At 56.0% G+C, this 922746-nt stretch carries 881 protein-coding genes, 7 tRNA genes, 30 pseudogenes and 3 riboswitches (2 of these 921 cut by a window edge); of the genes and pseudogenes, 450 read left to right on the top strand and 468 right to left on the bottom strand.

Going from position 1 to position 922746, the window contains the following annotated elements:
• From dnaN to HB779_RS07510, 4 genes are all read left to right on the top strand, one after another.
• A protein-coding gene (dnaN, locus tag HB779_RS07525) for a DNA polymerase III subunit beta (protein ID WP_188345122.1) crosses the window boundary here: on the top strand, positions 1–424 show its end. 695 nt of this gene lie to the left of the window's left edge; the window shows 424 of its 1119 coding nt (coding positions 696–1119); the start codon falls outside the window, past its left edge; the stop codon is at positions 422–424.
• 60 nt (positions 425–484) lie between these two features.
• Positions 485–1633: a DNA replication/repair protein RecF gene (gene recF, locus HB779_RS07520; protein WP_188345121.1), complete on the top strand. Its 1149-nt coding sequence runs from the start codon at positions 485–487 to the stop codon at positions 1631–1633.
• Positions 1634–1767: 134 nt separating this feature from the next.
• Positions 1768–2472, top strand: a complete 705-nt coding sequence (locus HB779_RS07515) for a glutathione S-transferase N-terminal domain-containing protein (protein WP_188345120.1) — start codon at positions 1768–1770, stop codon at positions 2470–2472.
• A gap of 183 nt (positions 2473–2655) precedes the next feature.
• A complete protein-coding gene (locus HB779_RS07510; RefSeq protein WP_188345821.1) occupies positions 2656–4317 on the top strand; it encodes an L-lactate permease in 1662 nt (553 codons plus the stop codon).
• 87 nt (positions 4318–4404) lie between these two features.
• Here HB779_RS07510 and HB779_RS07505 read toward each other — a convergent pair whose 3' ends face one another.
• Complete coding sequence (locus tag HB779_RS07505; RefSeq protein ID WP_188345119.1) at positions 4405–4845, bottom strand: hypothetical protein; 441 nt, start codon at positions 4843–4845, stop codon at positions 4405–4407.
• A gap of 211 nt (positions 4846–5056) precedes the next feature.
• Here HB779_RS07505 and HB779_RS07500 point away from each other — a divergent pair, with 211 nt between their 5' ends.
• The 5 genes from HB779_RS07500 (at position 5057) to HB779_RS07480 (ending at position 8348) form a co-directional block, all read left to right on the top strand.
• Positions 5057–5353, top strand: coding sequence for a hypothetical protein (locus HB779_RS07500; protein WP_188345118.1), 297 nt, complete (start codon positions 5057–5059; stop codon positions 5351–5353).
• A gap of 185 nt (positions 5354–5538) precedes the next feature.
• Positions 5539–5853: a quaternary ammonium compound efflux SMR transporter SugE gene (gene sugE / locus HB779_RS07495; RefSeq protein WP_112523992.1), complete on the top strand. Its 315-nt coding sequence runs from the start codon at positions 5539–5541 to the stop codon at positions 5851–5853.
• Between the two features lie 49 nt (positions 5854–5902).
• A complete protein-coding gene (locus HB779_RS07490) occupies positions 5903–6682 on the top strand; it encodes a molybdopterin-synthase adenylyltransferase MoeB (RefSeq protein WP_188345117.1) in 780 nt (259 codons plus the stop codon).
• Positions 6679–7938 (top strand): aconitase X catalytic domain-containing protein, encoded by a 1260-nt coding sequence (locus tag HB779_RS07485; RefSeq protein WP_188345116.1) that lies wholly within the window; start codon positions 6679–6681, stop codon positions 7936–7938. Before HB779_RS07490 ends, HB779_RS07485 begins: the two co-directional genes overlap by 4 nt.
• The gene (locus tag HB779_RS07480) at positions 7938–8348 is read left to right on the top strand and encodes an aconitase X swivel domain-containing protein (RefSeq protein ID WP_371823916.1); all 411 of its coding nucleotides are present in this window, start codon (positions 7938–7940) and stop codon (positions 8346–8348) included. The genes HB779_RS07485 and HB779_RS07480 overlap by 1 nt, the downstream gene beginning before the upstream one ends.
• A 162-nt stretch (positions 8349–8510) precedes the next feature.
• Here the strand turns inward: HB779_RS07480 and HB779_RS07475 are convergent, their stop codons facing one another.
• The gene (locus HB779_RS07475) at positions 8511–9512 is read right to left on the bottom strand and encodes a D-glycerate dehydrogenase (RefSeq protein WP_188345820.1); all 1002 of its coding nucleotides are present in this window, start codon (positions 9510–9512) and stop codon (positions 8511–8513) included.
• Between the two features lie 242 nt (positions 9513–9754).
• Here HB779_RS07475 and HB779_RS07470 point away from each other — a divergent pair, with 242 nt between their 5' ends.
• Both HB779_RS07470 and HB779_RS07465 read left to right on the top strand, forming a co-directional pair.
• Complete coding sequence (locus HB779_RS07470) at positions 9755–10258, top strand: SH3 domain-containing protein (RefSeq protein ID WP_244642581.1); 504 nt, start codon at positions 9755–9757, stop codon at positions 10256–10258.
• An 84-nt stretch (positions 10259–10342) separates the two neighbouring features.
• Complete coding sequence (locus HB779_RS07465; RefSeq protein WP_188345114.1) at positions 10343–10588, top strand: type II toxin-antitoxin system Phd/YefM family antitoxin; 246 nt, start codon at positions 10343–10345, stop codon at positions 10586–10588.
• A 47-nt stretch (positions 10589–10635) separates the two neighbouring features.
• Here HB779_RS07465 and irrA read toward each other — a convergent pair whose 3' ends face one another.
• Entirely contained in the window at positions 10636–11067 is a 432-nt protein-coding gene (irrA, locus tag HB779_RS07460; RefSeq protein WP_188345113.1) for an iron response transcriptional regulator IrrA, read from the bottom strand.
• Positions 11068–11290: 223 nt separating this feature from the next.
• On the opposite strand from irrA, the gene fabA reads away from it, so the two are divergent.
• From fabA to HB779_RS07440, 4 genes are all read left to right on the top strand, one after another.
• Complete coding sequence (gene fabA, locus HB779_RS07455; protein ID WP_106711631.1) at positions 11291–11806, top strand: 3-hydroxyacyl-[acyl-carrier-protein] dehydratase FabA; 516 nt, start codon at positions 11291–11293, stop codon at positions 11804–11806.
• Between the two features lie 32 nt (positions 11807–11838).
• Positions 11839–13068: a beta-ketoacyl-ACP synthase I gene (gene fabB / locus HB779_RS07450; RefSeq protein WP_188345112.1), complete on the top strand. Its 1230-nt coding sequence runs from the start codon at positions 11839–11841 to the stop codon at positions 13066–13068.
• A gap of 11 nt (positions 13069–13079) precedes the next feature.
• Positions 13080–13895: an enoyl-ACP reductase FabI gene (gene fabI / locus HB779_RS07445; RefSeq protein ID WP_188345111.1), complete on the top strand. Its 816-nt coding sequence runs from the start codon at positions 13080–13082 to the stop codon at positions 13893–13895.
• Between the two features lie 107 nt (positions 13896–14002).
• Positions 14003–14356 carry an NIPSNAP family protein gene (locus HB779_RS07440; RefSeq protein ID WP_188345110.1) on the top strand — a complete coding sequence of 118 codons (354 nt, stop codon included), beginning with the start codon at positions 14003–14005 and terminating at the stop codon, positions 14354–14356.
• Here HB779_RS07440 and HB779_RS07435 read toward each other — a convergent pair whose 3' ends face one another.
• The 3 genes and pseudogenes from HB779_RS07435 to rpsO all read right to left on the bottom strand — a co-directional run bounded on the left by HB779_RS07435 (position 14357) and on the right by rpsO (position 18466).
• Complete coding sequence (locus tag HB779_RS07435) at positions 14357–15376, bottom strand: class I SAM-dependent methyltransferase (protein ID WP_188345109.1); 1020 nt, start codon at positions 15374–15376, stop codon at positions 14357–14359.
• Between the two features lie 354 nt (positions 15377–15730).
• Positions 15731–17875 carry a polyribonucleotide nucleotidyltransferase gene (gene pnp / locus HB779_RS07430; RefSeq protein ID WP_188345108.1) on the bottom strand — a complete coding sequence of 715 codons (2145 nt, stop codon included), beginning with the start codon at positions 17873–17875 and terminating at the stop codon, positions 15731–15733.
• 217 nt (positions 17876–18092) lie between these two features.
• Positions 18093–18466, bottom strand: a pseudogene (rpsO, locus tag HB779_RS25650) (30S ribosomal protein S15).
• A gap of 195 nt (positions 18467–18661) precedes the next feature.
• Between rpsO and HB779_RS07420 the strand changes: the two are divergent.
• Both HB779_RS07420 and HB779_RS07415 read left to right on the top strand, forming a co-directional pair.
• A complete protein-coding gene (locus HB779_RS07420; protein ID WP_188345107.1) occupies positions 18662–19429 on the top strand; it encodes a class I SAM-dependent methyltransferase in 768 nt (255 codons plus the stop codon).
• A gap of 48 nt (positions 19430–19477) precedes the next feature.
• Positions 19478–19825, top strand: coding sequence for a gamma-glutamylcyclotransferase family protein (locus HB779_RS07415; RefSeq protein ID WP_188345106.1), 348 nt, complete (start codon positions 19478–19480; stop codon positions 19823–19825).
• A gap of 179 nt (positions 19826–20004) precedes the next feature.
• On the opposite strand, the gene truB is transcribed toward HB779_RS07415, so the two are convergent.
• The 7 genes from truB to HB779_RS07380 form a co-directional block, all read right to left on the bottom strand.
• A complete protein-coding gene (gene truB / locus HB779_RS07410; RefSeq protein ID WP_188345105.1) occupies positions 20005–20979 on the bottom strand; it encodes a tRNA pseudouridine(55) synthase TruB in 975 nt (324 codons plus the stop codon).
• Positions 20980–21459, bottom strand: coding sequence for a 30S ribosome-binding factor RbfA (gene rbfA, locus HB779_RS07405; protein ID WP_188345104.1), 480 nt, complete (start codon positions 21457–21459; stop codon positions 20980–20982).
• A gap of 94 nt (positions 21460–21553) precedes the next feature.
• On the bottom strand, positions 21554–24358 hold the full coding sequence (gene infB, locus HB779_RS07400; RefSeq protein WP_188345103.1) for a translation initiation factor IF-2: 2805 nt from the start codon (positions 24356–24358) through the stop codon (positions 21554–21556).
• Positions 24355–24996 carry an RNA-binding protein gene (locus HB779_RS07395; protein ID WP_188345102.1) on the bottom strand — a complete coding sequence of 214 codons (642 nt, stop codon included), beginning with the start codon at positions 24994–24996 and terminating at the stop codon, positions 24355–24357. The genes infB and HB779_RS07395 overlap by 4 nt, the downstream gene beginning before the upstream one ends.
• A gap of 31 nt (positions 24997–25027) precedes the next feature.
• Complete coding sequence (nusA, locus tag HB779_RS07390) at positions 25028–26629, bottom strand: transcription termination factor NusA (RefSeq protein ID WP_188345101.1); 1602 nt, start codon at positions 26627–26629, stop codon at positions 25028–25030.
• A gap of 64 nt (positions 26630–26693) precedes the next feature.
• The gene (gene rimP, locus HB779_RS07385; RefSeq protein WP_188345100.1) at positions 26694–27356 is read right to left on the bottom strand and encodes a ribosome maturation factor RimP; all 663 of its coding nucleotides are present in this window, start codon (positions 27354–27356) and stop codon (positions 26694–26696) included.
• A gap of 173 nt (positions 27357–27529) precedes the next feature.
• A complete protein-coding gene (locus tag HB779_RS07380; protein WP_188345099.1) occupies positions 27530–28654 on the bottom strand; it encodes a hypothetical protein in 1125 nt (374 codons plus the stop codon).
• Positions 28655–29144: 490 nt separating this feature from the next.
• Between HB779_RS07380 and HB779_RS07375 the strand changes: the two genes are divergently transcribed.
• Positions 29145–29309, top strand: a complete 165-nt coding sequence (locus HB779_RS07375; protein WP_188345098.1) for a hypothetical protein — start codon at positions 29145–29147, stop codon at positions 29307–29309.
• A 32-nt stretch (positions 29310–29341) separates the two neighbouring features.
• Here the strand turns inward: HB779_RS07375 and HB779_RS07370 are convergent, their stop codons facing one another.
• The 21 genes from HB779_RS07370 to HB779_RS07270 form a co-directional block, all read right to left on the bottom strand.
• Positions 29342–30859 carry a tripartite tricarboxylate transporter permease gene (locus HB779_RS07370; RefSeq protein WP_188345097.1) on the bottom strand — a complete coding sequence of 506 codons (1518 nt, stop codon included), beginning with the start codon at positions 30857–30859 and terminating at the stop codon, positions 29342–29344.
• A 14-nt stretch (positions 30860–30873) separates the two neighbouring features.
• Complete coding sequence (locus tag HB779_RS07365) at positions 30874–31356, bottom strand: tripartite tricarboxylate transporter TctB family protein (RefSeq protein WP_188345096.1); 483 nt, start codon at positions 31354–31356, stop codon at positions 30874–30876.
• Positions 31353–32303 (bottom strand): tripartite tricarboxylate transporter substrate binding protein, encoded by a 951-nt coding sequence (locus HB779_RS07360; RefSeq protein WP_188345095.1) that lies wholly within the window; start codon positions 32301–32303, stop codon positions 31353–31355. Before HB779_RS07360 ends, HB779_RS07365 begins: the two co-directional genes overlap by 4 nt.
• Before the next feature lie 244 nt (positions 32304–32547).
• Positions 32548–33255: a tRNA (guanosine(46)-N(7))-methyltransferase TrmB gene (locus HB779_RS07355; RefSeq protein ID WP_188345094.1), complete on the bottom strand. Its 708-nt coding sequence runs from the start codon at positions 33253–33255 to the stop codon at positions 32548–32550.
• Positions 33256–33276: 21 nt separating this feature from the next.
• Positions 33277–34542, bottom strand: coding sequence for a methionine adenosyltransferase (gene metK / locus HB779_RS07350; protein WP_188345093.1), 1266 nt, complete (start codon positions 34540–34542; stop codon positions 33277–33279).
• A 220-nt stretch (positions 34543–34762) separates the two neighbouring features.
• Entirely contained in the window at positions 34763–35173 is a 411-nt protein-coding gene (locus tag HB779_RS07345) for a helix-turn-helix domain-containing protein (protein ID WP_188345092.1), read from the bottom strand.
• Between the two features lie 101 nt (positions 35174–35274).
• Positions 35275–36864, bottom strand: a complete 1590-nt coding sequence (gene lnt / locus HB779_RS07340) for an apolipoprotein N-acyltransferase (protein ID WP_188345091.1) — start codon at positions 36862–36864, stop codon at positions 35275–35277.
• A gap of 57 nt (positions 36865–36921) precedes the next feature.
• Complete coding sequence (locus tag HB779_RS07335; RefSeq protein ID WP_188345090.1) at positions 36922–38010, bottom strand: hemolysin family protein; 1089 nt, start codon at positions 38008–38010, stop codon at positions 36922–36924.
• A gap of 5 nt (positions 38011–38015) precedes the next feature.
• On the bottom strand, positions 38016–38513 hold the full coding sequence (ybeY, locus tag HB779_RS07330) for an rRNA maturation RNase YbeY (RefSeq protein ID WP_188345089.1): 498 nt from the start codon (positions 38511–38513) through the stop codon (positions 38016–38018).
• Complete coding sequence (locus HB779_RS07325; protein WP_188345088.1) at positions 38510–38902, bottom strand: ADP-ribosylation/crystallin J1; 393 nt, start codon at positions 38900–38902, stop codon at positions 38510–38512. Before HB779_RS07325 ends, ybeY begins: the two co-directional genes overlap by 4 nt.
• On the bottom strand, positions 38902–39921 hold the full coding sequence (locus tag HB779_RS07320) for a PhoH family protein (protein WP_371823892.1): 1020 nt from the start codon (positions 39919–39921) through the stop codon (positions 38902–38904). Before HB779_RS07320 ends, HB779_RS07325 begins: the two co-directional genes overlap by 1 nt.
• 31 nt (positions 39922–39952) lie before the next feature.
• A complete protein-coding gene (miaB, locus tag HB779_RS07315) occupies positions 39953–41392 on the bottom strand; it encodes a tRNA (N6-isopentenyl adenosine(37)-C2)-methylthiotransferase MiaB (RefSeq protein ID WP_256440633.1) in 1440 nt (479 codons plus the stop codon).
• A 9-nt stretch (positions 41393–41401) separates the two neighbouring features.
• The gene (locus HB779_RS07310; RefSeq protein WP_188345087.1) at positions 41402–42271 is read right to left on the bottom strand and encodes a 1-acyl-sn-glycerol-3-phosphate acyltransferase; all 870 of its coding nucleotides are present in this window, start codon (positions 42269–42271) and stop codon (positions 41402–41404) included.
• 1 nt (position 42272) lies between these two features.
• Complete coding sequence (locus HB779_RS07305) at positions 42273–42776, bottom strand: GNAT family N-acetyltransferase (protein WP_188345086.1); 504 nt, start codon at positions 42774–42776, stop codon at positions 42273–42275.
• A complete protein-coding gene (tsaB, locus tag HB779_RS07300) occupies positions 42773–43462 on the bottom strand; it encodes a tRNA (adenosine(37)-N6)-threonylcarbamoyltransferase complex dimerization subunit type 1 TsaB (protein WP_188345085.1) in 690 nt (229 codons plus the stop codon). Before tsaB ends, HB779_RS07305 begins: the two co-directional genes overlap by 4 nt.
• 125 nt (positions 43463–43587) lie before the next feature.
• Positions 43588–43773: a type II toxin-antitoxin system VapB family antitoxin gene (locus HB779_RS07295; RefSeq protein WP_188345084.1), complete on the bottom strand. Its 186-nt coding sequence runs from the start codon at positions 43771–43773 to the stop codon at positions 43588–43590.
• Entirely contained in the window at positions 43748–44665 is a 918-nt protein-coding gene (locus tag HB779_RS07290; RefSeq protein WP_188345083.1) for a DUF2066 domain-containing protein, read from the bottom strand. Before HB779_RS07290 ends, HB779_RS07295 begins: the two co-directional genes overlap by 26 nt.
• A 46-nt stretch (positions 44666–44711) precedes the next feature.
• The gene (locus tag HB779_RS07285; RefSeq protein WP_188345082.1) at positions 44712–46754 is read right to left on the bottom strand and encodes a GAF domain-containing protein; all 2043 of its coding nucleotides are present in this window, start codon (positions 46752–46754) and stop codon (positions 44712–44714) included.
• 289 nt (positions 46755–47043) lie between these two features.
• A complete protein-coding gene (locus tag HB779_RS07280; RefSeq protein WP_188345081.1) occupies positions 47044–47559 on the bottom strand; it encodes a DUF3859 domain-containing protein in 516 nt (171 codons plus the stop codon).
• Positions 47560–47563: 4 nt separating this feature from the next.
• Complete coding sequence (locus HB779_RS07275) at positions 47564–49744, bottom strand: malate synthase G (protein ID WP_188345080.1); 2181 nt, start codon at positions 49742–49744, stop codon at positions 47564–47566.
• Between the two features lie 103 nt (positions 49745–49847).
• Positions 49848–51863, bottom strand: a complete 2016-nt coding sequence (locus HB779_RS07270; protein ID WP_188345079.1) for a hydantoinase/oxoprolinase N-terminal domain-containing protein — start codon at positions 51861–51863, stop codon at positions 49848–49850.
• A gap of 145 nt (positions 51864–52008) precedes the next feature.
• Between HB779_RS07270 and HB779_RS07265 the strand changes: the two genes are divergently transcribed.
• Entirely contained in the window at positions 52009–52968 is a 960-nt protein-coding gene (locus HB779_RS07265; RefSeq protein ID WP_188345078.1) for a cation diffusion facilitator family transporter, read from the top strand.
• On the opposite strand, the gene HB779_RS07260 is transcribed toward HB779_RS07265, so the two are convergent.
• On the bottom strand, positions 52965–54200 hold the full coding sequence (locus HB779_RS07260) for a DNA recombination protein RmuC (protein ID WP_188345815.1): 1236 nt from the start codon (positions 54198–54200) through the stop codon (positions 52965–52967). The genes HB779_RS07265 and HB779_RS07260 overlap by 4 nt on opposite strands.
• 113 nt (positions 54201–54313) lie before the next feature.
• On the opposite strand from HB779_RS07260, the gene def reads away from it, so the two are divergent.
• The 4 genes from def to truA are packed head-to-tail and all read left to right on the top strand — an operon-like array spanning position 54314 to position 57062.
• On the top strand, positions 54314–54844 hold the full coding sequence (gene def / locus HB779_RS07255) for a peptide deformylase (protein ID WP_188345077.1): 531 nt from the start codon (positions 54314–54316) through the stop codon (positions 54842–54844).
• 9 nt (positions 54845–54853) lie between these two features.
• A complete protein-coding gene (gene fmt, locus HB779_RS07250) occupies positions 54854–55783 on the top strand; it encodes a methionyl-tRNA formyltransferase (RefSeq protein WP_188345814.1) in 930 nt (309 codons plus the stop codon).
• Complete coding sequence (locus tag HB779_RS07245; protein WP_188345076.1) at positions 55780–56277, top strand: GNAT family N-acetyltransferase; 498 nt, start codon at positions 55780–55782, stop codon at positions 56275–56277. Before fmt ends, HB779_RS07245 begins: the two co-directional genes overlap by 4 nt.
• Positions 56277–57062 (top strand): tRNA pseudouridine(38-40) synthase TruA, encoded by a 786-nt coding sequence (truA, locus tag HB779_RS07240; protein ID WP_188345075.1) that lies wholly within the window; start codon positions 56277–56279, stop codon positions 57060–57062. The genes HB779_RS07245 and truA overlap by 1 nt, the downstream gene beginning before the upstream one ends.
• Here the strand turns inward: truA and HB779_RS07235 are convergent.
• Both HB779_RS07235 and dapE read right to left on the bottom strand, forming a co-directional pair.
• Positions 57014–57625 (bottom strand): hypothetical protein, encoded by a 612-nt coding sequence (locus HB779_RS07235; RefSeq protein WP_188345074.1) that lies wholly within the window; start codon positions 57623–57625, stop codon positions 57014–57016. The genes truA and HB779_RS07235 overlap by 49 nt on opposite strands.
• Before the next feature lie 6 nt (positions 57626–57631).
• Positions 57632–58819 carry a succinyl-diaminopimelate desuccinylase gene (dapE, locus tag HB779_RS07230; RefSeq protein WP_188345073.1) on the bottom strand — a complete coding sequence of 396 codons (1188 nt, stop codon included), beginning with the start codon at positions 58817–58819 and terminating at the stop codon, positions 57632–57634.
• A 101-nt stretch (positions 58820–58920) separates the two neighbouring features.
• On the opposite strand from dapE, the gene HB779_RS07225 reads away from it, so the two are divergent.
• Positions 58921–59949 (top strand): 2-dehydropantoate 2-reductase, encoded by a 1029-nt coding sequence (locus HB779_RS07225; RefSeq protein WP_188345072.1) that lies wholly within the window; start codon positions 58921–58923, stop codon positions 59947–59949.
• A 7-nt stretch (positions 59950–59956) separates the two neighbouring features.
• Here the strand turns inward: HB779_RS07225 and HB779_RS07220 are convergent, their stop codons facing one another.
• Positions 59957–61255, bottom strand: coding sequence for an MFS transporter (locus tag HB779_RS07220; RefSeq protein WP_188345071.1), 1299 nt, complete (start codon positions 61253–61255; stop codon positions 59957–59959).
• 83 nt (positions 61256–61338) lie between these two features.
• Positions 61339–62193, bottom strand: coding sequence for a 2,3,4,5-tetrahydropyridine-2,6-dicarboxylate N-succinyltransferase (gene dapD / locus HB779_RS07215; RefSeq protein WP_188345070.1), 855 nt, complete (start codon positions 62191–62193; stop codon positions 61339–61341).
• A gap of 154 nt (positions 62194–62347) precedes the next feature.
• On the opposite strand from dapD, the gene HB779_RS07210 reads away from it, so the two are divergent.
• Positions 62348–63190, top strand: a complete 843-nt coding sequence (locus tag HB779_RS07210) for an LOG family protein (RefSeq protein WP_188345069.1) — start codon at positions 62348–62350, stop codon at positions 63188–63190.
• On the opposite strand, the gene HB779_RS07205 is transcribed toward HB779_RS07210, so the two are convergent.
• Entirely contained in the window at positions 63175–64047 is an 873-nt protein-coding gene (locus HB779_RS07205; protein ID WP_188345068.1) for a DUF817 domain-containing protein, read from the bottom strand. The two genes, HB779_RS07210 and HB779_RS07205, sit on opposite strands and share 16 nt — an antisense overlap.
• Positions 64044–64769, bottom strand: coding sequence for a pyrimidine 5'-nucleotidase (locus tag HB779_RS07200; RefSeq protein ID WP_188345067.1), 726 nt, complete (start codon positions 64767–64769; stop codon positions 64044–64046). Before HB779_RS07200 ends, HB779_RS07205 begins: the two co-directional genes overlap by 4 nt.
• 240 nt (positions 64770–65009) lie before the next feature.
• On the opposite strand from HB779_RS07200, the gene HB779_RS07195 reads away from it, so the two are divergent.
• On the top strand, positions 65010–65687 hold the full coding sequence (locus tag HB779_RS07195; protein WP_188345066.1) for a GGDEF domain-containing protein: 678 nt from the start codon (positions 65010–65012) through the stop codon (positions 65685–65687).
• Here HB779_RS07195 and phhA read toward each other — a convergent pair whose 3' ends face one another.
• The gene (gene phhA / locus HB779_RS07190; RefSeq protein ID WP_188345065.1) at positions 65688–66521 is read right to left on the bottom strand and encodes a phenylalanine 4-monooxygenase; all 834 of its coding nucleotides are present in this window, start codon (positions 66519–66521) and stop codon (positions 65688–65690) included.
• Positions 66522–66643: 122 nt separating this feature from the next.
• Here phhA and HB779_RS07185 point away from each other — a divergent pair, with 122 nt between their 5' ends.
• Positions 66644–67126, top strand: coding sequence for an Lrp/AsnC family transcriptional regulator (locus HB779_RS07185; RefSeq protein ID WP_188345064.1), 483 nt, complete (start codon positions 66644–66646; stop codon positions 67124–67126).
• Here HB779_RS07185 and argB read toward each other — a convergent pair whose 3' ends face one another.
• Positions 67127–68020 carry an acetylglutamate kinase gene (gene argB / locus HB779_RS07180; protein WP_188345063.1) on the bottom strand — a complete coding sequence of 298 codons (894 nt, stop codon included), beginning with the start codon at positions 68018–68020 and terminating at the stop codon, positions 67127–67129. It abuts the gene before it with no gap.
• Between the two features lie 169 nt (positions 68021–68189).
• Between argB and HB779_RS07175 the strand changes: the two genes are divergently transcribed.
• Complete coding sequence (locus tag HB779_RS07175; protein WP_188345062.1) at positions 68190–68729, top strand: sigma-70 family RNA polymerase sigma factor; 540 nt, start codon at positions 68190–68192, stop codon at positions 68727–68729.
• A complete protein-coding gene (locus tag HB779_RS07170; protein WP_188345061.1) occupies positions 68726–69445 on the top strand; it encodes an anti-sigma factor domain-containing protein in 720 nt (239 codons plus the stop codon). The genes HB779_RS07175 and HB779_RS07170 overlap by 4 nt, the downstream gene beginning before the upstream one ends.
• A 10-nt stretch (positions 69446–69455) precedes the next feature.
• On the opposite strand, the gene yihA is transcribed toward HB779_RS07170, so the two are convergent.
• The 4 genes from yihA to rpmH form a co-directional block, all read right to left on the bottom strand.
• Entirely contained in the window at positions 69456–70079 is a 624-nt protein-coding gene (gene yihA, locus HB779_RS07165; RefSeq protein ID WP_244642570.1) for a ribosome biogenesis GTP-binding protein YihA/YsxC, read from the bottom strand.
• 197 nt (positions 70080–70276) lie between these two features.
• The gene (gene yidC, locus HB779_RS07160) at positions 70277–72118 is read right to left on the bottom strand and encodes a membrane protein insertase YidC (protein WP_188345059.1); all 1842 of its coding nucleotides are present in this window, start codon (positions 72116–72118) and stop codon (positions 70277–70279) included.
• A gap of 21 nt (positions 72119–72139) precedes the next feature.
• Positions 72140–72502, bottom strand: a complete 363-nt coding sequence (rnpA, locus tag HB779_RS07155; protein WP_188345058.1) for a ribonuclease P protein component — start codon at positions 72500–72502, stop codon at positions 72140–72142.
• A 47-nt stretch (positions 72503–72549) separates the two neighbouring features.
• Positions 72550–72684 (bottom strand): 50S ribosomal protein L34, encoded by a 135-nt coding sequence (gene rpmH / locus HB779_RS07150; RefSeq protein ID WP_040853797.1) that lies wholly within the window; start codon positions 72682–72684, stop codon positions 72550–72552.
• A 242-nt stretch (positions 72685–72926) separates the two neighbouring features.
• On the opposite strand from rpmH, the gene HB779_RS07145 reads away from it, so the two are divergent.
• On the top strand, positions 72927–74426 hold the full coding sequence (locus HB779_RS07145) for a sensor histidine kinase (protein ID WP_188345057.1): 1500 nt from the start codon (positions 72927–72929) through the stop codon (positions 74424–74426).
• A gap of 14 nt (positions 74427–74440) precedes the next feature.
• Positions 74441–75901, top strand: coding sequence for a phosphatidylserine/phosphatidylglycerophosphate/cardiolipin synthase family protein (locus tag HB779_RS07140; RefSeq protein ID WP_188345056.1), 1461 nt, complete (start codon positions 74441–74443; stop codon positions 75899–75901).
• On the opposite strand, the gene HB779_RS07135 is transcribed toward HB779_RS07140, so the two are convergent.
• Positions 75873–76718: an endonuclease/exonuclease/phosphatase family protein gene (locus tag HB779_RS07135; RefSeq protein WP_188345055.1), complete on the bottom strand. Its 846-nt coding sequence runs from the start codon at positions 76716–76718 to the stop codon at positions 75873–75875. The two genes, HB779_RS07140 and HB779_RS07135, sit on opposite strands and share 29 nt — an antisense overlap.
• Before the next feature lie 420 nt (positions 76719–77138).
• Here HB779_RS07135 and HB779_RS07130 point away from each other — a divergent pair, with 420 nt between their 5' ends.
• Complete coding sequence (locus HB779_RS07130) at positions 77139–77363, top strand: type II toxin-antitoxin system HicB family antitoxin (protein WP_188345054.1); 225 nt, start codon at positions 77139–77141, stop codon at positions 77361–77363.
• 26 nt (positions 77364–77389) lie between these two features.
• On the opposite strand, the gene HB779_RS07125 is transcribed toward HB779_RS07130, so the two are convergent.
• Together HB779_RS07125 and HB779_RS07120 are read right to left on the bottom strand one after the other, a co-directional pair.
• Positions 77390–78673 carry an FAD-binding oxidoreductase gene (locus tag HB779_RS07125; protein WP_188345053.1) on the bottom strand — a complete coding sequence of 428 codons (1284 nt, stop codon included), beginning with the start codon at positions 78671–78673 and terminating at the stop codon, positions 77390–77392.
• A 113-nt stretch (positions 78674–78786) separates the two neighbouring features.
• Positions 78787–79692 carry a LysR family transcriptional regulator gene (locus HB779_RS07120; RefSeq protein WP_188345052.1) on the bottom strand — a complete coding sequence of 302 codons (906 nt, stop codon included), beginning with the start codon at positions 79690–79692 and terminating at the stop codon, positions 78787–78789.
• A gap of 124 nt (positions 79693–79816) precedes the next feature.
• On the opposite strand from HB779_RS07120, the gene HB779_RS07115 reads away from it, so the two are divergent.
• The 4 genes from HB779_RS07115 to HB779_RS07100 all read left to right on the top strand — a co-directional run bounded on the left by HB779_RS07115 (position 79817) and on the right by HB779_RS07100 (position 86005).
• The gene (locus HB779_RS07115) at positions 79817–81223 is read left to right on the top strand and encodes a VOC family protein (RefSeq protein WP_188345051.1); all 1407 of its coding nucleotides are present in this window, start codon (positions 79817–79819) and stop codon (positions 81221–81223) included.
• A gap of 87 nt (positions 81224–81310) precedes the next feature.
• Positions 81311–82822 (top strand): aldehyde dehydrogenase family protein, encoded by a 1512-nt coding sequence (locus HB779_RS07110; protein WP_188345050.1) that lies wholly within the window; start codon positions 81311–81313, stop codon positions 82820–82822.
• A gap of 306 nt (positions 82823–83128) precedes the next feature.
• On the top strand, positions 83129–85516 hold the full coding sequence (locus HB779_RS07105; RefSeq protein ID WP_188345049.1) for an EAL domain-containing protein: 2388 nt from the start codon (positions 83129–83131) through the stop codon (positions 85514–85516).
• A 243-nt stretch (positions 85517–85759) separates the two neighbouring features.
• Positions 85760–86005 carry a hypothetical protein gene (locus tag HB779_RS07100; RefSeq protein ID WP_188346038.1) on the top strand — a complete coding sequence of 82 codons (246 nt, stop codon included), beginning with the start codon at positions 85760–85762 and terminating at the stop codon, positions 86003–86005.
• Positions 86006–86339: 334 nt separating this feature from the next.
• Here HB779_RS07100 and HB779_RS07095 read toward each other — a convergent pair whose 3' ends face one another.
• A complete protein-coding gene (locus HB779_RS07095) occupies positions 86340–86564 on the bottom strand; it encodes a DUF768 domain-containing protein (protein ID WP_188345048.1) in 225 nt (74 codons plus the stop codon).
• Between the two features lie 243 nt (positions 86565–86807).
• Between HB779_RS07095 and HB779_RS07090 the strand changes: the two genes are divergently transcribed.
• Positions 86808–87026 carry a hypothetical protein gene (locus HB779_RS07090; RefSeq protein ID WP_188345047.1) on the top strand — a complete coding sequence of 73 codons (219 nt, stop codon included), beginning with the start codon at positions 86808–86810 and terminating at the stop codon, positions 87024–87026.
• Positions 87027–87143: 117 nt separating this feature from the next.
• Here HB779_RS07090 and HB779_RS07085 read toward each other — a convergent pair whose 3' ends face one another.
• On the bottom strand, positions 87144–88220 hold the full coding sequence (locus HB779_RS07085; protein WP_188345046.1) for an XRE family transcriptional regulator: 1077 nt from the start codon (positions 88218–88220) through the stop codon (positions 87144–87146).
• Positions 88221–88225: 5 nt separating this feature from the next.
• Positions 88226–88819, bottom strand: a complete 594-nt coding sequence (locus HB779_RS07080) for a hypothetical protein (RefSeq protein ID WP_188345045.1) — start codon at positions 88817–88819, stop codon at positions 88226–88228.
• 500 nt (positions 88820–89319) lie between these two features.
• On the opposite strand from HB779_RS07080, the gene HB779_RS07075 reads away from it, so the two are divergent.
• The 9 genes from HB779_RS07075 to HB779_RS07035 all read left to right on the top strand — a co-directional run bounded on the left by HB779_RS07075 (position 89320) and on the right by HB779_RS07035 (position 96539).
• Positions 89320–89610, top strand: coding sequence for a DUF1236 domain-containing protein (locus HB779_RS07075; RefSeq protein ID WP_188345044.1), 291 nt, complete (start codon positions 89320–89322; stop codon positions 89608–89610).
• Positions 89611–89752: 142 nt separating this feature from the next.
• Positions 89753–90619 (top strand): alpha/beta fold hydrolase, encoded by an 867-nt coding sequence (locus HB779_RS07070; RefSeq protein WP_188345043.1) that lies wholly within the window; start codon positions 89753–89755, stop codon positions 90617–90619.
• A gap of 516 nt (positions 90620–91135) precedes the next feature.
• Positions 91136–91405, top strand: coding sequence for a hypothetical protein (locus HB779_RS07065; protein ID WP_188345042.1), 270 nt, complete (start codon positions 91136–91138; stop codon positions 91403–91405).
• A 6-nt stretch (positions 91406–91411) separates the two neighbouring features.
• Positions 91412–92467: an HWE histidine kinase domain-containing protein gene (locus HB779_RS07060; protein WP_188345041.1), complete on the top strand. Its 1056-nt coding sequence runs from the start codon at positions 91412–91414 to the stop codon at positions 92465–92467.
• Positions 92460–92825, top strand: coding sequence for a response regulator (locus HB779_RS07055; protein WP_188345040.1), 366 nt, complete (start codon positions 92460–92462; stop codon positions 92823–92825). Before HB779_RS07060 ends, HB779_RS07055 begins: the two co-directional genes overlap by 8 nt.
• A 123-nt stretch (positions 92826–92948) precedes the next feature.
• Positions 92949–94064, top strand: coding sequence for an epoxide hydrolase family protein (locus tag HB779_RS07050; RefSeq protein WP_371823891.1), 1116 nt, complete (start codon positions 92949–92951; stop codon positions 94062–94064).
• Positions 94065–94236: 172 nt separating this feature from the next.
• Positions 94237–94596, top strand: a complete 360-nt coding sequence (locus HB779_RS07045; RefSeq protein ID WP_188345039.1) for a nuclear transport factor 2 family protein — start codon at positions 94237–94239, stop codon at positions 94594–94596.
• A 465-nt stretch (positions 94597–95061) separates the two neighbouring features.
• Positions 95062–95253, top strand: a complete 192-nt coding sequence (locus HB779_RS07040; RefSeq protein WP_188345038.1) for a hypothetical protein — start codon at positions 95062–95064, stop codon at positions 95251–95253.
• Positions 95254–95552: 299 nt separating this feature from the next.
• Positions 95553–96539 carry a site-specific integrase gene (locus tag HB779_RS07035; RefSeq protein WP_188345037.1) on the top strand — a complete coding sequence of 329 codons (987 nt, stop codon included), beginning with the start codon at positions 95553–95555 and terminating at the stop codon, positions 96537–96539.
• Positions 96540–96744: 205 nt separating this feature from the next.
• Here the strand turns inward: HB779_RS07035 and HB779_RS07030 are convergent.
• Positions 96745–97905 (bottom strand): annotated as a pseudogene (locus HB779_RS07030) (IS3 family transposase).
• Positions 97906–99278: 1373 nt separating this feature from the next.
• Between HB779_RS07030 and HB779_RS07025 the strand changes: the two are divergent.
• A complete protein-coding gene (locus tag HB779_RS07025) occupies positions 99279–100307 on the top strand; it encodes a hypothetical protein (protein ID WP_188345036.1) in 1029 nt (342 codons plus the stop codon).
• A gap of 432 nt (positions 100308–100739) precedes the next feature.
• Here HB779_RS07025 and HB779_RS07020 read toward each other — a convergent pair whose 3' ends face one another.
• Positions 100740–102188, bottom strand: coding sequence for a DUF6880 family protein (locus HB779_RS07020; RefSeq protein WP_188345035.1), 1449 nt, complete (start codon positions 102186–102188; stop codon positions 100740–100742).
• Between the two features lie 299 nt (positions 102189–102487).
• Here HB779_RS07020 and HB779_RS07015 point away from each other — a divergent pair.
• The 6 genes and pseudogenes from HB779_RS07015 to HB779_RS06990 all read left to right on the top strand — a co-directional run.
• A pseudogene (locus HB779_RS07015) lies at positions 102488–102703 on the top strand (integrase core domain-containing protein); the annotation flags it as partial.
• A 491-nt stretch (positions 102704–103194) separates the two neighbouring features.
• A complete protein-coding gene (locus HB779_RS07010; RefSeq protein WP_188345034.1) occupies positions 103195–104271 on the top strand; it encodes a DUF262 domain-containing protein in 1077 nt (358 codons plus the stop codon).
• Positions 104258–104869 carry an MAE_28990/MAE_18760 family HEPN-like nuclease gene (locus tag HB779_RS07005; RefSeq protein ID WP_188345033.1) on the top strand — a complete coding sequence of 204 codons (612 nt, stop codon included), beginning with the start codon at positions 104258–104260 and terminating at the stop codon, positions 104867–104869. The genes HB779_RS07010 and HB779_RS07005 overlap by 14 nt, the downstream gene beginning before the upstream one ends.
• Before the next feature lie 129 nt (positions 104870–104998).
• Entirely contained in the window at positions 104999–105961 is a 963-nt protein-coding gene (locus HB779_RS07000; protein WP_188345032.1) for a gamma-glutamylcyclotransferase, read from the top strand.
• Between the two features lie 123 nt (positions 105962–106084).
• On the top strand, positions 106085–106909 hold the full coding sequence (locus tag HB779_RS06995; RefSeq protein ID WP_188345031.1) for a hypothetical protein: 825 nt from the start codon (positions 106085–106087) through the stop codon (positions 106907–106909).
• 616 nt (positions 106910–107525) lie between these two features.
• Positions 107526–107602: transfer RNA gene (locus tag HB779_RS06990), tRNA-Arg, on the top strand.
• A gap of 4 nt (positions 107603–107606) precedes the next feature.
• Here the strand turns inward: HB779_RS06990 and HB779_RS06985 are convergent.
• Positions 107607–108344 (bottom strand): BPL-N domain-containing protein, encoded by a 738-nt coding sequence (locus tag HB779_RS06985; protein ID WP_188345030.1) that lies wholly within the window; start codon positions 108342–108344, stop codon positions 107607–107609.
• Positions 108345–108589: 245 nt separating this feature from the next.
• Between HB779_RS06985 and HB779_RS06980 the strand changes: the two genes are divergently transcribed.
• Together HB779_RS06980 and HB779_RS06975 are read left to right on the top strand one after the other, a co-directional pair.
• On the top strand, positions 108590–109648 hold the full coding sequence (locus HB779_RS06980; protein ID WP_188345029.1) for a fatty acid desaturase: 1059 nt from the start codon (positions 108590–108592) through the stop codon (positions 109646–109648).
• A 119-nt stretch (positions 109649–109767) separates the two neighbouring features.
• Positions 109768–110034 (top strand): hypothetical protein, encoded by a 267-nt coding sequence (locus tag HB779_RS06975; protein ID WP_188345028.1) that lies wholly within the window; start codon positions 109768–109770, stop codon positions 110032–110034.
• On the opposite strand, the gene HB779_RS06970 is transcribed toward HB779_RS06975, so the two are convergent.
• Complete coding sequence (locus HB779_RS06970; RefSeq protein ID WP_188345027.1) at positions 110035–110304, bottom strand: DUF1488 domain-containing protein; 270 nt, start codon at positions 110302–110304, stop codon at positions 110035–110037.
• 331 nt (positions 110305–110635) lie between these two features.
• Here HB779_RS06970 and HB779_RS06965 point away from each other — a divergent pair, with 331 nt between their 5' ends.
• The 5 genes from HB779_RS06965 (at position 110636) to HB779_RS06945 (ending at position 114951) form a co-directional block, all read left to right on the top strand.
• Complete coding sequence (locus HB779_RS06965; RefSeq protein WP_188345026.1) at positions 110636–110902, top strand: hypothetical protein; 267 nt, start codon at positions 110636–110638, stop codon at positions 110900–110902.
• Positions 110903–111481: 579 nt separating this feature from the next.
• The gene (locus HB779_RS06960) at positions 111482–112396 is read left to right on the top strand and encodes a hypothetical protein (RefSeq protein ID WP_188345025.1); all 915 of its coding nucleotides are present in this window, start codon (positions 111482–111484) and stop codon (positions 112394–112396) included.
• A gap of 162 nt (positions 112397–112558) precedes the next feature.
• Positions 112559–113062 carry an ankyrin repeat domain-containing protein gene (locus tag HB779_RS06955; protein WP_244642475.1) on the top strand — a complete coding sequence of 168 codons (504 nt, stop codon included), beginning with the start codon at positions 112559–112561 and terminating at the stop codon, positions 113060–113062.
• Positions 113063–113480: 418 nt separating this feature from the next.
• Complete coding sequence (locus HB779_RS06950) at positions 113481–114410, top strand: DUF930 domain-containing protein (protein WP_188345023.1); 930 nt, start codon at positions 113481–113483, stop codon at positions 114408–114410.
• A gap of 103 nt (positions 114411–114513) precedes the next feature.
• Positions 114514–114951 carry a hypothetical protein gene (locus HB779_RS06945; protein ID WP_188345022.1) on the top strand — a complete coding sequence of 146 codons (438 nt, stop codon included), beginning with the start codon at positions 114514–114516 and terminating at the stop codon, positions 114949–114951.
• 161 nt (positions 114952–115112) lie between these two features.
• Here HB779_RS06945 and HB779_RS06940 read toward each other — a convergent pair whose 3' ends face one another.
• From HB779_RS06940 to HB779_RS06930, 3 genes are all read right to left on the bottom strand, one after another.
• Positions 115113–115577 carry a VOC family protein gene (locus HB779_RS06940; protein WP_188345021.1) on the bottom strand — a complete coding sequence of 155 codons (465 nt, stop codon included), beginning with the start codon at positions 115575–115577 and terminating at the stop codon, positions 115113–115115.
• The gene (locus HB779_RS06935; protein WP_188345020.1) at positions 115540–116196 is read right to left on the bottom strand and encodes a TetR/AcrR family transcriptional regulator; all 657 of its coding nucleotides are present in this window, start codon (positions 116194–116196) and stop codon (positions 115540–115542) included. Before HB779_RS06935 ends, HB779_RS06940 begins: the two co-directional genes overlap by 38 nt.
• Positions 116197–116668: 472 nt before the next feature.
• Entirely contained in the window at positions 116669–116926 is a 258-nt protein-coding gene (locus tag HB779_RS06930) for a GlsB/YeaQ/YmgE family stress response membrane protein (RefSeq protein ID WP_188345019.1), read from the bottom strand.
• A gap of 164 nt (positions 116927–117090) precedes the next feature.
• Here HB779_RS06930 and HB779_RS06925 point away from each other — a divergent pair, with 164 nt between their 5' ends.
• Entirely contained in the window at positions 117091–117552 is a 462-nt protein-coding gene (locus tag HB779_RS06925) for a YidB family protein (protein ID WP_188345018.1), read from the top strand.
• Between the two features lie 69 nt (positions 117553–117621).
• Here the strand turns inward: HB779_RS06925 and HB779_RS06920 are convergent, their stop codons facing one another.
• Positions 117622–118797 carry an MFS transporter gene (locus HB779_RS06920; protein WP_188345017.1) on the bottom strand — a complete coding sequence of 392 codons (1176 nt, stop codon included), beginning with the start codon at positions 118795–118797 and terminating at the stop codon, positions 117622–117624.
• Between the two features lie 122 nt (positions 118798–118919).
• Between HB779_RS06920 and HB779_RS06915 the strand changes: the two genes are divergently transcribed.
• Together HB779_RS06915 and HB779_RS06910 are read left to right on the top strand one after the other, a co-directional pair.
• Complete coding sequence (locus HB779_RS06915) at positions 118920–119300, top strand: helix-turn-helix transcriptional regulator (protein ID WP_188345016.1); 381 nt, start codon at positions 118920–118922, stop codon at positions 119298–119300.
• The gene (locus HB779_RS06910; protein ID WP_188345015.1) at positions 119291–119692 is read left to right on the top strand and encodes a cupin domain-containing protein; all 402 of its coding nucleotides are present in this window, start codon (positions 119291–119293) and stop codon (positions 119690–119692) included. The genes HB779_RS06915 and HB779_RS06910 overlap by 10 nt, the downstream gene beginning before the upstream one ends.
• Positions 119693–119705: 13 nt before the next feature.
• On the opposite strand, the gene HB779_RS06905 is transcribed toward HB779_RS06910, so the two are convergent.
• Positions 119706–120281 carry a class I SAM-dependent methyltransferase gene (locus HB779_RS06905; protein WP_188345014.1) on the bottom strand — a complete coding sequence of 192 codons (576 nt, stop codon included), beginning with the start codon at positions 120279–120281 and terminating at the stop codon, positions 119706–119708.
• 153 nt (positions 120282–120434) lie between these two features.
• On the opposite strand from HB779_RS06905, the gene HB779_RS06900 reads away from it, so the two are divergent.
• On the top strand, positions 120435–120623 hold the full coding sequence (locus HB779_RS06900) for a hypothetical protein (RefSeq protein ID WP_105737893.1): 189 nt from the start codon (positions 120435–120437) through the stop codon (positions 120621–120623).
• A gap of 48 nt (positions 120624–120671) precedes the next feature.
• Here HB779_RS06900 and HB779_RS06895 read toward each other — a convergent pair whose 3' ends face one another.
• The gene (locus HB779_RS06895) at positions 120672–121673 is read right to left on the bottom strand and encodes a hypothetical protein (RefSeq protein ID WP_188345013.1); all 1002 of its coding nucleotides are present in this window, start codon (positions 121671–121673) and stop codon (positions 120672–120674) included.
• Positions 121674–121868: 195 nt separating this feature from the next.
• Complete coding sequence (locus HB779_RS06890; RefSeq protein ID WP_188345012.1) at positions 121869–122105, bottom strand: hypothetical protein; 237 nt, start codon at positions 122103–122105, stop codon at positions 121869–121871.
• Positions 122106–122229: 124 nt separating this feature from the next.
• Here HB779_RS06890 and HB779_RS06885 point away from each other — a divergent pair, with 124 nt between their 5' ends.
• Positions 122230–123117 carry a LysR substrate-binding domain-containing protein gene (locus tag HB779_RS06885; RefSeq protein WP_188345011.1) on the top strand — a complete coding sequence of 296 codons (888 nt, stop codon included), beginning with the start codon at positions 122230–122232 and terminating at the stop codon, positions 123115–123117.
• Between the two features lie 73 nt (positions 123118–123190).
• On the opposite strand, the gene HB779_RS06880 is transcribed toward HB779_RS06885, so the two are convergent.
• Positions 123191–123352, bottom strand: a complete 162-nt coding sequence (locus HB779_RS06880; protein ID WP_188345010.1) for a Thivi_2564 family membrane protein — start codon at positions 123350–123352, stop codon at positions 123191–123193.
• Between the two features lie 197 nt (positions 123353–123549).
• On the opposite strand from HB779_RS06880, the gene HB779_RS06875 reads away from it, so the two are divergent.
• Positions 123550–123963 (top strand): VOC family protein, encoded by a 414-nt coding sequence (locus HB779_RS06875; protein WP_188345009.1) that lies wholly within the window; start codon positions 123550–123552, stop codon positions 123961–123963.
• 8 nt (positions 123964–123971) lie between these two features.
• Positions 123972–124850, top strand: a complete 879-nt coding sequence (locus tag HB779_RS06870) for a DMT family transporter (RefSeq protein WP_188345008.1) — start codon at positions 123972–123974, stop codon at positions 124848–124850.
• A 60-nt stretch (positions 124851–124910) separates the two neighbouring features.
• On the opposite strand, the gene HB779_RS06865 is transcribed toward HB779_RS06870, so the two are convergent.
• Positions 124911–125330, bottom strand: a complete 420-nt coding sequence (locus HB779_RS06865) for a glyoxalase/bleomycin resistance/extradiol dioxygenase family protein (protein ID WP_188345007.1) — start codon at positions 125328–125330, stop codon at positions 124911–124913.
• A 115-nt stretch (positions 125331–125445) separates the two neighbouring features.
• Positions 125446–126078, bottom strand: coding sequence for a glutathione S-transferase (locus HB779_RS06860; protein ID WP_188345006.1), 633 nt, complete (start codon positions 126076–126078; stop codon positions 125446–125448).
• 225 nt (positions 126079–126303) lie between these two features.
• Here HB779_RS06860 and HB779_RS06855 point away from each other — a divergent pair.
• Positions 126304–127489, top strand: a pseudogene (locus HB779_RS06855) (MFS transporter).
• A 62-nt stretch (positions 127490–127551) separates the two neighbouring features.
• Here the strand turns inward: HB779_RS06855 and HB779_RS06850 are convergent.
• Entirely contained in the window at positions 127552–128244 is a 693-nt protein-coding gene (locus HB779_RS06850; RefSeq protein ID WP_188345005.1) for an alpha/beta hydrolase, read from the bottom strand.
• 517 nt (positions 128245–128761) lie between these two features.
• Between HB779_RS06850 and HB779_RS06845 the strand changes: the two genes are divergently transcribed.
• Entirely contained in the window at positions 128762–130069 is a 1308-nt protein-coding gene (locus HB779_RS06845; RefSeq protein WP_188345004.1) for a hypothetical protein, read from the top strand.
• 268 nt (positions 130070–130337) lie between these two features.
• Here HB779_RS06845 and HB779_RS06840 read toward each other — a convergent pair whose 3' ends face one another.
• The 9 genes from HB779_RS06840 to HB779_RS06800 form a co-directional block, all read right to left on the bottom strand.
• Positions 130338–130913 carry a hypothetical protein gene (locus tag HB779_RS06840; RefSeq protein WP_188345003.1) on the bottom strand — a complete coding sequence of 192 codons (576 nt, stop codon included), beginning with the start codon at positions 130911–130913 and terminating at the stop codon, positions 130338–130340.
• 5 nt (positions 130914–130918) lie between these two features.
• Entirely contained in the window at positions 130919–131509 is a 591-nt protein-coding gene (locus HB779_RS06835) for a hypothetical protein (RefSeq protein ID WP_188345002.1), read from the bottom strand.
• Positions 131506–132090 carry a hypothetical protein gene (locus HB779_RS06830; RefSeq protein WP_188345001.1) on the bottom strand — a complete coding sequence of 195 codons (585 nt, stop codon included), beginning with the start codon at positions 132088–132090 and terminating at the stop codon, positions 131506–131508. Before HB779_RS06830 ends, HB779_RS06835 begins: the two co-directional genes overlap by 4 nt.
• A gap of 116 nt (positions 132091–132206) precedes the next feature.
• Entirely contained in the window at positions 132207–133040 is an 834-nt protein-coding gene (locus tag HB779_RS06825) for a D-alanyl-D-alanine carboxypeptidase family protein (RefSeq protein ID WP_244642474.1), read from the bottom strand.
• 544 nt (positions 133041–133584) lie between these two features.
• Positions 133585–134631 carry an L-idonate 5-dehydrogenase gene (locus tag HB779_RS06820; RefSeq protein WP_188345000.1) on the bottom strand — a complete coding sequence of 349 codons (1047 nt, stop codon included), beginning with the start codon at positions 134629–134631 and terminating at the stop codon, positions 133585–133587.
• Positions 134628–136034 carry a TRAP transporter large permease gene (locus HB779_RS06815; protein ID WP_188344999.1) on the bottom strand — a complete coding sequence of 469 codons (1407 nt, stop codon included), beginning with the start codon at positions 136032–136034 and terminating at the stop codon, positions 134628–134630. The genes HB779_RS06820 and HB779_RS06815 overlap by 4 nt, the downstream gene beginning before the upstream one ends.
• Positions 136035–136037: 3 nt before the next feature.
• Positions 136038–136610: a TRAP transporter small permease gene (locus tag HB779_RS06810; RefSeq protein ID WP_188344998.1), complete on the bottom strand. Its 573-nt coding sequence runs from the start codon at positions 136608–136610 to the stop codon at positions 136038–136040.
• Positions 136611–136677: 67 nt separating this feature from the next.
• Entirely contained in the window at positions 136678–137652 is a 975-nt protein-coding gene (locus HB779_RS06805) for a sialic acid TRAP transporter substrate-binding protein SiaP (RefSeq protein ID WP_188344997.1), read from the bottom strand.
• 23 nt (positions 137653–137675) lie between these two features.
• Positions 137676–138425 (bottom strand): FadR/GntR family transcriptional regulator, encoded by a 750-nt coding sequence (locus HB779_RS06800; protein WP_188344996.1) that lies wholly within the window; start codon positions 138423–138425, stop codon positions 137676–137678.
• 254 nt (positions 138426–138679) lie between these two features.
• Here HB779_RS06800 and HB779_RS06795 point away from each other — a divergent pair, with 254 nt between their 5' ends.
• Complete coding sequence (locus HB779_RS06795) at positions 138680–139492, top strand: lytic transglycosylase domain-containing protein (RefSeq protein WP_188344995.1); 813 nt, start codon at positions 138680–138682, stop codon at positions 139490–139492.
• A gap of 60 nt (positions 139493–139552) precedes the next feature.
• The gene (locus HB779_RS06790) at positions 139553–142342 is read left to right on the top strand and encodes a DUF2339 domain-containing protein (RefSeq protein WP_188344994.1); all 2790 of its coding nucleotides are present in this window, start codon (positions 139553–139555) and stop codon (positions 142340–142342) included.
• 12 nt (positions 142343–142354) lie between these two features.
• Here the strand turns inward: HB779_RS06790 and HB779_RS06785 are convergent, their stop codons facing one another.
• Positions 142355–145192: a beta-galactosidase gene (locus tag HB779_RS06785; RefSeq protein ID WP_188344993.1), complete on the bottom strand. Its 2838-nt coding sequence runs from the start codon at positions 145190–145192 to the stop codon at positions 142355–142357.
• Between the two features lie 60 nt (positions 145193–145252).
• On the opposite strand from HB779_RS06785, the gene HB779_RS06780 reads away from it, so the two are divergent.
• Positions 145253–145507 carry a hypothetical protein gene (locus tag HB779_RS06780; RefSeq protein ID WP_188344992.1) on the top strand — a complete coding sequence of 85 codons (255 nt, stop codon included), beginning with the start codon at positions 145253–145255 and terminating at the stop codon, positions 145505–145507.
• Positions 145508–145873: 366 nt separating this feature from the next.
• On the opposite strand, the gene thiD is transcribed toward HB779_RS06780, so the two are convergent.
• The 11 genes from thiD to HB779_RS06725 form a co-directional block, all read right to left on the bottom strand.
• Positions 145874–146674: a bifunctional hydroxymethylpyrimidine kinase/phosphomethylpyrimidine kinase gene (gene thiD / locus HB779_RS06775; protein WP_188344991.1), complete on the bottom strand. Its 801-nt coding sequence runs from the start codon at positions 146672–146674 to the stop codon at positions 145874–145876.
• Entirely contained in the window at positions 146671–147333 is a 663-nt protein-coding gene (gene thiE, locus HB779_RS06770; protein WP_188344990.1) for a thiamine phosphate synthase, read from the bottom strand. The genes thiD and thiE overlap by 4 nt, the downstream gene beginning before the upstream one ends.
• Positions 147334–147359: 26 nt before the next feature.
• Positions 147360–148313 carry an ABC transporter substrate-binding protein gene (locus tag HB779_RS06765; protein ID WP_188344989.1) on the bottom strand — a complete coding sequence of 318 codons (954 nt, stop codon included), beginning with the start codon at positions 148311–148313 and terminating at the stop codon, positions 147360–147362.
• 32 nt (positions 148314–148345) lie between these two features.
• The gene (locus HB779_RS06760; RefSeq protein ID WP_371823890.1) at positions 148346–149089 is read right to left on the bottom strand and encodes an ABC transporter permease; all 744 of its coding nucleotides are present in this window, start codon (positions 149087–149089) and stop codon (positions 148346–148348) included.
• A gap of 118 nt (positions 149090–149207) precedes the next feature.
• Positions 149208–149310: riboswitch (TPP riboswitch) on the bottom strand.
• A gap of 53 nt (positions 149311–149363) precedes the next feature.
• Positions 149364–150401 carry a TadE/TadG family type IV pilus assembly protein gene (locus HB779_RS06755; protein ID WP_188344988.1) on the bottom strand — a complete coding sequence of 346 codons (1038 nt, stop codon included), beginning with the start codon at positions 150399–150401 and terminating at the stop codon, positions 149364–149366.
• Positions 150402–150526: 125 nt separating this feature from the next.
• On the bottom strand, positions 150527–151300 hold the full coding sequence (locus HB779_RS06750; RefSeq protein ID WP_188344987.1) for an ABC transporter ATP-binding protein: 774 nt from the start codon (positions 151298–151300) through the stop codon (positions 150527–150529).
• Complete coding sequence (locus tag HB779_RS06745; protein WP_188344986.1) at positions 151297–152130, bottom strand: ABC transporter ATP-binding protein; 834 nt, start codon at positions 152128–152130, stop codon at positions 151297–151299. The genes HB779_RS06750 and HB779_RS06745 overlap by 4 nt, the downstream gene beginning before the upstream one ends.
• Entirely contained in the window at positions 152127–153062 is a 936-nt protein-coding gene (nikC, locus tag HB779_RS06740; RefSeq protein WP_244642473.1) for a nickel transporter permease, read from the bottom strand. Before nikC ends, HB779_RS06745 begins: the two co-directional genes overlap by 4 nt.
• The gene (locus HB779_RS06735) at positions 153059–154126 is read right to left on the bottom strand and encodes an ABC transporter permease (RefSeq protein WP_188344985.1); all 1068 of its coding nucleotides are present in this window, start codon (positions 154124–154126) and stop codon (positions 153059–153061) included. The genes nikC and HB779_RS06735 overlap by 4 nt, the downstream gene beginning before the upstream one ends.
• Before the next feature lie 27 nt (positions 154127–154153).
• On the bottom strand, positions 154154–155764 hold the full coding sequence (locus HB779_RS06730; protein ID WP_371823889.1) for an ABC transporter substrate-binding protein: 1611 nt from the start codon (positions 155762–155764) through the stop codon (positions 154154–154156).
• Positions 155765–155791: 27 nt separating this feature from the next.
• Positions 155792–156847: a dipeptidase gene (locus HB779_RS06725; protein WP_188344984.1), complete on the bottom strand. Its 1056-nt coding sequence runs from the start codon at positions 156845–156847 to the stop codon at positions 155792–155794.
• 269 nt (positions 156848–157116) lie between these two features.
• On the opposite strand from HB779_RS06725, the gene HB779_RS06720 reads away from it, so the two are divergent.
• Both HB779_RS06720 and HB779_RS06715 read left to right on the top strand, forming a co-directional pair.
• Positions 157117–157437: a DUF6516 family protein gene (locus HB779_RS06720; RefSeq protein ID WP_244642472.1), complete on the top strand. Its 321-nt coding sequence runs from the start codon at positions 157117–157119 to the stop codon at positions 157435–157437.
• Positions 157434–157799 (top strand): transcriptional regulator, encoded by a 366-nt coding sequence (locus tag HB779_RS06715; RefSeq protein WP_188344983.1) that lies wholly within the window; start codon positions 157434–157436, stop codon positions 157797–157799. The genes HB779_RS06720 and HB779_RS06715 overlap by 4 nt, the downstream gene beginning before the upstream one ends.
• A gap of 32 nt (positions 157800–157831) precedes the next feature.
• Here HB779_RS06715 and gyrB read toward each other — a convergent pair whose 3' ends face one another.
• From gyrB to HB779_RS06700, 3 genes are all read right to left on the bottom strand, one after another.
• Positions 157832–160273, bottom strand: coding sequence for a DNA topoisomerase (ATP-hydrolyzing) subunit B (gene gyrB / locus HB779_RS06710; RefSeq protein ID WP_188344982.1), 2442 nt, complete (start codon positions 160271–160273; stop codon positions 157832–157834).
• A gap of 274 nt (positions 160274–160547) precedes the next feature.
• Positions 160548–160973 (bottom strand): hypothetical protein, encoded by a 426-nt coding sequence (locus HB779_RS06705; RefSeq protein ID WP_188344981.1) that lies wholly within the window; start codon positions 160971–160973, stop codon positions 160548–160550.
• Positions 160970–162526 (bottom strand): hypothetical protein, encoded by a 1557-nt coding sequence (locus tag HB779_RS06700; RefSeq protein ID WP_188344980.1) that lies wholly within the window; start codon positions 162524–162526, stop codon positions 160970–160972. Before HB779_RS06700 ends, HB779_RS06705 begins: the two co-directional genes overlap by 4 nt.
• 499 nt (positions 162527–163025) lie before the next feature.
• Between HB779_RS06700 and HB779_RS06695 the strand changes: the two genes are divergently transcribed.
• The 3 genes from HB779_RS06695 (at position 163026) to HB779_RS06685 (ending at position 165718) form a co-directional block, all read left to right on the top strand.
• Positions 163026–164405, top strand: coding sequence for a cytochrome P450 (locus HB779_RS06695; protein WP_188344979.1), 1380 nt, complete (start codon positions 163026–163028; stop codon positions 164403–164405).
• Between the two features lie 211 nt (positions 164406–164616).
• Entirely contained in the window at positions 164617–165000 is a 384-nt protein-coding gene (locus HB779_RS06690) for an MbcA/ParS/Xre antitoxin family protein (protein WP_188344978.1), read from the top strand.
• Positions 164960–165718, top strand: a complete 759-nt coding sequence (locus HB779_RS06685) for an RES family NAD+ phosphorylase (RefSeq protein WP_188344977.1) — start codon at positions 164960–164962, stop codon at positions 165716–165718. The genes HB779_RS06690 and HB779_RS06685 overlap by 41 nt, the downstream gene beginning before the upstream one ends.
• A 72-nt stretch (positions 165719–165790) precedes the next feature.
• Here the strand turns inward: HB779_RS06685 and HB779_RS06680 are convergent.
• The 13 genes and pseudogenes from HB779_RS06680 to HB779_RS06620 form a co-directional block, all read right to left on the bottom strand.
• Positions 165791–166949 (bottom strand): annotated as a pseudogene (locus HB779_RS06680) (IS3 family transposase).
• A gap of 147 nt (positions 166950–167096) precedes the next feature.
• Positions 167097–167555, bottom strand: coding sequence for a hypothetical protein (locus HB779_RS06675; protein ID WP_188344976.1), 459 nt, complete (start codon positions 167553–167555; stop codon positions 167097–167099).
• Positions 167556–167565: 10 nt separating this feature from the next.
• Positions 167566–169380, bottom strand: a complete 1815-nt coding sequence (locus HB779_RS06670) for a hypothetical protein (RefSeq protein WP_244642567.1) — start codon at positions 169378–169380, stop codon at positions 167566–167568.
• A gap of 141 nt (positions 169381–169521) precedes the next feature.
• Entirely contained in the window at positions 169522–169752 is a 231-nt protein-coding gene (locus tag HB779_RS06665; protein WP_188346037.1) for a hypothetical protein, read from the bottom strand.
• A 6-nt stretch (positions 169753–169758) separates the two neighbouring features.
• On the bottom strand, positions 169759–170256 hold the full coding sequence (locus tag HB779_RS06660) for an EF-hand domain-containing protein (RefSeq protein ID WP_188344975.1): 498 nt from the start codon (positions 170254–170256) through the stop codon (positions 169759–169761).
• A gap of 12 nt (positions 170257–170268) precedes the next feature.
• Positions 170269–172023 carry a peptidase gene (locus HB779_RS06655; RefSeq protein WP_188344974.1) on the bottom strand — a complete coding sequence of 585 codons (1755 nt, stop codon included), beginning with the start codon at positions 172021–172023 and terminating at the stop codon, positions 170269–170271.
• A 145-nt stretch (positions 172024–172168) separates the two neighbouring features.
• Positions 172169–173002, bottom strand: coding sequence for an S-formylglutathione hydrolase (gene fghA / locus HB779_RS06650; RefSeq protein WP_188344973.1), 834 nt, complete (start codon positions 173000–173002; stop codon positions 172169–172171).
• 24 nt (positions 173003–173026) lie between these two features.
• Complete coding sequence (locus tag HB779_RS06645) at positions 173027–173683, bottom strand: DUF1345 domain-containing protein (RefSeq protein ID WP_188344972.1); 657 nt, start codon at positions 173681–173683, stop codon at positions 173027–173029.
• Position 173684: 1 nt separating this feature from the next.
• Positions 173685–174152: a GNAT family N-acetyltransferase gene (locus HB779_RS06640; RefSeq protein WP_188344971.1), complete on the bottom strand. Its 468-nt coding sequence runs from the start codon at positions 174150–174152 to the stop codon at positions 173685–173687.
• A complete protein-coding gene (locus HB779_RS06635) occupies positions 174152–175264 on the bottom strand; it encodes an S-(hydroxymethyl)glutathione dehydrogenase/class III alcohol dehydrogenase (RefSeq protein ID WP_188344970.1) in 1113 nt (370 codons plus the stop codon). The genes HB779_RS06640 and HB779_RS06635 overlap by 1 nt, the downstream gene beginning before the upstream one ends.
• A gap of 159 nt (positions 175265–175423) precedes the next feature.
• Positions 175424–175861: a hypothetical protein gene (locus tag HB779_RS06630; protein ID WP_188344969.1), complete on the bottom strand. Its 438-nt coding sequence runs from the start codon at positions 175859–175861 to the stop codon at positions 175424–175426.
• Positions 175862–175907: 46 nt separating this feature from the next.
• Complete coding sequence (locus HB779_RS06625; RefSeq protein WP_188344968.1) at positions 175908–176519, bottom strand: hypothetical protein; 612 nt, start codon at positions 176517–176519, stop codon at positions 175908–175910.
• Complete coding sequence (locus HB779_RS06620; RefSeq protein WP_210302611.1) at positions 176516–177898, bottom strand: hypothetical protein; 1383 nt, start codon at positions 177896–177898, stop codon at positions 176516–176518. The genes HB779_RS06625 and HB779_RS06620 overlap by 4 nt, the downstream gene beginning before the upstream one ends.
• A 269-nt stretch (positions 177899–178167) precedes the next feature.
• Here HB779_RS06620 and hrpB point away from each other — a divergent pair, with 269 nt between their 5' ends.
• From hrpB to HB779_RS06605, 3 genes are all read left to right on the top strand, one after another.
• Positions 178168–180615, top strand: coding sequence for an ATP-dependent helicase HrpB (gene hrpB / locus HB779_RS06615; RefSeq protein WP_188344967.1), 2448 nt, complete (start codon positions 178168–178170; stop codon positions 180613–180615).
• Positions 180616–180890: 275 nt separating this feature from the next.
• Entirely contained in the window at positions 180891–182195 is a 1305-nt protein-coding gene (locus HB779_RS06610) for an ActS/PrrB/RegB family redox-sensitive histidine kinase (protein WP_188344966.1), read from the top strand.
• Between the two features lie 68 nt (positions 182196–182263).
• Positions 182264–182827 (top strand): ActR/PrrA/RegA family redox response regulator transcription factor, encoded by a 564-nt coding sequence (locus tag HB779_RS06605; protein ID WP_188344965.1) that lies wholly within the window; start codon positions 182264–182266, stop codon positions 182825–182827.
• A 38-nt stretch (positions 182828–182865) separates the two neighbouring features.
• On the opposite strand, the gene HB779_RS06600 is transcribed toward HB779_RS06605, so the two are convergent.
• On the bottom strand, positions 182866–183360 hold the full coding sequence (locus HB779_RS06600; protein ID WP_188344964.1) for an MmcB family DNA repair protein: 495 nt from the start codon (positions 183358–183360) through the stop codon (positions 182866–182868).
• A 179-nt stretch (positions 183361–183539) separates the two neighbouring features.
• Here HB779_RS06600 and HB779_RS06595 point away from each other — a divergent pair, with 179 nt between their 5' ends.
• Positions 183540–184157 (top strand): L,D-transpeptidase, encoded by a 618-nt coding sequence (locus tag HB779_RS06595; RefSeq protein ID WP_188344963.1) that lies wholly within the window; start codon positions 183540–183542, stop codon positions 184155–184157.
• Between the two features lie 47 nt (positions 184158–184204).
• Here HB779_RS06595 and HB779_RS06590 read toward each other — a convergent pair whose 3' ends face one another.
• Entirely contained in the window at positions 184205–184618 is a 414-nt protein-coding gene (locus HB779_RS06590; protein WP_188344962.1) for a type II toxin-antitoxin system VapC family toxin, read from the bottom strand.
• Complete coding sequence (locus HB779_RS06585; RefSeq protein WP_188344961.1) at positions 184618–184872, bottom strand: type II toxin-antitoxin system Phd/YefM family antitoxin; 255 nt, start codon at positions 184870–184872, stop codon at positions 184618–184620. Before HB779_RS06585 ends, HB779_RS06590 begins: the two co-directional genes overlap by 1 nt.
• Positions 184873–185074: 202 nt before the next feature.
• Here HB779_RS06585 and HB779_RS06580 point away from each other — a divergent pair, with 202 nt between their 5' ends.
• The 3 genes from HB779_RS06580 (at position 185075) to HB779_RS06570 (ending at position 189184) form a co-directional block, all read left to right on the top strand.
• Positions 185075–186703, top strand: a complete 1629-nt coding sequence (locus HB779_RS06580; RefSeq protein WP_188344960.1) for an alpha-D-glucose phosphate-specific phosphoglucomutase — start codon at positions 185075–185077, stop codon at positions 186701–186703.
• Positions 186704–186854: 151 nt separating this feature from the next.
• On the top strand, positions 186855–188774 hold the full coding sequence (locus HB779_RS06575) for a hypothetical protein (RefSeq protein ID WP_210302610.1): 1920 nt from the start codon (positions 186855–186857) through the stop codon (positions 188772–188774).
• A gap of 11 nt (positions 188775–188785) precedes the next feature.
• Entirely contained in the window at positions 188786–189184 is a 399-nt protein-coding gene (locus HB779_RS06570; protein ID WP_188344959.1) for a hypothetical protein, read from the top strand.
• 86 nt (positions 189185–189270) lie between these two features.
• Here the strand turns inward: HB779_RS06570 and HB779_RS06565 are convergent, their stop codons facing one another.
• From HB779_RS06565 to HB779_RS06545, 5 genes and pseudogenes are all read right to left on the bottom strand, one after another.
• Positions 189271–189840 carry a glycoside hydrolase domain-containing protein gene (locus HB779_RS06565; protein WP_188344958.1) on the bottom strand — a complete coding sequence of 190 codons (570 nt, stop codon included), beginning with the start codon at positions 189838–189840 and terminating at the stop codon, positions 189271–189273.
• Complete coding sequence (locus HB779_RS06560; protein ID WP_188344957.1) at positions 189782–191797, bottom strand: GH92 family glycosyl hydrolase; 2016 nt, start codon at positions 191795–191797, stop codon at positions 189782–189784. The genes HB779_RS06565 and HB779_RS06560 overlap by 59 nt, the downstream gene beginning before the upstream one ends.
• A 113-nt stretch (positions 191798–191910) precedes the next feature.
• Positions 191911–194574 (bottom strand): GH92 family glycosyl hydrolase, encoded by a 2664-nt coding sequence (locus HB779_RS06555; protein ID WP_210302609.1) that lies wholly within the window; start codon positions 194572–194574, stop codon positions 191911–191913.
• 422 nt (positions 194575–194996) lie between these two features.
• Positions 194997–196218, bottom strand: a pseudogene (locus HB779_RS25645) (Mrp/NBP35 family ATP-binding protein).
• Positions 196219–196353: 135 nt separating this feature from the next.
• Positions 196354–196812, bottom strand: coding sequence for a carboxymuconolactone decarboxylase family protein (locus tag HB779_RS06545; protein ID WP_188344956.1), 459 nt, complete (start codon positions 196810–196812; stop codon positions 196354–196356).
• A 148-nt stretch (positions 196813–196960) separates the two neighbouring features.
• Between HB779_RS06545 and HB779_RS06540 the strand changes: the two genes are divergently transcribed.
• Positions 196961–197854: a sigma-70 family RNA polymerase sigma factor gene (locus HB779_RS06540; protein WP_188344955.1), complete on the top strand. Its 894-nt coding sequence runs from the start codon at positions 196961–196963 to the stop codon at positions 197852–197854.
• A gap of 39 nt (positions 197855–197893) precedes the next feature.
• Here HB779_RS06540 and HB779_RS06535 read toward each other — a convergent pair whose 3' ends face one another.
• The 9 genes from HB779_RS06535 to hutI all read right to left on the bottom strand — a co-directional run bounded on the left by HB779_RS06535 (position 197894) and on the right by hutI (position 206750).
• Positions 197894–198484 carry an SCO family protein gene (locus HB779_RS06535; protein ID WP_188344954.1) on the bottom strand — a complete coding sequence of 197 codons (591 nt, stop codon included), beginning with the start codon at positions 198482–198484 and terminating at the stop codon, positions 197894–197896.
• On the bottom strand, positions 198484–199017 hold the full coding sequence (locus HB779_RS06530; protein ID WP_188344953.1) for a copper chaperone PCu(A)C: 534 nt from the start codon (positions 199015–199017) through the stop codon (positions 198484–198486). Before HB779_RS06530 ends, HB779_RS06535 begins: the two co-directional genes overlap by 1 nt.
• Positions 199018–199035: 18 nt before the next feature.
• Complete coding sequence (locus HB779_RS06525; protein WP_188344952.1) at positions 199036–200403, bottom strand: PepSY domain-containing protein; 1368 nt, start codon at positions 200401–200403, stop codon at positions 199036–199038.
• 115 nt (positions 200404–200518) lie between these two features.
• Positions 200519–200902 (bottom strand): hypothetical protein, encoded by a 384-nt coding sequence (locus tag HB779_RS06520; RefSeq protein WP_188344951.1) that lies wholly within the window; start codon positions 200900–200902, stop codon positions 200519–200521.
• 89 nt (positions 200903–200991) lie between these two features.
• A complete protein-coding gene (locus tag HB779_RS06515; RefSeq protein WP_188344950.1) occupies positions 200992–201543 on the bottom strand; it encodes a HutD family protein in 552 nt (183 codons plus the stop codon).
• Positions 201543–203213, bottom strand: coding sequence for a urocanate hydratase (gene hutU, locus HB779_RS06510; protein ID WP_188344949.1), 1671 nt, complete (start codon positions 203211–203213; stop codon positions 201543–201545). Before hutU ends, HB779_RS06515 begins: the two co-directional genes overlap by 1 nt.
• Positions 203213–204016, bottom strand: a complete 804-nt coding sequence (gene hutG, locus HB779_RS06505) for an N-formylglutamate deformylase (RefSeq protein WP_188344948.1) — start codon at positions 204014–204016, stop codon at positions 203213–203215. Before hutG ends, hutU begins: the two co-directional genes overlap by 1 nt.
• A complete protein-coding gene (hutH, locus tag HB779_RS06500) occupies positions 204013–205554 on the bottom strand; it encodes a histidine ammonia-lyase (RefSeq protein ID WP_188344947.1) in 1542 nt (513 codons plus the stop codon). The genes hutG and hutH overlap by 4 nt, the downstream gene beginning before the upstream one ends.
• Positions 205555–205556: 2 nt before the next feature.
• Positions 205557–206750 carry an imidazolonepropionase gene (gene hutI, locus HB779_RS06495; RefSeq protein WP_244642471.1) on the bottom strand — a complete coding sequence of 398 codons (1194 nt, stop codon included), beginning with the start codon at positions 206748–206750 and terminating at the stop codon, positions 205557–205559.
• A gap of 277 nt (positions 206751–207027) precedes the next feature.
• Between hutI and HB779_RS06490 the strand changes: the two genes are divergently transcribed.
• The 10 genes from HB779_RS06490 to HB779_RS06445 all read left to right on the top strand — a co-directional run bounded on the left by HB779_RS06490 (position 207028) and on the right by HB779_RS06445 (position 223347).
• Positions 207028–208410: a formimidoylglutamate deiminase gene (locus tag HB779_RS06490; protein ID WP_188344945.1), complete on the top strand. Its 1383-nt coding sequence runs from the start codon at positions 207028–207030 to the stop codon at positions 208408–208410.
• On the top strand, positions 208407–209108 hold the full coding sequence (locus HB779_RS06485; protein WP_244642470.1) for a GntR family transcriptional regulator: 702 nt from the start codon (positions 208407–208409) through the stop codon (positions 209106–209108). The genes HB779_RS06490 and HB779_RS06485 overlap by 4 nt, the downstream gene beginning before the upstream one ends.
• A 258-nt stretch (positions 209109–209366) precedes the next feature.
• Positions 209367–209549 carry a hypothetical protein gene (locus tag HB779_RS06480; protein ID WP_188344944.1) on the top strand — a complete coding sequence of 61 codons (183 nt, stop codon included), beginning with the start codon at positions 209367–209369 and terminating at the stop codon, positions 209547–209549.
• Positions 209530–210036 carry a hypothetical protein gene (locus HB779_RS06475; protein ID WP_188344943.1) on the top strand — a complete coding sequence of 169 codons (507 nt, stop codon included), beginning with the start codon at positions 209530–209532 and terminating at the stop codon, positions 210034–210036. The genes HB779_RS06480 and HB779_RS06475 overlap by 20 nt, the downstream gene beginning before the upstream one ends.
• 17 nt (positions 210037–210053) lie before the next feature.
• On the top strand, positions 210054–210230 hold the full coding sequence (locus tag HB779_RS06470) for a hypothetical protein (protein ID WP_188344942.1): 177 nt from the start codon (positions 210054–210056) through the stop codon (positions 210228–210230).
• A 329-nt stretch (positions 210231–210559) separates the two neighbouring features.
• Positions 210560–211591, top strand: a complete 1032-nt coding sequence (locus tag HB779_RS06465) for a sulfate ABC transporter substrate-binding protein (RefSeq protein ID WP_188344941.1) — start codon at positions 210560–210562, stop codon at positions 211589–211591.
• Between the two features lie 4 nt (positions 211592–211595).
• Entirely contained in the window at positions 211596–212453 is an 858-nt protein-coding gene (cysT, locus tag HB779_RS06460; RefSeq protein ID WP_188344940.1) for a sulfate ABC transporter permease subunit CysT, read from the top strand.
• Positions 212443–213327, top strand: coding sequence for a sulfate ABC transporter permease subunit CysW (cysW, locus tag HB779_RS06455; protein ID WP_188344939.1), 885 nt, complete (start codon positions 212443–212445; stop codon positions 213325–213327). The genes cysT and cysW overlap by 11 nt, the downstream gene beginning before the upstream one ends.
• Positions 213328–213338: 11 nt before the next feature.
• The gene (locus HB779_RS06450; protein ID WP_188344938.1) at positions 213339–214376 is read left to right on the top strand and encodes a sulfate/molybdate ABC transporter ATP-binding protein; all 1038 of its coding nucleotides are present in this window, start codon (positions 213339–213341) and stop codon (positions 214374–214376) included.
• A 364-nt stretch (positions 214377–214740) separates the two neighbouring features.
• Positions 214741–223347 (top strand): GH36-type glycosyl hydrolase domain-containing protein, encoded by an 8607-nt coding sequence (locus tag HB779_RS06445; protein WP_188344937.1) that lies wholly within the window; start codon positions 214741–214743, stop codon positions 223345–223347.
• Positions 223348–223383: 36 nt separating this feature from the next.
• On the opposite strand, the gene HB779_RS06440 is transcribed toward HB779_RS06445, so the two are convergent.
• The 4 genes from HB779_RS06440 to HB779_RS06425 are packed head-to-tail and all read right to left on the bottom strand — an operon-like array spanning position 223384 to position 226872.
• Positions 223384–224235 (bottom strand): metal ABC transporter permease, encoded by an 852-nt coding sequence (locus HB779_RS06440; protein WP_188344936.1) that lies wholly within the window; start codon positions 224233–224235, stop codon positions 223384–223386.
• Positions 224232–225092 (bottom strand): metal ABC transporter permease, encoded by an 861-nt coding sequence (locus HB779_RS06435; RefSeq protein WP_305848988.1) that lies wholly within the window; start codon positions 225090–225092, stop codon positions 224232–224234. The genes HB779_RS06440 and HB779_RS06435 overlap by 4 nt, the downstream gene beginning before the upstream one ends.
• The gene (locus HB779_RS06430) at positions 225089–225982 is read right to left on the bottom strand and encodes a manganese/iron ABC transporter ATP-binding protein (RefSeq protein ID WP_305848987.1); all 894 of its coding nucleotides are present in this window, start codon (positions 225980–225982) and stop codon (positions 225089–225091) included. Before HB779_RS06430 ends, HB779_RS06435 begins: the two co-directional genes overlap by 4 nt.
• The gene (locus HB779_RS06425; RefSeq protein ID WP_188344935.1) at positions 225979–226872 is read right to left on the bottom strand and encodes a metal ABC transporter substrate-binding protein; all 894 of its coding nucleotides are present in this window, start codon (positions 226870–226872) and stop codon (positions 225979–225981) included. The genes HB779_RS06430 and HB779_RS06425 overlap by 4 nt, the downstream gene beginning before the upstream one ends.
• Positions 226873–227156: 284 nt before the next feature.
• Between HB779_RS06425 and HB779_RS06420 the strand changes: the two genes are divergently transcribed.
• A complete protein-coding gene (locus HB779_RS06420) occupies positions 227157–227579 on the top strand; it encodes a Fur family transcriptional regulator (protein ID WP_188344934.1) in 423 nt (140 codons plus the stop codon).
• 123 nt (positions 227580–227702) lie between these two features.
• On the top strand, positions 227703–228071 hold the full coding sequence (locus HB779_RS06415; RefSeq protein WP_188345801.1) for a cupin domain-containing protein: 369 nt from the start codon (positions 227703–227705) through the stop codon (positions 228069–228071).
• A gap of 6 nt (positions 228072–228077) precedes the next feature.
• Here the strand turns inward: HB779_RS06415 and HB779_RS06410 are convergent, their stop codons facing one another.
• Positions 228078–228935 carry a LysR substrate-binding domain-containing protein gene (locus HB779_RS06410; protein ID WP_188344933.1) on the bottom strand — a complete coding sequence of 286 codons (858 nt, stop codon included), beginning with the start codon at positions 228933–228935 and terminating at the stop codon, positions 228078–228080.
• A 103-nt stretch (positions 228936–229038) separates the two neighbouring features.
• Here HB779_RS06410 and HB779_RS06405 point away from each other — a divergent pair, with 103 nt between their 5' ends.
• Positions 229039–229935 carry a DMT family transporter gene (locus tag HB779_RS06405; protein WP_188344932.1) on the top strand — a complete coding sequence of 299 codons (897 nt, stop codon included), beginning with the start codon at positions 229039–229041 and terminating at the stop codon, positions 229933–229935.
• Positions 229936–230450: 515 nt separating this feature from the next.
• Here HB779_RS06405 and ptsN read toward each other — a convergent pair.
• The 6 genes and pseudogenes from ptsN to lptC all read right to left on the bottom strand — a co-directional run bounded on the left by ptsN (position 230451) and on the right by lptC (position 235867).
• The gene (ptsN, locus tag HB779_RS06400; protein WP_188344931.1) at positions 230451–230915 is read right to left on the bottom strand and encodes a PTS IIA-like nitrogen regulatory protein PtsN; all 465 of its coding nucleotides are present in this window, start codon (positions 230913–230915) and stop codon (positions 230451–230453) included.
• Positions 230916–230977: 62 nt separating this feature from the next.
• A complete protein-coding gene (gene hpf, locus HB779_RS06395; RefSeq protein ID WP_188344930.1) occupies positions 230978–231571 on the bottom strand; it encodes a ribosome hibernation-promoting factor, HPF/YfiA family in 594 nt (197 codons plus the stop codon).
• A gap of 208 nt (positions 231572–231779) precedes the next feature.
• Positions 231780–233444: an RNA polymerase factor sigma-54 gene (rpoN, locus tag HB779_RS06390; protein WP_188344929.1), complete on the bottom strand. Its 1665-nt coding sequence runs from the start codon at positions 233442–233444 to the stop codon at positions 231780–231782.
• Positions 233445–233611: 167 nt separating this feature from the next.
• Positions 233612–234340 (bottom strand): annotated as a pseudogene (lptB, locus tag HB779_RS06385) (LPS export ABC transporter ATP-binding protein); the annotation flags it as partial.
• A gap of 112 nt (positions 234341–234452) precedes the next feature.
• Complete coding sequence (locus tag HB779_RS06380; protein WP_188344928.1) at positions 234453–235085, bottom strand: LptA/OstA family protein; 633 nt, start codon at positions 235083–235085, stop codon at positions 234453–234455.
• A gap of 44 nt (positions 235086–235129) precedes the next feature.
• The gene (gene lptC, locus HB779_RS06375) at positions 235130–235867 is read right to left on the bottom strand and encodes an LPS export ABC transporter periplasmic protein LptC (RefSeq protein ID WP_188344927.1); all 738 of its coding nucleotides are present in this window, start codon (positions 235865–235867) and stop codon (positions 235130–235132) included.
• A gap of 291 nt (positions 235868–236158) precedes the next feature.
• Between lptC and sppA the strand changes: the two genes are divergently transcribed.
• The 16 genes and pseudogenes from sppA to HB779_RS06300 all read left to right on the top strand — a co-directional run bounded on the left by sppA (position 236159) and on the right by HB779_RS06300 (position 252500).
• Complete coding sequence (gene sppA / locus HB779_RS06370) at positions 236159–237145, top strand: signal peptide peptidase SppA (RefSeq protein WP_188344926.1); 987 nt, start codon at positions 236159–236161, stop codon at positions 237143–237145.
• 78 nt (positions 237146–237223) lie between these two features.
• On the top strand, positions 237224–237505 hold the full coding sequence (locus tag HB779_RS06365; RefSeq protein WP_188344925.1) for an integration host factor subunit beta: 282 nt from the start codon (positions 237224–237226) through the stop codon (positions 237503–237505).
• Between the two features lie 71 nt (positions 237506–237576).
• Positions 237577–237906, top strand: a complete 330-nt coding sequence (locus HB779_RS06360) for a LapA family protein (protein WP_188344924.1) — start codon at positions 237577–237579, stop codon at positions 237904–237906.
• Positions 237907–237930: 24 nt separating this feature from the next.
• Positions 237931–238905 carry an ornithine cyclodeaminase family protein gene (locus tag HB779_RS06355; protein ID WP_188344923.1) on the top strand — a complete coding sequence of 325 codons (975 nt, stop codon included), beginning with the start codon at positions 237931–237933 and terminating at the stop codon, positions 238903–238905.
• An 84-nt stretch (positions 238906–238989) separates the two neighbouring features.
• Positions 238990–240096 carry a class I SAM-dependent methyltransferase gene (locus HB779_RS06350; RefSeq protein WP_371823888.1) on the top strand — a complete coding sequence of 369 codons (1107 nt, stop codon included), beginning with the start codon at positions 238990–238992 and terminating at the stop codon, positions 240094–240096.
• A complete protein-coding gene (locus tag HB779_RS06345) occupies positions 240093–240974 on the top strand; it encodes an RNA methyltransferase (protein WP_188344922.1) in 882 nt (293 codons plus the stop codon). The genes HB779_RS06350 and HB779_RS06345 overlap by 4 nt, the downstream gene beginning before the upstream one ends.
• Positions 240971–241474: a signal peptidase II gene (gene lspA / locus HB779_RS06340; protein ID WP_188344921.1), complete on the top strand. Its 504-nt coding sequence runs from the start codon at positions 240971–240973 to the stop codon at positions 241472–241474. The genes HB779_RS06345 and lspA overlap by 4 nt, the downstream gene beginning before the upstream one ends.
• Positions 241475–241631: 157 nt before the next feature.
• Positions 241632–242471, top strand: coding sequence for a GNAT family N-acetyltransferase (locus HB779_RS06335; protein ID WP_188344920.1), 840 nt, complete (start codon positions 241632–241634; stop codon positions 242469–242471).
• Between the two features lie 147 nt (positions 242472–242618).
• Positions 242619–245339, top strand: coding sequence for a DNA mismatch repair protein MutS (gene mutS, locus HB779_RS06330; RefSeq protein WP_188345798.1), 2721 nt, complete (start codon positions 242619–242621; stop codon positions 245337–245339).
• 111 nt (positions 245340–245450) lie between these two features.
• A complete protein-coding gene (locus HB779_RS06325; protein WP_188344919.1) occupies positions 245451–248261 on the top strand; it encodes a [protein-PII] uridylyltransferase in 2811 nt (936 codons plus the stop codon).
• A gap of 25 nt (positions 248262–248286) precedes the next feature.
• Positions 248287–249897: pseudogene (murJ, locus tag HB779_RS06320) on the top strand (murein biosynthesis integral membrane protein MurJ); the annotation flags it as partial.
• Positions 249894–249956 (top strand): annotated as a pseudogene (locus HB779_RS25715) (VOC family protein); the annotation flags it as partial. The pseudogenes murJ and HB779_RS25715, both read left to right, overlap by 4 nt.
• A gap of 26 nt (positions 249957–249982) precedes the next feature.
• A pseudogene (locus HB779_RS25710) lies at positions 249983–250117 on the top strand (VOC family protein); the annotation flags it as partial.
• A gap of 110 nt (positions 250118–250227) precedes the next feature.
• Complete coding sequence (gene trpS, locus HB779_RS06310; protein WP_188344917.1) at positions 250228–251307, top strand: tryptophan--tRNA ligase; 1080 nt, start codon at positions 250228–250230, stop codon at positions 251305–251307.
• A gap of 27 nt (positions 251308–251334) precedes the next feature.
• Positions 251335–251823 (top strand): universal stress protein, encoded by a 489-nt coding sequence (locus HB779_RS06305; RefSeq protein WP_188344916.1) that lies wholly within the window; start codon positions 251335–251337, stop codon positions 251821–251823.
• Between the two features lie 98 nt (positions 251824–251921).
• Complete coding sequence (locus HB779_RS06300) at positions 251922–252500, top strand: NifU family protein (RefSeq protein ID WP_188344915.1); 579 nt, start codon at positions 251922–251924, stop codon at positions 252498–252500.
• 79 nt (positions 252501–252579) lie between these two features.
• On the opposite strand, the gene HB779_RS06295 is transcribed toward HB779_RS06300, so the two are convergent.
• The 5 genes from HB779_RS06295 to xylF all read right to left on the bottom strand — a co-directional run bounded on the left by HB779_RS06295 (position 252580) and on the right by xylF (position 256599).
• Entirely contained in the window at positions 252580–252996 is a 417-nt protein-coding gene (locus HB779_RS06295) for a type II toxin-antitoxin system VapC family toxin (RefSeq protein WP_188344914.1), read from the bottom strand.
• Complete coding sequence (locus tag HB779_RS06290) at positions 252950–253240, bottom strand: plasmid stabilization protein (RefSeq protein WP_244642469.1); 291 nt, start codon at positions 253238–253240, stop codon at positions 252950–252952. Before HB779_RS06290 ends, HB779_RS06295 begins: the two co-directional genes overlap by 47 nt.
• A gap of 131 nt (positions 253241–253371) precedes the next feature.
• A complete protein-coding gene (locus HB779_RS06285) occupies positions 253372–254151 on the bottom strand; it encodes an ATP-binding cassette domain-containing protein (protein ID WP_188344913.1) in 780 nt (259 codons plus the stop codon).
• Positions 254152–254164: 13 nt separating this feature from the next.
• Entirely contained in the window at positions 254165–255472 is a 1308-nt protein-coding gene (locus HB779_RS06280) for a sugar ABC transporter permease (RefSeq protein WP_188344912.1), read from the bottom strand.
• Positions 255473–255558: 86 nt separating this feature from the next.
• Positions 255559–256599 carry a D-xylose ABC transporter substrate-binding protein gene (gene xylF, locus HB779_RS06275; RefSeq protein ID WP_188344911.1) on the bottom strand — a complete coding sequence of 347 codons (1041 nt, stop codon included), beginning with the start codon at positions 256597–256599 and terminating at the stop codon, positions 255559–255561.
• A gap of 213 nt (positions 256600–256812) precedes the next feature.
• Here xylF and HB779_RS06270 point away from each other — a divergent pair, with 213 nt between their 5' ends.
• The 3 genes from HB779_RS06270 to xylA are packed head-to-tail and all read left to right on the top strand — an operon-like array spanning position 256813 to position 260843.
• Positions 256813–258057 carry an ROK family transcriptional regulator gene (locus HB779_RS06270; protein ID WP_188344910.1) on the top strand — a complete coding sequence of 415 codons (1245 nt, stop codon included), beginning with the start codon at positions 256813–256815 and terminating at the stop codon, positions 258055–258057.
• A gap of 24 nt (positions 258058–258081) precedes the next feature.
• On the top strand, positions 258082–259536 hold the full coding sequence (xylB, locus tag HB779_RS06265) for a xylulokinase (RefSeq protein WP_188344909.1): 1455 nt from the start codon (positions 258082–258084) through the stop codon (positions 259534–259536).
• On the top strand, positions 259533–260843 hold the full coding sequence (gene xylA, locus HB779_RS06260; RefSeq protein WP_188344908.1) for a xylose isomerase: 1311 nt from the start codon (positions 259533–259535) through the stop codon (positions 260841–260843). The genes xylB and xylA overlap by 4 nt, the downstream gene beginning before the upstream one ends.
• A 196-nt stretch (positions 260844–261039) precedes the next feature.
• On the opposite strand, the gene HB779_RS06255 is transcribed toward xylA, so the two are convergent.
• On the bottom strand, positions 261040–261789 hold the full coding sequence (locus tag HB779_RS06255) for an SDR family NAD(P)-dependent oxidoreductase (protein WP_182548190.1): 750 nt from the start codon (positions 261787–261789) through the stop codon (positions 261040–261042).
• Between the two features lie 116 nt (positions 261790–261905).
• Between HB779_RS06255 and glpK the strand changes: the two genes are divergently transcribed.
• On the top strand, positions 261906–263396 hold the full coding sequence (gene glpK / locus HB779_RS06250; RefSeq protein WP_188344907.1) for a glycerol kinase GlpK: 1491 nt from the start codon (positions 261906–261908) through the stop codon (positions 263394–263396).
• Between the two features lie 27 nt (positions 263397–263423).
• Here the strand turns inward: glpK and HB779_RS06245 are convergent, their stop codons facing one another.
• The 9 genes from HB779_RS06245 to HB779_RS06205 all read right to left on the bottom strand — a co-directional run bounded on the left by HB779_RS06245 (position 263424) and on the right by HB779_RS06205 (position 271321).
• Positions 263424–264194, bottom strand: coding sequence for an amino acid ABC transporter ATP-binding protein (locus tag HB779_RS06245; RefSeq protein WP_188344906.1), 771 nt, complete (start codon positions 264192–264194; stop codon positions 263424–263426).
• Positions 264195–264206: 12 nt separating this feature from the next.
• Entirely contained in the window at positions 264207–264869 is a 663-nt protein-coding gene (locus HB779_RS06240) for an amino acid ABC transporter permease (protein WP_188344905.1), read from the bottom strand.
• Positions 264870–264873: 4 nt separating this feature from the next.
• Positions 264874–265536 carry an amino acid ABC transporter permease gene (locus tag HB779_RS06235; protein ID WP_188344904.1) on the bottom strand — a complete coding sequence of 221 codons (663 nt, stop codon included), beginning with the start codon at positions 265534–265536 and terminating at the stop codon, positions 264874–264876.
• Positions 265537–265599: 63 nt separating this feature from the next.
• A complete protein-coding gene (locus HB779_RS06230) occupies positions 265600–266445 on the bottom strand; it encodes a transporter substrate-binding domain-containing protein (protein WP_188344903.1) in 846 nt (281 codons plus the stop codon).
• Between the two features lie 296 nt (positions 266446–266741).
• Entirely contained in the window at positions 266742–268949 is a 2208-nt protein-coding gene (locus tag HB779_RS06225) for a transglycosylase domain-containing protein (protein ID WP_188344902.1), read from the bottom strand.
• A 163-nt stretch (positions 268950–269112) separates the two neighbouring features.
• Positions 269113–270315, bottom strand: coding sequence for an integrase (locus HB779_RS06220; protein WP_188344901.1), 1203 nt, complete (start codon positions 270313–270315; stop codon positions 269113–269115).
• Positions 270294–270578, bottom strand: a complete 285-nt coding sequence (locus HB779_RS06215) for a hypothetical protein (RefSeq protein ID WP_188344900.1) — start codon at positions 270576–270578, stop codon at positions 270294–270296. Before HB779_RS06215 ends, HB779_RS06220 begins: the two co-directional genes overlap by 22 nt.
• Before the next feature lie 70 nt (positions 270579–270648).
• Positions 270649–270725 (bottom strand) — tRNA-Arg (locus HB779_RS06210).
• A 149-nt stretch (positions 270726–270874) separates the two neighbouring features.
• Positions 270875–271321, bottom strand: coding sequence for a helix-turn-helix domain-containing protein (locus HB779_RS06205; RefSeq protein WP_188344899.1), 447 nt, complete (start codon positions 271319–271321; stop codon positions 270875–270877).
• Positions 271322–271407: 86 nt separating this feature from the next.
• On the opposite strand from HB779_RS06205, the gene HB779_RS06200 reads away from it, so the two are divergent.
• From HB779_RS06200 to HB779_RS06185, 4 genes and pseudogenes are all read left to right on the top strand, one after another.
• Complete coding sequence (locus HB779_RS06200) at positions 271408–271665, top strand: multiprotein-bridging factor 1 family protein (RefSeq protein ID WP_371823915.1); 258 nt, start codon at positions 271408–271410, stop codon at positions 271663–271665.
• Positions 271666–272173: 508 nt separating this feature from the next.
• Positions 272174–273424, top strand: a pseudogene (locus HB779_RS06195) (hypothetical protein); the annotation flags it as partial.
• Positions 273425–273506: 82 nt separating this feature from the next.
• A protein-coding gene (locus HB779_RS06190; RefSeq protein WP_371823908.1) for an IS5 family transposase occupies positions 273507–274273 on the top strand; the annotation gives its coding sequence in 2 pieces (ribosomal slippage) (positions 273507–273828 and positions 273828–274273; 768 coding nt in all).
• Positions 274270–274914, top strand: a pseudogene (locus HB779_RS06185) (hypothetical protein); the annotation flags it as partial. The gene HB779_RS06190 and the pseudogene HB779_RS06185, both read left to right, overlap by 4 nt.
• 1039 nt (positions 274915–275953) lie before the next feature.
• Here HB779_RS06185 and HB779_RS06180 read toward each other — a convergent pair.
• The 6 genes from HB779_RS06180 to HB779_RS06155 form a co-directional block, all read right to left on the bottom strand.
• Positions 275954–276151: a hypothetical protein gene (locus HB779_RS06180; RefSeq protein WP_188344896.1), complete on the bottom strand. Its 198-nt coding sequence runs from the start codon at positions 276149–276151 to the stop codon at positions 275954–275956.
• Positions 276152–276455: 304 nt separating this feature from the next.
• Complete coding sequence (locus HB779_RS06175; RefSeq protein WP_188344895.1) at positions 276456–277493, bottom strand: hypothetical protein; 1038 nt, start codon at positions 277491–277493, stop codon at positions 276456–276458.
• The gene (locus tag HB779_RS06170) at positions 277483–277641 is read right to left on the bottom strand and encodes a hypothetical protein (RefSeq protein WP_188344894.1); all 159 of its coding nucleotides are present in this window, start codon (positions 277639–277641) and stop codon (positions 277483–277485) included. Before HB779_RS06170 ends, HB779_RS06175 begins: the two co-directional genes overlap by 11 nt.
• A 21-nt stretch (positions 277642–277662) precedes the next feature.
• Positions 277663–279954: a tape measure protein gene (locus HB779_RS06165; protein ID WP_188344893.1), complete on the bottom strand. Its 2292-nt coding sequence runs from the start codon at positions 279952–279954 to the stop codon at positions 277663–277665.
• The gene (locus HB779_RS06160) at positions 279941–280363 is read right to left on the bottom strand and encodes an HK97-gp10 family putative phage morphogenesis protein (RefSeq protein ID WP_188344892.1); all 423 of its coding nucleotides are present in this window, start codon (positions 280361–280363) and stop codon (positions 279941–279943) included. Before HB779_RS06160 ends, HB779_RS06165 begins: the two co-directional genes overlap by 14 nt.
• Positions 280356–280706 (bottom strand): gene transfer agent family protein, encoded by a 351-nt coding sequence (locus HB779_RS06155; protein WP_188344891.1) that lies wholly within the window; start codon positions 280704–280706, stop codon positions 280356–280358. Before HB779_RS06155 ends, HB779_RS06160 begins: the two co-directional genes overlap by 8 nt.
• 102 nt (positions 280707–280808) lie before the next feature.
• Here HB779_RS06155 and HB779_RS06150 point away from each other — a divergent pair, with 102 nt between their 5' ends.
• Positions 280809–281417, top strand: coding sequence for a BRCT domain-containing protein (locus HB779_RS06150; RefSeq protein WP_188344890.1), 609 nt, complete (start codon positions 280809–280811; stop codon positions 281415–281417).
• Here HB779_RS06150 and HB779_RS06145 read toward each other — a convergent pair.
• The 8 genes from HB779_RS06145 to HB779_RS06110 all read right to left on the bottom strand — a co-directional run bounded on the left by HB779_RS06145 (position 281414) and on the right by HB779_RS06110 (position 287911).
• Positions 281414–281791, bottom strand: coding sequence for a hypothetical protein (locus tag HB779_RS06145; RefSeq protein ID WP_188344889.1), 378 nt, complete (start codon positions 281789–281791; stop codon positions 281414–281416). The genes HB779_RS06150 and HB779_RS06145 overlap by 4 nt on opposite strands.
• Positions 281792–282130: 339 nt before the next feature.
• Entirely contained in the window at positions 282131–283225 is a 1095-nt protein-coding gene (locus HB779_RS06140; RefSeq protein ID WP_188344888.1) for a phage major capsid protein, read from the bottom strand.
• A 57-nt stretch (positions 283226–283282) separates the two neighbouring features.
• Positions 283283–283600 carry a hypothetical protein gene (locus HB779_RS06135; RefSeq protein WP_188344887.1) on the bottom strand — a complete coding sequence of 106 codons (318 nt, stop codon included), beginning with the start codon at positions 283598–283600 and terminating at the stop codon, positions 283283–283285.
• A gap of 8 nt (positions 283601–283608) precedes the next feature.
• Entirely contained in the window at positions 283609–284130 is a 522-nt protein-coding gene (locus tag HB779_RS06130) for a hypothetical protein (protein WP_188344886.1), read from the bottom strand.
• A gap of 215 nt (positions 284131–284345) precedes the next feature.
• The gene (locus HB779_RS06125; protein WP_188344885.1) at positions 284346–285392 is read right to left on the bottom strand and encodes a hypothetical protein; all 1047 of its coding nucleotides are present in this window, start codon (positions 285390–285392) and stop codon (positions 284346–284348) included.
• Between the two features lie 1023 nt (positions 285393–286415).
• Positions 286416–287129: a hypothetical protein gene (locus HB779_RS06120; RefSeq protein ID WP_188344884.1), complete on the bottom strand. Its 714-nt coding sequence runs from the start codon at positions 287127–287129 to the stop codon at positions 286416–286418.
• 49 nt (positions 287130–287178) lie between these two features.
• The gene (locus HB779_RS06115; RefSeq protein ID WP_188344883.1) at positions 287179–287679 is read right to left on the bottom strand and encodes a hypothetical protein; all 501 of its coding nucleotides are present in this window, start codon (positions 287677–287679) and stop codon (positions 287179–287181) included.
• Positions 287663–287911, bottom strand: a complete 249-nt coding sequence (locus HB779_RS06110) for a hypothetical protein (protein WP_188344882.1) — start codon at positions 287909–287911, stop codon at positions 287663–287665. The genes HB779_RS06115 and HB779_RS06110 overlap by 17 nt, the downstream gene beginning before the upstream one ends.
• Before the next feature lie 245 nt (positions 287912–288156).
• On the opposite strand from HB779_RS06110, the gene HB779_RS06105 reads away from it, so the two are divergent.
• On the top strand, positions 288157–288345 hold the full coding sequence (locus HB779_RS06105; protein WP_188344881.1) for a hypothetical protein: 189 nt from the start codon (positions 288157–288159) through the stop codon (positions 288343–288345).
• 53 nt (positions 288346–288398) lie between these two features.
• On the opposite strand, the gene HB779_RS06100 is transcribed toward HB779_RS06105, so the two are convergent.
• Positions 288399–289331 (bottom strand): FkbM family methyltransferase, encoded by a 933-nt coding sequence (locus HB779_RS06100; RefSeq protein WP_188344880.1) that lies wholly within the window; start codon positions 289329–289331, stop codon positions 288399–288401.
• Positions 289332–289654: 323 nt separating this feature from the next.
• On the opposite strand from HB779_RS06100, the gene HB779_RS06095 reads away from it, so the two are divergent.
• The 3 genes from HB779_RS06095 (at position 289655) to HB779_RS06085 (ending at position 292539) form a co-directional block, all read left to right on the top strand.
• Positions 289655–290752 carry an OmpA family protein gene (locus tag HB779_RS06095; RefSeq protein ID WP_188344879.1) on the top strand — a complete coding sequence of 366 codons (1098 nt, stop codon included), beginning with the start codon at positions 289655–289657 and terminating at the stop codon, positions 290750–290752.
• Positions 290753–290853: 101 nt separating this feature from the next.
• Positions 290854–291051 carry a hypothetical protein gene (locus HB779_RS06090; protein WP_188344878.1) on the top strand — a complete coding sequence of 66 codons (198 nt, stop codon included), beginning with the start codon at positions 290854–290856 and terminating at the stop codon, positions 291049–291051.
• 357 nt (positions 291052–291408) lie between these two features.
• Entirely contained in the window at positions 291409–292539 is a 1131-nt protein-coding gene (locus HB779_RS06085; protein ID WP_188344877.1) for an acyltransferase family protein, read from the top strand.
• Here the strand turns inward: HB779_RS06085 and HB779_RS06080 are convergent, their stop codons facing one another.
• Together HB779_RS06080 and HB779_RS06075 are read right to left on the bottom strand one after the other, a co-directional pair.
• Positions 292540–293157, bottom strand: coding sequence for a ribonuclease D (locus HB779_RS06080; RefSeq protein WP_188344876.1), 618 nt, complete (start codon positions 293155–293157; stop codon positions 292540–292542).
• A gap of 15 nt (positions 293158–293172) precedes the next feature.
• Complete coding sequence (locus tag HB779_RS06075) at positions 293173–294561, bottom strand: M20/M25/M40 family metallo-hydrolase (protein ID WP_188344875.1); 1389 nt, start codon at positions 294559–294561, stop codon at positions 293173–293175.
• A gap of 441 nt (positions 294562–295002) precedes the next feature.
• On the opposite strand from HB779_RS06075, the gene HB779_RS25705 reads away from it, so the two are divergent.
• Complete coding sequence (locus tag HB779_RS25705; RefSeq protein WP_371823887.1) at positions 295003–295332, top strand: hypothetical protein; 330 nt, start codon at positions 295003–295005, stop codon at positions 295330–295332.
• On the top strand, positions 295214–297991 hold the full coding sequence (gene polA, locus HB779_RS06070) for a DNA polymerase I (RefSeq protein ID WP_371823886.1): 2778 nt from the start codon (positions 295214–295216) through the stop codon (positions 297989–297991). Before HB779_RS25705 ends, polA begins: the two co-directional genes overlap by 119 nt.
• Before the next feature lie 228 nt (positions 297992–298219).
• On the opposite strand, the gene HB779_RS06065 is transcribed toward polA, so the two are convergent.
• From HB779_RS06065 to HB779_RS25360, 10 genes and pseudogenes are all read right to left on the bottom strand, one after another.
• The gene (locus HB779_RS06065) at positions 298220–299800 is read right to left on the bottom strand and encodes an FGGY-family carbohydrate kinase (protein ID WP_188344874.1); all 1581 of its coding nucleotides are present in this window, start codon (positions 299798–299800) and stop codon (positions 298220–298222) included.
• Between the two features lie 34 nt (positions 299801–299834).
• Positions 299835–300518, bottom strand: coding sequence for an HAD family phosphatase (locus HB779_RS06060; protein WP_188344873.1), 684 nt, complete (start codon positions 300516–300518; stop codon positions 299835–299837).
• Between the two features lie 224 nt (positions 300519–300742).
• Positions 300743–302221 (bottom strand): mannitol dehydrogenase family protein, encoded by a 1479-nt coding sequence (locus HB779_RS06055; protein ID WP_188344872.1) that lies wholly within the window; start codon positions 302219–302221, stop codon positions 300743–300745.
• Positions 302222–302297: 76 nt separating this feature from the next.
• A complete protein-coding gene (locus HB779_RS06050) occupies positions 302298–303074 on the bottom strand; it encodes an L-iditol 2-dehydrogenase (protein ID WP_188344871.1) in 777 nt (258 codons plus the stop codon).
• A 1-nt stretch (position 303075) separates the two neighbouring features.
• Complete coding sequence (locus tag HB779_RS06045; RefSeq protein ID WP_188344870.1) at positions 303076–304074, bottom strand: ABC transporter ATP-binding protein; 999 nt, start codon at positions 304072–304074, stop codon at positions 303076–303078.
• Between the two features lie 44 nt (positions 304075–304118).
• A complete protein-coding gene (locus tag HB779_RS06040; RefSeq protein ID WP_188344869.1) occupies positions 304119–304949 on the bottom strand; it encodes a carbohydrate ABC transporter permease in 831 nt (276 codons plus the stop codon).
• A 5-nt stretch (positions 304950–304954) separates the two neighbouring features.
• Positions 304955–305827, bottom strand: a complete 873-nt coding sequence (locus tag HB779_RS06035) for a carbohydrate ABC transporter permease (protein WP_188344868.1) — start codon at positions 305825–305827, stop codon at positions 304955–304957.
• Between the two features lie 101 nt (positions 305828–305928).
• Entirely contained in the window at positions 305929–307239 is a 1311-nt protein-coding gene (locus tag HB779_RS06030) for a sugar ABC transporter substrate-binding protein (RefSeq protein WP_188344867.1), read from the bottom strand.
• A gap of 141 nt (positions 307240–307380) precedes the next feature.
• Positions 307381–308331: a sugar-binding transcriptional regulator gene (locus HB779_RS06025; protein WP_188344866.1), complete on the bottom strand. Its 951-nt coding sequence runs from the start codon at positions 308329–308331 to the stop codon at positions 307381–307383.
• Positions 308332–308478: 147 nt separating this feature from the next.
• A pseudogene (locus HB779_RS25360) lies at positions 308479–308757 on the bottom strand (SelT/SelW/SelH family protein); the annotation flags it as partial.
• A 150-nt stretch (positions 308758–308907) separates the two neighbouring features.
• On the opposite strand from HB779_RS25360, the gene HB779_RS06015 reads away from it, so the two are divergent.
• On the top strand, positions 308908–309303 hold the full coding sequence (locus HB779_RS06015; protein WP_188344864.1) for a DUF1801 domain-containing protein: 396 nt from the start codon (positions 308908–308910) through the stop codon (positions 309301–309303).
• A 117-nt stretch (positions 309304–309420) separates the two neighbouring features.
• The gene (locus tag HB779_RS06010; RefSeq protein ID WP_188344863.1) at positions 309421–309891 is read left to right on the top strand and encodes a hypothetical protein; all 471 of its coding nucleotides are present in this window, start codon (positions 309421–309423) and stop codon (positions 309889–309891) included.
• Here the strand turns inward: HB779_RS06010 and HB779_RS06005 are convergent.
• From HB779_RS06005 to HB779_RS05990, 4 genes are all read right to left on the bottom strand, one after another.
• Positions 309878–310162, bottom strand: coding sequence for a GIY-YIG nuclease family protein (locus HB779_RS06005; RefSeq protein ID WP_188344862.1), 285 nt, complete (start codon positions 310160–310162; stop codon positions 309878–309880). The genes HB779_RS06010 and HB779_RS06005 overlap by 14 nt on opposite strands.
• 516 nt (positions 310163–310678) lie before the next feature.
• Positions 310679–310843, bottom strand: a complete 165-nt coding sequence (locus HB779_RS06000; protein WP_188344861.1) for a hypothetical protein — start codon at positions 310841–310843, stop codon at positions 310679–310681.
• 144 nt (positions 310844–310987) lie between these two features.
• A complete protein-coding gene (locus tag HB779_RS05995; RefSeq protein ID WP_188344860.1) occupies positions 310988–311161 on the bottom strand; it encodes a hypothetical protein in 174 nt (57 codons plus the stop codon).
• A gap of 57 nt (positions 311162–311218) precedes the next feature.
• A complete protein-coding gene (locus HB779_RS05990) occupies positions 311219–311416 on the bottom strand; it encodes a hypothetical protein (RefSeq protein ID WP_188344859.1) in 198 nt (65 codons plus the stop codon).
• Positions 311417–311827: 411 nt separating this feature from the next.
• On the opposite strand from HB779_RS05990, the gene HB779_RS05985 reads away from it, so the two are divergent.
• The gene (locus HB779_RS05985; protein ID WP_188344858.1) at positions 311828–312646 is read left to right on the top strand and encodes a hypothetical protein; all 819 of its coding nucleotides are present in this window, start codon (positions 311828–311830) and stop codon (positions 312644–312646) included.
• Positions 312647–312652: 6 nt separating this feature from the next.
• Here the strand turns inward: HB779_RS05985 and HB779_RS05980 are convergent, their stop codons facing one another.
• Together HB779_RS05980 and lepA are read right to left on the bottom strand one after the other, a co-directional pair.
• Complete coding sequence (locus HB779_RS05980; protein ID WP_188344857.1) at positions 312653–312901, bottom strand: hypothetical protein; 249 nt, start codon at positions 312899–312901, stop codon at positions 312653–312655.
• A gap of 209 nt (positions 312902–313110) precedes the next feature.
• Complete coding sequence (gene lepA / locus HB779_RS05975) at positions 313111–314919, bottom strand: translation elongation factor 4 (RefSeq protein ID WP_188344856.1); 1809 nt, start codon at positions 314917–314919, stop codon at positions 313111–313113.
• A 124-nt stretch (positions 314920–315043) separates the two neighbouring features.
• Between lepA and HB779_RS05970 the strand changes: the two genes are divergently transcribed.
• From HB779_RS05970 to HB779_RS05960, 3 genes are all read left to right on the top strand, one after another.
• Positions 315044–316807, top strand: coding sequence for a phospholipase D-like domain-containing protein (locus HB779_RS05970; protein ID WP_210302608.1), 1764 nt, complete (start codon positions 315044–315046; stop codon positions 316805–316807).
• A gap of 100 nt (positions 316808–316907) precedes the next feature.
• Entirely contained in the window at positions 316908–317489 is a 582-nt protein-coding gene (locus tag HB779_RS05965) for a DUF2239 family protein (protein ID WP_188344854.1), read from the top strand.
• Positions 317490–317705: 216 nt separating this feature from the next.
• Entirely contained in the window at positions 317706–320000 is a 2295-nt protein-coding gene (locus HB779_RS05960; RefSeq protein WP_188344853.1) for a hypothetical protein, read from the top strand.
• 166 nt (positions 320001–320166) lie between these two features.
• On the opposite strand, the gene HB779_RS05955 is transcribed toward HB779_RS05960, so the two are convergent.
• A complete protein-coding gene (locus HB779_RS05955; protein ID WP_188344852.1) occupies positions 320167–320949 on the bottom strand; it encodes an ATP/GTP-binding protein in 783 nt (260 codons plus the stop codon).
• Positions 320950–321161: 212 nt separating this feature from the next.
• Between HB779_RS05955 and HB779_RS05950 the strand changes: the two genes are divergently transcribed.
• Positions 321162–321920, top strand: a complete 759-nt coding sequence (locus HB779_RS05950; RefSeq protein ID WP_188344851.1) for a helix-turn-helix transcriptional regulator — start codon at positions 321162–321164, stop codon at positions 321918–321920.
• Positions 321921–321924: 4 nt separating this feature from the next.
• Here the strand turns inward: HB779_RS05950 and HB779_RS05945 are convergent, their stop codons facing one another.
• From HB779_RS05945 to HB779_RS05930, 4 genes are all read right to left on the bottom strand, one after another.
• The gene (locus HB779_RS05945) at positions 321925–322341 is read right to left on the bottom strand and encodes a type II toxin-antitoxin system VapC family toxin (protein WP_188344850.1); all 417 of its coding nucleotides are present in this window, start codon (positions 322339–322341) and stop codon (positions 321925–321927) included.
• 1 nt (position 322342) lies between these two features.
• Positions 322343–322573 (bottom strand): AbrB/MazE/SpoVT family DNA-binding domain-containing protein, encoded by a 231-nt coding sequence (locus HB779_RS05940; RefSeq protein WP_188345797.1) that lies wholly within the window; start codon positions 322571–322573, stop codon positions 322343–322345.
• A gap of 145 nt (positions 322574–322718) precedes the next feature.
• The gene (locus HB779_RS05935) at positions 322719–324707 is read right to left on the bottom strand and encodes a PhoX family phosphatase (protein ID WP_188344849.1); all 1989 of its coding nucleotides are present in this window, start codon (positions 324705–324707) and stop codon (positions 322719–322721) included.
• 532 nt (positions 324708–325239) lie between these two features.
• Entirely contained in the window at positions 325240–326223 is a 984-nt protein-coding gene (locus tag HB779_RS05930) for a threonine/serine dehydratase (RefSeq protein WP_188345796.1), read from the bottom strand.
• A 154-nt stretch (positions 326224–326377) separates the two neighbouring features.
• On the opposite strand from HB779_RS05930, the gene mbfA reads away from it, so the two are divergent.
• Complete coding sequence (mbfA, locus tag HB779_RS05925; RefSeq protein ID WP_188344848.1) at positions 326378–327361, top strand: iron exporter MbfA; 984 nt, start codon at positions 326378–326380, stop codon at positions 327359–327361.
• An 8-nt stretch (positions 327362–327369) separates the two neighbouring features.
• Here the strand turns inward: mbfA and HB779_RS05920 are convergent, their stop codons facing one another.
• Positions 327370–327831, bottom strand: coding sequence for an Lrp/AsnC family transcriptional regulator (locus tag HB779_RS05920; RefSeq protein ID WP_188344847.1), 462 nt, complete (start codon positions 327829–327831; stop codon positions 327370–327372).
• 111 nt (positions 327832–327942) lie between these two features.
• Here HB779_RS05920 and HB779_RS05915 point away from each other — a divergent pair, with 111 nt between their 5' ends.
• Entirely contained in the window at positions 327943–328554 is a 612-nt protein-coding gene (locus tag HB779_RS05915; protein ID WP_188344846.1) for a LysE family translocator, read from the top strand.
• A gap of 416 nt (positions 328555–328970) precedes the next feature.
• Positions 328971–329105 (top strand): hypothetical protein, encoded by a 135-nt coding sequence (locus HB779_RS25570; protein WP_256440632.1) that lies wholly within the window; start codon positions 328971–328973, stop codon positions 329103–329105.
• Here the strand turns inward: HB779_RS25570 and HB779_RS05910 are convergent.
• The 9 genes from HB779_RS05910 to dut all read right to left on the bottom strand — a co-directional run bounded on the left by HB779_RS05910 (position 329096) and on the right by dut (position 335145).
• Positions 329096–329443, bottom strand: coding sequence for an antibiotic biosynthesis monooxygenase (locus HB779_RS05910; protein WP_188344845.1), 348 nt, complete (start codon positions 329441–329443; stop codon positions 329096–329098). The two genes, HB779_RS25570 and HB779_RS05910, sit on opposite strands and share 10 nt — an antisense overlap.
• Positions 329440–329772 carry an NIPSNAP family protein gene (locus tag HB779_RS05905; RefSeq protein WP_188344844.1) on the bottom strand — a complete coding sequence of 111 codons (333 nt, stop codon included), beginning with the start codon at positions 329770–329772 and terminating at the stop codon, positions 329440–329442. The genes HB779_RS05910 and HB779_RS05905 overlap by 4 nt, the downstream gene beginning before the upstream one ends.
• 160 nt (positions 329773–329932) lie before the next feature.
• Positions 329933–330907 (bottom strand): cysteine synthase A, encoded by a 975-nt coding sequence (gene cysK / locus HB779_RS05900; protein WP_188344843.1) that lies wholly within the window; start codon positions 330905–330907, stop codon positions 329933–329935.
• Between the two features lie 137 nt (positions 330908–331044).
• A complete protein-coding gene (locus tag HB779_RS05895; RefSeq protein ID WP_188344842.1) occupies positions 331045–331665 on the bottom strand; it encodes a LysE family translocator in 621 nt (206 codons plus the stop codon).
• 94 nt (positions 331666–331759) lie between these two features.
• A complete protein-coding gene (locus HB779_RS05890) occupies positions 331760–332149 on the bottom strand; it encodes a hypothetical protein (protein ID WP_188344841.1) in 390 nt (129 codons plus the stop codon).
• Between the two features lie 13 nt (positions 332150–332162).
• The gene (locus HB779_RS05885; RefSeq protein ID WP_188344840.1) at positions 332163–333167 is read right to left on the bottom strand and encodes a proline racemase family protein; all 1005 of its coding nucleotides are present in this window, start codon (positions 333165–333167) and stop codon (positions 332163–332165) included.
• Positions 333167–333823: an HAD family phosphatase gene (locus HB779_RS05880; RefSeq protein WP_188344839.1), complete on the bottom strand. Its 657-nt coding sequence runs from the start codon at positions 333821–333823 to the stop codon at positions 333167–333169. Before HB779_RS05880 ends, HB779_RS05885 begins: the two co-directional genes overlap by 1 nt.
• 2 nt (positions 333824–333825) lie before the next feature.
• The gene (locus HB779_RS05875) at positions 333826–334644 is read right to left on the bottom strand and encodes an isocitrate lyase/phosphoenolpyruvate mutase family protein (protein WP_188344838.1); all 819 of its coding nucleotides are present in this window, start codon (positions 334642–334644) and stop codon (positions 333826–333828) included.
• A 15-nt stretch (positions 334645–334659) separates the two neighbouring features.
• Positions 334660–335145: a dUTP diphosphatase gene (gene dut, locus HB779_RS05870; RefSeq protein ID WP_188344837.1), complete on the bottom strand. Its 486-nt coding sequence runs from the start codon at positions 335143–335145 to the stop codon at positions 334660–334662.
• A 163-nt stretch (positions 335146–335308) separates the two neighbouring features.
• Here dut and HB779_RS05865 point away from each other — a divergent pair, with 163 nt between their 5' ends.
• From HB779_RS05865 to HB779_RS05835, 7 genes are all read left to right on the top strand, one after another.
• Positions 335309–336118 (top strand): class II glutamine amidotransferase, encoded by an 810-nt coding sequence (locus tag HB779_RS05865; protein ID WP_188344836.1) that lies wholly within the window; start codon positions 335309–335311, stop codon positions 336116–336118.
• A gap of 146 nt (positions 336119–336264) precedes the next feature.
• Complete coding sequence (locus tag HB779_RS05860; protein ID WP_210302607.1) at positions 336265–337458, top strand: FkbM family methyltransferase; 1194 nt, start codon at positions 336265–336267, stop codon at positions 337456–337458.
• Position 337459: 1 nt separating this feature from the next.
• Positions 337460–339862 carry a glycosyltransferase gene (locus HB779_RS05855; protein WP_188344834.1) on the top strand — a complete coding sequence of 801 codons (2403 nt, stop codon included), beginning with the start codon at positions 337460–337462 and terminating at the stop codon, positions 339860–339862.
• 148 nt (positions 339863–340010) lie between these two features.
• Positions 340011–341600 (top strand): peptide chain release factor 3, encoded by a 1590-nt coding sequence (locus tag HB779_RS05850; RefSeq protein ID WP_188344833.1) that lies wholly within the window; start codon positions 340011–340013, stop codon positions 341598–341600.
• Between the two features lie 145 nt (positions 341601–341745).
• The gene (locus HB779_RS05845) at positions 341746–342144 is read left to right on the top strand and encodes a helix-turn-helix transcriptional regulator (RefSeq protein ID WP_188345795.1); all 399 of its coding nucleotides are present in this window, start codon (positions 341746–341748) and stop codon (positions 342142–342144) included.
• A 4-nt stretch (positions 342145–342148) separates the two neighbouring features.
• Positions 342149–342691: an SRPBCC family protein gene (locus HB779_RS05840; protein ID WP_188344832.1), complete on the top strand. Its 543-nt coding sequence runs from the start codon at positions 342149–342151 to the stop codon at positions 342689–342691.
• A gap of 17 nt (positions 342692–342708) precedes the next feature.
• A complete protein-coding gene (locus tag HB779_RS05835; RefSeq protein ID WP_188344831.1) occupies positions 342709–343074 on the top strand; it encodes a VOC family protein in 366 nt (121 codons plus the stop codon).
• 63 nt (positions 343075–343137) lie between these two features.
• Here HB779_RS05835 and HB779_RS05830 read toward each other — a convergent pair whose 3' ends face one another.
• The 5 genes from HB779_RS05830 to ubiE form a co-directional block, all read right to left on the bottom strand.
• Positions 343138–343671 (bottom strand): GNAT family N-acetyltransferase, encoded by a 534-nt coding sequence (locus HB779_RS05830; protein WP_188344830.1) that lies wholly within the window; start codon positions 343669–343671, stop codon positions 343138–343140.
• Between the two features lie 84 nt (positions 343672–343755).
• Positions 343756–344268 carry a GNAT family N-acetyltransferase gene (locus HB779_RS05825; RefSeq protein ID WP_188344829.1) on the bottom strand — a complete coding sequence of 171 codons (513 nt, stop codon included), beginning with the start codon at positions 344266–344268 and terminating at the stop codon, positions 343756–343758.
• Complete coding sequence (coaBC, locus tag HB779_RS05820) at positions 344265–345743, bottom strand: bifunctional phosphopantothenoylcysteine decarboxylase/phosphopantothenate--cysteine ligase CoaBC (protein ID WP_244642468.1); 1479 nt, start codon at positions 345741–345743, stop codon at positions 344265–344267. Before coaBC ends, HB779_RS05825 begins: the two co-directional genes overlap by 4 nt.
• Before the next feature lie 65 nt (positions 345744–345808).
• Positions 345809–347389, bottom strand: coding sequence for a 2-polyprenylphenol 6-hydroxylase (gene ubiB, locus HB779_RS05815; protein ID WP_188344828.1), 1581 nt, complete (start codon positions 347387–347389; stop codon positions 345809–345811).
• Positions 347390–347397: 8 nt separating this feature from the next.
• A complete protein-coding gene (ubiE, locus tag HB779_RS05810) occupies positions 347398–348174 on the bottom strand; it encodes a bifunctional demethylmenaquinone methyltransferase/2-methoxy-6-polyprenyl-1,4-benzoquinol methylase UbiE (RefSeq protein ID WP_188344827.1) in 777 nt (258 codons plus the stop codon).
• 113 nt (positions 348175–348287) lie between these two features.
• On the opposite strand from ubiE, the gene HB779_RS05805 reads away from it, so the two are divergent.
• Both HB779_RS05805 and upp read left to right on the top strand, forming a co-directional pair.
• A complete protein-coding gene (locus HB779_RS05805) occupies positions 348288–349307 on the top strand; it encodes an adenosine deaminase (RefSeq protein WP_188344826.1) in 1020 nt (339 codons plus the stop codon).
• 32 nt (positions 349308–349339) lie between these two features.
• Entirely contained in the window at positions 349340–349966 is a 627-nt protein-coding gene (gene upp / locus HB779_RS05800) for a uracil phosphoribosyltransferase (protein ID WP_188344825.1), read from the top strand.
• 289 nt (positions 349967–350255) lie between these two features.
• On the opposite strand, the gene deoA is transcribed toward upp, so the two are convergent.
• Genes deoA through HB779_RS05765 form a run of 7 tightly spaced genes read right to left on the bottom strand, consistent with a single transcriptional unit; the run spans position 350256 to position 356976 of the window.
• Positions 350256–351569: a thymidine phosphorylase gene (gene deoA, locus HB779_RS05795; protein WP_188345793.1), complete on the bottom strand. Its 1314-nt coding sequence runs from the start codon at positions 351567–351569 to the stop codon at positions 350256–350258.
• Between the two features lie 6 nt (positions 351570–351575).
• Positions 351576–352376, bottom strand: coding sequence for a purine-nucleoside phosphorylase (locus tag HB779_RS05790; protein ID WP_188344824.1), 801 nt, complete (start codon positions 352374–352376; stop codon positions 351576–351578).
• On the bottom strand, positions 352373–352777 hold the full coding sequence (locus HB779_RS05785; RefSeq protein WP_188344823.1) for a cytidine deaminase: 405 nt from the start codon (positions 352775–352777) through the stop codon (positions 352373–352375). Before HB779_RS05785 ends, HB779_RS05790 begins: the two co-directional genes overlap by 4 nt.
• Before the next feature lie 5 nt (positions 352778–352782).
• A complete protein-coding gene (locus HB779_RS05780; RefSeq protein WP_188344822.1) occupies positions 352783–353754 on the bottom strand; it encodes an ABC transporter permease in 972 nt (323 codons plus the stop codon).
• Complete coding sequence (locus HB779_RS05775; RefSeq protein WP_188344821.1) at positions 353754–354899, bottom strand: ABC transporter permease; 1146 nt, start codon at positions 354897–354899, stop codon at positions 353754–353756. The genes HB779_RS05780 and HB779_RS05775 overlap by 1 nt, the downstream gene beginning before the upstream one ends.
• Positions 354896–355447, bottom strand: a complete 552-nt coding sequence (locus tag HB779_RS05770; protein WP_188344820.1) for a cysteine hydrolase family protein — start codon at positions 355445–355447, stop codon at positions 354896–354898. Before HB779_RS05770 ends, HB779_RS05775 begins: the two co-directional genes overlap by 4 nt.
• On the bottom strand, positions 355444–356976 hold the full coding sequence (locus tag HB779_RS05765; RefSeq protein ID WP_188344819.1) for an ABC transporter ATP-binding protein: 1533 nt from the start codon (positions 356974–356976) through the stop codon (positions 355444–355446). The genes HB779_RS05770 and HB779_RS05765 overlap by 4 nt, the downstream gene beginning before the upstream one ends.
• Positions 356977–357187: 211 nt before the next feature.
• Between HB779_RS05765 and HB779_RS05760 the strand changes: the two genes are divergently transcribed.
• The 3 genes from HB779_RS05760 to HB779_RS05750 are packed head-to-tail and all read left to right on the top strand — an operon-like array spanning position 357188 to position 359050.
• Positions 357188–358360, top strand: a complete 1173-nt coding sequence (locus tag HB779_RS05760; protein WP_188345792.1) for an iron-containing alcohol dehydrogenase — start codon at positions 357188–357190, stop codon at positions 358358–358360.
• Between the two features lie 12 nt (positions 358361–358372).
• Positions 358373–358582 (top strand): SlyX family protein, encoded by a 210-nt coding sequence (locus HB779_RS05755; protein ID WP_188344818.1) that lies wholly within the window; start codon positions 358373–358375, stop codon positions 358580–358582.
• Positions 358583–358594: 12 nt separating this feature from the next.
• Positions 358595–359050, top strand: coding sequence for a GNAT family N-acetyltransferase (locus HB779_RS05750; RefSeq protein ID WP_188344817.1), 456 nt, complete (start codon positions 358595–358597; stop codon positions 359048–359050).
• Here HB779_RS05750 and HB779_RS05745 read toward each other — a convergent pair whose 3' ends face one another.
• The 4 genes from HB779_RS05745 to HB779_RS05730 form a co-directional block, all read right to left on the bottom strand.
• The gene (locus HB779_RS05745) at positions 359051–359686 is read right to left on the bottom strand and encodes a LysE family translocator (RefSeq protein WP_188344816.1); all 636 of its coding nucleotides are present in this window, start codon (positions 359684–359686) and stop codon (positions 359051–359053) included.
• 134 nt (positions 359687–359820) lie between these two features.
• Positions 359821–360819, bottom strand: a complete 999-nt coding sequence (locus tag HB779_RS05740) for a BMP family protein (protein ID WP_188344815.1) — start codon at positions 360817–360819, stop codon at positions 359821–359823.
• Between the two features lie 179 nt (positions 360820–360998).
• Positions 360999–361661, bottom strand: coding sequence for a peptide-methionine (S)-S-oxide reductase MsrA (gene msrA, locus HB779_RS05735; protein WP_188344814.1), 663 nt, complete (start codon positions 361659–361661; stop codon positions 360999–361001).
• Positions 361662–361696: 35 nt separating this feature from the next.
• Positions 361697–362020 (bottom strand): hypothetical protein, encoded by a 324-nt coding sequence (locus tag HB779_RS05730; protein ID WP_188344813.1) that lies wholly within the window; start codon positions 362018–362020, stop codon positions 361697–361699.
• Positions 362021–362392: 372 nt separating this feature from the next.
• Here HB779_RS05730 and HB779_RS05725 point away from each other — a divergent pair.
• Both HB779_RS05725 and HB779_RS25700 read left to right on the top strand, forming a co-directional pair.
• A tRNA-Ser gene (locus HB779_RS05725) sits at positions 362393–362483 on the top strand.
• 249 nt (positions 362484–362732) lie between these two features.
• Positions 362733–363585, top strand: a pseudogene (locus HB779_RS25700) (IS630 family transposase); the annotation flags it as partial.
• Positions 363586–363646: 61 nt separating this feature from the next.
• Here HB779_RS25700 and HB779_RS05710 read toward each other — a convergent pair.
• Positions 363647–364807: pseudogene (locus HB779_RS05710) on the bottom strand (IS3 family transposase).
• 96 nt (positions 364808–364903) lie between these two features.
• On the opposite strand from HB779_RS05710, the gene HB779_RS05705 reads away from it, so the two are divergent.
• A complete protein-coding gene (locus tag HB779_RS05705; RefSeq protein WP_188344811.1) occupies positions 364904–365911 on the top strand; it encodes a radical SAM protein in 1008 nt (335 codons plus the stop codon).
• Positions 365886–367145 carry a TCR/Tet family MFS transporter gene (locus HB779_RS05700; protein WP_371823914.1) on the top strand — a complete coding sequence of 420 codons (1260 nt, stop codon included), beginning with the start codon at positions 365886–365888 and terminating at the stop codon, positions 367143–367145. Before HB779_RS05705 ends, HB779_RS05700 begins: the two co-directional genes overlap by 26 nt.
• A 115-nt stretch (positions 367146–367260) precedes the next feature.
• On the opposite strand, the pseudogene HB779_RS05695 reads toward HB779_RS05700, so the two are convergent.
• Positions 367261–367394 (bottom strand): annotated as a pseudogene (locus HB779_RS05695) (transposase domain-containing protein); the annotation flags it as partial.
• Positions 367395–367580: 186 nt separating this feature from the next.
• Between HB779_RS05695 and HB779_RS05690 the strand changes: the two are divergent.
• The 3 genes from HB779_RS05690 to HB779_RS05680 are packed head-to-tail and all read left to right on the top strand — an operon-like array spanning position 367581 to position 370401.
• On the top strand, positions 367581–368606 hold the full coding sequence (locus tag HB779_RS05690; RefSeq protein WP_188344809.1) for an ABC transporter substrate-binding protein: 1026 nt from the start codon (positions 367581–367583) through the stop codon (positions 368604–368606).
• Positions 368603–369643 carry an iron ABC transporter permease gene (locus HB779_RS05685; RefSeq protein ID WP_188344808.1) on the top strand — a complete coding sequence of 347 codons (1041 nt, stop codon included), beginning with the start codon at positions 368603–368605 and terminating at the stop codon, positions 369641–369643. Before HB779_RS05690 ends, HB779_RS05685 begins: the two co-directional genes overlap by 4 nt.
• Positions 369640–370401 carry an ABC transporter ATP-binding protein gene (locus HB779_RS05680; RefSeq protein ID WP_188344807.1) on the top strand — a complete coding sequence of 254 codons (762 nt, stop codon included), beginning with the start codon at positions 369640–369642 and terminating at the stop codon, positions 370399–370401. Before HB779_RS05685 ends, HB779_RS05680 begins: the two co-directional genes overlap by 4 nt.
• Before the next feature lie 121 nt (positions 370402–370522).
• Here the strand turns inward: HB779_RS05680 and HB779_RS05675 are convergent, their stop codons facing one another.
• A complete protein-coding gene (locus HB779_RS05675; protein WP_188344806.1) occupies positions 370523–371095 on the bottom strand; it encodes a TIGR02281 family clan AA aspartic protease in 573 nt (190 codons plus the stop codon).
• 285 nt (positions 371096–371380) lie between these two features.
• Between HB779_RS05675 and HB779_RS05670 the strand changes: the two genes are divergently transcribed.
• A complete protein-coding gene (locus HB779_RS05670) occupies positions 371381–371590 on the top strand; it encodes a hypothetical protein (protein ID WP_188344805.1) in 210 nt (69 codons plus the stop codon).
• Here the strand turns inward: HB779_RS05670 and HB779_RS05665 are convergent, their stop codons facing one another.
• From HB779_RS05665 to HB779_RS05650, 5 genes and pseudogenes are all read right to left on the bottom strand, one after another.
• Positions 371591–372358: a sulfotransferase gene (locus tag HB779_RS05665; RefSeq protein ID WP_188344804.1), complete on the bottom strand. Its 768-nt coding sequence runs from the start codon at positions 372356–372358 to the stop codon at positions 371591–371593. It lies immediately after the preceding gene.
• A gap of 231 nt (positions 372359–372589) precedes the next feature.
• Positions 372590–373090, bottom strand: a complete 501-nt coding sequence (locus HB779_RS05660) for a hypothetical protein (protein WP_188344803.1) — start codon at positions 373088–373090, stop codon at positions 372590–372592.
• Between the two features lie 67 nt (positions 373091–373157).
• Positions 373158–373724, bottom strand: coding sequence for a YadA family autotransporter adhesin (locus HB779_RS05655; protein ID WP_188344802.1), 567 nt, complete (start codon positions 373722–373724; stop codon positions 373158–373160).
• A 186-nt stretch (positions 373725–373910) separates the two neighbouring features.
• A pseudogene (locus HB779_RS25695) lies at positions 373911–373979 on the bottom strand (hypothetical protein); the annotation flags it as partial.
• A gap of 650 nt (positions 373980–374629) precedes the next feature.
• Positions 374630–376375 (bottom strand): annotated as a pseudogene (locus tag HB779_RS05650) (hypothetical protein); the annotation flags it as partial.
• 602 nt (positions 376376–376977) lie between these two features.
• Here HB779_RS05650 and HB779_RS05645 point away from each other — a divergent pair.
• The 4 genes from HB779_RS05645 to HB779_RS05630 all read left to right on the top strand — a co-directional run bounded on the left by HB779_RS05645 (position 376978) and on the right by HB779_RS05630 (position 379542).
• Positions 376978–377433: a hypothetical protein gene (locus HB779_RS05645; protein ID WP_188344800.1), complete on the top strand. Its 456-nt coding sequence runs from the start codon at positions 376978–376980 to the stop codon at positions 377431–377433.
• A complete protein-coding gene (locus HB779_RS05640) occupies positions 377411–378349 on the top strand; it encodes a sterol desaturase family protein (RefSeq protein WP_188344799.1) in 939 nt (312 codons plus the stop codon). The genes HB779_RS05645 and HB779_RS05640 overlap by 23 nt, the downstream gene beginning before the upstream one ends.
• 11 nt (positions 378350–378360) lie before the next feature.
• Positions 378361–379035 (top strand): lysoplasmalogenase, encoded by a 675-nt coding sequence (locus tag HB779_RS05635; protein WP_188344798.1) that lies wholly within the window; start codon positions 378361–378363, stop codon positions 379033–379035.
• A 99-nt stretch (positions 379036–379134) separates the two neighbouring features.
• The gene (locus tag HB779_RS05630) at positions 379135–379542 is read left to right on the top strand and encodes an AprI/Inh family metalloprotease inhibitor (RefSeq protein WP_188344797.1); all 408 of its coding nucleotides are present in this window, start codon (positions 379135–379137) and stop codon (positions 379540–379542) included.
• 4 nt (positions 379543–379546) lie between these two features.
• Here HB779_RS05630 and HB779_RS05625 read toward each other — a convergent pair whose 3' ends face one another.
• Positions 379547–379975, bottom strand: a complete 429-nt coding sequence (locus tag HB779_RS05625) for a DUF4864 domain-containing protein (protein ID WP_188344796.1) — start codon at positions 379973–379975, stop codon at positions 379547–379549.
• A 269-nt stretch (positions 379976–380244) separates the two neighbouring features.
• Here HB779_RS05625 and HB779_RS05620 point away from each other — a divergent pair.
• A pseudogene (locus HB779_RS05620) lies at positions 380245–381509 on the top strand (multidrug efflux MFS transporter).
• 1 nt (position 381510) lies between these two features.
• Here HB779_RS05620 and HB779_RS05615 read toward each other — a convergent pair.
• Genes HB779_RS05615 through argH form a run of 5 tightly spaced genes read right to left on the bottom strand, consistent with a single transcriptional unit; the run spans position 381511 to position 386058 of the window.
• A complete protein-coding gene (locus HB779_RS05615) occupies positions 381511–382011 on the bottom strand; it encodes a GNAT family N-acetyltransferase (protein WP_244642467.1) in 501 nt (166 codons plus the stop codon).
• A 56-nt stretch (positions 382012–382067) separates the two neighbouring features.
• Positions 382068–382898, bottom strand: a complete 831-nt coding sequence (locus HB779_RS05610; RefSeq protein ID WP_188344795.1) for an ABC transporter substrate-binding protein — start codon at positions 382896–382898, stop codon at positions 382068–382070.
• A gap of 48 nt (positions 382899–382946) precedes the next feature.
• Positions 382947–383717: an amino acid ABC transporter ATP-binding protein gene (locus HB779_RS05605; protein ID WP_305848986.1), complete on the bottom strand. Its 771-nt coding sequence runs from the start codon at positions 383715–383717 to the stop codon at positions 382947–382949.
• Positions 383714–384613, bottom strand: coding sequence for an amino acid ABC transporter permease (locus HB779_RS05600; protein WP_188344794.1), 900 nt, complete (start codon positions 384611–384613; stop codon positions 383714–383716). The genes HB779_RS05605 and HB779_RS05600 overlap by 4 nt, the downstream gene beginning before the upstream one ends.
• Before the next feature lie 5 nt (positions 384614–384618).
• Positions 384619–386058: an argininosuccinate lyase gene (gene argH, locus HB779_RS05595; RefSeq protein WP_188344793.1), complete on the bottom strand. Its 1440-nt coding sequence runs from the start codon at positions 386056–386058 to the stop codon at positions 384619–384621.
• Between the two features lie 130 nt (positions 386059–386188).
• On the opposite strand from argH, the gene HB779_RS05590 reads away from it, so the two are divergent.
• Together HB779_RS05590 and HB779_RS05585 are read left to right on the top strand one after the other, a co-directional pair.
• Positions 386189–387097, top strand: a complete 909-nt coding sequence (locus HB779_RS05590) for a LysR substrate-binding domain-containing protein (RefSeq protein ID WP_188344792.1) — start codon at positions 386189–386191, stop codon at positions 387095–387097.
• 162 nt (positions 387098–387259) lie between these two features.
• Positions 387260–387517: a DUF982 domain-containing protein gene (locus HB779_RS05585; protein WP_188344791.1), complete on the top strand. Its 258-nt coding sequence runs from the start codon at positions 387260–387262 to the stop codon at positions 387515–387517.
• A 39-nt stretch (positions 387518–387556) separates the two neighbouring features.
• On the opposite strand, the gene HB779_RS05580 is transcribed toward HB779_RS05585, so the two are convergent.
• The 12 genes from HB779_RS05580 to HB779_RS05525 form a co-directional block, all read right to left on the bottom strand.
• Entirely contained in the window at positions 387557–389236 is a 1680-nt protein-coding gene (locus tag HB779_RS05580) for a GMC family oxidoreductase (protein ID WP_188344790.1), read from the bottom strand.
• Between the two features lie 73 nt (positions 389237–389309).
• Positions 389310–390086, bottom strand: coding sequence for a 3-ketoacyl-ACP reductase (locus HB779_RS05575; protein WP_188345788.1), 777 nt, complete (start codon positions 390084–390086; stop codon positions 389310–389312).
• Positions 390086–391612 (bottom strand): GMC oxidoreductase, encoded by a 1527-nt coding sequence (locus HB779_RS05570; RefSeq protein ID WP_188344789.1) that lies wholly within the window; start codon positions 391610–391612, stop codon positions 390086–390088. Before HB779_RS05570 ends, HB779_RS05575 begins: the two co-directional genes overlap by 1 nt.
• Before the next feature lie 14 nt (positions 391613–391626).
• Positions 391627–392745, bottom strand: a complete 1119-nt coding sequence (locus tag HB779_RS05565; RefSeq protein WP_188344788.1) for an ABC transporter ATP-binding protein — start codon at positions 392743–392745, stop codon at positions 391627–391629.
• A 4-nt stretch (positions 392746–392749) separates the two neighbouring features.
• Positions 392750–393631 carry a carbohydrate ABC transporter permease gene (locus tag HB779_RS05560; protein ID WP_188344787.1) on the bottom strand — a complete coding sequence of 294 codons (882 nt, stop codon included), beginning with the start codon at positions 393629–393631 and terminating at the stop codon, positions 392750–392752.
• A complete protein-coding gene (locus tag HB779_RS05555; RefSeq protein ID WP_188344786.1) occupies positions 393628–394506 on the bottom strand; it encodes a carbohydrate ABC transporter permease in 879 nt (292 codons plus the stop codon). The genes HB779_RS05560 and HB779_RS05555 overlap by 4 nt, the downstream gene beginning before the upstream one ends.
• A 97-nt stretch (positions 394507–394603) precedes the next feature.
• Entirely contained in the window at positions 394604–395851 is a 1248-nt protein-coding gene (locus tag HB779_RS05550; RefSeq protein ID WP_188344785.1) for an ABC transporter substrate-binding protein, read from the bottom strand.
• A 113-nt stretch (positions 395852–395964) separates the two neighbouring features.
• A complete protein-coding gene (locus tag HB779_RS05545; RefSeq protein ID WP_188344784.1) occupies positions 395965–397467 on the bottom strand; it encodes an aldehyde dehydrogenase family protein in 1503 nt (500 codons plus the stop codon).
• Entirely contained in the window at positions 397467–398246 is a 780-nt protein-coding gene (locus HB779_RS05540) for an enoyl-CoA hydratase/isomerase family protein (RefSeq protein ID WP_188344783.1), read from the bottom strand. Before HB779_RS05540 ends, HB779_RS05545 begins: the two co-directional genes overlap by 1 nt.
• On the bottom strand, positions 398239–399840 hold the full coding sequence (locus HB779_RS05535; RefSeq protein WP_188344782.1) for an acyl CoA:acetate/3-ketoacid CoA transferase: 1602 nt from the start codon (positions 399838–399840) through the stop codon (positions 398239–398241). The genes HB779_RS05540 and HB779_RS05535 overlap by 8 nt, the downstream gene beginning before the upstream one ends.
• Positions 399841–399862: 22 nt before the next feature.
• Positions 399863–400864, bottom strand: a complete 1002-nt coding sequence (locus HB779_RS05530) for a Gfo/Idh/MocA family protein (protein ID WP_188344781.1) — start codon at positions 400862–400864, stop codon at positions 399863–399865.
• Positions 400861–401904: a LacI family DNA-binding transcriptional regulator gene (locus HB779_RS05525; RefSeq protein WP_188344780.1), complete on the bottom strand. Its 1044-nt coding sequence runs from the start codon at positions 401902–401904 to the stop codon at positions 400861–400863. Before HB779_RS05525 ends, HB779_RS05530 begins: the two co-directional genes overlap by 4 nt.
• A gap of 291 nt (positions 401905–402195) precedes the next feature.
• Between HB779_RS05525 and HB779_RS05520 the strand changes: the two genes are divergently transcribed.
• The 8 genes from HB779_RS05520 (at position 402196) to HB779_RS05485 (ending at position 407954) form a co-directional block, all read left to right on the top strand.
• Positions 402196–403359: a dihydrodipicolinate synthase family protein gene (locus HB779_RS05520; RefSeq protein WP_188344779.1), complete on the top strand. Its 1164-nt coding sequence runs from the start codon at positions 402196–402198 to the stop codon at positions 403357–403359.
• A 74-nt stretch (positions 403360–403433) separates the two neighbouring features.
• Positions 403434–403688, top strand: a complete 255-nt coding sequence (locus HB779_RS05515; protein ID WP_188344778.1) for a CopG family ribbon-helix-helix protein — start codon at positions 403434–403436, stop codon at positions 403686–403688.
• On the top strand, positions 403685–403996 hold the full coding sequence (locus HB779_RS05510; protein ID WP_188344777.1) for a type II toxin-antitoxin system RelE/ParE family toxin: 312 nt from the start codon (positions 403685–403687) through the stop codon (positions 403994–403996). The genes HB779_RS05515 and HB779_RS05510 overlap by 4 nt, the downstream gene beginning before the upstream one ends.
• Before the next feature lie 105 nt (positions 403997–404101).
• A complete protein-coding gene (locus HB779_RS05505) occupies positions 404102–404719 on the top strand; it encodes a glutathione S-transferase family protein (protein ID WP_188344776.1) in 618 nt (205 codons plus the stop codon).
• Positions 404720–404850: 131 nt separating this feature from the next.
• The gene (locus tag HB779_RS05500) at positions 404851–405639 is read left to right on the top strand and encodes a hypothetical protein (RefSeq protein ID WP_188344775.1); all 789 of its coding nucleotides are present in this window, start codon (positions 404851–404853) and stop codon (positions 405637–405639) included.
• The gene (locus tag HB779_RS05495; RefSeq protein ID WP_188344774.1) at positions 405636–406127 is read left to right on the top strand and encodes a hypothetical protein; all 492 of its coding nucleotides are present in this window, start codon (positions 405636–405638) and stop codon (positions 406125–406127) included. Before HB779_RS05500 ends, HB779_RS05495 begins: the two co-directional genes overlap by 4 nt.
• A gap of 95 nt (positions 406128–406222) precedes the next feature.
• Positions 406223–406300, top strand: a riboswitch (SAM riboswitch).
• A 32-nt stretch (positions 406301–406332) separates the two neighbouring features.
• Positions 406333–407304, top strand: coding sequence for a homoserine O-succinyltransferase (gene metA / locus HB779_RS05490; RefSeq protein WP_188344773.1), 972 nt, complete (start codon positions 406333–406335; stop codon positions 407302–407304).
• Between the two features lie 119 nt (positions 407305–407423).
• Complete coding sequence (locus HB779_RS05485) at positions 407424–407954, top strand: tetratricopeptide repeat protein (RefSeq protein WP_188344772.1); 531 nt, start codon at positions 407424–407426, stop codon at positions 407952–407954.
• Between the two features lie 70 nt (positions 407955–408024).
• Here the strand turns inward: HB779_RS05485 and HB779_RS05480 are convergent, their stop codons facing one another.
• The 12 genes and pseudogenes from HB779_RS05480 to HB779_RS05430 form a co-directional block, all read right to left on the bottom strand.
• Positions 408025–408387, bottom strand: coding sequence for a VOC family protein (locus HB779_RS05480; RefSeq protein ID WP_188344771.1), 363 nt, complete (start codon positions 408385–408387; stop codon positions 408025–408027).
• Positions 408388–408497: 110 nt separating this feature from the next.
• Positions 408498–409541, bottom strand: coding sequence for an alpha/beta fold hydrolase (locus tag HB779_RS05475; RefSeq protein WP_210302606.1), 1044 nt, complete (start codon positions 409539–409541; stop codon positions 408498–408500).
• Positions 409542–409708: 167 nt separating this feature from the next.
• The gene (locus tag HB779_RS05470; RefSeq protein WP_188344769.1) at positions 409709–411433 is read right to left on the bottom strand and encodes an ABC transporter substrate-binding protein; all 1725 of its coding nucleotides are present in this window, start codon (positions 411431–411433) and stop codon (positions 409709–409711) included.
• Positions 411434–411542: 109 nt separating this feature from the next.
• Positions 411543–411824 carry a DUF2160 domain-containing protein gene (locus HB779_RS05465; protein WP_188344768.1) on the bottom strand — a complete coding sequence of 94 codons (282 nt, stop codon included), beginning with the start codon at positions 411822–411824 and terminating at the stop codon, positions 411543–411545.
• Positions 411821–412153, bottom strand: a complete 333-nt coding sequence (locus HB779_RS05460) for a hypothetical protein (RefSeq protein WP_188344767.1) — start codon at positions 412151–412153, stop codon at positions 411821–411823. The genes HB779_RS05465 and HB779_RS05460 overlap by 4 nt, the downstream gene beginning before the upstream one ends.
• Positions 412153–412275, bottom strand: a complete 123-nt coding sequence (locus HB779_RS25560; protein WP_256440629.1) for a hypothetical protein — start codon at positions 412273–412275, stop codon at positions 412153–412155. The genes HB779_RS05460 and HB779_RS25560 overlap by 1 nt, the downstream gene beginning before the upstream one ends.
• Positions 412275–413093, bottom strand: a complete 819-nt coding sequence (locus tag HB779_RS05455; protein WP_188345787.1) for a carbohydrate ABC transporter permease — start codon at positions 413091–413093, stop codon at positions 412275–412277. Before HB779_RS05455 ends, HB779_RS25560 begins: the two co-directional genes overlap by 1 nt.
• Positions 413094–413181: 88 nt before the next feature.
• Complete coding sequence (locus HB779_RS05450; protein WP_188344766.1) at positions 413182–414048, bottom strand: carbohydrate ABC transporter permease; 867 nt, start codon at positions 414046–414048, stop codon at positions 413182–413184.
• Positions 414049–414065: 17 nt separating this feature from the next.
• Positions 414066–415118: pseudogene (locus tag HB779_RS05445) on the bottom strand (ABC transporter ATP-binding protein); the annotation flags it as partial.
• A 9-nt stretch (positions 415119–415127) separates the two neighbouring features.
• Positions 415128–416207, bottom strand: coding sequence for an ABC transporter ATP-binding protein (locus HB779_RS05440; RefSeq protein WP_188344765.1), 1080 nt, complete (start codon positions 416205–416207; stop codon positions 415128–415130).
• 115 nt (positions 416208–416322) lie between these two features.
• Positions 416323–417852 carry a glycerol-3-phosphate dehydrogenase gene (glpD, locus tag HB779_RS05435; protein WP_188344764.1) on the bottom strand — a complete coding sequence of 510 codons (1530 nt, stop codon included), beginning with the start codon at positions 417850–417852 and terminating at the stop codon, positions 416323–416325.
• Positions 417853–418803: 951 nt separating this feature from the next.
• Complete coding sequence (locus tag HB779_RS05430; protein ID WP_188344763.1) at positions 418804–419574, bottom strand: DeoR/GlpR family DNA-binding transcription regulator; 771 nt, start codon at positions 419572–419574, stop codon at positions 418804–418806.
• 220 nt (positions 419575–419794) lie between these two features.
• Between HB779_RS05430 and HB779_RS05425 the strand changes: the two genes are divergently transcribed.
• On the top strand, positions 419795–420208 hold the full coding sequence (locus tag HB779_RS05425; protein ID WP_188344762.1) for a DoxX family protein: 414 nt from the start codon (positions 419795–419797) through the stop codon (positions 420206–420208).
• Positions 420209–420262: 54 nt separating this feature from the next.
• On the opposite strand, the gene HB779_RS05420 is transcribed toward HB779_RS05425, so the two are convergent.
• Entirely contained in the window at positions 420263–420775 is a 513-nt protein-coding gene (locus tag HB779_RS05420) for a DUF992 domain-containing protein (RefSeq protein WP_188344761.1), read from the bottom strand.
• 203 nt (positions 420776–420978) lie between these two features.
• Positions 420979–421248, bottom strand: a complete 270-nt coding sequence (locus HB779_RS05415) for a hypothetical protein (RefSeq protein WP_188344760.1) — start codon at positions 421246–421248, stop codon at positions 420979–420981.
• A gap of 125 nt (positions 421249–421373) precedes the next feature.
• On the opposite strand from HB779_RS05415, the gene HB779_RS05410 reads away from it, so the two are divergent.
• Positions 421374–421721, top strand: a complete 348-nt coding sequence (locus HB779_RS05410; protein WP_188345786.1) for a GNAT family N-acetyltransferase — start codon at positions 421374–421376, stop codon at positions 421719–421721.
• On the opposite strand, the gene HB779_RS05405 is transcribed toward HB779_RS05410, so the two are convergent.
• Positions 421705–422619 carry a LysR family transcriptional regulator gene (locus HB779_RS05405; protein ID WP_188344759.1) on the bottom strand — a complete coding sequence of 305 codons (915 nt, stop codon included), beginning with the start codon at positions 422617–422619 and terminating at the stop codon, positions 421705–421707. The two genes, HB779_RS05410 and HB779_RS05405, sit on opposite strands and share 17 nt — an antisense overlap.
• A gap of 110 nt (positions 422620–422729) precedes the next feature.
• Here HB779_RS05405 and HB779_RS05400 point away from each other — a divergent pair, with 110 nt between their 5' ends.
• Both HB779_RS05400 and HB779_RS05395 read left to right on the top strand, forming a co-directional pair.
• Positions 422730–423467, top strand: a complete 738-nt coding sequence (locus tag HB779_RS05400; RefSeq protein WP_188344758.1) for an SDR family oxidoreductase — start codon at positions 422730–422732, stop codon at positions 423465–423467.
• 92 nt (positions 423468–423559) lie between these two features.
• The gene (locus tag HB779_RS05395; RefSeq protein ID WP_188344757.1) at positions 423560–424060 is read left to right on the top strand and encodes a DUF523 domain-containing protein; all 501 of its coding nucleotides are present in this window, start codon (positions 423560–423562) and stop codon (positions 424058–424060) included.
• On the opposite strand, the gene HB779_RS05390 is transcribed toward HB779_RS05395, so the two are convergent.
• Positions 424057–424707, bottom strand: coding sequence for a flavin reductase family protein (locus HB779_RS05390; protein ID WP_188344756.1), 651 nt, complete (start codon positions 424705–424707; stop codon positions 424057–424059). The two genes, HB779_RS05395 and HB779_RS05390, sit on opposite strands and share 4 nt — an antisense overlap.
• Before the next feature lie 168 nt (positions 424708–424875).
• Here HB779_RS05390 and HB779_RS05385 point away from each other — a divergent pair, with 168 nt between their 5' ends.
• A complete protein-coding gene (locus tag HB779_RS05385) occupies positions 424876–425325 on the top strand; it encodes a DUF5680 domain-containing protein (RefSeq protein ID WP_188345785.1) in 450 nt (149 codons plus the stop codon).
• A gap of 42 nt (positions 425326–425367) precedes the next feature.
• Here the strand turns inward: HB779_RS05385 and HB779_RS05380 are convergent, their stop codons facing one another.
• Positions 425368–426438 (bottom strand): FAD-binding oxidoreductase, encoded by a 1071-nt coding sequence (locus tag HB779_RS05380; RefSeq protein WP_188344755.1) that lies wholly within the window; start codon positions 426436–426438, stop codon positions 425368–425370.
• 127 nt (positions 426439–426565) lie between these two features.
• Between HB779_RS05380 and HB779_RS05375 the strand changes: the two genes are divergently transcribed.
• From HB779_RS05375 to HB779_RS05365, 3 genes are all read left to right on the top strand, one after another.
• Complete coding sequence (locus HB779_RS05375) at positions 426566–427378, top strand: AraC family transcriptional regulator (protein WP_188344754.1); 813 nt, start codon at positions 426566–426568, stop codon at positions 427376–427378.
• A 76-nt stretch (positions 427379–427454) separates the two neighbouring features.
• Positions 427455–428381: a DMT family transporter gene (locus HB779_RS05370; protein ID WP_188344753.1), complete on the top strand. Its 927-nt coding sequence runs from the start codon at positions 427455–427457 to the stop codon at positions 428379–428381.
• A 4-nt stretch (positions 428382–428385) separates the two neighbouring features.
• A complete protein-coding gene (locus HB779_RS05365; protein WP_188344752.1) occupies positions 428386–429078 on the top strand; it encodes a B3/4 domain-containing protein in 693 nt (230 codons plus the stop codon).
• 6 nt (positions 429079–429084) lie between these two features.
• On the opposite strand, the gene otnC is transcribed toward HB779_RS05365, so the two are convergent.
• Both otnC and HB779_RS05355 read right to left on the bottom strand, forming a co-directional pair.
• On the bottom strand, positions 429085–429726 hold the full coding sequence (gene otnC / locus HB779_RS05360) for a 3-oxo-tetronate 4-phosphate decarboxylase (protein ID WP_188344751.1): 642 nt from the start codon (positions 429724–429726) through the stop codon (positions 429085–429087).
• Complete coding sequence (locus tag HB779_RS05355; protein ID WP_188344750.1) at positions 429723–430748, bottom strand: LacI family DNA-binding transcriptional regulator; 1026 nt, start codon at positions 430746–430748, stop codon at positions 429723–429725. Before HB779_RS05355 ends, otnC begins: the two co-directional genes overlap by 4 nt.
• Before the next feature lie 150 nt (positions 430749–430898).
• Here HB779_RS05355 and HB779_RS05350 point away from each other — a divergent pair, with 150 nt between their 5' ends.
• The 11 genes from HB779_RS05350 (at position 430899) to HB779_RS05300 (ending at position 442730) form a co-directional block, all read left to right on the top strand.
• On the top strand, positions 430899–431105 hold the full coding sequence (locus HB779_RS05350) for a hypothetical protein (protein WP_188344749.1): 207 nt from the start codon (positions 430899–430901) through the stop codon (positions 431103–431105).
• A gap of 40 nt (positions 431106–431145) precedes the next feature.
• On the top strand, positions 431146–432129 hold the full coding sequence (gene denD, locus HB779_RS05345) for a D-erythronate dehydrogenase (RefSeq protein WP_188344748.1): 984 nt from the start codon (positions 431146–431148) through the stop codon (positions 432127–432129).
• A gap of 2 nt (positions 432130–432131) precedes the next feature.
• On the top strand, positions 432132–432908 hold the full coding sequence (locus HB779_RS05340; RefSeq protein WP_188344747.1) for an SDR family oxidoreductase: 777 nt from the start codon (positions 432132–432134) through the stop codon (positions 432906–432908).
• A gap of 58 nt (positions 432909–432966) precedes the next feature.
• Positions 432967–434031, top strand: a complete 1065-nt coding sequence (locus HB779_RS05335; protein ID WP_188344746.1) for an ABC transporter ATP-binding protein — start codon at positions 432967–432969, stop codon at positions 434029–434031.
• A 123-nt stretch (positions 434032–434154) separates the two neighbouring features.
• Positions 434155–435468 (top strand): ABC transporter substrate-binding protein, encoded by a 1314-nt coding sequence (locus HB779_RS05330; RefSeq protein WP_188344745.1) that lies wholly within the window; start codon positions 434155–434157, stop codon positions 435466–435468.
• Between the two features lie 251 nt (positions 435469–435719).
• On the top strand, positions 435720–436646 hold the full coding sequence (locus tag HB779_RS05325; RefSeq protein ID WP_188344744.1) for a carbohydrate ABC transporter permease: 927 nt from the start codon (positions 435720–435722) through the stop codon (positions 436644–436646).
• Between the two features lie 15 nt (positions 436647–436661).
• Positions 436662–437561 (top strand): carbohydrate ABC transporter permease, encoded by a 900-nt coding sequence (locus HB779_RS05320; RefSeq protein ID WP_188344743.1) that lies wholly within the window; start codon positions 436662–436664, stop codon positions 437559–437561.
• 34 nt (positions 437562–437595) lie between these two features.
• Entirely contained in the window at positions 437596–439398 is a 1803-nt protein-coding gene (locus HB779_RS05315) for an IlvD/Edd family dehydratase (protein ID WP_188344742.1), read from the top strand.
• A 44-nt stretch (positions 439399–439442) separates the two neighbouring features.
• Positions 439443–440195 (top strand): SDR family NAD(P)-dependent oxidoreductase, encoded by a 753-nt coding sequence (locus tag HB779_RS05310; RefSeq protein WP_188344741.1) that lies wholly within the window; start codon positions 439443–439445, stop codon positions 440193–440195.
• Between the two features lie 17 nt (positions 440196–440212).
• Entirely contained in the window at positions 440213–441052 is an 840-nt protein-coding gene (locus HB779_RS05305; RefSeq protein WP_188344740.1) for a fumarylacetoacetate hydrolase family protein, read from the top strand.
• A 340-nt stretch (positions 441053–441392) separates the two neighbouring features.
• On the top strand, positions 441393–442730 hold the full coding sequence (locus tag HB779_RS05300; protein ID WP_188344739.1) for an MFS transporter: 1338 nt from the start codon (positions 441393–441395) through the stop codon (positions 442728–442730).
• A gap of 208 nt (positions 442731–442938) precedes the next feature.
• On the opposite strand, the gene HB779_RS05295 is transcribed toward HB779_RS05300, so the two are convergent.
• Together HB779_RS05295 and HB779_RS05290 are read right to left on the bottom strand one after the other, a co-directional pair.
• The gene (locus HB779_RS05295; RefSeq protein WP_188344738.1) at positions 442939–447543 is read right to left on the bottom strand and encodes a translocation/assembly module TamB domain-containing protein; all 4605 of its coding nucleotides are present in this window, start codon (positions 447541–447543) and stop codon (positions 442939–442941) included.
• A complete protein-coding gene (locus tag HB779_RS05290; protein WP_188344737.1) occupies positions 447540–449468 on the bottom strand; it encodes an autotransporter assembly complex family protein in 1929 nt (642 codons plus the stop codon). Before HB779_RS05290 ends, HB779_RS05295 begins: the two co-directional genes overlap by 4 nt.
• A 382-nt stretch (positions 449469–449850) precedes the next feature.
• On the opposite strand from HB779_RS05290, the gene HB779_RS05285 reads away from it, so the two are divergent.
• Positions 449851–450075 (top strand): DUF4160 domain-containing protein, encoded by a 225-nt coding sequence (locus tag HB779_RS05285; RefSeq protein ID WP_210302605.1) that lies wholly within the window; start codon positions 449851–449853, stop codon positions 450073–450075.
• Complete coding sequence (locus HB779_RS05280) at positions 450053–450526, top strand: DUF2442 domain-containing protein (protein ID WP_188344735.1); 474 nt, start codon at positions 450053–450055, stop codon at positions 450524–450526. Before HB779_RS05285 ends, HB779_RS05280 begins: the two co-directional genes overlap by 23 nt.
• A 34-nt stretch (positions 450527–450560) precedes the next feature.
• Here HB779_RS05280 and HB779_RS05275 read toward each other — a convergent pair whose 3' ends face one another.
• Positions 450561–451835, bottom strand: a complete 1275-nt coding sequence (locus HB779_RS05275) for a D-amino acid dehydrogenase (RefSeq protein WP_188344734.1) — start codon at positions 451833–451835, stop codon at positions 450561–450563.
• Between the two features lie 216 nt (positions 451836–452051).
• Positions 452052–452138, bottom strand: a riboswitch (glycine riboswitch).
• A gap of 104 nt (positions 452139–452242) precedes the next feature.
• On the opposite strand from HB779_RS05275, the gene HB779_RS05270 reads away from it, so the two are divergent.
• Complete coding sequence (locus HB779_RS05270; RefSeq protein WP_188344733.1) at positions 452243–452479, top strand: Lrp/AsnC ligand binding domain-containing protein; 237 nt, start codon at positions 452243–452245, stop codon at positions 452477–452479.
• Positions 452480–452652: 173 nt separating this feature from the next.
• Entirely contained in the window at positions 452653–454506 is a 1854-nt protein-coding gene (gene ilvD / locus HB779_RS05265) for a dihydroxy-acid dehydratase (RefSeq protein ID WP_188344732.1), read from the top strand.
• Between the two features lie 23 nt (positions 454507–454529).
• Here the strand turns inward: ilvD and HB779_RS05260 are convergent, their stop codons facing one another.
• Together HB779_RS05260 and HB779_RS05255 are read right to left on the bottom strand one after the other, a co-directional pair.
• A complete protein-coding gene (locus HB779_RS05260) occupies positions 454530–456161 on the bottom strand; it encodes a Na+/H+ antiporter (RefSeq protein ID WP_188344731.1) in 1632 nt (543 codons plus the stop codon).
• Complete coding sequence (locus tag HB779_RS05255) at positions 456134–456760, bottom strand: hypothetical protein (protein WP_188344730.1); 627 nt, start codon at positions 456758–456760, stop codon at positions 456134–456136. Before HB779_RS05255 ends, HB779_RS05260 begins: the two co-directional genes overlap by 28 nt.
• 383 nt (positions 456761–457143) lie before the next feature.
• On the opposite strand from HB779_RS05255, the gene HB779_RS05250 reads away from it, so the two are divergent.
• Positions 457144–458916 (top strand): long-chain fatty acid--CoA ligase, encoded by a 1773-nt coding sequence (locus HB779_RS05250; RefSeq protein WP_371823913.1) that lies wholly within the window; start codon positions 457144–457146, stop codon positions 458914–458916.
• Positions 458917–458993: 77 nt separating this feature from the next.
• Here HB779_RS05250 and HB779_RS05245 read toward each other — a convergent pair.
• From HB779_RS05245 to HB779_RS05225, 5 genes and pseudogenes are all read right to left on the bottom strand, one after another.
• A pseudogene (locus HB779_RS05245) lies at positions 458994–459194 on the bottom strand (VOC family protein); the annotation flags it as partial.
• A gap of 179 nt (positions 459195–459373) precedes the next feature.
• Positions 459374–460111, bottom strand: a complete 738-nt coding sequence (locus HB779_RS05240) for an HAD family hydrolase (RefSeq protein WP_188344729.1) — start codon at positions 460109–460111, stop codon at positions 459374–459376.
• The gene (locus HB779_RS05235; RefSeq protein ID WP_188344728.1) at positions 460111–461169 is read right to left on the bottom strand and encodes a succinylglutamate desuccinylase/aspartoacylase family protein; all 1059 of its coding nucleotides are present in this window, start codon (positions 461167–461169) and stop codon (positions 460111–460113) included. The genes HB779_RS05240 and HB779_RS05235 overlap by 1 nt, the downstream gene beginning before the upstream one ends.
• A 74-nt stretch (positions 461170–461243) precedes the next feature.
• Positions 461244–462896 (bottom strand): glucose-6-phosphate isomerase, encoded by a 1653-nt coding sequence (gene pgi / locus HB779_RS05230; RefSeq protein ID WP_188344727.1) that lies wholly within the window; start codon positions 462894–462896, stop codon positions 461244–461246.
• A gap of 196 nt (positions 462897–463092) precedes the next feature.
• Positions 463093–463359, bottom strand: a complete 267-nt coding sequence (locus HB779_RS05225) for a hypothetical protein (protein ID WP_188344726.1) — start codon at positions 463357–463359, stop codon at positions 463093–463095.
• 254 nt (positions 463360–463613) lie between these two features.
• On the opposite strand from HB779_RS05225, the gene HB779_RS05220 reads away from it, so the two are divergent.
• The 4 genes from HB779_RS05220 (at position 463614) to preA (ending at position 468810) form a co-directional block, all read left to right on the top strand.
• Positions 463614–464081: a carbon monoxide dehydrogenase subunit G gene (locus HB779_RS05220; RefSeq protein WP_188344725.1), complete on the top strand. Its 468-nt coding sequence runs from the start codon at positions 463614–463616 to the stop codon at positions 464079–464081.
• 106 nt (positions 464082–464187) lie between these two features.
• Positions 464188–465801, top strand: a complete 1614-nt coding sequence (locus tag HB779_RS05215; protein WP_188344724.1) for a GMC family oxidoreductase — start codon at positions 464188–464190, stop codon at positions 465799–465801.
• 229 nt (positions 465802–466030) lie between these two features.
• Positions 466031–467488, top strand: a complete 1458-nt coding sequence (locus HB779_RS05210) for an NAD(P)-dependent oxidoreductase (protein WP_188344723.1) — start codon at positions 466031–466033, stop codon at positions 467486–467488.
• An 11-nt stretch (positions 467489–467499) separates the two neighbouring features.
• Positions 467500–468810, top strand: coding sequence for an NAD-dependent dihydropyrimidine dehydrogenase subunit PreA (gene preA, locus HB779_RS05205; RefSeq protein ID WP_188344722.1), 1311 nt, complete (start codon positions 467500–467502; stop codon positions 468808–468810).
• A 209-nt stretch (positions 468811–469019) separates the two neighbouring features.
• Here preA and HB779_RS05200 read toward each other — a convergent pair whose 3' ends face one another.
• Complete coding sequence (locus HB779_RS05200; RefSeq protein ID WP_188344721.1) at positions 469020–469757, bottom strand: acetoacetate decarboxylase; 738 nt, start codon at positions 469755–469757, stop codon at positions 469020–469022.
• Positions 469758–470041: 284 nt separating this feature from the next.
• Positions 470042–470695, bottom strand: coding sequence for an HTH-type transcriptional regulator RutR (gene rutR / locus HB779_RS05195; protein WP_188344720.1), 654 nt, complete (start codon positions 470693–470695; stop codon positions 470042–470044).
• 208 nt (positions 470696–470903) lie between these two features.
• On the opposite strand from rutR, the gene HB779_RS05190 reads away from it, so the two are divergent.
• From HB779_RS05190 to HB779_RS05155, 8 genes are all read left to right on the top strand, one after another.
• Positions 470904–472229: an aspartate aminotransferase family protein gene (locus HB779_RS05190; RefSeq protein WP_188344719.1), complete on the top strand. Its 1326-nt coding sequence runs from the start codon at positions 470904–470906 to the stop codon at positions 472227–472229.
• A 12-nt stretch (positions 472230–472241) separates the two neighbouring features.
• Positions 472242–473489 (top strand): Zn-dependent hydrolase, encoded by a 1248-nt coding sequence (locus tag HB779_RS05185; RefSeq protein WP_188344718.1) that lies wholly within the window; start codon positions 472242–472244, stop codon positions 473487–473489.
• Between the two features lie 63 nt (positions 473490–473552).
• Positions 473553–475007, top strand: coding sequence for a dihydropyrimidinase (gene hydA, locus HB779_RS05180; RefSeq protein WP_188344717.1), 1455 nt, complete (start codon positions 473553–473555; stop codon positions 475005–475007).
• Between the two features lie 25 nt (positions 475008–475032).
• Positions 475033–475830, top strand: a complete 798-nt coding sequence (locus tag HB779_RS05175; protein WP_188344716.1) for an ABC transporter ATP-binding protein — start codon at positions 475033–475035, stop codon at positions 475828–475830.
• 213 nt (positions 475831–476043) lie between these two features.
• On the top strand, positions 476044–476502 hold the full coding sequence (locus HB779_RS05170) for a GNAT family N-acetyltransferase (protein WP_244642466.1): 459 nt from the start codon (positions 476044–476046) through the stop codon (positions 476500–476502).
• Complete coding sequence (locus HB779_RS05165) at positions 476499–477374, top strand: ABC transporter permease (protein WP_188344714.1); 876 nt, start codon at positions 476499–476501, stop codon at positions 477372–477374. Before HB779_RS05170 ends, HB779_RS05165 begins: the two co-directional genes overlap by 4 nt.
• A gap of 251 nt (positions 477375–477625) precedes the next feature.
• A complete protein-coding gene (locus HB779_RS05160; protein ID WP_188344713.1) occupies positions 477626–478732 on the top strand; it encodes an ABC transporter permease in 1107 nt (368 codons plus the stop codon).
• A 41-nt stretch (positions 478733–478773) separates the two neighbouring features.
• The gene (locus tag HB779_RS05155) at positions 478774–479760 is read left to right on the top strand and encodes an ABC transporter substrate-binding protein (RefSeq protein ID WP_188344712.1); all 987 of its coding nucleotides are present in this window, start codon (positions 478774–478776) and stop codon (positions 479758–479760) included.
• A gap of 63 nt (positions 479761–479823) precedes the next feature.
• Here HB779_RS05155 and HB779_RS05150 read toward each other — a convergent pair whose 3' ends face one another.
• A complete protein-coding gene (locus HB779_RS05150; RefSeq protein WP_188344711.1) occupies positions 479824–482961 on the bottom strand; it encodes an efflux RND transporter permease subunit in 3138 nt (1045 codons plus the stop codon).
• Between the two features lie 8 nt (positions 482962–482969).
• Positions 482970–484139, bottom strand: coding sequence for an efflux RND transporter periplasmic adaptor subunit (locus tag HB779_RS05145; RefSeq protein WP_188344710.1), 1170 nt, complete (start codon positions 484137–484139; stop codon positions 482970–482972).
• Between the two features lie 277 nt (positions 484140–484416).
• Between HB779_RS05145 and pncB the strand changes: the two genes are divergently transcribed.
• Entirely contained in the window at positions 484417–485724 is a 1308-nt protein-coding gene (pncB, locus tag HB779_RS05140; protein ID WP_188344709.1) for a nicotinate phosphoribosyltransferase, read from the top strand.
• 222 nt (positions 485725–485946) lie between these two features.
• Here the strand turns inward: pncB and HB779_RS05135 are convergent, their stop codons facing one another.
• Together HB779_RS05135 and HB779_RS05130 are read right to left on the bottom strand one after the other, a co-directional pair.
• Positions 485947–486216, bottom strand: a complete 270-nt coding sequence (locus tag HB779_RS05135; RefSeq protein WP_371823885.1) for a DUF1150 family protein — start codon at positions 486214–486216, stop codon at positions 485947–485949.
• Positions 486217–486357: 141 nt separating this feature from the next.
• Positions 486358–486780: an Hsp20 family protein gene (locus HB779_RS05130; protein WP_188344707.1), complete on the bottom strand. Its 423-nt coding sequence runs from the start codon at positions 486778–486780 to the stop codon at positions 486358–486360.
• A gap of 112 nt (positions 486781–486892) precedes the next feature.
• Here HB779_RS05130 and HB779_RS05125 point away from each other — a divergent pair, with 112 nt between their 5' ends.
• Together HB779_RS05125 and HB779_RS05120 are read left to right on the top strand one after the other, a co-directional pair.
• Entirely contained in the window at positions 486893–487831 is a 939-nt protein-coding gene (locus HB779_RS05125) for a nucleoside hydrolase (RefSeq protein ID WP_188344706.1), read from the top strand.
• A 155-nt stretch (positions 487832–487986) separates the two neighbouring features.
• Entirely contained in the window at positions 487987–488550 is a 564-nt protein-coding gene (locus tag HB779_RS05120; RefSeq protein ID WP_188344705.1) for a L,D-transpeptidase, read from the top strand.
• A 12-nt stretch (positions 488551–488562) separates the two neighbouring features.
• Here HB779_RS05120 and HB779_RS05115 read toward each other — a convergent pair whose 3' ends face one another.
• From HB779_RS05115 to HB779_RS05080, 8 genes and pseudogenes are all read right to left on the bottom strand, one after another.
• On the bottom strand, positions 488563–488910 hold the full coding sequence (locus HB779_RS05115) for a 2Fe-2S iron-sulfur cluster-binding protein (RefSeq protein WP_188344704.1): 348 nt from the start codon (positions 488908–488910) through the stop codon (positions 488563–488565).
• A gap of 9 nt (positions 488911–488919) precedes the next feature.
• Positions 488920–489945 carry an NAD(P)/FAD-dependent oxidoreductase gene (locus tag HB779_RS05110; RefSeq protein WP_188344703.1) on the bottom strand — a complete coding sequence of 342 codons (1026 nt, stop codon included), beginning with the start codon at positions 489943–489945 and terminating at the stop codon, positions 488920–488922.
• 40 nt (positions 489946–489985) lie between these two features.
• On the bottom strand, positions 489986–490516 hold the full coding sequence (locus HB779_RS05105) for a DUF934 domain-containing protein (RefSeq protein WP_188345783.1): 531 nt from the start codon (positions 490514–490516) through the stop codon (positions 489986–489988).
• Between the two features lie 5 nt (positions 490517–490521).
• Positions 490522–491277, bottom strand: a complete 756-nt coding sequence (locus tag HB779_RS05100; RefSeq protein WP_188344702.1) for a phosphoadenylyl-sulfate reductase — start codon at positions 491275–491277, stop codon at positions 490522–490524.
• A pseudogene (locus HB779_RS05095) lies at positions 491267–492938 on the bottom strand (nitrite/sulfite reductase). Before HB779_RS05095 ends, HB779_RS05100 begins: the two are co-directional and overlap by 11 nt.
• A 22-nt stretch (positions 492939–492960) precedes the next feature.
• Entirely contained in the window at positions 492961–493275 is a 315-nt protein-coding gene (locus tag HB779_RS05090) for a DUF2849 domain-containing protein (protein ID WP_188344701.1), read from the bottom strand.
• Between the two features lie 18 nt (positions 493276–493293).
• Entirely contained in the window at positions 493294–494748 is a 1455-nt protein-coding gene (gene cysG / locus HB779_RS05085; protein WP_188344700.1) for a siroheme synthase CysG, read from the bottom strand.
• 333 nt (positions 494749–495081) lie between these two features.
• Positions 495082–495480, bottom strand: a complete 399-nt coding sequence (locus tag HB779_RS05080; RefSeq protein WP_188344699.1) for a chlorophyllide reductase — start codon at positions 495478–495480, stop codon at positions 495082–495084.
• 105 nt (positions 495481–495585) lie between these two features.
• Between HB779_RS05080 and HB779_RS05075 the strand changes: the two genes are divergently transcribed.
• Together HB779_RS05075 and HB779_RS05070 are read left to right on the top strand one after the other, a co-directional pair.
• Positions 495586–496167, top strand: a complete 582-nt coding sequence (locus HB779_RS05075; RefSeq protein WP_188344698.1) for a DUF2975 domain-containing protein — start codon at positions 495586–495588, stop codon at positions 496165–496167.
• A gap of 10 nt (positions 496168–496177) precedes the next feature.
• Positions 496178–496390: a helix-turn-helix transcriptional regulator gene (locus HB779_RS05070; RefSeq protein WP_188344697.1), complete on the top strand. Its 213-nt coding sequence runs from the start codon at positions 496178–496180 to the stop codon at positions 496388–496390.
• Here HB779_RS05070 and HB779_RS05065 read toward each other — a convergent pair.
• Genes HB779_RS05065 through rph form a run of 6 tightly spaced genes read right to left on the bottom strand, consistent with a single transcriptional unit; the run spans position 496369 to position 500604 of the window.
• A complete protein-coding gene (locus tag HB779_RS05065) occupies positions 496369–496752 on the bottom strand; it encodes a YraN family protein (protein ID WP_188344696.1) in 384 nt (127 codons plus the stop codon). The two genes, HB779_RS05070 and HB779_RS05065, sit on opposite strands and share 22 nt — an antisense overlap.
• Positions 496749–497648: a 16S rRNA (cytidine(1402)-2'-O)-methyltransferase gene (gene rsmI / locus HB779_RS05060; RefSeq protein WP_188344695.1), complete on the bottom strand. Its 900-nt coding sequence runs from the start codon at positions 497646–497648 to the stop codon at positions 496749–496751. The genes HB779_RS05065 and rsmI overlap by 4 nt, the downstream gene beginning before the upstream one ends.
• 9 nt (positions 497649–497657) lie before the next feature.
• On the bottom strand, positions 497658–498827 hold the full coding sequence (gene hemW / locus HB779_RS05055; RefSeq protein ID WP_188344694.1) for a radical SAM family heme chaperone HemW: 1170 nt from the start codon (positions 498825–498827) through the stop codon (positions 497658–497660).
• On the bottom strand, positions 498827–499471 hold the full coding sequence (rdgB, locus tag HB779_RS05050; RefSeq protein WP_188344693.1) for an RdgB/HAM1 family non-canonical purine NTP pyrophosphatase: 645 nt from the start codon (positions 499469–499471) through the stop codon (positions 498827–498829). The genes hemW and rdgB overlap by 1 nt, the downstream gene beginning before the upstream one ends.
• Positions 499468–499875 carry a VOC family protein gene (locus HB779_RS05045; RefSeq protein ID WP_188344692.1) on the bottom strand — a complete coding sequence of 136 codons (408 nt, stop codon included), beginning with the start codon at positions 499873–499875 and terminating at the stop codon, positions 499468–499470. Before HB779_RS05045 ends, rdgB begins: the two co-directional genes overlap by 4 nt.
• Before the next feature lie 12 nt (positions 499876–499887).
• Positions 499888–500604, bottom strand: coding sequence for a ribonuclease PH (gene rph / locus HB779_RS05040; RefSeq protein ID WP_188344691.1), 717 nt, complete (start codon positions 500602–500604; stop codon positions 499888–499890).
• Positions 500605–500740: 136 nt separating this feature from the next.
• Between rph and hrcA the strand changes: the two genes are divergently transcribed.
• The 3 genes from hrcA (at position 500741) to HB779_RS05025 (ending at position 503382) form a co-directional block, all read left to right on the top strand.
• Positions 500741–501811 (top strand): heat-inducible transcriptional repressor HrcA, encoded by a 1071-nt coding sequence (gene hrcA / locus HB779_RS05035; protein ID WP_188344690.1) that lies wholly within the window; start codon positions 500741–500743, stop codon positions 501809–501811.
• Between the two features lie 97 nt (positions 501812–501908).
• Complete coding sequence (grpE, locus tag HB779_RS05030; protein ID WP_188344689.1) at positions 501909–502622, top strand: nucleotide exchange factor GrpE; 714 nt, start codon at positions 501909–501911, stop codon at positions 502620–502622.
• A gap of 106 nt (positions 502623–502728) precedes the next feature.
• Positions 502729–503382 (top strand): trimeric intracellular cation channel family protein, encoded by a 654-nt coding sequence (locus HB779_RS05025; protein ID WP_188344688.1) that lies wholly within the window; start codon positions 502729–502731, stop codon positions 503380–503382.
• Here HB779_RS05025 and HB779_RS05020 read toward each other — a convergent pair.
• Positions 503374–504366 carry an adenosine kinase gene (locus HB779_RS05020; protein ID WP_188344687.1) on the bottom strand — a complete coding sequence of 331 codons (993 nt, stop codon included), beginning with the start codon at positions 504364–504366 and terminating at the stop codon, positions 503374–503376. The two genes, HB779_RS05025 and HB779_RS05020, sit on opposite strands and share 9 nt — an antisense overlap.
• A 166-nt stretch (positions 504367–504532) precedes the next feature.
• Here HB779_RS05020 and HB779_RS05015 point away from each other — a divergent pair, with 166 nt between their 5' ends.
• A complete protein-coding gene (locus tag HB779_RS05015; RefSeq protein WP_188344686.1) occupies positions 504533–505249 on the top strand; it encodes a sulfate transporter family protein in 717 nt (238 codons plus the stop codon).
• On the opposite strand, the gene nth is transcribed toward HB779_RS05015, so the two are convergent.
• Positions 505246–506031 carry an endonuclease III gene (nth, locus tag HB779_RS05010; protein WP_188344685.1) on the bottom strand — a complete coding sequence of 262 codons (786 nt, stop codon included), beginning with the start codon at positions 506029–506031 and terminating at the stop codon, positions 505246–505248. The two genes, HB779_RS05015 and nth, sit on opposite strands and share 4 nt — an antisense overlap.
• 22 nt (positions 506032–506053) lie before the next feature.
• On the opposite strand from nth, the gene HB779_RS05005 reads away from it, so the two are divergent.
• Together HB779_RS05005 and HB779_RS05000 are read left to right on the top strand one after the other, a co-directional pair.
• Positions 506054–506560: a DUF2244 domain-containing protein gene (locus HB779_RS05005; protein ID WP_188345782.1), complete on the top strand. Its 507-nt coding sequence runs from the start codon at positions 506054–506056 to the stop codon at positions 506558–506560.
• 174 nt (positions 506561–506734) lie between these two features.
• Positions 506735–507643: a bifunctional helix-turn-helix domain-containing protein/methylated-DNA--[protein]-cysteine S-methyltransferase gene (locus HB779_RS05000; protein WP_188344684.1), complete on the top strand. Its 909-nt coding sequence runs from the start codon at positions 506735–506737 to the stop codon at positions 507641–507643.
• 49 nt (positions 507644–507692) lie between these two features.
• Here the strand turns inward: HB779_RS05000 and hisC are convergent, their stop codons facing one another.
• Entirely contained in the window at positions 507693–508763 is a 1071-nt protein-coding gene (gene hisC, locus HB779_RS04995) for a histidinol-phosphate transaminase (RefSeq protein ID WP_188344683.1), read from the bottom strand.
• Between the two features lie 205 nt (positions 508764–508968).
• Between hisC and HB779_RS04990 the strand changes: the two genes are divergently transcribed.
• The gene (locus tag HB779_RS04990; RefSeq protein ID WP_188344682.1) at positions 508969–511479 is read left to right on the top strand and encodes a heavy metal translocating P-type ATPase; all 2511 of its coding nucleotides are present in this window, start codon (positions 508969–508971) and stop codon (positions 511477–511479) included.
• Positions 511480–511486: 7 nt separating this feature from the next.
• Positions 511487–511882, top strand: coding sequence for a Cu(I)-responsive transcriptional regulator (gene cueR, locus HB779_RS04985; RefSeq protein ID WP_188344681.1), 396 nt, complete (start codon positions 511487–511489; stop codon positions 511880–511882).
• On the opposite strand, the gene HB779_RS04980 is transcribed toward cueR, so the two are convergent.
• Positions 511879–512169, bottom strand: a complete 291-nt coding sequence (locus HB779_RS04980; protein ID WP_188344680.1) for a Dabb family protein — start codon at positions 512167–512169, stop codon at positions 511879–511881. The genes cueR and HB779_RS04980 overlap by 4 nt on opposite strands.
• A gap of 356 nt (positions 512170–512525) precedes the next feature.
• Here HB779_RS04980 and HB779_RS25690 point away from each other — a divergent pair, with 356 nt between their 5' ends.
• The 10 genes from HB779_RS25690 to HB779_RS04930 all read left to right on the top strand — a co-directional run bounded on the left by HB779_RS25690 (position 512526) and on the right by HB779_RS04930 (position 522038).
• Positions 512526–512612, top strand: coding sequence for a potassium-transporting ATPase subunit F (locus tag HB779_RS25690; RefSeq protein WP_188345781.1), 87 nt, complete (start codon positions 512526–512528; stop codon positions 512610–512612).
• A 33-nt stretch (positions 512613–512645) separates the two neighbouring features.
• On the top strand, positions 512646–514355 hold the full coding sequence (kdpA, locus tag HB779_RS04970; RefSeq protein WP_188344679.1) for a potassium-transporting ATPase subunit KdpA: 1710 nt from the start codon (positions 512646–512648) through the stop codon (positions 514353–514355).
• Between the two features lie 12 nt (positions 514356–514367).
• Positions 514368–516416, top strand: coding sequence for a potassium-transporting ATPase subunit KdpB (gene kdpB, locus HB779_RS04965; RefSeq protein WP_188344678.1), 2049 nt, complete (start codon positions 514368–514370; stop codon positions 516414–516416).
• A 12-nt stretch (positions 516417–516428) separates the two neighbouring features.
• The gene (gene kdpC, locus HB779_RS04960) at positions 516429–516998 is read left to right on the top strand and encodes a potassium-transporting ATPase subunit KdpC (RefSeq protein ID WP_188344677.1); all 570 of its coding nucleotides are present in this window, start codon (positions 516429–516431) and stop codon (positions 516996–516998) included.
• Positions 516999–517010: 12 nt separating this feature from the next.
• Positions 517011–519707 carry a sensor histidine kinase KdpD gene (locus tag HB779_RS04955; protein WP_188344676.1) on the top strand — a complete coding sequence of 899 codons (2697 nt, stop codon included), beginning with the start codon at positions 517011–517013 and terminating at the stop codon, positions 519705–519707.
• Positions 519704–520390: a response regulator gene (locus HB779_RS04950; protein ID WP_188344675.1), complete on the top strand. Its 687-nt coding sequence runs from the start codon at positions 519704–519706 to the stop codon at positions 520388–520390. The genes HB779_RS04955 and HB779_RS04950 overlap by 4 nt, the downstream gene beginning before the upstream one ends.
• 100 nt (positions 520391–520490) lie before the next feature.
• Entirely contained in the window at positions 520491–520952 is a 462-nt protein-coding gene (locus HB779_RS04945; RefSeq protein WP_188344674.1) for an OsmC family protein, read from the top strand.
• An 11-nt stretch (positions 520953–520963) separates the two neighbouring features.
• Entirely contained in the window at positions 520964–521158 is a 195-nt protein-coding gene (locus HB779_RS04940; protein WP_188344673.1) for a glutathione S-transferase, read from the top strand.
• A gap of 60 nt (positions 521159–521218) precedes the next feature.
• Entirely contained in the window at positions 521219–521551 is a 333-nt protein-coding gene (locus HB779_RS04935) for a helix-turn-helix transcriptional regulator (protein WP_188344672.1), read from the top strand.
• Between the two features lie 13 nt (positions 521552–521564).
• The gene (locus HB779_RS04930; protein WP_188344671.1) at positions 521565–522038 is read left to right on the top strand and encodes an SRPBCC family protein; all 474 of its coding nucleotides are present in this window, start codon (positions 521565–521567) and stop codon (positions 522036–522038) included.
• Positions 522039–522049: 11 nt separating this feature from the next.
• Here HB779_RS04930 and HB779_RS04925 read toward each other — a convergent pair whose 3' ends face one another.
• Entirely contained in the window at positions 522050–523003 is a 954-nt protein-coding gene (locus HB779_RS04925; protein WP_188344670.1) for a DMT family transporter, read from the bottom strand.
• A gap of 195 nt (positions 523004–523198) precedes the next feature.
• On the opposite strand from HB779_RS04925, the gene HB779_RS04920 reads away from it, so the two are divergent.
• Positions 523199–523570 (top strand): hypothetical protein, encoded by a 372-nt coding sequence (locus HB779_RS04920; protein ID WP_188344669.1) that lies wholly within the window; start codon positions 523199–523201, stop codon positions 523568–523570.
• Positions 523571–523579: 9 nt separating this feature from the next.
• Here HB779_RS04920 and HB779_RS04915 read toward each other — a convergent pair whose 3' ends face one another.
• Positions 523580–524134: a TetR/AcrR family transcriptional regulator gene (locus tag HB779_RS04915; protein ID WP_188344668.1), complete on the bottom strand. Its 555-nt coding sequence runs from the start codon at positions 524132–524134 to the stop codon at positions 523580–523582.
• A gap of 174 nt (positions 524135–524308) precedes the next feature.
• On the opposite strand from HB779_RS04915, the gene HB779_RS04910 reads away from it, so the two are divergent.
• Positions 524309–525070: an NIPSNAP family protein gene (locus HB779_RS04910; protein WP_188344667.1), complete on the top strand. Its 762-nt coding sequence runs from the start codon at positions 524309–524311 to the stop codon at positions 525068–525070.
• An 80-nt stretch (positions 525071–525150) separates the two neighbouring features.
• Here the strand turns inward: HB779_RS04910 and HB779_RS04905 are convergent, their stop codons facing one another.
• Complete coding sequence (locus HB779_RS04905) at positions 525151–526299, bottom strand: ROK family transcriptional regulator (RefSeq protein ID WP_188344666.1); 1149 nt, start codon at positions 526297–526299, stop codon at positions 525151–525153.
• A 152-nt stretch (positions 526300–526451) separates the two neighbouring features.
• Here HB779_RS04905 and HB779_RS04900 point away from each other — a divergent pair, with 152 nt between their 5' ends.
• Positions 526452–527240, top strand: coding sequence for a DUF1868 domain-containing protein (locus tag HB779_RS04900; RefSeq protein WP_188344665.1), 789 nt, complete (start codon positions 526452–526454; stop codon positions 527238–527240).
• Positions 527241–527314: 74 nt separating this feature from the next.
• Here the strand turns inward: HB779_RS04900 and HB779_RS04895 are convergent.
• Positions 527315–527390: transfer RNA gene (locus HB779_RS04895), tRNA-Ala, on the bottom strand.
• A gap of 165 nt (positions 527391–527555) precedes the next feature.
• Positions 527556–527945, bottom strand: coding sequence for a TIGR02300 family protein (locus HB779_RS04890; protein ID WP_188344664.1), 390 nt, complete (start codon positions 527943–527945; stop codon positions 527556–527558).
• A 252-nt stretch (positions 527946–528197) separates the two neighbouring features.
• Between HB779_RS04890 and aroA the strand changes: the two genes are divergently transcribed.
• From aroA to rpsA, 4 genes are all read left to right on the top strand, one after another.
• Positions 528198–529553, top strand: coding sequence for a 3-phosphoshikimate 1-carboxyvinyltransferase (gene aroA, locus HB779_RS04885; protein ID WP_188344663.1), 1356 nt, complete (start codon positions 528198–528200; stop codon positions 529551–529553).
• Between the two features lie 8 nt (positions 529554–529561).
• Positions 529562–529918: a hypothetical protein gene (locus HB779_RS04880; protein WP_188344662.1), complete on the top strand. Its 357-nt coding sequence runs from the start codon at positions 529562–529564 to the stop codon at positions 529916–529918.
• Between the two features lie 391 nt (positions 529919–530309).
• Positions 530310–530957: a (d)CMP kinase gene (gene cmk / locus HB779_RS04875; protein ID WP_244642560.1), complete on the top strand. Its 648-nt coding sequence runs from the start codon at positions 530310–530312 to the stop codon at positions 530955–530957.
• A gap of 127 nt (positions 530958–531084) precedes the next feature.
• Entirely contained in the window at positions 531085–532785 is a 1701-nt protein-coding gene (rpsA, locus tag HB779_RS04870; RefSeq protein ID WP_091879198.1) for a 30S ribosomal protein S1, read from the top strand.
• A gap of 99 nt (positions 532786–532884) precedes the next feature.
• On the opposite strand, the gene HB779_RS04865 is transcribed toward rpsA, so the two are convergent.
• On the bottom strand, positions 532885–533883 hold the full coding sequence (locus tag HB779_RS04865; RefSeq protein ID WP_188344660.1) for a zinc-dependent alcohol dehydrogenase family protein: 999 nt from the start codon (positions 533881–533883) through the stop codon (positions 532885–532887).
• A 65-nt stretch (positions 533884–533948) separates the two neighbouring features.
• Complete coding sequence (locus HB779_RS04860; RefSeq protein ID WP_188344659.1) at positions 533949–535232, bottom strand: sugar ABC transporter substrate-binding protein; 1284 nt, start codon at positions 535230–535232, stop codon at positions 533949–533951.
• A gap of 484 nt (positions 535233–535716) precedes the next feature.
• Between HB779_RS04860 and HB779_RS04855 the strand changes: the two genes are divergently transcribed.
• The 5 genes from HB779_RS04855 (at position 535717) to HB779_RS04835 (ending at position 542334) form a co-directional block, all read left to right on the top strand.
• Positions 535717–536733 (top strand): LacI family DNA-binding transcriptional regulator, encoded by a 1017-nt coding sequence (locus tag HB779_RS04855; RefSeq protein WP_188345780.1) that lies wholly within the window; start codon positions 535717–535719, stop codon positions 536731–536733.
• 139 nt (positions 536734–536872) lie between these two features.
• Positions 536873–537880: a sugar kinase gene (locus tag HB779_RS04850; RefSeq protein ID WP_244642464.1), complete on the top strand. Its 1008-nt coding sequence runs from the start codon at positions 536873–536875 to the stop codon at positions 537878–537880.
• Between the two features lie 2 nt (positions 537881–537882).
• Positions 537883–539151, top strand: coding sequence for a D-tagatose-bisphosphate aldolase, class II, non-catalytic subunit (locus HB779_RS04845; protein WP_188344658.1), 1269 nt, complete (start codon positions 537883–537885; stop codon positions 539149–539151).
• 148 nt (positions 539152–539299) lie between these two features.
• The gene (locus HB779_RS04840; protein ID WP_188344657.1) at positions 539300–540268 is read left to right on the top strand and encodes a complex I NDUFA9 subunit family protein; all 969 of its coding nucleotides are present in this window, start codon (positions 539300–539302) and stop codon (positions 540266–540268) included.
• Positions 540269–540585: 317 nt separating this feature from the next.
• On the top strand, positions 540586–542334 hold the full coding sequence (locus HB779_RS04835) for an acetolactate synthase 3 large subunit (RefSeq protein WP_188345778.1): 1749 nt from the start codon (positions 540586–540588) through the stop codon (positions 542332–542334).
• A 73-nt stretch (positions 542335–542407) separates the two neighbouring features.
• Here the strand turns inward: HB779_RS04835 and HB779_RS04830 are convergent, their stop codons facing one another.
• The gene (locus HB779_RS04830) at positions 542408–543214 is read right to left on the bottom strand and encodes an undecaprenyl-diphosphate phosphatase (protein ID WP_188344656.1); all 807 of its coding nucleotides are present in this window, start codon (positions 543212–543214) and stop codon (positions 542408–542410) included.
• A gap of 161 nt (positions 543215–543375) precedes the next feature.
• Here HB779_RS04830 and HB779_RS04825 point away from each other — a divergent pair, with 161 nt between their 5' ends.
• The 3 genes from HB779_RS04825 to HB779_RS04815 are packed head-to-tail and all read left to right on the top strand — an operon-like array spanning position 543376 to position 546115.
• Positions 543376–544068, top strand: coding sequence for a glutathione S-transferase family protein (locus tag HB779_RS04825; protein WP_188344655.1), 693 nt, complete (start codon positions 543376–543378; stop codon positions 544066–544068).
• Positions 544068–545246 carry a tRNA epoxyqueuosine(34) reductase QueG gene (gene queG / locus HB779_RS04820; protein ID WP_188344654.1) on the top strand — a complete coding sequence of 393 codons (1179 nt, stop codon included), beginning with the start codon at positions 544068–544070 and terminating at the stop codon, positions 545244–545246. Before HB779_RS04825 ends, queG begins: the two co-directional genes overlap by 1 nt.
• Entirely contained in the window at positions 545246–546115 is an 870-nt protein-coding gene (locus tag HB779_RS04815) for an SDR family oxidoreductase (RefSeq protein ID WP_188345777.1), read from the top strand. The genes queG and HB779_RS04815 overlap by 1 nt, the downstream gene beginning before the upstream one ends.
• Here the strand turns inward: HB779_RS04815 and HB779_RS04810 are convergent, their stop codons facing one another.
• On the bottom strand, positions 546116–547156 hold the full coding sequence (locus HB779_RS04810) for a zinc-dependent alcohol dehydrogenase family protein (protein ID WP_188344653.1): 1041 nt from the start codon (positions 547154–547156) through the stop codon (positions 546116–546118).
• Positions 547157–547289: 133 nt separating this feature from the next.
• On the opposite strand from HB779_RS04810, the gene mepA reads away from it, so the two are divergent.
• From mepA to HB779_RS04765, 9 genes are all read left to right on the top strand, one after another.
• Positions 547290–548294, top strand: coding sequence for a penicillin-insensitive murein endopeptidase (gene mepA / locus HB779_RS04805; RefSeq protein WP_188344652.1), 1005 nt, complete (start codon positions 547290–547292; stop codon positions 548292–548294).
• Between the two features lie 155 nt (positions 548295–548449).
• The gene (locus tag HB779_RS04800; RefSeq protein WP_188344651.1) at positions 548450–548842 is read left to right on the top strand and encodes a methylglyoxal synthase; all 393 of its coding nucleotides are present in this window, start codon (positions 548450–548452) and stop codon (positions 548840–548842) included.
• A 44-nt stretch (positions 548843–548886) separates the two neighbouring features.
• Positions 548887–549915: a glucokinase gene (locus HB779_RS04795; protein WP_188344650.1), complete on the top strand. Its 1029-nt coding sequence runs from the start codon at positions 548887–548889 to the stop codon at positions 549913–549915.
• Between the two features lie 163 nt (positions 549916–550078).
• Positions 550079–551911, top strand: a complete 1833-nt coding sequence (locus tag HB779_RS04790; protein WP_188344649.1) for an ABC transporter ATP-binding protein — start codon at positions 550079–550081, stop codon at positions 551909–551911.
• 23 nt (positions 551912–551934) lie between these two features.
• Positions 551935–552741: a 4-hydroxy-tetrahydrodipicolinate reductase gene (dapB, locus tag HB779_RS04785; protein WP_371823912.1), complete on the top strand. Its 807-nt coding sequence runs from the start codon at positions 551935–551937 to the stop codon at positions 552739–552741.
• 25 nt (positions 552742–552766) lie between these two features.
• On the top strand, positions 552767–553387 hold the full coding sequence (locus HB779_RS04780; protein ID WP_188344647.1) for a 2,3-bisphosphoglycerate-dependent phosphoglycerate mutase: 621 nt from the start codon (positions 552767–552769) through the stop codon (positions 553385–553387).
• Between the two features lie 193 nt (positions 553388–553580).
• Positions 553581–553665 (top strand) — tRNA-Leu (locus HB779_RS04775).
• A 139-nt stretch (positions 553666–553804) separates the two neighbouring features.
• Positions 553805–553987: a hypothetical protein gene (locus HB779_RS04770; RefSeq protein WP_188344646.1), complete on the top strand. Its 183-nt coding sequence runs from the start codon at positions 553805–553807 to the stop codon at positions 553985–553987.
• An 82-nt stretch (positions 553988–554069) separates the two neighbouring features.
• The gene (locus HB779_RS04765; RefSeq protein ID WP_188344645.1) at positions 554070–555596 is read left to right on the top strand and encodes a UxaA family hydrolase; all 1527 of its coding nucleotides are present in this window, start codon (positions 554070–554072) and stop codon (positions 555594–555596) included.
• 61 nt (positions 555597–555657) lie between these two features.
• On the opposite strand, the gene HB779_RS04760 is transcribed toward HB779_RS04765, so the two are convergent.
• The 6 genes from HB779_RS04760 to uxaC form a co-directional block, all read right to left on the bottom strand.
• Positions 555658–556503 carry an ABC transporter permease gene (locus tag HB779_RS04760; RefSeq protein WP_188344644.1) on the bottom strand — a complete coding sequence of 282 codons (846 nt, stop codon included), beginning with the start codon at positions 556501–556503 and terminating at the stop codon, positions 555658–555660.
• Positions 556504–556505: 2 nt separating this feature from the next.
• On the bottom strand, positions 556506–557408 hold the full coding sequence (locus HB779_RS04755) for an ABC transporter permease (protein ID WP_188344643.1): 903 nt from the start codon (positions 557406–557408) through the stop codon (positions 556506–556508).
• 7 nt (positions 557409–557415) lie between these two features.
• Positions 557416–558483, bottom strand: a complete 1068-nt coding sequence (locus tag HB779_RS04750) for an ABC transporter ATP-binding protein (protein ID WP_188344642.1) — start codon at positions 558481–558483, stop codon at positions 557416–557418.
• 61 nt (positions 558484–558544) lie between these two features.
• Positions 558545–559723 (bottom strand): ABC transporter substrate-binding protein, encoded by a 1179-nt coding sequence (locus HB779_RS04745; RefSeq protein ID WP_188345776.1) that lies wholly within the window; start codon positions 559721–559723, stop codon positions 558545–558547.
• A 120-nt stretch (positions 559724–559843) separates the two neighbouring features.
• The gene (locus HB779_RS04740) at positions 559844–561325 is read right to left on the bottom strand and encodes a mannitol dehydrogenase family protein (RefSeq protein ID WP_188344641.1); all 1482 of its coding nucleotides are present in this window, start codon (positions 561323–561325) and stop codon (positions 559844–559846) included.
• Between the two features lie 30 nt (positions 561326–561355).
• The gene (gene uxaC, locus HB779_RS04735; RefSeq protein WP_188344640.1) at positions 561356–562756 is read right to left on the bottom strand and encodes a glucuronate isomerase; all 1401 of its coding nucleotides are present in this window, start codon (positions 562754–562756) and stop codon (positions 561356–561358) included.
• A 286-nt stretch (positions 562757–563042) separates the two neighbouring features.
• On the opposite strand from uxaC, the gene HB779_RS04730 reads away from it, so the two are divergent.
• The 4 genes from HB779_RS04730 to gshB all read left to right on the top strand — a co-directional run bounded on the left by HB779_RS04730 (position 563043) and on the right by gshB (position 566914).
• On the top strand, positions 563043–563819 hold the full coding sequence (locus HB779_RS04730; protein WP_188344639.1) for a GntR family transcriptional regulator: 777 nt from the start codon (positions 563043–563045) through the stop codon (positions 563817–563819).
• A gap of 25 nt (positions 563820–563844) precedes the next feature.
• Complete coding sequence (gene uxuA / locus HB779_RS04725; protein ID WP_188344638.1) at positions 563845–565035, top strand: mannonate dehydratase; 1191 nt, start codon at positions 563845–563847, stop codon at positions 565033–565035.
• A 474-nt stretch (positions 565036–565509) separates the two neighbouring features.
• Positions 565510–565827 carry a septal ring lytic transglycosylase RlpA family protein gene (locus HB779_RS04720; RefSeq protein ID WP_244642558.1) on the top strand — a complete coding sequence of 106 codons (318 nt, stop codon included), beginning with the start codon at positions 565510–565512 and terminating at the stop codon, positions 565825–565827.
• A 145-nt stretch (positions 565828–565972) separates the two neighbouring features.
• A complete protein-coding gene (gshB, locus tag HB779_RS04715) occupies positions 565973–566914 on the top strand; it encodes a glutathione synthase (RefSeq protein ID WP_188344636.1) in 942 nt (313 codons plus the stop codon).
• Here gshB and HB779_RS04710 read toward each other — a convergent pair.
• Entirely contained in the window at positions 566911–567813 is a 903-nt protein-coding gene (locus tag HB779_RS04710) for a LysR family transcriptional regulator (protein WP_188344635.1), read from the bottom strand. The genes gshB and HB779_RS04710 overlap by 4 nt on opposite strands.
• A 150-nt stretch (positions 567814–567963) precedes the next feature.
• Between HB779_RS04710 and HB779_RS04705 the strand changes: the two genes are divergently transcribed.
• The 5 genes and pseudogenes from HB779_RS04705 to HB779_RS04685 form a co-directional block, all read left to right on the top strand.
• Positions 567964–568842: an MBL fold metallo-hydrolase gene (locus HB779_RS04705; protein WP_188344634.1), complete on the top strand. Its 879-nt coding sequence runs from the start codon at positions 567964–567966 to the stop codon at positions 568840–568842.
• Positions 568843–569008: 166 nt separating this feature from the next.
• Positions 569009–569239, top strand: a pseudogene (locus HB779_RS04700) (magnesium chelatase domain-containing protein); the annotation flags it as partial.
• Positions 569240–570332: 1093 nt separating this feature from the next.
• Positions 570333–570674 carry an AAA family ATPase gene (locus tag HB779_RS04695; RefSeq protein WP_188344633.1) on the top strand — a complete coding sequence of 114 codons (342 nt, stop codon included), beginning with the start codon at positions 570333–570335 and terminating at the stop codon, positions 570672–570674.
• On the top strand, positions 570671–571402 hold the full coding sequence (locus HB779_RS04690; RefSeq protein WP_188344632.1) for a hypothetical protein: 732 nt from the start codon (positions 570671–570673) through the stop codon (positions 571400–571402). The genes HB779_RS04695 and HB779_RS04690 overlap by 4 nt, the downstream gene beginning before the upstream one ends.
• 425 nt (positions 571403–571827) lie before the next feature.
• A pseudogene (locus tag HB779_RS04685) lies at positions 571828–573135 on the top strand (YifB family Mg chelatase-like AAA ATPase); the annotation flags it as partial.
• Between the two features lie 104 nt (positions 573136–573239).
• On the opposite strand, the gene HB779_RS04680 reads toward HB779_RS04685, so the two are convergent.
• The 7 genes from HB779_RS04680 to dnaJ form a co-directional block, all read right to left on the bottom strand.
• Positions 573240–573863 (bottom strand): transglutaminase-like cysteine peptidase, encoded by a 624-nt coding sequence (locus HB779_RS04680; RefSeq protein WP_188344630.1) that lies wholly within the window; start codon positions 573861–573863, stop codon positions 573240–573242.
• A gap of 333 nt (positions 573864–574196) precedes the next feature.
• Positions 574197–575474, bottom strand: a complete 1278-nt coding sequence (locus tag HB779_RS04675) for a polyhydroxyalkanoate depolymerase (RefSeq protein ID WP_188344629.1) — start codon at positions 575472–575474, stop codon at positions 574197–574199.
• Between the two features lie 194 nt (positions 575475–575668).
• Entirely contained in the window at positions 575669–575956 is a 288-nt protein-coding gene (locus HB779_RS04670; RefSeq protein ID WP_188344628.1) for a DUF1330 domain-containing protein, read from the bottom strand.
• 47 nt (positions 575957–576003) lie between these two features.
• A complete protein-coding gene (gene pyrF / locus HB779_RS04665; protein ID WP_188345775.1) occupies positions 576004–576699 on the bottom strand; it encodes an orotidine-5'-phosphate decarboxylase in 696 nt (231 codons plus the stop codon).
• 94 nt (positions 576700–576793) lie between these two features.
• Positions 576794–577378, bottom strand: a complete 585-nt coding sequence (locus tag HB779_RS04660; RefSeq protein WP_188344627.1) for an NADPH-dependent FMN reductase — start codon at positions 577376–577378, stop codon at positions 576794–576796.
• 39 nt (positions 577379–577417) lie between these two features.
• Positions 577418–578011: a phospholipid N-methyltransferase PmtA gene (gene pmtA / locus HB779_RS04655; protein WP_188344626.1), complete on the bottom strand. Its 594-nt coding sequence runs from the start codon at positions 578009–578011 to the stop codon at positions 577418–577420.
• 84 nt (positions 578012–578095) lie between these two features.
• Positions 578096–579223, bottom strand: coding sequence for a molecular chaperone DnaJ (dnaJ, locus tag HB779_RS04650; RefSeq protein ID WP_188345774.1), 1128 nt, complete (start codon positions 579221–579223; stop codon positions 578096–578098).
• Between the two features lie 15 nt (positions 579224–579238).
• On the opposite strand from dnaJ, the gene HB779_RS04645 reads away from it, so the two are divergent.
• The gene (locus tag HB779_RS04645; protein WP_188344625.1) at positions 579239–579649 is read left to right on the top strand and encodes a hypothetical protein; all 411 of its coding nucleotides are present in this window, start codon (positions 579239–579241) and stop codon (positions 579647–579649) included.
• Positions 579650–580304: 655 nt separating this feature from the next.
• On the opposite strand, the gene HB779_RS04640 is transcribed toward HB779_RS04645, so the two are convergent.
• The 3 genes from HB779_RS04640 to dnaK all read right to left on the bottom strand — a co-directional run bounded on the left by HB779_RS04640 (position 580305) and on the right by dnaK (position 588889).
• Positions 580305–583259: a GH92 family glycosyl hydrolase gene (locus tag HB779_RS04640; RefSeq protein WP_188344624.1), complete on the bottom strand. Its 2955-nt coding sequence runs from the start codon at positions 583257–583259 to the stop codon at positions 580305–580307.
• Between the two features lie 68 nt (positions 583260–583327).
• Complete coding sequence (locus tag HB779_RS04635; protein WP_188344623.1) at positions 583328–586714, bottom strand: GH92 family glycosyl hydrolase; 3387 nt, start codon at positions 586712–586714, stop codon at positions 583328–583330.
• Positions 586715–586966: 252 nt separating this feature from the next.
• Positions 586967–588889 (bottom strand): molecular chaperone DnaK, encoded by a 1923-nt coding sequence (gene dnaK / locus HB779_RS04630; RefSeq protein ID WP_188344622.1) that lies wholly within the window; start codon positions 588887–588889, stop codon positions 586967–586969.
• A gap of 224 nt (positions 588890–589113) precedes the next feature.
• On the opposite strand from dnaK, the gene HB779_RS04625 reads away from it, so the two are divergent.
• A complete protein-coding gene (locus HB779_RS04625; protein WP_188344621.1) occupies positions 589114–590274 on the top strand; it encodes a zinc metalloprotease HtpX in 1161 nt (386 codons plus the stop codon).
• A 4-nt stretch (positions 590275–590278) separates the two neighbouring features.
• On the opposite strand, the gene HB779_RS04620 is transcribed toward HB779_RS04625, so the two are convergent.
• Complete coding sequence (locus HB779_RS04620; RefSeq protein WP_188344620.1) at positions 590279–591265, bottom strand: Gfo/Idh/MocA family protein; 987 nt, start codon at positions 591263–591265, stop codon at positions 590279–590281.
• A gap of 71 nt (positions 591266–591336) precedes the next feature.
• A complete protein-coding gene (locus HB779_RS04615; RefSeq protein WP_188344619.1) occupies positions 591337–592224 on the bottom strand; it encodes a LysR family transcriptional regulator in 888 nt (295 codons plus the stop codon).
• Positions 592225–592320: 96 nt separating this feature from the next.
• On the opposite strand from HB779_RS04615, the gene HB779_RS04610 reads away from it, so the two are divergent.
• On the top strand, positions 592321–593316 hold the full coding sequence (locus tag HB779_RS04610) for an aldo/keto reductase (RefSeq protein WP_188344618.1): 996 nt from the start codon (positions 592321–592323) through the stop codon (positions 593314–593316).
• Between the two features lie 24 nt (positions 593317–593340).
• On the opposite strand, the gene HB779_RS04605 is transcribed toward HB779_RS04610, so the two are convergent.
• Positions 593341–594126, bottom strand: a complete 786-nt coding sequence (locus HB779_RS04605; protein WP_188344617.1) for a helix-turn-helix domain-containing protein — start codon at positions 594124–594126, stop codon at positions 593341–593343.
• A gap of 123 nt (positions 594127–594249) precedes the next feature.
• Here HB779_RS04605 and HB779_RS04600 point away from each other — a divergent pair, with 123 nt between their 5' ends.
• Positions 594250–594648, top strand: a complete 399-nt coding sequence (locus HB779_RS04600; RefSeq protein ID WP_188344616.1) for a hypothetical protein — start codon at positions 594250–594252, stop codon at positions 594646–594648.
• 205 nt (positions 594649–594853) lie between these two features.
• The gene (locus tag HB779_RS04595; RefSeq protein ID WP_188344615.1) at positions 594854–595666 is read left to right on the top strand and encodes an aspartyl/asparaginyl beta-hydroxylase domain-containing protein; all 813 of its coding nucleotides are present in this window, start codon (positions 594854–594856) and stop codon (positions 595664–595666) included.
• Positions 595667–595871: 205 nt separating this feature from the next.
• Here HB779_RS04595 and pheT read toward each other — a convergent pair whose 3' ends face one another.
• The 6 genes from pheT to infC form a co-directional block, all read right to left on the bottom strand.
• The gene (gene pheT, locus HB779_RS04590) at positions 595872–598286 is read right to left on the bottom strand and encodes a phenylalanine--tRNA ligase subunit beta (RefSeq protein ID WP_188344614.1); all 2415 of its coding nucleotides are present in this window, start codon (positions 598284–598286) and stop codon (positions 595872–595874) included.
• A 196-nt stretch (positions 598287–598482) separates the two neighbouring features.
• On the bottom strand, positions 598483–599565 hold the full coding sequence (pheS, locus tag HB779_RS04585) for a phenylalanine--tRNA ligase subunit alpha (protein WP_188344613.1): 1083 nt from the start codon (positions 599563–599565) through the stop codon (positions 598483–598485).
• Positions 599566–599813: 248 nt separating this feature from the next.
• The gene (gene rplT / locus HB779_RS04580) at positions 599814–600218 is read right to left on the bottom strand and encodes a 50S ribosomal protein L20 (RefSeq protein WP_188344612.1); all 405 of its coding nucleotides are present in this window, start codon (positions 600216–600218) and stop codon (positions 599814–599816) included.
• A gap of 73 nt (positions 600219–600291) precedes the next feature.
• Positions 600292–600492: a 50S ribosomal protein L35 gene (gene rpmI, locus HB779_RS04575; RefSeq protein ID WP_008127399.1), complete on the bottom strand. Its 201-nt coding sequence runs from the start codon at positions 600490–600492 to the stop codon at positions 600292–600294.
• Positions 600493–600684: 192 nt separating this feature from the next.
• Positions 600685–601302, bottom strand: coding sequence for an isoprenylcysteine carboxylmethyltransferase family protein (locus tag HB779_RS04570; RefSeq protein ID WP_188345773.1), 618 nt, complete (start codon positions 601300–601302; stop codon positions 600685–600687).
• An 81-nt stretch (positions 601303–601383) separates the two neighbouring features.
• Complete coding sequence (gene infC, locus HB779_RS04565) at positions 601384–601920, bottom strand: translation initiation factor IF-3 (RefSeq protein WP_091879298.1); 537 nt, start codon at positions 601918–601920, stop codon at positions 601384–601386.
• 160 nt (positions 601921–602080) lie between these two features.
• Between infC and HB779_RS04560 the strand changes: the two genes are divergently transcribed.
• From HB779_RS04560 to HB779_RS04515, 10 genes are all read left to right on the top strand, one after another.
• Entirely contained in the window at positions 602081–602872 is a 792-nt protein-coding gene (locus HB779_RS04560) for a carboxylesterase (RefSeq protein WP_188344611.1), read from the top strand.
• 22 nt (positions 602873–602894) lie between these two features.
• Complete coding sequence (locus HB779_RS04555; protein WP_188344610.1) at positions 602895–604040, top strand: benzoate/H(+) symporter BenE family transporter; 1146 nt, start codon at positions 602895–602897, stop codon at positions 604038–604040.
• Positions 604041–604258: 218 nt separating this feature from the next.
• Complete coding sequence (locus HB779_RS04550; protein ID WP_188344609.1) at positions 604259–604714, top strand: DUF2852 domain-containing protein; 456 nt, start codon at positions 604259–604261, stop codon at positions 604712–604714.
• Between the two features lie 127 nt (positions 604715–604841).
• A complete protein-coding gene (locus tag HB779_RS04545) occupies positions 604842–605600 on the top strand; it encodes a M48 family metallopeptidase (protein WP_188344608.1) in 759 nt (252 codons plus the stop codon).
• On the top strand, positions 605600–606241 hold the full coding sequence (locus HB779_RS04540) for a YdcF family protein (protein ID WP_188344607.1): 642 nt from the start codon (positions 605600–605602) through the stop codon (positions 606239–606241). Before HB779_RS04545 ends, HB779_RS04540 begins: the two co-directional genes overlap by 1 nt.
• A gap of 204 nt (positions 606242–606445) precedes the next feature.
• Positions 606446–607105 carry a phosphoribosylanthranilate isomerase gene (locus tag HB779_RS04535; RefSeq protein WP_188344606.1) on the top strand — a complete coding sequence of 220 codons (660 nt, stop codon included), beginning with the start codon at positions 606446–606448 and terminating at the stop codon, positions 607103–607105.
• 22 nt (positions 607106–607127) lie between these two features.
• A complete protein-coding gene (trpB, locus tag HB779_RS04530; protein WP_188344605.1) occupies positions 607128–608378 on the top strand; it encodes a tryptophan synthase subunit beta in 1251 nt (416 codons plus the stop codon).
• Between the two features lies 1 nt (position 608379).
• Positions 608380–609219: a tryptophan synthase subunit alpha gene (gene trpA, locus HB779_RS04525; protein ID WP_188344604.1), complete on the top strand. Its 840-nt coding sequence runs from the start codon at positions 608380–608382 to the stop codon at positions 609217–609219.
• Between the two features lie 41 nt (positions 609220–609260).
• Positions 609261–610178 (top strand): acetyl-CoA carboxylase, carboxyltransferase subunit beta, encoded by a 918-nt coding sequence (gene accD, locus HB779_RS04520; RefSeq protein ID WP_188344603.1) that lies wholly within the window; start codon positions 609261–609263, stop codon positions 610176–610178.
• 42 nt (positions 610179–610220) lie between these two features.
• On the top strand, positions 610221–611549 hold the full coding sequence (locus HB779_RS04515) for a folylpolyglutamate synthase/dihydrofolate synthase family protein (RefSeq protein ID WP_188345772.1): 1329 nt from the start codon (positions 610221–610223) through the stop codon (positions 611547–611549).
• Positions 611550–611611: 62 nt separating this feature from the next.
• Here HB779_RS04515 and trxA (HB779_RS04510) read toward each other — a convergent pair whose 3' ends face one another.
• The 14 genes from trxA (HB779_RS04510) to HB779_RS04445 all read right to left on the bottom strand — a co-directional run bounded on the left by trxA (HB779_RS04510) (position 611612) and on the right by HB779_RS04445 (position 631268).
• Positions 611612–611935, bottom strand: a complete 324-nt coding sequence (trxA, locus tag HB779_RS04510; protein ID WP_091879310.1) for a thioredoxin — start codon at positions 611933–611935, stop codon at positions 611612–611614.
• 75 nt (positions 611936–612010) lie between these two features.
• A complete protein-coding gene (gene addA / locus HB779_RS04505; RefSeq protein ID WP_188344602.1) occupies positions 612011–615514 on the bottom strand; it encodes a double-strand break repair helicase AddA in 3504 nt (1167 codons plus the stop codon).
• Positions 615511–618654, bottom strand: coding sequence for a double-strand break repair protein AddB (gene addB / locus HB779_RS04500; RefSeq protein ID WP_188344601.1), 3144 nt, complete (start codon positions 618652–618654; stop codon positions 615511–615513). The genes addA and addB overlap by 4 nt, the downstream gene beginning before the upstream one ends.
• The gene (locus HB779_RS04495) at positions 618647–619378 is read right to left on the bottom strand and encodes a nucleotidyltransferase family protein (RefSeq protein WP_188344600.1); all 732 of its coding nucleotides are present in this window, start codon (positions 619376–619378) and stop codon (positions 618647–618649) included. The genes addB and HB779_RS04495 overlap by 8 nt, the downstream gene beginning before the upstream one ends.
• Positions 619379–620890 (bottom strand): tRNA (adenosine(37)-N6)-threonylcarbamoyltransferase complex ATPase subunit type 1 TsaE, encoded by a 1512-nt coding sequence (gene tsaE, locus HB779_RS04490; protein WP_188344599.1) that lies wholly within the window; start codon positions 620888–620890, stop codon positions 619379–619381.
• Positions 620891–620896: 6 nt separating this feature from the next.
• Complete coding sequence (locus tag HB779_RS04485) at positions 620897–623410, bottom strand: PAS domain-containing sensor histidine kinase (protein ID WP_188345771.1); 2514 nt, start codon at positions 623408–623410, stop codon at positions 620897–620899.
• 225 nt (positions 623411–623635) lie between these two features.
• Positions 623636–625036: an adenosylhomocysteinase gene (gene ahcY, locus HB779_RS04480; protein WP_188344598.1), complete on the bottom strand. Its 1401-nt coding sequence runs from the start codon at positions 625034–625036 to the stop codon at positions 623636–623638.
• 138 nt (positions 625037–625174) lie between these two features.
• Entirely contained in the window at positions 625175–625987 is an 813-nt protein-coding gene (locus HB779_RS04475) for a glutamate racemase (protein ID WP_244642463.1), read from the bottom strand.
• A 62-nt stretch (positions 625988–626049) separates the two neighbouring features.
• On the bottom strand, positions 626050–627195 hold the full coding sequence (locus HB779_RS04470; RefSeq protein ID WP_188344597.1) for an alpha-hydroxy acid oxidase: 1146 nt from the start codon (positions 627193–627195) through the stop codon (positions 626050–626052).
• 53 nt (positions 627196–627248) lie between these two features.
• Positions 627249–627563, bottom strand: coding sequence for an HPr family phosphocarrier protein (locus HB779_RS04465; protein ID WP_188344596.1), 315 nt, complete (start codon positions 627561–627563; stop codon positions 627249–627251).
• A gap of 13 nt (positions 627564–627576) precedes the next feature.
• On the bottom strand, positions 627577–627978 hold the full coding sequence (locus tag HB779_RS04460) for a PTS sugar transporter subunit IIA (RefSeq protein ID WP_091879322.1): 402 nt from the start codon (positions 627976–627978) through the stop codon (positions 627577–627579).
• Between the two features lie 178 nt (positions 627979–628156).
• Complete coding sequence (locus HB779_RS04455) at positions 628157–628594, bottom strand: HPr kinase/phosphorylase (RefSeq protein WP_188344595.1); 438 nt, start codon at positions 628592–628594, stop codon at positions 628157–628159.
• 24 nt (positions 628595–628618) lie between these two features.
• Complete coding sequence (locus tag HB779_RS04450; RefSeq protein ID WP_188344594.1) at positions 628619–630406, bottom strand: sensor histidine kinase; 1788 nt, start codon at positions 630404–630406, stop codon at positions 628619–628621.
• A 142-nt stretch (positions 630407–630548) separates the two neighbouring features.
• Positions 630549–631268: a response regulator transcription factor gene (locus HB779_RS04445; protein ID WP_162700334.1), complete on the bottom strand. Its 720-nt coding sequence runs from the start codon at positions 631266–631268 to the stop codon at positions 630549–630551.
• Positions 631269–631936: 668 nt separating this feature from the next.
• Here HB779_RS04445 and HB779_RS04440 point away from each other — a divergent pair.
• The 4 genes from HB779_RS04440 to HB779_RS04425 all read left to right on the top strand — a co-directional run bounded on the left by HB779_RS04440 (position 631937) and on the right by HB779_RS04425 (position 635353).
• Positions 631937–633550: a phosphoenolpyruvate carboxykinase gene (locus HB779_RS04440; RefSeq protein ID WP_188344593.1), complete on the top strand. Its 1614-nt coding sequence runs from the start codon at positions 631937–631939 to the stop codon at positions 633548–633550.
• A gap of 110 nt (positions 633551–633660) precedes the next feature.
• On the top strand, positions 633661–634098 hold the full coding sequence (gene arfB / locus HB779_RS04435) for an alternative ribosome rescue aminoacyl-tRNA hydrolase ArfB (protein ID WP_188344592.1): 438 nt from the start codon (positions 633661–633663) through the stop codon (positions 634096–634098).
• Between the two features lie 109 nt (positions 634099–634207).
• Complete coding sequence (gene lysM / locus HB779_RS04430) at positions 634208–634663, top strand: peptidoglycan-binding protein LysM (RefSeq protein WP_188344591.1); 456 nt, start codon at positions 634208–634210, stop codon at positions 634661–634663.
• A 75-nt stretch (positions 634664–634738) separates the two neighbouring features.
• Positions 634739–635353, top strand: a complete 615-nt coding sequence (locus HB779_RS04425; protein ID WP_188344590.1) for an alpha-ketoglutarate-dependent dioxygenase AlkB — start codon at positions 634739–634741, stop codon at positions 635351–635353.
• Here HB779_RS04425 and coaA read toward each other — a convergent pair.
• From coaA to hisB, 7 genes are read right to left on the bottom strand one after another with little or no spacing between them, the layout of a single operon-like run.
• Positions 635340–636296, bottom strand: coding sequence for a type I pantothenate kinase (gene coaA, locus HB779_RS04420; RefSeq protein ID WP_188344589.1), 957 nt, complete (start codon positions 636294–636296; stop codon positions 635340–635342). The genes HB779_RS04425 and coaA overlap by 14 nt on opposite strands.
• Positions 636297–636349: 53 nt before the next feature.
• Positions 636350–636667 carry a phosphoribosyl-ATP diphosphatase gene (locus HB779_RS04415; protein ID WP_188344588.1) on the bottom strand — a complete coding sequence of 106 codons (318 nt, stop codon included), beginning with the start codon at positions 636665–636667 and terminating at the stop codon, positions 636350–636352.
• Positions 636664–637470: an imidazole glycerol phosphate synthase subunit HisF gene (hisF, locus tag HB779_RS04410; protein ID WP_188344587.1), complete on the bottom strand. Its 807-nt coding sequence runs from the start codon at positions 637468–637470 to the stop codon at positions 636664–636666. The genes HB779_RS04415 and hisF overlap by 4 nt, the downstream gene beginning before the upstream one ends.
• Complete coding sequence (hisA, locus tag HB779_RS04405) at positions 637467–638210, bottom strand: 1-(5-phosphoribosyl)-5-[(5-phosphoribosylamino)methylideneamino]imidazole-4-carboxamide isomerase (protein ID WP_188344586.1); 744 nt, start codon at positions 638208–638210, stop codon at positions 637467–637469. Before hisA ends, hisF begins: the two co-directional genes overlap by 4 nt.
• A complete protein-coding gene (gene hisH, locus HB779_RS04400) occupies positions 638207–638857 on the bottom strand; it encodes an imidazole glycerol phosphate synthase subunit HisH (protein ID WP_188344585.1) in 651 nt (216 codons plus the stop codon). Before hisH ends, hisA begins: the two co-directional genes overlap by 4 nt.
• Positions 638752–639345, bottom strand: a complete 594-nt coding sequence (locus HB779_RS04395) for a DUF2628 domain-containing protein (protein ID WP_188344584.1) — start codon at positions 639343–639345, stop codon at positions 638752–638754. The genes hisH and HB779_RS04395 overlap by 106 nt, the downstream gene beginning before the upstream one ends.
• 16 nt (positions 639346–639361) lie before the next feature.
• Entirely contained in the window at positions 639362–639970 is a 609-nt protein-coding gene (gene hisB, locus HB779_RS04390; RefSeq protein WP_188344583.1) for an imidazoleglycerol-phosphate dehydratase HisB, read from the bottom strand.
• A gap of 203 nt (positions 639971–640173) precedes the next feature.
• Here hisB and hslV point away from each other — a divergent pair, with 203 nt between their 5' ends.
• The 4 genes from hslV to HB779_RS04370 all read left to right on the top strand — a co-directional run bounded on the left by hslV (position 640174) and on the right by HB779_RS04370 (position 643688).
• On the top strand, positions 640174–640728 hold the full coding sequence (hslV, locus tag HB779_RS04385) for an ATP-dependent protease subunit HslV (protein ID WP_188344582.1): 555 nt from the start codon (positions 640174–640176) through the stop codon (positions 640726–640728).
• Positions 640718–641239, top strand: coding sequence for a GNAT family N-acetyltransferase (locus HB779_RS04380; protein ID WP_188344581.1), 522 nt, complete (start codon positions 640718–640720; stop codon positions 641237–641239). Before hslV ends, HB779_RS04380 begins: the two co-directional genes overlap by 11 nt.
• Positions 641239–642546: an ATP-dependent protease ATPase subunit HslU gene (gene hslU / locus HB779_RS04375; RefSeq protein ID WP_188344580.1), complete on the top strand. Its 1308-nt coding sequence runs from the start codon at positions 641239–641241 to the stop codon at positions 642544–642546. Before HB779_RS04380 ends, hslU begins: the two co-directional genes overlap by 1 nt.
• 173 nt (positions 642547–642719) lie before the next feature.
• Positions 642720–643688, top strand: a complete 969-nt coding sequence (locus tag HB779_RS04370) for a DUF1402 family protein (RefSeq protein ID WP_188344579.1) — start codon at positions 642720–642722, stop codon at positions 643686–643688.
• Here HB779_RS04370 and HB779_RS04365 read toward each other — a convergent pair.
• Genes HB779_RS04365 through HB779_RS04350 form a run of 4 tightly spaced genes read right to left on the bottom strand, consistent with a single transcriptional unit; the run spans position 643685 to position 646438 of the window.
• A complete protein-coding gene (locus HB779_RS04365) occupies positions 643685–644059 on the bottom strand; it encodes a helix-turn-helix domain-containing protein (RefSeq protein WP_188344578.1) in 375 nt (124 codons plus the stop codon). The two genes, HB779_RS04370 and HB779_RS04365, sit on opposite strands and share 4 nt — an antisense overlap.
• The gene (locus HB779_RS04360; protein ID WP_188344577.1) at positions 644056–644616 is read right to left on the bottom strand and encodes a Smr/MutS family protein; all 561 of its coding nucleotides are present in this window, start codon (positions 644614–644616) and stop codon (positions 644056–644058) included. The genes HB779_RS04365 and HB779_RS04360 overlap by 4 nt, the downstream gene beginning before the upstream one ends.
• Positions 644613–645731 carry a murein transglycosylase A gene (locus HB779_RS04355; protein ID WP_188345769.1) on the bottom strand — a complete coding sequence of 373 codons (1119 nt, stop codon included), beginning with the start codon at positions 645729–645731 and terminating at the stop codon, positions 644613–644615. Before HB779_RS04355 ends, HB779_RS04360 begins: the two co-directional genes overlap by 4 nt.
• 5 nt (positions 645732–645736) lie before the next feature.
• Positions 645737–646438 (bottom strand): Tim44/TimA family putative adaptor protein, encoded by a 702-nt coding sequence (locus HB779_RS04350; RefSeq protein ID WP_188344576.1) that lies wholly within the window; start codon positions 646436–646438, stop codon positions 645737–645739.
• Between the two features lie 191 nt (positions 646439–646629).
• Between HB779_RS04350 and HB779_RS04345 the strand changes: the two genes are divergently transcribed.
• A complete protein-coding gene (locus HB779_RS04345; RefSeq protein WP_188344575.1) occupies positions 646630–647115 on the top strand; it encodes an FxsA family protein in 486 nt (161 codons plus the stop codon).
• Positions 647116–647231: 116 nt separating this feature from the next.
• Positions 647232–647738 carry a protein-export chaperone SecB gene (gene secB / locus HB779_RS04340; RefSeq protein ID WP_188344574.1) on the top strand — a complete coding sequence of 169 codons (507 nt, stop codon included), beginning with the start codon at positions 647232–647234 and terminating at the stop codon, positions 647736–647738.
• Between the two features lie 65 nt (positions 647739–647803).
• Here the strand turns inward: secB and dnaQ are convergent, their stop codons facing one another.
• The 5 genes from dnaQ to HB779_RS04315 form a co-directional block, all read right to left on the bottom strand.
• Positions 647804–648511 (bottom strand): DNA polymerase III subunit epsilon, encoded by a 708-nt coding sequence (dnaQ, locus tag HB779_RS04335; RefSeq protein WP_188344573.1) that lies wholly within the window; start codon positions 648509–648511, stop codon positions 647804–647806.
• Between the two features lie 78 nt (positions 648512–648589).
• Positions 648590–649174, bottom strand: coding sequence for a dephospho-CoA kinase (coaE, locus tag HB779_RS04330; RefSeq protein WP_188344572.1), 585 nt, complete (start codon positions 649172–649174; stop codon positions 648590–648592).
• A complete protein-coding gene (locus tag HB779_RS04325) occupies positions 649171–650028 on the bottom strand; it encodes a shikimate dehydrogenase (RefSeq protein WP_188344571.1) in 858 nt (285 codons plus the stop codon). The genes coaE and HB779_RS04325 overlap by 4 nt, the downstream gene beginning before the upstream one ends.
• A complete protein-coding gene (locus HB779_RS04320; protein ID WP_188344570.1) occupies positions 650021–650614 on the bottom strand; it encodes a Maf-like protein in 594 nt (197 codons plus the stop codon). The genes HB779_RS04325 and HB779_RS04320 overlap by 8 nt, the downstream gene beginning before the upstream one ends.
• A 29-nt stretch (positions 650615–650643) precedes the next feature.
• A complete protein-coding gene (locus tag HB779_RS04315; RefSeq protein WP_188344569.1) occupies positions 650644–651465 on the bottom strand; it encodes a pyruvate, water dikinase regulatory protein in 822 nt (273 codons plus the stop codon).
• Positions 651466–651878: 413 nt separating this feature from the next.
• Between HB779_RS04315 and hemE the strand changes: the two genes are divergently transcribed.
• The 3 genes from hemE to rho all read left to right on the top strand — a co-directional run bounded on the left by hemE (position 651879) and on the right by rho (position 654937).
• On the top strand, positions 651879–652910 hold the full coding sequence (gene hemE / locus HB779_RS04310; protein ID WP_188344568.1) for a uroporphyrinogen decarboxylase: 1032 nt from the start codon (positions 651879–651881) through the stop codon (positions 652908–652910).
• A 37-nt stretch (positions 652911–652947) separates the two neighbouring features.
• Positions 652948–653475: a protoporphyrinogen oxidase HemJ gene (hemJ, locus tag HB779_RS04305; RefSeq protein ID WP_188344567.1), complete on the top strand. Its 528-nt coding sequence runs from the start codon at positions 652948–652950 to the stop codon at positions 653473–653475.
• A 196-nt stretch (positions 653476–653671) separates the two neighbouring features.
• Complete coding sequence (gene rho, locus HB779_RS04300) at positions 653672–654937, top strand: transcription termination factor Rho (RefSeq protein WP_091879370.1); 1266 nt, start codon at positions 653672–653674, stop codon at positions 654935–654937.
• Here rho and HB779_RS04295 read toward each other — a convergent pair.
• A complete protein-coding gene (locus HB779_RS04295) occupies positions 654934–656955 on the bottom strand; it encodes a thioredoxin domain-containing protein (RefSeq protein WP_188344566.1) in 2022 nt (673 codons plus the stop codon). The genes rho and HB779_RS04295 overlap by 4 nt on opposite strands.
• A 73-nt stretch (positions 656956–657028) precedes the next feature.
• Here HB779_RS04295 and mnmE point away from each other — a divergent pair, with 73 nt between their 5' ends.
• The 5 genes from mnmE (at position 657029) to HB779_RS04270 (ending at position 662796) form a co-directional block, all read left to right on the top strand.
• On the top strand, positions 657029–658363 hold the full coding sequence (gene mnmE / locus HB779_RS04290) for a tRNA uridine-5-carboxymethylaminomethyl(34) synthesis GTPase MnmE (RefSeq protein ID WP_188344565.1): 1335 nt from the start codon (positions 657029–657031) through the stop codon (positions 658361–658363).
• Between the two features lie 120 nt (positions 658364–658483).
• Complete coding sequence (gene mnmG, locus HB779_RS04285; protein ID WP_371823911.1) at positions 658484–660376, top strand: tRNA uridine-5-carboxymethylaminomethyl(34) synthesis enzyme MnmG; 1893 nt, start codon at positions 658484–658486, stop codon at positions 660374–660376.
• The gene (gene rsmG / locus HB779_RS04280; protein ID WP_188344563.1) at positions 660373–661017 is read left to right on the top strand and encodes a 16S rRNA (guanine(527)-N(7))-methyltransferase RsmG; all 645 of its coding nucleotides are present in this window, start codon (positions 660373–660375) and stop codon (positions 661015–661017) included. Before mnmG ends, rsmG begins: the two co-directional genes overlap by 4 nt.
• A gap of 56 nt (positions 661018–661073) precedes the next feature.
• A complete protein-coding gene (locus HB779_RS04275; protein ID WP_188344562.1) occupies positions 661074–661868 on the top strand; it encodes a ParA family protein in 795 nt (264 codons plus the stop codon).
• Positions 661869–661911: 43 nt separating this feature from the next.
• A complete protein-coding gene (locus tag HB779_RS04270; protein ID WP_188345768.1) occupies positions 661912–662796 on the top strand; it encodes a ParB/RepB/Spo0J family partition protein in 885 nt (294 codons plus the stop codon).
• Between the two features lie 92 nt (positions 662797–662888).
• Here the strand turns inward: HB779_RS04270 and holA are convergent, their stop codons facing one another.
• Together holA and HB779_RS04260 are read right to left on the bottom strand one after the other, a co-directional pair.
• On the bottom strand, positions 662889–663938 hold the full coding sequence (gene holA, locus HB779_RS04265) for a DNA polymerase III subunit delta (RefSeq protein ID WP_188344561.1): 1050 nt from the start codon (positions 663936–663938) through the stop codon (positions 662889–662891).
• Positions 663939–664081: 143 nt separating this feature from the next.
• Positions 664082–664156 (bottom strand) — tRNA-Gly (locus HB779_RS04260).
• Positions 664157–664390: 234 nt separating this feature from the next.
• Here HB779_RS04260 and HB779_RS04255 point away from each other — a divergent pair.
• The 7 genes from HB779_RS04255 (at position 664391) to HB779_RS04225 (ending at position 668481) form a co-directional block, all read left to right on the top strand.
• Positions 664391–664900 (top strand): prolyl-tRNA synthetase associated domain-containing protein, encoded by a 510-nt coding sequence (locus HB779_RS04255; RefSeq protein ID WP_188345767.1) that lies wholly within the window; start codon positions 664391–664393, stop codon positions 664898–664900.
• Positions 664901–664951: 51 nt separating this feature from the next.
• Positions 664952–665947 carry a thioredoxin gene (trxA, locus tag HB779_RS04250; RefSeq protein WP_371823910.1) on the top strand — a complete coding sequence of 332 codons (996 nt, stop codon included), beginning with the start codon at positions 664952–664954 and terminating at the stop codon, positions 665945–665947.
• A 63-nt stretch (positions 665948–666010) separates the two neighbouring features.
• Positions 666011–666673 carry an LON peptidase substrate-binding domain-containing protein gene (locus tag HB779_RS04245; protein ID WP_188344559.1) on the top strand — a complete coding sequence of 221 codons (663 nt, stop codon included), beginning with the start codon at positions 666011–666013 and terminating at the stop codon, positions 666671–666673.
• Between the two features lie 22 nt (positions 666674–666695).
• Positions 666696–666890, top strand: a complete 195-nt coding sequence (locus tag HB779_RS04240; RefSeq protein ID WP_188344558.1) for a Trm112 family protein — start codon at positions 666696–666698, stop codon at positions 666888–666890.
• Positions 666891–666954: 64 nt separating this feature from the next.
• Positions 666955–667530 carry a TetR/AcrR family transcriptional regulator gene (locus tag HB779_RS04235; protein ID WP_188344557.1) on the top strand — a complete coding sequence of 192 codons (576 nt, stop codon included), beginning with the start codon at positions 666955–666957 and terminating at the stop codon, positions 667528–667530.
• Positions 667531–667610: 80 nt separating this feature from the next.
• Positions 667611–668033, top strand: a complete 423-nt coding sequence (locus HB779_RS04230) for a metallopeptidase family protein (protein WP_188344556.1) — start codon at positions 667611–667613, stop codon at positions 668031–668033.
• 94 nt (positions 668034–668127) lie between these two features.
• Positions 668128–668481, top strand: a complete 354-nt coding sequence (locus HB779_RS04225; protein ID WP_244642462.1) for a hypothetical protein — start codon at positions 668128–668130, stop codon at positions 668479–668481.
• Here the strand turns inward: HB779_RS04225 and HB779_RS04220 are convergent.
• Positions 668478–668684: a DUF1737 domain-containing protein gene (locus tag HB779_RS04220; RefSeq protein ID WP_188344554.1), complete on the bottom strand. Its 207-nt coding sequence runs from the start codon at positions 668682–668684 to the stop codon at positions 668478–668480. The two genes, HB779_RS04225 and HB779_RS04220, sit on opposite strands and share 4 nt — an antisense overlap.
• Before the next feature lie 65 nt (positions 668685–668749).
• Complete coding sequence (locus tag HB779_RS04215) at positions 668750–669628, bottom strand: CoA ester lyase (RefSeq protein ID WP_188344553.1); 879 nt, start codon at positions 669626–669628, stop codon at positions 668750–668752.
• Positions 669629–669773: 145 nt separating this feature from the next.
• Between HB779_RS04215 and leuD the strand changes: the two genes are divergently transcribed.
• Positions 669774–670379, top strand: a complete 606-nt coding sequence (gene leuD / locus HB779_RS04210) for a 3-isopropylmalate dehydratase small subunit (RefSeq protein ID WP_188345766.1) — start codon at positions 669774–669776, stop codon at positions 670377–670379.
• 170 nt (positions 670380–670549) lie between these two features.
• Here leuD and HB779_RS04205 read toward each other — a convergent pair whose 3' ends face one another.
• Positions 670550–671584, bottom strand: coding sequence for an aspartate-semialdehyde dehydrogenase (locus tag HB779_RS04205; protein ID WP_188344552.1), 1035 nt, complete (start codon positions 671582–671584; stop codon positions 670550–670552).
• Between the two features lie 559 nt (positions 671585–672143).
• On the opposite strand from HB779_RS04205, the gene HB779_RS04200 reads away from it, so the two are divergent.
• Positions 672144–674027, top strand: a complete 1884-nt coding sequence (locus tag HB779_RS04200; RefSeq protein WP_188344551.1) for an MFS transporter — start codon at positions 672144–672146, stop codon at positions 674025–674027.
• A gap of 65 nt (positions 674028–674092) precedes the next feature.
• Here HB779_RS04200 and leuB read toward each other — a convergent pair whose 3' ends face one another.
• Positions 674093–675205 (bottom strand): 3-isopropylmalate dehydrogenase, encoded by a 1113-nt coding sequence (gene leuB, locus HB779_RS04195; RefSeq protein ID WP_188344550.1) that lies wholly within the window; start codon positions 675203–675205, stop codon positions 674093–674095.
• A gap of 226 nt (positions 675206–675431) precedes the next feature.
• Between leuB and HB779_RS04190 the strand changes: the two genes are divergently transcribed.
• The 3 genes from HB779_RS04190 (at position 675432) to HB779_RS04180 (ending at position 678049) form a co-directional block, all read left to right on the top strand.
• Positions 675432–675824 (top strand): hypothetical protein, encoded by a 393-nt coding sequence (locus tag HB779_RS04190; RefSeq protein ID WP_188344549.1) that lies wholly within the window; start codon positions 675432–675434, stop codon positions 675822–675824.
• A 117-nt stretch (positions 675825–675941) separates the two neighbouring features.
• Positions 675942–676616, top strand: coding sequence for a response regulator transcription factor (locus HB779_RS04185; RefSeq protein ID WP_188344548.1), 675 nt, complete (start codon positions 675942–675944; stop codon positions 676614–676616).
• Positions 676613–678049, top strand: a complete 1437-nt coding sequence (locus tag HB779_RS04180; protein ID WP_188344547.1) for a HAMP domain-containing sensor histidine kinase — start codon at positions 676613–676615, stop codon at positions 678047–678049. The genes HB779_RS04185 and HB779_RS04180 overlap by 4 nt, the downstream gene beginning before the upstream one ends.
• Positions 678050–678085: 36 nt before the next feature.
• On the opposite strand, the gene HB779_RS04175 is transcribed toward HB779_RS04180, so the two are convergent.
• The gene (locus HB779_RS04175) at positions 678086–678544 is read right to left on the bottom strand and encodes a GNAT family N-acetyltransferase (protein WP_188344546.1); all 459 of its coding nucleotides are present in this window, start codon (positions 678542–678544) and stop codon (positions 678086–678088) included.
• Positions 678545–678618: 74 nt separating this feature from the next.
• Positions 678619–679089 carry a MarR family winged helix-turn-helix transcriptional regulator gene (locus tag HB779_RS04170; RefSeq protein ID WP_188344545.1) on the bottom strand — a complete coding sequence of 157 codons (471 nt, stop codon included), beginning with the start codon at positions 679087–679089 and terminating at the stop codon, positions 678619–678621.
• Between the two features lie 161 nt (positions 679090–679250).
• Here HB779_RS04170 and HB779_RS04165 point away from each other — a divergent pair, with 161 nt between their 5' ends.
• Together HB779_RS04165 and HB779_RS04160 are read left to right on the top strand one after the other, a co-directional pair.
• The gene (locus tag HB779_RS04165) at positions 679251–679673 is read left to right on the top strand and encodes an organic hydroperoxide resistance protein (protein WP_188344544.1); all 423 of its coding nucleotides are present in this window, start codon (positions 679251–679253) and stop codon (positions 679671–679673) included.
• 183 nt (positions 679674–679856) lie between these two features.
• On the top strand, positions 679857–680678 hold the full coding sequence (locus tag HB779_RS04160; protein WP_210302619.1) for an alpha/beta fold hydrolase: 822 nt from the start codon (positions 679857–679859) through the stop codon (positions 680676–680678).
• 53 nt (positions 680679–680731) lie between these two features.
• On the opposite strand, the gene HB779_RS04155 is transcribed toward HB779_RS04160, so the two are convergent.
• The 5 genes from HB779_RS04155 to tam all read right to left on the bottom strand — a co-directional run bounded on the left by HB779_RS04155 (position 680732) and on the right by tam (position 687253).
• Positions 680732–682783, bottom strand: coding sequence for a M3 family metallopeptidase (locus HB779_RS04155; RefSeq protein WP_188344542.1), 2052 nt, complete (start codon positions 682781–682783; stop codon positions 680732–680734).
• A gap of 160 nt (positions 682784–682943) precedes the next feature.
• Positions 682944–684167, bottom strand: a complete 1224-nt coding sequence (locus tag HB779_RS04150; RefSeq protein WP_188344541.1) for an argininosuccinate synthase — start codon at positions 684165–684167, stop codon at positions 682944–682946.
• A gap of 155 nt (positions 684168–684322) precedes the next feature.
• Complete coding sequence (locus HB779_RS04145; RefSeq protein WP_188344540.1) at positions 684323–685345, bottom strand: LLM class flavin-dependent oxidoreductase; 1023 nt, start codon at positions 685343–685345, stop codon at positions 684323–684325.
• 152 nt (positions 685346–685497) lie between these two features.
• Positions 685498–686289: a phosphatase PAP2 family protein gene (locus HB779_RS04140; protein WP_188344539.1), complete on the bottom strand. Its 792-nt coding sequence runs from the start codon at positions 686287–686289 to the stop codon at positions 685498–685500.
• A gap of 190 nt (positions 686290–686479) precedes the next feature.
• Positions 686480–687253 (bottom strand): trans-aconitate 2-methyltransferase, encoded by a 774-nt coding sequence (tam, locus tag HB779_RS04135; RefSeq protein ID WP_210302618.1) that lies wholly within the window; start codon positions 687251–687253, stop codon positions 686480–686482.
• A gap of 164 nt (positions 687254–687417) precedes the next feature.
• On the opposite strand from tam, the gene HB779_RS04130 reads away from it, so the two are divergent.
• Positions 687418–688353, top strand: a complete 936-nt coding sequence (locus HB779_RS04130; RefSeq protein WP_188344537.1) for a LysR family transcriptional regulator — start codon at positions 687418–687420, stop codon at positions 688351–688353.
• Between the two features lie 91 nt (positions 688354–688444).
• Entirely contained in the window at positions 688445–689086 is a 642-nt protein-coding gene (locus HB779_RS04125) for a LysE family translocator (RefSeq protein WP_188344536.1), read from the top strand.
• 8 nt (positions 689087–689094) lie between these two features.
• Here the strand turns inward: HB779_RS04125 and HB779_RS04120 are convergent, their stop codons facing one another.
• From HB779_RS04120 to HB779_RS04100, 5 genes and pseudogenes are all read right to left on the bottom strand, one after another.
• Positions 689095–689532 carry a hypothetical protein gene (locus HB779_RS04120; RefSeq protein WP_188344535.1) on the bottom strand — a complete coding sequence of 146 codons (438 nt, stop codon included), beginning with the start codon at positions 689530–689532 and terminating at the stop codon, positions 689095–689097.
• Positions 689529–690689: pseudogene (rlmN, locus tag HB779_RS04115) on the bottom strand (23S rRNA (adenine(2503)-C(2))-methyltransferase RlmN); the annotation flags it as partial. The gene HB779_RS04120 and the pseudogene rlmN, both read right to left, overlap by 4 nt.
• A 198-nt stretch (positions 690690–690887) precedes the next feature.
• Positions 690888–691391 carry an invasion associated locus B family protein gene (locus HB779_RS04110; protein WP_188344533.1) on the bottom strand — a complete coding sequence of 168 codons (504 nt, stop codon included), beginning with the start codon at positions 691389–691391 and terminating at the stop codon, positions 690888–690890.
• A gap of 287 nt (positions 691392–691678) precedes the next feature.
• Complete coding sequence (locus HB779_RS04105; RefSeq protein WP_188344532.1) at positions 691679–692059, bottom strand: YkvA family protein; 381 nt, start codon at positions 692057–692059, stop codon at positions 691679–691681.
• A gap of 77 nt (positions 692060–692136) precedes the next feature.
• The gene (locus HB779_RS04100; RefSeq protein ID WP_256440626.1) at positions 692137–692448 is read right to left on the bottom strand and encodes a 4a-hydroxytetrahydrobiopterin dehydratase; all 312 of its coding nucleotides are present in this window, start codon (positions 692446–692448) and stop codon (positions 692137–692139) included.
• A gap of 39 nt (positions 692449–692487) precedes the next feature.
• Between HB779_RS04100 and HB779_RS04095 the strand changes: the two genes are divergently transcribed.
• The gene (locus HB779_RS04095; protein ID WP_188344530.1) at positions 692488–692958 is read left to right on the top strand and encodes a low molecular weight protein-tyrosine-phosphatase; all 471 of its coding nucleotides are present in this window, start codon (positions 692488–692490) and stop codon (positions 692956–692958) included.
• Here the strand turns inward: HB779_RS04095 and thpR are convergent.
• On the bottom strand, positions 692910–693503 hold the full coding sequence (gene thpR, locus HB779_RS04090; RefSeq protein ID WP_188344529.1) for an RNA 2',3'-cyclic phosphodiesterase: 594 nt from the start codon (positions 693501–693503) through the stop codon (positions 692910–692912). The two genes, HB779_RS04095 and thpR, sit on opposite strands and share 49 nt — an antisense overlap.
• A 213-nt stretch (positions 693504–693716) precedes the next feature.
• Positions 693717–694412, bottom strand: a complete 696-nt coding sequence (locus HB779_RS04085) for an arylesterase (protein WP_188344528.1) — start codon at positions 694410–694412, stop codon at positions 693717–693719.
• A gap of 69 nt (positions 694413–694481) precedes the next feature.
• Here HB779_RS04085 and HB779_RS04080 point away from each other — a divergent pair, with 69 nt between their 5' ends.
• From HB779_RS04080 to HB779_RS04065, 4 genes are all read left to right on the top strand, one after another.
• Positions 694482–695186, top strand: a complete 705-nt coding sequence (locus HB779_RS04080) for an ABC transporter ATP-binding protein (RefSeq protein ID WP_188344527.1) — start codon at positions 694482–694484, stop codon at positions 695184–695186.
• Positions 695183–697747: an ABC transporter permease gene (locus HB779_RS04075; protein ID WP_188344526.1), complete on the top strand. Its 2565-nt coding sequence runs from the start codon at positions 695183–695185 to the stop codon at positions 697745–697747. The genes HB779_RS04080 and HB779_RS04075 overlap by 4 nt, the downstream gene beginning before the upstream one ends.
• Before the next feature lie 191 nt (positions 697748–697938).
• Entirely contained in the window at positions 697939–698715 is a 777-nt protein-coding gene (locus tag HB779_RS04070) for a Bax inhibitor-1/YccA family protein (RefSeq protein WP_188344525.1), read from the top strand.
• A 122-nt stretch (positions 698716–698837) separates the two neighbouring features.
• Positions 698838–699386, top strand: coding sequence for a GNAT family N-acetyltransferase (locus HB779_RS04065; protein ID WP_188344524.1), 549 nt, complete (start codon positions 698838–698840; stop codon positions 699384–699386).
• Here HB779_RS04065 and HB779_RS04060 read toward each other — a convergent pair.
• From HB779_RS04060 to acnA, 4 genes and pseudogenes are all read right to left on the bottom strand, one after another.
• Positions 699383–699754, bottom strand: coding sequence for a DUF2794 domain-containing protein (locus tag HB779_RS04060; protein ID WP_188344523.1), 372 nt, complete (start codon positions 699752–699754; stop codon positions 699383–699385). The genes HB779_RS04065 and HB779_RS04060 overlap by 4 nt on opposite strands.
• A 394-nt stretch (positions 699755–700148) precedes the next feature.
• Positions 700149–700406 carry a DUF1223 domain-containing protein gene (locus HB779_RS25555; protein WP_256440625.1) on the bottom strand — a complete coding sequence of 86 codons (258 nt, stop codon included), beginning with the start codon at positions 700404–700406 and terminating at the stop codon, positions 700149–700151.
• Between the two features lie 122 nt (positions 700407–700528).
• Positions 700529–700753: pseudogene (locus tag HB779_RS25550) on the bottom strand (DUF1223 domain-containing protein); the annotation flags it as partial.
• Between the two features lie 374 nt (positions 700754–701127).
• Positions 701128–703815: an aconitate hydratase AcnA gene (gene acnA, locus HB779_RS04050; protein WP_188344522.1), complete on the bottom strand. Its 2688-nt coding sequence runs from the start codon at positions 703813–703815 to the stop codon at positions 701128–701130.
• 301 nt (positions 703816–704116) lie between these two features.
• Here acnA and ccmA point away from each other — a divergent pair, with 301 nt between their 5' ends.
• The 5 genes from ccmA (at position 704117) to HB779_RS04025 (ending at position 707273) form a co-directional block, all read left to right on the top strand.
• Complete coding sequence (gene ccmA, locus HB779_RS04045; protein WP_188344521.1) at positions 704117–704722, top strand: heme ABC exporter ATP-binding protein CcmA; 606 nt, start codon at positions 704117–704119, stop codon at positions 704720–704722.
• Between the two features lie 234 nt (positions 704723–704956).
• Complete coding sequence (gene ccmB, locus HB779_RS04040) at positions 704957–705622, top strand: heme exporter protein CcmB (protein WP_188345765.1); 666 nt, start codon at positions 704957–704959, stop codon at positions 705620–705622.
• Positions 705623–705745: 123 nt separating this feature from the next.
• Positions 705746–706513, top strand: coding sequence for a heme ABC transporter permease (locus HB779_RS04035; protein ID WP_188344520.1), 768 nt, complete (start codon positions 705746–705748; stop codon positions 706511–706513).
• A complete protein-coding gene (gene ccmD, locus HB779_RS04030; RefSeq protein ID WP_188344519.1) occupies positions 706510–706683 on the top strand; it encodes a heme exporter protein CcmD in 174 nt (57 codons plus the stop codon). Before HB779_RS04035 ends, ccmD begins: the two co-directional genes overlap by 4 nt.
• Positions 706680–707273 carry a DsbE family thiol:disulfide interchange protein gene (locus tag HB779_RS04025; protein ID WP_188344518.1) on the top strand — a complete coding sequence of 198 codons (594 nt, stop codon included), beginning with the start codon at positions 706680–706682 and terminating at the stop codon, positions 707271–707273. Before ccmD ends, HB779_RS04025 begins: the two co-directional genes overlap by 4 nt.
• A 6-nt stretch (positions 707274–707279) precedes the next feature.
• Here the strand turns inward: HB779_RS04025 and HB779_RS04020 are convergent, their stop codons facing one another.
• The 8 genes from HB779_RS04020 to HB779_RS03985 all read right to left on the bottom strand — a co-directional run bounded on the left by HB779_RS04020 (position 707280) and on the right by HB779_RS03985 (position 714735).
• A complete protein-coding gene (locus tag HB779_RS04020) occupies positions 707280–707711 on the bottom strand; it encodes a hypothetical protein (protein WP_188344517.1) in 432 nt (143 codons plus the stop codon).
• Positions 707712–707837: 126 nt separating this feature from the next.
• Positions 707838–708497 (bottom strand): septation protein A, encoded by a 660-nt coding sequence (locus HB779_RS04015; protein ID WP_188344516.1) that lies wholly within the window; start codon positions 708495–708497, stop codon positions 707838–707840.
• Positions 708497–709924: a signal recognition particle-docking protein FtsY gene (ftsY, locus tag HB779_RS04010; protein WP_188345764.1), complete on the bottom strand. Its 1428-nt coding sequence runs from the start codon at positions 709922–709924 to the stop codon at positions 708497–708499. Before ftsY ends, HB779_RS04015 begins: the two co-directional genes overlap by 1 nt.
• 342 nt (positions 709925–710266) lie before the next feature.
• Positions 710267–710509, bottom strand: coding sequence for a hypothetical protein (locus tag HB779_RS04005; RefSeq protein ID WP_188346036.1), 243 nt, complete (start codon positions 710507–710509; stop codon positions 710267–710269).
• Between the two features lie 23 nt (positions 710510–710532).
• A complete protein-coding gene (mtaB, locus tag HB779_RS04000; RefSeq protein ID WP_188344515.1) occupies positions 710533–711816 on the bottom strand; it encodes a tRNA (N(6)-L-threonylcarbamoyladenosine(37)-C(2))-methylthiotransferase MtaB in 1284 nt (427 codons plus the stop codon).
• On the bottom strand, positions 711816–712709 hold the full coding sequence (gene dapF / locus HB779_RS03995; RefSeq protein ID WP_188344514.1) for a diaminopimelate epimerase: 894 nt from the start codon (positions 712707–712709) through the stop codon (positions 711816–711818). The genes mtaB and dapF overlap by 1 nt, the downstream gene beginning before the upstream one ends.
• A 131-nt stretch (positions 712710–712840) precedes the next feature.
• Positions 712841–713851 (bottom strand): NADP-dependent oxidoreductase, encoded by a 1011-nt coding sequence (locus tag HB779_RS03990; protein WP_188344513.1) that lies wholly within the window; start codon positions 713849–713851, stop codon positions 712841–712843.
• Between the two features lie 125 nt (positions 713852–713976).
• Positions 713977–714735 (bottom strand): siderophore-interacting protein, encoded by a 759-nt coding sequence (locus HB779_RS03985; protein WP_244642460.1) that lies wholly within the window; start codon positions 714733–714735, stop codon positions 713977–713979.
• A gap of 373 nt (positions 714736–715108) precedes the next feature.
• Between HB779_RS03985 and HB779_RS03980 the strand changes: the two genes are divergently transcribed.
• From HB779_RS03980 to lpdA, 13 genes and pseudogenes are all read left to right on the top strand, one after another.
• The gene (locus HB779_RS03980; protein WP_188344511.1) at positions 715109–715657 is read left to right on the top strand and encodes a protease inhibitor Inh/omp19 family protein; all 549 of its coding nucleotides are present in this window, start codon (positions 715109–715111) and stop codon (positions 715655–715657) included.
• 65 nt (positions 715658–715722) lie between these two features.
• A complete protein-coding gene (zapE, locus tag HB779_RS03975) occupies positions 715723–716895 on the top strand; it encodes a cell division protein ZapE (protein WP_188344510.1) in 1173 nt (390 codons plus the stop codon).
• A 55-nt stretch (positions 716896–716950) separates the two neighbouring features.
• Entirely contained in the window at positions 716951–717325 is a 375-nt protein-coding gene (locus HB779_RS03970) for a VOC family protein (RefSeq protein WP_188344509.1), read from the top strand.
• A gap of 378 nt (positions 717326–717703) precedes the next feature.
• The gene (gene mdh, locus HB779_RS03965) at positions 717704–718666 is read left to right on the top strand and encodes a malate dehydrogenase (protein WP_188344508.1); all 963 of its coding nucleotides are present in this window, start codon (positions 717704–717706) and stop codon (positions 718664–718666) included.
• Positions 718667–718733: 67 nt separating this feature from the next.
• Complete coding sequence (gene sucC, locus HB779_RS03960; RefSeq protein WP_188344507.1) at positions 718734–719927, top strand: ADP-forming succinate--CoA ligase subunit beta; 1194 nt, start codon at positions 718734–718736, stop codon at positions 719925–719927.
• A gap of 10 nt (positions 719928–719937) precedes the next feature.
• Entirely contained in the window at positions 719938–720423 is a 486-nt protein-coding gene (locus HB779_RS03955) for a DUF1579 family protein (protein WP_188344506.1), read from the top strand.
• 12 nt (positions 720424–720435) lie between these two features.
• Positions 720436–721350, top strand: coding sequence for a succinate--CoA ligase subunit alpha (gene sucD / locus HB779_RS03950; RefSeq protein WP_188344505.1), 915 nt, complete (start codon positions 720436–720438; stop codon positions 721348–721350).
• A 185-nt stretch (positions 721351–721535) separates the two neighbouring features.
• Positions 721536–724550, top strand: a complete 3015-nt coding sequence (locus tag HB779_RS03945) for a 2-oxoglutarate dehydrogenase E1 component (RefSeq protein WP_188345763.1) — start codon at positions 721536–721538, stop codon at positions 724548–724550.
• Between the two features lie 47 nt (positions 724551–724597).
• Positions 724598–725893 (top strand): 2-oxoglutarate dehydrogenase complex dihydrolipoyllysine-residue succinyltransferase, encoded by a 1296-nt coding sequence (odhB, locus tag HB779_RS03940; RefSeq protein ID WP_188344504.1) that lies wholly within the window; start codon positions 724598–724600, stop codon positions 725891–725893.
• 119 nt (positions 725894–726012) lie between these two features.
• Positions 726013–726462, top strand: coding sequence for a VOC family protein (locus tag HB779_RS03935; RefSeq protein ID WP_188344503.1), 450 nt, complete (start codon positions 726013–726015; stop codon positions 726460–726462).
• Between the two features lie 2 nt (positions 726463–726464).
• A complete protein-coding gene (locus tag HB779_RS03930) occupies positions 726465–727103 on the top strand; it encodes a LysE family translocator (RefSeq protein ID WP_188344502.1) in 639 nt (212 codons plus the stop codon).
• 9 nt (positions 727104–727112) lie between these two features.
• Complete coding sequence (locus HB779_RS03925; RefSeq protein WP_188344501.1) at positions 727113–727643, top strand: hypothetical protein; 531 nt, start codon at positions 727113–727115, stop codon at positions 727641–727643.
• A 21-nt stretch (positions 727644–727664) separates the two neighbouring features.
• Positions 727665–729083, top strand: a pseudogene (gene lpdA / locus HB779_RS03920) (dihydrolipoyl dehydrogenase); the annotation flags it as partial.
• Between the two features lie 83 nt (positions 729084–729166).
• Here the strand turns inward: lpdA and HB779_RS03915 are convergent.
• The 3 genes from HB779_RS03915 to HB779_RS03905 all read right to left on the bottom strand — a co-directional run bounded on the left by HB779_RS03915 (position 729167) and on the right by HB779_RS03905 (position 731714).
• Positions 729167–729478 carry a hypothetical protein gene (locus HB779_RS03915; RefSeq protein ID WP_188344499.1) on the bottom strand — a complete coding sequence of 104 codons (312 nt, stop codon included), beginning with the start codon at positions 729476–729478 and terminating at the stop codon, positions 729167–729169.
• 131 nt (positions 729479–729609) lie between these two features.
• A complete protein-coding gene (locus tag HB779_RS03910) occupies positions 729610–730677 on the bottom strand; it encodes a TraB/GumN family protein (RefSeq protein WP_188344498.1) in 1068 nt (355 codons plus the stop codon).
• A gap of 80 nt (positions 730678–730757) precedes the next feature.
• Positions 730758–731714, bottom strand: a complete 957-nt coding sequence (locus HB779_RS03905) for a tyrosine recombinase XerC (protein ID WP_188344497.1) — start codon at positions 731712–731714, stop codon at positions 730758–730760.
• Positions 731715–731874: 160 nt separating this feature from the next.
• Here HB779_RS03905 and rimM point away from each other — a divergent pair, with 160 nt between their 5' ends.
• The 6 genes from rimM to HB779_RS03875 all read left to right on the top strand — a co-directional run bounded on the left by rimM (position 731875) and on the right by HB779_RS03875 (position 736197).
• Positions 731875–732453: a ribosome maturation factor RimM gene (gene rimM, locus HB779_RS03900; protein ID WP_188344496.1), complete on the top strand. Its 579-nt coding sequence runs from the start codon at positions 731875–731877 to the stop codon at positions 732451–732453.
• Positions 732450–733166 (top strand): tRNA (guanosine(37)-N1)-methyltransferase TrmD, encoded by a 717-nt coding sequence (trmD, locus tag HB779_RS03895; RefSeq protein ID WP_188344495.1) that lies wholly within the window; start codon positions 732450–732452, stop codon positions 733164–733166. Before rimM ends, trmD begins: the two co-directional genes overlap by 4 nt.
• 11 nt (positions 733167–733177) lie before the next feature.
• On the top strand, positions 733178–733705 hold the full coding sequence (locus HB779_RS03890; RefSeq protein WP_188344494.1) for a GNAT family N-acetyltransferase: 528 nt from the start codon (positions 733178–733180) through the stop codon (positions 733703–733705).
• Positions 733706–733898: 193 nt separating this feature from the next.
• Positions 733899–734351, top strand: a complete 453-nt coding sequence (gene rplS / locus HB779_RS03885; RefSeq protein ID WP_188344493.1) for a 50S ribosomal protein L19 — start codon at positions 733899–733901, stop codon at positions 734349–734351.
• A gap of 224 nt (positions 734352–734575) precedes the next feature.
• Positions 734576–735370: a basic amino acid ABC transporter substrate-binding protein gene (locus HB779_RS03880; RefSeq protein ID WP_188344492.1), complete on the top strand. Its 795-nt coding sequence runs from the start codon at positions 734576–734578 to the stop codon at positions 735368–735370.
• Between the two features lie 8 nt (positions 735371–735378).
• Entirely contained in the window at positions 735379–736197 is an 819-nt protein-coding gene (locus HB779_RS03875; protein WP_188344491.1) for an amino acid ABC transporter permease, read from the top strand.
• Here HB779_RS03875 and HB779_RS03870 read toward each other — a convergent pair.
• On the bottom strand, positions 736194–736850 hold the full coding sequence (locus HB779_RS03870) for a DUF1287 domain-containing protein (protein WP_188344490.1): 657 nt from the start codon (positions 736848–736850) through the stop codon (positions 736194–736196). The genes HB779_RS03875 and HB779_RS03870 overlap by 4 nt on opposite strands.
• Before the next feature lie 182 nt (positions 736851–737032).
• Here HB779_RS03870 and leuC point away from each other — a divergent pair, with 182 nt between their 5' ends.
• Positions 737033–738442 (top strand): 3-isopropylmalate dehydratase large subunit, encoded by a 1410-nt coding sequence (leuC, locus tag HB779_RS03865; RefSeq protein ID WP_188344489.1) that lies wholly within the window; start codon positions 737033–737035, stop codon positions 738440–738442.
• Positions 738443–738583: 141 nt separating this feature from the next.
• Complete coding sequence (locus HB779_RS03860; RefSeq protein ID WP_188344488.1) at positions 738584–739789, top strand: diguanylate cyclase; 1206 nt, start codon at positions 738584–738586, stop codon at positions 739787–739789.
• Here the strand turns inward: HB779_RS03860 and HB779_RS03855 are convergent, their stop codons facing one another.
• The 6 genes from HB779_RS03855 to HB779_RS03830 all read right to left on the bottom strand — a co-directional run bounded on the left by HB779_RS03855 (position 739790) and on the right by HB779_RS03830 (position 742974).
• Complete coding sequence (locus tag HB779_RS03855; RefSeq protein WP_188344487.1) at positions 739790–740215, bottom strand: OsmC family protein; 426 nt, start codon at positions 740213–740215, stop codon at positions 739790–739792.
• A 16-nt stretch (positions 740216–740231) separates the two neighbouring features.
• Positions 740232–740693, bottom strand: coding sequence for a preQ(1) synthase (gene queF, locus HB779_RS03850; RefSeq protein WP_188344486.1), 462 nt, complete (start codon positions 740691–740693; stop codon positions 740232–740234).
• Entirely contained in the window at positions 740690–741076 is a 387-nt protein-coding gene (locus HB779_RS03845; protein WP_188344485.1) for a 6-carboxytetrahydropterin synthase, read from the bottom strand. The genes queF and HB779_RS03845 overlap by 4 nt, the downstream gene beginning before the upstream one ends.
• Positions 741077–741125: 49 nt before the next feature.
• Positions 741126–741785 carry a 7-carboxy-7-deazaguanine synthase gene (gene queE, locus HB779_RS03840; RefSeq protein WP_188344484.1) on the bottom strand — a complete coding sequence of 220 codons (660 nt, stop codon included), beginning with the start codon at positions 741783–741785 and terminating at the stop codon, positions 741126–741128.
• Positions 741782–742492: a 7-cyano-7-deazaguanine synthase QueC gene (queC, locus tag HB779_RS03835; RefSeq protein ID WP_188344483.1), complete on the bottom strand. Its 711-nt coding sequence runs from the start codon at positions 742490–742492 to the stop codon at positions 741782–741784. Before queC ends, queE begins: the two co-directional genes overlap by 4 nt.
• 77 nt (positions 742493–742569) lie before the next feature.
• Positions 742570–742974, bottom strand: coding sequence for a hypothetical protein (locus HB779_RS03830; RefSeq protein ID WP_188344482.1), 405 nt, complete (start codon positions 742972–742974; stop codon positions 742570–742572).
• Between the two features lie 193 nt (positions 742975–743167).
• Between HB779_RS03830 and HB779_RS03825 the strand changes: the two genes are divergently transcribed.
• The 6 genes from HB779_RS03825 to HB779_RS03800 all read left to right on the top strand — a co-directional run bounded on the left by HB779_RS03825 (position 743168) and on the right by HB779_RS03800 (position 748295).
• Positions 743168–743641 carry a GNAT family N-acetyltransferase gene (locus HB779_RS03825; RefSeq protein ID WP_188344481.1) on the top strand — a complete coding sequence of 158 codons (474 nt, stop codon included), beginning with the start codon at positions 743168–743170 and terminating at the stop codon, positions 743639–743641.
• 380 nt (positions 743642–744021) lie between these two features.
• A complete protein-coding gene (sdhC, locus tag HB779_RS03820; protein WP_188344480.1) occupies positions 744022–744420 on the top strand; it encodes a succinate dehydrogenase, cytochrome b556 subunit in 399 nt (132 codons plus the stop codon).
• 13 nt (positions 744421–744433) lie between these two features.
• Positions 744434–744817, top strand: coding sequence for a succinate dehydrogenase, hydrophobic membrane anchor protein (sdhD, locus tag HB779_RS03815; RefSeq protein WP_188344479.1), 384 nt, complete (start codon positions 744434–744436; stop codon positions 744815–744817).
• 2 nt (positions 744818–744819) lie between these two features.
• Complete coding sequence (gene sdhA, locus HB779_RS03810; protein WP_188344478.1) at positions 744820–746667, top strand: succinate dehydrogenase flavoprotein subunit; 1848 nt, start codon at positions 744820–744822, stop codon at positions 746665–746667.
• A 14-nt stretch (positions 746668–746681) separates the two neighbouring features.
• Positions 746682–747461, top strand: a complete 780-nt coding sequence (locus HB779_RS03805) for a succinate dehydrogenase iron-sulfur subunit (RefSeq protein WP_188344477.1) — start codon at positions 746682–746684, stop codon at positions 747459–747461.
• Between the two features lie 9 nt (positions 747462–747470).
• On the top strand, positions 747471–748295 hold the full coding sequence (locus HB779_RS03800) for a DNA polymerase beta superfamily protein (protein ID WP_188344476.1): 825 nt from the start codon (positions 747471–747473) through the stop codon (positions 748293–748295).
• A gap of 48 nt (positions 748296–748343) precedes the next feature.
• On the opposite strand, the gene HB779_RS03795 is transcribed toward HB779_RS03800, so the two are convergent.
• Positions 748344–748781, bottom strand: coding sequence for an OsmC family protein (locus HB779_RS03795; protein WP_188344475.1), 438 nt, complete (start codon positions 748779–748781; stop codon positions 748344–748346).
• A gap of 33 nt (positions 748782–748814) precedes the next feature.
• On the opposite strand from HB779_RS03795, the gene HB779_RS03790 reads away from it, so the two are divergent.
• A complete protein-coding gene (locus HB779_RS03790; RefSeq protein WP_244642459.1) occupies positions 748815–749507 on the top strand; it encodes a hypothetical protein in 693 nt (230 codons plus the stop codon).
• A gap of 21 nt (positions 749508–749528) precedes the next feature.
• The gene (locus HB779_RS03785; RefSeq protein ID WP_188344474.1) at positions 749529–750566 is read left to right on the top strand and encodes an aldo/keto reductase; all 1038 of its coding nucleotides are present in this window, start codon (positions 749529–749531) and stop codon (positions 750564–750566) included.
• A 15-nt stretch (positions 750567–750581) separates the two neighbouring features.
• Here the strand turns inward: HB779_RS03785 and HB779_RS03780 are convergent, their stop codons facing one another.
• Positions 750582–751835 (bottom strand): ubiquinone biosynthesis hydroxylase, encoded by a 1254-nt coding sequence (locus HB779_RS03780; protein WP_188344473.1) that lies wholly within the window; start codon positions 751833–751835, stop codon positions 750582–750584.
• Between the two features lie 122 nt (positions 751836–751957).
• Between HB779_RS03780 and tesB the strand changes: the two genes are divergently transcribed.
• The 6 genes and pseudogenes from tesB to xth all read left to right on the top strand — a co-directional run bounded on the left by tesB (position 751958) and on the right by xth (position 759526).
• Complete coding sequence (tesB, locus tag HB779_RS03775; protein WP_188344472.1) at positions 751958–752827, top strand: acyl-CoA thioesterase II; 870 nt, start codon at positions 751958–751960, stop codon at positions 752825–752827.
• Positions 752828–753081: 254 nt separating this feature from the next.
• Positions 753082–753420 carry a P-II family nitrogen regulator gene (locus HB779_RS03770; protein ID WP_091879505.1) on the top strand — a complete coding sequence of 113 codons (339 nt, stop codon included), beginning with the start codon at positions 753082–753084 and terminating at the stop codon, positions 753418–753420.
• A 26-nt stretch (positions 753421–753446) separates the two neighbouring features.
• Positions 753447–754823: an ammonium transporter gene (locus tag HB779_RS03765; protein ID WP_188344471.1), complete on the top strand. Its 1377-nt coding sequence runs from the start codon at positions 753447–753449 to the stop codon at positions 754821–754823.
• Positions 754824–755193: 370 nt separating this feature from the next.
• Positions 755194–757718: pseudogene (locus tag HB779_RS03760) on the top strand (DNA translocase FtsK 4TM domain-containing protein); the annotation flags it as partial.
• 209 nt (positions 757719–757927) lie between these two features.
• Positions 757928–758596 (top strand): outer membrane lipoprotein carrier protein LolA, encoded by a 669-nt coding sequence (locus HB779_RS03755; protein WP_188344470.1) that lies wholly within the window; start codon positions 757928–757930, stop codon positions 758594–758596.
• Positions 758597–758719: 123 nt separating this feature from the next.
• Positions 758720–759526: an exodeoxyribonuclease III gene (xth, locus tag HB779_RS03750; protein ID WP_188344469.1), complete on the top strand. Its 807-nt coding sequence runs from the start codon at positions 758720–758722 to the stop codon at positions 759524–759526.
• A 3-nt stretch (positions 759527–759529) separates the two neighbouring features.
• On the opposite strand, the gene HB779_RS03745 is transcribed toward xth, so the two are convergent.
• Both HB779_RS03745 and HB779_RS03740 read right to left on the bottom strand, forming a co-directional pair.
• A complete protein-coding gene (locus HB779_RS03745; RefSeq protein ID WP_188344468.1) occupies positions 759530–759988 on the bottom strand; it encodes a cyclic nucleotide-binding domain-containing protein in 459 nt (152 codons plus the stop codon).
• A 139-nt stretch (positions 759989–760127) separates the two neighbouring features.
• The gene (locus HB779_RS03740; protein ID WP_188344467.1) at positions 760128–760811 is read right to left on the bottom strand and encodes a response regulator transcription factor; all 684 of its coding nucleotides are present in this window, start codon (positions 760809–760811) and stop codon (positions 760128–760130) included.
• A 129-nt stretch (positions 760812–760940) separates the two neighbouring features.
• Here HB779_RS03740 and HB779_RS03735 point away from each other — a divergent pair, with 129 nt between their 5' ends.
• On the top strand, positions 760941–761474 hold the full coding sequence (locus HB779_RS03735) for a L,D-transpeptidase (protein WP_188344466.1): 534 nt from the start codon (positions 760941–760943) through the stop codon (positions 761472–761474).
• Position 761475: 1 nt separating this feature from the next.
• On the opposite strand, the gene HB779_RS03730 is transcribed toward HB779_RS03735, so the two are convergent.
• Genes HB779_RS03730 through tsaD form a run of 5 tightly spaced genes read right to left on the bottom strand, consistent with a single transcriptional unit; the run spans position 761476 to position 764969 of the window.
• The gene (locus HB779_RS03730; RefSeq protein WP_188344465.1) at positions 761476–762147 is read right to left on the bottom strand and encodes a methyltransferase; all 672 of its coding nucleotides are present in this window, start codon (positions 762145–762147) and stop codon (positions 761476–761478) included.
• 9 nt (positions 762148–762156) lie between these two features.
• Complete coding sequence (locus HB779_RS03725; RefSeq protein WP_188344464.1) at positions 762157–762585, bottom strand: EVE domain-containing protein; 429 nt, start codon at positions 762583–762585, stop codon at positions 762157–762159.
• A gap of 8 nt (positions 762586–762593) precedes the next feature.
• Positions 762594–762884, bottom strand: coding sequence for a YciI-like protein (locus tag HB779_RS03720; RefSeq protein ID WP_188344463.1), 291 nt, complete (start codon positions 762882–762884; stop codon positions 762594–762596).
• A gap of 22 nt (positions 762885–762906) precedes the next feature.
• Positions 762907–763893 (bottom strand): NAD(P)H-dependent glycerol-3-phosphate dehydrogenase, encoded by a 987-nt coding sequence (locus tag HB779_RS03715; RefSeq protein ID WP_188344462.1) that lies wholly within the window; start codon positions 763891–763893, stop codon positions 762907–762909.
• Positions 763890–764969, bottom strand: a complete 1080-nt coding sequence (gene tsaD, locus HB779_RS03710) for a tRNA (adenosine(37)-N6)-threonylcarbamoyltransferase complex transferase subunit TsaD (RefSeq protein ID WP_188344461.1) — start codon at positions 764967–764969, stop codon at positions 763890–763892. Before tsaD ends, HB779_RS03715 begins: the two co-directional genes overlap by 4 nt.
• 97 nt (positions 764970–765066) lie before the next feature.
• On the opposite strand from tsaD, the gene hemC reads away from it, so the two are divergent.
• The 6 genes from hemC to HB779_RS03680 all read left to right on the top strand — a co-directional run bounded on the left by hemC (position 765067) and on the right by HB779_RS03680 (position 771206).
• Complete coding sequence (gene hemC, locus HB779_RS03705; protein WP_188344460.1) at positions 765067–765996, top strand: hydroxymethylbilane synthase; 930 nt, start codon at positions 765067–765069, stop codon at positions 765994–765996.
• Positions 765996–766721 carry a uroporphyrinogen-III synthase gene (locus HB779_RS03700; RefSeq protein WP_188344459.1) on the top strand — a complete coding sequence of 242 codons (726 nt, stop codon included), beginning with the start codon at positions 765996–765998 and terminating at the stop codon, positions 766719–766721. Before hemC ends, HB779_RS03700 begins: the two co-directional genes overlap by 1 nt.
• A 92-nt stretch (positions 766722–766813) precedes the next feature.
• Positions 766814–768145, top strand: a complete 1332-nt coding sequence (locus HB779_RS03695; RefSeq protein ID WP_188344458.1) for a COG4223 family protein — start codon at positions 766814–766816, stop codon at positions 768143–768145.
• Positions 768146–768151: 6 nt separating this feature from the next.
• Positions 768152–769867, top strand: a complete 1716-nt coding sequence (locus tag HB779_RS03690; RefSeq protein WP_188344457.1) for a heme biosynthesis protein HemY — start codon at positions 768152–768154, stop codon at positions 769865–769867.
• Positions 769868–769982: 115 nt separating this feature from the next.
• Complete coding sequence (locus tag HB779_RS03685) at positions 769983–770459, top strand: TerB family tellurite resistance protein (protein ID WP_188344456.1); 477 nt, start codon at positions 769983–769985, stop codon at positions 770457–770459.
• A 45-nt stretch (positions 770460–770504) separates the two neighbouring features.
• On the top strand, positions 770505–771206 hold the full coding sequence (locus HB779_RS03680) for a glutamine amidotransferase (protein WP_244642458.1): 702 nt from the start codon (positions 770505–770507) through the stop codon (positions 771204–771206).
• 5 nt (positions 771207–771211) lie between these two features.
• Here the strand turns inward: HB779_RS03680 and HB779_RS03675 are convergent, their stop codons facing one another.
• Complete coding sequence (locus HB779_RS03675) at positions 771212–772453, bottom strand: MFS transporter (RefSeq protein ID WP_188344454.1); 1242 nt, start codon at positions 772451–772453, stop codon at positions 771212–771214.
• A 135-nt stretch (positions 772454–772588) separates the two neighbouring features.
• The gene (gene aqpZ, locus HB779_RS03670) at positions 772589–773278 is read right to left on the bottom strand and encodes an aquaporin Z (protein WP_188344453.1); all 690 of its coding nucleotides are present in this window, start codon (positions 773276–773278) and stop codon (positions 772589–772591) included.
• A gap of 258 nt (positions 773279–773536) precedes the next feature.
• Here aqpZ and HB779_RS03665 point away from each other — a divergent pair, with 258 nt between their 5' ends.
• Positions 773537–773836 carry a YggT family protein gene (locus HB779_RS03665; RefSeq protein WP_188344452.1) on the top strand — a complete coding sequence of 100 codons (300 nt, stop codon included), beginning with the start codon at positions 773537–773539 and terminating at the stop codon, positions 773834–773836.
• Positions 773837–773848: 12 nt separating this feature from the next.
• Positions 773849–774199, top strand: coding sequence for a DUF167 family protein (locus HB779_RS03660; RefSeq protein WP_244642457.1), 351 nt, complete (start codon positions 773849–773851; stop codon positions 774197–774199).
• Here HB779_RS03660 and ppa read toward each other — a convergent pair.
• The 6 genes from ppa to HB779_RS03630 form a co-directional block, all read right to left on the bottom strand.
• A complete protein-coding gene (gene ppa / locus HB779_RS03655; RefSeq protein ID WP_188344451.1) occupies positions 774178–774714 on the bottom strand; it encodes an inorganic diphosphatase in 537 nt (178 codons plus the stop codon). The two genes, HB779_RS03660 and ppa, sit on opposite strands and share 22 nt — an antisense overlap.
• A gap of 219 nt (positions 774715–774933) precedes the next feature.
• Complete coding sequence (locus HB779_RS03650; RefSeq protein WP_188344450.1) at positions 774934–775440, bottom strand: GNAT family N-acetyltransferase; 507 nt, start codon at positions 775438–775440, stop codon at positions 774934–774936.
• A 148-nt stretch (positions 775441–775588) separates the two neighbouring features.
• On the bottom strand, positions 775589–777418 hold the full coding sequence (gene typA / locus HB779_RS03645) for a translational GTPase TypA (RefSeq protein ID WP_188344449.1): 1830 nt from the start codon (positions 777416–777418) through the stop codon (positions 775589–775591).
• Positions 777419–777615: 197 nt separating this feature from the next.
• A complete protein-coding gene (gene mgtE / locus HB779_RS03640; RefSeq protein ID WP_188344448.1) occupies positions 777616–779001 on the bottom strand; it encodes a magnesium transporter in 1386 nt (461 codons plus the stop codon).
• Positions 779002–779284: 283 nt separating this feature from the next.
• Positions 779285–781726 carry an FAD-dependent oxidoreductase gene (locus HB779_RS03635; protein ID WP_188344447.1) on the bottom strand — a complete coding sequence of 814 codons (2442 nt, stop codon included), beginning with the start codon at positions 781724–781726 and terminating at the stop codon, positions 779285–779287.
• A complete protein-coding gene (locus tag HB779_RS03630; protein WP_188344446.1) occupies positions 781723–782619 on the bottom strand; it encodes a choline/ethanolamine kinase family protein in 897 nt (298 codons plus the stop codon). Before HB779_RS03630 ends, HB779_RS03635 begins: the two co-directional genes overlap by 4 nt.
• Positions 782620–782803: 184 nt before the next feature.
• Here HB779_RS03630 and HB779_RS03625 point away from each other — a divergent pair, with 184 nt between their 5' ends.
• Complete coding sequence (locus HB779_RS03625; protein WP_188344445.1) at positions 782804–783571, top strand: DeoR/GlpR family DNA-binding transcription regulator; 768 nt, start codon at positions 782804–782806, stop codon at positions 783569–783571.
• A gap of 64 nt (positions 783572–783635) precedes the next feature.
• A complete protein-coding gene (locus HB779_RS03620) occupies positions 783636–784205 on the top strand; it encodes a methylated-DNA--[protein]-cysteine S-methyltransferase (RefSeq protein ID WP_210302603.1) in 570 nt (189 codons plus the stop codon).
• Here HB779_RS03620 and HB779_RS03615 read toward each other — a convergent pair.
• Complete coding sequence (locus tag HB779_RS03615) at positions 784202–785587, bottom strand: PLP-dependent aminotransferase family protein (protein WP_188344443.1); 1386 nt, start codon at positions 785585–785587, stop codon at positions 784202–784204. The genes HB779_RS03620 and HB779_RS03615 overlap by 4 nt on opposite strands.
• Positions 785588–785783: 196 nt before the next feature.
• Between HB779_RS03615 and HB779_RS03610 the strand changes: the two genes are divergently transcribed.
• Positions 785784–786173 carry a DUF983 domain-containing protein gene (locus HB779_RS03610; protein ID WP_188344442.1) on the top strand — a complete coding sequence of 130 codons (390 nt, stop codon included), beginning with the start codon at positions 785784–785786 and terminating at the stop codon, positions 786171–786173.
• A 38-nt stretch (positions 786174–786211) separates the two neighbouring features.
• Here the strand turns inward: HB779_RS03610 and HB779_RS03605 are convergent, their stop codons facing one another.
• Entirely contained in the window at positions 786212–786952 is a 741-nt protein-coding gene (locus tag HB779_RS03605) for an SDR family oxidoreductase (protein WP_188344441.1), read from the bottom strand.
• A 99-nt stretch (positions 786953–787051) separates the two neighbouring features.
• On the opposite strand from HB779_RS03605, the gene HB779_RS03600 reads away from it, so the two are divergent.
• Positions 787052–787663, top strand: coding sequence for a TetR/AcrR family transcriptional regulator (locus HB779_RS03600; protein WP_188344440.1), 612 nt, complete (start codon positions 787052–787054; stop codon positions 787661–787663).
• Positions 787664–787718: 55 nt separating this feature from the next.
• Here HB779_RS03600 and rpsP read toward each other — a convergent pair whose 3' ends face one another.
• Genes rpsP through ffh form a run of 3 tightly spaced genes read right to left on the bottom strand, consistent with a single transcriptional unit; the run spans position 787719 to position 790092 of the window.
• On the bottom strand, positions 787719–788180 hold the full coding sequence (rpsP, locus tag HB779_RS03595) for a 30S ribosomal protein S16 (RefSeq protein ID WP_188344439.1): 462 nt from the start codon (positions 788178–788180) through the stop codon (positions 787719–787721).
• 17 nt (positions 788181–788197) lie between these two features.
• On the bottom strand, positions 788198–788506 hold the full coding sequence (locus HB779_RS03590; RefSeq protein ID WP_091879554.1) for a chorismate mutase: 309 nt from the start codon (positions 788504–788506) through the stop codon (positions 788198–788200).
• A 2-nt stretch (positions 788507–788508) separates the two neighbouring features.
• Entirely contained in the window at positions 788509–790092 is a 1584-nt protein-coding gene (gene ffh / locus HB779_RS03585; protein ID WP_188344438.1) for a signal recognition particle protein, read from the bottom strand.
• Positions 790093–790722: 630 nt separating this feature from the next.
• Here ffh and HB779_RS03580 point away from each other — a divergent pair.
• Positions 790723–791544 carry a lytic transglycosylase domain-containing protein gene (locus HB779_RS03580; protein ID WP_188344437.1) on the top strand — a complete coding sequence of 274 codons (822 nt, stop codon included), beginning with the start codon at positions 790723–790725 and terminating at the stop codon, positions 791542–791544.
• A gap of 89 nt (positions 791545–791633) precedes the next feature.
• On the opposite strand, the gene HB779_RS03575 is transcribed toward HB779_RS03580, so the two are convergent.
• The 5 genes from HB779_RS03575 to HB779_RS03555 form a co-directional block, all read right to left on the bottom strand.
• On the bottom strand, positions 791634–792044 hold the full coding sequence (locus tag HB779_RS03575) for a nuclear transport factor 2 family protein (RefSeq protein WP_188344436.1): 411 nt from the start codon (positions 792042–792044) through the stop codon (positions 791634–791636).
• A gap of 3 nt (positions 792045–792047) precedes the next feature.
• Positions 792048–792716: a carbonic anhydrase gene (locus tag HB779_RS03570; protein WP_188344435.1), complete on the bottom strand. Its 669-nt coding sequence runs from the start codon at positions 792714–792716 to the stop codon at positions 792048–792050.
• A 69-nt stretch (positions 792717–792785) separates the two neighbouring features.
• Positions 792786–793322, bottom strand: a complete 537-nt coding sequence (locus HB779_RS03565; RefSeq protein ID WP_188344434.1) for a GNAT family N-acetyltransferase — start codon at positions 793320–793322, stop codon at positions 792786–792788.
• Positions 793323–793330: 8 nt separating this feature from the next.
• Entirely contained in the window at positions 793331–794215 is an 885-nt protein-coding gene (gene pdxY, locus HB779_RS03560) for a pyridoxal kinase PdxY (protein ID WP_188344433.1), read from the bottom strand.
• 45 nt (positions 794216–794260) lie between these two features.
• Positions 794261–794521, bottom strand: coding sequence for a hypothetical protein (locus HB779_RS03555; RefSeq protein WP_188344432.1), 261 nt, complete (start codon positions 794519–794521; stop codon positions 794261–794263).
• Between the two features lie 139 nt (positions 794522–794660).
• Between HB779_RS03555 and HB779_RS03550 the strand changes: the two genes are divergently transcribed.
• The 5 genes from HB779_RS03550 to HB779_RS03530 all read left to right on the top strand — a co-directional run bounded on the left by HB779_RS03550 (position 794661) and on the right by HB779_RS03530 (position 803099).
• Positions 794661–795281 (top strand): LemA family protein, encoded by a 621-nt coding sequence (locus tag HB779_RS03550; RefSeq protein ID WP_188344431.1) that lies wholly within the window; start codon positions 794661–794663, stop codon positions 795279–795281.
• An 18-nt stretch (positions 795282–795299) separates the two neighbouring features.
• Complete coding sequence (locus HB779_RS03545; RefSeq protein ID WP_244642545.1) at positions 795300–796154, top strand: YgcG family protein; 855 nt, start codon at positions 795300–795302, stop codon at positions 796152–796154.
• Positions 796155–796162: 8 nt separating this feature from the next.
• Entirely contained in the window at positions 796163–796795 is a 633-nt protein-coding gene (locus HB779_RS03540; protein WP_188344429.1) for a TPM domain-containing protein, read from the top strand.
• Positions 796796–796900: 105 nt separating this feature from the next.
• Complete coding sequence (locus tag HB779_RS03535; RefSeq protein ID WP_188344428.1) at positions 796901–801694, top strand: NAD-glutamate dehydrogenase; 4794 nt, start codon at positions 796901–796903, stop codon at positions 801692–801694.
• A gap of 37 nt (positions 801695–801731) precedes the next feature.
• Positions 801732–803099, top strand: a complete 1368-nt coding sequence (locus HB779_RS03530; protein WP_188344427.1) for an MFS transporter — start codon at positions 801732–801734, stop codon at positions 803097–803099.
• Here the strand turns inward: HB779_RS03530 and purH are convergent.
• The 4 genes from purH to htpX form a co-directional block, all read right to left on the bottom strand.
• Positions 803089–804705 carry a bifunctional phosphoribosylaminoimidazolecarboxamide formyltransferase/IMP cyclohydrolase gene (gene purH / locus HB779_RS03525; RefSeq protein WP_188344426.1) on the bottom strand — a complete coding sequence of 539 codons (1617 nt, stop codon included), beginning with the start codon at positions 804703–804705 and terminating at the stop codon, positions 803089–803091. The genes HB779_RS03530 and purH overlap by 11 nt on opposite strands.
• Positions 804706–804831: 126 nt before the next feature.
• Positions 804832–806541: a heparinase II/III family protein gene (locus tag HB779_RS03520; RefSeq protein WP_188344425.1), complete on the bottom strand. Its 1710-nt coding sequence runs from the start codon at positions 806539–806541 to the stop codon at positions 804832–804834.
• A gap of 185 nt (positions 806542–806726) precedes the next feature.
• The gene (locus HB779_RS03515) at positions 806727–808100 is read right to left on the bottom strand and encodes an RsmB/NOP family class I SAM-dependent RNA methyltransferase (protein WP_188344424.1); all 1374 of its coding nucleotides are present in this window, start codon (positions 808098–808100) and stop codon (positions 806727–806729) included.
• Positions 808097–809065: a zinc metalloprotease HtpX gene (gene htpX, locus HB779_RS03510; RefSeq protein ID WP_188344423.1), complete on the bottom strand. Its 969-nt coding sequence runs from the start codon at positions 809063–809065 to the stop codon at positions 808097–808099. Before htpX ends, HB779_RS03515 begins: the two co-directional genes overlap by 4 nt.
• 108 nt (positions 809066–809173) lie before the next feature.
• On the opposite strand from htpX, the gene HB779_RS03505 reads away from it, so the two are divergent.
• Entirely contained in the window at positions 809174–809416 is a 243-nt protein-coding gene (locus tag HB779_RS03505) for a DUF1674 domain-containing protein (RefSeq protein ID WP_371823909.1), read from the top strand.
• A 216-nt stretch (positions 809417–809632) separates the two neighbouring features.
• Here the strand turns inward: HB779_RS03505 and HB779_RS03500 are convergent, their stop codons facing one another.
• Positions 809633–811033: an MATE family efflux transporter gene (locus HB779_RS03500; RefSeq protein WP_188344421.1), complete on the bottom strand. Its 1401-nt coding sequence runs from the start codon at positions 811031–811033 to the stop codon at positions 809633–809635.
• A gap of 181 nt (positions 811034–811214) precedes the next feature.
• Here HB779_RS03500 and HB779_RS03495 point away from each other — a divergent pair, with 181 nt between their 5' ends.
• Together HB779_RS03495 and HB779_RS03490 are read left to right on the top strand one after the other, a co-directional pair.
• Complete coding sequence (locus tag HB779_RS03495; RefSeq protein WP_188344420.1) at positions 811215–811502, top strand: addiction module antidote protein; 288 nt, start codon at positions 811215–811217, stop codon at positions 811500–811502.
• 351 nt (positions 811503–811853) lie between these two features.
• Entirely contained in the window at positions 811854–813131 is a 1278-nt protein-coding gene (locus HB779_RS03490; RefSeq protein ID WP_188344419.1) for a cyclopropane-fatty-acyl-phospholipid synthase family protein, read from the top strand.
• 266 nt (positions 813132–813397) lie between these two features.
• Here HB779_RS03490 and acs read toward each other — a convergent pair.
• A pseudogene (acs, locus tag HB779_RS03485) lies at positions 813398–815349 on the bottom strand (acetate--CoA ligase).
• Between the two features lie 296 nt (positions 815350–815645).
• On the opposite strand from acs, the gene HB779_RS03480 reads away from it, so the two are divergent.
• The gene (locus tag HB779_RS03480) at positions 815646–816188 is read left to right on the top strand and encodes a D-Ala-D-Ala carboxypeptidase family metallohydrolase (RefSeq protein WP_188344418.1); all 543 of its coding nucleotides are present in this window, start codon (positions 815646–815648) and stop codon (positions 816186–816188) included.
• 15 nt (positions 816189–816203) lie between these two features.
• Here the strand turns inward: HB779_RS03480 and HB779_RS03475 are convergent, their stop codons facing one another.
• On the bottom strand, positions 816204–816869 hold the full coding sequence (locus tag HB779_RS03475) for a YggS family pyridoxal phosphate-dependent enzyme (protein WP_188344417.1): 666 nt from the start codon (positions 816867–816869) through the stop codon (positions 816204–816206).
• A gap of 120 nt (positions 816870–816989) precedes the next feature.
• Between HB779_RS03475 and leuS the strand changes: the two genes are divergently transcribed.
• The 11 genes from leuS (at position 816990) to HB779_RS03420 (ending at position 829431) form a co-directional block, all read left to right on the top strand.
• Positions 816990–819620 (top strand): leucine--tRNA ligase, encoded by a 2631-nt coding sequence (gene leuS / locus HB779_RS03470; protein ID WP_188344416.1) that lies wholly within the window; start codon positions 816990–816992, stop codon positions 819618–819620.
• Complete coding sequence (locus HB779_RS03465) at positions 819607–820200, top strand: LPS assembly lipoprotein LptE (protein ID WP_188344415.1); 594 nt, start codon at positions 819607–819609, stop codon at positions 820198–820200. Before leuS ends, HB779_RS03465 begins: the two co-directional genes overlap by 14 nt.
• 22 nt (positions 820201–820222) lie before the next feature.
• A complete protein-coding gene (locus HB779_RS03460) occupies positions 820223–821368 on the top strand; it encodes an AAA family ATPase (RefSeq protein WP_188345760.1) in 1146 nt (381 codons plus the stop codon).
• 147 nt (positions 821369–821515) lie between these two features.
• Positions 821516–822523, top strand: a complete 1008-nt coding sequence (tauA, locus tag HB779_RS03455; RefSeq protein ID WP_188344414.1) for a taurine ABC transporter substrate-binding protein — start codon at positions 821516–821518, stop codon at positions 822521–822523.
• A gap of 265 nt (positions 822524–822788) precedes the next feature.
• Positions 822789–823562 (top strand): taurine ABC transporter ATP-binding protein, encoded by a 774-nt coding sequence (locus HB779_RS03450; RefSeq protein WP_188344413.1) that lies wholly within the window; start codon positions 822789–822791, stop codon positions 823560–823562.
• Positions 823559–824419, top strand: a complete 861-nt coding sequence (gene tauC / locus HB779_RS03445; protein WP_188344412.1) for a taurine ABC transporter permease TauC — start codon at positions 823559–823561, stop codon at positions 824417–824419. Before HB779_RS03450 ends, tauC begins: the two co-directional genes overlap by 4 nt.
• Before the next feature lie 206 nt (positions 824420–824625).
• Entirely contained in the window at positions 824626–825582 is a 957-nt protein-coding gene (locus tag HB779_RS03440) for an aliphatic sulfonate ABC transporter substrate-binding protein (RefSeq protein ID WP_188344411.1), read from the top strand.
• Between the two features lie 30 nt (positions 825583–825612).
• Positions 825613–826782 carry an FMNH2-dependent alkanesulfonate monooxygenase gene (gene ssuD / locus HB779_RS03435; RefSeq protein ID WP_188344410.1) on the top strand — a complete coding sequence of 390 codons (1170 nt, stop codon included), beginning with the start codon at positions 825613–825615 and terminating at the stop codon, positions 826780–826782.
• Positions 826779–827558, top strand: coding sequence for an ABC transporter permease subunit (locus HB779_RS03430; RefSeq protein ID WP_188344409.1), 780 nt, complete (start codon positions 826779–826781; stop codon positions 827556–827558). The genes ssuD and HB779_RS03430 overlap by 4 nt, the downstream gene beginning before the upstream one ends.
• 9 nt (positions 827559–827567) lie before the next feature.
• Complete coding sequence (locus HB779_RS03425; RefSeq protein WP_188344408.1) at positions 827568–828374, top strand: ATP-binding cassette domain-containing protein; 807 nt, start codon at positions 827568–827570, stop codon at positions 828372–828374.
• A gap of 49 nt (positions 828375–828423) precedes the next feature.
• On the top strand, positions 828424–829431 hold the full coding sequence (locus tag HB779_RS03420; RefSeq protein ID WP_188344407.1) for an isopenicillin N synthase family oxygenase: 1008 nt from the start codon (positions 828424–828426) through the stop codon (positions 829429–829431).
• 69 nt (positions 829432–829500) lie between these two features.
• Here the strand turns inward: HB779_RS03420 and fsa are convergent, their stop codons facing one another.
• Positions 829501–830154, bottom strand: a complete 654-nt coding sequence (fsa, locus tag HB779_RS03415) for a fructose-6-phosphate aldolase (RefSeq protein WP_188344406.1) — start codon at positions 830152–830154, stop codon at positions 829501–829503.
• A gap of 90 nt (positions 830155–830244) precedes the next feature.
• On the opposite strand from fsa, the gene HB779_RS03410 reads away from it, so the two are divergent.
• The 8 genes from HB779_RS03410 (at position 830245) to lepB (ending at position 839203) form a co-directional block, all read left to right on the top strand.
• Entirely contained in the window at positions 830245–832428 is a 2184-nt protein-coding gene (locus tag HB779_RS03410) for a primosomal protein N' (RefSeq protein ID WP_188344405.1), read from the top strand.
• Positions 832429–832470: 42 nt separating this feature from the next.
• On the top strand, positions 832471–832860 hold the full coding sequence (locus HB779_RS03405) for a DUF4345 family protein (protein ID WP_188345759.1): 390 nt from the start codon (positions 832471–832473) through the stop codon (positions 832858–832860).
• 243 nt (positions 832861–833103) lie between these two features.
• Positions 833104–833664: a F0F1 ATP synthase subunit delta gene (locus HB779_RS03400; protein WP_188344404.1), complete on the top strand. Its 561-nt coding sequence runs from the start codon at positions 833104–833106 to the stop codon at positions 833662–833664.
• Positions 833664–835193, top strand: a complete 1530-nt coding sequence (gene atpA, locus HB779_RS03395) for a F0F1 ATP synthase subunit alpha (protein ID WP_188344403.1) — start codon at positions 833664–833666, stop codon at positions 835191–835193. The genes HB779_RS03400 and atpA overlap by 1 nt, the downstream gene beginning before the upstream one ends.
• A gap of 19 nt (positions 835194–835212) precedes the next feature.
• Positions 835213–836091, top strand: a complete 879-nt coding sequence (locus tag HB779_RS03390; RefSeq protein WP_188344402.1) for a F0F1 ATP synthase subunit gamma — start codon at positions 835213–835215, stop codon at positions 836089–836091.
• An 18-nt stretch (positions 836092–836109) separates the two neighbouring features.
• Positions 836110–837696: a F0F1 ATP synthase subunit beta gene (gene atpD, locus HB779_RS03385; protein WP_188344401.1), complete on the top strand. Its 1587-nt coding sequence runs from the start codon at positions 836110–836112 to the stop codon at positions 837694–837696.
• A gap of 91 nt (positions 837697–837787) precedes the next feature.
• On the top strand, positions 837788–838195 hold the full coding sequence (locus HB779_RS03380; protein WP_188344400.1) for a F0F1 ATP synthase subunit epsilon: 408 nt from the start codon (positions 837788–837790) through the stop codon (positions 838193–838195).
• A gap of 66 nt (positions 838196–838261) precedes the next feature.
• Complete coding sequence (gene lepB / locus HB779_RS03375; protein ID WP_188344399.1) at positions 838262–839203, top strand: signal peptidase I; 942 nt, start codon at positions 838262–838264, stop codon at positions 839201–839203.
• A 31-nt stretch (positions 839204–839234) separates the two neighbouring features.
• Here the strand turns inward: lepB and HB779_RS03370 are convergent, their stop codons facing one another.
• The 4 genes from HB779_RS03370 to HB779_RS03355 form a co-directional block, all read right to left on the bottom strand.
• Positions 839235–839753, bottom strand: coding sequence for an RNA pyrophosphohydrolase (locus HB779_RS03370; protein ID WP_188344398.1), 519 nt, complete (start codon positions 839751–839753; stop codon positions 839235–839237).
• A 37-nt stretch (positions 839754–839790) separates the two neighbouring features.
• Entirely contained in the window at positions 839791–840939 is a 1149-nt protein-coding gene (locus HB779_RS03365) for a divergent polysaccharide deacetylase family protein (RefSeq protein ID WP_244642455.1), read from the bottom strand.
• A gap of 95 nt (positions 840940–841034) precedes the next feature.
• Positions 841035–842360: a S41 family peptidase gene (locus HB779_RS03360; protein WP_188344397.1), complete on the bottom strand. Its 1326-nt coding sequence runs from the start codon at positions 842358–842360 to the stop codon at positions 841035–841037.
• Complete coding sequence (locus HB779_RS03355; RefSeq protein ID WP_188344396.1) at positions 842350–843684, bottom strand: murein hydrolase activator EnvC; 1335 nt, start codon at positions 843682–843684, stop codon at positions 842350–842352. The genes HB779_RS03360 and HB779_RS03355 overlap by 11 nt, the downstream gene beginning before the upstream one ends.
• 372 nt (positions 843685–844056) lie before the next feature.
• Between HB779_RS03355 and HB779_RS03350 the strand changes: the two genes are divergently transcribed.
• Positions 844057–844776: a glycosyltransferase family 2 protein gene (locus tag HB779_RS03350; protein WP_188344395.1), complete on the top strand. Its 720-nt coding sequence runs from the start codon at positions 844057–844059 to the stop codon at positions 844774–844776.
• Here the strand turns inward: HB779_RS03350 and HB779_RS03345 are convergent.
• The 3 genes from HB779_RS03345 to HB779_RS03335 form a co-directional block, all read right to left on the bottom strand.
• Positions 844718–846163 (bottom strand): glycosyltransferase family 39 protein, encoded by a 1446-nt coding sequence (locus HB779_RS03345; protein ID WP_188344394.1) that lies wholly within the window; start codon positions 846161–846163, stop codon positions 844718–844720. The two genes, HB779_RS03350 and HB779_RS03345, sit on opposite strands and share 59 nt — an antisense overlap.
• Before the next feature lie 199 nt (positions 846164–846362).
• On the bottom strand, positions 846363–846527 hold the full coding sequence (locus tag HB779_RS03340) for a DUF1328 domain-containing protein (RefSeq protein ID WP_188344393.1): 165 nt from the start codon (positions 846525–846527) through the stop codon (positions 846363–846365).
• Positions 846528–846616: 89 nt separating this feature from the next.
• The gene (locus tag HB779_RS03335) at positions 846617–847411 is read right to left on the bottom strand and encodes a response regulator (RefSeq protein ID WP_188344392.1); all 795 of its coding nucleotides are present in this window, start codon (positions 847409–847411) and stop codon (positions 846617–846619) included.
• Between the two features lie 166 nt (positions 847412–847577).
• Between HB779_RS03335 and HB779_RS03330 the strand changes: the two genes are divergently transcribed.
• Together HB779_RS03330 and HB779_RS03325 are read left to right on the top strand one after the other, a co-directional pair.
• Complete coding sequence (locus HB779_RS03330) at positions 847578–847781, top strand: NepR family anti-sigma factor (RefSeq protein WP_188344391.1); 204 nt, start codon at positions 847578–847580, stop codon at positions 847779–847781.
• Positions 847782–847792: 11 nt separating this feature from the next.
• Positions 847793–848344, top strand: a complete 552-nt coding sequence (locus tag HB779_RS03325; RefSeq protein WP_188344390.1) for an RNA polymerase sigma factor — start codon at positions 847793–847795, stop codon at positions 848342–848344.
• Here HB779_RS03325 and HB779_RS03320 read toward each other — a convergent pair.
• The gene (locus tag HB779_RS03320; RefSeq protein ID WP_188344389.1) at positions 848327–848746 is read right to left on the bottom strand and encodes a hypothetical protein; all 420 of its coding nucleotides are present in this window, start codon (positions 848744–848746) and stop codon (positions 848327–848329) included. The genes HB779_RS03325 and HB779_RS03320 overlap by 18 nt on opposite strands.
• 141 nt (positions 848747–848887) lie before the next feature.
• Between HB779_RS03320 and HB779_RS03315 the strand changes: the two genes are divergently transcribed.
• Positions 848888–849643, top strand: coding sequence for a Crp/Fnr family transcriptional regulator (locus tag HB779_RS03315; RefSeq protein ID WP_188345757.1), 756 nt, complete (start codon positions 848888–848890; stop codon positions 849641–849643).
• A 29-nt stretch (positions 849644–849672) separates the two neighbouring features.
• Complete coding sequence (locus HB779_RS03310) at positions 849673–851085, top strand: sensor histidine kinase (RefSeq protein WP_188344388.1); 1413 nt, start codon at positions 849673–849675, stop codon at positions 851083–851085.
• A 7-nt stretch (positions 851086–851092) separates the two neighbouring features.
• Here HB779_RS03310 and HB779_RS03305 read toward each other — a convergent pair whose 3' ends face one another.
• Entirely contained in the window at positions 851093–851314 is a 222-nt protein-coding gene (locus HB779_RS03305) for a hypothetical protein (RefSeq protein ID WP_188344387.1), read from the bottom strand.
• 150 nt (positions 851315–851464) lie between these two features.
• On the opposite strand from HB779_RS03305, the gene HB779_RS03300 reads away from it, so the two are divergent.
• Positions 851465–852991, top strand: coding sequence for a sensor histidine kinase (locus tag HB779_RS03300; RefSeq protein WP_244642543.1), 1527 nt, complete (start codon positions 851465–851467; stop codon positions 852989–852991).
• Here HB779_RS03300 and HB779_RS03295 read toward each other — a convergent pair.
• The 4 genes from HB779_RS03295 to HB779_RS03280 all read right to left on the bottom strand — a co-directional run bounded on the left by HB779_RS03295 (position 852971) and on the right by HB779_RS03280 (position 855148).
• Positions 852971–853420, bottom strand: coding sequence for a hypothetical protein (locus tag HB779_RS03295; protein WP_188344385.1), 450 nt, complete (start codon positions 853418–853420; stop codon positions 852971–852973). The genes HB779_RS03300 and HB779_RS03295 overlap by 21 nt on opposite strands.
• A 1-nt stretch (position 853421) precedes the next feature.
• Positions 853422–853760 (bottom strand): YqjD family protein, encoded by a 339-nt coding sequence (locus HB779_RS03290; protein ID WP_188344384.1) that lies wholly within the window; start codon positions 853758–853760, stop codon positions 853422–853424.
• A 131-nt stretch (positions 853761–853891) separates the two neighbouring features.
• Positions 853892–854761, bottom strand: a complete 870-nt coding sequence (locus HB779_RS03285) for a PRC-barrel domain-containing protein (protein ID WP_244642453.1) — start codon at positions 854759–854761, stop codon at positions 853892–853894.
• 228 nt (positions 854762–854989) lie between these two features.
• Positions 854990–855148 carry a DUF3309 family protein gene (locus HB779_RS03280; RefSeq protein WP_188344383.1) on the bottom strand — a complete coding sequence of 53 codons (159 nt, stop codon included), beginning with the start codon at positions 855146–855148 and terminating at the stop codon, positions 854990–854992.
• A gap of 329 nt (positions 855149–855477) precedes the next feature.
• Between HB779_RS03280 and HB779_RS03275 the strand changes: the two genes are divergently transcribed.
• The 4 genes from HB779_RS03275 (at position 855478) to HB779_RS03260 (ending at position 859033) form a co-directional block, all read left to right on the top strand.
• On the top strand, positions 855478–857331 hold the full coding sequence (locus tag HB779_RS03275) for an AI-2E family transporter (RefSeq protein ID WP_244642452.1): 1854 nt from the start codon (positions 855478–855480) through the stop codon (positions 857329–857331).
• A gap of 262 nt (positions 857332–857593) precedes the next feature.
• On the top strand, positions 857594–857785 hold the full coding sequence (locus HB779_RS03270) for a CsbD family protein (protein WP_188344381.1): 192 nt from the start codon (positions 857594–857596) through the stop codon (positions 857783–857785).
• A 122-nt stretch (positions 857786–857907) separates the two neighbouring features.
• Positions 857908–858714, top strand: a complete 807-nt coding sequence (locus tag HB779_RS03265; RefSeq protein WP_188344380.1) for a transglutaminase family protein — start codon at positions 857908–857910, stop codon at positions 858712–858714.
• A 76-nt stretch (positions 858715–858790) separates the two neighbouring features.
• The gene (locus HB779_RS03260; RefSeq protein ID WP_188344379.1) at positions 858791–859033 is read left to right on the top strand and encodes a DUF768 domain-containing protein; all 243 of its coding nucleotides are present in this window, start codon (positions 858791–858793) and stop codon (positions 859031–859033) included.
• Here HB779_RS03260 and HB779_RS03255 read toward each other — a convergent pair.
• The 5 genes and pseudogenes from HB779_RS03255 to HB779_RS03235 form a co-directional block, all read right to left on the bottom strand.
• Positions 859030–862280 (bottom strand): annotated as a pseudogene (locus tag HB779_RS03255) (error-prone DNA polymerase). The gene HB779_RS03260 and the pseudogene HB779_RS03255 overlap by 4 nt on opposite strands.
• Positions 862280–863725 (bottom strand): DNA polymerase Y family protein, encoded by a 1446-nt coding sequence (locus HB779_RS03250; protein WP_188345755.1) that lies wholly within the window; start codon positions 863723–863725, stop codon positions 862280–862282. The pseudogene HB779_RS03255 and the gene HB779_RS03250 overlap by 1 nt, the downstream one beginning before the upstream one ends.
• Before the next feature lie 19 nt (positions 863726–863744).
• Positions 863745–864530 carry an ImuA family protein gene (locus tag HB779_RS03245; protein WP_188344378.1) on the bottom strand — a complete coding sequence of 262 codons (786 nt, stop codon included), beginning with the start codon at positions 864528–864530 and terminating at the stop codon, positions 863745–863747.
• A gap of 105 nt (positions 864531–864635) precedes the next feature.
• The gene (locus HB779_RS03240; protein ID WP_188344377.1) at positions 864636–865142 is read right to left on the bottom strand and encodes a GNAT family N-acetyltransferase; all 507 of its coding nucleotides are present in this window, start codon (positions 865140–865142) and stop codon (positions 864636–864638) included.
• Between the two features lie 155 nt (positions 865143–865297).
• Entirely contained in the window at positions 865298–865726 is a 429-nt protein-coding gene (locus tag HB779_RS03235; RefSeq protein WP_188344376.1) for an Lrp/AsnC family transcriptional regulator, read from the bottom strand.
• A gap of 119 nt (positions 865727–865845) precedes the next feature.
• Between HB779_RS03235 and HB779_RS03230 the strand changes: the two genes are divergently transcribed.
• The 4 genes from HB779_RS03230 to HB779_RS03215 all read left to right on the top strand — a co-directional run bounded on the left by HB779_RS03230 (position 865846) and on the right by HB779_RS03215 (position 869817).
• Positions 865846–866949, top strand: coding sequence for a saccharopine dehydrogenase family protein (locus HB779_RS03230; protein ID WP_188344375.1), 1104 nt, complete (start codon positions 865846–865848; stop codon positions 866947–866949).
• 220 nt (positions 866950–867169) lie between these two features.
• Entirely contained in the window at positions 867170–868189 is a 1020-nt protein-coding gene (locus HB779_RS03225; RefSeq protein ID WP_188344374.1) for an ABC transporter substrate-binding protein, read from the top strand.
• A 6-nt stretch (positions 868190–868195) separates the two neighbouring features.
• Positions 868196–869029: an ABC transporter ATP-binding protein gene (locus HB779_RS03220; protein ID WP_188344373.1), complete on the top strand. Its 834-nt coding sequence runs from the start codon at positions 868196–868198 to the stop codon at positions 869027–869029.
• Complete coding sequence (locus HB779_RS03215; protein ID WP_188344372.1) at positions 869026–869817, top strand: ABC transporter permease; 792 nt, start codon at positions 869026–869028, stop codon at positions 869815–869817. Before HB779_RS03220 ends, HB779_RS03215 begins: the two co-directional genes overlap by 4 nt.
• Before the next feature lie 35 nt (positions 869818–869852).
• On the opposite strand, the gene HB779_RS03210 is transcribed toward HB779_RS03215, so the two are convergent.
• From HB779_RS03210 to HB779_RS03200, 3 genes are all read right to left on the bottom strand, one after another.
• On the bottom strand, positions 869853–871142 hold the full coding sequence (locus HB779_RS03210; protein WP_188344371.1) for an MFS transporter: 1290 nt from the start codon (positions 871140–871142) through the stop codon (positions 869853–869855).
• Between the two features lie 167 nt (positions 871143–871309).
• Complete coding sequence (locus HB779_RS03205) at positions 871310–872560, bottom strand: aminopeptidase (protein WP_188344370.1); 1251 nt, start codon at positions 872558–872560, stop codon at positions 871310–871312.
• 81 nt (positions 872561–872641) lie between these two features.
• A complete protein-coding gene (locus HB779_RS03200) occupies positions 872642–873955 on the bottom strand; it encodes an MFS transporter (RefSeq protein WP_188344369.1) in 1314 nt (437 codons plus the stop codon).
• A 344-nt stretch (positions 873956–874299) separates the two neighbouring features.
• Between HB779_RS03200 and HB779_RS03195 the strand changes: the two genes are divergently transcribed.
• Positions 874300–874980: a superoxide dismutase gene (locus tag HB779_RS03195; protein ID WP_188344368.1), complete on the top strand. Its 681-nt coding sequence runs from the start codon at positions 874300–874302 to the stop codon at positions 874978–874980.
• Positions 874981–874994: 14 nt separating this feature from the next.
• On the opposite strand, the gene HB779_RS03190 is transcribed toward HB779_RS03195, so the two are convergent.
• Together HB779_RS03190 and HB779_RS03185 are read right to left on the bottom strand one after the other, a co-directional pair.
• Positions 874995–875840 (bottom strand): SDR family oxidoreductase, encoded by an 846-nt coding sequence (locus tag HB779_RS03190; RefSeq protein WP_188344367.1) that lies wholly within the window; start codon positions 875838–875840, stop codon positions 874995–874997.
• 50 nt (positions 875841–875890) lie between these two features.
• Positions 875891–876358, bottom strand: coding sequence for a hypothetical protein (locus HB779_RS03185; RefSeq protein ID WP_188344366.1), 468 nt, complete (start codon positions 876356–876358; stop codon positions 875891–875893).
• Positions 876359–876677: 319 nt separating this feature from the next.
• On the opposite strand from HB779_RS03185, the gene HB779_RS03180 reads away from it, so the two are divergent.
• The 5 genes from HB779_RS03180 (at position 876678) to HB779_RS03160 (ending at position 886298) form a co-directional block, all read left to right on the top strand.
• Positions 876678–877664, top strand: coding sequence for an MlaD family protein (locus HB779_RS03180; protein ID WP_188344365.1), 987 nt, complete (start codon positions 876678–876680; stop codon positions 877662–877664).
• A gap of 83 nt (positions 877665–877747) precedes the next feature.
• Positions 877748–878113 carry a hypothetical protein gene (locus HB779_RS03175; RefSeq protein WP_188344364.1) on the top strand — a complete coding sequence of 122 codons (366 nt, stop codon included), beginning with the start codon at positions 877748–877750 and terminating at the stop codon, positions 878111–878113.
• A gap of 3 nt (positions 878114–878116) precedes the next feature.
• The gene (locus HB779_RS03170; protein WP_188344363.1) at positions 878117–878263 is read left to right on the top strand and encodes a hypothetical protein; all 147 of its coding nucleotides are present in this window, start codon (positions 878117–878119) and stop codon (positions 878261–878263) included.
• 947 nt (positions 878264–879210) lie between these two features.
• Positions 879211–885630, top strand: a complete 6420-nt coding sequence (locus HB779_RS03165; RefSeq protein WP_188344362.1) for a putative Ig domain-containing protein — start codon at positions 879211–879213, stop codon at positions 885628–885630.
• A gap of 374 nt (positions 885631–886004) precedes the next feature.
• Positions 886005–886298, top strand: a complete 294-nt coding sequence (locus tag HB779_RS03160; RefSeq protein WP_188344361.1) for a hypothetical protein — start codon at positions 886005–886007, stop codon at positions 886296–886298.
• Here the strand turns inward: HB779_RS03160 and HB779_RS03155 are convergent.
• The 7 genes from HB779_RS03155 to HB779_RS03125 form a co-directional block, all read right to left on the bottom strand.
• Positions 886291–886875 (bottom strand): GNAT family N-acetyltransferase, encoded by a 585-nt coding sequence (locus HB779_RS03155; RefSeq protein ID WP_188344360.1) that lies wholly within the window; start codon positions 886873–886875, stop codon positions 886291–886293. The two genes, HB779_RS03160 and HB779_RS03155, sit on opposite strands and share 8 nt — an antisense overlap.
• On the bottom strand, positions 886875–887408 hold the full coding sequence (locus HB779_RS03150; RefSeq protein ID WP_188344359.1) for a phage tail protein: 534 nt from the start codon (positions 887406–887408) through the stop codon (positions 886875–886877). Before HB779_RS03150 ends, HB779_RS03155 begins: the two co-directional genes overlap by 1 nt.
• A gap of 63 nt (positions 887409–887471) precedes the next feature.
• Positions 887472–888002: a phage tail protein gene (locus tag HB779_RS03145; RefSeq protein ID WP_188344358.1), complete on the bottom strand. Its 531-nt coding sequence runs from the start codon at positions 888000–888002 to the stop codon at positions 887472–887474.
• Positions 888003–888038: 36 nt separating this feature from the next.
• Positions 888039–888569 carry a phage tail protein gene (locus tag HB779_RS03140; RefSeq protein ID WP_188344357.1) on the bottom strand — a complete coding sequence of 177 codons (531 nt, stop codon included), beginning with the start codon at positions 888567–888569 and terminating at the stop codon, positions 888039–888041.
• A gap of 431 nt (positions 888570–889000) precedes the next feature.
• Positions 889001–889642 carry a hypothetical protein gene (locus HB779_RS03135; protein ID WP_188344356.1) on the bottom strand — a complete coding sequence of 214 codons (642 nt, stop codon included), beginning with the start codon at positions 889640–889642 and terminating at the stop codon, positions 889001–889003.
• Between the two features lie 180 nt (positions 889643–889822).
• The gene (locus HB779_RS03130; protein WP_188344355.1) at positions 889823–890524 is read right to left on the bottom strand and encodes a Stf0 family sulfotransferase; all 702 of its coding nucleotides are present in this window, start codon (positions 890522–890524) and stop codon (positions 889823–889825) included.
• Positions 890524–891876 (bottom strand): glycosyltransferase, encoded by a 1353-nt coding sequence (locus tag HB779_RS03125; protein ID WP_256440640.1) that lies wholly within the window; start codon positions 891874–891876, stop codon positions 890524–890526. Before HB779_RS03125 ends, HB779_RS03130 begins: the two co-directional genes overlap by 1 nt.
• Positions 891877–892053: 177 nt before the next feature.
• Here HB779_RS03125 and HB779_RS03120 point away from each other — a divergent pair, with 177 nt between their 5' ends.
• The 4 genes from HB779_RS03120 (at position 892054) to HB779_RS03105 (ending at position 895013) form a co-directional block, all read left to right on the top strand.
• Positions 892054–892689 carry a hypothetical protein gene (locus tag HB779_RS03120; RefSeq protein ID WP_188344353.1) on the top strand — a complete coding sequence of 212 codons (636 nt, stop codon included), beginning with the start codon at positions 892054–892056 and terminating at the stop codon, positions 892687–892689.
• Positions 892690–893028: 339 nt separating this feature from the next.
• The gene (locus HB779_RS03115; protein ID WP_371823884.1) at positions 893029–893370 is read left to right on the top strand and encodes an acyltransferase family protein; all 342 of its coding nucleotides are present in this window, start codon (positions 893029–893031) and stop codon (positions 893368–893370) included.
• Between the two features lie 74 nt (positions 893371–893444).
• A protein-coding gene (locus HB779_RS03110; RefSeq protein WP_371823908.1) for an IS5 family transposase occupies positions 893445–894211 on the top strand; the annotation gives its coding sequence in 2 pieces (ribosomal slippage) (positions 893445–893766 and positions 893766–894211; 768 coding nt in all).
• The gene (locus HB779_RS03105; protein WP_188344351.1) at positions 894195–895013 is read left to right on the top strand and encodes an acyltransferase; all 819 of its coding nucleotides are present in this window, start codon (positions 894195–894197) and stop codon (positions 895011–895013) included. The genes HB779_RS03110 and HB779_RS03105 overlap by 17 nt, the downstream gene beginning before the upstream one ends.
• A 194-nt stretch (positions 895014–895207) precedes the next feature.
• On the opposite strand, the gene HB779_RS03100 is transcribed toward HB779_RS03105, so the two are convergent.
• Positions 895208–895297 (bottom strand) — tRNA-Ser (locus HB779_RS03100).
• 351 nt (positions 895298–895648) lie between these two features.
• On the opposite strand from HB779_RS03100, the gene rplU reads away from it, so the two are divergent.
• The 9 genes from rplU (at position 895649) to rlmH (ending at position 902595) form a co-directional block, all read left to right on the top strand.
• Positions 895649–896128: a 50S ribosomal protein L21 gene (gene rplU, locus HB779_RS03095; RefSeq protein WP_188344350.1), complete on the top strand. Its 480-nt coding sequence runs from the start codon at positions 895649–895651 to the stop codon at positions 896126–896128.
• A gap of 24 nt (positions 896129–896152) precedes the next feature.
• A complete protein-coding gene (gene rpmA, locus HB779_RS03090) occupies positions 896153–896425 on the top strand; it encodes a 50S ribosomal protein L27 (protein ID WP_182548684.1) in 273 nt (90 codons plus the stop codon).
• A 118-nt stretch (positions 896426–896543) separates the two neighbouring features.
• Entirely contained in the window at positions 896544–897167 is a 624-nt protein-coding gene (locus tag HB779_RS03085; protein ID WP_244642450.1) for a GNAT family N-acetyltransferase, read from the top strand.
• A 94-nt stretch (positions 897168–897261) separates the two neighbouring features.
• A complete protein-coding gene (gene obgE, locus HB779_RS03080) occupies positions 897262–898296 on the top strand; it encodes a GTPase ObgE (RefSeq protein WP_188344348.1) in 1035 nt (344 codons plus the stop codon).
• A gap of 7 nt (positions 898297–898303) precedes the next feature.
• The gene (gene proB / locus HB779_RS03075) at positions 898304–899476 is read left to right on the top strand and encodes a glutamate 5-kinase (RefSeq protein WP_188344347.1); all 1173 of its coding nucleotides are present in this window, start codon (positions 898304–898306) and stop codon (positions 899474–899476) included.
• A 3-nt stretch (positions 899477–899479) separates the two neighbouring features.
• A complete protein-coding gene (locus tag HB779_RS03070; RefSeq protein ID WP_188344346.1) occupies positions 899480–900763 on the top strand; it encodes a glutamate-5-semialdehyde dehydrogenase in 1284 nt (427 codons plus the stop codon).
• Positions 900764–900819: 56 nt separating this feature from the next.
• On the top strand, positions 900820–901416 hold the full coding sequence (locus HB779_RS03065; protein ID WP_188345754.1) for a nicotinate-nucleotide adenylyltransferase: 597 nt from the start codon (positions 900820–900822) through the stop codon (positions 901414–901416).
• 149 nt (positions 901417–901565) lie between these two features.
• On the top strand, positions 901566–901949 hold the full coding sequence (rsfS, locus tag HB779_RS03060; protein ID WP_244642449.1) for a ribosome silencing factor: 384 nt from the start codon (positions 901566–901568) through the stop codon (positions 901947–901949).
• Between the two features lie 163 nt (positions 901950–902112).
• Positions 902113–902595, top strand: a complete 483-nt coding sequence (gene rlmH / locus HB779_RS03055) for a 23S rRNA (pseudouridine(1915)-N(3))-methyltransferase RlmH (protein WP_188344345.1) — start codon at positions 902113–902115, stop codon at positions 902593–902595.
• A gap of 72 nt (positions 902596–902667) precedes the next feature.
• Here rlmH and HB779_RS03050 read toward each other — a convergent pair whose 3' ends face one another.
• Both HB779_RS03050 and HB779_RS03045 read right to left on the bottom strand, forming a co-directional pair.
• Positions 902668–903063: a DUF3011 domain-containing protein gene (locus HB779_RS03050; RefSeq protein WP_188344344.1), complete on the bottom strand. Its 396-nt coding sequence runs from the start codon at positions 903061–903063 to the stop codon at positions 902668–902670.
• Positions 903064–903188: 125 nt separating this feature from the next.
• A complete protein-coding gene (locus HB779_RS03045) occupies positions 903189–904070 on the bottom strand; it encodes a LysR family transcriptional regulator (protein WP_188344343.1) in 882 nt (293 codons plus the stop codon).
• A gap of 132 nt (positions 904071–904202) precedes the next feature.
• On the opposite strand from HB779_RS03045, the gene HB779_RS03040 reads away from it, so the two are divergent.
• Entirely contained in the window at positions 904203–905699 is a 1497-nt protein-coding gene (locus tag HB779_RS03040) for a CoA-acylating methylmalonate-semialdehyde dehydrogenase (protein ID WP_188344342.1), read from the top strand.
• Between the two features lie 72 nt (positions 905700–905771).
• Here the strand turns inward: HB779_RS03040 and HB779_RS03035 are convergent, their stop codons facing one another.
• On the bottom strand, positions 905772–906425 hold the full coding sequence (locus HB779_RS03035) for a GntR family transcriptional regulator (RefSeq protein ID WP_188344341.1): 654 nt from the start codon (positions 906423–906425) through the stop codon (positions 905772–905774).
• A gap of 81 nt (positions 906426–906506) precedes the next feature.
• Here HB779_RS03035 and HB779_RS03030 point away from each other — a divergent pair, with 81 nt between their 5' ends.
• The 14 genes from HB779_RS03030 to HB779_RS02965 all read left to right on the top strand — a co-directional run.
• Positions 906507–907400: a dihydrodipicolinate synthase family protein gene (locus tag HB779_RS03030; protein WP_188344340.1), complete on the top strand. Its 894-nt coding sequence runs from the start codon at positions 906507–906509 to the stop codon at positions 907398–907400.
• Positions 907401–907409: 9 nt separating this feature from the next.
• Positions 907410–908663: an FAD-binding oxidoreductase gene (locus HB779_RS03025; protein WP_188344339.1), complete on the top strand. Its 1254-nt coding sequence runs from the start codon at positions 907410–907412 to the stop codon at positions 908661–908663.
• 15 nt (positions 908664–908678) lie between these two features.
• Positions 908679–909680, top strand: a complete 1002-nt coding sequence (locus tag HB779_RS03020) for a 4-hydroxyproline epimerase (RefSeq protein ID WP_188344338.1) — start codon at positions 908679–908681, stop codon at positions 909678–909680.
• On the top strand, positions 909640–909900 hold the full coding sequence (locus HB779_RS03015) for a hypothetical protein (protein ID WP_188344337.1): 261 nt from the start codon (positions 909640–909642) through the stop codon (positions 909898–909900). Before HB779_RS03020 ends, HB779_RS03015 begins: the two co-directional genes overlap by 41 nt.
• A gap of 48 nt (positions 909901–909948) precedes the next feature.
• Entirely contained in the window at positions 909949–910857 is a 909-nt protein-coding gene (locus HB779_RS03010) for a branched-chain amino acid ABC transporter permease (RefSeq protein WP_188345752.1), read from the top strand.
• Between the two features lie 4 nt (positions 910858–910861).
• Positions 910862–912286 (top strand): high-affinity branched-chain amino acid ABC transporter permease LivM, encoded by a 1425-nt coding sequence (livM, locus tag HB779_RS03005; RefSeq protein WP_188344336.1) that lies wholly within the window; start codon positions 910862–910864, stop codon positions 912284–912286.
• The gene (locus tag HB779_RS03000) at positions 912286–913692 is read left to right on the top strand and encodes an ATP-binding cassette domain-containing protein (protein WP_188344335.1); all 1407 of its coding nucleotides are present in this window, start codon (positions 912286–912288) and stop codon (positions 913690–913692) included. The genes livM and HB779_RS03000 overlap by 1 nt, the downstream gene beginning before the upstream one ends.
• The gene (locus HB779_RS02995; RefSeq protein ID WP_188344334.1) at positions 913692–914441 is read left to right on the top strand and encodes an ABC transporter ATP-binding protein; all 750 of its coding nucleotides are present in this window, start codon (positions 913692–913694) and stop codon (positions 914439–914441) included. The genes HB779_RS03000 and HB779_RS02995 overlap by 1 nt, the downstream gene beginning before the upstream one ends.
• Before the next feature lie 61 nt (positions 914442–914502).
• A complete protein-coding gene (locus HB779_RS02990; RefSeq protein WP_188344333.1) occupies positions 914503–914856 on the top strand; it encodes a DUF6867 family protein in 354 nt (117 codons plus the stop codon).
• A gap of 127 nt (positions 914857–914983) precedes the next feature.
• Complete coding sequence (locus tag HB779_RS02985) at positions 914984–916099, top strand: branched-chain amino acid ABC transporter substrate-binding protein (RefSeq protein WP_188344332.1); 1116 nt, start codon at positions 914984–914986, stop codon at positions 916097–916099.
• A gap of 153 nt (positions 916100–916252) precedes the next feature.
• Positions 916253–917368 carry a branched-chain amino acid ABC transporter substrate-binding protein gene (locus tag HB779_RS02980; RefSeq protein WP_188344331.1) on the top strand — a complete coding sequence of 372 codons (1116 nt, stop codon included), beginning with the start codon at positions 916253–916255 and terminating at the stop codon, positions 917366–917368.
• Between the two features lie 183 nt (positions 917369–917551).
• Positions 917552–921007 (top strand): pyruvate carboxylase, encoded by a 3456-nt coding sequence (pyc, locus tag HB779_RS02975; RefSeq protein WP_188344330.1) that lies wholly within the window; start codon positions 917552–917554, stop codon positions 921005–921007.
• Positions 921008–921389: 382 nt separating this feature from the next.
• A complete protein-coding gene (locus HB779_RS02970) occupies positions 921390–922136 on the top strand; it encodes a DeoR/GlpR family DNA-binding transcription regulator (RefSeq protein WP_244642448.1) in 747 nt (248 codons plus the stop codon).
• 40 nt (positions 922137–922176) lie between these two features.
• Positions 922177–922746: the start of an MFS transporter gene (locus tag HB779_RS02965; protein ID WP_188345751.1), read on the top strand. It continues 603 nt past the right edge of the window; the window shows 570 of its 1173 coding nt (coding positions 1–570); its start codon is at positions 922177–922179; the stop codon falls past the right edge of the window.

Here is a 922746-nt window from a genome sequence, read left to right as displayed (position 1 = left end):
CATCGGTTCGGTGGTTCTCACTTCCAAGCTGATCGACGGCACGTTCCCGGATTATCAACGCGTTATTCCATCCGGTAATGACAAGAAGCTGACCATTGACCGCCAGAGCTTTGCCTCGGCCGTTGACCGAGTGTCGACCATTTCCAGCGAGCGCGGCCGTGCCGTTAAGCTGACAATCGCCGATGGCCAGTTGACGCTGACCGTCAACAATCCGGATTCTGGCAGTGCGACCGATGAGCTTGCAGCCGATTATGATTCCGATCCGATCGAAATCGGTTTCAACGCCAAATATCTTCTTGATATTACGGCTCAGTTGTCCGGTTCCGAAGCCATCTTTATGCTGGCCGATGCGGGCTCGCCAACATTGGTGCGGGATACAGGCGACGCAAATGCGCTCTATGTCCTCATGCCGATGCGGGTATAGTTTCGCTGTTTTAGTGATGGGTGATGTTTACATCACCCCCTCTGTCCTGTCGGACTTCCAATGAATAGCGATTCTAAGCCAGCCCGCGTTTCGATCAGCCGGTTGAAGCTTGCCAATTTTCGCAATTATGAAAGTCTGTCGCTGCGGCTTGGCCCTTCGCATGTGGTGCTGACCGGCGAAAACGGTTCGGGCAAGACGAACCTCCTTGAAGCGGTATCATTTCTGTCGCCCGGACGCGGCTTGCGACGCGCTACCTATACGGATGTAACCCGCAACGATGCACCCGACGGCTTTGCCATTCACGCCGCTATCGAAACCGAAGAAGGTTCTGTCGATGTCGGCACGGGCCTTGCCGGCAATGCACCCGGCGATACTGCCCGGCGCGTGCGCATTAATGGTGTGACGGCCTCCAGTGCCGATGATCTCCTGGAATATTCGCGCATTCTTTGGCTGGTCCCGTCCATGGACGGATTGTTCACTGGCCCGGCTGGCGACCGCAGGCGTTTTCTTGACCGCATGGTGTTGGCCATCGATCCGGCCCATGGCAAACGCGTTCTCAACTATGAGAAGGCAATGCGTAGCCGTAACCGTTTGCTTACGGAAGAGCGCAGCAACAGCGCTTGGCTCGATGCCATTGAAACGCCCATGGCGGAGCTCGGCATTGCCATCGCCGCGGCGCGTGCCGAACTCATGCGTCTGATCAACGGCATGATCGAGCGGCTGCCGGATGATACACCCTTCCCCAAGGCCGACTGTATCCTTGATGGCGAGCTTGAAGCGCGCGTCGGTATCGAAGCGGCAACCGACGTCGAGGAAACCTTCCGCCGCGCCCTGCATGACGGACGAAACCGCGACCGCGCTGCCGGGCGCACGCTCGACGGTCCGCATCGCTCCGACCTGCTTGTGCGCCATCGTCCGAAAGCCATGCCCGCCGCGCTCTGCTCCACTGGCGAGCAAAAGGCGCTGTTGATCGGGCTTATCCTGTCACATGCCCGCCTTACGGGCGAACTTGCCGGGATGGCGCCGATCTTGCTGCTGGACGAAATCGCTGCGCATCTGGATGAGGGCCGGCGTGCGGCGCTGTTCGACATTATCGAAGAACTCGGCGGGCAGGCTTTCATGACCGGTACGGATCGTGCGCTGTTTTCCAGCCTGGATGGACGTGCGCAATTTTTTGATGTTGCACACGGTGAAGTGCGCCCGCGCTGACATTCGGTGATGGAAAACGCGCCCGTGGCTATGCTAGCTTCGTGAGGACTGCCCGCCCAACATCCGCATGATGATGCGAACCCAAAAGGTTGCGGACCATCATTGCCGAAAATTGATCCAACGAAGGAATTCTCATGTCTGACCTTTCAGCCTTCCCGATCACTGCCCGCTGGCCAGCCCAGCATCCAGACCGTCTGCAGCTTTATTCCCTGCCGACACCCAATGGCGTCAAGGTTTCGATCATGCTCGAAGAACTGGGTCTGCCGTATGAGGTCCATCTTGTCGATATTGGCAAGAACGAGAGCTGGACACCCGAGTTCCTGTCGCTCAACCCCAATGGCAAGATCCCGGCGATCATCGATCCAGACGGTCCCGGCGGCAAACCGCTGCCGCTGTTCGAATCGGGCGCCATTCTGCTCTATCTCGCCGAAAAGACCGGCAAGTTCCTGCCCGCCGATCCGGCACTGCGCTATCAGACGATCCAGTGGGTGTTCTTCCAGATGGCTGCAATCGGCCCGATGTTCGGCCAGGTCGGTTTCTTCCATAAGTTTGCCGGTCGCGAATATGAAGACAAGCGCCCGCTTCAGCGCTATGCGAATGAGTCAAAGCGCCTGCTCGGAGTGCTGGAAACACAGCTTGAAGGCCGCCAATGGATCATGGGCGATGAATATACCATTGCTGATATCGCTACGCTTGGCTGGGTCCGCAATCTGGTCGGTTTCTACGGTGCTGGCGATCTCGTCGACTATGCCAGCCTGAAGAACGTTCCTGTCTGGCTCGAACGCTGTCTTGCCCGTCCGGCCGTGCAGCGCGGTTTGGATATTCCAAAACGGCCATAGGGCTGCATTGCCTGTTGAAAAACCCGCAAACGCCGCCATTTCGGCGGCGTTCTGATTTTACGCAGTTGCATTCTCTTTTGAACCTGCAACAAATACCTCCATCTGACACATATACTAGAGTACCGAACGATTGTTCGAGGTATTCGGATAGTCAACGGTGCTCCATGATGAGGGGCATTCATGATGTGGAATCAGGTCTACAATCCTTTCGGCAATTCCGTTCTTTCGACGCTAGCGGCAGCAATACCCGTTGTGGTGCTGCTGGCCATGATCGCATCCAATAAGGTCAAGGTGCATATAGCCGCGATCATCGCGCTGGTGGTGGCAAACCTGATGGCAATATTCGTTTTCACCATGCCAGCGGACCTGTCCATCCGCGCGTCCATTCTAGGCATCGTCACGGGCTTCTTCCCTATTGGCTGGATCGTTCTCAATGTCATCTTCCTCTACCGGTTGACGGTGGAGAAAGGCGTGTTCGAAACGCTGCAGAACACTATTGGCGGCGTGACACGCGACCGGCGTTTGCAAATATTGCTCATCGCCTTTTCATTCGGTGCTTTCTTTGAAGGTGCCTCCGGTTTCGGAACGCCCGTTGCGGTGACAGCCGCCATCCTGATCGGCCTTGGCTTTTCACCCCTGGCGGCTTCCGGTCTTTCGCTGATCGCCAACACCGCCCCTGTCGCCTATGGCGCGCTGGGAACGCCGATCGCCGGGCTGTCCAGCGTCACCGGCATTGATCCCTTTTTGCTTGGCGCGATGGTCGGACGGCAATTGCCGTTCTTCTCACTCATCATACCATTCTGGGTTGTTTGGGCTTTTGCCGGATACAAGGGCATGAAGGAAGTCTGGCCAGCGATTCTGGTCACAGGCGTGTCCTTTGCAGTGCCGCAATATCTGATTTCCAATTTCATCAATCCCTGGATCGTTGATATCGGAGCATCGCTGATTTCCATGGCTTGCCTGATCGGTTTCCTGCGCATCTGGCAGCCAAAAGTCATATGGACCTCCGCAGCACTGCGCACGCGCGATGATTCCGCATCACAGGTTCCGCCGGTACAGGTATCCAAGGCCAAGCCGACGCGGGCAGAAGTCTGGGCGTCGATGACGCCTTGGATCATTGTCTGTGCCGTTCTCCTGCTCTGGGGTACAGACTGGTTCAAAAACGCCGTCAATCCATGGGCGACACTGAGCTATGCTGTTCCCGGCCTCAACAATCTGATTATGAAAGTTGCGCCCATCGCAGCCCAGCCGACACCGGAAAAGGCGGTGTTTGCCTTTACATGGCTGTCTTATACCGGTTCCGGCATGCTGATTGCCGCCGTCATTTCCGGCCTTGTCATGGGCTACAAGCCCGGCGAAATGCTCAAAGTCTATGGCAAGACGATCAAGCTCTGTTCCTACTCGCTGATCACCATTTCTGCCATGCTGGCCATCGGCACGCTGACGCGGCTTTCTGGCATCGACGCCACGCTCGGCCTCGCCTTTGCGGCAACGGGCGTGCTCTATCCGTTCTTCGGTACGCTGCTCGGCTGGCTCGGTGTGGCGCTGACCGGCTCCGATACGGCTTCCAATGTGCTCTTCGGCAACCTGCAGAAGATCACCTCGGAACAGCTCGGCCTCTCGCCGATCCTGATGGGCGCAGCCAACTCGTCCGGCGGCGTCATGGGCAAGATGATTGACGCCCAGTCCATCGTCGTCGCCTCCACCGCGACCAACTGGTACGGGCACGAAGGCACGATCCTGCGCTTTGTCTTCAAGCACTCGATCGTACTTGCCTGCCTTGTCGGCATTCTGGTGATGCTGCAGGCCTATGTCTTCACATGGATGATTGTCACGCCGCCTTGAAAAAGCTGGCCATTGTAAGATTGTTCATTACCTACAAAACAAAGGGTCGGGATAATCCCGACCAACAACCCTTCGAAATAACCTGAGCTATTTGCTTACTTTTATACGCACTGTCGTGTACGTGAACATTTGATCGCTGCGCCAGTCTGCATATAGGCTCACTTTATCTGTACCGCTAAATCCCGGTTCTGAGGTATAATACGCAACTGCCGCTTTGTATTTTCTGGAATTGCATTTGTATCGAACGTTGTCGGCCGGAATTTCTGGGGATACTGTTTCCTCAACAATTTCAATCTTTCCGTGGACGGGTGCTGACGTGACCTTCAGCGTAGGGATAATACCAGAGGAACAATCTTCCTTAACTTGGTAATTGCTCCAAATTCTGCTCCTCTTGCCAGTCGTCGCTGACTTTTCCGAAGAGACGTTGGCAGAATTTGTTGCTTCATTCCCCCGATGATTAACGCATCCCGATACCAGTGCTGCTGAACCGATCAACGCAAAAACAGTAATTCCCTGTACTGAATTCATAATATTCCCCATTTCAATGAATCACATGACCAGCCAATCTAAGCATGCGATTTAGAGGAATTAAAGTGAAACGAACTATGACGTACTGTTGGAACGAACAACTCCATGGCCAAGTCTTGTTTAATTTTCGAATTGATTGTCGAAATAGTACTCCCTCATTCGTCTTGTTAGCAAAGGTCAGCTTTAACAGGCAATGGAAGGAGTAAGCAAAATGGCACAGTCTCTCAAAGTTAGAGTCGAGAACGTCAATCATCCGGGGAGCAAGCAGCGGCTTGATCAGGTCAAATACGACGCCATGAAGGAAGCCTATCTCAAAGTCTTGCCAGTAACCGCACCCGGTCTGACCGTGGTGGAAATCCGCGAACAGCTGACGGATGTCTTGTCACAGGAGGTTTTTCCGGGCGGTGCCAAAGCCGGTTGGTGGGCAAAAGCTGTCCAGCTCGATCTGGAAGCCAAAGGCGTGGTGAAACGGGAGAAGACCAGCCCGATACGATTGTACAAGGCATGAAACAGGGAATAGCGGCCGTTCACAATCCTTGATGTTAAACACCAAAATTACTCAGCGCTTAAATGCTTGCCCATGCATTTCTGCCAGCCTAAATAGAGCCTTGGAGGACGGCCTCCACGCAGCATAACCCATGCGGCGTATGACACACAGCCGGGACGGCCCGCATAATCAAAAGGATGGTCGTCATGGCCTGGATTTATCTTGTTATTGCAGGGCTCTTTGAAATCGGCTGGGCTATCGGGCTCAAATATACCGATGGGTTTACCCGTCTGACACCGTCGGTGCTGACCGGGGCCAGCATGGTGATCAGTGTTGTGGTTCTGGGGCTTGCCCTGCGCGAACTGCCCGTCGGCAGTGCCTATGCCGTATGGACCGGTATCGGTACCGTTGGCACAGCACTGCTCGGCATGTATCTCTTTGGCGAACCCGCCACGGTGATCCGTCTTGTCTGTATTGGCCTGATCGTCTCCGGCATTGCCGGTTTGAAATTTCTCGCCTGAGACAAATGGGATGCTGCATTCCGGCTCGATCTTGCTCTAATATGACGCCATGACCGATCCGGAAAGCCCGCCCTTTACCTCCACCGAACTTGAGCGCTATGCCCGCCATATCATCCTTGCGGAGATTGGCGGGCCTGGCCAGCAGAAGCTGAAACGTGCTCGGGTGCTCGTGGTCGGCGCGGGCGGGCTTGGAGCGCCGGTGCTGCAATATCTGGCTGCAGCGGGCGTCGGCACGCTTGGCATTATCGACGACGATCGCGTTTCGCTTTCCAACCTGCAGCGGCAGGTGATCCACGACACCGATCTTGTCGGCTCGCCCAAGGTGGAAAGTGCCGCGCGCGCCATCGCAGCGATCAATCCACATGTGACGGTCGAGGCGCATGAAACCCGTATCGCTCCTGACAATGTCGCCGATCTCATCAGCCGCTATCACATCGTCGTGGACGGCTCGGATAATTTCGATACGCGCTATTTGCTGGCGGATGCCTGCGCGGCGGGAAAACGCCCGCTGGTCTCGGCCGCCCTTGGCCGCTTCGATGGCTCGCTGACCACGCTCCTGCCTTATGCCCGCAATGCCAAGGGTGAACAGAACCCGTCCTATCGCGATCTCTTCCCGTCTGCGCCGCCACCCGGCCTTGTTCCAGCCTGTGCGGAAGCCGGGGTGCTTGGTGTTTTGCCCGGCGTCATTGGCAGCTTGCAGGCGACAGAAGTCATTAAGCTCATCACCGGCATTGGTGAGCCGCTCATCGGCAGGCTGCTGCTCTACGATGCATTGAGCTCGCGGTTCGAAACAATCAAATACAAAGCGAGTGAGAGAGGCGCGGCATGAGCGCTGCGCTTGATCTGACGCCGGAGCAACGGGCCATTGCCAATGGTGCGCGCGGCGAAGGCGCAGGAATGGCCATGCGCATTGTTGCCGCCACGGCCCGCCTGATGGGAGCTCCATCATTAATTCCCATTGTATCAGCCCATATTGATGGTGCGCTGTATCATGGCGATTCAGGCACGCTGTTTGCCGAAAAGCTGGTCGAAGGCAGCGCAAAAGTCGCGGTGCGTGCCACACTTAATGTCGGCTCGCTGGATTTGACCGGCTGCTCGAAAAACCGGCTCGAACCGCATGAACGCGGCATGGCCCGGCGCATGATGGATGCCTATCGCACACTTGGCTGTGAGCCGACATGGACCTGTGCGCCCTATCAGGCGGGTCACCGCCCGGCCCTTGGCAGTGATGTCGCCTGGGGCGAATCGAATGCGGTTGTCTTCTGCAATTCCGTGCTTGGTGCCCGGACCAACCGCTATGGTGACTTTCTCGATATTGCCTGCGCCATTGCCGGTTATGCGCCCTATTACGGCTTCCACCGGCCGGAGAACCGGCGCGCGCGGGTTGTCTTCGATGTGTCGGGCCTCGATTCCGCATTTCTTGCCTCCGAGGTGGCATGGCCAATTCTTGGCAGCCTGTTCGGCCGGGAACTTGGCGATGCGGTCGGTGTGGTCGCGGGCATTGCTGAACATCCGGGTGAAGATGCACTGAAGGCTTTCGGTGCAGCGGCGGCTTCTGCCGGAGCTGTCGGACTGTTCCACGTGGCTGGTGTAACGCCGGAAGCGCCGGATCTCGCCACGGCGTTGCACAACCAGAAGCCGGAATCGATCATCACCGTCACTTCAGACATGATCAAGGATTCACGCCGCAGGCTATCGACAGCGGCTGGTACCGAAAAGATCGATGCGGTGGCCATCGGCAGTCCGCATCTTTCCGGTGCAGAGTTCGACCGGCTGGAAGCGTTGATTGCTGGCCGCCATCTCAACGTGCCGCTCTACGCCTGCACCGGCCGTCATGCTCTGACGGCGCTTGAAAGCAGTGGCAGGCGACAGTCACTGGAAAAGACTGGCGTTGTCATCGTTGCCGACACATGTGTTGTCGTCACACCTATCCTGCCTGACGTCAGCAATGCGGTTCTGATGACCAATTCGGGGAAATTCGCCCATTATGCCCCGGGGAATACCGGCTACGGCGTCATCTACGGCTCGATGGCCGAATGCGTGGAAAGCGCTGTGCTTGGCCGTCCGGTCTTCGAGGCCGCATGATGCGCTTGCAGGCGGAAATTCTCGTTGAAGGTCAACAGGCGGAGGCCGAGGCGTTGGTGCTTACCGCGCCGATCAGTTTCTGGGGTGGGGTAAATCCCAAGACCGGCCTGATTGCCGATGTGCGCCATCCCCAACATGGCGTCGCCATTACCGGCAAAGTGCTTTGTCTACCCGGCACGATTGGCTCGTCATCCGCCGCAGCCGTGCTTTTGGAACTGGTATCAGCAGGTCTGGCCCCCGCAGCCATCATCCTGCATGAACCCGACGCGATTCTTCTGCTCGGATTGATCGTGGCCCAGGAAATGGGTCATCAGACACCGATGGCCCTGAAATTGGATCGCAGTGCGTTTGCCAACCTGATTGATCACACGCTTGCAATTGATGATGCCGGGATCGTTAGCGTTCGGTAATTCATGCCGTTGCATTTCCACCGTGCGTGGTTCGACAAGCTCACCATGAGGGACGGCGTGCATTGCAAGGAACGATAATCTGCGATTTCGCCAATTAGTCCCGCAGGCAACAATCTCCCTCATGGTGAGCTTGTCGAACCACGCACGGTGGAAACGCAACCTCTAAACCCGGTTTGGCAAAACCCGGTCCGGCGGACGATGTCCATCGATAAACGTGCGAATGTTGATGATCACCTTCTCGCCCATGTCGATACGGCCTTCGAGCGTTGCCGAACCCATATGCGGCAGGATCACAACTTTGCCCGCCTTGGCGAGTTTGCGCAGTTTGGAATTCACCGCTGGCTCATGTTCGAACACATCAAGTGCTGCCCCGGAGAGTTTTCCGGTTTCCAGCTGGGCAATTAGCGCCTGTTCATCGATGATCTGGCCACGGGCAGTGTTGACGATAAAGGCGGTCGGTTGCATCAATGCCAGCCGCCGAGCCGACAGCAGATGAAAAGTCGCAGGAGTCGAGGGGCAATTGACCGAGATGATATCCATGCGGGCCAGCATCTGATCGAGACTGTCCCAATAGGTTGCTTCAAGTTCCGTTTCCGTCTTTGGGTTGACCGGTTTGCGATTGTGGTAATGGATCGACAAGCCAAAAGCCTTGGCGCGGCGGGCAACGGCGGTGCCGATACGGCCCATGCCGACAATGCCGAGGCGTTTGCCCCAGATGCGGCGGCCGAGCATCCATGTCGGACCCCAGCCCTCCCACTTGCCATCGTCAAGAAGAATGGATGCACCTTCGACCAGACGGCGCGGCACAGCCAGCATCAGCGCCATGGTCATATCAGCGGTGTCTTCCGTCAGCACATTCGGGGTATTGGTGACTGTGATACCGCGTGCTGCAGCTGCGACAACATCGATATTGTCTGTGCCATTGCCAAAATTGGCGATCAGTTTGAGATTGGGGCCAGCCGCTTTGATGATTTCCTCATCGATACGGTCGGTAACACTGGGTACGAGAACATTGGCTTGCTGGACGGCTTCAATGAGCTCCGCCTTGGATAGCCGCCGGTCATCGACATTCAACCGCGCTTCGAAGAGTTCGCGCATGCGCGTTTCTACGGAATCCGGCAGCTTGCGGGTAATAACGACCAGAGGCTTTTTGCTAACCAATATTCCCCTCCCTTTCTGCGCTGTTATTGAGACCTCTTTAACCAAGTCATTGCAAACTGCAATTGCTCTTGAGCTCGTGTACTTGTCTATCAAGGCGGCGCATCAAAGACAAAGAAAAATAGGGATCGTTCCTCGTTCAACCGCACAATCGCCGGAAAAGAGCCAGGAATGATGAAGGACTGATTTTGTTGGGTATTGGTTTTATTCGTTCTTTCGCGCTGAGCGCCGGCATTGCATCGGCCCTTTTGCTTGGCATCCCAAGCGTTGTGCCGGGTTTTGGCGTGGCACAGGCTGCGCAACAGGTGGGGCCAAGCGGTCTTCCCTTGCCACGCTTTGTCAGCCTGAAGTCGAGCCGCGTCAATTTGCGCGTCGGTCCCGGAAGCAATTATGCGGTGACCTGGTTGTTCCTGAAATCTGGCCTGCCGGTCGAAATCGTGCAGGAATTTGATAATTGGCGGCGCATTCGCGATTCTGAGGGAACCGAAGGCTGGGTCAATCAATCCCTGCTGTCCGGCAAGCGCACGGCAATGACAGCCCCGTGGCAGCGCGACAAGGACAATGCGATGATCAACGTCTATCGCAGTGCTGATGACAAGGCGAATATCGTGGCGCAGGTACAACCGGGTGTTCTGGCAACCGTGAAAACCTGCAATGGCGATTGGTGTCGGCTGGTGTTCAGCGGTGCCAGCGGCTGGATACGCCAGTCGGAAATCTGGGGTGCCTATCCCGGCGAGAAGTTTGATAATTAGCAACGCCCTACCTCTAGGCACATTGATGTTGCAATTTGATGAGCGTTAAACCAAGTAGACTAAACCAAGTTTACCGAGGTCATCATGCAAACGATCAACATTCGCGAAGCGAAAGCCCAACTTTCTCGTCTCGTAAAGCAAGCCGCCAATGGTGACTCATTTATGATTGCCAAGGCTGGAAAACCCATGGTCAAGGTAACAGCGCTTGATGCTCCAACTGAAACCGAAGCGCGTCGTCTCGGCTTCATGACCGGGCAAATGATCGTTCCGGATGATTTTGACCAGATAGGCAGCGAAGAAATCGAACAATTGTTCGGTTGCGATCAATAAAGCTGCTGCTTGATACCCCGGCCCTGTACGGATCGTCTAATTCAAAATCACCCGCGCTTTTTGCGCAGACGGATGATGATATCAACATTGACGATTTCCATGCCTTCCGGCACGGGCGGCAGGCTGCCGACCATGGTCGAGCCATCCGGAATATCGATCACTTCGTTTTCGCCTTCGACGAAAAAGTGATGATGATCGGAAACATTCGTATCGAAATAGGTCTTCGCCCCTTCGACAGCGAGAATGCGCAACATTCCAGCCTGAGTGAACTGGTGCAACGTATTGTAGACCGTGGCGAGCGAGACCGGAACGTTGGCGCCCAGCGCCTCTTCGTGCAGCTCTTCGGCCGAAAGGTGGCGATCACCCTTGGAAAAGATCAGGCTGGCAAGCGCAATGCGCTGACGGGTCGGACGCAATCCCGCGAAGCGAAGGCGCTCCTGCAAGGGTACATCGGCATCAATCTCATAAGAAATATGCATGGCCCGTATGCCACTCCATTAAATGATATCAAAAGTCTCACCATAGACTGTTGTCTATCGTGTTACATCATTGATATATGCCGTCTTGCGAAATCGATCAATAGGCCGCAATTCAGCCATTCCGTTAGGGATAAGCCAACAGACCGTTTTCAGCGAGAAACACTCTGTGATAGGGTCCGCCCGCGCAAAAGCGCCAGCACTGAAGCAATTGATGGGAGACAGAATGCCAGAACAGAAATCAAGCTACGGGTACGAAGAGCTCCTTACGTGTGCCCGCGGAGAGATGTTCGGTCAGGGCAATGCCCAGTTGCCAGCTCCACCCATGCTGATGTTTGATCGCATTACCGAGATTTCCGAGACCGGCGGCGAAAACGGCAAGGGCTATATTCGCGCCGAGTTCGATATTAAACCGGATCTGTGGTTCTTCCCCTGCCATTTCATCGGCGATCCTGTTATGCCGGGCTGCCTCGGCCTTGATGCCATGTGGCAGCTGACCGGTTTCTATCTCGGCTGGCTGGGTGAACCCGGCAAGGGCCGTGCCCTGTCCACGGGCGAGGTGAAATTCACCGGCATGGTCACGCCCAAGACCAAGCTTGTCGAATATGGTATCGACTTCAAGCGTGTCATGCGCGGCCGTCTGGTGCTAGGCATTGCGGACGGCTGGTTAAAGGCCGATGGCGAAACTATCTATAAGGCAACCGACCTGCGGGTCGGCCTGTTCAAGGAAAGCGCTGCCTGATAGGGCAACGCAATACCTTCAAGGAGATCGCAATGCGGCGAGTGGTTGTGACGGGCATGGGTATCGTGTCCTCTATCGGAAATAATGTGCAGGAGGTGCTTGAATCCCTGCGTGCAGCGAAATCGGGTATTGTCTTCGCCGAAGATTATGCAAAACACGGTTTCCGCAGTCAGGTGCACGGCGCCCCCACGCTTGATCCGACAACGCTGGTCGACCGCCGCGCCATGCGGTTTCACGGCGGCGGCACGGCCTGGAACCATGTTGCCATGGATCAGGCCATTGCCGATGCCGGGCTCGACGAGAGCCAGATTTCCAATGAACGCACCGGCATCATCATGGGGTCGGGCGGCTCATCCACCCGTACTATCGTTGAAGCCGCCGACAAAACCCGCGAATCGGGCTCGTCGAAAAAAGTCGGCCCCTTCGCTGTGCCGAAAGCCATGTCTTCAACCGCATCGGCTACACTGGCCACATGGTTCAAGATCAAGGGCGTCAATTATTCCATTTCATCTGCCTGCGCGACGTCCAATCACTGCGTCGGCAATGCCTTCGAGATGATCCAGTATGGCAAGCAGGACATGATGTTTGCTGGCGGCTGCGAGGATCTCGACTGGACGCTTTCCGTGCTGTTTGACGGCATGGGCGCAATGTCCTCCAAATTCAACGACACGCCTTCTGTCGCCTCGCGCGCCTATGACAAGAACCGCGACGGTTTTGTCATCTCCGGCGGCGCTGGCGTTCTGGTTCTGGAAGAACTTGAACATGCCAAGGCACGCGGCGCCAAGATTTATGGCGAAGTCGTCGGTTATGGCGTTACATCAGACGGTGCCGATATGGTTGCACCAAGCGGCGAAGGCGCCGCCCGCTGCATGCGCATGGCTATCGAGAACGTGAAGGGCAAGGTGGATTACATCAATCCGCACGCCACATCGACGCCGGTAGGCGATCTGAAAGAGATCGAAGCCATCCGCGAAGTATTTGGCACGGCGGAAGCCGGCTGCCCGCCAATATCGGCAACAAAATCGCTGACCGGGCATTCGCAAGGTGCCACCGGCGTACACGAATCGATCTACTCGCTGTTGATGATGAACCACAATTTCATTGCCGAAAGCGCGAATATTGAAGAACTCGATCCGGCATTTGAGGACATGCCTATTGTGCGCAAGCGGATCGACAATGCCAAACTGGATACGGTGCTGACCAATTCTTTCGGATTTGGCGGAACCAATGCATCGCTGGTTTTTCAGCGCTTCCAGGGTTGAGAGGGAAGAATATGGGTGAACTGATGAAAGGCAAACGCGGTCTCATTATGGGGGTCGCGAACAGCCATTCCATTGCCTGGGGAATTGCAAAGGAACTCTCCGAAAACGGTGCCGAGCTCGCTTTCACCTATCAGGGTGACGCATTCGGCAAGCGCGTTGCGCCTCTGGCCGAACAGCTTGGCTCGAAGCTGCTGCTGCCGTGCGATGTCGAAGACATTGCCACCGTCGATGCAGTGTTCGAAACGCTGGAAAAGGAATGGGGCACGATTGATTTTGTCGTGCATGCCATCGGCTTTTCCGACAAATCGCAGCTCAAAGGCCGCTATGCCGATGTGACCACGCGTGACAATTTCAGCCGTACGATGGTGATTTCAGCCTATTCTTTCACGGAAGTGGCGCAGCGCGCCTCCAAGCTGATGAAAAATGGCGGCTCTATCCTGACGCTGACCTATGGCGGCTCAACCCGCGTTATGCCGAACTATAACGTCATGGGCGTGGCAAAGGCGGCACTGGAAGCCATGGTGCGTTATCTCGCGGCTGATTACGGTCCGGAGAGCATCCGCGTCAATGCGATCTCGGCTGGCCCGGTGCGCACGCTGGCTGGTGCCGGTATCGGCGATGCCCGCGCCATGTTCTCCTACCAGAAGCGCAACGCGCCTCTGCGCCGCACGGTCGATATTGAAGATGTTGGCCGTTCCGCCCTCTATCTGCTTTCCGACTTGTCGAGCGGCGTGACCGGTGAAATCCATTATGTGGATTCCGGTTACAACATCGTATCGATGCCGACCTTGGAAGAGTTGAAGAAATCTGACGACGACAAGGAATAATCATTCCTGCCAGAATTGACAGCAATCCCGTGAAGCCAGACTTGGTTTTGCGGGATTTTTGTTGAAGGTGAGCCTCCCTTTTCGTCAGTATTGTCAGGAGACCCACAATGCGCCTCGTTGAAACGCTTATCTACAGCCTGCGTCCGGGTACAGGTGCCGAGTTCCACAAACTGGTTTGCGAGGAAAGCCTGCCGATCCATGAAGCCGTTGACATGGATGTGGTTGATTTCGGTCAGTCAGCACATCATCCCGACGCTTATTTTCTCGTGCGTGCCTATGACGACCTTGATCATCTGAACAGCTCGCAGCAGGCACTCTATTCAAGCGATATCTGGCGCAAGGGACCGCGCCCCGCCATTCTCGAACGCATAGTCGTCAGCCTGAAGTCCATGGCGTGGATGAGCGAAGCCGCCATTGAAGAAACACGCTTCTGCGGTAACCGGCGGCGCGCGGTAAGCTGATTACTTCTTCGCTTCAATGACCTTGTAACCCGCCACGTCCTCAATCGGCAGAACCGAGCGGAACAGCGATTTCAGGCCCGCTTCGTAGGGCATCTGACGATTGGCAACCAGCAGCAACCTGCCGCCCGGCTTCATGCGCTTGGCGGCGGCGGCGATAAAGCCTTGCCCCATGGTTGGATCGGCGCTGCGCCCGGCATGAAATGGCGGGTTCATGACGATGGTGTCATAGATCTCGGTGATGGCTTCGCCATTCACATCATGCCAGTGGAATGACAGCGGCAATTCCGTTGCTCCGCCCAGATTCTGCTTTGCTGCTTCCAGTGCTTCGAAATCAGCTTCATAAAGCGCCAACGATTTAAGCTTCTCAGGATGCTTCAAGACTTCGCTGGCGAGGTAACCCCAGCCTGCGCCAAAATCGGCCACATGACCGCTTATACGACCGGCAAAGTGCTTCACCAGCAGGGTCGAGCCTTTGTCGATGGCTGAATGCGAGAACATGCCCGGCGCGGTGGTAAAACGATCTTCCACGAGCGTGGGTTCGGCAACAAGAGCCTGCACCTGCGTGTCGTTAATCGTCTCGGGGCGATTGAACCAGAAAGCCACCGCATGGTTCTTGGACAGACGGTCGGCAACCGGCGCAAATTTTTCCACCGTCTTGCGGAAACTATCGACACCGAGTTTCTTGTCGCCGCCCACGACGATCTGGCCACCTGCATTCACATGGCGCAAAGCCTGCGCCAGCCATGCTTCATTGCGCCCGCGATGCTTGCCAAGCAGGATCAGCGCGCCGTCAAAGCGTTCATGACCCTCCAGCCGCGCAACAGCCTTAAAACCGGCCTTCTGCAGGGCGAGGTAATCCGGCTTGAATGGCTGCAGGCCGGTCAGAATATCTTTCCAAGCGGTATCGATGTCACGTTCGACCTCGGCGCCCAGAAACAGCCATTGGCTGTCCTCGGCCGGTACGGGCAAAATCTCATCTTCAAAGGGCAGAAAGAGTGTCTTGAGTGCGCCGTTGGCCATGGTGATTATCCATCCATCAATATGTCTGTCTAGAGCGGAATCCACTTTCTGGGAAACGCTGTCATAACGTGCCGCCAGCAGATGCCGATTATCTCTCCCCTTGTGGGAGAGAAAGGATTTTCTTGGATTTAGCCTTTTCGCTAAATCCTTAGAAAATCCCAGTGAGGGGATTTGCCTTAAACCAATTATCCCCTCTCTTGCGATTTCTAGCACTTAGCAAGAGCTAAGATGCTGAAATCGCTTTCTCCCCCACAAAGGGGGAGATAGAGACGAAGCTATTCGGTCACGAACAACCCCTCACCAAGAAAAAAGCGCGCCACAGGGGCGCGCTTTCATCACGTCAAAGCAAGAGGCTTATTCAGCGTCTTCTTCAGCCTGTTTCTTTTCCTGAACGATTTCCTTGCCGGTTTCCTGATCGACAACCTTCATCGACAGGCGAACCTTGCCACGTTCGTCAAAGCCCATGAGCTTGACCCAGACCTTCTGGCCTTCCTTGACCACATCGGAGGTCTTGGCAACGCGCTCGGAAGCGAGCTGGGAAATATGGACCAGACCATCGCGCGGACCAAAGAAGTTGACGAATGCGCCGAAGTCAGCGGTCTTGACGACTGTGCCTTCGTAGATTTCGCCGACTTCAGGTTCAGCAACGATCGAATGGATCCACTTGCGGGCTGCTTCGATTTCCTTGGCAGAGGAGGACGCGATCTTGACCGTGCCATCGTCTTCAATGTTGATCTTCGCGCCGGTCTTTTCAACGATTTCGCGAATGACCTTACCGCCAGAACCGATAACGTCACGGATCTTGTCGGTTGGAATGTTCATGACTTCGATGCGTGGAGCAAATTCGCCAAGTTCCGAACGGCCTTCAGTGATGGCTTTCGCCATTTCGCCGAGGATGTGCAGACGTCCGTCCTTGGCCTGAGCCAAAGCAACCTTCATGATCTCTTCGGTGATGCCGTCGATCTTGATATCCATCTGCAGGGCAGTGATACCATTTTCCGAACCGGCTACCTTGAAGTCCATGTCGCCGAGATGATCTTCATCGCCCAGAATGTCGGAGAGAACAGCGAACTTTTCGCCTTCGAGGATAAGGCCCATGGCAATACCGGCAACTGGACGAAGCAGCGGAACACCCGCATCCATCAGAGCAAGCGATGTGCCGCAAACGGTAGCCATCGAGGACGAACCGTTGGATTCGGTGATCTCGGAGACTGTGCGCAACGTGTAAGGGAACTGTTCCTTGGCAGGCAGAACCGGATGGATAGCGCGCCATGCGAGCTTGCCATGGCCGATTTCACGACGGCCGGGCGAACCCATGCGACCTGTTTCACCGACCGAATAGGGCGGGAAATTGTAGTGAAGCAGGAAAGTTTCTTTGTACATGCCGGTCAGTGAGTCGACATACTGTTCGTCTTCGCCGGTGCCGAGCGTTGCAACAACGATCGCCTGTGTTTCACCGCGGGTGAACAGAGCCGAACCGTGGGTGCGTGGCAGAAGGCCAACTTCCGATACAATCGGACGAACGGTCGAAAGATCACGGCCGTCAATACGGTTGCCGGTATCAAGAATGTTCCAGCGAACGATCTTCGCCTGAACCGACTTGAACACAGTTGCGATTTCTTCAGCGGAGAATTCTGGCTCTTCAACGCCTTCCGGGAAGAAATGCGCCTTTACCTTGGCCTTGGCAGCATCGATCGCGTTGTAGCGGTCCTGCTTGTCGGTGATCTTGTAGGCAGCGCGGAGATCCGCTTCAGCAACCTTGAGAACTGCAGTTTCCGCAGCGGACAGATCGTCAGCCTGGAAATCGCGTGGCTCTTTGGCAGCAACTTCGGCAAGCTTGATGATTGCATCGATAACCGGCTGGAAGCTGCGGTGACCGAACATGACCGCGCCGAGCATGACGTCTTCGGCCAATTCCTTGGCTTCCGATTCAACCATCAGAACGGCCTCGCCTGTACCGGCAACAACCAGATCGAGGCTCGATTCGGGCATTTCGTCGACAGTTGGGTTCAGACGATATTCACCGTTGATGTAGCCAACGCGTGCGCCGCCAATCGGGCCCATGAAAGGAACGCCGGAAAGCGTCAGAGCAGCCGAAGCGCCGATCAGCGAAACGATATCTGGATTGTTTTCGAGGTCGTGCTGGATAACGGTCAGAACAACCTGAGTGTCGTTCTTGTAGCCATCAGCGAAAAGCGGGCGGATCGGACGGTCGATGAGGCGCGAAACCAGTGTTTCGTTCTCGCTCGGACGGCCTTCGCGCTTGAAATAGCCACCGGGAATCTTGCCGGCTGCATAAGTCTTTTCCTGGTAGTTGACGGTCAGCGGGAAAAAGTCCTGACCAGCCTTTGGTGCCTTGGCGGAAACAACCGTGGCAAGAACGACTGTCTCACCATACGTTGCGAGAACCGCGCCATCAGCCTGACGGGCAATCTTGCCCGTTTCCAGAATGAGCGGACGACCGCCCCATTCGATTTCAACTTTGTGTTGATTAAACATATTGTGTCCTTGAATGGAGAAAAACGCGCATCCCTTTGGATAGCAGCATCCTTCTTCCGTTTCGTTTAGACCAATCACGGGCAAGACAATTTGCAACTCATTATCCGAGTTGCCAGCAATCCTGCCCCATGACCTGTCTCATGAGTAGAGTTCATCCCTAGCCGGGATGAACGAAACCGGCGGGGCATGAAATACCACCGCCGGTTCAATCCATTTATTAACGGCGCAGGCCGAGCTTTTCGATCAGCGTCTGGTAACGGCCCTGATCAATCTTCTTGAGGTAGTCAAGAAGGCTGCGGCGCGTCGATACGAGCTTGAGCAGACCACGGCGGGAATGGTTATCCTTCTTGTGGTCTTTGAAATGTTCGGTCAGGTTAACAATGCGCTCTGTGAGGACAGCAACCTGGACTTCCGGAGAACCGGTGTCGCCTGTCTTTGTACCATATTCAGAGATCAGTGCCTGCTTACGTTCAGCGGTAATCGACATCGTATATCCTTTCTTTTGAAGGGAAAACGGGATGCCCACGGCCGGGATGTCGTCCAGCGGGGGCCGGTTAAAGCGATAGCAAAGGCCACCGCTGCGGGCCGTATAGTCGAAAATGTGACAAATTACCAGCCGCAAATGATTCGAGCGCTTTTCAGCGGCGAACAGCGTGAAAGAACGGTTTGTTTCCATCTCAATCTTCTTAACCTACAAACAAATTCCGGCGGGAGCATGGCAGCGCCTGGATTATGACAAACCGCCTTTCCATAGTGGCTGCGCTTATCATCAAGCGGGAGTTTATCATGAACACCATCCATCAGGCGGCAGCGGTGGGGTTTGCTGCAAAAGCTGACAGCTATGTGCGTGGCCGTCCCGATTATCCGCCAGAGCTTGATGTCTGGTTGCGCGAGGAACTCCATTTGGCCCCGGGCAAGACCGTCGTCGATCTCGGTGCGGGCACCGGCAAATTCACGCTGCGCCTCATGACGACGTGTGCCAAGGTCATCGCCGTCGAACCGGTTGCGCAAATGCTGCAAAAGCTTGCGGAAAAACATCCTGATGTCACCACGAAGGACGGAACTGCAGAATCGATTCCACTGGCTGATAATTCGGTTGATGCGGTGGTCTGTGCGCAGGCCTTTCACTGGTTTGCCACCAAGGCAGCGCTGACGGAAATTCACCGTGTCCTCAAGCCGGGTGGCCATCTCGGGCTGATCTGGAACACACGCGATGAGAGCATTCCTTGGGTGGCAAAACTCGGGCGTATTTTCGCACCCTACGAAGGCGGAACACCGCGCCACTCCTCGGGTGAATGGAAAAAGCCATTTCCCTTCAATGGCTTCAGCGCGCTCAAGCAGCAGCGCTTTGCCAATAGCCATGTCGGCGCACCGGAAAATGTCATTGTCAATCGCGTGCTTTCTACCAGTTTTATCGCCGCCCTGCCCGCAGACGAGCAAGAGAAAGTTGCCGCCAGAGTGCGCACGCTCATTGCCAGCGAGCCCTCAACTGCCGGAAAAAGTGAAGTCACGTTACCCTATGAAACGGCCGCTTACAGTTGCATCAAGACCTGATATTGGCGAAGAAGGATCATCCCGCTGCATAGAGGAACTGAGCCCATCATGAATGACACGCCCGATATCCACCTTTTCTCCTATGGCACCTTGCAGCAAGAAGATGTGCAATTGTCGTCCTTCGGCCGCCGCCTTAGCGGTTCAAAGGATGCGATGCCGGGCTTCAAAAAATCAATGATCGAGATCACCGATCCTGATGTCATCAAGGCCAGCGGCAGCAATTTCCACCCCATTGTCGTGCCGAGCGAACATCAGGCCGATGAAGTGGATGGGACAGTGTTTGAAATTACAGCAAAGGAACTTGCCGCCGCCGATGCTTATGAGGTGTCAGACTACAAGCGCATTGAAGTGCAGTTGAAATCAGGGATTACGGCCTGGGTTTATGTGAAGGCCTGATGTCTATGAGATAGGTTGCAATACTATTGTGCGTGGTTCGACAAGCTCACCATGAGGGAGAGGAGTTGGCTGCAAAGCTAATCGGAATCATTGCAGAACCTGGCTCCCTGCAATCCTCACTCCCCCTCATCGTGAGCTTGTCGAACCACGTACACCGGGAATGCAACTGGCATAAAATCTTAGATCGTAAACACGCGCTTTGGATTGAACTGGCCGTGTTCGATAAAGCCGATAGCCAGAAGCTTGCCCTTGCTGGTTACGCAGGCTTTATCCGCTTCCACAGGCGCGTCGCGGCCACGCAGAATGACCGGATTGCCCATGCGGATGCGGTGGGCCTGATCATCGGACAGTGCCACCTGCGGCAAACTCTCGAGTGCCGCACCTGTATCAATCAGAAATGCATCCATCACGGAAAAGCGTGCGACGATAGCGTCATAGGAATGATCGCCGCCTTCCTCGTCCTCGGCAGGCGCGGGCGGATGTGCGGCTTCCAGCTCTTCGAGCGTGACAAAATCCTGCTCGTTGAACGGAGCGACCTCGATACGGCGCAGATCGGAAATATGGCCATAGCAGCCAAGCTCGCGGCCCATATCACGGGCGAGCGAACGCACATACGTGCCCTTCCCGCACTCGACTTCAAATATTGCCGTCGACGCGTCCGGTTGTTCGATCAAATCCAAGCGATCGATTTCGACTTCACGCGCAGGAATTTCGACCTCTTCGCCGCCACGCGCCAGATCATAAGCACGCTCGCCGGCGATCTTGATGGCGGAAAACTTTGGCGGGATCTGCTGGATCACACCCGTATAGGCAGGTAAAATAGCCTGGATTGCCGCCGCATCCGGACGATTGTCCGAGGTTACGGTGATCTCGCCTTCCATGTCATCGGTAGTGCGCTCGGCACCCCACGTGACAGTAAAACGGTAGATTTTAGTGCCATCCATGACGTAGGGAACCGTTTTGGTCGCTTCGCCCAACGCAATCGGCAACATGCCCGACGCGAGGGGATCCAGCGTTCCCGCATGCCCGGCCTTTTCGGCTTTGAACAGCCATTTGATCTTCGAAACAGCTTCGGTTGATCCCATGCCTTTCGGCTTGTCAAAGATCAGCCAGCCGGATACGGGCCGGCCTTTTTTCTTGCGCTGTCTCGACATTTAGTTGTTTCCGTTGCCGTCTGGGCCATGGCCCGGCACATCACCGGGATTGGGATCAATTTCGCCGTCATCATCGTGATGATCATGATGATCATCGAGGTCACGGGTCACCTCGGGCTTGCGCAGCAGCGCATCAATCTTGGCATAGTTGTCAAAGCTGGTGTCGATGCGGAAGCGAAATTCCGGCATGTATTTCATCTGGCGCAGATAGGAAGCAGCCTTGCCGCGAATGAATTTTGCGTGCTGGTTCAATGCTGCAATAACCGCATCACTGTCCTTCGCGCCAATAGGCGAGACGAAACAGGTGGCAATCTTCAGATCCGGCGACATGCGTACTTCGGAAATGGCAACAACGGCATTTTCCAACGTATCATCACGCACATCACCGCGCTGGAGCACCTGAGAAACCGCGTGGCGCACCTGCTCACTGACGCGCAACTGGCGTTGAGACGGTCCGGATGATGAAGCAAAACGAGACATATTCAATCGTATCCCAAGATACAGGAGATCGCCGGTTTTGGTCCGGCGATCCTGTTATCGATGATCTAAACGCTGCCCTTGCAAGGGCTTGGCATTAAAGCGAGCGGGTAATGTGTTCGACGCGGAACGCTTCGATCGTGTCGCCAGCGCGCATATCGTCGTAATTCTCGAACGCCATACCGCATTCCTGACCCGCAGGCACTTCGGAAACTTCGTCCTTGAAGCGCTTGAGCGTCTTGAGCTTGCCTTCGTGAATGACAACGTTGTCGCGGATAAGGCGCACGCCTGCACCACGTTCGACTTTGCCTTCCGTAACACGGCAACCGGCCACCTTGCCAACCTTGGTAATGTTGAAGACCTCGAGGATCTCCGCATTGCCGATGAAGGTTTCGCGGCGTTCCGGCGAAAGAAGACCGGACATGGCTGCTTTCACATCGTCCACGAGATCGTAGATGATGTTGTAGTAACGGATCTCGATGCCTTCACGCTCGGCCAGATCACGGGCCTGCTTGTTGGCACGGACGTTGAAGCCGATGATGGCGGCATTGGAGGCTTCCGCCAGCGCAATATCGCTTTCGGTGATACCGCCAGCACCCGAATGGATGATACGGGCCCGAACTTCCTCGGTTCCGAGCTTGTCCAGCGCACCGGCAATGGCTTCGATGGAACCCTGCACGTCGCCCTTGATGAGCAGCGGGAATTCCTTGAGGCCTGTCACCTGCAACTGGCTCATCATCTGTTCGAGCGAACCGCGCGATCCAGCCTGACGTGCGACAACCTTTTCACGGGCAAGACGTGTGCGATATTCGGAAATCTCGCGTGCCTTGGCTTCGCTCTCAACGACAGCGAAACGGTCACCGGCCTGCGGCGGGCCACCAAGACCGAGAACCTCAACCGGCATTGCCGGTCCGGCATCCTTCAGATTTTCGCCGCGATCATTGACGAGTGCGCGGACACGGCCCCATTCGCTGCCGGCAACAATGATGTCGCCTGGCTTGAGCGTGCCCTTCTGGACCAGAACGGTTGCAACCGAACCACGGCCGCGATCGAGCTTGGCTTCGATGACGACGCCTTCCGCTGTACGGGTCGGGTCAGCCTTGAGATCGAGAACTTCGGCCTGAAGCAGGATAGCTTCCAGCAGCTTGTCGAGACCAAGGCCTGTTTTGGCAGACACTTCCACGTCGAGCGTTTCACCGCCCATGGTTTCAACGAAGACTTCGTGCTGAAGCAAGCTGGTGCGAACCTTCTGCGGATCAGCCGACGGCTTGTCGATCTTGTTGATCGCCACGATGATCGGAACACCCGCTGCCTTGGCATGGTTGATCGATTCAATCGTCTGCGGCATCACGCTGTCATCGGCTGCAACAACAAGGATAGCAATATCCGTTGCCTGTGCACCACGGGCGCGCATCGCCGTAAAGGCCGCGTGACCAGGCGTATCGATGAACGTGATCTTGTGACCGTTCTGCTCGACCTGATAGGCGCCGATGTGCTGGGTGATGCCACCCGCTTCACCGGAAACCACATTGGCCTTGCGGATCGCATCGAGCAGCGATGTCTTGCCGTGATCGACGTGCCCCATGATGGTGACCACGGGCGGACGCGATATGAAGGAAGCCTGATCATCCTGCACATTGAAGATACCCTCTTCAACGTCGGATTCAGCAACACGGCGAACCGTATGGCCGAATTCTTCGGCAATCAGCTGCGCCATATCCGCATCGATCAGGTCGCCAGCTTTCATCATCTGGCCTTCCTTCATCAAGTACTTGATGACATCGACCGAACGCTCAGCCATACGCTGGGCGAGTTCCTGAATGGTGATGGTTTCTGGCAGAATAACTTCACGTGCGATTTTCTCACGCGTTTCCTGCTGCATGCCGCGCTTGAACTTTTCCTGGCGGCGACGCATGGCGGACAGCGAACGGCTGCGGCCTTCATCATTCAGCGCCGAGCCCAGTGTCAGCTTGCCACGACGGCGCTCGTCTTCACCCTTGACGACCTTGGGTGTGCGCACTTCCGGCTTGGCTGGAGCTGCACTGCTGTTGCCACGACGGGCGCCTGCAGGGCTTCCGCCGCGACGTTCTTCTTCTTCCTCAGCAACAGGCTTGCGCGGCACTGCTCCCTTGGGAGCAGCTTCTTCAGCGGCTTTGGCTGTTTCCGGCTGGCGCTTGCGGGCTTCTTCTTCCGAGCGATGCTTGGCTTCGGCTTCCTTGCGCAGACGCTCTTCTTCTTCGGCCTGACGGCGAGCAGAGGCTTCACGCTCCTGAGCGCGCAATGCATCTTCTTCTGCACGGCGGGCAGCTTCAACGGCAGCACGGGCGCGGTCTTCCGCATCGCGAACCTTTGAACCTTCCAATGCCTTGCGGCGGGCTTCAAGCTCGGCAGTCGACAGTGTGTTCAGAACCATGCCGGAACGGTCGTTCGGACGCGGACTGGCTGAACGGTATGGCTGCTGCTGTCCTGAACGCTGCGACTGGGCTGGAGCAGCGGGACGCGCGCTCACAGGTGCAGACGCTGCCGGTGCACTTGGTGCAGGGGCTGCCGGACGCGGCGCAGGGGCCGGTGCAGTGGTTGCCTGAACAGGCGCAGGCTGGGGAGCCGCTGGCCGTGCTGCTGCTGGCGGCGTCGAAGGCGCTGGCGCTGCTACAGGTGCCGGGGCTGGCGCCGCCGATACTGCGGGCGCTGGAGCTGGTGCCGGGGCAGCAGGGGGCGTTGCCTCCGGCTTCTGATCCGGCAGGCTAAACTTGCGCTTCTTTGTTTCAACGACAACAGACTTCGTGCGACCATGACTGAAATTCTGGCGCACTGTACTCTGTTCAACGCCAGGCCGCTTTATGGTCAGGGTCTTTTTATTGACGCCAAGCGTCTTGTCGTCTGTCGATTTTGTATCGCTCATTCCGTTTCCGTTTCCTTCGCGGCAGTTGCCGCTTTAGCGTCGGCCAGATCGGTGAGGCCATCGCGAAAATGCTGTAGCAGCCAAGCTCGTTTAACGAACCCGGCAGCTGCCTTCCCCTTGAGTACGGCAGCATGTATCACATTTACCCCGCCTAATGCCAAATCCATTTCACTGCTTTCGAACAATGAAAGGGCGGGAATATCTGGTCCGCCGGCATAAACTACCGAACGGCGGGCCTGGTCAAGCTTGCGAACGCCATCTTCCGCCGCTTCAAAGGCATGAAGAACCACCATCGCAGTACCGTTGCGGATGGCAGAATCCACTTTTGCGGCTCCTGTTACCACAACACCGGCCTTGCGCGCCAATCCAAAACTGCCCAGCGCAAACTTTACCAGCATCTGATCAACAACCAGCCCGAAATCCTCCGGGACAGTCACATTGGCCTTCAAAGCACGCGGAAAGAGTTTCCGCTTGACCGCTTCGTCTATATAGCGCCGCTCGGCTTTCACCCAGCAGCCCCGACCCGGAAGGGTGCGCTTCAAATCAGCGACAACCGTTCCATCCGGGCTGGCAACGAACCGGATCATGTCATCGACAGAACCGCCCTCACGCGTGACAATGCATGTCCTGTCGTTCATTTCCGGTTCCACGTACAAAGGTCTCTCGCTATCAGCCAGCGACCTCTTCATCCGGCACTTCGTCGGTTTCAACAGCAACCAGATCGTCTTCCGTGATCCAGCCTGCCTTGAGGCGCGCCGTCAGAATCATCTGCTCAGCTTCGGTACGGCTCACTTCAAAGGCCGACAGAATGCCCGAATGGCTGATCGTCTCGCCATCCTTGCGCTCGCGCCAGCCGGTCAATTCGTCCACCGCATAGCCGGCAAAATCGTCAACCGTCTTCACACCGTCTTCGCCGACAGCAACCAGAATGGCATTGGTCATGCCAGGCAGGTCACGCAGTTCGTCCGTAACACCGAGTTCCTTGCGACGCGCATCACGTTCCGCTTCGATGCGGCCGAGATATTCCTGTGCACGCTGCTGGATTTCGCTGGCGGTTTCCTCATCGAAACCATCGATGGAGGAAATTTCGTCGCCATCTACATAGGCGATTTCTTCGACGCTGGCAAAACCTTCCGAAGCAAGAACCTGACCAACCATCTCGTCGACATCAAGTGCTTCCATGAACAGGTTGGACCGTTCAACGAATTCCTTCTGGCGGCGTTCGGATTCTTCCTGCTCGGTGAGGATATCAATATCCCAGCCGGTAAGCTGGGAAGCAAGACGGACATTCTGGCCGCGACGGCCAATTGCCAGGGATAGTTGGTCATCCGGAACGACAACTTCAATACGTTCCGCATCTTCATCCAGAACAACCTTGGAAACTTCTGCCGGCTGCAAGGCATTGACGATGAACGAAGCCGGCTCAGGCGACCATGGAATGATGTCGATCTTCTCGCCCTGCAATTCGCCGACAACCGCCTGAACGCGCGAACCGCGCATACCGACGCAGGCACCGACAGGATCAATCGAGGAATCGCGGGAAATCACGGCGATCTTCGCACGGGAACCCGGGTCACGGGCAACCGACTTGATCTCGATGATGCCGTCATAAATTTCCGGCACTTCCATGGTGAAAAGTTTTGCCATGAACTGCGGATGGGTGCGGCTCAGGAAAATCTGCGGTCCGCGCTGTTCGCGGCGCACATCATAGACATAGGCACGAACGCGGTCGCCATAGCGGAATGTTTCGCGGGGGATCAGTTCGTCGCGGCGCACAATGGCTTCACCGCGGCCCAGATCAACGATCACATTGCCATATTCAACGCGCTTGACGCTGCCGTTGATGATTTCACCGACGCGATCCTTGTATTCGTCATACTGGCGGTCACGCTCGGCTTCGCGCACTTTCTGCACGATAACCTGCTTGGCGGACTGGGCAGCGATACGGCCGAAATCCATTGGCGGCAGCTGGTCAGCGAGGAAATCGCCAGGCTGGGCATCAGGGTTGCGGTCGCGCGCAGCATCCATGCCGATCTGCGTAACTGGGTCTTCGACATTATCGACGACTTCAAGGAGACGCTGCAGCTTAATCTCGCCTGTTTTGGCGTTGATATCGGCGCGGATATTGGTTTCCTGACCGTAACGCGAGCGGGCGGCTTTCTGAATGGCGTCGGCCATTGCCGCAATAACGATCTCGCGGTCAATTGACTTCTCGCGGGCCACCGCATCGGCGATCTGCAGAAGTTCCAGCCTGTTTGCACTCACTGCCATGTTCTTCTCCTTGAAGTTCCCCTTGGGGTTCACCGCACCGCTTCTCCCGCGGGCGTATGAAAGATCAATCCTGTTTGGTCTGTTCCGCGTCAGCGGATTCGGTCTCGTCTGTTCCGTCAGCGCCGTCCGCCGGAATACGGCCTTCGCGCAAATCCTTATCGCGGCGCAGAGCATCACGGATAAGATCGTCGGTCAGCATCAGGCGTGCGTCCGAGATCAGCTCGAACGGCACTTCAACCACCGGCTCATCACCATAACTCGCCTGATCGCTCTCTATCGTGACAGCATCTGCTGTAACCGCTGCAATACGGCCGCGGAATTTCTTGCGTCCGCCGAGCACAGTCGACGTATCAACTTTTGCGATGTGACCGGTCCATGTAACGAAGTCCGACTTGCGTACCAGCGGGCGATCAATGCCGGGCGATGAAACTTCCAGATGGTAATGACGGTCGATCGGATCTTCCACATCGAGCACAGGCGACATTGTCCGGCTGACCAGTTCGCAATCTTCAACGGTCATTGTGCCGTCGAAGCGCTCGGTCATGATCTGCAATGTCAGGCCATTCAGCCCGGAAAGCTTGACCCGGACGAGGCGGAAACCGATGGATTCGAGCACGGGCTCGATAATACCGGCAACACGGGCGTCAACGCCTGTCTCGGTTATAATACGTTCTTCATGCACAGCTGTTTCAGCCGTTTCATGATCTGTTTTGGTGCCGTCTGTCACGCAAGAATTTTCCCTGTTTCGGCCCCAAGAAACAAAAAAGAGCGGGACCTGTGTGGACCCACCCCTGTTCTATCGACCAAGAATATAAGTTCTATATACCGAATTGGCATGAGAGTTTCAAGGTCGAAGACGAACTTTGTCCCAAGGTGCTGAGCGCATGCAGTTGGGGTCGATCAAAGCTCCACCGCCGGCTGCTTGTCCTCAGCCCATCGAACTGGCGGAAGCTTTGCCCGCATCGCGTCCGGCAACGGAGCCAGAACTGCCCGGCGAAAGAACGGCCAGCCAACACCAATCACGAGAACGACCAGCCCGACTATGAAGAGAATCACGAAGACATATCCACCAGGATTTGCTCCCGACTCCTTGAAAAGCCGGGCCAGAGCGACACCAAGCGAAACGAGGCCCGCTGTGACAAACGCCCTGCGATCGATCACCAATCCAACAAGCATCAGCACCAAGACGACAGCGATGACAATAAACGCATCGGATGTGTGTGTGCTGGCCAGGGTGAATGTAGCTGACCCGCTCTGCATCGTGAAAATAACGGATACGATGGCGTAGAGCAAAGCCGGTGCAGTGCTGAGATGCAGCCAGAATGCCACGTCGGAATTGCGCGTTTCGCGCAGCGGATCTTTGAGATCAAATCGCATGGCCACGGCAAACAGACTTAAGGCCGCAATCAAGAACAGCAGCGAAGATATCAGGCTGTGCTCAAGGATGAAATTCGACGATCCCGTGAGCTTCGAAAGAAGAGACAGGATGAGAACAGTACAAACAGCAAGCGCCGAGCCAAGAGTTGCGGCCAGAGACAGGGGAATGCGATAACGCCAATAGAAAACCGCCAACAAAACCGGAAACGGCACCATAACGACCAAAATCTGCATCATATCACTCAGATTTTTAAGTCCGTCGGGATAATACGATACCTCTGCCGCCGCTATTGCCACTGTCCACGCAGCCGTCAAAGCAACCGCTGGCAGCGCCAACCGTTCGCGGCGCACAAGAATTTCGGCAAGAATGATAATCGCGACGAAAACGGGGATGATCGACGCAATACCCCATATGCCAACGAGTGCAACAATGACACCGATTGTTATGAGGATATCATGGAAGCCCCGCACGAACCGCGGTGTTTCAGTGTCAACCACCTCACCCAATACGTCCTCATGGTGGGCGGAACGCACATCATCGGCTCGAACACCTCTTTCCGTGAGATACGGAGCAAGCTTTTCTGCCTGATCTATTGAAATAATTCCGTCGCCAGCAGCTTCACTAAGAACAGATTTCAGATCGTGCATGGTGTCTATCGCCCCGAGGCTCATTGAATGGCAGGTAAGCGCACCACTGCTAGCACTAACGCAACTGCGGCTCAATATCGCCATTTGACGGACAAAAGCCCCGAAAATCAGTAGAGCAAGTTTTGTTTATTTGGAGCCGTTCTGCCGGAGGGAATTTGTGGGCAAGGTCAAGGGGTTTGACAAGACCGATGTTTACCCATCGGGCGAAGTCAAAGCCCGCAGAAATTGACCCAAATTCACCCGGCCCTTCGGGGTTTCCGGCTGGCGGACACCCACTTTGTCAGGCAGCTTCGTCCGATGGGTAACATCGGCCTTGCTACCTTCCGCGTTGATTGCCTCGCCATCCGAGAAACAGAACTGGCTTCGAATAAACAAAATTTGCTCTAACCCTCCGATTTTGCATGGCTGCCCTGCACAATCAGGCCTAACGAATTTGGTCAGTCTCACCTATTTATGTTGCATCGCAATATAGATGCGAAAGGAATGAGCCATGACCAAGAGACATATGCCCAACAAGATCACCCGCTTCCTCAATGTATTCGGCAGTGCCGTTGCTGTTGCTTCTGCAACGCGTATCGGTCACCAGCCGGTTGCCTCGGATTTGCGTAATCTTGGCATTGACCCTGTTCAGTTCAGCGCTATCCACCGGAACTAATATAAGTACCGGTGGACTGGGCTGATCGCTGATCAGTCTTCGTTTGCCGCAAGCTGCGAAAGCACCTTGCCCTTGCCGCGCGCGCGCATAATCAGCGGCACGGCCACAGCACAAACAGCCAGCACAAGCAGAATGATCGCAATGGGCGAACCCACCAGAACGGTGACGTCGCCCTGACTGATCGCAAGTGCGCGGCGCAATTGCTGTTCGGCCATCGGTCCCAAAATCAGACCGACAACCACTGGCGCAATCGGATAACCGAAGCGGCGCAGGATATATCCCAGAATACCGAAGACAAGCAGCATGCCGAGTTCAAACGTCGACGGGTTGGCGCCAATGGTGCCCAGCGTCGCAAACACGAGAATGCCCGCATAGAGCCAATGCCGGGGGATCGACAGCAGTCGCACCCAGAGGCCAATCAGCGGCAGGTTCAATACCAGCAGCATGAAATTTGCAACCAGCAGGCTGGCAATCAATCCCCAGACGATCTGCGGATTCGTGGCAAACAACAGTGGTCCCGGCTGCAAGCCGAACTGCTGGAAGCCTGCAAGCATGATGGCCGCCGTCGCCGTTGTCGGCAAACCCAGCGTCAGCAACGGAACCAGTGTACCAGCTGCCGAAGCATTGTTGGCCGCTTCCGGACCAGCAACGCCTTCAATCGCACCATGGCCGAACTCTTCCGGCTTCTTTGCCAATTGCTTTTCCACCGAATAGGACAGAAACGTGCCAATCTCGGCACCACCTGCGGGCATCGCACCAATCGGAAAGCCGATAAGCGTGCCACGCAACCATGGCTTCCACGAACGTGACCAGTCTTCCCTGTTCATCCAGACAGAACCTTTGACCGGCTCGATCTTTTCATCACCGCCATAACGCGCTGCGGCAACGCTGAGTGTTTCACCGATAGCGAACAGCGCAACGGCAAGAGTTGTCACCTCCACACCATCCAGCAAATCCGGAATTCCAAAAGCCAGACGCGCCTGCCCGGTCTGCAGATCAATACCGATCAGGCCAAGTGCAAGGCCAAGAAACAAGGCGGTCAGACCGCGCAGGGTTGAATCGCCAAATGCCGCTGAAACGGTCATGAAGGCGAGAATCATCAGAGCGAAATATTCCGCTGGCCCAAAGGACAGCGCGAACTTGACAATAGTCGGTGCAATCAGCGCCAGGCCGAGCGTCGCAATCAAGCCGGCAACAAACGAGCCGATGGCTGCGGTGGCCAATGCTGGCCCGCCTCGCCCGGCGCGGGCCATCTTGTTGCCCTCCAGCGCGGTAACGATGGAAGCGCTTTCACCCGGTGTGTTCAACAGGATCGAGGTAGTCGATCCGCCATACATGCCGCCGTAGTAAATGCCCGCGAACATAATGAGTGATCCGGCAGGGTCGAGCTTGTAAGTAACCGGAAGCAACAGAGCGACGGTCAGTGCCGGTCCAATGCCGGGCAGAACCCCAACAGCCGTGCCGAGCGTGACGCCGACCAGAGCGTAGAAGAGGTTCATCGGCTCCAGTGCAACAAGGAAGCCGTGGGCCAAAAGAGTAAATGTATCCATGGCAGTTGTGCCTTTTAAATGAGGTGCTCAAGCGGCCCGGCTGGAAGTGATAATTGCAGGCCCTTGGCAAAAATAATCCAGACGACAAAGGAAAGGACAATGCCGATCGGTATGGTCATCCAAAGCGGCCCTTTACCGAAGCCACGCGCCGTCGCTGCAAACAGCAGACCGGTAGCAATGGAAAATCCAACCGTGTTCAACAGCAGCATCTGGGCTGCAAGTCCGCCGACAATCCAGAAAACAGGGCCGTATTCCTGCTCTTCACGCGCGGGGAAATCACCACGCCACGCTTCAACAGCAGTCCAGATGGCAAGCACAAACAAACATCCTGAGATGGCATAAGGGAACGCGCCCGGCCCAATGCGGGTACTACTGCCGCCATGGGCAGTCGCAGTGCTGTAAACGATCACCGCCGCAATAATGGCAAGAACGGCGGCAATGGCCAGCGCCGCCCGATCAGGGCGGCGCGTTTCGGAAGCAGGTGACTCGTGTGTCATTTTACCAGACCGATATCTTTCAAGATGGCAGATGTTGCGTCGGTGTCCTTGGCCAGCTGCGTCTTGAATGCATCGCCAGCAAGATAGGTGTCAGCCCAGCCCTTGGCGGTCAGCTGATCCTGCCATGTCTTGGATTTTACCATCTTTTCCACATCAGCACCGATTGCCGCTTCCTGTTCCTTGGAGATGCCGGGAGCTGCAGCAACCATGCGCCAATTCTGGATGCTGACGTCAACGCCACCTTCCTTGAAAGTTGGCGCATCGACACCAGCAACCTTGGCATCGCTGGAGATGCCGATGATACGCAATGTGCCAGCCTTGATCTGTGACTCGAACTCGCCATAGCCGGAAATACCGACGGTGACCTGATTGCCAAGAATAGCAGCCAGCGCTTCACCGCCACCGGAGAAGGCGATGTAATTGACCTTGGTCGGGTCAACACCTGCCGCTTTGGCGATCAGTCCAGCCGTGATGTGGTCTGTACCACCGGCTGAGCCACCACCCCAGGACACTGCGCCCGGATCAGCCTTCAGCTTTTCAACGAGGTCCGCCATGGTCTTGATCGGTGAGGCGGCAGGAACAACCAGCGCTTCAAATTCACCGGTCAGGCGCGCAATCGGCGTGACTTGTGACAGATTGACGGGCGATGCATTGGTGAGAATAGCGCCAACCATGACATAGCCGCCGACGATCAGCTGTGCCGGATCACCCTTTGCCGAGTTGGCAAACTGGGCAAGGCCGATAGTACCACCGGCACCTGGAACATTGACAACCTGAACGCTGCCGGAAATCTTTTCGTCCTGCAACACGGTCTGGATCGTGCGGGCGGTCTGATCCCAGCCACCACCCGGCGCAGCGGGTGCCATGATCTTGTAGTCTGCAGCGAATGCATGACCGGACAGAACCATTGCTCCTGAAGCAACGAAAGCAAGCAACATTTTACGCATGTGTAGAAATCCTCCCGTGACGGCATTTTGCCGTCTGTTTTGCTCGATCTTTGAAGAAGCCGGGAGGCGGCGACAATCAAAGCTTGAATTGGCGGCAAGCGGCCAGTTCAACGTACAGCACTATTTCTAGGACAGCCTCCCAGCGGTCTCCTCATGCTCAAATTGATATGAGAAAACTGTCTGGAAGCTGTCATGTCGAATGAAAGACGCACCAATATCGCCGTATTGGCGCAATGCGGCGCTCTCAGCGGCGCAAAAAGGTCAGATATGCTCCAATACGGCTCTCGCGGTGGGCCTTCTGCTCATAACGCGTACCGGGCCACGCCTCATAGGGCGTGTGCCAGTCGGCGGAGGTTTCCGCCTGCCAGTCAAACTCGCTGTGTTCGCGGCAGTGCTGCAACGTCCAATTGACATAGGTATCGATGTCGGACGCAAAGCGGAAAGGGCTGCCCGGCCGCAGAACGCGGGCAAAACGGTCCAGATTTTTCTGGCTGACAAAACGCCGTTTCCAGTGCTTCTTCTTGGGCCATGGATCGGGATAGAACAGATCGATGCCGTCGAGCGATGCTTCCGGCAGCCAGTCCAGCACCTGCGTTGCATCGTCATCGTAAAGGCGAATATTCTCGAGCGGATTTTCGTGCAGGTCGACAACCAGCTTCGCCATGCTGTTGACGAAGGGTTCGACGCCAATAAAGCCGGATTTGGGGAAACGGGCAGCCTCGTGCAGCAGATGCTCGCCGCCACCGAAACCGATTTCCAATCGGACCTTATCGACCTCCGCAGTAAAGAGGCTGCGGAGGTCAGAGGGTGCTGATGATGACAGATCGAGCTTGAGCAGCGGCAACAGTTCATCGCGAATGGACCGTTGCAACGGCCGTAGTGTCTTGCCATTGCGTCTGCCGAAAAAGGCTTCCGTTGAACGCTCGCGCCTTGGCTCTTCTTCGTCTGTCATCATAACTTTCGTACTGGCAGCTTAGGCAGCCAGAGCGGATTTCAACTGCTTGGCGAGATCGGTCTTCTCCCAGGAGAAGGAACCATCACGGCCCGGCTTGCGGCCGAAATGGCCGTAGGCGGATGTTTTGGCATAGATCGGCTTGTTGAGATCCAGATGTTTGCGGATGCCGGTTGGGGAAAGATCCATGACCTTACGCAGTGCACCTTCAACTGCGTCCTCGCTTACGGAACCGGTTCCGTGCAGATCGACATAGACCGACAGAGGCTGAGCAACACCGATGGCATAGGACAGCTGGATCGTGCAACGGTCGGCAAAACCGGCAGCCACAACATTCTTGGCAAGATAACGCGCAGCATAGGCAGCCGACCGGTCAACCTTGGTCGTGTCCTTGCCGGAGAAAGCACCGCCGCCATGTGGGGCCGCACCGCCGTAAGTATCCACGATGATCTTGCGGCCTGTCAGGCCCGCATCCCCATCCGGTCCGCCGATAACGAACTTACCGGTCGGGTTGATGTACCAAACGCAGCTATCGGCAATCTTGAGTTCACCCAGCGCTTCGCGGATATAGGGCTCGACAACCTGACGAACCTTCTTGGAATCCCAGCTGGCATCAAGATGCTGTGTCGACAGAACGATCTGCGTGGCTTCGGCAGCGACACCGTCCACATAGCGCACGGTGACCTGGCTCTTGGCATCCGGACCAAGCCGACCGGCTTCGCCTTCACCCTTGTGACGGGCAGCAGCCAGAAGCTCAAGAATCTTGTGGGAATAGTAGATTGGTGCCGGCATCAGATCCGGGGTTTCGCGGCAGGCGTAACCAAACATGATACCCTGATCGCCCGCGCCTTCTTCGCCTTGACGGTCGGCAGCATTGTCTACGCCCTGTGCAATGTCAGCAGACTGCGGATGCAGGAGCACATCAATCTTGGCTGTCTTCCAGCTGAAACCTTCCTGCTCGTAACCGATGTCACGGATCGCACGGCGGGCAGCGGCGCGGAACCGTGACGGATTGATAACCGGATGGCCCTTGGCGTCATGCACCACGGCACCATTCTTGTCCTTCTTAAGGAGCGTATCAGGTACGCGCACTTCGCCGGCAATAACGACGCGGTTGGTTGTGGCCAATGTTTCGCAAGCAATACGCACCGTCCACGGATCAACGCCCGTCTTCTTTGCTTCCTTGTAGATCATGTCGACGATTTCATCGGAGATGCGGTCGCAAACTTTATCTGGATGACCCTCCGATACAGATTCACTGGTAAAAAGGTAAGAACTGCGTGTCACGGGAAACCCCTCTTGAAAACAATCGTATGCCTGCTCTGCTCAGATCAAGCCTGCGTAGTGTTTGCCAAGGTCAAGAGTTCCAGTCAATTGCTTTCGTTTTCAAACAAACAGCAATGTAGGAATTTTTTCTCGAATCCGAAAGAAAGATCAAACTGCAAACGAGCTTTAACGCCACAAGGACGAAAACCGACAAATATGGACAAAAACTGTGATTGCAGGCTTACTCTTCTTCGTGACTCAACGTACGCACAAGATCGAGGATCTTGCGGCGAATCTTGGGATCACCAATTTTGGCAAAAGCGCGCGCGAGCTGAATGCCTTCGGAACTGTTGAGAAAACCGACCACATAGGTTGTGTCCGATTCCTCCTCAAAACCTTTGGGCTTGTCCGGCTGGTCAGGCATATCGTCAAAAAAGAACGTGACAGGTACATTGAGCACGTTGCCAATGGCTTGCAGACGGCTGGCGCCAACACGGTTGACACCCTTCTCGTACTTCTGAATTTGCTGAAAAGTAATACCCAGGCTCTCGCCTAGTTTTTCCTGACTAAGACCGACCATGTTCCGGCGCAAACGAATACGGGCGCCGACATGGACGTCAACAGGGTTGGGTCGCTTTTTATTATCGGGCATGAAAATCTCATTTGTATGAAATGGGGCTGAAAACTAATTTTATCATCAATGTATCAACAGACCAAATATATAGGTCATACGATAGCGCAAAGGCACAAAAGTCAACCAATACGCCTTCTATCGCGGGAAAAATACGCTATTACGGCCACAAAAAGCGCGCCGAGTACAATCAGAAATTGCAATCTCCGTAAGTGTTCACTTAATGGTAGTTGTACCTTACCCGGAAGCGTTGCATCAATCACACCGACTGCATCGAGCGCAAGGGCATCAATGATTCGACCGTAAGGGTCAACAACTGCCGAAAGTCCATTATTGGCAGCACGTACAAGTGGCAATCCCTGCTCGACGGCGCGCAATTGCGCCTGCCGGAAATGCTGATAAGGCCCCGGCGTATCGCCATACCAGGCATCATTGGTGACATTTATGATGGCATCCGCAGAAGCGCCCTGATAGCCCAATTCAGCAGGGAAAATCGCCTCGTAACAGATCAGCGGCAAGGCAGTGAAATTGCTCGTCACTTGCATGGATCGACGCGTGACGGCCGGGGTGAAACCACCCGGCATTTCTACAACCTCACTCAATCCCAAGCTGCGTAGTATATTTTCGAGCGGCAGGTACTCGCCGAAGGGTACCAAATGCAACTTATCTGCCGCAGCGGTGATCTCACCGGCATCATTTATCGCATAGATTGTGTTGTAGTAGAGCGGCATTTGCCCAATGCCCGGCTCTTCCATGCGGATCGCACCCGCGAGCAGGACCTGCCCGTCTGTCAACGTATCGCCAATCGCCTGCAGGGCATCGGGCGTCTTGGTCAGAATGTAAGGAACGGCTGTCTCCGGCCATACGATAATCTGCGGCTTCGGAGCACCACTTCTGGGGGCCTCTGCGCTAAGGGCCAGATATTTGTCGAGAATGTCCCGGCGGGCCTCCGCATCGAATTTGAGGTCCTGCGCGATCGACGGCTGGACAATGCGGACATTCGGGCCCTTTGCCACCAGATTGGCCGTGTGCAGTCGGTAAAAACCGTATCCGACATGGGCGCAGACCAGAACAAGTGCAACGACAAACCCCGTCTTGAGATCACGCTTGCCTGCCAGCAGAGACGGTAAGGAAAACACGAGAACTGCGAGCGCATTCATCCCCAGCAGACCAACAATAACGGAAGACTGCATCAGCACCGGTACCGGCATGGCGGCATAGCCGATGGCATTCCACGGAAAACCGGTGAGAACAAAGGAGCGCAGCCATTCCGTCACACCGAAGGCAAAGGACAGCGACAGAATACGGCCAAGTCCCTCGCTCCAGAACAGCCGCGCCAGCGCCGCAGCAAAAGCGTAGAAAATAGCAAGAACGGCGGGAAGTCCAAGGACGGCCAAGGGAATTGCCCAGGCAAAATTGACGGCGTCCACCATCAGAGCATTGCCAAGCCACCACAGACCAAAGACAAAATATCCGAAGCCGAACCACCAGCCGATCATGGCGGCGGGCAAAAGCCTGCGGATTGGCCCGGCGCCTGCATTGTCCACGGCGCCATCAATCAACCAGACGAGGACGGGGAACGAAATGAAACAGACGGCGAAAAAATCATAGGGCGGCAAGGCAAAGCTTGCCAAGGCCCCCATGAGGAACGCCAGCGCGATGCGCTTCCATCCCCATAGCAAGATGATTTTTCCGGCCAGACGCTGGATCATCCCGAGCCTCACCCTTTCTGATTTTTCCTCAGTCCTAGCGGGTGAGACTTGCGCCAATCATTCGTCCATTTCGGCCGGTTCGTTGGCAGTCCCTTGCCGCGGGGTGCGCGGGCGGCGTTCCGCATGGCGCAATGGCACAATGCGCACCTTGCGAATGCGGCGTGGATCAGCTTCGAGCACGTGGAATTCGTAGCCCGGCACTGCCTGCACCATTTCGCCGCGTACCGGGATGCGTCCCAGAATCGAGAAGATCAGGCCGCCAACCGTATCAACGTCTTCCCCATGTTCACCAACAATGAAACCGGCACCAATTTTGCTGGAAACCTCATCAAGATCGGCGCGCGCATCGGCAACAAAGACGCCTTCCGGCTCTTCGATCAGCATGACTTCATCATCGTCATGCTCATCTTCAATGTTGCCGACGACCATTTCAACAATGTCTTCCAGCGAAACCAGACCGTCCGTCCCGCCATATTCATCGATAACAAGCGCAATCTGGATACGCTGCGCCTGCATCCGGCCCATCAGATCATTAGCCAGCATCGAAGGCGGCACAAACAGAATCGGCCGCATGAGGCTGAGTTCGGCAATTGTCTTGGTCAGATCCACATTGGCCAGATTGAACTTGGCTGCAACTGGGGCTTTGGGCGCCTTGGCGGACGCCCGACGCTGAACCTTCACCCGGGAAATCTTGGTGATGTGGTTGACCACGTCGCGAATGTGCACCATGCCCCGCGGATCATCCAGCGTTTCGGCAAACACCGGCATGCGCGAGTGGCCTGACTTTTCAAAGACCTCCAGCAGATCGCCCAGCGTTGTGGTGATATCCACAGCTTCGATATCGGAGCGCGGAATCATGACATCCTCAACCCGCAATTCGCGCAGGCGCAGAATGTTGTGGAGCATGGCGCGCTCTTCCGGCGAGAACGCCGTGTCGCCATGGTCAGTTCCCGCCAGCGCCGCGTCGATATCCTCTCGCAAGGATGTACCCGGCCGGGCACGCAGGAATGGAAATATTGCGGTGAGAAGCGAGCGCTTTTCAGTGGCGGGCGCTCTGGTGCTACTTTGCCCCTCGGCGTCACTCTCCTGCCCGGTTAAGCCTTTGGAAGGCGCGGCAGGATCGTTCTGGTGCGACGTGTCAGACATGGTCCTCAATCGGATTGATCGTCAGAGACCGATAGCGCATAAGGGTCGGGAATGGCAAGATGCGCCAGAATTTTACGTTCAAGTGCTTCCATTTCTTCGGCTTCGGTCTCGACAATGTGATCATAGCCAAGCAGATGCAGGAAGCCGTGCACGATCAGATGCGTCAGATGGTGCTCAAATGGCTTCTGCTCATCCAGTGCTTCGCGCTCTACCGTTTCGCGGGCGATAACGATATCGCCGAGCATAGGTCCCGGCTTTTGTCCCGGTTTTATGGGGAAAGCCGGGAATGACAGGACATTGGTCGGCTTGTCCTTGTCCCGCCAGTCATTGTTGAGCTCCCGGATTGCTGCATCATCGGTGAAAACCAGACTGAGTTCGCTATCGGGCTGCTCGCCGCCGTCCAGTGTCTGCCACGCAGCAGCAATTGCCTTTTCAGCAAGCGCCTGCAACGTGGGTTCATCAACCCACCCGTCTGTTTCAACCAGAATATCAATATCAATCAAAACGAGTTCCTCATCGGCGAATGACCAGCATCACCTGCGTGAAATTCTGCCGTCACCTCAATCTCGCCGACAATAGCCTCGTTAAAACGCGGCAAATCTTCCGCTGGTATCCAATATTCAAGATGCGCTTTACCGCCAGCCTCTTGAACAGCATACTGCTCGAGATAGTCCTTCCTGACTTGGAAACGCGTTACAAAACCCGCTCCGCTTGCGGGAACGTTCCAATCGCGCGCAATCTTCACCGCGTAGTCTTCGGACAATACCGGATAAAAAATCGGCTGATCCGGCAACCTTGGTGGAAAAGAGCGCATTCCTGCCTGCTTAATCAGCTCAAGCTCTAGTGGCCCCACTGGGCGCCATAAAATCAAAGTATCGATGGCGCCGCTCATTAGGGCTTGGCGCCTTCCTTGTCATATGCCCGAACAATCGCGGCAACGAGCGGGTGACGCACAACATCGACATCAGAGAAACGCACGGTCACGATGCCGCTGACGCCATCGAGAATCCGCAGCGCCTCGACAAGGCCGGATTTCTGGCCGGGCGGAAGATCGACCTGGCTTGGATCGCCGGTGATGATCATGCGGCCGTTTTCACCCAGACGTGTCAGAAACATCTTCATCTGCATGGCCGTGGTGTTCTGCGCCTCATCGAGGATGATGGCCGAGTGCCCGAGCGTGCGTCCCCGCATGAAAGCCAGCGGCGCGATTTCGATGACACCGGCGGCAATCGCCCGCTCCACCTTGTCTGCTGGCATCATATCATACAGTGCATCGTACAGCGGACGCAGATAAGGATCGACCTTCTCCTTCATATCGCCGGGCAGGAAGCCGAGGCGCTCGCCCGCTTCCACCGCAGGACGGGAAAGAATGATTCGGTCCACCAGACCGCGCTCCAACAGCATAGCCGCATGAGCCACCGCCAGATAGGTCTTGCCGGTACCGGCAGGTCCGACGCCAAACACCATTTCCGAACGATCCAAAGCGCGCATATAAGCGTCCTGCGTCGGAGTGCGGGCAAAGATTGTCTTCTTGCGGGTCGATATCTGGGCTGCAGCCATCTTGCTTTTGTTTTCCATGGTGGGAAGCGTCAACTGATCATCCGCGGCAATAGCCATGCGCAAGGCGCCATCCACGTCGGAGGCGGAGATGTCGTGGCCTTTCTGCAGATGTTCATAGAGTTGGTCGAGAGCCCTGCGCGCCTGCTCTGTGGCGCCGGGCTCACCGCGAATGGCGAGCTGGTTGCCTTTTGAGCGGACATCAACGCCGAGTTTCTGTTCAATACGGGCAAGGTTTTCGTCAAACTGCCCGAACAGCGCACTCGCCAGCCGGTTATTGTCAAATGTCAGTACGATATGCGCCAGGTCCGAGGCTCCTGATGGAGCGGGTTTCAGCTTTTCGGTGGCGGTCAATCGGCTCTCCTTACCAAAGGTGTTCAGTCCCTCATATAGTCACATCGTTCGAACTTTTCATGTCACGAACACCAATAAGACTGTTGGTTCCCGTGTCGATGATTCGTACGTTGATTATGTCGCCGATTTTGCCGCCATGTACATCGATAATTACGGGTTGTAACCAGGGAGATCGTCCAACCATCTGTCCGGGCACCCGTCCGGCCTTTTCGATCAGCACATCCATCGGCTTGCCGACGAGGCTGCGCTGGAAGGCATATTGCTGCTCGGACAGCAAAGCCTGCAGGCGCTGCAGTCTTTCATCCTTCACCGCTTCCGCAACATGATCATCCATATCGGCACCGGGCGTGCCGGGACGCGGCGAATATTTGAACGAATAGGCGGCAGCGTAGGTGACATCACGCACGATCTGCAGCGTTGCTTCAAAGTCCGCTTCCGTTTCACCGGGAAAACCGACGATGAAATCGCCGGACAGAGCAATATCGGACCGGGCATCACGAATGCGGTCGATCAGGCGAACATAATCTGCCGCCGTATGTCTGCGGTTCATGGCCTTCAAAATACGGTCAGACCCCGCCTGCACGGGTAGATGCAGGTATGGCATCAGCATGGGCAGGTCACGGTGTGCATTGATCAGCGTATCGTCCATGTCACGCGGATGGCTGGTGATATAGCGCAGGCGGACAATGCCGGGAATTTCAGCGAGGCGATAAAGCAACTCGCCCAAACCCCATTCGCGCCCGTCAGGCCCTTCACCATGCCAGGCATTGACGTTCTGGCCAAGCAGCGTCAATTCACGCACACCGGCATCTGCCAGCTTTTCTGCTTCTTTGAGAATTTGCGCCACCGGGCGCGAAACTTCAGAACCGCGCGTATAGGGCACGACACAGAAGGTGCAGAACTTGTCGCAGCCTTCCTGCACCGTCAGAAAGGCTGTAACTCCACGGCTTCTGGTCTGTTCCTTCTGAGGCGCAGGCAGATGCTCGAACTTGTCCTCAATGGCATATTCGGTTTCAACCACACGTTCGCCCTGACGCACGCGGGCAAGCGCCTGCGGCAGACGGTGATAGGTCTGGGGGCCGACCACCAGATCGACGACCGGCGCGCGGCGGGTGATTTCGTCACCTTCGGCCTGTGCCACACAACCGGCAACACCGACGGTCAACTCGCGGCCTTCTTTGGCGCGGGCGTCCTTCATCTTACGCAGACGGCCAAGCGCCGAATAAAGCTTCTCCGAGGCCTTTTCGCGGATATGGCACGTGTTGATCAGCACCAGATCGGCATCATCCGCCGTATCGGTTGCCGTGTAACCCTCCGCCGCCAGACTGTCGGTCATGCGCTGGCTGTCATAGACATTCATCTGGCAGCCATAGGTCTTCACATAGACCTTGCGCGTGTTGGCCAGCGCAGGCGAAAGCGGTGCGGTTCCGGATGCCTCATCCGGTTTGTGCGTGATATTGATATCGTCCATGCGAGGCTTCTAAAGCTTTTTGACGTCTTTGAGAATAGCGGAGTCAGGCAGAATAGCCGCATCAACGCTTTCAGCCCGAGGTGTAACGAGGTCACGCCCGAGCAGCGACGACATCATCATCTCCCGCACACGTTCTTCCATCAGCCGAGCCAGCGCCTTCCGATCGCTCTTGCCGTCGATGGTCACAGGTTCGCCGAACCAGACATCAACATCAAGGGCGCCATCCTTCAACAGGCCAATCAGGCTCGGCCCCAAGGTCACATCACCCGGCCATGAAATAAGCGGACGATGAAACCGCCCCATAGGCACGCCGTGCACCCGCGTATAGGCGATGGCGACCGGTTGCACCGTGACTTCCTGCACGCTGGTTTCGCGGATGGCCACCTGCGCCGCACCAAACAGCGACGTCTTGAAGGGCAGCACCCTGTTACCATCGGACGTCGTGCCTTCGGCAAACAATACCATCACATCGCCGGATGCCAGCCGTGTGGCAATTTCGCTGGCCTGATGATGGGTCTTGCCGCGCTTTTCCCGCTCGACAAAAACCGAGCGTTGCAGTTTGGCGAACATGCCGAAGAGCGGCCAGTTGGCAACTTCGGCCTTGGCAATGAAGGATATTTCCTTCAGCGACCCCAGCACCACGATATCGCTCCACGAAGCGTGGTTGGCGGCTAACAGCAGCGGGCGCTGCGTCGCCATTTCACCATGCACGTGCACCTTCAACCCCAGAAGCTTGCAGCCAAGCCGGTGGAACAGCAGCGGAAACTTCTTCTGCAGGCCCACACCGGTCTTTACGAACAGATATTGCAGCGGCAACGAAACCAGGGTGACGAGGGCGAAAATTGTCGCTGTGACGATGAAGCGAAGCCAGGCCATCATTTCAGCGTACCTGCTTCAAATCGCGGCGCATCGTGAGCGCGGCAGAGCGCCCGTCAGCGGTTTGATAATAACCTGGGCGCTTGCCTACCTGCTTGAACCCGAGCCGGCGATACAGCGCCAGCGCTGGCGTATTGATCTCGTCAACTTCCAGAAACAGCATTTCGGCGCGGGCATTGTGCAAATGGCGCAGTGTCGCATCCATCAGGGCATGACCGAGGCCACGACGCTGCGACACCGGCGCGACAGCCACGGTCAGAATTTCTGCCTCATCCACCACCAGCCGCGCCAGTACAAAGCCCCCGGGCGGCGCTGCGCGGTTGCCTTCCTCGCGGGCAATAAAGCCAAAAACGGTATCCTGCCCGATCAGCGCCTGGAACTCGTCTTCATTCCATGGCTGGCCGAAGGTCAGGGCATGCAGCTTCGCCAGATGGATTGCATCGGCATTCACCAATGGCTCGATGACAAAGGCACGGGATCGCATATTGCCCATGGGAAAGCCCATCATTCCGCGACCTTCCTCTTCAGAACGAACCCCTGCTGCGGCTTGACATCCAGCCCGCGCAGATAAAGCGGCTTTGGCGCTTCGCCATAAGTCTCGCGCGTTGCGCCAAGGCGGGCAAAAGCTTCGATACTGCCTGTCGAATCGGTGACGGCTACATCCAGATAGTGCTCCAGACCAGCATTGACGAGAGCCGCGCCTGAACCGGACAGAACCATATTCCCATCGCGTTCAGCCAGTGCGGCAAAGACTTCAGGCAGCGTTGTCACGCCGGGAATCGAGTCGGGCGAGCCATCGGCAGCAAAGAACTGGGCATAGATCTCGTCGCGCCGTGCATCGATGATTGACAGGACAGGACGCCCCGGAAATGCTTGCCGCGCGTCAAAGGCCAGCGCCTCCAGCGTGCTCACGCCCGCGACCGGACATTTCAGCGCCAACGCAAAACCCCGCGCTGTGGAAACACCGACACGCACGCCGGTGAATGAGCCGGGACCTATACTGACAGCAATCTTGGTAACAACATCGATTGCAACGCCCGCCTCGGCTAATGCCTGTTCGACAAGTCCCATGAGGCGTTCAGCATGGCCTTTGCCGATATCCTCACTGATCGCTGCGAGCATGGTCCCGGTTTGAATATCGAGAACAGCGACGGAGCAGAGATTGGAAGCCGTATCAAGCGCAAGCAGTTTCATGGCCAATCGCGTAAACAAGAATCAGCCAGCAAACAAGTAGCGTTAACGCCAGCACACGGATTCTATAGCTTTAGATCAATCCGGAATGCAGTTGTAGCCGGATCGCAGCTGCCTTCAGCCTCTTGTCACGTGTCCACAAACGAGTGCCGGGTTTCAGCCGCGTTGCCGCCAAGCAGCGCAAGACGGCGCGCACTTTCACGCTCAATCAACGCTTTGAGAGCCTCGTGAATAAGCGCAGACTTCTCCTGAACACCTGTGAAAGCTTGCGCCTTGGCAATCAAATCGTCATCGAGAGCGAGTGTAGCACGCATCTTTTGTCCTTTTCAGGCGCAAATACAGCATCAAATGATGCTCCGAACAATGCCGCCAAAGTCTAAGTGCCGCTAACGCGGCTGACCATTGCCGGAAAGAGATCTGCAGCGCACCACGCAGGCCATTGCGGAATGCATCGTCGAAACTGACACCCCGGATTTGCCAGTGAAAGGTCCTGCCCTTGGCACCAAGCCGCCAATCTGCGATCCAGCCTGGAGCCTCGTCACTCCAGACCATTGAACCGGAGAGTGCGAGATCACCAATGCCGGTCTTCGCAGCCGCATCAAGGCTTGCAAGGTCAGCGGTAGCCAGCGATTTGGCATCCCACTGCATCAGTTGAGCCTGTGCGGGCAAGGACATCGGCAGACCAACGCGGTCTGCTGCCGATGTCAGTGAAGCTCGCATATCCGGGTCATGCTCACTGTCGCTGGCGAGCACAAATGCATCCTTCCGTCCTTGCACTGCGAGAAAGACGGCTATCCTTGGCTTCGGGCCCAGCCAAGCCGTGCGCCCAAGCGTCTGCAAGGCGATGTTGAGTGCCTTCGGATCAAAATCTACGAGGAGATCATGCGGACGGTCATTGGTGCCCTGCTCGTCATGAACGGGCTTTCCCGCAAGGCGATCGTGATAAGAGAAGCCTGTCACAAGCCCGGGGGTGTTAGCGCCCAGAGCAATAGCAGCAGTGTCGCCGATCAGACGAGGATCGCCCGACACCTTGACCAGAACATCTTCCAGACACTGAGCCAGCCCGAGCCGCCGATTAACTTCCCCTTGCCCGGTGACGACCGCCTGAGCACGGTAAAGACTGGTATCGGGTGCAAGCGCCATGGCACTGCCCGGCAACACCAGAAGCAGCAAACACGCGGTCAGAGACTTCCAAATGATGCGCATCGGTTTCATGCCCCTCGGAATTCACCAGATCATAAAGCCGTATAGATCAATTATCCATAACCAGCGCCAGCGGCGCCTTGAACCGGGCGACAAGCCCTTCCTTCTCATATTGCAGGTCGGCATCACCTGTTCCGGACAGGCCAAAACGAATAAGGCGCGAGCCGAAGCCTTTCTTCGAAGGCTCGACCGGGATAGGACCACCACGCTCACGCCATGTCAGCACGAATTCCAGCTGCGAGGGCGCGCGCTGGATTTCCCAGCTGATACCAACATTGCCATGCGCGTCGGACAGCGAACCATATTTCAGCGCGTTCGTGGCAAGCTCATGCAGCAGCAGGGATAGCGACAGAACCGCTTTCGGCCCCAGATTAAGATTGGGTCCAAAAAGAGTGAACTGCGAGGCCTCGCCATGCAGCGCAAGAACGCTCTCCAGCACCGAGCGTATGCGTGCGGCTGACCAATTCTGGTGCAACAAAACATTATGCGCTGAACTAAGCGCCATTATGCGCTGTTTGAAAGCCTCAACCGCGTCCTGTGGCGCATCCCGCAGGGTTTGCGTGGCAATCGCCTGCACCATGGTGAGCGTATTCTTCAGACGGTGGCTGAGTTCCTGATTGAGAATACCCTGTTCATGTTCGGCCTGCAGCTTGGCGATGGCCGCATAAGTCCGGTCGGCAATACTGACGACGAACTGGATATCGTCAGTTTGCCAATCCCGCGGGTTTTTATCATGCACGAACATTAGACCCACCAGTTCGCCATTGTGCATCAGGGGAACGTTGATGAAGGAGCGCGCCTCAATGGCACTGTAACCATCATAATCAAGCGCCAGCCATTCCGTATTGGGGATATCGGCAACAGCAATCGGAATGCCGATCTGTGAATTCTTGATCGTGGCGGTGAAATTGACGAGCGAATGACGGCCCGCCATGGACTTCAGGCCAGCAGTAACCCAGTCGCGCTCGACATTGAACAGATCGGATGTGAGATCAATAATGGCAAACCCAGCCCGTCCGGCGCCCAGATTGTCACAGAGGATACGCGAAGCAATCTCGGCGGCTTCGCCCGTGGTACTCGCGTCACGAATGTTGTCGCCGAGTTCCAGGAGCGCAGCCTGACGGATTTCCGCAGTTTTGCGCTTGGTAATATCCTGCACCGTTCCGCGGAAAAAGGCCGGCCGACCATTGTCGTCATACGACAGTTCGCCCCGGCGGCTTAGCCAACGCAATGCACCGTCGTCAGCCCGCTTTATCCGATATTCGATATCAAGAATAACGTTGCCTTCGCTACGCGAAGACTGGTCGGATACAAGGTGCCGGTCTTCCTCATAGGTCTGCACTTCGAACGTTGGAGCCGGATATTGTTCGCTCTCTTCCAATCCATACAAACGGCACATCTCGGGCGTCACGCGCGACATATTGGTTTGCATATCGAGTTCGAAAGCCCCGATACCACCCGCCTGTTGCGCGGACCCCAGCCAGCCGTCAATCCTGTATTGTTTGTTGCGCGCCGCTTCGCTCGTCAATGCCCGTTTGAGGCTGGAGCGAACCGTCCGGCGCTGCTGGATCACCACATCGTTGCGGTCTTCCAGAACCCGGCGCAGCTCGAGAATGGTGATAACCTGTTCTGCAAGATCCTGCAGCGCCTCGGTCTGCGCTTCAGTCAACCCGCCGGGACGCGGTTTGTTGTCGATGACACACAGGGTGCCGATAGCTTCGCCGCTTGGTGTGTTCAGCACGGCTCCGGCATAAAATCGAATGAATGGCTCTTCCGTCACCAGCGTGTTGTTTTTTGTGCGTTCATCCAATGTCAGATCAGGAATAATGAGAACGGAGCCAGTCGGCAAAGCATGGGCGCAAACCGACTGCTCCAACGGCGTCTCGCAGGGTTCGAAGCCGGAACGGGCCTTGAACCATTGCCTGTTATCGGTGACCAGACTGATCAGCGCCACCGGCGTTTCGCAAATCTGTTTGGCAAGGGAAACGATATTATCGAAAGCCGGCTCAGCCGGAGTATCCAGAATATCGTACTTATCGAGAGCGGCCAGCCTATGGGCGTCGTTGAGTACTGAAAGGGGCAAATCGCTCATGGATAAACCCATCACCAATTTCGTCTGAAGAGACACAGGAACTAATCGGCACTATCCAATAATCAAATTTTGCGCCGTGACAATTGCTATTTGCAGGCACGAGTGGTCCTAGAAGTCGCATAGGGCTGAAACCGGAGCTCCAAAATGCGCAGAGACGAAAACTTCGTCCGCACCGCATGCCTGATCTGCGCGATGAAGACAGAGAGAAGACCGTGTGGTTTCTGGGTGATGCAATCCAGAATTGTCTGACAGGGCCGTTGCCTGACAAGCACTAGAGCAAATTTCCCATTCAGGAGATTGGACAGGTTCCAGCTGTCACATTGAAGGTTTTGGTGGCAAGTTCACGGCCGTTCGTATCGCGAAGCGAGAATCTCCAGACACCTGAGACAAGCTCATAGCTTTTCTCGAAAACCCAACCCGCGTAGCGCTGACGCCGAATGGCACTGTCCGGCCAGCTACTCTTTTCCATGATGCGGCCATCCGGCGGACGGATAGCAGGGTGTTGAACGACAACGAGTATGGGAACGGACTGAAAATCCGGGATGTTGAAAGCGGCGTACATGACGCCGAAACTCGTTCCAAGACAGGCGCTGATTGTCTCGGTTCGAGTGACATCCACTGGACCATCGACAAGCCGGTTATAACCCGTCGGCGTATCCGGTGAGGTTTCGGTGCCGATATCCTTGGCGTGCGTCAGCCCCCAGTTGAGAATTTCGACGGCTGGTGGAGCACTTTCTGCCTCCGCCAGCCCTGCGCCCGCCAACAATGCGGAGAACAACAGAGCCGGGAGGCAGAGGTTTTTCATCGGATCAGGCTGCTGCTTGCTTGGCCTTCAGTTCCAGCCTGCGGCGATGCAGGACCGGTTCTGTATAACCATTCGGCTGCTCGCGGCCTTTGAACACCAAGTCGCAAGCCGCCTGAAATGCCACAGAACCCTCAAAGTCGGCTGCCATTGGCTGATAGAGCGGGTCACCGGCATTCTGCTTGTCAACGATGGCGGCCATGCGCTTGAGCGTTTCGAGAACCTGGGCCTGGCTGGCAACGCCATGATGCAGCCAGTTGGCAATATGCTGGGCGGAAATACGCAGTGTGGCGCGGTCTTCCATGAGGCCGACATTGTTGATGTCAGGCACCTTGGAACAACCGACACCCTGATCGACCCAGCGAACAACATAGCCGAGAATGCCTTGGGCATTGTTGTCGAGCTCATGCTGAATGTCTTCCGGTGTCCAGTTCGGGCGGGAGGCAACGGGAACCGACAGGATATCACTGAGCTTGGCACGGCCGCGCGACTTCAGCTTGGCCTGAACCTCCGCTACATTGACTTTGTGGTAATGCGTGGCATGCAGTGTGGCCGCCGTTGGCGACGGTACCCATGCGGTGTTGGCACCGGCCTTGGGATGGGCGATCTTCTGCTCAAGCATTGCTGCCATCAGGTCGGGCATGGCCCACATGCCTTTGCCGATCTGCGCATGACCGGACAAACCGCATTCAAGCCCGACATCGACATTCCAGTTTTCATAGGCGCCAATCCACGATGCCTGCTTCATGTCGCCCTTGCGGATCATCGGGCCTGCTTCCATGGATGTGTGGATTTCATCACCGGTGCGATCAAGGAAGCCCGTATTGATAAATACGACCCGTTCCTTGGCAGCGCGGATCGCTTCCTTGAGATTAATGGTGGTGCGGCGCTCTTCGTCCATGATGCCCATCTTGATCGTGTTGGGCTGCATGCCAAGAACCGCCTCGACCCGTCCGAACAGTTCGGAGGCAAAGGCCACTTCCTCGGGGCCGTGCATTTTCGGTTTCACCACATACATGGAACCGGCGCGCGAATTCATGCGTCGGCCATTGGTGCCAACGTCATGCAGCGCGATCAAACCGGTGATCGCCGCATCCATGATGCCTTCCGGCACTTCATTGCCATCCTTGTCGAGAATGGCCGGATTGGTCATGAGATGCCCGACATTGCGCACCAGCATCAGCGAGCGGCCGGGCAGCGTAACCGGCTTGCCGTCCTTGCCGGTATATTCGCGGTCCGGATTGAGCTTGCGCGTGACGGGTTTGCCGCCCTTTTCAAACGTGTCCTGCAAATCGCCATTCATGAGACCAAGCCAGTTGCGATAGACAACAACCTTGTCCTCCGCATCGACGGCCGCAACCGAGTCTTCGCAATCCTGAATGGTGGTCAGTGCCGATTCCAGAATGACATCAGCGATATTGGCCGGATCGGTTTTGCCAATGGGGTGATCCGCATTGACGACGATTTCCACATGCATGCCATTTTTGACCAGAAGAACGGACGACGGCTTGGCGGCATCTCCACGGTATCCAACAAACTGTGTTTGATCCTTCAGGGACAGGGATGTGCCGTTTGAACCCTTTGGATTAAGCGTGCCGTTTTCAACGGAGAGACCGGTAACATCAGCCCAGCTTCCGCCATTCAGCGGAGCGCTATCGTCAAGAAATGCCTTGGCCCAAGCAATGACCTTGGCGCCACGTGCCGGATTGAAAGCATTGCCCTTCTCGGCACCGTCAGTTTCCGGGATTGCGTCCGTGCCATAAAGCGCATCATAGAGCGAACCCCAGCGCGCATTGGCGGCATTGAGCGCGTAGCGCGCATTCATGACCGGTACAACCAGCTGTGGTCCTGCGGTGACGGCAATCTCGGGATCAACATTGTCAGTGGAGACGGAAAACGTACCACCTTCCGGCAGCAGATAGCCAATTTCCTTCAGGACGGCCTCGTACTCGTCTTGCGAATAGCCGGTCGCGCGTTTCTCACGATAAAAGGCGTCGAGCTTTTCCTGAAAAGCATCACGCTTGGCCAGCAGCGTGCGGTTTTTTGGTGACAGGTCCTCGACAATAGCGGCCAAACCGAGAAAAAAGGCATCGGCGCTGACCCCCGTTCCGGCAATAGCTTCGTTCACCACAAAGTCGTGGAGCTCTTTTGCCACTTTCAGACCGTTGATCTCAATACGCTCGCTCATGCCATGCTCCTTAAGATGTGTTCTGCGGTATCCTTGAACACATCAAGGCATTGGCAGTCAATTCCACAAACGAAAACTCGGTTTTTCATAATGAAAACAAAGGTCAGTGCGCGATGCGCGGCCTGCCTGTTGCAGTGGCGATCAGCACACCTTCGATAAATTTGCGCTGGTCCTCGACCGTTGCTGCACTGATATCGCGGGCAATCGTCACTTGCGCTTCATCGGTTCCAGCCTCCAGCGCCAGCCCGTTGACCTGCCCCCGCAAGCTCTCCTCAGCAAAGGCGATGGCAAGCTCTTCCTCTTGAAAATCCTTGACAATTTCGCCTGAAGAGACACGAAATATTCCTTCGACCGGCTGGCTGATATGGGCTTCGACCGATACCCTGACCTGCCCGACGACGGCACCCAAAGCATTGGCAACGTCCGTATCGACGGGAACAATGTTTGCAACGCCAAGCATTGCCCCAACGGCCGGATAGTAAACGGGGGCTGACGCTCCGAGCCCGATCAATGGCCGGTCAATATCCAGTTTGATTCCCGCAATACCGCCCTCGCCCGACAATGCGCGCTGCACCAGCGGGCTTGCCACGATCTCCGTACCATCCAGACCGTCTTCAGCAAATACAGTTTCCAGCACGACTTCCGATGAGCGCCGAATGAGCGCGTCATAGGTACGGCGCGAGATTTCCTCAGGCGTGTCGCAGAGCGGACGCCCTGCTCCGTCCTTGCGCCGCGCATAAAGGATAGCGCCATACCGTGCGGCTTCAGCATTCCAATTGCTTTGCAAATCAAGCACATGGCAGGCGTCGGAGGGTGTAAAGCCGGACAGGTGCACCAGCCCGCGCGCCACAAGCCGGTTGATGGTTGCCGCTTGGGAGACGGAATTCAACAGCCGGTCGAGGGGCTGCGGCTCCCGGGTGACCTTGATGTAAAGTTCTGCCTCGCCCTTGCTCAACCCCGATGCCATTTGCTCGGGAACACCGGTCAAAAGCGCAAAGCGTCCGTCCAGACGGCCGGGACTGGCTGCTTTCACCTGCCGCGCCAGATGATCAATAACCACTGCGCCATGATTGGCCGCAAGCAGCGATAGTGGCACCAAGCGGCGCGGTCCAAGCTTGATGCGTGGCGCCATGGCATTGTCATCAAGCGAAACCTCTGAATCGCCACCGAGGCCGAACGTGCGCATGGCAACCGCTTCGACCATGGTGCGGAAACCACCGACTGTTGCACCATTCGGATCAAGCCGTGGGCGTCCCTTGTCGAGAACAGCAACGTCAGTCGTCGTTCCGCCAATGTCCGAAACGATGGCATTGTCGAGCCCGGTCATGTGCCGCGCCCCAACGAGGCTGGCGGCTGGACCCGACAGGATGGTTTCAATTGGCCGGTGCCGCGCGAAAGCCGCCGATACCAGCGCGCCATCGCCGCGTACGACCATCAGAGGTGCATGGATGCCGCGCCGGTCCAGAAAGCTTTCCGTAGCTGCGACCAGTCGGTCAATCATGGCAATCAACCGCGCGTTGAGAACCGTGGTCAGGGCACGGCGTGGACCATTCAGCTTGGCCGACAATTCATGGCTGCATGTCACCGGCAGTCCGGTCTCCCTGCGTACCAGATCGCGGATTGCGATTTCATGTTCCGGATTGCGCACGGCAAAATAGGCGCAAACGGCAAAACCGGTCACTTCATCTTTCAGCCGGGGTAAGGCTTCCCCCAACGCCGACGTATCAAAGGGTTGTGGCCGCCCATAGACGTCATGGCCGCCGGGAAGGAATAGCACCGGATCAGATCCAAGCGCCGCGCCGAGATCAGCTTTTTCCAGATCAACCTGCGAAAAGCCTACCATCACCAGCGCAATGCGTCCGCCCTGCCCTTCAACCAGCGCATTCGTTGCAAGCGTTGTCGACATCGACACAAGGCGGATATGGCCGGGATCAACCGACGCTTCCTCGACAATCCGCTCGACTGCGCCGGATATGCCGACACTCAGATCATGCCGCGTTGTCAGCGCCTTCGCCTTGGCGATGACGCCCCGCGCTTCAGACCAGAGAACGGCGTCCGTATAGGTGCCTCCCGTATCAATTCCGAGGAATATCGCGTTCTCAACCTGTGAATCAACCATGATGCCCTGCGCCGTTTCAGGCAGGGTTACCGCATGATGGTGCAGACGACTAGCGTCATTCCGACCATTTGCCGCCGCAAGAGCACAAGAGTGCCGGAACCATTCAAAGAGTGTTACGTTGTGCCGTGGGACAAAGGGGACTTCAATGGCATCACAATCAGGCACCCATGGTGGATCGAAGAAGGTCATTTATGCCGCCATTCTGGGCAACCTTCTGATCGCAGCGACAAAATTCATCGCGGCCTTTTTCACCGGCAGTTCGGCCATGCTTTCCGAAGGCGTGCACTCACTGGTCGATACCGGCAATGGCGGTTTGTTGCTTTATGGCCTGCGCCGCGCTGCCAAACCTGCGGATAAATCTCACCCGCTCGGTCATGGGCGCGAGCTGTATTTCTGGAGTTTCATCGTTGCATTGCTTGTGTTTGCCGTGGGTGCCGGCGTGTCATTCTACGAAGGGCTTATCCACATCCTCGAACCGGAACCGGTGGCGAACCCCATCGTCAACTATGTCGTTCTGGGTTTCGCTCTGTTGTTCGAAGGCATCTCGTGGTCCGTCGCCCTGAAAGAATTCAAAACCATGAAGGGCAAGCTTGGTTATCTCGAAGCTGTGCAGCAAAGCAAAGACCCAAGCGTTTTCACTGTCCTGTTTGAAGACACGGCTGCCCTGCTCGGTTTGATCGTCGCCTTTGCCGGCATTTCGGCAGCGCAATATTTCAACATGCCGGAGCTGGATGGCGTCGCATCAATCGGTATCGCGATCATCCTTGGGGCAACCGCTATTTTCCTCGCCAGAGAAAGCAAGGGACTGTTGATTGGCGAGTCGGCCGTGCCGGAAGCAGAACAGCAAATCCTCGATATTGCGGATCAAGACCCGGCCATCCAAAAAGCCAATGGTGTTCTTACCGTGCATATGGGGCCAAAACAGATCGTTGCCGGTCTGAGTATTGAGTTCGAAGACCATATGACCGCACCAGAGATCGAGACCTGCGTGGAGCGCATTGAAACGGCGATCAAAAAGGCCAACCCGGACATCGTGTCTGTGTTTGTCAAACCGCAGACTGCAGGAACCTGGAAAGTGCGGAGACAGAAAATCCTCGACGGTTAGTCCTCGTCTACGACACGCAAACGCAATTGACCGGTCGTAGAGGCCGCCGAACGATTGGCGTCAGGCGACTTTGCGGCTTCGCCAGCCGCTGGCTCGACGAATTCGAGCGCTTCGATCTTTTGCCCGCGTTTTGTCACCTTGCTGGATGAGACCAGAATATCGTCGATGTCTTTGTTAGCCTGACCAAAATGCGTCTGCAAGCGCCGGACGCGGTCATCCAGACGCACGACATCTTCCATCAAGCGGATAACCTCACCTTGGATGAGATGCGCCTGTTCGCGCATACGCACATCTTTCAGAACAGCCTGAATGACCTGAATCGACAGCATCAGCAACGAGGGCGACACGATGACAATGCGCGAGCGATGGGCTTTTTGAATTACGCCTTCAAAATTCTCGTGAATCTCGGCAAAGATCGATTCTGATGGCACAAACAGGAAAGCCGTATCCTGAGTCTCGCCATTGATCAGATATTTTTCCGAGACATCACGAATATGGATTTCGATATCACGGCGGAATTGGGCAAGGGCGATTTTTTTGGTTTCCGGATTCTCCGATTCCCGGATCGCATTCCATGCCTCCAGCGGAAATTTGGCGTCGATCACAAGGTTTGGGGCATTGTTCGGCATGCGGACAATACAATCGGGACGGCTGCCATTGGAAAGCGTCGCCTGAAATTCATACGCGCCCTGCGGCAGACCATCGGCGATGATGGCTTCCATCCGAGCCTGACCAAAGGCACCACGTGTCTGCTTATTGGCAAGAATAGCCTGCAATTGGACAACCTGACCGGCCAGCGCCTGAATATTGTTCTGCGCCGTATCGATAACCGCCAGCCGCTCCTGCAGCTTGGCGAGATTTTCATGCGTCGATTGCGTCTGCTCGGTCATGGTCTGGCCAATGCGGCTGGTCATTCCATCGAGCCGCTCGCGGATCGATTGATTGAGTTCCGCCTGCCGCGAGCCGAAAAGCTCGGCCATGGTCTGCATGCGCCCTTGCATCTCGGACTGGCTCTTCAAAATTTCCGCCATGCGCATTTCAGCGTCACGCGCGCGGTCTTCGGCCTGCACTTCGGCAATCAGTCTGACACGGGCCGAACGCCACAGAGCAATAACGCAAACGATGACCGCGAGCGCGACAATTGCAGCAGCAGTCAGCAACGCTGTGCCAACCGATACAGAACTGGCGCCGAGCTGAAAGAGTGGCTGGTTAAACGAAAGTGATGTTTCCATGGCGAGCAGAGTAACCGATTCGGATGGCAAATGTGAGATCAAAACAAGAACATTTTCACAAATGCCTTGTGTATCGGATTGACGGTTGAAAGCCGAGATATTAGGTGATGCTCATGTCTATCAAACCGCTTGTCATTCTTCCCGATCCGTTGCTGCGCCAGGTTTCCAAACCTGTGGAGCGCTTTGACGCCGATTTGCGCAAATTCTCCAAAGATATGCTCGACACGATGTATGATGCGCCAGGCATTGGTCTTGCCGCGATTCAAGTCGCCGAGCCAGTGCGCATGCTGGTGATTGATCTTGCCAAGGAAGACGAACCAAAGGCGCCGCAGATTTTTATTAATCCAAAGGTGTTGTCGTCCAGTGACGAGCGCAACGTCTATGAGGAAGGCTGCCTGTCGATTCCGGATTATTATGCAGAAGTTGAGCGCCCGGCCAAAGTGCGCGTTGCCTATTTCGATATTGACGGCAAACAGCACGAGATCGAAGCTGACGGATTGCTGGCCACCTGCCTGCAGCACGAAATCGACCATCTCAACGGCGTCCTCTTCATCGATTACATCTCGCGGCTGAAGCGCGAAATGGTGGTCAAGAAGTTCAAAAAGCTCGCCAAGGATCGTGTTCCGAGCCGGCTGGCGGTGTAAGCCATGAGCCTGCGCATCGTTTTCATGGGCACACCGGAATTTTCCGTTCCGGTTCTCAACGCATTGATTGGCCAGGGCCATGAGATCGTTGCTGTCTACAGCCAGCCACCCCGTCCCGCAGGGCGGCGCGGATTGGAATTGACGCCTTCACCGGTGCATCGCAATGCCGAAGAATTCGGTATCGAAGTGCGCACGCCGAAAAGCTTGAAGAGCCCTGAAGAGCAGCAGGCATTTCGTGATCTCAATGCGGATGTCGCCATCGTTGTTGCCTATGGGCTTATCCTGCCGACCGCTATTCTGGAAGGCACGCGGCTTGGCTGCTACAATGGCCATGCCTCGCTGCTGCCGCGCTGGCGCGGTGCCGCACCGATCCAGCGCGCGATCATGGCTGGCGATACCGAAACCGGCATGATGATCATGAAAATGGATGAAGGGCTGGATACCGGCCCTGTTGCCATGGCGGAAAAGCTCAAGATCACGCCAGATATGACCGCAGGCGAGTTGCATGACCAGCTCAGCATGATCGGTGCCGATTTGATGGTGCGCGCCGTGGCAGCGTTGGCGCGTGATAGTCTGACATTGACGCCGCAGTCGGAAGACGGCGTGACTTACGCCTCGAAGATCACGAAGGTCGAAACCCGTATTGACTGGACGATGCCGGCAATCGACATCCACAACCGCATTCGCGGTCTCGCGCCTTTCCCCGGCGCATGGTGTGAAATGGAGATCGGCGACAGCCTCGAGCGTGTAAAACTTCTACGGTCACTTCTTGCCACTGGAGCAGGCAATCCAGGAACCGTGCTCGACGATGATTTGCGTATTGCCTGTGGCGAAGGCGCTGTGCGTTTGCGCTCGCTGCAACGGGCTGGCGGCAAGGTCATGGACGGGCAGGAATTCCAACGTGGCGCCAAAATTGTGCAAGGGGCCCAGCTGCCATGAGCAGCATTTCTATACGCACGCCGCACCTTGCCGACCGGCCACTCATTGCCAAAGTGCTTGAAGATGCCTTTGAAGCACCGGATGAAGCCCAACTGGTGCAGAGTCTGATTGATGGCAACAATGTTGTTCTCGAACTGATTGCGTTGCTGGACGGCGTCATTGCCGGGCACATCCTGTTTTCCAGGTTGCGCGTGGAAGGAAACACGGTTTTTGAAGCAGTTGCGCTTGCTCCGCTTTCCGTAGCGCCGGAACATCAGGGTAAAGGCATTGGATCAGCATTAATCAAGGCCGCCCATGAGCAGCTTATTGCTGCAGGCGAAACGCTAGCAGTCGTTCTCGGCGATCCGGGCTATTATGGCCGGTTCGGTTATACCCGTGAACAGGCGTTGGGGTTTACCAGCCCTTATCAGGGTGAATACCTGCAAGCGCAGGCCTTTGGCGATGCACCAACCTCCGGCACGCTCATCTATGCGCCAGCATTCGGAGCACTCTGATGCCCCGTTACAAATTGACGATTGAATATGACGGCACGCCCTATTCGGGCTGGCAACGGCAGGAAAATGGCCACACGGTTCAGGCTGCCATTGAGCTTGCCATTTTCAAATTCTGCGGCGAAACCATATCCCTCGGCGCGGCGGGGCGTACGGATTCCGGTGTGCATGCTTTGGCGCAAGTTGCCCATGTGGACCTAACAAAGGACTGGAGCAGCGCCAAGGTGCGCGAGGCGCTCAATGCGCATCTGGTTATAGCAGGCGAGACGGTCGGTATCATCAACGTTGAACGCGTCAGTGAACATTTCGACGCGCGTTTTTCTGCCATTGGCCGTCACTATCTCTACCGCATTATCAATCGCAGACCGCCCGCGCCGCTCGAAGCTTACCGGGCCTGGTGGGTGAAAAAGCCACTCGATGCGGAAGCCATGCATGAAGCCGCACAGCGACTGATCGGTACCCATGACTTTACGACCTTCCGGGCAACGCAATGTCAGTCCAAGAGCCCGGTCAAGTCGCTCGATTCTCTCGGTGTCGTGCGCAAGGGCGAGATCATTGAAATCAGGGCGTCGGCGCGATCGTTCCTGCACAACCAAATACGGTCATTTGCCGGAACGTTGAATGAAGTGGGCTGCGGACGCTGGAACGCCGATGATGTCAGCGCGGCGTTGGCGGCACGGGATCGCAAAGCCTGCGGGCCGGTAGCCCCGCCCTACGGTCTCTATCTGACGCAAGTCGATTATCCGATAGTGACCGGCTCCGGCAGGGAAATGCCGAGCATGCCCTGAAGGGCGAACATGAGCAAAACCGATCCCGCGACCAAAACAGCAAAGAAGACCGCCGTATAGGCATGGGTCTTTTTTAATGCCACATAAGTCAGCCGGTAGGTCAGAACCAGCATAATGACATAAAGAGCAAGCCCCAACACTGTCGAAAATTCCGGCCAGTTCGGCATCAGAACCCGTGCCAGCGTTGCCGGCACAGCCAGCCAGGATGTAACGGCAGAGCCCCAATTGCTGGTGATCACATAGGTGCTGAACCGATTGCTCAGACCAAGCTGCCGGGCAGTCAGGAACAGCACGACCAATGGCAAAACCCAGCACGTAAGATCAACGAAGGCAACGCGCCCCACAAGGGAAAGCCGGGTGCCAATGCCCGGCTGTGCGGCAACCATATCATTGGCGAAAATAATCCAGCCAAGGATAAGCGGCGGCAGGGAAACTGTAATGGCTTGAAAGGATTGCCAGAAGCCATCAGCCGAGAGGTCAAACAATTCCACGCCATCGGGATGGCCGGTCATCATCCGCCATGAGCCCCAAAAATATCGCTGAATGTCTTCAAAACTCAGCATGGCCACTCAAGCAAAAAAGTCGGTGATGAACCGCTCATAAATTTGCGTCAGCGTTTCAAGATCGGCAATCGCCACCCGCTCATCCACCATATGCATGGTTTGGCCCACAAGACCGAACTCGACCACCGGGCAATAGTCCTTGATATAACGGGCATCCGAGGTCCCGCCCGATGTGGAAAGCTGCGGGCGCTTACCGGTGACCGCCTCGACCGAGGCCGTCATCGTGCCAATCAGCTTTTCATCATGCGTGAGAAAAACATGGCTCGGGCGGTCGCGCCAGATCAACTCGTAATTGACGGGTGTTTTCTTGCCCGGGCGAAGCTTGCGGCGGCCCGAAGCCTTGTCGAGCCGGTTGTGAATTTCCGCCATCAGCGTTTCATCGGTCCAAGTATCATTGAAACGGATATTGAAGGTTGCGGCAGCCTTGGCCGGAATGACGTTTACCGCAGGATTGCCAACGTCGATGGTGGTGATTTCCAGATTGGTCGCCTGAAAATTCTTCGTGCCTTTGTCAAAGGCGGGGTAAAGCAAACTATCCACGAGCGTTACCAAGCCGCGCCCGGGATTATCCGCCAGATGCGGATAGGCTGCGTGACCCTGAACACCGTTTACGACAACCGAACCCGACAGCGAACCGCGACGGCCGATCTTGATCATATCGCCGAGTTTATCAGGGTTGGTTGGCTCGCCGACAACGGCTGCGTCCCATGTCTCACCCTTGGCCTTGGCCCATTCCAGCAGCTTGCCGGTGCCATTGATGGACGGGCCTTCCTCGTCGCCTGTGATCAGGAATGAAACAGATCCTTTGATGGGACCATGCTTTTCCATAGTGCGCGCAACCGCCGCTGCGAAACAGGCAATGCCGCCCTTCATATCCACAGCACCGCGGCCATACATTTCGCCATTGTGGATTGCCGCGGAAAAAGGCGGATAGGTCCACGCAGCCTCGTCGCCAACCGGCACAACATCCGTATGACCGGCGAACATCAGATGCGGGCCATTGCCGGAGCGGCGGGCATAAAGGTTTTCGACGTCGGGCGTGCCGTCTTCGCTGAAAACCGGCCTTTCGACGTTAAAGCCGAGAGGCGCCAGCATGGCTTCAAGGGCAGTCAGCGCGCCGCCTTCCGCTGGTGTAACCGACGGGCAAGTAATGAGTTGGGCAAGGTTTTTTACGGGATCTGTCGTGGATGTCATATGCAAAGCGATAATCCAAAAGCACCATCCTGTCACGCACTGGATCGCAATCGCGGCATCTGTTTTAATGCCGCAGATTCACGTCAAACCGGGACCGGATCATGATACCCAAGGATAGTCGCATAGTGGTTGCCGGTACGGGTTCAATTGGCTGCTATACGGGTGGGCTTCTTGCGGCGGCAGGTAAGCACGTTACCTTCCTCGCACGTCCGCGTGTCGAAGCGGAAATGCGACAATCCGGGCTCAAGGTGGTTGATCTCGACGGTACGGAAAGAACGGTTCCTGCGGATCAACTCTCCGTGACAAGCGACCCGGCAACCGCATTCGACCATGCCCGCACCATTCTTGTTGCCGTGAAGAGCGGGGCAACGGAAGAAATGGCAGGCCTGATCACCCAGCATGCCCCCGCTGATTGCATTGTTGTCAGCCTGCAAAACGGCGTTGGCAATGCGGATATCCTGCGCAAAAGCCTGCCCGCGACCATGACTATTGTCGCAGGCATGGTGCCGTTCAACGTTGTGCAGTCGGAAGCTGGACAACTCCCGCTAACGGTTCGCCGCACCACACAGGGAACGGTTCTTGTCGACAATAATGTGGCAGGTCTGGCTGATTTCCTGACTGCGCCGGGGCTTGCTGTCAGCGAAAACGACGATATGCAAGGCATTCTCTGGGGCAAGCTGCAGATGAACCTCAACAATGCACTGAATGCGCTGTCCAACCTGCCGCTTGCCACACAACTGGCTGAGCGCGACTGGCGGGTATTGCTTGCCGACCAGATGGGTGAGGCGCTGAAGGTGATGAAAGCGCATGGCATCAAGGCGGCGCCGGTTCAGGGTGTGTCACCGGCAGTGCTGCCATGGGTGCTGCGTTTGCCGGATTTTCTTTTTCGTATAGTGGCGCGAAAAATGCTGGCAATCGATCCGCGCGCGCGCTCGTCAATGTGGGAGGATTTCTCGCGTGGACGGGCAACTGAAATTGATTACCTGCAAGGCGTTATTGTCCGCTTGGGCGACGAGAAGAATGTCAAAACGCCGATAGCCCGCAAAGTCATCGCCTGCGTGAAACAGGCTGAGGGGCAACCGATCCGCTGCCACCCCGTTGCTGAAATCAGGCAGAAAACAGTTTTGTAAAGTCTGCCTAGTCGATCGGCTCGCCTGTCTTGTCCTTCATGGTGAGAAGCGTCAGCGCACTGACCAAAGCTGCCGCCATAACGTAAAAACTTGGAGCCAGCTTGGTTCCCGTCGCTTCGATCAGCAGCGTCACGATGACAGCTGCAAAACCGCCAAAGATGGTGACGGCAAAGTTATAAGCCAGTGACAAGCCGGTAGAACGCAAGCCCGCTGGAAACTGTTCAGCCAGCAAGGCCGGAGCCGGTCCGGTGAAGGCGGCCAGCAAAAGGCCCAGAATGGCCTGAACGATTGCCAGCGTCGCTAGTGTTGGCGATGCATTCACCCAGGCAAAGAGCGGATAAATCAGGACACCGATGGCGATGGCCGCAGTCAGCAACAGCCGTTTGCGCCCTACCCGGTCGGATATCGCACCGGCAATCGGGCAACCCAGCATCAGCACAAGCCCGCCAATCGTTGTCGCGACGAACGCGTCGCCCAGCGGGATGTTGAGCTGTTTGACAGCATATGTTGTCATGTAGAACAACAGAACATAGGTGCAAACCGTCCAGAGGATCGTTACGCCAAAACCTGAAGCAATGCCGCGAGGATGTTCGCGCAAGGCATCGCGCAGTGGCGACTGGCTCTTTTGGGTGTGGCTGTCGGTGAACACGGGCGTTTCATCAACGCGGGCGCGGATGTAGAAACCGACCGGCCCGATCAGCAGGCCCAACAGAAACGGCACACGCCAGCCCCAGCTGTCAATTGCTGCGGGATCAAGCGCATGGGTGACAATCGTGCCGCAAATACCGCCGAGTACGACAGCCAGCGCCTGACTGGTTTGCTGCCAGCTGGCATAAAAGCCGCGTTTTTCCGGCGGGGCATATTCGATGAGGAAGGCGGTGGCACCACCGATTTCGCCGCCGGCAGAAAATCCCTGTATCAGGCGTGCCAGCACAATAACCAGCGGGCCAACGATACCGGCCTGTGCATAGGTTGGAGCAAGGCCAAGCAGTGCTGTACCAACTGCCATCATCAGGATGGTAAAGGTCAACGCGGCTTTGCGCCCGTGCTTGTCTGCATAGACGCCAAGCACGACAGCACCAACCGGGCGCATGAAAAAGCCGACACCATAGGTGCCGACTGTAAGCAGGATCGAGGTCAGATCGTCGGTGGCCGGAAAGAACAACCGCGCGATAATCGGCGTAAAGAAGCCGTAAACCGTGAAGTCAAACCATTCAAGACCATTGCCAATGGTGGCAGCGGCAATAGCGTGCCGCCGCTTTCCGGCGTTAACATCGGTGGATATCGACGAAGCCTGTGCGGTCATACTGGTACCTCAGCTGAGTGGGAATCGGCTTTGGTACCAGCTTCTGTCGGGAAACCGCGTCTGTCCAGTTATAAATCGCCTAATCAGTCGCGCAGCAGTTCATTGATCGAGGTCTTGGAACGCGTCTTTTCATCCACGCGCTTGACGATGACCGCACAATACAGACTTGGGCCCGGCTCATTGTTCGGGAAATTTTTGCCCGGCAGCGTACCGGCGACAACAACCGAATAAGCGGGGACTTCACCATAGAAAATTTCGCCGGTTGCGCGATCAACGATCTTGGTGGATTTGCCGATGAACACGCCCATGCCAAGCACGGCGCCTTCCCGGACGATACAGCCTTCCACGACTTCCGAACGGGCACCGATGAAACAATTGTCTTCGATAATCGTCGGACCAGCCTGCATGGGCTCTAGAACACCGCCGATACCGACGCCGCCGGACAGGTGCACGTGTTTGCCGATCTGGGCGCAAGAGCCAACTGTTGCCCATGTGTCGACCATCGTACCTTCGCCGACATAGGCGCCGAGATTAACGAAGGATGGCATGAGGATCGCGCCCGGTGCGATATAGGCAGAGCGGCGAACGATAGCATTTGGCACAGTTCGGAAACCAGCCTTGCTGAATTCTGTCGCGCCCCAGCCCTCAAACTTGGATGGAACCTTATCCCACCATGTCGAGCCGCCCGGACCACCTTCCACAATGCCCATATGGTTGAGCCGGAAGGACAGCAGAACCGCCTTTTTCAGCCACTGATTGACCTGCCAATTGCCGTCGGCCTGTTTCTCTGCAACACGGGCTTCACCACTGTCGAGCAGCAGCAATGACGTCTCAACCGCATCACGGATTTCGCCGCGTGTTTCAGTATTGACGGCTTCGCGTTCGTCGAAGGCCTTGTTGACGATGGTTTCGAGACTGGCCAGGTCGGGCTTGGACATTTTCAGATCACTCCATTGCACGGGCGGTTAAGGCTGATGTAAGGCCTAGTAAGTTAACTCTGTGAGAGGGTCAATCGCAGCGTCACAATGTTGGACGACGAATAGGATTTAATGTCTGTAAGCGTCATGCGCGTCCGCAGAAGGAGAAATACAATTGAATACCGATGAAAAAAACGGCTGGACACCCTTTTCCCATTCCACCGAAGCCGTCCGCCGTGTCGAGACCGCACCAGAAACGCCGCAGACACAGTCCGACACCTATCGTCTCGCCTTTGCTGACCCTGAGTTCATGACCCGCCGCGACTTGCGCGCGGTACGCCTTCAGCTTGAATTGCTGAAACCGGAAATGGCCCTGACCGAACGGGGTATCCGCTCGACGGTTGTCCTGTTTGGCGGCGCGCGCATCCCCGAGCCGGGCGGCGAAGCTTGGGCCGCAAAGAACGAAGTGCAGAAGAAGAATTTGGAGGCTAATTCGCGTTACTATGCAGAAGCCCGCAAATTCGCGCAGCTGTGCTCGCGCTATTCTTCAACGACCTATAACCGTGAATTCGTTGTCGTCACCGGCGGCGGACCCGGCGTGATGGAAGCGGGCAATCGCGGTGCAGCCGACGTCGGTGCGCCGACCATCGGTCTCAATATTGTGCTGCCGCATGAGCAAGCGCCCAACGAATATGTAACGCCAGAGCTGTGCTTCAATTTTCACTACTTTGCTATCCGCAAGATGCACTTCCTGATGCGGGCAAAGGCGCTGGCCATTTTCCCTGGCGGCTTCGGCACCATGGATGAGACGTTCGAGACACTGACCCTGATCCAGACCGGACGTATGGAGCGGATTCCCGTTCTTCTGTTCGGCAGGTCTTTCTGGGAAAAGGCGATCAATTTTGAATTTCTGGCCGAACAAGGCGTTATTTCGCCATCGGACAGAGAGCTGATCACCTTTGTGGACGATGCCGACGAGGCATGGGGCGTCATCAAAAAATTCTACGAACTGGCTTGATCATCCGATTCATTGATGCTGCGCGGCGGATGAACCCATGTCACCAGCACAACGGAAATAATCATCAGAAGATACCACGAGCCGAACTTGGCGAAAGAAACCATTGCCCAGCCATCGGCCTGCGAAGGATAAATCCACGCTCTCGACCACGTGCCAATGTTTTCTGCAGCCCATATGAACAGCGAAACCAGAAGAAATGCCACGAGCAGTGGCATTTTGTGGCGAAAGCGGAAGACGCGGTAATACATGGTGGTGCGCCAGAACAGGAGCGCCGTTGCCGCGAAGAGCACGATCCTGATATCCGGCATAAAATGATGCGCAAAGAAGTTTGCGTAGATGAAGATGGCGAGCAAAAGCGTCAGCCGAAATGGCGGGTAACGTTCGAGACGGATATCAAAAATTCGATTGATACGCGCCATGTAGGACCCGACAGCCGCGTACATGAAACCTGAAAACAACGGAACGCCGCCGATGCGGAAGAAGCTGAATTCGGGATAAATCCAGGAACCGGCATGGGTCTTGAAGATTTCCATGATTGTTCCCACGATATGGAATATCAGGATGACCTTGGCTTCGCCCCATGTTTCCAGTTTGAATGCGAGCATGCACAACTGAATTCCCACAGCGACAAGAAACAGAAAATCATAGCGGGTGATGACGCTGCCCTCGGGCCAATAGAGCCGTGTGAGCATGATAGCCGCAAGCATTGCGCCGCCAAACAAACACGCCCAGGCCTGTTTGATGCCAAACACCAGAAATTCAACGGCAGCGCCGGCAAAGCCAGTTTGCGGCAACCGGGCTAAAACCCGGTGCGCCGCCGCATCGATGATTGTTTCAACCGATGTAAATCGCTTCAAGCAGGGACACCCACGCTGCTTTTACCCGGCTGAATGGCGTTCAGGAATGATGCGAGATCATCAGTCACATAATCGACGTGATCGGTATAGTCAGGGTCGCGTTCCCAAATTTCCGAAAACGTCGGTTCGAAATTGTGCGGAACGATCAACACCGTCTTCATGCCCAGAGCCTTGGGCTCAATAAGATTGCGGGCGAGGTCTTCGAACATGGCGCTACTTTTGGCATCGATCCCATGCAGATCGAGAAAGCGGTCATAGGTCTGGCGTGCCGGCTTCGGCATCAATTCTGCTGCAACAATATCAAAGATATCGTCAAACTGATCGAGAACCCCAAGCTGCCGTGCCGCACGTTCCGCATGACCGCGATCACCATTAGTGAAAATGAATTTTCGTCCCGGCAGATGTTTGATCGCCATTGCCAGAGCGGGATCGGGAACCAGCCATGAATAGTCGATGTCATGGACCTTCTGCAGAAAATCGTCGGGATCAATGTCGTAGCGATCCATCAGGCCCTTAAGCGTTGTACCGTAATCCTTGTAGAACTGTTTCTGAATCTGCCGGGCATCTGCATGGGAAAGTTGCAGGAGGTTGGCGACATAACCGGTCATTTTGACATCAATCTGTGAAAACAGATTGGAATGATGCGGATAGAGCGTGTTGTCCAGATCAAAGACCCAGTCAGTTACATGAGCGAAGTTCACGGGATCCGGGTTTTTTGTCATAGGCTACTCAAGGTTTTCCATTTGAGAAACAGTCGAAACAACAGGCTGGTACAATCGACTCAATAGACGAAAAAAGTCCGAACTACGACCGTTTTTAAATTTTCCGCTAACAGCAACTTCATGAATGCAGCATAGTACTTTGATAGCAGCGTTAGGGGTGAAATGTTCAGAATTCTGTACAAGTGTGCGTTGGTCACAATTATATCGATTGCTTGTTCCCTGCTGATAACCGGAAGCATCATGCGTGCTTTCGAGATGCACAACTCAATGGGATACGTGATTGCCACGATCTGCCCGCTGACCATCACCCCACCCATCTCGCTGATGGTTTTCAGACAATCCGAACGATTGCGCGTCACGCTTCTCAAGCTGAACCGGGTGATGCAGCAGCTCGAAGATACCAATGCTCAATTACTGGAGAAAGCCTCCAGGGATAGTATGACGGGACTTCTTAACCGAGAGGCCTTTTTCACCCATGTTGACATGATGCGCGAGACAACACCCGGTTCGCTCCTCATTATCGATGCCGATCATTTCAAGAAGATCAATGATGTCCACGGACATTATAATGGCGATGGCGCATTAACCGCGATTGCCCACTGTATCTCCAGGTGCATTAGCGACATTGACAGCATTGGCCGGATCGGCGGCGAAGAATTCGCTATTTTTCTGGCGTCCGATCAGGAAAACGAAGTCCGCGCAATTGCGGAGGCAATTCGCGAAGAGGTGACGTGTATTGAATTCCGTACCCCGGAAAATGAACTCGTGCCCCTGAGCGTCAGTATTGGCGGTATCATCGATATATCCGAAAGTACGATCGCCGATCATTTCCAGACCGCCGACCGCAGACTTTACGAGGCCAAACGCAATGGCCGCAACTGTGTGGTTATCCAACCGGCACTCAGGAATGCTGCCTGATCAGATCTCCGACGGGTCCATAGGCGCACTGTCTTTCCATTGCGCCACAAGCGATGCCATGTCTGCTTTTTCAAAGGCATCGCGCAGCGCGGCAAAGCTTGGGAGAACGAAATAAGCGCGCTGAAACTTGTCGATCTCATAGCCGGTACGCATGACGGTTGTCAGATCGAACGGCACATGATGGGCATCGGGGCTCTCGACAGCATATTGCAACTCGCTGAAGGACGACATCAACCCGGCGCCAAAAGCTTTGACCGGCGCGCCCTCTTCCTGCATCAAGCCGAATTCAGCCGTGTACCAATAGAGCCTTGCCACCATCTGTTCGCCGCCAATACGAACGGCCGCACCACCCTTTTCACCGTAGAGTTGCATGAAATCCGCAAAAACCGGCTGACTAAGGATCGGAACATGACCAAAGAAGTCGTGGAACATGTCGGGCTCAACGATGTAATCGAGCTCCTTCTTGCTGCGCAGCCAATTGGTCACCGGAAAACGGCGATTGGCAAGGTGATCGAAGAATGGCTCATTGGGGATAAGTCCCGGCACAGCAACAATCTCCCAGCCAGTGAGTTTGCGCAATCTGTCGGTTACTTCATGAAAATCCGGGATACGATCGAGCAGACCGAGGGCATCGACACCGTCGAGATAACTGCGATGCGCAAGACGTGACGTCAGCTTGGTCTGACGGTCGCACAGGGTGCGCCAAACCTCCTGATCCTCAGCGGAATAGTCATATTGCTGCTCAACAGTAAAATCGGCCTGACAGGCCTGATAATTACCACGCAAGCCCTGCGCCTCACATTCACGGGCATAGGCTTCAACGCTGATGGTCATGAATTCCTCCTCGATTCCTCACTCCGAAGACAGGATATGATGGAGAAGCGAGAGAATTTGACCTTATTGGCTCGCTGTAGCAGATTATCGAGAGAATATTCACGTGCTTTGGAGGAAAATGAGTGCCATCTCCTCAATTTGACGAATTCGAAGTTAAAATGCTGCAGGTATTGCGCGACAATGGCCGCATGCCGGTTACGGATCTGGCGCAAACCATCGGCCTCTCGGCCACCCCGTGCGGGCGGCGTTTTGATTCCTTGCAGGAAACCGGGGTCATCAAGGGGTTTGCCGCCGTCATCGACCGGCGATCAATCGGCCTCATGGTCGAAGTCTTTGTTCAGGTGCGGCTTAACACACATAGCGACGATTCACCGGAACGCTTCATTGCCGAGATACAGCGTATGGACGAAGTATCGTCCTGCTGGACGATGACGGGTGAACACGATTTTCTACTGCACGTCATGGTACCCAACGTCGATGATCTCAACGATTTCATCATGCAGCGGTTGATGCGGCTAAAGGGAGTGCGCGACGTGCACTCCCAGCTTGTTCTGCAAAACATCAAGGGACCGGGCAAAATTCCGCTCGATCACCTGAAACGCTGATCAGGGAACGATCAGCGTTCCTGCACCGTGTTCGGTGAAGAGTTCCAGCAAGACCGAATGCGGGGTCTTGCCGTTGAGGATGACCACACCTTCAACACCACGGTTTAGTGCATCAATGCAGGTTTCAACTTTGGGGATCATGCCACCGGAGATTGTGCCATCCTTGATCAGGGCGCGAGCCTGACTGACCGAAAGCTCCTTAATGAGCTTCTTGTCCTTATCGAGTACGCCGGGCACGTCGGTGAGGAACAGAAGGCGCGAGGCGGACAGAGCCCCAGCAATGGCGCCGGCAAACGTATCGGCATTGATATTGTAGGTGTGACCGTCACGGCCGGGCGCAACGGGAGCAATAACCGGGATCATTTCGGAGCGGGCCAACAGATCAAGTAGAGTACGGTCGACTTCGACCGGTTCACCGACGAAACCGAGATCGACAATCTTCTCGATATTGGAATCAGGATCGACAATGGTCTTCTTGGCCTTTTCAGCAAAGACCATATTGCCATCCTTGCCGCACAGGCCAATGGCCCATTCGCCTTCGGCATTGATCAGAGCTACGATTTCCTTGTTGATTGATCCGGCAAGCACCATCTCGACGATCTCGAGCGTTTTCGCGTCGGTGACGCGCAAGCCACCTTCGAATTTCGACTCGATACCCATGCGAGCCAGCATGGATGCAATCTGCGGTCCGCCTCCATGGACAACAATCGGATTGATACCCGACTGTTTCAACAAGGCGATGTCACGGGCAAACGCTTTTCCGAGCTCGACATTGCCCATGGCATGGCCGCCATATTTCACGACAACAGTCTTGTTTTCGTAGCGCTGCATATAGGGAAGAGCGGCGGATAGAAGGCTTGCCTGAATTGCTGCGGTGTGCTCAGTCTCGGACATATGGGAAGCAAGCTCCAGCTTGAAAAGGACGGGGTCTCTTAACCCTAAAGACGGTCATGGGCAAACATGATTTAGGGTCGTTGGGAACGTTTTTACAGGGCAAGCATTGACAGAACGTCCCGTAGGCAGATTTAAGTTACGCAATCAACGAGTTGGAAACGCCCGTCGTATGACACCCGAAGGCATATCAGAATTGATTTCACGGGTCACCCTGCGTGACCGTGCAGCATTCGATATCCTTTATACCTCCACAAGCGCGAAACTATTCGGCGTATGCCTGCGTATCTTGGGCAATCGATCGGAAGCTGAGGATGCGCTACAGGATATCTACGTCAAGATCTGGAACAAGGCCGACCGGTTTGCGGTCGCAGATACCAGCCCCATTTCATGGCTGGTGGCTATCGCACGCAATCATTCCATTGATGTGCTGCGTGCCCGCAAACCTGCTGCAGCCGAACTGGAAAAAGCCGTGGGTATTGCCGAACCGTCGCCCAATCCCGAACAGTCCGCAATTGCATCAGGAGAAACACGCCGTATCAATGACTGCCTCAATCAGTTGGACACTGAGAGGGCGTCAGCCGTTCGGGGTGCCTATCTGAACGGTGAGAGTTATGAATTGCTGGCCATACGCCACCGCGTACCTTTGAATACAATGCGAACCTGGCTGCGCCGCAGCCTGATGAAACTGAAGGAATGTCTGGAAGGATGAGCACGATACCCCACGATGACACAATGCCGGAAGGCGACGATTTTGTCGCTGCCGAGTATGTGCTGGGCGTGCTCCCCGATCCGGAGCGGCGCGAGGTTGCGCGGCGTATCGAAAGCGACGCGGCTTTTGCCCGCCTTGTTTCCAATTGGCAGCGGCATCTCGATCCGCTTGATGATGAATTCCAGCCGGTAACGGCTCCACAATATCTCAAGAGCGAAGTTGATCAGCGCCTGTTCGGCATTGATTCCGGCCGCGCGGGAACTGGCGTATCGTTCTGGAACAGTCTTGCTTTCTGGCGGATCGTAGCTTTCGCGGCGCTTGCATTGGTCGTTGTCAATTTCGGCCGTGAATTCATCCAGCGCCAAGCCGGACAAGCGCCCTCTCAATTGGTCGCGTCGATGGCGAGTGATACCGGGCCGGTGCGCAGTGTCGCCATCTTCGACGACAAGTCGAGAAAGCTGAAGATCACGCTCGTCGCGGGTGAACTGCCGCAAGACAAGTCGCTGGAACTTTGGCTGATCGCCGGCAAAGATGCGCCGGTTTCGCTTGGCGTGCTTAAATCGCCAAAGGTCACGGAATTCAATGTGCCCGCCGCAACAGCTGCAAAGCTGCGCGACGGCACGACTTTGGCAATTTCAGTAGAACCAGTCGGCGGCTCGCCAAGCGGCGCCCCAACAGGTGCCGTCGTCGCGGCAGGGTCTGTCAGCAGTATCTGACCGAACGAAGCTATTCTTCGAGAAGCAGGGCTATCGCTGCGCGCAGATCATCAAGGCCCGCGCCTTTTTCCGACGATGTCGCCAAAATATGAGGATAGGCAGCGGCACGCTTTTTGATGGCGAGCGCCGTTTCTTCCATCAAACGCGGTACACCGGCTGGCTTGATCTTGTCGATCTTGGTCAACACGATCTGATAGGAGACGGCAGCCCGGTCAAGCAGGTCAAGCACTTCCGCATCGTTCTTTTTGACGCCATGGCGCGCATCGATCAGCAGATACACACGCTTGAGCGTGGTACGGCCGCGCAGATAATCAAAAACAAGCCGCGTCCAGGCATCGACTTGCTCCTTCGGCGCTTCAGCAAAACCATAACCCGGCATATCGACAACGGCGAGCGGCGGCAGATCGCCATCTGTACCCGTATGGCCGTCGGGAACGAAATAATTGAGTTCCTGTGTCCGCCCCGGCGTGTTGGATGTGCGGGCCAAGCCCTTCTGGCCAATGATTGCATTGATCAGCGACGACTTGCCGACATTGGAACGGCCGGCAAAGGCTATTTCCAGCGGGCCTTCCGGCGGCAGGAATTTCATCGCCGGAACACCCCGGATGAAGACCCAGCCCTGTGCAAAGAGCATTCTGCCCTTTTCGATCAGTCTGGCGGCTTTTTCGCTGGCTTCACTCACGTTCTTTTCCGTCCATTGTCTTGGCAGTTGTTTATCACCTGCCATTGCATTCAATGTTATCCGAGCCTTGTCAACTGACCGGCCCATTCAGCACAAATGAAAAGCCCCCGTTTGTCGCGGGGGCTTTGGGTATTCGATCCTGACCCGCTCTATTCGGCGGGCTTTGGTTTCTTCTTGAAGAGACCCGCGAGATTATCCCACAGTTCGATCTTCGCACCCTGCCGCTTCATGATGATGCCCTGCTGGGTGATTGAGAGGAAGTTGTTCCATGCCCAATAGATGACCAGACCGGCCGGGAAGCTCGACAGCATGAAAGTGAAGATCAACGGCATCCAGTTGAAGATCATCGCCTGCGTGGGATCTGGAGGCGTCGGGTTCATGCGCATCTGCAGGAACATGGTGACACCCATGATCAGAGGCCAGACGCCGATCATCAGGAATGCCGGAACGGTCCAGGGAATAAGACCAAAGAGGTTGAAGAGTGACGTTGGATCCGGCGCAGCCAAATCCTGAATCCAGCCAAAGAACGGCGCATGGCGCATTTCGATGGTGACATACAGAACCTTATACAGCGCAAAGAAGACCGGAATCTGGATGACGATTGGCCAGCAACCGGCAATCGGATTGATCTTCTCGGTCTTGTACAACTCCATCATGGCCTGCTGCTGCTTGACCTTGTCATCCGCATATTTTTCGCGGATTTCGGCCATTTTCGGCTGAACCATCTTCATGCGGGCCATCGAAGCATACGACTTGTTGGCCAGCGGGAAGAACAGCGCCTTGAGCAGAACGGTCACGATGAGGATAGCCACACCGAAGTTGCCGATTGCCTTGTAGAGCCAATCGATGAGGTAGAACATCGGCTTGGTGATGAAGTAGAAATAGCCCCAGTCGATCAGCAGTTCGAACTGACGGACATTGCGGTTCTTTTCATAGGCATTGATCTTGCCGACTTCCTTGGCGCCAGCGAAAACAAGGTTCTCGATGGTCGTGGACTGGCCCGGCTCAATGGTCGTTGGATCAGACAGATAATCGCTCTGATAACGCGGACGTCCGTCTTCAAAATAGGACATGCGCGCCTGGAAAGGCTTTGCAGTCGATGGGATCAGTGTTGCAGCCCAATACTTGTCGGTAATGCCAACCCAGCCGCCAGTGGATGACTTTGGCGGGGAAACTTCCTTCGCCTTCTCGATGGCGGCAAACTTGTATTCAACCAGACCTTCGTCGCCGATCACGCCGATCGGGCCTTCATGCAGAACGTAGGTGCTGGGATGAAGCGGCTTGGAGAAGCGGGTCACACGACCGTAAGAGGCAAGCGAGATAGCAGCCGAGGTACCGTTGGTGACAGTGTCCTTGACGGTAAACATGTAGTTGTCGTCAACGCTGATTGCGCGCTTGAAAACAAGGCCCTTCTCGTTGGTGAAAGTAAGAGTAACCGGCGCAGAGGGTGTCAACGTATCATTGCCCTCAACGCTCCATACGGTGGTCGAGCTTGGCACGGTGCCGGTGGCGTCGTTGCCGGTAAAGCCGATTTCAGCAAAATTGCCGTCAGTCATCTGAGCCGGGCTCAAAAGCTGAATGATCGGCGAATTCTTGTCGACCGTCTCGTGGTAATCCTTCAGTGAAATATCATCGAGGCGGGCACCGGTCAGATTGATGGAGCCACTGAGGCTCGGCGTATCGATCTTGACGCGGCTTGTGGCAGCCAAAGCGGCGGCGCGCGTCAGCGTGCCGGCCTGAGCGGCATCCTGCGTCTGGCCGGGGATGTTGGCACCTGGCGTTGCCGGTGTTGTTCCCGGCACATTATTGGCCGGTGTTCCCGCAGGCGTCGTTGGCTGACCGTCAACCTTCGTCTGCCCTTGGCGGGAAGCTTCAACTTGGGCCTGCTGGCGCTGGGCATCGATCTTCGGGCCCATGTAGAACACCTGCCAAAGCCCCAAAATCACGACGGACAAAGCAATGGTGATAAAGAAATTACGGTTGGTTTCCATTGTCGGGTCCTGTTGGGCCGGTCATGTCTTGGGTGAACGCCGGTTTGGTGTTTTTTTGGAAACCCGTTTTGAGAGTTCCCGGGATAAATCCGCAAAAGACGCATCAAGCGCATCGCGGCGAGCAACGATCACATAGTCGGTTCCGGCAGCCATGTCACCTGCAACATTGACGCGTACGGCTTCTTTCAGCCGGCGCTTGATGCGATTGCGGATAACAGCGTTTCCGTTCTTTTTTGTGACTGTAAAGCCAACACGCGGCGGACCATTCTGATCTTCGCGCTCTTTGACTTCGAGCAGAAAAAAGCCGCCTCGGCGTTTTTCTCCGGCCCGAACAGCCAAAAACTCCGCTCTCTTGCGAAGGCGGAGTGTTTTTTGATCATTCATTCCTGTAGTGCCAACGATGGGCAACCGCGCAACCTGCGCGGAATGCCTTATGCCGACAACCGCTTGCGACCGCGAGCACGACGTGCTGCGATAACCTTGCGGCCGCCTGCAGTAGCCATACGGGCGCGAAACCCGTGACGACGTGCGCGGACAAGTTTGGATGGCTGATAAGTACGCTTCATTTTTTAAATACCGCGGTGTGCGGCCCTTCTTGTGGTCTGTTCTTTGACAGGAGCATATCAGGACCGCCATTAGCGCATAAAAATACGCCGCCGGGGCGGTCAACCCGGACGTGCGCGGCTTATAGAGGCATGATGGCGATAAGTCAATTGATGCTGGACGATTCAAAAATAGGCAAAAATCCGGAAGTGATTTATTGTGCCTGCGCAACGTTTGACCTACATCGGGCGTTGATGGAGCAAATATGAGTGCAATGCAACAGGAACCAGTGACCACGGGCATGCGCACCCGTGCCGGGAGCCGTTTGCCTGTGCTCAACCGCCTCTCCGGCAAGCTGTTGCGGCTCACGCTGCTGTTTGGGCTTCTCGCGGAGGTGATGATCTTCATCCCGACAATGGCTGACATGCGTATGCGATGGCTGTCAGACCGACTTAATACCGTTGCTGCGGCCAGTGTGGTGCTGGCTGCCAGCGATGCCAAGGACATACCCCAAAGTGTTCAGAACGATGTGCTTCTGGCGACCGGCACCAAGGCAATAGCGCTGCGTGAAATGGGTGCCTCGCGTCTTCTGGCCGTAACCGATATGCCTTCAAAAGTGGACCGGCACATCGACATGACCGTTACAGACCCGGTCACGGTTATTCGTGATGCTTTTGATACCATCATCAATGGCGGCAACCGCATTATCCGGGTTTATGGACCGATTGGTGATACGGGCAAGGTCATTGAACTGATCACATCAGATGCACCCTTGCGCAACGCCATGTTCAAATATGCGCGCGGCTTTGCCTTCGTTTCGGCATTCATTTCGATCATCACGGCGGGGCTTGTCTTTCTTGCCATCAGCCACCTTCTCGTCCGGCCCATTCAACGCATGAGCGCAAACATGCTTGCGTTTGCGCGCAACCCGGACGATCCGCAGCGGGTTATCCAACCGGAAGACCGCGAGGATGAACTTGGAATTGCCCAGCGCGAGTTGGCCGATATGCAGCAGCAATTGCAGCGAACCCTCTCCGAGCAAAAACATCTGGCGGACCTTGGCCTTGCCGTTTCCAAGATCAACCATGACATGCGCAATATTCTGGCTTCGGCGCAGTTGATGTCGGATCACCTTGCCAATGCTAGCGATCCGGCTATCCAGCGCATGGTGCCCAAGCTGGTGCGGACCATCGACCGCGCCATCAATTATTCGCAGACGGTTCTCGCCTATGGCGGCACACAGGAGCCGCCGCCACAACGCCGCCGTGTAAAACTGCACACATTGGTCAGCGATGTGGAAGAGATGATTGATCCCGATGCAAAATGCGGAATCGAATTCAAGAACCTCGTTCCTGAAAATTTTGAGATCGACGCCGATCCAGACCAGTTTTTCCGGGTTATTTCCAACCTTTGCCGCAACTCCGTGCAGGCCATGGCTGGCGACACCCGCAACGAGACATCAATTATCAAGCGGTTGACAATCACCTCCGGACAGATCGGCGCAACATCGATCATCGGCATTGACGACACAGGCCCCGGCCTGCCGCCCAAGGCGCGCGAAAACCTGTTCACCGCATTCAAAGGTTCGGCCCGATCCGGCGGAACCGGGCTTGGTCTTGCCATTGTGCATGAATTGGTGCGGGCACATGGAGGAACGATCGAATTGCGGGGCGGCGAAGGTGCGGGCACAAGTTTTGAAATCCGTCTTCCGGATCAGCCGGTGTCTCTGGCTGAATGGCGCTCGCGCCGGGATTCAATATCGTGATATGACACTCACAAATGAGTGATTATCTCCCCGCCTACTGGCCACAGATCTTCTTTGTTCTTTCCATCGTCCTTGGCGTCCCCGCTGCGGTGCATGCGACCATGACGAAGGAAGAAGTGCGCGCGGCCATCGGCTGGGTTGGCGTGATCATCCTGTCGCCGGTGATCGGGGCATTGATCTATGCGGTGGCCGGTATCAACCGGATCAGACGCTCGTCCATCAGCTCGCAGCGCGCTTTTCTCCATGAAATCGGCCAGGACCACCTCATGCGCTTTGATGCGAATGAGGCCAATATTCTCGCGCATTTCGAGAAGCGTTTCGCCGCGATGAAAACCCTTGGGGACCGGGTAAGCCGATGCCGCCTGACGACAGGCAACAATATCACCATGCTGCAGAGCGGCGACGATGCCTATCGTTGCATGCTTGAGCAGATTGAGGCCGCGAAGCGCAGTATCCTCGTCGAAACGTACATCTTCGATCGGGATAAAATTGGCCTCCGCCTGGCAGACGCTCTGATCGCCGCCGTCAAACGCGGGGTTCAAGTCCGGGTGTTGATTGATGCGGTTGGCGCCCGTTATTCGATACCAAGCATTGTTGGCTACCTGAAGAAGGGCGGCGTTCCCACCGATGTCTTCAATGGTAATATTATTATCGGCCTGCGCCTTCCCTATGCGAACCTGCGGACGCACCGAAAGATCATCATCATTGACGGCACCACGGCTTTCACCGGTGGCATGAATATCCGAGCAGGTTTCTCGGCAGAAACAGTCGGCGAGGACAACGCGCGCGACACGCACTTTCAACTAACCGGCCCGATTGTCACCGATCTTTTCCATATTGCATCAGAGGACTGGCGTTTCACCGCGGGCGAACAATTGGCTGGCGAACCGTGGCTGATAGCTTCACCGGAGACGCATGCAGGTGATCCAATTTTCATCCGCGCCGTTCCATCCGGTCCGGACAAAAGCGTGGAAGCCAATCACCGCGTGCTGATGGGTGCATTCTCCATTGCCCAGAACAATATCCGCATCATGTCGCCCTATTTTCTGCCGGATCGAGAATTGATCAGTGCGCTGGTTACAGCCGCGAGGCGCGGCGTCGAGGTGGATATCGTCGTTCCCTCGCTCAACAATCTGAAACTCGTGGACCGCGCGATGACGGCGCAGTTCGACCAGATTTTGAAGAGCCATTGCCGGATCTGGCGAGCGAGCGGCAATTTCAATCATTCCAAACTCTTGGCCGTCGACGGCGCATGGGCCTATGTCGGCTCATCCAACCTTGATCCGCGTTCACTAAGGCTGAATTTCGAGGTGGATCTTGAGATTATGAACGCAGAATTTGCCACGAAGATTGAAGCAATGATCGATACAGCGATTGAATCGGCAAAGCCGGTCATGTTGCAAAGCTTGCGCGCGCGCTCATTCTGGGTGCGACTGCTCGATCGGATTATCTGGCTAGGCTCACCTTATCTCTAAGGCCTGCGGTTTCTGCCAGCGCGCCTTTCAGATCAACATAGGCCTTGATCGGCAAATGATCCGAGGCAACGCGCGCCAATGGCGTGTCGTGCACTTCGATGCCCGTCACCAAACTATGCGGATGGCCGAGCACCCGATCGAGAGCCAGAACCGGAAAACGCGATGGGAAGCTCGGCACGGCGTTTTTTGCCGGATCAAAGACGGGATGCAGGAAATGCAGCGATGAGCCCTTGCCCACGCGCCATTCATTCAAATCGCCAAGCAATAGCGTTGGCCTCGATGGATCAGCATGGACAGCATTGAGGATCGCTTCGGACTGTTGCATGCGTGAATGCCGGAGAAGGCCAAGATGCGCCGCGATAATTCTCAAGGGCCCGGCTTCAAGATCAAGATCGACGACGAGCGCGCCCCGTGGTTCCAAGCCTGGCAGCGACAGTTGTTGTACCCGGCGCACCACGCCATCGCGAAACAGCAGCAGATTACCGTGCCAGCCATGACCCTTGGGATAGAGCGACGCCACGCGAACCGGCACGAGATTGTTCTCGCGCTCCAGCCGGGCAAGATCCAGCAGGCCTGTCCGTTCGCCGAAGCGTTTATCCGCTTCCTGAACCGCCACCACATCCGCACCGAGCTCGCCGATGACATGTGCAATACGGTCCGGATCAAACTTCTTGTCGATGCCAACGCATTTGTGAACATTATAGGACGCAATGACCGTATCGTTCCGCACGACTTTCGTCACGCCGGTCGGTCTTTTGTTGCGATTCTTGACCGCAGCGAAAATGCTGGCTGAGACACTCGGTCTGGTGTGCCGCATCGGCTTCTTACTGTCCATACCTAAGAGATATGACGGGATTTGGTGAATGGCAAGTAAATGAAGCAAATCCACTGCCGAGATATCAACGTGCCTGAGCTGGGGACCTGCTACGAAGTGCTAATTCTGCTTCTGCTGACGGCTTGCTATACAGTTTAAAATCACAAATGAAGAAGAGACACATGTGAATAAGCGTCTTGAAAGGATGCGCCGGAACCCAAAAGCGGATTGGCGTATTGAGGACATCGCGGCAGTCTGCAAGGATTTTAATGTTCGTTGCGAAAAGCCACGCTCTGGTAGTTCGCACTATAAAATCTCACATCCGTCTCAGCTGATCATTTTGACCGTGCCTTTTAATAGGCCCATCAAAGCTGTATACATTAAGAAGCTCATAGAATTTATTGAAGCCGTAGGGGATGCAACATGATCTATTACGATTATGCAGTCGTTGTCTCTCCACTGTCCCAAGACGACGGTGGCGGCTTTGTTGCATATGTGCCTGACCTGCCGGGCTGCATGAGTGATGGTAAAACACCTGAAGAGGCAGTTCACAATGCTCATGACGCTATAAGTGCATGGTTGGAAGCTGCCGCCGATCAGGGTCGCGAAATCCCAACCCCGTCGCATAAGACAGCAATTGCGAGATAGTATCTGAACGCCTTTAGCCGCGATGTTCAGATTCTATTGCCGACCAGGTGCGCCAGTTGTGCGCCGACCTCGTAATAGCCTTCCCGCAAGGTCCGCATACCTTCATCTTTCGGCGTCGTGACCGGCAAGGGCAGATCGGTATCGGATGTCTTGCCGACAATATGTTCGGCAAGCACGCGGCCGAATACGGTGCCTGGCGCAATACCACGGCCATTGTAGCCGCTGAAACTGATGATTTTGGGGGCCAGCGTGTGGAAACGCGGCAGGTTGTCGTTGGTCATGCCAATCTGGCCGTACCAGCCAGCTTCAAAGGTGACGTCCTTGATTTGCGGAAACAGTTTGCGAATGGAGCGGGCCGCCCATGCCTTGTGCACAGCCATACCAGTGCCGCGCAGTGCACCAACACTGCCAAATACAAGGCGACCGCTCTGGTCCATGCGAAAGGAACTCAGGATTTCTTTCGTATCCCAACCGCCTTGCCGTTCGGGCAGAACAGTCTTGCGGATATCCTCCGGAAGCGGTGTGGTAGCAAAATTGAAATAGGGCAGATGCAAAAGCTCTGCACGCAATTCGGGCCATGGGGATGTGGTATAGGCGTTGGTGGCGACAATTATCCACTCAGCTGACACTGTTCCCGTTGGCGTATTGACGATCCAGCGATCGCCCGAACGCGTGGTCGATGTCACCGGCGTTCCGGTATAAACGGCCACACCAGCGCCAATGGCAGCCGTTGCCAGTCCGCGCACATAGGCGAGCGGCTGAATAGTTCCGGCCCGGTTATCCAGCAGTGATGCGGCATAGGCGGTCGATCCAACCTTCTCCGCTGTTTCCTTGGCGTCCAGCATCCGAACAGCAGCACCCCGCGCCAGCCATTGCTCAGCCCGCTGTTGCAATTGCTTCACACCATCCTTGCCAACGGCACAGTGCAAAGTTCCCTTACGTTCAAGTTCGCAGGCGATCTGATGCTTATCGACAAGATGGAACACGGACTGCGGCGCGTTGCCGAGCAATTCCAACAAACGTTCGCCATGAACTTGGCCCAACACTTGCGGCAGATCATTGGGCATGACCCACATGCCAGCGTTTACCAATCCCACATTCCGGCCGGATCCGCCGAAGCCAATCTCAACCGCATCAACAACTGCGACACGAGTCCCGGCTTCGGCCAGATGGAGCGCTGCCGACAGGCCGGTAAATCCGGCGCCGATAACAGCGACATCAACGGAAATATTCCCCTGCAGCTTTTGCGTTGCGGGCGCTGGCGGCGCTGTCTTTTCCCATAGACCGTGGGAGCGTTCATCATTCAGCATGGGGACCACCGGCAACATTAAACAGATTCATCGTCATTCTGGTTATAAGCCACGATTTTGCCAACGGAAGTGAAATTCCCGGAACACATGATGCGCCGGTTGAATGATCTCATTTATTGCCGATCACTCACCTGATCCGCTATCCAGGCGAAGAAGCTCTGCGCCAGCGGATTTTCCTTCTTGTGGTCGGGTATCACGAGGTAATAGCTGTTTTCTGTTTTAAGCGGCTGGTCAAACAGCACCAGCAAGCGACCGGATGAAAGCTCGTGCTCGATGAGATAGCGCGGCACCAGAGCAAAGCCGAGCCCCGTTAAGGCTGCCTCGATCACCATGGAAAAATGTTCGAAACGATGGCCCTTGTAAGGGCTGACCACATCCGCCCGCACTGTTTCAAACCAGTCGGCCCAAGCCTTTGGCCGGGTCGAGAGATGCAGGAGTGGCGCTGAACCCGCGAGTTCAGCCGGGGTTGCAACCGGATTGGCAGCGCAAAGCTCAGGACTGCCCACCGGCACAATCATTTCGCTGCACAGATACGTGCAGGTCGCATGGGCCCAGACCGGTTGACCGTAATGGATTGCCAGATCAAATGGCTCTTCCTCGAAATCGAAAGGTTGCGAACGCGATGCAACGCTAAGCGCCATTTCCGGATATTGCCGCAGAAAATCCGGAAGGCGTGGCATCAGCCAGCGGCTGCCGAATGTGGGCAGCGTGGCAATGCTCAGTGATGACGCGGATTGCGAGGCAGCCATGGCCCGCAGCATGGTCTCTTCGGTGAGACCAAGAAGGCGGCGCACTTCGGGGAGAAATTTCTGACCGGCATCGGACAGAACCACACGCTGCCGGATGCGCTCGAACAGCAGTACGCCGATTTGACTTTCCAGCTCGCCCATCTGACGGCTGACTGCGCTTTGCGTCAGGTTCAGCTCCTTAGCCGCCTGCGTGAAGCTGCCATGCCGCGCGGCGCATTCAAATGTCTGCAGCGTATCGATGTCGGGGATCAGGCGGCGGCTCAACTTCATTCTTATCTCGCATCAACCTAGTTTGAATCATCGCAATCCTTGGCGATATCCCCACTCTATAATCCAGTTTGAGCATGACAGCGATAAAATATGCTGTCGCAGTACCAACACGGAATTGAACACGATGAAATCAGGCACGTTTACGTCAAGCGACGTGATCAGGGCAGCTTTTTCGGCGGCCATGTCATCCATGTACCGGACAGAGGTTCCCGCCTATGGAACGCTCATGGCGCTGGTTGCCGAGGTGAATACAAAAACCCTCGCCGCATCGCCAGCGTTGAGGGACCAGTTGCAGGAAACGGATACGCTGGACCGCATTTCGGAAGAGCGTCATGGCGCTATTCGTGTCGGCACACCAGAAGAGCTTTCGATGCTGCGCCGTGTCTTTGCCGTGATGGGTATGTATCCCGTCGGTTATTACGATCTGAGTGAGGCTGGCGTGCCTGTTCACTCAACGGCTTTCCGTCCAGTCAGCGATGACGCGTTGAAAGTCAATCCATTCCGGGTGTTCACATCCCTGCTGCGGCTTGATCTCATCGGCGATACCACATTGCGCAGGAAAGCTCGCGCCGTCCTCAATGCCCGGCAAATCTTCACTACAAAAGCCATTGCGCTGGTCGAGAAAGCCGAAGCCGAGGGCGGACTGAATTCTGATGACGCTTCCACATTTGTCAGTGAAATTCTCGAGACTTTCCGCTGGCATGATCAGGCAAGCGTCAGCGGCGCGCTTTATAAGCGCCTGCATGATGCACACCGGCTCATCGCTGATGTCGTGTCTTTCAAGGGGCCACACATCAACCATTTGACACCGAGGACACTCGATATCGATGCGGTGCAGGATCTGATGCCAGAACACGGCATTTCACCCAAAGCCGTCATCGAAGGACCGCCCACCCGCGCCTGCCCTATCCTCCTGCGTCAGACATCGTTCAAGGCGCTGGAAGAAAATGTCTCGTTTCAAAATGCCAATGGCGAATGGGAAACCGGTACCCATACGGCCCGTTTTGGTGAAATCGAGCAGCGCGGAGTTGCCCTGACACCAAAGGGACGGGCACTTTATGATCGTCTTCTCAACGATACTCGCAAGATCATTCGTCCGGCGGCTGATGGCTCCAACGCAAAAGCCTATATCGCGGCCTTGTCGGATACGTTCAAAGCATTTCCAGACAACTGGGCGGATATCCGGCGAGAAAGCCTTGGTTATTTCCGCTATTCTGTAGTGGAGAGTACCGGAAACAGTCGCCTTACGAGCCGCGACGCTTCGGACATCGACACACTGATTGCTATGGGTGCCGTGCGCTTCGACCCTATCGTCTACGAAGATTTTCTCCCGGTCAGCGCTGCCGGTATTTTCCAGTCCAATCTTGGCGACGAAGCCAGCCAGAAATTTGTTGCCAGTCCGAGCCAGCGCGAATTCGAGAAGGATCTCGGCACACCGGTTCTGGATGAGTTCGCGCATTATGCTGGACTTGAACAGGCTTCCATCGATCAGTGCCTGCAGACATTGCGTCCTGCGGCACTTGCAAGTTGAACTCTCATTTGACCTTATTGCGGCCTTGACGGCAAAGCCGGGTTCGCGCCGCGCGATCAGACAAAATAGATGTAAAGGGACGGCAAAATGACGATTGCTCAAGACGTAAAAACGCTTCTCTCCAAGCTTGGCGTGGCCGAGGCAGCCTATACAGGCGGCACAATGGCTTCTTTCAGCCCGGTCACCGGCGAAAAGATTGCCGACATTGCCATTCATTCCGCGGCAGACACCGCCAAGGCCATCGAACAGGCAGACGCTGCATTTCGCGAATGGCGGCTTGTACCGGCGCCAAAGCGCGGCGAACTCGTTCGCCTCTTTGGTGAAGAACTGCGTGCATTGAAGAGCGAGCTCGGACGCCTTGTTTCCATCGAAGCCGGCAAGATACCATCTGAAGGACTTGGTGAAGTTCAGGAAATGATCGACATCTGCGATTTTGCTGTCGGTCTGTCCCGCCAGCTTTATGGCCTGACCATCGCCACCGAGCGTCCCGGCCACCGCATGATGGAAACCTGGCACCCGCTTGGTGTTGTCGGCATTATTTCCGCTTTCAACTTCCCGGTTGCCGTCTGGTCGTGGAACACAGCGCTTGCCATCGTTTGCGGCAACGCCGTGGTTTGGAAGCCATCGGAAAAGACGCCGCTCACCGGCCTTGCCTGTCAGGCAATCTTTGATCGTGCCGTTGCCCGCTTCGGTGATGTGCCTGCCGGTCTCACCAAGACGTTGATGGGCGACCGGACAATCGGCGAAGCACTGGTCGATCACCCGAAGGTTGCCTTGGTTTCAGCAACCGGCTCGACCCGCATGGGCCGCGAAGTCGGTCCACGCCTTGCCAAGCGCTTTGCCCGCTCGATCCTTGAGCTTGGCGGTAACAATGCCGGTATCGTTTGCCCATCCGCCGATCTCGACATGGCCCTGCGCGCCATTGCCTTTGGCGCCATGGGAACTGCCGGACAGCGTTGCACCACCCTGCGCCGCCTGTTCGTGCACGAAAGCGTCTACGACACGCTCGTTCCCCGTCTGAAGAAGGCCTATGAGAGCGTTTCTGTCGGCAGCCCGCTCGAAACCTCCGCATTGGTAGGCCCGCTCATCGACAAGGCAGCCTTCGACAATATGCAGAAATCCGTTAGGGAAGCCGAAGCACACGGCGGCAAGGTCACAGGCGGTGCGCGCGTCGAAACCGCTCATCCGAATGCCTATTATGTTCGCCCTGCCTTGGTCGAGATGCCTGAACAGGCTGGGCCTGTCACGGAAGAGACCTTTGCCCCCATCCTGTACGTGATGAAATATTCCGATTTCGACAAGGCAATTGCCGACCACAACGCAGTTGGTGCTGGCCTGTCATCGTCCATCTTCACGTTGGATCTGCAGGAAGCCGAACGCTTCCTCAGCGCCGACGGTTCGGATTGCGGCATTGCCAATGTCAATATCGGCACATCAGGCGCGGAAATCGGCGGCGCCTTTGGCGGCGAAAAGGAAACCGGCGGCGGACGTGAATCCGGCTCCGATGCCTGGAAGGCCTATATGCGCCGCGCCACCAACACGGTCAATTATTCCAAGGCACTGCCGCTCGCACAGGGTGTTTCCTTCGATATCGACTGATAGCAAAGCACTCAAAAACAACAGCCTCTGAGCTTTTAAGCTTGGGGGCTTTTTGTTATACGCATGCCGCCTGCGAATGACGAATTTACCAGCAAAATTTATTGATTAGAATTTTATACTTAAAAAAGCAGATATCGTTAGATTGAATAAAGCCTTCTGTTGAGTGTTTCATATTCGTTTACTTCGTTCTCACTCCAAGCATTCCAAAGCTCTCTTAATCGGCAAATAACGCTGTCCTTAAGCCTGACTTAAGACAACGAAAAATAGAGTTGTTGAAGAAGAAAATGCAGAACAGGGAACAAGAACATGCTGACAGTATACAATTGTATCGTCAATGAACACGATGTTCGACTTGTTTTCCTTGCAGCCGCCATCTGTATCTTTTCATGCCTGACAGCGGTTGATCTGCTTCGCCATGCTCGCAACTCAATCCATCGGCCAGTGTGGCTGTTCGTTTCAGCGGCTTCCTGCGGATTTGGCATCTGGGCGACACATTTCATTGCCATGATGGCCTTCGCGCCCGGATTGCCGAGCGGCTATAACGGCACTTTGACCGTGCTGTCGCTGCTGATCGCGATCGCGCTCACCGGTATTGGCGCACGTCTGGCCATTTCAGCCAAATGGCCCAACGCCGATTTGGCCGGAGGTGCGCTGATTGGGACTGGCATCGCCGCGATGCATTTCACCGGCATGGCAGCATTCGAAGTCGAGGGCAGGATATCATGGGATCCGGCCTTCCTCGCAGCTGCCATCGGTATTGGTGTTATTCTTGCAGCTTTTGCTACGCGTTTGGCATTATCCAAAGCCGAAGACAAAACAAGACACGCAGCTGCAGGTCTATTGGTACTGGCGATCTGCGGTCATCACTTTGTTGCCATGAGCGCTGTTTCCATCATGCCGGATGCCTCCGTCGCTGTATCGGCAAGTGCCATTCCTGCTAATTTCCTTGCCGTCATTGTGGCGCTGGTCAGTACGCTCATCCTGGTCGCCAGTTCCATCGCGCTGACAATCGATAGCCGCAATCAGCGAAACAAGTTCGAACTGCAACGGATGTACAAATTGGTCAACGCCGCTGTGGAAGGGCTGGTCATCTGCGATGGCGAAACGATTGTCACCGCCAACGAAAGTTTCTGCACCCTCACAAGCGCCGAAGATTCGAACCTCGCCGGTCTGTCGATTGCAACATTTCTGCTCGATGCGCGCCTCCGTTCAAAGCTGCTAAGCGATCAGAATGAATTGGTTGAAACAGAGATCACGGATCGTAACGGTGAAATCATCCCCGTGGAACTGATTGCACATACCATTGATTTCAATGGAAAATGGCACCGGGCCTTGGCGGTGCGCGATCTGCGCTCACGCAAGGAGGCTGAAGCACACATCAATTACCTCGCTCATCACGATGCGCTGACGGGCCTGCCCAACCGGCGTAATTTCAATGCAAGACTCGACCAGCTGATTGCCGCGACCGACAGCAATGGCGAGACCTATCTTGCCCTGTTCTGCCTTGATCTTGATCGTTTCAAGGAGGTCAATGATCTCTTCGGGCATGCTGCGGGCGACGACATCCTGCGGCGCGTGTCCGGTGCGATCAGCCGACTTCTCGGCATGGATGATATGCTGGCGCGGCTCGGCGGCGACGAATTTGCCGTTATCGTACCGGGGCTCGTTACACCAACAGCGGCAAGCCGCCTGGCCGATAAAATTCTCGAAGCCCTGCAATCGGAGAACCTCAATTCACCCATTGGCTTCCTGATCTCGACCAGTATTGGTATCGCGATCTTCCCCGTTGATGCCAATGACCGGGAAACCTTGCTCAATCAGGCCGATACTGCCTTGTATCAAGCCAAGGCCGAGGGCCGTAACACCTACCGCTTCTTCGAGGCGAAGATGGGTGCCGAAGCCAGAGAACGCCGCATGATCGAGCATGATTTGCGTAACGCGCTACCGCGCAACGAATTGCGCCTCGTTTATCAGCCGCAAATGCGGATGGATACGGGTGCTGTCACCGGCTTCGAAGCACTGATGCGTTGGCACAATCCACGCCAGGGCGATATCTCACCGACCATTTTCATTCCGATAGCAGAAGAAAGCGGCGTGATCCTCCAGCTCGGGGAATGGGCACTGAACGAGGCCTGCAGGGAAGCGGCAAGCTGGGACAAGCCTTTGTCGGTTGCGGTAAATGTCTCCGCTGTGCAGCTCTACAGCCATGACTTTCCGCAGCGTGTTCACAGCGCCCTGCTGAAGACGGGACTGCCATCCAACCGGCTCGAACTGGAAATCACCGAGACATCCCTGATCAAAGATACGAACCGCGCATTGACCACTTTGCGCCAGTTGAAGGCGTTGGGGGTTCGCATCGCCATGGACGATTTCGGCACCGGCTATTCATCCCTGTCCAATGTTCGGGCTTTTCCGTTTGATATGATCAAAATCGACCGGTCCTTCATCAAGTCAGTCGATAAAAACGAACAGGCCGCCGCTATCGTCAAAGCCGTACTCGGGCTTGGCCGCGGGTTGGGAATGCCGGTTCTGGCCGAAGGGATTGAAACACCGGATGAACTGGAATTTCTGATGGGTGAATCCTGTGCCGCCGGGCAAGGCTTTTATCTTGGTATGCCCGGCCCGATTGAAGACTTCCGCCATCTGATCAGCGACGGGGCTCCTGTCGAAGACAAAAAACTGATCGCGCTATAAGGCACTTGGAGCGGCCTCCCGGAAGAAGCCGCTCGGCCGCCCAATATTCATCGTCATACTTTAGAAACATGCCAGAAACAAAACGCCACGAACCGGAAATGTTGTTGCAACAATGCGGCGCGATAAAGAGCAAGTAAAATAGTTTCGTATTCCTGGTTCTCAAAGGAATACATGTCTCTTTTCTTGCAGGTTCAGGTGATAAACATTTTGAACATAACAACAATACTTCTTGCCGGAGTCATATTGTCTACCGGCGTGAATGAAGTATCGGCTGCAGAAAAGCCGCCGACACGCAAGGAATTGTGCGTCAGCTTCCAGACACAGGTCCATCAAGCAATCATTGAGCACGCTGAAGGTCCCCGGGCGGCCAAAGCGAAATCACTGCAAAAGAAGGCGATCCGGTTTTGTGCCAGCAACAGGCAGGCACAGGGCATCAGGACCTTCGCAAAAGCATTGAAAGTGCTCGGTGTGCAGCCCGCCAATAATTGACGGCTGCATATTAACTGCCCCATCTGAGAGGAAACGACATTATGAAGAAGTCACTCTATACAGCACTCGGCCTGGCAATTGCCTTGGCATTTTCTGCGCCAGTTCTGGCCACAAGCAGCACAACTGCATCTGCAGCACCCATGCACAAGCATCATGCGAAGCACCATATGAAGCACCACCGCCATCATGTGAAGCATCATCGTCATCATGCAAAGAAGATGTAATTCGCTGTAATAACCGGTACTTCACCTGAAATGATGCTGATCAGCGGAATTCGTTGATCGGCATCATTTTTGTTTTGACGCTTTCTCAGGCGTTCGCTTCCGAGGCCGACTTACGAACCACCCACCCGTTCAAGAGCCTCGATCATATAGTCGGCGACATCATCATCAATCGCCTCTTTGATCTCCGCTTCACCGAAACCTGCCGCCTTTGCATCGGCAAGAAGCGCCTGTGCAAGCGCCTCTCCCTTCTCTTCCACATCGTTAACCGCATCGGGGTGGATGTTTTGGGCAACCCAAGTTTTTACAAACGCCAGTGCCGGTCCAAGTGTGTTCATGAGATCCTCTTTACGATTGAATTGGGTCTATCCCTTCTACACCCCCTGTGACGCCAGCGCCATTTCTCCGTTCCTGCCTTGGCCGACAGCAGCGGCTATCAAAGCTGCATCAGCAATATCTCTGTCAGAGTTTCCGGGAGGAACCTGTTACCTCTGCCTTCATATAACCGCGCCAAATCCGAAATTCGCCATTGAAGCCTTGCGCCGCATCGGTTAGAACCGCTTCGCGCATGCAGGCTTTCCATGAAGCACCATGCACCCGTAGCTCAGCTGGATAGAGCGCTGCCCTCCGAATCCGCCCAAGCCATTGAAAATGAACGATTTTTAGCCTTGATCCCAAAGGTTTTTTCGTCATTAAGGCATGTATCTGGCATGGGCGCGGCACGTATTCGCCACTCTCACAAGCCGATTAGTGACCCGGGCTTCGACAACCGCTACAATGTGAGCGACGATGTTGCATAAGCCCCATTATGGAACAGGCCGTTACGGCGCCTGAAGCGTGGATAAAGACAGCGGTAAAAAGTAGTGGCTCCGCCACAAAAAAACAGACAACGAATCTTATCGAAACTGAGCGCGAAACTATTTCAATACTGATAAGCGCGGACGGCCATCCGGCTTTGTCTGACGCCCGAAATACCTATCTAGATGAGACTGCCAAACGTGAAGCAAGTTTGCCAGCTCCTCATCCGAATAGTTGAGGCCCGTGGAGTGCATATCAAAAATACGGTTGAGAACTGTCGGCATTTCGCGCGGAAAATCTAACTCCGGTGGTTCGCGCAGGCGAAGTTTTCGCGCGCTGATCTGCTTCCATAGGTATTGGGATTGGTTGGGCGAAAGCTCCTTCAAACTTGATGCTCGCATCAATATTGCCTGCATCGCTACCTTCCACTCAGGTTTAAGTGAAGCCAAAAGTGCAAGGTCTATTTTGCGTCCACGGAAGTAGGGCCTAATATCGCGCTCGGGCATAAGAAACGCTGAAGCAAACTGGTTCGCCTCATTCTCCATGTCTGGGGAAGGGAAACGATGCATTACTAAATGTCCCAGTTCATGCGCGAGAGTAAAACGCATTCTGTCAGCCGGCTGATCCTGGTTGAGAACAATGAGTGGTGGCAGACCCGGAGGTGCAAACGTTACACCGCTTATTGATGCTCCTCCTAGCGTGGAATGGGCCACCAGTATGCCTGAACTTTCAACCAAGTCCGTAAGATTCGCGACTGGTCCGCTTGGCATTTTCCAGTGCGCTCGCAACAGACTAGCTATGCGATCCGGGTCGCCATAATCGTCAACGTCCATCCGCGGAAGTTCGCTGGTATGGGCGAACTCTACTGCCTCAAGAAGGCGACGGACGTGCATCGCACGGATGTTAAGCTCCGCAACCACTGCGTCAAGTTCCCGGGCCGATACATCTGCTTTTTTTCGCCACATCGGATGCACACTGACAGGTGCACCATAAATCGTATCCGTTAAATAAAAGAACGACCGAGGCACTTCATAAACCTGTGCAGCTCTTGCAAGAAAATCTTCGCGAGCTTCAACCATTCCGTTTTCGATTCTGGACAAAAGCGATTGATCGATGTCGAGTCTTCTACCCGCATCAATCTGTAAGAATCCCTTATTCTGCCGCGCTATACGCAGCATGGCTCCGTTTGCCTGCATATTTTTTATTCTTCTTTATCTGCCTCAGAAGCTGCTGGCTTCGCGCGTGGTCGAATCTCGACACCCGATGACGGCGACGTAGCGGGCTTTAGCTCGAATGACAAGACGTCGCTGTTGGCTGGACGAGCTACCTCGTAAGCCCAGATCCGCCGCTTCCGGTCCCGCGCTCCAACCGTCAGTATTTCCATCTTTGTGGCAAGGGCGTCGAGATGATAGCAGACCTCAACTCGAAGAATTTCCGGCAAAAGATCGGGGATCATAAGCTGCGGATCCACAAAGCGGAGAACAGCGGTAGTCTCTATATTCGAACCCAGGCCGGACGCATTTGCCTTTTTGAACCGGATTAGGACCTCATCCTTAAGTAAGAACTGGATCGTCTGGCCGCGAGGAAGTGCCGTAATGAGGGGGTCGCCATCAAATTCCGTAATAGCTCGATGCTTGATGAAATCAAAAACAATCGACGCGCGCGTGCGAGCTGATTTGATGCTCTTGTTTGGCTCTAAAAGCCAATCTTCCCACGCTCCCTCGAGAATTTCACGAATGCGAAGCTCAAAACTACCTATGATCGATTTGACGGCATGCTCTGTCGGTATAGACATTTTATACTCCGAATCTGATGGAAGGAGGATGGCAGACTTTTTACCAAAATCAAGGTAAATTATGCAAGTTCTATGATTCCTGCCCTTCTCTTGTGATGCCTGATAGAGCGCTGCCGTATTAAGCCAGCGCTCTCTTGTGCGGAGCCAATTGAAAGGATAGGGAGACCTGCCCTCAGAATCCGGATAAGCCTTTGAAATAACTTATATTTTTCCATTTGCTTTCATTGTATTGTGATCGCGGAGAGCGAGTGAACCTACGGAAAGGCACGTTTGCGCCACTGCCTGACCCCAAACAGTCGATATGCCGCCAGTTTCCAACGCTTACTGAACGGGGCGACTGCCTGTTTTCCTTGATGCCGAACTGTAACCTCGACGCGCCATTATCAGTTATCGACTTCCTCTGCCGCTCTATGCAGGGAAATAGGTCAATGGGAACCTTAATGCGTGGCTATTGTTGTTGATCCACCGGGTTCTTACCGGAACCACAGAGAGGCACGACAATGAAAAAGTTATTTGCAATGGCCGCAACGTTGATGATCACAAGCTCGAGCGTCGCATTTGCGCAGGACGCAGTGATCGTGGAAGTCCCGCAGCAAACCCGCGATTATGTAATCGCCAATCCCTCCGATCCTGTCGTTATCGACGGCGACCTGACCCAAGGCTATGTCATTCCGCAAGATGTCGAACTTAGGCCAATTCCTGATAGCCCTCAATATGGCTACGTCTATGTAAATGGCCAACCAGTCATTGTCTCTTTGGAGAATAGGAAAGTCATTTACCTGTCAAAGTGAAGACATCCCATAAAACGGCGTGGAGCATAAAGCTCAGTAGCTTGGGTAAACGTGGAAATTAATTGTCCAAAATTTGGATGGGTCAGGGCGAACCGACGTGCTGATCCATCTTTAAAACACAGAATAGTTCGCAAAAAGATCCATGTTCGACGGCTTCAAACTTGAAACAATAGAATTGAGCAACGCAACATTGCGGGTTCGGCACGCGGGCTTTGGCCCAGCGGTAATGCTCTTACACGGGCATCCACGAACTCATGCAACATGGCACAAGGTTGCGCCATTGCTTTCATCCTCTTTTACTGTGGTTTGTCCGGATTTACGGGGTTTTGGTATGTCCTCAAAGCCCGCAGATACCCCTGATCACTCTGGTTCGTCAAAACGCGCCAAAGCGCTAGACTGTATCGAATTAATGCGACATCTCGGTCACGAGACGTTTGCTATCGCTGGTCATGACCGGGGCGCTTACACAGCATTCAGAGCTGCAATGGACCATCCCAATGTTATCACGAAACTTGCTGTCCTAGATACGGTCCCGATTCTGGAAGCACTGGAGCGCTGCAATGAAAAGTTCGCCCGTTCTTGGTGGCATTGGTTTTTCTTTGGCGAGCTTGAAAAGCCTGAGCGGGCAATCTTGGGCGATCCGGATGCCTGGTATCGCAATACTCCTGCCAAGAAGGAAATGATGGGGCTGGAGGCATACGAGGACTATCACCGCGCAGTCCATGATCCGGCAACAGTTCACGGAATGATTGAGGATTACCGGGCAGGTTTGGGGATAGACCGGGAACACGATGCCGAGGACCGGCAGAGTGGAAAGAAGATAACCTGTCCCACTCTTGTCCTTTGGTCGTTGAGGGATGATCTTGAAGACCTATACGGTGATGTTCTGAAGGTTTGGAGACCGTGGACAACCGACTTACGTGGGTATGGAATAAATTCGGGACACCATATGGCTGAAGAAGCACCCGAGGAACTTGCCCAGGCACTCAAACAATTCTTGAGCAATTGAACGCTTAAAATGAAGCCCAACGTGCTTACGGAACAATAAGCCCATGCGCGACGTTGTTTCTATTGAAGTGTTTCCGTCGTTGGATAATCAGCGAGAAGCATGAATAGCTCTAGGAGAGCAACATGGATATCACCACACTTCTTGTTATTGTTTTAATCGTTCTTTTCTTGGGCGGCGGTGGTTGGTATGGCCGCGGTCGTTGGTATTGATCAGTCGCCTTAATCTAAGTTTCAGGTTGTAATTTTTGGGCTGGTCCATGTGTATGGATTGGCCCAAATACTTTTTGCATAAGGCCTAATTTGTCGTTTTGTTAGAACACGCGCGAGTCAAGAGTCAGATTTCTAGAGCAGCCTCGATCCTGCACTATCAACTTGTGACGTAATAACAGGGGGTTACAAGTTCGATTGCTACTGCTGGTAGGAAGCCTACAATAACCCTGTCGCCGGGCTGAAACTTTTTAGGCTCCTGGCGCTTGGAAGACGCCATAGTGCTTTCGCCCGATCAAGGGATAAAAGCATGAAAACTCGATACCACGAATTCGTTCAATACACCGATGATGATTGGCGCGTAATGCAGGCTGCACACGACCTTGCATCGAGTATTCTTGGACGCTCATCTAAAACCGATGCCCATGCAGACCGTCTTGGCAGAAAGGTCATTGAACTATTCAACCTAAAGATGCTCAGCATCGATCAGATAGCTGAGCGGGCTGTTCGCAGCGAAAGAAATTTCGAAACTACCGCCTCTCGATTGAGCACCACGACGCTCACCCGTCAAACGGGTTGAGGCAACGTGCCGAAGATTGCTAAGAAAAGCGCAGAGCAAAAAGACGCCGAAGCCGAAGTCGAGAGTTTCAGTGAGGATCTCGGACCGTTCGTAGTTGCCGCCGAGACAACGCGAATGGCAATGGTGTTTACAGATGCCAAGGAGCCCGATCATCCTATTGTCTTTGCCAATGACAGTTTTTTAGATCTGACAGGATATGGACGGGAAGAAGTGCTCGGTCAGAATTTCAATTTCCTGCTGGCGCATGTCTCGGACGCTGCTGCTATGGCCGATATAAGAGCCAACTTTGCAAAACATTCCGATCATGACTCTGAAATTCTCTATCGTCGCAAAGACGGAAGTGAATTTTGGGCCGCAATATTTATCAGTCCCGTCACGGATGAGGCAGGCAAGATTGTCCAGCATTTTGCGTCGTTCGTCGATCTTACGAAACACAAGGAAGAACTGGCCAATTCCAAAAAGCTCATCGAGGAGCTTAATCACCGTGTCAAGAACACGCTTTCGACCGTTCAGTCGATTGTTTGGCAAGCGCTGCGAATGGATTCTGATTCCAAAACCATCCAGGAAGCAATCGAGTCACGGCTGCAGGCCTTGTCTCGCTCGCACAACCTTTTGACGCGACAGAACTGGAAGGACACAGGCCTATTTGATGTGATCACGGATGCCTTGGAACCGTTCGGAATAACGGGAGGTCGGGCAGAGCGAATTATAATAAAAGGTGGTAACGTTCTGTTCTCACCGAAAATCGCTTTGGCACTCAGCATTGCAGTCCATGAACTGGCAACAAATGCCGTGAAGTATGGCGCATTTTCCAACGAAACAGGCTCGGTATCGATTGGCTGGGAGATCAAAGAGGCATTGGACGGTCGCCGACTGCATTTGAAGTGGCAGGAGAAGAACGGACCTGTCGTCGCCCAGCCATTACGCCGTGGATTTGGCTCGCGCATGATCGAAACAGGGTTGGCCCATGAGGTAGGAGGCACGGTTCGCCTTGAGTATCCCACAGAGGGCCTGCTCTGCACCATGAACTTTCCTGCACCAAGCGTCGATCCAAATGGATAGATTGCTTTCTGATCGCCGGCTTCTGGTCGTTGAGGATGAAATGCTCATCCTCATGATGATTGAAGACATGCTTTCTGAGCTTGGATGCAAGTCTGTAACCACGGCTGCTACGAACGAACAGGCCATGAAATTGATTGACGGCCAAAACTTTGACGCCGCCATGCTGGACATGAATTTGAACGGCCAAAAAAGTCAGCACGTGGCGGATGCTCTTGTCATTCGCGGAGTGCCTTTTGTCTTCTCAACGGGAAACAGTTCCAGCGATATTTGGGACGGTTATGCGCACCACGCCGTCATCAGAAAGCCCTTTCTGTTCAACGAACTGACAACTGCGTTGACGCAGCTGCTGCGGGCCTGACACCGGCCTCGTGAGGGCGAAGTATCGGTGGAGCTCTTAGTGTTGAACCTACAACGGAACTAACCGCGTGGATGGCGGTTGTTCTCGTAGCCATCCAAAGCCATGGATGTCTGGGAGACCGATATGTTCGAACATGCCCTCAATCGTCGGACGGTGCTCGGATCAGCGGCGGCTATAGCCGCGCTGACGTTTGTGCCTGTGGGTGCTGCCCTTGGGCAGATGCCTCCGGTAATCGACCGGTTTTCGTATCGCGCACCACAGGGGGATCTCGATGATCTTCGAGATAGACTGAACCGGACTCGCTTGCCGGAGCGCGAGACTGTCACTGACTGGTCGCAAGGCGTGCCGCTGGAAAAGCTTCTTTCGCTCCTCGAATACTGGCGAACAGGCTATGATTGGCGCCGATGCGAGGCAACGTTGAACCGTTTGGACCAATATCGAACGGAGATCGACGGCTTACAAATTCACTTTCTTCACATCCGCTCGCCTCACGAAAATGCCATGCCGATCATCATCACGCATGGATGGCCGGGCTCGGTTCTCGAGTTCCTGAAGCTTGCTGAACGATTGACCAGGCCGACAGATTTCGGTGGCAAGGTCGACGATGCGTTCCACGTTATCTTGCCATCGCTTCCAGGTTTCGGATTCTCGGCGAAGCCGAGGGAGCGTGGTTGGAATGCGCCACGCACCGCAAGAGCCTGGGCGGAACTCATGCGACGGCTAGACTATCACCGTTACGTTGCGCAAGGCGGCGACTGGGGCGCGTTTGTTACCACGGCGATGGCTCAGCAGCATGCTGCCGGGCTTCTCGCGATCCACCTCAACATGCCCCAAGTTGTCCCAAGTCCGATGCCGACAACATTGTCGCCGGTCGAACAGCGCGCGGTCGAGGCACTGAAACACTTTCAGGAGGAAGAGACAGGCTTCTTCAACGAGCAGTCCACGCGACCACAGACTATCGGCTACGCGCTTGCAGACTCTCGCGCCGGACTGGCGGCTTGGATGTATGAAATCTTTCAGGCTCACACCGACAATCGAGGCGACCCCGAAGACGCACTTACACGCGACGAAATGCTGGATGACATAACCCTTTATTGGCTCACGAATTCCGGCGCGTCTTCGGCGCGATTGTATTTCGAGCAGCGTGCGCTCGGAATGAAAGGCAATCTGGGCATTGTCGATCTACCAGTCGGGTGCAGCATTTTTCCGCATGAAATAGTTCAGCCTCCCCGGGTTTGAGCAGAGCGGCTCTATCCTAACCTCATTTACTGGAACGAACCCGAGCGGGGTGGCCATTTCGCGGCTTTTGAGCAGCCCGACCTGTTTGCAACCGAGCTTCGAAACTGCTTTCGAACTCTGCGCTAATCAACTCGACAGGCCGGTGGGAAACTTAATAAACATGGAGGGTATAATGCAAGACATGGAAAACATCGTCCGCGCTTATTTCAAGACCTGGGCGGACAAGGACCGAAAAACAATCGAGAAGCTGATCAGTTCGGATTTTCGATTCACCAGCCCAGTGGATGATAGCATCGATCGGCAGACGTTCTTCGAGAAGTGCTGGCCGAACAGCGAGAATTTCGTCTCTCACGACCTGACGAGCGTATTCATTAGAGGCGGTGACGCATTTGTCACGTATGAAGCCAGCACAAAAGATGGAAGACGTTTCCGCAACACTGAGTTTCTTGTCGTGAAGGATGGGCAAGTCACGAAAATTGACGTGTATTGGGGCTGGAATATTCCACGTGAAAGCCCTGGCGGACAGTTTTAGCACTCGAGTGGTGTCCCAAGAGCTCTGTATTTTGCATTTCGCATCCACGTCGGCCGATCACAAAAGCATTTTGAGATTGAGCCAGGCCGCAAGAAATCGAAGGGAGGCATCATAAAATGCCGCTATTGATCCTCTGGCGCTATAGCCATGGTTTTTCTCTCTGAATGTCCGAGTCGCGCCATGATTTACTGGTTGTTAATATCGCAAAAGTCAGCGACGCACGCAACAGCGTCAAAGGCTGATTGATTGGAAGTCCAGAACACAAAGACTCTAATGCAATGTGGCTTCCTTCCCAGAGCGGCACGACGACCGCTGCTGGCGCATGGCATGCGGAGCGTGGTGAGATATCCCCCACCCTTCCCTTTCAACCCTTTGAACTATATCGATCTTGCAGAAAATTGTCCCAAGTTATCCACCTGCTCCAAACCTGAGCGATAATACCTCCAACAGAAATTGGAGGTTCAAATGGTTCCCTTACACATCGTCTTTCTGGCCACCGTTGTCCTAACAGCAGCTAGTGGCTTGGCGGCAACGTGCATTGTCGTTTTCGGAGATACACGACGGAACGAAGGTCAGCGGGCTGTCGCCGAAAAATTTGCACAGATCGCCGTGATCGGTGCAGCGGCTGTGACGTCTTTGCTTGCTGTTTCCATATGAACGGCACAATCACCACACAGAGCTGCCTTTCTAAGCCAGCACTCTCTCAGAGTGTCGTGCAGCGTAATCCTTTGATTTCATTGAGAAGTGAAACGGTCACATTGCCCGCAAATCGTCATTTGGGCAGTTACGGCACAAATCCGTCACACTGGATCGAGTTCGACGTTTCGCACCGGCAAACACTGCCTTATGACGACATGAAAGCATAATGGCGTCTATCCCAAATATTTTCACAGGCACCCTTGGCGGGGTGCGGGGGGCGTCCTACGCGATAGAGGCACGATTTCAGGAGTTCCTCTATGGCAACAATCCGCAAACTCAGAGGGCGCTGGCAAGGTCAGGTCAGACGTAAAGGCATGCAGCCGCGCGCCAAAAGCTTTGACAGCAAAGGTGAGGCCGAGAAGTGGGCTCGTAGTCTGGAAGCAGAATTGGACCGTTGCGGGTCCATGCCGGACACGCGGCTCGCAGAGCAGATGACAGTCCATGCCCTCCTCTCGCGCTATCGGGTGGAGATCACTTCCGCAAAGCGGAGCGCTCAAACAGAGTCAATCCGCATTGGTGCAATGTTGAGGCGGACGATTTGCTTTCGGACGCTCGCGATCCTCAGCCCCACAGATATTGCGGTCTATCGAGATGAGCGATTGAAAGTGGTTTCGGGCTCAACGGTGCTGAAGGAACTCAATGTCCTCGGACATGCGATTGATATTGCCCGTAAAGAGTGGGGCGTGCATTTGCCACAAAACCCTTGCCGGATGATTAGGCGACCAGCACCTTCACGTCCTCGGGATCGCCGCCTGGAAGTCGGTGAAGAGCAAAAGCTGCTGGATGCTGCTGACGCAGGTCGTAACCCCTATATGCGCTCACTGATAATCCTCGCGCTCGAAACAGCTATGCGCCAGGGCGAGTTGTTGTCACTGTCGTGGACCGACATCGATCTGGAACGCCGTATCGCACATCTCGACATGACGAAGAATGGCGAGAGCCGCGATGTTCCCCTTTCCACACGTGCGATAGAAACGCTTCAAAGCCTCGCCGATGAGCGCACGGGTGATCTGGTGCTCCCAATTTCAAAGAGCTCAGCAGGGCAAGCGTGGGGGCATCTTAGAGGACGCGCTGGATCCCACAACCTTCACTTTCACGATCTCCGTCATGAAGCTGTGACGCGGCTCCTTGAGCGTGGTTTCAACGTCATCGAAACGGCAACGATCTCCGGTCATAAAGAGCTTCGCATGCTGCAACGCTACTCTCATCTGCGTGCTGTCGATCTGGTCGATCGATTGGGATAATTGCCGATAGTTGCCGACACCGCTTGGGCTCCATCCTATGCAGTAGTGAATGAACTGCATTGGAGAATTCACATGCCTAAGATTATGCACCGTCCGAAGCGCCTGCTGCTGAAACACATGTTCGCCGCTGGTAGTCTATATGCAGCGGTCGCATTGATATCGGGAACGGCGTGGCCTGCCCCCATGAGGCGATCCGGGTTTAATGTTAGTGCAGACTTGGTCTGATTGCCATCACTGGCGTTGAGGCTGGCCCATTTTGAGACGGCCAGACAATAGCCACGGGAGCAGGTGATCTGTAACCCAAGGATGAGTGGGGTCGGATAGTATTGTAATGCCGTCGCCAATTCTCGATGACGATTTGTGCCTCCTTAAGTGTGTAGAAGATTTCTCCGTTGAGCAGTTCATCCCGAAGCTTTGAATTGAAACTCTCACAATAGCCGTTCTCCCATGGACTACCCGGCATGATGTAGGCGGTTTTGGCACCGACGGCAGCAATCCACTCTCTCAAGGCCTTGGCGATGAATTCAGGGCCATTGTCGGACCGGATGTGACCAGGAATGCCGCGCAGGATAAACAGATCAGACAGAACGTCGATGACATCCGTCGCCTTCAACTTTCTGTCCACCCTGATGGCAATACATTCCCGTGTGAATTCGTCGATCACATTGAGCATACGGATTTTCCTTCCATTGTGCGTGCGAGCCTCAACAAAGTCATAGGACCAGACATGGTTGGGGTATTCCGGTCGAAGCCGGATGCACGAACTCTCATTCAGCCATAAACGTGTGCGCTTGGGTTGTCTGTGTGGAACTTTGAGCCCCTCACGCCGCCATATCCGCTCAACCCGTTTCACATTCACCACCCAACCCGCACGATGCAGCATCGCTGTGATGCGGCGATATCCGTAGCGGCCATATTGGAGAGCAAGTGCAATGATGTCGGCGGTCAGTGCCGCTTCATCGTCCGGTGTTTTCAAGAGCTTGCGCTGTGTGGATCGATGCTGGCCAAGAACCCGGCATGCCCGTCGTTCGGACACGTCAAATTCCTCAACCACATGCTCCACACAGGCACGGCGGCGTGCGGGGCTTAAAAGTTTCCCTTTGCGGCCTCAGCAAGGATCATCTTGTCCAGCGTCAGATCCGAAACAGCCCGCCGAAGACGCGCATTCTCCGCTTCCAGTTCTTTCAGCCGCTTGACCTGATCACCCTTCAAGCCGCCGTATTCGGCCCGCCACCGGTAATATGTTACTTCCGTCACACCTATCGATCGAATGGCTTCTGCCATCGACTTCCCCCTGCGAACTTAGAACATCTACCTGACGCAGTTTCATGACAATCTCTTCGGGCTTGTGTCGTTTGCTTGGCATTCTCAATATCCTTTATCGGCTCAAAAGCCATACTTCATAAAGGACCACTTTCAAGGGGGCAGGCCAGGCGTGTGCGCAAACGCCCAATCTTCTCGACATTCAAATCGCAATCAATGAGGCTGCTTCTCGATCAGCGATACTAGACTATAAAAACAAACGCTTTAACCTTGAGCATGTGAAAATGCCTAATGGGAACCAACCGGGCGTCATCTGCGGCAGCATCGACTCTATAGGCGCGTCCCTATTTAAGACCGATGTCACTTCGTATCGAGCATCGATCTATTTCCGGGACGGCCGCCTTTTTGCGAGTGCTCTTGCTGGTATGTATATGCCGATTAACGAACTGCTCTTGAACGCTACCTGTAAATAGTCAGCTGGGTAAAGTGATGTCCTAGGTATCCCCGTCTGAAAGTGATGGGGATGGGTCCTGTTGCCTGATATAATTCATTTTCGGAGCACCCATACCGATAAAATGCAGAGGTCGATGTCAACTTATGGGCTGTGGGATGTAAACTTAGCGTAACGATATGACGACATGTGGGGCAAGATCGGGCCCTAAATGGCTCGAGATGTAAACATTCTTGTAAAGTCACCATGTTCAAATAGGAACAATGTTTACCTGTGGTTGTCGTAATGTTTACATCAAATCGTAAAAACGCGCTTTTTCCCTATTCTGGTTTACATTGACACAGGGGGTTCGTGGAACGCAGAAGGAAACAATAATTATGCCTACCCGGCATAGAGCGGTGTTATTTAAAGAGTTCTAGTCAGACAGATCCTCAATTCAGCGGGTTTAATTACGCGGTCGCAAAATCCCTTACCAGGTAAGGCCGAATAGGTATTTCTGATCTCGGGCCAAACTGTCTACTTCCTCTATTTTCAACGCGCCTGAACCTTACAAGAAGCTGGCTTACCAACGAAAATGCGCGCTCGTGCCACGTGTCATCGCGAGCTTACACAGCAAACTTAATGCATCACCACTTAAAGCTGCCTGCTAGACAATGGCGAAAATCGCCACTTTCCTTAGACGCCATTTTACGTAGACACCTCTACGCTTAGGGTGCCGTGCATTGATATCGGAAGTCGAACTTTCTTCTACTCGTCAACGATTTCTTACGGAGATTGAGTTCCTGACCCATTCGAACAACAGCCGCTTAGTCCTGGCATTCATAATTTAGGATCACCAAAAACAATAAATCCCCGGATGACTGTGTATTCTGTGCGGAAGCGGCCCTCCTGGACGCATTGTCCAACAGGTATTTTTTAACACTGACCGAGAATCCGGCGATTTCTCAATATAATGCCACAAGGGCTCACTGCCTTCATTCCCATCGTCGTCAATTTAACTGGCCAAAAGGCCAGAAGGAGAACCTATGTCTATTGATAAGCTGAAAGTAGAGAAGCGACTCACTTCGCTGATGGATCCTGCAGCGCGCTTAAATAAGAAGATTCTTAGCCGCGAACTCGACCTCATGATAACCAAATGGTCCGACTATCAGTTTCTATCTCCGTATGAGGCTACTAAAGTCTTCATCATTGCATACCGGCATGCATTCAAGTCAGCGGTGAAAACTCACCGTGATATCAATGAAGCTGCTAAGGCCCGCGGAATCGACTCAGTGGCTATGCGAGAGCGATCAAGCGAATTTACGCAAATGTGGGTAGCGCGACAAAACGCAGATACTGTCGGTCTTCCATATGACATATATCTACAGTTCTGTTTTGATTTCGCCATGCGGAAAAAACGCCGCCGCCTTCCTAGACCCAACCAATTGTTTTGGAACAAGAAGACGGAAATAGCCTGGAAGGCAACACTAGCAGAGTTCATGACAGGCGCCCTGAGTGGTGGCTCGCTTCGTCCTAATGCACTTCCGCAATATCGGATCGAGGCCTATCGCGGCTTGGTGGCCCAGGATCTGTTTCGATCCAAGATTATTGAACTTACTAAAAAATCTGTTCGCCCGCTGCGCAACGTCATCGAAGATCGATCTCTCATCAAACGTCAGATGCCAATCGAACTGTTCTCAGAAGTGTATGGCGCATACGCTTTCGAAAATGCCGTCCGTAGTCTGCATGCAGAAAACAAGCACCGACCTATACTGGCAGACCCTTACGTCGCTCCCGACCAAGTCGATCTCTGGCAGAGTTGTTTTGCCGCACCGTGGGTGCGCGATATGCAAAGTGTTATCTGCTCGTCATGCCCGGCTGCGGAAAGTTGCAAGAGGTTGGGAGGTTATGTGCTGAGTCAGATTAAAGAGAAATACGGCACTGACGATCCTGTCGGCGAGATAGAAAGATCTCTTGCAAGAAAGCGTCAGTCCAACAAACGGGCGCTTGCAAAGGTTACCGGAATAAAACCGTCCGGAACATTCAATCTACATGCCGGAGGAGCGACCCTTTAGCCGGAAGTGTTTGCCTGTTGAGAAAGTCTGTCACGCTCTCCTATATATCTCATAATTCTGCATTTAAGTATTTATAGAATAAGTAAGAGAATTGGGGAGCGTGACATTTCACCAATATGAAGACCCTCCGGCCGATCTCAGGGGCTCCGCCCCTTCGTCGCACGTCAGGGGAACACGATGCGCTGCGGCACAAAAATCTGGGTTCTAGACGAAGGGTAAATTGGGCTCCCTATCCCGGCCCAGATGGAGTTCGAAATCCGGCTCATAAAACGCCTCTCTGCCGCCGAAAACACAAAACGTCATAGCGAGTCACTGGCGAGCAATTCAATCTGCCCGCATAGAAACACAATCTAGACAAAGGATCGCCTCAGCGACTATCCTCGAGTCAATTCCGCACTATCCTATAGCAACTTCGCTCAGCCCCTCCACCAACTACCCAGACAGCTGATGCACACGGGTCCAAAATCCATGTTTTTTGCCATGTGCGCGTCGAAGTTGTGCAGCGTAATCTTCATGGGATGGCAGTTCACCGAAGCTATCAATTTGCGTTGAAAGCGAACCGCATTCAACCAAATGCCGAGCGGCGTGTTTGTATCTGCCTGAACGTGCAGAGCCAAGCGTGAAGTCGATCATTGAGCGAAGGATTAGAGTTGCAGCTAATGGATGCATACCTTGCAGTTCGTCAGCTACAGGCGACAACAGCTGATAGTAGTCGCCATCAAACTCTTTACGACGTTTCACGACGAGCTTGGCAGCCTCTCCCAGAGCTGGCCACCGCACAAAAAAGGCTAATGCGTTGTGAACGTCCGGAAATGTATGTGCAAAGGCAAAAGCTTTTTCCTCGGCCTCAATGTCATCAAAATCCGGAAGTCGTTTAATGAAGGAACGCAGAAACGCTTCATTTAATGTCTGCTCGAAACATTGCCAACGATAGTTTTGAGCTTCCTCTGCTCGTCCTAGCGCTTCAAGGGCGTCAACCCGCACTTGCTGCCATTCAAAGGGAACTTCAAGCCGCCCTTTGATTTCGACTTGATCGAGAGTGGTAAGTGCTTCATCCGCACGATCAGCGCTGAGCAACCGCGCAGCAATTTCCGCAGCGACCCTCGGAGATTGTCGTGCGTTTTCTGGCTGCTGAGCTATATAGGCATCGACGTCATCCTGTGCATCAGCAATGTCCCGAAGCGCTACACGTGCAGTAATGTCTCGGCGATCTGCATAGATCTCGTCTTCATAAACCGCACCATTGGTGCTCCAGCCCATCACGGCACGATCTCTATCAGCAGGTTTATGCTCAGGCTCCTGCATCCAATTTTTGAACAGTTCAGCAAGATGCTTGAGTCCAGTTTCACCTAGAGCCGGAGACGTTTCTTTTATTAGATGATCATATTGGCCATATCCGTTGTTCTTGAGGGCACCAAAAACCTTCCCGGCAAGATCAGGGCCGTTTGCAGATGCGGACTTGGCTATTCTTCCGACATCGGCGCAGGCCTTATGGAAACTTTCAATGAGGGTGCCGCTGCCGTCATCCGAACGCTCAAATATCGAATCGGCAAGTCCGAGAAATTGCCAAATCAGTTCCATGGCCTCAGTCGGGTTCCCCAGTGTAATAGTATTTGCAATTAAAGAACGTTGGGTTTCCAGATCAACCTTAATTGCCTTCACCTTGCGCCAGTTTATGAAAGTGCGCGCACGTTGAATGGAGGAAAGCCGCTTGCGCACTTCACGAGCAAGATCTGTAGTGCTCTGGGATCCTGCAAGTTCTTGACGCAACCTCCGCTTGTGGGCAGCGCTGCCGGCGCTTATTTCAATCAAAAGCTCCGCGAGACGTTCGGCTCCGAGAGCTTCCAAGTTCTTTGCGTTCAGTGTCGTCTTCGATGCCATGCGAATTTCCCGGCCTAATGGAATTACGAATGTGTAATTCCAACAGTGTCACAGCGGCAAAGCTGGTCACTGGAAAGCATCCTGATTTCCTAGCACAGGCATGACGGAGCCCGCCAGCGGCCATCCTCGAGTCAATAACGCACTATCCCATTGCGTTTTCATTCAGACTCTTGATTACTCTGGCCGACGAATTGGTTTCGGCAACGTCCAACACCTGGTTTGGACCACTATGTTGGCAACGTAGCGCTGCTCTAAATCGGTGGACATTACTGAACCGCTCCGGGTTTGCCGGAGGCTCCAACGCCCTCGCAGAAACGATCAACGGTCTTTACAAGGCCGAGGTCATTCACCGGCGCGGACCATCGAGGAGCTTCGAGACGGTAGAATTCGCTACCCTGGAATGGGTCGACTGGTTCAACCACCGACGACTTCTGGAGCCAATCGGGAATATACCGCCAGCCGAAGCTGAAGAGCGATATTATGCCATGCTGGACGAAGCAGCCATGGCCGCATAACTTAAACGAAATAGCCTCCGGCAAACCCGGAGCGGTTCATTACTCCATGCGCATCGGGATCTTGGAGATCCGAATCTTGTCGTCAGCATTCTCTATACCTGCAAGTTTCATCGCCATACTTAGTGCATCCGCAACGATGTAGGGATAATTCGTTGGTCCAACGATCACCCGTTCGACAAGGTTGGGAATTGTAACACCTTGCGATTGAAATGGGCCGTGCCTGTCAATCGGTAGCTTTGTGGCGATCTGAGGGACTCCTCTAACGCTTCCTACCTCTTTTCTAAGTCCGATGCCTGGGTCTACGCCAGTTGTAGCTGTCCATCCGACCTTAGAATAAAGACCGACTGCTTCGGCGGTGTATAGGGACATCCAATATCCGTCTCTATTAAAAGCACAGAAAGCGTGCCAATTTGATTTAAGGTCACCAGTGCGATTCTGTGAGCGGCGTGCGGTGCCGACTTTTGCCGCGAATAAAGCCGATAGGAATTACAATGATTGATGAAGAACGATTAGAGAGTGAAATCAGCACGGACGCCGTGGATTTCTCGTTCGGAGAATTGTTGAACCTTCATCGGGACAAAGAGATCGTCATTAGACCTGAATACCAACGATTGTTCCGATGGTCGAATGAGCAACGATCCCGCTTAATTGAATCAGTTCTACTCCGATTGCCAATACCGCCAATATTCTTGGTGGAGAATGAGGATGGCGTTCTGGAGCTCATAGACGGACTTCAACGGACCAGTTCGGTGTTGCAATTCTTGGATCACACAGCGATCGGCGAGCCTGAACTTGTTCTCACAGGATGCGATATAATAGCTTCATTGAACGGTCAGCGGTTCGATGATTTTTCGACCACGTTGAAGCTCAAGGTTAAAAGAACACCTATCCGCGCGATCATAATCAAAAAATCTGGAAACCAGTTCGTTAAATACGAGATGTTCAAGCGTCTCAATACCGGCGGATCGTTGCTCTCTGCCCAGGAAATCCGAAACTGTTCCTCAAGAATGATCGAAGGTGGAGAGAACTTTTACTCCGCATTGCAACGGATGGCTGAGCATGAGAGCTTTGTAAGTGCGACATCGCGTTTGCCTAGTGCCGATAAGGAAAAACGAGCTAACGAAGAATTGGTTTTGAGATTCTTTGCAGTGAAAAACTACAAGGAGGGCTTTAAAGGCAATATTGAAGAATGGCTCGACAACTACATGGAGAGCATTCTTTTGAGCAATGGACCGTTTGAAATCGAAAGCGAAGAAGCTCTTTTCAATGAATCATTCGATTTTATAGACAGTGTGTTTTCTGACGCTGCTTTCGTTCGTTACAACGACCACGGCGAACCGACAGGTCGATTAGCACCAGCTTACTTTGAAGCAGTGATAGGAACAGTCAACGATGAACTTGCCGCCCTTAAAGCCATAGAACCGGAACAACTTGTCGAGCGATTAAAAACCGCGTTTGGATCAGAAGAATTTAAAGCATCGACGGGACCGGGCGCAAATACCAATCCAAAATTTCACTCTCGCATTGAAATCGTAAAACAGCACCTGTTGGGCAATGGAAACAATTGAGGAAATTACAATCGACCTGAGTTGGAGGGAAACTGAGCTCGGATTGTTGAAGATATTGCTCCAGCGCAGCGATACCAAAAAACAGCAGGAAGTATTATCAAGGGCTGCTTGGGCCCTGCTCTATGCCCACTACGAAGGATTTTGCAAATTCTGTTTAACTGTGTTCTTCGATCGGGCTACTAAAGCTTTGGCCAGCTGTCACGGTTTACCCCTCAAGACACGGTCGTTTGCACTTGATAAAGACATCAAGAGGCTCAAGAACCTTCCAGCTGATGAATTCTTGGAGTCACTTGAGAATTTTGCGAACCTTACGTTGGGGAAAAAACCTCAGTTTCCAGAAGTGGATACCAAATCGAATTTATGGCCCAACGTGTTGGAAGAGCTATTGAAATTGGCAGACATCAATTGTCCGGCGGTCGATACACACCGTCAAAAAATTAAAACCCTGGTAACGCGCCGGAATAATATAGCCCACGGTAAAGCTGACGATATAGGCGGATATAACTATTACGTGTCATTCGAAGATTCAGTTTACGAGATTATGTATGAGTTAGCATTTGAAGTTGATCAACGATTACGCGTGGCTCCTTACGTTTAAAAATATGAGCGACAATCCGTTTTCACCTAAAATAGGACCGAGTCTACTTCCACGCAACTTAGTCAAAGGCCGTTGCAATGAGTGCTCTTACATATGCTCTGCTCACCGTCGGCAACACTGGATCAATCGATGAGCGGTAAGGAAGAGCATAACAAATTAGACAGCGACTGCACCTTCCCGCCAGACCATCCGCTTCCGGCTGATCAACTAGGTCGTTACAGCGCCGAGCGCGACTTTCATGCTGAGAGAGACATTGCTGACTACGTAGAGGGACAAGCGCGTGGCGAAGAGACGGTGCTGAACGTGGAGCGTGTCAAGACCGAATATGTGATGGGCGCGCCTTACGATATCTGGGACGTTCACACGGACAAAGACCGTTGGTGGGTGATCAACAATCCGACGAACCTATATTCTCAGAAGCATTTCCCAAGCTTGGACTATACGCTCTCTTTTCATATCGGGCTAATGATGCGGGTAATGAGCCGGTCTGAGAGGGAGACCAAAGACGAATCGTCACCTTTCAGTGAAGTGATCAGACGCCAGGCACAGGCTGCCGAGCGGCTTGAGAGAGCTATAGAAGCCGTCGATTTCCAAGCCGTTGGTATGCAGCTTCGCGAATGCTTAATTTCACTCGTCAGCGCTGCAAGAAGAAGAGTTGAACTTGCCGACGATACTGAGCGGCCAAAAGATGCCGACGTTGTTGGATGGAACCGGGTGATTGTGAGCAAATTATGCCCTGGTGAAAAGAACAACGAACTCCGTGGTTATATGAAAGCGATAGTCGAAAAAGCTTGGCCACTGGTCAACTGGCTTACCCACCATCGCAATGCAAACAAAACTGCGTCACTGATCGCCCTCGATGCTGTAGACGCCATCATGAATCACTATTTGCGTCTGCTGAGCAGGGAACGTGAAGATAGATCAGATCAATGCCCACGATGTGCTTCACGTAATTTGCGAACGTTCTTTGATATCGCGATCACGCCAGATGGTGCTTACTACGAATCTTGTGGCGTATGTGGATGGGATAGTCATCCCGGCGATTCTGACGAGGAAGATGAAGCAGAGGCGGCTGAAGAATCTCACGATTAGCCTATTGCATCTACAATTCAACCACGATCATCTGGACCACCATGCGGCTACAGTAGCTTGATTGGACTCCTTGATTAGCATCTTTTTTATCTCGTTATTATCTTCGGCTGGACAAGTTCGGTTATGGCTGATCATTTCAACGTTATGGGCACCCCTCTAATTCTGGTCACCGACAATAGCGCGCGACTCAACTCTAAGCTTGAGCTTGATGAGCGCGGAGTGATCCTCCATAGCCGTAGCGGCAAACAAAGAAATCGCGATTATCGACTGGCGCTTGAATTGCTGCTGGCCCGTCTCGATGGTGCTGGAATTCGATACAGCATTTATTTGGACAGCAAGCCCGTCCAAGATATTCCTCTTGATGAGCGCCTTCTTCACTTCGATCAACAGGCATCGATTTCAGCTCGTTTCGATGAACTGGTGCGGGCAATGAACAAGGGAAGCGCCAGCCATGGTGCCTGGCGGCGGCTTTTGATCCAGATCCCAAAGATGGATAGAGACATCTTGCTTTTGGCTATAGGTGCAATCGACGATACTGCTGACGATGACCGGCTCCCCGCCGCGTTGCTGCGTAGAGTTACGGTTGCCCATATTCACTACGCCGTTGCGAAATTACTTGACGGAAAAGATGCTTCAAACTTCGCGTTGTCACGTGAATACGACGCCTTAACGGATGATGGGGTTGCGTTAGCGCCCAAGAAGATTTTGGCGTCGCCTTGGAAGAGGCACTCGGCATCGAAGCTCATCCCAAGCACTTCAGCGCGGGATGGGGAACGCCCTGCTTTGAGTTGCTCGATAAGGCCGGGCTTTGGATTGTTCCAAAAGGCAATACCGCCGCCCGTCCCAAATCTGATCCTTCGGAAATCAATCGAAGAGTCGCCGGTCTGTCACCGACAGAGGAAGAACAAGCCTGGATTGAGGGAAATCCAAAGATCATCGAACATCTAAAACGCGAGCGGAATTCTGGTCTCGCGAAACGGAAGCGCGCGGAGTTCATAGAGCAACATGGGCGGCTCTTTTGCGAACAATGCGGACTTGATCCTATCGCAGCCTATGGAGAAGAGGCTGCGACAGCCTGCATTGAAGTTCACCATCATCGAGTTCATGTAGCGAATATGCAGCCCGGCCATCGTTCCAAAACGGAGGATCTGAAGTGCCTTTGCGCCAATTGCCATCGTATCTTACATCGGAAGCTCGCTCTTGGACGAACAGCGGCCACCTAGTAATGGTATGGATCTCGTTGCTGCCCACGTTCTCGAAGTTCAAGCGCAGAGACCATGACACGAAACTGCGCTAGTCGAGGCACATACTCGCCACAATGCTGAGCTGCTTCCCAAGTTTGCCAACGGCTGCTCCCAGCCGGCTAAACTATCGCTATTTAGCTCCGCACAGCACTCGAAATGCGGGTTTGGCCGATCCGGCACAGCTGTGGCACATCACGTAATGCACTCATCCTTACGGCCAATCTCACAGCTTCTTTGTCTTCTGCAAAATTCGCCATTGAAGCCTTGCGCCGCATCGGTTAGAACCGCTTCGCGCATGCAGGCTTTCCATGAAGCACCATGCACCCGTAGCTCAGCTGGATAGAGCGCTGCCCTCCGAAGGCAGAGGTCACAGGTTCGAATCCTGTCGGGTGCGCCACTGCCTACTTTGCCATTGCCGCATCTATCAATCCTTGAATGAGCTTTGAGTTGACACCATCAGGATTGTGCAAACCGTGATAATCATACCAGTCTTGGGGCGCTTCAGTGTGTGGTCCGATCAAGGTCGCGCTGCCTTTGCCGAATGCGTAACGTGCGGCAGCCAAGTCCCCATTTTGATAATGGGCCAGTTCCTGAAAACCCGCATTCCTGTGATTCTTTGGAAGATACGGACCATCCTGGTAATAGGTCCATGAGGATGAGCCTTTCCATTTTATCTGGACCACATAATCACCAATATCGGAAACCGGGAATCCCGGCCTGCCTACCTCCGAATCTGTTTCTCCTTCCACGATATCAAAACCCAGATCCGTGGCGAGATATGCTCCCATACAAATTCCAAGATATCGGCCACCCCTGGACACAAAATCTCTGACAGTCTGGATGCCGGATTTTCCCAGACTTTTCCTCGCCCCCGCAATGTCCTGACCGCCGCCGGGTTGAACATACAATGAAGCCCCGATGAAGCTGGATGGTACCAGTTTCAGCTTTTCATTCGGGCCGATAAACTTCACATCAAAGTGGAATGTGCTGGTTCTCAAAGCTTCGGCAATTGCAGACGAACAGTCATCGCACCCGGCGGGGCCGCGATATACGAGCGCTATAGCCGGTTGCGCTGCATTTGCAGAAGAATTCAGCAGGAGAAAACATATCAGAAGTGCGTATTTAACGGCGCTGAACACGGGAGGACACCTATCAGATCATGCGATGCGATCCACACTAAATCGAATTGCGGTTTAAGTTTGAGAACGAACCAACTGCTGGAAGTGCGAAAAGTCGGCGAAGCCTGCCTGCATATGCTGCATCGTGTGGCGGCGGCACAGTAAGATGCTTTGCTACCTGCCATCCGTTCACAAAAGTTTTCATTTTGATACAAAAGTCGAGATTGTATCTTGTGCGCGATATGGCGGCAGGCCTATAATGGACTATGAAAAACACTGCTCTCAACTCCGACGGTTCGGGTGAACGTGCCTGGCCGAAGATTCTTTTGAACTATCGCAAGCCGCATCGCGGCCGTAGCGCCTTCGAACTGGCCGTAACTGTTGTTCCTTTTGCGACGCTGTGGGCACTGTCCTGGGCGGCGGTGCATTACGGTTTCTGGTGGGGACTTTTATTGATCATCCCGGCTGCGGGTTTTCTGCTGCGGCTGTTCATGATCCAGCACGATTGCGGCCATGGCGCGTTCTTCGCCCATCGCAACACCGATGACTGGACCGGCCGCGCCATTGGCGTTCTGACGCTCACCCCTTATGATTACTGGCGACGGGCCCATGCGCTGCACCATGCCTCTGCCGGCAATCTCGACGAGCGCGGCGTTGGCGATATCACCACACTGACTGTCACGGAATATCATGCCCTGTCGCGCTGGGGCCGCCTCGGCTATCGGCTCTACCGGCACCCGGCCGTGATGTTCGGCATCGGGCCCGCATGGCTCTTTCTGTTTAAACAGCGCCTGCCCTTCGGCATGATGCGCTCTGGCGCGCAGCCATGGATTTCCACCATGGCGACCAATCTCGCGATCGCGCTTGCGGCATCCGTGCTGATCTATCTTGTCGGGATCATTCCCTTCCTGATGGTGCATCTGCCTATCGTCGTGCTGGCAGGCGCCGCTGGAATCTGGCTGTTCTATGTGCAGCATCAGTTTGAAGAAACCCATTGGTCACAAGGGGTTGACTGGAAATTCCAGGAAGCGGCCCTGCATGGTTCATCCCACTATGTCCTGCCATTGCCGCTGCGCTGGCTGACCGGGAATATCGGCATTCACCATGTGCACCACCTCTCCAGCCGTGTTCCCTATTACCGGCTACCGGAAGTTTTGCGCGACTATCCGGAGCTTGGCAATGTCGGGCGCATCACCATCATGGAAAGCCTGCGCTGCGTAAAACTAGTCCTGTGGGACGAAGGACGCCGCAAGCTGATCTCGTTTCGCGAGGCGCGGGCATTGGCCGGATTGCCCGCCACGGAATCTGCATTTCCTATGTCATAGTTAAATGCGCTGACGCCCTTTGCCTCGTAAGATCATCAAGTCACCGGCACTCCAGAAGGCAGCCGGTGCTTGAGAGATAACAAGCGCTCCCGCCCGCCATTCCGGAAGGGAAGCATATCATGAAACCAGAAATCGTCAGCGCTGCCTATACGCAGGATGCTTGGGCAATCATGCAGCGGGCTTACTATCAAGCCATCGAAATGCTTGGTCTTCTTATCCGTACTAACGACGATGCCGAACGACTGGCCCGCGAAGTCATGCGGCTGTTCGACCGGGGTTACAATGATATCGGGCAACTGGCCACAATGGCCTGCAATGTCGAACGCCGTATGCGTGAAACCAGCCATCCTGTGGTGACGGCAACCATGATCGCCGCTACCGCCTGATTATCCCCGTACATCGCCTGCGGTGAGCACATAAAGGTTTTTGCGCCCATGGGCGTAGGCCTTATGTGCCGCGTCCTGAATAGCGCTGCGCGCCGCATCGAAAGCCGCGAGATAGTCGTCCTCATCGGGATCCGCCTTGGATGCACCTTTCCAGAATGCGGCGATCTCGACAAGAAACGGCACCTGAAACAACCCGTCGTAACCGATAAAGCGCACTTGCTGTGCCGCCGCATCATAGCTGCGGCTGCGATTTGGAAAATTCAGGGCCAAAATAAATTCCTTCCGGTATTCTCTATTCTCGACAAAAAATACTTCGCTAAGGTGTCATTTTGAAGAAAAAATGAAATATTACTTACAAATACGTTTGAAAAATATCCCAATCATATTTGACAGAGTGATAGCATATATCGGGAATTTAAGGTATGATATTTGTAATATTTATAATTTTGACATGGCAAATTCCGATATATTTGCATCACAATTGTAAATCCAACCAATAAATCGGTTCTGACCGGGCCCTGCCGTGGGTCATGTGCAAAGTGACAATTTCCCGATTGCAATATGGATGGCCGCACACGAAAAGCGGCGCGGAGACTTCTGAATGAACATGCAAAAACGCTTTAGACGGCCGGAACCGCCCGCTCATCGTTTTACCGTGGGCCAGAAAGTGCGCATGAAAAACTGGGCCGGCAGCACGATGAAATCAGTGGCCATTTTTGAGGTTCTGGCAACCTTGCCTGCCAGCGGCGGCTCGCTGCAATATCGCATCCGTGACAATGACGAAAAGCACGAACGCATTGCAACGGAAGACAATCTTGAAGCGGCGGATATGTGGAGCAGCAAGGATCGCAGCAGCTTCAATTTGTAGGTTTGCCTGAGTGAAGTGTTCTATACGCGTCATAGCCCTCTCCGGCGATTACCGGTTCAAACTCTCAATTCCAGAGTCATGAGAGCAGTCGTTTCCACCTTTTCGCCACAATTGAAGGCATCCAACCGCTCTTCAAACGCGCGGTAAGCGTGTTCTTGGGGGCAGCATTGCAAAGCTATCGTGCGTGGTTCGACAAGCTCACCATGAGGGGAATGGATGGGTTGCAGTTGCATAGAACCTATTCTGAGACTTATGCGATTATCTTTGCAGTCACCCATTCCCCTCATGGTGAGCTTGTCGAACCATGTACGATAGCTGTGCCACGTTCCCCGCACCCTGCTGGCGCGCGCTAACCTCCCAAGAAACCCTGCTGGCGCGCACCAACCTCCCCCCATAATTGCAGAGACCCCGCGCGCATACTTTCCAACGCGACTTTCGTTCCATTCGCCGCCTAAAATAAATCCGGCCACCACGCCGGAACCAACTTTGTTCAGAGGTGTTTTTGCCCTGACCTCGCCGAGGCCGATTGCGCCTCGTCAGGGATTTTTATCGTAAGAACAAAATGATTGGAGACGTACCATGGTTTCGTATGAACGGGGCACAGTGGATACAATTGTAACCGACCGGCAGAATCTTGCCTGGGGCGGTATTTTTGGCGGCACACTTCTTGCAATTGCCGTTCAGGTCCTTTTGGGCGCGCTAGGTCTCGGCATCGGTCTGAGCACGATCAGCGCCACCGGCGACGGCGCTTCGGCGCAGGGGCTTGGCATTGGCGGCGGCATCTGGAGCGCGATTGCGATGATCATCGCCCTCGCCATCGGCGGCTATGTCGCGGCATATTTTTCCGGCCAGTATGCACGCTGGAGTGGTGTGTTGCACGGTCTGGTTGTTTGGGCAGCGGGTCTGGCCATTGGCCTCTATCTGCTTGGCACAGCGGTCGGCGGCGCCTTCGGCGTTCTCGGCAGTGTAGCTTCAACCGCCGGTTCGGCTGTCGGTCAGGTTGCATCGGGTGCAGCATCCACTGTCAAGGACATGGTCCCGCAAGCGGCGGAGGCCAGCGGCATCACCAAGGAGCAAGCCGGTCAGGAAGTTGACCGTCTGGTCGATGGTGTGCTGAACCGCGACCCTGCTGGGACAACGTCCCTTTCGCCGGAACAGGCGCGCAAGGAAGTCGTCTCCGCTTTGACGGCCCATGCTTTGGGCGAAGAGACTACGGCGGAAACCAAACAGCGCGTCACCGGCATTATTGCAGCCCAGCTCGGTATCTCGCCTGATGAAGCCAACAAGCGTTATGATGCTGCTGTCGCCAAGATCGACGACGCGAAAGCGAAAGCCGCTGCGAAGGTTGAAGAGCTCAAAGTTCAAGCCAAGCAGGCCGCAGACAAAACGGCAAAGCTGGCTGCCAGCGGTAGTTTCGCAGCCTTCATCGCCATGCTGATCGGCGCGATTGCTGCCGCTATTGGCGGCGCAGCCGGTATTCGCCGCAACCGATAAACCGGATTGTCATGAACGAAATCCCGCGGCGCAAACCGCGGGATTTTGTGTTCATGCAAAGACCTGTTTACCTGATTGTTGTTCTCTTGAGTTGCAAGGATGTGTAGAAGCCTGCCTTATCAGGTGGCCAGCAGAGGCAATCAAATTTGGAGAGGACGCAGCGTGTCGCGATTGATTTCAAAAGCAGTTTTATTCGGACTGGTGTTGGGCGTGGCCGGCACAGCCCTGCCGGTTGCAGGCGCGATCGCAGCCCCCACGGCAGCACAGTGCAAGAAGCTTGACCCGAACGGACGCGATTCCGGCGGTGATCCGCATTTTGCCATTGCCATCCGCGACAAGAAGGCTGATCTGGTTGCCAAAATGCTGGCCTGCGGTGCCGATGTGAATTTGAAGTCACAGGAAGGCTGGGCGCCACTGCATACGGCTGCTTATTACGGGCCAGCCAGCGTGATTGACCTGCTGATCGCCAAGGGAGCTGATGTCAATATGGCTGGCGATTATGACAAGATGACACCGCTGCACATGGCGGCGAGCTATGGCGATGATCCGGCAGTGGTCAAAGCTTTGCTGAAACATGGTGCTGACAAAACCGCCAAGACCGGGAGTGGCAAGACGGCCCTCGACTTGGCCGCGGACAAGCCGGAGATAGCCAAGCTGCTGAAGTAGTGGGCTTAGGATAGATTAATATCTGCTTTGGGTTGCATGGCTATCGTGCGTGGTTCGACAAGCTCACCATGAGGGAGTTGGGTAGGCTGCAGGGAACTTATCCTGCAAAGTTTCAGACTGTCTTTGCAATCAACCCAACTCCCTCATGGTGAGCTTTTCGAACCACGCACGATAGCGATGCAATCCAAAGTCTCTTGCACCTTACTGTGAGACATCATTTCAGTCACATTTGCGAATAATCCACCCCAAAATGACCAGCCTTTCCGCACCCATCGAATTTCCCGCTTGTTGGGCGCGGTTGCAGCTCCTAGGTAGGGTTATGAAGTCAACGAGCCATTGAGCAATGCTACAGTTCGCCAGAAAACCGCGGGCCCAACTCGGATGGGGCGTCCTGGCGTCTGTCCTTGTGCATCTGGCTGTGGCCCTGCTGCTGTTGTTCAAATTGCCGGACTGGCCGGTGAAAGCACCTGAGCCGGAGGCTGTGAAAGTGGAAGTGGTTCCACCGCCAAAGCTGGAGCCACCCAAACCCGAGCCTGAAAAGAAAGAAGAGAAGAAGGCGGATGAGCCAAAGCCTCAGCCTGCACCGGCTGCTGCGGCTTCGCCGCAAGCGCTTACACTTCCAAGACCCGCGGCGGATCCGCAGAAAGAACTAACGTCGGATGAAGTAGTGCCGGCTGGTAAGGACGAGACCCAGGATGTTGTCTCGAAGCAACAAGAATCGTTGGCCGAGCAGCGTCAAACCGAAGCGGCACCTGGAGCTTCGCCTATCGAAGCAGTGCCATCCAACACAGCAGCAGAGTTGCAATCGGACACCAAACCCAGTGATACTGCTGGACAGGCGAAACAACAATCGCCAGCACCTGTTCCAGCGGCCCGCGATGCGGCAATGCCACAACAAAAAGCCGCTCCTCAGACCTCAAAATCCTATCAGGTGATTAAGCCCGCCGGGCCGAAAGTCGCGGCTCGAGCGAACCCCTTTGCCAACATGGATCAAATGTTTTCATCACACTCCTTTTCCGATCCAAGAGACAATCCGGAGTTTTCAAAGCTGCCACCGACTGAACGCATCAGACGGCTCTGCTCTTACGAGGGCGCGGCGAAGGCCAGCATGAGGCTGGGCAATGCGCGAATAGATGCGTTTCTACCCACGGGCCGGGCAGGTTTCATAATGTCAAAAACCTCTCTCACAGCCAAAGGGGGCGCTTTTCGCAACAGTCCAAACTGGATTTATATTGACTACAGCTGCTCTGTCGATGCCGCGCTTACGCACGTTGTGTCATTCAATTTCACTATTCGTGGCATCGTTCCACGAGAAGAGTGGAGAGTGCTTGGTCTGAGTTTGAATTAGTTTGTCGCGACAAGCTGCGGGAATTTAACCACCCTACACTCCGGATCATCTTGCCACCTTAGCTGCATTGCTGTCACGTTGCGTAATCTCACCGGGGGCAGACATGCAAGACAATATCGGGATGAACCAGCCGGACGTTTCCATGCAAAAGAGTGGGGTGCCAGCAAACTATGCGGTCTTACTCTTTGGTATGTTCACATTCCCTCTCCCAATCTACACGCTGTTTGTTGCGAAAAGGCAGCGGAAGACAGGAGAAGAATGGGAGAAAACGCACTATGAAGCCCAATATCGAAGTGCTGTGGTTTTGACGATCGGTGTTCTTGTTACGGGTGTTTTGGCGTTTACGGTTTTCTGGCGGTCTTCCGATAACAGCCAACTTCAACAGTTTTATACCCAGATATGGCTCAGCCAGATCGGAAAAATCTATTTGCTGCTAACCGCATGGACAGCCGTGCGTAGTGTTCGTGGCTTGTATTTTGCCGGAGGCAAACGCGCCCTTGCCAACCCGAAAAGTTATTGGGTCTGGCCGAAAGCGATTTGACCAATAAACAAACAGGAGAATGGGTAACGACCCACACCATTATTTTCCAGCGCGCGCCGCTATTTCTCTTAGTCCGTTTCATCCGGACTTCCGGGTGAAACGCTTTTTGCGCGCTGTGCCGGCATCTGTGTTTACAGGTCAAAACGCCTCCCCAAGCAGGATCACTGCCCGTCGGCAGCTTTTTCCAGCTCGGCAACGTCAATTTTTATCATTTTCAGCAGCGCATCCATGGCGCGCTTGGCCCGGCCTGCATCCGGATCCTGCAGCAGTTCCAGCGCCCGGGAAGGCACAACCTGCCAATAGAGGCCGTATTTGTCGATGAGCCAGCCGCAATGACTTTCCTCGCCGCCTTGCAACAGACTGGTCCAGAAATAATCGACCTCCTCCTGTGATGAGCAATCGATCATCAGCGAAACCGCCGCATTGAACTTGAAGTCAGGCCCGCCATTCAGTGCGAGATATTCCACGCCATCGAGAACGAAGGTAACCGTAAGAACCCGGCCGTCTTTGGTTGGGCGGAAGACATCGAGGACTTTGGAATTCTTGAAGATCGATACGTAAAAGTTCGCGGCTTCTTCTGCCTGATTGTCAAACCACAGGCAGTTTCTGATTTTCTGCTTTGTCATAGGACTCATCCTTTACGGGTTGTGATGAAAACAGCAGTTCAAGATAGGTATGCAGATGCGACAGGCACTCGATGGCAACATCAGGATTCTGGCGTGCCTTGGCCAAAATGAAGGCGCCCTGCACCACGGCCTGTGTGAACAGACCAAGGCTATCGGCGCTGAAAGGGGCATCCGGGGCATAGGCAGCCTTTGCTGCTGCCACGTCAGCGGTCACCGCGTGGGCATGAGAACTGATATGCGCCTCGCAGGCATCGCGGATCGCCGGATGGGTTTCGTAGGTTTCCTGCACCATTGTACCGAGCAGACAGGTAAAATCGGGAAAAGGGCCTTTGACCATGGCCTGGCGAAAATCCACATAGCCAAGCAGGCGATCAAGCGGGTCCGCAATTGACTGATAGGGCGCCTGCGCAAACCCCGCATCGGCCATGGCAGAAAAATGTTGTGCCGTGGCGATGGCCAGATCTTCCTTGCTTTTGAAATGGTGAAAGAAGCTGCCCTTGGTCAGCCCGGCGGCCTCGCACACATCTTCGATGCGCGTCGCCGCATAACCTTTGGTGCGGATGACAAGCATCGCCGCATCGAGCAGCTTGATCTTGGATTCATGAATGTGTTCGGACATATCTTGCATACCCACTGGTTGGTATGCAAACTCATACCAACCAGTGTGTATGCTGTCAAGTGGTGAGTGGTGAGTGGTGAGTGGTGAGTGGTGAGTGGTGAGTGGTGAGTGGTGAGTGGTGAGTGGTGAGTGGTGAGTGGTGAGTGGTGAGTGGTGAGTGGTGAGTGGTGAGTGGTGCTGTTACAGCACAAGGAGCCAGTCAAGCATGTTCACCCTATTTAAAGGCAATTTGCAAAGCGTGGAGACTTAGGCGCGCAAAGCGCGAGGCGAACGTGCAAACGGCACCGCCATACCCTCCCCCCACTATGCGAAGGGTTGGACCGAAAGTCCGGGATGAGGGATTGGATATCCCTCCATTTAAAGCTCTAAAATGATAGATGCGTACTTCACCCCATGGCTTACCTCGCCCTCCCACGCGTGGGAAGGCCGGAGTTTCACCTGCTGTTTCAGCGATATTCAGTCGTAGAGAAACCTAGACTGACGAACGTCCGCTGATCGCGTGGTAAACCCACAGCACCACGACAGAGCCGATGACCGCAACAATCAGACTGTAGATGTTGAAGCCGGTAACGCCCGTTGCGCCGAAAAGACTGAAGATAAATCCGCCAGCGACAGCACCGACAATGCCCAGAACAATATCAAGGATAAAACCCTGACCGCTCTTGTTGACGATTTTACTGCCGATAAATCCCGCGATGAGCCCGAGGATGATCCAACCGATAACAGACATGCAAGCATTCCTTCTCTATCTATTGGCGTAATGTCGTCATGTTTTCGCATAGAGTGGATAAAATCAAGATGTGATATGTTTTCCCGCCCGGAAAATTCAGACATCTGACCGGGGCGGAAAGCAAAGCTTGATTGATATCTTGTCATTACCAAAGGGAGATCGAGATGGGAATTTTTGACAATGCCGTACCAGGCGGAAACATTTCAAAACCGCTGATCATCGCGCTGGGGGCACTTCTGGTCGGAAAGATGTTCAGTGGCGGCTCGAGCCAGCCAGCACCAGCTCCCGATAACCCTCAAACAGCGGACAATGGCAATGTCGCAGCAGGTGGGGGTCTTCTTGGCGGCCTCGGCGGCCTTCTGGAAAGTCTGACAAATGCCGGCCACGGTGAAGCAGCGGATTCCTGGGTCAAGCCGGGTGAGAACAAGCCGATTGCCCCCGCTGACCTCGGCGTCGCACTGGGCAAGAAGGCCCTCACCGAGATCGCCCAGCAAACCGGCATGAGCGAGGAAGACCTTTTGGCGCAGCTGTCGAAGGTGCTTCCCGGCGTTGTCGACAAGCTCACACCCAACGGTCAGGTGCCGACAACCCAGCAGATCGCATCACTGTTGAAAACATCGTCCTGATACGACGAATAACGGCCGGAGCGAGGCTCGTTCCGGCCGGTAATTTCTTCAAAGAAGCTCCCGACCATCTCAGGCGACCGAAAGCTCGCGCTTGTTGGCGTTGACGCTTGCAAGGCGCATGACGACGAGGCCGAGCAGCGGAAATGCACCGCCGATCCAGCCGAGATATTCAAGCCCGACATTGGCGATGATCAGCCCGCCGATCAGTGACCCCGAGGCAATGCCGAGATAAAGTGCCGAACCGTTAAGCGACAAAGCGAGCGGCGCACTCTCCGGGGCGATGGACAGAACCCGGCTTGCCTGTGCGGGAGGAAACATCCAGGCCGAAACACCCCAGATGACCATGATAATCATCAAGGCTGCTCCGGCTAGATCACTCCGCCACTGCATGATCGCGCTGATTGCCATCAGGCACGCGGCATTGAGGAATGAAGCCGTGATCAACGTGCGGATGGCGCCAAACCGATCGGACATTTGCCCGCCGATGAAATTGCCCAGCGCAGCGCCAACGCCGAACGCCAGCAGGACGAGCGGCACCATCTGACGCGAGAGGCCTGTGCCGTCAACGGCAATAGCAGCGATATAGGTGAAGACGATGAAACCGCCAGCCATATAGAGCAGCATGGTAACGAGCGCCGGGAACAGACCCGGATGTTTGATAACGCCAAGTCGCTGGGCAAGGGTCAACCGGTCGGCACGCAGGCCGCGCGGCAGCAGGAACCAGACAAATGTTGTCGCCGCAGCGCCAATCAGTGCCACGAAAACATAGGTACCGCGCCAGCCGGCAAAAGAGGCGATCAAAGCGCCAAGCGGCGCACCGAAGGCCACGGCCAGCGTTGTGCCGCCAACAATGACGGATATGGCGCGGGCGCGGTGATTCGACTCGGAAATGGCAACGGCAGTGGCTTGTGCTGTTGCAGCGTAAAGCCCCGCCGACATGCCGATGATCAGCCGTGCGGCGGTCAGAAATCCGTAAGACGGCGCGATTGCTGCAAGGATGGCGCCGATCACGAACGTGGTGGCACTGCCTGCCAGAATGAGGCGCCGGTCAGCCGAGCCTGTGATGGCGGCGAGAACCGGAGCGCCCAAAGCGTAGGCAAGGGCGAACATAACGACGAGATAACCGGCCTGCACCAGCGTAACCCCGGTATCTCCGGCGATCTGCGGCAGCAGGCTGGCGACAACGAAGCCTTCGATGCCAATGGCAAATGTACCCAACGCCAGACCAACGAGGCGAATGTCCATGGGAGTTATCCTTTGTTCAATGATCCTTGAACTATTGAACTCACCGGGATGTGAAGTCAAGAACAAAGTTCAACGATTATTGAACATTGAACTTTTCCCGCGTAGTTGCTAGGTAGGAGGGCATGACCCATCCCCTGTTTCATCCGGATGCCGAAGAGATTTCGCTTCCAGCTGTTCTGACCGCACTCGGCGACGAGACGCGATTGAATATCATCGCCATTCTCGCCCGCAACGGTGAACGGGCGATGACATGCGGCCAGTTTCTTGAACTGGGTTCAAAGACCGCACTCAGCTATCACGTGGCCAAGCTGCGGGAAGCGGGTGTGATCAATGTACGTCCGGACGGTACGAAGCGTTTGCTCACGCTGCGGCGCATCGACCTCGAAAGCCGCTTTCCCGGCTTTCTCGATTCCATCGTCACCTCGGCCGGCACCCTGCCGTTGCCGAAGCATCAGGAAATGGCCGATGCGGCCGAAACATCGGGAGAAACCGAATGGACGTAAAGACTTGCGGCTCCATACCATCACGCCGCGCACCGGAGGAATGGTTCACCGGCACGGTGTGGCAGGACCCGATTATCCAGGCACCGGAACCGGCCCGGCTGATCGCCACCACCGTGCATTTCGAACCCGGCGCGCGCACCGCCTGGCATACGCACCCGCTCGGCCAGACCCTCTATATAGTATCGGGCTCCGGGCTGGCGCAGGTCTGGGGCGAAAAAGTGCGAACAATCAAAGCTGGCGATGTGGTCTGGATTCCGCCGGGGGAAAAGCACTGGCATGGCGCCGCACCGGCCAACCGCATGTCACACATTGCCATGCAGGAGGCCGTTGACGGCAATGCTGTCGACTGGATGGAAAAGGTTTCCGATCAGCAATATTCCGGGCAGGACTGACTGCCGATCGGTGTCAGCGCCGGGCCACCATGCCAAAGTGGTAGGGACAACCGGGCGACAAATCCACCGCGATTATACTGTCAAAGCCCGCTTCACCGATCCAGCCGGCACACTGTTGCGGCAGTGGCCGGATAGTCAGCGGCGGACCACGCGGTGTCGGTATATCGCTGCGCCAATGCATCACTGACAACACGCCACCGGGCCGGATGATCCGGTGCGCTTCCCGCAGCAATGCAACGGGATGCTCAAGGTGAAGCAGGTTGAAAATCATGGCATGTGCCTGCGAATTGGCATCAAGTCCGGTTCCGCCGGCAACAAAGTCTCTGACGCTGGCGGCAATATTCGGCAAGGATTGAGCCGCAGCCTTCATCTTGACGCTCGCGATCATATCGGGTTCGATGTCGAGTGCCGTTACGATGCCGTTTGTGCGTCTGGCGGCAGGCAGGGTGAAGGTTCCGTAACCACAGCCGAATTCCACGACATTCCCGTCAACGGGTTGCGGGCCAAGCAGCGCAAGCACAGCCGCCTCCGCATCAAAGAAAGCAGACCAGCTGGCCTCTTCCGGCATTCCGCTTTCACGGCCTTTCATGGATAATCTCACTTTCAATATATGCAACAAATACAGATATCGCTTAAAAACCGACTTAATCGAACAGTACCGTGAGCAGAAGTCAATTGCGCTTATATGCCTGCTATCCATCTGATAGTATGGTGAGACGTTGTTCCAGGATGGAGAAAAAACATGGCGTTCGAAGACATCAAGGCACAGATCGCACTTTTGCTTGAAGAAATGGTGCAGCGGCCGGCGGACGCCCATGAAATTCACGAAACGCTGCGCGAGCACCTCAACGAGCTGAAAGCCATGGGAATGCCGCTGCCCGAGGACCTCGTGGCCCTCGAAAAGCAGCTTGAAGTGGATTTCGATTCCTGACCACCCAATATTTCAACGACCGCCTTTACCCGTGCCGGGAGCCAAATGTTATTGCGCCTGGCAAAGGGGTATCGGCTGGGGTGGCGGTGCCGGATGATCGTTTTTATACTGAGCTATGACCGGCTCCAGCGTCTCTTTGGGCCAAAATTTCGGAGCGCGAATTTCTTTCAGGCAGGATTCATTCCAATATAATCCCGCCTTGGACGGCGAGCGGCCGCTCGCCACGGCCTTGGCTACGGCATTTATATCGGCTGATTCCGGATAGATGTAGAGCGTCGTCCGATTATCCTTCACCATGGAGATAATTTGATTAGCGTCCGATGCGGTCCAGCTGGTGCAGCCGTCACTGCGCCCGCCAGGATATTCCACCAGTTTTCCGAGCGGAACGTATCCGTCCCGATTTGCGTATCGGCTTGCCGAATCTTTCTTCAGACAGACGCCTCTGACCACCACGGCTGCATGCCCGCCAATAGCGCGCGGCCGCGCATTTGCCGTCTCGCCCTCACCTTCAAATTGGATAAACGAGCGAAGGTAGGCCGCATCCTTTGCCCCTGGGACGCGGTAATAGCCCTTGAAGGACGTCTTTGTCTCGTCGGTCATGTAAACACCGCCGGCCGTGAGGTTCGAATCCAGCGCATTGCCGAAGTTTCTGGCACACTGTCTTCCATTGGAAAAATCAACGACGCCTTTCAGATTCTTGCCGCTGCCATGCCCTGACGAAATGACATGAACCGTCTGAGCGGATTCGCAGATGGTATAAAACCGGCCTCCCGACTTACCGTCGCCCGGGTCGTTTGGGCGCGTCGCATCCATGGCAAAATAGCAGGGGTTTTTTACAGCGCCTTGGCTGACCTTGCGCAGATAAAGCGCGCGGGCTCTCTGCAGGACAGGTTGCGCGATCTGGCCGTCGCCTTCGCCGATATAGGCCTGCAGCCATGGCGGAATGTCCGTTGGCCTTTGCGCAGCGGATGCTTCCAGAGGGCTCAGGAAGAGGATGGCGCAGAGGCTGAACAGACTGACGATACCTAGGAAAGCATATCTCGCGTGCACCGGGGTCATATCTCCTGTTGAACCATTCTGCGATTCCCTATCCTGCTCCAGACTGCGGCCAACGTGAACAATAATTCCGCGCGAATAAGCAAAGATATTTTCGAATCAAAATGTGTCCGTTTGTGGAGGCCTTCGCTGCATAATTCAACAGGTTTGCGGCACCTTTCCGCCTGCCCTGCCGCGCGGGACAGGGAGCTATACTGGGCTCTTGAAAATATCCTTGTGCAAGCTGGCGTGAGCTGCCGGTTCCTCGCCGCGAATGGGACGCCCATCGATAAAACCGATGTCGCGCATCATATGGTCGGAAAAACCATCCGCATGGATCACGGCTGATGCTGGCGTTCGCGTGAACAGCCTGCCGACAGTGCCGAGCCAGCTCCAGCGGGAGCTCGGATTCTCGACGGATGTGCAATGTGCTGGTGAAGGGTTCATGACCTCATCTCCGGTTTGCGCTCGAAGCGCGGCGTCTTGGGTGGTGTACAGATGCGCCTGATCGCGCTTGTTTTCCAACAAAACGGCGAGTAGTATCCATAAGGCGTCCTTATGAGTAGAGATGATGAAATTACCGCCCCTCGCCGCTATCCGGGTGTTCGAAGCTGCCGCGCGTCATGGCAGTTTTACCAAGGCGGCCGAAGAATTGGGGATGACACAGGCGGCTGTCAGCTATCAGATCAAAGTGCTGGAGGAACGCGTGGCTACGCCCTTGTTTCTGCGTATGCCGCGTCAGGTGGTTTTGACGGAGGTGGGTGCACGACTGGCCCCGGCAACAACAGAAGCCTTTGAAATCCTGCAGGCAGCTTTTGCCGCGACGCGTGAGAGTGCCGACGGCGTTCTGACCATCAGCACAATCCCGACTTTCGCCGCCACATGGCTGGTTCCACGGCTGGGCCACTTTCAGATGGAGCATCCGTCACTGGCCGTCCGGCTGCAATCTACGCGCGATATGGTGGATTTTGCTCAACAGGAAGCTGATGTTGGCATCCGCACAAGCAAGACACCATGGCCGGGTCTTGTCTGCCACAAGCTGTTCAATTCGCACTTCTCCCCCATGCTCAGTCCGGCGCTAGCAGCGTCGGTCGGCGGGATCAAGACACCGGAGGACCTGCTCCAACTGCCTGTGCTGGATACGGGTGACCCATGGTGGACGATCTGGTTCAAGCTGGTTGGTATTGAGAACCCACAACTGATCGGTGACCGCCGCAACCGGCTGGGAGATCAGCATCTGGAGGGCCGCGCCGTCCTGGCCGGACAGGGTGTCGGCATCCTGACACCGTTCTTTTTCAAACCGGAACTGGAACAAGGCCAGCTTATCCAACCGTTCGATGTTGTGGGTACAGATGTCCATGCCTATTGGCTGGTCTATCCGGAATCACGCCGCAACGTTCCAAAAATCCGCGCGTTCCGCGACTGGCTGCTGGGCCTGATCGGGGAAGTAAATATATGAAGATGGCGGGACTTTCGATCCCGCCAAAATCTCCAGCCATACGCCGGTTCAAATCGTATGAGGCTGCCGGTGTTTAGAAGACTGCGATGTATTTCAGCAGCGAAATAATACCGATCACGACGACAATCACCTGAACGATCTGTTTGGCGCGGCCATCCAGCGGCAGCATCTGTACGAGATAGAGTACGAGAAAAATCACCAAAACGGTGATCAAAAGACTGATAAGTATGGACATCACAAACTTCCTGTTTTCGGGACCTGAACAATCGTAGCTTGTCAAAACTCTTTGCTGGCTATTTTGTTCCATGAAACCAGCAATTTATCCGATTGGCATCTGCCGCTGCTTACCCCACTTTCGAACAACCCAGCATTGCGTTGCGCGTAAACTTGCTGATAGATTCCGGTCTACCTTCCCTTTCAGGATCAATCCCCATGCCCTCGTTGTTTCACCTTGCCTATTACGTCACCGATCTTGATGAAGCGCGCGGTTTTTACGGCGGCATTCTGGGATGTGAAGAGGGCCGCAGCACTGACACATGGGTTGATTTCGATTTCTTCGGACATCAGATATCGCTGCATCTGGGCAAGCCGTTCGAAACCACCAATACCGGCAAGGTCGGCGATCACATGGTGCCGATGCCGCATATGGGCGTGATCCTGCCGCTTGAGGATTGGAACGCGCTTGCGGACAGGCTGAAGCATGCAAAGGTCGATTTCGTCATGCCACCCGTGGTGCGCTTCAAGGGTGAGCCGGGCGAACAGTGGACCATGTTCTTCCGCGATCCATCCGGCAATCCAATCGAAGTCAAGGGTTTCGCCGATTTTGCCAGCGTGTACGCCAAGTAGCCAATGCCATGGAATTCAAGCCGTCGAACCTGAAGGCCGCGTTCTGGATGACCGGATCGCTGACTGCCATCCTGCTGATGGCGATTTCAGGCCGTGAAGCCTCGAAAGAACTGAACGTCTTCCAGATCATGGAGATGCGCTCGCTGATCGGGCTGGCCATGCTCTATCCGCTGATCCGCTCGTCGGGCGGATTGCGGGCGATGAGGACGAAGCGCATCTGGGAACATCTCGGGCGCAATACAGCCCATTATGCTGGTCAGTTCGCCTGGCTGATGGCACTGTCGCTGATCCCGCTTGCACAGGTTATCGCCATCGAATTCACCACACCGGCATGGACCGCCATTATGGCTGTGGCGTTCCTCGGCGAGCGGATGAACCTGTTACGGACACTGACCATCCTTCTGGGCATTGTCGGCGTGGTAATTATCGTACGGCCCGGCGTCGGTACGGTGGAGATTGGCCAGCTCATTGTGCTGGGGGCTGCATTCACCTTCGGTATTTCCTTCACCATGGTCAAATCGCTGACACGCACCGAGAGTGTGGTGAAGATCATCTTCTGGATGCTGATCATCCAGTCCGGTATCGGCCTTCTGCCGGCACTGCATGTCTGGCAATGGCCGACCATGCATGCGTGGCCGTGGGTGATCATCATTGCCTTCACCGGCACATTTTCGCATTTCTGCATGGCCAAGGCTCTGCTTTATGCGGATGCGACGGTGGTCATCCCGATGGACTTCCTGCGCGTTCCGCTGACCGCCGTTCTGGGCTGGCTGATCTATGCGGAACGCCTCGACATCTACACGGCGCTTGGTGCGGTGCTGATCCTTTCGGGCAATCTTCTCAACCTGAAAAACAGAGGCACACCCAAGGCAATAGCCGTGGAATAGCACTGGCAGTGGACCGGTTGCTTGCCGATCCACCACCTGCAGCTTGAAAACGGGAAGCGTTTATTCCACTGGCCCGCTTATGGCCCAGATCACGCCAAACGGATCCTTCAGCTGGCCATAACGGCCGCCCCAGAACATTTTTTCGACGGGCATGATGACTTCGGCACCCGCATCGACCGCGCGCTTCCACCAGGTATCGATGTCATCAACAACCAGTTGCAGGGAATAGCCCTGCGGTGTTTTCAGCGGTTGGCCATATTCCGGATAGGGATCGCTGAGCATGAGCGAACTGCCATTGACGTGCAGATGGATATGCATGGTGCGGCCAGACTCATCAGCGGGCACGCGATGTTCTTCTGCGGCAGCGAAGGCGCGGGTATAGAATTCCGCCGCCTTCACCGCGCCATCCACCATGATGTAGGGCAGAAGACCGTTGAGAACTTTCGGTGTTCTGGTGTTTTGCTGGGCTGCTGTATTCATGTTGTTCTCCCTTTTCTTGAGGCTCTGATGCCTGCCCTTATGGCAGGTTAACCCAAGGACGAACGGCCAGACAGAAATCCGACAAACCTGTGCAAAATAATTTCGGGAGCGGAAACTAGTGGCCAAACAGGACAGGCGGATCACCAGCCTGCCATTTTGGATATTTTCCCATTGCCGCCTCAAACCGGCCTGACGACAGGAACGCGCCGAGCCAACCTTTCACATGCGGACGATCAAGTTCGCTCCACCACTGCGGATCGACACTGGCAAATTGCCGGACAAACGGCAGGATCGCCATATCCGCCAGCGACGGCGAGGCGCCAAAGAGATAACGCGACCAAGCCAGCCGCTGTTCATAATCATCCAGGATCGCCAGTCCCTTGCTGCGCTCGGCATGGGCATCGGCACCGGCAAACCGCGAAGGGTATTTGTAGCGGTCAAGGCTGCGTTTGAAGGGCCCGTCATTGCGGGCGATGAAGCCGCCATCGTCCACACTGAGCCAATGTTCCGGATCGTGCTGCGCCAGCACCCAGCGCATGATATCGAGGCTCTCATCAATCACCGTGCCATCGGCCAGCAACAACATCGGCACGGTGCCCGAAGGCGAAACGGCAAGGAATTCCGGCGCCTTGTTCTTCAGCTCAATTTCCCTGAGTTCGCAGGTGACATGCGATGCCAGAACAGCCAGCCGCGCCCGCATGGCATAGGGGCAACGGCGAAAGGAATAAAGAACAGGCAAATCAGGCATCACATCAGGTCCCGGTTGCTGCCAGTCTTGTTGAAATGGCCTGATATGACAAGGCTTGCGGGGCGATTGCCTTCATTTATGAATTCAATTCATGGGTCTCACGCAATATCTCCCGATTATCAATGGAATGTGCTTTGCCCATATTGAGGTCAACCGGATCGCAATCCGCACACACCCATTTCAGGCCGGAGCGACATCTGACCTGCCATTCAAAGGATTAAGACAATGCCTCTCGCCCTTCTGGCGTTGACAATCAGCGCCTACGCCATCGGCACAACAGAGTTCGTCATCGTTGGTCTTCTGCCCACTGTCGCCGGTGATCTCAATATTACCCTGCCGCTGGCCGGTCTCATCGTCAGCGTCTATGCGCTGGGCGTTACTTTCGGTGCTCCGGTGCTGACCGCCCTTACCGGCAAGATCGAACGCAAGCCTCTGCTGCTTGGCCTGATGGCTCTGTTCATCATCGGCAATACGGCGGCAGCTTTATCCCCGACCTATGAGCTGCTGCTCGTGGCCCGCGTGCTCAGCGCCTTTGCGCATGGTGTGTTCTTTTCTGTCGGCGCGACGATTGCCGCTGATCTGGTAGCACCCAACAAACGCGCTTCGGCCATCGCCATGATGTTCCTCGGCCTGACCGTCGCCATTATCACCGGCGTGCCGCTTGGTACCTTTATCGGTCAGCAACTCGGCTGGCGTGCAACATTCTGGGCTGTGTCCGCCCTCGGTGTCATCGCATTCATCGCCATTGCCATGCTTCTGCCTGCGAAGATCGCCAAGGCTGCCCCTGCCCGCCTGATTGATCAGGTGCGTGTTCTTGGCAGCGGCCGCCTGCTCCTTGCCTTCGCCATGACAGCACTTGGCTATGGCGGCACGTTCGTGATGTTCACATATCTCGCGCCGGTGCTGCAGGAGATCACCGGCTATGCGGGTTCAACCGTATCGCTGATCCTGGTGCTCTATGGCTTGGTCGATTGCCGTGGGCAATATGGTGGGCGGCCGCGTGGCCGATGGCAATCCGGTCGGCGCACTGGTTGTGATGTTCGCCTTGCAGGCCATCGTGCTCGCCGTGTTCACCTTCACTGCGGTTTCGCCGGTCTGGGCACTGGTAACGCTTGCCGCGCTCGGCGCGCTTTCCTTCTCCAATGTACCCGGCCTGCAGCTCTATGTGGTTCAGCTTGCCAAAATCCATACGCCGGAAACGGTCGACGTGGCCTCGGCCCTGAATATCGCCGCCTTCAACCTCGGCATTGCCGGCGGTGCGTTCCTGGGCGGACTGATTGTTGCCTCGCCGCTTGGCCTTGGTGCAACACCGTGGGTGGGTTCCATCCTTGTCGTCGGCGCCCTTGGCCTGACCCTGTGGAGCCAGGCACTCGACCGCCGGGCAGGAACGGAAGTTCTCGCTGCCTGCTAAGTAAAGCAATCGCGGAAAAATCTGACTGCGCCGGCTTTCCGGCGCAGTTTTGTTGCTGTAAATCACGCCAGCGAACGTGCGGCATCATCGATCAAGGCAACAATCTCATCCGGGTGTGAGGTCATCGAGGCATGGCTGGCGGCAAGGGAGATCGACTTCTGCGGCCGCATGCGCTGGACAAACCAGCGCTGGGTTTCCGGCGGGATCGTCCGGTCATTCTCCGACACCTGATACCAGGACGGTTTGGTGATCCAGGCCGGTTTACCCGCCTTGTCTTCGAAGCAACGTGTCGCTATCGATTTCTGCGCCAGCGCCATGACAAGCGCATCTGTTTCGTTCACATCCTGACAGAAATTCTCCCGGAACTTTTCCGGATCAAACCAGAGAAAGCCGTGGGGGTCAGGGTGGAGATGGGCCGCTGCTGGCGGCAGATCGCGCATGCTGAAAATCCGGTTCAGCGATTCTCCTTTGTCCGGAGCAAAGGCTGCAATGTAGACAAGACCGATGACATTGGGCGTGTGCCCCGCCCCGGATATGACTGCGCCACCATAGGAATGGCCGACGAGCAGGGTTGAGCCCTCCATTGCCGCCGCCAGCTTGGCTGTGCGGTCAATATCATCGGCAAGCGATGTCAGCGGATTCTGGACGGCGCGCACCGTGTAGCCCTTGGCATGCAACGATGGAATGACGCGGCTCCAATGCGAGCCGTCACCCCACGCGCCATGCACAAGAATTATACTAGGCTTTCGAGACATATCCCATTCCCCTGACCCTCAATATGTTGCATCGCAGGAACGGCAAAAAGCCAGACCTGGCGGCCGCGACTATAGGCATACATATATGGCGATCCAAGCACGCCATGGGTGTATTTACTCTACCTATGATACTGTTTCAGTTGAGTTTTTTCGTTGAAGTCATTGTGGAAACGAGGCAGAAATCCGCCTTTTAAAACCTGCAACCTCAAACGCCTTGGAGCGATTCAAGGCCGGGATTTTTGGCCTTTTCTTCGCTTCTTCCTGAAAGCTGCATTGGTTGCAAGAGGTGGAAACGGCCTCTGGGATCGGTCTCGTCCGGCGCACTATATGCACCGGAATCAGGGTGATCCAAGCGCGTCAAACCGTGACTTTGAATCTATAAGTTCGGCAATTCTCGCGGTCACAAAATGCAACTTCGGGTTTCACCCTATAACGCCCGGCCGCACTGACCGGCACCCCAATCGTGACAGAGCCGCAGATTTTGCTAAGGTCGGCGGCAGATTCGCGGGAGTTTGACATGCTGGCTGAAGTGGCATTACCCATCAGGCTTACTTTCCGGTTGTGGTTGCGGTTCTGGCCGCAATTGATCGCCGTGGTGCTGCTCGGACTGATAGTTTCCAGCCTGCTGATGCAGCTCGCTGTCACAACCGCCTATGTCAACCACTATGGCGGTCTGGCTGTTCTGACACTGGTGGCACTCACGCAACTGGTGACAACTGTTTCGATGATTCAGATCGTCCGGCCCGGACTTCCGGCGTTGAATGCCGCACAAGGTGGCGGACTAGCCGATCCAGGCAAGGATGATATGCGGAGCGGATTTTCGCGGCTGGCCGGGATGATCACCGTCGCGCTGATTCCGTTTTTCGCCTATTACGCCGCCTGGGGTTTTCTTGGCGACACTGTGCGGCAATATTCGCGCATGGCGCTGGATCAGATGCCGTTCGGCGGAAGCGGCGGCAATGTGCTCGACGTGCTGGATTCCAAATGGATCCTGCTCTCCGTCGCCATTTCGTGGGTGGTGCGCAAGTTCGCCAAGATCATGAAAGAGAAGACCGGACGCAGCGTCTGGCAGCTCATCATGGTCGTATGCGAGACCAACTGGATTTTCATCGGTCTTTATATCATCAGCCGCTGGAAAGACACGTGGATGCGGGCGCTGACAGAAGGTACGTTGTGGACCACTATCAAGACGCTGGTCTCAAGTCTGGCGGAGCCGGTTTCAACCGCTTACGCCGCCGCGCTGGTGCCGATCGAGCAGGTGCCGCAACCCTTCAGCACCGCCGCGATTACGCTGTTCTTCCATGCATTGCTGCCGGTGATCTGGCTGGTGATGGTGGCGCTGGTCTACGGTTATGACGTGCGGGATGACAAGGAGCTGTTGCGGCTGCACCACCGGGTCGAGCGGTTTGGCGAACGTTACAAACCCATTCCTAAATTCCTGCGCGATTTCGTCGAACATTTCATCGGCGGTTATCGCTCACGCTATTTGCCCATTGCTAACAGCGTCAAGCTGACACTCAATTCCGGGTTGCTGCTGATCCTGACGCTGATCCTCGGCTACCGTTTCATCGAATGGGCCGCGGCGTGGCTGTGGCTGGGCACTGCACGGCTGATCGGCCCGTATCCGCTGGATGTCTGGCAGGTCCTGAGCAACGGCGTCAGCTTTCTGTTCGGCAGTCCGCTGCAGGATTCCTCCACCGGAATTCTGGTTGAGCCGCTGCGGATTTGTTTTCTGGCTGCGGTGCTGGAGACGGCGTTTTCCATGACGCGGAAGCGTGTGCTGCCAGCGGGAGGCGATACGGAACCTGCTGCAATAGTTTCCTGATTGCAAAACCGTTGTGGGTGGTTCGACAAGCTCACCATGAGGGAGAGGGAGGATTGCAGGAATGCTCAGAAGGCACCTCCCACCCTCCCCCAACGTGGGGGAGGGTCGGACCAGCGGGTCCGGGGTGGGGGGGCCAAGTGGGATGTAGGAGATCAATCCTTTGATAAAAGCGGGCTGCTAGGAAAATACCCCTCCCCGCTGCTGCGCAGCGACCCTCCCCACAGGTGGGAGGGTGGGAGTCACATTCTGCAAATAGATCAGACCTACCTCACTCCAAGCGGGCAAAGCGCAGATAGCGGGGGCGCTCGCTGTGCATGCCGAGTTCAACATGCACCGTAGCAGCCACATTGGCCGGGACCAGATAGGTTTCCTCAACCACGCGGCGCATACCCCTGCTGACTTCGGAAAACGCCGTGGATTGGCATGTCTCGATGCCTGCGGCCGGGCGCGGCATGCCTGGCACCGAGGTTGGCGACCAAGAGCGCCCGGAGGGATCGACCAGCCGGATACCGCACATGAGCCAGAGGTTCTTCAAATCCGTATCGCCGATCTCAACGATAAACCGCGCCACCACGGGGACCGTATTCTCAGGCAGGGACTTGGGTTTTATCCCCTCTGTAACCGTGCGCAGTTCGGCGAACTGCCAGTCGCTGCCGCCATAATGCACGCTCTGACCGGCGGCAACGTCAATGGGCAGGAGATTGTTGTATTTGGACATCTCCTTGATATCGTCATAACTCCTGACGGCCAGCGCCGCAGGGACAATAAGCAGCAGGGCCCACAGGCTGCGGCGGCGCCAACGGCGCTCGGGAAGGTCTGCAGTGTCTTCAGGCACAAGTGTCATCGGCATCAATTTCCTGAAACCAGAACCGGTTTGGTCAAATCGTAGCTGTCTGATGTAAGTGGCTGGCCGTCATTGAATTTCTTGTAATCATCAATGGCAATACGGGCTTCGGAGTCGAGACGGGGGCTACTTTGCTTCGAGAGAAGGAGCGTCGCACCATTGACCTGATCCGACGGAATTTCGAAGACAAGACGCACCTGCGCCGGTATCCCCGGCCCCAGCACCGGAGGCTGCTGGCTGGCCACCATACCAACGCGGTCACTTCTCCTGAACTGCAATCCGGATGGGCCGCGCCATGTGGCGGCAAGAACCGTGGTCGTGTCTGTCGTTGCCGCCAGTTCGGCCGTGACAACAGCCCAGAGACCCGACGTGGTGAGCGTTTTGTTCTGGCCGTACTGGGTGAATGTGAGCACCGGCGTGAAATCCACCCGCTGCACAGTTACATCAAACTGGCGCGTGTGGACCCTGTCATGCATTTTGCCATAGACCGCGATAGGCCCGGTCAAATCCTCATAATGCGGCTTGGTCTGCTGCATGGCGTATAGCAAGGCAACAGACACAATCACCGCCAGTATATTGACGACCCTGCGCATCATCCCTGCCCCGGCTGCAACGGCAAGTTGACAGTACCGGCGGTGTATTTGCCCCACCATCCGGGTTCTCCGGTCAGATTGTTGCGCAGTTTGAACGTCTCGGCTTCAATGCTGAAATCAAGGGAGTCTTTGGGAACGATATCGGCGGGCACGATCCAGACATAGACCATTCTTTCGGGCATTCCGGGCTGAAGCGAAGGCATCACCGATTCATCGCGCGCCAGAAAGAACATCGGCTTTTCCGCCTTCGCCATGATATCCGGGGGCAGCTGAAAAACCTCATAATAATCTTTGTCAGACTGGGCGGTGCGGTTCATCAGTTCGGCCTCAAGCACAAGCGCCTTTTGACCAGCCTTCGGCGTCAGCATAAAAATCTTCTGGTCTGTGAACCAAGCTTTCAACGGCTTGATCAGCCACTTGCCCGCATCAAGCGATTGGCCGGGCGCGATTGCGGGAATTTCGACTTTAGCCTGACCTTCAAAAACACCCAGACCAATGGCAACCGCCACTGCGGCAAAACCACCAATACCGGCGCTTATCCAGGCGAAAGCCTTGCTGCGAAGATTGCGCACATAGGACCACATCGGGCGATCATCCTCCCATCAGATGACTGCAACTCAGCTAAACTCTGAGTCGCATTCAGGCGAACCATGCAACGTATGCGCGGCGGAAGGCAAGACCTTGGAGACGGGAGGTTCTGTTAGCGGGAGGCAGCCATGGGCAGGTAGCTGTGCACGAGATCGACCACCTGCTGATCGCGGACCTTGGCGGTTTCGCCGCCCATGACCACAGCAACGAGTTGGCGGCCATTGTCATTGACCGAGGTAACGATGTTGAAACCGGAGGCGCGGACATAACCGGTCTTGATGCCATCAGCACCGTTGAGCTTGGCCAGAACCCGGTTGTGACCTTCGACGAGCTTGCCATTGAAGGTGAATTCATGCAGGGCGAAATAATAATACTGGTTGGGGAAGTGGCGGCGCAGCGACATGCCGAGCAGCGCCATATCGCGGGCTGTGGTCATCTGCATCGGATCAGGCAGACCGGAAGCATTGTTGAAATTGGTGCCCTTCATGCCGAGCTGGCGCGCCTTGGCATTCATCAGTGCAGCAAATTGCGGCTCGCTGCCGCCAATGGCTTCAGCCAGCGCAACGGCAACGTCATTGGCGGATTTCACCACGATGGCCTTGATGGCGGTGTCAACATCAATGGACTGGCCGGGCTTGAAACCAAGTTTGCTTGGCGCCTGCGAAGCCGCATGGGCGGAAACCGGGATCATGCTGTTCTTGGTCAGGCGGCCGGATTCCAGCGCCTCGAAGGTCAGATACAGCGTCATCATCTTGGTCAGCGATGCCGGAATACGCGGCAGATCGGCGCTCGCCTGATACAGGACCGCACCCGTGCTACCATCAACCACGATCGACGCGGACTTTTCCGTGATCACCGGTATTGGCGCCGTCGATGCAACCGGCTGCAAGGCGGAGGTTGTGGTACAGCCGCTTGCCATGCCAACGACCAGAACAAACAATGCCATGCATTTTGACATGAAGGACAGTGGATAAAAAATTCGTGGCACGTTCATTTTCCGGATCGTCAGGTTTCAGCTGTAAAATCAGACATATATATAGCAAGGCATCGTTAATAATCCGCTGCTTTGCCGTTGTGTTAGCTGATTTCCCCGCCAAGTCCAAGCGGCAGATGTATCAACATGTTGTTGGTGGTTGAAGGTGGTGCAGAGATTAGATGTGACTGCATGACTAGCGTGCGTGGTTCGACAAGCTCACCATGAGGGAGATGGATGGGCTGCAAGGCGAGGCGCTGATTATCTCTCCCTTTGAGGGAGAGAAAGGATTTTCTTGGATTTAGCCTCTTCGCTAAATCCTTAGAAAATCCAAGTGAGGGGGCAAACCGGTTTAACAAATTCCCCTTTCTTGCGATTTCTAGCACTTAGCCAAGAGGCTAAGATGCTGAAATCGCTTTCTCCCCCGCAAGGTGGAGATAAACGATGTACCTGCAACACACCCATCTCCCTCATGATGAGCCTGTCGAACCACGCGCCCTACCCATGCAGCCTTTATCTAAGCCGTCAGCATCACCTTCACACTGCGCGAGCGGTCCAGCGCCACGGCAAAGGCTTGCGGGGCATCGGCAAGCGGGTATTCACCGGTCACCAGCCGCAGCACGTCGATTTGGCCGGAGACGATCAATTCCACCGCTTCGTAAAATTCTTCGCCGAAGCGGAAGGTGCCTTTAAGGTCCAGTTCTTTGGCCATGACCGCATTGGCAGGTACAGGAATGGCACCGCCCGGCAGGTTGCCGACCTGAACAATCGTACCGCCACGCCGCACGGTGCGGATAGCCGAGGCCAGACCGGCGGCAGTACCGGAGATTTCAAAGCCGATATCGAACGGCGTGGCAATTGCCAGCTTGGCCAGTTTTTCCTCGCCATCCGACAGATCGAAGGTTTGGTCTGCACCAAGCTCCTTGGCGAATTTGAGCGGGGCCGCAGCAAGGTCCACCATGGCGACGGACTCAGCCCCGGCGTGTTTGAGCGCAAGCAGGGTCAAAAGGCCAATGGGGCCAGCACCAAAAATGATGGCCGAGTGACCTTTGACATGACCGGCGCGGCGCACCGCATGCAGACAGACCGCCAAAGGTTCGGCAAGTGCAGCCGCCTGAAACGGGAAATCTGCGGGCACCTTGACGCATTGCGCCGGGGTTGCATCGAAGGAACTGGCAAAGCCGCCCTGCATATGCGGGGTCTTCGAGGCGGAGCCCATGAAATAGATATTCTCGCACAGATTGGCACGGCCCTCGTGGCAATAGGCACACGTGCCGCACCACCGCGAGGGGTTAACCGCCACGCGATCTCCGGCGGAAAGGCCGATCACATCGATACCCACTTCCTCCACCTCCCCGGCCACTTCATGGCCGAGGATGAGCGGTGAGGTCATGACGAAATCTCCAGTCCGCGCATGGCGGAAATAATGCATATCCGAGCCGCAGATGCCCCCCGCCCCAAAACGGATACGCACCATGTTGGGTTTGAGGGCGGACAGCGCGGTATCGACGACGCGCAGGTCTTCGACACCGAACAGGGTTGCGGCGATGGTATGCTTGGTCATTTTATCAATCCCAGTTGTGTTGGCAGCCACAGCGTAATGGCCGGTATGAACGTAATGGCAATCAAGGCGATGAACAGCGGAACGAGCCATGGCAGGATCGCCATGGTGGTGCGCTCCACCGAGAGTTTGGCGACACGCGAAAGCACAAACAGCACCATGCCAAGCGGCGGATGCAACAGGCCGATCATCAGGTTCAGCGTCATGATCAGACCGAAATGCACCGGATCGATGTCGAATTTCAGCACCAGCGGCAGAAGGATCGGCACCAGAATGGTGATCGCGGCAATCGTGTCGAGGAAACAGCCGACAAACAGCATCAGGATGTTGACGAGGATCAGGAACACCCATTTGTTGTCGGTGATGGACAGAATGGTTCCCGACAGCAATTGCGCCGCCTGACTGACGGTGAGCAGCCATGCGAAGACTGATGCAGCGGTAACAATGAACAGCACCGATGCGGTGGTTTCAATCGTGTCGAAACTGGCTTTGGCAAGAGTTTTCAACGTCATGGTGCGGTAACGCACAAGACCCAGAAACAGCGACCAGAGCACCGCGGCAACGGCAGCCTCTGTTGGGGTGAACCAGCCCATGGTCATGCCGCCGATGAGAATGACCGGCGTCATCAGCGCCATGACGGCGGAAAAGTCAAAGTACCAGTCGACGGCGAGCAACAGCAGCAGCGCGATGCCGACAGAGGCGTTGATGGAAAGGCCTGTTAGCGTCAACAGATAGATGACCACCGGCACGGCAAACACCACGACGATTTCCAGACCTGCCTCAAACAACTGCTTCATCTCAAACGGTGCATCGGAACCCCATTTGTAGACATAGGCGAAGATGGCAACAGTGATCATCATCAGGACGGTCATGACAACGCCCGGCATGATACCGGCCATGAACAGCGCGCCGATCGAGACATTGGCCATCATGCCGTAAATGACGAAGGGCAGTGACGGCGGAAAGATCGGCCCCAGCGTCGCCGACGCGGCGGTAACGCCAACGGCGGCTTCCACCGGATAGCCGTGATCTTTCATCGCCTTGATCTCAATGGTGCCGATACCGGCGGCATCGGCGAGCGCCGTGCCGGACATGCCGGAGAAAATCACCGACCCGATGATATTGACCTGCGCCAGACCGCCCTTCATCCAGCCGACAAGCGCGACGGCGAAGGCATAGATGCGGCCAGTAACGCCGGCGGAATTCATCAGATTTCCGGCGAGAATGAAAAACGGAACGGCGAGGAGCGGAAAGCTTTCCACACCGGCGATCATGCGCTGCGCGACAATGATATCAGGAGCAACACCATAGAGAACCAGATAAAGCACCGATGCCACGGCCATGGAAATGGCGACGGGCACACCGACGACCATGAGAACAAGAAAAGAGCCTACGAGAAGCAGCATGGATTAATCCTCCGCCTTCTGAAATTCTTCGGGACGTTCCAGAACGGAATAGCCACGGCGCATATTGCTGATGAAAACCTGAACGGCGCGAATGAGCATCAGGACGAAGGCGAGCAGGACCGAATAGAAAACGATGTTGCGCGGCAGATCGACAGTGACCATCTGCTCGTCGGCGACGATTTCCACGTAGCGCCAGAACAACCAGCAGGCGTAGACAAGAAAGCCTATGCGCACCAGATCGACGAAGATGGCGAGCGCCCGGGCAAAACGCGCCGGGATATAGTGATAGAGCACATCCACCTGAATGTGGCGCGAGACCCGCACGCACATGACAGACCCAAGGAAGACCACGCCGATGAGGCAATTAATGGCGATTTCCTCGGTCCAGGCATAACTGTTGTTGAGCACATAGCGGGTGAAAAACTGCAGAAACACGCAACCTGTCATCAGCCAGAAGACAATGAGCGTCAGCCAGTCTTCAACTGCGTAATCGGAAATATCGGCGACCGGCGCCGCATCCTCGAAGGAATGCGCAAGTTCCTCAGCGGTGACCGGGGTATGAATGTCTTTTGTCATGAAATCTCTCCGTTTTGAAAAGCGGAGATGGCCGGCTTGCACTGCGGCAGTCCGGCCACCGGTCAGGTTATTGGATGGCGCGAATGGCTTCCCAGTCGGACTTTTCGTAACCGAAGTCCTCGAACTTCACCTTTTCCATGACATTCTTCTCAAAGTCGGCCTTGTCGATTTCCGCAACATTGATGCCACGCTCCTTGAAGCTGGCAACAAGCTGCTTTTCCTTGTCTTCGATGATCTTGGTTGTCCGCTTGGCAGCCTCCTGCATCACGTCGCCAAAAATCTTTTTGTCTTCATCGGACAGGCTGGCCCAGCGGGACTTGGAGATAACCGTGTTGAGGTGATCAACGATATGGCCGGTGAGAATGATGTTCTTCTGCACTTCGAAGAACTTCTTGGCTTCAATGGTGGTCAGCGGATTTTCCTGCGCCTCTACGGTGCCGTTCTGCAGGGCAAGATAGACCTCGGCAAACGCAATCGGCGTGGTGTTGGCACCGCAAGCACGCGGCATGGCAAGATAGGCCGGAACATCCGGCACGCGGATTTTCAGACCCTGCATATCCGAGCACTTGGCAATCGGCTTGTTGGATGTGGTGTGGCGGGTGCCGTAATAGCTGACGGCTGCAATATGATTGCCCGTCTTGTCTTCATAGCCCTTGGCCAGGCGCTTGAAGATATCGCTCTTTGTATAGGCGATCAGGTGTTCCGGATTGCGGAAAATGTAGGGGAAATAAGTCACGCCAATCGGCTTGTAGTCACGGGCGGCAAAGCTCGATCCGGAAATGATGATATCGACCGTACCGAGCTTGAGACCCTGATTGATGTCGGCTTCCTTGCCCAGCTGCGAGGCCGGGAAAACGTCGACCTTGTAACGCCCGCTGGTGCGTTTGCCGATTTCCTCGGCAGCCCAAACAGACTCCGTGTGGAATGGTTCGGATGTTTCGTATACATGCGCCCATTTGAGGACGGTCTGCGCCTGCGCTGCAGCGGCAGACAGCGCGAGCGCCGCCACGGCACCCAGAATGGCTGTCAATTTGATCTTCATGTCTTTCTCCTCCCAGATTGAAATCAGATCCTGTTGCTTTTTGGCCCACCCCTCTTGGGATGACCTTTCTCCGCGTCCGGCTCCTCACCGAAACTTTCGGAAAATCGTGCCTGTGACTGCAGCAGGTGAAACTGCATCGCGGCCTTGGCCCTCACCGGATCACCGGCAACGATGGCATCGCGAATCGCACAATGTTCTTCAAATGCTTCGCGCCATGAGGCCGGTCCTTCGAAATAACTCGCAAGCTTTTCGAAATAGGGCGTCATGCGCTGATCAAAAATTTCGCCGACAAAACGGTTGAGCGCCGAATTTTCGATGATCCCGGCCACCGTCGTGTGGAAATCCCGGTCCAGCCCTATGGAAACCTGCGGGGTGTGAAATGTTCCGGCCATTTTGGTCAGCACCGCGTCGAGCGCCGCCGTATGGGCCGGCGTGATCATTTTTGCCGCCTCTTCGGCGATGGCGCATTCAATCAGTGAACGGGCACGCAGCAGTTCGAACGGGCCTTCGAGATCTTCCGGATGAAATGCATCGCGGCGCGGCCGCTGCTGGGTGACATAGATGCCGGAACCCATGCGAATATGGACTAACCCTTCCACCTCAAGTGCAATGAGCGCCTCACGGATGGTCGGACGGGAAACCGCAAGCTGTTCGGCCAGTTCACGCTCGCCGGGCAAGCGTTCGCCCACGGCAAACTCACCTTTTTCGATAAGCTTGCGTATCTGATCGGCGACCTGCCGGTAGAGCCGGCGCGGCTGGATGGCTGCGAACATGGAACCTCCCCCTTACGCACTAATCCCCTTTGAATAGGGCGCGACTGGTAAATTGGCCTTACCAATCTCCAACTAATACATTGGTATATATCTTGCCGTCAACCCGGGTTTTTCTCGTCGAAAATGCGGCCCCTGCATGGCAAAAGGGCCAAATGTTACAAATTGTATCGGAAAGTGATTGCCGCCAAGCCCTGCGAACAGGTTAAGAGAGTGTTGATAACAGGCCGAGAACGGTCGCTTTGCACTGGTGGACAATGGTTTCTGACATTCGATTGCTGCGCCCTCTGGCCTGTCTTGGTCTGGTTTTGACCCTGGCTGCCTGCACAACGGCTAACCCGCATTTGCCAACCGCCACAGCATCGATTCCTGTTCCAGCTTCTTCGCCCCGCATGGGACCCGTACAATCCACAAAACTGACATCTGCGCCCGTGCAGATGGCTTTTGCCGGTCCTGCTGCCAACCCGGCGGCTGCCGCCACGGCAGCGCAGGTGCAGTCTGCTTCGGTCGTCGTGCCGAACGTTGCCACACCGGCAAAGACAGAGTCTTACGGGCCACGGGTCGATAACCTGATTTCACAATATTCCGCTGCCTATGCGGTGCCTGAAGCGCTGGTGCGCCGCGTTGTCCACCGCGAAAGCCGTGGCCGCCCGGAGGCACGCAACGGCAAATATTGGGGCCTGATGCAGATTCTGCCATCCACCGCCCGTTCCATGGGCCATAGTGGTACGCCAAAAGACCTGCTCGACGCGGAAACCAACCTCAAATATGGCGTGAAATATCTTGCGGGCGCCTACAAGGTTGCCGATCAGAATTTTGACCGCGCCGTTCGCCTCTATGCCAGCGGCTACTATTATCAGGCCAAGCGCAAGGGCATGCTCGATGAAACCGGTCTGAAGGGCGGCACCACGCCAGTCCAGTCCACACAAATCGCTTCGCTGCCCATGGCACCTGTGCCTGCTGTGATCCAGCCAGCCGCTACGGTGCAAACAGTGGCCTATCTGCCGGACCCTGCGCCCGTGCGTGCCGGCTTCGTAGCCATTCCGGCGGATCGCCCTTACGGGCTATAAACGCACTAGTTGAATATTTAGCCAAATCATGGCGTTGTGTGCGCAATCTGGAGCGCACATATGGTTCTTTCTATCATTCTTTCAATCGTAGCCCTTGTGGTGGCGGCAACAGCGCGGCAACAGGTCAGCGCATTGCGCCGGCAGCTTGAGCAATTGCAACGACAATTTGCAGAAGCAAAACTCCCAGCCCCACTTGCCCGCGAAAGTGGCGAACCCACTCGCCGGTTGAAAGAAAACCAATCCAAAGGCGTGGCTCCGGCAGCTATAATACCCCCGGCGGAACCCGTCGGCGGTCCTTTGCCCGTCGCAGCCTCCTCCAGACTTGATCCGAAAAAAGTTGCCGAGATCATGTCCGGCAAACCACAGGCAACGTCACCAGCCGGAGTTACAACACAGGACAAGCCGAAGAAATCCTATGGCGATTTCGAACGTTCGCTTGGCCGCAACTGGCCGGTATGGATCGGCGGCGTGGCACTGTTCCTCGGCGGCATCTTTGTCGTGCAGTATTCCATCGAAAACGAGCTGCTTGGCCCCGGAATCCGGCTGTGTCTTGGCGCGATTTTCGGCCTGCTGCTGCTCGGTGCCGGTGAATTCCTGCGGCGCAAGGAAAAGCCGTTCGGTCTTTCCGCCGATGGTCCGGACTATATTCCGGGCGTGCTTACCGCTGCAGGCTCGGCAGCCCTGTTTGCCGTCGTCTACGCGGCCCATGGCGTTTACGGCTTTATCGGCAGTTCCACCGCCTTTGTCGCACTGGGCGCAGTGGGCCTGGCAACTCTGGCCGTTGCCGTCAAGCACGGTCCGTGGATCGCTGGACTGGGCTTGATCGGCTCCTACCTCACCCCGGCACTGGTGGATAGCCAAGCGCCCGCGCCCTATAGTTTCATGACCTATTTGAGCATTGTCACACTCGTCGCCGTCGCCTTGGCGCGCATGAACAACTGGCAATGGATCGGCGGCGGAGCCGTGCTATTGGCGGCGCTATGGGGCGCGGCGTATACCGGGTTCGATCCGATGCCGGATGGCGGCGCATTGGGTCTTTTGACCGTCAGTCTTCTGGCGCTTTCGGTGTTCAGCCATATCAAACCCGGCAAATACACCCTGTTTGACCGTATCGATGAACCCACTACCGATGCAGTGACAGCAGCAGGCGCTATTGGCCTGACCATTCTGGGTCTGAGCTACGTCACGCATGATCTGTTCGGGCTGGCATCGTCACGTTATCTCACGCTGACAACCATCATCATCGTGGTTGCAGCCCTCGCACCGCTGTTCGTGCGCCGGGCTTTGCCCTTCCTCGTCCCGGCAGCTTTGCTGTGCCTTGCACCGCTCGCACTTATTGATGTCCCGCATCTTTGGGATTCAAGCTATTATGTACCAGGGCTTGGATTGTACGATCCGGCAAAATATCGTGGCTTTGCTATAACAGGCGCACTCGGCCTGACGGCGATTGGCGTTATCGCTACATTCCTGCTGGCGCGGCTGCCCGACGTCTTGCGCGGCATCGGTTATGCGGTGCTCGGTACAACCACACCATTGATCATGATTACCATGATGATCTTTGTTTTCGGCAATACCCCGGCCGCGACAGAAGAGATTTTGACCGTCGCCTTGGCACTCATCGGCTTTGGTGCCGCCACGTGGCTGACGGCCCGATGGAAAGACAACACTCTGCCCGTTTCGCCGCCATGGCTGTTTGACGCGGCATCCATCGGTTTTGCCGTGCTGGCACTGTTCGTGGTGTTCGAACCGCAATGGCGCGTGCTGGCGGCCTGTGTGCTGGCAATTGTCTATGCCCTTGCGACCAGAACCCGCCCCGCGCCTGTCCTGCGCTTTGCCCCGGCTGTCTTTGCGGTCATCATCATTGGCCATATCTTCTTTGATCCGACCATTGTCGGCAGTGACCGGCTGTCAACAACGCCGTTCTTCAACCAGTTGCTGCTCAATTATGGCGGTTTCCTTGCGGCTATGGTCATTGCGCAGGTTGTGCTGGCCCGCGAAGCCAAGGACACCGCCTACCGCCTCGTTCAGGCACTGGGCGTGCTGGCTGGCTTCATTCTTGTCAACATTCTGGTACGCCACTGGATGAATGGCGGCAGGCTGGACAGCGGCGGCGACGTTTCGCTGAACGAACAGTCGCTCTATACACTCATCGCACTGGGCGGCTCGCTGTCGCTGATGATGCTGAGCCAGGGTGGCAAGGACAAGCTCTACCGCACGGCCGCGCTGATCATCGGCTATTTCGGCATTGCCATTGCGGTGATCCAGCATTTCCTTTTCCTCAACCCGCTATTTGACGGATGGGTTGGCAATGGGCTGATCTTCAACAGCCTGTTCATGGGCTATCTTCTGCCGGGCCTGCTGGCGGGACTTGTGGCACTCAATGCCTTTGGCGAGCCGCAGATCAGGCTGTTCGGCTTTCCTCTGGTGATGGCACAGACCAACCGGCCAAGGCATTATGCCATGGCGTTGGCAATCCTGTCCGGTCTGATGCTGTTCACATGGATCACGCTGACCATCCGTGTGTCCTATTGGGGCAACGATATCAATCTGTCGCAAGGCATCGACTCGGCGGAAATGTTCACCTACTCGGCCGTGTGGCTGCTGTTTGGCCTCGGACTGTTCGGGCTTGGCGCGTGGCGGCAGAACCGGCCGCTGCGTCTCATCTCGGCGCCGATTGTTTTCCTTGTCATCGCCAAGGTGTTCCTGCTCGATATGTCGAACCTTGAAGGCATTCTGCGGGCGCTGTCCTTCATTGGCCTCGGCCTGTCACTGGTTGGTGTCGGGCTGTTCTACCAGCGTATTCTGAATGCTGACGCAGCAAAAAGGGCGGCTGTTACGCCGCCCTCGTGATGCAGTGTACCGTCAGACCTTTTTGAGTATCCAGCTCTGGTCATCGGTCGCGGCATCTTTCCAGATCGTTGGATGGGCGGCTCCATTTTTCATGGTAAGGGCTAAGCCGCTTTCCACACCAATGATTGCATAGCTTTTGCCATCCGGGCGGAGGATAAAGTTGAACTGCTGGTTCGATCCGCCAGTAACCTCCCAAAGCACCACAGGACTGTCATCGACCATCCCACGGTGGATAACATCGAGACTTTTTTGAGTGTTTATGCTGACGATCGAACAGCTTCCATTGCTCTCATTGACACTTACCTGCCACTTTTGCGCATCGACATCCGCAGCAGCGAGTTGAACAATATTGCTGTCACTGGCGGCGAGGCGTTGGCCCGTTGCCTTGCTGACGATGTAATAGGTGCCACCAATCGCCGGTAAGAAACGCCAGTATTGCCCGAATGGCCATTGCGCCTCTGCGTTCACTTTGGGCTTGAGCGCCAGAACAAATCCACCGGCACCTGCTGGTGCAGCAGGTGCCGCCTCCAGCAATAAATTCTCAGGAATGCTGGTCAACGTATAGCAATTCGACATGAGCCACGTGGCTTGCCACTTTTTTGCGGCAGAGCCGTCGAGCGCCAATATCGACTGATCGGCTCTGTTGATTATTTTAACATTGCCCGCGTCAACTATAATATTCCATGTCTGAGTTTGTGCGGCTGCGTCTGCAGCAGCAAGTACCGGTGTTCCATTGTTACTCTGGAGCAGAAGGTTGGATCGCACATTCTGGATGTGATATCCATCGGGACAAGCAAACACTGCGGGGCCTGACGCCGGAGCCTTATCCGAATATTTCATGCCGCTTTTACCGTAGAAGCTGAGATCGCCCGCACTGCCTTTCGTGAACTCGAAAATCACAACGTCGTTTTGACCTTTTACCAGCCAGACTCCGGGACAATAGAGTCGCTTCTGAGGCCCTGCAGCTGTCCAATACCGCCCGAGATTATGACCGTTGACGAAGACATAGCCGGTCTCCCAGTCGGTCATGTCGATATACATATCTTTTGGAGCATCGATATTGAACGTTGCTTTGGCATGGAAGGGTGAACCGGCAACGGCCTCGGCTGAGTCAAAGCTGAGGTTGGTGATATCCTTTGCAGTCATGGGTGACAGGCTCATACTCCAACCAGATAAAACCACCCCATTTGCGAAGACTTCGCCCGAAAGACCACGGCCATCCGTCAACATCCCCGCATCAGAATTAGTTCTGCCGAAAGGCATCGATACAATTTTCAGAATAGAGTTTGCCGGCGCTCCCGTAATGGTCAGTGTGGTTTTCTTTGGCAAGCCGGCAACCGTCGTCAATGGACCACCAGCAACAAGAACGTCATTGACGTAGGCGATTGCATAGTCCGGCGACCGCTCAAATGTGATCGTCAAATCGCCACCAGCCGCAGGCAAAAGTACCTGGTAAATTGCAATACCGGATGGGTATATGCCGTAAGTAGTGAATTTATTCGCATTCATATGGAGCGCTAACGTCTCCACAGTCTGGGGCATGTCCATCTTGATTGGAAGATCGGCATGTTTCAGAAAATTTCGAAAGCTGAACTTGCCCTTGCTGATTGCTGCAACTTCGTTGTCGGCAATAGCAGGCTGAAGGCTCGGCTTTCCAGCAAACGGTACCTGATAGGAAGCGTTGGATACATAGGCAGCCTGGACCAGATAGAAATTGTCATTCTCCGTGCCGGCTTCCGATATGGGTGCACCATAATCATAGGACGTCACATCCGGCTGAGTATCAGCCAGATAACCGTTGCTGCCTGCTGTAAACCCGAAATTTGTCCCGCCATGCGCAACATAAAACACAAAGGAGCGTTTTGCCTTTGCAAGTGCTGCCACGGTCCCGGCCAAGCTGTCGATCTTGATAGTCTGATGTTGATCGCCCCAGTGGTTAATCCATCCCGGATAACATTCAGCACCAAAAGTAGCAGTTTTATTTATTTGGATCGCACTGTCATAGTTGGCAGGGTTGTTTCCATCGGCAGTCATCCCATAGGCCGTATTGGGCGGAAGTGTCAGATGATTACTGTTGAACCCATTGGCCGAACCATCACAGATGCAGAATTTTTCCGAGTAACCAAGTTTTATCCATTGCTTTGCCAATTCGAAGATATGGGCAGGATCCTTGTAGCCTGGCCAATTCGTATACTCGTTTTCCAGTCCAACAAGCATGATGGGTCCACCGGCTGAAAGCGTACGTCCTTTCACGACGTTTTCATAAAGTGCCCGGTTGAACATCTCGGCCGCAGCCATGTAGCTGGGTGCGTTTTGTCTTATCTGCAGGTTTCCGAATGCATCTCGAAAGAGAGGATCGGCCAACATGCGGGGCGGCAAGCCACCAAAATCCCATTCTCCACAGATATAGGGACCTGGGCGCATCAGAACCCACATGCCATTACGTGCACAAAGATCGATGAACTTGCCAATGTCCTTGCCTCGAGAGCAGAAGTCGAAACTTCCATCGGGGCGTTCATGAAAATTCCACATGATATAAAGCGAAATCGTGTTGCAGCCGAGCGCCTTGACCATCTGGATACGGTGTTCCCAGTATTGCTCCGGAATGCGCGACGGATGAATTTCTCCACCAAAAAACTGAAATTCCGTGTTGTCCATCTGCCAGTTGCCTGCGGTGTCCCAAGACAGAACTCTTTTCATGCCCTTGGTAAAAACCGGATTCTGCAACGTGCCGCCCGCTGGCGCCGCACCCGGTAAGGTGACGCTCTGCGCAACGGCTGACTGTTCGCTAAAATGTGTGAAAACGTAGGGCACAACTGTAGCGCAAGCTAAAAAAGCTCTTCTATCCATAATTTCCTCCCAGGAAATTCATTTCCAATAATAAATTAAAGTATGCGGATATTTGTCCTGATGATGCCGGGCGTGTCCTCCGTCGGCATGCACGTATCAACATTCACCGGCGGCACCGGAACAATGCTTTTTTCATCTGCTGTTGCTGTGTCCGGCGTCATTCCCGACACATCCGCTGTCGATGATTCATCATGCACGGGGGCGTCAAATGTTCCTGCACTGCTGGCTTGTGGATGGTCATTGTTGCAGGCAGCAAGAACCAGACTCAGAAACAGCGAGGAAAAGATCGCAAGAGTTGTGCGTGAACAGCAATGAGAAGGGGCAAGTATATGAGATCCGGCAGATCGCCGATGCCTGTTGGAATGCTTTTCTTTCAATTTCCACATTACGTATCTCCCTAAAATATTTTTCTGTAAAAATGGATTTCATTAAAATGGCTGGCGTTTATTCCTCCTTTTCAAAGGTAACTGACGACGGAATTCGTGGAATTTCCACCAATTCCGATTAGTATGATAATATGATCGTACACTTAAAAAGATATTCTACTTTAGTACCGCAACCCTGAGATGTTTTGGGAGTAGCGCATTCCACTCAAAGACAAGAGAAGACAGCAGAACGGCACACAGGGACACGCCTGTTGCGCCGTTTTAGGCTCTTTATATGCTGAAGTTTTTAACTGGCCTACGCCGCCCACCACTCATGGAAATGATGCACAGGGCCACGCCCCCGACCCACTTTGAGCGTATCGGCGGCGGCCATCGCCGCCGTCAGATAGGCCTTCGCTGTGCCAATCGAATGGGCTAGGTCTTGCCCCTTGGCAAGCCCGGCGGCAATCGCCGCCGCCAGAGTGCAGCCGGTGCCATGATCATGGGTTGTTGACAGGCGGGGTCCGTCGAACCGTTGCATATTTATGCCGTCAAACAACAGGTCTGTGCTGAGGCTGGAACGGCCATGCCCACCCTTGATCAGCACCGCCGCGGGCCCGAGTTTCAGCAGAAGTTCAGCCTGTTTTGCCATTTGTGCTTCGTCTTCCGCGATACCGGTACCAGTCAGCAATGCGGCTTCCGGCAGGTTGGGTGTGAGCACCAGTGCCAGCGGGACGAGATTTTGCTGGAGAGCCTCAATAGCATCCGGCTGCAGCAGCGGATCGCCCGAGGTGGCGACCATGACCGGGTCCAGCACCACCTTGCGCTCCCAGCGATTCAAGGTTTCGGCAATGGCTCCGATGGTGTCTACTGTGGAGACCATGCCGATCTTGATGGCGCCAACGGCGATATCGGAGAGCACCGCATCGATCTGCGCGCGGATGATGCCGGGGCTCAAGTTCTCGATGGCCGTGACACCGCGCGTGTTCTGGGCGGTAATCGCGGTGAGAACACTGGTGCCATAGACCCCCAGCGCCGAGAAGGTTTTGAGATCCGCCTGAATGCCTGCGCCGCCACCGCTGTCGGACCCGGCAATGGTGAGAGCAATGGCGGTCATGCCATGGCCTTCAGCGACTGATCGACCGCCTCGCGCAGGATACGCGCGGCGTTGCGCGGATCGGGCTGGCGGAAGATTGCTGAAATGATTGCAACGCCATCTGCCCCTGCCGCAATGGCGGGCGGGATACGGGCGAGGTCAAGACCGGCGATGGCACCGACCGGCAAATCCGGCTTGGCGACACGAATAATGGCTGCCAGACGGGCAAAACCGTCAAAGCCGATGGGACCATCCGGATTGTGCTTGGCCGGTGTTTCGAACAGGCCGCCAATGCAGGCATAATCAATATCGGCTTCAATGGCTGCCTGCGCATCCGCCTCGTTCTTCACCGTGAGGCCGATAATGGCATCAGGCCCAAGGAGCTTTCTGATATCAGCGACCAGCATGTCCTCGCGCCCGACATGCACGCCTTCGACACAGGCAACCAGCGCCACGTCGATCCGGTCATTGACCAGCAGCGGAATGCCGGTCCCTTTGAGAGCGGCATGGATGGCCCTGGCGCGCTCAACCATTTTACGGGTCGGCGAATTCTTGTCGCGGTACTGGATGATGGTGGCGCCGCCGCGCGCGGCTTCCAGCGCCAGATAGCCCAGATCCTTGTCACCACCGATCGCGTCCACATCGACAATGGCATTCAGACGGAAATCTACTTTTGGCATGATGTTTCTCTCTTCAAAAATTCGGTTCAACGCAGTTCGACCGCGAGGTCATCAACGTTGGGGGCAGATTTGATCAGTCCGGCATCCCGCATGAACGTGCCAAGCCGCTCATAACGCCCACGGTCCAGCGCAGCCGGACGCTTGGCAAAGCGCGGCAGCGTATCGACCCACGCCTGTTTGTTCAGCGGATTGTCGAGATCGGGATAGGCTTTGATGAACAGCGCCCAGGATTCATCCGGGTGGTTGGTCAGGTAGATCGCGCCCTTTTCCTCGGCATCGAGAAAGCGTTTGAGGCGGCTGTCTTTGACAAGGTCCGGATGGGTGACGAAGATCAACTCGTCATAGACAGGAACGCCATGTTCTTCAGGGAAGAAAGCGAGGCCCTTATGGCCTTCTTGCGCCATCTGGGTCAGTTCAAAATTGCGATAGCCGCCAACGGTAGCGTCGACCTGCCCGGCAATGAGCGAGGGCGACAGAGCAAAATTGACATTGATCAGTTCGATATCAGCAGCGGACAACCCTTCAGACTTCAGCATGGCGCCGAGCATAGCATCTTCAAAACCGGCAACGGAAAAGCCGACCTTCCTGCCCTTCAAATCCTTCAGGCTTTTGATCGGACCATCGGCAAGCACAGTCACCGTATTGAGCGGCGTTTCAATCAGCGTGCCAAAGCGCACGAGCGGCACGCCGGCATCATGGTCGAGATAGAGATTGGGCTGATAGTGGATGGCGATATCAGCCTGTTTGGCGGCCACAAGGCGCGGCGGGGCGGATGGATCGGCGGGCGGGATGAAATCCACATCAAGACCAGCCTCCGCAAAGAAGCCCTTCTCCCGCGCGACGAAGAGCGGAGCATGGTCAGGATTGACGAACCATTCGAGCAGCACGGTGAGCTTGTCGGCTGCCAGTACCGGCGATGACAGGAAGGGCGCAGCGGCAACGAGGCCGAAAGCAAGCGCAAATGCGCGGAGGCGGGACATGGATATTCCTTTGTGCGTGAAGTGGGGGCGGGTCATGACGCCTGCACCCAGGGTGTGAGGCGTGCGGCAAAAGCATCGACGAGAAAGCGCAGAATGATCGTCAGCGCCGCAAGGATGATCAGGGCGGCAAAGAGGGTATTGGTCTGCATACGGGCATTGGCCTGCAGCATGACGAAGCCGAGCCCCCGTGACGCGCCGACCCATTCGCCGATGACTGCGCCGATGGGCGCAAAGACGGCGGCAACCCGCAGACCGGACCCAAGTCCGGGCAAGGCGCTGGGCACCCGCACCAGCAGCAAGGTTGCCAGCGGCGTCGCCTGTGTTAGCGCTGCGGCGTCCAGCAATTCCTGACTGGTGCGGCGCAGCGCATCGGCAAAGGCGGAAGCAACGGGAAAGAAAATGATAAGACTGGCCATGACAACTTTGGAGGCGAGACCAAAGCCAAACCAGAGCACCAGAAGCGGGGCGATGGCGAACACCGGCAGCGCCTGCAACACTAGCAGGACGGGCCAGACGATCTGACCGAAACCGGGCAAGGCAGCCACCAGCAATGCAGTCAAAATACCGGCAATGACGCCGAAGAACAGACCAAGCAGGATTTCCAGAACGGTGATGGCGGCGTTGGCGAAGAGATAATTGCGCTGCTCGATCAATGCGGACAGAACCGAACCCGGCGCTGGCAGGATGAAACGCGGTGGTTGCAGCAGCCAGACCGCCATCTGCCAGCACAGAAGCACGGCAAGCAGAGCAGCTGTTATGCGGACAATCATGCCCATGACAGATGTCACGGATTAAGGATGATACGGGGTGAATGGCAGGGCATATGTCATCGGCAGGACTCCATCAAACAGCGTGGAGATCCGGATATGTGCGAAGACAAGGCAGAGAGTACAGAGAAGGCTCAATTCCCGTTCCTACGCCGGCATAACCCGGATCAGGTTCAAGGGTCCAGCTCGACGCTATCTCAGCACTGTACAGTGCCCCCCTCGGAATGAAGTCATGATGGAGCGGCGCAAGACCAAAGTCAATCGCGCCGCTTGGGTTTGAGGGTCAGTTGGTCAGGCGGACTTTTGAATAATCGAGGCCGCAACCGGTCTTCAAAGTATATTCGAAATCCGGTGTACCACCGCCGCCATCTTCCCAGCCATGTTTTTGCGTGAGCCCTTTACAGTTCATCAACTGATTCATCAGAATTGGCTCTTTAGCACCTGCGGTTGTCGATTGACCGCCGTCAGCCACGAACCGCCAAGCGTCATTTGCCCTGTCGCTTCTGACAAGGAAAGCGTTGGTTTTTGGATCGTTTTTGATACTTTGATCATCGGGAAACGAAAGATTATCTGGGGTTGGTGTAATCTGATAATACGGATCATCCTTGGAATTTATCTTGGGGGCAGGCACACATGTCTCCGCTCCCCGCGCTGGTTTTTCTGGCTTCTGTCCAATTGGGCAGCCGTCTTTCTTGACGATCATTGTAAAATAAAACGAACTGAATGATCCCAAATCAATAGTGAGGGGCTTTCCTCCCACAGGCGGGGTGGATGTCCCGGTGCTGTTCACGTATGTGTATTCAATCGAGCCAGCCTGTGTTTCCGCGCCATCAATCCCGACAACCATGATGGTTATTTTCTTGTAATAAATTCCTTTTACATTCGTGACTTGGATCGTTGCTGTCTTTGGCATCAATGCACCTGACGCTTCGGACTGAACCCCAATATCCACCTTCTTACTGTTCAGCACTTGCATGAACAATGTATTCGTTGGCCGGGCGAGCGTTACACTGATACGGGCGGGTACATCGGCAGTAACCTGAACATCGTACGTCGCGCCGCTGCTGTCGAAATTCGTCAAGTTTGCCCGCAAGCTTTGCAGAACACGCGTTTTCACCATAGGCAGATTGGTGCCATCATATGTTGACGCACCCCACAGCACCGCCGCATCGGCCGCATTCTGTAAATCTGCACGATCACTGCTTGCACGCGTATAATCGACGGCAAGTCCGGTCATGCCGAGAAGCGGCACGAGCAACAAACCAAACGTCAGGGCGGTGGCGCCGCTCTTGTCTTTCAGGAAATCTTTGAATTTTTTCATAGCCCGCTCCGGTGATTGGACGGACCATGACTGAAGCGGTGTAAATGCGGCTTTACGAAAATCGTTCAGATTGTCTCGATCTCGGCGAAGTTGTGCGGGATGGTAAAAATCCGGTGAAACAAGGCCTATGCTGCCGGTACATCCGGCCGCACAAACCCTTCGCTGGCGACAAGCAGATTGCGTGTGTAATCCTGCGTGACCTTGTGCCGGGCAAGATCGGCCGCTGAAAGCCGCTCGACTTCCGCGCCATTCTGCATGACCATCAGGCGGTCACACATATGAGTGACAACCGCGAGATCATGACTGACCATCAGAAAGGTCAATTTGCGGTCACGGCGGATTTGTTCGAGCAGGTTGAGAACCTCCGCCTGCACGGATGCATCGAGCGCCGACGTCGGCTCGTCCAAAAGCAGGATGGAAGGTTCAAGGATCAGCGCCCGGGCAATCGCTACGCGCTGGCGCTGGCCACCGGAAAGCTGGTGCGAATAGCGGAAACGGAAGCTCGATCCCAGCCCGACTTCATCCAGCGCGCGCAGGATGCGCTTTTCGATATCAGGAAAACCATGCACGGCAAGCGGTTCGAGCAGGAGCCGGTCCACCGTCTGGCGCGGATGCAGCGAACCGTAGGGATCCTGAAACACCATCTGCACTTCGCGGTAAAATGCCTTGGTGCGGTTTCGGCCCAAAAGCTTGCCATTGACGGTGATCGACCCGCCCGTCGTGGGGGCCAGACCGGCAATAGCCCGCAGCAGAGTGGATTTGCCGGAACCGGACTCACCAACCAGACCGAAAGACTCGCCGGGCATGACGTCAAGGCTGACGCCGCGCAGCGCGCGGAAACGGTCAAAGGTTACTTCGAGCTTGTCAACGACAAGTGCCTTGGGTTCGGATGTTTTCATGCGGCCCACTCCGGCTTGCGATCAAGGACAGGCAGCGGATGTTTGTTCGCACCGATCTTCGGCATGCAGTTCAAAAGCCCCTGCGTATAGGGGTGCTTGGCATTGTGCAGGTCTTTGGCTGCGATCTCTTCCACAATGTGCCCTGCATACATGACGATGACACGGTCGCAGAAGGACGAGACCAGACGCAGATCGTGCGAGATGAAAATCAGACCCATGCCCCGGTCGCGGACCAGATTGTCGAGGATGCGCAGAACATCGAGCTGCACGGTCACATCCAGTGCCGAGGTCGGCTCGTCGGCGATCAGCAGTTCCGGCCCGGTAATCAGCATCATGGCAATCATCGCGCGCTGGCCCATACCGCCGGACACTTCGTGCGGGTGCAGGTCGTAGACCCGTTCCGGATCACGGATCTGCACGGCGGCAAGCATATCAATTGCCCGCTTGCGCGCTTCAGCCTTGCTGACCTTCTCATGGGTGCGCAGCGTTTCGACGATCTGACGCCCAATGCTCATGACAGGATTGAGCGAATACTTCGGATCCTGCAGGATCATCGCAATACGATTGCCGCGCAGGGAACGCCGTTCTGCAGCCGAAATTTGCAATAAATCCTTGCCATCGAAGTTCAAAGTTTCAGCTGTGATTTTCGCGTGGGGCGGTGTCAGGCCCATGATAGCGCGGCCGGTCTGGGACTTGCCGGAACCGGATTCGCCGACAATGCCGAGACGCTCGCGCCCCAACGTGAAGGACACGCCCCGCACTGCGTCGACAACCCCGGTTCGGGTGGGAAACTGGACGCGCAGGTCCTTGACCGTCAACAGGGTGCTCATTGGTTGTTCCCCCGTGGATCAAGCGCGTCACGCAGGCCATCGCCGAGCAGGTTAAAGCCAAGGCTGACGATGACGATAGCAAAGCCAGGCACCGCGGCGACCCACCACTGATCCATGATGAAGCGGCGGCCCGAGGCAATCATTGCGCCCCATTCCGGCAATGGCGGCTGCGCGCCAAGGCCGAGGAAGCCAAGTCCGGCGGCAATCAGGATGATACCAGCCATATCCAGCGTCACACGTACGATCAGCGAGGACAGGCATAGCGGCATGATGTGACGCAGGACAATACGGCCGGGCGATGCGCCCATCAGGCGCACAGCAGCAATGTAATCGGAATTGCGCACGGTGAGGGTTTCCGCACGGGCGATACGGGCATAGGGCGGCCACGAGGTGACGGCGATGGCAAGAACAGCGTTTTCAATGCCGGGTCCAAGCGCTGCAACCAGCGCGAGCGCCAGAATGAGTTTCGGGAAGGCAAGGAAAATATCGGTGAGCCGCATCAGGATGGAATCAACCCAGCCCCCGGCATAACCCGCGACAGTTCCGACAATGAGCCCGATGGGGGCTGCAATGATGGCAACAAGAATGACCACATACAGAGTCAGGCGCGAACCATAGATCAGACGCGAGAGAATATCGCGGCCCTGATCATCGGTGCCAAGCCAGTAATCGCCGCCGGGCGGCAGCAAGCGGGCATTGCGCAAGTCGCCAATAACCGGCGAATGCGGCGCCAAAACATTGGCAAAGGCTGCAACCAGCAGCAGAGCAACGATGATGGCAAGTCCGGCCAGTGCCAACCGGTTGCTGGCAAAACGGCCCCATATCAGATACGCACGGCCAAGTCTCGCCTGCAGACGTGATTGCGGGCGGTCGCTCATCAGCCATTGGCGGCGCGTCATGGGCGGTGGCGGTGTTTTGATGGTCTGGCTCATCGTGCGCGCGTCCGTGGGTCAAGCGCCCGATACAGAAGATCGGACAGGAGATTGATGCCGATGAACACCGTACCAATGATGATGGTGCCGCCAAGCACCGCATTCATGTCGGCGTTTTGCAGGGAATTGGTGATGTACATACCAAGGCCAGGCCATGAGAAGACAGTTTCGGTGAGCACGGAACCTTCAAGCAGATTGGCATAGGACAGGGCAATCACCGTCACTAGCGGCACGGCGGCATTGCGCAGGGCGTGGGCCCAGATGATGCGCGTTTCCGACAGGCCCTTGGCGCGGGCGGCCACGATATATTCCTGCTCCAGCTCATTCAGCATGAAACTGCGGGTCATGCGGCTGATATAGGCCAGCGAGAAGTAACCAAGCAGCGAGGCGGGCAGGATGATGAAGGAGAAAATGTTCCAGAAGGCATCCCAATTGCCCTGCAACACCGCGTCGAGAAGATAAAAGCCTGTTATGGGCGTGAACGTATACTCGTACATGACGTCGATACGGCCGGGACCGGACGTCCAGCCAAGCTTGGCATAGAAGACGAGCAGCGCCAGCAGCCCCAGCCAGAAGATCGGCATGGAATAGCCGATGAGGCCGATCAGACGCACGATCTGATCAATCAGGCTGCCGCGTTTGACAGCGGCCAACACGCCGAGCGGCACACCAAAAAGCGTACCGAGAAGCGTGCCGAAAGTGGCGAGTTCCATCGTCGCCGGAAATACGCGCCTTATATCGGTCATGACAGGATTTGATGTCAGAACCGAATTACCGAAGTCGCCCTGCAATGCACCTTTCACATACATGACAAACTGCTGGTAAAGCGGCAGGTTCAGCCCATATTCCTCGCGTATGCGTTCAACCACATGGGCCGGCGCACGGTCACCGACGATGGCCAGAGCCGGATCGATCGGAATGACCCGTCCAATGAAGAAGGTGACGGCCAGAAGGCCAAGGAAGGTGATTGCCCCGATCAGCACGAAGCGGCCTGTCGCAAGGGCAAGGCTGGAGGCCCAGGCGCCTGAGCGTCTGGCCTCCAGTTGTGTGTCGGTCGTCGTCATACTATCAGCCTTGGGCGCTTGCCCTGATCATTTCGATACGTTGAAGACGTAGTTGGTATCGAATGACGGTCCGAGCTTGAAGCCCTTGAGAGTCGAGCGCATACCCGCAACTTCCGTCTGCTGGAACAGAAGCACGAACGGGCTGGTTTCCAGAACCTTCTTCTGCAGATCCTGATAGGTCTGAGCGCGCTTGGCGCCATCGCGTTCCAGCAGGGCTGACTTGGTTTCCTTGGTCAGGTCAGGCACATCCCACGCATTGCGCCATGCCAGCGTCTTGTTGGTGCCGGTATCGGCATTGTCAGGATTGCTGGTGAAGGTTTCCGCATTGGAATTCGGATCCCAGTAATCGACGCCCCACTGACCGATATAGATATCATGGGTGCGGGCACGGTATTTCGTCAGTGTCTGCTTACCATCACCGGGAATGATTTCCAGCTTCACACCGGCCTGGGCAAATGTCTGCTGTACGGATTCGGCAATGCCGGTGACCGGCTGGTTGTTGCGCACGTCCATAGTCACCGAGAAACCGTCTTTCAGCCCTGCTTTGGCCAGCAATTCCTTGGCCTTGGCAACATTGAGCGTAAAGGGATTCTCGTTGAGTTCACCCAGAATGCCCTTGGGCAGGAAGGTCTGGTGAATCTCGCCAATACCTTTGATCAGCTTTTCGCCGATGGCATCATAATCAACCAGATATTTCAGTGCTTCACGCACTTCCGGCTTGGCCAGATTCGGGTTTTTCTGGTTGAGGCTGAAATAGTAGATTGTGCCCTTGGCCGCGCTGGTTGTCTTGATGTCGCTGTTCTTGACAACCTGTTCAAGATCATTCGGTTCCAGATTGCGGGCAACATCGATATCACCCTTTTCCAGAAGCAGGCGCTGCGTGGCGCTTTCCTTCACATGGCGGTAGATGACCCGATTGAGCACCGCCTTGGTGCCGTAATAATTGTCGTTGCGTTCCAGGACGAGGATTTCATTGGCACGCCAGTCGCGAATTTTCATCGGACCCGAACCGGCATAATTGGTCTTCATCCAGGCATTGCCGTAATCATTGTCGACCACATGCGCGGAGACGAGCTTCTTGTCGACGACCGAAGCAACGGTCGAGGTCAGGCAGTTCAGCACGAAGCTCGGCGCATAGGGCTGATCGACGGTGAAAACGAATGTGTTCGGATCGGTTGCTTTGGCCTTCTCGGTGACATTATCAGCCTTCAGACCAAACTGGGTGAGAATGAAAGCCGGGCTCTTGTCGATCTTGATGGCGCGCTCGAAGGAATAGGCCACATCTTCAGCGGTGAGCGGATTGCCGGAGGCGAATTTGAGCCCCTGCTTCAGTTTGAACGTATAGGTCAGACCATCATCGGACACCGTCCAGCTGTCGGCAACATCCGGAATGATTTTCGATGGATCATTAATGTCGAGGCGCACCAGCTTGTCATAGGTGTTGCCGTTGACTTCGCCCATGGTAAGCTCAAATGCTTCACCCGGATCAAGCGTGATCACATCATCGATGGCGAAGGCTTCAACAAGCGTATCAGCCGGTGTAGCGGCCCATGCGGGAACACCTGAAATGACCAGCGCGGAGAGCGCGGCACTGCCGACGAGAAGCCGGAATTTTGCATTCATCTGAGTTATCAACATTATCGTCACCCCTGTTTTTCTATTGTTTCAGTTTGTTTCGTGCCAAGCTGACCGCAGCACCCGCAGCCAGTTTTCGCGGCATATCTTTGCCAGATCATCTTCAGAATAGCCCGCATCCCGCAAGGCATTTACCAGCGCCTGATTGCCCGCCGCATCGGCAATTTCGCCGGGGATTTTAGCACCATCAAAATCTGAGCCAAGTGCCACGCAATCAACGCCCATTCGATTGACCATATAATCAATGTGGCGAACCATATCGCTGAGCGGCGTATCGGCATTTTCGCGTGCATCGGGGCGCAGCATGGCAACGGCGTAATTCAACCCGACCAGCCCCTTGCTTTCGCGGATGGCATCGAACTGTTTGTCGATAAGATTGCGAGCGACGGGGGTCAATGCATGCACGTTGGAATGGCTGGCGACCAGCGGCTGATCGCTGATGCGGGCGACATCCCAGAAGCCTTTTTCGGTGATATGGGCAAGATCGATGAGAATGCCGAGGCGATTGCAGGCCCTGACCAGTTCTTCACCAACTGCGGTCAGGCCCGGTCCGGTGTCCGGGTCCATCGGATAGGCGAAAGGAACGCCATGGCCAAAAATATTGTTGCGGCTCCAGACCGGGCCAAGCGAGCGCAATCCGGCAGCATAGAATATGTCGAGCGCGGCCAGATCAGCGCCAATGCCTTCACAGCCTTCCATATGCAGCACAGCGGCGAACATATCCTCAGCCATGGCTGTTTCAATATCGGTGGTGCTGCGGCAGAGTTTCCAGCCACCTGCCCGATCGAGGCGCAAGGCAATGGCCGCCATTTCGAGCGATATATCGAGGGATGGCGCGCGCTCCAAGGGCGCAGCGAGCGGCGTTACATAGTGACCATTGGCATCGGGCGCCTTGAAGGCGAGATCGCCGGATGGCACGTAAATGGCGCAAAGACCGCCGATCAATCCACCCTTGAGCGCCCGCTTCTTATCGATGTGGCCCGAGGTGGTCCCATCGATGAATTCGCTAACCGGATCGGTGCCGTCTTTTGAATGTTTCCACAACCGGTAAAGCACATCGTTGTGACCATCAAAGACAGGCTGCATTTCTATTCCCATTCCGGTTGACTTGATCGAGAACATTTGACGGGAAATCGTTTCATCGGCTCCGCATCAAGTGCTCTGTCTTCGACAAAAGATCATGTCGCCGCCGATCAGGCAAGATAGTAATTGTACAAAAGTATAATAGAGGCCCCAATTGTGCTGCAGCCCAACGCCATTGAGTTTCAACCTGTGGATCGTGGTGATGCGATGGCTGAGTTGATATCCCTAAAAGCTCGTAAAGATCGAAGCCAAATGATGGAGCGTTGGCATGATTGACAACAATCGTGACTGTTGGCATGATTGACAACATCAACGCTGATCTTGTGTATCGGCAAAAGAGCGTATTTCCAGACGGCTCCATTATGGAGATGATAATCTGGAGAGTTCCAGCACACGTTAAAGGCAGCAAACACCCTTATAAATACCGGCTTTATTGGGGGCGGGATAATGTGCGGATCGTCGGTTATGACAATGAACGCGGGAAAGGTGATCATTGCCATCTGGAAGGCGAAGAACATCCCTATATCTTCGTATCTGTAGAAGCGTTGATTGAGGATTTTTATAGGGAAATTGACAGGAGAATGCCGAAGTGAAACGGGCAACGATTCAGATACGCAGCAATGCGAAAAGTTTCATGGACGACGCTGCGAAAGAATTTGCCAAGGCTTGGAGCAAAGGCCATTCCGACCCTGTTGCAACGTTCACTTTCAGCTCACCGGCGCAGCTGTTTTCTGTTATCACCCCAAAACGCTGGCAGCTCATCGAGCACCTGCAGAAAATAGGACCATCCAGTATCCGTGGCCTCGCCCGTTCGCTCGAACGTGACGTAAAACGCGTCCACGATGATGTATCAGCTTTGATTGATTGGGGTTTAATCGAACGTACGGACGATGCAAAAGTGTGCGTCCCCTTCGACATCATTCATGCGGACTTCGACCTGCGGGCAGTTGCCTGATGACATCTGCCCGCATAGGTTTGGTTTGAACTTTAAACGTCCAGATTGGCGACGCTGAGTGCATTGTCCTGAATGAACTCGCGGCGCGGTTCCACGTCGTCTCCCATCAGCCTGGAGAACAGGCTGTCGGCATCGGTGGCGTCGTTGACCTTGACCTGCAACAGCGAGCGCGCATTAGGATCAAGCGTGGTTTCCCACAGCTGATCGGCGTTCATTTCGCCCAGACCCTTGTAGCGCTGCAGCGACAGGCCCTTGCGGCCGGTGGCAAACACCGCCTCAAGCAGAGAAATCGGTCCAGCGACCGGTTCGACCTTTTCCTTACGGCGCAAGACCGGTGGTTTGGCGTAGATTTCGTTCAGCCGGGCGGAGTAACGATCGAGCTGGCGCGCATCGGCAGAACCGATGAGCGCCATATCAAGTGTCACTGTTTCCTTGACGCCGCGCAGCGAACGTTCCAGCACATAGCCATCAACGCCGTCATCCGGCGTTGCCAGACGGCCGGTCCAGCCCTTTTCGGTTTCTTCGGCGATCAGATCAAGGCGGGCGGCAACTTCCGTCACCAGCGCCTGCGCCCGCGGCGTATCGGAAATAGCTTCCGGATTCAGCGCACCGGCAATGGTTGCCTGCTCAACCACAGCGCGGTCATAACGGGTGTTCAGCCCAGTCAGCAAATGGCGTACTGCCAGCGCATCATTGATGACCGCCCGCAAATCGATACCGGCGCGGACTTCGCCGGTTGTGAGTTCGAGCGAGGCTTCTTCAAGGCCGGAATCAATCAGGAATTCTTCAAAAGCCGATTCATTCTTGATGTATTGCGAGGACTTGCCACGCGAAACCTTATACAGCGGCGGCTGGGCAATATAGATATGACCGCGCTCGATCAGTTCCGGCATCTGGCGGAAGAAGAACGTCAGCAGCAGCGTGCGAATGTGGGCGCCATCAACGTCGGCGTCTGTCATGATGATGATCTTGTGATAACGCAGCTTATCCGGATTGAACTCGTCCTTGCCGATGCTCGTACCTAGCGCCAGAATCAGCGTGCCGATCTGGTCGGATGACAGCATGCGGTCGAGCTTGACGCGTTCCACATTGAGGATTTTACCACGCAGCGGCAGGATGGCTTGGTTCTGGCGCGAACGCCCGCCCTTGGCCGAACCGCCGGCGCTATCGCCCTCGACGATGAAGATTTCCGACTTGGCCGGATCTTTTTCCTGACAATCTGCGAGCTTGCCCGGCAGCGAACTGATGCTGAGCGAATTCTTGCGGGTGATGTCACGCGCCTTGCGGGCAGCTTCACGGGCGGAGGCAGCCTGAATGACCTTCTCCACCAGCACCTTGCCCTCGGTGGGGTGTTCTTCCAGCCAGCTCGAAAGCGCCTCATTGACGAGACTTTCTACAACCGCACGCACTTCAGACGAGACGAGCTTGTCCTTGGTCTGCGATGAGAATTTCGGATCAGGAACTTTAACCGACAACACGGCCGTCAGACCTTCGCGGCAATCGTCCCCCGTCAACGTGACCTTGGCCTTCTTGGCCTGACCGGTGTTTTCCGCGTAGCCGGTCATCTGACGCGTCAGTGCACCACGGAAACCGGCAAGGTGAGTACCGCCATCGCGCTGCGGAATGTTGTTGGTGAAGCACAGAACATTCTCGTGGTAGCTGTCATTCCACCACATGGCGACTTCCACCGTGGTGTCATCGCGCTCGCCTCTGATATAAATCGGCTCGTTGACCAGTTCCTTCTTGGTGCGGTCGAGATATTTGACATAGGCGGTCAGACCACCCTCGTAAAACAGCTCAAGATCAACCGGATCGGCATGGCGGCGGTCAGCCAGAAGAATACGGACACCGGAATTCAGGAAAGCCAGTTCGCGCAGGCGATGCTCGAGCGTCTTGAAATCGAACTCAACCATGGTGAATGTATCGGTCGATGGCAGGAAGGAGACTTCCGTGCCGGTCTCACCGTTGGAATCGCCTGTTACCGCAAGCGGTGCGTCGGCAACGCCGTGGGTGAAGCTCATCTCGTGAATTTTACCCTGACGGCGAACCTTGAGCCGCAGCCAGACCGAGAGCGCATTGACCACGGAAACACCGACGCCGTGCAGACCGCCGGAAACCTTGTAAGAATTCTGGTCGAATTTACCGCCGGCATGCAACTGGGTCATGATAACTTCGGCAGCCGAGACGCCTTCGTCGTGCATATCTGTCGGAATCCCGCGTCCATTATCGGTGACGGTGCAGGAACCATCAGGATTCAGCGTCACGGTAACGCGGGTCGCATGACCGGCCAGTGCCTCGTCAATAGCGTTGTCCACGACTTCGTAGACCATGTGATGCAAACCGGAGCCATCGTCCGTGTCACCGATATACATACCCGGGCGTTTGCGAACAGCATCCAACCCTTTGAGAACCTTGATGGAATCTGCACCATATTCCGGCGAGGCTCCGGTTGTCAGCTCAGGCGTATCACTCATGTATATTCAATCTTTTCTTGGCGCCGGGAACAGGCGTGAAGGACCCCGGGCGAATCATGCCCGGTTACAAACCTAGATATAGTGGTTAATGTACGGTTTTCCAATTCTTAGCCTATAGGCTATCCACCGATGATGGCCAAATAACGCCGAATCAACGCGGAAATCTGTGCCGAAACCTTGCGGCCAGACACAGATTTGATTGAAGCGCGGGCATTGTTTCCGCGCAAGGCTCTTTACCCGCCATTCCATCGGATGGAATGGCGTATTGCTGGACTTACTTGATGATCTGGATACCCGTCGAAGCAGGCCTTGCAATGGGCGACTGGGCGTCGAAAAATGCCTTCACCTTGGTAAAGTCGAGGCTGCCCGCATGATCCCGATCGATTTCCTTGAAATGGTCGACAAAGTAGCCCACGCCTGCTCTTTCTGCCGATGCAATCGTGACAAGATGGGTATCCGGATCAGCAGCCCGGTCAAACAATGCGCGGATACGCTGATCAACGGCCGCAGCCACACTTTCCGGCGTGATCGGCACAGAATTTTCCTGTTTGGGCCAATTCTGCGGACTAAAGGGCCCCGGTTGTCGCGCATGAACATCCGGGGCTGGCTCTGTCAAAATAATGAAATCTTCGGCGTGAGATACCGGACTTTGCCCAAGGGTGAGCAAGGTCATCGCGGTAAAAACGGCAAACTTGCTCATGGCGATTTCCCTTCCAGAACCGGAGAATTCAAAGCCGCAGTCATCTTTATCGAAGATTGATCGTAAAACGCACCCAGATCCTTCATGACCTGTTGATAGGCTATGGTTGTATCGGGTAAAATTCCGTGGCCGGTTTCATAGACTTTGACAGGGATTTGTGCCGCCAGGCCGGCATTCTTTATATTCAGTTCAGACTGATAGAATGGGGTATTGAGATCATAATATCCGTGCTGGATCAAAACCTTGAGACTTGAATCCAGCGCCAGGGCGGTAGCCAGATCGGGTGTGATGCCAGCCAGACTTGCATCCCGCTGAAAATTCCAATTGCCGATGATCGTTCCGTTCAAATCGAGATAATAAGCATAAGCCTGATAGCCGATGAACTCATACTGGTAGAGCCATGTGAACTTGGAATAGATACTGGACTGATCCAGAGCGGGATCAGTTTGTTCCCGGGAAAGAAATACCCGCCCATCTGCAAGCATAAGCTTACCTTTGGCCGGGTCGAACTTCTCAGTAAACTGAACCGGATTCATATTGGGATATTCGATCCACGGATTGTCTTTCGCGCTATCGCTCCCGTCGCCCCGAAATGGCTTGCCTACACCGGTATACTGATAGAGTGTGTTGATTATTCCTTTGTTTTCAAGGCTTTTCAGGAATGTTTCCTGTTTCTGCGTATCAGGCGTTTTATTGGAAACGTTGCCAAACACATCCGCATAAAGGCCGTTAAAAGTATCGGCAAATGAACGGGCCTTATTTACATAATCCGAAAGAGTCTGCCCTGCTGTCAGAAGCGACTTCTCGTGAACGGCTCCAACCATTGCATAGGTCGGCGCTGCACCACCGCACGACACAGGAACATTATAGGGAAAGTAACAATCCGTTTTGTAATCCAGTATGGGCGAATTAAGCACCAGACCAGTCAGTACCTTTGCAACCTTGTTGCTTGGATCGGCGACATAATCGCGGGTGCTGCTCTGAAGCAGCAGCAGCCCGATAATCGGTGCGCGCATCCCGCCATAGGAAACACCATAGACATATTTTGGCGAGCTTTGGCGATTGTTGACGTTGATATAACGCGTGATGAAATCGCTCAACACCTTGGCATCGCTGTTCACGCCCCAAAAATCCACATTCTTATGCGGCAGAATAGCCTCGGAATAGCCGGTTCCAACCGGATCGACAAACACAAGATCGGTCTTATCAAGAAGCGTATTGGGATTATCATTCAGTATGAAGCTGTTTGCGGCCTTTGACGCATCAACATCAAAGACTTTCGGACCGAGAAAGCCGACGTCCAGAACCGCTGAGCCACCACCCGGACCGCCATTGAAGACGAACGTGACGGGACGTGTGTCGCGAGGCAGGTCATCGCGCGTATAGGCCGTGTAGGAAATGGCGGCTTGCGCATCAATTTTCGTCAGATCGGCTGTTTTGGCTGGAGACTTTGCCCAATCATAAGCGATCAAATGCCCCGCCGTTGCGGTGAACGGGATGGTGTTATCCTGCAGATTGATCGTATGCCCCTTGCTGACAGGTTGCTCAGTCACATCGGTGCGATCCACCCCGTCGTTAGCGCTGTAGCGAAAGTGGGTTCTTCCGGGCGCTGGAGCCGGTTTTAGGGGTACAATGGGATCTGGGACATCGGGCGAAGAAAACGCTGATGGAGGATTGAATGTCCCACTCGATGTGGATTTTTCTGAATCCGATCCGCCACTGCATGCTGCCAGAAAAATCGCCAGCAAAAGCCAGCACCGGCGAAAGACCACCATGAAAAACCTCACCAATATAAGCTTCAGTTCTATAAGTCTTTGATATAATTACTATAATTTTTAAAATCGCGTAGATTCTGAAACTTTCGCTTTCAAGCAGAAACCGACAGAGCCGAACTATTTTGTGACGAGTAGACATCGCCCCAGCACAAAGCGTCAATTAGCCATTAGTTGATGAACCAGGGACATTCGGGTCGTGCGAAATGATATCCTGTGACGATTAAATGATTGGACATCGGGATCGACTATCCCCACATCGTGGGTCTGGAGGCTGCCAATGGACACTGTCAGAACCGCATTCATTCCCCCCGCACCGGTGCCGCGCACCGGCCCAGTCGGTACGATCGAGCTGATCCGCACCATTTACCGCAATCCGCTCGAGCTGTGGGGCGAGCCGTCCTACAATGAGCCATGGGTTTCGATTGACTGGGCATTCCAGCATACGATCATTGCCAATGATCCCGGCTTGATCCGGCATGTGCTCGTCGATAATGCCAAGAACTACAAGATGGCCGCAGTGCGCCAGCGCATCCTGCGGCCAATCCTGCGCGATGGGTTGCTGACGGCTGAGGGCGATATCTGGAAGCGCTCGCGCAAGGCCATGGCGCCGGTTTTCACCCCGCGCCACATCAACGGCTTTGCCGAGGCGATGAAGCGGACGACAGAAAGTTTTGCCGAGCGCTATGCCAGCCTCGCCGGAACCGTTGATGTTTCCCGCGACATGACAATCCTGACCTATGACATTCTGGCGGAAACGCTTTTTTCCGGCGAGATCGCTGGTGAGGCGGATACGTTTGCACATGAAGTAGACCGGTTGTTCGAAACCATGGGCCGGGTCGATCCACTTGACCTGCTTGGAGCGCCGAGCTGGCTGCCGCGTTTCACTCAGATTCGCGGGCGGCGGGCTCTGGCTTTCTTCCGCAAGATCGTGGCCGAGACGATTGTCATGCGAAAGGCACGCATGGACCACGACGGCGACAATGTTCCCAATGATTTCCTGACGCTGCTGTTGCGGGCAGAGGGCCCGGATGGACTGTCGCGGGCCGAGATCGAAGACAATATCATTACCTTTATCGGTGCCGGGCACGAGACCACGGCGCGCGCCTTGGGATGGACGCTCTACCTTTTGGCGCAGGCGCCATGGGAACGCGATCTGATCGAGCAGGAGATCGATGCCTTCATGCAGCAGGACCCATTACCGCCGCCGCATGACTGGCTGAACGCCCTGCCCTTCACCCGTGCTGCTTTTGAGGAGGCGATGCGGCTTTATCCGCCGGCGCCCTCCATCAACCGTGAACCGATTGAAGACGATCAGTACAAGGATTTGCATATCCCCAAGGGGTCCGCCATTCTGGTGATGCCGTGGACGGTGCATCGCCACCGGCTCTATTGGGACAACCCGGAGGCCTTCGTGCCAGCGCGTTTCCATCCGGACAATCGCGACAAGATTGACCGCTTCCAGTATCTGCCATTCGGCGCAGGACCGCGCGTGTGCATCGGTGCGAGCTTTGCCCTGCAGGAAGCGATCATCGCACTGGCAACATTGCTGCACCGTTACCGGTTCGATACGGTGGGGACGGCAAAGCCGTGGCCGGTGCAGAAACTGACAACGCAGCCCGATGGCGGTTTACCGATGAAGGTGGCGGCGCGGCGATAGAGGGGTGAGTGAAGTTGCCGTTTCCAGAAATCAAACGCAATCGCTCACCCCACCTCTATCGCCCGAGCCTCACCTTCCTTCATAGTGAGCTCGCGAGGGAGTTGAGTAGGTTGCTACAGTCATATTGCATCCACGTTAGACAATCGATAAGCCTTCCCATTGATTTCCCATGAAATTTAATCTATATTCCTTTCAGATGAAAGGATTTGACATGTCGACTACAACACAACGCGTGGCGGAGCCTACCGGCAAGACCGCCGTCGTCTCCAAGGCATTGCTGCGCGCGGCCGAATTGCTCGGGCTGACTGCCAAGGAATTGTCGACCGTGGTGGGCCTGTCGGAACCCAGCATATCCCGGCTGAAGCGCAGCCAGGATGGTACACCGCTGACCGGCAAGAGTTACGAACTGGCCCTCCTGTTCATCCGCCTCTACCGTTCGCTTGACGCCATTGTCGGCGGTGACGACACCGTCGCCCGGCAGTGGATCCGCACTGACAACACCATGCTGGGCGGCAAGCCGCTCAACCGCATCAAAACCATTGACGGTCTCGCCCATGTCCTCGCCTATCTGGACGCCCGACGCGCTCCGATCTGAGGCCCGCGACAGGCACGGTGCCTGCTGGCGTCTCGTTGAAGCGCAACACCGCGTTTCCACGATGAAACTTGTCGATACGCTCGACGAGCAGGCTCTGCTTGAGGACGAGATCGAAGACACCAAACCGCCGCTGCCGCCGGAATGCGCGCGGCTCGACTATCTCCTTGCAACCCCCTTCCGCTATGGCCGCTACCCCGGCAATTCCCGCTTCCGCCGCGAGGGCTATTCGCCCGGTGTATTTTATGCCAGCGAAGCGGTTGAAACGGCCGTTGCCGAAACCGCGTTTTACCGGCTGCTGTTTTTCAGCGAAAGCCCCGGTACGCTTTGGCCGCGCAATGCGCTGGAATTTACCGCGTTTGAAGCGCGCTATGCCACGAAACACGGTATCGACCTGATGGCGGCGCCTTTCGCGCAACAGGCAGCCGATTGGACACGCCTGAGCGAGTATTCCGCCTGCCTCGCACTGGCCGATGCGGCGCATGCCGCCGGGATTGAAATCATCCGGTATCAGTCGGTCCGCGATCCGCAGGGCGGTGCCAATTTGGCGCTCCTGTCCTGCGCCGCCTTTGCCATGCCGCGCCCGACGCACACCACCACGTGGCGGCTGGTTTTCTCCGATTATGGCGTCAATGCCCTGTGCGACCAGCCCAATATCCGGCTGGGTTTCAGCCGCGCCATGTTTGCCGCCGATCCCCGCATGGCAGCGGCACAGCGCTGATAAACCTGGCGTGACCAGCTGGCACGCTTTGCGAAACGTGGCCTGCCCCCATGAGGCGATCCGGGTTTAATGTTAGTGCAGACTTGGTCTGATTGCCATCACTGGCGTTGAGGCTGGCCCATTTTGAGACGGCCAGACAATAGCCACGGGAGCAGGTGATCTGTAACCCAACGATGAGTGTGGTCGGATAGTATTGTAATGCCGTCGCCAATTCTCGATGACGATTTGTGCCTCCTTAAGTGTGTAGAAGATTTCTCCGTTGAGCAGTTCATCCCGAAGCTTTGAATTGAAACTCTCACAATAGCCGTTCTCCCATGGACTACCCGGCATGATGTAGGCGGTTTTGGCACCGACGGCAGCAATCCACTCTCTCAAGGCCTTGGCGATGAATTCAGGGCCATTGTCGGACCGGATGTGACCAGGAATGCCGCGCAGGATAAACAGATCAGACAGAACGTCGATGACATCCGTCGCCTTCAACTTTCTGTCCACCCTGATGGCAATACATTCCCGTGTGAATTCGTCGATCACATTGAGCATACGGATTTTCCTTCCATTGTGCGTGCGAGCCTCAACAAAGTCATAGGACCAGACATGGTTGGGGTATTCCGGTCGAAGCCGGATGCACGAACTCTCATTCAGCCATAAACGTGTGCGCTTGGGTTGTCTGTGTGGAACTTTGAGCCCCTCACGCCGCCATATCCGCTCAACCCGTTTCACATTCACCCCCAACCCGCACGATGCAGCATCGCTGTGATGCGGCGATATCCGTAGCGGCCATATTGGAGAGCAAGTGCAATGATGTCGGCGGTCAGTGCCGCTTCATCGTCCGGTGTTTTCAAGAGCTTGCGCTGTGTGGATCGATGCTGGCCAAGAACCCGGCATGCCCGTCGTTCGGACACGTCAAATTCCTCAACCACATGCTCCACACAGGCACGGCGGCGTGCGGGGCTTAAAAGTTTCCCTTTGCGGCCTCAGCAAGGATCATCTTGTCCAGCGTCAGATCCGAAACAGCCCGCCGAAGACGCGCATTCTCCGCTTCCAGTTCTTTCAGCCGCTTGACCTGATCACCCTTCAAGCCGCCGTATTCGGCCCGCCACCGGTAATATGTTACTTCCGTCACACCTATCGATCGAATGGCTTCTGCCATCGACTTCCCCTGCGAACTTAGAACATCTACCTGACGCAGTTTCATGACAATCTCTTCGGGCTTGTGTCGTTTGCTTGGCATTCTCAATATCCTTTATCGGCTCAAAAGCCATACTTCATAAAGGACCACTTTCAAGGGGGCAGGCCAATCTTTGCGGCCCTCGTTTTTCAGCCCGTGGCAATTGGTGGCGTCATTCCCGCAGGCATGGCGTGCCCTTGGGAAGCAGTATCACTCGATAATCTGGACCGCATGGCCCTTTGCGGCGGGCGCAGGTTTGGCTAGAGGCGAGCGGGCCTGCATGAAGGCCCGGACTTCTTCAAACCGCACATAGCCCTGGCGATGAACATCAATCTCGGCAAAATGGTCGGAGATAAATCCCCAACCAAAATCCCTTGCCCGCTGTTCGGTCAGCTGGTGGGTGGCCGGATCAGCCGCCGCATCGAAGCGAGTCGCCATATCCCGATCCAAGAACTCCTGCGCCACAGTTGCGGTCATAGGCGGGGTGATTTTCCCCGACGGATTGCGCGGTGGGGCACCCAGCTTCTCTGCCGCGAGAATGAGTGGTACCCCGCCAATGCCAGCAGCCAAAGACCGCGTGGATTGAAGCGTTGCACCGCAGGCAATGCCGGAAGCGCCGCTACCAATGGCAAGCACCACGACAAATGTGGAGAAACGAAATTTGATCATGGGTTTTCTCCTAGTTGATCGCTGCGCTGGCGGAAACGGACGAAACTGGCGGATAGGAAGGCGAGCGGTAAAACTCTTCAAGATCCCGCCGCATCGGAGCCCGTGATGCTTCGGTGTTGTAGGTCATGTGGCCGCCATCATAAACTTTGACCGGCACGCGCTCGGCAAGACCCATTCCAGCCAGATCCAGTTCCGTCTGGTGAAAGGGTGTTGCGAGATCGTGATAGCCGTGAAGAACAAGCAGTTTTATTCCAGGATTGGCAATAATGACATTGACCAAATCTGTAAGACTGCTTGGGTCATCGCGGCCAAGATGCTGCCATTTCCAATCCATGATCGGGTCGTCATCCAGCCCGTATTCTCCAGCAGTGTAGTCATCATCCGTACTGTTTGTATCATAAGCAAAAGCAGAACTGTAATTCACCTGCTCCTGCAACAACGCTTTAAACTGCGATATGAAGGGCTTGTTGATATAATCATCCGGATCAAAATTTCCGTCAGACCATGTCGGACGGGCTTTCATACGGCCATCATAGCGACCCAACATGAGATTGGAGCTCTCAAGCAAATCGTAGTAAACCTCATAAGCTGCTAGGTTTGGATTGTCCTTCACATAGTTGAGCGAAAAACCAACTATGGATGCCAATTTCTCGAAATAGGCATTGGCCTTTTCTGTTTTGACAAAATTGTCCCATTTCTTTTTATACTCATCAGTCTTGTATTCCACATCTGCATATAGCCGGGTGTAAGGTCCTGCTTCCTCACGCACAAACCGCCGCAAATCATCGGCATATTCTGCTACTGACCTGGTCCCGCGAACCTCAGATTTCTTGTGAAAGTCAGCAACCATGGCATAGGTCGGATAGTACCCTGCGCAGGAGACTGATGCCCGATCGCAATCAGAATTGAAGTCCAATATCGGTGATTGAAGCGTGACGCCGGTCAGGACAACCGGTGGCTTTCCTGAATTGTCCGGATCGTAATTGCTGGTCCCCGCCTGCAGGAGCAGATTGGCGACGATCGGGGTGCGAATGCCGCCATAGGACTCGCCATAAAGATATTTGGGCGAGCTTTGCCGGTTATTGGCATTGATGTAACGAGTGATGAAATCACGAATCACCTTGGCGTCCGGATCAACGCTCCAAAACTCCTGATTTGTATGCGGCTCAATTGCGGCGGAATAGCCGGTGCCGGGCGGATCGATAAACACCAGATCGCTCTGATCGAGCAGAGTTTCCATATCGTCCACGAGAGGAAAGCTTTCCGGCGCTGGGGTAGCGCCATTTCCGGGAATGTTGGGCGCATCCGACACAAGCCGCCATGGTGCCCATGAACCCATATGCAGCCAGATCGCTGGCGAACCCGGCCCGCCATTCCAGAAGAATGTAACAGGGCGCTTGTCCTTCGGCAGATCATCGCGGGTATAGGCGGTGTAAAAGATGCCCGCTTCCGCATCCTTCTTCTCGGGATTTTTTGGGTCCTTTGGCGCATAGGCAATGAGATGACCGGCCTGGGCGGTGAAGCGCATTTGCTTGCCGTTGAGCATCATCTCATGCCGTTTGGCTGACGGCTTTTCATTGACATCGGCCAGAGCAACCGAAGCGCCCATCTGTGTGTTGTAGTTCACCTCGTCCTGCAGGACAAAATCAGCCGGAGCAGAAGCTTCAAATATCGCTTTGGCGCGTGCATCCTCCTCTTCCGCTGTCAGCACGGTCGTTACCGGTTCTGAAGGGAGTGCTTCCGGCGTTGCCGGTTCGCCAAACGTACCACTACTCTCGGTAACGGCGATGGGGGTGTCAGGTGGGGGAGGAATCGCTGCCGTCACAGGCAGCAAGGCAAAGCATTGCCATTAGCAAAGTCAGTCTGAAATTCATTTTGTTTTATGTTCCCGTTGTAAACGGGACATCATTTTCAACCGGGATACACGCGTCAATTAGCCTATAGTTTAATCAGTGCATAAAAATGCCTATTTCGTAATCGGCTTCATTATAAAACTTACGCCCAACCTCTCCGCGTGCCAGGCGATGTGATCGGCCGTAAAGGTGGCGATGAAAAAATAGGAATGATCGTAGCCGTCGCGCATGTTGAGCGTCAGCGGGATGATGCGCAGGATGTTCCTCGAATTTCCCAATGCCGCGATGCCAAGTAAGGCTGCTACCGGGGACGCGTTAGATATCTCCGCCGATACCCAATTCATGTTGGCTCACGCAGAAACACGAGCCAAGGAGATGGGAGGTTGTAACTGCGGATTACTCGACAATCTGGACAGGGGCCGTGACATTCTTTTTCTTAGCGGAGAGCGCGCGGCCATGTAGGCGGCGACTTCGTCAAAACTGACATAGCCATCACGGTTGCGATCGATTTCATCGAAATGATCCGCAAGGAAACCCCAATTTGCATCCCGCGCCTGTTGTGCAGTCAGCATATTGTTTGAATGTGCAGCAGCGGAATCAAAACGAGCTTTTAAATCGGCGTCCATTGTCTTCTGCACCAGTTCTTCCGTCATTTTTGGACGAGGGGCAATCGAAGGATCCCGCGGCAAGTTCAGCACTTTTTCGTCCACTCGCATGAACTTTTCCTGATGGGGCTCCCCGACAGCAACAGGCGAAAAACTACCGGTGAAGGCGCCGGCGGACGTCATTGGTGTAGCGGTGGCGCTCATGATGATCAGACATACGATCGATTGAGGATAATATCTCATAATGTTCCCGGTTTAATTCGAAGCGGTGACGACAGAGGGGACGTAATATTCATCAATCAACTTTTTCAGAGGAGCCCGTGCCGCCTCGGAATAATAGATCATATGCCCGCCCTCAAACATATGAACCGGAATGTTCAGACCCGCGCCACTCAAGTCCAATTCAGTCTGATAAAAGGGCGTGGCCATATCATAATATCCATGGACGATGAGCACTTTCATATCGGGATCGTTCGTTAAGGCTTGGGTCAAGTCCGGTAGACTGCTGGCGTGACCATCTGTCGTCCAACTGCGCCCCTTAAGGGCATACTTTGTCTCATTGGTGTAATTCAGAAATTCGGGCAACAGCTTTTGAATTTCGTTCGCAAACGCCGTCTTTTCATAATTATCGGGACTATATTTGTGGTCCTTTATCTTCAAACGTCCATCGTAATAACCGAGTGCAAAATCTGGCATCAGATTATCTCTGAATGGCGTTGGCCACATATTGAGATCAGCCTGCCACGCGGACGCTACAACACCCGTCAACGCCGCTAGTCCATTCAGCACTGTTGTGTCTTCAGCTGTAGGATTATCGATTTTCCACTTATCGTAAGGCGCATTTTCGTTGCGATACTTTTTGAGCAGCGGCGCAAATTTGTTGAAGGAAAACCTTCGCGCCTGGTCTGCATAGGACGCAAGGGTAGACGTGCCGCGCAGGTGCTTATGATAATCCGCGATCATTGCATAGGTTGGTAAAGCCCCCGCATTGGTGCTGAATTTCCCATCGGAATCGACGTTTGACTCGTAGTCCAAGATGGGGGAATTCAGAATGATTCCCGATAATATGTTCGCAGGCTTGCCCGACTTGTCCGCATCAAAGTTGGTAGTCCCAGCATCTTGCAGCAATTTGGCAACAATCGGGACACGGATGCAGGAATAAGATTCGCCATAAATATATTTGGGAGAACTCTGGCGATTGTTCTTGTTGTTGTAACTCGTGATAAAATCGCGGATCAGCTTCGCATCGGTATCGACACCTTGAAAATCACTATCCGTATGCGGTTTGATCGCTTTGGAGTAACCGGTCGAAATCGCGTCAACGAAAACAAGATCCGTCTGATCCAGCAGTGTCAGATCATTATCGACCAGAGGAAGCGCTTCAGGGGGCGCATTTTGCGCGCTTTCAGGAATATTTGGAGAATCGACCTTAAGCCGTTTTGGGCCCCAAGCGCCCAGGTGCAGCCAGATCGAAGCGGACCCCGGACCTCCGTTGAAGAGGAATGTTACAGAGCGGTTTTCCTTTGGTAGATCGTCGCGCGTATAAGCCTCATAGAAAATAGATGCCTGCGGATCTTTCTTGCCGGAATTCTGTGCATCCTTCTGGCCATAGGCGATAAGATGACCTGCCGTTGCCGTAAACCAGACAGTTTTGCCATGAAGAGTCATTTTATGGCGCTTAGTACCCGGCGTTTCATCAACAGCCGAGAGCTCCAGCGGTCCGTTATCATATTTGTTCGGATCGTTGACAACATTGTCTTTAGGGGCAATTGCGTCATAAAGACCGGCGACACGGGCCTCCTCATCTACCGGAATGACGACAGCTGGGGTTGACCCGTTATTGTCTGGTGTGCTCGCTGTTGGCTCAGTGACAGAGGCCGGTGCCTTAACCTGTTCCAGCAATGACCCAAAAGTACCTTCTGAAATTGTATTGTCTGACGACGAGCGTGAATCGCTGTCGCATGCTGCCAAGCAAACCAAACCGGCAAGCAGCACAAATTTCGCCTTCATTTAATGAGTCCCCTGATTATATATGGTCCAAAAGCAATCAATGGCCGCTAAAAATAATCAGGAGATATAGCCACACAGAGAAGCACCGGGGAAATGAATTTAAGTTATTGGAATGATAACTTAAATTCATTTGCCCACCGGCGTATCACCCCAACCTCTCCGCGTGCCAGGCAATATGATCGGCCATAAAAGTGGAGATGAAGAAGTAGGAGTGATCATAGCCGTCGCGCATATTGAGCGTCAGCGGGATACCGGCCTTGGCACAGGCATCTTCGAGCAGCCATGGCCGCAGCCCGTCATCGAGAAAACCATCGGCCTTGCCCTGATCCACCAGCAATTCCGGCAGGCGATGCCCGTCCTCGATCAGCAGCACACTGTCATAGGCTCGCCATGCGGCCTCGTCTGCGCCCAGATATTTCTCCAATGCAGGGCGTGACCAGCCAGCCACTGCCGGTCGGGTGATCGGCGCAAAGGCGGAAACCGAGCGGAAATGACCGGGGTTTTTCAGGGCGAGCGTGATAGCACCATGGCCGCCCATGGAATGGCCAGTGATGCTCTGACGCTGCATATCAACCGGAAAGTTAGCGGCAACCAGAGCTGGCAACTCGTCCATGATGTAGCGCGCCATGCGGTAGTTTGCGGCATAGGGCTCCTGCGCCGCGTCGAGATAAAACCCCGCCCCCTGACCAAACTGCCAATTGTCCTTTTCATCCGGCACATGCTTACCGCGCGGGCTGGTATCCGGACAGATAATCGCAATGCCATGCTCGGCGGCGGCGCGGCGGTACTCACCCTTGTCCATGACATTCTGATGGGTGCAAGTGAGGCCTGAGAGATACCACAATACCGGCACCGGGCCATCCTTGGCCTGGGGTGGCAGGAACATTGCGAAGGTCATGTCACATTGGCACGCATCGCTGTAGTGGCGATAGACGCCTTGCGTACCGTCAAAGCTTTTGGCGATCGAGAGCGTTTCCATGACTATTCCCGTGAGATTTGGAGATTATTGGCCGAGCGAAACGGCGACATTGACCGCCGCCGCCACAAGCACCGTGTTGAAGAAGAATGAAACGATGGCGTGCAGCAGATTGACCTTGCGCATTTCCGTGCTGGTAACGGCCGTATCGGACGTCTGCGCGGTCATGCCGATAACGAAGGAAAAATAGAGAAATTCGATGCCGCCGGGTTCCTTGCCGCCGGGGAAATCCAGCCCGCCGACATGTTTGCGCGGTTTGTCCTTGGTGCCCTGCGCGGTCTCGTCCGGCTGCCAGTAGAGATGCGCATAATGAATGGCGGTCATGGCGTGAATGGTGGCCCAGCCAAGCGGCACAGCGGCAAGCGCCAGCGAAAGATCCAATATATGCGGATTTTTTTCGCTATTGATCAGGACGAAAAGTGAGCCGACGGCAACAAGAACCGCGCCAAAAGTTACCGCAAAGATGATCCAGACCGGCTCGTCCGAACGGGCGGCATTCTGCTTGAGAAAGCTCGATGTTAGCCGGCGAATCTTGAACCCCGTGAGAATGAGGTAGGCGACGAAAAACACATTCGCAGCAATGACATAAGCAAGGTGCGGATAGAATGCCAAAGCTAGCGCCAAAGCAGCGATACCGGCAATCGCAGCCACATAGAATGGATTGTGCCGGTGCAATATCACCATTTTATCCTGCCTTTGCTGGCCGCTGCATATCGACATGCGGAATTTCGTCTTCCAGATATTCCGCTGAAACCGGCAAAAAGCCAAATGTTTCATAAAAGCGCTGCAGATGGCTTTGCGCTGACAGGGCAATCGGACTGCCCGGAAAACGCCGCTCGCACTCGGCAATCGCCTCCGCCATCAACCGGTCGCCAAGTCGTTTGCCGCGATGGGCAGGCGAAACCACGACCCGGCCGATGCGCGCTGTATCGTCAATGCCATGCGCATGGCGAATGCGCGCACTCGCCACCAGTTCCTCGCCGAGGAGAAGCCGCAGGTGCAACGCCTCGATGTCTTTGCCGTCGAGCTCCGGATAGGGGCATTTCTGCTCGACAACGAAGACGTCGACCCGCATGCGCAGCATGGCATAGAGATCGCGCGGGCTGAATTCATCAATCCCGCGCACATCGACGGTATAAACGTCGCTACCCATCAAAAAGTCACGACAGAACGGATCGATTTGCCCTCGTGCATGAGGTCGAAGGCGGTGTTGATCTCATCAAGCGGCATGGTGTGGGTGATGAGGCTGTCGATATCGATCTTGCCTTCCATGTACCAGTCGACGATCTTCGGCACATCGGTGCGGCCACGCGCGCCGCCAAAGGCTGTGCCCTTCCAGACACGGCCGGTAACCAGCTGGAACGGCCGGGTGGCGATTTCCTTGCCAGCTTCGGCGACACCGATGACGATGCTGGTACCCCAGCCGCGATGGCAGCATTCCAGCGCCTGCCGCATGACATTGGTGTTTCCCGTTGCATCGAAGGAGAAATCCGCGCCGCCATCCGTCAAATCCTGAATTGCCTGAACAACCTTGTCATTGCCGACTTCGTTCGGATTGATGAAGTGCGTCATGCCGAATTTCTTCGCCATCGCCACTTTGCCGGGATTCAGATCAACACCGATGATCTTATCGGCGCCGACCATACGGGCACCCTGGATGACATTGAGACCGATACCGCCAAGTCCGAAAACGACAACGTTCGCACCGGGCCAGACCTTGCCTGTATAGATGACCGCGCCGATACCAGTGGTGACGCCGCAGCCAATATAGCAAATCTTGTCGAATGGTGCGTCTTCACGCACCTTGGCCAGCGCGATTTCCGGCAGGATGGTGAAGTTGGAGAAGGTCGAGCAGCCCATATAATGGAACACTTCACCGCCATCGCAGGAAAAGCGGCTTGTGCCATCGGGCATGACGCCCTGGCCTTGCGTGGAGCGGATGGAGGTGCACAGGTTCGAGCGCTGCGACAGGCAGGTTTTGCACTGGCGGCATTCCGGCGTGTAGAGCGGAATGACATGATCGCCGACTTTCAACGATGTGACGCCAGCGCCGAGCTCCCGCACGATGCCTGCGCCCTCATGACCGAGAATGGCCGGGAATTTGCCTTCGGAATCAAGGCCTGAAAGCGTGTAAGCGTCCGTGTGGCAGACACCGGTTGCCATCACTTCCACCAGAACTTCGCCGGGCTTCGGGCCGCCAATTTCGATTGTTTCAATGGTGAGCGGTTTTTTGGCTTCCCAGGCAACGGCGGCGCGCGATTTCATGAATAACTCCCTATGCGTCTTTGTCAGTGCAGCTTTTGATTTGCAGTTGTGCACTATCAGGATCGCAAGGGGGATCGTCAATCAAATCGGCGACATTTCCAAGCTGGAAATGTCGCCGATGATTTATTGATGGAATATGGAGATACCCGCCGAAAGAACTCACTGAATGATTTGAACGGCCTTGCCATCCGGGCTTTCTGTGGAAGAGCGCACTTTGAGAGGTGACCGCGCTTTCAGATATGACAGGACTTCTGCGAGGCTGACAAAGCCCTTATTGTCACGGTCAATCTCTGTGAAATGATCCGCAATAATGCCCCAGCCGGCCGCTCTCGCCCCATCAGGCGTGAGATATCCGTCTTTACCCGCGGCTTTTTCAAAACGTCTCTTCAGTTGTTGATTCACAACATCTCTTATGCCGCTCTCATCGAGTTTTTGCGGCGCTGTAGGGGCGGTGTCGGGAGAGTTAACCCCCGCTTTCATTGCGTTTAAATCCGCCTCATGTGCAACAGTGGCTTTTTCAACGGCACCGGCTTTCACAGGCACCCCTGTGATCAAGCCCATCGTCACAAGAACGGCGATTGATTGATAATACTTCATAAACGTTCTCAATTTTTGGGTTAACATGAATACTGAAAATTGTGTCTTACTGCGTGAGCACAGGGCCTGCCGCATAGAATGCATCCAATTCCTGTTTCATCGGGACACGCGCCTCCTCTGATTCATAAATCATATGACCGCCCGCAAAGTTTTTGACCGGGATACGTTTAGTCAGTCCGACATTCATGAGATCCAGCTCGGTCTGGAAAAATGGGCAAACCAGATCGTAATAACCGTGCACAATCAGCATCTTTACGGACGGATCGTAGCCCAATGTTTCAACCAGATCGGGAATACTGCTTTTCGCATAGGCGAGTGCCGCATCACGATTCCAATTCCATAGTGATATTACCGAAGAATTCGATGACTGGTATGTTGCAGCAGAGCGAAAATTGAACGTATCAGGCAGGGCGGCTTTTATCCCGGCCTTAAATGCTTCATCGTCATAGAATGTGAAATCGTATGCGCCTTTTGGAATATTCAGACGGGCGTCGTAAGAATTCAAAGTTAAATCTGGCATGAGACTGGTCTTGAACTTATAATATGACAGCTCGAATTCAGTCAGCCAGTCAATATCCAACCCGGTTATACCAGTCATATCCTTGAAGAAGCCCATTCCTGTGGGGGTTGTTGCGTATTTCAGCCAATCCGGGCTCAAATCTTTTTCGCAGCGCCAGCCGTCGCATCTGTATAATCCTTAAGGGTCATATAGGGATCAATCAGGAATTTGCTGAGGAAATCAGAATGCTCGGTTGAGGCTTTGGAGAAAAAAATATCCGCTAAACTGGTGCCATAACTGAGTGCGTTCTCTTTGTTGCCAATAGCCCACTGTTTGGCTTTTTCGGAATCGGCCAACATAGGGTAATCAATAAGATGATCAAATTGAGTTTTAGCGCCGATGTACAAACCCTTTGCCTTGGCCAGTTCAGGTGAATACCAAATCTTGTGGGCGGCATTGTGCTTTTCCTTAACAAATTTCCTTAGGACTTCGGCATATTCAGCGATGGATGCTTTTCCACGCGTAGCGCCCTTTTTGTAATAGTCGGCTACCAATCCAAAGGTCGGCAGACTGCCGGCGCATGAAGCACTTGTATCCTGAACACAGTTGCTGTTGAAATCGAGGATCGGAGAGTTCAGCACAATCCCCGACAGAACAATCGGTTTTTGAACAGAAGCATCTTGCTCGTATTCGGTGATCCCCGCCTGCTCCAGCAGATTGGCTACAATAGGCGTGCGAATACCGCTGTAGGATTCACCGTAAAGATATTTCGGCGAATTTTGCCGCTTGTTGCGATTGATGTAACTGGTAATGAAATCGCGAATAACAGCTGCATCTGCGTCCATTCCCCAAAAATCTTTATTCTTGTGCGGTTTTATCGCCTCTGAATATCCCGTGCCTACAGGGTCGACAAACACCAGGTCGGAACGGTCCAGCAAGGTCTCTTCGTTGTCGATCAACGGGAAACTTTTCGGTTTTTCTTGCTTGGCGCTTTCCGGCATGACCGGTGCGCCGGTCTTGAGACGCTGCGGCGCCCACGACCCCATGTGAAGCGTTGATGACGATGATCCCGGCCCTCCATTCCAGAAAAATGTCACCGGGCGATTCTCGCGTGGCAGATCGTCCCGCGTGTAAGCCATATAGAAGATGGATGCCTGTGCATCTTTCTTGCCCGGATTGGCGGGGTCTTTCGGCGCATAGGCGATGAGATGTCCGGCGCTGGCCGTATAGCCAACAGTTTCACCATTGATCGTCATACTGTGATGTTTGACGGCGGGCGTTTCATTTACTGCCGACAGCTCAAATGCCCCGCCCCCTGAAAAATCAAACTCCATTGTGTCTTCAATGATATTGTCTGTGGGCCAATTGAATTGATCCGCTACTTGCGTGATTGGCGGAGAACCGAATGTTCCCTCCGACGTATTCGTTGTTGGAGAATTTGATCCATCGCAAGCAGCCAGAAAAACCAGAATTGATAATGAGAAACCCCTAAATTTCATATGTAAAATATCCCCTCTTAAAAAAACAACCTTCTTCAATTGGGGGTGGACCAGTCAATTATCCTAAAGTTCAATCAGAGAGACATATTGCCTATTTTATGAACAACTTCTTTTGCTGATGAAATAACTTCAATAGGTTAGGTTGCGACAGTTTGCGCTGGATTAGACTAAGGTATTAAGACAAACGCCTCTGACGCCCATTTCCCAACATATATTCGCGATCACGCGGGCGACTTTTGCCGGAATGAGATGGACTTGCCCGATGCAATCCTGTCAAAACGCCAACATCTCAACTTTGGAAATGCATATTGCCTTATCTGCCGGCCCTTCCCGTTACCGAAATCTTCCCGGCGCTTGATGCAGCCCTCGGGCTGGGCAATGCGGCTGTGCTGGTGGCGCCGCCGGGTGCGGGCAAGACGACTCTCATTCCGCTGCATCTGCTGGGCGCGCCATGGCGCGAGGACCGGATGATCGTACTGCTCGAACCCCGGCGGCTCGCCGCACGGGCTGCGGCCAGCCGCATGGCAAGTCTTCTCGGCGAGGAAGCGGGTGCAACGGTTGGCTATCGCATGCGGTTGGAAAACAAGGTCTCGGGAAAAACACGCATTCTCGTGGTCACCGAGGGCGTGTTTGCCCGGATGATTCTGGACGATCCGGAGCTGAAGAATGTCGGTATCGTACTGTTCGATGAATTCCACGAGCGCAGTCTCGATGCGGATTTCGGGCTGGCACTGGCGCTTGATGTGCAGGCGGCATTGCGGCCGGATCTGAAAATTCTGGTCATGTCAGCGACGCTGGACGGCGCGCGGGTGGCAAGCCTTCTGGGCGATGCCCCGGTGCTGGAAAGCAAGGGGCGTTCCCACCCCATCGAGACACGGTACCGCGAGCGCAAGCCGGACGAGCGGATCGAGGATGCCATGGCCAAGGCGATCCGCGAGACACTGGCAACGGAGACCGGCAGTATTCTGGCATTTCTGCCGGGCCAGCGCGAAATCGAACGCACAGCTGAAGCGCTGGAGGGACGAATACCTGCGGATACGATGATCGTGCCGCTCTATGGAGCGCTCGAAGGCCGCGATCAGGATGCAGCGATCCGGCCTGCGCCAGCGGGCAAGCGCAAGGTGGTGCTGGCCACTTCCATCGCCGAGACATCCATCACCATTGATGGCGTGCGCGTGGTCATCGACAGCGGTCTGGCACGGCTGCCGAAATTCGAGCCTGCCACAGGGTTGACCCGGCTGGAAACCGTGCGGGCAGCACGGGCGGCGGTGGACCAGCGTGCGGGACGTGCAGGGCGTACAGAGCCCGGCATCGCATTGCGGTTGTGGCGGGCCGAACAGACGGCAGCTTTGGAAGCCTTTGCGCCGCCGGAAATTCTCGAAGCAGATTTGACCGGGCTGGTGCTGGATTGTGCCGCCTGGGGCGTTGCGGATCCGCGCAGTCTGGCTTTTCTCGATCTGCCGCCAGCGCCAGCAGTCAAAGAAGCCAAGGCGCTTCTGGACAATCTCGGTGCATTGGAAAATGACCGTATTACTCCAATGGGTGAGGCCATGCGGGCACTGGCGCTGCCAGCCCGGCTCGCACACATGGTGCTCATGGCGCGCGAACGCGGGCAGGCATTGCGGGCGGCGGAACTTGCCGTGCTTTTGACCGAGCGCGGGCTTGGCGGCAATGATATCGACCTTGATGTGCGCCTCTCCCGCTTTCAGCGTGACAGGGGCGATCGCGCCAGCCGTGCCCGGTCGCTGGCAAAAAAGCTGGCGGGACAGGGGCAGACCTCTTCAGATGAACCGGACAGTGTTGGGCGCCTGCTTATCGGTGCTTATCCCGACCGGATCGCCAAATCGCGTGGCAATGGCCAGTTCACCCTTGCCAATGGCCGCGGCGGCGAGATCGATCCGGCAACATCGCTGGCGCGTTCGCCGTTTCTTGTGGTGGCTGATCTGGCAGGCCGGGCGGGCAAGGCACGCATTCTGGCGGCGGCCGAACTGACGGAAGCCGAAATCCGCGAGGCACTGGGCGGGCGCATCGTCAGCGGGCGGCAGGTGACATATGATGCCGGCCGCAACACTTTGCAGGCGCGCGATGCCACCCGCATCGGCGCTATCGCCCTTGCAGAAAAGAACCTTCCGGCGCCATCGGGCGAAGCAGCCAATCAGGGCGTGATCGAGGCGGTGCGCAGCCATGGCCTCGATATTCTGCCGTGGCCGAAGGAAGCGACGATCCTGCGGCGGCGGCTGGCCTGGCTGCACAAGGGGCTGGGCGAACCGTGGCCCTCCATGGCCGATGCGGACCTGATCGCGACGCTCGATGACTGGCTTTTGCCTTTCCTCACCGGCATTGCCAATCTCAACCAGATCCCGGCGCACGTGCTGCATGACGGTTTGCGCTCGCTGGTGCCGCATGAATTACAGCGCAAGATCGACACGTTGGCGCCGACGCATTTTACCGTGCCCACCGGCTCGAATATTCCGGTCCGTTATGATGCGGAGGATGCGGTGCTAGCGGTGCGGGTACAGGAATTGTTCGGGCTGGGGACGCACCCTTCCATTGCAAATGGCACGATTCCGCTGTTGCTGGAATTGCTGTCGCCTGCGCACCGGCCAATCCAGATCACCCGCGATTTGCCGGGTTTCTGGAAAGGATCATGGGCAGACGTGCGCAGCGATATGCGTGGCCGCTATCCCCGCCATGTCTGGCCGGATGATCCATCAAATGCAGCGCCAACCAGCCGGGCCAAGCCACGGGGCACGTGAGTTTTCTTCAAGGCTGCAGCGGTAGTGTGCGTGGTTCGACAGGCTCACCATGAGGGAGAGGGTTTGGCTGCAAGGTCAGTTCTGAAATTGCCAAGATCCATAAAGATCTCGCAGAATTTGTCTCCCTGCAACCCATCCATCTCCCTCATGGTGAGCCTGTCGAACCACGCACAATGGTGGTGCAGCCTTGAAGAGCTTAACTATCAAAGAACCTGAGTATCACTCTCAGAAAATCCAGAATTCCATTTGCACGCGGTTTGTTCTAAAGCTCGGGCATGGCTCACGAATTCGGCATACGTTCCTCCTATCTGTCGCGGCGATTGCGGCTGACGACCCTGATCCGCCTGCGCTGGCTGGCGGTGGCAGGCCAGAGCATCGCGGTGCTCTTCGTCGCGCTCTATATGAAATTTCCTTTCCCGGTCAGCATCTGCTTTGCGCTGATTGCCTGTTCCGCCTGGCTGAACCTGCTGTTGTCATTCCGTTATCCGATCAACCACCGGCTTGAGCCGCGTGCGGCGATCACCGTGCTTGCCTTCGACATATTGCAGGTGGCAGGTCTGCTTTATATGACGGGCGGATTGCAGAATCCGTTCGCGGTGCTGATGATTGTTCCTGTCATTATTTCGGCCACATCCCTGCCGGCGTCCTCCACTGTGACACTGGGCATTCTGGTCACCATTTGCGCCACTGCGCTGGCCTACTTTCACCTGCCCCTGCCCTGGTACCCGGAAGAGACCCTGCAATTGCCGTTTGTGCTGGTGGCCGGTGTCTGGTGCTCGGTTGTCTCGGCGCTGGTCTTTACAGCCGTCTATGCCTACCGCGTCGCTGAAGAAGCGCGACTACTGGCCGACGCGCTGACCGCGACAGAACTGATCCTGCAGCGCGAGCAGCACCTGTCGGCGCTGGATGGCCTGGCCGCCGCCGCCGCACATGAACTCGGCACGCCGCTCGCCACCATTGCGCTTGTCGCCAAGGAAATGCAGCGGGCGCTGGCCGAGGACGACCGCTTTGCCGACGATGTCGAACTCTTGCGCTCTCAGGCGGATCGCTGCCGCGAAATTCTGAAGCGGCTAACCAGTCTTTCCTCGGAAAGCGAAGAGCATATGTCGCGCCTCAAGATTTCCTCGCTGATCGAGGAAGTCATCGAGCCCAACCGTAATTTCGGTATCAGCATCGAGGTGACGAAACTGCGTGGCGATGGACATGAGCCGGTTATCCGCCGCAATCCCGGCATTATTTACGGCCTAGGCAATCTGGTCGAAAATGCGGTGGATTTTGCCCGCGAGACAATTCAGGTCAGCTGGGGCTGGACTGACAAGACCGTGCAGATCGTCGTTGCTGACGATGGCAAAGGTTTTCAGGCGGATATTCTCGACCGAATTGGCGAGCCCTACACAACCGGACGGGACCGCGAGACCAACGAACATGGCGGCGGACTCGGCCTCGGGCTGTTCATTGCCAAAACCCTGCTGGAGCGTTCCGGCGCGGCCATCACCTTTCGCAATCGCAACGATCCGGGTCAAGGCGCCGAAGTTGTCGTGACGTGGCCGCGCAATCAACTTGATGAACAAAACGGATAACCTTTGACTTTTTGTTCATTGCAAACCATTAACGGAATATATTTATAAGAAATGAGCAGGAAACCCTGATGGAACACACGGATCAGGACGATATTGCGGCCATAGGCGGCGATCGGACGTTGTTACTGGTTGACGACGACAAGCCGTTTTTGCAGCGCCTGGCGCGCGCGATGGAATCCCGGGGATTTACGGTTGCAATTGCGGAGTCCGTTGAAGCAGGGCTTGCCAGCGTCAAAGTCCACGCACCAGCATACGCGGTTGTCGATATGCGTCTGGGCGATGGCAATGGTCTCGATATTATCGAAGCGATCCGCGCCCGGCGCGAAGACACCCGTGCAATTGTCCTGACCGGCTATGGCAATATCGCCACGGCGGTCAATGCCGTGAAGCTCGGCGCCATTGATTACCTGTCGAAGCCTGCCGATGCCGACGAGGTGTTTGCCGCCCTGACCCGCCGTGCCGGCGACAAGGTTGCACCGCCGGAAAACCCGATGTCAGCGGACCGGGTTCGCTGGGAACATATCCAGCGCGTCTATGAAATGTGCGACCGCAATGTTTCGGAAACGGCACGCCGGCTCAATATGCACCGGCGTACCTTGCAGCGTATTCTGGCCAAGCGCGCGCCGCGCTAAATCTCCAGCGTGATTCAGTCTTGTGGTGCGAGTTCGCCCTACTCGATATCCGTCTCGGGCAGATGAATTCCTGACAGCTCGGCAAGCGTCATCCGTGCGGCACTGACGCGGGCAAAGCGCAGGGTCATGGCCTTGCGCGTTGCACCCGGCAATTTGTGTTCCGGGGCATCGCGCAGGATTTCCGCCCCGTAGCCATCGGACAGGATAAACCCGCAATCTTCCGGAAAAATCTCTGAGGGAACGCCCGGATGCGTGGCAAAGAACAGGCGGTCGCAATGGGCGCGGTATTCCGGCCATTTGCGGTCAACCTTCCAATCCTCGATCGATGACTTGATTTCGACAATCCAGATTTCGCCGCTGCGTGTCAGCGCTACCAGATCGGCACGTCTGCCCGACGCCAGAGGCAATTCCGGCATGACCGCCAAACCAAGCTCCAGAAACAGCCGTTGCACGCCGCGGCGCACCATCATGGCGTTTTCTGACTGGCGTCCATCAATGAGCGGACTGGTTTGACCGGGAATCACAAGGGGCATGGTGTAAGTATCGCTGAAATCTCTACAACCGAATACGACAAAAATGCACCAGTTGGTTGAAGAAAACGTGGTTAACAGAAAACTTCACTTTACGGTTAATCAAGCATTAACAATAATGGCGATAATTGGGGCAGACAACTGAATCGTTTCAGATTCGCTTAATACTTGATGGGGTAACTATGCAGCTCAAGACAATCGTCCTTGCAGTTGGACTGATGGGTGCAACTGCTCTGACCGGCTGTTCCACAATCGGTTTCAACTATTCCACCGCTTCCTATTCTTCCGTCACCGACGCTGGTTATGTGCTTCCAGCTATTCCAAAAGCAAAAATTCCGCCACAATTCCTGCGTCAGGAAGTACGCTATGACGGCGGCGAAGTTCCCGGAACAATCATTGTCGATACGGGCGCAAAATTCCTCTATCTGGTTCTCGGCGATGGCCGCGCCATGCGTTACGGCATCGGTGTTGGCAAGCAGGGCTTCGAATGGTCCGGCTCGGCTCGTATTGCCTTGAAGCGCGAATGGCCAACCTGGACACCACCCAAGGAAATGATCAAGCGCCGTCCCGAACTGGCTGAATTCCGTGATGGTATGGATCCGGGCTTGCAGAACCCGCTAGGAGCCCGTGCGCTTTACCTGTTCAACAAGAGTGGCGATACGGGCTACCGCCTGCACGGCACGCCGGAATGGTGGTCAATCGGCAAAGCCATGTCATCCGGCTGCATCCGCCTGATGAACCAGGACATTCTTGATCTGTACAACCGTGCCGAAGTCGGCGCCAAGGTTGTTGTAATGTAAGTGCTGGCTGACAAGCCGCAGGAACAGGCCGCCTCCGGGCGGCCTTTTCATGTGTTCCATGGATTGATAATCTGGACGCCGGTTGCTGCAAAATCGGCGGCATTGCGGGTGACGACAGTCATGCCGTGGACCAACGCGGTCGCTGCGATCAGCGCATCGCGCTCGGACTGGGGATCAGGTACGTGCAAGTGCGCACAACGCTGGGCAACCGCAGTATCAATCGCCAGAATTCTATCTTCAAATCGCGGCAAGACCCAATGGTCGCGCCAGTCTCGCAATATTGCTCCCTGCTGCGCGTCTCTTCGTTCCACCAGCAGCAGTCCCTGATCAATTTCCAGAATCGTGATCACCGAGAGAAAGAACCGCGCGAACGGTATAGTTGCCGCCCATGCCATTACTTTCGCATCTGCTCTATCAGGCCGGCGCATTTCCGAGATGAAATTGGTATCCAGAATGAACATCAGGAAAAATCAGCTGGGCGGATGGTGACCTTGAGGCGCGGTATATCGAAGTCAAAATCCGTCTGTCTCTGCTCGGTCAGCACGTCGGCCAGGCTCTCCTGCCCGCCTGTCAGTTTCAGATATTCCTCAATGCTCAAGAGAACATGAGCCGGGCGTCCCCGATCTGTGATGAACACAGGACCGTCGTTTGCCGCCTTTTTGACGTCACTGGCATGCTGATTGAATTCCCGGCTTGAAACGGTTGTAATGCCCATGACATACCCTTCTTGATTGTAGCTATGTTACTACATTTTTACATGAACGCAAAACTCTTGAACTGGTGCTTGCCTGTTTTATTTACCGAACGGATTTTTGCCTTGTTGACCTGATCGATATGGGGCCCATAGATTGTCTCAAAGCCTTTCGCGTCCATCGGGACGATAGGGGTTCGAGATGCGCATAACCGGGAAGGTCCACATGTTCAAAACCATCGCCACCACGCCGTTTGATGACCAGAAGCCCGGCACATCGGGCTTGCGTAAAAAGGTCCCGGAATTCCAGCAGCCCAATTATGTCGAGAATTTCATCCAGTCGGTGTTTGACTCGCTGGAAGGTTTCAAAGGCAAGACGCTGGTGATTGGCGGTGATGGGCGATATTTCAATCGCGACGTGGTGCAGATTGCCATCCGGATGGCTGTTGCCAATGGTTTTGGCCGCATTCTCGTCGGCCAGGGTGGTATTCTATCAACGCCGGCTGTTTCCAATGTCATCCGCAAGTACAAGGCCTTCGGCGGTTTCATCCTTTCCGCCAGCCACAATCCGGGCGGACCGAAAGAAGATTTCGGCATCAAGTACAATATCGGCAATGGCGGCCCTGCCCCCGAGAAAATTACCGAGGCGGTCTTCGCCCGTTCCAAGGTCATCGATCGCTATCTGATTGCCGATACGGCAGATATCGATATCGACACCGTCGGCAAGCAGCAGGTCGCAGGCGTGGACGTCGAGATCATCGATTCCGTCACCGATTATGCCGAACTGATGGAAACGCTGTTCGACTTCGATGCAATTCGGGCGCTGATCAAATCCGGCTTCACCTTGCGGTTCGATTCCATGCACGCCGTGACCGGGCCGTATGGCAAGGAAATTCTTGAACACCGTCTGGGCGCGCCGGATGGTACCTGCGTCAATTTCGTGCCGCTGGAAGATTTCGGCGGACATCACCCCGATCCCAATCTCGTCTATGCCAAGGACCTCTATGACCTGATGATGTCGCCGAACGGCCCGGATTTTGGCGCCGCATCGGATGGCGATGGCGACCGCAACCTGATTATCGGCAAGGGCATGTATGTCACCCCGTCGGATTCGCTCGCCATGCTGGCAGCCAATGCGCATCTGGCGCCGGGTTACAAAGCTGGATTGAAAGGCATTGCCCGCTCCATGCCCACCAGCGGCGCGGCAGACCGGGTGGCAGAGAAACTCAAGATCGGTATGTACGAGACGCCGACCGGCTGGAAGTTCTTCGGCAATCTGCTCGATGCCGATATGGCAACCATCTGCGGCGAGGAAAGCTCGGGCACGGGCTCCAATCATGTGCGTGAAAAGGACGGGCTTTGGGCTGTGCTGCTCTGGCTTAACATCCTTGCGGTGCGCAAGGAGAGTGTGCAGCAGATATCGCGGGAACATTGGGCCGCATACGGGCGCAACTACTATACGCGTCACGACTATGAGGAAGTGGATTCAGCGGCCGCCAACAGCTTGGTCAGCGATCTGCGTGCCAAGCTGCCAAGCCTCGCCGGAACGACGGTGCAGGGACTGACCATCACCAAGGCCGATGACTTTGCCTATCATGATCCGATCGACAAATCGGTGAGCGAACATCAGGGCATTCGCATTCTGTTCGATGGCGGTTCGCGGATTGTCCTGCGCCTGTCCGGCACCGGCACATCTGGCGCAACCTTGCGGCTCTATATAGAGCGCTATGAGGCCGATCCGAAACGCCATGGCCTTGAAACACAGAGTGCCTTGGCTGACCTCATCCGCGCTGCGGATGAACTGACCGAAATCAAGACCCGCACCGGCCGCGACAAGCCAAGCGTGATTACATAATCACTACGAAGGTCGTAGATTTGGCTTAGGCCTCATTTGGCGTCCATTATCGTGTAGTTATAATACTTTAGTCGAATTGACTTCGCTTTCCTCTAACCCAAAGGTTGCATTTTACAAATGCTGCAACTTTTGAGTTAGGGGATTTTGTTCCATGAATTTAAGATATTCGTCCCTCGCCCTTTTGCTTACCCTCGTTGCCTGTGACGGTTCGGAGAGTTCTTCTCCACCAGTGCCAGCTTCGAACAATCCTTCTCCTCCAACCACTGTATCGGGCGGAACGTTCGGCGAACCCAGCACCACTGCTCCCGCGGAAAAACTCACGCCAGACACAGCGCGGGCCGTTGCGGCCACACTGAAGGCATCAGGCCAATTCAAGCAGGCTGCAGATATCCTGCTGTCTGTCGGACTATCGCAGGAAGCCGGAACGATGCTCGCGGATGGCGGCTTTGAAGATGAAGCGTTCAATCTGCTGGCACCGAAACACAATCCCGTCAACGACAAGAATGACTATGATACATCCGCAGGCGGCTCGATCAAAGCTGCGTTGATTGATGAGACAAAATCCGTCAAGCGCCAGCAGATGACGATCAATGGCAAGGTGATCAATTATACGGCTCAATCCGGTCATTTGATCGCCTACGCGCCCAAGGATGCACAAACCGGCAAGGAAGATGCAGAAGCCGCTATTTTCTATACTGCCTATACGCGTGATGGTCTGCCGAAGGAAAAACGCCCGGTGACCTTTCTGTGGAATGGCGGGCCAGGCTCTGCCTCGATCTGGCTGCATATGGGTTCGTGGGCCCCAATGCGGTTGAAATCCGATGCCCCCACCATTCCGATGGAATATGATTACGAGCAGCCAACGAGCCTTCCATCGGAAGAAAATGCGATAACGCTGCTGGATAAATCAGATCTGGTATTTGTTGATCCTGCAGGAACAGGCTACTCAACAGCTGTTTCTCCTCATACCAACCAGGACTTCTGGGGAACAGATCCCGACGCGGCCCTGATCCGCGATTTCATCACCCGATACAACAATGTGAACAACCGGCAAACATCGCCAAAATATCTTTACGGCGAGTCCTATGGCGGCATCCGCATCCCTATTGTCGCGGACCTTCTGCTCAATGACGGCACAGCCCGCTTTGCACCGGACAGTTCAGGCAATCCGCAAATCGCGCTTTCCGGGTTCATTCTGAACTCCCCTCTGCTCGACTATCTATCGAATTGCAACATGCCTTCCGGTGCTGTGGAGACGAACTATTCCTGTGCCGGATATCTGCCGTCATACGCTTTTGCCGGCGATTTTCATAAACTTGCAACGGCCCGGGGAACAGCGTCCGCCGAAGCGTTCCTTCAAACGATGCGTGATTTCGTCAACAAAGAATATATACCGACCCTGGCCAAATACTCGACCACAAAGCCCGCGACCGGCAACTCTCCATGGCAGGATTTTGTGGATACGCAACCAGGCAAGAATTTTCTGGCGAAACTCGTGGCAAACACCGGCATGCCGGAATCGGAGTGGAAAAGCACACCCAATATTTACCCCGATTGGGTTCAAGACCACTGGATCGATGGTTTCAAGCTCGGCCGCTATGATGCACGCATGAAACTCCCGTCGAACGCACCCTATGCTCCAGACAATTATATCGACGTGGCATTCGTCAACGAGTTCAAAAAGTATATGCAAGCCTCCGTCAATTATCAGAACGGATCGAGATATAGTGAATGTTGCGACGCAATTTATTCGTGGAAATGGCCGCACAGAGGATCTACCGGTGAATACAGCCCTTCCAGCATTCCCGACTTCAGGGAAGCGCTTAGTCTGAATCCAAGTTTGAAAGTCCTGGTTCTGCACGGCTATGAGGATATTGCTACGCCGGGCTTTCAAACCGAGATGGATCTGTCCAATGCGGCGATGACCGACCGTGTGCCGGTCAAATGGTTCGAAGGCGGCCATATGATCTATAATACGGAAGCCTCTCGCGCACCTTTGAAAACAGAGATCGATAAATATTATGACGACCCGCGCTACAGCTTGCCGCCAGCCGTGGCCCTCTCGAATTAGGAGCATATGTTATGCGATATGAAGTTTTTTCACCTGTCCTTCTTCTGGCGATCGGCATTATGCTCGCCTCACCCGCCTACGCCTATGATGATCTTCCTGTTCCCCCGCCAGCACCGGCCGGAACAGTGCTCAAGCCGCTGACAAATGAATCCATCCAAACTGAGCTTGACCAGCGATTGGCTGATCGTTTCAGAACTGCAGCGGGGTCTTCTTCCCAACTGACTGCACAGCAGGCAAAGGATTCAGGCTGGGGCTTTATTTCCGACCACTTTGCGCAGATCGACAAGGGACATCAGGGCTATGTCACCTTCAAACAGATCCAGGCCTTCATCGATGCCCGTTCCCTTGGCAATCCGGTTGAAACCAGAGCACGGGCAAGAGCAGCGGCGGCCATCCAAAGAATCGAATGAGAGCAAAAGCGGAGCCCGTTGTTCCTTTCAAGGGGGATAGCACAGGAGACCGGCCTTTCAACAAGGCCGGTCTTTTTGCATGTCTTCTATTGCGGCAAGGTGCAGGCCATAGCTGACGTCAGAGGTGGCGTCTGCTTGCCATCGGGCGCAAAGGATGGTGGCGCCGTTTCCGCTGACGGTTTGCTGGCCCAGCAACTCGGTTTGTCGCCAAGGGTGAATTCCAGCGTACCGCCATCTTTCACCGTATCGAGGGGAAGCCAGGTGCTGTCATGCGCCTTGCCGTTGACCATAAGGCTCTGGATATAGTTCGAAGCTGTATTGCTGGTCTTCAGCGTCACCAGTTTACCATTACCAAGTTTTATAACCGCTTGCGGAAAAAGCGGGCTGGCAAGGCTCAAGCCCGGTACAGCTGGAATCTCCGGATAGAGGCCCAGTGCGCCCCAGATAAACCATCCCGATGTAGCACCTTCATCGTCATTTCCGGGAAGTCCCGTTGAGGCCGTCGAGTACTGCTGAGTGAGGATACGGCGGACAAGCGCCTGCGTCTTGTAGGGCTGGCTCGTCCAATTATAGAGGAACGGCGCCGCGAAAGTTGGCTCATTGCCGATCCATAGATAAGGGTTCTGCTCTCCGGCATTGAGGTTTGGTGAAAGCATCCAGCCGGTCGAGCGCATCCTTCTCCGAGCCTGCTGATGCGTTCTTGTCTTTCACCAGCATGCGAAACAGACCGCGAATGTCGTGCGGCACCAGATAGGTATATTGTTCCGCGTTCCCCTCTCTGAAATACGTGTCCTGATCCTTCCGGAAAACATAGGATTGCCATGTACCGTCGGCATTGCGTGGCTGCGGCTGCGGTGCGGGCTGAACCGCCATGTTTTTCCAATCCGGATTAAACAGATTTGCCCAATTGCCGGACCGTTTCAGCAGTCCGGTTGCCGCCTCGGGTTCGCTCCCGACAACGAGCTGGCTGTCTTTGCTGGCAAGGGCAGCGATAAAACGCGAAATGGCGAAATCGGTGCTGGCATATTCCATATTGGTCGAAGCCGATGTGGCCGTGCTTTTTCCCCAGCCCTGAACGAGATAACCCTTGCTTACGTATTCAGCCAAACCAGGCAGCGTGGTCGTATTCCGGCACGTGGTGGTGGTGCCGGAGGACGAGTCCAGCATAATCTGCCGGGCCGCAGCGGTATCAAAAGCCGTCGCACCGAAAGCATAACTTTGGGCAACAATGATCGAAGCACCGTCTCCCGGCATGATATCGCTGTTGGTGTTGCCCTCGACCCACATGGGGAAGGTGCCGGTCTTGCCATTTGGCCCGCATTGCTTGGCATCATTGACCAGCGACTGCATCATGTCGCTGACTTCCTGCGGATAGAGCAATGCCTGCAGCGGGATCAATGAGCGGTACGTATCCCAGCTGGAGAAGGTCGTGTATTGGGTGCGGCCTTTCTCCGTCGTCATTTTTTTCGAATTGCTGCTGAAACTCATATAATCGCCGTTGGCATCACTATAGACCGACGGCGCTATCAGCGAATGGTAAAGTGCCGTGTAGAATTTCTTCAAATCGTCAGCGCTGCCACCCGTGACCTGAATTGAATTGAGGCGCGTGTTCCAGGCTGCGTCGGCCTGTTTGCGTGCCTGCTCAAACGTCAGCCCGCTGCTTTCCTTCTGCAGATTGTCTTTGGCATTGTCGATGCTGACATAGGAAACACCCACTTTCACCCCGACCACAGTGGGCGAACCAGCCGTGGCAGCAGGGGCGAAGGTCAGAGTTGTCGATGCGCCCGACGCCGTGCCGGTGAATGGCTGATCGAACTGGGCAAAGAAATAAACCGGGTAAGTCTGTCCGTTGCTGCAGAAGCCGCCGCCGGTGGCAGAGCCGGAAACTGTTTGTGTCGCCGTGTCGATTTGCAGGTTGCCGCCATATCCAATGGAATTTGTTTTGGCAGTGATCTTCAGCAGCGCATTGCTCCCGGCGGGATACGCAAACTTTGCCAGACCCGTTCGCGTCGTCGCGGTTAAGTCAGTCTCGACATTGGTATCGGTAAATTTGACGTGGTAATAACCGGGCTTCGCAATCTCATCCTTTCCATGATCGAATACCGCGCTCGTTTGCGACGCATCGGTTGCGGGCAAGAAGGGAACGGTACCGCCTGAATAGCAGCCCACGCCGCTGAGGCGGATCAGATTGAAACCCGTTATACTCTTGCTTGGATAATGATAACCGGATGGGCTCCATGGTGTACTGAGAGATGGCGTGTCGGGGCCAAACGCAACCATACCAAAGGGCACACTGGCGGTGGGTGCGGTGAAGCCACCCAGCAGATATTCGGTGGAGCCTGGAACATCCGACGGGGGCACCTCATCCGACCCGATCAGCGGGTCCACATAGCCAGTAAGATCAAGCTTCTTCCATTCCGGTATCGGCGGCTTGGTATCGGTTGGGGTAACCGGTGGCGGAGCAGCTTCATCAGGCTTGTTCGCCGGTGGATTTTGCTGGGCAACGTCAAACGTTGCCTCCGATGCGGGCTTGTTGCTGGCGGTTTTATTATCGTCGCGACAGCCCGCAAGAACTGCAAGCGACAGGACAGCCGGAATCAATACGTGTTTCACAACAGTTTCCTCCCTATCAATGGTTGAAAAATTACCGGCACTTCAGGGCCGGTGGTCCGTCCGAATACGCAACGGAAAGTAATAAAGGGCCGTCATGGACGGCCCTATCTTTGCTATTGGATCATTTGCACGCCCGGCAACGGCTTGGCGGTGGCCTTGGTATAATCGGCGTCCGGTCCGGATGGCGGAGTAAGATCGTCACCCGAGCCCCAATCGGTCGGCTTGTCCGAAAGCGTGAACCTTATCTCACCACCCTTGGCGATCTTGTCGAGAGGCAGCCACGTTCCCTGATAGACTGTGCCGCCCAGCTTCATCTCCTTGATATAGGGTGCTTTGGCCAGCATCGCCTCTTTGTCAGTGGTAATGTGGAGCTTGTTGCCATCGGCAAACCAGAGGGTGATATCGGAGAATTGCGGCGTGGCGACTGCAAGACCGGGTGTTGATGGTATCACAGGAAACAGCCCAAGCGCCGACCAGACATACCAGCTCGATGTTGCACCCATATCGTCATTGCCGGGCAAACCACCGGGCGTTGTCAGGAACGTGTTGTTCATGATGATCGGCAGGATGTATTGGGTATATTTTGCACCCCCGGCCCAATTGTAAGCCCAGGGCGCCTGAAAGGCTGGTTCGTTGCCGATATATAGTTTGTGCGAGTTCTCTGGATAGCCGCCCTCCGCTTGACCATCAAGCTGGGCGCCGGTCGGCTCTTTGCCTTCGAACGGTTTGCCGGTGTCGAAAGAAACCAGATTGTTCAGCCGATCAATGGCTTTGGCTTTACCGCCAAGCTTGCTGATCAGCGACGTCCAGTCATAGGCGAAGGTCCAAATGTAATTCTCTTCGGTGGATTCATGAAAACTGCCGCCAACCATGGCACCGGACGCGTCCTTTGCCCGCAAAGTTTTGGTCGTGTCGTCAAATATATTCGTCCAGTTTTTCGCACCGGCGACAAGGGTTTCAATATCTGCCTTATCAGCGCCGGCTGTTGATGGCAACGCAGCAAGGAATGCTGCAACAGACCGGTCTGTCATCATCCGTTCAATTGTGCCGGATGAAGAGTGGCCGGATCCACTGCTCGGCACGTATCCCTTTTTACGGTAAACTGCCAATGCACCGCCGGAACTCGATTTGTCATTACAGGCGCTGTTCGGGTCAAAGACTGATTGCTTCATAAATTTGCGAGCGTTCTCAAGGTCGAATTTCTTCGCACCAAACACATAGGAACCGGCGACAACATTTGGGGCATGATCGCCTTCCATTGGTGTCGTATCTTCGCTGCCATCCACCCAATGGGGGAATGCACCGCATTGCTGGGCATCGGCAACAAGCGACTGCATCATGTCACTGGCTTCCTCGGGTGCGATCAGCGCCACCATCTGGGCCTGCGAGCGATACGTATCCCACATGGAATAACCGGAATAATGCGTCTTGTAGGTGGCGTCCTTGCCATCGACCTTGAACGGATAATTGGCAACATTTTCCGTGGCGCGCTCGGGCACGATATCCCCGGGCTGCTTCAGATCGGTTTGTTTCATGCTGCGATAATCGCCATTCACATCGCTATAGACGGTGGGGCCGCTGAACACACGATAGAAGGCACTGTAGAACTTTCTCAGATTGGTGTCGGCTGCTGCCGCCTGATCGGCTGTCAGTTTCGCTGCGGCCATTTTGACGGGGTCAGCCAGACCGATCTGGATCGTGTTCAAACGGCTGTTCCAATTCTTGGCAGAATTGGCCTTGACCGTATCGAAGGCCCAGTCCTTGTTCTCAGTATCGAGATTCTGCTTGGCATTGGCGACACTGACCGAGGAGATACCAACCTTGATCTGAACAACCTTGTCCGCATCGGTCAGATCAAAGTGAAGAATGGCTACGCCGTTGGTCACCGGCGACGTCTCGCGTTTGATCTTCTTGTCGAACTGCGCATGAAAATAGACCGGTTGATACCACTGCGCACCGCAGAAAGGGCCAACGACAGTATGACCGGAGATTGACTGGCCATCAGCGCCCAGCACGATCTCGACGAGATTGGGGGACATCCCGCTTTTTTGAGTATTGTTGCGGGTTGGATCGATGACGAGAATAGCTTTGGCACTGTCACTATAGGTGAAGCGCGCCATGCCGGAACGCGTTGTTGCCGTCATCTCGCTGAGAATGCCGCTATTAAATTTGACCTTGTAATAGCCTGGTTCAGCTGCCTCATTCTTGTGATCAAAACTGTTGCCGCTGGACATAATGATGTTCTTGCCACTGTTGGCGGCAGAAATTTGCTCGACATTGTCCGTCGGCAGCATCGCAACGGCGCCCTGACTGCGGCAGCCGGGACCATTCAGGTGCGTCATGCTGAAAAACTGGATGGCCGTGTCATCGTAGTGATAGCCCCCCGAGCCAAAGCCGTATCCGCCACCGCTTCCCCTCGTGTCCGGACCAAAGCTCACCATGCCGAAGGGAGTCTGGGCACCCGGATTGTTGTCACCGGAGAACGTCCCGCCGACATCGCTGAAGGTGGTGCCAATGAATGGATTGACATATTGCGTCAGCGCCAGATCGACACGTGGCGCAGGTTTGGGTTTGGTATCCGGTATGTTGACGACAGGCCCCTTGTCATCGGGCGTCACAACTGGCGTTGTGCCACCAGCGACATCTTCCGGCGTCTGAAACGTACCGGTGGTATCTCCGGACGGTTTGTTTTTACCGGCGGTATTGTCGCGGTCGCACGCGGTCAACGCCGAAGCCAAAGCGAAAACTGAAACAAGCAGCAAAGAACGTTTTAACAATGTATCCTCCCAAAACTACCTTTTAAATCGATTGAATTTTGGCTGATGCGAAACACCACGCAAACATGAGAAATCACTTACTCTCGTGCGCCGAACAAATCTCAATTTAAAATATTCCGGTGAAAGCCAAACGCCCCTCCCAGGACAGTTCGGCCAATCTAAAATGCAGTTGTCTGCAAAGGGCCCTCTCAACTCAGAGGTGTATTAGCCCACATAAAACCCGTCAATTATACTTAAGTCTATGAGACTTAAGTATAATTATCCTCGCGGCATGATTGCAAAATGGTTGACCAGACGCGTAGAAACGGGAGAACGGCGGCAAGAAATCCGGGCTATGAGCCTTTGAAATCTGTGCGCCAAAAATACAAAACGCCGCTGCTTTGTTCCGGCAGCGGCGTTGTTGGAAACACGGGAACCAGCGATCAGTCAAACACGATCGCCGGGGCAGCGCGCCCCGGATTGGCCTTGGCCGCCTGCAGCTGATCCCAGACCTTGGCGGCAATATCGCGATAGACTTTCGCCTGCGGACCATCGGGATTGCTGATGACAACAGGCGTACCCGCGTCGGACATTTCGCGGATTTCCATCACCAGCGGTACTTCGCCGAGGAAGGGAACACCCAATCTTTCGGCTTCGGCACGCGCGCCACCATGACCGAAAATATCGTAGCGGTTGCCTGTATCCGGCGCGATGAAATAGCTCATGTTCTCGACAATGCCGAGCAAGGGTACATCAACCTTCTTGAACATGTTGAGACCCTTGCGCGCATCGATGAGCGCCAGATCCTGCGGCGTCGAGACGATGACAGCACCGGCAAGCGGCACCTGCTGCGCCATGGTCAGCTGAGCGTCGCCGGTGCCGGGCGGCATGTCGACCACGAGCACATCCAGATCGCCCCACTGCACCTCGCGCAACATCTGCGTCAGTGCCGACATGACCATCGGGCCACGCCAGATCATCGGGGTTTCCTCATCAACCAGAAAACCGATCGACATGACTTTCAGGCCGTAGCCTTCCATCGGCTTGAGCACGCGGCCCGACACCACTTCCGGACGGCCGGAGAGATGCAACAACCGCGGCATCGAAGGTCCGTAAATATCCGCATCGAGAATACCAACGCGGTGGCCGTTCGCCTGCAGGCCGAGCGCCAGATTGACCGCTGTGGTTGACTTTCCGACACCGCCCTTGCCCGAGGCAACGGCAATGATGGCTCCAACGCCGGGAACACCGGATTTTACCGGTGCGGCGGCATGGCCATGCTGATGGGGGGGCTGCTGGTTGCGCTGCTACACGCGGTGGCGGCACTGCACCAGCCGGCGCCGGACGCTGGGCTGGCCTGACAGGAGCTGTCGGGGCCGGACGCGGCACCGCATCATCACTTGTTGGTCCGCCCTTTTTCTCGGCAGTCAACGCAACGATCGCACCGGCGACACCCGGCATGTTCTTGACAACACGTTCAGCTGCGGCACGCAGCGGATCAAGCTCCTGTGCCCGCGCCGCCGGAACGGTGATGGAAAAGAACACCTTGTTGTCAGCAATGAAAATATCCGAGACAAGACCCAGATCGACAATGTTGCTGTTGAAATCAGGACCAGTCACTGTTTTCAGCTGATCGAGAACCTGTTCCTTGGTCACGCCTGCCATTGCATATTATTCCTTTTATTCCCTGCAGCTTCACTTAGTGCAGTTGAACAAAAACGCCAATGGGGCAAAGCGTAACTTCCGCTGCAAAACGCCCCGTTGAACGAGGCGGTTTGCAGAGTTTTCCTTGGATAAGGATCAGACTTTCCACACGCCGGGAACCTGCCGGGTGGCGATGTTGAGGCGGTTCCAGATGTTGACGTTGGCGATGGCCAGAACCAGATCTCCCAGCTGCTTCTCGTCAAAATGCTTGGTGGCTTCGTTCCAGACATCGTCCGGCACCGGGTCAGCACGATCAGCCACGCGGGTGACGGCTTCAGTCAGCGCCAGTACGGAACGTTCGGCATCGCTGAAATAAGGCGTATCGCGCCATACCGATACGGCAAAAAGCCGTTCATCCGTTTCACCTGCCTTGCGGGCAAGACGCGGGTGCATATCAACGCAGACACTGCAGCCGTTGATCTGACTGGCGCGCAGATGCACGAGGTCAAGCAAGCCTTTCGGAAACTCGGTATTGCCGGTGGATGCGGCCAGCGCCTGCAAGGCTTTCATGGCTTCGGGGTTGATCATTGCCGGGTTGCTCATACGTGCTTGCATAATCTTTATCCTTCCAATTCTTTAATGATCCGGATCATAGATTGTCCGGGGTTTCGACCTTGACGGTTCGCCGGTCCGGATTGTTTGTCACATCGGCCGGAATTGCTTCGTCAGTGTGTTGACGAAACAGCATGGGAAAACGTGACAGATGGATGCGAAAAAAATTCTGACCGGGCAATTCGAGACCAACCGCAACCATTTGCGGCGGGTGGCTTACCGGATGCTGGGCTCAATGACCGAGGCTGAAGATGCGGTGCAGGAAGTGTGGCTGCGTTTGAACCGTACGGATATTGGCGATGTCGGCAATTTGAGCGGCTGGCTGACCACCGTGGTGTCGCGTGTGTGCCTCGACATGCTGCGCGCCCGTAAATCACGGCGCGAAGACCAGCTCGGCCCCGATACGCCGGAACCCGCGGTGACCCCCGAAACCGGCGGTGATCCCGAACAGGACATTCTGATGACCGACTCAGTCGGTGTTGCCTTGCTGGTGGTGCTTGAGCGGCTGGCACCGGCGGAGCGGCTGGCTTTCGTGCTGCATGACATGTTCGGTATTTCTTTTGACGAGATCGCGCCCATTGTCGACCGCACACCGGAAGCGGCAAGGCAGCTGGCCAGCCGGGCACGGCGGCGAGTGCAAGGCACCGATACCATTCCAGCTCGCAGTCTTGCCCGTCAGCGCGAGATCGTGAATGCATTTCTGGCCGCATCGCGCGGCGGCGACTTCAACGCGCTTTTGGCCGTGCTTGACCCGGATGTGGTGTTCCGCGCGGACAATGCAGCGGTACAGCTTGGATCGCTGGCAGAAATTCGCGGCGCGGAAGCCGTGGCCAATACGTTCAAGGGGCGGGCGCAGGGTGCAGTGCCGGCGCTTATCGATGGCGCGCTTGGCCTCGCCGTCAAGGTTCAGGGCAGGTTGCATGTGGTCCTGAACCTGACGATTGCAGGGGACAGAATTACGGGTATTGAAGCTGTTGCCGACACTTCCCGTCTCAACGCGCTTGATCTGGTGATACTCAAGAAAGGATCCGGCAGAAAGGAATGAGACCAGCGAGCGGTCTCATTCTGCTTTGGAGGAAAATCCTCAGGAGCCGATGAGAAGCCGCAGCTTCTTCAGGGCCACATCGGTGGTTTCCTTGTAGTCTATAGTGCTTTTGAGACTGGCATTCCGATCAAGCAGCATCACCGATGCGGTATGATCCATGGTGTAGTCACCATTATCGGTCGGCACCTTGCGGGCATAGATTTTCCAGGCCTTGATCAGCTTCTCGATTTCCCTGGGATCGCCGGTGATGCCGGTGATCCGATCGGTGAAGGCAGCGGTATAGCCTTTCATCACTTCAGGCGTATCCCGTTCCGGATCGACCGAAATGAAGAAAACTTTCAGATCCTTGCCTTCATCGCCCAGCGCCTTCAGCCAGCCCGCCATTTCGAACAATGTTGTCGGGCAAACCTCCGGACAATGGGTGAAGCCGAAGAACAGCGCGGTGGGATGACCCTTGAACGCTGCCTCGGTGATCGGCGCACCATTCTGGTCGATCAGCTGAAAAGGCGCACCCAGCGAGACAGGTGCTATCTCGTTGCCCTTGCGGGCACTGTAATAGGTGAAGGCCAGAAAGATCATCAGAACGGCGATGACCGACCACAGTGCGATACGGACGCGGCGAACGTTCATTATTTACCGTGCTCCATTGATGCATTGGCGGCTTCAACTGCGAGGTTGATATTCACCTTGCCTGCCTTCTGGAATTCCAGCGTCACCGGTATGGTCTCACCTTCCTTCAAGGGTGCCTTGATATCAATCAGCATCAGATGCAGGCCGCCAGGCGCAAGCCGAACGATGCCGCCTGCAGGAATTTCAACACCGTCGGCGAGTTTGCGCATTTTCATGACCTCACCTTCCATCTTCATCTCATGCACTTCGACACGGCCGGCAGCCGGGCTTGAGCCGCCGAGCAGACGGTCCGCTTCCCTGGCCCCATTGGTAATCGAGACATAGCCGCCACCCACCTTGGCACCCGGCAAAGTTGCACGGGCATAGGCACCAGCCAGAACGAGATCGCCAGCTTTCACCTGGCTCTTGGCTTCACGGGCTTCCATTGCAGTCGCATCTTCCTTGCTCATGGCGGAATGATCATGGGCCTGGGCAGAGAATGCGAAGGATGCAGCGAACAGGGCAAGAGCAGCTGTTTTGAGGACGTAGTTCATGGTTTTCTCCAATTCTTTTTACGAGAATACGCGTTTGAGAGGGGATGGAACAAGCTGGATCAATTGATCGAGAACCAGCATCGCCAGAATGGCAAACCCGGTGAGCGGGAAGAGAACACCGAAGCCGAGAATGATCAGGGTCAAAGCCGCAAAGACGCTTTTTTGCGATGGCATCGGCGGAACACCGAGACGGCCGGACGGGCGCCGCTTCCACCACATGATCACGGCAGAAACGGACGCCAGGATGATGGCAAGGCAGGTGAGCAGCATGATGGCCTTGTTCAAGGCACCCCAATATTGTCCCATATGAACGCCAATGCCGAACTCGATGACCTTGGCAGCGGGGCCATAATCAGCAAACTTGATATCGGCCAGCGGCTGGCCGCTATACCGGTCGTAATGAATAGTGCGCTGTTTACCGATGTCATCAGGAAAGACAGCGGCCGTGTAGACACTTTCGGGACCAGACGGCAGTGCCACTTCGAAGCCCCGCACCATGCCAGCTGCCTGCGAAGCGGCGACAACATCGTTGAGTGTTGCAACTTTGATACCTTCCTCTTTAACCGAAGACAGAGGTGCGGAAGACTGCTCCACCGTCCAGCCTGCATCCGTCAGCGCTTCGCTGAGAGGTATCTGCGATACCGGCTTTGCATTCCAGACCTGAGCGGGGAAGCCAAGGCCGGAATCATCCAGCATCGTATGCAGTTTGTCGCCCCAATAGGATGACCATGGCATGCCGGTGATGGCGAGGAAGAAAATCAGCACCCCGGCAATGGAACCGGTAACCGCATGCACATCGCGCCAGAAGATGCGTTTATCGGGTGTGCCACGCACACTCATAACACCGCCAGACTGTTTGCGCGGCCACCAGAGATAAAACCCGGTAATGACAAGAATGAGCGCCAGACCGCCCACCGCCTCAACGATCCAGTCGAGCGAGAGATTGAAGTAAACGAGGCTGTGTATCTTGCGCACGACCCAGTTGAACTCCTCCTTTTCAGCAACTTTGCCAAGCACCGCGCCCGAATAGGGATCAACAAAAACCAGCACTTTGCCTGTAGTGGTTTCTACGGTCACCCGGGCGGACCGGTCCGCTGCGGGCGGGTCGCGGTAGCGCAACACGGTTGAACCGGGCACCGCAGCCTTGGCGCTGTCGGCAAGGAGCGCAGGTGCGAGTGTTTCCGAATGGGGTGTAACCACATTGCGATAGGCAAAGAAAGTCGTATCGATCTGATTTTTAAACAGGTACAGCCCGCCGGTGACGGCGAGATTGATCATAAAGGGGATGACCAGAAGGCCGGCGAAAAAATGCCAGCGCCAGATGGCCCGGTAAAGAGATTGACTGATGTCCTTAGGCTTCTCCGAAGCCATGGTTGAGACGGTCATGCGTGTTCCAATCGTCTGACAGCAACAGAAATTGGCCTGTGAAAGCCAATGGCGCGCGCCGCACATGGCGCAGTCCTTCCGGCCGGTGAAAGACCAGCATTCGAAAGGATGTGCTTTAGACGAGAGGGGGTGCCTGAGGCGGGGCTGCCGGAGGGTAAAGGCTGCGGGCAATCAGAACAGCTTCACGCTTGATGGCAAGCGATGTTGCCGGTTCAACCTTTTGGCCAGCCGTCTGCGGCGGGACAGGCAGGATAAACGACGCGGAAATACGGCAGGCTTCGCAGCCGGTGCCATGCCATGCGCTCTTGTGCGGGTCCTGATCGCCGCTACCGGGAAGGCAGAGCACAGGAACGGTACCATCAGGAAGCGTATAGGCGGCAAGATCGATCCGATCGTTCGCGGAAGCCGCGACTGGCTGATGCGCGAAAGCGACGAAGACAAGCGCCAGCGCGCACAGCGTGCGCACAGCCAGTTGCCAATCGTACCCAAATTTACGCATCACATCCCCGTTTTGCGGTTCCGGCTAACCAGATAGCGCAGCTTGCGGGCGAAATCTATGCGGCAAAGCGACAAATCCGGCGGACGGGCCTATTCGGCCAGTGATGTGATCTCGACCAGCCACGCATCAGACGGAATACGCGTGAAGGCAACAGTTTCTGATTTCTGGATATGCAGCACATCGCCCAGCCCGAGCGTTTCGCCGGAAACGAGCTCCGCATCGCTGCGCAGAAGCACAAATGTTTCGTCGGCTTTCCCGAATATTTCTGCATTGACCAGTCTGGTCGACTGGGCTGAAAATTTCCCCCGGCGCACCATGACGTTGAGGTCCATCACTTCATGCAAGACAACGGCGCTTGTGGCGGCATCACCGGGAAAGGCCATTGCAGCGGAGGATGCATCCATCGTTGCAGGCGGCTTGCCCTCAACGGTCAGAACCATCTCACCTTCCAGCACGGCCAGCACCCGGTCAACACCGGCAAAGGCCGAGAACGGTCCTGATGCCGGAACCTTGGCCATACTGATGCGCCAGTCGAAATTATCGACAGACGCATCACCGGGAAAAATGGCAATCTCGGTGGTGACACCCTTGCCATTCTTCCACGGCATCTGGCGATGATCAGTGGCACGCAGGATGCGCATCAGCCGAGAATGCCCGGCAGGTTGAGACCCTTCTCCCTGGCGCAATCGATGGCGATTTCATAACCCGCATCCGCATGGCGCATAACGCCGGTAGCCGGATCATTCCACAGCACGCGCTCGATGCGGCGCTTGGCATCGTCCGTGCCGTCAGCGCAGATGACCATGCCCGCATGCTGCGAGAAGCCCATGCCGACACCGCCGCCATGATGCAGTGAAACCCATGTGGCTCCCGACGCCGTGTTGAGCAGAGCATTCAGCAGCGGCCAGTCGGAAACGGCATCCGAACCGTCTTTCATAGATTCTGTCTCACGGTTTGGCGAAGCAACGGAGCCCGAATCCAGATGATCGCGGCCGATCACAACGGGTGCCTTGAGTTCGCCATTGCGGACCATTTCGTTGAAGGCAAGACCGAGACGGTGGCGATCACCCAGTCCCACCCAGCAGATGCGCGCTGGCAGACCCTGAAACGCAATACGATCGCGCGCCATGTCGAGCCAATGATGCAGATGGGTATTACCGGGGGTGAGTTCCTTTACCTTGGCATCGGTCTTGTAGATGTCCTCCGGATCGCCAGACAAAGCCGCCCAGCGGAACGGGCCAATGCCACGACAAAAGAGCGGGCGGATATAGGCAGGCACGAAACCGGGGAACGCAAAGGCGTTTTCCAGCCCTTCATCCTTGGCGACCTGACGGATATTATTGCCATAGTCGAGAGTCGGAATGCCGGCTTCCCAGAAAGCAATCATCGCTTCGACGTGCTCGCGCATGGAAGCGCGGGCCGCTTTCTCGACGGCTTTGGGATCGCTCTCGCGCTTGGCCTTCCATTCGGCCATGGTCCAGCCCTTGGGCAGATAGCCATTGATCGGATCGTGGGCCGATGTCTGATCGGTAACGATATCAGGGCGAATGCCGCGACGGACCATTTCGGGCAGAATTTCTGCCGCATTGCCAAGCAGGCCAACAGATTTGGCTTCACCGGCCTTGGTCCAGCGGTCAATCATTTCGAGCGCTTCGTCGAGTGTTTCGGCCTTGGCATCGACATAGCGGGTGCGCAGGCGGAAATCGATCGAGTCCGGATTGCATTCAATCGCGAGGCAGCAGGCGCCTGCCATGACAGCGGCCAGCGGCTGTGCGCCGCCCATACCGCCGAGGCCACCGGTGAGAATCCATTTGCCTTTGAGATTGCCGCCATAGTGCTGACGGCCCGCCTCAACAAAGGTTTCGTAGGTGCCCTGCACGATGCCCTGCGTGCCGATATAGATCCACGAACCGGCGGTCATCTGGCCATACATGGCCAGACCCTTCTTATCCAGTTCGTTGAAATGGTCCCATGTGGCCCAATGCGGAACGAGATTGGAATTGGCGATAAGCACACGCGGTGCGTCTGCATGGGTGCGGAACACACCTACCGGCTTGCCGGACTGAACCAGCAGCGTTTCGTCTTCGTTCAGCGTTTTCAGCGTCGCAACGATTTTGTCGAAATCATCCCATGTGCGGGTGGCACGGCCAATACCGCCATAGACCACGAGCTCATTCGGGTTTTCGGCCACATCCGGATCGAGATTGTTCATTAGCATGCGCAGCGGCGCTTCAGTCATCCAGGATTTGGTGTTGAGCTCCGGGCCGCGGGGGCTGCGGATTTCACGGATATTGTGGCGTGGATTGTTCATCATAAGCTCCCCAGCTTGAAAGCGGTTTGTTCGAGATTTTCGAGAATGTCCTTGAGATGCTTGCGCAGGCGTTCAGCCTTTTCCTCGTCATAGGCAAAGGGCGGCGCTTCGGTCTGCAAATGGGTGGATTGCGCCAGTTCCATCTGGATCGCATGAACACCCTTTTCCGGCTTGCCATAGTGACGTGTGGTCCAGCCGCCCTTAAAGCGGCCATTCATCACACCGTCATAGCCGGTAGCGGCAAAGGCAAACCGGCCAGTGGCAGCGGCGATTTCCGGTGCACAGCTGGTGCCCTGATTGGTGCCGATGTTGAAATCCGGCAACTTGCCCTGAAACAGGAAGGGAATGTGCGAGCGGATAGAATGGCAGTCATAGAGAATGGCGAGGCCGTGAATGTCCTGAACGCGCTTGATCTCGGCGGCCAGTGCTTCGTGATAGGGCGTGTGAAACTGCTCCAACCGCATCTGGATATCAGCAGCAGCCGGCTTTTCGCCATTGCGCCAGATCGTATGACCGTCGAAATCCGTTTCGGGGATCAGGCCCGTGGTGTTCTGGCCGGGATAAAGGCTGACACCCGCCGGATCGCGGTTGGCGTCGATGACATAGCGATGAAAGGTGGCGCGAACCGTCGTCGCGCCTTCAAGCAGACCGTCGTACAGTGTGTGAATGTGCCAGTCCGTATCGGCCAGCAGCTGACCGTTTTCATTGAGCCGGTCCCAGATATCCTTGGGAACTTCGGTGCCCGTGTGCGGCAGACCGAGAATGATCGGGGAAGATCCCTGTTTGACATCGACAACATTCATAGGCCGGTATCCAGTGCTGGCAATATGCCTGCGGAAATGGCGGCATTGAGAGCGCCAGAGCCGACAAGGTCGGAGACCGCCTTGAGGTCCGGTGCCATATAGCGGTCTTCATCAAGTGTCGGCACAACGGAACGGATTGCCGCGTGGGCGCGGGTCAGTTCCGGGCTTGTCTGCAGCGGGCTGCGCAGGTCGATGCCTTGCGCGGCCGTCAAAGCCTCGATGCCGATGATGGAGAACAGATTGTCCGTCATCTGCAAGAGGCGGCGTGCACCATGGCAGGCCATGGAAACGTGATCTTCCTGATTGGCCGATGTGGGCGTGGAATCGACTGACGCCGGATGCGACATCTGCTTGTTTTCCGACATCAGCGCTGCTGACGTGACTTCGGCAATCATCAGACCGGAATTGAGGCCGGGCTTGCGGGCGAGAAACGCCGGCAGGCCATAGCTCAGGGCTGGATCAACCAGCAGCGCGATACGGCGCTGAGCGATTGAGCCTATCTCGCAGATGGCAAGCGCGATCTGGTCGGCGGCGAATGCCACAGGTTCTGCGTGGAAATTGCCGCCTGATACGACCGACCCATCACTGAGAACCAGCGGATTGTCGGTAACTGCATTGGCCTCGATTTCCAGCGTGCGGGCTGCCATGCGCAGAAGATCAAGACAGGCACCATCGACCTGCGGCTGGCAGCGGATACAATAAGGGTCCTGAACGCGCTCATCCCCTTCGATGTGGCTTGCGCGGATCGGCGAGTTTTCCAGAAGCGCGCGCAAGGCCGCGCCGGTATCGATCTGACCACGATGACCGCGCAGGGTATGAATATCCGGATGGAACGGTGCGGAGGACCCCATCGCCGCATCGGTGGAAAGAGCGCCGGTGATCAACGCCGATTGCGCCGAGCGGTGTGCACGGAACAAGCCGGCGAGCGCGAGTGCCGTTGACACCTGCGTGCCGTTGATCAGGGCAAGGCCTTCCTTGGCGGCGAGCACAACAGGCTTGAGACCAGCCTTGGCAAGGCCTTCGCTGGCATGCATCTGCTGGCCGTCGAAGCTCACATCGCCCTCGCCGATCATCGCTGCAGCCATGTGGGCCAGCGGTGCTAGATCGCCGGATGCTCCGACCGAACCTTTTTCCGGAATGACCGGGATAACGTCCTTGGCCAGCATGGCTTCGATGAGACTGATCAGTTCCGGGCGCACGCCCGATGCGCCCCGGCCGAGCGAAATCAGCTTCAAGGCCATGATCAGACGAACAATATTTTCCGGCAGCGCGTTACCTACACCGCAGCAATGCGACAGGATCAGATTGCGCTGGAGGGTGCCGACATCCGCCGCATCGATGCGGATTGAGGCCAATTTACCGAAACCGGTATTGATGCCATAGACCGGTGCATTACCCGCGGCGATTTCAGCAATGCGCTTTGCTGCCGCCTTGATGCCCTTATGGAACGAGGGATCAAGCCGCACCGGCGTTCCCTGCCAGTAGATTTTTTCGAGTTCCGCCAGAGGAACGGAACCGGGGTGGAGGACGACAGTCATGGTCAAGCCTTCAAGATAAGCTGATGGAGGGGATTGAAGCCGATGCGGTAGCAGAGCTCTGCGGGCTGCGCGGCATTCCAAATGGCAATTTCGGCACGTTTGCCGGGGGCGATGGTGCCAATGTCTTTTTGCAGGCCGAGTGCATGCGCTGCTTCGCGCGTGGCACCCGCCAGCGCCTCTTCGGCAGTCAGGCGAAACAGCGTGCAGGCCATGTTCATGGTCAGCAGCAGCGAGGTCAACGGCGAAGTGCCGGGATTGCAATCGGTGGCGATGGCGATGCGGACACCAGCTTCGCGCAGCGCTTTCACCGGCGGCGCCTGTTCTTCACGCAGGGCATAGAAAGCACCCGGCAAAAGCACTGCAACCGTGCCTGCCGCAGCCATGGCCTTGGCACCGTCCTCATCGAGATATTCCAGGTGATCAGCAGAGAGAGCGCCGTAGGAAGCGGCGAGCTTGGCACCACCGAGATTGGACAGTTGTTCCGCATGCAGCTTGACCGGGATGCCAAGCGCTTTCGCCTTGTCGAACACGCGGGCTATCTGGGCTGGCGAGAATGCAATACCTTCGCAGAAGCCATCGACCGCATCGACAAGACCTTCCGCATGGGCGGCTTCAAGGCCGGGCAGCACAATTTCTGCAATATAGTCGTCGGCGCGGCCGCGATATTCCGGCGGCACTGCATGGGCAGCGAGATAGCTGGTGCGGATACGCACGGGCCGCAGCGTGCCGAGACGGCGTGCTACGCGTAGCATGTTCAGTTCGGCTTCAATGTTGAGGCCATAACCGGATTTGATCTCCACCGTGGAAATGCCTTCTGCCAAAAGGGTGTCGAGCCGCGGCAGGCTTTGTACGACCAGTTCATCTTCAGAGAGGCCGTTGGTGGCCTTCACCGACGAGACGATACCGCCGCCCGCACGGGCGATTTCCTCATAGCTGGCGCCTTCGAGGCGCATTTCGAACTCGCGCGCGCGATTGCCGCCGAACACGAGATGGGTGTGGCAATCGATCAGCGCAGGCGTCGCCAGACGGCCACCAAAATCCTGCGTTTCAACATCATTCCAGTCCTCTGGAATGGTCTCGCCAACCCAGGCGATACGATCCCCTTCAATGCCAATCGCACCCGCATCAATGAGGCCGTAGGCAGCGCCGGTATCCTCCAGCGTGGCAATCCTCAGTCCGGATAAAATTTTCCTCATTGGCCCCGATACCATCCCCATTAGGTCTTGCTCACGACGTTATTATGTATATACATATTATGTCAAGAAGTGGATATATAGGTTTGCTGCACCAACTTCATACGTGGTTCGACAAGCTCACCATGAGGGAAAGCGTGGGCTGCAAAGCCGATCAGGAACATTGCAGAATACGGCTCCCTGCAATTCTCCATCATCCCTCATGGTGAGCTTGTCGAACCACGCACAATGGCCCGTGCAGAGCAACAACAGAATGACGATTTCAAGCAGGGGATGACACGTGAACTCAGTTGCCCAATCAGTTTTTGCCCTGACAGCCCTCACGGAAAAAGGCTGGGAGCGCGATGTTCTGGTGCAGATCGATGCAACAGGACAAATCATCTCAGTAGAAGCAGGAAGCCGTGCGCTTGGTGACAGCCACCGTACCGCTATTCTCCTGCCCGCACAGGCCAATCTGCATAGCCACACGTTTCAACGCGCCATGGCGGGACTGTCCGAAGCGCGCAGCCCGGCGGGCCGCGACAGTTTCTGGACGTGGCGGGAAATCATGTATCGCTTTCTCGACATTCTCGATCCTGACGATATCGAGGCCATCGCTGCCTTTGCCTTCGTCGAAATGCTTGAATCCGGCTATTCCAGCGTCGCGGAATTTCACTATGTCCACCATCAGCCGGGCGGCACGCCCTATACCAGTCTGGCGGAATTGTCGGAACGCATCGGGGCGGCTGCCAAAGCCACCGGCATTGGCCTGACACTGCTTCCGGTCGCCTATGCACAGGGCGGTGTTGACGGCCGCGCGCTGGCGGGCGGACAGTTGCGCTTTGGCAACGATGTGGAGCGTTTTAGCAGACTGGCGGAGGGCGCAGAAAAAGCCGCGCGTGCGACCGGGCCAGACGCGGGATTTGGCGTTGCGCCGCACTCGATCCGCGCCGTCAACGAGCGAGATCTGCTGGAACTCGAGCGGCGTTTCCCCACCATGCCCTTCCATATCCACATTGCCGAGCAATTGCCGGAACTGGAAGAGGTGCAGGCCGCTTACGGCCAGCGCTCGATGAGCTGGCTGCTGGATCATCTTCCCGTCAATGAACGCTGGGTCCTGATCCATTCCACTCATATGACACCAGAAGAAACATTGCGTGTTGCGGCGAGCCGCGCCGTCGTGGGGCTTTGCCCGCTGACCGAAGCCAGCCTTGGCGACGGTATTTTTGACGGCGTGCGCTATCTCGGCGCGGGCGGCCGGTTTGGTACCGGATCCGATTCCAATATCCGCATTTCACCCTCGGAAGAACTGCGCCAGCTTGAATACAGTCAGCGGCTGCGTGATGTTTCGCGCGTCACGCTTTCCGTCGATAGCAAATCCAACGGGCGAACACTCTATGACACGGCGCTTGCGGGCGGAATGCAGGCACTTGGCCGCAATGCAGGCAGTCTCGTCACCGGAAAATGGGCTGATATGGTGGCGCTCGACGCGGACGACGCATCCATCCTCGGGCTTGCGGGTGACCGGTTGCTTGACGGCTGGATTTTTGCAGGCGACAGACATGCAGTGACTGACGTGTGGTCAGCTGGCCGGCATGTGGTGCATAGCGGGCGGCATCATGCACGGGACGCCATTTTTGCAACCTACAAGGCGCGGCTTGCGTCAATTCTGGAGCGGGTGTGACGGCAACAGCGCGAAAATCCTTCCATGCCATCAAGGCTGAAATGGCCCGGCGCATCGCCGAGCGGGTCTGGGCGCCCGGCGCGTTGATCCCCGGCGAGGAAGTATTGTCCATCGAGTTCGGCTGCGCCCGCGCTACTGTCAATCGCGCCCTGCAGGAATTGGCGCGCGGCGGCGTTCTGGTGCGCAAGCGCAAGGCCGGAACACGGGTTGCACTGCACCCTATGCGCGAGGCGCGTTTTGTCATTCCCATCGTCCGGCAGGAAATTGAGACCAAAGGCGGTGCTTACCAGTTCCGCCTGCTGTCTAACCGCGTGGAAAAAGCGCCCACCTCGGTTGCACAACGCATGGGCCTCAGCAAGGGCAAGGAAATGCTGCATGTGCAATGCGTGCATCTCTCCAATGGCAAGCCCTATCAATACGAAGATCGCTGGATCAATCTGGATGCGGTCCCCTCCATCCGCAATGAGACTTTCGAGACGATCAGCCCCAATGAATGGCTGGTGACGCACTCGCCTTTCTCGCAGGCGGAGATTGTCTTTCACGCCGGTGTAGCGGGCACTCATGAAGCGGAGATTCTTGGCGTTGCCGAAAAGGACGCAGTGTTCATTATCGAGCGCGTGACATTCGTGCCACAAAAACCCATCACCTTCGTGCGGATGATCCATCCTTCATCGCACCGCATGGTCACACAGCTCTAGAATCGTCTTCGAATTTGCCACAGGCAGCCCGCTCAAACGGCTTCACGCGCTGCTCGGGTGCGATAATTTGTCAGCTTGCCAGAACATTTGTATACTAAAAAACTCATGATTTCTTAGAATTATTCTAACATATTGATATTTTTCAATGTTTTCGAAAATTACCATTTGACTTTGAATTGAACCATTGCCTTTATGCACGAGCACAAGAGTGCATACCTTTGATGTCTGGGCCTTGAACCCGTTCGATTGGAGGACCCTATGATAGGTCTTTTTCTGCCACGCCTGCGCGTGGTCTCCATGCTGCATCCGCAGCTTCCATATTCCGCTGATGGCCTCAACAGGCTGACACGGCCCGTTGTCCGCACATGCCGCAACGGATTTTCCGCCCTGATCCGCAATACCGAGCAGGACGGGAGTGGGCATGTATCCGCGCACATCTGAAACCGGTCATGGCGCCGGCTGTTATTTCGACCGCACGCCGGAAAAGCTGGTGCTCGAAGGCTATCGCCGCTGGACGGCGGGCTTCGAAACCGGCTCGGTGATTGCCTGGGAAATGGCATTTGGGCTTTACAGCGAAATTCTCGGCTCCCGTGAAGGCAACCGGGCACTCTCCGAGCTCTCGTTCTTCATCCGCACGCTGCGTCATTGCGCCCTCTGCCCCCTGAAGACATTTCCGTTCGGTTCACACCATGTATGCCGGGAAGAATGCCTGACTTTAGGCCTGATTGCCGGGCTTCAAAATTGCGACATGCTTGCAGCACGAACCTGCCTCAATGCCATGGCATGTCCATCGCGACAGGAGGAAGTCGAGAACGCAGCCATCGGTTTTGCCGAAACGCTGGTGGAGCTGGATCAGGTGCTTTTGCCGATCCCTAAATTTGCAATCGACGACATTATTTCTCGCCCGTTGCGGGCGAAATACCATTAGGACGAAGGGGAAAACCAATGATCATCAATTCACGCATGGAACGCCGCCTTTCAATCGCCGCCACCGCAGCGCTGACACTGGCGATTTTTGTCGCGCCGATCACAGTGCGCGCTTCGATGGAAGCAAAGACAAATGCCAGTTCGTACACCGAAGTTGCCGAGATTACACCGGTTGATCCGCTGATCCGCAAATAAGGGCCTCCAGCCCGGTACCGGCCAACCGCCGGTACCATTTCTATCGCTACCTGGTACAACCATCAGGCGAAAGATTATTTCATGCACGCCCTTGTTTGACCGTCAGACCCATGGCCGCCAAACCGCCAGATCCCAAGCGTAGCTTAGAGCACCGCGAAAGAATCCTGTTGCGAGCAAATTTCGCCACCGGCCCCCAATAGACTACCATTTCTATAGCCTATGGTATTTAGGTAGAATTTTCTAATTTATCGATATAAAAGGAATTCTTTCCAACGCCCGCTGTGCGGGGCGCTCTGCTACGCTTTAGGTCACACTACACGGAGGCAGGCATGAAACATTCCCGATTATCACTATCGCTGGCGGCCGCACTGTTTGCGGCGACGGTGTCCTTGCAATCGCTGTCTGCCGCCCAAGCGGATACGACACTTCTGAACGTGTCCTATGATCCGACACGCGAACTCTACAAGGACTTCAACGCGGCTTTTGCGGCCAAGTGGAAAGCCGATACCGGTGAGACGCTGACCATTCAGACGTCGCATGGCGGATCCGGTGCGCAAGCACGTTCGGTCATTGATGGTCTCGACGCCGATGTGGTGACGCTGGCCCTCGAAAGCGATATCAACGCCATCGTCAAAGCCACCAAGAAGATCAATCCGGATTGGCGCACAAAATATCCGCACAATTCCGCGCCCTATACCTCGACAATTGTTTTTCTGGTGCGCAAGGGCAATCCCAAGGGGATCAAGGACTGGGGCGATCTGGTGAAGGACGGCGTTGAGGTCATCACGCCAAATCCAAAGACGTCGGGCGGTGCTCGCTGGAACTATCTGGCTGCCTGGGCCTGGGCCTCTGGCCAGTACGGCGGCGATGAAGCCAAGATCAAGGACTACATCGCCAATCTGTTCCAGCACGTTCCAGTGCTTGATTCCGGTGCACGCGGCTCGACAACCACCTTTGCCCAGCGTGAACTCGGCGATGTGCTGCTTGCTTGGGAAAACGAAGCGTATCTCGCCTCGACCGAATTCGGTGACGACAAGTTCGATATCGTCGTACCGCCACAATCCATTCTGGCTGAACCGCCGGTGGCTGTTGTCGACGGCAATGTCGATGCCAAGGGCACACGCAAGGTGGCGGAAGCCTATCTGCAATATCTATATTCCGCTGAGGGCCAGACCCTGGCAGCCAAGCACTTCTACCGCCCTGCCGACCCAAAACTGGTACCGGCTGATCTGATCAAAAAATTGCCGGAGTTGAAACTGGTGACGATCGATGATCCAATCTTCGGTGGATGGGCTAAAGCACAGCCCTATCACTTCGGAGATGGCGGAACGTTTGACCAGATTTACAAGCCGAAAAAGTAACAGCATGATTTCCAACCTCACAGCAGGTTGGCGGTTTAAGAGGCCGAGTGTTATTCCAGGGTTCGGAATGACACTCGGCTTCACTCTTGCCTATCTGACCCTCATTGTCCTTATTCCGCTGGCTGGACTGGTCTGGCGTTCCGCATCGCTCGGCTGGGGCGGGATGTGGCACGTCGCTACGGACCAGCGCACTTTGAATGCCCTGAAGATCAGCTTCGGCACGTCATTCGTGGCTGCCCTGATCAACGTGGTATTCGGTGTCATTGTCGCCTGGGTTCTGGTGCGCTACCGCTTTCCCGGCCGCCGCATCATCGACGCTATTGTCGATCTGCCGTTTGCCCTGCCAACCGCTGTTGCCGGTATTGCGCTGACCGCACTCTATTCAAAAAACGGCTGGATCGGCCGCTGGCTCGACCCGCTTGGGATCAAAGTCGCCTTCACGCCCATCGGCATCACCATCGCGCTGATTTTTATCGGCCTGCCTTTCGTGGTGCGGACCGTACAGCCGGTGATGGAAGAAATCCGCAAGGAGGTGGAAGAGGCCGCAGCCACGCTTGGCGCCACGCGTTTCCAGACCATCACGCGCGTCCTGCTGCCTGGCCTGACACCGGCGATCCTCACCGGCTTTGCTCTCGCCTTTGCCCGCGCCGTCGGTGAATATGGCTCAGTCATTTTTATTGCCGGTAATTTGCCCTATATTTCAGAGATTGCACCATTGCTGATTGTTATTCGTCTCGAAGAATTCGACTATACGGGCGCGACGGCCATTGCCGCCATCATGCTCATCATTTCCTTCACCATGCTATTCATCATCAATCTTATTCAGGCCTGGAGCCGCAGGAGGTATGGCTATGCGACATGAACTGCCACAACCGCCTGAACCCGCCTCGAAAACATGGCACCCGGCAACCACGGAAAGCCGCACGGCCCGTTATGTGCTGATCGGGATTGCGCTGGTCTTTCTTGCGCTGTTCCTGCTGCTGCCATTGATCTCGGTGTTTTACGAAGCATTCCGAAAAGGTCCCGCCGCATATCTCGCAGCTTTTGCCGATCACGATGCGCTTGCCGCCATTCGTCTGACCCTGCTGGTGGCGGTCATCGCCGTTCCGCTCAATCTGGTCTTCGGCGTGGTGGCTGCCTGGACGATTGCCAAGTTCGAATTCAAGGGCAAGGCGTTTCTGACGACGCTGATCGACCTGCCCTTTTCGGTTTCTCCTGTCATTTCAGGTCTCGTCTATGTGCTGTTGTTCAGCTCGCACAGTGCACTTGGGCCGTGGCTCAAATCACAGGGTATCGAGATCCTGTTCGCGGTGCCGGGTATTGTGCTGGCGACCGTATTCGTGACCTTTCCCTTTGTGGCACGTGAACTCATTCCACTGATGCAGGAACAGGGCACGACGGATGAGGAAGCGGCACTGTCGCTGGGTGCAAACGGCTGGCAGACCTTCTGGCGCGTTACCCTTCCCAATATCAAATGGGGCTTGCTCTACGGCGTGCTTTTGTGCAACGCCCGGGCCATGGGAGAATTTGGTGCAGTGTCCGTCGTTTCAGGCCATATCCGCGGCCTGACCAACACGATGCCGCTGCAGGTCGAAATTCTTTACAACGAATTCAATTCAGTCGCTGCTTTTGCGGTGGCTTCGCTTCTGGCGCTGCTGGCGCTGGTGACGCTCGTTCTCAAGACCCTTCTGGAGTTGAGATATGGTGCGGAACTGGCAGCCAACGGCGGACACTGAGAGGATATACAATGGACGTTCGCGTAAGTGGTGTACGCAAGGAATTCGATCGCTTCCCGGCGTTGCACGACGTGTCGCTCGACATCAATTCGGGTGAATTGATTGCCCTGCTCGGCCCTTCCGGGTCTGGCAAGACAACGCTGCTTCGGCTGATTGCCGGCCTGGAAACACCGACCGAAGGCAAAGTGTTTTTCGGCGACGAAGATGCATCGCTGAAATCGGTGCAGGAGCGCAATGTTGGTTTCGTGTTTCAGCACTATGCGCTGTTCCGCCATATGACCGTTATCGACAATGTCGGGTTCGGTTTGAAAGTGCGGCCTGCCGCCAATCGCCCGGCCAAGGAGGAAATCCGCCGCCGGTCTTCTGAACTGCTCGATTTCGTCCAGCTCGGCGGGCTGGAAAAGCGCTATCCGGCCCAGCTTTCCGGCGGTCAGCGCCAGCGTGTGGCACTCGCCCGCGCCATGGCAATCGAACCGCGTGTTCTGCTGCTCGACGAACCGTTTGGCGCGCTTGATGCCAAGGTGCGCAAGGAGTTGCGGCGCTGGCTGCGTGAAATCCACGACAAGACCAGGCACACGACAGTCTTTGTGACCCACGACCAGGATGAAGCGCTGGAACTTGCAGACCGCGTTGTCGTCATGAGCCAGGGCAAGATCGAGCAGATTGGCACGCCGGATCAGGTTTATGACACGCCAAATTCACCTTTCGTCTATGGCTTCATTGGCGAATCAAGTTCGCTTGAGGTTCGTGTTGAAAATGGTGAAATATGGTTGGCTGATCGCACACTTGGCCTGAAAAGCGACGGACCGAACGGCAACGGAGCGCTTTATTTCCGCCCGCATGACGTTGAACTGGTCGAGGGTTGCGGCGGCTGTATTGCCGGAACCGTTATTGCCAGCCGCCGCGTCGGTGCAACACGCCGGGTCGAGCTTGAAATTGGCGGTGCGGCAGAACGTATCGAAATCGAGATCCCGGCCGATCATCCAGCAACGGAAAAGAGCCGTATCGCTTTCAGACCCAAGCACTGGCGGGTTTTCCTGAAGGATTGATGCCCATATCATCACAAATAAAGCCGGAATTCAGCGAATTCCGGCTTTTTGCATTTTTGCGCTGTCATGACCCTGTTTACTGAATCGTAAACAGTCTGTTCACAAAGCATGTCAGGTTCGGAGTATCGGGCAACAATAGAGTTTGCTGTATGAGCCCCTGTGCAGGCTGCTACGAATTGCTTAAGATAAACAAATGGAAATTTGACTCATTTTCATCAAAACTGATTGGCAAGACAAAAGTGAAGGTAGCTTAGTTGATCCTGCCCGATTAGATCGTAAACTTCTCCACGGGTCGATCGACCCGTTATTATCGTCCTGTGTTGCAGCCCTGAAGATTTTTTCTTCACAACCGAAACGAAGGCAAATGGCCCTACTGTCTTTTTTAAAATCTTTCACACCACAGAAGAACGCCGTTGGTCAGATTTTTTCGGTCCAACCCAATCCTATCAGAGCTCACTACAAATCCACCGATGACCTGCGCGAGCTGGGTGCACGTGTTGCGCGCGGCGAGGATGTCCGCCTGCCCGACTACGAGCCCATGGTGTTCGAACAGCGGACGGTCGAGAACGCCAAGCTGATCCTGCATTCCTATCGTTCATCTGACGCGGCTGCACGCAAGGGTGAAACGATAACACCAGCGGCCCAATGGCTGCTGGACAACTATTACCTCGTTGATCAGAACATCCAGCAGGTCGAGCGTGATCTGCCGAAGAAGTTCTTCCGCCAATTGCCGCCGCTCACCAACCGGCCGGAAATCCCGCGCGTCATGGCTTTGGCATGGCTCTATGCCGCCCATACGGATAGCCAGTTCTCCCTGAGCAGCCTGACGGCCATGGTCGAGGGCTTCCAGACCGTCGCGCCTCTGCATATCGGTGAGTTGTGGGCCCTGCCCTCCGCAGTCCGCTTCATCCTGATCGAAAATGCCCGCCGCCTGTCGTTGCGGGTTGAGCGTGCCCGCCGCATGCGGGCCTATGCCAACAGCGTGGCTGACGAAATCACACTGAATGCCGACAAAGAAACGCTGCCGCAGCTTCTGGCGCAGTATACGACGGCAGCCCGTGACAGCACCTTTGCTACACACCTGCTCTATCGCCTGCGTGGCGGCGCAATGCATTCCGGTGCTGCAGTTGCCTGGCTTGAGGAAGAGCTGGAAAAGAATGGCAGCGATGCCGAAGATGCGATCATCCAGGAACATACGCGCCAGTCCACCGGCGGCGTGACCATGGGCAACTTGATCCGCAGCCTGAAGGCTATTGACGACGTCGACTGGATTACCTGGTTCGAGACAGTCAGCGGTGTCGATGCGGTGCTGCGCGAACATTCAAACTTCGATGCGCTCGATTTCCATTCCCGCAATGCCTACCGCGTGGCGATTGAAAAGATCGCCCGTCGCTCGGGCAAGAGCGAGCAGGATATTACGCAGGCTGCATTGGATCTTGCACACCACAGTGCCGAGACCAAAGGTGACGAGAAGAGCGTAACCGTACAGCGCAAACGCGATGTCGGTTATTATCTTGCCGGCGATGGCCGTGAAGAACTCGAGAATACATGTGGGTCGACACCCACTGTTCTGCAGCGCTGGGTGCGGTTCTACAAAATGCTCGGCCTTGCCGGTCTGTGGATTCCCGCATCCGTCATATCAATCGGTATCCTGTTCCTGATTCACTACTGGCTGCGCCGTTATGGCCTGCCGAGTGACACAGTGCTGCTGCTGACGGTTCTCGCCGTTTTCCCGACGATGGAAACCGCCAATGGTTTCGTCAATTGGATCATTCCGATGTTCATGCCGCCAACACGGCTGATCGGCTTTGAATATAAGAACGGCCTGCCGGTTGAGGCAAAGACTCTTGTCGCCGTGCCGACGCTGATCACCTCGCACGACTCCGTTGACGAGCATATCCGCAATCTTGAAGTGCATTACCTGACCAATCCGCGCGGCGAAATTTACTTCGCGCTGCTCACTGACTGGGCTGACAGCAAGGTCGAGCAGACCGATAATGATCTGGATATCCTCGACTATGCCCGCGAGAAGGTGACAGCCCTCAACCAGCATTATACGCAAGGTGGTAATCCACGCTTCTTCCTCCTGCACCGCAAGCGCCTGTACAACGCACAGGAAGGCCGCTGGATGGGCTGGGAACGCAAGCGCGGCAAGCTGCATGAGCTCAACATGCTGCTGCGCGGCGATAAAGATACGACCTATTTCCCCAGCAATGAGGAAGTGCCGGCCGATATCAAGTTCGTCATGACGCTCGATTCCGATACGCGCCTGACGCCGGATTCGGTCAACCGTCTGGCTGGCAAGCTCAGCCATCCGCTCAACCGGCCGATCTACACGGAAAAGTCGGGCCGCGTGACCAGTGGTTACGCCATCCTGCAGCCGCGTGTGACCCCATCGCTGACAACCGGTGATGATGCCTCGTTCCTGCAGCGCGTCTTCTCGGTCAACCGCGGTATCGATCCCTATGTCTTCGCCGTTTCCGACGTCTATCAGGACGTACTGGGTGAAGGTACATTCACGGGCAAGGGCCTTTACGATATCGATTTCTTCGAAGCGGCGCTTGATGGCAAAATCGCCGAGAACACCGTTCTCAGCCATGATCTGCTTGAAGGCGGTTACGCCCGCAGCGCACTGGTCAGCGACGTTGAAGTGGTCGAAGATTATCCGACAGGCTACAATGTCGATATTTCCCGCCATCATCGCTGGACACGCGGCGACTGGCAGTTGCTGCCTTATCTTTTCAGCACCAAGCCGGGTGTGACAGCGGTTACGCGCTGGAAGATGACGGACAATCTGCGCCGTTCGCTGACACCGGTCTTCTGGATCATTGCATCAATTGCCGGCTGGACATTGCTGCCGCCGGGTGTGGCTGCACTCTGGCAGTTCTTCATGATTTTCAGCATGTTCATCGTGCCGACGATGATCCTGTTCACCAATCTTGTGCCGACAGATATGAACCTGTCGCTCAAGGGGCATTTCCAGGCGATCCTCACCGATATTTTCTCCGGTGCTGCCGATATTGCCCTGCGTATTACCTTCATCGCCAACATGGCCTGCCTGATGGCCGATGCCATTGCCCGCACGCTTTACCGTGTCTTCATCTCGCGCAAGAACCTTCTGGAATGGCGCGCTGCGGCACAGGCCAAGACCAGTTCGCCGGATACGCTGCAATATTACACCCGCCTGATGTGGCCAGCGATCCTTGTGGCAGCCGTGGCTATCGGCTTGCCGCTGCTCACGCACAGCCGCGCGTGGTTCCTCGCTGTGCCTTTTGCGCTGATCTGGTTCTTCTCGCCGGTCATTGCGTGGCTGGTCAGCCGTTCAGCCAAACCGCTGGATGATCTGAATGTCCGTTCTTCCGACAAGAGCGAACTGCGCCGGTTCGCCCGCCGCACCTGGCACTACTACGATACATTTGTCACCAAGGAACAAAACTTCATTCCGCCTGACAATTTTCAGGAAGATCCGCATCCTGTTATCGCGACCCGCACATCGCCGACCAATATCGGCATGTATCTGCTGTCGGCCGTCGCTGCGCGCGATTTCGGCTGGATCGGTTTCAAGGAGACGCTGACACGTATCGACGATACGCTGACCACGCTGGAAAAGATGGAGAAGTATCGCGGCCATCTCTACAACTGGTACGAGACAACCACGCTGCGGCCCCTGCTGCCGCTTTACGTCTCGTCGGTGGATAGCGGCAATCTCGCCGGTCACCTTGTTGCGCTTTCTTCTGCGTTGGAAAAATGGGCGGAAGCACCATCCGTCTATCTCCAAAGCGATCTCGATGGCATTCTCGATGTCAGCGATATTCTCGAAGAGGCAATCAACGATATTCCGGATGAACGCCGCGTGCTGCGGCCACTGCGGCGCCGTCTTGACGAGCGTGTGGCAAACTTCCGCCGCGCTATCACGACGATCAAGGAAGAGCCGGAAACCGCATCACTGCGCACCATCAATCTTTCGCTGTTTGCCAGCGACATCCAGCGCCTTACCGAGGAACTGCATGGCGAGATTGAAACGCCGCTCAGCACCAGTGCCAATGAATGGGCGCTGCTTCTGGTCAAGACCTGTCAGGCCCACACGGACGATGCCATTGGCTCGCACGATGGTACCGACAGTTTGCGCGAACGGCTGGTTTCGCTGGCAACCCGCGCGCGGCAGCTGGCCTTCGATACGGACTTCACCTTCCTTGAACGCAAGGAACGCCGTCTGCTGTCGATCGGTTTCCGCGTTGATACCAATGAGCTTGACGCCAGCTGCTATGATCTTCTGGCTTCCGAAGCCCGCCTTGCCAGTCTGTTTGCCATCGCCAAGGGCGACATTCCGGTTGATCACTGGTTCCGTCTTGGCCGCCTTCTGGTGCCGGTTGGCTGGCGCGGTGCGCTGATCTCCTGGTCCGGTTCGATGTTCGAATATCTCATGCCGCCACTGGTCATGATCGAACCATTGGGCTCCATGCTCGACCAGACCAACAAGCTGATTGTTCAGCGCCAAATCGAATATGGCGAATCCAAAGGTCTGCCATGGGGCATTTCGGAAGCAGCGTACAATGCCCGCGATCCTGAGATGAACTACCAGTACACCAACTTTGGTGTACCGACCCTGGGCCTGAAACGCGGCCTGTCGAAGAACTACGTGGTTGCGCCCTATGCCAGCATCATGGCCAGCCAGTATCGCCCGGCGGAAGCCGTGGCGAACCTGCGCCGCCTGCGCGAAATGGGTGCGCTCGGTCAGTACGGTTTCTATGATGCTGTCGATTTCACCCGCTCGCGTGTTCGCGAGGACGAGGAATATGCCATCGTGCGCAACTACATGGCGCACCATCACGGCATGTCGATTGTGGCGGTGAACAATGTGGTATTCGAAGGCCGCATGCGTGACCGCTTCCACTCCGATCCGGTGATCGAAGCGGCAGAACTGCTGCTGCAGGAAAAGGCGCCGCGCGAAATTCCTGTCTTGCAGGCCAAGGCCGACAATCCGATGCGCAAGGCAGTGGAAAGCGGCGAAGAAACCGCATCCATCCGTTTCATCAAGAATCCGCTGAGCGCGCCGCGCGCCACGCAGATCATGTCGAATGGCCATTACTCGGTCATGGTCACCGCCAATGGCGGCGGCTACAGCCGCTGGAACGGCCTTGCCATCACGCGCTTCCAGCCCGATCCGCTGGAAAGCGGTTATGGTACATTCCTGTTCCTGCGCGATCTCGACAGCGGCGAATGGTGGTCGGCAACCGGCGATCCCGTCCGCGTAGCAGGCGAGAAGAGCACCACGATTTTTGCCGACTACAAGGCCGAGTTCGTCAAGGAAAACGGCACGATCCAGACAACGGTGGAGACCATCGTGGCATCGGATTCCGACGGTGAAGGCCGCCGGATCATCATCACCAATACCGGCACCAAGGACCGCATCATAGAGGTGACGTCCTATGCGGAACTGGTGCTGACGGCTGATGACACGGATACTGCACATCCGGCATTTGCCAAGATGTTCGTTGAAACCGAGATCGATTCTCGCGGCGATGCCATTTACGCCACACGCCGCAAACGTGCCAGCGGCGAGCCTGACATTCACGTTGCCCATGTGGTGACGGACGGTTCCGGCGCAATGCGTGAAATCCAGGCGGAAACCGACCGGCGGGCCTTTATCGGCCGCGGCCGGAGCCTGCGCAATCCGGTCGCGTTCGATGAGGGTGTGACGCTCAGCGGCAGCCACGGATTTGTGCTCGACCCCATCGCATCGCTGCGGTGCCGTGTGCGCGTGCCTGCCCACAAGCGGGTAACGCTGGTGTTCTGGACGCTTGTTGGTCCGGACCGGCATGAGTTGCAGGAGGTGGTTGGACGTTTCCGTCATCCGGATTGTTTCGCCCGCGAATTCTCGCTGTCATGGACAAGCTCGCAGGTGCGTCTGCACCATATCGAGATCAATCCGGATGAAGCTGCGGAATTCCAGCGCGTGGCAACCAGCCTGATTTATCCTGATAAAGCCTTGCGCATGCCAGCTGACAGCATTGCATCCGGCCTTGGCAGCCAGTCCGATCTTTGGCCGATGTCCATCTCCGGCGACTTCCCCATCCTCGCCCTGCGCATCGATGATGAAGCTGACATGGAGACGCTGAAGAACGTCTTGAAAGCACAGGAATACTGGCGGGCGAAGGGGCTGGTGGTTGACGTTGTTGTCATCAACGAGCGTTCCTTCTCCTACGCGCAGGATTTCCAGCGCGGCCTTGAAGCGATCTGTGAAAACAGCCGCAACCGTGGCGGTCAGTATGGACCGCGTGTCCATATCTTCACCGTGCGCAAAGACCAGATGAGCGATGCGAGCTACAATACCCTGCTCGCTTCCGCCCGTATCGTCATGCATGCGCAGAACGGTACTTTGGCCGAACAGCTAAAGCGCATGGAAGACTTAAGCGCCGATCTGGCACCCGTTGCTGTTGCAAGCTCGGGCAAAGCACTCGCCGCGGGCGATAGCGGCATGGAAGACACCCGTATCGCCGCACCGGCGCCAAGCCAGCTGGTGAGCAAGCGCCGCCAGAAAATCAGCGGCGACGATCTTGCCTTCTGGAACGGTTATGGCGGTTTCGATCTGAAATCAGGCGAATATGTCATCCGGCTCGCCGACCGTACGACCACACCGCAGCCATGGATCAACGTGATCTCCAATTCCGGCTTCGGTTTCCACGTGTCAGCGGAAGGTGCAGGCTTTACCTGGTCGAGCAACAGCCGCGACTATCAGCTGACACAATGGTCGAATGACCCTGTGATCAACCGTTCCGGCGAAGCGATCTATGTGGTCGATCTCGACAAGGGAACGGCCTTCTCGCCCACGGCATCGGTGTTGCGCGATCCATCCGTGCAGTACGAAACGCACCATGGGCAGGGATATTCGACATTCCTGTCGCGTCACGGCAATGTTGGTCTTGAGCTCACGCACACAATCGACGCTGAACTGCCGGTGCGTGTTTCCAGCCTGAAGATCACCAACAATGGCGGGACCGCGAAAAAGTTGCGCGTCTACGGCTTCGTCGAGTGGCTGCTTGGCAATGCGCGCGCCAAGACAGCACCGTTCATTGTGCCATCGCACGATACGGAAAGCGGCGCGCTGTTTGCCCGCAATCCCTATGGTACGGACCGGCGCGATCACGTGGCATTCTTTGCATCCAGCATCAAGCCGCAATCCGTAACATCAGACCGGGCCGAGTTCTTCGGTTCGCTTGGTTCGGTTGATCAACCGGCTGCAGTGCTGCAGGCCAAGACCCTGTCGAACGTTGTGGAAGCGGGTGGCGATCCCTGTGCGGCACTGGCTGTCGATGTGGAAATTGCAGCGGGCGAAACCAAGGAAATCCTGTTCTACATCGGCGACACTGTGGGTGCTCCCGAAGCGCGCCGTGTGCTTGCCGAACAGGCAAAAGTGCCTTTCGAGACCACGCTTGCAGCGTCCAAGGCGATCTGGACAGGTTTCCTCGACGGCCTGCAGGTCAATACGCCGGATGATGCATTCGATGTCATGGTCAATCGCTGGCTGCCCTATCAAAGCCTTGCCTGCCGTATCTGGGCACGCACGGCCTTCTATCAGGCCAGCGGCGCTTTCGGTTTCCGCGACCAGTTGCAGGACACGCTGTCCATGCTGCTGCTCGATCCGACATTGGCCCGTCACCAGATCCTCAATGTCTCCGCCCGCCAGTTCAAGGAAGGCGATGTTCAGCATTGGTGGCTGCCAACATCAGGCGCCGGTGTGCGCACCATGATCTCCGATGATGTGGTCTGGCTTGGCTATGCCATTGCCCACTACACGTCCGTGACCGGTGACATGAGCGTTCTTGATGAGGAAATCGCCTTCATCGAAGGCAAGGCTCTGGAGAATGGCGAGCATGATGCCTTCTACCAGCCGACGATTTCCACCGAGATCGTCAGCGTCTATGAGCACGCTGCCCGGGCGCTTGATCTGGCAATTGTCCGTACCGGCGCCAATGGTCTGCCCCTCATCCTGACGGGTGACTGGAACGACGGTATGAACCGTGTCGGCGAAGACGGCAAAGGCGAAAGCGTCTGGCTGGGCTGGTTCCTGATCAGCACGCTGCGCGATATCCTGCCGATTGCCCGTCAGCGCAAGGATACGGACCGTATCAAGCGCTGGGAGGCGCATATCGAAAGCGTCAAGGCGGCGCTGGAAACCAATGGCTGGGACGGCGAATGGTATCGTCGCGGCTATTACGATGACGGTTCGCCGCTTGGTTCAAAGACCAGCGACGAGTGCCGGATCGACTCCATTGCCCAGTCGTGGAGCGTTCTTTCCGGTTATGGTGATCCTGACCGCGCCAAGCAGGCGATGAAGTCGGTTGCAACGCATCTTGTCGATGACGAAGTTGATGTCATCAAGCTGTTCACACCGCCGTTCAATAAGACACGGCATGAGCCCGGTTATATCAAGGGCTATCCACCGGGTGTGCGCGAGAATGGCGGTCAGTATACGCACGCGGCGACGTGGGCCGTGCTTGCAATGACCAAGCTGGGTGATGCGGACGAGGCCTATCGCTGGTTCAGCAAGCTCAATCCGGTGAACCATTCGCTGGATGCGGACAGTGCAGAAGCCTACCGTGTCGAACCCTATGTCGTGGCGGCGGACGTTTATTCCGTCGATCCGATGCGCGGACGCGGCGGCTGGACCTGGTATACAGGCTCGGCAGGCTGGCTCTACCGGGTAGCGACGGAAGGCATTCTTGGTATCAGCCGTCAGGGTGACAAGCTGTTTGTCGATCCGGCATTACCGACAGCGTGGAAGGATGGCTTCAGTTTCGTCCTGCGCAACGGCAAAGCGCTCTATACGGTCGAGGTCAAGCCGGCGACGGCCAAGGGCGGCAAGAAGATCACCGTCAATGGTAAGAAGCTGGCCAAACCCGAAGCGGGCATACCGCTGGAAACCAAGGGCGAGCACGCCGTTCTCGTGGAAGTCATTCCGGGGAAATAGCCAGCGGCCTGTTCGCCGCTGACTGAATTGCAGAATTTATTCCGCCGCCTGTGCCTCCGCGCTGGCGGCGGTTTGCTTTCTGGAGAAGAGAAACGCCACAATGAAGCTCGCCGTCAGCAGGAGCACAATGGTTGGCGCAGGCGCGCTGTCGAGGAAGAAGCTGAGGTAAATTCCCGCAAGTGATGTGCCAACCGCAACGGCTGCCGAGACAAGCAGCATGCGCTCAAACCGGTTGGTGAGCAGGAAGGCGATGGATCCCGGCGCAATCAGCATGGCAACGGCAAGAATAATCCCGACTGCCTTCAATGCTCCCACAATGGTCAGTGACAGGATACAGAGCAGGCCGTAGTGCAGAAACTTCACCGGCAAGCCGATCGCCTGAGCGTGCTGGGGATCGAAAGCATGCAGGAGCAAATCCCTGCGCCAGATACCGAGCGCCAAGAGGGTAACGGCGGCAATCGCGCCGGTTTCGGCAATATCGCTCCATGCAACGCCAAGCATGTCGCCAAACAGGATATGGTCAAGATGCACATCGGATTGGATCTTGGTGTAAAGCACGATGCCAAGGCCAAACATGCCGGAGAATACGACGCCCATCACCGTGTCTTCTTTGACGCGGCTGTTCTCTTTGAGGAAACCCGTAGCCAGCGCGCAGACCATGCCGGCGGCAAAGGCGCCAATGGCAAGCGGAATGCCCGCGACATAGGCCAGCACCACGCCGGGCAACACCGCGTGGGAAATAGCATCGCCCATCAAAGACCAGCCTTTCAGAACCAAAAAGGGCGAAAGCAGACCCATGGGGATGGCCACGAGTAGCGTGATGACAAAAGCCTGCTGCATGAAGCCGAAATTGAAAGGTTGCAACAGCAGTTGGATGAGATCGCTCATAGCCCATCCTCCAATGCCAATCTGGCCCGGCGGCGCGCGGCCAGCGTGCCGTGCTTGGGTGCAAAGACAAAGGCGGTCAGGAATACCAGCGTTTGCAATACAACAATGATGCCGCCGGTGGCCCCATCAAGAAAATAGCTCGCATAAGCACCGATGAAGCTGGTGAACGCACCAATTGCCACACTGGTCATGATCAGACGCGGAAAACGATCATGCAGGAGATAGGCGGTTGCACCGGGAGTTACCACCATCGCCACGACAAGAAAGGCGCCGACCGTTTGCAGGGCGGCTACGGTCGAGGCACTCAACAGTGTGAAGAACAGGATCTTGAGAAGCGGTGGATTGAGCCCGATGGAACGCGCGTGGTTTTCATCAAAGAACGTGACCATCAGATCCTTCCATTTGACGAGAAGAATTGCCAGCGAGACGCCGCAGATGATCATCAGTTGCAAAGTATCCTCCGGCGTAATCGCCAGAATATTGCCAAGAACAATTTTCTGGATATTCACCGAGGTTGGCGACAGCGACACCATGAACAGGCCAAGGCCGAAGAACGAGGTGAAGATCAGGCCAATGATAGCATCTTCTTTAAGCTTGGTGCGCTGGTTGAGAAACAGCATGGCCACGGCAGCAAGCCCGCCGGAGAAGAAAGCACCGATTGAAAACGGCAGGCCGAGCATATAGGCACCGGCCACACCGGGCACGATGGAGTGGGAAAGCGCATCCCCAATCAGCGACCAGCCCTTGAGCATCAGATAGGCCGAGAGAAACGCACAAACGCCGCCGACCAATGCGCTGACCCACATGGCATTGACCATGTAGTCGTAGGAAAATGGCTCGAGAAGCATCTGCATCATGATTGCTGCTGGCCCTTCTTCGATTCGGGCTCGCCATAGATGACAAAGGGACGCTCGTCATCGCTGAGCACAGTGACACTGCGCGGGTCCGCATCCGCATGCAGATCGACACCACCAAGAATGAAATGCCGCAAGACGCCACCAAAGGTCTTTTCCAGATTGGCCTGCGTGAACACCTCTGTAGTTGGACCGGAGGCGAGCACCGTGCGATTGACGAGGACTGCCCGGTCGCAGAATTCCGGCACGCTGCCGAGATTGTGGGTCGAAACCAGCATGACCTTGCCGTCGTCGCGCAGCGACCGGAGCAAACCGATGATTGCCTCTTCGGTGCGCACATCCACGCCGGTAAAGGGTTCGTCGAGAAGAATGATATCACCTTCCTGCGCCAGAGCGCGGGCAAGAAATACGCGTTTCTTCTGACCCCCGGAGAGTTCGCCGATCTGCCGTTTGCGGAAATCGCTCATGCCCACCCGCTCCAGCGCGGCGGTAACCATGTGCTTGTCGCGCTTTTTTGGCATGCGCAGGAAATTCATATGGCCGTAGCGGCCCATCATCACCACGTCTTCAACCAGAACCGGGAAATTCCAATCGACATCCTCGCTCTGCGGTACATAGGCAACGACATTGCGTTTGAGCGCCTGTCCGGCCTTCTCCCCGAGAATGGATACTGAACCCTTGGCCAGCGGGACAAAACCCATAATGGCCTTGAACAGGGTGGACTTGCCGCTGCCATTGACGCCCACAAGCGCGGCGATTGATCCACGCGGAATGTCAAAACTGGCATTGCACAAGGCGGTGTGACCGTTGCGATAGGTAACGGTGACGTCGCTTACGGAAAGACCAGCCCCTCGCGTGGAGGGGCTGGCAGATGATCGGGCCGTGATGTTCACTGGGCAAATCCCTTGGCTACGGTTTCAGCCGTGACACGCAGCAGATCAAGATAGGTCGGGACTGGACCATCGGGATCACTGAGCGAGTCGACATAGAGAACACCGCCATATTTCGCGCCGGTTTCGCGGGCCACCTGCTGGGCCGGGGAAGCCGAGACCGTGCTTTCGCTGAAGACAACCGGGATCTTTTCGGCACGGACTTTGTCGACGACCTTGCGAACCTGCTGCGGTGTTCCTTCCTGATCGGCATTAATCGGCCAGAGATAGAGTTCCTTCATCTCGAAATCGCGGGCGAGATAGCTGAAGGCGCCTTCGCTGGTGACAAGCCAGCGGCGCTCTACCGGCACGGCAGCCAGACTGGCGCGGATCGGCGCGACGGTTGCCTTGATCTTTTCCAAATAGGCAGCGGCGTTGCGGTCATAAATCGCGGCATTGGCCGGATCGTATTTGCCCAACGCCTTGCGGATATTTTCCACATAGATCAGCCCGGCACTCGGCGACATCCAGGCATGCGGGTTGGATTTGCCCTCATAGGGCCCTTCGGAAATGCCCAGCGGCACCACGCCTTCACTGACGACCGCACTTGGAACATCCTTGACGTTGCCGAAGAATTTTTCAAACCACCGCTCAAGACCAAGTCCGTTCCACAGTACGAGATCGGCATCCTGCGCTTTGAGAATATCGCCGGGTGTCGGCTGGTAGTCATGAATTTCGGCATTGGGCTTGGTGATCGAATCCACATCCGCCGCATCACCGGCAACGTTGCGGGCCATATCGGCGATAATGGTGAAGGTTGTCACCACCTTGAATTTCTTGCCATCGGCGGCGGATGCCGGGCCGAGAATGGTGAGAAGAGTAAAAACAGCAACGAACAATCGGGACAATCTCATAACGCCTCCGGCAAACTCGGGAAATGGCGCGGTTTTTCCGTCGCCACTGTTACTCCATAACGTTTGGATTTTGGTTCGTCAATGCAAATGCAAATCGTTTGCAAAAAGAAAATTTACAAAAGAGAGCAGTTTGATTTGGATCAGGTGGGATGGAGCGTGGCTGGACATGCGAAGACGGCATACGCGCCGGATAGTTGTGCATCGAACCGGGACATTTAGCACTCAGTTGAGAATCTTTGCAACTGAGGCGTTTCTGGCGCATAATCGCTTCCATGAAACATGCCATGAATCAGAAGCCGGATTACGAGAAAGAACTGCGCAAGGCAGGTGTGCGGATCACCCGTCCCCGCCGAATCATTCTCGATATTCTGACCTCGACCGAAGATCATCCGGACGCAATGAAAATCTTCCACCGCGCCATTGAGATCGATGACAGCATTTCGCTGTCGACTGTCTATCGCACCATGAATCTGCTGGAAGAAATGGGCGCCATCCACCGCCACGCGTTCAACGGCGGCCCATCCCGCTTTGAACAGGCGCATGGGGAACACCACGATCACCTGATCGATATCGAGACAGGCGATGTGATTGAATTCCAGTCGGACAAGATCGAGAAGTTGCAGGAAGAGATCGCCCGTTCACTGGGCTATGAGATCACGCATCACCGGCTTGAACTCTATTGCCGGAAAATCACTCCGGGCGAGTAATTCGTGACAGCGGTGCAGGTGCTTGGACACCGACCGCACAAACGTCCAAGACATTCTGCGATTGGCAAGCCACTTTCGTTCCTCAAGTCATTCGAGGAGACGCATGTGAACAAGACCGTATCAATGAAGACGTACAAAGCTATCAATTTTGCCGAAAAACTAAACCTGTTCTCCGAACAGTGGTCGCCAAAAGTCATTGCAGAACTTAATGATTATCAGTTCAAGATCGTCCGCATCGAAGGAGATTTTATCTGGCACGATCACCCGGATACGGACGAGGCATTCATTGTTCTGGACGGTGAGCTGCGTATCGATTTCCGCGACGGCTCGATCACGGTCAAACCGGGCGAAATGTACGTCGTTCCCAAAGGGGTCGAGCATAAGCCCTATGCGGCGAAAGAAGTACGGATGATGCTGATCGAGCCCCGCGGCGTACTCAATACCGGCAATGAAGGCGGCGAACGCACCGCACAGAACGACGTGTGGATCTGAACAGAGTCAGGCTATTTGAGCCAGTTCCCGGCGCAGAAAATCATCCAGCCGGTCAATAGCCGGGCTGGATACGCCCGGACTGCGCATAATGCCGATCTCGAGATCACGCAGCGGTGGCAGGCCTTCATTTTCGCCGATGACCCTTAGTGTCGACGGAACGCTGCAGGCGGCTAGCGCGGCCACGGCAAGCCCCGCCTGCACCACCGCGATCAGCCCAAGCAGGCTGGCACTCGAATAGGTGCAGCGATAGCTGCGATCCGCATCCCCAAGCGCATCGAGAACATTCATGCGGGCGGCACAGCCGGGCTCAAACAAGGCGATGGGCAACGGATCATTTTCCCAAGCAACGTGGGTTGGCGATGCGACCCAGATCAACCGTTCGCGGCGGATGACCTCCAACGGCTGGGTGGCCCCGCGCGTGACAATCGCCAGATTGACCCGGTCTTCATCCACCGCCTTCACCAGCGAGGTCGATTGTTCACAAACCAGTTCGACCGTGACCAACGGGTGCTCCGCCGCAAACCGTGACAAGACGGGCGGCAGCAGGAATGCTGCGTAGTCATCCGGCACACCAAGCCGCACGCTCCCGGTTTCTTCCGGGCGGGTGACATTAGCCCACGCCTCATCCGACAGGCGCAACAGCCGCCGGGCATAGTTGAGAAAGCTTTCGCCTGCCAGATTGGGTTCAACCGAGCGGGGATTGCGAATAAGCAGCTGCTTGCCCACGGCTTGTTCCAGCCGCTGCATCTGCATGCTGACTGCCGACTGGCTGCGGCCAATGCGCGGCGCAGCAGCCGACAGGCTGCCGGTTTCAACAACAGTGACGAAGGTTCGCAGAAGATCAAGGTCAAGTGGAGCAGCCATGGTGCCATCAATATAGCGAATAGTTTCTTACAAATCTATTCGTTTGTTTGAATGCAGGCGTCGGCGCTAACTGACAATCTGATTGCTCAAAGGGATGCCCGCCATGGCTGAATCACTGTCCAACCGCTTTCCAGCCGCGCGCCTTGCCATTGCCATGGCCATTATCGGCACAGTCGGTGCCTTTGCCATGGAATCCGGGCTCGATCCCATCACCATTGTTTTCTGGCGCTGCGTTTTCGCGACCGTGTTTCTGGCGGCATGGTGTGTTATGCGGGGTTATCTTCCTGATCGCTCGCTGTTATGGCCACGGCTGGCACGGGCAGCCCTTGGCGGCATCTGCATGGTGCTGAGCTGGGTCGCCTTCTTCGCCGGTTTCCGCATGACTTCGATCGCCACGACCACTATCGTCTACCATATCCAACCATTTTTCGTTGTCCTGATCGGTGCAACCCTGTTGAAGGAGCGCATTACGCCGGATCAAATCATCTGGATGCTGGGCGCCTTTCTCGGTGTTGTGCTGGCAAGTGGACTTGTCGGCGTTGCCGCGCCGGTCAGCACAATCTGGATCGCGGGAATTCTCATGTCGCTGGGTGCAGCCATGCTCTATGCGGTGGCAACAATCCTCGCCAAAGGTCTGGGCGAGCAGCGGCCGGAGATCACCATTCTTTGTCAGGCGGTTGTTGGCATATTCATGCTCGCGCCCTTTGCCAATTTTTCAGAGCACATCCCTTTGGCGTCATGGGGCTGGCTTGCCAGCATCGGTATCCTGCATACGGGGATTGCCTATGTATTGATCTATTCAGCTTATCCCAAACTCTCGATCCCGGTGATCGGGGTGCTGACATTCATCTATCCGATCGTCGCGATCATTGTGGACTGGGCCATTTATGCCCACCCCCTGGGCATGCCGCAAGCAGCAGGGATGCTGCTCATCGCAGTTGGGACGCTCGGCGTGCGGCTTGGTTGGCAGTTTCCATGGCGGAGGATTTTGGCAGCCTGATAAAGGGCTTGGCATCACCGTTGTGGGTGGTTCGACAAGCTCACCATGAGGGACAGTGAGGATTGCAAAACTAAGAGGAGACATCGCAGATTTTGGCTCCCTTGCAGCCCATCCCATCCCTCATGGTGAGCTTGTCGAACCACGCACAATCGCGATCGTCGTGGACTGGGCCATTTATGCCCACCCCCTTGGTATGCCGCAAGCGGCAGGGATGCTGCTCATCGCAGTTGGGACACTTGGCGTGCGGCTTGGCTGGCAGTTTCCATGGCGGAGGATTTTGGCAGCGTGAGAAGGTGCCTGGCACTACCGTTGTGCGTGGTTCGACAAGCTCACCATGAGGGAGATGGAGGGCTGCAAGGGAGCCAAAATCTGCGATGTCTCCTCTTAGTTTTGCAATCCATACTCTCCCTCATGGTGAGCTCGTCGAACCACGCAAAATGGGATTGCAGCCTTAGGAATACCCACCAACAAAAAAGCCGCCCGAAGGCGGCTTTATCTAAAAACTTTAAAAAGAATCAGGCGGCATTGGATGCAGGCTGCGCCGTCAGCAATTCATAGATCAAGCTGGCATCATGGGCCGTGCGCAGCTTGGCAATGCGCTCGGGATCACGCAGCATGCGCGCAATACGCGACAACGCCTTCAAATGATCCGCGCCTGCATTCTCAGGCGCCAGCAAAAGGAAGACGATATCGACGGGCTGGTCGTCCAGCGCCTCGAAATCCACAGGCGTATCAAGCTGCGCGAAGACGCCGGTGATGCGCTTCACACTGTTAATCTTGCCATGCGGAATGGCAATGCCATTGCCAACTCCGGTTGAACCAAGCCGCTCGCGCTGCAGGACAGTGTCAAACACTTCCCGCTCGGTCAAACCGGTCAAGGCGGCGGCCTTTTCCGACATGATTTGCAAAAGCTGCTTTTTGGAATTGACTTTCAATGCGGGCAGGACAGCGTCGGGCTGAATGAGATCACCCAGATCCATTATTCTCTTCCTTCCTGTTACCGCCCGCGCCTTTGCAGCGCGGACGGTAGTTTAAATTTCGCCTAAGACCCGGCACCGTTCTGACTGGCTACGGCCGATGGATCGATCCAGCCGATATTGCCGTCAGCGCGGCGGTATACGATATTCACCTGTGTACTGCCAGCGTTGCGGAAGACAACCACAGGACTATCTTTCAGATCGAGTTCAACCACAGCCGAAGCAACGCTCATGCTTCTGAGCGCCATTGATGTTTCGGCCACGATTGTTGGCGCGTAATCTTCCGGAATATCCTCATCTTCATCCGGAACGGGCGCCATGACCCGGTAGGAAATATCGTCGAAAACACCGTTTGAACCGGGTGCCTGGTGCGATTTGAGACGACGCTTGTACCGGCGCAGGCGCTTATCGACGCGCTCTCCGGCTGCATCAAAAGCCAGCTGAGGATCTTGTGCCTCACCTGCTGCCTGCAGCACTGTGCCGGTATCGAGACGGATCAGACAGTCTGCGATAAAACGCGACCCCTGTTTCTCCACTGTGACGTGGCCTGTATACCCGCCATCGAAATACTTGGTCACCATCTCTCCGATACGCTCGTCGATGCGAATGCGGAAAGCGTCACCAATGTCCATATGTTTCCCAGATACACGCAGACTCATGATACCTCACCTTCGTTGTGACTTTTCATTGCCCGATCCAATCTACACCGTTGTTGAGAGACGAGCAAAGACATCCCGCACCTTGTGTGCGAGTGGTTCATCACATTTCACTTTCTGATTTCTTCATCTCCAAAGGCGCGCTTTCGCTTCAATCGATGCAAATTACCGGCGCTTCACTCTCCATTTGACCGGACTTCTGTGGTCCGGTTCATCTACCCACTCGTCGCGATTCTACACCTGTGTGGCGTATGAATCCAGAGTTTCCGTCACCCTTGCGCACAGAAGCCTGTGCTTTTTTCTCGCGCCGCCTTTGGACAGAGGAAGCAATGTTCATCGCCTCGCGGTATTTCGCGACCGTGCGGCGTGCAATATCAACGCCTTGATCCTTCAAAAGATCCACAATTGTATCATCGGAAAGAATATCTTCGGGTTTTTCATTGTCGATCAGCAGCTTGATCTGGTGCCGAACAGACTGTGAAGAATGCTGTTCGCCGCCATCCATCGCCGAAATTGCGGCATTGAAAAAGTAGCGCAACTCGAAAACACCGCGCTTGGTCAGCATATATTTGTTGGCGGTAACGCGGCTGACCGTCGATTCGTGCATGCCGATGGCATCGGCAACATTTCGCAGGTTGAGCGGCTTCAGATGCGCCACGCCAAACTGTAGAAACTCCGATTGCTGGCGCACGATTTCTGTCGCCACTTTCAGGATTGTCTGGGCTCGCTGGTCAAGACTGCGCGTCAGCCAGTTGGCATTTTGCAGGCATTCACTGAGAAAACCTTTCTCGGCGGGCGATGCCGTCACCTTGGCGATGCTGGCATAATAGGTGTTATTGACCAGTACGCGCGGCAAAGCATCCGGATTGAGCTCAATGCTCCATGTGCCGTCCGGTGCCATATCCACCTCGACATCGGGAATGATGCTGTCCGCCACCCCCGAGGAAAATGCCGTTCCCGGCTTTGGATCCAGAAGACGAATCTCCTGGAGCATGTCGAGAAGATCGCCGTCAGCAACACGGCACAGCTTTTTCAAGGTTTGGAAATCCCGCTTTGCCAGAAGTTCCAGATTCTGCAGAAGCGCGGCCATGGCGGGATCAAGCCGGTTTTTTGCCCGCAATTGAATTGCAAGGCACTCCGCAAGGTCGCGCGCAAACAGGCCAGCTGGTTCAAAGGTTTGCAGGATGGCGATCAATTTTTCGACATCAGCCGCTTCAACCCCAAGCCTTTCGGCGATTTCAGCCACATCAGCGCGCAGATATCCCATTTCATCAAGATGATCCGCAAGCTCGGCTGCGACCAGCCGGTCGGCCGCCTTCTCGAAGGCAAAAATGATCTGTTCACCAACATGGTCGCGCAAGGTCAATGGCGCGGCAGTCACCTGCTCCAGATTGAAGCCTTCACCACCAGACGAGACATAGCCGTCGCCGGATGACGACTTCCACTGGGACGCCAGGTCGCCGGCAATGAAATCGTGCGTGCCGGGATCATCGGGGAAAATATTCTCGAGCGAGCTGTCAAATGTATCGGACATCGAGCCCGAACTGGTCGATTCTCCACTGACAAGCCAATGCTCGCCCTGATCGCTCGAACCGGAGCCGTCAGCATTTCCCTCGGAATCACCGGATAGAACATTGCGATTGTAGTCACCGGCCTCACCCGGACCGCGATCATCGGAAAAATCCCGGCTTTCAAAAGAAATATGATCGGGGGCCGTGTCGTCGCGTTCCAGCAGAGGGTTCTTTTCAATCTCCAGCTCAATGAATTGTTCAAGCTCGACATGCGTCAGTTGCAACAGCCGAATCGACTGCATGAGCAACGGCGTCATCACCAGCGACTGTGTTTGCCTGAGATCGAGTTTTGGCGACAGGGCCATGGTGGGCGCGGTTACTCCTGTACGAAATTCTTTTCAACGTACAGAACTGGCCCAATCCTTGCTTGTCAATTCCAACAAAGCAAAAAACGACTCTTTCAGGGAAGATTTAACTCAATTGCATGCTCTGGACGCCTATTCCGGCAGGAAACTGCCGGAAATTGATAAAATTAGAGCTTGAACTGATCACCGAGGTACAGGCGACGCACATCTGGATTGGCAATAATTTCATCCGGGCGGCCATGGGTCAGAACCTGACCGGCATGGATGATATAGGCGCGGTCAATCAGCTTCAGCGTCTCGCGCACATTGTGATCGGTGATAAGAACACCGATGCCGCGGCTGGTCAGATGCCGCACCAGCTGCTGGATATCGGCAACGGCAATCGGGTCCACACCGGCAAAGGGCTCATCGAGCAGCATGAAGTTCGGACGCGACGCCAAGGCACGGGCGATTTCAAGACGCCGGCGTTCACCACCGGACAGCGACAGGGCCGGAGCCTTGCGCAGATGGGCGATGTGAAATTCTTCGAGAAGCGAATCGAGTTCCTGCGCCCGGGCACTGCGATCCTTTTCGACGACTTCAAGCACCGCCTTAATGTTGTTCTCGACGGAAAGCCCACGGAAAATCGACGCTTCCTGCGGCAGATAGCCGATACCGAGACGCGAACGGCGATACATCGGCATCGTCGTCACATCAAAACCATCGATCTCGATATTGCCTTTGTCGACCGGAACCAGTCCGGTGACCATATAGAAACAGGTGGTCTTACCGGCGCCATTGGGCCCCAGAATGCCAACCGCTTCGCCGGCACGCACGCCGAACGAGACGCCATTGACCACCTGACGGCCATTATAGCTCTTGCTGATGCCGCGCGCGACCAGCGTGCCTTTCATGCGATCGGTAGCCGACGGATCGGCAGCCCGCATTTCCTGGGAAATACGGGCATCCGGCCGTGCGGGAATCTTGCTGGGAGAGCGACGCGAAAACAGGGACACTTATACCGCCGGTTTAATTTTTCGGAGCACTTTTGGGAGCGACGACGATAGAGACGCGGCCCGTCGAGCCGTTTTTACAACTTTCCAGCTGAGCCTGACCGCTCTTCATCTGGACCGTCAGCTTGCAACCAACACCAACATTGTCGCCTTGCGAAAGAACGACCTTGCTGCCGGTCAGAACAAGAACCTGCGTCTTCATATCGAATGTACCATGATCGCCCGTGGCAACCTGATCTTCGGATTTGACGTAAACCTTGTCATTGACCTCGATATGATCAATGTCCTGCGCACCGGCGGCACTTGGCGCTGCCTTGTCATCAGGCTTCTTGGCAGCCTTGTCAGCGGCTTTTTCAGCTTCGGTCTTTTCAGGCTTCTTGACATAATAAACGATCATCGAGCCCGCCTTCATCAGCGTGGTGCCCTGAGCGACCGTAACATTACCCGTAAAAGTTGCCGTTCCAACATCGTTGTGAACATCCAGGCGATCAGAATCGATCTGGATAGGCTGATCACTCGAAAGTTTCATGCCGCTGTTCAAAGCGCCAGCCTTGCCGGCCTCCTGAGCTGCAACAGGACCGATCATGGATGATGCCAGAATGCCCAATGCAATAGACGAAATGCTGATCAGTCTTGTCCCGCGCGACATTATCTCAATCTCCTAAATCCGGGATATCCCCATGAAACCAGCAATCACTGCTGTGATTTGGCTTCCTTGCGACCTTCTTGCAGCTTTGCGGGCTGAATGACAAGCCTGACACCCTTTTCAAAGACCATTACTTTGCCACTCTCGGTGATTTTCATGCTGTCTGCAACGATACTGGCGCTGCTATTTTCAATCCGCACCGGCTGATCGGTCGACATACTGTTGGATTGTATATTGATGTCAGCCGACTTCAGCTGCGCTGTCATACCGTCTGACGTTGTCAGCGTTATGTCATTGTCGAGCTTCAACTGACGGTTGGCATTATCATAAAGACCCGACTTGGCCTGAACTTGCGCACGCAAATCTGAACCAACGGGAATCTCCGCATTGATGTTTTCCAGCGTGATCAGGGAACTGTTGCCGACATCCTGCAGGGCGCGTTCAGCGCTCATCTTGTAGGGCAGCTTGTCCTTGGTGAAACCATCCAGTTTGGGATTGGTCATGACCAGCTTGCCATCCTGAATGCCGGCGCTGTCCAGCGTGATGTTGCTCGGGATGTTGGCCGTGGAGAAGAATGTGAACCAGGAAAAGACCGCCGCACCAATCAAAGCGATGGTGGGCAAAGCAAATTTCAGGAAGCGCACGCGACGCGAATGGCGCTCAGCGGCATGGAAAACATGCGAATCTTTCTCGGTCGCCGCAAATTGCCGCGCAACTTCTGCATGCTGCGCAGCAGCAGTTGTTGCATCGCTGTCCGGATGCGTATGTTTAAGCTCAATGGACATATGTTTGGCTATGCTACCGATTTACGATGTATTGGCGCTGCGGTTCATTGAACGCCAATGTGGTTATTTTTCGATGAAATGAAACAGACCTATAGCACAAGTTGCATTTGATCGAACAAATAGGCCCTCATTCGTCTATATACAAGGTATCGGACAAATTGCCCACTAGTGCAAACCAAGGGGCAGGGTTGCAAAATCATGATATGTAAATCCGGATTCTGAACCTAGACATCGGGAAAATGTTGCCGCAGAAGAATGTTGGCTGAGAACCGGACAGGAATGGACAAGACCATGGCAAACACTGCGGATGCAATCATCGACAGGCGCCGGCTCCGGCGCAAACTGACATTCTGGCGTGTTATTGCTCTCCTGATTGCAGCAATCGCATTGATCGGTCTCTATGGTTTTTTCTCCGGCTCCGACGGACTTTCCGGCAAGACAGTGCCGCATATTGCCAAGGTAAGGATTGAGGGAACTATTTTTGAGAATGACGAACTCATCAAACGTTTGGAAGGCGTTGCGGATTCCGACGCGGTGAAAGGTGTCATTCTGTCGGTGGATTCGCCGGGCGGGACAACCGCTGGTGGTGAAGCCATCTATGAAGCCGTGCGCAAGGTCGCCGTCAAGAAGCCGGTTGTAACGCAGGTGGGAACACTCGCGGCATCGGCCGGATATATGATCGCCAGCGCTTCCGATCACATCGTCGCCCGGCAGTCATCGATTGTGGGCTCGATCGGCGTCCTCTTCCAGTATCCCGATATTTCGGAACTGTTGACGAAAATCGGCGTCAAGGTTGAAACCATCAAATCCAGCCCGCTCAAGGCGGAGCCGAATTTCTTCAACCCTGCCAGCGACGAAGCCAAAGCAATGATCCATCGCATGATCATGGATTCCTACGACTGGTTTGTCGGTCTGGTGCAGGAACGGCGGCATTTTACCCGCGAACAGACGCTGGCACTGGCTGACGGTTCGGTTTTCACCGGGCGGCAGGCCCTTGCTAACAAACTTATCGATGAACTTGGCGGCGAAGACAAAGCCATCGCCTGGTTGAAAACCAAGGGCGTGGATGACAAATTGAAGGTGGTTGAGTGGAAACCGGTACAAAAATCAACGTTTAACTCGCTTCTTTCGCAGTCCGCGTTGAAAATGCTGGCTGAATATCTCGGTATTCCGCAGGAAGGCGCGGGATTGCTGCGTGATTTGACCGGCGAGCGTATCTTCCTTGACGGGCTCGTTTCTGTTTGGCACGTTGACGGCAGGCCTGTCGGTGCGCAATAAGGTATTTAAGCTTACAGGATCAGTGACATAGTCTTACAGACCGTGTGGAATTGAACCTGAACCAGAAGGGATTTCGCCATGATCAAATCAGAACTCGTGCAGATCATCGCCAACCGCAATCCGCACCTGTTTCAGCGCGATGTCGAAAACATCGTCGGCGCCATTTTTGACGAGATTACCGATGCTCTGGCAGAGGGAAACCGGGTTGAACTTCGCGGGTTTGGTGCATTCTCGGTGAAAAACCGTCCTGCACGCAGCGGCCGCAACCCGCGCACAGGCGACAGCGTTGATGTCGAAGAAAAGTGGGTACCATTTTTCAAGACCGGCAAGGAATTGCGTGACAGGCTGAACGCTGACTAAAGCTTCACAACAGGCTGGGGTTCTATCGTCGTCTCAGTATTCGTGAACTGTTGCCGCTCAGGGAGAGAAATATGGTCAATCGCGTTATTGTCGTCCTTATTCTCGTACCGCTTGCCGTCATCTTGATTGCATTATCAGTGGCAAACCGTGGGCTGGTGACTTTCACGATTGACCCGTTCAATCCCGGCAATCCCGGGCTTTCCTATGGGGCTCCGCTGTTCGTCTGGCTTTTTGCAGCCATGATTATCGGCCTGATCCTTGGCAGTTTCGCCACATGGTTCAATCAGGGCAAGCACCGCAAGCTGGCACGCCAGCGCAAGCAGGAAGCCGAACTCCTGCGCATCGAAGCCCGCAAATCAACTGCGGCCACGCCTACCCCCAATCTCCCATCACTGCATTAAGCAGCGCACTTTCAAGGATTTACGATGAAACTGGTCTCTCCGGCTGAGGTCGATGGGCTATTGAACTGGCCGGATATGATCAATGCGATCGAAACAGCCTTCCGGCAGGGTGTTATCCAACCGGTACGGCACCACCACACGGTTGACCGGCCCGATGGTGCAGCATCCACCCTGCTTTTGATGCCCGCATGGTCGGATTTCGATGCGCTTGGCGATTCGTCCAAAGGTTATATGGGCGTGAAGATCGTCACCGTTTCGCCCGACAATGGCGCGATTGCAAAACCCGCCGTGATGGGTGTCTATCTGTTGCTCGATGGTAAGACCGGCGAGCCCAAGGCCCTGATTGATGGCCAGCGCCTGACGACATGGCGCACGGCTGGCGCGTCCGCGCTTGCGGCCCGTTATCTCGCCCGTGAAGACGCTTCCAAGCTGGTTATTCTCGGCGCGGGCGCACTTTCGGGATTTCTGGCCCGTGCCCATAGTTCGATCCGGCCGATCCGGGAAATTTCCATATGGAATCGCAATTTTGACAATGCGGAAAAGGTGGCAGCTGAGCTTGCCGCCGATGGTTTCAATGCCAGGGCAGTAACGGACAAGGATGCAGCAATCGCCGAAGCCGATATTATTGCCGCCGGAACATTATCGACCGAGCCCCTTATCTTCGGCAAGCACCTGAAAAAGGGTGCGCATGTCGATTTGATTGGTGCTTTCACCCCGACCATGCGTGAAAGCGACGATGAATGCGTCAAGCGGGCCCGGGTGTTTGTTGACGCCAAAGATGGCGCGCTGAAGGAAGGCGGCGACATTGTCCAGCCCATCAAGGCGGGTATTATCAGCGCGAGCCATGTGGTTGGTGATCTGTTTGACCTGACGCGCGGCAACGTCAAGGGGCGCCAGTCGGCGGATGAAATAACCTTGTTCAAATCGGTTGGCGCAGCGCTGGAAGACCTTGCGGCGGGCATTCTGGTCTATGAAAAGGCGATTGCAGCCACTGTTTGAGTGTTTTTGCTTTCGCCTTTCCTCGTCTTGGCATAGGAAACCACCATTGGATCAAGGGCCAAGGGATCACGAGGACATAGCGGTTTGAAATCGTCTGGCGGAAAAATCAGAAAAGCCAAGGGGGCTGGCCCGAAGGGCACAGCACCAAATGCTGCGCCGTACCGGCAGGCGGCCACCAAGCCGCGTCCGCAGTTTGCCAAGCCTGCGCAGGCTCTGGACAATGATAGCCGCGTGAAAGCACCGCCGCGTTCCGAGCCGTTGCCCACGCGCGTTCTCACCCGCCGCACGGGCGCACGCCCAACTGAGAAAACCGGACTTATTCTTGAAACGCTTCCATCCGATGATTATGCGCTGCTCGACAGCGGCAACGGCCTGAAGCTTGAACAGTATGGCCCTTACCGGATTGTCCGTCCCGAGGGACAGGCGATCTGGCTTCCCGCCTGGAGCAAGGCGGAATGGGACAAGGCAGACGCGATCTTTACCGGCAATACGGATGAAGAAGGTGTCGGACGCTGGCATTTTCCGAAAGTGCCCCTCGGCGAGACGTGGCCACTGGCCTATGAAGGCATTCCGTTCTTTGGCCGCTTCACCTCCTTTCGTCATGTCGGCGTGTTTCCCGAACAGGGGACGCACTGGTCACACATGGATCAGCTGATCCGCAGCGCCAAGCGTCCGGTGAAAGTGCTCAATCTCTTTGGCTATACCGGTGTCGCGTCGCTTGTGGCGGCGCGTGCCGGTGCGGAAGTCACCCATGTCGATGCGTCTAAGAAGGCGATTGTCTGGGCGCGGGAAAATCAGGAAATGGCCGGGCTTTCGAACAAGCCCATCCGCTGGATTTGCGAAGATGCGATGAAGTTCGTCGCCCGTGAAGAGCGGCGTGGCAGCGGCTACGACATTATCCTGCTCGATCCGCCAGCCTATGGCCGCGGCCCCAATGGCGAAGTCTGGCAGCTATTCGACAATCTGCCGGATATGGTTGATCTTTGCCGATCCATCCTGACACCCAACGCACTCGGCGTCGTTCTCACAGCCTATTCGATCCGCGCGTCGTTCTTTGCGATCCACGAATTGATGCGCGATGCATTCACCGGTCTTGGCGGCGAAGTCCAATCGGGCGAACTCATCCTGCGCGAACGCTCCTCGGGGCGTGCCCTTTCCACTTCCCTGTTCAGCCGCTGGGGTGCCAAATGACGAAACAAGATGACCGCCAGCACGGCAGTTTCATTTCCAAGCCCGGCAAGGTCAAGGAAGTCACCAGTCTGACCAATCCTATCGTCAAGGATTTGCGGTCGCTGGCGCTGAAGAAGTTCCGGGATCAGCAGGGTGTATTCCTTGCGGAAGGCCTGAAACTCGTCATCGATGCGCTTGATCTCGGCTGGACCATTAAAACTCTGGTCTATTCCAAAGCCGGCAAGGGCAACTCACTGGTTGAACAGGTTGCCGCACGCACCATTGCCAGGGGTGCCGACGTGCTTGAAGTCAACGAGAAGGTGATTTCGGCCATTACCCGGCGGGACAATCCGCAAATGGTTGTCGGCGTCTTTGAACAGAAGCTGGAATCGCTCTCCTCGATCAGGCCGCATGGCAATGAGGTTTATGTGGCTCTCGACCGGGTGCGCGACCCCGGCAATCTCGGCACGATCATCCGCACAGCGGATGCGGCGGGCGCCAAGGGTATCATTCTGATCGGTGATACTACCGATCCGTTTTCGCTTGAAACCGTGCGCGCCACCATGGGCTCGCTGTTTGCCATGCCGCTGGTGCGCACAACCGAGGCTGACTTTCTTGCATGGCGCAAAGGTTTTTCCGGCCTCATCGTCGGCACGCACCTCAAAGGCGCCGTGGATTACCGAACGATCCCATACAAGGGCAAGCCGGTGGTTCTGCTGATGGGAAATGAGCAGCAGGGTCTGCCAGAGACACTGGCGGCCACTTGCGACAAGCTTGCGCGCATCCCGCAGGAAGGCCGTGCCGATTCGCTCAATCTTGCCATTGCAACCGGTGTGATGCTGTTCGAGATCCGCCGCGACGCGTTGACGCTCGATGGCAGCAAACAGGACAACTCATGAAGAACAAATCCTTTTTCGGCCTGCTCGTCATTGTCATCCTCGCGGTGGCGAGTGACCAGATTATCAAATATCTGGTTGAGACCCGCATGGACTACCAGCAGCAGATTGATGTGCTGCCATTTCTGGCGCTGTTCCGCGTTCACAATAATGGCATTGCCTTTTCGATGCTGAGCGGTCTGCATGACCTTGCCCTGATCGGACTGACCGCGGTGGTTATCGCCTTTGTCAGCTATCTCTGGTGGAGCACGGCAGCTGCGCGCTGGATCTCGCGGGTGGGATTTGCCTTGATCATTGGCGGTGCCATCGGTAACCTCATCGACCGTAGCCTATTGGGTTATGTCGTTGATTATATTCTTTTCCATCTGCCATCATGGTCGTTTGCCGTCTTCAATCTGGCTGACACTTATATTTCCATCGGTGCAGCATTCGTCGTGCTTGAAGAAATTTTTGTCTGGTTGCGCGATCGCAAAGCGCAGAAGGGCCAGACCGGGGGAAGCTAAGCAGAAGGTCATATTGACAGGCTTTTGCTCGTCATGTGCTCGTCATCCAATTGTTGTATTCAGGCATCTAGTGATTGCCGATCAACCATGATGAGAGCGAATCGTTATGAGCTTCGCCTTGCTTGAACCTGCGTCTATCTTTAAAGATCAGCACACGATGTCGCAGGTTGATTCAACACCCTCGCCGTTTACGGCGCCACACCTTGTCTCGGTGCTCGGACGCATTGGGACGATGGAAGTATGTCTCGCGCAAACCGAGGCCGAAATCGTTTCTGCGCAACAGCTCCGTTTCAAGGTATTTTTCGATGAACTGGGCGCGAAAGGCTCTGCTTCTCTGGAGCAGCGCGATGCGGACCGTTTTGATCCGGTATGCGACCATCTGCTCGTTTACGACACCTCGATCATTGGGCCAAAGCACAAGCAAATTGTCGGTACGTACCGGCTGATGCGCTCGGAAGTTGCCCACAAGACCGGCGGTTTTTACTCGGCTAGCGAATATACGATCGATAATCTCGTCGCCGCCAAACCGCAGATGCACTTTCTTGAGCTTGGACGTTCCTGTGTTTTGCCGGAATACCGTTCGAAGCGCACGGTTGAACTGCTATGGCAGGGCATCTGGAGCTATTGCCGCTACCACGCCATCGACGTGATGTTCGGCTGTGCCTCGTTCCAGGGCACTGTTCCAGCTGCGCACGCCTTGCCGCTGTCGTTCCTGCATCACAATTGCCGCGCTACGGCAGATTGGGACGTTAAAGCTCTGCCGTCGCTGTATCAGCCAATGGATCTGGTACCGAGCGAAGCGGTCAACCCGAAGGTTGCCCTGTTTGCCATGCCGCCATTGATCAAGGGTTACCTGCGTCTTGGTGCCATGATCGGCGACGGTGCCGTGGTTGATCATGACTTCGGTACGACCGATGTGTTGATCATTCTGCCTGTCAGCCGCATTTCCAGCCGGTATGTCAGCCATTACATCTCGAACGCCAAGCGTTTCGACTGAAATTCGGCCTTTGCTTCAAGTCTGAGCAACATCATCTGTGGAGAAAACCACCGATGATGTTCGGGTAAGGTGTGTAAAGTTTTCGATAGCGCTTAGATTGGTCTTCTGATCGGAATCGGTCAAAATCAGGAGAACGTCTTGGCCGACATGCCATTCACCGCGGAAACACCATCCTATGAGGCTGACCTCTCGGCGCGACCAACGCCGATGATGGAGCAGTATATCGAAATCAAGGCGACGAATCCTGATAGTCTGCTGTTCTACCGGATGGGCGATTTCTACGAGCTGTTTTTCGATGACGCAGTACAGGCTTCCCGTGCCCTCGGCATTACGCTGACCAAACGCGGCAAGCATCTTGGCGATGACATTCCCATGTGCGGCGTGCCGGTGCATGCAGCGGATGATTATTTGCACAAGCTGATCATGCGCGGCTTCCGCGTGGCGGTGTGCGAGCAGATCGAGGACCCGGCGGAGGCGCGAAAGCGCGGATCGAAATCCGTGGTCAAGCGCGATGTCGTGCGACTTGTCACCCCCGGTACGATTACCGAGGAGAAGCTCCTCGATCCATCGGAAGCCAATTATCTGATGACGCTCGGCCGCGTCAAAGGTGCGGCACAGGGCCAGTTCGCACTGGCATGGATCGACATTTCCACCGGTACATTTCGGGTCAGCGAGACTGATCCGTCACGGCTGTTAGCCGATATCCTGCGCGTCGATCCGCGCGAGCTGATTGTCGCCGATCCGGTTTTTCATGATCCGGAGCTTCGTCCAACCTTTGACGTCATTGGCCGTTCCGTCAGCCCGCAGCCACCGAGCCTGTTTGACAGCGCGACAGCGGAAAATCGCATCCAGCGTTATTTCGATGTGGCTACACTTGACGGCTTCGGCAATTTCTCCCGCGCCGAACTATCCGCTATCTCAGGGGCCATTGCCTATGTGGAAAAAACCCAGATTGCCGAGCGCCCTCCCCTGATGCGGCCCGAGCGGGAATCGGAAGGATCGACGCTCTTCATCGATCCAGCCACCCGCGCCAATCTTGAAATGCTGCGCACCTTGTCCGGTAATCGCGATGGCAGCCTGCTGAAATCCATCGACCGCACCGTCACCGGCGGTGGGGCGCGGCTTCTGGCGGAACGGCTGACATCCCCCCTGACCAATCCGGATGCCATTTCCGAGCGGCTTGATTCCGTTTCCTGCTTCTTGGCGGGTCAATCATTGGCCGATTTGACACGTGAAGCGCTGAAAGGCGTGCCGGATATGCCCCGAGCGCTGTCACGTCTGGCGGTTGGACGCGGCGGGCCGCGCGATCTCGGTGCACTGGCACGCGGGTTGGAAGCAGCCGGTGAAATCGCAGCGTTCCTGAGCAAAGAAATTTTGCCCATGGAACTAGCGGCTGTCCGCGCCTGTCTGGGTGCTTTGCCCGTTGATTTTGCCACGCACCTTGACCAGGCGCTTGATGATGAGTTGCCACTGCTTAAGCGCGACGGCGGCTTTGTGCGCCCCGGATATAATGCCGAGCTTGATGAAATGCGCGCACTGCGCGACCATTCGCGCCGCATCATCGCCGGACTGCAGGCCGACTATATGGACCTGACAGGCATCCGTTCGTTGAAAATCAAACACAACAACGTGCTGGGTTATTTTATCGAAGTGACCGCCAACAATGCGTCCGTGATGACCGATACGGACGAGGCCAAGGGCAAATTCATCCATCGCCAGACCATCGCCAATGCGATGCGCTTTACCACAACGGAACTGGCAGAACTTGAAACCAAGATTGCCAATGCCGCTGAACGGGCACTGGCGATCGAGCTTGGCGTTTTCGACACCCTGGTAGACGAAACTGTCGCCAATGCCGACGCCATCCGTGCCGGGGCTGCTGCGCTGGCAGCGCTCGATGTTTCCGCATCTTTGGCTGCTTTGGCGGAAGAGCAAGGCTATTGCCGGCCACTGGTGGATGACAGCCTTGCATTTGAAATCGTTGCCGGCCGCCATCCCGTCGTCGAACAGTCATTACGGCGGCAAGCCGCCAATCCGTTTGTTGCCAATGATTGCAATCTCTCGCCCGAGGGAACAGCCAAGGGCGCGATCTGGCTGCTGACCGGTCCGAACATGGGCGGTAAATCAACCTTCCTGCGCCAGAATGCGCTGATTGCCATTCTCGCACAGATGGGTTCGTTCGTTCCGGCGGGCTCGGCCCATATTGGTATTGTCGACCGGCTGTTCTCACGCGTTGGCGCATCGGATGATCTGGCGCGGGGCCGTTCCACCTTCATGGTGGAAATGGTCGAAACGGCTGCCATCCTCAATCGGGCCAGTGACCATTCGCTGGTTATTCTCGACGAGATCGGCCGTGGCACGGCCACCTTCGACGGATTATCCATTGCCTGGGCCGCCGTGGAATATCTGCACGAGAAGAACCAGTGCCGGGCGATTTTCGCCACACATTTTCACGAAATGACCTCGCTGTCGGAAAAACTGACACGCCTCAGCAATGTGACCATGCGGGTGAAGGAATGGGGCGGGGACGTCGTGTTTCTGCACGAGGTGGCGAAGGGCGCAGCTGACCGGTCTTACGGCGTGCAGGTGGCGCGGTTGGCCGGTTTGCCGGAAGCCGTGGTCAATCGTGCTCGCGATGTTCTTCACCAGCTGGAAGCCGGCGAGACATCGGGGAAGGCCGACAAGCTGATCGACGACTTGCCGCTCTTCTCGGTGGAAGTGAAACGTGAGGTGAAAGCGCCCGTCAAAGGCAAGGACAGCGCGCTGCTGGCTGCGCTTTCGACGGTCAACCCTGACGAGATGACACCCCGCGAGGCACTTGATGCGCTCTACCGGTTGAAAGGCCTCGCCACAAACCCGACATCCTGAAGACTTAGGGGCGCTTGCGTCCCTAGCGGACACACTGTCTTCAAAGGTAAGCATTTCGTTTATAGCAAATACACGCTATAGCGTGCGGCCATCATTCAAAAAGTCGTGTTCATGAGCGCAGACCTTAAACTGGAACAGATCGTCAGTCCGGCCAAACTTCACAGTCAATTTGAAGATTTGGTCAAGGCGGCAAAGCAACAAGGCGCCGCTTCCGTCAATCGCAATGACGTGCTGCTGCTCCTCAAAGAGACACTCAGTTCGGGTCGCAAGACTGCCGAAGAGATGTTGAAAAAGGACGGACGCGGCACACGCTGCTCCGTGCGCCTGTCCTATCTTATGGACCAGATCATTTCAGCGCTCTACGACTTTGCCATCACGCACATCTATCACTCAGTCAATCCGTCCTCAGCGGAACGTATGACCGTTGTGGCTGTCGGCGGCTACGGACGCGGCGGGCTTGCTCCCGGTTCCGATATCGATCTCTTGTTCCTGCTGCCCTACAAGCAGACGCCCTGGGGCGAACAGGTGGTCGAGTATATTCTCTATATGCTGTGGGATATGGGCCTCAAGGTTGGCCACGCCACACGCAATCTCGATGAATCCATTCGCCAGTCGCTCGCCGACATGACGATCCGCACCAGTATTCTGGAAGCGCGCTATGTCTGCGGCAATGACGAGCTTTTCACCACACTGATCCGCCGCTTTGAAGCGGAAGTCGTCAAGGGGACCGGACCGGCCTTCATCGAGGCCAAGCTGACCGAACGCAACGAGCGCCATCGCAAAGCCGGTGCAACCCGCTATCTGGTCGAACCGAATGTGAAGGAAGGCAAAGGCGGCCAGCGCGATCTGCACACGCTGTTCTGGATCGCCAAATACTATTACCACGTCAAAACCAGTGACGAACTGGTCAAGCTTGGCGTGTTGTCGCGATCCGAGCACAATATTTTCCGCAAAGCCGAGGATCTTCTATGGGCCGTGCGCTGCCATATGCATTTCTACACCGGCAAGGCAGAAGAGCGGTTGTCCTTCGACATTCAGAGCGAGATTGCCCAGCGGCTCGGCTATACCGCCCATCCCGGCCAGCGCGATGTCGAGCGCTTCATGAAGCACTACTTCCTTGTTGCAAAAGAGGTGGGTGACCTGACCCGCATCATCTGTGCTGCACTGGAAGAAGAGCAGGCAAAGCACGTTCCCGGCTTCAATCGGATTTTTCTCACGTTCTCCCGGCGCAAGCGCAAGTTGCCCGGCACAAATGATTTCGTTGTCGACAACCATCGCATCACCATCGCCAATGAGGGCGTTTTCCATAAAGACCCGGTCAATCTCATCCGTTTGTTTCATCTGGCGGATGTACACGGCCTCGAGTTGCATCCTGACGCCATGCAACTGGTCACCCGCTCGCTGTCGCTGATTAAAGCGGACCTGCGCGATAACCCGGAAGCCAACAGCCTCTTTCTCGAAATTCTGACCTCTCCGCGCAATCCGGAGCTCATTCTGCGCCGCATGAATGAATCCGGCGTGCTGGGTAAATTCATCCCGGATTTTGGTAAGGTCGTCGCGATGATGCAGTTCAACATGTATCATCACTACACGGTCGACGAGCATTTGCTGCGCTGCATCGCTGTATTGTCGGAAATTGACCATGGCGATCTCAGCAATGAGCATCCGCTGGCCAACCAGATCATGCCGAGCCTGAAAAAAGACCGCAAGCTGCTCTATGTGGCGCTGCTATTGCACGATATCGCCAAGGGACGCCCGGAAGATCACTCGCTTGCCGGAGCGCGCATCGCCAAACGCATCTGTCCACGGCTCGGGCTATCGAAAGCCGATACGGAAACGGTGTCCTGGCTGGTGCAGGAACATCTGACCATGAGCATGGTGGCACAGTCGCGCGATCTGAACGACCGCAAGACCATCGAGGATTTTGCCGAGATCGTGCAGACGCTCGACCGGATGAAGCTTCTGCTGATCCTCACCGTCTGCGACATCAAAGCGGTGGGACCGGGTGTGTGGAACGGCTGGAAAGGCCAGCTGTTGCGCACATTGTTTTACGAAACAGAGCTGATGCTGACCGGCGGTTTCTCGGAAGTCTCGCGCAAGGAACGCACCGACCATGCCCGCGCCCAGCTTGAACATGCGCTGTCTTCGTGGCCGCAAGTGGAACGTCAGGCCTACCTTGCCCAGCACTATCAGAACTATCTTCTGACGGTCAGTCTGGACGACCAGATTCGCCACGCCAATTTCGTGCGCGAGTCCGATAGTTCCGAAAAGACATTGGCGACCATGGTCAAAACCCATGACTTTGAGGGTGTGACCGAGATCACCGTGCTTTCGCCGGATCATCCGCGTTTGCTGTCGATCATTGCCGGCGCCTGCGCGGCTGCCGGTGCCAACATCGTTGATGCGCAAATCTTCACCACCAGCGACGGCCGGGCATTGGACACGATCCTGATTAGCCGCGAATTTCCGACCGACGACGACGAGCGCCGCCGCGCCACACGGGTTGGCCGCCTGATCGAGGATGTCCTTTCGGGCAAATCCTACCTGCCGGAAATGCTGGCATCGCGGACCAAACCAAAACGCGCGGTCAAAGCCTTCCGCATCACGCCGCGCGTCGAGATCAACAACACGTTGTCAAACAAGTTCACGGTCATCGAGGTGGAAGGTCTCGATCGTCCGGGGCTGCTTTCCGAGATCACCGGCGTTATTTCCGATCTGTCGCTTGATATTGCCTCGGCTCATGTGACGACATTCGGTGAAAAGGTCATCGACGTGTTTTATGTCACCGATCTCGTTGGCCATCAGATCACCAATGGTGCCCGGCAAACCCGCATCCGCAAGAAAATGCTCGCCCTGTTCGGCGAAGGCGACATCACCACGGCACAACCGCAGCGGCAAAACTTCCTTTTGTCGGCAGAATAGGTTCAGTACCCATGAATTTCCGGGATTTGAAACAGATATGAGTCTGGTCAAAAAGTTCGCGACGGTCGCTTCCGGCACCTTGATGAGCCGCGTATTCGGCCTGACACGCGAAATGCTGATGGCTGCGGCTCTGGGTACCGGACCTGTCGCCGATGCGTTCAACGCGGCTTTCCGCTTTCCCAATACATTCCGGCGGCTGTTTGCCGAAGGCGCATTCAATGCCGCCTTCGTGCCGCTGTTTGCCAAGGAAATCGAAGCCAATGGCATGGAGGGCGCGAAACGCTTCTCAGAAGAAGTATTTGGCGTCCTCTTCACTGTCCTGATGGCGCTGACCATCCTGATGGAACTATCAATGCCGCTGATCGTTCGCACGGTGATCGCGCCAGGCTTCATGGATGACCCGGTGAAGTTCGGCAATACGGTGTCGATGGCCATCATCATGTTCCCCTATCTCGCCTGCATGTCGCTGGCGGCGATGATGAGCGGCATGCTGAATTCGCTGCATCGCTATTTCGCGGCAGCGGTCGCACCGGTTTTTCTCAACGTCATCCTGATCGGTGTGCTCGCCTATGCCTGGTACAAGGGGCATGATGGCATCAAGATCGGCTATGGCCTGTCGTGGGGCGTGATGGCTGCCGGTCTGGTGCAATTGGCGATCGTCTGGTTCGCCGTGCGCAATGCGGGCATTTCCATCGGCTTCCGGTTGCCGCATTTCACGCCGAATGTCCGGCGTCTGCTTGTGCTTGCTCTCCCCGCCGCGATTACGGGCGGCATCACCCAGATCAATCTTCTGATCAATACAAACATTGCTTCCGGCCGCGAAGGCGCCGTGACTTCTCTTGCCAATGCGGACCGCGTCTACCAATTGCCGCTCGGCGTCGTCGGTATTGCGGTTGCCACAGTGCTGTTGCCGGAACTGGCCCGGGCGCTGCGTTCGGGCAATATGAAGGAAGCTGGAAGCCTGCAGAACCGCTCGGTCGAATTCATCCTGTTCCTGACATTGCCCGCCGCCGCCGCGCTTCTGGTGATGTCCGAACCGATCATCCGGCTTCTGCTTGAACGCGGCGAATTCACAGCAGATTCAACCCGGCGCGTTTCGAATATTCTGGCAGTTTACGGGCTGGGCCTGCCCGCCTTCGTCCTGATCAAGGCTTTCATCCCCGGTTTCTTTGCCCGGGAAGACACCAAGACCCCAATGATCTACGCGGCTGTCTCTGTTGTCATCAATGTCAGTATGGCGTTGATGTTGTTTCCGTTGATGGCAGAAACCGGTATTGCAACGGCGGAAGTGACTGCGGGCTGGGTCAATGCGATTCTTCTGTTTGCAACCCTTCTGTGGCGCGGCCATTGGGGGCGTGACATTCCACTGCTGACGCGTATTCCGCGCCTGATTTTCTCCGCGGCTGCCATGGGTTTTGCCTTGTACTACGCCATCCAATGGGCAGCACCCTATCTCGCCTCGCACACACCGGCGCATGTTCAGGCTCCCGTCGTCTTTGGCTTGATTATCCTGTCCATGATTGTTTATTTTGCCCTGGCATTTGCAACTGGTGGTGCGAGCTTCGGCATGATCCGCCGCAACGTTAAACGCGGGGCGAAAACGCCCGCACCGCCACCGGAGGACCCAGCAGCATGAGCCGTCATATCGGTATGATCACACTCGTCGTGCGCGACTACGACGAGGCAATCGCGTGGTATACAAAGACAATGGGTTTTTCGCTTTTGCCAAGGACCATGCCACCATGCAGAATGCCGGCGTGCATTTTCTCGAAGAGCCGCGGCATGAGGCCTATGGCACCGTGGCGATCTTTGAAGATCTCTACGGCAATGTCTGGGACCTGCTGCAGCTCAAATAGACCTGCAAAGGGTCAATAGGGCTTGAATAGCGCGGCCTCGTCTGCCAAAACCTCCTCTCCATTGCCATCGGGCCTCAGCGGCCCGATCCCCGAATGATCAAGGACTGTTCATGAGCACGTTTGAGCCGCTCGTCTTTTCCGGTGTCCAGCCAACCGGTAATCTGCATCTCGGCAATTATCTGGGAGCGGTGCGGCGTTGGGTTGCCTTGCAGGAAAACAACAATTGCATTTATTGCGTGGTTGACCAGCACGCCATCACGCAGGCTGTTTCAGTCTGGGGCGGCCCGGCGGAACTGCAGCGCAACACGCGCGAAGTCACTGCCGCGTTCCTTGCTGCCGGTATCGATGCCAAGAAACATATTGTCTTCAACCAGAGCCGCGTGCGCCAGCATGCCGAGCTTGCCTGGGTTTTCAACTGCATTGCCCGCATGGGCTGGCTGAACCGCATGACCCAGTTCAAGGACAAGGCAGGCAAAGACCGTGAGAACGCGTCCGTTGGCCTCTTCGCCTATCCTAACCTGATGGCTGCCGATATTCTTGTCTACCGCGCCACGCATGTGCCGGTCGGTGAAGATCAAAAGCAGCATCTGGAGCTGACACGCGATATCGCACAGAAGTTCAACACTGATTTTTCCGATCGCATTGCGGAACTGGGCCTTGGTGTCGAGACACAGTCCGGTGACGAAACGATCCAGAGCTTCTTCCCGCTGACCGAACCTGTTATCGGTGGACCGGCCGCGCGCGTCATGAGCCTGCGCGATGGCACCAAGAAGATGTCGAAATCCGATCCGTCCGATCTTTCACGCATCAACTTGACCGATGATGAAGACACGATCTCCAAGAAAATCCGCAAGGCAAAGACCGACTCCGAACCTTTGCCATCCGATATCGAAGGCTTGAGCGAACGCCCGGAAGCAGACAACCTCGTCGGCATCTATGCGGCGCTCACCGATACGGACAAGGAAAGTGTTGTCCGCGATTTCGGCGGCCAGCAGTTTTCCGTGTTCAAGCCCGCGCTTGCCGACCTTGCCGTGGCCAAGCTTGCACCGATTGCCAGTGAGATGCGCCGTCTTTCGGCTGACACAACCTATATCGATGCTGTCCTTCGGGATGGCGGCGAGCGCGCCGGTGTATTGGCAGAGAAGACGATGCGCAATGTGCGTGATATTGTCGGTTTTTTGCAGGACTAGGATCAACAGTCAGGACAGGTTGAACTGATGGTATCAAGACGTCTCAGCCGCGAAGCTGGCCACCGCCGGAAATTTCTGGCGGTTATCGATGAAACGCCGGAATGCGAGCGGGCGGTTGCCTATGCCTCCCGCCGTGCCAAGACGACCAATGGCGTGCTGGTGCTGCTTTTTGTCATCGATTCCGCTGATTTCCAGCAATTTCTCGGTGTCGAGCAGATCATGCGTGCCGAGGCGGAAGAGCGGGCGCATTCGACATTGAATAAATCTGCCGCCTCGGTGCGGGAGACTATCAATATCGAATCCGAACTGGTCGTGCGCGAAGGCATCACCTCCGAGCAGATTCAGAAGCTGATCGAGGAAGATCAGGACATTGCCATTCTGGTTCTGGCGGCGGGCTCCGGCAAAGATGGCCCTGGCCCACTGGTACAAGCACTGGCCGGGCGCGAATCCTTCTCCATTCCCGTCACTGTCGTGCCTTACAATCTTTCGAACGAGGATATTGACGCGATCACGTGATTGCATCTTGAAACCGTGATACAGTCTTGCCTTGAAGAGAATGGCCGAAAGGCCTATATGCCTTTGAACAATTCTAAACTAGACACGCGAGATCCGCCATGTTCATTCAGACCGAAGCGACGCCCAACCCGGCGACCTTGAAATTCCTGCCCGGCAAGGTTGTGCTTGAGGAAGGCACCGCTGATTTCCGTGATGCGGCAACTGCTTCGGAAGCTTCTCTGCTTGCGGCCAAAATCTTCGTCGTGCCCGGAGTAACCGGCGTGTTCTTCGGTTACGATTTTGTCACCGTCACCAAGGCGGAAGGCCCCGAATGGCAGCATTTGAAGCCAGCCATTCTCGGCGCGATCATGGAACACTTCATGTCCGGCGCACCGGTGATGGCCAGTGCGACATCCATTGCCGCGACGGCCCAGCTGGAAGGTGACGGCGAATTCTTTGACACAGCCGATACCGAAATCGTTGATACGATCAAGGAACTGCTGGAGACGCGCGTGCGCCCTGCTGTGGCGCAGGACGGCGGAGACATCACCTTCCGTGGCTTTGAAAACGGCACTGTTTATCTGCACATGAAAGGCGCCTGCTCCGGCTGCCCGTCGTCAACGGCAACGTTGAAGCACGGTATCCAGAACCTTCTGAAGCATTTTGTGCCGGAAGTTCAGCAGGTCGAAGCGATCTGAACCGCTGTCAAATATTGATATGAAAAAGGCCGCTCGATGCGGCCTTTTTGTTTGTGGGATGGAACTATTCCGGCAAGGCTCACGACCACGGGTTGACAATATCCAGTCCGCAATCAGCAAAATCCTTTACATTTCGCGTTGCCAGCTTTGCACCCCTGGATTTCACAATTGCAGCGATCTGTGCATCGAACTGGCTGATAGATTTACCTGCCCGGCGTCTCTCTAAAAAGATTACGGGATAGACTGCTGCGGCCGAACCATCGAATGGCAGAATGCGGTCAGCGAAATCATCACTGAACATAAGGCGGGCCATGTCTGCCAAAGCGTCTTTACGTTTTCCTTCCGAAAGCAGCGACAGGCCGTATAAAATTTCCGCCTGTGTGATTGTAGTGGTGAACAGTGACACCACGGGTTGTTCGGCAAGCCATTGCGCAACCCGCATGTCGGGTTCAGGCTTCATCATTTCCGAAATGACATTTGTATCGAGGATAATCATTCGCTGAAATCAACGGGATTACGGGCAGCTTCGCGCGGTGCCACGGGCAGGATAACCCCCCTAAGGGTTTGAAGCGATTATGAATTGCATCGGCAAGATTGGCAGGTACAGCCGGTTCTCTTGAGAGAGCTGCCCGCAAGATATCGCGTGCCTCATCTTCCATGGATTTGCCATGCTGCGCCGCCTGAACACGCAACCTTGTCTTCAATTGTTCGTCCAGATTTCGGATTGTCATGCTAGCCATCGACAACTCCATTTATCAATGAGTGCATATTAATCAATGATTGCATTGCATTCAATGATACTTTCGTTCACTCGCTCATAAAACGCAAACAGCCCCGCAAGGGGCTGCTCAATCTCTCAGCGAACTGATTTTTAGTTCACCGCACCCGGCCCCGGAATAGCGCCGGGTGGGCATTTTCCAAGAATGATCATGCCGAGCACTTCATCTTCGGTGACGTCGCCGACCTTAGCGGTACCAACAACCTGACCGTTCTTCATCACGGCCACACGGTCTGCCAGATGGAAGACATCGTGAATGTCGTGGCTGATGAGGAAGATACCGATGCCTTCACTTTTCAGCTGTTTGATCAACTCGCCAACCTGTGCCGTTTCCTGCGGACCCAGTGCGGCCGTCGGCTCATCCATGATCAGGATGCGGGCGTTGAACAGGATCGCCCGGGCAATTGCGACAGACTGGCGCTGCCCACCGGAGAGCGCCTTGACCGGGTCCTTAAAGCGCTGGAAGCGCGGGTTAAGGCGCCCCATTACTTCGCGGGCGCTGTGCTCCATGGCAACGTCGTCAAGCGTGCCCCATGGCGTCATCAACTCGCGGCCGAGATAGAGATTGGCAGCCGTATCGACATTGTCTGCCAAAGCCAGCGTCTGGTAGATCGTCTCGATGCCGTAAGCTTTGGCATCGCGCGGGTTGCTGATGGAAGCTTCTTCTCCATTGACCTTGATCGTGCCGCCATCGCGTTTGTAGGCGCCGGAGAGGATCTTGATCAGCGTGGATTTTCCCGCACCGTTGTGGCCAAGCAAGGCCACGACTTCGCCGGGGAAAAGATTGATCGAAGCACCATCGACCGCGCGGATACCGCCGAATGCGATCGAGATATTGTCCATGTCGATGAGAGGCGTCTGTGTGTTGGTCATGATCGTTCCTCCCTCAAGCTGCACGGCGGCGATAGACCGTGTCGAGCCAGACAGCGATCACAAGTACAATACCGACAACGATGTTTTGCAGCGGCGTATCAAGGCCAAGCAGCACCATGCCGGAGCTCAAAGACTGCATGAGCAGCGCACCGATCATGGCACCGGCAATGGTGCCGACGCCGCCAGCCAGCGATGTTCCGCCAATAACAGCAGCAGCAATGGTGAGAAGCTCGTCGAGCGTACCCAGCGCATTGGTTGCGGAGTTAAGGCGCGCTGTCGAGATCGCGCCGGCAATGGCGCAGAGAATGCCCATGATGATGAAAATCTTCATGGTGACCCAGCGCGTATTGATACCGGCAAGATCGGCAGCTTCCGGATTGCCGCCCATGGCGAAGACATAGCGGCCAAAACGGGTGCGTGTCGTCACGAATGTCATGATGATGCCGGTTGCCACTGCAATCAGCACCGGAATGGCGATACCATAGGAGATAAACAGGCCGCTATCCGGGATGGTGATGTTGTTGGTTTCGGCATATTTGCGCACGATACCGATCGGCCAGTAATAGGCGTCGGCCAGCGCTACGGCGCCGAGCACCAGGCCACAGCTGATGGCAGCCATGAACACTTCGGCCCAGACAGGACGGCGCGGGAAGTTGAAGCGCTTACGCTGGCGGCGGCTGTTGACCACCATGATGATGATGGCAATGCAGGCTATGATGGCGACAACCCAACTCCACATGGCTCCAATCGAGCCTTCGGGGCCGCCACCCATGAGGCGGAAGGTGGAGTCCATCGGCGCAACTGTGCGGCCTGACGTGACCATCCAGGCAGCACCGCGCCAAACGAGAAGACCGCCGAGAGTGACGATGAAGGCAGGCACGCCAAGAAAAGCGATAACAAAGCCCTGGAAGCCGCCGATAACAGCACCGATGATAATACCGGCAATCAACGATACGATCCAGGTCGTGGGATGCTCGAAGCCGATGAGCTGAGGCAGGATTTCAGCCTGCAGAACGCCCATGATCATACCGACAAAGCCCAGAATAGAGCCGACCGACAGATCGATGTTGCGGGTAACGATGATCAGCACCATGCCTGTCGCCATGACGGCAATGGATGATGTCTGCACCGAGAGATTCCACAGATTGCGCGGCGTAAGGAACTGGCCCCCGGAGAAAATCTGGAATGCGACCCAGATGATAACCAGCGCGCCGACCATGCCGAGAAGGCGGGTATCGAGTTCCGTGGCTTTGAAGAAGCGGGCGACAAAACCAAGCTCGGAGGCGCGGGCCCGGTCAATGCTGACTGCCGGATCACTCATTTTTTTCTCCCCAGTTTCAGGTTCTTTTTAAAACGCCGCTGATCCAGTGGACCAGCGGCGCTCAACATCAGCAGATTATCGCGAGCTTACTTGCAGGCGGCGACTGAGCCAGCCTTGACGCCCTGGCAAACAACGTCCTTCTTCACCCAACCGGCGTCGATAATGACGTTGAGGTTGTCCTTGGTGATGGGAACCGGCGTCAGGAATACGGCATTGACTTCAACCTTTTTCGCGCCGCCATTAAACTTCTGGACATGCGGAATTTCGGTCATCTTCTTGCCATCGGCGAGCGCAGCAGCAATGCCGGCTGCTTCCTTGCCGAGTTCACGCGAGTCTTTCCAGATCGAACCGGTCTGGGTTCCCAGTGCGATGCGGTTCAAGGCGGCAAAGTCGGCATCCTGACCGGAAACAGGAACTGTACCGGCAAGACCCTGTGCCTGCAGGGCAGCAATCGCACCGCCGGCTGTGCCATCATTGGCCGCAACGACAGCATCGATCTTGTTGTCGTTTTTGGTCAGGAACTGTTCCATGTTCTTCTGCGCATTGGCTGGCAGCCAGCCATCGGTGTAGGCTTCGCCGACATTCTTGATCTTGCCGGATGCGATGGCATCTTTCAGAACTTCCTGAGCACCGGAGAAAAGGAAATCAGCATTCGGATCAGCCGAGCTGCCCTTGATGAAAGCGTAATTGCCTTCCGGCTTCACAGCCAGAACGCCGCGCGCCTGCATACGGCCCACTTCCTTGTTGTCGAAGGTAATGTAGAACGCATCCTTATTTTCGATCAGGCGGTCATAACCGACGACCGGAATGCCTTCAGCCACGGCCTTTTCAACAGCCGGTCCAATCGCGCTGGAATCCTGCGCGAGAATGATCAGCGCATTCGCGCCCTGTGAGATCAGGCTTTCAACGTCGGTCAGCTGCTTGGAAGCGGAAGACTGCGCATCAGCGGAAATATACTTGTCGCCATTGGCTTCGAGCGCCTTCTTGATCGCGGCTTCGTCGGTCTTCCAGCGTTCTTCCTGAAAATTCGACCACGACACGCCAATGATTTTGTCTTTCGCCAGCGCAGGGCCCGCCAAAGAGACAGCAAGAACAGCGCCCGCCAAAGCGGTTGCAACTTTTTTCATGGTATTCCTCCCAGTGCACATGGCACGTTAATCCCGTTAGATGTTTGACCTTTCACCTCCGGTCCAACACCCAAAGCCTTTTATTTCGAGGCTCGAAAAAAATAGTGACTTAAATTGATTTCCATGTCAACATGGAATCTGATCTGTTAAGTTATTGCATTGCAACAATATTTTTGCATCGCATCAAAAAAGATTTCGGGAGGAGATCCTTTGTTGATAGATGAGATTGCCCGGCCGGACGATGTCCGGCGACAGAATCGCAGGCTTGTACTCGGCGCCTTGCGCCGTCACGAACTGCTCTCACGAACTGATATTGTTGCGCAGACGGGGCTCAGCGCTTCGACGGTTTCCGCCATCACAACGGCGCTGATCGCCGAGGGAATTATCAGCGAAAGCCGCGATGGCGACGTGGCCGCAAAAAGCCGGGGGCGCCCGCAGGTTGCGCTGACACTGAACCCCGAGATCGCAACCATTGCCACGGTCGAACTGGCACTCAATCTCGTCCACACAGTGTTGTTCAACTACAAAGGCCAAGTGATTTGCGAGGAGATCCGCCGGGTTCCGACGTTGGATGCGACCACGGATGATCTACTACGTGCTGTCAGCGAAATGCTCGACGCCGTGCTGGCGAATATGCCGTCCAACGCGGGTAAACTCATGCATATTTCCATGGGCGTGCAGGGCGTGACCGATGCCGCCAGCGCCACCATGCTGTGGTCGCCGATTACTCCTGACAGCAATGTGGCATTCGGCGAAACGCTGTCGAACAGATATGGCGTCAGTGTCTCGGTGGCCAATGATTGCAGCATGATTGCCGAAGCACTGCGCTGGATCGACCCTGACCATTACGCGGACGATTTTGCTGCGATCCTGCTGTCGCATGGTATCGGCATGGGGCTCTATCTCAAAGGCAAGCCGTTCCTCGGCGTCCAGTCATCGGGTGCCGAGTTCGGGCATATGCTGCATGAGCCGAATGGTGCGCTGTGCCGCTGCGGACGCCATGGGTGCATCGAGGCCTATGCCAGCGACTATGCCATTTTGCGCCGGACATCCGGCGAGGATGAAACCGCGCCGCCGCTGCAGGATGTCGATGCTGCAACGTTTAACGATGTGGCTAATCGCGCGCGGGCCGGCGAAGGCGCAGAACGTGAGGCTTTCCGCAAGGCTGGACAAGCCATTGGTTCCGGCCTGCGCAGTCTGTTCTCGCTGATCGATCCCGTTCCGATTGCATTTGTTGGTCCGGGAGCCGGTGTGTTCGATCTCATTGAAACCGACCTGCGGGAAATCGTCTCCGGCACTACCGGCTGGGGCGGCGTTCCCGATCTCAACATTCGCTGTTATCCGGACGAGCATCCTCTCATCCTGCAGGGCTGCATGATGACATCGCTTCTCCATCTCGACACACAGCTTTTCGCCCCCGGCGATCTCCGTGATGCGCCGCTGCGGCGCGCGATCTAGCCAAGCACTTCAGAAGGGTTTTCCATGTATCTCGGTCTCGATTTAGGCACATCCGGCGTCAAGGCGCTGTTGATTGACGAGGATCAAAACGTCATTGGTTCCGGCACCGGAACGCTGGACGTCACACGCCCCCATTCAGGCTGGTCCGAGCAGGACCCGGCACATTGGATACGCGCCACGGAAGATGCAGTTGCTGCACTCAAAGCCAGTCACCCCAAAAAGCTGGCGGCCGTGAAGGGCATTGGCCTTTCCGGTCAGATGCATGGTGCAACGCTTCTTGATGGCGACGACAAGGTGCTTCGGCCCTGCATGCTGTGGAACGACACACGCAGCCACGTCGAAGCCGCCGAACTCGACAGCAACCCGATTTTCCGCGCACTGAGCGGCAATATCGTCTTTCCGGGATTCACCGCGCCGAAAGTGGTCTGGGTCAAGAATAACGAACCCGAGATTTTCGCCAAACTGCGCAAAGTGCTGCTGCCGAAAGACTATCTGCGGCTATGGCTGACAGGCGAGCACGTTTCCGAAATGTCAGACGCCGCAGGTACATCCTGGCTCGACGTGGGCAAACGCGACTGGTCGGACGACCTGCTCAACGCATCGGGACTTGATGCAAGCTATATGCCATCCCTCGTCGAGGGCACCGATGTATCAGGCAGCCTCAAAGCCGGTCTCGCATCGCGCTGGGGCATGGGCAGTCAGGTCGTTGTGGCCGGTGGCGCCGGGGACAATGCGGCTTCCGCCTGTGGTATGGGCACGGTTGCGGAGGGCCACGCCTTTGTTTCGCTCGGCACTTCGGGCGTGCTTTTCGCCGCCAACAATGCCTATCTGCCAAACCCCGCAAGCGCGGTTCACACCTTCTGCCACGCCCTGCCCGGCACATGGCACCAGATGGGCGTGATCCTGTCGGCAACCGATGCGCTCAACTGGTATGCGGGTATTACAGCACGCAAACCCGCAGAACTAACCGATGAGCTTGGCGACAGTTTGCGTGCACCGTCCGGTGTGACCTTCCTGCCCTATCTCTCAGGCGAGCGCACGCCGCTCAACGATTCGGCAATTCGCGGCTCCTTCTACGGACTGGAGCACTCGAGTGACCGGGCGAGCCTGACACAGGCTGTGCTCGAGGGCGTTGCCTTTGCGTTTCGGGACTGCCTGCATGCCCTTGCCACCGCTGGCACCAGACTTGACCGCGTCACGGCCGTTGGTGGCGGGTCACGTTCCATCTATTGGCTTAAAACCATTGCGACCGCGCTCAATATCCCCGTCGATGTTCCCGCAGACGGCGACTTTGGCGCAGCGTTCGGTGCGGCACGGCTTGGACTCATTGCAGCGGAAAAAGCTGATCCCCGCGCCATCTGCGCGGCACCCGCAACCGAAAAGACTGTTGAACCAGACACACGGCTTACGGCCGATTTCGACGCCGCCTACCGGCGCTACCACAACCTCTATCCAGCATTAAAAGGAGTTCAATCATGAGCAGCGGATTTTTTGGTGATATCAAACCGATCAAATATGAAGGGCCGGACAGCACCAATCCGCTTGCCTATCGCTTCTACAATCCGGAGGAATTAATCAACGGCAAGCGCATGGAAGACCATCTGCGCTTTGCCGTCGCTTACTGGCATTCATTCACCTGGCCGGGCGGTGATCCCTTCGGTGGCCAGACCTTCGAGCGCCCATGGTTTAACGAGACAATGGCTGGCGCAAAACTCAAGGCCGATGTGGCTTTCGAGATGTTCTCGCTGCTGGGTGCACCATATTTCTGCTTCCACGATGCCGATGTGCGCCCGGAAGGTGAAACACTGGCCGAGAGCAATAAGCGCCTTTACGAAATTGCCGACTATTTTGCCGGTAAGATGGAAACGACTGGTACCAAGCTTCTTTGGGGCACAGCCAATCTCTTTTCCAATCGCCGCTTCATGTCTGGCGCTGCAACCAATCCTGATCCCGATGTCTTTGCCTATGCGGCAGCGACAGTCAAAACCTGTATTGATGTGACGCAGAAGCTCAAGGGCGAGAATTATGTGCTGTGGGGCGGCCGCGAAGGCTATGAAACTCTGCTTAACACCGACATGAAACGCGAACTCGACCAGATGGGCCGGTTCCTCAGCCTCGTTGTTGAATACAAGCACAAGATCGGCTTCAAGGGTGCGATCCTGATTGAACCGAAGCCGCAGGAACCGACCAAGCATCAGTATGATTATGATGCGGCGACGGTTTATGGCTTCCTCAAGCGTTTTGGCCTTGAAAACGAGGTGAAGGTCAATCTGGAACAGGGCCACGCCATTCTTGCCGGCCATTCGTTCGAGCATGAACTGGCAACCGCTGCGGCGCTGGGTATTTTCGGCTCCATCGACATGAACCGCAATGATTACCAGTCCGGCTGGGACACGGATCAGTTCCCCAACAATGTGCCTGAAGTGGCTCTGGCTTATTACGAAATTCTCAAGGCGGGCGGCTTCACGACGGGCGGCACGAATTTCGACTCCAAGCTGCGTCGCCAGTCACTTGATCCGCAGGATCTGCTGATTGCTCATGTTGGCGGCATGGATACGTGCGCACGGGGCCTGAAAGCCGCTGCCAAGATGCTTGATGACAAGGTCATTACCGGCTTCGTCGATGAGCGCTATGCGGGCTGGGCAAAGCCCGAAGCACAGGCCATGCTCTCCGGCAAACTATCGCTGGAAGACATTGCCAAGCATGTGGAAGACAAGAAGATCCAGCCGCAGCCGCGTTCCGGCCGGCAGGAATATCTGGAGAATGTCGTTAACCGGTATGTTTGAATGAGAGGGGGTGCTTCACCCCCCTCTGCCCTATCGGGCATCTCCCCCGCAAGGGGGAGATCACATTGACAGGAACGCTTTCGCACAATCGGAAATATTTGAAGTTTCGCGAAGACAGCTATGCAGGCTGATCTCCCCCTTGCGGGGGAGATGGCGACAGCCCAGAGGGGGGTTAAAGAACTAACCCCTTTCAATATCAGACGTGCTGACCGCCATTAATGTGGATTTCCGAGCCAGTCACATAGGATGATGCTTCGGAACACAGGAAATAGATCGTCTCGGCAACCTCTGCGGTTTTGCCGAGACGGCGCAGCGGCAGATGCTCCACAAGCTTGTCGGTGCCCGGTGAGAGGATCGCCGTGTCGATCTCGCCCGGGGCAATTGCGTTGACGCGAATGCCGTGCGGACCGAAATCCGACGCCATTTCCCGGGTCAGTGAGGCAAGCGCTGCCTTTGACGTGGCATAGGCTGTCCCTGCGAAGGGATGCACGCGGCTTCCGGCAATGGATGTCACATTGACGATCGAGCCTTTCCCGGCGGCCAGTTCGTTGAACAGGCCGCGCGCCAGCATGATCGGCGCAAAAAAATTCACCTGAAACACTGTCGCCCATGTATGCATCGGCGTCTCGATCGAATCGAGACGGTCTCCGCCGGTGTTCTTGGGCGAGATACCGGCATTGTTGATCAAGGCGTGCAGCTTGCCGCCTTCGACTTCCAGCCGCTGGCGGATTTCAGAGACCGCGTGATCGACATCAGCCTGATCAGCCAGATCGACCTTGATGTGATCATCAGGACCGGCTGGCCATGGGCAATCATCGGAAAAATCCTGCCGCGAGCAGGTGATGACACGCCACCCGGCGCGGGAAAACCGTTTGACCGTCGCATGACCGATACCGCGGCTTGCGCCAGTCAGAACAAGGACTTTGCGTGCTTCATCGCTACTCATGGGAATTCTCCGTTTGAAGAGCCATAGAACAACCGCCACAGAAAGGGAACTGATTGTGTTTTCATTTGATCCGCCGGAGCGAAGCAAATATCGTGGCCGCAATTTGAGGGGGAAGCATGAACGGATATATTCTCGCGATCGATCAGGGTACCACGTCGAGCCGCGCTATCATCTTTGACAAGAACCGCAAGGTCGTCGGGAAAAGCCAACAGGAATTCACGCAGATTTACCCGCAATCCGGCTGGGTGGAACATGACCCGGAGGAAATCTGGCAATCCGTTCTGAGCACCTGCCAGATTGCTGTTGAAAATGCCAAGATACAGGCGGGCGATGTGGCTGCCATCGGCATCACCAACCAGCGGGAAACGGTAGTGGTGTGGGATAAGGCAACCGGCAAGCCCATCCACAACGCCATTGTCTGGCAGGACCGGCGCACCGCTTCAGTTTGCCAGAAACTGAAGAAACAGGGCCTAGAAAAGAAATTCACCAAAAAGACCGGCTTACTGCTCGACCCCTATTTTTCCGGGACCAAGCTCGCGTGGATTCTCGACAAGGTGCCCGGCGCGCGCAAACGTGCCGTCAATGGGGAATTGCTGTTCGGCACAATCGACAGTTTCCTGATCTGGCGTCTGACCGGCGGCAAAGTGCATGCCACCGATGCGACCAATGCGTCCCGCACACTGCTCTTCAATATTGCGACGAACGAATGGGATGACGAACTGCTCGACATCCTGCGGGTTCCGCGCGCCATGCTGCCCGACGTCAAGGATTGCGCTGCCAACTACGGTTCGGCCGAGGCCTCGTTGCTTGGCGCTGACATCCCCATTCTCGGGGTTGCCGGTGACCAGCATGCGGCAACCATCGGGCAGGCCTGTTTTGAGCCTGGCATGTTCAAATCCACCTATGGCACGGGGTGCTTTGCCATTCTCAACACCGGCAGCGATATGGTGCTATCGAAGAACCGGCTCCTGACAACCATCGCCTACAGGCTCAACGGCAAGACAACCTATGCGCTGGAAGGCTCTATTTTCATCGCCGGTGCGGCGGTGCAGTGGCTGCGCGACGGATTGAAGATTATCGGATCGGCGCCAGAAACCGGTAAGCTCGCCGATCAAGCCGATCCGAGCCAGAATGTCTATCTGGTGCCTGCCTTTGTCGGTCTTGGTGCGCCACATTGGGACGCCGAAGCGCGCGGCGCAATCTATGGCCTGACGCGCAATTCCGGCCCGGCAGAATTTGCCCGTGCAGCGCTGGAAGCCGTGGCCTATCAGACGCGCGATCTGCTGGACGCCATGCGCAAGGACTGGAAAGCATCCGATACCAAAACGGTTTTGCGCGTCGATGGTGGCATGGTGGCTTCCGACTGGACGATGCAGCGGCTGGCCGACATTCTCGATGCGCCGGTGGATCGTCCGACCATCCTTGAGACGACGGCGCTTGGCGCTGCATGGCTGGCCGGGTCGAAGGCGGGTATCTGGCCCAACCGGCGTGAATTTTCCAAGACATGGGAACGCGACATGCGGTTTACACCCGTGATGGACGAGAAAACGCGCAAAGCCAAAATCGCCGGATGGAAGATTGCCGTGAAGCGGACGCTGACGAATTAGCAACGCACATGGAGCAGAATCCGGTTTTCAGGCGAAGCTCGATGTTTTCAAAAACTCGGCCAGACGCTCGCTCTTGGGTTTGTGGAACATATCGCGCGGATTTCCTTCTTCGCCGATAAGTCCCTGATTCATGAAGATCACTCGATTGGACACTTCGTATGCAAATCGCATCTCGTGGGTGACAAGCAGCATGCTCATCCCATCCTGTGCCAGAGTCTTGATCACCTGCAACACCTCGTTCACAAGCTCCGGATCGAGCGCCGAGGTGACTTCATCGAAGAGCATCAGCCGTGGATTCATGGCAATGGCACGGGCGATGGCAACACGCTGCTGCTGACCGCCGGACAATTGCCCCGGAAAATGATCTGCACGGGAAAGCAGTCCCACACGGTCCAGCCATCTTTCTGAAATGGCGCGTGCCTCGTCCCTGCTTAGCTTCTTCACCTTGATCAGGCCGAGCATCACATTGTGAACGGCGCTCATATGCGGGAAGAGATTGAACTGCTGGAAGGCCATGCCCGTCAGGGCGCGCTGGCGTGCGATCTCTTTTTCTTTCTTGCGCCTGCGCTGCGTGCCGGCCATTTCATAGCCGATTTCTTCACCATCGATGCTGATCGAGCCGGTCTGAAACTCTTCCAGCATGTTGATACAGCGCAGCATGGTGGTTTTGCCAGATCCGCTTGAACCGATAATGCTGACCACGTCACCCTGCTCCATGGTGCAATCGACGCCTTTCAGGACTTCGACATCGCCGTAGCTTTTATGCAGGCCCCGGATTTCGAGAAGATTGTTTGACATCCCGGAATCCCCTTAGGACGGAACCGCGATCTTGCGTTCGACGTAGCGGCCGAAACGCTCAATGGCGTAGTTGACGGTGAAATAGAGAAAACCCGCGAAGAAATAGAATTCGAGGCTCATGAAAGTTCTGGAAATGAGTTCCTGCGTGCGAAGCAGCAATTCAGCAACGCCGATAATGGAGAGCAATGTCGACGCCTTGACCATTTCAGCCGCCGTATTGACCCAGGCAGGCAAAACCTGACGAAGCGCTTGGGGACCGAGCACATAGGCGAACGTCTGGGAAAATGTGAGACCGATGGCCTTGGCCGCTTCCGTTTGCCCCTTGGGTATGGATTGCAGGGCACCCCGTACAATTTCACCCACATGCGAGCTGCAGAAAACAGCGAGGGCAAGTATGCCGGCCTGAAACGGCCCGAGATCGAGGCCGATGGTACCCAGCACATAATAACTTGCAAGAACCAGCACCAGCACCGGCGTTCCCCGGACGAAATCCGTGTAGCCGCGTACAATCCAGCGCACCGGCGCCTTGGCATAGGTCAAGGCCAGACCAACGGCTATCCCGATTAGCGTGCCGCAACAGATCGCCAAAAAAGAAATGGAAAGCGTAACGCCGATCCCTTTGAGGATAGGCCAACGTGCAAGCCAGAGAACATCCAGAAAATGCAAAATATCCATCACATCACCTCGGCAAAGCCAGATGGCGTTCCAGCGTGCGCATCAACGCAGCGAGGATCGAACAGGTAAAGACATAAAGGCAGCTTGCAACCATCCAGGTTTCGATCACCCGGAACGTTTCGACATTGATCTTGCGGGTTTCGAACGTCAGTTCCGGCACGGCAATGGCCGCTGCCAGCGACGTGTCCTTGAAGAGCGAGATAATCGTGCTGCTCAGGGAAGGCAGGATATTGCGGAACATCAGTGGTGCGATGATCGATGTGCGTATCTGCATTTCCGTCAGACCAATGGCGAGACCGGCTTCGCGCAATCCTGATGGAATCGACAACAGGCCCGATCGAAACACCTCCGCCAGGTAGGCACCCGAATAGACAGCCAGCGTGAAGACGAAACTTTCGATCTTGCCAAGACGCAAACCCCATTGCGGAAGCGCGAAATAGGTAAACAGCACGAGAACAAGGATTGGCGTGTTGCGGATGATGGAGACATAGATTCCGGCCGGACGCCTTATAAGTCCATTTTTGGAGGTCAGGGCAAAGGCTGTACACAGTCCAATGACCGCACCAATGAGAATGGCACCAAACGCAAGGGCAAGACTAAGCGCCAGCCCCAGCAGCAAATCGTCGAAGCTGCGCCAGACGGCAGCGAAGTTCAGCGTGTAACCCATGGAATGCCTGCCATCGAAAACCGGGAAAGGCGGCCCCGGACTGTTCCGGAGCCGCAGGGGTGATCACTTGTATTCGACGGGGAAGCCGATCTGGGGAGGCGTCAGGTCCTTGCCAAACCATGTCTTGAATGATTTCGCGTAAGTATCGAACTCGACGCCAGTCATGGCTTCATGCAGGGATGTATTGACGAAATTTAGCCAGTCCTGGTCGCCGCGTTTCACGCCGCAGGCATAGGTTTGCGGGTTCCAGCCGTAGCCAGCATCCTTGTAGCGGCCCTGGTTCTGGGTCATGTACCAGGCCAGTGATGACTGGTCCGTGGCAACCGCATCGGCCCGCCCGGATTCAAGTGCCTGATAGATCAGATCGACAGAGTCATACTGATCGACCTTGGCGTCCGGCAGGGCTGCATGGACCATGGACTCGGCATAGACATTCTGCAGCACCGAGATTGTCACCGAAGAACCGGCCGCTTTAAGAGCGGCATAATCGGCATATTTGCCGTCGGCCTTCAGCATGAGCCCGACGCCTTCCCGGTAATAAGGTATGGTGAAGGCAATCTGCTGTGCTCTTTCACCTGTCACTGTCATGAACTGGCAGGTGATATCCACCTTGTTCGTCGTGATGTTTGGAATTCGTGCATCGGAGGACTGATTGACGAACTCTACCTTGCTGGGATCGTTGAACAGCGCCTTCGCGATAATGCGGCCCATATCGATATCAAAGCCCTGCAACGTGTCGTCGGCACCCTTGAAATGCCACGGCGCATTGGTGCTTCCCGTGCCGAGAACCAGATGGCCTCGCGCCAAAACTTCATCAAGCTTGCTCTTGTTTTCCTGCGCGAGCGCCTGGCTCGATAGCTGTGCGACAAGCACGGCCACAGCGACCGTTACATAAAATTGTCTGGACATTCTGGTTCCCCTATTCGTCAAGCGAATATTGTACATTGATCCATTATTATAGAATATAATATCTAATAATGGATTTCAGAATAGGATAACAACCTCCACAACTTGTCAAGCGGCATTTGAATTGCCGCAAATATGCCCGGCGCTCACGCTTGAACAGCGGACAGCTATCCTGCTTTAAGGCTTGTGTTTTCTTATGATTGGCAAACATGGGCGTGCGACGGTTTGGGCGGCCCGATCAGCGCGCAATTTGCGCACAAGTGGCTATGGGCCGAAAAACGAGAGACCGTTTCGCGCGATCAGTTGCCCATGATCAGATCAAACAGCGTGGTCTTCCGGCTCTTCTGGCCGTTGCCGCCAACACCAGCAGGCGGCGTCGGGTGTGTCGATCCGGTCTGATCAGCGACATCAACCGGCGGCACAGGTGCGCCTTGATTGAGCTGAGCGGACGGCACACCCTCGGCCGCAGGTACGGTCGGATCCACGCCGGAATCAGGCAAAGCATCATTGCCATCGATGACAGGCTGGCTGACGTGATAATTACCCGGTAGTTCGGCAACCGGCACGCCCTTGTGCGCGGCGACCATAAATTCCTTCCAGGCAAGCGCGGGCAAACCGCCGCCTGTGATTTTCTTGGTCGGCTTGCCATCATCATTGCCAAACCAAACACCGGTCGTCAGGTTTGAGGTGTAACCGATGAACCAGGCGTCCCGGAAATTCTGGCTGGTGCCGGTCTTGCCCGCTGCAGGCCAGCCAAACTTTGCTTTGGTTGCAGTGCCGCTCTCGACTGTCTGACGCAGCATTGCATTCATCATGCCAACATTGCGGTCGCTGATAACCCGGTCTTGATTGGGGCTCTTATATTCGTAGAGCACTTTGCCATCGTGATCGGTAATGCGCCGGATGATATGCACCGGTGCTTTGTAGCCGCCATTGGCAAAGGGCACGAACGAATCTGTCAGTTCCAGCAGGGTTACCTCAGAGGTTCCGAGCGCGAGCGATGCATTGGCATTCAGATTGGAGACGATACCGAGACGATGGGCAGTTTCAACCACCGTACCGGGACCCACTTCCATAACCAGCTGGGCGGAAACGGAATTCAGCGAACGTGCCAGAGCTTCCGCCAATGTCACTTTGCCAAAATACTTGCCATTATAATTGCCTGGGGTCCAATTGCCGATGCGGATCGGCGCATCGGTGCGTACGGATTCCGGTGTGCGTCCCTGCTCAAGCGCCGAGAGATAAACAAACGGCTTGAAGGTTGAACCCGGTTGGCGCTTGGCTTCGGTTGCCCGGTCAAACTGACTGTTGGCATAATCATAGCCGCCGACCAATGCCCGCACGGCGCCCGTACCATCGACAGATACAAGCGCGCCCTGCGATACACTCATTTTCTGGCCGTTCTTCTGGATCAGATCGCGGATTGAGGCTTCACCCAACTTCTGCAGGCCAAGATCAACCGTTGTATCGATGACGACATCGGAACGGACGTCGCCGATCAAATCCGGCAATTCTTCCATCACGCGGTCGGCAACATAATGTTCCGAACCACTCCAATAGGCAGCCGCGCGGGTGGCGGGCTGCTTAATGGCAAAGGCAAGTTCCTTGTCGCCGATCATCCCCTGATCGCGCATCGCCGCGAGAACCAGCTGCGAACGTTCGGCGGCGGCTTTCGGATCGCGCGCCGGGGACAGGCGCGATGGTGCCTTAAGCAGCCCGGCAATAACAGCGGCCTCGGTCAGCGACACATCATGGGCGGATTTGTTGAAGTAACGGCGCGAGGCCGCTGCAACACCATAGGAACCAGAGCCAAGATAGACCCGGTTCAGATACATCTGCAGAATCTGGTCTTTCGAATATTTGTGCTCCAGCCACAAAGCGAGCAGAACTTCCTGCACCTTGCGTTCAAGCGTGCGATCCGGCGTCAGAAACAGGTTTTTTGCCAGCTGCTGCGTGATGGTTGAGCCACCCTGCACCAACCGGCCCGAGACAACGTTTGTCACCATAGCGCGGGCAAAGCCCACCGGATCAACGCCGAAATGCGAATAGAAGCGCCTGTCCTCAATAGCGACAACAGCTTGTGGCAGGTAAGGCGACATCTGGTGCAAACCGATAGCCTCACCGCCCGTGGCGCCCCGATTGGCAATCAGATCGCCTTCCACGGATACAATCTTTACATTGGGCGGCCGGTCAGGGATCGTCCATGTCGTGGTCTGAGGCATCTTGGCGGCGAAATAAATCACCATGCCTGCTACGGCGATACCACCCCAGATGCAGAGGACGAAAGACCAGTAGACCATACGGCGCAAGGCGCCAAAAAAACCGCTGCGCTGTCCGCGACCAGAACGGCTGCGCTTGGATTTCACTGATTTGCGCGCCGATGACTTGCGCTTCCGGCTTGGCACTGGCCTGTCCTCCGGGTCGGCACGCATGTCATCATCGCTCGAACGGCTGTTCGAACTGAACCCCGGCTCGATGCGCTGCCTGCCCTTGTCGCGTGATGCCATTAACTGAAATACCCGCCCCAAATGGTGCCACGAAATCCTTCGCGACCCGTTGCAGGGTAAATGCGGCGATTTAAGGTGCGGTTAAAAACGCCTAAGTTAATTATCGTTAAGGTTCAACGTGTTGGAACGGACGCGTTACCGCCCGTTACCGTTGTCGTTACCGCTATGTTCTGCGGCCTTTTAGACGAGCATCTGCGAAGCGTTCTGCAGCTTCTTCAGTTGCTCGATCATATACGGATGATGTGGTGCGCGTGCCGCTGTGTCCGGCGACTTTTGCGGCATCATCCGTTGTAGCGCCAGATGCACGACCTTCCGTGATTCCAGAAGCACGAAGGTCGCGAGCCCAGACTTTTGAGTCAATATTCGCGGCTTTGCGGTCCTCTGCCCAACGTTCGGTTATAGCGCGTGAGGCGTAAGGCAAACCTGTTGTCTCTGAGACGATGATTGGACCGATGCGTTTCTCCTCTGGCCAATGCGCAAGCTCTTCCATGACCATAGGAGCTTTCGACAAAGGGTATGCAACCGACTTTCCAGACGTGTTTGCAGTCTTTGAAGGTGTGAACTTCAACTGAAGATTATCATCGATGTTTTCCCACCGAAGGCCAAACCATTTCAATTTGGATTCTGTATCGACTACCTCGGACACTCCGCCTTTATCAATGGGCCACCACTGGCCGGCAACGTCCCAAAGACGCAAGGTGGTTTCATACACAAATGCATACAGAAGGGCAGAGGAAGGCCTGCCAGCGGCATGTGCTGCCTGTCGGGCGGCTATGGCTTGTTCTGCTGTTAGAACCGCCTCACGGCGCCTAGGTTGAGGTAAGCCTGCACGCGCCGTCTGAAGGATTTCTCGGAGCTCTATGCATCCGGCAAATCGGCGCAAGATGCCATGCCTAACTGCTGCCTCAAGAACGGCTCGGCAAGTTGCCGCAGCAGCTAACTTCTTATCGCCAGCACTCCATATTTTGTGCCAACGGATGACGTCGATACCCATAATGGAATCCACGCGCCGCGGCCCGATGTGCTCTTCTAGTTTGGAAAGGTAGTGTTTATACGGAATGAGGGATCCCGGCTTGAGTTTGTGGAATGCGCTTTCTTCATCCCGCTGATAGACTGAGAAGAGCGAACGAAGGGTGCCATCGAATGCCAGAGGATCGTGGCGATAGCCCGTTCGCCATAAAAGCATGTCAGCCTGCAGTGCATTACATTTCGCGACCAGCATGTCTGGATTATCGACAAGGAATGAAAGGTTTACTGTCTTCGGGCTGTATCCGCGCTTTACGTCTTCCTCATTGGCCACCCAAATAGGAGTGTGGCCATGAGCTCGCTTCATCCATTTTAGCCCTAATGCTTTCGGCCTTTCCATACACCCTCCCCACCATCAGGTAAGCCTGAGGTTCCAGTGGTTATGCCAAGATAAGTTTCATAGAAAACACGAACCAACGGAACAGGTCGACCCCCGTGAAAATCGTCAACTTTAGGAAAACCTGGCTTCCCTGATATTGTCGGAAGTCGCTCCTTGAGCCATCGCTGGGCTGCCTTTTTACCAACAATTGCTTCGGCAATTTCCGCGTCGCTAGCGAACAGCGGCAGTCCTGAAAATGGGTCGTTGTCATTGGCTGCACGCATTGTGCCTCCTTTTCGAAACATCTTTTCCAGTAACTAAAGAAAAGGCATCCGGTGGTTCGGATGCCCTCTTTGGTGAACACGGATGGAATCGAACCATCGGCCTAGGGATTAGAAGTCCCTCGCTCTATCCAGCTGAGCTACGCGTTCTGGATTTGGGTGGCCACCCTGTTACGATCTTCTTTTGGTCAGTCTTCTCATTCTGCTTCTCCTCAGGTTGGCCGTTCGGTCTTGGGAGGACTTTGCCGGCAATTGTGGTTCTCCTCGCGGATAAGGGCCGCTGTGGTGGTTCGGGTAGTTTAGTGTGGCCACCGGCTTTCGCTGTGTGCGAGCCAGCGGCGCCAGCGGCGGACAGTTGAAGGATGCACGCCAGTAACAGCTGCAATTGTACAAACGTCGTATCCCACCCGGAGCATGGAGACGATAACGTCACGGAATTTGCTTTGGGTGCGAGCAAGTAAGGAAACGCGGGCCTTGTGGTGCCGCATGATCTTATTCAAATCACCAGCCAACGGATTTCCCATGCGATTGCCGACAGCTCTATAGAGCATCTCGGCAAGTTTCAGCTCTTGCCGATCCTTGGCCGTACGGAAAACGTCGTGTGTCAGTTGGTAAAAGTCCTGCCAGCACATCATCGTGTCGCCCGGAATAAACGAATCCAGAGGCGTGCCTTTGGCATAGTCTTTTCCTTCAACTAGAACTCGACCAGTGATCTTGGGTCTGTCGGAAAGTCCTTCGACGTACATTGCGATGTCTCCTCGTTGCGCTCAGCAATAAACTTCTATATCAGTAAAAAACACCAACCTTGGTGCAAAGTCAACATTAATTATTGATGTTGGTGTTTTTTATTGAGGATAGCGCAATGAACCCCGCTCAATGTCGAGCCGCACGAGCAATGTTGGAATGGACGCAACCTGAATTAGCGAAGGAAGCTGGCGTCTCAGCATCCACTATTCGAGATTTTGAATCTTCACGGCGCATGCCTATTGCGAATAATCTCGCGGCGATCGAACGCGCCCTCACCGACGCCGGCGTGCTATTCATTGACCCGAATGGAAATGGACCAGGCGTGAGGCTAAGGGATCGCTAGGCACCGTGATCGCAATTGTGGATAAATTCTGCGCTAGTTTGAGTTGACGTTCACCGAGCTATAACGGTGACGCATGACAACCAAACGATCAGCCGTAATTCCACGAAAAATTTCCAGTTTTTGCCAAGTCCGCATTGCTCACTGTCTGCAACCAACGGAAGTAGAGGCATTACGTCTCTACCTGCTTCGAATATATAGCGAAGAAGAACTGCCTCCCCGTATTGGCGCAGGTATCAATTGGTACATCGTAGGCAAACTTTGCAACATCGCACCCGAGTACTTAATCCACTATTCGAAAGATATCCGTCCTATTTTCGACCTGTTAATTCGAGAATTGAAGCGACGGCCGAAATCCAGCAAAGAAACTTCCAGGACAGGTGAATTAGCTGCCAATCCTCCGGTTAATAAACCGAGGCGCCCACTTAAATCGGCAGTGTCGCCTATAATCGTAGAGACGTGGGATTACGAATTTAGTCCACGCAACAAACCGGGGAAAAAGGCTCAGCCAATCATTGAGTTTCCAGAAGCACTTTGGACGGACTGGCAGGATCAAGATACCTTACACGACGCACTTCGATTACACATGGACAGGCATGGCGACACCGTTTGGCAACTATCGCGGGCTGTAGTGAAATCAAAAGAGACCTTCAGCCTTACGACTTTGAAAAGCTGGCTGTCAGCAAAAAAGGCCCCAAGAAGTCTCGACAGCATGAGAATTTTGGAGCGTATCGAACGACGATACCGACTGCCATCGGGCTATTTCAAAGCGAAAATCCCACATCCATCGAGAGGTGCATATGGGCATCAAGTAGTCGACATCCTCCCCTCAGAAAGGAGGAGGCTCGCTTGGCACTTACCAGACGACTTCGAATCTAGATCAGCTCACGAACAGGAAGAAATTCTTTCTTGGGTGAGAAAGGTCATTGTGACGGGTTCGACGGACTATCGCCGATATCAAGCCGTTGCTAGTAAACAACATTATGCAATCCGCTTTTCAAACATCCACGATCGCCGACCTACGTTAGGTGCGATAAACGACGGCTTGATAAGTGAGATAGGTGACCCAGATCTGGCTAGTTCTGTTCGAGTAGCACCTATTCACCTACAGGCAGAGATGAAGGAGTTGCTGCGATTTAAGACATCTACCCTTGCCACCTTCGGTTATCAGCGAAATGGATTGTGGGGAAATGAAACAGCGGACCAGAAAATTGAGCATCTCGGTCTAATGTTTGGAGCGCTCGCCGCTTCTCCTCAGTGCGCCGTCCGCGGCCTTGGTGTTCCGGTAAAAAGCTTAACATTTGCCTTGCTCGTCTTTCCGTCAGTTTGGGACTGGTATCTACAGTGGCGTGAACAGAGACGAGGTTTCTATACTGCATGGGAAGTTGATATGCTGCGTGTTGCATTGGCTTTTACACGACACGACACGGGTTGGATTAGACAAACTCCTTCCTTGTCAAAAGCGTTGCGGCCAATTGAGGGCGTTGTTTCAATTGATGAGATACAAACCGTCAGAGCTAATTGGGATGCCGCCTGCGATATTTGTCATAAACACTGCACTGGACGCGTAAAAGAGATCAATAAAGTTGCACGAGTTCACCGAGACCCCTTTGAACCTATATTGCCTATCTTGGAAGCACCAAGCCCCGTAGGTGAGTACCGTAAGATTACGGACGAGATCATACGCCTCCTGCCGGATGAAAAGCGTTATCCACGTTCTGCGGCAGAATCTATTCGGTCGTTCCTAATGATTAGACTAGGACGTGTTGACAAAGAGGGTTTTCAAATCACGTAGGTTTTGATTCAAGGTAGCTTTCACGGAGGTTATCTTGATCCGAGGTTTGATGAGCGATGAGGAATGGGCCTGCCTGGAACCATTTGTGATTGAACGAGGCGCTCGCAGTGGGCGACGACCAAGAGATCACCGGCTTGTTCTGGATGGGGTATTTTGGATCGCACGGACAGGTGTCGCTTGGCGCGACTTGCATGAACACTTTGGCAAATGGTCATCAGTTTACCGCCAGTTCCGGCGCTGGACACTGTCGGGCTTGTGGGATGTGCTGCTTGAGGCCTTTAACGAAAGTGGTGACGGTAATCCCAGCCTGCAAATGATCGACAGCACAATCATCCGGGCACATCATTGTTCAGCCGGCGCTAAAGGGGGACTCCGCGTCAGGGTCTTGGCCGCTCAAAAGGTGGCTTTACGACCAAAATCCATCTCCGTATCAATGCGATGGGCCTGCCCATAGCCTTCACACTGACTAGCGGAGAAGTCTCGGACTTCAAGGGATACATGCCCGTTATGGACGCCGACGGACCCGCGCCAAAGGTGCTACTGGCTGACAAGGGTTACGATGCCGATTTTATTCGTCAGGACATGGAAAAGCGCGGTGGTATCGCCTTGGTGCCGACCAAACGCAACAGGCTCGTCCAGCTTCCCATCGATACCGCTATCTATGCCCTGCGCAACATGGTCGAACGTTGCTTCAACAAGTTGAAAAACGCTCGAAGGCTTGCAACCCGATACGACAAAACCGCCGACAGTTATCTCGGCTTCGTCCACATCGTCTCAATCCGCCTGTGGATGCGCCACTTTGTCAACGCCTCCTAGGCCTTCATCTTGGCGTCCGACAAAAGAACTTGCGCCAACTTTTGTTTTGCCCCAGAGGCGCCTTGCCTAGGTCGGAACGCCAACTTGCAGATCTCAAGCGCGGTGAACTGAGGTGGAGCGATCGTGATAATGGCTGGGAGGTATTGATACCCTCAGTCGCATTTAAGAATTCAGACTCTTCCTATTTTAGCAATAAGCCGTATCGTCTTATCCTGCCTGATCTAGCCGATCTTTATCGATACATAGACGATTACATAATGAAGCATCGCGCACGGCTCTTGGGGCCCGCAGCCGACCCTGGAACCTTCTTTGTAAAAACGGTAAAGGTATCCAGCAAGGATGCTTCGTACGACAGCATGAAGTTCTATGAAGCTTGGCGTTTGACGATTCAGAGATTTGGCATCTTTAATCCCTACACGGGGCGCGGAGTAATCAAAGGTTTGCTACCGCACGGGCCACACAATGTACGAGATGTATTAGCTACCCATATTCTCAAGAAGACTGGTTCTTATGAGCAAGCCAGTTATGCCATCCAAGACACTCCCGATATGGTTGCCAAACACTATGGGCGCTTTCTGCCGTTTGATAAGGCAGCTTTGGCCGCCAAAGTGCTAAACGAGGTTTGGCAAGAAGCAAGCTAGTCATTGCCAACCCCACGAGCTATCCTTCACCAATGATCACCATCCACAACCATCGTCAACAAACGTTCGGGCGCCATAGGGGCGCACCGCTTGTTTGTGGAGATGGAAATGAACTTCAAACGAAAGCGCCCGCGTATAGCGGCATGTGGTCTTTGCAAGCCCCATAAAACCAACGGTGCCTGTCCACGTCATAAGGATATGCGCCACGGCAATCGGAAACGATATCTGTCCGGCAGTGACCAGCTGCGGTGCGAGGCGATTAAAGGCGCGTGATTGAAATAAACATTCATTTGGTTTTGAAGGTAAAGCCTTCAAAGTGCACATTCTCAATCTCGGTTCCAGAAATGTAGATATAGCTTTGACTGTAATCGTGCGTTGAAATTGGGCGTGCTTGCAGAAACGATGACGTTGGTTTCTGAACATTGAGCTTCAGATAGAATTTTTCAGGGTTCTCTATGATGATGTGATCAATGTTGTTGCCCTCCCGGAGTGATATCTCCGTGGGGTAACCAGCATAGATAAGTCTCCTGTTCTCGTGTGTGACTTTCGTAAGAACAAAGCAAGTAAGCAATGTAGCCTCTCCTTGTGCAAGAAGGGGTGCAAGAGGGCCATACATTAATCTACCGATTAAACTTATTTTTAGTGAGAGGAACTGAACAGATATAGCCAACAAGTAGGACATTAAACAAATAACAATTACAGAAACGATGGTGATAATAGGAAAATTGACCGCAAAATTAATGATTTCATATCTGCGCTTGTCTTGAAAAATGTAAAGCTGACTATTGAATTCAACAATCGTAAAGTGATTGATGGAGCCAAAGAGCCACCACGACAATGCTAGCAGTGTTTTGAATAAAACGATGTAAAATATGAATATTATCATCGAATACAAAATAATTGTTATTGATGAGTATATTGTATTTGATGATAGAAATGGCCTCTTTATTTGAGACCCATGATAAACAGAGTATCTAAATATTAATCCCGGAACCAATAGCAAAAATAGCGCTAACGTCGACGCGCTGAGTGCCATAAATTAACCCGCACGCCGACGTATGTCTTTCTCGCCAGCCATAATGGCGCGAATTCTTGCCTTCACCTCATCAGTATTGAGTTCTGAGGTTTTCTTCTCTCTAGAGAGTTCTGTCATCGCACGGTAAACTGCTGAGAATGAACCGCCCGACTCGCGCTGCAAATCCTCAAGGATTTTATCTCTGCGTGCATATGCGTTCATGTTGGTCTCCACAAGAATCCCTATTTATTCAACGAGTCTCGTACGCTCATTGTTCCCGAATCGAATTACAGACCGGTTAATTTTGGGTTTCTGACTAATCCTATGTTCCTATTACGTAGTCGTCAACGAATATAGTGATTGTCTGTATATGTATCAAACTCCACCATGAAACATGCTGACATAGAGAGCCACCTTAACCACCCCTTTACCATCCAATCCTACGCTGGACAGCCTGGTCCCTATCGCCAGAAAAGCCCGATCAGCCATTGTAACGAGTATCGGCTGATCGGGTTTCTAGCCCTGATCAAACCCCTATCGCAATCCAGTCAACACGAGCATCGCCAGTATAGTTGGCCCCTGCTGTAGTCTTGGCGTTAACCGCAAACGCGGTCGCGGATGGAAACCCGAATTGCCGAACCTGCTGGAACGACACATTGTAAAGGTTGTGTCCATTCCAAGCGACGAGGTTGTAAGACGCTGCGCTGTTGAAGGTCGTGGGAAAGGTCACACTTCCGATTCCATTTGCGTCAAAAGTGACCGCATTGCTTCCATACTGAAAGATCAAGCCGCTCGGTAGCTTGTGCCAGTACGCACCGATCGTCCCGCCGTTTGAACCACCCATCGTGGCAAACATGGCCGATCCGGTTGCGTCGTCGAGAACGGTTCTCGCAAATGGCGTTAAATCGTACGTGGCTGCGGTACTGGCATCAGTGAAATAAACGCTTTTATTGGCCGCAACAGTAAGCCCAAGCAACGAGCGTCCCCACGCTTTGAAGGCCGTTAACGCCGCGGTTCCAGCGCCAGAGAAATACGCAATCTGGTCAGTGGCTGGTGTCAAACTAAAGAGGGATCGTGCCCAAGCTTTAAAATCAGCAAGAGCCGCAGTGCCAGTACCTGTAAAATATGCGATCTGATCCGCAGCGGGAGCGAGGCTGAATAGTGACCGCGCCCACACCTTGAAATCAGCGAGTGCCATTATTCCTGCATCTGTGAAATAGGGTATTTTATCTGCAGCGCCTGTTAATGACTGGAGAGCAGCAACGCTGCCGTTTGAAAAAGCAGTTATTAAATCACGCGCTGCTGCTGTGTATCGGGATCCATCCGGCTGGTACCGTAAACGATAAGGTACGGCCGAAAGGGTAGTGCCGGTCCAAGGAGTGGATAGCGTCGCGTGTGTGGCATCTGTTATCCCGGCGACAACGCCAACAAGGTTTTGAGCGTGAAACGTGTCACCTGGCTCAATGGCAGCCGCAGTAAGATTAGCTCCACCGGCAAACGTAATTGTTGTCGCACCATTCGCAAGTGATGCTGTTCCCACTTCATAATCTTGCTTAATCGCCATTATTTGGTGTGCCTTTCAAATATTCTGCCGCCAGCATTTCTGCCTCTTCGAAACCTGCGCGGCTGGCTTTCTCGAATTCCGCCTTTCGCTGTAAATAGTTGGCTGTTGGGCATGGCTTCGCCGTCGCCGCTTTCACGTCGTTTTCCATATTGGATTCCTTGGAGTTAGGTTATTTCCACTGTCTGGTGGATTTTGCCTTGGTCATTGTACTGAGGATGGTTGCAGGCAGTTCTGCTTTCATGCGATCCAAGGCCTGCTGAGTTTTTGCGACCGCCTCAACAGAAGCGCCACGGTTATCAATCACTGGCGAGAAATTGACGACAAGAGGTTGATTGCTGTTGGCAGCCGCCTGCAATCTGGGCACGCGAGGAGCTGAAAGTGACATCGATGGAGCGCCAACCAAACCGCCCTGCGCGTAACCTTGCATTCGCTTGAGGTTACTTACGCCAATTCGCTTGGTGGTCTCAGCATCAAAGACATACTCGCCTTTGTGAACGATACCTGCAGGATCGTACTTGCCGCCTGCGCCAGTATAACCGCCCTTGTCGAAGCCAAGGATTTTGCCAATGCCTTCGAAAATACCTCCACCAATGCCACCGCCTATACCACCGCTTGACGGCTTGAACAGAGCATCGAAAGCAGAATTGAGCAGCATTTCTGCGAGCTTTTTGAGCACGCCTGACAGCGCATCCTTAAGACTTTCTGCGCCGGTAATCGCACCAATAACGCCACTCTTGAAGGTGTCGTAGAACTCGGAAGCGGCAGATTCTGCGCGCTCCTGAGTTTCTTGGACTTTGCGCAACTCTGCAGCTTGACGCCCATAGGCATCAGCCACTTCGTTGATGCGCGTCACCTGCTCTGATGAAAGCTTGATGCTATCAAGATCAGTAACGCCTTTCTTGCGGGCCTCCTCTCGCAAATCAGCCAAAGCCGACTGCTCAAGATCGAGAGCCATCTTACGGGCTTCTTGCGCCTGATGGGACTTGCCCACCATTTCGGCTTCGAGGCGAAGTGCTTCTGTGCGGTCCTTTACCTGCTGGATGTCCGCCGTAATGCGGTCATCGGCAGTTTTCTTGACAGCTGGGGTGGCTGAGCTTTTGGGTTTGCTTGTGGCAGGTGGCTTGTATTGAGGATCGGCGAGCGAAATCGGATTGGGCGCGACAAAGTCGTCCTTTTTACGATCGGGGTTGCCGGGACGCATAACGATGGGCAACGCATCACCGTTGCTTGGATTCGGCAAGGTTGGGGAAATATTGCCAAGACCACCGCGAACCTCGGCCAGCCGTTTCTGAACTTCTGAAAGGCGAGCCAGCGCTTCAGTATTGTCAAAGCCAAGTGATGTATTCTTCTCTATCGTCTTCTGGAGCAGTTCCACCTGCCGAGACAAAGACGCGGTCTCATCTTTGGCCGCCGTCAGATCCGGGTTGATGACTCGGCCGCTTTCGTCCATCAGGCCGAGAGATTGATTCAGCCGAGTGAAAACATCCGAATTGCCGGCTTGATTCAGGAACTGCTCGAGTGCCCCGCCTGCTTCACGGATTTTCGAGATAAACCCAGAAACGTCGAAGTCGGACACCACTTTCGCAATATTATTAATTCCGCCAGCAAACTTTTCACTAGCGCCGGTCGTGGTGTTGAATTCGCGCGCCGTGTCTATCAGAGCTGTTTGAAAGTTTTCCATAGACTGGCCAAACGTGATTTGGACATCCTGGACTTTCTCTTGCAGCGATCCTGAACCGGCAATGAAACCCTCAAACAGAGCTTTTGATGATAGACCACCGGCGAGCATGATCGTCCGAAGCTTGGCAACGCTTCCTTCGGCTTCTTTTATGCCTTTGGCAGCCGCCTGTAGGATGGTCGGCGCCCCCTCTACAACGGAGTTGAACTCTTCGGCCCGAACAACTCCGGATCCCAAAGCCTGTGACAACTGTAAAAGAGCGCCGCTGGATTCCTGAGCGGACTTACCGGAGACGCGAAGCGCCAAAGCCACGTTGTCAGTAAAGGCAATGAGCCGGTCACTGGAGACACCAAGCTCGTTTTGTATCAACGACGCACGGCTATAGAGCTCGACAAGACTTTCGAGCGGAGCAGCATTTTTGACTGCACTATCGCGCAGCTTGCCGTACACTTCGTTCAATTTCTCGCCGGAGAGGCCTGCAACCTTGAGTGAATTATCAATGCGGGTGGCCGCTTCAGAGAATTTTACAGCGCCGCTGATAAATGCTCCGCCAATAAAGCCACCGGCAAGAATACCCCCAAGACCCCTTGCCCCAGACAGAATGCCGCCTAAGCCTTTTGATCCAGAGAATGCAGCGTTCATTTTGGTCGCTGCGCTCTTCGCCTGGGCTTCCATTCCCTTAAATTCCCGGCCAGTAATTTTACTGGCATTCTTCATCTGACGTTCTAAGAGCGCCGTTCGCGCCTCAAGTGTCAGGAGCAATCTTTCTTCATCCGTTGCCATTCCAGACCTTTCTGACTGCCTTGCTGACAGCAGTGTTCACACGCCGGGTGAAGCGCTTTTTGTTCGCGCGATATGAGACGTAGAAATAAGGAGAGGCAGCGGCGTTCTTCGTGCCGAACTCGACCCATTTGGCATAAAATGCCTTGTCATCACCGGCATAAATGGTGATTGCAGCGTTGCCTTTGGTAGCGTTCAAAGTGCCCATGGAAATAGAGCCCTTGGGCGCCTTTCCCCAAGTCCAACCGATCGATAGCTTGAGATCACCCTTGTCGACAGGAACAAGCGATTTCATCATGGCCACGATCTCGTTGGCACCAGTTTCCATGGCTTGCCTCATGGCAGTCTCACCCGCCTTTGCCATGGCCAACATCTTGCGTTGGACGCGTGCCAGCCCGCCGTCGTCAGCCATTGGCAGTTTCCGCTTCGGGTGTGTCTGTGCCGAAGAATGCGGCTTCCAGGATCATCAAGGCCAGCGACATGTTCTCGGACAGAGGCCGCTTCTCAACATACCGCTCGACAAGCTTGAGAGCGTCGACAGGCTTTGTTCCGCCGCCGATGAGGGCAAGCCGGATGATCTCTTTGATATCAGCGATCAGGTAGAGGCCGTTCCTGTGCATGGCGTTGAACGCGTTAAACAAGCTGCGGCCAGTCTTTTCTTCCCATTCCAGGGCTTCCGGCCAACCGAACTGAAAGTCATAGTGGCCGTCACCAAATGGTTGGTTGATTTTTGCATAGTGGTCTTCGTTAGACATGGATTCTCCAATAGAAAAAGCCCGCGTGGAGCGGGCATGAATTAGATAGCAAAAGCTGTTTCTAGTGATATTCTCCGCTAGGGAGACAAGGGGGCCAACGACATGTCCATTGAACTGCACAACCGCTTGGGCGGCGACAGAATATCGAGCAGACAGATAGATGAGCTTATCGGAATAGCGAGAGGGTTAGTTGCTGATGAGAAGCTCAACCAAGCAGAGGTCGAATTCCTCCACAAGTGGCTTGCCGCGAATGCAGGTGTTAGCGATCAACCGCTCATCCGCGTTCTGTACCGTCGAATTGATGAAATCCTTGCAGATGGTGTCGTTGATGCCGATGAGACCGCCGAACTGCTGGATACGCTGAACAGATTCTCAAATCGGGATTTCGAGTTGGGAGAAACCCTTAAGGCGACCAGAATTCCCATTTGCCAACCTGCTCCTGATCTTATGTTCGAGGGACAGCGATACTGCTTCACCGGAACGTTTAATTACGGTCAGAGAAAGCATTGTGAACAAGCCGTCACCGAAAGAGGTGCCATTGCAGGAAGTCTTACTCAAAAAACCAACGTTCTTGTGATTGGTGTCTATGCTACGGACTCTTGGAAGCACTCTTCCTTTGGCAATAAGATTCTGCAGGCCGCAGAGTGGCGCGATGGAGGCCAGCCCATCTCAATCGTAGCGGAAGAACATTGGGTGAAGTATTTATCTTAACGCTCAAACAGGTCATCATCCGGATCGTCTATTTGAGGCGTCCAGTTGATCTTGGACGCACTGACCGGCGTAGCGCCAAGCGATCCTAGTACCTGCCGCAGCAATTGCATGCCTGGCACACCAAGCGTGCCGTCACGAACTTTCGCCTGCAGGTAAGACGCAAGCCCAACAATGCACCTGTGAGACCTGTCGAGCCAAGGCAATAGCTCGTCAAGTTCGCGCCACGCCTCCTTGGCTTCTGGTTTCAGCCATGCTGGTGGTGGCCCAAGAGGCTCTCCCACTCTGACTTCAGTGCGATTGCGATATCTCTGAGGATTCTTGGCGACAGCACCGGATAGATGAGCCAACGCCAATGGTTTTCGTGGTGGTGCCATACGGTTTTCCCCCATGTTTTGATATGTGGAAATGCGCAGAATGCAGCCCGACAGGTCCTAGGAAAATGAGCGCTCAGACTTTTTTGGAACCCGTCTCTCGCGCGCTTGCGCGCACGCGAGGGGAAAATCTGTATTAGCGTTGAAAGAAACGGCACACACCGGTCTGTGACCGCGCGCCCTTCCACTTTGAAGGCACCCGTTAGTATAGTTGGCACCGCACGCAAGGCCGAAGCCAAGGGGTCTCGTGCGGTGCCGTGCTCATAGCGTGTGAAGGAAAGGACAATGGCGGGTCTTCATACACCTGCGACTGAGCATGCCGTTCCACTCCCGCCGTATCGGTTATGCGATTACTAGAGAGCCTTTGACGAAGGCCTCTGGACGATACACGGCGAGCGCCAGGCGCTCCTCGATACGGGCCGTAATCATGTTCTTCTCGAAGTCATCGCTGTTCTCTGACGAGATCAAGAATTCGATTTCGAGTCGATCGAAGATTTCTGCACCAGTCTCAAAGCCACCGAGCAGGAAGTTACCAACTGGCATCGCCATGGATGGAATGACAGGTAGATCCCAGATACGTGGTGCCGTGGTGCCAAACGGCCCATCTGACAGGTAGTTGCCACCTAGATCCTTGATGCCAAGGATGCGGCGCCAATCGCGTACTGACAGGATGATACCCGATGCGGGCAGTTCAGCTTCTTCCGCCTGGCTGATCGCGTGCAATAGGATGTCGAGCTCCGTGTCACCAGTGCCTGTGCGGGACGTCTCGTACGCACTGGCCTGAGGGATAATGCCGTTGAGGTTCTGACCTGTGTTATTGCCATTCAATAGCTGGGTTTCTTCAACCAGCTTGAGCCCGTACTGGCCTCTCGTATTGATGTATCCCGCAAGCGCAGGTGAGTCATCCATGATCTGACGGCTGGCCTTGAACAGGTGTGCGAGCGTACGGACAGGAGAAGTGACCAAATCGAACGTGATGTCACTGTATGGCTTCTGCGCGCCCTCAGCGACCGGAGCAGCGTTATTGGTGAAGCCAGTTTCTTTTGGATATTCGATTGAGTTCGAAGTGGTCGGCGTGCTTGGAATCAAATCCCGAATAGTAAAGCGACGTTCTGGCGGCGTTACGATACCTGGTCGCCGGTCAGCCTGGACAAGAGAGGTGCTCTGAGAGCGGCCAGCACCAACAGTGGTGTTTGCAGAAGTCAGCGCAGCACGCTCAAGTTGAATGAGAGACTTGCCGCGGAAGCTCGATGTCATCTGTTTGATGGAGTCGTGATTTGCAACGAGTTCGCCAAGAGATGTACCAACATCCTCGCCGGACATATCCTTCTCGCGTGCGGCGCGCTGTTCAAGGCTAAAGAGACGACTGCCATATTCGGATTTGAAAGTTTCGATAGCGGTGGCGATTTCGCCGATTTGGGTAGCAATTTGAGTCATAGGTGTACCTTTCGGCCCTATAGGCCGGTTTTGTAGATTTGGTTGTGTTGAGGTGGTTTAAGGCCGATAGCCTGCTTCGATTGCAGCCCTGCAGGCACGGCGAGCGTTCCAACGCGCATCGATGCGTGCGGCCTCTCGTTCGGCTGGATGCTTAGTGGTGTTGCCGCTAGACTTGGATGTGCCGAGTAGGGACGCCAGTTTATCTAGCGCCGCACTATCATTGTCGCCGGCATCCTGTTGCGCGATGAATTCGTTGATCATGAAGAACGCCCGTTCTCGTTGCTGGCTGTCAGTGAGTTTCGTGTCCTCCGAGAAGAATATCGAAACGTCTTGGCCTGTCGGGATCGGGTACAGGCCTTTTGGTAGATTTGTCATTTGTTTCCTTATTGAAAGGCTCGGCGCAAACGAGCCAACTCGATCATCGAGTCAGCCTGTGATGGCCCGTGGCCCTGCAGTTCAGCTGCAATTGCGGTGAGTGCGTAACCAGGCACTATTGAAGCTTTGGCCGCTGTCTTTACAGGTGCCTCTGCGCCAAAGACGGTGTGCTGTCCGTTGAGTGTCAACGAGACACCGACCGGATCGTGCCGAAGAATGACATGACCGACATCAGACGGAGGACCGAACAGGATTTCGTTGAGCAAGTGCCCGAAGCGTCGGCCGTGCTCGTTAGATAGTTGCCAGTATTGCTCGACAGACTCTTTGACGTTTCCAAGCCCACGATCGGCAATTACGGCCAAGACCATTTTCAGTATGTCAGCCTCGTCGACTTCAGGCGGATATCGTCTTGCACCCTCGGCCTTTGGTATCATGCCGGCATCGGAAAGACGCATAATCAGCCCGTCGACGCGGCCCGCTGGAATGTTGAGGCGACGCGACAGGACTTCAGCGACTTGCGACTTGCGCATCGTCACCTCCTATTTTGTAAGATTTGGAATGAGCGCTTAAAAAACGCGGTTGGGCCAAGCGAGCGCAGGAGTGCCTGCCACCCACTGCTCTCAAGCAGCATCGACAGGTCTGCGCCATGCAGATTTTATCGGTTGCCAGTACATCCGTGGTCAACCAAACGATTGGGAACTATGTCCCTATATTATACGCGCCCAGCTGGCGCAGAATGTAACATTCACGCTGCATTTTCTTTTAACCGGCCATTATTGTTGGCGGCCACGAGTGTATCGATAGCGTTTAAGAAGGCCCGCTTGCCTGCTTTGTCTGCGTATCTGCCTTTGTAACCCAGGCGCGCACCTAGATCAGAGAACGTTTCCCCAGATAACGCATACTCAAGTGTTTCCGTGATGTCGTTTGGCAGTTCAGGCTTATCGATTTTATGTGACTCGGGGATAGCCGCCTTACTCGCAGTCTGCTTCGTTCCAACCACTCCGCCGATCCACTTGGCGTTTTTAGCAATCCCGGTGGGGCATCGTGTCACTGGAAATGATGCAACCTGATCTTTCCATTTAGAAAGCTCTACAACGGCAGCCGCGCAATCTTCTGTACGGTCCAGCATATCCGGCAGAACGGGCCGTTCATTAACATGTCTAGGGTTCAGGGCGGTGCCGCGCAGGTCTAGGTAACCTGCCTTTCTTGCGGTATGATCGGCATTAGGCACATTCACGATCCGCTTAGCCCGTTTTCCACCCCGAGGCTTGTGACACTCGACTTTCGGGGCAACCGGATCGCCCCTTTTGTTGCGCTCATATTCTGTCATCAAACCTTCACCGGTTCGAAGAGGATTGCTGTTGAACAACATATTGCCAATGCGAGTAATGTAGCCGTTCACGTGCGGTTGCTCACGATATTGCAAGGCGCGCCAAGTGAACGGCTTTGAGTTTTTGAGCTCGCGTTTGCGTTGAACGGTATTCGTCGCCCATGTGCGATATGCTTCAGAGACCATGCTGTCCGTGGAAGGTTTGATTTCATGGAGGTACTCAGCATGCAATTCCTGCCGCCCTGAACCAGTAGGCTCAACGTCGTCACGCTCCTGTCCATCAATCCAAGACATCGGGGATGGTTCATTGTCGTTTGCGGCAGCTGCTGGTGAGATCTTGCCATATGCGTGTAGGGCAAGGCCAGCCTCGGCGTCGCGCTTAATGAGCCATTTCAGTAAGCGCGTACCGCCTCGGTAGCGCGGAACTGTTGAATTTTGGGAGTGATTAAATTGGAACGGCATGTGAATACCTCGCGATTATGAGAGCCGTTATGCACGGCTGCAGCTATCAGGAATCGGATTGGGAAATATTCACAAGGCTCTATGGCCGATGTTGATAATAAAAAGGAACTCGTAACAGAGTGTCAAGCGAAGGAAAGAATTCTGCAAATTTTCCCAAGCGCAAAACCACATGCGCATGTCGTTATATCTATCCCATCCCAAAACCCACACTTAAACGCCCCAGGATGACTGTGGAGCGGCTTAACTGAGCGTTTAGGTGAAAGTTGCCATCCGGAGCTGTAAAGCCCTCCAGTGCACTTTAATGGGGGATTGTGTGGGCGCCTGCCAGTCAAACTATTGCAACGGGGGCAAATTGGGCTTAAAAACAACAAGTTGGGATTCGCTCAAGCGTTGCCACCCTTCTGAGCTCTCCGCCCATAGACAGGGAGGACCAGAGCTTCGGCGGGTATGCTGTCGAAGGGGCGGCAAGTCCATCTTGCTTTCCATATTGGAAAGGAGATCGGCCATGCGAATAGCTTGCCCACTCTACCGTCCGGTGTCTGTTATAGACTACTGGCGGTTCCGACTGGGGCAGTGGGAACATGTAGTATCCCACTGCAGACGATGGCCGCGTGACAGCGCAATCATCGCATAATCCAGTTGGTCGGACCCAAATTGACCCCGCTTCGGCGGGGTTTCTTTTTGTTCATAAATTCCATGAACACGGATTTGATACGCTCAAGTTCACCCGAGTGCAAGTATTTTCACTGTTTTTTGCTTGACAGTTATCTCAAAACGAGAATCGACACACACAATCTCCCCTTTACAATCAATTACTTACGGGAGGTAAGTTTCTCGCTCAACTGTAAAACGATGCGTCAAGGTAAACAAAACGGAAATTTAGTTGATAACCACGCGACTTATCCACAAGCGTTTTCAGGGTAATATGCTTGACGGTCGAATCATCCAACGATCAACATTATCGCGTTAACAAGCTGTTGTTGATCAATTCGCCGGATGCGGTGGATTTTTGGTGGGCGTTACTCAGGCCGCCACACCCCTTGGCTCTGCGTAAAAAATAAGCCCGCGATCAATGGTTACCGTGAGCGGCTTAAAATGGAGCTCTTCTGTGTCCTTTAAAGGCCTGTCCGCGCCCGTTAGCTTGGCGAGGGTGTCTAAGAACCGCCGTCCGCGGAACTGTCTTGTCTTATCTTGGCACTGAGTGAGCATCGTGTGTTCAACGGTTTTATATGGGTCACCGTCTAGCGCAATAGTCAGAACGACTTCCTCAGTCTGAGCATCTGGGTTTTTGACCGTACTCGCCACAATCTCAGCACCAAACGTGCCAAACGGAGAGAATGGTCCAACGTCCCACTCATGTTGGGGAACGGACGGCAACTCACCATCATCGTTTGCAGCAACCCTGCTGGTTCCCCGGGCCGGATTCGAACCGCGTTCCTTTGCTTTGGCAATCGCAGCTTCCTTAGGATCGATATAGATATCGGGTAAGTCTTCATCCCATCGCTCGCCGGCAAGCCAGTTCGCGGGTGCAGGAATCCACCTCTTGTCGGTGTCCTGGGTGGAGTAGTGTTCTGCCCAAAGGCCTGCCTTTTCTACAATACGGGCAGCTAGGACAGTATCTGGATTGATCTTGTCCCAAGCAGCCCGTGCTTTAAGCTTCTGAAACTTACGCGAGTAAGCCTGCCAGAATTGATTGAAAGCATCTTTCTTTTCTTCCGGGGCCCGTGTGCCCGCCATGGCGCCCGCAAGGGCAGCCGTGGGCGGGGCATCATGGGTATCTATGTTCCTACCTACCTGTACACAGGCTTTGTAAGCCGTGTCCGGTAAGTAGGATTTCGTTCGACTCGGGTGGAACGCTAAACGCCGTAGTGTTCGACTCCAGTGGAACACTTGCGTTCGACTCCAGTGGAACACTAGATAAAATGTCCTTAGCGTTCGAGGCGGGTGAAACGCTAGACCAATTCGGGCTGAATTCGGTGGGGCGTGTGCCGATGCCAATTCGCTGAGTCATGTAGCCCCATTCAACAAGCTCGCGGCAAGCTTTGATGATGATTCCCTTGGAGAGGCCGGTGGCTTGTTCGATGAAACGAACGCTTGCTCTGCTATTGCCTTTGGCCTGCATATGCCGATCAATTATGACCCAGGCTACTTTAATGTGGCGGCCAGAACCATTGGTGCGGCGATCGAGGATAATGTCGCCGAGCGTCCACCACTGGGAAAGCAAGCTTCCCTGCGGGGCTGTTCTAGGTGCACGTTCTTCGCTTTGTCTCTTATCTTCCGCTGTCATTGGCTGTCGCCTCCCGCAGGGCGGCTATTGCCGCATCTGTAATTTCCTTGGCTATAACGGGGTGGAACGTCGCGACGTGCTTGCCGCACGAATGCGGTGCATGAATTCTGATTTTGCCATCCTGGTTCTTCTTCAGCAACAAGCTGTAGAGTCTGACGTGCTCCGAGAGTTCAACGTCAACGCGCGCTAAAGCGCCCGGCCCATCTAAGAGCCGGATTGAAAGGATTCTCATCAAATCTCCTAGTTATGAAACTTAGGAGTGGTAACCGCCCGCAATCAAATCAATGGCTTGATGGTAAGGTGCGGTTAAAGTTTGGAAATTCGGACTTTATAGACGTTTTGCAAGGGCAAACCCGATCCATAAGTTCCAATCAGTCAAAACGACAATTTCTGGTTGTGGATCATTGGTTTAGACAGGTTGTATTTACCCATTCGGACAGCTACTTCCTTGGCGCAATAAAAAGGAAAGCAAATCTTATGGGAATGATGTCTCTTCCAGCCATACTGGGTATTTCTTTTGGTTCAGCGATCGTTATCGCGCTTTCAAAAACGAACCGCGAGAAAGGAGCTCTTAAAAAGTTGTTGATCTTTCTTGGCTGTTTCGCATTGACCCTCGTGGTGTTGCTCGCCATCAACTTCGGCATTTACTATGTGAACCATCGCTAAGCTTTGCCTCGCAACGGTTACATTCAAGGCTCGAACCTGTTCATCCCCCTTGCTCAGACTGGCTGAGCAAGGAAATCGATATGGTCACCTTCAAAGGTGTTAACGTCGTTCATGATCGCCGGGATATCTGTACCGCGATCCAAAAGGGTACCCCCAGGCGTGATGATCGAAATTCTGTATCCGAGCGAAAACAGAAACGCCAAATAGTCTTCGCCCGGCACGCTGGATATCCAGGCGATCAGGTTCGGATTGAACTCACTGATGATCAAAGGGCGGAAACGCCGCAGCGTCTTGATCATGCCATTCAACGCCTTGTATTCAGCGCCTTCAATATCGATCTTGACGAAATCCACACGGTTCCATTCGTGAAGGACATCATCGAGCCGCACACAGGGAACGAGCCGCTTTATTTCAAGTGATTGACCGGAAAAGACAGTCGCTGTCGTGCCATTGGATGCGGAGCCACTGAGCGAGAGAACATCCGTCCGGTCGCTCACGGCAGTCAGAAGAATTTCGATCTGGGTAAAAGCATTCGCATCACGGCTTGCGGCAAGCAGCCGGCCATTCTCGACATTGGGCTCAACCGAAAGTACGCGTCCGGCATGACCCACAAGTGAAGCTGACAGCATTGAAAAATAACCGACATTGGCACCGATATCGATCACCCGCATGCCGGGTTTGACGAACTCCTTGAAGACGCGGGTGACGTTTGGCTCATAGGCTCCCGAAACAATATGTTCGCCCACGTCCCCATCATTACGATCAGCAAAGACCCATGTATTGTTGATAGAAACTTTCTCAAGACCTGCCTGCTGAGGCGGGTCCAGCATCCGCCGTCCCTGAAACTCAAGTGAGTTGACGTACTTGCGCACGACCGTTTCCAGCGGCAATCCGACAAATGTATAGTGATCTTTTTCCACTTCATTCATCGCACGGCCGAGTATCAACCGGAAACAATAGTCTATATCGGCTTCAGTTGTTTCCATAAGGCGGGAATTCCTCATTACACGCTGCATTTATTTATAATTTGCAAAACAAAATCCTGAATTGCAGAATGTTATTATCACCAGATTTTTGTGACAGATGAAATATCCATTCGGCAATTACTTTGTTCTGGTTAACTATGTACCCGTTTCAACTTGATAATCCTGCATCAATCTGAAGGTGACTTACCATCAATGCTCTGATCGCGTTTCAGGATCAAAGCGCGGCATCATGAAATAAAAAGTGCGTTTTACATTATAAAAAAGCAATTGCAGTGCGTCAGAATTTTGGTAGAACAGCCCAATCGAAGCAGGAGAGATTTGCAATGGCACTCTACAAAAGCAGCATGAGTATGGTTCTGGCACTGGGCGTGGTGCTTTCTGGAGCACGATTGGCCGCAGCGGATGCCACCATCCCGCAGAGCGATATTAAAGGCGCAAGCGACAATGCGCTGATCAAGCGCTATGAGGGTTCGCTCATTGTCAGCTATGAGAAGTTTTCCTTTACGGACTTTACGGTTCCGCTTGCGCCGTTAAAAGCGAGTGAAAATCCGGACGCACGTGACGTGAATAACAATAGTGTTTTCGCACCGGGTAAGAAACTTGATGTCGAGGGAGCACTGACCCGCATTACCTACGTGACACCAGCGGAACGGTCACCGCTTGAAGTCCTGCGCAACTATGAAGACGACATTACAGCGGCAAAGGGCGAAATTCTGTTCGAGTGCAAGACCGAAGAATGCGGCGGCGATGCAACACGCTCCAGCAGTGGCGGCGGCGGTGATATGAGCCTGATGATGCAGTTCTTCCACGAAGCCGACCTGAAGGACGCCCCCTTTTCCAACGGCGCATGTGCCCTCACCTCGCACATCAAGGATCAACGGTTTTTCGCGGCCAAGCTGCCTGCAGCGGATGGCGACACGTATGTCACGGTACAAACCTATACGCTGCTCGATGACGGCTATTGCAAGGAACTGAATGGCCGGACCATTGCGCTGGTTCATGTGCTTGAGCCGAAATCGCGCGACAAAAAGATGATTGTCGTCGGCGCCAAGGAAATGGCCAGTTCACTTGGTTCCCAAGGGAGCATTTCGCTTTACGGCATCTATTTCGACACGGATAAGGCCGATCTAAAGCCAGAATCCGAACCTATGCTCAAGGAAATCGCCAATCTGTTGGAAGCAGATCCAAAGCTATCGGTGATCATTGTCGGTCACACGGACAATCAGGGCAAGTTTACCTACAATGTTGACTTGTCGGCAAAACGGGCTGCAGCGGTGAAGAAAGAGCTTGTCGGGACCTACAAGATCAAGGCGGATCGCCTGACCCCTGCCGGAGCCGGAATGATGGCACCGGTTGCCAGCAACGACAATGAAGAGGGCCGCGCCAAAAACCGCCGCGTTGTCCTCGTCAAGCTCAACTGATGTTCAATTTTAGCGAGCCAAGGTCGAAAACCCATGGCTCGCGGTTGAGATATCCGAGGCAGACCGCTAGGTTCGTGCCATCGAACAGATGGAGTTGATGAATGCGGTTTGTTGTTCTTGCCTCGGCGGCGATCCTGTTGAGCGGTTGTGGTGGCGGCGCGATTGCCCGCCTGAACCCGTCTCCAGACTCCGAGGCCCCGTATCGCCTCGGTGGATGCCAGTTGCGCGGGCACGGAACCTGCAAGGAACAGCTTGATCCCGCGGCAACACCCGGCCAAACCGGCGCCGTTGCCAACTGATATCGCGCGAAACCAACGTGTTGGCCTCGCGTCGCTTTCCGTCAATTCTTGGCGCGCGAAAAGATTATTATTTTTGCACTCTTGAAAATTGAACGAGGCAGTTATATTTTAGTGTTGCGTAACGAGCGGTTCTCCTCCCATTTTTTCGCTCGTTACGTGTTCCCCTCTGGACGCATTAGCGTTCACAATTCGCCGGGCTCTTGCCCGGCTCTTTTGTATCTGGACCTGACAACACCGGATTTTGCCAAAAACTGCCTATTTTCGGCCGTTTCGGCAAATTCATCACCCGAATTTTACTTCCCATTTTGAATTATCGCGTATCAAACAAGTCCAAAAGCTTGGGGGAAGCGACGGATTATGAACACTGGCGAAAAAATACGCGTCGATTGGGTCGATATCGCCAAGGGTATCTGCATCATCTTTGTTGTCATGATGCACTCTGTGCTCGGTGTTGAAGCCGATGCTGGCGCGCGGGGCTGGATGCATCCGGTCGTGTCTTTTGCCCAGCCCTTCCGCATGCCAGACTTTTTCCTGATCTCCGGCCTGTTTCTCGGTCTGGTCATCGACCGGCCGTGGCTGCGCTATGCCGATCGCAAGATTGTGCACTTTGTCTATTTCTATCTGCTGTGGCTGACGATCCAGTTCCTGTTCAAGACTCCGGGTATCGTCGCCGAAAGCGGTACCAGCGGCGCGGTCGGTGCCTACCTTTGGGCGCTCGTGCAGCCATTCGGCACGCTATGGTTTATCTATCTCCTGCCAATCTTCTTTGTCGTCACGCGGCTGGTCAAATCCGTCAATGTCTGGGTCATCCTTGCCATCGCCACAGTGCTCGAAACCTGGCCGATCCATACGGGATGGCTGGTGCTTGATGAGTTTTGCAGCCGATATGTGTTTTTCTTCGCGGGCTATGCTTTTGCACCTGTGATTTTCAGGCTCGCGCAATGGTTGCGACAACGCCCGTTGATCGCAGTGATCATTCTTGGCACATGGGCTCTCATCAATGGCTGGCTCGTCTTCCATCCGGCGTCTCCAGCCTTCGCGGCATGGATTCCCGAAGACGCCTATGCGTCAGGCGGGCTGGGCGGCTGGAGCAATGTGCCGGTCATCTCCTTGCTAGCCGGCTTTGCCGGGGCACTCGCCATCGTTTCAGTGTCAGCGCTACTCGCCCGATTGGAAGCACAGCCGGCGGCCCGACGGTTTGTACACCCGCTGCGCTGGCTTGGTGCGCATTCGATTGTCGTCTATCTCGCGTTCTTCCTGCCCATGGCCCTCTCACGCACCATCCTGCTGAAAAGCGGTGTCATCACCGATATCGGCACGATCTCTCTGTTGACGGTGATGTGCGGTGTTGCCGGGCCGGTCATTCTCTACGGCCTTGTCCAATGGACCGGCTATGGCCGTTTCCTGTTCAAGCGGCCGCAATGGGCCCATATTGACGGCGCGCCCACACCGCAACAGGGCAAGGGCGCGCTCGCTTCAGCCGAGTAATCAGCTATGCGCGAAGATGTCCTGTTCGTCCCAACCCATGAGATCAAGCTTGGAACGGGTAGGCAGAAATTCGAAACACGCGGCGGCTTCTTCGGCGCGGCCATCACGCTTCAATCGTTCAATGAGAATGGCACTGAGGCGATGCAAATAAAGGACGTCCGAGGCGGCATATTCAAGCTGGGCTTGCGACAGCTCAGGCGCAGCCCAATCCGATGATTGCTGCTGCTTCGACAAATTCACATCCAGCAATTCGCTGCAGATTTCCTTGAGGCCGTGCCGGTCCGTGTAGGTACGGGTCAGACGCGAGGCAATCTTGGTGCAGAATACCGGCTTCGGCATGACACCGAATGCATGGTAAAGCACAGCAAGATCAAAACGACCGAAATGGAAAATCTTGGTGATAGCATTGTCACCAAGCAACTTCACCAGATTGGGGGCAGATGTCTGTCCTTTGTCGATCTGGATGACATCCGCCGAGCCGTCCCCGGGCGAGATCTGTACGACACAGAGCCGGTCACGATGCGGGTTGAGTCCCAGCGTTTCGGTATCAATGGCGACAGCATTGACCTGGTAATTTGCAAGGTCGGGCAGATCATTGCGGTGAAAGCGAATGGTCATCAAATCTCTCCGGTTTTATTTGGCAAGGACATCAAGAATACGTGCCCAGGACCGCTGACCCTTGTGGAAGGAATTCAGCTCATATTTTTCATTGGGGGAATGGATGCGATCATCTTCAAGACCGAAGCCAACAAGCAGCGATTCCATGCCGAGCATGTTCTGAAAGTCGCCAACAACGGGTATCGAACCGCCCATGGCAATCAGCACAGCCGGATTTGGCCATTCGTCACTCAGGGCTGTCTTGGCCTTGGCCAGCAGCGGCGAGTCGTAGGAAAGCTGAATGGCCGGCGAGCCGCCATGTTCATGGAACTCGACCGAGCAGTCGGCAGGAATACGTTCCCGGACGAAGGCGCGGAAAGCGTCGCGGATTTTGTCAGGGTTCTGCTTGTGCACGAGGCGGAAGGAGATTTTTGCAGAGGCCTGTGCCGCGATAACCGTCTTGAAACCATCGCCTGTATAGCCGCCAATGACGCCATTAACTTCGGCGGTCGGACGCGCCCAGACGAGTTCGAGAAGCGAGCGGCCCTTTTCCCCTGAAGGAATGGAAAGACCGATAGGTCCAAGGAAGTTTTCCGGCGTGCAGTCGAGGCCATTCCATGTCTGCAGAATCTGCGTTGGGGTTTCCTCAACACCTTCATAGAAGCCGGGAATGGTTACAGCGCCCGTCTCGTCATGCAGGTCGGCGAGAATCTTCGTCAGGATGTGGATCGGATTGGCAGCCGCACCGCCGAAAGAACCGGAATGCAGATCGCGATCAGCCGCCTTCACCACGATACCCTCGCCCACCATGCCACGCAGGCCAACGGAAATCGCCGGGGTTTCCATATCCCACATGCCGGTATCGCAAACGAGTGCGAAATCCGCTGTCAGTTCATCCCTGTTCGCATCAAGGAATGGCTTAAGCGAACGCGAACCTGCCTCCTCTTCACCCTCAAACAGGATCGAGACTTTGACCGGAAGCTGGCCATGCACTTCCTTATAGGCGCGGCAGGCTTCGACGAAGGTCATCAACTGACCCTTATCGTCGGCAGAGCCGCGACCAGTCAGGATTTTGCGGCCATTGCCCATATCCTTGATCTCAGGTACGAACGGATCATTTTCCCACAATTCCAGCGGGTCGACAGGCTGCACATCGTAATGACCATAGAAGAGAACATGGGGCGCATCGGCGCTTGGTCCCTCATGGTGACCAACAACCATCGGATGGCCCGGTGTATCACGCACGCTGGCATCAAAGCCGATGGTCTTCAGATCGGCAGCCAGCCATTCCGCAGCTTTGCGGCATTCATCCTTGAATGCAGGCTCGGTGGAAATGGATTTGATCTTCAGCAGTTCGAACAGCCGCTCCAGACTTTTATCGAGATTAGCATCAAGGGCGTTCAAGACAGGTTCAAGCGCTGACATGGTGTTTCCTGAATTTGTTGGACCGGGATTCGTGAAGGGAATTCTTCTTAGCCCATTTTGACGAGAGCGGCAGAAAAAAGTGGCCCCGGAAAAGAAATGGCCGCCGTGGCGGGGGGACCACAGGCGACCAGATCACTACACTCAGATGCGGCAACCCGGAGAGGGGGGATGAGGTTACCGCAAGTCCGGGGCAGGCGGGGGACGAGCCTAAAATCCCGGACATCGATCTATTGTCGACAAGTTGGATTTGGGTCTCAAACCATGGCAATTCAAGGGCACGAAACATTACATCTTTGTAACAAACGCGTGATCACTGAATGATATGTTCATCCGCCGACCTGTTCGTCATAAAGCGGCAATCATTGCTGTGAGCCGACGCGCTGTTAAGCATCCGCCAGATTTTTGTCAGGAGGAGTCGGCTATCCCGCGATCTTTCGGTGCATGGGGAAGACAGATCATTTCCTTTTTCTGGATGATCATTTAATCGTAGGCACCATGAAAAAAGGTGATCATCTCTTTCTCGTCGACGGTTCAGGCTACATCTTCCGGGCCTATCATGCGCTGCCACCCCTCACCCGCAAATCGGACGGCCTGCCGGTGGGCGCCGTGTCCGGTTTCTGCAACATGTTGTGGAAGCTGCTGCGCGAGGCCCGTGACACATCGGTGGGGGGTGACGCCAACACATTTTGCCGTCATTTTCGACTACTCGTCGAACACGTTCCGCAAAGAGATTTATCCGGAATACAAGGCGAACCGCTCTGCCCCGCCTGAGGATTTGATCCCGCAATTCGGACTGATCCGTCAGGCGACCAAGGCCTTCAATCTGCCCTGTATTGAAAAGGAAGGTTATGAGGCCGATGACCTGATCGCCACCTACGCACGCATGGCCGAAGCTGTCGGCGCTGAGGTAACGATCATCTCCTCAGACAAGGACTTGATGCAGATCGTTACGCCACTGGTGTCGATGTATGACAGCATGAAGGACAAGCAGATCGGCATTCCTGACGTTATCGAAAAATGGGGTGTCCCACCGGAAAAGATGATTGATCTGCAGGCGCTGACCGGCGATTCGACCGACAATGTTCCGGGCGTTCCCGGCATCGGTCCGAAGACTGCCGCACAACTCCTCGAAGAGTTCGGCGACCTTGACACATTGCTTGCCCGCGCGGGCGAAATCAAACAGCAGAAGCGCCGCGAGAACATTATCGAATTTGCCGAGCAAGCCCGTATCTCACGCCAGCTCGTGACGTTGAAAACCGACACGCCAATCGATGTGGGACTTGAAGACTTTGTGCTTGAGCCGCAGGACGGCCCAAAGCTCGTCGCGTTCCTCAAGGCAATGGAATTCACTTCGCTCACGCGGCGTGCGGCTGAAGCCACCGGCATCGACGCATCCGCAATTGAGGCGATGCAGGTCGGCGTTGAAACCGTCGCCGAAGCGCACGGTCCTGACGTTGAAATTCCAGCGGGCGGCAGTGCAGCCCAGCCAGCGGCCGAGAAGCCGCAGGACAAGGCCGATACAGGCTTGATGATGCCCGCCGATCTGGTCAAGGCACGCAATGATGAGGCGCTTGCCTCGAAGATAGATACAACGGGCTATACCTGCATCCGCGACCTTGCCACCCTGCAGGTCTGGATTGATAAGGCGACCGAAGCCGGACTTGTTGCTTTCGATACCGAGACTACATCGCTCGACCCGATGCAAACGGAGCTGGTGGGGTTCTCCCTCGCCATTACACCCGGTCACGCCGCCTATGTTCCGCTGAACCATAAATCCGGCACGGGCGATCTCCTCGGCGGAGGCACTGTCGAAGGACAGATCCCGCTCGATGATGCCCTGCGCGCTTTGAAGCCGCTGCTTGAAGACCGGTCGGTGCTGAAAATAGCGCATAATATGAAATATGACTGGCTGGTCATGCACCGCTACGGCATTGATCCGTACCCGTTCGACGACACGATGCTGATCTCCTATGTATTGGATGCAGGTGAAGGCACCCACGGCATGGATGCCCTGTCCGAGCGTTGGCTTGGCCATACGCCCATCGCCTACAAGGATGTGGCGGGTAGCGGCAAATCATCCATGACCTTCGATATGGTCGATATCGACCGCGCGACCGCCTACGCGGCTGAAGATGCAGATGTAACCTTGCGCCTGTGGCGTTTGCTCAAGCCACGTTTGGTCGAAGACGGTCTTGTCTCGGTCTATGAACGGTTGGAGCGGCCGCTTGTCGCCGTGCTTGCCCGCATGGAAGAGCGCGGTATTTCTGTTGACCGGCAAATCCTGTCACGCCTTTCCGGCGATCTGGCACAGGCCGCAGCCTCTATCGAACACGAGATTTACCAGCTTGCCGGGGAGAAGCTGAACATTGGCTCACCCAAGCAGCTTGGCGATATCCTGTTTGGCAAAATGAGCCTGCCCGGCGGGTCCAAGACCAAGACCGGCCAGTGGTCCACGTCAGCACAAGTGTTGGAAGATCTTGCGGCGGAAGGTCATGAACTGCCGCGCAAGATCGTTGACTGGCGTCAGCTGACCAAGCTCAAATCCACCTATACGGACGCCCTGCCCGGCTATATCCACCCGGATACCAAACGCGTTCACACCTCCTACGCCATGGCGGCGACATCGACAGGACGGCTTTCCTCGTCAGAGCCCAATCTGCAGAACATTCCCGTGCGCACCAGCGAAGGCCGCAAGATCCGCACCGCCTTCATTGCAGAGCCTGGCAACAAGCTTATTTCCGCCGATTACAGTCAGATCGAATTGCGCGTGCTCGCACATGTTGCCGAAATTCCGCAGCTGACGCAGGCCTTTGCCGACGGCATCGATATTCATGCGATGACTGCTTCAGAAATGTTCGGCGTGCCGGTGAAGGACATGCCATCGGAAGTGCGCCGCCGCGCCAAGGCGATCAATTTCGGTATCATCTACGGTATCTCCGCTTTCGGCCTTGCCAATCAGCTGTCGATTCCGCGCGAGGAAGCCGGGCAATATATCCGCACCTATTTCGAGCGGTTCCCCGGTATTAAGGACTATATGGAGGCGACCAAGGCATTTGCCCGTCAGAACGGCTATGTCGAAACCATTTTTGGCCGCCGCGCCCATTATCCGGAAATCCGCTCCTCCAATCCGCAGGTGCGCGCCTTCAATGAACGTGCCTCGATCAATGCTCCCATTCAGGGTTCAGCTGCCGATATTATCCGCCGCGCCATGGTGCGGATGGAACCAGCGCTGACAGCGGCAAATCTCTCTGCCCGCATGCTGTTGCAGGTGCACGACGAACTGATTTTTGAGACCAGTGAAACGGAAGTTGACGCGACAATTCCTATCGTTCGCGACATTATGGAAAATGCCGCCATGCCGGCGATCTCCCTGTCTGTGCCATTGCGGGTCGACGCCCGCGCCGCCCACAACTGGGATGAGGCGCACTAGGCTCTGCTGTCTTATCTCCCCCCTTGCGGGGGAGAAAGCGATTTCAGCATCTTAGTGAGCGTAGCGAAGCTCAAGTGCTAGAAATCGCAAGAGAGGGGACAACCTGAGGGTTTGAATAAATCCCCTCTCTTGGATTTTCTAAGGATTTAGCAAAAAGGCTAAATCCAAGAAAATCCGTTCTCTCCCACATGGGGAGAGATAAAGCGGCACCATTTGCTCCAATACTTATTACATCGAATCCAGCGCTTTGCGCTGGGCATGCATTTCGAGGAAAATGCGGTAATCCCGATCAAAGCGCTTGCGTGCCTTCGGATCGGGTTGGCGTGGCCTGCCGCCCTGCTTCATGGCCATACAGGCCGCAGGCAAATCCGGATACAGTCCGGCCGCCGTCGCGGCAACCATAGCCGTCCCAAGCAGCACTGCATCTTCCGCTGCCGAGGTAATGACCGTACAGCCGGTGGCGTCAGCATAGAGCTCCATAAGCAGTGGATTCTTGGTGTGGCCACCGGTGACATGCATCGTGTCGATCGCATAACCGCGCTCGTTCAGCGCATCAAGCACATGACGGACGCCAAGCACGATGCCGACGGATGTGCGCCAGTAGAGACGGCAAAGGCTATCAAAGGAAACGTCGAGGGTCAGACCACTGATGACGCCGACCGCATGCGGGTCCGCGAGGGGTGAGCGGTTACCATGAAAATCTGGCAGGACATGCAGGCGGCCCGCAAGATCGAGCCCTTCTTTTTCGCGCAGCTCCATGATCCGGTCGGTGATCTTCTTGTGCAGGGCGGCATTGGGTTCGCCGACAGAACCATGCAAGCGGATGATGTGATCGAGCAGAGCGCCAGATACGGATTGGCCGCCTTCACTCAGCCAGCAATCCGGCAATGCCGCACCGAAATAAGGTCCCCAGACACCGTTGAACGAAATCGGTTCCTGCGACAGGGCCATCAGGCAACTGGAGGTGCCGGCAATCAGGGCCAGATGCCGGTCGATTTCCGTCAGGTTCCCGGCGAAGCCGCCGAGCACACCCAATGCTCCGGCATAGGCGTCGATCAACCCTGCCCCAACGTGGCAGCGTGTCGTCAGTCCCAGAGCCTTTGCAGCGTCCGGCGTTAATGTACCGACATCGCTGCCTACGGGGCTCGCCTTGTCAGGCAGATTACCGCGTTCGACCATGTCGCCGATGCCGACAGCTTTGAGGTAGTCCGTCTGCCAACCCTGTGTTTCGTGCGCCAGATATGTCCATTTGCAGGTGATCGTGCATTGCGACCGGGCAAGAGAACCTGAGGCTTTCCAACTTAGGAAATCGGCGAGATCGAAAAAATAGCCGGCTTTGGTCCACGTATCAGGTAGATGCCGCTGGAGCCACATCAGCTTCGGCGTCTGCATTTCCGGCGACATGACACCGCCGAGATATTTGAGGACATCGTGCCCCGTGGCCGTGCATTCATCGGCTTCATCAAGTGCACGATGATCGAGCCAGACAATCGTATCCCAGCGATTATCGCCGCCGGTTGAGACCGTCAGGGGCTTGCCGTCCCTATCGCGCACCACCAGCGAACAGGTCGCGTCAAAACTGATACCGACAATCTCAGACGGGTTAACTTTGGAAGCGGCGATGGCTCCCTGAACTGCAATACAGACCGATTTCCAGATATCTTCCGAATCATGTTCAGCGTGGTCAGGCAGCGGGCGATTCATCAGGATGGGGTGTTCGACACGGCCCAGAAGATTGCCTTTAGTGTCAAGAATACCCGCGCGAGCACTTCCCGTTCCTACATCCACAGCACATACAAAATCTGGCATTCGAACCTTCCGGCTTGTCGTGAACCGGAACGCTTTAAACGTTTGGTCGGGCTTGTAATGTCGACAACAAGCCCGGCAATTCCAGCATGTCGCCGAATATAAGGTCTGGCCCGAGAGACGCAAGTGCGGCTTCAAGCCGTCCACCCCGCGCATGGGTTCCGCCGGTGAAAGCGAAGACCCGCATACCGGCGCTCTTGGCAGCTTCAATGCCCGCGGGACTGTCCTCAATGACCACGCAATTGGCAGGAGCCGTGTTCATGACTTTGGCCGCATGCAGGAACAGGTCCGGCGCGGGCTTGCCATGCTTGACCATGGTCGCGCTGAAAATATTGGGCTCCAGCATATCAAGAAGCCCGGTGAGCTTAAGCGACAGCCGGATACGCTCCGGCTGACTGGATGAAGCGACGCAATGCGGCAGATCCATACGTTTCAGCGTTTCGCCGATCCCGGGGATTGGCTTCAAATCTTCACGGAACCGCGCATAGAGATTGGCACGCATATCTTCCAGATCCGCATCACTGGCGGCAAAGCCATAGTCCTCATGCAGGATCTTGCTGATCGTCGTCATGCTGCGCCCGAGAAACATCTCGTACGCTTCTTCCTCGGACAGGGTTGTGCCGCTCTTGGCAATCATGTCGAGCAGGACGGCAATGGAAATCGGTTCGCTATCAACGAGAACACCATCACAATCGAAGATGACAAGCGCGGGTTTGATCATGGAGTGTGTCCAGCCACGGGTGAAAGATGTTTCTGCGGCAGATACCCCCCTCTGCCCTGTCGGGCATCTCCCCCACAAGGGGTGAGATCACCTTGACATAAAGGCTTTCGCCTAAGCTCTAACGCCAAAAGTTGGTGGGAATATTGACGAAGGCTGATCTCCCCCCCTTGTGGGGGAGATGGGCGACAGCCCAGAGGGGGGTAAAATGAACATGGCTCGCACCCTCACAGCTTGTCTTCGAGATAGAGTTTCAATGTCGCGCGTGTACCTTTTTCCCAAAGGGTTCTCAAGATACGGGAGAATGACTCGACAAAAACGGGCGATGTGCCGACATCGCCGAAAATATCGCTCATGGCCAAGAATGCCTTGGGATCACTTTTGGCTTTGATGGCCTCGACCTTCAGCCGCTCGGCATTGGCATCGAGATAGTTTGTCGGCTTGCCGCTGTCTGTGGTTCCTTCGCAGAAACGGCACCACAAAGCAGAAACCAGTGAGAGACCCGTAATGCTCTGGCCTGCCTTGAGCCTATCTGCCGTTGTCGGCAGGATAAATTTCGGCTGGCGATTGGAGCCATCCTGACACAGGCGCTGGATCGTATCGCCGATCTTCGGGTTGGAGAAACGCCGGTCGATCAGATCGTAATATTCTTCAAAGGTGATGCCCGGAACCGGTGGCAGAACAGGGATAATTTCTTCGCGCTCCAGCTTGCCGAGAAACCCACGGATCAATGGCTCCTCCATCGCTTCATGCACAAAATGGATATCCATCAATGAGGCTGGATAAGCGATCGTCGCATGACCGCCATTAAGAATGCGGATCTTCATCAACTCATACGGTGCAACATCCTGCACGAAGGTCACACCGACCTTTTCCAGAGCCGGTCGGCCGGTCGGGAAATGATCCTCAAGTACCCATTGCTTGAACGGCTCGCAGAAAACCGGCCAATTGTCTTCAACGCCGAAATCGGTCGCGAGCATTCCGCGTTCGCGGTCGGAGGTTGCCGGCGTGATGCGGTCCACCATGCTGTTGGGGAAAGCAACATTGTCCTTTACCCATGTGCCAAGGTCCGCATCGACAAGCGCAGCAAGCCCGCTGATCGCATCACTGGTGACATGGCCATTGCCGGGAATATTATCGCAGGACATGACGGTGAAAGGAGCCGTACCCTCTTTGCGGCGGCGGATGAGCCCAGCCAGAATGAGGCCGAAGACAGTTTTCGGATCACCGATATTGGCGGCATCGGCAATGATTGCCGGATGCTGCGGATTGAACACGCCCGACGCCGGATCGATGAAATAACCGCCTTCCGTGATCGTGAGTGACACGATACGGATTTTGGGATCGGCCAGCCGCGCAATGGTGTTTTCAGTTTCACCCGGCTTCAGGTAGTCGATCATCGAAGCAGTTATGCGTGCAGTGCGGTGCCCGCTATCCTGCTCAACGACCGTCGTCAGCCAGTCCTGCTCTTTCAGCTTCTGCCGCATGGTTTCGTCAGAGGCAAGAACACCGGCGCCGACAATCGCCCATTCGTGATCACTGCCCGCATTAAAGAGGTCATCGATATAGACGGCCTGATGCGCGCGATGGAAATTGCCGATACCGAAATGGACAATACCTGCCGTGAGGCCGGACTGATCGTAAGCCGGGACAGCAACATTGGCGGGAAGCTGCTTCAAAGCGCTTTTGGAGAGTTTAACAGTCATCGGGCCTAACCCTTCTTTTCAAATGAAGTCGCGCCTATGCCCTGATTAAAGAGCACAGAAACAGCCGAGCTTTCGCTCAGTTCATCCAGTTGCCGCCATCAACATTGTATGTCTGCGCAACCACGTAATCGCTGTCGCTGCTGGCAAGGAAAACCGCCATGCCGGTCAAATCTTCTGCCGTGCCCATACGGCCATACGGCACTGCTTCCCCGACCAAACGCTTTTTCTCGCCAAGCGGCCGGTTTTCGTATTTGGCAAAGAGTGCATCAACCCCGGCCCAATGCTCGCCATCGACAACGCCAGGCGCAATCGCATTGACGTTGATCTTGTGCTTGATCAGATCCTGCCCGGTGGACTGGGTGAGGCTGATAACCGCAGCCTTGGTGGCGCAATAGATCGCAACCAGCGCTTCGCCGCGACGGCCGGCCTGACTTGCCATATTGATGATCTTGCCGCCTTTGCCGCGCGCAATCATCGCCTTGGCAACCGCCTGGAGGGTGAACAGAGTGCCCGAAAAGTTTACAGCGAAGAGTTTGTCATAGCTGGCGCGCGTGATCTCGACTGTCGGTGACATATCGAACAAGGCGGCATTGTTGATCAGGATATCGATACCGCCGAACTTGTCGACGGTTTCGTTGACAGCAGTATCAATGGAAGCTTGATCCGTCACATCAAGGCTTACAGCATAAGCCCGCTCACCCAGCGCCGTTGCTGTTTCCTGCGCCCGCGTCAGATCGATATCGGCAATCACCACATGGGCGGCGCCCTCTTTGAGATAGGCTTCCGCGAAGGCGCGGCCAATGCCGCGCGCCGATCCCGTGATGAACGCCGTTTTGCCTGCCAGTCTGCTCATTTCAAATCACCTGCCCGTCCGCGCCAAACCGATGAAGCCGTGCCGCATCCGGCGTGAGGAAAATCGGCTGGCCGTGTTTTGTGTCAAAATCTCCGTCGGTACGCACCGTTACCTGGCCGATACCGTCGATCTGTGTGTGAATGAAAGTGTCGGAACCGAGATGTTCGGTAACACCGACCTTGCCGGACCATGCACCTTCTGTCGTGGAAATGCGGATATGTTCGGGGCGAACACCCAGTGTCGTTGCCTTGTGCTTGGCTGCTTCTGCCCCTTCGATCAGATTCATGCGCGGTGAGCCGATGAAACCGGCAACAAACACATTCTTCGGGCTGCGGTAGAGCTCCATGGGCGAGCCCACCTGCTCGATGCGACCGGCATTCAGCACGACGATCTTGTCAGCCATTGTCATGGCCTCCACCTGATCGTGCGTGACATAGATCATGGTCGTCTTCAGTTGATGATGCAGATCGCTGATCTCGAGACGCATGTTGCCGCGCAGCGCCGCATCGAGATTGGACAAAGGTTCGTCAAACAGAAACGCCTTGGGCTGGCGGACAATCGCCCGGCCGATGGCAACACGCTGGCGCTGACCACCGGAAAGCTGGCCCGGACGGCGTTCAAGATAGTTGGTGAGGTTCAGGATATGTGCAGCGTCCTTGACCTTCTTGTCGATGACCGACTTTTCCTGACCGTCCATTTTCAAGGGAAAGGCGATGTTGCCGTAAACCGTCATATGCGGATAGAGCGCATAGGACTGGAACACCATGGAAAGACCGCGCTTCGCTGGAGCCTCTTTGGACATGTCCTTGCCATCAATGATGATGCGCCCGCCGCTCAGGTCTTCAAGACCGGCGATCATGCGCAAAAGCGTGGACTTGCCGCAACCGGACGGGCCAACGAAGACGACGAACTCGCCATCATGAATTTCGAGGTCGATTTCAGGAATGACCGAAGTGGTTCCAAAAGACTTCGATACTTTTTCGAGTGTAATGCTTCCCATAATATTTTTCCCATCTCTTTTTGGCTTCGCCAAGGGTTGGAAACCTATTTCACTGCGCCGAAGGTCAGACCGCGTACCAATTGCTTTTGCGAGAACCAGCCCATGATCAGGATGGGGGCAATTGCCATGGTGGACGCGGCCGACAGCTTGGCCCAGAACAAGCCTTCCGGACTCGAATAGGAGGCTATGAACTGTGTCAGTGGTGCAGCATTGGCGGCCGTGAGGTTCAGTGTCCAGAACGCCTCGTTCCATGCCAGAATGATGTTGAGCAACATGGTCGAGGCAATGCCGGGAACAGCCATGGGCGTGAGCACATAGACGATTTCCTTCATCAGCGATGCGCCATCCATGCGCGCCGCTTCAAGAATTTCACCAGGAATTTCCTTGAAGTAGGTGTAGAGCATCCAGACGATGATCGGCAGATTGATCATTGTAAGCACAGCGACGAGACCGATGCGCGTGTCGAGCAATCCCCAATCGCGGAAGATCAGATAAAGCGGAACCAGAACACCCACCGAAGGCATCATCTTGGTGGAAAGCATCCACATCAGAATGTCCTTGGTGCGCTTGGTGGGCGAGAAGGCCATAGCCCAGGCCGCCGGAATGGCCAGAGCCAGACCAATCAACGTCGATCCGACTGAGATCACCACGGAATTGGTGAAATGTTTGAAATAGTCGGAACGGCTCTGCACTTCGCGGTAGTTTTCCAGCGTCCAGTCAAAGAACAGAAACTGCGGCGGTGTTGCGATTGCCGTGCCTTCCGTTTTGAAGCTGGTGAGGAACGTCCACAGGATCGGAAAGAAGATCAGAAAGCCGATGGTCCAACCAATGACGGTAAAGACGATCTTGCTGCGGGTTGTGGTAGCGCGGGCCATGGCTCTTACCTCTCCAGGTTCTTGCCGATGAGGCGAATGAGGAAGAAGGCGACAATGTTGGCGAGAACCACCGCGACGATGCCGCCAGCGGAAGCGCCACCCACATCGAATTGCAGAAGCGCCTGCATATAAATGAGGTAGGTAATGTTGGTTGTCTGGATGCCCGGGCCGCCATTGGTCGTTACCAGAATTTCGGCGAAGACACTGAGCAGGAAGATCGTCTGGATCAGGATGACCACGGTGATCGCCCGCGACAGGTGCGGCAGCACGAGATATATGAAACGGGAGATTGCCCCGGCCCCATCCATCTCCGCTGCTTCCTTCTGCTCGCCGTCCAGCGATTGCAGGGCGGTGAGCAGAATGAGCGTGGCGAATGGCAGCCATTGCCAGGCAACAATGAGAATGATCGAGAACAGCGGTACTTGCGCGAACCAGTCAACCGGCTGAAGCCCGAATGAACGGGCAATCCATGCGAACAAGCCGTTCACCGGATGCATCAGCATGTTCTTCCAGACCAGCGCCGACACTGTCGGCATGACGAAGAAAGGTGCGATCACCAGGAGCCGGACAATACCTTGTCCGAAGAAGGGTTGATCCAGCACCAGCGCGAGCAGAATGCCACCGATGACAGTAATGAGCAGCGTGCCGCCCACCAGAATGAGCGTGTTGGCGAGAGCCGTAAAGAAAGCCGGATCCGTCAGAAAGTACTGATAGTTGAGAAAGCCGATATTTTCCTCGGTTCCCGGCATCAGCAGATTGTAACGCAGGAACGAGAAATACAGTGTCATGACAAGCGGCACGATCATCCAGAGAAAGAGCAGGATGACGGCGGGCGACATCATGATACGGGCAGTTGCACGTGTCTGAAGCGTAGCCATGGTCAGGTTCCGATACAGTGATTATGAAAAACAATAATGTAAAAGGAGGCCCGGGCGGCTCCTGACATTCGCGTCAGAAGCCGTCCGGAGCCAGGAGGATTCTACTTGATATAGCCGCCCTTTGTCATCTCACGGGTCGTGAGCGCCTGGGCACCCTGCAAAGCCTGATCCACAGTCATGGAACCGGCGAGCGCCGCAGAAAACTGCTGGCCGACGGCCGTACCCAGACCCTGGAATTCAGGGATGGCGACAAACTGACCACCTGTATAAGGCACCGGCTTGATGGTCGGCTTGCTGGTGTTGGCGGCTGTCATCGCATCAAGGGTAATTTTGGCGAAAGGTGCTGCTTTCTGGTACTCGGCATTGGCATAGAGCGAGGTGCGTGTGCCCGGAGGAACGTTTGCCCAGCCTTCCTTGCTCGCGACGAGCTCGGTATACGCCTTGTCGGTCGCCCAGGAGACGAACTTCTGTGCGGCTTCCGCCTTCTTGGTGCCAGCGGGAACGCCGAGGTTCCAGGCCCACAGCCAATTGCCGTGGTTTTCAACACCGCCGGTTGGGAACAGTGCATAGCCTACCTTGTCGGCAACCTTGGATTCCTTGGGGTTGGTCACGAACGACGCAGCAACCGTCGCATCAATCCAGATACCGCACTTGCCGGTCTGGAACAGTGCAAGGTTTTCATTGAAGCCGTTGGAGGATGCTCCGGGAGGTCCGGCTTCCTTCATCAGATCAACATAGAACTTCAGCGCATGCTTCCATTCCGGCTGATCGAACTGCGGATGCCACTTTTCATCAAACCAGCGGGCGCCGAACGAATTGGCGGTGGCGGTCAGGAGCGCCATATTCTCGCCCCAGCCAGCCTTGCCGCGCAGGCAGATGCCATAGGTTTCGGTGGACTTGTCCGTCATCTTCCGGGCAGCATCGGCGATCTGGTCCCAGGTCGGCTTTTCCGGAATGGTCACGCCAGCCTTCTCGGCCAGATCCTTACGGTACATGACCATGGCGCTTTCGCCATAGAACGGCGAGGCGTAGAGCTTGCCGTCAACCGACACCGCGTCGCGAATGGCGGGCAGAAGATCGTCCTTGTTGTAATCCTTGGCGAGGCCATCGAGCGGCAGCAGCCAGCCCTGCTTGGCCCAGATCGGCACTTCGTAGGTTCCGATGGTCATGATGTCGTACTGACCGCCTTTGGTGGCGATGTCAGTGGTGACGCGCTGGCGCAGGACGTTTTCTTCGAGCGTTACCCATTCCAGCTTGATGTCAGGATTTTTCTTGGTGAAATCGTCGGTCAATTTCTGCATGCGAACCATGTCGCCATTGTTGACCGTGGCAATGGTCAATGTCTCGGCATTGGCGAAACTCACCATAGCCAGAGCCGACGCAGCGCCGAGCAGAAGCGTTCTCGTTAACATCTCATTCCTCCCGTGAATGTTATGAGCAATTGCTTGTCTTATGGGCAAATACTCACACAACCACAAAACAAGTCAAGAGACATTCGTTGCTGCGCCGCAGCAAATGCCTCCCGGTCATATCTGGAAAAGTGGGGGTTTATCTCAGCGAAGCAATGCTTCCGCCGTCTGTTCGTCAGTAATCAAACCGTTGATAAGATTGCCTTTTATCGCCGCAGCGATACCGGGCATCTTTTTCGCCCCCTTGGCGATTGCGATCACCGTAGCCGTATCGCGTGAAGGAATGCGCGCGCTGGCGACGCGATCATTGGTGAGACCTTCGATCGGAATTCCCTCGCGGTTGAACGCGCGGCCGACGATTTCGCACACGGCCCCGGCCCGGCGAAGCGCCAATAATTCGTCGCGCGAAATGAACCCGTCGACAAAAAGCGGTGCATCGTCCTCAAGATCGCCGATGCCGAGAAACGCCACATTGGCCTGCGCCGACAGTTCCAGCACCGGGCGAATCATGGCCTGGGCATGCAGCAATTCGCGCTCTTCCGGCGAAGAAGCGATGACCGGCAACGGCATCGGGAAGGAGCGGGCCTTGATTTTATCGGCAATATTGAAAATGACATTGTAAAAAGCGGCGGAACTATCGGGGGCGATGTTGCCGGTGAGCGATACGACCTTGTGCTGCGGACATTCGATGGGCGAGAGCAGCTCGATTGCAGCTTTCAGCGTACGGCCGGTGCCGATGCCCATGATGATCGGCGTCTCGGATTTCAGCCAGCGGGTCATCTCATCAGCCGCCGCATCGGCCACGCCAAGCGTCGTCGAAGATGAGCCCGGATCGGTCGGAACGACCTCGACCATATTGAGATGGAAGCGTTTTTTCAGCCGGTCCGCCAGATCAAGACAATGGGCGATCGGGTGATCCAGCCGAACCTTGACCAGCCCTTCCGACACGGCGAGCGACACCATGCGCTGGGCCGACTGGCGCGAAATGCCGAGCTTGGCGGCGATTTCATCCTGCGTGTTACCAGCGACATAATAGAGCCAGCCGGCGCGCGCCGCATCATCCAGCCTCGATGTGGTGACCTCGGGCTTGCTCAATTACTGTCCCCGCTTTGAAGAGCTTGGACTATCGTCCGCGCGTGGTTCGACAGGCTCACCATGCGGCAGAGCGGTATTTGGCATCCCCTTTTCCGGAGCCTCGCTTTCCGTCATCCTGAGCTTGTCGAAGGACGCAGCTTCAGTCTTTGGCCCCTCGGAGTGACCAAGATCGCGCTCCGGCCAGACGATATCGCGCACTTTCTGCTTGAGGATTTTCGCCTCGGGGAAACCACCATCGCGTTTGCGCTCCCAGATGAGATCGCCATCAACACGAATTTCGAACACACCGCCGGTACCGGGGATCAGCGCCACCTCGCCAAGATCGGGACCAAAGGTGGAGAGCAGCTCCTGCGCCATCCAGGCGGAACGGAGAAGCCAGCTGCATTGGGTGCAGTAAAGAATGGTGATGCGCGGTTTGGTCGTCATGTCTGGCTTCTTAGCATTTCCGCATCGCGATGTAAGCTGTTGTGTGGTGAAGCCTCGCCATCATTCCAAAGCGAATTTCCCTGAGGTGCATTGTCCGCAACCTCTCTCTATGTTTCTCTCAACCCGAAACATTGCCGGAGGAGCACAGCGATGAACACAAGCGAAACGGCCAAGACGGCATCCGAGCTGATCGACACGAAAATTGCGGAATTGGGCGACTGGCGCGGCAAGACGCTCGCCCATATCCGCGCGCTGATGAGACAGGCGGACCCCGACGTGGTCGAAGAGGTGAAATGGCGCGGTGTTCCGGTCTGGTCGCATGCCGGGATCATCTGCACCGGCGAGACCTACAAGAGCGCCGTGAAACTGACCTTTGCCAAAGGCGCGGCTTTGGCCGACCCGACGGGCCTGTTCAATTCCAGCCTTGAAGGCAACACCCGCCGCGCCATCGATATTCACAAGGGCGAGGACATCAATGCCGAAGCCTTCAAGACACTCATCCGGGCCGCGATCACCCTGAACACCGCGCCGCGCCCCAAGCCTTAAGGCGTTGAAATAATGAAAGTCCGAAAGGCTGCCGTCTCCTGACAGAAGGTTGTCAGGAGCGCTGCGCTATATCCCTCCCCGCGCCAGCAACCATGGCGGGCGGCGGGAGGACAGACGATGGCACCACAGACGAGAGGCAGTGCAGCGGATTTCGATTTTCTGACCGGCGATTGGACCATCCGCAATTTGCGTCTAAAGCAGCGGTTTGCCGGATGCACCGACTGGGATGAATTCCCCGCCACATCAAGCGTGCGCAAGCTGCTGCAAGACACGGCCAATCTGGAAGAGATGGATATCCCGACCAAGGGCTTTGCCGGAATCACGCTGCGCCTGTTCAACCCGCGCGATGGATCATGGTCGCTGCATTGGGCCGACACCCACAGCAATGTGCTGTTTCCACCGGTTATCGGCCACTTTGAGGGTGGCAAGGGTGTGTTTTACGGCGACGACCTGGATGATGGCGTCCCCGTGCGCGTGCAATTTCTCTGGATCCCCTCGCCGGAAACCCCGCGCTGGGAACAGGCGTTTTCCCGCGATGGCGGCGAGACGTGGGAAACCAACTGGGTGATGAAATTCACCCGAGCGTGAGGTAGAGATCGTCCCAGCCGGGATTGATGCTTTCGATCAGCGCGATCTTCCACTGGCGATACCAGCGTTTCAGCGATTTCTCCCGCTGGATAGCATCGGCAACCAACGCATGTTCCTCATACCAGACCAGCCGCGTGCAGCCATATTTCCACGCAAAACCCGGTGTGTGCCCCTCCCGGTGATCATATATGCGCCCCGCAAGATCGGAGGTCACGCCGATATACAGCGTCCCGTGCTTGTGATTGGTCAGGATATAAACATACCCACGCACAACAGCCTCAAAATGCTGATTTTGCATGCAGATGTGGGGCGGGTAAATTCGACGAAAGGTGGAAGCAAGTAATGCAAATAATTACTTACCAAGCATTTGCTTTGTGAAGATGCACCGCAGCCATCTCACTCTTGGATAATCGTCGCTTCCCTCTCTCCGTCATCCTCGGGCTTGACCCGAGGACCCACGGCTAAGCAGTGGCAAACTTCCCACCAATTTCCATGGGATCCAGTGAAGCAAAGCATTTGCGTAGGGTTTCATTGAAGACAGCGTTATCTGGAACGCATAATACGAGCGTCACTCTCGGTGCTTCCTAGCCGTGGGCCTCGGGTCAAGCCCGAGGATGACGGAGGGGGAGGTGCTTTACGATTAAAGAGGAAGGACGCACTTACTTGGTAATCGGATTCCGCCACAAATTGAGAACCCCGTGCCCTAGCGGAAAGCCACCCTCTGCAATCCATTTAGGAACAACAACCAGCACCAACCGCCGAGACGCACTTACTATCTCAACCCACCTCAGCGGCGGCTCATCTCGCGGGCAATGCGAGTGAAGTCCGCCTGCTTGATGCCGATATCGGCCCGATCCGCCGGGCTCATGGCATTCAGCAAAGCCATGGCATTGCGGAAATCCTGATCCTTGCGGCGACGCCCGCGCGTGGTGAAATCAAAAATGAAGCTCATTGGTCCGTAGCCTGTGTCTATGTGATCTTAGACATAAGGATAAGGGCACAGGCTCAGATTGTGCAGTGCAATATTGGAATAGGAGGTATGTGACGTCGAAACGAATGCTATCCCCGGGAACAGGCCCGAGGATAGCCAAGAGATTTATTTCTCCTTGCGTACACCTTTGAACGGTGTTCCGTCCTTTTTACCATCCATGAACCGACCCGTATCAGGATCGCGCTTTGTCCATGTTTCGGTCTTAGGATTAAAGGTCTGTGAACGGTCACGAACCGCGCCGTTACGATGACCGTCACCCTTGGGAGGATTTGTAGCCATTAATATCTCCATTAAGATGATGGGATGCCAATGCCTTCAGGCACTGGCACGTTTCCGCTATGCAGCACGCTTTTTGAGCGCTTCTTCTTTGCTACCCTGATGCGCCCGTCCTTTTAGAACTTCATTCACGCGACCAGGGTTCACATCAAAGCTAGCTGCAATGCGATTTTGAAACTCACCATCCCAGTGACGAAGCCAAACCAGGATCGCATCTTCGAAGGTAAGTTTATAACTCGGTTTGCCGTTGTCATTCATGGCAAATCCTTTCACTCAAATTACCCTCTTGAAACGGAGGCCGAGAAGTGCGATTCTCTGGATGCAAACGGTTCAGATAAATCGGCAATCTCAGTATATCCGCCCAGCGGAGTAGGGCTTGTCCACTGACACCACGGGTCACATTACAGTCGAGTACCAGTCGACTTGTTTTGTGGCCCTTTTGATAACTGCAGTTTGTGGCGGCGTTCTGAACAAAAACTGCTTCTTATCTCATCATCACACCACCGAATCCTTTCAATTTGACTATATTATCAAGATGCGAGAGAACTATGTCAAGCATTTAATTGACATAAAGCCCATAGTCAGACATACTTAGTCAGACTTAGAGAGGTAAATAGCTTCAGTCAATATATTGGAGCGGCAACCTAAGCGAATTCTGAAGGTGATAGAATGACACAAGACGACGATATGAAAAGGAAACAGCAGGGCAGGAGTCCGCCATTTCCATTTATTTCTCTTGATCGGGCAATTCAACGCACCCAGGAACTCCATGATTACAGTAAGGGCCACGCCATCCGCGTCCAAACTGCAATGACCGCTTGGAAGTATAATCCCAAAAGTAGTGGAGGACTTCAAACCGTCGGTGCATTAAAGGGATATGGGCTCATTGTTGACATCGGGATTGGTGATGAAAAAAAGATTCAAATTAGCGATTTAGCTAAACGTTTATTTATGAGTCCTCCCGAAGAAATCCGGCTACGGCTTCTGGCGGAAGCGGCCCTAAAGCCAAAACTCATCAATGAATACTGGCACCTTTGGGGGGCACATCGCCCACCAGATAGCGAGTGCCGTTGGCAATTGATTGATAAACGAGGCTTTACAGAGGATGCCGCCGCAAAATTTCTATCTGTCTATGATGCAACCGTATCGTTCTCCGGCTTGCGTGACGAAGACGATGCCATATCAGACGAAGAAACAGATTTCTCGGAAATATTCCAGACTGAAGGAGATGAGCAAACTCCGGCGCCAAGTCCAAGAGGCCCAAATCAAATAGTGAAGGGTAACGAAGCTCAAAAATTTGCCGATTTCAATACCTCCAATCTGCGCCAAGCAGTCTTCCCACTTAGTGAAGGAGATGTAACTTTGGTATTCCCGGGGAACTTGAGCGCAGAAGGTTATGAAGAATTGGGCGAATATCTTCAGATATTTCTGCGAAAGGCAAAACGTGAAGTTAAAGCAGATACTTCAAAGCTCAATCCCTTTGATTAAGCACGGTTAGACTCTATCTACCTGCTCGGCCTGTTCCACCGTCAGCGGTTTGATATCCGGCGACAATGGCTCCGGCCTGTCTTCCTGCATGACAGGTGTTGCCGGACGCGGGGCGGGTTGGTGCGTTGTGGTGCAGGCGGTGGCAGTCAGGGCGATGCAGCACGCAAGAACCCAGCCGGATGCTCTGGGAGAGGCCAGCGTGAATGAGATAGAAACCGGCGAAGGGCAAGTCTGCTGAATGCGGAGCAGTAGCACACCGACGGTTGTTGCGCAGGCGACGATTGCGCTGCGCCAAACGATCCAAGTCCCATGACGCGGTAGAAGATGGCACAATAGAACAAGGGGACAGCGGCAGGCCGCTATCCCCTTGTGTATCCAAAATCAGTTTCACGGAAGCCACTTCCGCAAAGTCTGTTCCCTTGACAATTCCGCAAGAAGAATTGGTTCTCACTTTGCGGAACTGCTTAATTGTCGCTCATCTTCAGGGCCTGAATAAAGGCTTCCTGCGGAATTTCGACCTTGCCGAACTGCCGCATGCGCTTCTTGCCTTCCTTCTGCTTTTCCAGAAGCTTGCGCTTGCGCGAGACGTCGCCGCCATAGCACTTGGCCGTCACGTCCTTGCGCAGGGCCGAGATGGTTTCGCGCGCGATCACCGTGCCGCCGATGGCCGCCTGAATCGGGATCTTGAACATGTGCTTGGGGATGAGATCCTTGAGCTTTTCGCAAAGGTCACGGCCACGCTTTTCAGCGGCAGCGCGGTGGACCATCATTGACAGCGCGTCGACAGGTTCGCCATTCACCAGCACTGACATCTTGACCAGATTGCCCTCGCGGTAATCGGACAGGTGATAGTCAAACGAGGCATAGCCCTGGCTGATCGACTTCAGGCGGTCGTAGAAATCAAACACCACTTCGTTGAGCGGCAGGTCGTAGGTGACCATGGCGCGCTTGCCAACGTAATTCAGATCGATCTGAATGCCGCGGCGGTCCTGACAGAGTTTCAGGATGGAGCCGAGATAATCATCCGGGGTGAGGATCGTGGCGCGAATCCATGGTTCCTCGATGGTGGCGATCTTCATCACCTCGGGCATATCGGCCGGGTTGTGCAATTCGCGGTGGCTGCCGTCGGTCATGTTGAGCTTGTAGACAACGCTTGGCGCGGTCGCGATGAGATCAAGATTGAACTCGCGTTCCAGCCGTTCCTGAATGATTTCGAGGTGCAGGAGCCCGAGGAAACCGCAGCGGAAACCGAAGCCCAGCGCGGCAGAGCTTTCCATTTCGAAGGAAAACGAAGCATCGTTGAGGCGCAGGCGGCCCATGGCGGCGCGCAAATCTTCGAAATCCGCCGCATCGACCGGGAACAGCCCGCAGAACACCACAGGCTGCGCCGGCTTGAAACCGGGCAGGATCGTGTCGGTCGGGCGCTTGTCTTCGGTGATGGTATCGCCGACGCGGGTATCAGCCACTTCCTTGATCGAAGCGGTGATGAAGCCGAATTCGCCCGGTCCAAGCTCGTCCACGGCCAGCATCTTCGGCGTGAACACGCCGGTGCGCTCCACCGGATATTTAGCGCCGGTGCCCATCATGCGGATGGTCTGGCCCTTCTTCAGCACGCCATCGATGATGCGCACGAGAACGATAACGCCGAGATAGGCATCGTACCAGCTGTCGACCAGCATGGCCTTCAGCGGCTTGGTGCGGTCGCCTTCGCGCGGCGGCGGCAGCTGGTTGACGATGGCTTCCAGCACGTCGGGAATGCCAAGGCCGGTCTTCGCCGAAATCAGCACCGCCTGGCTGGCATCGATGCCAATGACTTCTTCAACCTGTTCGCGGATACGCTCCGGCTCGGCGGCGGGCAAATCGACCTTGTTCAGCACCACAACGATTTCGTGGTTGTTGTCGATGGCCTGATAGACGTTGGCGAGGGTCTGGGCTTCCACACCCTGCGAGGCGTCAACGACCAGCAGCGAGCCTTCGCAGGCGGACAGCGAACGCGACACTTCATAGGCAAAGTCGACATGGCCGGGCGTGTCGATGAGATTGAGAATATAGGTCTCGCCGTTGTTGGCCTTGTAGTTCAGCCGGACGGTCTGCGCCTTGATGGTGATGCCGCGCTCGCGCTCGATATCCATCGAGTCGAGCACCTGCTCCTTCATGTCGCGCAGTTCCAGCCCGCCGGTCGATTGGATCAGGCGGTCGGCAAGGGTGGATTTGCCATGGTCGATATGGGCGACGATGGAGAAATTACGAATGTGATCGAGAGATGTGCTCATGCGCGCGATTTAGCAGCGAACAGCCAAAACGCAAAGCGGGAAATGCACGGGCGGGGCGCCTTACCGTCACATCTGTGTATCGTCTGTGCTATAATTTGCCCCAGCGTCATGCTCGGGGGAAGTGATGATGGATGATTTTTTCAATTTCAAAGAGGTGGATGGCTTCAGGCTGAAGCTGTGGCGCGGCGAATATATGTGCCTGCTGGGCTTCGATGTGGATGCGCCGGAGGACGATTTCGTCGGTTTCGCGGTGGAATATAAAGAGCCGAAGGGCGCAAAGTTTCTCAACCTGCGCAACCGCATTGCGTTTGAGTACGGCGAGTCCGTCAAGAAGGCGGTGACGGGCGGGGTGAAATATCCGACGAGTGAAGCGCCGCTGCAGATGTTCCGCTGGGTGCATTTTCCCTATGAGCCGCAGGACGGCATCTACACTTACCGCGTCACCAAGATGCATATGCCCGAGGATGGCAAACTGGTGCGCGGAACCATGATCGAGCTGCCGATCCGCTATGACAGTGTCACGCATGACGGGTTCCTCGACATCGGGTTCACCCGCAATTTTGCCTCGTCGCAGGCCTTCGAGGACAAGAAGAAGCGGCTGCACCTGACCAATGACATCATCCCGGCAACGGCGGATGAGGGCTTGGCTTTCGCGGCCAAGAAGGCGGAGATCGCCAAGACAGGCATTTACGACTGGCTGGGTTTCGAGGCGCACAGGCTGCTGTTCGAATTCCTGGACTGGGCGGTGAAAGACCCGACCATCACCATCGACGCGCTCGCCTATGACCTGTGTGAGCCGGATTTTCTGGCGCAACTGGAAAAGCTCGGGCAGCGCCTGCGGGTGATCATTGACGATTCTGGTGTGGCAGACAAGAAAACCGGTGCAATCAAGAGCGGCCATGGCGCGCCGCACAGTGCGGAAACGCAGGCGGCGGCACGGCTGGTGACCAGCGCCGGGGCGGACAATGTCAAGCGTGGGCATTTTCGCGGGCTGCAGCACAACAAGGTGCTGATCGCGAAGCGCAATGGCGTGCCGGTGCGGGTGCTGGGCGGCTCGATGAATTTCTCGTTTCGCGGGTTTTACATTCAGGCCAACAACCTGTTCATTTTCGATGACGAGGCCGTGGCGGCGCTGTTCGAGCAGATGTTCGTGCTGGCTTTCACCGACATGGCGAATTTCCACAAGAACCCGTTCTCCAAGGTGTGGCATTCGGTGAAACGCGAGGGGCGCCCGGCGGTGCATATCTGCTTTTCGCCGCACAAAGCCTCCGACCTGTCGCTGCAGCCGGTGGGCGGCGCCATTGATCAGGCGGCATCGTCGGTGTTCTATTCCTTCGCCTTCATGAACCAGACCAAGTCCGGCCCGGTGCGCGAGGCGCTGGACCGGCTGATCAAGAAACCGCTGTTCAGCTATGGCGTGGTCGACAAGAAGAGCGGCATGGAAATCCAGAAGCCGAGCGGCGAAAGCGGTCTGGTTGATTTTGCGTATCTCGCAAAGAACGCGCCCGAGCCATTCAAAAGCGAATGGTCGGGTGGCAGTGGTATCAACATCCACCACAAGTTTGCAGTGGTGGATTTCGACAGGCCGACAGCCAAGGTATTTACCGGCTCAAGCAATTTTTCGCCTTCGGGCGAGATGGGCAATGGCGATCATCTGGTTATCATCGAGGACCAGCGCGTAGCGACGGCCTTTGCCATCGAGGCGCTGCGCATGTTTGACCATCTGAACTTCCGCAACCGGATGCAGGTGGAAATCGCTGCGCAGCCGAAGCAGATCACGCTGAAGAAGCCCAAGGCGATCTCGGGCGAAAGCATGTCATGGTTCGACAAGTTCTACGTGGCGGGCAGTCAGCGCGAGCGCGACCGGCTGACCTTCTCGCGCAAGTAGATGTGGAGAAGGTTGCCATGCCCGGTCGCTTTATCCGGGTATATTGACGTGCAAATTTTATCCGGATAAAAATCACTCGCAAATGATGTGAGTGAGAACAATGGACAAGCAACAGCAGACGTGCACCGCCTTTGCCGGTGAAAGGCGCATTGCGTCCGGAATGCTGGACACCGTGGCGCTCGCTGTGAAACGCGCAAGCGATGCCAATCCTGATCATACGATCCTGATCTTCGACGACCGAACCGGCAAGCAGGTGGAGTTTGACCTGCGCGGCAGTGACGCGGACATTCTGGCACGGCTGGATGATCCTATACTCGAAGAAGCGCGGCGTCCCGGCAGGCCGAAACTCGGGGTGACGGCGCGGGAAATCACCCTGCTGCCGCGTCATTGGGAGTGGCTGCAACAACAGCCAGGCGGTGCATCCGTGACCTTGCGCAAACTGGTCGATGCGGCACGCGTCAATGATGGCGGACGAGAGATTAGACGGCAGGCGCAGGAAGCGGCGGACCGGGTGATGATGGTGCTCGCCGGAAACCAGCCGCACTATGAAGACACGGCGCGCGCACTTTATGCCGGCAATTATCAGCGCTTTATCGAACTGACCGAGGGCTGGCCGCAGGATGTGCGCGACCACATACGGCAACTGGCAGAACCGGTATTTGACTGGCCGGACCAAGTCTAGGCTGCAAGCAGGCTGCTGGCACCAACCCACGCCTTCGATAATACCTTAGTTTAATACCCACAATTCTGGCACAGACGTTGCTGGACTGTCCCCGTTAGCTTGCGGCCGCGCCTGTCTCCTAGCAGGTTCATCTGGCAAGAAACATTCATATTTATGTGTGTTTTCAAGGCGCGTCTTCTCCTGGAAGAACGATCGCCAAACGAGGGGTATTTCAGGATGATGCAATGGATCAAACCGGGCACACGCCGCGCGTGCCTATTTGGTGCGCTGCTTGCCGTTTTGGCGGGCTGCGATGGTGACGGAAATACGGGACAACAATCCGGGACTTTCGAAACGGACGCTTCGCAAGTAGCCGCAACCGATCAATCACAAGTGGAACAGAAGCCGGTTGTCGGCACCGTAACGCCAGTCCCCGGTACGGATTCGCTGCCGGTGACCAGCGGTGGTGAAGCAATTTCCTTGGTCGATCCAAACAAGGACAGCCAGATCATTGTGCCTCCACCCGCTCTTGTGAAAGCGACCCGCTTTACGGAAATTGCACCAGATACGACCGGCGGGGCAACATACCACTCGTCACCAGCACTTGAATATGATCTTGGCAATCTGGTGGCGCAGTGGAGCGACGATGCGGCTGCATTTACCTCACCAAGTACTTTTATTACGCCGGTCCGGGGTTGGATACGTTATCCCGAAAAGCCGCTTGGCACCTCAAGTTCCCCTGACAAATATCCGGTGATCATATTCCTGCACGGACAGCACGATAAAACTGATCCGAGCTATGAGGGTTATGACTATCTGGCGAAGGATCTGGCAGAACACGGCTATGTGGTTCTATCTATAGATGCCAACGCGATCAACACCGTAGGAGATGACTCTAGTCAATCGCGCGCGCAACTGATCCTCGGCACGCTGGATCGCATGCGCGAGATCGACGGCTTTGGCCAGATCGATCTCGGGGCTAATCTTGGAAAACTTGATCCCCTGAAGGGCAAGCTCGATTTCACCCGCGTCGGAATCATTGGACATTCACGAGGCGGCCAGGGTGTCGCGAACACAATTCTTTTCAACGAGATCCGGAGTGGCGTCAGGGAAGAGGAGTTGAAAGCAACCTTGCTTGCCAAACCCAGCAACTTCCAAACAGCTTATCCGGAACTCGCCGCCGCAGTCACGCCGGCCGTCAAAGCCATCCCGGCTACGGAGGCCACAGCTACGGTTCCGGCAACACCAGCCAGTCTCGATCCCCAAAAATTCCGCGACGCAATTATCAAATACAATATTTTTTATGCGTCAGGTACCAATAATGCCAATGGCAACGCGGCCCCCTTCTATATGTTCAAAGGCGCCTTTCTAGTGGGGCCAACGGATTCTGGCGGCAATCAGGGCCTGAGCAATGTTCCGCTTGCCGCTCTACTCCCCTCATGCGATGGGGATGTGTTCAATCTTCACGGCGCTTCGACCTACGATCGTAACCGCTTCGGGCGCGCTGGTGATACAGCACCACGCTACCAGATTATGGTAAACGGAGCGAACCACAACGACTATAATACGATTTGGACAAAAGATGATTTCGCGGACGCCTGGTGGGGGAAGGCCGCCGGACCCGCTTACTGTTATAGAAGACCTGACCAAAAGGACAGTATCCGACTAACCGCGGAAGACCAACGTCGTACCGGCCTTTTCATTATTAATTCCTTCATGCGTTATCACGTCGGTGGTGAACAGAAATTCGCACCTTGGTGGAATGGTCACGCGCAATTGCCTGAGGCAGTCTGCCCTGGCGGGAAAGGGACCTGTGACGAGCGGGTGGAGTTGACCGTGCAGAAAGCGGATAGTCTCCAAAAGACAATTCAACGTTTCGAATGGGTCGACAGCCTTAAACGCAACGTACTCGGTGGGGCGATCACTTTAGTCGGGTTCGATTACATTGCGCGTTGCGACACACCATCTGTCGCAAATGTGGGCGGAAATTGCCTGCCTAAGCGGCTGCCGGACTTTAAATACCACGATTGGGAGGGATATGGTCTGTTTTCAATTGCTGATCACGCCGAACTCGTTTGGTCGAAACCAAATGCGACAATCACTACGGATCTCGTAAGCATATCTGCGGCGAGCTACGATTCTCTGACCTTTCGCATCGCGGTGGTACGGCCGATGGGGCAGGAAGTGATGGTAACTCTCACTGATAGTACAGGCAAGACCGCGACCGTCGCAGCCAGTGATTTCAGCAACGCGCTGTACAACGGCCCAAGGGTGAAGAAAGGCGGCGATACGCCGAAAGACCAGGATTTACCAATGGTCGATGACCCCGCCGACGCACCTTATGCCAGTGGTCAGGTGAAAATACTCATGAACATGGTCGCCATCCCGCTTAAAGCATTCGAGGGCGTCGACATGACCAAACTCAAAGAGCTCAAACTTTCCTTTCCCAAGGAGAGCGGCAAGGTGGCGATTACCGATATTGAGCTGCAAAATCTCGGCCGGGATAAGCCGATGCAGACGGCAGCACAATGATGTTTGATGCATGTCACACAGGGTCCCCGCGCTGATCAACGCGGGACTTCGGCAATTCAGCCGCCCTCAATCGAGCCAATAGTGTCGGCAACGGGCGGCAATCCGCCAGAATGATTAATCCACCCCGCATGGAAGCCTCCGTGCGGGGTAGGTAAGTGTTCACTCGTCAATCGAGTTCCTTAAACTTCAAGGCGCGCAACTCACCTTCATTCATCATCGGCACATAGATCGTGTCTTCATCCGAACCGATATCGGCACTGCCGGGTTTGAACTGCGCAACCGCTTTAGGCGCTTGGCCCTCAGGGATGCGATAGAGTGTACCTTTCAAATAGTCTGTGACGTAGATAGAACCCGAAAAGGAAACGATCCCGTCCACATTGGCAAAGCCAGTTGCTTTGGGGAAAGGCGTGACGACCTTGGTGGTTGTGTCGACAGAAACCAGACCACCCGGATGATCCGTACTGAAATCTGGATGCAGCCCCTCGCCCCATGAGCCGACAACTAGCTTGCCCGCCTCGGCCAAGATACCGTTGGGCGTCTTCAAATCAGAACTTTCCAGCCAAAGCTCAATCTTGCCATCCGCATAGCGATAGATACGGTTCGCCAGCATATCCGTAACAAACACCTCGCCGCTTTCCGAAGCGGTAACATCGTTGAGAAAGAAAGCCTTTTCCGGTGCCAGTGTTTCGACGATCTTGCCGGTGTCCAAATCAACGATCCTCAACTTGGTTATATCCGAAACGAACAGCCGGTTGCCGACAATTGCCATACCCTTGGGTGCGTCGAACCCATTGGACCAGTCCATCTGGATGATCTGTCCATCATGGGAAATCAGCGAGAGATAACCATTGCCGTCGGCAACATCCGGCGCGCCATTGATGTTGCTCACAATCAGACGCTGATGCGCTTTGTCGTAAAGAACGGATTCGGGATTTTTGAAACCTGACACTTTCCAGACTTCTTTCGCAGGACCTGCTGCCACAGGGGTAACTAACGTTGCTGTCAAAACGGCAAAGGCCGATATGATCCTGTATCCTAAGTGCATGATAATTCTCCTTGTCAAACTGGAGAAAGCATTAGATTATTAGACCAAAAGAGAAATATGGCTCATGTTGAGTATTGATTTACGATACCTTTTGGCCATTTCCAGGATCAATTTTGATGAACAAGCTGCTGTTTGAAACCCTGAAGCGCGGTTTGAAGGCCAAGAATGTCACCTATGGCGATCTGGCTCGGCGCATGAAATTGTCCGAGCCGACGATCAAACGCATCTTTCAGGAGAAAGACTGCAAATTTGGCCGTCTGGTCGATATCTGCAATGCGGCCGGGATTGAGATCGAACATCTCATTGGATCGATGAACCGCGCGCCCGAGCAAGGCAGCAAGGTGACGCTGGATGTGCAGCGGAAACTGGCGCAGAATCAATCGCTGTTTTTTGTGCTGATCCTGGTGCTGGAAAAATTCTCGCCGGAAAGCATCATGCGCATTCATGGATTGAGCGAAGCCAGCATGTTTCTTTACCTGCGCGATTTGGAAAAGCTCGGGCTTATCGAACTTGGCCGTGGTCTGAATTTTCGCCTGATTGTCGAGCAGCCGGTACAATGGAATTTTGATGGTCCGCTGCATGCGACATTCATCATGATGAACCGCAATTTCATCAGCTGGTGTATTGGGCATCGCCGGGATGACGGTAACTTCATCAGTTTTTCCCGTCCCATGCGCCGGCAGACTGCAGACCTGTTACGGCAGGAAGCGGAAGAACTCGCCGAACGGGCAAAGCTGCTTTCGCATTATGACCAGCAAACCACACCGGAAGATGATCTCGTGGGCTATAAATGGGCTTGGGGTTTCGGCGCCTCACCCTTTGGCGAAATGATGCATGTGGATCCGCATCCCCGGGAGAAGCCGGTTATTGCGTAAGTATTTACTTACTTATATCCTCATCTGGTACTATCAGGTTCAATGATTTGAAGTAGGTGCGATAGCGCGCAGCGTCCCTTGTCAAAAGTGGCATGTTTTCGACAAGCGCATGGGCGCCTATAAAGAAATCCGGCAGAACATTGGTACGCGAACCGCCACTTTGGCGGTACTGGCTGAACGCTTTGCCAGCCAGGAAAAGCGCCGAACGTGACATGGGTACTAACGCGATTTGCGCCTGCTCAATAAACTGATCCAGATCCTCTATACGCTCATATCTCACTGAAAGCTCGGCATAGACGATATCATTGATCAGAAGCGGTCCATCCAGAAAGGCCTCTTCCAGACGCGCAATGGACCAATCAGCCCAACGTGAATCGTTGGCGACAATATCAAGCAGAATATTGGTATCGACCAGCGTCACGTCAGATTTTGCCGCGCGTCAGCGCCATAATCTCGTCTGTGCTCAAACCCTTCCCAGCATGCCCGCGCAGCTTCTCGAACATGCTTGCCGCCGACTTTTTCTTGACCGGTACGAGAACAACATTTCCGTCGGCATCACGACGGAAATCTACCCTGCTCCCCGGCACAATTCCAAGGAGATCACGAACCGGTTTGGGAATTGTAACCTGCCCCTTTGTGGTGACTGTCGTCATTGCAACCTCGGTAATACTTAATTTTTTGAAGGTATTACCTTTGATCACATTTTTCAAGATGCATACGATTCAGCTTTGGTAGTAGCAAAAACGAAATCCCCCCCTCGCAACAGGACGTTGCAAGGGGGGATTTTCATTGAAAATATCAAACAGCGATCTTGCCGCCACCCTTTTTGGTGATGGCGACCACGGACGGGCGCACCGGCATATCATCCTTGAAGTCCGGCCAGCGGGTGGACAGATCCTCGTAGTAGGATGGACGGCCGAACGGCTTCCAGTCTTCACCGCCATCGCCCGGATGCTGTACGGCAACCATCATGGTCTGCATATCAGGCAGGACAAGCGGGCCGCACATTTCAGCGCCAACCGGGACACGGAAGAACAGTTTCGACGTGGCGCGTGCGCCGCCTTCCGTATCAATGGCCCAGATACCATCGGTGCGGCCGGTGTCCTTCGGCGAATTACCATCCGTGGCAACCCAAAGGCGGCCGGTGGCATCAACCGCGCAATTGTCCGGCATGCCGAACCAGCCGTTCTTGGTCGTCTCTGTCGAGAAGGAAGCGCCGACGTCGGCCACCGTAGGATCACCGCATTTCAACAGGATTTCCCACTTGCCCTTAGTGGCAGCAAAATTGCCGTCTTCCTCGGCGATCTCGACGATGTGACCAAAGGCGTTCTTGGCGCGCGGATTGACCGCATCGACCTGATCGTCCTTGCGCTTGGTGTTGTTGGTCAGCATGACATAGACCTTGCCGTTGACAGCATTCGGGCCAATGTCTTCCGGACGGTCCATCTTGGTCGCACCCAGCAGATCGCCAGCACGGCGGGTTTCGATCAGAACGTCGGCCTGCGAATGGAAGCCATTGGCTTCGGTCAGCGGGCCCTGACCAAACACAACCGGCAGCCAGTTTAGAGAGCCGTCAACATCGAACTTGGCGACATACAGCGTGCCCTCGTCGAGAAGATCGAGATTGGCAGCGCGGTTATCCGGGTTGAACTTGCCTGCGGTAACGAATTTGTAGACGTAATCGAAACGTTCGTCATCGCCGAGATAGAAAACAACGCGGCCATCCTTGGCGACGATGGAGTCGGCACCTTCATGCTTGAAACGGCCAAGCGCAGTGCGCTTCTTCGGTATGGAATTGGGATCATTCACATCGATCTCGACCACCCAGCCAAAGCGGTTGGCTTCATTGGGTTCCTTCGACACGTCAAAACGATCGTGGAACTTGCCCCATTCATAAACGCCTTCGGGAATGCCCATGCGTTTGTAATTGGCCGCTTCCTTGCTGTCCTCGGGCAGTTTGCCAAGGAAATAGCCGTGAACGTTTTCTTCGCCCGACACGTAAGTGCCCCACGGCGTGACGCCGCCCGAACAATTGTTGATGGTGCCGAAGACTTTCTTGCCTGACGCGTCGGCATTGGTCTTGACGCGGTCATGTCCGGCAACGGGACCGGAGAGCTGCATTTCCGTGTTGGCGGTGATGCGGCGGTTGAGCTTGCCGTCCTTGATGACCGCCCATTTGCCATCGGTCTTCTTAATTTCGACAACGGTGCCGCCATGGGCTGCCATTTCAATATCGACGCGCTGCTTGTCAGCAGGCGAAACACTGATCTTGCCGTCGGCAACCTTGACGATGCCGGGGAACATCAAATGTTCATTGGTGTATTCGTGATTGACCACAAGCAGGCCATGTTCGGACGAGCCGTCAAGCGGGATGTAGCCGACATAGTCATTGTTATAGCCGAATTGCTTGGCCTGGGATTCCGGCGTCTGGTTCTTCGGATCGAAAGCAGGAGAATCCGGGAACAGGGCATCGCCCCAGCGCAACAGCACATCGGCATCGTAGCCGGCGGCGACATGGTGCTTTTCATCGATACCCACTTCGACTTCCTCGAAGACAAAAGCAGATTTGCTTTCGGCGCGGGCATCATCGGCCAGCATCAGCGCCATAGGGCTGACAGTTGCGGCAATGGCGGATATGGCGAGCGAGCCTTTCAGGAAACCACGGCGCGAAAACCGCGCGGCGATGATCTCGCCCATGGTGGCATTATCGGACAGGTTATGACCCGGGCCGTCATTTTCTTCGAGCAGGCTGGTACGGAATGGCTGTTCGGGAGCGTGTTCGTTCATGGGGCTGACCTCTGGCTATCTGGCTGGGGGAGCGGCTTCGAACCGTATCCGATCGCTAAAAGGTCAGCGTAACAGTTTGATGACATGAGGGCGCATATCTGCGGTGATTGGTCGAAGGTTTAAGATTGCTTGTGCAGACTTTGTGCGTGGTTCGCCCTTCGACAAGCTCAGGAAGCTTAAAATGAGGAAGAGTGTTTGATCGCATGGATCCTAATCTTCAACACTGCAAGTTAGCCTGGCAACCACCTCATTCACTCACAGTACGGCAACGTTAGAGCTGGCGCAGAATTTGGCTCCCACCCTCCCCCGATGTGGGGAGGGTCGGACCTTTAGGTCCGGGGTGGGGGATACCTCATAAGATTGGTGTAGAAGTATCCCGGCTTTTTGAGCTCAAAAACCCAGTCGCTCAGATGCCCCACCCCGCTGCGATGCAGCGACCCTCCCCACGAGGGGGAGGGTGGGAGCCATATTCTGCAATACAGGTCCATCTCATAAGGAACCCGACACGTGAGCGATTGCTTTTAAGCATCAATTAAGCAGCCGCAATCAGCCCGCTATAGATAGCAAGATCGACATTACCGCCCGAAAGCACCACAGCCACGGTTTTCCCAGCAAGGTCAGTCTGGCGATTGGCAATCGCCGCCAGCGCAACACAGCCACCGGGCTCGACAACAACCTTCAGAAATGTTGCGGCATCACGCATGGCCGCAGCCACGGCCTTGTCGGAAACCGCAATACCACCGGCGAGATTCTGCCGGTTGATCGGGAATGTCAGATCGCCCGGTTGCGGCGTCAGGATCGCATCACAGATCGAGTGGTGGCCCGGTTCATTGGCAATCTGGGTGCCAGCAATCAGCGAGCGGCGCAGATCATCGAAATTTTCCGGCTCCGCACCCCAGATACGCGTCTTGGGCGAACGCGCCTTGACCGCAACAGAAATGCCGCTGATCAAACCGCCACCGCCACTCGGCACATAAACATCGTCAAATTCGATACCGCGTTCCTCCGCCTCGTCCACCAGTTCCAGCCCGATGGTACCCTGCCCGGCAATGATCGCCGGATCGTCATAGGGCGGGACCAGAATCATGCCGCGATCATTGATATAGACAGAGGCGATCGCTTCGCGGCTCTCCTTATAGCGGTCATAGAGCACCACCTCGGCACCATAGGATTTCGTATTGGCGATTTTCAACTGCGGCGCATCGAACGGCATGATGATGACGGCCTTGATGCCGAAGAGCTGGGCGGAACTTGCTACACCCTGCGCATGATTGCCGGAGGAAAAGGCGACGATGCCACGCTTGCGCTCATCCGCCGTCATCTGGCTGATGCGGTTATAGGCGCCACGAAACTTGAACGATCCTGTACGCTGCAGACATTCCGGCTTAAACAGGACTCGCCCGCCATATTTGTCATTAAGCGCCGGGGATTCGATGAGACGGGTGGAAAAAAGCTCGCCGTTAAGGCGTTTGGCAGCAGCGACAATGTCGGAATTTTCAACGGCGAGAAGGGTCATCGGATCCTCGGCTATATCTGTGGGCGTGGAATAATTCATACCACCGGCGCGCAGTTTCGCCATCCAAATCATTGTCATCATTGTCCCCGGAGCGCCTCTTGCAAAGCCTGCCTTAAAGTTATAGTTTAGAATTATTCTAAATTAGGATATGACCATGCTCAGCCGCTTCTTCGGCCCTCGCCGCTACGACCTCAACACTTTATCGGAACAGCAGATTCTAGCGCTTGCCATCTCATCGGAAGAGGATGACGCGCGCATTTATCTCGCCTATGCGGACGGACTTCGTGATGATTTTCCGCAAAGCGCCAAGGTGTTCGAGGATATGGCTGAGGAAGAGAACCAGCATCGGCAAGTGCTCATCGATCTGCACCGCGAGCGCTTTGGCGACCGCATTCCACTGATCCGGCGCGAGCATGTGCGGGGTTATCTCGAGCGCAAGCCCGACTGGCTGGTGCGGCCCCTTGGCATCGACAAGGTACGGGCGATGGCGGAGAAGATGGAGGAGCAGGCTTACCGTTTCTATACGGAAGCGGTGAAGCTGGTCAGCGATGCCTCGACCCGCAAATTGCTGGGCGATCTTGCCATTGCCGAAAAGACGCATGAATCACTGGCGCACCGGCTGGGCGAACAGCATACGCCGGACGCGGTGCAGCAGGACGAGAAACAGACGGAGAAGCGCCAGTTTCTCCTGACCTATGTGCAGCCGGGGCTGGCCGGGTTGATGGACGGTTCCGTTTCAACGCTTGCTCCGATCTTTGCCGCCGCCTTTGCCACACAGGATACATGGCAGACATTTCTCGTCGGCCTTTCCGCATCGCTCGGTGCTGGTATTTCCATGGGATTCACTGAAGCCGCACACGACGATGGCAGGCTATCGGGGCGTGGTTCACCGCTGAAGCGTGGTCTCGCCAATGGTATCATGACGGCGCTCGGCGGCCTTGGTCATGCCCTGCCCTATCTAATCCCGGATTTCTGGACGGCCACGACTATCGCCGCACTGGTGGTTTTCGTCGAGCTCTGGGCGATTGCCTATATCCAGCACAAATATATGGAAACACCGTTCTTCCGCGCCGCCATACAGGTGGTGCTCGGCGGCGGGCTGGTGCTGGCAACCGGTATTCTGATTGGCAATGCCTGACGCCGGGATCAGTCCAGCGGCAACGCATAGGTCTGCTTGACAATCTGGCTCGGAACGTCGGTCTTGACGTTCTGTATGCCGTTCTTGCGCGTCAGGTGCGCAGCCTGAAAGCGCCGGTAGCCATCGAGATCGGCGACCACGACCCGCAACAGCGCATCGCTCTCACCCAGCATGATGTAACATTCGACGACCTGGGGCAGCCGTGTCATCGCTTCAATAAAGTGATCAATGGTTTCGGCATCCTGCGCGATCAGCCATACGCGCGCGAACATGGAGAGCGACAGGTCGACCTTCGCCGGGTTCAGCACGGCGACATAGCGGTCGATAATCCCGGCCTCCTCCAACAGCCGCACCCGGCGCAGGCAAGGCGACGGCGATAACCCTGCTTCCCGGGCAAGCTCTATATTCTGAATGCGCCCGTCCTTCTGGAGCGCGCGAAGAATACGCTTGTCTATCTCATCCAATATCATTGGTATTGCCTGCTAAGATTAGTAGTTAAGTATTATTTAGATGCTAATAATCACATGAAAACTGGTATGTTTGCAACCCGATGGCGGCCGCTGTGCCTTACAATGCCAGTTATGGAAACACACACGCTGCTGCTTTTTACCGCCACTGTCCTGCCGCTGATCTGCACGCCGGGTCCAGACATGCTGTTTGTGACATCGCAAGCCATATCAGGCGGAACGGCCGCCGGTTTACGTGCCACGACTGGCGTCTGTCTTGGCTATGTTGTCCACTCGGCACTTGTGGCGCTGGGCATTGCTGTCCTCGTGGCTGCCTCACCGGTGTTGTTTGAAGCGCTGCGGTGGACCGGTATCGTCTATCTGGTTTATCTCGCCTGCAAATTGATTGGTTCGGCACTGAGCGCGAACAAGCTGAACCTTGCCAGCACTGCAATAACGGCACAGGTGCGCCGCGGTTTCCTGACAGCTGTCCTTAATCCCAAGGGCATGATGATCTATTTTGCCATTCTGCCGCAATTCATCCATCCGGGCGGCAGTGTGCCTTTACAGGCGGCCATTCTGTCTGCGGCCTTCATCTTCTGGTGCGGCACTGTCTATACGGTTTTGAGCCTCGCCATCGGCCGCATCGGCAGCCGCAGCACGCTCAGTGACAGGCGCCGCAGAATGATTGAAGGCGGCGCGGGCGGAATGCTGATCGCGGCAGCCGTTTTCATGGCCGGGCGATGAGCACCCTCTCTACAGCTTGGATGTTATCCCTGCACCCGACAAACTGGCGCGCGCGGGACAGGGTCATGCAAACACTGATCCGGGCCGCACATCTTGCACGCATTCAACCAAAGAAAATTCGGTCTGGCAGAGCCTAGCGCTTTTCGCGATCCTTCTTGATGCCGTGCTTCGGGCCATACACGCGGCGACCCCGTTCACCGAATCAAAATGCGGGAAAACCGGTGGTTAACGCCGGGTTTCATTTTTTCTTTTCAACAGGAAAAACAGCGCTTGCCCAATAGGTTAAGGCTAATTTTCCATGAATTTATCTTGTTTTTACCATTCGTATTCAGCAAGCGTTCATCTTTAGAGGTTAAATTTTAGTCAAATGATCGCTAACCGATTTTTCGGGCGATTGCAGATTCAGGATCGAAGATATGACCATACTCGTTCAACTGCGCGACACGCTTCGCGTCGTCCGCGAATTCATTGTACCGACCTACCGGCCGGAACGCCATTACATGCGCGGCCCCGGCCCTGCCTGTGCACAGCGCAACCACGGTCAGGCATGATGGTAACTTCTCGCATCAAGCGGAGCCTCATCACGGGCTCGCAGGCCATAGTCACGCATAACAGCCGCAATCCGCAGCCGGTAATCGGCAAAGACCCCGGCGCGGCCTGCGCTTTGGGCAGCGCGATGTTCCTCGGTCTGGCGCCAAGCCGCAACTGACGCTTCATCACGCCAGAATGACAGGGAAAGATAGCGGTTCTCGTTGGCAAGACTGCGGAACCGTTCGACGGAAATGAACCCGTCCATCTTTTCCAGCAGCGGGCGCAAATTGGCCGCTCGCTCGAAATATTCGTGATCATGGCCGCTGGCCGGCTCAACCTCGAAGATCACCGCAATCATTTGATCAGTCCTCCCCCATTGTTACCCGTGACGCGGCGCAGGAATGTCCGATCCTCACGGCGGATAAACTTGCGTTCCCTGGAAAACTCATAATTGGCCCGGCCCAGCGGATCGGCGCTGAGTCTCGCGCGGTAAGCCTCATAGGCAGCCAGATCGTCAATGTTGTAAATACCATAGGCCAGCGTTGCCGAGCCCTCATGTGGCGCGTAGTAGCCGATCAGATCAGCCCCACAGCGCGGAATTGCCTCGTTCCAGTTGCGCGCATAGTCTTCGAACGCATCTTTCTGATACGGATCGATCTCATATTTGATAATGCAGGTGATAGTCATATCGGCCATTCCTTGTGTGGACTGACCCGGATATTAGAAGCATGCCAACGGCGATGCTTCGATGACGGCCGAAGTATCAATTGAATATTCGGGCTTGAAAACAAACAGCCCCATCCGGCGCTTGGCGCGAGACGGGGCTGATTTTCCGAGACGTTAACGATCAGGCGTCGAGGCCGTCAAACAAGGCTGTTGACAGGTAGCGCTCGGCGAAAGACGGGATGATCACGACAATATTCTTGCCCTTGTTCTCCGGGCGCTTGCCGAGTTCGATGGCGGCGGTAAGTGCGGCGCCGGAGGAGATGCCAACCGGCACGCCTTCGAGCTTGGCCACCAGACGGGCATTGGTGAACGCATCGTCATTGGAGACCTGAATCACCTCGTCATAAATGTGCGTGTCCAACACCTGCGGGGCAAAACCGGCGCCGATGCCCTGAATCTTGTGCGGGCCGGGATTGCCGCCGGAAAGTACAGGCGAGTCCTTGGGCTCAACCGCGACGATCCGCACATCCGGTTTGCGCTGCTTGAGCACCTGACCGACACCGGTAATGGTGCCGCCGGTGCCGATGCCGGAGACGAAAATATCGACTTTGCCGTCCGTATCGTTCCAGATTTCTTCGGCCGTAGTCTTCCGGTGAATTTCCGGATTGGCCGGATTGTCGAACTGGCCAGGGATGACTGCATCCGGTGTTGTTTCGACGAGTTCATTGGCCTTGGCAATAGCGCCCTTCATGCCCTTGGCGCCTTCGGTCAGAACCAGTTCTGCACCGAGCAGCTTGAGCATCTTGCGGCGCTCCACCGACATTGTTTCCGGCATGGTGAGGATGAGGCGATAGCCCTTGGATGCCGCAGCAAATGCGAGCGCAATGCCTGTATTGCCCGAGGTTGGTTCGACCAGCGTGGTCTTGCCGGGCGTGGCTTTGCCCTGCGCTTCCAAAGCCTCGATCAGCGCAACACCAATGCGGTCCTTCACGCTGGCAATCGGATTGAAGAATTCGAGCTTGGCCAGCAGATTGGCGCCGACGCCCTGATCCTTTGCCAGCTTATCAAGGCGAACAATGGGCGTATCGCCGATTGTATCGACAATGGAATTGTAGATACGGCCGCGACCGAGTTTGCGCGCGTCACTCGTGCTCATGGAAGTGCTCCCTCAATTGAACTAACAAACATCTTATGGCGCAGGCTTGAAAATTCATAGTCGAACTCATGCGCAAATGGCACATTCTTGGGAAAAATGTACCAATATGGGTATAGTGTTAGAATAAATTTCTATGGTCAGGAGGTCCGGCCTGCAATGGCCAATGCCGCACCGGCCATGAAAGCAGCGGCCGTACGGTTCAATCTTTTCAATGCCCGTGGTGATTGCAGAAACCAGCGCGCCTTGGCGGCCAGCATAAGATAGGGCACCAGCACAACCAGAAGAGTTAACACCGTGACCGCTGCCAGCACCGCATAATCGCCAAGCGTGATGGTATGCAGATCGATCAATGTCGGCGTCAGCGCGATATAGAAAATCATGGTTTTGGGATTGCCCAGCGTTACGGCAAGACCGGAGAGAATGCCGGAAAAAACACCGCCGCCGCCACTGCGCGCCTCGATCTTTTCAGCCGTGATACCGGCATTCCAGAAACGCCATGCGAGATAGGCAAGATAAGCTACACCCGCCCATTTGATCAGGAGAAACACCGTGCCGAAAGTTTGAGCGAGCATCGACAGGCCAAGTACAACAGCGGTGAGGTATGTCAGATCGCCGATAACGAGGCCGAGCGACATGAACACTGCCGAGCGAAAACCCGAACCCAAAGCGCGCGCGATCAAAGCTGTGATACCCGGCCCCGGAATGGCGGCGGCAATGGCAAGAGCGCCCGAATAGGCAACAAAACCGGCAAGTGTCATGATCGATCTCTATGTGGAGTCAGCGCGGCGGAGAATACTCCGATTTCGGGCGCTGGCAATCCGGATTGGACGCGGTTCAATTTCACGGAGCGTTTCAGTTGTCCGGGCTCACGAAGTTCATATTGATTTCTTTCAAATCCTCATAAAGATCGGGGTTCTCAGCGACAACCTTGTAAGGTGCGCAGCGAACGAGCGCCTGGACGGTACTTTTTGCCAACAGATCGTAGGCATTGCTTTTTTTGGGCGTCGTCACTTGTGGCTGACCGATGATGGAGCCATCCTTTGCAAGCTGAAGTTTCACCGCAACCCTTAATGGTGGGCTTTTGGGCGCTGCTGGCGGTAGCCAGCATCTTGACACGGCCATCCTCAGTTCGTCGGCAATCTTCATGATCCTCGGATCAACCGGTTTCTTGTCCTCCGCATGTACCGGCGCGGTTGCCATTAAAAGCGAAAAACCCAAAGCACCCGCAATTCGTCCGAGCATGCTCAACCTCCCCCTAGAGAACCAGAAATCCCTGTCCCAGCGGATCATCATCCTCAACGAGGAATTCCGCTTTGCCGCTATAATAGGCATGGCCGGAGACCCGCGCCGTAATGGCATCGAACGTTCCGGCCTTGGTCACGGAAGCGACCGCCCCGGCAAAGCGCGAGCCGACAATGCTTTCAAAAATCCGGGCTTCGGTCGCATGGATCTGGCCCTTGGCATGCATAGCAGCAAGCCGCGCTGTCACGCCTGAACCTGTGGGCGAACGATCAAGCTGCGCATCGGCAAAAATACAGACATTTTTCGTCGGCGCTTCCGACCAACTATCCAGTCCATCCGTCAGGATGGAACCGTAGAGAAAGGCAAGATCCTCATGATCGGGATGTTCGAGCGGCACGGCTTCTTTCACCGCTTCGGTAAGCAGTGTTGCCGCCTCTTTGAATTTGGCTGCGGGATCGCGGCCGAACTCAAGGCCGAACTGGCTGCAATGGGCCAGCGCATAATAAGCACCGCCATAGGCCACATCGAACGTTACATCGCCATAGGGCGGCAGGTTGACGGTCCGGTCTTTAGCGAACAAAAAGGCGGGGACGCTTTCAAACGAGACACTGGCGGATTTGCCATCTTTGACCTCGACCGAGGCCACGACCATGCCGCAGGGACATTCGATATGAACCGTTGTAACCGGCTCTACTTTCTCAACCAGACCGTAATCGATGGCGTAGCGGCCGAGCGCGATGATTGCGTGGCCGCACATGGTCGAATAGCCCTCATTGTGCATGAACAGCACAGCGAGATCAGCTCCGGGCAAATTCGGCTGCACCAGCAGCGCGCCATACATGTCGAAATGGCCGCGCGGTTCGAACATCAATATCTTGCGCAAGTGATCAAGATGATCACGGACATAGGCGCGTTTTTCCAGGATCGTGCCTTTTGGCAGATCGGGATAACCGCCGGTGATGATGCGCAGCGGCTCGCCTCCCGTGTGCATATCGATGACAGTGAGCGGCAGGGCCATCAGGCGATGCCCAGAAGCGCTGGCAGCTTGCGCATATCATCAAACAGGATACCGCCAGCTGCCGTCAGGCCTGCATGATCAGCATGTTCATCGCCGCAATAGGAAAACACCCGCATGCCTGCCGCTGTGCCCGCCGTGGTTCCGGCAACGCTGTCCTCGATCACCACAGCGCGGGAGGGCTCAAAACCCATCTCTTTGGCCGCATGCAGGAAGAGATCAGGAAAAGGTTTGCCGCGCGGCACCATGGAGGCGCTGTAGAGCACATCCTTGAAATGGCTGATCAAGCCGGTCTTGCCCAATGTCAGGTGCATCTTTTCCACATGGGCAGAAGACGCCACGCAATAGGACAGTCCGGATTGCTTCACTGCACCGATGACGTCTTCAATATGCGGGATGGCCTCGACGCCGTTCTCGAAAATGATCGGAATTGCCTGATACCAGCGCTCAACGAAATCCTCGCCAAGGGAATAGCCTTCCGCCTCGACCTTTTCCTTCACGGCGCGCATCGGCATGCCGCAGAGGTTCTTGCGCGCCTCATCGAACGTGATGGGATAGCCGGAAGCATTGAGCATCTTGATGAGATGCTGATTGGCAAGGGTTTCGGTGTCGACCAGGACCCCGTCACAGTCGAAAATCACCAGCTCGGGGCGGGTCATGCTTAGTTTTCCTTGTCTGCTTCCTGCGAAAAGAGCTTTTGCAGGTCGCCGAATGGCACGCCTGTCCTGGTAAAATTGAATGTTCCCTTGTCCAGCACCTCGCGGGCCGCATCGTGGATCGCGGTGAATGCTGCTGTGGTGAGGCGCGGTCCGAGCGAGACACGCCGCACGCCCACCGAGGCCAGCTCGCTGACGCTGAGACCCGATGGTGCAAGCACGCTTACGGGCTTCGACACCGAGGCGCAGATGGTGCGGATACGGTCCAGATCGGAAATTCCGGGAGCGAACAGCACATCGGCACCGGCCTTCTCAAAGGCCTGCAGACGCTTGATGGTGTCATCGAAATCGGTCACGCCATGCAGGAAGTTCTCCGTGCGGGCGGTCAGAACAAAATCATTCTTCAGCGCCCGTGCAGCCTCGGCGGCAGCGGCAACGCGTTCGACCGCATGGGAGAAATCATAGATCGGCTTGTCAGGATCGCCGGAAAAATCCTCGATGGAGCATCCGGCAAGTCCGGCGGCTTCGGCAGCAAAGATAGTTTCACCGGCGCTGTCGGCGCTGTCGCCCTTGCCTTTTTCCAAATCGCCCGAAATGGGCAAGTCCGATGCTGCCACCAGATCGCGGCAATGCTGCATCATCACATCGAAAGTAATGCCGCCATCGGGCAGGCCGCGTGAAAAAGCAAATCCGGCGCTGCTCGTCGCCATGGCCTTGAAGCCAAACGAGGCAAGGAACTTTGTCGTACCGGGATCCCATGGATTGGGCATCAGCAGAATTTCCGGTCCCTGATGCAGCTGACGGAAAACCTTGCCCTTGTCCATGCTGTCCTCCTGCGATTACGACGTGCCCGTTGACCCGAACCCTCCGGCACCGCGTGCCGTTTCGCTGGCATGCTGCCGTTCTTCAATCTCAAGCTGGACGACCGGCGCCAGCACAACCTGCGCAATGCGCATGCCACGCTCGACGTAAAAGTCATCATCTCCAAGATTGATCAGGATCACTTTTACCTCACCCCGGTAGTCGGAATCAATGGTTCCCGGCGTGTTAAGGCAGGTAATCCCGTTCTTGAGCGCAAGGCCGGAACGGGGCCTGACCTGCGCTTCGTATCCTTGCGGAATTTCGAAGACCAGACCGGTGGGAACCAGTGCCCGGCGGCCGGGCAAAAGCAGCAGCGGACGATCTTCCGGCACAGCGGCGCGGAGGTCCATTCCGGCTGAACCGGTTGTTTCATAGGCGGGCAAATCAAGGTCCTGCCCATGCGGCAAACGGACAAGACCGAGAGCGGGATGCACGTGACGTGCGGAATCGGATGATTGAGACATGAGATCACCTTTTTCACCAGTCGGCCGGATTGGTCAACTCACAAGATTTTTCAACACCATTGTTTACACACAATCTGTTTCTACGGGTGAATTCCGCCTGACGATTCCCAAGCGCCGCATGACGCGCTATTGTCAGCACTACGAAGAGTGAATCGGGTGAATCATGTGTCGTTGGGCAGCCTATCTCGGACCTCAGCTTTATCTTGAAGATGTGATTGCCTCGCCGTGCCATTCGCTGATTGCCCAGAGCCACGACGCGCATGAGGCCAAGACCCGCACAAATGGCGACGGTTTCGGCGTTGCCTGGTATGGCGAGCGGCCCGAACCTGGCCTTTACCGCGACATCCTGCCCGCATGGTCCGACCAGAATCTGAAAAGCCTGTCCCGACAGATTCGCTCGCATCTGTTTCTGGCACATGTGCGCGCCTCGACCGGCGGTTCAACCAGCCGGACCAATTGCCACCCATTTGTTTCAGGCAAATGGAGCTTCATGCACAATGGTCAGATCGGTCATTTCGACCGGCTGCGGCGCGGTCTGGAAGCGCGGCTTGACGATACGCTTTATACGCAAAAGCTGGGCTCGACGGATTCCGAACTGATCTTCCTCCTGATGCTGCAGCATGGGCTCGACACAGACCCGGCGCAGTCGCTGGTGGAGACCGTCAACGTTATCACGGCAGAAGCTGAACGCGCCAATGTGCCCGCCTTTATCCGCCTGACGGCGGCTTTCTCCGACGGCACACAGCTTTACGCCGTGCGCTATGCCACGGACCGCTTCGCCCCGACGCTCTACACGGCCACGCTTTCACCCAGCTCCGGCCTTTGCGTTGTCTCCGAACCGCTGGACGGTGAAGCGGAAAACTGGATGCCAGTGCCACCCAACAGTTTCGTCACGGTGAAAAACAGCAAACGCATCGCCATCGAGCCATTCATGGCTCAGGAAAAATCCGGGCCTGTGCTGGAGAGGGTTTAGTTCAGGGTCTTCAACTAAAGCTCAATTGTGCCCTACCGCATCGTTTCGGCATACTCTTTCCAAATTCCCACGCGGGTGGAGAGGGTAAATTCGTTCATACTCGAACGCGCCTGCGCCGGCGGAACATCGAATTGGCACGAACTTTTATGCTGGAACAAGAATTACCGGAAATCGACATCATACGACATACTTTGCCGGCTCATACACGGCGTGGAACGATGCATGTTTTGCCTCAGGATGACCCTATTAGCAGGTCAATCGTACAGTATGGAGAATGGGCAGAAGCCGAGATTGAATTCCTGCTTAATTTTATTATGGATGGGGATATCGTTATCGATGTGGGCGCCAATGTCGGCTCGCATGCAATAGCATTTTCCCAAAAGACAGGCCCCAACGGAGAAGTGATTGCTTTCGAACCGCAAAGTAGCATTGCGGCAATCCTCGATCACAATATTCAACTGCTGGGATGTCACAACGTCACCATCCGTCACGCCGGTGCGGGCGAAGCGGCCGGTGAAATGTTCGCTCCCTGCCTTGACTATAAAGAACACGCTAATTTTGGCTCTGTTTCCTTGCAGGAGCGGAAAGATCAAAATAACGAGCGGGTACCAATTGTCGCGATTGATGATTTGGCTCTGTCCCGGCTGCATTTTATAAAAATCGACGCGGAGGGCATGGATGCGGCTGTGCTGACTGGCATGAAGCTTACGCTTGGGCGAACCAGACCCGTCATTTATCTGGAATGCAATTCGATCGACGAAGGTGCCGAAATTATGCGCGCGCTCGATTGGAGCCGCTATAAAATTTTCCTTGTAAGGACAGCCGCTTACAATCCCGAAAACTTTACAAAGAGCACAGATAATATTTTTGGCGTTGCCAAAGAAACTGGTCTTTTGATCGTTCCGGAAGAGAAGCTTCGTCTGGTCGCAGCGTCTACAGATACGGTCGAAGTCATTCCGGTCAATAGCCTGCAAACGCTTGCAGAGGCTCTTTTGGCCACGCCGCGTTACGGCGATCTTACCGATTATGATCGAAATTGGGAGAAACTTTTAGGTGAGTTGCGAGATCTGCAGGAACAGATGCGCATCAGGACGTGGGATATCAAGCGGCTGGAGTTTCGCGAAGCCAGTCTGACTGCGCAGCTTAACAGCGCGAAATGGCAGCGGATCAGGCAGAGCATTGATGGCTGCCCGAACGAAATAAATGCGCTGAAGGAACAAATTCGCATCAAAGAGGCTGCAATATCGGCGATCTACGCATCCAGTTCCTGGCGGCTATCCCGCCCATTGCGGCTACTAAAAAAGCTTGTAAGCAAACCATCAAATTTACGCCCGGTGTGATGTGATCGAAATATCTGTAACAACTCCGAGTCCGAATGAGGACTTCTCGGAGCACGATCTGGTTGCTTCCAGTGGTCTCTTCGATGAAGTCTTTTATACCCGCCAATGGCCGGATGATGAACGTCTCATAGAAGATCCCATCGGACATTTTCTGCACGTGGGCTGGCATCACAATGTAGATCCATGTCCCCAATTTTGCATCCAACACTACCTGTCCACCTATGATGATGTGAAAGCGTCAGCGATGAATCCTCTGCTCCATTATATAAAATATGGAAAGGCGGAGGGTCGCCTGCCTTTTCAATCCCGGGCTACTTCGAAAGAAGTATCGGCTCCAGCATCTGCTCCGATCGACGACGAGTGGAAAGAGCTGCTCGCCTCGTTCACGGCGGATGCAGAACCCGTCGTAGATGTCATCGTTCCGGTTTATCGGGGATACGACGAAACTGCCCGTTGCCTCTACAGTGTATTGTCAGCGAGACAGGAGACGCAGTACCGCCTCATCGTTATCGACGATTATAGTCCGGAGCGTCAGATCTCTGAACTTCTTCAAAAGCTTTCGGACAAAGGTGTTCTTGAGTTGCACGCGAATGCCAGAAACAGAGGGTTCGTGAAGAGTTGCAACTACGCAATGGAACTCCATCAGGACAGAGATATTGTACTGTTGAATTCCGATACCGAAGTTTTTGGCAATTGGCTTGATCGTCTGAAAGCCGCCGCTTTGGCTGACCCGACAAATGGCACCGTAACACCGTTCTCCAACAATGCGGAGATTTGCAGCTACCCAAAATTCATCCACGACAATTGGAACAAACTCGAAATAAGCGACGCCCAACTTGATCAGCTTGCCGCGCAAGCCAATGCAGGTAAACAGGTAGAAATTCCGACAGGGGTGGGTTTCTGCATGTTTATCCGCCGGGTTTGCCTCGACACAGCAGGCCTGTTTGATGAAAAACAGTTCGGCAAAGGCTATGGCGAAGAAAATGACCTATGCCGCCGAATAGCGGCCGCGGGTTGGCGCAACATCATGACATCCGATGTTTTTGTCCGCCATTACGGCGCTGCATCATTCGGCGCCAGCAAAGCTGCGCGGGTTAACGCCGCTGTTCAACTGGTAGAGGAGTTGCACCCCGGCTATTTGCAAATGGTTGCCGATTTCATTGCTGCTGACCCTATCCGCCCATACCGTGAGGCATTGGATATTGCCCGCTTGAACTATCGTTCCAAACGCGGGCCAATTCTGTTTGTAACTCATCGCCGGGGAGGCGGAACAGAGCGTCATGCTCGTGAATTGGCAGCAAAACTGGAAGCAGATGGCGTAAAGGTCGTCTTTTGTCGAACTCATGCATCCGACCCGAACAAAATCTGTCTTGAAGATTGCACCGCCGAGCTGATTCCTAATTTACCGCAGTTTAACGTGCTTTCTGACATGAGCAGCTTTATCAGCTATCTGAAGAAAATCCGCATAGACCATGTGCATATTCACCATCTCGCCGATTTTCCGCAGTGTTCGCCTGACTTTTTTCGAATGGCTTGCCAGGGTGCGGGACTGAATTACGACTTTACAGTGCATGATTATATGTCCGTCTGTCCGCGGATAAACCTGATCGATGATAGCGGCATCTATTGTGCAGAGCCTGACATTGCGACCTGTGAAACCTGTATACTTCATAATGGATCGCCGTTTGGACATCCTGCGGTTTGGGATTGGAGGGAGCGATATTCGCGGCTGCTGCATGGCGCGCGACGCATATTTGTGCCGGATATGGATGTTGCTCAACGCATGCGACGTTTTCATGCTTCTCTTGAATTTACGCTTAAACCACATGAAATAACGCAAAAAGCGGCAGGACATAGAAGCGGTCCGAAGAAACGGTCCACATATAGAATTGCTGTTTTGGGAGCGATTGGACCCCATAAAGGATCAATTCTGTTGGCGGACGTTGCTACAGCCAGTCAGAACCTTGATCTTCCCCTGGAATTTGTCGTTGTGGGTTATACGGACCGGGATAACCAGCTTAACGCAATTGGTAATGTGATCTGCACAGGTCCTTACGAAGAACACGATGCGGAAACAAAGCTGCTGGATGCCGACGCCGATATCGCCTGGTTCCCCGCGGTTTGGCCGGAAACATATTCCTATACGCTGTCCACCGCCCTTATTGCCGGTATTTATCCGGTTGGTTTCGATTTTGGAGCCATAGGCAGCAGAATCCAAGCCGCAGGATGGGGCAAAACAATTCCCATCGATTTAATGATGGCGCCAAATGAACTTGCCCAAATTCTGCTTAATGAAGCAAAAACAGCCAAATTGCAGCCGTCCCGCCAAGCTGTCCCCGTGACGTATAACAATGTCCTAACAAGTTATTATGCGTTAACCGATGACGCCAATAGTCACGGATGAGATATGGATGAAGATAAGCCTAATATTCGTAGGTTGTTCATTTCTCCCAGCACGCGGCAAAGGTGCTATTCAGAATTGACAGTCGACGGCAAAGGCTTCGGCTGATAGAAGGCGCGCAACCCTACGATTATTGAGTTCGAGCTGCTTCATGTCTTCTGCCGACCATCCCGTTTCCAAACGCCGTACCTTTGCGATCATCGCGCACCCGGACGCCGGTAAAACCACGCTGACCGAAAAGCTGCTGCTTTTCGGCGGAGCCATCCAGTTGGCGGGTGAGGTAAAGGCGAAGAAGGACCGTATCCAGACTCGGTCGGACTGGATGAATATTGAGCGTGATCGCGGCATTTCGGTTGTCACCTCGGTGATGACTTTCGAATACAAGGATTGCATCTTCAACCTGCTGGATACGCCGGGCCACGAAGATTTTGCCGATGACACCTATCGTACCCTCACCGCCGTTGACAGTGCTGTCATGGTTATCGACGCGGCCAAGGGTATCGAAGCGCGGACGCTGAAGCTGTTCGAAGTGTGCCGTATGCGCGATATCCCGATTGTTACCTTCGTCAACAAGATGGACCGCGAAAGCCGCGATCCTTACGAGATTCTCGACGAGATTGAGCAGAAGCTGGCGCTGGATACTGCACCGATCACCTGGCCAATCGGCAGGGGCAAGAGCTTTGCCGGCACCTACAATCTACAGGACAACACGGTGCGCCGCCGCGACGAGGAAGAAGTGCCCGTTGCCGTTAATGGCCCGGAGGCCTCCGGCGCGTCGGGACTGCTGCCCGAAAATGAACGTCAGGCATGGATCGACGAGGTGACGCTGGCGCGCGATGCCTGCAATCCCTTCGACCTGCAGGCGTTCCGCGAAGGCCATCTGACGCCGGTCTATTTCGGTTCGGCGCTGCGCAATTACGGCGTGCGCGACCTGATCGAAGCTTTCTGCGATTTCGGCCCGAGCCCGCGCGCGCAGGACGCCGATACGCGCCGCGTCGAGGCGACCGAAGACAAGATGACCGGTTTCGTTTTCAAGATTCAAGCCAATATGGACCCGAACCACCGCGACCGCATCGCCTTCCTGCGCGTCTGCTCCGGCAAGCTGTCCCGCGGCATGAAAGCCAAGCTGGTGCGTACCGGCAAGCCAATGAGCCTGTCAGCGCCGCAGTTCTTCTTTGCCCGCAGCCGTCAGATTGCCGATGAGGCCTGGGCTGGCGACGTGGTCGGCATTCCCAACCACGGCACTTTGCGCATTGGCGATACGCTGACCGAGGGCGAGGACATTCTGTTCCGCGGCGTTCCCAACTTTGCTCCGGAAATCCTGCGCCGGGTGCGGCTTGACGATGCAATGAAAGCCAAGAAGCTGCGTGAAGCTCTACAGCAGATGGCGGAAGAAGGCGTTGTTCAGCTGTTCCTGCCGGATGATGGATCGCCTGCAATTGTTGGCGTGGTTGGCGCGCTGCAGATCGATGTTCTGACCGAGCGGCTGAAGGTCGAATATACGTTGCCTGTCGGCTTCGAACCGGCGCGCTTTACCATTGCCCGCTGGATTTCTGCCGACAATCCGCTGGAATTGCAGCGTTTCGTTGACGCGCACCGCGCCGATATTGCCCATGATCTCGACAATGACCCGGTGTTTCTGGCGCAGAATTCGTTCTCGCTGTCCTATGAAGCTGAACGCTGGAAAGACATCCGCTTTGCGGCGATCAAGGATTACCAGGTCCGCGAAAAAGCCGCCTGATCCCAGCTTTATCGTGAAATTCGAGTGCTATCCCGTGACCTGTAACCAATCAGGGCACGGGTTCGATATAGCCAAGCCAAATTGAAAAGCAAAAACATTAAACCAATCAGTTGACAATGAAATTTGCGTGCGTATATTAAACCTTATGGTTGAACATTACGCCCCTCATCTCGACGCCGTCTTTCACGCTCTCTCCGATCCGACGCGGAGGGCCATGCTGCACCGGCTTTCGACAAGCGAACGCACCGTCAGCGAACTGGCGACACCGTTCAATATGTCGCTGGCCGGAGCCTCCAAGCATATCAAGGTGCTCGAGGCAGCAGGATTGGTTCAACGCCACGTTCAGGGCCGGACACATATCTGCACGTTGCAGGCGGCGCGAATGGCCGAAGCGCAGGAATGGCTGCGTTATTACGAACAGTTCTGGGAGGAGCGCCTGGACGATCTGGAAGACATGCTGCGTGCCGAAGACCGCGCGCAGGCCGCAAAGGCAAAACGGAAGCCGGCGAAGGCTTCCAAAACCAAACCAGGTACAAAGGAGTAGGATCATGAGTCTGCATCAGGGAAATGACCAGCTTGGCGTTGCCACAGCACAGCGTACAGTCCGCATCGAACGGCTTCTGCCGGGACCGGTGGAGCGCGTATGGGACTATATCACAGACTCGGAAAAGCGCGGCAAATGGCTTGCCAAAGGCCCGATGGCCGACCACGCAGGTGGCCCTGTCGAGCTGACGTTCCAGCATTCGCAGCTGTCGAGCGAGCCGACCCCGGAGAAATACCGCAAATATGAAGGCACCAAGAACACTGGCACGGTGTTGCGCTGCGAGCCGCCGACATTCCTGTCCTTTACATGGTCCGGCGAAAGCGAGCCATCCGAGGTCAGTTTCGAATTGCAGGCCGTCGGACCGGATACATTGCTGACAGTTACCCATAGCCGCCTTTCCAGCCGTGGCGGCATGGTCAGCGTTGCCAGCGGATGGCACACCCACCTCAGCGTGCTCATCGCCCAGCTCAATGGCACAAAGCCCGCCATTTTCTGGTCGAAAATGGAACAGCTTGAGGGCGAGTACGACCGGGCCCTACCCCAGTGAACGCCAAGGGAAAACCGATGAAACCTGCTTATGAAGGCAGCCGCAACATTGCCATGAAAGTTCCGCCGCACCAGTATGAGGCAACAGTCGCCTTCTACCGCGATGTGATCGGCCTGAAGCTGCTGGAAAACCATTTGCCTTCTATCGGCTTTCACTTCGGCTCAAACCAGTTGTGGATCGACAAGGCGCCGGGGATGAGCCAGACGGAACTGTGGCTCGAAATCGCAGCTGATGATCTTAGGATCGCCGCTGTGCATCTCAAAGACGCGGGCATTATTCGCTGCGACGAGATCGAGAAACTGCCCGAAGGACATCAGGATTTCTGGATCAGCAGCCCGAATCAGATCATCCATCATGTTTCACAGAAGGATGACAATTGGTAAGTATTTACTTACGTAATTTCAAACGAAAGGCCGGTTGTTTATACCGGCCTTTCGTATATCGGATTATCGCCTGAACTTTCGTTCCAGCAGCAACACCGTTTCACCCGTATACTGAATTTCACCAATCTGCGTGAAGCCGGCTTTTTCAGCAACCCGAATGGAAGCAGCATTCTCAGGCGAGATAATGCAGACCGCGCGGTCCTGCTTGAAGAAGCCATCACCCCACGCTGCCGCCGCAGCCACGGCCTCGCTGGCATAGCCCTTGCCGTGAATTTCCGGATCGAGAACCCAGCCCATCTCCGGCGTATCACCGAAAGGCGGTTCGATATCCCGGAGGAAATTGGCAAAACCGAGATCCCCGATATAACGGCCGGTGGCCTTGTCTTCCACCGCCCAGAAGCCGTAGCCGTTCAGAGCCCACAGTCCCGCATATTTCAACAGGCGGCTCCAGGAAAGCTCGCGCGTCGAGGGCTTGCCGGAGATGAACTCGTAGACGGGAGGCAGTGTCCACACGGCATGGAGTGCTTCAAAATCCTCAAGGCGATGCTCGCGCAGGATAAGGCGCTCGGTTTCAACGACAGGAACAGTGGCGGTCATGGTATGTCCGTAAGCAATGAATGTGTCGGCATTTCTGACCGCTGTGCCGCGCCAAGTCAAACGACCTCTTGAGTGGCAGAGAAACTAAAGCTTTTTGACGAGAACAGCATTGGCATGGCGCTCATCTTCCAGCACGAAATCAACCGTACCGATTCTGTCGAACGCCTTGCTTTCGTAAAATTGCCTTGCGCGGCTATTCTCAAGATTTACCAACAGAAACACGTCGCTCCAGCCACGTTCGCGGCAATGATCCATTGCTGCCCGCAACAGTGCACTGCCGATGCCGTGCCCGGCAAAATGCGCCTGCACATAGAGCGTTTCGATTTCAGGCGTATTGATCTGCCGAATAGGACAATGGGCAGGAAGGCCGATTTTGACAAACCCGACGAGGCATTCATCTACCTCGCATAGAATTAGATGTTTTGTTGCATCGGCAATTTCTGCCGCAAGTTTTTCTTGCGTGAACGCGTCGAAAACATAGCGGGAAAGGTGCCCACGTATACCCGACTTGGCATAGGTGTGCAGCCAGACTTGAATCGACAAGGCTGCAAGATCAAGCGCGTCGGCGGGCTGCGCCGATCTAAGCGTGAACGTCATACTTCGATCGTCTGCAAAGCGGCGGCGATCCGTTCCGCCAGCCGTTCGGCGACCTCTTCCTTGCTCATGTCAGGCCACTCCTCGACACCAGAGCGGGTGACGATCCGCACCGCGTTGCGATCCCCGCCCATGACTCCTGTCGTGTGGCTGACATCATTGGCGACAATCCAGTCCGCGCCCTTCTTGTCGAGTTTTTTACGGGCGTTCGTAAGCAGGTCCTGCGTCTCCGCCGCAAAGCCGACAACGAGGCGCGGGCGCTGCCTGTTATGGCCAATACCGGCCAAAATATCCGGGTTTTCTACCATTTGCAGCGCAGGCGCGGCCTCGCCCGGCTGTTTCTTGATCTTTTCGCCGGCTTCATTGGCGGTCCGCCAGTCGGCAACGGCGGCGACCATGACAGCGGCATCGGCAGGAAGGAACTGCTCAACCGCATCGCGCATTTCCCGCGCTGATTCCACGTGGACCACCGATACGCCTTCGGGATCGGCGATGGTGACCGGGCCGGAAACCAGCCGCACTGTAGCGCCAAGCCGGGCCAGAGCAGCGGCAATGGCATGACCCTGTTTGCCCGAGGAGCGGTTTGCGATGTAACGGACCGGATCAATCGGTTCATAGGTCGGGCCGGAAGTCATCACGATGGTTTTGCCAGCCAAGGGCTTGGGTCCGCGATCCAGAAGCTTTTCGATGGCAGCCACGATTTCCAGTGGTTCGGCCATGCGGCCAGCACCGCTTTCGCCGCTTTCAGCCATCTCGCCGCTATTGGGACCGACAAAGCGAATGCCGTCCTTTTCCAGCGTTGTGCGATTGCGCTTCGTCGCCGGATGATTCCACATGCGCGGATTCATGGCCGGAGCGATCAGGACCGGCTTGTCCGTTGCCATCAGCACAGCGGAGGCGAGATCGTTAGCGTGGCCATTGGCCATCTTGGCCATCAGATCCGCTGTCGCCGGACCCACAACGATGAGGTCAGCTTCACGCGACAGACGGATATGGCCGACATCGTGTTCGTCCTCCCGTGAAAACAGCTCGGTGAAGACCTTGTCAGCGGCCAGTGCGCCAACGGAAAGCGGCGTGACAAATTCCTCGGCCGCTTTGGTCAGGACGGGCCGGACATGCGCGCCGCGTTCGCGCAGACGCCGGATCAGATCGAGACATTTATAGGCTGCAATACCGCCGCCAATGATGAGCAGGATGCGCCGGTTGGTGAGCGATTGAGCGAGAACGTACTTACCTTCCCCCTTGTGGGGAGAGTCGCTGCGAAGCGGCGGGGCGGGGGGAAATCCGGACTGTTGAACCCCCACCCCGGACCTTTGGTCCGACCCTCCCCACAAGGGGGAGGGTGAAACACCATCATGGGTGATTTCACCAAGCAGCAGGCGCACTTCCTCTTCCATGGAACGGCCATGGGCTGCGGCGCGTAAACGCAGCCTTTCCTTGGTGGCGTCATCCAGATTACGGATGGTGATGCTGGCCATATGATTGCACTCCTGCGCAATTGATTGCCGGAAGTGCAATCATTGCAATCACTTTAGCCGTAAATTCAAGCAAAAAGAAGAGCGTATGTAATAATAACAAGGCAAGTTGCAATCACCCAAAGCGCAACACGGCCGGAACGCGTATGCCGCGCCTCTGCCTTCCCTATGGCTTTTGCGGTCTCGTCATCAAAGCGGAAACCTTGCTCCGCCATGCGGTCGAGCTCTTTGGAGAGGCGGTCGGCCCGTGCCACGAGATCCGGCGCCTGACGCGCCATATGCAACAATGCGCCCACGCCTTCGCGTGCATCGGCGAGAATACCCAGCGGCCCGAGATTGCGGCGAATCCAATCGCCAACGACAGGCTCGGAGGCCTTCCACATGTTGAAATGCGGATCGAGCGTACGCGATACGCCTTCGACCACCACCATGGTTTTCTGCAGCATGACCAGTTCAGGCCGGGTTTCCATGTCGAAGAGTTCGGTGACCTCGAACAACAGCGTCAGCAGCTTGGCCATGGAAATGGTTTCGGCAGGCTGGCCATGGATGGGCTCGCCAATGGCGCGGATCGCCTGGGCAAAACTCGCGACGTCATGGTGGTGCGGCACGTAACCGGCTTCGAAATGTACTTCGGCAACCCGGACATAATCGCGGGTGATGAAGCCAAAGAGGATTTCGGCAAGAAACCGCCGTTCTTTCTTGCCGAGGCGGCCGGTGATGCCAAAGTCTACTGCAACAATATGGCCCTGATCATCAACGAACAGGTTGCCCGGATGCATGTCGGCATGGAAAAATCCGTCCCGCAGCGTATGGCGCAGGAAGGACTGGATCAGCGTTTCGGCCAGACCGACCAGGTTGTGACCGGCGGCACGCAGCCCTTCCGTATCCGACATCTTGATGCCGTCGATCCACTCCAGCGTCAGGACATCGCGCCCGGTACGCTCCCAATCGACCGTCGGCACGCGGAAACCCGGATCGTCTTTGGTGTTCTCGCCGATTTCCGACAGAGCCGCCGCTTCAAGCCGCAGATCCATCTCAATACGCGTGGTCTGCGCCAGAGTGCGGGTGACTTCGATCGGCCGGAGACGGCGGGTGGCGGGCACATAACGTTCCTGCCATTTTGCCACCAGAAAGAAGCTTTCCAGATCATTATTAAAGCGCTGACGCACGCCGGGCCGCACAACTTTGACGGCGACCTTGCGATCTTCGCCATTGGTTTTGACATAAGCGGGATGCACCTGCGCAATCGACGCTGCAGCTATCGGTTCGCCAAGACTGACATAGAGGTCGCTGACTGTGCGGCCAAGCGAACCCTCGATGGCTTTGACCGCAGCCTCCATCGGGAAGAAATCCAGCTGGTCCTGCAAAAGCGCCAGATCATCGGCTACTTCGGTTCCGACGACATCCGGCCGCGTAGCCAGAAACTGGCCGAGCTTTACATAGGATGGTCCGAGCTTGTTGATAGCGCGCGACATACGCTCTGAACGGCGTGCCGTGCGGGCACGCCGGCGGGCCAAAAGCCCGGCGACGCGATGACCAAACGCCGGAAGACCGCTCAGCCCCTCGGCAGGCAGTGCGGAAATAACGCCTTCGCGCGTCATGATCCATCCGGCCCGGATCAGGCGAAATGTTGCTGCAAGCTTACTCATTCAGAACGTCACAACTTCCAGCCGGAATGCAGGGCGGCGATACCGCCGGTAAAATTACGCCAGCTGACACGCTCGAAGCCTGCCGTGCGGATCATCTCGGCGAAATCGGACTGGCGCGGGAACTTGCGAATGGATTCAACCAGGTATTGATAGGAATCCGCATCGCCGGTAACCGCCTTGCCGATCTTCGGAATGGCGTTGAACGACCACGCATCATAAATCTTGTCGAGAACCGGCAGCTCCACTTCGGAAAACTCGAGGCACATGAAACGCCCGCCCGGCTTCAGCACCCGGTAGGCCTCTGCCAGCGCGTGATCGATGCGCGGTACATTGCGGATACCGAAGGCAATCGTATAGGCGTCAAAGCTGGCGTCTTCGAACGGCAGCTCCTCTGCATTGGCTTCGACAAATTCGGTGTTACCGGCAAGCCCCTGCTTTTCAGCGCGGTCACGACCGACGCCGAGCATGGAGCCGTTGATATCCAGCACCGTGGCGTGAGCATTGCGATTCGAAGCTTCGACAATGCGGAAGGCAATATCGCCGGTGCCGCCAGCCACATCCAGTACTTTCCAGTTGGCGGTCTTGGACGGTGCCAGCCAAGCGATCATCGAATCCTTCCAGACGCGATGCAGCCCGCCGGACATCAGATCGTTCATCACATCGTAGCGCTTGGCGACTTTATGAAAGACGTCATTGACGCGTGTCTGCTTTTCCCCATCGCCGACATCCTGAAAGCCGAAGGATGTTTCCATGCCGCCATGGGCACCGGTGCGTTGCTGGCTCATTGTGCTACCTGCTGATTTCGTTGGCTGGACAATAGAAGATTGAAACGCAGAAGGCTATTGTCTGTTGCGCGATGAAGCGACGCGCTGCGAATTTTATCGAATGGAGAACCCGCATGGTCCTGAAGGCTGAACTGCATTGTCACGTTGAAGGGGCTGCTTCGCCGGGTCTGGTCGAGCGAAAAGCTGCCAAATACGGCGCCGATGTTTCGGCTTTTATCGTCGGCGGCAAGTTCGTCTGGCATGACTTCACCTCGTTTCTCCATGCCTACGATCAGGCATCGGCGCTGTTCCGCACCGAGGAGGACTATGCTGATCTGACCGAGGACTATCTGCTTTCCCTTGCCAAACAGGATGCGATCTATTCGGAAGTTTTCATTTCAACCGACCATGCGATCAGTGCCGGGCTGTCACCCCGCGCCTATATCGAAGGACTGGCGGAGGGTATGCGCCGGGCCAAGGCGGCAACCGGCATCGAATCGCGCATGATTGCTACCGGCCTGCGTCACAAGGGACCGGAAGCAGTAATGCAGGCAGCGAAATACATTGCCGAGAACCCGCACCCGCTGGTGACAGGCTTTGGCATGGCGGGCGATGAGCGCATGCATCACCCCCGTGATTTTGCCCAGGCGTTCGATGTGGCGCGGGATGCAGGCTTGGGTATCACCGTCCATGCGGGCGAGCTCTCCGGCTGGGAGAGCGTTGCCAACGCGCTGGATGCGCTCAAGCCATCACGCATCGGCCATGGGGTGCGGGCCATTGAAAATCCTGACCTTGTGCGGCGGCTGGCGGAAGAGCAAATCCTGCTGGAATGCTGTCCCGGATCGAACATTTCGCTGCAGGTCTACCCCGATTTTCCCGCGCATCCGCTGCCCGCGCTGGCCAAAGCGGGTGTGCCGGTGACACTCAATTCCGACGATCCGCCTTATTTTCATACGGACCTGACGTGTGAATATGACATCGCGGCAGAATTCTTCGGCTATGACGAGACTATGCTGACGGAGGTCACGCGGACTGCGCTGAAAGCCGCCTATGTGGATGAAGAGACACGAAACCAGCTGATTGCGCGGCTCGACAGCGACAAAACTGTGCGTGCCGGGGATGCAGACTTTGCGGGATCGGCTGCGAACAGCTAAGGTTTCCCAAATTTTGAGTAAAGGGGTTTTCCATGGGCGTTACGATCGTTTCCCATCCGCTTGTCCAGCACAAGCTTACCATTATGCGCGACAAGGACACGTCCACAGCGGGGTTCCGGCGGTTGCTCAAGGAGATTTCGCTCCTGCTCTGCTATGAGGTCACGCGCGATCTGGAACTGACGACTATCAAAATCCAGACCCCGATGATGGAAATGGATGCGCCGGTGCTTGAGGGGAAGAAGCTGGTTTTCGCGTCAATTCTGCGCGCGGGCAACGGCCTTCTGGAAGGCATGCTCGATCTGGTGCCGGCAGCCCGCGTCGCCCATATCGGGCTTTATCGCGATCATGACACGTTGCAACCGGTGGAATATTATTTCAAGGCACCGGAAGACATCGTCAACCGGCTGATCATTGTTGTTGACCCGATGCTCGCAACTGCCAATTCGGCCATCGCCGCCATCCAGAAGCTGAAGGATCGCGGTGCGACCAATATCCGCTTCCTGTGCCTGCTGGCAGCGCCGGAAGGCATCGAACGGTTTACAAAAGCGCACCCGGACGTGCCGGTATTCACCGCCGCCATCGACAGCCATTTGAACGAAAAGGGCTATATCATGCCGGGTCTGGGCGATGCGGGTGATAGGATGTACGGGACGAAGTAGGCCGATGTGATTATTCCGTCTACCAGTCCCATTACCAACTTGGCATACTCTCTTCATCATTGGGGTACCCCCTTCTCCGTCATCCTCGGGCTTGACCCGAGGACCCACGGCAAGAGTTTTTTATGTACTCCCACACTTGATGTGGTCCCACGAAGGGCTTGCGCAAAACTCATCGTCATTGAGAATTGCGGAATCTGGAATGTATCGAACGCGGTGAAATAACTGTGCTTCCTAGCCGTGGGTCCTCGGGTCAAGCCCGAGGATGACGGAGAGGGGGTATTTGTCCTGTTTACGCGCCAATACGCCGAAGCACCGGATTGATCGCGCGCGGTTTGCGTTCGGAGAAACCGAAGGCGCCAAGAACTGCCCGAACGGCTGCCTCGCCATCACTCACACTGCGGGCATGGACGAGCGCCAATGGGTCGCCGATTTCCATGCGGGCGCCGATGGGTTGCAGGGCGGTGATTCCGACCGCATGATCGACCGGGTCCTGCGGGCGGATACGGCCGCCGCCAAGCGTGACAACCGCAACACCGATGGCACGGGTTTCAACCGATGAGACATAGCCCGCATGCGGTGCCTTTACTTCCAGCGTGACCGGGGCGACCGGCAGATAATGTTTGGCCCGTGCAACGAAATCCGCCGGACCGCCCAATCCGGTGACCATACGGCCGAAAATCTCTGCGGCCTTGCCGGAACTCAGAGCATCTTTTGCCCTGTCCATGGCCATCTTGGGACTATCCGCCAGTTTCGCCGAAACCAGCATTTCGGCGACAAGCGCCAGCGTGACGGCCTCAAGGCGGGTATCCCTACGATCACCGGTGAGGAAATCCACCGCATTCTGCACTTCGACAGCGTTACCCGCTGCAAGCGCCAGCGGCTCGTTCATATCGGTCAAAAGCGCGGTTGTGGTGAGGCCTGCGCCCGTGGCAACCGCTACGATGCTTTCCGCCAATGCCACCGCATCCCGGCTGCGGGCCATGAACGCGCCATTGCCGGATTTGACATCGAGCACCAGCGCGTTGAGGCCTGCCGAAAGTTTCTTCGACAGGATTGATGCGGTGATGAGCGGAATGGATTCCACCGTCGCCGTGACATCGCGAATGGAATAAAACCGCTTGTCGGCAGGCGCGAGATTGGCTGTCTGGCCGATAATGGCACAGCCGACCTCGTGCACGACCTTGCGAAACAGAGCATTGTCCGGCTGACTGCGATAACCGGGGATCGAATCCATCTTGTCGAGCGTACCGCCCGTATGGCCAAGACCGCGTCCGGAAATCATCGGCACATAGGCACCGCAGGCTGCCGCTATCGGCGCGAGCATCAGCGAGACATTGTCGCCAACGCCGCCGGTGGAATGCTTGTCGACAGCCGGTCCCGGCAGATCAGACCAATCGAGAATGTCGCCGGAATCGCGCATGGCACGCGTCAGCGCCACGGCCTCGTCGCGCTTCATGCCGTTGAAGAATACGGCCATGGCGAAAGCCGCTACCTGCCCTTCGGTGATCGCGCCCGAACTCATGGCATTGACGAAGGCGGTGATATCCGCAGCATCAAGCGCGTGACCGTCGCGTTTACGGCGAATGATTTCCTGTGGCAGCAACATGATTCAGCCGATCTCCCGAACCAGCGCACGAATGATTTTCTGCAGGCGTGCACCACCCTTCGGCGCAACATCCTTGGTTTCCTCATGCGAGAGCTCCGCTCCCGTCATGCCTGCCCCGTAATTGGTAATCACCGAACAGGCGGCAACGCGCAGACCAAAGAACCGCGCCAGAATAACCTCCGGCACCGTGGACATGCCCACCGCATCGGCGCCCAAGGTTCGCGCCATGCGAATTTCCGCCGGTGTCTCAAAAGACGGACCGGAAAACCACATATAGACACCCATAGGCAGTTTTTCGCCGACCTCGCTGGCTGCAATGATGAAAGCATCCTTGAGCTTTTTGTCGTAGGCCGCAGTCATACCGACAAAGCGCTGGTCTGAGGGCTCGCCAATCAGCGGATTGAGGCCGGAATAGTTGATATGGTCATCAATCAGCATGACGCTGCCGGGTGCCAGATCGTGGCGCACGGAACCCGCCGCATTGGTGAGGATCAGCTTTTCAACGCCGAGATCGGCGAGCGCCGCCATAACAGGGCGCATGACCGAAGCATCGCCCTTCTCGTAATAGTGCGCACGGCCCGCCAGCATCAGCACCGGCTTGCCGGAGAGATACCCTGCCACCACTTCGCCCGCATGGCCGGAAACGCCGCTATGGGGAAAACCAGGCAGATCGGCATAGGGAATGCGGATGGCATCTTCCACCGCATCGACCAGCGAGCCGAGGCCAGACCCCAGCACCAGCGCCACGCGCGGCGCCAGACCTTGCAATTTATGGATAAGAGCTCCGGTGGCGGGCGCGATCATGCAGCACCCTTTCCCAAAACCTCTGCTTCAAAGCCGTAGGGGAATATTTCTTTCATCGTCAGCGTCTGGACGATGCCGTCATTGTCACAGAGATGCAGCAGCGTGTCCGGTCCGGCAAATTCGGCCAGACGCTGGCGGCAGCCGCCGCAGGGCGTGCACTTGGCTTTCTTTTCCGCAACGACGGCAATTTCGGTGATCGTGCCACCCCCGCCCATGACGAAGTGTGACAGGGTGGTGGTTTCGGCGCACCAGCCTTCCGGATAGGACACGACTTCGATGTTGCAGCCGGAATAGATCCGGCCATCACGGGTACGCACGGCAGCGCCCACCGGGAACTGCGAATAGGGCGAATGCGATTTCTGCATGGCTGCAAACGCCGCGTCGAACAGGTCTTTACTCATTCTCTTTAACGTTCTTTCACATAGGCCACGCCACCCGCCTTGGGTGGGATTGCCTTGCCGATGAAACCGGCCAGCAGCACGATGGTGAGGATGTAGGGCAAGGCCTGCATCAACTGGACCGGCACTTCGCCAATCAGCGGCAAAGGATGTCCCTGATTGCGGATGGCAAAAGCATCGAGGAAGCCGAACAGCAGGCAGGCGAACATGGCCTGAACCGGACGCCATTTGGCGAAGATCAGTGCAGCCAGAGCGATATAACCCTTGCCGGCGGTCATGTCCTTGACAAAGCCTGCGCCTTGCGCCGTGGCAAGGTAGGCACCGGCAACGCCGCACAGCACACCGCAGCAGATGACGGCGCGATAACGCAGCCACGGTACCGAAATGCCTGCCGTATCGACAGCAGCCGGATTTTCACCGACCGCGCGCAGACGCAGGCCAAAGCGCGTGCGGTAAAGCACCCACCATGTGAACGGCACCAGCAGAAACGCGAGATAGACCAGAATGGAGTGGCCCGAAATCAGTTCAGAGTAGATCGGACCGATAATGGGAACACCGCTCAGGGTCTCTACGCCAGGCAGATTGATCGGATTGAAGCGGGCGTCGTTGGGCAGAGACGGCGTACGTCCGCCCTGCTGGAACCATGCTTGACCGAGGATAACCGTTGTACCGGCGGCGATGAAATTGATTGCAACGCCCGAGACGATCTGGTTGCCGCGATGGGTGATCGAGGCAAACCCATGCACCAATCCGAGCGCCACGGAAATCACGACAGCCGCGAGCAAGCCAATATAGGCCGAACCGGAATAGGCGGCGGCCGCACCGGCAGCAAAGGCGCCCGCCAGCATTTTACCCTCCAGACCGATATCGAAAATACCTGCACGTTCGGAATAAAGTCCGGCGAGACAGGCCAGCAAGAGGGGAACCGAAAGGCGGATGGTGGAATCCAGCACCTGCAGGATGGCTGTGGCAGTATCCATTATTGACCTCCCTCGGTAGCAACGGCGGGTGTAGGCTGGTGTTTTACCCGGGCAAGCCGCTGCAGAATGCGCAGCAGGGTCGGCCGGAACATATGCTCCAGCGCTCCGGCAAACAGGATCACCAGACCCTGAATGATGACGATCATGTCTCGCGAAATATTCGGCATGTCGAAGGCGATTTCTGCGCCGCCCTGATAGAGCATGCCGAAAAGGATCGCAGCCAGAACAATGCCTGCAGGATGCGAGCGGCCCATCAGCGCCACGGCAATGCCGACAAAGCCAGCACCCGCAACGAAATCGAGCTGGACGCGGTGCTGCGCACCCATGATCGGGTTGAGCGCCATCATACCGGCGAGCGCACCTGAAATCATCATGGTGATGACGATGATCCGCACTTCCTTGATACCGGCATAGCGTGCTGCCTTGGGGCTGTAGCCCATGGTGCGGATTTCATAACCGAGCTTGGTGCGCCAGATCAGCACCCAGACGAGAAAAGCCGAAACCAGAGCCAGCAGGAAACTGACATTGAGCGGAGCGGAGCGCATGTTGAGCCCCACAAGTCCCAGCAGCCAGCCAAGGCCGGGCAATTGCCCGCCTTCGCCGAAGACGCGGGTTTCCGGCGCTTGAGTGCCTCCAGCTTTCAGATAGCCGACCAGCAGATAGACCATAATGCTGGCGGCAATGAAATTGAACATGATGGTGGTGATAACTACGTGCGAGCCACGCTTGGCCTGCAGCCATGCCGGGATCAGGGCCCAAAGACCACCGACGACAGCCGAAGCAATGATGGCCAAGGGAAAGTTGATCCACCAGGGCAGGACGCCGCCCAAACCGAGCCCGACCAGTGCGACGCCGAGACCGCCGATATAGGCCTGCCCCTCACCGCCGATATTGAACAGGCCGCAATGAAAAGCCACCGCGACGCAAAGGCCGGTGAAAATGAAATTCGTCGCATAATACAGCGTATAGCCGACACCATCGCCGGAGCCGAAGGCACCCTTGACCATCAGAACGGCCGCATCGAGCGGGCTTTCACCCACCAGCAGGACAACGAGGCCGGCAACGAAAAATGCAACGATAAGATTGATCAGCGGCAACAGGCCATAGTCAGCCCATGCGGGCAGTTTGGCAAAGGGCTGGCTCATGGCAGGGCCTCGATAATAGCGTCAGACGTGGAAATTTTGGCGTATTCGCCATCAAGAACGGACAGGGCCAGCGCATGAACGTCTTCGGCGGTCCATTGCTTGCCGCGATGATCCTTGCGGTCGATGCTGGCGACAGCATCTTCGGGAACAATGACTTCAAAACCGAGATTGGCCGCCATGCGCACGGTGGCATCCACCGAATTTTCCAGAAGAACGCCTGTTACAACAAGGCTATGCACCTGCAACTCATCCAGAACATCCATCAGATCCGTGCCGATGAAGGCATTATTGGTGCGCTTGTCGACGACGGGTTCACCAACCTGCGGTGCAACTTCAGGCTTGAACTCGTTGCCTTTGGTGCCCGGCCGGTACGGCGATTGCGGATCGGTGGAATCATGTTTGATATGGATGACCGGCAACCGGCGCTCACGCCACGCGCCGAGCAGGCGGGCAATATGCGTTTCGGTTTCCGGCTGGCCCCGGCGGCCCCATTTGGGATCATCAATGGCGTTCTGCACATCGATGACTAGAAGTGCCTGGGTGGTCATTCAGCCGCCTCCTGATTTTCAACACCGGCCATCAGGAGACCCAGTTCGCCTTCACTAGCCTCAGCATCCCGCTCGCCAACGATACGCCCGGCAAACATCACCAGAATACGGTCAGACAGAGAGCGGATTTCATCGAGCTCGACGGAAACAAGCAGGACAGCCTTGCCCGCATCACGCATCTCGATGATGCGCTTGTGGATAAATTCGATTGCGCCGACGTCAACACCGCGGGTTGGCTGACCGATGATCAGCACGCCGGGGTCGCGCTCGATTTCACGTGCCAGCACGATCTTCTGCTGATTGCCGCCGGAGAAATTGGCGGTCTTCAGGCGCGGGTCACTTGGGCGAATATCGTATTTCTCGATCTTCTTGCGGGCATCCGCCTTGATGGCGTCGATATCCAGAAACGGTCCGTTGAGATAAAGCGGATCGTCGTGATAACCGAGGATGGAATTCTCATATTCCTCGAAGGCCAGAACCAGCCCCATATGATGCCGGTCTTCCGGCACATGGGCGAGACCGCGATCACGCAATTCACCCGGATCGGCGGCGCCGGTGATGTCGATGACCTGCCCGTCCAGAAGCACACGGCCCGACACTGCCGTGCGGATACCAGCCACTGTCTCGATGAGCTGCGACTGGCCGTTGCCCGCAACTCCGGCAATGCCGACGATCTCGCCAGCCCGCACGGTGAACGATGCATTGTCGACCATCACGACACCGCGGCTGTCGCGCACGGTGAGATTTTCCACCGACAGCTTGACCTCGCCCGGATTGGCTTCACCCTTCTGCACGCGCAGAAGCACCCGGCGACCAACCATCAACTCGGCCAGTTCTTCGACTGTTGTCTCACTGGTCTTGCGCGTCGCCACCATCGAACCCTGCCGCATCACCGAAACATTGTCAGTGACGGCCATGATTTCGCGCAGTTTATGGGTGATGAGGACGATGGTTTTGCCCTGCGCCTTCAACTGCTCCAGAATACGAAAAAGGTGGTCGGCTTCGGGCGGTGTCAGCACGCCGGTGGGTTCGTCCAGCACAAGAATTTCCGCGCCACGGTACAGTGCCTTCAGGATTTCCACACGCTGTTGCAAACCGACCGGCAGTTCCTCGATCAGCGCATCTGGATCGACATCGAGCTCATATTCCTGCTCCAGCCGCTTCAGCTCAGCGCGCGCCTTGGCAATGCCCCGCTTCAGGAGCGGTGCACCCTCGACGCCAAGCATGACATTTTCGAGCACGGTGAAATTTTCGACCAGCATGAAATGCTGATGCACCATGCCAATGCCAAGCGCGATGGCGGCATTGGGATCAGTGATCTTTGCTTGCGAACCATTGATATGGATTTCGCCGTTATCGGCCTGGTAAAAACCGTAGAGAATAGACATGAGCGTGGATTTGCCCGCGCCATTTTCCCCGATAATGCCGTGAATGGTGCCCTTTTCGACACGTAAATGGATATCGCGATTGGCATGAACAGCACCAAAACGCTTATCAATCCCAACAAGTTCAATCGCCGGTTCTGCCATGTCCCCATCCGCTGTTGATCAGCTTTTTATCGTTCCGAACTTTTGACCCTAGAGCAAAGAAAAATCAAATGGAACCAGTTCTGTTAGGCTCTCCATCGCTCTTTCACCGAATTTTTTACTTTTTAGTCAAGAAATTACACCTTTCGCGAGCAATTGCTGCCCTCGACAAACCAGCCCGTGCTCTGGCAATCTCTTGGACATGTCAGAACTGATTGCTCCCTTTGCCTTTCACACCACACCGCGCATCGTTTTTGCAGCGGGCGCCAGCGCTGACCTTGCCATGCATCTGCGCATTCAGGCCAAGGACCGGGTGCTTGTGGTCACCGACGCCACCATTCTAGCGCTCGGTCTGGCCAAGCCTGCCCTTGCCAGCCTGCAAGGCGCGGGGGCGGATATCACGCTGTTCAGCGGCGTGGAAGCCGATCCGTCCCTGAAAACGTTGATGCACGCCGTTGAGGTGGCAAAAGACAGCAGCGTCAACCATGTCATCGGCTTTGGCGGCGGCTCGTCGCTGGATGTAGCCAAGCTGGTGGCGCTGCTTGCTGGCTCGCATGAAAATCTTGAAGAGGCCTGGGGCGTCGGCAATGCCAAGGGACCACGGCTGAAACTGGCACTGATACCGACGACAGCCGGCACGGGTTCGGAGGTTACGCCGGTTTCAATCATCACGGTCGCGGGAAGCGAAAAGCGCGGCGTATCCTCGCCGCTGATCCTGCCGGATGTGGCGCTGCTCGACCCGGATCTGACGCTTGGACTGCCGCCGCATGTGACGGCGGCCACCGGCATTGACGCTATGGTGCACGCCATCGAAGCCTATGCATCGAAGAATGCCAACAACAATCCCCTGTCCCGGACGCTGGCGGTGGAAGCGCTGCGTCTCATCGGCGCCAATATCGAGACGGCGGTTTTCAATGGTACGGACCGGGCGGCGCGTTCAGCCATGCTGCTCGGTTCGATGCTGGCCGGGCAGGCCTTTGCCAATTCACCCGTCGCTGCCGTACATGCCCTCGCCTATCCGATTGGCGGTACATTCCATGTGCCGCATGGTCTTTCCAATGCTTTGGTACTGCCGCATGTGCTGCGTTTCAACGCCGCTGACCCGGCCAATGGAGCTGCGATACACTATGCGGCGCTGGCACCGCACGCCTTCGCAAATATGGATGTGACGGGCGGTTCTCAGGCGATCTGCCATGAATTTATTAACCGCTTGGCCAACCTCTCGACACAATTGGGCTTAAAGACGCGGTTGCGCGATGTCGGCATTGGCGAGAGTGATCTCGGTGCGATGGCGGCGGATGCGATGAAGCAGGGACGGCTTCTGGTGAACAATCCACGCGACGTAACCGAGGCCGATGCCTTGGCGATCTACAGAACGGCGTGGTGACGGAGTGGGACAATGACAGCAGAGACGGACCGGGTTACCAGCCTCGAAATTCTTGTAACCGAACAGGAAAAAACCATCGAGGAACTCTCCGCCCAGATTGCCGAGCAATGGAAAATCATTGAAGGCATGCGCCGCAAACTCGACGCCCTGACCGACCGTTTCCTTGTCCTGGAAGAGCACACAACTCCGGATATTCCGGTCACCAAACCACCGCATTGGTAGAATGGCAGGTTGATGATCACTGTTGAACCGCTGGAAAAACGCCCCGAACTGGTCCCGGTCTGTGCCCGCTGGAATTTTCACGAATGGGGACAGGAAGCCGGGCGGACAATGCAGCAAACGGTCGATGACTTCATGGCGTTTCTCGACCCGGAGAGCCAGCAAAAGGCTTTCGTGGCCCTGCATGCGGGCATTCCATCAGGGCTTGTGCTTCTGATCGACAACGATCTCGAAAGCCACACCCATCTGGCTCCGTGGCTCGCAAGTCTTTATGTCGCCCCGCCCTTCCGCAGCAAGGGCATTGGCAGGCAGCTGATCGCAGCGGCTGAAGAAGCCGCCCGCGATCAAGGGCACAAGGCACTTTATCTCTACACGGACAAACCCAGCTATTATCACGAAGCAGGCTGGCTGGATCGCGAAGAACTCTCCGGGGAAAATGCCGGAATGACGATCCTCAACCGTACTCTTTGATCAGATCCTGTGAGACTTGACGGCTTCGAACATCAATTTCGCACCCAGCGCGCCCATGACAGCCCCCGCACCGCGATCAATCCACGCCTTGAACCCCGCATAGGTTGCGCGGGCACGCGGTGTTGAAAACATGGTGGCGACGAAGGAATACCAGCCCGCCTCGATGATAAACACCATCGGCGGTAAGGCGAGAAGCAGCCAGAGCGGCGGATTGGCTGGCAACAAAGCAGCGAACAGACTGCCATAGACAATGGCCGTTTTCGGATTGCTAAGCTGCGTTACCAGGGCGAAGGAGAATGAGCGCGTCAGCGACATATGCGCGCCTGTTTTGGCAAGCGTCAGCGGTTCGGCCGCACCGCGCCAGATGCTGATGCCGACATAGATGAGATAGGCGCCGCCTGCCAGTTTCAGCAGAAGATACAGCCACTCAACCTGCATCAGCAGAGCTGTCAGGCCGAGCACTGCAAGACAGGCGAAAATCGTGCCGCCAATGCCCATGCCAAGGGCGGCCGCCAGCCCATGCAGACGCGGCGAGGTGATGGCAATGCGGGAGACGAGAACAAAGCTCGGGCCGGGGCTCATCGCACCCAGCAAAAGGACACCGAGAATTGTGAAGAACACAGCGACCGCTGACATGAGATACCTCCTCTGCAAACTCCATCGTTGCAGGTGCGGCATACTCTCATTTTCCAGCGGGAATACAAGTTGACCAAAAGTCTAAAACAAAGCCGCCGGTCTTGTAACCGGCGGCTTGCAGAACGGATGCTAAATCAGCCCTTGTAGGGGCAGGCATTGTCCGTGTTGTAGTTGTGAACCTTGATCTTGCCGGAAATGATATCCGCCTTGGCAGCTTCAACAGCCTTCTTGACATCATCGGTCAGCAGCTTGGCGTTGTTTTCGTCAGCAGCATAATCCACGCCGCCTTCCTTAACGCCGAGAACATTGACGCCAGCGGTGAACTTGCCATCCGCCGCGTCCTTGAACGCATTGTAGGTGGCAACATCGACGCGCTTGAGCATCGAGGTCAGTACCTTGCCCGGATGCAGCCCGTTCTGATTGGAGTCAACACCAATGCTGAGCTTGCCCGCATCGGCCGCAGCCTGCAGAACACCGATACCGGTGCCGCCCGCAGCAGCGAAGATAACGTCCGAACCCTGATCGATCTGTGACTTGGCAATTTCGCCACCCTTGGCCGGATCGTTCCAGGCAGCAGGCGTATCACCAGTCATGTTCTGGATAACCTTGGCATCGGCATTGGTGGCCTTGACGCCGCCGACATAACCGCAGGCAAAGTTGCGGATCAGCGGAACGTCCATGCCGCCGACGAAGCTGACCGTACCTGTCTTCGACGACTTGGCTGCAATCACGCCAACGAGGTAGGAACCTTCATTGTCGTTGAAGACGACCGAACGCACATTCGGCTTGTCGACAACGGCATCGATGATGACGAACTTGGTGTCGGGGAATTCCGTCGACACTTTTTCAATCGCGGCAGCAGCGGAGAAACCGGCGATGACGATAGGTGAATTGCCATCGGTCGCAAACTTGCGCAGGGCCTGTTCACGCTGGGCTTCGTTCTGGATTTCGAATTCACGGAACTTTACGCCGGAATCTGTTGTGTATTTCTGTGCGCCGTGGAACGCTGCTTCATTGAAAGATTTGTCGAATTTGCCGCCGAGATCGAAGATCAAGGCAGGTTTATTGTCCGCGGCAAAGGCCGATACGGACATGGCTGTAGCAGCCAGCAGACCAAGAACAATACGCTTCATGTGACACCAACCCTCTGGATTTTGTTAAGCAGGACCAGCCTTCTGCTGGTTCCCCATTTCGTTGCGGCCCCCAATAATCCGGCCGCCCCGAAAACAATCTTGCACGGCTCCGGGCAAAATTCACGCGGAATTTTGCCTCCCGGTCAAATATCACAGAAAACACCTGTCTAATCAGCGTGTTATATAAGTCTCGTCTGCGGAATGGGGCAAGACACACCCGTACCGCGCATGCTGCAATAGCCGCCCGGATTCTTGGCCAGATATTGCTGATGGTAATCCTCGGCGTAGAAGAACTCCGGCGCTTCAAGGATCTCCGTGGTGATCCTGCCGCGCCCGCCCGCAGCCAGCGCCTGCTGGTAGGCATCGCGGCTGGCTTCGGCAGCGGCCTGTTGCTCGGGTGAAAATGTATAGATACCGGAACGGTACGTCGTGCCGATATCGTTGCCCTGGCGCATGCCTTGCGTGGGATCATGCTCCTCCCAGAACAGCATCAGCAATTCGCCGTAAGAGAGAATTGCCGGATCAAAGGCAATCAGCACCACTTCGTTGTGGCCGGTCAGGCCGGTGCACGTTTCCTGATAGGTGGGGTTGGGCGTGATGCCGCCGGCATATCCAACGGTTGTCACGTAAACCCCGGGCACGTTCCAGAACAGCCGCTCGACACCCCAGAAACAGCCCATGCCAAACATGGCCAGCTCCAGATTGTCCGGCCACGGACCTTTCAGCGGACGTCCACTGACGAAGTGGGTTTCAGCCGTGGCAAGCGGCTCAGCGCGTCCCGGCAACGCATCGGCGGCGGCAGGCAACTTTGTCTTCTTGTTGAACATATCGATGATGAACACGGGCCACCTCCAGTGAAAGAGCCGGAACCTGCACTTCAGCGGGCTGCAAAACGTCCCGCCCGGTTCTCGCGCCGGAACCCCAATGCATAAAGCAGGAAGGCCAGAACGGCAAAAACAGCAAATGTGGGCGCTGCAAGAATCCAGAGCATCAGCGGGTCCCATAGGATGGGATAGATATGGGCTTTGAAGTAGGCCTCGACAAGTGCAAGCGACGGGGCGGAAAGGGATTGCCAGCTCTCCTGCAGGGATGTGGTGATGATGTGGGATGCACCGACCGAGCGGGCGGCATCAAGCACGGCAGCAATGATGGCCATCGCAAGGGCAATATAGGCAAGAAGCCGCAAAACAGCTCGGATCACGTTACTCTCCAAAGTCGCGGGGCGGCACAAAGCTTGCGGCCCTTTCATTGCATTCTAGCGCGGAACACGCAGTGATTGAATGCAGAATTGCCGGTATTTTACGGCGGGAAGGTGAAGTTTCCCTGAAAATTCCCAGCAATTTCAGTGAGAAAGCAATGAAATTGCAGCAAAGCGCGATTATGTTGAAATAGGTATTGATCAAGTGCCTGTTCTGACTATAGTGCGCGCCGCCGGGGTAGCTGTTGGCTAACCATCTTCAAGTGACTCGGCACAACTCCTAAAGATTGAGTGACCGATGGTTGACGGTGCTCCTGAGCCGGGTTTTCCGGCTAAGAATGATCAACCCGACCGGCCCCATGCCGGACGTTATGCGGAGAGGTGGCCGAGTGGTTGAAGGCGCACGCCTGGAAAGTGTGTTTACGTCAAAAGCGTAACGCGGGTTCGAATCCCGCTCTCTCCGCCATTCATTTTTAACGGAACTTATCATTTGAAATCAAATATCTTGTAGATTTGACATATTTCTCTTGTGTCCCAAAATAATTCCAACACACCCAGCCCGTTAGCAGCGCTGCACTGACGGGGACAAAGATTATCAGGCAGAAACCCGACCAAACGACTAGAGCATATTCATTGAATTCCGAGTCAGTTTTGGGATCCCGCTGATGCGGTTTTTCTGATTCATTTTCCGTATGTGATTTGCAGGGAGATGAGGATGACGTGCAGTTTGAGTCCAGATATTCGCGGCCCGGTGATTGCAGCGATTACAGAAGGTCTGTCTACACGACACGCAGCGCGTCAGTTTCGTATCGGAATTTCAACGGCAGGAAACTGGTATCGGCGTTTTCTTCAAACTGGTGAGACCGCAGCCCGCAAGCGGGGTCAGCCATCGCGCTCAAGACTGGATCCGCATGAAAGCTTTATCCTGGGCCTGATCGACGAGACGCCAGATATCACGTTGACTGAGATTGCCGAGCGGATGACAAGGGAGCACAGGGTCCGGATCGCGCCCTCAACGGTCTGGGTGTTTCTCGCCAAACGTGACGTCACATTCAAAAAAAGACAGCGCATGCGAGCGAGCAGCAACGCCCTGATGTTAAGGCCCGTCGCCGTGCTTGGTTTGACGGCCAACTTGATCTCGACCCGGCAAAGCTGATCTTTATCGATGAAACCGCGGCATCAACCAAGATGGCGCGGCTACGTGGACGGGCCAAACGCGGTGAACGTTGCCGCGCATCAGTACCTCACGGACATTGGAAGACGACGACCTTCACCGCTGGGCTTCGATTGAATGGGTGGACTGCCCATGCTGCTCGACGGGCCGATGAATGTAGTGGTTTTTCTCGCCTATGCCGAACAGGTTCTCGCGCCGATGCTCGCACCCGGTGACATTATCATCGTGGATATTGAAAGCGGATAAACAAACACGGATAGGACCCATGTTTGTCCGCTGAAAACCAGCCCACAAGATCACAGGCGGCCGCGAGGCCATCGAGAAGGCAGGTGCGATCCTGCTTTTCCTCCCACCATATTCACCCGATTTCAACCCGATCGAGATGGCATTCTCAAGCTGAAGGCCCCCTCAGAAAAGCGGCTGGCCTGCCCCCATGAGGCGATCCGGGTTTAATGTTAGTGCAGACTTGGTCTGATTGCCATCACTGGCGTTGAGGCTGGCCCATTTTGAGACGGCCAGACAATAGCCACGGGAGCAGGTGATCTGTAACCCAACGATGAGTGTGGTCGGATAGTATTGTAATGCCGTCGCCAATTCTCGATGACGATTTGTGCCTCCTTAAGTGTGTAGAAGATTTCTCCGTTGAGCAGTTCATCCCGAAGCTTTGAATTGAAACTCTCACAATAGCCGTTCTCCCATGGACTACCCGGCATGATGTAGGCGGTTTTGGCACCGACGGCAGCAATCCACTCTCTCAAGGCCTTGGCGATGAATTCAGGGCCATTGTCGGACCGGATGTGACCAGGAATGCCGCGCAGGATAAACAGATCAGACAGAACGTCGATGACATCCGTCGCCTTCAACTTTCTGTCCACCCTGATGGCAATACATTCCCGTGTGAATTCGTCGATCACATTGAGCATACGGATTTTCCTTCCATTGTGCGTGCGAGCCTCAACAAAGTCATAGGACCAGACATGGTTGGGGTATTCCGGTCGAAGCCGGATGCACGAACTCTCATTCAGCCATAAACGTGTGCGCTTGGGTTGTCTGTGTGGAACTTTGAGCCCCTCACGCCGCCATATCCGCTCAACCCGTTTCACATTCACCACCCAACCCGCACGATGCAGCATCGCTGTGATGCGGCGATATCCGTAGCGGCCATATTGGAGAGCAAGTGCAATGATGTCGGCGGTCAGTGCCGCTTCATCGTCCGGTGTTTTCAAGAGCTTGCGCTGTGTGGATCGATGCTGGCCAAGAACCCGGCATGCCCGTCGTTCGGACACGTCAAATTCCTCAACCACATGCTCCACACAGGCACGGCGGCGTGCGGGGCTTAAAAGTTTCCCTTTGCGGCCTCAGCAAGGATCATCTTGTCCAGCGTCAGATCCGAAACAGCCCGCCGAAGACGCGCATTCTCCGCTTCCAGTTCTTTCAGCCGCTTGACCTGATCACCCTTCAAGCCGCCGTATTCGGCCCGCCACCGGTAATATGTTACTTCCGTCACACCTATCGATCGAATGGCTTCTGCCATCGACTTCCCCCTGCGAACTTAGAACATCTACCTGACGCAGTTTCATGACAATCTCTTCGGGCTTGTGTCGTTTGCTTGGCATTCTCAATATCCTTTATCGGCTCAAAAGCCATACTTCATAAAGGACCACTTTCAAGGGGGCAGGCCAGTGTGCGTAGGAGATGGTGAAGCCGCCATTTTGAGCCTGCTATCCGAGCAAGAGGGGCAGCCTCGTCGCGGAAGCTCGATTCTTTGGCGCGACGACGATCGAAACCAAAAACCCGCAGCAAAGGGACCGACAAAAGCCAATGTTGCACCACTCGACGATCTTGCCTGGCCAGATCGCAAATACTTACACTTTGCTCAGGAATTTGGTTACAAAGCGGTAGGCATATCGAGTTCGCGGGGATGTCCGTTCCGCTGTTCATTTTGCGTGCCTCACGTTTATTCGCAAGACTCAATCGAACGCCCGTGGAACTATAGGTCCGCCCATAGCATAGTCGAAGAAATCCATCATCACTATGACAACGGAGAACGTTTATTCACGTTCTCCGACGAACATTTCCTTCCCAACAAAATGGCAAGGAGGCGTGCATCCGAACTGGCTGCAATGATCAAAGATCGAAACATGCGCGACCTCAGATTCATGTTCGATTGCCGGGCTGACGCGGTTGACGAAGAGCTTTTCTCAATTCTGAAAGAGGTCGGCCTATATCGCGTGTACATTGGCTTTGAAGCAGCAGCGAACGGGATGCTGATGGATTATCGGAAAGATGTGAAGATGGAGATTTACGGGGACACCCTAAGCGTGCTGTCGCGACTGGACATTGAGGCGATCCCCGGAATGATCATATTCTCACCGACAACAACTGTGGGCGAAGTGCAAAAGAATATTGAATTCTTCGCAGGTAATTTTGCAACCTATGCCGAGGAGGATTTCCTATCGAGGCTTCAGGTTTTACCAGGAACGCCCATTGCCTCTAGCTTGAACACGCAAGGTCTCCTAGGCGAGATGATAGAGGGCGAGTACTCGTGGAGATTCAAGGATCCTGCCGTTGAATCCCTGTGGAACGATTTCAATGAAATTGTTAAAGGCAGATCCAACGATTTTCTGAGTTTGCAGGCCCACGATAGAGACGCACTGTCGACGCTCAAGAAGGAAATTGAACACGATCTACTGCGTGCAGTGTCAGGTAGAATGCAATGATACGGCCGGTCGATCAGTGACCAATTTTGTGGCTACGCCTATTCGGCAACCGGCACTGATTTTCATATTCGTAACGGTCCTTCTGGACGTTATCTCCATGGGAATCATCGTTCCAGTCCTGCCGCAACTCATTCTAGGGTTTCTCGGCGACAACTTCACCTCCGCAGCAGACGTGCTGGGGATCCTTATTTCTGTTTGGGCCTTGATGCAATTTGTCGCCTCGCCGGTGATTGGTGCGTTGTCGGATCACTTCGGTAGAAGGCCGGTTGTTCTCGCGTCCAATCTGGCTCTCGCGATGGACCATTTGATTATGGCTTTCGCTCCTGCCTTATGGGTACTTTTTATCGGAAGAGTTTTGTCGGGCGTATGTTCTGCGACTGTATCGACAGCTTATGCTTACATTGCAGACACTACGCCTCAAGATCGTCGCGCTAGTGCATATGCCGTGCTGAGTACGGCGTTTGGTCTCGGCTTTGTTTTAGGACCAGTCCTTGGTGGTTTTCTAGGGCACATTGATCTGCGCCTTCCCTTCTTGGTGGCTGCGGCGCTGGGTCTCGCAAATTTCTTCTACGGTTTTTTTGTCCTGCCTGAATCCCTTCCTTCCCACCTGCGGGTCCCGTTTTCACTACGCTCGGCGAACCCTCTCGTTTCGCTGAAATTGCTCCGCCGCAGCAGTCAATTATCGCGTCTCGGAGTCTTGAGTTTCATATTGCAAACGGCACAGCAGGTCTTGCCGGCTTGTGCCGTACTCTACATGACCTACCGCTATAACTGGGAAGGACCGCAAATCGGCTTGGCCCTCGCCGGTGTCGGCATTGTATACATCCTCATTCAAGGTGGAGTGATGCGCCCTTTGTCCAAGAAGGTTTCGGAAAAGACTCTGGCAATGATTGGTTTCTTGATGGGCGTGGCAGGATTCTGGATTTATGGTTCTGCCAGTGTGGGTATCATGTTCCTTATCGGAATTCCCGTGATGGAAATGTGGAGCCTGGCACAACCGTCGATTTACGCTTTGATGACAAAAGAGGTGGAGGTTGACGAGCAGGGCCGCCTTCAAGGTGCGAATTCCTGTCTCTTGGGTCTGGCCGGTTTCTTGGGGCCGTGGAGTTTCGCCAAGCTTTTTGCAATTGGGGTTGATCCGCAAATTGGTCTGAATGCTCCGGGACTACCGTTTTTCATCGCATCGGTGCTGATGATCTTTGGCTTCGTTGTCGTGATAGGCCTTAGGGCGTGATCGAGCGACTAACGAGTGATCCACGTTACTACGTTGACTGCTATCTTTTGGGTATACACTGGAGACATTTCGCCCTGAGACGGTTTTAGCGTAAACATCCGGTGAAGTCCGCAGCTCATGCCGCCTGAGCATTCAGCGATTTTGGTATCCAGTTCCAAGGAAGCAGTTGCTCCAACCTGCTGATCCTCGTATCCGCAATGTTGGCGAGGACGGCGGCCAGCCAGGGCTACGGTCGATATCATTGAGCTTGGCGCTCATCATCAGCGTTACGCACACAGACTGGGCCTAGAATGCATTAGTCGCATGCAATGTCATTTTCGTGTCGGTCTTATCTAGGTAAAAATATGATAAAATTAGTCTTGTTATTTCACCTCGAGGGCGGCTATATCGGCTCCACATTTCCCCAAGGCCTTCAGAACGATCAGGACATCTCCCTTGACCATGTTGAAATCATTTCTTGCTGTCTGCAGCTTTTCAGCTGTGCTTGGCTTTGCTGCAAACGCTGCATCGGCTGCTTCGACGGTATACCCGCTGACGATCGAGAATTGCGGAGCGCAGATAACCTTTCAAAAAGCACCAGAAAGGGCGATCGGGCTCGGCCAGAACAGCGCGGAAATCCTGCTGCTGCTCGGCCTTGAGAACAAGATGGCTGGAACCGCTTTTTGGCCGAGCAAGGTATTGCCTCAGCTCGCCGAGGCCAACGCCAAGGTCAAACTGTTGACCGTCGAATTCCCAACATTCGAAGCGATCCTCGGCCAAAACCCCGACTTCGTTGCCGCCGCCCTCCCGAGTCTCATGGGACCATCCAGCAAGGTTGCCAAGCGCGTGGATTTCGAGAAGGTTGGCATCCCATCCTATCTTTCACCCAGCACCTGCCTCAGCACTGACAAGGTCAAGGACCAATACGGCAGCAGGGATCAGCTATGGAACATGAATCTCCTTTACAAGGAAATTGACGAACTCTCGCAGATTTTCGACGTTGCCGATCGTGGCCAGGCGCTGATCGCCGATCTCAAGGCACGCGAATCCGCACTCCGCTCCGGTGTTTCAAAGGATGGCAAGAAACTTTCTTATGTCTTCTGGTTTTCTAGCCCAAGCCCGTCTGCTGACGCCTATCTGGGCGGAGGGAAGGGCGCTTCCAGCTTTATTGCCGATGTGCTCGGCGGTCAGAACGCCATCAAGTCCGACGCCGAATGGCCGACACTGGGATGGGAAGGCATTATTGCTGCCAACCCGGACGTTATCGTCGTTGCCAGTCTCGACCGCAACCGCTGGGACCTTGACAAGCCAGAGGCCAAGGTCAAGTTCCTGACCACCGATCCGGCCGTCAGTCAGATCCCGGCAGTCAAGAACAAGGCAATCGCGGTAATGGACGGTCAGGCGATGAACCCAACCGTCCGGACGATCTATGGTGCGGAACAGGTGGCTGCACAGCTAAAGGCCCTTGGTCTGATCAAGTGACCGCGACGAAACGTACAATCCAGCAGGCTGCCGCTTTCGCGGCCCTGCTGCTGACTTCTTTTGCGGCGATCGCCCTCGTCGTCGCTGTCAGCGTCGGGATCGGCGACCTGCCCATCTCTCTCGCAACAACTTTCGCCGCCGTCACCAACAAGCTGGGATGGACAGCCGTCGAAATCAACCGCATCCACGAGACCGTAATCTGGGACTATCGTCTCAGCCGCGCGCTTGTGGCTGCATTTTGCGGCGCGGGACTCGCTCTCTCGGGCGCCATCATGCAATCGCTGCTGCGCAACCCGCTGGCCGAGCCCTATGTCCTCGGAATCTCCGCCGGTGCATCCACCGGGGCGGTCACCATTGTCATCCTTGGTATTGGCGCAGGTGCCGTCTCGTTGTCGGCAGGGGCTTTTGCGGGCGCATTTGCAGCCTTCTTCTTCGTGGCGCTGCTGTCCAACGGCACCCGCGGCGGTGCCGACCGCACCATTCTTGCCGGTGTTGCAGCATCACAACTATTCAATGCCACCACCTCCTACATCGTAACAACATCAGGCAATGCGCAGCAGGCGCGTGATGTGATGTTCTGGCTGCTCGGCAGCTTCGGTGGTGTGCGTTGGCCGGAATTCATACTGGTTTCAGTGATCGTCGGCTTAGGGCTTGTCGTCTGCCTGCTTCATGCCAGGGTATTGGATGCTTTCGCCTTCGGCGACGAGGCAGCGTCATCTCTGGGCGTCAATGTCGGCCAAGTCCGCATCGTGCTTTTTGCTTTAACAGCAATAATGACGGCAACCATCGTCAGCATGGTCGGCTCGATCGGTTTCGTTGGTCTCGTGGTACCGCATGCAGCGCGATTCATTGTCGGACCGCTCCATATCCGGCTACTTCCAGCCTGCGCCGTTATTGGAGCGATCTTCATGGTTCTCGCCGATATTGCATCGCGCGCGCTGATCCCACAGCAGGTCCTGCCAATCGGCGTCGTCACGGCTCTCGTCGGCGTACCATTCTTCTCCATCATTCTCTACCGGTTTCAGCGTGCATCATGAGCATCAAAGCCGATAACCTCGCCTGGAAGATTGGCAGGAAGACTATCCTGAACGGGGTCTCTTTCGAAGCGCAGCCGGGTGAAATGCTTGGCCTGCTAGGCCCGAACGGCTCGGGGAAAACGTCCCTGCTGCGGCTTCTGGCTGGGCTGAAGCGGCCGCATGCCGGTCAGATCACCCTCGACAACAAAGACATCAGAACCATCGGACGCCGCGCGCTCGCGCAGCGCGTCGCCTTTGTCGAACAACATGCAACGACCAACGCGAACCTCAAGGTCGTTGACATTGTCAAGCTTGGCCGCTTCCCGCATAGATCAATGTTTTCCGGCTGGACACCGGCCGATGATCAGGCCGTTGACGAAGCACTCGAGCGGGCCGGCATGACCGGCAAGCGCAACGAAGGCTGGCAATCGCTTTCGGGCGGCGAGAAACAGCGCACCCACATCGCCCGTGCACTGGCGCAGTCGCCGAGCGAACTGATCCTGGACGAACCCACCAACCACCTGGATATCCAGCACCAGATCAGCTTGATGCGATTGGTTTCCGGCCTGCCAGTGACCAGCATCATCGCACTGCATGACCTCAACCATGCCGCGATGTTCTGCGACCGGTTGATCGTCATGCATCACGGCACGATCGTCGCCTCCGGCGTGCCGGAAGACGTACTCACTCAAGATCTTCTTCGGACGGTATTTTCGGTGGAGGCGCGTGTGGAAGTGTCGTCACATCACACTCGTCCCCATATCCACTATCTACGCTGACAGCCAATTTTGCAGCACGCCGCAGGTTACGAATTCGAAGCAGCCACGGCTCAGGAGGCACACGTACTTTCCACGCGGCTGCCGTTAAAAAGTGACACTACAGATTTGAATCCTCATCCCTCTATTCCGCTGGTCTTGATGTAAGTCGCAGCGACTTTTCATCCATGGTAATATCAAAGTTCGACAGAAAATTCATACCGATGACGCCATCAATGAGTTCGTCAAAACCATCATCACCATTCCCCTGAATGGCAACCTGAATATTTTGACCTTTCAGCGATCGCAGGCGCACTTCATCCACCTGAACCAGATAAGCATCGATGACGCCATTCGCCGTTGTCAGTGTGATCGGCAGACCGTCGATAATCTTCAGCTGCGCGCGATCGGCAAAGGATTGTTTGACGGAAATATAGCTCGCACCGGTATCGATGATGAACGTGCCTTCCACGCCATTGATCGACGCCTGAACCTCGATCACATCTGTCCCGTCGCGGGCAAAGACCTCTTCCGCGCGGGCTGCCACAGGTGGAACGCTCGGCACGTTCTTGTTCTCATCGGCTTTCGGCATTTCATGTGTACTTGCGGGCGAACCGGGTATTTTGCCAATGGACGGCCGTGCCAGCGCGCCATAACTGGTCCAGCACAACACAAGACTCGCGATCACCGCCCAGCGGATGTGTTTTACGATCTGCACTCCAGCTCCCATTTGCCCGACTTCACAGCTTCGTTCTTATGAATTTTGCACGATGTTGAAACGTTCATGTTGAACCATATCCGGAAAGCGCGGCCCGAATGCAAAATGAATTGCCTGCCAATCGATTTGTTTCGCGACGAATTTTAATCGTTTGTGATTGAACTTTAGTCCTGCCCTGAACGTATCTGTCTGAGCATAGGGGAACTTAGAGAAATGACCGGTACATTCTTCAGGCTGGATCCCTCCGAGGATTTTGCAGAACATTCGATATGGCAGAGATCTAAAGTGCGAGAAACCTGCTGGGTGCGGGCCAGCACCGCAAATGATGCGCGGCTTATTGCATCGATCAAACTCAACAGTGCAGGACCAGCGGGCCACTCGCCGTCCGAAAGCCCATGGCTGAACGGCTTGCTGGTGACATGCAATCAGGATGTTCCGCCGCTGGATTTTGGCAATCGCAGCCTCATGACCGTCAGCGGCGAAACCTATCTTTGATCAGTGATATCCAAGCGATGTCAGCAGCTCACGGGCATTTGGCGGAACATCATCATCGGAAAACAGCGAGCCGTAAGAGCGCGTATGGGCAAACCGGTTTTCAGATACGTAATCATCACTCGACACTTCATCGGACCCCAAGAGAACGTAGCGGGCATGCTTGGCACTTTCCAGCCGGATACCGCAATAACGCGCAACAAAAGCGGCCACTTCCGCAGGGTACTGCAACAGGTCTTCCTGCTTGATGGCGAGATGCTCGACATCCTTTTCCCAGGATTTCCACGCCTCAATGGCATTGACCCATTGCTCAAAGCCGTGACCCAGATTGTCCGCCATGCCCTTGCGCAACATGCTCGCAACCACATCCCGCCCATCGCGATAGATGTAGATGATCTTGGCGTTGGGAAAATGCTCCTTGATCTCTTTCACGTGGTACACATAGTCCGGCCACTTATCGCCCCATGTCCAGCGTGGCTTATTGCCATAAATGGAATGCAGCGCTTCCGGATAGCCGCGTTCAGCCTGGCCACCAGACAATTCAATCCGGTGGTTCCAGTGCTGAAGCCATGAATTGGTTGCAACTTCCACATGCTTGTTATGCAGCCAGTCCGCCAATGAATATTCGTGCTTCCATGCACTCCAGGCAAACAAAGCCCATTCATTAGAAATAGTAATACCATTTTCATTCAGTATTCGAACAAGCGCAGTCGTACCGCTTCTTTTACAACCACAGATTATAATTGGACTAAATTTCGAATCGTCCCCCATTTTTCCCCACTATATTCCCCAATCTTCAAAGATATTCGAAGATTTTACTGTTTATTGTCAAGACAGTTCACGCCAGACTCAGTAAAAATATAGCAGAGGGAGTGACTTAATGGCCATCAATGGATGATGTTGGAGGAACAACCGGCTTGGACGGGGTGACAGGCTTTGCCTTTGTTTCCAGAAGAGGAGCAACGGGCGTCCCGCCTTTGGTGAAATTAATCAGGATAGAGACTATCTTCCAACGTTGCTGTTCAGGTGCATAGAACAGGTCAAAATTGACCTGCGTGGCACGGACGGGAAAAAGCCCTTCAAATGCAGCAATCCATTTTTGTCTGTCTGCGGCATGATCGTCGGCTGCGGCTCGAGAACCAGGGTGCCGCCCAGATCAATTTCATCCGAACGTTGCTTGGCAAAGATTTCTGCAAGTTTGGACGCGTCGTTAACCCGGAAATCCGACGCGGCGAGATCACGGAAAACCGTATAATTGCCGGTTTTGTTCGCCTGATCCAAAGCTATCAACGTGCTGCGGATGAGGATCAGAATTCCGCTGCGATCAATGTCCGCCGGCCGTGTTTCTTCGATCTGCGGTTTTTCTTTCGGCGCGCGATTGGCTGTCTGAGCCTGAGCCCAGGTGACGGCACCATATGAGAGAACGGCAACCGCAAAAATAATGGCGCTGACACGTACCGGAGATAGTAAATAGGTGCGCAGCATATGAAAGACAGTATACAAAACAAACACTCTTATTTGGGATCAATTGGTGGACCGCCGGGGGCCGAAGCCCCCAACGTTAACTGCGTTACCACTGGTAGCTGATGCCTGTTCCAATCGCTGTGCTGCCACCCGACAGGGACGTGCCAAAGTTTAGGCTACCGGTGAAGTTGTCAGTAAACCGTATGGCTGCACCACCGGCGAGTGCCTGCTGCGAACCATAGGAGCCAAACCCGAGCGAGAGAGCAAACTTCTTGCCATGTTCGAGGACGGGATTGGCATTCAACATCGCAACAGCCGTTGCTGTACCCCGATGTGCTTCACGCTTGGCTTCCCATACACCCTGCTCGAACTGGCGCATATTCACCGCATCATTCGGCAGTACACCCGGCGCAATATTGCTCAGGCGGCGTTCATTGCCCGGACTACCGAACGAAACAGTGTCCGGCTCGGTGGCTACCGAATTGGCACCCAAGGCAACGGAATTTGCCGCAGTTGCACGGGCATTTGCGCCAATTGCGGTGGCATTGGTGCCCCTGGCTACGGAGTTGGCGCCCGAAGCCATTGCCGCGTTACCCGATGCTGATGCCTGCGGTCCCATGGCTGTTGCATGCGAGCCGACCGCGTTGGCATAGGGTCCGGCGGCATAGGTCATCGAACCGTCTGCAATAGCTTCCGTTCCACGAGCACTGGAATCCTCACCCTTGGCATGAGCATTGGTACCATCAGCTATGGCACGCAGACCATCCGCTTGAGCGGACGTGCCACGGGCACTCGCATCGATGCCTTTTGCGTGAGCTTTAGTGCCATCGGCAATCGAGCGCTGATCATCGGCTTGAGCTCCAGTTCCACGAGCGCTGGAATCCTCACCCTTGGCATGGGCATTGGTGCCATCCGCATTGGCTCGCAAACCATCCGCTTGAGCGGACGTGCCACGGGCACTCGCATCGATGCCCTTTGCATGAGCACCAGTACCGTCAGCAATTGAGCGCTGGTCATCAGCCTGAGCTCCGGTTCCGCGAGCACTGGAATCCTCGCCCTTGCATGCGCATTGGTGCCATCGGCTATAGCACGCAGACCATCAGCCTGCGCTGAGGTGCCACGGGCACTCGCATCGATGCCTTTTGCATAAGCTTTGGTGCCATCGGCAATTGCTCGCTGACCATCCGCCTGCGCTCCAGTTCCACGAGCGCTGGAATCTTCGCCCTTGACACGCGCATTGGTGCCATCGGCTATGGCACGCAGACCATCAGCCTGCGCTGAGGTGCCACGGGCGCTCGCATCGATGCCCTTTGCATGAGCACCAGTACCGTCAGCAATCGAGCGCTGATCATCGGCTTGAGTTCCAGTTCCACGAGCACTGGAATCCTCACCCTTGGCATGGGCATTGGTGCCATCGGCTATGGCACGCAGACCATCAGCCTGCGCTGAGGTGCCACGGGCACTCGCATCGATGCCCTTTGCATGAGCTTTGGTGCCATCGGCAATTGCTCGCTGACCATCCGCCTGAGCTCCCGTTCCGCGAGCACTGGAATCCTCCCCCGTTGCATCGGCATCTGTACCCAAGGCCATGGAATTCTCGTCATGCGCTTTGGCTCTTAGTCCGAGAGCTGTTGCGCCTGCTGCGTCGGTCCAATCGCCATCCTCGTCCACCGTGCCCGTTTCGGCATTTTCACCGATAGCATTCGAGCCAGCACCGTGCGCATGTGCCTTCGATCCCTGTGCCATTGCTCCATCACCCGACGCATCGGCGTCGGTGCCATTGGCGTTGGCATTCTTGCCACTGGCACTCGCTTTCCATCCACTCGCTATAGCCCCCTCGCCCGTCGCATCGGCTTCCGGACCTACAGCCGTAGAGTGATCGCTATGCGCTTTGGCATCGGGTCCAATTGCCACGGCATTGTTGGCAGCTGTCCACTCCTTCTTGGTTTCGTCATATGTACCGACCTGGGCACCTGAACCGGCACCAAAGGAATTTTGACCAACCACCTTTACATCGGGCCCAACACCCGCTGCCTTGTCACCGGTTACATCAGCATTCGGACCAACCGCCAAGGCATGCTCACCTTTCGCCTTGGCACCAGCGCCGTCTGCATTTGCTCCCGTACCGTCCGCCTGCGCCGATGTTCCACGGGCGCTCGCATCGATGCCTTTTGCATGGGCGCCAGTCCCATCGGCAATAGAGCGCTGGTCATCGGCCTGGGCTCCGGTTCCGCGAGCACTGGAATCCTCGCCCTTCGCATGCGCATTGGTGCCGTCGGCAATGGCGCGCAAACCATCCGCCTGAGCTCCTGTCCCACGGGCACTCGAATCCTCACCTTTTGCGTGGGCGTTGGCGCCGTCTGCATTGGAATGCTTACCGTCTGCTTGCGCTAATGTCCCGCTGGCCTTTGCGCCCTCGCCAATTGCCTTGGCATCTGTGCCCATGGCCATGGAATTCTCGTCGTACGCTTTGGCTCTCCGTCCGAGTGCTATCGCGCCGGCTGCGTCTTTCCACATACCATCCTTGTCCGGCGTGCCTGTTTCAGCATTTTCACCAATGGCGTTCGAACCGGCACCGTGCGCATGGGCCTGCCATCCACTGGCCATAGCCCCCTCGCCCGTCGCCTCGGCTTTCGGACCGACGGCTGCAGAGTGATCACCATTCGCCTTGGCACCCGGACCATCCGCCATTGACCATGCGCCTTTCGCTTCCGCATCCGGGCCAATGGCTGTGGAATGGTCGCTATACGCTTTGGCATCAGATCCGATTGCTACCCCTTTCGGTGCATCGACCCACTTTTGCTGCTTTTCGTCATATGTTCCCACCTGGGCCTTGTCACCGATGCCGACGCCGTCAGCGCCATGTACATCGACACCAGATCCAAATGCCGAAGCTCCTTTGCCAGCGGCGACAGCATTTGCACCCACCGCAGTGGTATCGTTGTCTTGCGCCTTGGCATTGGATCCGACTGCGACGGCGTTATCGGCATTTGTCCACGCCTTGGTCGCCGGGTCCTGTTTACCCACTTGAGCGCCACTGCCAATGCCCACATCTTTGGCTCCATGCACGTCTACATCAGCCCCAATGCCCACACTCCCGGCGCCGTCGACGTTCGCCTTATCGCCCTTGGCGATCGCGCCAGCACCATCCGCCTTGGAATCCTTGCCTTGGGCGTCGCCACCATTTGTTGACGTGCCCTTTTGACACGCTCCGGGAGACAGGAGTCCCCCTACACCGCATAATGTACCGGTAATGGCTTGCGCGGGCAGATCGCCCACACCTTTGAAGAATTCAAAGTAATTGCCGGTAAAAAGATTCTGCATGGTTTTACCGACATCGCCAACGACTTTGCCTTCTTCAACAACCGGCGCTTTAACGTGATCGAAAAAATCTGACCAAGCACCAGCATTCGTGCTCGGCTTACCATCGCTGGCTGTTTTGACATTTCCACTGCCAGAATTCGTTATTGCAGGGCTCCCAACCTTATCCCCCTCTTTCGACGGCTCAGCAAAGGCCGTGGAGGAGAATACGAGTGAAGAAACCGTTGTGAACAAAATTGCTTTGCGTAAATAATTTTTGGACCCGGATGACATAAAGCGGAACCTTTGAAGTTGTGAGCAACGCTAGTGAAGAACGATGCAGGTTGCGGATATCGAATCGGGCGCAAATGCCCACTCACCGATTGATTAATATTGTGTTGCATGCGGGCACTACTGCCATGTGGCAGGAAGGGGCTCACTTCTGCTGTCCAGTCAGCCCGACGAAGGATCTTTTCATCGCCGCGACATTCCCAAACAGCGGTGGCGGCCAATTGAGATTTCGGCAGTGGTGTGGGAAAGTGCAGCCGGGAGCAGAATGCGGATGACGCCGATTCGGTCGATTTTATTGGCCGGACAGGATCATCTGCTTATTGGGGAGGCGTTGCGTGCTTGGTTTGCCAGTGCTGATCGGCATGATTGTTATCGGTATTTCGGTCGGGGTTTTCGCCGTGCATCTGGCGGGTGGCAGCAACCGCCCGCAACTCCAGGACGACGCACAAACCATATCGCGGTTCCTGCAGGATTATCCGGAAAGCCGGATCGGAAACATCGTCTATTCACAGGATCGGCGGACGGCATTCTTTGCGCTTCCCGGCAACCATGTCGGGCTCGTTCATGGCGTGGGCAACAAGTTCCTGACACGGTCAGTAACGCACAGCGATGTAATGTCCGTGGAGGCAGCCGGGCCTGCAATGCTCAAATTGCGTCTGCACGATATTACCTGGCCGCGTCCGGTATTTTCCTTTGCCAGCGAAACAGACAGAAATACTGTCATCAAATGGCTCACACCCGCAACGGTTTCAGCAGGAGGGATCAGCAATGAACGAACCCATGTTCTTTGACGTCACCAAACTGGCGGTGCCGTTTTACATCATCGCCATCCTGATCGAACTGGTGGCCATCCGCTACTGGCAGCGCAAAGGTGACTTTGAAACCCGCGATACGCTGACGAGCCTGCTGATGGGAACTGGCAATGTTGCTGCCGGATTGCTGCTCGGCTTCGTCTCGATCACGGCGTTGATGTGGGTATGGCAATTCCGGTTGTTTGATCTTGGGCTGCACTGGTGGGTCTTCGTCATCGCCTTCATTTTCGATGATCTGCGTTACTATTGCTATCATCGGATTGCCCACCGGGTGCGCTGGGTCTGGGCCGAGCATGTCAACCACCACTCCAGCCAGCACTACAATCTCTCGACTGCGCTGCGCCAGTCATGGACTGGACAGATCACCGGCATGTTCATCCTGCAGATGCCGATGGTGCTGCTGGGTTTTCATCCGGCGGTCATCGCTTTTGTTTACGGATTTAACCTTGTCTACCAGTTCTGGATCCACACCGAAGCCATCGGCAAGATGTGGCGGCCGTTCGAACTCATCTTCAACACCCCGTCCCATCACCGGGTGCACCACGCCACTAATCCCCGCTATCTCGATGCCAATTATGCGGGGACGCTGATCATTTGGGATCGCATGTTCGGCACGTTTGTCGAGGAACTGGACGAGGATATGCCGCGCTATGGCATCGTCAGAAATATCGGTACGTTCGATCCATTGCGTGTCGCATTCCATGAATGGATCAACATGCTGAAAGATGCAATGTCGCCCAAGCTGACGCTGCGGCAACGTCTGCTTTATCTGGTGGCGCCGCCCGGCTGGAGCCATGATGGCAGCCGGAAAACATCCGCAGATCTCAAAGCCGATTTTGTCCGCCTGCATCCGGAAGAGGCTGGCAAGGCCGGACTGCCAAAGGCAGTCAAATGACAGGAACAGTCATGGCAACCCGAACCGCACAGCCCGTCCCGGTTAAACTCACCATCATCTTTGCGATTGCTGCAATTGCAGCCATAGCAAGCGCGTTGCTGGGCGATGGCTGGCGCTGGCTACACTATATCAGCAAGCCCCTGGCAACGGCGCTGCTGTTGCTGATGGTGGTCCGGACAGTGCCGGCGGTTTCCGCCCGGTACAAATGGGCGATCGCCACCGGTCTGGTCTTTTCCCTCTGCGGCGACATTTTCCTTATGCTGCCGCAAGATATGTTCGTGGCCGGGCTCCTGTGTTTTCTCATCACCCATTGCGCCTATATCGTTGCGTTGACCGGCAATATGCGGCTGGGCGCCATGCCGGTGACGTTTGCCGCCTGTGCCGTGCTTGCACTCGGGATCGTCTGGGGCATCTGGCCAAGCCTACCACCGGAACTCAGGCTGCCGGTGACAGCCTATGCACTCGTGCTTGGCCTGATGGGCGCACAAGCGATCAGCCGGGCGCAACTGCTGCAAACACGTTCCTCCTGGCTGGCAGCCATCGGCGGCATGCTCTTCCTGATGAGTGATACGTTGCTGGCCTATGGCAAATTCCGCTTTGTCATTCCGCTTGGACCCCTGTGGGTGCTCGGCACCTATTATGCAGCGCAGTGGTTTATCACCCGCTCGACCGCTGCGTCAGACTGATGCCATACCAATGTGTGTTGCCGGTGCGACGAATAGACATTTGCCCCATGCGCAATTCCGGCTAAATTTTCGGACACTGCAACCGGAAATCTGATTGTCATGCACCGCGCTATTTTTGCTCTCGCGCTCTTCGCTACGTTGCCGGTGACGGCAGCTTTGGCGCAGGAAGTCGCGCCGATGGATCTGGACTCCATCGATCCTGATCTGCTGGAGAGCTTCTATGGCCCCTGGCAGATTCGCAACGAAAATGGCGACAAACTGTGCAAGGTGGTTCTCAAGAAAGAAACGACCATTGGCGGCACTCAGATCGAGATCGACCCGGCCTGCGCCAAGACCTTTCCCATTATGGGCGAAATCACCGCGTGGCGGCTAAAGGAAAACTGGACAATCGAACTGGTGGACGCGCTGCGCAAGACACGCATCACCTTTGAAACGCCCGACGATAATTACATCGCCGAACCGGAAACCGATGGAATCTTCACCATCGAACAGCTTGCCGGCGATTGAAAACTCAGATTTCCGGACCGGGGGCTGCCTGCATCATCCGCACCGCGTTGATCTTCCAGCTACCGTCGGGCTGTTTGGTCAACTGATACAGAGCTGTCCAGTCTTTGCCATCGGGGCCGGCTATCACCACTTCCTGCACGATTTCACTGTCCGACACCTTGTTGCGGCCAAAGGCGAAATTGCCTGGCCGGTACACCGGCTGATAGGCGCGTTTGACCATTTCGAAGAATATATCCTGATTGACAAATTTGCCCTGAATGGCAGGTGACGCAAAGGAAAAGGCCATCGCTGCATCATCACTGAGAAAAGCTGTGATCTGCTTTTTGATGATGGATTGCCCGGTATCGAGCGGTTCATCGGCAAAGCCGGGAACCGGCGCAGCCAGCAGCAGGAACACACTGACAATCACTGTAAACGGAAATGCTTTCATCATGCCGTTCTCCTTGCGCATGCCGGGACAGCTGGCCGATGAGGATATGCCTGTTTTGTCTGGAGTCCATCGCCCGGTCTTGCTGCCATCAAATACGTTTCAGCCGGGCAGATGGATCACTCAATGGTCGCGCGCGCAGATTGCGACCTGTTGCCGCCTCGGGTGGGCTGCACGATTGCTATTGGCAGTCAGGAATGAAACAGTGGAAGCCTGTTCGAACCTCGCAGGTGTGAGAGGCGCTGCGGGTTCTCCGCTGCGGAAATCCGGGTTTCATGAATACATCCAACACAGACGATGGCGCGGGCAATAAAACCGCGGCGAATGTGCCTTCACCGGCAGCTGAACCGGAAACGGAATCGCGCTACTGGCGGCAGAACCTCGTTGTTTGCCTCATCGGCTCCTTCACCACCATTGTCGCCATGACCCTGCTCCTCCCCTTCCTGCCGCTCTATGTCGAGCAGTTGGGAGTCAAGGACCACGCGGCCATTGTCCAATGGTCCGGCGCCGCCTATGGCGCGACTTTTTTACTGCCGCACTGGTTGCGCCCCTCTGGGGCAAGCTTGCCGATCTCTACGGCCGCAAGCTGATGCTGATCCGCGCCAGCCTTGGCATGGCCGTGGCGATGTCTTTGATCGGCATGGCGACGGATGTCTGGCAGCTGGTGGCCTTAAGGCTCGTTGCCGGGCTGCTGGGCGGCTATGCTTCCGGCTCCACTGTTCTCGTGGCAACGCAGACACCGAAAGCCCGCACCGGCTGGGCGCTGGGCACCCTTTCATCGGGCATCATGGCGGGCAATCTCGTTGGGCCGCTGATCGGCGGCGGGCTGCCGCCGCTGATCGGCATTCGCGCGACCTTCTGGCTGGCAGGCGGGGTCATTTTTTTCACCTTCATCGCTACAAGCCTGTTCATCAAGGAGGAGCGGCGGCCAGCAAAGGTCAAAGGTGCCAAAGTTAGCGGGGGCTGGTCGGCCATCCCGGACAAACGCCCGGTTATCGCCATGTTGGCGACGGGTATGTTGCTGATGCTCGCCAATATGTCGATCGAACCGATCATCACCGTCTATGTGGCGCAACTGGTCAGCGATGTCAGCAAGGTCACCATCGTTTCCGGCATCGTCATGTCGGCGGCGGCGCTGGGCAGCATCCTGTCGGCATCGCGCCTGGGTAAACTCGCCGACCGTATCGGCCACTGGAATGTCATCATCGGGGCTTTGGCGATATCAGCGTTGCTCTTGATACCACAGGCGTTTGTCACGCAAGGCTGGCAGCTGATTCTGCTGCGCTTCCTGATGGGATTGGCGCTCGGCGGTCTCTTGCCCTGCATCACCAGTGTCATCCGCCACAATGTGCCTGACCGTGTCGCGGGGGGTATCCTCGGTTACGCCACCTCGTCGCAATATGCGGGACAGGTCGTCGGGCCGCTGGCGGGCGGGTTTATCGGCGGACATTTTGGCATGCGCGCTGTGTTTCTAGGGACGTGCGTGCTCATGGCTTTGGGCGCAATCTACACATGGCTGGTGCGGCCGAAAAACGGATAGATCAGGCCTTTTCGCGGCCATCGCCAGCAGCGGTGGCAGCCAGTGCATCGCCATCCAGCCGATAAAACAGCTTTTCCGATTTGGGCGTAGCGCCAAAACCATCGTAATAGGCCAGCAATTGCGGATTGTTGCGATCCGCAGTCCAGTCAACGCGCTTGTAGCCGCGCTCCAGCGCCAGCCGGGCAAGTGCCTGCATCAGATAGGTTCCCGCACCACTGCTGCGGTACTGCTTTGAGACAAACAATTCCTTGAGAAACAAACCAGATTGCAAGCCGGGTCCAGGATAGACAGAGGAAAACGCGGCAAACCCGACGATTTCGGTCGTGCCAGCCACGAGAATTTCCGTGCCATCCGGCATATCGCGCAACCCTTGCAGGATTTCTTCACGCGGCGGACAGGATACTTCGTAATGCGCCTGCATCTCTTCAAAAAGCGCAGCAAGCTGCACGTGATCCGACGGATTGGACAAACTGACCTTGATCAATCCTGCATTCCTTTTCATGGAAAGACGGTCCTGGTGCACCAGAACCGCCCTCATTCGTTAAGTCGACCTTACGCTTATTCGCCCGCGTTGAAAGTGATAGGCGCCAGCTTGTTGGCCTTCAGACCATACTTTTCCAAAAGTGCATCATAGGTACCATTGGCTTGAAGTTTTTCAAGCGCGACTTTCACGGAATCGCGCAATTGCGTTTCACTTTTCAAGACAGGAATACCGGCCAGTGACTGGCTGAAAGCTTCGCCGAGGGTTACGTAAGTGTCAGGTTCCAGTTTCTGGTTATAAGGCAGCGTTTCATTGCCCTGTGCCGCTGCCTGCAGGCGGCCGCTCTTGATCTGCGTGCGTGCATCGGCGGAACCTTCCGTACCCATGACTGTGACGGCCGGCTTACCCTTGGCAACACAGTTTGCCTCGCTCCATGCGGTGATCTGTGCCGGCCAGTCGGTCGAACGGCTGGCGCCGACAGATTTGCCGCAGAGATCATCAACCAACTTGATTTCAGCCGCCAAGGCCTTGGAGGTGTAGAACTGTGCACCTGACTTCATGTAATCAACAAAGTCGGCGGTTTCCTGCCGGGCCTTCTTGTCGCTCATGCCAGCCATGGCAAGATCGACGCGGCCGGTCTGCAACGATGGCAGCATCTGCGCGAAAGCGATTTCCTGCCACTCGACCTTGAGGCCAAGTTCCTTGCCGATGGCTTCACCAAGCTCAATATCAAAACCTTGAAGCTCATTGGTTGCCGGGTCCTTGTAGGTGATCGGCGGATAGTTCGGCATGGTCGCAATGACCAGTTTGCCGGCATCCTTGATGCGGGCAGGAAGTTCCTGCGCCATGGCGGAAAAGCTGAAGGCCAGTGCGCCGCCGAGAACGGCAAGCCGGGTGATGTTTTTCATTGCTGGTTCCTCTCTGACCGGTTTCCCGGCCTGTTCATTCAATTGGGATCAGGACAAGACTGCTGCGATGAAGTCTTGCGTACGTTTTTCTTTCGGGCTGGTCAGGATATCGTGCGGCGTTCCCGTCTCGACGATCTTGCCACGATCCATGAATACGACGCGGTGCGCGACCTCACGGGCAAAGCCAAGTTCGTGGGTGACAACAATCATCGTCATGCCGCTGGTGGCGAGATCGCGCATGACGCTCAGCACCTCGCTGACGAGCTCTGGGTCCAGCGCCGACGTGGGTTCATCGAACAGCATCAGTTTGGGTTTCATGGCGAGCGCCCGTGCAATGGCGATACGCTGCTGCTGGCCGCCGGAAAGCTCACTTGGATAGGCATCCTTCTTGTCGGCAAGTCCAACCCGTTCAAGCAGAGCCATGGCTTCCGGGATAACTGCACTTTTCGCCCGCTTCTGGACGATGACCGGACCTTCGATGATGTTTTCCAGAACGGTCATATGGGCAAACAGGTTGAAGCGCTGGAAAACCATGCCGCTCGATAGACGCTGGCGCGAAATCTCCGCATCGGTCAGCTCGTACAGCTTGTTGTCGTCCTGCCGGAAACCCACCAGCTCATCATCGATCCAGATGGCACCGGAATCGATACGCTCCAGCTGGTTGATGCAACGCAGCAGCGTGCTTTTGCCTGAGCCAGACGGTCCGATGATGCACAGCACCTCACCATGACTGATCTCGAGCGAGATATTCTCCAGCGCGTGGAAAGGGCCGAAATACTTGTTCACGTCAACGGCGGCAACCATGGCTGACATGTTCATGCTCCTTCCACTGCGGCAGGTGCTATGCGCTTGCCGGTCCGGCGGCCCTGACTCTTGGAATAATGTTTTTCGAGCAGGTGCTGGCCAAGAGACAACACTGTTACAACGGCGAGATACCAGATGGCTGAGACAATCAGCAGTTCCATGACACGGTTATTGGCATAGTAGACCGTCTGGGCATTGCGAATAATTTCCGCATACTGGATGACGCTGGCGACAGAGGTCAGTTTGACCATGCTGATCACTTCGTTGCCAACCGGCGGGATGATCACGCGCATAGCTTGAGGCAAAATGATACGGCGCAGCATTGTCAGCCGCGTCATGCCGATGACCTTTGCCGCTTCGATCTGGCCATTATCAACGGAGAGAATGCCGCCACGCACCACTTCGGCCGTATATGCACCCTGATTGATGCCAAGCCCGAGCAGCGTTGCCATGAACGGCGTCATGAAATCGACGGTGCGCATTTCGAACAGGCCGGGAATACCCAGCTTTGGAAAGATCAGCGCGAGATTGAACCAGAGCAGCAGTTGCAACAACAACGGCGTGCCGCGGAAGAACCAGATGTAGAACACCGCCACATATTTCAGCACCGGATTGGGCGACATGATCATGATGGCGAAGACCACACCAAGAGCAAGCCCCAGCGCCATGGCACAGATGGTCATCAGGATGGTGTTCCACAGCCCGGACAGAATGGCAGGCGCCGTAAAGAACTGACCGACAACCGGCCAGGCAATCTGCCCCTGCGCAAAGGCTTTGATGATCAGCGCCAGTGCCAGAATGATCAGGGTTGCAGCAAGCCAGCGCCCATAGTGGCGGCGCGGCTGATGCTTCAGATGCGCGATGGAATATTTTGCCGGCGGGATGGAAACCGCGCTATCGATGTTTGCCATGGTGCTCACCTCTCAAGTGCCGTTGTGGGGCTGGTGTAGGAGGATAGCCATTTCGCCTGCGAATCCAAAACAGCTTTGAGCCGCGTGATCTGTTCGTTGACACGGTCCGGTGCCGTTCCGCCGTAACCCTTACGGGCGTCGACCGCGGCTTGCGCTGTCAGGCTGGCCTTGATCGAGGGCAACAGACGGGCATCCACGGCGGCGAGATCAGCATCGCTGACATCCTCCAGGCCAATGTTCTTGTCCTCGCAATACCGCACCAGCGAACCGGTGATTTCATGCGCCTCGGAGAAAGGCACGCCTGTTTTGGCCAGCCAGTCAGCAACTTCTGTTGCCAGCGTAAAACCATCCACCGATTGCTTGCGCATGACGTCAACATTGACATGCATGGTGCGAACCAGCCCGGCCATGGCCGGAACCACCAGCGTCAGTGCATCGATGGTGTCGAAAGCAGCGTGCTTGTCTTCGGCCAAATCGCGATTATAGGCGAATGGCAGGCCCTTGAGCGCCACCAGCATGGTTGTGAGGCTGCCGATCAGCCGTGAAGCACGGCCACGCGTCAGCTCGGCAATGTCGCAGTTTTTCTTCTGCGGCATGATCGACGAGCCAGTAGCGTAACCGTCATTCATCTCGATCCAGCGGAATTGACGCGAAGACCACAGAAACAGTTCTTCGGCAAGGCGTGACATGTGTACGCCGAACATGGCAGTGACGAAGAGAAACTCCGCCACGTGATCGCGGCTGCCGACCGCATCAATGGAATTTTCGCACGGTGCGTCGTAGCCGAGTTCATGCGCCGACAGTTCCGGCTGCACGGCGATGCTCGATCCGGCCATGGCAGCGGCACCCAGCGGCGACCGCGCAGCACGCTTATCCCAGTCACGCAGCCGTTCAAGATCGCGGGCAAAGGTCTGGGCATGCGCGAGAAGCTGGTGGGCAAAGCTGATTGGCTGTGCTGGCTGCAAATGGGTAAAGCCTGAAGTGAGCGTCATCACATGTGCTTCAGCCTGACCAACCAGCGCCTGTTGCAGCAGGAGAATGTCCGCACCGATGCCCCGCGCCACATCGCGCAAATAGAGCTTGAGGTCATTGGCGGCCTGATCATTGCGCGAGCGGCCTGCCCGCAGTTTGCCGCCAAGTATTCCGATCCGCTCGCCAAGAATGCGTTCCAGAAAGGTGTGAATGTCCTCATCGGCAGGCGAAGGTTCGATACTGCCCGCCCTATAATCGGCGGCAATCTGTTTGATCGCCACAATAACAGTTTCCGTTTCGGGTTCGGTCAGAATGCCTGCGCGCACCAGCTCCCGCGCATGGGAGATGGAGGATGTCAGATCATACGGCACAAGGCGAAAATAGCTGCTTTCCGAGCGGGAAAGCGCAACCAGCTCTGGCGATGGACTCGTTCTGAAACGAGCCCCCCACAAACGGACGGACTGCTCGGTCATGGCATTCATTCCCCTTTTTCTCGTTATCCGAAGCTTATGGTTGTGTTTTGGGGACGACAAACGAAATGAATTCGCATATCCATTCCAAAATGGACTACCCTGTGGGGTAAAATCGGCGAGGGCGAAAACGATGGTATCCGCCCGGATATATCCATCAACCCGGGGATTGCAGGTCATCGCGGCTATTGCTGAGCATGGCAGCACGACCGCTTGCGCCAAAGCGCTGAACATGACGCAAAGCGCGGTGAGCAAGCAATTGATTGCAGTCGAAAAGCTGGCGGGTGTTCCACTGTTTGTGCGCACGCCCTATGGGTTGTCCACCACAGAAGCCGGCAGGATTTATGTGGTCGAGGCCCGCATTGCACTTGGTGCCATGGAAAATGCCGCCATACGCGTGGCTGCGCTCGGCTCATCACCCAATGCCATCAAACTGCACATCCTGCCGATCATGGGGGACCGCTGGCTGATCCCGCGTTTTGCCAGTTTTGCCGAGGCGCATCCGGATATCGATGTGGAATTATCAACCTTTGCCAATAATGAGCTGATCAATCAGGCGGATGCGGCCTTCCGCTTCGGTGAAGGCGACTGGCCGGGGCAGGACAACCATTATCTCTTTGGCCGCGAGGTAGCGCTTGTCGGTGCGCCGCATTTTATTGCCCGGCTAGGCGGCGTGGAAAAACCCGGAGATATCGGCAGGTTTCCACTGCTCGACCACAAGCACACGCCGTTGCGCTGGGATGAATTTGCGCTGGCGCATCAGATTGTTGATTTTGCGCCGGAGCGTATCACCCATTTCGGCTTTTACGCGCTTGTCATTCGTGCTGCCATTGCTGGTCAAGGTTTGGCACTGGTGCCACGCGGGCTGATTGCCGAGGAGCTTTCGAGTGGCAAACTGATCAACCCGCAAGGCTTCGGCTTTGTCAGCCACCACGCCTATTGGCTGACCTGTCCGCAGGACCGCCCGCAACGTCCTGCCATGCAGGTGTTTCTCGACTGGCTGCTGCGGGAAGTCGGGTCGATGTCTGCCGACCTGCGATAAGCTTCCGCACCTCATCAAAATCCCGTGTTTTCACAGGCCATTGCGTTCAAAAATATTTCGTCAATTTGTCATGGAACCAGACTCATCCCGGACTCATTACCGGTGTTAGACTGGCGGCGCCAACTGGCATGTTCAGTTCATCAAATACTCATGGAGGAAGTGATGCACGACAAGCGTTTTCCCATCCCGGTTATGATCCGACTGGGAGCTGCAGGCCAAAGGGCCATTTCCAGCGTCTGGGAAGCGATCGAATGCCTGCAGAACAATTGGCCGTTGAAAACCGGGGCTAATTACCGCCGGGCCTTGCAGGCCTGCCTTGATGCCTTGGACGGGTGGAAACCTGCACATAAGGCGCGCCACGCTTTTATCAGCGCCGCGCGCGATGCGGGCGTGTTTCTCGACACAAGGCTACACCCATAGGCATTGAAAGAGCGGGGGTTTGCCCCGCTCTTTTTATGATCACCGAATATCCGCCCGCGCACGCGGGCGTTTTTCATTCCTCTCATGGCTGAAAACTGTCGGCGGCAAGGGTGCGAGCTTGCGGATGATATCGGCGCCCTTCTCACCCATCATGATTGTCGGCGCATTGGTGTTGCAGGAGGGAACACGCGGCATAACCGAGCTGTCGCAAACGCGCAGCCCTTCCAGCCCATGCACCTTCAATTCCAGATCGACAACCGCCATGGAATCCGTGCCCATCTTGCAGGTACCCACCGGGTGATGATCGGTCTTGGCATTGGCACAGCCATAATCAAACAGCTCCTCATCGGAATTGTATTTTGGCCCAGGCAGGCGCTCGGCCATGACAAAGGGTTTCAACGCGGCCTGATTCATGATCTCACGGGCGAGCTTCAGACCTTCGATCGACATTTTGCGGTCATGCGGATCGCTCCAGTAATTCGGATCGATCAGCGGTGCTGCTGCAGGGTCGGATGATTGTAGGCGCACAGTGCCACGCGAACGCGGATGCAGATAAGCGGAATTCAAGGTCACCCCCGCATTTCTCAGACGTTCGACACCCGCCTCGATGCCGGAGCCCAAACCGAGATGGAACTGAATATCAGGGGATCGCGCCTGCGGATCGGCATACCAGAAGCCGCCGGTTTCAAAGAGGCTCGATGCCACCGGGCCGGAGCGGAACAGCACATATTGCAAGCCAGCCCACAAAGTACGATGCAGCTTGGCAACGCCATCATAGGTGTGATCGCCGGTGCACTCGGAAATAACGAACAGATCGAGATGATCCTGCATGTTTTCGCCGACACCGGGCAGGTGGTGTGCGACGGGAACACCAACACTGCGCAAATGCTCCGCCGGGCCAATGCCCGACTGCAACAACAGTTTCGGTGAACCGATTGCGCCGGAGCTGATCAGCACTTCCCGGTCAGCACGGATGATTTCGCGGCCATTGCCCTTGATCACTTCCACACCAACGGCACGGCTGCCCTCAACGACGATCCTGGTTACGTGCGCGCCCATGCGGATGGTCAGGTTCTTGCGGTCCTTGACCGGCGCAAGATAGGCCATGGATGCGGATGAGCGGCGGCGGTTGCGCTGGGTCAGTTGATAAAAGCCGACACCCGCCTGCTGCTTGCCGTTGAAATCGTGGTTGTAAGGAATGCCGAGTTCCTGACCGGCACGGATATAGGCATCGCAGATCGGCAATGTGGCAACGGGCATGGAAACACCCAGCGGGCCGCCATAGGAATGGTAGTCATCGGCAAAACGCTGATTGTCTTCCGCCCGCTTGAAATAGGGCAGCACATCGCGATAGCTCCAGCCGGTGCAACCGTCCTCTGACGACCAGAGGTCGTAGTCGGTTGCATTGCCGCGCGTATAAAGCTGGGCATTGATGCTGGACCCGCCGCCGATAACCTTCGCCTGTGTGTAACGCAGAACGCGGTTCTTCATGTGCTTTTGCGGCACCGTCGACCAGCCCCAGCTGGCAACACCCTTTGTCATCTTGGCGAAACCGGCAGGCATATGAAACAGCGGATTCCAGTCACCTCCGCCCGCCTCGAGCAGCAGGACTTTAACATCAGGATCTTCGCTCAACCGATTGGCCAGAACACAACCGGCTGGACCAGCGCCGGTGATGATGTAATCGTAGGACGATGATTGTTTGGATGGGTTTTGCATGTTTCAGACACCCCCATTTTGGGGGAGATGTCTGACAGGACAGAGGGGGGTAAAATTCATGTCTCGCAACCCGCTAAAGTCTATTGATTGAAAGGGCGCCATCCACGTTGATGACCGAGCCCGTGGCAAAGTTGAAATCCCCGCTGGCGAGCGCTGCAACGATGCGGCCAAGATCATCCGGCTCGCCCCAGCGTTTCATGGGGACAAGACCTTCAGCAATCAGCGTATCGTATTTGGCCGCAGCAACAGCCGTCATGTCGGAGCGGATGATGCCGGGCCGCACGTCGAAAACGCTGATGCACTCGCCCGCAAGCCGCACGGCCAACCCTTGCGTGAAGGAAGCCAGTGCTGCCTTGGTCATGCAATAATCCAGCCGATCAGGCGACGTCATTTCTGCTGATACCGATGTGATGTTGATGATGGCACGCAGCGATGTATTGGCCGCTTGTTCCCGCATTGCCTGCAGAACAGCTTGGGTGAAAAACACGGTGCCACGCACATTGATCGCAAAAATCGCATCATAGTTCGCGGGCTGAAGTTCCAGAAAATCACCACGCACTTTCGAACCAATTCCGGCATTGTTGACGAGGCAATCAATGCGGCCAAAGGCCGCGGTGATTGCGCTGACTGTGTGTGCATGACCCGCAAGGTCAGCCAGATCGGCTTCGACAAAAAGAACCTTTGCGCCGAGTGCTTCCAGTGCCGCAATGGCTGTTTCCGCAGCTTCGTCGCGCACGAGATCGGTAATGCCGAGGTCAAAGCCTTTGGCTGCGAGCGCCTTGGCAATGCCAAGCCCGATGCCACGGCGCGCACCCGTGATGACAGCAACGGGTTTTGTTTGGGCGTTCATCATCGCGCAAGGTCCTTGGCAATGATGTGATCGGCGACACGCAAAGCCTGTGCTGCAATGGTCAGCGCCGGATTGACGGCTGCCGATGTCGGGAGGAAAGCCGCATCAACCACAAACAGATTGGGATGGTCGAAGGCGCGGCAATAGATATCGAGCGGCGCCAGTGCCGGGTCAGTGCCCATGCGGACTGTGCCGCATTGATGCGACGGTGTCTTGCGGTCGAAGGCTTTGGACAGCACGATGGGGAATCCGGCAGCACGCAAGACTGACTTGATCTGCGCTACCAGTTTCTGATGCGCAGGCCAGTTGCTGCGCACCCATTCCAAAATGATCTTGTCGCCGTCGATGCGCACCCGGCTTTCGGGCTTCGGCACATCCTCGCTCATGGCAAGGAAATCCACCGTATGGGCGCAGAACCGGTTGAGCACCCATTCCGGCACCAGCTTGAGATCGGATTTCAGCACGGGTCCGCTGATACGGCCAAGCAGTTGCACATTGCCGAGCGGCGCACCACCGTGCCCGTCCGAGAGGTAATAATCGTTGAAACCAAACGTCTTCTGGTAGATGGAATCATTACGGAAGCGCGGATCAAAACCGATTACTGCCGACAGATTGTGGTTCATGAAATTACGGCCGACCTGATCGGAGCGATTGGCAAGGCCAGCAGGGTTGTTGCTGTTGGCAGAGCGCAGCAGTAGAACGGCGGACTGCACCGCTCCGGCAGACAGGATCACCAGCTTTGGCCTGACCACCGAGGCCGTTCCGTCTTTCACATAGTGCACGGCCGTGATGGCTTTGCCGTCGGCAGCCGTTTCCAACCGCGTGACACGCGAATTGGTCTGCAAGCGGATATTGCGATGTTTCAACGCCGGGGCAAGCGCTGCGGTTTCCGCATCCATCTTGCCATTAAAGCTGTTGGGATGCGCATCCCACGGCGTTTTGCCATGGGACATCCAAGTATCGATATCGACACCGAGCGGCAGCGAAAACGGATGCACACCGGCCACCTGCAAACGGCGGCGCAAGATACCCATCGATTCCTCATCCGGAACGGGTGGAAAGTTGTACTCCTCGGAATGAAAAGGCTCCGTTGGGTCTTCGCCAGATGTGCCGCGCACCTGATACAGCGCTTCGGCCTTGCCGTACCAGGGTTCAAGTTCATCATAGGCGAAGGGCCACGCGGGCGAGACACCCTCAAGATGCTGCATCTCGGCAAAATCCTCGGCACGGTAACGCGTCAGCACCGCGCCATAGAATTTCGAGTTGCCGCCAACATTATAGTAATTGCCTGGATTGAACGCCTTGCCTTGCGCATCGTACCAATTCTCTTTCGGGCGGAAAAAACCCTTCTGGAAAATGGCACGCGGATCACGGTTTTCGGGCCGGTCAGGCAGATGATCGCCTGCCTCGAGGATCAGGATATCAGCACCTGATCCGGCGAGACCGGCGGCAATGGTTGCCCCGCCAATCCCCGAACCGATGATGACGATATCGGGAGACTGGCCCTGTTGCGATGCGGCGTTCATGGCAAACTGTTCGTTCAGGCGCCGATACGCAGTTGCGATTGAGGATCGAAGAACACGGCCTTGTCGAGATTGAACGCCAGCTGTGTCTTCTGTCCCGGCAGGATATGCGCATCGGCACGCAGACGCGCCACCACTTCCTTGCTGCCAAGCTTGGTCACCGCGAATGTATCGGAACCGGCCGGCTCAACCACATCGATCAGGCATTCGCCTTCAACCAGCGAACTGGCATTGCGATCTGCGCCGTCCGGGTCGGTCAGAGCTTCCGGGCGGATACCGAAAATCACATCCTTGCCGGAATGACTGACCAGCGAACTGTTGTTCTTCTTGAGCGGCAGGCGCAGCGGGGTCGAGTCTGGACGGTCGAGCACGACGCTCAGGTCCGACGCGCCACCTTCAATCTTGGCCTTGAGCAGATTCATCGCGGGCGAGCCCATGAAGTCAGCCACGAACAGATTGGTCGGATTGTTATAGATTTCCGCCGGGGTGCCGAATTGCTGAAGAACGCCATCCTTGAGCACGGCAATCTTGGTGGCCAGGGTCATCGCCTCGATCTGATCGTGGGTCACATAGACGATGGTTGTTTTCATGCGTTGATGCAGCCGCTTGATTTCCGTGCGCATATCGACACGCAGCTTGGCATCCAGATTGGACAGCGGCTCGTCGAACAGGAACACCTGCGGATTGCGCACGAGCGCGCGGCCCATGGCAACGCGCTGGCGCTGACCACCGGAAAGCTGGCTTGGCTTACGGTCGAGCAGATGCCCGATCTGCAGCATGTCTGCGACCTGCTTGATGGCCTTTTCCCGCTCGTCTTTCGGCACACCGCGAATTTCCATACCGAAGGCGATGTTACCGCCAACGGTCATGTTCGGGTAAAGCGCATAGGACTGAAACACCATGGCAATATCGCGCTTGGATGGATGCAGGCCGCTGATCGATTTGCCCTTGATGGAGATATCGCCGGAACTGATCGGCTCAAGCCCGGCAATGGTGTTGAGAAGCGTAGACTTGCCGCAACCGGAGGGCCCAACGAGGACGAGAAAACCGCCTTCATCGATCTCGATATTGATATCCTTCAAAATCGGAACATTGCCATATGACTTGTGCAGATTCTTGATCTGGAGAAATGACATTTGATTATCCCTTCACGGCGCCGGACATGAGCCCACGGACGAAATAACGCCCGGAAACGATGTAGACGATAAGAGTTGGTAGTGCGGCGAGGATCGCGCCAGCGAAATGCACGTTGTATTCCTTCACGCCCGTTGATGAGTTCACAAGGTTGTTGAGCGCGACCGTCATGGGCGTGCTGCTGAAACCCGAGAAAGAGGCACCGAACAGGAAGTCGTTCCAGATATTGGTGAACTGCCAGATGACGGACACGACGATGATCGGGCCTGATGATGGCAGAAGGATGCGCCGGAAAATCTGGAAGAAACTGGCACCGTCAATCTGCGCGGCACGGACGAGTTCGGTCGGAAACGCTTCGTAATAATTGCGGAAATACAGCGTTGTGAAACCTAGACCATAGATCACATGGACGAAGATCAGGCCCTGGAGTGTCCCAGCCATACCGAGAATGCCCAGCATACGTGCCATGGGTATGAGGACGATCTGGAACGGAATGAAGCAGCCGAGCAGCAGCATACCGAACATCACGTTCGAACCGCGGAATTTCCACTTGGTCAGGACATAACCATTCAAAGCACCCATCACAGTCGAGATGGCAACAGCTGGAATGACCATGAGGATGGAATTGATGAAGTAAGGTTTCAGCCCTGTCGGCTGCACGCCAATCTGTGCCGAAGACCAGGCTGCCAGCCAAGGCTGGATGGTCCATTCGCGCGGCGGCGACAGCATGCCCCCCTGACGGATTTCATCCAGAGTTTTCAGCGAGTTCACCACCATGACGTAGAGTGGCAGAAGGAAATAAAAGGCAAATACCAAGAGCGCGATATAGATGATGACGCGGGTCAGCTTACCGCTGGAGATTGCATTGTCCGGGCTTGAGGCGCTCATTTGTTGCCTCCCCTTACTTCAGAATAGAGATAGGGAATGATGATCGCAAAAATCGTAATCAGCATGATAATGGCCGAAGACGCACCAATGCCCATGGAATTGCGGGTGAATGTGTAGGAATACATGAAGGTCGCGGGCAGTTCTGTTGCCTGTCCTGGGCCCCCATCTGTCATCGCTTTCACAAGATCAAAAGCCTTGATGGCGAGGTGGGCGAGCACGACAAAGGCCGACAGGAATACGGGGCGCATCAGTGGAATGATGATGCGGCGGTAAATCATGGCAGTGGATGCACCGTCAATTTGAGCAGCCTTAATGATTTCATTGTCCACACCACGCAAACCAGCGAGGAACATGGCCATGACAAAACCAGACGCTTGCCAGACGGCGGCGATGACCACCGTATAAATCGCCATCTTGGAATCCTTGATCCAGTTGAAGGCGAAGCTGGTCCAGCCCCATTGATGCATGGTGTTTTCAAGGCCGATGCCGGGATCGAGAAACCATTTCCAAGCAACGCCCGTGACGATGAAGGACAGTGCCATGGGATAGAGGTAGATCGGCCGCAGGAAGCCTTCGATGCGGATCTTCTGATCCAGCAGAATGGCAAGCCCCAGACCGATGACGGTGCAAATGATAATATAGAGGGACGCGAAAATACCCAGATTGGTAATCGCCACCCACCAATGCGGCAGGGCCCAGAGTTTGCGGTAATTCTCAAAGCCAACAAAGCCAAACGATGGCAGCATCTTGCTGTCAGTAAACGACAGGACGCCGGTATAGATGATAAATCCATAAACGAAAATCAGGACAATCAGAAAGCTCGGTCCCAACACAAGTTTGGGTATCAAGTCCTGTATGCGGCTGCGGGTATCCATAGCCTCACCCCTTCAAATTTTTCAAATTCTTGTCATTGCCGTGTGCAATCACGGAAAACCTGTCCGGGGCAAAAAGCCCCGGACAGAACGAGCAGGATTACTTGGCTGCATCCACGGCAGCAACAAGTTCCTTGACCGCTGCGTCTGATGTCAGGTCGCCGTTGAATTCACGGGTAACTACGTCATAGATCGCATTCTTGATGGCAGCTGGAACCGCATAACCATGGGCCATGGAGCCATAGAGCGTGCCGGCCTTGTTGGCTTCAGCAAGATCCTTGATGGCCTTCTTGCCGCAAGCATCGAACGCTGCATCGGAAACATCCGTACGTGCCGGTGCAGAACCCTTCACAACGTTGAAAGCAGACTGGAATGTCGGGCTTTCAATGGAAGATGCCATGACGAGCTGTGACTTGTGCTCTGCTTCGCTCTTCTTGAAGAACAGGAACTGATCAGAGTTGAAGGTCACAGAACCCTGAGTGCCCGGGAAGCGCATGCAAACGAAATCCTTGCCTGGCTCCTTCTTGGCCTTGACGAATTCGCCCTTGGCCCAGTCACCCATGAACTGCACGCCAGCCTTGCCTTCGATAACCATGGTGGAGGCAAGGTTCCAGTCGCGACCTGAGAAGTTGTCATCCACATAGCTGCGCAGCTTGGTCATACGGTCAAACGCTTCCTTCATCGTCTCGCCGCCCAAAGCCTTGGGATCGAGATCGATGAAAGCTGCCTTGTAGAAGTCATTGCCGAGCGACAGAACAACCGCATCGAAAATCGTTGCGTCCTGCCATGGCTGACCACCATGAGCGATTGGCGTGATACCCTGCTTCTTGAAATTGTCGAGAAGAGCGATCAGCTCGTCCCAGTTCTTGGGTTCCTTGCCGCCAGCCTTGTCGAGCGCGGCCTTGTTGATCCACATCCAGTTGGTGGAGTGGACATTGACCGGTGCAGCGATCCAGTGACCGTCATACTTGGAGAAGTTCTGCAGCGCGCCGGGAATAACGTCGGCCCACTTTTCCTTCGATGCAACATCATCAAGGTTGGCGAGAACGCCCTGCTTGGCCCAATCGGTGATGTCAAAACCCAACGCCTGTACGGCTGTCGGAGGATTGCCACCAGTGACGCGGGCGCGCAGCACGGTCATGGCTTCAGTACCGCCACCACCGGCGACAGGCATGTCGGACCAGGTGATGCCCTTCTTTTCGAGGTCCTTTTTCAGGACTTCAAGCGCTGTTGCTTCACCGCCGGATGTCCACCAATGCAGAACTTCGACGTTTTCAGCGGCACGCGCCATGGTTGCGGTTCCGAGCAACATGGCTGTTGCGGCAACCGTATTCATCAACTTATTCATTCAATCCTCCCAAGGAAAAAAAGATAAAAAATCCCACGACCCTAGACTTCAGTCATCCTTCAGCCTGACCCATTCATACAATAAGCAGAATGGGGAATACAATCGATTTAATTCTACAACCAAAGTCCTATACGCCGCCCCATATGCATGTTCAGAGTCTTGGTTTCGGTATAGTCTTCAACTGCATGCCGACCGAGTTCACGGCCAAGGCCGGACTGGCGATAACCACCAAATGGCAGCTCGGAAGCTCCATCCATGAAGGTGTTCATCCAGATCGTCCCGGCCCGCACCCGCCGGCCAATCGTCAGGCATGTATCGAAATCCCGGCTCCACACACCAGCAGACAGGCCGTAATCGATGGAATTTGCGATACGGATCGCTTCCTCCATCGTTTCGAACGTTAGCACAGAAAGTACGGGACCGAACACTTCTTCGCGTGCCACGGCCATCTCCGGTTGTACGGATGACAGGATCGTGGGGCTCATATATTGCCCGAGACCGAGATCGAGCGATGCGCCGCCATGCGACAGGGCTGCGCCTGCCGTTTCGGCATTGCGCACGTATGTATTGATCTTGGCCAGATGTTCCGGCGTGATGATCGCGCCCACCTTGGTTTCCGGATTGAGCGGATCGCCCACTTTCACCTTGGCGGAGAGTTCGGCGACGCGGCGTGTGACTTCATCGGCAATATCGCGATGCACGATCAGGCGCGAACCGGCGTTGCAGCATTCGCCTGCGTTGAAGTAAGCGCCAAACACAGCCGCATCGATGAAGTCATCAAGATTGGCATCCGGAAATACGATCTGCGGGTTCTTGCCCCCGAGTTCCAGCGACACTTTTTTCAAGGTCTGCGCGGCATTGGCCATGGTCAGCTTGCCCACCAGCGTCGAACCGGTGAAGGAAACCATATCGACATCCGGATGTGTGGTCATCGGCGCACCGACTTCCGCACCCGTACCGGCGACAATGTTGACAACACCGGCGGGAACGCCCGCTTCCATCAGGATTTCACCCAGGAGAAGTGTCGAGCCCGAGGTGAGTTCGGATGGCTTGACCACAGCCGTGCAGCCCGCAGCAAGTGCAAAGGGCAGCTTCTGGCTGACGATCAGGAACGGGAAATTCCATGGGGTAATGATGGCAATAACGCCGATGGCTTCACGCAGGACCACACCCAGCGTGCCGTCGCCCAGCGTATTGTAACTTTCGCCGTGCAGATCGCGGCCCAGCGCCGCAGCATAACGCCAGATATCGACTGCGCCGCCGAGTTCGCCCTTGGCCTGCGAGATCGGCTTGCCTGACTCGATGCAATCGAGATAGGCGAGTTCATCAGAACGGGCTGCAATCAGGTCAGCGGCTTTCAGGAGAATGTTCGAGCGCTCGGCACCGGTCATACGGGACCACGGGCCATTATCAAAAGCATTGCGGGCAGCCCGAATGGCGCGTTCGGCATCGGCCTTGGTGCCAGCCTGATAGCGCGAGACAACCACGCCGTGGCCGGGGCTCTTGCGCTCAATCACACCGCCTTCTGCGCCATTGGTCCATTTGCCGTCGATCAGCATCTGAAATTCGCGGACCTTGAAATTGTCGAGTGCTTGAGGCCGCATCAAAACCGTCATTACCATTCTCCCTTGAACACGGGCTCACGCTTTTCGGCAAAGGCCGAAACACCTTCTTTCAGGTCCGCTGTTTTTGCGACGAGGATCGAGCCGAGTGCTTCGACCGCCGTGCCATTGTCTTCGCCGTTTGCCGACGCAATCATCAGTTTTGCCACTTCCACCGCTGCAGGTCCGCGCTTGGCGATCCGTTCCGCATAAGCCTGTGCCGTGGTCATCGCCGCACCGGTTTCCACCACGTGATCGACGATGCCGAGTACAGCCGCTTCCGTTGCGCTGAAAATCTCTCCGCCGAGCGCCATACGGCGCACGGCCTGCGCGCCAAACCGGCGAACCAGACGCTGGGTCCCGGACCAGCCCGGCACCATGCCAAGGCCGGTTTCCGGCAGGCCGATCCGAATGTGCGTTTCGGTAATGCGGATATCCGCTGCAGCTGCAAGTTCGAGCCCGCCACCAAGTGCATGACCGTTGAGTGCTGCGATCAAAGGCACCCGCAGAGTTGCCAGCCGCTCAAAAACCCGGTGACCAAAGCGCACCCATGCATGGCCAAATTCATTCGGGGTCATCGCCGCCCATGCCTTGATATCGCCGCCCGCCGAGAAGGCTTTGCCCGCGCCGGTAAGGATGGCGACGCGAACAGACGCATTGGCCTCCACCGCGTCGCATGCGGCGGACAGTTCCTTCAACATATCGATGTCGAAGGCATTCAACTTTTCCGGACGTGATACGGTGATCGTGGCGACGGATCCGGCGAAACTGACATCAATGCGGGAATCAGCCATGGGGCGTCCTTTCCGGCTTTTGCGGCAGCTTTAGGCCAAAGGGACCCTCGGCGAACAGTTCGGCAGCCATGAGTTTCAGATCGCGGGCGACAACCAGCGGGAATTCCGACTGATCGAGAATCTGCGTCTGCAGATCGACGCCCGGTGCAATCTCGGTGAGCACAATACCTTCCGGGCGCAGCACCATGACACAGCGCTCGGTGATATAGGTGATGTCCTGTCCCTGCTGGATAGCGCGGCGGCCGGAGAAGGTGACGTGTTCGACTTCATTGACAAGCTTCTTCAGCTTGCCTTCCTTTTCGATGACCAATTTTCCATCCGCGACATGCACTTTGGCACCGGCATTGAACATGCCGGAGAAGACGATCTTGCGGGCGCGGGCTGTGATATCAACAAACCCGCCTGCACCGGCAGTCACATGCGGACGGAAGCTCAGCTTGGAAACATTGACCGAACCTGATTTGTCGATTTCGAGGAAAGACAGAAGCGAGGCATCAAAACCTGCACCCTGGAAATAGGTGAACTGGTGCGGCGACGGCACGAAAGCTTCGGCATTCGACGCGCAACCAAAGGCAAAATCCAACAGCGGGATGCCACCGACCGGGCCCTGTTCAATGACCCACGTAACGGCGCCGTGCAGTCCTTCTTCAAGCAGGATACGCGGTACATTGGCGGAAATGCCAAAGCCGAGATTGACGGCGCTGCCTGCTTCAAGTTCCATCGCGACACGGCGGGCGATAACCTTCTGGATGCTGAAATCCGGCAGAGCGAAATCATCGAGCGGATGGAAAATTTCCCCCGATATAGCAGGATCATAAACCGTCTGCGTCGTCTGCTTCTGATCGGGATCAACCACGACATAATCCACCAGAATGCCGGGAACGCGCACATCATGCGGTTTGAGCGAACCGCTCTTGGTGATGCGCTTGACCTGCGCAATGACGATGCCGCCATTGTTGCGCGCAGCCAAAGCCTGATCAAAGCCACCGAGATAGGCACCTTCATGCTCATAGGTCAGGTTGCCGCGTTCATCAGCCGTCGTGGCACGGATGATGGCAACCTGCGGAATGACCGGCTTGAAGAACAGCCATTCTTCACCTTCAAATTCAATCTTGCGAACAACCGGTTCCTTGGCGGCCGAGGCATTCATGGCGCAGCCCTGCCGATCCGGATCCACGAATGTATCAAGCCCAACCTTGGTTAGAACGCCCGGCCGCTTGGCTGCTGCCTCGCGATGCATATCGAAGAGAATACCCGATGGAATATTGTAGGCAGCAACCTCGTCATTTCCGATCATCTGCCAGATCAGCGGCGGTTCGGCCGTGGACGGTCCAGAGGGATAGGAGCCGCCGAGGATACGCTTGAGCAAGCCCTTTTTGGCAATGTGGTCAATACCTTTGATACCGCTCATGTCCCCCGCAGCAATGGGATGCAGCGTCGTCAGGTCGCGCGGATGTCCCGTTGCGTCAAAGCGTGCACCGATGGCTTTCAACATCAGATCGGGGCAGCCAAGGCCGCTCGATGACGAGACGGAAACGACCGCCGCGTCAGGGATGAGGTTTGCTGCCTCTTCGGGAGTAATGTGTTTGCTCATTCCTGGGTGTCGATCTCTTAACTCAAAGGCCTGGGTTGATTTTCTGTGCGGTGCCGGTGCTTGCGGCCTCCGTCACCGCGAGACCGGCAGCAAGAGACCACACACCGTCTTCGCCAGTTGCGGGCGGATGGCCCTGTCCAAGAATGGCCGCGTGGAATTTTGCAATGCCTGTTTCATAAAGGTTCTTGTGATCAAGCTTCAGCTCGGTTTCACCCTCGGCATTGCGCAGGGTAACCGTACCAATGGGCTTTTGCGTCATGACATTGCGGCCGACCAGCGAGCCTTCCGAACCGTGGACTTCAAAACCGGTTTCGGCATATTTGGTCGTGAACCCATCATGGAATTGAGCAATCAGGCCAGACTTGAAACGCAGCACGCCCATGACGCCATCGGCAAGACCAGCCTTGCCAAGGCCGCCGATCTGGCTTGCGGCAACGGCTTCAAGCGGATCATCGCCAAGTACATAACGAAGCGTATCGGTGTCATGAACCGTGATGTCGAGAATGACGCCGCCACCAGCTTCCGGCTTGTCCAGACGCCAGCCCTGCAGATGCGGGGGAAGGTAGACAGCGTGGAAAACCCGGGCAGCCAAAGGCTTGCCGATCTTGCCGGCAGCGATGGCATCGCGCTTGGCGGTATGGCTTGCGGCATTGCGCAGATGGTGATTGGTGCCAAGCACCACACCGGCGGCGCGGCAGGCTTCAACCATGGCTCTGGCATCGGCAAGGCTCATCGCCAGCGGCTTTTCGCACAGGACATGCTTTCCCGCGGCAGCAGCTGCAAGTACCTGATCTTTATGCAATTCATTGGTCGTCGAGATGTAGACCGCATCGACATCCTGATCATCCACCAGCGCAGCAACCGAAGTAACAGAGTGGGGAATGCCATGATCAGCGGCATATTTCTGGCCGCGTTCGGCACTGGTGCTCATGACCGAAACAATCTCGCCACCCTCAGCCCGGATGGCATCGATCACCCATTCATGAGCAATCGTGCTTGCTCCAATCAATCCCCAACGCGTCATGCCAATTCCTCCAGATGATTGTTTTTGACCGGCGCACCGCAGCTTTGCCTGACGACAAGCCGCACCGAGGTGACCAGCGATTCCTGTTCATTGCCACCGGCATTGATCTGCTTGAGCAGGAGCTGGGCGGCGCGCTGACCCATGCCTTGCGGATCGACCGAGACAGTCGTCAAAGCCGGAACGGCAGTCTTGGCCTCGATCACATCGTCAAAACCAACGACGCCGAAACCCTTGCCGGGCTCGATACCGGCAGAACGCAAACCATCGCAGACACCAAAGGCCACCGCATCGTTGAGACACAGCGCAGCAGTTGGCTGATCCGTCAAAAGCACCATACGCTCAACCGCAGCAACACCGCCTGCACGCGACGGCGCGGAGTGTATGACCAGCCGGTCATCAACAGTAATACCCGCCTCCAACAAGGCATCGCGATAACCACGCAGCCGCTCGGCAAAGACAGCCGTATCGAGGAAACCACCCATGAAACCGATGCGACTATGACCCAGCGAAACGAGGTGGCGGACAGCCGCCCTGGCGCCGGTATAATTGTCAGACAACAGCGTCGAAACCCTGGCACCGGGCAGATTGCGCACGACGACGACGACCGGAATACCACTATCAATCAAAGGCTTGAGATCGACCGCCTCTGTGCCGCGCGCGGGCGACAGGATCAACCCGGCAATCCCGTTTTCGCGCATGGAGGCTATAACTTCACGCTGCCGGTCGACGCTTTCGCCGCTATGGGCGAGGAACTGCACGTAGCCCGCCGACTGGACAACCAGGTCCATGCCGACAGCCAGTTCGGCGAAGAAACTATTGGTCAAATCATTGACGACAATGCCGACGATTTTCGAGCGCGACTGGCGCAGATTGGCGGCCCCGCGATTGTAGACATAGCCCAGCTCGGCGATGACACTGTTGACTTTTTCGCGGGTCTTTTCATTGACCAGAGGACTGCCCTGCAGAACCAGCGACACGGTGGATTTAGACACGCCAGCGGCGTGGGCAATATCCACAACGGTTGTCCGGGCACGGGTCAAAGGCTTCCTCCAAAGTCAGGAAACGGACATAATTGGAACGTTCCAAATTTGTCAAGCAGGAAGATGTAAGTCCGCCGAAGCGGTTGAGGCCAGAGTCATCAATGCAGTCAAATACACATTTTCGCCACAATTGAGGCGGGATTTTCTGATTTGTCGACTGTCACTCCACCCTCGATCCGGCGTTTCGCGGGTTTTCGCAACACTTGGCCGTCTTCGCCTGCATAATTTTTGTCTCTTGTTTTTTGGAACGTTCCAAATTACAACGCTCGCCACACGACCGGGAGCGATCTGATGACCCTTACCCTGAATCTGCCGCATGCGAACGGCACCCTTTCAGCCTATCGTCTTTGCGGCGAACCTATCGCCCGCCCCGCCTCACCGCCCGTCTTCAACCGCATCGCCTATGCCGCCGCCCACGTGGTGTCCGACCCGTTGCGTGACACCGCGCCGTGGAATTCTCCGGCGATTGACTGGGACGCAACCATGGCCTTCCGCCATCATCTCTGGGCGCATGGTTTCAAGATCGCCGAAGCGATGGATACCGCACAACGGGGTATGGGTCTGGACTGGGCCGGGGCGCAGGAATTGATCCGCCGCTCGCTCGCCGAAGCGCGCACTGTCCCCGGTGCGGATCTTGCCTGTGGTGCCGGTACCGATCAACTGGCGCCGGAAAACGCCCGCACACTGCAGGACGTCATTGCTGCCTACGAAACGCAGATCGGCTTTGTCGAGGCTCACGGCGGACGGGCTGTGATGATGGCAAGCCGGGCGCTGGCCAAGGTGGCAAAATCTCCTGAGGATTATCGCCGCGTCTATGGTGAGATATTGCGCCAGAGCCAAAACAAGGTCGTGCTGCACTGGCTTGGCGATATGTTCGATCCGCAGCTTGCGGGGTACTGGGGCTCATTCAGCTTTGACGGCGCGCTGGAAACCGTGCTCAGCATTATTGATGACAATCGCGACAAGGTTGAGGGCATCAAGATTTCGCTGCTCGACAATGCCAGTGAAATCGAATTGCGTAACCACCTGCCCGAGGGTGTGCTGTGTTTTACCGGCGATGATTTCAACTATGCTGAACTGATCGAAGGCGAAGGTAAAAAATACAGCCACGCCCTGCTCGGCATTTTAGATGCGGTAGCGCCCTCGGCCTCCAAGGCGCTGGCGCTGCTGGCCGCTGGCGAGACGCAGGCTTTCCGCAACGTAATCGAACCGACTGTGCCGCTATCCCGCAAGATATTCGAAGCGCCGACGCAGTACTACAAGGCGGGTGTGGTGTTCCTCGCCTGGCTCAATGGACATCAAAGTCATTTCACCATGCCAGCCGGCATGCAGTCAGCGCGCGGCATTGTGCACTATGCGGATATTTTCCGGCTGGCCGATCAAGCCAATGTGCTGGATAAACCGGAGCTGGCGCTCGGCCGGATGAAAAGCCTGCTGCAGGTGTATGGCGTATAAGCACACAAGCAGGAGTTGATTGGCAGATTTTTTGGATTGTGTTAACTTGTACACATTCGAACATGGATGTTGATATGACTGACACTACGATGACCATACGTATCAGTTCCGAGATGAAAGAGAAGCTCGGACGATTGGCGCATGACACAAGGCGCAGCAGATCTTTTCTCGCAGCCGAAGCGGTTACGGCCTATGTCGAACGGGAACTGGAAATTGTTGAAGGCATCCGGCGCGGCCTCGCAGCAACCAATGCCGAGGACTTCGTTTCGCACGATGATGCAATGGCTGAAATTTACGCCGACCTCCACAAAGCACAGAACGAAGCGTGACCCGGCAGGTCCGGTGGTTTCGTGAAGCTCTGGATGATCTCAAGCAACAGATTGCCTATATCGGAGTTGATAATCCGCGCGCTGCCCGTCTGGTTGCGGATCATATCCGAGATACAGGTATCGCGCTGGGCAAGATGGCAACCGGACGTCCCGGCCGTGTAACGGGTACCTACGAAAAAACCGTTGGACGCCTGCCCTATATCATCGCTTATGCCATCCAATCTGTACACAGCCGCGAAGTGATAACGATCCTGCGTGTCATCCACACCGCCAGAGACTGGCCGGATGACGAATGGCCTGAGAAATAAATTCACTGTCAGCTATGGAGTCGAGATCATGCTCCCACACTTGATCGTGCGACACACCTGCGCGATTGTCTGCGACGTCCCGCCCCGCCATTCAGGATTCCCCCAATGAAGCTCCTCTATCAGACACACTCGCCCTATGCTCGCAAAGTGCTGGTCGCCATTCATGAAAGCGGTCTCGCTGGTGAGGTCGAGGTCATCCATCACGAGACCAGCCCAACCCGCCGCAATGAGGATGTCTACGCGCTGAATCCGCTTGGCAAGGTACCGGTGCTGATTACCAGCGACGGCACGGCGATTTTTGATTCCACTGTCATCTGCGACTATATTGACGGCCTGCACGAGCGGGAAAAGCTCATTCCCGCCAATGGCGAGGCGCGATGGAATGCGCTGCGGCTGCAGACAATCGCGCAGGGTATGGCCGATTCCGGCATCGTAGTGAGATGGGAAACCGAGCGGCGGCCGGAAGAGTTGCGCTGGTCCGTAATGCGCGACGCACAATTGCAGAAGATCGAAGCTGCATGCGATTTTGTCGAGATGTCCGTCGATTTCGGCGGACCGCTCGATATCGGCAAAATCGCTCTTGGCACCACGCTAAGCTGGATCGCGTTTCGCAATGTCTATGCATTTGAAGTGGGACGGCCAAAACTTTCCGCATGGTACAACGCGTTTTGCGAGCGCCCCTCGATGCTGGCGACAACGCTGGCCGGAGAAACGCATGATTGAGGCAAAGCATCCGCATCAGGCCAAAAAGATGCGGGCCGAAAACGCGTAAACACGTGATACCCGGTTTGACTTGTTCCTGTCATCCGTTCTGTGTAAATGGATTCCTTCATGCGGGGTATTCGGGGGAACTCATGACATATGCTGTTTATCGGCGAGGAGCGGCAAGCCGTCCTCACATCACGCATGACAATGGATTTCTCGACAAGTTTGCCCGGCGCGCACCCACCACAAGCGACCGCATGCAATATGCGCAGTGGCGCGCCAAGCTGGAAGCAGGTGAAGCGATACAGGGTGTGCCGCTGGTACCGCATAACGCGCTTCCCGATGCCTTGGCGGCGTATCGGCATTTTCTCGATGGCAGCGGCACGGACCGCCAGTTCAGCTACGAGCGCTATGCCGCTAATGATCCTTCAGGGCAGGTGACACTGCAATCGGCCATTCTGGAAGCGATGAATGCAGCCTATGACGTTCACACGCTGAATTATCCCGGTATTGACGGCTCTTTCAGTTTTACCGGCAGCGCCATCGCCTGCGGCGGTACGAATGGTTATTTCCCCTATCCGAAAACCGAGAACTGGCAGAAAGCCATTGGCGCTCACCAGATATGGATCAGCGGCGATGTCGTGGCTAAGTGGAACGCGACAAAAAATGCTGCGGACTTTGAGGTGACCTTTACCATCCATGCCGAAGACCGGTACAATTTCAATCCAGGCGCCAAGGATATTGCCACCGGCATACCCGACGATGCCAATGGTGTCTTCGAAATCACCGGACTTGCCAAGCAGTACATGAATTACTCGACATTGACGCGCCATGCCACTTGGACAGGGAAGCCCCCGGCGGCATTCAGTGTTTCCATGGTGCCGTGGCTGCGTCAGCGCCAGCCATCGGACAATCGACGTGTCAGGAACGTTTTATGACGCTCCGCCGCACTGTCATTCTTTCCCTTTTTCTCACGCCCGTTTTCCTGTTCTCCGCGGCGTGCTCCAACAGCGAGGCCGAGATGGCGATAGACGTAAGCAATGATGCCGCAATCCTGGCAAAGTTCATTCAGCTCGACCCGAAGCCGATAGCTGTCAAATGGTCGGTCATCGAGAAGGGAAAAGATGAGATTTTCGGACCATCGGATTCCAGCCTGTTTGCCGTTCTTATCTATTCGGAGAACGACTTTGCAGCCGTCTCGGCCAGATTAGCCAATGGTGAAAAGCCGACCGCAGCCCAATTGGACAAGCTGCCGCAATGGCTGGCCGATGAGGCCGGCATATCAGGGTTCAAGACCAATACAGGATATGACTTCACCGGCAAGGCATTGTCGGCAGAGCCCTATCTCTCCAGCCCCTACAGTGACGGATTTGCCGTCGTTTTTGACAGCAGCAAAAGCGTGCTGGTTTACGGCTTTTCCCGATAAGAATGTCATAAGGGATTCTGCCGCAATACTTTGCGTAATCTGCGGCAAACCGGCAGGACTCGAAACCTCTGGTATTTTTTGCCGGCATCTTATATGAATGCACTTGTGGTGATTTGGCCGGCCGGCTTGCAGCCACGTTAAAAAACTCGCTAAATGGCCGCGTGCGGACCAGAAGCGATCTATTGTCTTTTTTTGGATGACCGCGATGCCTATCAAGATACCCGATACACTGCCCGCATTCGACGCCCTTGTGAACGAGGGTGTGCGTGTGATGACGGAGACAGCAGCTATCCGTCAGGATATTCGCCCGCTCCAGATCGGGCTGCTCAATCTCATGCCCAACAAAATCAAGACCGAGCTGCAGATGGCGCGCCTTCTCGGCGCTTCGCCGCTGCAGATCGAGCTTTCGCTCGTGCGTATCGGCAACCACAAGCCGAAGAATACGCCGGAAGATCATCTCTATGCTTTTTACGAGACATGGGAAACGGCAAAGCACCGCAAGTTCGACGGTTTCATCATCACCGGCACCCCTGTTGAAACGATCCCGTTCGAGGATGTCAGCTACTGGCAGGAAATGCAGGATATTCTGGAATGGACGCAGACCAACGTCCATTCGACCATGAATGTGTGCTGGGGCGCCATGGCGGCGCTGTACCATTTCCATGGTGTGCCGAAACATCAGTTGACAGAAAAGGCTTTTGGCGTTTACGGTCAGAAAATCCTCAAACCGTCATCGCCTTATCTCAATGGCTTTTCCGATGATTTTGCCATCCCTGTCTCGCGCTGGGCGCAGGTACAGGCGGCGGATGTTGCAGCATGTCCGGAACTGACATTGCTGGCGCATTCTGACGAAAAAGGCGTCTGTATTGCCGAAGACCCAAGATATCACCGGCTCTATGTGCTTGATCATCTCGAATATGATTCAACCTCGCTGGCGGATGAATATTTCCGCGATATCAAGGCTGACGTGCCGATCAAGCTGCCGTTCAACTATTTCCCGAGCGATGATACAACACAGGCGCCGCAGAACCGCTGGCGCTCGCACGCGCATCTGCTGCTGTCGAACTGGATCAACGAAATGTACCAGACAACGCCGTTCGACATGAGTTTGATCGGCAAGACCGGGCAGCAGGCTGATGTGCATCAACGCTTTGAGTCGGCACCAGCAGCAGAGTAAACGACAACCCAAATCTGGCACCCAACAAAACTTGCTCGGCATAGTGGACCCGCACGCGCTTATGCGCTCTGATGGCAGATCATTTGCCGCGTGTTGCGCACAACCTATGGAGCGGGTTGATGGACTGGCTGTTGTTTTCATCGGACGACCAAACGGACATTGATGATGCGCGCGTGCATTATGATGACGGTGATTTTTCCGCAGCACTGAAACTCTGGTCGCTGAAGGCTATGGATGGCGATCCCGCAGCACAGAACAATTTCGGTGTTCTCCATGCGCGCGGCGAAGGGGTGGAACAGGATTCTGCTGAAGCGGCCCAATGGTTCCGCAAAGCGGCGGCACAGGATCTTGCGACGGCACACTACAATCTCGGATTGATGACTGCGCGTGGAGAAGGCGTTCCGCGCGATAAGATTAAGGGCGCCGAATGGGTTCGCAAAGCCGCCCAGCTTGGCCATACAAAGGCGCAAGCAATCCTTGGACATTTATATGTGGCGGGGGATCAAGGCGTGCCGCTCGATCTGGCCGAAGCGGCCAAATGGTATCGCAAGGCAGCCAAACAGGGGCATGAGGGTGCAGCAAGAAGCCTGATAGAGCTGTATGCCGCCAACCCGGCACTCTCCATTCCAACGTCTGAACTGTTGGATTAGAACGGCAATCTGCTGGTGGATCATCTGACGATCCCGGGTGCCGCCGCCGCTGCAAACTACAGGCTTCGCCTCACGGCGTTTTGCGGAAGGCCCGGCCCGAAACAGAAATCGGGTTGTTGCAAGGGTCTTTCGCATTGGCAAAGACATAGCCGTCAGCTTTGTGCAAAGGGCCAAAGTGCAGCCCTTCCCCGGCGCAGCTGGTACAAAAGGCCTCAACGTCCTCAATATCGAAAACTAGCTTCACCAGAGACTGCCCGGCCTTCTGGGCTTTGCCGGCTTTGTGGACCATCAGATTGGCTCCGCCATCGGAGCTTACGAGTTCAACAATCCTGTCACCATCTTCGCGGTGCGGCACATAGCCGAAATACTTTGCATAGAAGCCGACAGTTTTCTCAACATCCTGCACGTAGAGCAATATTCTGTGGAGTGGCAAGCCGGTTTTCCTTCTGGCAGAAGCGACAATAGGTTGATGACTACGCCAGAAATGCTTACCCGAAAACAAAAAAGAATGGCGCCCTGCGACGCCATCCGGAACGTCGGGAATTATTCCCCAACCGGCAGGGCTTTCGCCAGAAAATCGATGACCAGACCAGCGACCTGCTCGTGGATGGCCTCGCGGTCACGCGTGCCGCCGTCCCTGCAAACAATGCCATCCCCTGGGGTTTCCTCTTCGATCATGACAGCGGCACCCGGCTTGCATATTCCCATGAAACTGAAATGCGTGGCGTCGGCAATCTCGATATAGCGGGAGGTGGTGGCGGGCAGATGCTGCGCGAGATAGCCGGATTCCAGCTTGGCAGGCAGACCGCCAATATCCGTGCCCGCCGCGATGGTGAGAACGGGCACTTTGACCGTGCCCAAACTTTCCGGTGTAAAACCGCGCGCAAGGCCAAGATCAAGCGAGATCACTGCACCAACGCGGGCATCGGCAAGACTGCCCTCCAGTTGCCCCTTTGTCGCCGCCTGATCAATGCCGAATTCCGCAGTCAGGGCGCAGGCACGCAGGCCAGGATTTGCCTGACATTCCCGAGCCATTTGCTCTGAACTGAAGCGTCCTCCGGCGATACCGGCAACCGTCCACCCACCGAGGGAATGGCCGATGGCGGCAATGCGGCCAGCCTGCACACCGCCGGTCAGGGCGGGGTCAGCAATCAACGCGTCGATCACACGGCTCAGATCATGCGGACGCTCCCACAGCCGCGCCGCTTCGGAGGGACGCCTGTCGAAAGTGGTGGTTCCCGGATGATCCGGTGCAGCCACGACATAACCCCGACGCACGAGTTCCCCCGCGAGCCAGTTCAGATTGCGCCACGTACCGCCATAGCCATGGGACATCACCACCAGCGGATGGGGACCCGGCAGGGTACGGGCGTCTTTGATGACGGACAGACCGGTAATTGCCGGATTGTCACCAACAATGGTTTGCGGACTGTCATCGGCCGCTGGATACCAGATTACTGCATGCAGCGGTCTTGTACCGCCGGGATCAGGCAGCGTGATTTCGCGAAAGCCAATCGCATCTGCCGCCTGCGCGATCGAAGCGGTCAAGCTGACGAAAAAGAGAATAGGGATGATGTATCTGCGCATTGCTGTCTCCGGCATGGGTTGAAGATCATGGGAGAATTTTCTGCGGCAAAGCGGCGGGACGTGCGACCTGAAACACAATCAAGGTCATAAATTGGGTAAAACCGTTGGCGCAAACAAAAGGGACGGCGCTTTGCAGCGCCGTCCCCGTTGGAAAGAGTGAGCAGAACTTACTTGTTCCAGCTCTTGACCAGCTCATCATAATTGATGGTCTGGGGCTTTTCCTTTTCCTTTTCGATCTTCAGCTGTGGCGCCAGATTGCCCTTCTTGACGGCATCGGCGTTCCAATAAGCCAGATCATGCTCTTCGGCCAGTTTCGGACCGATATCGCCCTGTACTCCCGACTTTTCGATGCGGCCCATGACTTTTTCCTGCTCGGCGCAGAGAGAATCCATGGCTGCCTGTGCCGTCTTGGCACCGGAAGAGGCATCGCCAACAGCCTGCCACCAAAGCTGTGCCAGCTTCGGATAATCAGGAACGTTGGTACCGGTTGGCGACCACTGAACGCGGGCTGGCGAGCGGTAGAACTCGATCAGACCACCGAGCTGCGGTGCGCGCTTGGTAAAGCTCTTGTCCTGGATGGTCGATTCACGGATGAAGGTCAGGCCAAGCTGGCTCTTCTTCACGTCAACCGTCTTCGAGGTGACGAACTGTGCGTAGAGCCAGGCGGCTTTGGCACGGTCGGTCGGTGTCGACTTCATCAGCGTCCAGGAACCCACGTCCTGATAGCCAAGCTTCATGCCGTCTTTCCAGTAGACGCCATGCGGGGACGGTGCCATGCGCCATTTCGGCGTGCCATCGTCGTTCATGACAGGAAGACCCGGCTTGACCATGTCGGCGGTGAAGGCAGTGTACCAGAAGATCTGCTGCGCGACGTTGCCCTGTGCCGGTACCGGACCGGATTCGGAGAAGGTCATGCCCTGGGCTTCCGGCGGCGCATAGGCCTTCAACCAGTCTAGATATTTCTGGATCGAGTAGACAGCAGCCGGACCGTTGGTATCGCCGCCACGGGCAACGCAGGAACCGACTGGCTGTGACTTCTCGTTGACCTTGATACCCCATTCGTCAACCGGCAAGCCGTTTGGCAGGCCCTTGTCGCCATTGCCGGCCATGGAAAGCCAGGCATCGGTGAAGCGCCAGCCGAGCGACGGATCTTTCTTGCCATAATCCATATGGCCGTAGACCTTCTTGCCGCCGACATCGCGGCCGGTGAAGAATTCAGCGATATCTTCATAGGCCGACCAGTTGACCGGAACGCCGAGTTCGTAGCCGTACTTCGCCTTGAAGTCAGCCTTGTTCTTGGCATCGTTGAACCAGTCATAACGGAACCAGTAGAGGTTGGCGAACTGCTGGTCGGGCAACTGATAGAGCTTCTTGTCCGGGGCAGTGGTAAACTTGGTGCCGATGAAATCATCCAGATCAAGACCCGGATTGGTGACATCCTTGCCTTCGCCCGCCATCCAATCAGTCAGATTGCGCACCTGCTGGTAGCGCCAATGGGTGCCGATCAGATCGCTGTCATTGACCCAGCCGTCATAGAGGTTCTGGCCGGTCTGCATCTGTGTCTGGATTTTTTCGACAACGTCACCTTCCTGGATAACGTCATGCGTTACCTTGATGCCGGTGATGGCGGTGAATGCCGGTGCAAGCACCTGCGATTCGTAGCTGTGCGTGGTCAGCGATTCCGAAACAACCTTGATTTCGAGATTGGTGAAAGGCTTGGCAGCATCGATGAACCACTGCATTTCCTTTTCCTGACCGGCACGGTCAAGCGTGGAAACGTCGCCAATTTCCTTGTCGAGGAATTTCTTGGCCTCATCCATTCCGGCATAGGCGGAGCCTGCGCCGAGCAACAGCGCCAGTGCTGTTGTTGTCGTCAATATTCGCGTTCGCATTGAAGTCCTCCCAGAGTTGCGACTGTTAAAGCCCCGGTTTTGCCGGAAGCCCTGTTTCAACATGGCGTTTTCCCCCGAACCCTTTCGAGGTTCCGGCGCCATATCATTCCTAAACGAAGCGGAATACGCCAATGGCGTAGACCACGGAGAGAGCCAAAGCCCACCACAGATTGGCACCAACAAGCCCCAACCAGGCGAGATGAATGAAAGCACTGCCGAGTAGCGACACGAACAGCCGGTCGCCGCGCGTGGTTTCAAAACGCAGGATGCCAACACGCGGATTGCCGCCGGGCGAGACATATTCCCAAACGGCCATGCCGACCAGCAAAGCGAGGATTGTCAGGAAAAACACCGCCGTCGGCAGCGTCCACGCCATCCATGAAAGGTTCATGATACTCTCCTTGAAGCCGGAGCGGTCAGTGCACCGCGCAGGTCTGCATAGGCCACGGTCTTCATCAGTCCCGCCAGATGGTGGAAGGCATGCCAGTGCGCAATACCCGATGGATCGCTCAGTTCGGCCTTCAAATCATTCCAGCCCTCTTCAACACTGGATTGCACCGGTTCAGGTCTTTCTTCGTTGAAGACATCGTGGAAATTCACCCGCCAATACACGTCTTTCTCCAGCGGTATATGTGAAACACCGCGCTCTTCCAGCGAGTCCAGCAGCCGGGTGGTTGCAGCCCTGAGTTCGGCAAGTGAAATGCTTTTCAGTTCTGCCATTACACGCTCTCCTGAGCGAAGCACTTGGCAACGGCTTTGCGCAGGACATATTCCCGCATGGTTATGCTGAGCATCAACGCCACCGATACCGTATAGATTGTCCAGACCAGATTTACGTTCATCACACCCTCCCCAGGGCAAAGCCCTTGGCAATGTAGTTGCGCACGAAGTAGATGACGATGGCGCCGGGGATCAGTGTCAGCACACCGGCAGCGGCGAGCAGGCCCCAATCCATGCCCGAGGCCGAGACCGTGCGCGTCATGGTTGCAGCGATCGGCTTGGCGTCGGTCGTCGTCAGCGTGCGGGCGATCAGCAGTTCCACCCACGAGAACATGAAGCAGAAGAATGCCGCCACGCCGATGCCACTGGCGATCATCGGAATGAAGATTTTCACGAAGAAGCGCGGGAACGAATAACCATCGATATAGGCGGTTTCGTCGATCTCTTTCGGCACGCCGGACATGAAACCTTCGAGGATCCACACGGCCAAAGGCACGTTGAACAGGCAGTGCGCCAGCGCAACGGCGATGTGCGTGTCGATCAGGCCGAAGGCGGAATAGAGCTGGAAGAATGGCAGGGCGAACACGGCGGGCGGCGCCATGCGATTGGTCAAAAGCCAGAAGAACAGGTGCTTGTCGCCAAGGAAGCGATAGCGCGAGAAGGCATAGGCCGCCGGCAGCGCCACCGTCACGGAGATCACCATGTTCATCACGACATAGATGATGGAATTGATATAGCCGTTATGCCATGCCGGATCGGTGAAGATGATGGTGTAATTGGCCAGCGTCGGATTCTGCGGCCACAGGGTGAAGCTGTTGAGGATTTCCTGGTTGGTTTTAAAGCTCATATTGACCAGCCAATAGATCGGCAGCAGCAGGAAGATGATGTAAAGCGTCGGGATCAGCCACCAGAACTTTGATTCATCGCCGCGCTTGCGCATGCGGCGTGCCAATGCCTTGTCGATCTTTGCCTGCTCAGGGTTGCCTGCAGTTGCAGTGCGCGGGAGCGTCGTGTTGTCGGCGGTCATCTCAGCGCTCCGCATCGTAGTTGGTCATGACCGTATAGAAGACCCATGACAGGAGAAGGATGATCAGGAAGTAGACGATGGACATGGCCGCAGCCGGACCAAGATCGAACTGACCGATAGCCACCTTCACCAGATCAATCGACAGGAAGGTGGTTGAATTGCCTGGCCCGCCGCCGGTGACGACGAAAGGCTCGGTGTAGATCATGAAGCTGTCCATGAAACGCAGCAGCACAGCAATCAGCAGCACGCGGTTCATCTTTGGCAGCTGGATATAGCGGAACACCGCCCAGCGCGATGCGCCGTCGATTTTTGCAGCCTGATAGAAGGCGTCCGGAATGGAAACGAGACCGGCATAGCACAGCAGCACGACAAGGCTGGTCCAATGCCAGACATCCATAAGGATGACCGTGAACCAGGCATGCATCGGGTTCTGCACATAATTATAATTGATGCCGAGGCTTTCCAGTGTGTGGCCAAGCAGGCCGATATCAACGCGGCCGAATACCTGCCAGATGGTGCCGACCACATTCCACGGAATGAGCAGCGGCAGTGCCATCAACACGAGGCAAACCGGAACGCCGAGGCCCTTGCGCGGCATATTGAGCGCAATGATGATGCCAAGCGGCACTTCAATGGCGAGAATAATGAGCGAGAAGACGAGATTGCGGATCAGCGCCGAATGAAAGCGCTCCGACTGCAGGATTTCCGTGAACCACTCCGTGCCGGCCCAGAAGAACTGATTGTTGCCGAACGTATCCTGCACCGAATAATTGACCACGGTCATCAGTGGGATGACAGCGGAGAAAGCCACCAGCAGCAGGACGGGCAGAACCATGAACCAGGCTTTGTTGTTCCAAGTCTTTTCCATGGGTCAGTTCCCCCGACGCGCCAGGAATCGGCGTAAATGTTGATGCCCTTCGGATCGAAGGCAATATGCGGATCGGCTGGAATGGCTTCGCCCTCGCCGACGATGACGGCGATGTCCTGATTTTCCAGCCTGGTGCGCACGATCTTGTGGCGGCCAATATCTTCGACCTTGGCGATCTGTACAGGCATGCCCTCGCGGCCGAGCCGCACATATTCCGGGCGGATACCAAGCTCGAGCTTTTTGGCACCGGCTGGCGTTGCCGGCGCCGGCAGGCTGATCTTGTGGCTGCCGACCTGCGCGATATCGCCTGACAGCTGTACCGGCATGACATTCATGCCGGGCGAACCGATGAAATAGCCGACGAATGTATGCTTGGGGCGCTCGAACAGTTCTTCCGGCGTGCCGATCTGCACGATCTCGCCATCATACATGACGACAACCTTCTGGGCGAAGGTCAGGGCTTCGGTCTGATCATGCGTGACATAGACCATGGTGTAGCCAAACCGCTGATGCAGCTGCTTTAGCTGCGAGCGCAGCACCCATTTCATATGCGGATCGATCACCGTCAGCGGCTCATCGAACAGGATGGCATTGACGTCGGAGCGGACAAGACCGCGGCCAAGCGAAATCTTCTGTTTCTGGTCGGCCGTTAGCCCGCGCGCCTTCTTGCCCGACCAGCTGGCGAGATCGATCATCTCCAGCGTCTCGCGCACCTTGCGGTCAATCTCGGCTTCCGGCACGCCGCGATTGCGCAGCGGAAAAGCCAGATTGTCATAAACGGTCATAGTGTCGTAAATCACCGGGAACTGGAACACCTGCGCGATGTTGCGTTCCTGCGTCGACAGATTGGTGACATCCTGCCCGCTGAACAGCAATTGCCCATGCGAGGGATGAATCAGGCCGGAAATGATATTAAGCAGCGTGGTCTTGCCGCACCCGGATGGACCAAGCAGCGCATAGGCGCCGCCATCTTCCCAGGAATGGTGCACCTCACGCAGGGCATAGTCCTTATCCGACTTCGGATTGGGACCGTAGGCGTGACGAATGTGATTGAGATCGATACGCGCCATGATGTTCCCCTATGCCGCGAGCTTCTGACGGCCAACGGATTGACCGCTTGCGTCGAAGATCATCAGGTTGCGCGGATCGATGAAGATGTCGATGACTTCATCGGGTGTGTAAACGTGAATGCCATGGGTGAGCATGGTCCAGCGCGCATCGGCGAAGGACAAATGCACAAAGCTTTCCGAGCCGGTAATCTCAGTGGCCGTCACAATGGCCTTCAATGCGATCTCGTCCGGATTTTTGCGGCTGGTGCCGACGTGATGCGGCTGGAAGCCGACCGTATAGGTGCCATCGGCAATGTCGCCGAGATTGGCAGGAACCGGCATGGCCACGCCGCCTTCCAGCTGGAATGCCTTGCCGATCTTGGCCAACGCAATGGTGTTGAGCGGCGGATCGGCAAAGGTCTGCGCAGTGATCAGATCATCCGGCTTGCGGAAGACATCGATGGTCTGGCCGAACTGGGTGATGCGGCCTTCCGACAGGGTGGCGCTGTTGCCGCCCAGCAGCAAAGCCTCATGCGGCTCGGTCGTGGCATAGACGAAGATCGTCCCGGCTTCGGCGAAAATCTTCGGCAGTTCCTGCCGCAACTCCTCACGCAGCTTGTAATCGAGATTGGCCAGCGGCTCATCGAGCAGCACCAGCTTGGCATTCTTGACGATGGCGCGGGCAAGCGCCGTGCGCTGCTGCTGACCGCCGGACAGGCTAAGCGGTGTGCGGTCGAGATAGGGTGTCAGCTTCAAAAGCTCGGCAGCCTTGCGCACTTCCCGGTCAATCGTCGCCTTGTCCACACCGGCGACCCGCATGGGCGAAGCAATGTTCTCATAGACCGTGAAAGCCGGATAATTGATGAACTGCTGGTAGACCATGGCAACGGAGCGCTTTTGCACCGGAATGCCGGTAACATCCTTGCCGTCGAACCAGATGGAGCCAGATGTAGGGACATCGAGCCCCGCCATGATGCGCATCAGACTGGTCTTGCCGGACAATGTCGGTCCGAGCAGCACATTCAGCGTGGCATGCTGCAGCTCAAGCGAAATATCGCTGAGATGGGTCTTGCCACCCACCACCTTCGAAACATTCCGCAGTTCAAGCATCTCAGTCCTCCCAGAGACAACAGACATCCAGTCCTGTCGTCCCACCCTTCCCGTTCATCCACTGCACCACAAAGCGGTGCAATGCTCATTCAGTACCGCCGCAGCGGTACCATACCTATTCAGCAGCATCCTTGCGGCGCCGGTCAACTGCCCCGTCCATGAAATGGTCAAGTGCAGCCGCTTCACCGGCAGACAGATGCAATCCCATTTTGGTACGGCGCCACAAAACATCCTGCGCCGTCACCGCCCATTCATGCGCAATCTGGTAGCGCACTTCCGCTTCATAAAGATCCGCACCGAAATGCTGGCCTAGATCAGCTAGCGATGCTGCCTTGCCCAGAAGCACACGTGCCTTGGTGCCGTAAAGCCGGAACAGCCGAAGCGCGTGGCGGGCATCGAGGAATGGATAATCCGCTTTCAGCTTCTGCAATTCGGCATCGAATGCAGTGGCGGCAAAATCACCGCCCGGCAGCGTGCCGGTGGCCGTCCAGGGCTTGCCCTTCTTGCCGAGCTGTTCCTCGATCTTTTCCAGCATATGTTCCGACAGTCGGCGATATGTCGTGATCTTGCCGCCGAAAATGTTGAGAAGCGGCGCCTTGCCATCCGGCGCGTCGGTTTTCAGCACGTAGTCGCGGGTGGCTTCCTGCGCCTTCGATGCACCGTCATCATAGAGCGGGCGCACACCGGAATAGGTCCAGACCACATCCTCGCGCTTTACCGGCTCGACAAAATATTCGCTGGCGGCGGCACAAAGGTAATCCACCTCTGCATCGGTGATTTTTACCTCCGCCGGATTGCCATGATAATCCTGATCCGTCGTGCCGATCAGAGTGAAATCCTGCTCATAGGGAATGGCGAAGATGATGCGTCCATCGGTATTCTGGAAGAAATAGGCACGCGGATCGTCGAACTTTTTGCGGACAACGATATGGCTGCCCTGCACCAGCCGGACGTTGTGCGCATCATTGACGCCGACAACGCCGGTCAGGACTTCATCCACCCAGGGCCCGGCAGCATTGACGACGAGGCGCGAGCGCACCTCTTCGGTTGCGCCCGTCAGCATATCCTCAATGGTCAGCGTCCAGCCATCCGCATCGCGGCGGGCGCTCGTTACTTTCGAGCGGGTGCGGATAACGGCACCGCGATCGGCGGCATCGCGCGCATTGAGCGCGACGAAACGCGCATCGTTGACCCAGCAATCGGAATATTCAAAAGCTTTGGTATAGAGCGATTTCAGCGGCTTGGCGGCGGGATCGCGCGTCATATCCAGTGTTCGCGTGGCCGGCAGTTTCTTGCGCCCGCCAATATGATCGTAGAGGAACAGGCCGAGACGCAGCAGCCAGGCCGGACGCAGGCCCGCATGGTGCGGCAGGACGAAACGCATTGGCCAGATGATATGCGGTGCGGCGGCCCAGAGCACTTCGCGCTCCATCAGCGATTCACGCACCAGACGGAATTCATAATATTCGAGGTAACGCAGGCCGCCATGGATCAGCTTGGTGGAACCGGACGACGTACCGCTGGCAAGATCGTTCATTTCGGCAAGGAAAACCGAATAGCCACGCCCAATCGCATCACGAGCGATACCGCATCCATTGATGCCGCCGCCGATCACGAAGACGTCGTAGATCTTGTCCGTTGCCAATGCCCTTGCTCCCCATTTCGCAACGCACCATTTCTTCGCAATTGCGAAAGATATATGACGGAATTACGAAAGCAATACGAAACTAAAAGGAACTATATCGCGCATTGGAGAATGGCACAAGAGGGGTGGGGATAGGGGAATTGGGGCGTGGGAGAGGTGATGTTTGCCAAGGATGCTAAGGGGTGCGCGGAACTGTGCCTGTCCTGAAATTCTTGGCGGAGAAGCGAGCCGTCCACCGGGCATTGCCATCCCAAAATGGAGGTTATCGGGTTACTATCCGGCTGGAATTGAGGCCCGAGCCCAGCCTTCAGAGGCTTAAAGCCACTCTTGCTTAAGGCGAAACATCCCCCCACCCCGGACCTTCGGTCCGACCCTCCCCACATTGGGGGAGGGTAAGAGCGGCATCAACGAACGGTGCGCGATTCGTTCTTAGACGAGCTCAAGAGGTCGCCATGAGGAATTGGGTTGAGGCGGAACAGGTTATGTGCGCCAGAAGAAAGATGAACCATCGGTACCGGGCACATTCCACACTCGCTCATCACAATCCGCGACCACGTTGCCTCATGCGAAAGAGCGCCATCCCCGACGCTGTGCAGAGTTCCTCCCCACCTGCGGGGAGAGCAAGGTGGCACCGCCTGGTCGTATTTGCCGCCGGCAAACCGCTATCAGCCGATCCCTTTCCCTCCAACCAAGCAACCGATAAATTATACCTTGGGGTAACGGATAAACGAGGCGAGACATAAACGGTGCGTGTGGTTCGCCCCTCGACAAGCTCAAGAGCTCGCCATTGGAAAACCGGTGGCTACAGAAACTGGCTGTAAACCACTTCACGACTTCAATCATCAGCGCGAGCAGGATAAGTCAATGTTACTTTCGCATCTGATTTACATCTTTAATGAGCGAAAGCGAGGATGCCCACAAGAGAGACATTAGTCGTATATATTCAAATACTTAATTCACAATAGACGTTTCGATCAGCCGCACATCCGCATCCGCGCAAATGGCCCGGATAGCGGCGCTGTCGCAGCGGTCGGTGATGAAGGTGTTGACCTGCGAAAGATGCCCGATGCGCACCGGTGCGGTCCGTTCGAACTTGGTGGAATCGGACACAAGGATAACATGGCGGGCATTGGCCATGATCGCTTGAGCGACCTTGACCTCACGAAAATCGAAATCGAGCAGCGCACCGTCATGATCGATGGCCGAGGTGCCGATCACGGCGAAATCCACCTTGAACTGGCGGATGAAATCCACCGCGGCTTCGCCGACAATACCGCCATCAGACCCGCGCACGACGCCTCCGGCAATGACGACCTCGATATCCGGGTAGATGCGCAACCGGTTGGCCACATTGATATTATTGGTGATGACCATCAGGCCCTTGCGGTCCAGCAGCGCCTGCCCCACCGCTTCCGTCGTTGTGCCGATATTGACGAAAAGCGACGCATTGTCGGGGATAAGCGCCGCTGCAGCCCGGCCAATGGCTTCCTTCTCGCTGGCTGCAATCAGCCGGCGAGCCTCATATTCCAGATTCTGGATACCTGAAGGAAACAGCGCACCGCCATGGATGCGGCTGAGCAGGCGCTGGTCGCACAGGTCGTTGAGATCCTTGCGGATGGTCTGCGGCGTGACATTGAAATGCACGGCGAGATCATCCACCAGCACACGGCCGTGTTCCTTGGCCATTTCCAGAATTTCGGCGTGTCTGGGCGGCAGGAACATGGACGCGGCTTTCGTTTTCGTTTTTCTGCGCTCTATACGAAAACGAAAATGCGGCTATGTCAATCGGCGAAAAAACGAAGCTGGCTTATTTCCTTTGAATTTTGCCCATCAGCGGGCTTCGAAAAATATTTCGCTGCCTCTGTCGGCATGGCGATTTTCCAATCGTCCTTGGAACAATCTTCGGGCACAAAGGGTGCGGAAGTCTTTGGAGGACAGAACGATGGCAATGACTGGACAGGCACAGGTAATTTCGAACAAGGCACTCTGGACGGGGCGGGTTTTCACCGGCCTTGTCGTGCTGTTCCTGATTTTTGATTTTGGCATCAAGCTGGTGCCGCTGGATGTGGTTATCCAGTCGCTGAATGAGCTGGGCTATCCCGCCACGACCGGCATGGCGCGCGGACTTGGCGTGCTTTTGCTCATCTGCACCGTGCTTTATGTGGTCCCGCAGACGTCGATCCTCGGCGCCATCCTGCTTACCGGCTATCTCGGCGGCGCCATCGCCACGCATTTGCGCCTCGGCAACCCGATTTTCAGTCATCTTTTGTTCGGCGTCTATCTTGGATTGCTGATCTGGGGCGGGCTTTACCTGCGCGATCCGCGTGTGCGTGCGCTGATCCCATTTGCGCGGTAAGACGCTGGATAAAATGGTCCGGCCGCCCGTGCGGGCGACCGGACCTGAATGCTGTTAACGCGTTGCGCGCAGGGTCAATTGCGTGGCACCAGCGGCCACATTCAGGCCTTGCGTGGCTTCGGCGCTGAACGGCTGCAGACCGAAATTCTTCGATGTCCCACCAACGAGGGCATTGGCGCCAAGGCCAACACCGACAGATGCGCCGGCGGTGACGCCGACATAATTGCCGGCAAGCGCGCCGTCGCCGGGGCGGTTTCCGGCAGCGGTATAAACGATCCACTGCAGGTAGGATTTCTTGGTGATACCAATATCAACGCCAAGCTTGCCAATTCGTCCGGCATAGCGTTCAACCTTGCCATTGTTGCGGTTGAAATTGCACTGAACAGCCTTGCTGGAACCGATGAGCATGCCAACACCGCCATCGACCGTGCACGACAATGTGCCGAGGCGGGTCTTGGGTCCCGTTGCGGTCTGGGTCTGCTGCTTCTTATGATGCGGCTGCGCTGCGTTTGCATTGACGCTAAAAACCATCGTCGTGGCAGCGGCCAATAAAATCAAAGTCTTCATTATATATATCCTTGTTCCGTTGCGGCCCGGCGTTCAAAAAATCGCCGTCAAAGCCTGCTGGAAAACGCGTGCCCGCAGGTTTGGTTCCGATTGAAAAACCATTTGCACCCCAACTTTTTGGGAGCACACGGTGACAGCTTGTAGTAATTGCACGTGATCTCGCACGGCTGCCACGGATGCAATTATCAGTCTGGCTGGATGGTCTATCTTGTACTTCTGAGATGTCCGTTCGCGTCGCGGCTGAAAATCAGCTTGAGCAGAAACTGGATGATAAACATCGCTGGTACAACCACCCAAAGCCTGGAAGCGCTGCCCATAGCGGGAAAGACGAGGGTCATCAACGCGATCAGCCCATACCCAGCCAAAGCACTGTTCATGGCTTCCCGGGCAAATTCCAATAGTATTCTCACGGCAATCTCCTCGGCTAAAAATGGTCCGACAAAAACGAAACAGCAATTTCCGGTTTGTACCATGAACCCGGGTCTGCTTGAAGATCGATCAATATTGCTGGCATAGTTTCGGCGTGCTGCATCATTTGCGAAAGGCTGTAACTTTGGCGATCACTTTCCGCACCGATCCGTTTCCATCCAATGACGAGATGAACGATCTGTGGGCATGGGCGTGGGATGATTTCGACATCAGGGATTTCACCGGCATTCTCGCCCGCAGCCTTGCCCATGTCGGGGCCTATGATGGCGAGCGGCTGATCGGGTTCGTCAATGTTGCGTGGGATGGTGGCCTTCACGCCTTTTTGCTCGATACCAGCGTGCATCCGAAATTCCGCAAGCAGGGGATCGCGACCGATCTGGTCAAGCAGGCCGAGATGCTGGCGCGCGAACGCGGTGCGCATTGGCTGCACGTGGATTTCGAAGCGCATCTGACCGGGTTTTATCGCGCCTGCGGATTCCAGCTGACGGGTGCCGGGCTGATCAAACTCCAGCCTTGATGATATCGGCATTTTGGGCAACGAAATCCACAAAAGCCCGCAATGGCGGGGTCATCTGGCGGCGGCTCGGATAATAGAGATAAAAACCGGGGAAGCCCGGCGTCCAGTCTTGCAGCAGATGTACCAATTTACCACTGGCGACCAGATCGCGGATATCATGGGCAAAGAGATAGGCGATGCCGGTGCCGTCAGCGACGATGCGCGGCATCATACCCGGTTCATTGACCATGACAGGACCGTTGACTGATATTTGCAGCTTTTCATCGCCCCGCTCGAATTCCCAGCGATAGAGACTGCCATCCGTCGGCCAGCGGTAATTCAGGCAGCGGTGGTGCAGGAGATCACGCGGCGAGGCTGGTGTGCCGAAGCGGGCGAGATAGTCCGGAGTAGCCACCACCATCATCTGGAGATCCTCGCCGAGTTTGACCGCAACCATATCCATTTCCAGCTTTTCACCCAGCCGGACCCCGGCATCAAAACCCTCCGCCACGATATCAACCAGCCGCTCATCGACCACGATGTCCAGGGTGATGTCCGGGTATGAAGCCAGAAATGGCCCGGCCAGCGGCGCGAGATAGTGGATGGCCGCCAGCCGCATGGCATTGATCCGCAATGTGCCGGAAGCCACATCCCTGGCCGCGATCAGATCGGCGACTGCCGCATCGAGATCAGCCAGTGCCGGCAAGAGCCGGGTCAGAAACTTTTCTCCCGCTTCGCTTGGCCGAACGCTGCGCGTGGTCCGGTGCAAAAGGCGCACACCAAGACGCTCTTCCATGTTGCGGATGGTCTGGCTGAGGGCCGAGGCCGAAACGCCAAGATGGGCAGCAGCACGGGCAAAACTGCCATGCTCGACAATGGCAGCAAAGGCTCGCAGCTCCGCATGGTCATTTCCGCGCATTATGCCTGATCTCCTTAATAACCCATGCGGATATTAGGCCATTCCGACCCCTATTACGAAGTGTAATTATATAATCCGACGATTTCATTGCAGATATGAAGGGATAGATCATGGGCAGGTTTACAGGAAAACGCATTCTGATTACCGGCGGCACCAGTGGTATCGGGCTGGCCGGAGCCAGGCGTATCGTGGCGGAAGGCGGCGAGGTGATCGTCACCGGCTTCAGCCCCGATCATATCGACGCGGCCAGCCGCGACCTGCCGGGATCACTGGTTTTCCGCAATGATGCTGGCGACCCGGTGGCGGCAGAGGAATTGGCGGAACGGATCAAACATTTGGGCGGGCTTGACGGCATATGGTTGAATGCGGGCTATGCCGCCATTGGCGCAATCGACGAAATGGATGCCGGCTTCTTCGATCGTATGATGAACGCCAATGTGCGCGGCCCGATCCTACAAATGGCAAAACTCAGCGGCCATCTCAATCCCGGCGCCTCGGTGCTGCTGACAGGATCGACCGCCGCGTATGAACGGCTGGCCTTCGCCAGCGTCTATTCCGCCAGCAAGGGTGCCGTGATTTCGCTGGCCCGCTCCTGGGCGGCAGCGCTGGGCGAACGGCAAATCCGCGTCAATGTGCTGGTGCCCGGGCCCATTGAGACGAACCTGCGCAACTTCATGCCCGAAGACGTTCGCCAACAGTTTGAAGCGACGATCATCGGCCAATTGCCGCTGGCGCGCATCGGCACAGCAGATGAGGCCGCGGCGGTGGGCCTGTTTCTGCTTTCCGACGACGCATCCTTCGTGACGGGCAGCCAATATGCGGTGGATGGCGGAATGATCATGCATTGATCTCTTCTCTGCTTTGAGGCCGGGCTTGCTGCTCAAACAGGGTTGGCGTATCAACAGGCAACCGTGACTTCGAACCGGAGAAAGGAGCGGCAATGACGGCGAAAATTCTTGTCAGCGCCTGTCTTCTCGGGCGGCCTGTCCGCTACAATGGCTCGGCCAAGACATTGCTGCATCCGGCGCTCATGCAATGGCAGGCGGAAGGTCGCGTCGTCTCCACCTGCCCGGAGCTGGCAGCCGGTTTCAGCGTTCCCCGGCCCCCTGCGGAAATCAGTGATGGTGACAGCGGCGAGGATGTACTTTCCGGCACAGCGCGCGTGGTGGATATCCTTGGCGGCGATGTCACGGATATGTACATGGCAGGGGCACAAAGCGCACTGGCTCTGGCGCGGGAGCATGATTGCCGGTTTGCACTGCTCATCGATGGCAGCCCATCCTGCGGCAGCGGTTTTATTTATGACGGCAGCTTTGCCGGCAAAAAACATGCCGGTGCGGGGGTGACCGCTGCATTGCTCAAGGCCAATGGCATCGGAGTTTATTCTGATGCCGAAATCGATGCGCTGCAGGCAAGGCTCACGGACGCACCTTTCGCCTAATGTTCGGCCCGGAAATTTCTGCCCAGATCCGGACCGGTGCTGAAATAGTGCCGGAATATATAGAACAGCGGATGCCATTCATCCGTATCGATATGCTGGGTTTTCGGCACGACAATCTGCTGGTGAGCGTGGACGCGCAACGCCTGCGTTTCGACGATAAACCAGCCGGGATGCGGTCCGGCTTGCGCGGCGCCTTGCGAACCATGAACAGCAACGACTTTTGCTTCAATCTGCATTGGACATTCGGAAATGCGTGGCGCCGCGACAAGCTCTGAGGCAATTGGCGTAAACCCGCCCAGCGCGAATTTATCCGCCACATAATGATAGCCAATTTTCGCCTTGTAGTCCGGCACCGGATTACAGCCCGTTGCCTTGGCGATCCGTTCAACATTGGGCGACAGGCCAGCGCAGGCAAAATTGAGGACACATTCGCGCTCGCGCAAAAGGTTGATACAACCCTGCCCGGTGGAAGCCAGCCCAAGCACGACGCGGTCGCCCAGCGACCAGGCGGAGGACATCGGCGTGATATTGCTGCTGCCATCCTCGTTGCGCGTGGTGACAAGCACAACTGGCGTGCCGAAATAGAGTACGGACGGTGTGATCGTAATGTGATCCTGCACATGGAATGTCGGCTGCGGTATAGACATGTGAAACCCTTTGCTGGCTGCGATGGGGCAAGCAATAGAGTATGAGGCAGCGGCGATGCTTCGGCGGTGGCCGAACTATAATGCGGCCGGTATTCGACGAATTGCTCACTTGTCAAACTTCCGCGAAACGTTCATGTTCTTGATATGTCTACTGCAGAAGACATGCCGATGCTGGAAAGGTTTATCGTCGAGGCAAAGGCTGCCGCCTATGTCGGAAATGGCTCGCATCAAGGCCCATGCCGGATGGGCTCACACGATATTGGTTACCAGCAAGGAGAATGGCGCTATCTCGACAGCTATTTTGGCGGCACGGACTTTCTCGGGCAGGAGATTGTCTGGAAGAACGCCATACCAGTCTGGGCCATGAACTATTATGGCCGAATTCTTCAGCCGGATATGATCAACGCACAGATTGCCGGATCAATTATCAGGGAAGCGCTGTCGTCGCTCTACCGGGAAGGCCGATTTCTCGGTGGTTTCCGATATGAGGCAGGAGCGGCAATCTATGTTGATGCCACGGATGGCGACGTGGGGATGTTTCACGGGATCGAACGGATTTTTATCAGGGAGGTTGAAGTTTATCGATTGGATTATCACGGCGGTCTCATCCGGCCCTAAGCTGTGATCATATCCCGGGGGGAACCCGAGGTATTTTGTGCCTCAGCCAAATCGTGCCAACCGGAAGGGTGCGAGCTTGTCGTCGGGTTTGCCCGAGAGGATTTCCTTGGCAGCAAGCAGGCCGACGGCAGGGGCGAGCGTCACGCCGGAATGCATGACGGCGATGTAAAGCCCGTCATGGCCGTCCGGCTGGCCGATGACCGGGAAACCATCTTTGGGTGTCGGGCGATAACCGACCGTGAAGAAATCCAGTTCCAGATCGTCGACGCCGGTCAGCAGAGCTTTGGCGCGTGCAAACAGCGCATCGGCTGTGGCCTGCTGATCCGCGCCGGGGTCACTGCCGCCGAAATCGCCGCCGGCAATGATCCGGCCTTCTCTGGTCTGGCGCATGTGCAAATCCGGTGCGAGGACGATGCCATTGAGCCGCTTTTCCGTTGGCTTGGAATGCACAATCAGCCCGGGCGGCGTCTCGACAGGCAGACTGATATCAGCAGTTGCGGCCAGCGCGACGGTGCCTGCACCCGCCGCCAGAACCACATGGTCGGCCTTCATCTCGCCAAAGGAGGTGGCAATACCGGTTATCCGGCCATTGTCCGCAATCAGCCGCGTCGCGTGGGCACCATAAAGCAACGATGCCCCGCGTGATTGCGCCCCTGCCAACATGCGCTGTGCCGCAGCAACAGGTTCCACTGCGCCCTCTTCGATTACATGCAGAGCAAATTCGGGGGGCCGCGCCAGATGCGGTTCGCGCGCGGCAACACCATCCCGGTTGATCCGTTTGATACCATAGCCCCAACGGTTGTGCTGGTCGGCATAGGCTTCCAGTTCTTCGCGTGGCATATCCCAGCAGATAGCACCGCACCAGTCGACACCCAGCCCCGGCAATTCATCTGCCAGACGTTTCCAGCCTTCCATGGCATAGCGGCGGAAGCGGAAATAGAACTCCGGATTGCCCCAGCTGGCATTGATCCATGCGAAAGAGGCCGGTGTGGCGATGCCAGCATTGTTTTCAGCCACCACGGTAACCGCAGCGCCTTGCCGCGCCAGATGCCAGGCAATCGACGCGCCGATAATTCCGGCACCAACCACAATCACACGTTTCTGCACGGGCATGGATGTTCTTTCTGTAATCTGTGAGTCGGCCAATGACAGCATCATTTTGCCAATGATGCCATCGCAAAAACCTGTTGCTGTTCGCCGGCATTTGGCCCGGCGCCGATCCGGTGATAAACAGGGTGCAATGACAAAAGGCCAATTCAGAATGTTGCGCAGCGGGGTTGCGGGGGTGGAAGCCGTCGCGGCGGCGACGCGCCATAGCTTTCCCAGGCATACGCATCAACAATATGGCATTGGTCTTATCCATCAGGGCGCACAGAAATCCCACAGCGGGCGCGGCATGGTGGAAGCGAGAGCCGGTGATACGATCACGGTCAATCCCGGCGAAGTGCATGACGGCGCGCCGATCGGCGATGCCGGGCGCACATGGACCATGCTGTATTTTGATCCGCCTGTCATTGCCGAGGCGGCGCGCGATCTGAAAGAGAGCGGAACTGCGCTGTGCGAATTTCCACGGCCAGTGATCAGCGATGCGCGGCTGGCCGGTGTCTTCGAGCGCCTGTTCCGTGCGATGACAAAAGATCAGGATAGCGCGGCGGCGATCCACCGCGAAGAACTGCTGTTGATGCTGCTGGCGCAGGTCTATCGCGAACAAGGCCGCTCCGAACAACGGCAAACGATACCCGGGGCGATCCGCCGCGCACAAGACCTCATCGACGATGCTCCAACGGCGGCTGTGACGCTGGCCGATCTTGCGCAAACCAGCGGACTGAGCCGGTTTCAGGTGCTGCGCGGTTTCGCGCGGGCAACCGGGCTGACGCCGCATGCCTATCTGATCCAGCGGCGTATTGATCTGGCCCGCCAATTGATTGCCGGGGGTTCGCCACTCGCGGAGGCGGCTGCCGCCAGTGGCTTTGCCGACCAGAGCCATATGACCCGAACCTTCGTGCGCACCTATGGCATCTCGCCCGGCGCCTATGCGGGTGCAGTGATCTAGAGCTTGCAATTTCGTTCAAGACGCATCGCGGCCAATCAGCTTTTCTCCACATTCCAAGATGGAGAAATACAGGCGCATGTCCAAACATATCCAAGGCTATCTGTTTCTGACGCTGGCGATGGCGCTCGTCGGCAGTACCGTGGTTGCCAGCAAGATCATCGCGGCCGGTTTGCCGCCATTCACCGCAACGGCTCTCAGGTTCGCCCTCGCCTTCCCCGTGTTTTTGCTGTTGATGCAACTGACCGGAACACGCTGGCCGAAGCTTGACCGTTCCACCTGGGTGATCCTCATCCTGCAGGCAGGCGCAGGCAGCGTCGGCTATACCACGCTGCTCATTTCCGGCCTGCGGTTGACCCCGGCTACCGACGCCGGTGTCATCATCGGCACTTTACCGGTTGTCTCGGCGGCTATTGCCATTCTGGTTCTTGGGGAGCGGCCGCATCGTTTCACGCTTCTGGCGATTGTGCTGGCAGCGGCTGGCGTGCTGACAATAGCCATTCGCCCGGGTGGCAACGGCGTGCATTCACTGGCCGGAAATGCGCTGATCCTTGCCGCAGTTGTCTGTGAGGGGCTTTTCATTCTGTTGAACAAAAAACTGAAGACCCCGATACAGCCGCTGGTCTTGTCCACGCTGATGACCGGTCTCGGCCTTGCGGTGGCTGTGATCCCTGCCCTGTTCGAAAGGGCATGGACGGGCGGCATGACCGCCGGATCATTCTGGGCGGTGGTCTATTATGCCGTCGTACCGACGGTTGGCGGCTTTCTGCTGTGGTATGCGGGGGCGGCACGGGTGAGCGGGGCGGAGGCAGCGCTGTTCACCGCCGTAGCACCGGTTTCAGCCGTGCTTTTGGCCGTGGTGCTGCTGGGTGAACCGATCAGCTTTAACCAGATTGCCGGAATTGCCTGTGTATTGCTCGCTGTGCTGGGTTTGGGCCTGTCGCGCGGCATATCCTTTCGCCCATCTGGTTTCTTCAGCCGCAAAAGTCCCGCCTCCGAAAGGTAATGTCATGTATTTTCATCATTCCGATGCCATCTGGACCGATTATTCTGCACTGGTTCCCGGTGTGCTCCACGTGGAGGGTATTACCCGCCATGCGGACACAAGCGGACGCGCTGCAAAGTACCATGCCATTGCTGCATCGCGGCTGGCAGGCGGGCCGGAAGGCGAGTTTACGGAAATACAGGCATGGCGGCGGGCTTTCACAACCATGGGGCTGAAACCGACACAATATCGCTGTGCCTCGGAATCGCTGTTGCGGCGCTTTCGCAAGGAAGGTTCGCTGCCGCAAATTCATCCGCTGATTGATCTGTGCAATGCCATTTCGCTTGCAACCGCGATTCCCATCGCCGTGATTGACACCAGCAACGTTGCGGGCGGGCTGGAAGTACGGCACGCAATGGGCAACGAGACATACCTCGCCTTCTCCGGCGAAATGGAACATCCTGAAGCGCGGGAAGTGATCTTCGCCGATCAGGCGGGCAATGCCCATGCACGGCGCTGGACAAACCGCCAGAGCGGACTTTCCGCTATCCGCAATGAAACGTCTTCGGCCTTGATTGTGGCAGAGGCACTACACGCATCAGCGGCAGCTGACATGGCAGAGCTGGTCGCGACGCTTAGCGCGGAGCTGGGCGTAGTCTGGTCCACTCCGGCAAAGACGGCGATCCTGAGCCGGTCCGCACCCCGCTTTGACTTTTGACAGCACTCAAATTCGTTTGAGAGCGGCTGCCTGCTCCGGCGTGAGCGGGCGCAGCTTATGGCCCTGCAGGAGCAGAAAAAGCTTTGCCGTCTCTTCCAATTCCTCGATGGCATATTGAGCATCATGCAAGGTCTTGCCTGCCACCACCGGTCCGTGATTGGCGAGCAGCACCGCATGACTGGTCTTGGCTTTTTCGCTGACGGCAAGGGCCAGAGCTTCATCACCGGGTGGGAAATAGGGAACCAGCGGCAGCGTGCCAACACGCATGACATAGTAAGCTGTCAGCGGCGGCAGCACGTTGGCGGGATCAACATCGGCAAGGATACTGACGGCAACCGAATAGGTGGAATGCAGGTGCACAACCGCGCCTGCCTGCTTCTGTTCGCAATACATGCAGCGATGCAGAAAAGCTTCTTTCGTCGGCTTATCACCATCCACATGCACCCCCTCTGCAGTGAAACGCGACAGTTTTGCCGGGTCCAGCGTGCCGAGAGAAACGTTGGTTGGTGTCATCAGCATTTCGCCACTGGAAAGCCGGGCGCTGATATTACCGGTCGAGCCGAAGGTCAGACCGCGATCAAACAGCGATGCACCGACCGAAACGATCTGATCGCGCAACCGGGTTTGTTCGGAGAGGATCGCGATCATGCGGTGGCTCCTTCGATAATGTCATAGCCGGTATTGATAATGGTCTTCTCCGCCGGACGCTCGCGGCTTTCCAGCAGCTTCTCGGCCGCAGTCTTGCCGATCAGAAAGCGTTTGGAAAGAATGCTCGACAATGGCAAGGGCATGGCCTGACCGATATCGAGACCGTTGAAGCCGAAAATGCCCAATTGTGCCTTCGGTGTGATCCCCGCATGCTGACAGTGGAAAATGCCGCCCATTGCCATATCGTCATTGGGAAAGACCACCACATCCAGATCAGGCGCCTTGCGCAGGATCGCCTCAAGCAGATTGCGCCCCGCCATGGTGGAGCTCGACCCCGGGAAACGTTCTTCGGCAATCAGCACCAGACCGGCTTCCTGCAAGGCGGCACACAGGCCCTCATAACGGGCACGGGCGCGATCATCACTGACGATGCTGTGACCGGCATAGCCGAAACGGCGGTAGCCCCGCGTTACCAGATGTTTGCCCGTATCATACCCTGCCTGCCTGTGTGACATACCGACCGCTATATCCACGGGATCGCCGTCAATGTCCATCAGTTCGGCCACACGGAAACGGCCATGTTCCAGATGCCGCCGGGCATTGGGGGTGTGATGCAATCCGGCAAGGATGACTGCGGCTGGTTGCCATGCCAGAAAAGACAGAAGAATGCGCTCCTCGATCAGCGGGTCATAATCGGTAACACCGATAACCGGCTGGAACGCCGTTTCGGTCAGCGCTGTGTGGATACCGCGCAGCACATCGGGAAAGACGATGTTGGATAGCGACGGCAACAGCACGCTCATCAGCGTCGATGCCGATGAGGCGAGACTGCCGGCGGCGCGATTGGGGATATAACCAAGCTCGGCAATGGCGGAAAGTACGCGGGCGCGGGTGGCTTCAGCTATTGGCCCCTCGCTGCGGACCACGCGCGAGGCGGTAATATCGCTGACGCCGGCAAGGCGCGCCACATCGGCCAGAGTCGGTATGTCAGGGTTCCGGTGTGCGTTGCGTTTGCGTGGCATGTCATGATCCCGGCGGGAATGAGCAGAATTAATGATAGCGCTACCATAAATGACTTGATGAACGCTAGTGAGTGTGCATAACTTTGTGTTAGCGCTATCATAAGGCTCGTCAAGGGCCTGCACAATGAAACGTTCTGGGAGGATCGGTTCTTGAATTCAGCAGCAGACATTGCAGTGATCGGCCTTGGCTCGAAGGAGCTTACCATGGCCGGTTCGGCGCTTGTCAGTGCGGCGGGTACAACCGACCACACGCCTTTTCTTGCGGCGGCCGGTGCCGATATTGCTGCTGCCGTTGTGGTCAATGCCGAACAGACCAAGGCCGTTCTGTTTGTCGAACACGGCAGCTTTATGAACTGACGCGGGCTTGCTCCCCGCATGACAAAGAGGTTGATTGCATATGCATGTATTGATCATTGGTGCCGCCGGAATGGTGGGCCGCAAATTGCTGGACAGGATCGCGGCCGAAGAAGGCATTCTCGGCGGCGGGATCGACAAGCTGACCTTGGTCGATGTCATTGAGCCTACAGCACCTGCGGCACTGGCCAGTGTTTCCACTTCTAAAGCCGCTGACCTTTCCGATCCCGGCGTTGCGGAAAAGCTGATCGCCAGCCGTCCGGATTTGATCTTTCATCTTGCCGCAATTGTTTCCGGCGAGGCAGAAGCTGATTTCGAAAAGGGCTACACGGTCAATCTCGACGGCACGCGTTCCCTGTTCGAAGCTATCCGGCTGGAGAGCGCCAAGGCGCCTTACCGTCCGCGCGTGGTCTTTGCCTCATCCATCGCCGTGTTCGGCACACCATTTCCGGACAAGATCGGCGACGAATTCTTCACCACGCCGCTGACCAGCTACGGCACGCAGAAGGCAATTTCGGAGCTGCTTTTATCCGATTACAGCCGCCGCGGATTCTTTGACGGCATCGGCATTCGTCTGCCGACCATCTGCATTCGTCCGGGCAAACCCAACAAAGCGGCTTCCGGCTTTTTCTCCAACATCCTGCGCGAACCTTTGGCCGGACAGGAAGCCATCCTGCCGGTCGACGAGAATGTACGGCACTGGTTTGCCAGTCCGCGTTCAGCCGTCGGCTTCTTCGTGCATGCAGCAACGCTCGATCTGGAAAAAGTCGGCCCACGCCGCAACCTGTCCATGCCGGGGCTTTCGGCACTGGTCGGCGAAGAGATTGCGGCGCTGAAGCGTGTCGCCGGGGACAAGGCGGTCAAGCTGATCCGGCATGAGCCTGATCCGACGATCCAGAAGATCGTAGCGGGATGGGCGACGGATTTTGACACACAACGCGCTGCCGCACTTGGCTTCACGGCCGAGACGGTTTTTGATGACATAATCAAGGCGCATATTGAAGACGAATTGGGCGGAAAGATCTAGAAATGGCATACAATCAGGAATCCGGCAAAGGCAAGATCGCACTGGTGACCGGTGGCGGCACCGGCATCGGCAAGGCGATTTCCAGTGCGCTGCTCAGCGTCGACTGGACTGTTGTCATCACCGGGCGGCGCAAGGATGTGCTGGAAGACGCCGCAAGGGCCTTGGCAAGTGAAACCAAGGGCACGACCAAGGCGATTGCTGCCGATGTCAGCGACCCCGCATCGGTCGCAGCTCTGTTTGAAACTGTTAGGGCCGAATATGGACGGCTCGACCTTTTGATCAACAATGCCGGTATCAACGTGCCCAATGTTGCGATGGAAGAGGTGACGTTTGAGCAGTGGAACGCCATTATCGGCGCCAACCTGACCGGTGCGTTTCTCTGTACCCAGCAGGCGCTGAAGCTGATGAAAGCGCAGACGCCGCGCGGCGGGCGCATCATCAACAATGGTTCGATTTCCGCAACCACGCCACGGCCGAACTCGGCACCCTATACGGCAACCAAGCATGCGATCACCGGCCTAACCAAATCCACGGCGCTGGACGGGCGGCCTTTCGACATTGCCTGCGGGCAGATCGATATCGGCAATGCCACCACCGAGATGACGTCGAAAATGGCGGGTGGTGTATTGCAGGCCAATGGCGAGACAGCGAGTGAACCGACCATTCCGGCGCAGTATATCGGCGATGCGGTGATTTACATGGCGGGCCTGCCGCTGGATGCCAATGTGCTGTCGCTGACAGTCATGGCGACAAAAATGCCGCTCGTCGGACGCGGCTGACATTTCGATCCGGTGCTTTGGGAGAAGCGCCGTTTGACACATTTTCGGAGGAACACGCATGGCATCTGTCCAATTCGCCGATGTAAGAAAATCATTCGGTACGCATCCCGTTATCAAGGGGGTTGATATCGAGATCGCCGACGGCGAGTTCGTGATTCTGGTTGGGCCATCCGGTTGCGGCAAGTCCACGCTGCTGCGCATGCTGGCAGGATTGGAGAACATTTCCGCCGGGGAAATCCGCATCGGCGGCCAGGTGGTGAATGGCCTTGCTCCGAAAGAACGCGACATCGCCATGGTGTTCCAGAACTATGCGCTCTATCCGCACATGACCGTTGCCGACAACATGGCGTTTTCGCTGAAGCTGAAGGGCGCGCCGAAATCCGAGATCGACAAGCGGGTCAAACCGGCTGCCGAAATCCTCGGCCTTGCGAATCTGCTTGACCGTTTTCCGCGGCAATTGTCCGGCGGCCAGCGCCAGCGTGTGGCCATGGGCCGGGCGATTGTGCGTGACCCGCAAGTGTTCCTGTTCGACGAACCCCTATCCAATCTCGATGCCAAGCTGCGTGTCGCCATGCGGGCGGAAATCAAGGAGCTGCATCAGCGGCTGAAAACGACCACTGTCTATGTCACGCACGACCAGATCGAAGCCATGACCATGGCCGACAAGATCGTGGTGATGCATGATGGCATTGTCGAACAAATCGGTGCACCGCTGGAGCTTTATGACCAGCCTGCCAACCTGTTCGTTGCCAGCTTCATCGGTTCGCCAGCCATGAACATGATCAAGGGCAAGCTTGATCCGAATGATGCGCTGAAGTTCGTCACGGACAAGGGCGTTGTCCTGCCTGTGGCCAAGGCGCCGGAAAGTGCCAAGGGACGCGCGCTGATCTATGGATTGCGGCCCGAGCATATGACCATTGCCGAAGGCGGCATTCCGGCCAGCGTCGTTGTCATCGAGCCGACGGGTTCGGAAACCCAGATGATCATGCGCATTGGCGGTGATGATATTACCGGCGTGTTCCACCAGCGCATCAGTGCCCGGCCGGGCGAGACGGTCGGTCTCTCCATCCACGCGGAGGCGACCTATCTGTTCGACGCGGAGACCGGCAAGCGTCTGGTTTAGCAGTTGCATAAGCGGCACAAGCCATTCGGGGAGTGTGTGCCAGATACAAAGCCCCCGAAAAAGCCTGATCCGAAAGCGGGAGACGTTTTGGACAGGCTTCCAGAAACCTCAGGAGGAGCATTTATGACCATCAACAGACGACATCTTCTCGGCGCATCCGCCGGGCTCGTGGCCGCTGCCGGTTTGAACCGGTTCGGCCTGACACCTGCCTTTGCGCAGGCTGCGCCTTCTTACAAACCGGAAGCCGGTGCGAAGCTGCGCCTGCTGCGCTGGGTGCCGTTCGTGCCCGCCGAAGAAGCTGCGTGGCTCGCCAATACCAAGAAGTTCACCGACGCGACCGGCGTCGAGGTGCGTGTTGACAAGGAAAGCTGGGAAGACGTGCGCCCGAAAGCAGCGGTAGCGGCGAATGTCGGCTCCGGACCTGATATGGTGATGAGCTGGTTTGACGACCCGCAGCAATATCCTGACAAACTGGTCGACGTGACAGAGCTTGGCACCTATCTCGGCGGCGCGCATGGCGGCTGGTATCCGGGCCTTGAAGGCTATGCCAAGCGCGACGGCAAGTTCATCGCCCTTCCCCTTTGTGCCATCGGCAATGCGATCGTCTATCGCGACAGCCACATGAAGGCTGCGGGCTTCCAGGAATTCCCCAAGGACACGGCAGGCTTTCTGGAATTGTGCAAGGCACTGCATGCCAAGGGCACGCCTGCGGGCTTCCCGCACGGCAAGGCCGTTGGCGACGGCAACAATTATGCGCACTGGCTGCTGTGGAGCCATGGCGGCAAGATGGTCGATGAAAGCGGCAAGGTTGTCATCAACAGCCCGGAAACGCTTGCTTCGGTCAAATATGCGCAGGAGCTCTACAAGACCTTTATCCCCGGCACCGAAAGCTGGCAGGACGTCAACAATAATCGTGCTTTCCTCGCCGGTCAGGTGTCGCTGACGGCCAACGGGGTATCGGTCTATTACGCGGCCAAGAAGGACGCATCCATGGCTGCCATTGCCGATGATATGCGCTCAACCAACCTGCCGATCGGCCCTGTGGGTCAGTCGGTGGAACTGCACCAGACCTCGACCCTGTCGATCTTCAAGCACACGAAATATCCGGAAGCTGCCAAGGCCTATCTGCAGTTCATGTACCAGAGCGAAAACATGAATGCGTGGATCGAAGGTGCCAGCGCCTATTGCTGCCAGCCGCTGAAGGAATATGCCGCGAACCCGGTGTGGAAATCCAACCCGATCCACGAAGCCTATTCCAAGGCGTCGGCCAGTCTGCGGCCGAATGGCTATGCCGGACCTCTCGGTGCAGCATCGGCAGGTGTGATGGCTGATTATGTGCTGGTCGATATGTATGCCACGGCAGTGACCGGCCAGATGACGCCGGAAGACGCCATCGCCCAGGCCGAGAAACGCGCCAACCGCTACTACAACGTTTAGAGCGGAGACCGGCAGGATGGGAAGCAGATTGAATATGGAATGGCGCAAAGGGGGAGGTATTGTACACCCCCTCCGTCCTGCCGGACATCTCCCCCGCAAGGGGGGAGATCACATCGACATGAACGCTCGTACTTGCTTTGCAGCATCTCAGAACTGATTAAGACCGGCATGAAGGCTGATCTCCCCCCTTGCGGGGGGTCCGAAGGACGGGCGAGACCCGGAAAGCGACAGGACAGAGGGGGGTGTTCGCTATGACCGCAACAACCAATCCACCTTCAGCCCTCGGCGCGCTGACCCGGAACAACACGTTCATGGGTTTTCTGTTTCTGTTGCCGGCTGCGGTCTTCCTGCTGTGCTTCCTCACCTATCCGCTCGGGCTTGGTGTCTGGCTGGGCTTTACCGACGCCAAGATCGGCCGTGACGGTGTCTTCATCGGTCTTGACAATTACAAGGCTCTCGCAAGCGATTCCGTTTTCTGGATGACGGTCTACAACACGGTTTTCTACACGTTCATTGCCTCGGTTCTGAAATTCGGGCTCGGCCTTTGGCTGGCATTGATCCTCAACGAAAACCTGCCGTTCAAATCCTTTTTCCGCGCCATTATCCTGTTGCCCTGGGTGGTTCCGACCGTTCTGTCGGCTCTGGCCTTCTGGTGGATCTATGACGCGCAGTTTTCGATCCTGTCATGGTCACTGATCAAGCTCGGTATCATCGACACGCCGATCAATTTCCTCGGCGATCCCAACAATGCACGCTTCTCGGTGATTGCCGCCAATGTCTGGCGCGGCATTCCTTTCGTTGCCATTTCATTGCTTGCGGGCCTACAGACCATTCCGCAATCGCTGCACGAGGCCGCATCGCTTGATGGCGCCACCGGCCTGCAGCGTTTTCGTTTCATCACCCTGCCGATGCTCACGCCAATCATCGCCGTGGTGATGACCTTCTCGGTGCTGTTCACCTTCACCGATTTCCAGCTGATCTATGTGCTGACCAAGGGCGGGCCCGTCAACGCCACCCATCTGATGGCGACACTGTCATTCCAGCGCGGTATTCCCGGCGGACAACTGGGCGAAGGCGCGGCGATTGCCGTGGCCATGATCCCATTCCTCCTGGCTTCAATCCTGTTCTCGTTCTTCGGCTTGCAGCGCCGGAAATGGCAACAGGGCGGACAGGATTAAAGGGGGAGACTGACCATGAGCATTATCGAACAGACCAATCCGCAGACCCTCACCGACGACGCGCAAGGCATGAGCTATCTCAACCGGCTGCCGCGCCGCATTGTCGTGATCTACCTGCCGCTGGCGGTTTTCATCATCGTGCTGCTGTTTCCATTCTACTGGATGGCCATCACGGCGGTGAAACCAAATTCACAGCTGACTGACTACAACAATTACAGCCCGTTCTGGGTGGTGGGTCCGACGCTCGACCACATCAAATATTTGTTGTTCGAGACCTCCTATCCCGGCTGGCTGTGGAACACGCTTGTTGTCTCGGTCTGCGCCACTGTGCTGTCGTTGGCGGCATCGGTGTTTGCCGCCTATTCCATCGAGCGTATCCGCTTCAAGGGATCGCGGACAACCGGGCTGCTGATCTTCCTTGCCTATCTGGTGCCACCGTCTATCCTGTTCATTCCGCTGGCGGTTATCGTGTTCAAATTCGGCATCTATGACAGCAAGCTGGCGCTGATCTTCACCTATCCGACGTTCCTCATTCCGTTCTGCACCTGGCTGCTGATGGGCTACTTTCGTTCCATCCCGTTCGAGCTGGAAGAAAGCGCGCTGGTGGACGGCGCATCGCGCTGGCAAATCCTTATCAGGGTCATATTGCCGCTGGCAGTGCCGGGACTGATCTCCGCGGGCATTTTTGCCTTCACTTTGTCGTGGAATGAGTTCATCTATGCCCTGACCTTCATCCAATCCTCGGAGAACAAGACTGTCCCGGTCGGTGTCCTGACGGAGCTGGTGCGAGGGGATGTTTTCGAGTGGGGATCGCTGATGGCCGGAGCCTTGTTCGGCTCGCTGCCGGTTGTGATCCTCTACTCATTCTTTGTCGATTATTACGTGTCCTCAATGACCGGTGCGGTCAAAGAGTAGCTTGGGGCAGAGCCCCTCTCAGGAGTTTATTTTGATGACGACCCACAAGACCCCGAAGAAGCTTCGTTCACAGGAATGGTTTGACAATCCTGACAATCCGGGGATGACAGCGCTCTATCTCGAGCGCTACCTCAACTACGGCCTGACACGCGAGGAATTGCAGTCCGGCAAGCCAATCATCGGCATAGCCCAGACCGGTTCGGACCTGTCGCCGTGCAACCGCCATCACATCGAGCTGGCCAAGCGCGTCCGTGACGGCATCATTGCGGCTGGCGGCATTCCCTTCGAATTCCCGGTGCACCCAATTCAGGAAACCGGCAAACGCCCGGGTGCCGCTCTTGACCGCAATCTTGCCTATCTCGGTCTGGTTGAAGTGCTGTTCGGCTATCCGCTCGACGGCGTGGTGCTGACCATTGGCTGCGACAAGACCACACCGGCCATGCTGATGGGTGCGGCAACGGTCAATATTCCGGCCATCGCGCTCTCCGTCGGGCCGATGCTCAACGGCTGGCATCGCGGCGAACGCACCGGCTCCGGCACAATCGTGTGGAAATCACGCGAGAAGCTGACCTCCGGCGAGATCAACTATGACGAGTTCATGGATATCGTTGCTTCGTCGGCGCCTTCGGTCGGCTATTGCAACACGATGGGCACGGCAACAACCATGAACTCGCTGGCGGAAGCCCTCGGCATGGAACTGCCAGGCGGTGCGGCCATCCCTGCGCCTTACCGTGAGCGCGGCCAGATCTCCTATGACACCGGCAAGCGCATCGTCGACATGGTGCGCGAAGACCTGAAGCCTTCCGACATCATGACGCGTGAAGCCTTCGAGAATGCTATCGTCATCAACTCGGCGATTGGCGGCTCGACCAATGCGCCGATCCATCTGAATGCTATTGCACGGCACCTTGATATTCCGCTGGACAATGATGACTGGCAGACAATCGGCCACGACGTGCCGCTGCTGGTCAATTTGCAGCCAGCGGGCGAATATCTCGGCGAAGACTATCATCGCGCCGGAGGCGTGCCTGCGGTTGTGGCGGAACTGATGAAGGCCAAGCGCCTGCCGCACCCGGCAGCGCTCACAGTCAACGGCAAGAGCATCGGGACCAATTGCGAGAACGTTGAAAACCTCAACACTGATGTGATCCGCCCCTACGAGACACCGCTGAAGAAGAAGGCCGGTTTCATCAATCTGAGAGGCAATCTCTTCGACAGCGCCATCATGAAGACCAGCGTGATCTCGGACGAGTTCCGTCAGCGCTATCTTTCCGATCCGAACGATCCGGAAGCGTTTGAAGGCATTGCCGAAGTGTTCGATGGTCCGGAAGATTACCATACGCGTATCGACGACCCGGCGCTCGGTCTCGACTCCAACAGCATCCTGATCATGCGCGGCACTGGCCCGATCGGCTATCCCGGCGCAGCGGAAGTGGTCAACATGCAGCCGCCAGCCTACTTGCTCAAGCAGGGTATCCATGCGCTGCCTTGCCTTGGCGACGGGCGTCAGTCCGGCACGTCAGGCTCGCCATCAATCCTCAATGCCTCGCCGGAAGCGGCGATCAATGGCGGTCTGGCACTGGTGCGCTCCGGCGATCATCTGCGTATCGATCTCAAGAAGGGCACAGCCAATATTCTGATCGATGACGAGGAGTTGCAGAAGCGCCGGGAAGACCTGCTGGCAGCGGGCGGCTACAAATATCCGGCCAGCCAGACACCCTGGCAGGAAATCCAGCGCGGCATGGTGGATCAGCTGGCGCAAGGCATGGTGCTGAAGCCCGCCGTGAACTACCAGCGCATCGCCCAGACCAAGGGATTGCCCCGCGACAACCATTAGAGCAAGTTTTGTTCTAAGGTCAGGACCAACGCCCGGGAGGAACCATGGCGAACACCATCAGGCGCTATGAAGGACGGCACGCGGTCATCACCGGCGGTGCATCCGGAATAGGCTACAGAGCAGCAGAGCGGATCGTGTCGGAAGGTGGCACGGTCAGCCTCTGGGATGTCGATGCAGCCCGGATCGAAGAGGCAAGAAACAAGCTTGGCAATGCCACGCATGGACTGGCGCTCGATGTTTCCGATCCGGCGCAGGTGGAAAAGGCGGCGCAGGATACCGCCGCCAGCTTTGGCAAAATCGACATCCTTATTTGCTCGGCCGGGATTGCCGGGCCGAATGCCAAGGTAACCGACTATCCGATCGACCAGTGGAAACGGGTCTTCGACATCAACATCAACGGCGTATTCTACTGCAACCGCTTCGTCGTGCCGTTCATGCAGAAGAACGGCTATGGCCGTATCGTCAATGTGGCCTCCATTGCCGGCAAGGAAGGCAATCCGAATGCCTCCGCCTACAGTGCATCGAAGGCGGCGGTCATCGGCCTGACGAAATCACTGGGCAAGGAACTGGCGCAGGACGGGATCACCGTCAACGCCATTACGCCCGCCACAGTCGATACACCGATCCTGCAACAACTGAAGCCGGAGTTTATCGACTATATGCTGTCGAAAATTCCCATGCAGCGCTTCGGTACGGTCGACGAGCTGGCAGCGCTGATCAGCTGGATTGCCAGCGAGGAATGCTCGTTCACCACGGGCGCCGTATTCGATATTTCCGGTGGCCGCGCCACCTACTAAACTCAGAAAGGTATTCCATGAAACTCGTGCGTTACGGTCCTGCCGGTCAGGAAAAGCCGGGTCTTGTCGACAAGGACGGCAAGGTCCGCGATCTCTCCGCTCATGTGAAAGACATTGCCGGTGAAGCCATTTCGCCGGAGGGGCTGAAGAAACTGGCCGCGATCGATCCGGCGTCGCTGCCGGTGGTCGAGGTAGCGCGTTACGGTGCCTGTGTATCGGGAACCGGCAAGTTCATCTGCATTGGTCTCAACTATTCCGACCATGCGGCGGAAACCGGTGCGACCGTGCCGCCGGAGCCAATCATTTTCATGAAGGCGACGTCAGCGATTGTCGGGCCGAATGACAATGTGGAAATCCCGCGCACCTCGCTGAAGACCGACTGGGAAGTCGAGCTCGGCGTCGTTATCGGCAAGCACGCCAAATATGTCAGCGAGGACGAAGCGCTGGATCACGTTGCCGGTTACTGCCTGATCAACGACGTATCAGAACGCGCCTTTCAGGCCGAACGGCAGGGGCAGTGGACCAAAGGCAAGAGCAGTGACACCTTTGGTCCGATCGGCCCGTGGCTGGTGACCAAGGATGAGATTGCCGACCCGCAGAAGCTGAAAATGTGGCTGGAGGTCAATGGTCACCGCTACCAGAACGGCTCGACCGAGACGATGGTCTACGGGGTCAAATACCTGGTCTCGTACCTGTCGCAGTTCATGAGCCTGCATCCGGGTGACATCATCTCGACAGGAACACCACCCGGCGTCGGCCTTGGCCAGAAGCCGAATATTTTCCTGAAAGCCGGAGATGTGATGACGCTCGGCATTGAAGGACTGGGCGAGCAGCGCCAGGATGTTGTGCAGGGGTAAATACTGATCAACAGCTGGCAGCAAGGCGCATGTAGATAGGACTGCCCTTACCCTCCCCCAACGTGGGGAGGGTCGGACCGTCAGGTCCGGGGTGGGGGATAATATATGCATCAGAGCAGTCATACCGTCTGGCATATTCGATAACATCACCTTGCCCCCACCCCGCTGCTACGCAGCGACCCTCCCCACGTTGGGGGAGGGTGGGAGCTATGTTCTGCCCTATCGTGTACGAACCACACAAACACCAATTGACAGTGCACGGCTGAATTTCCCGATAGAACAGACCGCTGCAATTATCCTATGGTGTTGCAACCCAAAGTGGCAAAGGGAGTTTCAGACAATGGCCTCAACAACCAAAGCTGCTCATCCACCCCAGAAAGCGCCGGCTGGAGCCAGCAAGGTCCGCTACATCATTCTGGCCATGTGTTTCCTTGGCATCACCATGAACTACCTCGACCGCGCCAATATGAGTGTGGCGCTGCCCTATATCGATGCAGAGCTGAACCTGCAGCTGACCAATGCGGAAAAGGGGCTGATTTTCGGCGCCTTCTTCTGGGCCTATGACGGCATGATGCTGATTGCCGGCTGGTTCACCGACAAGGTCGGCTCGCGCCGGTCTTTCACCGTCGCTGCCGTATGGTGGTCCGTTTTCACGGCGCTGACGCCGCTGGCCACCAGTTTCTGGGGTTTCTTCGCCGTGCGTTTCGCATTGGGTGCCGGTGAAGCGCCGGCCTATCCGAGCGCCACCAAGGCGGCGTCGCGCTGGTTCCCGAAGAGTGAACGTTCCTTTGCCACCGCAGTGATCGATTCCGGCTCACGTGTCGGCACCGTACTCGCTTTGCCCATCGTCACCGGCATCATCGCCTTGGCGACATGGCATTATTCCTTTGTCATCCTCGGCGCGTTCGGTCTTGTCTGGGCGTTCTTCTGGTACAGAATGTACCGCGATCCGGCCGAGCATACCGGCGCCAATGATCTGGAGCGCCAATACATTACCGAGAATGGCGGGCGGACCGAAGACACAGACGATGCCGATGCGGTCAAAATTCGCTGGCGGGATCTTTTCCGCTATCGCACCGTATGGGGGATGATGATCGGCTTTTTCTGCCTGAACTTCGTCATCTACTTCTTCCTCACATGGTTTCCCGACTATCTGAAGAATGCACGCGGCCTCAATCTGGCCGAACTCGGCACATTCGGCATGATCCCCGGCCTGACCGCCGTTCTTGCGGCATGGGGTGCGGGTGCCTGGGCCGACCGCGCCATTCGTGGCGGCGCTGATGTAACGACGGTGCGCAAGATTGTCATGGTCGGCGGATTGTTCGGCGGCGCAGCCATCCTTCCGGCTGCACTCGTCTCATCGCTCTATATGGCGCTGATGTTTCTGGCAATTTCCTACAGCAGCCTTGCGGTTGCGGCGACCGCCATCTGGTCCTTGCCAGCCGATGTTGCACCAAGCTCACATCACGTGGCCTCCATTGGCGGCATCCAGAACTTTGCCTCGAACATTGCCGGGATTATTAGCCCGTACCTGTTCGGCGCACTGCTGGATCATTTCAAGGGAAACTATACGCCTTCCTTCGCCATGGCCGCTGTGATGGCGCTGGTGGGTGCATTCACCTACGCATTCGTGGTGGGCCGGGCTGAACCGCTGCCGGTACTGCCGCCGAGGAAGTAAGGGGGATAATATCTCCCTCTGTTGGGGGAGATATTATCTGCATTCGCATCGTGCGTGGTTCGACAAGCTCACCATGAGGGAAATTGTGGCTGCAAAACCAATCGGAGACGCTGCAGGATATAACTCCCTGCAATCCTCCCTCTCCCTCATGGTGAGCTTGTCGAACCACGCAGCGTAGATATGCAACCACCACGTGCTGCAACCGCGATCAATAATCCTTCTCGAAGAACACACCCGCACCGGAATCACCATCGCTGCCAACAGAACCCTTGGCTTTGAGTTGCGGGGTAACATCGAGATTGATCGTGCCCTTGGTCTTGCCGCCGGCACCTGCTTCCACACCCAGATAAACATTATCGCGAATGTAACGCCCGGCACGCACACCGGCATTGCCCTCGGCATCGGTCGTCACATCGAGATCATCCAGCCCCGTGCCCTTGCGCAGGCTGTCAAGCAGCGATGAATTTGAACCGCCAGCCAGCTCTGCCGCAGCAGCGGCTAGACGGGCGATCTGCAAGGGCGACAATTCACTGATGGAGCGGTTGAAAATCAGGCGCGCCAGAACTTCGTCCTGCGGCAATTCCGGCTGCGAGGAGAAGGTGATCTTAAGATCGGAAACACGCCCCTTGACCGCGACATTGACCGCCGTATCGCTGCTCGTTGTGCTGGCGACAAAGTTCAACTCCGGATCAAGATCGCCAACGAGCGTTACCTGACCTTCAGTGAAAGTGATGCGCTGGCCGAGGATTTCCAGGCGGCCACGGATCAGGTCAAACGCACCGACCGGCTGGATATTGGTTGCGGGACCTGTCAGCCGCACCGAACCACCAATTTCCGTATCGAGCCCGCGTCCCCGCACAAAAATCTTGTTAGGCGCAGTCACGTTGATATCAAGGCGCACGACACTGGGACGCGCCGTTGGTGTGCCCTTGGCCGGCTGGTCAGCCTTGGCACGCTTCAGCGTTTGCGCAACCGCCTTTGGCGTCTTCTTGTGCTTGACGTCAATCACCGCTGACGAACCGCCAAAGCTTTCGGGAACGCTGATCTCGGCCCGGTCAATATTGATATTGCCGGCAATCAGCGGATCGCGTGTCAGCGGGCCATTGACACCCAAGGCACCGGTCAGCGTGGCGACAACAAGATTGCCATCGGCATAACGGGCCTTGTCCAGTTTGATCTGGATGTTGGCCGGGAAGTTGGCGGCCGCGTCGGTGGAAATGGTGCCGGTGGCACTGACCGTACCGCCCGTGGAAAGCCCGGCATTGAGCGTGCGGATGGTGACTGTCTGGCCTTCCATGCTGCCAAGCAGGGTAATGCGCTGCAGGCGCAGATTGGTTTCCGGATCAACCACCTCGGCGCCATTGGCCGAGAACATGCCCCGGATCAGCGGCTGCTGGAAACTGCCGGAGACGGAGGCCGTGACGTCAATATTGCCCTTGGCCTGCGTGCCGCGATCAGCAAGGAAACGGTTGGCCAGAACCAGCGGAATATTGCCGGTGACATTGATGCCAAGACCATGACCCGAGACCGGCACAGCGCCATTGGCCGAGACGGTAAAGCCCTGCGGACCATCGACCTTGGCCGACGACAATGTCAGCGTATCATTGGCAAAGCGGCCAGCGGCAGCGAGTTGCAGCGGTGAAAGACCGACATCCTGCAACGGCTTGGCGGACAGGCCGGAACCCTTGAGATCGAACTCGGCAGCGGGCTTTTGCAGCGTACCGGAAATATGTCCCTTGCCGGTAACATTGCCCGCCAAATTCTGATCTTTGACCACGCCGTTCAACGTGCGCAGCGGCAGGTTGCCGAGCGTCAGATCGACGGCTAGCTGACCCGGCGTCAGCGGCACCGAACCCTTGGCCGACGCATCGAGACCATTGGCTCCGGTCAGGTGCGCATCGACATTCAGCTGGTCAGTGGTCGAGGTGCCTTTGGCATCAAGATTGAGCGCATCGAGTCCGGCCTTCTTCAACATTGCAGCGGTGATGGCCCGCGCCTGCACGTTGAAATTCACATCCGGCTTGTCGCGTGTGCCGCCGATATTTGCCGTGCCGTTGATTTCACCGCCGAGGCCAAGATCCGGTTTGATGGTGTTGGCGATATCCAGCGGCAGCCTGTCGATGGCCACGGCCAGATCGAGCTTATCGGCGATATCCCCGCGCACGGTCACCTTACCCTTGCCAATATCCAGAATGATATCGCCAAAGGAGACATTGCTGCCCGCGACATTGATATTGGCTGGCTGGACCAGACGGGCCGCCAGCGTGCCACGGGTCAGATCCGCATTGGCAAGCGACAGGAGAAAGCCCTTGTCGGTGGGTTCGAGCGCGCCGCCAACAGTGGTTTTTGCGCCGTTGTTCAATGCAGCGTTGAGCTTGAAGTTCGTCGTCTTGCCTTCCTGCAACGCCTGCGCATCAAGACTGGAAATATCGACGCCCCCAGCCGAAACCGTCGTGGCCGTAACAGTGCCATTGGCCGAGGGAACCTTGAAAATATCCTGCGCGGCCAAGGCTATCGCAGCTTTGCCCACAACAACATTATTGGCTTTCAGACCGTCAATATCGCCTTTGATATCCACATTCTGTTTCTCATCGTCGTGGGCAAGCGTGATGGCAGCATTGGCCTTGCCGGTCGCCTCGACAAGGAACAGGGCCGCAGCGGTAGAGACATCGCTGGAAGCCAGTGTCAGATTGCCCTGCAGCAAGCCTTTTTTGTCCTGCGTGACATCGCCGCGAAGCCGCGTTCCACCGGCAATGAACTGCACATTGCTCAGGCGCTTTTCATCCTTGTGCAAGGCGATTTCCGTTGCAAGGTCCGCCCGAACACCATCAAGGAAAGCAAGGCCTGAGACCTTTCCGTCGAGCGCGCCCTTGAGCAGCAGGCCGTTGAAGGTGAATGCACCTACGGTGAGCTTGCGGCCGGAGAGTTTGCCGTCCGGCACACCGGCATTGAACGCCAGAGCGATAATATTATCGCTGCCGCGTGCGCTGCCCTTGACCTTGAGCGCGCCAGCGGTCTTTTCCGACAGAAGTGCGAGGTTGGTGAGATCAAGGCCGAAATCGAAATTGGCTGCGCCGGTGGCAAAGGTGCCATTGGCGGTGACCAGCGTCTGCGGGTTTTCAACTTTGAAGTTTTTGGCGCTGAGGCCTGCTTCACCGCGGGCCAGACCGCCGGTGATGCGGGTTTCGCCCTCAAGAACCCGGTCAGCCGCTTCGACGCCGAGCCGCATGCCGGTGGCGCGACCATCGAGCGCCAGATCAAAACCGCCGGTCAGCGCTTCCACAAGGCCGTTGGCCTTTAGATCAAGCGAACCGGCGAGTTCACGCCCCGCGAGGTCCGAAAACGGTGCAATGCTCGATGCCTTGACCAGAATATCGCCGCTATAGGCAAAATTGTTGATGGTTCCGGCCAGCGACGTGCTGAACCCATTGGCGGCAATCAGCGCCTGTTTCAGATTAACAGGGGTGCCGGCCTTCCAGTCGCCATTGATTTTCAGCTGGATCAGTTCGCCGAGCGCCTTGGCGATATAGGCGCGCTTGGCCGTGATACCCGAAACATCGCCGTTCACATCATAGGTCAGCGAGCGGGCGGCGGGATTGTCGAGATTTTCCGCCAGACCCTTGGCAATCAGATTGACCGATTTCGAGGCAAATGTGCTGGTGGTGAGATTGGTGATATCGAGTGTGCTCGACCAGTCATTGTTGGCGCTGCTGCCGTAGGAAACGGCGAACACGGCCTTGTCGACCGTGGTCTGGCCGCCTGAGACGGGAAGGATAACCTTCTTGCCCACCGGATCAGCAATCGATGCATCGACTTTCAGGCGGCGCAGGAAGCCGTCATTGGTCGTATCGGCTGTTGCATCCAGCGCCAGCGCAGCGCTCTTGATGTTCAGGCGGTCGAGCGACACGCCACCTGCATCGCGCACCACGCCGTTGACCACGAGCGCGGTGTCATTGCCGAAGAAGTCGCGGAAGATCGGCGGAACCAGCATGGCAATTGTCCCATCGACCGTGGTCTTGAAGCCAAGACCATCCCCCTGCCGGTTGATCTGCGTATTGCCGGTGAGGACGCGCTTGCCAGCCGCGTCAAGCGTCAGCTGCAGCGCGATATCGCTGAGCGGACCAGAACCCTTCAGCGCCAGGACCACGGGCGGGCGGCCTTCGATGTTCAACAGGTTGGCGGCGATACCGTTTTGCGGTTCATTGAGCAACAGATCGAGATCAAGCTTCTGGCCTTCCTTGGCATAGGCGGCCTTGATGGCAAACTGACCGCCGGGACCATCGAGACGGCGCACCTGCAAATTTGAATCCAGCGACCCGGCGTCCAGCGTCAGGCTGCCAGCCAGCGAAATCTCCGATTTCAGACCGAAAATATCCTCGCCGAAGGCTATGCGCCCAACCTGCAAATCCTGCAGGATGACCGCCAGCGGCAATTCCGGCAGGCTGAAACCCTTGGCCTCCGGCGATGGCAGGCTGGTATCCGGCAATGGCTTGCGGATGACGTCTATGCGCTCCGCGCCCAGCGAGTTGATGTCGAGGCGCCCGCGCAGCAGCGCCAGACGGCTCCAGACAATCTTGGCGTTGGTTATGCGCAGCCAGATGCCTTCGCGATCGGCGATGGTGATCGAGCCAATATTGGCTTCCGACGACAGCACGCCCTGAATGTCGGAAATCGCAATCTGCCGGTTGGGCGTCGAGAGCTGCTCTTCGACAAAGCTGAGGAAATAAGATTTCTCCGCCTCGGCCGTGGTGTCCTGCGCCAAAACGGGTGCTGCAAAAAGCAGGAGGAATATGACTGCGAGAATCCGGGTCAAAACGCCTGTCCTATACCAACGTAGAATGCAAAACTCGGGTCGTTTTCCTTCCGGTCGAGTGGCATGGCCACATCGAGACGGATGGGGCCGAGACCCGTGTTGTAACGAATACCGGCGCCGACGCCGACGCGCAGTTGATCGGCAAAATCCGGGAAGGATTCCGCGCCGACATAACCCGCGTCGACAAAGCCGACAGCACCGATGGTGTTTGTGATCTTGGCACGTGCTTCGACGGAACCTTCAACCAGCGAACGGCCGCCGATGACATAATCGTTGCCATTGCGCCTGACATTCACGCCGATATTGCGATAGGCGTAGCCGCGCACCGAACCACCGCCACCGGCAAAGAACAACTGATCCGACGGCAGTTCGGCAATCTCGGCGCCAACAATGCTGCCCAGCTTCACACGGCCCGCCAGCACGAAGCGGTCATCGGTGCCAAAGCCGACATAGGTGCGGCCTTCGGCAGTGAGCTTGGTGGCAAAATTACCGTATTCGACCTCGTAGAAGGGCGAGAGCAGACCCTCGAGATAATAGCCGCGCGCCGGATCGACCTTGCTGTTGCGGCTGTCATAGGTGAGGCCGCCGGTGAGACCGACAGTGAGGAAATCGCGCGTGCCGAAATAGTCGTCCTCGAACTGCGATTTGGCTACATTCGCCGTAAGCTTGCCCAGAAGCTCATCGGAGAAAATCTGCGTAAATCCGGCATCGGCGGTGATCGATGTTTGCGTATAGGCGTCGAGCACCTTGCGCTCGGCGATCAGCGAGGCGATGAAATCCGTATCGGGCGTATAGACACCCGGTTTGGTGAAACTGACGCCGAGCAGATAATTATAATCCTTCGGATCAAGGGACTGGCCGCCAATACCGCCAATCTTGGCGTCAAAACGGATACGCTCGGCGCGGCCGAACAGATTGCGTTGCAGCCAGTAGGCCTCAACCCCTGCGCCATCCAAGGTCGAATAGCTGCCGCCAACGCCGAAGCGGCGCAGCTTTTGTTCCTGCACGGCAACGGTGATCGGCAGGAGACCATCGCTGCCGATGGCATCGCCTTCTTCGATGCGGGCCGAACGGAAGACTTCAAGCCGCGACAGGCGCTTCTTGGCGCGCTCGATTTCGTTGGGGTCATATTCCTGACCGGGCTGAAGGCCGGTGATGAACGCAACGAATTCCGGGTCCATCCGCTCCGTGCCCTTGACCTGAACCGGTCCGAAACCGGCACGCGCGCCTGGATCCACATCAATGGTGGCATCGACACGGCTGTTCGCATGATCGGCGACGACTTCGCGACTGACGATCTTGGCCTTGGGGTGGCCCTGTTCACGCCACGCATCGACCACGAGCCGTTCCGCCTTGACAATGGCGGTGGAGCGGGCGATCTCGCCAGCGACATAGCCCTGCTTCTCGGGGCTTTCGACAAAATCCTTGGGATCAATCGCAGGTGGCGCCATGTTCTTGACGCGGGCCGAGGCAAACAGGAACTGCGAACCGGGATTAACCGCAATCACCACCTTGGCGGGTTGGGACAACACCGCATCGGGCGGGATATCACTGGCTTCCTTGCCATCGACCTGAATGCTGATGGTGCCGCCATAGCGGCCGTCAGCATAGAGCGCGCCGAGAATACGGCGGTAGTCACCGCGTGCCTTGGCCAGCAGTCCGGCAGCGCCCGAGGCCGGCTTTCCCTTGTCAGCAAACAGGCCTGATGCGCCTTCGACCAGCTTCTTGGTATCGTCGGCGGTCGTGGCAGCGGTTTCGACAGTGTATTTCTGCGGATCGGCGATGACCGAATCAGCATCGTCTTCCTTCTTCGCCCCCCATAGGTGAACGCCGAAAAGATCAAAGGCCTGGGCAGGCGAGACAAAAGCCGTAACGGCCAGCAATGCGGCACCGAAACAACTGGCCTGTGGGCGCTTAAAGTCCATCAACCAGCAACATCCCTACACATAAACACAAAAACACACTGCAGGAAGCGCCCCCACGTCGCCTGCAATTGCTAAAATTCGCCCTTCGAGCTTAAGAAAACGATAACATGCCGGTAAAAGCGGGCCAACCCGCAATGGCACCCGAACGGCACTGCAACCCCGTGTTAGTGGCTATATGGCCACAAAACCACGATACAATCACGTCCAGCACTGCAATCACTTTTTATGTGTCCGGTGCAACAGTTTGGCGGAAACCAAGTCCATTTCGATCAGAAACATTGAACTGCTGATTTATCTCTCTTAGCCGCAGCTTATTAAAGTGCATGCAGCGCACTATTTATTGACAAAGTGCATGTTGCGCACTATTCTGTTGGAAGAATATATGGCAACGATTGCGAGAATTGGAAATTTGAAAATTCAAATTTACGCAGAAGATCACAATCCTCCACATTTTTACGTGGTGGCACCGGATTGTGAAGCAGCAATTAAACTGGCCGATTTATCGATTTTACGAGGCTCACTTCGGAGGAGCGATTACCGGATTGTACGAGAGTGGGCATTTCAAAACAGAAAGCTTCTGGAAGATGCATGGAAAAGCAAGAATTGACGACGATATCATCTCGGTTGGCGCACCACTTCCCCGCATTGAGAAGGCAACAGCACTCGATGAGCGGAAGGTCCTGATCACCTGGCGAACAGGCGAAACACAGATTGTTGATACAATGCCAGCGCTCGCCAGCAAGCGCATTTTCATTGCCTTGAGAACAGACGACGCTCTCTTTCAGACTCTTAAAGTCAATGAAGATGGCAACGCGATTGAATGGGATGATGGTGCAGAACTGTCCGCCATGTGGCTAGAGCGCCTCGCACCAGCGAACTTCAACAACGAAGAATTTCGCGATGCCATGGATACGCTGGGAATGAGTCTCGACGGCATGGCAGCAACGCTGGAAATCTCACGTCGCCAGATTGCCGATTTTCGCAAAGACAAGCCTATTCCACGGCATATTGCCCTTGCCACCCGCTATCTCGTTGAGCATCACAAAAAGAGCGCCTGACACTCTAGGCGCTCCATTTCTTCCGTAAGCCCGTTTATTCTGCAGCGGCGAGCCAGCCGGTTTGCGGCTTGGCATCAACGGGCATCGCGGCGCTGATGTGGCCTGCAACGATTTCCGCCGTGGCAGCAGACAAGGTCCAGCCAAGATGGCCGTGGCCGGTATTGTAGAAAACGCCCGGACGCTTGCCTGCGCCGACGCGCGGCAGCATGTTCGGCATCATCGGGCGCAGGCCCGCCCACGGCACCACATTGGATGTGTCCATGCCCGGGAAGAGATCGCGGCTCCAATCGACCAGCGGCTTGACGCGATCATGACGGATGTCGCGGTTCTCGCCATTGTATTCGGCAGTACCGGCAACACGCAGACGGCCAGCGCCGAGCCGGCTTGTCACGATCTTGGCGTCATCATCGAGCAGGCTGACCCATGGAGCCGATTTCTGGCTCTCGGTGTCATCCAGATTGACGGTGATGGAATAGCCTTTGACCGGGTAAATGTTGACACGGTCGCCGAGCTGGGCGGCAAATTTGCGGCTGGCGATACCGGCGCAGATAACAATAGCATCGAAACGTTCAGTCTCTGCCAGCGCATTGGCAACGGAAGCCTTGCTCCATTCCACCACCACGCCGTCAGCGCCGTGCTTCAGCGCTGTCACATCGGCATCGCCGATGAAGCGCACGCCATGGCGGATGGATGCGGCAGCAAGGCCACGGGTGAACTTGTGAATGTCGCCCGTCGAATCGGACGCGGTGAAGAAGCCGCCATAGAACGAGCCGTTCAGAGCCGGTTCGATGCTGCGGATTTCTTCATTGGTGACGGCACGGCGGTCAAGGCCACCAGCTTCCAAGAGCTTGTTGACCTTGGCGGCATGGTCATAACCATATTTCGAACGGTAGATGTGCAGGATGCCGCGCTTCTCCAGATCGAAATCAATCTTTTCGTCCGCAGCAATTTCAAACATGCGCTTGCGGGCTTCGATGGCAAGCTTTGTGGTGGCAATGGTATTTGCTTCGTAATGCGGGATGTTCATTACGAATTCGGCCATCCAGGAATATTTGTGCCAGGAAGGTTTCGGATTCATCAGCAGCGGCGCATCCTTGCGCAGCATCCACTTCATACCTTTGAGCACCGTGGACCAGCTGTTCCACACTTCCGCATTGGAAGCAGAGAGCTGACCGCCATTGGCAAACGATGTTTCCATGGCTGCGTAGCGGTTGCGGTCGAATACGGTGACGGAATAGCCCTGACGGGCCAGCGCATAGGCGGTCGTCACGCCGGTGATACCGGCGCCGATAATGGCGATGTGGGTCATGGTAGAGCGGTCCTCAAGCAACACATGGTTTCAGTTTCGCCGTCTGCGACGGCACGAAACCCCATCTGTCACGGAACCTGAGAGCTTGGCCCTTTGAGCGCCCGCCGGGTGTTTGTCACCCGTGTCGTCGGCACCGTTTTCCGGTCATGCGACCGGGCAGAGCTTTCTCCTTCGGTGGGCATCTTTCTTGCGAAGAATGCCTCTCTCCAGATGTTCTAGACTATTCTGGTCCTTTTGCCTGAGAGTTTCCGGGGCGGTTGCTCCATCGGCGCCGGTTTTACCGGTCTCTCCCAGATAGTCTGTGCGAACGCGGGATATATATCGCAGTTGCGAGAAGAGAACAACTGGCTAAGAAGCGCTGCAGCAATTATGCTGAGCAGAAATCGCATTACCTTCCGGAGGAATTTATGAAGCCTGTCTTTCTGCAACTGCAATGCGCGCCCGGCAAGACGTACGACGTTGCAAAAGCTCTGTTCGAACGCGAGATCGTCTCGGAGCTCTACTCCACCAGCGGCGAGTTCGACCTTCTGGCAAAAATCTACATTCCTGAGGATCAGGACATCGGCAAGTTCATCAACGTCAATGTGCTTGATATTGCCGGCATCGCCCGTTCCCTGACGACGCTGACCTTTACCGCGTTCTGAGCCTGCCCTCGGGGCGAGACATTACGTCCCGTTTCATGCGCGCCGCTTCTGCATTATGTAATCAATGCAATAAAAAATGCCCGTTTGCGGCAACAAAATTCCATTCTTTTGCCATGGAAGCGCTTTTTCTGTAAGAGGTGCTCCCTCGCCCGTCATCAGCAGGATTTTCGACAATGCCTCCTTATCGTTCACGCACCACCACACATGGCCGCAATATGGCTGGCGCCCGCGGGCTCTGGCGCGCGACCGGAATGAAGGACGAGGATTTCGGCAAGCCGATTATCGCCGTGGTGAATTCCTTCACCCAGTTCGTGCCCGGCCACGTCCACCTGAAAGATCTCGGCCAGCTGGTGGCGCGGGAAATCGAAAGCGCTGGCGGCGTTGCCAAGGAGTTCAACACGATTGCTGTCGATGACGGCATCGCCATGGGCCATGACGGCATGCTCTATTCGCTGCCATCGCGCGAAATCATCGCCGACAGCGTCGAATATATGGTCAATGCCCATTGTGCCGACGCCATGGTCTGCATTTCCAATTGCGACAAGATCACCCCCGGCATGCTGATGGCAGCCCTGCGCCTCAACATTCCCGTCGTGTTTGTTTCCGGCGGTCCGATGGAAGCCGGTAAGGTGGTCTGGGAAGACAAGGAAAAGAAGCTCGATCTGGTCGACGCCATGGTTGCTGCTGCCGATGACCGCATTTCCGATGAGGAAGTAAAGGCGATCGAACGCTCCGCTTGCCCAACCTGCGGCTCCTGCTCCGGCATGTTCACTGCCAATTCCATGAATTGTCTGACCGAAGCACTCGGTCTGTCCTTGCCGGGCAATGGTTCAACGCTGGCAACCCATGCGGACCGCCGCCGCCTCTTCGTCGAGGCCGGTCATCTCGTAGTTGACCTCGCCCGCCGCTATTACGAGCAGGACGACGAGACAGCGCTGCCGCGCTCCATCGCTTCATTCGCGGCGTTTGAGAACGCTATGACGCTCGATATTGCCATGGGCGGCTCAACCAACACGGTTCTGCATCTGCTGGCCGCTGCGCATGAAGGCGAAGTCGACTTCACCATGAGCGATATTGACCGCCTGTCGCGCCGCGTTCCCGTGCTGTGCAAGGTGGCGCCAGCCGTTGCCAATGTGCACATGGAAGACGTGCACCATGCGGGCGGCGTCATGGGCATCCTTGGCGAACTTGACCGCGCCGGTCTGCTCGACACGTCGGTCTATTCGGTGCACGCGGCCACTCTTGGCGCTGCGCTAGACCGCTGGGATGTGGTACGCAGCAAAAACCAGTCCGTGCATGATTTCTTCAAGGCAGCGCCGGGCGGTGTTCCGACGCAGGTTGCCTTCAGTCAGGATCGCCGCTTTGCCGATGTCGATCTCGACCGGGAGAAGGGCGTCATCCGCAATCTTGAACACGCCTATTCCAGAGATGGCGGTCTCGCTGTGCTCTATGGCAATCTGGCGGAAGACGGCTGTATCGTCAAAACGGCGGGCGTTGATGACTCGATCCTGAAATTCTCCGGCCCTGCCCGCATTTTCGAAAGTCAGGACACAGCTGTTCTTGGCATTCTGAACGGCGGTATTAAGCCGGGCGATATCGTGCTGATCCGCTATGAGGGACCGCGCGGCGGACCCGGCATGCAGGAAATGCTCTACCCGACCAGCTATCTGAAATCCAAAGGTCTCGGCAAGGCCTGCGCGCTGATCACCGACGGCCGATTCTCCGGCGGCTCGTCCGGTCTTTCCATTGGCCACGTTTCGCCGGAAGCTGCGGAAGGCGGTCTGATCGGTCTTGTCGAGGATGGCGATATCATCAATATCGATATTCCGAACCGTGGCATTCATCTGGCGGTTGACGATGCTGTTCTGGCCGAACGCCGCGCCAAGATGGAAGCCAAAGGCACCGCCGCTTGGAAGCCGGAAGAAAAGCGCAAGCGCAAGATCACCACGGCCTTGCGCGCCTATGGCGCGATGGCAACCAGCGCGGCCAAGGGTGCTGTGCGCCAGATCCCTGACGACTGGAACTGATATCGAACTTTGACACTCAAGACCTATTGGAAGCGGGCTTCCAATAGGTCGATATCACGCACCATTTTGGTGGCAATAGTGCTTTCGAGCCGCCGCGCCCGGACCAGACGGTGGATTTCCTGCCGCTCCGCCCGCAGCGCCGTTACGCGCAACAGTTTCTCAATTTCTTCACCGCGTGCAACTTCTTCGCGCTCCTCGCCCAGTTGCATACGCCCGTCAATGCGCTTGCGGTAAAGCTCCATGATGTGGTTGGCGACATCCGTATACATGTCGGCATCGGCGCGGCCCGAGGCGAGGTTATGCTGCGCCCGTTCAATCGCCATGATCGCCGCTTCCGCCGCAGCAATACGCGCGTAGTCTTCCTCACGCTGGTTTGAATCCTCAATGGGAAGATCAATGCCCTTGAGCAGACGCGGCAGGCAAATGCTGGCCATGATCAGCGAAAGGATGATCACGCCGGTTGCCAGGAAAATCACAAGGTCGCGCGCCGGGAACATCGAGCCGTCATACATAAGCAATGGCAGGGTCAGGATACCGGCAAGGGTAATAGCGCCGCGAACCCCGGCAAACGACATGGCGGCCACCAGCTGCCAGCTCGGCTTGACGACCATCTCGCCCCGCCTGTTGCGCTGGGCCATGGTGACCCGCCACGAGACCCAAACCCAGACAAAGCGCAGGGCGGCAAGAGCGGCATAAATAACCACGACATAAACGAGCAGCCACCACGGGCTGGCCGCGCCATGCTGCATGTTCTGTGCGGCACCGGAGAAAATACCGGGCAACTGTTCACCCAGCAGCACGAAGATCGCGCCATTGGCGGCAAACTGTGCCGTATCCCACACGGCTGTGCGGCGCACACGCGTCAGGGCCAGCGACTGGGCAGTGTTCTCGGCATAGCTCATGGTGATACCGGCTGCCACCGCAGCAAGGATGCCCGACGCATGTACATGTTCCGCCAGAAGATACGCGCCGAAGGGAATGAGCAGGCTGATGAGAATTTGCGAGCCGCTCTCCTCGCCCAGCTTGCGGGCAAGGAATGCCTTGCCGCGCGTCACACCCATGGTGACACCGATGCCAATGGCGATGCCGGCAAAGGCCAGCCACAGGAAGGTGAAGAAGGCCTCGGTGATGGAGAAGCTTCCAGTGAGCATCGCGGCAACGGCAAAGCGCATGCAGACCAGGCCGGACGCATCGTTGAGCAGCGATTCCCCTTCAAGGATGTGCATCATGCGCGAGGGGATCGGTACGCGTGCCGTAATGGCCGAAACGGCGATCGGGTCCGTCGGCGACACGATGGCGGCGAGCGCGAAGGCGACAGGAAGCGGGATCGACGGGATCATCCAGTGAACGAAAAAACCGACACCGAGGACTGTGAAAATGACAAGGCCCAGCGCCATTTCGAGGATAATGCCCTTGTCGCGAAACAGGCCTTCCTTGGGGATCCGCCAGCCATCGAGAAACAGCAAAGGCGGCAAGAACAACAGAAAGAAAATATTCGGGTCAAGCTCGACGCGGATGCTGGTAACCGAGGCAATCGCTGCGCCAAGCCCGATCTGCACCAGCGGCAGCGGCACTGCCAGGGGCAGCACGCGCACAATGGAGTCACTGACCACAACGGCCAGAAGCATCAGCAGGACGATGGTGATTGTTTCCACGGCGAATCCATTTTGATTGTCTGGAAAGAATGAAGGAAAGGCCTGTGCTTTGTCGAGGCGAACCTTGGCAACTTTGCGCCCAGAACATGCCTATAGGATGAATTCACTAGGCAGAATGACGATTGCGCGAAAATCAATTTTACGTTTACGTCAATGTAATACTTGCATGCACACTGCCTCTCGCCATAGATAGGATTGTTGAGTAGCATGGGTTTAGGTTGGAGGACCGAGAACCAGACTACAGTGAAACCATCAGGGGAGGTTAATGTGGCTAAAGAGACAATACCGGTAAAACCATCCGTGACAGCCAAGCGCGCCAGCACCAAGGCAGCGCCAGCCAAAACGGCGAAGCCCGCCGTCACGACTGCAAAAGCCGCCGCGAACAAACCAGCCGGTGAGGTCAAAACCACCAAACCTGCCGCCAAGGCAAAGTCCAATCCTGCGGCCAAGCCAAGTGCGGCGCCTGCCGTTGCAAAGGCGCCCGTAAAAGTTGCCGCAAAGCCTGCTGTTAAAGCGGCAGCGACTAAGCCGACAACCGCCAAGTCAGCTGCACCGAAAGCAGCAAAACCAGCAGCGGCAAAAGCTCCAGCTGTTGCCATTGAAACACCGAAGTCAGCCCCCCAAGGCCAAGGCGGCAGCCAAGCCTGCGGTGAAGACAGTCTCTGCCAAACCTGCGGTCGTGAAGCAGGCAGCAGCACCAAAGGCTGCAGTGGCCAAGAAGGCTGATGCGCCAACACCGGCAGCCAAAGCCGCACCAAAGGCGGCCGAAAAGACAAAAAGCACTCCGACAGCAAAGGCTCCAGCCAAAGCGGTAGCCGCTCCGAAAACCGAAATCAAAGCAGCAGCAAAGCCAGCCGCGAAAGTGGCCAAGCCAGTCGCGGCGAAGAAGGCTGATGCACCCGTTGTCAGCGAAGCGCCGAAGCCAGCGGCGAAAGCTGCACCGGCCAAGCCTGCCGCAGCCAAGACGGCACCTGCGAAAGCGGTGAAAGCCAAGGCAGCTGTAACGGCAAAACCCGCTGCCAAGACCAAAGCCGCCGCGCCTGCCGCCAAGGCAGCGCCGGTGAAAGCTGCATCCGCCGCGAAAATGCCCACGCCGAAGCTGTGGGTAAAATCCTATCCGGAAGGTGTTCCGGCGGAAATGGGACCGCTGCCATACGAAAATCTCAACGATCTGTTTGCGACGGCCTACAAGAAATATGCCAACCGGCCGTCATTCACCTGCATGGGTAAGGCGATGACCTATGCGGAGATGGATCATTACTCCGAAGCTTTCGGTGCGTGGCTGCAATCACGCGGACTGGTCAAGGGCGACCGCGTTGCTGTGATGATGCCGAACATCCTGCAATATCCGGTGGCCATTGCGGCGATCCTGCGGGCTGGCCTGATTGTCGTGAACATCAATCCGCTCTATACGCCGCGCGAGCTTGAATATCAGCTCAAGGATAGCGGCGCCAAAGCCATCATCATTCTTGAGAACTTTGCCACGACGCTGCAAAAGGTCATCACCAACACGCCGGTCAAGCATGTGATTGTTGCATCCATGGGCGACATGCTCGGCCTCAAGGGCCATCTGGTGAATCTTGTGGTGCGCCGGGTCAAGAAAATGGTTCCGGCGTGGTCGCTGCCCGGCCATACGCCGTTCAAGACGGCTCTGGCACAGGGCGCCTCGCTCAAGCTGAAGCCGGTCGAGGTCAAGCGGGACGACGTTGCCTTCCTGCAATATACGGGCGGCACGACGGGTGTTTCCAAGGGAGCGACGCTCCTGCACAGCAACATTGTCGCCAATGTCACGCAGATGCGTTTGTGGGTTGAAGTCGGCTTCCGCAAGAAGGGCCGTCCGGACGATCTGACCTTTATCTGCGCGCTGCCGCTTTATCATATTTTCGGCCTGACCGTGAATGCGATGATCAGCATGGAAACGGGCGGCAACAATGTGCTGATCCCCAATCCGCGCGACATCCCGGCCTTCGTCAAGGAACTGCAGAAGCACCCGATCCATATTTTCCCGGGTCTCAACACGCTGTTCAACGGTCTTCTCAACAATGAGGATTTCCGCAAACTGAATTTCAAGAACCTCGTCCTGTCGCTCGGTGGCGGCATGGCGGTGCAACGGCCTGTGGCAGACCGCTGGTTCGAAGTAACCGGCTGCCTGATCACCGAAGGCTTTGGCCTGTCGGAAACTTCCCCTGTCGCTTCCGCCAACAGGCTGGATGCAACGGAATTTTCCGGCACAATCGGTACGCCGCTGCCGTCAACGGATTTTTCGATCCGCGATGATGACGGCAAGGAACTGCCCTTGCTGGAAGTCGGCGAAATCTGCATTCGTGGTCCGCAGGTCATGGCCGGTTACTGGAACCGTCCGGATGAGACGGCCAAGGTCATGACATCAGACGGTTTCTTCCGCTCCGGCGACATGGGTTATATGGATGAGCGCGGCTATACCAAGATTGTCGACCGCAAGAAGGACATGATCCTTGTCTCCGGTTTCAACGTCTATCCGAACGAGATCGAAGAAGTGGCGATGGAACATCCCGGCGTGCGCGAAGCGGCAGCCATCGGCGTGCCGAACGAACATTCCGGCGAGGTGGTCAAGCTGTTCATCGTGCGCAAGGACCCGCTGTTGACCGAAGATGCGGTGAAAGCATTCTGCGCCGAGCGGCTGACCAACTACAAGCGGCCACGGACTGTGGAATTCCGCGACGAACTGCCGAAGAGTAATGTGGGAAAAATCCTGCGGCGCGAGCTGCGTGGTTGATGGAAATTTGGGAAGCCGCCTTGTGCGGCTTCTCTTTATCGGGGCCAGGCTTCGCTTAAACGCTGGGGGCTATGAGGTCAGAGCGGCTGGCCGACATCAATGCGGTTGCCACCGAAATCCTCGAAGACAAAAGCCCTGAGGCCGTAATCCTTGCCCTTCAGACCTTTGACGATGCGCGGGCCTTGAGCCTGACAGATCGCATGCAGCGCATCAACATTGTCAACCATCATATAGATAATGTTGAAGGGCGCGGCCTTGTGATCTTTCTGCAAGGTAAGCTCCCACCCTCCCCCTTGTGGGGAGGGTCGCTGCGTAGCGGCGGGGTGGGGGGTAGGTTCGAGGCACCCGGTTTAAATATTCTTTGTCTTGTATCTATTTGTCCCCCACCCCGGACCTCACGGTCCGACCCTCCCCACAAGGGGGAGGGTGGGAGCTTAAAGCCGCAAAATTGCGGCTATCAACTCTGCGACTGTTTACGCCCTGCCAAAAAGTCCGGCAGATCGGCTATCGATCCCAGAATGGCATCGCTGAGCGAGGCCAGATCATCCAGCGTGCTATTGCCGGAGAGAACACCAATCGCGAGCCCGGCTCCAGCCGCATGGGCCATTTCCAGATCGTGGCCATTGTCGCCAACCATGGCGATGGCGCTGGCGGGAATGCCCGTTTTGGCGGCAAACAGTTCCAGCTGGTCCGCATGCGGCTTGGCGCGCGCGACGGAATCGTAGCCGATGATGACGGAAAACAGCGGCGTCAATCCCAACGCCTCGGCCGTTGCCCGCGCCCCCGCCTCGGAATCATTGGTGGCGATGCCGAGCAGAAAGCCTTGCGCGACAAGCCGCTGCAGCGTCTCGTGCAGGCCGTCAATGCCGACGGCGCGGCGCGAACCTTCGCGTACGGCATAATCGTCATAGGCACGGATGCGCTCACGCTTTTCTTCCAGTGTCAGTTCCGGATGCCAGAGATCGACAATATCGTTGATGGTTCCGGCCGCAACGACGGAGCCGCCGCGAAACCGTTCCATCTCCCAATCATACCCGCCTGCTTCCACCAATGCGCGGGCACGGTCCGTATCGCCGTCCGCAGCCCTGTGTGCCAGCTCCATGGTGATACCGAACCAGGTACGGTTGAAATCCACCAGCGTTCCGTCCTTGTCGAAAAGGATGGCACGGATTTCCGAAGGCTGCGCGCGGGCCATCAGGCTTCCAGCGATCCTGGACGCGCCTGCTCGGAGCGTTTCGCGCCCAGCAGCTTCAGAAGATCATCACCACGGCGGGAATAGCGGTGGCTGCGGCGGGTGAGGATGCGGCCTGCCTGCGGTGCGGTCAGCGTGATATCGCCGGAAGCATCGCCCGGCAGGGTGACTATGGTCACCAGCTTGGCACCGGCCTCGACCTCATCACCGATATTCACATGAAACAAGACCATACCGCCCTGCGGAGCGCGAACCATTTCGACATTTTCCAATGATGTAACAGGGCCGTTGAAATCAACCGTCAGCTTGACGGCAGGATCAATGACAACCCCGCGATGCACGAGGAAGCGATAAAGACCTTCCGCATCGGCTTTCCCTGTGTCGATATTGACATCGCTGAGGCCACGGAATTCAACCGTGGTAACAGCACGGCGTTTCACATCGCGCTTGGCCTCGGGCAAATGCAGCACCGGATGCGCACAGGCTTCCTCAAAAGCCGCATCGGCTGTGCTATCCCAAGAAAGGATTGCTGTTGATCCGAGCGCCGAGGCCAAATCGTGCATTTCCGGCAGGAAAGCATTGTGGATGTAGAGATAGCTTTCACTCTCATCATCGCAATGCAGATCCAGCACGATTTCGTGCGGCAGTGCCAAGCGTAGAAGCTGGGCTTTCAGCCGTTCTGCCAGCGATTTTGGCGCATCGAGCGGGATGAGCCCCGACGTGTCAAAGGTTTCAAGCAACGGGAATGAACGGTTGAAATTGCCACTCGAGAAGAATTCGAAACGGCCAAGGTGCTGATGCGCCAGCCACTGGGCCGAACCAACCGGATTGGCCTGCGGCACAACAGTTATATTGCCGGCAATGCGCCCTTCTTTGTCAGCTTTCTCCAGCATGGGAATGAGAAAATGCAGTGCCGCCTGTCCGGGCAGTTCCGAGCCATGCAGCGAAGATTGCAGATAGGCGGTGACCGCCTTTTCATCCTTGCCGGCAAAACGCAGCACGCGCAGTTCGATATGATTACCCGGCACATCACCGGCCAGCTGGATCGTTTCGGTATTCATGAATGCTTTCCCGGTTCATCAATCCCGGCCTTGGGCGAAGGCCGGGGGAATAGTGCTGTTACGGCCACTATAGCCTATTTGCTGCGGCGCTTGAGCAGGTGCGCGACAAGACCTTGCGTGGATGCGTCCTTGCCCTTCGGCTTTATCTCGCCGGTCACAACGGGAAGCAGTTCCGTTGCCAGTTCCTTGCCGAGCTCGACGCCCCATTGGTCGAACGCATTGATGCCGAACAGCTGCGCTTCGACAAATACCCGGTGCTCGTAGAGCGCGATCAAACGACCCAATGCATAGGGATCAAGCTTGTCATGGACGATCGTGATCGAGGGCCGGTTGCCGGAGAAAACCCTATGCGGAGCGATGCGGTTGACTTCGGATTTCGGCATGTTCTTGGCGACGAGCTGTGCCTTGGCCTCGTCAAGCGTGCGACCTTTCATCAGGGCTTCCGATTGGGCAAGGCAATTGGCCAAAAGCATTTCGTGCTGATCGTCCAGATGCGGCTCATGGCCTTTGGCGCCAACAATAAACTCCACCGGAATCGTGTCCGTGCCCTGATGCAGGAGCTGGAAGAAGGCATGCTGGCCATTGGTACCGGGCTCGCCCCAGACCACAGGTCCGGTCGGGCCGGAAACCGGCTTGCCGTCCACGGTGACGCTCTTGCCGTTCGATTCCATGTCGAGCTGCTGCAAATAGGCAGGAAGGCGCGACAGATGCTGATCATAAGGGATGACGGCCCGGCTGGTATAACCTGAAATAGCTCGGTGCCAGTAACCAACGAGGCCAAGCATGATCGGCAGGTTCTTGGCAAAGGCAGCCTTGCGGAAGTGCTCGTCCATGGTGTGGGCACCATCGAGAAAACGGCCGAAGGCTTCCGCTCCGATGGCGATCATCAGCGGCAGGCCGATTGCCGACCAGATGGAATAACGGCCGCCAACCCAGTCCCAGAAACCGAAAATGCGGTCGGCAGGAATACCGAATGCATCCACCTTGTCGAGCGCCGTGGAGACGGCAGCGAAATGCTGGCCAACGGACTTTTCACCCAGCGCCTCGGCGATCCATCGGCGGGCCGTCTTGGCATTGGTCATGGTCTCGATGGTGGTGAAGGTTTTCGAAGCAATGATGATAAGCGTCGTTGCCGGATCGAGACCCTTGAGCGTGTCGGCAATATGTGCGCCATCGACATTGGAAACAAAGTGACAGCGCGGCCCGTCATGATAGGGCGCCATGGCCAGCGTTGCCATGGCAGGACCGAGATCAGAACCGCCAATGCCGATATTGACCACATCGGTGATGGGCTTGTTCTTCGAGCCCTTGATAGCGCCCGAACGGATGCCATCAGCAAAGGCGCCCATGCGCTTGAGCACGTCATTGACCTCGGGCATGACGTCCACGCCATCGACCTTGATGGGCTTGCCCGAACGATTGCGCAGGGCAATGTGCAGAACCGACCGGCCCTCGGTGGTGTTGATTGGTTCGCCGGCAAACATTGCATCGCGCCGCTCTTCCACATGAGCAACCTTGGCAAGGTCGGTCAAAAGGGTCAGCGTCTCGTCATTGACGAGGCATTTCGACCAGTCGAGAAGAAGATCATCGAGGCTGAGAGAATAACGGGAGAAGCGTTTGGGGTCTTCCGCAAAGGCAGCGCGCATGTTTTTCGGTGCGCCGCTTTTCCAGTGTGCTTTCAATGCCTGAACCGAACCACGCAGCTCGTTCGCTTTCACCGTCGCCATATCTCTCTCCTGAAGTCACGCCTTGATCCTGACAGGCACGAACCTGCCACCGGAATCATTTTGTTTCAATCGATTTAGGTCGTAAAATTACAATTCAATGAACTGCTGTCATTTTACGCCAGCACGGAATCTCTTCCGGTTTAACGTCAGGGTAGATTGCGCCGCAAATCCGGGCGGAACTGCGGCGCAAAATTTATCAGCCCTTGATGGCTGCGAGAACTTCATCATACGCCTTGCAGGCGTCCTTCAGATCGGTCTGGCCCTGATACTTGGTAGCAAGCTCCTGCATCTTGGTAACGATTTCCTGAGCCTTGGAAGGATCCTTGGTAACGACCTGCTGAACGGCAGCGGTGACTTCGCCAGCCTTCTTGGTCAGCTCTTCCTGGGTGCATGTCGGAGCTTTCGAGCAGCCAACGAGAGCGACAGCCAGCAGCGAAATGCCGGCAACCATTTTCAGTTTCATGTGCAGTCTCCCTTAATGAGATGAGTGATGTAGAGAAATACTTTGTCAGTGCTTTGTACCCGTCATCCCTGCGGAATCACAAAGTCTTAACCCTGTTATTACACTGATCTTGTTCGGTCCAGAGTCTTCGTTGCCAGTATCATGATGTTTTGTGACAGGATTTAATAGATTGGTACAAATAACGAATCTTTATAAATTATGGACAGGATCAACCGTCTATCTTAGCTTTCGCACTCCAAGGGAGAGCTTGAAACATGGATATGACCGGCGAAGAACGCATTGCTGCATCGCGCGACGCGGTATGGAAAGCCCTGAATGATCCGGAAATACTCAAAGCCTGCATTCCCGGTTGTGAAAGCCTTGAATGGGTTTCCGGCACGGAGCTCGACGCCACGGTCGGCGTGAAACTTGGGCCCGTCAAGGCACGGTTCAGCGGCAAGGTGACACTGAGCAATCTCAATCCGCCGGTGTCCTACACCATTTCAGGCGAAGGCAAGGGCGGCATTGCCGGATTTGCCAAAGGCGGCGCTGATGTCGCGCTGATCGAGGACGGCGAGGAGACTGTGCTGACCTATGTGGTCAATGCCGATGTGGGCGGCAAAATTGCCCAGCTTGGCAGCCGGCTGATTGCCTCTTCCGCCAAGAAACTGGCAAGCCAGTTTTTTGAGAATCTCAGCGCGGCGGCCAGCGGGCAATTGCCCGATCCGCAGGTATCTTCCTGACATTTCATCTGCGCCTGTCGTATTTTCCATAGGGCATGGCGGAATGCCGTTTGGGTTTGGCGCGGTGAAGCCGGATATCCTGTCCCGATGAACGGGTCAGGATTTCATGCGCACATTTGACTTCATCATTGTCGGATCAGGTTCCGCCGGATCGGTTGTGGCAGAGCGTCTGTCCGCAAGCGGGCGTTATTCCGTGCTGGTGCTGGAAGCAGGCGGTTCAGACCGGAAGTTTTTCGTGCAGATGCCGCTCGGCTACGGCAAGACCTTCTACGACAAATCGGTCAACTGGATGTACCGCGCCGAACCCGATGCGGGTCTTGGCGGCAATGCCGATTACTGGCCGCGCGGCAAGGTGCTGGGCGGATCAAGCTCGATCAATGCCATGGTCTATGTGCGCGGCGCCAAAGAAGATTACGACGAATGGCGCGACCGGGGAAATCCCGGCTGGGGTTATGCTGACGTGCTGCCGGTGTTCAAAACGCTGGAAGATCATGACGGACCGGCAAAAAGCCTTGGCCGTGGCGGCCCGCTGCATGTGACCGATTGCTCAAAGCTGTTTCATCCGCTCGCCAACCAGATTCTGAAGGCGGCGCAGGAAGCGGGCCTTACCTATAATCCGGATTTCAACGGTAAGACGCAGGAAGGCACCGGACCGTTTCAGCTGACCACCAAGGGCGGACGGCGCATGTCGGCGGCACGGGCGTTTCTGCGCCCGGCTATGAAGCGCGCCAATGTCACGGTTCTAACTGGCGCAATGGTGCAGCGTTTGACCTTCGAGGGCAAGCGCGTTACGGGCGTCGAATTCACCCGCAATGGCCGCAGCGAAACCGTTAAGGCCGGGCGTGAGGTGATCCTGTGCGGCGGCTCGGTCAATTCACCGCAACTGCTCGAACTCTCCGGCATTGGAGAGGCGGCCCGCCTGCAGGAACTCGGTATTCCCGTCGTGCATGGCAATGCCCATGTGGGTGAACACCTGCAGGATCATCTGGGGATCAATTACACCTACCGTGCCAATGTCGCTTCGCTCAATCAGGTGCTGCGGCCATGGTGGGGCAAGATGCTTGTCGGCATCGAATATCTGCTGCTGTGCACCGGACCGCTGTCGATCAGCATGAACCAGGGCGGCGGGTTTTTCCGCACCGATCCATCCCAGTCACGCCCGAACATGCAGCTTTACTTCCAGGCGTTTTCGACCGTGCGTCCCAAGGTTGGCGAGCGGCCGATCCTGACGCCAGACCCGTGGCCGGGTTTTTCCATCGGTCTGTCGAACTGCCGTCCCACCAGCACCGGTTCCATCCATATCCGCTCCAGCGATCCGCTCGCGGCACCCCGCATTATGCCCAATGCCTTCTCGACCAATCACGATGTGGCCGAAATGCTCGACGCGGTGAAATTTCTGCGCAAGATTGCGGCAACCCCAACCCTATCGAAACTCATCGTCGAGGAACTGCTGCCCGGCCCCGATTGCCAAAGCGACGAGGCGCTGATTGATGATTTCCGCAGGCGCAGCGGCACGGTCTATCACCCGGTTTCCACCTGCCGGATGGGGCCAGACCCGGCGCAATCCGTGGTCGATCCGCGCCTGCGGGTCCATGGTGTCGATGGCCTGCGTGTCGTCGATTGCTCGATCTTCCCCAACATCATATCCGGCAATACCAATGCCGCAGCCATGATGATCGGCGCCAAGGGTGCGAGCCTCATTCTGGAAGACCACGCCTAGCTTTTTTCCGCCCTATTTTGTGATCAATCTGTGTTGGTGTCACGGGTCGCCGATGCAGCCGCGACTATGCTATTTCGGATTTTCTTGACCGTTTGATAAAAAATTTGACCTTTTGTGAAAATCTGGCATTCTTTCCTCAACAGGGGCCGGACAAACCGGCCCGCCACCCAATCGCATCGCTCCCAAAGGGAACGGGACGCTGCCGATTTAGAAATGGAGAGGCGATTTCATGGGATCGATCGATTCTGGAATCCGTGATGTGAGGACCGGACGGCTTGAGTCCGAGGCCTATACCGATGTTTTTTCCGATCTGCACCCGGCACTGACCCGGCATGAGGCCTTTGTCGAATCCGACCGCTGCTATTTCTGTTATGACGCACCATGCATGAATGCCTGCCCGACAGGCATCGACATTCCGCTGTTTATCCGCCAGATCGCCGCTGACAATCCGACCGGTTCGGCCAAGACCATTCTGGCTGAGAATATTCTGGGTGGCATGTGCGCCCGCGTCTGCCCGACGGAAACTCTGTGCGAGCAGGCCTGCGTGCGTGAAACTGCCGAAGGCAAACCGGTGAAGATCGGCCTATTGCAGCGTTACGCCACCGACCATCTGATGAACAAGGGCCAGCATCCGTTCACCCGCGCTGAAGCCACTGGCAAGAGCGTTGCTGTTGTCGGCGCCGGTCCGGCAGGTCTCTCCGCTGCGCACCGCCTGGCCAAACACGGTCACAGCGTGACGATTTTCGAGGCACGGCCAAAGGCTGGCGGCCTCAATGAATATGGCATCGCCGCCTATAAGAGCGTCGATGACTTTGCCCAGAAAGAACTCGATTTCATTCTGGAAATCGGCGGCATCACCATCGAGAATGACAAGGCGCTCGGCCGCGATATCAGTCTGGATGCATTGAAGACCGGTTTTGACGCGGTGTTTCTCGGCATGGGCCTGCCCGGTGTCAACGAGCTTGGCCTTGAGGGCGAAGATGCTGCCGGTTGCATCGACGCGGTTGATTACATCTCGGTGCTGCGCCAGAGCGACGACCTGTCGCAAATTTCCGTCGGTCGCGATGTCGTGGTCATTGGCGGCGGCATGACGGCTATTGATGTCGCGGTACAGACCAAACTGCTCGGCGCTGAGAATGTCATTATCGCCTACCGGCGCGGACCGGAAAGCATGAATGCCAGTCCCTATGAGCAGGAGCTGGCGCTGAAAACCGGCGTGATCATCCGTCACTGGTTGCAGCCGCGCGGCCTGACCCGCAATGCTGCCGGTGAAGTCTGCGGCATTACGCTGGACTATACGGCAATGGCGGATGGCAAACTGGCAACGACTGGCGAAAGCATCACGCTCGCCAGCGACCAGATCTTCAAGGCGATCGGCCAGACACCGGCTGAGGCCATTCTCGCCGGAACAGGACTTGCCCTGTCAAAAGGCCGGATCAGCATTGATGAGGAACGCCGGACCTCGATACCAGGCATCTGGGCGGGCGGCGACTGCATTGCCGGCGGTCAGGACCTGACCGTAGCCGCGGTGCAGGATGGCAAGCTTGCCGCCGAATCCATTCATCGCGCGCTGACACAGCAGCCGGACAAGGTCAGCGGCTTTGTCGAGGCCGTGCTGGCTGACAATGCCGACGGCACAGCGGCTCAGGCGCAGCACTCCACCCATCCAAGCCACATTGCGGGCTGAAGGAAACCAAAATGGCTGATCTTTCATCGAATTTCCTTGGCATCAAATCCCCCAACCCATTCTGGCTGGCTTCTGCGCCGCCAACGGACAAAGCCTACAATGTCGAGCGCGCCTTCAAGGCGGGCTGGGGCGGCGTGGTCTGGAAGACATTGGGCGAACAGGGCCCGCCCGTCGTCAATGTCAACGGCCCGCGCTATGGCGCGATCCATGGACCCGACCGGCGTCTGCTCGGCCTCAACAATATCGAACTGATTACCGACCGTCCGCTGGAAGTGAACCTGCGGGAAATGACCGAAGTGAAGAAGAAGTGGCCCGACCGCGCCCTCATCGCATCGATCATGGTGCCCTGCGAGGAGGAAGCCTGGAAGGCCATCCTGCCGCTGGTGGAAGCCACCGGTTCGGATGGTATCGAGCTCAACTTCGGCTGCCCGCATGGCATGTCAGAACGCGGCATGGGCGCGGCCGTCGGCCAGGTGCCTGAATATATCGAGATGGTGGTGCGCTGGTGCAAACAGTACACGCGCATGCCCGTCATCACCAAACTGACGCCGAACATCACCGATGTGCGCAAGCCTGCCCGCGCGGCAAAATCCGGCGGCACCGATGCGGTGTCGCTGATCAACACGATCAACTCGATTGTCTCGGTCGATCTCGACACATTCGCACCCAATCCATCGATTGACGGACGCGGTTCGCATGGCGGCTATTGCGGCCCGGCGGTCAAGCCGATTGCGCTGAACATGGTGGCGGAAATTGCCCGCGATGCGGAAACACGCGGCCTGCCGATCTCGGGCATTGGCGGCATCACCACATGGCGCGATGCCGCAGAATTCATTGCGCTCGGTTGCGGCAATGTGCAGGTCTGCACGGCGGCGATGACCTACGGGTTCAAGGTTGTGCAGGAAATGATCGACGGTCTGTCCGATTGGATGGATTCACGCGGCTTCCGCTCTATCGAAGATTTTCGCGGCATGGCTGTGCCAAATGTGACCGACTGGCAGTACCTCAACCTGAATTACATCACGAAGGCGCAGATTGATCAGGACCTGTGCATCAAATGCGGCCGCTGCCACATTGCCTGCGAGGACACATCACATCAGGCCATCACCGCGATGGTGGACGGCGCAAGGCATTTCGAGGTGATCGATGAGGAATGCGTCGGCTGCAATCTCTGCGTCAATGTCTGCCCGGTTGATAATTGCATCACCATGGTGCCGATGACTGAGGGTGTCGATCCCCGGACGAAAACCCCGATCCAGCCGGATTATGCCAACTGGACAACCCATCCGAACAACCCGATGGCCAAAGTGGCTGCCGAGTAACATCAAAACCCGCCCATTGAGGCGGGTTTTTTGCTGCCGGTGTGTAAAGTTTGTTGCGTTACTATCGTGCGTGGTTCGACAAGCTCACCATGAGGGAGATGGGTGGGTTACAAGCTATTCGTCAGCATCGCAAAACTTGACTCCCTGCAATCATCCCTCTCCCTCATGGTGAGCTTGTCGAACCACCCACAACGCCCATGCAGCGTAATCTATCCCTTCATATAATCATGCACCACTTCCCCAAGCCCGAGCGTCAGATCAGCAACAAAATGCGTTCCTGACAAAACCTCGAGCACCGGGAGACCCGCGACATTGGCCATGACATGGGCATGAAGTTCAAGCGCGGCCGGGGCAGTCCACGCTCCTTTCAGATCAATATCCTGCAGGTGGTATTCGACCACCTCGCAGATGCGTGCAGTGCCATCCACATGCGGAATGATCTTGATCAGATAGTTCGGCAGCAGCATGGATTTCAGCACAGCAGCGTGGTCGGCAGGCTTGTGCTTGTAGCCCATTGTGCCGGTGGCGCAGAGGACGCTGCCATAGTGCAGCGTGCCAAGAATGGTTTCGCCCTCATGGGTGATCTTCGGGCTGGCCAATTTCTTGGGAAAGCCCCAGATCTCGCGCCCGCCAGCGATTGGCGCATCATCGTCGAGATACATGGAATGGACGTAGACGCCATCCTTGCCGTTGAAGCGGACCGGGATGACCTGACCGGATTCCGTATAGTCACCAAAGCCGGTGGAGTCAGGCATACGGATGAACTCGAACTTGACGACCGGCTCGATGATTTCCAACGGCTCCGGCACCACGGCACGCAGCGCTTCTGGATCGGTGCGATAGGTGATGACCACGAATTCACGGTTGATGAAGCGATACGGACCCGGCGGATAGGACGGGTTGGTGAGCGGCATGGCATAGGCAGAACGAACATCGGATATTTTCACGGGTCTGTCTCCGGATGTCAGGGGAACTGGCTTTGATGCAAGTCAGACGCGGCAACCGATATTGCGGCGCAGCGGGACAATAGTGCAATGCACAATGGATGTCTGTCAATTTCGCGTGAGATTGGTGCTTGGCATTGGCAAAGTACGTGGTTCGACAAGCTCACCATGAGGGAGAGTGTGGATTGCAGGGAGCTAAATTCTGCGAGGTCTCGCTTTGATTTGCAGCTGCAATTTCCCTCATGGTGAGCTTGTCGAACCACGTACACTGCCAATGCAAATGCCCCTCACAGGCGCGGGCGGATACCGTTCAAAATGATACTCAACACGGCCTGCGCCGTTTGCTCGTTGAAACCGGGGCGGCCAACCTGATTGCCCATGATTGCCCGCACCTGCACGTCAAAGTCGGCATAATGCTGGGTGGTTGCCCAGATCATGAAAATCAGGTGATAGGGATCAACCGGAGCAAGTTTGCCTTCGCCCACCCAGCGGCGGATGATGGCCGCCTTTTCGTCCACCAGCGGTTTGAGATGCTTGCTCAGAAACTCACTGATCGCCGGAGCGCCATGCAGCACTTCGTTGGCAAACAGGCGCGAAGCCTCGGGGTGGCTTTCGGACATGCGGATTTTCAGGGTGATGTATTTGCGCAATTGTTCGATCGGGTCGCCCTCAGGATCGATTTCGGCCAGTGGCGCCAGCCATTCCTCCAGCGTTTCTTCCAGCAGCGTCACATAGATGTTCTGCTTGCGCGGGAAATAATAGAGCAGGTTCGGTTTCGACATGCCCGCCTTGTCGGCGATCTGGTCGATGGTCGTGCCGCGAAAACCATAGGTGGAGAAAGCATCAAGGGCAGCGTCCAAAATCAGACGGCGGTTGATCTCCTGAATCCGCGTTGTCTTTTCCGGATTTTCCCCGGCTTTCTTCTTTGTTGCCCTCGTCATGCCACCCACCCTTTTGCTATCCATTATGACGGGCCGTTTCGTCGCATCCCGGAACTGCCCTTATTCCCCATAAAGCGCTTGACCGGCTTCCTATGCTCTTCTAGCCTGCATTTTGACCAACTAGTCAAGTTTTTGATTGCACCACAGGTTCAATCATTCGGGAACACAAAACAAGCGGCAATGTCTGCAAACAGGAGGCGTACGTCACATGTCGAAACCGGCATTGGGGACAAACAATCTCGAAGCGTTCTGGATGCCGTTTTCGGCAAACCGGCAATTCAAGCAAAATCCCCGCCTTCTGGTCAGCGCCAAGGATATGCATTTCAAATCTGCCGATGGCCGCGAAATCCTTGATGGAACGGCAGGCCTTTGGTGCTGCAATGCGGGCCATTCGCGTCCAAAAATCGTCGAGGCGGTGCAGAAACAGGTTGCCGAGCTGGATTACGCACCCGCTTTCCAGATGGGTCACCCCAAAGTGTTCGAACTGGCGGCGCGGCTTGTGGCCATGCTGCCCTCGCCGATTGACCATGTGTTCTTCACCAATTCCGGTTCGGAATCGGTCGATACGGCGCTGAAAATCGCCCTTGCCTATCACCGCGCCAAGGGTAATGGCACCAAGACCAAACTGATCGGCCGCGAGCGCGGCTATCATGGCGTGGGCTTCGGCGGCATTTCCGTCGGCGGCATTTCCGGCAACCGCAAGGCCTTCGGCAATGCGCTGGGCGGTGTCGATCACATTCGCCACACGCATGATCTGGCGCGCAATGCCTTTACCCGCGGCGAGCCGGAATATGGCGCCGAATTTGCTGACGATCTGGAAAAGGTCATCGCCCTGCACGATGCCTCGAATATCGCGGCTGTTATCGTCGAACCGGTGGCGGGATCGACCGGCGTTCTCATTCCACCAAAAGGCTATTTGCAGCGTCTGCGCGAGATCTGCACCAAGAACGACATTCTGCTGATTTTCGACGAGGTCATTACCGGGTTCGGCCGTCTCGGCACACCGTTTGCCGTCGATTATTTCGGCGTTGTTCCCGATCTCATCACCACGGCCAAGGGTATCACCAGCGGTGTCATTCCCATGGGCGCGGTGTTTGCCACCAAGCAGATCTACGAAGCCTTCATGAATGGCCCTGAGAACACGATCGAGCTGTTCCACGGCTATACCTATTCCGGCCATCCGATTGCCTGCGCGGCAGCGCTCGCAACACTCGACACCTATGAAGAAGAAGGGTTGCTTACCCGCGCTGCGGAGCTTTCGGATTACTGGGCTGATGCACTGCATGCCCTGAAGGGGCTGCCGCATGTCATCGATATCCGCAATCTCGGATTGATCGGTGCCATCGAACTGGAACCAATTCCCGGGGCACCGACCAAACGGGCGTTTCAGGCGTTCCTTGACGCCTATGAAAAAGGTGTTCTCATCCGCACAACGGGCGATATCATTGCGCTGTCACCGCCGCTGATCATCACCAAAGGCCAGATCGAACATCTGTTCGACACGCTGGCCGACGTTCTCAAAAACCTCGCATAAGGATTACGTCACATGGCGCTCACTGGAAATCTCAGGATCAACGGCGACCGTCTCTGGGACAGCCTGATGGAAATGGCGAAGATCGGACCGGGTCTGCGTGGCGGCAATAACCGCCAGACCCTGACCGACGAGGATGCCGAGGGGCGGCGTCTTTTCCAGTCCTGGTGCGAAAAGGCTGGCATGACCATGGGTGTCGATACCATTGGCAACATGTTCTTCCGCCGCGAAGGCACCGACGCGAATGCGCTGCCGGTCTATGTCGGCAGCCATCTCGACACCCAGCCGACCGGCGGCAAATATGACGGCGTACTCGGTGTCCTTGGCGGGCTGGAATTGATCCGCACGCTTAACGATCTCAACATCAAGACCAAGCATCCGATTGTCGTGGTCAACTGGACCAATGAGGAAGGCACGCGCTTTGCCCCGGCCATGCTGGCATCGGGCGTATTTGCCGGTATTCATACCCAAGATTGGGCCTATGCGCGGGAAGACGCCAAGGGTAAGACCTTCGGCGATGAGCTGGAACGCATCGGCTGGAAGGGCGACGAAACGGTTGGCGCACGCAAAATGCATGCGCTGTTCGAACTGCATATCGAACAGGGGCCCATCCTCGAAATCGAGGGCAAGGATATTGGCGTTGTCACCCATGGGCAGGGCCTGTGGTGGCTGCAAATTACGCTGACCGGCAAGGACAGCCATACGGGATCAACGCCCATGCCGATGCGTAGAAATGCCGGGCTTGGCATGGCGCGTATCACTGAACTCGTTCACACCATTGCCATGGCGCATCAGCCAAGCGCGGTGGGTGCCATCGGCCACTGCGACGTCTATCCGAACTCACGCAATGTCATTCCCGGCAAGGTGGTTTTCACAGTCGATTTCCGCTCACCCAACCTTGATACGCTGAATGCGATGAAAGCCGAACTTGAGGAAAAGGCGCCTCTCATTGCCAAGGAACTGGGGCTCGGAATTGAGATCGAGGAAGCCGGGCATTTCGATCCTGTGACTTTTGACGCAGGTTGTGTGACCGCCGTGCGCAATGCAGCCGAACGGCTGGGATACAGCCACCGCAACATCATTTCCGGCGCGGGGCATGATGCCTGCTGGGTCAACCGGGTTGCTCCCACCGCCATGGTGATGTGCCCCTGCGTGGATGGGCTCAGCCACAATGAAGACGAAAACATTTCCAAGGAATGGGCGGCCGCTGGCACGGATGTCCTTCTGCATGCTGTTCTGGAGACGGCGGAGATCCAGACCTGACGGGATACCCATTTCCTTATAGAGCAGCATGTTCGGCAAAAGACCAAAAAGGGGAACGAACACATGGCTACGAAAGTGATCAAAGGCGGGACCATTATTGCCGCCGACCGCACCTACAAGGCGGATGTGCTGATTGACGGCGACATCATCGCCCAGATCGGCGCTGATCTTTCCGGCGATGAGATTATCGATGCGACCGGCTGCTACCTGATGCCGGGCGGCATCGATCCGCATACGCATCTCGAAATGCCTTTCATGGGCACGCATTCTTCGGACGATTTCGACACGGGCACGGCCGCCGCATTGGCTGGCGGTACGACCATGGTGGTGGATTTCGTTCTGCCCGGTTCCGACGGCCTGCTGGCTGCTTTGCAGGACTGGTTCCAAAAGGCAGGCAAGGCTCGCACCGACTATTCCTTCCACATGGCCATCACCGGCTGGAACAAGCAGATTTTCGACGAAATGCCGAAGGTGGTCGAGCGCGGCATCAACACGTTCAAGCATTTCATGGCCTATAAGGGCGCGCTGATGGTGGATGATGACGAGATGTTCGCCTCGTTCATGCGCTGTGCCGAAATTGGCGCTATGCCGCTGGTGCATGCGGAAAACGGCGATGTGGTCGCGCATCTCCAGCAAAAACTGCTGGCCGAAGGCAACAACGGGCCGGAAGCGCATGGCTATTCCCGCCCGCCTGAACTGGAAGGCGAAGCCGCCAACCGCGCCATCATGATTGCCGATCAGGCTGGTGTGCCGCTCTACATCGTGCACGTCTCGTGCGAACAGGCGCATGAAGCCATCCGCCGCGCCCGCCAGAAGGGCATGCGTGTCTATGGCGAGCCGCTCGTGCAGCATCTGACGCTCGACGAGAGCGAATACAAGAACAAGAACTGGGACTATGCTGCCCGCCGCGTGATGTCGCCGCCCTTCCGCGACAAGAGCCACCAGGACGGTCTGTGGGCAGGTCTCGCCTCCGGCAGCCTGCAGGTGGTGGCGACGGATCACTGCGCCTTTACCACCGAGCAGAAGCGCTTTGGTGTTGGCGATTTCACCAAGATTCCGAACGGTACGGGTGGGCTTGAAGACCGTATGCCGGTTTTGTGGACCAAGGGCGTGCGCACCGGGCGGCTCACACCAAATGAATTTGTTGCCGTGACCTCCACCAACATTGCCCGCATTCTCAACATCTATCCGCGCAAGGGCGCGATCCTGCAGGGCTCGGATGCGGATATTGTCATCTGGGACCCGGAAGCGTCGAAGACCATTTCCGCCAAGACACAGAAATCCGCTATCGACTACAATGTGTTCGAAGGCATTGAGGTAACCGGCCTGCCGCGCACCACCCTGTCGCGCGGCCAGATCGCCTATAAGGACGGCGAAGTGCTGGCGCCGACAGGCAGCGGCCGCTTTGTCGAACGCGAGGCCAATGCCCCGGCCAACCGTGCACTTTCCACATGGAAGGAACTCACGGCACCGCGTAAGGTGGAACGGGACCCGAAGAACATACCGGCGGGCGTCTGATGGAGTGGTTTCGATAGTGAACTCAATGACACCTCTGGCCCTCAAAACCGTAATCGACGTCAAGGATCTGTCACTGGTCTTCCAGACCAATGACGGGCCGGTCAATGCGCTGTCGAATATCAACCTTGCTGTGAATAGCGGCGAGTTTGTTTCCTTCATCGGGCCATCCGGTTGCGGCAAGACCACATTGCTGCGGGTGATCGCCGATCTGGAGCAGCCGACATCAGGGGCGATTTCGGTGAATAGCATGACGCCGTCCGAAGCCCGGCAGAAGCGCGCCTACGGCTATGTGTTTCAGGCAGCGGCGCTTTATCCCTGGCGCACCATCGGCGGTAATATTTCTCTGCCGCTGGAAGTGATGGGCGTGCCGAAAGCCGAGCGGACTGAGCGTATCGCCAGAAACCTTGAGCTGGTGAACCTTTCAGGCTTCGAGAAAAAGTTTCCATGGCAATTGTCCGGCGGCATGCAGCAGCGCGCTTCCATCGCCCGGGCACTGTCCTTCGATCCTGATATGCTGCTGATGGATGAGCCGTTCGGCGCGCTGGACGAGATTGTCCGCGACCATCTCAATGAGCAGCTGCTGAAGCTGTGGGCAAAGACACAGAAGACCGTCATCTTTGTCACGCACTCCATTCCCGAGGCAGTTTTTCTGTCGACGAAGATCGTGGTGATGAGCCCGCGCCCGGGCCGCATTCACGAGATCATTGATTGCAATCTCGGCACCGAACGCACGCTCGATATTCGCGAAACGCCCGAGTTTCTCGAGATCGCCCACCGCGTGCGCGAAGGCCTGCGCCATGGCCATTCCTATGATGGAGACTAATATTTCCCGCTTGCATAAACGGAGTGCGTGGTTCGACAAGCTCACCATGAGGGAGATGGAGGGTTGCAGGGAGTCATATTCTGCAAAATTGCTGATTGGCTTTGCAGCCAACACTTTCCCTCATGGTGAGCTTGTCGAACCACGCACTCCGTTTATGCAAGCCGCCGATCTGAATTTATCGGGATTGCAGGCTCTGCGGCGAGGGAAACGATGATGACAATCCGGCCCGCCAGACTGCATGACATGAGCGAATGTGCCGACATCATCAACGCATGGATCGACGCGACGGAATGGATGCCGCGCGTCCATCCGGCGGATGAGGTCAACGACTATTATTGCGATATTGTTTTCAGCAAATACGAAGTGTTTGTCGCCGATAATGACGACACGGTGGCCGGCATGGTAGCGCTTGCTCCCGACAATATGGTGAATGCGCTTTATGTGCATGAGAACCAGCGTGGCAGAGGCGTCGGCAAGGCACTGCTTGACCACGCCAAAGCAAAGGCAACCGGCCCTGTGGAACTATGGACGTTTGTTGCCAATAGCGGTGCGCAGGCGTTTTACCAGCGTGAGGGCTTTGCCGAAGTGCGCCGTACCGATGGCGAGAATGAAGAACATCTGCCGGATATTCTGTATCGCTGGCAGCGGCCGGATGCAGGGGTGCACCCATGAATTTCATCCGCAACCATGTGATCCCCGTCGGCACCGTCCTGATCGCCATTCTCGCCCTGTGGTACATTTTTGCGGTCATCCTGAATGCTCCGTTCGAACGGGATCAGGCGGGGCGCGCCAATACGACCATTTCAACCGGCCAGCTCATTGCCAACACCATGGCGCAGGAGCGGCCGGTATTGCCCGCACCGCATCAGGTGGCAGAGGAAATTCGCAAAACGGTGTTCGATATCAGCCCGACATCGAAGCGCAGCCTCGTCTATCATGGGGGGGTGACGCTGTCCTCTACACTGCTGGGTTTCGGTCAGGGCACCCTGCTTGGCATTCTGCTTGCGATTGCCATTGTCCATTCGCGCACGCTCGACAAGAGCTTGATGCCGTGGATCATCACCTCACAAACCGTACCCATTCTTGCCATCGCGCCGATGATCATCGTGGTGCTGAATGCGGTAAACATAACGGGCCTTCTGCCCAAGGCGATGATTTCTACCTATCTCTCGTTCTTTCCCGTTGCCGTCGGCATGGTGAAGGGGCTGCGTTCGCCGGAAATCATGCATCTTGATCTGATGCGCACCTACAATGCCTCGAAGGCGCAGGTGTTCTGGAAGCTGCGCTGGCCAGCTTCGATGCCCTATCTCTTCACCTCGATGAAAATTGCCGTCGCCATCAGTCTTGTCGGTGCCATTGTCGGTGAACTGCCGACAGGTGCAGTGGCCGGGATCGGTGCGCGGCTGCTTGCCGGATCCTATTACGGGCAGACTGTCCAGATTTGGGCGGCGCTGATTGCTGCGGCACTGATGTCTGCCATTCTCGTCAGCCTGATCGGGGTGATCGCCACCCTCGTCAACCGGCGCATGGGGGTACGTTCATGAGCGCCCCAATACATGGAACGTTGATGACGGCACCTTCCCTTACCCTCCGCCAGCGTGGGGAGGGTCGCTGCGCAACAGCTGGGTGGGGGGACTATCGAAAAAATGGAAACCTGAGAACGGTTCTCTCGGCGGCATATTGGAGCGACAACTCAGAATGCCGCGCGCGCGTTTCCCCCCCACCCCGGACCTTCGGTCCGACCCTCCCCACGTTGGGGGAGGGTAAGGGGCGCCGGGCATGAGGGAGAGCGTTCATGAGGATTTCCCGCTCGCCGCTGGCCATTGCAGCCTTTCTGTTTGCCGTGCCGGGATTGCTCATCTCCTCGGGAGCCGATGTGCAGGCCACGCTGGCCTATACCACGCCGGTTATGCTGTTCGTTGCGGCTGCCGTGGCGCTGTTTACCCGCGCGTCGCGCTATTCACTCACTGTGCTTCTCGTGCTTGTCCATGTGGTGGCATTTTGCCTGATCGACCTCCTTGGCGACATGCATTCAACCGGGCCTGAACCCGGCTACTGGTGCATGGTGGTCTCGTCCTGGCTGCTCGCATGGTTTACCGTGCAAACTCTGGCAAGCCTGCGGCCTACTGCACCGGATTTGCAGCGATTGATCAATCTTGCCCTGCCGTTCATCTTCGGCGCGTGGCTGCTGATCCTGTGGGAAATCATCGTGCGCGGCTTCGGCGTTCCGACCATCCTGCTGCCGCCGCCGTCGATGATTGGCCCGCGTATTGACGGTTCTGTACCAACCCTGTGGGCGGACTTCCAGCAAACCTATCTGAAAGCAGCGATTGCCGGTTATGCCATCGGCTGCGGCTCCGGCTTCCTTGCTGCGATCATCGTTGACCGGGTGCCGTTCCTGCGCAAAGGCCTGCTGCCCATCGGCAATCTGATGGCCGCGCTGCCCGTTGTCGGTATAGCGCCGATCATGGTCATGTGGTTCGGCTCAAACTGGGAATCCAAGGCGGCGGTGGTTGTCATCATGACCTTCTTCCCGATGCTGGTGAACACGGTGGCGGGACTTGCCGCTTCCGGTGCGATGGAACGCGATCTGATGCAGACCTATGGTTCGAGTTATGGCCAGACACTGCTCAAGCTGCGCCTGCCTGCGGCCATGCCGTTTATTTTCAATGCACTGAAGATCAATTCGACGCTGGCGCTGATCGGTGCCATCGTTGCCGAATTCTTCGGCTCACCCATTGTCGGCATGGGTTTCCGCATCTCGGCGGAAGTCGGCCGCATGAATGTCGATATGGTCTGGGCGGAAATCTTTGTCGCGGCGCTTGCCGGTTCGCTGTCTTACGGGCTTATTACACTGATTGAGCGGGCCGTGACTTTCTGGCACCCATCCTACAGAACATGAAAAAGCAGACCTTAAAAACAGGAACAGAGGAGAACTGAAGCATGAAGAAAACGATCGCACTGACGCTGTGTCTGGCGATGACGCTGACGGCAGGTTCGGCGCTGGCAGCCGACAAGCTGACCCTGCAGCTGAAATGGGTAACCCAGGGCCAGTTTGCCGGCTATTACGTCGCCAAGGACAAGGGCTTCTACAAAGAAGCCAATCTCGATGTGGAGATCAAGCCGGGCGGACCGGATGTTGCCCCGCCGCAGGTGATCGCCGGTGGCGGCGCCGATGTGGTGGTCGACTGGATGCCGTCGGCGCTTGCCACCCGCGAAAAGGGTCTGCCGCTCGTCAACATCGCCCAGCCGTTCAAGCGCTCCGGCATGATGCTGACCTGCCGCAAGGAAACCGGCATCACCAAGCCAGCCGACTTCAAGGGCAAGACCCTCGGTGTCTGGTTCGGTGGCAATGAATATCCGTTCCTGTCATGGATGAACCATCTGGGCCTGAAGACCGATGGCGGACCGGATGGCGTGACCGTGCTCAAGCAGGGTTTCAATGTCGATCCGCTGATCCAGAAGCAGGCGGACTGCATCTCGACCATGACCTACAATGAATATTGGCAGGTGATCGATGCGGGCATTCCAGCCGATCAGCTTGTGACATTCAAGTATGAAGACGAGAAAGTCGCAACGCTGGAAGACGGTCTTTACGTGCTGCAGAAGAGCCTTGATGATCCAAAGATGGTGGAAAAGCTTGCCCGCTTCGTCAAGGCATCGATGAAGGGCTGGGACTATGCCCGCCAGCATCCGGATGAAGCAGCCAATATCGTGCTAGAAAACGATGCCAGTGGCGCGCAGACCGAAAAGCACCAGAAGCGCATGGTGGCGGAGATCAACAAGCTGACGGAAGGCTCGACCGGCGTTCTGGATGTCGCTGCAGCTGACCGGACGGTCGAGACCCTGCTCGGCGGCGGTTCCGATCCTGTCATCACCAAGAAGCCGGAAGGCGCATGGACAACCAAGATCACTGACGCGGCGAAGTAGTAGCGTCTGAATGATTATAAAAGGCGGGGAGCAATCCCCGCCTTTTCTGTATTCAGCGCTGATCTACTCTGCAGGCAGAGGCGGCTGCGATACCACTTCAAGCAGTTCACGCTCCAGTCGCGCTTCCTCTTCAGCCTTTGGTTTGGAGAACCCGGCGAGCAGGAGATAGGCGACAGGGGTCAGGAACAGGGTCGAGGCGGTGGCAAGGCCCAAACCGCCCACAATGACCCAGCCAAGGGCAATACGCGCCTCGGCACCGGCACCGCTGGCCAGAACCAGCGGCACGCCGCCAAGGATGGCGCAAAGCATGGTCATTACAACCGGGCGCAGGCGAATGTTGGACGCCTCTTCGATGGCTTGGCGCACATTGCGGCCCTGATCGCGCAGGTGATTGGCAAACTCGACAATCAGAATGCCATTCTTGGCCATGATGCCGACAAGCAGCACCAATCCGATCTGGCTGTAGACGTTCATGCTGGTGCCGGTGAGCAGCATGGCAAAGACCGCGCAGGCCAGACCGAGCGGAACGGTCGCCATGACGATGACCGCGCTGATGAAGCTTTCGAACTGTGCGGCCAGCACAAGCAGGATGATCAGTATGGCGAAACCGAAGGTGACAAACATGCTGGCGGAGTTTTCGCCCAATGTCGCCGCTTCGGCCAGCGGGATGAGCCTGTAACCCGGCGGCAGCATCGGCGCTGCTATTTCCTGTGCTACCTTGTAGGCATCACCCAGCGCAAAATCCGGGCTCAGGGCCGCGGTGATTGCGACCGAGCGCATTTGCTGTTCGCGGGTCAATGCTGGCGGCACAGCCACTTCTGTCAGCTTGGCAATGGTTGACATCGGCACGAAACGTCCATCGCTGGTGCGCATGAAAACATTTTCAAGATCGGTCGGATCATTGATCGGATTGGTGGTGGAGACAAGCTTCACGTCAAAGCTGCGATCCTCGATATAGACCGAACCGATCTTGTAACCATCGAGGACGGATTGCAGCGCTTCGGCCAGACCCGTGATCTCGATGCCAAGGTCCGAAGCCCGTTCGCGATCGATTGATACGGAAAGCTGCGGCTGCGTCGGTTCGTTGGTCAGGCGCGGCCGGTCAAACCGCTTGTCCTTCTCGAGCGCCGAGACAATCTTGGCAGCCGTACTTCCAAGCTCCGCATAGCTTGTTCCGACGATGGCAAATTGCAGGCCATTGCCGGCACCGCGAATACCCAATGAGTTGGGCTGGGCGGCGAAAACCTGAATGCCCGGAATGTTGCGCACGCGCTTGGACACATCAGCCAGAATTTCCTGCTGGGTGCGGTGACGTTCCTTCCACGTGGCAAGACTGAGGACCATAAAGCCGCGATTGGTATTGCCGCCCTGACCGGCAATGGAGAATGTGTTCTGGATTTCGCCGGAATCGCGCATGGGCTGGATCAGCGTTTCGATCTGACGCATCTGATCATTGAGATATTCAAGACTGACACCCTGCGGTGCCGTGATGCGCAGGAAGGATGCCGCCCGGTCTTCCGTCGGCGTCAGTTCCTGTTTGAGCAGGGAGAAGGCGCCAAAGGCCGCCCCGGCGAACAGCAGCGATACCAGCACGACAATCCACGGCGCGGCGAGACAGACATGCAGCATGCGGCTGTAAGCGCCGAGGAACCAGCCGCCGACCCGCTTGATAAGACCGGGGGAGTGATTGATATCCTCGTGCTTGGCCTCGCTTGCCGACAGGAGACGTGAGGCCAGCATCGGGCACAGCGTCAATGCCACAACGGCGGAGAGCAGAACGCAGATGGCAAGCACGAAGCCGAATTCGCGAAAGAGACCGCCCGTCTGTCCGGGCAGGAAAGAGAGCGGCACGAAAACGGCGGCAAGTGTCACCGTGGTTGCGATAACCGCGAAGAACACTTCCTGCGTGCCCAGCACGGCAGCTGCACGCGGACCCATGCCCTGATTGCGTCGCCGGACAATGTTTTCAAGCACAACGATAGCGTCATCCACCACGAGGCCTGTTGCCAGAACGAGCGCCAGCAGCGTCAGGATGTTGATCGAAAAACCAGCGAGATAAACGGCGGAAATCGTCCCGATCAATGCCACCGGCATACTCACAGCCGGAATCAGCGTAGCGCGGATATCCCAGAGGAACAGATAGATGATCAGGATGATGATGAAGACGGAAGCGCCCAGCGCAATTTCGACCTCGTGAACGGCACCGTTGATGAAATCCGCATCATCACTGGTAACGCGAATATCGACGCCTTGCGGCAGGGTTTTTTGCAACTGTCCAACGGCTGCGCGGACGCCCTTGGAAATATCGAGTGTATTGGACTGTGCCTGGCGGATGATACCAAGACCGATACCGGTCTTGCCATTGGCGCGCAATGACGAGGTGCCGATGTCCGGACCCAGCGTCACCGTGGCGATATCGCGGATCTTGGTCCTGCCGCTGATGATGATGTTCTCGAAATCCTCAGGCGTCACAATCGGCGCCGTAGCGCGGACGACGATGCTCTGGGCATTGCTGTTGATCTGGCCCGCCGGTGTATCGAACGCCATGGTGTTGAGTGCAGTGCGGACATTGGCAACGGTCAGTCCAAGACTTGCAAGTTTGCCCTGATCGATATCAATGCGGAAAATCTTGCTGCGATTGCCGTTGATCTGCACGTCGGCAACACCGGGTACGGAGGCCAGGACATCCTGAATCTGGTCCTCGACCAGCACAGTCATATCCTCGACGGCCATGGTGTCTGACGTCACGGCAAGGCGCATGACGGCATCCGCATTGGCGTCGGCTTTGACGATCTGCGGCGGGTCCGCCTGCTCCGGCAGCGTGTTGGTGATGCGGCTGATGGCGTCGCGCATATCGGCAGCAGCCACATTCAAATCAACACCGTCGTTGAATTCCACCGTGACCCGGCTGGTGCCGAAGGATGAACTGGAGGAAATGGATTTGACGCCCGAGACACGCGACACTGCGCCTTCGATGGCGGCGGTCAGCTCCCGGTCAACCGTTTCGGCAGCGGCGGCCACGAACGTCGTTGTGACTGTTACGACGGGCCGGTCAACATCCGGCAGCTCGCGCACATCGACGCCATAGAAGGCGGCAAGACCGGCCAGAACGATGAGAGCGTTGAGAACCAGCGCCAAAACCGGACGGCGGATGAAGAGGGCGGTGAAATTGGCGTTGGACTGTCCCTGCGAATTGCTCACGCCGCACCTCAGCCCTGTTCGCCGACGGAAGCTGTGGGCTTCGCACCGGAATCACTCTGGCTGGCTGGCTGGCCCTTGATCTGGACAGTGCCACCCTGGCGAACGGCCTGCACGCCTTCGGCGACAATGAGATCGCCTGGCTGTATCTCGGCATTGACCAGAACATAGGCTGTGTTGCGCTGCATGATGCGGACGGGAACGCGCTGCGCCTTGTTGTCCGTAATCTTCCAGACATAAGCGCCGTCCGTGCCCCACTGGATGGCAAGCGGGTCAACCGTCGGATAGGTCTCACCGGCAAAGCCCATGGCAACCTGAAAAGCCATGCCTTCACGCAGGGCATCATTCGGATTGGTGATCTTGGCCTGAACCTGCAGGGTACGGCTGTCCGGATCAACCCGGTTGTCAATGGAGCTGATGGCCCCCTTGAACGTCTCGCCGGGACGAGCCACCGAGGTGGCGGTCACGGCAGCACCGACTTTTACGGACGGAGCAAAACGTTCGGGAATCCAGAAATCCACCAGCACGTCGCTGCGGTCAGCGATGGTCGCGATCTGGGTGGTCGTGGTGATATAATTACCGGCACTGACCGGCAGAATACCGACAATGCCGCCGATCGGCGCTTTGATGGCACGGCGGTCCAGCGCCAATTCCGCTTCACGCACATCAAGTCCGGCATTATCGACCGCCAGACCCGCATCGGATACCTGCACGGCGGAAACCGTATTGGTGCTGCTGAGATTTTCGGCCCGCTTCAACTTGCTCTGCGCATCCTTCAGCATGGTGCGCGCCTTATCGGCGGCGATGGTTTCAGCTTCGGCATCCAGTCTGGCGATCACATCACCGGCTTCAACCTTTGTACCCGACGTGACAAGAATTTCGTTCATGCGGCCGGCAGCAAAAGGCGTAACGGAAACCGAGCTTTTTGCCTTGCCGGTGCCGATCGCGGAAAACTTGTCGTTGATCTTGGCCTGCTCGGCGGCGCGCACGACAACGATGGGCACGGACTGACCATTGCGGCCCTGTCCGGCGGGAGCAGCGGGGTTTGCCGTGGTCGCCGCGTTCTTGCCAACGCCTGCTTTTTTCAGAAAGTCGGATGAGCCTGGAACAAAGTATAGCCATCCTGCGCCAGCAACGGCGAGGATCGCCACAACCAATATGAGTTGTTTCCAGACTTTCATACACCACTCCAAAAAGACCGGTTCCGCCTGAAGCAGAGCCAGCACCGCCAGATTTATGATTATATCCCAAAGCACATCCCGGCGCTTGGGCTTGTTTAGGACGAAGAATAAAGCGCTTTGATGTCGCCGTTAATGACAAAACCGTGAGGTTACAAAGATTTAATGGAAGCGCATTCCTTGTTTGCCTGCTGAATTTAGCCGGTTACGGCTGGTTCTGCTTGATGACCTGTTTGCGCCGTGCAACATGGCGGGCGGAAATTCTCGAGGAGAGCATTCAATGGCGACGAAGACCGACATTGCACGGCGCGTGTTCAATCATACGTGGAAACTCGATCCCATTGTCCGCAGCCTGCTGGATACGGATTTCTATAAATTACTGATGCTGCAGATGATCTGGGGCGTCTATCCGAAAGTCGATGCAACCTTCACCCTAATCAATCGCACCACGCGCGTGCGGCTTGGCGACGAAATCGACGAGGATGAGCTGCGCGAACAGCTCGACCATGCCCGCACGGTGCGTTTTTCCAAGAAAGAAATGATCTGGCTCGGGGGTAACACGTTCTACGGCAAGAAGCAGATTTTTGAACCAGATTTTCTGGAATGGCTGACAAACTTCCAGCTGCCGGAATATGAGCTGATCAAGCGCGACGGGCAGTACGAGCTGAATTTTTACGGTCCGTGGATGTACACCACCATGTGGGAAATTCCGGCGCTGACCATCATCAATGAACTGCGCTCGCGGGCTGCGATGAAGAAGCTGGGACGCTTCGAGCTTGACGTGCTCTATGCCCGCGCCAAGGCCAAGATGTGGTCGAAGGTCGAGCGCCTGCGTGCCCTGCCCGATATCCGCATTTCTGATTTTGGCACGCGCCGACGCCATTCATTCCTATGGCAGCGCTGGTGCGTGGAGGCGCTGAAGGAAGGCATTGGCGAAGCTTTCACCGGTACAAGCAATGTGCTTCTGGCCATGGACAATGATCTGGAAGCGCTGGGCACCAATGCGCACGAACTGCCGATGGTGCTGGCAGCGTTAAGCCGGACCAAAGAGGAACTGCTCAAATCCCCCTACAAGGTGCTGCAGGACTGGAACCGGTACTATGGCGGTAATCTTCTGATCGTGCTGCCGGATGCATTTGGCACAGCGGCTTTCCTGCGTGATGCGCCGGACTGGGTGGCTGATTGGACCGGCTTTCGCCCGGACAGTGCCCCGCCGATTGAAGGCGGCGAAAAAATCCTGGCGTGGTGGCGGGCCAAGGGCAAGGACCCGCGCAGCAAACTGCTGGTGTTCTCCGATGGCCTCGATGTGGAGACAATCGAGGAAACCTATCATCACTTCAAGCGCAAGGTGCGGATGAGTTTCGGCTGGGGCACGAACCTGACCAATGATTTCGAGGATTGCGCACCGCAATATAACGACCAGCTGAATGCGATTTCACTGGTCTGCAAGGTCAGCGAGGCCAATGGTCGCCCGGCGGTCAAGCTTTCGGACAATCCCAAGAAGGCCACTGGCGATAAGGCCGAGATCAAACGCTATCTCGAGTTGTTTGGAGCCGAGGACAGGGTGGAGCAGGCGGTCAAGGTTTAGGGTCAACTGTATTGGCAGTGTGCGTGGTTCGACAAGCTCACCATGAGGGATATGGAGGATTGCAGGGAGCTATATTCTGCAGCATCTGCGATTGGCTTTGCAGCCAACACTCTTTCTCATGGTGAGCTTGCCGAACCACGCACAATATTCATGCCACTCAAACAAAACCCCGCAGGCGAGCCAGCGGGGGTTTTTGAAATCAACGATCAACCGATCAAACTGTTACTGCAGCATGACCGTGCGCAGTTCATGCTCCTGGGCACCGACAAGGATGTTGTCGCGTTCATCGGAAAGCACGATCGGATCGCCATTGGCAGCAAACAGCGCCCAGAGCTCAACGCCCGGTGTCATTGGCGGCAAAGCCGGAAAGCTGGTGGCGAGATCGTCGGTCTTTACTTTGCGCATATAGGCAACCTGTCCGGCGCCAAGACGCGAGAATTCGAGCTCGCTCAAGAAATTCTTTGAAACAGCGTTTTGCATATCAGCCTCCATAGTCGGACAGTCCATCCTAGGCCCTGTCCAGTTAGAGCTACTACTGCGCCATGCGTCCCCATGGACGCATAAAGGACGCAGTAGCCCTTTGTTGGCGCATAATCCTTTCCAAAAATCGAAGATGATTTTTGCGGTTATGCGCTAGTCCTGTACCGCAATGTTGATGCGTTTGACCAATCGTTCGGGTTCCGGCCGGTCGAGGTCGATCGACAGAAGCCCATTCTTCAACGTGGCAGCGCCGACGCGCATTCCATCCGCAAGAACAAATATGCGCTGGAACTGGCGCGCTGCGATGCCACGATGCAAATATTCCCGTTCGCTTTCATCGGCCTGCCTGCCGCGAATGACCAACTGGTTGTCTTCGGTGGTCACTTCGAGATCGTCATTGGAAAACCCAGCGACTGCGAGGGTTATACGAAGCTGTTCACGGCCGTTATCGCCATGGATACGTTCGATATTGTAAGGCGGGTAGCCATCGCCAGATTTGGCAATACGCTCCAGCGTCTTTTCCATCGTGTCGAAACCAAGCAGCAAAGGGCTTGAAAACGGTGTCATTCGTGTCATCTGTGCAGTCCTCAGAAAAGCGACCTAAAAGAGAAACCCGGAGATGGCATTTCCCTTCTGTCCTTTGATATGGTCGATCCGGATGCAGACTTCAAGAGAATGAAAGCAAGAGATGACGCGTAAAATCATAATCGACACCGATCCGGGGCAGGATGATGCTCTGGCAATCCTTCTGGCGCTGGCAAGCCCGGAACTGGATGTGCTCGGAATAACCGCCGTTGCCGGCAATGTGCCGCTGAAATTGACGCAAACCAATGCCCGCAAGATCTGTGAACTGGCTGGACGCACTGATGTGAAAGTCTTTGCCGGGGCCGACCGGCCGCTGATGCGTGCGCTCGTCACTGCCGAATATGTGCATGGCAAGACCGGGCTCGACGGCCCTGATCTGCCTGAACCAAGTATGCCGCTGCAAAAGCAGCATGCGGTTGACTTCATCATCGAAACCTTGCTGAAGGAAGAAAGCGGCAGCGTAACGCTTTGCCCGCTCGGGCCGTTGACCAACATCGCGCAGGCGCTGATCCGCGCACCTGAGATTGCAACGCGTATCCGCGAGATCGTGCTGATGGGTGGCGGCTTCTTCGAGGGCGGCAATGTTACACCGACAGCCGAATTCAACATCTATGTCGACCCGCAGGCAGCACAGATCGTGCTGGATTCGGGCGTCCATGTGGTCATGCTGCCGCTGGATGTGACGCACAAGGCGCTGACCACCGCCAAGCGGGTTGAGCGCTTTCGCGCCATGGGTACAAAATCAGGCCTGGCCTCTGCTGCCCTGCTGGAATTTTTCGAACGGTTCGACGAGGAGAAATATGGCAGTGACGGCGGTCCGCTGCATGACCCGAACGTCATCGCTTATCTCCTGAAGCCGGAGCTTTACGGCGGCAGACAGTGCAATGTCACCGTGGATACGGCGTCAGAACTCACACTTGGGATGACCGTGGTCGACTGGTGGGGCGTGACAGACCGGCCGAAAAACGCGTTCTACATTCGCGATGTGAATGATGACGGCTTCTTTGATCTGTTGACCGAGCGTGTTGCTCGCCTGCCCTAAGCCGGTTCAAGGTTCGGCGGCTGCTTCTGCCGAACCTATCCCCTTGTTTCATCACGAAAAGGTGAGTCCTCGTAAACCTTCAATCAGTAATTGTAGCGCATAATTCTCCTGCGATGATGGCCCGGAAACGACGGGCAGGAATATCGGGGATCGACATGCTGACACGCCGAAGCGTTATCACAGGGCTCGTTGCAGCCATTGCCTTGCCGGAGGCCGCCTTGGCGGCATCCAAAAAAACGCCTTTCGTCATCAACCCGGAATATCTGCCGCAAACCGTCGAATTCCCGTCAGATTATGAATACGGAACCGTGGTCATCGACCCGCGCAACCGCTTTCTCTACCTGATTGAAGATGATTACTACGCCCTGCGTTATGGCATCGGCGTAGGGCGTGCCGGCCGGGCTTTCTCCGGGCAGGCGCATGTGGGACGCAAGGCGGAATGGCCGCGCTGGCAGCCGACCGATAACATGATCAAACGCCAGCCGGAAAAATATGCGCGTTACGCCGACGGTGTTGCGGGCGGCAAAGGCAATCCGCTCGGCGCCCGGGCGCTTTATCTCTACCGCAACGGCCGTGACACCTATTATCGCATCCATGGGACGACCGAACCATGGTCCATCGGCCGCGCCGTATCCAATGGCTGTATCCGCATGATCAATGAACACGTGATCGATCTTTACGACCGCGTGCCGCTGGGAACCCCTGTCGTTGTTCTCTAAAGAAAATCTGCTTTAAGCAGCAACGCTGTCTCTCTGGGTATCGGGCGCAAGCGTCACTTCGAGACCATTCAGATCTTGGGTCATGATCAGCTGGCAGGACAGGCGCGAATTGCCCTCGACGTGAAACGTCACGTCGAGTTGGTCGATTTCCTCGTCCTGCGGCTCGTAGAGTTTTTGCGACCAGTCCTGATCCACATAGACATGGCAGGTGCCACAGGCGCAGGCACCGCCGCACTCGGCCTTGATGTCGAGACCCCAGTCGCGGATGACCTCCATCACGCGGAATCCCTCCAACGCCTCCAGCGTATGGCGATTGCCATGCTGGTCGGTTACGTGGATATGGAGGGAATCAGCGCTCATGGGTCCGCCTCAAGCCGCCTTCAGTTTCTTCTGCAGGGCAGTGGAAGAGGTGGTGTACTGGAAGATGATCCGCTCACCCGGCGCAACAATGCGCTTGGCTGCCTGTGACATCAGCGCAGCCTCATGGAAGCCCGAGAGGATCAGTTTCAGCTTACCCGGATAGGTGTTGATATCGCCGATGGCAAAAATGCCCGGTTCCGACGTCTCAAACTTTTCCGTGTCCACGGCAATCAGATTCTGGTCGAGGTTGAGACCCCAATTGGCAATGGGGCCTAGTTTCATCGTCAGGCCGAAGAATGGCAGCAGACGCCCGGCTTCCAGAACTTCTTCGCCCTCGGCACCTTTCAGAATAACTTTGGTCAACTGGCCATCGGCGCCTTCAAGGCCGCCAAGCTGGCCCATGCGGAATGTGACCCTGCCCTCCTTTTCCAACGCCCACATCTTATTGACACTGTCGGGCGCGGCCCGGAATTCGGGACGGCGATGCACAAGGGTCACGGACTTCGCGACCGACTCGAGATTGAGGGTCCAGTCCAGCGCAGAATCGCCGCCGCCGACAATCACCACATCATGGCCGCGGAAGGCTTCGATCTTGCGCACCGCATAATGAACGCTGGTGCCTTCGTAGAGCTCAATTTCTGGCACTGGCGGACGCTTGGGCTGAAACGAACCGCCACCCGCGGCGATGACGATCACCTTGGTGATGAACACCTCATCCGCATCGGTTTCGACACGGAAACGCCCATCTTCCAGACGCTCGAGCGCTGTGACCATGGTGGAGAAATGGAACTGCGGCTCAAATGGTGCGATCTGCTTCAGAAGATTGCTCGTCAGATCCTGACCCGTGACTTCGGGCAGGCCGGGAATATCATAGATCGGCTTTTCCGGATAAAGCTCGGCGCATTGCCCGCCCGGACGATCCAGAATGTCGATCACATGGGCGCGCAGATCGAGCAGGCCAAGCTCAAACACAGCGAAAAGGCCAACCGGACCAGCGCCAACAATAACTACATCTGTTTCAATGATATCGGACATGCAAAACCACTTTCCAGAAACGGCGTTGAGCGCATTTGAATTATTGGGTGTCGGGCACGCGGCGCCAGCTATAGGTGCCAGCTTTGGTGTGTGAACCACGACCCGGCTGATAATAGACCGGCGTGTCATGCAGATTGTGATCGGCAAGCCGGGTCAAAGTCACCGCATGGGTGACTTTCAGCGTGTCAAAGCCGGTGCGCAGCATATAGGCCACCTGATCGATCAGCACGTCGCCGACGGCGCGCAGTTCACCCTGAAACTGGTGACGGTCTTTCAGAACTTCGGCCTTCGAATAGGAGCGGCCGTCATTGAACGCCGGAAACTGCAGCGCAATCACCGGGATCGAATCCAGCAAAGGCAGAAGCGGCTCAATGCTTTCACCGGGTGCAACGGAAACACCGATACGCCGGTTGGTGGCATTGCGCACATCCGCATCGAGCCCGAGCCAGACAGACAGCGGCAGGATGACGGCGGGGGCATCGCCCGCATCTTCCAGTGTTTCGGCTGTGATATACGGGTCCTCGCGGAACCCCTCGCGGCCCCATAGCTGGCTTTCGGGCTGTGCAGGAATGTCAGTCATAGATTTGAATCCGTCAGGGAAATATTGCTCAATTGATCGGTCAGGCCGGTCAGATGGATACCACATTCGGTCTTGTCGGACCCAGCCCAGCGGCCGGCGCGGTCATCCTCGCCTTCCTTGACAGGCAAGGTACAAGGCATGCAGCCAATCGACCGGTAACCTTCCGCAATCAGCGGATGCGGCGGCAACTGCTGGGTCGTCATATAGGCTTTGAGATCGGCCGAGGTCCAGCGTGCCAGTGGGTTGATGCGGATGCGCGAACCGACAGATTCGAACACCGGCAACGCTGTGCGTGTCGAGGCCTGAAACTGCTTGCGGCCGGTCATCCAGGCACGGTAGGGCGCAACAGCACGGGCCATCGGCTCGACCTTGCGGATATAGCAGCAGCGATCCTTGTTGGTCATCGACAGCGCACCAAACGGGTCTTCGTCTTTCAGGCTCTGCTTCAGCGGGTGGACATCCTGCACATCGGTCAAACCAAGATCGTGCACGAGCTGGTCACGATAGCGCAGCGTTGCCGGAAAATGCTTGCCGGTTTCGAGGAACAGCACAGGCAAGGCGCGGTCGACCTGCGCGATCAGGTGCAAAAGCACCGAGGATTCCGCGCCGAAGGACGACACCACAGCGATCTCCTCATTGAAGAGATGATCAATCGCCAGTTCAATGATTTGGGCCGGTTCGAGATTGCCATAGCGGGCTTCAAGCGCACGCGCTTCGTCCGCTACGGTGGTCTCATTGGCTTCAAGCAGCATTTGCAGCCTCGCTATAGAGCGCATCCTTGAACGGAGCAGCGCCCAGACGCCGGTAGGTGGCCAGGAAAGTTTCTTCCTTGTCCGTCCGGATTTCGAGATAGCGGTCGACGATGGTTTCGATCGCATCGACAATGTCTTCCGAGGAGAACCCACGCCCGGTAATATCGCCGATGGTGCAGACCTCGTCGCCGGAACCGCCGAGCGAAATCTGATAGAGTTCCTCGCCCTTCTTTTCGACACCGAGAATGCCGATATGGCCAACGTGATGATGACCGCAGGCATTGATGCAACCGGATATTTTCAACTTGAGTTCGCCAATATCCGCCTGACGTTCGGCGCTGGCAAAACGTTCCGAAATGCGCTGAGCAACCGGGATCGAACGGGCCGTGGCAAGTGCACAATAGTCCAGGCCAGGGCAGGCAATGATGTCTGTGATCAGGCCTGCATTGGCCGTAGCCAGACCGTCAGTCAACAGCAGATCATAAACGATGCGCAGATCAGCAATCGCCACATGCGGCAGGATCAGGTTCTGCTCGTGGCTGACGCGGATTTCGTCCTGGGAGAACTGTTCGGCAATATCGGCAACCAGATCCATCTGGGCATCGGTCGCATCGCCCGGAATGCCGCCAATCGGCTTCAGTGAAATGGTTACAACACCATAATCCGGATTCTTGTGCGGTGTTACGTTCTGGTCGACCCAAGCGGCAAAAGAATGATCCGCCTTGCGGGCAGCAGCCAGTGCCGACCAGCCTTCCGGGCGCTGCGGCAGGTGCGGCGGACGGAAATAGCTGTCGATGGCATCGACATCGGTCTGTGGCAGCTTCAAATCACTGTTTTTCAGCGCCAGCCACTCGGTTTCCACCTGACGGGTCAATTCCTCCGTACCGGTTTCGTGTACGAGTATCTTAATGCGCGCCTTGTACTTGTTGTCGCGGCGGCCGTTCAGATTATAAACCCGCATAATAGCAGTGGTGTAGGTAAGCAAATCCTCGACCGGCAGAAAGTCGCGGATTTTCTTGGCAACCATGGGGGGTGCGGCCCTGTCCGCCGCCGACATAGACAGCAAAACCGATCTCGCCCGCCGCATTCTTTTTCAGATGCAGGCCGATATCGTGCACCTGAATGGCGGCGCGGTCACGCTCGGCGCCGGTGACGGCAATTTTGAACTTGCGCGGCAGATACGAAAACTCAGGATGCATTGATGACCACTGCCGCAGGATTTCCGCATAGGGACGCGGATCGGCAACCTCGTCGGCAGCGGCACCGGCAAAATGATCGGCGGTGACGTTGCGAATGCAGTTGCCCGAGGTCTGCAGGGCGTGCATTTCGACTTCCGCCAGTTCATCGAGAACCTTCGGCATGTCTTTCAGCGCGGGCCAATTGTACTGCAGGTTCTGACGCGTGGTGAAATGGCCATAACCGCGATCATAGGTGCGGGCAATATGGGCAAGCTTGCGCATCTGGCGCGCGGACAACGTGCCATAGGGAATGGCGACCCGCAGCATATAGGCGTGCAATTGCAGATAGACGCCATTCATCAGCCGCAGCGGGCGGAACTGGTCCTCGGTCAGCTCGCCAGCCAGACGGCGCTCGACCTGATCCTTGAACTGCTCAACGCGGGCTGAAACAAACGCGTGATCAAACTCATCGTAACGATACATTCTGCGGGCCTTCGATTAACAGTTAAGCGGCGTTTGCGGCAGGCTTTTCCGCCTGTTTGCCAAGATCAAGACGGACGGTGGGGCCGAGCTGGCGGATGCGTTCGCGCAGACGCACCGGATAGAGGTGTTCACCGCGCTCTTCCACATCAATCACATTGACATCGATGACGAGGTTGGACTTGATCGCCGTCTTGCCAGCCTCTTCCAGCGCAGCGGCGGCTTCCACATGACGGGCAACCAGCGCGCCATCAATATGGTCCAGCCATTCGCCATTGGCACCGAGCCATACGGCTTCGCCGTCGGTCAGGCGGTTTGCGGTGAGAACTTGTACACTCATGATCATCATCCTTCGCAGTTAAGCGGCAGTGGTCTGAAGGCGGCGTTTGGCCACCGAATGGGTTGGCAGGCGGGCAGCAAGCGGTTCAGCCTTGTCGATGGCAGCACCGGCAACCGCGTCGCCGATAATGACCATGACAGGGCCATCCAGATCGAGGCGCTGCTCGAGCGCAGGCAAATCCTGCAATGTGCCGTGGAACATGCGCCGGTCGGCACGGCCGGCATTCTCCATCACCGCAACGCCGGTATCGGCATGCAGGCCAGCGCTCATCAGGCGTTCGGCCACGGAGGCGGCGACACTGCGGCCCATATAGACAGCGATGGTGGCGCCGGAGATGGCAAGGCGCGCCCAATCGGGCAGCACCTCGCCCGCCATGTCATGACCCGTGGTGAACACAAGGGAGGATGCGACACCACGCAGGGTCAGAGGCAATTGCATATCGGCAGCTGCGGCAAAGGCCGAGGTGATGCCGGGAACGATTTCAAACGGGATACCGGCGGCACGCAGCGCGGCCATTTCTTCGCCGGCGCGGCCATAGACCAGCGGATCGCCTGACTTCAGACGCACGACGCGCTTGCCTTCGCGGCCGAGGACAACCAGCAATTCGTTGATTTCAGCCTGACTCTTGGAATGGCAACCCTTGCGCTTGCCGACGGACAGCCGGGCAGCATCGCGGCGGCCCATGGAGACAACAGCTTCCGGTACCAGCGCATCATAGACGATGACATCGGCTTCCATGAGGACGCGATGCGCGCGCAGAGTCAGCAAATCCTCTGCGCCGGGACCGGCACCCACCAGCCAGACATAGCCTTTCGGCTCGTCCTGATTGCCCAGAAGCTGACCAGCCGCCTGACGGGCGCCATCGAGATCATTGTTGTAAACCTTGCCAGCGACATCGCCGGAGAAGAACGAGCGCCAGAACACACGGCGCGGCAGGCCCTTCTTCACCAGCTTTTCAACCGCTGGGCGATAGGCATTGGCGAGGCGGGCAAGATCGCCCAGGCGCGGCGAAAACGCTGCATCGATACGGGCACGAATAAGCTGGGTCAGAACCGGGCCGGTGCCTTCCGAACCGATGGCGATGGCCAGCGGTGCACGGTTGACGATAGCGGGCGTGTAGAAATCGCAAAGCTCCGGGCGATCCACTACATTGACCGGAATGTGCTGGCGGCGGGCTTCAGTGGCAATGGCCGCGTCCTGCCCTTCGTCACCCGTGGCGACGAAAACCAGTTTTGCACCCGAGAGGTGTTCAGGAGAAAAATCTTCCGCAACAAGCTCATGGCGGCCTGCGCGAATAAAATCAGCAAGTTCCTGTTCCGGTTCGCCAGCAATGACACGGATTTTTGCATTGGTCTGCGCCAGAAGCCGGGCCTTGTTCAGCGCTTCCTCGCCATGGCCAACAACCACAACCACTTCATTCCGCACGCGGAAGAAGGCAGGAAAGACAGAAAGCTGGTTGGCATGAATAGACATGAGCAAGACAATCCCGGTGAATGCTGGGATTATCGTTGATTGGACGGCTCTTTATAAGGAACAGAAATGCGCCAAATCGAGCGGCGGAGCATGGAATTTCTGAAAATCCCGGAACAAGCGGATTCTCTTTCTACGCCACACGGAAAAATGCACGTCCAGCCTTTGCGTTAAACGGCAAAGCGGGACATGCGGCAGTAAACAGCGTCGGCTCAAGATGCGCCGATCCAATACACGACTACTTTTATCGTGTTAATACTAAAATGCAAGCGCTTTTCTTTTGGCATGCATCTGACCCTCATCGCACCTATTGATGACCGATATCAGTTTCGCCAATCAGTCGGTGAGTCTGCATCCCGCGCGCTTGATCATATCACGCACAATCAGCGGGGTGGCGGCCATCTGTTGCCATTGGCTCTTCGGCTGCGTCTCCAAGGCGCGCCGGACCGACTTGACGTCGAGAGCGATCCGGGTTCGGCAGGCCGTAAGGGGGGACCCTTCTGGTTTTGCTGCGAGGTCAACCATGACACCGACCGTCTCGCCGATGCCACCAAGATAGGCTGTCAGAACCTGATTGGCTGCCGGATTGGACGGCGCCTGATCCAGCATCGCCATGACCTGGATTATTGAAATCTCACCCTTGGCGGTGGATGCCGCTGCAAACGAAGGGGCTGTCAATCCAAGCGCGATGGCCGTTGAAATGAGAAGTGTTCTGCATGGTTTGAATGATGACATACCAAAGTCTCCAATGTTGGCAGGAAACTCATATATCGAAAATTTATTATTGTAAAACGATAATTTATTGCTATTATATGGCAAAACATTCACGGAGATTCCCCCATGAGCGATCTTTCCACCCCCGACATCATGCATACCGGTCTGGGCCAATCCCGCCGCGCAGAGCGTATCCGGCTGCTCAGCAGAATCATGTCGGGGCTATATGCCGTCACAGCAATCGCGCTGTTTGGCGGCATGCTTTACTACTGGTTTGCAACGCTGCCTGCAGACATCCTTTCCGCCGCAGGATTGCCGCTCGCGGGCGCAGATAATTTTGGTTTTGGAACCCGGCTCCTGGGGCTCATTATCTCCATGACACCACTTGCGGTTCTGATCTGGGGATTGCTGCAGGCACGGCGCTGCTTCAACAGTTTTGCCAGCGGCAAGTTCTTTACGCTGGAGACTATTCGAAGCCTGCGCGCCTTCGCTCTGGCGGTCTTCATCTCAACGCTTCTGCAATTTTTTGCCGAAACTGCATTATCAGTAGCCTTGAGCTGGACAAATCCGGCAGGTCAGAGAACGCTCTCCATCGGCATCAGTTCAAATATGCTGCTTGGATTGTTGTTTGCCGGGACCATCACCATTATGGCCTGGGTGATGACGGAAGCCGTGGCGATCGCCGACGAAAATGCGCAGTTCGTCTGAGGATATATGTATGCCCATCAAAATCAGGCTCAACGTCATGCTGGCCGAACGCAATGTAAAATCCAAGGACCTGGCGGAACATGTAGGCATAACCGAAGCCAATCTTTCGCTGCTCAAACAGGGCAAGGTTAAGGGTATCCGCTTTGAGACACTGGAGCGCATCTGCGACTATCTGGATTGCCAGCCCGGCGATCTCTTGCGCTATGACAAGGACGATGCATAGGCCATAAACATAGCTGGAACGTGCACCGGCCAGCGCCATGGCAGGATCGCCACCATATCGAAGCGCAATGACAGCTTGGCATGGTCAGGCTGGCGGGCCAGCCACAGATCGGCAGCGGATTCGATCCGGCGCATGGTGGTGGCGCTCACCGCCTCCATCGCCTGTTCCAGTGTCCGGCGCGCCTTCACTTCAACGATAAGAATGAGATCGCCGCGACGGGCGATCAGATCAATTTCACCAAGTTTGGTGCGATAGCGCCGCTCGACGATGCGAAACCCTTTGAGCATCAGGGCAAGGGCGGCGACATATTCGGCTGAGTGGCCGCGTTTATACGCCTTGTGCCGCCTGCCCGCTCCCGTCATTTCATTGCGAGCAATCGTTGATAGAGCTCGCCCTTGGGCCGCCCTGTCATGCGCGCAGCTTCACCTGCTGCCTTGGCCGGTGACATTTCAAGCACCAGTGCGCGCAGGAGCGCATCCACATCATCGTCCGTGCGGGCAATATTCTGATCACCCTCGGGCGGTCCGATCACCAGCACCACTTCGCCGCGGATCCGGTCTTCACCATCGAACTCAGCTGCAAGTTCCGCCAAGGGTAAAGTGACGATTGTTTCATAGGTTTTGGTCAATTCGCGGCAGAGCGAGGCCTGCCGCTTGGAACCAAAGACATCGACCATATCGGCCAATGTCGTGGCGGCGCGATTGGGGGATTCAAAGAATACCAAGGCGGCATCGAGCGTCTTCAGCGATTCCAGCTTCGAGCGGCGCTGCCCCTGTTTCGATGACAGGAAGCCGGCAAAATAAAAACTGTCAGTGAACAAGCCGGACGCGGTCAAGGCTGCAAGAACCGATGACGCACCCGGAATTGGCACCACACGGATGCCCGCCGCCTTGGCTTCCGGCACCAGACGCCCGCCCGGATCGGCAACCAGCGGCGTTCCCGCATCGGATATCAGCGCGACGCTTTTACCCGCCAGCAAGGCCTCGATCAGTTTCGGTCCGGCTTCAGCGGCATTGTGCTCGTGATAGGCGTAAGGACGCCGAGAGATACCGTAGCGCTCCAAAAGAACACGGCTGACACGGGTATCCTCGCAGGCAATCACATCGGCTGCCGCAAGTGTTTCAATGCCGCGCAACGTCATGTCGCCAAGATTGCCGATGGGCGTGGCAACGACGTAAAGCGCAGGCTCGAGCGGACGGGCGCGAAACGAAGCGCCGCCGATCTGGTAATCCCGTTCTCTGGCTTCTCCGTCAGACACGCCTGCTCCTCATGCTGCCAGATCGGCAATAACCGCGTTCAGAACGATCGCACCTTCGGGCGTCGTCCGGATGCGGCTGTTGCCGATATATTCAATCAGGCCTTGTTCGGCCAAGGAAATCACGCGCTTTTCCTTGACGCTATGGCCGGTCAGGCGCTCATAGCGGGCAAGATCGATGCCTTCGACCAGCCGCAGGCCCATCAGCAGGAATTCATCGCCTTCCTGTTCTCCCGTGAGCAATTCTTCTTCCACGACCCCGTGACCGTCAGCCTCAACCTTCGCCACCCAGGTTTCCGGGTGCCGCTCGGTGATGGTGACCGCGCGCTTGCCGTTTTCGATAAAACGGCCATGGGCGCCGGGACCAACACCGACATATTCGCCGTAGCGCCAGTAGACGAGATTGTGCTGGGATTCAGCGCCTGGAGCGGCGTGGTTGGAAATTTCGTAGGCTGGCAGACCGCGCTGCGCCGTCACGTCCTGCGTTTCCGCGTAGAGTGCCGCCGCATGATCGCCATCAGGGGTGATCAATTTGCCGGCTTTCCACAGCTGATAGAAAGGCGTGCCTTCCTCGATTGTCAGCTGATACAGCGACAGATGATCTGCGGCATAGGAAATGGCACGGTTGAGTTCTTCACGCCACGCCTCGATTGTCTGGTCCGGCCGGGCATAGATCAGATCAAACGACAGGCGCGGGAAAATCTCGCGGGCGAGCCCGATTGCTACCAGCGCCTCGTCCACATTGTGCATGCGGCCAAGCCGCTTCAGATCAGGATCATTGAGCGCCTGCACGCCAAGGGAAACGCGATTTACACCGGCGGCGCGATATCCACGAAAGCGATTGGCCTCGACGCTGGTTGGATTGGCTTCCAGCGTGATTTCGATATTGTCCGGGACATGCCAGTTGCGGGCGATTTCGTTCAAGACCGCTTCCACGGTTTCCGGCTGCATCAGCGATGGGGTGCCACCGCCGAGAAAGACACTGGAAATCGTGCGTGGACCGGTACGCGCGCGCATCGTTGCCATTTCACGCGCAAAGGCTGCGGTGAAACGCGGCTGGTCCACCGGCTGATGCCGGACATGGGAGTTGAAATCGCAGTAGGGGCATTTGGCCATGCAGAAGGGCCAATGGACGTAAACGCCAAAGCCCCCTTCATTGCCTTCCCGCTCCGGATGGGTCATCAGGCACCCAGACAATCGCGGGCGAAATGCTGGAAAGCGCGGGCACGATGCGACAATGCAGCGGCGGCACCGGGCTTCCAGCCATGTTTCTGTTCGGCGGTCATTTCGCCAAACGTGGTGTCATAGCCTTCGGGCTTGAACACAGGATCAAAGCCGAAACCTGCGGTGCCGCGTGGCGGCCAGACAATCTCGCCTTCCACTTCACCGCGATAGTAATTGGCTTCACCATCAGGCCAAGCCAGACAGATAACCGAAACGAAACGGCCGCCACGATTCCCCGAGCCGGTAACGCCTTTCTCCTGCAGAGCGTTTTCAACCTTCTGCATGCCATAATCAAAATCGCGCTTGCCATCGGGCAGTTCCGCCCAATTGGCGGTGTAGACACCGGGATTGCCACCCAGCGCATCGACACAGAGGCCGGAATCATCCGACAATGCCACTAGGCCTGTCGCCTTTGCCGCGGCAAAAGCCTTGATATAGGCATTTTCCTCAAAGGTTGTGCCGGTTTCATCCGGTTCCGGCAAGCCGAGATCACCCGCCGATACCACTTCAAAACCGAAGGGACCGAGCAGGTCGATCATTTCCTGTATTTTGCCCTTGTTGTGACTGGCAACGAGCAGCTTGCCTTTTTTGAGTGTTCTCATTTCAGGTTCCATAAAGCCGGTTCGGCAAATTCAATCGAGTTTCCGGACGGATCACGGAAATACAGCGAGCGGGCACCATTGGGCCAATCGAATTCACTTTCGATTTCAATATCATTGGCCTGCAAATGGGTCTTCCACCCGGCAATTTCATCCCGCGTTGCACGGAAACAGACATGACCCGGCCCCGTGGCACCATGCGCAGGGATCGGCAGACCGCCTTTTGGCCGTTCCTGCAACTTCCGGGCATCGAAAAGGATCAGCACACCCGCACCACAGCGGAAGAACACCGATTCATTGCCGGCACGCAGGATCACATCCAATCCCAGCACATCGGCATAGAACCGTGCAGCCACCTCGATATCGGTCACATAAAGCGCTGTTTCCAGAATACCCGATGGCTGCATGGCCGATTTCCGTTAGCTGACCGCCATTTGCTGGAGCGAAACCAGCCTGGTGATGCCGTTGCGGGCAAGATCCATCAAAGCCAGCAATTCTTCCTGTGAGAATGGTTCGCCTTCCGCTGTTCCCTGCACTTCGACAATACCACCCTTGCCGGTCATGACGAAATTGGCATCGGTCTGTGCAGTTGAATCTTCGGCGTAATCAAGATCAATCACTGGCGTGCCGTTGGAAATGCCGCAAGAAATAGCCGCAACATGATCTTTCAGGACCTTTTCGACCTTGAGCATCTGGCGGGTTTCCATCCAGCGCAGGCATTCATGCAGGGCAACCCAGCCGCCGGTGATGGCGGCTGTGCGTGTGCCGCCATCGGCCTGAATGACATCGCAGTCAACCGTGATCTGCACTTCACCCAGTGCCTGCAGATCGACAACAGCACGCAATGAACGGGCGATCAGCCGCTGAATTTCCAGGGTGCGGCCGCCTTGCTTGCCGGATGAGGCTTCGCGGCGCATGCGGTCGCCGGTGGAACGCGGCAGCATGCCATATTCAGCCGTAACCCAGCCCTTGCCGGTGTTACGCATCCAGCCGGGCACCTTTTCCTCAAGGCTGGCGGTGCACAATACGTGAGTATCGCCGAACTTGACCAGGCACGAGCCTTCAGCATGTTTGGAAACGCCACGCTCGAAGGAAATGGCGCGCATTTCGTCTCGGGCTCGTTTGGAAGGACGCATGGAATGACCTCTTGAAAATATGTTGGTCCGGCCTTTTAGAGCAACGGAGACTTAAATGGAACCATGAAGCAAAAGCTTTGATGATTGGGCCGACAATGCCTATATTCAACCCGGAAGCACAAGGGCGTGAGACACAATGAACAAGGCAGTTGTCCCCGAACCATTGCAATCGCTGGACCAGCGGTCACGGGATATTTTCAGGCGGATCGTCGAGAGCTATCTCGGGGATGGCGAACCTGTGGGCTCACGCAACCTGTCGCGCATCTTGCCGGTCAGTCTGTCGCCCGCAACCATCCGCAATGTGATGAGCGACCTTGAACATCTTGGACTGGTCTATGCGCCGCACATTTCAGCGGGCCGTCTGCCGACACAGCTGGGCCTGCGGTTTTTCGTCGATGCCTTCATGGAGGTCGGTGATCTCTCCTCCGACGAGCGTAACTCAATCGAGGCACAGGTGCGGGCGGGCGGCGACGCCCAATCGGCAGAAAACGTGCTGACGCAGGCGAGCCAGATTCTGTCCGGCATGTCACGTGGTGCCGGATTGGTGCTGGCAAGCAAGGCGGAAGGCGCGCTCAAACATATCGAATTCGTGCGGCTGGAGCCGACAAAGGCGCTGGCTGTGCTGGTGACGCAAAGTGGCGATATCGAAAACCGTGTGATCGATTTGCCGCCGGGTGTGACGCCGTCCCAATTGATCGAAGCGTCAAACTTTCTCAATGCCCATATCCAGGGCCGCACCATTACCGAAGCGCGCGCCGAAATTGCCCGCTTGAAAGAGGAAACACAGCAGGCGCTCGATACACTGTCCCAGCACATGGTGGAACAGGGACTGGCCGTGTGGGGAGGCGCCGGCGGCGGTCAACCGCCACGTTTGATCGTGCGCGGACGCGGCAATCTGCTTGATTCGATCAATGCCGAAGCTGACCTCGACCGGTTGCGGCACCTGTTCGACGATCTCGAAACCAAGGAAGGTACGATCCAACTGCTTGATCTGGCCGAAGCGGGCTCGGGTGTGCGTATTTTCATCGGCTCGGAAAACAAGCTTTTCTCGCTTTCGGGCTCGTCGCTGGTCATCGCGCCCTATCGCGACTCGGAACAGCGGGTCATTGGAGCCCTCGGTGTCATCGGCCCGACGCGGCTTAACTATGCGCGTATCGTTCCCATGGTGGATTATACGGCACAACTGGTCTCAAGACTGCTGCGATAGCGCAAAGGAACACCTCGCATGAGGCATTTGCACTTGATTTTCGCGGCCTAAACCTCGATATCCAGCGCACATTTCGATTTAAGGACGGACAGGATACATGGCTGAAGAAAAGAAACATCACGACGCACCCGATCTCGATCAGCGCGATCTGAAGAATCCGCGCGATCGCGATGCGCTGAAGCGCGCTGCCGATGATTTTCTGAAATCGCGCAAGGCAGAAGAATATGCCATGGCGCAGGAAGACGAAGACCAGGCGGAAGCTGTAAGCAGCGCCGAGCTGGATGCATTGCGCGCCGATAATGGCGATCTGCGTGACCAGTTGCTGCGGCTTGCCGCCGATATGGAAAACCTGCGCAAGCGCACCGCCCGCGATGTGCACGATGCCCGTGCCTATTCGGTTGCCAATTTTGCCCGCGACATGCTGTCGGTTTCCGACAATCTGAAGCGTGCGCTCGAAGCCATCCCGGCCGATGCACTGGCCAATGGCGATGCGGGTTTCAAGACGCTGGCCGAAGGCGTTGAGATGACCGAACGCTCAATGATGTCGGCGCTGGAACGGCACGGCGTGAAGAAGATCGAACCGCTGAATCAGAGGTTCGACCCGAACTTCCATCAGGCAATGTACGAAATCCCCAACACTGAAGTACCGCACAACACGGTGCTGCAGGTTGCGCAGAGCGGCTTCATCATTGGCGACCGCATGCTGCGTCCAGCACTGGTCGGCGTTTCCAAGGGTGGACCGAAGCAGGCAGCGGGCGAAGGTCAGGCCGAGCCCGGTCCAATCAATCCGCAGGCTGAAAAAGACGCCTGACCGCCTGACAATATGAAGGCAAAGGCCACATTCCGGCAACGGAGTGTGGCCTTTTTCATTTGGCCTGATCATGCTCTATTGCGTGCAGCGAGAGGGGGAACAGCCGATGACCATGATCCAGATATTCAACTATGCCGGGGTGTTCGTCTTCGCTGCTACGGGCGGTCTCGCCGCCTCGCGCCGCCAGCTCGATATCATCGCGTTTGTGTTTCTCGCCGCCGTTACCGGCATTGGCGGCGGCACGCTGCGCGACCTCATTCTCGGCGTTCCGGTGTTCTGGGTGCGCGAACCCGGCTACATCCTTGTCTGCGCCGCTGCCGCAATCCTCGTCTACTTTTCCGCCAACCTGCTCGAATCGCGCTATCGCCTGCTACTTTGGCTCGATGCGCTTGGCCTTGCCGCCTATAGCGTCATGGGTGCAGCAAAGGCGCTGGCACTCAGCTTTGATCCGACAATTGCCGTTGTGACAGGCATTTTGACAGCAACATTCGGCGGCGTGCTGCGCGATATCGTTTCAGGAGAGCCATCGGTGCTGATGCGGCGTGAAATCTATGTCACGGCTGCGCTGGCCGGTTCAGCCGCCTATACGCTGCTGCTTGGTCTTTCGGCAGGGCCGGAAGTCTCGGCACTGCTCGCTGCGCTAACCGCTTTTGCGGTGCGCGGCGGTGCACTGTATTTTGGCTGGACCTTGCCCAATTATCACAAGGTCGGCCGCACGCCTGAAGAACTCAAGCGTGACGGCATTGTGCGGTCAGAGTAATCCGGCCTGCTGGGCGGCAATCTTCAGGTTCTGCTGCGGACGCGGACCGATCTGCTGAATAACCAGACCTGCGGTCAATGAGCCAAGCTTGGCACAATCGGTCAGCGAGCGGCCCGTCGTATAGCCGAACAGGAAGCCCGACGCGTAGAGGTCGCCAGCACCTGTCGTATCAACCAGTTCTTCGATTTCGATGGCAGCAACGGCAACTGTTTCATCCTTGGAAACGACCACCGAGCCTTTTTCCGAACGGGTGATGGCAGCCAGCTTGCAATCCTTGCGGATGGCATCAAGGCCCTTCTCGAAATCATCGGTCTGGTACAGTGACTTCAACTCTGCCTCATTGGCAAAGACGATATCGACTGTGCCGGAGCGCATGAGATCAAGGAACTCATCACGATAGCGATCAACGCAGAATGGATCAGACAGGGTCATCGCCACTTCGCGCTTATGTTCATGCGCGATTTTCGCCGAGAGACGGATCGCTTCCTTGGCGCGGGGCGGATCCCAGAGATAACCTTCGAAATAGGTGACCTTGGCTTCGGAGACTTTCGAGCTTTCGACGTCTTCCGGTCCGAGCTCGACGCAGGCGCCGAGATAGGTGTTCATGGAACGCTCGCCATCGGGCGTAACGAAAATCATCGAGCGAGCCGTGGGCGGCGGCGCTTTCAGAACGCGCGTGTCAAAGGCAACGCCCTGCGCGCGAATATCGTGGGTGAAAATATGGCCGAGCGAATCGTCGGCAACTTTACCGAAATAGGCCGCGCGGCCGCCGAGACTGGCAACGCCAGCCGCCGTATTCCCGGCACTGCCGCCTGAAGCTTCGATGGCGGGACCCATGCGTTCGTACAGAAATTCCGCACGGTCGGCATCGATCAGATTCATCGCATTTTTGATGATACCGTTCTTGACGATAAAATCATCATCCGTGCGGGCAATGATATCGACAATGGCATTGCCGATGCAAAGCACGTCATAACTCGACATGAAAACTCCAGGATTGATTCAATTGCAGTTCTTGGCCTCTGGTTCGCCAAGTCCTAGCTGGAACAGTGGAACTTGACTACCCCTAATACGCATCCACGCCTTGTCTGCGCCAAACTCATCTCCTATCTCCAAAACACCCGAAAGGCCAAAAAGGATAAATGGCACAATGATCTTTGACAGCGCCCGCGCCGCCGCCAGCCATCTGTTCCGGCCGGAATTCCGGTCCGTTCTGTGGAAATCTCTTGGCATGACCCTTCTGCTGCTGATCGGCGCATGGTTTGGCATGCGCGAACTGTTCGAAGCGCTGGCCCTGCCCTTTTTCGATCAATGGCTGCCGGATCTCCCATCTTGGGCCGGTTGGCTGGGCCTGTTTGCCGGAATTCTGGCCAGTATTGCGTTGGCAATGGGATTGGCACTCCTGATCGCGCCGGTTTCCGCCATCGTCGCTGGACTGTTTCTTGATGATGTGGCGGAAGTTGTGGAAAAGTCGGACTACCCGCTCGATCCGAAGGGCCGTCCGCTGCCGACGCTGCGATCCTTCGTTCTGTCTTTGAAGTTCCTCGGCGTTGTTATCATCGGCAATATCATTGCGCTCCTGTTGCTGCTGATCCCCGGCGTCAACATCATCGCGTTCTTTGTAGTCAACGGTTATCTGCTTGGCCGCGAGTTTTTCGAATTTGCCGCCATGCGTTTCCGTCCGGAAATGGAAGCCAAGGCGTTGCGGTCGAAACATTCAACCACCGTGTTTCTGGCGGGGCTTGTCATCGCCGCGTTCATGGCGATCCCGATTCTCAACCTGCTGACGCCGCTGTTCGCCGCAGCGATGATGGTGCATCTGCACAAGGCCGTGGCGCAATCGGAACCACCGGCAGCACTGCGCTAAAACACCTGCGGGGGCAGCGGGACAAGCGGTGCCGGGAGTTCCGAGGTTTTTTCGGCTGCCTTGCAGATATCCGCGATGACGCAGGCGGGGCAATCGGGTTTGCGCGCTTTGCAGACATAGCGCCCATGCAGGATCAGCCAATGATGGGCGTGATAAAGATATTCCGCCGGAATCACCTTCATCAGCTTGGCTTCCACCTGATCCGGCGTTTTGCCGGGGGCAAGGCCAAGCCGGTTGCCGATACGGAAAATATGAGTATCGACCGCCATTGTCGCCTGACCGAACGCCATGCTGAGCACCACGTTGGCGGTCTTGCGGCCCACACCCGGGAGCTTGATCAACTCATCGCGATCATCCGGGACTTGACTGCCGAAATCCCGGATCAACGCATCTGACAGGGCAATGACGTTCTTCGCCTTGTTGCGCCACAGGCCGATGGTGCGGATATAGTCTCCGACTGTCGCCTCACCGAGATCGCGCATCTTTTCCGGCGTATCGGCCACCTTGAACAAAGCCCGCGTCGCCTTGTTGACGCCGACATCCGTGGCCTGTGCGGAAAGGACAACAGCAACGAGCAGCGTGAAAGCATTGACGTGTTCGAGTTCGCCCTTGGGCTCAGGACGCTGGATGGAAAACCGGCGAAAAATCTCATGAATCTCGGCCTCCGTGTAGCGCGTGCCCGGTACGTTGCGCGGCCTTTTGGCCGGTGTCTGCAAAAGCGCGCTCTGCTCGGGTGCCGCACTCACGTCAATCTGATCAACTTTGCTCTTGGGATTTTCCATGACCCTTCTATACTCAAGCATTATGAGCCAAACAATCAACCCAATTGACGCTGCCGCGCGCAATGAAGAGGAAATTTTTCACGCTCTTCTTGTGCCACACCGTTCGCTTGGCAATACGGGATTTCTCGTGGTGATGGCCGCACTTGGCGGCTGCAGTTTTCTGACCGGACTGTTCTTCCTGTCGCTGGGAGCTTGGCCGGTTTTCGGCTTTTTCGGACTGGATGTCCTGCTCGTCTATATTGCTTTCCGTATGAACTATGCGGCGGCAAAGGCGCATGAGGAAGTCAGCATTTCGCGCCTCGCCCTGCAGATCAAGCAGGTGGCGCCATCCGGCCGTACCAAGCTGCACGAGTTCAATCCATTCTGGACACGGTTCAGCGTTGCCCGGCACGAGGAAATCGGCATCACCTCCATGCTGGTAGAAGGACAGGGAAAGGCCGTCAGCATTGGTTCTTTTCTCAACCCAGATGACCGGGAAAGCTTTGCATCGGCCTTTACACGCGCTCTTGCCACGGCCAAGGGCCGGTAATTTTTACAGCGTGCAAGAAACGGGTGGCAGATCAGGCACCTGCATGGTCATATGTCCTTCAACAGAGCATCACATGCCGTCAGGGTTGCACGCGATGCTCCAGACATGAATTGAATGCCTGATCCGTCTGAACGACACACCGACTCCGGATCACGCCTGATTGAGGTAAAGATCATGAAACCGCAGGCCGTACTACAGAACGACATCACGCCAACCGGCAACGATTATGCCATCGTCAGCCACATCATCGAGCGAATCAGCGAAGATTACCGCGACCAGCCATCGCTCGAGGCGCTGGCAAAGGATGCAGGACTGTCTCCAACAGCGTTGCAGAAGCTTTTTACCCGCTGGGCCGGCCTGTCCCCCAAGGGTTTCCTGCAGGCAGTGACCATAGACCATGCCCGCCGCCTGCTGGATGATGGCATGCCGGTGCTGGAAACCGCATTGGAAACCGGTCTCTCCGGCCCAAGCCGCCTGCATGACCTGTTTGTTACGCATGAAGGCATGTCGCCGGGTGACTACAAGACCCGCGGCGCAGGCCTCACCATCCGCTACGGCTTCCATATTTCGCCTTTCGGACGCGCTTTGGTCATGGTGACGGATCGCGGACTGGCAGGGCTCGCCTTTGCCGATGCGGGCAACGAGCGGGAAGCACTTGGAGATATGACCTCACGCTGGCCGAATGCCACCTATCTTGAGGATCTGAATGCAACGTCACCCTATGCGGCGCGGGTGTTCAATCCGGCAGAATGGCGTTCCGACCGGCCATTGAAAGTGGTCATGATCGGCACGGACTTCCAGTTGCGGGTCTGGGAAGCCCTGCTCAAGGTGCCCATGGGCAAGGCCTGCGCCTATTCCGACATCGCGCAGGATATCGGTTCGCCCAAGGCGTCACGCGCCGTAGGCGCTGCTGTCGGCGCCAACCCGATCTCCTTCGTGGTTCCGTGTCACCGCGCTCTTGGCAAGTCCGGCGCCCTCACGGGCTATCATTGGGGACTGACGCGCAAGCGCGCCATTCTGGGCTGGGAAGCCGGCCAGATGGGCGAAGGCAGCGAAGAACTCGATCTGGCACGTTCCGGCTAAGCCCGTCTCCTCCCGAGACAGCCATAAAGCCCGGCAGCGATGCCGGGCTTTATCTTTCCAAGAATGCGATCACATCCGCCAAGCCTGACAGAAGCTTCGCGCATTCATCGTCCGTACCAATGCTGATACGCAGATAATCGTGTATGCGCGGCTTCGGGAAATGCCGGATCAATATGGCCCGGCTTCGAAGTTGAGCCGTAATCTCTGCGCCGGGCAGAGTGGCGTGTCTGGCAAACAGGAGATTGGCTGAGGAAGGAAGAACTTCAAACTGCAATTCACGCAGAGCGGCGGACAAATTGTCCCTCGTGGCAATGACCTTGGCGAGTTTTTCCTCAAACCACTCCTTATCCTCCCAGGCGGCAACAGCGCCCGCGATGGCAAGGCGATCCAGCGGGTAAGAGTTGAAACTATCCTTGACGCGGTTCAGAGCTTCAATGAGCGGGGGTTGTCCAATGGCAAAGCCAACGCGAAGCCCGGCAAGGCCACGCGATTTTGAAAATGTCTGGGTCACAAGCAGGTTGGGGTAGCGCGCAACCAGCGCAATAGCGCTCTCCGCACCAAAATCAACATAGGCTTCGTCAATAACCACAACCTGATCCGGATGCTCGGCAATCAGCGTCTCGATCTCGGCCAGAGGCAAGGCTGTTCCGGTAGGCGCGTTCGGATTGGGCAGGACAATAGCACCGCATTCCTGCCGGTAATCCGAGATACGGACCGCCATGGCATCATCGAGCGGCACCTCACGGAAGCTGATCCCGTACAGATTGCAAAATGTCGGGAAGAAACTGTAGGTGACATCCGGAAAGAGCAGCGGCCTGTCATGTTTCAGTAATGCCTGAAACACATGGGCAAGCACTTCATCCGAGCCATTACCGACAAAGACATTGTTGGCTGCAAGACCATGGCTTTTAGCAATGGCTTCTCTCAGTTTGAGCGCCGTAGGATCTGGATAAAGCCGCAGGGCCTCTGTTGTCTCGGCTGCGATGGCCGCCAAGGCACGCGGTGAAGGACCGTATGGGTTCTCATTGGTGTTCAGTTTGACCAGATTGTGCATCGCCGGTTGTTCACCCGCAACGTAGGGCGTCAAGGTGTGCACGATAGAACTCCAAAAACGGCTCATTAAAATTTCCCGCAATATGTTGATCGAGATATCTCACAGTCTCTCGCGCTAATTCCAGCACCATCGCAAAAACCGGCATTTGCAACAATCGAAATTCGCGGCTTTCCGGTGTGATGAAGAAACTTTCGAACAAGCCTTGACCTTCCAGTTACTGGAAACATTACATTCACATCACTATCTTCCCGTACATGTCGAAAGTTCCATCATGAAACATGACCATTCCGCCCATCACGACCACGCGCACGGCACCCAAGGCCATAGCTGCTGCAGCACGCACAAGGCTGAAGCCGAAATTGTGCGCGATCCGGTTTGCGGAATGCTGGTTGATCCCACGGCGGGCAAACCAAAGGTGGAACGTGACGGGCGCGTGTTCCATTTTTGCTCGGCCGGTTGCCAGACGAAATTCAAGAATGACCCGGACACCTATCTGACTGCTATTGACCCCGTCTGCGGTATGAAAGTTGACCGGGCCACGGCAAAGCACTTCCTGCAGCACGAGGGTCAGAAGTATTATTTCTGTTCGGCAGGTTGCATGGCCAAGTTTGAAAATGCGCCGCAGGATTATCTGGGCGACCGGCCCGCACCCAAAGCCACGCCTGCGGGAACGCAATATACCTGCCCGATGCATCCAGAGATCATCAAGGACGGCCCGGGTTCCTGCCCGATCTGCGGCATGGCGCTGGAGCCGATGGGCATTCCCACCGGCGACGAAGGCCCGAACCCGGAGCTTGTTGATTTCACCCGCCGTTTCTGGATCAGCGCACTTTGCTCCATTCCGCTGCTGTTGATTACCATGGGGCCGATGCTTGGCCTGCCATTGCGCGAATGGATCGGCGAGAGCCGCGCCGTCTGGCTGGAATTCGCACTGGCAACACCAGTCGTGCTGTGGGCGGCCATCCCCTTCTTCGAACGGGCATGGGCCTCATTCGTCAACCGCAGCCCTAATATGTGGACTCTGATCGCCATCGGCGTTGGCGCGGCCTATGCGTTCAGCGTGGTGGCAACTTTAGTGCCCGACATTTTCCCGCATACATTCCGCATGCATGGCGGCAGTGTGCCCGTCTACTTCGAAGCGGCAGCCGTGATCGTCACGCTGGTCTTTCTCGGGCAGATCCTCGAACTGAAAGCCCGCGAGCGGACCGGATCCGCCATTCGCGCCTTGCTTAATCTCGCACCGAAGACCGCGCGCCGCATCGCTGCCGATGGCAGCGAAAGCGATGTGCCACTCGATGAGGTTGCAGCTGGTGACACGCTGCGTGTGCGTCCGGGTGAAAGTGTGCCTGTGGACGGTATCGTGCTGGAAGGCCGTTCTTCCATTGATGAATCCATGCTGACCGGCGAACCCTTGCCCGTTGAAAAGACGGAGCAGGATCAGGTGACCGGCGGTACGCTCAACCGTAACGGCACGCTGCTGATCAAGGCGGAAAAAGTTGGTGCCGACACGGTCCTCTCCCAGATCGTCGGCATGGTTGCAACAGCGCAACGTTCACGCGCGCCGATCCAGGGTCTGGCGGATCGCGTGGCGAGCTACTTCGTGCCGGCAGTGGTTCTGGTCGCCATTGCGGCATTTCTCGTCTGGGCGTGGATCGGACCGGAACCCAGCATGATCTACGGGCTTGTTGCGGCGGTTTCCGTGCTGATCATTGCCTGCCCATGCGCGCTTGGTCTTGCCACGCCGATGTCAATCATGACGGCCACGGGACGCGGTGCGCAGGCAGGCGTGCTCATCAAGGATGCGGAAGCACTGGAACGCTTTGCCGGTGTGGATACGCTGATCGTTGACAAAACCGGTACGTTAACTGAAGGCAAGCCTGTGCTCACCGATGTTATAGCGGAAGGCTTTTCTGACGAACGGCTTCTGGTTCTGGCAGCCAGCCTTGAAAAGGGTTCGGAACATCCGCTGGCCGAAGCCATCGTTGAAGGTGCAAAGACACGCAATCTCGCACTACACAGCGCCGAAAACTTTGAAGCCACCACCGGCATGGGTGTATCCGGCACGGTCAACAAGCAGAGTGTAGCGCTTGGCAATAAAGCCATGATGGAGAAAGCTGGAGCAGATATTTCATCGCTCAGCCAGAAGGCCGATGCTTTGCGGGCGCAGGGCAAGAGCGTTCTGTTCGTTGCCGTGGATGGCAAGGCGGCAGGCATTGTGGCTGTGGCCGATCCGGTCAAGGCAACAACGGCGGAAGCCATCCGCCTGCTGCACAAGGCAGGTCTGCGGATCATCATGGCAACCGGCGACAACAGGATCACAGCGCAATCGGTAGCGGCACAGCTCGGTATTGATGAAGTGCGCGCCGATATGCTGCCCGAGGGAAAGAAGCAGCTGGTTGACGAGTTGCGGGCCAAGGGCGCGAAAATCGCCATGGCGGGTGATGGCGTCAATGACGCGCCTGCGCTGGCTGCGGCAGATGTCGGCATTGCTATGGGCACCGGCGCCGATGTCGCGATGGAAAGCGCCGGGATTACACTGGTGAAGGGCGATCTCAATGGCATTGTCCGCGCCCGTCATCTGGCAGATGCGACGATCAGCAACATCAAGCAGAACCTGTTCTTCGCCTTCTTCTATAATGTGCTTGGCGTGCCGGTTGCTGCCGGTGTGCTCTATCCCGTGTTCGGGACTATGCTTTCGCCCATGCTGGCGGCGGCGGCAATGAGCCTTTCCTCGGTATCGGTCATTGCCAATGCACTACGGCTGCGGACACTGAAACTGTGAGGCTGAGATGAATATTGGCAATGCATCGGAAAAATCGGGCCTGCCGCCCAAGACGATCCGCTATTACGAGGATATCGGGCTGTTGAAGCCAGACAGGGCCGACAATGGCTATCGTGATTACTCGATGTCCGACGTGCACAAGCTGAAGTTTCTGCAACGTTCACGCGGACTTGGTTTTTCCGTGGAAGAATGCCGCCAGTTGCTGGCGCTCTATGAGGACAAGGAGCGCGCCAGCTCCGATGTGAAATCCATCGCCCGCACGAAGTTGAAGGAGATCGACCGCAAGATCTCCGAGCTGCGGGAATTGCAGCACACGCTGCAGCATCTGGTCGCCCATTGCCACGGCGACCAGCGCCCGGATTGCCCGATACTGGAGAATATATCCGGGACGGCTGACGCTTAAAGCGTAGACAACACGTCGGCGGAAATGCGCAGCTCACGCAGGGGACGCACAACCGCCGTCGTTTCGTTGTAAATGGGATGCGCCTTATAGGCCGCCAAAGCCTCGGCATTTTCGAATTCGCCATAGACAACCACATCGATCTCACCGGAGATCGGATCGGTCTTGGTGTTCTTCATCACCTCGAAAACGAGAGAATGCGGGATTTCCCCAAGCCTTTTCAGGCGGGTATGGATCGTGTCGACATCATCCTGATTGCGGGCACTGAAGAATACGATATGGCGGATCACGGTCTTGTTTCCTGCTTGGTCGAACTGGCGCGGACTTTTAATGTGTGCAGCATCGGCGTCAATAGATGTGCTGTCGCAGGAGCGCCCGCCCTTCATTCCTCCCACATCCATATCGGCGAAATGCACAAATTTCTTGGAAATCCGGCAGATCGACAGCCATCCTGATGAAAAGACGGCAAATCCTTATACTTTCCTTATGTGACTCGCCTGCCTTCGCAATCGACCCTTGACTCGAAAAAGCGCATTTTGCCCCACGAAAAACAATGTGGAGCATATTCCAATGCTGGACTTCATCTTTATTGCGCTTGGAAGCGGCATCCTGCTGCTTCTGGGTCTGTATGCGCAGGCACTGAACCGTGTTTGAGCTCGTTCTCGGCCTCGGCGTCGCTCTTGGCCTTTGCGTCTATCTGGTCGTGACATTGGTCGCGCCCGAACGCTTCTAAGACGCCTTTCTACCCCCATTTCGGAGAATATCCATGACTCTCGTCGGATGGCTGCAAATCAGCCTGACGCTTATCGCCGTTCTTTTGGCGGTCAAGCCACTCGGACTTTATATGAACCGCGTTTTCGCCGGCGAAAGAACCTTCCTTTCACCGGTGTTCAAGCCTGTTGAATGGGCCTTTTACAAGGCCGCCGGTATTGACGAAAAGCGCGAGCAAAACTGGATTGGCTATACGTTCGGCGTATTGCTTTTCAGCATTGCCGGCTTCGTCTCGCTTTATGTGATCCTGAGATTTCAGGACGTGTTGCCGCTCAATCCACAGGGTTTTCCTGCCGTTGCGCCTGACCTTGCCTTCAATACCGCGGTCAGTTTTATCACCAACACCAACTGGCAATCCTATGGCGGCGAGACCACAATGAGCCATTTCAGCCAGATGGCTGGATTGACCGTGCACAACTTCCTGTCGGGTGCTACCGGCATGGCTGTTGCCGTGGCGCTGTCGCGTGCATTCGTGCGTTCACACATGACCACGCTCGGCAATTTCTGGGTCGATATGACCCGCGCCACACTTTACGTGTTGCTGCCCCTCGCAGTCGTCGTGGCGCTGATCTTCGTTGCCATGGGCATGCCGCAAACTCTTGATGCTTCCGTAACGGCCACGACGCTGGAAGGCGTCAAGCAGGTCATTGCGACCGGCCCGGTCGCCAGCCAGGAAGCCATCAAGCAGCTCGGCACCAATGGCGGTGGTTTCTTCAACGTCAATGCGGCGCATCCGTTTGAAAATCCCAATGCCTTTTCCAACTATCTTGGCGTGTTTGCCATGCTGGTCGTCTCTTCGGCCATGGTCTACACATTCGGCCAGATGACAGGCAACCGCCGTCAGGGCTGGGCGCTGCTGTCAGCCATGGGCCTGCTTCTGGTGGTTGGTATCGGTGCAGTTTACTGGGCTGAAACCAGCGGCAATCCTATTTTGACCCATCTTGGTCTTGATCCGCTTCAGGGCAATATGGAAGGCAAGGAACTGCGCTTTGGCCAGTCCGGCAGCGCACTCTATACAGCTGTGACAACCGGCCTTTCCAATGGCGGCGTGAATACAATGCATGCCTCGCTGACCCCGCTTGGCGGTCTCGTTCCGATGTTCCTGATCCAGCTTGGCGAGGTCTTGCCGGGCGGTGTCGGCTCGGGCCTCTATGGCATGGTGGTTTTCGCCATTCTCGCCGTGTTTGTTGCCGGTCTTATGGTTGGCCGTACACCGGAATTGCTCGGCAAGAAGATCGAATCGCGTGAAATGAAATATGCCATGCTTGCCGTTCTGGTCCTGCCGCTGGCTATTCTCGGCTTCTCGGCGCTGGCAGCCATTCTGCCGGTCGGTCTCGCAGGCCTTCTCAACAAGGGTCCGCATGGCCTGTCGGAAATCCTTTATGCCTACTCGTCCGCAGCGGGCAATAACGGTTCGGCTTTTGCGGGTCTGACTGCCAACTCGCCCTGGTACAACACGACGCTTGGCATTGCCATGCTGCTGGGCCGCTTCGCTTACATCGTGCCCGTTCTGGCAATTGCCGGTTCGCTCGTGGCCAAGCAGAAGGTTCCGGCTTCTTCCGGCACATTCCCGACCGATACACCACTTTTTGTCGGCCTTCTCGTCGGTATCATCATCATCCTTGGCGGTTTGCAGTATTTCCCTGCGCTCGCCCTTGGTCCGATTGTCGAGCATTTTCTGATGCTTGCCGGTCAGACGTTCTAAGGAATCATAAAAATGTCTTCTCAGGCAAAATCCATATCCCTGTTTGATGGCGCCATTCTCGCCCAGGCGTTGAAGGGATCAATCCTCAAGCTCGATCCGCGTCAGCTGGTGCGCAACCCGGTCATCTTTGTCACCGAAGTTGTGGCGGCTGTGGTCACATTGCTCTGGCTTCGTGATCTGATCTCGGGCAGCGGCACGCCGCTGTTTTCCGGTCAGATCGCTGCCTGGCTGTGGTTCACCGTCATTTTCGCCACCTTCTCCGAGGCCATTGCTGAAGGGCGTGGCAAAGCGCAGGCTGACAGTCTCAAGCGGACAAAGTCCGATCTTGTTGCCAAGCGGCTGAAAGCTGCCAACGGCACAGAGTATGACACAATTCCGGCGACAAGCCTCAAGCTCGGCGACATTATCCTTGTCGAGGCTGGCGACCTTATCCCCGGCGACGGTGAAATCATCGAAGGCGTCGCTTCCGTTAATGAAAGCGCCATTACCGGCGAGTCTGCTCCTGTCATTCGCGAGTCCGGCGGTGACCGTTCGGCTGTCACCGGCGGCACGCAGTTGCTGTCCGATTGCCTGAAAATCCGCATCACCACCAAACCGGGTGAAACCTTTGTCGATCGCATGATTGCGCTGATCGAAGGTGCGGAGCGCCAGAAGACACCAAACGAGATCGCGTTGTCGATCCTGTTGTCGGGTCTGACACTGGTGTTCCTGATTGCCGTTGTTACGCTTTCCGGTCTGGCCGCCTATTCCGGTACGATCATGACGGTAACGGTGCTGGCCGCTCTGCTGGTGACGCTCATTCCGACAACGATCGGCGGGCTGCTTTCCGCTATCGGTATTGCAGGTATGGATCGCCTGATCCGCTTCAACGTGATTGCCACCTCCGGCCGTGCGGTTGAAGCTGCGGGTGACGTGGACACACTTCTCCTCGACAAGACGGGCACGATTACATTCGGTAACCGCATGGCGACCGAATTCATCCCCGTCGATGGCATTTCAGAAGATGAACTTGCCAATGCAGCCCTGCAGGCTTCCCTCTCCGATGAAACAGCCGAAGGCCGCTCCATCGTAGCGCTGGCTCAAGCGGACTATGGATTGTCGGACACGGTACCGAAGGGCAAGGAGGCCACTTTCATTCCTTTTGCTGCCCAGACGCGCATATCCGGCGTGGATATCGGCACACAGCAGATCCGTAAGGGCGCTGTCGATGCCATCCTGAAATTTGCCGGTCTTGGCAAAGACACCGCACCGCAAAGCTTCCAGAAGGCAGTCGATTCCATCGCCCGCACCGGCGGTACACCGCTGGGTGTTGCTGAAAACGGCCGTCTGCTCGGCGTGATCCACCTGAAAGATGTGGTCAAGCCGGATATCAAGGAACGCTTTGCCGCGCTGCGCGCCATGGGCATCAAGACAGTCATGGTCACCGGCGACAATCCGGTTACCGCAGCCGCTATTGCCTCGGAAGCCGGTGTCGATGATTTCATGGCGGAAGCCACCCCGGAACAGAAGCTTGCCTATATCCGCAAGGAGCAGGAAGGCGGGCGGCTGATTGCCATGTGCGGCGACGGCACCAATGATGCTCCGGCGCTGGCCCAGGCTGACGTTGGCGTTGCCATGCAGTCGGGTACGCAGGCGGCACGAGAAGCCGGCAACATGGTGGATCTGGATTCCAGCCCGACCAAACTTATCGAGATCGTCGAAATCGGCAAACAGATCCTGATGACGCGTGGTTCGCTGACAACATTCTCGATTGCCAATGACGTGGCCAAGTACTTCGCCATCATCCCGGCGCTGTTCGTTGCCACCTACCCGCAATTGGGTGCGCTGAACGTGATGGGCCTGCATTCACCACAGTCTGCCATCCTGTCGGCGGTTATTTTCAATGCCCTGATCATCATTGCGCTGATCCCGCTGGCCTTGAAGGGCGTTCCCTACCGGCCCGTCGGCGCATCTGCCCTCCTACGGCGTAATCTGCTGGTCTATGGCCTCGGCGGTCTGCTGGTGCCTTTCATCGGCATCAAGGCAATCGACCTTATCGTTGCCGCTCTGCACCTTGTTTAAAGGACAATTCAAATGTTAGCTCAACTTCGCCCAGCCATCGTGCTCACTCTCATACTGACCGCTGTCACCGGGCTTCTCTATCCGCTTGCCATCACGGGCGTCGGCCAGACGCTCTTTAGCGCACAGGCCAATTCCAGTCAGGTCATGCGCGGTGACGTGGTTGTGGGTTCATCTCTGATCGGCCAGAACTTCACCAAGGATATCTACTTCTGGCCGCGTCCGTCAGCCACCAGCCCCGATGCCTACAATGCCGGGTCATCCAGCGGTTCAAATCTTGGACCGACATCCCAGGTTCTGGTGGACCGGGTCAAGGCTTCCGTCGATGCTTTGAAGGCTGGCGGAGCAACTGGCCTGCTGCCTGCCGACGCGGTGACGACTTCGGCGTCGGGTCTTGATCCGGATATTTCGTCTGACTATGCCAAATTACAGATCGAGCGTGTTGCCAAGGCCCGCGCCTTGCCAGCCGAGACAATTTCTGCACTGGTAGCTGCCAATACGCGGCATCCTGTCCTTGGCATTTTCGGCGAGACCGGGGTAAACGTGCTGGCGCTCAACATGGCGCTTGATGATGTGAAAAAATAATCTGAGGCGCATATGGCCGACTACGGTCAACACACACGACCCGATCCGGATAAATTATTGGAGCTTGCCACGCGGGAAACGCGCGGCAAGCTGACCGTTTTTCTCGGGGCCGCTCCAGGCGTAGGCAAAACCTATGCGATGCTGTTGCGCGCCCGCAGGCTGAAGGAAGACGGCGTTGACGTGGTCATCGGCCTTGCTGAAACCCATGGCCGGGCTGAAACCGCCGAATTGCTTGACGGGCTGGAAGTGCTGCCACGCAAACAGATCGGCTATCGCGACCGCTCGCTGGAAGAGTTCGACCTCGACGCCGCACTGGCCCGCAAGCCGAAAGTGCTGGTTCTCGACGAGCTTGCCCATACCAATGCACCGGGCAGCCGCCATCCCAAACGCCATCAGGACATTGAAGAGCTGATCTGGCAGGGGATAGACGTCTGGACAGCAATGAATGTCCAGCATCTGGAAAGCCTGTCGGACCTTGTGACCAAGATCACCGGCGTCACCGTGCGCGAGACAGTGCCCGACGTTGTCTTGAAACGCGCTGACGAAGTACTGCTGGTCGATCTGCCGCCTGCGGAACTCATTGCCCGGCTGAAGGAAGGCAAGGTCTATCTGCCGGGAAATGCCGAGCGGGCAGCGGAGGGTTTCTTCAAGCCCGCCAATCTCACCGCCTTGCGCGAGCTTGCGCTGCGCCGCACCGCTGATCGCGTCGATGACCAGATGATCGACCTGTTGCGGCAGAATGCCATTGAAGGCCCGTGGGCCTCGGGCGAACGGCTGCTGGTTTGCGTTGGTCCTGACAGTCTATCCGACAAGGTGGTGCGCACGGCAAGCCGTCTTGCCTCGGGTTTGAATGCCCGCTGGCTGGTGGTGTCGCTGACCAAGACCAGCGATGCCGGTATGGATATTGCCGCCAACCAGCGCCTCGATGAAATCCTTGATCTGGCCGAACGGCTCGGCGCCGAAACACGGCGGGTGATCGCCCGCGATTTCGTCGATGAAATCTACCGCATCGCCCGGCGTGAAAACGTTACGCAGATCGTGGTCGGCCGCCCCAAGGGCAAGACGTTTTCCAATCCGTTCCGCCGCTCGCTGCCCAACGAGATCATGAAGCGCTTCACCGATGTTGGCGTGCATGTGGTCACCGGCAACGAGCAGGACAAACCCTACGTACCGCCAGCGCCGCAAAAACGCTCGCGGCAAGACTTTGCGATATCCATTGCCATTCCAATTCTGGCGACGGCAGCCACGACACTTCTCGGCCTTGGTGCCAGCGAAATTGTGCACCCGCAAAACCTGTCTATGCTCTATCTCGTTGCGGTCATTCTATCGGCCATGTCGAGCGGGCGGTTTGCTGCGATTATCGCGGCAGGCCTGTCCTTCATCCTCTACAATTATTTCTTCATCGACCCGATCCACAATTTGAGCATTGCCAAGCCGCATCAGCTGTTCTCGCTGATCATCTTCCTCGGCGTGGCGCTGATGATCGGCGATCTCGCCGGGCGTTTGCGCGATCAGGTGGCGCGTTCACGCAATCAGGCAAGGAACACGCAGGCGCTTTACGAATTTTCGCGAAAATTGTCCGGGACGGCGCGTCTCGATGATGTGCTCGTGGCGGCTGCCGTGCATCTGCATTCGACGCTCGGCACCGGTGTCGTCATTCTCCTGCCCGATGAGGGCGATCTGTCATTGCAAGCTGCATGGCCGCCGGATATGGCTCTGGACAATACCGACATGACCGCTGTGCGCTGGGCCTTCGAGAAGAACGAACGGGCCGGACACGACACGGGCACGCTGCCGCAAATCAGCTGGCAGTTTCTGCCGATCCTGACATCCCATGGTGTGGCCGGTGTGCTCGGCCTATCCCTGCTCAATCACTCGGCATCGCTGACCGAAACCGAAGACCGCATGTTGACGGCGATACTTGACCAGACCGCGATTGCCATCGACCGCGCCCAGTTGGTGCGCGAGAACGCCAAGACTGCGGCGCTGCAGGAAAGCGAAAAGCTGCATGCTGCCCTGTTCTCGTCGCTGTCGCATGATCTGAAGACGCCGCTTGCATCAATCACCGGGGCAGTCACCACGCTGCGCGAACTCGGCACCCGGATCAAACCGGAAAGCCGCGACGATCTTCTCCTGTCGATCGAGGAAGAGTCCGGCCGGCTGACGCGCTTTGTTTCAAACCTGTTCGACATGACGCGGATCGAAGCGGGCACACTCAAGGTCAAGAGCAGCCCTGTTGATGCGGCCGATGTGATTGTTTCGTCGGTCGAGCGTATGAAGAAGCTCAAACCTGGTGTGGCGATTGACATCAGCATCGCCCCCGGTCTTGCAACCGTCAGCGGCGACTCTTCGCTGCTCGGCCAGGTCCTGTTCAACCTTCTCGACAATGCCGCCAAATATGGCGGCGAGGGACCGATATCAGTCTACGCGAAACAAGATGCCACGGGCGTGGCGATCAGCGTCACCGATCAGGGCAAGGGCATACCGGCAAAGGATCTGGATCGCATCTTCGAGAAATTCTACCGGCGCGTCAAAGGCGACGGCAGGGCCGCAGGAACCGGGCTTGGCCTTTCCATTTGCCGTGGTTTCGTCGAATCCATGGGCGGGACAATCAAGGCGGAAAGCCCGGCGATCCGCAAACGCGGCACCCGGTTTATTATCCGGCTTCCTATTTATGACGAAACGAAGAACGGGGATGTGGCAACATGAACGAGAACCGTATTCTCGTTGTCGATGACGAGCCGCAAATCCAGCGGTTCCTGCATCCGGCACTGACCGCTTCGGGCTATGACGTAATCTCGGCCGCAACCGGCGCGGAAGCCGAACGGATGATCGCCACGAGCGCGCCGGATCTTGTCATTCTCGACCTTGGCCTTCCTGATAAGGACGGCAAGGACGTTATCAAGACTGTGCGGGCTTTTTCCGAAGTGCCGATCATCGTTCTGTCGGCGCGTGACCGCGAGGTGGAAAAGATCGCAGCGCTTGATCTGGGCGCCAATGACTATGTCGAAAAACCTTTCGGTATTGGTGAGTTGCTGGCGCGGGTGCGCACGGCACTGCGGCAGAAAGTGGCGGGCACCAGCGTTCCTTCGCGCTTTGAAAGCAATGGTCTCGTTGTGGACATGGTCAAGCGCGTGGTGACACTCAAGGGCGAGGAAGTGCACCTGACCCGCAAGGAATATCAGCTGCTGGTGCATCTCGTTCTGCATCCGGGGCTTGTCGTGACCCATAGGCAATTGCTGGCCTCGGTCTGGGGCGCAGCCCATGTGGACGATCTGCATTACCTCCGCGTTTTTGTCGGGCAGCTGCGTGCCAAGATTGAAGAGGATCCGAACCATCCGCACTTCATCCGTACGGAACCCGGCGTCGGTTACCGCTTCACCGCCGAGTAGATTTCCGGATCTTTCCTGCAACTTATGGTCGACAATGGCAGCGCGCTTTGACAAGCTCCGTTCCATCCATCAGCCATAACAACAGATTCGGGAAACGCCCATGACCGCATTCAGCGCTACGGTTCTTTGGAACCGTCCGGAAGACGCTCTTTTTACCGACAACAAATACAGCCGTGCCCATGTCTGGCAGTTTGATGGCGGCGCGGAAGTGCCTGCATCGTCATCGCCGCATATTGTCCGTCCGCCCTATTCAGCAGCGGAAAACGTTGATCCGGAAGAGGCTTTTGTGGCGTCGTTGTCGAGCTGCCACATGCTGTTTTTTCTCTCCGATGCAGCCAAGGCGGGATTTGTCGTGGATGAATATCGCGATGAAGCCACGGGAGAACTTGGCAAGAACGAGCAGGGCAAACTGTTTGTCAGCAAGGTCGTATTGAAGCCGCATGTGCGTTATGCCGGAACAGCGCCGGACCGGGCGACGGAGGAGCATTTGCATCACCAAGCGCATGAGCAATGTTTCATCGCCAATTCCGTGCGCACCGATATCAGCGTTGAAATCGCGTGAGGAGAACAATCATGCCGGAACTGAAGCTCAGCGATGCGGTCAACACAACCTGCCCCTGGTCGGGCGATCCGATTCAGGAAGACAGCCTGACACTCTACAAGGGTGCTGTGGTGGGATTCTGCAACACCGGTTGCCGCGACAAGTTTGAAAAGGCGATCAATCACTTTGAAGAAGCGCTGGCGCATCACAGGCACGACAGCGTCTGACTTAACCGCATCAGATACAAATTTCATTGACAAAATTCGCTTGCGGATTTACTTAAGCATATGCTTAACCAAACTGCTGCACTCGATCTGATGTTCCAAGCCCTTGCCGATCCGTCACGGCGTTCCATGGTGGAACGGCTCAGTCGTGGTCCGGCCTCGGTCAGTGAACTGGCCAAGCCGCTGACCATGTCCCTGCCCGCTGTCGTGCAGCATTTGCAGGTGCTTGAAAACAGCGGCCTCATCCGCACCGAGAAGATTGGTCGTGTGCGCACCTGCCATATCGACTGGGTCGCCATGAAAACGGCGGAGCAATGGATGGACGAGCGGCGCAAAAGCTGGGAGCTGCGGCTTGACCGGCTTGGCGACTTTCTCGCCAGCGAAGACAATCATTAACCGGAGGAGAAGCATGACCAACCGATCCGTAAAACACGATACATTCGTCATCGAACGCAACTATGCTGCCACCCCGGCGCGGGTGTTCTTTGCTCTCAGCGACAAGACAGCCAAGAGCAAATGGTTTGCCGGGCCTGACGAGATGAGCGCCGCCAAGTTCGAGATGGATTTCCGGGTTGGCGGTCGCGAAATCAATCGCGGTGGACCAAAGGATGGTCCAGTCTATACGTACGATGCGGTCTATCAGGACATCGTCCCCGACCAGCGCATTATCTATACCTATGACATGTATATCGATGACAAGCGCATCTCAGTCTCGGTTGCGACGCTGGAACTAAAGCCCGAGGGAACCGGCACAAAGCTTGTGCTTACCGAACAAGGTGCGTTTCTCGATGGGCTTGATGATGCCGGTCAGCGCAGAGGCGGCATGGAAGACCTGCTCGATGCTCTCGGCGCATCCCTCAAGGGCGCGCCCGTCAACGCCTGACGAGGGGGCCGTCAGACCGGATCACCGGAGCCGGTGACAATTGTCTCCACCGGCTCTTCCTTTATCCACCCCAGACGCCGCAGCTGCTGCTCGCGGAAGAAGATGAACAGGCCCGATGCCACGATGAAGCCGGACCCGATCAGCATCGGCAGACGCGGCACGTCGCCAAACACCAGCCAGCCAAAGACAATAGCCCAGAACAGCAGCGTATATTGCAGCGGGGCGACGGTTGCCGCATCGGCCATCTTCAGGGCGCGGTTCACAAGCATGTGCGCGAGCATGGCGACAACACCGAGCACGCCCAGGAGAACCAGATCACGCGGGCTCACCGGCTTCCAGTCAAAATAGAGCGATGCAGCACCGGCAAGACCGGCGCCGACAATTTGCCAGAACACGAGGGTTGTATCTGGCGTGCCGCGCAGCGAACGGCCAAGCAACAGCATCAGTGCAAAAGTCATACTGCCTAGAATCGAGATGACCGCTTGCGGGGTAAGCGCCTGTGATGACGGCTCCAATGCAATCACAACGCCAATGAAACCGATAATAATTGCGCTCCAGCGCCGCCAGCCGACCGGCTCCTTCAGCACGAACGGCGAAATCGCCGCGACATAGATGGGAGCGGCCAGCCAATAGGTCATCACGTCGGCGAGCGGCAAATAGACAACGGCAAAATAGAAAGCAAAAATCTCGGCGGTCGACGCTGCGACACGGGCCAGTTGCAGGAGGGGCCGGTCAACCTGCATGACTTTCTTCGGCCCCGAGAACCAGAGAAATGGCGCCAGAACGATCAAGGCTGCTACGCTGCGGATGAACACGACCTGTCCGACGGAATAGGTCGCCACCAGCCATTTGCCCATGACATCGTTCAGGGCAAACATCAGCATGCCGAGCAGCATCAAGAGCACGCCGGTGCGGGCAATCGATGGTCCGGACGATGCGGAAATGGCAACCGGGCGGGCAGTCATGGGTGTGTTTCCTCGGATTCTGGTATTTTTCCCACTGCTTTGAGGGTTTTTCGCCGGTTAATCCAGTCTAAAAGCGGGGATGTGCGGAAATGACAGTGGTGAATGCCGGCTCATGACAGACCATCTGGAATGATTCCAGATTTGGGCATATCCTCTGCTGCAGGTTTGTGACTTCCTCCATGCGAGAACGCAATTATGCCTCAGGTTTCGCAACTGTTTTTCAAAACCGCGACTGTCTTCTTCCTGCTTGGAATTATCATGGGGCTGCATATGGGGATCTCGGGCGATCACAGCGCCTTTCCTGCCCATGCTCACCTCAACCTGCTGGGCTGGGTGAGCAGCGCCATATTCGGCATCTATTACGCACTCAATCCGGCAAAGGCCGCTGGCAGGCTGCCGATAATCCAGTTTGCCGTCTATACGGTGGGCATCATCGTCATGATTCCGGCGCTTTATTTCCTGTCGCTCGGCAATACAGCGCTGGAGCCGTTCGTTGGCATCGGCTCGTTCATCGTTTTTGCCGGTGTTCTGCTTTTTGCGGCCGTGGTCTTTTCAAAGCAGACCTAGGTCGCCGTTCTATGGCAGCAGTTTTTCCAGTTGCGCAGCACAGTCACGCAAGGGCTGTGCGCTTTGACTGGCTTTGGCCATAGCCATGGCGCCGGAATAGGCGGCAACGACCGTCGTCGCCAGCTCTCCCGCCGGTTTGGATGCGAGGCCTGAGCCACCCGCCTGCAATCTCTGTGTCAATGCTCCGCGCCAGTTCTCAAAAATGGCATTGGCGGCATGGCGGAAATCCGGGTCGGCCAGTGAAAGCTCCATGGCAAGATTGTTGAGTGGGCAGCCGGTCACGGCCTGGTTGCGTTCGAGCTCGTCCGCCACAGATGCAAAGAAGGCCAGAATACCGGTTTTCACGCGGATCGCCTGCAGCACAGGCTGAATCGCTGTTGCGTTGACCTCCTTGGCCACGCGTTCTTCAATAACGGCAAGCCCGAGCGCTTTCTTCGTGGGAAAGTGGTGATGTACGGCACCGCCGGTTGCTAAAGCGGCCTGAACAACATCCTGAACGCTGGTTGAATTGTACCCCCGCCTTTGGAAAAGATCCGCTGCCACATCGAGGATGCGCGAACGCATTCCTTGCGGATCATTTATTCTCTTTGGTTTTCCTGCTGTTTCCGGCACCAGATTTGTCCTTTTCACAATCGAAACTTAGCAAGTTGACAAAAACAGGACAACCGGTTTTATTAAAAACAGGATGACCGGTCTGTTTTTTTCAAAATGGGAGTCAACGCGATGCCGGAGATGGGGATGCGATCAGAATCTATTCATTCAAATGTTGGGGCAGGCAAGCGATTCAGCCCGCTCGTCGAACTGCGGCGCTATACGCTTCATCCGAACCGCCGGGATGATCTTGTCGCTCTGTTCGATACATATTTCCTTGAAGGACAGGAAACCTGCGGCATGAAAATCATTGGCCAGTTTCGCGATCTCGATGACCCTGATGCATTTGTCTGGCTGCGCGGGTTCGAGACTATGAATGCGCGGCAAAAAGCGCTGACCGCTTTTTATGATGGCCCGGTCTGGGGTGCGCATCGTAACGCCGCGAACCACACCATGATTGATTCCGATGATGTGTTGCTGCTGCATCCGGCAGAGCCAGAGGGTGGATTCATACTCCCCCCTTCGCGGTCAGAACCGGCGGCGCGGTTACTCTCAAAAGCTGTGTATCAGGCAACAACCTACCAACTGAAAGAACCGGCGGAACAGGGCTTTCTCGGCTATTATCAAACGTCGATTGCTCCGGTTTTGCGTGAGGCTGGCGAGGTTATTACCGCGACCTTTGCATCCGAGCACAGCGAAAACACCTTTACCCGGCTTCCGCTGCGTGAAAACGAGAACGTGCTGGTGGTTTTCTCAAGGTTTGGCGATGAGACTGCGCAAAAGCACCATGCGGAAGCGCTGGCAAACAATTTGGCGTGGCTCTCTGAAAAGGCACGGCTCGCGGCCTATCTGGTGGACCACCCTGTCATTGCGCGCCTAGCACCGACCTCGCGCTCGCTGTTGCTTTAGCTTAGATTAGGATTGTTCATTCTAGACAAGCGCCGTCTGTTGGTTCGAGTGAGGATAACTTTCCCGGTTCAACCCAGTTATCAAACCTGGAACCGAACCGCCTTCTCACCCAGAAGGCGTGCTGAAACCGGCAAAAGAGCCGCAGCCTCCGCCAGACCCAATGCGCCGATCAGCGGAGTGACGCGAATTTTCGGCTTGGTCAGCGGACGCCGTCCAGGAATGTCATGCACATCAAGATTGATCTGGCTGACAAGCGCTTCCAGAATTGAGGCCGGGAAAAAGCCGCCCACGACAATCGTATCCGGATTGTACAGCTGTACAGCGACACTGAAGGAGTTTGACAGCAGCGCGCCCCGGTCATTGATCCATTCAAGCAGCGCCACATCCTTGATCGACTTCAATCTTTCAAGCTCTTCAAGAGTGAGTTGCTGAAGCGGACGTCCCAAATACTGCGCCAGATCTATCAAGTTGGGGCGCGGTCCCGTTTCCGGCGTCAGCGAGCCAATATTAGCCGCCTGATTGAATGCACCCCGAAAAACCTGATTGTTCCAGGCAAGGCCGCCGCCTACCCCAAAATCCAGTGTCACATAGAGCAGGCACTTGCTCTCCGACTGGGGACGGTGGGCTTCGTAATTGGCCATGCAATATGCCCCATTGTCCAGGTAGACGGGCAGTGAAAGACTGCTGCCCAACTGGCGCGCCATTTCCCCATAAGGCAAAGTCCGCTGGGCCGGGGTGACTTCAAACAATTCGCCATTCTCGGTAACAATAGCCGGGACTGCCAATCCTATTCCAAGGACCGGGATGGTCGAGTTATCAATCATCGCCTGGATATCATTGAGAATAGGCGCAATGCTGGCAGAGGTGAAATCACTGTTCAGATCATACGACCTGGCGGACAGCACTATCCCGGCCAGATCGCTGGACACAATCGCGACCTGACGCAGATTCACATGAATGCCAATGCTCCTGAATGCTTCCGGCCGCAATGCGACGCTGACCGGCGGCTGGCCGCGTTCACCTTCCCGCAATTGCACCCGGTCTTCGCTTACCAGATCCAATGATGCGAATTTGCCAACCGCTTTCGTCAGCATCGGCTTTGAAATGTTAAGCGCAGCGGCAATTTCGGTCCGGCTTTTTCCCGGCCAGCGCCGCGCATAGCGCAATATGCCAAGCTCGGTTTCAGTAAATGTAATGGATCCGTCCAAAAGCGCGAGCGCTTTGTGCATTTTTATACCTGCCGTTTCAACGCTTCCCCATCGACACCCTGAGAAGGCGGTCCGAATTTCGATCACAATAGCTCTTGTTATAATTACGTCATTAACTTAATCTAAGTTCACATCGTGTATTTAATTAATGTAACCACCAAACGAGGTGAAACATGCAGATCCTGCGGCGCCATTTTCTCAAACAGGTAGCCGTCTCATCGGCCGGAGTGCTCCTGGCCAATAGTGTCCAAGCTCAATCGTCATCGCAGGGTGAATATACCTCTGCTGTCGGCTACAAATTCAGTGCGGACGGCAGTGTAAAGCCCTTTCCCGGCAACACCATCATTTGTCACGTCCCTCAGCAAGGCGAGAATTCGGATTATTTCGACGCTTTGCTTGATGTTTTTCGCGAGGCCCAGCACCTTGATTCTATGCGAAAAATAACGCTCCTTCCGCCATCCAGCTATCATATGACGGTGTTTGAGGGAGCGAGCGAAGGCATCCGCAAAGCTGGCGCTTGGCCGCGAGACGTCAGTCTCGATGCCCCCATGGACGAGTGCAGTCGAATTTTGAGCGCGAAACTGCAGGAATTCAAATTAAACTGCGAACTGCCTCTGCGCATGAAGGTCGACCCCAGTCCGCCTGTGGACCGCGCCTCTGCACTCACGCTCAAACTGCTTCCCGTCGACGAAGCTGAGAACGCGAAGCTACGGAAGGTTCGGGACCAATTGTCGGATTATCTCGGAATGTCGTCACCTGGTCACGCGGCTTATCGCTTCCACACAACGCTGGGTTACCAGATCAGGTCGTTTGATCCGGATGAAGAAAGTCGTTTTCAGATTTTATGGGAAAAGTGGCGCAATGACATCATGCGCAAAAGTCCGGTGATCCATTTTGGCGCCCCCGAATATTGCATATTCAAAGACATGTATGCCTTCCACCGGCAATTCTATCTTTCGTGACGTTTTACCCGTGGCAGCTTATACGGCTGCCACGTCGTTTACCTGAACCAAAAATCAACCACATGAGCGGGAGTTGGTGGAGCCAAGCGGGATCGAACCGCTGACCTCTTGCATGCCATGCAAGCGCTCTCCCAGCTGAGCTATGGCCCCATTCCATTAGCCGGTTTCGGCTAAGCCGAGTAAATCCGGCAGGATAGTCGAACGGTCTGGTACCGTTCCGAGGCGGGTACATATCGCCCGCCGCGGAGAAGATCAAGGTCTATTCGCCGGATATTTCCTGTTATTTTTCAGGACGGCGAAAGACCTTGCTCAAAATCAATTTTCGTCGTCTTCGCCGATGCCGCCGCCGAGAATATCGGTGACGTCGTCATCTTCGTCTTCTTCGTCTTCGGCAAGGAACGTATCGTCATCATCGGCATCGTCGACTTCAACATCAACATCATCACCCAGATCCGGCACATCGGCATCGGTGTCGCCATCGGCTTCTTCAAGCGAAACGAATACCGGCTTTTCCAGTGCAACGTCGACTTCTTCAGTCTCGACTTCTTCCTCTTCCTCGCGGGCTGCGGGAGTGGTCGATTCGAAATAATTCAGGGGATAGCTCTTACCCGTGTAAGGCGAGACAATCGGATCACGGTTGAGATCGTAGAATTTCTGACCTGTTTCCGGGTCAATTCGCTTGGTACCAAGTTTTGGATTTACCACGTTATGCCTCGTCTTCTGGCTGCACCTGCATCCGGTATGCCATCGTCAAACCGATTATGCCAGCGCTCATCAAATGGATTTCTGGTCCCATAAACGCAATTCAGAGCATTTGTCAAAGCCAAAACGACGAGAGATTGCCGATGAGCCAATCAATGCATTTGCAAGATGACCGAACGGGCAAGCTGTGTTAGGAACGCCAGCGCCTATCGGCACTGTCTGAAACATCAACTTTCTTTGCGATTGACCTTACTCATGTCCCACTCCGCGCTGCTCAAACCTGCCACTGCCCGCCGCTCCAACGCGCTCACTGGCGATATCCGCATCCCCGGCGATAAATCGATCTCGCATCGTTCCTTTATGTTTGGTGGCCTCGCCTCGGGCGAAACGCGTATTACCGGCCTGCTCGAAGGCGAAGACGTAATCAATACCGGCCGCGCCATGCGGGCGATGGGTGCGAAGATCAGCCAGGAAGGTAAGGTCTGGATTATCGAAGGAACCGGCAATGGCTGCCTGCTGCAGCCGGAAGCGCCGCTTGATTTCGGCAATGCGGGCACTGGCGCCCGCCTGACCATGGGCCTTGTCGGCACCTATGCCATGGAAACAACGTTTATCGGTGATGCCTCGCTGTCCAAGCGCCCGATGGCCCGCGTGCTCGACCCCTTGCGTGAAATGGGCGTACAGGTCACGGCTGCAGACGGCGATCGCATGCCGTTGACGCTGCGCGGTCCGAAAGTTGCGGCTCCCATCACCTACAGGGTGCCAATGGCTTCGGCGCAGGTCAAATCCGCTGTGCTTTTGGCAGGCCTGAATACGCCGGGGATTACCACCGTGATTGAACCGGTGATGACGCGCGACCATACGGAAAAGATGCTGCAAGGTTTTGGCGCCAATCTATCCGTCGAAACCGACAAGGATAATGTGCGGCACATCCGGATTGAGGGTCAGGGTAAACTGACCGGTCAGATCATCGATGTTCCGGGCGATCCGTCGTCAACGGCTTTCCCGCTGGTGGCTGCTTTGCTCGTACCGGGCTCGGATATCACCATCCGCAACGTTTTGATGAACCCGACCCGTACGGGACTAATTCTGACATTGCAGGAAATGGGCGCCAGCATCGAAATCCTCAATGCACGCCTTGCCGGCGGCGAGGATGTTGCCGACCTGCACGTGCGCGCTTCCGAGCTTACGGGCGTCAACGTGCCTTCAGAGCGCGCGCCGTCAATGATCGATGAATATCCGGTGCTTGCCGTAGCAGCCTCGTTCGCCAAGGGCGAAACCGTGATGAACGGGCTGGAAGAGCTGCGTGTCAAGGAATCCGACCGGTTGTCGGCTGTTGCCGAGGGACTGAAGATCAATGGTGTCGATTGCACCGAGGGCAAGGAAACCTTGAGTGTTCGCGGCCGTCCTGATGGCAAGGGCCTGGGCGGCGGTACGGTTGAAACGCATCTCGATCACCGCATTGCCATGAGTTTCCTCGTGATGGGGCTTGTGGCGGAAAGGCCGGTCAGTGTTGATGATTCAGCCATAATTGCCACGAGTTTTCCCGAGTTCATGGACATGATGACCGGAATGGGCGCTGAGATTTCCGTGCACGGATCGCCAGCATAAGCGTAACAATGAACGCAGTCTTTTCCGCACTGACCGTCTATTTTCTCTATGCGATGTCGAGCGTGCCGTTCATTGTCTGGGCGGGGCGCAGCGCCCATAGCGGTACAGTTTCCAGTGGATCATTGCGTCCATGGCCGGGCATTTTGAGCACGATCATGCGGGTCGTTCTTCCTTTGCTGCTGATCTTCCTCTATGCGTGGAATGTCTTCGATGCGGCCCAGCCGGGTGTGTCGGAGGCAGAAATGGCAATGCCAAGTGAATGGATGCCCTATCAGTTCCTGCTCCTGCCGCCCGCATTCGGTTCGATTGCCGGTTATGGTATAGGCTTCCTCATGGGCGCAAAGGCAAGAAACAAAGAGACATGATCGAACCCGTTGATCATTTGCAGACAGTGCTGCCCCTTGTCATGCGCATGGCGGGGAGTGCCTGATGTATTTTATACTGACATCATCCCTTATTGTTGCCTTTGCCTATGCCGTTGAGCGGCTGGCACTGAAGATTCGCTTTGGTCTGTTTGCCCTCCTGTTCTGGTTGTTTGTCTTTCAGTTCGCTCTGATTTTCGCCATTGATGCGCTGTTGCAAAACCTCTCGCCCTATCTGCCGGCCTGGCTTTCTTCGCTGGCAACGACGGTGGGCGGCTTTGCCTTTGTGACAATCGGCATTACGCCGCTGATCACCCTGGTGCTGGCCGCCGCCTATCTGCTGTTTGCGCTTGGAAACTGGCTGTTTGACCGGGACGAGAAGGATGATGTCCTTTTGCCATCGCGCTTTACCATCGCCATTGATGGACCGGCCGCATCGGGCAAAGGCACACTGGCCCGGCGGATTGCCGATTATTACGGCTATCATCATCTCGATACGGGTCTGACCTACCGGGCCGTTGCCAAGGCATTGATGGACCAGAACATGCCGCTGGATGACGAGTTTCTCGCTGAAAAAGCCGCGCGGACCATTGATCTGGCGAAACTCGACCGGACTGCGCTTTCCGCCCATGATGTGGGTGAAGCAGCATCCAAGGTGGCAATCATGCCCGCAGTGCGCCGCGCATTGGTGGCTTCACAGCAAGCCTTTGCCATTCGCTCGCCCGGTACGGTGCTTGATGGCCGTGATATCGGCACGGTCGTTTGCCCGGATGCTCCGGTCAAGCTCTATATAACCGCCTCGCCGGAGGCGCGGGCGAAACGCCGTTACGATGAAATTAAGTCGAGTGGCGCATGTGTCCAGTATGACGATATTCTGGCCGATCTGGTGCGCCGCGATGCCCGCGATATGGGCCGCACGGACTCGCCGCTCAAGCCCGCTGCGGACGCGCACTTGCTAGATACGACGGAAATGGATATAGAGACCGCGTTTCTTAATGCCAAAACCCTGATTGATCAGGCTTTGGCTGGAAGCAAGCATTAAACCAAGCATCTGCTACCGATCCTCGCACCGGATTGCCCTCACGAGGGCGGGTTGGCATACAGATGAACCGTAACACGAACCACCGGTGCTATGTCCGATGACTATTCCGGACATATCAGGAGTATATATGTCTCAAGCCAATCCAACGCGCGAAGATTTCGAAGCTCTTCTCGCCGAGTCCTTTGCCACCAATGACCTTGCTGAAGGTTATGTCGTTAAGGGCCGTATCGTCGCCATCGAAAAAGACATGGCGATCATTGACGCCGGCCTTAAGGTTGAAGGCCGCGTACCGCTCAAGGAATTCGGCGCGAAAGCCAAAGACGGCTCGCTGAAGCCAGGCGATATCGTTGAAGTTTATGTCGAGCGTATCGAAAACGCCCTCGGCGAAGCTGTTCTGTCGCGTGAAAAAGCACGCCGCGAAGAGAGCTGGGTCCGTCTTGAAGAGAAGTTCAACCGCGGCGAACGCGTCGATGGTGTTATCTTCAATCAGGTCAAGGGTGGTTTCACCGTCGATCTCGATGGTGCCGTAGCCTTCTTGCCGCGCTCGCAGGTCGACATCCGTCCGATCCGCGACGTTACCCCGCTGATGCACAACCCACAGCCCTTCGAAATCCTCAAGATGGACAAGCGCCGCGGCAACATCGTTGTTTCGCGCCGTACCGTTCTTGAAGAGAGCCGTGCTGAACAGCGCTCTGAAATCGTCCAGAACCTTGAAGAAGGTCAGGTCGTTGAAGGCGTCGTCAAGAACATCACCGATTACGGTGCGTTCGTTGATCTCGGCGGCATCGATGGTCTGCTGCACGTGACTGACATGGCATGGCGCCGCGTCAACCATCCTTCGGAAATCCTGAACATCGGCCAGACGGTCAAGGTTCAGATCATCCGTATCAACCAGGAAACACATCGTATTTCGCTCGGCATGAAGCAGCTCGAAAGCGATCCTTGGGATGGTATTGGTGCGAAGTACCCGATCGGCAAAAAGATCACCGGTACGGTTACGAACATCACCGACTACGGTGCATTCGTCGAAATCGAACCAGGCATCGAAGGCCTTATCCACGTTTCCGAAATGTCCTGGACAAAGAAGAACGTGCATCCGGGCAAGCTGCTCTCGACAACTCAGGAAGTCGAAGTCGTTGTTCTCGAAGTGGATCCGGTCAAGCGCCGCATCTCCCTCGGTCTCAAGCAGACACTCGACAACCCATGGACGACCTTCGCAGACAAGTTCCCTGTCGGCACGATCGTCGAAGGCGAAGTCAAGAACAAGACCGAATTCGGCCTGTTCATTGGCCTCGACGGCGATGTGGACGGCATGGTTCACCTCTCCGACCTCGACTGGAACCGTCCAGGCGAACAGGTCATCGAAGAATACAACAAGGGCGACGTCGTCAAGGCGCAGGTTCTTGATGTTGACGTCGAGAAGGAACGCATTTCGCTTGGCATCAAGCAGCTCACAGGCGACAAGGTCGGTGAAGCAGCAACGTCAGGTGAACTGCGCAAGAATGCCGTTGTGACTGTTGAAGTCACTGGCATCACCGATGGCGGCCTCGAAGTCCGTCTGGTTGACCACGATCTCGACTCGTTCATCCGTCGTGCGGATCTTTCCCGCGATCGCGACGAACAGCGTCCAGAACGTTTCACGGTTGGCCAGAAGGTTGACGCCCGCGTCATCGCCTTCGACAAGAAAACCCGCAAGCTGCAGGTCTCCATCAAGGCGCTGGAAATCGCTGAAGAGAAGGAAGCCGTTGCACAGTACGGTTCGTCCGACTCAGGCGCTTCCCTCGGCGATATCCTTGGCGCCGCTCTGAAGAAGCAGGAAAAGAACTAATTTTTTCCCCGCAGCTTCTGCTGAAAAAAGAACCCGCCAGTTGCAAGACTGGCGGGTTTTTCATTGTGATCAGCAGATTGAAACTGGTTGCGGGCGGCTTTACCCCGCCGAGAACTGAACCTTCATTGTCTGAGGTGTTGCTGTCCCTTTCGCCAGAAACGGCAGAACATCGGCAAGCGGCAGGCGGTGCGAGACCAGTTTCGCCATCATTCCGTCATCACGCTGCAAAATGGCGAGTGCCTCGGGAATGTTGCGGTTGAGTGAATGCGAGCCGACAAGGCTGATCTGGCGGCGGAAGATTTCGAACGGTGCAATCTCAATACGCGCATCCGGCACACTGACGCCGAAAATCAATGCCGTCCCGCCATCGGCCGTATAGGCAATCATGTCCTGCACGACATGGGCAATACCGGTTGCATCGGCAACAAAATCAAAAGCTTTGCGCGTGACTTCAAGACCGGACGAACCAGAGACAACCGGTTTCAGACCAAGGGATTGAGCAAAAGCCAGACGGCTTTCATTGATATCGGCGACGCTCACATCGTCAACACCTTGGGCTTTGAGCGATAGGGCCATCAGCAGCCCGATGGGACCTGCGCCAAACACCAGCGCGTTTTCCGCCTTCACCGCATGCGCGTTGCCGAGGCCATTTTGCACACAGGCCAAGGGTTCAGCGAGCGCAGCGATATGAAAGGGCAAATCGCCGATGGGATGAAGATGGTTTGAATTGACCATACTGTATTCAGCAAAGCCGCCATTGCGGGTGACGCCATAGGCTTCAAGGCTTTCACACAGATTGGTCAATCCTTTACCGCAGGACCGGCAAGTGCCGCAGGGGATATTCGGGTCGATGGCAACGCGATCACCCGCGCGAAAACCCGTGACATCCCTAGCCACTGCTTCGATCACTCCGGCATATTCATGGCCCGGCACCAACGGAAAGGCGCCATTGCCATAACGCCCGTAAAGAACATCGATATCCGTATGGCAAAGGCCCGATGCCATGACCCGTACCAGCGCATGACCGGGTGCGAGCTCCGGCTCGTTCAAATCGGCCATGCCAGCAATGCCCAAGCCGGTGAAATGAATGGCTTTCATCGCAATCTATCCTGTCATCGACGAAAGCGGCCCGCCCATATCTGCGCGGGCCGCACCTGAAAAGGTTATTTGATGTAACCCGCCCGCTTCATAATCTGCTCGACCTGACGCTGGGCTGAATCCAGAGCCTGATCCACCGTCTGGGTTCCGGCCAGCGACGATGAAATGAGCTGTCCAACCGTCGTTCCGAAAGCTTGAAACTCCGGGATGGCAACGAACTGCACGCCGGTATAGGGCACAGGATCCTTGGTCGGCTTGGTCGGATCTGCAGCCATAATGGACGCGAGCACGGTTGCAGCAAAAGGCGCTGCCTTTTGATAATCAGGATTGTCATAGGTGGATTTGCGCGTACCCGGCGGCACGGCAACCCAGCCTTCACTGGCGGCGACCCGCTTGACATAGTCTTTCGATGTCGCCCATTTCAGGAACGATTTCGCAGCTTCTGTCTTTTTCGATGTTACCGGGATAGCCAAGGTCCAGGCCCAGGACCAGCCGGCGCCATTGGGCGTGACCTGAACCGGCGCGCGGGTAAACGCCACCGTATCCGCAACCTTGCTCTGCTTGGGATCATAAACGCGGCCCGCCGCTGATGTTGCGTCAATCCACATAGCGCAATGACCCGTCGCAAACAGCGCCTGATTTTCGTTGAACCCGTTGGATGTTGCGCCGGGCGGCCCATATTTCTGCATCAACTCGACATAGGTCGACACCGCCTGCTTCCATGGTGCAGAATTAATCTGGGGTTTCCAGTCCATGTCGAACCAGCGTCCGCCATAGGTGTTGATCATGGTGCCAAGGAACGCCATGTTCTCGCCCCAGCCGGCCTTGCCACGCAGACAAATCCCATACTGTTCCTTGGATTTGTCGGTGAGCTTGGCTGCGAATTCCTTGATCTGGTCATAGGTGGGCTGATCCGGCATTTTCAGGCCGGCAGCGTCGAACAGATCCTTGCGATAAAGTGTGAAAGAGCTTTCCGTATAGAACGGCACCGCATAGAGCTTGCCATCGACAGTTAAGCCTTTTCTGATCGGATCGAGCAGGTCGGCATAATCATAATCATCACCAAGATCATCGACCGAAGTCAGCCAGCCGGACTTGCCCCAGATGGGTTCTTCGTAACCGCCAATGGTTAGAATATCGAACTGACCGCTCTTGGTGGCAATATCCGTTGTCACACGCTGGCGCAGGACATTTTCTTCCAGAACAACCCAATTGAGCTTGTTGCCTGTCGCCTTCTCCCATTCGGGCGACAATTTCTGCATCACAATCATATCGGCATTGTTGACGGTGGCGATGGTCAATTCTTCTGCTGACGCAACACCGGTAACAGACCCGATTACAGAAGTCATAAGCAACGCGTGCGTTGCCCCCCCTCAAGCGTACACTCATCTCTTTTCCTCCTCCAAGGATTAACGCACAAATTTTACGCACGTAAACTTAAATTAATAAACACATAAAAAATGAGGTGCCCGGCGCCCGGAAGCAGGCTAGAACTGGCGCAATGCGATACCGCAACAACGGTTGGCATGATGATTACCGCTGAACGATTCCGGCAGGGTTTGAACATGATCCGGTTTCAATCGTTGGAAATCATACTGATACAAGGCAGGTCAAGAGTTACTGCGGATCAATCCGGATTTTGACGCAAGTGAGAGGCATTGTAAATTTTTAGTTGACCGCGCCGTCATGAATCGACGATGAGTTATGTAAGCCGCAGTATCAATGGGTATAAATTGTCCTGCGACAATTTCTTGGTAGGCACGACGACGTCAGTTAATCCGGACGAAACGATCGTGAAAGGGAATGCACGCGGTGAAAAAGACGATCAGAACAATGGAAGATTTTTCCACGTTTGTCGGACTATCGCGCCCGACTGTGTCGAAATATTTCAATGATCCCAATTCAGTGCGCAAAAAGACCCGCGAACTGATCGAGATAGCCGTCAAACAATCCGGCTTCCGTCCCAATATCTTCGCCGTCAATCTCAATCGTCGCCGGACCAATATACTTGGCATTATTATCCCGAACTCAAGCGATCCTTTCTATACGGCCCTGACGCGCCGCATTGAAGGCATTGCAGAACAGGCGGGTTATCTCGCCTTTGTTCTAAGCTCCGACGGCAAGCCGGAGCTGGAAGAACGTGCCATCGAAACATTCAAATCGATGAATGTTGCCGGCTCGATCATTGCGCCGCTTGGCGTGCAATCGCATCAGGACAAGCTGCTGAAGCTCGGCGAATCCATCCCAATGATCTATGTGGACTCGCCCCTCGACACGACATCGCCTTTTGTCGGCACAAACAATCGGCAGAGCTTTCAACTCATCGTCGATTACCTCACGCGCTCCGGCGATCTTCCGTGTTATTTCGGCATGCCCGCAGTTAACAGCAATGCCATTGAGCGGCGCAATGCTTATGTCGAGGCCATGCAGAGCCTCAAATTCCAACCGCATATTGTCGAGGTTGAACAGGGGTCCGGCTGGGATTTCGAGAAGGCCGCATTCGATGCGACTGTCGACATTTTGCGCAAGGGCGGCTTTCCGACGAAAACAGTCCTGTGCGCCAATGATCGCGTTGCCTTTGGCGTGATCGCGGCGGCGTTTCAGGCGGGCTTGAAAGTCGGTCGCGGTCAGGACTGCGATTTGCGCGTGGCCGGCCACGATGACCAGCCGTTGTCGCGCTATATGTGTCCGCCATTGACGACCGTTGCGCAAAACTACAATGAAATCGGCAGGCTGGCGGCGGCTCTGCTGTTCCACAAACTCGGCGAACATCAGGATTCGAAGTTTGAACTGCCTGCCAATGAACGCATCCTGCTCAACGCAGAAATCATGCTGCGCACGTCTGCCTGACCAAGTGCCGTGAATTCGATTGATTGTTTCACAAAGCCGGTTTGCGATAAAACTTGTCGCGCGTAAAGATTTACCTGTTGACATGGAAATAATTGAGATTATCAGTCAGGGACGAGCGTTCGTTTGACGGCTCTAACGCATGCAACAGGCAATGATCAATATGGCGCTTGACGTGACCTCATCTGCACTGGCTTTGGAAGGCCTTGGCCCGACCATTACCGTCGGCGAAATCCTTGTGGAGATCATGGCCACGACAATCGGCAAGGGCTTTCTCGAAGCGCAGCCGCTGATTGGTCCCTTTCCCAGTGGTGCGCCGGCTATCTTTATCGATCAGGTGGCCAAACTCGGGGCCAAAGCTGGCATTATCGCCAGCGTCGGCAATGATGATTTTGGCCAACTCAATGTTGAACGGTTACGTGCCGACGGCGCCGATGTTTCGGCAATTGCCGTCAGCCAGGAATATCCGACGGGCAGCGCATTCGTGCGCTACGCAGCCGATGGCAGCCGTGACTTTGTCTACAATATTGCCCGCAGTGCGGCAGGTAAAATCAAACTGACGGAGGCCGCCAAAGCATTGATTGGCCGCGCAGGTCATTTGCATGTCATGGGGTCAGCCCTGTCGATACCTGCAGTATGGCCGATCATCGAATATGCGCTCCACACCGTCAAACAACGTCGTGGAACAGTGTCGCTCGACCCCAACATGCGCAAAGAGCTGGCTGCAGGCGAAGAAACGGGACGCCAGTTTGCCGCCCTGATTGCAGCCGCAGATTTGCTGCTGCCATCCGGAGAAGAGCTTTTCGTCGCCCGCCCCGCCGCATCGGAAAGCGAAGCTGTCGGGAAATTACTTGCATCCGGCGTTGCGGAAATCGTGGTGAAGCGCGGACAGCACGGCTCGGCGCTTTACACGAAAAACGGACATATCGAGCGCCCTGCATTCACCGTCGAGGAAGTTGATCCGACCGGAGCGGGTGATTGTTTTGGCGCGACCTATCTCACCTGCCGCCGCCTTGGCCATTCGGCTGAAAAAGCGCTCGACTATGCCAACGCGGCCGGTGCCCGCAATGTCACCCGTCTGGGACCTATGGAGGGTACATCGACGTTCGAAGAACTCGATCAGTTTATTGCGGCAACAAAGAGGAAATAAGCATGTTCACGTCTTTCTCCCAATTGGCCAACGCCCATCGGAACGGTGAAAATGCCGGTATAACCTCCGTTTGCTCGGCACATCCGCTCGTAGTGCGGGCAGCCCTGCGGCGCGGCAAGCGGCATGGACAGATCGTACTGATCGAAGCCACCTGCAATCAGGTCAACCAGTATGGCGGCTATACAGGCATGACGCCCGCCGATTTCGTGGTCTTTGTCGAGGCGATAGCCCGCGAAGAGGGATTTGACCGGGACAGACTGATTTTCGGCGGCGATCATCTCGGGCCCAACCCGTGGCGCAAGCTTCCCGCCGAGGAAGCTTTGGCGAAGGCCGAAATCATGGTTGCCGATTACGTGAGCGCCGGATTCACCAAGATCCACCTCGACGCCAGCATGGGTTGTGCCGGAGAACCGGCAGCGCTCGATGATACCGTGACCGCACAACGCGCGGCGCGGCTCGCTAAGGCGGCCGAAAAGGCAGCCGTTACAAGCGGCTTCGCCCTGCCCAGTTACATCATCGGGACGGAAGTGCCGGTGCCCGGTGGTGCCGATCACGCATTGACCGAGGTCACCCCGACCAGCCCCGACGCCGCGCGGCAGACGATCGCGGTGCATCGCGAACGGTTTGCCAGCGAAGGCTTGCAAGACGCATTTGACCGGGTGATCGGCATTGTCGTGCAGCCGGGCGTCGAGTTCGGTAATGAGAATGTCGTGGAATACCGCCCGGAACAGGCAGTCGTGCTGTCGCAACTGCTCAATAGCGAACCGCAATTTGTATTCGAAGCGCATTCCACCGATTATCAGACAGTGCCCGCGCTTGCGGCGCTGGTGCGGGACGGATTCCCCATTTTGAAGGTCGGGCCGGGCCTGACATTCGCCCTGCGTGAAGCGCTGTATGGTCTTGATCTGATTGCCGGGGAACTTGACCCGGCCTATGGCATGCGCTCTCTGGCGGGAACCATGGAGCGGCTGATGCTGGAAAAACCTGATCATTGGGCATCCCATTATCATGGCAGCGACAATGATCGGCATGTGCAACGCCACTACAGCTACAGTGATCGTATCCGCTATTATTGGACCGAGCCGGAAGCGACTGAGGCTGTCAACAAGCTCACGATTGCCCTCAGCGGCCACGCAATCCCGGAAACGCTGCTGCGGCAGTTCCTGCCCAATCTCGCCATTGGGCCCGCAGACCGGAACAATCCGGAAGCAATTTTGATTGCCGCCATTGATCAGGTGCTCGCGGACTATTCTGCCGCCTGCGGCTGGTAACTGATCAAAACAGGCCGACATCCGGAGTTTATTATAGCGGCAAGCGCGGCAACGCGCCGCGAGAGCAGACTCCGATCAACCCTTTGCCTTCGCGGTAAAAGGCTTTAAACAGCATGGGAATATTGGACGATTTCGATAGGAGAACCTGATGACAATCACGAAACCCAAACTTGTCACCATTTTCGGGGGCTCAGGTTTTGTTGGTCGTCACGTGGTACGCGCCCTGACGGCGCGCGGCTATCGTGTTCGCGTCGCTGTCCGCCGTCCCGATCTTGCATTCCATCTTCAGCCCTTGGGCGGTGTCGGCCAGATTCAGGCCGTACAGGCCAACCTGCGCTACCGCTGGTCCATCGACCGCGCCGTCGCCGGTTCGGACCATGTGATCAACCTTGTCGGTATTCCCTATGAAACCGGCAATCAGAAATTCAACACCGTGCAGGTTTTCGGTGCGCATGCGGTAGCGGAAGCTGCGCGCGCAGCTGGCGTTCCACTGACTCATATGTCGGCATTGGGTGCCGATCCGCAGTCTCCATCCATCTATGCCAGCACCAAGGGACGCGGTGAGGCCGCCGTGCGCGAAACGTTGCCGGATGCAGTAATCATCCGTCCATCCATCGTGTTTGGGCCGGAAGATGATTTCTTTAACAAATTTGCTGCCATGGCACGCATTTCGCCCTTTATACCTCTCATTGGCGGCGGTAACACCAAATTCCAGCCGGTCTATGTCGGTGATCTTGCCGAAGTGATCGCCCGATCAGTGGATGGTGCTCTGAAGACCGGTTCCGTTTACGAACTGGGCGGCGCCGAGGTGCTGACCTTCCGCCAGTGCATGGAGGAAACCCTGCGCGTTATCGGTCGCAAGCGCCTGCTGATCTCGCTTCCGTGGTGGGTTGCCAGAGTTCAGGGTTCAATTCTTGGTCTTCTGCCAAAGCCGGTGATAACCAAGGATCAGGTTATCCTGCTGCAGAAGGACTATGTCGTGTCTGAAGAGGCCAAAACAGAAAAGCGGACGCTGGAAGGTCTCGGCATTCAACCGCAAACCATCGAGACAATCCTGCCATCCTATCTCTGGCGCTTCCGGGTTCAGGGGCAGTATTCCAGTCAGAAGCCGGCCTGATCCAAAGATCCTTTGACTAATCTGCGCCGGACGCTGATCCCGGCGCGGCGCAGCTTCCCCGCGTTGACGCCGTGGAATTTTCTGTCTACTTGTAAGACCATGAAGATCGTAATGGTTCTCGTTGTGGTGATAGGGCGCATGGGCAGGATGGTATAACCATCCGGCGAAAGCACCCATGCGCGGTAAGCAGGCTCCTGACGGGGCCTTTTTTATGCCCGCAATTCGGGCCAGCCTCGTCAGATTTTCCGCATTATCACCTCTACAGAACGGACAGAATCATGACGGATGATCATTCCATTCGGACTTCATACGCGCCAATGACCGGCGCAGAAATTGTTCTCCAGGCGCTGCGCGACCATGGTGTTCGGCATATTTTCGGCTATCCCGGCGCGGCTGTGCTGCCGATCTATGACGAGCTTTTCCAGCAGGAAGACATAAAACACATCCTTGTTCGCCATGAGCAGGGAGCTGGCCACGCTGCCGAAGGCTACGCACGCTCAAGCGGCAAGGTTGGCGTCATGCTGGTCACCTCGGGTCCCGGCGTTACCAATGCCATCACACCGCTGCAGGATGCGTTGATGGATTCCATCCCTATCGTCTGCCTGTCGGGTCAGGTGGCAACTGCGCTGATCGGTACGGATGCATTTCAGGAATGCGACACGGTGGGCATTACCCGTCCGTGCACGAAGCACAATTGGCTGGTCAACCATGTCGATGATCTGGCTGCAACCATCCATAAAGCCTTCAGGACCGCCAAATCCGGACGACCGGGCCCCGTTCTCGTCGATATGCCAAAAGATGTGCTCTATGCCTCGGGACGCTACACGCCGCCCGGCGAAGTGCCATGGCAGACAAACAACGCATCACCTGTGAGCGGTCAGTTGAGCAGGATCGAGGCTGCCGTCGCTCTTATGGCAAAGGCACGGCGGCCCATCATTTACACCGGTGGCGGCATCATCAATTCCGGTCCTGAAGCATCGAAACTTCTGCGGGAACTGGCGGACCTGACCGGATTTCCGGTCACCTCGACGCTCATGGGGCTTGGCGCCTATCCGGCATCAGGCCCGAACTGGCTGAAGATGACCGGCTTGCATGGCGCTTACGAGGCCAATATGGCGATGCACGATTGCGATCTTATGCTTTGCATAGGCGCCCGCTTCGACGACCGGGTAACGTCGCGTGTTGATGGTTTCTCGCCAGACTCTGTCAAAATCCACATCGATATCGATCCGTCCTCGATCAATAAAAACGTCCGCGCGGATATCGGCATCCAGGGTGATGCCGCCGATGTGCTTACCGAGATCGTCCGGCTTTGGCGGGCGCTGCCGCAATCGCCTGACAAAGCGCGGCTCGCTGCCTGGTGGGAAAGTATTGATCGCTGGCGGGCCCGGCAGTCATTTTCATACACGATGCGTGACGACGTCATCATGCCGCAATATGCCATCGAACGTCTGTATGCGCTGACACGGGACCGGGATACTTACATCACCACGGAAGTGGAGCTGCACCAGATGTGGGCGGCTCAATATTACCCCTTCGAGCAACCCAACCGCTGGATGACATCCGGCGGGCTCGGCACCATGGGATATGGCCTTCCGGCGGCACTTGGTGTGCAGATCGCCAACCCCAAAAGCCTCGTCATTGATATTGCCGGCGATGCCTCAGTACAGATGACGATGAAGGAAATGTCAGCGGCAGTTCAGCACAATGCCCCGATCAAGATCTTCATTCTCAACAATGGGCATATGGGTATGGTCGGTCAATTGCAGCAAATCCAGTATGGAAACCGTCAGACGCATTCATACAGCGAGGCTCTGCCGGATTTCGTGAAGCTGGCGGAAGCGTTTGGCGGTCACGGCATCCGCTGTGATAGCCCTGCTCTGCTGGATGATGCGATCCGGGAAATGATCGCAATTGACCGGCCTGTTCTATTCGATTGCCGGGTCGCCAGGCTTGAAAACTGCTTCCCGATGATGCGGCCAGATGAGACCCACAATCAGATGATGCTGGCGGATGACACCGCATGGGCGAAGGCTATCCATCACGGCAGCCAAGGGTTCGCATAACCATCAGGCAAGAGCACCTGATAACTCTCCCGCATTGCTTGCGGGAGAGCTTACCGCTCGTCCCATGGTCTCCTTACTTCGCCAGGATAATGGCGATCAGGCCAACCGTGCCCACGATGACGCGCCAATAGGCAAACAGTGCAAAGCCATGACGTGAAACATAATCGAGGAGATACCGTACGACGAACACGCCCGAGATAAAGGCTGCGACAAAGCCGATAGCAATGAGCGATGCGTCATTCATTGTCAGGACATCACGATTTTTGAAAAGATCGTAGGCAAAGGCGCCCGCCATGGTCGGCATTGCCAGAAAGAACGAGAATTCCGCAGCCGAGCGCTTGTCAGTACCAAGCAGCAACGCACCAACAATGGTCGCGCCCGAACGGGATGTTCCGGGGATCATGGCAAGACACTGAATGAAGCCGATCTTCAGACACAGCGACAGCGGATAATCCATCACGTTGGTATAGCGCGGCTTCAAGTCCAGCCGGTCTACCCATAGAAGGATGATTCCACCGATAATCAACATGACGCAAATCAGCATCGGCGATTCAAACAGCACAGTCTTGATGAAGCCGTGTGCGAGAATGCCAATGACCACGGCTGGCAAAAAAGCCACCAGGATACCAGCGACGAAGCGCTGTGTGCGGGCATCGCTGGGCAAATCACGGGCGATTTTCAGAAGACGGCCGAAATAGACTGTGAGGATGGCAAGGATCGCACCAAGCTGGATCAGCACCTCGAATGTTTTGCCGTTTGATTCAAAGCCGAGAAAATGTCCGGCGAGCAAAAGGTGGCCCGTGGAGGAGACCGGTATAAACTCTGTTAACCCTTCCACCAATCCGAGAAAAAGAGCTTCGACAATTGTCTGTGATTCCATGATTATAAATTCCCATGGTGATCCCGGTTCGGATGATCACGTGCTGTTTGCTTGTCTCACGCCGCGGTTGCGCCTATAGGTTCGCATAGACTCAAGGGCTGCCGAGCAATACGCTGCCCCCTGATAAAATGCCAGTTCGAAAGATTTATGAAACACCTGCCATGTTGACGCTATTTCATCATCCGATGTCCACCGGTTCGCGCTATGCCCGGCTTATCCTCAACGAATATGAGATCGAAGTTGAGCTGATCGAAGAAAACAGCTGGTCGAGGCGCAAGGAGTTTCTTGCTCTCAATCCTGCCGGTACGCTGCCTGTGCTTCTTGCGGAAGGCGACGTGCCCGTGGCCGGAGCAACTGTTATTTCAGAATATATCGACGAGACACGCGGCGCGCTCAAACGCAGCCGCCGCCTGTTTCCCGAGGACTCGCTCAACCGCGCCGAAGTGCGCCGGCTGGTCGACTGGTTCTTGGTCAAGTTCGAAAATGAAGTCACCCGCCACATGGCGCGCGAGCGTATTTTCAAGCTGCATATGACCGCCGAACAGGGCGGGGGTGCGCCTGATTCCACCGCCATTCGTGCAGCCCGCGCCAACATTACCCAGCATATGAAATATATTGACTGGCTGACTGCCACGCGCAACTGGCTGGCCGGTCCAACGCCCAGCTATGCCGACATGGCCGCCGCGTCCTCCATCTCGATTCTCGACTATCTCGGCGAGATCAAGTGGGCCGAATACAAGGCTGCCCGCGACTGGTACACGCGCATGAAATCGCGGCCCTCGTTCCGTCCGCTGCTTTCTGATCGTGTACGCGGCCTGCCGCCGTCATCGCATTACGGCGATCTGGATTTCTGATGCCGCCCGCGGATGCAAAAGCCGCACCGCATCAGGAGCCAAAGGCTCAATCCCAACGGCTGAAACAATTTGTCTTGCATGAAGCCCGCGCGGCGGGCTTCGATGTTGTCGCGATCACGCGGCCCGATGCCATTCCATTGGCCGAAGAACGGTTGCGCCATTATCTCGAAAAAGGCCGTCATGGCAGCATGGCGTGGATGGCGGAAACAGCCGAACGGCGTTCCAGCCCGGAACACCTGTGGCCGGATGTCCGCTCGATCATCGTGCTGGCGATGAATTACGGACCAGACAGCGATCCACTCGAAATCCTCACCCAAAAGGACAAAGCGGCGATCTCCGTCTATGCACAGAACCGCGATTACCACGATATTATCAAGGGCAAACTGAAAGGCGTCGCCAGCCGCCTTGCTTCACGTATGGTTGGCGAGAGCGTCAAGGTGTTTGTAGATACTGCTCCGGTCATGGAAAAGCCACTGGCGGAAGCGGCGGGGATCGGCTGGCAGGGCAAACACACCAATCTTGTGAGCCGCACCCATGGTTCCTGGCTGTTTCTCGGCACAATCTTTACAACGGCCGAACTGGAAGCCGATGCGCCCGAGCCCGACCATTGCGGCTCCTGCCGTTCCTGCCTTGATGCCTGTCCGACCAATGCCTTTCCCGCGCCCTACCAGCTCGATGCACGACGCTGCATCTCCTATCTGACTATTGAGAACAAGGAGCCGATCCCGTTCGAATTTCGCAAGGCGATGGGCAACCGCATCTATGGCTGCGACGATTGCCTGTCCGTGTGTCCGTGGAACAAGTTTGCCGAGACTGCCCGCGAAGCCAAATTGCAGGCACGCGAGGATTTGAAAGCGCCAAGCCTCGCGGCACTGCTTACGCTGGACGACGCTGCATTCCGGACCCTTTTTTCCGGCTCTCCCATCAAGCGGATTGGCCGCGACCGTTTCATCCGCAATGTACTGATCGCCTGTGGAAACGCGCAGCAGCCGGACCTGATCGCGGCCATTGAAAAACACCTTGGCGATCCTGCGCCCGTGGTGCGCGGTGCTGCCATATGGGCGCTTGGCGAACTTGCCGATGCGGGGCGTTTCTCTGACCTGCAAATGCGCTATGCTATTGCAGAAAGTGATGCGACAGTATTGACCGAATGGCATAATGCAGGAAAGAAACAATGATGCGGATATTTCTCTTCGGTGCCGGTTATTCGGCACGTGCTTTTGCCCGGGATATGGCCGACAAGGCGACCTTCATCGGCGGGACGACACGCGACAGCGACAAGTTTGCAGCGCTGGAAAAGGATGGCATTACGCCCTTCCTGTTTCAGGGCACGCACAAATCGCAGGAGATCATTGCCGAGCTGGACAGTGTCACTCACCTTGTCATTTCCACGTCGCCCGGACAGACAGGCGATCCCGTCTATGCACAGTTTGGCGAGACAATCCTTCACGCCATGCCAAAGCTGAAATGGATCGGTTATCTCTCCACCGTCGGTGTCTATGGCGACTATGGTGGCGCATGGGTCGATGAGACCACGCCCTGTCATCCGGTGTCCGCCCGATCCGTCGAACGCGTCGACGCCGAGCAGGATTGGCAGAAACTCGCCGATGCGCGAAAGGTCCCGCTGGCAGTGCTTCGGCTTGGCGGTATTTATGGGCCGGGCCGCAATGCTTTTGTCAATCTTGCCAATGGTACGGCCCGCCGCCTGAACAAGGCCGGGCAAGTGTTCAACCGTATTCACGTGGACGATATTGCCGGCGTCCTGCGCTTTCTGGCGGAACGCAATGAAGCGGGGATTTTCAACGTGACCGACGATGAACCGGCACCCCCGCAGGATGTGGTCGCCTATGCGGCAGAGCTGATGGGCACGGAACCACCGCCGGAATCAGATTTCGAGACGGCTGAACTCTCGCCGATGGCCCGCTCGTTCTATGGAGAGAACAAGCGCGTCTCCAATGCCCGCATCAAGAAGCTTGGTTTTTCCTTCCGCTATCCGGACTATGGAACTGCCTTCTCGACCATGTGGCGCGACGGGACGTGGCGCTGATTAGAATGTCGTAATGACATTGATACCGATTCCTTCGAACCGGTCCATTGCCATAAGCGCCGCTGGGGCGTCATCCAGCGCAATGCGTTTGCCGATCAGCTTTTGCGGCGCAAGTTTGCCTTGTTCGAGCATATCCATCAGCGCCTTGTAGCGGAACGCCTGCATGCCATGGCTGCCGAGAATCTCCAGTTCGTAGGCGATAACCTTGTCCATCGGGATCGGTGCCCGGGCATGATCCCCCAGCATCAGCCCGACCTGTACATGTCGGCCGCGGCGGCGCAGATTGGCAATTGAATTGAAACAGGTCGAGGGATGGCCGAGCGCATCGATGGAGACATGCGCGCCACCACCGGTGATCTCCTTGACGGCGCCGACAATGTCCTGCTGCTGCGAACCATTCACCGTTGCCACGGCGCCGAGTTCACGGGCAAAGGCCAGTTTTTCCTCGGTGAGATCGACCGCAATGACATTAGCGCCCATGGCCGTGGCAATCATGATGGCTGACAGCCCGACACCACCGCAGCCATGGACCGCGACCCATTCACCCGACTTGACCTTGGCCTGATCGACAACGGCACGGAAAGAGGTGACAAACCGGCAGCCAAGGCTGGCGGCGGTGGCAAAATCAAGCGTGCCTGGCAGAGCAACGAGATTTGTATCGGCAAAATCGACCGCAACATATTCGGCAAACGAGCCCCACGCCGTGAAACCCGGCTGGAACTGATGTTCGCAGACTTGATGATTACCGGAATTGCATTCGAAACAATGGCCGCAACCGCCGACGAAAGGCACCGTAACGCGCTCGCCCACTTTCCATTGGGTGACGTGTTTGCCGAGGGACAGAATGGTTCCGGCCAGCTCATGACCGGGCACATGCGGCAGCTGAATATCCGGATCATGCCCCATCCAGCCATGCCAGTCGCTTCGGCAAAGGCCCGTTGCTTCGACTTTGATCACCACACCCGTCGGTGCGGGATCAGGATCTGCGACGGTCTGGACAGTCGGGGCCTGACCGAATTGTTCGAAGATAACTGCTTTCATGGCGTGCGCTTTCGAATCAGAACGAAACTGGTGCTTCCTGCCATATTGCGGCTTTCCCGCGAATCTGACCATCATAAAGCTCGGATTCCTGACAAATTAGCGGGGATTGCCCCTCGTTTGGTGGACAGCGGCCATGAAATCTAAAACCTTGCTTCGTCTCGCATTAACCGCCCTTCTGTCGTTATCAGGCGCCGTCAATGTACTGGCTGAGGATGGCCCGGCCAAACAGCTGTTTGGCGCTGAAAAACTGCCGTCGCTGGGCGCGCCGCAATCCACCGGATTTTACGCCAAGGGCTGTCTCGCTGGCGGTGTTGCCCTGCCCGTCGATGGCCGGACCTGGCAGGTCATGCGCCTCTCGCGCAACCGCAACTGGGGACATCCGCGCATGATCGCGCTGCTGGAGCGCCTCTCACGCGATGCTGCCGCCAAGGACGGCTGGGCTGGGCTGCTGGTTGGCGACATTTCCCAGCCGCGCGGCGGGCCGATGCTGACAGGTCATGCCTCGCATCAGGTCGGGCTTGATGCCGATATCTGGCTGACACCCATGCCCAAGCGCCCCTTCACCAAAGACGAGCGCGAAAAGGTTGAAGCCAAATCCATGCTCAAGGGCGATACGCTCTATGTCGATCCCGACAAGTGGACACCGGCGCATGCGGCACTGCTGAAACGCGCTGCCGGGTATGATGAGGTGGAGCGCATCTTCGTTCACCCCGGCATCAAGAAGAAGCTCTGTGAGACCGTGCAGGGTGATCGCAGCTGGATGGCCAAGATTCGCCCGTATTGGGGGCATTTTTACCATTTCCATGTGCGGATGAAATGCCAGCCCGGATCACCCAGCTGCAAACCGCAGGAACCGATTGGCACAGGCGATGGCTGCGACAAGTCGCTGGCATGGTGGTTTACCGATGAGCCATGGAGAAAAGCCCCGGAACCAACCAAGCCGGTGAAGCCGAAAATCATGATGCTATCGGATCTGCCAAAGCTCTGCGCCCAGATACTGGATGCGCCGGGGCCGCAATCGATCGATCAGGTTACCTATGGTGCGGGTGCCGACACATCCGGCAGCGACGTTCCCGCTATTGTGCCGGATCAACCTGAAGCTGTTCCGGTACCCAAACAGAGGGTCAAGTCCAAGTAAGCGGCTTTACGGGATAAGAAGTGTTGCGCACCTGCCATGCAACACAACATGATCGCGAATGCTTCAGGTCTTTTTCTGCTTCGGTCTTTTCACGCCGAGACGAATTGGTTATAGGGTTTCAATCGATTTAAGGCAGGATCCAGAGCAGCCCTCCCATGAAGCAACCTTTCCGCCTCGCACTGATCGCCCATGATCAGAAAAGGGACGACATGGTCTCCTTTGCGCGCGCCTATGAAAGCCTTCTGGCGCCCTGCTCCATTGTGGCGACCGGAACGACAGGCGGCCTTATTCAAGAGGCTTGCCCCACGCTGCAGATTACACGCGTTAAAAGCGGACCACTCGGCGGCGACCAGCAGATTGGCGCCTTGATTGCCGAAGGTCTGATTGATGGGCTGATTTTCTTTGTCGACCCGCTTTCGCCCATGCCGCACGATGTGGACGTGAAGGCGCTGATGCGGCTCGGCATTGTTTATGACATTCCAATGGCCTTGAACCGGGCAACCGCCGAGGTTCTTGTACAAAAGAAGGGTTTGCTGCGAGCTGATTGACGGTTAAGCATGACGCAGCGCGATTGAGATTGGGGACGTATTTTATGGTTACTTCAGCAGACACCGATAGCATCATGAAATTTCCAATTCTGGTGGGAGATATCGGTGGCACCAATGCGCGTTTTGCCATTCTCGTTGATGCCTATGCGGAGCCAAAAGAGTTCCCCATCATCCAGACGGCCGATTTCGAAACAATTGACGAAGCCATCCAGGTTGCCATTCTGGATCAGACCTCGCTTCAGCCACGGTCGGCGGTTCTGGCCATTGCCGGACCTGTTGAAGGCGACGAGATTGACCTGACCAATTGTGCATGGGTCGTCAAACCGCGCCAGATGATGGCAACGCTCGGCCTTTCCGATATCACCGTGCTCAATGATTTTGAGGCGCAGGCTCTGGCCGTCGTCTCGCTTGAACCGAAACATCTGGAAAAACTTGGCGGCGGCGCGGGCGATCCGCATGGCAGCCGCGCGGTTCTGGGACCCGGCACCGGCCTTGGCGTTGCAGGCATGGTCCGCGCGCGCAACAGCTGGGTTCCTGTTCCGGGTGAAGGCGGCCATGTCGATGTTGGACCGCGCACGACCCGCGATCTTGAACTGTTCCCGCATATCGAACACATTGAAGGCCGCATTTCCGGAGAACAGCTCTTGTGCGGACGTGGTCTTCAGAACATTTATCGCGCCATCTGCAAAGTTGCAGGCAAAGAACCGACATTGCAGACGCCAGCCGACATCACTGCCGCCGGTCTGTCGGGTGAATCAGCCGAAGCCAAGGAAACCCTGTCGCTGTTCGTGACTTATCTCGGCCGTCTGGCCGGTGATTTCGCCCTGACCTTCATGGCGCGTGGCGGCGTTTACCTCGCGGGCGGCATCGTGCAGAAAATCGTTGCACCACTCAAAGACCCGGCATTTCGCGAAGCTTTTGAAGACAAGGCACCCCATCGCCAGATCCTTACTGAAACGCCGGTTTACATTATCACACATCCGCTGGCAGCTCTCAGCGGCCTGTCGGCTTTCTCCAGAACCCCCAGCCGGTTCGGTATTGCGACCGAGGGCCGCCGCTGGCGCAAGGATTAGTTTTGGGCGGGACACAACGGCAACACTTGCCGTGTCCGTTCACAACGATGGCCAAAACCGATAGGCAAGGCGGGCCAATAAGGTTATAGGGTCAGCTTGAAGAAGGGCACGGCCATGCAAAAACCTTGCCTGAAAGCTTTGTACGAACGAGTTGCCGCCTGTCATGAATGACCAGCCCCGGAAGAAGAAAATCGATCCGAATGAGGCCTTCCGCGTCATCGGTAGGGTTTTGAACGAGAACTTTCGCGATCATCGCTCCTCCTACGCCATAGCCGTTCTTGCTATGCTTGGAGTGGCCTGCACGACGGCATTTGTCGCCTATATCTTCAAGGACGTCATCAACAAGATTTATTATGAGAGACGGGAAGACCTGATCCTGCCGATCAGTTTCGGCATCCTCGCCGCATTCGTCATTCGCGGTATCTCCACCTATACGCAGTCCGTCATGATGGCAAAGATTGGCAACAATATCATTGCCCGCTATCAGCATCGCATCTTCGATCACCTGATGAAGCTCGGGCTCGACTTCTATCATGATACGCGCTCGGCCCAGCTTGCCGCACGGATCAACCAGAATGTTTCGGGTGTTCGGGAGCTGATGGATATTACGGTTACAACCCTTGGCAAGGATATCCCGACCCTCCTGGCGCTGGTTGGCACAATGGTCATCCTTGATCCGATCTTGTCCCTCTTTGCCCTGCTGGTTGGCCCGCCGGTAATCTTGACTGTGCGTTATCTTGCCAAGCGCCTGCGCAGCATTCATCGCGAGTCGGTGCAGCTGAATTCGCATCTTCTGGGTGCCATGCAGGAAGCAACGCAGGGCATCGCCATCGTCAAGGCGTTCACCATGGAAGATCAGCTACGGGCCAAGATCAGCAACCTGATCAAGCGTGCCGAGGAGCGTGCCAACAAGATTTCTCGTGTATCGGAACGGACGACGCCGATCACTGAACTGATTGCCGGCCTCGCCATTGGATCAATGATCATCTACACAGGGTATCGCGCCGTTTATAATTCGGAGCCGCCCGGGGCCATGTTCGGCTTCATGACCGCCGTCTTGCTGGCTTATGATCCCGTACGGCGTTTGGCCCGCGTTCAGGTTGGCCTGGAACGCTCGCTGGTCAATGCGCGCATGTTTTTCGAAATTCTCGATATTGAACCGCGACAGGCAGACAGCATCGGCGCCGTGCCGATCACAGTGCCAACCGGCGAAGTTCAGTTCGACAATGTCCGCTTCAGCTATGGCAACGAGATACCGGTGCTGCATGGCATCAGCTTCACGGCAGAAGCGGGCAAGACCACGGCCATTGTCGGCGCTTCCGGCGCAGGCAAATCGACACTTATCGGTCTCATCCAGCGTTTTTATGATATCGACAGCGGCCGGATTCTCATCGATGGGCAGGACATTGCCTATGTGAGCAAGAAGTCTCTGCGCCAGTCGATCGCCTATGTCTCGCAGCAACCGTATCTTTTCGAAGGCACCATTGCCGACAACATCCGCTACGGCCGCCCGGAAGCGACCGACGAAGAGGTGATCGAGGCCGCCAAGCTTGCCAATGCCGACGAGTTCATCCGCCAGCAGCCGCAGAGCTATGGCACAGAGGTTGGCGAGAACGGTGTCACGCTTTCCGGTGGCCAGCGCCAGCGCCTGTCCATTGCCCGCGCTATTGTCCGCAATGCTTCAATTCTGTTGCTCGATGAGGCAACCTCAGCACTCGACAATGAATCGGAAAAACGGGTGCAGCAGGCGCTTGAGCATGTCATGCAGGGGCGTACAACCATTGTCATCGCTCACCGCCTGTCCACCATTGTCAATGCGGATCATATCGTCGTGATGGAAGCCGGACGTGTTGTGGAGGAAGGCGTGCATGAGACGCTGCTTAACGTCCCGAACGGCATCTATGCGCGCTTCTATCAGTTGCAAGGCAAGGAAGAGTCGCCCATTCTCGATGACAACGAGATGCAGCCAACAGCAGTGACGGGAACAGCCGAATGAGTGGTGCGGCCAAGGATAATGCAATGAAGCTTGCCGTGGTTGGCGCCGGGGGCCGTATGGGTCAGACGCTGATCCGCGCCATTCACGCCATCGAGGGGGCAACGCTTGCCGGTGCTGTCGAGCGCCCCGGCTCGCCGCATATCGGTCAGGATGCCGGCGAACTGGCTGGCATCGGCCATCTCAATATTCCGATCACCGATGATGCCCTGTCGGTGTTTGTCGGCGTTGAAGGCGTCCTTGATTTTACCGCACCGGCAGCGACAGTGGAATTTGCTGCATTGGCCGCACAGGCCCGCATTGTCCACGTAATCGGCACAACGGGTTGTTCAGTCGAGGACGATGAAAAAATCCGTGCGGCAGCGCGTCATGCGGTCATCATCAAATCCGGCAATATGAGCCTCGGGGTCAATCTTCTCGCCGTGCTGGTCAAGCAGGCGGCGAAAGCCCTTGGCTCGGATGATTTCGACATTGAAATTCTCGAAATGCACCATAAGCACAAGGTTGACGCACCATCCGGCACGGCATTGCTGCTGGGTGAGGCCGCCGTTGCCGGACGCAATATTTCCCTGGCGGATCACAGCGTGCGTGCGCGAGACGGCCATACGGGACCGCGCGAAAACGGCACGATCGGCTTTGCCGCGCTGCGCGGCGGTTCGGTCGTTGGCGATCATTCGGTCATTCTGGCGGGTCAGGGCGAACGCATCACGCTTTCCCATCACGCGGAAGACCGCACGATTTTTGCCCGTGGTGCCGTCAAAGCGGCGCTATGGGGCAAAGGCCGCAAGCCGGGCCTTTATTCCATGCTCGATGTGCTTGGCCTCAATAACTGATTTCCCGTTCAACAGGAGTATTGCAATGTCCGGAACCCTCGTCCTTGTCCGCCACGGCCAGAGCGAATGGAATTTGAAGAATCTGTTTACCGGCTGGCGTGACCCGGGTTTGACCGAACTTGGACACAGCGAAGCCAAGGCTGCAGGCCAGCGCCTGAAAGCCAAGGGCCTGCATTTCGACATTGCCTACACCTCGGTGCTTTCCCGCGCTCAGGTGACCTGCCAGCATATTCTCGATGAGGTTGGCCAGTCCTCCCTGCAGACAATTCGAGATCAGGCACTGAACGAGCGCGACTATGGCGATCTTTCCGGCCTCAACAAGGACGACGCCCGCGCCAAATGGGGCGAGGATCAGGTGCATATCTGGCGCCGCTCCTATGATGTGCCCCCACCCGGCGGCGAGAGCCTGCGCGACACCGGCGCGCGCGTCTGGCCCTACTATCTGCACGATATCCAGCCGCATGTGCTGCGCGGCGAAACCGTGCTGGTGGCGGCGCATGGCAATTCGCTGCGCGCACTGATCATGGCGCTGGACGGTCTGACCAGCGACGAGATCATCGCGCAGGAACTGGCGACGGGCGTGCCGGTTGTTTACAAGCTCAACGCTGATTCGACTGTGGCTTCGAAAGAGATTCTAACCGCCTGAAACGGCTGAAATCCGTGTCACTTCACTGACAAATCCGCGTGGATCATTCTGCGCGGATTTGTTGTTTATGGCGGCTTTCCGAGGAGATTCAACTCTGTTTGCCGGAACATGAACCGCCAATCGATAATAGGCTGACAAATACCCGACAAATGGATTGACAGAGGTCCGCCCGCCCCTTACATGAGACCCCGCTGCCCAGATGGCGGAATTGGTAGACGCGCACGGTTCAGGTCCGTGTGCCGCAAGGCGTGGAGGTTCGAGTCCTCTTCTGGGCACCATTCCATTTAATTTATGCGACATGCAAAAGAGCCGAAAGCTCTTTCGAGCGAAGCATGATCTTCGCTCTCAAATAATTTTCCACGTCTTGAACGAGATGCGATATTCTGGCGAAAAGGGTTTCAAGCGGAGTATTTGCGCATGATCCGGATTATTATCGCTCTGGCACTGCTCGTTCTGGTGCTGCTGCTCATCTACAGCATCGTCAATAGCATTCGCCGAAAGCAGATTGACTGGACAGGAATTGCCGTTGCGATTGCCCTCATTGTCTTTGCTATCTACTTGCGCAACACAACGGGCATTGGCGGGATCAGCTTCGGATAATCAAATTCCGCACGGTCACCGTGACACATTGCAACTCGCTGCCGGACAAATTAATATATCAGTCTACCGATCGGAGACTTTCATGGACACGCTTATTACCCCCCGGCACCTGCGCCTGCACACCAGCGACAATGTGGTGGTGGCCGTCGATTCATTTCAGGCCGGCCAGCACATTGAAGATGTGACGGTGAAGGACCGCGTGCCCCGCGGCCACAAGCTGGCATCGCGGGCAATTGCCTCAGGAGAGCCGGTGCGCAAATTTGGTCAGATTATTGGCTCCGCATCCAAACAGATCGAACCGGGTGAATGGGTGCATGAACATAATCTCGATTTCAGCACATTCATCCGCCAGCCGGACAACGCGCATCAGACCCATTCAAACGGCATCTTGCCCATCGAACAGCAGGCAACGTTTCAGGGGTTTCGCCGTGCCAATGGCCGGGCGGGAACGCGCAACTATATCGGCGTGCTGACCTCGGTGAATTGTTCGGCTTCCGTGGCACGCTTTATTGCTGAAGCGGTGCAGCGTTCGGGTTTGCTTGACGAATATCCGATGATTGACGGTATCATTCCGCTCGTACACGGCGGCGGCTGCGCCCTCGATGTGAAGGGTGAAGGCTACGAGGTGCTTAAGCGCACGCAATGGGGCTATGCCACCAACCCGAACATCGCTGCTGTGCTGATGGTTGGTCTTGGCTGCGAAGGCTTCCAGATCGGGCGCTGGAAAGAGGCCTATAATATCGTCGAGAGCGATACATTCCGCAGCCTGACCATTCAGGAAGTCGGCGGCACCCGCAAGACAATGGAGGCGGGCATTGCCGCCGTGCGCGATATGCTGCCAACAGCCGCCGATGTGAAGCGCGAGACCATTCCCGCATCAGAACTGATGCTGGCGCTGCAATGCGGCGGTTCAGACGGTTATTCCGGCATCACCGCCAACCCCGCACTGGGCGCGGCTGTCGATCTGCTGGTCCAGCAGGGCGGCACCGCCATTCTGTCCGAAACCCCCGAAATCTACGGCGCGGAACACCTGCTGATTGAGCGCGCCTCCAACCCCGAGGCGGTGACCCGGCTGCAGTCCATCATCGCTTGGTGGGAGGATTATACTGCCCGCAACAGGATGGAGATGAACAACAATCCATCTCCCGGCAACAAGGCGGGCGGCCTGACGACCATTCTGGAGAAATCGCTGGGTGCGGTCGCCAAATCCGGCACCACGCCGCTGGAAGCGGTTTATGGCTATGCCGAGCCTGTCACCGCCCATGGGCTCGTTTTCATGGATACGCCGGGCTATGACCCCGTCTCGGCCACCGGGCAGGTTGCTGGCGGCGCGAATGTCCTGTGCTTCACCACAGGCCGTGGCTCTGCCTATGGCTGTAAGCCGACACCATCGATCAAGCTGGCCACCAACACGCCCATGTACACCCAGATGATCGAGGATATGGACATCAATTGCGGTGATGTTCTCGATGGCGTGTCGATTGAAGACAAGGGCCGCGAAATCTTCGAGCAGGTGCTGCGCGTTGCCTCAGGCGAACGCAGCAAGTCCGAACTCCTTGGCTATGGCGATGCGGAATTCGTGCCATGGCAAATCGGCGCGACCATGTGATTGCCGCCTGCATAAAAGCAAAACGGGAGCCATCGGCTCCCGTTTTCGTTTGCGGGCAATCTCAAGCGGCTGATTGCTGCTGTTTGGCCCGGGCGACAATCTGCGTCGGATTGACAAAGCGCAGCGCGATGAGCAGCCAGACCAGCGTCGTTATCATGTAGACAACCGCCATAGCGTCGATGGACTGGACGGCACGCACGCCCGAAGCAAAGACCGAATAGTACAACGCAACGACCAGCGTCTGGCTGGTTGGCCCGGCCGTGAGGAAGGTCAGTTCGAACATGGCGACGGTGCGCACAAGAACCAGCAACAGCGAGGCCAGAATGCCAGGCAAAAGCATTGGCATGAGCACGTGCCGGAACAGGCGGAATGTACCCGCGCCGAAGACACGGGCCGCAGCTTCAACCTTGGGATCGATCTGTTCGATGAAGGGGATCATGACAAGGATGACAAACGGCACGGTCGGCACGAGGTTGGCCAGAACCACGCCCCAGAATGTGCCGCCAACGCCCGCCTGATAGAGAACGGTTGCCAGCGGAATACCGAAGGTGATGGGCGGCACCAGAAGAGGCAGCAGGAAGAGAAGCATGATCAGCTTCTTGCCGGGGAATTCCCGCCGTGCCAGCGCATAGGCAGCCGTGACGCCGAGCAGACCGGAAAGTGCAACGACAGTGAAGACGATCTGGAACGTGACAATCAGAACGTCACTGAGCTGAAACTCGGCCCAGGCGGTGAAATACCATTTTGTCGTCCATCCGGCAGGCAGCCAGGTGCCGAGCCAGCGGGTGCCGAAGGAGGAAATGATCACGGTGGCGATCATCGCCATGAGGTTGATGATGAAGAAGGCGACGATTGCCCAGACGGCAGTGATCCAGAGCTTGGCGCCAATGGTTGTATCGCGGATCATGGTCAGCCCTTTCCGCCTGCGGTCGAGCCGCGATAGAAGAGATTGCGAATGGCAAGAATGGCCACGACGATGCTGAGCTGGACCGTCGCCATAATCATGGCGATGGCTGATGCCATCGAATAATCATACTGCTCGAATGCCGCCTGATAGGCCGCAATGGAGATAACGCGGGTGGGGCCTGCCGGAGCGCCGAGCAGAACGGCCGATGGGAACACGGCAAAGGCCTGCACGAAGGAAAGACAGAAGGCGATGGCCAGTCCGGGGATCAGCAGGGGCAACAGCACGAAGCGGAAACGTTGCCAGCTCTTGGCTCCATGGGTTGCGGCGGCCTGCTCCAGCGCCGGATCGATGCCGGTGACGTAAGAAAGCGTCAGCAGGAAGGTAAAGGGGAAGCCGGTGATAATCAGCGACGAGAAAACGCCCCAATAATTGTTGGTCAGCTTCAGCGGCCGGTCGATCATACCGAACAGCATGAGCGTACGGCTGAACCAGCCCTGCGGTCCGAGATAGTTCAACAGGCCTTCAGCAACCAGAACTGTACCGAGCGTCACGGGAAGAACCAGAATGGTGGTCAGCAGCCGTTGCCGCGTCATCAGGCGCACGCGGAAGGCGATCGGCAAGGCCAAGGCGATGCTGATGACAGTAACCGGAACTGCGAGCCAGAGTGTCGTCAGGATCGTGTCGTAAAGGAAAGGATCGGAAAAGAATTTTTGATAGTTGGCAAACATTCCGCCTTCCTTCGGTGTGAAGGACAGAACCAAGCCGTAGATGAACGGATAAATAAAGACCGCGAGCAGAAACAGCACGGCCGGCAGGACAAGGATCGTGACGCCATCAATGCCACGCAGGGCCAGCCGCTGGCGCAGTGACAATCGATCATAAACGGGAGGGGATGATGCGCTCATACGACCCTCATGCTGCAAAGACCAGCGCGCGCGCCGGATCGATTGCCAACCAGATGGCGCTACCCAGCGCTGCGGTTTGTGGAGCATGGAAAACCAGCTCAAGACCTTCAGCGGTTCGGGCTGTGCCGACAAATTCACGGCCACGATATTCGATGGTTTCCACGACGGCTTCCACCGTCTGGCTGGAGTGCCTGCCTGCCTCAACATCGTCAGCGCGAGCCGCCACGATGGCCGTATCTCCGACCTTCAGACTATCGCGGGCGGTCCCTGCCAGTGTTGCATTGCCGACTGTGACATTCACATGCGAGCCTTCCACCGAAATAACCTTGCCGGTGAGCCGGTTGCGATAACCCATGAACTCGGCGACATCCATATGATCCGGACGCTCATAGAGATCACTGGGCGCACCAACCTGACGGATTTCACCATCGCGCAGAACAACGATGCGATCGGCCAGCGACAGAGCCTCGTCCTGATCGTGCGTGACATAGATCGTGGTTGCGCCGAGCTGGTTGTGAATGCGGCGGATTTCGGCGCGCATTTCCAGACGCAGCTTCGCATCGAGATTGGACAGGGGTTCATCCATCAGCACGAGCGGCGGCTCGATAACGATGGCGCGGGCAATGGCAACGCGCTGTTGCTGGCCGCCCGAAAGCTGACCCGGCAGTTTATGCCCCTGCCCCTGCAGGCGCACAAGATTAAGTGCTTCCTCGACGCGCTTGTCGAGTTCAGCCTTGGCGACATTGCGCATTTTCAGACCGAAGCCGATATTCTGGCGCACGGTCATGTGCGGAAAGAGTGCGTAATTCTGGAACACCATGCCGAAACCGCGATCTTCGGGCTTCAGCGTATCAATGCGCTTGTCATCAATGAAAATGCCGCCGCCGGTGGTTGCGAGCAGACCGGCAATACAATTGAGCGCAGTCGACTTGCCGCAACCGGACGGTCCGAGCAAGGCAATGAACTCGCCTTTGCGGATCGATAGCGATACATCCTTCAGCGCATTGTGCGCACCAAAGGCGCGGCTCATGCGGTCAAGGCGAATTTCCTGGAATGGCGACGAAGCCAGCAGCATCGGATACCTCATAAATGAACGCCATCCGGATTGATCCGGATGGCGTTGTCTCGTGCGTCAATCAGGGCTTCTTGCCAGCGACTTCTTCGTCCCAGCGGCGGAAAGCAACGACCATGGATGCCGGCTCAAGTGGAACCTCGATGGGGTTGTTGGCGATCCAGTCGGCATATTCCTTGCGGCCGAATTCCGCCAATGCGTCCTGACTGTCCTTCGGCGCCATGGAAAGCGGTACATCCTTGACCGCCGGACCGGGATAGAAATAGCCCTGATCGTAGGTATAGGCCTGTTGTTCCGGGGTAAGCAGGAAGCTCATCAGATCGAGCAGAACGGCAAGCTTCTCGTCAGCAATGCCTTTCGGCACACACATGTAGTGCGCATCGGCAACCCAATGGAATCCCTTAAGCGGCGCGACGGCGGCTTCCTTCGGCACAACGCCGAGCACCCGGGGATTGATGTCCCAGCCGGTGGTGGAGACGGTCATATCACGGGTGCCTTCGCCGAGTTCCTTCATCAGGGCGCCGGTACCGGTCGGATAGTACTCGATATATTTGTGCAATTCCTTCAAATAGGCCCAGGTCTTGTCCCAGCCCTTGACGGGATCGCGCGGATCGCTGTCACCAAGCAGATAAGGCAGCCCCATCAGGAAGGTACGGCCGGGCCCCGAATTGGCGGGACGCGCATAGAGGAACTTATTGGGATTTTCCTTGGCCCAGGCCAGCAGCTCTTCGGCGGTGGTGGGAACCTTCTTCACCCGCTCGGGCATATATTCAAGCAGCGGACCTGAGGGATAATAGGTCACGACGACGCCGTGATCCTTGCCGAGCGCCAGCATGCGGTGCGCCGGTTCCTGATAGATGGCGGCGAGATCCGGTAGGGACGCGGAATGATCAGGCAGAAGTTTGACCCAAAGGTTCTGATCAAGGCCGGCGGAAAGCGCGTCCGTACCAGTCAAAACGAGATCAATATCAAGACGGTTGGCAGCCTGCTGAGCCTTCAGTTTGCCTGGCAGCTCCGGGGCGGGCGCCTTGGTAAAGGTGATTTTCGAAACAAGGTTCGGCTTTGCGGCGGCGTAGTTCTCGATGGCCTTTTGTGTCAGGGCGAGATTGCCCGCCACGTCGGCAATATTGAGTGCCACCGGCGATGTCGGCAGAGCCAATTTTGCTTGAGCAAAGAGACGTGTTGCGGGCAGCGTCGCCATGACTGCCAGACCACCAATGGCTTGCCTGCGCGTGATGCGGATCATTGTCTTCCTCCCAGTTGTTCCCGGTTTATTGATCGGTGGCCATCCTCCAGCCACTCATTTTAATAGCTTAATATATTAATCTATCAGTTTTAGATAGCAAGCGGTTTCAACCTCCGGTTAAAGTTCAGCGACAGTTCGCGCGGCACCCTGTCCGATCAGTTTGGCGAGCGCATCACCCACCGCATCGTGAAACGCCGTATTGGCAGGAAGATCAGTTCCGAAAATTTGTTCCATCCCTAGATAGGTTTCGAGCAAAGCAGATGCCGATGTCTTTCCTGCCGTGCGTGCTTTAAATTCCCCAGCCAAGGGGTCACGCACATCAATTGCATTGCCGCGCTCGTCTGTGCCCGTGGCGTAGCGCATCCAGCCCGCAACGCCCAATGCCAGCAAGTCGAACGATGCTTTCTGTTCGAGACGAACACGGATCGTGTTCAGCAAACGCTGTGGCAGTTTCTGCGAGCCGTCCATGGCAATCTGCCACGTCCTGTGACGCAGGGCCGGATTGCGGAAACGCTCGCGCAGCTGCTTCTTATAGGCGTCCAAGTCAAAATCGGGCAGCACCGGCAAAGTCGGAGTGATTTCCTCATCCATCATGCGCTCAATGAGCGTGGCAAAGCCTTCACCGGCCATGGTGTCGGATACCGTTTCATGCCCCGAGAGATAGCCGAGATAGGCCAGCGTCGAGTGGCTGCCATTGAGCAGCCGCAGCTTCATCAGTTCAAACGCATCAACATCTCCGACAAATGTGACACCGGCTTTTTCCCAAGCCGGACGCCCGGAGGGGAAATGATCTTCGACGACCCACTGGGTGAACGGCTCGGTCATGATTGGCCAATTGTCTGCAAGGCCGATGGCATCGGTCACGCCTGCACGATCATCATCCGTGGTAGCAGGTACAATCCGGTCAACCATGGTTGAGGGGAAAGCAACGTGCTCGCTAATGAAAGCACCCAGTTCCGCGTCCCGCAATTCGGCAAAGCGCGTGACAACGCGCTTCAGGGTTTGGCCGTTGGCCGGAAGATTGTCGCATGAGAGCAGGGTGAAAGGCTCAGTTCCATTTTTACGGCGCCGTGCCAGTGCCTCGACGATGAAGCCGATAGCCGAGCGCGGGGTTGCCGGATTGGCGAGATCATGGGTGACGTCAGGGTGGCTTTCATCCAGCGACGCAGAGGCGGGCGAATAACAGTAGCCCTTTTCCGTGATGGTCAGAGAGACGATCTTGACTTTCGGGTCCGTCATGGCGGCGAGCAATGTTTCCGGGCTTTCCGGAGCGACCAAAACGTTCTGAATGCTGCCGATGATCCGAAAACTGCTCCCGCTACCGTCTCTCACGGCAACCGTATAAAGCCCATCTTGGGGATTGAGCGCGTCGCGCGTATCACCGCTGCGCAACGATGCGCCAAGAATACCCCATCTAAGATCACCCGTCGTGAGCACACTGTCCGTATAGACGGCCTGATGCGCCCGGTGAAACGCGCCGATACCCAGATGCACGATGCCGGTTTCGACCTGACTGCGATCATAGCCAGGTGTTGCAACACCCTTTGCAAGCTGTGGCAGATTGGCTGAGGAAAGATGCTTGTGACTGGTGTGGTTCATATGATGCCTGCAATCCTGTCTGGGTTGGTTTCAGAGCCGGTATGCCTCTTTGGCGAGCCGGTAACTCAGATCATGCGCGATCTCATGCGCTTCATCCTCGTCCAGCCGGTGATCGGCCACAAGCCGCGCCAGAAAGGCACAATCGACGCGCCGTGCCATGTCATGGCGGGCGGGAATGGAAAGGTAGGCACGCGTATCATCGTTAAAACCAACAGTGTTGTAGAACCCAGCAGTTTCCGTTGTCAGTTCGCGGAAACGGCGCATGCCTTCGGGGCTGTCGTAAAACCACCATGCCGGGCCAAGTCGCAAGGCCGGATAATGACCGGCAAGCGGGGCAAGTTCGCGGCTGTAGCTGGTTTCATCAAGCGTAAAGAGGATGAGTGTCAGGCGCGGATCATTGCCGAATGCATCGAGCAAGGGCTTGAGTTCTTCAACATAGCCAGTGGAGCGCGGAATGTCGGCACCCTTGTCCACGCCGAACTGCGCAAAGAGGTTGGGGTTGTGATTGCGGAAAGAGCCAGGATGGATCTGCATCACCAGCCCGTCATCAATACTCATCCGCGCCATTTCAGTCAGCATCTGGGCGCGAAACAGATCCGCATCCCCACTGGAAACATCCGCTTTGAGAACGCGCTCAAACAGAGCGGCGGCCTCATCTGCAGAAAGATTGGCGGTGCGGGCATTTGGGTGGCCATGATCCGTGGATGTGGCGCCACGTGCCTTGAAATAGGCGCGCCGGTTGCGATGCGCCTCGAGATAACCCGCATAATCGAGTGACGCGCCTGCGAGACCAATCAGTTTTTCCACATTGTCGCGGAATCCCGGACGTGAAGCATCAATGACCGCATCGGGTCGGTAAGCAGGAACAACCCGCCCCTGCCAACCGGAAGCCAAAATGGTATCATGCGCCGCAAGATCGTCCGTCGCCGCATCCGTGGTTGAAATCGCTTCAATGCCAAACTGCTTGTAAAGCGCGCGTGGCCGCATGGACGGATCGCTGAGCCTTTCGGCAATGCGATCATACAATTCATCCGCGTTGATTTCGCTCAAACGCTCGGTGATGCCGAAGATGGTTTCCAGCGCGTGCTCGAACCACAGCCGCGAGGGTGTGCCGCGAAACAGGTACCAGTGCTTGGCAAAGAGCCGCCAGATCTTGCGCCCGTCCGTTTCCACCGGACCGCCGTCCTGCCTCGGAACACCGAGGTCCTCGAGCTTGACGCCTTGCGAATAGAGCATGCGGAAAATGTAGTGATCCGGCTTCACGAACAGACTGGCGGGATCAGAAAAGGTTTCGTCGTGGGCATACCAGAGCGGGTCCGTATGGCCATGCGGCGAGATGATGGGCAGGTTCTCGACATCCGCAAAAAGCCGGCGGGCAATGCCACGGGCGTCAACCTCTACAGGAAAAAGTCGGTCTGGATGGAGAGGCATCTTGCGTCCTTACTGCTATCGTCTGTGTCTGCCGGCATGATAAAAAGGGTGCCAGCGTTTGGCCGGGAAACAGCCCGTATCCGTCTGCGGTTCACCCGCGCCCGATGACCGGTGAACATTTGGTTTTGCGATCTTGGCGAACAGTAAATAATAATATATTAGTATGTCAACAAGATCGATGTGGTCAAAATCGTCGCCTCCCGATGGCTTTGGCACTATGATTTTTCATGGATTTCGCCCATTCAATGCGGCAGATGATCTGTGACACGTGAAATGGAGCGCTGGAATGACAGCACATAACCGGGGAGAAAAGAGTTTGGCCGCGACTGCCGTGGCTGAACCCGTGACATCGGCACGGGACCATGCAACCCGCTTCGCCAGAGCCGGATCGCGCGGTGCTCCCGCCGGGCGCATGACGACAGCCACGGCGATTTATCGCGAATTGCACGCCGCCATCGTGTCCATGGAAATGACCCCCGGCACCGCGCTGAATGAAAAAGTCCTCACCGAACGTTTTGGAGTCAGCCGCACGCCCGTGCGTGAAGCCCTGATCCGGCTGGTGGAAGACGGGCTTGTCGATGTGTTTCCGCAATCCGGAACCTTCGTTGCCCGCATACCGGTGGCGTTGATTCCTGAGGCTGTCGTGATCCGGCAGGCGCTGGAAGGCGCAACCGTCGAACGCGCCGCCGCTGTTGCCACGGCAAAAGACGTGGAATGGCTGGATGAAATTCTGGCGCGGCAGCAGTTTTTTGCCGACCGGCAGAATATGAGCGCCTTCCATGAAGCCGACGAGGCCTTTCACGAGGCCATTGCCGGAATCGCCGGTCATCCCGGTATCTGGCATTATCTCAAGCCTGTGAAAGTGCAGATCGATCGCGCCCGCCGCATGACACTGCCGGCACTCGGCCGGATGGAACACGTGCTTTCCGAACACAAGATTATTCGTAACGCCATCGAAATCCATGACGTGGCCGCTGCCTGTGCAGCCATGAAACAGCATCTGAATGCCGTCATTCCCGATATTGATGAATTGAGACAAACTTACCCCGGTTCATTCGTCTGAACACCGGGAAATGACGGAGGACTGAATGCGTCAGGCATGGAGATGGTTTGGACCAAACGCCGGTGTATCACTGGATAATGTGCGCCAGGCCGGGGCGACCGATATTGTATCGGCGTTGCACGAAGTACCCATCGGCCAAGCCTGGACCGAAAAGCAGGTGCATGAACGCAAGTCCCTGATCGAAACAACGCCCGCCGGGCGCAAGCCGCTGACATGGTCCGTGGTGGAAAGCATTCCGATCCCCGATGCAGTCAAGCGTCTGGGCGGCGCAGCCAAACAGGAGATCGCTGCATGGATCGCCAGTATGGAAGCGCTGGCCGCCAATGACATTCATGTCATCTGCTACAATTTCATGCCGGTCGTAGACTGGTGCCGCACCGATCTTGATTATGTAACGCCGACGGGATCGACCGCGATGCGGTTCGACCACAACACGTTTGCCGTGTTCGACCTGCATATTCTTCAACGCACAAATGCCGAGGCTGCTTATACGCAAGCTGACCGGGATATCGCCGCAGCGCTCTACGCCCAAATGAGCGGGCAGGAAATCGAAGACTTGACGCGCAACATCGCCAGCGCCCTGCCCGGTTCCACAACCGAGCCGCTGACCATCCCGGCGTTCCGCGACAAGCTTGAAGCCTATGCGGGTATCGATGCAGACAAGCTTCGCCAGCACCTCATTGAATTCCTCGAAGCAGTGACGCCGATTGCCGATGATCTCGGCGTCAAGCTGACGCTGCATCCTGACGACCCGCCCCGACCGCTGTTCGGCTTGCCTCGCATCGCCTCGACTGAAGCCGATTATGCCGCCCTGTTCGATGCTGTTCGGTCGCAAGCCAATGGTATGTGTTTCTGCACCGGAAGCCTCGGCGTGCGAGCCGATAATGACCTGCCCAAAATTGCGCGGCGCTTCGCTTCCCGCATTCACTTCTCCCATCTGCGCGCAACGACCCGCGAAGGCGATGGCCGCAGCTTCCATGAAGCCGCGCATCTGGAAGGTGATGTGGATATGGTTGCCGTGCTGAAGGAACTGCTGGCTGAGGACAGCAAACGCAAGTCTTCCGACAGCATCATCTTCCGCTCCGATCATGGCCACCGCATGCTGGATGATCTGACCAAGGATGTGACACCCGGTTATCCCGCCATCGGCCGCCTGCGCGGTCTGGCCGAATTGCGCGGCATTATCCACGCTCTGGATGCCAAAGCACTGGCCTGATCTGCTCCTGTCATCTGCGTTTTCAAGGAAGCCCTGACATTGAATGTCGGGGCTTTTTCATTACGTGCCGGTTAATTTGAGTTAACCATTGACCGGCGAATGCGCGCCATAATGGGCGTTTGCTTAGGTTTTCGTTCAGTATTGATCACATTATCGCCTCATTTCGTCACGAACTGCCACAACAGATTAGTTGTTCCAAGCATCTGCGATCACGTTTTGAATCATAATAAGACAAATTTTTTGAATGACTTGGCTGATCTTGCCCGGTTTGCTGAGGGATATTTCCAGATCGGGTCACCTCGAGGCCACATTTACCCAAAATAGAAGGGCTCAATCATTCACGTGACGATCTACTTGCCCAAGATCATATTCAAGCGTGCATCTTCAGTCTGGCAATTCCTGCCACGGGCCATTTAAAGTGCGATTTACAATATGGTCTCCATTGCAAGTATCCGTAAGGTACTTTCTGCAACCATGCTTCTTTTGATGTTTGGTATCGTTTCGGCAAATGCCGGTTCCGCATGCGGCGGTGCATCCTGGTATGCACTTCATTCCAAGACTGCTTCCGGCGAGAGAATGAATCCTTCCGCTCTTACTGCTGCTCACCGCACCCTGCCTTTCGGCTCCAAGGTGAAGGTTACCAACCAGCGCAATGGCAAGTCGATCGTCGTGCGCATCAATGATCGCGGTCCTTTCATCAAAGGACGGGTAATCGACCTTTCCAAGGGTGCTGCCAACGTTCTCGGCTTTGTTGGCGCAGGTCACACCAATATCTGCATGGCCAGGCTCTGATATCCCTGTCACCGCATTCTCACCGGTTGGTGAGGATGCGGTGACACTTTCCTCTACGATATGTTGATCGTGCTGCAGGATTGACCTTGACCATTGAACGTGACATCGCCATGTCAACACTCCTTATCCTGTCGGGGAACGTTCCATGGCACTGAAAGTCGCGGTCCAGATGGACCACATCAATTCGATCCGGATCGCTGGGGATACCAGCTTTGCACTGTGCCTCGAGGCGCAGGCACGCGGCCACAAGCTTTATCATTATACGCCTGACCGGCTCAGCATGCGCGACGGCATTGTCCGGGCGCGGGTCGAAGAACTCGCTGTCCGCGATATCGAAGGCGATCATTTCACGCTTGGCGAACAGGTTTCGCGCGATCTATCCGAGATGGATGTGGTGCTCCTGCGGCAGGACCCGCCGTTCGACATGAACTATATTACCACGACGCACATCCTTGAACGGATTCACCCGAAGACGCTGGTGGTCAACGATCCAGCCTGGGTGCGCAACAGCCCCGAAAAAATCTTCGTTACCGAATTTCCCGACCTTATGCCCGACACGCTGATCACCAAAGATCCGCAGGAGATCATGGCATTCCGCAAGGAATTCGGCGATATCATCCTGAAGCCACTTTACGGCAATGGCGGCGCCGGGGTTTTCCATCTGGCCGATGGTGACCGGAACCTGACCTCGCTGCTCGAAATGTTCGGGCAGATGTTCCGCGAACCGATTATCGCACAGCGCTATCTGAAAGATGTGCGCTCGGGCGATAAACGCATCATCCTCATCGATGGTGAAGCTGTGGGCGCGATCAACCGGGTTCCCTCGGAAAGCGATGCGCGCTCCAATATGCATGTGGGCGGCCGGGCCGAGAAAACCGATTTGACCGAGCGCGAGCGCGAGATTTGCGCCCGTATCGGTCCTTCCCTGCGCGAGCGCGGATTCATCCTTGTCGGCATCGATGTTATTGGTGACTACATGACCGAAATCAACGTCACGTCGCCAACCGGGGTGCGCGAAGTCAAGCGCTTTGGCGGTGCAGACATTGCCGCTCTGTTCTGGGATGCGGTAGAAGCCAAGCGGCGCTAACGCTTTCGCTTCTCTTCTGCTGCGACAAGAAGATCGACAAAGGCGCGTACGCGCGCCGGTCGAAATTTTGCGGGCGGATAAACCGCATAGATGCCGCCCGACGGCAGAGACCAATCCGGCAACAGCCGCACCAGCCGGCCATCCCTGACATCGTCAGCCACCTGATAATCCGGTAGCACTGCAAGTCCGATACCCGCCAGCACGCAGACATAGCTGGCATCGGTGCCGTTGGCAGTGACCAGAGACTTGCCCGAAATAATGATCTGTTCGTTTCCACTTTTTGAAAACAGCCAGCGTAGAGGTTCCTTGAGTGCGCTATTGGCAATCCAATCGGCGTTTTCCAACCCATTGGGGTGATCCATAGGGCCGATACGGGTGGCATAGGCTGGCGAACAGACGAGATGCTGCTCAAAGGAGCCAATACGGCGGGCTTGCGCACTTGAATCCTCCAGCCAGCCCACGCGGATCGACAGATCAAGTTCATTCTCAACTGAATCGAACTGGATATCCGTGAATGTAAGATTGGCCCTCACAGCCGGGTAGCGTTCCAGATAAAGCGCGATCACCGGAGCAAGAACCTTGGCACCATAATCCAGCGGCGCCGTCAGCATCAGCGTGCCAACTGGCGCATCTGCCTCTGACGACACCTCATGAATAGCATTTTCGGCTTCCCGCAGAATTACGATGCAACGCTCGTAGAACCTGCGGCCAGCCTCCGTCGTCCGTAGCCGCCGCGTGGTGCGGATCAGCAGCGTTGTGCCCAGCTCTTCCTCCAGTTTGGATAATTGGTGACTGACGACCGCCTTGGCTACGCCCAACCGCTCTGCGGCAGCGGTGAATGAGCCCAAGTCTACGACCGTGACAAAATAGATGAACCGGTTGAAGCTGACGGAAGCCATGGGACCACTCTATTGTATGAACTATTCAGACAGTTTGTCTTTTTGATCGGGGTTTTTCAAGCTGCGGGGACGTGCCAATCTCTTGCATGAGCAATTGGAACCCATTTGAGGATAAAAATTTTGCAAACCGTTTGGACAAGACGTGAGACGATGAAAACCCTTCTAGCCGCAGGAACGGTTGCAGTATTGCAACCCCTGACCTTTGCTGCGAAGGCCGCTACCAAGCTGAAATGGACCTATTTTCAGGCTGACGAGAACGGCTTCCGCCGCACACCAGTGCTATTGACTGGCGAAAAGGAAGCCATTCTGCTCGATGGCGGATTCACCTTGTCCGATGGTCGCGTGGTGGCTGATGCGATCAAGGCAACAGGAAAGACCCTGACGACAATTTATGTCAGCTGCAGCGACCCGGACTATTATTTTGGCCTGCGTCCGATTGCCGAGGCCTTCCCCGGCGCCAAAATTATAGCGGCAAGCGCAACGGTTGCGGCAATCAAGGCCAATGTGCAGGGCAAGCTTGATGTCTGGGGTCCGCAGCTCAAGGACAATGGTCCCAAGGTTCTGGCAGATGTCGTCATTCCTGCAGCGTCTGATATCACCTCACTTGAACTTGAAGGTAACAAGATCGAGATCATCACTGTCGCCGATCTGAAAGACAGGCGATATCTGTGGGTTCCCGGCCTTGAAGCCGTTTTCGGCGGCGTGTTGATCTCGTCCGGCGTACATATCTGGGTTGCCGATGAGCCAAACATTGACGACCGCAAAAAATGGATTGCTGCGCTTGATGAAATCGTAGCGCGCGAACCCAGAATCGTGGTGCCATCCCATCAGGCCGCCGGTGCACCAAATGGTCTCGCAGCGGTAGAATTTACCCGCGACTATCTCCAAGCTTTTAATGAGGAAGCCGGCAAAGCCAAATCCAGTGTTGAACTCATTGCGGCGATGAAGCATCGCTATCCCGATCTTCTCGATGTTTCGTCGCTGGAACTGGGCGCAAAGGTCGCCAAGGGCGAAATGAAGTGGGGTTGAGGCCCACACCTTGAAGTTGAAATATCTGTGTCGGATTCAGTGCCGGCGCAGTTTTTGTTAGACGAATGAATGTTCCTTAAATGTTCTTGTCACGCAGCGTGAAATGTGATCAGGTAGCGTTATTGATATAAATTCATTTTTAAGCAGCATTTTCAGGGAATTTTTCATGGTCACCCGCGTCCGTACGGTCGCTTTTCAAGGTATTGAAGCCCAGCCTGTCGACGTCCAGGTGATGATTGCCCCCGGTAAAATGGGTATTCATATTGTCGGTCTGCCTGATAAGGCGGTGGCCGAAAGCCGCGAGCGCGTGCAGGCAGCATTGCATGCTTCCGGACTTTCTTTGCCGCCAAAGAAGATCACCATTAATCTGGCTCCAGCCGACCTGCCGAAAGAAGGCCTCGTTTTGCCCTATTCTGATGACGTATTCGTGCTAAGCCTCTGATTTAGCACAGTTTATTAAGCTTTGCATACGCATACGTCGTGAGAAAACAGCAGTGAGAGAAACATCGGGCCGAAGCAGGATAAAGCGAACTAACTTTTAGTCATTTGTGCTACTATCGCTTCGACCGCCGCCAAAATCAGTTGCCTCTGAAGAGGTTCCACCGCCTGAAGAAGCCTATGGAGGTCAATTAAAGGTTTATCCTCCGTGACAAGGATCTCCCCTTCAATTAGATCCGTTTCACGATGCAATCTGTTTGTGTAATATTTTGTTGTAGTATTAAAATTTTTGTGGCCCCCCGCCTCACTTCCCTCCACCCCAACATTAGCCTGATCGGCAAAAGCTCCGTTCGCTGCCCTTGAGCGTAAGGACGCTTTTCGAACGACGGCTTCAATGAACGCTGCTCTCAATCGATGAGCCGATCCTGGAATTCCCAATTCCTTGAATATCTTATTGATGTAGTTACGGATGCTTTTCGCTTGGAGCTGATAGGTGGGCCCCTTACGCGACAAAAAAAGCAATCGGAAACAGGCTTTTGCCTCGGAGTGAGGTTCTCAACGTCCCGCTGTCGTTTGCCCCAAACATATGCCAGCATATTATTGAAATCATCGATCGTCACCGAGACCTGTCTTGTGTCATCGTTCTTTTCTGTGATGTTAAAAAAAATCTTGCCGCTCATCGCAGCTTTTAATCGGCGTGTTCCACTATATACATGTCGTTGAATCGCCAAGTTTGTTGCTCCGGCTCCCAAGTCGAACGGCTCACCATTATTATGTATGCCGTGCTCCATGAGGCCGTCTGCCAAATCACCAAGCTGGAGCCGTTCCGCGCCGATACTCCTAAAGCCTGCAGTATGCATGAGCATAGCCGCAATCCAGTAACTTTGGGATATTTGTCTTTTAGATGAGCTAAGAACTCTATCAATTATGAGAGTAATTGCTTTTGGTGTCGGCGTGGGACGTCCTTTCGATTTAGGGATTGTCGTATAACGCACCGTACCCCGAATCTTTTTAGTCTTGCCTATGAACTCTGATTGAATTGGATAGGAAGATTGGTCATAGAAGGCAACGATCGCGGACGCTACAGTGACTACTGGAACACGCTGACAAATCGGGCATTGGAACTGTTCGATGGTGTCGTAAAGACGGAGGGGGTCATACTCCTCGCGGCGACCAATTTACCTAAGCTTATAGATCCAGCCTTGCTCAGATCAGGAAGACTTGAACATCATGTCCCAATATCGCAACCCGACATCGATACACTTTGCGGCATTCTAGAACATCAGATCGGAGCTGACCTAGCACGCATCGTTCCAGGTGGACTGGAAGCCATGCAGACCGGGCGTAACAACAATCTGCCAGTTAAAGGTGGAACCACCGGATTGAAACCATGATGAACGACCAAACTGCCGACGCTGTCGTTCGCTCTCTCGCTCTGAAAGCCGTTGGCCTGACTGGGGCCGATATCGAACGCGTCGTTCGCGAAGCGCGTAAAACCGCCCGGCGTGAAAAGCGAGAGCTGGCCTATAGTGATATTGCGGATCGGCTGGAGAGTGGCAAGCCAAAACGATCAGAAGAATCTCGATGGCGGAGAGCTGTACACGAGGCAGGTCATGTCGTGGCACGCTATCATCTCGGACAAGGTAGCATAGAGGCGGTAACGATTAATGGCCCTAGTGGACGTTCCTATGTGGATGGACGCGAAGACCTTGATACCCTTGACATGGAAGAAGCCTATGCGGCGAGAATAATTTCTATTCTCGCTGGCAGAGCTGCCGAAGAGGTCGTACTCGGGACGCCAAGTCTCGGAAGTGGCGGCTCAGACCAGTCAGACCTTGCCAAGGCGACTGAAATAGCACTCGCTTTGGAAACAGTCCTCGGAACGGGCGCTGTCAATCGACTTGTGCATACTGCAACGGTAAGTCCAATCGACAAAATGGCTGCATTGAATGTAAGCGCGGCGGTGAACAACCGGCTAGAAAATGCCTACGAGATTTCAATTGAAATCGTCACACGCTTTCAATCCGAATTACTAAAGATTGCACAGGAACTCGTTCTAAAGGAGACGATGGCAAAGGAAGAAATTGAAACTTATCTATCTCTCGTTAACCGCCAAATATGAAGAACCTCCCCCACCGATTGGTTGTCGTAGGGACAAATTGGAAGCCCGTCTAGTAAGACGATGACTTCGCCGTGCCCAGATACTCAAGCCTAACGAACTATGTGATCGTACCAAGCTGGTCCAGAATTTATACCAAATCGAATTCGGAAAAAATGAATCCGCCTACGGCGGATGCTCTATGACTAAGTGCCACTCCCGACTGACCGCATCAAGGCACACTGCGCTATCGCTTGTTCTACGGCCTTGACCCGGCCATTCGCTCGTAGCGTTGGCTGGGGATCAGCAATGCCACTTTGTGGCAATGCTGCCCAAGTCAAAGAGAGAAAGCTAACCCCGAAAGGAATCGACAGTTGTGTCCAGCTCCTGTCAAGCCTGATCGATACTATAGCGATGAGCTAAAATGCATACGAATCGCATAATAGGGCAAAAGCAGCCATTACGATCTGCCAATTGCCGTTGGCCTGATGGCAGGGCTTGGCGCGATACCGGCTGATGCCTTGCAAGGCTATGTTGTGCTGGGCGAGCTATCGCTTGACGGAACGATCACCCATGTGGCGGGTGTGCTGCCAGCGGCTATTTCCGCCAATAGACAGGAACGCGGCCTGATTTGCCCGGCGCCCTGTGGACCCGAGGCCGCTTGGGCTGGCGAGGAAATCGATATTCTGGCGCCGCGCAGCCTGATCAGTCTGGCCAATCATTTTCGCGGCAATCAGGTTCTGTCGCGCCCCGAGCCTGCCATGCAGACCAATGCCACCAACCTGCCCGATCTTGCTGATATCCGGGGGCAGGAGAGCGCCAGACGCGCCCTCGAGGTTGCCGCTGCAGGCGGCCACAACCTCCTCATGGTCGGACCGCCCGGATCGGGCAAATCGATGCTTGCCCAAAGGCTTCCGTCCATTCTGCCGCCGCTTTTGCCGCGCGAATTGCTTGAAGTGTCGATGATCGCCTCCGTCGCGGGCGAGTTGCTCGGCGGTAAATTGACGAACCGGCGGCCCTTCCGCGCGCCGCACCATTCAGCGTCCATGGCGGCGATGGTGGGCGGCGGTATCCGCGCCCGGCCGGGGGAAGTTTCACTGGCACATCGCGGCGTGCTGTTTCTCGATGAGTTTCCCGAGTTTACACCGCAAGTGCTCGACTCCTTGCGCCAGCCGCTCGAAACGGGTGAATGCATGATCGCCCGGGCCAATCACCGTATCTCCTATCCCGCCCAAATCCAGCTTATCGCGGCCATGAACCCTTGCCGCTGTGGCATGGCAGGAGAACCTGGCCATCGCTGTGCCAGAGGTCCGCGCTGCCAGCAGGACTATCAGGCGCGCATTTCGGGGCCACTGCTCGACCGGATTGATCTTCGTATCGAAGTCCCTGCCGTCAGCGCCGCCGATCTCATTCATAGACCCAATTCGGAAGCCAGCGCTGCGGTTGCCATACGGGTGGCACGTGCCCGTGACATCCAAAAACAGCGGTTTGAACAACTGGGCTATCCGCAGATCACATCCAATGCGCATTGCCCGGTCGCGATGATTGAAGACGTGGCGCAGCCGGATAGTGCTGGCATGACATTGCTGAGACAGGCGAGCGAGCAAATGCGGTTTTCGGCGCGCGGCTATCACCGCGTGCTGAAAGTGGCGCGGACATTGGCGGATCTCGATGGGGCAGAGGTTCTTGGGCGCATCCATCTTGCAGAAGCCATCTCTTACCGGATGGCGACCGACACCGCCCATCAGGCCGCCTAGGGCGGTTTGACAGGGATTTGCACCCGTTCATTTACGAATGGTGTATCAAAATAGAAAATGCCGGACCTTTCGATCCGGGATTTCCCAATTTCACGAACAAGGGTTTAGCGAACTGAACCCACCAGAATGTTGCTTGGTGCTTCGATGCTGACCCAGCGGCCAGTATTGTTGGTCGCCTGACGCTTCAGATAGGTATAGTCGGTTTCTGACCAGTTCTTTACGCCGTCAGCGAGGTTGTCGAGAATGAAGTCGCCAGTATCGGCGCGGACAGTGAGGACGGCATGGCCTTCGCCATCAGGCTTGCGAACGACAGTGATCAGGAGATCGGCCGGTGAAATGCCTGCCTGGATCAGTTCGCGGCGCTTCTCCAACACGTAATCTTCGCAATCACCGACATTGCCGACCTTGTCGGGATAGCCCCAATATTCTTCAACGCCGTAGATTTCCATGTCGGTCAATGGCTTGACCGTCTGGTTGACGCGAGCGTTGACGTTAACGATCAGCTCCCAGAAATCACGCGTCATCTTGGCAGGCATAACGTTGCGGCTGCGGATCGAGCATTCGTCAGGAAGACGCTTGCAAAATTCGTAGTGACCGATTGGCTGTGACGTGAGGCCGCCTGTCTGCATGAATGCTTCGGTCGCGGAAGCCGGGTTTGCAATGAGCGCGCCAGCAAACAATGCCGCGGCGAACCCTACCGTCTTCAAAAATTTCACCGCTCCGAACATGCTTTACTCCGAACCCAACCAGCCTTCGTTAACAAAACGTTAATGTCGGGAGGGGATATGAGTCAATCACAATGGCGCCACGATCCCGCCATTGTTAATATATGGTTAAAATTTGAACTTCCTAGATTTTGAGGAAAATTTGATGGGTATGCGATGCCGCCTTGGTCACATAGACCGCAAGGCGGCCGTTTCCGCTGGCGGAAATGCGTTCGATACACAAACCGGCAAGAGGTTGAATTTATTGATATTTATCGAAGTACAGCTAGTGTAATACCACCGCTGCCGGAAAAACAACGCTTCCGGCGCGAGCTCTTTAACAGTCGGAGATTGCCTTTAGCCGCGAGCGCGTTTGCCAATCGGCGTCACGTTGCTCTTGCGATTGGCCTGCGCATGGTCGTTAACGAATTGGACAATACGTGGTGCAATTTCAGCACGGAAACGCGATCCGTTAAACACGCCGTAGTGACCGACCTTGGCCTGCAGATGGTGCATACGCATCGCATCGGGGATGTTTACACACAGGGTCTGGGCGGCTTTGGTCTGGCCGACGCCGGAAATATCGTCGTTCTCGCCCTCGACAGTGAGCAGCGCAACGTTGCGGATGGCAGAAGGATCAACCAGCTTGCCGCGATGGGTCATTTCACCCTTTGGCAGCGACTGACGAACGAAAACCGTATCAACAGTCTGCAGGTAGAATTCAGCCGTCAAATCCATCACGGCGAGATATTCGTCATAGAATTCCCGGTGCTTGTCGGCGGAGTCGCCGTCTTCCTGCACCAGATGCGTGAAGAATTCCTTGTGCGCTGTAATATGGCGATCAAGGTTCATGCTCATAAAGCCCGAAAGCTGCAGGAAACCCGGATAGACTTCGCGCATAAAGCCCGCATGCGGCCACGGCACCGACATGATGACATTGTCGCGGAACCATTTAATGCCCTTTTCCTCTGCCAGAATGTTGACTGCGGTCGGGTTCTTGCGGGTATCGATAGGGCCGCCCATCAATGTCATGCTGGACGGCGCGAAACGGTCACCATTGGCTTCCATGACGGAGACTGCTGCCAGCACCGGAACCGATGGCTGACAGACAGCAACCACATGTGTGTCTTCACCGAGCGCATGGAACATCTCGATGACATAGTCGACATAATCGTCAAGGTCGAAACGGCCGGCGGTCAGCGGCACACTGCGCGCATCAACCCAATCGGTGATGTAGACTTCCGCATGCGGCAGCAATGCCTCGACAGTACCGCGCAGCAAAGTGGCGTAATGGCCGGACATCGGCGCAACGACAAGAATCTTGGGGTCGGCACCACGCTTGGCAGGAAGCGAGCGCTTGAAATGGATCACGTTGCAAAATGGCTTGGACCAGACGATCTTTTCGCGGATTTCAACTTCATCACCATCAACAATTGTCGTTGGAAGACCGAAAGCCGGCTTGGCGTAGGCACGCGTTGTCCGTTCGAACAGTTCGCAGCCAGCCGTGATGGAGCGGCCAATTATCGTTTGCGAGAACGGATTGAGTGGATGGTCATAGAACAGCTTCGTGGCATCCGCCAAAGCCCGATAGGGCTGGAGTGCGGCGTGATTGAGTTCATAAAGCTGGTAGAACATTCCACTGTCCGATCATATCAACACAACGGCGATCTCAAGAACATGCTCACCAAAGATGAAAATGTTCTTGACGGGAGAATAACCCTACCCGCTTTGACCGATATTGCAATGCAACAAAAGGATTAGCCCGGAGAAAGATGTTCACAAATCATTGTGCAACCGCAACATAAATTGCGCACTGCACAGATGAAGGCTCAGGCTCCTTCAACGATGAGCATTTCGCCTTCGGCATATTGTTTGCGAATGGCCTTGGCGGCCTGATATTCCACAGAGTTGTAGCAATCGAGCGCGTGCTGCACCGATGGAAACTCGATCACCACATTGCGGGCACGGGCTGTGCCTTCCAGTTCATGGAATGCGCCGCCACGGGCGAGAAAATTTGCACCGAACCGTTCGAACGCCGGTTTTGCGGTTGAGATATAGCCCTTGTAACCCTCGGCATCTTTCACATCGATGCGTGCAATCCAATATCCCTTGGCCATCAATCCTCCAATCCGCCTGTTCAGGCGATTCATTTTGGCGGATTTGATCAGACAGTGGCCATTTCGGCAAGGATCGCTTCTGCCGCAGCTTTGTGATCTGCCACGCCGACGATGGGCCTTGCAACCACGAGATGGCTGGCACCTTCGCGCAGGGCATCTGACGGGGTCATGACGCGCTTCTGGTCGCCGATATCAGCGCCCTTCGGCCGGATGCCGGGGGTGACGACGGCAAGTTTTGGTCCAACGATCTTGCGCACAGCAGATGCTTCCGCTGCCGAACAGACAATGCCGCCCATGCCCGCATGCAGGGCCTGCTCGGCACGGATCAGCACCAGCGTGTGCGGATCGTGCTCGTAACCGGCATCGATCATGTCCTGCTGGTCCATGGAGGTGAGCACCGTAACGCCAAGCAGACAGAGATCAGAGCCGCGCGCCGCTTCCACAGCTGCCTTCATCGCTTTGGGATAGGCATGGAGCGTCAGCATCGACACACCCATCTTGACGATGTTTTCGACGCCTTTGGCGACTGTGTTGTCGATATCGAGCAGTTTCATATCGAGAAAGACTTTTTTGCCGGACTGAACCAGTTCTGAAGCGAAACCGAGGCCACCGGCAAAAGCCAGCTGATAGCCAATTTTGTAAAACGACACCGTGTCGCCAAGTTCACTGACAATTTTCGCCGCATCATTCACTGAAGGCACATCAAGGCCTACGATGAGGCGATCGCGCAAAGCCGCTTCCATCATGACAAACCACCTTTTCTGTTGATCGTCACCCCATCGCACAACGGAACGCGATAGAAAAGCTCAGAATGGCAAATGGTGGCCAGAAAACGGCTTATAGGCGGGATTTTGCCAGGGTTGTGTGATCAACCAGCGTTTGGCAGACCCGCTCCATGGCTTTGGCTGTTCGCGCATCATGAAACGAGCCGTCATCGGCAAAGGCTTCGTGTGCATGCGGGACCGAGCATTGTTCGCTGAGAATCTGTGTTCCAACATTCATCAGCACCGAGCGTAAATGATAAAGCCCGCGAGCGCCGGCAAACTGTCCGTCGGAAGATGAACACAAGGCGACGATCTTTCCAGAATAGGGCCGCAAGGGCTTTTCACCATCCCGCGAAATGCGGCTGACCCAATCGATTGTGTTTTTCAGCAGCGGCGGAATGGATGAATTGTATTCGGGCGATGCAATGAGAATGCCATCATGTGCCGCAAACAGGCGGCCCAGCTTCATGGCATTCTCCGGGATGCCTTTTTCCGTTTCCAGATCCTGATCCATGATCGGCAAGGGATAATCGATCAGGGCTATACGCGTCACGTCAGCGCCCAGAGCGGCCAATGTTTTTGTTGCGACATCGGCAACCTGACCGCTGTAAGCGCTGGTACGGTTGGAACCTGCGAAAACGAGAATCTTCGGCAGCATAGAGTTCCCTTCAGGGGTCAAGCGATGGAAATCGGGGAATCAGGCGCGGCGATAAATCCACAGCCGCGCGGGAGGAACATTGCGGATGATAAAATCGAGATGCTCAATCTTGTAGTTGCCGCGACCGGCCGGAACCGGCGACATCGGGCCATACGTAATCTGGACAATCGGGCGGCCGTGCGGAACGCGCCGCAACAGATCCTCGATGATCTTCACCCGCTCGCCAACCGGAAAGTTCAAAAGCGGCACGGCCGAGACGACCGAATCAAACATCTGGTCCTTATGTGCGCCCAGCGTCTTGTCGAGATTGAAGGCATCGCCCTCAATAATGTTCACACCGGGAAAATCCTCGCGCAGATGCTCGGCGAAATCCGCTGAGTATTCGACACAATAAAGATCGGAGGGAGCCACACCGCGGCCGAGAATGGCGCGGGTAATGACACCCGTACCCGGCCCGAGCTCCAGTACCGGCAGGCCGGAATGCGGATTGACGACACTGGCCATACGGCGCGCGGTGATGGAACTCGTCGGCAGAATGGAGCCGACAGCCTTTGGCCCGTGCATCCAGCCTTTGAAAAACCGGATTTCCTCGCCGAATTTTTCAGCGAGTTTCTTACCCAATGGTCGTGTCATGCTCATCCTCCCGTCGCAGTCAGACAAATTTATGACGCAACTCGTGGCGGAAGCAAGGCCAGTTGTCTTAATTCCGTAACAAAATTACTCGCTCAATCCCTCGAAGAAATCCTTCATGCGGGCAAAAAAGCCGGAGGATTGCGGGCTGTTGTCCTGCGACGACACACGCTCGAACTCTTCCAGCAATTCGCGCTGGCGCTTGTTGAGATTCTGCGGTGTCTCAATGGAAATCTGGATGTAGAGATCACCCATGGCTGGCTGGCGCAAAACCGGCATGCCCTTGCCCTTGAGGCGGAATTGCTTGGCGTTTTGCGTGCCGTCGGGAATTTTCACCCGGGTCTGCGTGCCATCAAGCGTAGCCACTTCGAACTGGCCGCCAAGAGCTGCCGTTGTCATGGAAATCGGTACTTTGCAGTAGAGATCCGCACCATCGCGCTGGAAGAATTCATGCGGCTTCAGCGACAGGAAAATATAGAGATCACCGGACGGGCCGCCGCGAACACCCGCCTCGCCTTCGCCGGTCAGACGGATGCGTGTACCGTCCTCGATGCCAGCCGGGATGTTGACCGAAAGCGAACGCTCTTCGGTGATTCGGCCCTGACCTGCACATTTGGGGCAAGGGTCCTTGATGGTCTGGCCACGGCCGTGACAGGTTGGGCAGGTGCGCTCGATGGAGAAGAAACCCTGAGCCGCACGGACACGGCCGGAGCCGCCGCACGTGTTACAAGTGACCGGTGATGTGCCAGCCTTGGCACCTGTGCCGGTGCATTCATCGCAGACGATGGATGTGGGCACGCGGATCTGTGCCGTCTTGCCGGCATAGGCCTCTTCCAGCGTAATTTCCATATTGTAGCGCAGATCGGCACCGCGTTCGCGTCCGCCGGAGCGGCGCTGGCGACCGCCACCCATCATCTCGCCAAAAATGTCTTCAAAAATATCGGCAAAACCACCGGTACCACCGAAACCGCCGCCGCCACCCATGCCGCCATTTTCAAAGGCCGCGTGACCGAAACGGTCATAGGCAGCGCGCTTGTTGGGGTCTTTCAGCGTCTCATAGGCTTCGCCGATTTCCTTGAACCGGTGCTCGGCCGTTTCATCGCCCGGATTCTTGTCGGGGTGATACTGCATCGCCAGTTTACGAAAAGCGCTTTTCAGCTCTTTCTCATCAGCGCCTCTGGCTACGCCGAGGGTTTCGTAATAGTCAGCCTTCATCCAAACACTCATTCCATGAAATCAGAAAGCCTCACGCAGAAGCCTGTTTTAGAGCGGTATTTAAGTGTTCAACGCTCAAAATGCCAGTGGCAACTTGGATTGATTCGCCCCAAGCGCCGCATATTTGCGCATTATTGCGTTTCTGTGGCAATCCTTCCACGGTTTTATACGCATACTGAAAGTAAAGCCTCGCGGTTTGAATTTCGGAAAGCGCTTCGCGACGCGCTGGCTGATAATCTTCACTTCACTTTATCAGGTGGTCATACTTCCCCATTGCCACGCCCGCTGATGCGTCTGGCTGTTGAAAGGTGGGAAAGACGGGCGGTCCTTGGAACGCGGTCTTGGATTGGTAGAATGGGGTTTGCGATCTTTCGGACCACCCGCCCGGCGATTTCTGTTTCCGCCCGTTCCACCGTGGCGCACTGACCGATATCAGGCATTTTCGCCTGATTGGGACATTGGCGTCCCGTATCGCGCGACTTTGCCGCGAGTGTCCGTCAAGACACATGCCGGCCATAGTACCGGCCCTGGAACATTGGACGGAACCTCCCCGGAGCTTCGGGTTCCGTCGACCCGAAGCGCGGAGGCGCCGGTCCTTTCCGACTTTCGAACGGTTCCGGAAGCATTCCCGCCGGAAAGGACATGCGGATAATACGACAGGTTTTGAGGGCGTGGATAAGTTTGCAGATTGTTTTTGGGGTGCGTGCAATTTTGTGCATATTTTTAGTGGGATATGGATACTTCAGAACCATTTTGCGTGGTTCGACAAGCTCACCATGAGGGAGAGGGGGAGATTGCAGGGATGTATTTGAAAACAACAGATTGATTGTTTTCACCCCCCTCTGCCCTGTCGGGCATCTCCCCCCACAAGGGGGGAGATCAGCCTTCATGGCTGTATCAGCTAATCTTCAAGAGTTGCAAATTGAGCGACCTCCTCAATGTCGATGTGATCTCCCCCCTTGTGGGGGAGATGCCCGACAGGGCAGAGGGGGGGTGAAGTACCAATCACCACCCCAAACCTCCCCACAGGTGGGAGGGTAAGGGGTGGTGCCTTTTGCAATATCACCAACGGGAAATTGCATCAGGGCGTTGCGGGATAGCCCAGCAATTCAAACTCTGACAGGTTTACAGGCTTGGTTCCGCCGATCTCCAGACGGTATCTCGAGTAAGCCGCCGGAGTCTTCAGGGCAAACGGCTTGACCTGCTGACGCCATTCAAACTTCTGGTCCTTGCGCTCATCCAGTACCGTCCAGTTCGTGCCGTCATTCGATCCCTTTAACGTCCAGCTCACCGGATCACCCTCTGCGGCAGCCGCTGATGTCAGCGTGTAAAGCAATACGCTGTCGCCCGCTTTCGGAGCATTCTTGTCAGCTTCTACCCATGTAGGCGCCGTTCCATTCCAGGCCGTGCTGGAATTGCGGTCATACAGACTGTCGGTGTTGACCGCATTGCTGGCGGTGACCGCGTAGGACTTGTCTACCAGAAGCGACGTGAAAGGCCTTGGCTTGGCAGACCCCGTCGTGATCGAAGCCGGCGCATCATCCGCCCCCGTTCCCCATTGCGATGGATTGGGGCCCATATCAAATTCCAGCAGCGCACCATTGGCGATCTGCGAATGAAGCAGGTAATTGTGGCTGACCGGCTTGCCATCAAGCTTGACGCTCTGCACATACCGATTACTGGAACTGACATTGGGCGCCTGGATGACGATCTGGTGGACGGCGCCCTTGGCATCCTCCACGCGCACTGTCATTTTCGGGAAATAGGGTGCGCCAATGGCATATTCAGGTCGTCCGGCGCTGACGGGGTAAACCCCCATGGCGCTCCAAACGTACCACGCGGACATTTCGCCATTGTCTTCATCACCGAGATAGCCATTGCCGGTCTGGTTCCCATTGGCATCAAACCCGGAAAAGTAGAGCTTATCCATGACATCGCGCAGATATTTCTGTCCGCTGGCAGGCGCACCGGCATAATTGTACATATAGATCGAGTGATGCACCGGCTGGTTGGAATGCTGATATTCGCCAACATTGGCTGCCTTCGAGACGTCATAAGCCGAAACGATTTCCGGTTTTGATATGTAGAAGTCGCCATCCTTCAAAGGCGGCGTCGTGAAGAAGGCATCGAGCTTGGCTTTCAGCTTGTCGCGGCCCCCATAAAGATTGGCCAGACCCTGGCCATCCTGCGGAGCGAGAAAGGCATAGTGCCAGGCATTGCCTTCCGTATAGGCGCCATACCAGCTCTGCGGTGTACTGTTGGTATTGGCCCAACTGGTGTCGCTGGCTCTTTTTCTGAACCAGCCCCCAGCCCATGTTCCCGTCGATTCGCCGTCAAAAATCTTGGCATAATTGATGGCGCTGTTGGAGAAATAGGCTGCATCATCGGTCTTGCCCAACGCCGTGGCCATTTGCGCCACACCGAAATCGTTGAGATAGCCCTCAAGTGACCACGATACGTTTTCATCGCCCAGTCGCGAGTAACCGTAAAAGGGCGTTTCGTTCATACCCTTGCGGCCCCTGCTGTCGTCGGAACTGTAAACGGATGCATTCTTGACCATTGATGCGTAGGCCGAAGCAATATCGAAATTGCGGACACCCTTCATGTAAGCGTCGGCGAAGATGATATCGGAACTCGTCGCCACCATCATGTCGGCGTAACCGGGGCCGGACCAGCGCGTCACCCAGCCGCCATCCTTGTAGCCATTGATGAAACCGTCAATCATTTCTCCGGCCGCATTTGGGAACAGCAGCGTGTAGAGCGGCCATGTCGTACGGTACGTATCCCAGAAGCCGTTATTGACCCATATTTTACCCTTTTTGGGCGCTGGTGGACTGGTGTAAGGACTCATATAGGTCGGCACGCCAGCCACATTTTCCCATGCGGAATTCGGATAAAGAAAACTGCGGTACATGTTGGAATAGAGGATGGTCTTCTGGTCTTCCGTTGCACCCTCCACCTGAACAATATTCAGCTTTTTGTTCCAGGCAGCCTTGGCCAGTGCTTCCACGTCGTTGAAGGTTTTGGTGCCAATCTCCTGCTCCAGATTGGACTTTGCCTGATCGACGCTGAGGAACGACGTGGCAATCTTCAAACCAACAATCTTGCTGGCGCCGGACGTATCAAACTGCAGCCAGGATGTGAGCTTTGCCGCATCGGGTTGCTTGGTTTGGGTGACCGTATCGTCAAATTTTGCGTAGAAATACATCCGCGGTGCACCGTGATCGGTAGACCCGGACACAACGCCATTCGCTTTGTCGATGGTTATTGTGCCGCTTGTACCGGCAAATGTGTCGAACAGGATGGTCAGAACCGGTTGGGTGGCAGAAGCCGTGAAACGGAAATATGCGGCATGATCTGTCGGCGTCATTTCCGTTCTGGTGCCGTTGTCGAACGTTATGCCGTAGTAATGGGCGTGAGCGGTTTCATTGGAACGTTGAAACTTTTCGGCCCGCTCCATCCTGTCCGTGAGTAAATTGCCTGATGCGTCGGTCTTGCTGACCGGCATGATCTGCAGAGTTTGCCGGTTACCTATCCATGGACTTGGTTCGTGGACGACAGCAAAAGCCTGAATCGAACCGAGCAGTTTGGTATCGTCGCGATTTTCATAAAAAGTATAGAAGAAATCATTGCCCTTATAGCCATCACAGAGCTTGGTGTTGTTGAAATTGGAATCATCACACTTGGCGCTACGATTGACCGGCGACCACATATTGAAACCGAATGGCAGGGCCATGGCCGGAAATGTATTGCCGCGGGAATAGCCGTCGGCAATATACGCGGCGGAATGGGCGCCGCGCATGATGTTGACATATCCGGCAAGGTCCTGATCTTGCAGCGTCGCTGCAGCATCCTTGGTTGCATCGGGTTGCGTTTGCGGAGCCGCCACGACGGCGTCCTGCGATTTCGTGTCCTTGTCCGTCGCGTCCCCCGCGAAAGTCCCCTTGGACGCGGCGGCCTGCTTGTCTTCATCGTGACAGCCGGCAAGCATGGTGCAAGACAACAACCCCGCCAAAATGACCTTTTTAAATGTCATAACGTCCTCCTCAATGCGCGTAGACCAGCGCATTTTTCGATGAAAATGCATGGACCAACGACCGAAGATCAGGGCTTTTGCGGCTCTGCCAGCAACTCGAACTCCGCCAGAGACAAAGCGCCGCTCCCTCCAAATTCCAGCCGGTATTTGGCATAAGTTGCAGACGTTTTCAGAGCGAAGGGACGGGTTTGTCTGCGCCACTGGAATGTCTGATCCTTGCGCTCGTCAAGGACTACCCACGTCGTGCCGTCACTCGAACCCTTGAGCGTCCAGTTTGCGGGATCCTGGGCTTGGTCGCTGGACGACGTGATCGTATAGAGCGTGACGGCGCTGGCTTTTTTGTCGCTTTGAAGCGACGCCTCGATCCACGCCGGACCGGACGCACTTTGCCACGCGGTACCGGAATCCCTGTCGAAGAGGTTTGCTGCCTTGTCTGGCGTGCTCGCTGTTACGTCATAGGTTTTTGCAGGCAATACCGATTGAAGCGGCGAAGGCTTTGCTGTGCCTTGAGTGATGGAGGAAGGCACATCAGCCTCCCCGGTTCCCCAGGACGAAGGATTGGGGCCCATGATAAAATCAAGCGTGGCTCCATCAGCGATTTCCGAATGCAGGAGATAGCTGCGCGTGATGTCCTTGGCATTCAGGCGAACGCTTTGCACATAGCGGTTGGTATCGCTGACGCTGGGTGCGTTGATGGTGATCTTTCTGCTCTCATTCTTTGCATTCTTCAGCCAGACCGTCATCTTGGGAAAATAGGGCGCACCAATCGCATATTCCGGGCGTCCCATGCTGACGGGATAAAAACCCATGGCGCTGAAAACATACCAGGCGGATTGCTCGCCATTGTCTTCATCGCCGATATAGCCGCTGCCATCGGGGATGCCGTTGTTGTCTAGCCCCGATGTGTAGAGCTTGCTCATGACATCGCGCAGATATTTCTGTCCGCTGGCAGGCGCACCGGCATAATTATACATATAGATCGAATGGTGAACCGGCTGATTGGAATGCTGATACTGTCCGACATTTGCCAGTTCAGCGACCTTTCTGGCTTCCTTGATTTCGTGGATTTCGCTCCAGCCGTAGCTACCACCACCAGACGATGGCTTTGCTGAAAAGAAGCCATCAAGTTTGGCTTTCAGCTGAGCGCGGCCGCCATAGAGATTGGCAAGACCCTGTCCATCCTGCGGGGTCAGGAACGCATAGGACCATGCATCGCCTTCCGTATAGCCATAGCCCCATGTATCCGGCTTGATAGAGTTGTTTTGCCAATCACCTGCGCTATTTTTCGAACGGAACCATCCGCCAGCCCAAGAGTCTGTCGAGGCGGAATCAAAAAGATTGCTGTAGCTGATAGCGCGATTAGAGAAATAAGCGCGGTCGTCTTCCTTCTTCAAAGCTTCCGCAAGCTGAGAAACACCAAAATCGTTCAAGTCGCCTTCAAGCGACCACGCGACATGCCCTGGAGCCGGGTCTCTGATGACTACTTCCGTCGGCGTATAGCCATAGAAGATGGATTTCTCCATGCCTTTGCGGCCTTTGGACGAATCGGAACTAAAGGTTGAGGCATTTCTCACCATGGAATCATAGGCAGCCTGGACATCGAAATTTCGGACACCTTTAAGGTATGCATCAGCGAAAATGATATCCGAACTGGTCGCAACCATGCTGTCTTCATAACCCGGTCCGGACCAGCGGGTGACCCAGCCGCCATCCTTGTAGCCGTTGACAAAGCCATCGATCATCTGCCCACTTTGTTCGGGGAACAGCAGCGTATAGAGCGGCCATGTGGTTCGGTAAGTATCCCAGAAGCCATTATTGACCCAGATTTTTCCCGGCTTCAGCAGATTGCCGGGGGCATAGGGGCTGGCATAGGTAGGTGTGCCCTTGACGTTCTCCCAAGCGGAATTGGGATAGAGGAAACTCCTGTACATGTTGGAATAGAGGGTAACTTTCTGGTCGTCCGTCGCTCCCTCTACCTGCACGGTGTTGAGCTTGGCATTCCACGCGGCTTCTGCGAGTGCCTTGATTTCGTCAAACGACTTGTCAGCAATTTCCTGATTGAGGTTATCTTTTGCCTGATCCACGCTGATAAAGGAGGTGGCAATTTTCATACCGACCACCTTGCCGGTATCAGGCGTATCGAACTGGACCCAGGACGTTACGCCGTTATTGCCCATCTTTTTGGAGCCGGTGATCTTGCTGCCAAACTTGGCATAGAAATAGAGATTCGGTGCTCTGTGACTTGAATTACCCTGATCGGTGTATCCGGAAATTGTGCCGTTGACCTGATCTATGTCGAGATTGCCGCTGCCGGAGAACACATCAAACAGAATAGTCGTGCTCAGCTTATTGGCTGGAGCGGTGAAGCGAAAATAGGCGGCATGGTCGGTTGGGGCGATTTCGGTCTGCATACCATTGTCAAAAGTCAGGCTGTAATAGTGGGCCTTGGCAATCTCGTTTTTGCGCTGGAATTTTTCCGCCCGCCCGCTTTTAGTGGTAACGCTTGGATCGCTGATCGGCATGATCTGCAAGGATTGACGATTGCCGATCCATGGGCTCGGCATATGCACAACGGCAAAAGCCATGATCTTGTCGAGGACTGTGCCTTCATTGCCAGCATCAGGGTTGGTAGAGCTCTTGAACTGATAAAACCAATTATTATCGTCCCGATTGACCGGCGTCCAAAAATTGAAACCGAAAGGGAGGGCTGTCGCAGGAAATGTGTTGCCGCGGGTGAAATCGCCACTGGAATTAGCACCGCGCAGCGTGTTGACATATTGCGCCAGCTCCTGAGTGATTGGTGCGACGCCTTTCACCATATCTTCCAGTGCGGCAATACGTTCATTCAACGCGCCAATAATTGTTTGATTGGCCGTTGTCAGCGTATCTAATTTGCCTTGCAGCTCAGCAATTCGATCTTCCAATTTCTTAATTGCATCCGCAGTGGTCGTATCTGCCTTTGCTGTGTCAAGCGCTGCCTGTATTTTACCAATGGTTTCCTTGAGAGCATTGATCTCCGTGGGATCAAGAGCCTTATCCAGGTCCGTCCGTAGCTGCGCCAGAAGCTTTTTCTGGGCTTCTATAGTACTTTGATCAGTGGTAGATTTTCCTTCCAGCTCTGCAATACGACCCGTGAGTTGACGGATCGTCTCCTGATCGGTCTTGCCTTTCTCGTCTGCCCGCTTTTCCAGTTCCGCTATGAGCACAGTAAGCTGATTGAGCGACGCCTGATTGGTCTGCGTCCCCTCGGCCAATTGCTGCTTCAATTGAGCAATCTGCCCGTTCAAGGCATCGAGCGTGCTGTGATTGGATTTCTGTATCTCGTCGATCCGCGCATTCAGATCGTTGAAAGTCCCCTGCGACGTCGCATTAGCCGGCTTATCCTCCGAACCTTTGCAACCCGCGAGCATGCCACAGACAAGAAATCCTGTGAGAAGCGTCTTCTTGAGCGCCATAAATCTCTCTCCCCGAAATTTAAATCGATTAAATATTGTGATGAATAAAAAGCCTGCGGGGCGATTGCGCACGGGCAGGTATCGCATTTAAAGGCTGGCTCCTCCCAAAGCGGCCTCAAACGATTAAATCATGTAGTCTGATTAATTACCCCTGCGAACTTCGTCAATTCGACTAAAGTCTAATCGCTCAAGGGAAAAACGAAAAAGCCCGGCATTTCTGCCGGGCTCTTCATCAATCTATAATCTGCAGAATTAAGCAGATTTCTTTTTGCCGTTCTCATCGATTTCTTCGAAATCAGCGTCGACAACATCGTCATGTTCTTTGGCGGTTGCTTCGGTGTGTTCACCTTCGCCAGCGCCTTCGGCAGCCTGAGCTGCTTCATACATGGCCTGACCCAGCTTCATTGAGACTTCAGCCAGCGTCTGCGTCTTCGCCTTGATGACTTCGGCATCATCGCCTTCAGCAGCGGTCTTCAATTCGGCCAGAGCCGTTTCGATCGACTGCTTGTCTTCTGCCGAAACCTTGTCGCCATAGTCCTTCAACGACTTCTCGGTCGAATGGATCAGGGCTTCTGCCTGGTTCTTCGATTCCACACCTTCACGGCGCTTCTTGTCGGACTCGGCATTGGCTTCAGCGTCCTTGACCATCTTTTCGATGTCAGCGTCGGACAGACCACCGGATGCCTGAATGCGGATCTGGTGTTCCTTGCCTGTGCCCTTATCCTTGGCCGAGACGTTGACAATACCGTTGGCATCGATGTCGAAACCGACTTCGATCTGCGGAATACCACGGGGTGCCGGCGGAATGCCAACGAGATCGAACTGGCCGAGTGCCTTGTTATCGGCAGCCATTTCGCGCTCGCCCTGGAAGACGCGGATCGTCACGGCGGACTGATTGTCCTCAGCCGTGGAGAAGGTCTGCGACTTCTTCGTCGGGATCGTCGTGTTACGGTCGATCAGACGGGTGAAGACACCACCAAGCGTTTCGATGCCGAGGGACAGCGGCGTTACGTCGAGCAGAAGAACGTCCTTGACGTCGCCCTGCAGAACGCCGGCCTGAATGGCTGCGCCCATGGCAACAACTTCATCGGGGTTTACGCCCTTATGGGGTTCCTTGCCGAAGAACGCCTTCACGATTTCCTGAATCTTCGGCATGCGGGTCATGCCGCCGACGAGAACCACTTCATCGATTTCACCAGCCTTGAGGCCGGCATCCTTGAGCGCGGACTTGCAAGGCTCAACGGTGCGCTGAACCAGATCGTCAACCAGGCTTTCGAACTTGGAGCGCGACAGCTTCATCGTCAGGTGCTTCGGACCGGAAGCATCGGCAGTGATGAAGGGCAGGTTGATTTCGGTCTGCTGGGCGGACGAAAGCTCGATCTTGGCCTTTTCAGCAGCTTCCTTGAGGCGCTGCAGAGCAAGCTTGTCGTTCTTCAGGTCGATGCCCTGTTCCTTCTTGAACTCGGCCGCAAAATATTCGACCAGACGCATGTCAAAGTCTTCACCGCCAAGGAACGTATCGCCATTGGTCGACTTGACTTCAAAAACGCCGTCGCCGATTTCCAGAACCGAGACGTCGAAGGTGCCGCCGCCCAGATCGTAGACGGCGATGGTCTTGCCTTCCTTCTTGTCGAGACCATAGGCCAAAGCAGCTGCCGTCGGCTCATTGATGATGCGCAGGACTTCAAGACCGGCGATCTTGCCGGCATCCTTGGTGGCCTGACGCTGGGCATCGTTGAAGTATGCTGGAACCGTGATGACGGCCTTCTCGACCTTTTCGCCAAGATAGGCTTCAGCGGTTTCCTTCATCTTCTGCAGGATCATCGCGGAAATCTGCGACGGGGAATATTTCTGCTTGTGAACCTCTACCCATGCATCGCCATTGTCGCCTTTGACGATTTCGTAAGGAACAAGCTTCTTGTCCTTGGCAACGGTCGGGTCGTCAAAGCGGCGGCCGATCAGGCGCTTGACCGCAAAAACGGTTCCTTCCGGATTGGTAACAGCCTGACGCTTGGCCGGCTGGCCAGCGAGGCGCTCATCGCTATCCGTGAAAGCGATGATCGAAGGTGTCGTGCGTGCACCTTCCGCATTTTCAATGACCTTCGCGCTCTTGCCATCCATGACAGAGACGCAGGAATTGGTCGTACCCAAGTCAATACCGATAACTTTAGCCATTATACTTCTCCATTCAGCAGGCTGCCGGGACCTCTGCCGAGCGTTCCATTCAGCAGCCCCTAGGGGGGTTAAACAATGCAAGACGGCTACAATGAGCCACACTTACGTGTTGGGGGCTATATAAGAAGGCTGAAATTACCATGCAAGTCAGAAGCTGCAGCATTTACACCCCTAATTGCCTTAAAAGACTCGGCAAACGGGGTTTTTAACGCCATAAATCGCCTATGACCGATAGTAGCCTCCATCTTCACCTTCCCGTACACCAGCGTAGCCGGTTGATCAACACGCTGCACACCTGGATGCTTCTTGCCGGAAGCCTTGTGCTGCTTGTGGTCTGTGCTTTCACGCTCGCAGGGCCCACAGGCATTGTTTACGCACTTGTTTTCGGTGCAGTCAGCCTCGTCGCTATCCGGCGCATCAGTCCTCAAATGGTGTTGAAAATGTACAAAGCAAGGGTCGTGACTCGTGAAGAGTTCCCGCAAGGACTTGCCATCATAGAGGAATTGTCCCGCCGCGCCGGTTTGCCGCGCGTGCCGGAGCTGCACGTTATCCCATCCCGGATGATGAATGCCTTTGCCGTGGGCAGGAAAGGCAATTCCGTCGTCGCGGTGACCGATCAACTGATTCGGGTGTTGACGGCGCGTGAACTCACCGGCGTGCTTGCCCATGAAATCAGCCATATCCGCAACGAAGACCTCAAGGTCATGGCGCTTGCCGATACAGTGGCGCGTTTTACCTCGTTGATGTCGACCATTGGCATCGTCTCACTGCTGTTCAATATCACCTTTCTGGCGAGCGGCGAACCGGTACAGGTGCCATGGCTTGGCGTGCTTCTGCTGCTGGTGGCGCCCACTGTCGGCGGGCTGTTGCAGATGGCGCTGTCACGCACCCGCGAGTTCGATGCCGATCTTGGCGCAGCACTTTTGACCGGTGACCCTGATGGGCTTGCATTGGCTCTCGTCAAGCTCGAAAAGGCGCAAGGACGACTTTGGGAAAACCTTATTCTGCCGGGCGGTCGCATCCCAGACCCTTCGATCCTGCGCACACATCCCCTCACCGATATCCGGGTGGCACGGTTGAAGGCCCTGAAAGACGCTTCGGGCGTGGTGGCGCGCGGCGAAGCGCTGCCTGATGATATTCTGCAGACGCTGATGGTGAAGCCACAGGACCGTATCCGCACACGGCCTTCGCCGGTCCCGTTGATCGGCCGTCAGCATGGGCGGTGGAATTCCAGCAATCTGGAAATTCTGTCCCTGCTCAACACACAATCCGGCAAGCCTGTTGTATCAGGACCGGATGCGGAGTGTGAAGCCTGTCCGCACAGTCTCAACACCCCCGATGCCGCACCGCGCGTGCATGTGGCGCGCGGCGGTGTCTATTGGTGATGGCTTAGACTGCTTCCCAATTGCCGGTTTCACCGGCGCGATAGACCGCATCGATGAGTTTCTGATTGAGAACCGAGCTTTCCAGCGAGAAGACCTGAGCATCTTCGCCCTTGGCGGCGCGGGCAAAAGCTTCGATCTGCAGGCGATAATGGTTCACATCGCCGAAAGTCCATTCGGTGGCGCCGGTGTGCGTCTTGTTGTGCAGCGTGATACGTGCGTGATCATATTTGCCGGTATTGAAAGGCCCATGCACCTCGATAAAGCCTTCGTCGCCGTGAAACACCATCGACTGGCGGGCGGCGAGCTGCGTGGCCATATAGAACGACAATTCGAAACCAGCGAAATCGGCACGTATGCTGGCATAGCTATCGGTGCCGAAATCCGCATCGCGCTCGACGTTGGCCGAAACCCTGATCGGCTCCTTGCCAGTGACAAAACGCGTGACAACTGTCGGATAGACGCCAATATCCGGCAAGGCGCCGCCGCCAAGCGACAGCTGATTGCGCATATTGCCCGCATCCTTGTTGAAATAGGTGAAAGCGCCCTGCACGTGCCGCAAGCGGCCAATGGCGCCTTCCGCAATCAGGTCGCGCACCTTCAACCATTGCGGGTGATAGGTGACCATGAACGCTTCAGAAATCAGCACGCCATGGGTGTCGCGGGCTCGTTGCAAGGTGGATATTTCGCTGGCATGCAGCGAGATCGGCTTTTCACACAGGACATGTTTGCCGGCTTCCGCCGCCTTAACCGACCATTCCACATGTTGTGATGTGGGAAGCGGGATGTAGACGCCATCGATATCTTCGGATGCCAGCATGGCTTCATAGGAACCAAAAGCGTGCGGCGCGCCAAATCGTTCAGCGACGGCCTGCGCTTTGGCAAGATCACGACTGGCGATCCCTGACAAAACTGAGTTTTCCGCATCACATATGGCAGGAATAACAGCCGTAACCCCGATTTTCGCTGTCGACAGAATACCCCAACGGAACATGATGACTTCTCCTTTTCGTCGGGGCGCAACCTAGCGAACGCCTTGGGAAATGGGAAGCAACCAGATGCAATTTACGCCGGTTTGAAAAAATCGATAAAGGCGCGCAAAGCGGGGCGCATCTGGCGGCGGCTCGGATAATAGAGGTAGACGCCGGGGAAAGGCCCGCACCAATCCTCTAACACACTGATAAGGCGTCCATCGGCAATGGGTTCAGAGGCCATATGGCCAAGCAGAAAGGCCACGCCTGCTCCACCCAGAACAGCCTGCGTCACCAGCCTATCATCGCCGAGGATGAGCGGGCCATTCACGTCGATGACAATCTCCTCACCGTCCTTCTCAAACTCCCAGCGATAGACCTGTCCGCTGGAAAAACGGCGGCGGATGCAGAGATGTCTGGCAAGGTCATGCGGATGCAGCGGTATGGAGTGATTATCGAAATAACCGGGTGATGCAACGATACTAGCCCTGATCGGATCGCTCATGCGCACGGCGATCATATCCGGTTCCAGACTTTCCCCGAGCCGCATGCCGGCATCGACGCCTGCGGCTACGATGTCGTTGAACGCTTCCTCAATGCGCACCTCGAGTGTAACGCCGGGATAGACGGCGCTGAAGGCCGCCAGACGCGGCGCCAGCAGCCAATGGGCGGCAAAGGGCGGGACACTCAACCGCAAGGTACCGGCGACACGGTTATTCGCTTCCTTGGCTGCATCCAGCGCAAGGTCGATTTCCGCCAGTGCCGGACGCAAGCGCTTGAGTAGCAGCGCACCTTCCTCGGTCACGGTAACGCTGCGGGTGGTGCGGGCGAGCAGCCGGACGCCAAGGCTGTGTTCGAGGCTGGAAATGGCATGGCTGATGGCAGAGGGCGCAATGCCCAGCTGCTTGGCTGCACCCCGGAAGCCACCGCAGGCAGCAACCGTGGCAAAGATGGCCAGTTGAGGGAGATGAGAACGATCCATTGATCTATTGTATAGAACAAGGTGTGAGAAAATAGGGGAATTATCGAACACTCATGCGCCGGGTATGGTCAATCATCACATCAAAGGAGACCAGTGATGCAAAAGCGCAAACTTGGAACGGATCTCACTGTATCGGCAGTTGGCCTTGGTTGCATGGGCATGAGCTTTGCCTATGGCGGTCAGGATGAGGCAGATGCAATCCGCACATTGCACCGTGCAGTCGATATCGGTGTGACCTTTTTCGATACCGCAGAAGTCTATGGCCCGTTCGACAACGAAATTCTGGTCGGCAAGGCATTCAAGGACCGCCGCGACAAGGTTGTCATCGCCACGAAATTCGGCTTCAAGATTTCCGACGAGGGCGAAGGCCTGTCGCGTATGATTGGCGTCAACAGCCATCCGGAACATCTGAAAGCAGTGGCCGAGGCTTCACTCGGACGGCTTGGCATCGAACAGATCGACCTGTTCTACCAGCACCGCGTTGACCCGAATGTTCCGATTGAAGATACGGTCGGCGCCATGGCCGAGCTGGTCAAGCAGGGCAAGGTCAAGGCGCTCGGACTTTCCGAAGCCAGCGCCGCCACGATCCGCCGCGCCCACAAAGTGCATCCGATTGCAGCTGTACAGAGCGAGTATTCGCTGTGGACCCGTGATCCGGAAGACGAGGTTTTTGCGGTCTGCCGTGAACTCGGCATCGGGTTTGTACCCTACAGCCCGCTCGGCCGTGGTCTTCTGACCGGCACAATCAGCAAGCCGGACGAGCTTGGTACTGACGACTGGCGCAAGACCTTGCCACGCTTTCAGGCTGAGAACATGGACGCCAATGCGGCCCTGATTGCCACGCTGAAGGGTCTGGCCGCCGACAAGGGTGTGACACCGGCACAACTGGCGCTCGCCTGGGTGCTGCATCAGGGCGATTTCATTGTACCGATCCCCGGTGCGCGCAAGATCAAGCATCTGGAAGAGAACGCGGCGGCGGCTGACATATCGCTTTCACCAGCAGACCTTGCCAGGATCGGCGATGCCCTGTCGCCAACACACGTTGCCGGCAATCGCTACACGGATGCAGGTCTCGCCCTCGTCAATGGCTAACGACACAATAAGGGCGCTGAGCAATCAGCGCCCTGCACTATCGGCAATCGCCCGTGTTGCCGCATCGGCCGGGAAATATTGTTCGATAAAAATCCCTTCCGTCAAAACCTCTTGCGCAGTGCCAAAAGCAGTGACCGTAGTGATCCAATTGGTCATCGCGTCGCCGATCTGCAGCTGAACCGTGATAACGGGCGGCGGATTACGCTCGCCCTCGTCATTGCGCAGCAACGCGGAAATCTCCGCATCGTTTTCATATATTGCAATGCGCTTGGACAGCTGGCTTTTCGCGCCATAAAGCCGCGCTTCATTGCGGGCGCGCTTCAGAAACAGCAGGGCAACATCGGGCCAATTGGCAATGGAACGGCGCACCGGTCCGGGCTCAAGCACCAGTGCCAGAATGTTGATACCCGGAGCAATACTGATGCCCAGCGCCTCGGCCAAGCCCATGAAACCGGCATTGGCCGCGAGAATATCGTGATCAGCATTGAACGCCACCGCAGGCCATGGGGCATGCCGTTCCAGTATCATGTGCAGCGTATCGCGGATCAGCGGTGGCAGTCCGGCAAGGCCTTCGCGCTCGGCGGAGAGATAGCGCGGCGCAAAACCCGCAGCGCTGAACAGCTCGTTCTGGATTTTGAATGGCAATTCCAGCGCCTCGCAAATGCGAATGATCATACCTTCAGACGGGCGGGCCCGGCCGGTTTCCAGAAACGACAGATGGCGCGAGGAAATACCGGCCTCCAGCGCAAGGTCCATTTGGCTCAGATGCCGGTGCGAACGCCATTGCTTGAGATGATCACCAAACTGCATCGCCGCTCCTTTGCCTGCGAGAATGCTCCGCGCCCGGCGCAAGACTCATTACTTCAGAGGTAATTGTTTCGATTACCTTAGCCCCGCATTGTCACGTCATCAACCCCAACAAAGGAGACTGACATGATGAAGATTAATCTGAAGGATGGCCTGATGATCAACGCGGTGTTGACCGGTATGACTGGGCTTGGGCTTGCGCTGTTCGCCGAACTTTCCGCACTTTATCTGATACCGGGCGCTCCGGTCTGGCTCATTGCCACCCTTGGTGTCGCGCTTGTGCTCTTCGCCGCTGATGTTGGCTTGATCGCCCGATGGAAAGCACAATCACGGGCGCTGGTCAGCTTTGTCTTCATCGCTGATCTGCTCTGGGTCATCGGCGTTCCCGCGATCCTTATGCTGATGCCATCTGCCTTTACGCTTCTGGGTGTGATCGCAACCCTAGCGGTTACGGCGGTTGTGGCCTGCTTTGCGCTGATCGAGTGGCAGGGGTTGAAAATGCTGGGATCGGCAAAGGCGATATAGTCAGCGTGTCTTTTGTTGAGAGTAAAACTCACATTATAAATCGTCATGCTTGACAGACGAGACGGTGTAAGGCCTATTTCACGCCGCTGCAGGGATCGGAAAACCCTGTGGCGGCAATGCAATGTGCATGCAATTTATTTGTTCTAACATGCCAAACCACCCCTGTTCGCTCATCGATGGTCAGGCCTTCTGAAGCTGGAATACAATGGAAAAAGCAACAAAAAAGTCGATCAGACGCTGGGCTATCGGTTTGGTTCTCCTGGCGATTCTCGCCTATTTCGTCCCCTATCTGGTGATCTTCTACCTGATCTGCGGGATTTATGACCTGTCGCGCAACAAGAACATCGATTTGCAGATGGTCGAACAATATTTCATGGGCAACGGCCTGTTCACCTGGATCCTGTCACCGCTGAATATTCTGCTTGATGTCCTGTCGCTGCCTTACGTCAACAAGGGTGTCTACAAGCTGGAAGACCTGCCGGCCGATTATCAGGCCGAGGTGAAGCGCCTGATCACGGCAACGCAGAAGGAAGACCTTGTCGGCAAGTTGCAGACGCGTGCGGAACAGCAGGCGCGCAGCATGTTCTTCTTCAAGTGGTATGGCAAAGACCAGCCAAGCTTCGTCAGCGTGCCGTCCTTCTATGAAAAGTATAATTTCGTGAAGACCATCGGCGTGTCGGTGTTCAACAAGAAGAACTCGACCTCGAAGCATTTCGGTCCGATCCGCGCCACCATCCGCGTGCTTTACAACATCAATGATATGAATGACCGCACGGCCTATATCTGGTGTGGTGACACGACGAGCTACTGGAAAGACGACAAGCTGTTCATCTTCGATGACACGCTGATGCACCAGTCCGTCAACCAGACCGACCAGACGCGCTATTGCCTGTTTGTCGATATCCTCCGCCCCTCCTACATCCCGGCGCTTTATGCAGGGATCGTCTCGTTCATGGGCGTGATCCTTAAGGGCAGCAACTCGATTTTTTACAAGAACTGGAAAGTGATCCAGAAATAAGAAGCTTGGCTCCATGCTATCTCTCCCCTTGCGGGAGAGAACGGATTTTCTCGGATTTAGCCTTTTCGCTAAATCCTTAGAAAATCCAAGAGAGGGGGCAATTTTGATCGATCCCCTCTCTGGCGATTTCTAGCACTTAGCAAGAGCTAAGATGCTGAAATCGCTTTCTCCCCCACAAGGGGGGAGATACAGCGGCACCTGCAGTTTATCCCCGCAGCACGGCTCCGGTCTGTTTGCCGACACTCTCCACAATCCGCTTGGTCAGTGCGTCAAGGTCCTCGTCATTGAGCGTGCGCTCAACCGGCTGGATCGCCACTTCAATCGCAACAGACTTCTTGTCCGCACCCAATGACGGTCCCTCGAACAGATCGAATACCTGAACGCCTGTGATCAGCTTTTTGTCGCCAGCCAGAGCCGCCCGCACAATCGACGCCGCATCGACTGATTTGTCGACAACGAAGGCAAAATCACGCCGTACGGTCTGGAAATCCGAGAGGTTCAATGGCGACTTGGTGCGCGTTGGCTTCTGCTTTGGCTCGGGAATGGCATCGACATAGATTTCGAAGCCGCACAGAGCGCCGGAGACATCCAGCACTTCCAGCGTTTTTGGATGGAATTCGCCGAATGTGCCCAGAATGACCTTGGGTCCAAGCTTGATCGTGCCGGAACGGCCAGGATGATACCAGGCAGGTCCGCCGCTTTCGATCTGCAGTTTGTCAACCGGCGCACCGCAGGCTTCGAGAACCGCAATGGCATCAGCCTTGGCATCGAACACGCCAACAGGCGAGGCATTGCCGGACCAGTGACGGCCTGAGCCCTCCAGCTTTGCCGTACCCCGGCGCACACCAGCCGCAACGCGGCGCTGCGTTTCCGGTGTATTGCCTTCATAGGTGCCCGAAACTTCGAACAGGGCCAAATCGTTGAAACCGCGATCGGCATTGCGCTGTGCCGCAGCCAGAAGGCTCGGCAACAGTGACGGACGCATATCCGACATATCGGCGGCAATCGGGTTGGCGAGCTTCAACGACGGCTGTCCGCCGCCGAACAGCTTGGCCTGCTCTTCCGAAATGAACGACCATGTGACCGCTTCCATCATGCCGCGTGACGCAAGTGCACGCTTTGCAGCGCGCGTGCGGATCTGCAGGGTGGTCAGGATTTTGCCATTGACCGCCGCATGGTTTTGCAGAGGCTGCGGATCGATGAGGTTGACGCCATGAATACGCATGACTTCTTCCACAAGATCGGCCTTGCCATCCACATCCGGACGCCACGAGGGAACCAGCACATCAACCACCTCGCCCTTGCCCTGCGGCTGGAAGCCGAGGCGGCTGAGAATGTCGAGGCTTGTTTCCGAAGGCACATCAATGCCGGTCAGACGCTTGACCTCGGATGCAGGGAAACGGACGGATTTGGGCGTATAACCCTTGTAGCCCACGACCTGCGCCTCTGATGGCGTTCCACCGCAGAACTCAAGGATCATCTGCGTGGCCAATTCAAGCCCAGGCACCATGAATTCAGGATCGACACCGCGCTCGAACCGGTAACGCGCATCGGTGATGATACCGAGATTGCGGCCGGTGCGGGCAATGTTCATCGCATCCCAGAGCGCGGATTCAACCACGACATTGGTGGTGTTTTCATCGCAGCCGGAATGTTCGCCGCCCATGATACCGGCAATCGATTCCACGCCGTTCTCATCAGCAATGACGCCATTTTCCGGGTTGAGCGTGTATTCCTTGCCGTTGAGCCCAAGGATCGTTTCGCCTTCTATGGCCCAACGCACGGTGAGATTGCCCTTCACCTTATCCGCGTCGAACACGTGCAGCGGACGGCCGCGATCGAACGTCAGATAATTGGTGATATCGACCAGCGCATTGATTGGACGCAGGCCGATCGCAATCAGGCGCTGCTGCAGCCATTTCGGGCTTGTGCCATTCTTGAGGCCCGTCACAGTACGCAGGGCAAAGCCTTCACACATCGGCGCACGCTCGCCGAAAGCAAGCGTCACGTCGATTTTTGACACACCGGAACCTTTGACCGGTTCAACAGCATTGCTCTTCAGCTTTCCAAGACCGGCGGCAGCAAGATCGCGGGCGATGCCGTAAATGCTGGTGCAATCAGGACGGTTCGGCGTCAGGTTGATTTCGATGACCGGATCATCAAGACCCGCATAGGCGGCGAAGCTCGTTCCGACTGGCGCATCCGCAGGCAGGTCGATAATGCCGTTATGTTCATCCGACATTTGCAGCTCGCGTTCCGAGCACATCATGCCATGGCTTTCGACGCCGCGAATTTTGCCGACGGACAGGGTGACATCAATGCCCGGCACATAGGCACCCGGCGCAGCAAAGGCACCGATGAGGCCAGCGCGCGCATTGGGGGCGCCGCAGACCACCTGCAACGGCTTGCCGTCCCCCGTATCAACGCTGAGCACCTGCAGCTTGTCCGCATCGGGATGCTTGGCTGCAGTGAGCACTTTGGCGATGATGAATGGCTTCAGCGCGGCTTTGTCATCCAGCGATTCGACTTCAAGACCGATCATGGTCAGGGCATCGACGATCTCACCGAGCGACGCTTCGGTTTCGAGATGATCTTTCAGCCAGGAGAGTGTGAATTTCATGATTTCACTCGTTTCTCTGTTTTAGCGTTGGAGGATTTCGACAAGGCGAAACCGCTCGCATATCCGGCGAAAAGCCGCCGTTGCGACGAAAGTAGCTCTCGTGATCGCTGCGCCATTCAGCCAGCGTTGCAGAGCCTTCGCCCTCGTCACGCGAAGGCAAAGGTCGCGGCATTCCGGTACTGATCGGGGATCCCGATCATGCGCTCAGGCCGCCGAACAATGTCGGCATGTCGAGCGGACGGAAGCCGTAATGCTGCAGCCAGCGTACATCGGCATCAAAGAAGTCACGCAGATCGGGCATGCCATATTTGAGCATGGCGATACGATCAATGCCCATGCCCCAGGCAAAACCCTGATACTCGTCGGGATCAAGGCCGCCGTGACGGAGCACGTTGGGATGAACCATGCCGCAACCGAGGATTTCCATCCAGTCGGTGCCCTGACCAAACTTCACTTCATTGCCGGACCGGTCGCACTGGATATCGACTTCCAGCGACGGCTCGGTGAACGGGAAGTAAGACGGGCGGAAACGCATCTGTAACGATGGGACCTCGAAGAAGGACTTGCAGAACTCTTCCAGCACCCACTTCATATTGGCGACATTGGCCGTCTTGTCGATGACAAGCCCTTCGACCTGATGGAACATCGGCGAGTGGGTTGCATCGGAATCCATACGGTACGTCTTGCCGGGAATGACAATACGGATCGGCGGCTTCTGCTTTTCCATGGTCCGGATCTGCACTGGACTTGTATGGGTGCGCAACAGTTTGCGCTCGCCATTTTCGTCCGGGTTGAAGAAAAACGTATCGTGCATCTCCCGCGCCGGATGCCCCTCAGGGAAATTCAATGCGGTGAAGTTGTAATGGTCGGTTTCGACATCCGGGCCTTCGGCAATTGAAAAACCCATATCGGCGAAGATCGCCGTGATTTCATCAACCACCTGGCTGATCGGATGAATACGGCCGCGCTCTGCAGGCGCCATACGCACCGGCAGGGTGACATCCAGCTTTTCCTTCTCAAGGCGCTCGGTAATCGCTGCGTCCTTCAGCGTATTCTTGCGGATAGAAAGGGCATCGGTGACGCGATTCTTCAAACCATTGATGGCCGGTCCCTTGGTCTGCCGTTCTTCCGGCGACATGGAGCCCAACGATTTCAGCTTTTCGGAAATCGAACCTTTTTTGCCAAGAGCGGCAACACGCACGGCCTCGATGGCCGCTTCGTCATCCGCTGCCTCAATCTGCGCGATCAATGCGCCTTCCAATTGTACCAGATCGTCCATGCTTCTCACCTGTTTCGCGTCTTGAGCGACTATGTGATCGTTTCAATGCAGAAAATTGAACCCGTGTAGAAAATTGAAAAACCCGCGCCAGCCGAGCCAGCGCGGGTTTCCCAAATCTTATTTCCGAATGTGCTTTGGGAACGGCGGCTGACCCTTACTGCGCTGTGCCTCCAATAGGGAGGCACAGGGACGCAGTAAATCTTTGCTGACGCATAAGCCTTTCCAAAAATCGTATTCGATTTTTGGGGTTATGCGTGGACAGCGCCTTCAAAAGCATTCGGTGTGGTGTTCTTCAGATATTCGAGTGCCTTCTTGGCGGAAGCCACGAGTGCGCCGAATGCTGCAGGCTCGTGGATCGCGAGATCCGACAGAACCTTGCGGTCAACCTCGATACCGGACTTGCTCAGACCGTCGATGAAACGGCTGTATGTCAGGCCATGTTCGCGCACGGCAGCGTTGATACGCTGAGTCCAGAGAGCGCGGAACGTGCGCTTCTTGTTCTTGCGGTCGCGATAAGCATACTGCTTCGAACGATCGACAGCTGCCTTGGCGGTCTTGATTGTATTCTTGCGGCGGCCGCGGAAACCCTCAGCCTGCTTCAGAACTTTTTTATGCTTGGCGTGAGACGTAACGCCCCGTTTTACACGTGCCATGATATGATCTCCTTATTTGAGGCTCCTGTTATTTCTTGCGAAATCACGGCCTCTTTAAAAAACGTTGCCCGGTTTAAAGGCCGTTCGGCAGGAACTTCTTCACAATTTTCGCATCGGCATCGGCGAGTACCATTGTGCCACGTGCGTCACGAATGAATTTGTTCGAACGTTTGATCATGCCATGGCGTTTGCCAGCGGCGGCGGCTTTAATCTTGCCAGTTCCGGTGATTTTGAACCGTTTCTTGGCGGCCGATTTGGTCTTCATTTTGGGCATTTTGCTACTCCTATTTCTAGGGTTCCTGTCACCCCAATGGAGCCGGACCCTTCTGATTTCACTTCAGACCGACCAAAGTCTGAAAGCATGCAAAACCGCCACGGCATGCCCTGCCGGGCGGTTTGAACGCGGCCTTATACCGAGAAGACGGAAAAAGCGCAACTGTTGAATCGCCGCTTGTTTCTGAAAAAATCAGTAAAAATGCAACAAAACGGGCAGAACGTTGATTGATTGCAGATATTCGACAACTTCAAGCAACGGATAGGAAACAAAGAAGACCAGTCCGTCAGCCAATGTCTTGTAGAGCATGGATGACTTGACGCTGAGAACGTCAGCTTCGCGGTACAACTTCAGATTCGGAAAGAAACGCGGCACTTCGCGCTTATAAGCAAGATAGGTCTCGCCAAAATTGGTTTCGAGATAACCTTCCTCGGCGACAATGACGAAGTAGAAAGCGATATAGCAAAGCACCGCCAGCGCGACGGCGACTGTCAGGCTGCCGGTCATCATGCCGATACCAAAGGCGCCCAGCGTACTGAACACATAGAGCGGGTTGCGGCTCATGGAATAGGGTCCGAGCCGGACAATCTCCGAACTCTTGCGGCCGCCAATATACAGCGTGCACCACATGCGGCCGAGAATCGCCAGAACGATCACGCCGATACCGAAATCTTCGATATATTCGTGTATCCAGTCATTGGCCCAAGCCGACCGGACCGTCAGCAAGGCGCCAAGGATCAAGACAATGATCACTGCCAGGGCAATGCGCCGGCGGTGCTGAAAGCGGGTCATGTCTGTTGCGGAATTCAGCGCCATGGCAGTTCTTAAAGTCCGGTTCGATCAAGACAAAAGCCGCCCGAAGGCGGCCTTTGTCTGAAAGTCTGTTTCGTTTTAGCGCGGCGCCAGAACCATCATCATCTGACGGCCTTCCAGTCTTGGCTCAGCCTCAACCTTGGAAATCTCGACCGTGTCTTCCTTTACGCGGTCGAGCAGGCGCATACCAAGTTCCTGGTGGGCCATTTCACGTCCGCGGAAACGCAGCGTTACCTTGACCTTGTCGCCTTCTTCGAAGAAGCGCTTGATGGCCTTCATCTTCACGTCGTAATCGTGCGTGTCGATGTTCGGGCGCATCTTGATTTCTTTGATTTCGACCGTCTTCTGCTTCTTGCGCGCTTCGGCAGCCTTCTTCTGTCCCTGGTACTTCAGTTTCCCAAGGTCAACGATCTTGCACACCGGCGGCTCGGCATTCGGCACGATCTCGACGAGATCGAGTCCGGCCTCATCGGCCATGGCCAGCGCGGCTTGAATGGTAACGATACCGTGGTTTTCACCTTCGGCATCAATGAGCTGTACCTGGGGTACCCGGATATCACGGTTTGAACGGGGTCCATCTTTCTGAACCACCTGTGCTCTAAAGGGTCGGCGAATGGCAGTAGTCTCCTTGAATTATTTCGGTCCCGCAAATAGCACCGTAGAGCTCTGCCTGCAATGCTTAGTCTTCAGTGCTTAGGTCAATAACATCTTTTGCGGGCTTTATTGATCACAATTTGCGTGGCAAAAGGCTTGGCTCTTACGCAGGAGACCGCAAATGACGGCCAACCCACCGGAATTTCTTACCGTCAACGACACCCGGATCGCAGTGCGCAGCCGGGAAGGACGTCAACCCGGCATTGTCTGGCTGGGCGGCTACCGCTCCGACATGCTCGGCACCAAGGCGGCATGGCTCGACCAATGGGCAGACGAAAATGGCCACGCATTTCTGCGGCACGATTATTCGGCGCATGGCGAGTCGGGTGGTGAATTTCGTGACGGCACGATTTCCCTTTGGCTTGAACAGAGCCTTGCGGTGTTCCGGAACTTCTCGTCCGGGCCGCAAATCCTTGTCGGCTCATCAATGGGCGCGTGGATCGCCCTGCGGATGATCGAGGAGTTGCAGAAGGCGGGTGAGCGAGACCGGGTGACCGGACTGGTGCTGATTGCGCCCGCGCCGGACTTCACATCGGAACTGGTCGAGCCGCAACTAACTCCGGCGCAGCGCCAACAGCTTGCGGAGCGGGGCTATATGGACGAGCCGTCCGAATATTCGCCCGAACCCTACATCTATACCAAGGCGCTGCTGGACGATGGCAAGGCCAATCAGGTGCTCAAGGGTGTTATTCAGACCGATTGCCCGGTTCACATCCTGCAGGGGATGGAAGACAGGGACGTTCCCCATACGCACGCACTGAAGCTGGTTGACCACTTGCCGGTGGACGATGTGACCATTACGCTGGTGCGCGATGGCGACCACCGCCTTTCCCGCCCGCAGGATCTCGAGCTTCTTACCCGCACCATTGCTTCCATGATCGACCAGACAAAGCCAAAACCGGCAATCCAGTAAATCCAGCCAACAGGTTTCCACCATGCGCGCCTCCGTGATTGCTTCTGCTGTTGTTGCCGCCATTGTCGGATTTGGCGGCACACTCGCGCTCATTATCGCGGCGGCGCAGGCGCTTGGCGCAACACAGGCCGAAACCGCCAGCTGGGTAACCGCGCTTTGTCTTGCCCTGTTCGTCTCGACGGGTTTTCTCAGCTGGCGATACAAAATGCCTGTTATCACCGCATGGTCGACCCCCGGTCTGGCCCTGATCGGCGCCAGCACAGGCTTTACCATGCAGCAGGGTGTCGGCGCGTTCATCGTCACCGCCATCGCCATCATCATCACCGGATTGGTCAAACCTGTTTCAGGATTGGTGTCCAAGATTCCAGCCTCGATTGCTTCCGGCATGCTGGCAGGCGTTCTCTTCGCCTTTCTCATTGGTGCAGCGCGGACAATACCGGTCGATCCGATTTTTGTTCTGCCGTTGGTCGTACTGTTCTTCGTCATCCGGCTGTTCAATCCGGCCATGGCGGTGCTGGCTGTCCTGTTCGGGGGTATTGTCTTTGCGTTTTTGAGCGGGCGCGTTGCCACCCTGCCGGATGTCGGATTATCGACCCTGACCCTCATCATGCCGATCTTCGATATGCGTGCGATCATCGGCATTGCCCTGCCGCTCTATCTCGTCACCATGGCCTCGCAGAACCTGCCGGGTTTTGCCGTATTGCGTGCGGCAGGTTATGAACCGCCGACTGCCGTCGCCTTGCAGGTTACAGGCCTTCTTTCACTGCTGACTGCACCTTTTGGAGCTCATACAAGCAACATGGCGGCGATTTCTGCGGCCATCTGCACAGGCCCGGATGCCCATCCCGATCCCGCAAAGCGCTGGATGACCGGCCCATTCTACGCACTGTCCTATCTCATACTGGCTATTTTCGGCGCGTCGCTCGTGGCGCTTTTTGCCGTCCTGCCAGCACCGTTGATTGCACTTGTCGCAGGGCTTGCACTCATCGGCGCCTTTGCCAATGCACTGACAATTGCGCTCAAAGACGAGACCGAACGGCTGGCTGCTGTTGTGACTTTCGCCGTGACCGCGTCGGGCATTTCAATTGCTGGAATTGGCGCTGCCTTCTGGGCACTGGTCGCCGGTCTCCTTGTTGTCGCCTTCGATCACGCAAAGAAACATATCTGATTTCAAACCCTTATCGCATTCCAACCCCGCATTTCTTGAAAAGCCACAATCCATCTCCCATGTCGTAATCAATCGGCCAATACTGCGCGCCATGCGGCTTTCGGGGCGCATAAAACTCGCAGTATTACTTTTGGATTGGCACGTGATCCTTGTCCAAAAACCATTCCGGTTTTTGGGGTCATGTGCGGGTCGGGCTTTCTTGAGAAGGAAGGGCTTTTATGAACACTGCTGCTTTGATCCGGCCAGGCTGGACCCCTGCAACCATCGCTCTGATGGTTATTGGTTTCATGCTGTTCTGGCCGCTTGGTTTCGCCATGCTTGCCTACATCCTCTGGGGCGACCGGCTGGATGGTTTCAAACGCGACGTGAACCGCGCCACTGATGGCTTCTGCGGCGTATTCCGTCGCGGCAAGGCTCAATCGTTTGGACATGGTTCGTTCGGCACCGGCAACGTTGCCTTTGACGAATGGCGCGAAAAGGAACTCGAACGTCTCAACGAAGAACGCCGCAAGCTCGAAGAGATGCGTGCTGAATTCGAAGAGTATGCGAGCGAGCTGCGCCGTGCCAAGGACCGCGAGGAATTCGACCGCTTTATGGCGGAACGCAACGCCGCCCCAAAAAAGCCGGCACCGCGCAAGTCGGTTCCAGGCGTGACGGACGCGGAAGAAGAGTAACGGCATACGTGCGGTCGGTTCCCTCCAGTCCTGACCGCTGCCAGCCCATCGAGACGGCGCCGGAGTTTTCCGGCGCCGTCTCTGTTTTGTCTCACGGCTTTCACCCGAATCAATTAAAGTCCCGGCCATGATCCTGTCACTGTTCCGAAGCCCGCCGAAAAAATCCGCGACGCTGAAAGTCGAGCGGAGCTACGAGGTTGCGGGCCGGGTTTTGCCGCTACGGGTGATGGAAAATCCACGCGCGACACGCCTGACCCTGCGCATCGACGCGGGCGGCAAGGGTCTGCGCGTCACCGTGCCGCCGGGAATGCCGCCGCGCGAAGTGGAAAAATTCCTTGAACGCCACGAAGGCTGGATTGAAACCCGCATTGCCAAAATGCCGGATCAGCCAAAGGTTCGTCCGGGGATCAAAATTCCGGTACGCGGCGTTCCCCATCTCATTGTGCACGAACCGGGCAAGCGCGGCACCGTGCGGCAGGAAAACGGTGCGGAAGGTCCACGGCTGATCGTTTATGGTGATCGTCCGCATCTGGCCCGGCGGGTTGGCGATTTTCTCAAACGTGAGGCACGGCACGATCTCGACATGCTGGTGGCCCGGCACACGACGACGGTCGGGCGACGCGCCAAGATCATCCGTCTGAAAGACACGAAAAGCCGCTGGGGTTCATGCACATCGGACGGCACGCTAGCCTTCTCATGGCGCATCATGATGGCGCCGCCGCCGATCATTGATTATCTTGTCGCGCATGAAGTGGCGCATTTGAAAGAAATGAACCACGGCCCGAAATTCTGGAAACTGTGCGGCGAACTTTGCCCGGATACGGAACGGTGCCGGGCTTGGCTGAAGCGCAATGGCAGTGCCTTGCAGGCTATTGATTTCAGCTGATGCGCGATACTGTTGCACCCGCTGTCGAACGGGCCGCCCGCATTCTGTGGGATTTCCATCTGATTTATGATGAGCTGACACCAGCTGACCTGATTATTGGATTGGGCAGCTATGATTTGCGAGTTGCTGACCGCTGCGCCGATCTGTTTCATCAGGCATTGGCGCCAAAAATCCTGTTCACCGGCAAGGCCGGAAACTGGACCAGCAATCTTTACCAGACCAGCGAAGCGGAAGCCTTTGCCGAGCGCGCCATTGCGGCTGGCGTCCCTGCCGATGCCATTATCATCGAGCCGGAGGCGACCAATATCGGCGAGAATATCCGGTTTGCCAGGGCCATGGCGGACGCTGCAGTACGGAGCGTCATCATTGTCACCAAGCCCCAGACGCAGCGCCGGGCTTTTGCCACGGCCAAAGCGCAATGGCCTGAGATAAACGCTGCTGTGACCGCACCATTGCACGGCTTTGAAGAGCAGCCACTCACGGCCTATCCGCTTGAGAGGCTGATCAACGAAATGGTTGGCGACATCCAGCGCATCATCGACTATCCGGCCAAGAGCTTTCAGATTGCGCAGGATATTCCGGCATCCGTTCGCGATGCCTACCGCTTCCTTGTCAGCGAAGGTTATGATCACCACCTGTGAAACCACTGACATCTGTTGTAAATTTTGCAGAACGTCTGTGCGTGGTTCGACAAGCTCACCATGAGGGAATTGGGTTGATTGCACGAGCCCGAGCGTTATGACGTTTGTGATAATCATCCCAAACGCCGTTCTTCCTCATGGTGAGCTTGTCGAACCACGCAAAATCCTCGACTCTTGCGCGTTTTCATGGCAGTGGCATCGGTTATGAGCCTGGATATCAAGATATGCGGTTTGAAGACCGACGACACAGTTGCTGCGGCGCTGGACGGCGGTGCATCGCATATTGGCTTTATCTTTTTTCCAAAGAGCCCGCGCAACATCGATCCTGTAACAGCAGGCCGTCTTCGCCAGGCAGCGAAGGGCCGCGCCACGGCGGTTGCAGTGACGGTCAATGCGGATGATGCAACACTGGATGAGATTGTTGCGGCAATGCAGCCTGATATGCTGCAATTGCACGGCGATGAAAGCCCCGCACGCGTTACGCAAATAAAACAGCGATACGGATTGCCTGTCATGAAGGCGATTTCGGTGCGTGAACGCCGCGATCTTGACGCGATTGCCGCCTATATCGGCATTGCTGACCGGTTTCTCTTCGATGCCAAACCACCCAAGGGATCAGATCTTCCCGGCGGAAATGGCGTGGCTTTTGATTGGACAATCCTCAGCAGCCTTGACGCCTCCGTTGATTACATGCTTTCCGGAGGCCTCAATGCTGGAAATATTGCCGAGGCGCTGGAAGCGACGAATGCGCGCGCCATTGATATTTCTTCCGGTGTCGAGTCAGCGCCGGGTGTAAAAGATGTTAGCCTGATCAGAGACTTTTTCCGGACTGTGCGCGCTGCCAAAAGCGCTGACGCAGCCTGAACAAAACAAACGGAGCGGAACGGTGGACAAGGCGGTTGAACCCAATTCATTCAAGACAGGCCCAGACGAGTCGGGCATGTTCGGCATTTTCGGCGGGCGGTTCGTCGCTGAAACATTGATGCCGCTGATCCTTGAATTGCAGCAGGCCTATGACGACGCCAAGAATGATCCGGCTTTCAAAGCTGAACTGCGTGAACTTTCCACGAATTATGCCGGGCGGCCTTCAAAACTCTATTATGCCGAAGGCCTGACCAACCATGTGCGCAAGCTCGCCAAAGACAAAGGTCTTGATGGCGGCGCGAAGATTTATTTCAAGCGCGAAGACCTGAACCACACAGGCAGCCATAAGATCAACAATTGCCTTGGCCAGATCCTGCTTGCCAAGCGCATGGGCAAAACCCGTATCATTGCTGAAACCGGTGCCGGCCAGCACGGCGTTGCTTCGGCAACAGTGTCGGCGCGCTTCGGCTTTCCTTGCGTTGTCTACATGGGCGCAACAGACGTTGAGCGGCAGGCCCCGAACGTTTTCCGCATGAAGCTGCTGGGTGCTGAAGTCAAGCCGGTGGCCTCTGGCCATGGCACGCTGAAAGACGCCATGAACGAGGCTTTGCGCGACTGGGTCTCCAACGTTGACGACACTTATTATCTCATCGGTACGGCCGCTGGCCCGCACCCCTATCCGGAACTGGTGCGTGACTTCCAGTCAGTGATTGGCGAAGAAGCCCGCGAGCAGATTCTTGAACGCGAAGGCCGTCTGCCTGACACGATCATTGCTGCGGTGGGCGGCGGATCGAACGCTATCGGCCTGTTCCATCCCTTCCTTGACGACAAAAGCGTCGAGATCATCGGTGTAGAAGCGGGCGGGCGCGGCCTTGATGGTGAGGAACATTGCGCCTCAATGAGCGCCGGCAGCCCAGGCGTGCTGCATGGCAACCGCACTTATTTGCTGCAAAACAAGGACGGCCAGATTCTTGATGGTCATTCGGTATCTGCAGGTCTGGATTATCCGGGAGTTGGGCCGGAACATTCATGGCTGCGTGATACTGGCCGCGTTTCCTATGTGCCGATCCTCGACGATGAGGCTCTGGACGCTTTCCAGCTGACAACGCGCGTCGAAGGCATTATTCCGGCGCTCGAATCCGCTCATGCGATTGCCCAGGCCGTGAAGATTGCGCCCACCATGGCGCAGGACAAGATCATGATCGTCAATCTGTCAGGCCGCGGCGACAAGGATGTGCACACGGTTGGCAAGCTGCTGGGCATGGAGATCTGAGATGGCTACCCGTATCGACAGAAAATTTGCTGCGCTCAAAGCAGAGGGACGTCCGGCACTCGTGACCTATTTCATGGGCGGCGATCCGGATTATGAGACATCGCTGAACATCATGAAGGCGTTGCCGGGTTCCGGCTCTGACATTATCGAGCTTGGCGTTCCGTTCTCCGATCCGATGGCCGATGGCCCGGCCATTCAGGCTGCTGGTCTGCGCGCGCTGAAAAAGGGCATGTCGCTGACCAAGACACTGGCGCTGGCCGCCAGCTTCCGCGAAACCGACAATACGACGCCTATCGTCCTGATGGGCTATTACAACCCAATCTACATTTACGGCGTTGACCGCTTCCTGAAAGACGCGATTGCATCGGGCATCGATGGCCTGATCATTGTCGATCTTCCGCCTGAGATGGACGAAGAATTGTGCATTCCAGCCATCATGGCCGGCATCAACTTCATTCGCCTGGCAACACCGACCACCGATGCAAAGCGCCTGCCGAAAGTTCTGCAGAACACCTCCGGTTTCGTCTATTACGTCTCGATGAACGGCATCACCGGTTCAGCCCTGCCGGATACGAGCAAGGTTGGCGAAGCCGTCAAGCGCATCAAGGAACACACCGATCTGCCGGTCGTGGTCGGCTTCGGCGTCAAGACAGCAGAGCAGGCCAAGGTTATCGGAATGCATGCAGACGGCGTTGTCGTTGGCACTGCAATCGTCAATGCCGTGGCCAATACGATCCGCCCGGATGGCTCGCTTGTCGCCGATCCGGCTGAAGCGGTTGCCACCATGGTGCAGGGTCTTTCCACCGGCGTGCGCGCCGTGCGCCTTGCAGCGGCGGAATAGAAGCCCTAAATCAAACTATCGACAGAAGAACAGGACCGATCATGAACTGGATCACAAATTACGTCCGGCCGAAGATCAATTCGATGCTTGGTCGCCGTGAAATGCCCGAAAACCTTTGGATCAAGGATCCGGTTTCGGGTGAAATGGTTTTCCATACAGATCTGGAAAAGAACCAGTGGGTTGTGCCGTCGTCCGGCCACCATATGCGTATTCGCGCCAAGGACAGGCTGCGTTACTTTTTCGATGATGGTGCTTACGAGCTTTTGGAACAGCCAAAGGTGGCAACCGATCCACTGAAGTTCCGAGACGAGAAGCGTTATATCGACCGTCTGAAAGAACATCGTGCCAAATCAGGTGTCGATGACACGATCATCAACGGTCTTGGCACCATTGAGGGCCTGCCTATCGTTGCAACTGTTCAGGATTTCAGCTTTATCGGCGGATCGCTGGGCATGGCTGCGGGTGAAGCGATTATCAAGGCATTTGAAACCGCGATAGCGCAGAAGCGTCCGCTGGTGCTGTTTGCCGCTTCCGGCGGTGCGCGCATGCAGGAAGGCATTCTGTCGTTGATGCAGCTGCCCCGCACCACGGTTGCGGTGGAAATGCTGAAAGAAGCAGGCTTGCCTTACATTGTGGTGCTGACCAACCCAACGACGGGCGGCGTAACAGCCTCCTACGCCATGCTGGGCGATATTCACATTGCAGAGCCCGGCGCGCAGATCGGTTTTGCCGGACAGCGCGTGATCGAACAGACGATCCGCGAAAAACTGCCGGAAGGTTTCCAGACCGCAGAATATCTGAAGGCGCATGGTATGGTTGATATGGTCGTACCGCGCACCGAACTTAAGGCCACTATTGCCCGGCTTCTGAAGATGCTGATGGGCGAGAAAGCCACCGAAGTTGCAGACCCCAACCCAAATGGTGCTGCGGTACCGGCTACGGTTGAAACCAACGCTTGACACAATTCATAATTCTGGAGGGAGTTGCCATTGGTTTTGTCCGTGTCATCCAAGGCTGAGGCAATCATCGAGCGGCTGCTCGGACTTCATCCCAAGGGTTTTGATCTGTCGCTTGGCCGTGTGACGCGCCTGCTGGACACATTGGGCAATCCCCACCTGAAAATACCGCCGGTTATTCATGTGGCCGGGACCAACGGCAAGGGTTCATGCGTTGCGTTCTCGCGTGCCCTGCTGGAAGCTGCAGGCTATACGGTTCACGTTCACACTTCGCCGCATCTCGTGCATTGGCACGAGCGCTACCGGCTGGGCGCTCCCGGTGGCGGCAAGCTGGTCGATGACGACGTGTTTGCCGATGCGTTGATCCGCGTTGAGGAGGCCAATGCCGGTCAAGCCATCACCGTTTTCGAAATTCTGACTGCTGTTACCTTCGTTCTATTCTCCGAGCATCCCGCCGATGCCGTGATCCTCGAAGTTGGGCTTGGCGGACGGTTCGATGCGACCAATGTCATTCCGGAACCGGCCGTCAGCGTCATCATGCCGATCTCGCTTGACCATCAGCCCTATCTTGGTGATCGCGTCGAGCTGATTGCCGCCGAAAAAGCCGGGATCATCAAACCGCACTGCCCTGTGGTTATTGGCGCGCAGGAAGAAGAAGCAGCACGCATGGTGCTGATCGAAACTGCCGAACGCCGGGATTGCCCGTTTGCCGTCTATGGTCAGGATTTTCTGGCCTTTGAAGAGCGCGGCCGCATGATCTATCAGGACAATACGGGCCTGCTCGATCTGCCATTACCAAACCTGCTTGGCCGTCATCAACTGTCGAATGCGGCGGCGGCTATTCAGGCGGTTAAAACAGCCGGTTTCACCCTGCCGGATTATGCCATCGAAACGGCCATGACGACGGTTGAATGGCCGGCGCGCATGCAGCGTCTGACCAAAGGCAACCTCATCGATCTGGCGGTGCCCGGTTCGGAAATCTGGCTCGACGGCGGACACAATCCCGGTGCGGGCATGGTGATTGCCGAAGCCATTGCTTCATTCGAAGATCGCAGCCCGCGTCCGCTGTTCCTGATCACCGGCATGATCAACACCAAAGACCCAGTCGGCTATTTCGAAGCTTTCACCGGCATGGCACGGCACGTTTACACGGTGCCGATCCGCTCCAGCGATTCCGGTATTCCGCATGAGGAACTGGCAATTGCAGCTGCGGAAGCCGGACTTTCGGCCGAGCCTGTGCATTCGGTCGAGAATGCGTTGAAGATATTGCGCGACAGCTGGGACAAGTCCGAGGCAGCGCCACGCATCCTGATTGGTGGATCGCTGTATCTCGCCGGAGATGTTCTCTCTGAAAACGGAACACCGCCACAATAAACCTGGCGCAATAAAAAGCCCGGCGCGAGGCCGGGCTTGATCAGGACAAAAGTCTCTTCAACTTATGCAGCCGAATTGCGAATCCAATCGCTAAGCTTGCTCTTGGGAGCAGCGCCAACCAGATTGGCTGCAAGTTCTCCGTCCTTGAACATCAGAAGCGTTGGAATGGAACGCACGCCAAACTGAGCGGCAAGTTCCGGATTCTCGTCGATATTGACCTTGGCAATGGTAACCTTACCTTCCATTTCGGAAGCGATCTCTTCAAGTGCTGGTGCAATCATCTTGCATGGGCCGCACCACTCGGCCCAGAAATCGACAACAACAGGCTGACCGGCCTGAAGCACATCGGACTGGAAATTGCTGGTGTCGATCTTGACGGTAGCCATCGGCTTTTCCTTATCGGTTATTGACTGTTGCCCATCATGTGGTGAGTCTACCCACCGGCGTCAAGCTCGGTCATCTCACGATGCGGTGAGACGGGCAAGTGCACCCTGCATCTCATTCACTGGAATATCGATTAGATACGGACCTTCCGTAAACAGCAAGGCCGCTTCTACGTTCTTGCCGGGATAAAGCGGCTCCAGCAGCTGCCGGTACAGGGCCAGCTGCGCCACATAGGCATCCGGCACATCCCCGAATGAACGTGGCGGCGGGCGATTGGTCTTGTAATCAACAATCAGAACGCGGTCTTCACTGACTGCCAGGCGGTCAATGACGCCGGATATCGCATGATCCTTGCCGCGCAGATGCAGCGTTCCCATGACAGCGATTTCAGCCAGTGAACCTGTGGCAAAAACCGGCGCAAAACGCGGATCATCCATGACGGAGAATGCGGATTTGAGCGCGTTTTCTATTTCTTCCGGCTGCCAGTCAAAGGCCGCGCGGGAAAGATAGCGCTCGGCGGCAGTCCTGCGTTGATCAACAGGCAGGTTGGGCAATGTCTGCAACAAGGCATGGATGACCGTACCACGCCGGATGGCAAAAGAGGGATCTCTGCCATCATCGCCAAGCACAGGCGATCCGGTCACCAGTGGCGGTTCTTCCTCCGGCTCTATCAGAAGCGAGACGCCGGACGGTGCGAGCGGACGCGGCAAACCCGCTTCCCGCGCCATGGGCGCACGATAGGAAATCGGGAATGGGAGAACCGGCGTCATCGACGGGCTCTCCGGCTCCTGTACCGGGGCGCTCGTGCGTTCCGTCTTGCGGTAGCGCTTGGCCACGATATCTTCAACCGGGTGATCAAACGGTTCGCTTGATTCCGTCAGCGCCGCATCAACAAGACTATGCCATGTATCGGGCGACTGACGCGCGCCACGATAACCACAAACGATCAAACGATCCTCGGCGCGGGTCATGCCGACATAGAGCAGGCGGCGATATTCCTCTTCCGAACGCACTTTCAGATTATCGACAATCGATCCGGTGAAAGCGGTGGCATAGGATTTGGAGGGCACAAACAGAAAGCCCTTCCCCTGCCAGCCCTCCTCTTCTTTCATAGGAAAAGACAGAAGGTTAGGGGTTCGTCCGCCCGACGAGGCGGAACTGCCGGAATCGACCAGAAACACCACGGCGGCTTCCAGACCTTTGGCGGCATGCACGGTCATGATGCGCACTTCATCGCGGCTCTGGTCGAGTTCACGTTTGATCTCCGGCGTGGCCGCTTCCAAGGTCTCAAGAAATGCCTGAAGTCCGGGCAAGCCGGTCTTCTCCGTTGCAATCGCGTAATTCTGGAACTCGTCGATGACATCGCCAGCCTCATGGCCGAGGCGGGCCAGAAGGTCCTTGCGCGCGCCACCACTGCCGAGAATATCCGCGTAAAACTCAAATACCGGCACCGTATCGGCGCGGTTGCGCCAGTCCTGCAAGCGCTTGGCGACAGCAGCCAGAGCCATATCATTCCTGGCACGAATGGTCAGCCGCTGATGCAATGTCTCGTTTTCCGCGCGTCCATAGGACAGGTCGAATAGCTGATCGTCGTCCCATTTGAACAGCGGGCTTTTCAGCAGCGCCGCGAAGGACAGATCATCGGATGGCAGCAGCACGAACCGCCCAAGCGCCATCAGATCCTTGACGGCGATATGATCGGTGAGTTTCAGCCGGTCCGCACCGGCGACGGGCACATGACGCTTTTTCAACTCGCGCGACAGGGCCGGCATGAACTGATCGCGCTTGCGCACCAGCACCATGATATCGCGCGCCTGCAGCCGACGGTTCTTGCCCTCTATAATTTCGCCATTCTTCAACCAGAGATCAATCGTCTTGGCGATCTGCTCGGCAAGGCGAATGGGCGGTGCCGGAAGACTGTCCACCGGGGTGCGCCAGTCTTCTTCCTGCTGCGTCGTTTCCGGCGTCAGCATGTCCCAGACCTGCACTTCGCCGGGATCGTGCGAGCGGATAGCCGTGTGTACCGTCGCACCATGGTCCGCACCAAAGCCGCGATTGGCTTCGGGCCGCTTGAAAACCTCATCGACGGCTGAAAGCACATCCGGCACGGAACGGAAGGAGAAGTTGAGATTGACCTTGGCGAAGCTCAGTTCAGCGTTCTGAGCACTTTTCTGCGTTGTTTTGCCGTGGCGGGCAAAATCTTCCGGGATGGCGCCCTGAAACGAATAGATGGATTGTTTTTCGTCACCCACCGCAAACAGAGTCCGTCTGACATTGCGGGCGGTGCTGCCGGAGAAAAACTCTTCGCTCAGCAGGCGGATCACCCGCCACTGATTGGGGCTGGTATCCTGCGCCTCGTCGACAAGAATGTGATCGATGCCCTTGTCGAGCTTGTACTGCACCCACGGCCCCGCATCCTGCCGCGCCAGCAGGGTAACCGTGCGTACGATCAGATCGTCAAAATCGAGCAGACCACGCGTCCGCTTCATCTGCTGGTAACGGCCTATAAGATCATCGACCAGGACCAGCGCCGACAGGGTCAGCCGGATTTGCCGCAGCTGCTTGAGGCGATCCAAGCCGGCAAATACCCTGTCCGCAGCACGTTCATACCGTTCGACAAAATCCGGAATGCGGTCCGTCACACCTTTCGAGCCGACATAGCCGCCGCTCTTGGGTTCGCCGGTTGCTTTCAGGAATGCGGCGCGGAGCACATCTTCGCGTTCATCAATCTGGTCGTTCACCTTGGCAAAGCGCAGCAGCAGGGCGAATTCCTGCGCGCGGGAGGCGCCTTTCGGCACCGCCATAATGTCTTCCAGCACATCGCGCGTGAACTCCGGCACCGGCCAGAGCGCAGACAGGATATCCGCTTCTGTCTCATGGCCGGTGAAACCGAACTGGGCAAAGAACAATGGGCGGCGCAGGGCATCGTGCCCGACTTCGCGGATAAACTGGGTCAGGTCGTGGCGCTTGTGGACCGCCTCATCGAGCAGTTCCTGCAAACCGAATTCACCGGCAGCATCAAGCACATCGTTAAAGGCTGCAGCAAGTTCCACATTGCCGTCCAGCCGGGCTGTCTGCAGCAATTGCCGCCGGGCTTCGCCAGCCAGCACCGTCTGCATCATGTCGTCCATCAATTCGAAATGGCCGGCAATGTTCGCTTCCAGCGGGAACTGATGGAGAATGGCCTCGCAGAAAGCGTGGATGGTCTGGATTTTCAGCCCCCCCGGCGTTTCCAGTGCGCGGGCAAACAGGCGGCGGGCTTGTGCAAGCCGGGTTTGGCCGGGACGCTTGCCATCGATCTTCTCGATGGTTTGCTCCAGCGCCTCCGCAGGCATCGTCGCCCACTCCGACAGCCGGGCAAAGACGCGGTTCTGCATGACCGCCGCCGCAGCTTTGGTATAGGTCAGACACAGTATCTTCGACGGATCGGTACCATCGAGCAAAAGGCGGATGACGCGCTCGGTCAAAACGTGGGTCTTGCCGGAACCGGCATTGGCCGACACCCAAACGGAATCCTGCGGATTGGCAGCCCTGTTCTGGTCTGTGATGGTTTCGGCCGGAATGATGAGAGGCTTTTTCATTCGCCGCCCTCGCCGCCATCATCCGCGCCGCCTGCCGACCATTCCAGCACCCGGGCAAGATGATCATAATCGCCGGTCAGATCGCTCTCCTTGAATGGCAATGCCCGCGACAGATAACCTTTTTCAGCATCCTGATAGGCAATCAGCAGTTCGTTCAGCCGCAGCCATGAAAGCTCACCCAATTCAGGCGCAGTTTTCTCACTCTTGTTGGCAGCAGAGCCGACCTTGAGGATTGATTCCGGATCGACCTTGCCGTTCGGGCGCAGGCGGACATAGAGCAAATCAGAGGCTGAGCGCTTGCCGACCTCATGAAACGCACCACGGGCCAGCAGCGCTGCTTCCAGCGCCAGTTGCGGCGACAGCAGCACGTGGGCCTGTTTGCGCGATGGCGTGGAGCCGGTCTTGTAGTCGATGATTTCCACCGTGCCGTCGCGCATCAGGTCCACACGATCCGCCCGGCCCGATAATGTTACGCCAGTGGCTTCAACGGGTATTTTTTTGGAAGCAATTTCCGGATGGCGTTCGGCGAGCAAAGGTGCCCGGTCGCGCTCCCATTGCAGAAACTCTGGTACAAGATTGAGGAAGCGTGGCCACCACACCGCATCGATTTCCTCCGGCAAGGCGATGTCGTCGAAATAGCGCCGGCCGATTTCGGAAAGAATCGCTGATGCATCGGCATGAACGGGATCGAGGCCCTGTTCAGTGAAATGCGCGAGGATGTCGTGAAACAGTGAGCCGCGCTCTGCAGCATCAGGATCACGAATGAGCGGCTCAATCGGACGCAGCCGCAGGATACGCCGGGCAAAGATCGCGTAGGGATCGCGCCGCAATGTCTCGATTTCCGTGACAGAGAAATGTTTGGGCCGCGCGTCGAGCGGCGGCTTTGGTTCTGGACGTTTGACGAAATCCTCATCCGGCGCATCGTCAATCTCGCGTGTCCAATGCAGATATTGTGCACCACGCACACGCAGGTCTACGCTCGCCTTCTTGCCCAGCACGGTTTCGAGCCGCTGCAACCAGCGCGAAGCAACAGTCGGTGCGTTGGCAGAGCGCTGCGAGCGGCTGAGGATTACCCGTTCCATACCAAGGGCCATCTGGAAATCGTGCGCCGCCAGACCCGTACGCCTTTCCGGCGGTTCCAGATTGATGATGGATTTCATCGGCCGCGACATGAACGGATCATTGCGCGTTTTGTTTGGCCAGGAGCCTTCATTCAGCCCGCCGATGATCACCGTATCAACAGTTTGAAGGCGCGCTTCCAGCGCACCCCAGATGAACAGACGCGGATGGGCACCAGCCTTCGGCTTGACCACCTCACCCGCCATCAGCGCCTCGATCATTGCCGGCCATTCGACGGCAGAGAAATCAAGGCCGGAATCGGCGGAGACAAGGTTGCGCAGAAAGGCAGCAAATTGTTCACCGGCCGCGCCGGAATAAAGGCCTGCTATATCGCCTTTGTCGTCACGCACCAGATTTTCGAGACTGGCGATGGTGCCACGAACGATATCGCCCATCTCCACCGGTTCTACAGTTTCGGTAAAGGCACCAAGCTCGTCCATGCACCGGCCAAGCGCGGCGCAGACTGTGCGCGCAGCTTCAATACGCTCCACCGAGATCTGCCGCAGCCAAACCGGTTCGAACGGTGTTGCGCTGCTTTCGGCAAGACGTTTCTCAAAGAATCCGGCGAGCCCTGACAAGGTGGCGCGGCCGGTACCGCCGCGCAGCGCTATCAATTCGATGGTTTCAGCTGCCTGCCGCACTGCGTTGCGGTCCATACCCAGCCGGGTCAGCGGGTGTTTGAGCAATGCCAACAGAACCACCGGATCACCGGGGTTGAACACCGTTTCCAGTGTCAATCGCAAAAGCGTTGCGGGCTGCGTCTCGCGCAGCGCATGGCCGCCGGAATCATCAGCAGTAATGTTGAAGCGCGCAAGTTCACTGGCAACCCGCCGGGCGAGATCACGGTCCGCAGTAATGAGTGCAGCCGTCTTATGCGGCTCTTCAATGGCATCGCGCAGGGCAATGGCAACGGCCAGCGCTTCTTCGCGCTCATTGGCCGCCTCGATCAGCGCGACGGGTGCGATAGCTGCAGAAAACCCGCTGCTCTCCCGGTCAATTGTGCTCCACGCCTCGCTGGTTTCAGCCGGACGCATGGCTTCCGCCAGCAGATGCTCGCGGGAGCGCTTCTGCGGCGTCACAGTGCCGAGATGCACGACATCCTGCCGCAACACGCTGAGTTCACCCAGAAGTTTCCTCAAGCCGAATTGCGGGTGGCCGAAAATGGACGGATTGTCTTCCGTATTGGCCAGCACCTGCCAGCTGGGTTCATCCATATCGCGATCAAGCCCGGGCAGAACCACCGCGCCCTGCGGCAAAGAGGCAATCGCTGCCAACAGATGCGCTGTCGCCGGAATTGAACCGGTGGAACCTGCCGCGATTACCGGACCCGGCGGCGGGCTGCGCAGTAAACGCTCCGCTTCCAGCTCAATCAGGTGGTTTCGATGCGCCGCAGGATTGGAGCGATGCCGGTCTGACAGGATGTCAGGCCAAAGGCTGGTGACAATGTTGAGGAAATCCAGTGTCACCTGCCACCAGTTCGGGAGCTCTTCCGAAACAATATTTGACAGGGTATTCCAGCCGGTGGATTCGGTTTCGACCTGATCCATCAACCCGGCAAGATCACGCGCCAGCCAGATTGCATCTGCCGTGGTGGCCGGAATAGCGATATCCTCATTGCCGAACAGGGCGCGGACATGCTCCGGCAGACGTTCACGCCATGGCCGCACCAGCCGTGCCAGCAGCAAGAGCCGTTCGGTGGAACTGACAGGCGGCAGCAGATCGAAAAAAGCATCCGAACCCATGTCAAACATGGCCGCATCTTCGTCCACATCACCCAGCGGGCGGATGACCGGTAGGATCGCGGATTTAGCCGGGCTCTTCTCTACCAGCAGCGACCGCAAAGTGCGCGCCGCGCGGCGAGTTGGCACATAAATTGTCGCCTGCGCCAAGGCCAAGGGATCAGTGGGGTTGGCGGGATAGTCCGGAATCAGGTTGCCGGAAAGAAGTGCATCCACCAGAGCGGGAAGAAACGGGGCGCCGGGAGCAATCGAAAAAACACGAGGGCTGTGCCGGTCAGCCATGATTCCCCTGCCCGAGACGAAGAATGGCGGCTTCCGCCGCACCGATCGCGGCTGGCGTACCGACAGTCAGCCAATAGCCCTCCATCGGCATACCGTAGAGACGGCCGGTGCTGATTGCCTCATCGAAATAGCGATTGAGCGAGGCGCGCACTGCCGGTTTTCCGGCAAAAAGCTGCGGATGAACAATGGCGGCACCTGCATAAATATACGGCGAGCCGTTATCCTCGCGATATCGCGCCAGCGTGCCGTCAGCGGCCATGGTGAAATCACCGCGACCTTCGTGGCCGGTTGCTTGATCTATCCGCGCGATCATCAGAAGGATATCCATGGTCGAAGCATCCCACGCTTCCGCAAGCTGGACAAGATTGGGCTTTGATCCTTCGATCCAAAATGTATCAGCATTCAAAATATAAAAGGCATCAGGTCCAATCAGCGGCAAAGCATTGACGATACCGCCAGCGGAATCGAGCAGTTCGGCGCGCTCGTCGGATATGGTGATCCCTGGGCTTTGCCGGGCTTTGAGATGTGTCTCCATCTGATCGGCCAGATAGTGCACATTGACCACAGCGCGCTTGACGCCCGCCACGTCAAGCGCATCCAGTGCCCAATCGATCAATGATTTGCCGGCTACCTTTACCAGCGGCTTGGGCAAAGTATCGGTGATCGGTTGCATACGCTTGCCGAGACCCGCTGCCAAAAGCATTGCCGTATGGGGTATTGCCATTCACCGCAACTCCAGAGAAAGAATGCCGATCTCTTCGCACCATTCGCGCACCGGCGCCAGTGATGGATGGCTCAAAACGCTGGCAAGATAAGTTTGAATACGCGGCAGATGCTTGAGGTAATAGGGCTTGCCGTCCCGTTCATCCAGGCGCACGAAGATTCCAAGGATTTTGGCATTGCGCTGCGCAGCCATGATGGCAAAAGCCTGCCGGAACGATATGTCATCAAAAGTCTTGTCGCGCGATAGCCGCTTTTCAACATAGGCTTTGAGCAGATGATCCTGCAATTCCGGGTCGATCGTCACACGCGCATCCAGCACAAGCGAGGCAACGTCATAGGCAGATGGACCGATCATGGCATCCTGAAAATCAATCAGGCCAACACGATCCATGCCGCGCCCTTCTGCACGCCATAGAATATTCGGCGAATGAAAATCCCGCTGCACAAGGCTTTTTTCGCAATCGTTAAGCTGGCTAAAGACTTTATCCCAAGCGGCGACATATGACGCTTTGCTTTCCGATGAAAGTGGCTTTCCCGACATGCGAGGCACGTACCAGTCTGACAAAAGCTCCACTTCGATCATCATCGCGTCACGGTCGAAATCATGAATATGATGCGTATGACCTTTGGCAACGGTGATATCTCTCGCCCACGAGCACTCGTGCATCCGGCCCAGCAGGCGGACAGCCGCTTCGTAGCGCTCGGTAATCGGCGCACCATCTGCATCGAGTATCCCGTCACTGCCGAGATTTTCCAGAAGCAGAAAACCATTGTCGAGATCATCCGCCAAGATCTGCGGAACATAGAATCCATTGGAACAAAGCAGCTGATTGACGGCAACGAACGCCGTAACTGACTGCGACAGATGGGCGATCTGCATATAGGTCTTGCCATCGCGAAGGATTGGGCCGCCGGGATTATAGGGCGAGTTCATCAGGATCAACGGCCGGATACAGCCCGCGTCGATCGTTTCATAGCCGCGAGCAGAGGCATCACCCAGGAGATAGCTGCGATCCGCGTTGGCATAGCCTGCCCGCCCAAGAAAGGTACGAATACCCAGCGAGCGCTGCAACCGTGCAAGTGATGCGGGCTCACCATCAATTTCAGCCTTGCGACCATCTCCCTCATTGAGAAGGGTGATGCGAATGGTCGGCTTCCCCAATGCGCCGTCTGCGCGCTCCGGCCATTCCACGAGGACTGCGCCATCTTCCAAGGCTTCATCAAGTCCAAGTTCATCAACCTCATCCGCCGATGACAACCGGTAGAGATCGACATGGCTCACTGGCAGGCGCAGTTCGGGATAGGATTGCACAATGGTGAAAGTGGGGCTTGGCACTTCGTAGGCGGCATCGTTGGCAATCGTCCGGATCAGGCCACGTGCCAGTGTGGATTTCCCGGCACCAAGATCGCCGGAAAGGGCAACAAGGTCGCCTTTGACAAGGGCAAGTGCCAGATCCTGGCCAAGCCGTTCCGTGTCTTCCGTTGTTGCGAGCTGAACGGTCAGAGACGTCATGGGCACCTATTCAGCAGCGATGCTGAATGTGCGAGCTTCCAGCGGGAACCGGCAGGTCACCAATGTGCCTTTGCCGGCAACGCTGCTGATATCCACGGAGCCGCCATGCAGTTCAACGAAGCCTTTGACAATGGAAAGGCCAAGCCCTGCGCCGCGCTTGCGGCCACCATTGGGATAGGGCTGGAAGCGCTTGAAGATGCTGTCGAGCACATGATCAGGCATGCCCGGTCCATTGTCCTGAACGCTGAAAACCATCTCGTTCTGGTCGCGTTTGCACGTCAGCGTGATGGTACTGCCCTCAGGTGCGTAATTGGCTGCATTGCTCAGGAGGTTGGAAAGCACCTGTTTGACACGGCTTGCATCAGCACGGAAGGAACCCGCGCCCTGCGCAATATGGGTATCGAGAAGAATGTTGTGCTCTTTCAGCCGGTCCGCGACTTTTTCAGATGCAGTGGTTACGGCATCGGTAACGGAGACATCGCTGATATCGAGCTCCATGATCCCGGCATCCACTGTCGCAAGATCAAGGATATCGTTGACGATTGTCAGCAGAACCGAAGACGACGTGCCGATATGATCGAGATAGTCGCGCTGGCGCTCATTGAGCGGCCCGGTCAGCGGCGTTTGCAGCAGTTCCGTGAAGCCCATAATATTGGTGAGCGGCGAACGCAATTCGTAGGAAACATGCTGGACAAAATCGTTCTTCAATTCGTCCGTGCGCTCCAGCGCCTCGTTCTTTTCCTTCAGCGCCCGTTCGACGCGAACCGAATCCGTCACATCGACAAAGGTCAGCATGGTTTGGCCGCTGGGCAACGGTGCGGAGGCAAAATACAGAATCTTGCCCGTCGTCAGCTCGATGTGACCGGACAGCGATTCCCGCTTGTCATCAAAGCCGGTGACAGTTGTCACAAAGCTTTCCCATTGGGCCGTATTGGACACCGGCTCGCACAGGCGGCGGATAGCGGAAATGTGCATGCCCTCGGCGACCTGTTCGGTCTTCAGCGTCCAGAGTGAGGCGAAGGCGGGGTTGGAAAGGCGAATCTTGCCATCCGCGCCGAACACGGCGACGCCTTCGGCAAGATGATCCAAGGTCTGACCCTGAACCTTGATCAGCGTGTTGTAGCGACTTTCAAGCTGCAATTTTTCGGTCAGGTTTTCGAAGACCCAGGTGACGCCGCCCTTGGGCTGTGGATTAACGATGACGCGCAATGTCCGGCCATCAGTCAGGTGCCACAAATGTTCCTGCGACTCGACCGAGTGATAGGCCGACAGCATCGACTCTTTCCAGCGGCGCCAGTCCGGCTGTTCCGGCAAAGTGCCATCGCTGCGGAAGCGATCCAGCAGCATGGCATTGTCCGGCCTGCTTTCCAGCAGCGAGGTCTCGAGTCCCCAGAGTTTGGCAAAAGCCTGATTGAAGAATTGCAGCTTCCGGTTGGCATCAAACATCGCAACAGCAGAATTCAGCTGATCCAGCGTATCCGAATGATTGAGCACCGTACGCTTGAATTCTTCACGCACCAGTTCAATATCGCTGACATCGTTGGCCAGGCCCGCAGAACCGGCATTACAGGCGATATCCGTGACCTTGAACACGTGGCGATCACCGCCGACAACCGTCGAGAGTTCGTCGCGGAAAGCATGGCTAACCGCCTTTTCACGCTCGATCCGTTCACGCGCCTGAACGCCGAAAAGTTCACGACCTTCGGTTACCGCCACATGTACATCGTTGACGTCAACGGCTTTGGCATAAGCCATGTTGACCCAACTCAACCGGCCACCCCGGTCGCGGCTCCAGGCCGGCATGTCCAGCTGCTCCAACAGACCACGCAATGTGGTAACAGCTTCATTCAGCTGGTAGTTCTCTGATTTCAGCAGAGCCTGCGTGGCCCGGGCTTCCCCCAGACTGATAAAACGGACAATCGCATAGCTGCCGGAGGTGCGTCCCTGGATTTCCAGCGGCGCACCCTTCGATGTCTCGATAACAATATCGAAGGGACGGGCCTTGCTGCGCAATGCTTCGATCGAGCGATCCAGCAAGGTCACGGAATCAACCCGCAACCAGCGGCCAAAGGCCAGAAACAAGGCACGGTCCTCCGGAATGCCGATTTCCGGCGGCAGGCTGCCAACGAGATTGGGCGTGGTGGAATTGCCTTCCCAGACAACGACACGCTGGTCTTTCAGATTGAGCAGAGCTTCGCTGCGCTGAACCGCAACGTTGAGGTCGGCTACCTTGTTGCGCAGTTGACGATTTTCATTGGCGATACGGCTGCGCTCGCGGATCAGCCATCCGGCCGACAACAGGGCTGCACCCATAGCACCAAGGAATATGGCGAACTGGACGACTTCGAACGTTCCGAATGCATAACCAAAAGGGGTGCTGATCTTGCCAAGCGGATCTTCGGCGCGGGCAGCAAAGGATGTTGCCAAAAGCATTGCCAGTGTTGAGCCTGCGCCACCAAGCGCAGTCCGCAGTTTCCTCAGTACCGGCCTTCCGCGTACTGCACTTTCCCCCGCGACCATCTCCATTAGCAATCTTCATATCAACCGTCGTTGCCCCATCCTGACGGATATCTCATGTTCCAACCCATCTGATTGATCCAACCATTTGGCCCATCTGGAAGAAAGCTATCCCGAATCACTACAATAAACCCTTGGGGAATCGACGGGAAGAACTCAGCGCAAAAAGAAAGCCGAAGGATTTGTCAATCCTTCGGCTTCCATATGTTGTGGGTATTGGTTAACAGATTAATATCTGTAGTGGTCCGACTTGAATGGGCCGGTCGGCGTCACACCGATATAAGCTGCCTGTTCGTCTGAAAGGGTGGTCAATTTCGCACCAAGCTTATCGAGATGCAGGCGCGCGACCTTTTCATCGAGGTGTTTCGGCAGGACATAAACCTCATTCTTGTACTGCTCACCACGGCTGTAGAGCTCAATCTGAGCCAGAACCTGGTTGGTGAACGAAGCGGACATAACGAAGCTAGGATGACCTGTTGCGTTGCCCAGATTGAGCAGACGGCCTTCCGAGAGAAGCAGCATGCGCTTGCCATCCGGGAAGGAAATCATGTCGACCTGTGGCTTGATGTTGTTCCACTTCAGATTGCGCAGTGCCGAAACCTGAATCTCGTTGTCAAAGTGACCGATATTACCGACGATCACCATGTCCTTCATACGGCGCATGTCGTCGAGCTTGATGACATCTTTGTTGCCGGTGGTGGTGATGATGATGTCAGCAGTTGGTGCAGCATCTTCAAGCGTGACAACTTCGAAACCGTCCATCGCAGCCTGCAATGCGCAGATCGGATCAACTTCCGTTACCTTGACGCGGGCGCCGGCGCCGAGCAGTGACTGGGCCGAACCTTTGCCAACGTCGCCATAACCGCAAACGACGGCAACCTTGCCAGCCATCATCACATCGGTTGCGCGGCGGATACCGTCAACCAGCGATTCCTTGCAGCCATACTTATTGTCGAACTTCGACTTGGTGACGCTGTCGTTGACGTTGATTGCCGGGAAAGGCAAAAGGCCCTTCTTCTGCAACTGGTACAAACGGTTCACACCGGTTGTTGTTTCTTCGGTGACGCCCTTGATGGCTTCGCGCTGCTTGGTGAAGAAACCCGGGGTTTGCTTCATGCGCTTCTTGATCTGGGCAAACAGAATTTCTTCTTCTTCGCTCTCAGGATTGGAGAGAACGTCTTCGCCAGCTTCAGCACGCGCGCCGATCAGGATGTACATGGTGGCATCGCCGCCATCATCGAGGATCATGTTTGAAGGCTGACCATCCGGCCACTGGAAAATCTGGTCAGTATACGTCCAATATTCGTCCAGCGACTCGCCCTTGACAGCGAAAACAGGTGTTCCTGTTGCTGCGATTGCAGCGGCAGCGTGGTCCTGTGTCGAGAAAATATTGCAGGATGCCCAGCGCACGGTTGCGCCCAGCGCCTGCAATGTTTCGATCAAGACAGCTGTCTGGATCGTCATGTGAAGCGAACCGGTGATGCGGGCGCCTTTGAGTGGCTTGGATGTGCCGAACTCTTCACGGCTGGCCATCAGGCCCGGCATTTCAGTTTCGGCGATTTCAATTTCCTTGCGGCCCCATGCGGCCAGCTCAAGGTCCTTGACGATAAAATCCTGCTTTTCGGCCATCTGCTTATCAGCTCCGTCTTTGTTTTTCGGGTCGGCCGCAAATCCGGGCGGCCGAAGGTTGGTGTTGACTAGCAGATTAGGGATCATCACACAATGGGACATAAAGAAATCCTTATGCGTGCATATCAGACATTCCCATCACCTCTGCGAAGGCAACGAAACGACGTCAAGCGGGATATCAATCCGGAGTTTGGTCAACATGGCCCGAAACGCGTCGACACGATACTCCGCGCTTTCTGTGACGAGGCCGATCGTTTTTCCGGAGCCGCGCGTGCCCTCGCCAATGGTATGAACAATCGCCTCAGCGGGGTCGAGGAACCGGCAAGACGGACGGCAATCCAGGAAATAGGGGAGCAGCCAAGGCAAATGTGTGCTCGAGAGCGTCAACACGTCGATGCCCAGATGTTCCACGAAAAGCCCCTGCAGAAAATGATCGACTTTTTGCCGCGTACCGGCCGGATCAAAGAGAAAATCGCCACTTTCAACAAGATCGACCATGGAAGACGCGTTGATCAAAGCAACGTTCTCCGGTCGATCCGTATGCCGCGCAACGAAATGCCTGAGCTCTGGACTGTCAATCATGGATTGGACACCCATGATGCCCACCTTGCCGGTTCGAGATTGCGCAAGCGCCTCAGGCAGGGGCGGCAAAACGCCAAATAGCCGGACGTTTGTCATGGGCACCATATCATCCATTACCGTGATCGATGGTACATTTGAGGCAATAACGATGGCCGAGGGATCGTATCCCATGAGAAAGTCAAGCGTCTGGCGCATGATGCCGAGGAGTTCACTGCGCGGTTTGCGGCCATAGGGGAAATTTGCCCGGTCGGCAAAATAGAGAATGTCCTGATGTGGAAGCTTACGCCTGATCAGATCGACAATGGCATAACTGCCAATCCCGGCATCAAAAACAGCAATCGGCTTGTAGAGTTTCAAATCGGTCCTCACCGGCTGGATTCCAAGATGAGAACCCCCGCCGCCCTACAATGACGCTTGACCATGCCTGGCGCTTATCGGAAACGGAGATTTTCACGGGAAAGCTGATCAATAGAGGTGCAGCCCATCAGCTTCATGCCTCTTTCGACTTCGATTTTTAACAGATCGACGGCACGTTCCACACCAGCCTCACCAGCGGCGGCTAGAGGGAACAGATAATACCGGCCAACTCCAACAGCCTTAGCACCTAAAGAGAGCGCTTTGAGGATGTGCGTTCCCCGTTGAACGCCCCCGTCCATCATCACATCGATCTTGTCGCCGACGGCATCGACAATTTCAGCAAGCTGATCAAAGGCCGCACGTGAACCGTCGAGCTGACGGCCGCCATGGTTTGACAGCACGATGCCGGTGCAGCCGATATCGACAGCTCGCTTGGCATCAGCCACGGACATGATTCCCTTCAGGCAAAACTGGCCGGACCACAACTTGACCATTTCCGCTACATCGTCCCAATCCAATGAGGGGTCGAGCATATCGGTAAAGTAGCGGCTGATCGACATCGCACCGCCCTCCATCTGCACATGTCCTTCCAATTGAGGCAGCCTGAACTGCTCATGGGTGAGATAGTTCAACGCCCACATCGGCTTGATGGCGAATTGCAGCATGCCTGCGAGGTTAAGTTTGAACGGGATTGAAAAGCCGGTGCGCCGGTCACGCTCGCGATTGCCGCCGGTGATGCTGTCGACTGTCAACATCATGACCTCGACGCCGGCTTTTTTGGCCCGCTCCATCATGGCGCGGTTAAGCCCGCGATCCTTGTGGAAATAGAATTGATAGACCTGCGGGCCGCTGTATTGCTGGCGTACATGCTCAAGGTCGACAGTACCCAGAGATGAAACCCCGAACATGGTGCCATGTTTGGCCGCGACGGAAGCCACGGCATGTTCGCCACGATGATGGAACAGGCGCTGCAACGCGGTTGGCGACAGATAGAAGGGCAAGGCAAGGCGCTGCCCCATGACCGTTACGGACAGATCGACCGTTTCGACACCGCGAAGAACGCCGGGAAGAAGATCGCAATCTTCAAAGCTTGCGGAATTGCGGCGCAGGGTCGCCTCATCGTCCGCCCCGCCGTCGATATAGTCAAAGATTGGTCCAGGCAAACGCCGTTTTGCCAAAGCTCTGAAATCATGGAAATTATAGCAATCAGACAGACGCATCAAAACCTCAATTTCGGCTTGGAAAACAGAAGAAGCGAATCAGCGAACGATGGTCAGGCTTCTTCACCGAACTTATCAGCGATGAGTGCGCCAAGCGCTATCATGACATCACTCGCCTGTTTGCCCGAGGCGCTGACCTTGATGCAGCAACCGGGCGATGCAGCCAGCATCATCAAACCCATGATCGAGGTTCCGCCGACGGTCATGCCATCCTTCTCGACACGCACATGCGCGTCATAACCATCAACCAGTTGAACAAATTTAGCTGAGGCGCGCGCATGTAAGCCGCGCCGGTTGATGATCTCGAAAGACGACACCAGCGCATTGTCCGGATCAAATGTGCCGGTGGTTTCTCCTGTCAGGCGCATGCTTATTCAACCTTTATTTGGCTGTCAGCACCTGACTGGCCACATTGATGTATTTGCGTCCGGCATCTTGGCCCTCCCGCAACGACGCGGCCATATCATTGGTGACGCGCACGCTGGAAAGCTTGATCAGCATGGGGAGATTGACGCCGGCTATGACCTCAATCCGTCCTGATTCCATCACTGAAATTGCCAGATTAGATGGAGTTCCGCCAAACATATCTGTCAAAATGATGACGCCATTGCCGCTATCGGCACGCGCCACTGCATCGACAATGTCGCGCCTGCGTTGCTCCATATCGTCATCTGCACCGATTGAGACGGTTTCCAAATATTCTTGCTGACCGACAACATGCTCAACCGCATGATGAAATTCTTCGGCCAGTCTTCCGTGCGTCACAAGCACGAGTCCGATCATTCTGAAACTGCTCCTGTTGCGCCAGCCCATTGGGTTTAGGCTTTTTTCTGCGCATTGAATGCCCCACTTGGCAGGTGTCGCATTTTGGCAGGACGAATAGCGAAGGCAAGCAGAAAAATGACTTGAGCGTGACAGTCAGTCATTTTATCGCAGGGAAGGAATGGAACCTATTGGATTATCAAAGAGATTTTTTCCAGACCCTCTGAAAAAGTCTCGCTTCGATGGCGCGGCAAGCGGCTTCTATCTCCAACTTTGGTAGAATAAGATGCGCAATTGCGACGCCATGACGAAGTGCGACTGCATCTTCGCCGAAGCGAACCGATTGGTTCGACTCGACCAGATCAACCACAAGATGAATAACGGCACAGCCTTCAAAGTCAGTCTGGTGCAGTCCCGAACCGCGAACTTCCAGCCCGCCGCGCAGCGAAACAGGAGCAGAGCAGAGCAAGCGCCCGGATTGCTGACGCACGGCGCATTGATCATCACTGACCAGCGCTGCAAATGTACCGTGATAATCCGCGCGGTCCATGAGGGCACGCACAAGCGAGGATTTGCCGAAACCGGAAGGTCCGGTGATCAGCACACCGCGATCCCCCCACAAGCACGGCGCTGGCATGGATCAGTTCGCCTTGCCCGGACATCAGATTTCAGCCGGTAGAATGGTAGTGAAGCGGGCACCGAGGTAATTTTCCGGATCCTTTGGATCCATGATGTTTTCCGCGTTCAGTGTGCCGCCGTGGGCTTCGACGATCTGGCGGCTGATGGACAGGCCAAGCCCGGAATTCTGACCGAACGCTTCACCGGAAGGGCGATCCGTATAGAATCGCTCGAAAATACGGTCGATCTGTTCAACGCGGATGCCCGGGCCATTGTCCTCCACCAGAATACGCACACGGTCGCCCATATGCTGCAAGGTCACGGTGATTAGACCGGATTCCAGCGGCACAAAGGAGCGGGCATTTTCAATCAGATTGGAAACGACCTGGCCGAGACGCAGATCATGTCCGACGACGAAAAAGCCCTTCTTGTTTGTTGGCAGCTTGCCAACGACAAATTCAATCTGCGTGTCTTTCTTGTTGCGCCGGACTTCGCGGGCAGCGGTAACCAAATTGCCCAGCAGGAATCGGAGATCGACATGCTCTGAATCTTCGCGCGCCAGCTCCGCATCGAGGCGCGATGCATCAGAAATATCTGTAATCAACCGGTCAAGGCGGCGAACATCGTGCTGGATGACGTCCATCAGCCGCTTGCGCGAATCATCATTCTTGGCGAGCGGCAATGTTTCCACCGCGCTTCGCAGCGATGTCAGCGGATTTTTCAATTCGTGACTGACGTCAGCGGCAAAACTCTCGATGGATTCGATCCGGGCATAGAGCGCATTGGTCATGTCGCGAATCGATGTGGAAAGATGCCCGATTTCATCCTGCCGTTCGGAAAAATCAGGGATTTCCTCGCGGTTTTTCACGCCATGGCGCACACGATCCGCGGCTGCGGCAAGGCGGCGTAGCGGATTGGCAATTGTCGAAGCGAGAAACAGTGAAAGAATAGCCATAACCAGCGCGGCGACTGTGAACACGCGAATAATGGCATAGCGTTCGCCCTGCACGATCTTGTCGATGTCACCGCCTTCGGTGGACAAGAGCAGAACACCAAGAACAGCGCGGAAACGCTGAATAGGCACGGCAACAGAAACGATCTGCTCGCCCTGTTCGGTCATGCGCACGAATGTCGCCGGCTGGCCGGTCAGCGCCTTGACGATTTCGGGATAGGATGAGCCGTTACCACCCGGCTGTTCCTGATAGATCGGCAGATCACTGCGGCGCAAAAGCCTTGTCATGCGGTTGGTCAGGCGTTCGAAAAAGCTTGGTTCGTCACCATCGATTGGCGGCAGCTCATAACGCAGCACCTGCCCGCGTGAGTAAAGGTGGCGCGAATCGAGCAGAAGGTTTGAATCGCGGTCATAAATGCGGGCGCGGGTGCGGGTTGGCTGGATCAGACGCCGCAAGACCGGTGCAACACGCTCCGGATTGATGGGGAAATCAAGATTGTCGAACACGTCGGGTGTCGGGGTTATGCTTTGGCCCGCCTGCAGTTCCAGCAGCTTTTCCGGATCAATTGCAATGGAGTTCGTATCGACCGTCGCGGACGACGCAATGGCACCAGCGATAATCTCGCCCTGCGTCATCAAGCTTTCTACGCGTGCATCAATCAATCCATCACGGAACTGATTGAGATACATGATGCCCGACAAAAGGACGGCGAGACCGGCCAGATTAAGAAATAGAATGCGCCGCGTCAGGCTGGAGAACAGATAATTGCCGAACAGGCGATTCAGCGGCTGGAAAAACCGTCGCAAGGCGAGCGAACGCTTCCGGCGCATGACGGCGCTCTTGCGCGTAACATTGCTGCCTTGGAGTCCGGCTACCATTTCTGCCTCAGTACATCATAAATTGCGCTGTCTCATCGCACCCAAACCATGCCGAGACAATCTTATTCTATCGCGGATCACGCAGCAGTGAAAATACCGTGCGTGATCTTTGGCCGATTTGCGCAATTTGAGGGCGAGCAAATCACGTTTCGCGGAAACGGTACCCGACACCGTACAGGGTTTCGATCATGTCAAAATCATCATCGACAACCTTGAACTTCTTGCGCAGCCGCTTGATGTGGCTGTCGATGGTGCGGTCATCCACATAGACCTGTTCGTCGTAAGCCGCGTCCATCAAGGCATCACGGCTTTTAACCACACCCGGGCGCTGAGCCAGGGAGTGCAGAATAAGAAATTCGGTGACCGTCAACGTGACCGGCTCGCCCATCCATGTGCAGGTGTGGCGTTCCTGATCCATGACCAGCTGGCCGCGCTCCAGTGATTTGGCCTGCGGACTGCCGGGCTTGGCTGCACCTTCGCGCGCAGCAACACGGCGCAGCACGGCTTTAACACGCTCGACAAGAAGCCGCTGCGAGAACGGCTTGGTGATGAAATCGTCGGCGCCCATTTTGAGGCCGAACAGTTCATCGATCTCGTCATCCTTGGATGTCAGGAAAATCACCGGCAGATCGGATTTCTGGCGCAAACGGCGCAGCAATTCCATACCGTCCATGCGCGGCATTTTTATATCAAAAATGGCGAGGTTCGGCGGACGCGCCATCAAACCATCGAGCGCGGACGCGCCATCGGTGTAAGTCTCGACGCGGTAACCTTCCGATTCAAGTGCAATCGATACGGACGTCAGAATATTGCGATCGTCGTCAACGAGCGCGATGGTCTGCATTGCGGGTACTTCCCTCATGCCCTGCTTTTCCTTGTTTCAAAAGGTTAAATAGAAATGTGCTTGTGCCGGACAAATTAGGTACAAAATGTGGCACAGATCAAAACTGATGTCATCCTTTGTCATTTTCACAAGCAAAAACGGCCAACTCCTGAGGTTGTTTTCGCTTTCTCTTGCTGTCCAACTCGCAGAAAACCGTCATTGCTGGTTTACGCTCTGCTTGTCAGTCAGTAGCCCAATAGCTGTCTGAAACCACGACCCAATTCATCGCCAATACTGTGAAATGAGAGAATCAAAACAACCGCGACGACAACCCAAACCAACTTCCGTTTCATTCAGTCTCCGGTGTAACTTTGCCAGAAAATATAATCTTTCCAAAGGTATCGGCTTAACCAGCCCCATGTCCATTGCGGGCGATGATTTTAGACTGAAAGTCCGCAGACAATTGTCATTTGAGAATTATCGGGACTGTTGTAAATTTTTCCGTGCAGACGAGCGTAAACATCCACCTGTGGATTTTGACGATTTAAACCGATTTAAATATTTTTTAAATTCTTTAAATCGATTAAACATTTGATACTGTTCAATTTTTCTGCTTTTGACCAGATGTAGCCGTATTCATGCTGGAAGATGCCTGAAGCGGAACATACCAAGTTTGACCCTGAACCTTCTTAAACAACGGCGGACACATGACTAGAGAGACCGGTATCCATAACGCGGCGATCGCGCTCGGCACCTCAGGCCTAAAAGAGCTTTCAGCGGTCTATTACAATTTTGGCGCGGCAGAGCTCTATGAAGAGACATTGCGCCGCGGCGAAGCTGAGCTGACAGCGCAGGGCGCACTGGTTGCACGCACAGGCCAGCATACCGGCCGCTCGCCAAAGGATAAGTTTGTAGTCCGGGATGCATCGACGGAAAATCACGTCTGGTGGGATAACAATGCCCCGATGACGCCGGAAGCATTCGAGCTGCTCTATGCGGATTTTGCCGAACATGCCAAGGGCAAGGAAGTTTTTGTTCAGGACCTGATTGGCGGTGCCGACAAAGATTACAGCCTCAATACCCGCGTGATCACGGAATTTGCGTGGCACTCCCTGTTCATTCGCAACCTGCTCATTCGCCCCGAGCGCGATGCGCTGGCAAATTTCGTGCCCAAGATGACAATCATTGACCTGCCGTCATTCCGCGCCGATCCCAAGCGGCATGGTACGCGCACCGAAACCGTGATTGCTGTCGATCTCACGCGCATGATCGTTCTCATCGGCGGATCGGCCTATGCGGGTGAAATGAAGAAATCTGTCTTTACAGCACTCAACTATATTCTGCCTGCCAAGGGCGTGATGCCAATGCATTGCTCGGCCAATGAAGGCCAGGATGGCGATACCGCCGTGTTCTTTGGCCTGTCGGGCACCGGCAAGACCACGCTTTCAGCTGATCCTTCCCGCACATTGATTGGCGATGATGAGCACGGCTGGGGCGAGCACGGCGTTTTCAACTTCGAAGGCGGCTGTTATGCCAAGACCATCCGGCTATCGGCAGAAGCCGAACCGGAAATCTTTGCAACAACCCAGCGTTTCGGGACGGTGCTTGAGAATGTTGTTCTCGATGCAAACCGGGTACCGGATTTCAACGATGGTTCACTGACGGAAAACACCCGCTGCGCCTATCCTCTGGATTTCATCCCGAATGCGTCCAAGACCGGCAAGGCAAGTCATCCAAAGAATATCATCATGCTGACCGCCGATGCTTTCGGCGTCATGCCGCCCATCGCCAAGCTGACACCTGCGCAGGCCATGTATCACTTCCTCTCCGGGTACACTGCAAAGGTTGCCGGTACGGAACGCGGTGTGACTGAACCGGAAGCAACATTCTCCACGTGCTTCGGTGCGCCGTTCATGCCGCGCCATCCATCCGAATATGGCAATCTGCTGCGAGAGCTTATTGCGCAGCATGGCGTTGATTGCTGGCTGGTAAACACCGGCTGGACCGGCGGTGCCTATGGAACTGGTAAACGCATGCCTATCAAGGCAACGCGTGCGCTTCTGACGGCTGCCCTCAACGGCTCGTTGAAGAACGCGCAGTTCCGTACCGATCCGAACTTCGGTTTCGCGGTACCGGTTGCTGTGTCCGGTGTTGACGATTCCATTCTGGACCCGCGCTCGACCTGGGCCGATAAGCATGGCTATGACAAGCAGGCCAAGAAGCTGGTCGATATGTTCGTCACCAATTTCGGCAAGTTCGAAAGCCATGTAGACAGTGACATTCGCGCGGCAGCGCCGCAGACGCCTGTAGCAGCAGAGTAATTATTCCCACATAAAAACAAAAAGCCCCGCTGACGATCAGCGGGGCTTTTGCTTTTTCAGCCACGCGAATGCACTTTGCGCAGTCAAAAGTTTAGGCTACGAATCGCGGCATGGAAGAGAGCCGCAACCAGATCAAAATCACCAACCGGATCATTGTTCATGAGGATGATCTGGAAGAAAGCTTTATTCGTTCTGCCGGACCGGGTGGGCAGAACGTCAACAAGGTATCGACTGCGGTCCAGTTGCGGTTCTATGCAGCCCGAGCCGGTCTGCCCGAGGATGTTTTCGAGCGGCTCATGAAGCTTGCCGGTCAAAGAGGCACGAAGGACGGCGATGTACTCATCGAAGCCAGCCGTTTCCGCACGCAGGAGCGCAACCGCGAAGACGCCCGCGAACGCATGCTGGCTTTGATTGCCAAAGCAGCAGAACCACCTGCACCCCCGCGCAAGAAAACCCGGCCCACCAAAGGGTCTATCGAGCGACGGCTCAAAGTAAAAGCGGGCCGTTCCGATGTCAAAAAGATGCGCGGCAGGGTCAAAGGAGATTAGTGGCCGGAACAGAACGTGACTGAAGGACATTATTCTTTGCTTTTCAACTTCGACGCGGAATGTAACAACCTTAATCGTCGGTTTGAACAATCAACAAGGAGAGCCAGACATGGGACTATTTGATTTCGTTAAATCAGTCGGCAAGAAAGTCGGTATCGGGGATGACGAGCCTCAGGCTGGTGATCTGAAGAAAGAACTCGATTCGCACAATCTCGGCACTGACAAGGTCGATGTTGTCGTTGAAGGCGACAAGGCTATCCTCAAGGGGAGCGTCACCGATCAGGAAATCCTGGAAAAAGCCATCATTGCCGTCGGCAACTCGCTTGGCGTCTCCAAAGTCGACACTGGCGGTTTAACAATCGACGGCACGACAACCGGTTCGGTTGCCAAGGATCCAGTTTTCTACACGGTCAAAAAAGGCGACAATCTCTGGAAGATCGCTGAAGCTGTCTATGGCAAAGGCAAGGGCGTGAAGAATACCGCTATCTTCGAGGCCAACAAGCCAATGCTGACCAGCCCTGACAAGATTTATCCAGGACAGGTTCTGCGCATTCCTGCGCTCTGATATCATTGATTTCACACAAAGACCCGGCATCCCCTGATGTCCGGGTCTTTGTTTTCTCATTCTTCAGGTAATGTCATGCTTCTGCTTGCGCCCGGCATTCGCTATTACCCCGATTATCTTGATCCAGTTGAACAGGCTGCCTTGGTGCAGGATATCCGCGCTGTCGTTGCCGAAGCTCCGCTTTACATTCCAGCCATGCCAAAGACCGGCAAGGAAATGAGTGTGCGCATGACGAATTGCGGAACGCTTGGCTGGGTAACGGACAAGGAACGCGGCTACCGCTATCAAGCCATTCATCCGGTAACGCAAAGGCCATGGCCACCCATTCCAGCCAAATTACTGGCCTTATGGAATGATGTCGGTAATTACCCGCTGCCGCCGGAAGCATGCCTTGTCAATTTTTATGCCGAGACGGCGAAAATGGGTCTGCATCAGGACCGCGACGAGCAGAATCTTGTTGCACCTGTCGTTTCAGTTTCACTTGGCGACACATGCCTGTTCCGCTTTGGCGGGACGGAGCGGAACGGCAAGACACAATCCATCAAGCTGAAAAGCGGCGATGTCGTTGTTTTGGGAGACGATGGCCGTCTGGCCTTTCATGGCGTCGACCGGATTTATCCCGGCACATCAACATTGCTGAAAGATACCGGCCGCATCAATCTCACATTGAGACGCGTCACAGCTTCCTAAGCGCAACTTCCTCAATGAGGTGATTGCCGCCCTTGCGCAAGATGAGATCGGCGCGTGGCCGCGTCGGCAGGATATTTTCCTTCAAGTTCTTCAGATTGATGCTCGACCAAAGATTTTCGGCGATTGCGAGCGCCGAAACATCTGAAATAGTCGAGTAACGGTGGAAAAAAGAGTCCGGGTCTTTAAACGCCGTTTCCCGCAGCCGCATGAAGCGGTGGATGTACCATTTGTGAATTTGTTCTTCGTCCGCATCAATATAGATCGAAAAATCAAAGAAATCCGAAACGAACGGCACCATTTTGCCGTCTTCCGGCAGATCGCGCACCTGCAGCACATTGATGCCTTCAAAGATCAGGATATCCGGCGCGTCGACGGTCTGATATTTGCCCGGCAAGACGTCATAAGTCAGGTGTGAATAGAGCGGCGCGTTGACATTGCGCTGACCCGCCTTGATCTGCGACAGAAAGCGCAAAAGCATGCCGACATCATAGCTTTCCGGGAAACCCTTGCGCTCCATCAGTCCTTTCGCCCGCAGGACATCGTTCGGATACAGAAAACCATCCGTGGTCACCAGATCGACCTTCGGGCTCGATGGCCAGCGGGCCAGCAACTCCTTCAGAACACGCGCGGTTGTTGACTTGCCGACGGCGACCGAACCGGCAATGCCGATAATGAACGGCGTCTTGAAGGCATCGCCGGTGTTGAGAAACTGGCGACGCTGGTAAAACAGCAACTGACTGGCTTCCACATGGGCAGATAGGAGCCGGGACAGCGACAGGTAAATCCGGTTCACTTCGTCCAGATCAATCGGATCGCCCAGAGAACGCAGCCGTTTGACCTCGTCATAGGTCAGTGTCATCGGCGTATCGGCACGAAACTCCGCCCAGCGCTCGGCGCTGTAAAACCGGTAGGGCGAAAATTCGCTGGGTGCCAGCTGATCCATGACGTCCCCGTCCCTCTGCCGTTCGATCGCTGGTGCGTTAAACATATCTATGTTCAACCACGCGCCGCTTTTTCTTCCAGCCCGGTCTGTGCCGTGCGATGTTCCAGTTCCGCCAGCACCGCGTCGAGCTTAACGCCGGAAAGTCCAAGAACAACAAGAAGATGATAGAGCAAATCCGCGCTTTCGGAAACAACGCCTTGTGTATCCCCTGACACGGCTGCAATCACTGTTTCAACTGCTTCTTCACCGAGCTTCTGGCTCGCCTTGCCAATTCCTTTGGCGTAGAGGCTTGCCGTGTAGGATTTGGCGTCCGTAGAGGTGGCGCGTTCAGCCACGATCCGCTCGAGATCGGCAAGGGTGAATGTCGTCATCGTGCAACTCCAGCGGGCAGTCGAATGGGATCGAGGCGCATGGGAATACCCGCAGCGGCCATATGGGCCTTCGCCTCCCCTATCGTATAGGTACCGAAATGGAAGATCGAAGCCGCAAGCACAGCCGTGGCATGACCTTCGCGAATGCCTTCGACCATATGGTCGAGATTGCCGACACCGCCCGAAGCAATGACAGGCACGCGCACGGCATCAGCGATAGCCCGGGTTACCGGGATGTCATAGCCGATCTTGGAACCATCGCGGTCCATTGAAGTCAGAAGGATTTCCCCGGCGCCGAGATCAACCACCTTACGGGCGAATTCGACGGCATCAATGCCGGTCGCCTGCCGTCCGCCATGGGTGAAAATCTCCCATCGATCCGTTTCACCAGGCTTTGAGACTTTCTTGGCGTCAATAGCCACGACGATGCACTGATTGCCGAACTTGTCCGCCGCTTCGGCGATAAAGTCGGGATTTGTGACCGCTGCGGTGTTGATTGACACTTTGTCGGCTCCGGCCAGCAGCAACTTGCGGATATCGGCCACCGTGCGGACGCCGCCACCCACCGTCAGTGGCATAAAACACTGCTCGGCCGTACGGGCAACAACGTCAAAAATGGTCTCGCGATTGTCTGACGATGCCGTGATATCAAGAAAACAGAGCTCGTCAGCGCCAGCAGCATCATAGGCCTTGGCTGCCTCAACAGGGTCGCCGGCATCAACGAGGTCGACAAAGTTGACGCCTTTGACGACGCGTCCATCTTTGACATCAAGACAGGGAATAACGCGGGCTTTCAGGGTCATGCGGCGCGCTCCCGGGCTTCACGCAGCACTTCCAGCGCTTCGTGCGGATCAATACGCCCGTCATAGAGCGCGCGGCCGGAAATGGCGCCTTCCAGTTTTCGCGCATCGGGCATGGTCATGCGGACAATATCGGCAAGCGAGGCCAGACCGCCTGAGGCAATCACCGGTATGGAGACAGCTTCAGCCAGTTGAAGGGTTGATTCCCAGTTGATACCGGCAAGTACACCGTCGCGATCAATATCGGTATAAATGATGGCGGCAACACCTGCGCCTTCGAACTTTTTGGCAAGTTCAATGATGCCGAGGGTCGAAGCCTCGGCCCATCCTTCGACAGCCACTTTACCGCCCTTGGCATCAATGCCAACCGCAACCTTGCCGGGAAATCGCTTGCAAGCTTCCACAACCAGCGACGGATCGCGCACCGCTACTGTGCCGAGAATGACGCGACAGAGACCCTTGGCCAGCCAGCCTTCGATATGGTCGAGCGTGCGGATGCCGCCGCCAAGCTGAACCGGGTTCTTCGTTGTCCTCAAGATCGATTCCACCGCGGCACCATTGACCGATTCACCGGCAAAGGCGCCATTCAGGTCCACCACATGCAACCACTCGAACCCTTGATCTTCAAAGGCCTTTGCCTGTGCGCCCGGATCTTCGTTATAGACCGTGGCCTGATCCATATCGCCAAGTTTCAGCCGCACACACTGGCCGTCTTTGAGATCAATTGCGGGAAACAAAATCACGGTTGCCACCTCAAAAAATTGGCGATGAGAGCAAGACCCAGAGCCTGGCTTTTTTCCGGGTGGAACTGGGTGCCGGCCATATTGTCATTGGCAACGGCAGCCGTAACCGGACCGCCGTAATCGGTAACTGCCAGCACATCGTTTTCGATCTCGGCATCCAGAAAATAGGAATGGACGAAATAGGCGTGCAAACCATCCGGACCGGTCCTGATGCCATCAAACAGCGGATGTGGTCGATTAAGCCGAATGGTGTTCCAGCCAATCTGCGGGATTTTCAATGTTGGATCTGACGGCACCATTTCGCGGACATCGCCTTTGATCCAGTCAAACCCGGTGGAAATAGTCTTTTCCAGCCCGCGCGACGACATGAGCTGCATGCCTACACAGATGCCAAGAAACGGCCGCGCCTTTTCGACTGCCACTTCATGGATCGCCTCGGGCATGCCAACCACGTCGTGCAGGCCCCGACGGCAATCGGCATAAGCACCGACGCCCGGCAAGACAATTCGATCGGCCGTACGCACCCGTTCGGCATCGCTGGTCAGGTCGATCGTGGCATTGATGCCGCTCTCACGGGCAGCCCGCTCAAACGCCTTGGTGGCAGACCGTAGATTTCCGGAGCCGTAATCGATAATGGCAACACGCATGTCAGCCCCCCCCGGTAGCCGACCAGCCCAAGCATGCCTGACGTAACCGGTTTACGGTCCGGAGTCGTTATTGAATCGACATTGATCTGCGGTAAAACCGGCTCCGGAGCCGCAATGAAGTCATCGCCGAAAAAGTAAATTGTTTCGGCATCGGCAGCGCTGCGTGCGTCGACAATTGCGACCTGGGTAAAGCCCCGCCGCTCCAACGCCTTCACGCGCCAGTTGGCTGCCTCGAATGCCACAAGCAGCGCCAGCAACGCAGCGACACCCTCAGCCAGAATCTGGTGGTTCGTGTGGTTGCCAATAATTGAAATTGCGGCAACAGCCACGAAAATCAGCGCCGCCTCAAACCAGAGGCGATGAAAGAGTAGCCATGGGACAGGCAGGATGAACGCAAGAAAGGCAAAACTGTCCTTTACGAAGACGGTCTTGTCATCTTGCGGCTCACCACCTTTAAGCGGTGGTACCAGAACGATGTAGCTGGCCATGTCTCAGCCCTTCTTCTCAGCCGTTCAGCGAACCCTTCGTCGAAGGAATAACATCCTTCTGGCGCGGATCAGACTCAATGGCCGTACGCAATGTCCGTGCGACCGCCTTGAAACAGGTTTCGGCGATATGGTGGTTGTTGGCACCATAGAGATTGGCGACGTGCAGCGTAATCCCGGCATTCTGGGCCAGCGCCTGGAAGAATTCACGCACGAGTTCCGTATCAAACGTGCCGATCTTTGGCGCGGAAAACTCCACCTGCCAGATCAGGAACGGACGGCCTGAGACATCAAGCGCCGAGCGGGTCAACGTTTCATCCATGGCAAGATCCAGCGAGGCGTAGCGGTTGATACCGCGCCGGTCACCAAGCGCCTTGGCGATTGCCTGGCCAATGGCAATGCCAGTGTCTTCAACGGTGTGGTGATCATCAATATGCAGATCGCCTTTGGCCTTGATGTCCATGTCGATCAGCGAATGGCGAGAAAGCTGTTCCAGCATATGATCGAAGAAGCCGACTCCGGTGGAAATATCGAACGCACCGGTGCCGTCCAGATTGACCGAAACGGCAATGCTGGTTTCCTTGGTGGTCCGTTCTACCTTCGCTGTCCGTGTGCTGACGCTGGTCATCCTGTTTCCTGCTGCCTGGGTTTATCAAAAACGGCAATCGTGCTGGCCTTCTAGATCAGGATTGGCGAATCTCCAAATGCTTTGATGGCGCAGGATTAACTGCGGATTTGCAATTCCGCCGCGGCGTCATACATAAGTTGCTCAGAAGGGGTTCGATCTGCCGCCATTTGGGGCATAGTCGGACCTGCTTGAAGGAGAATCGAATGCAAGAACACAACCCCTCCACAATGTATGGGACCACGATCGTTACCGTCCGCAAGGGCGGCAAGGTGGTTATCGCCGGTGACGGGCAGGTCAGCCTCGGCAATACGGTCATGAAAGGCAATGCGCGCAAAGTGCGCCGTATCGGCAAAGGCAATGTAATTGCCGGATTTGCCGGTGCCACGGCCGATGCCTTCACCCTGCTTGAACGGCTTGAAAGCAAGCTGGAGCAATATCCCGATCAGTTGATGCGCGCCTGTGTCGAGCTGGCCAAGGACTGGCGCACTGACCGTTATCTGCGCCGCCTTGAGGCGATGATGTTGGTTGCCGACAAATCGGTCACCCTCGCGCTTACCGGCAATGGTGATGTGCTTGAGCCAGAACATGGCGTGATGGCCATTGGCTCCGGCGGCAATTTCGCGTTGGCTGCTGCTCGTGCGCTGGTTGATACGGATCAGAGCGCAGAAGAAATTGCCCGTAAGGCGATGCAAATCGCTGCCGAAATCTGCATCTATACCAACACGAGTGTGACGCTCGAGACGATCGATGCCGAGTGATTCCGAATACCACTACCGCTTCCGGCCAGTGGAGCCCAAGGATCTGAAAATGATCCTGGATTGGCTGGCCGAACCGCATGTGGTGCAGTGGTGGGGCGATGGCCCTGATGAGGAATACAACTCCATCGTGGACCATATGGACAGCATATCGGTTGAGCCCTTCATCATTATGCTGGGTGACGAGCCAATCGGTTATCTGCAGACCTATGATCCGCATCTGGAGGATGATCATCCCTATCAGGATCAGCCCACCGGTACGCTCGGGCTTGACCAGTTCATCGGTGAACCCGGTCTGGTCAATCTTGGACACGGCTCACGCCTGATCGACGAGTTCGTATCGCTGCTTTTCGAAGAAGGCGTGCCGCGCGTGATCCTCGACCCTGATCCGGCCAATGCGCGCGCGATCAAAGCTTATACCAAAGCGGGCTTTATCGCTTTTGATACCCGCACATCCATTTACGGCCCGGCCCTGATGATGGCGCGGGACAATCCAGATGAAATGAGACCATGATGACAACATTTTCCCCTCGCGAAATCGTCTCCGAGCTCGACCGGTACATTATCGGCCAGAACGACGCCAAACGCGCCGTGGCTATTGCCCTGCGCAACCGGTGGCGCCGCCAGCAGCTGGAAGGCCAGATGCGCGAAGAAGTCATGCCAAAGAATATCCTGATGATCGGACCCACCGGCGTCGGCAAGACGGAGATATCACGTCGTCTGGCCAAACTTGCCGGTGCGCCGTTCATCAAAGTTGAGGCTACGAAGTTTACCGAGGTTGGCTATGTCGGCCGCGATGTCGAGCAGATCATCCGCGATCTGGTTGAAATTGCAATCGGCCTTGTGCGTGAGAAAAAGCGTGAGGACGTCAAAGCCAAGGCGCATATCAATGCGGAAGAACGCGTTCTTGACGCGCTGGTTGGCAAGACCGCAAGCCCGGCAACCCGCGATTCCTTCCGCAAGAAGCTGCGTGATGGTCTGATCGACGACAAGGAAATCGAAGTCGAAGTGTCGGACACTGGTTCAGGCATGCCAAATTTCGAGCTACCGGGAATGCCCGGCGCCAATATCGGCGTGCTCAATCTCAGCGACATGCTGGGTAAGGCCATGGGCAACCGTACCAAGACCGTCAAGACAACGGTCAAGGAATCCTATGCCGTGCTGATCAATGACGAGTCCGATAAATTGCTCGATCAGGACCAGATTACCCAGGAAGCGCTGCGCTCCGCCGAAAATGACGGCATCGTCTTCCTCGACGAGATCGACAAGATCGCAGCACGCGATGGTGGAATGGGCGCTGGCGTTTCGCGCGAAGGCGTGCAGCGCGATCTGCTGCCACTGGTTGAAGGCACGACTGTTGCGACCAAATACGGTGCGATCAAAACCGATCATATCCTGTTCATAGCATCGGGTGCGTTCCACGTGTCCAAGCCGTCTGATCTTCTGCCGGAATTGCAGGGCCGCCTGCCGATCCGCGTCGAGTTGAGCGCTTTGACCCGGGACGACATGCGCCGCATTCTGACAGAACCGGAAGCCAGCCTGCTCAAGCAATATATCGCCTTGCTGGCGACCGAAGAGGTTACGCTTGAAATCACCGATGATGCGATTGATGCGCTGGCTGATATCGCCGTCGATCTCAATTCATCGGTTGAGAACATCGGCGCGCGGCGCTTGCAAACGGTGATGGAACGCCTGCTCGACGATATTTCGTTCAATGCACCTGACAAGGCCGGGGCAGAATACAAGATAGACGCGAAATACGTGCGGGACACGGTTGGCGATCTTGCAAAGAACACGGATCTTTCGCGCTTCATTCTCTAGCCCTGTGACAGATAAGCACCGTTACGAGCTTATTACCGATGCCCCCTCGACTTCCGAGGGGGCATTTTTTATTTTCGCGCAACGCTGGCCGGAACCTGTTAAGGGGTGCTGTGTTTATACGTTACCCTCGCTGCGCGTCCGTTCGCATGACTTGATCGAAATCTGGACTGATAATGAAACGCCATCTGATCCTTCTCGCGACAACCTGTCTTCTTTCCCTGTCCGCAGCGTTGCAGCCCGTATGGGCCGTGACTATCGTGCCGGAAGGCAATCGCAATGGGACCCAGCCGAATATTCCCATCGCCTCGATCAAGCGCACCGGCGAGCTGAATACAACGCATGAGGCGAAGTATCAGAAAATCTACAACCTGCTGAAATCCGATCCTAAACTGCGGTCTAAAATTGCAAGTGTTGCAAAGACTTATGGCATCGATCCGGTTCACATCGTCGGCGCTCTGGTCGGCGAACATACCTACAATGTCGATGCCTATGACCGGCTGCAAACCTACTATGTCAAAGCCATCTCTTATGTAAAACAGGGTATCAGCTTCGATTATCAGGGCGAAAACATCAGCGATTTTATCAAGCGGCCGCAGTTTTCCGAATGTGCCCAATTCAAGGACAGCCTGCGTTTGTGGACATGCCGCGAAAATGTTTGGGAATCAGATTTCCGTGGCAAAACCGTTGGTGGCAAGCAATTCACGAACAACCGGTTTGCCGCCGTATTCTTTCAGCCTTTCTATGCCGGCCAGACATTCGGTCTCGGCCAGTTGAGCCCGCTCACCGCGTTGCAAATGACCGACATGGTCAACCGCTATTCCGGTCTGCCAAAGCTTGATGCCGACCGTGCCGCCGATGTTTACAAGACCATCATGGATCCGGATTTCACCCTCCCCTATATGGCAGCAACCATCCGGGAATCGATTGATGTCTATCGGCGCGTAGCGGATTTTGATATTTCCAAAAATCCCGGAATTACGGCGACGCTCTACAATACGGGTGGAGCCGATGCGCGGGCCCGGGCACTCGCCAATGCCAATGCTGGCCGCGTTGCTGCTGGCCAACCAGCGCAATTGCCGGAAGAAAACTATTATGGCTGGCTGGTCAACAACAAGCTTGATCAGTTGAAGGCGCTTTTTTAAGCGGAACTTCGTTTGCTTGCTGCGCGTTTGACCTGACGAACCAGATCGTGAACAGCGTCATTGTCCAGGCAGCCTATATGGGCGGCAATGAGATTGGCGAGCTCTGTCGCTGCCGGTGAAAGCCCGCCCGTATCAATGGTGATACGCGGGTGTGAAATCATCGCGAGGCGCTGTAACTCTTCCGCATCATCCCAGATGATATTGAAATACTGGATAATCCGCTGCAGCTTGTCCCAAGTTGGCTGGCCGCGCCTTCCGTGCTCAAGCGCTGACAGATAAGCAGCAGAGACGCCGATAGCCTTGGCCATGTCTTTCTGCGAGACGCCGCGTTCATCCCTCAGCTGGCGTAACTTTTCACCAAACGGGGTCATGGAACCTCCGGCATCCGGCGCATACGCACATAGATCGCACCTGTCCCGCCATGATTGCGCGCCGCGTCCTCATAACCATTGACGAGAACACGAAATGGCGGCGTCGTGAACCAGTTTGGCACAGCCTGGCGCAATACACCGTCGCTGCCCATGGACGACCCCTTGCCGGTGATCACCAATACATGTCGCAACTCGCGCTGGTGGGCCCGGCGCAGAAATCCAAGCAGCAAGCCATAAGCTTCACTTTGTGTCAGACCATGCAGATCGATGCGGCCTTCGATGACAACCCGCCCGCGCGAAATCTTCTTGTGGGTGGGGCGATCAATCGGATGCAGCCGGTGCGCCGGACTGGCAGTCGGCTTCGCCGGCGCCACCGTGGGCATCGCCTTTGATTTGATTATCTCTGGTGCAGAGGCGCTCAGCTCCGATTGTTCCTGGAACTCATCGAGCAGGAACTTCATCTTTTCTTTGCCCTTCAACGGACGCGTGGACTTCGCGACTTTTTCCCAGAGAATCCGGTCTTCAGAGTTAGTAAATTCGTCTTTGGAGCGTTTCATTCGCTTGCTGCCAACAATGAGCGTGGCACCAGCGCGTAAAAATCAGCGGCATGACTGATACCGCCAGCAATGTCACCGGCTGCATCGCCGGAACCGGCAAAGAGGTCACCGCGCGCGGGACCTACGATAGCGGAACCCGTATCCTGCGCGATCATCAGCCGGGCAAATGCTTTTCCGCCAAACGCTGTCAGGCTGGGTGCAGAAACATAGAAGGGCGTGCCAAATGTGTGCAGGAGCCGGTCGACAGCCATTGAGCGACCGGCACTTAAAGGTACTTTGGCGGCTGCGAGAGGACCAAGCCCCTCGTCTTCTACGACTGCTTCGCGGAAGAAAATATAGGAACGGTTGTTCCACATGAGGTCTTGGGCTTCGCCCGGATGCCCGGCCAGCCACTGGCGAATGGACTGCATCGACATATTTTCCGGCGCAATCTCGCCGCGGTCCAGAAGGATCCGGCCAATCCCGGTAAAGCGATGACCCGTTTTTGCTGCATAGGTAATCCTGCGCAAATGCCCGTCGATCATTTTCAAACGGGCAGCCCCTTGGACATGGATGAAAAAAGCATCGACAGGATTCTCGACAAAGGCAATTTCCAGATTCTGGCCGTCAAGTGCGCCGCTTTCGATGGCGCGGCGATCAAAATACTCGATAAGACCATCTGATGTTCGCCGGGCGAAAGCGAAATATGGATCAAACCCTTCAGGCCGGTTGCTTTCATCGACATCAACCAGATCAGTCGGGCGGCTCAGGAAGGGTATGGCAAAGCGCTCCGTACGGACAGGCGAGGCAACAACTTCCGGCTCATAGAAGCCGGTGACAAAACCATGCCCAGTCTCCGGATTTTCGAGGCGGGCCGGAAGGAACCATTTTTCGAAAAAACTCCGGGCCTGGTCATCATTTTCGATCAATGTTTCACGTGAATCAGTGAAAATTGGCGCCAAAGCTTCAAAGCTAATCCCGAGAGAGCCTGATTTATAGGGTTTTTCCAGAACCCTCACGGCTGAGCGTTCAAAAGCCCGAAATGCTTCAAGCTGACTGTCATCCCCCCAACCGGGGCAATTGGTGAAGGCCACCGGTTTGAAGAGGGGGAAAGCATCGTCATGCGCCCGTAACAGGAAAATCAATCTTCAGCTTCGGTGGCGACGAGCTTCCAATTCGGATCTTTTGACCGGGTGTCGCGGGAATAAGTCCAAACATCCTTGACTTCGGCGACCGATTCCTTGTCTCCGTCGATGACAGCGCCATCCTTGTCGACAGTCGCCGAAATCAGTTCACTGACGATACGCACTGTAACATGCGCTTCGCTGCCCTTCATCTCGGCACCAATGATTTCAGCCTTGTTGATACCGACAAATGACGACTGCACTTTTTCACCGCGCGATTCGCGATCGGTAATGGCGGTAACAAAGCCATCAAAAACCTCGCGGGACAGAAGTGTCTTGAGGGTCTTCCGGTCTCCATCGGCAAATGACATGACAATCATCTCGTAAGCCATCTTGGATCCATCAAGGAATTTGACCGGATCGAACGACGGATCGGCGTTCTGGATAGCGCGAAGACCATCATTGAGTGGCGTACCCGGCTTAGCCAGTGTGTCCACCTTCTCGAACTGGTTTTCCTTGGGTTCACCCCGGCGTGGCAATGACACGACATTATCGCCAGGCTTAGCCTTATCCTCGACCTCCGCCGTGCGCGACGATGTATAGGGATTAAATGGCGGGCGCTCGCTGCCAGTGCGACGGCCAAGGACCTTGCGCAGCTGCAAAAAAATCACCACTGCTGCCACGAAGAAGAAAATCGTTCCGAAGTCCAGATATTCCATGTCGCCTGCCATTCATCCCTAAGTTCACTGCGGCCATTGGTTTTTCGGCCATCAAGCTTTTGTCGAATTACCAAAAACATATAGATTGCCAAAGGCAATCATACAAATGCTCATGTTCATTCCTATATATAGGCATGAAATTGCCGCCGGGTATGATTATAACCGGATATGTCGTTCGAAAGGTAAATTAGTTGCGATCCTCTTTTGTGCCCCTGTTTCTGCTTGCATTGCCATTTCTGGAAATTGCCGGTTTTATTGTGGTTGGCAGCAAGATCGGCGTTCTGGCGACGCTTGGCCTGATCATTCTGTCCATCTTTCTCGGTGTTTTCCTGTTGCGCTTGCAGGGTTTTGGCATTCTGCAAAAAATCCGCAGCGAAACGGCTGCCGGACGGACGCCGAGCCGTGAACTCGTGCATGGCGTGATGCTGTTCTTCGCAGCCTTCCTGCTGATCGTTCCGGGCTTCATCACCGACATTATCGGCTTGCTTCTGTTTATTCCTGCTGTTCGCGATATTGGCTGGCGCTTTGTTCAGAGCCGCGTTGTGGTGGTGAATTCCGGCGCACCTGCCCGCTCACGTCCCGGCGCAACGCGCCCGGCCGATCGGGTGATCGAGCTTGACCCGGAGGATTATTCGAGAAAGCCTGATCCTGATTCTCCATGGAACCCGAAAGAATAGGACTAGCACGTCTGGATAAGTCCTCCCGACTTGCCTCGCTGGGGCTCCCATGCTAGCCAGCCATCATTCATTCGATAACCGCTGATGCGGACGCAACGAGAGAAGGTTTCCAGACAATGGCTCAAAAGCCTGATGAAAAAGCCGAAAACGGCAACGAAGCAACCAATGGCAATGGGAGCGTCCAGCCACAGACACTGAACATACTGGCTCAGTATGTGAAGGATCTTTCCTTCGAAAGCCCCGGTGCGCCAATGTCCCTGCGTCCGCGCGACAAGGCTCCCGGCATCAGCATCAATGTGAACGTCAACGCCAATCCGATTGCCGAGAATGACTTTGACGTTGTACTCACGCTTTCGGCACGTGCCGGTGAAGGCAAGGATATTCTGTTCAACGCGGAACTGGTCTACGGCGGCGTTTTCCGTCTGGAAGGCTTCCCGCAGGAACATCTTCTGCCGCTGCTTTTCATCGAATGCCCGCGTTTGCTGTTTCCCTTTGCACGTCAGATCATTGCTGAAGCAACCCGCAATGGCGGCTTCCCGCCACTGATGATCGACCCGATTGATTTCGCACAGATGTTCCAGCAGCGTATGGCCGAGGAACAGGCCAAGTCGATGGTCAGCTAAAACCAATCGTTGGATTTGGAATTGAAAAACCCGGGTCAAGCCCGGGTTTTTTGTTGCACAGGATCTCAAATCGCTGGGATGCGTTCGTTCCAGATGGCTTTTTCGCCAATCTTCTCAACCAGCTTCGCGTGCGCCAATATCTCCATCTCGGTTAGACGAGGTGGAAGCGGAATGGCACGCTGGGCGATGATAACAACCGTTTCGGTGGCGACCGTACGCTTGTTATCCGACTGTTCTGTCGCAGTGAGGCCCAAGGCAGCCTGTTTGCCGCCAATGAGCTCAATATAAACTTCGGCCAGCAGCTGCGAATCGAGCAGCGCGCCATGCAGCGTGCGATGACTGTTGTTGATGCCATAACGCCGGCAAAGCGCATCCAGCGAGTTTGGGCCCATCGGATGCTTGCGGCGAGCCAGTGCCAGCGTATCAATGACGCGGTCATTGTTGATCGGCGGATGACCAAGCCGGTTGAACTCAGCATTGATAAAGCCCATGTCGAATGTCGCATTGTGCGCGATCAGCTTGGCGCCGTCGATAAACGCCAGGAACTCATCGACGATCCCTGCGAAAACCGGTTTGTCCTTCAGGCTTTCATTGCTGATGCCGTGAACAGCAAGCGCATCAGGATGCACTTGTTTGCCATCCGGATTGATCAAAACATGAAATGTCTTGCCCGTGGGGAATCGGTTGACCATCTCGACGCCGCCGATTTCGATGACACGATCATCCAGCCGGTCAAGCCCTGTGGTTTCCGTATCGAATATGATCTCGCGCATGGAATCACCTTTTGATCCAAATTTCATGAACTGCCCAAGTCATGCAAGACCGCGACGATGGTTTCCCACCTATCTTGATCAGGAATGCGTGAGAACGCGTATAATCTCTTCGATCTGGACCCTCGTCGCATCAAAACCCTGGTTCGTATTGATGAGGAAATCCGCACGCTGGCGTTTCTCGGCATCAGGAGTCTGACGCGCCAGAATAGCATCCAGCTTTTCCGGCGTCATGTCAGGACGCGTGAGGACGCGCTTTCGCTGTACCTCGGGAGGTGCGCTCACCACCAAAATTTTATCGACCCGTTTGTCGCCACCAGTTTCGAACAGCAAGGGAATGTCGATAACGATGAGCTTTGCACCTTGGGAATTGGCTTGGTCGCGAAACGCGTTTTCTTCTGAACGAACCAGCGGATGTACGATGGTTTCAAGTTCCTTCAACGCCTCCGGGTTGCCGACAACCGCTTTCGATAGTTTGACACGATCAACCACGCCATTGTTCGTTGTTCCTGGAAATGCTTTTTCAATCAGCGGAGCAGCTTTGCCCGCGTAGAGCCTATGTACTGTCTCATCGGCGGAATAGACAGGAATACCCGCATCCATGAACATCTGGGCGGCAGTAGATTTTCCCATACCGATGGAACCGGTGAGGCCAAGCACGATCATTTTGCGCCTCCCGTTGTTGCGGCTTGATCCATATCCGCAAGAACAAGAGCGCGCAGTTCCGCTGTTACCTCAGGTCTTTTGCCGAACCAGTATTCGAAACCTGGCACCGCCTGATGCAGCAGCATGCCCAAACCATCAGCCGTTGCCAGACCGCGAGCACGCGCGGCCCGCAAAAGCGGTGTTTCCAGCGGCACGTAAACAATATCGGTCACCAGCGCATCCGCGTCTGCTTCCGTCAGGTCAATGGCAAGATCATCCTTGCCCTGCATACCAAGCGAGGTGGTATTGACGATCAGCTGCGCACCCTTCAGCAATTCCGGAATGCTGTTCCATTCATGGGCGCCGCCGACAATACCAAACGTGTCGGCCAGCTCTTGCGCGCGTTCAAGCGTCCGGTTCACGATCCGTATATCGGTAAAGCCGCGCTGCTTCAGCGCAGAAATGACTGCACGGCTCGCGCCGCCGGCGCCTAACACCAAAGCACTCTTTCTTTGGCTCCATCCCGGACTAAGCGCGTCGAGATTGGCCATAAAGCCGTAGGTATCCGTATTGCCGCCATGAAGAACGCCGTCTTCAAACCATAATGTGTTGACGGCACCAATTTCTTCGGCAACGGCATCCGGCCGTTCGCATAGAGAAAAAGCGTTCTCCTTGTGTGGCAGCGTTACGTTACCCCCGGCATAATTATTGTCCCGTAACGAACGGACGAAATCAGCAAAGCCCTCCGGTGCAACTTCGATCGCCTGATAGGTACCCTCCAGTCCCAGCTGTTTCAGCCAATATCCATGGATAAGCGGCGAGCGCGAATGACGGATGGGAAAACCTGTAACGAAAGCGCGCGGACTGCTAACCATCAATTGCTCCCTCCCGGCGCAGTTCACTCAGGAGTGGAAGCAAAGGGAGACCGACAATCGTGAAATAATCCCCGTCGACCTTTTCAAACAGCTGCACACCTTCACCTTCATATTGATAGGCCCCGACACTTTGCAGCGCTGTCTTGCCCACCCGCGCCAGATGGCGGCCGATAAATGCCGGATCAAGGTCGCGCAAGGTCATCCGCGCAACGGAAACGTGACGCCAGATTGTCTCTCCATCTTTGACCAGCACAATTGCACTGTTGAGATGATGGGTTTGACCGGAGAGCTTAAGCAACTGGCGACGCGCGGCTTCCATATCTTCTGGTTTATGGAGAACTTCATCGCCCAGCGACAATGTCTGGTCGGAACCTATAATCAATGCGCCCGGATTGCGTTCACTGACATCCAGCGCCTTTGCTTCTGCCAGAACCAAAGCAACATCTTCCGGTGTCGCGCCGGTCTTATAGAGAGGCGCTTCGACGGCGCGTTCATCAATATTGGCCGATTGAGCCGTAAAGGAGACGCCTGCATTTTTCAGGAGCATTGCCCGGAATGGGCTTTTGGAGGCTAGGATAATGTCCATATGATCTCTTTGTGTTTTTGGACGTTTCGTTATCGCCCTTGAGAACGCAGGGCAAGAACAGCCGCAGCTGTTTCTTCTATGGAGCGGCGCGATACATCAATCATCGGCCAATTGTAGCGATGGCAAATCTGCCGCGCATAAGAAAGCTCTTCAATGATATTAGCCCGGTCGAGATAGTGATCCGTATCAAAACCCGGCGTTGCTCCGAGAGCGCGGTGCTGCCGAACTTGTGAGATACGTTCGGCTGAAGCGATAAGCCCGACAATAAGCGGCCTTTCCGCATTGATCAGCACATCAGCAATCGGCACACCCGGTACGATGGGCACATTGGCGGTCTTGATGCCGCGATTTGCAAGATAAATGCTCGTCGGGGTTTTCGATGTGCGAGAAATTCCAATCAGAATGACATCGGCTTCTTCGATATCGAGCGGGAGCTGGCCATCATCGTGCTCCATTGTGAAATTCAGCGCGTCAATCCGGCGAAAATATTCGGCATTGAGAACGTGCTGCGCACCAACACGGCGGCCGGCCGGGGCGCCAAGATAAGACTGAAATATACTAAGAACCGGTTCAAGCACCGACACACAGGGAACGCCGATGGCAGCGCAGCTTTCATCGATCATTGCCGCGAGGCGTTGGTCCACAATCGTATAGAGAACAATGCCAGGCTCGGCATCGATACCATCCAACACCTTCTTGATCTGCTTTTCGGTGCGGATAAGCGGATAAACGTGCTCAATAGCCCGCGCATGGACATATTGCGCAGCGGCGGCACGGCCAGCCGCGAGGAGAGTCTCTCCAGTCGCATCAGAAATCATGTGAAGATGGAAGTAGTTCACTGGTTTTGTCACAGAAAACTCCACACCCTGTTGATGACTGGGGAGAAAACTCCCGATCCCGGCCAAGCAATGGCAGCCATGTGAATCATTGGCAAGTCATCCACAGCGAGGGCACATGTGGATGACTCTTCACAGGCTTGCCTCGATCTGGGGATTGTTGCGACTCTTCGTCCTTTATTCCGTTGTTTTCCACACAGATATTCACAGGCGAAACAACGTTAGATTATTGATATATATAATAAATTATCATCTATTCCGTTTATTCCTGTTTTTGCTTTATGGTTTTCCCGTATTTGAATGCCAATCTTGGGCTGTGGGGAAATGCTGGCAATATGGTAATTCCCGATTCAAACAGACTCTAAGAATTAGAAAATCAGAAAATATCAAATTTTCTTTTTTGTAAGAGATAACCGGAGAGAGACGGAATGGTTCGCAAAGTGATGAAAGTCCTTAGAGGCGAGACAGTCTTTCCGCCTCCCATCTGGATGATGCGTCAAGCTGGACGCTATCTCCCTGAGTACAGGGAAGTAAGAAAGAACGCCGGAAGTTTTCTGGACCTGTGCTATTCGCCGGATCTTGCGGTTGAAGTGACAATGCAGCCAATCCGACGTTTCGGTTTTGACGCGGCAATCATGTTCTCTGATATTCTTGTTGTACCGCACGCCCTTGGCCGGGATCTTCGCTTTGAAGAAGGGCGTGGACCAATCATGACGCCGATTGATGCGGACGGTATCTTCTGGCTGGAACCGAATGGGGCCGTAGAGAGGCTGGAGCCGGTCTATGAGACGATCAGGCTGCTTCGACAACAGCTGCCAGCTGAAACAACGCTGCTTGGCTTCTGTGGGGCTCCCTGGACCGTTGCGACTTATATGATCGCCGGTCATGGTACGCCGGATCAGGCGCCGGCCCGTTTGTTCGCCTATCGCAACCCCGAAGCCTTCCAGAAACTCTTGGATGAACTGGCTGATGTTTCAGCCGACTATCTGATCCAGCAAATCAATGCCGGCGCCGATGCTGTGCAGATTTTCGACTCCTGGTCAGGTGTTCTCGATGAAGCCTGCTTCGAGCAATTCTGTATCGCTCCGGTAGCGCGGATCGTCAAAAGGGTGCGTGCCGTTCATCCCGACGTGCCAATTATCGGATTTCCAAAAGCTGCTGGAGCGCTTTACGTGAACTATCGCGAGCGCACGGGTGTTACGGCACTGGGTCTCGACTGGACAGTGCCGCTTTCGCTGGCATCGTCACTACAGGGCGGCGGCGCGGTTCAAGGAAATCTTGATCCACTGCGCGTTGTTGCCGGAGGCAAGGCGCTTGATGACGGTGTGGATGCCATTCTGGACGGTCTCGGGCATGGACCACTGATTTTCAATCTTGGTCACGGCATTACCCCGGATGCTCCGGTCTCGCACGTTGAACAGATGGTTGCCCGTGTGCGGCAGGCGACCGCCAAAAACTGACCAAAAACTGAAATGCACTGTGTCGAAGGACAAGATGATGAGTACTACCCAGACACCGAAGAAAACCGCCCCGACGGCCATGGCAATTGCTGGTATTCTGGCTTTGGTTGTTGTTGTTCTGGTTTATCTTTATCCGGATAGAGCCTATCTCTGGGTCAAGGCATTGCACGTGATTGCTGTGATTTCATGGATGGCGGGAATGCTCTATCTGCCGCGGCTTTTTGTTTATCACTATGCTGCAGAAAAGGGCTCTGTCCAATCGGAAACCTTCAAAGTCATGGAGCGCCGGCTGCTCAAGGCGATTATCACACCGGCGATGATCGTTACATGGGGGGCAGGGCTTTGGCTGGCGTGGAAAACCACGGCCTATATGGACGGCTGGTTCCACGTTAAATTTCTGGCAGTTCTTATCCTTTCCGGCATCCATGGTTACTTTTCCAAAGCTGTCCGGATGTTTGCGGAGGATCGTAATGAGAAACCTGCCCGCTTCTGGCGTATGATGAATGAAGTACCGACTGTACTTATGATCATTATTGTCGTCATGGTCATCATAAAGCCATTTTGATTGATCAATAAATTTACTGTCTGACATCAATACCACTCATGAAACCTCTTGCCCTTACAGTCACGATTGGCTAGATAGGGGCTCTTCTCTGGAAATACCGCCATAGCATCCTCTGCCATTCATACGTGGCACTGCATTCCGGCATCGTCATTTCCCTTCCCCATTTCAAACCTATAAAATTAAGAGTTCCGCACACATGCAGGAAATGAAACTACAAGAACTCAAGAACAAGACGCCGGTGGATCTACTGGCTTTTGCTGAAACACTGGAAGTCGAAAACGCCAGTGTCATGCGCAAACAGGAATTGATGTTTGCGATCTTGAAGAAACTGGCCTCCCAGGATGTCGAAATTATCGGCGAAGGCGTGGTCGAGATATTGCAGGATGGCTTCGGCTTTATGCGTTCTGCCAATGCCAACTATCTCCCCGGTCCCGATGATATCTATATTTCACCATCACAAATCCGGCGGTTTTCACTGAAAACCGGTGATACAGTCGAAGGACCGATCCGTGGTCCCAAGGAAGGTGAGCGTTATTTCGCCCTTCTCAAGGTCAACACGATCAACTTCGAAGACCCGGAAAAAATCCGCCACAAGATCCATTTCGACAATTTGACGCCGCTCTACCCCAATGAGCGCTTCAAGATGGAACTGGAAAATCCGACGACCAAAGACCTGTCGGCGCGCGTTATCGATCTGGTTGCGCCACTCGGTAAAGGCCAGCGCGGCCTTATCGTGGCCCCACCCAGAACCGGTAAGACTGTTCTCTTGCAGAATATTGCCCATTCCATCACGGCAAACCATCCGGAATGCTATCTCATCGTTCTTCTGATCGATGAACGTCCGGAAGAAGTGACGGACATGCAGCGCTCCGTGAAGGGTGAAGTTGTTTCATCCACATTCGACGAACCAGCTTCGCGCCACGTTCAGGTTGCCGAGATGGTCATTGAAAAGGCCAAGCGCCTTGTTGAACATGGCCGCGACGTTGTCATTCTGCTCGATTCGATTACCCGTCTTGGCCGTGCCTACAACACGGTTGTTCCATCATCCGGCAAGGTTTTGACTGGTGGTGTGGATGCCAATGCACTGCAGCGCCCTAAGCGTTTCTTCGGTGCCGCCCGTAACATTGAAGAAGGCGGCTCGCTGACGATTATCGCGACTGCGCTGATCGATACGGGCAGCCGTATGGACGAAGTGATCTTTGAAGAATTCAAGGGTACGGGCAATTCGGAAATCGTGCTGGATCGCAAGGTTGCCGATAAGCGCATCTTCCCATCAATGGATATTCTCAAGTCCGGCACACGTAAGGAAGACCTGCTCGTACCGCGTCAGGATCTGCAGAAAATCTTTGTTCTACGCCGCATTCTGGCACCGATGGGTACCACCGATGCAATCGAATTCCTCATCGATAAGCTCAAGCAGACCAAGACAAATGGCGAGTTCTTCGATTCGATGAATACCTAATGCTCTGAAGGGAGCGGTTTGAGCAGCGCTGTTAGTGCTGCCGCCGTTTCCACGGGAGCCAGACACACAAGCCCGCGGCATAAATAGGCCGCGGGTTTTTTTATGGTGAGTACACCGCCGCCGGGAATGAGTTCTATCGCGCTGCTGCCCTCTTCGAACTTGATCCACAGATCGATGCGGCGTGGATCGGGATTGCTGTTGGCGGCAATTACGAGGGGATCGTTTCTGTCAGATGTAACCAGCACGAGTTTGAGGGGCTCAAGCAGCAGACTGGCACTGTTGAGAATGCCGGCTTGGCCATAGCGTTGCTCCAAAACCCGGCCGAGTGCGTTTTCGGCGAGCTGTTCCACCTGTTGTTGGAGTACGTGGTCGCCTGTCGCGGTGGCCAAGCGGGTTATGGCTTCGATAATTTGGCCTGTGGCACTGGGTATAGCTTCATCCTGATCGCCGCGTACCCTGATGATGACATTGGCGCTGTCAGAAGCGCTCAGCGCGAGGTTGCCGTCGCCCGTGCCGTGCCACTGTTCAAGCATGCGCAGCCAATGGCGCGCATCCTGCAGAAAGCTTTTATCGTGCGTTGCCTCGTACAAAGACAATGCCGCGTTGATCATGGATGCATAATCTGAGGAAAGACCAGGGAACAACCGGGACTGATCCAGAACGGAATGCGGCAAGCGGCTGTCAACCATCGATTCGGATATGGAACGATAGGACGCCACACCGAGATCCAGCCATTCACGACGACCGAAAACGCGGGACGCTTCTGCCAAAGCGCGAATCATGAAGCCATTCCAGTCCGTCAGTGATTTGTCATCACGGCCGGGACGAATGCGCTTCTCGCGTTGCTGAAAAAGAAGTTGGCGGGCGCTCAATAATTCCGCTTCTGTATTGGCGGCGAATGTTTCCGGCGATGTCAGTCGGTTTAAAATATTTTTGGTTTCCCAATTGCCCGCTTCTGTGACGTCGTAAATCGAGCGAAACGTAATGAAGTCTGATGATTCTGGGATTTCGGATGCAGACCAGACGTAGAAGCGTCCCTCTTCGCCTTCGCTGTCGGCGTCAAGACTGGAGGCGAAGCGCCCATTGTTCACCAGCATTTCCCGCCTCAACCAGTCAATTGTCTCCTCGATTCGGATACGGAACAAATCGTCACCAGTTTCCGCGTAGGCAAAGATCGCGTGGCGAATAAATTGGGCGTTGTCGTAAAGCATCTTTTCGAAATGCGGAACAAGCCAAGTATCGTCAACCGAATAGCGCGACAGGCCGCCGCCGAGATGATCGTAAATTCCACCCTGCAACATCGTTCTGAGACTTTTGATGAAAGCGTCACGATGCTGAGAGTTGCCCGTTCGCAACCATGAGAGCCACAAAGTGTCCATAAAGGGTGCATTTGGGAATTTGGGGGCACCCGATAGGCCACCCTTGTGCAAATCGATCATATTGTAAATATTGGCGGCAAATTGATCAAAGAGGTGTTTGTCCAATTGTACTGGGGATGCCTTGGCATCAAGCCGCGCGCTTATGTGGTTTGTCAGCGCATCGACATTCTGCTCTACGCGTGGGCGATCTTCACCCCAGACTTTACTGATTGATTGCAGAACATCGATAAAACCCGGACGCCCATAGCGGCTATGTTTGGGAAAATACGTTCCACCCCAGAAGGGCTTTGCTTCGGGCGTCAGGAACATTGTCAAAGGCCAACCACCCTGCTCGCCCATTGCACCCAGAGCTGCCATATAGATCTGATCTATATCAGGTCGCTCTTCTCTATCGACTTTGATGTTGACGTAATGCGCATTCATCAGATCGGCAACTTCCTGATCTTCGAAGCACTCATGCGCCATGACGTGACACCAGTGACAGGCTGCATATCCCACGGAAAGCAGGATTGGTTTGCCTGTCTCCTGTGCTTCCTGCAAGGCTTGCTTGCCCCAGGGACGCCAATGAACCGGATTGTCCGCATGCTGACGCAGGTAGGGGCTGGATTCCTGCCCAAGCAAATTGGCTTGCTGAAACATTAAACGCTCCTGATCTTTCCGAAAATCGCCGCGAGGGCTATCAAGGCGTTAGTTTAGACGCGGGTTCCAGCAAATGAAACAAAACCATAATTTCGGTGAAACGATTTTCGCCTTATCGAGCGGACGCTTGCCATCCGGTGTTGCGGTTATTCGCATATCCGGTTCCGAGACTCGATTCGTTGTCGAAACGATATGTGGTAAACTTCCTTCACCGCGCCGGGCGGATTTGCGTGCGCTTAGGGATCGCGAGGATAACTTGGTTGACCGCGGACTTGTGTTGTTCTTCCCCAATCCCAACAGTTTTACCGGTGAGGATTGTGCCGAGTTGCACCTGCATGGTGGACGAGCTATCGTCGACGCGATGATCTCCCTGCTATATACGTTCGATAACTGTCGCTTGGCAGAAGCTGGAGAGTTTACGCGTCGCGCCTTTGCCAATGGGAAGTTCGATCTGACTGTGGCGGAGGGGCTCGCTGATTTAATTGCTGCGGAGACCGACGCGCAAAGGCGGCTCGCATTACAAATCGCATCGGGTTCGCAGGTAAAACTTTATTCCTCCTGGCGTACGGAAATGATCCGGGCCCGCGCACTCATCGAAGCTGAGCTGGATTTCGCTGATGAATCCGATGTGCCGGGCTCTGTATCAGATCAGGTTTGGTTGTCCATGCGTGATCTTGCCGAGAGGATTAAAAAGCATGTTGCCGATGGAAAGCGTGGCGCCATTATACGCGACGGCTTTCGCGTGGTCATTGTCGGCGCACCCAACGCAGGTAAATCAAGCCTGTTGAACGCATTGGCCGGAAGTGATGTCGCGATCGTTTCCGATGAGCCCGGTACGACGCGTGATTTGATCGAGATCAAGCTGGACCTGGGCGGCTTACCCGTCCTCATTACGGACACTGCTGGACTGCGCGAAACAGAAGGGAAGGTTGAAAAGATTGGAATAGAGAAAGCACTCGATCGCGCATTGTCCGCGGATCTCGTGCTGGTACTGACGGATATATCGGCACCCATGCCAATAGCCCTGAATGATCTGGAAAATTTGAACCTTATTAGCGTGGGCACCAAATCCGATATCGGCGGAGATCAATCACGCGATGGATTTGATTTGACGCTATCGACGCAATCGGGCGCCGGCCTGGCGGAATTGATCGACGTACTTCGGTCAAGTGCTGTAAAGGCGGCTGGCAGTCTGTCCGATCCACTACCCACGCGCCGGCGGCACCTTGAACTCCTCCTGGAGACCAGCAGGGAAATCAATCAAGCCGTTGCTGACGAACGAGCACCATTGGAAGTACGGGCGGAATATCTGCGCCGCGCCTCTCACGCTCTTGGTCGCATTACCGGCGATGTAGATGTTGAAGATATTCTGGATGTGGTATTCTCGCAGTTCTGCATTGGAAAATGATTCACGTGAAACAATCGTGTCAAACTAGACAGGCTATTGTCACCAAATTGTTTCACGTGAAACATCCTTCTTTGACTTATACTTGACTCAGGACACGGATTTGACCATCAAGACGGTGAAATCGAATCTCGGAAAGTTTGGCTCGTGGAAGACATTTTTGACGTCATCGTTATCGGTGGTGGGCACGCTGGATGTGAAGCGGCCGCAGCTTCCGCACGCTTTGGCGCACAGACTGCCCTTGTCACTCATAGAGCTGATACGATCGGCGTTATGTCTTGTAACCCCGCCATTGGTGGTCTCGGTAAGGGGCACCTGGTTCGAGAGATTGATGCATTGGATGGCCTTATGGGACGGGTCGCGGACGCTGCCGGTATCCAGTTTCGGCTGCTCAATCGAAGAAAAGGCCCGGCGGTACGTGGTCCACGCACGCAAGCGGATCGCAAGCTTTATCGGCTGGCCATGCAAGCTGCGATTGCTGAACAAGCAAACTTGGCTGTTGTTGAAGGCGGAGCCAACGACCTTGTCATTAAGAACGGTAAGATCGCGGGTGTCCAACTCATGGATGGACGTGTTCTTGCTTGTCAGACAGTGGTTCTGACGACGGGTACATTCCTGCGCGGCCTTATCCATATCGGCGAAAAGAAGATACCGGCCGGCCGCATGGGTGAAGCTCCTGCTCTCGGCTTGTCAGAAACCTTGACAAAGCACGAGTTTGCCTTGGGCCGCTTAAAGACCGGGACACCACCTCGCCTCGATGGGCGTACGATCGATTGGGCTGCGCTCGAGGTCCAATCTGCCGATGAGGATCCTTTGCCGTTCTCGCTAATGACGGACGCGATCACTAATCAGCAGATTGATTGCGGGATTACCCGGACAACGCTGGAATCCCATGCGATCATTCGCGCCAATCTGCATCGTTCCGCGATGTACTCTGGATCGATAGAAGGCATCGGGCCGCGCTACTGCCCGTCAGTGGAAGATAAGATCGTCAAGTTTGGCGACCGCGATGGCCATCAGATCTTTCTCGAACCAGAAGGATTGGACGATGATACGGTTTATCCAAACGGTATCTCAACCTCCCTCCCCGAGGAAGTGCAGCTGGAAATCCTGAAGACAATCCCTGGATTGGAACGGGCGATTATGCTGCAACCGGGATACGCGATTGAATATGATTTTATTGATCCGCGTGAGCTTGATCGCTGCTTGCAGACGCGGCGTATCGGCGGCTTGTTTTTGGCCGGGCAAATCAATGGTACGACCGGCTATGAAGAAGCTGCCGCTCAGGGCCTGCTGGCCGGATTGAACGCGGCGCGAATTGCTGGCGGCATTGACCCCGTTATCATTCAAAGGACAGAAGCTTACATTGGCGTGATGGTTGATGATCTGACGTCGCGCGGGGTAAGCGAGCCCTATCGTATGTTTACCTCGAGAGCAGAGTATCGGCTTTCACTTCGCGCCGATAATGCCGACGAACGCTTGACGCCTATGGCGGAACGGCTTGGGATATTGGGACCTGCCCGCCAAGCACGTTTTGACGAAAGGACCGTGCAGTTGAATGAAGCGCGTGATCTTGCCAGACGTTTGACGATCACGCCCAATGCAGCAGCATCGGTCGATTTGCATCTCAATCAGGATGGCGTTAGACGCTCGGCCTACGAGTTGATGGCTTTCCCCGATATCGATTTTGCGCGCGTAGCGCGTATCTGGCCCGAACTGGGAGCGATCCCGGCCCGAATAGCTAGCGCGCTTGAAATTGAGGCACAATATGCGGTTTATTTGGAGCGCCAGAAAGCCGATGTCGCTGCGATGGAACGCGAGGAAGCGCTTCTTATCCCCGCCAACATTGATTTCTCTGTTGTTTCGGGCCTCTCCAATGAGTTGAAGCAGAAACTAAAACAACGTCAGCCAAAGTCCGTTGCTGAGGCGCAGCGTATTGATGGTATGACGCCCGCCGCTCTCGCGCTTATTATCGCCCAAATCCGCCGGGCCTCTGTTGTTAGAGATGCGGCGTGAGCGATTGGCGGGAGAAACGGCTCAGACAGGTCCTGCCAACTGTTTCACGTGAAACAGTTGAGCGTCTGTTTGGCTTTGAAGATCTCTTTCGTAAGTGGTCAAAGGCGATCAACCTCGCCTCGCCCACTACGCTTGATGAATTGTGGGAACGCCACATTATCGATAGCGCGCAGCTCTATACTCTCATCCCCCCTGCCAAGAAATGGCTGGATCTCGGCTCCGGCGGCGGGTTTCCCGGTGTTGTACTTGCCATTCTTCTTAAAGAGACAAGTGATGGTCAGATCGATCTCGTTGAAAGCAATGGCAAGAAGGCAGCTTTTCTGCGCACAGCTCTAGGACAATTCTCCGCGCCAGGAAATGTTCATGCGGCTCGAATTGATGCTATTTGGACAAAAATCGCGCAACCGAATGTTGTTACGGCGCGCGCGCTGGCTTCCTTAAGCGATCTTTTCACGCTGACAGAGCCGTGGCTGACGCATGGCGCAACGGCGCTTTTTCAAAAAGGCCGGGATTACCGGCGCGAGCTTGATGAAACCCGTGACGACTGGTCGTTTGATCTGGTACAACATAAAAGCGTGGTCGATGTTGAGTCGGTTGTGCTGCAAATCAGCAATTTGCGGCGTAACCGGATTGCCAGCTAAGACCCCATATCTCGATTCCGGTCGTTGATAACGATGTTTTGCTTAGGAAGACAGTGATGAACAGTCAGACTCGTATCATTACCATAGCCAATCAAAAGGGTGGTGTCGGCAAAACCACGACCGCCATTAACCTGGCAACAGCGCTTGCCGCAATTGGTGAAAATGTTTTGATCGTTGATCTTGATCCGCAGGGCAACGCCAGTACCGGCCTTGGTATTGATCGCAAGAATCGCGAGTTGTCATCGTATGATGTGCTCGTGCAGACTGCGACTGTTGAAGAAGCTGCTATTCCAACAGCGGTCCCCAATCTGTCATTGATTCCCTCAACACTTGATCTCCTTGGTGTTGAAATGGAAATCGCCGGATCGAGTGATCGCGCCACGCGCTTGCGTAAAGCCTTTCGGAATAACAATTCCGCATCACCTTTTACCTATATTCTGATCGATTGCCCACCGTCTCTCAATCTTTTGACGATGAATGCCATGGCTGCTGCAGATTCGGTCCTCGTGCCGTTACAATGCGAATTCTTCGCGCTGGAGGGCTTAAGTCAGCTGTTGGAGACGGTTAATCAGGTGCGGACAGCACTCAACCCGACTTTGACCATTCAAGGTATTGTGCTCACCATGTTTGATGGACGCAACAATCTGGCAACCCAGGTTGTGGATGATGTTCGCTCATTCATGGGCGATAAAGTGTATCGCACCGTCATTCCGCGCAATGTCCGTGTTTCAGAAGCGCCATCCTATGGAACGCCTGCTATTCTTTATGACCTCAAATGTGCCGGCAGTCAGGCTTATCTGCAGTTGGCGTCGGAAGTTATTCAAAGAGAGCGGCATTTGCGGGCTGCTTGATCGATTCGAATACGAAACATTTATGATATGAAAGCCTATGACAATGAATGAAGATCCGTCAAAAAAGCGTCTTGGCCGCGGTCTTGCTGCACTCATCGGTGAGATGGACCGGTTGCCGGAAGAAAATGTGCCGCCGCGCATCGCCACTCTCGACCGTCAGATTCCCATTGAATTCGTAACGCGCAATCCGCGCAATCCCCGCCGGCTGTTCACGGAAGGTGATCTCGAGGACTTGACACAGTCGATTCGCGAGCATGGCATTGTACAACCGGTTGTTGTTCGTCCTGCGAAAGATCTGCCAGATCGTTTCGAACTGATTGCCGGTGAACGCCGCTGGCGCGCCGCGCAGCGCGCCGGATTGACGACTATTCCTGTTATTATCCGCGAGGTTGACGATCGTGTTGCACTTGAGTTGGCTATCATCGAAAACGTTCAGCGTGCGGATCTTAATCCGATCGAAGAAGGCATGGGCTATCAGCTGCTGATCGATGACCATGATTATACTCAAGCGGATCTTGCGCAGGTGATTGGCAAGAGCCGTAGCCACGTGGCCAACACGCTGCGTTTGCTGAAGCTACCGGAACCTGTGCGGGACATGATTACCAACGGTGCGCTTTCTGCGGGTCATGCCAGAACGTTGATCACCGCTGAAAACCCGAATGCCCTCGCCGATCGTATCATTCGTGATGGTCTTTCTGTTCGTCAGGCGGAGGCTTTGGCCCAAGGCAGCGGCAACAAGCCGGCGCCCAAGGTCAAGGCGGATAATGATGAAAACAAGGACGCGGATACACGGGCGCTAGAGAAACTTCTCTCAGATGTTACCGGTATGCGCGTAACGGTCAATCATCAGGCCAGGGGTGGTGATGTGCGTATTCACTACACAACGCTGGAACAGCTCGACGAGATTTGCCGTCGTCTGCAAAGTTGATGCATTCAGGCCATTTTTGCTAAAAAATCTATTGTATTCAAATAGTTAGAGTGTTTACGGCGAATCGTTACGTAGCGGGTCGTCTGGACCATCTACCGCGTGTTCCGCCCGGCCCTGGCTGCTTCTGCGGCCAAGGCTATCAGCGATTGCCGGATAATCGGAATGGAGAGCGGCGCGTTACGGCGGCTGTCGAGCACCGTGCGCTGCAAACGTTCAATGGCGCGGGCACAGGATTGCGTGCTCCAGCGTTGAAGCGCGGTTTCAACCAGGCGACGCCGGGAAAAGAAAACCGGAGGACGCGCGGCCGCTACGACAGAGCCCGCGTTCTTGCCCTCAGTTTCCATGCCGTAACGCAGGGATTGCAGTGTTTGGAACTGCCTGATAGCGGAACTGAGGATCAGGAAGCTGGACGAGCCAGATCCAATGACGCGGTCAAAGGCATGGGTGAAATCCGTCATGTTACCGGTCATCAGGGCGTCGATGATCGTCTCATATGATGTAGCGCTGACGTCACCAATAATATCACGGACGTCCTCAATGGTGATACGCTCGCGGCCGTGCGCGTAAAGACAGATTTTTTCAAGTTCCGCACGGGTTGCCAAACGATCCCCTCCAAGGCTTTCCTTGAGCAGGTTGCGCGCGTCGAGCGTGATTTGCAGCCGGTTTCTGGTGAGCATATCGTCAATGGTTGCGTCCACACCCTTTGCATCGTCGCTGTAGCAAGGCAGAGCCATGGCGCTGGCACTTTGTTCGACAATTCCGCGCAGGCCGGCGCCCTTTTTCAGATCTCCAGCTTCGATCAGTATGAATGTATCTACCGGTGGATTCTTGGTCAGATGCGTCACGGCATCTGCCAGCCCCTTTTGTCCCGCAGCGTTACGTACCCAGATCAGACGCTCGCCGCCGAACATGGAAATGGTGTTGGCTTCATCGGACAACCTTCCCGGCTCGGCTTGAACATCGTCGGCCTCGAGGCGGATGACGGCAAAGGGATCGTCCTGAGCAAGGCCGGTCAGCTTAATGAACACTCCAGCTCTTTCGCTGACAAGGCCTTTATCTGGTCCGTACAACAGCACAATCGGATAGGCGCGATCGAGCCTTTTCAGGAAGGAATCAACCTCATGTGCTTTCTTTTGTGCCATGGCTCAAGGGTTTAGCGGATTGGCAGGGGAAAGCAATTACCGGCTTCCGGCGCAAGCGCTAATCAGTTGTTTTGTTCAGGTGAAGCAATACTTGAAAAGCAAAAAGACCCGGTAAAAACCGGGCCCTTTGAACTTCTGATGACTGGAGCGGGAGAAGGGATTCGAACCCTCGACCCCAACCTTGGCAAGGTTGTGCTCTACCCCTGAGCTACTCCCGCATGTGCCAGTCAATCTTGCGAAGCGGGTGCTATATGACCCAAGCACAGACCAATTGCAACAGGGAAATTTCGACTTTATGACGATATTCGAAAAAAATCGGGAATGGCTGTGTCTGCTGCGACCGGTCGTCTGATGAAACGCTTGTGCCACTTGGTTTTTGCTTGAGGGTCCGTGCGGAAGCGATTAGGACAACAAAAGCATATTTCGTGCGACCCCACTGCAAGAGAGACATTATGCCCAAGACATTCGACGAACTGATGCAAAAATTCGACGAACTTGGAATCAAGGTGTCAACGATTCGGCATGCACCGGTGTTTACTGTTGCCGAAGCGCAGGATCTGCGTGGCCAGGTGCCCGGTGCGCATACGAAGAATCTGTTTCTGAAGGACAAGAAGGATAATTTCTTCCTCGTGACCGTGGGCGAGCTAGCCGAGGTGGACCTTAAAACAATTCATACAAAGATCGGTGCTGCAAGCCGCGTGTCCTTTGGCAAACCGGAAAAACTGATGGAATATCTGGGTCTTGTTCCGGGTGCTGTTAGCTCGCTCGGCGCGATCAATGATACGGAGCAGCAGGTCAAGGTGGTGCTGGATGCGGCTCTTATGCAAAATGAGATTATCAACGCGCATCCTTTGAGCAATGACGCCACCACATCGATCAAAAGCAGTGACCTTTTGGTCTTCCTTAGGGCAACCGGACATGAGCCTATGATCTTGAAAATAGATGAGTCCAACCCAACCTGAGTGCAGGCGCCGCCAATGCGCTTGGCGGACGTTTAATCACGTGACCGGCGGATACGGGAGAATTTCATGAGCAACACAGATAACCCGTTCAGTGGCGGCTATGGCAGCGCATCTGGCACAACAACAGTGTCTTATGGTGGTGCGGCTTCGTCAGCGCCGTCAGCGGTAGCAGGAAGCCTGATCAAGGACACGACAACTGCGGGTTTTGCTGCGGATGTTATTGCCGAATCAAAAAACCAACCGGTATTGGTCGATTTCTGGGCGCCATGGTGCGGTCCCTGCAAACAATTGACTCCGATTATTGAAAAAGTGGTTCAAGCGGCTGCGGGCCGGGTGAAACTCGTCAAGATGAACATTGATGATCATCCAGCGATCGCGGGCCAATTGGGTATCCAGTCGATTCCGGCAGTTATCGCCTTTGCGGACGGCAAGCCTGTCGATGGCTTCATGGGTGCCCTACCCGAATCCAAAGTGCAGGAGTTTATTGACCGTATTGCTTCGCCCGATGGCGGACGCGATGCGGCGATTCAATCGGCGCTGGAAGCTGCGACAGCGGCTGTTGATGCGGGTGATACCCAACAGGCGGCCCAGATTTATTCTGCCATCCTTGCCGAGATGCCCGATCATGTGGCTGCGCTGGGCGGCCTTGCCAACAGTTTGATCGAACTCGGTGATCTGGATCAGGCCAAGGTGGTTCTTGAGCAGGTTCCGGCCGACAAGAAAGAAGATGCTGGCGTGCGCGCTGCCGAGGCGAAGATTGCATTGGCTGATCAGGTGGCGAAGCTGGGAGATCCGGTTGCGCTGGAAGCCAGACTGCAGACTAACCCCAAGGACCATCAGGCGCGATACGATCTTGCGATGATCCTTAACGCCACCGGTAGGCGTGATGAGGCTGCCGATCATCTTCTCGCCATCATGAAGGCAGATCGTGCCTGGAACGACGATGGTGCCCGTAAACAGCTGCTGCAGTTTTTCGAGGCGTGGGGTGCGGGTGATCCAGCCTCTCTGGCTGCAAGGCGTAAATTATCGTCTTTGCTGTTTTCCTGAGCGAAATAGGGCACAATAGCGCTTGGTCCGCGTTATATCAGGACCATCCGTTGGGAGCATACAATGCAAGCAGGCAATGTCCGCTATCGGACACTGGAAAATATACCCGAAAGCGTACCGATTTTTCCGCTTTCAGGGGCTTTGTTGTTGCCCGGTGGTCAATTGCCGCTGAATATTTTTGAGCTGCGTTATCTTGCTATGGTGGATGCTGCTTTAAGCGGAAAACGTATCATAGGAATGATCCAGCCACGGTTTGACCAAGGCGAGGAAGAAGCGGACGAATTGTGTGAGGTTGGGTGCCTTGGACGCATCACGTCTTTTGCCGAGACCGGCGATGGCCGTGTGCTGATCACGCTGCAAGGCATTTGCCGGTTTCGTATCGTCAACGAGCTTTCCACCCGCACTCCGTTTCGCCAGTGCAAGATTGCGCCGCTTTTGGCAGATCTGGATGAAGCAGACGATTCGGAAGTGGACAGGACGGCCTTACTCCGCGTTTTCAGGGCCTATCTTGACGCCAATAATCTTGAAGCTGACTGGGATGGCATTTCCCGTGCCGGCAATGAAACGCTGGTCAATGCCCTCGCCATGATGTCGCCGTTCGGTGCGGCAGAAAAGCAGGCATTGCTTGAAGCAGCGGATCTCAAAACCCGTGCTGAAACGCTGATTGCCATTACCGAGATTTCGCTGGCCAAAGATCAGGATGATTACGAGTCGAGTTTGCAGTGAGCAAACTCAGGAGGATACATCAATGACCGACCCGAAACGCGAACCGACAATTGACCGCAAACTGCTGGAACTCTTGGTTTGTCCGCTGACCAAAGGATCGCTCGTTTATGATCAGGAGAAGTCGGAACTGATTTCGAAATCGGCCCATCTGGCCTATCCAATCCGTGATGGAATACCGATTATGCTGCCATCCGAGGCGCGCGCCATTGAGGACTAGTGGATTTGCTGCAAAACTGTCACGATACGAGTCAGCTGAATGACTGACTTTTGATGGTAAGCACATGGCAAAGCGGAACGATAAGCGTGATATTCTGGTGGCCACCGCTGCGGGATTGTTCTGGCGGCAGGGCTTTACAGTCACCAGTCTCGCCCACATCGCGGCAGAATCGGGTATCCCGCTCGGCAATATCTACTACTATTTCAAGAGCAAGGCAGAACTGGCACGCGGCGTCGCGGATATTTTTGTTGCTGAAACCGAGGGGATGCTGACGGAAATCGTCGAAACGGATCAGGATCCACGCCGGCGTCTGCAGCTTTTGATCGAAAAGCTCGCCCATTCGCTGAAAAGCCGCGTCGAGAATGGATGTCCTATCGCTTTGGGAATACGGGATTTTCGTCATGAATCGCCGGATGCGGCAGAGCGGGCGGCAGAAGTCTTCAGCCTTCTCATCGGTTTCATTGGCCGGGAGTTGGGACGAACGGGCATCCGCCCGTCAACGGCACTGGGAACAGCGCGTAGCGCTGTGGTGGAATGGCAGGGCGGCATTATGCTTGCGCATGGCCTAAAAGACCCAACGGTGCTCGCAGAGAGCTTTCGGCGCATGGAACGGCTGCTTATCCTATCAACAGCACGCTAGCTAGGAGCGCATTACCACGGCCTCTCGCATACTTGACGCAAAAGCACTATATGACAGCGTAAAGTGCCCCAGGAGTTTTAATGGCCCGTCGTAACCAAACCGCAGATTGGGGCAACCGCCTCTCCCCGGCCTTGGCCGAGATCGAATCTCTGGCCATCGAGGCCTATGCGCATCTGCCTGAACATTTTCGCGCACTTTGCGGTAATATCACTATCCAAATATCTGAATTTCCTGACGATCAGATCGTGGAGGACATGGGTCTCGAATCGCCATTCGATCTGCTGGGCCTGTTCGAAGGGCGCGGCATTGGCGAACGTTTCTCACTGCAGACAGGTGACCAGCCCAATAAGATCACAATCTACAGGCGAGCTGTGCTCGACTATTGGGCGGAGTATGAAGAAGCACTGGGCGATATCGTCACCCATATTCTTATCCACGAAATTGGTCATCATTTCGGAATGTCAGACGAAGACATGGAACGTATCGAGGCCAGCGTCGAATAATTTTCTGCTGCTCACAACCTGCCTTTTCTTTTTATCTGGATAGGCTATTTCTCTTTGCAATCAAAATCTTGTTGTTCTGGTGAGGAGATGTGTCTTGGCGGACTACGCAACACCGGCTGAGCTCTATCAGGCATTGAAGTCCGCATGGAGCACGGAAAGCTCCGGCTCGTGGAGCGCGGATAACCCGGCCAAGGGGCAGTGCAGTGTCACATCACTTGTGGTGCAGGATCTGTTCGGCGGCTCGATACTGAAAACCAAGACGCATGGCGGAACACATTTCTACAATGTTATTGATGGGGTTCGTTGGGATTTGACAGTTAGCCAATTCGACCGGCCCATCCCTTTTGAAGACAGGCCGGCCATGCGCGAAGATGCCATGGCCGACACATCGGAGCAATTATATCAAGCGCTTAAGCGCCGTTTGGGTTTGCTGGCCGACGTCGATTAATAGTCACTGAGCTTGATGCCCGGCTCGTAATCCACACCATCAACGTCCTTCACGACCGCCTGACCGCACTGCATGAGTCCGGTGACGGAATTGAAGGCATAGGTGGGTGAGCCATAGATATGCCAGCCTTTGTTTGCGGCTGCTGTCACCTTGTGACAGAAGCTGGCATCATCAGGACCGGTTAAAAAGCGATAAAGTTTCATATATGACTCCTGTCATTTGCACATTTTCGCCACAATCTGATGGGTCTTGCCTCATTTTAGCCTGATTATGACGGGCTTTTCTGCCCTTTTTCCAAAAGCGTTGTTGCGTGATCCAGATGCAGCCGCTCGACCATTTTTCCGTCGAGCGCGATTGCTCCCTTGCCAGCATTTTCGGGAAGAGCGAAAGCGGCGACTATGGCACGTGCCTGCGCAAGCGCGGCCTCATCCGGCTGAAACGCACGGTTCGCCGTTTCAATCTGGGCGGGGTGGATCAGCGTCTTGCCGTTGAAACCCATCTGCACGCCCTGCGTGCATTCGGCTGTAAAGCCTTGGGCATCGGCAAAGTCGTTATAGACTCCGTCAATGACGTCGATATTGCCAGCCTTGGCACAAAGGACGATCTGCATCAGCCATGGCACGAGATAGGCTCGTCCCTGCCCAAGGCTCGTGCCCGTATCCTTGGCAAGGTCATTGGTGCCAACGACAAAACAATCGAGGCGCCCGGTGGAGCGCAAGCCCAATTCAGCAATTTCGTCTGCGTTGACGATGCCGCGCGGCGTCTCGATCATCGCCCACAGCCGCACGTGTTCCGAAGCATCGGTTTCCTCTAGCACTTCGGTCACGTTGGTAACGTCCTGCGGGGTTTCGACTTTGGGCAGGAGTATGGCATCCGGCTTGCAGGCACGGGCAGCAAGCAGATCTTCGGCGCCCCATTCGCTCGCCAATGCATTGATGCGGATAATGCGCTCGGCCGTGCTCGTGGGGTTGGTACGGAAATAATCACGCAGGGCTTCGCGGGCATCTTCCTTGGCGTTGGGTGCGACGGCGTCTTCCAGATCGAAAATCACCGCGTCTGCGGCGAGGCTGACAACCTTGGCCAGAGCCTTGGCATTGGAGGCTGGAACATAGAGAACCGAGCGGCGAGGGCGGGATGGTTTGCGCATGGCACTTTTTTGCATCGAACCGGCCACCAAGACAAGTGCTATCCAGATATTGGCCCAATCTGCCACAGGGGGAAAGCCTTTGATTCGCCGCGAAGCTGGTGTAAAGCCAACATTACAGGATTACCCATCACTACAGGCAGAGATCATGGATAAGTTTACCAAGCTCACCGGCGTTGCCGCACCGTTGCCGATCATCAATATCGACACGGATATGATCATTCCGAAGGATTACCTGAAGACGATCAAGCGCACCGGACTTGGCACCGGGCTTTTCGCTGAGATGCGCTACAACGATGACGGTTCGGAGAATCCGGATTTTGTCTTGAACAAGCCAGCCTATCGCAAGTCGCAGATTCTCGTGGCCGGCGATAATTTCGGTTGCGGTTCCAGCCGCGAGCATGCGCCTTGGGCCCTGCTGGATTTCGGCATCCGCTGTGTTATCTCGACCAGCTTCGCCGATATTTTCTACAACAATTGCTTCAAGAACGGGATTCTACCGATCCGCGTCAGCCACGAAGATCTCGACAAGCTGATGGACGACGCGCAACGCGGGTCCAATGCGACATTGACGATCGATCTCGAAGAGCTGTCGATCAAGGGTCCCGATGGCGGTCAGATCAATTTCGAAATCGATGAATTCCGTCGCTACTGCATGTTGAATGGCCTTGATGATATCGGCCTGACCATGGAAAAGGCGACGAAGATAGACAGTTTTGAAACGGCAAATGCCGAGAAGCGCCCCTGGGCATAAGTCTTTCGACTTTCACAAAAGGCCCGGGTAACCGGGCCTTTTGTTGTTATATGCCGCCTTTCCGGCGATCAGACTTTCAGCACAGTCAATGACGGTTGCGGTTGCGGGGCGGCATAAAGAAAAGGGCGCAGTTGCCTGCGCCCTCGTACAATGCCGGTATTGAGCTCGATTTAAGCGGCCAGCTGCTTTGGCTGGATCAGGCCGCGTGCCACCAGAAGTTCAGCGATCTGGACGGTGTTGAGAGCGGCGCCCTTGCGCAGATTGTCGGAGACGATCCACAGGGACAGGCCGTTCTCGACAGTGATGTCCTCACGGATGCGCGAAATATAAGTCGCGTCTTCGCCGGCTGCTTCGTAAGGCGTGATGTAGCCGCCATCCTCATGCCGGTCGATGACCAGGCAACCCGGCGCATCGGACAGAATCTCGCGGGCTTCCTCGGCACTCATCGGGCTTTCAAACTCGATATTCACGGCTTCCGAATGGCCGATAAACACGGGGACGCGCACGCATGTCGCTGTCAGCTTGATTTTGGGGTCGAGCATCTTCTTGGTCTCGGCGACCATCTTCCACTCTTCCTTGGTATAGCCGTCTTCCATGAACACATCGATGTGCGGGATGACGTTGAAGGCAATCCGCTTGGTGAACTTCTTGGCTTCGACAGGATCAGCAACGAACACGGCCCGCGATTGCTGGAACAGTTCATCCATGCCGTCCTTGCCTGCACCGGAAACCGACTGGTAGGTGGCGATGACAAGACGCTTGATACGGGCCTTGTCATGCAACGGCTTCAGCGCGACGACGAGCTGCGCGGTCGAGCAATTCGGATTGGCAATGATATTCTTGTTGCGGAAACCAACGATCGCATCCGGATTTACTTCAGGGACGATCAGCGGCACGTTTGAATCGTAGCGCCAGGCGGAGGAATTATCGATGACGACGCAACCCTGCGCGCCGATCTTTGGCGACCATTCCTTCGATACATTGCCGCCCGCCGACATCAAGCAGATATCGGTATCGGAAAAATCATAGGTTTCGAGGTTTTTGACCTTCAGAGTACGGTCGCCAAAGGACACTTCGGTTCCCTGTGACCGGCGCGAGGCCAGCGCCACAACTTCACTGACCGGAAAGCCGCGCTCTTCCAGTATTGTCAACATTTCGCGACCCACATTGCCTGTGGCGCCTACAATCGCAACCTTGAAACTCATCTGTGCTATCTCCTGTCCCTCACCGCTCTTTGCAAAAAACCCGCTGGCCACTGCGGGTCTTTTCCCCGGGCCGGACCCGGGAGGGGGCGAGCAGGCCAAGGGAAATCAGACCGTTTTGGTGGTCGTTTTGGCCGGCATTTTGGTGGAAAGAACAGACGCGCCTGCGCATCCGGCATCAATGCCGGAACCGCTCGTCAGAAAGTGTGCAGTTGATTCGCTGCTCACGGGGCGTCTCCTTAACCTGCCACGCTTGTAGCGGCTTTCCAAAAAGAGTCAATTGTCGATTCAAAATGGAAGAATATGTCGCGTTACGCACAATTTTAGACTTTCGTCGCATAAACCGGTCTTTGCTTTCTGAAATATTTGTTCAACACTTACAGTGTGCATGGGGTGCATGACCTTTGGGGGAGAATTCCGGAGGACATTCACCGGCGTATGGTCGGTTGTGTTGCCTGGGCTTGGCAGATGGATCGTATGCAGTGACAAATCGATGGGATGTGACCGGACCTTGGGGCCTGGCATATTCTGGCGTTAATGCTGTTTTCTGGGAGGAATAGAAATGGCGACCACTTCTGTGGCTGGCAGTGCCAGCCGGGCTATGACGCGGGAAGAGAAGAAAGTTATCTTCGCTTCTTCGCTCGGGACTGTTTTCGAATGGTACGACTTTTACTTGTACGGTGCATTGGCTGGTTTTATCGGCATTGCCTTCTTTGGTGAATATCCCGAATCAACGCGCAACATCTTCGCGCTTCTGGCATTCGCGGCAGGCTTTCTGGTCCGCCCGTTCGGTGCGCTGGTTTTCGGCCGCGTCGGCGATCTCGTCGGACGCAAATACACGTTCCTTGTCACCATCCTGATCATGGGTCTGTCGACCTTCCTGGTCGGTATTCTTCCTGGCTCCGGCACGTGGGGCATCGCGGCGCCGATCATTCTGATCGTCCTGCGCATGCTGCAGGGTCTGGCACTCGGGGGTGAATATGGTGGCGCGGCCACTTATGTGGCCGAACACGCACCGAAGGACCGCCGGGGCTATTACACGTCATGGATCCAGACCACAGCAACACTCGGTCTTTTCCTCTCCTTGGTCGTCGTACTTATCGTCCAGAACTGGCTCGGCAAAGAAGCTTTTGCTGCCTGGGGCTGGCGCATTCCGTTTGTTCTTTCATTTGTACTGCTTGGGATTTCCGTGTGGATTCGTCTATCCTTGAGTGAATCGCCTGCCTTCAAGAAGATGAAGGAAGAAGGCAAGGGCTCCAAGGCGCCGCTGACGGAAGCATTCGGCCAGTGGAAGAATGCCCGGATTGCCCTGCTCGCCCTGTTCGGTCTTACGGCCGGTCAGGCTGTTGTCTGGTATTCCGGTCAGTTCTATGCGCTGTTCTTCCTGCAGAACGTGCTGAAGGTGGATGGCCAATCGGTCAATATCATGATCGCCATTGCACTGTTGCTCGGCACCGGCTTCTTCGTCTTCTTCGGCTGGCTGTCGGACAAGATCGGCCGCAAGCCGATCATCATGGCGGGTCTTGCTCTGGCAATTCTCACCTACTTCCCGCTGTTCAAGGGTTTGACGCAGGCTGCCAATCCGGCACTGGCACAGGCTGAAGCGACAGTACGTGCAACGGTAACTGCAGCGCCGGGTGACTGTACCTTCCAGTTCAACCCGGTCGGTACCGCTAAATTCACCAGTTCGTGCGATATTGCCACATCGTTCCTGTCGAAGAGCTCGGTGCCTTATGAAGTGGTTAGCGGTCCTGCCGGTCAGCCAGCTACGATCAAGCTTGGCGATACGGTCATTCCATCCTACGACGCTGTTGCTGCCGGTCCGGATGCTGCTGCCAAGAATGCGGTGCTCACGCACGATCTGAACCTTGCTTTGCAGAAGGCCGGCTTCCCGCTGGTCCGCGCACCAGCCAAGGTTGCCGATGTGAAGCTGGACGGCTTCATCAAAGCCAACCCTGAGCTGAACCTCGATGCAACAGCTGTTCGTGCGGGTGAAAAGGCCGTCACGCCGGTTGCAGACCTCGTTAAGGCGAAGCTGATCACAGCGGAACAGGCGGCCGGTGCCACTGAGATGGCGGTTTATACTGTGCCCAATGGCGGCTTGTTCAGCGTGGTTGCTGATCCGAAGGCCGTGAACTGGCCGATGACCATCGCCATTCTGTTCGTTCTCGTGCTCTATGTGACGATGGTTTATGGCCCGATTGCCGCGATCCTGGTCGAGATGTTCCCGACCCGTATCCGCTACACCGGCATGTCGCTGCCTTATCACATCGGCAACGGCTGGTTCGGTGGTCTGGTTCCGGCGATTGTTTTCGCGATGAGTGCGGCCAAGGGCGATATTTATTATGGCCTCTGGTACCCGATTGTCATCGCGGCCATGACACTGGTGATCGGCCTTATCTTCGTGCGCGAAACCAGGGGCGAAGATCTGAACGATATCAAGTAATCACAGCGCAATAAAAAGACCGGCGCGAACAATCGCGCCGGTCTTTTCTATCCAGGTGAGATTGATCAGGCAGCGAGTGCCTTGAACTTGGCCAGGATCGCGTCGCCCATCTGGGTGGTACCAACCTTGGTGCCGCCTTCCGACATGATATCGCCCGTGCGGATACCATCATCGAGAACACCGGCAATAGCGGCTTCCAGACGGTCGGCTTCTTCGACCATGTTGAAGGAATAGCGCAGGCACATCGCAAACGACGCGATCATGGCGATCGGGTTGGCGGCACCTGTCCCGGCGATATCCGGAGCTGAGCCATGCACCGGCTCATACAGCGCCTTGCGGCTGCCGGTCTTGCCATCGGGAGCACCGAGCGAGGCAGATGGCAGCATGCCGAGCGAACCGGTTAGCATGGCGGCAATATCGGACAGCATATCGCCGAACAGGTTGTCGGTGACGATCACGTCGAACTGCTTGGGCCAGCGCACCAGCTGCATGCCACCGGCATCGGCCAGCATGTGTTCAAGCTGAACATCGGAATAGCGGGCCTTGTGTGTGGCGGTGACGACTTCGTTCCACAAAACGCCCGATTTCATGACGTTGCGCTTTTCCATCGACGTGACCTTGTTGCGGCGCGTGCGTGCCAGCTCGAAGGCGACACCGGAAATGCGCTCGATCTCGTAGGTGTCATAGACCTGCGTATCGATACCGCGCTTCTGACCATTGCCAAGATCGATGATTTCCTTTGGCTCGCCGAAATAGACGCCGCCGGTGAGTTCGCGCACGATGAGAATATCAAGGCCCTCGACCACATCCTTTTTCAGGGACGAGGAATCGGCGAGCGCGGGATAGCAGATGGCCGGACGCAGGTTCGCGAATAGTTCCATATCCTTGCGCAGGCGCAGAAGACCGGCTTCCGGACGTACATCATAGGGCACGCTGTCCCATTTCGGGCCACCAACGGCGCCGAAGAGAACCGCGTCGGCTGCCATGGCCTTTGCCATGTCCGCATCGGAAATCGCTTTGCCATGAGCGTCGTAGGCAGAACCGCCGACAAGGCCTTCATCGAGCTCGAAACCGCTTTTCAGTTCAGCATTCATATAAGCAATGATTTTGCGAACTTCGGCCATTGCCTCGGGTCCAATACCGTCGCCGGGAAGAAGAAGGAGCTTTTTCGATGCCATTTCGGAGAAACCTCTGGGAGTGTTTGAAAGGGATGGCGGTTCCTTAGCGCAAGTTCAGCAAAGATGGAAAGCTTTCCGCGAAATTTTCTGGCTTGAAACAGTCCTGCAATGATTTGTGAAGCGGCAGTCACCCCTCTGCAACCCTCAGGTAATGTCGATGCAATCTTCGCGGCCTAGTTGCCGGACATGAATTTCACGCTCATGAATTTCGCTATGGGGATAAGAGATGCCTTTGAACAGCGCCCGTTACTGCAAGCGGATTACCGGAACCGCTTTTGTTCTGGCCGCCTTGGTTTTGGCCGGGTGTGCATCCGATATCATGAAGAACTATATCGGCCAGCCGGTTGAATCGGTGGTCATCGATTATGGTCCGCCGACCGGGGTGCTCGATCTTGGACCGGGTGAACGGGCCTATCAGTGGCGTAAGATATCGACCAATGCGGTTTCCGGAACATCTTCCGGCGAAGTGCGTGATACACGTCATGGCAGACGCTACATCGAAACGGAAACGCCTGGTTATGTCGAGCAGAAGGAATGTTTCTATACATTCTACGCCCGTTCTTCCGGCGGTCGCTGGTTCATTACCAATTTCCGCAAGCCGACGCTGGATTGCGAGTGATCGTGCTCACGAACCGGGTGTCGCCGCATGCCCGGCACTGCTTTTGGCTGCAAGTCATGGTAGAGATTTTGCCACAACCGGTCGCCACTGCTGACCCATTGTCAATGGAGAGTATGAATGCGCATCTTGCTGCTTGAGGACGAGCCGGAAATGGCGTCGGTCCTGAAGTCGGCGCTTGAGCGTCGCGATGTGGTTGTTGATCACGTTTCGACATTGGCCGACGCCGAAGCTATGGCAAAATTCGGTCCCTACGATGCAGTGGTTCTGGACCGGCGTTTGCCCGATGGCGAAGGCTTGAGCCTGATTCCGCGCCTGCGTGCTCTGCATGTGGATGCGCCGGTTATCGTCCTGACGGCGATGAGCAGCCTCAATGACCGCATTGCCGGTCTCGATGCCGGTGCTGACGATTATATGGTCAAGCCCTTTGCCACCGAGGAATTGATGGCGCGGTTGCGCGCTCTGCACCGGCGTCCGTTCGCCCTGCGGGCGGAGCAGACTGTAATTGGCCGCTTGACCTATGATTTTCGCCATCGGGAAGCGCTGATCGATGATCAGCCGCTGGAATTGCCGCGGCGTGAACGGCTGGTACTGGAAACGCTGATCCGCCGTCCGGGGCGCACCGTTCTGCGCGCGACGCTGGAAGAGTCGGTCTATGCCATGGATGACGAGATCGGCTCCAATGCGCTTGATGCGCATGTATCAAGGTTGCGCCGCAAGCTGGAAGACCTGGCAGCAGGTGTGGAAATCCGGGCTATACGCAATCTTGGCTATCTGCTACGGGCCACTGCATGAAGAAAATACGCCCGCGTTCGCTGCAATGGGTTCTGGTGCGCAGGCTCATTTTGCTGCAGGCGGCGACGCTTCTTATCTTCATCGCATTGTTTTCGCTGGTGCTGTGGATCGCCAATCCAAAACTGTTGGTGGACAATGAGGCGGCGGTCGATGTGCTGAAACATGCGCTCGAGCGGGATGCCAACGGCAAGATGGTCGTGCGCGAGACGGCCGAACTCAAGGCATTTTTCGAGGAATTTCCCAAGTTCTGGTACATCCTGCGTGACCAGAACGGCGAGACATTGCAGCAGGGAGATATTCCCGAAGGCTATGCCAACGATACCAGCGACCTTCTGAAAGCTGTTGACCATGCGATACTTGGGTTTCGCCAAGGCGACTTGCGGCCGGAGGCTGTGGTTTCCAAAATCGATACGAAAGCTGGCCAGGTCCAGATCATCACCTCGACGCGGTCGTCGCGCGATGAAAATGAAGGCGTTGAAATCAATATCGATGTGCAGGCCGACCTTGCGCGAAATCCGGACGGAACTACAGCCTGGATAAGGGTCATTCCCGTTCTTATCATTATTGTTGTGGCATTGCTCTTGCCCATCATCATTGTGATGGGCGTAACGACGCTGGTGACAACGCCGGCTGTTGTGCGCCGCTCTCTGGCCGGATTGGTTGCCACCGCCACACAGGCGGGGCGTATCGATATCAACAACCGGGCGATGCAATTGCCCATCGAGCAGGTACCGCTGGAAATTACGCCGCTGGTGCAGGCGTTCAACCATGCGCTTGCCCGGCTTGGACAGGGTTATGATCAGCACAACCGCTTTCTCACCGATGCAGCGCATGAATTGCGCACGCCCATTGCCATCCTGCGCACCCGTGCCGAACTGCTGACGGAAGATCCGCAGAGTGCGCGCCTGCTGCAGGATATCGAGCGCCTGTCGCACTTGGCCCAACAATTGCTGGACCGGCAGCTGCTGGATCAGCCGGTCGGGCCAGGTGAGGTTGTTGATCTGGTGACCCTGACTGCACAGATCGTTGCAGATTTTGCTCCGTTGGCGATTGCAGCCGGTTACGATCTTTCCTTCGAACCCGCAGATAAAAGCGTCTTTGCCCGGGTCAACGCTCTGCAGATCGAACAGGCGGTTGCAAACCTTATTCGCAATGCCATCGATCATAGTGGCGGCAAGGGCACTATTACCGTGCTTGTTGACGAAGCGGGTGGTATCGAGGTGCGCGATGAGGGACCCGGTATTCCCGAAGAAGAGCACGCACACGTGTTCGAGCCGTTCTACCGGCTGCGGCCACGTTCCAGCGGTGCTGGTCTGGGGCTCAACCTCACCCGGCAGATTGCCCGGCTGCATGGCGGGCAGGTGGACATATTGAGTGGGCCATGGTGCGGGGCACGCTTACGCCTGCAACTGCTGTTGGAAAAAACGGTCTGACGGATAGGCCTTTGCGTATAACTGTTGCCGTCAACATCACATTGTTGCTGGTCGTCGCATCTGAAACCCTGTTTTGCTCTGCTCAAAACCGGATTCCGCGTAGAACCTAATCGTTTCTGGTTTCTTGGAACCTGTTAGAAGCATGACTTTATAACAATCACATTCCCAAGCAGATTCAATTGCGGTCTTCAGCAAGGCACGACCATAACCCAATCTCTGATAAGCAGAGTCAGTCACAACATTCTCAACCAGACCGTACGGAGAGCCGAAACGTGTTAGATTTGGAATTATCACGAGCGTGCAGGTTGCAACGAGTTTGGTTTCTTTAAAACCTAGGAAAATTTTGCTTCCATGGAAGGCCGAGAATTGTTGCCAGATTTGTAAAGCGGTATCTGAGGGAAGAACGGGATCGTCTGGATGGAGTTGACGATAAAGCTCCAGAAGTGCCGGAAGATCGGCCGCATTGGCCGTGCGAATATGTTTCTCGTGCGACATGATTCACCCAATATCTGTCGGAAAGACGAATGCGCATTTGGTTCTTTTAAAATGCAACCAGCGGATTCAGTCTTCTATTTGGCGCCTTCGATACTCTCCACGAGATTGTCGCGCATGGTGATCAATTCGGAGCGCAGGCCCTTCGCTTCGTCCATGGTGCAGCCAAAGGCCTTGCCCATGGCAACTGGTACAGACTCGGCCTTGTCCCGCATGGCGCGACCCTCAGCTGTCAGACCAATCAGCACTTGACGCTCGTCCACGGTGTCGCGGCGGCGGGTGATCAGCCCGGCGGTTTCCAGACGCTTCAACAGTGGGGTCAACGTGCCCGAATCGAGGCTGAGCTTGTCACCGATGGCTTTCACCGTCTGGTTCTCTTCTTCCCACAGCACCACCATCGCCAGATATTGCGGATAGGTCAGGCCAAGCGCGGCAAGCCGGGGCTGATAGGCCCGTGTCACCGCATTGGCGGTGGAATAAATGGCGAAGCACAGGAAATTCTCGATTTTCAGGAGAGATTCCGGATTATTCGCGCCTGCCGTTTCCATTGTCATCACTCCATCAGTTAGCGGCCTTATAATACACAAAGCAATTAAATTGTGCATCATTTAATTTTTCATAACTCATACATGATTTCCTATTGCGCACAATTCAATTGTGTGCAATTTAATAGGCATTGAACAACCCAATACAACCAAGGAGCATCGAAATGAGCATTCTCTACACAACCAAAGCTACAGCAACCGGCGGTCGCGACGGCACGGCAGCCAGTGAAGACGGACGCCTGAAGGTGTCTCTATCGACGCCGAAGGAATTGGGCGGCAATGGCGCTGAAGGCACCAACCCGGAACAGTTGTTTGGGGCCGGTTATTCCGCCTGCTTTATCGGCGCGATGAAATTCGTCGCTTCGCAGAAGAAGATCAAACTGGCTGACGATACCTCGGTAACCGCGACCGTCGGCATTGGTCCGCGCGAAGACGGCAAGGGTTTTGGCCTTGATGTGGCTCTGGCCGTATCGCTGCCGGGCATTGATGCCGCCACAGCCCGTGAGATTGTCGATGGCGCGCATATCGTTTGCCCTTATTCGGAAGCCACGCGCAGCAACCTGAACGTTCGCATCTCGATCAACTGAGCTGTCTTGGCAGCGTTCACAGGAATCAAGACCATGAGCAAGACCGGACTGACATCACGCCGTTCCTTCCTGACAGCCGCTGCAGCGCTTGCCGCAGCCGTCAGCCTCAGGGTCAACGACGCAGACGCAGCAGACAAGAACAACAAAACCAAATCCAGGGAAGCCGCGAAAGGGCACAAGACCATGAGCACGTTTACCACGAAAGATGGAACCGAGATTTATTTCAAGGACTGGGGCAAGGGTCAGCCCGTCGTGTTCAGCCATGGTTGGCCGCTGAATGCCGATGCCTGGGAAGATCAGATGGTGTTTCTCGCCTCCAATGGCTACCGCGCCATAGCCCATGACCGGCGTGGCCACGGGCGTTCCAGCCAGCCATGGAATGGTAATGACATGGACACCTATGCTGACGATCTGGCTGAACTGTTCGAGAAGCTGGATCTGAAAGACGCCATCATGGTCGGTCATTCCACCGGTGGCGGCGAAGTTGCCCGCTATATCGGCCGCCACGGCACCAAGCGCGTGGCCAAGGCTGTTCTGGTCGGTGCGGTTCCGCCGCTGATGCTGAAGACCGCTGCCAATCCGGGTGGCTTGCCGATCGAGGTGTTCAACGGCATCCGTGATGGCGTCACCGCCGACCGCTCGCAGTTCTTCAAGGATTTGACAACACCATTTTATGGAGCGAACCGGCCGGGTGCCAAGGTTTCGCAGGGTGTTCGTGACGCCTTCTGGGCTCAGGGTATGCAGGGCGGCCTGAAGAATGAACTCGATTGCATCAAAGCGTTTTCGGAAACTGACTTCACCGAAGATCTGAAGAAGTTTGATATCCCCACCCTGTTCGTCCATGGCGATGACGACCAGATCGTACCGATCGACGACTCGGCCAAGATTGCTACGACTTTGGTCAAGGGCTCGAAACTGACGATTTATCCGGGTGCGCCGCACGGTTTGGCAACAACCCATAAGGATCAGCTCAACAAGGACCTGCTGGCCTTCGCCAAAGCCTGATCTGCCGGTATGAAAAACCCGCCGAGCCGCAAGGTTCGGCGGGGTTTATTTGTTCAGGCCAGACCGCGTTTTTCGATCATGGCATCGGGGCTGGGCATCTTCCCGCGGAAGGCCTTGTACAGTTCTTCCGGATCACGGCTGCCACCGGCCGAATAGATATACTGCTTGAGCTTCCTGGCGAGATCGGCGTTGAATACATCGCCGGTTTCCTCGAACGCCTTGAACGCGTCCGCATCCAGCACTTCCGACCACATGTAGGAATAGTAACCGGCGGAATAACCATCGCCGGAAAAGACGTGGGTGAAATGCGGGGTGCGGTGGCGCATGATGATGGCGTCAGGCATGGACAGGCTTTTGAGCGTGTCGGCCTCAAACTGGATCGGGTCAGTTGGCGGTGTGCCGTCCGCATGGAAGGCCATATCGACCAGTGCTGATGAGGTGAATTCGACCGTGTTGAACCCGGCATTGAACGTGTCGGCGGCCAGCACCTTGTCGAGCAGTGCCTTCGGCATCGCTTCGCCAGTGCGGTAATGCACGGCATATTTTTCCAGAACTTCCGGCACCGTCAGCCAATGTTCGTAAAGCTGCGATGGCAGTTCGACAAAATCGCGCGACACGGACGTGCCGGAGACGGCTGGCCATGTCACGTCGGAGAGAAGGCCATGCAGGGCGTGGCCGAACTCGTGGAACAGCGTGCGTGCACCGTCAAGCGAGAGCAGCGCCGGTTCACCCTTGGGCGGCTTGGCGAAGTTCATGACATTGTAGATGATCGGCTGCTGGCCGCCGTCAAGCTTGTGCTGCGATTGCAGCGCGCTCATCCACGCGCCGGAGCGTTTCGACTGGCGGTTGAAGTAATCGCCAAGGAAGAGGCCACGGCGGCTGCCATCCGGGTTCTGCACTTCCCAGACACGCACATCCGGGTGCCATGTGGGAATGCCGGTCTTTTCTTCGAAACGCACACCAAACAGGCGGGTAGCCACGTCGAAGCAGGCTTCGATGATCTTTTCCAGTTGCAGATAAGGCTTCAGTTCAGCCTCATCGAAGGCAAAGCGCTGGTTGCGCAGTTTCTCGGTATAGAACCGCCAGTCCCAGGGCGCGACCTTGTGGTTGCGGCCTTCCGCTGCGATCAGCTGCTCAAGATCGGCTTCCTCTTCGGCAGCGCGATTGCGCGCCTTGTCCCAAACTGGTTCCAGCAGATCCATGACAGCCTTGGGCGTCTTGGCCATCGTGTCATCGAGCTTGTAGGCGGCAAAACTGTTATAGCCGAGCAGCTTGGCTTTTTCAGCGCGCAGCGAAACCATGTCGGCGACGATGGCGCGGTTGTCGGTCGCACCGCCATTCTCGCCGCGTGCCGCCCAGGCGCGGAATGCTTTTTCGCGCAAGCTGCGGTCTTCGGAGAAGGACAGGAACGGCTCAATGATCGACCGGGAGAGTGTCACAGCCCATGCATCCGGCTGATCGCGCTCCTCGGCGGCACCGCGCATGGCGGTACGAACGAAATCCGGCAAGCCTTTCAGCTGGGTTTCATCGGTGATGAACATGGCCCAGTCAGCTTCATCCTTCAGAACATTCTGACCGAACTGTGCGCCAAGACCGGCCAGCTTTTCATTGACGTCGGCAAGGCGGGTCTTGCCTTGCTCGTCCAGCCGCGCACCGCTGCGGACAAAACCCTTCCAGGTCTTTTCCAGCACGCGGTCGGTTTCTGCATCAAGGCCGAGGAAATCGCGCTGCTGATAAAGGGAATCGATGCGGGCGAACAGGCGCGGATCCATCATAATGGATGAGTAGTGCCGGGACATTTTCGGGGCGATGACGCGTTCCAGTGCCTGGATAGTGTCATTGGTATGAGCACCGGCGCGCAGCCAGAAGATCGAGGAGACACGGTCAAGCGCATGGCCGGAAAGCTGCAGGGCTTCCAATGTGTTCTCGATGGTCGGAGCCTCGTGGTGCGTGACAATGGCTTCGACATCGGCAAGGTCGGCAGCAAGCGCGGCATCAAAAGCCGGGCCAAAGTCATCGTCGGTAAAGGCGGTGAAATCGGGAAGCCCAAGTGGCCCAGTCCAGTCAGTCAATGCGGGGTTGATGGCCGTTTTCTGCGAGGACATGGGAAGGCTCCGTCATGAATGGATGAACTCTTTGGTTCTCACATCTAAGTCGGCAATCGGGCAACCACAAGTCGGCACGTCCGCGTGAATGAAGATTTGCATTTTCACGCAACAAAAAGCGGGGCCTTTGGCCCCGCTTTTCAAGACTCATTTGTTTAAATCAGCTGTTGCGCTTGCGGGCAGCCAGCGTGCGCAGGCGCAGGGCGTTGAGGCGGATAAAGCCTGCCGCGTCCTTCTGGTCATAGGCGCCGCGATCATCCTCGAAGGTAACCAGCGCGTCGGAATAGAGCGACTTCCTCGACTTGCGGCCGGAGACCATGACATTGCCCTTGTAGAGCTTGAGGCGCACCGTGCCTTCCACATCATCCTGACTCTTGTCGATCATTGCCTGCAGCATTTCGCGTTCGGGGGAGAACCAGAAGCCGTTGTAAATGAGCTCCGCGTAGCGCGGCATGAATTCGTCTTTCAGGTGCGCTGCGCCACGATCAAGTGTGAGCGATTCCATGGCGCGGTGTGCGGCCAGAAGGATCGTACCACCCGGTGTTTCATAGACGCCGCGCGACTTCATGCCGACGAAACGGTTCTCAACCAGATCAAGCCGGCCAATACCATTGTCACGGCCGAGATCATTGAGTGTCTTGAGCAGTGTTGCTGGAGAAAGTGGCTTGCCGTCGATGGCAACAGCGTCACCCTTTTCGAAAGAAATCTCGATCTCCGTCACCTTGTCCGGTGCATCCATCGGCGAAATGGTGCGCTGGTGCACATATTCCGGCGCTTCCTGCCATGGGTCCTCGAGAACCTTGCCCTCGGAAGAGGAGTGCAGAAGGTTGGCATCGACCGAGAACGGTGCTTCGCCGAGCTTGTCCGTGGCGATCGGAATCTGATGGTCGCGGGCGAACTCGATCAGGTCGGTGCGCGACTTGAATGTCCAGTCACGCCAGGGAGCGATAACTTTGATATCCGGGTTCAGCGCATAGGCGGAGAGCTCGAAACGCACCTGATCATTGCCTTTGCCGGTTGCGCCGTGGGCGATGGCATCCGCACCGGTGCGGGCGGCGATCTCAACGAGATGCTTGGAAATCAGCGGGCGGGCGATGGAGGTGCCCAGGAGATAGACGCCCTCATAAACGGCATTGGCTCGGAACATTGGAAACACGAAGTCGCGGACGAATTCTTCGCGCACGTCCTCGATATAGATCTCCTTGATGCCAAGCATCTCGGCCTTCTTGCGCGCTGGTTCCAGCTCTTCGCCCTGACCAAGATCAGCGGTGAAGGTGACAACCTCCGCGCCGAGTTCCGTTTGCAGCCATTTGAGGATGATCGATGTATCGAGACCGCCGGAATAGGCGAGCACGACTTTCTTGACGTCTTTCCACTTGTTCATTCTGTTTCCCTGACCGCTGTGCAGTCCCGCTATCGTTTGGTGAAGATGGGGGTTCTTTTATCAGGTGAGGCAATGTTGGCAAGATCAGCTTTGGCCGCAGGGCGTGAGGGCATCAACCGCACGCCCCGCCAGCCACCGTTATGGAGTATCCCCCGTCATCTCCATCCGAGTGTTGGGGCAACGTGTTTCAGAATCGCCTCGAGTACATGGGCATTGTAATCAACGCCCAGCTGGTTCGGCACCGTTAGTAACAAAGTATCCGCTTCCTTGATGGCTTCATCCTGCGCAAGTTCTTTTATGAGTGCTTCAGGCTCGGCTGCATAGCTGCGGCCAAAAATGGCCCTTGTCTTTTCATCGATATGACCGATGGAATCTCCGTCCCTGCCAGCATTGCCGAAATAGGCGCGATCCTGATCATTGATCAGAGCGAAAATGCTGCGGCTGACTGAAACACGCGGTGTCCAATCATGACCAGCTTCTTTCCATGCCTGGCGGTAAGCGCGTATTTGTGCCGCTTGCTGGATATGGAACGGTTCGCCGGTTTCGTCATTCTTGAGTGTTGAGCTTTGGAGATTCATACCCAGCTTGGCAGCCCAGACGGCTGTGGCGTTGGAGCCTGCCCCCCACCAGATGCGCTTTCGCAGTCCATCAGAATGCGGTTCAAGGCGCAGCAGACCGGGCGGGTTGGAAAACATTGGTCTGGGATTGGGTTCAGCAAAGCCCTCGCCTTTGAGCAGGCCCAGGAAAGCTTCCGCATGCTGGCGGCCCATGTCAGCGTCTGTGGTACCTTCTTCCGGCTGGTAGCCAAAATAGCGCCAGCCGTCGATGACCTGTTCGGGTGAACCGCGGCTCAGGCCAAGCTGCAGGCGGCCATTTGAAATCAGGTCTGCTGCACCTGCATCTTCGGCCATGTAGAAAGGATTCTCGTAGCGCATATCGATGATAGCCGTGCCGATTTCGATATTCTTGGTTTTTGCTCCAGTTGCCGCCAGAAGCGGGAAAGGCGAAGCAAGCTGGCGGGCAAAGTGATGGACCCGGAAATAAGCGCCATCCAGACCGAGCTCCTCAGCGGCAACGGATAAGTCAATCGACTGAAGAAGGGCATCTCCTGCTGAACGGGTTTGTGATTGCGGTGAAGGCGTCCAATGGCCGAACGAGAGGAAACCGATCTTCTTCATGACTACCCCATACCTGAAAAGAGCAAATATTGCTCGGGAGCGCCTGATATAGGGGTGGTTACCTAAGGTTATAAGTCCATTGAACACTGTGTTCGACGCACGGTGTCAGAACGCTTCTCATCATATTGTTGAGATATTGGTGAGCACCGACCCTAGTTGCTGAATGAACGGGCCGTGCCGTGCTTTCGGCTGGTCCAGATTTCGCACACTGTCGTCAAAATGCAGAATATGGTCACGGTAGCGAGCGTTCCCAGCACCACATCCGAGAGGTAGTGGCGTCCGAAGGCAACGCGCAGGATATCGGTGACAATGATAATGGCGGCAATGGGCCAGATCAGCCTCTTTCTCACGTCATGCGGCCAGAGCGGCAGGAGGCATACCAGCCAGGCTATTCCTGCAGCCTCGCCTGATACAAAGGAGCAATTGTGCTGACAGACATTGGATAATTGGGCGGCGGCGACAAAGGGATGTTCTCCGCCAAAAAGCCAGACCGCATCGGGACGCGGGCGGCCAACAAACTCTTTCAGAAAGGCATTGACGAAAAGGCCGGGGCCAACAGCCAGCGTAACAAGCGCGATGGTGGAAATACGGATACGTTCATGGCTCCAGCGCAGGCCAGACGCGAGGTCGCGCAAAGCAATGGTGACGACAACCGCTGCCGCCACAATAGGAAGTGCATAGAACGCCCGCCGCAGCGTCTTGAGCAATCCAATAGAGGCTGCTGGAAAATCGCCGCAAATCCGCGTGGTGGCTGTTGCTATACAGTCGGTAGCAACAAAAAACAGCGACGAGACGGCCTTGTCGATCTCCGGTGCACGGTTGAACATAATAGCAAGCGCGGCCCACAACACCACAAGAGCGACGGCAACAGCTGGCTGACTCCAGGCCCCAAAGCCATAAAGCGCCTTGCCGCAGGAAGCGGATGTCGTTCGATAATAGACCATGCAACTCTCTGGCAGTAAAAACTGCGCCCGTTCTGGCGCTTAATGATTGCAGCGTCATTACAAACGCTGGTTTTTCAAATGACTGGAGAAAAGTATTTAATTATGGCTGCGAAGTGGTGGCATTAATACATTAGCGGCCAATTGGCCGCCACTGCATTTTCGGCTTGGTTAAAGAACGTCCGCCCGGTCCCTAAAGTGTGGCCACCATGAACAGGCGCGGGAAGGGGAGCAGGACCGTGCCATCCGGCAAGGCTGGATAGGCCTGTGCCACCGCTTTGGTGTAGCGTTCGAGGAAGGCCGCGCGCTCGGTCTCATCCAGCGGATCGAGAAAAGGCCGCAGACCAGTACCTTTGAGCCACTCGACCACACCCTCAGCGCCGTCTGCCAGCGGATGGTAATAGGTTGTCTGCCAGACGTCAGTTTTGGCGGAAATCGGGCGAAGCGTGCGATAATACCACTCCGCGCTCTGGCGCGGCGCTCGCCGAGCTGCGGATCCTGTTAGTTTGGCCGCCCATGGTCCGTCCGCGGCGATCTCGCGCATCAACCGGTGCGTGGGTTGATCGAGATTGTTGGGGATCTGGATGGCGAGGCTGCCGCCCACGGCGAGCCGGCTGACGAGGGAAGGTAAAAGGGTGGCGTGATCCGGCAGCCATTGAATGACGGCATTGGCAAGGATGACATCATACGGGCCCTTGGCATTCCAGCTGGCGATGTCAGCCACTTCAAAGGTCACGTCGGGAAGCCGTTTGCGGGCAGCTTTGATCATGTCTTCCGAGCTGTCCATTCCGGTGGCAACGGCATTGGGGAAACGCGCAACCAGGACTTCGGTGGAATTGCCGGGGCCGCAACCAATATCGACGACAGAGCGTGCATAGACACCCGGAACCGCTGCAAGCAGGTCGCGCACGGGACGTGTGCGTTCATCTTCGAATTTTACATATTGTTCGGCCGACCAGCTCATGATTTCTCTCCCTCAGGGTGAACATCAGCAGGCTTGGCAATAACGGAGAAGGGTAGTTTGCTGGGCATTGGGCGATACCTTGGACGGAGAAGAATGTGTTGGCAGAATAAGGCAGGAGCGCTATGAGTGCCAATGCATGGTTTTAGTAGATTTCATACTTTTGAGGTATGGCAGTGATTGATTTGCGCCGCCTCCGCGCTTTTGTAGCCCTTGCTGAAGAAGGTCATGTGACCCGCGCTGCCGAACGGCTGGGTATGCAACAGCCACCCCTGACCCGTCTGCTGCAGGGGCTTGAGGCCGAACTCAGCGTATTGCTTATGCATCGGCTGCCGCGCGGTGTGCGGCCGACGGAGGCCGGAAAAGTGCTGCTGGACGAGGCGCGCCTCATACTGGCGCGCGCGGACGGGGTTGCCGATAGGGTTCACCGGGCAGCGCGCGGCGAAGAAGGCAGTCTTGCCATCGGGTTTACCAGTTCGGCTGCCCTGCATCCTTTCGTGCCCAAAGTGTTGCGTGCCTTTCGTGAAAGCCTGCCCGGCGTGGAGGTCAGCCTTGAGGAGGCTGGCACGGCTGAACTGGTGGAAGGGCTGGTGCATGAACGGCTGGACGCGGCGTTTGTTCGCTCTCCTGTTGGCCGTACACCGGGATTGCGCATCGATGCGCTGTTGGAGGAGCCGATGCTGGTTGCGCTGCCGGTGGGCCACCGGCTGGCCAAAAAGGCGGCTTCCCGCCTTCTGCTGACGGAACTGGCGATGGAGCCGTTTATCCTTTACCGCCGCACCGCCGGTCCGGGGCTCTACGATACGATCGTTATGGCATGCCGTGAGGCTGGATTCAGCCCGCGTGTGACGCAGGAGGCGCCCCGGCTCACTGCAACACTCAGTCTGGTGGCGGCGGGCTTCGGAATTTCGCTGGTCCCGGCATCGATGCAACGGCTTGGCGGCGAGGACATTGTCTATCGGGCTGTTGCTGGCAGTTCCAAGCTGGTGGCGCCGCTGCTGCTGGCAATGCGGCAGACCCATCCGGCACCGGCAGTGGCGCAATTGCGCAGCCTCGTGCAGCGGATGCTTCCGGCGTATCAGGTCAGTACCGAGCCTTCGCAGTAGCAGCGGTCAGTAAATTGATCGGGTGTCGTAAAATCGGGTGGTAAAAACCAAGCTTCCGCGTTAGCTTCCGCACGTTTTTATGGAGCATATCATGACCTTCATTCCGGAATGGCCGATCATTCTGCAATTTGCCATCGCAACCTTTGTGCTGTCGATCACGCCGGGGCCCGACATGACGCTGTTTGTCGGCCGGGCGTTGTCTGAAGGCAAGGCGGCAGGGTTTGCCTGTCTCGGGGGTGCCAATTGCGGTATCGTGGTGCATACCACAATGGTCGCGCTTGGCTTGTCGGCGTTGATCATTGCGTCGCCCAGTGCTTTTCTCGCACTGAAGATTGTCGGCGCGGGCTACCTTGTTTGGCTGGCGTTTCAGGCCATCCGCAAGGGATCGGCTTTTTCGCCGGAAAAGAAGAGCGGGCAGTCGCACACGCTGTTTCAAAACTGGTTGACGGGTATCGGTATCAATCTGCTCAACCCCAAGATCATCCTGTTCTTCATGACGTTCCTGCCGCAATTCGTGTCGGCTAGCGATCCGCATGCGCCGGGCAAGCTGTTTTTCCTTGGTCTGCTGTTCATTCCGCTGTCATTGCCAGTGGTGACGCCAATGATTCTGGCGGCCGACCGTTTCGCCGGGCTTTTGAAGAAGAACCCGACAGTAACGCGCGTGACAGACTGGTTGTTTGCGGGTGTGTTTTCAGCCTTTGCTGCAAAAATCCTGATGGCACAGGCTAAATAGGTAAGAGTTCAGACGCGGGGATCCGTGGGGCGGGGCGGCATGATGAGCCCCGCGCTGCGGCCGGAAACCAGCCAGTAGACAAATCCGCCGACAACGCCGGTCGCGAGAATGGCTGCGAATGTATCAATGTCCTCGGTCTGCGGCCGCCATTTCCAGACGATGACAACGACGGCACTAGCGGCACCGCCGAGCGTGTAGAACAGCCAGTCGCGCCATGCCGTCAGTTCGGCAAAGACGATGAGAATACAGGACGGAATGAAAACGCTGTTACCTATCGCCAAGGCAAATACCGGAATGGTCATGTAGAGAAACGGGCCGTCACTGCCGACCATTTCCGAACTGCCAAGCAGCAGCAGGTTGAGAAACAGCGATGCCGCAAAAATAGCGCAGACGAAACCGAAAACGATCAGGGCGAAGCGGACGAGATAGAGGACGAACTGGCTCAATCTTCGCCATGCCCGGCGATCATGGCCGCCTCGAATGCCAAACGGTCGGTCTTCTTCATGCGTTCCGACTCCGACTTCAGCTGACCACAGGCTGCCAGAATATCGCGGCCGCGCGGTGTGCGGATCGGCGAGGCGTAACCGGCATTGTTGACGTAATCGGCGAACTTCTCAATCTGTTCCCAATCCGAGCACTGATAGTTGACACCAGGCCATGGATTGAACGGGATAAGATTGATTTTGGCTGGAATGCCACGCAGCATGCGCACCAGTTCCTTGGCATCATCAAGGGAATCGTTGACGCCCTTGAGCATCACATATTCAAAGGTGATGCGCTTGGCGTTGGACAGGCTTGGATAGGCGCGGCAGGCATCCAACAAGTCCTTCAGCGGATACTTCTTGTTGATCGGTACCAGCATATCGCGCAGATCATCATTCACCGCGTGCAGCGAAATGGCCAGCATGACGCCGATTTCCTCGCCCGCCCGGTAAATCTCCGGCACAACGCCTGAGGTCGACAGGGTAATGCGGCGCTTCGATAGGGAAAGGCCATCGCCATCGGAGGCAATCAGCAGCGCTTTCTTCACATTTTCGAAATTGTAGAGCGGTTCGCCCATGCCCATCATGACGATGTTGGAGACCTTGCGGCCTTCAGCAGGAACGATGGCACCATCGGGCGTATTGCGGTCGGGGAAATCGCCCAGCCGGTCCCGCGCAATCAAGAGCTGCGAGAGGATTTCCTCAGCGGTCAGGTTGCGCACCAGCTTCTGCGTGCCCGTATGACAGAACGAGCAGGTGAGGGTGCAGCCGACCTGGCTGGAAATGCACAGGGTGCCGCGGCCCTCTTCGGGAATATAGACGGTTTCGATCTCGACAGGACGGCCGGCGCCACGCGGCGGAAAGCGGAACAGCCATTTGCGGGTGCCGTCACTGGAAATCTGTTCATCGACGATTTCCGGACGGGCGATGGTGAAATGCCGCTCGAGCAGTTCGCGCATATCGCGGGAAATGTTGAGCATGTCGGCAAAATCGGAGACGCCGCGCACATAGAGCCAATGCCAGAGCTGGGCCACACGCATTTTGACCTGGCGCTCGGCTACACCGATTTCAATCAAGGCTTCGCCCATCTCTGTGCGCGACAGGCCGATCAGCGTCGGCTTGCCATTCATGGCAGCGAGCATGGCGTCACGGGATTTATCCCGGGCGAAGGACTGGGTCTCAGGCAAAGCGGACATCGGATTTTCTAACATTCTTTCGTGAAGCGCGGCTCATATCACGTTCTGGTGGTTCCGTCACCTCCGCAAACAAAAAGGCCGGATCGGTGATCCGGCCTTTTGAACAAAATGGGTTTGACAGGATTATTTGCAGGTGGCGATAGCCTTGAGTGCAGCCGATACGCCTTTGAGTGAATAGGTGTAGCTCGTCGGAGTGCCGCGCTTGGAAACCGCCTTGATGGACATGTTGTGGCCACTGCGCAGGGCCGCAACCAGTTGCGGCTCTTCGGCGGCGTTTTCCATCCAGCCATGGCTGCCATTGGTGAACATGGAGAAAGTGCGCGCGTCGATGGTCACCATAACCTTGGAATTGGCCTGCAGGTCATAACCGGCCTTGAACTGCGGCTCGAAGCTGACATTCTGACCCGGCTTCTGGCTGACCATGAAGAAATTGTCGCCGTGATCGAGTTTCGCTGGCTGCTTGTCGACCGGAACGGACAGGACGTAGCAAACTTTGCCCTTGCCCTGCTGATAGCTGTAAGCACCCCAGGCGTTGAACTGGCTGATCTGACTCGGGGTCTGGGCAAGAGCCGTCCCTGTCAGCCCAAGCATGAGCACAGAGGTCGCTACGATTGATTTTCCAAACATGTTACCTACCAGTTTTTTACGTTCACTTCATAACTCATGAACCGGCAATGGCCATTGAGCCCTATTGTCCAGTTCGCTTTCTCTTAATTTGACTTAATCTGGGTTACCAAACGGTGAAGACAGGGTCAAAAAAGCGATTTTATAAGCCAGAAGATCACTTCGTTCATGCAAAATACGACGGCGTCACTCCAGCGGAATAAAAGCGGCGAGACTTTGACATTTCACGCCATCACAGGGATGTGATGCAAAAACATCGGCCAATACGCTCAGTTTTGCGCTTTTAAGGCTCAATGTTCCCGGTCGATGTCCGCAACGGCTTTCTTTGCCGCCTCACGATGGGCGGGCGTTATGTGGTTGCGAACGGCACTGAGCGCCGCCATCAGAACGGCAACGTCGTCGGTAAAACCCAGACCAAGAATAAAGTCCGGAATGATGTCCAGCGGCAGGACGAAATAGGCCAGCGCAGCCAGAAGCGTACCGCGCACCCGCATGGGTGTTGCGGGGTCGAGGGCGCAATAATAGCCGGCAATAACCTCATCGAGAAAAGGGATCGACTTGGCAGCCTTGCGTGCGGTCTTCCAGAACCGTGCACGCACGGTTTCCTCGCGGGAGCGCTGTTCATAGCCGCTGCCCGGTCGCAGAATTTCACCAATCTTGACGTCGTTCATTCCTTTTCCTTCGGAGTTGTTCACGCAAAACATGGGAAGGGGCGGGGAGTGCTACAAGAGTTTGGCCAAGATAATCGTCAAGCGGCGGCAAAACCGTTCATTGTTCTGGCCAGTTTGATGTCGAGTTCGGTGATGCCATCGGCATCATGGGTGGTGAGAGTGACCTCAACACGGTTATAGACATTGAACCATTCCGGGTGGTGATCCATTTTTTCGGCAACCAGTGCTGCGCGGGTCATGAAGCCGAAAGCAGCATTGAAGTCCTTGAATTTGAAGGTCTTGCTGATGGCTTCGCGGCCCTCCGTCTTTGACCAGCCGGAGAGTTCCTGCAACGCCGTGTCAAGTTCGCCGGCATTTAAGCGGTTGCGTGCCATGGTGTGTTTCCTCATATACGTTCGATGTCTTCACCAACCATAGTGCAACGATCCATGAAAACCCACCCGCTCCGCTCCGTACTTTTTGTCTGTCTGGGCAATATCTGCCGCTCGCCGCTGGCGGAAGGCGTCTTCAAGTTCGTGCTGGAAGAACAGGGGAAAGCGCACGGTGTTGTGATCGATTCCGCCGGAACCAACGGCTATCACACCGGCGAAGCGCCGGATGAACGTTCGATCGCAGTGGCGGGACGATACGGGATCGATATTTCAGGCCAGCGTTGCCGACAGCTCAAGGCCGAAGATTTCGTGCATTTCGATCTAATCCTCGGTATGGACCGCGCCAATGTTGCAGCGATCGAAGCGCGGCGTCCACCAAACGCAACAGCGGAAACCGGTCTGTTCAGCGCTGTCGCATTGGGTGAGAATAACCAGATCCCCGATCCCTATTACGGCACCGGGGCAGATTTTGAACGGGTTTACCTTATGGTCCTCAAGGCTTCCAAAGGCCTTTCAAACCGGTTTTGAGTAAGCCGCGGTGCTTCGAGTGGCCAGGCTTCTTCAACAATATAAGGGCCACCGCCGACGGAGTCGCGTGATGACATCAGGACGAAGCGGCCAATGGTGAAGGGTGTTGTCCAAAAATTACCGCGCGACGCGAGATAGTGCGCCACCTCTTCATTGCGGGCATTGCGCAGCCGCGCCAGCGTAACGTGCGGCGTGAATTTGCGCGGATCAGCCGGAAGCATCAGCCGCTGGGCGATCCGTTCAATTTCCGCATGCAGCGCCTGAATGTCGGGTGAAGGTGAAACCGCAGCGAAAATGCTGTGGGGTTTCTTTGATCCGAACGCGTTGACACCGGACAACTGCAAAGAAAATTCAGGCCGCCGGATGCGATCGAGCGCATTGGCTATCTCGTCGGCCACGTGGCCTTCGACATCACCGAAGAAGCGCAATGTGATGTGATAGTTTTCAACATCGATCCATCGGGCGCCTGGCAGACCACCGCGCAAGAGCGACAGTGAGAGAGCAGCATCCCTCGGGATCTCGAGGGCAGTAAAGAGACGCGGCATAAAGCATCCTCCCCGAATCGAGTTGTAACCTCAGGGAATCATTGAATGAGTCCAAGAGCAAGGCGCAATTTCACATTCTTTTGCGCCGCGACAATTAAGACACGCTACATGTGGTGTATTGATGACAGCAATATGAAGGGGTTGCCCTTGATGTTAAGAGCCATTCACCGATTCAAATAGGCCCGGGGCTGGTCTTGTCCCGGGCTCTATAGCTTACTGCCCGGTATCGGTATCCGTGGAATCGGATGTATCCGAAGTGAGCGTAGGCTGCTTGATGGTCTTCTGCATGATCGGCATGAAGCCTTTCACCATAACGGCGACACCTTGCGTTGTCGGGTGCATGCCATCCGCTTGCAGCAGGGATGTGTCAGCGGCAACGCCATCCATGAAGAACGGATAGAGCGGCACATCATATTTCTTGGCAAGATCGGGGAAAATCGCGTTGAACTTCTGCTCATAATCGCCGCCCATATTCGGCGGTGCAAGCATGCCGGCGAGAATCACCTGAATCTTGCGCTTCTGCAATTTGTCGATCATCTCGGCGAGATTCTTCTCGCTGATCTCAGGCGAAATCCCGCGCAAGGCATCATTGGCGCCGAGTTCAAGGATAACGAGATCGGTGCCATCCGGCACGGACCAGTCGAGACGGGCCAAGCCGCCGGTGGTTGTATCGCCCGCGACACCGGCATTGGCGATTGCAATCTCCACGCCTTTGTCTTTCAAGGATTTTTCCAGCTGCGCGGTGAAGGAGTCCTGCACGGGAAGTTCAAAGCCTGACATCAGGCTGTCGCCAAAGCCAACGACTGCAAGCGGATGCCCGGACACAGCATTTTGATTGGCCAGAGCGAGAGAGGGCAGGGCAACAAGGCCGAGCGACACGATCATTTTTATGAATGGTTTGAATATCATCTTCGGGTACCCATATCTGACCGGATGCGACTTAAGTCAGTGTCAACAATAGCGTAAAGGAACCGTTTTGTGACTAAATCCGTCATCAAGCTCGATCACATTGAGTTGACACTGGGCTCGGGCGCGTCGTCGGTACACGTGCTCAAGGGCATATCCCTTGCCATCAATGCCGGGCAGTCGGTCGGAATTGTCGGTCCGTCAGGCTCGGGGAAATCAACTCTGCTCATGGTGCTTGCGGGGCTTGAGGGTATCGATTCCGGTTCGGTTGAAATCGCAGGCGCGAAACTTGAAACCATGAGCGAGGACGCGACGGCGGCTTTTCGCGGCAAGAATATCGGTATTGTGTTTCAATCCTTTCATCTTATTCCCAATATGACCGCGCTGGAAAATGTTGCCGTTCCGCTGGAACTGGCGGGCAATCCAGATGCCTTTGCCATTGCCGAGCGCGAGCTTGCGGCGGTCGGGCTGGCGGACCGGGTGACACATTATCCCGGTGAACTGTCGGGCGGCGAACAGCAGCGTGTGGCGATTGCCCGTGCTTTGGCTCCGTCACCGAAAATCCTTATCGCCGATGAACCGACGGGCAATCTCGATACGACAACAGGACGTCAGATTGCGGACCTTTTGTTTCACAAGCAGAAGGAATTGGGTCTAACGCTGGTGCTGGTGACACATGATCCGGCATTGTCGGCGCGTTGCGACCGCGAAATCCGCGTCCGTTCCGGCCTGATTGAAGCCGACGAGAATGCGCCGGAGCTGAAGAAAACCGCATGAGTGCGACCAATTCCGCTGCATCGTCTACGCTGAAACTTGCGCTGCGTTTTGCCCTGCGTGAAATGCGCAACGGCCTTTCCGGGTTCTATATTTTCCTTGCCTGTATTGCGCTGGGCGTAGCCGCGATCGGCGGCGTCAATTCGGTCGCCAATTCCGTTACATCAGGGATTTCCACCCAGGGTCAAAGCATTCTTGGCGGCGACATACGTTTCCAGCTCAACCAGCGGGAAGTCAATCCGGACGAGCGGGCCTTTGTCGAAAGCAAAGGCCGTGTCGCGGTCAGCGCCAATATGCGCTCCATGGCACGGCTGCCGGATGGCTCCGACCAGTCTCTTGTGGAAGTGAAGGCTATCGATGCTGCCTATCCGCTTTATGGAGCGCTTGATACAGCTCCGGCTTTGGGACGTGATGTGCTGTTTGCTGAGAAAGACGGGGCGTTTGGCGCTGCCGTTGCGCAGATATTCCTTGATCGTCTCAATCTCAAACTGGGTGACCGGGTTTTGCTCGGGTCGGCAACATTCGAATTGCGGGCCGTGATTAACAATGAACCGGATGCGCTGTCGGATGGTTTCGGGTTTGCGCCGCGTTTCCTGGTGTCGCTGGAAGGATTGCGAGCCGCCGGGCTGGTACAGCCGGGTAGTCTGGTCGAACACAGTTATAAGATTGCCCTTCCCGCAGGTGCCAGCGAAGCGGATATCACTGGCATTCGCAATGAGGCGCAGGAGAAGTTTCCGCAGGCAGGCTGGACCATCCGCAGCCGCACCAATGCCGCGCCGTCTCTGAGCGCCAATATCGAGCGGTTCTCGCAGTTCCTGACGCTGGTGGGACTGACGGCCCTGATCGTCGGCGGTGTCGGGGTTGCCAATGCCGTACGGGCCTATCTCGATGGCAAGCGCGGCGTCATTGCGACCTTCAAATCGCTGGGCGCACCCGGCTGGTTCGTTATCGCGGTCTATCTGATCCAGATCGTGCTGATTGCCCTGATCGGCATTGTGGCGGGGCTCATTCTTGCGGCAATCATCCCCTACGTGGCGGGCTATGCCTTGCAGAGCGTGCTGCCGATAGCAGCCAAGGGCGGTTTCTATCCGGGGGCGCTGGCATGGGCCGCTTTGTTCGGGCTCCTGACAACGCTGGCATTTGCTATCCTGCCGCTTGGCCGGGCTCGCGATATTCCCGCGACAGCGCTGTTTCGCGAACAGGGTTTTGACCAGCGCGGCTGGCCTAAACCCGTTTACATTGCTTTTGCCGCCGGCTTTGTCGCCATCCTCTGCGTGCTGGCTGTGTTCTTCGCCTATGACCGGCGCATTGCCATCACCTTCATCGGCGCCGTGGCTTTTTCATTCCTTGTGCTGCGGGCCGTGTCGGCGCTGGTCCAATGGCTTGCCCGGCGTGCGCCGCGCGTGCGCTCGACGGCGCTGCGGCTGGCAATCGGCAATATACACCGGCCGGGTGCTTTGACGCCTTCCGTTGTGCTGTCGCTTGGGCTTGGTCTGACGCTGCTGGTCACACTGGCACTGATCGACGGCAGTCTGCGGCAGCAGCTCGCGGGTAATTTGCCGGAGCGCGCGCCGAATTTCTTCTTCGTCGATATCCAGAGTACACAGGTCGACCAGTTTACAGGGCTTCTGCAAAAGGCTGCGCCGCAGGGCAAGATCGTCAGCGCACCGATGCTGCGCGGACGTATCATCGCGTTCAATGGCACCGATGTGGGCAAGCTTACCATTCCGCCGGAAGGCGCATGGGTATTGCGCGGTGATCGCGGTATTACTTATGCAAAGACCCTGCCGGAGAATTCCACGCTCACCACAGGCACATGGTGGCCGCAGGATTATACGGGTGAGCCGCTGGTGTCGTTTTCTGCGGAAGAGGCGCGTAACCTCAATTTGAAGCTGGGCGATACAGTCACCGTCAATGCGCTCGGCCGCAATGTGACAGCACGCATTGCCAATTTCCGTCAGGTGCAATGGGAATCCCTGTCGATCAATTTTGTCATGGTGTTCTCGCCCAACGCATTTGCCGGTGCGCCGCATGCTTGGCTCGCCACCCTGACTGATCCGGCGGCTACCACGCAGGAAGAAGCAACCGTCATGCGCGATGTCACCCGCGCCTTTCCGGCGGTGACTTCCGTGCGCGTGAAGGACGCCATCACCATTGCCAATGAGCTGGTTGGCCAGCTTGCGGTGGCGATCCGCGCTGCTGCATCCGTGGCGCTGATCGCCTCCATCCTTGTGCTGGGCGGCGCACTTGCGGCCGGTAACCGAGCCCGCGTGCATGACGCGGTGGTGTTGAAGACACTTGGCGCGACCCGGCGCACCCTTATCAAGGCCTTTACCTACGAATATATGATCCTTGGCTTTGCCACGGCGGTTTTCGCCCTGCTGGCGGGCGGTTTGGCTGCCTGGTATGTCGTGGTGCGGGTCATGTCGCTACCCGCTTCGTTCCAGCCCGAAGTGGCCGTTTCAACGCTCGTTCTGGCATTGGTGCTGACGGTCGGTTTTGGTCTTGCCGGTACATGGCGCGTACTTGGCCAAAAGGCTGCGCCGATCCTGCGAAACCTCTGAAATCGTTAAAAAAGCGTAATACAGCGTGTTTTGGTGCCGTTGGAGCGCCAAAACACTCAATCTCGGGTTGATATGGCCTTGTTATTGCCACCTAGAATCCCCATAATTCAACCTAAGGCATGCTGGGGTCCCGCCAGCGGCGCCTGGGAATAACCCCCGACACCCGACGGGACGAAGCAGTGAGGAAAATCATGGCTGACTATCGCAACATCCAGGCCCGTACATCGGCCGGAGTGCGTGTGGACGCGGGGATCGATCAGGGTCTGCGCAGTTACATGCTCAAGGTCTACAATCTGATGGGGATCGGTCTCGCAGTGACCGGTCTTGCCGCGCTTGCAATCGTTTATCTTGCAACCACCAACGATCCTTCTCTGGCAGCGTATCAAATGTCCAATGGCAAGATGCTGACCAGCTTCGGTGTTGTTCTCTATACATCGCCGCTAAAGTGGGTGGTTATGCTCGCACCGCTTGCCGCAGTGTTCTTCCTGAGTTTCCGCATCAATAGCATGTCGGTCTCAGCCGCCCAGGCCACATTCTGGGTCTACGCTGCCCTTGTTGGCGCGTCGCTCTCGTCCGTGTTCCTGGTGTTCACATCAGGCAGCATTGTGCAGACGTTCTTTATCACCGCTGCGTCTTTTGGCGCGCTGTCGCTCTATGGCTACACGACGAAGCGTGACCTCTCCGGAATGGGTTCGTTCCTGTTCATGGGTCTGATCGGTATTCTTCTTGCCGGTCTGGTCAATATCTTCCTGCAGTCGAGCGCCTTGCAGTTCGCAATCTCTGCCATCGGTGTTCTGGTCTTTGCCGGCCTGACTGCCTATGACACGCAGCAGATCAAGGAAATGTACTACGAAGGCGACGATTCGGACTCCTATGGCCGCAAGGCAATCATGGGTGCGCTGCGTCTCTACCTCGACTTCATCAACATGTTCATGTTCCTGCTGCAGTTCCTTGGCAACCGCAACTGATCGCAGGTACTTGAAAAAACACGAGGGCAGCGGAAACGCTGCCCTTTTTGTTTGGCAATTGCGTTGCGGCTGACAAACGCTTAGTGCGTGCTCTGAAATGTTCATCAGGCTGACAGTGAACCATGACCAGCATCCATATCCGTCCGGCGCAACCCGCTGACCTTCCTGCCATTGCGGCCATCTATCGCGATGCGGTTTTGCACGGCACGGCGACCTATGAGATCGAGCCACCCGATCTGCCTGAGATGACCAGACGGTTCCATACAATAACCAGCGATGGCTTTCCCTACAGTGTGGCTGAGATTGATGGGGTGGTGATCGGCTATGCCTATGCCAGCCATTTCCGTACCCGCCCGGCTTATTGGTGGAGCGTCGAGGATTCGATCTACATTGCCCCGGAGGCCAAGGGGAAGGGCGTCGGCAAGGCGCTGCTGCAACAATTGATTACCGATTGCACAGCGCTCGGCTTTCGCCAGTTCATTGCTGTTATCGGCGACGGGCACGATAATTCTGCATCCGTTAAACTGCATACGCGTTGCGGCTTTACCCATTGCGGAACGATCCGGGGGTCAGGTTTCAAGCATGGCCGCTGGCTGGACACGGTGCTGATGCAACTCGATATGAACGGTGGTACGGCGACCTTGCCGGAGAAAGCGCCGCTGAAAGATTAGCTTTTGACCAGCCGCAAGGTCTTGTCGAAGACTTTGAGAACACGGTCGAGTTCCATGCCGCGCTTGAGAATAAGACCGCTGGCAGCGATGACGCTGTAAGCGCCCTGTTTGCGGGCGAGTTTCGGATTTTTCTCGATTCGGAACATCGGCACTTCGCTGGCCCGGCGGAACACGGAAAACACCGCGCGGTCCATCAGATGATCAATGGCATAGTCGCGCCATTCGCCTGAAGAAACCATGAAGCCATATATTCTGAGAATTTGATCAAGTTCCCGCCGGTTGAATGTAACGGGTAGATCACGTGCGCTGGAGAGTGAAATGAGTTTTGCCTGCTGTTGCGATTCGTCGCCACCTGCATTGCTGTCCATCAATCAATCCGCCTTCAAGATTTGCCGTATGACAACTGGATGACAGAAGGGTGACCTGTTCCGCCTATATTTACAAGTCTGTATGTGGCAAAAGCACCGTGAACTGAACATGAAATTATCGTCTATGAGATATTTTCACGAAGCAATACGCGCTGTTGCCATTGGTGATAGAGGGTCACATTTTCGCCATTTTGCGTACGCATTGCCGCCTGATTCCAGACCGAACATCCCCGTGTTGTCTGAGACGGTTCGGCCTTGAGCGGCCCGATACCCCAAGCCCCCCGCCCAAACGGGTTGTTCTGGCCGAACCATTCAGTCTCCCAAGGCAACAAGCCCCAAGACTTCAGGCTGGTTCTACCAGCCTGTTTTTGTTTCCAGGGAAAACTTTTTAAAATCAGGGCTTTGTCATGATCGAGGCGCCGATGATCGGGCCTGGTTGACCATCGCCGAGCATCTCCTGCAACAGCACCGCACAGCCTGACGCTTTCTTGCTGGCGATCTCGGTCAGCGGTATCTCGATCTTCTGCGCCTTGCCATCCCACATACCAACGGTTTCCATGGCGCGTACGCTGTTGGCATAACTGACGTTGCGTCCGCCGTTCTCACCATCAGGGATCGAAACAATGGTTTCCTTGTTGAAATAGGCAAGCACAACACGAACCGGATTTTTTGCTGCGGTGCCTTCGCCGATATTGATAACGAGGCGTTCCGCGGCATTTTTTCAATGGAAACCGGCACGGTAAGACCAGAATCACCGTTACGCATCTCATCGATTCGCCGGCGGATTCGGGTGCCATCCTGTCCATTCATATGTTCACGGCCATTGAGAATGGCTTGCGGCGTATAAACGCCGGTCAGGCCCAGCGCCTTACGGTAGGCATTCTGGCGTGCGGTGTTTTCCGGGAGGGCCAGATTGTCGACCCAGCCGCGATAATCCCAGTAATCGACATGAAAGGCGAGGGCGACGACTTTGCCTTCGCTGACGAGTTGCTTGAGCACGGCATCGGCGGGCGGACAGGAGCCGCAGCCCTGCGACGTATAAAGCTCGACCACACCATCCGGTTTTTTGCCGATACTCTCTGCACAGACCGGCCATGCGAACGCCGCTGCCGCAAGGAGCGGGCTGGCGATCAGAATGGCTTTGAGCGAGGTGTGCAGGGTCAAGGGTACGAGCTTTCTTCCCGAATTTTCTTACATTTATCTATGAGATTGATTGCCAGACAATTGATAGGGACAGGTTGTATCAAGAGGAAGTCACTTTGAGGTGAATTCGTCGGGGTTTGCCAGCAAATCCACTCTAAATATACCCAAAAGTGCACAAAAAAGACCGCCGGTTGCCCGGCGGCCTGTGTTTTGGCTAGTTTTCGCCCGATTTAGGCGGCGAGATCGCGCAGAACGTACTGCAGAATGCCGCCGTTCTTCAGATATTCCAGTTCGTCAATCGTATCGATGCGGCAGATCAGCGGCACCTGTTTGACCGTGCCGTCAGCGAAGGTGACCGTGGCATGGGTTTTCTGGCGCGGCTGGATCGTGGCAAGGCCTTCGATGGAGACGATTTCGTCACCCTTGAGACCCAGTGACTGCCAGCTCGTGCCATCTTCCAAGACGAATGGAACAATACCCATGCCGACCAGATTTGAGCGGTGAATGCGTTCGAACGACTGGGAAATCACGGCGCGGACGCCGAGAAGATTGGTGCCCTTGGCAGCCCAGTCACGCGACGAACCATTGCCGTATTCAATACCGGCGAAAATGACCAAAGGAACATTTTCGGTGCGGTACTGCATGGCCGCATCATAGATCGGCATTTCTTCTTTCGAAGGATAATGGAACGTGTAGCCACCTTCACGGCCGTTTTCGCCGAGCATGTGGTTGCGGATGCGGATGTTGGCGAAGGTGCCGCGCATCATGACTTCGTGATTGCCACGGCGTGTGCCGTACTGGTTGAAGTCGAGCGGTGCGACACCATGATCGGTGAGGTACTTGCCCGCGGGCGAAGCAGCCTTGATCGAACCGGCCGGAGAAATGTGGTCGGTGGTGATCTTGTCGCCGAAGAGACCAAGAATGCGCGCACCCTTGATGTCATTGACGATGCCGGGCGTCTTGCCCATGCCGACGAAGTAAGGCGGGTTCTGTACATAAGTCGAGTTATCGTCCCATGCGTACGTCTGGCCTTCCGGAATCTTGACGTCCTGCCAATTCTGATCGCCTTTGAACACATCCGCATACTTCTCGGAGAAGAGCTTGCGGGTGACGTTCTTGGTGATGAATTCCTGAATCTCGTGCGAGGACGGCCAGATATCCTTGAGGAACACCGGGTTGCCGTGCTGGTCTTCGCCGAGCGGCTCTGTGGTCAGATCTTTGGTAACTGAACCAGCCAATGCGTAGGCGACAACCAGCGGCGGGGAAGCCAGATAGTTGGCCTGAACATCCGGCGAGACACGGCCTTCGAAGTTACGGTTGCCCGAGAGGACAGCCGCCGCAATCAAGCCTTTGTCATTGATGGTCTTGGAGATGGGTGCCGGAAGCGGGCCCGAATTGCCGATGCAGGTGGTGCAGCCGAAACCGACCAGATTGAAACCGAGTTTGTCGAGTTCAACCTGCAGACCAGCGCTTTCGAGATAAGCGGCAACAACCTGCGAGCCGGGAGCCAGCGAGGTCTTGACCCAAGGCTTTGACTTCAGACCCTTGGCAGCAGCGTTGCGGGCGAGAAGGCCAGCAGCAATCAGCACGCTCGGATTTGAAGTGTTGGTGCAGGAGGTGATCGCCGCGATGGCAACGTCGCCATGGCCGAGATCGAAATCCTCGCCTTCCACGGGATAGCGGACATCAAGATGCGCCGTCTTCTTGTATTCCTTCTGCAGCGATTCGTGGAAACCGGCTGCAATGCCTTCCAGCGGAATACGGCCTTCCGGACGCTTTGGACCGGCCATGGATGGCACAACAGTGCTGAGTTCGAGTTCGAGCGTGTCGGTGAATACTGGATCGGGTGAGCCGGGTTCGCGCCACATGCCTTGCGCCTTGGAATAGGCTTCCACCAGCGCCAGACGATCTTCATCGCGGCCGGACATGTGCATGTAGTTGATGGTTTCACTGTCGATCGGGAAGAAGCCGCAGGTCGCGCCATATTCCGGACCCATATTGCCGATGGTGGCACGGTCAGCCAGCGTCATGCTTTCAAGGCCGGGGCCGAAGAATTCAACGAACTTGCCGACAACACCCTTCTTGCGCAGCATCTGCACGACGGTTAGAACCAGATCGGTTGCCGTCACACCTTCCTTGACCTTGCCGGTCAGGCGGAAGCCGATAACTTCCGGCAGAAGCATGGATACAGGCTGACCAAGCATGGAAGCTTCCGCTTCGATACCGCCCACGCCCCAGCCGAGTACGCCGAGGCCATTGACCATGGTTGTGTGCGAATCCGTGCCGACGCAGGTATCGGGATAGGCGACGGTGACGCCGTCTTCTTCCTTGGTCCAGACTGCCTGGGCCAGATATTCCAGATTGACCTGATGGCAGATACCGGTGCCGGGCGGAACAACGCGGAAGTTCTTGAACGCCTGCTGGCCCCATTTGAGGAAGCGGTAACGCTCGCCGTTGCGCTCATATTCCAGATCCACGTTGCGCTTGAAAGCCTGCGCGTTGCCGAACTCGTCAACAATAACCGAGTGATCGATGACCAGATCGACAGGCACCAGCGGATTGATTTTTTCGGGGTCGCCGCCGAGATTGACCATCGCATCGCGCATTGCTGCAAGATCCACAACAGCCGGAACACCGGTAAAGTCCTGCATGAGGACGCGGGCCGGACGATAGGCGATTTCTGCACCGGCACTGCCACGGTCGACGAGCCACTTGGCGACGTTTTCAATATCTTTCTTGAAAACAGAGCGGTTGTCTTCAAAGCGCAGCAAGTTTTCGAGGAGGACTTTCATGGAGAACGGGAGCTTGGAAATGCCTTCCAGTCCGTTTTTTTCAGCTTCGGTCAAGCTGTAATAGACATATTCCTTATTCCCTACGACGAGGGTTTTACGGCATTTGAAACTGTCAATTTGAGACATGTTGCGTCGTCCTTATGCTACAGCCTACACCCGGGACGAACGCCTTTGCCGCGTTTCAAGGACGCGCTAAGGTGCGGGTGCAGTCATTTCCGCTGTCCGTCCCGCTACAGGTCCGAAAAGGTGCCCGTATTTGAGATCGGCCAAAAATGGTTTCCACACCGACCGCTGGCATGGTTGACTGCTATATAGAGATTTTCGTCGATCTGTGCCAGACCGACATTCGTCAAAATTGCATGCTGCGTCGAAATGCACATGCATCAATTCGGGTGCCTGTCCGGGGCCCTTAAAGAGCGGGAATTATATGCGGTTAGTCGCCGAAAGTCTGGCAGGAGCACGGGGTGGGGAGGTATTGTTTTCCGGGCTAAGCTTTGCCGTTGCGTCGGGTGAGGCGCTTGTCATTACCGGTCCGAACGGCTCGGGGAAATCGACGCTGCTGCGAATCATCGCCGGCCTGCTGGAAAAAGCGGATGGTGGGATCAAGCTTGAAAACTCTGCTTCGGGTTTCGACAGCCTGACATCCGCCTGTCACTACCTTGGTCATCTCAATGGAATGAAGCCGGTACTGAGTGTTGAAGAGAATTTGCGGTTCTGGCAATCGTTCAACGGACCGGGCGATTATTCCCTCGTTGAGGCACTGGAACGCGTGCAGCTTGGCGATATCGGTCACCTTCCCTTCGGCTATCTCTCAACAGGTCAAAAGCGCCGCGCCAGCATTGCGCGGCTTCTCGTCAGTGAACGGCCCGTATGGCTGCTGGATGAGCCGACGGCGGGTTTGGACAAGGCGTCGGAAGAACAGTTTGCAGAATTGATGCGCGAACATCTGGCGAAGGATGGGATTGTGATTGCGGCTACCCATTTACCGCTTGGGCTGGATGGTGCACAGGAACTCGTGATGGGAGGAGAGTGATGGAAACTGATATTTGCCCCCCATCCCGGACTTGCGGTCCGACTCGCCCCACGTCGGGGGAGGGTGTGGCGCATATAACTTTGAGTTCAGAGACTCTTTCAGCAAATGCACTGGTCGAGTTTCTGTCTCGATGCTGCCGCTTCTTACCCTCCCCCAACGTGAGGAGGGTCGCTGCGCAGCAGCGGGATGGGGGAACAGCTTGTGCTGCCAAAGAAACTCGGGAGTGCAATCCTGATGCTGGCGCTGTTTCTCCGCGATATCAGGCTGGGGCTGCGCGCCGGAGGCGGGGTGCTGGTCGGTATCCTGTTTTTTCTGGCGGTGATTGCGGTTGTTCCCTTTGGTGTGGGACCGGATTTGAAACTGCTTGCCCGCATTGGGGCGGCAATGCTGTGGATCGGGGCGCTGCTGGCGACGCTGCTCGGGCTCGATCGCCTTTTTCAGGCAGATCGGGATGATGGTTCACTCGACATACTGATCATGGCGTCCGAACGGCATATGCTGGCGGTGACGGTTCTCATCAAATGTCTGGCGCACTGGACCACCAGTGTGCTGCCGCTGGTCATTGCCTCGCCACTGCTCGGCCTGTTCATGAATATGGAACCGGCTGCCATCGGCGCAACGACGTTGACCCTGCTGGTAGGGACGCCAGCGATCACCTTGATCGGCGCGGTCGGAGCGGCCGTTGCCGTGGCGCTGCCGCGCGGCGGCCTGCTGGTCTCGGTCATTATCCTGCCGCTGACCATTCCGGTGCTGATTTTCGGAGTATCGGCGGCTTATGGTGCGGTTGAGGACCCGGCGCCTTTTATCGCGCCGTTCCTTATTCTCACTGCAATTACCCTGTTCTTTGCGGTGATCGGGCCATTTGCCGCGGCCGCCGCATTGAAATCATCTGCGGATTGACATGTCAGGTCTTGCTCGGGATCATGCGAAAGTGAATAGCGCAAAGAAGCATGGAAAGTTGGACGAGCCCGTGTTTCATCTGGACCGGTTCCATTTAAACACCCGTTGTTCTAAGAGAACGCCATGAGTGAAACAGTTTCAAGAACCGGCCGCTGGGTCGATCTGGCCAATCCCACGAAATTTCTCAATTTTGCCGGGGCGGTATTGCCGTGGCTGGGTGTGGTCACGGTGCTGGTTCTGCTCGCCGGTCTGTGGATGACTGTTCAGGCGCCGGATGACTATCAGCAGGGATCGACCGTCAAGATCATGTTCATCCATGTGCCTTTCGCCTGGCTGTCGATGATGTGTTATACGATCATGAGCCTGTCGGCATTGGGCACGCTGGTCTGGCGGCATCCGTTGGCGGATGTTTCAGCCAAGGCTGCCGCTCCGATCGGAGCGGCTTTTACCGCACTGGCGCTGATCACCGGTTCCCTATGGGGCAGGCCGATGTGGGGCACATGGTGGGTGTGGGATGCGCGCCTGACCTCGGTGTTTGTGCTGTTCCTGATGTATCTCGGCATCATCGCGCTGACGCGCGCCATGGATGATCCGGCGAAGTCCGCCAGGGCAACAGCGATCCTGACGCTGGTCGGCTTCATCAATATTCCAATCATCAAATTCTCGGTCGACTGGTGGAATACGCTGCACCAACCTGCTTCGGTGTTTCGCATGGGCGGTCCGACGATAGATCCGTCGCTGCTCTGGCCGTTGCTGATCATGGCGGTTGGTTTCACGCTGCTATTTTTTACCCTGCACATGATGGCCATGCGCAATGAAATCTGGCGCAGACGGGTTGTTGCCATGCGCCGCATCGCCGCCCGCAGTGCCGAGCGGAGGGGAACGCGATGACCGCTCATACCGCATTCGTGCTGGCGTCCTATGGAACCTCTGTCGTGGTGCTTGCCGCGCTCATCGGCTGGATTTTCATTGATCAGCGGGTGCAGCGCCGCGCCTTGCAGGAACTGGAAACGCGCGGTATCAGGCGGCGTTCGGAAGTACAGGCGGATAACGCGTCGTGAGCGGTCCAGACATTAACGGTATACCGCGCAAGCGCCTTTCGCTGTTTGCTTTCCTGCCGCTGGTGCTGTTCGTGGTGCTGGCGGGGATTTTTGCCTTTCAGCTGGCGCTGGGACGCGATGAATCGGTCATCCCATCGGCCCTGATTGGCAAGCCTGCGCCCAATCTTACGCTGCCGGCACTGGCGGGGCTGACGAAGAATGGTGTAGCTGTTCCGGGTATTGATCCTACGTCTTTCAAAGACCAGCTGACGCTGGTCAATGTGTTCGGGTCCTGGTGCGTGCCGTGCCGTGCCGAGCATCCGCTGTTGATGCAACTGGCAAAAGACAAGCGGTTCCGGCTGGCCGGTCTCAATTACAAGGACAAGGACGACAACGCGCTGAAATTTCTTGGCGAGCTGGGCAATCCGTTTGATCTGGTGGGCGTGGATGCGAGCGGCCGGGCGGGAATTGAATGGGGCGTTTACGGTGTGCCGGAGACATTCCTCGTCGGCCGAGATGGCACCATACTCTACAAGCATGTTGGCCCGTTCAGCGAGGCATCGATCCGTGATGATCTGATGCCTGTGATCGAGAAAGCTCTAAAGCCTTAAAACCGTTTATTCGCTGTCCACCATGGCATAGCGGCGCACCCACCCGGCGGCACGCGTCGCCGCTTCCGCTGTGCTGTCATAGGCATGTTCCAGCGGAACGCCAATCATGCGGTAACCGAACGAGGTCTTTTGCGCGACTGTCACCGGCGCATCGACCGGGATGCCCAAAGCAATGGTATCAATCGGCCGGTCTTGTGCAGGGGAGGGAACGACGATGGCGCGGCTGGCAACCAGCGCGGACGGATGTTTCGCCTTGATGGTGCAGGTTGCCGTGATCAGCGGATAATCAACGCCAGCGGTCTTGCGAATCTGGTTTGCCAGATCGGCTCGGCAATCCTGAACGTTGGCCCAGCCTGCATCTGCCGTCTTGATGTATTCGCAGATTTTTGCATCGCAATCGCAACCCATCAGGGTCATGACGATGAAGGCCGTTTTCATGGCGCGCGCTCTTTCGGGGACAGAATTGCCGGTGGCGCGATATTAGAGCGCGGATCGCGGCGGGATTTCGACGCGATCCGTCTGGAATTGTGATTCTTTTCAGCCCAATTGTGGCAACAAGAACGCTTATTTGTCTTTGCTTTTGCCGGTGAGCGGCTCAAGCGAATGTTTCATCACCAGCGGCATCTGCGCAAAAGTGAACAGTAGCGTGATCGGCATGGTGCCCCAAACCTTGAAGGCGACCCAGAAATCTGTCGAAAAACTGCGCCAGACCACTTCGTTCAACACAGCAAGAAAAAGGAAGAAGATACCCCATCGCATGGTCAGCTTGCGCCAGCCGTCGGCGTCAAGCTTGAAGGCGCTGTCAAAGACATAACCGAGCAATGATTTGCCGAAGTAAAGACCGCCGAGCAGGATGATGCCGAACATGGCGTTGATGATGGTCGGCTTGATCTTGATGAAGTTTTCGTCATGCAACCATAGCGTCAATCCGCCGAACACCAGAACGACAATGCCTGATATGAGCGGCATGATCGGCAGGCTGCGCAGCATGATCCACGAGACGACAAGAGCCGCCACCGTTGCGGCCATGAACAGCGCGGTGGCAAGAAAGATCGGCTCGCCGATATGGGCAAGCACCGGAAAACGTTCGATCAGCCATTCGCCGCGGGCGTTGGCAAAGAAGAACACCATCAGAGGGCCCATCTCGATTGCCAGTTTCAGCAATGGATTGACGGTCTTGTGGGCCGGGTCCGATGGATCGCGTTCGAATACGGATTGGTCCATCATGCAACTCCTGCGATGGCTTTGGCAAAATCTTTGGCGGCGAAGGGCTCGAGATCTTCGACCTGCTCGCCTACCCCGATGAAATAGACGGGTAATTTGTGCTTGGCCGAAATGGCAACGAGAATGCCACCGCGCGCCGTCCCGTCAAGCTTGGTCATGACAAGACCATTGACGCCTGCGATGTTCTTGAAAATCTCGACCTGATTGAGCGCGTTCTGCCCGGTGGTGGCATCGAGTGTCTGAAGCACCGTGTGCGGTGCTTCCGGATCATTCTTGCCGAGTACGCGGACGATCTTGGCAAGCTCATCCATCAGTTCGGTGCGGTTTTGCAATCGTCCGGCGGTGTCGATGATCAGAACGTCGCTTCCCGCTTCCTTGGCCTGTTGCCAAGCATCAAAGGCGAGACCTGCGGCGTCGGCGCCGAGCTTTGAGGAAACAACCGGTGCACCTGTGCGCTGACCCCAGATATGCAACTGTTCGATTGCAGCGGCGCGGAACGTGTCGCCTGCGGCCAGCATGACGCTGAGGCCGCCAGCGGTGAGCTTGGCAGCGAGCTTGCCGATGGTGGTGGTCTTGCCGGTGCCGTTGACGCCGACGACAAGGATGACATGCGGTTTGTGCGACAGGTCAAGTTCCAGCGGCTTGGCGACGGGCGCGAGCACTTTCTCGATTTCGGTCGCCATGATGGTGCGGACTTCTTCCGAGCTGATATCCTTGCCATAGCGGGTGGCGCTTAGCGTGCCGGTGATACGAATTGCGGTTTCCATGCCGAGATCGGCCTGGATCAGCACATCTTCGAGGTCCTGCAGTGTGTCTTCATCGAGCTTGCGGCGGGTAAAGATGCCGCCGATGGAATCACCCAATTGCTGCGAAGAGCGCGACAGACCCTTGCGCAGGCGTTCAAACCAGGAGAGGCGCTTTTCGGGTTCGGGCGCAGCAGGCTCTGCCGCCCGCTTTTCCTCGACTGTCCTGGTGACTGTTACTTTTGACGAGGCAGGCTTGGCAGGAGCAACCGGCTCGACCGGCACAGGAACATCAATGACGGGTTCCTGCACATGTACCGGTGGTGTCAGAACTTCCGAGAGTGTCTGCTCGAACGGCTCTTCGGCAATGTTCACCGGAATGGGCAATTCTTCTTCGACCGGGGGAATAACTGGTTCCGGCTCAGCCAATGTTGGGTCTGCCGACTTTTCTATGTTGGTCGGCTTGGCGCCTTCACCCTCCCCCAACGTGGGGAGGGTCGATGCGTTAGCATCGGGGAGGGGGGCTTCTTCCGCAATCGAACGGTCAGCTTCAGGTTCAGGTGGTCGAGATGCAATCTCCCCCCCACCCCGGCCCTTCGGTCCGACCCTCCCCACGCGGGGGGAGGGTGGAGCCAATCTCCGATAGCTCAGCCGTTGGCTCTTCAGTGATCGGCTCAACAACATCCGGCGCTGCGTCAACGGGAATTTCCGGTTCTACCGGTTGTTCTATATTGGTCGGCTTGGCACTTTCACCCTCCCGCAACGTGGGGAGGGTCAATGCGTCAGCATCGGGAAGGGGGGCTTCTTCTGTAATCGGATGGTCAGCTTCAAGTTCAGGTGTTTGAGGTTTGTCTTCCCCCCACCCCGGCCCTTCGGTCCGACCCTCCCCACGTGGGGGGGAGGGTGGAGCCAATCTCCGATAGCTCAGCCCTTGGTTCTTCAATGATTGGCGCAACAACAATAGGTGCTGCTTCAACGAGAATTTCCGGTTCTGCCGGTTGTTCTATATTGGTCGGCTTGGCACTTTCACCCTCCCCCAAAGTGGGGAGGGTCGATGCATCCGCATCGGGGAGGGGGGGTGATTTGCTCATCAGAGGCAATAGGCAGGGCTTCCTGCGCAGTTGTATCCTCATAGACCTGCTCGGTTGTCGGCTGGACCAGCGCTTCCAGCGCTGGTGCTTCCAGTGCTGGCACCGGCGTTTCCGCAGGTACCTCTTCGACAGTCTTCTTGCCGAAAGAAAATATCTTTTTGATAAAACCCAGAGCCATGAATGCTGCTTTGCTTGTTCTGTTTACGCTGCGCGCCGGTCGCGGTGAGCGGCCAGCAGCTTGTCGCCGTCATGTCCGCTGATCGGCCGTTCAATGATTTCGCCAGGCACACCGCCATCGATGCCAACGAGAGTAAAACCTTCCGAGCGGCCAAGACCTTCGCGTTCGACCAGAATTTTCTGAGTCGTGCCAACAAGACGGTCCAGATGAACGCGATACGCCGCATCACCCGCCGCGCGCAGCCGGGCGGCGCGGGCCTTGACGATCTGGCGATTCACCTGCGGCATGCGCGCGGCGGGTGTGCCTTCACGCGGGCTGAAGGGAAAGACGTGCAGATGGGTCAATCCACATTCTTCGACAATGCGGAGGGAGTTTTCGAACATCTCATCGGTCTCGGTGGGGAAACCGGCAATGATATCGGCGCCGAACACAATATCGGGCCGGATATTGCGAACATTTTCACAGAATTCGATGGAGTTTTCGCGCAAATGGCGGCGCTTCATACGCTTCAAGATCATGTTGTCGCCGGACTGCAATGAGAGATGCAGATGCGGCATCAGGCGGTTCTCAGTGGCAAGCGCCTCCATCAAATCGTCATCGGCTTCGATGGAATCGATGGATGACAGGCGCAGGCGTTTCAGATCCGGCACCTGGCCGAGCACGGTCTTTACCAGTTTGCCAAGACGAAGGGCGCCCGGCAGATCAGGACCATAGCTGGTCATGTCAACGCCGGTCAGAACGACTTCGTTATAGCCATTGCCGACCAGTCGCTTGACCTGATCGACCACGCCGCCCATCGGCACGGAGCGGGAATTGCCGCGGCCGTAAGGGATAATGCAGAAGGTGCAGCGATGGTCACAGCCATTTTGCACCTGCACAAAGGCGCGGGCCCGTCCCTCGATGGCATCGACCATATGGGAGGCGGTTTCGCGCACTTCCATAATGTCGTTGACGCGCACCTTCTCGAACTGGTTGACGCCGAAATCCGGCAGCATGCGGTAAGAGTTGGATTTCAGCTTTTCCTCGTTGCCGAGAACAAGATCGACCTCGTCCATCGCGGCAAATTCATCGGCCCCGGTTTGAGCGGCGCAGCCGGTTACGATAATGCGCGCCTGCGGATTGTCGCGGCGCGCCTTGCGGATCGCCTGCCGTGCCTGCCGTACGGCCTCGCTGGTGACAGCACAGGTGTTGAAGATGATCGCGCCATTTTCCAAAGTACCGAGTCCAGCAGCGTCGGCCTCGCGCTTCATCACCTCGGATTCGTAGGTGTTGAGGCGGCAGCCAAAGGTGACGACATCAACCGCCATCAGGCAACTCCCTGCGAAGGTGCCGTCTCGTCGCGCTGCCAAGCACCGGTCGCGGGATCAAACGAGCCGGAAAATTCCCATTCAGCCGGGCCGGTCATCAGGACATGGTCGTTCTCGAGCCATTCGATGACCAGCGGACCACCGGGAACGGTTACAGTGACGGCACGTTCGGTGCGGCCCGTACGGGCAGCGGAAACGGCCGACGCACAGGCAGCCGAGCCGCAAGCGCGGGTCAGGCCAGCGCCGCGTTCCCACGTGCGCAGGGTGATCGCGTTGCGGCTGGTTACATGGGCAATGGAGATATTGGCGCGTTCGGGGAAAATCGGATGGTTTTCCAGCAGCGGACCAAACCGTTCGAGATCATAGGTCCAGACATCTTGATCGACCCAGAAGATCGCATGTGGATTTCCCATGCTGACGACGGATGGCGAATGCAGCACCGGCGCATCGATGGGCCCGATCTGCAATTCGATCTGGCGTGTGTCATGGAAAGCTTCGGCAAGCGGAATATCCTGCCAGTCAAAGCGCGGCTTGCCCATATCGACGGAGATCAAGCCGTCGGGATGCTCGTGGGCAGTGAGAATTCCGGCGATGGTTTCAAAGGTGAATTCACGCTTGCCGGTTTCCGCGGCCAGTGCCTGCACCACGCAGCGCATGCCATTGCCGCAGGTCTGGGCCTGCGTGCCATCGGAATTGATGATCTCGATAAACGCCTCGGTATCAGGGCGGCGCGGCGCATGGATGGCCATGATCTGGTCGAATTTGGTGGCGGGGTCGTGATCCAGCGCAATGGCAGCAGCGGGAACAATATGATCCCCACGGCCACGCATGTCGGCAACGATGATTTCGTTGCCAAGCCCGTTCATCTTTGCAAATTGCGCGCGCTCTGCCATGCTTCCGTCAGCCTGTATTGCCGTTTTTATGTCAATAGAGGGCTTATATGGCGGAAAAGGTGAAGAATTGCCAGTGCCAGGCGCTGCAAAGGCCAGTCAAAGCTGCGTCATTGGCGCGCGCTGGCCGCCAATCAGGCCACCTTGATCACCAGCTTGCCGAAATTGCGCCCCTCGAGCAGACCCATGAACGCTTCAGGCGCATTGGCAAGACCATCGACAATATCTTCGCGGTATTTCACCTCGCCACTGCGCAGCCAGCCGCTCATTGCTTCGGCGAAGGCCGGGCGCTGATCGATAAATTCGCGCTGGATGAAGCCGCGTATGGTCAGGCTCTTGGTCAGAATTGCGCGCATTGTGGTGGCCAGTCTGTCCTTCCCCGAAAAATCAAGTCCGTTATACTGGGCGATCAGTCCACAAACCGGCACACGGGCAAAGGGATTGAGCAGTGGAAACACCGCATCCCAGACTGCACCGCCGACATTTTCGAAATAGACATCGATGCCGTTGGGGCAGGCGTCTTTGAGCTGGTCGGCAAAGTCCGGTGCGCGGTGATCGATGGCAGCGTCAAAGCCGAGCTCATTTTTGATGAAAGCGCATTTATCCGGTCCACCAGCGATCCCCACGGCGCGGGCACCCTTGATTCGCGCGATCTGGCCAACGGTTGCACCGACAGGACCGCTGGCCGCAGCGACGACGACGGTTTCACCGGGTTTCGGCTGGCCGATGGTCAAAAGGCCGGTATAGGCGGTGAAACCCGGCATGCCGAGAATACCAACAGCGGTGGAAAGCGGCGCAGCTTTGGGGTCGAGTTTGCGCAGGCCAATGCCGTTCGAGATGGCATAGCTCTGCCAGCCGGAATGGGAGAGAACGATATCGCCGGCGGTGTAATCCGGGTGATTGCTGGTCACAACTTCGGCCACCGTGCCGCCTTCCATGACACCGTCAATGGCGACGGGAGCGGCGTAGGATTTCGCATCGTCCATGCGGCCGCGCATATAGGGATCAAGCGACAGGAACAGGATTTTCAGCAGCAGTTCCCCATTTCCCGGCACAGGGATGGGCTGTTCCTCAATACGGAAGTTTTCCGGTTTCACACGACCCTGCGGACGTGAGGCCAGAACGATACGGGTGTTGTAGGACATGGTCTGCTCCTTCATGTGGAAGGCGGCGACCCTAGAATAAATTTTTTCGTGCGGAAACAGGATTGGCTCCGCATAAATAAACTTGCTCTATCCCAGCTGAATTAACCCGGCAATTGTAGGAATTATCAGTGTGGCTCGTGTGCATCGGCGATGCCGCGCAGCCAATAGCCTGCGGCCTTGACCCATTCGCCATTGAAACCGCGTTCTTCAACGAGATGATTACGCACGGATTTCGAAATGCTGCTTTCGCAGGCTACGAACGCATAGCAATCACCCTCCGGGAGAGCGAGGCTTTTGACCGTGCGCAGTAGAAGGTCATTGTTGCCGGCTTGCGCGCCGTTGCGATGAACCCAGATGATCTCGGCCTTGGCGCTGGTCGCAAGATTCTGTTCCTCGGACTTGTCAGCAACTTCGATCACCGCGACCACACGGGCAGTTGCAGGCAATTCTTCGAGACGGCGGCCAATGGCGGGAAGGGCTGTTTCGTCGCCGGCAAGGAAATACCAGTCATAGGCATCGGGAATGACCATGGAGCCACGCGGGCCGCCAATGACAATCTGCTGGCCGGGTTTTGCCTGAGCTGCCCACGACGAGGCAGGTCCATCACCGTGCAGCACAAAATCGATATCGAGCGTCTTTGTCGCGGGGTGATAGGAACGCGGCGTGTAATCGCGCATTTCGGGGCGGGGCTGGCCTTCGGGGAAAATAGCGCCCTGAGGACCGACCACCGGAACAATCGGACCGCTTCCTGCCGGCGGGAAGAAAATCTTGATATGATCGCCATAGCCGGGGCTGACAAACCCTTCCAGCTCATCGCCGGACAAAGTGATGCGCACCATCAGGGGCGTCAGGTGTTTGACTTCCTGCACATCGAGGAGGCGCATGCGGATTTCATGGCGGATTCGCTGGGGTGTTTTATTTATGAGTGTCATACTCAAGAAATACCCATCCGCTCGGCGAACTTCAATGGGAAGTTTCACACATTTGCGTTATTGCCATCATAAGACTTTATTCACCTTAAAATGGTTGACTTGAACAAGTTTATGGCTTCCAGCCAATCGGGATGACTCTGGATAGTGTGGCGATATTGCCAGTTCAGGGAGTTTTTGATGCTTCTGCCCTGCGGAACGGCCGGAAACAGGCCGGTTTTGCCGCCCGGCGGGTTGAAATTTGGCTGCGATATCCTTTGTATCGTGGTTACCAATGCCAAGTCGAATCGCATTTTTTCTGTTTGATGCGTAGATGGAGAGTAAGACTATGGGGACTTTGAACGTCAATTTGCTGGCCGTTGCCGCTGTTGGCATGGTTCTGGCCGGTTGCCAGAGCACGCGCTTTGACAATGACATGGACCGTGTCACACCCCGGCCGGCTCCATTGCAGTCCGCGCCATCCGGATCTGTGACGCAGAGCCAGCTGCCGCCGCCCGGTGGTGCCAGTCAGTTTCCGACTGCACCAACGACCGGCAATGGCGCTGCGCCGGGCGCACAGGGCACGCAGGTGGCCTCGCTGCCGCCAGCAAATGCGCCCGATGTTACTGCCAGCAGTGTTGCCGGCGTGTGGAATGCGTCTCTCGGCGGCCAGAGCTGCAAGATCGCGACACCGCAAACGAAATTCGGTCAGGGCTATCGTGCCGGTCCGCTGCGTTGCCCGGGTGAACTTGCCAACCTGTCGTCGTGGGCAGTCAGCGGCAAACAGCTGACCCTCTATGATGCAGCGGGCGGTACAGTTGCGCGGCTCTATTCCTCCGGGTCCTCGCGCTTCGACGGCCAGACATCTGGCGGACAGAACGTCAGCCTGTCGCGCTAAGCCAAAACATTGGGAGTGTGCGGCGACAGCCCGTCTGCCGCACACATCCGGAGACTGCCGTTCGCATGTCGCACGATAATCTGAAAGTGTTTCCCTCCGTGCGCGAGCGTTATGATTCGCTCGTGCAAGCGGGGGATATTGACGCGGACCCCGCACAACAGCGCCTTGCTGACCGGTTTGACCGGTTGATCCGTGAACTTTCCACAAAGCGGCTTGCCACCAAATCCAGTGCGCTGGGCTGGCTGTTCAGCCGCCGCGCGCCACAGCATGAGGTGATCAAGGGTCTCTATATCCATGGCGAGGTCGGGCGCGGCAAGACCATGTTGATGGATATGTTTCATCAGCTTGTTCCGGCCAAACGCAAGCGCCGCGCGCATTTTCTTGATTTCATGGCCGATGTGCACGAACGCATCAACGCTCATCGCAAGGCGCACAAGAACGGCGAAACCAAGCAGGATGATCCCATTCCTCCGGTGGCCGATGCCCTGGCAGAACAGGCTTGGGTGTTGTGTTTCGACGAATTCTCAGTGACCGATATAGCTGATGCGATGATCCTGTCGCGGCTGTTCCGGGCATTGTTCGAGCGTGGTGTCGTTCTGGTGGCAACATCGAATGTGGAACCGGACAATCTCTATCGTGATGGGCTCAACCGCCAGCTGTTCCTGCCGTTCATCGATCTGCTGAAAGTCCATGTCGATGTCGTCAATCTTGACGCGCGCACCGACTACCGGCTCGAAAAGCTCAACCGTCTGCCGGTCTATTTGTCGCCGCTGGGTGAAGAGACAACGCAGCGTATGGATGACGCTTGGCACGCCGCAACCGATGGTGCGGCGGTGGTCGCGGACAGTTTCAAGGTGAAGGGCCGCAATGTCGTTGTTCCGCAGTCCGCGCGGCATGCGGCGCGGTTCACATTTGCCGATTTGTGCTCCAAACCCTTGGGCGCGCTGGACTATGCCGCCATTATCTCGCGCTACCAGACGATCTTCATCGATGATGTGCCGATCCTTGATTATGGCAGGCGCAATGAAGCCAAACGCTTCATTATCCTCATTGATATTTTCTACGATCACCATGTGCATGTGGTGATTTCAGCGGCAGCTTCACCGGACAAGCTTTATGAGGCCAAGCTCGGTACAGAGGCATTCGAGTTCGACCGAACCGCATCGCGGTTGTTTGAAATGCAAAGCGAAGATTATCTGGCGGAAACCGCGGGCGGCGCCAAAGAGGCCACGGCTTAATCGTCTGCCGCACTGTGGCTGTTTTCCTCCCATCGGTTGAGATTGGATGATCACGATGCGAATGAACCATGTAGAAATCACTGCGCCGGATCTGGATGCTGCGTGGGTTTTCTACGGCAAGCTTGGTCTCGTGCCGATTGTTGACAGCCGCCCACGCTATGTCAGGTTTCTTTGCCCCGATAGCGGTGGTACCTTTTCGGTCGCCCATGGAGAGGCCGGTGGCGGTGGAACGACGGTTTATTTCGAGGTGGATGATCTCGACGAGAGGGTGAGCCAGCTGAAGATTGCCGGTGTTAATTTCGCGTCGGAACCGGAGGATAAAAGGTGGCTTTGGCGGGAAGCGGAACTGTCTGATCCGGCTGGCAACAGAATTGTTCTCTACTTTGCCGGAAAGAATCGCATCAACCCGCCATGGCGGATACCGGGCTGATATTTGGGACAAATCAAGAATCATCCGGACATTTGTTTTCCAGCTCCCTGTTGCGCCTCTATGAGGGCCTGCTGCCAAGAAGGTGATCGACTATCAAATGACTGTGAAGCCGGGTGCCTTGGTTTCATCATTTTGATATGTTGCCTATGCTAACAATGACCTCGAATTCCTTCCCCAAGCTAAAATCAATTGACGTTTACGTAAATCCCATCAAATCTAAACGATTGAATTTATTGAGGGGAAAATTTTTGGTTGAGTTATTTTTGAAAGAGGAATATTCGAACGTCCCAACGCAAAGGTGCATGGTCATTGGCTTTGCCCAACGTCGTAAGTGTCCTTTGGCGTCCGTCAAGACTTCAGATCAGGGAAGTAACCAGCATGGCACGTAACAAAATCGCCCTCATCGGTTCAGGCATGATCGGTGGAACATTGGCACATTTGATCGGGCTCAAGGAGCTCGGTGATATCGTGCTCTTCGACATCGCAGAAGGCACGCCTCAGGGCAAAGGGCTCGATATTGCCCAGTCGTCACCGGTTGACGATTTTGACGCCAAGCTCACCGGCGCCAATGATTATGCCGCGATCGAAGGTGCAGATGTGGTCATCGTTACCGCAGGTGTACCACGCAAGCCCGGCATGAGCCGCGACGATCTGCTCGGTATCAACCTCAAGGTCATGGAACAGGTTGGCGCGGGCATCAAGAAATACGCCCCCAACGCATTCGTTATCTGCATCACCAACCCGCTCGATGCGATGGTCTGGGCTTTGCAGAAGTTCTCCGGCCTGCCGAAAAACATGGTTGTCGGCATGGCCGGCATCCTCGACAGCGCCCGCTTCCGTTATTTCCTTGCTGACGAGTTCAAGGTTTCGGTTGAAGACGTCACCGCATTCGTGCTCGGCGGCCATGGCGATTCCATGGTGCCGCTGACGCGCTATTCGACCGTTGCCGGCATTCCGCTGCCGGATCTGGTCAAGATGGGCTGGACCAGCCAGGAAAAGCTCGACCAGATCGTCCAGCGCACCCGTGACGGCGGCGCAGAGATCGTTGGCCTGCTGAAGACCGGCTCCGCCTTCTACGCACCGGCATCATCTGCCGTTCAGATGGCTGAAGCTTTCCTGAAGGACAAGAAGCGCGTTCTGCCGGTGGCAGCGCACCTGTCCGGCCAGTATGGCGTCAAAGAAATGTATGTCGGCGTGCCCGTTATCATCGGTGCCGGCGGCGTTGAACGCGTCATCGAAATTGACCTGAACAAAGCAGAAGAGAAGCAGTTCGAAGCCTCCGTGGCTTCCGTTGCCGGTCTCTGTGAAGCCTGTATCGCAATCGCGCCGAACCTTAAGTAAGACGGCTCGAAACGTTCTGAAACGATCCAGCGTTCGCGTCCGGATTTTTCGTAGAGGAAGTTAACTGATGAATATTCACGAATATCAGGCCAAGCGTCTGCTGCACTCCTTCGGTGCGCCGATTGCCAATGGCGTTGCTGTCTATTCCGTCGAACAGGCGGAAGAGTGGGCAAAGACGCTGCCGGGTCCGCTTTATGTGGTGAAGAGCCAGATTCATGCGGGCGGCCGCGGCAAGGGCAAGTTCAAGGAACTCGGCCCGGACGCCAAGGGCGGTGTCCGCCTGTCGCGCTCGGTCGAGGAAGTTGTTGCCAACGCCAAGGAAATGCTGGGCAACACACTCGTCACCAAGCAGACCGGTCCAGCCGGCAAGCAGGTCAATCGCCTTTATATCGAAGATGGCGCGGACATTGACCGCGAGCTTTATCTCTCGATCCTCGTTGACCGTACGGTCGGCCGTCCGGCTTTCGTGGTTTCCACGGAAGGCGGCATGGATATCGAGGCTGTGGCGCATGACACACCGGAAAAGATCATCACTGTGGCGATTGATCCGGACAAGGGCGTTACGGCAGAGGATATCACAACGATCAGCGATGCTTACGGCCTGACGGGCGAAGCCCGCAAGGACGGCGAATCGCTGTTCCCGATCCTGTACAAGGCCTTTACCGAGAAGGACATGAGCCTGCTCGAGGTCAATCCGCTGATCGTCATGAAAGATGGCCGTCTGCGCGTTCTCGATGCCAAGGTTTCCTTCGACGGCAATGCCCTGTTCCGCCATCCGGATGTGGTCGAGCTGCGCGACACCACGGAAGAAGATGCCAAGGAAATCGAGGCATCCAAGTATGATCTCGCCTATGTGGCGCTCGACGGCAATATTGGCTGCATGGTCAATGGTGCCGGTCTTGCCATGGCAACCATGGACATTATCAAGCTGTATGGTGCTGAGCCTGCAAACTTCCTCGATGTTGGCGGCGGCGCCAGCAAGGAGAAAGTGACGGCTGCGTTCAAGATCATCACCGCCGATCCTGCGGTTGAAGGTATCCTGATCAACATTTTCGGCGGCATCATGAAGTGTGATGTGATTGCTGAAGGTGTGATCGCTGCGGTCAAGGAAGTGGGCCTGAAGGTTCCACTGGTTGTCCGTCTTGAAGGCACCAATGCCGAGCTCGGCAAGAAGATCATCAATGAAAGCGGCCTCAACGTCGTTTCCGCCGATGATCTCGACGATGCGGCACAGAAAATCGTCAAGGCAGTCAAGGGTTAAGGCCAAGCCGATGACGACACCATCGCCCCTTCGACCGGAGCATCAACGCCTTCAAGCCCTTGCGGGTTCGTTTGAAGGCGAAGAGCAGGTTGCGGCCACACCCTGGACCAGTGCCGGGGTGGCCAAGGGATATCTTTCCGCCGAGCTTGACCTCGGCGGATTGTTCCTGAACCAGACCTATCGTCAGGTTCGCGATGGCCAGACGGCATTTGAAGCCCGCAACATTTTCGGTTTCGATGCCAATGAAGGCAGCTACAAATTTTATCAGTTCGACACTGTCGGCTTTGTTCCGCCCGCTCCGGCGACGGGCGCATGGTCCGGCAACGAACTGGTTCTGGAAAAGTCGTCACCGCGCGGCAGGGCCCGCAGCCGCTATCAATTCGAAGATCAAGACCGGTTCCGGTTGCGCATAGAATTTGCACCAGCCGGAAGCGACATCTGGCAGGACGTCGTGAGCGGTGTTTACCGCCGCACTCCGTCTGTCGATCACCAATAGAAAAGGTCTCGTATGTCCATTCTCGTCAACAAAGACACCAAGGTCCTCGTTCAGGGCCTGACCGGCAAGACCGGAACATTCCACACCGAACAGGCCTTGGCCTATTACGGTACCCAGATGGTTGGTGGTATCCACCCGAAAAAGGGCGGCGAGACCTGGGAAGGCAAGCTGCCGACCGGCGCTGGCGCCCAACTGCCGATCTTCGCTTCGGTTGCCGAAGGCAAGGACCGTACCGGCGCCAATGCTTCGGTCATCTACGTGCCGCCAGCAGGTGCCGCTGAAGCCATCATCGAGGCGATTGACGCGGAAATCCCGCTGATCATCTGCATTACCGAGGGCATCCCGGTCATCGACATGGTTCGCGTAAAGGCCCGCCTCGACCGTTCCACATCGCGCCTGATCGGCCCGAACTGCCCGGGTGTTCTCACTCCTGAAGAATGCAAGATCGGCATCATGCCGGGCAACATCTTCCAGAAGGGTTCGGTGGGTGTTGTATCCCGCTCCGGCACACTTACTTATGAAGCAGTGTTCCAGACAACAAATGCAGGCCTTGGCCAGACAACGGCAGTCGGTATCGGCGGCGATCCCGTAAAGGGCACCGAATTCATCGACATCCTGGAAATGTTCCTTGCTGACGAAGCGACCAAGTCGATCATCATGATCGGTGAAATCGGTGGTTCGGCCGAGGAAGATGCAGCGCAGTTCATCGCTGACGAAGCCAAGCGCGGCCGCAAGAAGCCAATGGCTGGTTTCATCGCCGGACGTACGGCTCCTCCCGGACGCACTATGGGCCATGCTGGCGCGGTTATTTCAGGCGGCAAGGGCGGCGCGGAAGACAAGATTGCTGCCATGGAAGCGGCAGGCATCCGGGTTTCGCCATCACCGGCGCAGCTCGGCAAGACATTGGTTGAAGTCCTCAAGGGCTGAAACCTGTAAGGGGCAGTTTTTTGCCCTGATTGAAGTTTAAGACCGATCGGGGCGGACGCCGCCCCGATCAATCGACGGGGACTTTCCGGCAAGGGCCGGAAACCTCAACCCAGAGTGTTCTCGGGGTCACGATGATCCTGAACGCTCTCATCAAGGGAGACGGAGCGGGTGCTCCGGTCACACACATGGCACGTCAAGAACAGGCCAACGACATTTTTGCGCTCACATCATTTCTCTATGGTGGCAATGCCCACTATATCGAGGAACTGCACGCCCAGTACGAGAAAGACCCGACATCGGTAGATCCCGAATGGCAGGAATTCTTTGTCAATCTCAATGACACCAAGGCTGACATTATCAAGAACGCGCAGGGCGCCTCCTGGGAGAAGCCAAACTGGCCGATCGCAGGTAATGGCGAGCTGGTTTCGGCGCTGGATGGCAATTGGGGTGAAGTCGAAAAGCACATCACCGACAAGCTGAAGGCCAAGACAGGCAATGGCGCCGCCAACGGAGCCGTTGCACCGGCCGCTGCTGCCGCATCGGATTCAGACATCATTCACGCGGCGCGTGATTCCGTCCGCGCCATCATGATGATCCGCGCCTATCGCATGCGTGGTCATCTGCATGCCAAGCTCGATCCGCTGGGTCTGGCCGAGGTGAAGGAAGACTATAACGAACTGTCGCCCGAGAGCTACGGTTTCTCGCCAGCCGATTACGACCGCAAGATCTTCATCGACAATGTACTTGGGCTTGAATATGCGACAATCCCGCAGATGCTCGACATCCTGCAGCGCACCTATTGCTCGACCATCGGTGTCGAGTTCATGCACATTTCCGATCCGGTGGAAAAGGCCTGGATTCAGGAACGCATCGAGGGTCCGGACAAGGGCGTTGCCTTTACCGCTGAGGGCAAGAAGGCCATTTTGTCGAAGCTGATCGAGGCGGAAGGCTTCGAACAGTTCATCGACGTCAAGTACAAGGGCACGAAGCGTTTCGGCCTGGATGGCGGCGAGTCGCTCATCCCGGCGCTAGAGCAGATCGTCAAGCGCGGCGGCTCCATGGGCCTCAAGGAAATCGTCCTTGGCATGGCGCATCGCGGCCGTCTCAACGTGCTCAGCCAGTTCATGCGCAAGCCGCACCGGGCCATTTTCCACGAATTCAAGGGCGGTTCCTACGCGCCTGACGATGTCGAAGGTTCGGGCGACGTGAAGTACCATCTGGGTGCCTCGTCAGACCGTGAGTTCGATGGCAACAAGGTTCACCTGTCGCTGACAGCCAACCCGTCGCACCTGGAAATCGTCAACCCGGTTGTCATGGGCAAGGCCCGTGCCAAGCAGGATCTACTGGCTGGCCGTGACCGCGATGACATGGTGCCGCTCTCTGAGCGCGCCAAGATCATGCCGCTGCTGCTGCACGGCGATGCATCTTTTGCCGGTCAGGGCGTGGTTGCCGAATGTCTCGGCCTTTCCGGTCTGCGCGGTCACCGCGTCGGTGGCACGGTGCATGTCATCATCAACAACCAGATCGGTTTCACCACCAATCCGCGCCTGTCGCGCTCCTCGCCTTATCCATCGGATGTGGCGAAGATGATCGAGGCGCCGATTTTCCACGTCAATGGTGACGATCCCGAAGCTGTGGTCTATGTGGCGAAGATTGCCACCGAATACCGCATGACATTCCACAAGCCCGTCGTGATCGATATGTTCTGCTATCGCCGCTTCGGTCACAATGAAGGCGACGAGCCTGCATTCACACAGCCGCTGATGTACAAGACCATCCGTGGTCAGAAGACAACGGTGCAGCTGTATTCAGCCAAGCTGATTGAACAAGGTCTGCTGACAGAAGCCGAAGTTGATGCGATGCGTGCCGCTTGGCGTGATAATCTCGAGCAGGAATTCGAAGCAGGTCAGCATTACAAGCCCAACAAGGCCGATTGGCTGGATGGTGCATGGAGCGGTTTGCGCACAGCGGACAATGCTGACGAGCAGCGCCGCGGCAAGACAGGCCTGCCGTTGAAGACAGTCAAGGAAATCGGCAAGAAGCTTGCCGAGGTCCCAGCCGGTTTCAATGTGCACCGCACGATTCAACGCTTTCAGGACAACCGCGCCAAAATGGTGGAAACCGGCGAAGGTTTCGATTGGGCGATGGCTGAAGCTCTGGCATTCGGCTCGCTGGCTATCGAAGGACATCCGATCCGTCTGTCGGGTCAGGATGTGGAACGCGGTACATTCAGCCAGCGTCATTCGGTTCTCTACGATCAGGAAACCGAACAGCGCTATATTCCGCTGAACAATTTGCAGAAGGGTCAGGCGATCTACGAAGTCATCAATTCGATGCTTTCGGAAGAAGCTGTGCTCGGTTTCGAGTATGGCTACTCGTTGTCCGATCCACGCGCTTTGACGCTGTGGGAAGCCCAGTTCGGCGATTTCGCCAACGGTGCCCAGGTGGTGTTCGATCAGTTCATCTCCTCGGGTGAACGCAAGTGGCTGCGTATGTCCGGCTTGGTGTGCCTGCTGCCGCATGGCTACGAAGGCCAGGGTCCGGAACATTCCTCGGCCCGTCTCGAGCGTTATCTGCAGCTGTGTGCGGAAGACAATATGCAGGTGGCAAATTGCACGACGCCTGCCAACTACTTCCACATCCTGCGCCGCCAGATGAAGCGTGACTTCCGCAAGCCGCTGATCCTGATGACGCCGAAATCACTGCTTCGCCACAAGCGGGCTGTGTCGTCGATCAGCGACTTTACGGGCGATTCTTCGTTCCACCGCTTGCTGTGGGATGATGCGCAGCTCCTGAAGGATCAGGTCATCAAGCTGCAGAAGGACTCGAAGATCCGCCGCGTCGTCCTGTGCTCGGGCAAGGTCTATTACGATCTGTACGAAGAGCGCGAGAAGCGCGGTATTGACGATGTCTATCTGCTGCGCGTCGAACAGCTTTATCCGTTCCCGGCCAAGGCGCTGATCACCGAACTGTCCCGCTTCCGCAATGCGGAAATGGTCTGGTGTCAGGAAGAGCCCAAGAATATGGGCGCATGGGCCTTTATCGATCCTTATCTGGAATGGGTTCTGGCGCATATCGATGCCAAGCATCAGCGCGTTCGTTATACCGGACGTCCTGCCGCTGCATCGACGGCAACAGGCCTGATGTCCAAACACCTTGCACAGCTCGAAGCATTCCTTGAAGATGCCCTCGGCTCATAACTCACAACAAACAGAAGTCATCTGACGATCAACGGAAGAGCAAGATCATGGCAACCGAAATCCGCGTCCCAACGCTGGGCGAATCCGTTTCCGAAGCGACCATTGGTAAATGGTTCAAGAAAGTCGGCGATGCGATTGTAGCCGACGAGCCCCTGGTGGAACTTGAGACCGACAAGGTAACACTCGAAGTCCCCGCCGCCGCCGCCGGTGTGCTCGAAGAAATTACCGCCAAGGAAGGCGATACGGTCGAGGTTGGCGCTTTGCTCGGCATGATTGGCGCCGCCGGTGCCGGTAATGGTGCTGCGCCTGCCAAGAAGGAAGAGGCAAAGCCGGAAGCCGTTGCGCAGGCATCGGGTACCGCTGCTGCTTCATCCACTGCAGAGGCATCTGCCAAGACCGCTGAAGTTGCTGGTGAGCCAGCTGTTACACCGCGCAAGGAAAGCGAAATGCCTGCTTCTCCCGCAGCTTCCAAGCTGCTGGCTGAAAAGGGTGTTTCCGTTTCGCAGGTTGAAGGTTCCGGCAAGCGCGGCCAGGTGCTCAAGGGCGACGTGCTTGATGCCGTCGCAAAAGGCTTCTCGGCGCAGCCTGCAGCGGTTGCTGCTGCACCACAGGTTGCCCGTCCAGCATCTTCCGCTGACGATGCATCGCGTGAAGAGCGGGTTAAGATGACCCGTCTGCGCCAGACCATTGCCCGCCGCCTGAAGGACGCACAGAGCACAGCTGCGATGCTGACCACTTACAACGAAGTGGACATGTCTGCAGTGATGGATCTGCGCAACCGCTACAAGGAAATCTTCGAGAAGAAGCACGGCGTCAAGCTCGGCTTCATGGGCTTCTTCACCAAGGCGGTAACGCACGCCCTGAAGGAAATCCCAGCGGTAAATGCCGAGATCGACGGCACTGACATCATCTACAAGAACTTTGCCCATGTCGGCGTCGCCGTCGGTACGGATAAGGGTCTTGTTGTTCCGGTTGTGCGCAATGCCGACCAGATGTCGATTGCCGAAATCGAAAAGGATATCGGCCGTCTCGGCAGGGCTGCCCGTGATGGCGCCTTGTCGATGGCTGACATGCAGGGCGGTACATTCACCATCTCCAATGGCGGCGTCTATGGCTCGCTGATGTCCTCGCCGATCCTCAATGCACCGCAGTCCGGTATTCTGGGCATGCACAAGATTCAGGATCGTCCGGTTGTTGTCGGTGGCCAGATCGTCATCCGTCCGATGATGTATCTCGCCCTGAGCTATGATCACCGTATCGTCGACGGCAAGGAAGCCGTGACTTTCCTCGTTCGCGTCAAGGAAAGTCTGGAAGATCCGGAACGTCTGGTTCTCGACCTGTAAAGATTGCGCCAGCGGCCCGTTGTTCTGCGGCGGGCCGTTCTTGCAGTGTGGTGAATCGGCTGGAATTGACTTAGTCTTGCTGTCCAATCACAAAATGACGTGATGAAAGGCGATTCAAAATGGCTTTTGCACCGAATTTCCCACCTGTCGAACCCCATATCTGCGTAAAAGGCGGCCTTGAAGCGATTGCCTTTTATGAAAAGGCCTTTGGTGCCGAAAATACGTTCAAGCAGATGGCCGAGGACGGCAAGCGTGTCATGCATGCCAATATCTCGCTGTTCGGCGGCTCGATCATGCTGCATGACGAGTTCCCTGAATACAAAAGCCAAGGCGGCGAGAATGATGTGATGTCACCGAACACACGCGGTGGAGCGAGTGTTGCGCTCAACATCAATCTCAACAGGCCTGCCGATGTGGATGCGGCTGTTGACCGTGCTGTTAAGGCTGGTGCAACGCTGATCATGCCGGTCGAGGATACGTTCTGGAATGCTCGGTATGGCCGCATCCGCGATCCGTTCGGTCACGTCTGGGCCTTCAATGCAGCGCTCGAAGCGCCTGCCGGAGAATAAGTATGTCGCATTACATGTATGAGTTTCTTGGCCTCATGGCGGTGTTTTCGATCATGATCGTCTCACCGGGCGCTGACTTTGCCATTGTCGTGCGCCAGAGCATCGTGCATGGTCGCCGCAGCGCGATCATGACCAGTTTCGGCATTGGTGCTTCGCTGCTGTTCCACATCAGCTACACCATTCTTGGTCTTGGCCTGCTCGTAGCAAAATCCCTGTTTCTTTTCGGTATGCTGAAATGGGCCGGTGCCGCCTACCTTTTCTATCTTGGCGTCAAGGCCCTGCGCGCACCGGGAATGGAAGCACCCGCCGAGATCATACGCAGCGAGAAGGAAACATCGATTTCCGACTGGCGCTGTTTCCTGATGGGCTTCGTGACCAATGCCCTGAACCCCAAGCCGGTGCTGTTTTTTCTGTCGTTGTTTTCGGCTCTTGTCAGCCACGAGACGCCAGCGCTGGTGCAGGCAACCTACGGTCTGTTCATGGCAACGGCACTGATTGCCTGGTTTGTCGCCGTCTCGACCTTCTTCACCATGCAGTCGGTGCGTGAGCGCTTTGTTGCCTGGGGCCGCTGGTTCAACCGTGTCACCGGACTGGTGTTCATCGGGCTTGGTATCAAGCTCGCGACACAGCAGGCGAGCTAGGGATTATTGATGGCTGGCTTGTTGCGTTTCCGTTTGGGTCAATCTGCTGCGGTTTTCGTCGCAGTCAGCATTGCCTTGTCGTCACCGGCCTTTGCCGCGTGCCTGCAGGATCATGCGATCTATACGGACCGGGATGACAATTACACGTTGACGTTTAAAAGCACGCCTGATGATCAGCCTGTGGCGGCATCGAACCAGTTCACCATCCAATTGAATGACAGCGATCTGAAGCTCGACGGCGTGGTCATGTGGGACAAGGATGGTGGCAGGCCCAACGGGATTGTCATGTACAATTGCCCGGCGGGCGATGTGACCGGCGATGAACTGCAACAATGTACCGTCTGGAAAGGCGTTATTTACGCTTTGAAGGAAGGGGCTGATGCCGAGCTTTTGCCAATGGCCAAAGAGCCGTCGGCGCAAGCGCTGCTCCTGCCGGATTTTTCCGGAGCGATGAGCGGTTTCAATTTCAAACTTGAAAAACCCATTGAGACTTTTCCATGGGAAGTCTTCCGTTTCAAAGAATGCGTGCCCGAACAATAATTTCGTGTTGCGTCACAAGAGAAGGATTCAATCATGTCATATGACGTTGTCATCATCGGAACAGGTCCGGGCGGTTATGTCTGCGCCATCAAAGCGGCACAGCTTGGCCTGAAGACTGCGGTGATCGAGAAGCGCGATACGTTTGGCGGCACTTGCCTGAACATCGGCTGCATTCCGTCCAAGGCGCTGCTGCACGCTTCGGAAGTGTTCCATGAGGCCGGTCATTCGCACGCGACGCTGGGTGTCGAGGTTGGGGCGCTCAAGCTCAACCTGAAAGCGATGCTCGCGCACAAGGATGCCACTGTTGAATCCAACGTCAACGGCGTGGCCTTCCTGTTCAAGAAAAACAAGATCGATACATTCAAGGGCACCGGCAAGGTCGTAGCCGCAGGCAAGGTTTCCGTGACCGGCGACGATGGCAAGGTGCAGGAAATCGAGACGAAGAACATCGTCATCGCAACCGGTTCCGATGTTGCGGGTATTCCGGGCGTCAATGTCGAATTCGATGAAAAGGTCATCGTTTCCTCGACCGGCGCGTTGGATTTCGACAAGGTGCCGGGCACCCTTGTTGTGGTTGGCGGCGGTGTTATCGGGCTTGAGCTCGGCTCGGTTTGGGCGCGTCTCGGCGCCAAGGTGACGGTCGTTGAATATCTCGACAAGATTCTGGGACCAATGGATGGCGAGGTTTCCCGCCAGTTCCAGCGGATGCTGGAAAAGCAGGGTATCGAATTCAAGATGGGTGCCAAAGTGACCGGCGTTGAAAAGTCGGGCAAGGGCGCCAAGGTCACATTCGAGCCGGTCAAAGGCGGCGAAGCCCAGACCATTTCCGCCGACGCAGTTCTGGTTTCAACGGGCCGCCGTCCGTACACGGATGGGCTCGGCCTGAAGGAAGCCGGTGTGACCGTGGATGATCGTGGCCGCGTTGCGATCAACGATCATTGGCAGACCAATGTTGCCGGTATTTATGCCATTGGCGACGTGGTGCAGGGTCCGATGCTGGCGCACAAGGCGGAAGACGAAGGTATTGCCGTTGCCGAAATTCTTGCTGGGCAGGCCGGACATGTCAATTTCGATGCCATTCCAAGCGTGGTCTATACGCAGCCGGAAGTGGCATCTGTCGGCAAGACTGAGGAAGAGCTGAAGGCTGCCGGTATCGAATACAAGGCAGGCAAGTTCCCCTTCACCGCAAATGGCCGCGCCCGTGCAATGCTGGCCACAGATGGTTTCGTCAAAATCCTTGCGGATAAGGCGACCGACCGGGTGCTCGGGGTTCATATTGTCGGTTTCGGCGCTGGTGAAATGATCCACGAAGCAACGGTGCTGATGGAATTCGGCGGTTCCTCCGAAGATCTGGCTCGCACCACCCATGCACATCCGACCATGTCGGAAGCGGTGCGTGAAGCGGCTCTGGCTACGTTCGCCAAGCCGATCCATATGTAAATTTCATCTTGTTAAAACAGAAAAAAGCCCGGAACTCCGGGCTTTTTTAGTTTGCATCAGTCTTAGTTTGCGTAAGTCCGGCGTTAGTTATTTGTCGGGGCCGGTTTGGCTGGCGCAGGAGCAGGCTCAGCCGGAGCTGGCGCTGTTGCAGCCGGTGTTTCGGATGAAGGTGCTGCGGGCGCTGCCGGAGCAGGTTTCTGATTGGTCACTGCTGGCGGTGCTGGCGCATCCATGGTCGAGCCGCTGTTCAGGTAATAATAGCCGCCAATGATCAATGCGGCGATCAGAATACCCGCGATCAGGAACCCGCTACCCCCACCGCTGGATTGAACCACTTTAAGTTCACGGTCAGGTTGCGTATCCGCAGGACGCTGCAGATTAGGATCATAGGTCATTTTGATATCCTCCATGACATTTTGCAGTCAGTAGAATAAACGGCTCAGAACAGCGGAAGTTCCCAAATTGCCGATTTTCAACCGACGGTCTTTATATAAGTCATTGGAATCAATCTTCTAGTGGCGGGTGATTACTGCGCAGTGACAGTATAACCCTTACCGCGAAGCAAGGTCACGAGCCCCTTGTCACCCGGCAAATGCAAAGCGCCAACGGCTATGAAGACGTTGCCCTTGTCGATGATGGGGGCAGCATGATCGGTCATGACCCGGTTGCGGGCATTGATCATCTTTTCCTCAAAATCGCCGTAGGTCTCGCCTTTCATGCTGCCGTCCGGCGATACGGAGCGCATCAGCGGGACGATCATCCCAATATCACCTCGCATGTACAGGATCGTCATGGTTTCGAACAGATCCGGCAATTTTGGCCCAAGATTGAGCGCCTCAATCAGCCCTTCGACATGAAACTTGAGCGGCAGCGATGCCATGGCGCCGAGCTGATCCTTGATCGTTTCCAGCCCGGTCACTTCCTTGCCTTCGGCCTTGGCGTCTCTTGCCAGTTTTATATCAAGAAAAGCTGCACCACTTTTGGTGCGCTCCATTTCGCAGGCGGACATGGCGAGCATGCTGGAAACAATCCAAGGCTGCATCTTGTTGAGGGCGGCAAGTGAAAGTCCGTGCGCAGTAAGACCCGCCTTTACGCCTTCCAGTTTGTCCTGCGGGATCAGCTTTTCAAGTGTAGTATCGTCGGTGAACATCATCAGTTGAGGATCGTTTGCCATCACCTTGAGCGGCGCCTGCGGATCAAGAACCTCGTCGGTTTCAATCACCACCGTGCCCGCGCTCTTGTAGGCGGTATCTGCTGTGTCGGAGAGTTTGAGAACGCGCGGGTCGGTCAGATGCATCGTGCCGTATAACCAGGATGGTTTTACGCCGGGCTTCTCGATCTTCCACAAGATGCTTTTGCCGTTTTCGATGGCATCAGCCTCCTTGCGCATGTCTGCAAGCTTTTCCGGATCTGTTTTGGCCATTTCCGCAAGAAGATCTTTGCCGCCGCAGGATGCATCCTCGGCGCGGGCATGGGTGGCTGTCAAAACCACCACGAGAAAGGCGGCCAGCAACAGCCAGCTGAAAAGAGCCAGAAGGCGCAAGGCAGCATCGGCAAGGCGGTCAATAGAAAAGGAAGGGCCGGGATGGGTCATGGTCTTTTCATACATCCGGTTTGGCAAGAAGGCGTTAAAGCCATTCTACAAATTGTTTGTAACGCAAATTGGACCAGTTTTCACGCGCGGGGATGCGCCTTGTCGTAAATCTCGAGAAGCCGCGCTGTGTCAACGCCGGTATAGACCTGCGTCGTCGACAGGCTGGCGTGACCGAGCAGTTCCTGAATGGTACGCAGATCACCCCCACGCCCGAGCAGATGCGTGGCAAAGGAATGACGCAGCGCGTGCGGCGTTGCCGTATCCGGTAATCCAAGCGCGCCGCGCATTTTCTGCATGTCACGCTGGATGATAGCGGAATGCAGCAAGCCGCCACGCGCGCCGCGAAACAGCGGTTTGCCGTCTTCCAGATCATAGGGGCAGAGGGCGCGGTATTCCTCTACCGCCCGGTGCACGATGGGCAGAAGCGGCACCATGCGCGTCTTGTTGCCCTTGCCGGTGATGGGAATGGAGCGGGCGGCGGGATCGCGCAATGCACTACCGTCCAGCGTCAGCGCTTCGGAGATACGCAGGCCGCAGCCGTAGAGCAGCGTCAATACTGCTGCATTGCGGGCGGCGATCCATGGCTCCTCATTAAGCTGTTCACCCTTTTCCACCACGCGCCGGGCATCGACTGTGCTCAAGGGTTTCGGCAGGGATTTGGGCTGACGCGGTGCACGCATGGCAATCGACGCCGCAGCATTGGCCATGCCCTGCTTTTCCAGATAGCGCAGGAACGAGCGAATCCCCGCGAGACCACGACCAAGCGTGCGGGCGCCCGCGCCATCGTTGCGGCGGCGGGCGAGATAGGACCGCAGATCGGCAATGCGCAAAGTGGCAACGTCGCTGAGCGCTGGCGGTTCCGCCAGATGGCCGGTCAAAAACTGAAAGAACTGGCGGGTATCGCGCTCATAGGCCTCCAGCGTGTTGGCCGCCAGACGCCGGGTATTTTTAAGCGACTTCAACCACTCTTCGCGCGCGGCAATCAGGTCAGGCCGGGCCGAGACAAGAAATTCGGCACTTTGCGGCTGGACGACCATAGCGATACTCCTTGATCATGCATTACCCGAACCATGCCACAGCAGTCCTTACGGAGTCGTTTCGCTTTGGCTTTCGCCCGGCGGCATTATGCTTCTGGCTTGGCGTTTGGGCAAAGAAAGGGTAATCCGTCCAACGAAGAGACAGGAATGGACAAGGCCTATGGCAAAATTGAATGATCCGGTTCAGCTGGCGGTAATCGGCGCGCCACACGGAACACGCGGTGAAGTGCGGGTGAAGACATTCACCGGCGATCCGCTGGCACTGGCCGATTATGGCCTGCTTTATGACGTGACCGGGAGAAGCTTTGAAATTCTGGCGATCCGCCCGGCCAATACGGTGGTCGTGGTGCGGTTTCGCGGGGTCAATGACCGCAACATGGCTGAAGCTCTGAACGGCACGATGCTGTTCATCGAACGGGCGCAATTGCCGGAAGAACTCGATGAGGACGAGTTTTATCACGCTGATCTGATTGGTCTTGATGCTGTCGATGCGGAAGGCAACCGGCACGGCAAGGTTTCTGCCATGTTCAATTTCGGCGGTGGCGATCTGATTGAGCTGACCATCCCCGGACGTCGCCCCATGCTGGTTCCGTTTACGCAGGCGGCCGTGCCGCATATCGATATCAAGGCAGGGAAAATCACGATCGATCCTGCGTCTGCCGGGCTGATTGCCGATGAGAATGAAGACGAAGAGCGGCGCAGGCAGCTTGGCAATGATGACGGGAAAAAGCAGTCATGAGCGGCAATGATGCCGGTTTTCGCGCAACGGTGCTGACGCTGTATCCGGAAATGTTTCCGGGGCCGCTCGGCGTATCGCTGGCGGGAAAGGCATTGGCCGACAAGGCATGGACGCTTGAAGCCGTGCAAATCCGCGATTTCGCCATGGACAAGCACCGCATGGTCGATGATACCCCGGCTGGCGGCGGGGCGGGCATGGTGATGAAGGCGGATGTGCTGGCGCGCGCCGTGGACCATGTGGCGGATACGCGGCCGAAACTGTTTATGAGTCCGCGCGGCAAGCCATTGACGCAGGAGCGGGTGCGCGCGTTGGCTGCCGGGCCTGGCGCTATTGTTCTGTGTGGACGTTTCGAGGGCGTCGATGAGCGATTGATCGAAGCGCGGCAGTTCGAGGAAGTCTCGATCGGCGATTATATTCTTTCGGGCGGCGAAACCGCTGCGATTGTTGTCCTGGATGCCATCGTGCGGCTTTTGCCCGGCGTGATGGGCAATGCCGAGTCCGGTGAGACGGAAAGTTTCGAGACCGGGCTTCTGGAACATCCGCAATATACCAAGCCGCAGGAATGGGAGGGCCGCCGCATCCCCGATGTGCTGCTTTCCGGCAACCATGGGGCCATCGAAAAATGGCGCAAGGCGGAAGCGGAGCAACTGACCCGCGAACGGCGGCCTGATCTGTGGGATCGTTACCCGCAGACGAAGAAGCCGCGCAAATAGGGCGCAAATCCATGCAGTTTCGAAACGGTGTGGCGGCTGACATTGGGGCGATACAGGCGATCGAGCGGGCTTCGGCGGTGCGGTTTCTGGACGTGGATATGCCGGAGATTGCCAGTGGTGATCCAACATCCGAAACCATCCTGCTGCAACGCATCGCTCAAGGGCATCTGTTCGTGGCCATCGAAGGCTTGCCTGTAGGGTTTGTCTTCTATGATGTGGTGGACGATCACCTCTACATAGAAGAAATCAACGTGTACCCGTCCCATGGCGGGAAACGGCTTGGTGCAGGCTTGATTCATCTTGTTGAGGATCGTGCCCGCGATGAGGGCCTGCCGGGGCTTTTGCTGTCGACATTTCGTGACGTGCCTTGGAATGGGCCCTATTACCGGCGGCTGGGATTTACGGATATTGCCGATACGGATTTGAGTCCGGCGCTGCTTCATATCCGGCAGGAACACATTGCGCGCGGGCTGGATGAAACCATGCGGGTTTTCATGCGAAAGCCTGTTAAGCTCGACTCCCATGGCGATCCGCGATAAAAAGAATCGCTGCCAGAGGTGACAAACCGACTTTTATGGTGTATCTGGCCGCCAACTCGGGAAAAACCCTGGTTCACAATCAATGGATGGTGAATTCGCTCCTGCCTCATCGGAGGCATAGAAATGCGGCCAAGGCTGCTGCATTACAAGTGTTGAGCGCTCTGACTGTTTGAACAAGAAAAGGATGAAGACGATGACCGTCGATATTATTCGTCAGCTCGACCTCGAACAGCGAGCAAAAATTGAAGCCAAGCGCGTGCTTCCAGATTTCAAGCCAGGCGATACAGTCCGCGTCAATGTTCGCGTGACGGAAGGTACACGTACCCGCGTTCAGGCTTATGAAGGCGTCTGCATTGCCCGTAACGGCGCAGGCATCAACGAGAACTTCACAGTTCGCAAGATTTCCTATGGCGAAGGCGTCGAGCGCGTATTCCCGATCATTTCACCACTGGTTGAAGGCGTAGAGATCGTCCGCCGCGGCAAGGTTCGTCGCGCGAAGCTCTACTACTTGCGTGGCCTGACCGGTAAGGCTGCCCGCATTGTCGAAAAGAAAGACAACCGCAAAACCAAAGCTGCTGTTCCGGTCACCGGTACAGCTGAAAAGGTAACGGAAGAAACCGTTGCCAAGGCACCAGCTGCTGAATAAGCGCAGGTCCATTCAAATTTGAAAAGGCGGTCTTCGGACCGCCTTTTTTATTGCCGTGCCGCTTCGTACACGGAACGGGTGAAATTCACTCTATTTTTTCATTTAAAAAATCGTGCTTGCGCTACAACCAATAAAGCAGTTGCATGCCGTTTGGGGATTGACGCGGCCTTCGCAAAGTGAAATTTGTGCTTCGCTTGATCAAAACGCAATAATAGAGGTCTAAAATGAATCTGCGATCCGTTGTCCTGGCGGGCCTGATGCTCGCCGTAATGCCTTTTTCCGCTTTTGCGGCGGAACTGCCCGATCTGGGCGGCAAGACGGTTACGGTTGTGACTGAAAATGCCTATCCGCCTTTGCAGTTTGTCGATCCCAAGACCGGCAAGCCAGTAGGCTGGGAATATGATGCGATGAACGAAATCGCCAAGAAGCTGAATTTCAAGGTGGAATATCTCAATACCAGCTGGGATGCGATGATTCAGGCGGTTTCCGACAATCAATACCAGATCGGCATGACCGGTATTTCCATCAATGAAGAGCGCAAGCAGAAGGTGGATTTCTCCGAACCCTATATGCGGTCAGAACAATTCATGCTGGTTCGCAGCGACGAAAAGCGTTTTTCCGACGCGAAAAGCTTTGCTGACGTCAAAACAGGCTTGGTTGGTGCACAACCTGGGACAACTAATTTCTATGTAGCCGTCTATAATCTGCTTGATGGCAACGAACAAAATCCGCGCATCAAGCTGTTCGAAACTTTTGGTGCAACCATTCAGGCACTGAAGACGGGTGACGTCGACGTGGTTCTGACCGACAGCAGTGCCGGCAAGGGTTATGTGGATGCATCCGGCGGCAAGCTGAAGCTCGTTGGCGGTCCACTTGGCGCTGAAGATTTCGGTTTCATCTTCGCCAAAGGCTCCGATCTGGTGGCTCCGGTCAATGCGGCCATCGCGGTGCTGAAGAAGGATGGTACGTTTGATGCCCTCACGAAGAAGTGGTTCGTAGATTACAAGCTCGGCCAATAGGTCATCTGTTGCCTGCTCCCGCAAACAAAGGAAGCCCTTCCGGCAGGAAGGACTTCCCCTGGTGGCTGGCGGTTGCTGCGGCAATTGCGGTGGCGCTGGGCATCGCCATTCTCGTCAGTGATATCTATGGTCAGGTCTTCGCGACGGTATCGCAAGGCATCTGGATCACCATCTGGGTGTCGCTTCTTGCCTTTGTGCTCGCTTCCGGTCTTGGCCTGCTACTGGCAGTGATGAGCCTGTCCGAACATATCGCCTTGCGCCAGAGCGCACGTTTCTACATCGAGATCGTGCGCGGTATCCCGCTGCTTGTGCTGCTGTTCTACATCGCCTTTGTCGGTGCGCCGGCGATTGTCGCCCTGTGGAACTTTCTGACGCATCCCTTGCAAAGCGCTGGCCTGTTTGAACCGCTGCTGGTGCGCGATTTTTCGCTGTTGTGGCGGGCAATCATCGCGTTGACACTCGCCTATGCCGCATTTCTGGCGGAGATTTTCCGGGCAGGCATTCAGGCTGTCGACAAGGGGCAGATCGAGGCCGCCAAGGCGCTTGGGCTGAAACGGGTTCAGCGGTTCCGGCTCATCGTCATGCCGCAGGCCATGCGCACGATCTTGCCGCCCTATGGCAATGACTTCATCTCGATGGTGAAAGATTCATCGCTGGTTTCGGTGCTGGGTGTTGTTGATGTAACGCAAATGGGTAAAGTTTATGCGTCAGGGTCGTTCCGGTTTTTCGAGACCTATTCGGTCGTCGCCTATATCTATCTGATCCTGACAATCAGCCTGTCACTGGGGCTGCGCTGGGTGGAGCAGCGGTTGAACAGCCGCGATTAGGCCGTTTGCGGTCTGTAGCGGTAATGACCGGTGATCTTGAACTCAAATAGCCGGTCTTCCAGTTTCGTCCCCGAGCCAATATTGTGAACCAGCAGCGGCCGGGAGCCATCCTCATTGGACCGGTGCGTGACAACGGCAATATGCGGAAGATTGTCCGGCAGCATCTGTGTGACGAGGTCGCCGGGGTGATAATCCTTCGCGTCGCTGCTGACCGGCAGGCTTGCATTGGCACGACGGAAGAAGGCGGCAAGGTTGGGGACGCGCCGGTGGTCAATATTGGTGTCCGGCTGTTTCGATCCCCAAGCTTTGGGGTAATCCGTGAAGGCGGCTTTCATGTCGCGATGAACCCGCTCCTGCAGATCGAGCTTTGCCGACTGGCGGTAGGCGCGAATGATGACGTCGGTGCAAACGCCGCGATCGGGTGGGACATCGCCCATTGGGTATTTTAGTCTTACATAGGCAGGGTCATAAACAATTGTCTGGCCAATCTGGCTTTCGGCGGCAGCGATCAATTGGCTGGCCCATGGGTCAGGTTCGATAAAGGGTGTTGGTTTGTCTGCGAATGCACTGGTGGTAAAGGGCAGGCGGAAGAAGCTGGAGGCCGAAACGGCGGCGGCAAGGCCACCTAGAACAACAATACGCCGCGAAATCATTCTTAGCTCCGGAACTATTGATCAAAAGCAGGATGGATGGAAAATCACGTCAAAATGATGGAGAGAGCGGTCTCTGTCGCGGCGCTTTGTCACTTTTGACGCTTGTTTTCTTGACGTTGCCGGGCCTCGAGTGCATATGTCCCACGAAATAATCGAAAAGCCCCCGTTGCTAGGATATCGCGATGATTGCGCCACGCACACTTTATGACAAGATCTGGGATGATCATCTGGTTGATCAGCAGGACGATGGTACCTGCTTGCTCTATATTGATCGCCACCTTGTCCACGAAGTGACCAGCCCGCAGGCTTTTGAAGGTCTGCGCGTGACCGGCCGTAAAGTCCGCCATCCGGAAAAGACACTTGCTGTGGTTGATCACAATGTGCCGACCTCGCCGGATCGCGTCAACGGCATCAAGAACGATGAAAGCCGCATTCAGGTTGAGACGCTCGCCAAGAATGCGCTTGATTTCGGCGTCGAGTATTATTCCGAGAAGGATATCCGCCAGGGTATCGTTCACATCATCGGACCGGAACAGGGTTTCACCCTGCCGGGCATGACGATCGTTTGTGGTGACAGCCATACTTCGACGCACGGCGCTTTCGGAGCACTGGCACACGGCATCGGCACGTCGGAAGTCGAGCACGTTCTAGCCACCCAGACGCTGATCCAGTCGAAGGCCAAGAACATGCTGGTGCGTGTTGACGGTATTTTGCCGCCCGGTGTCACTGCCAAGGATATCATTCTTGCTATCATCGGCGAGATCGGCACGGCCGGCGGTACCGGCTATGTCATCGAATATGCGGGTGAAGCCATTCGCGCCCTTTCGATGGAAGGCCGCATGACGATCTGCAACATGTCAATTGAAGGCGGTGCGCGCGCAGGCTTGATTGCGCCTGACGAAATCACCTTTGCCTATGTCAAAGACAAGCCGCGTGCGCCGAAGGGCGAGACGTTCGATCAGGCAGTCGAGTACTGGAAGACGCTGCAAAGCGATGAAGGCGCACATTTCGACAAGGTCGTTGTGCTCAACGCTGCTGATTTGCCGCCCATCGTTTCCTGGGGCTCGTCGCCGGAAGACGTGATTTCGATCACTGGTAACGTGCCTAATCCGGACGAGATTACTGACGAGAACAAGCGCACTTCGAAGTGGCGGGCTCTCGATTATATGGGTCTGAAGCCGGGTACGCCGATGACCGATATCAAACTTGACCGGGTGTTCATCGGTTCGTGCACCAATGGCCGTATCGAAGATCTGCGCGCGGTTGCCAAGGTTGTCGAAGGCCGTACGGTTGCTGCAACAGTCGATGCGATGATTGTTCCTGGCTCCGGCCTCGTCAAGGAACAGGCGGAAGCCGAAGGCCTCGACAAGATTTTCAAGGCTGCGGGTTTTGATTGGCGCGAGCCGGGCTGCTCCATGTGCCTTGCGATGAATGATGACCGGTTGAAGCCGGGCGAGCGTTGTGCGTCGACCTCGAACCGCAATTTTGAAGGCCGTCAGGGCTTCAAGGGCCGCACCCATCTGGTGTCGCCAGCCATGGCCGCTGCTGCGGCAATTGCCGGACATTTCGTCGATATTCGCGAGTGGAAATAGGCTGCGGGACTTCCGATTTTTGATGTTGTGAAAACGGGGCCACATGCCCCGTTTTTTGTAACCTTTTCAATCGTTCGTGCGTATACCATGCTATGATCTTGAAAATAGGTTGCCCCGTTCGGCAGATCACAGGATAAAACCATGAGCGGTGCGGGCTTTATTCTCGCAATGAATCTCTTCATGTCGGGCATTTTCGCCACGGCTTTCTTCATGATCGCACTGTATGACCGGAAAAGTGCCCCGGCGCATTTCTTTGCGCTCGCTTACGCGCTGGGCATGCTCAACTTTGCCATTGAGTTTCTGATTCCCTCGCTTGCCGATGCGCGTGTTGCGGTGTTTCTCGCCTTTGCAGTGCTGATTGTTGCCATGCTGATTTTCACCGCCGGTATCGCCCAGCGTTATGCAAAGTCGATCCCGTGGACGCTTTTTGCTGTAGTGCTGGTCGGATCGATCATTGCAAACCAATTGACCGTGGACATGCCGCGTCAATCCATCGTGCGCATGTCGATCTATCAGGGACCATATGCCATCATTTTCGCACTATGCGCCTTGTTCGTCCTGCGTTCGCCGTTACGCTCAGGATTCGACCGGGTGTTGATGGTGCTGTTTGCCCTCAACTCGGCACATTTCCTGTCGAAGCCGTTTCTGGCAGTGGCACTTGGCGGCATGGGTGACAGTCCGCAAAGCTATATTTCGACGCAATATGCGCTGCTCTCACAGTCGGCATCGGCCGTCCTGTCCGTGGCCACAGCCATATTGCTTCTGACGATCCTGACCCGCAAAATTCTGGCTAATATATCCTCGGTTTCTGAAACTGACGTGCTTTCATCCCTGCTCAACCGCCGCGGATTTGAGGGGCGTGCTCGCGTCGCGCTGACCCGTGCGCAATATCTGGCGAGCCCGATCAGCCTGATCATTTGCGATCTCGACTATTTCAAGCAGATCAATGACAGTCACGGCCATGCGACAGGTGATAAAGTGATTGCAGGGTTCGCAGCGATCCTCCGGGCGGTGTCGGATCGGGAAAAGGTGGTGGCGCGCATCGGCGGCGAAGAATTTGCCATCCTGCTTCCCGGTTCTGTCGGTCAGGCTGCCCGGCAATATGCTGAAGATGTGCGGCAGGCCTTTGCGGGGTTCGAGTTGGCGGAGCTTGCCGATAATAGCCAAAGCCTGTCTGCAAGCTTTGGCATTGCGGAATCACAGTTGGGCGAGGGGCTCAGCAGCATGATGCGCCGAGCTGATCACGCGCTGTACGAAGCCAAGAAAGCCGGGCGCAATTGCGTCCGGATCGCTGCCAATGATTTGCCCGCATCCAGTTTGGTCAACGTCCAGCGGCTGGAACGCTGATCAGCTCACAGTCGTTGTAAAAGCTGGATCGCCGCGCAATGTGTTGCTGACGGTGCAGATCTCGTTTTCCGCCGCCTCAACGATGGCATGGCGTGTTGGCTCGTCAATGTCGCCGGTGATGGTGAAGGCGATATGGAAGCGTTCGACGCGCGACAGGCCCTCTTTGGCCTTGTCGCCAGTAACGTGGGCTTCGACAGCTTCAAGCTTGTCTGCAACCCCAAGCCGTGACGCTGCCATTTTTGCACTCAGTACCAGGCAGGCTGACAGCGATGCGTAGAGCAGGTCGAGCGGTGCAAAGCCAGGTTCGGAAACAGCATGAGCGACGTTGAGGACGCCGCCCGTATGGGACGTAACGACAGGCTGGCCGTCCCGCTGCAGAACGGCGGTCGCACCAACATCCCGAGTTCTGATCTTGAGTTCAGCCATGATGATCTCCCATGTTTCAGCCGCGGCCGCGATAGGGCGGTACACCCTGATCAGGAAGCCACAGCCCTTCCGGTACCGGGCCGGTCTGCCAGAAGACATCAATCGGGATGCCGCCGCGCGGATACCAGTAACCGCCGATGCGCAGCCAGAGCGGTTTAACCGCTTCAACAATGCGCTTGCCGATATTGACAGTGCAGTCCTCATGGAAAGCGCCGTGGTTGCGGAAGCTGCCAAGAAACAGTTTCAGCGATTTGGATTCGACAAGCGCCTGATCCGGTGCGTAATCGATCACCAGATGGCCGAAATCGGGCTGGCCGGTGACCGGGCAAAGTGAGGTGAATTCCGGGCAGGCGAAGCGGGCGAGAAACAGCGTCCCGGCTTGCGGGTTAGGCACGGCATCAAGCAGTGCTTCATCGGGATGGTGCGGGATGGGGACATCCTTGCCCAACATGGTTGCCTGTTCTGCGTAATGACTCATGCCGCCACCTCCAGCGTTTCAAACTCGCCCTGATATTCGCATCCCTCGCCACAACTGTCGCGGTAGATGCCGATTTCGGCGAGCACCGGAAGATCCGGAGCAATACGCCGCCACAGCCATATGGCGATGGTCTCGAGCGTCGGCAACTCCAGACCGTCAATTTCGTTGAGATAACGATGGTCTAGCGCATGACGGGCGCTCTTGATGGCTGTTTTGACGGTGCCAAGATCAGCGATCAGCCCGGTTTTCGGATCGGGTCTGCCCTCTAGGGTGACGCGGACACGGAAGCTGTGGCCATGCAGGCGCTGGTTGATGTGACCATCGGGAAAAGAGTGCGGCAGATGATGCGCCGCTTCAAACGTGAAGTCGGTAAAGATTCTCATGATGTTCCTCTTCAGCACTGGCGCATGAGGCGCCCGCCAAAACTGCCTCTTAGGGCAAGCCAATCAATTTATGGGTCTGCGTGCTCAGCCGCCAAAGCGGGTGGGCGAGGCAATAGGCCGCTGCAGATGCCACATGCCGGGCGGTTTGCGCCGGATCACCGATGACGTCAAGAGGCTGCAAATAGAAATGCTGAAATGAGAGCTGCTCGAAATGCGAGGGATGGGTCGCAGCTTCGGCCTGCGGAAAGACCAGTTTCAGCTCATGGCCGCTGGTCTGGGCAAGCGTAGTGCTGGCTTTGGGAGAGACGCATATCCAGTCAATACCGGCGGGTGCGGCGATGGTGCCGTTGGTCTCAACGCCGACTTCGAAGCCGCGCGCATGGAAGGCATCGATCAGGACGGGATCAAGCTGCAACAACGGCTCGCCGCCGGTGCAGATGACGTAAGGTTTGCCGTTGGACCGGACGCTCTGCGGCCAAGCTCCAGCGACGGCATCGGCTAAAGCATCGGCGGTTTTGAACTTGCCGCCGCCCGGACCATTCACACCGACAAAGTCCGTATCGCAGAAACGGCACTGTGCATCGGCACGGTCACGTTCGAGCCCGGACCACAGGTTGCAGCCCGCAAAGCGCATGAACACGGCGGCGCGGCCGGTATGATTGCCCTCGCCCTGTAGCGTCAGATAGATTTCCTTGACGGCGTAGGTCACGCTGCTTCCGCCTTGAACTTGTGCCATCCGCCCGAACGCAACTCGCAGGCCGGGCAGGTGCCGCAGCCGTAGCCCCATGCATGCCGGGTCGAGCGGTCGCCGAGATAGCAGGTATGGGTGTCTTCAACGATCATATCGAGCAGAGGCTCACCGCCGATTTCGCGGGCAAGTGCAAAGGTTTCTGCCTTGTCCAGCCACATTAACGGGGTTTCGATGGTGATGCGGCGGTCGAGCCCGAGCGATAATGCCACCTGCTGGGCTTTCAGTGTGTCGTCACGGCAATCGGGATATCCGGAATAATCGGTCTCGCACATGCCACCGACAATCACCCGCAGGCCGCGCCGATAGGCAAGCGCTGCCGCAAGCGTGAAAAACAGGAGATTACGGCCAGGAACAAACGTGTTGGGCAGGCCATTATCAGCCATCTCTATGGCAATATCATCGGTCATCCCAGTGGAGCCGAGCTGGCCGATCACGCCTGCGTCGAGCCGGTGGTCGTCACCCAGCCGTTCCAACCATTGCGGGAACTTGCGGATCAGGCTGGCGCGGAAATCATTACGCACGTCGAGTTCCACCCGATGGCGCTGGCCGTAATCGAATCCAACCGTTTCCACCCGGTCAAAACGCGACAGTGCCCAGGCAAGGCACGTGGCAGAATCCTGCCCGCCGGAAAACAGGACGAGCGCACCGTCGGAATTGCGAGCCATGGAATAACCTCTTCAATGAAGCGGCCCCCATACAGGGCGGGGGCCGGAGAGGCAAATCAAAACTGCTGCAAACACACCTATTGGCAGCCGGGAAGGCCGAGAACCGGTATTTCGTTGCGGTTGATGCCATACATATAGCCGCGTCCGCGCACGACGATCGGGCCATCACAGCTTGTATTGGGTGCCGGAATAACCCCGATCACATAGGGATCGCCCGGCGGAGAGATGATGGCTGGTCCCTTGGCCCGCTTGTAGACGGCAACCTTCTTGCGGATTTCGCGGCCGAGGATATCCGATTTGCCAGCCGTGGCGCCGACAAAGATCATCTTGGGACCATTGGGGTCCTGCACAATAATATTGCCATATTCATCGCCATGAGCATCGCGAAGATTGATGTCATAAGCGCCAGCGCTGTGCGCAGATGCAAGAACTGAAAGCCCGCAAAGCAAAAGCGCGGCCGTGTGTTTGCGAAAGGCGAACATGGACAAGCTCCTTTGTTGAACAGGCTGCAACACGCCAAGCATTAACCTATTATTAACGCTTGTCATCCGCCAAAACGCTTTTGAATCGATTTTTGCCAGGTGGTGGCGGTTGACGGGCGCGGCACAATCAACCAATCCTCATGAGAAGCAGGCCAGCGGGAAGCGCTGCCGGAGTGAAAGGGACGATGCGACCATGACGACAAAGACCGCAGACGAACACGCCGTCGACATTTCTCTGCTGCATCTCAATGATGCGCACGAGTTTGCGCCCTTGCTCGCCAGCTACGCGCAAGCGCTGAAGCGCGGTGCACCGCGCCGTCCCGACGACTATTATGCGGAAAACCTGCTGCGTGACCGCGCTGCGGAAATCGCCGGTGCCCGGCTCGACGGCAATCTCGTCGGTTTTGTCATTTTCTACGATCTGCCTGAGCCGGTATCGGGCATGCGTGCTGGTCAGGTCGACCACATCTATGTGCATCATGATCATCGCGGCAAGGGTATCGCCAAGGCGCTGATCGATGTGCTGGCCGACAAGGCGGAAGAGCGCGGCTGGACGAAACTGTCGCTGAATGCGCCGCGCCTGCCGGAAGACGGACGCAAGCTCTATGAACAGATCGCAGCGCCAGCTGACTGGACCAGTTTCATCATCCGTTTCGGCAATCAGTAAAACGGACCAAGCCTTATCCGGATAACGCAACGGACATCCTGAGAACGACTCGTGGTGTTCCGTTCGCGTTTGCACAAACGGGCGTCCCGGCGCTGCAAAAATAGTTAAACAGGACAGACTCACTCACATATTTTTGATCGCCCAAAAACTGCCATCCGGACGCATTTTCCGGCGTTTGTCATGGTTTAAACGATTGAATTTTCTACCGAAACCTTATCTTCTTGCTATTGGTGCCAATTCGCCGCATGAGGGGGGTGAATGGGCCTTTGACGCAGTGCAAAAACGGGACTAAAACCCTTCTAAATTTGCCTCTATCCAGCCTTTCGGCCCTGCCCGTCAATCAAGGTTCAAATGGCGCGGCGCTTATCACTGGGGACGCTATGAGCAAGACAAGTCTGCAATCAAACCGGCCGCTCTCGCCGCATCTGCAAATCTACAAACTCATTCCCACCATGGTCATGTCCATCGTTCACCGCATCACCGGCGGAGCGTTGTATTTCGGCACGCTGCTTGTCGCCTGGTGGCTGATCGCGACGGCGACAAGCGAGGCACAGTTCAACCTCGTCAGCTGGGTACTCGGTTCGTGGATCGGCCTGCTGGTTCTGCTCGGTTATACCTGGGCGCTCATCCATCACATGATCGGCGGTATCCGCCATCTGATCTGGGACACCGGACGTGGCCTTGAAAAGCACACGACCACCAGGATGGCTGTGGCATCGATTTTTATCTCCGTTGCGCTGACGATCCTTATTTGGATTGTCGCGTTCGTGATTTTGTAAAGGAGGCGGGACAATGAGCGATATGCGCACACCGCTGAAGAAGGTTCGCGGGCTAGGTTCTTCCCACGAAGGAACCGAACATTTCTGGCGTCAGCGGCTGACAGCTGTGGCCAACGTGCCGCTCATGCTGTTTTTCATTGGCTTGATCATTTATCTGCATCGCGCCGGTTATGCGGAAACCCGGGCCGCTCTTTCTCACCCGCTGACCTCGCTGGTGCTGTTGATGGTGATCATATCCGGTCTCTATCACATGCGCCTCGGCATGCAGGTCATCATTGAAGATTATGTAACCAGTGAAGGCAGGAAGCTCGCCTGCTTGATGCTCAACACGTTTTTCACCGTCGTGGTGGGTGTTGCCTGCGTCTTTGCGATCATCAAGCTGAGCTTCGGAGGTTAATCTTGGCAACAGCAGACAAGAACGGGACCACCGGTAAAGACGGCAAGGCCTATACTTTTATTGATCACAAATTCGACGTGGTCGTGGTTGGCGCGGGCGGCGCAGGTTTGCGCGCGACGCTCGGAATGGCCGAGCAGGGTTTGAAAACGGCCTGCATCACCAAGGTTTTCCCGACGCGCTCGCATACGGTTGCGGCACAGGGCGGCATCGCTGCCTCGCTCAGCAATATGGGCCCCGATTCCTGGCAGTGGCATATGTATGACACGGTCAAAGGTTCCGATTGGCTTGGCGATACGGACGCGATGGAATATCTGGCGCGTGAAGCCCCGGCTGCGGTGTATGAGCTGGAGCATTACGGCGTACCATTCTCGCGCACGGAAGCCGGCAAGATTTACCAGCGCCCGTTTGGCGGCCATATGATGAACTATGGCGACGGTCCGCCCGTACAGCGCACTTGCGCCGCGGCTGACCGCACCGGCCATGCCATCCTGCACACACTCTACGGCCAGAGCCTGCGCCACAATGCGCAGTTCTTCATCGAATATTTCGCGCTGGATCTTATTCAGGACCCGGACGGCACGATAACAGGTGTTGTCGCGTGGAATCTTGATGACGGTACGATCCACCGCTTTGCCGCCAAGATGGTGGTTCTGGCCACCGGCGGCTACGGCCGCTCCTACTTCTCGGCTACCTCTGCCCATACCTGCACCGGTGATGGCGGCGGCATGGTGGCACGCGCTGGCCTGCCATTGCAGGATATGGAATTCGTTCAGTTTCACCCGACCGGCATTTATGGCGCGGGCTGCCTGATCACTGAAGGCGCACGCGGCGAAGGCGGCTATCTCGTCAATTCCGAAGGCGAGCGCTTTATGGAGCGCTATGCGCCGTCCGCCAAGGATCTGGCGTCGCGCGATGTGGTTTCACGCTGCATGACGCTGGAAATTCGCGAAGGCCGCGGTGTTGGCAAGAACAAGGATCATATCTTCCTACATCTTGACCATCTCGATCCGGCTGTTCTGCATGAACGTCTGCCCGGCATTTCCGAATCGGCGAAGATTTTCGCCGGTGTCGATCTGACCAAGGAACCGATCCCGGTTCTGCCGACGGTGCACTACAATATGGGTGGCATTCCTACCAATTATTGGGGTGAAGCGCTCAACCCGACCAAGGACAATCCGGACCGCATCCAGCCAGGTCTGATGGCCGTGGGCGAAGCGGGCTGCGCTTCGGTGCATGGCGCTAACCGTCTCGGTTCAAACTCGCTGATCGATCTCGTGGTCTTCGGCCGTGCTGCCGCGATCCGCGCCGGTGAGGTGATCGACCGTAATGCCAAGATCCCGGCGATCAATGAAGCTTCCGTCGACAAAATCATGGAACGCTTTGACCGTCTGCGCCATGCGAACGGCGGTACACCGACCGCTGTGCTGCGTGAAAAGATGCAGAAGACCATGCAGGAAGATGCTGCGGTGTTCCGCACGTCGGACTCGTTGAAATCCGGTGTCGAACGCATGGAGAAAATCTGGAGCGAGCTGCCTGACATCAAGGTCACCGACCGTTCGATGATCTGGAACTCCGATCTGGTGGAAACGCTGGAACTGGAAAACCTGATGGCCAATGCTCTGACAACGGTTGTTGCTGCTGAAGCACGCAAGGAAAGCCGCGGCGCCCATGCGCATGAGGACTTCCCCAAGCGTGATGACGCCAATTGGCGCAAGCACAGCCTCGCCTGGCTGACGCCTGAGGGCAAGGTTTCGCTCGATTACCGTCCCGTTCACCTCGACCCGCTGGTCAAGGAAGAGGATGGTGGCATCAGCCTCGCCAAGATCGCGCCGAAAGCGCGTGTGTACTAAGGGATCAGAGCATTATGGTTGAACTTGCACTTCCCAAGAACTCAAAGATGCGCCCGGGCAAGACCTGGGAGCGGCCGCAGGGCGCCAACAATCTGCGCGAATACCGGATTTACCGCTGGTCGCCGGATGATGGCGAGAACCCGCGCATCGATACCTATTATGTTGATCTCGACGATTGCGGGCCGATGGTCCTCGACGGCCTTTTATGGATCAAGAACAAGATCGATCCGACGCTGACGCTGCGCCGCTCCTGCCGCGAAGGCATTTGCGGTTCCTGCGCGATGAACATTGACGGGACCAACACACTCGCCTGCACCAAGGGCATGGATGAGATCAAGGGCGCGGTCAAAATCTATCCGCTGCCACATCTTCCCGTGGTTAAGGACCTGGTCCCGGATCTGTCTAACTTCTACGCCCAGCACCGTTCGATCGAGCCATGGCTCAAGACCGTGTCGCCGGAACCGGCCAAGGAATGGCTGCAGAGCCATGACGACCGTGCCAAGCTCGATGGTCTGTACGAGTGTATCCTGTGCGCCTGCTGCTCGACATCCTGCCCGAGTTACTGGTGGAATGGCGACCGCTATCTCGGACCAGCTGTGCTGCTGCAGGCCTATCGCTGGCTGATCGACAGCCGCGATGAGGCAACGGGTGAACGTCTGGACAATCTGGAAGATCCGTTCCGGCTCTACCGCTGCCACACAATCATGAACTGCGCACAGACCTGCCCGAAGGGATTGAACCCTGCCAAGGCGATCGCCGAAATCAAGAAGATGATGATCGAACGCCGGGTCTAATGGTTGCGGATGACAGCATTGCCTTCGGATTTTTCGGCCGATGCCGTAGCTGAAATACGCAAGCGTCTCGACGAGGTCGAACGCTCGGGTGTTTTGATCGCTTTTGCCATAGAAAGCGGAAGCCGTGCTTGGGGGTTTCCCTCGCCTGACAGCGACTACGATTGCAGATTCATCTATATCAGACCGGTGGCAGACCATCTGCGGCTTGAAGCCGTGCGCGACGTCATTGAGTTTCCCATCGTGGGCGACATTGATACGGGTGGTTGGGATCTGAAGAAAGCACTGCATCTGGCTCTCGGCGGCAATGCAGTTGTTGTCGAGTGGGCAAAATCTCCCATTACGTATCAGGAGGACTCACGCTTTCGGCAGCGCTTGCTGGCGCTGCTGGACGAAATTGTCGAGCCTCGAAAAGTGTCGCGCCACTATCTGGGACTCGCCCGCTCTCATTTGACGCGGGTTGGCCGATTGAATGCAGAGGTGAAGCTGAAGAAGCTTTTTTATTTGATCCGTCCGATTGTGGCTCTGGACTGGATGGAACAACATGAGTTCCAAAACTTACCGCCCATGAATTTGCTGGAATGCCTTTCCGGACTTCGGCTGGACGATGGGGCGAAGCGCGACATCCTTCAATTGATCGACAAGAAGAAGGAGACGCGCGAAATGGGCGAGGGAAACGTGCCAGCCGCGCTCAAGTTTTACCTTGAATCCCGGTATGGCCATCATGAAATGAACCTGCCGCCCCTTGATGACAAAGCCGCTGAACGGGTGTCCGGCCGCTTTGAGCGTGCCCAGGCTTTTTATCGGCAAGAAGTAGAAAGGTTCTCATCGCGTTAGCAAAACGGGCGCCATGAGCGCCCGTTTTCATGTTTATGGATTTTTGGCTCAGGCCAGCTTGGCATCCAGTGTTACCTGAATGGCACCGAGCGCCTTGGACAGCGGGCAGGAAGCCTTGGCTTGCTCGGCCAGCTTGGCAAAGGTTTCGGCATCAATGCCCGGTACATTGCCGACCAATGTGATAGCGCTTTTGGTGATCTCGAAACCACCGCCTGCCGCCGGGTTGATGCTCACGGCTGCCTTGGCATCCAGCTTCTCGGCTGGCGTGCCGTTTTCAGCGAGAAAATGCGAAAGCTGCATGGCAAAGCAACCGGCATGGGCCGCTGCCAACAGCTCTTCGGGATTGGTGCCGGAAGTGCCGCTCGCATCCTCGAAACGTGCCTTGAAATTATAGGGAAGGCCCTTCAGTGCGCCGCTTTGCGTATCCAGCGTGCCGGCTCCGTCCTTCAAGGCGCCTTTCCAGATTGCCGTTGCTTGTCTATCCATCGTCTTATCTCCCTTTATTGTCAGTATCCGCCATTGTCACATGTCGATAACGCAAGGACGTTACAGCAGTTCCGTATCATAGGGATGGCAGAGGAATTTACCAGAATTGATGAGACCGTACGGGTATTTGGCTCTTTCCGGATGCGGGACTTTTCATTAAGCAGTTTTATTGGGGTGAAGCTGGGGATAACGAATATGCACATTGTACTTGCCTTCATTGGACTTCTGGGCGCCGGTTTGTTCTGGTGGTACCGCCTCAAGATGCTGGGCGATGCGGCCAGCGATGTCGTGGATGGTGTCGGCCGTGCCCGCGGCTATTTTCGCAGGCAAAAGATCCGCAAGCAAAACGAGCATTCGCCGTTGACGGCGATCAGCGATCCGGTGCTTGCCGCCGCAACAGTTATCTATGCCATTATTTCTGAAGACGTTCCGCATTCGGATAGCCATGTGGAGGCTGTGCGTTCAGTGATCGCCGATATCAGTGATGCCGCCAAGGCCGAAGAAGCCGTCATTTACGCCAAATGGGCTACGAACCAGATCGGCGATGTTATGATTGTGATCAACAAAACGTCACCATTGTTGCGTCAGCAGCTAAACGATGTGGAAAAGCAGGAATTGGTTGCTATGGTGGGCGAGGCCGCTGCCGCCGTGCAAATCTCCCCGCAATACGGCCAGCGTGTCCGAAAGCTGAAGCAGAAGCTCGGCCTCGAAATCGACCGCTCTTGAATTGAAAACAGGAAATTCCCCGTGAAACTGAAAAAGCTTGGCCGGACGGATATTGACGTCACGGAAATTTGCCTCGGCACTATGACCTGGGGTGTACAGAACACTGAAGCGGACGCGCATGCGCAGCTCGACCATGCGCTCGAATCCGGTATCAACTTTATGGATACGGCGGAGATTTACGCCGTTCCGCCAACACCAGAGACCTACGGCAAGACCGAAACCTATATTGGTACCTGGTTCAAGAAGACCGGCAAGCGCGACAAATACGTGCTGGCGTCAAAAGTTGCCGGCGGCGGGCGTAACAGCTGGATTCGCGGCGGCAGCCTCTTGAGCAGGACGACGATCGCAGAAGCAGTTGAGGGCAGTCTCAAGCGCCTGCAGACAGATTATATCGATCTTTATCAGGTACATTGGCCGGTGCGCGGGCATTATCATTTCGGCAATGGCTGGGATTATGCGCCGCATCAGCAGAACCGCAGCGAAGTGGTCGAGCAGATCGGTGAAGCCCTTGCCGGACTTGGTGACATGGTAAAGGCGGGTAAAATCCGCCATATCGGGCTTTCCAACGAAACCACGTGGGGCATTGCACAATGGTTGAAGCTTGCGGAACGCAGTGATCTGCCGCGCGTCGTTTCGGTGCAGAACGAATATAGCCTTTTGCAGCGCGCATTCGATCTTGATCTGGCTGAACTCAGCCATCATGAGGATGTCGGGCTGCTTGCCTATTCATCACTGGCTTCAGGCGTGCTGACGGGCAAATATCTCGATGGCAAGGTGCCTGCGGGAACGCGTGGAGCGCTGCAGGATCTGTGGCGCAACAATGAGCACGGCAATCCGGCCGTTCGTGCCTATATCGAATTGGCGAAGAAGCATGACCTTGATATCGCACAAATGGCGATTGCGTTCACGTTGACGCGGCCGTTCCTAACCTCGGTGATTATCGGTGCGACGACACTGGACCAGCTGAAGACAGATATCGGTGCGGCTGATGTGGTGTTGACGTCTGAAATCCTTGGGGAAATTCAAGCGATTCACCGCACCTATCCTCGTCCGCTTTAAGCGGCGAGGGCTGCTTCAGATCGGCTGACCCTGAAGCAGTTTCGGCGCAGACGTCGATAAACCCGCGGCTTGACGGATGAAAAATCCCTTGAGCCGCGGCATACGCTCCACCAGACCAAGGCCGAAATCACGCAGGGCGCGAACCGGAACATTGTCGTTGGAGAACAGCCGGTTCAGCACATCGGTGGTCACGCCCATCTGCACCGTGTCGAAGCGGCGCCACGTCTGGTAACGCTCAAGCACGGCGATGGACCCGATATCGAGACCAAGTCGATCCGCATCCACGATGGTCTCGGCAATCGCCGCAGCATCCTTGAAGCCAAGGTTAAGGCCCTGTCCGGCAATCGGATGAATGCCATGGGCCGCGTCACCCACCAGAGCAAAGCGCGGCTTGATAAAATCACGGGCGAGCGTCAAACCAAGCGGAAAGGCTTTGCGCGGACCCTCGACCCGCAATTCGCCCAGCTTCAGGCCAAAACGCTGTTCAAGCTCCGCTTCAAAGACAAAATCATCTTCCTTGATCAGGCGCTCGGCATCGGCGGTGCGCTCGGTCCAGACAAGGGATGAACGATTGCCGCTGAGCGGCAGGATAGCAAAAGGACCGGCAGGGAGGAAATGCTCTTCCGCACGGCCATTGTGCGGGCGCTCATGGGCCACCGTGCAGACAATACCGGACTGACCGTATTCCCAATTCACCGTCTTGATGCCAGCCATATCGCGCAAACGCGATTTCACACCGTCGGCGGCGAGCAGCAGTCGGGTGGCGAGACGCTGCTCGTCGCCATAACGGACAGTGAGGTTGGCGTCCCCATTGTCGAAGCCATGCACCGGCGCGCCTTCAAAGAAGGTGATGCCGATCTCTTCGGCTTTCGTGCGCAGCGACGCGTTGAGCACACGGTTTTCCACCATATGGGCAAAAGGTTCACCCGGTTCGATCTCGCCATTGAAGGTAAGATAAACGGGACGCACGGGATCGGAGGTGCGCGAATCGGTGACAGTCATCTCGTTGATGGGCTGGGCTTTCGGCAGAATTGCTTCCCAGCATCCCAGCCGGTCGAGCATCCGGCTGGCAGCTGCTGCAATGGCAGAGGCACGGGTATCATTGCGCCAAACGCCAGCCGGGGCAGCGTCAATCACGGTAACGCCCAGATGCGGCGCCGAAGATTTCAGTGCGACGGCCGTCGCCATACCGACATAACCCGCGCCAGCAATGACGATATCTGTTGTGGCGGGATTGGCGGATGCCTGTTTCCGGTTTCTTTCAGCCATGATTGCCTCCGGGCTCCGTTGTGCCGTTGCGCCCATGTGACGCTTGACTTGTTTGCCTGTTCCTGTTGCAAGCGGATTAAGGCACTATCGTGCCCGCTGTCCGAACAGGAGTTGTGTCCGTCATGTCTGATGCCATGAAAGAGCTTTTGTCCATACTCGACCTTGAGACGCTTGAACACAACCTGTTTCGAGGTCGCAGCCCGCAGGTTGGCTGGCAACGGGTGTTTGGCGGACAGGTCATCGGTCAGGCACTTGTTGCCGCACAACGCACCGTTGACGCGGAGCGGCACGTGCATTCGCTGCACAGCTATTTCATGCGCGCGGGTGATCCCAAAGTTCCGATTATCTACGAGGTGGACCGCATCCGTGACGGCTCAAGCTTCACCACCCGGCGCGTCGTCGCCATCCAGCACGGCCATGCGATTTTCTCGCTCGAAGCTTCGTTCCAGATCGAGGAAAAAGGCCTGGAGCATCAAAAGCCGATACCGCTCGATATTCTGACGCCGGAAAAGCTGATGAGCGACAAGGACCTGAAAGAGCAGTATCTGCAAAATGCACCGGCCAATGTGCGCAAATATTGGGAGCAGGACCGGCCTATCGAGATGAAGCCGCTGTCCCTTACGCATTATTTCACACGGGAGAAGCTGCCGCCGGAGCAGAATGTCTGGATACGGACAACCGGCCCCGTACCGCAGGACCGCGCCTTGCAGGCAGCAGTTCTGGCTTACCTGTCCGATATGACGCTGCTTGATACCTCGCTCTATGCGCATGGCCGCTCGATTTTCGACAAGGATTTGCAGGTTGCCAGCCTTGATCACGCCATGTGGTTTCACAGGCCGTTCAATTTCGACGACTGGCTGCTTTATACGGCAGATAGTCCCAGCGCTGCGGGCGCGCGCGGCTTCAATCGTGGCGCGCTTTATAGCCGTGATGGCACGCTGATCGCATCGACTGCGCAGGAAGGCCTAATTCGTGTGCATCCTTCCGAGTGAAAACCGGCTGCTCGCAAATAAATGCCTAAATATTAGGCATGCTGCCGGGTAATGTGGTGTACGCCATCGAAGTGTTAGAAATATCTCTTTATAATCAATCAATTAGTATTATCTTTCGAGTCTGGCACGGAACTTGAATACTCCTCACCAGTCACCGGGGGCATTTAAAAGCTCAGGGGATGGGTTCAACGCGGGTTGCTGCTGTTCAGGTAATTCCACCTGAAGGGTACCGCGCTAGCGCAGGGGTATAGTCAATGAAAATTGTGATGGCCATCATCAAGCCGTTCAAGCTGGACGAAGTGCGGGAAGCACTTACCGCTGTCGGCATTCAAGGCCTGACCGTCACCGAGGTGAAAGGTTATGGCCGCCAGAAGGGACACACCGAGATTTATCGTGGCGCGGAATACGCCGTCAGCTTTCTTCCCAAACTGAAAGTGGAAGTGGCTGTGGCGTCAGAACTCGTCGACACCGCCGTTGAGGCCATCACTGCGGCTGCCAAAACCGGCCAGATCGGTGACGGAAAGATCTTCGTTCTCAGCATTGATCAGGCTGTTCGTATCCGTACGGGCGAAACTGACACTGATGCGCTTTGAGTCATTTGGGGTTTAAGGAGAAAATAATGAAAATTCCAACCAGTCTGACATCCGCGGTGCGCAGTACCCTTCTGGGGTCACTGGCGCTGACCGCATTCGGTTCGCTGGCCGCGCTTGCTCAGGAAGCTGCGCCTGCTGTAGCGGATGCAGCCGCAGCCGCCGCCCCGACAGTGGACAAGGGCGACACCGCATGGATGATGATTTCCAGCGTGCTGGTGCTGTTCATGATCGTTCCGGGCCTTGCCCTGTTCTATGGCGGTCTCGTGCGCGCCAAGAACGTCCTTTCCGTGCTGATGCAGTGCACCGGCATTGCCGCCGTCGTCATGGTCATCTGGGTGTTCTACGGCTATTCCTTCGCCTTTGGCGGCGGCACCAGCCCCTATTGGGGCGGCCTCGGCAAAGTGTTCCTGTCGGGCGTAACGCCGGCTTCAGTCGCGGCGACCTTTACCAAGGGCGTTGGTATTCCCGAATACGTTTTCATCTGCTTCCAGATGACCTTTGCTGCCATTACGCCGGCCCTGATCATCGGTGCCTTCGCGGAACGCATCAAATTCTCGGCGACAATCCTGTTCGTTATCCTTTGGGTTACATTCGTTTACTTCCCGATCGCTCACATGGTGTGGGATGCTAACGGCCTGATCTTCGGCTGGGGCGCACTTGATTTTGCCGGCGGCACCGTCGTTCACATCAATGCCGGTATTGCCGGTCTGGTCGGCGCTCTTCTCGTTGGCAAGCGCGCAGGTCTTGGACGCGACATGATGGCTCCACACTCCATGCCGTTCACGATGATCGGCGCTGCGATCCTGTGGGTTGGCTGGTTCGGCTTCAACGCCGGTTCGGCACTCGAAGCCAACGGCACAGCAACACTTGCCATGATCAACACATTCACCGCGACTGCCGGTGCGATCATTGCCTGGGTTGGTATTGAAGCGCTTGCCCGCAAGACAGCCTCAATGCTCGGTGCGGCATCCGGTGTGGTTGCCGGTCTGGTCGCCGTTACACCGGCTGCTGGTACAATTGGTCCGGTCGGCGCGATCTTCCTCGGCGCCATCGCCAGCGTCATCTGCTACTATATGGTTGCCGTTGTGAAGCCGAAGCTTGGCTATGACGACAGCCTCGATGTGTTCGGTGTGCATGGTATCGGCGGCATCATCGGCGCTATCGGCACTGGTATCTTCACAAGCACCACGCTTGGCGGCGTCGGTTATGCGGGTGAAGTCACCATGGGCGCACAGGTCATCGTGCAGATCAAGGCCGTGCTCGTCACGCTGGTCTGGAGCGGCGTCGGTTCGTTCATTCTGTTCAAGATCGTCGATGTTGTGGTTGGCCTGCGTCCAACGGCAGAAGCCGAGTCCATCGGTCTCGATCTCACATCACATGGTGAAGCCGCCTACCATAATTAATGGTGCAGCTTTGACAGGAATGAAGGGCCCGGTTTTCCGGGCCCTTTTTCGTTTGAGGGTGCGGATGGTGCTTTGCAAAAATAGTCATGGAGCGTCAACTTGCAGATGGGCCCTACGCTTTTCAGACCGCTATCCGGTTTGACCTCAACGTAATTTCATTCCAGCCCGCCATGGTTAATGCCCCCTTAACCTTCCGCGCCGTAACGTGGGAATCGAATCTGCGGTTATTCACGACCGCCGTGCGTGCGTTTACTTAGGGCGAGATTTCATGCGTCAAGGATATTCAGCCTCCTATGCTGTTGAAGGAAACCGGCACGGTTTGACGACTTTGTTTCGCCGGCAGATCCAGATTGTCTGGGGTCTGGCGCTGTTTTGCTTCGTTGCGTTTGCCATTGGCAGCCTCGCGACATGGAATGTTGTCGATCCAAGTTTCAGCCATGCGACGTCTAACCCCGTGCGCAATGCACTGGGTTATACCGGCGCGGTTTTCTCCGATCTTGGCATGCAATTTTTCGGTCTTTCCATGGTTGTGGCGCTGATGCCTGCGCTGTTCTGGGGCGGCTTGCTTCTGACCGGCCGCGGCGTTGATCGCATCCCGCGCCGGGCGATTGCCTGGTTCTGCGCGTCGCTGATGGCCGCAGCCATTGCCGGTTGTTTTACCATTCCGGCGAGCTGGCCAATGCCAATCGGCCTTGGCGGTGTTTTTGGCGATATGGTTTTGAAAATCCCGGCAATCTTTACTGGCACATTTCCGCGTGGCGGCCTTGCCATGATCGTTGTGGCGATTCTGGCCCTGCCGACACTCTGGGTGTTCGGCTTTGCCAGCGGTTTGACCTATCGCGACAGTGAACCGGCTGTGGCGAAGAAATCGACCCGTCAGGTGACACGGGAAGAGGATTTTGATGACGAAGATGAAGATGACGAGGACAGCGAAGGCGGCAGCTGGCTGGCGCTTGGCGCACTCACTCATTGGTTCCTGAGCATCAAGGCCCTGTTCCGCCGTATTTTCGGGCGCAGTGCGGGCCTCTATAACAGTGCGCGCAGCATGGCTGCCCGCCATAATGACGATAATCTCTTCGATGACGTTCCTGCCCCCCGGCAGAATGGTGCACGGCGTGATCCCGGCTTTTATGACGAGGCGCCGCGCATTAACGCCCCGTCGATTGACATAGGCAATGACGATTTCGGTCCGGAAACCGATGATTACGACCCGATTGCGTTCAGCGAAGAGGATGAGGTAGACGACTGGGCGCCGCAAGCTGCTCCCGCCCGGCCAACAACGGTGCCTGGCGCGCAGGCTCGTGTCGCTATGCCTGCTCCCGCTCCAAAAGCCGGAGCCAGGATACAGCGTGAGGCACAGGCGTCGCTGATCAAATCAAATGCGTTTGAAATGCCGCCGCTGCATTTCCTTGCCGAGCCAAAAATGTCGTGCGCAATCCAAGCCTGTCCAAGGAAGCGCTGGAGCAGAATGCCCGTCTGCTTGAGGGTGTGCTTGAAGATTTCGGTGTGCGCGGCGAAATTATCCACGTGCGGCCCGGTCCTGTTGTGACACTGTACGAGCTTGAACCGGCACCCGGCATCAAATCCTCGCGTGTGATCACGCTGGCGGACGATATTGCCCGCTCAATGAGTGCCATCGCGGCCCGCGTTGCGGTTGTGCCAGGCCGCAATGCCATTGGTATCGAACTGCCCAACCAGACCCGCGAGATGGTTTATCTGCGCGAATTGCTGGCAAGCCGGGATTTCGAACAAACCAAGACCAAGCTGGCGCTGGCGCTCGGCAAAACCATCAATGGCGAACCTGTCATTGCCGATCTTGCCAAGATGCCGCATTTGCTTGTGGCTGGTACCACCGGTTCAGGTAAGTCCGTTGCCATCAATACGATGATCCTGTCGCTGCTCTACCGGATGACACCGGAACAATGCCGCCTGATCATGATCGATCCAAAAATGCTGGAACTGTCGATCTATGACGGTATTCCGCACCTGCTGACGCCCGTTGTGACTGATCCGAAGAAGGCCGTTGTGGCGCTAAAATGGACAGTCAAGGAGATGGAAGACCGCTATCGCAAGATGTCGAAGGTCAGTGTCCGCAACATTGATGGCTTCAACCAGCGCGTTGAGCAGGCGCAGAAGAAGGGCGAGCGAATCGCCCGGACGGTGCAGACCGGCTTTGACCGGGCGACAGGCGAGGCGGTCTATGAGACCGAAGAACTCGATCTGCAGCCCATGCCCTATATCGTCGTGATTATCGACGAAATGGCCGATCTGATGATGGTCGCAGGTAAGGATATTGAAGGTGCGGTGCAGCGCCTGGCGCAGATGGCGCGAGCGGCGGGTATCCATGTGATCATGGCAACGCAGCGTCCGTCGGTGGACGTAATCACCGGTACGATCAAGGCGAACTTCCCGACGCGTATCTCTTTCCAGGTAACGTCGAAAATCGATTCGCGCACGATTCTGGGTGAGCAGGGCGGCGAGCAGCTGCTCGGGATGGGTGACATGCTCTATATGGCCGGTGGCGGCCGCATTCAGCGCGTGCACGGACCCTTTGTCGGTGACGATGAAGTTGAGAAGATCGTCAACCATCTGAAGATGCAAGGCGTGCCGGAATATCTTGATGCGATCACCGAAGAGGATGATGAGGACGATATGGGCGGTGGTCCCGCCGGAACGTCGAACCTCGAAGATTCGGATGATCCCTACGATCAGGCAGTGGCCGTGGTGCTGCGCGACAAGAAGGCGTCGACCAGTTACATCCAGCGCCGCCTCGGCATCGGCTATAACCGCGCTGCGTCAATCATCGAGCGGATGGAACAGGAGGGCATTGTTGGCCCGGCCAACCATGCGGGCAAACGCGACATTCTCGTGCCGACACAGGATGATGACTTTTAACGCTGTGCCGTAACAAATTTGTGCGCACGTCCTGTAACGGCGGGCATGAATGGCTACATAACGGAACAGAAATCGCGTTACGTAACCCACTTCGAGGTAATGCGTGACGAATTTGAGGAACAAGTTGCGGTTTCCCGCCGTTTCTCGGCCATAGTCAGGTCAAACTGACATGGTATTGGACCAGAGAATAAGACAGGAGACTAAACACCATGACAACGACAAAAGCTTCGTTTCGCACGATTGGCGCCTTTATCAGGACATGTGCTGTGGCTTCCGTAGTTGGAATGGGGCTGCTGGCCGGTACTGCAAGCACATCCGGCGTGGCATTGGCGCAGGCTGCACCAGCCGCCATCAGCGGCGCGCAACAGATCGCCAACCAGTTCTCCAGCGTCAAGACGATGACCGGCGATTTCGTTCAGTTCGGACCACGCGGTGAACAGACCGAAGGCACGTTCTATATCGAGCGGCCAGGCAAGATTCGTTTCACCTACAACAAGCCATCACCCATTCGTGTGATTTCGGATGGTGAATCGGTCGTCATCAACAACCGCAAACTGGACACCTGGGATCTTTACCCGCTGTCGAAGACGCCCTTGAAGCTGCTCCTGGCCGACCAGATTGATCTCACCGGTGACCGGGTCAAATCGGTGAAGGAAGATCCTGATATGACGACGATCGTACTTGGCGACAAATCGGTCTTTGGCAATTCGACCATCACTATGATGTTCGATCCAAAGTCCTACGAGTTGCGCCAGTGGACGATCACCGATGCGCAGGGCCTTGATACGACAGTGATGATCACCAATGTGCGCAAGGATGTGAAGTTCGCCAAAGACATGTTCACGATCGACTACACACGCATCGCGATGAAGCGCTAACACTGATTTTAGGGCTGCTAGATACACCAATCGCGTGTGGATTAGCGGCCCTTTCGATTTTCAATCATGGCCGAGATCGTCTAGTCTAGCGGTGACTCCCACCCTCCCGCGAGCCCTGATCTCATGCCTTTTTCCGTCGCCACCTGGAACATCAACTCTGTACGTCTGCGGCTTGATCTGGTGCTGCAATTTCTGCGCGATTATCAGCCGGATGTTCTGTGTCTGCAGGAAACCAAATGCCCGGATGATCTGTTTCCGCGCGAAGCCTTTCATATGGCGGGCTACCAGCACATCGAGATCAGCGGCCAGAAGGGCTATCACGGCGTTGCCACGCTATCACGCCGTCCGCTCACCGAGCCAGCGCGTGTTGGCTTCTGCAATATTGCCGATTGCCGGCATCTGAGCACGATTGTCACGGCGGGTTCCAAGCGCCTGCGTATCCACAATTTCTATGTACCGGCCGGAGGCGATGAACCGGACCCGGCAATCAATCCAAAATTTGCCCACAAGCTCGGTTTTCTCGAGGAAATGAAAGCGATGAATGCCGTTTACGGCGATGGCCATGCATCCTTGCTGGTGGGTGATCTGAACATTGCTCCGTTGGAAACCGACGTCTGGTCGCACAAGCAGTTGCTCAAAGTCGTCAGCCATACGCCCATCGAAACGGAAACATTTGAAGCTTTGCGCAAAAATGGCGGCTGGAGCGATCTGATGCGCCATCACATTCCGCCGCACGAAAAGATTTATACGTGGTGGAGCTACCGTTCAGCCGATTGGGTGGCCGCCAACAAAGGCCGCCGTCTCGATCACATCTGGGGGTCACCCGATCTGGAAGATGATCTGACTGATATCACCATCCTGCGCGAAGCGCGTGGCTGGGAGCGGCCATCCGATCATGTGCCGGTTATTGCCCGTTTTAATCTCGATTGAAGATTATTTTCCGTTGAACAGGTGCTCGTATTTGGTGATCGCCTGGATCATCTCGTGCAGGTCTGCAGAAATCTGGGTGTGCAGGGCTGCAGCGATTTCCGGATATTCCTCAAGGATACGCCGGAACAGCGAGCGATTGAGCCGGATGACTTCTGTTTCAGTGTCCGCCATGGCACTGGTCAGGCGCTTGGTCTGGGCAATAATGGCCATTTCGCCAAGGACTGCACCGGGGCCGACGCTTTTCAGCACAATGCGGCCCGACTGGCCTTCACGGAACAAGGAGATCGTTCCGCGATCGATGACATAGGCACAATCGGCGGACTGACCCTCGCGGTAAAGCTCGCGGCCTTCCCTTAAGACGAGACGCTCTGTGCCAAAGGCAAGCAGCCGCAACTGATCGCGGGTAAACGTCCCGAACAGCCCGACTGTCTCCAGAATGCGAATATCATCTTCAATTGCCATGCAAGAACAGACATATACCTAGATTGAACCCGCGCATAACCCCAAAAATCGTCTGTACATTTTGGACAGGGTTATGCGCAAATCAAAAGCCTTACTGCATCCCTTATGCGCCAAAAGGTGCATGGTGCAGTAACCGGCATCAAGGAATGAGTTTGTATCCCCCGCTTTCGGTGACAAGAATGGTCGAATTCGACGGATCGTGCTCGATTTTTTGCCGCAACCGGTAAACGTGCGTTTCCAAGGTGTGGGTTGTTACGCCCGAATTATAACCCCAAACTTCTTCCAGAAGCACATCACGCGTAATCACTTTGCCGCCTGCGCGGTAGAGATATTTGATGATGGCAACTTCTTTTTCGGTCAGCCGAATCTTGCCACCCTTCACGTCGATCAGCATTTTCTGACCGGGCTTGAAGGTGTAAGGTCCAACGACGAAGGTCGCATCCTCGCTCTGTTCATGCTGGCGCAGCTGCGCGCGGATGCGGGCAAGCAGGACAGCGAAGCGGAAGGGTTTGGTGACGTAGTCGTTGGCACCCGATTCGAGGCCGAGGATCGTATCCGAATCAGTGTCATGACCGGTCAACATGATGACGGGTGCTTTGAAACCGCCCTTGCGCAGTAGCTTTATCGCCTCACGTCCATCCATATCAGGCAGGCCGACGTCCATAATCAGGAGATCAACAACGCCATTGCGTGCGGATTGGATACCCTTGGTTGCATTGTCTTCCTCAATGATCTGGAATTCTTCATAGAGGCTCAATTGCTCGACCAGGATGGCGCGGAGGTCAGTATCGTCATCGACGATAAGTATGGTGCGTGCTGTCATAGGGTTTCCCGCCAATGGAAAGAAGTGGTTGGAATTTAAGTCGAATTGTTCCGGAAAGAAAGAGTACCGGCTTGATATTGCTTATGCGGCGCATCAGTCTGACACAAAAATGCTTTTTATGAGGCAAGCATGAGTCGTATAACCCTGAAAATGATCGATGTTCGCCGCAGGCCGGGCCACCGGAGCCAGGGGCAGCTCATCGCCGGGCAAATGGTTCTGCGCTGCGCGCTGGGGAAAGGCGGCATCAGTGCTTTCAAGCGTGAAGGTGATGGCGCAACGCCTTTGGCGCGCATGCGGTTGCTTTACGGGTTCAAACGTCCGGACAAACGGGTGATCGCGCCCACGGCTCTGAGTTTGCAGGCTTTGCGCCGCAACGATGGCTGGTGTGAAGTGGGCAATGACCGAAATTACAACCGCAAGGTGCGTATTCCCTATGGTGCCAGCCATGAGACCATGTGGCGCAAGGATGATCTCTATGATGTGTGTATTGTCATGGACTGGAATATCAAGCCGCGTCGGCGGTCGGGCGGCAGCGCCATTTTCTTTCATCTGGCGCGGCCGGGTTATACGCACACCGAGGGCTGTATTGCATTAAACCGGCGGGATATGGACCGGTTACTGCCGTTTCTTTCATCCAAGACAGTGATCCGTGTATTGCGCTAGGTTAGCGCCGGAACTGCCAGACGGTGGTGCGTTTTACTTCCGAATCCTCAAGAATGCGGGCGACCGGGACCGAGTAAACGGCAAGCTCTTCCAGTAAATTCTTTGGAAAATAGGAGCGTCCGGGGTCGCCGACAATTACGGTGGTGCCGCGTGCGGTCAGAGCGGTAAACCACGGGATGATTCGATCCGCCAGCGGCTTATCGTAAAAAACATCACCGGCGAGGACAATGTCCCAGCCCGCATCGCTGCCGATCAAGTCATCAATCAGGGTATCGACATTGACATTGTTTGCTTTGGCATTGAGCGCAATGGCCGGTCGCGCAAATGGATCAATGTCGCAGGACACAACGTTTGCGGCACCCGCCATCGCTGCTGCGATGCCGACAAGACCCGAACCGGAGGCAAAATCGAGAACAGTCTTGTTCATTACAGTTTCAGAATGATCCAGTATGTAACGCGCAACACCCTGCCCACCGGCCCAGGCAAACGCCCAGAAGGGCGGCGGCAGGCCGATGGTCGCGAGTTCCTCTTCCGTGCGGTGCCAGAGATCATGCGCTTCGTCGGCAAGATAAAGCTTTATCTCGGGCACATGCGGCGGTGCTTGCAGCGATGTGTTGGCCAGAACGAAGCTCTGATAGCGCTCACTGCCCGGATCAAGCGCCTGGTCATCCATGTCAGGCTTTCATTCAGGTGCCGGAACAAGTCCGCCCATGCGGCAGACTTCTTTCCATTCGTCCGGGGTGACCGGCTGCACGGAAAGCCGCATGGAGGTAACCAGCGCCATTTTCTCCAGCTTTGGATTGGCCTTCACGTCCTTGAGCGTCACGGGTTTGGGCACATCCTGCACGGCGCGGATATCCACGCATTCCCAGCGCAGATCGTCGGTGGTTGAATCGTGGTGCACCAAAGCACAGATCTCGACGATCCCCACAACTTCCAGACCTTCATTGGAATGGTAGAAGAAACCCTTGTCGCCGATCTGCATGGCCCGCATATTGTTGCGGGCGAGATAATTGCGCACGCCGGTCCACTCGGTGCCCTTGGCACCAGCTTCCTTTTGCTTTGTCCAGGACCATGCGTCGGGTTCAGATTTGAAAAGCCAGAATGCCATTTTCGACCCTATTTATTATCCGGATTTTTGATAGCCCAGTTCCACGGGCGGATGTCAACCGAGGCAAACAGACCAGCCTTCGCGTAAGGATCACCCGCAGCAATCGCCTGCGCACCGGCAAGATCGGCCGCTTCGATCACAACAAGACTCCCATTGGGCTTTGCGTCCTCGCCAAGAAAAGGACCAGCAAATTTCAGGCTATCGCCAAGGCTGTTCAGGTAGTCCAGATGCGCGGTGCGCGTATCAAGGCGAACCTGCAGGTGGCCGGGCTTGTCGTTGCAAAGTAGAGCATAAAGCATTCAGTTTCTCCGGTGCGGACAATTAATCTTCGTTTTTCAGCGGCCGCGCAAGCAGGGCTTCCATCGCCTCGTCAATGGTGATGCTGCGATCAAGAATACGGGCCACAGCCTCGATGATCGGGGCCTCAAGATTGTTGCGGGCAATGAGTTCGGCGGCAATGGCTGCTGTTGCCACCCCCTCGGCCAATGGTCTGCCGGTCAAGTCCTCACCCCGGCCTAGTGCCAGCCCGTAGGCATAGTTGCGCGATTGCGAGGTTGAGCAGGAAAGCATCAGATCACCCAGGCCGGACAGGCCCATGATCGTTTCCGGCCTTGCGCCCAGTGCCTGGCCGATACGGCGCAGTTCGACAAAGCCGCGCGTCACCAAAGCGGCCTGTGCGCTGGCGCCAAACCCCCGGCCGATGGCAGCACCTGCGGCAATAGCCAGCACATTCTTCAAAGAGCCACCAATCTCGACGCCAATAATATCATCGGTGGAATAGCAGCGGAATTTCGGGCTCGAGAGTGCCAGAGCGATACGGTCGGCCAAATTTTGAGTTTCCGCAGCGATCGTCACCGCCGTCGGCAAGCCCTTAGCAACGTCGGTGGCAAAGCTCGGGCCGGACAGGGCGGCAAGCGTCTGGCCGGGGATGATTTCCTTGACAAGATCGGACATCAGCAGTCCGCGTTTGCGGTCAATGCCCTTGGCGCAGATGATCAGTGGAACCGAGACCGGAATGAAGGCTCGCAATTCTTCAAGCGCGTCGGCCATGGCTTGCGCCGGAATGACACAGAGAATGAAATCGGCGTCCTCAAGCGCGTACCGCGCATCGGTGCTGGCACTCAGCGCTGGGTCGAGGTCAATACCGGGAAGATAGGCATCATTGCGATGGTGCACATTGATGGCATTGACGGTGGCGATATCACGGGCATAGAGGCGTACGCGATTGCCGGCTCGGGCGGCCATGCAGCCAAGGGCGGTACCCCACGCGCCGCCGCCGAGCACGGCGATGTTGTGTCCGGCGCTCATGCCTTGGCTCCTCTGCGACCCGCACCAATCAGCGGGGCAGATTGCATATCCAAAGGCCAGCGCGAACGCGGCGCAATATCGAGCGAATCGGCAGTCGTTTCATTAGCCCGTTCCGCACCGGCCCAGGCGATCATGGCAGCATTGTCGGTGCACAGCGCCATCGGCGGCGCGATAAAGCGAAAGCCGTTGACGGCGCACAGGCGCTGCAACCCGGCACGCAGTACCTTGTTGGCGGCGACGCCACCCGCCACAACCAGCGCCGGCTCCTTCACATCGGGAAATGTCGAGCGGAAGCGCGCCAGTGAGCGCGCCACACGATCATCCAGCGTATCGGCGACGGCGGTTTGGAAGGCGGCGCAGATATCATTCACATCGGTCTGCGACAGCGGTTCCAGCGTGGTTGCCAGCTGGCGCACGGCAGTTTTCAAACCAGAGAAGGAGAAATCCAGCCTTTCCTCACCCTTGAGCGGCCGTGGCAGGGTGAAGCGGCTGGCATCGCCTGACAAAGCCGCCTTCTCCACTTCCGGACCGCCGGGATAGGGCAGGCCGAGCAGTTTCGCGGTCTTGTCAAAAGCTTCACCCAGCGCATCGTCTATGGTGGTACCCAGGCGTTCATAATTGCCCAGACCTTTGACCAGAACCATCTGGGTATGGCCGCCGGAAACCAGCAGCAGCAGATAGGGGAAATCGATCTGGTCGGTTAAACGCGGCGTCAGCGCGTGGCCTTCGAGATGGTTGATGGCGTAAAACGGCTTGTGGGCCGCCATGGCTATGGCCTTGCCGGTCATCAGGCCGACAATCAGTCCGCCAATGAGACCGGGACCGGCTGTCGCCGCCACCGCGTCGACCTCTTCCAGCGTCATATGTGCCTCGTGCAGGGCCTGACTGATGAGGCGGTCGAGCACTTCCACATGTGCCCGGGCGGCAATTTCCGGTACCACGCCGCCATAGGGGGCATGATCGGCGATCTGACTCAGAACAACGTTGGACAGGATACGGCCATGACCATCGCTGTCCCGCTCGACAACGGCAGCGGCTGTCTCATCGCAGCTTGTTTCTATACCCAAAACCCGCATCGGTGACCCTGACATCCTTCGCCGCATTGCCCGTTGCACAAAAGCCCGTTAGGTAGGGCCCGAATAATTCAAACTCGCGTAACATGGACTGCGACGAATGCAAACAAAAACGCTCAAGATCGGTACACGTGGGAGTGCACTTGCGCTCGTACAAGCCCGTGAAACGCGTGAGCGGCTGGTAAAAGCCCATGGCCTGCGCGAAGAAGATATCGAGATTGTCGTAATTTCCACCAGCGGCGACCGGATTCAAGACCGGCCATTGTCCGAAGTCGGCGGCAAAGGCCTGTTCACGCTGGAAATTGAAGAGCAGCTTTCGGACGGCCGCATCGATCTGGCGGTGCATTCGACCAAGGATATGCCAACTTTTCTTCCCGAAGGTCTGCACCTCTCGGTATTTCTGGAACGCGAAGACCCGCGCGATGCTTTCATCGGCCGCAACGTCAAGACATTGCTGGAATTGCCGCATGGCGCTGTTGTGGGGTCGTCATCCCTGCGGCGGCAGGCGCTCATCCTGCGGGCAAGGCCTGATTTCAAGGTTGTAAATTTCCGCGGCAATGTGGACACGCGCCTGCGGAAACTGGCTGATGGCGAGGTGGACGCAACGTTTCTCGCCTATGCCGGGCTGCGCCGTCTCGGGCTCGGCGATGCCGCGACCGAGCTGATGGATGTCAAAACATTCCCGCCCGCACCTGGGCAGGGGGCAATTACGCTGGAAACCCGTATTGGCGATGACCGGATCGATACGCTGATTGCGCCGCTCGATCATTTCGAGACATCGACTGCGCTCGCTTGTGAACGCGCATTCCTTGGTACGCTGGATGGTTCCTGCCGCACGCCGATTTCCGGGCTGGCCACAGTGTCAGACGGGATGGTCAGGTTTCATGGTATGATCCTGTTACCCGATGGCACTGAAGCGCATGAGGTGACGGGCGAAGGTCCGGTTGCTGACGCCGCCGGCATCGGTCATGATGCGGCTCAACGCGTGCGGGCAAAGGCCGGGGCGCATTTCTTTACGGATTGGCTCTGATGGACAAAACGGTTCTGGTCACACGGCCTCTGCCTGCTGCGACCCGAACCGCCGACCGATTGCGCGGTCATGGCTTTATACCGCTGGTTCTGCCACTGACCGAAATCGTTCCGTTAAATCCTGTAGCACCCGAGACTGCTTTTACCGCAGTGGCAGCTACGAGCGCCAATGCCTTGCGGCACGCGCCGAAAGATTTGCTGGCGCCATTTCTTGGCTTGCCGTGTTTTACCGTGGGTGATGCCACGGCGGACGCCGCGCGCGCCTGCGGTTTTGATACAGTGACAACCGGTGATGGCGATGGCACTGCTCTCGGAGATACAATTGTTGAAGAACTCTGTGCCGGAGCATCGCTGCTTTATCTGACTGGCCGCGTCAGGTCGCCGGGATTTGAGCGCGCTCTGGGACAAGCCGGCTTCGCAGTTTCGCCATTGATGATCTACGATACAATTTCAGTCAGTTATACAACTGACCATTTGATGAAATTGCTTGGCTCAAGGCCTGTTGATGTGTGTCTGTTGTATTCGCGCCTTAGCGCCGAGGTTTTTTCTACCCTACTCAAGTCTGCCGATTTGACGCATCACTTTGATAAAACAGAATTTTTATGTCTATCACCGCGCATCGCCGAAAGCCTTTCTCGATCGAAGAATCCCGTCATTCACATTGCCGCCAGACCGGATGAAGATGCGCTGTTTGATCTACTGGACAGAATGCCGGGTCGGCGCTGATGCAGATTCGTCGCATTGCAGCGTTTGCCTGATGGAACTTCCCTGCTACCTTTAGGTTTCAGTCAAACCAAATTGTTCTGAAGAGAGTGTTCATGGCCAAATCATCCGTTCCCCGTCATTCCAAACCAGCCCGCAAGCCTGTGACGATCGAACTGGAGCCAACGGATATTGTCAAAGACGCACCGGCAAACAAACCTGTTCCGCAGCCCGAACCGGTCGGATTTGAGCCTGCGGCGGAGGCCAAACAAGAAGCGCCCAAAAGTGAGCCCGCAAAAGTAGCGTCCGCTGGTGGTTCGGCAAAGCCCGTATCGGAAAGTGTACCTGAACAGACCACGTCGTTTGGCCGGTCTTCCCCCTCGAGCGAACAACCCAAATCATCAGCAAATGCAACGGCGGCTCCAAAAGTGGCTGATCCGCTGGGGCGCCTGACATCCGGCGTGATTGGCGGCATCGTCGCACTGCTGGGGGCTGCGGCACTGCAATGGGCCGGTATCTTGCCCTCGCCCAAAACCGACCTTTCGGGCCTTGAGCAGCAGATTGCAGATTTGCGCAAGGCCGCGCCTGCAAAAGCTGCGCTGGATGAAGGCGCACAGGTGGCTCTCAATGGTGCGGTTGAAAATGCCGAGCAAGCACTTGGGCAAGTCTCAAGTCTTGCCAATGAATTGAACGGATTGAAGCAGTCTGTTGCGGATGCGCAAGCCAAAGCCGCGACGACGGGCGGGTCAATCGACACCAGCGCGATAGATGCGCGGATCGCGGCGCTTGAAACACAGCTGAACACCAGCCAGCAGAAGGTCGAGCAGGCCGCGGGCGCCTTGGCCAGTGAAACACAGGCTTCTGCTGCCTTGCAGACGCGTCTTGATGCGCTCGAAACCAAGGTTCAGGACAATGCGGGCCAAAATAACATGGCGCTCGCCATTGCCGCCACGGGCCTCAAGGCTGCGATTGATCGGGGCGGTCCCTTTGGTGCTGAGCTTGACACCTATCTGGCCGTGGCGCCTGCCTCAGCCGATGCGGAGGCGCTGCGTGTTGCTGCCTCGGCTGGCATTCCAACTGTAAGTATGCTGGCGAGCCAGTTTACCGGTGTCGCCACAAAGATCATTGCCACAACGCGGACGGTTGATCCCAATGCCGGTATTCTCGACCGGTTGTGGTCCAGTGCCGAAGGTCTCGTGGAATCGCGGCCCGTCGGGCTGGTGGAAGGCGAAGGTGTTGATGCAATCACTGCACGCATCGAAGCGCATCTCAATGCGGGCGAACTCGGAGCTGCGATTGCCGAGTGGGACAAACTCCCGGAGAACGCCAAAGTGGTTTCGACGGATTTTGCCGATGCTATGCGCGCCCGTCAGAAGGCAGGTGATGTGGTCGCCAAAGCATTGTCCAGCGCGTTGACCGGTGTCAAAACACCGGCTGCGGCGCAATAAGGGAAGATGATCATGATCAGGGTTCTCGTCTTCCTCGTTGTCGTTCTGGTTCTCGGATTTGGCTTTGCCTGGCTGGCGGACCGTCCGGGTGATCTTGTCGTCACTTTTGCTGGTATGCAGCACAAGGTCAGCCTGATGGTTGCTGCTTCAGCCATTGTGGCGCTGGTTGCTGGCGTGATGCTCATCTGGTGGATCATCAAGAGCGTCATCGCCTCGCCCTATGCGCTGCGTCGGCATTTCCGTGCCCGCAAGCGCGACCGGGGTTATCAATCGCTTTCCACCGGCCTGATTGCCGCCGGGGCTGGCGATGGGCAAACCGCCCGGCGCATGATCAAGCAGGCGGAAAAACTGCTGAATGTCGATCAGGAACCGCTGATCAAGCTGCTGGATGCACAGGCGGCCATGCTGGAAGGCCGCACGGACGATGCACGGGCCAAATTCCAGGAAATGCTGGATGATCCGGAAACAAAGCTGCTTGGTCTGCGCGGGCTTTATCTGGAAGCGCAGCGGCTTGGCGCCCGTGAGGCATCGCGGCAATATGCCGAACAGGCTGCGCTGCTGGCTCCGAATGTTGAATGGGCCGCCTCGGCAGCGCTGGGGCAGAAGACGGCGCATGGTGACTGGGATGGTGCCTTGCTGCTGCTGGAAAAGCAGAAATCCGGCAAACAGATCGATAAGGAAACGGCCAAGCGCGAACGCGCCGTGCTGTTGACAGCCAAGGCCATTGATACATTCGAGAGTGATCCGGTGGGATCGAAGCCGATAGCGATTGAAGCCAACAAGCTTGCACCCGATCTGGTGCCTGCCGCGATCATCGCTGCCAAAACCTTGTTCCAGCAGGGTGATCTGCGCAAGGGCTCAAAAATTCTCGAACATGTCTGGAAGAAAGAGCCGCATCCGGAAGTCGCTGAGACTTATGTCCATGCGCGGCTCGGCGATTCCATACTGGATCGGTTGAAACGGGCACGGCATCTCGCATCGCTCTACCCGCACCATGCGGAATCCAGCCTTGCCGTCGCCCATGCGGCGCTTGCTGCCGGTGAACTGAAAGAGGCGCGCGAAGCGGCAGAAGCCGTGCTGCGTACTGCGCCGCGTGAGAGCGCCTATTTGCTGCTGGCTGATATCGAAGAAGCGCAGACGGGTGATCAGGGCCGTGTGCGCCAGTGGCTGTCGCGTGCGGTCAAGGCGCCGCGCGATCCGGCCTGGACTGCCGACGGATATGTGTCGGAACGCTGGGCGCCCGCTTCGCCGGTGACGGGCAAACTCGATGCGTTCGAGTGGAAAGTGCCGGTTGAACAGATCGGCGCTGTGATTGATGCGGGTGATGATTTCGACAGCGCGCTGGCGGCCAAGCCGGTGAAGCCTGTCCCGCAACATGATACCGAACCGCTCATTCCTGCCAAATCCGTGATTGTTGCGGCGGAAAAGCCCGTAATACGCGTGATTGAGCCTGAGGCCGATATCGCAGATGCGGAAATTGTAACGGCCGAGCCAATATCGAAACCTGCGCCTGTGAAGGCCGAGCCAAAACCAGCCGAGACAGCGAAGCCGGAAGAAGTGCATGCCCACGAGCGTGTCGCGTCCGTGCTGCCGCCATTGCCGGAAAAGGTTGTGGTGGCTGAGCGTGAAGAAGAAGCGCTGGTCATTCCGGTTCCGGATGATCCGGGTGTGCAACCAGATGACGAGAAAGATCGACCGAACAAAAAGTTCCGTCTTTTCTAGTTCAACATAAATTCAATAGCGGTCTTTGCGGCAAGATGCACAATGGCGGTACCGGGTCAGCCAAGCTATCAGTTGATTCGGGGGCCATGGGTAACAAGTTGAAAGATCTGCATTTATGCTCGACCGTCTCGTAACCTTCTTCAAGGCTTTGCCATCAGGCGAAAGCGGCAAGGAGCATTTCTCGAAAAACGATCCGCGCCTTGCAGCGGCGGCATTGATGTTTCATGTCATGGATGCGGATGGCGAGCGGCGCAAGGTAGAGCGCAAGCGGTTGTCGCAATTGATTTCGGAAGCCTATGGCCTGAAGGGCGAAGCCTTGAAGCGGCTGCTGGAAGACAGCGAGCAGGCTGATCAGGAGGCCGTCGATCTCTACAGTTTCACCAGTGTGCTCAAGCGCAACCTTGACGAAGAGGCGCGGGTACATTTCATTGAGCTGATGTGGGATGTCGTCTATGCGGATGGCAATGCCCACGAGCTGGAAGAAAATGTGGTGTGGCGCGTGGCCGAACTGATCGGCGTATCGTCGCGTGACCGCGTTACCATGAAGCAAAAGGCGGCCCTTCGCGCCAAACAGCCGGTGCAAGAGGAATAGGGATCTGGACGGATGTTCCAAACAGACTGGACGGGGAGCAGGCAAATGAAACGCCCGAAAATCCTGACGGTACTGCATCAGGAACGCTCAAGTCCCGGCCGCGTTGGCCAATTGCTGTTGCAGTCAGGTTTTGATCTGGATATCCGCCGCCCACCTCTGGGTGATGAACTGCCTGAAACCCTCGAAAACCATGCCGGAGCCGTGATTTTCGGCGGTCCGATGAGCGCCAATGACCCCGATGAATTTGTTAAGCGGGAAACCGACTGGCTCTCCGTTCCCCTTGCGGAAAACAAACCGTTTCTTGGCATTTGCCTTGGCGCGCAGATGCTGGCCAAGCATCTTGGCGGCATGGTCGGCCCGCATCCGGAAGGGCTGGTCGAAATCGGCTGGTACCAGCTGGAAGCAACGGAAGAGGGTAAGGCTTTGATGGACTGGCCGTCGATGGTCTACCACTTCCACCGTGAAGGGTTCGATCTGCCGAAAAGCGCAACGCTGCTGGCGACCGCGAAGTCCTATCACAATCAGGCTTTTCGTTATGGCGAAAACGCCTGGGGCGTGCAGTTCCATGCGGAATTGACCCGCGCCATGATGCAGCGCTGGGTCGTACGCGGTTCAGAGCGCTTTTCGATGTCCGGGGCCCAGCAGGGACGTGAACATCTGGAAGGCCGTCTGGTTTACGACGCCATGCTGAAGGCTTGGCTGCACCGGTTTCTGGATACGATTTTCGGCGTACCGGTATTGGCCTGAGCGCTCTATGTTCGGCCTTGCAGATTGCGTGCCTTGCGCAATTGCGGAAACCAGTATGCCCACAGACCTGCCACGGCAATCGTGCCGATGCCGCCAAAGACCACGGCCGGAACAGTGCCAATCAGTGAGGCCATGATCCCGGCACGGAATTCGCCGAGTTCATTGGACGCCCCGACAAACACCATGTTGACCGCATTGACGCGGCCCCGTACGTGGTCCGGCGTCCATAGCTGCAACAGCGTTTCCCGGATATAGACACTGATCATATCGGCAGCGCCCATCAAAGCGAGCAGGGCGATCGACAGCCATGCAAGGTTCGAGACGCCAAACATGACCGTCAGCAGACCGAAGAGGGCGACAAACAGGAACATGATCATGCCAGCATGGTCACGGATCGGGTGACCCGCCAGCCAGAGGGCAGTGAGGATGGCACCAATCCCCGGCGCGGCGCGCAGCATGCCAAGCCCCCAGGGTCCAAGCTCGAGAATATCACGGGCGTAGACCGGGAGAAGAGCAACCGCACCGCCAAGCAGAACGGCAAACAGATCGAGCGAGATTGCTCCCAAAACGACCTTTTCTTTCCAGATGTAATGAAAACCGGCCATCAGGGTCTGGAAGGATTTCTTCTCGGTCAATGTGTGCTGGGTTGGTTTTGGAATCGAGAAAATGCAGATCGTGGCTGTTGCCAGCAAGATCGTGGCGACGGTGTAGGCAATGGTGGGCGAAAGTCCATAAAGCAAGCCGCCAGCAACGGGCCCGACAATGGTCGCAATCTGCCATGCGGAGGAATTCCACGATACGGCATTGGAAAACACTTCGGTCGGTACGAGATTGACGACCAAGGATGCCGAGGCTGGCCCGAGGAATGCGCGGCCGACACCGAAACCCGCCAGAATGGCAAAGACGGCCAGCGGCGTGAAACTATGGGTAATGGTCAGGATCAACAGGAGGGCTGCGCAGAGCACTTCTGCGGCCAGTGCCAACCCCATGATGAAACGGCGGCCAAACCGGTCTGCAGCGGCACCGGTGATGAGAACCAGCAGCAGCGACGGCGCAAACTGAACCAGCCCCACAAGACCAAGATCGAACGGATCGCGCGTCAGGTCATAGATCTGCCAGCCGACAGAAACGCTGATGATCTGGATCGCAAAGGAACCGAAGAAGCGGGAAAGCCAGTAACGGGTGAAAGACGAATGGCGAAAAGCGGCATATCGATCATGCGCCGCAGTTGTTTCAGGCAGGGTCATTGAATGAAAGGCTCCAGACTTGGAGACTCTTTCTAGAACAATTTGCCATCAAAAGGGATAGGACATGTGAAATATTACGCGAAACAAAAATGGGCCGGAATAACCGGCCCAAAGTGATCATGAAACGATTGGAACTCAATCCTTACCGAGCAGCGCCTTCCAGATGATGGCACCGATCACCGCTCCAACAAGCGGGGCCACCCAGAACAACCAGAGTTGGCTGAGGGCTGCTGTCTGGGCAAACAAGGCAACGCCAGTGGAACGGGCCGGGTTGACGGAGGTGTTGGTTACCGGGATCGACACCAGATGAATCAAGGTGAGGCCAAGACCGATTGCGATTGGCGCAAAGCCAGCCGGAACGGAAGAGGATGTTGCACCAAGAATGATGATGATGAAGAAAGCAGTAAACACAACTTCCGCAATCAGCGCCGCTGTCAGTCCATAGCCGCCAGGCGAAAGATCAGCATAACCGTTGGAAGCGAAGTTTTTGGCACCGGCGAAATCCGCCTTGCCCGAGGCTATCAGATAAAGCACAGCAGCAGCGGCAATAGCGCCGATGACCTGTGCAATCCAGTAAGGGATAAGATCCTTGAAGTCGAACCGTCCCGCTACGGCAAGGCCAAGCGAGACAGCGGGATTGAAGTGGCCGCCGGAAATTCCGCCGACCGCATAAGCCATGGTTAGAACCGTAAGACCAAACGCAAAGGAAACACCAAGCAAACCGATACCGACGCCCGGAAACGCAGCGGCCAGAACGGCACTGCCGCAACCGCCAAGGACGAGCCAGAATGTACCGAAGAATTCGGCTGACAGTTTATTGAGCATGGAAACCCCCTAGATAAATGCTTGCCGGAACTGCCCGACTCACAACTATAAGTTATTCCTGTTTTTAAATTTCAACAACAACGTGTGATTGTGCCAGGATGTAGGCTTGCTTTTACATGCAGGCGTATTGCACCGACTTGAAAATACTTGGTGCAAGACGCAGCAAATCCGAGTCGGTATTGCAGGCCATCATCGCGCCCGCCTCTTGCCCGCAAGCCTGTCAATCGCTACATGTCGCGTGATTATCAGGAGAAACCTATGCTCGCGTTGTTCATAACCCTCGATGTCGCACTTAACATTCTGTGGTGGCTTATTATCGCATCCGCGATCTTCTCGTGGCTGTATGCCTTTAATGTCATCAACAACAGAAATCAGCTGGTGGCTTCCATTGGCGATTTCCTGTTCCGCGTTACTGAACCGATACTCCGGCCCATCCGTAATCTGCTGCCGAACCTCGGTGGCATCGATATATCGCCGATAATCATCTTCCTGATCATCATTTTTCTGCGCACGTTTTTGCGCACCAGCGTGGCACCGCTCTTCGGGGTGTACTACTGACCCTGTTTCACCGTGACCGCCCCGAGCGCTTTCTTCAAAATAGCGGATTTCGGTGTCACGCTCTTCGTGCGTCTGACGCCGAAAGCGGCCAAGGACACGATTGAAGGTGTTGAAGAGACGGGCGACGGGCGGGCACATCTGAAAGTCCGGGTGCGGGCTGTCCCGGAAGACGGCAAGGCCAATGCGGCGCTGGAAAAGCTTCTGGCGAAATGGCTTGGTCTTGCAACGCGTGATGTGTCCATTAGTGCTGGCGCCACATCACGGCTGAAGCAGATAAGAATTTCGGGCAACCCGGAAGCGTTGGCTTTAAAGCTTGTCTCTCTGGGATCGCCCGAACAATATCAGGCCTTCTTGGCGTTATGACGTTCCATCGCCTCGGTGATCAGCTTGCGGGCCGCATCTTCGTCGCCCCAATCACCAATTTTCACCCACTTGCCAGGTTCCAGATCCTTGTAATGCTCGAAGAAATGCTGGATCTGCTTCAGCGTGATTTCCGGCAGGTCCGTATAGTTGTGGACCTTTTCGTAACGCAGCGTGAGATGCGGCGAAGGAACAGCGATGATCTTCTCATCCTGGCCCTTGTTATCTTCCATGACGAGAACACCAATCGGGCGCACGTTGATGACGCTGGTCGGCATCAGGGCGCGGGTGTTGCAGATCAGAACGTCAATCGGATCACCGTCATCCGACAGGGTGTGCGGTACAAAACCGTAATTGCCCGGATAGGTCATCGGGGTGTGCAGAAACCGGTCGACAAACAATGCGCCGGAATCCTTGTCGAGTTCGTATTTGATCGGCTGGCCGCCGACGGGTACCTCGATGATTACGTTGACATCTTCAGGGGGATTATTGCCGACCGGAATGGCATCAATGCGCATATTATAGTGTCCTTGTTGGTTTGGGAGTGCTGTAAAGAACTTTACGGCGTGGTGCAAGAATTGCGTCGCCTGCGAAGCCCTTAAGAGGGCGATTAGACCTATTTAGGGGAAATAAGTGCTGAAAAAGCCTGATATCGGCAGGTCAAACAAGGTCAGTTGCTTCGCTCGGTTACGCGAAGACCAAGGGGTTATGCGTATCAGGAGTTGCATTGCTGCCGGTCAATTCCAGACGAAGGCGATTTTCTTCAACGTCTTGCCTTCGAAACATTCGACACCTTCAGCGACATCCTTACCGCCTGCGCTATGGTAGAAACTGGTTGCCAGATCGTTGTCTTCAAGCGCCCAGATGACCATGCCTTTCAGACCCTGATCAATCAGGCTGCGGCGCGAGGCACCAAGCAACCGGGTACCGAGGCCAAAGCCCTGATATTCCGGACGGATATAAAGCTCGTAGACTTCACCCTTTTGCGGCAGTTGCCGCGCCCGGTTCGGTCCGAGCGTGGCATAGCCTGCAACGACGCCGCCAATATCGGCGACGAGAATTTGCGTGGAGCGGCGAATGGCCCGCGCCCACCAATCCGCACCACGGCGATGCAGCATGGTGTTGAGGGAGCGATGCGGAATGATGCCCGTATAGGCACCCTGCCAGGCAGCCAGATGCACAGCGGATATCGCGCCTGCATCGGCCAGTTCTGCTCGTCTGATCTCGGTCACATGGGTGTTCATGGTTCCTTAACCATAGACCCGGGAGTCGGGATTTCGCAACTGGGTTTGAAAACGATTTTTCGTGTCTTGCACGGAAAAACAAAACAGCGTTAAAAACAAAAAAGCGGCGAAATTCGCCGCTTTTCTATTCATGATTTCAATGGGTACGTTACGCAGCGCCCGCTGTCTTGCTGCTCTTCTCGAAACGCTTGCGTTCGTTCGGATCAAGATAAAGCTTGCGCAGACGAATGGACTTCGGTGTCACTTCAACCAGTTCGTCGTCCTGAATCCAGGATAGGGCGCGTTCCAGCGTCATACGGATCGGCGGTGTCAGCTTGACGGCTTCATCCTTGCCGGCGGCGCGGATGTTGGTCAGCTTCTTGCCCTTGAGCACGTTCACTTCCAGATCGTTATCACGCGAGTGGATGCCGATGATCATACCGGCATAAACCTTGGTGCCAGCTTCGATGACCATTGGGCCGCGATCTTCAAGGTTCCACATGGCGAAGGCAACCGACTCGCCCTGATCGTTGGAGATCAGAACGCCGTTGTTGCGGCCAGCGATTTCACCCTTGAAGGGCTCGTAAGCACGGAACAGACGGTTCATGATGGCCGTGCCGCGTGTGTCTGTCAGAAGTTCCGACTGATAGCCGATAAGACCGCGTGTTGGCGCGTAAAATACCATGCGGACGCGATTGCCGCCGGATGGGCGCAGTTCGACCATTTCGGCCTTGCGCTCGGACATCTTCTGCACGACCGTGCCTGAATATTCTTCATCAACGTCGATGAGGACTTCTTCGATTGGCTCAAGCAGGTTGCCGTCTTCATCTTTTTCCATGACGACGCGCGGACGCGATACGCCAAGTTCAAAGCCTTCACGGCGCATGTTCTCGATGAGAACGGCCAGTTGCAATTCGCCGCGGCCGGACACGAAGAACGAATCCTTGTCGCCGGATTCTTCGACCTTCAGTGCAACGTTGCCTTCGGCTTCCTTAAGCAGACGATCACGAATGACGCGGCTGGTTACCTTGTCGCCTTCGGTGCCGGCAAGCGGAGAATCGTTGACGATGAAGGACATGGTGACTGTTGGCGGATCAATTGGCTGGGCATGCAACGGCTCGGTCACTTCGGTTGCGCAGAACGTGTCAGCAACTGTGCCCTTCTGCAGACCGGCGATGGCAACAATGTCGCCCGCATGGGCTTCATCGATCGGCTGACGCTCGAGACCGCGGAATGCAAGGATCTTGGAGATACGGCCGGTTTCCAGCTGGGTGCCGTCGCCATGCAGAACCTTGACCTGCTGGTTCGACTTGACTGTGCCGGAATGGATGCGGCCGGTGATGATACGGCCGAGGAACGGGTCGGCTTCAAGGATTGTGCCGATCATCTTGAAAGCGCCTTCGCCAACGGTCGGCGCTGGTACATGCTCAAGAACCATATCGAACAGGGCAGACAGACCCTGATCCTGTGGACCTTCCGGGTTGCGCGCCATCCAGCCATTGCGGCCTGAACCATAGAGGATCGGGAAGTCGAGCTGTTCGTCGGTTGCATCCAGAGCGGCGAAGAGATCGAAAACCTCATTCACAACTTCTTCGTGGCGTGCGTCGGGACGATCGATCTTGTTGATGGCAACGATTGGACGCAGGCCAACCTTCAGCGCCTTGCCAACAACAAACTTCGTCTGCGGCATCGGGCCTTCCGCAGCATCGACGAGAACGATAGCGCCGTCCACCATGCTGAGAATACGTTCGACTTCACCACCAAAATCCGCGTGGCCGGGTGTATCAACGATGTTGATGCGGGCATCTTTCCAAACAACCGAAGTGGCTTTGGCGAGAATCGTGATCCCGCGTTCCTTTTCGATGTCGTTCGAATCCATCATGCGTTCGGCAACGCGCTGGTTGTCACGGAAATTGCCGGACTGTTTCAAAAGTTCGTCAACGAGCGTGGTTTTGCCATGGTCAACGTGTGCGATGATCGCGATGTTGCGCAGTTTCATGAGTTTCTCTTTTGGAGGATTGTGGACGCACACATGCTGGCGCCGCTTTGCATTTGCGCGCTCCTTACATGTTTTTTCGCAAATGCGAAAGGGGGCATGCGCTTTTGGCTGGCCGTTGTCTGCATTCCAGCTATGCTTCTATATAGACTCTCAGGATCTGATGGCGCGGCAAATCAGCTGAAATGCCGCGCTTGTTGCTAAAGAAGCGTGCCTGAGAGGAAAACCAGGGCAATCGAGAAATAGATCACCAGCCCGGTCACATCGACCAGCGTGGCCACAAAAGGCGCTGATGCACTGGCCGGATCGAAGCCGATCTTTTGCAGAAGAAATGGCAGCATGGACCCGACAAGGGAGCCGAAGGTCACAATACCGACCAGCGCAGCACCTACGGTTGCGGCAATCAGCATCCAGTGCGGGCCGTAATCATACAGACCGACCATCTGCCAGGTGCTGATACGGATGACGCCGATCAGACCGAGGAAAGAGCCGAGCACCATGCCAGTCGGCAGTTCGCGCAGGGCAACCCGCCACCAATCCTTCAGCCGCAATTCCTGCAGCGCCAGCGCGCGGATGAGGAGCGATGTGGCCTGCGAACCGGAATTGCCGCCGGAGCTCATGATCAAAGGAATGAACAGGGTGAGGACGACGGCCTTTTCCAGCTCGCCCTCGAAATATTGCATGGCGCTGGCCGTCAGCATTTCGCTCAGAAAGAGCACACCGAGCCAGCCTGCCCGCTTGCGCAACATCTGCACGAAGCCGATTTGCATATAGGGCTTGTTGAGCGCCTCCATGCCGCCGAACTTCAGCGTGTCTTCGGTCATTTCCTGCGTCATGGCGTCGATCACATCATCGACGGTAACAATACCGATAATGTGATTGTCGTCATTGACCACGGGAACGGCCAGCAGGTCATGCTTGCGGAAGAGCCGGGCCACATCCTCCTGGTCGGTCAATGGTCTGACCGTTACCGGTGCCACATCGCGGCCGACACTCATGATGGAATCGTCAGGCTCGCTGGTGATCAGGCGGCGCAGTGCGACAGCCCTGAGCAGGCTTTTTGTCTGTGGGTCGGTGACATAGATTGCGTAGATGGTTTCGCGGGAGCGCTCGACCTCACGAATATATTGCAGCGTGGCTGCCACATTCCAGTCGGCAGGGACGCTGACAAATTCGGTCGTCATCAGACTGCCTGCCGTATGGGGCGGGTAGTGCAGAAGTTTACGCAGTGCCGCCTTGGTTTCCTGGCCAAGGCTCGAGGCAAGGCGAATGCGTGTGGGATCGTCGAACTGCTGGAAAATGTCAGTGACGCGGTCGGCGGACATGCCGTCAAGCAACTCGCGCGCAACAGCGGCGGGAAGCTCGGCAATGATATCTGCCGACGAGTGCAATTCCGGCTGATCGAGGATCAAAACCGCGTGATCGCGCGGCATTTCAGCGAGAATGCCGACAGCATCCTCGATATCAAGTTCATTGAGCAGTTCAACAGCGTCCGCAGCCTGCATGGCTGCAAGCTGTTCTGCCACGTTGGATGCCGATGCCAGTTCGGCAACATCTGCATCCTGGTTCAAGCGAAGGTCGTTCATTTTAGCTCGCCTTTCCGTCGATCCGCCGTCATGGCTGATCGGGGCGAGCTGATCTCTTAAGAATCAGGCCACGATCGCCAATGACGGCGCAAACAATCGACTACTACTGTCGTCGTTGGGCATAAGAGATAGACTCCGGTTTGGTGATACGGGGCCGGGGTTTGGCCGGTCACGTGCCGCCATTTGGTCCCCTCCAGAGGGAAAGTCAACCCCCCGGAAATTATGCCGCAGGGGCCAGAATTGCTGGCGTTTTGGTACTGCACCTGAAGCGGGAACCAAGTTGCTAGGCTTTCACTTTGGCATTCTGGGGATCATAAAGCGGATCAAGGTGAATCTCGGCCGTGAAACGGTCATTGGCGACGATCAATTCATAGGTTCCGCCGGCAAGAAAATCATCCGTAACCCCTTCGGAGTTGCGCACATAACCGTAGCCGATGGGCTGGCCAACCGTATAGCCAAACCCACCACTGGTGAGATAGCCGACAGGCTTGCCATTGCGCAGGATCGTTTCGCGGCCGAGCAGCACAACATCTTTGTCGGTGACCGTGAACCCGGCAAAGCGTTTCTTCAGCGAGGCGGCGTGAATGGCCTCACTGGCTTTGCGTCCGAGAAAGGCTGTTTTCCTGCGCAATTTAACTGCCCAGCCCAGTCCGGCTTCAAAGGGCGAGTCGTTCGGCGTGATATCCGAACCCCAGGCACGATAGCCTTTCTCCAGCCGCAGTGATTCCAGCGCCCGGTAGCCGACGGGCTGAATTCCCAAGGGTTCGCCCGCCAGCATCAGGGCATCGAATACAGCGCCGGTCGCAGCAATCGGGATGTGCAGTTCCCAGCCAAGCTCACCGACATAGGTGATGCGCAGGGCACGTACGGTCGTCCCGGCAATTGTAAGCTCCCTGATATGGCCGAACGGAAATGCACCGTTGCTGACGTCCGTATCTGTAACCTTGGCAAGCACATCGCGCGCTTTCGGCCCCATAAGTGACAGGGTTCCATAGTCCTCGGTAATATCAGTCAGCGTCGCGTCGAGACCTGCACCTATATGATCTTTGATCCAGCTGAAATCGTGGGTGCGGAAGCCGGTGCCGGTGACGATATAGAATCTGTCTTCAGCAAGCCGAGCAACGGTCAAATCGCATTCAATTCCGCCGCGGGTATTGAGAAGCTGGGTATAAGTCAGCCGCCCCACGGGTTTCGACACATCGTTGGCGCAGATATAGTCGAGCACCTGCTGTGCATCCTTGCCCGTCAGCTCGTATTTGGCAAAGGACGACTGGTCGAAAATTCCGACCTTTTCGCGCACCAATGCATGTTCCTTGCCGACCTGATCAAACCAGTTTTGACGGCCCATGGAATAGATATCGACCGGCTCCGTCCCTTCAGGTGCAAACCAGTTGGGGCGTTCCCAGCCAAGTTTCGAGCCAAAGACGGCGCGGTGTTGCTTCAACCTGTCATAGAGCGGTGAAACGATGGCCGGGCGGCCGGATGTATATTCCTCATGGGGGAAGCCGATGGTGTAATGCTTGCCATAGGCTTCAAGCGTGCGCTCGTTCACCCAGTTTCGGTCGCGGTGCAGATTGGAGAAACGGCGGATATCGACCGACCAGAGATCAAGCGGTGCCTCGCCATCGATGACCCACTGCGCCAGCACCCAGCCGGCGCCGCCGCCGGATGCGATGCCAAAGGCATTGAACCCGGCGCCGACAAACATGTTGGAGCATTCCGGCGCCAGACCGAGGATGAAATTGCCATCGGGCGTGAAGCTTTCCGGGCCATTGATCATCTGCTTGACGCCCACGGTTTCAAGCGCGGGAATACGCTCGATAGCCTGGACCATGTGCTGCTCGAAATGATCAAAATCATCATCGAACAGGCGGAACTGCCAATTCTCGGGGACATCACCGGTGACCCAGCCCTGCGGGTTGGGTTCATATCCGCCCATAACCAGCCCGCCGACTTCCTCCTTGAAATAGGTACGCCGGTCCGGGTCGCGGATAGTGGGGGCATCGGAGGACAGGCCGTCGATCTTTTCGGTAATGATATATTGATGCTTGACCGGCTGTAACGGGACATTGATTCCTGCCATATCGCCGACCTGCCGGGCCCACTGTCCGGCGCAATTGACGACCTTCTCGCAGGCAATATTGCCCTTATCGGTCTTCACTTTGATAATCCGGTCACCATCCATCTCGAAACCGGTTACGCGGATATTCTCAATCAGTTTGGCACCGTTCATGCGGGCACCGCGCGCCAGCGACTGGGTGATATCCGAAGGACTGGCTTGTCCATCTGTCGGCAGCCAGCTGGCGCCAACCAGATCATCGACCCGCATCAACGGCCACATGGCCTTGACCTCCTGCGGGGAAAGCAAATGCATTTCCATGCCAAAGCTGCCTGCGGTGGTTGCCAGACGCCGAAACTCGGTCCAGCGATCCTGATTGGTTGCCAGGCGCAGACACCCGGTCATTTTCCAGCCTGTGGCAAGTCCGGTTTCCGCATCAAGACGTTTGTAGAGATCAACGGAATATTTGAGGACGCGGGTGATGGAGGCTGATGAGCGCAACTGCCCGACCAGACCAGCGGCGTGCCATGTCGACCCTGATGTAAGCTGCCCCTGTTCGAGCAGAACCACGTCCGCCTTGTGATCCTTGGCGAGATGGTATGCCGTTGAACAACCGATGATGCCGCCGCCGATGACGACGATCTGGGCGTGACTGGGCAGGGTCATGATTTGCTTCCGTATGTGGTTCGAAACCGGTCAAGCGCCTGTTCCAGCCGCTCCAGATTTTCTGTTGTATAGGCGACGTAATCGACCCCGGGGGCATTGAGATAAAGCTCCGAAACCATGCCCCACATGGCTTCACGCAGCAGCGAGGCGCATTGCATGGCGGCGTGAGCACGCTTCATTTCGTGGTCGGGCGCTACGCCGAAATAGGCGGCGAGCAGAGCTTCGGATTCATCCTCTTCAAGCCCTGCATTGGACGCGATACCGGCAAGGTCGAACATGGCGGTTGAAAAACCCGCATATTCAAAATCGATCAGCCATAACCGTTCGCCATCGTCGAGAATATTGGCCGGCAGGAGATCATTGTGACTGAAGATGATCGGTAATGGCTTTTGCGCGGCTTCCATCTCGGCTGATATCGCGAGGTAATCCTGCAAATGTTGAGCCATCCGGCTTTTGCCCCTCTTCAGGATGCGGGCATAGTCGCGGATGACATGGAACACCCAGAACATGAAGCCGGGACCACTGATATGTTTGGGCATCTGCGTGTGGAACCGCTGAACCATGTTGGCGATGCGCGGAATATTGCCGCGCACATCCTCGGCGTCATAGGTCTTGGCGCCCAGAAATGCCGATACCATGACGCCGTCTGCCGCGTGGAAAAGTTCGGGCGCAAATCCGGCGTCGAAAGCTGCCTTGGCAGTCATGGCTTCGCGGTCGCGAAAGACATGGTGAAAAGGGTAATCCGTACCGAAACGCACCACGTATTTGCGATTGTTGTCTTCAACGACATAGCTCTCGTTGCTGATCCCGCCCTTGAGCAAAGCAATGCGTATGGCGCCCTGCCAGAGCGGCAAGGCAGCAATGCGGGCTTCACTGGTCAGGTTTTGCTTCATCAGAACAATCCAAGGGGTGACCCATCGCGTCCGGTTGGACACGGCATGGCTGGAGTTCAATCTGAAACGGGCATGGTGTCAATCAATTTTGTGGTTATTTGTGGTTTTTATGACTGTTTTATAAAATATTTGTGGTAATGCTGTTTGTATCTGCACCGGTCATGCAGGATTGATGAGGTGATTTATGAGTTCCAAACGGCGTGGCGAGATCACGAAGGTTCTGCAGGACGAAGGCACGATTTCGATCTCGGATCTGGCGCAAAGGCTCGGCGTTTCCTTGGAAACGGTCCGGCGCGACGTAAAGCCATTGACGGATGAGGGAGTTATCGTCCGCACCCATGGTGCTGTCGGATTGCCGCAGCATATGGGCGAAGCGCCGTTCGAGCGGCGCATGCGGGAAAATGCCGGCGCAAAACGGGCAATCGCCAGACATGTCGCTTCTACCATCCGCAATGGTGATTCGATCATGCTCGATACGGGCACGACGACAAGTTTTCTGGCGCGTGAATTGTTGCAATACCGCAGCCTGACAGTTGTGACGAACTCGTCCGATATTGCCCGGACACTGGCGACGGTGAACGGTAACAAGGTTTTCATGGCGGGCGGCGAATTGCGCAGCGATAACGGCGCTGCATTCGGCGCTCTTGCCGTGGATTTTATCAGCCGGTTCAACGTGGCGCATTCGGTTATATCGATCGGGGCCATCGATGCGACACACGGATTGATGGATTACAATCTGGAAGAGGCAGAGTTTGCCCGCATGGTCCTGTCGCGGGGTGAGCGCTCGATTGTGGTGACCGATGCGTCGAAGTTCGGCCGGCAGGGGCTCGTTCAAGTCTGCGATTTCACTGGTTTTGATGAACTGGTGACCGATATGGCGCCTTCCGGCGATATTTCCGCATCACTGCACCATGCCGGAATACAGGTGAGTATAGCCGCAGATCATCCCTGACAAGAATCGGGTGGCAAGCCAACGGAGGGCGGCTAGAATCACGCGCATGAGTCGGGAGGTCACCGTGACAAAGATATTGCGCTGCAGAAACATTCAAACGCCGCTTGGTCCGATGATCGGCATGGCCAATGATGATGGTTTGTCCTTGCTGGAATTCGCCGACCGGCCAGCCCTGCCGGTAGAGACGCGCGAATTGGAACAGCGCTACGGCTATACCATCCTATCAGGCGAGCATGCATATCTGGATCAGATCGATGCGGAAATCGCAGCCTATTTTGCCGGTCAACTCACATGTTTCGAGACACCATTGTTTTTGCCCGGAACGCCGTTTCAAAATACCATCTGGTCGATGCTGCTAAAGCTCCCCTATGGCAAAACCCGCACCTATGGAGACATGGCGCGGGCGCTGGGCAAGCCGAATTCGAGCCGCGCCGTGGGCGGAGCAAACGGACAGAACCGCATTGCCATTGTTGTGCCGTGCCATCGCATTATCGGCGCGGATGGATCGTTGACGGGTTATGGCGGGGGCCAACCGCGCAAGCGCTTTCTGCTTGATCTCGAACACAGGATTCTGGCGGGGATGTCCGACCGGCCGGTGTTCCATCCCATCACTGCGCAAGGCAGCTTTCTCTAAACAATCAGACCCGTTGCGAAGCGCGGCTCGTGCAGCAGTCTGTCGAGCAGGACAAGCGCCTGCTCCAGTCTGGCACGGTTGGGCGCAGCTCCCAGGGAAAGCCGCACCGCTTCCGGATGGGCAGGAGCCACGCTGAAAGCTGAAGCCGGGACAATGCCGATGCCGGAGCGCCGCGCAAGCGCTGAGAATTCCGATGCGCTCCATTGAACCGGGATATCCAGCCAGAGATGATGGCCCGCCGGATGGGCGGCAAAATGCCAGCCCTTCAGGACTTTCCTTGCGACGGTCTGCCGGGCACGGCTTTCCTCGCGGATTGCAGCAACAATCTTGTACAGGCTGCCATCGTTGATCCAAGCGGTTGCCACGGCCATCAGCAGCGGCGAGGCGGTGGGATTGCTGGCGCGAAGGCTGGATGCGAGCTTCAAAACATCGAGGGACGACGGACATACCACATAGGCGACACGCAGGGCGGGCGTCGCGCATTTGGAAAGCGTGGCAATATGCCAGGTAATATCCGGCGCCAGCGAAGCAATGGCAGGCAAGGGCGTATCGAGTAGCTCCGCATAGGGATCATCCTCGATAATCGTCACGTCATAGCGCTGGGCGATGCTGGCAATAGCCTGCCGCCGGGTTAACGGCATGGTGGCCGTGGTGGGATTGTCGATGGTAGGCGTCAGATAGATCGCCTTCGGCCCCAGTGTTTTGCAGCAGGTTTCGAACGCCTCCGGAATGATACCGTGCTTGTCCATGGCGAGCGGATGGATCGGAATACCCAGAACCGAGGCCACTGATTTTACGCCGGGATAGGTCAGTGCGCCGGCACACAGCGCACCGCGACTGGCAAGCAGGCTGCAAATTGCGAAGAGTGCGCTTTGGGCACCGCCCGCCACCAGCAAGTTGTCCGCAGAAGGCGGTTCTCCGAAACGAGGGGCGAGCCAGCGAATACCCGCTGCACGGGCTGCTTCGGTGCCCGTACTTTCCTGATAGCTGAGGAAATGGCTGGATGCACCGCTCAGGACCTGTCCCACACCTTCGGTCAGTTTGTTATAGAGGTCTGCTTCGGGCGGCATGGGCGGAATGATCATCGTCAGATCGAGATCAGTCAGAAGCGACGCTGCGCCCGATAGCGGCTGGATCAGCGATCCCTTGATAAATGTGCCGGAGCCGATCTTTGCCTCGATAAGATCAAGACGATGAGCCTCGTTCATGGCGCGGGTTACGGTGGTCAGATCGATGCCCAATTGCCGGGCAATATCACGCTGCGGCGGCAGTCCGTCGCCGGGCTTCAGCACGCCTGTACCTATATCGGCGACCAGCGCATCGACGATACCCTGATGTTTAAAACGTGAACTGGTGGCGAGGCGCGGCTTCCAAAGTGTCATTTTCGCTCTTTGTATGGGTTGTATCCATACAATTAGCGGTATGAGAAAGCCAAAACAAGGACAAATTTCTCATGCGACAAACGGACGTGCTTGCACTTTTGCATACAATCCATATATTCTCATCAGAAAGTATGCTAATTGTATGTTGTTTTAAAAATAAATCCATACAATAAACCGCAACCGAAAGGCATTAGCCATGTCAGTGACAAGCCATTACCATGCGACAGAAAACCCGATGAAAACCGGTATCGCCGGGCGCTGTCCGCAGTGCCAGCAGGGGCGGCTGTTTCATGGCTTTCTCAAGCTCGCGCCATCCTGCGAAGTTTGTGGGCTGGATTATTCCTTCGCTGATCCAGCGGATGGCCCGGCATTCTTTGCCATGACCATCGTGGCGGTTCCGGCTATGTTATTCGCACTTTGGTTGCAAACAACCTACGAAGTTTCAATTTGGGTGCATCTGGTTACAACTCTGCCGCTCACGGTGCTTGGGAGTCTGATCCTCTTGCGCCCGCTCAAGGGCTGGCTCGTCTGTTCACAATATTTCCACAAGGCCGAGGAAGGCCGTCTGGTACGCAAGGGTGAGTAAAAGCCCGGGCGGTCAAACCGCCCGGACTGTTATATGCATCAGGCGTTGGCGCCACCATCAATAGTCAGTGATGCACCGTTGACGAAGCGGCCCTCTTCGCCTGCAAGGAACGCCACAAGACCTGCAATGTCCTTAGCCTGACCAAACTTTGGAATGGCCATGCGCGCGCGCTGACCTTCTGCGTGATCGCCATTGGCAGGGTTCATGTCAGTGTCGGTGGAGCCGGGATGGACGATATTGGCGGTGATCTCGCGGGGGCCGAGATCGCGTGCCAGCGCCTTCGTCAGTCCGATCAGTGCGGCCTTGCTGGTTGAGTAGGCGATAAGACCCGGGAACGGCACGATTTCTGCCAGATTACTGCCAATGCTGATGATACGGCCGCCATTGGTCATGACAGTTGCCGCAGCCTTTGCGGCAACAAAGCTGGCCCGGACGTGGATCGACATGACGCGGTCGAACTCTTTGAGTTCCAGCGCATCGACGGTGTCCATGGAATAGACCCCGGCACTGTTCACGAGAATATCCAAACGCCCCAGTTTGACATGGGCTTCCTTAACGGCGCTTTCGACAGCTTCCGCATCGAGATTGTCGGCCTTGATGGCAATGGCGCGGCGTCCGAGCTTTTCGATCGCTCTAACAGTTTCATCGGCCTTTGCCGGAGCGCTGGTATAGGTGAGGGCAATATCAGCACCATCTTCGGCCAGTTTCAGGGCAATGGCTGCACCAATACCCCGGCTGCCGCCGGTAACGAAGGCGACTTTGTTTTCAAGGCGAGACATAAGGTTTCCTTTTTGTAATGATTGATACAGAAAGCCTTGCCACTCTTGAATCTCCGCGTCAAGTGATTTATGTATTGATTGTTACAGAAGGAGTTTGCCATGTCGCCAAAGGGACGCCCGCGTGCATTCGACCGTGATGCTGCGCTCGAACGTGCCATGCTTGTCTTTTGGCAAAAGGGCTATGATACGGCATCCATGGCCGATCTGACCGAAGCCATGCAAATCAATTCACCCAGTCTTTATGCGGCGTTCGGCAGCAAGGCTGGCTTGTTCAAGGCGGCAGTCGAGCTTTACAGCAATCAGGTGGGCCAGCGCATCAAGAGCGCTTTGCCGACAGCGGCAACCGCTCGAGAAGGCATTGCAGAATTTCTGATGCAGACAGCTATTACGCATACTGATCCCAACCAGCCGCACGGATGTATGGTTGTGCTTGGAGCGCTGCACGGTGATGGCGGCGCTGATACGCCGTGCGGGTTGTTGCGTGAACGGCGGCTGGACAATGTAGCCATGCTGCGTGAGCGTCTGGAGCGCGGCGTGCGCGAGGGTGAGATTTCGCAGAGCGTCGATTTGCAGCTGGTCGCAGAGTTTTACGTCACGGTGCAGCACGGCATGTCGATCACCGCGCGTGATGGATCAACGCTGGATCAGTTGGCGAAGACCGCCAAAGCGGCCATGGCTGCATGGGATGGTTTAACGGCAAATGCCCTGTGAAACAAAAACGGGCGGCAGAGCCACCCGTTTTGCAGTCAGTTCATAAAATCGCTTATTAGCTGGCGGCTTCTTCAGTCGCAGCTTCTTCTGCAGGGGCAGCAGCAGCTTCAGCGGCAGCGGCCTTTTCGGCTTCAGCAGCAGCCTTTGCAGCTTCCGCATCAGCAATAACCTTTGCCTTTGCATCTTCTTCAGCCTGCTTGGCCATAGCAACGCGTTCCTGGGCCTTCTTGCCTGGAAGCGCCTTTTCCGGGTTGCTGCGCACGTCGCGCTTGGCAATGCCAGCCTGATCGAGGAAGCGCAGGACGCGGTCTGTTGGCTGTGCGCCGTGACCGATCCAGTAGTTGATGCGCTCGGCATTGAGTGTTACGCGGTCGCCGTCCTTGGGAAGCATTGGGTTCCAGGAACCGACGTTTTCGATGAAACGGCCGTCGCGTGGTGCGCGAACGTCAGCGATAACGACGTGGTAATAAGGGCGCTTCTTGGAGCCGGCGCGTGCCAGGCGGATCTTGATGGACATGGGGTATTCTCCTTAGGTTAGTTCGCGGCGTTTTCTTTTGCCGCAGTTGTTTCGTGATGTCTGATCACTTCCTTGACGATGAAATTCAAAAACTTCTCGGCAAAATCGGGGTCTAGGTCGGCCGACTGGGCTAACGAGCGCAGACGTTCAACCTGTAGTTTTTCGCGGGCTGGATCGGCAGCTGCGAGACCATTCCTGGCCTTCAGCACGCCCACCGCTTTGGTGCAGCGGAAACGTTCCGCCAGCATGTGGATCAACGCCGCATCGATATTGTCGATGGAGGCGCGCAGTTCGAGCAATTCTTTTGGCAGAGAGGAAGACGTCATGATTATCCCTTCTTCTTCGGCAAGCCCGGAAGGCCGCCACCAAGGCCGGGCAAGCGCGGGAGTCCGCCACCCAAACCGCCACCACCGAGACCGCCGGGAAGACCGGGCAATCCACCACTCTTGCCGAAGCCAGCGGCTTCCGCCTGTTTCTGCAAAGCTTCAAGCTGTTTGGGGTCCATTTTGGACAGGTCGGGCATTCCGCCCATACCACCCATGCCGCCCAAACCACCGAGGCCCATCTTTGCACCGATGCCGCCCATCATCTGTTTCATGATGCCGCCTTTGCCCTTGCCACCCATCGCCTTCATCATGTCCGCCATCTGGCGGTGCATTTTGAGAAGCTTGTTGATGTCGGCGGCATTGGTGCCGGAGCCCTTGGCGATGCGCTGCTTGCGCGAATGTTTCAGCACGTCCGGATTGGTGCGCTCGGCTGCTGTCATCGAGGAGATAATGGCAAGCTGGCGCTTGAAGATGGAATCATCGAGACCAGCAGCGGCCATCTGATCCTTCATCTTACCCATGCCGGGCATCATCCCCATGATACCACCCATGCCGCCAAGCTTCTGCATCTGGCCGATCTGGTCCGCCAGATCGTTGAGATCGAACTTGCCCGACTGCATCTTCTTGGCCATCGCGGCGGCTTTTTCCGCATCGATGTTTTCAGCAGCTTTCTCGACCAGCGAAACGATATCGCCCATGCCGAGAATGCGGTCAGCGATACGCCGGGGATAGAATTCCTCCAGCGCGTCCATCTTTTCGCCGGTGGCGATCAGCTTAATCGGCTTGCCGGTGACGGCACGCATCGAGAGGGCTGCACCGCCGCGGCCGTCGCCATCCATACGGGTGAGCACAAGGCCGGTGATGCCAACACGTTCATCGAAAGAACGGGCGAGGTTGACGGCATCCTGACCGGTCAGCGCGTCAGCGACCAGCAGGATTTCATGGGGATTGGCCTTCTTCTTGATGTCGGCCATTTCGACCATCAAGGGCTCGTCAATGTGGGTGCGGCCTGCCGTATCGAGAATAACAACGTCATGACCGCCGAGCTTGGCAGCCTGTACGGCGCGCGCGGCGATCTCAACCGGCGTCTGGCCGGCAATGATGGGAAGTGTATCGACGCCGGTCTGTACACCAAGCTGCCGCAACTGTTCCTGCGCAGCCGGGCGGCGTGTGTCGAGCGAGGCAAGCAGCACTTTTTTCTTCGACCGTTCGGTCAGGCGCTTACCGATCTTGCCGGTGGTGGTGGTTTTACCGGAGCCCTGCAGACCAACCATCATGATAACGACTGGCGCCGGGGCATTCAGGTCAATGGTGACGCCTTCAGCGCCGAGCATATCGACGAGTTCGTCATGGACGATCTTGACGACCATCTGGCCAGGTTTGATGCTCTTCAAAACTTCGGCGCCGACAGCCTTGGCCCGCACCTTGTCGGTGAATGAGCGAACAACATCCAGAGCAACGTCAGCTTCGATCAAAGCCCGGCGCACTTCGCGCAGAGCTGCCGCGACGTCGGCATCCGACAACGCGCCACGGCCGGTCAGGCCATTCAAAATCGAACCTAGTCGTTCCTGTAAGCTCTCAAACATGCGTTTTCCTTTATCCTTCCGGGGAACCGTTTCCCCGAGAGGTAAGCATCCTCCGCGCCAAAGCCCATAGCCAAAATGCGGCTCAAAGCAAAAATGCACCCGAGGGCGCATCGCGCTGTCGGGTGTTGACCTCCGGGATCGTTCAGACCCTTGCGGGGTCCCGGTCGGCTGCTCGGAGTAAGAACTCGTCGCGGATTGATGCGCGGCTTAAACAGGAAATGCAGTGCAGAGTCAAGCTGGCCGGTGCTAGGCGCGCTTTTTCAGCCCTGCTTGCGTTTGCATATCTTTTAATCCAGACGATCAAATCTGCCACAATAGCAATGCAAACAAATATAGTTAGAAATTGCAGCCATGTTTCGATGAAATTGGACCAAGCTGCTTGTCAATAAGTCTAACACTTGGCACCGAATCAGGTTGTATTCAGCAATTCCAAGTTGTGCTGAGAGCTTTACCTGCAGGCTCGCGGATGGGCAGAAAAAGGCATTCGAACAGCGTTGAATTGTCAAAACCGGACCGAAATAAACGAAACAGGTACCGTTTCGCCAGATAACGCCCAATTCTGCCAGATGACAGAACTGAAGAAAAATGGCAGATAGGTTCAAAGTAGATTTAACTTTTAAGGAGATTTCCATGGCATTTGTTGCCAAAGGCAGACTTTTGGCGGGTGTAGCCGCCGCGCTAATCATCACCGCAGGCGCGGCTCATGCTGCTCCTCAGTGTGGCAACAATTCCGGTGGATTTCCAGCTTGGGTCGAACAATTCAAGCAGGAAGCAAAATCGCAAGGCATCGGCAGCAAAGGCCTGAATGCTCTTAATAATGTGACGTACTCGACCAAAACGATTGCTCTCGATCGTAATCAGAAGAGCTTCAAGTATTCGCTCGACAAATTCATGCAGGTTCGTGGCGGACAGGCCATCGTCTCGCGCGGCAAATCGCAAAAGGCGCAGAATGCAGCCCTCTTTGCCAGCATTGAAAAGCGTTATGGCGTGCCTGCGGGTCCAATCCTTGCTATCTGGGGAATGGAAACCGGATTTGGCGCGTTTTTGGGTAACCAGCACACATTGTCGGCTGTTTCGACACTCGCCTATGATTGCCGCCGCAGCGGTTATTTCACCGAACAGCTTTATGCTGCTCTGCGGCTGATCGACAAGGGAGACCTCGCCGCTGATGCACGGGGCGCCCTGCATGGCGAAATCGGCCAGACACAGTTCATGCCTGCAAACGTCCTGAAATATGGCGCGGACGGCGATGGCAGTGGCCATATCGACATGGTTCACTCCAAAGCCGATGCATTGGCTTCAACCGCCAACTTCCTCGTCGGCCATGGCTGGCAGCGTGGTGCCGGATACCAGCCCGGACAGCCAAACTTCGCGGCAATTCAGGGTTGGAATGCTGCCGGCGTCTACCAGCAGGCGATTGCCATCATTGGTGCACAGATCGACGGTCAATAATGTTCGCCTTGATCGCGTGATGGAATAGCAAAGGCCGATGCTGTGCATCGGCCTTTTGCTTGAAAGCATACCGTTTTAGAAACAATGCCTCAAAAACCTTCGCAGGTTTCACCGAGAGAGCCCTGGGTGCTGCCGCTGACTTTGCCATCGCGAAAGGTGAAAAGCTCACGGGTATAGGTGGTGCTCTCGGGAAACTGGTAACAGACGAAAGCCGTCAGCTTGCCATTCTCCATTGCACCGAAACGGTGCCGTATGGTGGCGCCTTTTGCTGCATTCTCCCACTCGCCAAGCGAATTGAGAAATTCCTGCTTGTTCTGCTCGAGTTCAATGTCTTCAAGCACAATGGTCGCATCATTCGTCAGCAGGTCATTGAATTGCGCCCTGTCAGCTGCAATGAGTGCCGCATACCAGCGCTCGACCAGTGCTTCAGCCGTGTCATCAGCCATTGATGGCATAGCCAGCGCGAGAAGCATGGCAATCGTCAGAAACAACCGCAGCATGGATTATTCTTCGGTTTGAGCTTCGGCCAGTTCCGGCTCGGGACGGCGGAAATCGCCGGTTTCCGGATCCATGACCCAGAGCTCGCCCGTCGAAATATCGAACCAGGCTCCATGCAGGCTGATCCGGCCCTTCTTTTCCAGAATATCGACACAGGGAAAACTGCGCAGATTTTTCAGTGAATAGCGGATCGAGATACGCTCCAGCGCTGTCTGGCGTTCGAACGGTGTCATCAATTTGTTGGCAGCCACGGCCTCGGCGGCAGGAGCGACAAGGCTCATCCATTTGCCGATGAAATCACCGGGGGAAAGCGGCTTGCTCTCCGTATCGAGCGCTGCCTTGATACCGCCGCAACGACCATGGCCGAGAACGACGATGTTCTTGACCTTCAGGCTTTGCACGGCAAATTCGAGCGCTGCCGAGGTGGAGTGGTACTCGCCATCCGGCGCATAGGGAGGCACCAGATTGGCAACATTGCGAATGACGAAAATCTCGCCCGGACTGGTATCGAAGATGATTTCCGGCGCAGCGCGCGAGTCGCAACAGGCAATGACGAGTGTTTCCGGTGTCTGGCCCTGTTCGGCCAATTGCTTGTAGCGCAAGGTCTCGTTGGCATAGCGCTGGGCCATGAAGTTACGATAACCGGTGAGCAGTTTCTCAGGAAGCATGGTCATGATGGTGCATTAATCCCGATCAGAGGGAAGATCAATTGGTCTTTCGTACGCAAGATATAAGCGCGAGGCTCAGGGCTCAAATGTCAGATACCAGAATAGGGCAGTTTCCGGGCGTGTCATCGGGATTGCTGCGTAAAGACCCGTGTCGAAACCGCGCAGGGTGAAACCGCAACGCCTGTAGAAGGTACAGGCTGCAACATTGTTGTCCTGCGTTTCCAGCATGACACCGGCAAGGCCGCGCGATCTTGCCCACTGGATGGCCTGATCGATCAGGATCCGCCCCATGCCCGTTCTGCGGAACTGTGAATCGACGGCGATGTTGTCGATGAGGGCGTAATTGTTCCAGTTTTCCGACAATTGCAGCAGACCCGCAGGTGTCTGGTCGATCAGCGCAAGAAATGCTGCCTTGTCGCTGGCGCCGATATAGTCAGCCAGCTCGTCTTCCTCATCGTAACGCTTGATGTAAGGTTCAACAGGAATGGCTTGATACACGATAACACCGTCCGCAGCGGATAAGACGAGCCGCGATTCCACCTGAAAGGAACTGTCGATCGTGCGGGCCCGCTCAATATCAGCAGCTTCCAATGGTCTGATGAGCACTGTCATTGCGTTGCTCAGGCCCGGATGCCTTTGCTGGGATGGGTGAGCCTGCGCATCTGGATCATCGCCATGGGCGTTGAGAGGCTGGATGCATCGGCTTCCAGCATCAGTTCGTCCGCGCCACGTTTGGCCGAACGGGCCATGATTTCGAAGACGGAGGCAGTGGTTCGCTGCAGGATCTGTTCGTGATCGAGACCCGCAAGCATGCGCGCCAGAAACAGCGCCGATGTGAGGTCGCCCAGCCCATTGGCCGGCCCCGTAACGAGGCGATGCTCGGCCAGCATGGCGAAGGAATGTGTGACCAGAAGATTGCCCGTTCCGCCTGCCAGCATGGGATGCGCTGAGGTGACCAGCATCGTGCCCGGACCCGCATGCAGAGCGGCCTGCATGATCGCCTTGTTATCGGGCAAATCTGCTCCGGCAAGCCATGCCAGCTCGAAGCGGTTAGGTGTCGAAATGTCCGCCAGCGGCATGAGCTCATCGCGGATGCCGATGGCTGTCGCTTCCGGGACATAAAGACCCTTGGTATCGCCGATCACCGGATCGCAGAGATAAAGTACGTCCTTGTTTTGAGCTTTGATCTTTTTGACGAGGCGGGCGACCGATGTGGCCTGCGCAGCATTGCCGAGATAGCCAGTCATGATGGCGCGCACTTCGCCAAGCCACGGCGCACGCTCAAGGTCGGCAATCAGATCATCGAATTGCTGCGGTTCCGGGACGATGCGCTTGGCTGCGCCATGTCCAGGATGCCAGGGCAAAATAACAGTTGGAACCGCCCAAACCGGATGCCCCAGCGTCTCAAGCGCGAACACAGCCGCGCGGTTACCGACGGAACCGCGTACCACGTGGCTGGAAATAACGATGACGGCATTGGACGAGGGAGCAACGGAAGCGGTCATAGGCATACTCGTGAAAGAGTTCAGGCGAAGCGGGGAAGGGGCAGCTCAGCTTTTTCCGGTGGTGTAACTGATCACCCAGATAATCATTGCAACGAGCACTAGCAATCCCAGAACCCGGCCGATACGGGTTCCCCATATCTCAATGGGGTCTTCGGCATCGGCATCATCGGCATTGAAGTGGTTCTTGGCTCTGGCAACGTTGCGATCAATGACCGAATTACCAGCGGCAGCAGATTCGCGGTTGACGCGATCCAGTATCCGTTTCGACTCTGTTACATCCTGTTGATCTTTGTCATTTGCAGTCATGGCGATTTCGCTTGATCCCTGTTGCAGAGCAGCATAGCGCTTTGCCAGTTCCTTTTGCAGCAAAAAATGGCTAGGCTTGCGCTGCTTCGTTCCAAACTGACCATCCGGTCGGGAAAATGAGAGTTGAGGAGAGGGTTTCATGCAAAAAATGGCGTCTACGACCGGCATTTTGCCACGGAATGTATTTTCGGTTTTTGCTCTCGTTGTCCTCGTGCCGCTGCTGTCCGCATGCGGTTTCAACACAATTCCGACCAATGAAGAACAGGCCAAGGCGGCCTGGAGTGAAGTGCTGAATCAGTATCAGCGACGCGCCGATCTGATCCCCAATCTTGTCGAAACCGTCAAAGGTTATGCGGCTCAGGAAAAAGACGTGCTGACCTCTGTGGTCGAAGCCCGTGCCAAGGCGACATCGGTACAGGTAACGCCTGACACGCTGAAGGATCCCAATGCATTTAAGGCATTTCAGGACAATCAGGCCAATCTGACCGGTGCACTGTCGCGCTTGCTGGCCGTGGTCGAAAATTATCCGGACCTGAAGTCCAACCAGAACTTTCTGGCGTTGCAGTCGCAGCTTGAAGGCACTGAAAACCGCATCGCGGTTGCCCGCCGTGACTACATCGAGGCGGTGCGTGTCTACAATACCTCGCTGAGAACCATGCCAACGATTATCTGGACATGGATCTGGTATACCAACAGCGAGCCATTCCAGACCTTTACCATCGACGACTCGGCCAAGCAGACACCTCAAGTCAAGTTCTAGGCTTTCATCATGCGCACCATGCGCCAAAGCGCGGTTATCGCCGTACGCGATTCATTATTGCAACGGGTTGCGTATAGCCTGCTACTGGCATTGGTTGTTTTCAGTTTTTATCTCGGCAATGCCTTTGCGGCGGAGTTGCCCGCTCTTACCGGACGAGTGGTGGATGGCGCCAACGTTATTGACGCGGCATCGCGCGAGGCGATCACGCAGAAGCTGGCCGCGTTCGAGGCAAAATCATCGGATCAGGTGGTTGTTGTGACCATTCCAAGCCTTGATGGCGAGGCGATAGAACCCTATTCCAACCGGCTTTACCGGGCTTGGGCGCTTGGCCAGAAGCAGGAGAACAACGGCGTTCTTCTCGTCGTCGCGCCGAATGACCGCAAGGTGCGGATCGAGGTCGGCTATGGACTGGAAGGCACGCTGACTGATCTTCTCTCAAAACTGATCATCGAGAATGCCATCATTCCCGGTTTTCGCTCAGGCGATTATTCCGGCGGTATTTCCCGCGGGGTCGACGATATTCTGAAGGTTTTGTCGGGCGATTCAGCCGAACTTGAAGCGCGGGCCAAGCGTAATATCAAGGAGGAATTCTCCAATATCGATTGGTTCGGCGTCATCTTCATTTCCATCTGGGTCCTTATCTTCTTTGGCGGATTTGGCATGGCGATCATGGCGCCAATCTTTGGCCAGAAACTTGGACCGGGCCGTTACAAATGGCTCGGCATGGTAATCAGTACGCAGTCCTCCCGGGACAATGGTTCCGGCGGAGGCTGGTCTTCTGGCGGGGGTGGCGGCTGGTCAGGCGGAGGCGGGGGCGGCTTTTCCGGTGGTGGTGGATCGTCCGGCGGCGGCGGCGCATCGGGAGGCTGGTAGGAGAGAGTATGTCAGTGATGAATGAGGACGAACACGCCCGCATTGCCGCAGCGATCCGCCAAGCTGAAAGCCGGACCAGCGGTGAAATCTATGCGGTGCTCGCCCGCAGCAGCGACAGTTATTTTTTTGTTGCCGGTTTTGCGGTGACCTGCGGCATCCTGATTTCGGCTGTCATTGTGGCGTTGGCTGCCCATTGGTATTGGTTCAGCATATCTTTGCCGCTGTTCGGGCTGGCAATTCTGGCAGCTTTCCTGACGGCAGTCTTGCTGCTCCGGTTCATTCCGGGGCTTAGTCTGCGCTTTGTTCCAAGGCGTATCCTGTATCAGCGGGCACATCTGAATGCGGTTCAGCAGTTTCTGACACGCAATGTGCATCTGACGGAAAAACGCACCGGAATCCTGCTGTTTGTTTCGCTTGCAGAGCGTTATGCGGAAGTTGTTGCTGACGCCGGTATCAATGCAAAAGTGCCGCAGGACGAGTGGAACGGAATCGTCACAATCCTGACAAACCATGCGGCGCAGGATGATCACGCTTCGGGCTTTCTCAAAGCCATTGAGCAAGCGGGGCGGCTGCTGGAAACCCACTTTCCGGCTGGTCCCGACAATGTCAACGAACTTGATGATCATTTGGTTGAATTGTAGCCGGACCATGTCATGTGAATTTTACGTCCAGCGTGCAGTTTGCAGTCGAAAATGCAGTTTCAACGGCTATGATGAGCCGAAATGCCTGTTCAGGGGGAGATTCTGATGGCTTCAACGAAAAAATCGGGCGCAAAAGTTGCTCCGAAGTCAAAAACAGTAAAAGCCACGAAGGAGAAAAAGCATTCGGCGGGTCTATTTGAGGAATTGCTGTTTGCCCGCGCTCCGGCGGAAGATCTTGCCGATTATGATGCCGGCGCCCTGACCGCATCTGCAAAGCTTGCACAGGATGCATTGAGCCAGTTCAAATCAGGCGCGCCGCAGATCGAACTTTCAGATGGCAGCGCGATCTATCGCGATGGCCGCCCGGTTACTGTCGTTACGCTGATCAATGACAATATGCCCTTCCTGCTCGACTCGGTGCTGGGCGAGATCAGTGAGCGTGTCAGTTCGGTTTATCTGGTCCTGCATCCGGTCATGGATGTCGACAAGAAAAGTGGTGCAGTCATCGGCGCTGCGGGACCCGACAAGCCCGGCAAGGACGAGGCTCGTGTTTCGGTCATGCAGATTCATGTCCCGGCGTTGGATGCACCGGCACGCGAAATCATGGTTGAAGTGCTTACCATTGTACTCAAACAGGTGCGTGAAGCGGTCAATGACCGCGCTGCCATGGTCAGCCGCCTCAGCGATGCAATTGAGTCCTACCGCACCGGCAAGACGCCCATGAAGAAGGCGGCGGCTGAAGAAGCGGTCGAATTTCTGGAATGGCTGCGCGACAATAATTTCACTTTCCTCGGCGTGCGCGAATACGACTATCAGGGCGATGGGAGCCAGGGCGAACTGGAACGTTCAGGCAAAACCGGCCTCGGCATTTTGCGTGATCCCGATGTCCGCGTGCTCAAGCGTGGCAATCAGGGCGTAACGACCACGCCGCAAATCATCGCGTTCCTCACGGGTCCGGAGCCCCTGATCGTTACCAAGGCAAATACCAAGTCGCTGGTGCATCGCCGCGGCTATATGGATTATATCGGCGTCAAGACCTATGACGCAGCAGGCAAGGTGAGCGGCGAGTTGCGGTTCGTCGGTCTGTTTACATCAGGGGCCTATACGCGCTCTGTGCTGAAAATCCCCTACCTGCGTTCGAAGACGGAAAGTGTCATCAGCCGTCTTGGTTTCAACCGCGAGGATCATTCGGGCAAACAGCTGATCAAGGTGCTCGAAGGCTATCCGCGTGACGATCTATTCCAGATCGACGTCAAGACATTGACCCGCAATGCCGAAATCATTCTGGCTCTGGGAGAACGCCCACGTGTGCGGGTGCTGCCGCGCATCGATCCGTTCGGCCGGTTTGCCTCGATCATCGTCTATGTTCCGCGCGAACGCTACGATTCCATTGTACGCGAGAAGATGGGATCCTATTTCGCCGCTGTTTATGAAGGGCATGTCTCCGCCTATTATCCGGCGTTTCCGGAGGGCAATCTGGCGCGGGTGCATTTCATAATCGGCCATGCGGATAACGACTTCCCCAAGGTCAAGCGTGAAACACTGGAAGAGAGCGTGCGCGCTATCGTTCGCACCTGGGAAGACGCTGTGGCTGAAGTTGGCGATCGCAGCGGCCTTGCCGAATTTTCATCACTTGCTGCCGCATTCCCGGATTCCTATCGCGAGAACTTTTCGCCGGATGAAGCGCTGGTCGACGCCAGCCGCATCGCCGGTCTGTCGCGTACCAATCCGCTGTTCGTAGATTTCTACCGCCATCGTACGGACGGCGCCAATGCCGCTTCCCTGAAAATCTATCATTACGGCTCTGCGGTTGCACTGTCGCAGCGTGTGCCTCTGCTGGAGAATATGGGTTTCCGTGTCATCAGCGAACAGACCTTTGCATTGCCGGCCGCCGACGGCAGCCCGCTGTTTGTGCACGACATGGAGCTGACCAGCACGTCGGGATTGGCCATCGATCTCGCCGATGACGGCGATCTCTTCGAGGAGGTTTTCCGCAGTATCTGGAACGGAGCTTCCGATAATGATGGTTACAATTCACTCGCTCTGACCGGCCAGTTGACCGCGCGGCAGATTATTATCCTGCGTGCATATGGCCGCTATCTGCAACAGGCTGGTATTCCCTATTCGCAGGATTATATCGCGGTCGCGCTCAACCGTTACCCGGATATTGCCAAACAATTATTCAGTCTGTTCGAACAGCGGCTCAATCCCCAAAAGGGCGCCGCCGCCCAGTCCGAACGCAAGCAGTCAACCATTCGCAGCGCCATCGAAGAGGCGCTGCAAGGCGTGCCGAGCCTCGATGATGACCGTATTCTGCGCCGCTTCCTCAACCTGATCGAATCGACATTGCGCACCAATGCCTTCGCGCCGGAAGAAGATGGCAGTGAGCGTGTGACGCTGGCCTTCAAACTCGATCCGCGTGCACTGGATGACTTGCCGGAGCCACGGCCTTATCGCGAAATCTTCGTCTATGGACCGGAAGTCGAGGGTGTGCATCTGCGCTTCGGCCCGGTCGCCCGAGGTGGTCTGCGCTGGTCTGACCGCGCACAGGATTACCGCACGGAAGTGCTGGGTCTCGTCAAGGCGCAGCAGGTCAAGAATGCTGTGATCGTGCCTGTTGGTGCCAAGGGCGGGTTCTATCCGAAACGTCTGCCAACGGGCGGCGACCGCAATGCGATTTTCGAGGCGGGACGCGCCGCCTATATTACCTTCATTGCCACCCTGCTTTCGGTCACTGACAATCTGCACGGCGAAACCGTGGTGCCTCCGGCAAATATCCTGCGGCTCGATGGTGATGATCCTTATTTCGTCGTCGCAGCGGACAAGGGCACGGCAACTTTCTCCGATACCGCCAATGCAATCAGCCAGGCGCATGACTTCTGGCTCGATGATGCGTTCGCCTCAGGCGGTTCGGCCGGTTACGACCACAAGAAGATGGGTATTACCGCGCGCGGAGCCTGGGAAGCCGTGAAGCGCCACTTCCGCGAAATCGGTACCGACATCCAGAAAGTGCCCTTCGTGGCTGTGGGTGTGGGTGATATGTCCGGCGATGTCTTCGGCAACGGGATGCTGCTGTCGCCGCAAACCAAGCTCGTGGCAGCGTTTGACCATCGCGATATTTTCATTGATCCGGAACCGGATGTGAAAGCGAGCATGAAAGAGCGTCAGCGGCTGTTCAATCTGCCGCGCTCGAGCTGGCAGGATTATGACAAGTCGAAGATTTCGGCGGGCGGCGGTGTGTTCTCACGTTCGCAGAAATCGATCACTCTGTCCAAAGAGGCAGCCAAGGTGATCGGCCTCGCCAAGACGACAGCGACGCCGTTCGAGATCATGACGGCGATCCTGAAAGCGCCGGTTGATCTCCTCTGGTTCGGCGGTATCGGCACCTATATCCGCTCCACGCTGGAAAGCGATGCAGAGGTTGGCGACCGTGCCAATGACGCGATTCGCATCACCGGCAGCGACGTTCGGGCCAAGGTCATCGGCGAGGGTGCCAATCTTGGCGTGACGCAGAAGGCACGTATCGAGTTCGGTCTGCTTGGCGGACGCTGCAACTCCGATGCGATCGACAATTCGGCTGGTGTGAACACCTCCGACGTTGAGGTCAATATCAAGATCGCCTTGGCTCAGGCCATGCGGGCCGGCAAGCTGCAGCGTGACAAGCGCGATACGCTGCTGGAATCGATGACCGACGAAGTTGGTGATCTTGTCCTGCGCAACAATTATCTGCAGACTCTTGCTCTGTCGCTGGCGCAGCGGCGTGGATTGACTGATCTTGCCTATCAGTCGCGCTTCATGAGCGAACTCGAAGCCAAGAAACTGCTCAACCGCAAGGTGGAAACCTTGCCTGACGATAAGGCTCTGGCGGAACGGCAGGCCGATGGCATTGCTCTTAGCCGCGCCGAGCTGGGCGTTCTTCTGGCCTATGCCAAGATCGTGCTTTCGGATCAGCTGCTGGCCAGCAACCTGCCGGACGATCCCTATCTGGAACGGGGACTGCTCGATTATTTCCCCAGACAGATGAAGGAAGGCTATGGCGAGGAAATCCGCACGCACCGCCTGCGCCGGGAAATCATTGCCACGCAGCTTGCCAATGACGCGATCAACCGGGGCGGTCCGACCTTTGTCAGCCGTCTGGCTGATCTGACGGGACAATCGGCGCCGGATATTGTCCGCGCCTATGTGATCGTGCGTGATGGTTTCGAGGTCGATGGACTGTTTGCCGATATTGATGCGCTGGACAATACATTGCCCGGCGATGTGCAGAATGGCTTCTACGCCAAAGTGGCACAGATGCTGAACTGGACAACCGCGTGGGTCCTGCGTAACCGGACCGGCGGTATTGGACTGGAGGCGGCAATCGGGGAAATCAAAACTGCCCGCAGCACCTTGCAGCCCAAACTTGAGAAGCTGCTGCCGCTTTCCATGAGCAATCAGTTGCGTGATGATACGGCTTATTATGCCGGACAGGGTGCGCCGGCTGCTCTGGCTGCGCAACTGGCGCGGCTGGAAATTGCGCCGATCATCCCGGATATCGCTGCAGTCGCACAGCAAGCCGGCACCGATATTGCCAGTGCTGCCAAGGCCTATTTCGATATTTCCGAGGCATTCCGCATCGGCCGTATCGTCGAGGCCGCGCGGGGTGTGTCCGTCGCCGATTACTATGACGGCATCGCGCTGGCGCGTGCATCGGACCTGATTTCGCAGGCACGGCGCGGCATTGCCGTAGCGGCGCTTAGCGAATATGGCAAGAAACCGGACCCGGCCAAGGAATGGATAGCCAATCGTGGGGCGCGCGTGGATGAATTGCGCCAGCGAATGGTGAATATCGTCGAAGGCGGGGATCTCACGGTCTCGCGGCTTGCGGTGGCCGCCGGATTGCTTTCTGACCTGTCCTAGACAAGAGTAGGGGGGCTGGATCAGGGAAGGAAACGCGATGGCTGTGTCGAAACGGGGCATCTGGGGATGGATGCTCTTCGACTGGGCGGCACAGCCGTTCTTCACGGTTGTCACGACCTTCATTTTCGGTCCCTATTTCGTGGCGCGGATGGCGAGCGATCCTGCCACCGGGCAAGCTGCCTGGGGTTATGGCATTGCCATATCCGGGCTGATCATTGCGGTGCTGTCACCGATCCTTGGATCGATCGCCGATCAAACCGGTGCACGAAAACCCTGGATCGGCTTCTTCGCCATCATCCAGATTTTCGCGCTGACCATGTTGTGGTTTGCGGCACCCGGTTCAAACCTCATCATCCCGCTGATCTTCTTTTCGCTGGCCTCGATAGCGGCGGAATTTTCCATCGTCTTCAACGACTCGATGATGCCGCGGCTGGTGCCGGAAAAAGATATTGGCCGCATCTCCAACATGGCTTGGGGACTTGGCTATCTCGGCGGCATGATTGTTCTGATCTTCGTGGTTGCGTTCATGGCGGGTTCGCCCGAAACCGGCAAGACCATGCTGGGATTGAACCCGATCCTTGGGCTTGATCCCGCTGCAAGCGAAGGTGATCGGGCTACCGGCCCGCTGTCGGCGCTCTGGTATCTGGTTTTCGTCCTGCCGATGTTCCTGTTTACACCCGATAGCGGCAAGGGTCAGCCTATTGGCAAGGCCGTGCATATGGGGCTGGCTGAACTGAAATCGACCATTGGCGAGGTGCGGCAGCGTTCAGGCATTCTGCGGTTTCTGGTCGGGCGGATGATTTATCAGGATGGCGTCAATGCCCTGATCGCGCTCGGTGGTGCATTTGCGGCGACCATGTTCGGCTGGGCGACGGCGGAAATCGGTATTTACGGGATTATCCTCAACGTCGTTGCGATTTTCGGTTGTGTCGCCGCAAGCCGTCTCGACACCATGCTTGGCTCTAAGGTCGTTGTGGTGATCTCGCTGGTGCTGCTCACCGTCGCAACTATCGGTATTGTTTCGACCGGACCGGGCTATACGCTGTTTGGTTATTGGCCGCTGCCAGGCGCGGATACAGGCGGGCTGTTCGGAACGCCCGCCGAGAAGGCCTATATCGGGTTTGGCCTGCTCATCGGTCTGGCATTCGGACCGGTGCAAGCATCTTCGCGCTCCTACATGGCGCGAAGCGTATCGATTGATGAAGCAGGACGATATTTCGGCATCTATGCGCTGTCAGGCCGTGCGACGAGTTTTCTCGCGCCCTTTGTGGTGGCTACCGTGACGGCTGTCAGCGGATCGCCACGCCTCGGCATGGCGATGATTGTTATCTTCCTGCTGGCCGGATTGGCCGTTCTGTTGCGAACACCCTATCCGGCTGCAGTGCCTGTCAAGCCTAGTGCCTGAAATGGCGCATGCCGGTGAAGACCATGGCAATGCCATGCTCATCGGCAGCAGCAATCACATCCTCATCGCGCATGGAGCCGCCCGGCTGGATAACGGCGGTGGCTCCCGCCGCAACCGCTGACAGCAAGCCATCGGCAAACGGGAAGAATGCGTCAGAAGCGACAACGGAACCTTTGGTGAGCGGTGTTGCCTGTCCGGCTGCTTCTGCTGCATCTTCCGCTTTGCGGGCGGCGATGCGGGCCGAGTCCACACGGCTCATCTGTCCGGCACCGATACCGACGGCGGCGCCATCCTTGACGTAAACGATGGCGTTCGACTTGACATGCTTGGCGATGCGGAAAGCAAGTTTCAGATCGATCATTTCCTGTTCAGTCGGCGCACGCTTGGTCACCACCTTGAGCTCAAGATCGTCGACCACGCCGCTGTCACGCGATTGAACCAGAATGCCGCCGGCCACGGTCTTTGCCGTGATGCCGGATGCGCGCGGATCGGGCAGGCTGCCGGTGATCAGCAAACGCAGGTTCTTCTTGGCTGCGATGATGGCTTGCGCTTCCGGTGTTGCGTCAGGAGCAATGATGACTTCCGTGAAAACCTTGACGATTTCCTCGGCTGCGTCGGCTTCGAGCGTTTTGTTCAGCGCAACGATGCCACCAAAAGCTGAAACGGGATCGCAGGCAAGTGCCTTGAGATAGGCTTCCTTCAGTGACTTGCCTTCAGCAACGCCGCAAGGATTGGCGTGTTTGATGATGGCAACGGCGGATGTCCGCGCCGGGTCGAATTCGGCAACAAGCTCGAAGGCGGCGTCCGTGTCGTTGATGTTGTTGTAGGAAAGCTGTTTGCCCTGCAACTGGGTTGCGGTGGCAACGCCGGGGCGTTTTTCGCCGGTCAGGTAGAAGCCTGCGGACTGGTGCGGATTTTCGCCGTAACGCATAACGGAATGCAGATGGCCGCCAATAGCACGGCGCGACGGCGTTTCTGTCATCAGGGCTTCGGTAAACCAATTGGAAATGGCAGCGTCATAGGTTGCCGTACGGGCATAGGCTTTGGCAGCAAGGTTCTGGCGGAATGAATAGGGCAGGGAACCCTCGTGCTTTTCCAGCATGGCGATGACCATGTCATAATCGCCGGTATCGGTGACGATGCCGACATAGGCATGGTTCTTGGCGGCGGCGCGGATCATGGCCGGGCCGCCAATATCGATATTCTCGACGATATTGGCGTAGTCGGCGCCGGAATAACGAACCTCTTCGAACGGATAAAGATTGACCACAACCAGATCAATTGCGCCGATATCGTGGGCCTTCATAGCTTCGGTATGTTCAGGATCATCGCGCACTGCCAGCAGGCCGCCATGTACCTTGGGGTGCAGGGTCTTGACGCGGCCATCCATGATCTCGGGAAAGCCGGTGATATCTGACACGTCACGAACCGGAATGCCTTCGGCTGCAATGGTCTTGGATGTGCCGCCGGTCGAGAGGATTTCAACGCCATGGCGATGCAGCGCATGGGCCAGCGCTGTGAGGCCTGTCTTGTCGGACACCGAAATGAGGGCACGCTTGACGGGATAAAGATTGGGAGCGGGAATGGATTTTGCAGTGACGGCCATGGGAGAATTCGTCCTCAGCGGAAAAGTTTGGGAGATTTTGACAGCCGGTTAGCACAGGCTGCCAAGGAATCCTACTTCCGATCGCATATTGAGGATAATTGGGATGGTTTTCCCCATCCCATAGACTTAGCCGTATGCGCCGAGGGACGTCCGGGTGAACTGCCATTCGACTTCCGGCAACTGCGAGGCGTTGACCGAAAGCGAGATCTGGCGGGTTTTCACCGGCCCGCGGAACCCGGCAAAAAACAGGGAGTCTTCGATAAAAGGCTGAACCGTTGCCGAGAACATCCAGATATCATCATTGTCGACCTGCAGGATGATCAGGCCGTTGTCATCGACACTGACATTCACTGAAGGGTGAAGATGGAAGCGAATGACGGCATTCTCACGGCCCGTGCCGCGCAACGGATTCCGCCCGGCAGCGAAGAAGCTGTCGATGCCCTCGATGACGCTGCCATTGTGCGAGAGGACAATCTGGCGTTCGTGATAGATACCGAACGGGCGGACATAGCCATTGTGGTTGGCAACAAAGCCGACGGCGCCGGGCCGTTCGATGCGCTCGATATTGACCTTTGTCGGTCCCGCTATGATTGGCGTACCGATCATGGTCGAAAGGCCTGATGTCGCGCTGAAACGGCAGGACGAGGTGTCGTTGATCGTTGCCGTCGAATGCGCTGCGGTGGAACGGGCAAGCGGGCGAAACTCCGCCGGGCCATAGCGGTCAACACCAGCATTGACGACATAACGGTTGCGGCCGGACGACATCTCGAATGACAGACAGCCGGCATGGGCATCACGCGATGCGGTCACCGGCGGTGCGAGGCCCGTATCGGCGATGATGGTTGTCGAATCCATCGACAACCGCTCGTAGCCGGAATGCGGCGCGTGGGTGAGCGGCAGGCCGCCAATATCATCGTGGCGCAGCACAGCAATGACCCGTTCCGGCATGGTCGCGCCGACGCCGTTGAACAGCGCCAGATTGCCATCGTGATGACGGAAGAAACGCAAGGCGGGCAGCATGCGCTCGATCGCTTCCATCAGCGCTTTGGGCGGCGCTTCCGTGCCGCTGGCATAGGTCTGGCGCAGCGGCAATAGATCAGCCAGCAATTCAAGCACTGTCAGCGGATTGCGCGAGATATGACCGCCGTCGGGCAGAATCTGGCGAACCAGTTCAAATTCGAGATTGCGCCGGGCCGAACGTCCGGTGTTGGTTGAAACCGGCAAAGCCAGAGCAGCGAATGCCAGTGCAATGCGCGCCCGCAGTTTCTCTTCGCCATCATCCATGACAGCGGCCATGGTCCGGAGATAGCGGACCTGCATGGCGAGTGAGCGCATGAACTGGCGATAGGCGCGCAGTTCCGATCCGGCCAGAATGAGGCTGGAATGCTGCAACCACGCAATGATGCGCTGCGCAGTGACCTCAGGCGTCCATGCGGGCCCGCCGATTGAGCGGCCATGGGTGGTTATCCAGTCGCTGAGCAACGCGCGGGCGTTTGCAGTGGCAAGCTCGGTGCCCGAGGCGCGCATATGGCGCAGCCAGCCGAAATTATGCAGGGCTGCCTGCCATGCCGGATTGGGTGGTTCGACGATGAAAGGCGAGCGGCCACCGGTCTCGACCACGCGGCCAGCCAGTGCAAACCGTCCGTGGTAAAACTCTTCCGCCAGTTGCGGGTCGGCGGGGCGCAAATCCTGTGGGGCGATCAGCACACGTTCCGGGGTAAAGCCGGTAAAGCGCCAGCGAAACAACGGCCCCATGCGCAAGCGCCTGCGAAAACGGCGCCATAATTGCGCTGTCGCAAGTCCCCACAGTTGCGGTGTTTCGCTAAACGCGACCATCTCGCGGCATTTCCTCGTTCCGCCGCGTTACGGCGCACTTCAGGGCGCCTCTGCACGCCTCCGCGAAACATTTCCCGTCCGGCGGGCTTTTGCTCCAGCACCCTGAAATCATTGTTCTGGCTTCAATTCGTCGACGACAAACCGGGACTATGCAGTCAAAACAGTTAAAATTTTAGTATTCAATTTTAATGTTTCCGGCGGAATCGTGCCGCGAAGAATCCATCCATGCCGGAGAGTGCCGGATCATCATTGGCAAGATCGGCTGGCGTGGAGCGCACATAGCCCTCATCACTGATCAATTCGGCAAGGCCACCGACCTCATCCCTGGTGACGGGCAGCAATTCGATAGCCGGATTTTTGGCGAGCAGATCATTGGCAACTTTTTCGCCTTCCAGTGGATCAAGTGAGCAATTGGAAAATACCACGACACCGCCGGGACGAACCAGAGCTACCGCATGATCAAGCAGTTTGGCCTGTAGCGTTGCCAGCTTCTGGATATCGGCAGGTGACTTTGTCCATGGCACATCAGGGTGCCGCCGAACTGTACCGGTCGAAGAGCAAGGAGCATCGAGCAAGACTGCATCGAACAGTTCATCGGGGGAGTAGGCGGCAAGGTTGGCTTCGACAGTTTCGGCCGTCAGTTGCAAGCGTTCGAGATTTAAACGCAGGCGCTTCAGGCGGTTGGCCGAGAGATCAAGCGCCGTAACCTTCGCCCCGGCCTGCGCCAACTGAGCTGTCTTGCCGCCGGGCGCCGCGCAGAGATCGGCAACGCGTTTACCCTTGATGTCACCGAAGAGCTTGGCAGGCAGGCTTGCAGCCGTATCCTGCACCCACCAGTCGCCTTCGGCAAAGCCGGGAAGACTGGTCAGTGCACCATCAACCTGCGCCATACGAACGGAACCTGTGGGCAGGGCTATGCCGCCAAGACGCTCGGCCCATTCCTGCGGATCGCCTTTGACGGTCAGGTCAATCGGCGGTTCCTTGCTCTGGATGTCGAGAATGGCCTTGGTCTTGTCCTTGCCATAGGCGGCAATCAGACTGTCTTCAAACCAGGCCGGGACGTTGCTTGCAGCGGAAACAATGCTGTCTTTTTCCCGCGACAGGCGGCGCAATACAGCATTGACCATAGAGGCAAAGCGACGGTTGCGCGGATCATTGTTGGCGGCGGTGACGGCCAGATCGACAGCGGCACGGTCAGGCAAGTCCAAATAAAGAATCTGTGCTGCCGCGACATGCAGCAGATGGCGCAATGCCACGGCATTTTCCGGCAGCGGCCGGTCGATCAATTGGCCGATCAGTGCCTCTATCGTACCGCGATTGCGCAGGGCTGCGCCCAAAATGGCACGCACGAGCGAACGGTCGCGCTCATCCAGTGCCATATATTGCGGATGGCCATTGCCATTGTCAGTCAACCCGTCGAGCGATGTCTGCTTTTCGATAACAGCGCCCAGCAACCGCGTGGCGCATTGGCGCGCTGCCAGACCTGGACGGTCTTCGGCTTCGATATAGTTTGATGCGCTGTGCTTTTTGCCTGAAGGACGTTTTCTCTCAGAACTCATGACCATGGACCTTTGCGGGATGCGCCGTCACGTCCCCAAGGGGATGGCGGTTCATCCTGCGGGTCTTCTTCAACGGGAGTTGCAGGTGTTGCGGCTTGTTGTTGCGCCGCTGGCTGTTGGCGGAATTCTTCCACCATGGCTTCCAGCGCCGCGATGCGGTTTTCCGTGCTCGGGTGAGTGGAGAACAGACTGTCCGTTCCCTTACCGCTCAGCGGATTGATGATGAACAGCGATGCGGAGGCCGGGTTGCGCTCGGCCTCTTCATTGACGATCTGCTTGGCGCCCCGGGCAATCTTGTTGAGTGCGGAAGCCAGCCATAGCGGATTGCCGCAAATCTCGGCACCGCGCCGGTCGGCTGAATATTCACGGGTCCGGCTGATCGCCATCTGCACGAGCATCGCAGCAAATGGCGCGACGATCATGGCAACGAGAATACCGATAAAGCCGAGCGGATTGTTGTTGTTGCGGTTGCCGCCAAAGAACATGGCAAAATTGCCAAGCATGGAGATCGCACCGGCAAGGGTGGCAGTAATGGTCATGGTCAGCGTGTCACGGTGTTCAACGTGGGCTAGTTCATGCGCCATGACAGCGGCCACTTCCTGCGGCGTGAGCGCGCGCAAAAGACCAGTAGAGGCGGCCACGGCAGCATTTTGCGGATTGCGGCCAGTGGCAAAGGCATTCGGCTGATCATTTTCGATGAGATAGACGCGGGGCATCGGCAGACCGGCACGGGCAGCAAGGTCTTTGACGATGCCGTAATATTCCGGCGCGTTCTTCTGGTCGACGTCGACGGCGTTGTACATACGCAGCACCATCTTGTCGGAATTCCAGTAGCTGAAGAGATTCATGCCCGTGGCAACCACAAGGGCAATCAACATGCCGCCGGTGCCGCCGATGAGAAAACCAACACCCATGAACAGGGCGGTCATGAAGGCAAGCAGCATTCCCGTGCGCATGACATTCATGGTTTCATCCCCCGCATTGTGAACATTTCCAGTATCAAGACCATTCCTTTATATCTGACGTCTTCCGGTATATGATGGGGTTTCTGACAGCAAGCTTCAATAATGGACCTGAATAGTATGAGTAACAATCAGACCTCAGAGGCGCCGCAGACTGACGGAAAAGATCAATCTTCGAGCAAGCCTTTCGACCAATTGCCGCCCGCAGCGCAGCGGGCTCTGCTGGAAGCGGAAGCACGCCACAAGGCGGAGGCCAAGCCGGATGACCAGCCCCGCGAAATCGGCGGGCGTGGCGGCAAAGATCCGGTGCGGTTTGGCGATTGGGAAATCAAGGGCCGTACGATCGATTTTTGATTGCATGGGCATCGTGCGTGGTTCGACAAGCTCACCATGAGGGAGAGCAAGGGTTGCAGGGAGCTGTATTCTGCAATCTTCCAAATTCTCTGTGCAGCCCATCCATCCCTCTCACGGTGAGCTTGTCGAACCACGCACGATATTAATGCAGCTCGTAAAGCACTCTTCTCCGTGGTGCGCTTTCTGAACTTAGCTAAGCGCGAGCCACCCACGCGGCTAGCGGTGGATAATTTCGATACCCAGCTTCTCGCGACTTAGCCAGCGGCTCATCAGCAATATTGCTGCGGCGGCAAGGCCGCAGAGCAGGCCAAGCCAGATACCGGCGCCTTCCAATTTCAGCCAGAAACCGAACGCAATAGATAGCGGCAAACCGATGCCCCAATAGGCAATGGCGGCATAGATCATTGGTATGGTTGTATCGTGCAGGCCGCGCAACATACCGCTGGCAACCGCTTGTGCGCCGTCAAAAATCTGGAACAGAGCGGCAAAGGCCAGAAATGATATGGCGAGCGAGATCACCGGTGCATTGGCTGGATCATGAATATCGACAAAGGCACGGATGAGTTGCAATGGAACGAGCAGCATCAGAGACGCCGTCAAAACCATGAATCCCGTTCCGGAGGCAAAGGCAACCCAGCCTGCCCGCTTGATGCCATCCTTGTCCTGAGCGCCGTAAGCGCGGCCAATGCGGACCGTGGCGGCCTGACCAAAGCCAAGGGGAACCATAAAGCTAATTGATGCGATCTGGATGGCAATGGCATGGGCGGCAAGCGAGTCGGCACCAATCAACCCCATCAGGAAAGCAGCGGCGTTGAAGATCGTCACTTCGAAACTGAGGATCGCTGCAATCGGCAAGCCGAGTCGCAGCAGTTCGCCATAGCGGGGCCAGTCGGCGCGCCAGAACCGGCCGAACAGCCGGTACCGGCGAAACTGCGGGTCGCGAAGAACAACAATCACCAAGCCAAAAAACATCAGAAAAGACGACAGCGTTGTTGCAATGCCGGAGCCGACGATTCCAAGCTTGGGGAAACCAAAATGTCCGAAGATCAGGCAGTAATTGGCCAAAGCGTTGAAGGCAACCGCTAGGATTGCGATGACCAGCGCCCAGCCCGGGCGCTCCAGTGCTGCAATAAAGGAGCGGACAACGATGTAGCAGTAGAACGGGAGAGCCGCCCACTGCAATGCCCGGACATACGCGCCTGCTTCTGCCGCCAGCGCCGGATCCTGGCCCATGGCGGTGAGGATTGTCTGGGTGTTCCAGAGGAAAAACCAGATCGGAATGGAAATGGTCACAGCAAGCCAGAGGCCTTGACGCACTGTGCGGCGGATTTCGCGTACAGCGAATCTGTTGCGGCCGAGCTCGCGTGCCATCATCGGCGATGTCGCCAGCATGAGACCAAGCCCGAAGATCATCGGCATATAATAGAGATTGGTGCCAAGCGCACCGGCCGCCAGTGTATGCGGACCTATCCAGCCCATCATCATGACATCAGTCGCCGTCATGGCGGTCTGCGCAAGATTGGTGAGAATCATCGGCCAGCTCAAGGCCAGCATCGCAATGATTTCATCACGCCATGCACGCTTTGGTGCGGCGTTTGGGGTTGGAAGGGCGGACATTGTGGGTCTTTCCGAGGAAATTGCCTCCGAGAGAGGCAAGATGCACCATTTTCAGGCAGAAATCTTGGTATCACCAATTTCGAAAAGAGCAAAGTGTTCTGGGATGCAATCGGACGTTTGTGTTGCTCTTCGATCTAATTCGTTACTCATCAAGTTAGCCATATTCAGGAATGGAAGATGCATGATGAAAAAGCTCTATGACTACGATCCTGCCGACGCTTTGAAATCCGACGACGCCATTGAAGTATTTTTGGCTGATGCGTTTGAAACTGGCGATGCCGGTTACATAGCCAAGGCGCTGGGCGTGGTGGCAAGGGCGAAGGGCATGACTAAAATCGCCCGGGAGACTGGTCTTGCGCGGGAGCAGCTTTATCGCTCATTCAGTGAGAACGGTAATCCGACACTGGAAACCACCATTGCTGTAATGAAGGCCATCGGGTTTCAGATTACAGGAAAACGTGCCGCATAAACGGAAAGGGCCACTCCGAAGAGTGGCCCCGCAATTCCGTCTGGCACAAAGCTGTCGTTTGGCCTTCTTACCCGGCATCAGCCAGGGCGCTTATTCAACGGAGAGACGATCCCCGATGGAAAGCATCAGACGCCTTGTGGCAGTTTTCGAAATCACGAGACATCGGATCACCTCCTTTTCATTCGTTGAACACAAATTGAGAATGGGGTGTGTTGCGTCGGGTTTCAAGAGAAAAGTTTCAAACTTTGTTTTTTGACGGTTTAGGAAAGCCCGTTGCCAGTTTTCACCGAACCGCATAGGTTCTGCCGACCTCCGGCACTGGTGTTTTGGAGCGATGTCTGGAGTTTATATATGGCAGCACAAGAAAGCGCGGCACGGATCATCCGCACCGTCATACAGTTGCTGGAGCCGCAATTTGCTGTCGAATTGTGGAACGGCGAGCGCATTGGTGAGACCGACGGCCCTGTCCTGGTGATCAACAGTCCGATGGCGGTGCGTCAACTGGCGCTCAAGCCGAATATCGGTTCAATAGTCGAATTGTGGATTTCCAGCCAGATCGACGTCAAGAATGGAACCCTGTTTGATCTCGTCGAGCGTGGTCCCAAGGGGAAGTTCAAGCAAAAGCTCAAGAGCCTGCCAAAATGGCAATTGCTGAAAGACGTGCCTGCGCTGCTTCTGGGCGGCGGAAAAAGCAACCTTTCCGGCCTTGATGGCAAAAATCCATTTGTCAGTGGGTCCAACAAGGAAGCCATTACCCATCATTATGATGTGTCGAATGCTTTCTATCAGCTCTTTCTCGATGATCGCATGGTCTATACCTGCGCTTATTTCACCGATTGGGCCAACAGCATCGATCAGGCGCAGGCGGACAAGCTCGAATTGATCTGCCGCAAGCTGCGCCTGCAGCCCGGCGACCGGCTTCTGGATATCGGCTGTGGCTGGGGCGCCATGCTCATTTATGCGGCCAAGCATTATGGTGTCACGGGTACTGGCGTTTCATTGTCTGAAGCCCAGACTGCTCTGGCGCGTGAGCGCATCAAGGCAGAAGGTCTGGAAGACAAGATCACCATCCACGTCAAATCCTATGAGGAGCTGGCAAAAGATCCGGATATGCAGTTCGACAAGATATCGTCGATCGGCATGTTCGAGGCAGTTGGCATTGCCCATTACGACACCTACTTTTCCAGTGTGAACAAGCTGTTGCGGCCGGGCGGGCTTTATCTCCATCACGCGATTACCCGGCGGATGAAGCGCAACAAGAAAACGTTCGGCCGCAAGAGCGCCGAGCATCTGGCGCTGGTGAAGTATATTTTCCCCGGCGGCGAGCTCGATCATCTCGGCATGACCATCGAGAATCTCGAGGGTTATGGCTTCGAGGTACACGACGCGGAAAATCTGCGTGAACATTACGGGAAGACCTGCCGTATCTGGGCGGACCGCCTGCATGCGCGGTTTGATGAGGCAATCGCCGAAGTCGGTGCGCCGAAAGCGCGTCTGTGGCTGTTATATCTGACAGGCTGTGCCTTGGCCTTCGAGCGTGGAACCGTGCAGATCAACCAGACGCTGGCTTCAAAACGCAAACGGGGGATTTCTGCGGTGCCGCAGACAAGAGCGGATCTCTACCGCTAGTCCTTCGTCTGTGCGTGGTTCGACAAGCTCACCATGAGGGAGAGTGAGGACTTCAGGGAGCCAAGCTCTGGAAGATCGTTCGAATTGCAATCTTTCCGGTTAGCCTTACAGCAGCACTCGCCCTCACCATGAGGGAGAGTGAGGACTTCAGGGAGCCAAGCTCTGCAAGATCGTTCGAATTGCAATCTTTCCGGTTAGCCTTACAGCAGCACTCGCCCTCATGGTGAGCTTGTCGAACCACGCACAGTGTTTCTGTCAGCGGATCATCAGCCCTTCTTATTCTGGCGATTGGCGATCAGATCATCGACCACTGCCGGATCGGCAAGAGTGGATGTATCGCCGAGTGCGCTGAAATCATCCTCGGCGATCTTGCGCAGGATGCGGCGCATGATCTTGCCGGAGCGGGTTTTGGGCAGACCAGGCGCGAATTGAATCTTGTCCGGCGAGGCAATCGGGCCGATCTCCTTGCGCACATGGGCAATCAGGTCCTTGCGCAACTCATCGCTGCCTTCAAGGCCGGCCATCAGGGTGACATAGCAGTAAATGCCCTGTCCCTTGAGGTCATGCGGATAGCCGACAACGGCGGCTTCCGACACCGTATCATGCGACACAAGTGCCGATTCCACTTCCGCAGTGCCCATGCGATGACCTGAGACGTTGAGCACGTCATCGACCCGGCCCGTAATCCAGTAATAACCGTCCTTGTCACGGCGGCAGCCGTCCCCGGTAAAATACTTGCCCTTATAGGTGGAGAAATACGCTTCGATGAAGCGCTTGTGATCGCCATAAAGCGTGCGCATCTGACCCGGCCATGAATCGGTGATACAGAGATTGCCGTCGGCCGCACCTTCCAGCACATCACCTTCATTGTCGACAAGCTGCGGCTGGATGCCGAAGAACGGGCGGGTTGCCGAACCGGGCTTCAATGCCGTTGCGCCTGGCAATGGTGTAATCAAAATGCCGCCGGTCTCCGTCTGCCACCACGTATCGACGATGGGCGAACGTTTGTCGCCCACAACCTGATAATACCATTCCCAGGCTTCCGGATTGATCGGCTCGCCAACGGAACCCAAGACTCGCAGAGACTTGCGCGATGTCTTCTTCACCGGTTCATCGCCTGCACTCATCAGGGCGCGGATGGCAGTCGGGGCGGTGTAGAAGATATTGACCTTGTGCTTGTCGATGACTTCCCAGAAACGTGAATTCGTCGGGTAATTGGGAACGCCTTCGAACATCAGGGTCGTGGCGCCGTTCGCCAGCGGACCATAGACGATGTAGGAATGGCCTGTAACCCAGCCCACATCTGCGGTGCACCAGTAGATATCGCCCTCGTGATAATCGAAGACGTATTGATGCGTCATCGAGGCATAGACGAGATAGCCGCCTGTCGTGTGCAGCACACCCTTTGGTTTGCCGGTTGAGCCTGAAGTGTACAGGATGAACAGCGGATCTTCCGCTTTCATCTTTTCCGGTTTGCAGTCGGGCTTAACGCTGAGAATTTCTTCGTGATACCAGAGATCACGGTTGGGCGCCCAAGTGGTCTTGCCCCCGTGCGGCGCACGACCAGCACGTTCTTCACCATCACATGATGCTTGGCAGCGATATCGATGGCTTTGTCGGTGTTGTCCTTGAGCGGGATCGGCTTGCCGCCGCGCATGCCTTCATCGGCGGTGATGACGAAGGTCGATTCGCAGTCGATGATACGTCCCGCGAGAGCGTCCGGCGAAAAGCCGCCAAAGACGACGGAATGAACAGCGCCGATGCGCGAACATGCCAGCATGGCATAGGTCGCTTCGACGATCATCGGCATATAGATGGTGACGCGGTCGCCCTTCTTGACACCCTGCTTTTTCAGCACATTGGCGAGACGGCAAACCTGCTCATATAGCTCGTTGTAGGTCACCTTCTTGTCGAGATAGGGATTGTCGCCTTCCCAGATGATGGCGACCTGATCGCCGCGCTTCTTCAGGTGGCGGTCGATACAGTTGTAAGAAACATTGGTCTGCCCGTCCTCGAACCATTTGATCGAGACCTTGCCATCGAAGGAGGTATTCTTGACCTTGGTATAGGGCTTGAACCAGTCAATGCGCTTGCCGTGCTTGGCCCAGAATTTTTCCGGATCCTTGATGCTCTGCTTGTACCAGCTGAGATATGTCTCGTTGTCGATAAGCGCGTTTTTCTTCGCGCTTGGCAGCACGGGATAGACCTTCTCGGACATCAATTTCCTCCAAACATGGGCTGACGGGCCTCCACCCGGATACCTCCCGGGGAGAGAGGCGCATGCGTTCATTATCACCAAGCAAATCGATGCGTAAATACAGCAAATCACCTTGAGGCAATGGCGTTCCGTCGCACACGATCTGCGACGCCGTGTAATATTCCGTTACATTTTGTTATGGCAGATGAGCCATTTTGGACACATTTCGCCTTAGACCGTCACTGCCTTGACTTGGGAGGACAAATTCGGCGCGCCGTAAAAACCTAAAAAGCGTGCGCCCAATCAAGGACTGATGAATGACGAAACGACCCTTGCGCAGCGTTGTGTTCCGCGCAAAATCCGCCCCTCTGGCGCTGGCTCTTCTTGGACTAACCATTGCCATCCCTGCCACTGCAGGAACACTGCCCGAACCAGCCAATCCATGGAAGCGGCTCGGCGCACATGTGTTTGATGAAGAGCATGCGCACCTGCTCAGCGACTCCATCTTTGACAAGATCAATCCGCTGGTGCTAGCGGCCATGCCGCGCGGCAAGGCTTATATCCAGTACAAGGCACCGGCCAATTGCGTGCCGGAGCGCCTGAAGAACGTCTTGAACCGCGTTTCATCGACCTATGGCCCGATCACGGTGAATTCTACGGTCCGGTCCCGCACAGGCAATCGCAAGGCAGGTGGCCGCGACAAATCCTATCATCTGAGCTGTCAGGCGGTTGATTTCCGCGTGCATGGCAGTGCGTCCGGTCTGTTGCAACACCTGTCGGGCAGCAAGGAAGTCGGCGGCTTCAAGCGCTATCCCGCGGGCTACTACCACATTGATACCGGACCGCGCCGCGGCTGGTAATGCGCCTGCGGTTTTTCAGCTGCGGCTGCCAAAGATGGCCGAGCCGACCCGCACCGATGTAGCACCGAAGCCGACGGCGATCTCGTAGTCGCCGGACATGCCCATGGACAGTTTTTCCACCTCGGCCTTACGGGCGATCTTTTCCAGCAAGGCAAAATGCGGTCCGGGATTTTCGCCTGCGGGCGGAATGCACATCAAACCCTCTATGGTCAGTCCGTGTACGTCGCGGCAACGTTTGACGAAAGCCACGGCTTCCTTCGGTTCAATGCCCGCCTTTTGCGGTTCTGAGCCGGTGTTGACCTGAATGTAGAGCTTGGGAAACCGGTTCTGCCTTTTCATTTCGCCAGCGAGTGCGGCGGCGATTTTTTCGCGGTCGACGGTTTCGATGACGTCGAAGAGTGCAACCGCGTCTTCATTCTTGTTTGATTGCAGCGGTCCGATGAGGTGGAGCTCAATTCCCGGATAATCGGCACGCAGCAAGGGCCATTTCGACTGCGCTTCCTGCACGCGATTTTCTCCAAACACGCGCTGACCAGCCTCCAGAACCGGCCGAATCTCATCTGCATCAAAGGTTTTGGACACGGCAACCAGTGTGACAGAGCCTTCATGACGATTGGCTTCTGCTTCGGCCCTCGCAATGGCTTGGCGTACTTCAAGAAGGTGATCAACAGAGGTCGACATGGCCAGACAGGTCCTTTTTGATGCAGTTTCGAGCGGTTCCCTCCTTGTCTATGGTTGACGCTCTGTTCAATCCATGGTGAAGGTCCGCCAATCACTATCCTTTGCAAGAGAATCCCGTTCATGGCAACCGAACGATACAATCCCCGCGTAGCCGAGAAGCATTGGCAGAAGGTTTGGGACGAAGCCAAGCTCTTCGAAACTGACAATGATGATCCGCGCGATCCCTATTATGTGCTTGAGATGTTCCCGTATCCGTCGGGACGTATCCATATGGGCCACGTGCGCAACTATGCCATGGGCGATGTGGTTGCCCGCTACAAGCGCGCCAAGGGTTTTAACGTTCTGCACCCGATGGGCTGGGATGCCTTCGGCATGCCTGCGGAAAACGCGGCGATGCAGAACAAGGTTCATCCTAAGGAATGGACCTATCAGAACATCGCCACCATGCGCAGCCAGCTGAAGTCCATGGGTCTGTCGCTTGACTGGTCGCGTGAATTCGCCACCTGCGATGTGGAATATTATCACCGCCAGCAGATGCTGTTCCTCGATTTTGTCGAGAAGGGTCTGGTGACTCGCAAGTCTTCCAAGGTCAACTGGGATCCGGAGGATATGACGGTACTTGCCAACGAGCAGGTCATTGACGGGCGCGGCTGGCGTTCCGGCGCGCTGGTCGAACAGCGCGAGCTGACGCAGTGGTTCTTCAAGATCACCGATTTCAACGAGGAGTTGCTGGGTGCACTGGACGGGCTGGATCAATGGCCTGACAAAGTGCGGCTGATGCAGCGCAACTGGATTGGCAAGTCCGAGGGCATGCTGGTGCGCTGGGCGCTGGATGCACAATCGCAGATTGGCGGTGAGACCGAGGTTGAGGTCTATACGACCCGTCCGGACACGCTGTTCGGCGCATCGTTCATTGCCATTGCTGCGGATCATCCGCTGGCAAAGAAGGCCGCGGAAAACAATCCTGAGCTGGCCGAGTTCAACGACGAATGCCGCCGTGCGGGTACGTCTTTGGCTGCATTGGAAACGGCAGAGAAAAAAGGTTTCGATACGGGCCTACGCGTCAAGCACCCGTTTGACGACAGCTGGACGCTGCCTGTTTATGTCGCCAATTTCGTTCTGATGGATTACGGCACAGGCGCGATCTTCGGTTGTCCGTCCGGCGATCAGCGCGATCTGGATTTTGCCAACAAGTATGGCCTGCCCGTGGTGGCGGTTGTCATGCCTGCCGATGGCAATGCCGCGACATTCCAGATCACAGAAACAGCCTATGTCGATGACGGCGTGGTGATCAATTCGCGCTTCCTCGATGGGCTGACACCAGCTGTTGCATTTGACGAAGTTGCCAGCCGTTTGGAAAAGCAAACCATTGGCGGCCGTCCGCAGGGCGAGCGCAAGGTGAATTTCCGGCTGCGCGACTGGGGTATTTCGCGGCAGCGCTATTGGGGTTGCCCGATCCCGATGATCCATTGCGATGATTGCGGTGTCGTGCCGGTTCCCAAAGCGGATCTGCCAGTAAAGCTGCCGGATGATGTCGAATTTGACCGTCCGGGCAATCCGCTTGACCGTCATCCGACATGGCGGCATGTCAATTGCCCGCAATGCGGCAAGGCTGCGCGGCGTGAAACCGATACTATGGACACATTCGTCGACTCGTCCTGGTATTTCGCCCGCTTCACGGCACCGTGGGAAAACGAGCCGACCGACCCGAAGGCTGCCAATCATTGGCTGCCGGTGGATCAGTATATCGGCGGTATCGAGCATGCGATCCTGCATCTGCTGTACTCGCGCTTCTTCACGCGGGCGATGAAGGTTGCCGGTCATCTCGATATCAGCGAGCCGTTCAAGGGTCTGTTCACGCAGGGCATGGTTGTGCACGAGACATACCGGCTGGGCACAGGTGCAAACGGCAGCTGGGTTACCCCGGCTGAAGTGCGGCTTGACGAGAGCAGTGGCAAGCGCCGGGCATTCCTGATCGCAACAGGCGAAGAGATCGAGATCGGCTCGATCGAGAAAATGTCGAAGTCGAAGAAGAACGTCGTCGATCCGGATGACATCATTGCTTCCTACGGTGCTGATACGGCCCGCTGGTTCATGCTGTCCGACTCGCCGCCTGAACGCGATGTGATTTGGACCGAAGCCGGTGCCGAAGGCGCGCATCGTTTTGTCCAGCGCGTCTGGCGCCTGATCTCCGAAGCCGGACCTGTCTTGAGTACAGCAACGGCTGCAGCAGCTTTTGATGGCGATGCGGCGTTGATTTCCAAGGCTGCGCACAAAACCGTCAAGGCTGTTGGCGAAGATATCGAGAAACTGGCGTTCAACAAGGCCATCGCCCGTCTCTATGAGCTGGTCAATGTGTTGGCCGCGCCATTGCAGAAAATAGCGGCTGGCGAAGCGGATGCGGCAACTATTTCCGCAAGCCGTGAGGCGACCGATATGCTGATCTCGATGTTCGCACCGATGATGCCGCATCTGGCCGAAGAATGCGCGAAGGTGTTGAACAGCGGCAATCTCGTTGCTCATACAGCCTGGCCAACCTACAATGAGGCGCTGATTGTCGAGAACTCCGTGACGATGCCGGTTCAGATCAATGGCAAGAAGCGTGGTGATTTGACAATTGCCCGCGATGCGGATCAATTGACGGTCGAAAAAGCCGTTCTCGAACTTGATTTCGTCAAAGCGGCGTTGAACGGTAATTCGCCGAAGAAAGTCATTATCGTACCGCAGAGGATCATCAATGTTGTTGCCTGATCGTTTCCAGCCGCTTTCCGGCTCCAAGCGTTTGCTGCCAATGGGTATTCTTGGGTGCGTTCTTGGCATGGCTCTGATCGCGGGCGGCTGCCAGGTGCGTCCGCTTTATTCCAATGCCGGTCCCGTGGCCGGTGCGGGAGCGGGGGTAAGCGGCAGCGTACAGTCCAAGCTTGCAACTGTTGCCATTACCGAGGTTGGCGGCCGTGAAGCGCAGGTTGTGCGCAACAATCTGATTTTCCTGTTCAATCGCGGTGCAGGCCAGCCCGCAAGTGCTGCCTACACAATGACGTTGTCCATTGGCGTGCAGGACCTCTCACTTGCGCTGGTGCAGAATGCGACCAACGACAAGTCAGGTCAGCCAACTGCTGGTTCGATCCGGATGACCGGCAATTATACGCTGACGCGTATTTCCGATGGCAAGGTGGTTGGTAAGGGCACACGTCTGATCACGGCTGACTACGATGCGCCGAGACAGCGTTATGCCGTTCTGCGCGCCCAGCGGGATGCAAACAATCGTGCCGCGCGTGAAATTGCCGAAGCACTGAATCTCAGTGTTGCCCAGGATCTTTCCAAGATTTAACGCATAGCGAGCAGGTGTCATGATGCGCCTGACCTCCCTTTCAGCGACCGGTTACCGGTCGCTGCAGTCGATCCGGCTCGATATCCGTCAACTTGCTTTGTTTATCGGCGAGAATGGTGTCGGCAAATCCAATCTTTATCGCGCCATGCAGATGATCAAGGCGGCAGCGGATGGTTCGCTGTCCTATGAGATCGCGCGTGAGGGCGGTATGCAATCGGCGCTTTGGACCGGCAAACGCAAGTCTGGTCCGGTGCGCATGATCTTCAGTGCCTCGTTTGGCGGCGACGACGAAGATATCCGGCAGTCCGGACTTTCACCCAGCTACAGCATCGAGGTTGGTCTGCGGCCACCCGCTGCGGCAGGGTTTGCCTTTGAACCACAGATCAAAGAGGAAACGCTCACCATCGATTCCGGCCGCCGTCCGCTGGAGATGATGGGACGCAAGGGTCCGGCAGTGTTTGCGCGTGATGACAGTGGCCGCCGGATAGAGCACCCGGTCCGGCTGCTGGATTCCGAGACGGCGTTTTCAGCCTTGGGCAATGCGGGCCGTTACCCTGAGATCGGCGATCTGCGCGCAACCATTCTTGGCTGGCGATTTTATCACGGTTTCCGCACGGACCGGGATTCGCCGATCCGCCAGCCCGCATTGGCTATTACAGCGCCGATGCTGGATGAGGATGGCCGGAACCTTGCGGCGGTTTTCGCGACATTGGTGCATATTCGCGAAGATACCGAAGATCTGGATCACTGCATTGCTGCAGCTCTCGGCGGCGCTGTTCTTGATGTTCCGGTGCCTGAGGAAACCGCAACATTCGGCCTGCGGTTGCCGGAATTCCCGCAGCGTGTGTTCAGGCCGGAGGAACTCTCGGATGGTCAAATACGGCTTCTCGCTCTGGCCGGTGCTTTGTTATCCTACCGGCTGCCGCGCCTGATTGCGTTGAACGAACCCGAGACAAGTCTGCACCCTTCGATGCTTCCGGCGCTTGCGGAAATGATCGCCAATGCTGCAGAGCGCACGCAGGTTTGGGTTGTGACCCATTCGCGTATTCTTGCCGATGAAATTACTGCGCGGACCGGAACACGGGCTTTGACCGTCATTCGTGATAATGGCGCGACAACCATCAAAGGAATGCGCATATCGGGCAGCGTTGAGGATGATGACGCTTAGAAATCATTGCCTCAATTCTTTGCAATCGCCTCTACTGAGGAAATAATTTTCTCATCTTCAAGCAAACTTGGCAGATCGTAGCTCTACAATATCAGTGGAGATGACCAGAGTTGGAACAGAAAAGTTTCAATCAGGTCAGGATCACCCATGTTAACCCGCCGCCATCTGCTTATTGCTAGCACTGCTCTTATCAGTCTTGCCACGCTTGCCTCTGCCAAAGCCGAGGACCTGAAAATCACCATCGGCTATCAGACCGTTGTCGAGCCATCAAAGGTGCCGCAAGCGGATGGCGCCTATGAGAAGGCGGCCTCCGCCAAGATCGACTGGCGCAAATTTGATTCCGGCGCCGATGTGATTGCAGCGGTGGCTTCCGGGTCTGTCGATATTGGTTATGTCGGATCGAGCCCGCTTGCTGCAGCGGCCAGCCGCGAACTGCCCATCGAAACCATTCTCGTTGTTGGTCTGATCGGCGAATCGGAAGCGCTTGTTGCGCGCAACGGGTCGAGTGTGACCAAGGTTGCTGATCTCGCCGGAAAGAAAGTGGCAGTGCCGTTTGTATCGACCACGCATTACAGCCTGCTGGCTGCATTGAAGCATGATGGTGTCGATCCGAAGACCGTCAATATTCTCAACCTGCGGCCACCGGAAATCGCTGCCGCCTGGGAGCGCGGCGATATTGACGCCGCCTATGTCTGGGATCCGGCGCTTGGCCAGATTCGCACCAGCGGCAAGATCATCGTCGATTCGTCCAAAGTGGCGCAATGGGGTGCGCCGACATTCGACGCATGGATTGTTCGCACCGGCTTTGCCGAAAAGCATCCGGATGCGGTGCGTGATTTCGTCAAGGTGACGGGCGCGGCCTACGCTGACTATCTGGCCAAGCCGGATGCCTGGTCGGTAACCTCGCCGCAGGCGGAGAAGATCAGCCGTTTGACCGGTGCAAAGGTGGATGATGTGCCGCTGCTGTTGAAGGGCTATGTGTTCCCGACCCTCACAGAGCAAGCCTCGAGCAAGTTTCTCGGCGGCGATACGGTCAAGGCAGTCGCAGCGACGTCTGAATTCCTGAAAGAGCAGGGAAAGATCGATGCGGTTCTGCCGGACTATTCCAAATATGTAACGGCGAAATATGTGCAGGCGGCGCTCGCGTCGAATTGACAGTGAAAGTACAGCGCGGGGGCGTTCACGCGTCTTTTCCGGCTTTCTGGTCTTTCCCTTCCAGAAGCCGGGAAAGGCCGTGAATGTTTCTGGTGAGAACAAAATATGCAGCGGGAACAGGGTGCGTGGTTCGACAAGTTCACCATGAGGGAGATCGAGGATTGCAGGGAGCAAGGTTCTGCAATGCCTGCGATTGCTTTGGAGAGCCTCGCCTTCCCTCATGGTGAGCTTGTCGAACCACGCACAGTAATGGAGCGGTAAAGTCATGGCCCATCTCGTTCTTGATCATATCTCTGTTCATTATGGCAACCAGGCGCAGCCTGCCGTCACGCAGGCATCGCTTTCCGTCAATTCCGGCGATTTCGTCGTTTTGGTCGGCCGGTCCGGCTGCGGAAAAACCACCTTGCTCAATGCCGCAGCGGGACTGATTGCTCCGAACAGTGGCAGTGTGACTGTGGATGGCAAACAGATAAAAGCACCCGGTGCTGACCGCGCCGTGGTGTTTCAGAATGATGCGCTGTTTCCCTGGCTCAATGCCCGCGAGAATATCGGGTTCGCCTTGAAACTGCGCGGTGTTGCCGCGAAGGAGCGCGACGCGGCGGCAGATAGGTTGCTGGCGCTGGTAAAACTGGAAGGCTTTGGCAGCAAGGCAATTTGGGAACTGTCCGGAGGTATGCGCCAAAGGGTTGGTTTAGCCCGCGCCCTGGCTGCCGAACCGGATTTTCTGCTGATGGATGAGCCTCTGGGGGCACTTGATGCGTTGACGCGCGAACGCATGCAGACGCTGCTGCTGGATATCTGGGCGGCCAACAATATCGGCGTTCTCATGGTAACCCACGGGATTGACGAAGCGCTGCTGCTGGCAACGCGCATCGTGGTTCTGGCACCGGGACCGGGTCGGGTTGTCAGGCAGATTGATGCGGGGTTCGGCCGCCGCTATGCCTCCGGCGAAACCGTGCGCTCAATCAAAGCTGACCCTGCATTCAATCAGGCACGGGCAGAACTTGAAGACTCGATATTTGAAGGGGAGGCGGCATGACGCTCTCCGCTGACTCCAACCGGGATATTCCTGACATTGCTGCAGCCGGTTCGCCGCGACAGACAGGTGCGAAAGTACGAAGGGCATCGCCGGTAACAACAGCCCGCATTGTCAGCGCCTTGACGATCCTGGCACTCTTGCTTGCATGGCTGGTATCGGCGCATTTCAAGTTGGTATCGCCGGTCTTCCTGCCATCTCCGCAGACGGTGCTGTGGAAATTTTACTCTGTTGCAACGACGGGTTTTGTCGATGCGACGTTGTGGCAGCATCTGACCGCCAGTCTGTTCAGGGTATTTGCCGCGCTGCTGTTCGCACTTGTCGTGGCGATCCCGGCAGGCATTGCCATTGGCATCAGCGCGGTGGGGCGAGGCATTTTCGATCCAGTCATTGAGTTCTTGCGGCCCATTCCGCCACTTGCCTACCTTCCCTTGATTATCATTTGGTTTGGTATTGGTGAGCCCTCGAAGATTCTGGTGATTGCCATTGCCATGCTCGCGCCCATTGCCATCTCGACTGCATCGGGCGTCAAAGGTGCGTCACAGGATCGAATCAATGCGGCACGGGCGCTGGGAGCCACGCGGTTTCAGGTCATCTTGCATGTGATCCTGCCGAGCGCTTTGCCTTCCATCCTGACCGGTTTGCGTATTGCGCTCGGGGCAGGGTGGTCGACGCTTGTGGCGGCAGAATTGGTCGCTGCCACGCGCGGATTGGGTTTCATGATTCAGTCTGCCGCGCAGTTTCTGGTGACCGACGTGGTCATCATGGGCATTTTTGTCATCGCTATCGTGGCGTTCATTCTGGAGATTGGTATCCGACGGCTGGAGCGGGTGCTCGTGCCTTGGTCCGGAAAGGAATAAATTGCTCGCAGATGAGAGGCTCAGCGTAAAATCGCGCGCGTTTGCTTGAGTGTGTGCGTTGATCAGAAAACCAATCCGCATAACCAACATTATATGAAATATATTTTCTCTATAGAAATAGTCGGGTTGAATAGCATTGAGGCAGTTCCTGAACCGTCGATCGCTTGTGATGACGCGTTCCCAAACGGCAGAATTGCGAGAGACCCATGCCCACACTGACACGCAGATTATTTGGTGCCGCTGTATTCGCAGTTGCGGCGATGGCAGCAACCGCCTCTTTTGCCGCCAAACCGTTGCAGGAATATAAGATCGGCTTCCAGAAGACGAGCCTGCCGGTCATTGCCCAGCAGCAGAAAGTCATTGAAAAGGCACTTGAACCGAAAGGCATCAAGGTCAAATGGGTCGAATTCTCCGCTGGTCCGCCTTTGGTCGAAGCGCTGAATGTCGGCAGTATCAACGTCGGATGGGTGGGTGATGCGCCGCCAATTTTCGGCCAGTCCGCCGGTTCGGCCATTGTCTATGTCGCTGCACTGCCATCGAACGGCAAAGGCGAGGCGATCTTCGTCAAACCCAATTCTTCAATCCAGTCACTGGCCGATCTGAAAGGCAAGAAGGTGGGTGTCGGCAAGGGAACCAGCGCGCATAATCTGCTCGTGGCTGCCCTCGAGAAGGCCAAGATCGGCTATGACGAAATTACGCCGGTTTATCTCAGCCCGGCCGATGCGGCTGCTGCTTTTGCCAGCGACAAGATTGATGCCTGGGCGGTCTGGGATCCATTCTTTGCGATTGCCGAAACACGCTACCAGCCGCGCATTCTGGCGCGCTCCAGCGATGTGCTCAACGTCAATACCTATTTCCTCGCCAATCGCGATTTTGCGACTGCCCATCCGGATGTGGTGACGACGACGATTGGTGCTTTGAAAGAGGCCGCCGCTTGGGCCGAAGCCAACAAGGACAAGGTCGCAGCGGCGCTGCATGAAGTAACAGGTGTTCCATTGGACGCACAGACAATCGCGGCGAACCGGACAGTCTTTGGCATATTCCCCATAACGCCGGAAATTATCGCGCATCAGCAGGAGACGGCAGACCGCTTCTTCAAGCTGAAGCTGATCCCCAATGCCATCAAGATCTCCGATGCCGTCTGGACCGCACCCGGAAACTAACAGACTCCCCGAAGAAACTGGAATATTCCCATGACGCAGCCAGCAAACAGTTCGCAAGCCCCACTCGATTTCTTCTGGTTCATTCCAACCCACGGTGACGGAACCTATCTTGGTTCTGAAACCCAGCAGCGGCCGCCAGAGTTTGCCTATTTCAAGGAAATAGCTCAAGCCGTGGACCGGCTGGGTTTTCCCGGCGTGCTGCTGCCGACAGGCCAAAGCTGCGAAGATTCGTGGATCACAGCGACGGGTCTTGCTGCCCATACGGAACGGCTTAAGTTTCTGGTGGCATTGCGTCCGGGTATCGTGTCGCCGGTCTTTGCCGCGCGACAGACGGCAGCACTGGACCGCTTGAGCAATGGCCGTCTCCTGCTCAATGTCGTAGTCGGTGGCAATCCCACCGAGCTTGCCGGGGACGGTGTGTTCCTGCCGCATGACCAGCGCTATGAGCAGGCAGCGGAATTTCTGAAAATCTGGCAGGGTCTGGTGACCGGCCAGACGGTTGATTTCGAAGGCAAGCATTACCGGGTTAAAGGCGGCAGACTGGATCTGTTGCCGGTTCAGACACCGCCTCCACTCTATTTTGGCGGCTCGTCCGATGCGGGACAGGATCTGGCTGCAGAGCAGGTGGATATGTACCTGACATGGGGTGAACCGGTGGCGCAGGTAGCGGAGAAAATCGAGCGCGCGCGCAAAAAGGCGGCCCTCAGGGGACGCAAGCTGCGCTTTGGTATTCGCCTGCACTTTATCGTGCGCGAAACGGAAGACGAGGCTTGGGCTGCTGCCGACAGGCTGATCAGCCGCGTAACTGACGAGCAGATCGAAATTGCCCAGCAGCGTTTCCTCAAGGAAATGGACTCTGTCGGCCAGCGCCGCATGGCGGAATTGCATGGCGGACGCCGTGACAAGCTGCTTGTTGGTCCCAATCTGTGGGCCGGTGTCGGCCTCGTTCGGGGCGGTGCGGGTACAGCGCTGGTGGGCAGCCCCGAGAGCATTGCGGCCCGTATCCGCGAGTATCAGGCCGTTGGTATCGATACGATCATTGGTTCCGGTTATCCGCATCTGGAAGAGGCGTACCGGGTTGCAGAACTCCTGTTCCCGAAACTTGGGTTGGGTGGCCGGAAAAATACGCTCCGGCAGGAGATCGCCAATGAGTTCGCCGTGGGCTTCCACGGCGCAAAACGGTTGCAGGCCTCCTCATGAGCCGTGCCCTGCAATCGATCGGGCGCAGCGCCATAGGCTGGCTTTTGCCAGCCCTGCTGCTGGCCGGCTGGGAAATAGCGTCACGAGCCGGTGTCATCTCGGCCAATGTTCTGCCTGCGCCGTCAGCCGTTGGGGCTGCATTCTGGAAGCTCCTGCTTTCAGGCGAGTTGCTGGAAAATATCCGCATTTCGACCCTGCGGGCCCTGAGCGGGTTTGTCGTAGGCGGCGCCATCGGTTTTGGCCTTGGTCTGGCCAATGGCCTTTCGGCGCTCAGCCGTGGATTGACCGATACAACAATTCAGATGATCCGCAACATTCCGCATCTGGCGCTGATACCACTGGTGATCCTGTGGTTTGGTATCGACGAGGAGGCCAAACTGTTTCTGGTCGCGCTCGGTGTGTTCTTTCCGATCTATATCAACACGCTTCTCGGCATTCAGGGCGTTGATCCGCAGCTCGTCGAAATGGGCCGCATTTACGGCATGTCGCGTTCGCAGCTGTTCATACGGGTAATCTTGCCCGGTGCTTTGCCTTCAATCTTTGTCGGATTGCGTTACGCCCTCGGTATCATGTGGCTGACGCTGATCGTTGCGGAAACCATCTCGGCGTCCTCAGGCCTTGGTTACATGGCGATGCAGGCGCGGGAATTCTTGCTGATCGACGTCGTGGTCCTGTCGATCCTGATCTATGCGCTGCTTGGGAAGCTTGCCGATTCGCTGGCGCGATATCTCGAACGGCTTTCCCTGCAATGGCATCCCGCCTTTCAGAACGTGTGAGGAACGACGATGACCGCAGCCACTGTTACAGCCCGCCGCTCCTTTGACGAAACCACCGCCCGGGTGGCCGTTACGTCACGGGAACGCAAGATTGCCTTTTCGTTTCGTAACGTTACCAAACAGTTTGGCGACAAAACCGTACTGCACGGGATTGATCTTGATGTTCATGACGGCGAGTTTGTTGCGGTCATCGGCAAGAGTGGATGTGGCAAGAGTACATTGCTGCGGCTGTTGGCAGGTCTCGACAAACCGACATCCGGCGAACTCGTGCACGGGGCTGAAACCAAAGATCAGAAGCGCACGCGCATCATGTTTCAAGAACCCCGGCTGCTGCCTTGGGCGCGGGTGGGTGCCAATGTTGATGTCGGGTTGACAGGCATCGCCAAGGGCGCGGAGGTTAGACAGAAAAGCCTCGATATTCTTGCGGAAGTCGGGCTCGCCGATCGGAGCGAAGAATGGCCCAGCGTATTGTCGGGCGGCCAGCGTCAACGTGTGGCGCTGGCACGGGCATTGGTTGGACACCCCCGCATTCTGGCGCTGGATGAACCGCTGGGTGCACTTGATGCCCTGACGCGCATCGAGATGCAGCAACTGCTGGAGCGTATCTGGCTGAGCAAGAAGTTCACGGCGGTTCTCGTCACACACGACGTGGCGGAGGCGGTTGCTTTGGCTGATCGGGTGGTTGTGATCGACAGCGGCCGGATCGCGCTTGATCTGGCTATTCCCGTCGAGCGTCCGCGCCGTCATGCCTCACCGGAACTTGCGTTTTTCGAGCGCCAGATTCTGGATCAGCTCTACAAGCAAAAAGCGCCTTGAAGCCGGGTTGTTTGCGGTAGACAATCCTGGGGCATATGGAGAACGGATGATGAGCGCCTTACCGAAGACCGACAGCTTGCCCACTCTCGATTTTGCGCGCTACCGCAACCCGGCAGAGCGGGAAGATTTCTTCGAGGATTTGCGGCATGCGGCCCGCACGTATGGCTTCTTCTATTTGAGTGGTCATGGCGTTTCCGACCAATTGCAAAAGGACATCGTTGCGATTTCCAAGCGTTTCTTTGCCCTGCCGCAAGCGGACAAGGTTGCGGTTGAAATGGTGCATTCGCCGCATTTTCGCGGCTATACCCGCGCAGGCGGGGAGCGAACCAGAGGACAGGCGGACTGGCGCGAGCAGTTTGATGTGGGTACCGAACGGCGAACGGTGGTGCAGAATGCCGCGACGCCGTGGACACGGCTGCAGGGTCCCAACCAGTGGCCGGATGCCTTACCCGATCTCAAGTCCGTCGTTCTGGACTGGCAAAGTGAATTGACCCGTGTCGCCATCGAACTGTTGCAGGCCTTTGCGACGGCTTTGGGACAGGACAAGGACGTCTTCAAACCGATCTATGAGAATGCGCCGAACCAGCACCTGAAAATCATCCGTTATCCGGGCCGCGATGCCACCGGCAGCGATCAGGGTGTCGGTGCACATAAGGATAGCGGCTTTCTGACCTTGCTGCTGCAGGATGTACAGGGCGGATTGCAGGTGGAAAAGGATGGTGGCTGGATTGATGCGACGCCGGTTCCCGGCACGTTTGTTATCAATATTGGTGAAATTCTGGAACTGGCTTCGGACGGTTATCTCAAGGCAACCGTACACCGCGTGGTGACGCCCCCATCGGGCAAGGACCGTTTGTCCGTGGCCTTCTTTTTCGGTGCGGATCTCAATGCCGATGTGCCGCTGCTGAAACTGCCATCCGGTCTGGCGCAGGAAGCTGGCGGCACCGATACCGATCCGGACAATCCGCTGTTCCGGGAGGTAGGCCGCAACTATCTCAAGGGACGTCTGCGCTCGCATCCGGATGTTGCACAACGCCACCACGCCGATTTGCTGTAAACAGCCTCAAATGCAAATCGCCCGCTGGTGTTGAGCCAGCGGGCGATTTTGTAAATGCGATCTATTGGATCAGGCGATCTTCTGGCCGGTCTTTGCCCAATCGGCAAGGAAGGTCTCAAGGCCCTTGTCTGTCAGCGGATGCTTGACCAATGCCTTCAGCGTTGCCGGTGGGATGGTGGCAACGTCGGCGCCGATCAATGCAGCTTCCTTGACGTGGTTGACGGTGCGGATTGAAGCCGCGAGAATTTCCGTCTTGTAATCGTAGTTGTCATAGATCGTGCGGATTTCCGCGATCAGATCCATGCCATTGATGCCCATATCATCGATACGGCCAATGAATGGCGAGATGAATGTCGCACCAGCCTTGGCAGCAAGCAGAGCCTGCGTGGCTGAGAAGCACAATGTCACATTGACCATGTGGCCATCGGAGGAAAGAGCTTTACAAGCCTTCAGGCCGTCGAGAGTCAGTGGAACCTTGATGCAGATGTTCTTGGCGATCTTGGAAAGAACTGCGGCTTCCTTCATCATCTGGTCGTATTCGGTCGCAGCAACTTCGGCTGAAACCGGGCCATCGACGATGCTGCAGATTTCCTTGGTGACTTCCAGGATGCTGCGGCCGGACTTCAGGATCAGCGATGGGTTGGTGGTGACACCGTCGAGCAATCCGAGTTCATTGAGTTCACGGATATCTTTAACATCGGCAGTATCGACAAAGAATTTCATTGGAGCAGTCCTCCTTAATGGGGCTAAAGGGATGGTGTCCCGGAAAAGTGGCTTTTCTTTAACTGAAAGCCGCGCCAAGGTCACGAGGTTATGACTCAAGATTCGCCCTCCGTGCAAAAAATAGTTCCCGTGCTCGTGCCAATGCCAGCCGCGAAGCCCTACAGCTATGCTGTGCCCGAAGGTATGGATGTCAAAGCCGGCTCAATAGTACGCGTGCCGCTGGGGCCGCGTGAGGTGGCAGGCATTGTCACGGAAGGGTCGACTGATTCGGTGGACGCTAAAAAACTCCGGCCGATCTCTGAGCTTTTCGATTGCCCGCCGGTTGACGGCGACATGATGCGGTTCATGCGCTGGGCTGCCGATTATACCATTTCGCCGCCGGGCATGGTGGCGCGGATGGTCCTACGGGTGCCAGCTGCATTCGATCCCGAGCCGCCGGTGCCGGGATTGCGGTTTTCCGGCCAGCACCCTGAACGTATGACCGGAGCGCGTTCCCGCGTCCTTGAGCTTGCCGGGGATGGTTTGGCTTGGACGCGTACGGGGCTCGCCCACGCAGCCGGTGTTTCTGCAACAGTGGTTGACGGGCTTGCGGCGCAGGGCGTGTTTGAACAGGTGATGATTCCGGCCCGTCCGGTGGTAGCACCGCCTGATCCGACCTATGCGCCGGCTGAACTGTCCGGCGATCAGGCTGATGCGGCCAAACAACTTGTCGACGCGATGACTGGCGGCGGCTTTTCCGTCTCCCTGCTCGATGGTGTTACGGGTTCGGGCAAAACGGAAGTTTATTTCGAAGCTGTGGCGAAGGCGATCGAGGACGGAAAACAGGTTCTTATCCTTTTGCCGGAAATTGCTCTGACGCAGCAATTCCTTGAGCGTTTCCATGACCGTTTCGGCTCAAAACCGGCGGAGTGGCATTCCGATCTTGCGCCAAAAACCCGTGAGCGGGTTTGGCGGCAGGTAATGGAGGGCCAGGTGCGTGTCGTCGCCGGCGCCCGTTCGGCCTTGTTTCTGCCGTTTCAGGATCTGGGATTGATCGTTGTCGATGAAGAGCATGATCCTGCCTACAAGCAGGAAGACCGTGTGTTTTACAATGCGCGGGATATGGCCGTCGTGCGCGCGCATATCGGTAATTTTCCGGTTGTCCTGGCCTCGGCGACGCCTTCGATCGAAAGTCAGGTCAATGCGCAGCAGGGGCGTTATACGCGTATCCGTCTAACCGGCCGCTATGCCGAGGCAGCAATGCCTGATCTGAAAGCCATTGACATGCGCCGCTCGCCGCCACGGCCGGGCGGGTTTTTATCCCCGGCGCTGGTCGAGGCAATGAACCAGACCTTGCAGCGCAAGGAACAATCGCTGCTGTTTCTCAATCGCCGCGGCTATGCGCCTCTAACGCTGTGCCGGGTGTGCGGTCACCGGTTTCAATGTCCGTGCTGTTCGAGCTGGCTGGTCGAGCACAGATTTCGCGGTCAGCTTGTCTGCCATCAATGCGGGCACCATGAAGCCCGGCCCGAGGCTTGCCCTTCCTGTGGCACGCTGGATCATCTGGTCGCTTGTGGTCCCGGCGTCGAGCGCATCGCCGAAGAAGCGGAAAAGACCTTCCCGGATGCGCGTATTATTGTCCTCTCGTCGGATCTGATGGGCGTGAAGCGGCTGCGGCTCGAACTTGACGCCATTGCGCGCGGCGAGGCCGACATTATCATCGGTACGCAATTGGTCGCCAAAGGACACAACTTTCCCAACATGACATTGGTTGGTGTTGTTGATGCGGATCTTGGTCTTGCCAACGGCGATCCCCGTGCCGCCGAGAGGACATTTCAGTTGCTCAATCAGGTGACGGGACGTGCCGGACGTACCGGCAAAAAGAGCCTTGGCCTTTTGCAAACCTATCAGCCGGACCATCCGGTCATGCGGGCGATTGTCTCGGGCGACGCAGATGCATTTTATACCAAGGAAATCGAGGAGCGGGAGCGATCGGGCCTGCCACCCTATGGCCGGCTTGGCGCGTTGATCATTTCTGCCGGAACAAGGGCCGAGGCGGAGAATCATGCCCGCGCTCTGCGCCGTGCCGCGCCGCACTCATCCGAGATTAACGTGCTTGGACCGGCGGAGGCACCATTGGCGCTTATTCGTGGACGACACCGGTTCCGGCTCCTGATCCACGGAACGCGCAAGGCAGACATTCAGAATTTCATTCGCGCGATTCTGGCGGGCGGACCAAAAGAACGAGGATCAGTGCGCGTACAGATTGATATCGACCCGCAAAGCTTTCTATAAGCAAGCTGTGAAGATGGTTAACCGAACAGGGACAGAGCGATGATGGAATTATACTGGCCGGCCAGTCAGGGGGAATGGATCGCCTGGAGTTCAGCCGCCGTTACGGTCGTGTTTGGCCTGATCCTGTTTTTTGCGCCGCGCGTCGCCTTTAAAATATTGCGCCTGCAGACGGTCCCGGCACATCCTGAAGCTTTGTCTGAAGCGCGTGCAACCATGGCCGGTTTCTATCTGGGACTGGGCATTTGCGCCCTCGTCTTTGCGCAGCCCTTTCTCTGGATTGCACTCGGCGCATCCTGGGGCTTTACGGTTTTTGGCCGGTTGATCTCGATGATGTCGGATCGCGGCAATACGCTCTACAACTGGATTTCTGTTGTAATTGAACTGGCGCTGGCAGCGGGCCCGCTGCTGTTCGCCTTCGGCTTTATCGCCTAGGCGGGTTGTATAAAAGTTGAGTGCCTAATTCAAAATTTGCCGCTGCGGCAATTCTGACGCCAGTTTTAGCGGATTCGCGTGTTGCGACTCCTGCTTCTCTATGCTAGACGGCATTCAAATCTCGTCGGGGGACAGTTTCAGAGTTGTTTCCGGGGCGATAAAAAATCAATAATGCCAAAGATTTGACCGAAAATTCCTTTTGGTTTCCCGATTTTTGGCTTCAACGCAGAGAGCTTGTCGTTCGTGGCAGAAACTTCGTCGCTCATATCCGGTGTTGCCCAGCGTTATGCGGGTTCACTATTTGACCTCGCGCTGGAAGCAAAATCAGTCGCAGAAGTCGAAAAGAATCTGGGTCAGTTCGAGGCGCTCGTCAATGGCAGTGCCGACTTGAAGCGTCTGATCGAGAGCCCGGTTTTTTCCTCCGAAGATCAGGTCAAGGCCATCTCGGCTATTCTGACCAAAGCCAAGATCGGCGGCCTCGTTTTCAATTTCCTTCGCCTTGTGGCCAAGAACCGCCGTTTGTTTGCGGTGCCTTCCATGATCCAGGCGTTCCGTAACATTGCTGCTGAAAATCGCGGTGAGGTTACGGCTGATGTTACTTCTGCGCATGCCCTGACGGCAGCGCAGCAAACTGAATTGAAGGCCACGCTGAAAAGCGTCGCCGGCAAAGACGTGACAATCAATGTCACTGTTGATCCGTCGATCCTTGGAGGTCTCATCGTCAAGTTGGGGTCCCGCCAGATCGACACTTCACTTCGCACAAAACTTTCTTCGCTTAAGCTTGCACTGAAAGAGGTCGGCTGATGGACATCCGCGCCGCGGAAATTTCCGCAATCCTGAAAGAGCAAATCAAGAATTTCGGCAAGGAGGCAGAAGTCTCCGAAGTCGGTCAGGTTCTATCCGTCGGTGACGGTATTGCTCGTGTATACGGTCTGGACAATGTTCAGGCTGGTGAAATGGTCGAGTTCCCGGACGGTACCCGTGGCATGGCCCTCAACCTTGAAAGCGACAACGTTGGTGTCGTTATTTTCGGTTCCGACCGTGACATCAAGGAAGGCGACATCGTCAAGCGCACAGGCGCTATCGTTGACGTCCCAGTCGGCAAGGAACTGCTTGGCCGCGTTGTTGACGCTCTCGGCAATCCGATTGACGGCAAGGGTCCGATCAAGGCGAAGCAGCGCTCACGCGTTGACGTCAAGGCTCCCGGCATCATTCCGCGCAAGTCGGTACATGAGCCAATGTCGACCGGCCTCAAGGCCATCGATGCTCTGATCCCGGTTGGCCGCGGCCAGCGCGAGCTGGTCATCGGCGATCGTCAGACCGGCAAGACCGCGATCATTCTCGACACGTTCCTCAACCAGAAGCCAGCACACGATGCCGGCAATGAGAGCGAGCGTCTCTATTGCGTTTACGTGGCTATCGGCCAGAAGCGTTCGACCGTTGCCCAGTTCGTCAAGATCCTTGAAGAACGCGGCGCGCTTGAATACTCCATCGTTGTGGCTGCAACGGCTTCCGATCCTGCACCTATGCAGTATCTTGCACCATTCGCCGGTTGTGCCATGGGCGAATATTTCCGTGACAACGGCATGCATGCGCTGATCGGTTATGACGATCTGTCCAAGCAGGCTGTTGCTTACCGCCAGATGTCCCTTTTGCTGCGCCGTCCTCCGGGCCGTGAAGCTTATCCCGGCGACGTTTTCTATCTGCACTCCCGCCTTCTTGAACGTTCGGCCAAGCTGAACGACGATAATGGTGCGGGTTCGCTGACTGCTTTGCCGGTTATCGAAACGCAGGCAAACGACGTTTCCGCCTATATTCCGACCAACGTGATCTCGATCACCGACGGTCAGATCTTCCTTGAAACCAACCTGTTCTATCAGGGTATCCGTCCAGCCGTTAACGTCGGCCTGTCGGTTTCCCGCGTTGGTTCTGCCGCCCAGATCAAGGCGATGAAGCAGGTTGCCGGTTCGATCAAGGGTGAGCTGTCGCAGTACCGCGAAATGGCGGCCTTTGCGCAGTTCGGTTCCGATCTCGATGCCTCGACGCAGCGTCTTCTCAACCGTGGTGCACGCCTTACCGAACTTCTGAAGCAGCCGCAGTTCTCGCCGCTGAAGACTGAAGAACAGGTTGCTGTGATTTTCGCCGGTGTGAACGGCTATCTCGACAAGCTGGCTGTTAATCAGGTCAGCAAGTTCGAGCAGGGCCTGCTCACATGGCTGCGCACCGAGAACAAGGACGTTCTCGATGCCATCGCCAAGGAAAAGCAGCTCAGCGACGACATCAAAGGCAAGCTGAAGGCAGCAGTTGACGCCTTCGCCAAGTCTTTCGCGTAACCACTGACGGGATGAACGGATGCCTTCGTTAAAGGATCTGAGAAACCGGATCGCCTCGGTCAAGGCGACGCAGAAAATCACCAAGGCGATGCAAATGGTCGCCGCGGCGAAGCTGCGTCGTGCGCAGGAAGCTGCGGAGGCCGCGCGTCCCTATTCACAGCGTATGGCCGCAGTTCTGGCCAACATCGCCGCCAATGTTGATGGTGACGATGCGCCTGTATTGATGAGCGGAACCGGCAAGGACGATGTGCATCTGCTCATCGTCTGCACGTCTGAACGTGGTCTATGCGGCGGTTTTAATTCGCAGATCGCCCGCTTGGCCCGTGAACATGCGCGCCGCCTGCTCGCCGATGGCAAGACAGTCAAGATCATCACTGTTGGCAAGAAGGGCGCGGACATTCTGCGCCGTGATCTTGGCAAGCACATTATCGACCATGTCGATCTGCGCGATGTGAAGCAGCTTGGCTTTGTCAATGCCGATGCGATCGGTCACAAGATCATTGCGCTTTACAACGAAGGTGCATTTGACGTCGCCACTTTGTTCTACTCGGAATTCAAGTCGGTGATTTCGCAGATACCGACTGCACAGCAGCTGATCCCGGCCAGCGCCATTGGCGATGCGGAACCGGAAACAGCGGGCGATGCGGTCTATGAATACGAGCCGGATCCAGCGTCCATTCTTGGCGATCTGATTCCGCGCAATATTTCCGTCCAGGTTTTCCGCGCTCTCCTCGAAAACGCGGCATCGGAACAGGGTGCACGCATGTCCGCCATGGACAACGCAACCCGTAATGCCGGTGACATGATCAACAAGCTGACAATGTCGTACAACCGCCAGCGTCAGGCTCAGATCACCAAAGAACTGATTGAAATCATTTCGGGCGCGGAAGCGCTCTAATCGCGAAGGTAAGGATCGATGGCAAAAGCAGCGACCCCGAAAACACCCGCAGCCGCCAAGGCAGCTGCACCAAAGGCAGCCACAAAGGCAGCCGCAGCCACGCCAGCAACAGCTGCAAAGGCCGCTGCTCCGAAGGCTGCTCCTGCAGCTAAGGCTTCGGCGACGCCAAAGACTGCAGTCAAGACGACCGGTCTCGCCGGACGTGTCAGCCAGATCATCGGCGCTGTTGTTGACGTTCATTTCGAAGGCGACCTGCCAAAGATCCTGAACGCGCTGGAAACCGACAATCTCGGCAACCGCCTTGTTCTGGAAGTTGCACAGCATCTGGGTGAGAACACTGTTCGCACGATTGCCATGGACTCGACCGAAGGTCTGGTTCGTGGTCAGCCCGTGTATGACACAGGCTCCGCCATCATGGTTCCAGTCGGTGAAGCAACACTCGGCCGCATCATGAACGTTATCGGCGAGCCGGTTGACGAAGCTGGTCCGATCAAGACAAAGCTGACCCGTGCCATCCACCAGCCAGCGCCTGAATATGTCGAGCAATCGACAGAAGCGCAGATCTTGGTTACGGGCATCAAGGTTATCGATCTGCTCGCGCCTTATGCACGCGGCGGCAAGATCGGCCTGTTCGGCGGTGCCGGTGTTGGCAAGACCGTTCTGATCATGGAACTGATCAACAACGTGGCCAAGGCGCACGGTGGTTACTCGGTATTTGCCGGTGTGGGTGAACGTACTCGCGAAGGCAATGATCTTTACCACGAAATGATCGAATCCGGCGTGAACAAGGCCGGCGGCGGCGAAGGCTCCAAGGCTGCTCTCGTGTACGGTCAGATGAATGAGCCGCCAGGGGCCCGTGCCCGTGTTGCGCTTTCCGGTCTGACAGTTGCCGAACATTTCCGTGACGAAGGCCAGGACGTTCTGTTCTTCGTGGACAACATTTTCCGCTTCACGCAGGCTGGTTCCGAATTGTCGGCTCTGCTGGGCCGCATTCCGTCCGCCGTGGGTTATCAGCCAACGCTGGCAACCGACATGGGCCAGATGCAGGAACGCATCACCACGACCCACAAGGGTTCGATCACATCCGTGCAGGCCATTTACGTGCCCGCCGACGATTTGACCGATCCGGCTCCTGCAACATCCTTTGCGCATCTTGATGCGACGACGAACCTCAACCGTGCGATCTCTGAAAAGGGTATTTATCCGGCTGTGGATCCGCTCGACTCGACATCGCGCATGCTCGATCCGCTGATCGTTGGTGAAGAACACTACCAGATTGCACGTCAGGTGCAGTCGATCCTGCAGCGTTACAAGTCCTTGCAGGACATCATCGCCATTCTCGGCATGGACGAGTTGTCGGAAGAAGACAAGATCACGGTCGCCCGCGCCCGCAAGATCGAACGCTTCCTGTCGCAGCCGTTCTTCGTTGCTGAAATCTTCACCGGTGCACCGGGTAAGCTGGTTGATCTGGCTGACACCATCAAGGGCTTCAAAGGTCTTTGCAATGGTGACTATGATCACCTGCCGGAAGCCGCATTCTACATGGTCGGCTCGATTGACGAGGCGATTGAAAAGGCACAGCGTCTGGCAGCAGAAGCTGCCTGATCTGAAACATAATGGCGGGCTTCGGCCCGCCCTTTCTTGTCAAGGCCATCCCTTCTATCAGGTCAATGACCGCAGGAATTGAGTGAATATCATGGCAGAAGCCTTCCATTTCGAACTCGTATCGCCAGAACGTCTGCTGCTCTCGGAACAGGTCACCGAAGTTGTGGTTCCGGGTACGGAAGGTTACATGACGGTTATGGCTCATCACGCGCCGCTCATGGCGACAGTCAAGCCGGGTGTTGTCACCGTGAAAATGGCCGATGGCAAGCCCGACAGCTATGTCGTGTTCGGCGGTTTCGTCGATGTAACGCCAGAGGGTTGCATTCTCCTCGCAGAATCGGCGGTACACGTCACCGATATAAAGGCTGATGAACTGCAGAACCGCATCAAAGACGCCCGGGAAGACTTCGAAGACGCAACAACGCGCGAAGACAAAGCCAAGGCGGAAGACCTTTTGGGTCAGTTGACGACGCTGCAGGAAGCTATCAAGGCTGCTTGATTGATTTGAAGTGATCGGCAATGATGAAAGCGGACTTCGGGTCCGCTTTTTTATTTCAGGTAGATCATGCCACTAGCAAAGCCACGCAGTTCCCTCTCCACGTTTCTTATATCCTTACTTGTCGATCCAGTGGCTGGCTTGCTTTGGATTGGTCGGGGCAAACTGGCTATAATCGTAGGGATCATCCTTTATGCGGCGGCCATCGCAGTTTTCTATCTGGGTGTCCCACCATTTTCTATCAAAAGTATGCCAAGCTTGGCGCTACTAGAAATTCTGGCGAAACTCGCATTTGCCGTTGGTGTTTGCTGTCTCGCGGCGACAACCATTCCGCGTTGGTACTCCAATGGCTTTGGCTTAGTACCCATTTATATTATCAGTGCGTTAGCTCTAGCGCTGGGTGTGCGATCGTTTCTTTTGCAACCGTTCAATATCCCTTCTGAGAACATGGTTCCGGCCTTGGTAAGGGGCGATTATGTGTTCGTTTCAAAATTGGCTTACGGATACAGCCGTTACAGCATTCCATTCGGACTTTTGCCGATAGAGGGGCGTATTTTTGCGCAGCTGCCAGAGCGTGGTGACGTCGTGGTATTTCGAACGCAGGATGGCTTTGATTCTGTGAAGCGCATTGTGGGTCTGCCAGGAGAAACCATCCAGATGATTGATGGTATTCTCAATATAGATGGATCACCGGTAAAACTGGACCAGATGGGTGTTTATCATCCTGATAGTGCTATGAGCAGCCGACCAATTAAGATGGCGAAGGAAACGCCCCCAAATGGCAAAAGTTATGCAGTCTTGAGCATTACCGACGACTCAATGGGTGACAACACAGCGCCACACATCGTTCCTGCCGGGCAATATTTCTTAATGGGCGACAATAGAGATAATTCGTATGATAGCCGTTTTACGATGGGAACGGTGCCATTCGAAAACCTTATTGGAAAAGTCGTCAAAATATTTTGGAATTCTGAAGGGATCGCTTATTCGGAACGACAGTCTTTGCTGTAGCAAGGCATAGGAAAACCAAAATGGTTGGCGCTCAAACAGCCAAATGCCGGAACGCAGCGACGACCTGTTCATAGACCTTGCGTTTAAATGGCACGATCAGATTGGGCAACTGGACCATCGGCTTCCACGCCCATTCGTCAAATTCGGCGGTATGGCCGCCGGGTGGCGGGTTAATGGCGATTTCGCTCTCATCGCCATCAAAGCGATAGGCAAACCATTTCTGCGTCTGGCCTCTATATTTGCCCTTCAGTGCGAGTCCGACGAGTTCCGGCGGTAGATCATAGTTGATCCAGTCGGGCGCTTCAGCGAGCAGGGAAACGGTTTTCATGCCGGTTTCTTCATAGAGTTCGCGGCGCGCTGCGATTTCCGCATCTTCACCCTTGTCGATACCGCCCTGTGGCATTTGCCAAAGCTGGGTTGCACCTTCCATCTCGTCGTTGGGAATGACGATGCGGTGACCGGCCCAGACGAGATTGTCCTTGTTAAGGACCATAATGCCGACGCATGGCCGGTAGGGGAGTGTCTCGGGATCGACGTGTTTCTTGCTCATGAGAATACTCCGCTGTAGTGGTGCCTATCGTGGCTGCCTAACCCTTTTCCGGGTCCCGAACAAGCGCAGAGACAGGCACAATTTCAATACCTCTGGTCTTTGCCTCATTTGCCCAGGCAGACACGGCATCTACCGTCACGTCGAAAGCAGAGCCGACGCCAATCGCTGTCCCCTTGGCTCGGGCGATGCGTTCCAGTTCATCGAGTTTCTTGAGGATACTGCCGCGCTCCTGTGCGCCGTCGATCAGGATATCGGCGGCAGCGAACGGTGTCCCCTGCTGGGTCGCAATCGTATCGGCCACACTGCGGGCAGAACTGCCATCATCAAGATAAAGCAAACCACGCTTCGCCACATCCTGCATGACGGGCATCATGGCCTTGGTATCCGCGGTAAAACGCGCGCCCATATAGTTGATGATGCCGGTATAGTTGGTGATGCGGCCCATGGTCTTGTGAAGGTTGTCCAGCGTTTCGGCCGGTGCGGCATCCACTGTAAGCGTGTTGCGGCCGGGATTGACGCGCGGATAATCAAACGGTTCGAAGGGCACCTGCATCAGCAATTCATGGCCGTTCTGCCGTGCGGTCTGCATCCAGCGGGCGAGGCTGTTGCCTTCGGGGGCGAATGCCAGCGTGACTTCGCCGGGCAATATCTTGATCGCCTGTTGCGTCCCGGTTTGAGACATGCCGAGCCCGCCAATAACGATTGCAATCCGCGCGCCGCGCGCACCCGACCAAGAGCGGGAATAAACGTCGAGTGGCCGGCGCCCATCGGGCGCGACAATCGGCAATGGACCTTGCGCCGACATCTCGAGCATATCCCGTTCAGGAATGTGTGCGGTCAGGGGATTCTGCTGCTGCCGTGTTGGATCACCGACAACGATGATTTTAGGTCCGCCCGGGCTCGTTGTGACATTTCCTTGAGCTGCCGTCGCAGTGGCGGGCTTGTTCGCCGGAGCCGGTTCACTCTTTGCTATCGGGGCGGTTGTTTCTGCCAGTTTGGGTTTTTCCACCACTGGTGAAGGGCTGCGAAATCCATGGTTGCTTGTCAGGGAAATAAACAGTGCAACGGCGCCAATGCCCAACATAGATGCAGCGGGCAGCAGCCAGCGGGCGACGGCCTTGGGACCAGAGCTTGCTTTGGGCCGCTCGCTGTTTTGTCCCAGCGGCCGGTTGATATCGGAATTCACGTGGGTTGGCCGATGTGGGAGGGGAAATGAAAAGAATATCAGTCCGGAAGGGAAATGGGCCAGGCACAAATGATCGTGTCTGGCCCCGTTTTATATCAGTTCGGTACACCCTTTGACGGGTCAGCCGGGAAAGCAGCATTGGCCTGTTCGCCGCGCAGAAGCTTCAACGCCTCGATCAGCTGCAGATCATCCTTGGGATCTGGCGGAACGTAGGCGATGGAGCCTGAGCCTTCAGCATCTTCCTGAACGCCCTTGATATGGCCTTTCAGGCTTGATTCACTCATGGGCTCAGCGCGGCCTTTGAGCTCATCAGGCAATGGTTGATCGACGGCGATATCCGGAACAATGCCCTTGCCCTGAATGGATTTGCCAGCAGGGGTGTAATAGAGGGCGGTGGTCAGGCGCAGCGCGCCATTTTCACCCAGCGGGATAATCGTCTGAACCGAACCCTTGCCGAAGGAACGCGTGCCGAGCACGGTGCCACGGCGATGGTCCTGCAGGGCGCCGGCAACGATTTCTGACGCGCTCGCCGATCCGCCATTGATCATGACAATCAGCGGCTTGCCATTGGTCAGATCACCGGGGCGGGCATCGAAACGCGTGATGTCCTGTGGATCACGACCACGGGTCGACACAATTTCACCCTTGTCGAGGAAAGCGTCGGAAACGGCAACCGCCTGATCGAGAAGGCCACCCGGATTCAAACGCAGATCGAGAACAAAGCCCTTCAGCTTGTCTTCTGGCACCTTGCTCTGGATATCCTTGATCGCCTTTTGCATGTCTTCAAAGGTCTGCTCGGTGAAGGAAATCACCCTGACGTAACCGACATCGTTCTCGACGCGGTACTTGACAGCCTTAACCTTCACGACATCGCGGACGATGGTCAGTTTAATCGGCTTGTCTGCGCCCTGACGAATGAGGGTCAATTCGATCGGGGTGTTGACATCGCCGCGCATCTTGTCGACGGCGTCGGTCAGTGTCAGCCCGCGGACATCAGCGCCATCAATCTGGGAAATATAATCTCCGGCAAGAACGCCTGCTTTGGATGCCGGTGTGTCTTCGATAGGAGAAATGACCTTTATCAGCTCATTTTCCATCGTAACTTCAATACCAAGACCACCAAACTCGCCCTTGGTCTGGACGCGCATATCCTGGGCCTGTTCGGCATTCATGTAGGAAGAATGGGGATCAAGCGATGTCAGCATGCCATTGATGGCGCTTTCGATCAGCTTCTTGTCATCCGGCGGCGTGACATACTGGGCGCGGACGCGCTCAAAAATATCGCCGAAAATCGAGAGTTGCTTGTACGTATCATTGCCCGCAGCTTCTGCAGCGGTTGTGGGCAGCGCACCCTGCACAACGACCATTGCCGTTGCACCCAGCAGTGCTCCGGCCATGAGAAGCGTTAACCTACGTATCATTTGTGGTCCTTCCAGCGAGCCTATCCGCCCACCAAGGGGCGGGATTAACAGGTTTTGTATCTTTTCGGAACTCAATGTAAAGCATTGGCGCTCCATTTCCCATCTGAACAGTGCCGGTACTCGCAACAAGTTGCTCGTTCATCACACCGACCGGCTCACCTGCCAAAACGAACTGATTCTGCGAAACATTGATTCTCTTCATGCCTGCCAACACGACATGATAGCCATTGCCAGCATCAAGGATCAAGAGCTGACCATAGGAGCGGAATGCGCCGGCATAAAGGACAACGGCGTCGGTGGGTGCCGTTATGGTTGCACCGGCAGGGGTTTCAAGCGTGTCTCCCTGCACAATGCCGCCCAGGCCATCGTCATCACCAAAATGCTTCACCAGTTTACCGGCACCGGGCATGGAAAGGTGACCTTTGAGCGAAGCAAAGTTGACCTTTGCCGACAAGCGCTCCTGATTTGAGGCAAAATTATCAGCGCGCTGCTGGCTGGCCGCAAGCTTCTGTTCTTCCTTCTGATTGGCGGCATTGGCAACTTTTCGCACCTCCTCCATGTCTTTTTCCATGGACGCGATGAGGTCGCGCAACGATGTTGCCTTTTTGGCCAGTTCCTCTGCTCGCTCCTGTTCGGACCTGCGCGTCTCTTCCGACGTTGTTTGCAGTTTTTGCTTTTCGGCAAGCAACAGATCGAGGCGTTTCTTTTCTTCCGCTTGCCCGGACAGTGAAGCGGTCAGGCGTGTCTGCTCATCGGAAATCGATGTCTTGAGCCGCGTCAGCTCTTTCAGATCCGCAATCAGAACCTCAGTCTGCTCCCGCATTTCCGGGACGACGGCACCCAGAAGGACAGCACTTCTGACAGAAGCCAGCGCATCATCGGGGCGGACCAGAATGGCCGGAGGTGGGTTGAGCCCCATGCGTTGCAGGGCAGCAAGGACTTCCGCCAAGGCGCCGCGACGCGTCTTCAGCGAAAGTTTCACGCCATCTTCCTGCTCGCGCAGGCCTGTCAGTTTATCGCCAATATTTGCGATGTCTTCTGCCAGCTTCTTTTCGGTCTTCGCGGACTGAATTAACGCTGCGGTTATCGTTGTCTGATCTTTTTTGAGATCGGCGATTTCCTTGTCGAGCGATGCGACCCGTTCAGAGGAAAGCGTTATCTGACCAGTAAGGTCCTCAAGCTGTTTGGCAGTCTCGGCGCGTTTGGCGTCCACCTGTTCCTGAGCACTGGAAGGCATAACAAAAACCAGCAGCAGAAACAGGGCGGCACTGACGCACAAACCGTTTCTTGAGTTGGATGACGTGCTGGAAGCCTGAAAACGCATTCGCCGACCGAAATAAATTAAGATGAGGGGCCGACAATAGGAAGACTTCGATTAATGAACAATTAACCATAAACCATCCACGCCGGTTATTGCCGCGTGATGGTACCATTCTAGCATAAATCTGCGTGGCGGAATTACGGCGCAAGGTTCACTCTTGCGTGAAATGAGGCAATATCCCGTGCGATTGCCCGGAAGATAAGCAATCGGCATTTATCATCTGTTTTGCTTTGCAGGTTTCGGTGTTATGGGAACGATATTATTAGCCACCTGACGCATTGCCCTCAATGCAATGTCCTCCATTCGGCCGGACCGGATATTGCCGGAATCTGATCGCGATGCGGCAGGCTCACCATCGTTTCTGGATTTTCTGATATGACCGACCTGACAGTCGTAATTCCTGTCTACAATGAATCCGGAAATATTGGTGCCTTGGTCGATGAGATCAATCGGGCGCTCTCCGGCGTTGTTCCTTATGAAATATTGATCGTGGACGATGGATCTGTTGATGGCTCTGCCGAGGAAGCATTAAACGCCGGCCGCCATGTCCGTGTTTTGCGCCACGCGAAACGCACCGGCAAATCGCGCGCACTTGTCAGCGGGTTTCAGGCAGCCAAGGGGCAGTGGATCGCAACGCTGGATGGAGACGGTCAGAACAATCCGCTCGACTTGGCCAAGCTGTGGCCGCGTATCCAGACCTCGCAGCCGGTTTTGTTTGCCGGTGTCAGAATGCGCCGCAATGACGGGGTGGTGAAACTGCTGACGTCAAAACTTGCCAATTTCGTGCGCAAACGGTTGCTTAAAGATAATTCGCGCGATGCAGGTTGCGGATTTAAAGTCGTGCCTGCGCATGTCGCGCGGCAGTTGCCTTATTTTGATAATATGCACCGCTTCCTTCCAGCCCTGTCGATCCGGGCCGGGTTATCGGTGATCGAGGTCAGCGTGGAAGATCGTCCGCGTTTGGCCGGGGTTTCCAAATATGGATTCTTCGATCGGGCGGCTGTGGCGTTTCTTGATACGGTCGGGGTCTTTTGGCTTATCCGTCGCCATTCTGATCCGGTATCGGTAGATGAGATGAATAACGCTGAAAACTGAATGTTCTTGTCCGTCCGCTGAAATTCTTGACCCGGCCCGTCACACGCGTGACCGGCCCAATCGCGACAGCGTCGGCCGGGAGCCGGTCCAAGGTGTCAGGTTTCGGTGCTTTGTCGCCCCACCAGATGAGGACGATATCGTCTGCGTTGCCATTGGCGGGCGGCCAGTGCAGAAATACGGCGACGTTCGCTGCATCGTCCTGACGGTTGGCAACAATCCGGGCAGGCGCGGGGTTTTGGGTCCGTATCGTCTCAGCCAGCGCATCGAAGGGTGAAACAGACCGTTCCGTGCCAAAAAGGGTGACAAGTGCGAATGCCAAGGGTGCAAGAATATAAAATGCGCCTGAAATAAGCAGCAAGTTGCGGGCGCCTTTGATCTGCGGCAGACAAAGCGCAAGCAGAATTGCCGCGGGTGCCAGAATGGGTGCCATGTAGCGCTCGGCGACCGAATGGTAATCGGCAAAGAAGACAATCAGGGCAAAGGCCGTCAGACCGATGACCACCGTGCGCAACAGCACTTTGCGGACATCCTCGTCGCCATCAGGCGACGGTCGCGGATTGTCCGTTCGGCGGCCAATCAAAAAGACCAGAAGCGCGGGACCCGACCAGAGAGCCGCTGAGATAATGAGGCTGAGAACACCGTCTATCCCGAACCAGGGAAGATCAATAGGCGCAAGGAAAGCAATCGGCTTGGCAAGTTTCGCCATCCGGCCCGCTGTCGCTGCCAGAGGCGCATTCAGGGAGGCAATGATAACGGGCGTCATAGCAGCCAGGAAAATGACCAGCGAGATCAAGGCCGGCTTACGGAAAACCTGACGTCTGATGTTGAGGTTCAAGGCACAAGCAATCAGAAAACTGATCAGGAACATAAAGAAATTATACTTGGCAAGGCCGCCGATCGCTGCCCAGAAGCCAAACCAGACATAGGCACTGTAGCCACGGCCAGACCGTATCAGGGTGAGGGCATGGACCATGCCGATGCAGGCGACGATAACGAGAATCGTATGCGCCGTGGTCTGGATCGACATCCAGACAATCTGCGGCAGCAGTGCCGAGGCGGCCAATGCCAACACACCAGCCCGATCGCCCCCCAAACGTCTTGCTGTATCAAATGAAAGCCAATGATAAAGACCGAGCAAGGTAAGCCTGACCAAAGCAACCGCAAGCACCCAGTTCCAATGGGTCAGCTCAAGTGCCAGACGCACGAGCCAATTGTAAAGCGGGGGGTGCGAGTTGCCGTAAATCCACGAAAAATTCACCGCTCCGACAAATTGGGCTTCGTCGATTTCGAGAAACGGCGAGAGGCAAAGGCGCAACACGATGAGGCCAGCCGTATACAATACGATCGCAATGGGAATTCGCTGGGCGAGATATGTCCAATTGATCATCAGGCTGTCCAGATATCAGCGCTGCAACCGGATCATGTCTAGGGCGCTGGTTGACTGTGAAGTTCGTATTCCTCCCTCCACTACAACCAAATCCAGGCTTTTCGCAATGCTACAAACGTCAGGGGCACAGGGCAGCGGCTTAAAAACAAAACTGCCGGCTCAACAGCCGGCAGTTTTGTGTGAGTTTTTACTTTTCCAATCAGGCTCTGCGCAGTAGCCCGGCAATGAGCGAGATCATCAAAAGCGCCAGGAACACGAAGAAGATAATCTTCGCAATACCAACTGAGGCACCGGCAATACCACCGAATCCCAAGGCGCCTGCAACCAGCGCAATAATAAGAAAAACTACAGCATAATAAAGCATCCATCATCTCCCTATCTTGTTGCATTCAGAACGTTCAATTTCTGATTTGGTTCCGATTACAACAATGGGATGCGATGCGGCTTTCAATCCTATGCTTTGGCTTTACTGCTTTCCTTGAAGAACAAGGCCTGCGTGATCAATGCCTTGACCATGTCAGGGTTGAATGGCTTGGTTACAAGGAATGTCGGCTCGGGGCGTTCGCCTGTCAGCAGTCGCTCGGGGAATGCGGTAATGAAAATAACCGGAACGGCATCCTGGCTAAGAATGTTGTTCACCGCATCAATACCGGAGCTGCCGTCGGCCAGCTGAATGTCGGCAAGAATCATGCTTGGATGAGTCTCGGCATAGAGCTTGATGGCTTCGTCCCGCGTGCGGGCAATGCCAACAACGCGGTGACCCAGGCTCTCGACCATGTGTTCAATATCCATGGCGATCAGCGGCTCGTCCTCGATAATGAGGATGTCGGTCGCTATCTGCCTGGAAATGCCGACAGACGCTTCGTCAAGCAGAGCATAGAGCTCCTGCTCATTTATATCGAGAATATCGAGTGTTTCAGCCTGACTGAAGCCCTCAAGGCTGATCAGCAGAAATGCCTGCCGGGCGCGCGGTGCGATGGCGGTCAAGTTTGCCGCCGCATGTCTTTCCCAACCAAATTCCGGCTGTAACTCCAGAGGACGCACGTTGACAGAGTTAAAGTGTTTGATCAGCAATTTGTACAGGCTGACACGATCCGATGATGTTTCGGGGAAAAGGGAGACATCGCTGATAAGAATTTCAAGAGTTGCCGCTACATAGGCGTCGCCCGATGATTGCGAGCCTGTAATGGCGCGGGCAAACCGGCGAAGATAGGGCAGATGTGGGGCGATCCGAGTGGACAATGACATTATGGTGAGTTCCCGTTTCCCGTTGGGCATTGAAGATATGTACGAACCAAAACACATTTGCGAAAAAAAAGTTCCCTGCTACGGAACTTTTCCTTTGCGAAAGTATTATCATCATTAATGTGCCTGCAAGCAGCTACTGCGATGAACCACCAGCAAAGATTGTATAATGAACGCTATTAAAGCTACGCCCGACGGTTCCGGAAAGGGACGTGTCCATCGCCGCGACGTTAGAAATGCGGAATCAGAAATCGGTTTAAAGTTACGTGCGCTTTATGCCTCCGTCCAAGAGGAGGAAATTTCGTCGCGGTTTCTGGACCTTCTGGAAAAGCTTGATGAAGCTGAGCGTAATCACGCACAGTCATCCAAATAGCGGGCTATTGAATGGTAGATGAGTCCACTGATTTCAAAAGAAATCTGATTGCGTCGCTGCCGAAGCTGCGTGCTTTTGCGGTTTCGCTGATCGGCAATCCGGACCGGGCGGATGATCTTGTACAAGACACGATCATGAAAGCCTGGGCCAAACAGGATTCCTTTGAACCGGGCACGAACATTAAAGCCTGGCTCTTCACGATCCTGCGCAATGAGTTTTACAGCCAGATGCGCAAGCGTGGCCGTGAAGTGCAGGATTCCGATGGCATTTTCACGGAGCAGCTTTCGGTTCATCCGTCGCAATATGGTGCGCTTGATTTGCAGGATTTCCGCAAGGCATTGGAAAAATTACCCGATGACCAGCGCGAAGCCATCATTCTCGTGGGTGCCTCCGGGTTTTCCTATGAAGAAGCGGCTGATATATGCGAATGCGCCGTCGGTACGATCAAGAGCCGTGTGAGCCGTGCCCGAACACGGCTGCAGGAGCTTCTCGATGTGAAGGGTGAAGTCGATTATGGCCCGGATTCCATTGCCACGCAGGTGACATCAAATAAGTTCGCCTGACGTATCGTTTTCCGGCGCAACGCCGGAAGGGGATGCAGTTTTCTCTGAAAGAGCGGCGACGGCTTGGACAATTTGCGCTGTATCGTAAGGTTTCAAAACCACGGGAACATCCATAAAACCCGGAATGCCGCCGCGCTGCTGGTCGTAAGCGGTCGTGAAAACGACAGGAATGCCGCGCTGTTGCAAACGTGTTGCTGCTTCAAGGGACGAAGTGCCGCGCGCTTTGACTTCGAGGATTGCGATATCACAGGTCTGCTGGCTTTCAATCCAGAATAGAAGTTCAGCCACGGTGGAAACCACATGAGTGGATCGCACACCGCATTCTTCAGCAATGCGCTCCAGTTCCAGTCCGATCAGATACTCATCTTCCAGAACGAGAAGTCGCTTGTCAGTCAATTCCATATTGCTTGCTCCTAAAGCGGTGCTTATGCGCTGCAGTGGAGAGAGCTGTCATTTAACTATGACATGTCGAACGAGAAGAAATTTCGCGTAAATAAACGGCGCCATGATAGCGTGCCGTACAACTTTCAATTGAGCGCTCCAATGAAAACAACAGCAACTTCAGCAGTTCGGCAATTCCAGTGTGAAAAATGCCCCTTGCAGGATTTTCCGCATTTCCAACCGCATGAGAAGGAAGAACTGGAATTTCTGTCGGGCTTCAAGACGGGAGAGCTTGTTGCTGATGCCGGAACGACCTTTCTGGTGGAAGGTGCCAACAGTGCGCATCTTTTTTCCGTCTTGTCAGGCTGGGCGTTCCGATACAAAACGCTGGAGGATGGCCGCAGGCAAATTTTGAACTATGTGCTGCCGGGAGATCTTATCGGCTTGCAGGGCTCCCTTATGAAGGAGATGCAGCATTCGATCGAGGCGATGTCGCCAGTGATTCTGTGCGTTTTCCAGCGTGACAAGTTGCCCAACCTTTTCCGCAGCTTTCCCAGCCTTGCCTACGACATTACCTGGCTCGCATCCCGCGAAGAGCAAATGCTGGACGAAATCCTGCTTAGTATAGGACGCCGCACGGCTCTGGAACGCACTGCCTACTTATTTGCATTCATTTTCCAGCGGGCCAAATCTGTTGGCATGGTCAAGAATAACAAGCTGTTCGTCCCGCTCAAACAGCAGCACGTGGCAGATACGCTGGGCTTGTCGATCGTGCACACCAACAAGACGTTGAAGAAACTTGCAGCCCGCGGTGCACTGCGCTGGGTTGACCGGGGTTGCGAAGTCCTTGATGAAGCCATTCTTATGGATATATCTGGATGGCAAGGTTTAACGAAAGTTCCCAGACCTTTTATCTAACTGCTGGTGATAATGGAGCAACGCGTTTGGTGCTGTGGCGCAGAATTTTGGCAGGTTTTTCCGAGCGACCCTTGCGCGCTCTTGCCATCATTATCTCACTCGCTCTGATTATCGTCGCTGCGGCCTCAACCCTCATTCTGACCCGCGGCTTCAACAATCAGATGGACGACGTCATTGCCACATACCGTTTGCGGGAACAGGCGGGTTCAACATTGGCGCTGCTCAATGAAGCGCACAGCAGCCAACGGGGTTTTCTGCTGACACAAAACCCGGCTTTTCTCGATATTTATCGCACCGCTGCGGCGCGCCTTGGTGAATCGCTGAATACGCTCAATGAAATGACCAGAGGCAATCCGCGACAACAGGCGACGGCGATCCGGATTCAGGATTTGGCGAAGCAAAAGCAGCAGAAGGTGGATGCGGCAATTGCATTGTCGCTGGCAGGGCAAAATAGTGATGCACTGGCATCCCTTGCTCCTGATTTCGGCATTGGCCAGATGGACGAAATCAAGAAAACAATCAGCGGTTTTCTGGGCGAAGAAGATCGCCGCCTGATCGAGCGCAACATCGCCATGAATGATTTGCGCGCATGGCTCACCTTCGCATCAATGTCCGCTCTCGCTGGAGCGCTCATTCTTGCCTATATCCTCGCCAGCCGGACAAAACGCTACGTCCGCGAGTTGACCGAAGGGCAGTCCACGCTGCTTTCGGAAAAGTCGCAGCTGGAAGAAATGGTGCAGCAGCGTACGGCGGAACTGGAAAAAGCCATGCTGGTGGCGACGCGCGAACGCGAGCGTGTCGAAACCTTGCTGCAGGATTCCGATCACCGGATCGGCAATTCACTTGCCACGGTATCGTCGCTCCTCGGCATCCAGATGCGTGATGTTTCGTCGGAGGAAATTCGCGCTGCGCTCGGTGCTGCGCGCGACCGGATCCAGACCATTTCATCGGCACATCGCCGGCTTCGGCTGGGCAAGGATCACGAAACGGTGCGCGCCGATGAATATTTACCGGAGGTGATCGCCGACATCAAAGAAGCGCATGCGCATAACAGGGATATCCAGATCGACGGGCATTTCGAGCCAATTAACCTCGCTTCACGCGATGCGACCACCCTTGGCATCATTATCGGCGAGCTGACAATGAATGCGATCAAACATGCTTATCCGGATAACCGGTCAGGCTCGATTAAAATCGATCTGCGGCACAATGCGGAACATCTCATTGAACTTACTATTGTCGATGACGGTGTCGGTCTGCAGAAAAAATCCGGCAAGCGCTCATCCGGATTGGGATTGCTTATCGTGACCCAACTGTCTCACCAGTTCGGCGGAAGCGTCGCTTATGCCGGGAATGGCGATGCTGGCACCCGTGTCACGGTCAGTTTACCGTCTCTTTTGGAAGTAGACGAACCAACTGATGCAGAAGGCACAAGCAAATGACAACCGGTCAGAGCGTGGCAGCCCCGGTTTCGGGCATATCTGCGTTCAGCTTTTCCAACGCAAGCTCAATGTCGCGCAAATTGCGGGTGAAGCCGTCATCGCTATCCATGCCGCCTTCAGTAGCGGCGCGTTGCAGACCCCGAGCCTCGCTCAACAGGTCCTGTAATTTGGCAATCTTTTTGCTGCGATCCAGACTGTTGTCTGTAAGAATGTCTTTTGCTTCCAACATGGGTTTCTCCCTCAAATCATTTGCAAAACAGAAACGGCACTGGCGATTAAATGTTCCAAATGAGGAACAAAGGAGAAATCGCTGCGTTTACAACCGAAGCTGTTTTAACATTAAGAGTAAGGGCGGCTCGGTGAGGGGCGTCACGTGAATATGAAGTCAAGCCATATTTCAGAAGACACGTTGGAATTTCTATCTGCTCCAGCTCGGCTGGATGTCATCTCCTCGATAAAAGAACTGAAATTTGAAAAGGATAGCGAGCTCGACGGGCTCGTTGGACTTGCGATGTCCCTGTCGGCATTCGATGTCGCGCAAATTGCGCTGGTTGACCGGACGCAGAGCGAGATGCTGGCTCAGACAGGCAATGTTTCCGGCTCCCAACCGGATATGTGGGCGTTTGGAGCCCATGCCCTAATCCATGCAGATCAACCATGTCTGGTCGTGTTGAATGCGGCCGAGGACGAGCGGTTTTCCGATTGTGATGCGGCCAAGGATGCGCTCGGCCCACGGCTAATCGTTGCTGCGCCACTTGAAGTGAACAATGAGCGCATTGCAGCCTTGATCGTTGCGTCGCGCCAGCCTGTTTCTTCCCTCGCAGCATCGCTTCAAAGCCAGCTCGTGCAAATTGCCAAGCTTGCCAGTTCATTTCTGGACCTCAAACTGAAGTCACGGAGCCGAACAGCCGATATCGCAACCCTGCACAGGGACGAGAGCCGCAATACCATGGCGCTTGAAGTTGGCAATGTGGGCAGTTGGGTGTGGGATCTGCGCTCGGGTAAATTCACCGGTAATAAAATGGCTTATTCCATGCTCGGGCTCAGCGATGAGCATCCGGTAAGCGGCGAGGACGTATTTCGGGCCATGCACCCGGATGATTTTCCGTCGATGAAATCAGCCTTTACGCGCGCTATTGCCCATAATCAGGACTATGTCGGCGAATTTCGTGCGGCATCGTCGGGGCAATGGCTGCTTGGTCGGGGCCGTATTTTCGAACGGGATGCCAATGGACGGCCCGCTGTCGCCGTGGGCGTCAACATCGATATTACCAATACCCGGAATGCCGCCGAAAAAACGCGGCTGCTGCTGCGTGAGCTCAATCACCGGGTTAAAAATACGCTTGCCATGCTGCAGTCGCTGGCGCGGCAGACATTGAATCGCACGTCAGATCCCGCCGAGTTCATGGAAGCGTTCTCAGGACGCCTGAGGGCCATATCAGAGGCGCATACGCTTCTGTCTGACCGGGAGTGGAGTGGTATCAGCCTGATCGATTTGATTACCAAGCAGGTTGAGCCCTACGCAATCTATGACCAGGCACAGATCGTTCTCGAGGGCGAGGATATGGTTCTGCCGCCCGATCATGCATTGGGACTAGGCATTGCCCTGCACGAGCTGGCAACCAATGCAGCCAAGCATGGTGCCCTGTCGTCAGCACATGGCCGGGTAAAGATTTCCTGGCAGACGGAAGCCGGCCTGGATGAATCGCGTGTTATCATTCACTGGGTGGAATTGGATGGCCCGCGAGTAACACCGCCGGCGGCTCGCGGTTTGGGCGAGCGACTGATTGAACGCAGTCTGGATAAGGTGCTTTCGAGCAGCGTGCGATTGAGCTATCCCGAAGCCGGCATGGAAGCTTTGATTTCCATGCCGATCAGGGAAGACTCAAACGCTGTCATTCGATGATGATTTGTTCTTTTTCGTGAGAAGCGAGAGGCCGGTAAAGGCAACAATCGGAACAGCCAGCATCAGCAGACCGCGTGATTTCAGCACCGTTGGTGCAGCGGCAAGTGCTGCAATGGTCAGCAGGGCTGAAGTATCAATCTTTGAGCGCTGACGCTCACGCTTGCGGACAATCATCTCGGAAATTTTCATGACGATGTAGGCCAGAAGGGCAATGGCAAATGCGCCTCCGGCAAGGATCAATGCGGCATGCAGATTTCCAAAACGCTCGGCAAGCGCGATATAGGCTGCCAGCAGCAGGAAGATCAGGCCAATAGCTGATACGATACCAATGAGCACCAGAAAAACGGCCCGGCGCTTGGCCCGGCCAATGGCCGAACCAAATTCGCCAGATGCAACACTGGTCAGGAGTGGTGCCAACAGTTTCAGCATGTCAGCGACGGGCTATAAGAGCCAGAAGGAAACCAACACCTGCGGCAACAGCAACCGTGGTCAATGGGTTTTCCCGCACCGTTTCTGTCAGCTGGTCTTCCAGCGCACGGACCTGTGTCCGAATTTCATCCAGTGCATCTTCACCGCGCGCCTTGGCGCTTTCAAGGGTGCTTGAGGCGTTGCTTGTGGCTTCACGCGCAGACTGCTTGCCGATCTTGGCAAGCGTTGCAGCGATGCTCGCAATATCCTCCTTCAGGGCAGCAACCTGCGCTTCCAGATCAGGATTGGATTCTGTTGCATCGTCAACGGCTTTGCGAACCTTCGAAGAAACTGACGCCATTAAGGGAACTCCTTGAGAAATATGGGTTTCATATGGTGTGGAAACGCCGGGAGCGGCTATTTGTTCCAAGCGCGAAAGGACCGCCGTAAAAGCGGCGATCCTATTTTGGGTTGAAATGCTGCCAGTCGTGTTTATTCGGCGCTGCCTCTCAGCAGAATCTTCTCGCTATTGGCCTTGTAGGCTTCCTCGCTATAGGCAGGGTGTGCTTCCAGCTGCTGCTTGGTAAAAGGCGTGTAGACGGCGATCTTGCCGTTCTTGTCCGCCAGCAAATCCAGGTTCTCGATTGATATGGCAATGGGCTTCTTACCAAGGCCAAGGAAACCGCCCACATCCACGACAAACGCTTCGACCTGACCGTCCGGCGTCATAAGAGCATCGCCGACAGACCCGAGTGTTTCATCGTCTGAACCGTAGACTGTTGTGCCGATAAGCTTTTCAGCGCTCACGGCCGTTGCCGGGACGGCCTTCAAACCGTCTCTGTCAACTGCGGTAACGTCAGCGGGTGGTTTTGCCGGTTGCAGCGCTGGTTCTGCGGCCACGACAACACCGCCTGCGAGAAGAGCTGCCTTGTCAAAGGCTGGTGCCTTCTCCAACTCTTCCTTGGTGGTTGCAATCACCAGCCAGCGCTTGTCGTCGGCCTTGTTGGTCCATGTGAGTTCACCTAACCCAACGGCAACATCTTTTTCGCCCACGCCGAGGAAGCCGCCGACGCCGACAATGGCCGCCTCTGCCGTGCCCTTGGCATCAAGCAGCAGGTCTTTGACCACGCCAATGGCTGCGGCATCATCGTGCGTGCTGTTGTAGACGGTCTGGCCGATAATACCCGACGCAAGGACCTGCCCCGGCTGCGACTTCAGGTAACGGTCGCCATTTGGCACGGTTCTGGTCTTGTCATGGAAAATGCCATGCGCGGCTGACACCGGTACGTCTTCAGCCTGCGCGAGGTTGGACCCTGTCAGGATGATAACGAGAGCTGTGGTGGCAAAGAGTTGTTTCATCATAGAATTATATTCCTGTGCATTTTAAGAGTGAAAAATGCCGGCCAAAACGGCCGGCGCAAAGCCTGCAATTTCAAATGGGATTATGAAAGATAGCCGAGGAACCAAAGAATCAGGATGATGGGCAACGGCAGGCCAATAAGCCAAAGCAAAACGCCACGAAGCATATTGAGTAACTCCTTTGTCACGCAGGCCGATCTGTGGGTCAGATCAGAATGCGAATTGTTTCAACTAGATACGTCCCATCAAAAGCAGGATGAGAAGAACAACCAGCACAACACCGAGCAGACCGGACGGGCCGTAACCCCAGCTGCGTGAATGCGGCCAGCTTGGAAAAACGCCGATGACCACCAAAAGCAAAATAATGATCAGGATTGTTGTGACCGGCATTGTTCCATCCTTTTTCTGGACGATCAGATGAATCGAAAACCCGCAACTTGGATTTTGGTTCCGCGCCGTCGTGACGTGTTCTGATGGTTCTGGAGCTGGGAAAATGAGTGTTTGAATTAATTCCGCATGCGGCAGCATAGCTCCATGCAACCAAATTCAGCCGGCTTCGTTTCAGTGTCGGGATTTAGCGAAGAGGGACATCATGAATTCGGGCAAACGGGGTGGTCATGCCTTCTGATGAGGATATCGAGGGCTTGTCGACTCGGGCTGTCGAGCGTGTAACCCGGAAGTCAATTTACGCACCGCGGTCGCAAGAAACGGACGGGCGGATGCAGTTCCCGCCTATCATTGTGGCGATATCAGTTGTTGCGGCCCTGTATTTCGCCCGGGATATTTTTGTTCCGCTTGCCTTGGCATTGCTTCTAACCTTTGCACTGTCGCCACTAGTGACCAAGCTTCATAGGTTTGGCGTGCCCAAAGCTCTGTCCGTCGTCAGCGTCGTGCTGACGGCATTCATCGCTATTTTTCTTTTTGCCACCATCGTCGTGGGCCAATTGACGGTTTTGGCGCAAAATCTGCCAAGCTATCAATACAATATCGAAGCTAAGATTCGCACGATCAAGGATGCCCAGTCGGGGAATGGTATTTTTGATCGCGGCGCCCGTATGTTCAAACGGCTTGGTGAGGAAATCGGCCGTTCGGATGCAGTCGAGCGCTTTCCGTCGGGTGGTAATGCTGACAACACAGCCCAACGGCCGCCCCAGAACGTTGAATCGCAGACGCAAAACAATTCACCGCTGCGCACTGACGATGCAAACAAACCTGTACCGGTGGAAATCCGTTATCCCCCGCCCGATCCATTGCAGTTGCTGCAGACTGTGGCCGGACCGCTGATCCAGCCCCTGGCGACCATTGGTATCGTTATCGTCTTTGTCATCTTCATGCTGCTCCGGCGTGAAGATTTGCGCGACCGGTTCATCCGGCTTGTTGGTGCCAGTGACATTCACCGCACCACGACCGCACTGCATGATGCGGGCAAGCGCGTTGGCCAGTATCTCCTGATGCAATTGGTCATCAATATCTGCTTTGGCGTTCCCATCGGGATAGGTCTTTGGCTTATTGGCATCCCCAATCCGATGCTGTGGGGGCTTCTGGCAATTGCGCTGCGTTTCGTGCCCTATATCGGCCCGTTCATTGCGGCATTCTTTCCGCTTCTTCTTTCGTTAGCGGTGGATCCGGGGTGGATGCTGTTGTTCTGGACAGCCGCCCTCTTCATCGTGCTTGAACTGATCAGCAACAATATTCTGGAGCCTGTTCTTTATGGCTCAAGAACAGGTCTTTCGCCGGTGGCGATTTTGCTCGCGGCAATTGTCTGGACATGGATATGGGGACCGATCGGGCTGTTTCTGTCGACACCACTGACCGTATGTCTCGTGGTACTGGGTCGTCATGTGCCGAAGTTTGAATTTCTGGATGTTCTGCTTGGCAATGAGCCAGTGCTTTTGCCGCCGCAACAGCTTTATCAGCGGTTACTTTCGGGTGATCCGGACGAAGCGACTGAGAAGGCCGAGGATTATCTGCAGGAATCGTCCCTCGCCGACTATTACGTGTCAGTCGCAGTTCCAGCCTTGTTCCTTGCCGAACATGATCGCGGGCGCGGCGTGCTTGATGCAACGCGGCGCAGCCGTGTGGCGCAGAGCATGATCCGTCTGGTTGAGAATCTATCGGATCATAAGGATGCGTTGGATGACGAGGAAGAAGCTGCTGCAGAAGCCGAGGTCAAGAAATCCCCTGCAAAGGCACCGAAGCCCAGGACGATCATTTCCGCTGGCGGTCGCGGCAATCTGGATGATGCCGCCGCAGTTATTATTGGTGACATGCTGGAGCGTGAAGGGTTCGAGGTTCGCGATATCGCCTACGAAGAACTCGAGACGGTGAACATCGGTAAACTCGAACTTGCGGATGCAAGCGCCATTTACGTCAGCTATCTCAATACATCCTCTGTGGCACATGCGCGCTATCTTGTCCGGCGTATCCGCCGGCGCAATGTGCGGATCAAGATCGTCATCGGGTTCTGGGCTGAGGATGCTGGCGAGGTGGACGGTGAGAAGATTGTCGGCTCCACCCGAAACTGTTTTTTCGCCTCTTCGATCGGTGAGGCGCTCAAGCATGTTCTCGCATAAAGCAGAGTGGCAGAGGATGTATTTGGCAATACGCAATTTTAGCGGGAACCAAGCACGCCCGATCACGTTTCAAAGAAGCTGATCCAGTGGTGATCAGTACGTTCAGAACCCGGTGCCTGTGCCCCCCGTGGGCGCCGGGTTTTTGCTTATAGAAAATTAAATACCATTTGTTTTCAATGCGTTGAATATTTTCATTCAAACCGGAACCAAGTATGCCGTGGGCCGTTTACTTCCCGTGTATGAACATTCAAGGAGTTTACCCATGGGTAGCACAAGCGATAAAATTTCCGGACTTGCAAACGAAGCCGCAGGCAATTTGAAGCAGGCAGCTGGCAAGGCAACCGGTAACAAGACATTGCAGGCCAAGGGCAAGGCCCAGGAAATCAAGGGTGAAGCCCAACAGGCAAAAGGCAAGGCCAAGGATGCGGTAAAAAAGGTCGTTGACCGGGCCTGATTGCTCCATGGCTGAAAAGTTTTGACCGGCTCGGTTTCGAGCCGGTTGCTTTTTGTCCGATTGTCTGTCGTCCTGAACGCATAACGTAAAAATCAAACATATAACGTCTTGAGGGGCTTGGTATGAGACTGAACGTCGGGTGTGAATTGAGTTTTGACTTCCCCCAGGAGACACCCTTGATTGCCATATTGAATATCCACCATTCGCGGGTGGAAGACATTGAAGGCATCGAGACGTTTCAGTCGACATTTGGCGCGAGTGTTGACGGCTATCACGATCAGTTCGGCAATTGGTGTAACCGCATTCTCGCGGCTCCCGGCCAGTTCACCTGCACGACCAACGCCATCATCCATGATAGTGGGATGCCCGATCCGGTGGTGCTCGATGCGGTCCAGCACAAGGTGCAGGATTTACCGGCTGAAACGCTGGTCTATCTGCTTGGCAGCCGGTATTGCGAAACGGATATTCTGAGCGAGGAAGCATGGCGGCTGTTTGGCTATGCACCCGAGGGATGGCAACGGGTTCAGGCCGTTTGCGATTACGTTCACAACCACATCACCTTTGGCTACGAGTTCTCCAATCCGACGCGCACGGCGGCATCCGGCTATCAGGAGGGGCGCGGCGTTTGCCGTGATTTCACCCATCTGGCGGTGGCTTTTACCCGGTGCCTTAATATCCCCACCCGCTACTGCACCGGCTATATCACTGATATCGGCGTACCGTTGCCGCACTCAGCCATGGATTTCTGTGCCTGGATGGAAGTCTATCTCGGCGGGCAGTGGCATGCTTTTGATCCGCGTAATAACAAGCCGCGTATCGGCCGGGTAAAAGTGGCACATGGCCGGGATGCTGCTGACGTTCCTCTAACCAATGTTTTCGGTCCAAATATTCTGACGAAGTTCAAGGTTTGGGCTCTGGAAGCCGCGTGACCGGCTGTTTTTTCGCAACCTTCTGCAATGCCAGCAGTTTTGATTGCAGGTGTATAATCTTGAGAAGGAGAGAAAAATGAGCCAGCGCGCAATCGATTTCGTCAACAACTGGATTGACGCCAATGTTCATGCGACGCGTCCGGCGGATATGGCACATAACGATGTCAGACCCAAACAACTCGTTGCCCAATGCACTGCGGAAGCAGAGAAGGCCGGTATTTCGCAGGAAGAAATTATGGATGGAATTGGGGATCTGGAAATTTGCATGATTACGGCCATAGACAGGACAGCCATGGCTGGGGATGGCAAAAAAACCTAATGAAAATCGCGTGATTTGGGCAGGATACGCACCTTGCGCGGATGGCCGCCACGCGACTGATCGGGGATGGGGTAGACCACCTCATCTCCGCGTGAGACGGGTATGGACGGCAATTGCTCGGAAAGCCGGTAGAGATCTCCTGTCCGATCGATAAGCTTCCGGGCAACAATATGGGTGACATTATCGCTGCTTTGTACGGTGCCCTCGATGAGGATGAGGCGTGAGCCCATCACCTCCTTGCGATAGATGGCCATAGTCTTGGACCAGACGATGATATTGGCAATACCCGTTTCGTCCTCAATTGTCATGAAGACCACGCCTTTGGCGCTGCCCGGTCTTTGCCGCACAGTCACCACTCCCGCTACTTTCACCCGCCTGTTGCTTGGCATCCCGGTGGCCTGTTTGCAGGAAACGACGCCTTCGGCAGCAAGACCATCCCGCAGAAACTCCATTGGATGTCCCTTCAGGGAAAGCCGGATCGATTCATAATCCGCGATGACATGTTCCGCCAATTTCATGCGCGGCAATCTTGTTTCGGCTTCCTCAGCCAATTCATTGGTTTCAGCCGCCTGAAAGAGAGGGAGGGTTGTATTGTCCGGAAAGCGTCGGACAGCCCATAAGGCCTCACGACGGTCGATGCTGAGGGAGCGGAATGCGTCGGCGTCGGCGAGAAGCACAAAGGCGCGCCGTTCGAGCTGTGTCAGGCGGCGTACCTCCTCGATATCCGTATAGTGCCGCTGCCGCTTTGCGCAGATTTCTTCCGCCCAGACTTTGGAAAATCCGTCCACTTGCCGAAATCCAAGCCGGACGCCAAGTGCTTCACCACGCGCTTCCAGCGTGTTGTCCCATTCACTGAAATTGATATCGACCGGGCGTACTTCGACGTCGTGATCGCGCGCATCGCGAATGATCTGGGCGGGGGCATAGAAGCCCATGGGCTGTGAATTCAGCAATGAGGCTGCAAAGGCGGCCGGATGGTGGCATTTGATCCATGAGGAAATGTAGACAAGGATGGCAAAACTTGCCGCGTGGCTTTCCGGAAATCCATACTCACCAAAACCTTTGATCTGGTTGAAACAGTTTTCGGCAAAGGTGCGCTCATAGCCGCGGCGCACCATGCCTTCCACCATCTTTTCCTGCATTTTATGAATGGTGCCGCGATTGCGGAATGTTGCCATGGCGCTGCGCAACTTATTGGCTTCGTCAGGTGTAAAACCCGCCGCTTCGATGGCAATGCGCATGGCCTGTTCCTGAAACAGGGGAACGCCAAGGGTTTTCTCAAGGACTTTTTCAGTTCGTCCTTGTCGCCATATTCGGGAGAAGGGGACGGATAATGAACCTTTTCGATGCCCTTGCGTCGCCGCAGATAGGGATGGACCATATCGCCTTGAATGGGTCCAGGACGCACGATGGCAACCTCAATCACCAGATCATAGAATTTTCTGGGTTGCAGACGTGGCAGCATGTTCATCTGGGCGCGGCTTTCCACCTGAAACACCCCGAGGGAATCGGCCTTACACAGCATGTCGTAAACCTTGGAATCGTCTTGCTCGACGGTTGCAAGCTCATAGTATTCGCCGCCATGCTGATGGATCAGATCGAAGGCCTTGCGGATGCAGGTCAGCATACCGAGTGACAGCACATCCACTTTCATGATGTTCAGCGTATTGATGTCGTCCTTGTCCCATTCGATGAAGGAGCGGTCCTTCATGGCTGCCGGGCCAATGGGAACGGTTTCATCAAGCCGGTGCTGCGTCAGCACAAAACCGCCGACATGCTGGGAGAGATGCCGGGGAAAGCCGATCAACTCTGTCGCCAGCTTGACGGCGCGGCGTATCATGAGGTTGTCAGGGTCCAAGCCCGCCTGTCTTACCTGCTGCTGTTCAACCGTGGTCCCCCAACTGCCCCAGACCGTATTGGCGAGGGCTGCGGTTACATCTTCGGTCAGGCCCAGGGCCTTGCCGACATCGCGGATGGCGCTGCGCGGTCGGTAGCTGATAACCGTCGCGACAATGGCGGCACGCGTGCGGCCATAGCGCATATAGACCCATTGCATGACTTCTTCGCGCCGCTCATGTTCGAAATCGACATCGATATCCGGCGGCTCTTTGCGCTGGGCAGAGAGGAAGCGTTCAAACAGCGCGTTGCCATTTTGGGGATCAACAGCGGTGATGTGCAGGCAATAACAGACGGCGGAATTGGCGGAGGAACCGCGGCCCTGACACAGGATATTTTTCGACCGCGCATACGTGACAATGTCATGCACGGTCAAAAAATAAGGTGCGTATTGAAGCTCTCCAATCAAGGCCAACTCCTTCTCCAGAAGATCGCGCACGAGAGCCGGAATACCATTGGGGTAACGTCTGACAGCACCTTTCCACGTTTCGTCGGCCAGATGCTGTTGCGGTGTTTTGCCGGGTGGAACCGGCTCGTCCGGATAGTCATATTTCAGCATATCGAGAGAGAATTGGATCGGCTTGATAAAGCGCGCGATCTCCAAGAGAGCATCCGGGAAGTGCCGGAAAATATACTGCATGTCATCGGGTGATTTCAGATGCCGTTCCGCATTGCTTTCAAGTTTTCGCCCGGCTGTATCGATGGTGACATGCTCGCGGATGCAGGTCAGCACATCCTGCAGCGGCCGCCGGGACGGCGTGTGATAGAGTACATTGTTGACTGCCAGCAGCGGAACATTGGCTGCTGCAGCGCTGCGTTGCAGCTCTTCCCCATAGCGCCGGTCTGCCCCCTGATAGGGCATGGCGAGCCCCAGCCAGACGGAGCCGGGCGCAGCCATGGAGATAGTCTTCAGAAATGCGGCCCAGGCATTATCAGGGCGCGCCGGAGGCAGAACCGCAATCTGGAATTCTTTGGCGATGAAAAGAAAATCTTTCAGAACCAGATGACACAGGCCTTTGATCTTAGCCCGCTCTTTGCCTGTGCTCAGGAGGCGGCAGAGCAGGCCATAGGCAGCCCGGTCCCGCGGGTAGACGATCAGCTCCGGTGTGCCATCAGTAAACACCAGCCTGCAGCCAATGAAGAGGTTGAGCTTTACCTTGACCTCCTCGTCTTCCGTCAGTTCCTTATGCGCCTTGTAGGCCCGCACCACTCCGGCAAGCGTATTACGGTCGGTAATGCCAATCCCTGCAAGTCCCAACAGCACAGCCTGCTGCACCAGTTCTTCCGGTTGGGATGCGCCTTCGAGAAAGGAAAAATTGCTGGTGACGGCGAGTTCCGTATAGGCTGGCATTACGCAAAGAGCCCGTGCAGATACCAGCGCGGCGTGACTGTGCCCCGTTCATACAATCCCTCACGAAACACCCAGAAGCGATGGCCCTGATTGTCTTCGAGCCGGTAGTAATCCCGCGTTAGAGCGCCCGCATGTTCGCGCCACCATTCCGGTGCGATACGCTCCGGTCCTTCGGCCAGAACAATGTAGTGCCGGATACTCCGCCAGATGAATTGTGCCGGGGCGCCATCGGGAATTCCCGCTGTTGTTTCTATGTGCTCGGGCGGTTGGAACAGCCGAATCGGCCGTATGGGTGGCTCCCCCGGATGATGGTTTGGTGTCCACTCAAGAGGTGAGCTGGGGGAGACCTGTGCTGCAGGCTCAAGCGAAACCGCACGTTCGGGAATATGCGTATCGACAGGCTTTGGCCGCAAGACACGTCCCGATCCCAGACGAATGGACAAGCGGTCAATCAGACTGCCGATCTCCCCGGTTTCCTGCACGTTGTTATCCAAACTCTTTTGCAAAACCTGTGTTCGCTCGGTTCGCACAGCGGCAAGGCGGACAAGATCGAAACCGTAACCCGCATCAAGCGGATCAGCGAGGTTGGAGAGCCGTTCTTTCAGCAACCGGAACAGTGTCTTTGTATCCGTAAGCGGCTGACCAGCCTGAATATTCAGACGGCGGACATGGCCGTCGACACGGAAAAACGAGGCTTCGATTTCCCGCGCGCCTTCCACCCGCTTCTGCAACTGGCGAAAGAGTTCATCGCCAAGAGCATGCAGAACAAGTTCGACCGATTCCATGACGATCAGTGGTTCAGCCATCCGCCGTTCAGCCATGCAGACGGGGATAATACGCCGGGGAGATATGGGTTCACTGTTGCTTCCGAAAAGCGCATCGAGACTGTCAACCAGACCGGCGCCAAAACGAGCGGCAAGAGCAGCACGTGGAAGCACTTCTATATCGCCAACACTGCGCAGGCCCGCCCGCTTCAAACCGGCCAGATGCACCTCTTCAATAGCCAAGCTGACAAGGCGCAGGCTGCGTAACTTTGCATCGCGTTCCGTCTGGCCAATGACGCCGCCCGGTGAATGGCGGGCAAAGGCCCGGGCCGCCGGTGGATTGTCGGCAATGGCCGAGCGAACAATCATGCCATGCTGGCTGAGGCGCTGGTGGATATCCTTGCGCAGACTTTGCTCATCGCCAAAAAGGTGCACGCAGCCGGTGATATCGAGCATCAAACCATCATTGCCATCGAATGCCACCAGGGGGGTGTAACGGTCACACCAATCGGCCAGCTTTTCCAGCAAAGCAGCATCCTTGCGCGGCGAGGCGAACGCGATGTCCAGTTGTTCGAACTGTGCCCGCGCATCGGTCAAAGCCATGCCCTTGTGCAAACCTGTCTTGGCCGCCCGCTCGTCGGTAGCGGTCAGGCGCAAGGCATTGGCAACCTTGTCGACCACAATGAGGAACTGGCCGGACTCAGCCCGTTGCGGATTTTCGCGTTTGAGGCGGTCGGTGGGCAGGTGTGGAAACCACAGTGCCAGAAACCGGTTCGATCTGTCTGAAAACATGCTCATCACTCTCCCATTGCAGGATCCAATGACCTGTCATGCCTTGCCTGTTGCGAATAAGGGTTGCGTCGAACACCGGATGCCCGGGCGCGCTGGCGCCGCTGGATTGCGAAGGTGCGGACCGGATCAGCCAGCGTGTGACAGCGGAATTATCGGCAGGTGTTGCTCCCAGCCGCAGCAGAAAGGCCGGTACATCTGTCTGCTGGGCGGTAAGCAGCAATTTGCGCGATGCCGTCAGGTCGAGGCATTTCGGATTGCTCCAAGGGGCAATGATGACAGCGCCGGTTCCCCGGATGCCCAGACTGTCTGCAGCGGCTTTCAAAACATCCTGCGGTGAAGCGCAACGCACGATGATCAGGCGCTCGGGATCAAGCCCAAGGTTTTCAAGGCCGGGCGCATAGGGAAAACCGTGCTCCCGTATGGCGAAATCCTCTTCCAGCCAGAGAATGGGGCTGTTTGCGCCCGCAGATCGCAAGGCAAGGGCGATGACAAATCCCGTTGCAGCGCCCGCATCGTTCATCTTGGTCGAAAACACCTCATGCAGGGCGCCACGCTGCAAGCCTCTGCTGAGCATCGCGTCGATGCTTTTGTCGCCGAAATCAAAGGCAGTGCGCGGCGCATGGGCTTCGAGCGCGTTTCGTTCGCTCAAAGCCGCAATATCGCGTCGTAAAGCCCCAAGGTCGACAGTCGTCACCACGGTTTCCTCTAAATGTTCATGATATGTTCCATTATGGAATCCAATGGCATGGAGAGTCAAGGGTAAGCGGAATTTACCGCCGTTCTTATTCGACAGTTATGATTAGAGGCTTTTGCAAGAGCGTCTTTTACAAGGTTTTTCGAAAGAAAATCTGGCGACCCTGCCAGCGCTTGGAAATGGATCAAATCCAAAGCCTGTGTATATTTTAGTCGAGGCTATATTGAATTCATTTGTATCAAGGCATACCCCTACACAACCGGCTTTTTGTGCCCGGCTAAGGGCAAATCCAATGAGTGATTTCCCGATACCGAGTTTGCGTGACTTGGGATCCACAAAGAGATCCTCAATGGTGGCCTCCAATCCGCTGGCCCACATTGAATAGCGAAAACGCTGCAGAACGTATCCTACCGGTTTTTCATCATACGTGGCGATGCAGAACTCAGCATCCTGTGATGTGAGGAGTTTTCGGATACTGTTGCCAAATTGAACATCACTTGGCGCATCACGCTCAAGATGGTTTCGAAAAAGAATCGCCATGGCGACTATAGTTTGTTCGTCTTGAGGGCTGGCGACGCAAAAATTCAGTTGGCTAGAATCAATATTGGTCATGGGATTTCTTTTTTGGGCAAGCTTATTGCCGTCTCTCAATTAATGGTTGAAATAAATGTGTTTTTATTTGTTCGCTAATAATTATCGGGTCTTTGCAACGTGGTGCGGGACTTGTGTATAGTCAAGCAGACTCTGATCAAACGGAAATCGCGGTCTTAACGGTCGATCCGCGTTGAGAGGATAATAGAGGAAATAGTGCGCTCCACCCCCTCCAGCGCCCCGATCTGATCCAGTAAAGTGTCAAGCTCGCTGATGGATGGTGCTTCCAGGATCACGATCATATCATACTGCCCGCTGACCGAATGCAGGGTCCGTACCCAGGCAATTTCCCGCAATGCCTCTTCAACGCGCTTGGCGAATTTCGGCAGGGCGGTAACCAGCACATGGGCCTTGACCAGATTGCGCTCATATTCCGGCGAAAGTTGCACACTGTAGCCGCGAATCATGCCGCGTTTTTCCAGCCGCTCGATTCGGCTTTGCACCGTGGTGCGCGACACTCCGAGCTTGCGGGCGAGGTCCGCAGTCGAGGCGCGGGCATTCTCGCGCAACAGGGAAAGCAGGGCGTGGTCGGCATCTGTCAGCATAATGTCAAACTCGTACGGCGTATTGCCAAAATTTAGGCGTGATATCGTCAGTTTACACGCTTCATTTCGACGAGCAAGCCTGCGAAAATAACGAAGCTTTGAAATCCAAGGGGAAACACATGAAAGAGATCGTCATCGTCGGCGCCGGTAAAATCGGCGGCACCATTGCCAACCTTCTGGCCAATACCGGAGATTACCGCGTTACCGTTGTTGACCGGGCACAGGCCCAGCTTGACGGTCTCGATATTTCGCCGCTGGTTGTGACCCGCTGCATTGAAATCGGTGAAGAAGGCGCGCTGGAAAAAGTGCTTGCTGGCAAGTTCGCCGTCCTCAGCGCCGCTCCTTTCCATCTGACCACCCGCATTGCCCAGGCAGCCGCCACTTCAGGCGTGCATTATCTCGATCTGACCGAAGATGTTGCCAGCACCCGCATTGTCAAACAGCTGTCCGCAACGGCGAAGACCGCGTTCATTCCCCAGTGCGGCCTTGCTCCGGGTTTCATCTCGATTGTTGCCAATGATCTGGCCAAGCGCTTTGACAGCCTGGAAAGCGTGCGCATGCGCGTTGGCGCCCTGCCGCAATATCCGTCCAATGCGCTCAACTACAATCTGACCTGGAGCACGGACGGCGTTATCAATGAATATTGCGAACCATGCGAAGCCATCGTTGACGGCGAACTGACTGAAGTGCCGCCTCTGGAAGAGCGTGAAGAATTCTCGCTCGACGGTGTTACCTACGAGGCTTTCAATACTTCCGGCGGTCTTGGCACTTTGTGCGAGACGCTTCTCGGCAAGGTTCGGACGCTGAATTACCGCACGATCCGCTATCCCGGTCATGCCGCCATCATGAAGGCACTACTCAATGATCTTGGCCTGCGCGACCGCCGCGATGTGTTCAAGGACATTCTGGAGAACGCACTGCCGTCCACCATGCAGGATGTCGTGGTGATTTTCGTGACCGTCAGCGGCCGTAAGAAGGGCCGTCTGCTGCAGGAAACCTATGCGAACAAGGTTTACAGCGGTCATATCGGCAATGTGCTTTACAGCGGCATTCAGATCACCACGGCTTCGGCCATCTGTGCTGTCCTTGATATGCTGGCCAATGGCGATCTGCCACAGCAGGGTTTCCTCAAGCAGGAAGATATCGCGTTGGATGCGTTCCTCGCCAACCGTTTCGGCAAGGCCTATGCCCAGCACGATACGGCAGGACGCCTCGTCGCCTGATACTCCACAAGAAGAAGTACGCTTTCAAAAATCACGCGCTGGACCCGTTTCCAGCGCGTTTTTTGTTGCGATCACTCCTGGGGGAGTGGTTGTTTCCTCGCCTTGCGCTTCGGGAATCCGGGTGGTAGCGTTTTGAAAACACGTGAAAACAGGCAGATATCACGTCACTCCTCGAGGGTTTTGCGTCTTGAGGATGGCAAGTGATGTCGGGAGGAAAACAATGGAACGGCGCGAATTTCTGATAAGCACAGCAGCACTGTCCGTGCTGGCGGCATCAAACACCAAACTATTGGCACAGACAGGCGGCGCTCTGGAAAAAACCAGCTTGACGCTAGGTGTCGGTGGCAAGCCGCTGCTCTATTATCTTCCGCTGACCATTGCCGAGCGCCGCGGGTTCTTCAAAGACGAAGGGCTTGATGTGACGATCAATGATTTTGGCGGCGGGGCAAAATCCCTGCAGGCGTTGGTTGGCGGTTCGGTTGATGTCGTTACCGGAGCCTATGAACACACGATTCGCATGCAAGCCAAGGGGCAGGATATCCGTGCGCTGTGCGAGCTTGGGCGATTTCCTGCCATCGTTATTGCCGTGCGCAAGGAACTGGCGGACAAGGTCAAATCCCCGGCTGATTTCGCTGGTCTGAAGCTGGGTGTTACCGCGCCCGGATCGTCGACCGCGCTGACCATTCAATATGCGATGGTCAAAGCCGGTCTCAAAGCGTCCGATGCGCCGCTGATAGGCATTGGCGGCGGTGCGAGCGCGGTGGCTGCTATCAAGCAGGGCCAAGTGGATGTGATTTCGCATCTCGATCCAGTTATTTCCAAGCTGGAAGCCGACGGCGATATCAAAGTCCTCATCGATACCCGCACTGAGGAAGGCACTCGAGCATTGTTTGGCGGGTCTAATCCGGCGGCGGTTCTTTACGTGAAGAAGGACTTTGCGGATGCGAACCCCAACACCTCAAAAGCGCTGGTCAATGCCTTTGTCAAATCGCTGAAATGGCTGCAAAGCGCCACGCCGGAACAAATTGCCGACAGCGTTCCTGCCGAATATCAGCTTGGTGACAAGCCGTTATATCTGAAAGCTATTGCCAATTCGCTCCCGACCTATTCGCTGGACGGAGTCTTGCCGATGGAAGGAATGCAGTCGGTTCTCAACACATTGAAAATCCTCGATCCGGAATTTGCCAATGCGACAATCGATCTTGCCGCCACTTATGATGACCGTTTCATCAAGGCGTAAGGACGGATGACAATTGCACAAAAGGCCGGGCTGGACGCCAATGCGGTTGAGCTCGACGGCGTCAAGATTGCTTTCCAGTTGCCGGACGGCGGCACCTATGAGGCGGTCGGCGAAACCCACCTGACAGTGAGCGACCGCGAATTTGTCGCCATCGTCGGGCCGACGGGCTGCGGAAAATCCACGCTGCTGAATGCAACAGCAGGTTTGCTCAAACCCGCGCAGGGGCAAGTGCGGACATTTGCCAAGCCCCTGGCCGGATTGAACAAACATGCGGGTTATCTGTTCCAGCAGGATTCGCTGATGCCCTGGAAGACGGCAATCGATAATGTCGCTATCGGGCTTGAGGTGGCGGGCACGCCGCGCCGCGAAGCACTGGAGCGGGCGCGGGTCTGGCTTGGCAAGGTGGGGCTCGCGGCTTTTGCCGATCGCTATCCGCATATGTTGTCGGGCGGTCAGCGCAAGCGTGTCGGGCTTGCACAAGTGCTGATCCGCGATCCCAAAATTCTGCTGATGGATGAACCATTCGGGCCGCTGGATGCACAGACACGGCTGATCATGGGTGATTTGCTGCTTAATTTGTGGTCGGCGGATCGCAAGGCGGTGATGTTTGTCACCCACGATCTCGATGAGGCCATTGGCCTTGCGGACCGGGTGATCATCATGTCGGCCGGGCCATCTTCGCGCATCATCGGCAATTACGCGATTCCGCTGCCACGTCCACGCGATATGGCCGAGATCCGATCTGATCCGCAGTTCCATGAAGTGCACCGGGAAATCTGGAATGCGCTGAAAGAGGAAGTGCTGAAAGGCTACCGGCAATCGGAAGAGGTCCAGTCATGAACCGGTTGACGCTGTTATCCCTGCAGGTTCTGGTCGCTGTGATTACGCTGGTTTTCTGGCATATTGCTTCCACCACGACCCTTATCGGCAATCCGAAAACCATCAGCTTTTTCTTCGCCGAGCCGCTCGCGGTTGGCAAGCGCATGGTCCAGTGGTTCATCGAAGGTTCGATCTGGTATCACCTCGGCATCACTCTGACCGAAGCAGCGCTGGCCTTTATCATCGGTTCGCTCTGCGGCATCATCATCGGCTTCTGGTTTGCCCGCAAGCCTTTGCTGGCGGCAGTGTTCGATCCCTATGTCAAAGCAGCCAATGCCTTGCCCCGTGTGGTACTGGCACCGATTTTTGCGCTGTGGCTCGGGCTTGGCATCTGGTCCAAGGTGGCGCTTGGCGTAACGCTGGTGTTTTTCATCGTCTTTTTCAATGTATATCAGGGCGTGAAGGAAGTGAGCCCTGCCGTTCTTTCCAATGCCCGTATGCTGGGTATGAACGAGCGCCAGCTTCTGCGCCACGTCTATATGCCCTCGGCTCTGTCATGGATGTTCTCCTCGCTACACACCTCTGTCGGTTTTGCCGTAGTGGGAGCGGTGGTCGGGGAATATCTGGGATCTGCGGCGGGACTTGGCTATCTTATCCACGAGGCCGAAAGCGTGTTTGACGTCACCGGGGTGTTTGCAGGAATGTTCGTGCTGATGGCTTTCGTCATTCTGGTCGACTGGCTGGTCACGCTGGTTGAAAACAGACTTCTTGTCTGGCGGCCTAAAACTTCCATCATTTCGACGCGGTAGAAAGCCGCCACCGGAAAACCGGTGGCGGCCAAATATCAGATTGTGGTCAGATCTTTTCCGCGTGTTTCGCGTGACAGGAACACACAGACAATGCCGGGGATGACCATGATTGCGGCATAGATGATGACCGCATGCGGGGTGCCTGTTGCATTGAGAAGCAGGGTAGCGATCAAGGGCGCAACCGAGCCACCCACAACGGAGGCGACCTGATAGCTGATCGACATGGCGGAATAACGCACATGTGTCGGGAAAAGCTCCGTGAAGAACGGCGCCATGCTGCCGACGATGATGCCATGGAATGTCAGGGTCAGCAGCGTTGCCTGCAGAACCTGCTGCGGATCGGCGCCGTGCGGCAGGCTGAAGAGATAGGCGCCTGCGGCAAGGCCGCCAATAAGTCCTAACAACATCAATGGTTTGCGACCGAAGCGATCCGACGCATAGGCGGCGACCATGATGACAATCACTTCAAGGATCGAACCCCAGAACAGCGCGCCTACGCCAACGGAACGGGCCAGCCCGAGGAATTGCACGGTCAGTACAAGGAAAAATGTGGTGAACAGGTAAAACAATGTATTTTCAGCGGTTTTGACCAGAAATACCTGGCCCATGGGCTTGCTGAAATGCTTGAAGGCTTCGGACAGGGGCGCAGCGGGTACAGTTTTGCGCTTTTCCACCAATTCGATGAAGGCGGGCGATTCTTCAACCCTGCGGCGCATCCAGAAGCCAAGAACAACCAGAACTATGGAAAACAGGAACGGCAGCCGCCATGCCCAGTCGATAAAACCCTGTTCGCCGAAGCGCAAAGTCAAAAAGCTGATTGTGGCCGCGGCGAGCACGTTTGCGGCCGGTCCGCCGATCATCGGGAAGCTGGTCCAGAAGCCGCGCTGCTTACCGGGCATGGATTCGGCCACGATGAGCAGGGCACCCGTGGCTTCGCCGCCAACGGCAATGCCTTGAAAAATACGCAGCAAAACCAGAAGGATGGGGGCAAGAACCCCAACGTTCGCATAGGTCGGCAGAAGGCCCATGGCAAAGGTCGAGCCGCCCATCATGGCAAGGCTGACCACGAGCGCATTCTTGCGGCCAATGCGATCACCAAGCACGCCAAAGATGATGCCGCCCAGCGGGCGGGCGATGAAACCGATGGCAAATGTGCTTAGCCCAAGCAGGATACCAGTCGCCGGATCGGCGGTTGGAAAGAACGCCTTGTCAAAAACCAGAACCGCACATGTGGCGAAAACAAAGAAATCGTACCATTCGATGATGGTACCAACGGCGCTGGCAAAGAGCAGCCTTGCGCGTTTTCCGAACCCGTCCTGAGCCATTATTTCTCCTCCCAATGGCAATAAAATTACGTGGGGAGGGGTTCTAGTGGCTCATTTTGTAACCATCAATGCAGTCAGTGCAGTCGATTCCACCTTTTAGCCACAATTGAAGGGCTTTCGCCGCCTTTTGGCTGCGTGATCCTGATGCAGTGGTTGTAAGCGGCAGATCAGGCCCACTCGCCTTTGCGCATGACGGGGACAGAACTGCCATCCCCGTTGATGCCGTCAACATCGATTTCGCCCGAGCCGATCATCCAGTCGATGTGGATCAGACTCTTGTTGCCACCGCGTGCCGCTACCTCTTCGGGTGTCAACTTGTCTCCGTTGACGAAGCATTTTGAGTAACACTGTCCAAGCGCAATGTGGCTCGCGGCGTTCTCGTCGAACAATGTGTTGAAGAACAGGAGGCCGGAAGCCGAGATCGGCGACGAATGCGGCACCAGCGCCACCTCGCCCAGACGCCGCGCACCGTCATCGGTGTTGAGGACCTTGTTGAAGACCTCTTCGCCACGCGATGCCTTGGCATCGACGATTTGGCCACCTTCAAAACGCACGGAGATATTCTCGATCAGCGTGCCTTGATGGGACAGCGGCTTGGTGCTGGAGACATGGCCATCTACACGCAGGGCGTGCGGCGTGGTGAAAACTTCCTCGGTTGGAATATTCGGGTTGCAGGTAATGCCATTCTTGGCGGTCGATGCGCCGCCCTGCCACTGATGTTCATCCGCAAGGCCGACAACAAGATCGGTGCCCGGTCCCCTGAAATGCAGCGAGGCAAAGTTGTGGCCGTTCAGCCATTCGCGGCGTTCACGCAGGACTGCATTGTGATCGCGCCAGGCTGTCACCGGATCATCGATATCGACACGCGAGGCGGCAAAGATGGCATCGGCAAGTTTGGCAACTGCAGCCTCTTCATCAAGATCCGGGAAAACCTGCTTGGCCCAGGATGGATTCGGATACGAAACAATGTTCCAGTTGACGTCGAACCCGGCAATCTTTTCCAGCGCAGGCTGGTAGGCCTTCGATGTGGCGCGGTTGGCGCGGGCAACCTTTTCCGGGTCCTGCTCTGAAAGCAGCATGGGATTGTCACCGGCAATGGCGAGGCGCGCTGTGTTGTTTGAAAAAGCCTTGGCCATGCCTTCATAAAGCCAGCCGGCCGCGCGGTCGAAACTTTCGACCGGCGCATTGCGATATCGCATCAGCGTCGCCTCTTCATCGGAATAAAAGGGGGTGACGATACCGGCCCCAGCCTTATAGGCATGTTCGGTGATGCGGCGTACCAGCGGCAGCGCAGCCAGCGGCGCTGTCAGCAAAAGGTCTTGTCCGGGCTGCAATTGCAGGCCGATCTTGATGGCAACTTCTGCCAGACGGTCAAGTTTAACAGGATCGATAGGATTGGTATTGGCTGGTGAGGTCATGATGCTTCCGGAATGGTTCATGAAAGGTCGGGGCAAAGCGGGAGGCACTGCAGCGATTGCAGCGCCTCCTCCGAGTTTTGATCAATCCTCTTCGATGAGGCTGTGGTCGCGGCTGTCACGCATCTTGATATAGACGATCAGCGACAGGCCGATCATGATGGTCACATACCAGAAGAACCATGTTTCATGACCCATCTGCTTGAACTTCAGGGCCACCCATTCGGCCGTACCGCCAAAGATCGTGTTGGCCAGCGCGTATGGTAAAGCCACACCAAGAGCGCGGATGTGGGCGGGGAAAAGCTCAGCCTTCACCACCGCATTGATTGAGGTATAGCCGGTGACGATCAGCAAACCCGCCAGTGACAATGCAAAGGCAACGTACGGGCTGGTGGTGACGGCGAGTGTGGAGAAAATCAGATAGGTGAAGAGAACACCGAGAATGCCGAAGCCAACCATCAGCGGCTTGCGGCCGATCTTGTCGGAAAGCGCACCAGCAAGTGGCTGGCAGAGCATAAAGATCAGAAGCGCCAGCGCGGTGATTTCACTCGACGATTCCTTGCTGAAGCCTGACGTGTTGACGAGGAATTTTTGCAAGTAAGTCGTGTAGGCATAAAAGGCCAGCGTGCCGCCTGAAGTCAAAGCGAGTACGGTGAATGCTTCTTTCGGATAATGCCGAAACAGGGCAAAGCCGCCGGATTTCGCTTTGTCGGAGTTTTTGGCATTGTGGAAGGACTGGGTCTCGGCAAGCCCGCGTCGGATATAGAAAACCGCGATGGCCAGAACGCCGCCAATAGCAAAAGGAATACGCCAGCCCCAGGCACCAAGCTGCTCCGGTGTCAAAATCCGCTGCAGGATGAGCAGGACGACAAGGGCAACCAGCTGGCCGGAGATCAACGTTACATATTGAAAGCTGGAATAAAAGCCGCGGCGGTTCTTACCAGCCATTTCGCTGAGATAGGTGGCACTGGCGCCATATTCACCGCCAACACTCAAACCCTGCAACAGGCGTGCCAGAACCAGAAGGGTTGGTGCTGCCAAGCCGATGGTCTCGTAGCCGGGGGTGACTGCAATCAGCAGCGAGCCGAGGCACATCAGCGTTACGGAAAGAGTGAGGCCGGCTTTACGCCCTTTACGATCTGCATAGATGCCCATCACCCAGGCACCGATCGGCCGCATCAGGAAGCCGACGGCAAAAACGGCGGCGGCGCTGAGGAGTTCGGCAGTCTGGTTGCCGGATGGGAAAAACACCGGTGCAAAATAGAGGGTAAAGGCGGCGTAGACATACCAGTCATACCACTCGACCAGATTGCCTGCAGAGCCGCCGATGATGGATTTCAAACGGGTTTTGACATCGGGTGCGGCGGTGAGAGGCGCGTTTGCGGCTATATCGCTCATGAAAATTCCAATCTTTTATATTGGCTGGCCGTTTATGCCGGAAGGATATTTCGGCACGGCGTTTTTGGTTTGGAATGGAGACTCCCTGGACGTTAAGTCTTAGGCCAGCACTTTGGATAATTCAAACACTTATCGCTGTGGCGGGCATTGTCGGACAATCGCGGTCAATTGACGGGCGCTGGCATATCAAAGCGTGGTAGAACGAACGGGAAATTGCGATGATGCGGGAACTCCCTGCGCTTGGTGCCGTTTCCGCACTGTCAAACATTCTGTTCATGGCCAAGGCTCAGCGGCGCTGACAACGGCCGTGTGATTTCGCTGTTAACAACCCTCAGGAGAACAAGATGGATATGAACAGACGCGATATGCTGGTGCTTTCAGGCGCCGTAGCGGCGACCACGCTTTTTGCTCCAGCCATTCAGGCGCATGCGGCCGCACCTTTCAAGCAGCCGGAATTGCCCTATGCCGAAGATGGACTTGCCCCTGTTATCTCCTCCCGCACCGTTGGCTTGCATTATGGCAAGCACCATGCGGGCTATTTCAAGAAGCTCAATACGCTGGTTGAAAAGACGCCCTATGCCGATCTTTCACTCGATGAGGTTGTTGTGAAAGCCAAGAAGGAAGGCAATGTCCCCATCTTCAACAATGCAGCACAGGCATGGAACCACAATCTCTACTGGGAACAGTTCAAGGGCGGGTCTGCCGCAGCAAAAGGTGCTTTTGCAACGGCTGCCGAAAGCGGCTTTGGCGGTCTTGATGGTTTGAAGAAAAAGATCGTGGCGGAGTCAGACAATGTATTCGGCACCGGCTGGGTCTGGCTGGTCAAGGATGGTGACAAGATTGCCGTGGTAGGCATGCAGGATGCGGGTGATCCGCTGGCTGAAGGCAAGAAGGCGCTTCTTGGTATTGATGTGTGGGAACACGCCTACTATCTCGATTACGAAAACCGCCGGGCCGAACATGTCGAGACCGTGCTCAACAAGCTTGTTAACTGGCAGTTCGTTTCCGAACGCTTCGACGCCTGATCGCGTGTTTGGCTTTATTTTTCCCGCTTGAGAAAGGCGGCGAAGGCATTCTGGTAGTCCTCATGCCACCGTGACAAGGGCGGGCGGTTTTCGACGATATCGCCCGCTGCCCAAAGAATGCGACGCTCGTCGGTGCTGCGCGCCACATCATTGTCCGGGCACAGGATATAGAAATCCCCGGCATCGACGCTTGCGAACAGGAAATCCACCGTCTGCTCCGGCGTCCAGGCTCCTGCAGGCTTTTCCGTCCTGTTGCCAGCGGTCAGTCCGGTGAAGACAAAACCCGGAATGAACAGATGCGCCGTCACCTGACAGTCTTTGGTGTTGCGCAATTCATGCTGCAAAGCTTCGGTGAAGGTTTTCACGCCCGATTTGGAGGCATTATAGGCAGGATCGCCGGGTGGGGTGGTGATGCCTTGTTTGGAGCCGGTGTTGATGATGAGCCCGGGCATTTGCCGGGCAACCATTGCAGGACCGAAGACCTGTGTGCCACGCACGATACCAAAGAGATTGACCTCAATGATCCTGTCCCAGCTTTCCGGGCTGAAAACGCTGCTGCCGGGCTGAATGCCGGCATTGTTCATGAGCACGCTGACCGGCCCAAGCTCGGCTTCAACAGTCTGTTGCAGATGCTTGAGGTCTTTGACCTTTGATATATCCGTGCTGACGGCGATGACATTGGCGGCTTCACCATGTTCGCGCACCGTCGCGAGCGCTGCATCAAGCTTTTCTCCTGGCAGGTCGGCGATGCAGACTTTCAGTCCCATCGATGCGAGACGGATCGCGGCGGCGAGGCCAATGCCGGATGCGCCGCCGGTAATTACGGCAACATTGTCAGCTGTCAGGGCCGGATGGGGCATGGGGTAATCTCCTGCTTGGCTTCGATGGAACTATATGGGCAAGCGGCAGTCTAACCGAAATTGGGCACGCGGATATAATGTTCGAGCGGGCTGATCTGGCCCGGCATATCCGTTTCCGGTTCCTCCTCCTGCGCCGTTGCATCTTCGGCGCGCTGCTGACCGGCAAGCCGGGCTTCCTTTTGCAGGCGTGCTTCGCGGATTTCATTGTCCGAGCTTTCGCCCATGCACAACGCACCCAAAAGGATCATGCGCGCCTTGTCGGCGAGGCCGGAATGATCTTCGTTGAGGGCAATATCGAGGATAACGCGGCTGAAATCGGTTAGTTCAAGCGCTTTTCCTGTGCCATCGCGCAGAACGCTGCGCCGGTCATTTTCAGCGTTGATGAGGCTGTAGAGCTTTTCGCGCAGATCCGCGCCGATGGTTTCATACTGGCTTGCGAGGTTCGGTGCGGCGGCGGCGAGCTTTTGCTTCTGCCGCTCACGGTGCCGTTTTTGTCTCTCTGCGTTGGATAATGCCATTGGGTATGTCTGTGCCGTAACGAATGCGAATCACTTGCATGAACTTGATAAGGTTGCGTTCCCTAACGGGCAACAATGTGGTGACGTAACACACAGCCTGTTGATAAAGGCTGTTACGTTTTTTGGTTACGTAACGGCATTTGGCCGTAACTCCCGCGTTTTGCGACGTGTTGTAACCGGCCATTGAGTGACGGGCGAAAACACAGTTCTGCCCGGAACAAAGAAGATGGTGGTGGCGTTTGATGGAGCGTCCAGCTAGGAATATGACAGGTCAATCGCAGTTTCAGAACTCAGGCAGCTGCGATCAAACGGAACATGTATGGAAACCAAAGCCAATTATCTTCTGGTCGGAATGTTCACCTTGCTGGTGAGCCTGCTGGCGTTTGGCTTTGTCTACTGGATTGAACGGCTGGGTGACACCCGTCCGCAATCGATGCTGGAAATCCGGGTGCCAGGCTCTGTCACTGGTCTTAATGTGAAGAGCCAGGTTCTGTTCAATGGCTTGAAGGTGGGTGAAGTTACGCGGCTTTTCATTGATGCCAGCAACCCCGAAGTGGTGATTGCGCAGACAAAGATCGACTCGACCACGCCGATCACCCGCTCGACGCAGGCGGCACTGGCTTTCGTGCTGCTCAACGGACAGGCCTATATCGAGTTGAAGGGCGGCAAGAGCAATGAGCCCCTGCTGCTGGAAGAGGCGGAAAAGGAAGATACGATTGCGCGTATCGACATTGATCCGACCTCGTTGAAGACATTGGTGCAGACGGCACAGGACATTCTTCAGCGCGTTGACCGCGCGATGGATGATACGGAGAATTATCTCAACGAAATGAAGGGCCCCGCGCTGGAGCGGGCGCGTGCCGCCAAGGAATATACGGACAAGCTGGCTGACAGTTCTAAAATCATCAATGATTACGGCCAGCGCGCCCAGGATGTGCAGGCCGTCATTCACGATGCACGCGATACCATGTCACGCATCAACGATGCCTCGGTGAAGGTGGATGACCAACTGGCCCGTCTGGACAGGGAACTGTCCGAGGACAAAGGCAGCACTGTCAGCAATGTTCGCGAACAGCTGAAATCTTATCGCGAGACTGCCGATAGTCTGCAGGCGCGAATGGAGCCGATCCTGAAAACGTTGAGTGCCTACACGGGCGAAAAACTGCGTAGGGTGCAGTTGTTCATTTCCAATGCGCGGCAGTCGGTGGGGAATGTCGAGCGCGCCGTAACGGATTTTGACCGCAACCCGCAAGAGTTGTTGTTTGGCGGCGACAGCAAGGTGCCGGAATATAATGGCAAGCGCTAAGCCTGAGGGGCATTGGCGAGCCGAGGTAACACTCGACACTTTTCCGCTGGATGGATAGCGTTGAAAGCCAGATGGGGGATGCGATGCGGCTGGCAATAATCAATACAGGACTTGGAATTGTGATGCTTGCCGGTTGCACAACCACGGCAGGGGGCGGTGAAGCCAGTCTCGTGGCTGACGTGAAGCAACTGGTCACGACCTCCTATCAATGTCAGGACGTATTGGGGCGCGAGCCGCATTACTCGGCGATTGAAAGCAGCGAGACGATCCTGAAGGCGCTCGGCCGTTCGCCTGACGAGGCTGACAGAACCGTGCGCGGCTGGCTGAAAGGGTTGATTGCCTCGCCGAAACAGCCCTCTGATCTTGACCGCAAGACCTGCAAGGACACGCTGCTGAAACAGGCGGAAAAGGTACGGATCGCATTCGAGGCGCGCAAAACGAAGGGATGATGCATGGATGAGCCGCAAGCTCCGCAATTGCTCTCGCCGGTGCAGTTTGTGCTGGTGCTGATCTTTGCCACCGGCGTGAGTTCCGTGCTGTTTTATCCTGCTATGAGCGTGCTGGGTCGGATTGTCGGATTGTTCCGGGGTATGGGGTAGCGGCGCGGAAAACGCTTGGAACGAAAAGCACAAACCGCTTCTCGTCTCTCTGATCGGCTAGTGTGTGCCCATAACAAACCAGTTTTTAAGAATGCCGGTTGCGTGACGGGCCGATTGTATCCGCGCGATCATTGACCTTTAGGGCTGAAAGCGACTTTAGCCGGTCCCCCAAAGTTATGCTCTCCATTCGATATTCCAAATTTCCGTAGAACCTATCAAAGCGAGTGAACTGCAAAATTTGCAGCGAAACTACAAGAAGCGAGAATATGCGTCTTGGAATACTGAATATATTGGGTAATTCACCATTATAAGCAGCGTTTTCATTGTATTGTTGCTCGTATATTAGAATTGTTTTTCATTGTATCAAATAGAATCATGTATTTAACCGCATAACAGGTTCTCTGTAAAAATGAAGTTTTTCTGTTCAATAAAGTATACATAACGGTATGTGATGTTATATCGTATTTTATGTAAAACTATGTCGTATAGTGGAAATTGATGTTATTTTTACAACTACCAAAAAAATAGAATTAGATTCTCTAAGTTCTATTTAAGTAGATATTGACTTTCTTATTCGAACATAATTGTTTCAGGAGCCGCTGAGATATCAGTTATATTTCTGGTGAGCTGACTGTAACGTGTGGGGCGATTCAGACTGTACTTCAGTCTGGTCAATTTCTCAGCCGGGGGGCGAGATGGGGAATGCGGGAAACTTGTCAGCTTTTAGCGGCCGGATCAGTCGGGTTCCGGACAACCTACTGACGATCTGCATAGGTTTTTTCCTGCTTATCGGCGCGAGCTTGCTGTTCTCAAATCCGGCGGCGGCACAGAATTGCGGCCCGTACAATATGTCGGTTGTACATGGAGGTTCTGCGCAGATTACAGTGACGTGCGACCCGTTTGGCTTGAATAACCCATCAGTGACAACGCAGCCTCAGCATGGAACAGTGACTGTTCTGAATATAAACTCCGGGCTGATTGAGTATTCGCATAATGGTGGAGCTGATGTAGCGACCACTGATAGTTTTGTGCTTGCTGGCGCATCTGCCCAATCGATTCTAGTCAATGTCACGATCGGTCCAGCTTCGACGATGACCATTTCGCCCGGCGCACTTGGCTCCATGCGGGCCGGTGTCAGCTTCAACCAAACCCTTTCAGCTAGTGGCGGCGTTGCGCCCTATACGTTCTCGCTGGTGTCAGGCGGCGTGCCGGGGATAACGCTCAGCGGCAGCACTTTGTCGGGCACGCCGACGGAGCGAGGTGCGCATACACTGGTTGTTGAGGCAACCGATAATGTGGGTACAACAGCTCAGAAATCTTATGGTGCTACGGTTGCCAATCCGATCATGACGACGTCGCCCCTAAATCCGACTTTGGCCGTGGGGCAGCCGAGCACCGCATCGTTTGCGACCACCGGAGGCATTGCGCCTTATACCTACACCGTCAATAGCGGTACTTTGCCTCCCGGCGTCAGTCTTGCAAGCAACGGCAGTCTGACAGGGACGCCGTCAGCGGCTGGAACCTATACATTCGATATCGTCGCGAGGGAAAGTAGCACCAGTTCAGATTGTAACTGCCCGTTCTTCAAGTTGGATACTGTTACGGTCACCGTGGTTAATGTGGCGCCACCCGTTGCGAATGCGGTCTCGGCGATAGTTGCCTATAATTCGAGTGCCAATCCGATCACCTTGAATCTGACCGGCGGCGCAGCGGCTTCGGTTGCTGTCGCCAGCCAGGGCACGCACGGCACGGCCACCGCTTCAGGAACCTCGATAACCTACACGCCAACGGCCGGATATGCCGGGCCTGACAGTTTTACCTATACGGCGACGAATGCCGGTGGCACCTCGGTACCAGCCACGGCTACAATCACTGTCAGCCCACCCACACTATCCATGACGCCGGCATCTGGTGCCTTGCCATCTGCGACTGTTGGTGCAGCCTATAATCAGACGTTCACGGCATCTGGTGGTGCGGCCGCATACGCCTATTCCATCACAGCGGGCGCTTTGCCTGCTGGTCTCACTTTGTCGGGCAATGTCCTCAGTGGCACGCCAACGGCAGCGGGTTCCTTCACTTTCTCTGTGACTGCAAGCGACAGCTCGACGGGACCGAGCGCCCCGTTCAGCGTCACACGCAATTATTCCATCACGGTCAATCCGCCTGCGCCGGTCGCAAACCCGGTCTCTGCAACAGTTGCATTCAATTCGGTTGCCAATCCGATCACGCTGAACATCACGGGCACAGCGACTTCAGTCGCTGTTGGCACCCAAGGCACCAACGGTACTGCCACGGCATCTGGAACATCCATAACCTATACGCCGATAGCCGGTCGTGCCGGACCTGACAGTTTCACCTATACGGCAACGAATGCTTCCGGCACATCAGCGCCGGCCACCGTTACGATTACCATCAGTCCGCCCACATTGGCTTTGGCTCCGGCGGGGGGTGCTATCCCGGCTGCGACAGTCGGTACGGCCTATAGCCAGACATTCACGGCATCTGGTGGCACTGCCAATTATACCTATGCCGTAACGGCTGGTGCCTTGCCATCTGGTCTGACCCTGTCGGGCGCTGTTCTCAGCGGCACGCCAACGGCAGCGGGTCCGTTCAGTTTCTCAATTACGGCGACGGATAGCTCGACCGGAAGCGGTCCATTCAGCGTTACACAAAACTATTCGCTGTCTGTCGACCCGTCTATTCTTGTCTTGCCAGCCACCACCTTCGCCAGCGGCCAGATCGGTGTGGCATATTCAGCCTCGATCAATCCTGCAACAGGTGGCACTGCGCCTTATACTTACGCACTCACAGCGGGAGCACTGCCTGCCGGCATATCAATCTCATCGAGTGGAAACATCTCCGGAACTCCGACTGCTGCCGGAACCTTCAACTTCGCGCTCACTGCGACCGACAACGGGTCTGCCACTGCCAGCCAGAACTATGCGCTGACCATTACGGCGCCTACGCTCGCGATGACACCGGCAGCGGGCACGCTTACGCTCGCCTATGGCCAGGCTAACTCACAACCGTTCAGCACAACCGGGGGTACCGGGCCTTACGCATATTCTCTGGTTTCTGGCAGCTTGCCGGCGGGCATATCCTTTACCTCAGCGGGTGTGATGTCCGGAACGCCAACACAACCCGGACCTTATTCCGTCAACATCAGAGCGACGGATAGCAGTACCGGAACTGGTGCGCCGTTTTCCATCACCCAAAGCTATGTATTATCGGTGTCAGCACCGACAATCACTGTGGCACCTGCAACCTTGCCCAATGGCAGTGCCGGTACGCCCTATGCAGCCACTTTGACGGCCACAGGCGGCGTGGCGCCCTATAATTTTGCCTTGAGCAGCGGCAGCTTACCCGCCGGCATATCATTCAACTCGGCTGGCCAACTATCTGGCACACCAACTGTATCGGGGACGTTTTCGACGACATTCCTCGCCACCGATGCGAACGGTCAGACCGGTACACGAGCCTATACCTGGGTCATTGATGCTCCGACAATCACCGTTGCACCTGCAACCTTGCCAAATGGCACTGCCGGTACGCCCTATGCAGCGACTTTAACAGCCACGGGCGGCGTGGCGCCCTATAATTTTGCCTTGTCCAGTGGCAGCTTACCCGCCGGCGTGTCGTTCAACTCGGCTGGCCAACTATCTGGCACACCAACTGTATCGGGGACGTTTTCGACAACATTCCTCGCCACCGATGCCAACGGCTTTACCGGTACACGGGCCTATACCTGGGTCATTGACGCACCAACAATCGTTATAACACCTGCAACGCTGCCCAACGGTATTGCCGGAACGCCCTATACTGCCAACCTCTCCGCCACAGGCGGGACAGGACCTTATAGTTTCTCCCTGACAGCCGGGAGTTTGCCTATTGGCATCAGCCTCAACTCTGCGGGTCAGTTCACAGGAACACCAACGGCCGCGGGGTCATTCCCGATCACTATCACCGCGACCGATGCTCATGGCTTTACCGCAGCACAAGTCTATAACTGGACCATTTTTGCACCGACTGTCATCGTCAGCCCTGAAACGCTCCCGGCCGGAACAGTTGGCATCCCGTATTCACAAACCGTAAGCGCTACTGGAGGAACGGCTCCCCACACCTTTGCGATAACCGCAGGCAGTCTGCCAGCGGGCATTACACTGAATCCGGCAACGGGTGTTCTCAGCGGCATACCGTCAGCGCAGGTCACCGCCAACTTTACTGTTACCGCGACCGAGGCCAGCGCCGGACACTTTACCGGAAGCCGGGCATATACCCTCATCATCAACGCACCGACCATCACCTTGCCGCCAACAACCCTAGCAAACGCTACCGTTGCAACGCCGTACTCAGCATCGCTGAATGGAGCGACGGGTGGTACCGCACCTTATAGTTACACCATAACATCCGGGGCTCTGCCGGCAGGCCTGGTATTGTCGGCAGGTGGTGTCATCAGTGGAACACCCACCACCGCTGGCAATGGCACTTTCACGATCAGGGCAACCGATAGCTCGTCAGGAGCCGGTGCGCCATTCACGGCAAGCCAGACCTATTCGCTGATCGTCAACCAGCAGGCACCGATTGCCAACGCGGTCTCGGCGATTGTTGCCTACAACTCGAGTGCCAATCCGATTACGTTGAACATCACGGGCGGCGCGGCGGCTTCGGTTGCTATTGCCACCCAAGGCACCAACGGTACAGCAGCGGCTTCGGGAACGTCGATCACATACACGCCAACATCAGGACGCGCTGGACCTGACAGTTTCACCTATACCGCGACGAATGCATCGGGCACCTCTGCACCAGCCACGGTCACGATCACGATCAATGCGCCAACGCTTGCTTTGACTCCGGCGGCAGGAGCCTTGCCAGGTGCAATTGTGGGCACAGCCTACAACCAGACATTCACTGCAAGTGGTGGTGCAGCCAGCTATACTTACGCCATTACAGCCGGAGCGTTGCCAGCGGGTCTGTCTTTGTCGGCGGGTGGTGTTCTCAGTGGAGCTCCCACAGCAGTGGGCAATGCCAACTTTACCGTTACTGCAACCGACAGCTCGACAGGAACCGGACCATTCACTGTCATGCAAAACTATTCCGTGACTGTTATCGACGCCATACCCGTAGCAAATCCGGTTACCGCGACAGTACCATTCAACAGTGGTGCCAATCCCGTTACGCTCAATATTACCGGTACAGCTACATCCGTGGCGATTGCATCGGCGCCTTCATCCGGCACTGCTACTGCCAGCGGCACTGCCATAACCTACCAACCGGCTACGGGTTTCTCCGGCACGACTTCATTCACCTACACCGCAACCAATGCATCGGGCACATCAGCCCCGGCTCTTGTGACGATCATCGTCAATGTCGCGCCCCCGGTTGCCCAACCGCAAACCGTGTCAGTCGCCTTCAATCAGGCAAAAGCCTTTACCGTCACGGCGACAGGGGCAGGTCCGTTGTCCTATTCTCTGGTTACGGCCCCATCTCACGGTAACGCTGTGATCAGCGAAAGCGGAAGTGCCACCTATACGCCCAATAGCACGTTCAGTGGCACCGACAGCCTCGTCTTTGCTGCAAACGGTCCAGGCGGCGCAAACAATGCAACGGTGACATTCAACGTGGCCGCGCCAATGGCGATTGCGGATCTGTCGGCCCTGTCACCAAGTGCCGGTACGTTGCAGCCGGGGTTCTCGTCCGCCGTCACCAGCTATACCGTGGAAGTACCCAGTACCACCGAGACCATGTCGCTGACGCCTACGGCCACCGCGCCGAGCGCGACCATCACCGTTCAGGGCCAAGCCGTTGGTTCCGGTTCCTCCAGCGCCGCAATACAGCTGCCGGTCGGTCAGACCCGCATTGCAGTGGTTGTCACGGCGCAAGACAACACAACGACGAAGACCTATGAGGTCACAGTCCGCCGTCTGCCGCCAGCGCCAGTGGCCGCGTCGCGTACCGTTGAAGTGCTGGCTGGACAGACAGTCCATGTCGACCTGACGCAGGGATCAACTGGTGGGCCTTTCTCCAATGCACGCATCGTTAGCATTTCTGACAGGTCGGCAGGCCCTGTGAGCATTGATGCAAACCAGCCGGCCTTTGACATGGTTTATGCATCAGATCCCAACTACGCCGGCAATCTGCTGGTGCAATACACGCTCGCCAATCCCTATGGCACATCGAGCCCGGCGACGATCACCTTCATTGTCACGGCGCGTCCGGACCCGTCAAAGGATCCGGAGGTTATCGGCTTGCTGACCGCACAGGCCGACAGTGCCAAACGCTTTGCTGCCAACCAGATCCAGAACTTCAATTCACGTCTTGAGCAACTGCATGATGAAGGGGACCGGCGTAACAACAGCATGGCTATAAGGCTCGGATATTCTGAAGAAAATAATCCGGACGAAATGGATGAAGCATTCCGCAAACTGCTCGATCCCCGTGCGACGCCGGGAACAGCGAATGGCGTGCCTGATTTTGCCATGCATTCGTTTGCTGAAGAGAACCGGAAGAAGCAGAAGCAGAGCCAGCCAGCCCCGGACTTGAACCTTGGCAGACTGGCAGTGTGGACCGGCGGCTTTGTGAATTTCGGTGATCGCAATGATCGGGATCTGGATTTCGATTATACGACGATCGGTGTGAGTGCCGGTATGGACTACCGCTTCTCGAAGAAGTTCGTAGCCGGCTTTGGTTTCGGCTATGGCCGGGATGCATCGGATATTGGCGACAACGGTACGCAAAGCCGTGCCCATGCCTATAGTGCGGCGATCTATGGCAGCTACTCGCCGGTCAAGTCGATCTTCATCGATGGTTTGATCGGTGGGAGCTGGTTGGATTTCAGCAGCCAGCGCTATATCACCTCGACTGGCGATTTTGCCTCCGGCGATCGTGACGGCCAACAGATATTCGGCTCTGTTACCGCAAGCTATGAGCATCGCACCGATGCCTGGCTGATATCGCCCTATGGCCGGTTTGATTTCTCCCGGTCGTGGCTGAATGGCTTTACCGAAAAAAGCGGCGGTGCATATGCGCTGAAATATGGTGACCAGACTGTCGATACGCTCTCCGGCATTCTCGGTTTGCGCATGGAATACACCATTCCGATGGATTGGGGTGCGTTGAAGCCAGGCGCCCGTGCGGAATATACGCATGACTTTGAGGGGTCGAGCCAGATCAGGCTTGGTTATGCTGATACGGCGGGGCTTCCCTATGATCTGAGCACTGAAAGCAGCGGCAACGACTATGTCACACTCGGTCTTTCGCTCGATGCACAACTTAACACCGATTGGAACGCGAATTTTGACTACCGTACAACCGTCGGCGCAGACAATCAGAACCATGCATTCGGGTTGCGCGTTGGCAAAAAGTTCTAACGGATCACGCTAGACGAAAAGTCTTGGGGGAGGGGCTGTTTGCTTCTCCCCAATCTCTTGATAGCGTTCAACTAGAGCAAGTTTTGTTTATTTGGAGCCGTTCTGCCGGAGGGAATTTGTGGGCAAGGTCAAGGGGTTTGACAAGACCGATGTTTACCCATCGGGCGACGTCAAAGCCCGCAGAAATTGGCCCAAATTCACCCGGCCCTTCGGGTTTCCGGCTGGCGGACACCCACTTTGTCAGGCAGCTTCGTCCGATGGGTAAACATCGGCCTCGCTACCTTCCGCGTGGATTGCCTCGCCATCCGAGAAACAGAACTGGCTTCGAATAAACAAAATTTGCTCTAGGCAACAAAGCAAGCAATGGGGTTGGGATGGGGATTGTAACGCTGGATCATTTCGCCCGCTGCGTCGGCGAAGGGTTTGAAATCGATATGGGGACGGCGTCTCTTGTTTTTACATTGACGGAAGCGCGACCCTTGCCCGAACGCGGCTTTGCCGGAATGACACGAGCCCCGTTTTCCCTCCTGTTCCGCAGCGAGTCGAAGGTTCTGCTGCCGCAAAAGATCTACAGGTTGAAGAACGCGGCGCTTGGAATTCTCGACATCTTTCTGGTGCCGGTGGCCAGGGACAAAGACGGGATCGTTTATCAGGCTATCTTCAATTAACGGCTGCCAATGCATCCGGTGGTTCTGGCGAGACCGGATGCGCGAGCCATTGCATGCGTATGTGAGTATCGCTGATATCAGCCACCTTGAATCCAAAGGCCTGATAAAGATCGCGCGCACGCCTGTTGTTTTGATCGACATGCAGAACAATGCCGCTGGCTTGCCTGGCGATTGCCGCCTCCTGGATGCCGGTCAATATGGCAGATCCGATCCCCTGATTGCGCCATTCCGGTAAAAACCCGATATCGATAACGTGCCAGTTGTCCGCGGCCATCTGGATATAAAGGCGGCCGATCGGGATGCCGTCTTTCTCGATGATCAGAAAATCCGTTTGCGGGAATGCTGCAATATAATAGCGATGTTGCAGATCAAACTGCTGGTCCAGAAATGCGGTCTTGTGTTCCTGCGGCCACGGCACCTGATCCAGTTCATCCTTGCGGAACGAGTGATATAGCCGACGTAGAAACGGCAGGTCATCAAGCGTCGCGGGGCGTGAGGAACAGGTCGGAATAGAGAGCCTGCTCTCCCATGGTCGAGCCGGGAATTGTGGTAGCTGGCCAGTCGCTATGTTCGTCATCAACCGAAGGCTGGAAATACGCCCGCCAGTGCGATGCTGAAGTTGATTGCCAGATAAGGTTGCCGATTTTCATGCGGCTGACTGCCGCCAGCAACACCGATGACATTCTGCGCAAACTGGGTGTTTGGTTGGACATTGGGCAGAAACGGACTGCTCGAATTCGGCACGCTCAAGGAATTGCCCGTGCCGGGCGAGGCGGCGCGCTTGCTGGATTCGCTCTGATTATAAAGGGTCAGAGAATGTGCATGCGCCGGCATCTCTCCCTGGGTCAGCGTTATGCTTTCGTTGCCAAATGTTTCGCCGATATTGCGTCGCGTCAGGCCTGCACCCTGACCTTGATTACAACCCGCACGATTGGCAAAATTGGGCAGTTGGAATGTGGTCGTGCCATTGCCGCCATACTGGGTACCAAGCAGGGAAAACAACGCCGTATTTTGCCGGATAGGAAGTGTTGCCCCATTGCAGCTCCCCCAGCCCTGAGGAGCAAAGTTGAAACCGAACAATTGGATCTCACCGATGAAAGGTTCTGTCATTGCAGTGTCCTTGATGTGTGTGGCGCCGGTGTTCGGCTGATAACAAGCATCCTGAGAAGTTAATCAGCCCTGTGACGGGAAGATGCCAGCCCAGGCGATGCAATACTGCACCGTCAGTGTCGGCATTGTGTTGTCATGCATGATGGTCGACCCGACCATACTGGTTGCCGCAGGCGATGTTCTGATCGGGGTGGCACCGCTTATATCGGTGGCGTACATCGTGTCCCCGTTCAGTGCAGCCAACTCAACCGCTGATCCGACCGACGTCGTGTTGGCGAAGCCGGTGGTGGCAAAATAAGGATGTGTGTGCGCCGGCATCTGGGTAGGAAGAAGCGTGACGTTCTCGCTGCCGGCGGATTGGCCGATTACATAGGTTGACAAGCTAGGCCCCGTGCCCTGATGGATCGGCACACGCCCGCACAGATTGGGCGTTGCAAATGTTGACTGTCCGTCACCGCCATAGATTGTACCAATCAGGGTGAACAGTGCCTCGTATTCCGAGATGGGCTGCAGAGAATTGTTGCAGGCCAGCCACCCGTTGGGTACGCGGGAAAAGCCGAACAGGCGGATTTCTCCGACATAGGGAGTGCTCATCGTTGGTCCTCCGAGCAATAGGTTGATGCGGTGTTGTCAATTGCGGGACGGATAAATCCCCGATAGTGCGATGCAATAGTTGATAGTGTCATAGGGCTGGATATTGGCATGCGGTTGGCTACTACCCGCTGGCGTAACAGTCTGACTCGACAGTACAACCTGAGCCCCACTGGAAGGGCCGTAGATATTGGCGCTGTTGGTGCCGTAGAGTGCATTGCTCGGATTACGCAGGGTGCCGCCGCTGGTCGTTCCTGTCGCTGCATGAATATGCTGAGGCAGTTGCTGCGGGAGCAAAGTCACGTTCTCGACCCCGCCCGTTTCACCAATCGGGTAAGGTGACGGCTGCCACGAAGAGTCAACAGAGGGCCCAAACCCAACCGCCGTGCGGCTCTGCATGTTGGGTAATGCAAAGTTTGTGGTTCCGTTGCCCCCGTAAAAGGTGCCCAGCAGAGAGAACAGTGCCTGATTCTGACTGATTCCCATAATTTGCCCATTGCTTAAGGCAAAGCCTTTCGGTGCAAACTGAAACCCCGCAAGCATAATCTGGCCAAGAAAGACTTCTGACATGCCCCACCTCTGAATATTATTATTTATTGAATACTATATTCAATCGATAAATACATTGAAAGCAAGCATAATTTTTTTTGGTGTTGCAAAAACAAATAATGAGTGATTGTAGAGTATTTATCTGCAATCAAAATCGTTCAAAACTCACTCGTATGGGACTTATAAAAGGGAGAGTTACCCGTAGCTTTTTCTTCCATTCTGTCGGGAAAGCTTCTCGAAAGGCGTGATGGCGTCAACCGTTTGCGAGATCATGAGCGACGTTGCTTCCCATCGGTCGTATTCTGACCCGTTTAGCCGCATTGTGCTCAACCCGGGATAAGGCGCGCGACCTTCTCCGTCTATTGTTTAGCTAGGCACCATTGATGAAAACGTTCTGCGAACCAGTAATGACTACGCCGCCGCAATCCACCGGACAGCCAGTGTAAGCTTACTCATTTAGAATAATCCCGTACATTGCAGGAAATAACGCTTTCGAACTTTCTGCAATTATATCGTTCTTCCAAGTATCCAAGTTTTACATCTGATACCAGGGCTCGCGATTTTTCCTCATTTGCATCAGGCCCGAGAATAGTAAAAACCTGAAACTCTGGAACAAATCTTTCCTCTCGGGTTTTCGGATGATAGTCATATGTATTTCCAGCTGTAACCAGAACCGAGCCCTGCCTTTCTGGTGGAACCTCGCTTTCCAGAGATGGTAGGAAGCGAAAATCGTAATTTCCTCCCTTGGGATAATCAAAGCGTACAATACTGACTTCACCGGAAGCGCGGGCAGAAAGCCGTCTGTCATGCCCGGTTATCGGATTGCGCGCGTCCAAGCGCGAGTCAGATCGAGCCGGGTTTGGTTGATCGGGATGCGGCTTCCACTCATCAACCGGAATCTCATTAGGCACTACGAAAACAGTCCCGCCACGATCGAGCAATGGCCTATCGAGATAAATAGTAACATCTGATTTCATGGCAGAGTCTTGTGCTTCAACAATATGGACATTGGCAAACAGCGCTAAAAAAACTGCGCTAACGAAGAGGGAAAACGTAATGGTTTTTGGTCTTTTATTGCCAAGCTGATCAAGCATTCAGGTCGATGCTGGCCGCCTTCAGGCTGATATGATCTTCTTCCTCAACGATGAGTTGTGAAGACGACGAAGCAATATTCAAATGCCCCTGAACCCACACGTTCATTGTTTGTAGCCTCCAAATGATATGAATACTTGCTGATAACCCAAGAAGATAAGGGGAAAGTCCTTATCCGCTCGTCAAAACTGAAGAAGAACGTCAGGGTCGCCATATTCGCCACGAAATCGTGTTGCCCATGCTTCGTTCATCATTGTTCTTTGTACTGAAACATTGACCGCCTTCACAACAGGTATTGGTGTCGGGCTCAATCCCATTAAAGCTGCAATTTTTTCAACTGCTCCTTCCGGATCGGCAAGGACATCTTCGTAGATAAGATGTAACGGTGCGATTCCCGTTCGTGCAAAATAGAACGTCCAGCGAGCGTTTTCGATAATGATTTGACGCAATTGCTGGTTGATCAATATTGCATCAAATACAGGTTCACCATGTGCCGTTTGGGTTGCGCGAAACTGGCCTGTTTGTAGTGCAATTGCCCATGAAATGGCCTGAGCAACAAGATCGTTTCTGGTCAAATACACAAAGGACAGATTAGGCAAAACTTTTGTCCAAGCGATTTCACCTGAGATCCAGTCATGCTGATGGGCAAATAACTTCAAGGCATAAATCGAATTGTCCGTACAACCTGTCGATAATATTTCATTGATTTGTCCAGCTACGTGGTCGGGATAGCCGGCGTTTTCAAAATGCCGGCGCCCTCGCCAATTGAAATATTCGAGAGGCTTCCCCAAAACACCAGTGCTTGAAATCAACTGACAGACAAAATTGCTCCCTGTCCTTGGCGAGGTGCATATCGCAAAACCACGAAGCTTGGCTGAGCTCATCAATCTTTTTCCCGCGATATTCTTTGCCGCCGGACAGCATTCATCCTCCTGAATATGGAGGGTACCAATGTCTGGTAGGCAAGTTTGAGATTGAAAAGAATATTGTACGATTTTGCCGTGTGATCTTGAATCGCGTTGAGTTCATTTGACAGGTCTGACGTTTGCCTGGAGAGAAAATCAATTTGAGCGACAGCATGGTTTGTTTGAGCGGCCGCAGCAGATAAACTCTCCACAATGAGAGCCGTTCGAGAGGATAGGGCTGATATTGTCTTGGTGGCTTCATCCGAGTGAGAAACAAGCGCCGAGATATTCTCACTCATCCTGGAATATTCAGATTCATATCTTGGCATCCAGCACATTTCGGAAGCGATCTTGTACCATATGCGCTCTTCGCCGGTGACAATCAGCTCTTCCATCCAGCGGGCGTTGGCATCTGCAATTTGAACTGGATCTATCGTGCTGGCTAACCTGATTGCAGCTTCGTAGACGGATGTATAGGCGGCCACGTAATCATCGGTTGACGCGGTTTCTCTCAAATGTGCAGTTACTTTGAATGCGTCTGCAGCATCATATTTTTCGATCGCCTCTGTGATAAGCGCGCGTGTTGTAGGACGTCTAAGCAGGCGAACGCCAAAATTGTTCTTTCGCCAGTCCTTAACATTTGACGATGCAAGATAGCCCGCGAATCCCCGTTCGTCGCATACCACGACAGCGCATCCGACGAATGCCGCTTCAAGAGCCATTCTGGCAGTTGCAAAAACGATGTCATAACCCAGCAATTCATTTGCAAGATTCGTTGATACCTTGCCGACAGCAGGACCGAGCTCATCCAGTTGAAGATTAAATGTGCTGCAGGCATCCCGGACGGACTGCAAGTGAGCTGTATTTTTTGTCAGAAGCAAAGCACGCTGTGGCTTTTCCGGTAATGCGTCTCGCATCTTAAACCGGGCCGGATCGACAGAGTTCAGGATTACGCTCAACTGCGCTTCCGGGACGCCACGGGCAAGGCATTTGTCCTCGCACGCCTCATCGACCCCAACCCAACGTTTGATTTGAGGGTGAAACAATGGAGCTTCAATCTCGAAGAAAGCGCTATGGCACGTGTATACGACAGGTGTATCAGGAAACTTGGCCATTGCGATGAAGCACGCTGAAATATGATGCGCGTGGATAACATCGGGTCGGTCGTGAATTTGCGAAATGCGATCGTAGACTCTGTGTCCCCTATAGGCCATTCGCTTGGCTTGCTCTCCAATGGTTGGAGCAAAAATCATTGTATCATGTCCTGCGCTCCGGAGAGCGTCAGCAAGTAGCTCAACGACGTTTTCTGTCCCTGAGTTTCCAGCCAGCATGAAATTTGTAATTAATACCCGCAATCCCACAGTTCCCCCGATTTACTGTCGAATGATAGAATGCTTTAGTATGAAAAGGGGGGCAAACAAATAAAAAACATTCTTATTCTAGCGCATCCTGGCCATGAGTTGAGAATTCACCATTGGCTTGAGTTGAACAAGCCAACTGTATATTTATTGACCGATGGTTCAGGCGGCATGGAGAAGTCGCGTACGCACTTCTCACGACAAATTATCGAAGATTCCGGTAGTTTGAGCGGGGCGGTTTTTGGAAGTATTCCCGACAAGGTATGGTATCGTTCACTGCAGGAGAAAAACTTTACTTTCTTCCATTCGATATTGGCAGAGATAGAGCGCGATTTGACCGAATATGAACATTATCAGATCGTTGCAGATGCCGTTGACGGTTATAATCCGATCCATGATCTGGCGGCCGCCATGGGTACAGCGCTCCAAAAAAGATTAATTAATCGCAAAAAGCGAGCGGAGCTTTATTTTTCTGCCGCAGTTCCGGGTGTGCTAGGTGAACGCCATGCTGAATTTTGGCTCGATGATGAGGCAAAAGCGCGTAAAAACAGAGCGGTCCAAAATTATACGCCACTCGCTGAAGAGGCAAGGCGCATCCTCGATCAGGATAAAACGGCTCTCGATCGGGAGACAATCATTCATCAAGTTTTTGACTGGTCATTCCCTCATTGTCCTCAATGGGAAACTATTGGGCGGGATCGGGTTGCTGCCGGTGTCTATCCGTCGTGTTTGACATTTCGGGATCATCTTCAGCCGGTAGTGCTTGATTTGTTGGGTTCACCGTAAAATGCGACAGCGCCGATGATATTCGTCCGCACGTGTAACCCGCACGTTCATATGGCAGAAACAATCATCTTTTGCTTGGTGCCGAGATCGTGATTACCAACTCCACGCCGTCTCAGGTTGCTGACCTTGTCAGAACTACCTTTGATCAATGAAAAATCATACCTGCCGATATTGAGTGCTGACGGCTTGTAGCCAAGGAAGCAATTGAAGCTGCGGAAGATGAAGCTGGATGCGAACACCGCGGGGAAAATCTCATCTGACCATCATTCGAGTAAAGGAAAGCTTTCCTGTGTGGCGTATTAGTTCACCAGGGATTCCGCTGTTCAATCGCACCTCGGTATGATTAGAAGGCGTAGCTTCGGTCGAACACCTTCCAGCATTACTGCTCACCATTGGCGAATAATGAGTTCCTCAGATTTACCCCGCAACAATCGATTGGATCACATGAGAGCGCTTGCTGCCTTCATGGTATTCAACTGGCATTTTTTGCATTTTACAAATGGTTACCCGGTACCATTTGAGGGTTCTCCCTCTTTGTTTTTTTTGGCAATCCTTGACGAAGGTCATAGCGGGGTTGCGCTATTCATGACTCTCAGCGGCTATCTTTTCGCCAAAATACTAGATGGTCGGAGCATTAGATATCCCGCGTTCATCCTGAGAAGAATGCTTAGGACGTGTTGACAAAGAGGGTTTTCAAATCACGTAGGTTTTGATTCAAGGTAGCTTTCACGGAGGTTATCTTGATCCGAGGTTTGATGAGCGATGAGGAATGGGCCTGCCTGGAACCATTTGTGATTGAACGAGGCGCTCGCAGTGGGCGACGACCAAGAGATCACCGGCTTGTTCTGGATGGGGTATTTTGGATCGCACGGACAGGTGTCGCTTGGCGCGACTTGCATGAACACTTTGGCAAATGGTCATCAGTTTACCGCCAGTTCCGGCGCTGGACACTGTCGGGCTTGTGGGATGTGCTGCTTGAGGCCTTTAACGAAAGTGGTGACGGTAATCCCAGCCTGCAAATGATCGACAGCACAATCATCCGGGCACATCATTGTTCAGCCGGCGCTAAAGGGGGACTCCGCGTCAGGGTCTTGGCCGCTCAAAAGGTGGCTTTACGACCAAAATCCATCTCCGTATCAATGCGATGGGCCTGCCCATAGCCTTCACACTGACTAGCGGAGAAGTCTCGGACTTCAAGGGATACATGCCCGTTATGGACGCCGACGGACCCGCGCCAAAGGTGCTACTGGCTGACAAGGGTTACGATGCCGATTTTATTCGTCAGGACATGGAAAAGCGCGGTGGTATCGCCTTGGTGCCGACCAAACGCAACAGGCTCGTCCAGCTTCCCATCGATACCGCTATCTATGCCCTGCGCAACATGGTCGAACGTTGCTTCAACAAGTTGAAAAACGCTCGAAGGCTTGCAACCCGATACGACAAAACCGCCGACAGTTATCTCGGCTTCGTCCACATCGTCTCAATCCGCCTGTGGATGCGCCACTTTGTCAACGCCTCCTAGGTTGTTGCCATTACTTTTCCTCGTGATTGTCATCGTAGCGATCAAACTGCTATTCGAAGGTGGCGACATGTGGGCCTATGGAAAGCAACTGACAGAAGGTGTGATTGGACCAAGCCTGCCTAATGGTGGTTGGTCAATTACGGTCGAACTACATTTCTATCTGATTTTGCCATTGCTATTGTTCTTCTGCCGTAGCTCCCCGGCCTTGCTCTTGGTTATTCTTGCCTTGGCAATCCTTGGTCGAGCGTATCTTTATCATCGCGATGGAAGTGTCCAATGGTTCGCATATTGGACAATTATCGGTCGTATCGATCAATTTTTGTTCGGGATATTGGCATTCCAGTATCGGCGTCGAGTTGTTGGGCAACACAGGTGTGTTGCTGTGGCAATGATAGGATTTCTGTTGTTTTACTGGCATTTCGATCGAATGGGCGGGATGCTTCAAATGGGTACATACCCGTCACCTGCTGCTTTGTGGATCATTCTACCCACAATTGAAGCCTTGGCCTACAGTTTACTGATTGCTTATTACGATAATACCTTCAAACCAACAAATGGGCTGATTTCCGGGTTTGTGGCGCGCGTTGGCCAATGCTCGTACTCAATTTATTTGCTGCACTTTTTCTTCGTTTTTTGGATGGCGCGGTTTGTTAATGAGCGCATCATGGATATTTCCTACTTCTACGCTGCGCTACCCTGGGCGGCTATAAGTTTCCTAATGTTCGTGCCGTTAGCATGGCTCAGTTATACTTTCGTTGAGAAACCATTTCTCCGCATTCGCGTGCCCTATTTGAGGGAATGAGTGTTGGCGCGCCCTATCTGGTTTCGATATTGCCTGTGTTTATCTGTCCGTAAAAAGCCCTTTAACTACCCGCGAATGGACTTTTCACCCTTGCCATCTGTCGTTGTGCAGAGGGCCAAGTGTTTTGAGTGCCCGTAGCTCGGTTATTTATCGGATGCTTTTGCAGCTAGTTCAGCCGGCCGTGATAAGAATAATGGCGGAGAGGGAGGGATTTGAACCCCCGATGGAGTTGCCCCCATGCCGCATTTCGAGTGCGGTGCTTTCAACCACTCAGCCACCTCTCCGCGTAAGGGATCATCTTGAAGACCCCGAAATAGAGTGGCAAAGAGAAATCTCTGCCAGTTGCCGCGATGCCCCGAAGGGCAGGCTTGAGCGTGCGACGCGCTAGATAGCGGGCAAAGCGCAAGGATACAAGAGCAATTTTGCGTTAAATTTCTTGACTCTGTTATAAAGCTGACCTTATAAGCGCCCGACGACTGGCGTGGGGGATTCTCCGCGCCGTTTGTTTTTGAGTCTGGGTGCCCATTTCTGCAAGGATTGAAAGCACCTTTCGATTAATATGTCACGACTGACAAAAAGACGGTTATTGCCCTTCAAACGGCACAAAACCGAACCGAACGCCGAAAGGGCACAAAATGTTCGCAGTCATCAAGACCGGTGGTAAGCAGTATCGCGTTGCCGCCAATGACCTTCTGAAGGTCGAAAAAGTTGCCGGCAATGCCGGTGATATCGTTCAGTTTGCTGAAGTTCTGATGGTTGGTGTCGGTGCAGACGCCACGATCGGTGCTCCAACTGTAGGCGGCGCGCTGGTCACAGCTGAAGTCGTTGAACAGGGCCGGGCCCGCAAGGTTATCGCTTTCAAGAAGCGCCGCCGCCAGAACTCCAAGCGTACGCGCGGTCATCGTCAGGAACTGACGACGATCCGGATCGCCGAGATCCTGACGGGTGGTGCCAAGCCTTCGAAGACTGCCGCTGAAAAGCCGGTCAACAAGAAGCCTGCTCCGAAGGCGGAAGCTGCCGTTGTGGAAGCAACCGAGACCAAAGCCGCCCCAAAGGCCAAGGCTGCGCCGAAGAAGGCTGCTGCCAAGGCTGAGAAGCCCGCTTCGGGCGAGTAAGAACAGGTTTAAAGGAGTAATCCCATGGCACACAAAAAAGCTGGTGGTTCATCACGCAACGGTCGTGATTCCGAATCAAAGCGCCTTGGCGTGAAGAAGTTTGGCGGCGAGAAGGTTCTTGCTGGCAACATCCTCGTGCGTCAACGCGGCACCAAGTGGCATCCCGGCGTCAATGTTGGCCTCGGCAAGGATCATACACTCTTCGCTCTTGAAGCTGGTGTTGTCTCTTTCCGTACCAAAGCCAACGGCCGTAGTTTCGTGTCGATCGTGAACCCGATCGCCGAAGCAGCAGAATAGCTGGTCCTGCTTAAAGCACCGGCGTCCCATCGGACCCGGTGAAAAATGGCAACCGCCAAAGATCAAAGGGGAGATGGGGTACCACCCATCTCCCCTTTCGCATCTGGAGGATAGCAAAATGGTTGCCGAATTACTGGAAGACGATGAAGACAGACTGGACCTGATAGACTGTCCGGTCCTCGTGACTGAACGCCTGGTCCTGCGCGCGCCGCACACCGAGGACGTTGACGCAATTGCCCGTCTCGCCGACAATCCCCGTGTGGCGGAAATGCTTTCCCGCATGCCTCATCCCTACACACAGGATCATGCGGTGGACTTCGTGCGCCGCGCCAATGCGGGCGAGATCGGCAAATGCGTCTACGCCATTACCCTCGCGCAATCCGGAACGTTCATTGGCTGCTGTGGTATCAATTACCGGCGCAGCAAGGACATGCGGATAAACGAGCCTCGCAAGGATGAGCTGGAAATCGGCTACTGGCTGGGTGAGCCGCATTGGGGCAAAGGCTATGCCACTGAAACGGCGCATGCGCTGGTCGATCTGGTGTTCCGTGCCACGCAGGTGGAAAAGCTGCATGCATCCTGCCGGGTTTCGAACATCGGTTCGCGGCGGGTGCTTTACAAAAGCGGGTTCCAGTATGCCAACACCGGCATGATGGATTCGCTCGCAGCCGGTAACGTGCCCGTCGAACGCTACATGCTGGACCGGCGGACATGGATTGGGCTTCGCAGCTGGAACACATAATTACGACTGGCCGCCGCGATCTCTTGCGACGGCCAGTTTTCTTCCCGCGCATTTTCCTGTAATGCCTCGGGACATCAAAAAGGACTGAACTTCCATGAAATTTCTTGATCAGGCGAAAGTCTATATCCGCTCCGGTGACGGTGGTGCCGGTTCGGTATCGTTCCGCCGCGAAAAGTTTCTGGAATTCGGTGGTCCCGATGGCGGCGACGGCGGCCGTGGCGGTGATGTTTGGGCCGAAGCGGTTGATGGGCTCAACACGCTGATCGACTATCGCTACCAACAGCATTTCAAGGCCAAAACCGGCATGCACGGCATGGGCCGCAACATGACCGGCGGCAAGGGTTCGGATGTCGTGCTCAAGGTGCCTGTCGGCACGCAAATCTTCGAAGATGACAATGAAACGCTGATCTATGATTTTACCGCCGTCGGCCAGCGTTATCGCCTTGCCAAAGGCGGCAATGGCGGCTTCGGCAATCTGCATTTCAAGACTTCGACCAATCAGGCGCCGCGCCGCGCCAATCCGGGCCTTGAAGGTGAAGAGCGCAATTTGTGGTTGCGGCTGAAGCTGATCGCCGATGCGGGCCTTCTGGGCAAGCCGAATGCCGGCAAGTCGACATTTCTTGCCAGCGTGACGGCAGCCAAGCCGAAGATCGCCGATTATCCCTTCACCACGCTGCATCCCAATCTGGGTGTTGCCCGTATTGACGCGCGTGAATTCGTTATTGCCGATATTCCCGGCCTGATTGAAGGCGCGCATGAGGGCGTCGGCATTGGTGACCGCTTCCTCGGCCATGTGGAGCGCACGCGCGTGCTGCTGCATCTGGTTTCGGCGCAGGAAGAAAATGTTGCACAGGCCTACAAGACCGTGCGGACCGAGCTTGAAGCCTACGGCCACGGCCTCGCTGACAAGCTGGAGATCGTGGCGCTGAGCCAGATCGATACGCTGGATGCGGCGGCGCGCAAGAAGAAGATCACAGCGCTGAAAAAAGCGGCGGGACGCGAGCCGATGCTGCTGTCTTCGGTCAGCCGCGAAGGCGTCGAACAGGTTCTGCGGGCGCTGGCAGCGATTATTCTTGAATCGCGCCAGTCCGAAGCCCCTGTAGAGGTCGATACCCGCTTCAAATATTGAGTCCGATATGACCGCGCAGAATGACTTCGCTTCCCATCGCACCCTTAAACTTTCCAGCTATCGCCGGATCGTGGTGAAGATCGGTTCTGCCTTGCTGGTGGACCGGTCCAAGGGATTGAAGCGTGACTGGCTGGAAAGTCTTGGCGCGGATGTGGCGAAGCTGGTGCAGGCTGGTGTCGAAGTGATGATCGTCTCCTCCGGTGCCATTGCGCTGGGCCGGACGGTGCTTGGTTTGCCCAAGGGCGCTTTGCGGCTGGAAGAAAGCCAGGCGGCGGCAGCAGCAGGACAGATTGAACTTGCCAAGGCCTATTCCGAAGTGCTGGGTGGGCATGAACTGCGCGCCGGGCAAATTCTCCTGACCTTGTCCGACACGGAAGAGCGCCGCCGCTATCTCAATGCGCGTGCCACAGTCGGTACGCTGCTGCGGCTGAAAGCCGTGCCGGTCATCAACGAGAATGACACGGTGGCGACCACCGAAATCCGCTACGGCGACAACGATCGGCTGGCGGCGCGCGTCGCCACGATGATGGGCGCTGATCTTCTCATTCTGCTCTCCGATATTGACGGGCTTTATACTGCGCCGCCGCATCAGAATCCCGATGCGCAGTTCCTGCCGGTGGTTGAAGCGATCACGCCTGAAATCGAAGCCATGGCTGGAGCGGCCGCATCGGAATATTCGCGGGGCGGCATGAAGACCAAGCTCGATGCCGGCAAGATCGCCAATGCGGCGGGCACGGCAATGATCATTGCTTCCGGCACGCGGATGAATCCGTTGGCCGCTATCGATGCAGGTGAACGGTCAACGCTGTTCAAGCCGAGCCTCAATCCGGTCAATGCGTGGAAAACGTGGATTTCAGGCAATCTCGAACCGGCAGGACGGCTGGTGATTGATGAGGGCGCACTCGTGGCGCTCAAATCCGGCAAGTCGCTTCTGGCGGCTGGTGTGCGCGAGGTTGCAGGCCAGTTCATGCGCGGGGATACGGTTGCTGTGGTTGGACCGGACGGGCGTGAAGCTGCGCGCGGGCTTATTGCCTATGATGCGGCGGATGCCGTAAAGATTGCCGGGCGAAAAACCAATGAGATTGCTACAATCCTTGGATATGATGCCCGTTCGGCGATGATCCACCGTGATGATCTTGTTGTGCGCGCAGCAAAACGTGCCGCTGCGGCTAAGGAGTAAGAGATGCTGGGACGAGTCGATACGATGGACGACGTTGCTGATCTGATGGCCGGGATCGGCCGCAGGGCGCGTGCGGCGGCCCAGCCGCTGTCCATCGCATCGCCGGAACAGAAGATGGCCGCGCTGGTTGCCATGGCCGATGCCATTGATCGCTCCACTGCAACAATTCTGGATGCGAACCGGCAGGATATGGCCAATGGCGAAAAAGCCGGAATGGCTGCCTCGCTGCTCGACCGTTTGAAGCTTGACACGGCGCGCATTGCTGCGATTTCCGAAAGCATCCGCACGATTGCTGCTCTCAAAGATCCGGTTGGCGACATTATTGCCGAATGGGACCGTCCCAATGGCCTTCATATAGAGCGCGTGCGTACGCCGCTTGGTGTGATCGGTGTCATTTACGAAAGCCGTCCGAATGTGACTGCCGATGCGGGCGCGTTGTGCCTCAAGTCCGGCAACGCGGTGATCCTGCGCGGCGGCTCGGATTCCGCCTCTTCGTCAAGGGCGATCCACGCGGCCCTGAGCGAAGGCTTGGAGAGTGCAGGTCTACCAGCGGATGCAATCCAGCTTGTCCCGGTGACGGACCGTGCCGCTGTGGGCGAAATGCTCAAAGGTCTGGATGGCAATCTCGATGTGATCATTCCGCGCGGCGGCAAAAGCCTTGTTGCACGGGTGCAGTCGGAAGCGCGTGTGCCGGTTTTTGCCCATCTGGAAGGGCTTTGTCATCTCTATATCGATGCATCGGCTGATCTGGATATGGCGCGGCGGATAGCGGTCAATGCCAAGATGCGCCGGACAGGCGTGTGCGGTTCCGCCGAGACGCTGCTGGTGGACCGGCTGATTGCGCCGTCACATCTGGTGCCGCTGCTGGACGATCTGTACAAGGCGGGCTGTGAAATTCGCGGTGACGCGGCGGTGGTCGAGCTGTTTGCCGACGCCAAGCCTGCAACCGAGGCAGACTGGTCGACGGAATATCTCGATGCGATCATTTCAGTGAAGCTCGTTGACGGCATCGGCGACGCGATCGCGCATATCAACCGTTATTCGTCACATCACACCGAAGCGGTGATTGCCGAGGATATGCATGTCGTGGAGCGGTTCTTCAACGAAATCGACTCTGCGATCCTGTTGCACAATGCATCAACGCAATTTGCCGACGGCGGCGAATTCGGCATGGGCGCGGAAATCGGTATCGCCACGGGCAAGATGCATGCGCGTGGTCCGGTGGGCGTCGAGCAGCTGACGTCGTTCAAATACCGCGTGCGCGGCAATGGTCAGACCCGCCCGTGACATCCATACAGGCGTTACGTCACAGCTTTCCCGGCGTCAGCGAAGCGCAATTGCGCATGCCTTACGTCGAAAAGGGCATGACGGTGGGCCTGTTTGGCGGATCGTTCAACCCGCCGCATGCGGGACATGCGCTGGTGGCAGAAATCTCGCTGCGGCGTCTGCAGCTTGACCAGCTCTGGTGGATCGTAACGCCGGGCAATCCATTGAAGGACACGCGGCATCTCGCGCCTTTGGCGGAACGTCTGCAGCTTTGCGAACAAGAGGTGCATGATCCGCGCATCAAGGTAACGGCGTTTGAGGCGACCTATAATGTGCGTTATACCGCCGATACGCTGGCGCTGATAAAGGCGCGCAATCCGGGCGTACATTTCGTCTGGATTATGGGTGCGGACAATCTGGCGGATTTTCACCGTTGGCAGCGCTGGCAGAAGATCGCCATGACGTTTCCAATCGCAGTGATCGACCGTCCGGGCTCGACTTTGGCGTTCCTGTCGTCGCGCATGGCCAAGACGTTTGACTATGCACGGTTCGATGAAGATGATGCGCCGCTTTTGGCTCGGGCACCGGCACCGGCATGGACTTTTATCCACGGACCGCGCTCGTCGTTGTCATCGACAGCGATCCGGAACGGGGCAGCAAAACGGCAGAAATGAAAACGTGAACAAAAGGAGAGCCATGACGTCTTGAAAGTGTCATGCGACTCTGCCTATCTTAATAACGTGCAGCACGATTACAGGCTGCGGCGCGTTGTTCTTATTGGAAAGGAAATACACTGAGAACAGCAATTCACAAGAAGGATGCCTTGGCACCTTCAACGGCGGAGATGAACGGTGAAACTTCCGTTACTCTTGCCCTCCAGACAGTCCTTGCCAGTCTCGATGACTCCAAGGCTGAAAAAATTGTCCCCATCGATCTTCGTGGAAAATCTGTCATCGGCGACCATATGGTCATCGCATCGGGCCGTTCACACCGTCACGTAACGGCGGTGGCTGATCAGCTCCTGCGTGCGCTGAAGGAAAGCGGTCACAGCAACAATGCGAAGGTTGAAGGTCTTGCCAGCGGTGATTGGGTGCTGATCGACACGGGCGATATCATCATCCATATTTTCCGTCCTGAAGTGCGTGAGTTCTACAATCTCGAAAAGATGTGGCAGGCTCCCGAACTCGACGGCGAAACCGTACACTAGAACGGCGTGTGCCGTAACGGTACACACCTGCTTTGATATGGATCAGTTCTGACGGATTGGAGCGTCCCGGCATAGGCCGATAGGGGGCGCTTCGGACGGCTAACCTTATCTGCACCGGTCAATGACCGGAGAGCTATTTTCTAGCTCACGACTGGAGTGTGCCATGCGTATCACCGTTTTTGCCGTGGGCCGGATGAAATCTGGCCCCGAGCGGGAATTGGCAGACCGCTATTTTGACCGGTTGAAAAAGACCGGGGCGCCGCTTGGCCTCGAATTCAGTTCCGTTACCGAAATCACCGAAAGCCGTGCTCAGCAGCCGGATCTGCGCAAGCAGGAAGAATCAGCAAAAGTGCTTGAAGCTCTGGATCAGGGCGGCGTGCTCGTGCTGCTTGATGAGCGTGGCAAGACCATGCCGTCGGCAGACTTTGCCAATGCCCTTGCGAAATTCAGGGATGACGGTAAACGCCAATTGCTGCTGACTATTGGCGGGCCGGATGGTCACGATGCCTCACTGCGCAGCCGCGCCGATCTTGTGCTGGCACTGGGTGCCATGACATGGCCGCATCAGATTGTGCGTATTCTGGTGGCCGAACAGCTTTACCGCGCGACCACCATTCTTTCAGGTCACCCCTATCACCGGGTGTAGCTGGCCTTGGCGTAGACGGCTTGCCGCAATCTCTCTCAGGAGATGGCGAACAATCCGGAATCAGGATGATTCTCAGTAATTGTCAGGCTGATAGTAGGGGTCCTGATTGTCATAGTTGCGATCACGCCGGTAGTCGCGGCGCGGATAGCGGTCATCGCGCCAGCGCGGTCGGTCATCCTGATCTCTCCAGCGTGGACGTTCGCCACCGCCACTATCGGCAAATACCGCCGAGCAGCCTTTGTCCACCCAGATGGTACCGCGACTGAAACCCCAGCTCTGGCCCGGAATGCAAGCCGAGCCTGAAAGTTGTCTGATAATACGCGGCCGACGCATGTCGGTATCGCATTCATTGTAGCGGAATTTGCGCGATTCGCATTTTATGGGCCGCTCCTGTGCCTGCGCGGCAGGCACCGATACGAGCTGCATACCCCCGACGGCTACAGCAATGGCAAAAATATATCGGTACATTTTCCCTCTCCGATACGGTTACAACACAGATCGAAACTACATGTGTTCAAGGCGCAATTGTGGAGTTTGTTCCTTAGCCCTCAATCACATTTACCCCGCCCTCTGTTACGTTTGATTTAAACCGTTCAGGTGAAACGCCCCGTCTCGCTGTTGACGAGATCGGAGATGAAGCTGGAGACGGCCGTGATGCGCCGCAAAGTGCGCACGGATTCGTGGTAGGCGAGCCAATAGGACCGGTGGATGGTCCGCTCCGGCAATACCGGCACAAGGTCCGGGTGCTCACGCGCGATGAATGTGTGCAGGATGCCGATGCCGGCGCCTGCCTTCACCGCTTCGACTTGGCCGATGGCACTGGAAATCTCGAAGGCGGGCCGCCAGTCGCGGGTAATCTCCGGGGCGTAATTCAGCGATGGGCTGATGACAAGGTCGTCCACATAGCCAACCAGCCGGTGTTTGGGCAGATCATCGATGCTCTGCGGCGCCGGATGCGCGGCGAGATAGGCGCGGCTGGCATAAAGGCATAGCGTATAATCGACAAGTTTCTTGGCCACGAGCCGGCCTTGGTCGGGGCGGTCGACGGTGATGGCAATATCTGCCTCGCGCCGTGACAGCGAGAATGAGCGCGGTACCGGAACAAGCTGGATTTTCAGATCTGGATAACGGGCAGTCAGCGTGGCAAGGCGCGGGGCCAGGAATGACACGCCAAAACCATCGGGTGCGCCGATGCGCACGGAACCGGAGATAGAAACGTCCGCATCGCCGAGGGATGAGCGGATTGACAGCATCTCGGCTTCCATACGTTCGGCGGAGAGCAAAAACTCTTCACCCGCATGGGTCAATTCGCAGCCATTGGTGCGGCGGGTGAGCAGCTTGGTATTAATGTCATCCTCAAGGGCGGTGAGCCGCCGTGCGACGGTGGCATGATTGACGCCAAGCCGTTTGGCTGCCCCAAGTATCTGTCCCGCACGGGCCACCGCGAGGAAAATCCGCACATCATCCCAGTTCATCAAAAGCTCTCCTCATCTCAAGGTACTTCAATTTTTGCACAACGGATACGCTTTTGCTCGGCTTGCAATAAAAATTTTGAAGCGCGATGATGGGACAACAGAATTCCATCAATCACAGGGAGGTTGCTCGCAATGCGTGAAGTCGGACATTTTATCGGTGGCAAGCATGTCGCCGGAACAAGCGGTCGTACGACCGAGATTTTCCAGCCCATGGACGGCACTGTTCAGGGCCGTGTGGCGCTTGCCACCGCTGACGAAGTGCGTGCCGCCATTGCCAATGCCAAGGGGGCACAGCCTGGCTGGGCGGCAACAAACCCGCAGCGCCGTGCGCGGGTGTTGCGCAAGTTCCTCGATCTCGTTGAAGCAGAGTATGATTCCCTTGCCGAACTTTTGGCACGCGAGCATGGCAAGACCATTCCCGATGCCAAGGGCGATATCCAGCGCGGTCTGGAAGTTGTCGAGGTCTGCCTCGGTTCCGCGCATATGCTCAAGGGCGAATTCACCGACAATGCCGGTACAGGGATTGATGTCTATTCGATGCGCCAGCCGCTGGGTGTTGTTGCCGGTATCACACCGTTCAACTTCCCGGCAATGATCCCGCTGTGGAAGGCCGGTCCGGCGATCGCTTCAGGCAATGCCTTTATTCTGAAGCCGTCCGAGCGCGATCCGGGCGTACCGATGCGCCTTGCCGAGCTGTTCATTGAAGCCGGTTTGCCAGCGGGCATTTTCAACGTCGTCAATGGTGACAAGGAAGCTGTCGATACCATTCTCGATGATCCGGATATCAAGGCCGTCGGCTTTGTCGGATCGACCCCGATTGCTCAATATATCTATTCGCGCGCTACAGCCAACGGCAAGCGTGCGCAGTGCTTCGGCGGCGCCAAGAACCACATGATCATCATGCCGGATGCGGATATGGACCAGACCGTCGATGCGCTGATTGGCGCTGGCTATGGTTCGGCCGGTGAACGCTGCATGGCGATCTCAGTGGCTGTTCCCGTGGGCAAGGACACCGCCGACCGCCTGGTCGAGCGCCTGATCCCGCGCGTCGAAAGCCTGAAGGTTGGGCCGTCCACGGATGCTTCGGCTGATTACGGCCCGGTTGTTACCCGTCAGGCGCTGGACCGCATCAAGGGTTATGTCGATCTTGGCATCCAGGAAGGTGCAAAGCTCGTCGTCGATGGCCGCGGCTTCAAGATGCAGGGCTACGAAAATGGCTTCTACATGGGCGGCTGCCTGTTCGATCATGTCACGCCTGACATGCGCATCTACAAGGAAGAAATCTTTGGCCCGGTTCTCGGCATTGTCCGTGCCGATACCTATGAGGACGCGATCCGCCTGCCGAACGAACACGAATATGGCAATGGCGTTGCCATCTTCACCCGTGATGGTGATGCGGCCCGTGATTTTGCCTCCCGCGTTCAGGTGGGCATGGTCGGTATCAATGTGCCGATCCCGGTTCCGATTGCGTATTACACATTTGGCGGCTGGAAAGGTTCAGGCTTCGGCGATCTGAACCAGCACGGTCCTGATGCTTTCCGCTTTTACACCAAGACCAAGACTGTCACGTCGCGCTGGCCCTCCGGCGTCAAGGACGGTGCCGAGTTCGTCATTCCGACGATGAAGTAACATTCAGATTGTCTGAAAAACCAAACCGCCGGTGATGAGCCGGCGGTTTTTCATTTGTTTGTGTGGAGTGCCTCACGGTGCAAGCGTGCGTAGATAGCCGATGAGCCGGGTTGCCTCGTCCGCAGCTTTATCCGGATCGCGGGTGATGATCGCGTCGATGAGAGCGGTGTGGGCGCCGGCCGATTGTTCCAGACTGCCCGGGCGTTGCAGGCGAAACCAGAAACGGCGGCTGTGGGTCTGCAGGGGTGAAGCGAGACGCGCGGCGTAGGGGTTTTCCGCCGCCTGTCCCAGCACCGTGTCGAAGATTTTGTCGGCATTGAGAAAGCCGATCACATCATTGGCGCTGCGTGCGGCAGTCATGGCATCAGCGGCTGCCTTCAGCCGTTCGTGATGCAACGATGCGCCATAGCGTGCGGCGCCGCGTGCCAGCACACGTTCGACACCTTCGCGCGCATCGAGAACCTTGGTGAAATCCTGCGGATTGAGCGCGGCAATGGCGATGCCGGAGCGCGGGCGAATCTCCATCAGCCCTTCCCATGCCAGCTTCTGTACCGCTTCGCGCACCGGCGTGCGGCCCATGCGGGTCAGGTCCGTCAGCGTCCGTTCATTGACGACCGTGCCGGGTTCCAGTTTCAGCGTAATGATCATCTCCTCGATCTGGCGGTAGGCCATATCGGCAAGGCTTTCAGCCGTCGGGGTGAGGGTGGAGAGGGCGGTTTGATCCATCACAAAAACTTTCGATTCAAGGCAATTGACAGGTTAAATCTGTACAGATATATTTCTGATATATCAAGAAGGAGCAGGGACATGTGGTCTGGCGTTTTTCCGGCAGTTACAAGCAAATTCACTGAAGATGATAAACTCGATCATAAGGAAATGGAACGTTGCTTCTCGCTCCTGATGGATGCGGGTTGCGATGGTCTGATTGTCGCGGGGTCATTGGGCGAAGGTCCGATGCTCAGCCACGATGAGAAACTTGAGGTGCTGAAGACGGCACAGGGCGTTGCCAAGGGCAAGCCGGTGCTGCTCACCATCAATGAAGCCGCGACGCGCGATGGTGCGGCACTGGCCAAGCGTGCCGCCAAGGCTGGCGCGGATGGCCTGATGCTGGTTCCAAGCCCGATCTATCACACGGATCCGGAAGAAACCGTCACGACACTGAAGGCTGTTGCGGCCGCTGGCGATCTGCCAGTCATGATCTATTCGAACCGTATTGCTTACCGGGTTGATGTGACCAGCGAAATTCTGGACGAACTTGCATCGGACAAGCATTTCGTTGCCATCAAGGAATCCTCCGACGATGTGCGCCGCACGACTGACATCATCAATACGTTCGGCAAGCGCTACGATCTCTTTACCGGCGTTGACAATCTCGCTTTCGAAGCGCTGACAGCAGGCGCTATTGGCTGGGTAGCCGGGCTGGTGACGGCGTTCCCGAAAGAGACTGTGGCGATTTACAAGCTCATCGGTGCCGGCCGTTATGCGGAAGCGCTGGATATCTATCGCTGGTTCCGCCCCTTGCTCGATCTCGATGTCTCCACTTATCTTGTGCAGAACATCAAACTGGCAGAAGTCCATGAAATCGGAACCAATGATCGTGTGCGTCTGCCACGTCAGCCCCTGCGCGGCGAGCGCCGGGCGGCAGTTGACAAGATCGTCAGGGATGCGATGGCATCGCGGCCAACTTTGCCAACACTCTAAGGCTCGCCAATGAGCGCCCGTCCGCAGAGGCAGGATATCGTCATCGCCGGTGCCGGTATTATCGGCATCGCAATCGCGGCTTTTCTTGCCGAGGCCGGGCGCAAGATACTGGTCATTGACCGCCAAGGTATTTGTGAAGGCACAAGCTCCGGCAATGCCGGGGCTCTGGCCTTTTCCGATATATTGCCGATCGCCTCGAAAGGGGTCATGGCCAAGGTTCCCGGCTGGTTGATGGATCCGCTGGGGCCCTTCACTATCCGTCCTTCCTATCTGCCGAAACTGGCGCCATGGCTCTATCGGTTCTGGCGTGCCAGCCGCGCCGACGTGCTTGAGCGAACGACCAATGCGCAGGGACTCATGATGCGTCTGGCCGAGCCGGAGATGCTCGGCCTGATGCAGCGTGCCGGTATCCGCCACATGGTGCGTGAGGATGGCTCGCTTGAACTTTACGAGAGCGAGGATGAGCTGAACCAGTCGCTGCCCGGCTGGGCGGCGCGGAACAAGGCCGGTATCGCCTTCGAGCACCTGCGCGGCGAAGCTCTGGAGCAATGCCAGCCGGGATTGTCGCCGCGCTTTGTCGCCGGAACCTTCGTTCCCGGGTGGAAAACGGTCAGTGATCCGCAGCATGTCGGCAAAAGCCTTTGGGCCTATGCGGAAAAGCTGGGTGCGCGCTTCGAACAAGCGGATATCTCATCCGTGAGTGCCAGCGGTGAGGGTGCAGATATCAAGCTTGTAGACGGCAGAACCATTGCGGCTGACAAGCTCGTGATTGCAGCCGGAGCGTGGTCGCATCTCCTGGCTAAAAATCTCGGCGACACTATTCCGCTGGACACGGAGCGGGGCTACAATACGACGTTTCCGGCGGGGGCCTTTGATCTCAAACGCCAGCTCATCTTTTCTGGACACGGTTTTGTGGTCACGCCACTTGAAACGGGTGTGCGGGTTGGCGGTGCGGTGGAACTCGGCGGGCTGGACTTGCCGCCCAATTACAAACGCTCGGAGGCAATGCTGGTGAAGGCAAAGGCGTTCCTGCCCGAGCTTGATGTTTCTGGCGGACGGCAATGGATGGGCTACCGTCCGTCCATGCCCGATTCCCTGCCTGTTATCGGTTACAGCAGGCAAAGCAAACATGTACTCTATGCCTTTGGTCACGGTCATCTGGGATTGACCCAGTCCGGTGCTACGGGCCGTTTGATCCGCGATCTGGTCATGGAGCAGAAAACCGCGATATCGATCGATCCATTCAATCCGCAACGCTTTTAGGACCTGAACAATATCATGGCGCGTCATTCCTTCTTCTGTGTCGATGGTCATACCTGTGGCAATCCCGTGCGTCTTGTCGCCGGAGGCGGGCCCAACCTGACGGGTTCGACCATGATGGAAAAGCGGGCGCATTTCCTGCGCGAATTTGACTGGATCCGCACGGGCCTGATGTTTGAACCGCGTGGTCACGATATGATGTCGGGCTCGATCCTTTATCCGCCAACCCGCGATGATTGCGACGTCGCGGTGCTGTTTATCGAAACGTCAGGCTGTCTGCCGATGTGCGGTCACGGTACCATCGGTACTGTGACAATGGCCATCGAACACGGGCTGATCACGCCGAAGACGCCGGGTGTGCTGCGGCTGGATACACCAGCTGGTCTGGTGGTCGCCGAGTACGTGCAGGAGGGTCAGTACGTCACCAGCGTGCGCATCACCAATGTTCCGGCCTTTCTCTATGCGGAAGGGCTGGAGGTGGAATGTCCCGATCTGGGCACGCTGACCGTGGACGTTGCCTATGGCGGCAATTTCTACGCGATTGTCGATCCGCAGAAGAACTTCCGCGATATGGCCGACTATCGCGCGCTTGACCTGATTGGCTGGAGCCCGGTGCTGCGCGAGCGGCTGAATGAGCGCTATTCATTCCAGCATCCGGAAAAGCCTGACATCAATGCGCTCAGCCATATTCTATGGACAGGTGCGCCGACTGTTCCCGAAGCGCATGCGCGCAATGCGGTGTTTTACGGCGACAAGGCGATCGACCGATCGCCCTGCGGGACGGGTACATCAGCGCGCATGGCGCAGCTTGCAGCAAAGGGCAAGTTGAAGCCCGGCGATGATTTCGTGCACGAATCAATTATCGGTTCGCTGTTCCATGGCCGCGTGGAAGCAACCGCGAGTGTAGGTGAGAGGGAGGCAATCATACCGTCGGTTGCAGGGTGGGCGCGCATGACCGGTTACAGCACGATCTTCATCGATGACCGCGATCCGTTTGCTCACGGTTTTGTGGTCAAGTGAAGCGGCGAAGTCCGTTCTTGACAATAAGGCAGGATTAGACAATTCGGTTAAAATGAATGCATTCGCCTCTTTTTTCGCCATGAATGGACGAAAATTTGGTGAAAAATTTCGCAAGGAGTATGTCAGCAAATGTTATGCCGCTGTTTGCGCTAAAAAAGCTGTTGCTTTCTTAAACGCAGGCGTTACGTGTAAACATATTGGGGTAATGGGAACCGGATAAAAAAACCGGATAAAAAACTTCCCAATGAAAATGAGGGGTATCGTTGCGATGGAGTACTTCATCCAGCAATCGATCAACGGTCTGACGCTTGGCTCAATTTATGGCCTGATCGCAATTGGCTATACGATGGTCTACGGGATCATCGGCATGATCAATTTCGCCCATGGCGATATTTTCATGCTCGGCGCTTTCATGGCGATGATCGTTTTTCTTGCTTTAACAACTTTTATCGGTGGTGTGCCAGTCGTTCTGGCCCTGCTTCTTATGATGCTGGTCGCCATGTTGCTGACTGGCCTGTGGAGCTGGACGATTGAACGTCTGGCGTACCGGCCGCTGCGTGGATCGTTCCGTCTTGCGCCGTTGATCACGGCTATCGGCATGTCGATCGCACTGTCCAACTTTGTGCAGGTCACACAGGGCCCGCGCAACAAACCAATCCCGCCGCTGGTTAATGGTGGTATCACAATTTACGGAACCAACATCACGGTCGCTTACAAGCAGATGGTGATTGTTGTCGTCACGGTGATCCTGCTTGCAGCGTTCTGGTATCTGGTCAACCGCACCTCGCTTGGGCGAGCGCAGCGATCCTGTGAGCAGGACCGCAAAATGGCGGCGTTGCTCGGTATCGACGTGGACAAGACGATCTCCATGACCTTCGTTATGGGTGCCATGCTCGCCGCTGTTGCCGGAACGCTCTACCTGATGTTCTACGGCGTCATTTCCTTCACCGATGGATTTACGCCCGGCGTCAAGGCCTTCACGGCTGCAGTGCTTGGCGGTATCGGCTCATTGCCCGGAGCGGTGGTCGGCGGATTGCTGATCGGCCTCATCGAGGCATTGTGGTCTGCCTATTTCTCCATCGACTACAAGGATGTGGCCGCGTTCTCGATCCTCGCTATCGTCCTGATCTTCCTGCCCTCCGGCATTCTTGGTCGGCCCGAAGTCGAAAAGGTTTAAGCTTATGGCCGATATCCAAACTTCAGGACCGGATTCCGTCTACGCCAAGGCATTCAAAGAGGCGATCTTCGCCGGCGTGCTTGCCCTTGGTCTGTTCTTTCTCATCGTCGGTTTCCGTACCGATCAGAACATCAACAACGAACTGGTGCTTGTCCAGCGTTGGGGCCTTCTGACAATCTTCGTTGTCGTGGCTGCCCTGGGGCGCTTCATCTTTGCGGCTTTCGTGGTTCCCTCGCGGACTCAGGTCAAGGTTGCCAAAGCCAAGCCCTCTGCCGCAACCCAGGCGGACCGCCGTTCTTTCAAGGCGATAGTTTCACGTTTTGGCCTGGCGCTCCTGTTCGTCTATCCCTTTCTGGTTATCCTTATCCTTGCATTGATTCAGTATGCATTTACCGGGCAATGGTCATTCCAGAGCGGCGTGCAGGGTTCGCTGAAATATGTCGATAATTTCGGCATTCAGATTCTGATTTACGTCATGCTGGCGTGGGGCCTGAACATCGTTGTCGGTCTCGCCGGTCTGCTGGATTTGGGTTATGTCGCGTTCTACGCGGTGGGTGCATATTCCTACGCGCTGCTGTCCACCCATTTCGGCCTTTCCTTCTGGCTGCTTCTGCCGATGGCCGGCATCTTTGCGGCGCTCTGGGGGATTATTCTCGGCTTTCCCGTGTTGCGGCTTCGCGGCGATTATCTTGCCATCGTCACACTGGCTTTCGGTGAAATCATCCGGCTGGTGCTGATAAACTGGACGGTCGTTACCAAGGGCACGTTCGGTGTTTCCGGTATTGCCAAGGCAACATTGTTCGGCATTCCCTTCACACCAGGCCCCAATGGCTTTGCTGCCATGTTTGGCCTGCCCAATTCGGGCGTCTATTACAAGATCTTCCTTTATTATCTCATTCTGTTCCTCGCCCTGCTCACCGCATGGGTCACGATCCGCCTGCGCCGCATGCCCATCGGCCGTGCGTGGGAAGCTTTGCGTGAGGACGAGATTGCCTGCCGTTCGCTCGGTATCAACACGACGACAACGAAGCTGACGGCGTTTGCCACGGGTGCGATGTTCGGCGGGTTTGCCGGATCGTTCTTCGCTGCCCGTCAGGGCTTTGTCAGCCCTGAATCGTTTGTGTTCCTCGAATCGGCAATCATTCTTGCCATCGTGGTGCTCGGCGGCATGGGCTCGTTGATCGGTATCGCCATCGCTGCGGCGGTCATGATCGGCGGCACGGAATTGCTGCGCGAACTGGAATTTCTCAAGCTGGTCTTCGGCAATGACTTTACGCCGGAACTGTATCGTATGCTGTTGTTTGGTCTGGCCATGATTGTTGTCATGGTGTGGAAGCCTCGCGGTTTTGTCGGTAATCGAGAACCGAGCGCCTTCCTGCACGAGCGCAAGATGATCTCCAGCGAGTTTACGAAAGAAGGGCACGGCTGATGGTTTCGGAAGTGCGTAAAAATCCCAACGCCGTATTGCGCGTTGAACATCTCTCGATGAAGTTTGGTGGCCTTATCGCCATCAACGATCTGAACTTTGAAGCCAAGCGCGGTGCAATCACCGCCTTGATCGGCCCGAACGGTGCAGGCAAGACCACGGTGTTCAACTGCATCACCGGTTTCTACAAGCCGACTGAAGGCATGCTGACCATGACCCGCCAGAATGGTGAGGAATATCTTCTGGAGCGGATGGCCGATTTCGTCATCACCAAGAAGGCGAAAGTGGCCCGGACGTTTCAGAACATCCGGTTGTTTTCGGGCCTGACGGTTCTGGAAAACCTTCTGGTCGCTCAGCACAACCCGCTGATGCTGTCATCGGGCTATACGATCCTCGGCCTGCTCGGCTTTCCGACCTATAAGAAGGCGGCGGCGGATGCCATCGAAAAGGCACGTTTCTGGCTGGAAAAAATCAACCTCATTGACCGTGCCGACGATCCTGCGGGTGATCTTCCCTATGGCGCACAGCGCCGTCTTGAGATTGCCCGGGCCATGTGCACGGATCCGGAGCTTTTGTGTCTGGACGAACCAGCGGCAGGGCTCAATGCGCGTGAATCGGCTGAGCTCAATCAGCTTCTGTTGAACATTCGCGACGAGATCGGAACATCGATCCTTTTGATCGAGCATGACATGTCGGTGGTGATGGAAATCTCCGATCATGTTGTTGTGCTTGAATATGGCACGAAGATTTCCGATGGCACGCCCGATACTGTCAAGAACGATCCGAAAGTCATCGCAGCCTATCTGGGTGTTGAAGACGAAGAGGTGATCGAGCTGATCGAACATGCGGCAGCCACCGGCAATGATGACATCACAGCTGCGGTTGATCTGCTGTCGTCCGAAGCGATCCACGAAATCGAAGTCACGCATGGCGAGCCGCCGGCTGCTTCGCTGGTCGCTGCTCCTGTTGTCAAAGCCAAGCCTGCTGCTGCCAAACCAGCCGCGAAGGCGGCTCCTGCCGCTGCTCCGGTTAAACCGGCACCTGTGGCCAAAGTTGCTGCTCCGGTTAAAGCACCGGCTGCGAAAACCAAAAGCCCTGCCAAACCGGCTGATCCTGCGATCAAGGCCGGTGCAACATCGAATGCGCTCGCTGCGCCACGGGGCGGCAAGGCGGACAGTCTGATCATTATTAAGGGGATTGGGCCGGTCAATGAGCGCAAGCTCAATGAGCACGGCATTTTCCACTTCGACCAGATCGCTGCATGGAAGAAAGCGGATGTGATTGCCGCCGAAGTCTATCTGGCTTTCGACGGGCGTATCGCACGGGAAGATTGGATTGGTCAGGCCAAGAAACTGGCAAAGGAAAGCCAGAGCAAACCGGCTGTCAAGAAGACCGGAGGGGCTAAGTAATGTCGCAAACACAACCTCTCGCGAAAAGTAGTCCTCTTCTCAGCATCGAGAATGTTGAAACCTATTATGGCAATATCCGTGCCTTGAGCGGTGTCAGCGTTCACGCGGATGCAGGTGAGATCGTCACGTTGATCGGCGCAAATGGTGCCGGTAAATCAACATTGATGATGACGATCTTCGGCATGCCGCGCGCCCGGACCGGACGTGTCGTGTTTGCCGGACAGGACATCACCCAATTGCCAACGCACGAGATTGCGCGCCTGCGTATCGCCCAGTCGCCGGAAGGCCGCCGGATTTTCCCGCGTATGACCGTGCAGGAAAACCTGCAGATGGGTGCAAGTCTCGACAATCTCGAATTCTACGATGAGGATTCACGCAAGGTTTTCGATCTGTTTCCACGGTTAAAGGAACGTATCAACCAGCGCGGCGGTACGCTGTCTGGCGGTGAGCAGCAGATGCTGGCTATTGGCCGTGCGCTGATGGCGCGTCCGCGCTTGCTCTTGCTGGACGAGCCATCGCTGGGATTGGCGCCGCTGATCATCAAGCACATTTTCGAGGCGATCAAGGAATTGAACAAATCGACAGGCCTGACCGTGTTTCTGGTCGAGCAGAACGCCTTTGGTGCGTTGAAGCTGGCGGATCGCGGCTATGTGATGGTCAATGGTATCGTGACGATGAGCGGATCAAGCAAGGAGCTTCTGGCCAATCCGGAAGTGCGTGCTGCTTATCTGGAAGGCGGCCGTCACTAACAAGAATAGGACCGGCTTCCAGCGGAGCTGGGAGGTCCGGTGCTGCAAGGGGAACATTGCCATGCAAGGCATTTTGTACGAAGAACCCTCTCTCTGGCTGTTTGTGCTGGTCACCTGCCTTATGGGCGGCTGGGCTGCCTGGATGGCAGGCCGTGCCTGCGCCAAGACCTGGCGGTCCTACACGACTTTGATTTTCTACATGCTGCTTCTGGGTGTCGGGGTGCGCTTCATCCATTTCGCTCTGTTCGAGGGCACGATGGTCACGCTGCACTACTATGTCATCGATACGATCGTACTGATCATCATCGGTACGCTGGGTTATCGCTACACGCGAACAAACCAGATGATCCAGCAATATCATTGGCTCTATGAAAAAGTTTCCCCCTTCTCCTTCAAGGACAGAACGGGGGTCTAATCAATCGCGCTGACGCGAAATGAATCAGCGTGACAACCGCCGGAAAATCGGCAAATGTGGTCTTCAAGTGATGAGAAAATTTCATCGCGAGGGGTTAGTAAAGTACCTAGGAAATGGGAGTTTTCAAATGAAGAAGTCACTGTTCTCGGGTGTTGCTTTTGCAGCAATGCTCGCTTTGAGCGGTCATGCCTACGCTGATCTTCTGATCGGTGTTGGTGGTCCGTTCACCGGCCCAAATGCCGCTTTCGGCGCACAGCTCCAGAAGGGTGCCGAAGCGGCAGCCGCTGAAATCAATGCTGCCGGCGGCGTCAATGGCGAAAAAATCAAGATCACGCTCGGCGACGACGTTTCCGATGCGAAGCAGGGTGTTTCCGTTGCCAACAAGTTCGTTGCTGATGGTGTCAAGTTTGTTGTCGGTCACTTCAACTCCGGCGTTTCCATTCCGGCATCGGAAGTTTACGCAGAAAACGGCATTGTTGAAGTAACGCCAGCCGCAACCAACCCGGTATTCACCGAGCGCGGTCTGTGGAACACATTCCGTACATGCGGACGCGATGACCAGCAGGGCGTTATTGCCGGCGGCTACATTGCCGAGCATTTCAAGGATGCCAAGATCGCCGTCATTCACGACAAGACACCTTATGGTCAGGGTCTTGCCGACGAAACCAAGAAGACGCTCGAAGCAAAAGGCCTCAAGCCAGTTCTTTATGAAGGCGTGAATGTTGGCGACAAAGACTTCTCCGCACTGATCGCCAAGGCGAAGCAGGCTGGTGTCAGCGTTCTCTATTGGGGCGGTCTCCACACGGAAGCTGGCCTGATCATCCGTCAGCTGGCTGACCAGGGTCTCAAGGTCAAGTTCATCTCCGGCGACGGCATTGTGACCAACGAACTGGCAGCGATTGCCGGTGATGCGGTTGCAGGCACTCTGAACACATTTGGTCCAGATCCACGCAACAACCCAGCCAACAAGGAACTGGTTGAGAAGTTCCGCAAGGCTGGTTTCGAGCCTGAAGCCTACACGCTGTACTCCTATGCAGCCACCCAGGTCATCGCCGCAGCAGCAACTGTTGCCAAGTCGAACGATCCGGAAACCGTTGCAAAGACCTTGAAGTCAAAGGGTCCGTTCAAGACTGTTCTTGGCGACATTTCCTATGACGAAAAGGGCGATCCCAAGCTTCCAGGCTACGTCATGTACGAATGGAAGAAGGGTGCCGACGGCAAGTACACATTCTTCCAGCAGTAAGATTTCTGCTTGAATCCAGTGATGAAATGCCCGGCCTTGTGCCGGGCATTTTGCTGTTGGACATTTGGATGTGCTGTGTTCAGTATGGTGCTTGCAACGCGGCAAAGATCGCGAACCTTTTCCAGCCGACTTTCCGATGCAGGGGATCATTTCATGAAACTGTTGTTCGTTCCAAGCGCTGTGCTTGCAATCATACTGTCTATGGGCGGCTATGCCCAGGCAGACCTTCTTATCGGTGTTGGCGCACCGTTGACCGGTCCGAATGCTGCCTTCGGCGCGCAGATGCGCAAGGGCGCCGAAATGGCGTTTGAGGAGATCAACGCGGCGGGCGGCATCAATGGCGAAAAGGTAAAGCTGACATTTGGCGACGATGCGTCTGATCCCAAGCAGGGTGTTTCGGTCGCGAACAAATTTGCAGCGGACGGTGTTAAATTCGTTATTGGTCATTATAATTCCGGCGTCTCCATTCCGGCCTCGGACGTCTATGCCGAAAACGGTATCGTGCAGTTGACGCCAGCCTCGACCAATCCGCAATTCACCGAGCGCGGCCTGTGGAACACATTTCGCGTCTGCGGGCGTGATGACCAGCAGGGAAAAGTTGCAGGCGCCTATATTGCCCAGCACTTCAAGGGTGCCAAGGTTGCCATCGTGCACGACAAGACACCTTATGGCGAAGGGCTGGCGAACGAGACGAAGAAAGCTCTCAACGCGCAGGGGATCACGGAAGTGATGTTCGAAGGCGTGCATGCGGGCGACAAGGATTATTCGGCACTGGTTACCAAGGCGAAGGAAAACGGCATTACCCTGCTCTATTGGGGCGGGCTGCACACGGAAGCCGGGCTGATCATTCGCCAGCTTGCCGATCAGGGACTGAAAGTGCAATTCATGTCGGGCGCAGCCATTGTCTCGAACGAACTTGCGGCGATTGCCGGTGACGCCATTGCCGGTACGCTCAACACATTCGGACCCGATCCACGCAACAACCCGGCCAATAATGAGCTGGTTAAAAAGTTTCGCGCTTCTGGTTTCGAGCCGGAAGCTTTCACGCTCTACACCTACGGGGCGGCGCAAGCGATTGCAGCGGCGGCGACCGCAGCCAAATCGAACGATCCGGAAACCGTGGCCAAAGCCTTGAAAGCGGACGGTCCTTTCAAGACTGTGCTGGGCGATCTGGCATTTGATTCCAAAGGCGATCAGACCTTTCCCGGTTATGTCATGTATGAATGGAAAAAAGCGCCCGATGGCAAATATACCTATTTCCAGCAATAGGATTTAATCAAAAGTTTCGTTGCTGATACAATCCGTGAAATATCCGGTCTTCTACCGGGCATTTTGCTGTTGGACATTTGCGTTTCTTATGGTCAATATGCGTTGTTTGCAGTGCAGCAATCGCGTCGCCCAATAAGGGTTTTACCGCTCATATTGCCTTTTTGAGATTTCGGAGTTTTCGCCTTGCCTATCAAGAAAATCCTTGTCGCCAACCGATCAGAAATCGCTATCCGTGTGTTCCGCGCCGCCAACGAACTTGGCATGAAAACCGTGGCGATATGGGCAGAAGAAGACAAGCTGGCACTGCACCGTTTCAAGGCGGACGAATCCTATCAGGTCGGGCGTGGGCCGCATCTTGCCAAAGATATGGGACCGATCGAAAGCTATCTGTCGATCGAGGAAATTATCCGCGTTGCCAAACTGTCCGGCGCCGATGCGATCCATCCGGGTTACGGGCTTCTGTCGGAAAGTCCGGAATTTGCCGAAGCCTGCGGTGAGGCGGGAATTATCTTTATCGGACCAAAGCCGGAAACCATGCGCCGTCTTGGCAACAAGGTCGCCGCGCGCAATCTCGCCATTGAAATCGGCGTTCCCGTAGTGCCGGCGACAGAGCCGCTGCCGGATAATATGGACGACGTGAAGAAGCTTGCCGAGACGATTGGCTACCCAGTCATGTTGAAGGCGTCATGGGGTGGCGGCGGACGCGGTATGCGGGCGATTTTCTCGCCGGATGATATTGCCCGCGAAGTCACCGAGGGCAAGCGCGAGGCCAAGGCGGCCTTCGGCAAGGATGAAGTCTATCTGGAAAAACTGGTGCAGCGCGCCCGCCACGTCGAAGTGCAGATTCTTGGTGATACACATGGCAACGCTGTACACCTGTTCGAGCGCGATTGTTCGATCCAGCGGCGTAACCAGAAGGTCGTGGAGCGCGCGCCCGCGCCCTATCTCAACGAAGCGCAGCGCAAGGAGATTTCCGATTACGGTTTGAAGATCGCCAAGGAAACCGCGTATATCGGTGCTGGCACCATCGAGTTTCTGATGGACGCCGATACGGATCAGTTCTATTTCATCGAGGTCAATCCACGTATTCAGGTGGAGCACACGGTGACTGAAGAGGTGACCGGCATTGACATCGTCAAGGCACAGATCCGTATTCTGGAAGGGGCGACCATCGGCACGCCGGAATCCGGTGTTCCCGCCCAGAAAGATATCAAGCTGAACGGCCACGCCTTGCAGTGCCGTATCACGACGGAAGATCCTGAGCAGAATTTCATTCCGGATTATGGCCGCATCACCGCCTATCGCGGCGCGACAGGTTTTGGCATTCGTCTCGATGGCGGCACCGCCTATTCCGGTGCCGTGATCACGCGGTTCTATGATCCGCTTCTGGAAAAAATCACAGCCTGGTCGCCTACCCCCGAGGAAACCATTCACCGCATGCATCGCGCGTTGCGCGAATTCCGTATTCGCGGTGTCGCGACAAACCTGACCTTCCTTGAAGCGATCATCACGCATCCGAAGTTCACCGATAATACCTACACCACCAAATTCATTGATACGACGCCGGAACTGTTCGAGCAGGTGAAGCGGCAGGATCGCGCCACCAAGCTTTTGACCTATCTCGCCGACGTGACAGTCAACGGCCATCCCGAAACCAAGGGCCGTGCCACGCCGCCCGAAGAGGCTGCATTGCCGCGCGTGCCCTTCATCGAGACGCCAATCCCTGACGGGACCAAGCAGCTTTTGGACCAGCTTGGCCCGAAGAAATTCGGTGAGTGGATGCGCAACGAAAAGCGTGCTCTCTTTACCGATACGACGATGCGCGATGGCCACCAGTCATTGCTGGCAACGCGCATGCGCACGTTCGATATTGCCCGAGTTGCCGGCACCTATGCCCGCGCCCTGCCGCAATTGTTCTCGCTCGAATGCTGGGGCGGTGCGACCTTCGATGTGGCCATGCGCTTCCTGACGGAAGATCCATGGGAACGGCTGGCGGAAATTCGCGAAGCGGCGCCCAATATTCTGCTGCAGATGCTTTTGCGCGGCGCCAATGGTGTCGGCTACAAGAGCTATCCGGACAATGTGGTCAAGTATTTCGTACAGCAGGCGGCGCGGGGCGGTGTTGATGTGTTCCGTGTTTTCGACAGTCTCAACTGGGTTGAAAACATGCGCGTTACCATGGACGCGGTGCTGGAAGAGGACAAGCTGTGTGAAGCTGCCATCTGCTACACCGGCGACATCCTGAATTCTGCCCGGCCGAAATATGATCTGAAATATTATGTCGATCTGGCACAGCAGGTGGAAAAGGCCGGAGCGCATATCATCTGCGTCAAGGACATGGCCGGACTGCTCAAGCCGGGCGCTGCCAAGGTGCTGTTCAAGGCGCTCCGCGAGGCAACCGACCTGCCATTGCATTTCCACACCCATGATACGTCGGGTATTGCTGCCGCGACCGTGCTTGCGGCGGTGGACGCTGGTGTGGATGTGGTTGATGCTGCCATGGACTCCCTCTCGGGCAATACCTCGCAGCCCTGCCTTGGCTCGATTGTCGAGGCGCTTAAGGGCACGGAGCGTGATCCGGGGCTTGATCCCGAATGGATCCGCCGCATTTCCTTCTATTGGGAAGCGGTGCGCACGCAATATGCCGCCTTCGAGAGCGATCTGAAGGGACCGGCGTCGGAAGTTTACCTGCATGAAATGCCGGGTGGCCAGTTCACCAATCTCAAGGAGCAGGCGCGTTCGCTGGGCCTTGAAACCCGTTGGCACGAGGTGGCGCAGGCCTATGCGGACGTGAACCAGATGTTCGGTGATATCGTCAAGGTAACGCCATCGTCGAAGGTTGTCGGCGATATGGCACTGATGATGGTGAGTCAGGATCTTTCCGTTGCCGATGTGAAGAACCCGGACAAGGATATTTCTTTCCCGGATTCGGTTGTGTCGATGATGCGCGGTGATCTCGGACAGCCGCCGCAAGGCTGGCCCAAGGATATCCAGAAGAAGATCCTCAAGGACGAGAAGCCGTTCACTGAACGTCCGGGTTCGCTGCTGGCGCCCGCCGATCTTATTGTCGAGCGCAAAGACATTGAAGAAAAACTGGAGCGCAAGATCAGCGATCAGGAGTTTGCTTCGTACCTGATGTATCCCAAGGTCTTTACCGATTTTGCTGTCACGCATGGCACATATGGGCCGACCAGCGTGCTGCCGACGCATGTCTATTTCTACGGGCTGGCGCAGGAGGAGGAAGTTTTCCTCACCATCGAACAGGGCAAGACGCTTGTGGTGCGCAATCAGGCAGTGGGCGAGCCCGATGAGAAGGGCATGGTTACAGTGTTCTTCGAAATGAATGGCCAGCCACGCCGCGTGAAAGTGCCGGACCGCACCCGTGCAAGTGGTGCGGGCGTGCGCCGCAAGACCGAACTTGCCAATGACAAGCATGTCGGCGCACCGATGCCGGGTATTGTCTCGACGGTGGGTGTCAGTGCCGGCCAGAAGGTCAATGCTGGTGACGTGCTGTTGTCCATCGAGGCAATGAAGATGGAAACCGCATTGCGCGCGGAACGCGATGGTGTACTTGCCGAAATTCTGGTGCGCGCCGGTGACCAGATCGATGCCAAGGACCTGCTCGCGGTTTACGAGTAGAGGTTGAAGATTGACTGCACCACCTCCGTCATTGATGGAGGTGGCTTGCAACCATTGGCATGAATATTGTGCGTGGTTCGACAAGCTCACCATGAGGGACAGGGATGGGCTGCGTAGTACGTGCAAAGATTGCAGAACTTAACTCCCGCAACCCACCTATTTCCCTCATGGTGAGCTTGTCGAACCACGCACAATATTCATGCCAATGAGCCCTTAAACGCATATTTGCCGATATCGGCAAAATCATGCATTGAAAAATGCCGATATAAGCATTATGGTGCCTGCAGATTAAATTGCTGGCCCAGTGCAGGTGTGCCGATTCCTGCTCATATTGATTGTTGTTCCCATGACCAAAGACCTGTCTCCGGATGAACGAAAGAGCATGATCCTCAAACGGATCAATGAGTCCGGCCGGGTTTTGGCCAATGCCGTGGCGGTGGAATTCGGTGTTTCAGAAGATTCCATCCGCCGGGATTTGAAAGAGCTTTCCGAACTGGGGCTGGTACAGCGTTTCCATGGCGGTGCATCACGTACCAAGCCAAGCCTGCGCAGCTTCAGCCAGCGGGCCAGCGACCAGACCGCCGGAAAAAGGGCGATCGGACTTGCGGCCGCGCAGAGAATTCCCACCAATGCGACGCTGTTTCTCGACTCAAGCACCACGGTTCTGGAGTTTGTCCGGGCCCTGTCGGATGATCTGCAGCTGTGTATCATCACCAGTTCGCCGGATATTGCTTCCGCGGCACTGGATCATCCCTTATGTGAAGTCATCCTTCTCGGCGGCACGCTGAACCGGCTGACTCGCAGTGTCATCGGTCAATCACCCTTGGCCGAAGTACAGTCCATGCATGTGGATTATTGCATTCTCGGTGCCTGTGCCGTCGATGAAAGCCTGATGCTGCGGGCGCAGAATTATGAAGATGCCCGGCTGAAACTGGCCATGAGCCAAGCCTGCAACGAGGTCATTCTCCTCACAACAGCGGAAAAGCTTTTGAAGCAAGGCCCGTTTGCCATCGCCCCCATATCGACCATTTCCACGCTTATCACCGACCAGACAGCGGATCAGGCGATCCTCAACCGGATCCGTGCGGCAGGTGTGGATGTGGTCATTGCCGACCATTCTGGTGAATAAAATGTCTGTCCTGTTCGAAAATCAAGCCGGTGATACAATGATGGATGCCTCTGTCTACCGCAAGAAGGCGGTTTATGGCCGCTGGGCCGTTGCCACTGCATTTTTCTTCAATGGCTTTCTGGTCGGCAGCTGGGCGCCGCAAATCCCGGTTTTCATGACCCGTCTGCATATCAGCGAGTTTACCCTCGGCCTGATGATCCTGGTTTTCGGCCTTGGTGCGCTGGCAGCCATGCCATGGTGCGGCTATCTCATTGGCCGCTACGGTTCACGTGCGGTGGTGCAGGGCTTTGCCATATTCTGCAGCTTCTCATTGCTGCTGGTTGCGCTGGCGCCCAATCTTTATCTGGCAGCCCCGGCGCTCTTCCTGTTTGGCGCCGTCATCGGCGGCATGGATGTGGCAATGAATGCCAATGCGGTTGAGGTGGAGAAGAAGCTGTCGCGCGCCGTGATGTCGTCCTCGCATGGCTTCTGGAGCCTTGGCGGTTTTGCCGGCGGCGCGCTGGGCGGCTTGCTGATCGAAGCGCAGGGCCATCTGATGCACGCGGCTGTCGTCACGGGGATCGCAGTGGTTCTTGGCCTTGTTGCGTTCCGCTATATGATCACCGAAGAC

Origin of the sequence: Phyllobacterium sp. 628, from assembly GCF_014189505.1 — a bacterium.
Lineage (GTDB): Bacteria > Pseudomonadota > Alphaproteobacteria > Rhizobiales > Rhizobiaceae > Phyllobacterium.
This window is presented reverse-complemented; position numbering and strand designations above follow the sequence as displayed.

Excerpts from the sequence above, each read along its gene's own strand:
- recF (WP_188345121.1), top strand. The coding sequence starts at position 485 with ATGAATAGCGATTCTAAGCCAGCCCGCGTTTCGATCAGCCGGTTGAAG.
- HB779_RS07515 (WP_188345120.1), top strand. The coding sequence starts at position 1,768 with ATGTCTGACCTTTCAGCCTTCCCGATCACTGCCCGCTGGCCAGCCCAG.
- HB779_RS07510 (WP_188345821.1), top strand. The coding sequence starts at position 2,656 with ATGTGGAATCAGGTCTACAATCCTTTCGGCAATTCCGTTCTTTCGACG.
- HB779_RS07505 (WP_188345119.1), bottom strand. The coding sequence starts at position 4,845 with ATGAATTCAGTACAGGGAATTACTGTTTTTGCGTTGATCGGTTCAGCA.
- HB779_RS07500 (WP_188345118.1), top strand. The coding sequence starts at position 5,057 with ATGGCACAGTCTCTCAAAGTTAGAGTCGAGAACGTCAATCATCCGGGG.
- sugE (WP_112523992.1), top strand. The coding sequence starts at position 5,539 with ATGGCCTGGATTTATCTTGTTATTGCAGGGCTCTTTGAAATCGGCTGG.
- HB779_RS07490 (WP_188345117.1), top strand. The coding sequence starts at position 5,903 with ATGACCGATCCGGAAAGCCCGCCCTTTACCTCCACCGAACTTGAGCGC.
- HB779_RS07485 (WP_188345116.1), top strand. The coding sequence starts at position 6,679 with ATGAGCGCTGCGCTTGATCTGACGCCGGAGCAACGGGCCATTGCCAAT.
- HB779_RS07480 (WP_371823916.1), top strand. The coding sequence starts at position 7,938 with ATGCGCTTGCAGGCGGAAATTCTCGTTGAAGGTCAACAGGCGGAGGCC.
- HB779_RS07465 (WP_188345114.1), top strand. The coding sequence starts at position 10,343 with ATGCAAACGATCAACATTCGCGAAGCGAAAGCCCAACTTTCTCGTCTC.
- irrA (WP_188345113.1), bottom strand. The coding sequence starts at position 11,067 with ATGCATATTTCTTATGAGATTGATGCCGATGTACCCTTGCAGGAGCGC.
- fabA (WP_106711631.1), top strand. The coding sequence starts at position 11,291 with ATGCCAGAACAGAAATCAAGCTACGGGTACGAAGAGCTCCTTACGTGT.
- fabB (WP_188345112.1), top strand. The coding sequence starts at position 11,839 with ATGCGGCGAGTGGTTGTGACGGGCATGGGTATCGTGTCCTCTATCGGA.
- fabI (WP_188345111.1), top strand. The coding sequence starts at position 13,080 with ATGGGTGAACTGATGAAAGGCAAACGCGGTCTCATTATGGGGGTCGCG.
- HB779_RS07440 (WP_188345110.1), top strand. The coding sequence starts at position 14,003 with ATGCGCCTCGTTGAAACGCTTATCTACAGCCTGCGTCCGGGTACAGGT.
- HB779_RS07435 (WP_188345109.1), bottom strand. The coding sequence starts at position 15,376 with ATGGCCAACGGCGCACTCAAGACACTCTTTCTGCCCTTTGAAGATGAG.
- pnp (WP_188345108.1), bottom strand. The coding sequence starts at position 17,875 with ATGTTTAATCAACACAAAGTTGAAATCGAATGGGGCGGTCGTCCGCTC.
- HB779_RS07420 (WP_188345107.1), top strand. The coding sequence starts at position 18,662 with ATGAACACCATCCATCAGGCGGCAGCGGTGGGGTTTGCTGCAAAAGCT.
- HB779_RS07415 (WP_188345106.1), top strand. The coding sequence starts at position 19,478 with ATGAATGACACGCCCGATATCCACCTTTTCTCCTATGGCACCTTGCAG.
- truB (WP_188345105.1), bottom strand. The coding sequence starts at position 20,979 with ATGTCGAGACAGCGCAAGAAAAAAGGCCGGCCCGTATCCGGCTGGCTG.
- rbfA (WP_188345104.1), bottom strand. The coding sequence starts at position 21,459 with ATGTCTCGTTTTGCTTCATCATCCGGACCGTCTCAACGCCAGTTGCGC.
- infB (WP_188345103.1), bottom strand. The coding sequence starts at position 24,358 with ATGAGCGATACAAAATCGACAGACGACAAGACGCTTGGCGTCAATAAA.
- HB779_RS07395 (WP_188345102.1), bottom strand. The coding sequence starts at position 24,996 with ATGAACGACAGGACATGCATTGTCACGCGTGAGGGCGGTTCTGTCGAT.
- nusA (WP_188345101.1), bottom strand. The coding sequence starts at position 26,629 with ATGGCAGTGAGTGCAAACAGGCTGGAACTTCTGCAGATCGCCGATGCG.
- HB779_RS07380 (WP_188345099.1), bottom strand. The coding sequence starts at position 28,654 with ATGCACGATCTGAAATCTGTTCTTAGTGAAGCTGCTGGCGACGGAATT.
- HB779_RS07375 (WP_188345098.1), top strand. The coding sequence starts at position 29,145 with ATGACCAAGAGACATATGCCCAACAAGATCACCCGCTTCCTCAATGTA.
- HB779_RS07370 (WP_188345097.1), bottom strand. The coding sequence starts at position 30,859 with ATGGATACATTTACTCTTTTGGCCCACGGCTTCCTTGTTGCACTGGAG.
- HB779_RS07365 (WP_188345096.1), bottom strand. The coding sequence starts at position 31,356 with ATGACACACGAGTCACCTGCTTCCGAAACGCGCCGCCCTGATCGGGCG.
- HB779_RS07360 (WP_188345095.1), bottom strand. The coding sequence starts at position 32,303 with ATGCGTAAAATGTTGCTTGCTTTCGTTGCTTCAGGAGCAATGGTTCTG.
- HB779_RS07355 (WP_188345094.1), bottom strand. The coding sequence starts at position 33,255 with ATGACAGACGAAGAAGAGCCAAGGCGCGAGCGTTCAACGGAAGCCTTT.
- HB779_RS07345 (WP_188345092.1), bottom strand. The coding sequence starts at position 35,173 with ATGCCCGATAATAAAAAGCGACCCAACCCTGTTGACGTCCATGTCGGC.
- lnt (WP_188345091.1), bottom strand. The coding sequence starts at position 36,864 with ATGATCCAGCGTCTGGCCGGAAAAATCATCTTGCTATGGGGATGGAAG.
- HB779_RS07335 (WP_188345090.1), bottom strand. The coding sequence starts at position 38,010 with ATGTCTGACACGTCGCACCAGAACGATCCTGCCGCGCCTTCCAAAGGC.
- HB779_RS07325 (WP_188345088.1), bottom strand. The coding sequence starts at position 38,902 with ATGAGCGGCGCCATCGATACTTTGATTTTATGGCGCCCAGTGGGGCCA.
- miaB (WP_256440633.1), bottom strand. The coding sequence starts at position 41,392 with ATGGACGATATCAATATCACGCACAAACCGGATGAGGCATCCGGAACC.
- HB779_RS07310 (WP_188345087.1), bottom strand. The coding sequence starts at position 42,271 with ATGATGGCCTGGCTTCGCTTCATCGTCACAGCGACAATTTTCGCCCTC.
- HB779_RS07305 (WP_188345086.1), bottom strand. The coding sequence starts at position 42,776 with ATGATGGGCTTTCCCATGGGCAATATGCGATCCCGTGCCTTTGTCATC.
- tsaB (WP_188345085.1), bottom strand. The coding sequence starts at position 43,462 with ATGAAACTGCTTGCGCTTGATACGGCTTCCAATCTCTGCTCCGTCGCT.
- HB779_RS07295 (WP_188345084.1), bottom strand. The coding sequence starts at position 43,773 with ATGCGTGCTACACTCGCTCTCGATGACGATTTGATTGCCAAGGCGCAA.
- HB779_RS07290 (WP_188345083.1), bottom strand. The coding sequence starts at position 44,665 with ATGCGCATCATTTGGAAGTCTCTGACCGCGTGTTTGCTGCTTCTGGTG.
- HB779_RS07285 (WP_188345082.1), bottom strand. The coding sequence starts at position 46,754 with ATGAGCGATTTGCCCCTTTCAGTACTCAACGACGCCCATAGGCTGGCC.
- HB779_RS07280 (WP_188345081.1), bottom strand. The coding sequence starts at position 47,559 with ATGAAAAACCTCTGCCTCCCGGCTCTGTTGTTCTCCGCATTGTTGGCG.
- HB779_RS07275 (WP_188345080.1), bottom strand. The coding sequence starts at position 49,744 with ATGAGCGAGCGTATTGAGATCAACGGTCTGAAAGTGGCAAAAGAGCTC.
- HB779_RS07270 (WP_188345079.1), bottom strand. The coding sequence starts at position 51,863 with ATGGTTGATTCACAGGTTGAGAACGCGATATTCCTCGGAATTGATACG.
- HB779_RS07265 (WP_188345078.1), top strand. The coding sequence starts at position 52,009 with ATGGCATCACAATCAGGCACCCATGGTGGATCGAAGAAGGTCATTTAT.
- HB779_RS07260 (WP_188345815.1), bottom strand. The coding sequence starts at position 54,200 with ATGGAAACATCACTTTCGTTTAACCAGCCACTCTTTCAGCTCGGCGCC.
- def (WP_188345077.1), top strand. The coding sequence starts at position 54,314 with ATGTCTATCAAACCGCTTGTCATTCTTCCCGATCCGTTGCTGCGCCAG.
- HB779_RS07245 (WP_188345076.1), top strand. The coding sequence starts at position 55,780 with ATGAGCAGCATTTCTATACGCACGCCGCACCTTGCCGACCGGCCACTC.
- truA (WP_188345075.1), top strand. The coding sequence starts at position 56,277 with ATGCCCCGTTACAAATTGACGATTGAATATGACGGCACGCCCTATTCG.
- HB779_RS07235 (WP_188345074.1), bottom strand. The coding sequence starts at position 57,625 with ATGCTGAGTTTTGAAGACATTCAGCGATATTTTTGGGGCTCATGGCGG.
- dapE (WP_188345073.1), bottom strand. The coding sequence starts at position 58,819 with ATGACATCCACGACAGATCCCGTAAAAAACCTTGCCCAACTCATTACT.
- HB779_RS07225 (WP_188345072.1), top strand. The coding sequence starts at position 58,921 with ATGATACCCAAGGATAGTCGCATAGTGGTTGCCGGTACGGGTTCAATT.
- HB779_RS07220 (WP_188345071.1), bottom strand. The coding sequence starts at position 61,255 with ATGACCGCACAGGCTTCGTCGATATCCACCGATGTTAACGCCGGAAAG.
- dapD (WP_188345070.1), bottom strand. The coding sequence starts at position 62,193 with ATGTCCAAGCCCGACCTGGCCAGTCTCGAAACCATCGTCAACAAGGCC.
- HB779_RS07200 (WP_188345067.1), bottom strand. The coding sequence starts at position 64,769 with ATGACAAAAAACCCGGATCCCGTGAACTTCGCTCATGTAACTGACTGG.
- HB779_RS07195 (WP_188345066.1), top strand. The coding sequence starts at position 65,010 with ATGCGTGCTTTCGAGATGCACAACTCAATGGGATACGTGATTGCCACG.
- phhA (WP_188345065.1), bottom strand. The coding sequence starts at position 66,521 with ATGACCATCAGCGTTGAAGCCTATGCCCGTGAATGTGAGGCGCAGGGC.
- argB (WP_188345063.1), bottom strand. The coding sequence starts at position 68,020 with ATGTCCGAGACTGAGCACACCGCAGCAATTCAGGCAAGCCTTCTATCC.
- HB779_RS07175 (WP_188345062.1), top strand. The coding sequence starts at position 68,190 with ATGACACCCGAAGGCATATCAGAATTGATTTCACGGGTCACCCTGCGT.
- HB779_RS07170 (WP_188345061.1), top strand. The coding sequence starts at position 68,726 with ATGAGCACGATACCCCACGATGACACAATGCCGGAAGGCGACGATTTT.
- yihA (WP_244642570.1), bottom strand. The coding sequence starts at position 70,079 with ATGCTCTTTGCACAGGGCTGGGTCTTCATCCGGGGTGTTCCGGCGATG.
- yidC (WP_188345059.1), bottom strand. The coding sequence starts at position 72,118 with ATGGAAACCAACCGTAATTTCTTTATCACCATTGCTTTGTCCGTCGTG.
- rnpA (WP_188345058.1), bottom strand. The coding sequence starts at position 72,502 with ATGAATGATCAAAAAACACTCCGCCTTCGCAAGAGAGCGGAGTTTTTG.
- rpmH (WP_040853797.1), bottom strand. The coding sequence starts at position 72,684 with ATGAAGCGTACTTATCAGCCATCCAAACTTGTCCGCGCACGTCGTCAC.
- HB779_RS07145 (WP_188345057.1), top strand. The coding sequence starts at position 72,927 with ATGAGTGCAATGCAACAGGAACCAGTGACCACGGGCATGCGCACCCGT.
- HB779_RS07140 (WP_188345056.1), top strand. The coding sequence starts at position 74,441 with ATGAGTGATTATCTCCCCGCCTACTGGCCACAGATCTTCTTTGTTCTT.
- HB779_RS07135 (WP_188345055.1), bottom strand. The coding sequence starts at position 76,718 with ATGCGGCACACCAGACCGAGTGTCTCAGCCAGCATTTTCGCTGCGGTC.
- HB779_RS07130 (WP_188345054.1), top strand. The coding sequence starts at position 77,139 with ATGATCTATTACGATTATGCAGTCGTTGTCTCTCCACTGTCCCAAGAC.
- HB779_RS07125 (WP_188345053.1), bottom strand. The coding sequence starts at position 78,673 with ATGCTGAATGATGAACGCTCCCACGGTCTATGGGAAAAGACAGCGCCG.
- HB779_RS07120 (WP_188345052.1), bottom strand. The coding sequence starts at position 79,692 with ATGAAGTTGAGCCGCCGCCTGATCCCCGACATCGATACGCTGCAGACA.
- HB779_RS07115 (WP_188345051.1), top strand. The coding sequence starts at position 79,817 with ATGAAATCAGGCACGTTTACGTCAAGCGACGTGATCAGGGCAGCTTTT.
- HB779_RS07110 (WP_188345050.1), top strand. The coding sequence starts at position 81,311 with ATGACGATTGCTCAAGACGTAAAAACGCTTCTCTCCAAGCTTGGCGTG.
- HB779_RS07105 (WP_188345049.1), top strand. The coding sequence starts at position 83,129 with ATGCTGACAGTATACAATTGTATCGTCAATGAACACGATGTTCGACTT.
- HB779_RS07095 (WP_188345048.1), bottom strand. The coding sequence starts at position 86,564 with ATGAACACACTTGGACCGGCACTGGCGTTTGTAAAAACTTGGGTTGCC.
- HB779_RS07090 (WP_188345047.1), top strand. The coding sequence starts at position 86,808 with ATGAAGCACCATGCACCCGTAGCTCAGCTGGATAGAGCGCTGCCCTCC.
- HB779_RS07085 (WP_188345046.1), bottom strand. The coding sequence starts at position 88,220 with ATGCAGGCAAACGGAGCCATGCTGCGTATAGCGCGGCAGAATAAGGGA.
- HB779_RS07080 (WP_188345045.1), bottom strand. The coding sequence starts at position 88,819 with ATGTCTATACCGACAGAGCATGCCGTCAAATCGATCATAGGTAGTTTT.
- HB779_RS07075 (WP_188345044.1), top strand. The coding sequence starts at position 89,320 with ATGAAAAAGTTATTTGCAATGGCCGCAACGTTGATGATCACAAGCTCG.
- HB779_RS07070 (WP_188345043.1), top strand. The coding sequence starts at position 89,753 with ATGTTCGACGGCTTCAAACTTGAAACAATAGAATTGAGCAACGCAACA.
- HB779_RS07065 (WP_188345042.1), top strand. The coding sequence starts at position 91,136 with ATGAAAACTCGATACCACGAATTCGTTCAATACACCGATGATGATTGG.
- HB779_RS07055 (WP_188345040.1), top strand. The coding sequence starts at position 92,460 with ATGGATAGATTGCTTTCTGATCGCCGGCTTCTGGTCGTTGAGGATGAA.
- HB779_RS07050 (WP_371823891.1), top strand. The coding sequence starts at position 92,949 with ATGTTCGAACATGCCCTCAATCGTCGGACGGTGCTCGGATCAGCGGCG.
- HB779_RS07045 (WP_188345039.1), top strand. The coding sequence starts at position 94,237 with ATGCAAGACATGGAAAACATCGTCCGCGCTTATTTCAAGACCTGGGCG.
- HB779_RS07040 (WP_188345038.1), top strand. The coding sequence starts at position 95,062 with ATGGTTCCCTTACACATCGTCTTTCTGGCCACCGTTGTCCTAACAGCA.
- HB779_RS07035 (WP_188345037.1), top strand. The coding sequence starts at position 95,553 with ATGGCAACAATCCGCAAACTCAGAGGGCGCTGGCAAGGTCAGGTCAGA.
- HB779_RS07025 (WP_188345036.1), top strand. The coding sequence starts at position 99,279 with ATGTCTATTGATAAGCTGAAAGTAGAGAAGCGACTCACTTCGCTGATG.
- HB779_RS07020 (WP_188345035.1), bottom strand. The coding sequence starts at position 102,188 with ATGGCATCGAAGACGACACTGAACGCAAAGAACTTGGAAGCTCTCGGA.
- HB779_RS07010 (WP_188345034.1), top strand. The coding sequence starts at position 103,195 with ATGATTGATGAAGAACGATTAGAGAGTGAAATCAGCACGGACGCCGTG.
- HB779_RS07005 (WP_188345033.1), top strand. The coding sequence starts at position 104,258 with ATGGAAACAATTGAGGAAATTACAATCGACCTGAGTTGGAGGGAAACT.
- HB779_RS07000 (WP_188345032.1), top strand. The coding sequence starts at position 104,999 with ATGAGCGGTAAGGAAGAGCATAACAAATTAGACAGCGACTGCACCTTC.
- HB779_RS06995 (WP_188345031.1), top strand. The coding sequence starts at position 106,085 with ATGGCTGATCATTTCAACGTTATGGGCACCCCTCTAATTCTGGTCACC.
- HB779_RS06980 (WP_188345029.1), top strand. The coding sequence starts at position 108,590 with ATGAAAAACACTGCTCTCAACTCCGACGGTTCGGGTGAACGTGCCTGG.
- HB779_RS06975 (WP_188345028.1), top strand. The coding sequence starts at position 109,768 with ATGAAACCAGAAATCGTCAGCGCTGCCTATACGCAGGATGCTTGGGCA.
- HB779_RS06965 (WP_188345026.1), top strand. The coding sequence starts at position 110,636 with ATGAACATGCAAAAACGCTTTAGACGGCCGGAACCGCCCGCTCATCGT.
- HB779_RS06960 (WP_188345025.1), top strand. The coding sequence starts at position 111,482 with ATGGTTTCGTATGAACGGGGCACAGTGGATACAATTGTAACCGACCGG.
- HB779_RS06945 (WP_188345022.1), top strand. The coding sequence starts at position 114,514 with ATGCAAGACAATATCGGGATGAACCAGCCGGACGTTTCCATGCAAAAG.
- HB779_RS06940 (WP_188345021.1), bottom strand. The coding sequence starts at position 115,577 with ATGACAAAGCAGAAAATCAGAAACTGCCTGTGGTTTGACAATCAGGCA.
- HB779_RS06935 (WP_188345020.1), bottom strand. The coding sequence starts at position 116,196 with ATGTCCGAACACATTCATGAATCCAAGATCAAGCTGCTCGATGCGGCG.
- HB779_RS06930 (WP_188345019.1), bottom strand. The coding sequence starts at position 116,926 with ATGTCTGTTATCGGTTGGATCATCCTCGGGCTCATCGCGGGATTTATC.
- HB779_RS06925 (WP_188345018.1), top strand. The coding sequence starts at position 117,091 with ATGGGAATTTTTGACAATGCCGTACCAGGCGGAAACATTTCAAAACCG.
- HB779_RS06920 (WP_188345017.1), bottom strand. The coding sequence starts at position 118,797 with ATGGACATTCGCCTCGTTGGTCTGGCGTTGGGTACATTTGCCATTGGC.
- HB779_RS06915 (WP_188345016.1), top strand. The coding sequence starts at position 118,920 with ATGACCCATCCCCTGTTTCATCCGGATGCCGAAGAGATTTCGCTTCCA.
- HB779_RS06910 (WP_188345015.1), top strand. The coding sequence starts at position 119,291 with ATGGACGTAAAGACTTGCGGCTCCATACCATCACGCCGCGCACCGGAG.
- HB779_RS06905 (WP_188345014.1), bottom strand. The coding sequence starts at position 120,281 with ATGAAAGGCCGTGAAAGCGGAATGCCGGAAGAGGCCAGCTGGTCTGCT.
- HB779_RS06900 (WP_105737893.1), top strand. The coding sequence starts at position 120,435 with ATGGCGTTCGAAGACATCAAGGCACAGATCGCACTTTTGCTTGAAGAA.
- HB779_RS06890 (WP_188345012.1), bottom strand. The coding sequence starts at position 122,105 with ATGAACCCTTCACCAGCACATTGCACATCCGTCGAGAATCCGAGCTCC.
- HB779_RS06885 (WP_188345011.1), top strand. The coding sequence starts at position 122,230 with ATGAAATTACCGCCCCTCGCCGCTATCCGGGTGTTCGAAGCTGCCGCG.
- HB779_RS06880 (WP_188345010.1), bottom strand. The coding sequence starts at position 123,352 with ATGTCCATACTTATCAGTCTTTTGATCACCGTTTTGGTGATTTTTCTC.
- HB779_RS06875 (WP_188345009.1), top strand. The coding sequence starts at position 123,550 with ATGCCCTCGTTGTTTCACCTTGCCTATTACGTCACCGATCTTGATGAA.
- HB779_RS06870 (WP_188345008.1), top strand. The coding sequence starts at position 123,972 with ATGGAATTCAAGCCGTCGAACCTGAAGGCCGCGTTCTGGATGACCGGA.
- HB779_RS06865 (WP_188345007.1), bottom strand. The coding sequence starts at position 125,330 with ATGAATACAGCAGCCCAGCAAAACACCAGAACACCGAAAGTTCTCAAC.
- HB779_RS06860 (WP_188345006.1), bottom strand. The coding sequence starts at position 126,078 with ATGCCTGATTTGCCTGTTCTTTATTCCTTTCGCCGTTGCCCCTATGCC.
- HB779_RS06850 (WP_188345005.1), bottom strand. The coding sequence starts at position 128,244 with ATGTCTCGAAAGCCTAGTATAATTCTTGTGCATGGCGCGTGGGGTGAC.
- HB779_RS06845 (WP_188345004.1), top strand. The coding sequence starts at position 128,762 with ATGCTGGCTGAAGTGGCATTACCCATCAGGCTTACTTTCCGGTTGTGG.
- HB779_RS06840 (WP_188345003.1), bottom strand. The coding sequence starts at position 130,913 with ATGACACTTGTGCCTGAAGACACTGCAGACCTTCCCGAGCGCCGTTGG.
- HB779_RS06835 (WP_188345002.1), bottom strand. The coding sequence starts at position 131,509 with ATGATGCGCAGGGTCGTCAATATACTGGCGGTGATTGTGTCTGTTGCC.
- HB779_RS06830 (WP_188345001.1), bottom strand. The coding sequence starts at position 132,090 with ATGTGGTCCTATGTGCGCAATCTTCGCAGCAAGGCTTTCGCCTGGATA.
- HB779_RS06825 (WP_244642474.1), bottom strand. The coding sequence starts at position 133,040 with ATGGCATTGTTTGTTCTGGTCGTTGGCATGGCAAGCGGCTGTACCACA.
- HB779_RS06820 (WP_188345000.1), bottom strand. The coding sequence starts at position 134,631 with ATGACCAAGCATACCATCGCCGCAACCCTGTTCGGTGTCGAAGACCTG.
- HB779_RS06815 (WP_188344999.1), bottom strand. The coding sequence starts at position 136,034 with ATGCTGCTTCTCGTAGGCTCTTTTCTTGTTCTCATGGTCGTCGGTGTG.
- HB779_RS06810 (WP_188344998.1), bottom strand. The coding sequence starts at position 136,610 with ATGACAAAAGACATTCATACCCCGGTCACCGCTGAGGAACTTGCGCAT.
- HB779_RS06805 (WP_188344997.1), bottom strand. The coding sequence starts at position 137,652 with ATGAAGATCAAATTGACAGCCATTCTGGGTGCCGTGGCGGCGCTCGCG.
- HB779_RS06800 (WP_188344996.1), bottom strand. The coding sequence starts at position 138,425 with ATGTTCGCAGCCATCCAGCCGCGCCGGCTCTACCGGCAGGTCGCCGAT.
- HB779_RS06795 (WP_188344995.1), top strand. The coding sequence starts at position 138,680 with ATGGTTTCTGACATTCGATTGCTGCGCCCTCTGGCCTGTCTTGGTCTG.
- HB779_RS06790 (WP_188344994.1), top strand. The coding sequence starts at position 139,553 with ATGGTTCTTTCTATCATTCTTTCAATCGTAGCCCTTGTGGTGGCGGCA.
- HB779_RS06785 (WP_188344993.1), bottom strand. The coding sequence starts at position 145,192 with ATGGATAGAAGAGCTTTTTTAGCTTGCGCTACAGTTGTGCCCTACGTT.
- HB779_RS06780 (WP_188344992.1), top strand. The coding sequence starts at position 145,253 with ATGATGCCGGGCGTGTCCTCCGTCGGCATGCACGTATCAACATTCACC.
- thiD (WP_188344991.1), bottom strand. The coding sequence starts at position 146,674 with ATGACCGCCATTGCTCTCACCATTGCCGGGTCCGACAGCGGTGGCGGC.
- thiE (WP_188344990.1), bottom strand. The coding sequence starts at position 147,333 with ATGCCAAAAGTAGATTTCCGTCTGAATGCCATTGTCGATGTGGACGCG.
- HB779_RS06765 (WP_188344989.1), bottom strand. The coding sequence starts at position 148,313 with ATGTCCCGCCTCCGCGCATTTGCGCTTGCTTTCGGCCTCGTTGCCGCT.
- HB779_RS06760 (WP_371823890.1), bottom strand. The coding sequence starts at position 149,089 with ATGGGCATGATTGTCCGCATAACAGCTGCTCTGCTTGCCGTGCTTCTG.
- HB779_RS06755 (WP_188344988.1), bottom strand. The coding sequence starts at position 150,401 with ATGAAAAAATTCAAAGATTTCCTGAAAGACAAGAGCGGCGCCACCGCC.
- HB779_RS06750 (WP_188344987.1), bottom strand. The coding sequence starts at position 151,300 with ATGAAAACATCCGAACCCAAGGCACTTGTCGTTGACAAGCTCGAAGTA.
- HB779_RS06745 (WP_188344986.1), bottom strand. The coding sequence starts at position 152,130 with ATGAGCACCCTGTTGACGGTCAAGGACCTGCGCGTCCAGTTTCCCACC.
- nikC (WP_244642473.1), bottom strand. The coding sequence starts at position 153,062 with ATGAGCCAGACCATCAAAACACCGCCACCGCCCATGACGCGCCGCCAA.
- HB779_RS06735 (WP_188344985.1), bottom strand. The coding sequence starts at position 154,126 with ATGACGACGACCGACACACAACTGGAGGCCAGACGCTCAGGCGCCTGG.
- HB779_RS06730 (WP_371823889.1), bottom strand. The coding sequence starts at position 155,764 with ATGTTGATAACTCAGATGAATGCAAAATTCCGGCTTCTCGTCGGCAGT.
- HB779_RS06725 (WP_188344984.1), bottom strand. The coding sequence starts at position 156,847 with ATGCAGCCTGTCTTTGATGGTCACAACGATGTGCTTTACCGGTTGTGG.
- gyrB (WP_188344982.1), bottom strand. The coding sequence starts at position 160,273 with ATGAGTGATACGCCTGAGCTGACAACCGGAGCCTCGCCGGAATATGGT.
- HB779_RS06705 (WP_188344981.1), bottom strand. The coding sequence starts at position 160,973 with ATGAGCAAGTTTGCCGTTTTTACCGCGATGACCTTGCTCACCCTTGGG.
- HB779_RS06695 (WP_188344979.1), top strand. The coding sequence starts at position 163,026 with ATGGACACTGTCAGAACCGCATTCATTCCCCCCGCACCGGTGCCGCGC.
- HB779_RS06690 (WP_188344978.1), top strand. The coding sequence starts at position 164,617 with ATGTCGACTACAACACAACGCGTGGCGGAGCCTACCGGCAAGACCGCC.
- HB779_RS06685 (WP_188344977.1), top strand. The coding sequence starts at position 164,960 with ATGTCCTCGCCTATCTGGACGCCCGACGCGCTCCGATCTGAGGCCCGC.
- HB779_RS06675 (WP_188344976.1), bottom strand. The coding sequence starts at position 167,555 with ATGATCAAATTTCGTTTCTCCACATTTGTCGTGGTGCTTGCCATTGGT.
- HB779_RS06665 (WP_188346037.1), bottom strand. The coding sequence starts at position 169,752 with ATGAATTGGGTATCGGCGGAGATATCTAACGCGTCCCCGGTAGCAGCC.
- HB779_RS06660 (WP_188344975.1), bottom strand. The coding sequence starts at position 170,256 with ATGAGATATTATCCTCAATCGATCGTATGTCTGATCATCATGAGCGCC.
- HB779_RS06655 (WP_188344974.1), bottom strand. The coding sequence starts at position 172,023 with ATGAAGGCGAAATTTGTGCTGCTTGCCGGTTTGGTTTGCTTGGCAGCA.
- fghA (WP_188344973.1), bottom strand. The coding sequence starts at position 173,002 with ATGGAAACGCTCTCGATCGCCAAAAGCTTTGACGGTACGCAAGGCGTC.
- HB779_RS06645 (WP_188344972.1), bottom strand. The coding sequence starts at position 173,683 with ATGGTGATATTGCACCGGCACAATCCATTCTATGTGGCTGCGATTGCC.
- HB779_RS06640 (WP_188344971.1), bottom strand. The coding sequence starts at position 174,152 with ATGGGTAGCGACGTTTATACCGTCGATGTGCGCGGGATTGATGAATTC.
- HB779_RS06635 (WP_188344970.1), bottom strand. The coding sequence starts at position 175,264 with ATGAAATCGCGCGCCGCCGTTGCCTGGGAAGCCAAAAAACCGCTCACC.
- HB779_RS06630 (WP_188344969.1), bottom strand. The coding sequence starts at position 175,861 with ATGAAGTATTATCAATCAATCGCCGTTCTTGTGACGATGGGCTTGATC.
- HB779_RS06610 (WP_188344966.1), top strand. The coding sequence starts at position 180,891 with ATGGCTCACGAATTCGGCATACGTTCCTCCTATCTGTCGCGGCGATTG.
- HB779_RS06605 (WP_188344965.1), top strand. The coding sequence starts at position 182,264 with ATGGAACACACGGATCAGGACGATATTGCGGCCATAGGCGGCGATCGG.
- HB779_RS06600 (WP_188344964.1), bottom strand. The coding sequence starts at position 183,360 with ATGCCCCTTGTGATTCCCGGTCAAACCAGTCCGCTCATTGATGGACGC.
- HB779_RS06595 (WP_188344963.1), top strand. The coding sequence starts at position 183,540 with ATGCAGCTCAAGACAATCGTCCTTGCAGTTGGACTGATGGGTGCAACT.
- HB779_RS06590 (WP_188344962.1), bottom strand. The coding sequence starts at position 184,618 with ATGTTCATTCTGGATACCAATTTCATCTCGGAAATGCGCCGGCCTGAT.
- HB779_RS06585 (WP_188344961.1), bottom strand. The coding sequence starts at position 184,872 with ATGGGCATTACAACCGTTTCAAGCCGGGAATTCAATCAGCATGCCAGT.
- HB779_RS06580 (WP_188344960.1), top strand. The coding sequence starts at position 185,075 with ATGTTCAAAACCATCGCCACCACGCCGTTTGATGACCAGAAGCCCGGC.
- HB779_RS06575 (WP_210302610.1), top strand. The coding sequence starts at position 186,855 with ATGAATTTAAGATATTCGTCCCTCGCCCTTTTGCTTACCCTCGTTGCC.
- HB779_RS06570 (WP_188344959.1), top strand. The coding sequence starts at position 188,786 with ATGCGATATGAAGTTTTTTCACCTGTCCTTCTTCTGGCGATCGGCATT.
- HB779_RS06565 (WP_188344958.1), bottom strand. The coding sequence starts at position 189,840 with ATGCTTTCACCAAACCTCAATGCCGGAGAGCAGAACCCTTATCTATGG.
- HB779_RS06545 (WP_188344956.1), bottom strand. The coding sequence starts at position 196,812 with ATGCAAGCACGTATGAGCAACCCGGCAATGATCAACCCCGAAGCCATG.
- HB779_RS06540 (WP_188344955.1), top strand. The coding sequence starts at position 196,961 with ATGGATGCGAAAAAAATTCTGACCGGGCAATTCGAGACCAACCGCAAC.
- HB779_RS06535 (WP_188344954.1), bottom strand. The coding sequence starts at position 198,484 with ATGAACGTTCGCCGCGTCCGTATCGCACTGTGGTCGGTCATCGCCGTT.
- HB779_RS06530 (WP_188344953.1), bottom strand. The coding sequence starts at position 199,017 with ATGAACTACGTCCTCAAAACAGCTGCTCTTGCCCTGTTCGCTGCATCC.
- HB779_RS06525 (WP_188344952.1), bottom strand. The coding sequence starts at position 200,403 with ATGACCGTCTCAACCATGGCTTCGGAGAAGCCTAAGGACATCAGTCAA.
- HB779_RS06520 (WP_188344951.1), bottom strand. The coding sequence starts at position 200,902 with ATGCGTAAATTTGGGTACGATTGGCAACTGGCTGTGCGCACGCTGTGC.
- HB779_RS06515 (WP_188344950.1), bottom strand. The coding sequence starts at position 201,543 with ATGCGCATCCTGCGTGCCACTGATCATCGCCAGATGCCGTGGAAGAAT.
- hutU (WP_188344949.1), bottom strand. The coding sequence starts at position 203,213 with ATGAACAATCCACGCCACAATATCCGTGAAATCCGCAGCCCCCGCGGC.
- hutG (WP_188344948.1), bottom strand. The coding sequence starts at position 204,016 with ATGAATGTTGTCGATGTCAAACAGGGATCTTCCCCGATCATTCTCGGT.
- hutH (WP_188344947.1), bottom strand. The coding sequence starts at position 205,554 with ATGACTGTCGTCCTCCACCCCGGTTCCGTTCCTCTGGCGGAACTCGAA.
- hutI (WP_244642471.1), bottom strand. The coding sequence starts at position 206,750 with ATGAGGAAAATTTTATCCGGACTGAGGATTGCCACGCTGGAGGATACC.
- HB779_RS06480 (WP_188344944.1), top strand. The coding sequence starts at position 209,367 with ATGATAGGTCTTTTTCTGCCACGCCTGCGCGTGGTCTCCATGCTGCAT.
- HB779_RS06475 (WP_188344943.1), top strand. The coding sequence starts at position 209,530 with ATGTATCCGCGCACATCTGAAACCGGTCATGGCGCCGGCTGTTATTTC.
- HB779_RS06470 (WP_188344942.1), top strand. The coding sequence starts at position 210,054 with ATGATCATCAATTCACGCATGGAACGCCGCCTTTCAATCGCCGCCACC.
- HB779_RS06465 (WP_188344941.1), top strand. The coding sequence starts at position 210,560 with ATGAAACATTCCCGATTATCACTATCGCTGGCGGCCGCACTGTTTGCG.
- cysT (WP_188344940.1), top strand. The coding sequence starts at position 211,596 with ATGATTTCCAACCTCACAGCAGGTTGGCGGTTTAAGAGGCCGAGTGTT.
- cysW (WP_188344939.1), top strand. The coding sequence starts at position 212,443 with ATGCGACATGAACTGCCACAACCGCCTGAACCCGCCTCGAAAACATGG.
- HB779_RS06450 (WP_188344938.1), top strand. The coding sequence starts at position 213,339 with ATGGACGTTCGCGTAAGTGGTGTACGCAAGGAATTCGATCGCTTCCCG.
- HB779_RS06445 (WP_188344937.1), top strand. The coding sequence starts at position 214,741 with ATGGCCCTACTGTCTTTTTTAAAATCTTTCACACCACAGAAGAACGCC.
- HB779_RS06440 (WP_188344936.1), bottom strand. The coding sequence starts at position 224,235 with ATGAGCGATCTCATCCAACTGCTGTTGCAACCTTTCAATTTCGGCTTC.
- HB779_RS06435 (WP_305848988.1), bottom strand. The coding sequence starts at position 225,092 with ATGATGCAGATGCTTCTCGAGCCATTTTCCTACGACTACATGGTCAAT.
- HB779_RS06425 (WP_188344935.1), bottom strand. The coding sequence starts at position 226,872 with ATGAGATTGTCCCGATTGTTCGTTGCTGTTTTTACTCTTCTCACCATT.
- HB779_RS06420 (WP_188344934.1), top strand. The coding sequence starts at position 227,157 with ATGAATCAGAAGCCGGATTACGAGAAAGAACTGCGCAAGGCAGGTGTG.
- HB779_RS06415 (WP_188345801.1), top strand. The coding sequence starts at position 227,703 with ATGAAGACGTACAAAGCTATCAATTTTGCCGAAAAACTAAACCTGTTC.
- HB779_RS06410 (WP_188344933.1), bottom strand. The coding sequence starts at position 228,935 with ATGGCTGCTCCACTTGACCTTGATCTTCTGCGAACCTTCGTCACTGTT.
- HB779_RS06405 (WP_188344932.1), top strand. The coding sequence starts at position 229,039 with ATGGCTGAATCACTGTCCAACCGCTTTCCAGCCGCGCGCCTTGCCATT.
- ptsN (WP_188344931.1), bottom strand. The coding sequence starts at position 230,915 with ATGGATCTGGGTGATCTCATTCAGCCCGACGCTGTCCTGCCCGCATTG.
- hpf (WP_188344930.1), bottom strand. The coding sequence starts at position 231,571 with ATGAGTCTGCGTGTATCTGGGAAACATATGGACATTGGTGACGCTTTC.
- rpoN (WP_188344929.1), bottom strand. The coding sequence starts at position 233,444 with ATGGCCCTGTCGCCAAAACTCGATCTCAGGCAAACACAGTCGCTGGTG.
- HB779_RS06380 (WP_188344928.1), bottom strand. The coding sequence starts at position 235,085 with ATGTCGCGCGGGACAAGACTGATCAGCATTTCGTCTATTGCATTGGGC.
- lptC (WP_188344927.1), bottom strand. The coding sequence starts at position 235,867 with ATGTCCATTGAGCTTAAACATACGCATCCGGACAGCGATGCAACAACT.
- sppA (WP_188344926.1), top strand. The coding sequence starts at position 236,159 with ATGGCAAACACTGCGGATGCAATCATCGACAGGCGCCGGCTCCGGCGC.
- HB779_RS06365 (WP_188344925.1), top strand. The coding sequence starts at position 237,224 with ATGATCAAATCAGAACTCGTGCAGATCATCGCCAACCGCAATCCGCAC.
- HB779_RS06360 (WP_188344924.1), top strand. The coding sequence starts at position 237,577 with ATGGTCAATCGCGTTATTGTCGTCCTTATTCTCGTACCGCTTGCCGTC.
- HB779_RS06355 (WP_188344923.1), top strand. The coding sequence starts at position 237,931 with ATGAAACTGGTCTCTCCGGCTGAGGTCGATGGGCTATTGAACTGGCCG.
- HB779_RS06345 (WP_188344922.1), top strand. The coding sequence starts at position 240,093 with ATGACGAAACAAGATGACCGCCAGCACGGCAGTTTCATTTCCAAGCCC.
- lspA (WP_188344921.1), top strand. The coding sequence starts at position 240,971 with ATGAAGAACAAATCCTTTTTCGGCCTGCTCGTCATTGTCATCCTCGCG.
- HB779_RS06335 (WP_188344920.1), top strand. The coding sequence starts at position 241,632 with ATGTCGCAGGTTGATTCAACACCCTCGCCGTTTACGGCGCCACACCTT.
- mutS (WP_188345798.1), top strand. The coding sequence starts at position 242,619 with ATGCCATTCACCGCGGAAACACCATCCTATGAGGCTGACCTCTCGGCG.
- HB779_RS06325 (WP_188344919.1), top strand. The coding sequence starts at position 245,451 with ATGAGCGCAGACCTTAAACTGGAACAGATCGTCAGTCCGGCCAAACTT.
- trpS (WP_188344917.1), top strand. The coding sequence starts at position 250,228 with ATGAGCACGTTTGAGCCGCTCGTCTTTTCCGGTGTCCAGCCAACCGGT.
- HB779_RS06305 (WP_188344916.1), top strand. The coding sequence starts at position 251,335 with ATGGTATCAAGACGTCTCAGCCGCGAAGCTGGCCACCGCCGGAAATTT.
- HB779_RS06300 (WP_188344915.1), top strand. The coding sequence starts at position 251,922 with ATGTTCATTCAGACCGAAGCGACGCCCAACCCGGCGACCTTGAAATTC.
- HB779_RS06295 (WP_188344914.1), bottom strand. The coding sequence starts at position 252,996 with ATGATTATCCTCGATACAAATGTCATTTCGGAAATGATGAAGCCTGAA.
- HB779_RS06290 (WP_244642469.1), bottom strand. The coding sequence starts at position 253,240 with ATGGCTAGCATGACAATCCGAAATCTGGACGAACAATTGAAGACAAGG.
- HB779_RS06285 (WP_188344913.1), bottom strand. The coding sequence starts at position 254,151 with ATGACCAACACACAGACGCCTCTCATCGACATGGACAATATCTCGATC.
- HB779_RS06280 (WP_188344912.1), bottom strand. The coding sequence starts at position 255,472 with ATGAGTGATCCGGCAGTCAGCATTGACCGGGCCCGCGCCTCCGAGCTT.
- xylF (WP_188344911.1), bottom strand. The coding sequence starts at position 256,599 with ATGAAAAAAGTTGCAACCGCTTTGGCGGGCGCTGTTCTTGCTGTCTCT.
- xylB (WP_188344909.1), top strand. The coding sequence starts at position 258,082 with ATGTATCTCGGTCTCGATTTAGGCACATCCGGCGTCAAGGCGCTGTTG.
- xylA (WP_188344908.1), top strand. The coding sequence starts at position 259,533 with ATGAGCAGCGGATTTTTTGGTGATATCAAACCGATCAAATATGAAGGG.
- HB779_RS06255 (WP_182548190.1), bottom strand. The coding sequence starts at position 261,789 with ATGAGTAGCGATGAAGCACGCAAAGTCCTTGTTCTGACTGGCGCAAGC.
- glpK (WP_188344907.1), top strand. The coding sequence starts at position 261,906 with ATGAACGGATATATTCTCGCGATCGATCAGGGTACCACGTCGAGCCGC.
- HB779_RS06245 (WP_188344906.1), bottom strand. The coding sequence starts at position 264,194 with ATGTCAAACAATCTTCTCGAAATCCGGGGCCTGCATAAAAGCTACGGC.
- HB779_RS06240 (WP_188344905.1), bottom strand. The coding sequence starts at position 264,869 with ATGGATATTTTGCATTTTCTGGATGTTCTCTGGCTTGCACGTTGGCCT.
- HB779_RS06235 (WP_188344904.1), bottom strand. The coding sequence starts at position 265,536 with ATGGGTTACACGCTGAACTTCGCTGCCGTCTGGCGCAGCTTCGACGAT.
- HB779_RS06230 (WP_188344903.1), bottom strand. The coding sequence starts at position 266,445 with ATGTCCAGACAATTTTATGTAACGGTCGCTGTGGCCGTGCTTGTCGCA.
- HB779_RS06225 (WP_188344902.1), bottom strand. The coding sequence starts at position 268,949 with ATGGCATCACGCGACAAGGGCAGGCAGCGCATCGAGCCGGGGTTCAGT.
- HB779_RS06220 (WP_188344901.1), bottom strand. The coding sequence starts at position 270,315 with ATGGAAAGGCCGAAAGCATTAGGGCTAAAATGGATGAAGCGAGCTCAT.
- HB779_RS06215 (WP_188344900.1), bottom strand. The coding sequence starts at position 270,578 with ATGCGTGCAGCCAATGACAACGACCCATTTTCAGGACTGCCGCTGTTC.
- HB779_RS06205 (WP_188344899.1), bottom strand. The coding sequence starts at position 271,321 with ATGTACGTCGAAGGACTTTCCGACAGACCCAAGATCACTGGTCGAGTT.
- HB779_RS06200 (WP_371823915.1), top strand. The coding sequence starts at position 271,408 with ATGTTGGTGTTTTTTATTGAGGATAGCGCAATGAACCCCGCTCAATGT.
- HB779_RS06180 (WP_188344896.1), bottom strand. The coding sequence starts at position 276,151 with ATGAACGCATATGCACGCAGAGATAAAATCCTTGAGGATTTGCAGCGC.
- HB779_RS06175 (WP_188344895.1), bottom strand. The coding sequence starts at position 277,493 with ATGGCGATTAAGCAAGATTATGAAGTGGGAACAGCATCACTTGCGAAT.
- HB779_RS06170 (WP_188344894.1), bottom strand. The coding sequence starts at position 277,641 with ATGGAAAACGACGTGAAAGCGGCGACGGCGAAGCCATGCCCAACAGCC.
- HB779_RS06165 (WP_188344893.1), bottom strand. The coding sequence starts at position 279,954 with ATGGCAACGGATGAAGAAAGATTGCTCCTGACACTTGAGGCGCGAACG.
- HB779_RS06160 (WP_188344892.1), bottom strand. The coding sequence starts at position 280,363 with ATGGCTGACGACGGCGGGCTGGCACGCGTCCAACGCAAGATGTTGGCC.
- HB779_RS06155 (WP_188344891.1), bottom strand. The coding sequence starts at position 280,706 with ATGTCTAACGAAGACCACTATGCAAAAATCAACCAACCATTTGGTGAC.
- HB779_RS06150 (WP_188344890.1), top strand. The coding sequence starts at position 280,809 with ATGTCCATTGAACTGCACAACCGCTTGGGCGGCGACAGAATATCGAGC.
- HB779_RS06145 (WP_188344889.1), bottom strand. The coding sequence starts at position 281,791 with ATGGCACCACCACGAAAACCATTGGCGTTGGCTCATCTATCCGGTGCT.
- HB779_RS06140 (WP_188344888.1), bottom strand. The coding sequence starts at position 283,225 with ATGACTCAAATTGCTACCCAAATCGGCGAAATCGCCACCGCTATCGAA.
- HB779_RS06135 (WP_188344887.1), bottom strand. The coding sequence starts at position 283,600 with ATGACAAATCTACCAAAAGGCCTGTACCCGATCCCGACAGGCCAAGAC.
- HB779_RS06130 (WP_188344886.1), bottom strand. The coding sequence starts at position 284,130 with ATGCGCAAGTCGCAAGTCGCTGAAGTCCTGTCGCGTCGCCTCAACATT.
- HB779_RS06125 (WP_188344885.1), bottom strand. The coding sequence starts at position 285,392 with ATGCCGTTCCAATTTAATCACTCCCAAAATTCAACAGTTCCGCGCTAC.
- HB779_RS06120 (WP_188344884.1), bottom strand. The coding sequence starts at position 287,129 with ATGGCGGGCACACGGGCCCCGGAAGAAAAGAAAGATGCTTTCAATCAA.
- HB779_RS06115 (WP_188344883.1), bottom strand. The coding sequence starts at position 287,679 with ATGACAGCGGAAGATAAGAGACAAAGCGAAGAACGTGCACCTAGAACA.
- HB779_RS06110 (WP_188344882.1), bottom strand. The coding sequence starts at position 287,911 with ATGAGAATCCTTTCAATCCGGCTCTTAGATGGGCCGGGCGCTTTAGCG.
- HB779_RS06105 (WP_188344881.1), top strand. The coding sequence starts at position 288,157 with ATGGGAATGATGTCTCTTCCAGCCATACTGGGTATTTCTTTTGGTTCA.
- HB779_RS06100 (WP_188344880.1), bottom strand. The coding sequence starts at position 289,331 with ATGGAAACAACTGAAGCCGATATAGACTATTGTTTCCGGTTGATACTC.
- HB779_RS06095 (WP_188344879.1), top strand. The coding sequence starts at position 289,655 with ATGGCACTCTACAAAAGCAGCATGAGTATGGTTCTGGCACTGGGCGTG.
- HB779_RS06090 (WP_188344878.1), top strand. The coding sequence starts at position 290,854 with ATGCGGTTTGTTGTTCTTGCCTCGGCGGCGATCCTGTTGAGCGGTTGT.
- HB779_RS06085 (WP_188344877.1), top strand. The coding sequence starts at position 291,409 with ATGAACACTGGCGAAAAAATACGCGTCGATTGGGTCGATATCGCCAAG.
- HB779_RS06080 (WP_188344876.1), bottom strand. The coding sequence starts at position 293,157 with ATGACCATTCGCTTTCACCGCAATGATCTGCCCGACCTTGCAAATTAC.
- HB779_RS06075 (WP_188344875.1), bottom strand. The coding sequence starts at position 294,561 with ATGTCAGCGCTTGAACCTGTCTTGAACGCCCTTGATGCTAATCTCGAT.
- HB779_RS25705 (WP_371823887.1), top strand. The coding sequence starts at position 295,003 with ATGGGGAAGACAGATCATTTCCTTTTTCTGGATGATCATTTAATCGTA.
- HB779_RS06065 (WP_188344874.1), bottom strand. The coding sequence starts at position 299,800 with ATGCCAGATTTTGTATGTGCTGTGGATGTAGGAACGGGAAGTGCTCGC.
- HB779_RS06060 (WP_188344873.1), bottom strand. The coding sequence starts at position 300,518 with ATGATCAAACCCGCGCTTGTCATCTTCGATTGTGATGGTGTTCTCGTT.
- HB779_RS06055 (WP_188344872.1), bottom strand. The coding sequence starts at position 302,221 with ATGACTGTTAAACTCTCCAAAAGCGCTTTGAAGCAGCTTCCCGCCAAT.
- HB779_RS06050 (WP_188344871.1), bottom strand. The coding sequence starts at position 303,074 with ATGAGCAGACTGGCAGGCAAAACGGCGTTCATCACGGGATCGGCGCGC.
- HB779_RS06045 (WP_188344870.1), bottom strand. The coding sequence starts at position 304,074 with ATGGGAAGCATTACACTCGAAAAAGTATCGAAGTCTTTTGGAACCACT.
- HB779_RS06040 (WP_188344869.1), bottom strand. The coding sequence starts at position 304,949 with ATGGCCCGCGCTACCACAACCCGCAGCAAGATCGTCTTTACCGTCATT.
- HB779_RS06035 (WP_188344868.1), bottom strand. The coding sequence starts at position 305,827 with ATGGCTACGCTTCAGACACGTGCAACTGCCCGTATCATGATGTCGCCC.
- HB779_RS06030 (WP_188344867.1), bottom strand. The coding sequence starts at position 307,239 with ATGTTAACGAGAACGCTTCTGCTCGGCGCTGCGTCGGCTCTGGCTATG.
- HB779_RS06015 (WP_188344864.1), top strand. The coding sequence starts at position 308,908 with ATGAACACAAGCGAAACGGCCAAGACGGCATCCGAGCTGATCGACACG.
- HB779_RS06010 (WP_188344863.1), top strand. The coding sequence starts at position 309,421 with ATGGCACCACAGACGAGAGGCAGTGCAGCGGATTTCGATTTTCTGACC.
- HB779_RS06000 (WP_188344861.1), bottom strand. The coding sequence starts at position 310,843 with ATGAGCTTCATTTTTGATTTCACCACGCGCGGGCGTCGCCGCAAGGAT.
- HB779_RS05995 (WP_188344860.1), bottom strand. The coding sequence starts at position 311,161 with ATGGCTACAAATCCTCCCAAGGGTGACGGTCATCGTAACGGCGCGGTT.
- HB779_RS05990 (WP_188344859.1), bottom strand. The coding sequence starts at position 311,416 with ATGAATGACAACGGCAAACCGAGTTATAAACTTACCTTCGAAGATGCG.
- HB779_RS05985 (WP_188344858.1), top strand. The coding sequence starts at position 311,828 with ATGACACAAGACGACGATATGAAAAGGAAACAGCAGGGCAGGAGTCCG.
- lepA (WP_188344856.1), bottom strand. The coding sequence starts at position 314,919 with ATGAGCACATCTCTCGATCACATTCGTAATTTCTCCATCGTCGCCCAT.
- HB779_RS05970 (WP_210302608.1), top strand. The coding sequence starts at position 315,044 with ATGATGGATGATTTTTTCAATTTCAAAGAGGTGGATGGCTTCAGGCTG.
- HB779_RS05965 (WP_188344854.1), top strand. The coding sequence starts at position 316,908 with ATGGACAAGCAACAGCAGACGTGCACCGCCTTTGCCGGTGAAAGGCGC.
- HB779_RS05960 (WP_188344853.1), top strand. The coding sequence starts at position 317,706 with ATGATGCAATGGATCAAACCGGGCACACGCCGCGCGTGCCTATTTGGT.
- HB779_RS05950 (WP_188344851.1), top strand. The coding sequence starts at position 321,162 with ATGAACAAGCTGCTGTTTGAAACCCTGAAGCGCGGTTTGAAGGCCAAG.
- HB779_RS05940 (WP_188345797.1), bottom strand. The coding sequence starts at position 322,573 with ATGACGACAGTCACCACAAAGGGGCAGGTTACAATTCCCAAACCGGTT.
- HB779_RS05935 (WP_188344849.1), bottom strand. The coding sequence starts at position 324,707 with ATGAACGAACACGCTCCCGAACAGCCATTCCGTACCAGCCTGCTCGAA.
- HB779_RS05930 (WP_188345796.1), bottom strand. The coding sequence starts at position 326,223 with ATGACCCTTCTCGCCGTTGAAAATTCCGACATTGTCGCTGCTGCCAAA.
- mbfA (WP_188344848.1), top strand. The coding sequence starts at position 326,378 with ATGCTCAGCCGCTTCTTCGGCCCTCGCCGCTACGACCTCAACACTTTA.
- HB779_RS05920 (WP_188344847.1), bottom strand. The coding sequence starts at position 327,831 with ATGATATTGGATGAGATAGACAAGCGTATTCTTCGCGCGCTCCAGAAG.
- HB779_RS05915 (WP_188344846.1), top strand. The coding sequence starts at position 327,943 with ATGGAAACACACACGCTGCTGCTTTTTACCGCCACTGTCCTGCCGCTG.
- HB779_RS25570 (WP_256440632.1), top strand. The coding sequence starts at position 328,971 with ATGACCATACTCGTTCAACTGCGCGACACGCTTCGCGTCGTCCGCGAA.
- HB779_RS05910 (WP_188344845.1), bottom strand. The coding sequence starts at position 329,443 with ATGATTGCGGTGATCTTCGAGGTTGAGCCGGCCAGCGGCCATGATCAC.
- HB779_RS05905 (WP_188344844.1), bottom strand. The coding sequence starts at position 329,772 with ATGACTATCACCTGCATTATCAAATATGAGATCGATCCGTATCAGAAA.
- cysK (WP_188344843.1), bottom strand. The coding sequence starts at position 330,907 with ATGAGCACGAGTGACGCGCGCAAACTCGGTCGCGGCCGTATCTACAAT.
- HB779_RS05895 (WP_188344842.1), bottom strand. The coding sequence starts at position 331,665 with ATGACACTTGCCGGTTTTGTTGCCTATTCGGGCGCTCTTGCCATTGCC.
- HB779_RS05890 (WP_188344841.1), bottom strand. The coding sequence starts at position 332,149 with ATGCTCGGACGAATTGCGGGTGCTTTGGGTTTTTCGCTTTTAATGGCA.
- HB779_RS05885 (WP_188344840.1), bottom strand. The coding sequence starts at position 333,167 with ATGGCCCTGCCGCTCACTGTCATCGATATGCACACGGGAGGCGAGCCG.
- HB779_RS05880 (WP_188344839.1), bottom strand. The coding sequence starts at position 333,823 with ATGACCCGCCCCGAGCTGGTGATTTTCGACTGTGACGGGGTCCTGGTC.
- HB779_RS05875 (WP_188344838.1), bottom strand. The coding sequence starts at position 334,644 with ATGGACAAGGGCAAGGTTTTCCGTCAGCTGCATCAGGGACCGGAAATT.
- dut (WP_188344837.1), bottom strand. The coding sequence starts at position 335,145 with ATGTCTCAATCATCCGATTCCGCACGTCACGTGCATCCCGCTCTCGGT.
- HB779_RS05865 (WP_188344836.1), top strand. The coding sequence starts at position 335,309 with ATGTGTCGTTGGGCAGCCTATCTCGGACCTCAGCTTTATCTTGAAGAT.
- HB779_RS05860 (WP_210302607.1), top strand. The coding sequence starts at position 336,265 with ATGCTGGAACAAGAATTACCGGAAATCGACATCATACGACATACTTTG.
- HB779_RS05850 (WP_188344833.1), top strand. The coding sequence starts at position 340,011 with ATGTCTTCTGCCGACCATCCCGTTTCCAAACGCCGTACCTTTGCGATC.
- HB779_RS05845 (WP_188345795.1), top strand. The coding sequence starts at position 341,746 with ATGGTTGAACATTACGCCCCTCATCTCGACGCCGTCTTTCACGCTCTC.
- HB779_RS05840 (WP_188344832.1), top strand. The coding sequence starts at position 342,149 with ATGAGTCTGCATCAGGGAAATGACCAGCTTGGCGTTGCCACAGCACAG.
- HB779_RS05835 (WP_188344831.1), top strand. The coding sequence starts at position 342,709 with ATGAAACCTGCTTATGAAGGCAGCCGCAACATTGCCATGAAAGTTCCG.
- HB779_RS05830 (WP_188344830.1), bottom strand. The coding sequence starts at position 343,671 with ATGACCGCCACTGTTCCTGTCGTTGAAACCGAGCGCCTTATCCTGCGC.
- HB779_RS05825 (WP_188344829.1), bottom strand. The coding sequence starts at position 344,268 with ATGACGTTCACGCTTAGATCGGCGCAGCCCGCCGACGCGCTTGATCTT.
- coaBC (WP_244642468.1), bottom strand. The coding sequence starts at position 345,743 with ATGGCCAGCATCACCATCCGTAATCTGGATGACGCCACCAAGGAAAGG.
- ubiB (WP_188344828.1), bottom strand. The coding sequence starts at position 347,389 with ATGAGTAAGCTTGCAGCAACATTTCGCCTGATCCGGGCCGGATGGATC.
- ubiE (WP_188344827.1), bottom strand. The coding sequence starts at position 348,174 with ATGAGCCAGCAACGCACCGGTGCCCATGGCGGCATGGAAACATCCTTC.
- HB779_RS05805 (WP_188344826.1), top strand. The coding sequence starts at position 348,288 with ATGGTCCTGAAGGCTGAACTGCATTGTCACGTTGAAGGGGCTGCTTCG.
- upp (WP_188344825.1), top strand. The coding sequence starts at position 349,340 with ATGGGCGTTACGATCGTTTCCCATCCGCTTGTCCAGCACAAGCTTACC.
- HB779_RS05790 (WP_188344824.1), bottom strand. The coding sequence starts at position 352,376 with ATGATCGCGCCCGCCACCGGAGCTCTTATCCATAAATTGCAAGGTCTG.
- HB779_RS05785 (WP_188344823.1), bottom strand. The coding sequence starts at position 352,777 with ATGAGTAAAGACCTGTTCGACGCGGCGTTTGCAGCCATGCAGAAATCG.
- HB779_RS05780 (WP_188344822.1), bottom strand. The coding sequence starts at position 353,754 with ATGGATACTGCCACAGCCATCCTGCAGGTGCTGGATTCCACCATCCGC.
- HB779_RS05775 (WP_188344821.1), bottom strand. The coding sequence starts at position 354,899 with ATGAGCCAGCCCTTTGCCAAACTGCCCGCATGGGCTGACTATGGCCTG.
- HB779_RS05770 (WP_188344820.1), bottom strand. The coding sequence starts at position 355,447 with ATGACCACCCAGGCACTTCTAGTCATCGATGTGCAGAACGCCATTGAT.
- HB779_RS05765 (WP_188344819.1), bottom strand. The coding sequence starts at position 356,976 with ATGGCAGAACCGGCGATTGAACTTGTTGGGATTGATAAGCGTTTTGGT.
- HB779_RS05755 (WP_188344818.1), top strand. The coding sequence starts at position 358,373 with ATGACAGCAGAGACGGACCGGGTTACCAGCCTCGAAATTCTTGTAACC.
- HB779_RS05750 (WP_188344817.1), top strand. The coding sequence starts at position 358,595 with ATGATCACTGTTGAACCGCTGGAAAAACGCCCCGAACTGGTCCCGGTC.
- HB779_RS05745 (WP_188344816.1), bottom strand. The coding sequence starts at position 359,686 with ATGTCAGCGGTCGCTGTGTTCTTCACAATTCTCGGTGTCCTTTTGCTG.
- HB779_RS05740 (WP_188344815.1), bottom strand. The coding sequence starts at position 360,819 with ATGAAGCGTATTGTTCTTGGTCTGCTGGCTGCTACAGCCATGTCCGTA.
- HB779_RS05680 (WP_188344807.1), top strand. The coding sequence starts at position 369,640 with ATGAGCATCAAAGCCGATAACCTCGCCTGGAAGATTGGCAGGAAGACT.
- HB779_RS05665 (WP_188344804.1), bottom strand. The coding sequence starts at position 372,358 with ATGGGGGACGATTCGAAATTTAGTCCAATTATAATCTGTGGTTGTAAA.
- HB779_RS05655 (WP_188344802.1), bottom strand. The coding sequence starts at position 373,724 with ATGACCTATGCCGCCGGACCCTATGCCAACGCGGTCGGCTCGCATGCA.
- HB779_RS05640 (WP_188344799.1), top strand. The coding sequence starts at position 377,411 with ATGAACGAACCCATGTTCTTTGACGTCACCAAACTGGCGGTGCCGTTT.
- HB779_RS05635 (WP_188344798.1), top strand. The coding sequence starts at position 378,361 with ATGGCAACCCGAACCGCACAGCCCGTCCCGGTTAAACTCACCATCATC.
- HB779_RS05630 (WP_188344797.1), top strand. The coding sequence starts at position 379,135 with ATGCACCGCGCTATTTTTGCTCTCGCGCTCTTCGCTACGTTGCCGGTG.
- HB779_RS05625 (WP_188344796.1), bottom strand. The coding sequence starts at position 379,975 with ATGATGAAAGCATTTCCGTTTACAGTGATTGTCAGTGTGTTCCTGCTG.
- HB779_RS05615 (WP_244642467.1), bottom strand. The coding sequence starts at position 382,011 with ATGAAAAGGAATGCAGGATTGATCAAGGTCAGTTTGTCCAATCCGTCG.
- HB779_RS05610 (WP_188344795.1), bottom strand. The coding sequence starts at position 382,898 with ATGAAAAACATCACCCGGCTTGCCGTTCTCGGCGGCGCACTGGCCTTC.
- HB779_RS05605 (WP_305848986.1), bottom strand. The coding sequence starts at position 383,717 with ATGAACATGTCAGCCATGGTTGCCGCCGTTGACGTGAACAAGTATTTC.
- HB779_RS05600 (WP_188344794.1), bottom strand. The coding sequence starts at position 384,613 with ATGGCAAACATCGATAGCGCGGTTTCCATCCCGCCGGCAAAATATTCC.
- argH (WP_188344793.1), bottom strand. The coding sequence starts at position 386,058 with ATGACCGAGCAGTCCGTCCGTTTGTGGGGGGCTCGTTTCAGAACGAGT.
- HB779_RS05590 (WP_188344792.1), top strand. The coding sequence starts at position 386,189 with ATGGTATCCGCCCGGATATATCCATCAACCCGGGGATTGCAGGTCATC.
- HB779_RS05585 (WP_188344791.1), top strand. The coding sequence starts at position 387,260 with ATGCACGACAAGCGTTTTCCCATCCCGGTTATGATCCGACTGGGAGCT.
- HB779_RS05580 (WP_188344790.1), bottom strand. The coding sequence starts at position 389,236 with ATGCAAAACCCATCCAAACAATCATCGTCCTACGATTACATCATCACC.
- HB779_RS05575 (WP_188345788.1), bottom strand. The coding sequence starts at position 390,086 with ATGAACGCCCAAACAAAACCCGTTGCTGTCATCACGGGTGCGCGCCGT.
- HB779_RS05570 (WP_188344789.1), bottom strand. The coding sequence starts at position 391,612 with ATGAACGCCGCATCGCAACAGGGCCAGTCTCCCGATATCGTCATCATC.
- HB779_RS05565 (WP_188344788.1), bottom strand. The coding sequence starts at position 392,745 with ATGTCATTTCTCCAGATCAAGAATCTGCACAAGTCATATGGCAATGTT.
- HB779_RS05560 (WP_188344787.1), bottom strand. The coding sequence starts at position 393,631 with ATGAGCGCCTCAAGCCCGGACAATGCAATCTCCAGCGGTAAGCTGACC.
- HB779_RS05555 (WP_188344786.1), bottom strand. The coding sequence starts at position 394,506 with ATGGATACCCGCAGCCGCATACAGGACTTGATACCCAAACTTGTGTTG.
- HB779_RS05550 (WP_188344785.1), bottom strand. The coding sequence starts at position 395,851 with ATGAATAAGTTGATGAATACGGTTGCCGCAACAGCCATGTTGCTCGGA.
- HB779_RS05545 (WP_188344784.1), bottom strand. The coding sequence starts at position 397,467 with ATGACGGTTTTGATGCGGCCTCAAGCACTCGACAATTTCAAGGTCCGC.
- HB779_RS05540 (WP_188344783.1), bottom strand. The coding sequence starts at position 398,246 with ATGGCTGATTCCCGCATTGATGTCAGTTTCGCCGGATCCGTCGCCACG.
- HB779_RS05535 (WP_188344782.1), bottom strand. The coding sequence starts at position 399,840 with ATGAGCAAACACATTACTCCCGAAGAGGCAGCAAACCTCATCCCTGAC.
- HB779_RS05530 (WP_188344781.1), bottom strand. The coding sequence starts at position 400,864 with ATGACGCGTTGGGGATTGATTGGAGCAAGCACGATTGCTCATGAATGG.
- HB779_RS05520 (WP_188344779.1), top strand. The coding sequence starts at position 402,196 with ATGACCCTTACCCTGAATCTGCCGCATGCGAACGGCACCCTTTCAGCC.
- HB779_RS05515 (WP_188344778.1), top strand. The coding sequence starts at position 403,434 with ATGACTGACACTACGATGACCATACGTATCAGTTCCGAGATGAAAGAG.
- HB779_RS05505 (WP_188344776.1), top strand. The coding sequence starts at position 404,102 with ATGAAGCTCCTCTATCAGACACACTCGCCCTATGCTCGCAAAGTGCTG.
- HB779_RS05500 (WP_188344775.1), top strand. The coding sequence starts at position 404,851 with ATGACATATGCTGTTTATCGGCGAGGAGCGGCAAGCCGTCCTCACATC.
- HB779_RS05495 (WP_188344774.1), top strand. The coding sequence starts at position 405,636 with ATGACGCTCCGCCGCACTGTCATTCTTTCCCTTTTTCTCACGCCCGTT.
- metA (WP_188344773.1), top strand. The coding sequence starts at position 406,333 with ATGCCTATCAAGATACCCGATACACTGCCCGCATTCGACGCCCTTGTG.
- HB779_RS05485 (WP_188344772.1), top strand. The coding sequence starts at position 407,424 with ATGGACTGGCTGTTGTTTTCATCGGACGACCAAACGGACATTGATGAT.
- HB779_RS05475 (WP_210302606.1), bottom strand. The coding sequence starts at position 409,541 with ATGCGCAGATACATCATCCCTATTCTCTTTTTCGTCAGCTTGACCGCT.
- HB779_RS05470 (WP_188344769.1), bottom strand. The coding sequence starts at position 411,433 with ATGCGAACGCGAATATTGACGACAACAACAGCACTGGCGCTGTTGCTC.
- HB779_RS05465 (WP_188344768.1), bottom strand. The coding sequence starts at position 411,824 with ATGAACCTTTCATGGATGGCGTGGACGCTGCCGACGGCGGTGTTTTTC.
- HB779_RS05460 (WP_188344767.1), bottom strand. The coding sequence starts at position 412,153 with ATGGCAGAACTGAAAAGCATTTCACTTGCCGAACTCAGGGCTGCAACC.
- HB779_RS25560 (WP_256440629.1), bottom strand. The coding sequence starts at position 412,275 with ATGAACGTAAATCTGGTCTGGACAATCTATACGGTATCGGTGGCGTTG.
- HB779_RS05455 (WP_188345787.1), bottom strand. The coding sequence starts at position 413,093 with ATGCGCAAGCGCGGCGATGAATCAAAGTTCTGGTGGCTGATCCCGACG.
- HB779_RS05450 (WP_188344766.1), bottom strand. The coding sequence starts at position 414,048 with ATGGAAAAGACTTGGAACAACAAAGCCTGGTTCATGGTTCTGCCCGTC.
- HB779_RS05440 (WP_188344765.1), bottom strand. The coding sequence starts at position 416,207 with ATGCTTGAACTGCGGAATGTTTCGAAGGTGGTGGGTGGCAAGACCCAT.
- HB779_RS05430 (WP_188344763.1), bottom strand. The coding sequence starts at position 419,574 with ATGTTCCTGCCGCCCAGACACGCCGAAATTCTGGAAATGGCCAAGGAA.
- HB779_RS05425 (WP_188344762.1), top strand. The coding sequence starts at position 419,795 with ATGGCAATGACTGGACAGGCACAGGTAATTTCGAACAAGGCACTCTGG.
- HB779_RS05420 (WP_188344761.1), bottom strand. The coding sequence starts at position 420,775 with ATGAAGACTTTGATTTTATTGGCCGCTGCCACGACGATGGTTTTTAGC.
- HB779_RS05415 (WP_188344760.1), bottom strand. The coding sequence starts at position 421,248 with ATGGTACAAACCGGAAATTGCTGTTTCGTTTTTGTCGGACCATTTTTA.
- HB779_RS05410 (WP_188345786.1), top strand. The coding sequence starts at position 421,374 with ATGAACGATCTGTGGGCATGGGCGTGGGATGATTTCGACATCAGGGAT.
- HB779_RS05405 (WP_188344759.1), bottom strand. The coding sequence starts at position 422,619 with ATGCGCGGAAATGACCATGCGGAGCTGCGAGCCTTTGCTGCCATTGTC.
- HB779_RS05400 (WP_188344758.1), top strand. The coding sequence starts at position 422,730 with ATGGGCAGGTTTACAGGAAAACGCATTCTGATTACCGGCGGCACCAGT.
- HB779_RS05395 (WP_188344757.1), top strand. The coding sequence starts at position 423,560 with ATGACGGCGAAAATTCTTGTCAGCGCCTGTCTTCTCGGGCGGCCTGTC.
- HB779_RS05390 (WP_188344756.1), bottom strand. The coding sequence starts at position 424,707 with ATGTCTATACCGCAGCCGACATTCCATGTGCAGGATCACATTACGATC.
- HB779_RS05385 (WP_188345785.1), top strand. The coding sequence starts at position 424,876 with ATGCTGGAAAGGTTTATCGTCGAGGCAAAGGCTGCCGCCTATGTCGGA.
- HB779_RS05380 (WP_188344755.1), bottom strand. The coding sequence starts at position 426,438 with ATGCCCGTGCAGAAACGTGTGATTGTGGTTGGTGCCGGAATTATCGGC.
- HB779_RS05375 (WP_188344754.1), top strand. The coding sequence starts at position 426,566 with ATGACAAAAGGCCAATTCAGAATGTTGCGCAGCGGGGTTGCGGGGGTG.
- HB779_RS05370 (WP_188344753.1), top strand. The coding sequence starts at position 427,455 with ATGTCCAAACATATCCAAGGCTATCTGTTTCTGACGCTGGCGATGGCG.
- HB779_RS05365 (WP_188344752.1), top strand. The coding sequence starts at position 428,386 with ATGTATTTTCATCATTCCGATGCCATCTGGACCGATTATTCTGCACTG.
- otnC (WP_188344751.1), bottom strand. The coding sequence starts at position 429,726 with ATGATCGCGATCCTCTCCGAACAAACCCGGTTGCGCGATCAGATCGTT.
- HB779_RS05355 (WP_188344750.1), bottom strand. The coding sequence starts at position 430,748 with ATGCCACGCAAACGCAACGCACACCGGAACCCTGACATACCGACTCTG.
- denD (WP_188344748.1), top strand. The coding sequence starts at position 431,146 with ATGCATGTATTGATCATTGGTGCCGCCGGAATGGTGGGCCGCAAATTG.
- HB779_RS05340 (WP_188344747.1), top strand. The coding sequence starts at position 432,132 with ATGGCATACAATCAGGAATCCGGCAAAGGCAAGATCGCACTGGTGACC.
- HB779_RS05335 (WP_188344746.1), top strand. The coding sequence starts at position 432,967 with ATGGCATCTGTCCAATTCGCCGATGTAAGAAAATCATTCGGTACGCAT.
- HB779_RS05330 (WP_188344745.1), top strand. The coding sequence starts at position 434,155 with ATGACCATCAACAGACGACATCTTCTCGGCGCATCCGCCGGGCTCGTG.
- HB779_RS05325 (WP_188344744.1), top strand. The coding sequence starts at position 435,720 with ATGACCGCAACAACCAATCCACCTTCAGCCCTCGGCGCGCTGACCCGG.
- HB779_RS05320 (WP_188344743.1), top strand. The coding sequence starts at position 436,662 with ATGAGCATTATCGAACAGACCAATCCGCAGACCCTCACCGACGACGCG.
- HB779_RS05315 (WP_188344742.1), top strand. The coding sequence starts at position 437,596 with ATGACGACCCACAAGACCCCGAAGAAGCTTCGTTCACAGGAATGGTTT.
- HB779_RS05310 (WP_188344741.1), top strand. The coding sequence starts at position 439,443 with ATGGCGAACACCATCAGGCGCTATGAAGGACGGCACGCGGTCATCACC.
- HB779_RS05305 (WP_188344740.1), top strand. The coding sequence starts at position 440,213 with ATGAAACTCGTGCGTTACGGTCCTGCCGGTCAGGAAAAGCCGGGTCTT.
- HB779_RS05300 (WP_188344739.1), top strand. The coding sequence starts at position 441,393 with ATGGCCTCAACAACCAAAGCTGCTCATCCACCCCAGAAAGCGCCGGCT.
- HB779_RS05290 (WP_188344737.1), bottom strand. The coding sequence starts at position 449,468 with ATGGACTTTAAGCGCCCACAGGCCAGTTGTTTCGGTGCCGCATTGCTG.
- HB779_RS05285 (WP_210302605.1), top strand. The coding sequence starts at position 449,851 with ATGGCAACGATTGCGAGAATTGGAAATTTGAAAATTCAAATTTACGCA.
- HB779_RS05280 (WP_188344735.1), top strand. The coding sequence starts at position 450,053 with ATGCATGGAAAAGCAAGAATTGACGACGATATCATCTCGGTTGGCGCA.
- HB779_RS05275 (WP_188344734.1), bottom strand. The coding sequence starts at position 451,835 with ATGACCCACATCGCCATTATCGGCGCCGGTATCACCGGCGTGACGACC.
- HB779_RS05270 (WP_188344733.1), top strand. The coding sequence starts at position 452,243 with ATGAAGCCTGTCTTTCTGCAACTGCAATGCGCGCCCGGCAAGACGTAC.
- ilvD (WP_188344732.1), top strand. The coding sequence starts at position 452,653 with ATGCCTCCTTATCGTTCACGCACCACCACACATGGCCGCAATATGGCT.
- HB779_RS05255 (WP_188344730.1), bottom strand. The coding sequence starts at position 456,760 with ATGGCAACAGCTGGAGCTTTTGCCGCTGCTGGTTTTGCTGCTTTCGGT.
- HB779_RS05240 (WP_188344729.1), bottom strand. The coding sequence starts at position 460,111 with ATGGCCCGCGCGCAGCCTTCGGAAATCCGTGCCATCCTTTTCGACAAG.
- HB779_RS05235 (WP_188344728.1), bottom strand. The coding sequence starts at position 461,169 with ATGAATACCGAAACGATCCAGCTGGCCGGTGATGTGCCGGGTAATCAT.
- pgi (WP_188344727.1), bottom strand. The coding sequence starts at position 462,896 with ATGGCGACGGTGAAAGCGAACGAGCTGCGTGGTTCGGTTCAGGCATTG.
- HB779_RS05225 (WP_188344726.1), bottom strand. The coding sequence starts at position 463,359 with ATGAAACTGAAAATGGTTGCCGGCATTTCGCTGCTGGCTGTCGCTCTC.
- HB779_RS05220 (WP_188344725.1), top strand. The coding sequence starts at position 463,614 with ATGGATATGACCGGCGAAGAACGCATTGCTGCATCGCGCGACGCGGTA.
- HB779_RS05215 (WP_188344724.1), top strand. The coding sequence starts at position 464,188 with ATGCGCACATTTGACTTCATCATTGTCGGATCAGGTTCCGCCGGATCG.
- HB779_RS05210 (WP_188344723.1), top strand. The coding sequence starts at position 466,031 with ATGGGATCGATCGATTCTGGAATCCGTGATGTGAGGACCGGACGGCTT.
- preA (WP_188344722.1), top strand. The coding sequence starts at position 467,500 with ATGGCTGATCTTTCATCGAATTTCCTTGGCATCAAATCCCCCAACCCA.
- rutR (WP_188344720.1), bottom strand. The coding sequence starts at position 470,695 with ATGACGAGGGCAACAAAGAAGAAAGCCGGGGAAAATCCGGAAAAGACA.
- HB779_RS05190 (WP_188344719.1), top strand. The coding sequence starts at position 470,904 with ATGTCGAAACCGGCATTGGGGACAAACAATCTCGAAGCGTTCTGGATG.
- HB779_RS05185 (WP_188344718.1), top strand. The coding sequence starts at position 472,242 with ATGGCGCTCACTGGAAATCTCAGGATCAACGGCGACCGTCTCTGGGAC.
- hydA (WP_188344717.1), top strand. The coding sequence starts at position 473,553 with ATGGCTACGAAAGTGATCAAAGGCGGGACCATTATTGCCGCCGACCGC.
- HB779_RS05175 (WP_188344716.1), top strand. The coding sequence starts at position 475,033 with ATGACACCTCTGGCCCTCAAAACCGTAATCGACGTCAAGGATCTGTCA.
- HB779_RS05170 (WP_244642466.1), top strand. The coding sequence starts at position 476,044 with ATGACAATCCGGCCCGCCAGACTGCATGACATGAGCGAATGTGCCGAC.
- HB779_RS05165 (WP_188344714.1), top strand. The coding sequence starts at position 476,499 with ATGAATTTCATCCGCAACCATGTGATCCCCGTCGGCACCGTCCTGATC.
- HB779_RS05160 (WP_188344713.1), top strand. The coding sequence starts at position 477,626 with ATGAGGATTTCCCGCTCGCCGCTGGCCATTGCAGCCTTTCTGTTTGCC.
- HB779_RS05155 (WP_188344712.1), top strand. The coding sequence starts at position 478,774 with ATGAAGAAAACGATCGCACTGACGCTGTGTCTGGCGATGACGCTGACG.
- HB779_RS05145 (WP_188344710.1), bottom strand. The coding sequence starts at position 484,139 with ATGAAAGTCTGGAAACAACTCATATTGGTTGTGGCGATCCTCGCCGTT.
- pncB (WP_188344709.1), top strand. The coding sequence starts at position 484,417 with ATGGCGACGAAGACCGACATTGCACGGCGCGTGTTCAATCATACGTGG.
- HB779_RS05135 (WP_371823885.1), bottom strand. The coding sequence starts at position 486,216 with ATGGAGGCTGATATGCAAAACGCTGTTTCAAAGAATTTCTTGAGCGAG.
- HB779_RS05130 (WP_188344707.1), bottom strand. The coding sequence starts at position 486,780 with ATGACACGAATGACACCGTTTTCAAGCCCTTTGCTGCTTGGTTTCGAC.
- HB779_RS05125 (WP_188344706.1), top strand. The coding sequence starts at position 486,893 with ATGACGCGTAAAATCATAATCGACACCGATCCGGGGCAGGATGATGCT.
- HB779_RS05120 (WP_188344705.1), top strand. The coding sequence starts at position 487,987 with ATGCTGACACGCCGAAGCGTTATCACAGGGCTCGTTGCAGCCATTGCC.
- HB779_RS05115 (WP_188344704.1), bottom strand. The coding sequence starts at position 488,910 with ATGAGCGCTGATTCCCTCCATATCCACGTAACCGACCAGCATGGCAAT.
- HB779_RS05110 (WP_188344703.1), bottom strand. The coding sequence starts at position 489,945 with ATGTCCGATATCATTGAAACAGATGTAGTTATTGTTGGCGCTGGTCCG.
- HB779_RS05100 (WP_188344702.1), bottom strand. The coding sequence starts at position 491,277 with ATGCTGCTTGAAGCCAATGAGACCACCGTAGCGGACGAAGCGCGTGCG.
- HB779_RS05090 (WP_188344701.1), bottom strand. The coding sequence starts at position 493,275 with ATGAGTGTACAAGTTCTCACCGCAAACCGCCTGACCGACGGCGAAGCC.
- cysG (WP_188344700.1), bottom strand. The coding sequence starts at position 494,748 with ATGTCTATTCATGCCAACCAGCTTTCTGTCTTTCCTGCCTTCTTCCGC.
- HB779_RS05080 (WP_188344699.1), bottom strand. The coding sequence starts at position 495,480 with ATGTCATCATTCAAACCATGCAGAACACTTCTCATTTCAACGGCCATC.
- HB779_RS05075 (WP_188344698.1), top strand. The coding sequence starts at position 495,586 with ATGAGCGATCTTTCCACCCCCGACATCATGCATACCGGTCTGGGCCAA.
- HB779_RS05070 (WP_188344697.1), top strand. The coding sequence starts at position 496,178 with ATGCCCATCAAAATCAGGCTCAACGTCATGCTGGCCGAACGCAATGTA.
- HB779_RS05065 (WP_188344696.1), bottom strand. The coding sequence starts at position 496,752 with ATGACGGGAGCGGGCAGGCGGCACAAGGCGTATAAACGCGGCCACTCA.
- hemW (WP_188344694.1), bottom strand. The coding sequence starts at position 498,827 with ATGACCCATCCGGAGCGGGAAGGCAATGAAGGGGGCTTTGGCGTTTAC.
- rdgB (WP_188344693.1), bottom strand. The coding sequence starts at position 499,471 with ATGAGAACACTCAAAAAAGGCAAGCTGCTCGTTGCCAGTCACAACAAG.
- HB779_RS05045 (WP_188344692.1), bottom strand. The coding sequence starts at position 499,875 with ATGCAGCCATCGGGTATTCTGGAAACAGCGCTTTATGTGACCGATATC.
- rph (WP_188344691.1), bottom strand. The coding sequence starts at position 500,604 with ATGCGTCCTTCCAAACGAGCCCGAGACGAAATGCGCGCCATTTCCTTC.
- hrcA (WP_188344690.1), top strand. The coding sequence starts at position 500,741 with ATGAACAAGGCAGTTGTCCCCGAACCATTGCAATCGCTGGACCAGCGG.
- grpE (WP_188344689.1), top strand. The coding sequence starts at position 501,909 with ATGGCTGAAGAAAAGAAACATCACGACGCACCCGATCTCGATCAGCGC.
- HB779_RS05025 (WP_188344688.1), top strand. The coding sequence starts at position 502,729 with ATGACCATGATCCAGATATTCAACTATGCCGGGGTGTTCGTCTTCGCT.
- HB779_RS05020 (WP_188344687.1), bottom strand. The coding sequence starts at position 504,366 with ATGTCGAGTTATGACGTGCTTTGCATCGGCAATGCCATTGTCGATATC.
- HB779_RS05015 (WP_188344686.1), top strand. The coding sequence starts at position 504,533 with ATGATCTTTGACAGCGCCCGCGCCGCCGCCAGCCATCTGTTCCGGCCG.
- nth (WP_188344685.1), bottom strand. The coding sequence starts at position 506,031 with ATGGAAAATCCCAAGAGCAAAGTTGATCAGATTGACGTGAGTGCGGCA.
- HB779_RS05005 (WP_188345782.1), top strand. The coding sequence starts at position 506,054 with ATGAGCCAAACAATCAACCCAATTGACGCTGCCGCGCGCAATGAAGAG.
- HB779_RS05000 (WP_188344684.1), top strand. The coding sequence starts at position 506,735 with ATGAAACCGCAGGCCGTACTACAGAACGACATCACGCCAACCGGCAAC.
- hisC (WP_188344683.1), bottom strand. The coding sequence starts at position 508,763 with ATGAGCCGTTTTTGGAGTTCTATCGTGCACACCTTGACGCCCTACGTT.
- HB779_RS04990 (WP_188344682.1), top strand. The coding sequence starts at position 508,969 with ATGAAACATGACCATTCCGCCCATCACGACCACGCGCACGGCACCCAA.
- cueR (WP_188344681.1), top strand. The coding sequence starts at position 511,487 with ATGAATATTGGCAATGCATCGGAAAAATCGGGCCTGCCGCCCAAGACG.
- kdpA (WP_188344679.1), top strand. The coding sequence starts at position 512,646 with ATGACTCTCGTCGGATGGCTGCAAATCAGCCTGACGCTTATCGCCGTT.
- kdpB (WP_188344678.1), top strand. The coding sequence starts at position 514,368 with ATGTCTTCTCAGGCAAAATCCATATCCCTGTTTGATGGCGCCATTCTC.
- kdpC (WP_188344677.1), top strand. The coding sequence starts at position 516,429 with ATGTTAGCTCAACTTCGCCCAGCCATCGTGCTCACTCTCATACTGACC.
- HB779_RS04955 (WP_188344676.1), top strand. The coding sequence starts at position 517,011 with ATGGCCGACTACGGTCAACACACACGACCCGATCCGGATAAATTATTG.
- HB779_RS04950 (WP_188344675.1), top strand. The coding sequence starts at position 519,704 with ATGAACGAGAACCGTATTCTCGTTGTCGATGACGAGCCGCAAATCCAG.
- HB779_RS04945 (WP_188344674.1), top strand. The coding sequence starts at position 520,491 with ATGACCGCATTCAGCGCTACGGTTCTTTGGAACCGTCCGGAAGACGCT.
- HB779_RS04940 (WP_188344673.1), top strand. The coding sequence starts at position 520,964 with ATGCCGGAACTGAAGCTCAGCGATGCGGTCAACACAACCTGCCCCTGG.
- HB779_RS04935 (WP_188344672.1), top strand. The coding sequence starts at position 521,219 with ATGCTTAACCAAACTGCTGCACTCGATCTGATGTTCCAAGCCCTTGCC.
- HB779_RS04930 (WP_188344671.1), top strand. The coding sequence starts at position 521,565 with ATGACCAACCGATCCGTAAAACACGATACATTCGTCATCGAACGCAAC.
- HB779_RS04925 (WP_188344670.1), bottom strand. The coding sequence starts at position 523,003 with ATGACTGCCCGCCCGGTTGCCATTTCCGCATCGTCCGGACCATCGATT.
- HB779_RS04920 (WP_188344669.1), top strand. The coding sequence starts at position 523,199 with ATGCCTCAGGTTTCGCAACTGTTTTTCAAAACCGCGACTGTCTTCTTC.
- HB779_RS04915 (WP_188344668.1), bottom strand. The coding sequence starts at position 524,134 with ATGCGTTCGCGCATCCTCGATGTGGCAGCGGATCTTTTCCAAAGGCGG.
- HB779_RS04910 (WP_188344667.1), top strand. The coding sequence starts at position 524,309 with ATGCGATCAGAATCTATTCATTCAAATGTTGGGGCAGGCAAGCGATTC.
- HB779_RS04905 (WP_188344666.1), bottom strand. The coding sequence starts at position 526,299 with ATGCACAAAGCGCTCGCGCTTTTGGACGGATCCATTACATTTACTGAA.
- HB779_RS04900 (WP_188344665.1), top strand. The coding sequence starts at position 526,452 with ATGCAGATCCTGCGGCGCCATTTTCTCAAACAGGTAGCCGTCTCATCG.
- aroA (WP_188344663.1), top strand. The coding sequence starts at position 528,198 with ATGTCCCACTCCGCGCTGCTCAAACCTGCCACTGCCCGCCGCTCCAAC.
- HB779_RS04880 (WP_188344662.1), top strand. The coding sequence starts at position 529,562 with ATGAACGCAGTCTTTTCCGCACTGACCGTCTATTTTCTCTATGCGATG.
- rpsA (WP_091879198.1), top strand. The coding sequence starts at position 531,085 with ATGTCTCAAGCCAATCCAACGCGCGAAGATTTCGAAGCTCTTCTCGCC.
- HB779_RS04865 (WP_188344660.1), bottom strand. The coding sequence starts at position 533,883 with ATGAAAGCCATTCATTTCACCGGCTTGGGCATTGCTGGCATGGCCGAT.
- HB779_RS04860 (WP_188344659.1), bottom strand. The coding sequence starts at position 535,232 with ATGACTTCTGTAATCGGGTCTGTTACCGGTGTTGCGTCAGCAGAAGAA.
- HB779_RS04855 (WP_188345780.1), top strand. The coding sequence starts at position 535,717 with ATGGAAGATTTTTCCACGTTTGTCGGACTATCGCGCCCGACTGTGTCG.
- HB779_RS04850 (WP_244642464.1), top strand. The coding sequence starts at position 536,873 with ATGCAACAGGCAATGATCAATATGGCGCTTGACGTGACCTCATCTGCA.
- HB779_RS04845 (WP_188344658.1), top strand. The coding sequence starts at position 537,883 with ATGTTCACGTCTTTCTCCCAATTGGCCAACGCCCATCGGAACGGTGAA.
- HB779_RS04840 (WP_188344657.1), top strand. The coding sequence starts at position 539,300 with ATGACAATCACGAAACCCAAACTTGTCACCATTTTCGGGGGCTCAGGT.
- HB779_RS04835 (WP_188345778.1), top strand. The coding sequence starts at position 540,586 with ATGACCGGCGCAGAAATTGTTCTCCAGGCGCTGCGCGACCATGGTGTT.
- HB779_RS04830 (WP_188344656.1), bottom strand. The coding sequence starts at position 543,214 with ATGGAATCACAGACAATTGTCGAAGCTCTTTTTCTCGGATTGGTGGAA.
- HB779_RS04825 (WP_188344655.1), top strand. The coding sequence starts at position 543,376 with ATGTTGACGCTATTTCATCATCCGATGTCCACCGGTTCGCGCTATGCC.
- queG (WP_188344654.1), top strand. The coding sequence starts at position 544,068 with ATGCCGCCCGCGGATGCAAAAGCCGCACCGCATCAGGAGCCAAAGGCT.
- HB779_RS04815 (WP_188345777.1), top strand. The coding sequence starts at position 545,246 with ATGCGGATATTTCTCTTCGGTGCCGGTTATTCGGCACGTGCTTTTGCC.
- HB779_RS04810 (WP_188344653.1), bottom strand. The coding sequence starts at position 547,156 with ATGAAAGCAGTTATCTTCGAACAATTCGGTCAGGCCCCGACTGTCCAG.
- mepA (WP_188344652.1), top strand. The coding sequence starts at position 547,290 with ATGAAATCTAAAACCTTGCTTCGTCTCGCATTAACCGCCCTTCTGTCG.
- HB779_RS04800 (WP_188344651.1), top strand. The coding sequence starts at position 548,450 with ATGAAGCAACCTTTCCGCCTCGCACTGATCGCCCATGATCAGAAAAGG.
- HB779_RS04795 (WP_188344650.1), top strand. The coding sequence starts at position 548,887 with ATGGTTACTTCAGCAGACACCGATAGCATCATGAAATTTCCAATTCTG.
- HB779_RS04790 (WP_188344649.1), top strand. The coding sequence starts at position 550,079 with ATGAATGACCAGCCCCGGAAGAAGAAAATCGATCCGAATGAGGCCTTC.
- dapB (WP_371823912.1), top strand. The coding sequence starts at position 551,935 with ATGAAGCTTGCCGTGGTTGGCGCCGGGGGCCGTATGGGTCAGACGCTG.
- HB779_RS04780 (WP_188344647.1), top strand. The coding sequence starts at position 552,767 with ATGTCCGGAACCCTCGTCCTTGTCCGCCACGGCCAGAGCGAATGGAAT.
- HB779_RS04770 (WP_188344646.1), top strand. The coding sequence starts at position 553,805 with ATGATCCGGATTATTATCGCTCTGGCACTGCTCGTTCTGGTGCTGCTG.
- HB779_RS04765 (WP_188344645.1), top strand. The coding sequence starts at position 554,070 with ATGGACACGCTTATTACCCCCCGGCACCTGCGCCTGCACACCAGCGAC.
- HB779_RS04760 (WP_188344644.1), bottom strand. The coding sequence starts at position 556,503 with ATGATCCGCGATACAACCATTGGCGCCAAGCTCTGGATCACTGCCGTC.
- HB779_RS04755 (WP_188344643.1), bottom strand. The coding sequence starts at position 557,408 with ATGAGCGCATCATCCCCTCCCGTTTATGATCGATTGTCACTGCGCCAG.
- HB779_RS04750 (WP_188344642.1), bottom strand. The coding sequence starts at position 558,483 with ATGCTGCTGGCTTCGTCGCCATTCCAGGAAATTCGCCTTGACCGCATG.
- HB779_RS04740 (WP_188344641.1), bottom strand. The coding sequence starts at position 561,325 with ATGAACCACACCAGTCACAAGCATCTTTCCTCAGCCAATCTGCCACAG.
- uxaC (WP_188344640.1), bottom strand. The coding sequence starts at position 562,756 with ATGCCTCTCCATCCAGACCGACTTTTTCCTGTAGAGGTTGACGCCCGT.
- HB779_RS04730 (WP_188344639.1), top strand. The coding sequence starts at position 563,043 with ATGACAGCACATAACCGGGGAGAAAAGAGTTTGGCCGCGACTGCCGTG.
- uxuA (WP_188344638.1), top strand. The coding sequence starts at position 563,845 with ATGCGTCAGGCATGGAGATGGTTTGGACCAAACGCCGGTGTATCACTG.
- HB779_RS04720 (WP_244642558.1), top strand. The coding sequence starts at position 565,510 with ATGCTTCTTTTGATGTTTGGTATCGTTTCGGCAAATGCCGGTTCCGCA.
- gshB (WP_188344636.1), top strand. The coding sequence starts at position 565,973 with ATGGCACTGAAAGTCGCGGTCCAGATGGACCACATCAATTCGATCCGG.
- HB779_RS04710 (WP_188344635.1), bottom strand. The coding sequence starts at position 567,813 with ATGGCTTCCGTCAGCTTCAACCGGTTCATCTATTTTGTCACGGTCGTA.
- HB779_RS04705 (WP_188344634.1), top strand. The coding sequence starts at position 567,964 with ATGAAAACCCTTCTAGCCGCAGGAACGGTTGCAGTATTGCAACCCCTG.
- HB779_RS04690 (WP_188344632.1), top strand. The coding sequence starts at position 570,671 with ATGATGAACGACCAAACTGCCGACGCTGTCGTTCGCTCTCTCGCTCTG.
- HB779_RS04680 (WP_188344630.1), bottom strand. The coding sequence starts at position 573,863 with ATGTTCGGAGCGGTGAAATTTTTGAAGACGGTAGGGTTCGCCGCGGCA.
- HB779_RS04675 (WP_188344629.1), bottom strand. The coding sequence starts at position 575,474 with ATGTTCTACCAGCTTTATGAACTCAATCACGCCGCACTCCAGCCCTAT.
- HB779_RS04670 (WP_188344628.1), bottom strand. The coding sequence starts at position 575,956 with ATGGCCAAGGGATATTGGATTGCACGCATCGATGTGAAAGATGCCGAG.
- pyrF (WP_188345775.1), bottom strand. The coding sequence starts at position 576,699 with ATGGAAGCGGCTTTGCGCGATCGCCTCATCGTAGGCCTTGATGTGCCT.
- HB779_RS04660 (WP_188344627.1), bottom strand. The coding sequence starts at position 577,378 with ATGCTGCCGAAGATTCTCGTTTTCGCAGGTTCCAACCGTACCAGCGCT.
- pmtA (WP_188344626.1), bottom strand. The coding sequence starts at position 578,011 with ATGACACGACCATTGGGTAAGAAACTCGCTGAAAAATTCGGCGAGGAA.
- dnaJ (WP_188345774.1), bottom strand. The coding sequence starts at position 579,223 with ATGAAGGCTGACTATTACGAAACCCTCGGCGTAGCCAGAGGCGCTGAT.
- HB779_RS04645 (WP_188344625.1), top strand. The coding sequence starts at position 579,239 with ATGAAATCAGAAAGCCTCACGCAGAAGCCTGTTTTAGAGCGGTATTTA.
- HB779_RS04640 (WP_188344624.1), bottom strand. The coding sequence starts at position 583,259 with ATGACATTTAAAAAGGTCATTTTGGCGGGGTTGTTGTCTTGCACCATG.
- HB779_RS04635 (WP_188344623.1), bottom strand. The coding sequence starts at position 586,714 with ATGGCGCTCAAGAAGACGCTTCTCACAGGATTTCTTGTCTGTGGCATG.
- dnaK (WP_188344622.1), bottom strand. The coding sequence starts at position 588,889 with ATGGCTAAAGTTATCGGTATTGACTTGGGTACGACCAATTCCTGCGTC.
- HB779_RS04625 (WP_188344621.1), top strand. The coding sequence starts at position 589,114 with ATGACCGATAGTAGCCTCCATCTTCACCTTCCCGTACACCAGCGTAGC.
- HB779_RS04620 (WP_188344620.1), bottom strand. The coding sequence starts at position 591,265 with ATGTTCCGTTGGGGTATTCTGTCGACAGCGAAAATCGGGGTTACGGCT.
- HB779_RS04615 (WP_188344619.1), bottom strand. The coding sequence starts at position 592,224 with ATGGATCGTTCTCATCTCCCTCAACTGGCCATCTTTGCCACGGTTGCT.
- HB779_RS04610 (WP_188344618.1), top strand. The coding sequence starts at position 592,321 with ATGCAAAAGCGCAAACTTGGAACGGATCTCACTGTATCGGCAGTTGGC.
- HB779_RS04605 (WP_188344617.1), bottom strand. The coding sequence starts at position 594,126 with ATGCAGTTTGGTGATCATCTCAAGCAATGGCGTTCGCACCGGCATCTG.
- HB779_RS04600 (WP_188344616.1), top strand. The coding sequence starts at position 594,250 with ATGATGAAGATTAATCTGAAGGATGGCCTGATGATCAACGCGGTGTTG.
- HB779_RS04595 (WP_188344615.1), top strand. The coding sequence starts at position 594,854 with ATGGAAAAAGCAACAAAAAAGTCGATCAGACGCTGGGCTATCGGTTTG.
- pheT (WP_188344614.1), bottom strand. The coding sequence starts at position 598,286 with ATGAAATTCACACTCTCCTGGCTGAAAGATCATCTCGAAACCGAAGCG.
- pheS (WP_188344613.1), bottom strand. The coding sequence starts at position 599,565 with ATGGACGATCTGGTACAATTGGAAGGCGCATTGATCGCGCAGATTGAG.
- rplT (WP_188344612.1), bottom strand. The coding sequence starts at position 600,218 with ATGGCACGTGTAAAACGGGGCGTTACGTCTCACGCCAAGCATAAAAAA.
- rpmI (WP_008127399.1), bottom strand. The coding sequence starts at position 600,492 with ATGCCCAAAATGAAGACCAAATCGGCCGCCAAGAAACGGTTCAAAATC.
- HB779_RS04560 (WP_188344611.1), top strand. The coding sequence starts at position 602,081 with ATGACGGCCAACCCACCGGAATTTCTTACCGTCAACGACACCCGGATC.
- HB779_RS04555 (WP_188344610.1), top strand. The coding sequence starts at position 602,895 with ATGCGCGCCTCCGTGATTGCTTCTGCTGTTGTTGCCGCCATTGTCGGA.
- HB779_RS04550 (WP_188344609.1), top strand. The coding sequence starts at position 604,259 with ATGAACACTGCTGCTTTGATCCGGCCAGGCTGGACCCCTGCAACCATC.
- HB779_RS04545 (WP_188344608.1), top strand. The coding sequence starts at position 604,842 with ATGATCCTGTCACTGTTCCGAAGCCCGCCGAAAAAATCCGCGACGCTG.
- HB779_RS04540 (WP_188344607.1), top strand. The coding sequence starts at position 605,600 with ATGCGCGATACTGTTGCACCCGCTGTCGAACGGGCCGCCCGCATTCTG.
- HB779_RS04535 (WP_188344606.1), top strand. The coding sequence starts at position 606,446 with ATGAGCCTGGATATCAAGATATGCGGTTTGAAGACCGACGACACAGTT.
- trpA (WP_188344604.1), top strand. The coding sequence starts at position 608,380 with ATGGCTACCCGTATCGACAGAAAATTTGCTGCGCTCAAAGCAGAGGGA.
- accD (WP_188344603.1), top strand. The coding sequence starts at position 609,261 with ATGAACTGGATCACAAATTACGTCCGGCCGAAGATCAATTCGATGCTT.
- trxA (WP_091879310.1), bottom strand. The coding sequence starts at position 611,935 with ATGGCTACCGTCAAGATCGACACCAGCAATTTCCAGTCCGATGTGCTT.
- addA (WP_188344602.1), bottom strand. The coding sequence starts at position 615,514 with ATGAAAAAGCCTCTCATCATTCCGGCCGAAACCATCACAGACCAGAAC.
- addB (WP_188344601.1), bottom strand. The coding sequence starts at position 618,654 with ATGGCTGACCGGCACAGCCCTCGTGTTTTTTCGATTGCTCCCGGCGCC.
- HB779_RS04495 (WP_188344600.1), bottom strand. The coding sequence starts at position 619,378 with ATGGCAATACCCCATACGGCAATGCTTTTGGCAGCGGGTCTCGGCAAG.
- tsaE (WP_188344599.1), bottom strand. The coding sequence starts at position 620,890 with ATGACGTCTCTGACCGTTCAGCTCGCAACAACGGAAGACACGGAACGG.
- HB779_RS04485 (WP_188345771.1), bottom strand. The coding sequence starts at position 623,410 with ATGGTCGCGGGGGAAAGTGCAGTACGCGGAAGGCCGGTACTGAGGAAA.
- ahcY (WP_188344598.1), bottom strand. The coding sequence starts at position 625,036 with ATGGCCGAAAAGCAGGATTTTATCGTCAAGGACCTTGAGCTGGCCGCA.
- HB779_RS04470 (WP_188344597.1), bottom strand. The coding sequence starts at position 627,195 with ATGCGTCTGTCTGATTGCTATAATTTCCATGATTTCAGAGCTTTGGCA.
- HB779_RS04465 (WP_188344596.1), bottom strand. The coding sequence starts at position 627,563 with ATGCGCCTGACAGGAGAAACCACCGGCACATTTGATCCGGACAATGCG.
- HB779_RS04460 (WP_091879322.1), bottom strand. The coding sequence starts at position 627,978 with ATGATCGGACTCGTGCTTGTGACGCACGGAAGACTGGCCGAAGAATTT.
- HB779_RS04455 (WP_188344595.1), bottom strand. The coding sequence starts at position 628,594 with ATGCCAGCGCCGTGCTTGTGGGGGGATCGCGGTGTGCTGATCACCGGA.
- HB779_RS04450 (WP_188344594.1), bottom strand. The coding sequence starts at position 630,406 with ATGGTAGCCGGACTCCAAGGCAGCAATGTTACGCGCAAGAGCGCCGTC.
- HB779_RS04445 (WP_162700334.1), bottom strand. The coding sequence starts at position 631,268 with ATGAGGGAAGTACCCGCAATGCAGACCATCGCGCTCGTTGACGACGAT.
- HB779_RS04440 (WP_188344593.1), top strand. The coding sequence starts at position 631,937 with ATGACTAGAGAGACCGGTATCCATAACGCGGCGATCGCGCTCGGCACC.
- arfB (WP_188344592.1), top strand. The coding sequence starts at position 633,661 with ATGGAAGAGAGCCGCAACCAGATCAAAATCACCAACCGGATCATTGTT.
- lysM (WP_188344591.1), top strand. The coding sequence starts at position 634,208 with ATGGGACTATTTGATTTCGTTAAATCAGTCGGCAAGAAAGTCGGTATC.
- HB779_RS04425 (WP_188344590.1), top strand. The coding sequence starts at position 634,739 with ATGCTTCTGCTTGCGCCCGGCATTCGCTATTACCCCGATTATCTTGAT.
- coaA (WP_188344589.1), bottom strand. The coding sequence starts at position 636,296 with ATGGATCAGCTGGCACCCAGCGAATTTTCGCCCTACCGGTTTTACAGC.
- HB779_RS04415 (WP_188344588.1), bottom strand. The coding sequence starts at position 636,667 with ATGACGACATTCACCCTTGCCGATCTCGAGCGGATCGTGGCTGAACGC.
- hisF (WP_188344587.1), bottom strand. The coding sequence starts at position 637,470 with ATGACCCTGAAAGCCCGCGTTATTCCCTGTCTTGATGTCAAAGATGGA.
- hisH (WP_188344585.1), bottom strand. The coding sequence starts at position 638,857 with ATGCGTGTTGCCATTATCGATTACGGCTCCGGAAATCTACGGTCTGCC.
- HB779_RS04395 (WP_188344584.1), bottom strand. The coding sequence starts at position 639,345 with ATGGCCAGCTACATCGTTCTGGTACCACCGCTTAAAGGTGGTGAGCCG.
- hisB (WP_188344583.1), bottom strand. The coding sequence starts at position 639,970 with ATGACCAGCGTCAGCACACGGACAGCGAAGGTAGAACGGACCACCAAG.
- hslV (WP_188344582.1), top strand. The coding sequence starts at position 640,174 with ATGCAAGAACACAACCCCTCCACAATGTATGGGACCACGATCGTTACC.
- HB779_RS04380 (WP_188344581.1), top strand. The coding sequence starts at position 640,718 with ATGCCGAGTGATTCCGAATACCACTACCGCTTCCGGCCAGTGGAGCCC.
- hslU (WP_188344580.1), top strand. The coding sequence starts at position 641,239 with ATGACAACATTTTCCCCTCGCGAAATCGTCTCCGAGCTCGACCGGTAC.
- HB779_RS04370 (WP_188344579.1), top strand. The coding sequence starts at position 642,720 with ATGAAACGCCATCTGATCCTTCTCGCGACAACCTGTCTTCTTTCCCTG.
- HB779_RS04365 (WP_188344578.1), bottom strand. The coding sequence starts at position 644,059 with ATGACCCCGTTTGGTGAAAAGTTACGCCAGCTGAGGGATGAACGCGGC.
- HB779_RS04360 (WP_188344577.1), bottom strand. The coding sequence starts at position 644,616 with ATGAAACGCTCCAAAGACGAATTTACTAACTCTGAAGACCGGATTCTC.
- HB779_RS04350 (WP_188344576.1), bottom strand. The coding sequence starts at position 646,438 with ATGGAATATCTGGACTTCGGAACGATTTTCTTCTTCGTGGCAGCAGTG.
- secB (WP_188344574.1), top strand. The coding sequence starts at position 647,232 with ATGGCTCAAAAGCCTGATGAAAAAGCCGAAAACGGCAACGAAGCAACC.
- dnaQ (WP_188344573.1), bottom strand. The coding sequence starts at position 648,511 with ATGCGCGAGATCATATTCGATACGGAAACCACAGGGCTTGACCGGCTG.
- coaE (WP_188344572.1), bottom strand. The coding sequence starts at position 649,174 with ATGATCGTGCTTGGCCTCACCGGTTCCATCGGTATGGGAAAATCTACT.
- HB779_RS04325 (WP_188344571.1), bottom strand. The coding sequence starts at position 650,028 with ATGGTTAGCAGTCCGCGCGCTTTCGTTACAGGTTTTCCCATCCGTCAT.
- HB779_RS04320 (WP_188344570.1), bottom strand. The coding sequence starts at position 650,614 with ATGGACATTATCCTAGCCTCCAAAAGCCCATTCCGGGCAATGCTCCTG.
- hemE (WP_188344568.1), top strand. The coding sequence starts at position 651,879 with ATGGTTCGCAAAGTGATGAAAGTCCTTAGAGGCGAGACAGTCTTTCCG.
- hemJ (WP_188344567.1), top strand. The coding sequence starts at position 652,948 with ATGAGTACTACCCAGACACCGAAGAAAACCGCCCCGACGGCCATGGCA.
- rho (WP_091879370.1), top strand. The coding sequence starts at position 653,672 with ATGCAGGAAATGAAACTACAAGAACTCAAGAACAAGACGCCGGTGGAT.
- HB779_RS04295 (WP_188344566.1), bottom strand. The coding sequence starts at position 656,955 with ATGTTTCAGCAAGCCAATTTGCTTGGGCAGGAATCCAGCCCCTACCTG.
- mnmE (WP_188344565.1), top strand. The coding sequence starts at position 657,029 with ATGAAACAAAACCATAATTTCGGTGAAACGATTTTCGCCTTATCGAGC.
- HB779_RS04275 (WP_188344562.1), top strand. The coding sequence starts at position 661,074 with ATGAACAGTCAGACTCGTATCATTACCATAGCCAATCAAAAGGGTGGT.
- HB779_RS04270 (WP_188345768.1), top strand. The coding sequence starts at position 661,912 with ATGAATGAAGATCCGTCAAAAAAGCGTCTTGGCCGCGGTCTTGCTGCA.
- holA (WP_188344561.1), bottom strand. The coding sequence starts at position 663,938 with ATGGCACAAAAGAAAGCACATGAGGTTGATTCCTTCCTGAAAAGGCTC.
- HB779_RS04255 (WP_188345767.1), top strand. The coding sequence starts at position 664,391 with ATGCCCAAGACATTCGACGAACTGATGCAAAAATTCGACGAACTTGGA.
- HB779_RS04245 (WP_188344559.1), top strand. The coding sequence starts at position 666,011 with ATGCAAGCAGGCAATGTCCGCTATCGGACACTGGAAAATATACCCGAA.
- HB779_RS04240 (WP_188344558.1), top strand. The coding sequence starts at position 666,696 with ATGACCGACCCGAAACGCGAACCGACAATTGACCGCAAACTGCTGGAA.
- HB779_RS04235 (WP_188344557.1), top strand. The coding sequence starts at position 666,955 with ATGGCAAAGCGGAACGATAAGCGTGATATTCTGGTGGCCACCGCTGCG.
- HB779_RS04230 (WP_188344556.1), top strand. The coding sequence starts at position 667,611 with ATGGCCCGTCGTAACCAAACCGCAGATTGGGGCAACCGCCTCTCCCCG.
- HB779_RS04220 (WP_188344554.1), bottom strand. The coding sequence starts at position 668,684 with ATGAAACTTTATCGCTTTTTAACCGGTCCTGATGATGCCAGCTTCTGT.
- HB779_RS04215 (WP_188344553.1), bottom strand. The coding sequence starts at position 669,628 with ATGCGCAAACCATCCCGCCCTCGCCGCTCGGTTCTCTATGTTCCAGCC.
- leuD (WP_188345766.1), top strand. The coding sequence starts at position 669,774 with ATGGATAAGTTTACCAAGCTCACCGGCGTTGCCGCACCGTTGCCGATC.
- HB779_RS04205 (WP_188344552.1), bottom strand. The coding sequence starts at position 671,584 with ATGAGTTTCAAGGTTGCGATTGTAGGCGCCACAGGCAATGTGGGTCGC.
- HB779_RS04200 (WP_188344551.1), top strand. The coding sequence starts at position 672,144 with ATGGCGACCACTTCTGTGGCTGGCAGTGCCAGCCGGGCTATGACGCGG.
- leuB (WP_188344550.1), bottom strand. The coding sequence starts at position 675,205 with ATGGCATCGAAAAAGCTCCTTCTTCTTCCCGGCGACGGTATTGGACCC.
- HB779_RS04190 (WP_188344549.1), top strand. The coding sequence starts at position 675,432 with ATGCCTTTGAACAGCGCCCGTTACTGCAAGCGGATTACCGGAACCGCT.
- HB779_RS04185 (WP_188344548.1), top strand. The coding sequence starts at position 675,942 with ATGCGCATCTTGCTGCTTGAGGACGAGCCGGAAATGGCGTCGGTCCTG.
- HB779_RS04180 (WP_188344547.1), top strand. The coding sequence starts at position 676,613 with ATGAAGAAAATACGCCCGCGTTCGCTGCAATGGGTTCTGGTGCGCAGG.
- HB779_RS04175 (WP_188344546.1), bottom strand. The coding sequence starts at position 678,544 with ATGTCGCACGAGAAACATATTCGCACGGCCAATGCGGCCGATCTTCCG.
- HB779_RS04170 (WP_188344545.1), bottom strand. The coding sequence starts at position 679,089 with ATGGAAACGGCAGGCGCGAATAATCCGGAATCTCTCCTGAAAATCGAG.
- HB779_RS04165 (WP_188344544.1), top strand. The coding sequence starts at position 679,251 with ATGAGCATTCTCTACACAACCAAAGCTACAGCAACCGGCGGTCGCGAC.
- HB779_RS04160 (WP_210302619.1), top strand. The coding sequence starts at position 679,857 with ATGAGCACGTTTACCACGAAAGATGGAACCGAGATTTATTTCAAGGAC.
- HB779_RS04155 (WP_188344542.1), bottom strand. The coding sequence starts at position 682,783 with ATGTCCTCGCAGAAAACGGCCATCAACCCCGCATTGACTGACTGGACT.
- HB779_RS04150 (WP_188344541.1), bottom strand. The coding sequence starts at position 684,167 with ATGAACAAGTGGAAAGACGTCAAGAAAGTCGTGCTCGCCTATTCCGGC.
- HB779_RS04145 (WP_188344540.1), bottom strand. The coding sequence starts at position 685,345 with ATGAAGAAGATCGGTTTCCTCTCGTTCGGCCATTGGACGCCTTCACCG.
- HB779_RS04140 (WP_188344539.1), bottom strand. The coding sequence starts at position 686,289 with ATGGTCTATTATCGAACGACATCCGCTTCCTGCGGCAAGGCGCTTTAT.
- HB779_RS04130 (WP_188344537.1), top strand. The coding sequence starts at position 687,418 with ATGGCAGTGATTGATTTGCGCCGCCTCCGCGCTTTTGTAGCCCTTGCT.
- HB779_RS04125 (WP_188344536.1), top strand. The coding sequence starts at position 688,445 with ATGACCTTCATTCCGGAATGGCCGATCATTCTGCAATTTGCCATCGCA.
- HB779_RS04110 (WP_188344533.1), bottom strand. The coding sequence starts at position 691,391 with ATGTTTGGAAAATCAATCGTAGCGACCTCTGTGCTCATGCTTGGGCTG.
- HB779_RS04105 (WP_188344532.1), bottom strand. The coding sequence starts at position 692,059 with ATGAACGACGTCAAGATTGGTGAAATTCTGCGACCGGGCAGCGGCTAT.
- HB779_RS04100 (WP_256440626.1), bottom strand. The coding sequence starts at position 692,448 with ATGAGGAAACACACCATGGCACGCAACCGCTTAAATGCCGGCGAACTT.
- HB779_RS04095 (WP_188344530.1), top strand. The coding sequence starts at position 692,488 with ATGAAAACCCACCCGCTCCGCTCCGTACTTTTTGTCTGTCTGGGCAAT.
- thpR (WP_188344529.1), bottom strand. The coding sequence starts at position 693,503 with ATGCCGCGTCTCTTTACTGCCCTCGAGATCCCGAGGGATGCTGCTCTC.
- HB779_RS04085 (WP_188344528.1), bottom strand. The coding sequence starts at position 694,412 with ATGATATTCAAACCATTCATAAAAATGATCGTGTCGCTCGGCCTTGTT.
- HB779_RS04075 (WP_188344526.1), top strand. The coding sequence starts at position 695,183 with ATGAGTGCGACCAATTCCGCTGCATCGTCTACGCTGAAACTTGCGCTG.
- HB779_RS04070 (WP_188344525.1), top strand. The coding sequence starts at position 697,939 with ATGGCTGACTATCGCAACATCCAGGCCCGTACATCGGCCGGAGTGCGT.
- HB779_RS04065 (WP_188344524.1), top strand. The coding sequence starts at position 698,838 with ATGACCAGCATCCATATCCGTCCGGCGCAACCCGCTGACCTTCCTGCC.
- HB779_RS04060 (WP_188344523.1), bottom strand. The coding sequence starts at position 699,754 with ATGGACAGCAATGCAGGTGGCGACGAATCGCAACAGCAGGCAAAACTC.
- acnA (WP_188344522.1), bottom strand. The coding sequence starts at position 703,815 with ATGTCTCAAATTGACAGTTTCAAATGCCGTAAAACCCTCGTCGTAGGG.
- ccmA (WP_188344521.1), top strand. The coding sequence starts at position 704,117 with ATGCGGTTAGTCGCCGAAAGTCTGGCAGGAGCACGGGGTGGGGAGGTA.
- ccmB (WP_188345765.1), top strand. The coding sequence starts at position 704,957 with ATGCTGGCGCTGTTTCTCCGCGATATCAGGCTGGGGCTGCGCGCCGGA.
- HB779_RS04035 (WP_188344520.1), top strand. The coding sequence starts at position 705,746 with ATGAGTGAAACAGTTTCAAGAACCGGCCGCTGGGTCGATCTGGCCAAT.
- ccmD (WP_188344519.1), top strand. The coding sequence starts at position 706,510 with ATGACCGCTCATACCGCATTCGTGCTGGCGTCCTATGGAACCTCTGTC.
- HB779_RS04020 (WP_188344517.1), bottom strand. The coding sequence starts at position 707,711 with ATGAAAACGGCCTTCATCGTCATGACCCTGATGGGTTGCGATTGCGAT.
- HB779_RS04015 (WP_188344516.1), bottom strand. The coding sequence starts at position 708,497 with ATGGACCAATCCGTATTCGAACGCGATCCATCGGACCCGGCCCACAAG.
- ftsY (WP_188345764.1), bottom strand. The coding sequence starts at position 709,924 with ATGTTGTTGAGCCGATCACTGAAGAGCCAACGGCTGAGCTATCGGAGA.
- HB779_RS04005 (WP_188346036.1), bottom strand. The coding sequence starts at position 710,509 with ATGGCTCTGGGTTTTATCAAAAAGATATTTTCTTTCGGCAAGAAGACT.
- mtaB (WP_188344515.1), bottom strand. The coding sequence starts at position 711,816 with ATGGCGGTTGATGTCGTCACCTTTGGCTGCCGCCTCAACACCTACGAA.
- dapF (WP_188344514.1), bottom strand. The coding sequence starts at position 712,709 with ATGGCAGAGCGCGCGCAATTTGCAAAGATGAACGGGCTTGGCAACGAA.
- HB779_RS03990 (WP_188344513.1), bottom strand. The coding sequence starts at position 713,851 with ATGTCCTACAACACCCGTATCGTTCTGGCCTCACGTCCGCAGGGTCGT.
- HB779_RS03985 (WP_244642460.1), bottom strand. The coding sequence starts at position 714,735 with ATGCGCCTCCTCGATGTGCAGGAAGTCAAACACCTGACGCCCCTGATG.
- HB779_RS03980 (WP_188344511.1), top strand. The coding sequence starts at position 715,109 with ATGGGGACTTTGAACGTCAATTTGCTGGCCGTTGCCGCTGTTGGCATG.
- zapE (WP_188344510.1), top strand. The coding sequence starts at position 715,723 with ATGTCGCACGATAATCTGAAAGTGTTTCCCTCCGTGCGCGAGCGTTAT.
- HB779_RS03970 (WP_188344509.1), top strand. The coding sequence starts at position 716,951 with ATGCGAATGAACCATGTAGAAATCACTGCGCCGGATCTGGATGCTGCG.
- mdh (WP_188344508.1), top strand. The coding sequence starts at position 717,704 with ATGGCACGTAACAAAATCGCCCTCATCGGTTCAGGCATGATCGGTGGA.
- sucC (WP_188344507.1), top strand. The coding sequence starts at position 718,734 with ATGAATATTCACGAATATCAGGCCAAGCGTCTGCTGCACTCCTTCGGT.
- HB779_RS03955 (WP_188344506.1), top strand. The coding sequence starts at position 719,938 with ATGACGACACCATCGCCCCTTCGACCGGAGCATCAACGCCTTCAAGCC.
- sucD (WP_188344505.1), top strand. The coding sequence starts at position 720,436 with ATGTCCATTCTCGTCAACAAAGACACCAAGGTCCTCGTTCAGGGCCTG.
- HB779_RS03945 (WP_188345763.1), top strand. The coding sequence starts at position 721,536 with ATGGCACGTCAAGAACAGGCCAACGACATTTTTGCGCTCACATCATTT.
- odhB (WP_188344504.1), top strand. The coding sequence starts at position 724,598 with ATGGCAACCGAAATCCGCGTCCCAACGCTGGGCGAATCCGTTTCCGAA.
- HB779_RS03935 (WP_188344503.1), top strand. The coding sequence starts at position 726,013 with ATGGCTTTTGCACCGAATTTCCCACCTGTCGAACCCCATATCTGCGTA.
- HB779_RS03930 (WP_188344502.1), top strand. The coding sequence starts at position 726,465 with ATGTCGCATTACATGTATGAGTTTCTTGGCCTCATGGCGGTGTTTTCG.
- HB779_RS03925 (WP_188344501.1), top strand. The coding sequence starts at position 727,113 with ATGGCTGGCTTGTTGCGTTTCCGTTTGGGTCAATCTGCTGCGGTTTTC.
- HB779_RS03915 (WP_188344499.1), bottom strand. The coding sequence starts at position 729,478 with ATGACCTATGATCCTAATCTGCAGCGTCCTGCGGATACGCAACCTGAC.
- HB779_RS03910 (WP_188344498.1), bottom strand. The coding sequence starts at position 730,677 with ATGACCCATCCCGGCCCTTCCTTTTCTATTGACCGCCTTGCCGATGCT.
- HB779_RS03905 (WP_188344497.1), bottom strand. The coding sequence starts at position 731,714 with ATGGTCGTCCAGCCGCAAAGTGCCGAATTTCTTGTCTCGGCCCGGCCT.
- rimM (WP_188344496.1), top strand. The coding sequence starts at position 731,875 with ATGGCAAAATTGAATGATCCGGTTCAGCTGGCGGTAATCGGCGCGCCA.
- trmD (WP_188344495.1), top strand. The coding sequence starts at position 732,450 with ATGAGCGGCAATGATGCCGGTTTTCGCGCAACGGTGCTGACGCTGTAT.
- HB779_RS03890 (WP_188344494.1), top strand. The coding sequence starts at position 733,178 with ATGCAGTTTCGAAACGGTGTGGCGGCTGACATTGGGGCGATACAGGCG.
- rplS (WP_188344493.1), top strand. The coding sequence starts at position 733,899 with ATGACCGTCGATATTATTCGTCAGCTCGACCTCGAACAGCGAGCAAAA.
- HB779_RS03880 (WP_188344492.1), top strand. The coding sequence starts at position 734,576 with ATGAATCTGCGATCCGTTGTCCTGGCGGGCCTGATGCTCGCCGTAATG.
- HB779_RS03870 (WP_188344490.1), bottom strand. The coding sequence starts at position 736,850 with ATGATTTCGCGGCGTATTGTTGTTCTAGGTGGCCTTGCCGCCGCCGTT.
- leuC (WP_188344489.1), top strand. The coding sequence starts at position 737,033 with ATGATTGCGCCACGCACACTTTATGACAAGATCTGGGATGATCATCTG.
- HB779_RS03860 (WP_188344488.1), top strand. The coding sequence starts at position 738,584 with ATGAGCGGTGCGGGCTTTATTCTCGCAATGAATCTCTTCATGTCGGGC.
- HB779_RS03855 (WP_188344487.1), bottom strand. The coding sequence starts at position 740,215 with ATGGCTGAACTCAAGATCAGAACTCGGGATGTTGGTGCGACCGCCGTT.
- queF (WP_188344486.1), bottom strand. The coding sequence starts at position 740,693 with ATGAGTCATTACGCAGAACAGGCAACCATGTTGGGCAAGGATGTCCCC.
- HB779_RS03845 (WP_188344485.1), bottom strand. The coding sequence starts at position 741,076 with ATGAGAATCTTTACCGACTTCACGTTTGAAGCGGCGCATCATCTGCCG.
- queC (WP_188344483.1), bottom strand. The coding sequence starts at position 742,492 with ATGGCTCGCAATTCCGACGGTGCGCTCGTCCTGTTTTCCGGCGGGCAG.
- HB779_RS03830 (WP_188344482.1), bottom strand. The coding sequence starts at position 742,974 with ATGTTCGCCTTTCGCAAACACACGGCCGCGCTTTTGCTTTGCGGGCTT.
- HB779_RS03825 (WP_188344481.1), top strand. The coding sequence starts at position 743,168 with ATGACGACAAAGACCGCAGACGAACACGCCGTCGACATTTCTCTGCTG.
- sdhC (WP_188344480.1), top strand. The coding sequence starts at position 744,022 with ATGAGCAAGACAAGTCTGCAATCAAACCGGCCGCTCTCGCCGCATCTG.
- sdhD (WP_188344479.1), top strand. The coding sequence starts at position 744,434 with ATGAGCGATATGCGCACACCGCTGAAGAAGGTTCGCGGGCTAGGTTCT.
- HB779_RS03805 (WP_188344477.1), top strand. The coding sequence starts at position 746,682 with ATGGTTGAACTTGCACTTCCCAAGAACTCAAAGATGCGCCCGGGCAAG.
- HB779_RS03800 (WP_188344476.1), top strand. The coding sequence starts at position 747,471 with ATGACAGCATTGCCTTCGGATTTTTCGGCCGATGCCGTAGCTGAAATA.
- HB779_RS03795 (WP_188344475.1), bottom strand. The coding sequence starts at position 748,781 with ATGGATAGACAAGCAACGGCAATCTGGAAAGGCGCCTTGAAGGACGGA.
- HB779_RS03780 (WP_188344473.1), bottom strand. The coding sequence starts at position 751,835 with ATGGCTGAAAGAAACCGGAAACAGGCATCCGCCAATCCCGCCACAACA.
- tesB (WP_188344472.1), top strand. The coding sequence starts at position 751,958 with ATGTCTGATGCCATGAAAGAGCTTTTGTCCATACTCGACCTTGAGACG.
- HB779_RS03770 (WP_091879505.1), top strand. The coding sequence starts at position 753,082 with ATGAAAATTGTGATGGCCATCATCAAGCCGTTCAAGCTGGACGAAGTG.
- HB779_RS03765 (WP_188344471.1), top strand. The coding sequence starts at position 753,447 with ATGAAAATTCCAACCAGTCTGACATCCGCGGTGCGCAGTACCCTTCTG.
- HB779_RS03755 (WP_188344470.1), top strand. The coding sequence starts at position 757,928 with ATGACAACGACAAAAGCTTCGTTTCGCACGATTGGCGCCTTTATCAGG.
- xth (WP_188344469.1), top strand. The coding sequence starts at position 758,720 with ATGCCTTTTTCCGTCGCCACCTGGAACATCAACTCTGTACGTCTGCGG.
- HB779_RS03745 (WP_188344468.1), bottom strand. The coding sequence starts at position 759,988 with ATGGCAATTGAAGATGATATTCGCATTCTGGAGACAGTCGGGCTGTTC.
- HB779_RS03740 (WP_188344467.1), bottom strand. The coding sequence starts at position 760,811 with ATGACAGCACGCACCATACTTATCGTCGATGACGATACTGACCTCCGC.
- HB779_RS03735 (WP_188344466.1), top strand. The coding sequence starts at position 760,941 with ATGAGTCGTATAACCCTGAAAATGATCGATGTTCGCCGCAGGCCGGGC.
- HB779_RS03730 (WP_188344465.1), bottom strand. The coding sequence starts at position 762,147 with ATGGATGACCAGGCGCTTGATCCGGGCAGTGAGCGCTATCAGAGCTTC.
- HB779_RS03725 (WP_188344464.1), bottom strand. The coding sequence starts at position 762,585 with ATGGCATTCTGGCTTTTCAAATCTGAACCCGACGCATGGTCCTGGACA.
- HB779_RS03720 (WP_188344463.1), bottom strand. The coding sequence starts at position 762,884 with ATGCTTTATGCTCTACTTTGCAACGACAAGCCCGGCCACCTGCAGGTT.
- HB779_RS03715 (WP_188344462.1), bottom strand. The coding sequence starts at position 763,893 with ATGAGCGCCGGACACAACATCGCCGTGCTCGGCGGCGGCGCGTGGGGT.
- tsaD (WP_188344461.1), bottom strand. The coding sequence starts at position 764,969 with ATGCGGGTTTTGGGTATAGAAACAAGCTGCGATGAGACAGCCGCTGCC.
- hemC (WP_188344460.1), top strand. The coding sequence starts at position 765,067 with ATGCAAACAAAAACGCTCAAGATCGGTACACGTGGGAGTGCACTTGCG.
- HB779_RS03700 (WP_188344459.1), top strand. The coding sequence starts at position 765,996 with ATGGACAAAACGGTTCTGGTCACACGGCCTCTGCCTGCTGCGACCCGA.
- HB779_RS03695 (WP_188344458.1), top strand. The coding sequence starts at position 766,814 with ATGGCCAAATCATCCGTTCCCCGTCATTCCAAACCAGCCCGCAAGCCT.
- HB779_RS03690 (WP_188344457.1), top strand. The coding sequence starts at position 768,152 with ATGATCATGATCAGGGTTCTCGTCTTCCTCGTTGTCGTTCTGGTTCTC.
- HB779_RS03685 (WP_188344456.1), top strand. The coding sequence starts at position 769,983 with ATGCTCGACCGTCTCGTAACCTTCTTCAAGGCTTTGCCATCAGGCGAA.
- HB779_RS03680 (WP_244642458.1), top strand. The coding sequence starts at position 770,505 with ATGAAACGCCCGAAAATCCTGACGGTACTGCATCAGGAACGCTCAAGT.
- HB779_RS03675 (WP_188344454.1), bottom strand. The coding sequence starts at position 772,453 with ATGACCCTGCCTGAAACAACTGCGGCGCATGATCGATATGCCGCTTTT.
- aqpZ (WP_188344453.1), bottom strand. The coding sequence starts at position 773,278 with ATGCTCAATAAACTGTCAGCCGAATTCTTCGGTACATTCTGGCTCGTC.
- HB779_RS03665 (WP_188344452.1), top strand. The coding sequence starts at position 773,537 with ATGCTCGCGTTGTTCATAACCCTCGATGTCGCACTTAACATTCTGTGG.
- ppa (WP_188344451.1), bottom strand. The coding sequence starts at position 774,714 with ATGCGCATTGATGCCATTCCGGTCGGCAATAATCCCCCTGAAGATGTC.
- HB779_RS03650 (WP_188344450.1), bottom strand. The coding sequence starts at position 775,440 with ATGAACACCCATGTGACCGAGATCAGACGAGCAGAACTGGCCGATGCA.
- typA (WP_188344449.1), bottom strand. The coding sequence starts at position 777,418 with ATGAAACTGCGCAACATCGCGATCATCGCACACGTTGACCATGGCAAA.
- mgtE (WP_188344448.1), bottom strand. The coding sequence starts at position 779,001 with ATGAACGACCTTCGCTTGAACCAGGATGCAGATGTTGCCGAACTGGCA.
- HB779_RS03635 (WP_188344447.1), bottom strand. The coding sequence starts at position 781,726 with ATGACCCTGCCCAGTCACGCCCAGATCGTCGTCATCGGCGGCGGCATC.
- HB779_RS03630 (WP_188344446.1), bottom strand. The coding sequence starts at position 782,619 with ATGAAGCAAAACCTGACCAGTGAAGCCCGCATTGCTGCCTTGCCGCTC.
- HB779_RS03625 (WP_188344445.1), top strand. The coding sequence starts at position 782,804 with ATGAGTTCCAAACGGCGTGGCGAGATCACGAAGGTTCTGCAGGACGAA.
- HB779_RS03615 (WP_188344443.1), bottom strand. The coding sequence starts at position 785,587 with ATGACACTTTGGAAGCCGCGCCTCGCCACCAGTTCACGTTTTAAACAT.
- HB779_RS03610 (WP_188344442.1), top strand. The coding sequence starts at position 785,784 with ATGTCAGTGACAAGCCATTACCATGCGACAGAAAACCCGATGAAAACC.
- HB779_RS03605 (WP_188344441.1), bottom strand. The coding sequence starts at position 786,952 with ATGTCTCGCCTTGAAAACAAAGTCGCCTTCGTTACCGGCGGCAGCCGG.
- HB779_RS03600 (WP_188344440.1), top strand. The coding sequence starts at position 787,052 with ATGTCGCCAAAGGGACGCCCGCGTGCATTCGACCGTGATGCTGCGCTC.
- rpsP (WP_188344439.1), bottom strand. The coding sequence starts at position 788,180 with ATGTCCATCAAGATCCGCCTGGCACGCGCCGGCTCCAAGAAGCGCCCT.
- HB779_RS03590 (WP_091879554.1), bottom strand. The coding sequence starts at position 788,506 with ATGACGTCTTCCTCTCTGCCAAAAGAATTGCTCGAACTGCGCGCCTCC.
- ffh (WP_188344438.1), bottom strand. The coding sequence starts at position 790,092 with ATGTTTGAGAGCTTACAGGAACGACTAGGTTCGATTTTGAATGGCCTG.
- HB779_RS03580 (WP_188344437.1), top strand. The coding sequence starts at position 790,723 with ATGGCATTTGTTGCCAAAGGCAGACTTTTGGCGGGTGTAGCCGCCGCG.
- HB779_RS03575 (WP_188344436.1), bottom strand. The coding sequence starts at position 792,044 with ATGCTGCGGTTGTTTCTGACGATTGCCATGCTTCTCGCGCTGGCTATG.
- HB779_RS03570 (WP_188344435.1), bottom strand. The coding sequence starts at position 792,716 with ATGACCATGCTTCCTGAGAAACTGCTCACCGGTTATCGTAACTTCATG.
- HB779_RS03565 (WP_188344434.1), bottom strand. The coding sequence starts at position 793,322 with ATGACAGTGCTCATCAGACCATTGGAAGCTGCTGATATTGAGCGGGCC.
- pdxY (WP_188344433.1), bottom strand. The coding sequence starts at position 794,215 with ATGACCGCTTCCGTTGCTCCCTCGTCCAATGCCGTCATCGTTATTTCC.
- HB779_RS03555 (WP_188344432.1), bottom strand. The coding sequence starts at position 794,521 with ATGACTGCAAATGACAAAGATCAACAGGATGTAACAGAGTCGAAACGG.
- HB779_RS03550 (WP_188344431.1), top strand. The coding sequence starts at position 794,661 with ATGCAAAAAATGGCGTCTACGACCGGCATTTTGCCACGGAATGTATTT.
- HB779_RS03545 (WP_244642545.1), top strand. The coding sequence starts at position 795,300 with ATGCGCCAAAGCGCGGTTATCGCCGTACGCGATTCATTATTGCAACGG.
- HB779_RS03540 (WP_188344429.1), top strand. The coding sequence starts at position 796,163 with ATGTCAGTGATGAATGAGGACGAACACGCCCGCATTGCCGCAGCGATC.
- HB779_RS03535 (WP_188344428.1), top strand. The coding sequence starts at position 796,901 with ATGGCTTCAACGAAAAAATCGGGCGCAAAAGTTGCTCCGAAGTCAAAA.
- HB779_RS03530 (WP_188344427.1), top strand. The coding sequence starts at position 801,732 with ATGGCTGTGTCGAAACGGGGCATCTGGGGATGGATGCTCTTCGACTGG.
- purH (WP_188344426.1), bottom strand. The coding sequence starts at position 804,705 with ATGGCCGTCACTGCAAAATCCATTCCCGCTCCCAATCTTTATCCCGTC.
- HB779_RS03520 (WP_188344425.1), bottom strand. The coding sequence starts at position 806,541 with ATGGTCGCGTTTAGCGAAACACCGCAACTGTGGGGACTTGCGACAGCG.
- HB779_RS03515 (WP_188344424.1), bottom strand. The coding sequence starts at position 808,100 with ATGAGTTCTGAGAGAAAACGTCCTTCAGGCAAAAAGCACAGCGCATCA.
- htpX (WP_188344423.1), bottom strand. The coding sequence starts at position 809,065 with ATGAATGTCATGCGCACGGGAATGCTGCTTGCCTTCATGACCGCCCTG.
- HB779_RS03500 (WP_188344421.1), bottom strand. The coding sequence starts at position 811,033 with ATGTCCGCCCTTCCAACCCCAAACGCCGCACCAAAGCGTGCATGGCGT.
- HB779_RS03495 (WP_188344420.1), top strand. The coding sequence starts at position 811,215 with ATGATGAAAAAGCTCTATGACTACGATCCTGCCGACGCTTTGAAATCC.
- HB779_RS03490 (WP_188344419.1), top strand. The coding sequence starts at position 811,854 with ATGGCAGCACAAGAAAGCGCGGCACGGATCATCCGCACCGTCATACAG.
- HB779_RS03480 (WP_188344418.1), top strand. The coding sequence starts at position 815,646 with ATGACGAAACGACCCTTGCGCAGCGTTGTGTTCCGCGCAAAATCCGCC.
- HB779_RS03475 (WP_188344417.1), bottom strand. The coding sequence starts at position 816,869 with ATGTCGACCTCTGTTGATCACCTTCTTGAAGTACGCCAAGCCATTGCG.
- leuS (WP_188344416.1), top strand. The coding sequence starts at position 816,990 with ATGGCAACCGAACGATACAATCCCCGCGTAGCCGAGAAGCATTGGCAG.
- HB779_RS03465 (WP_188344415.1), top strand. The coding sequence starts at position 819,607 with ATGTTGTTGCCTGATCGTTTCCAGCCGCTTTCCGGCTCCAAGCGTTTG.
- HB779_RS03460 (WP_188345760.1), top strand. The coding sequence starts at position 820,223 with ATGCGCCTGACCTCCCTTTCAGCGACCGGTTACCGGTCGCTGCAGTCG.
- tauA (WP_188344414.1), top strand. The coding sequence starts at position 821,516 with ATGTTAACCCGCCGCCATCTGCTTATTGCTAGCACTGCTCTTATCAGT.
- HB779_RS03450 (WP_188344413.1), top strand. The coding sequence starts at position 822,789 with ATGGCCCATCTCGTTCTTGATCATATCTCTGTTCATTATGGCAACCAG.
- tauC (WP_188344412.1), top strand. The coding sequence starts at position 823,559 with ATGACGCTCTCCGCTGACTCCAACCGGGATATTCCTGACATTGCTGCA.
- HB779_RS03440 (WP_188344411.1), top strand. The coding sequence starts at position 824,626 with ATGCCCACACTGACACGCAGATTATTTGGTGCCGCTGTATTCGCAGTT.
- ssuD (WP_188344410.1), top strand. The coding sequence starts at position 825,613 with ATGACGCAGCCAGCAAACAGTTCGCAAGCCCCACTCGATTTCTTCTGG.
- HB779_RS03430 (WP_188344409.1), top strand. The coding sequence starts at position 826,779 with ATGAGCCGTGCCCTGCAATCGATCGGGCGCAGCGCCATAGGCTGGCTT.
- HB779_RS03425 (WP_188344408.1), top strand. The coding sequence starts at position 827,568 with ATGACCGCAGCCACTGTTACAGCCCGCCGCTCCTTTGACGAAACCACC.
- HB779_RS03420 (WP_188344407.1), top strand. The coding sequence starts at position 828,424 with ATGAGCGCCTTACCGAAGACCGACAGCTTGCCCACTCTCGATTTTGCG.
- fsa (WP_188344406.1), bottom strand. The coding sequence starts at position 830,154 with ATGAAATTCTTTGTCGATACTGCCGATGTTAAAGATATCCGTGAACTC.
- HB779_RS03410 (WP_188344405.1), top strand. The coding sequence starts at position 830,245 with ATGACTCAAGATTCGCCCTCCGTGCAAAAAATAGTTCCCGTGCTCGTG.
- HB779_RS03405 (WP_188345759.1), top strand. The coding sequence starts at position 832,471 with ATGGAATTATACTGGCCGGCCAGTCAGGGGGAATGGATCGCCTGGAGT.
- atpA (WP_188344403.1), top strand. The coding sequence starts at position 833,664 with ATGGACATCCGCGCCGCGGAAATTTCCGCAATCCTGAAAGAGCAAATC.
- HB779_RS03390 (WP_188344402.1), top strand. The coding sequence starts at position 835,213 with ATGCCTTCGTTAAAGGATCTGAGAAACCGGATCGCCTCGGTCAAGGCG.
- atpD (WP_188344401.1), top strand. The coding sequence starts at position 836,110 with ATGGCAAAAGCAGCGACCCCGAAAACACCCGCAGCCGCCAAGGCAGCT.
- HB779_RS03380 (WP_188344400.1), top strand. The coding sequence starts at position 837,788 with ATGGCAGAAGCCTTCCATTTCGAACTCGTATCGCCAGAACGTCTGCTG.
- lepB (WP_188344399.1), top strand. The coding sequence starts at position 838,262 with ATGCCACTAGCAAAGCCACGCAGTTCCCTCTCCACGTTTCTTATATCC.
- HB779_RS03370 (WP_188344398.1), bottom strand. The coding sequence starts at position 839,753 with ATGAGCAAGAAACACGTCGATCCCGAGACACTCCCCTACCGGCCATGC.
- HB779_RS03360 (WP_188344397.1), bottom strand. The coding sequence starts at position 842,360 with ATGATACGTAGGTTAACGCTTCTCATGGCCGGAGCACTGCTGGGTGCA.
- HB779_RS03355 (WP_188344396.1), bottom strand. The coding sequence starts at position 843,684 with ATGCGTTTTCAGGCTTCCAGCACGTCATCCAACTCAAGAAACGGTTTG.
- HB779_RS03350 (WP_188344395.1), top strand. The coding sequence starts at position 844,057 with ATGACCGACCTGACAGTCGTAATTCCTGTCTACAATGAATCCGGAAAT.
- HB779_RS03345 (WP_188344394.1), bottom strand. The coding sequence starts at position 846,163 with ATGATCAATTGGACATATCTCGCCCAGCGAATTCCCATTGCGATCGTA.
- HB779_RS03340 (WP_188344393.1), bottom strand. The coding sequence starts at position 846,527 with ATGCTTTATTATGCTGTAGTTTTTCTTATTATTGCGCTGGTTGCAGGC.
- HB779_RS03335 (WP_188344392.1), bottom strand. The coding sequence starts at position 847,411 with ATGTCATTGTCCACTCGGATCGCCCCACATCTGCCCTATCTTCGCCGG.
- HB779_RS03330 (WP_188344391.1), top strand. The coding sequence starts at position 847,578 with ATGAACGCTATTAAAGCTACGCCCGACGGTTCCGGAAAGGGACGTGTC.
- HB779_RS03325 (WP_188344390.1), top strand. The coding sequence starts at position 847,793 with ATGGTAGATGAGTCCACTGATTTCAAAAGAAATCTGATTGCGTCGCTG.
- HB779_RS03320 (WP_188344389.1), bottom strand. The coding sequence starts at position 848,746 with ATGGAATTGACTGACAAGCGACTTCTCGTTCTGGAAGATGAGTATCTG.
- HB779_RS03315 (WP_188345757.1), top strand. The coding sequence starts at position 848,888 with ATGAAAACAACAGCAACTTCAGCAGTTCGGCAATTCCAGTGTGAAAAA.
- HB779_RS03305 (WP_188344387.1), bottom strand. The coding sequence starts at position 851,314 with ATGTTGGAAGCAAAAGACATTCTTACAGACAACAGTCTGGATCGCAGC.
- HB779_RS03300 (WP_244642543.1), top strand. The coding sequence starts at position 851,465 with ATGAAGTCAAGCCATATTTCAGAAGACACGTTGGAATTTCTATCTGCT.
- HB779_RS03295 (WP_188344385.1), bottom strand. The coding sequence starts at position 853,420 with ATGCTGAAACTGTTGGCACCACTCCTGACCAGTGTTGCATCTGGCGAA.
- HB779_RS03290 (WP_188344384.1), bottom strand. The coding sequence starts at position 853,760 with ATGGCGTCAGTTTCTTCGAAGGTTCGCAAAGCCGTTGACGATGCAACA.
- HB779_RS03285 (WP_244642453.1), bottom strand. The coding sequence starts at position 854,761 with ATGATGAAACAACTCTTTGCCACCACAGCTCTCGTTATCATCCTGACA.
- HB779_RS03280 (WP_188344383.1), bottom strand. The coding sequence starts at position 855,148 with ATGCCGGTCACAACAATCCTGATCATTATTTTGCTTTTGGTGGTCATC.
- HB779_RS03275 (WP_244642452.1), top strand. The coding sequence starts at position 855,478 with ATGCAGTTCCCGCCTATCATTGTGGCGATATCAGTTGTTGCGGCCCTG.
- HB779_RS03270 (WP_188344381.1), top strand. The coding sequence starts at position 857,594 with ATGGGTAGCACAAGCGATAAAATTTCCGGACTTGCAAACGAAGCCGCA.
- HB779_RS03265 (WP_188344380.1), top strand. The coding sequence starts at position 857,908 with ATGAGACTGAACGTCGGGTGTGAATTGAGTTTTGACTTCCCCCAGGAG.
- HB779_RS03260 (WP_188344379.1), top strand. The coding sequence starts at position 858,791 with ATGAGCCAGCGCGCAATCGATTTCGTCAACAACTGGATTGACGCCAAT.
- HB779_RS03240 (WP_188344377.1), bottom strand. The coding sequence starts at position 865,142 with ATGACCAATATTGATTCTAGCCAACTGAATTTTTGCGTCGCCAGCCCT.
- HB779_RS03235 (WP_188344376.1), bottom strand. The coding sequence starts at position 865,726 with ATGCTGACAGATGCCGACCACGCCCTGCTTTCCCTGTTGCGCGAGAAT.
- HB779_RS03230 (WP_188344375.1), top strand. The coding sequence starts at position 865,846 with ATGAAAGAGATCGTCATCGTCGGCGCCGGTAAAATCGGCGGCACCATT.
- HB779_RS03225 (WP_188344374.1), top strand. The coding sequence starts at position 867,170 with ATGGAACGGCGCGAATTTCTGATAAGCACAGCAGCACTGTCCGTGCTG.
- HB779_RS03220 (WP_188344373.1), top strand. The coding sequence starts at position 868,196 with ATGACAATTGCACAAAAGGCCGGGCTGGACGCCAATGCGGTTGAGCTC.
- HB779_RS03215 (WP_188344372.1), top strand. The coding sequence starts at position 869,026 with ATGAACCGGTTGACGCTGTTATCCCTGCAGGTTCTGGTCGCTGTGATT.
- HB779_RS03210 (WP_188344371.1), bottom strand. The coding sequence starts at position 871,142 with ATGGCTCAGGACGGGTTCGGAAAACGCGCAAGGCTGCTCTTTGCCAGC.
- HB779_RS03205 (WP_188344370.1), bottom strand. The coding sequence starts at position 872,560 with ATGACCTCACCAGCCAATACCAATCCTATCGATCCTGTTAAACTTGAC.
- HB779_RS03200 (WP_188344369.1), bottom strand. The coding sequence starts at position 873,955 with ATGAGCGATATAGCCGCAAACGCGCCTCTCACCGCCGCACCCGATGTC.
- HB779_RS03195 (WP_188344368.1), top strand. The coding sequence starts at position 874,300 with ATGGATATGAACAGACGCGATATGCTGGTGCTTTCAGGCGCCGTAGCG.
- HB779_RS03190 (WP_188344367.1), bottom strand. The coding sequence starts at position 875,840 with ATGCCCCATCCGGCCCTGACAGCTGACAATGTTGCCGTAATTACCGGC.
- HB779_RS03185 (WP_188344366.1), bottom strand. The coding sequence starts at position 876,358 with ATGGCATTATCCAACGCAGAGAGACAAAAACGGCACCGTGAGCGGCAG.
- HB779_RS03180 (WP_188344365.1), top strand. The coding sequence starts at position 876,678 with ATGGAAACCAAAGCCAATTATCTTCTGGTCGGAATGTTCACCTTGCTG.
- HB779_RS03175 (WP_188344364.1), top strand. The coding sequence starts at position 877,748 with ATGCGGCTGGCAATAATCAATACAGGACTTGGAATTGTGATGCTTGCC.
- HB779_RS03170 (WP_188344363.1), top strand. The coding sequence starts at position 878,117 with ATGGATGAGCCGCAAGCTCCGCAATTGCTCTCGCCGGTGCAGTTTGTG.
- HB779_RS03160 (WP_188344361.1), top strand. The coding sequence starts at position 886,005 with ATGGGGATTGTAACGCTGGATCATTTCGCCCGCTGCGTCGGCGAAGGG.
- HB779_RS03155 (WP_188344360.1), bottom strand. The coding sequence starts at position 886,875 with ATGACGAACATAGCGACTGGCCAGCTACCACAATTCCCGGCTCGACCA.
- HB779_RS03150 (WP_188344359.1), bottom strand. The coding sequence starts at position 887,408 with ATGACAGAACCTTTCATCGGTGAGATCCAATTGTTCGGTTTCAACTTT.
- HB779_RS03145 (WP_188344358.1), bottom strand. The coding sequence starts at position 888,002 with ATGAGCACTCCCTATGTCGGAGAAATCCGCCTGTTCGGCTTTTCCCGC.
- HB779_RS03140 (WP_188344357.1), bottom strand. The coding sequence starts at position 888,569 with ATGTCAGAAGTCTTTCTTGGCCAGATTATGCTTGCGGGGTTTCAGTTT.
- HB779_RS03135 (WP_188344356.1), bottom strand. The coding sequence starts at position 889,642 with ATGCTTGATCAGCTTGGCAATAAAAGACCAAAAACCATTACGTTTTCC.
- HB779_RS03130 (WP_188344355.1), bottom strand. The coding sequence starts at position 890,524 with ATGAGCTCAGCCAAGCTTCGTGGTTTTGCGATATGCACCTCGCCAAGG.
- HB779_RS03125 (WP_256440640.1), bottom strand. The coding sequence starts at position 891,876 with ATGCTGGCTGGAAACTCAGGGACAGAAAACGTCGTTGAGCTACTTGCT.
- HB779_RS03115 (WP_371823884.1), top strand. The coding sequence starts at position 893,029 with ATGATTAGAAGGCGTAGCTTCGGTCGAACACCTTCCAGCATTACTGCT.
- rplU (WP_188344350.1), top strand. The coding sequence starts at position 895,649 with ATGTTCGCAGTCATCAAGACCGGTGGTAAGCAGTATCGCGTTGCCGCC.
- rpmA (WP_182548684.1), top strand. The coding sequence starts at position 896,153 with ATGGCACACAAAAAAGCTGGTGGTTCATCACGCAACGGTCGTGATTCC.
- HB779_RS03085 (WP_244642450.1), top strand. The coding sequence starts at position 896,544 with ATGGTTGCCGAATTACTGGAAGACGATGAAGACAGACTGGACCTGATA.
- obgE (WP_188344348.1), top strand. The coding sequence starts at position 897,262 with ATGAAATTTCTTGATCAGGCGAAAGTCTATATCCGCTCCGGTGACGGT.
- proB (WP_188344347.1), top strand. The coding sequence starts at position 898,304 with ATGACCGCGCAGAATGACTTCGCTTCCCATCGCACCCTTAAACTTTCC.
- HB779_RS03070 (WP_188344346.1), top strand. The coding sequence starts at position 899,480 with ATGCTGGGACGAGTCGATACGATGGACGACGTTGCTGATCTGATGGCC.
- HB779_RS03065 (WP_188345754.1), top strand. The coding sequence starts at position 900,820 with ATGCCTTACGTCGAAAAGGGCATGACGGTGGGCCTGTTTGGCGGATCG.
- rlmH (WP_188344345.1), top strand. The coding sequence starts at position 902,113 with ATGCGTATCACCGTTTTTGCCGTGGGCCGGATGAAATCTGGCCCCGAG.
- HB779_RS03050 (WP_188344344.1), bottom strand. The coding sequence starts at position 903,063 with ATGTACCGATATATTTTTGCCATTGCTGTAGCCGTCGGGGGTATGCAG.
- HB779_RS03045 (WP_188344343.1), bottom strand. The coding sequence starts at position 904,070 with ATGAACTGGGATGATGTGCGGATTTTCCTCGCGGTGGCCCGTGCGGGA.
- HB779_RS03040 (WP_188344342.1), top strand. The coding sequence starts at position 904,203 with ATGCGTGAAGTCGGACATTTTATCGGTGGCAAGCATGTCGCCGGAACA.
- HB779_RS03035 (WP_188344341.1), bottom strand. The coding sequence starts at position 906,425 with ATGGATCAAACCGCCCTCTCCACCCTCACCCCGACGGCTGAAAGCCTT.
- HB779_RS03030 (WP_188344340.1), top strand. The coding sequence starts at position 906,507 with ATGTGGTCTGGCGTTTTTCCGGCAGTTACAAGCAAATTCACTGAAGAT.
- HB779_RS03025 (WP_188344339.1), top strand. The coding sequence starts at position 907,410 with ATGAGCGCCCGTCCGCAGAGGCAGGATATCGTCATCGCCGGTGCCGGT.
- HB779_RS03020 (WP_188344338.1), top strand. The coding sequence starts at position 908,679 with ATGGCGCGTCATTCCTTCTTCTGTGTCGATGGTCATACCTGTGGCAAT.
- HB779_RS03015 (WP_188344337.1), top strand. The coding sequence starts at position 909,640 with ATGACCGCGATCCGTTTGCTCACGGTTTTGTGGTCAAGTGAAGCGGCG.
- HB779_RS03010 (WP_188345752.1), top strand. The coding sequence starts at position 909,949 with ATGGAGTACTTCATCCAGCAATCGATCAACGGTCTGACGCTTGGCTCA.
- livM (WP_188344336.1), top strand. The coding sequence starts at position 910,862 with ATGGCCGATATCCAAACTTCAGGACCGGATTCCGTCTACGCCAAGGCA.
- HB779_RS03000 (WP_188344335.1), top strand. The coding sequence starts at position 912,286 with ATGGTTTCGGAAGTGCGTAAAAATCCCAACGCCGTATTGCGCGTTGAA.
- HB779_RS02995 (WP_188344334.1), top strand. The coding sequence starts at position 913,692 with ATGTCGCAAACACAACCTCTCGCGAAAAGTAGTCCTCTTCTCAGCATC.
- HB779_RS02990 (WP_188344333.1), top strand. The coding sequence starts at position 914,503 with ATGCAAGGCATTTTGTACGAAGAACCCTCTCTCTGGCTGTTTGTGCTG.
- HB779_RS02985 (WP_188344332.1), top strand. The coding sequence starts at position 914,984 with ATGAAGAAGTCACTGTTCTCGGGTGTTGCTTTTGCAGCAATGCTCGCT.
- HB779_RS02980 (WP_188344331.1), top strand. The coding sequence starts at position 916,253 with ATGAAACTGTTGTTCGTTCCAAGCGCTGTGCTTGCAATCATACTGTCT.
- HB779_RS02970 (WP_244642448.1), top strand. The coding sequence starts at position 921,390 with ATGATCCTCAAACGGATCAATGAGTCCGGCCGGGTTTTGGCCAATGCC.